We start from the raw sequence: 916,784 nt of genomic DNA on the forward strand, positions 1-916,784 counted from the left end.
CTCCTGAGCTACGGCGCCATGGCCGTGAGCGGCCGTAAGGTCGCGACGAAGGCAATGCAACACACCTTCCACCTCGCCGACAACGAGAAGCTTCTGTGCTTCGTTGGGATTGGAACGCCCGCGAAGGTCAAGGGAGCGCCGCCGGAGCCCGATTCGGAACTCCTGCGGACCTGGCAGCCAGACGCAGGGGAGGCCGATTGATCCCGCGCGGGGATTGGCTGTGCCCGAGGATCAGTTCCTTCGGGTTGTCACCCACAGCAGCCCGACGAGCCCGAGGCTCATGCAGGTCAAACCGCAGAGAACGCCGAGCGCGGCATCCGTGCCCCCCTGTTCGATCAGGATCGCACCGAGGGGGGCGAGAGCGCCTGGGCGAGCAGACTCGGCATCGCTAGGCGTCCCATGAGCGAGGCATACCCATCCGGGCCGAACACTGCGAGCGGGAGTGTCCCTTTGGCGATGGAGCCGATGCCGTTCCCGGCGCCGTAGAGCGCCAAGGCAAGCGCCAGGACCGGGAGCCCGAGGAGCAGCAGAATGACCCCACCTGCGACCAGGATGACGGAGGCCGCCATGGTCCAGATCGGGTGGTAGTGGCGGCCGAAGGCCATCTCGATCACGCGGGCACCGACCTGCGAGGGGCCGACCAGCGCGCCGAGGGCGACGGCTGCAGCAAGGCCGAGTCCACGGGCTTGGAGGAAGGTAAGCAGGTGCACTCCGATAATCGAGGCGGTCACTGCTCCGAGCGTCAGGATCATGGCGAGCAACGCAAACGCTCGGGTCCGCCGGGTTCCGGTCAAGGGAGGCGGAAAGGGCAAGCCGGGCTTTGCGCCAGGCGACCCGCCGCCGCCTGAGTCCGACCCGATGCCGCGCAGGACGAAAGCGTGCAGCGGGAGGGATACGAGAACGTGGATCGCGGCGTAGGCGGCGCAGGCACCGCGCCAGCCGAAGTGCTCGACGAGCGAGGCGCTGAGCGGCCAGCAGACCGTGCTGGCGAAGCCGCCCCACAGGGTCAGGGTGGCGATCGCGCGCCGGGCATCCTTCCCGTATAGGCGACCCAACGTGGCGAACCCCGCATCGTAGAGACCCGATCCCATGCCGATGCCCATCACGAGCCAGGCCACCAGGTAGACGGGAAGGCTGTGAGCGAGCGTCAGGGTCGCGAGTCCGGCGGCGAGCAGGACCGAGCTGGCGACGAGGACCGGACGGCTACCCTTCGCATCGATGGTGCGTCCGACCCGGGGCGCGACCAACCCGGCCGCGAGCAGGCCGACGGACAGCCCGCCCACGACCCAGCCGGGCGACCATCCGGTATCAGCGGCGATCGGCTTCGCGAGCACGGCCGGCAGGTAGAAGGACGATCCCCAGGCGAGGATCTGCGTGATCCCGAGGGTGGCGATGACCACCCTCGGACTCGGCTTCGGCATGGTGGGTTGGCTCGCCAGGGACTCACTCACCGGGTTCGACACGGGCTAATCTCAGCAGCAGCCCGCAGGCTCCGCAACCTTCTCCGGTGCATTCGCGGGTCCGCATCCGCAGCCCGACTTGCCCTCGGCCTTGGCCTCGGCATCCGCGACGCAGCAGGCGTCGATCATCGCCGGCGCGGGGCCGCCGCAGCACCCGGAGGATGCGGGCGCACCGTCGACGGGAAGATTGGTCGAGCACACGCCCGTCTCGGGCAGGACGAGGTGGACGTCGTCCGCAGCCGCGAGGTCTCCGGCGATCGCCGCTACGACCGAACGCACCTGCTCGTAGCCCGTGAGCATCAGGAAGGTCGGTGCACGTCCGTAGCTCTTGATGCCGACGGTATAGAAGCCCGGCTCCGGATGGGCGAGCTCGCGGTGGCCGTGCGGCGGCACGGATCCGCACGAGTGCAGGTTCGGGTCGATGAGCGGCCCGAGTGCCTTCGAGCTCTCGAGCCACGGGTCGAGGTCGAGCCGCAGCTCGCGGGTCAGGTTCAGGTCCGGGCGCTGCCCGGTCGACACCACGATCCGGTCGACGGGGCCGAGCTCCCGAATCCCATCGGCGGTCTCGCCTTCGACCATCACCTGGTCGCCGACGGCCTTCACACGGGTGGCGGAGAAACCGGCTATCAAAGTGACCCGCCCGCTGTCGACAAGCGCCTTCAATTTGAACCCGAGCTCGCCGCGGGCCGGAAGCTGGTCGGCCCGTCCGCCGCCGTACACCCGCATCAGGTTCTCGCCACGGGTCGCCCAGACGATGGTGGTCTCGGGATCACGCTCCGCCAGTCGGGCGAGGTCGAGGAGGACGTTGGCGGCCGAGTGGCCGGCGCCCACCACAAGCGTCGACTTGCCCTCGTAGGCGGCGCGGTCGCGTCCGAGCACGTCCGGGATGCCATAAGCGATGTGCCCGGCGTTCTCGGCCTCGCCCTCGGCGAGGATGCCACCCGCGCCGAGCGGGTTGGGGGCCTTCCACGTGCCGGAGGCATCGATCACCGCCCGTGCCAAGTCACGCCGGATCGCGCCGTTGCGGTTCGAGACGGCAAGCACGAAGGGCTTGGTCTCACGTCCCTTGCTGAGCACCTTGTCAGCGCCCTGGCGGGTGATCGCCTTCACCGTGGCGCCGGTCTCGATCACTACCGCCATTTCGGGCGTCTCGGCGAGTGGCTTGAGGTAGGCCACGAAGAGGTCCGATCCCGTCGGCATGGCCTTCCCCGGAGGCTCCTGCCAGCCATGGGCCAGGAGCAGTTCGCGGGCTGCCGTGTCTGTGTTGTACTCCCACGGCGAAAACAGGCGAACATGGCCCCAGTCGCGGACGTTGGCGGCGATGGTCGCGCCCGTTTCGTAGACTTTCACGGGCAGGCCACGCTGGATCAGGCGGGCGGCGGCGGCCAAGCCGACCGGGCCTGCGCCGATGACAGCAATGGGAAGGTTATCGAGCGTGGTCATGGGAGGACTCCTTGGTCAGCAGCAGGAGGCGGGGCGGGGAGCGAAGCCGTCGCGCACGCGCTCGACGAGGACGCGTCCTTGGCAGCAAAGGATCTTGAGCATCCGCGAGGGATCGCGGTGGTGGGGCTGGGCCAGGACGGCTAGGACGTCCGCCCGCTGGAAGCCGATATCGCGCAGGAGGTGGTCGTCCAGTTCGTTGAGGGCGATAACCTGCCGACGGTTCCGGGCCGCGCGGGCGAGATGAAGGATGAAGGGAAGAACGCCAGGCATCAGTCTCTCCTTTTCATATTTCCGGTACTATGGAAATACCGGGCAAAAATAAATCAGGCGGCGTTCTCCGCCTGGGTTGAGCATCCGGCGTCAGCGCAGCATTCGTCGGCCAGGAAGCCGATGAGGCCGTTCATGGCCGGATAGCTGGCCCGGCAGATCAGGGTCGTGGCCTGCCGCTCCTGCGTCACCAGCCCGGTCAGCAGGAGCCGCTGGAGGTGGTGCGAGAGGGTCGAGCCGGGGATGCCGAGGCGCTCCTGGATCTGCCCAACAGGAAGACCTGCCTCGCCCGCACGGACGAGGGTGCGGTAGACTTGGAGCCGGGTGACGTTCCCGAGCGCTTCGAGTTGCTTGGCTGCTTGTTCGACGTTCATGGAAATACCTTGGACCCCAACCCGTCGCCCGTCAAGCGAGATTTCTAGCATAATCGAAATAGCAGCCTGGCGGAGTACGGGCCAGCGGCAATGCACGCCCGAGATGAAGGCGGTCCCAGTGCCTATGCGCCACCAATCTCCTCGATGACGACGCCCGTCCCGCCGCAGATCGGGCACTCCTTGTCCCCGAGCTTTCCGGTGCCCTTGCACTCCCGGCAGACGTTCTCGCCGGCCCCTGGGGTGTCCAGATCGGCCTGGTCCCCGGGATTGAGCTTGGGCTTCTCCGGGTGAACCGTGCCTGGCTTTTCATTCGACATGACTTCCCTCCTCAAGAGTAGAAAGCACCTTTCCGGGACGGGGGCACCCGCGTGACCTCGCGGTTACCCCACCCGATTCCGGAACAGCACGTTCCAGAGCATCACGAGCCCCAATGCGATGAGCAGGACCGGCGCGAGGGGCCAGTCCAGCCCGAGCAATTCCCAGATGGCGCCGACGAGCAGCACGACACCGCAGGCGACCATGAAAGGGTCGGTCCCCTCGCGGTTCACCCGAAGGGCCGCCTGCACCGACAGCACGATCGCGCTGATGCCCAGAAGTGCCCAGGCCCAGCCGATTCCACTCAGCACCGCGATGCCGATCCAGATGAAGAACGCGGCCCAGCCGAGGCTGTCCACCTGGCGGGAGAACGCGCTCTTTCCTGCCGCATGTTGAGGCTCATCCATGCTTGCCTCCCTTGCCGCTCGGCCGCACGGCCAAGCCATCCGGGCCGGAAAGGTCATTGCCCGGTCGGCGAAGCCAGCCTTTCCCCGTGTCGATCCTTCGGCACCTCATGGTCCGGCGCCGCGAGCTTCCTAAGCGCTGGCACGCCGGTTGGCGCGTCGGCCAGCCAAGGAATGACGAAGACCTTGTCGGCGAGGTCCCTGCGGATCCGCTCGACCTGCCTCATTTCCCCGGCCAACCGCATCCGCAGCAGCGGGTCATGCGTGCCCGCCGCCAGGAGGCTGCGGTTGATCACCCAGGCGTAGGGCTCGATCTGCGCCCGGCGCAGGTCGTCCTGGAGCGCCGCCGCCTCCGAGACGGGCGTGGTCTCGGGCAGGGTCACGAGGATGACATGGGTGTAGGCAGGGTCCTGGAGACGCATGAGCGGCGTGACGATCCTACCCGAGGCATGCGTGCCGGGTACCTCGGTGAGGTCGCGCGTCATCTGCCGGTGATAGGCTCCCGTCGCGTCGAGCAGGAGCAGCGTGTGTCCCGTGGGAGCGGTGTCGAGCACGACGAAGGCGCTGCGTGCCTCCGCGACGATGCGCGAGAACGCGTGGAACACGGCGACCTCTTCGGTGCAGGGTGAGCGCAGGTCCTCGCGCAGCAGGGCACGCCCGTCCTCGTCCAGGTTGGCGCCACGCGCGGCCATGATCTTCTCGACGTACCGTTCCGTCTCCGCCTTGGGATCGATGCGGTCGACCCGTAGGCCCGGCAGGTCGCCTGCGACCGTCATGGACAGGTGAGCCGCGGGGTCCGTCGTGCTCAGGTGGACCTCGTGCCCGCGCTCGACCAGCCCGACCGCCACGGCGGCGGCCACCGCGGTCTTCCCGACGCCGCCCTTGCCCATCACCATGATGAGGCCCTTGCCCTGGGCCGACAGGGTGTCGACCAGACGATCAAGCCCGGACACCTCCGTCGGCAGCAGCGCCGTGGAGGCGCGGGAACCCCCAGCCGGAGCGCTCCGCGTCCCCACCTCGAACAACGCCCTCAGGGCCGGCAGGCCGACCATATCGAAGGGATGCAGGGGAACGGTGTCGGCGGGCAGCCGACGCAGGCTCTCGGGCATGGCAGCCAGGGCCTGCCGGCCGCTTTCCTCCAGGGCCTTCGCAATGGGGTCGTCCGAACGGGTGGCGTGGAACACCCCGTTCACGACCAGACGCTGGTTGAGCAGCCCGAGGGCCTGAAGCTCTCCCGACGTCCGCGCCGCCTCGGCGAGTGCGCTCCTCTCGGGCCGCGTCACCAGGATGATCTCCGTCTCGCGGGCGTCGGAAAGCACAGTGAGGGCCTTGTTGAAGCGTTCCTCGCGTATCTTGAGACCGGAGTGCGGACCGAGGCAGGACGCTCCCTGATCGTTCTCAGCCAGGAAGCCGGTCCACGCCTTGGGCAGGCTCAGGAGCCGCAGGGTGTGCCCGGTGGGCGCCGTGTCGAAGACGACGTGATCGTAGCCGGCCTCGTCCCCGGCAAGGAGCCCGGCGAACTCGTCGAAGGCCGCAACCTCCGTGGTGCAGGCACCGGAGAGCTGCTCGCGCACCGTGTCGCGTTCCTGCGAGGTCGCGCCGCTCATCTGGACCATCACGCGGCCCCGGTACGCATCCGCCGCCGCGTCCGGGTCGATGTTCATCGCCGAGAGGCCCGGAGCACCTGGCACGGGCGTCGGCCTGTCGCCCAAGGTGACGCCGAGCATCTCGTCCAGGTTGGAGGCTGGGTCGGTGCTGACGAGCAGGACGGTCCGGCCCGCCTCGGCCAGCGCCAGCGACGCGGCGCAGGCGACCGAGGTCTTGCCGACCCCGCCCTTGCCCGTGAAGAACAGATGACGCAGTGGATGCGCGAGGAAACCCGGGCGGTGCCGTTCCGTCATGATCGTCGAGCCTTGTGCCTCTCCGACCTCAGGAGAGTGTCTCGACGGCCAGGGCGATGCCCTGGCCGCCACCGATGCACAGGGTCACGATACCACGCTTCAGCCCATCCCGCCGCATGGAGTGGGCAAGCCGCGTCGTCAGGACCGCACCCGTCGCCCCGATGGGGTGGCCATGGGCAATCGCGCCGCCCTCGACGTTGACGATGTCCTCGGCGAGTCCCAGCTCGCGGGTCACCGCGAGCGCGATGGCGGCGAAGGCCTCGTTGATCTCGACCCGGTCAACGTCTCCCAGGGACCATCCGGCCCGCTCCAGCGCCTGCCGCACGGCCGGCACCGAACCGATACCGAACATGCCCGGCTCCACGGCGCCGATGCCATAGGCTGCGGGGCGCACGCTCGGCCCGAGGTCGTTCTTCTCGGCGAAGCCGCGCTCGGCCACGATCATCGCGGCCGCGCCCGTGTTGAGACCGGGAGCATTGCCGGCGGTGATCGTGCCGTCCTTGCGGAAGGCGGGCTTCAGCTTCGAGAGACTGTCCACCGTCGTGTCGACGCGATTGTGCTCGTCGCGGGCGAACGGCTCCGGCCCCTTGCGCCCCTTGATCTCGACCGGCACGATCTCCTGGTCGAACCTGCCCTCGGCCTGAGCTTTCGAGAACCGTTGCTGCGAACGCGCGGCCCACCGGTCCTGGTCGTCGCGGGAGATCTGGTGCTGCGAGACGAGGTCCTCCGTGTGCCAGCCCGAATGCTCGCCCGAGAAGGCATCGTTCAGGCCGTCGTGCAGCATGCTGTCGTAGATCTGGGCATTGCCCATCCGGTAGCCCCACCGCCCTCCGGTCATCAGGTACGGGGCCATGTCCATGTTCTCCATACCGCCGGCGATGGCGGCGTCATGGTGCCCAAGCCAGATCTCCTGTGCGGCCGAGGCGATAGCCTGTGCGCCGGATCCGCAGACGCGGTTGACCGTGATGGCGGGCACCTCCACCGGAACGCTGCCATGGAGGGCCGCTTGCCGGGCCGGGTTCATCCTGTTGCCGGCCTGGACGACGTTGCCCATGACCACCGAGCCGATCTTTCCTGCGTCGAGGCCGGACTGCTTCAGGGTCTCGTGCACGACGGCGGCCCCTAGGTCCGTGGCGGTTTCGTCTTCAGCGAGCCGTTGTAGGTGCCGATGGCGGTACGCACCGGATGGCAGAGCACGATTTCGCGCTGGGACATAAGCATGGTCTCCCGGGTGATGGGCGTGAGGACTGGGGAGGAACCATGGTGCCCGGCGGGAAAATCCGCATCGACATCGCTCAAGGTGTACCTTGGTCAGGACGGCAGCCACGCCCCCACGCAGCCGTTGCGTAGTGTGCGGCCGGGGTACAAGGATGCCTGCTACAGACCGGGAATTGGAGAGGTGCAGTGAGAATGCCATCCGCCACGTGGCTTCAGGAGACGCTGGGGTCACGGGCTCCACTCCGCGAGCTCGCCGCTGGCGACATCCTGTTCGGCCAGGGGAACCCCGCGACTGCGGTGTACGCAGTCGAGAGCGGCCGGGTCCGGCTCGTGCGCCAGACCGTCGATGACCACTTGGTCGTGCTCCACACGGCACGGGCAGGCGAGCTTTTCGCGGAGGCTGCCCTGTTCTCCGAGATGTATCACTGCGACGCGGTCGCCGCCGTCCCTTCCCGGGTCTGGCAATACCCGAAGGACCAACTGCTGACGGCCCTGCGCGCGAACCCCGAACTGTCGGAGGCGCTGATCGCGCGCCTGGCCCGCCAGGTGCAGGGGCTGCGCTCGCGGCTCGAACTGCGGAATATCCGCTCGGCCCGGGAGCGCGTGTTTCAGTACCTGCTTCTGACAGCGGGGCCGGACGGGCGGACGGTGGCCCTGGATGGCCAATTGCAGGACATGGCCGCGGACCTCGGGCTGACCCGTGAGGCCTTCTATCGCACGGTTGCGGCGCTCGAGGCGGAGGGTGTCATCGCGCGGACCGATCAGGCCATCGTCCTCTGGAAGTCGGTCTGAAAGCGCCAACGTATGATCCGGATCATACGCGAGCGGGCGGTTCCGGTGTACGTAGGAGGCGTCAGGCTAAAGCGAAGGAGTTTCGTCATGTCCCTCTTGGTCAAATCCGGCGTCGTCGCCGCGGCGCTCCTGGCCACCACCCTCTCCGCATCCGCCCAGATGACGCACGGACACCCGAGCATGCCCGACCACGCAACGGCAGCTCCGGCCGGGCAACGGATGCCGCCCCATGCCGACATGATGGAAGGCGGCATGCCCAAGGACATGATGCGGATGCACCAGCAGATGATGCAGGGGCAGGGCGGCACGGGCGCGCACGGCATGAAGCACCAGCCCTCCGGGGAAGCCACGCAGCCGACCCTTCCGGGCCAGGATGCGTTCGGGGCGATTCAGGAGGTCGTGCGATTGCTGGAGGCGGATCCGAACACGCATTGGTCGAAGGTCGACATCGCGGCATTGCGCGAGCATCTCATCGACATGAACGAGGTCACCCTTCATGCAGCCGCCGACGAGAGGCGGCTCGACAACGGCGTCGAGATCGCGGTGACCGGAGCGGGGCGTGTCCTCGACGCGATCAGGCGCATGGTGCCGGCTCATGCCCGCGAACTGAACGGGACCAACGATTGGTCCACCTCCACCGCGGAGATGCCGAACGGGGTCAGGCTCACGGTCACGTCAAGCGACCCGAAGAAGGTGCCGAAGCTCCAGGCGCTCGGGTTCATGGGCCTGATGGTGCAGGGCGGTCACCACCAGCCGCATCACTTGGCGATCGCGGCGGGCAAGTTCCGGCATTAAGCCGCAGCCGGGCGGCCATGCGGATTACCTGCGCCGGTACGTTCCATCACCTCTTTCCGCGCTCAGTCACTCGATCGAGAGCGGCATGATGGTCCCTTCGACTGGCCAACACCCCACCCGCGGATGAAGAGCGACCGAAGCTCACTCCCCGGCGGGAGCCCGGCGTACGAGAGGCATCGCACGCTTGGCGCCGTGCTCGTACCAGCCCTGGCTCCTGTTCACGATCCAGACGACCGAGAGCATCACGGGCACTTCGATCAGCACGCCCACCACTGTCGCCAGTGCCGCGCCCGAATTGAACCCGAACAGGCTGATCGCGGCAGCTACGGCGAGCTCGAAGAAGTTTGATGCGCCGATCAGGGCGGACGGGCCGGCGACGCAGTGCTGCTCGCCCGCGACCCGGTTGAGAAGGTAGGCCAAGCCGGAGTTGAAGTAGACCTGGATCAGGATCGGCACCGCCAGCATGGCAATGATCAGCGGCTGCGCCAGGATCTGCTCGCCCTGGAAGCCGAACAGCAGCACCAGGGTGGCGAGCAGGGATACCAGCGACAGCGGCTGCAACACCCGGAGCAATCCGGTCAGGGACGCCTCCCCACCGCTGGCCAACAGGCGAGAGCGCAGAAGCTGTGCCAGGACCACCGGGATGACGATGTAGAGCACGACCGAGAGCAGGAGCGTATCCCACGGCACCGTGATGGCCGAGAGCCCGAGCAGCAGCCCGACGATGGGCGCGAAGGCCACGACCATGATGACGTCATTGAGCGCCACCTGACTCAGGGTGAAGTGAGGCTCGCCCTTGGTCAGGTGGCTCCACACGAACACCATCGCGGTGCAGGGCGCCGCCGCCAGGATGATCAGGCCGGCGATGTAGGAGTTGATCTGGTCCGCGGGCAGGTAGGGCCTGAACACGTAGCCGATGAACAGCCAGCCGAGCGCCGCCATCGAGAACGGCTTCACCGCCCAGTTGATGAACAGGGTCACGCCGATGCCGCGCCAATGCTCGCGCACACGCCCGAGCGAGGCGAAGTCGATCTTGATCAGCATCGGGATGATCATGAGCCAGATCAGGGCCGCCACCGGCAGGTTGACCTTGGCGACCTCCAGCGCGCCGACGGCGTGGAAGAACCCGGGGAAGACGTGGCCGAGGGCAATGCCCGCGACGATGCACAGGGCGACCCAGAGGGTCAGGTAGCGTTCGAAGATGGACATGCGGGATTCCTTCAGGCGGTGGCCGCGCGGCGCCCGGAGGCGTCGACGACGATCTCGCCGTCCTCCTTGCGGAACTCGCCGAGCTGCGGCGGCAGGAGGTCGAGCACGGACTCGGACGGACGGCACTGGCGCACACCCTTGGGCGTGACGACGATCGGACGGTTGATCAGGATCGGATGCGCCATCATGGCGTCGAGGAGTAGATCGTCGCTCAGGGATGGATCGTCGAGCCCGAGCTCGTGGTAGGGCGTGCCCTTCTCGCGGATGACGTCGCGGACCGCGACCCCCATCCGATCAATGAGCTGCCGCAACAGGAGCCGCGTCGGAGGCATCTTCAGGTACTCGATGACGTGCGGCTCGATGCCTGCGTTGCGGATCATGGCCAGGGTGTTGCGGGACGTGCCGCAGTCCGGGTTGTGGTAGATGATGACGTCCATGGCGGTAACCTCAGGCCGAGCGGCGGTCGAAGGGGAGAACGGTGCCGCAGGTGGCGCCCTCAAGGCGGCCGATCTCCCGCAGGTGATGGGTCAGCGCGACTTCGTCGAGGCTCGCCATCGGCAGCGCCAGAAAGGCGGAGATCCGGTTCTTGAGGTATTTGGCCGCCTGGACGAAGGCCCGTTCCTTCTCGATGTCGGTGCCTTCGATGGCGGCGGGATCCTTGATGCCCCAGTGGGCCGTGGCGGGATGGCCTAGCCACACCGGACAGGCCTCGCTGGCGGCGCTGTCGCAGACGGTGAAGATGAAGTCCATCGCGGGCGCATCCGGTCCGGCGAACTCGTCCCAGCTCTTGGAGCGGAAGCCGTCGGTAGGGTAGCCGAGGCTGTCGAGCACCTTCAGGGCGGACGGATTGACTGTGCCCTTGGGCTGGCTGCCGGCCGAGAACGCGTTGAAGCGTCCGGAGCCGTCCTTGCGCAGGATGCCCTCGGCCAGGATCGAGCGGGCGGTGTTGCCCGTGCACAGGAACAGGACGTTGTAGGGACGGTCAGCCATGGGCTTTCTCCTTCGGAGGACAGCAGGGCGTCAGGGCGTCCACAAGAGGGGCACACACGTCCGGGTGTCCGTCGCAGCAATCCTTGAGCAGGAAGGTCACAACCTCTCGGAGCTGGTCGAGATCGGCACGGTAGATGATCGAGCGGCTGCGGCGCTCGGATCGGACGAGCCCTGCCCGGGACAGAATCCCCAGGTGTGAGGACATGGTGTTATGCGGGACCGCCAGCTCCCGTGCGACGTTGCCCGCAGGCAGGCCATCGGGTTCGTGCGTCACCAAGAGGCGGAACACGTCAAGGCGGGTCGGCTGGGCGAGGGCCGCGAGGGCGAGGATGACGTTGTGTGATTCCATATGTCGAGACTTATAGAATTATCACCGGAAATGCAAGTGCAGATCCGCTCAACACGGCTTCTTGCAAGGGCCGCTAATGCACGTTCCGGACGGGGGCGAGCTTCCGCTTTGGATAGGAACACTGGTCGTTCCTGTCAGTAAACGAGTTTAACTGCTTGACCCAGAGCTGACTCTAGCCGTCCCAACATGGTTTGCGTCTGACACGGTTCCGTCATCCCGTTCTGCGAAATTCCGCGCTCCTATCAGCTCTATTCCTCGGGCTCAGGAAGGGGCTGGGCCAAGCCGCCCGCAGCGCCTGTGCCGGTGTGGGGCTCGCTGATTTTGATCCCGGAGGGAAGCGCGGGAACTGCGGCTTCAGCAGGGATCTCAGTCGGGTCTGGCGGCAGCACTGTCCTCACGCCGGCAACCAGATCGGCGGGCCTGTAAGGCTTGGGAATGAACAGCGCGCCTGAGGGAAGTTCTTCCGGCCCAGGTGCCATTCTGCCTGACGTCACCACGAGCCCGATCCGAGGCCAGGCCTTCCTGACCACACGGGCCAGCGTAAAGCCGTCCAGGGAACCTGGCATTTCCACATCAGTCACGAGAACTCGAATGTCGGCTGTCGCCTCAAGTAAGGCCAAGGCTTCATCCGCATCGACCACCTCAATGACTTTGAAACTGCCTTCTTCCCGCAGCACATCCACAGCCATCATGCGACCGAGAGCTTCGTCCTCCGCAAGAAGGACAACCACCGCCTGCCGGCTGACTTGAGTGGTGTTCATGGCGACCCTTATCCCTTATCTGCACTCAGACAGGAATGCTGGGGCGCTCAGGGCTGGGTGGCTTGAAGCCAAAGCCGCCCGTAACAGCAGCGGCGGCGGAGCCCCTTTTTATCCCTCAACCCCGCGACGAGATAGCTCAATAGTGCCGCGACCCTGGAAGAGTTCCATGCATGGGCTTCTGTGAATTACGCGACCTTGCCCATCGGGTTTGTCCAGGTCCTTCTCACGAACCGGTCGATGAAGGACTGATACCCTTAAATAACGGTTTTGCGGTCGACCGTGGCGTCGATCGCCACCATGGGCATGCGGGTAGCCTCGATCCCGGCGACGAACTGGCCGCCGCGATGGAAGGCACTCACTCGCTCTCCGGTTTGTCCCGGAATGATGCCAGCGGGTGTCGGGTCAGACTCCGATTGATTTCACTTCCGTCGCGGTCCAGTTACGATACCCGCTTGCCGCCGGCCGGTTTCGCCGGGGTGCTGCCCTTGCCCTGGTTCACGAAGGGAGACGCTGGGATCGGGTTCTTGGGCTTTTCCTGCTTCGGCTTCTTTGCTTCGCGGTTACCGCGCTTCTCGCCTCTGGCCATGGGATACTCCATTGTCGGTCAGGATTTGGGAAAGATTGTCTCAGTCGTGGACGGCTTGTCGAGCAGATGATCGAAGTCGGTCAGCACGCGGTCGATCAGCGTGCGGCGACGCAGATCGGATGCGTCCAAGCTCCGCGCAAACAAACCCAGCAGGTAGCGCGCCTTCTCGACAGCCTCCGGCCAAACGGTGGCGGGTGCGGCCGCAAGCAGATCTTCGAGTTCTGCTTGTCTTGCGTGGAGTGCTGCCTGGTCGGCCTCAACCTCGGACCGCAGGCGTCGAAGATCAGTGGCTTTCTGGGCTGCCATGCCGCGATGGGCGTCAAGCTTGGTTGGTTGGTCGCCCATGGCGAGCCTCCTCCTGCGGGTTTAGAAGCGAAATTGTTGCCAGCGATGTGATCTCATCCTTGCATTCATCTCCGCACCGGTTGTTGTTAGGCTCGCTCCGTGAGCAGGCGCGCCAGCGTCTTGGCTTGCTGGGTACTCTCGCCGATAGACTCGGGCGTCACGAGGTGCCACGCGTGGGCTCGAAGGGCCCAGGCAACGTCGGAGAGGCTGCCGATTGGCTCATGTGGCCACGCAGGCTCGCCTGTTGGCGTGAGGATCATGAACTGGCGTGACGCCTTCCGGCCGACCCGAGCAACGTACAAGGCCTCATCGCCCTGTCGAAGCAGGGCGACAGGATCGTAGATTTGCGATCCGCGAAAGAAGGAATCTGCGCTGGTCAAAGGGTTCACGCCTGCGCCGTGATCTCGCTCTCGCGCACGGCGCGCTCGCCGAAGCCGGACGATTTGATGCGGTAGGAGACCTCACCGGTCTGATCGGCCGGCATGAGGCGGGTCACCTCGTAGATGCCGCTTGTCGTTGCGCGCTTATCCGAGAAGTTCGGGTGGGTGATGCGGACGAGCTGACGAACTTTATACTTGTGAGACATTCATTGCTCCTGGAGCCCGACTGCTGTCAGGCAGGGCCGGACGGACAACCGCTGCCGGGTGATTGCGAGCGCAAACAAAAAGCCGCCCCACAAGGGAGCGGCTTCAGGACCGAGCGGCACAGGCCTATGTCCTGAGCCGGTCATCAGCAATCACGCTGTTTCGATGTTGTTGACGGCGATCTTGCCGGAGCGGCGGTCTTCTGCCGTGTCGAAGGAGACCTTCTGGCCTTCGACCAGGCCACGCATGCCGGCGCGCTCAAGGGCAGTGGCATGAACGAACACGTCCTTGCTGCCATCGTTCGGCTGGATGAAGCCGAAGCCCTTCATGTCGTTGTAGAATTTCACTGTGCCCATGATCATGGGGGTAACCTTTCGTGATTGCCGTAGATGCACGTGAGGGACGGCGCGCAAAAGCGCGACCTCAACTCGATTTGTCGATGTAATGGTAAGAGAGTCCGAACGTGCGCCCGACAATGTCAAAAGCGAAACGACCCGATTGTCCGGCCAAAATCCGATAAAAACTATATAGGTCTATTACTAGAGAATAACAAGTGCTGTCTATCTTTGCTTTTAATTGAGGAAAGACTTGCGGGCGTTCGAGCTTATCAGAGGTCGGGGCTGTGCTTAATGGGGCGGTTTTAGCGTTTGCCAGCCTCGTGCGATGCACACCCGTCTGCCGCCGCTGGCATTCGGGCGCAACCGGGTCCACGTCAGAGGTGCGATGTCTCCTCGTCCAACAAGGACCCGATCAGGCGGATTAGCTCCTGGTGTTCAGGGCCGTGCCCAGAATTCAGGAAGGCTCCGATCTCGATATGACCGACATTGCCGCCAGAGGCTGAGTTGGCTTCATGCCGAACGAAAACCTCCCCCGACGCATTGCGGATTAAGAACCAGCGGTCGCCAGTTGGGCTACTGTACAGCTTTCGTGCCTTCGTCATCTTCGGCTCCTAGGTCGGTGGCGAGAACTCCCAAGCGGCCATTCTTCGCCTCAGGTATCATGTAGCTGCCTCGACAGGTTCTTCGAGGGTCTTTCCCGGCGTCTGAGCGAGGAAGAACATCCCTGGCGTGCAAGCTGCCACGTTGCGAGGGCTGTCCCTCAGCCGGCGACGTCTGTCTCTGGTCGGTCCTTTCCCAGAGAGATTTCTTCGTGCCAATCGCCCGCCTCGTCTTGGAACTCGATGTCTTCGGTTGCGCCCGGCAGCATCTGCTAGGGCGGCGGCCCGCTCCGCAGCCTCACGGGCCTCGCCATGGGTGGCGTAGCATTCCGAGAACACGTCGCCGACTTTGTAAGGCCCACCCGCCCTGGTGCTCCACGATCATGTAGTGAACATTCGCCATCGCTATCCTCCCGTCGGGCTCGGGTGAAGTGAACAACATACCCGGAGGGCCGCTGTCGCTTGCTCAGGTCCTGTGACCCTTCGGGCTCCAGACAAACACCTCCTCGCCACGCTCATCGACGACCCGCAGGGCATCCGGTTTTTGCGGCATGTCCAAAGTCTCAAAGAGCGACCGGGCTCTCACTTTGGCGTCCTCCAGATTGGTGGTGTCATGTTCAACCCGGCCGAGCGTGGCGTGGGCCTGGTCCGTGTCCCGGACCCGAAAAAACTCGATGATAAACATTGCTGACGCACCGCCTTGCTAGAGGAACCGACAGGCCACACGCCCTTTGGCGATGCCTCGATCTTCCACCTCGATCTTTCCATCCGCGCAGAGACTTGGAATGCCGACTGGACAGCCGGAGCATTCCTGGAAGTGGGCACGTGTGGACTGTGTGATTTCACCTCGGGCAGATCCGCCGCATCAGCATCGTTGCGCCCAAGGATTGCCTGCCAGACCGCGAGTGCTGCCTCATCGGCTGCCGCGGCCACAAGCTCAAAGACCGCGATGGCGTACGCCTCCGCATCATCGCCAACGCGTGTAGTGTCAGCCCGGGACCGTCGGGAGCTTGGTAGTGCCGAAGATCAAACATGAAGCGGCTGTTCAGACACATGGGGGACCTCCGCAATCGCTCGCAGATATCAACCTTGACCAATCGCAAAAGGCCGACAGTCAATCTTGATATCATATGGGCATCATGAGTCTGTTTACAGATACCGATATAAATAAAATCGAATAATTTTGTTTTGTATATCTAGTGACTACATGAAGGAGTATGCTGTGTTTTATTGGGTTTTACGGTAGGCAGGAAAGGATCCTGTCATGAGAATGCATCGTTACGTCATTGGCCGGCATGTCAGCTACGCCGAGGACTATTCGCCCAACAAGATCTGGGTCAGCGGATATGAGATTGTTTCCCTGCTTCCTACCGGAAGCCGGGAGCCTCAGTATCAGATCCGGAGCGATGATCAGACCTACGACCACGTTGTCTAGGAATCCCAGTTGCAGCAGGAGGTCGGGAGGGGGCGCTTGAACAAGCATGCGCGACGAACCGCGTCGGTCCTGGCATTGCCAGACCGTTGGGCTCGCCACAAGCCAGCGTCAGGATCTCACACGGTGGGATGATGAAGGTGGCGCGCCCCGATCAGGTCACTATTTCAGTGCGGCACCTCCATCGCTTCCTGAAGCAGAAACCGCTCTCTATTATTTCAACGGCCAGACTGGGAGCCGCCTCGTTGAGGACCCTGAAGGAAACAGGTACCCTGACCTCCAGGCTGCGAGAGACGTCGCTGTCGCCATGGCCCGTGACATGATGGCGGAAGGCGTTCAGCAGGGCGAAGACCGGCGAAGCTGGTGTGTCGAGATCATGGACAGAGCCAATCAACCGGTAATGGCGGTGGCATTCGCGGACGTTCGCGGCCCCAGAGCATCGGACTAGCTGCGGCAAAGCTATTGCCGCAGCACGACATCGAAGTCGGCAAGGGAGCTAACCATGAGCAGAAGCCATATCAGCCTCGCCCAGAGAGTCGTGAACTCGGTCTGGAAAGCCGTGAGGATGTTGGAAGATCGCCCCGCGCCGCCACCGAAAGTAAAGCTCAATGGGCGGCGCGGCTATGGCGACCGGGATATTCCATCTTCAGATCGAAACCCTGACGGTGCGTGACTCAAAGTTGAGGCTCGCTCCACATAGGTTGGTGGGCCAGGGAACGCTTCGAACAAAATCTTGTCCCTCGACAAGCCCGCGTAGTCCAGCGCGCTCAACCGCGATGGCGTTGACGAATACATCATGACCGCCATCATCGGGTTGGATGAAGCCTCCAGCTTCATCGTAGGGCTTCACTCGACCTGTCATCATGACGCAAACTTTTCAGCCCCACAGAGTATACAAGCGCAATTCCTTGCAACGAATCGAAACTGCGTTGTTCTCGATGTTTGGAGAGAGAGGAGCGCGCGCCTGGGAGCGAAAGTCGAAACTGACCATATGTCCGGCTAAAGTCGATAATTGAAGATTGGCTGAATGGAGAGCCATTTCAAGGCGATGGCCAAATGGGTACGCTATTCAGCTTGTAGTGATCCTAATGCCACTAAACATTGTAATGACTGAGATCAGTTATTGGGGCGAAGGATCAATCATAAAAACTTTGTTCGCTACTGAGGAATATAGAGCGTATATATGGAAAAGGGGCCAATGAAGTGCTCCAGCAGGAGCTTTCATTGAGATTTTTCATTGTCGCCGCCGCATTGGGCTTGGTGGTCTTCCCTCAATTTGGACATTCAGAAGAACGGACCCGGGTAGATGTCGGTGCGTCAAGGTCAATGCAGGTGTCTCCTGCTGATCAAGCGGTTCAATTGTCTGCTATCGCGAAGGAGGCACGCGACAGGTCCGAGGCATTGGAGCGCGCTCGTGACCGCCGGATGAGAGAGATCTCGAAAAGCATCTGCATCGGCTGCTGATCTCTGCCAAGCCCGGTTGAGTAAAGCCGGCCGCAATAGACATGCACATTGAAACGAAAGGCACAGGCTATGAGTGGCATGTCCATCGAAAGCATTGCGCTCCATATCGTCCGGCATCTTGCCCATGGGATGGGGAAGCCGCAAGGGCAAGGCGCTTCGGTTCAAAGCCTCAGACATTGGTGGACTCTAAGCCTGGGCCAGCGCGGCGAAGACCTTGAGCGCGGACTGGCATTTGCCAGTCAATGCCGGTGGATTGAGAACGGGCCGGATAATTGGATCCTGTTGACGGCCCTGGGATGCGAAAAAGGCGGCGTACCTCGCTAAGGATCCCCCAGCCTGCCGATCCGTACGCGGAACGCACCTCCGAATGACCTCTGAGAAAGCGCAGGAAAGGCGCATTCCGAAGGCTCTATGGCGGCTCATTTGAGAACCAGAGGATTGACGGATGTTCTATGAAAAAGCCCTGCGCGTTGCCGAGCGAACGCTTATTGACGGAGTGACATTAGCCGAGCTCAAACAAGCGTCGAGGGATTTGCGAGCTCTCACGCCTGATAGTGCGTTGGCGGAACTGGCCGCCGCCAAAATCAAGCTTATCGAGCACCAGCAGCGCGGGCCGCATCCCTTGGTCTAAGAGCATGCCTCCCAGGAAGCTTAAGACATTAGAGCTGAGTCCTGCTCTTCTGAAGAAAAGCGGGCACGTGACCAGGATCGCTTCCATCCCCAGGAGCTATGGCATCCAGAATATCATCCAGAACATCCGCCATGTCTTCGATCTGAGCGAAGCTCGCCGTGAGCGACAGCCTGAAGCCATCCTCCAGTTCGAAGACAATGTGAGGATCGCCACCATCGGATGGCGGGGAGACCAGGACCGGGCCAGCTTCTGCGTGTCGGGCATGAACTCCTCCGGAGTGCGCTGTCTATCGGAAAATCGTGAACGAGGTGACGAGCTGGTTTTCGTAGGCAATGCGGCGGTAGACTTCGCCCGTACTCTTGATCTCGTAGCGGGGAAACTCATCGCCCGAAGGCAAAGGACACGATGCCAGCCATGCTGGCCGTTGGAAGCCAAGTTCCTTGGCGCCTGCGGGAGAGGGAAGCAACGCTAAACATGATGCCCCCGCTCACCTGAGTGCACGGCCCGTCGGTATCCTTAACCTGGGCTTGTCGCCCCGGACCGCTACGGCTCTCGCTTACCGGGTGCCGGCACCGCCCGCCGTCCTGTCCGGGGTGCCGCCCGGAGCGCCGGCATCGCCCGCGGCGCCCTGGCTTCCTTGCGATCCCCGGGCGCCCTGGGCACCCGTGCCCTGCACCTGGATGCGGCGGGAGCGCTCCTGTTGCCCGGTCTTCGGTACGGTCACGGTGAGCACGCCGTTCTCGAAGCTTGCCTGCACCCGCTCCGGATCCACCGGGTAGGGCAACCGCAGCGAGCGCTGGAAGGTACCGTAGGACCGTTCGACGAAGTGGAAGTTTTCTTTGTCGTCCGTGCGCTCGAACTTCTTCTCGCCCCGGATGGTGAGCACGTCGTCGTCAAGGCTGACGTCGATGTCCTGCTCGGTGACGCCGGGCAGTTCCGCCGTGATGCGGATCTCGTTCTGCGTCTCCGACACGTTCATGCTGGCATTGACGAAGTTGCCGACCCTGCCCTGGCCTTGGTTACCCGCCGCGGCGGGCAGGCCTGTGCCGCGCAGGACATCGTCGAACAGGCGGTTCACGTCACGGTGGAGGGACAGGAACGGATCACCGCCCCCAGGAAAGCCGAAGCCGGGATGGAAGGGAGTCAAAGGGTTGCGGGCCATGGTCGGTTGCTCCTCGAGAGTCGCGCCGCCCCTACGGCGGAGGGATGCCGGTTGGCAAGGGACATGCGGAGCGGCGCAGGATGAATGACTGCCGGGCCTCGCGGTTCCCTGGGTCTCGCTCGACACGCGGAAATCGGTCCTCGCGGCAGACGGCCGGCCTTCGAATGGTGCGCCATGTGGCAGGGCATCCTCTCGCTGCCGAGTCTTCAAAAATCGGCCCCATCCGGAAAGTTGCGGACGGGGCCGAGTTTGCAAAGGCAGCAAGGGGGGCGGGAGGGGTGCCTCTGCGAAACGGATTCTGGCAGATCCTCGGGAGGAGGGAACTCGTGCAAGTACGAGGCCAGGACGGATCGGCCCGCTCGTTGGACAGGCATGGAAGGGGCTGGTCCTCAGGCGGCCGCGAGCCAGAGCCGCACAAGGTCAGGCAGGCCCCTGGCGCCGGTCTTCTCCAGAATGTGCGCCCGGTGGAACTCGACCGTGCGATGGCTCACCCCCAACTTCCGGGCGACCTCCTTGTTCGTGTCTCCCGCGACCAATCGCTCGAGCACCTCGCGCTCGCGCGCTGTCAGGCGCGCCAGAGACCGGAAGGCCGCCTCGATATCCTCTTCCCGTGATGAGGGATCGGCCTGCTGCCTCAGCCCGCCTTCGATGGCTGCAATCAGGGTTTCGGCTTCGAAGGGTTTCTCCAGGAAGTCCACCGCTCCTGCCTTCATGGCCGCGACCGCCAGGGGGATATCGCCGTGTCCGGTGATCAGGATCAGCGGCAGCCCATCTCCTTTCATTCGCAGCTTCTTGAGCAATGTAAGACCATCCATACCCGGCATACGGATGTCGCTCACCACGCAGCCCGGTTCGAGGATGCCGCGGGCCAGCAATTCCTCGGCCGAGGCAAAGGCGCGGGCCTCGTACCCGGCATCCTCGAGCAGCGCGACCAGCGAGTCCCGCATCGCCTCGTCGTCATCGACCACGTGAATGGTGCGTCCGCTCGCCATCGATCACCTCCCTTGCTGGTGCAACCGGAACGGTAAACCGGAAGACCGCGCCGCCATCCGGGCGCGACTCGGCCCGAAGATGTCCGCCGTGGGCCTCGACGATCGTCCGGCAGATCGACAGCCCGATCCCCAGGCCCGTGGATTTCGACGTGGCAAAGGGCGCGAACAGGACCTCGGGATCCGGGGGCAGCCCCGGCCCGGTATCGGCGACCGAGATCTCCAGCTGCGCATCACTGGCTGATTTCGTGGCCACGACGATCTCCCGGTTGAGCTGCCCGCCCATGGCCTCGAGCGCGTTGCGCACGAGGTTGAAGATGACCTGCTGAATCTGGGTGCCGTCCGCCAGGATCGAGGGATCGGACGGATCGAAGTCGAACCGCATCCTCAAGTCCGGATCGCGTTTGCCCACGAGGGAGAGCGCCACGGCATCCTCGACGAGACGGCGGGCGTTGGCCACGCGCTTGTCGGTCTCGCCGCGGGCGACGAAGTCGCGCAGACGCCGCAGGATCGCGCCGGCCCGTACGGTCTGTTCGGCCGCCTTCTCGAGCCGGGCGAGCGCGCGCTCAGCCCCGTCGGGCGTACCCGCGCGCAGGGTCATGCGGGCCGCATTCACGAAGTTCGTCGCCGCGCCGAGCGGCTGGTTCAGCTCGTGCGCCATCGCCGCCGCCATCTGCCCCATGGCGCTCAGGCGGGACGCATGCAGCACCTGCGCCTGCAGCTCGCGCAGGCGCTCCTGAGCCTCGCGGGATTCAGTGATGTCGACGTTCGCGCCGAGAAGACGGACCAGCCGGCCCTCTGCGTCATGGATGGGCAGACCCCGGTCGACGACCCAGCGCACCGAGCCGTCGGGCCGCACGATGCGGTACTCGTTTTCCAAATGCCCTGACGCCATGGTGGCGGCTCTTATCTGCCGAGCGCGGCCCCGGTCGTCGGGATGAACCTGTGCCAGCCATTCCTCCACGCTTTGGTGGCCGGGCCCTTTGGGATCCAGGCCATACAGACGGCAGTAGGCCTCCGAGCAGGTGGCAACGCCGCGCACCGCATCCCAGTCCCATGTGCCGACGCCGCCCGCCTGCTGCGCCAGGCGGAGGCGTTCCTCGCTCTCGCGCAGGGCCTCCGCCGCGGCGCTCCGGGTGGCCTCGATACGGAGCGCCTCCCGCGCCTCGGCCACCTCCTGGGATCGCCGATAAGTGGAGCCGACCAGCAGGAACAGGCCGAGAATGGCCGGTAGGCCAAATCCCAGTTGCACGGCCACCGTCTCCCGCCATCGCGCCAGGATCGCTGTGCGGGCGCGTCCCGCCGACGCATATACGGGCCAGTCCTCGATCCGCCGGAACGCCGCGACGCGCTCGACCCCGTCCACGGTGGACCGTCCACGCACGATGGCGCGCTCCAGGCCCGCCGTCATCACCGGCAGCATGGGGCTGCCCTCCGCCAGGGGAGGGGGCGGGCGATCAAATCCCGTGCTGCGCGCGAGGAGCTCGCCGTCGGTGCGGACCAAGGCGACCGCATCCTCCTCGTGCCCGGAGAGCCGGCGCAGCCCCGCGGCCAGCTCATTGGGGCGGAGCGAGACCAGGACGACGCCGCGAAACGGATCGATCATGAGTTGATCGGAAGCCGGTCGCGCGCCCGAATCCGCAGCCTGACCGCGGCGCTCGGCAACGCTGAAGAAGAGCTGCCCGTCGAAGCGGCCGATGTAGACCTTGCTCACATAGGGACCCGGCGTGGTCCGATTGCGCAGCGCCTGGAAGAAGTCGCGGTCCCGGAGATCCGCGTCACGCGGGACGGGGAACAGGTTGGCGCTGACGAGGGGACGGCCGTCGGCGTCGATGGCGTAGAGCGTCAGGAGCCAGGGCCGCGTCTGAGCCATGCCCTGCAACACAGCGTGCAATTCGCCCTCGCGCGCGCGGATCTCCTCGTCGGTCATGCCGCGGAGAAGGTCGTCGACCCGGTCGGCCAGCAGCAGGTGTCCGTCCAGCAGGTGGGCCGCGTACTCGGCTGCGGCATCGGCGGTGCGGGCCAGCTCCGCCTCCGCCTGCCGCCACGCCTGTCCCCAGGCAAGCCACGCTCCGAGGCCCAGGATGCCGAGCGGCACCAGGACCACCGCAGCCAGCAGAAGCCGGTCGGCGGACCGGCGCGGAACCCGCTTGCCGGAGGCCTCGCCCCCCGCCCGATCTCCAGGGCCGACCTGCTTGCTCACCGATCGATCATCCACCTTGCCGCTGCCGACCATCTGTTCCTACCACCTTTTACCACAATGCCGCGTCCTCGACCGTGCTACCCTCGTACTCGCCCGAGCTGGCGGTTTCCCGAGGTCCCGAGGGGTTTCCGATCCCGTATGGTCTCGCCCAACATCCGGCTCCTGGCCGACAAGGATCTTGTATCTTGCCGCGATGCCGCGGCTTATGCCCTATGGGCCGGCAAGGAGTTGCCGACGGAAGCCGAGTGGGAGTTCGCCGCCCGCGGCGGCCTTGAGGGTGCCGAGTTCGCCTGGGGCGACGAGCTGACGCCCGGCGGACGCCACATGGCCAGCACCTGGCAGGGTGGCTCTCCGTTCCAGAAAACGAACCTTGATGGCCATGAGCGGACGTCGCCGGTTGGGACATATCCGCCGAATGGCTACGGGCTGTGCCCAAGCACCCGGCGGACGCGGCCCGGCCCTGCTGCATCCGCACAATCCGCGCGGCGGCGGCGAAGAGGCGAGCTACGACCTTTGCCAGCCGCAGATCGCGATCCCGGGCAAGGTTCTCAAGGGCGGCTCGCACCTGTGCGCCCCGGACTATTGCCGCCGCTACCGCCCGGCCGCTCGCCACCCGAGCCCGTCGACACCTCCACCAGCCATGTCGGGTTCCGGTGCGTGGTGCGGAGCAGGAGCACGCCGTGAGCACTCGTCGGCTTGATCTGTCCTGCGGGTGATGATCCCGCGCCTGGGCGCTCCGGCCGTGCTGATCCTGTTCCCGAGGCGCTCGCGCGGCAGCGTGCGGCCCAGGGTGCGACTGTGGAAGCACGACCTGCTCACGCAATGCACTCATGAGGGGCTTCGACCCGTTGAGCCGACGGGTGCCGCGGAATGCCGTCTCGGCGGAGGTTTCGAATGTCCCAAAAAGCATCCCGGGCCCATGACCGCACTGCGACCGATCTGCGATCGATGATCAAGCCAGGTACATGGAAGCGATCCTCCAACCGATCCAGGGTCCTGTCACGATCCGAACCGGTGGGTGGCGGGGCCATCGCCACCCTGGTCCTTGAGCAAAGCGTCGCGTCACGACGCCGAACCTCGTATTGGTACGGGTTTTTTCCCTTTTGGCCGTGCGGTATCAAGGCATCAAGCGGGCAGTCGAAAGAGTACGCCTTGCGTTATCGGAAAAACTCGCAAGTCATGGGCGCGAAATGGCCGAGAGCATCAGGATCACGTGTCCACTGGGATACAGGAAGCAGTTTGAGATCCTGACTATTTCACATGACATCAGCACGATGTATCTGCGTCCCGAAAGTTGCGCCATCAGGACATTATCGTTCCTTTCCGGCCCGGGCCGAAGAACCGCAAGGTAGCCTGGAAGTGATCAGGATTGATGGCACCCTGGTGGAGCGCGTCGACCAGCAGAACAAGCGTCAACGCTCCTGGCTTCTGACGCGGATCAAGCAGGCCGCCCCTCAGGCTCTGATGGTACCTTCGTGAGGTTAAGCCGCAAACTCAAAAAACTTGAAGGTCTCCGGTGCAGCCTGGGCACGCAACCCTAAGGTCCGTTCATGGCACTTCTCAGATCTATGTCCAAGGACAGCTAATCTCGCGTAAGCGGACGTTCGGAGAGGACAGTGGCCTTCCTTCGTATGTTGAAGGCTTCCATTCGTGAAGCCTGACTGCAAATGTCGGGACCGGAGGCCGCGATTCGCGTTGGCCAGGAGGACGCCGTCGGTGTCCGCGCCTCGGAAGACCATGCGCTGCTCGCAAGCCCAAGGGTTACGACTTCATCCACCGAAACCACGCCCACCCGGCCGTCGCCTGCCATATAGGCATGACGGGCGGCTCTGGGGCTAAGGTTATGTCATTCGGCCCGTCCGGAGGTCGTTCGCTGCCCCCGGCCCCACTGCCAGACCGGATCCGGTTCAGACCAGAGACGCTCATCGCGCATGCTCTGCGCCAATGCGGTGGCCTGGATCGCGAGAAATCGCTCTCCTTTCTCGCGGGTGGCCGGGCGCGGGTCGCCCCACGTCCCGGTGACAGGGGCCCGCTCCGAGAACGAGTAGAAGCGCGAGAAGCCCTGGGGGGCCTCAGCGCGCTTGGGGGCCTGTTGCACGGCCTCGTCGAACTTGTCCGTGCGCACGATATCCCCAGCGATCGCCAGCATCACCGAGGTCTCACCCTCACAAGCATGCTTCGGCGTTTCGGATTCGGCTATCGCCGCAATCTCGTCGTGCGCCAGCATCCACGGGGTGGTTGCGACGATGGGCATGGCGAACGTCACCGCGAGCTCCCGCGCGGCGACGGCCAGCGGGTCGATGTTGCCGCCATGGCCGTTGACAATGAGGAGACGCTTGAATCCGAGGGCCTTCAGCGAGCGCACGATGGAGCGGAGGACGCCGTGGTAAGCCTCGTAATCGAGGCTGATCGTGCCACCGAAGGGAAGGTGATGCTCGCTCATGCCAAGCCAGAGACCCGGCAGCACGGCAACAGGGATTTCGTCGGCGACAAGTCGTGCCGCCCGGACTGCGGCCGCGCTGGCGCTGGCCGTATCGGTAATCACCGGAAGGTGGGGGCCATGCTGCTCGAGCGAGCCCACCGGGAGCACCGCCAGTGCGCCTGGACGTGATGCTATGCCCCTGAGTTCCGGGGCCGTCATTCGGGCCCATTCCACCTCAATTGTCATTGGTCTCTTCCGTCTGTTTGCAATCGTCACATTGCGCGCGGCTGTTCGCACCGATCCCGTGCGGATCGATCCGCACGGGGTGTTGTTCGAATCCGGGCCGGGTAGAGCCGCGTGTCCTATTTGCTGAGAGATACGCCATAGAACGGCTGCCCGCCGAAGAAATGCATCTTGTAACCGGAGACCTCCTTGCGAACCGGCGTGAAGGCCTGAGCATTGGCGAAGAGGATCGCCGGAGCATCGTCGTAGAAGATCTTCTGGAGCTCGACGTAGATCTTGGCGCGCTCAGCCTGGTCGCCGATGGAATTCGCGCGCGTCAGCTTCTCGGAGAATTCCTTGTTGCACCACCGGGCCCGGTTGCCCCCAGTGGCGACGGCATCACAGCTCCAGCTCAGGGACAGGAGTTGGCTCGGATCCGGGTAGTCCCACGTGCTTCCGCTCATCGCGACATCGTGCTCGCCCTGGCGGGTGCGCTTGAGGTACTCGCCCCATTCGAATGTCGTGATCTCGGCCTGGATGCCGACCTTGGCCCAGTCCGCCTGGATCAGTTCAGCCGCACGGCGTCCATTCGGCATGTACGCCCTGACCACCGGGATGGCCCACAGCGTCGTCTTGAAGCCATTGGGATACCCAGCCTCGGCAAGAAGCTTCTTGGCCTTTTCGGGATCGTACTCGCGGACCTTGAGGTCGTCGTTGTGTCCCCAAAGGGTCGGCGGAATGAGGGCTGCGGTCGGCGTGCCGGTGCCCTGATACACGGATTGGACGAGAGCCGGGACGTTCGTGGCATAGCTCAGGGCCTCACGGACGCGGCGGTCATCGAACGGCTTCTTCTGGTTGTTGAAGGCGAGGTAGCTCATGTCCGCGATTGTACCGGACTGAACATTAAGGTTGGGATCGGCCTTCATTGAGGCGAGATCGCCGGGGTTGGGATAGCGTGCGATGTGGCATTCGCCCGCTCTCACCTTGGCGTAGCGGATGCTAGGATCGGGCGTGATCGCAAAGACGAGATCGCTGACTTGCGCTGTCCGATCGGACAGACCCGCGGCCCCGCCCCAGTACTGGGGGAAGCGCTTGAAGCGCACGGTGGCGTCCTTCTGGTAGGCCACGAAGCTGAAGGGGCCCGTCCCGATCGGGACCTGATCGACCTGTTCCGGTGTGCCGGCCTTTTGCATGGCGTCCGCGTATTCGGCCGAGAGGATGGACATCGGTTCGACGGAGATCGCGCCCAGCAGTGCAGCCTCGGGCCGCTTGAGCACGAACCGGACCGTGTAGTCATCGACCTTTTCGACAGCCTTCAGGAAGGGCGCCACGAGACCCGCGTAGTACTCGTAGCCTCCCCGTCCGACTTTATGGAACGGGTGCTGCTCGTCCATCATCCGCTGAAACGAGAAGACCACGTCATCGGCATTGAACTCCCGCGTCGGCTTGAAGGCCTGGGCCGAATGCCAGGTCACGCCTTTCCTGAGCTTGAATGTATATTCGAGGCCGTCGTCCGAGACAGTCCACGACTCCGCGAGGCCCGGAACGATCCTGGAGCCCCCGCGCTCGACGCTGACCAGCCTGTCATAAACCTGGGCGGCGACGTCGAATGCCGTGTTGGCGGTGGAGAACTGGGGGTTGAGGAAATCCGGACTGGCTTCGGTACACACCACCAGCGTTTCGGCGGAAGCCATACTCATTGTGCCGAGGAAGGCGAGGCCGGCGGCAATCGTGCGACGAAACATTGTGTTCTCCCAGGTTTAGACCTGTCCGGATCTTAACGAGCCGCAGTCGGACAGCAAGGCTGCGGGAGACCGCACCCACATCCGGCTTCGCAACAGAATAGGTCGAGCCGCGTCGTGGAGGAACGCACAGGACATTGCACCTCGGGCGGGGCGGAATTGCCACGCAAATCCTCCCCGGCAGAGAATAATGACGTAGGCTAGAGCACGTGTGGACGGACTGTGATCCGTTGATTCGCACGTCCTCACGCTGTCCCGCGGCTCTGGGCTACGTGCTCCTGGCGCCCAATCTCCTCGGCTACGGCGCCATGGCGGTGAGCGGCCGCAAGGTCGCGACGGGAGCGATGCCGGCGTTCCGTCCACGGACGGCGCCTACGGCCGACGTGGGAGCCGTTGTCCCTGGCTAGGACAGCCTGGATTTGGCCTCGTGGACGTTCGGCAGGAACACGGTCAGGATTCCGATCGCCGGCAGGTACGAGCAGATCAGAAAGGCGAACGGCAGGCCCTTCCAGTCGGCCACCCATCCCAGCAAGGCTGCGCCAATGCCGCCGATGCCGAAGATGAACCCGAAGAACAGGCCCGAGACCATGCCGACCCGGCCGGGCATCAGTTCCTGCCCGTAGACCACGATCGCCGGGAAGGCCGATGACATGAGCAGGCCAATGACCACGCTCAGAAGGACCATCACCGTCAGGCCGACATGGGGCAGGATCAGCGTGAAAGGCAGCACGCCCAGTATCGAGACCCAAATCACGACCTTGCGCCCGAGCCTGTCGCCGATCGTGCCGCCTGCGATCGTGCCGGCCGCCACGGCTGCGAAAAACACGAACTGGAGGATTTGCGCGTCCTTGGTGGAGAGCTGGAAACGCTCGATCAGGAAGAACGTGTAGTAGCTGGTGAACTGTGCCAGATAGACCCATTTCGAGAACAGCAGCGCGAGCAGGATCGCCATGGCGCGCGCCACCTGCCCCCGCGGCAGCGTGGGATGACGCGCGGGCGCCTTGTTCGTCGGGCGGGCCGCGTGCCCGTTCGCTTGATACCAATGCGCCAGCCCGGACAGCAGGATGATGCCTGCCACGGCGGCAAGGGCGAACCATGCGAGACCGTTCTGACCCCGGGGCAGGACGATGAACGCCGCGGCCAGCGGACCCAGCGCGGAGCCGAAGTTGCCCCCGACTTGGAACAGCGACTGGGCAAGGCCGTGAGCCCCGCCGGAGGACAGGCGGGCAATCCGCGACGTTTCGGGGTGAAATATGGATGAGCCGAGGCCGAGCAGCACGGCTCCGGCGAGCAGGGTTCCGTAGTTCGGCGCAAAGGCAAGCGTGAGCAGTCCGCTCATCGAGGCCACCATGGCGAGCGGCAGCGAGTAGGGCATCGGCCGCCGATCCGTGTAGAGGCCAATGAACGGCTGAAAGATCGATGCCGTGAGTTGGTAGACAAGGGTCAGCAACCCGATCTGCGCGAAGCTGAGGTTAAAGTCGCCCTGCAAGATCGGATAGACGGCAGGCAGCAAAGCCTGAAGCATATCATTCAGCATATGGCAGACGCTGGCGGAGATGAGGATCGGGAAGACCGTTCCCTTTGGTTTTGCGCTCAGGGGTAATGCTTGGGTAGACACGTCCAGTTCTTCTCTCGATCAGGGGCTGGCTTGGGCTAAGCACTTGCAGCCGACGTGACACCACGATACAGAGCGCGGAATTGGCCTGCCACCAGTGTTGGGCCTAAGTATTACGAGAGTGGGCCAGATGCGGGATCTCCGTATCGAGAGTGTCGATCATCTGCCCCGGCCGATCATCGCCCTCGGCCGCGTCTATCCGGATCGGTTCAACATCGAGCCGCACCACCATCGTCGCGGCCAACTGATCTCCAGCGCGTCAGGCGTGATCGTGCTGACGACCCCGGAGGGCACCTACGTCATGCCTCCGCAGCGGGGAATGTGGATCCCGCCCGGGACCGTGCATCGCGTGCGGATGGTCGGGATGGTCAGCATGCAGAGCCTGTATCCGGAGCCGGAAGCGGTTCCAGGCATGCCGGAGCGCTGCCAGGTGGTGGGCATCTCGCCCTTCATGCGCAGCCTCATGACCGAGGCCGTGAACCTGCCCCTGGAGTATGAACTGGACAGCCGGGCCGGAGCGCTGATGGAACTGATCCGGCACGAGATGCAGCAACTCCCGGTCCTGCCGCTGTCGCTGCACTATCCCACCGACGGCCTCCTGGCGGAGCGCTGTCGACGATTTATCCAGCAACCGGCCATCCACGAGACCATTGACGACTGGAGCAGGGAGCTCGGCATGAGCCGGCGCGCCTTCACGCGCCTCTTCCGGCGCGAGACAGGCCTGAGTTTCATGGCCTGGCGGCAGCAAGCCTGCCTGCTCTGCGCCATGCCGCGCTTGGCTGCCGGCGAACCCGTGACCACGGTCGCGATGGACCTGGGGTACGAGAACCCGGCAGCTTTCACGATCATGTTCAAGCGCGCGTTCGGGAGTCCGCCCTTGGCCTATCTTGGGCTCAGGAACAATCGCATCGCCACGGAACCTGCCTGAGCTTGCGGTCGCTTCAGACAGGAACGCCGGACCGTGCATGTGGAAGGCTTCGAGCCTGCCAGTTCAGCACGTAGAATCGGGAATGGGGTAGTTTTGCCCAGTCCATTCGGTTGACGGCTGACCGAGACACGATGCAACTCCTGAGGTGACCGGTGCCATGCGAAGACTGTTGCGCCCGCTTGCTGTCTCCCTGCCCCTGCTTGTGGCCATTGTGTATGTCAACAACACCAGCCTGCTGGCAAAGCGCCCCTCTGGTCCGCCTACGGTGCTGGCCCATCGCGGCATCGCCCGGCAGGTCGAAACGACCGATCTGCGCAACGACACCTGCACGGCCTCCCGCATGTTGCCGCCGACACACAACTACCTGGAGAACACAATTCCCTCCATGCAGGCCAGCTTTGAGGCCGGAGCTGATATCGTCGAGGTCGATGTCCACCCGACCACGGATGGCCAGTTTGCTGTCTTTCACGACTGGACGCTGGACTGCTGCACCAACGGTAGCGGCGTCAGCCGGGGAGCACTCGATGGCTGAACTCAAGAAACTCCACATCGGCTATGGCTACACGGCGGATGGCGGGAACACCTTTCCGTTCCGGGGCAAGGTATTGGCCTGATGCCCTCGCTGGAGGACGTCCTGGCAACCTGCCCCACGCGCAGGTTCATGATCAACGTCAAGAGCCGGGATCGAACCGAGGGCGAGAGGCTCGCCGCCGACCTCCTGCTCGTGACCCGGAGCTGACGTTAGCTGTCGGGAGACTGCAAAGGCTTCCTCAATCCCCGTTCGTAGCCCGTAGCCCATAAGCGCGCAGCCATAGCCGCACTGAGGCAAGCTGCAGCATTGCGTCATTCGGTAGCAAAGACCACCGATGGCCTCTCTGCCCCTGACCATGCTGCCAGATGTGCCTTACTTCTCGAGCCGGGTCCGCAACGTTTCGAGCAACTGCCGTGCGGCAAGAATATCGTCGACCTCGAGTCCTTGCGTGAGTGCCTTGACCCACGGTGCTTGGAGGCGCTGGGCAGCCGCGTAAGTCTCGCGTCCCTTGTCGGTCATCAAAACGAGCTTGGCACGGCGGTGGTGCGGATTCTCGGCGAACGCGACCAATCCCTCCTCCGCCAGCTCGTTGACGATACGCTGAACGCCTTGACGTTGGAGCCCCATGGTGCGGGCGAGCCGCGCCACGGGTTCGGGCGCCGACGAGAGATCGATGGCGCCCAGCACCTGCCATCGCGCACTGGTCAGCCCCAATCCCGACACCAGGCGGTCGCCCTCGGTGAGAAGACGCCCGTTGAGCCGGAAGACCTCGAGGATGAGTTCGCTGACCGCCAGGGGCGCGCTGGTCTTGTGCTTCTTCGATATCATTGACAACCGATAACCATAATGACAACGTGATGTCAATCTGCGACGTGGTTCATGACCGCCGCCCCGGCCACATCGACCGGCACACCGCAGGGAACTGGAAAAGGACATGATATGGCGCAGGTGCAACCGAATTCCGAATCCGTCTTCCGCATTGATACGTTCGTCGTCCCGGACGTCGCGCGGGACGCGTTCCTGGCAAAGGTATCAGAGACGCACGAACTGCTCGGTCGTATGGACGGGTGCCTCCAGAACCGCGTTCTGGAAAAGGTTGCCGGTCCGGGCAGGTTCAACATCGTGACATTGGTCGAGTGGAGCGATGCCTCGTCGTTCGAGAGGGCCAAGGCATTCATGAAGAATCGCCATGCGCAAACCGGCTTCAATGCTCAGGACTTCTGGTCGCGACTGGGCATTGAAGCGGAGATCGCCAATTACGAAGGGTGCGAGGGGCTCTGATATAGATCCGGTGGCGATTGCTGCCAGACCTCCATGACCTGATCCGGGAATGTCCGCAGCCACTCGGGCAACAAACCGTTGCCCGATTAGAGGCGAGCGGAGCGGGGAATGGCAGGTGCCGTTGAAGAGTTGATGGAGAAGCGTGCCGAGCTGACCGAGCAACGCCAGACTCTGGAGCAACAAATCAAGCAGATCGACAGCGACGTGTCAGCCATCGATCGGGTCGCAAGGTTGTTCGACCCGAGCATTCTGCCGACCGTGGTTCCAAGAAAGAGAGCGCCCGCCGCCAGAAGTCCTTTCTCGGGAGAAAACCTGAGCGCGATCATCCTCAGGACCATCCGGATGGCCACCCTCGCCGATATGCCTATGCGGAGAGAGTGAAGATTGACCTGAACTCTCCCAGCCCTTGGCAGGTGAAGGTCATCACCCGTCCGGCATCACGCCCGACCCAACCCTTCTCAAGCAACCGCGACAGGATCGCGGCTCCCAATGCGCCGCCAAGATGGCTGCGCCGCTCGCTCCAGTCGAGGCAGGCCCGGCACACCGGACGGCGGCCTTTCTCCAGCCGGGTCACATCAATCCCGAACTCGCCGAAGAAAGTTCTTCCCTTGGCGGTCAGGGCCATGGGTTCCTCGCCCGCGATGAAACCCTGCTGCCTGGCTCCGTTGAGCAGTTCGACTCCACGTTCGCCCGCGAGGTGATCGTAGCAGACGCGGGCTGCCCGCAATGCGGCATCCTTCGGACCTGTCCGGACCCGGGTGGCGCCCGTACGCTGGGCGAGGCCCATCAGTGCCTCCAGGACCTGCGCCACGTCCGGGTCCGAGAGCCGGAAATACCGATGCCGGCCTTGTTTCTCCGCGGTAAGCAGGTTGGCGGCATCCAGCTTCGACAGATGCCCGCTGGCGGTCTGGATCGTCACGCCCGCAGCCTCGGCGAGCTCGCTGACTGTCAGGGCTCGTCCGTCCATGAGGGCCGTGAGGATGTTGGCCCGGGCCGGATCTCCCAGGAGCGCAGCCACGGAGGCGATGACAGGACCTTCTTTCATACTTCGACCGTAGCCGAAGCAACGCAGTCGTTCAATCAAGTAGACATCACTTCTCACGCCCTTCAAGAGGACACCCGAGCATGATCACCTGCTTCATCCGCTACGAGATCGACCCGTTCAAAGCCAGCGCCTTTGACGAGTACGCCCGCAACTGGGGCCAAGCCATTCCACGCTGCGGCGCGGACCTCATCGGCTATTACTCTCCGCACGAGGGCTCGAGCACGGTCGCGTACGGCGTCTACAACATCAGGAGCCTGGCCGACTACGAGGCCTATCGCGAGCGTCTGCGCAACGATCCGCTCGGGCGAGCCAATTACGAGTTCGCCAAGAAGGAGCAGTTCATCCGCCGCGAGGACCGCATCTTCCTGCGCCTAGCCTCGGCCCCGCATGCGGAGCTGATCCGGCCATGATCGCAGTGATCTTCGAAGTGCGCCCGGCCGAGGGCGAGACGCAGCACTACCTCGATCTCGCGGCCGCGCTCTGGGAGGATCTCACCCAGATCGACGGCTTCATCTCCATCGAGCGCTTCCAGAGCCTGAGCGAGCCGGGCAAGATCCTGTCGCTCTCGTTCTGGCGCGACGAGGAGGCGGTGCGGCGGTGGCGCAACCGTCCTGGCCACCGTGCCACCCAGGTGAAGGGTCGCAACGGCGTCTTCGCCGATTACCGCCTGCGGGTTGCCAGCGTCATCCGCGACTACGGCATGCACGACCGGGATCAGGCCCCGGCCGACAGCCGACATGTTCATGAGGGGAAGCACAATGAAGTCCAGGGTTGATGATCCGGGAACGGATCGTTCGCGCTATCTTGTCGGGTCACTGTTTGGCCTTGCCGCCGTGAGTATCTGGGCGGGTTGGATGCCAATCACGCGCCTGAGCGTGACGACCTCGCTCACACCATATGACCTCGCCATGCTGCGGTTCGGAACGGCCGGACTTCTGCTCCTTCCCGTGTTGATCCGCAACGGACTCGCCCTCGACCGTCTGCGATGGTGGCACCTCCTGGTCATGGTCGTCGGCGCTGGCGCGCCGTATTCCCTGGTGGCGGCCAGCGGACTCCGGTTCGCTCCGGCCGCCGATGCCGGGGTTCTGACCCCGGGCGTCATGCCGTTGTTCGTGGCCGTGCTCGCGTCGGTGGCACTGCGAGAGAGGATCGCGCCTGGGCGCAAGGTCGGTTACGGCCTCATCCTCCTCGGTGTGATCGTCATCGCCGGACTCACGGCGCTGCTGCCGGGTCAGCAGCGGAGCGTAGGCCATCTGCTGTTCCTCGCCGCCGCCTTCATGTGGGCCTGCTACACGATCATCCTGCGCAAGGCAGCCCTGGCACCGCTCCACGCCGCCGCCATTGTCGCGGTCGGCTCGGCTGTGGGGTTCACGCCGATCTATCTTGCGACCCAGGGCCTGCACTTCACGCAGGCTCCCGCAACGGAGATTGCCTTCCAGATGCTGTTCCAGGGCATCGTGGCGACGATCCTGTCGCTGTACCTGTTCGGAAAAGCGGTTTCGATTCTCGGCGCATCGGCGGGGGCGGCCTTCGGGGCGCTGGTTCCGGCGATGGCGGCTCTGCTGGCCATCCCGGTTCTGGGCGAGACGCCGTCGCCAAGTGACTGGGCTGGGATCCTGGCCGTATCCCTCGGCGTGTATCTCGCCAGCGGGGGACCTCTGTGGCGGCCTAGGGGGACGGTTCTTCCCGCTGATGCCACCGAAGGAACATGACCGTTCTCGTCACAGGTGGAGGCCTCATCTTCATCCGGCAATCCCATCTGCCACAGGCTGATGGGCTGGACGATCTTCGGGATTTCTCCTGGGCTTTCAGTCGCTTATCTCTATTCTGGTGGCTTTTGCTACCGAATGCCGAAAGAAGCGCTCGATCAAGTTGCGTTCGTGGTAGAGCCCAGGGTGCTGCGGACGATATAGTCGCCCGAGAAGGATGAGACGAATACCGCGCCTGTGGCGTCGATAGCGATGCCAGCAGGAGAGGCGATACCTTCCAGAACGGTCGAGCGTGTCCCGTCTTAAGCGACCCGCTCGACCGTGCCGCTCCCAGTTTGATACATAGACCGCGCCATCGAAATGGACGGCTATCCCCATCGGAGCGCTGGATCCTTCCCAGAGCTTTTCAGGTGTGGTCGGATTCGCGTATGCGGCGTTCGGAGCCACAATCGGGGAACCGGGAATCGCGGTGAGAGCGAGAGCGCCGGCCGCAGGTCAAGGAGCGGAGAAAGTTCATCATGCCGCTTCCCCCTTCTGGACGGGAAACCGGGCGGCGAAGACCTCTTTGGCCGCAAACAGCCCGTTGAGCGCCGCAGGAAAGCCGGCATAAACCGCCATCTGTATGATGGTTTCGGTGATTTCCTCCTTGGTCAGCCCGACATTCAGCCCCGCCTCGATATGGACTTTCAGTTGCGGGGTCGCAGTTCCCATCGCCGTCAGCGCCGCGATGGTCGCGATCTCACGGGCGCGCAAATCGAGGCCGGGGCGGCTGTAAATGTCGCCAAACGAGAACTCGAACACGTAATTTGCGAAGTCGGGCGCAATGTCAGCCAGAGCGGCAATGACCTTGTGGCCAGCTTCGCCGTCGATTTCAGCGAGCGCCCGCTTGCCGCGTTCCAGCCGGCTTTCGCCGACGTTTGGGGATAGGTGCGTCATAGTCCTTCATCCTCTGTTCCTTGCCGGCATATCCGGCAATCTTGGTGTCGAGGACGAGAAGGCAGGCTTGCAGTTTGGCCACATGCGCACGGACACGCTCACGGTGCTGTTCGAGCAACGTGCCGCGCTCCGCTTCCGTGTCGACGCCACGCTCCCGCAAGGCCGCGTAGCGCAGCATTTCCCGTATAGGCATCCCGGTCGTTTTGAGACGATCGAGAAATTCTATCCAGGTCAGGATTGATGCGTCGTAGTCACGTTGGCCCGATTGGTCCCTGTCGGCATGGGGCAACAGCCCGATCCGCTCATAGTAACGGATAGTGTGGGCAGACAGTCCCGAACGCTTCGCCAACTCGCCAATCTTCATCAACGCCCTTCTTTCGTCACGACGCACAGAAAGCTACGGGTTAGAGTGCGCTCTAAGTCAAGAGGCGTTTGTCACTTTGTCGTGTCGCGGAAATGCCAAGGTTCGCGACGACATCGGCGTCGTTGATTTTTAAGCGAAGACTTGTCGCAAATGTCAGGTAAAAAAGTCGACCCTGCGCGACGACTTTTGCGAAACCGGAGAGTCGCTTTATCCTCTGCCAGCCCCGAAAGCGGCCTGGCCACTTACCACCCCAAATTGGTCATGCCGCATTCATGGGTTCATGGCCTGGTTCCAAGATCGGAAACACGCCGACGGACGGAGTGCACGAGTTGCGCCGACCTCCGTTGTGATCGGCGGCCCGCTGAGGCAGCAAATTCGTCAGGGCGGTTCGTCCCGCGCAGGGTCCGCGCCCTTGTGGAGTATCTCGTCGGGGGACGGGCGCAGGCTCCCGGACTGGAGAGGCCATCGCGCGCTCATGAGCGGTGATCGGCTCACGATCAGCGGGATGAGTTGGCCTCGGCCTAAAGCGACAGAAGCTCGTCTGTGACGTCCCGTCCGGTATGCCGCGGCGTGATCAGCCGACCGAGATCGAAGCCCTGCCGCCGCGCCTCGGCGAGATAAGCTTCCTTCTCCGCATCATCGACGTGCGGATCCCGTGCCAGAAGCCAGAGATGATCCCGGTCGGGCGTTCCCACAAGGGACAGTCGGTAGTCCGGGTCGAGCTTTAGCACCCAGTAGTCGCCTTTCGTGAACGGAAACCAGCGCAGGCCCTCCGGCAGGAAGGACACCTTCAACTGCGACTTGCCCTCGTTGACGGGCGTGGCCTCGCCGATGGCCTGGGTCGGCTTGCCCTTGGCATCGAAGCAGCGGTTGTCGACGCGCACCGTTCCACCGCTCTCCAGGCTGTACCGGGCGGTGACGTCGGTGGCGGCCTCATCCTCCCATTTCAGGGGGAGGCGGCAGATCTCGTACCACCTGCCGAGGTAGCGGTTGAGGTCGAGCGAAGGGATTGCGGTGACAGGGTGGGCATCGGTCATGCACGTCTCCGTTGGTTGCGCCGTTCAACGAAACCTTCGCGGTTCCGTTCCAGGCGATCAGACTTCCGGTGCTGCAACTGGGGATGGCCTGTCCTGCCGGCGATCGATCACCGCCGTACTCCCGCGCTCATCCGGCCATCGCGTCCAATGCCCGCGCGGTCTTGATGGCCTGGCGGGCGCTGACTTACGATACCCGGCTGGGCGGCTATGTGGTCGACATCGACAAGGATCGGCTCGCAGACACTCCCCGCTATGGCGCCGACGACGATCCGTTCAGGGATGATGAGGATGGTGCACAGGTGGACGCCTACTTTAGGATCACGCCCACGTCCTGAGCGCCCTGGGGCCCCGGTTGTGGCGTCGTAGGGCGTCTGACCCATCAGAACAGCCGGCGGGATCCACGGTGGAAAGCTTCCTCCTGGCGCGTTTTGTCCGCATGAGCATTCTCCAACTGGACGTCGCCGGCGACGACCGCGCCGCCTTGGAGCGGGCTATGGCTGTCTGGGCGCAGCCCAACTGGATCACCCGGTTGGCGGGGTTGGCAGGCAAGCCGGTCGCGGTGATCGGCAACCTGAACCCGACGCCCGTCTCGGGCTTGGTCGCACGCGCCAGCCGGAAAGCCCTGATGGCAGCCCTCCGGCCGGCGATGACGACCCTGGCCGGAAGACCTCTCTGGCGATACCATGGCCCCGTGGCGAGGTCCGTCACGGAGGGGCCTAAGGCTCGGGAACGGTCGCGAGGGTCGGCTTCGCCTTATCCTGTTCCGCCCCCATGATGAGGGTGATGGTGCCATCCGTCTCCAGGACGACGGCCGCCGCGTCGGCGGCATCCGCCACCCCGTTCGAGCGCAGGGCCGACAGGACCTCCTCGCGCGTAATCCGCTGCGACCGCATCGCGCTTTCGAGAAACCGTCCCTGGTGCATGATGAGGGTCGGTTCGCTCTTCACCAGGTCCTGGAAGCCCGGCGAGCGCACCGACAGCCAGGTGATCGCGAACTGCAAGAAGACCAGGAGCGCCATCGCCAGTACGCCTTCTGCCAAAGCCACCGACTTGCTGAGCAGCACTGTGGCCAGGGTAGAGCCAAGCGCGACCGTAACAACAAGGTCGAAGGCATTCAGCTTGGTCAGCGTACGCTTGCCCGAGATCCGTAGGATAGCCACGAGGGCGAGGTAGGCCAGCGTGCCGACGGCAAGGACGCGTCCCAGCCCGGCCCATGAGTCAAAGAACATGGATGGTGCCCTCCCTGGGGAGACTCGTGACAGCGATCCTCGCCTGCTCGATCCGGGCCAGCACCGCCTGGCGGTCGCAAGGCGCGAGCCGCGCCTCCCCGGCGGTCTCGGCAAGCTTGCCGAGCTCCCGAACCACTGTATCTTGCGCCTCCCGGGTGGGGAGAGCCGGCGCGAGCTGCCCTAGCACGTCCGCCATGCGGATCAGGACGGTGGGGATTTCGCGGGCTGCCTGCCGGATGGCGTCGAAGGCGGCGTCGGTCAGGCCCTGCACGTCGGAGCGCTGGGCGATGACCCGCGCCGCCTTGTCGTCGTCGTGCAGCACCGACGGCTGGAGCGAGCGCCCGAGAATCTCCTCCAGGGCGGCTCCGAGGCGGTCGACCACCACCACCGCCGTGTACGGATCGTTGATGCCGGGCGATAGCGCCCGCAGGGCGATCTCGACGAGCTGGCGCAGACTATGTTCCAGGTCCTGGGCCGGGCTGCGCTCCTCGCCCACCACGAACGCTCTCCTGATCGCTTCGGCTGCATCGTCGCTGGGCGGCCGCTCGGCATGGACGACGACGTGATCCCCGCCTTTCAGGACGAAGTGCCCGGCCCGCACCCTCACCTGGAGGATGGCATCCTCCCGGGAGGCCACCGACACGAGCCCGTCGTAGTCGACCACCTGGACGTAGCCGCTCCTCCCCAGCGATACGGTGGCGATCCGTGGCGGCAGGACGGCAGGAACGGCTCTGGCCGTCCGGCCTTCCTTCGGGAGCATGCTGTCGATGCTGTGGTGAAGGTCGTACGCAACCCGTGCGACGATGCTGTCGGCGACGATGGCACGGGCGACCTTGTGCACATAGAACAGCAGGGCGAACAGGCACACGATGGTGAGGACACTGCCGATCGTCACCGCGAGGTGGGGCACGCCCTCCGCGCCCAGGGTCCCGTCCAGGCTGCGCAGCACCACCAGCACGTAGAGGATGGTGCCGAGGAATAGCCCGAGCACGACCTGGATCTGCCGGTCACCCATGAAGTTCGGGATCAGGCGCGGCCCGAGCTGGTTGGCCGCGAGCGTCAGGATGACGAAGGTGACAGAGACCACGAGCGAGGTCATCGTCATCAAGCCGGAGAGCAGGCTGGCCAGGAGCCCGCGCGCGCTATCGGCATCGCCGCCGTAAAGCCACCAGAGCTCGTCGGCGTCCCAGCCCTCAGGCAGGGATGGGGCAGACCCGAGAACCCAGTAGGCGAGACCCAGCGCGAGAAGGCTCATGACCAGGGGCACGATCCAGAGCTGTCCGCGCAGGAGGACGATGACGTTGCGGATGCGCTCCATGCAGCGTCAACCGCGAACGCCCTGATGGGATCCATCGCGGCTCCATCGGCGCGCAGCCTTGTGGGCGCACTCGGAAGGACGCGTCACGACGAATACCTTCCAGTCCATCAGTGGCTCAGGAGAAACCGGATCCCTTTAGGTCACAGATCCGTTGCGACATCGTCACGGAGGTTCTCCCGCTCGCGACGGGACCGGATCTGGTGCGTCCCGACCACATGCCCCTTCACGAGCAGCCGGTCCTGTTGCCGGATCACGTCGAACCGACGCATCGCCCCGGCCAAGAGATCCTGGGAGCCATGCACTGCAATCACCTTGATCTCAAAGGCGACAAGGTGCTCCAGGGCATCCGCAGCGACGGCGCTCCTTTGAACGACAGGATCGATCAGGCTTCGAAACGATCCTATGTCGACGAAGTGTCCGGCCTGCAGCGGGCCTTGCCGGGTCTTCAGGTCCAGGTCCGATCGGCCTCCCAGCAACTCGGTCACCGGGCGGCTCCAGCGCCCCTCGATCGTCTCGACGGTCGCGACGACGCTCTCGACGTAGATCGCCTCGGCGCTCATGTTGCTGATCAGGCACCGGGCCTCGAGCCCCGACCCAGCGCCGCGGTTGATCAGGATGTTGGATCGCTTCTGCCGGCGATAGCTGCTGACGAACACGTGCAAGTAGGCAATCCAGACAAACAGCATCGCGATGTTCGCCAGCGCGCCGATGACTTGGTGATTGCTCGCAATCCAGTTCCACATGATCGTCCGCTTGCGGTTCGACCGATGACCATCCCGCACCCGGAGGCCCCGGGGCAGAGGGACCCGTCACCGTGAGGGAGGATCAGGCTCGTGTTCCGGGGCGCCGTGGACGAGTTGCGTCGCCGGCGATTGGACGAGCAGGAGATACCGCTCGAACTGGACGAGGACGTCCGCGATGATCTGGTCGCGACCCATGCCCATGATGTCGTAGCCGCGCCCCCCACTGGAGAAGTAGGTGCGGGCCTCGTGACGGTACTCCGGCTTGCCGACATCGAGCGGGGAGAGGGTGGCCATGGGCTGGGCGCTGCGGCTGACGCCATAGATGAAGTCGCGCACACCTTCGGCGGGCGAGCGCAGGGCAACGGCGTTGCCGTCCTCCTCGACCACATGGGCGGGGCGGCCGCGCGCGCTCAACTCGCTCGCCACCTGGTCGAGCGCCGGACGCACCTGGGTGACGATGAACCTATCCACTTCGGCCTCGGTCGGCGCGTGAAGGATGAGCGCGAGGCGGCGCTGCCAGGTGAGGCCCGCGGCCGGCTGGGCCGGAGAAATGTGCTTCCTGGTGGCGTGAGCGTGCTGCTGGGCAAGGTCGGCGCGCATACCGAGCAGAAGTGACCAGACGAGCGCCAGCATAACGAAAGTGAAGGGCAAAGCGCTGGCTACTGTCGCCGATTGCAGGGCGCCGAGACCGCCGGCCAAGAGCAGGCTGGCCGCCACGACGCCCTCGAGCGCGCACCAGAAGACGCGCTGGGCGGTCGTGGTCTCGGTTTCTCCCCCGGCGGCGATGGAGTCGACGACCAGCGAACCTGAGTCCGCAGAGGTGATGAAAAAGATCCCGACCAGAAGGACGGCCATGGTGGAGGTGAGGCCCGTAAACGGCAGATACTCGAAGAACTTGAAAAGTCCGACCGACACGTCGCCGGCAACGGCAGCGCCCAAGGCGCCGGCTGCCACGCCGGTGTCCACGAATATCGCGGTGTTGCCGAATACGGTCATCCAAAAAAAGGTGAAGCCGGCGGGGATGAACAGCACGGCGGTGACGAACTCGCGCACGGTACGGCCGCGCGAGATGCGGGCGATGAACATGCCGACGAACGGCGACCAGGAAATCCACCAGGCCCAGTAGAAGAGCGTCCAGGCATCGATCCAGGGGGTCGGCTCGTAGGCATAGATGTTGAAGGTGCGTAGCAGCAGCGTATCGAAATAGAGGCCCAGGTTCTGCACGAAGTCGCGCAAGAGCTGTGCCGTTGGTCCGACCACCAGGACGAAAATCATCAGGAGGATCGCCACGACAAGATTGGTTTCGGAGAGGATGCGGACCCCCTTGTCGAGACCGGTCACGACCGAGATCGTCGCCAGGGCCGTAACGACCGCAATCAGCGGGAGCTGGATCTCGATGCCGATGGGGATGCCCAGGAGATAATTGAGGCCGGCATTGATCTGGGAGACGCCCACGCCGAGCGAGGTGGCGATGCCGAACATGGTGCCGACGATGGCGAAGATGTCGACGGCATGGCCGATGGGGCCGTTGATGCGCTCCTTCAAAAGCGGATAGAGGCCGGAGCGGATCGTGAGCGGCAGGTTGTAGCGATAACCGAAATACGCCAGCGAGAGGCCGACCACGGCATAAATGGCCCAGGCATGAATGCCCCAGTGGAAGAAGGTAACGGCCATGGCCTCGCGCATCGCCGCGACCGAGCGCGGCTGGGCCGTCGGCGGTGCCATGAAGTGGGTCATGGGCTCGCCCACGGCGTAGAACATGAGGCCGATGCCCATGCCGGCGGCAAACAGCATGGCGATCCAGGAGGCGAACCGGAAATCGGGCGTGGATTCGTCCGGTCCAAGCCTCAGTCGGCCGTATTCGCCCAGGCAGAGGAGCAGCACGGTGGCGAGGAAGATGCCGACGGCGAGGAGGTAGAGCCAGCCGAAGCTGTTGAGTATGGCGGCTTGCAAGTTTTTGAAGACCTCACCGGCGCGATCCGGGAGAACGATCCCGACGGCAAGGAAAAGGCCGATGACGGCGACGGCGCCGAAGAAGACTGGTGGGTTGATGATGAAGCGTTTGAACATGCGGCTCCTTTGGAGAACCCCATCACCAGCGGCGGCTTGAACCGGAGCGGAAGCGCCTCCCTTCGGAACGCATAGGTTCCTGATCAGGATAGAAAACGTCCAAGGGTGAAGAGTTCCTTCCAAGGATCGTTCCTACCTGACCCGAACCGGTCGCGGGATCAAACAAAAGCCTCGATAGATTTTCTGAATGATTCTGCGGATGCAGCAGCATCTATTTGATGGCAGCAGGTTACTTCGAAGTCATTACCTCGTATCTCCGGCCGATCACGGACAATACTAGCCAATTCAGGAGAAACGGCCCAAGCATGCGCCCCTCTTCAACCTAGAGAGAGAAAGCATAATGCAAAAGTGAAGTTTTGAGTTTTGAACAACGACTACATTTTTGCTCCTTTCTGACCTATGCGGCTTAAACTTCATTCTTTCTTTATTGGCCGCAAGAGCGAAAACGCCGACGGGTATATGGTCTCCAACAATGCCGCCGGATTCGGCATCTCCGCCGCGAGCATGACCGCCACCTGGATCTGGGCCGCCTCGTTCTACGCCAGCGCCACATCCGGATCTCAGTACGGCCTGTCGGGGCCCATCCACTACGGTTCTCGCGGCACGACCAAACGCGTGTGGGCTCAGCCGCACTCCAACTGTGCCTTCTGCTGTGTCGGTGAATGCTGCTCCCACAGCAGAGTAGGTGGGGACTGTCCTGTGGCTGCGATCCGTAACAAGCTATCCGGAAGAGGCTGATTGCCTACCCTTTGCAAACCGCGAACAGGGCTGTCATCAGTCCGTTGCGCGCCAGGTAAGCCCCGTACTTCGAGCTGATTTAAGGTCTAGTGATGCTTTGCCTTCCGAAACCTGATCTTCCGGCGCCCCCTTCGGACTGGCAGACTTGCTTCGCGTTATCCTACCGAAGGATGAAGTCCACGGCAGCAACATCGTCGAGGAGGTCAATTCCAGGCAGATGGGTTAAGGCAGGCACAGGGGTCACAGCTCTCGCTGACCGGAAGGAGGGGGCGGCTCATGGGCGTATTGCTGGCAGAAACGTCGGCGCTTCATGCTGCCAGGGTTCGGTCACGTGGCTGATCGAGCGTACCTTCGACCGTCTCGATCAGAAAACCGATTTGAAACGGACGATCATCGGGATGATGCGGGGCAGAGCCTGCAACTGCATCAGCCTGACGATCTCGCATTGCTCGGTATATCAGACGGCGCGGGAAAATCTCGACCAGGTTATTCCGCTGAAAGAGTTGCAAGGCGACTGATATCGAACAAGGAAAGATCGAGTTTGCTGGTCCCTTTAGTCGCGAGATCTGCCAACGCCTCTCCCACCACACTGGCAAACTTGAAGCCATGCCCCGAGCAGGGAGATGCGACAATGACTTCAGGCGTTCCTTGAAGGGTATCGATCACGAAGTGCTCATCAGGTGTATTGGTGAACAGGCACGCCGCAAGCCGCAGCGTCGGTCCATCCGCATCAGGGAACATGTGGCGGATCCCCTTGCGAAGAGCCTCTTCGTCGGCGGGCGTTGGCTCACGGGAGAGTTCGTCCGCGTGACCAGTCTCGTGGAAGTGGTGATAGAGCCCGATCTTGAAGCCTGGGATACCCCAGGCCGGGAACTGATAGAAATGGCCGACCTCGCTCAGGATGTTCGACACCGGGAATACATCCGGCCTGAAGAGGTCTGGCTTCTGAGGTAGGAACCAGCCGAGCACTTGGCGTTCCGGCACCGCTGTTGTCCTGAGAACGGGGATCAAATCGGAAATCCAGCCTCCCGCCGATACCACCACCTTTCCAGCCTCATAGCGATCCCGATCCGTCACGACCACCACCCGCCCATTGGCAGGCTCGATAGCGAGCACCTTTTCACGCCCGTGGATCTCGGCTCCGGCAGAAATAGCCAGGGATGCGTGCGCCAGGATGGCCCGTTCCGAGGCCACAAAGCCGGCATCCGGCTGATACACGACGGCATAATCCTCCGGGAGCTTGTAACCAGGGAAACGCTGATGAGTGTCACGGGCGGTCAGGACCTCATGGGGAAGATCGTGCTCCCGGCAGGCTGTCAATGCGCCCCGGACAATCCGGCTGTCTTCCGCGCCTGCATCGATCCCACCTGTGACAAACAGGAGTTGCTCGTTCGTAAGCTGCTCAGCCTCCCGCCATAGCTCATAGGCACGGCGAAGAAGGGGCACGTAGTTGGGATGCTCGAAATAGGCGAGGCGGATGATCCGGTTGAAGCCATGCGATGATCCCAGGCCGTGCCCAAGATCAAATCGCTCAATACCCAGCACCTTCTGACCCCGGCGAGCCAGTTGCCATAGCGCGGCAGACCCCATGCCGCCCACGCCGATCACGATGGTATCGAAGGTTTTCATGCCGGAACCTTTAATGGCTATGGTGTTGTCGTCGTGAGACTATCCATTCGCAGTCTGAGCGCAATGCCGTGGTGTTGAAATAGAAGCTACGCCACGCGGAGCAGCCGTTTGTGTGCTCCTCAAGCATTGTGGTCGTGACTCAAGAGCTTGCGCCCGATGCTATCAGGTTATTCCGTTCCGGACGGATAGGTCCAGATACACTCACACGATTCCGGCCCGCCGCTTTGGCTTCGTAAAGTGCAGCGTCGGCTGCCTCCAGGAGGGGCGCTCCCTTGCTCCCACGAGTTGGGAGTGTGGTGGCGACACCAATGCTAACTGTGACCACGCCATAGGGGTTGCCCTCATGGACGATCCCTAGGGATGGGACGCCTTGGCAGATAGCCTCGGCGATATGCCGGGCTCCTCTTAAGTCGGTGTCAGGGAGGACGATGACGAACTCTTCTCCGCCATAGCGGGCAGCCATGTCCATCGGTCGCTCAATGTTGCTTTCAAGTATGCCGGCCACCGCGCGGAGCACATCGTCGCCCCTCCCGTGGCCGTACTTATCATTGTAGAACTTGAAGTAATCCGCATCGATGAAGAGGACTGAGAGGGGAGAGCCCACGCGAGCCGCGCGTCGCCATGCACGATTATACGCCTCGCGGAAGGCACGGCGGTTCGGTAATCCCGTAAGTTCGTCGGTCCTCGCGATTCGTTCAAGCTTCGTCTCGGCTTTGGTGCGGCGGCGGAGTTCACGCTGGAACAGAACCAGCAAACTGACTACGGCAGAGCACAATGCCAATGTGACGAGGCACAGGAGCAGAGCTTGATGCTCGGATGAGGCGAGTATGTCATCCACGGACCGGGATACCATCAGAATAAGAGGAAAGCCTTCGACGTGGGCAAAGGTGTAGTAACGTTCAATGCCATCAATTGCCGACACACCCTCGAAGCTCCCGGAAATGTCCTGGATCAAGGGTCTTCCCATTGGCTGATTGCTGAAATCCTGGCCAATTTGGCGCTCGTCGAGCGGGTTCCGCAGCAGCAGGATGCCATCGTTGCGAAACAAAGCAATCGAGCCGTTCTTGCCTAGATCGAGGCTCTCGAACAGGCTTCGCTTTGCGGAAAGGGACGTGATCGCGGCGACCACCCCCGCGAACCCTCCTTCGGGATTGGTCAGCCGCCGACTGACGGCAATACTGATCTCTCCGGGAGTGATCGCGCTTTTGTAGGGATGACTGATATACAGTCCGGTCAGAGGGTGCTCCTCGTGAACCTTGAAGAATTCCTGGTCCCTATAATTCAATGGTCGGGGAGCGATCACTGGCCCGCCGTCCGCGACGAGGTCGCCGTTCCGATCGAGAATGACAATCGTCTTGACGAACGTGGCTGAAGTGGCGCGGTCGAAGAGCATCTGATGTTGAACGTCGGGCGACAGCCGTTCAAGCCCTGGATAACGGGTGCCTTGGATCACGCTTCCCAATAGTGCATCCAGCAATTCGAAGGTGCTGATGATTTCGTGTGACAAAGTGGAGACAATGTTTGCCGATGACTTCTCGGCCTCCTGCCACGCACGCTGCCGCCCCATCACGAGAGCATAGGCTGACACCGCCAGGATGCTCAGCACGATCAGGCTCGCAATCCAGGAAAGGTGACGGCCCGACAGGGAACGTTTCGTCCGTGATCTTGAGGAAACCCGGTTGGGGCTCAGCCATTCAACGAGCATAATTCGTTTTTAGATCGCGTAAAAAATCAGGGACTTGTCCGCTTTCTACGGGCTTGGAGTAGAAATAGCCCTGAGCATTGTGACAGCCCAGCTCCCGCAAGCACTGCGCCTGCCCAAGGGTTTCCACTCCTTCGGCAGTGATCTGCATGCCCAAATTCCGGCCAAGGTTAATGATGGCCTCAACAATGGCTCTGTCATCTGCGTCCTGCTCCAGGTTCCTAACGAAGCTTCGGTCGATCTTGATGTGGCTCACGGGGAACTGCTTCAGGTGTGTCAACGAGGCATAGCCGGTGCCGAAGTCATCCAAGGCCACGGAAATGCCCCTGCTGTGAAAGCTGTTAAGCGTTGCGGAGATGCTGCCCGCGTTTTGGCTGAGGAGGACAGTCTCTGTGACTTCGACTTCAAAGTTCTCTGAGGGAATCTGCGCAGCGTCCAGGATACCAAACACATGGCCAGTGAGCCCCGGCTGGCTGAACTCGCACGCCGAGAGGTTGAACGCCACTCGGCCTGGATCAAGCCCGGCATCGAGCCATGAACGGAGATCTGAGACGGCCTTGGTCAACAGACTTTCGCTGAGCGCTATCGCCAGCCGAGGGTCATGGAAGGCAGCTTCAAAATAACCAGGGGAAAGGATGCCCCTTTCCGGGTGTCGCCACCGCGCCAGCACTTCAAAGCCGATGATTGCCCCGGACGAAAGACAGATCTTGGGCTGATAGAAGGGAACGATCTGACCCTTGGGCAGGATCTCTCGAACCTCCTCCAGCAGCGAAACCCGCTGCTCGACGGCGGATCGCAGCGTCGGGCAATAGGTGACCACGCGGCTACGCCCCTGCGCCTTTGCCTCGAAAAGAGCAATGTCAGCATCCTTGAGCAGATCGGCGGGCGTGGCGTCATGTTCGGGAAATGCGGCGACGCCAATGCTGGCTTTACTGGCGATGGCCCGTCCAAGATACCGGAATGGCTCGCTAAGTTTCTCGCTCATGATCCCGGCGAGCCGAGAGGCATGCTCCAGCCGGAGCGGTTCGACGACCAGAACCGCAAACTCGTCGCCACTGAACCGGGCAACCGTGTCGCAATCCCGCGTCAAAGCCTTGAGACGGTGGGCGGTCTCGCGCAGAAAGGCGTCGCCCGCATCATGACCGAGCGCGTCATTGATCTCCTTGAAGTGGTCGAAGTCGATCAGGAGCAGAGAAACGGCAGTACCATTCTGCTTTGCGGTATCAAGCGCCTGCTCCAGGCAGTGCTGGAACAGGGCACGATTGGGCAAGCCGGTGAGGCCGTCGTGATTGGCTACGCGCCAGATCTCGGCCTCTGTCTGTTTGCGACCAGTAATGTCGAAGGTTACACCGACGAGGCGATCCGGACCTGCCTTCTCGCCACGTAATCCCAGCCATAGCATCTTGCCGTTCGGCAACGTGTACCGAAATTCAATAGCGTCGGAACCAGTTGTGCCTGATCTGGGGTGAAAGTGCTCTCGCAGTGGTCGGTCTTCTGGGTGAACTCTGTCGAGGAATTCTGAGAGAGGACCAGACCCGATCCCGAGGAGTCCGAAGGCATTCTGTGATCGTGTGACGTTGTTTGTGGCAAGGTCTTGTTCCCAGGCGATCATACGCCCTGCGGACAGAGCAAGGCGCAACCGTTCGACTGTCGCATGGAGTGTCTCCTCCGACCTCTTGTGTTCCGTAATGTCCTGGATGGTTCCAAGTTTACGGATGGGCTGACCGGTCTCGCCGAAAATCGTCCGTCCAGTTGCCGCCACCCACCGTTCTTCGCCATTGTCGGCCCGAATGATCCGGCAGACAGAGCGATAGACGGCGTCTCTGTCAGATTGGCCATCGTAAAAGACCGTTTCCATCTGGGTGCGATCTTCAGGATGAATGTGAGTCAGGAAGGTCTCGCCCGTAAGTGGAGCATCGGCGGCAATTCCCAGGATCTGTCGGGTCTCAGGTGCCCATTCGTGACGATCCGCGATCAAATCTGCGTCCCAGATACCCAGTGCCGTGGTCTCAACGGCAAGCCGCAGCCGCTCCTCGCTGGCCCGCAGGGCCTCCTCGATCTGCTTCTGGTCATGTATATCCGAAAGAGTGCCGACCCATTCCCGGATTGCGCCCTTGCTGTCCTTAAGCGGAACGGCTCTGGCACTGGCCCATCGGTACTCGCCACCCAGACGGCGCACCCGGAACTCGGCCTGAAATGAAGCACCAGATATGACCGATGCCAGCCACTGGGCGATGGCACGTTCACGGTCCTCCGGATGGAGGGTATCGAGCCATCCTTCCCCGGAGTATTGATCCTCGCGCTCTCCGGAGAGCTTGCTCCAGCCCGAGACCTGTACAAACTCTCCCTCAGGCGTGGCAATCCAGAACACGTTGGTGCTGGCCTCAAGCAGCGCCCGGTATCGATCCTCGCTCTCAGCCAGCGCAGCTTCGGTCCGCTTGTGATCGGTTACGTCATGTCCCTGGATGAAGATCCCCGAAACCGAGCCATCCTGTGCAGTGATGGGTTGGAAGATGAAATCGATATAGCGAAGGGTGGATGGACTACCGGGGGCAGGCTGAACATGCATCGGGTGGCCGCTGCCTACGTATGGCTGTCCTGTGGCGTACACCTGATCGAGCAATTGCGCGAAGCCTTGGTCCGCAATCTCAGGAAGAGCCTCGCGGACCGGCTTTCCGATGATGCTTCGGAAGCCGACAAGTTGTTGATGGGCAGCGTTGGCCATCTCGAAGACGTGATCGGGACCACGCACCGCCGCCATAAAGCCGGGGGCCTGCTTGAACACGGAATACAGTAACCCGTCACTGGCCCGAATAGCATTCGCTCGCCTGCGCTTGGGTGATTCTGCCAGCACCTTATCTGTCGTTTCCGTGCAGGCGCAGAACATCCCAGCGACTTCGCCGTTGTCGTCAAAGATCGCGCTGTAAGAAAACGTGAAATACGCAATTTCCTGAAAGCCGTTACGAAAGGTCACAAGGGGAAGGTTCTCCGACCAAGTACCTTCCCCAGCCAACGCTCGATCCACCAGAGGGCCGATGGCGGGCCAAACATCAGCCCAGATCTCCGGGAACGGACGGCCAAGGGCATTGGGATGACGGGCCCCGAGAATGGGGCGATAGGCGTCATTGTAGAAGGAGATCAGGCCCGGCCCCCAGGCCATGAACATCTGGTGTTTCGAATTGAGCAGAATGCTGAGGGCCGTTTTGAGGGCATGGGGCCAAGCCTCTGGCGGCCCAAGAGAGGTCTCAGACCAGTCACAGGCACGGATAAGCGCACCCATATCCCCGCCGCCACGAAGAAACCAATGCTCGATCTGGGATGTGCTCTTGGCCAATGTTGTGCCCCAGTAGGATAACTTCCGCCGATATCAGCGAGGAGCCAGTTCCATTCCCGCCGAGGCTCGGACAATATGTCGAAAACATGGCATAACCCAAAATGGGTAATGCGATTCAGGTCGATTTGGTTCCGCTTGCGTGCCTAGACCTCGGTCATTGAATGGCGGCAGCGATCACTTCTGGCTCGGCAAGTTTGCTCGTGCCGATGAGCAATGAGTTAAGGACGCAGGATTGGTTTTGAATACTGACTCGCACCAGCAAATCGCCGATCTAGAAGCTGAGATCGACGCCTTGTCCAATGCCGCCGAGCAGTGCCGGAAGAGCATGATCGTGGGGAAGGTGGTCGTCGCGGCAGGTGCACTTCTGCTTTTGGCCTCTCTTCTCAGCCTGATCCGACCCGATGCCATATTGCTCGTCGTCGGGATCGCTGCCGCGCTGGCTGGAATAGTTCTCTACGGATCGAGCCGCAGCAGCGTTGAGGAGATCTCCGCAAAAATCCGAGTCCATGAAGCGCGTCGAGCCGAGATGATCGACGGGATGGATCTTCAGCCGGTGCAGGAACACGACGACCGGAAACCAAGGGCTTGAGAAGCCCACCTTCAAGAGGCTTTTTTGGAACAGGCCATGCGGTAATTCGTCTGCCTCCGGGCAGGCACTGGCCAATGATCGCGGTCAGAAAATGACTTTAGGGAGGGATGGGCGCAGGGTTTGGAGAGGCTGGGCGAGAACGTAGGAGGGGTATGGGAGAAGGTGAACCGGAGCCAGATCGTCGCTCTCGTCGCTACTCCTGCCGCGGTTCGGCGTGAAGGCTGGCAAGCGTGTCGAGAAGCGTCTCATTCGTTGCAGGCTTCTCGACCCAAACCGCACCACTGAACTCGCGCAAGACATCCTCGTCCCGTTGATTGCCGGAATAGATGATGAAGGGCACGCCGCGCCGGTTGAGTTCCGCTGCAATGTCTCTGCTGGAGCCATCATTCAGCAAAGTGCAGATCACGGCCAGATCAGGGGTGTGTTTCTTAAGCCATTCCAGCGCATCGGCGCGGGCAACGAATGGACCGGCAACTCCATAGCCCGAGCTTTCCAGAGCATCTTGCAGGAATGAGGCGATCATCATCTCGTTCTCAACAATAAGAACGAGATGATGCTTCTGAAGCGGTTCTGCCATCATGGGTGATCCTTCTCCAGTCCGATCCCAATTAGGGGATGCCCCGGCTCGAAGATCAAGAATCTTCCAGCCACTCCCGCAGCTTCGTCCAGCACCTCTTCATCTGTCCGCCTCGGACAGCCATAGCTACGGCTCGTCTGGCTGACGTCGGTCACGATCCGGTCCGGTCTGCCATGACGTTTGAAAGCCTTTCGCACGAATCGTTTGGCGGCCGTAAGATCGCGTCGCTCGCTGAACCAAGATTCGAACGTGTCGCCATGGCTGTCAATTGCACGGTGTTTGGACGCGGTCCAGGTCTAGATGCTGCGACAGTCGATCTTCACGCCACGGCGACAGCGATCGTGAGGGACGCAACGGCGGCAAACCAGCCGTACGCCTAGAAGCGCAGCCTGCTCCAGGAAGCGCAAGCGCGTTTCGACAAGCGGCGAGCAATGGCAGGATCCAAAGAGCGCAGCTCTTCCTTATCACGGTGCCAGAACGAGTTGTTCGTAGCGGCCTGACAGGTGTTCGGGCCAGCCCATTCATGGGGATCGCAGGTCGCCGAATGATCGGTTTGTTGTGCTCGCCGTCAAGAGGCGGGTTCAAGCTGTCTCCCTCGCACCATGGCCCGTGTCGCGAGCGCATCATTGGTCGCAGCGAAGGCCGCCGTATTGTCGAAGATGCACCAAACCTCAGCCGCCGCATCGCGTACGAGCCGCTCCGCATTGGCTGCGAGATATTCCGGGCTGTAGGGGGAGTAGTAGATCCTGGGTGAGCCGTGCAGGCGGTAGTATGCCAGACCGCGCCAGCCGCCTGGCTCGTCAGCGCCGGACACCGGGGCCGGATCTGCAGCCACGCGGGTGATCCGAAGTTTGGCAAACAGAGCCTCGACCTCCTGCGTGAACCAGGAGGCATGGCGGGGCTCGCAGACGATGCTGCCGTCGATCCGGCTTCTAAGCTCACTCAGGAAGCAGTCAGCAACCCCAGCCAGAAAGCTCAAACTAGGCGGCAATTGAACCAGCAACGGGCCGAGCTTGCACCCGAGGCCTCCCACCTCTGAAAGGAAGCGATCCAGCAGGTCACCGACATCCCTCAGCCGGCGCTCGTGAGTGATCGCCTTTGGGACCTTCACTGCAAAGCGGAAGGCCTCCGGCACAGAGGCTGCCCAGCGCTCGTAGGTGGCTGTTCGATGCGGGCGGTAGAAGGACGAATTGATCTCCACCACGTCGAAGATCGCACTGTAACGCTCCAGGTGCGATCCCTCGGCCGGGAACGCTGAGGCATGCTGCTTCGGGATGCTCCAGGCGGCAGTTCCGATACGGACTGCGGCCCGGCCGCGTGGTGCCCGGTAGGTCATGTAGTCTGCGTCCGGAATGGCCTGCATGCCTTCTCGCCTGAATGGTCACGCTGTGCCAACGCCTTCGGCCGGTAGGACGTTCCGGCAACTAGCCTGACACGGAGCAGGGATTGTCAACGACAGCTCTCGCTCCTCAGATAGGCCGTCTGAGCCAGGAACTTCGCCGCCGGGAGAAGCTTTCAGCATTCCCACGTGCACCGCCTCAGTACCCGAGGCAAACCATGAGGCCACAGGGCAGGCGGTCATCGCGCTTGACGGGCCGCTGCTTCCTAGCGCTCTCGAAACACTGCTCTACGAGACAGAACCTGTGGGCCAGGAATGTCCAATCCTGGGACGCCTGAGACCTGCGCTCAAAGTCAGCAATTCACATCGAACGAGACCTTCTGAATGCGCAGGGGATCTCGGTTCCCGATCCTAAGCTGACTCTCCGTTCCCGCCCTGTGCGCGCGACCGCGGGAGCTCGTTAACCCTGTCGTGCGCGAGGCAACGGCGTTAGCGGCAGTTGTGTGGCCGTGTGCGGGAACGCTAGGGCCCGGGCAGTTTGGGCGCCAATGTCGTCAACCGACCTTCCGGCCCTGGTCGGGTCAGGTGCCCGCCGCACGACGAGCCAAGGGCCATCACGACGCTGCGGCGAGACCCAAAGTGTCAGGAGATTGTCTCCACCGGTCAAGCGCCGCGCTCCGACTGGACTAGGATGAGGCTGGAGGTGGAAGCGATGAGGCTCATCCCGATCGCCATTGTTATCGAGGGAACAGCGACCAGGGCCTACGCCCAGTCGGAGCGGACGTACTGGTCGGTGACCTGTGCGCAGGCGACGGAAATCGTGGCCTCGCGGTGCAGTCGTGCTGCTTGCGGGGACCGGCAACCGACGACCTCAATGTACGGGACCCGAGCTTCTGTGCGCTTCAGGAAGCCGCCTGGCCGCCTTGGGTGAGGACGGTAGATATCGCCCTGTGTCCGGTCAGGAATTGCCGCCCCTCTGACGTCGTCAATGGACGATGAAAGGTATCGCCGGATTGCAGGACGAGGAGCGACGGACTGACATCATGACGGACAAGATTTTCCTAGAATCGAAGGAGGCGAAAATGAAGCTCGCGATCGCGTTGTCTGCACTGGCAGTTGGATTTGTGGCCGCCAGTACCGAAGAGGCCCGTGCAGTGGCTACTGCCAATACATCAATTATCCTGTCGGCTGCGTCGTGCGACCTGGCGTCGTGCTGCGGCCGCGTCCAGTCGCGCGTGCCGTGGCGACCCCGGGCGTCGGCGCACCGGGTGTCGGTGTGCGACGGGGAACGCCAATGAACCGTGGCGGTCCGGTCAATCGCGTGGGCAGGCGCTAAGAGCTTTCGCTCCGCCGCATCATGATCGCGGCCGGCCGCTGGAACCAGGGAATGACGTCATGGTGGACAAGCCCTATCCCGAAGCGCACCCGGTGGCCGAGGCATACCTGCTCAAGCGATTCTCGTTCGGGCCGTCGCTCTTGTGGCTCTTGGTCCTCGCGCCTGTCGCAGCCTTGTTTTCCTACGCCGGCACCGTTCCTGCCGGCCTGGTCTTCTTTTGCGCCTCCCTGGCCATCGTGCCGTTTGCCAAGCTCATCGTCCAGGGGACAGAGCAGGTCGCCGCCCACACCGGTGCCACCGTCGGCGGCCTGCTCAACGCCACCTTCGGCAACCTGCCGGAACTGATCATTGCCATGGCCGCCCTGCGGGTCGGCCTGCTGGAGATGGTGCGCGCCTCCATCGTCGGGGCACTTCTCGCGAACCTGCTGGTAGCCCTGGGCTTGTCCTTCCTTCTGGGTGGCCTGCGCCACCACAGCCAGGAGTACAACCCGAACGCCGTCCGCACCTACTCCTCGACGATGGTGCTCGCCTGGATCAGCCTGGCGCTGCCGAGCGCGTTCCATCGCGCCCTTGAGACTGAACCCCACCTGGGCGTGCACGCCACCCTGGATCTGGTGGTGGCAGTCGTCCTGCTGGGCCTCTATGGGCTGTTCCTGCTCTACTCCCTGCGAACCCATCTGGAAACCTTCGCCGAGTTGAACGCGCCTCTGTCAGACGACGAGGCGGGTGAGCGCCCCAGTCTCGCAAGGGGGATCGTAACCTTGCTGGTGGCGTCGCTCGGCGCCGCATGGATGAGCGAGATCCTCGTCGGGGCTGCCGAGCAGGCCGGGCACGCGCTGGGCATGTCGCAGATGTTCATGGGTGTGATCGTGCTCGCCCTCGTCGGCGGCGCAGCCGAGGCCGGATCGGCCATTGCCATGGGCCGGGCGAACCGACCTGATCTCAGCATCGGTATCGCCCTTGGAAGCTGCGTGCAGATCGCGCTGTTCGTGGCGCCGATCCTGGTGCTGGTGGCGCCGGCGATGGGTCAGCCTCAGTTCCGGCTCGTGTTCTCGCAGGCCGAGATGTGGATGCTGTTCGGAGCGGTGCTTCTCGGAGCGACAGTGACCACGATGGGCCACTCTACATGGTTCCGGGGGGCACAGCTGCTTGCCCTCTACCTCATCATCGCGGCCATCCTCTATCTGATCCCAGCCACCACGTCGTAGAATGTCGATCGTGTTGCGACAGCTTCTCCTCGGCGGGCTCGTCAGCCTGGGCAACATCGCGCTTCACGCGGTCGTGATGGCGGCCGTCGTGGGCACCGCCCGGAACGCCTCGAAGTGGGATCGCCGCCAATCCCACGTCTGGCTCGCCGCCGTCATGGTGGCGACCGTCGGGGTGCTGATGGTTGCCCACGTCGCCGAGGTGATCATCTGGTCGCTTGCTTATGCGATCCTGGACGTGGTGCCTGCCGGGACCAATGTCCTGTACTTCGCCTTCGTCAACTACACGACGCTCGGTTACGGCGACGTCGTGCCGGTCGAGCGCTGGCGGCTGCTCGGGCCGATGGCCGCCATGAATGGCGTGCTGCTGTTCGGTTGGTCGACGGCGGTCATCTTCGAGGTGCTAAGACAGGCCATGCACAGCCGCGACCCGACGGGCGGGCCATGAGCGCCTGAAGGATGCGCCGCGGACCAACCCCGCTCAGGGACATCGATCATGCGTCACAGTGAGCCTGCGGTCGATCCGGACAGGCATGGTCAAGATCCTTCACGTTGTTCCGAGGTATTGCGACACGGCCGCGTTGATCGTCGGGAAGAACCGCGTCTCGCCGAACCGGTCGAACAGCCCGAACCGCCGCAGCTTGTCCTTGACCGGGTCCTTCAGTTCGGCAAATCGAAGCTCGACGCCTTGCGCCAGCAGCGCCTCATCGAGCTCGGTCAGGGCATCGGCCGCGGTCACGTCGACACTCGTGACCGGCGCCGCTGCAACGACCACGCATCGTACCTGCGTCGGCGAGTCGGCCACAGCGGCGAGAACGCGTTCGCGGAACAGCTCCGCGTTGGCGAAGAACAGGGGTGCGTCCCAACGGAACAGGACAAGGCCGGGGATCCGACGAGCCTCCGGATAGCGCGTGATGTCATGATAGCCCTCGACGCCGGCCGGGCGTCCAAGCACCGCGGAGTACGGACGCCAGCCATCCCACAGGAACTCGATGACGGCGATCACGATCGCCAAACCGATCCCCGGGATGGCGCCGAACACGGCAACGCCGGCGAAGCAGGCGATCGACAGCCAGAACTCCCAGCCTTGGATGCGATAGATCCGCTTGAGATCGGCGATCTCGAACAGCCCGATGGCCGACGCGATGACGACGGCGGCCAAGGCGGAGCTGGGCAGGTTCCGCAGGAGGTCGGGGGCTACAAGCAAGAGCAGGGCGATGGCGAGTGCGCCGACGATGCCGGTCAATTGCGTACGTGCGCCCGCGGCTTCGGCCACAGGTGTGCGCGAGCTGCTGCTGCTGATCGGGAAGCCTTGAAAGAACCCGGTGGCGAGATTGGCGGCTCCGAGCCCCACCATCTCCTGGTTGGGGTCGACCGTGGTGTGGGTCCGTGCGGCATAGGCGCGGGAGAGCACGCTTGTATCAGCGAACGACACCATGGCGACGGCGCAGCCTCCGATCAGCACGGGAACGATGTCGCCGACACTGATCCACGGGATGGCGAAACTGGGCAGGCCCTGGGGCAGTGAGCCGAGGATCGAGACGCTGTGGCGCTCCGCGAGGTTGAACATCCCGACAATGATGGCGGCACCGACGACAGCGACCAAGATGCCCGGCACACGCCTGCTCCCCCGTAGCAGCAGGATGGTCACCAGCGTTCCCAAGCCAATCGCAAGGGCTACCCAGTTCGTCCTGCCGGCCACGACGGCGCCGCCGATCGCCCATAAGTCCCGCAACGGCCCCGCGCTCTCGACCGAGAAGCCGAAGAACTTGGGGAGCTGGCTGATCAGGACGGTCAAGGCAATGCCGTTCATGTAGCCGTAGCGGATCGGCTTGGACAGGAGCTCGGTCACGAAGCCCAGACGCGCAAGTCCGGCGAGTATCAGGACTGTTCCCGACACGAGCGCCATCATGCCGCCCAGGACGATGGCACGCTGCGGATCCCCACCGGACAATGGCAGCACGACGCCGAGGATGACGGCCGCCAGGGCGGAGTCCGGGCCGAGGACGAGGATACGGCTCGGCCCGAATACGGCATAAACCAGCAGCGGTATGATCGTGGCGTAGAGGCCGCAAATGCCCGGCAGGCCGGACGCTACGGCATAGGCGATTCCGACGGGGACGAGCATGGTCGCCAGCACCAGACCGGCCACGACATCGCGGCCCAGCCATGCGGTCTCATACCGGAGGAGGGTGTTGAGACCGGGCATCCAGCGCAACCATTCAGCCCCATGTCCGCCTGTCGCAGTGCCGCCATCCGCAGGTGGCACCGTCGAAGCCCTCATTGGGCCGAGGGGAGGTGGCTCCATCGGGTTCGTCCCGGCCATGACAGCGCTCCGGCTTGCTCCCGCATGGGCTCAGTACCGTGCCGGCACGATGGATCAGGGACAGTGCGGCGCGTCGGCTGCGCTACTCGTCCCGGCCGAAGCTGCCGACCCATCGCGGGCCCCTCCCGAGCGTGTTTCCTCCGGCCAGATCGAGGAGTTGGGTTTCCCTCGGGCCACCGCAGAAACCATAATCATCGCGCCAATTCGACCGATCGGCTTGACGTTTTGGGACAGGTTGTTGCCTGGTTGGGACAATGGGAAAGAGATGGGCCAGTCCAGGCATCGAGCACCATTGCTATCCAAGGCCAAAGATGCATTGGCGCACGTGGCTGTGAAGGGAGTGATGCCGCCGAATTGGGGTGATGCAGGGGGCGCCAACGTTCGAATTTGGCGCGCGCCAGCCGTTGCCTTGTGGCTGCTTAAGCCTCAGGTCCGGAACCCTGCTCCCTAACCGGCGGTAGGTTCTGAAGCGGCACGTGAGCGGGCCGCCTCAGTCGGTTCGATCTCAACCTGCTCCGCAAACAGAAGGACATCATCGACGTCGATGCCGAGATACCGCACGGTACTCTTGAACTTGGGGTGGCCGGGCAGGGGCTGGATGGCCCCGAAGGTTCCCGGTTCTCTGACTGATCATCGAGGCTTTGGTCCGCCGCAGGGAATGGGTTTGTAGGCGGGAGATCGAGACCAGATGCGCGGAGCCAAAGTCCGAGCAGGCGAGCGTACCGGCGTATCGTCATGGGCTTTCGCCGATCAATCAGGCTTGGAAACAGGGGCTCACCCTTGTGCAGGTCAGGGCATCCGGGGCTTAAACGTATCGTGTGGGTCCTTATCGCCCCCAGCGCAGAACCATGGGGTCGAGGCGCGTGGCGACCTCGAGGAGGCCCTTTCTTGTCTCGGAATGCAGTGGCTGCAGCGGGTGACGCACGGCGTCCGAGCGGATCACGCCGCCTTCCATCATGAGCGCCTTGCAGGCGAGCAGCCCGCACTGGCGGTTCTCGTAGTTGATCAGCGGCAGCCAGCGCTCATAGGCGACGAGAGCCTCTTCCCGGTTGCCGGCGAAATAGGGGTCGATAATCTTGCGGATGCCGTCGGGATAGCCGCCACCTGTCATCGCGCCCGTGGCGCCGGCATCGAGATCGGCCATGAGGGTGATTGCCTCTTCGCCGTCCCAGGGGCCTTCGATGGCATCCTGTCCAAGCGCGATCAGTTCGCGCAGCTTGGCCGCCGTGCCAGGCACTTCGATCTTGAAATAGGAGACGTTGGCGATCTCCTTCGCCATGCGCGCAAGGAAAGGCGCTGACAGGAAGGTGCCGGCCATCGGCGCATCCTGGATCATGATCGGGATATCGATAGCGCCCGAAACCCGGCGGAAGAATTCGTGGATCCCAGCCTCGGAGACGCGCAAGGTCGCGCCGAAGAAGGGCGGCATGATCATCACCATGGCCGCGCCCGCGGCTTGCGCCCGACGGCAGCGCTCGGCACAGATCTCCGTCGAGAAATGGCTGGCGGTGACGATGACCGGGACCCGTCCGGCCACGTGATCGAGCACCGCCGTCATCACCGCCTCGCGCTCAGCATCGGTGAGCAGGAACTGCTCGGAGAAGTTCGCCAGGATGCAGATTCCGTCGGAGCCCGCGTCGATCATGAAATCGATGGCCCGCTTCTGGCCTTCGAGATCGAGCTGACCGCCCTCATGAAAGATGGTCGGGGCCACGGGAAAGACGCCGCGATAGGGGCGCATGGACGACGTGCCGGACAAGGACATGGTTTCTCCCTTCGGTTTCTTCGACTGTCAGTGATTGTCGCGCGGAACGGGCGAGCCTGTGCGTCCGACGAGAAAGTCGAGATCGGCACCTTTGTCGGCCTGGAGCACGTGGTCGACATAGAGCCTGGCCCAGCCGCGCTCCGCATGCGGTGCGGGGGGCACCCAGGCGGCGCGTCGACGCTCCATCTCTTCAGCCTCGACATGAAGATGCAGGCTGCGCGCGGCGACATCGAGCGTGATCAGGTCGCCGTTTTCCACCAGGGCGAGCGGTCCGCCGGCGGCGGCTTCCGGCGCCACGTGCAGCACCACCGTTCCGTAGGCGGTGCCCGACATGCGTGCGTCCGAGATACGGATCATGTCGCGGACGCCTCTCTTGAGCAGCTTCTGCGGCAGCGGCATGTTGCCGACCTCCGCCATGCCCGGATAGCCCTTGGGGCCGCAATTCTTGAGCACCATGATGCAGGTCTCGTCGATATCGAGGGTCTCGTCGTCGATGCGCTCGTGAAGCTCTTCGATGGTCTCGAACACGACCGCGCGGCCAGTATGGTTCATCAGCTCAGGTGAGGCTGCGGACGGTTTGATCACGGCACCGTTGGGGGCGAGATTGCCGCGCAGGATGGCAATTCCCGCATTCGGCTTGAACGGTTCGTCGAAGCTTGTGATCACGGTGCTGTTCCAGCACGGCGCGTCCTTCACGTTTTCCCAGATCGTATGGCCATTGACTGCGCGCGCATCCCTGTTCAGGAGCCCACGCTCACCGAGCGTTCTCAGAACTGCGGGTAATCCGCCCGCATAATAGAAATCCTCCATCAGGAACCGGCCGGACGGCATCAGATCGACGAGGCAATGGACGTCCCGTCCCAGCCTGTCGAAATCGTCGAGGGTGAGGTCGATCCCCGAGCGACCGGCGATGGCGAGGAGATGAACCACAGCGTTCGTCGATCCGCCAATGGCAGCCAGGGTTCGGATCGCATTCTCGAAGGCCTGCCGCGTCAGGATCTTCGAGAGAACCAGATCCTCCCGCACCATTTCGACGATTCGCCGCCCGGCCAAGCGGGCAAGATGGTTGCGGCGCGCATCCGTTGCGGGAATGGCGGCGTTCTCGGGCAGGCCGACGCCGAGCGCCTCGACCATCGAGGCCATGGTCGAAGCCGTGCCCATGGTCATGCAATGGCCGGCGGAGCGGTTCATGCCGCCTTCTGCCTCATGGAATTCCTCCAGTGTGACCTCACCGGCGCGCAGTTGCTCGCTCATGGAGATGATGTTGGTGCCCGAGCCGATGTACTGGCCGCGATAGACGCCCCTCAGCTGCGGGCCGCCGGAGACGCCAATGGTGGGCAGGTCCGCCGAGGCCGCTCCCATCAGCAGGGCAGGGGTGGTCTTGTCGCAGCCCATGAGGAGCACCACGCCATCGAGGGGGTGGGCACGGATCGCCTCTTCCACATCCATGGCGGCGAGGTTGCGAAACAGCATCGCGGTCGGTCGCATGGTTACCTCTCCAAGAGAGGAGACCGGAAACTCTAGGGGGAAGCCGCCCGCATCCAGCACGCCGTAACGCACGTGTTCGGCGATTGTGCGGAAATGGGCGTTGCAGGGTGTCAGCTCCGACCAGGTATTGCAGATGCCGATCACCGGGCGTCCCTCGAACTGGTCCTGGGGAAAGCCGCTGTTCTTCAAAAAAGAACGATAATAGAAGCCCATTTTGTCCTGGCGGGCGAACCACGCTTCGCTGCGCAGCTGGCGTTTCCTGTCTTCAGTCATTCTTCCGGTGCCTTGAAACTGTGTATCGCCCCGCTCGGCGAGACTTTTGAGGACGCGACTTTCGTTGAATAGGCTCTCTATTTGATTCATATAATAGTACTAATAGCCAGCTGATAAGGCTGCTAAAGTCGAAGAGCAACGACAATTTTTAGGGAGAAAGCTCATGAAGGCCCGTCATCTTCTGACGACGATTGGCATGGCTGCGCTGATGCTGTCCTCAGGCGCCGCTCTTGCGCAGGGCAAAATGACCGTCGGATTCTCGCAGGTCGGGTCGGAATCCGGCTGGCGTGCGGCCGAGACGAAGGTCTCGAAGATCGAAGCCGAAAAGCGTGGCATCGACCTGAAGATTTCCGATGCGCAGCAGAAGCAGGAAAACCAGATCCGTGCGGTGCGCTCCTTCATCGCCCAGGGCGTCGATGCCATCTTCATCGCGCCGGTCGTGTCGACGGGCTGGGATGCGGTTCTCAAAGAGGCAAAGGATGCCAAGATCCCAGTCGTGCTGCTCGACCGCTCCATCGACACGAAGGACGAGTCGCTCTACCTCACCGCCGTGACCTCCGACACCGTCTACGAAGGCAAGGTGGCCGGCGAATGGCTCGCCAAGGAAACGGGCGGCAAGTGCAACGTGGTGGAACTGCAGGGAACCGTCGGCTCAAGCCCCGCGATCAACCGCAAGAAAGGTTTCGATCAGGTCGTTGCCGCCAATCCCGGCATGAAGATCATCCGCACGCAATCCGGTGACTTCACCCGTACCAAGGGTAAGGAAGTCATGGAAAGCTTCATCAAAGCCGAGGGCGGCGGCAAGAATATCTGCGCAGTCTATGCGCATAACGACGACATGGCGATCGGCGCCATCCAGGCCATTAAGGAAGCCGGCCTGAAGCCCGGCACGGACATCAAGATCGTCTCCATCGACGGCGTTCCGGATATCTTCAAGGCCATGGCCGACGGCGAAGCCAACGTCACGGTCGAGCTGACGCCGAACATGGCGGGCCCGGCCCTCGATGCGCTCATCGCCTTCAAGAAGGGTGGCACGGCGCCGAAAAAGTGGATCCAGACAGAGTCGAAGGTCTTTACGCCCGAGACTGCAAAGGCCGAATACGAGAAGCGCAAGGACCTCTACTGAAACCGTGTATGAGTTGGATCAGCAGGCGGCAATCGCCTGCTGCTTTGCACATGGATCGGCAAGGGTGGGATGCCATTAGTGACGGAACAGCCCCAACTTCTCGAGATCCGAGGTCTCACGAAGGGTTTCCCGGGCGTGCAGGCGCTCGATCATGTCGACTTCACGCTGCATGCGGGGGAGATCCACGGCCTGCTGGGGGAGAACGGGGCCGGAAAGTCCACCCTGATCAAGGTTCTCACCGGCGTGTTCAATCGCGACGCCGGCACCATCCGTCTCGACGGGCAGGGAATCGAGGCGCGCGATCCGGCGGACGCGCTCGCGCTCGGCATCGGGACTGTCTATCAGGAAGTCAATCTTCTCCCCAATCTGTCGGTGGCGGAAAACCTCTTCATCGGCCGCCAGCCGTGTCGCTTCGGGCTGGTGCGCACCGGCGAGATGCGCCGCCTCTCGGAAGAGTTGCTGGCAGGCTACGGCCTCGACATCGACGTCGCCAATCCGCTGGGCACCTATTCGGTAGCGATCCAGCAGATCGTTGCCATCGCCCGTGCGGTGGATCTCTCGGCCAAGGTGCTGATCCTCGACGAGCCGACGGCGAGCCTCGACGCGCATGAGGTCGAAACCCTCTTCAAGATCCTGCGCGATCTCAAGAGCCGGGGCATCGGCATCGTGTTCGTCACGCATTTTCTTGATCAGGTTTATGCGATGTGCGACCGGATCACCGTGTTGCGCAACGGACGTCTCGTGGGCTCCCGCCCCATTGCGGAGCTGCCGCGCATCGACCTCGTCTCCATGATGCTGGGGCGTGAGCTGGCAGCGGAATCGCTGCACCGCGACCAGCGCAGCGCCGTCACGGGTGAGCCGCTCGTCGCGTTCAAGGATTACGGCAAGCGCCGCCTCATGGAGCCGTTCGATCTGGCTGTGCGCCCCGGCGAGGTGGTGGGCCTTGCGGGTCTCCTCGGCTCCGGCCGTACGGAGACGGCCAAACTTGTTTTCGGCATCGAACGCGCCGACAGCGGGCAGGCCTTTGTCGACGGCAGGCCGGTGCGCATCGCCACGCCGCGCGACGCCGCGCGGCTGCGGTTCGGGTTCACGCCGGAGGATCGCAAGACGGAAGGAATCGTGGCGGAACTGTCCGTTCGCGAAAACATCATCCTCGCGCTTCAGGCTCAACGCGGCTGGCTGCGGCTGATCCCGAGACGTAAGCAGGAGGAGATCGCCGACCGCTTCATCAAGCTGCTCGACATCCGCACGCCGGATGCGGAAAAGCCCATCGGCTTTCTCTCCGGCGGCAATCAGCAGAAGGCGCTGCTGGCGCGCTGGCTTGCCACCGAGCCGCGTTTCCTCATCCTGGACGAGCCGACCCGCGGCATCGATGTGGGGGCGCATGCGGAGATCATCCGCCTGATCGAGCGGCTGTGCGAGGACGGACTCGCCCTCCTTGTCATCTCGTCCGAGCTGGAGGAGATCGCCTCTTACAGCGACCGGGTCGTCGTCTTGCGCGACCGGCGGCACGTGCGCGAACTCTCCGGCTCTGAAGTGAGCGCCGACGCCATCATGACAACCATTGCAGGCCATTGAATGAGCGGAATGATCAAGGCCAGTCCTTCCCGCACCCTTCCCAAGGGGCTTCCGCAGGTTGCGGCGCTCCTTCTCGTCTTTCTCGTCAACTGGCTCGTCTTCCGCGACTTCTTCGCCCTGCGCCTGCAGGACGGACGCCTCTTCGGCAGTCTCATCGACGTGCTAAACCGTGGCGCGCCGGTGGCCATCCTGGCCCTAGGGATGACCCTTGTCATCGCGACGCGCGGCATTGATCTTTCCGTCGGCGCCGTCATGGCGATTGCGGGCGCGATGGCCGCAACACTGACGGCACAGGGCTATCCGGTGCCCGCGGCACTCGCCGCTGCCGCCGGTATCGGCCTTGCCTGCGGCTTGTGGAACGGCATTCTCGTCGCTGTACTCGAGATCCAGCCCTTCGTGGCCACCCTGATCCTGATGGTGGCGGGACGCGGCTTCGCGCAGCTGATCACGGAAGGCCAGATCATCACCTTCACCAGCGACAGTTTCGCGGCCGTCGGCAGCGGCTCCTTCCTCATGCTGCCCATGCCAGTGGCGATCGCCATCGTGATGCTCATCATCACGCATTTCGTCGTCCGCTACACGGCCTTGGGACTTTTCATCGAATCCGTCGGCGCCAATGTGCGCTCGAGCGCCTATGCGGGCATCGGCACCAAGGTCGTGACCATCGCGGTCTATATGTGGTGCAGCCTGTGCGCGGCGATCGCGGGCCTGATCGTGACGGCCGATATCCGCGGAGCCGACGCCAACAATGCCGGTCTCTGGCTCGAACTGGATGCGATCCTCGCCGTGGTGATCGGCGGCACGTCCCTTTTCGGAGGACGCTTCAGTCTCGGGCTCGCCATCGTCGGAGCCCTCATCATCCAGGCGATGAATACCGGCATCCTGCTGAGCGGCTATCCGCCGGAATACAACCTCATCGTGAAGGCCATCGTGGTGCTCGGCGTGCTTCTCGCCCAGTCGCCCGTCCTGTCGGCCGTCCGTGCCGTATTGAGGGCAAGAGCATGATCCGGCGTCACCTTCCCGTCCTCATCACGCTCGCCGTCTTCATCGTCGGCTACCTGATCTGCCTTGCGCAATTCCCGAGCTTCGCCTCGACCCGCGTGATCGGCAATCTTCTGACCGATAACGCCTTCCTCGGCATCGTCGCAGTCGGCATGACCTTCGTCATCCTCTCCGGCGGCATCGATCTCTCGGTAGGCTCGGTCATCGCCTTCACGGGCGTGTTCCTCGCCGTCGGCATCGAGAAATACGGGCTCAACCCGTATCTCGCCTTCATTCTTGTCCTGGGCATTGCCTCTCTGTTCGGGGCCACCATGGGCTTCCTGATCCACACCTTTCAGATCCCGGCTTTCATCGTCACATTGGCAGGCATGTTCCTGGCACGGGGCCTGTGCTTCGTTCTGACCACGGATTCGATCCCGATCAACGCGCCCGCCTATGGCCAAATCACGGACATTGCCTTTGCTCTTCCGGGCGGCGGGCGCTTGACCTTCATTGCCATCGTCATGCTGCTGACTTTCGCTGCCGGCATCGTTCTGGCCCATTTCACCCGCTTTGGCGCCAATGTCTACGCGCTCGGCGGCAACCGGACCTCGGCGGAGCTGATGGGCGTTCCCGTGGGGAAGACCACCATCCGCATCTACATGCTGTCGAGTTTCCTGGCGGCCGTGGCCGGAATCGTCTTTTCTTTTTACACCTCCGCGGGCTATTCCCTGGCTGCGACCGGGGTCGAGCTCGACACCATCGCGGCGGTCGTCATCGGTGGGACGCTGCTGACGGGAGGTTATGGAACGATCATCGGCACGCTTGTCGGTGTGCTTATTCAGGGATTGATCCAGACCTACATCACGTTCGAGGGAACCTTAAGTTCCTGGTGGACGAAGATCGCCATCGGCGCCCTGCTGTTCGCCTTCATCGTGCTGCAGCGGGGTCTGTCGGCGGCGTCCCTTCGAGCCCGTTAGAGTTGGAAAAGGAGATTGGTGTTGCTGAACGGTGTCCGGAGGCCTGTAAGAGCGCGATCAGCCCATGATCTCGTCGCCCATGGGATCGGCCAGAACATCATACAGGGCCGCTTTCCCATCGGCAGCACCCTGCCGGGCGATGCGGAGCTGATGGAGCAGTACGGCGTTTCGCGCACGGCCCTGCGCGAAGCCTTGAAAACCCTGGCGGCGAAGGGCCTGATCGAGTCCAAGACGAAGGTCGGCACGAAGGTTCTCGACCACAACAACTGGAACATGTTCGACGCCGACATCCTCGGATGGCATCTGGAGATGGGCGTCGATGCCCGCTTCCTCGGATGGCTGTTCGAGATCCGGCAGATGCTGGAGCCCTTGGCCTGTGCCACCGCCGCCATGCGCCGCACGCCGGAGCAACTCAAGGAAATGCATCGAGCGCTCCAGGCCATGTATCAGTGCGAGACGAGCCGGCAGGGCTTCACCAAAGCGGATCTCGCCTTCCACCAGGCCATCCTGGAGGCCTCCGCCAATCCTTTCCTGCAATCGATCGGCTCCGTGATTGGCGCGGCGCTCGCCACCTCGTTCACGATCAGCTCACCGGTTTCCAGCGACGAGCGCTTCAAAGAGGTGATGCGGCAGCATCAGGCGGTGTTCGACGGCATCGAGCAGCGCAATGCCGTCGCGGCGAGCGGGGCCATGTCGAATCTGATCCTGCAGGCTGCGGAGCGGGTGCAGATCAAGCATGTGGAAAGCTCTCTCGCGACGGTCCAGGTCCATGCCTTCTCAGGTGTCGAGTAGCTGACGCGACGGCTTGGGCCGCCGAGACGTGGAATGTAAAATAGTATTATAGTATGATTTATAGGGCCGGGTGACACGTCTAACACTCGGTTTACAAACGGGAGGCAGGGCTATTCCAAGGGTGGCTCCGCTGTGATGGGTGAGGAGAGGGCGCCGGCCTCTGCCGGCCGCCGCATGCCCACCTGAGTCCAGAGTGAAGAACACTGAAGATGCACCGGGCGCGATGATGTCGATCCGGGCATGGACGAGAGGGAGAACGACCTTGAAGACATTCACGACCACATTGGCGGCCGTGGCTCTTGGAGCCTTCGGCATGCTCGGCGCCGCGCAGGCGCAGGATAAGGGTACGGTCGGCGTGGCCATGCCGACAAAGTCGTCCGCGCGCTGGATCGACGACGGCAACAACATGGTCAAGGTGCTCAAAGAGAAGGGCTACAACGTCGACCTGCAATATGCGGAAGACGACATCCCGAACCAGCTCTCGCAGATCGAGAACATGATCACCAAGGGCTCGAAGGTGCTCGTGATCGCGGCCATCGACGGAACCACGCTTTCCGATGCGCTGCAACAGGCCGCTGACAAGGGCATCAAGGTCATCGCCTATGACCGCTTGATCCGCAACTCCAAGAACGTCGACTACTACGCCACCTTCGACAACTTCCAGGTCGGAGTGCTCCAGGGCGGCTATATCGAGAAGGCGCTGGGACTCAAGGAGGGCAAAGGCCCGTTCAACATCGAGCTGTTCGGCGGCTCGCCCGACGACAACAACGCCTATTTCTTCTACAACGGCGCCATGTCCGTGCTTGACCCCTACATCAAGAGCGGCAAGCTCAAGGTCGTGAGCGGACAGACCGGTATGGACAAGGTCTCAACCCTGCGCTGGGACGGCGCCGTCGCCCAGGCCCGCATGGATAACCTGCTCTCCGCGTTCTATACTGACAAGCGCGTCGACGCGGTTCTCTCGCCCTATGACGGCCTGAGCATCGGCATCATCTCCTCGCTCAAGGGCGTGGGCTACGGCACGCCGCAGCAGCCGATGCCGGTGATCACCGGACAGGATGCGGAAGTCCAATCGATCAAGTCGATTCTTGCCAAGGAGCAGACCTCAACGGTGTTCAAGGACACCCGCGAGCTCGCCAAGGTCGCGGCCAACATGGTCGACGCCGTGCTCTCCAACAAGCAGCCCGAGGTCAATGATACCAAGACCTACGAGAACGGCGTGAAGATAGTGCCGTCCTACCTCTTGAAGCCGGTCAGCGTCGACGCATCGAACTGGAAAGAAGTCCTGATCGGCAGCGGTTATTACAAGGAAGACCAGTTCAAGTAATTGGCTTTTGTGAAGACTGGACCCTGCGCGTCAGCGCGGGGTCCTTGCTCGTTTCTTGAAAGCTCATTGCCCGAGGTCATGCGATGAACGCGATCCTTGAGATGCGGGGGATCACCAAGACGTTTCCTGGCGTGAAGGCGCTGGATAACGTCAACATCACGGTCAAGGCCGGCGAGATTCATGCGCTGGTGGGCGAGAACGGCGCCGGCAAGTCCACGCTGATGAAAGTTCTGAGCGGCGTCTATCCGCATGGCTCCTATAGCGGCGAGGTTCATTACGAAGGCCAGGAGCGCAGGTTCGCCGGCATCTCCGACAGCGAGAAGCTCGGCATCATCATCATCCATCAGGAGCTGGCTCTGGTGCCGCTCCTGTCGATTGCGGAAAACATCTTCCTGGGCAACGAGCTGGCCACATACGGCGTCATCGACTGGTCCATGGCATTCGCACGGACGAAGGAGCTTTTGAAGCTCGTCGGCCTGAACGAATCGCCCAATGAGCTGGTCACCAATCTCGGTGTCGGCAAGCAGCAGCTCGTGGAGATCGCCAAGGCGCTCTCGAAGAAGGTGAAGCTTCTGATCCTCGACGAGCCGACCGCGAGTCTCAACGAGAAGGACAGCGACGCGCTCCTGAACCTGCTGCTCCGGTTCAAGGAGCAGGGCATCTCGTCGATCCTCATTTCGCACAAGCTCAACGAGATCTCGAAGGTCGCCGATTCCATCACGGTGCTTCGCGACGGCGGCACCGTCGAGACGCTCGACTGCCGGACGCAAGAGGTGAGCGAAGACCGCATCATTCGCGGCATGGTGGGCCGCACCATGGAAGACCGCTATCCGACGCGGGAGCCGAGGATCGGCGAGACCATTTTCCAGGTCGAGGACTGGTCGGCCTGTCACCCCCTTCACAGGCATGTGCAGGTGGTCAAGCACGTCAACCTCAACATCCGGCGCGGTGAGATCGTCGGCGTCGCCGGGCTGATGGGGGCAGGGCGGACCGAGTTCGCTATGAGCCTGTTCGGCCGCAGCTACGGCCAGAACATCTCGGGCCGCGTGACCCTTCACGGCAAGGAGATCGATGTCAGCACGGTGGAAAAGGCCGTCGCCAACGGGATCGCCTATGCCACCGAGGACAGGAAGACCTATGGCCTGGTCCTGGCCGAGGATATCCGCAAGAACGTCACGCTCGCCCGTCTCGAGGGCGTGTCGAAGAATTTCGTCATCGACGACATTCAGGAACTGGCGGTCGCCAACGAATACCGCGCCAAGATGCGCATCCGCAGTCCGAGCGTCTTCCAGGAGGCCGTCAACCTCTCCGGCGGCAACCAGCAGAAGGTGGTTTTGAGCAAGTGGCTCTTCTCCGACCCTGAGATCCTGATCCTGGACGAGCCGACCCGCGGCATCGATGTGGGCGCGAAATACGAGATCTATACGATCATCAACAGGCTGGCCGATGCTGGCAAGGGTGTTCTCATGATATCATCGGAGATGCCGGAACTGCTCGGCATGTGCGACCGGATCTACGTCATGAACGAAGGTTCCCTGGTTGCCGAGCTCGATATTGCCGAGGCATCCCAGGAAAAGATCATGCACGCTATCGTAAGGTCGGGGAGACGCTGAGATGGATACCAGAACCGCCGACGAGATCCAGCTTCCTGAGCGCACGACGTCGTGGATGGAATTCGTCAAAACCCATTTCCGCGATTACGGCATGCTACTGTCATTGCTGTCGATCATGCTGTTCTTCCAGGTGGTGACGGACGGCACGCTGCTGCGGCCGCTCAACCTCACAAACCTTGTGCTGCAGAACAGCTACATCGTCATCATGGCGCTCGGCATGCTGCTCGTGATCGTCGCCGGACATATCGACCTTTCGGTTGGCTCCATCGTCGGCTTCGTCGGCGGCTTGGCCGCCATGATGATGGTGCGATGGGGCTTTGATCCGGTCACGACCACCATCGCGTGCCTGATCGTGGGCGGCATGATCGGCGCGGCACAGGGCTACTGGGTGGCATATTTCAAGGTACCGTCCTTCATCGTCACCCTTGCCGGCATGCTTGTCTTCAAAGGCCTGACGCTGGCTCTCCTTGGCGGCATGTCGGTCGGTCCCTTCCCGGTCGGGTTCCAGCGCCTGAGCTCCGGGTTCATTCCTGACGTGTTCGGCGGCCAGGGCTTCAACTACACCGCCTTGTTCCTGGGCGCCGCAAGCGTCGCGGTAATCATCTATTTCAGCTTCCGCGGCCGCGCCAGCCAGCTGAAGCATTCGGTCGAGACGGCGCCCTTCGGCCTGTTCGCCTTCAAGAACACCCTGCTCGCCGTTCTCGTCGTCGGGTTCTGCTATCTCCTCGCGACCTATCGCGGCCTGCCGAACGTCCTTGTCATCATGGCGGTGCTGATCGCGCTCTATGCTTTTGTCACCAATCGCACAACCATCGGCCGGCGCATCTATGCGCTGGGCGGCAACGAGAAGGCGGCCAAGCTCTCGGGCATCAAGACCGAGCGGCTAACCTTCCTTACTTTCGTCAACATGGGCGTGCTGGCGGGCCTCGCCGGCCTGATCTTTGCGGCGCGCCTCAATACGGCGACGCCGAAGGCGGGACTCGGCTTCGAGCTCGACGTGATCGCCGCAGTGTTTATCGGCGGCGCCTCCGCCACCGGCGGCGTCGGCAAGGTGACGGGTGCCGTCATTGGCGCGTTCGTAATGGGCGTGATGAATAACGGGATGTCGATTCTAGGGATTGGCATCGACTACCAACAGGTCATAAAAGGGCTCGTACTGCTCGCGGCCGTGTCCCTCGATGTCTATAACAGGAAGAAGTGATCGAGGCTGGAGCACGTAAGTGCCCGCATGATACCAAAGTGCGACTGCAATGCGAGTATGCCGAACTGCGAGAGGCCGCGCCTTCTCAGTTGGCAATGACTTCCATTGGCACCTCTCGGAGGTAGACCTGACATCTGCTGATGTCGGAGACACCGGACGTTCATAGAGGGTGGTGGACTTCTCAGTTTGAGCCATTGCTGACAATCAGGTGGTTGCTCGCAAAGCCGCGAGCCAAGGGGTCAGCAGGGCACAGCCCGTTCGGGTTCGGCTTTCAACCAGGAGCGCAGGCTTGCATTCAACGTATACGGGTCAGGGATAGACGACGGGGCGCCGACCGAGAGGCGCTGCGCATCGCGGCTCAGGCCGCGTGCCGCAGCCGCATCCTATCGAGGATGGTCATGATAGGGCCGGCGCTGAGGCCGTAGACAATGACGGACAGGAGCACGATGATCCCGGTGATCCGCCACAGGCGCTCGGGATCGGCCGCGTGGCCCTCGTTGACGGCATAGGCGGTGTAGTAGAGCGAGCCGAGCCCCCGGATGCCGAAGAAGCCGAGGGCGAGCCGCACCGGCATTGGTTGGCGAGACCCCGCGAAACCGAGGAGCGTGGCGAGCGGGCGCAGCAGGAAGAGCACCACGAGGGCAAAGGCCAGTTCGGTAAGGTCGAGAGAAGCGATGAGCCCTTCGGCGAGCGCGCCGCCGAACAGGGCGAGGATTAGGATCGATACCAATTGCTCGATCTGTTCCGCCGAGCTGTGAATATCGCGGGTATAGCTGAGGTTCTTCGTCGTGTTGCGGATGGTCGCGGCCGCCGTGAAGACGGCCACGAATCCGTAAGCGTGGATCGCCTCCGCGGCGCCATAGACGAGAAACGCGACCCCGACCGCCGCAAGTCCGTTCTCGGATTGTGAGATGCGGAACCGCTCCGGAATGCGCTGGTTGATCGCCGTGATGGCGCGGCCGACCGCAATGCCGACGGCGACGGCCGCGCCGGTCATCCAAAATAGATCGATCAGAACCCAGTCGGTCAGAAGCCAGCTCCCGAACAGCGCCGGTCGCGGCGTATCCTCCATGAGAAGAAGGCCGAGAGTCACGAAGGGATAGGCGAGCCCGTCGTTCAGACCGGCCTCCGAGGTCAAGGCAAAGCGAACCTCGCCTTCCTCGCCCACGCCGGGCGGGCCAACTTGGACGTTCGAGGCCAGGACCGGATCGGTTGGAGCCAGGATGCCTGCGAGCAACACCGCCTCGGGGAGAGGGAGGTCGAGCATCCACACGCCACAGGAGGCGATCCCCGCGACGGAGAGCGGCATGCCGAGGCCCAGCAGCCTCCATGTGCTCGACCATGCCTTCCAGCCGAAAAACCTGTCGATCTTCAGGCCCGCTCCCATGACGGCGATAACGAGTACGAATTCGAGGAGGATCTCCGTCGCCCCACCGTAGGTCGCGAAGAACCGCCCTGGCGACATGGGGAGGAAGTAAACGTAGCCGAAGGCCACTGCAAGGATGGGCAGGCTCAAAGGCGCTCTCTGGAGCAGGACGGGCAGCCAGACCACGGCCAGGACGATAAAGCCGAGCGTGATAAAGCCGAAGAGGTGAAGCTGCTGCATCATTTGATAGGTCGATCTGGCCAGAGCATCGGGCTGGTAAGAACGTGAAACCACTGGCCGCGTCCAATGTTCACGTGGCAGGGGTGCGTGCGTCGGGATATCTCGGATGGATGCACGCAGGATGGACGATTTCCGCGTCGAGTGTCGGCGCGACGGGAACGTCCCTGAACGGCAGAGAGCCGATCTTAGGCAACTTATGATCTGCCGATCCGCGCAGAGCTGGGTACCGTCCTCGCACAGGCGCATCTCCAAGCCCTCCCGCTCCAGGGGGAACATCAATGACTGCCGGACGGCGGCATCAGATGGACGAGGACGGGACCTGTGGCGGCTCAGGAATTTCCCGTGGGCTTCCAGGAATACTGCGGGTTTGGTAGGCTGCTTCTGCTGCTTCAGGTGTCTTTTCAGATCCGTCGGTGCCAGAGGTATCGCTCAGCTTGAGGGGGCGCTGGAACGGAAGCGGTTTGGAATCCGTTGGGTGTCATTGGGAAAGGATGAGCCGATCGTGCCTCGCTTCGTTGACAAGCCATTCGACTGGGTGGCGATACTCGCCTTGGCTTCGGGTGCTGCAGTGATGGTGCCGAGCCTCGCGGCACTCGGCATGACCCTGGTGGGTGTGACCCGCGCCCTCGTCTGACAGAGGCTGTGCGCCGGGCCCCAGTGCGGAATCCTCAGAAACGGCATCGATGCAATTGGCCCTAGTCCGGTCACTCTCGTGCGCATCGCGCCGGCACCGACTGTGCCCCGGAGACGCGGGGCCATCACCTGTCCTCACGGGCCTGACCTCTATCATCCGGATTTTCTTCAAGGAGGACCCGCTCCGCCGCTCCATCAAGATCTTCGTATTGCCCGCTGCGGAGGGACCACAGGAAGGCGGCCAGGCCGGCCAGTCCCATGCCCAGGGCGATGAGGATCAGCCACCACATGGATCCCATCAAATCCTCCTCAGGGCCTTGGCTTTACGTGGCCTTGCGGGCCGTCGACAGCCTCATGGCATTGGCGACGACGATGATCGAGGACAATGACATCGCGACCGCCGCGACGAGGGGCGTTACATAGCCCAGCACGGCGACAGGCACCGCCAGGGCGTTGTAGCCGACCGCCAAGCCGAAGTTCTGGAGGATCAACCGGCGGGACTGGTGGGAGATCCCAAGGGCGTCGGTGACGGCGGACAGGCTTTCGTTCAGGAACACGAAATCCGCCGCATTGCGGCCGATGTCGGCCGCGGTGGCGGGGGCCATGGACACGGAGGCGGCTGACAGGGCGGGTGCGTCGTTCAGGCCGTCGCCAACCATCAGGACCTTCCGGCCCGCGGCCTGATGCGCCGCTACACGTGCCACCTTTTCCGCCGGCAGCAGTCCCGCCGCGAAGCCACGGATCCCGAGCCTCGACGCCAGGTCCTCGACCACCGGCACCCGGTCGCCCGAGAGGATCTCTACCGCCAGTCCCTGACGTTGCAGGTACTCCACGGTTTCTCGCGCGTCGCGGCGGACGCGGTCCTCCAGCACGAAGGCCGCAAGCAATTCGCCGTTTTGCGCCAGAACCGACACCGACCCGGCTACGGGGGAATCATCCGGAACTGACCATCCCGCCGCCCACTCCGGTCTGCCGAGCCGGTACGTGTCGTCACCGAGCCGACCTTCGAGCCCCAGGCCGGGAACTTCCTCGATCCTGTCGAACGCCGGGACCTGAGACGCACGCTGTGCCGCGGCCTCGGCAATCGCCTGTGCTGCCGGATGGCGCGAGCCCAGGGTTATTCCCGAGGCGATCCGCATCGCTGATGGCGCCACCTCGTCTGCGTTGACCAGGATAGGCCTGCCCAGCGTCAGGGTGCCGGTCTTGTCGAAGGCCACCCCGTCGATCTCCGCCAGACGTTCCAGCGCGGAGCCGTCCTTGACCATGATCCCGCTCTCGAACAGGCGGCGCGCGGCGATGACCTGCACGATGGGTACCGCCAGGCCCAAGGCGCACGGGCAGGTGATGATCAGCACAGCGATGGCGATGGTGGTGGACGCATGCCAGTCCCCGGTGGCGAACAGCCAGCCCATAAAGGACAGCAGGGCCAACGTGTGGACGACGGGCGAGTAGAGCGCCGCGGCGCGGTCGGCGAGCCGCCGGTAGTGGGCCCGTCCGCCCTCGGCTGCCTCCATCATGCGGAGCATCTCCGCCAGGAACGAGTCTTCAGCCCGCGCGGTGGCTCGGACCGTCAGCGGACCGGTGAGGTTCATCACGCCCGCCTGGATGATTTCCCCCGGGGCAGTCCTGCGGGGCATGGTTTCCCCCGAGACGAGGGAGCAATCGAGCTCGGACATGCCCTGATCGACCACCCCGTCGACGGGGATCCGCTCACCCGCGGCGACAAGCACCGCCGCACCAGGCCCGATCTCCGATACCGGGACGTAGAGCGGCCGCCCATCCCGGATGACTGTAGCGCCGGACGGGGCGAGCTGTGCCAGGCCGGCCACGGCGGAGCGCGCCCGCTCGCGCATCACATGGTCGAGCGTGCGGCCGATGAGCAGGAAAAACAGCAGGGAGGTCGCCGCGTCGAAGTACGCATGCGGCGCGTGGTGGAGCGTGTCGTAAAGGCTAAGGGCGAAGGCAAGCGACACGCCGATGGAGATCGGCACGTCCATGTTGGTGCGGCCATGGCGCAGTGCGGACCAAGCCGAGGCATAGAAGATCCGGCCGGAGTAGACGAGGGCGGGGAGAGCGAGAAGAGCCGAGATGAGGTGGAAGACCTGGCGCGTACCGGCGTCGGCGCCCGCCCAGACCGACACGGACAGGAGCATGATGTTCATCGCGCAGAAGCCCGCCACCGCCAGCGCCCGGACGAGGTGCGCCAGTTCGGGATCTTTCGCATCCTGCTCCAGCGAGAACAGATGGGCCTCGTAGCCGATCCCGCGCAGGGCGCCGATCAGGTCGGGCGGCCTGCCGTCGGTGGTGTTCCAGCGGACCGCAACGCGCTTGGTCGACAGGTTGACCCTGGCGGCCTCGACGCCGGGCAGCTTCGCCAGCGTCCGCTCCACCGCGGCGATGCAGGCGGCGCATTTGACGCCGGGTACCGACAGGTCGCTCTGACGCGTGCCGTCGCCGAGGTCGCGGCTGGCCAGCCGGATCTCCTCCAGGGCAGCCCCAGGGTGGCGCGGGCCATCGAAGGCAGGAGGAACGCCGATGGGAGCGCAGCAGGTCATGGCTGTTCGCCATCCGGTCTCTCACGCCCGGGCCACATCACCGCATGGCCCGATAGGCGTGCCACGTGGCATGGCCCAGAAGCGGGAAGATGACGATGAATCCGAGGAAGCCGGTCACGGCGCTGGCCACGAACAGGGCGAGCACGACGGCACCCCAGGCGATCATCGGGGTGAGGTTGTTCCACACCATGGCCATGCTCGTGCCCATGGCCGTCAGGGCGTCCGTGCGCTGGTCGAGCAGCATCGGGATCGAGAACACGCTGATCGCGAACCCGAAGGCCGCGAAGAGCCCGCCGATGAGCGTCCCGACGATGAGCATCGCCCAGCCGACGGGCGTCGTGAGAAGGACGCCGACGACCCCATCAAGGCCCGGGAACGGACGGACGCCAAAGAACAGGGCGTAGATCAGGACCGCAGCCCGATTCCAGAGCAGCATGAGAAGGCAGAGCAGCAGTCCGGTAAAGAAGATCTGCGCCCCGGCCCGCGGCCGCACGAGCAGCATCGTGCTCAGCGTCGGATGCTCTCCGGCCTCCAGGGCGCGGCTCTTCTCGTAGAGGCCGATGGCCAGAATCGGCGCGACGATCATGTAGCCGGCGATGGCGGGGAACAGGATGTAGTCCCGTCCCGATGCGATCAGCGTCCAGGCGAGGAGGAGCGTGATGAGAAAGACTGCAATGCCATAGGCCAGGCTGAGGCCCGGCTGGACCAGAAGGTCGCGCCAGCCAGCCCGCAGCCAGTCGAGCGCGGCCTGCGCCGGCAAATGACGCTGGCGCGCCGGGTTGCGCGTCTCCTCGATCCCGGAGGTCTCGCTCAGCAAGCCGTACGATTTGTCCGCTTCGCTCATCTGTCTTCCCCGAAACCGTGCATCGCTCGATCTTTCTCAGCAGGCGGGCTTCGCCGCCCGATATTCGCCCGCCTGGGAGCCTGCCTCCTTCAGGTGGGCAACGCAGTCGGGCTGGGACGCCACCGCGACGTAGACGAGATGCGCGTTGGCGCCCACCACGACGAGCAGTCCGGCAGCCACCAGGAGCCACGCCAGCACAGGCCATTTGGCCCGCTGTGTCACAGGACCGGCCGTCATCGCCGCTTTTCTCCCAGGGAAGCGACGTACAGGGCCAGGATCTTGATCTCCGCCGGGCTCAACCGCTCGTCCCAAGTCGGCATGTGGCCCTGCCGCCCCCCATGGATCGTGTTGATCAGAGTCTGCAGGTCGCCGCCATAAAGCCAGAACTGATCGGTCAGGTTGGGGGCGCCAACCTCGCGGTTACCCTTGCCGTCCTCGCCGTGGCAGGCCGAGCAGGTGGTGAGGAATATCTCCCGTCCGGCCTTCATCTGCTCGATATTCTGCGCCGTGGAGACCGCCGGGTTGGACAGGGACTGGACATAGGTCGCGACGTTCGCAACCTGGGTGCGGTCCAGAATCGCGTCGCGCCCGAAGGCCGGCATCTGCGCGACGCGGGAGTTCTGATGGGGGGAGTTGATGCCGATCCGCATGGTTTCGGCGATCTTCTCCGGTCCCCCGCCCCAGAGCCAGTCCTCATCGGTCAGGTCCGGATAGTTGGCGCGGCCCCGGCCGTCGGCCCCGTGGCAGGCGGCGCAATTGTCGCCGAAGAGTTGGTGGCCGGTCGTCCGGACGACCTTCATCAGGTCCTCGTTGGCCAGGATGTCCTCGTAGCTCGACGTTTCGATGGCCTTCATCCAGGACGCCCGCTGGGCTTGGGCGGCGGTGATGTCCTGCTCCACGATCTCGCGCTGGTTGGTGTTCAGCAGACCCCTGGTATAGGTCGTGATCAGCGGCCAAGTCGGCATCAGGACCCACCAGAGCAGCGCCCACAGGTGCGTGACGATGATGAACATCAGCACGCCGCGCGGCACCGGTGTGTCGAGCTCCTTGATGCCGTTCCACTCGTGTCCCGTGGTCCTGCGACCGCTGACGGGATCAACCTCCTCTACCGCCATGGCTTATCGTCCTCATCGAGAATGCTCTGCTTGGCGTCGTGGAACCGTTTTCGGTTCGCCGGCCAGAACGCATAGATCACCACGCAGATGCTGAAAGCGATCAGGTAGAACAGCCCCCAGCTCTTGGCGAAGCCGACGAGGGTGTCGTGGTCGATGTCCATCTGCCGTCCTCCTGCCCGTCGTCAATTGGTGGGGTTGTTGGTGGGGTTCGGCGCCTGTTCCGGCGCGGCCGTACTGGAATAGGCCGCACTGGTCAGCCGTCCAAGCACCTGAAGATAGGCGACCAGCGCGTCCATTTCGGTGAGCTGGGTGACCACGCCGTCGAAGCCGCTGACCTGGGTCTTTTCGCCATAGCGTTGGGTCACCCCCGCCGCGAACGGGCTGTCGGGCGCCGCCTGCCCGAAGGCGTCGGCGGTGGCGTTGGCGATCATCTCGTCCGTGTAGGGCACGCCAAGCGCCCGCTGCGCCCGCAGGTGCTGCCCGAGATCATCCGTTTCCAGGGCGGTGCGAGCGAGCCAGCTGTAGGCCGGCATGTTGGACTCTGGCACCACGCTACGCGGATTGGTCAGGTGCGCGACGTGCCAGAAGTCGGAGTACTTGCCGCCGATTCGGGCCAGGTCGGGTCCGGTGCGTTTCGAGCCCCACAGCATCGGGTGATCATACTTGGACTCGACCGCGAGCGAGTACGGGCCGTAGCGCTCGACCTCGTCGCGCAGGGTGCGGATCATCTGGCTGTGGCAGGCGTAGCAGCCCTCTCGGATGTAGATGTTGCGCCCAGCCAGCTCCAGCGGGGTGTAGACGCGCAGGTCCGGCGCCTCCTCGACCGTCCCGTGGATGGTGAAGAGCGGCGCGATCTCGACGATGCCACCAACGCTGGCGGCGGCGATGATCGCGACGACGAAGCCGATGGCGGTGCGTTCGATCCTGCGGTGAAACAGTTCAGCCATGATGTCACTCCGCCGGGGTGGCCGCGGCGCCGGGGGCAAGTCCGGTGTCCGGCATGTCCGCCTGCCTCACGGCCATGGGCACTGCGCGCACTGTCATCCAGATGTTGAAGGCGGCGACCATGGCACCGAGCAGGAACAGCAGGCCGCCAAAGGCCCGGGCGATGTAGTACGGATACATGGCGACGAGCGAGTCGAGGAAGGAATAGGCGAGCGCCCCGTCCTGCGTGTAGGTGCGCCACATCAGGCCCTGGAGGATGCCAGAGTTCCACATCGCGAATACGTAGATGAGCGTCCCGGTGACCGCCAGCCAGAAGTGGACCTCCACCAGCACCGGCGAATACATGCGCTCACGCTTCCAAAGCGAGGGAACCAGGGTGTAGATCGAGCCGAAGGTGATGAACGCAACCCAGCCCAGCGCACCCGCATGGACGTGGCCGACAGTCCAGTCAGTGTAGTGGGAGAGCGCGTTGACCGGGCGGATTGCCAAGAACGAACCCTCGAACGTCGACAGCCCATAGAAAACCACCGCCACGAAGATGAAGCGCAGCGTCGCGTCCTCCCTGACCTTCTGCCAGGCCCCGTTGAGGGTGAGCAGCGCATTGCCGGCCGAGGCCCAGGAGGGGACAAGCAGCATCACCGAGAACGTCATGCCGAGGTTCTGCACCCAATGTGGCAGCGCCGTGTAGTGGAGGTGATGCGACCCGGCCCACATGTAGAAGAAGGTGATGCCCCAAAAGCTGAGGATCGAGAGCCGGTAGGAGAAGATCGGGCGCCGCGCCCGGACCGGCAGGTAGTAATAGAGCATCGCCAGGAAGCCGGCCGTGAGGAAGAAGGCGACGGCGTTGTGGCCGTACCACCACTGCACCATGGAATCCTGCACGCCGGCCCAGATGGTGTAGCTCTTGGCGTGGCCGAATGACACCGGGAGGGCGAGGTTGTTGACGATGTGGAGGATCGCCACCACCACAATGAACGCCATGTAATACCAGTTAGCGACGTAGATGTGCGGCTCCTTCCGCCGGGCGATGGTGCGAAGGAAGAGCACGAAGTAGGTGACCCAGACGACCACCAGCCACAGATCGGCATACCATTCCGCCTCCGCGTACTCCTTCGACTGGGTCACGCCCATGAGGTAGCCGGTGACGGCGAGGAGGCAGAACAGGTTGAAGCCGAGCAGCACGAACCACGGGCTGACCTGGCCCGCCAGGCGGGCGCGGGAGGTGCGCTGCACGACGTGGAAGGAGGTGGCGATCAGGGCGTTGCCGCCAAAGCCGAAAATCACGCCGGTCGTGTGGGTGGGCCGCAGCCTCCCGAACCCCGACCAGGCGGCATCGAAGGCGAGGTTCGGCCACGCCAGCTGGGCCGCAGTCCACACGCCCATGAACATGCCGAACATTGCCCAGACGAGCGTCAGGGCGATGCCGGCCTTGATCGGGTCGTCATAGTATTGGGAGAGGCGGTTCTGGTCGGGCTCGGGCTCGTAGTACGACCGCATGACGAGAGCGGCGAGGCCGGCGCCGAAGAGAAGCACGATGAGGCCGTGCACGCCGAGTGGATCGGAGCCGCCGGCCGCAGCCATGGCAATGCCCGCAACGAAGAGGCAAAGAAGGATAACCAGGGCGTTCTGGCGTTCGCCGGTGGTTAGCTGCTGAACCATGCCGATCCCTCTCTGTGCGCCCCTGGCCACCAGGCAAGAGGCCGGGGCGGAGCTGGTCCGAACCCGTTGTCTTGCATCTATTAACTGGCAGCATCGGGCGGTACGTCAACCTCCTGCTAGGCTACGGCTGCTTGGTGTCCGGACACCCTAGGGGATGACCCGCCAGGGCCGGGGCCAGGGCGCCCGCAATGGCGGCGAAGATCGTTGATGCCAGCGTGGGATGTCCGGACCGCGGCCAGGTGCGGAGCGCCGCAGCCATCAGCGGGCGCGAGCCAGGTGCTCGTCTTGCACCCGCCTTTGCGTTCCTTCGCGCATCGACCGCACGTGGTACTGCGCCCCTGTCTCGTCGGGCGGCAGAGGAAGTGTCACCTCCGACACGTCGGAGGAGAACTGCCGCACACGGAGGGGACCTTCGCCACTTGCACAGGGAGGCCAGACGATCGAGCAGGCAGCGGAGGTTATCATCTGGCTGCCGGCGCTGGAGGAAGTTGGGCCAACTGCCTGCTTCCTCATCGATGAAGGGCGGGCGAGGTGGTGAGGGTAACAAACCCGGAAGTTGGGTCGCCTCGACGCATCTCCGTGGGGCGAAGGTGAGACCAGCGCACGGGGCACGGTGAATGTGGCATCGCTTCCCGAGAAGTGGAAGCAATGCCACGGCTTGTCCTGTTCAGATGACCTGTCCGCCGGAGACCTCGGTCCTCTGGGCATTGATCCAGCGGTTGTCTTCCCTCAGCAGGCTGGCGATCATCGGTCCGATATCATCTGGGACACCCACACGGCCCAGCGTGGTCATGTCGGCAAAGGTCTTGTTGACGTCCGGCATGTCGCGAACGGCTCCGCCCAGGAAGTCCGTCTCAATCGCGCCGGGAGCGACAGTATTTACAGCAATGCCGCGCTTGCCCAACTCCTTGGCCATGTACACGCCCAGAACCTCGACCGCGCCTTTCACTGCTGCATAGGCCGAGAAGCCGGGAAACGAGATGCGGGTCAGGCCCGAGGACAGGTTCACGATCCGGCCGCCCTCCGCGATGAGTGGCAGGAGGGCCTGAGTGAGGAAGAACACGCCCTTGAAGTGCACGTTCACCAGCCGGTCGAACTGTGCCTCCGTGCTGTCTTCGAGTGCGGCCATCTCGCCATGGCCTGCGTTGTTGACGAGATGATCGAAGCTGTCGCGCTGCCATGTCTCGCGAAGCACGGACCGACCGCTTCGCGGATCCTGTTCCTGTTGACGGCGCTCTCTCGTGAAGCGTCGCCACATGGCCGTTTCAGTGCTATCATCAACCAGCACGGTCGCGGTGTCGGGCAGCCGGATGGTGCATGTCGCGTCAATCGCTTGGGCTTCATCCGGCGGATCTCCTGAGGGAGAGACAGCCATGGCGACTGCAAGAGCGGAGCGGCGGCTGGCCGCGATCCTGGCCGCTGATGTCGTCGGCTATTCCCGCCTCGTGGAAGATGACGAGGCTGGGACATTGTCGGCCCTGAAGGTTCTGCGCCGGGAGGTGGTCGACCCACTGCTGGCTGAGCATCAGGGTCGCATTGTCAAGCTGATGGGCGACGGTGCGCTCGTGGCGTTCGGCTCGGTCGTCGATGCCGTTGCGTGCGCGGTCGCCATCCAGAAGGCCGTTGCCGAGAACCAGTCCGATATCCCAACGGAGCGACGCATCATCTTCCGGATCGGCGTCAATCTCGGTGATGTGATCCATGAGGTTGATGGGGACCTCTACGGCGATGGCGTCAACATCGCGGCCCGCCTCCAGACCTTGGCAGATCCAGGCGGCGTTTGCATTTCCGGTACGGCGTACGATCACCTCCAGGGCAAGCTCGATTGCGACTACGAGTATTTGGGCGAACGCGAGCTCAAGAACATGGAGCGGCCGGTGCGACTGTACCGCACCCTTCCGAAAGGGATGGCCGCACGAACCGTACCGCCCAGGCTCGCACTGCCGGACCGACCATCCATTGCCGTGCTGCCGTTCAACGCCATGAGCGCCGACCCGGAGCAGGACCTCTTCAGCGATGGTCTCACCGAGGACATCACCACCGCACTGTCGAAGCTCAAGGGCTTCTTCGTGATCGCCCGCAACACGATGTTCACCTACAAGGGAAAGCCCGTGGATGTGCGCGCCGTCGGTCGCGAGCTCGGGATCCGCTATGTTCTCGAGGGGAGTGTCCGCAAGTCCGGCAACCGTGTCAGGGTGACCGCGCAGCTCATCGATGCGGCCTCCGAAGCCCATCTCTGGGCCGAGCGGTACGACGGCGACCTCGGCGACATCTTCGTCATTCAGGACGAAATCACCGCAAGCGTCGTCGGCCGCATCGGGCCGGAACTCCTGGCGGCAGAGCATGCCCGCGAAAGCCGCAAGCCGCATCATGGCCTCGATGCCTGGGAATGTGTCGTGCGGGCCGTGTTCCTGTGTTCCCAGTTGTCTGAGGAGAGTAGCCGGAAGATGCTCCCCCTGCTCGAACGGGCAATCGGATTAGCTCCCGACTATGCCCAGGCCCTCGCCATGAAAGGTTGGATTACGATGTGGCGCGCGTTCCAGGGGTGGGAGGACATGGGATGCGCCCTGGCACTTGCCAGGGATGTCGTCCAACAGGCCATTGCCGCAGACGACAAGGAACCGTGGGCTTACCTAGCGCAGGCTATGACGGCTTATGCGACGCGTGACGATGCCCTGGCGATGGCAGCGGTCAGCCAGGGTGTCGCGATCAACCCCAACTCAGCGTTTGCACATGGGCAGTTGGGACTTGCGCATGCCAACGGAGGCCGCGCGGCGGAGGCCATTCCTTGCATTGACTATGCCCTCAGACTGAGCCCGCGCGAGGCTTTCCTCGGCGACTTTCAGTTCTACTACGCCAAGGCTTACTTCCAGGGTGCGAATTATGAGCTTGGATTGAGCTATGCGCGGGAGGCGCATCGCTTGCGGTCCGGCCACGCATATCCGCTGGTGATTGGCGCGGCCTGTGCTGGACTTCTGGGCGACCACGAGGCCGCCACGGACTTGCTCGGGCGGCTCAAGTCGCTCGTCCCTGACATCTCACGGGACGCGGTCGGAGCAGCGGATGCTTTCGTCCGCGCCGAGGATCGGGCGCGCCTGATCGAGGGACTTGCCCGTGCCGGACTGGATTGACGAGTTGGATTGACCTCGAGAACCGATCGCTTACCGTTGGAGGGCGTTCCCGGCAGCATGTCTCGACGACTTTCGGAATTGTGCAGCGGGGAAGCCCCACTCGCGGTCTCCCCGACAAAGCTGCCAAAACGAAGGTCGCTTCAGCTATCGCTGAAATGCTCCCTGTGAGGGGCTCATTGCGAGTAACGGCGTCCAGACGCTGGAAGGCGTGGCTCAGATCTGGTGGTGCTTGTTACCGAATGCCAGACCGATGCAGCGGCGATCCAGTCACACGGAGCGGTCCGTTCCATTGCGGCATTCCGCGCAATGAACTTGTGAACCAGGACCGTCCGGTTCTGGCACAAGGCGGACAGTTCCCATCCAAGATCTTCCGGCATGTGATCCGGCTACTTTTCGGCTTACCCTCAGCTGCCGCGACGAGGAGGGACTCGCGGCCGGATGTTGGCTTGGCATGTCCTGTGAGACCATCCGCAGATGGATGCCCGGACTCGGTTCAACCGTCGTCCGCGGCGTCCGGCAACTGTGGTGCGCTCGATACGGCATTCGGTAGCAAAAGCCACCAGACACAACTGAACTTATCCGGTAGCATCCCGCTCCATTCCTGGAGCGGGGCGATCCAAGGAAGGGAGAGGGCGGTGTCGCAATACCGAATCTGGACCGCAGCGTTCCTGTTCCACGCGATCATCGGAGCGGCTGCTGCTGCACCCGAGCACGGGGTCGGAGTCCGCTCCATGGCGGCATCCGCACCAGTTCGGGGCGAATCTATGGAGCTGACCGTCTGGTACCCGACGGACGCGGAGGGCTCTGCCGAGACAACCGGGAGGAGCAAGGTCTTCAAGGGAACACCAGCGCTTCGAAATGCACCGGTCGCCAAGGGTCAATACCCTGTCATCGTGCTGGCCCACGGCGGCCTCCGGGCTGCTCCGTACCACGAGGGCTGGATTGCATCCTCCCTGGCGGCTCGCGGCTACATCGTCGGCGTGCCGCGGCCGCCAGCCCTCGGCCCGAAGGACGCCAGGAAAGCCGTCCAGGAACTCTGGCTGCGCCCCGCCGACCTCTCGGCGGCGCTCGCGGCCCTGGAGAGTGACTCGGTCCTCTCCAACCGGATCATGCCGGGTAAAGCGGCTGCCGTAGGCTTCTTCCTCGGCGGCACGTCCGTTTTGGCCCTTGCCGGGGCTCGCCTCGACCCGAACAGTTATGGCCGCTCATGCGATCGGCCCGAGGCAGGGGTGGACTGCGCCTGGTTCGCAAGTGTCGGTGTCGACCTGAAGAGGGTTGATGCCGAAAACCTCGGTCGGTCCCACCGGGATGAGCGGATCAAGGCCGTCATCGCAGTCGATCCTGAACTGAGCACCAGCTTTGCTCCCGAGAGCCTGGCGGGGATCAGGATCCCAGTTGATGTCATCAATCTCGGGTCTCCAGGCACGATAGCCCCTGCCGTCGAGGCGTCCGGGCTCAAGGCACGTATCCCTGGCTCCCGCTACGGCGCCATCTCTGACGCGACGAGCTTCAGCGCGTTCAATCCATGTACGCAGGATGGGCCTGCCCTGCTGCGGGAAGAGGGGGACGACGATGCGATCTGCGGTGACGGCAAGCGGCCCCGCGAGGAGATTCACCGAGAGATCGCAGGGAAAATCGCGGATGCTCTGCATCGGAGCCTGTCGGCACCGCTATGACGCAGTGGGGCGATTCTGATGCCGCGCGCCCGGGGAGCAATGAATGTGAAGAGTGTCGCCAAGAGCCTCATCGTGCTGGACCTCCTGGCCTTCGCCGCAACGGTTGGCGCCGCCTGCTCCGTTGGCAATCGCTCCGCTACTGAGTTGCTCGATGTCGCGACCTACGTGGGTCTTGGAATTGGAGCGGTCGGGGCAATGATGTTCGTAGGCTCGACCTCCGGCTAGGCGCCCTGTTCGATTTATCGCAGTCGAAACACCGGTTCCTGCGAATCAACAGGACTTAGCCAGCGAATAACCGAGTGGAAAGCAGTTTCTTGCCGAAGGTGATATTGAACGAGATTGCCAAGCCAGGAGCACGTTAAACTGTCCAGTAGTGTTGCGCATAAAATTTGTGCTTCACAATTTACAAAGCAAAAATTAAGTATTTCATAGTTACTGTTAATGTATACTGCAATAAATATCGTATCGTTCACAATTTTATTATCGGATTTGAGCATTTTTATCTAAATATAATTCCCTATGCCTATAATTACCTAAGGTAAATTTAATTATAAGCATATTTATATTGTCGACTTTACTTCGATTGGCGTTAATGATAGCTCGGCTACCTTAGGTCGCCCATCTCCCCGAAAACCATCGGCTTGCGCCGGTGCATACAACCTGCAGCCGTCTTCGCTGCCGAGCGGGACTGCACGAGTCCACGAGATCCCTCGCATGAAAGTTCTGTCCATATTCGGAACGCGCCCCGAGGCGATCAAGATGGCCCCGCTCATCAAAGCGCTCGAGGCCGAGCCGGATCTCGAGTCGGTGGTCTGCGTAACGGGTCAGCACCGGGCGATGCTCGATCAGGTTCTCGGTCTTTTTGACATTCGCCCGGACCATGATCTCGACGTCATGGTTCCGAACCAGACTCTGAACGGATTATCGGCCCGCGTGCTGGGGACGCTCGATGACCTGTTGATGGAGATACGGCCGGATCGGGTATTGGTTCATGGTGATACGACGACAGCCATGGCTGCGTCCCTGGCCGCCTTCCACCGACGGATTCCGGTTGGACATGTCGAGGCGGGACTGCGCACGTATGACATCAACCAACCATGGCCGGAGGAACTGAACCGACGCATTGTCGACGTCGCCAGCGATCTGCTCTTCGCGCCGACGGCACGGGCACGGGACAACCTCAATGGCGAGAGGCTTGAAGGACGCATTGTCGTGACCGGCAATACGGTCATCGATGCCCTGCGCCTGACCGTCGATCGGCTCGACCGTGACACGGATTTGCAGGCGGATCTCGACGCCCGGTTCGGCCAGCTTCGGAAGGATAGGAAGCTCATTCTCGTGACCGGTCACAGGCGGGAAAACTTCGGCGCCGGGTTCGCCAATATCTGCTCCGCATTGTCCACATTGTCCCTTAGGACCGATCTTGAGATCGTCTATCCGATCCACCTGAATCCGAATGTCCGCGGTCCAGTACGCGAAGCGTTGGCCGACAGGCCGAACGTCCATCTCATCGAGCCCCAGGATTATGTTCCGTTCGTTCATCTCATGCAGCGGGCTCACGTGATCCTGACGGATTCGGGCGGCGTGCAGGAGGAGGCTCCCTCCCTTGGAAAGCCTGTTCTCGTTATGCGCGACGTGACCGAAAGGCCCGAGGCTGTTGCCGCCGGGGCCGTGCGGCTCGTGGGGACCGATCCGGAGCGCATCGTCAGCGGGGTCACGGCGCTTCTCGACGAGAAAGCTGCTCTGTCGACCTTCGCCCCACACCGGAATCCCTATGGCGACGGACATGCAGCAGCACGCATCGTTGCGGCTCTGACAGGGAAATCCTTCGAGGAATTTTCTCCGAAAACTCCAGATTCCTCGGCACTTGCTGCCGAATGAACGCCGGAACACACCTCCCATGATGAATTTTCGCCCATACCGCGCCCCACGGGCCTTCAAAGCCTTTGTAACGGCGGCCGTTCTTACGCTCGCCGGCAGACCCGATGCGGTTGCCGCCAGCGAGGTTGCGGATGCCATCACCCAGCTCACGTCGGACAGGATGATCACACGTGAGCTCAGCCTGAAGGATCTCGGGATCCGCGAGCCGATTGTCCTGAATTCGTCCGATGCCCGCCGCGAGATCTTCCTGCCGGTTCCCCCGGGTGTTCCGATCGTCGACGCAAGCCTGCAACTCGATGCGCATTATCTGCGCGGGGAGGGGGGGCGGACGGCCTTCGTCCTGTCGTTCGATGGCTATCCTGTTTCGTCCCGTTCCTTCACGCAGCCGGAAGGAAGCGCTGATCTCGTGATCGGCGTGGATGGCTCGCCCCGTGCCACCGGCTTCCTCCGCGTGGGGGCTGCCTGGTCGTCCATCGTGTCGGAGCGTGCCTGCGCCAGCGAGCGCACCAGCGGCAACATTCTCAGGATTGCTCCAACGACCCGGCTGCACTACCGCTACGATGGCAGGGCCGTTCACGATCTCGCCGCAGCCTGGGCGGCGCTTCCCCCGTCCGTCACCGTAGCCGTTGCGGGCCAGGCCATGGCCAAGGACACCTATGACGCCGCATGGCGGATCGGCGTCGCCCTGGAGAGGGCCGGCAAGCGCGCCATCGTGAAGGCCCTGCCGTCTCCCGGCGACAAGGTCGATCTGACCGGTGTCGTTGTTCCCGAAGCCTTGCGCTCCATTCCGGCGTTCAGAAACCTCGTCGGAGCGGAGAGTCTGACGATCTCGGATCCCGCCGAGGTCGGTGCGCTCCTGCTTCTCGGCGCTTCCTCCGTTCAGGCGCAGGTGGCCATTGCCGACCAGGAGTTCAGGTCCAAGGTGGATGCCGCGCTCGCGGCGCTCGACCGCCAAATCGAAGCCGCTGCGCCGGATGCCAGAGCGGTTCTGTCCAAATGGCGATCGGATGCAATGAGCGTCGCGAATATGCCTCTTGAGGCTGGTGCGGTGCGCCTCATGCACTTGGCCGGACAGCCTCTGATGGCGGTTGCGCCCGATGCCGGCGCCAAGGCTGCCGGTCTGTTCGACGAACTGTGGCGCCGGCTTGCGGTGTCCAGGTCGGTCGTGATCCGCAGCGTCAACGACAATTCCGGCGATATCTCGGCCGTCTCTCTGGCCCGGCTCGGAGGCACGGCCACGAGCTTCGATGTGCTGGAGCGGGGGGATTGGTCCGCCACCTTCGACCTGGGCGCCCTGGCCTCCGACGGACGTGTGCCGTCCCGTCTCGAACTCGATGTCTCCGCCGCCCCGGGCGCGACGACGACGCGTCCCGTCGCGTCGGTCTTCATCAATGACATGCTGCTCGGCGCCAAGCGCCTGGATGCCAACGGGCAGCCGGAGCATATCGGGGTGGAGGTGCCGTCCTATGTGCTCAAGCCGCAGAACGTGCTGCGCGTGTCGTTCCAGCGGCAATCGGCGGGCGAGCCCTGCCGGGAAACGCCGCAGGCCTATCCCGTCGCGATCCTGCCGACGAGCCGCCTCCTGTTGGAGCAGGCGCCGCCAGCCGACGATTTCGCTGGCGTGATACCCCGTCTGGCCGGACCCGCCGCATTGATCGTCCCCGACGCCTGGCTGACCAGGGCCCCCGGAACGCTGGCAATCGCAGTTCGACTTGCCAATGCAGCGGGGTTGTCTCCCGTGCGGGCCTCGTTCACGACAAGCTCTGCCCCCGTAAAGCCCGATCGGCCGTTCCTGGCTCTCGATGTGCGGCTCGAGGGAACCACAGAGAAGGTCAAGGTGGAGGGCGACCGCCTCATCATTGCCGGCCGGGACAGCAGCAATCTGCTCGATGTCACGGGTCTCGACGGCCTTGGAGCGGTCAGCGTCGTCAGAGCACAGGAGCAGCCCGGACTGGTCTACGGCACGGTCGGTAATCGCCCGCCGGCATTCGGGACCCCCTTTTCCCTGACCGAGGGCGATATCGCCGTGCTCGGGCCCGAGGGCGTCCTGGCCCAGATCGATACCCGCGACCCGTTCGGCAACCGGCTGGCGCGCAATGACCGCAAGACCTGGCTTCAGGAACTGTGGGGCAAGGTCGCGTGGGGAGGCTCAGCGGCAGCGTCGGGACTCCTCCTGCTGATCGTCCTCCGAGCTCGGCAGGTGCGGCGGCGCCGCTCCGGTGGCGGTCACTGATCGCCCGCCGCCATGCTGACCTATGGGCCATATCTTATCGCCGACTATTACGCCGCGCTGGAGAAGGTCGCGGCAGGTGTGGCCATTTTCATCTTGATCTCCAGCCTCGACGATCTCTTCATCGATGCCTGGTACTGGATACGGGAGGCGTATCGGACGCTGGTCGTCAATCGCCGATACATGCCTCTGACCCCGGAGCAGCTGCGGGAGAGGGATGAGCAGCCTCTCGCCATCATGATCCCGGCATGGCTCGAGTATGACGTCATTGCGCCCATGCTCGAGAACATGGTGACGGTCCTCGATTACCGGCAATATGCCATTTTCGTTGGCACTTACGTGAACGATGCCGCCACCATCGCCGAGGTGGAGCGGATGAAGCGGCGCTACAAGCAGCTCGTGCGTGTCGAGGTTCCCCATGAGGGCCCGACCTGCAAGGCGGATTGTCTCAACTGGGTGATCCAGGCCATCCACCTTCACGAGCAGCAGCACGATATCCAGTTCGCCGGTGTCATTCTCCACGACAGCGAGGACGTGCTGCATCCGCTGGAACTCAAGTTCTTCAACTACCTGTTGCCGCGGGTCGACCTCATACAGCTGCCCGTGACGTCGCTCGAGCGCGACTGGTACGAACTCGTCGCCGGCGTCTACATGGATGAGTTTGCCGAATGGCATGCGAAGGACCTCATCGTCCGCGAAAGCATGACCAGCGTCGTGCCGTCCGCAGGGGTCGGCACCTGCTTTTCGCGGCGCGCCCTGTCGGCACTCATCGAAACGACCAGCAACCAGCCTTTCAATACGGACAGTCTGACGGAAGACTACGATATCGGGATCAGACTTGCCCGCCTCGGCATGAAGTCCATCATGGCGCGGTTCCCGGTTCAGTTCCAGGTTAAGCGAAGCACCTGGTTCGGCTATGGGCGTCCCAGGGAACTCACCCTGACGATGCCGCTCTGCGTCCGCGAATTCTTTCCCGACACGTTTCGAGCGTCCTATCGTCAGAAGGCGCGCTGGACCCTCGGAATCGGACTGCAGGGCTGGTCGCAGATCGGGTGGCGCGGATCGCTTGCCCACAAGTATTTGCTAATCCGGGATCGCAAGGGGATCCTGACGAGCCTCGTCACGATCTTGGCCTACGGGCTGCTCGCGCAGTTCATCCTGTTCCAGGCCGCTGCCAGTGCAGGATGGTGGACGGCTCAGTATCCGTCGATCTTTGCGACCGAGGAGTGGCTCGGTACCGTCATCTGGCTGAATGTGGTGGCCTATGCATTACGCCTCGCGCAGCGCGTCTATTTCGTGACACGTCTGTTCGGCTGGGTGCATGGCGTGATGTCCATCCCGCGGCTCGTCGTCGGCAACGTCGTGAACTTCATGGCGACGATCCGGGCGTGGAAGATCTTTCTCTCGCATCACCTCCTCGGCACCCGCATCGTTTGGGACAAGACAATGCACGATTTCCCGAATGCCGAGGCATTGGTCCGTGACCGGCAAAGGCTTGGCGAACTTCTCGTGGCTTGGCAGGCCGTGGACGAGAAAACCTTGCAGAGCGCCCTGACGGAGCAGGCGCAGCGGAGCGTTCCTTTGGGACGCATCCTGGTTTCCCGTGGGGATCTCGATGAAGAGACGCTGGCAGAGGCAATCGCCTTCCAGGCAGACCTGTCGCGCATTCATCTTGATGCGGACCTCGTGCAGGCGAGCTTCGGTCTGCTGCCAATCGACCTGTGTGTGCGGGAGAGGCTGCTGCCGGTAAGGAGCGGGAAGGGGCTGCCCGTGCTGATCGCCGCCGCAAAGCCCATTGGAACGGAGACTCTCAAGGAACTGCGCTCCCTCCTGGGCTATGAGCCGGAACAGCGGATCGCGCGGGAAAGTGAGATCGCCGCGGGTCTGCGTTTGCTCCGCGGTTCTTCTTATTCTTTCCAGGACAATGGCATGCCCCTTCTGGGAGATATTCTCCTGGAGAGAGGTTTGGTCGATCCCGAGGCGCTTGCAGCTACCCTCAGATTGTATCGTCCCGACCAGCACGGACGCATCGGCGATTTCCTGGTGAAGCAGGGGATCGTCACGCGCGGCGCGATCCACGAGGCCGTGGGCGTGCAGCAGCAGATCTTGTCACTTGCAGAGGCCTAGACCACAGCCTATGCCACGGCAGATTTCACAGTTTCCCGCGCCCAGCCAGAGGACATGATGCCCGACAAGATCCGATTCTGTCGTCATATGATGTTCTCCCTGATCGGAGCGGCCGGATTGCTCGCGATGGCGGGAGGAGCATGGGCTCAGGATGCCGGAGAGCTGCCGCTGACCGGGCCAGCCTATGAGATCGCGAGCCAGGCCTATGAAGCTTTCGAGCGCAGGGATTACGCAACAGCCATCGCACGGTCGCGGGAGGCGATCCGTCAGCGCCCCGATGTCAGCAGGCTAAAGCGCCTGCTCATTGAGGCACTGATCGCTTCGGGTGCTCCAGAGGAAGCCGACAAAACAGCCTCTGAATTCATCGAAGCGGGCATCCAGGATCCTGAACTGGTTCGACAGCGAGACCGTGCGCGAGAGCAGATTGCCCGGCGATCCGCTCCAACGACAGCCGGATCGGAAGTGCCGCCTCAAGGGGCCGCTGCCACCCCGCATGCCGAGAAGCCCGGTACGGCCGATGCGCAAGCTGTAAAGCCTCTGGATCACCCCCATTCCTTGCAGGCGCAGCAGACTGCCGATCCGGCTTTCCAAGCGGCCGACAGCGCCTATAAGGCCTATGCGCACAAGGACTACGCGACAGCTATCGCGCAGGCTCGCAAAGCCCTGATGCTGAAGCCGGGCAGCCGGGATTACCGGCTTCTTCTGATCAATGCCCTTTCGGCCGGCCAACGGACGCAGGAGGCGGACAGGATCGCGACTGCCGCCCTGGCGGAATTCCGGGGCGATGGCGAAATCCTCGCTCAACGCGGCTACGTCCGCGTCGCACTTCGCCGATACGCCGCCGCTGCGGACGATTTCGCTGCCGCCCTGCGAAGCCGTCAATCGCCCGTGCGGGATCGACGGGCTCTCCTGCTCGCGCTGTCCGATGCGGCACTGGTGGCGAAGCAGCCACAGCGCGCCCTCGATGCCCTCGAGCGGCTGAAAGGAGAGGGTAGCTATGCGGTCACGGCCCGCCGAGGCTTCGCCCTTCTCGCCCTCGACCGGCGTGAGGAGGCTCTCCAGGCCTTTCAGCGTGCCGCCGCCTCCGAGGCGACCCGTCAAGAAAAGGCAACGGCGACGAGCGCCGAGATCAGGCTTCTGGCCGATCTGGGCCACAAGGACGAAGCGCGTCGACGCTTTGCCGAGGCCCAGGACGTCTTGACATCTCTTTCGAGCCTCGATCTTGCGTATCTGGCCAACCGCGTCGGGGACGATCAGAGCGCAGGACGGAATTTCGAGCGCGCCCAGGCCGCCGGCCAGCTCAAGGGCGCAGGCTACCTGGATGCAGCCTATACGGCAAAACGGCTGTCCATGAACGATCGGGCGACGGATCTCTTCAAGGCCGGCATCGATGCGGCCGAGAGCGGGCAGCTGGCGCTTGAGCCGCAGCAGCTTTTCGGCCTTCGCCGCGAGGTTGCCGAGTTGGAGCGCAGTTGGGGTGCCTATGCCAGCCTGACCTATGGCGCCGTCGGCGTGGCGCCAGGCATCCCGTCCGCACCGACGCCTCCGGGCGGAAACGTGCTGCAGGCCGGAACGGAAATCTACTGGCGCCCGCCCGGAATCGGTTATCGCAACGGAGCGCTTGTCGAGGTCTTCGGACGCGTTTTCGAAACCCTGAGCGATGAAACCCACGGTCCGACCGGAATCTCGACCGCGCAGGGCTATGTCGGTGCACGGTGGAAGCCGTTCAGCACCATGAACCTCGTGCTGGAGGCGAGCCGGCTATTTCCCATCGGCAAAATTGCCCGCACCGATAGCCTTCTCCGCGTTGCCTATTCGGACGGTTACGGAACGGATCTGCGGGTCGATGTTCCGGACTGGTGGACATGGCAGGTTTACGGAGATCTCGGATACTACGTCGAAGAGAAGCAGACGGTCGGTACCTTCGAGGCGCGTGCCGGGCGCAGCTTCCGGCTCGACGGCATCAGCAACAGACTCGTCCTGACCCCGTTTCTGGCGATCGGCGGCGGATACGACAGCTCGCTCGCGACCCCCGAGGCCGTGGGCGCCGGCGCCGGGCTCAACCTCCGCTACTGGTTCCGCGAAACACGGTATACCGCGCCGATGTCTTCGCTCGACATCAATGTCCAATATCGCGCGAGGCTGGGTGGAGATGACCGCGCGCAGGGTGTTTTCGCCGGTATCACCCTGTCCTATTGATGAAGGCGGGGCCGGCTTATGGACCACTCCGGGTTCATCCTCTCAAGGGAAAGAAGATGCCATCCCGCTCGTGGCTCATGCTGGCCCTGGTCATCGCATCGGCGCTTCTTGCGACCCTTCTCTCGCGCGCGCTGCGCACCGGTCACACGGATCTGGTGAAGGGCATCGTCTGGCAGGTCGATAATGCCACCGTTGACATCCGCGGCCGGTGGGAGCGGATTGGAGCGCACCAGCTTCTTGTGCAATGGACGGTCGTGGATGACGTCGCGTTCGTCCCCGATGCCGGCGTGCGACCTGCGCCGCAGTTGCCTGATTGGACGCGAATCTCGAAAGAGCCCTGGGCAAAGGAGGTGATCCTCGGCATGGCGGGCCGGTTCAGGGAGACCGAAGCGCGTGCCCGAATGGCAGAATTGGCTGCTCTGTCAAAGCACCTCGCTCGGCTTCCCACTCCTTTGAATGTCGTGGGCTGGTATTTTCCCGTCGAGGTCGATCCGACCTGGGCCGATGCTCCTCACATGGCCTCGCTCCTGATGCAGTTTCCGAGGCCCCTTTGGATTAGCGTCTACGACAGCGCCAATGTCGGTGCGGACGTGCTGGCCGATTGGCTCGTCTCATGGCTGCCGACAGATGTCGGCGTGATGTTCCAGGATGGCGTCGGCGTTCATGCCCGTGACGCTTCCGTCGCGCGTCACTATGCCAATGTGCTCTCGGTCAAATTGGGAGCTTCGCGCGTCCGCATTATTGCTGAGGCGTTCCGTCCCGATCCCAAGGGAGGATTCCGCTCAGCCACTGCAGGGGAAGTCGCATCCCAGATCTCTGTCTATGACGGCTATGATGTCTATCTCTTCGACGGCCCTCACTATGTCTCGGAAGATCTTATCGCTCAGCTGAGGGAGCACCGTCAGGTCGACGCCAAGTGACCAGACGACGGTGGCGAGAAGTGTAGGCTCGCCACCAGCCGGCGCCCCCACTGGGTCTGACGCCGCTGCTATGCCGGCAGGACGATCACCTTCGTCTTGACCGGTGTTCGTGAGTACAGGTGGATCATATCCTGACTGAGGAGTCCGACGCAGCCGCTTGTGATGCCCTTGCCGATCGACTCGGCCTCGCTGCTGGCGTAGATCGTATAGAGCGTGTACGCGCCGTTCTGATAGAGATAAAGCGTGCGGGCGCCGAGCGGATTGTCGAGGCCGCCCGGCATGCCGCGGGCGTATTTGGCCGCCTCGGGCTGGCGACGGATCATCTCCTTGGGCGGGGTCCAGGTCGCCCATTCGGCCTTGCGCCCGACATAAGCGTCACCGCTCCACCGGAACCCGTCGCGGCCGACATTGGCACCATAGCGGGTTGCCGATCCGTCGTCCTCGATGCGGTAAACGTAGTAATTCCCGGGGTCGACGATAATCGTACCGGGCGCCTCTTTGGTCTCGTAGCGAACCGTCCTGCGATAATATTTCGGATCGACCTTGCTGACATCGACTGCTGGGATCGGGAATTTCTCATCGGGCACCGGCCCGTAGACCCTCGACGCCTCGGCGAAGCTCATGCCGTCGGATGTCGCGCAACCGGCCAGCCCCAGCGCCCCGAGGCCGGCGGCCGAGCCGACCAGAAACGACCGGCGGCTAAGAAGCCCCGCCCGACGCCCGAGCAAAGCTCCCTCGTCTATCTCTCCCGCATCGGCATTCCCACCGTCCATGATCATGATTTGGCCGCTTCCCATGTCCTGTTGCCCGACGAGACAATACTCCGGCATCCACCCGCTGAACGTCTTGCTGAGCTTCAGATTGCCGCCACACGGCTCGATTGGCAAGCCCGGGCCCTCGCTGCGCGGGGCCCGCCATGCACCAAGGTCGGTCAAGGTCCACGCGGTTCCGTAGCCTCCCTGAGCGCCTGGTTATCACCGGAGCAGCCCCGGGGCCCGTTCAAGGGCCTGTGCGATCCTTCGGTGCAGCCCGGTCGATCACAGAGTCTGGCCGAGGTCCGTCATCAGGTTGTACAGGCAGTCCCCGCGCGCCGTAATTGTCGGGAAGCGCCTGCAGCTGACCATGCCGCTCGTCGGGAAACGGAGCAGCACCGGCGGCTTCAGGGGACTCTCGTAGGAATGAAGGCAGCCTGCCTCCTGGCCTGCCTCCACGACGTCTCCGACCGCGACGAACGGCTGGAACAGACCGCTCTCGGTCGCGTAGACCGCGGCATTGCGGCCAAGCGAGCTCATCAGGCGGCACCCGGCTTTATCCCTCACCGCCATGTCCGGAACGATACCGTAATGCTTGAGAACCCGGCGGACCCCGGATTCAGCGATCGCCAGGCCGGCGGGCGAGAGGGTCGCGCCTCCGCCGAGTTCCGTCGTGAGGGCCGGAATGCCCCGCTTCTCGGCCGCGGCGTAGAGAGTCGTGGCTCCGCCGCCTCCCGCGCCGTCGGTGAGCACGCCGACCGGAGCGTCGAAGGCCCCCAGCAGTTCCCGCACCGCCTCCTGGTGCCCGGGCGTCAGCCCCGGCCGGGCCAGCGCGAGCGGAAGATATTCGAGCGAGCGTCCGCCAGAGTGAAGATCGATCACCAGATCGGACATCGGGAACAGGATGTCGTCGATATAGTGGGCGAGCATCTCGGTCGGCGATCCATGGGCATTGCCCGGAAAGAGGCGGTTGAGATTGCCCTCGTCGATCGGGGACACCCGCTGGCCCGCCGCCACTGCCGGATAATTCAGGGACGGGAGGATGATGATCCGCCCGTTGACCTGGGACGCGGAGATTTCACGGGCCAGCTTGATCAGGGCAATCTGACCTTCGTACTCGTCACCATGGTTCCCAGCTGAGAGCAGGACCGTCGGGCCGCTGCCGTTCCGGATGCAGATCAGCGGAATCGGAATCCAGCCATAGGCCGACATGTTCGACGAGTAGGGAAGCCGGAGGTAGTCCGCCTGCTTGCCGTCCCGATCGAAATCGACGGCCGTCCAGATGCGGGTGGTGTTCGACACGATGTGATCTCCAGTGGCAATGGGACGTATCAAATGAGGACTTTGCCGGGTCAGAGGATTTGTCCGAGAAAAGCCTTCGTCCGCTCGCTTTGCGGGTTCGTAAAGAACTCCGACGGAGGAGCGCTCTCGACGATGCGTCCGCCATCCATGAACACGATCGAGTCGGCCACCTTGCGAGCGAACCCCATCTCATGCGTGACGCACATCATCGTCATGCCGTCCCGGGCGAGCTCGATCATGACGTCGAGGACCTCGTTGATCATCTCGGGATCGAGCGCGGAGGTGGGCTCGTCGAACAACATCACCTTCGGCTTCATGCACAAGGCGCGCGCGATCGCGACACGCTGCTGCTGCCCGCCAGAGAGCTGGCTCGGGAACTTGTGTACCTGCTCAGGGATCCTGACCCTTTCCAGATAGTGACGTGCAATGTCCTCGGCCTCCTGGCGCGCGATGTTGCGGGCGCGCCGCATCGCCAGAGTGCAGTTCTGCAGGACCGTGAGGTGAGGGAACAGGTTGAAGTGTTGGAAGACCATACCGACATCCCGCCGCAGTTCGTGCAGGCGCTTCGCGGCCGCTCCTACCTCCTGGCCGTGGATGAAGATCTGGCCGTCCTGATGGCGCTCAAGCTGGTTCACGCACCGGATCAACGTCGACTTGCCGGATCCCGACGGCCCGCAGACAACGACCTGCTCTCCCGCATGGATGCGCAGATCGATGTCCTTCAGCACATGGAACTTGCCGTACCACTTGTTCAGCGACAGGATGTCGACCGCAACCTCGCGTGGCGCCGCGATACTGCATCCGGTTGTCAGGCTGGTGGTTTCCATCACGATGTCCGGTTAGCGTTTGGCGGATTTCAGGAGCCGGGTTTCCATCAGCCGCACGACCTGGGCGATTGAGACCGCGAGGACCAGGAAGATGCCCCCGACGGTCAACATGGGTTCGGCATATCTGAACGTGTCGGATGCAATCTCCATCGCCTGCCCGAGCATCTCCGGGACCGCGATGATCGCGAGATACGGCGTCGCCTTCAGGATCGACACGAAATAGTTCCCCATCGGGGCCGCAATGTTGCGCAGCATCTGGGGCGCGATGACGAAGACCACGATATCGAGCCGCCTGAGGCCGAGCGCATGCGCGGCCTCGAACTGGCCACTCGGGATCCCGTCGATTCCGGCTTTGAACACCTCCGCCAGATACCCGCTGTAGTACAGGCTCAAGCCGAGGATGCCGACCACGTAGGACGGAAGGGTGACCCCGTAGAACGGCAGGACGAAATACAGGAAGTAGAGCTGTACCAGGACGGGAGTTGAGCGGATGAAGTCGATCACGAACCGCATCACGTAAGACATGACGCGGTTGCAGCGGCGCAGGATCTCGAAGGCGAATCCCAGAACTGCCGCGCCGAGGCAACTAGCGATCGTGACCCAGACGGTCGTCCCCAGGGCGGACAGAATGATCGGCAGGCTCGCGATGGCGAAATCAAAATTAAAGGTCACCACGGGTCCTTTCGCTGACCGCCACCCGTTTCTCCACCCACCGGCCGAGGATCGTGGCCGGATAGCAGACGATGAAATAGGCAACGAGAAGGGCCGAATAGGTGCCGACCGGGTCGTATTGGAGCTGCGAGATTTCCTTGGCTCGGAACGTCATGTCGGTCAGGGTGATCAGGGACACCAGGGCGGTTCCCTTGATCAGCTGGATGAACTGGTTGATGAAGGTCGGAGTCATGGCCTTGAAGGCCTGCGGCAACTCGATCAACGCAAGGATGTGCAGGCGGCGCAGGCCGAGGGCCCTGCCGGCCTCGACCTGGCCGGGATCGAGCGCCTGCAGGGCCGCACGGACGGCCTGGCTGCCGTAGCCGCCGATATTGAGCCCGAGAGCCACCGCCCCGACGGTGATGCCCGACAGGGTGATGCCGAAGCTCGGCAGCGTGTAGTAGAAGACGAACAGCAGAACGATGACGGGTGAGCTGCGCCAGAACTCGATGATCGCCGTGACGATCCATCGCGCCGGCCCGCTGGTGAAATGCTGCAGTATTCCGAACACGAGCGCGAAAGGCACGGCGTAGGCCATCCCCCACAGAGTGACGGTGGCCGTGACGCCGAAGCCTTCAAAAATGCCGGCCAGGATCTCAACGAAGCTCATCCCCGCATATCCTCAATGTCGCATGAGCGATCAGTCGCCCTTGCAGACATCCGCGGTCTTGATGTCGGGCGCCATTTCGGCATCGGTGAAGCCGTAGGCCTCCATGATCTTCTTGACCGTGCCGTCGGCCTTCAGCTTCGTCAGGCGATCATTGAACAGGTCGCGAAGCGCCGCGTCGTTCGTCCGGAACGCGATGGCCGTATACATGGCGGACGGAAGGCCGTTCTCCTTGGTGAGGCCCGTGAACGGCAATGCCCGCTCGAGACCCTTGACGTTCTTGTCCTCCAGCAGGGAAACGACGCTTGGCGCCGAGAGCGTCGCCGCATCGGCACGCCCGCCAAGTACGGCGGAGACGAGGTCGGTCGTCTCGTGGAGCTGGAGAATCTGGTCTTGCGGAACTCCCGCCGCAATGGCGTTCTTCGTATTCTCGGTGCCCCGGCCGCCGGCAAGACGGATCTTCGGATTCGACGCGATGTCCGCATAGCTGTGGATGTTCAGCGGATTGCCTTGCTTGACGATGAGCCCATCGCCGACCGCGAGGTCCGGCTCGCTGAAGATCACTTCCTGGCAACGCTTGGGCGTGATCGCGATTCCGGAAGCGATCATGTCGAAACGATTGGCGTTGAGGCCCGGGATGAGCGCTCCGAACTCCGAGATGACGAAATTGATGTTCTTGATGCCGAGCGGCTCGAGCGCCGCCTTGACCAGATCAGGGTGATAGCCCCGGACTTCGCCCGTGCTGCTGCGGAATCCCCAGGGTGCCCGGTTGTGGATGCCGATCGTCAGGGTTCCACTGGCGAGGCGCTCCTTCGCGTCAGTCTGGGCATGCGCCATGGGTCCGCTGCCGGTCCAAGCCACGAGCGCAAGCGCCGCGAGACCTGCCTTGATAGTCAGTCTTCTGTTCATGTTCAACATCACATGTCCCTCTCGTTGTTGGTTGGCTGTGTGAAGAATTCGGGCCTCACGCACCCGCCGGAGCGGGTGCCGCGGTTTCGCAGAACGTATCGAGCGCCGTGAAGAACCGGTCGAGATCCTCCTGCAGATCCGACAAGGCCTCCACGCCGATGCTGACGCGCAGGACCAAGTCCTCTCCGGTCCACGGTTTGGCAGTGCGATTGGCCATGACCGGCATCGGGGCCATCAGGCTTCGGGTGCCGCCCCAGGATGCCCCAATGGCGAACACCTTCAGGGCATCGAGCGCCGCGAAGACATGCGGCGTTGCGGCCGGCGTGAAGACGATCCCGAAGACTCCGCTCGCTCCCTTGAAGTCGCGCTTCCAGAACTCATGGCCCGGATTCGCTGGCAGGGGAGGGTAGAGGATCCGATCCACGGTCGGCTGATCGGCGATCGCAGGCAGCAGGCGCCTGGTCGTCTCGGCGCAATAGTGAAGACGTACCGCCATCGTCTCCATTCCGCGGAGAACGAGCGAACAATCGTCAGGGGAGACGCCGATGCCGAAGCGGCTGAGCTTGCCCTTGATGGTGGACGCCATGGCCTGATCGCGAACCGTAATCGATCCCATCAGCACGTCCGAGTGGCCGGAGAAATACTTCGTTAGTGCCTCGACGACGATGTCCGCGCCGTGTTGGAGAGGCTTGAAGAGCAGCGGGGTGGCCCAGGTGTTGTCGCATCCGAGCAGGGCGCCGTGCCGGCGGGCGATCTCCGCAAGGCGGCCCATGTCCTGGACCTCCATCGTCGTGGAGCCGGGCGATTCAGCCCAGATCATCCGCGTCCGGCCATCAATCGCACGCTCGAGCTCGTCCGGCGCCGTCGGGTCGTAGAACGCCACGTCGATTCCGAGTTTCCTGAGGTCTTTTTCGGCGAAATCACGCAGCGGCGGGTAGACCGTATCGGCAATGAGAACTCGGTCCCCGGCCTGCACGAAGGACAGAATCGCAACCGTGATTGCGGCTTGGCCGGACGGGACCAGGAACGTCCTGTGACCCTGCTGGAGGGCCGTAATCTTATGGGCTAGCGTGCGCGAGGTCGGGGTTCCGGACAACCCGTAGCTGTAACCGTCGTCGCCGCGCTGATGCCGGCTCTGATAGCTCTTCGCGTCCGGAAACGGGATCGTCGATGCCCGGTAGACCGGAACCCCAAGGCTCGCGAAACCGTCCCGGCTCGCTTCGGAGGAAATGACGCAGCGTGTCCAGTCGTCCATGGGCGATATCCTTGCTGGGATCCCATAGACCACGGTGACCCTATTCCGTCCAATACCAATATTGTGCCAGTCCATTCTCTGTAGTTATATGCAAGCTGCACCGTGAGGGCGGCATGAATCAACGCCAGATCGAAGTCTTTCATTCTGTGATGACAGCCGGGACGGCCTCCCGCGCGGCGGAGGTGCTGCGCATCTCGCAGCCTGCCGTCAGCAAGGCGATCCAGGAACTGGAGCGCTCGGTCGGGTTCGCACTCTTCGAAAGGATCAAGGGCCGCATGGTCCCGACGCCGGAAGGCCAGCTCTTCCAGAGGGAGGTGGAGGCCTCCTTCCTCGGCATGGCGCACCTGCGCAGCATTGCGGCACGGATCCGGGACTTCGGCTCGGGCGAGATTCGCCTGGCCAGCCTCTCGGCATTGAGCACAAACATCGTCCCACTCGCCCTGCGCCATTTCAGGGACCGGCACCCGCAGGTGGCCATCACCCTGCAGGCCCAATTGTCGTCAACCATTCGCGATCTCGTCGCATCGGGGCAGTTCGATCTCGGCATTGCGGCGGACGAGGTCGACGTCACGGGCGTCATCGCCCGGCCCTTCATGACGTGCCGCGCCTCGGTCGCCCTTTATCCGGGGCACCGGCTCGAGAAGGCCCGCTCCGTAACGGCGGCGGATCTGCATGGCGAGGAATTCATCGCTCTGGCGCCGCAGGACACGACCCGAATGGAGGCGGACTCCATTTTCGCCAGTGCACAGGTGCAGCCCCGTATCGTCCTCGAGACCCCATTCTCGGCGACCGTCTGCGCGATGGTGCGGGCACGGCTCGGTTGCGGCCTCGTGAATCCGCTGACCGCCGAGATCTACCTGAACAACGGATTGATCCTGAAGCCATTCGAGCCGGCCGTGCATTTCCGGACCCTGCTGCTGTTCCCGCTCAATCCCAGGCCGTCGCGGATTCTCCAAGACTGCGTCGAGGAACTGGACAGGGCCGTGGCCGAACTATCCCCGCAGTTCGGAACCTCCGGCGCTGGCGCCGCCAGACAGGAAGCCGCCGGGCCGCTCGAACCGCTCAGCGAGTGACGGTTGCTGAGTGCAGGCGTATTTCGCCTGTCGCTTTCGCATTGTGTGAACCATTTCGATGCCGCCCAACACAACGGGGCACTTTGCCCGCCCTTGAACATCGTGCCTCACCGTCTTCCGTCAGCGCAGGCCCGTGATTGGCAGTCATAGGATGCATCCGCACGGGCATCGTGAAACTGCGCCGCGTCCGGGCAGCGCAGCTTCGACTTCGTGAGAAGGCTATCGGGATGGAGGCGTACCCGAAGCCGGCCCGCCCGGACCACTCGCTGACGGCATTCCCGCACGAGCCCGCTCGAGCAACGTCGTGGCCGCCTCGACGCAAGCCTTCATGGAATCGCGCGGATCACACCGCACGGCAAGCGTCGCATCCCCGGCGCGCAGCAGAAAGCCGGCGCCGCGCACGGGGCCAGCCCGTCTCATACCGCCCCCGTCGAGCCCGCGCAGGAGGTCGCCGAGATCACGATCGCGCTGACTGTAGGACGAGCCGCGCTCGTCGGTATCCTCCGAACTTTGGCCGAAGGCAGGCAGGGCCATCAGCATCAGCCCGGCTGCTGCAATAATCGCTCTCCTCATATCGCTCCTCCTGTGAGTTGGGTTCGGGGAAGATCAGTCGCGGCAGACGCGCCGGCGTACCAGGACCATGAGACTGCCGTCCTGAGTCCGCAGGCTGCGAGTGAGGAAGTAGCAGCCGCCGCCCTCCACTCGCGCGGCCAGGCGTTCCCGCAGGCGATCGCGCAAGCCGCCGCCGTCGTCCGCCTCATCCCATCGCGAGGCCAGTCGTTCGCGCAGGCGCTCCCGCATGCCTGGATGATCCCGCAGGAAATCCATGATTTCGCTGCGACGATCCCGGCGCTCCTGGAGCCGGTCCAGAAGCATGTCGCGCCGGTCACTGCGCTCCTGGATCAGATCCATGAGCATGTCGCGGCGACCACCGCGTTCCTGAACCCAGTCTCGCAGAAGGTCGCGCAAGCTGCTGTCGCTGACGTCTGATCCGTCTGTGCTCCAATCGTCTTCCTGGGCGGCCACCGGAGTCGTCGTCGTGAGAAGGAGAGTGGACGAGGCGAAGAGGCTGAACGCCGCCATCGCCAGAACAGGCAATCGGGTCATGATGCTTCTCCAGTCGAGAACCAGAAACAGTTTCAACTCGGACGCACATCCGCGCCTTCCAGCAAATTTCCTCACATCTCAGTCGACCGTGGGCGGATGCGACGCAGGAGTCGAGGTTTCGCATGAAAGCTGGTATGCGGAAGCCCGAGGACCAAGAGTGCATGCCTTGGAGAACAGGACACCAGCTTGTCAGCGTTGCGATTCTATCTGTCCATGGTGGCTTCTTTGCGTCTGCATGGTCGCTCGAACAGAAGTGCTACTGGGGAAAAGCAGTAGCGCGCCGCCTCTTTTGGGGGATCCCGAAACGGCTTCCTCTGGCCGGCAACGAGGTTCGTGCCCTCGCGATCGAACGCATTCTCCTGAATTTCCTGTGGTTCGCGCAATGTGCCAGACGCTATTCGCCACGGACGCGTCAACTTCGAACCGGATTATGTCAGATCGTTGAGCCGGTCAGGCGCAATGTCGCATGAATCAGGGCGGGAATATCGCAAAATGTTGCGCCGTTGTCCGCATCGATCAAGCACGTCTCTGTCCGGCTTGCTCTAGTTGACCGTCCCTAGGGACAGGGCGAATGGCGCCCGGATTCAAGAGGAGGCATGCTATGAAGGCTACGTTCATCGCGGTGATGATCGGTCTCCTGTTCGCGTCGGCTCCGGCTTGGTCGCAGCGCAGGTCCGGTCCGTTCACACCATCGGGAGAAGTCCGAATTCCGTCGCAGAGCCAGCTTGAAAAGGAGGTTTTCTCCGAGCCTCGGAACGACTTTTCGTCGATCGATACCGTGGCTGACGCCGAGATGGAACGCATGGACCGCCAAATCGACCAACTCGTCGAGCGCGGAATCTGCGACGGATGTTGACAGTGAATCCCGGCGATCGGGACAGGCTCAATCGGACCACGGACTGCTGGATCGATGCGGACAATGACTGATCATTTTGCGATGCTACCCGAGCCTCCGGACGCGGAAAATGGACTTCCTGTCGGATCGTCGGAAGAAACTCGTCTCGCTGGTCCCGGAATCCGCCTCTGTCCTGGCCCGAGGGGGCCGTGGGCTAGCGCTGCGGCCCCATGAGGGCGAAAGCGTGCTGGGCGCAGAACACGTGGCTGTGCAGGTTCGCGATCCACTGCCGGCCTGCCGCCGTCACGTTCAGATAGGCGATGGCCTCCTCGAGGTGCGGCGAGACGCTGGACCAGTAGAAGTCGGGATAGCGCTCGACCAAGTCGGCTGGCGAGCCATAGCCGAGTTGCCGGTTGAGACCGATCTCCTCGAACTCGTGGAACAGGGCATTCGCCTTCTTCAGGTAGAGAGGGTCGCCGAGCTGGCCGATGAGGTCGGCGGCCTGGACCAGACGCCCCTCCTGATCATCCGGCGCATACTCCGATGGGCGGCATACGGGGAAGCGCGTGATCTCGACCGCTCGCGCCACCCTCTCCGCATCAAGCAGGGGCGAACCTGTCAGACGCTCGAGGACGAAGAGCTTGGAGCGGTCGACATGATAGGGGGCAAGCGCCGCGTCCGAGGCGCCGCGCGGCAAGGTCACGGTCGCCCCGCTCGCATCCACCACGAACCTATCCTTGCCGTCACCCTTCAGGATGCCGCGGACATAGCCGATGTCGTGCAGCAGGCAGGCGACGATCAGGTGCGAGTAGTCGTCCGGCTCCAGGCGCTCGGTCAGGATCCGGCCGTGAAGGATGTCCCGCCCGACCAGCGTCACCAGGAAGGTATGCTCAACATTGTGATACAGCGCATCGCTCCTGCCGAGGCACTCCAGCGCCATGCGAGCGGCGCTGTCGAGGCGCTCAGCCTTATCCTGATGCGAGGAGCCGAACAGGCGTCGGAAGTCTCCCGCGACGTGCCTCCCGAGCTCGTCTGCCATGATCTCCGGCATCGTCATCATGCAAGCCTCCCACATGTAGAGCGCCTTGGCCTGAGACTATAGCCGAGTTCCTGCGGAAGGTCTGCGGAGCGGGCGAGGGGCTGCGGCATCCGCGGCCGAACCGCGTCCCCCGTTCAAGCTGTTCATGTCTCAGAATGACTGGTTACCAGCCATTTCCCGACGGCAATGGGGCAGCGAGGAGCGCTTGGGAGCGATCAAGCCGGCCAGGATCCGTACCGGACACACCTCGAACAGGTGACGGTTACGATCCTCGGCCTGATCAGGCTCGCGGCGGCCTATGCCGTCAACCACGGCAAGTGCGCCGAGCGCTTCGAGGTCATCCTTCCTGGTTCGTCCTGGAAGCGACCTTCGCACTTCAGGTTGGACGTTTGCGACGTGGCGAAGCAAGAGGCTGTCGGCGTCCGTCTCCCATATTGCAATCCAGGCGGAGGACTGTGTATTCACGGGATGTGGAGCCATCCCATGAACGAGACCTTCACCACGAGCCCCGCCTCCACGCACCCGGAGGGCTGGCCCACAGACACGGGCGAGATGGCCAAGCTCATCCGGACCCGTGACTGGGCGGCAACGCCGCTCGGCCCGCTCGAGACGTGGCCGCAGAGCCTGAAGAGCGCCGTCGAGCTGATCCTTCCCAACGGCTTTCCCATGATCATCCTCTGGGGGCCCCAGCTCATCCAGATCTACAACCAGGGCTATGCCCAAATCATGGGCCTCAAGCATCCGGCCGGACTGGGTCAGCCCACGCGCGACTGCTGGCCCGAAGTTTGGCACATCAACGAGCCGATCTACGGGCGGGTCCTGGCCGGCGAGACAGTCACGTTCGACGATGCCCTCTATCCGCTGGCCCGCAGTGGGGTCCTCGAGGATGTCTGGTTCACCCTGTCCTACAGTCCGCTATTAAATGAGAGCGGCCACATCGCCGGCGTTCTCGTAACGCTGTTCGAGACCACGGCCCGGCGCGTAGCCCAGCGCCAGCGCGATGAGGCTGAGGCGGCGCTGCGGGCGAGCGAGGAGCGCCTGCGCCGGGTGCTGGAGACGGATACAGTAGGCGTCTTGTTCTTCAACGACGAGGGCACGCTCGTCGATGCCAACGAGGTGTTCCTTGGGATGACCGGTTGGTCGCGGGAGGACATCGAGAGCGGCAGTCTCGACTGGCGCCGGATGACCCCGCCGGAGTGGATTGCCGACAGCGAAGCGCAGATGGACGCGCTCCGGCAGACGGGACGCCTCGGCCCGTACGAGAAGGAGTACCTGTGCAAGGACGGCAGCCGCTCCTGGATGCTGTGCGCAGGACGTGACCTTGGCGACGGCACAATCGTCGAGTTTGCCATCGACATCCGCGCCCGCAAGCGGGCGGAGGAGGCCGAACGGCGGCTCGTCGCAATCGTCGAGTCGTCGGACGATGCCATTATCAGCAAGAACCTCGACGGCATCATCACGAGTTGGAACCAGGGTGCAGAACGGCTGTTCGGCTACCCGGCCGAGGAGACAATCGGCCAGCCCGTGACGATGCTGATCCCCGAGGACCGGCAGGACGAGGAACCCGGAATTCTCGAACGCATCCGCCGTGGCGAGCGCGTCGATCACTACGAGACCGTTCGCCGACGCAAGGATGGCAGTCCGGTCGAGATTTCGCTGACAGTGTCGCCGGTCAGGAACCGCTACGGCCGGATCATTGGCGCATCGAAGATCGCCCGCGACATCACCGAGCGCAAGCGGCTGGAGGAGCAACTGCTCCTGGTCAACCGCGAACTTCATCACCGGGTCAAGAACACCCTGGCGACGGTCCAGGCGGTGATCGCCTCGACGGCGCGGCGCGCCCAGACCATTACCGAGTTCCAGCACGCTGTCACGGAGCGCATCACTTCGCTGGCGCGAACCCACGCGCTGCTCGTCGAGCAGGAGCACGGCGGGGCCTCGATCCGCGACATCCTGAACGCCGAGCTGGCACCCTACGACGACGGAACCCACCAGCGGTTGAGGCTCGCCGGACCCGAGGTTCGGCTGCCCTCCGAGATTGCGGTGGCGTTCGGGATGGCGGTGCACGAGTTGACCACCAACGCGGCCAAGTACGGCGCATTCTCGCTTCCCAGCGGCCTCATCGAGGTAACCTGGAGCGTTGAGAGGCACGCCGGCGCGCGCAGGCTGACCCTGGACTGGCAGGAGCAGGGCGGGCCGGCTGTCGAGGAGCCGACGCGGCAGGGCTTCGGCTCGGTGCTGTTGCAGAGGGCCCTCGGGCGGCAATTGGACGGCGAGGTTGAAACGACCTTTGCGCCGGACGGACTTCACGTCCGGATTACTGCAACGCTGCCGCCACAGTAGTCGGAACCGCGGGCGATGTGTGTTCTTGGGCATGTTTCGGAGAGCAGTCTCCATGAAAGCCCCTTTCGCTCGCAGGCTTCTGCGACTCCGTTTCACGTTGGTTGGAGCAGTCCCGAAAATCGGCAGCATGCTGCGTGTTGAAATGGCATGGCTTCCACTGCGGGATCCTCGAGCCGCCTCAATCACACACCTGCCGGGGCCATGGACCCACCGCGGGTTGGACCGAAGGAAGGCCGAAATCGACAATCGGCCTGGGCTGCGATTGCCTCTCTCATCTTCCTGCGGCAGAGGTGTCTGTCTCAGGTTCACAATGTGAGCCGCTCAACCAGACGTCCCTCCTTGTCGGCGAACATCTCCACCTGATCCAAAACAGCCGTTGACGTGATTTCCCGTGCGGTCCGATGTGCCGGATCCGTGACGGTCAGACGGATGGCAATCGATGTCGGACGATGGCGGCATGATAGCGTGCGCCAAAGATCAGCCCGTCATCGTTGAAGTCATAGGCCGGGTTGTGCAGAGGCGCCGAATTCCTGCCATTCCCCACGAACACGAAGCAGCCGGGCACATGCTCCAGGAACCGGGCGAAGTCCTCCGAGCCGGTCATCGGCTCGGGGGCGGTCGAGACATTCTCCGCATCGAACACGGTACGTGCGGCTGCGAAAGCTTCGTCCACCAGGGTGGCATCGTTCAGCAGCGGCACGAACTCGCGCGTGTAGATCACCTCGGCGGCGACGTTGTAGGTCAGAGCCGTTCCCTCAGCAATAACGCGCATCTGCTTCTCGATTTCGGCACTCACCTCAGGCTGAAAGCTGCGGGCATCACCGAGGATGCGGGCATGTCCTGGGAGAGCATTGCGGGTACCGTCGGTGATCAGCTCGGTCACCGAGACAACACCGATGTCAGTGGGGCTCAGGCGGCGCGAGACGATGGTCTGGAGATTCATCACCGTGGCACAGGCGGCAACCAGCACCTCGTTGCCCCAGTGCGGGCGGGCGGCATGCCCGCCAATGCCTTTCAGGACGATCTCGAAGTTGTCCTCCGCCGACATGATTGGCCCGACGCGGGTCTGGAAGTGTCCGACGGGCAGGCCCGGCATGTTGTGCAGGCCATAGATCTCCTCGAACGGGAAGTGCTCCATCAGGCCATCAGCCAGCATGGCGAGCGCCCCCTTGCCCCATTCCTCGGCAGGCTGGAAGACGAAGCGCACGGTGCCGTCGAACCCACCTTCCTCGGCCAGCAATTTGGCGGCGCCGAGCAGCATGCCGGTGTGGCCATCATGGCCGCATGCGTGCATCGTGCCGGGGGTCTGCGACCGGTAGCCCTGCGTGCCTTGTTCGGTAATGCGCAGGGCGTCCATGTCGGCCCGGAGTGCAATCGCCCGGTTGCCGCTGCCGCGCTTCAGAGTCCCGACGACGCCAGTGCCGCCCACCCCTTCGGCCACCTCGTCGAGACCGAATTCTCGTAGTTTGGCGGCGACGAAGGCACTCGTGCGCTTCTCCTCAAAGCCGAATTCAGGATGAGCGTGCAGGTCACGTCGCCACGCGGTCATCTCCCGCTCGAGGGCACTCAGATCGATCGTCATGGGTCTCTCCTGGGAGTTTTCATTGTGCTGCGAGACGGGTGACGACGTCGAGCAGGATGTTGGCGCCGGCCACGAGGTCGGCGTCCGGTGTGTGCTCGCGCGGATTGTGGCTGATGCCGCCGAGGCTCGGTACAAAGATCATGGCCGAGGGCGCAATACGGGCGATCATTTGGGCATCGTGGCCCGCGCCCGAGGTCATGCGCTTCGAGGCCAGTCCGCGCTTACGGGCGGCATCTTCGACCAGCTCCACGATTCCCCCGTCGAATGTCACAGGCTCGAACCGCGCCAGCCGCTCGACCGAAATCGTGACCTCCTCGACGGTCGCAAGTTCCTTCAGGAACGCGGCAAGGGCTGCTTCCTCGGCCTGGAGGCGCTGCTCGTCGGGATCGCGAAGGTCGACCGTAAAGGTGGCGCGGGAGGGAATGACGTTGATCGCATTCGGCTCGAAGCTCATGCAGCCGACCGTGGCGACGGTGGGCGTATTCGAATTCCTCGCCCGGTCGCGCAGGAAGGTGACCACGCGGGCCGCGGCTTGGCCGGCGTCCCGGCGCAGGGACATGGGTGTCGTACCGGCATGGTTGGCCTCACCGTCAATGGTGACGCGCTGCCAGGAGATGCCCTGGAGGTTCTCGACCGCGCCGATGGGCACGCCCTCGCGCTCCAGCACGGGTCCCTGCTCAATATGCAGTTCGATATAGGCGTGCGGCGTGAGAAAGCCCGGCTTCTCGGAGCCGGCATAGCCGATACGCTCCAGTTCCGCCCCGAGAACCGTGCCATCGGTGCCGACGGTCGCCAGGGCCTCGTCGACGGGTAGCCCACCGGCATAGACGAGGGAGCCCATCATGTCGGGGGCGTAGCGCACACCTTCCTCGTTAGTGAAAGCAGCGACTGCGATGGGCCGGCCAGGGGCGAATTCGGCCATCCTCAGGGACTCGACCACTTCCAGACCGGAGAGCACGCCATAACAGCCGTCATAGATGCCGGCATCGATGACGGTGTCGATGTGCGATCCGAGCAGGATGGGAGCCTGGCCAGCATTATCGGCCGTTCTCCAGATCCCGAAGATGTTACCGATGCGGTCGACCGCGACCTCCAGGCCGGCGTTGCGGCTCCAGGCGACGAAGGCGTCGCGTCCGGCCTTGTCGGCGTCGGAGCCGGCGAGCCGGACCAGCTTGCCGTCGCTGTCGCGGCCGATCTGCCCCAGGTCCCGCAACCGGCCGAGCAGGCGTTCCGCGTCGATGGAAATCGTTGTCATGCGGCTGACCCTATGGTGGTGGCTGCGACGGCATCAGGCTGCATGCCGACCAATTCTGCGTAGCGCCTCGGATCGGTCGCGCCTTCGGTATTGATGACAAAGACGCGGGAGTCCCCGTTGAGACCGAGCGCCGCCTTGATGTCCGGCGACCTTGCAGCACGCACGAAACCGGCAAGGCCTGCACCGCCGCTCTCGCCTGCCACGATGGCCGGATCGTTCCCGGCAGGTCGGGCCAGGCGGTTCATCACTGCAACCGCATCCTCCTCGTCAATGGTCATGAAGGCATCAGCGGCGCGGGACAGCACCCGCCAAGCGACCAGCGACGGCTCATAGCACTCCAGCATTGCCATGACCGTTGGCTCGCCGTGGTCGATCTTGACGGGTCGCCCCGTCCGCGCGGTCTCGAAGAGGCAGGCAGCGCGGGCGGGATCGACCACGGCGAAGATCGGCCGCTGGTGTCCAAGGGCGAGGGCGAAATGTCCCGCAACAGCAGCCGCGACGCCCCCGACCCCGGCTTGCACGAACACGTGAGTGGGTGGTTTGGGAAGCTGGCGCAAGGCTTCCCGCACCATGGCGGTGTAGCCCTGCATGACCAACCCGGGAATGCGCTCGTAACCGGGCCATGAGGTGTCGGACACGACGATCCAGCCCTTCTCGCAGGCGACCCGTGCGGCATTGGCGACCGAATCGTCATAGGTGCCATCGACCCGGATCATCTGGGCGCCGAAGCGGGCAATCGCCGATACACGCTCATCGCTGACACCGGAATGCACGAAGATGGTGGCCTTGGCGCCGACCATTTGCGCGCCCTGTGCCACCGAGCGTCCATGATTGCCATCCGTGGCGCAGGCAACCGTCATCTCAGCCGCGACGGCGCGAACCTCGGGCGCGTGCAGCTCAGTGGCATCGACTGGGCGTCCGAGCTGCCGGCCGGCTTCCTCCAGCACGAGGCGGATGACCGCGTAGGAGCCTCCCAATGCCTTGAAGCTGCCGAGTCCTAGCCGGAACCCTTCATCCTTAATATGGATGGCCCCCACACCGAGTTCGGCAGCTAGGGACGGGAGGGCGTGCAAGGGTGTCGGGGCATGGTTGTCGCGGTAGGTGAGATACCGCTCGGCCCCCTCCGCAGCCTTTATTCCCAACGTCTCGGCATCGATCGGATCCAGGGCTTTGCGGTAGTCGGGGTGCTGGTTGAGCAGGAACATCGCCATCCTCATCGTCGAGAAGGCGAGAAGATATTGCACCCGGCACGAGAAAAGCGCTCTATTTAGGACCTCCGAACGCAAGAGTTTTTCGTGTCAAAGGGTCGCCAGTGTCCAAGTCCCTGTCCTCGATCACCCTCGACACCTTCGATCTGGCGATCCTGAACATCCTCCAGCGGGACAATACAACTCCGCAGCGGGTGATCGGCGAAGCTGTCAATCTCTCCGCTCCGGCCGTGCAGCGCCGCGTCCGCCGGATGGAGGAGGCCGGGGTCATCCAGGCCAATGTCGCAGTTATCGATCCGTCCCGCGTCGGACAATCCATCACCATTTTCGTCGAGGTCGAGGTGATCAGCGAGACGGCGGAGTTGATTGATGCCGCCAAACAGGAGTTCGCCGCTGTTCCGGAGGTACAGCAGTGCTACTACGTCACGGGAGAGGCCGACTTCGTGCTGGTGGTCGTGGTTCCGACGATGACGGCGTACGAGGCGCTCACGCGACGCCTGTTCTTCGGGAACAACAACGTGAAGCGGTTCCGCACCTTCGTCGCTATGGACCGCGTCAAGACAGGTTTAACGGTTCCTCTGCCTGTATGATGGAATACTTTGGGTATGCTCTCAAAGGCGGCTGCGCCCATGCATTTGGCAAAAGGCTCTGACCAGAAGCCCTTCCCCGGTGGAAAATATCAACGGAACCGCGCAGCCCCACCTTGAAGATGGCTTCTGCCATGTGGACCGGCACAGAGCTTCCTCCGGCTCCGCTAAGACAAGGAAGGGCAGGCGCATTGTTGGACGCACCAAGAACTCTCGATGGTCCAGAAGTGGCACAGGGCGGACTCTTGACGCGATTGAGCCATTCAGGACGCTCCCTCTGTCGACGCTTTCTAGGCATTGATGACATGACGCTATAGGGAAGTCTCCGATCATGCGGCGGGTCGGCCGACGAGGTCTGATGGCGCCGTCACGCTGGCGGGGCCCGATCTGAAACAGCCCCGACCCGAATCCGTTACGTTCAATTCTGGCTGAATTCCTTTGACTTGAGGTCCGTCGTGGCAATCCGTATTCCTCGCCGCTTTCGCATTTGGCGCTCCCTGCCGCATTGGCGCAGCCGTCTCGTGTTCTGGAGTGGTGGCGCGTTGGTCGGGATCATTGCGGCCCTGTTTGCGATGCTGGCAGACCAAGCGCAGGCCGGGTTCAGACAGGTGGTCGCGGCCTCGCCCTATTGGCCGCTCCTCCTGGCCCCTGCCGGCTTCGCTCTTTCGGTCACTGTCGCCCGGCGCTTCTTTCCGGGCTCACAGGGCAGCGGTATCCCGCAGACCATCGCGGCCCGGCACCTCACGGACGATGCTGCCCGCCAGCGACTCGTCTCGGTCCGCATCGCCCTCGGCAAGGTGCTGCTCACGCTGTTCGGCCTCGTCTGCGGCGCGTCAGTCGGCCGCGAAGGGCCGACCGTGCAGGTCGGGGCCTCCATTCTCCACGCGGCCGGACGGGCCTCCGGTCGGCACTATCAGGGCGTTATCCTCGCCGGCAGCGCCGCCGGGGTGGCGGCAGCCTTCAACACACCGCTGGCCGGGATCGTGTTTGCCATCGAAGAGATGAGCCGCTCCTTCGAACAGAAGACCAGCGGTCTCGTCCTGACGACCGTGATCATCGCCGGGATGGCGTCCCTGGCCCTGCTCGGGAACTACACCTATTTCGGCCACAGCGACGCAGCCATCGTGTCGCTCAAGGATTGGCTCGCGGTTCCACTTTGCGGCCTGGGCGGCGGGCTGCTGGGCGGTGTCTTCAGCCGCATCGTGGTTGCGGCTGCCCGAGGAACGGGACGCGTCCAGACCCTCGCCAGGGACAATCCGGTGGCCTTCGCCGCGTGCTGCGGGTTTCTCATCGCGCTTCTCGGCCTCGCCTCCGGCAGCACGATCTATGGGACGGGCTACCATGAGGCACGGCAGTTGCTGGCGGGCGCATCCGACGTGCCAGCCAGCTTCGGGCTTCTTAAGATGGGCGCCACCATCCTGTCGTCCATCAGTGGAATTCCCGGCGGAATCTTCGCGCCGTCGCTCTCGGTCGGGGCGGGCATCGGCGCGAACCTCTCGGTCCTGCTGCCTGGTGTGCCAGTTGGCACCCTGGTGCTTCTCGGAATGGTCGGCTATTTCGCTGGCGTGGTGCAGGCGCCAATCACGTCCTTCGTGATCGTCATGGAGATGACCGACAATCATGCCATGGCGATCCCGCTCATGGGGACCGCGCTCCTCGGCTACGGCGCGTCACGCTTCATCGGCACGGTGCCGATCTATCACGCGCTCTCCCAAGGCTTCTTGCCCGGCTCTCCAAAGCAGGAGCCGCCCGGAATCAAGCCAGACGATCATTGACACAGGCTACCGCTTTCAAGGCAGGTCGCGAGTTCGAGTACGGCCTTGTGCCACGCATCGATGCCCACCTGTCGCTTCTCAGAGGAGGCAGCATGCATAAGCGCATAGGTATCCTTAACGGCCGTGAGACGCTTTCGAAGCCCGCCAATCGTGTGCCCTGCTTCACCATACACAGTGATGACACTGGGCGGCATGTGGGCAATTTCCAGAAAGCACATATCCCGCGGCATGCAGATCACATCGGCGCTCTCGGCGACGCCGAGGCCGTCATCGAGCTTCTGGAAAATGTCGTAATGACCGTCGCCGTTCGTCACGACGAGGAAGAACCCGTTGAAGTCCTGCTCGATCATACCAACAACAGCGGGGCGATCTGCCGAGGCCGCGAATGTGCGGGTAGGCACGGTCAGGATCAGCGCCACGGCGATGCAAGCGCCTGCTATCACTCCGCGTCCCATGATTCGACTACTCCTAAGGTTTCCATGGATGACATGCTGCGCTAACGCACGAGCCGACGGTACTCGCTGCTGATCAGACTGTAGCAGCGGCACGACAGAGCTTGTAACCGGTCCGGATCGACGATCCGGACAAGCCCACGGCTGTGTTGGAGCGCGGCCTCCTTCTCGAGAACTTGCAGGCACTCCGTCACACTGGCTCGCCGCACGCCCAGCAGGCGCGCAAGCGTCTGATGGGTCAGTGGAAGTTCTTCCCGCCCAAGCCCGTCCCGCGCGAGAAGAAGCCAGCGTCCAAGCCGATGCGTCAGCGAGTGCTTCGCGTCGCACACATGGGCTTGGCTGGCCTGAAGCAAAACGAATTCGGTGTATCGGAGCATGATCCGGGCGAGCGGAGCGCTCGTGTCGATCAGGCTCTGAAATGCTGCCAGCGCGATCCGATAGGCATGGCCGCCGACCAGCACGGTCCGGCGGAGGGGAGGGGCATCCGTATCCTGGAGCAGGATGGGAAGGCCCGTCATCCCTTCGGAGCCGATGAGCCAGACCTCTATCCACCTGTCAGGCGATGCCTTGGCCAAGACTGAGACAAGGCCCTCTTCGATGAAGTAGGCGTAGTCCATCGACGTGCCCGAGTGATGGAGGATCTGCTGCTTCTTCAGGTCCACCGGCTCCATCGCCGGCCGGAGAGCCTCCAGGACGTCGGCCGGAAGTGCCCGGAGCAGGCGGTTCTGCAAGGGCAGAGATCCAACCGCCGAGGCCTTGCAGGGCGGACTTGCGCTGGATTCTTCCATGCGACCTCCGGTCAGGACTCTCCGTAGGGATCTAGGGCAAAAGAGTCGGTACGCCAGCGGACGAGGTTGATCCGTGGGGCTGAGGAACGCCGTAGCAGCGCGGGGATTGGGCAAAGGGGAGCGTCAGGATTGCCGTCGGGACTATGGGGCAGCCTGGACGGCCCTGCTCTTTGGGGCATCGTTTCGGATCAGTCCATTGAGGTCGCGGTCATGTTTATGCCCCTGCGTCCGGCCCGGCGCCCCTTCGCAAATGCCTGGAGAGCCCTGCTTCTCATCTTCACAGGGTCCGTTCTGCCCTCGGGATCGCTTTTGGCTCAACCTCAGCCCGATGCCGCAGGGGCCTCGGCCGATCTCCAGTCCCTGTCCCAGGACGACCGGCAGTGGCCAATGGCGATGAAGAACTATGCCGCTCACCGGTTCAGTAACCTCGACCAGATCAATGCAGGCAACGTTGGACAACTCAGGCTCGCCTGGACCTTCTCGGTTGGCGCGGATCGCGGCCAGGAGGCGGCACCGCTCGTTGTGAACGATACCATGTACGTGGTCGCGCCCTATGCGGGACCCTATCCGAACCGGGTCTTCGCCCTCGATGCGACGAGTGGCGAGCTGAAATGGTGGTATGCCCCGAAGCCGAATCTTGCAGCGCAGGGCGTCGCATGCTGCGACGTGGTCAATCGCGGCCTCGCCTACGACAACGGAAAGATCTTCCTGAACACTCTCGATCTGCACACGGTCGCGCTCGATGCTGCAACCGGCAAGGAGCTGTGGGTCGCGACGCTCGGCGACATCAATCTCGGCGAGACGGTCACGATGGCGCCGCTCGCCGCCAAGGGGAAGGTCCTGGTCGGCAATAGCGGCGGCGAAATGGGGGTGCGGGGCTGGGTGACGGCCCTCGACGAGAACACCGGAAGGATCGTCTGGCGCGCCTACGGGACAGGCCCGGATTCGGAGGTGTTGATCGGGCCCGACTTCAAGCCGCATTACGACTGGATGAAGGGCAAGGACCTCGGCGTAAAGTCCTGGCCGACCGACGGTTGGAAGACTGGCGGCGCGACCGCCTGGGGATGGCTCTCCTACGATCCCGAACTCAACCTGGTCTATTACGGCACGGGCAATCCAGGCCCGTGGAATTCCAATCAGAGACCCGGCGATAACCTTTGGGCCGCGACCGTGTTCGCGCGCGATATCGATACGGGAGCCGCGAAATGGGCCTACCAGACCGCCCCTCACGATCTCTGGGACCACGACAGCGTCAACGAGGCCGTTCTCATCGATCTCGAGATCGATGGCAGGATGCGCAAGACGCTCATCCATCCGGGCCGGACCGGCTATATGTTCGTGCTCGATCGGACGAACGGAGAGGTGATTTCCGCGGAGCCTTACGACACGGTCACAGTCTACAAGGGCGTCGATCTGAAGACCGGGCGCCTCGAGCCGAACCACGAGAAGGAGCCGACCCTCGGAAAGCTCGTCGAGGATGTATGCCCCGCGCCGCCCGGCGCCAAGGATTGGCAGCCGAGCGCATGGTCGCCGCGCACGAAGCTCCTCTACGTCCCGCATCAGCACCTTTGCGCCACCTTCAAGACGGGAGAGGCCGGCTACATCGCAGGCACGCCCTATGTGGGCGCGACCGTGGACATGTATGCCGGGCCGGGCGGCCATCGCGGCGAGTTCATGGCCTGGGATCCGGTCAAGAAGACCAAGGTCTGGGCCATCACCGAACGCTTCCCGGTCTGGAGCGGCGCTCTCGTCACCGCAGGCGACATCGCCTTTTACGGAACCATGGACCGCTGGTTCAAGGCCGTGGATGCGAAAAGCGGCAAGGTCCTGTGGCAGTTCCGCGCCGGCTCGGGCTTCATCGGCCAGCCCGTCACCTACATGGGCAATGATGGCGTGCAATACGTGGCCATCATGTCCGGCGTCGGCGGATGGCCCGGTGTGGTGGCCAATGCCGAGGTGGATCCGCGCGTGAGAAACGGAGCGCTGGGCTTTGTTGGTGCCATGCAGGATCTCCCGGCTCATACGGTGGGCGGCAGCTCTTTGCTGGTCTTCGCAGTGCTGCCGAAGGGCGATGCGGGCGCTCCAGGCGGGACCTCCCCTGGAGGACAGCCGACCGGCGTTCCCGCGCCGGACAGACCCGCTCCTTCGGTTCCCGCTCCCTCGCTGCCGGCACCGGCAGTCCCCGCGCCCCAGAATGGGCCCGCCCAGTAATCGAGGTCAGGGAGGTCGGGATGGTGAGACCATGGATAAAAAGACATTCCCTGAAGGGAGGGATCGTACGAGCGCTCCCCTTGGCCATCATCGGACTGGCCCCGTGGTCCACGGGCGTCTCGGCCCAGCAGCCGACGCCTCCGCCACCGCAGGCCCCACCGTCGGCGGTCGGGCTGCCGACCGAACCTAATCCGGCGCGGGCTCCCGAACCGAAGCCCTCTCAACCGTCATCCCCGCAGCAGGGACAGGGCACCATCGGCATGGGCGTGCCGACGGGTTTCTATACGGGGGCGAGCGGTGCGGCGAAGCTCCTTGGAACACCAGTCTCGCGCCTCTTCCCGGGCAACGTGCCGATCAAGCCCAGCCTCGAAAGCCCAGTGGGCGACAACCAGGAAGCGGCGCAACGGGGTATGCAAGACTTCCAGGCGTTCAACTGTGTCGGTTGCCATGCGCCCAACGGCTCTGGCGGCATGGGGCCGTCGCTCAGCAACAGCGCGTTCATCTACGGTTCGGAGCCGGCGCAGATCTACCTGACGATCTATCAGGGCCGTCCGCGGGGCATGCCGGCCTGGGGCGGCATGCTGCCCGAGGCCGCCATCTGGGATCTCGTCGCCTATGTCCGGAGCATAAGCCGGGAAAAGACCGAGCAATGGGGCACCACTGTCTCGAACCAGATGCCGCAGATCGAGCAGGTGCCAGCGGAATACGTGAGTACCCCCGATCCCTGGGGGCAGACCGAGGCGTTCAGCCATGGCCAGAAGCCGAACCGCGCGAAGTGAGGCCCACCGGGCCACTGGCTGGCGGATCGGGATCCTCGCGCCCGCCCTGCTGATTTCCGCTGCCGCCCGCGCCGATGTGCCGATGACCTATCTGCGCACCTCCGGCGGCTTCAAGGGCGAGCAGATCACGACCCTCACCTGGGCTCTGCTGATCCAGGCGATCGTGGTGGTGGCGATCGTCAGCCTGCTCGTGCTTGTTGGCGCAATCCTGCGTCGCTCGCGCCGGCCCGCGACAGGACCCGACCGCCAGCCGGTCGAGGAGACAGGCAGCGGGTTGTCATGGATCTATGTCGGCGTCGGCGTTTCCACCATTGCCCTCATCGGCTCGATGGTCTGGAACGGCTACACCATGGCGGCCATCAACCGTCCCCCCCGAGATCCTGAACTCACGATCGAAGTGAAGGGACATCAGTGGTGGTGGGAGGTGCGCTACATGAGCCAGGACTCGTCGCGCATCTTCGAAACCGCCAACGAAATTCATATGCCGGTCGGCCAGCCGGTGGAGTTCCGGGTAGCGACGACCGACGTCATCCACTCGTTCTGGATTCCGGCGCTCGGCGACAAGATCGACCTCATTCCCAACCAGATCAATTCCACCTGGCTCGAGGCGGACCGGCCCGGGATCTATCGTGGCCAGTGCTCCGAATTTTGCGGGCAGCAGCACGCACATATGGGCCCCATTGTCGTGGCCGACCAACCGCCCGATTTCAAGGACTGGTGGGACCGGCAACTCCAGCCTGCCGCGACGGCGCAGGGACGGGAAGGGGAGAACCTGTTCGTGCTCCGCTGCGGCGCGTGCCACAGCATCCGCGGTACACGGGCGGGCGGACGTCTTGGCCCCAATCTCTCGCATCTCATGAGCCGCCAAGCCATCGCGGCCGGCACTCTGCCGAACAACGCCGCTTATTTGTCGGGCTGGATCGCCAATCCGCAAACCGTGAAGCCCGGCAACCTGATGCCGACTCTGGAGCTCTCCGGACCCGAGTTGGCGAATATCCGCAGCTTCCTCGAAGCGCAGAAGTGAGGAGACGTAGCGTGGCCGTCGGAACTTACGAACGGGCTCCCACTCTCGAACGGGCGGACTACGACTCGCCGGTCGCCTCGAAACTTGAGAAGACGTGGGAGACCAAGCCTGGCCTCGGCGGCTGGCTCTCGACGGTCGATCACAAGGAGCTTGGCATCCGCTACATCGTGACCGCCTTCGCGTTCCTGATCCTGGGCGGCACCGAGGCGCTCATCATGCGCATTCAGCTCGCGCGGCCGAACCTGCATGTGCTGACGCCGGAGCAATACAATGAGCTCTTCTCGATGCACGGCATTACGATGATCTTCCTTTATGCGCAGCCCGTCCTGACCGGCTTCAGCGCTTATCTGTTCCCACTCATCCTCGGCACCCGTGATCTCGCCTTCCCGCGCCTGAACTCCTTCTCCTACTGGGCCTATCTGGCGGCGGGCCTGTTCATGTACGCTAGTTTTCTGGTGGCGGCAGCACCGAACGACGGATGGTTCAACTATACGCCCTATGCGCTCAAGCCCTACAATCCGGGTCCGAACATGGATTTCTATGCGCTCGGCATGATCCTCCTCGGCATCTCGACTACAGCAGGCGCGATCAACTTTCTGGTCACGGTCCTGCGCACCCGCGCGCCCGGCATGTCGATCAACCGCCTGCCGATCCTGACCTGGGGTACGACGACCACATCGGTGGGCATCCTCCTGTCCATGCCCGCCGTGACGCTCGCCTGTTTCATGCTGTGGGCCGACCGGCAGTTCGGCACGCATTTCTTCGACTCCACTGCGCGCGGCCAACCGCTGCTGTGGCAGCACCTGTTCTGGATCTTCGCGCATCCGTGGGTCTACATCATCGTGCTGCCGGCCATGGGGATCGTGTCTGACGCGCTGCCGATCTTCTGCCGCCGTCCGCTCGTCGGCTATACGGTGGTGGTGCTCGGCACGGTCGCCACCATGGTGATGGGCTTCGGCGTGTGGCTGCACCACATGTTCGCGACCGGCATCCCGTTCATCGCGCTGTCGTTCTTCAGCGGCGCATCCTTCGTGATCACGGTTCCAAGCGCTGTCGCGGTCTTCGCCTGGGTGGCCACCATCTGGACCGGACGCCCGGTCATCACCACGGCGTTCCTGTTCTTCGCGGGCTTCATCTCGATGTTCGTCATCGGCGGCGTGTCGGGTGTGATGACCGCTTCGGTCGCTGCCGACCGCCAGCTCACCGACACCTATTTCGTGGTGGCGCACATTCACTATGTGCTCATCGGCATCAACCTGTTCCCGGTGGTTGGCGGGCTCTTCGTCTGGTTTCCGAAGATGGCGGGGCGCATGCTGAACGAGCGTCTCGGGAAATGGACCTTTTGGATCGTCCTCCTCGGCTTCAATCTGGCCTTCCTCCCCATGCATTGGACCGGTCTCGCAGGCATGCCGAGGCGCATCTACACCTATCAGGAGGGCATGGGCTGGGACACGGTGAACCTGGTGACCTCCGTCGGTGCCTTTATCCTGGCCATCGGCATCCTTCTGGTCGTGATCAACATCGTCGTGAGCGTGCGAAACGGCGCCGTCGCGGGTCCCAATCCCTGGGATGGTCCTACCCTCGAATGGGCGACCCCATCGCCTCCGCCGCCCTACAACTTCGCCGTAATTCCCGCCGTGGCGAGCCGCCATCCGCTTTGGGAAGACAGGATCAAGGAGGGCATGGGACACTCTTCCACCCATCGCGGCCTCGTGCTCGACGACGGCAAGGAGATGCTTGCCACAACACCGCTTGACGCTGAACCGGACGCGATCCTGAAGATGCCCGGGGATTCCTACAGTCCGCTCGTGGTCGCCATCGTGATGACCGCGGGCTTCGCCGGGCTCCTGCTGCACTGGTGGGTGTTCTCGGGTATGTGCGCGTGGCTGATGTTCATGGGCCTGCTGGTGTGGCTGTGGCCCGAGCCGAAGCTCGGCCAGTCGGCGAGGTGGGATCGATGAGCGATATACCCATGACCAATGTTTCGATACCTGCAACCGCCGCGCGCCCACGTCCGCTGCCTGTCGGCAGCATTGGCCACAAGGCTTCGGGCTGGTGGGGCATGCTCACCATCATCCTGACGGAGGGCTCGCTGTTCTCCTATCTGCTGTTCAGCTACTACTACTTCGCCGTTCAATACGGGCGCGAATGGCTGCCGAGCGAGTTGCCGAAGCTCCGCCTGTCGCTACCCAACACCATCATCCTGATCGTGAGCAGCGTCGTTGTGTGGTGGGCGGAACGCAGCGCCAAGCGTGGCGCCTGGGGGCAGCTCGTGCTCGGCCTCCTCGGCGGATTCATCCTCGGCTGCGTGTTCGTGATGATCCAGATCCTCGAGTGGAAGGACAAGCCGTTCACCTATGCGTCGAGCGCCTATGGTTCGCTCTACTTCACGATCACGGGTTTTCACATGGCGCATGTGGTCGCCGGGCTCGTGATGCTCCTGGTGCTGCTCACCTGGTCGCTCATGCGCTACTTCGATTCCGAGCGCAATGCACCGGTCTCCATAGGGGCGATCTACTGGCACTTTGTCGACGTGGTGTGGCTGACGGTGTTCTTCAGCCTCTACATCACGCCTTATCTGGGGTAAGCCATGTCGGATACCATCATGAGAAGCTATGGGATCGGGCATCCGGCCCCCCACGGCAGGCACGTCAGCATGGGCCTGCTCTGGACCGGCCTGCTCGCTGCCCCGGTGGCCTGGGGCCTTCAGCTTCTCGTCAATTACGGTCTGTCAAGCCATGCTTGCTTCCCGAGCGATTACCTTTATGCCCACGCCATTCCCGGATGGGGCTGGGTCATGCCGGTCCTGGTGGCGGTCAATATTGCGGCCCTGGTTGTCGCCTGCATCGGGACCGCAATCTCCTATCGGAACTGGAGACTCATCAGCCAGGAGGCCTCCGGCGGTCACGGCAGGCTGCTAGAGGCCGGTGAGGGCCGCACGCGGTTTCTCGCCGTCTGGGGCATCTGGTCCGGCGTGTGGTTCGCCATCGCAATCGTGTTCGACACGATCGCCGTCTTCGCGGTGCCGTTATGTGGAAGCTGAGATATTCGGCTCTCGTCCTCTGGACCCTGGAGGCAACCGACGCCGCATCGGCGCATGCGGGCGAGATAGGCGGGCCCCACTGGAATCTCGACGGCTGGGTCGTCGTCTCGCTTGCCTTCACGGTGGTGCTCTACGGCTTTGGTCTGCGGCGCACGCGTGCACGGACCGGCGCGCGGAGCATCGCCGGATGCGCCGAAATAGCCGCGTTCGCGGGCGGGATTGCCTCGCTCGTCCTCGCGCTGCTGTCGCCGCTCGATGCCCTTGGGGCCGAGCTTTTCTCCGGCCACATGGTCCAGCATCTGGTGCTGATGCTCGTCGCGGCACCGCTCTTAGTCCGGGCGCGGCCGCTGCTCGTCTTCCTCTGGGCCCTGCCGCGCGGCAAGCGCAAGGCGCTCGGACGGCTCTGGGCAGGCGGCAGTTTAGGGGGCTTCTTCAGGGTTCTGACCGCGCCGTTATCGGTTTGGCTGGCCTTCTGCGGCTTGTTCGCATTCTGGCATCTGCCGCGACCCTACGGCTGGGCGCTTGCGCACGAGCCGGTCCACGTCGTGGAGCATCTTTGCTTCTTCACCAGCGCTTTCGCATTCTGGTCGGTGGTGATCGAGCCGTCCGGGCGGCGCAGGCTCGATTACGGCGCGACACTGCTCTTTGTGGCGACAGCCGCGGTCCTGAGCGCCCTGCCGGGTGCCCTGATGGTGCTGACCTCACGCGCCTTCTATCCCGCCCATGCGGAAGGCGCGGCGCATTGGGGATTGACGCCCCTGGAGGACCAGCATCTCGCCGGGCTCATCATGTGGATCCCGGCCGGCTTCGTCTACATGGCCACCATCGCGATCCTGTTTGTGCTGTGGCTGCGCGCTTCTGAAATGCGCGCGGCCGCAAGTTTGCAGAAATACGCCGCCATGGGCTCTATGCTGGTTCTGCTTCTCGTCATGGCTGGCTGCGAGGAGGTGACGGGTGCGCAATCGCGCGGAAGCGGCACTCCGGTCCCGACGAGCTTCGGTGGCGATCCCGGCCGTGGTGCCGTCATGATCGCCCAGACCGGTTGCGGCACCTGCCACACCATACCTGGGATCACTGGCGCGAACGGCCTCGTCGGCCCGCCGCTCACGCAGATGGGACGCCGCATCTATGTCGCGGGACTGTTGCGCAACACGCCAGACAACATGGTCACTTGGCTGCGCGACCCGCAGGCCATCGTGCCCGGCAACGCCATGCCGAACATGGGGTTGGAGGACCAGCAGGCCCGGGACATTGCCGCTTATCTGTACACGCTCCGATAGGACGAGATGCCGCGGGGCACTTGCGATCATCTATCTATTCCCGCGTGTTACGAAGGCCATTCCGTCGCCACTTGTCTGCATCATCGTTCTGACGGTGCTTAGCGCCTTTCTTCGTATAGACGTTCGCACTGTTGGCGACCTCGGTGCTTTGCCGGACAGTCTGCCCGCGTTCCTGATCCCCAACATCCCCGTTACGCTTGAGACCCTCTGGATCATCCTGCCTTACTCGTTCAGCGTTGCCGCCGTCGGCCTGCTCGAAAGCCTGCTGACGGCCGCAATTGTCGATCAGATGACCGACACCGGCAGCGACAAGAACCGCGAAGCCATCGGGCAGGGTATCGCCAACTTCTGCACCGGCTTCATCGGCGGCATGGCCGGTTGCGCCATGATCGGGCAGTCGGTGATCAACGTGAAATCGGGTGGACGCGGGCGGCTGTCGACATTCGTGGCCGGAGCGTTCCTGCTGTTCCTGATCCTCGTCCTGGGCGATCTGGTGCGTATCATCCCGATGCCGGCGCTTGTCGCCATCATGATCATGGTTTCGATCGGTACCTTCAGCTGGTCGTCCCTCATTGATCTCGGCAAGCATCCCAGGCGATCCAGCATCGTCATGCTGGCAACTGTCGTCACGGTCGTGGGCACGCACAACCTCGCTCTCGGGGTCGGGGCCGGCGTTCTTCTCTCCGGCATCTTCTTCGCCTGGAAGGTGGCGCAGATCTTCTGCGTCACCTCGACCCTTACGGCCGATGGGCAAGAGCGTGACTACCTCGTCGAGGGGCAGCTCTTCTTTGCTTCGGCAGAGGATTTCATGGAGGCTTTCAACTTCAGAGAACCCGTGAAGCGAGTCCGCATCGACGTCAGCCGGGCACACATCTGGGACCTCACTGGCGTCAATGCAGTGGACCGTGCCGTCCTGAAGTTCCGCCGCGAAGGTGTCGAGGTGGAGGTTGTCGGCCTCAACGAGGCCAGTAAAACCATCATGGAAAAGCTGGCTGTCCACAACGAGCCGGGAGCGATGGAAAAGGTCTTCGGCCACTATGGGCCTGCTGCGCGGAGGATGCTCCGCGCAGTCCGACTGCACGGAGGCCATCTCCTGAGCGTCCGGCCAATGTCCCGCTATCATGCATCCTGAGGCGCCGCTGCGCAGAGCTGGAGGCTATTCCTCTGGCGAGAGCATGGGATCGCCCTAAATGTTCGCTGATCCGTCATTTCGCCAGGCCGTCCGATGCAGAAAGATCTTCAGCCCCATTCACCGACGGCTGCGCAGGAAAGAATGGGATTCGTCCGGGTCCGTGGGGCCCGCGAGCATAATCTCAAGAATATCGATCTTGAGATCCCGCGCGATGCTCTTGTTGTCTTCACGGGCGTGTCCGGTTCCGGAAAGTCTTCCCTGGCCTTCGGGACACTTTATGCAGAGGCGCAACGACGCTATCTCGAGTCGGTGTCGCCCTACGCCAGGCGGCTATTCCATCAAATGCCGGTTCCCGATGTGGACGATATTGAAGGTCTGCCGCCTGCCGTCGCGCTTCAACAGCAGCGCGGTTCGCCGACGACGCGCTCCTCAGTGGGCAGTGTCACGACCTTGTCCAACCTGCTGCGCATGCTTTTTTCCCGAGCCGGCGACTATCCGCGCGGCCGATCGATCCTCTACGCCGAGTCGTTCTCGCCCAATACGCCCGAGGGGGCGTGCCCACGCTGCCATGGTCTTGGCCGGGTCTATGAGGTCACCGAGCGATCGATGGTGCCGGACGACACGCTGACCATTCGCGAGCGGGCGATTGCCGCCTGGCCGACAGCATGGCATGGCCAGAACCTGCGCGACATCGCGACCACGCTCGGCTTCGACGTAGATCTGCCCTGGCGGGACCTGCCCAAGAAGGATCGCGACTGGCTTCTTTTCACCGACGAGCAGCCGACCGTTCCGGTCTATCCCGGATATACCCAGCAGGAGGTTCGGCGCGCTCTCAAGCGCAAGGAGGAGCCGGCCTACCAGGGGACGTTTACCAGCGCCAAGCGCCATGTGCTGCACACCTTCGCCACCACGCAGAGCCCGATGATGAAGCGGCGCGTAGCGCAGTACATGGTGAGCACCGAGTGCCCGCTCTGTCACGGCAAGCGCCTTCGGCCTGAATCGCTGTCCGTCAAGTTTGCGGGGCTGGACATCGCCGACCTCTCCAGTCTGCCGCTTGCCCGTCTCTCCGATATCTTCCGACCCTATGCGGACGGGACGGCCCCGCGGGTGGCGAAGATCGAGGCGGAGCATCCTGAAAAGGCAGTGGTCACTCAGCGCATCGCGCAGGATCTTGTCGCCCGGCTCAGCGTCATGCTCGATCTCGGGCTCGGCTATCTCTCCGTCGACCGCAGCACCCCGACGCTTTCGCCCGGTGAACTCCAACGGCTGCGGCTGGCCACGCAGGTGCGCTCCAACCTCTTCGGCGTTGTTTATGTACTCGATGAGCCCTCGGCCGGACTCCATCCGGCAGATACGGAGGCGCTGCTGAATGCCCTTGGGCAACTGAAGGCGTCCGGGAACTCGCAATTCGTGGTCGAGCATAATCTCGATGTTATCCGCCATGCCGACTGGATCGTCGATGTCGGACCTGGCGCGGGCGAACAGGGAGGCTTCGTGATCTACAGCGGTCCGCCGGACGGGCTGAGGAAGGTCGAGGCCTCGCAGACCCGGCGTTTCCTGTTCGGCGAAAGCTCCCTCCCATCTCGGGAGCCGCTGCCACCGAAAGGGTGGCTGCGCCTCGCCGGGGTCACGCGCAACAATCTGCACGCGCTCAACGTCGCATTTCCCTTAGGCGTGCTCACGACCGTGACAGGCGTTTCCGGCTCCGGCAAGTCGAGCTTGGTCAGCCAGGCGCTGGTCGAGTTGGTGGCGGAGCATCTGGGGCACGATATCCCCGAGCCGGAGGATGAGGGCGAGGAGCTTGAGCGGGCCGCGACAATGGCAAGCGAAGGCCGGATCATCAGTGGCATGGAAGGGATCAAACGTCTGGTGCGGGTCGATCAGAAGCCGATTGGACGCACACCGCGTTCGAACCTTGCAACCTATACTGGTCTTTTCGATCATGTCCGCAAGCTGTTCGCTGCAACCAAGCAGGCACGCGCCCGTCGCTACGACGCGGGACGCTTTTCCTTTAATGTCCCCAAGGGTCGCTGTCCGCATTGCGAAGGCGAAGGCTTCGTGATGGTCGAGCTGCTTTTCCTGCCGAGCGTCTATGCGCCATGCCCGACGTGCCATGGGGCCCGGTACAACGCCGACACGCTCAAGATCAAATACTGGGACAAATCCATCGCTGACGTGCTTGGAATGACGGTCGATGCAGCCTGGGAGTTCTTCGCCGACGAGGCGCCTTTACATCGTTCCCTCACGATCGTGCGCGAGGTGGGTCTGGGCTACCTGCGGCTTGGCCAGCCCGCGACCGAGTTGTCCGGAGGGGAGGCGCAGCGGATCAAGCTTGCGACCGAGCTCCAACGGATCCAGCGCGGCGATACGCTCTACGTCCTCGACGAGCCGACGACCGGATTGCATCCCGCCGACGTCGAGAGGCTCGTGGCTCAGCTCGTCGGGCTGGTCGACGCCGGCAACACAGTCATCGTGGTTGAGCATGACATGCGCGTTGCCGCGAGAAGTGACTGGGTCATGGATCTCGGCCCAGGGGCCGGCGATGAGGGCGGGCAGGTGGTTGCGTCAGGTCCGCCAGTCGAAGTGGCAAAAGCATCGGGCAGCCGTACGGCACCTTATTTGGCGCAAGCCCTCGCTTGATGAATTTCAATTCATCAGGTGCCTTGGACATCGGGATCCGGCGTTTTCATGCACCGTTTCATAGGCTCGGCCGAAGCGGGCGATCCCGGCGGCGAGCTTGAACGTGTTCGCGGCACGTCCGCTCGTCCTCTCCTGGTACGCTCCAGGTCAAACGCCTTGTTCCGCTTCAGCAGGAACAGGCTGACGTTCATCGACAGGTCGGAACATGAATGTTTGCCTCGGTTTGGATCGTCTTCAGAGGAGGCATGGGATGGAATCGGACAGCGTTGAAACGGGAGCAGGGATGCCTACATAGGACAACTGGACTGCAAAGGTCGTGCCTGCAGCGGACGCGAGCGGCCCCAACCATATCCATCCGTCGATGGCACGGAGCTTTCATGTCTGCCGTTCTCAAGCGTAACAATGTCAAAGTTTCCGGCCGTGGCGAGCAGCCCATCCTCTTCGCCCATGGCTATGGCTGCGATCAGAACATGTGGCGTTTCATCGCTCCGGCCTTCGAGGACAGCCACCGGATCATTCTGTTCGATCATGTCGGCCACGGGCAGTCGGATGCGACCATCTTCGACAAGGCCCGATACGACGCCCTCCAGGGCTACGCAGACGATGTGCTGGCGATCTGCCGTGAGCTGGACCTCAAGGATCTAATCTTCGTGGGCCACTCGGTCAGCGCCATGATCGGGGTTCTGGCCGCCATTCAGGAGCCGGAACGGTTCGACCGTCTCGTCCTGATCGGTCCCTCGCCACGCTACATCAACGACGGCGATTATGTCGGCGGGTTCAAGCAGGAGGACATCGAGGGACTGCTCGACTTCCTCGACAGCAACCATCTCGGCTGGTCGAGCACCATGGCCCCGGTGATCATGGGCAACCCGGACCGGCCGGAACTTGGCGAGGAACTCGCCAACAGCTTCTGCCGCACGAATCCCGAGATCGCCAAGCACTTCGCACGCGTGACCTTCCTCTCGGACAACCGGGCTGATCTGCCCAAGTTGACGACGAAGGCGCTGATCCTTCAGTGCTCGCAGGACGTGATCGCTCCCGAGGCCGTCGGGCATTATATGCACCGGAACCTTCCAGACAGCGAGCTCATCCTGATGAAGGCGACCGGGCACTGCCCGAACCTAAGCGCGCCCGAGGAGACGATTGCTGCCGTGAGAGCCTTTTTGCGCAATCCGGCCCCCGTTGGGACGGCAGCCTTGTGACCATCGACCAGGGCCCGCTGACCGAGACGGCTGAGGAACTCTACGAGAGTGCCCCCTGCGGCTACCTTTCGACCTTGCCGGACGGCACCATCGTCAAAGCCAACCAGCGATTTCTCACCTGGATCGGCATGGATCGACGGGACCTCGTCGGGAACAGGTGCTTCCAGGATTTCTTGAGCATCGGCGGCAGGATCTTCTACGACACCCACTTCGCGCCGCTCCTGCGGATGCAGGGTTTCGTCAACGAGATCGCCTTCGACTTGACCTGCGCCGATGGACGACTATTGCCGGTCCTGGCCAACACAATTCAAAAGCTGGACGCAACCGGAAAGCCTGTTGTTCACCGCATCACCCTGTTCAACGCCACTGACCGTCGCAAGTACGAGCGCGAGCTGCTGCTTGCACGACGGAAGGCGGAGGAGGCCACGGAGGAGCTCAGGCGCCTGAACGAGACGCTGGAGGAGCGGGTTGCCCAGGAGGTCGCCGAACGCATGAAGGCCGAAGAGGCTCTGCGGCAGGCCCAGAAGATGGAGGCGGTCGGCCAGCTCACCGGCGGAATCGCGCACGACTTCAACAACTTGCTCACCATTATTGTCGGTAACATTGAACTGCTGCAACGCCGCCTGCCGGAGGGCAAGGAGCGGCTCCAGCGCGCGGCGGATCATGCGATGGAGGCAACCCGGCGCGCCGCGACCCTGACCCAGCGACTGCTGGCCTTCTCCCGGCGGCAGCCGCTCGACCCCAAGCCCATCGACGCCAACAAGCTGGTGGCCGACATGTCCGAACTGTTGCGGCGGACGCTGGGCGAGACGGTCGTGCTGGAGACGGTCCTGTCCGGCGGTCTTTGGCGGACGCAGGCCGATCCGAACCAGTTGGAGAATGCCATCGTCAACCTCGCGGTAAATGCCCGTGATGCGATGCCGAATGGCGGCAAGCTTACCATCGAGACGGCTAATACTCGGCTGGATGAGGCGTATGTGGAAGCACTGGCTGAGCCGGTGCCGCCTGGGCAGTATGTGCTCGTGGCGGTCTCCGACACCGGAACCGGCATGGACAATGCCACGATCGAGAGGGTGTTTGAGCCGTTCTTCACCACCAAGGAGGCAGGCAAGGGCACCGGACTGGGCCTGAGCCAGGTGTACGGCTTCGTGCGTCAATCCAACGGGCACGTCAGGATCTACAGCGAGCTGGGCGAGGGCACGACCATCAAGATTTACCTGCCTCGCCTGAGGGGTTCGGACGACGGGCCTGCCGAAGCGCCTGTGAAGAACCCGGTGATCATGAAAGGCTCCGGCGAGACCATTCTCGTCGTGGAGGACGAGCCTGCTCTTCGCGCTTATGCGGTGGAGGCGTTTCGCGACCTCGGCTACCGTGTGATTGAGGCCGCTGACGGGCGAGGGGCTCTGGCCGCCCTGGAACAGCACCCGGAGGTCGCTCTGATGTTCACGGATGTGGTCCTGACTGGTGGGATGAACGGACGGGCGCTGGCAGACGAGGTCACACGACGCAGGCCGGGTCTCCCTGTGCTTTACACGACTGGCTATACGGCCAATGCCATCGTCCATCATGGCCGCCTCGACTCCGGAGTGCACCTGATCGGAAAGCCCTTCACCTATGTCGAGTTGGCGTCAAAGGTGAGACGCATGCTCGATCGAGCGTGAGGTGAGGGCGGACCGCTGCTGGTACGCCTCAGGCCAAAGCCCGACGGGTAGCATTCCGCATCAATCCTGATGCCCGGAAAGTTTGGGCGATCCCGCTGCTTGACCCGGAGGAGACCTCCCGGCATCGTCTAGGACTTCTTCGCCAGTAGCGAAGAACACCTTAACCAGGGGCGGGATCCCGTCCTTTCGCAGACCACTCCGCCGTCATGACCGTGGCGCGCATCTGGCATTTGATGCCGTAGGTCTCAGTGGCAGCGTCGGCTGCTGCCGTTAGCCGTCCGCCAGGAAATCGATGACTGTCCTGACGGCGGGTAGCTGGCCGCGGCGATGAGGCGTCAGGATCGTGGACGTCACGATGCCGGCGGTCCAGTCCGGGAGCACCGTTGCCAATTCCCCGTTTTTTCTTGACGCCGCCGACATGGCTTCGGGAAGGCAGGCGATGCCAAGTCCCGCTGCGGCTGCCTTCAACAGCACCGAGGACTCATCGGCAATGAGCCGCACCGTCGGTGTGACCTGAACCTCCTGACCGTCATTGTGCTTTAGGTTCCATGCCCTCGATGTAGGACTCGTCAGGACGCCATCATGGCCGGCGAGGTCCTCGGGCCGTCCAGGTCTGCCCCGCCTGGCCAGATAATCCGGCGAGGCGACCAGCGTGATCCGCTCCACCTTCATCCGGCGCTGCATGAGATCGGAGTCAGGGAGCGGAGCGAAATGGCTCCGGATCGCGATGTCGAAACCCTCCCGGACCAAGTCGACGAACCGGTCGGTGACGTGAAGTTGCAGGTCCAGCTTGGGATAGGCGCGGGCAAGTGCGGGCAGGCGATCGGCGAGATGGAACTGCGCCACCGGCACGGAGGCGCTGATCCGCACCTTACCTGCTGGTTCCGCCTGTCGTCGCTGCACCACGCTTTCAGCCGCCTGCGCCTCGGTGACGGCCGCCTGGGCATGGTCGTAGAAATCCGTTCCGACATCGGTCAGCACGAAGCTGCGTGAGGTCCGATGGATCAAACGGATCCCAAGATCCGCCTCGAGCTCGGCGACGCGCTTGCTGACCGTCGATTTGGGAACGCCCAGGTGACGCGCAGCGGCGGCGAAGCCCCCGCTGTTCACCGCTTCGACGAAGAGATGCAGATCGTTGAAGTTGAACTTCATGTGCGATCGTTCACGTATGTGGACTTTAGGGCTCAAAGATACCGCCTACAGGGTCAAAGTCCATGGTGGCATGGTGTTGTGGTTACAGACACAAGGAGACACCCCATGATTCAAACCCTCATGTACGGCATCCCATCGGGTTGCTCGCTCGGATCGATCGTTGCCATGGAATGGCTCGGAGAGCCTTACCGGCTCTGCCGCATCGAGATGCCGGCGGTGGTGCAGGGCGAAGCCTACCGCCGGATCAATCCTATCGGCGAGACGCCAACGCTGATCACGGCTACGGGCGAGCGGATCAGCGAGAGCATGGCGATCCTCCACCATCTCGGCGCGCGGGGCGTCAACAGGGGACTGTCCTTCGTCCAGGGCTCGCCGGGGTTCGACAGGTTCAACCAGGTCCTCGCGTTCCTGAACACGAGCTTCTTCGCCGCCTTCGGGCCGCTCTGGTACGCCCTCGAGCACGGTCTCGATGGACCCGACAAGCACATCCTCAGGGCCTATGGCGCGGCGAAGGTGGCCAAGGCCCATGCCGACCTGGAACAGCTGCTGGGTGAAAAGGACTGGTTGCTGGGCGACCGGCCCACGTTGGCCGATGCCTACTTCGCCGGCATCGCGCGGTGGACCAAGTATCATGATGTGGTCGATCGCCGCGACTATCCGGGCTTGCAGCGCCTGTTCGAGAAGCTCGAGGCGGATCCGGCAGTCCGGTTCGCGCATGCGATCGAACGTGGCGACACCGCTGTCAGCAGTGGCGGGTTTGTGGGCGAGGTTGGCCTGGAGGATGTCCTGCGCCAGCAGGCTGTCGCTGCCTGATACAGCATACTAGGCCCGTCACGTGACGCGAGGCGGGCCTTCCGCATCACCCGAATTCTGCTCATGGCAGTCGGCGTCACGACGTGAATCCCTGGGCCTCTCCACGCTGCCGCTTGACTCACGCATAACCTGATAGTTATTGATTTTTTCAATAGCCAATGAGTTATGAGTCGAATGGCGCACCCTCAGGACATGGTTTTCAGAGCGCTTGCCGATCCGACCCGGCGGGCCATTTTCGAGCGGCTGTGCCGCGATGGAGAGCAGACGGTCGGGAGCCTGACGGCTCAGGCCGGAATCTCGCAGCCGGCCGTCTCGAAGCATCTTAGCGCCCTGAAGCAGGCCGGATTGGTGCGCGGCCGCCATGAAGGCCGCCAGACGCATTACAGCGCACAGCCGCGAGCCCTGGCCCCGCTGGTCGACTGGACGAGCCGGATGGCCGGCTTCTGGCAAGGCCGGTTCGACGACCTCGAAGACCTGCTGAAAAGGATGGACCAATGAACGAAACGCTGACCGAAGTGCGCTCCGTCGTTGTCGAGCGCGAGATCCCTCATCCGCCCGAAAAGATCTGGCGTGCGCTCACCCAGCCGCACCTGATCGCCGAGTGGCTCATGAAGAACGACTTCATGCCGGTCGTGGGCCATCGTTTCCATCTGAGCGGCGACTGGGGCGGCGTGCTGGATTGCGAGGTTCTCGCCATCGTGCCCACCGAAATGCTGTCCTACACCTGGAATTTCACACACGACGATGCGGCCTTCGATCTGAGAAGCGTCGTGACTTTTACTCTGGTCCCGACGAGCGCGGGGACCCTCCTGCGCATGGAGCAGTCAGGCTTCCGGCCCGACCAGAAGCAGGCCTTCGGGGGCGCCAAGGCGGGGTGGCAGGGATTCCTTGCGAACCTGGAAAAGGTCTTGGAAAGCATTGGTTGAAATCCGCTGCTGGGTGGGTCGCCCGATCCGCTAAGGCTCATCCTCAAGAGGAAGACACAATGAACTGGGACAACTGGATTCGGCAGGGTCACCGCTGGCTGTCGATCGTCTTCACGGTGACCGTCGCAGCCAACTTCGTCGCCATGGGGCTGGGGGAACCGCCCGCCCTGGTGGTCTATTCGCCTCTGCTACCGCTCTTCCTGCTCTTGTTTTCCGGCCTCTACATGTTCGCGCTGCCATATGTCGCCAAGGGGCGCAGCGGGCGACGGGGCGCCGGACAGGAGGGGTGTCCAGCCAGAAGATCTTTCTAGTCCTACGGAGAGAGCATGCTGATTAGCGCCGAAGATGCTGATTTCTCCGCTATGCTCGGTGGTGAAGCCCCACACGGCCTCGTGCTATCCGACAGCGAGATAGCACCCCGCGCGGTCCTCCAGATGTTGCGTGAACTTGCTGCTCGCATCCGTCCGCAATTCGCACCGGCCGCTTGGTGGATCGTTGAGAGCGGAGAAATCATCGGCCTGTGCTCGCTGACACGCGCGCCGTCTGGTGGTGTCATCGATATTGGGTATGGGATCGCCCCATCTCGTCAAGGCCGTGGTCATGCAAGAAGTGCGATCGCAACTCTCGCGGAATGGGCGCGCTCCGATCCTCGCGTGACGGCTGTCACGGCAGAAACATCGGTCCACAACCATCCCTCGCAGCGGGTTCTGGAACGCAATGGCTTTCTACGAGTAGGTAAGCGGCTAGACATCGACGATGGTGAACTCATCTGCTGGAAGGTGCACTGCACGGATCTGCCCTAATTGGCTCCTCCATTGGAGCTCTCGTCGGATCTCCCTCGCTAAAGCCCTAGTCCACGATAAAGAGCTTCGCTCCCGTCCGGGTTGAGGATCGATGAGACGCATCGCCGTGGTCGGACACTTGGTAACTCATGCCTGGCTTGAGTTTGAACATGCGTCCATCCTGCAATTCCGTATCGAGCTCACCTTCGAGAACGTAAAGTACATGGCCGCGGTCACACCAGTGATCGGCAACATAGCCCGGCGTGTATTCGACCAGACGAACCCGCAGATCGCCAACAGTGAACGTCCGCCAGATTGCTTGACCAGTTTCCCCAGCATGCTGGGTTATTGGCATGCTCGACCAATCCGTCACGGTAAATGGCAATGTCGGTATCTTCACGGAAACCTCATAGAATTACTCTGGTTGCGCAAACCTCTGCTGCTTGTACTTGTATCAGCGACGTTCGGATCATCAACCGCCTTTCGCCTGTCCCGTCACGATGGTAGCCTTGTTAATGGTCGGGGAGACCATGGCCGATACCAGGCGCAGGGCATGGACTGGAACGTTGACACGGAGCATCTGCTTGATCGAAGCATGCCATGTCCACGATTGCGTCCTCTACAGACCTGCACGGACGCTGCAAAATTTGGCAACATGTCATTCCTCGATTACTAACCTCAGTCATAGGCGGCAAAAAGAGCTGCCCAACCTGGTAGTGCCATGAGGACGACAAGAGACAAGCTGGAAAGCATCCTGGCCCGACTGGCCCAACGAGCCGACAATGAGCGTGTGTTCCTGAGACTTTATGAAGACGCAGCTCGCGCCGCAGCTGATGCCGCCGATGCCCGGAGGCAGGCGGGCGTTTCACTGGGTCCGCTCGATGGGGCAATTGTCTCGATCAAGGACTTGTTCGACGTCGCCGGCGAAGCCACCACGGCGGGCTCCATCGTGCTGCGCGACGCGCCGCCTGCCGCCCGTGACGCGGTCGTCGTCCACCGGCTGAGGCAGGCGGGAACGGTGATCATCGGCAAGACCAACATGGTCGAGTTCGCATTCTCCGGTCTCGGCCTCAACCCGCACTATGGCACGCCCGGCAATGCGGTGGCCCCGGAGCGGATTCCGGGTGGCTCGTCCTCCGGCGCGGGTGTCTCAGTGGCCGAGGGGACAAGCGAGATCTCCATCGGAAGCGACACTGGCGGCTCCGTGCGCATTCCGGCCGCGCTTAACGGCATCGTCGGGTTCAAGCCGTCGACGCGCCGAGTGCCGCTCGACGGCGTGTTCCCGCTTTCCTACAGCCTCGATTCCATCGGTCCGCTCGGCCGCACGGTGCAGGATTGCGCCTTCGCCGATGCGGTCATGGCCGGGGAGGAGCCGCGAGTGCTCGATCCCTATCCACTCGCGGGCCTAAGGATCGGCGTGCCGCGCGGCCGCCTGTTCACCGAAACCGAGCCGATGGTAGCGCAGGCCTTCGAGAAAAGCCTGAGCCGGCTATCGAAGGCCGGAGCAACGATCATCGATGTCAACATCGACGATCTGATTGCCGCCATGGAAAGGGCTACGTCCCAGGCATCGATCGCGTCCGTGGAAGCGGCTGAAATTCATGCGGACTGGCTCGACTCGAAAGCTCAGGATTTCGATCCGCGCGTCCGGGGGCGAATTGCCCAAAGCGCAACCTTGCCTGCGTACGTCTATATTCGCATGATGCGCCAACGCGATGCTCTGATTGCAGTGATGGACGACCGCCTGAGATCCATCGACACTCTTGCAATGCCGGCGACGGCCATCACGGCACCGCCGCTCGCGCCTCTGCTCGCGGATGATCAGCTCTACAGGCAGACCAACCTGCTGATGCTGCGCAACACCATGGTCGGAAACCTTTTCGACCTGACCGGCATCTCTCTTCCGATCCCTGACCAGCAGCGTCCGGTCGGCCTCATGCTGATGGCCCGTAACGGACAGGACAGGACCCTGCTTGAAATCGCGGCGAGCGTGGAGCGGAGTTTCGCCTCCTGAAGCAAATGCAGCGGTTCACAGGAACCGCTGCATCGTCTTGCCGCCAGGACGAGTTCATCGCCGCCATACAAGCCAAAAGGGCTGTTTCAGGCCTTTCGCATCTGCAGGTGCCGGCTTCGCACGGCTACCAGGGTAGCGTTCCAGCAAAGGCTTGTCGCCAGGGCAAGGATGAGCGCTGGGACGACGCCCAGGGGGACCGCTCCGAGGTGGAGGATGCATAGGGCCCCGACGAATCCGAGCATTCCCGGAACGCCGTTCGCCACGACGGAAGCGGTTGCCACTCCGCCGATGCGCGGGTGCAGGATCAGGGCAAGACTTATAAGCACCACGGGAGCCAGCGCGGCGGCTGCCGCAATTGAAGGGCCGAGCGTTCGGCCCGCCAGAATAGTGCCTCCGACGACCGTCATGACCAGGGCGGCACGGAACGGAATGTCCCAGGACTTCTTCTGCAGGCGAGGCGGCATGGCCGTTCCCATCAGTCTGCGCGCATAGACTAACGACACTGCGAAGACTGCCCCGTTCAGAGCGAGTGCGCCGCCGAGAGTCCATTGTCCCTGCAGGATGATGGAGAGAAAAGCCGCCCATACTGCAAACGCTGCCCCGATGCTCATGAGGACGCCGCTACGCTGGGCAACGGTGGCATAGACGACCATGTAGATGATGGTAGCAGCTGTGACCGGAAGCCCGGCCAGGGCGCTCTCGGCGATAAAGGCGGCGCCATGATCGGCCGCCAGGAACGCGAATGCCGGTCCGGCAGAAATCGGCAGGGTCGTGATCATAGCCCCAAGAAAAGGGCCGCTCCTCTCCACGATTTTTGATGCCGTCACCACGATGGCGGCGGCGATTAGCATTTTGACGGCGAGGAGCGCCCAGAAGGATAGATCCACGACTATTATCTCCGGGCATCGAGCCGCGGCTAGGAAACAACCGGCAGAGCCTCGATCTCGTAGGCGTGCCGCATGGTGCGGTTGAGCACCGGGTCCTCGAGCTCCATCTCGAAGCGGGTGCCTGGTCGGATGCCGCCGATCGCCCCAAGGGTTCCGCAATACATCACGGTTCCCGGCGCGATCTCCAGCCCGTCAGGACGACGGCCAATGAGGTCCCGGGGAGTCCTGAGGGCGGACAGTGTCCCTTCCTGATAGAGCACCCGTTCGCCATCGACGGTCGCCCAAGAGCGCAGGATGATCTGATCCCAGTGAGGTTCCAGTTCTTCCAGCCGCCACAGGGTGCTGCCGATCGGCTTGCCGCAGAGTTGCTTGGAAAGCGCGATGCCCGCCGTCTCGGCCTTTCGGTCGGTATGGTCGGATCCGATGCCGATCCAATAGCCATCGGCGAGCGCTACCAGCACGGGCTCGACCTCACCAGAGGAGTCGGGTCCGAGAACCACGAGGCGCTCGGACTGGGTTAGATTGCTGGCCGAAACCCGATAGTAAACGGGAACAGACGACGGACGCGGAACGCCGATGGCCGCGAGTTCCTCGATGTGATGCTGGATCGCGTGCTCGTCTCGGCCCGCCCAACCTGCAATGACCAATGCCTGCGGATCGAGGCCGATCCGATCCTCGCCAGTGCGGGAAATACGATTGAATGTAAGCAAGATGAGCCTCAGAATCGGGAGGGCAGCCACAGGGCCAGGCCAGGGAAGAACGCGAGGAGCACGATGAGCGCCATCATCGCGATCACGAAGGGGAGGGCCCCGACGATCACGTCGTTGAGGCTTCCCTTGCTGCGCAGGGACTGCACGACATAGAGATTCAGCCCCACGGGAGGCGTGATCAACGCCGCCTCGATGAGAATGACGATGACCACTCCCAGCCAGATCGAATCGAAGCCAAGGGCTGTCATGACGGGCGCGATGATCGGGATCGTCGTGATCATCATCGAGAGCGTCTCCATGAAGCACCCCAGGATCAGGTAGAAGATCACCACGGCAAACAGCATCTGGTACTTGGAGAGACCCAGCCCGGCTACGGCATCCGTGAGCATCTGCGTCAGCCCGATCGCCGTGATCACGAAGTTGAGGAAGTACGCGGCGATGATGATCAGCATGATCATCGCCGTCGTCCTCATGGTGTTTTCGAATGCCTCGAGCAGCATTCTCAAGTTAAGCTTTCTGTAAAAGGCAGCAAGCACCAGTGCGGCGATCACCCCGAGCGACGCAGCCTCCGTCGGCGTGGCGAGGCCGGCATAGATTGAGCCGACGACCACCAGGAAGATCATCATCGGAGGGATCAGATCGGGGAGGCTGGCGAAACGCTCCGCCCATGTTGTCCGAATGCGTGTCCCGCCCCAGGCTGGCTTGAACAGGCACGCAGCGACGATGAGCGACATGAACAATCCGGCAAGTCCGAGACCTGGCAGGATCGCGGCCAGATATAGCTTTGGAATCGAGGTGTCGGTCAGAACCGCGTAAATGATGATGTTGATCGACGGGGGTATCAGGATGCCCAGCGTTCCGCCTGCGGCAAGCGTCCCGAGGAACAGGCGCTGATTGTAGCCGTGGCGGTCGACGAGCGGAAGGGCGACGGTGCCCACGGTCGCCGCCGTGGCAACGGAGGATCCGGACGTAGCTGCGAAGATCGCGCAGGCTCCGATGTTGGAGTGCATGAGCCCGCCCGGCAGCCAGGACAGCCACTTGACCATCGCGGCGTACATCCTTTCGGCGACGCCGGAGCGCAGCAGGATTTCGCCGAGCAGGATGAACATCGGGATCGAAACCAGAAGGAAGTCCCGGCCGGCGGACCAGGCGATTTCCCCCATGGCCAGGCTCAGGGGCATTGTGCTGTACAACTGCTCAAGAACAAGGCCGAGGACGCCGAGGGCTGCCGCGACCGGAATGGAGACGGCAAGGAGCCCGAGGAGAATGATGAGTGTAGTAGCGAGCATGATGTCAGCGTTCCGACCCAGGATGGGGAGCACGAAGCTCGGCGGTGTGGCTTGACTCTTCGGCCGCACTTTCCTCGAGGGTCATGGCGCCCGCGAGCTGGCGAACCTTGGGCAAATCGCCCGTGGCCAGGGCAATCGCGGCCCTCAGGATCAAGGGAACGATTGTGAAGAGGAACAGAAGGAAACCCACGATCCAAAGCGATTGCGGAATCCACAGGGGCGTCCCGAGCGGCGTTGTTGCGCGCGTGCTGAAGAGAAGTGAGTCCTGAAGGACGAGCACCGCTCGCCAGGCGAGATACCCTACGAACACGAGGAGCGACAGAAGCGCCAGGAGATCGAGACTGCACGTGATTCTGACCGGAAGCCGCTCATAGAGCGCATCGACGCGGACGTTGGCCCGGCGCAGCAATGTGAAGGCCAGGGCCCAAGTCGTGCCGACGGCAAATGCATAGCCGGACAATTCGTCCGCGCCGCCGAGCGTTATCAGCACCGTCTTGCGTAATAAAACGTCGAACCCGACAAGGAACGCAGCCGCCAGCATCATAGCGCCGGCGATCCGGACCGCCAGAATGGAGAGGCGATCCGCGAGCGCAAGCCAGCGGTCAAGAAGAGAGATCATGCCAATTTCAACCTTATAGGAAGCCTCCCCAAGCTTGGGGAGGCTCCGGGAATGAGTGCTGCGACTCAGTTGGCTTTGGCCTGGATGTCCACGATCTTCCCGACGGTGGCATTCCAGTTCGCGACGCAGTCACCCGGGCAACGCTCCGCCCACTTCGGAACCACGGTCTCGGAGAGCACCTTCTTGAGAAGCGTGCGATCAGCGTCAGTAATGGGCACAAAGGTCATGCTTGCCTTCGTGCCGAGCTTGCAGGTGTCCTTGCCGGTGTTGCAATCGAAGCCCTGCTGCGTTTCCTCGTCGGCACCTTTCCAGATCCGGTCCTCAAGTCCCGCGATCTCCTTCTCCAGGAAGCTGCGGACATTGGGATCGAGGCTGTTCCAGCGCTTTTGATTCACGCCGAACATCACCTGGCTCCAGCCGACGGGAAGCTCCAGGATGTGGGTCGAGACTTCGTACCACTTCGCCGAGTTGCCCGAGAGTGTGCCGGTAATCGCGCAGTCGACGACCTTGTTCTGCAGAGCGGGGACGACCTCGCTGAAGGTCATCGTCACGCCGGTGCCGCCGAGGGCTTCGACGAACTCCGCGAGCGTGCGGTTGCCAGTGCGCACCTTCTTGCCCTTAAGGTCAGCAAGGCTCTTGACCTCGCCGTTGCAGTAAATGACCTGCGCAGGATAGGGCCAAATTCCGAGAACCTTGATGCCAAACTTCTCGCCATAGAACTTGTCATAGACCGGCTTGTAGGCATCGGAGACCTTGCGGGCGGTCGCGATGTCGGGAGCAAGGCCGGCGAGATCGACAGCCTCGTTGCGGGCATCGTCGCCTGCCACATAGCCAAGGACGGTAGAGCCGAAATCGATCACGCCGAGGCGCATCAGGCGGAAGATCTCCGCGCCTTTCATGCCCATTTCGTTGAAGGGGGTAATTTCGGCCGTGACGGCGCCCTTCGACTTCTCAGTGATTTCCTTGGTCCAGAAGGGCTGCTCGAAGTTCTTGTACTGCGAGAGGTTACCCCACGCGCCAACCACCTTCAGGTGAGTCTTCGGCAGTTCCTGCGCCGACGCAGTCCCGGCAACGAAGAGCGAGAGAATGCCCGCTGTCACGAGCGACAAGGTTGATTTCACAGCTGATACCCTTTGGTTTGTGGTTGGATGCGTTGTTCTTATCTTGGAGCCTCGGATCGAGGTGGCCCTCTTTTGTGTCCGGTGCTCGATTTCTTGAGCATGGCACCGTTCGGGTCGCGGACGCGGCCCATCGGTTCCGCACTTTGCGCTAGCCATTCGCGAGCCGGCTGTTCTTGAGGTCGGTGACCAGCATGAAGCCTGGAGCGTGGGTGATGGCGAAGGAGGGCCGGGCCGCGGCGATCACAGATTGCGGGGTGACCCCGCATGCCCAGAAGACCGGGATCTCATCATCGGCCACATGCACCGGCTCCCCATAGTCGGGAACGTTGAGATCCTCGACCCCGATCATTTCTGGCTTGCCGATATGAATCGGCGCTCCGTGGACCGAAGGAAAGCGCGATGTGATCTGAATGGCCCGGATCGCGTCCGCAGGCTTGAATGACCGCATGGAGACAACCACAGGGCCATGAAATGGTCCGCTCGGTTGAGTGGAGATGTTGGTCCGGTACATCGGTACGTTCGTGCCATTTGTGATGTGGCGGAGGACGATGCCATCCGCCATCAATGCCTCTTCGAAGGAGAAGGAGCATCCAATAACGAACGACACGAGATCATCGCGCCAAACCGAAGATACATCCGGTACCTCGCCGACAAGCTCGCCGTCGCGCCATACGCGATAGAGGGGGAGGTCGGTGCGGATGTCGAGATCGATCCCCAGTTCCGGGATCCGCGGATCCCCCGGCTCCGAGACGCCGATCAATGGACAGGCTTTTGGATTCCTCTGACAGAAACGCAGGAAGGACGAGGCTAAGTCCGCGGGAAGGATCGCGAGGTTGCCCTGCACGAATCCGGGCGCCAGGCCCGACGTTTGTTCTGTCAGCCTGCCGCTTCGTGCAGCCTGTCGCACATCGATGCCCGTTGCCAGATCGTAGCCGGCGCGGCGCGGCACGTCGTTCATTGTCGGTTCCCTACGGTAATTGAATATCTATTCTTGCGATCCATTAGGGCTTGACGGGAATTGACAATCAATAGTCTCGATCCCTGTGTGACTTATCAGCTTTCCTGATGGGTCTTGCGGGCGATCTCAAGGGCCAGATCAGCAACGGCCTCGCTCACAGGATTCGAGAGCGCTTTATGGTATGAGATGGTGAAGCGGAGCGGATCCAGGACAATATTCGTTTCGATTACGCCCAATTTCCCGGATGCAATCTCGTCTTGGATGAGGGCTGGCGGCAGGATCGCTACTCCGGCGCCGTCGATCGCCAGCCTGATATTCGCGGAGAGAGCGGCCGACGTGATCATCCGGGGCGGCGCCATTCCAGCAGAGCGAAAGAGATCTGTGAGAGCAATCGTCGGCCGCGTTCTGCGTCCGTAGGTGATGTTCGTGACATTGGCGAGTTCCTCGAGAGCGACGGGCCGCCCCAGGAGCCCTAGGCGAGGGGCTGCAACAAAACTCAGCTTGTAGGTCGACAGCATCCGGCTCTGGATCGAAGGGTCGGGTACGGGGCCAAGCAGGAAGGCGAGGTCGATCTCCTGACCGGCGAGTTCGTCTCGCAGGTTGGGAGTGGTATCGACCGTCAGTTCGAGGCTGAGACGCGGAAACCGCGTCTCGAAGGCCTGCACGAAATCCGGCAGCCAGGTATGAACGATGGTTTCAGAGGTTCCGACCCGAACGATGCCTTCAGTGCCGACGCCTCCGCACATGGCATGGATTGCCTGCTGGTGCAGACTGAGGATGCGCTCGGCCCAGGTGAGCATTTCCAGGCCTCTCGGTGTCAGCTTCGCCTCCCGTCCACTCCTGTCGAACAGCCGAAGGGAGAGGTGGCGCTCCAATGACGCAATGCGTGCCGAGATCGTCGGTTGAGAGGTATCCAGACGAATAGCCGCCTTCGAGAAGCTGCGCAGCGTAGCGCTCCAGTAGAACGCCTCGACCTCCTTGAGTTCCATCCCCGTACCCCTACGAATTCAGTCCTACAGCGATGCCGCTGATCGGGTGGCCTGGTCGTAATAGCCGGACAAGGTTCGCATTTGACTGGCCAGTCGCGACAAGGTCTCTGGCTCCAGACCAAGGGAGGTGACCGGGCCGACGAGAAGGGTCTCCCGAATCGCCCTGTACCGCTCGCAGGCCTTGGAACCGGCATCGGTCGCCGAGATCATCTTTTCCTTGCCCACCCTAGAACTGGCCACAAGTTTGAGCCGCTCGAGCTTTTTCACCGAGTAGCTGACGACATGCGTGTCCTCGATGTTCAGGACGAGGCAGATGTCGGCCAGGCGCTTCGGCTTCGACCGATGGTGCACGGAATGAAGCACGAAGATGTCTGTTGGTGACAAATCTGACAGCCCCGCTGCGGCCATGCCCCTTACGATCCAGCGATGAAACGCATGAGAGGCCAGGATCAGCCCAAACTCAAACTCCGACAAAGCCGGAAGCTCGCCTGCGGCCAGATGGGCGGAGGACACGATCGGGCCTGGCGCATCGGAACTCTGCAACATTATTCAAACTCCCCAGCAGATCCACTTTAGAAACCACGTTGACATTTTATCGATAATTTATCTACGTTTCGACGATCAATTATTGCCATCATAGGGGGCGACGATGCCTTTGGGGAAGTGGGACTTTTGGATCGATCGCGGCGGCACATTCACCGATATCGTCGCGCGCCAGCCCGATGGGGCTCTCCTCGCTCACAAGGTGCTCTCCGAAAACCCCGAAGCCTACCGCGACGCTGCGATCCAAGGGATCCGCGAGCTGATGGCAATCCAGGCCGGGGAACCTCTGCCGACGGATAGAATCGCGACGGTCAAGATGGGCACGACTGTCGCGACCAATGCCCTGCTCGAGCGGAAGGGCGATCGTACCTTGCTCGTCATCACCAAGGGCTTCGCTGACGCACTCAGGATCGGATACCAGGGCCGCGCCGATATCTTCGCGAAGAACATCGCCAAACCGGAGCAGCTCTACGAGCGCGTGCTCGAGATCGATGAGAGGGTGCTGGCCGACGGAAGTGTCGAAGCGGAGCCTGATCTCGACCTCGTTCGCCAGCAACTCATCGACGCCCATGCGCGGGGCATCCACGCCTGCGCTATCGTCTTCATGCATTCCTATCGCTACCCGGCTCATGAGCAGGCTGTCGCCGCTATTGCCCGCGAGGTCGGGTTCAGCCAAGTCTCGGTCTCACATGAGGTCAGCCCGCTGATGAAAATCGTCGGCCGCGGCGACACGACCGTGGTCGATGCCTACCTGTCGCCCGTGCTGCGCAGGTATGTCGACCAGGTCGCATCCGAACTGGGCGACGAGACAGGCCGCAGCGCACGTCTCATGTTCATGATGTCCTCGGGCGGTCTCACCGACGCCAATCTCTTTCACGGACGTGATGCGATCCTCTCGGGGCCCGCCGGCGGTGTCGTCGGCTGCGTCGAGACCGCCCGCATCGCAGGCTTCGACAAGATTATTGGGTTCGACATGGGCGGCACGTCCACCGACGTGTCGCATTTTGATGGCGAGTACGAACGCACTCTCGAAACCGAAGTGGCAGGGGTGCGCATGCGCGCTCCGATGATGCTGATCCATACCGTTGCCGCGGGCGGTGGGTCGATCCTCCACTACGATGGATCGCGCTTCCAAGTCGGTCCCGACTCGGCAGGCGCCAATCCGGGTCCACGCTGCTACCGCCGGGGCGGCCCGCTTGCGGTGACGGATGCCAACGTCATGACCGGCAAGCTCGATCCAGCCTTCTTCCCCGCCATCTTCGGCCCGAACCGCAATGAGCCGCTCGATGTCGATGCGGTGCGGGTGGCGTTCGCGGAAATGGCCGGCCGCATCGGCGACGGCCGCTCTCCTGAGGCCGTCGCGGACGGGTTCATTCGCATCGCCGTCGAGAACATGGCCAACGCGGTCAAGAAGATTTCCGTGCAGCGCGGCTATGACGTCACCGAATACGCGCTCCAGTCCTTCGGCGGCGCGGGCGGGCAACACGCGTGCCTGGTGGCTGATGCCCTTGGCATGAAGACTGTGATGATCCATCCTTTCTCCGGCCTTCTCTCCGCCTATGGCATGGGCCTCGCCGATATCCGCGCCACGCGCCAGCGCACGGTCGAGGCCACGCTCAACGAGGCCGGGATCGACAACGCTACGCAGATCCTCGCCGATCTCGCCCGCGACGCCCGCGAGGAATTGCTGCAGCAATCGGTTCCCGCCGAGGACATCGTGGTTCATCAGCGCGCACATATCCGTTACGCCGGAACCGACATGTCGCTGACCGTCGATTTCGCAGACGCCGCGAGCATGAAGGCAACCTTCGAAACAGCGCACCGCGCCCGTTTCGGTTTCATCGACGAGACCAGGCATCTCAGCATCGAAGCGGTATCGGTCGAGGCGGTCGGCGGCGGTCAGCCCGCGGACGAAGCCGACCTTCCGGTATCTCCGATGACGGTCGAACCTACGGCTCGGACCCGGTTCTTTTCCCAGGGCGCTTGGCATGATGCCGGCGTCTATCGTCGCGAACGCCTATCACCCGGCGCACGCCTTGCCGGACCGGCACTCCTGATCGAGCCGCATCAAACGATCGTCATCGAACCGGGCTGGGCCGCAGAGATCACGGCGAAGAACCATGTGGTGATGCACCGGACCGAGGCGGCACGCATGGCGCCGGCCCTCGGGACGGAAGCCGACCCGGTCATGCTCGAGGTCTTCAACAATCTCTTCATGTCGATTGCCGAGCAGATGGGGGTCACGCTCCAGAACACGGCCTACTCCGTGAACATCAAGGAGCGGCTGGATTTCTCGTGCGCTGTCTTCGATGCGGAAGGCCGTCTTGTCGCCAACGCACCTCACATGCCCGTGCATCTCGGGTCCATGGACCGATCGGTTGAAAGCGTGATCAGGGCCCATGGCGACACCATTCGCCCCGGCGATGTCTTCGCGATCAATGCGCCCTACAATGGCGGCACGCATCTGCCTGACATTACGATCGTCACGCCCGTCTTCGACAGGGAAGGGGAAACAATCCTGTTTTTCGTGGCATCGAGGGGCCACCACGCCGACGTGGGTGGCATCGCGCCGGGTTCGATGTCGCCGCTCGCCACGACCATCGAGGAGGAAGGGGTTTATATCGACAACTTCAAGATGGTGGATCGAGGCCGTTTCCTTGAGGAGGAGTTGAAACAGCTTCTGCTGAGCGCTCGGTATCCGGTGCGCAACGTCGTCCAGAACGTCAACGACCTGAAGGCACAGATCGCCGCCAACGAAAAGGGTGTGGCGGAGCTGAGACGAATGGTCGATCACTTCGGACTTGATGTCGTGCAGGCCTACATGGGTCATGTGCAGGACAATGCCGACGAGAGCGTACGGCGGGTGATCGATGCCCTGTCCGACTCGTCTTTCGAGTACGAGATGGATCAGGGCTGCTTTATCCGCGTCAAGATCACCGTCGACCGCGAGCGTCGGGAGGCGACTGTCGATTTTACCGGTACCTCGCCCCAGCGGTCCGACAATTTCAATGCTCCCGAACCGGTTGCACGTGCCGCGGTCCTTTACGTGTTCCGGGTCATGGTCGAAGGCAATATCCCTATGAACGCGGGGTGCCTGCGTCCAATCAACCTCGTGATCCCGGAGGGTTCAATGCTCTCGCCGCAGTATCCAGCCGCCGTTGTCGCTGGCAACGTGGAGGTCAGCCAAGCGGTGACGAATTGCCTGTTCGGCGCTCTCGGGGCACTCTCCGCGGCGCAGGGAACCATGAACAATCTCACGTTCGGCAACGATCTGTACCAATACTATGAGACGATCTGCTCCGGTGCTCCGGCTGGCCCCGGCTTCCATGGCGCCGACGCGGTCCATACCCACATGACGAACTCGCGCCTCACCGATCCCGAGGTTCTTGAGGTCCGCTACCCGGTCGTCCTTGAGGACTTCCACATCCGCCCCGACTCCGGGGGCCGCGGCCGCTGGAATGCCGGCGATGGAACCTCGCGTACCATCCGGTTCCTGGAGCCCATGAATTGCGCGATTCTTTCTGGACATCGCAGGGTGCGCCCCTTCGGGCTCGTCGGAGGTGAGCCGGGTCAACTGGGCGAGAACTGGGTTCGCCGAAAGGATGGTCGGCTTGAACGGCTCGGAGGATGCGACCAGACCCAGATCGATGCGGGCGAGGCCATCATCGTGCGCACACCGACAGGCGGTGGGTTCGGAGGCTTGGAAAGCTGAGCCCTAAAGCTGCGCACTCGTCGTGCCAGCGTCAGGACTTCTTTCTCCTTGGTCGTCTTGCGGTGGTTTGAGGCGTGAAACTGGACCTTATACATGACAGTCAGGAGGCGCGGGGCGGCGGCTGGTAGGGTCCCATCAGCTTGCCGCGCCTCCATGGTGGCTCGGTAGGGCGGGTTGGCGATGGTGCTTAAGAGGACAGCGTTCCTGAAGCGACGTCCGCTGAAGCTTGACCGTGCCGCCAACAGGAGAACAAGCGTTGGCCTAAGTTCCACAATCTTCAGCAGCCGACCCGGGAGATCGGACCTTGGTTTCCCTCCATCACTTTCACATTCTAACCCGAAAGAGACGCTCTCCGCGCAGGGCCAGATGCATAGATTGGATTCCCCTTCGGGCCAGCGCATCCGCCATAGCCGATGCAGGGCAGGGCCGCTTACCATTTCCAAAGGATACCGTCAGTGGTAACCTCTGCGCCCAGCAGAGCTGGCCCTTTGCTGTAGGAGCGTGTCAGCTCAAGGATCGACAGATCAGCAGGCTTTCCGAACATGAAGGGAATTGTGTTCACTGAATTCCTTGAAATGGTCGAGCGCAAATTCTCGTCGGAACTGGCTGACACCATTATCGAGGATGCCGAACTCCCTTCGGGAGGTGCATACACAACTGTCGGAACGTACGATCATCGTGAAATGATCAAGCTCGTGTCCTGTCTCAGCAAAGAGACGGGCATTAGCACTGCAGAGCTCTTGCAGTCATTCGGCTTGTACATGTTTGAACGGTTTTATGTTCTGTTCCCTCAATACTTCAAAGGGATCAACTCATCTTTCCGCTTTCTGGAACAGATTGACAACTACATTCATGTCGAGGTGCGCAAGCTCTACCCTGAAGCCGAATTGCCCTCTTTCCAATATGATACGTCCCAGCCTGGATGTCTGCAGCTCACCTACCGATCCACGCGCCCGTTCGCCGCTCTTGCGGAGGGTCTCGTCCGCGGCTGTATCGCTCACTTCAAGGAAGATGCTGACGTCAAGGTCGAGGATCTGTCGAACGGGGCGGGCACGGCTGCACGTTTCTTCATTTCCCGACGAGGTACCTTGCCGTGAGCACAATCGAGCAGCTCGAGCAGCGTCTAGAGCGGGAGAGGCGGGCGCGAAAGGCCGCTGAGACGATAGCTGAGGAAAAGACACGCGAGATCTACGATACGAACATCCGGCTTCAGCAACTCAATAATCATCTGGAAGAGCTGGTGCGGCAGCGAACGGCAGAAGTCGCGGCAGCTCGTGACGAGGCCATACGGGCAAGCCAGGCAAAATCGGATTTCCTTGCCAGCATGAGCCACGAGCTCAGGACGCCACTGAACGCGATCATCGGCTATAGCGAGATTCTCCTCGAAGAGTCATGCGATCTCCTGCAGCCGGAGCTCAGGCCGGACCTTGAAAAGATCCGTAGTGCCGGAAAACACTTGCTCGGTCTCATCAATGATATTCTCGACCTATCAAAGATTGAGGCCGGCAAAATGGATCTCTTCCTCGAGAACATTGACGTTGCCGGTCTGCTTGTCGATGTAAGCGCGACCATTCAGCCACTGATGGCCAAGAACGGTAACATATTTGATGTGCGTTGCAGTCCTGATCTCGGAATAGCACATTCCGATCAGACAAAGGTACGACAGATCCTGTTGAACCTCCTGAGCAATGCTGCGAAGTTTACGAAGCAGGGACGAATATTGCTTGTGGCGAGGCGTTCAATCGAGGGCAATGGCGATCGTCTTGAGTTCGCGGTCTCGGACACCGGCATTGGGATGACGCCGGAACAGATGGCGAAATTGTACTCGGCCTTCAGCCAGGCCGACGCGTCGACAACCCGGAACTATGGTGGAACCGGGCTTGGGCTAGCCATCACCAAACATTTTTGCCTCATGCTCGGCGGTGATGTGCTCGTGCGAAGCGAACTCGGCGAGGGCTCCACCTTCATCGTAACCCTTCCGGCCGTCTACAAGGTCGCCGATGAAACGTCGCCTCGGGGGCGGGCGGAGGGCACAGCCGGCACCGTACTGGTTATCGACGATGAGCGCGCCACGCATGACTTGCTGGAGCGTGAGCTGAGCGCACGCGGCTACCGCGTCGTGCATGCCGCCAGCGGACGCGAGGGCCTCCGGCTTGCACGCGAGGTGCGGCCTGATGCCATTACGCTGGATGTCATCATGCCTGAACTCGATGGCTGGGCCGTGCTGCGGGAGCTCAAGGCAGACCCGGACCTAAAAGGCATCCCTGTGGTCCTCGTGACGGTTCTGGGTGACAGGGAGATGGGCTATGCCCTCGGAGCTGCTGACTATCTGACCAAGCCAATCGATCCAGATGAATTGTTAGGAGTTCTTGGGCGCTTCCGTGCAGGGGAGGGGGAGATCCCTGTCATGGTCGTCGACGACGATCCGATGACACGCGACATGTTGCGCAGGATCCTGTCGAAGCGGGGCTGGTCGGTGGCCGAAGCCGCCGGCGGTTCCGATGCACTTTCAATCCTCGGCAGGACGCTGCCAGCGGTGATTCTTCTCGACCTGATGATGCCCGGAATAGACGGTTTCGAAGTGCTTGATGCCATGCATCGGGAGGCTGCGTGGCGCGATATCCCGGTCGTGGTCGTCACGGCCAAAGACCTGACCGCCGAGGAAGTCACGTGGCTCAATCAGCATGCCGCAAGAGTCTTCCAGAAGGGCGCCTACAAGCGATCCGAGCTGGTTGGCACCATTCACGACATGATCGCACGAGGCAGGAAAACGAGCGTCTCAAACCAGCCTGCGGAGGATATTCGCTAGCTGATCACTCCCGTTGCCCGGATATCGGAGGAGGCCATGCCCACGATCTTGCTGGTCGAAGACAACGATCTGAACCGGGACATGCTCTCACGCAGGCTCGTGCGGAAGGGATATGACGTTCTCCTCGCCGAGGATGGCGCCAAGGGACTGAGCGCCGCGACCGATGGCAGGCCCGACCTGATCCTGATGGACATGAGCCTACCGGTTATCGACGGCTGGGAAGCCACGCGGCGGCTTAAGGCAGAGCCACAGACCCGGGCCATCCCGGTCATCGCCCTGACGGCACATGCCATGTCGAGTGATCGGGAGAAAGCCATAGCGGCAGGCTGCGACGACTACGATACCAAGCCGGTCGAGCTGGAGCGCTTGCTGGCGAAGATAGAGCGCCTTCTACGGGCTGGCTCCCCATGAGCCGGGATTCGCCCTCCGGTGCCGACGGCGCATTCAGGCACCTCCCTGGCGACCGCCAGGCGAATGCACGCCTTGCTCATGTCCGGCAGGAGCTTTTGGCACCTGTGAATGCGATTGCCGGCTACGCTGATATCCTCCGTGATGACGCATCCCTGCTTGGGCTACCTGCACTCACACCGGACATCGATCGGATCCTGGTATCTGCCGAGGCATTGCTTGACCTTGTCGAAGGGCTCCTCGATGCCGGAACCACAACCGCCTGCCGAGAGGGGGAAATGCTGTCGGACTACCAGGAACGCCTGCTCCATGACCTTCGCAATCCCCTCAATGCCATCAAGGGCTATGGCGAGATGCTGCTCGAGGACATCGTGGATCTCGGCGACGCTTCGCTGCGCAAGGATCTGGAGCGACTTCTGACCGAGGCTGCCCGCCTCCTTGCCAATCTCGAACGGGTTGTCAGTTTCACCCGCTATCAGACCGCTTCGGTTGACACAGAGGCGGAGCGGTCGCGGCTCATGGAAGCCGACCCTTTGCTCGCCATAAGAGCGCCAGATCTTTCTCGGGACCCTCCACGAGAAACGGGGAGGATCCTGGTTGTTGACGACAATGCCAGCAATCGTGGCCTGCTTCTGCGTCGGCTGGAGCGTGAGGGACACCAGGCGCTCGAAGCCAAATCGGGCCGGCAAGCGCTGGAGCTTCTGGAGACCGAGGAGATCGACCTGATTTTGCTCGATCTCATGATGCCTGACATGAACGGCCTCCAGGTTTTGGAGCGGCTCAAGGGAAACGAGCGGCTGCGGGATATTCCGGTGATCATGATCTCCGGGCTCCGAGAGACCGGTAGTGTGATCCGCTGCATTGAGGCGGGCGCCGAAGACTATCTGTCCAAGCCGTTCGATCAGGTCCTGCTCCGCGCCCGTATCAATTCCTGCCTGGAGCGGAAGCATTGGCATGATCGAGAAGTTGACTATCTGGCGCAGCTCAAAGTTGAAAAGGAGCGATCCGACGCCCTGTTGCGTAGTATCCTGCCCGGGCAGATTGTCGGTCGTCTCAATGACGGCGAGGTGGTGATCGCCGACCGCTTTGAGAACGTCACCATTCTGTTCTGTGATTTGGTCGGGTTTACCAAGGTGGCCGCGCGCATTGCTCCCAGCCAGCTCGTCGAAAACCTCAACCGGATCTTTTCGGCCTTCGATACTCTCGCCGAGAGCTTGGGTGTCGAAAAGATCAAGACCATAGGTGACGCTTACATGGCTGCCGCGGGCCTTCCTGAGATCAGGCCCGATCATGCCGAGGTCATGGGGGAGCTCGCACTGCGCATGCTCGAGACGCTCGAGCTTCTCAACCTGGGTGCGAAGATCCGGTTTCGGGCTCGGATTGGCATGCACACCGGACCAGTCGTGGCTGGTGTTATTGGCAGGCACAAGTTCATTTATGACGTGTGGGGTGACACGGTAAACGTGGCCAGCCGCCTCGAGACTTGTAGTCTTCCTGGGCGCATTCAGGTGTCGGACAAGCTAAGAGGTGGTCTCGAGCATTGCTACGAGTTCGAGCCGCGCGGCATCATCAGTCTCAGGGGCAAGGGTCGAATGACAACGGCCTTCCTGACAGCCAGGAAGCTCAATGTATAGATCGGTCGTATCTCGTAGACCCAGCGCTGAGGCGCGGATTGCACATGAGCGGCGACCGGAGGCGATCCGAAGCGGTCCTGTTAGGCCAGTCCCATAGCAATTCTCCATCAGTTGCTGATTTCCTTCTTTGGCCCAACCCTGACGATAGGCAGCAGTTTCGGTAGGAGCCAGGTTGTGTTGCGCCGCGGCTCTACTTTCACGTCCTCCGTGCGCCCTTGCTGATCGGCGCAATAGTGGCGGATGCTGTCGGAAGGTGCTCTCTTCGAGCTTGAAGGAACCGGCGAACGCTCAAATCAGGCTCTAGCCTGATCGCGCATGCATAGGCCTCGTCGGCTGCGGCTGCCTGCCCGCAGCGGGCCAGGAGTTCTGCCCGGGCGGCCCAATAAGGCTGGTATCGGGTAAGGCGATGATCGGTTTCGACTTCGCACAGGACAGCCAACCCTTCCTCAGGGCTCCGCGCTTCTGCAATGACCATCGCCCGGTTGATGGCCACAACGGGTGAGCCGGTGATCGCCAGGAGCGCGTCGTACAACATTTCCAGCACAACCCAGTCCGGAGCCCGGCCGAACCGACGGATTGCATGGGCGGATTGCACGGGCGCCTCGAGCTGGTATCGGCCGATACGCCCCATATGGCTTGCACCCAGCTGGTTGTCCTCGGCCTCGCTGATGAGCATGGTGTCCCACATGGACGGATCCTGGTCACTCAGGGCAATATAGCCGCCCTGATGGTCGCGCCGCGCGCCCCGCCGCGCCTCTAGGTGAAGCATGAGCGCGAGCAGGCCGAGCGCTTCGGGCTCGTCCGGAAGAAGCTTCGCGACCAGTCGGCCGAGCCAGAGCGCCTCCTGGGCGAGTTCTCTTCCGCGCTGCTCTGGTCCGGCAGGATCGGACCAACCCTCTGTAAATGCCGCGTAGATCGCCTCGAGTACGGCATTGAGCCGCTGGGGCATCTCGGCGCGGTCCGGCAGCCGGAAGGCGATCCCGGCCTGCTTGATCTTGGCTTTGGCCCGGACCAGGCGTTGCCCCATGGTACCCGGGGAGACCAGGTAACAGCCTGCGATGGTGGCGGCATCGAAGCCGAGGACCGCCTGAAGAATGAGAGGGCTGCGGATCTGCCGGTCGATGGCCGGATGGGCGCAAGCGAACATCAGCCGCAAGCGCTCGTCAGGAATATCCGAGCCGTCCCTGGCGCCCCGCAGTTCATCCGCAAGTAGCTTGAGGTGGTCGGCCACGCCCGATCTGCTATCCAACCGCCGTGCCGTGTCGATCATCCGACGGCGGGCAACGGTCAGGAGCCATCCCTCCGGACTGGCCGGGATGCCGTTGGCATCCCACTGAGCAAGTGCTGCCGCGAATGCCTCGGATAAGGCGTCCTCAGCCCCCGCGATGTCCCGGGTCCGGGCGGCGAGATAGGCGACCAGCTTGCCATAGGAGTGCCGGGCGACCCGTTCTGTCGCCTCTTTGGCTCGCGGATCGCGTCTGGTCGCGACCATGTTGTCAGACGACCCACATTGGACGGACCTCGACGGCACCCTGCGTCGTAGCAGGGCATCGCGTCGCCCATTGCAGGGCCGTATCGAGATCGGGGACGTCAATGATGTAAAAGCCGCCGAACTGCTCCTTCGTGTCGGCGTAGGGCCCATCGAGGATCTCGGGTCTTCCATCACCTGCCCGCAGGGTTGTGGCCGTTGACGACGGCTGTAGGCGGTCCCCGCCGACCCAGGCGCCGGCTGCCTTCAGGGCATCCGCGTAGGCAACATAGGCGCCAGAGTGGGCGCCGCTCGTTTGGCCGGGAGAGAAGGCCGCTTCGTCGCGATAGATCATGAGCATGCATTTCAAAGTTGTTTCTCCTGATGTGGGCAGCTCGGGCTGGGCTACCCCACCAATGTCGATTGAGCCCGGGCCAATTCGACAGGATCCAAAAGGAGCGTCCAGGTTTCTGCCCGCCGCAAGCTGTCAGCCACTGGGAAACTGCCAAGGCCGGATCGGCACGAGCGCACTTCCAACACCGGGGTCGAAGGACCGCTTTGCGACCTGAAAGCCGACGCTTTTTGTTTGGCGGAAAGGGGAAAGCCCGGCCCTGAGCGGTTCTTCCGCAAGGGACCCGAATGATATCCCCAATTCAGGGCCGTGCTGCCGATGCCGATCCGACATTGCCACTCAGAAGCAGACGCAACCCCAAGCCAACCATCACAAGGCCTGTGAAACGCTTCTGCCAAACCAAAAGGCCGGGCCACCGGTAAAGCCATTGTCCGACCGTACCTGATGCGAGTGCGACGGAACCCAACGAGACGATTCCGGAAAGCTTTTGCATTGCCCCAAGCAGGAGCAGCTGGGTCCAGACCGGACCTGCGTCCGGACTTACGAACTGTGGCAGGAAAGCAAACATGAACAGAAGGGATTTTGGGTTCGTCAGGTTATTGAGAGTTCCCTCCCGGATCGCGATCCATGGGGAATGATAGGTCATAGCAAGTATCTTTTCCCGGCTGTTGCCGCTCGATAGAAGCATTCTGACGCCGAGGTAGAGCATATAGGCTGCCCCGATCCACTGCAGCACCACCAAGGCCGCGGGATACGTTTGCAGCAATGAAGCGAGTCCGAGAACAAGCAGGCCGACCTGGAGAGTACCAGCCACGAAGATCATCCCGACGACGTTCAGCAGAGCGATTCTGCGCCCCTGCCCAATTCCCCGTGCGACGACCAGCATCATGTCGGGGCCAGGCGTGATTTCCAAGACGGTCAGGGCCGCGAGGAAGGTCAAGAGTGCAGTCGTCTCCGGCACGGGAATGATCCAACGATAAGTCAGGGATGCTCCGTCCTATGCTCAGACTCTCTGCATGTCGACAATGGGCGAACCGGCGACCAAAGAGCTTCGTCTGCTTCGGCGCCTAGGATCCGAGGTACGCCGGTCCGGAAGGTGAACGGTTGACCCGCTCCGGACCATTGCAGGCTCTTACATCGACGATCGAAGTCTTGATTGGCGGGACAGGATGCCAGCTTCGGTCCCCAAGGCTGGCCTCGACAATCCCGTTGTTCTTCCATCGGTATAACATAACTACGCGTTTAACATTATATTTCAACACCCGCGATGATTTGTAATTGACGTTGCTGCTGAGGTCGACAAAGGATCGGGAAAATTTCTGGCTGGCTTGCGTTCGCCCGCTGGCTGCTGAAACGGGGCGGACGGTACGACCGAGGCCGCCAGCCTAACAACAGGTAGGGAGGACCACTCATGTATTCCAGATTCGTTCTTGCGTTGGGCGCGGCTCTGCTCGCTTTCGGAGGTGCAGCGCAGGCCCAAGAAGCCGCCAAGATCGGCGTCGTTGTCGAACTCTCCGGGGCCGGCGCTCCCTCGGGCACGAACTGGCGTGACGGCATCAGGATCGCCGTCGACGAGATCAACGCTGCCGACGGCATCCTCGGCAAACCAATCAAGATTACCGAGTACGACACGCAGACCGATCCGCAGATCTCGCGAGCCTTGGTTCAGAAGGCGATTGATGAAGGCGCCTATGCGATCTGGGGTACGATCTATTCCGGTTCGACGCTGGTCAACATGCTGGTCGCCCAGCAGAACGGGGTGCCGCAGTTCGTCGGTTCCGAGGCCCCGGCGATCGTCGAGAAGGGCAACCCCTTTGTCTTCCGCACTTCCTCGGGAGCTCAGAAGGGGGTTCCAGCTCTGGTGCCTTACTTCAAGGATACGTTGAAGGCCAAGAAGGTTGGCGTCGCCTGGGTGAACAATGAGTTCGGGCGCGGCGGACGCAATGTCTTCATCGCCGAGATGAAGAAGGCCGGAATCGAGGTGGTGACAGACGTGGCGTCCGAGCAGGCGCAGACTGATTATGCATCGGACGTCTCCAAATTGAAGCAGTCGGGCGCGGACGCCGTGTTCGTCTATATGAACCAGGAAGAATCTGCCCGATTCCTCATTGAGGCGAAGAAGCAGGGCCTCTCGATGCCGCTCGTCGGCGAGGTCACGTTGACCGAGGCCAAGGTGATCGAACTGGCCGGCGCAGCGGCCGACGGGGCGATCGCCCATGTCGGCATCACGGCCACTGCCGATCAGGTCGAGGGGATCGCGGCCTTTCGAGAGAAGTTCATGGCCACCTTCAAGCGCGTTCCGAGTCACGATGCGATTAAAGGCTACATCGGGGCCTGGGCGACCAAGTACGTGACCGAACTCATCGGCAAGTTCGATGGTGAGGCGTTCGCCGAGAAGATGCGCGGCCTGTGCCTGCCGGTTGCAAAGTATCCAAAAATCCTGCTCGACACCTGCTGGGACGATCGCGGCGAAATGTCCCGCCCGAGCTTCATGGTTCAGGTCCGGAACGGCTCGCCAGTCGTGATCGGCACTGTCCCTGCCAACTAATCGCGTCCACCTGCCGCGGCGGCACCGCCGGTCGCCGCGGTCTCCAGCGAAAATAGCGTGCGATGTCCCAGTTTCTTCAGGTATTGCTGTCCGGCCTTGCGACCGGATCCATCTACGCGCTTGTGGCGATCGGCTTTGCACTGGTCTGGCAGGCGGCCCAGACGATCAACTTCGCTCAGGGCGAGTTCGTCATGCTTCCCGCATTCCTGGTTCTCGCGGGCCTGCATTTCTTGAATCTGCCACTTTGGGGAGCACTGCTGTTTGGCCTTGTCGTATCGGTCTTGATCCTCGGCGTGCTGTTCAAGAAGCTGGTCGTCGAGCCCATCCTGCCACATGGCGGAATCACGCTCGTCATTGCCACGATCGCGCTTGGCATCCTGCTCAGGGAAAGCGTGAAAGAATTTTACAGTGCCGAGGGGCAGCCCTTCCCGGCGATGTTCCCGACTGATCCTATCAGCATCGGTGGCGCGGCAGTCTCGCTCCAGGACGTCCTGAACCTCATCGTCTCCTTGAGCATCGTCGTCCTGCTGACGCTTTTTCTCAACCGCACTCGCACCGGCCGCTGCATGCAGGCGACGGCGCAAAACCCGGCCATAGCCGAGATCTTGGGCGTCGACGTAAAGAGAATGATCCTCTACACGTTCCTGATCAACGCTGCACTCGCGGCGCTTGCCTCCTTCCTTATTACGCCAGTCTATCTGGCCAAATTCTCCAATGGAGAGACGCTTGGCCTTATCGCTTTCATCGCGGCCATCGTCGGCGGGTTCAACCAGATCCGCGGCGCGTTGGTGGGCGGTCTGCTGATCGGTGTCCTTGACAACCTCGTGGCGACCTACGTCACCGCGGAATATCGTGCGGCCCTGCCGCTGATCCTCCTGATCGTGATCATCCTGGTTCGGCCCCACGGCATTCTGGGCACGCCGGAAGGAAGGACCGTCTGATGAGCGCATGGGTTCGTTGGCTCTTCATCCTGACGCTGCTCGGCCTTGCCATCGTCCTTCCTATCGGCCGAGGCAACTACATCATCTACGTGATGACCTCCTGGCTGATCTTCTCGATCGCCGCGATGGGCCTCAACCTGACGCTGGGCTATGCGGGTCAGATCTCGCTGGCCCAAGCCTCCTTCATGGCTCTCGGGGCCTATACGACCGCGCTTCTGACGCTCGCCGGATGGCACTGGCTTGCGGCCATGCCTGTCGGTCTGCTCACCTGTTTTGCCGTCGGACTGGCGCTGGGCTATCCGGCCCTGCGGGTCAAGGGCCATTTCCTCGCGTTTGTCACGCTTGCCTTCAATACCTTGGTGTTCCTCGTGCTGCGCAACGAGGAGTGGCTGACAGGCGGAACCTATGGGCTAGTCGGCATTCCCCGCCCGCACTTTGGACTGTTCTCGACGATGCGGTCGCTGCCGTTCTACTACTTCACTTTGGCCGTAACGATCGTCGCCGCGCTCGCCATGTGGGGGATTGTCCGTTCACCATGGGGCCGCGCATTCAGGGCGCTACGTGAGAACCCGGTCCGGGCCGAAAGCCTCGGGGTCGACACGCGCCGCATTACCCTCCTCGCCTTCGCCATAGGCTCCATGTATGGCGGACTTGCCGGGTCGCTGATAGCACCTCTCGTGCAGTTCATTGAGCCGGGCTCCTTTGGACTCGCGCATTCGCTGCGTATCCTACTGATGGTCGTGGTCGGCGGTGCGGGGTACTTCTTCGGACCGTTCCTTGGTGCGGGCGTCGTGATCCTGTTGCCCGAGATCCTCCGCTTCACCGAAGGCTATTACCTCATCATTTACTCGGCCCTCGTGGTTGTGATGCTTATCTTCGCCCCGTCAGGCATGATCGGCATCTGGGGCCGCATCCGCGACCGGTTCATCGTGCGGCCCGTCGCCCGCGCCGATCTTCAGCAGGGGGCGCAGCTCAAATGAACGAGCCAGTCCTTTCCGTCCGCAATATCGAGAAGAGCTTCGGAGGCATCAAGGCTGTCAGGGACGTGTCCTTCGACGTGCACAAGGGCGAGATCCTGGGCCTGATCGGACCGAACGGCTCCGGCAAGTCGACGCTCTTCAACTGCATCCTCGGTCAACTCGAACCCGATGCGGGCCAGGTCCATGTCAGCGGGTTCGACGTCTCAGGATTGCGGCCGTCCAAGCTGAACAGGCTCGGCGTCGGTCGCACCTTCCAGCAACTCGCCGTATTTCCGCAGATGAGCGTGTTCGACAACATCGTCCTGGCGGGGCAGGAGCATCGCGGCACGATGTTCTCACGACTTCTCGGCCCCTCCGATGCCGGCCTCACTGCGGATGCGGAGCGGATGATCTCGTTCTTCCGCCTGAGCCATCTGCGCGACGCACTGGCAGGCTCACTTTCCTATGGCCAGCAGAAGCTGCTGGACGCTGCCATGGCATTCATGGCCGGTCCGACTCTTGTGCTTCTCGATGAGCCGGCAGGCGGCGTTAACCTGACGATGCTCTCACACCTGAAAGACCGGCTTGCCGCCTACAATGCCGAGCATGGCACGACCTTCGTGGTAATCGAGCACAACATGGAGTTCGTGATGAGCCTTTGCACCCGGATCGTCGTGCTCGCCGAAGGCGCGGTCATCGCCGAGGGAACGCCGGACGAGATCCGGTCGAACCAAACAGTGATCGATGCTTATCTCGGTGGTTGATTGATGCTCGAACTACGGAACGTCCATGGCGGCTACGGCAAGGTCACAATCCTGAACGGCGTCTCGTTCAGGATCCAGGAAGGGTCGATTACCACGATGGTCGGCCCCAATGGCGCGGGCAAATCCACCGTGTTCAAGGCGATATTCGGCCTGCTGCAGATCCACTCAGGTCAGGTTCTGCTGGACGGCAAGGATGTTACTCGCCAGACACCGCGGCAGATGATCGCCCAAGGTGTGACCTATGTGCCGCAGGGTCGCAATGTGGTGCCGCAGCTTTCGGTCTATCACAACCTCGAACTCGGTGGGATCACTGCTCCTGACCAGGCCAAGGTGCGCCAACGCATCGAAGCGGTAATGGACCAGTTCCCGATGCTGCGAGAATTCAGGAATCGTAAAGCGATTGAACTGTCTGGCGGTCAGCAAAAGCAGCTCGAAGTGGCCCGCTCGCTTCTGCTCGATCCCAAGTTGGTGCTCATCGATGAGCCCTCTATCGGCCTGTCGCCGAACATGGTGCGGGAGGTCTTCCAAACCCTTATCCGCCTGCGCGACAGCGGCGTAACCATCCTGATGGTAGAGCAGAATGCCAAGGCTGCGCTCGCGCTATCTGATTATGGCTTGGTGCTTGAGCTTGGCCAGACTCGCATGCACGACGATGCGAAGAAGTTGCTGGCTGACCCGCGTGTCGGCCAGCTCTTTCTTGGCGGCCACGTGCACGAGGATGCGCCGGTCGATGGTCATTGAGGCTCTATCGGCTCCTGCCAATCGCCTGGGCGAGTGTCCGATCTGGTGCGATCGGACATGCCGCCTTTGGTGGGTGGATGTGCTGGAGCCTGCACTTTGGAGCTACGACCCAGCAACCGGCCGCTGCCAGCGCCGTTCCATCCGCTCACGCACACTCGGCTCGATCGCACTGCGCCGCGAAGGTGGCTTGATCCTTGCCTGCGATGATGGGCTGCATGCCTATGATCCGGACATGGGGCGTCAGACGTTTCTTGTAGACCCGGAACCGAACCGTCCAGCGCACCGCAAGAATGACGGCCGGGCGGATCCGCTGGGCAACTTCTGGGTCGGCACTCTGGAGGAGGAGAGTTACCGGCCCGTCGGTACACTCTACCGTATCGCGCCCAATCTCTCGATCACGGTTCAGGCCAACAAACTTCGGATTCCGAACGCGCTTGCCTTCGACGCGGAGGGCGGCCGCATGTATTATGCCGACACGCGCGAGTACGCCATCTGGGTCTGCACGTTTGATGCCACGACTGGTGAGACCGGCGAGCGCCGTATCTTTGCCAGGACGGATGCTCCGGCGCGTCCGGATGGCAGCTGCATCGATGCCGAAGGCCACCTCTGGAATGCCGAGTACGCTGGCGGGCGACTCGTGCGTTTTGCCCCCTCGGGCGAAGTCTCTCTATCGCTGGATCTGCCAGTAACGTACCCCACCTGCTGTTGCTTTGGCGGAGAGAACCTCGACAAACTTTACGTTACGTCTGCCTCAGAGCCATTGACTTCGCAGGAACGCGAGGAGGAATGGTTCGCCGGTCGTGTGCTCGTAGTCGATGTCGGTATCCGTGGCAGACCCGAGTTCCGCGTCGGGTTCTGACAAGCGGGATCGCTCAAGGAGCACTTCGACCCAAGCCGTTGACCACATTCGCGACGAGCTGGGTCGATCATCAAGTTCGTAGGGTGGCTCGGAAGCCGCCAGATTTCCCGCTAACGACCGCACTGACCCGGGAGCCCCATTGGTACTGACGAACGTCTCCTCGAGGACGCAGTGGTGGCTCGCGCACGCAGCCACGCTGCTCAGACAGGGGGACCTACTCCGGGTACGCTCCAATCGAGAGGAGCGGCGGCTCAGAAGTCGCGCTGAACGCGGAGCCGCGCCTCCCAGAAGTCCTCGGAACTGGTCGACTTGAACAGGCCAGTTGCCGTGCCGGCCGAATTCGTGATCGGAACAGCAACCCGTCCACGCGGATCGAGCCTCGTGTAGAGCACTTCGACACCGAGCTGAAGGTTCTTCACTGGCGTCCAGATCGTGTTCGTGCCGACGCGATATTCGTTGAAATCAACGACCCCTGTAACCGTGCCGGCCGTTCCCGCTGCAAGCGTCGCGGAGGTCACTGGGATCGTGTACTGCGCTCCCCGCGGTGCGTCGAAACGCATCCACGACCCGAAGACGTTCGTCTGCCAAGTCGGGGACCAATTATGATTCAGGCCGCCGGCGATGGCATAGGCCTTGTTTGTCTTGAAATCCCCCGTAAACGGATCGACGAAGGCGTCCGAGAACGGCAGCACAAGTGGACCAGCGCTGATGGTGCCCTCGCCACTGGCCGGTGCTCCGATCGGACCTGTCAGACCGGAATTGACATAGCCGACAGCCCCGTCCGTATAGGTCGCGGACATCCAAGCCGTGTCGCCAACACCGAGGAAGGGCAGGTTGACGAACGCGTTCAGAGCAAGAGCGAAGCCGTAATCCGTGTCGGCATAGGTCGGGTTGGGGAGGCCGGTGAGCGGATTGATCACCGGAACGGCGACACCGTCCACGGTGATGAGGCCCGCCGCCACGTCGCGGATCTGGTGCACCGCACCAGAGAGTTGTGCGCCGCCCCAGGTGCCGCTGTAGCGCAGGTTTGCAACAACGTCGGGCACCCGCTCGCCACCATAGGTGAACGGTATCGGGGCAAAGACTGGCGTTGTTGCACCGCTGCCGAACAGGGGGAACACGAGATTGTTGTTGACACGGCGCTGGATGTTGTCCTCGAGGGAGAGAGTTGCTGAGAAGCCGTTGCCGAAGGAGAAGGTATAGGCGAGCAAATCCGTGTCAGCGTTCGAGGGGTCGTCGAAGCGCAGGTCTCCGAAATTCGGCACGGGCAGATCCGGCTCCGAAAAGAACGACAGGGCGCGACCGGCCGTGAGCCCACCGAACTGGATGAAGGCCTGCCGGAGTTTCGGGTTCGTGGTGACCTGTCCGGTTCCGGTGAACACGCCTGTATTGTGATCGATCTCATATCGGACGTAGGTGCGCAGCAGACCGTAGGCGGTCATGGTGCGGTGATCGATGTTCAGACGCCCGCGGGCCCGGAAGCCGGTTGCATCCTGAGCGCGCCTGAAGGGCTCAACATAAAGATAGTCAGCGCGGACACGGGCGCCGATGCGCAGGCAACTGTCGGTGCCGGGGACGTAGAAGAAGCCTGCGCCGTAGGTGGAGCAGACGCGAACATATTCGACCGGAGCCGCCTTCGCCACAGGAAGATCGGCGGCATATGCGCTTACCACGAAGGCAAGACTCGCGGCACATCCAAGCAGGCTTCGGACAGGCACCATGGTGGAAACTCCGAACCGTCTATTTTGGCGCTGAATGAAGCTTAGGCAGGCGGCGGGAGAAACGTCAAGTAAGCCAGGGGGCGCTGTTGCCCATCGACGTGACTTTGTTCAGGCAGACCGGTAAATCAGCTTAATAGGACCTGAACGGCAATAATCTTGACGACCGTCATGCTCGGAAAGCAGATCGCATAGCCTATATCTGTTCGTTCGGTCGGGGCCAGGCGTCCGGCAGCAACGACGATGGCGGGGTTGCCGGTCGATCCAGCGCAGACGCCGAGCAGATCGTCGAACGGGATGCGCAGCAGATATCCGCCCGCCAAGACGATGAGCACCAGGGTGAGCAGGACCGCGGCCCCGCCAAGGAGGATCTGGATTCCGTTCGACGCTACGGTCTGAACGAAGGGGCCGCCAGCGCCGATTGCGACCGATCCAATGAAGATTGCCAAGCCTAGGTTCCGCAAGACGAGGTTCGCCACCACGGGCATTCCCCAGCCGATCGGCCCGGTGCGGCCGAGCCAGCCAAGGATCAGTGCCATGACCAGGGGGCCGCCGGCCACGCCCAGGCTGAAAGTGCCACCGCCGGGCAGGGGGACCGGGATCATGCCGAGCAGAAGCCCAAGCGCGATCCCGACGCCGATCGACACGAAGGACAACTCGGCATTTCCCTTGATGCTATCGCCGAAATACCGGCGGACTTCGGCCTGCCGGCCTGTTGGGACTGCTGCCACGAGGAGATCGCCGAACTCAACCGTCAGATCAGACGATGCGATGATCTCCTGGTCACCCCGGCGCACGTGTGAAATCAAAATAGGGAAATCGGGCAGGGGAAGCTCCCGAAGGGGCCTGCCGACAAAAGTGGGCTTTGAGACATAAACGCGCACGACGTCAAAATTGGCTCGGTCGCGGCTCAAGCGTCCGGGATCCTCCCGCCCCATGAACGCCTTAGCCTGTTCGATGCTTGCCGGACTCCCCACAAGCAGCAACCCATCACCTGCACGCAACCGCGTCCCGGCGACCGGCGGCGCGTTCACATGATGCTGGCGCACTGCAACGATCTTCACGTCGGCAGGTAGGACCTCCGAGATCTCATCGACGGTCCGGTCTTCGCAGTTGGCCTCAAGGGTCAGCTCGGCAATCCGCACGTTCTGAGAAGGGGAGGCGAATTTGGGTTTGAGCAGCGCCGCCATCATGGTCATCAGAACAATTGGTCCTACCACCCCAAACGGATAGGACACCGAGTAGCCGATTGCGGGGTCCTGATTGCCCGCCGCCGCGAGCGCCGCCTGCAGGGTCGGCGTACTGGTGCCGGAGCCGGCGAACAGCCCTGCGGCTGTCCCGGGCGAAATGCCGAGCGGCTTGGCAAGCATCATCGCAACGATAAGAGAAGCAATGACCGCAACGGCTGCGAGAGCGATGTATTTGGGACCGGGGCCGCGGATATTTGCGAAAAACTGCGGCCCGTACTGAATGCCAACTCCATAAACGAACATGACAAGGCCCATGGTGCCGACGAGACCAGGGGGCGCGGCCTTTGGCGCAATGGCGCCGATGATGAGGCCACTGAACAATACTGCGCCGGCGCCGAACGAAACCCCGGCAATCGAGATCTGCCCGATCGCGTAACCAGCGGCTATGGCGAGAAACAATGCCAGCAACGGCGATGACTCAAGCAGTGTACGAGCGACATTCATCATCGCCTCCGCTCACCTTGTCCGGCAGCCTGCCTCACGAAACTGTCCCAAGACCCGGGCCACTAAGTCAGGGGAGGGGGAAGGAGTCTCGGAAAGTTCGTATTTGAGACCCATGGCTTTCCACTTGAAGGTACCGAGCTGATGGAACGGGAGAACCTCGACCCATTCGACGTTATTCATGGGGGCGACGAATTGGGCAATTCCCTCGACATTGGCAGGATCATCGGTAAGGCCAGGGACCAGCACGAAACGGACCCAGACCGGCTTGCCGAGGCTTGCCAGGCGCTCCGCGAACTCGATGGTTGGACGCACATCCTGGCCCGTGGTGCGTCGGTACGTGGCAGGATCCCAGGATTTGATATCGAGCAACACCAGATCGACTTGGCGAAGATACTCATCGTCAGCCCGTGCGCCTAGGAAGCCGGAGGTATCGAGCGCCGTATGAAGTCCCATTCGCTTCGCGGATGCAAACAATCGTTTGGTAAAATGCACCTGAACCAACGGCTCCCCGCCTGATATCGTCAGACCACCGCCAAGGTCTCGCAACGCCGCCGCATAGGCAGACAGTGCTCGCTCGGCCCGCTCGAAGGAAACGAGCGTTCCGTCCTTGAGATGCCATGTGTCTGGGTTGTGGCAATACAGGCAACGCAACAGGCAGCCACTCATGAACACAATGACCCGGATCCCAGGACCGTCCACGGTGGTTCCGGTCTCGTAGGAGTGGATCCACCCGAAATCCCCTCTCGGATCGTTGAACTCGGCCGTCTCCGGCGCGTCCGGAGACTGATCCATACGCAAATCCCACCGACTATGTGCCCAGGGTTCGTCGGCCATAATACTATGCCTCGCCGTGGAAAGTCCGGCTGATCACGTCCATCTGTTGCTCCCGGGTGAGGCGGACGAAATTGACCGCATAACCCGACACACGGATTGTCAACTGCGGGTACTTGTCCGGATGCTCCATCGCGTCGAGCAACGTGTCGCGATTGAGGACGTTCAGGTTCATGTGGAATCCGCCCTGGCCGCAATACGTATCCATGACTTTCACCGCCTGTGCGATCTTCTCGCCCTGATCGAGACGATTCAAACTCTGTGTGATCGATACGGTGTAGCTGATGCCGTCCTGCGCATCTGCATAGGGCAGCTTGGCGACCGACAGGCAGGAGGCGAGCCAACCGTGGTTGTCGCGGCCATGCATCGGGTTCGCGCCGGGCGCGAAGGGTTCGCCGGCCTTGCGGCCGTCCGGGGTATCGCCCGTATTCTTGCCATAGACCACATTGCTGGTGATCGTCAGAACCGACTGCGTGTGGACCGCATTCCGATAGGTCGGATGCTTCCGGATCTTCCTCATGAAGGACGACACCAGATCGGCCGCGATGCTGTCGACTCGGTCGTCGTTGTTGCCGTATTTCGGAAAATCGCCTGTCATCTCGTAGGAGACGATCAGCCCATCCTCGCGGCGAACCGACTTGACCTTGGCGTGCTTGATCGCCGAGAGACTGTCAGCCACCACCGACAGGCCGGCAATGCCGAAGGCCATCGTGCGCAGGATCTGTTGGTCATGGAGGGCCATTTCCAGGCGCTCATAGTAGTACTTGTCGTGCATGTAATGAATGCAGTTCATGGCATGGACATAGGTCCGCGCCAGCCAATCCATCATGCTGTCGAATTTCGTCATGACGTCGTCGTAGTCCAGCGCGTCGCCAGTCACCGCGGGGGCCGCCGGGGCGATCTGATCGCCACTCATTTCGTCCCGCCCGCCGTTGATGGCATAGAGCAGGCACTTGGCGAGGTTCACCCGTGCGCCGAAGAACTGCATCTGGTTGCCGATGCGCATGGCTGATACGCAGCAGGCGATCCCATAGTCGTCGCCCCAGTAAGGCCTCATGAGGTCGTCGTTCTCGTATTGGATCGAGGATGTTTCAGCCGAGATCCTGATGCAGAATCGCTTGAAGGGCTCGGGGAGCTGCCGCGACCAGAGAACGGTCATGTTGGGCTCCGGAGCGGGGCCAAGATTCGACAGCGTATGCAGCATGCGGAAGCTGGTGCGGGTGACCAGGGGGCGGCCATTCAGATCCACACCGCCAACGCATTCGGTCGCCCAGTAGGGATCGCCCGAGAACAACGCGTCGTAGTCGGGCGTGCGCAGGAAGCGCACGATGCGCAGCTTCTGGACAAGCTGGTCGATAAGTTCCTGAGCGCCGCTCTCGTCGAGCGTGGCGTTCTTCAGATCCCGCTCGATATAGATGTCCAAGAAAGATGAGATCCGGCCGATCGACATGGCCGCGCCGTTCGCCTCCTTGATGGCCCCGAGATAACCGAAGTAGGTCCATTGGACCGCCTCCCGGGCAATTGCCGCCGGCCGTGTGATGTCGAAGCCATAGCTCCTGGCCATGGTCGCCAGGTCTGTTAGCGCCCGCATCTGCTCGGCCAGCTCCTCACGCTCCCGGATGACGTCGTCCGACGGCCATTTGGCGTCGAGCAGGGCCCGCTCAGCCCGTTTCGCCGCAAGCAGCCGATCTGTCCCGTAGAGGGCTACGCGGCGGTAGTCGCCGATGATCCGGCCTCGTCCGTAGGCGTCCGGCAGGCCTGTGATGATATGGCTTCGACGGCAGGCCATGATTTCGGGCGTGTAGACGTCAAAGACCCCTTCATTATGGGTCTTGCGGTACTTGGTGAAGATATCGTGCACAATCGGGTCCGGCTCGAAGCCGGCTGCCTGGAGCCCGCTCTCCACCATGCGCAGGCCCCCATAGGGCATGATCGCGCGGCGAAATGGTGCGTCGGTCTGCAACCCGACAATTACCTCATTGTCGCGGTCAATGTAGCCGGGTTTGTGGGAGGTGAGAGAGGAAGGTGTTTTGGCATCAACATCCAGAACACCTTTCCGGATCTCCTCCTTGAAGTAGGGCTGCAGTTCGGCCCATACGGCTCTCGTCCGTTCGCTTGGCCCTGCCAGGAATGCCTCATCTCCGTCATAGGAGGTGACGTTCCGCTGGATAAAATCACGGACGTCAATGACGTGCTGCCATCGCCCCAAAGAGAAGCCTGACCATTCATTCATCATGCGTGACGTATCGTCTGCGGATGCTGGCCTTGCATCTGAGGCGCTACCTGCTCGCAGACGTCCGGCTTCTGGCTGCTGAGAACCGATTGAACTCTGAGTGCCAAGGGCTTCGTCCGGCATGATGGCTTCCTTCCTGTCGAGATCGCTGGTCGTCCATTCCCTCATGGTTCTACGGTCGCCAAACCTCCCGGGTACCTCGCCGATATTGTCATGCTAGCTCGTACGGCACCCCGTGCTTGATCGACGGGGACAATCTCTTGACAGTTTAGGTCACCGCTTGTCCGTTCCGAACGGTGCTCCGACCTTGATGCGGGCCGGAAAAGCAAAGTGCGCCCAGCAGGGCGCCCTCCCAGAGCTGTCAATTCGGAGCCTTGGGCACAGCACGAAATTCGCTGGCTCAAAGTGTTAAGAGAATGTCCTCCTCGATCAAGCGTGAGGCCCAGGCCGAGCTAGAGTGACGCCACAGGAGAAAAGGGAGAACTCGCCCTCCAAGGCCCAGCCCCTTTGTCTGCTGGGAACGCGAGCGGAGCACTGCGACGCCAACAAAAGCTCCGTCTGAATTTGGAGGATGCGCTCATGACTAGTTCAAGCAAGGATGATGGACTATTCCCGGACCTTCCCGAACTGTCCGATCTTCCGTCAGGTATCAACCGCCGGGCGTTCCTCATGCGCAATGCCGCCATCGGAGCAGCGGCGGTGATGACCGGAGCCACCTGGACGCCCGAAGCCCGTGCCCAACAGGCCGCTACGGAGGCTGGCGCGCTGCAAGCAGCAAAAGGAGCAGACCAGGGCGGCTTAGGCCTCAAGATGAGCAGCCAGCTGTCCCCCGACCTCGATGTCGTCAAATCCTCCAAAGGGCCGGTCATGACCCTGGTAGACGAGTTCTACAAAGTGGGACCGGGCCCCTCGAGTTCGCACACGATCGGACCCATGCGCATCACGTACAATTTCTACCAGCGTTGCGCACAGCTCCCCGCCGACCAACTGGCGCAGGCTACCGGCCTCAAGGTGCACTTGTTCGGAAGCCTGAGCGCCACTGGCAAAGGTCACGGCACCGAGCGCGCGGCGCTGGCGGGGCTGGTGGGCAAGGAGCCGGCCACGGTGGATCCGCGGTTCCTCGACGAAATGATAGCCAAGCCGGATCAAACATATCCAGTGCAGCTTGGCGCAAAGACGTTCAATCTGTCGCTGGCCGATATCATCTACGATGCGCCAAAGGGCAATTTCCCGCATCCGAACACCATGACCTGCAAGCTTGTAGCGGGCGACAAGGTCCTCTACGAGCAGGAGTATTATTCCGTCGGCGGCGGATTCATCGAGTGGAAGGGTTATGAACCTCCCAAGAAGGGAGAACCCAAATATCCTTATTCGACCATGAAGGAGCTGCGCCAGCATGCGGAGAGCAACAATCTCTCGATCGCCGACGTGATGATGGCAAACGAGATGGCGGTGTCCGGCAGGAGCGAGGAGCAGATCAACGCCTTTCTGGATAAGATCGCCGGAGCGATGCTCGCGACGGTGAAGACTGGGCTCTCCTACAAGGATGACGTTTTGCCTGGGCCGATCAGGCTTCACTCCAAGGCTGCAACCGTCTGGGAGCGGGCCATGGACGAGAAGTACGAAAGCGATCGTGCAATCGGACTGGTGGCTGCCTGCGCACTGGCGGCTTCCGAGGAGAATGCTCGCGGTCACCTGGTCATTACCGCACCCACGGGTGGTTCTGCCGGGGTTATGCCGGCAGTCGTCTTCGCGCTCATGCAGAGCAGCCGGAAGGTGCCGATGGACAAGATCCGTCAGGGCCTCCTCGCTGGAGCGGCCGTTGGCTATCTGTGCAAGCACAACGCGACCCTCGCCGCGGCAGAGGGTGGCTGCCAGGCCGAGATCGGCGTGGCATCGGGAATGGCGGCTGCCTTGATCGCAGAGGCCATGGACAGCTCGCCGCAGGTGATCGAGAATGCGGCAGAATCGGCACTTGAGCATCATCTCGGCATGACTTGCGACCCCGTTGCAGGTTACGTGCAGGTGCCCTGCATCGAGCGCTGCGCCTTCGGCGCGGTGAAGGCCTGGACAGCCTTTATGATCGCAACCAATGAGATTGCGAGCCGGCATCGGGTCGATCTGGATACGACGATCATGACCCTTGCCGACACCGCTCGGGACATGAACCCGAAGTATAAGGAAACGAGCGAGGCAGGATTGGCTCAGAATTTGGTGCTTTGCTGACCCGTTGCGAGACGACGCAACGAACGTCGGCTGACGTGGAGTGCGTCCATGGCCCAGGGCTCGATTCCAGGTTGGCCGGGATCAAATGGCCTAGCCTGGACTCCGTCGCGGCGTTTGGCCTTTTTTGCCCTGCCAAACGCCGATGGCCTCGTTCTTATGAGAAAGTGCGGAGCCTTGGTCGAGGAGCAGCTCAATGCGGGTCGCGATATTCAGTGCTCAACGTTACGAGCGCGCACTGCTTGACGAGGTGAATGTCCGCTATGGGCACGAACTCGTGTACTTCGAAACGATGCTTGGACCCGAGACGGTGTCCCTGGCGGCGGGTTTTCCAGTGGTCAGCGTCTTCGTTAACGATATCGTCGACCGCCATGTGCTGCAAAAGCTCGCCGCTGGCGGGACGAAGCTCATTGCCACGCGGTCCACGGGCTTCAACCAGATCGACGTGCCGGCAGCAGAGGCATCTGGCCTTAAGGTCGTGCGTGTGACCGACTACTCCCCGAATTCCGTCGCCGAGTTCGCTGTCGGCCTGCTTCTTGCCCTCAACCGGAAAATCCCGCGCGCCTACAACCGGACCCGCGAGGGCAATTTCTCACTCGACGGACTCATGGGGTTCGATCTAGTCAGCCGTACCGTAGCCGTGATTGGGACCGGCAAGATCGGTCGGATCTTTGCCCGGATCATGGTCGGTTTCGGTTGCAACGTGATCGGATTCGACGTCCACCGCTCGCCCGAATTCGAGGCACTCGGTGGTCAATACGTGGATCCTTCGGGGATTGAGGGCGCGGACGTCATTTCCCTACATTGTCCGTTGACGCCGGAGACCTACCACATCGTCAACGCGGAAACGCTTGCGCGACTGAAGAGAGGCGCGCTCCTGATCAACACGAGCCGCGGTGGCCTTGTCGACACCGAGGCGGCGATCGACGCGCTCAAGTCCGGTCAACTCGGGGGCATTGCGATCGATGTTTACGAACAGGAGGCCGGTCTCTTCTTCCGGGATCTGTCGAGCACGATCATTCCGGATGACGTGATTCAACGCCTCGTGTCCTTCCCGAATGTGATCGTCACAGGGCATCAGGCGTTCTTCACGCGCGAGGCTCTGGGAACGATTCTAGACACGACACTCGCAAGTGTGTCTGATTTTGCCGCGGGTCGTCCGCTCGTGAACCAAGTCCAGTCTTGATATTCTTCCCCTGTTGTCCTGGGCGGACCCATTCGGCTTGTGATGATCGTTTCAGCCGGTCCGGGACCGCGGGGACTGGATGTCGGAGGCTACTTATCCGCATCCGCCACACTTCGCGGAGGATTGTCTGCCGGCCCGGTACAACAGCCTCAAGCTCCGTCCCGAGACCACCCGGGGCACCGGCCTGGCCGATGTCATGGCCTACAAGGATCCTGGTTTCCGCCGCAAAGGCTCCAGCAGCCTGATGCGCAACTTGCACTGGGCTACCGGACAATGTCTGAGGGGCACAGGCTGTCGGCCAGATCTCTCCTGGCATCTGGACCGGCACAGAGCGTCCTCCGGCCCCGCTGGGACAAATATGGGCAGGCGCATGTTTGGGAGCGCCGCGAACAAGTTCCGGAGGTGGCACTGGGCGGCCGTAAGATGAAGGCCGGCTCTGGGAGACAACACCGGACGTCTTCGGACGCTTTCGCACCGTCGCGGAAAGGCGTATTCTGTTCTCACAAGGCGAAGTCTCTGCGTCAAACCTTGGCTCCCAGCGAGCCACCTGAGATCGGCACTTCGTCGATGTCGCCCCTGTACCGCGTGGTTGTGCACCCATGGGAGGCGCCGATGGAAACGAGACTATCCGCTGCGTTCGCTCTCATGGTTCCGCGTGCTGCTACGCGCTTTGCTGGCGTGTTGCGCCGCCTCCGGCAGAGCGCACCGCTCTGCGTTTCATCGGGTTGTAAGGTAGCGCAGAGGGGCTGCCGCCGCCGATAGGGGAGGGTAAACCATGAAGATCGTCGTCATCGGCGGCACCGGTTTGATCGGTTCGAAGACCGTTGCCATTCTGCGCCAAGGCGGCCACGAGGTCGTCGCGGCCTCGCCACAGAACGGGATCAACAGCATCACGGGCGAGGGGCTTCAGGTGGCCATGGCCGGTGCGCAGGTAGTGATCGACCTCGCCAATTCGCCGTCGTTTGAAGACAAGGCCGTGATGGAATTCTTCGAGACTTCCGGCCGCAACTTGGTCGCGGCGGAGACCGCGGCAGGCATCCGACACCATATCGTGTTGTCCATCGTCGGAACCGATCGGACGCCCGACAACGGCTATTTCCGCGCCAAGGTCGCTCAGGAGAAGCTCATCGCGACCTCCGGCATCCCCTACACCATCATTCGCTCCACCCAGTTCCTGGAATTCCTCGGCGGCATCGCCGCTTCAAGTGCGAATGGAAACATCGTCAGGCTGTCACCGGGCCTCTTCCAGCCCATCGCGGCGGATGACGTCGCTGCCATCGTTGCCGATGTGGCGCTCGGGGCGCCGCGAAACGGCATCATCGAGATTGCCGGCCCGGAGCGAGCACCGTTCGACGAAATCGTCGCCCGCTATCTGAAGGCGGTCGGCGATCTGCGTGAGGTCGTGCGCGACCCCGAGGCCCGATACTTCGGCGGTCGGGTCGAGGAGCACTCGCTCGTTCCGCTGGGCAAGGCACGCCTCGGCCGCATCGGTTTCGACGAATGGCTCCGTCGTCCACAGGCGAGAGCATGATCCCGAATCTGCAATCGAGGGAGGGCTCCATGAAATGCCTCTTCTGTTCGCTGCTTGTTGCCACCCTGCCGTTCGGCAGCACCGTCGCGGACACGCCGAAGGAAAAGGACGCCAGGGTGACGCTCGTGTATCAGCATGAGTTGCCGAACATCCCCGGCAAGAGCATAAAGGGGGTGCTCGTCGAATATGGCCCCGGCGGTTACTCCTCTGGCCATACGCATGCCAAATCGGCCTTCATCTATGCGACGGTTCTCGAGGGGGCGATCCGCAGTCAGATCAACGACGGTCCGGTGATGGTTTATGAGGCCGGACAGAGCTTCTCCGAGCTGCCTGGTGACCGCCACGGCGTCAGCGCCAATGCCAGCGCGACGCATCCGGCGAAGCTCCTCGCCGTGTTCGTGGTGGACACGAGCGAGATGGAACTGACGACCCCCTTTGGGAACTGAGGCGACGAGCGCCATGGCAAGGACCTATCGTGAAGTCGCGGTCGAGGACATGCTGCGAATCGCTGAGGAAGCGATGAGCCGCGTGATTGACTGGTGGGGAGACCTGCCGCCGCCAATGAACGAAGCAATTGAAGAGTTTCGCACCCAACTTGGGGCAGCAATCGACTCCGTAGAATTTGTCAAAAGGGCGCTCGACAGGGAGATCCCCGAAACGGACTACAGGGCAGGCCCTCCCTGATGGCTCCCTTCGTCGACATTTGGACACGTCTGCGGGTCCGGCCAGGCGCGGCCGGACCCACGGCTTAAGTTACGCCATGACCGAGGCGGCAGGGGTCGCTTGCTGGTCTGGCCTCACGTCCTCCCCGCGGATGAAGGCAAGGATCTCGGGATTCACAATCTCGGGATGGGTCTGGCACAGGCCGTGCGGCAGGTCCTTGTAGGTCTTGAGCCTACCGTTCTTCAGGAGCTTGACCGTCAACGGCCCGGCGTCGGCATAAGGCACGATCTGGTCGTCCTCGCTGTGTATTACCAGCACCGGCACGTCGATGGCCTTCAAATCCTCGGTGAAGTCGGTTTCGGAGAAGGCCTTGATGCACTCGTATCCGGCCTTGACGCTCCCCATCATGCCCTGCCGCCACCAGTTGCGGATCAGTCCCTCCGACACCTTCGCGCCTGGCCGGTTGAAGCCATAGAAAGGACCGCTCGGAATATCGAGGTAAAGTTGGGCGCGGTTGGCTGCGAGCGCGGCACGATATCCGTCGAACACCTCTTTCGGCGTTCCGCCCGGATTCGAATCCTTCTTGACCATCACCGGAGGTACGGCGTCGACCAGCACCGCCTTGGCCACGCGCCCCGGTTCCGCTCGCGCCACATAACGGGCGACCTCGCCGCCACCGGTCGAGTGGCCGACATGGATCGCGTTCCTGAGGTCGAGCGCCATGACCAAGTCGGCGACATCGGCTACATAAGTATCCATCTCGTTGCCGCCGTCGGTCTGGTCCGACCGCCCATGGCCCCGGCGGTCGTGGGCGATCACGCGAAATCCTTCCGCCAGGAAGAACATCATCTGATTGTCCCAATCATCGGCACTCAATGGCCAGCCATGATGGAACACGATCGGCTGAGCGTCTCTGGAACCCCAGTCCTTGTAGAAGATTCGGGTGCCGTCTCTGGTGGTGATGTAAGTCATCGGGATATGATCCTTTGCCACGTAGCCTGCCGGCAGGACCGGCGCCGCCGTCTCGTGATTGGGCCGATGACGCACTGGGCAAGCGTCCGCCAAACAACTCAGGGCCCGGTCGTGACGACGCGGCATCATAACAGATTCACCGGGATAGGACAGGTTGGGCGGTCATGCGCAACCCAATCAAGACGAGCGGCCGACCAAGTGGGCACTGGGCGGCATGCTCGTGGTCTCAAGCTGAGGGAATGCCGCATTTTGCAGCACGAGTGATCCGTCATGGTGGTGCCGCGTCACGAGCTCTAAGACACGCGGACCGTCGGGGAGGGCACCGGATAGTGTCGGCCATGCGTGAAATTTTCTACTGGACGATGAGATTAGAATTCGTTCGTGCTGACATTTCGTTCCTGGTATTGCACCTACTATACGCCGGATGCGCGGCATATTCTGCCGTACCACCAGGAGAAGGAGACAAGGATGTCAGTAGAAAAAGTGGCGCTGGTCACCGCAGGTGGCAGTGGCATGGGCGCTGCCGCGGCCCGCAGGTTGGCGGCGGACGGGTTCAAGGTCGCGGTTCTGTCCTCCTCCGGCAAGGGCGAGGCTTTGGCCCAGGAACTTGGCGGCATCGGGGTAACAGGATCGAACCAGTCCACCGACGACCTGAAGCGGCTTGTCGATGCAGCGATGGACAAGTGGGGGCGGATCGACGTGCTGGTCAACAGCGCGGGCCATGGTCCGCGTGCACCCATTCTCGAGATCACCGACGAGCAATGGCATCAGGGCATCGACGTCTACTTCATGAACGTGGTGCGCCCGACACGCCTCGTGACGCCGATCATGGTGCGGCAGAAGGCCGGCTCGATCATCAACATCTCGACGGCGTGGGCGTTCGAGCCGAGTGCCATGTTCCCGACCTCGGCCGTCGCCCGGGCCGGCTTGGCGTCCTTCACCAAGATTTTCGCCGACCAGTATGCGGCCGACAACGTCCGCATGAACAATGTCCAGCCCGGCTGGATCGACAGCCTGCCGGCCACCGAGGAGCGCCGCGACAGCGTGCCGATGAAGCGCTACGGCACGAGCGAAGAGGTTGCTGCGACCATCGCGTTCCTGGCCTCGGATGGGGCAGGCTACATCACCGGCCAGAACATCCGCGTCGATGGCGGTGTGACGCGGGCGGTCTGACGCCAACAGGAAGCCTGCACTGGTAGCCTGCTTTCCTCGGCGTGATCTGGTGCAGCACCATCATCTTCGCCAAATGGGCTGCCCGGGAGATCACGCCCGGGTAGATCGTTTTTCAGCGCGTCGTCTTCGGGTTCATGCCGGACTTCGTCGATGCGCGGTCGCAGCTCTCGCTCCGCTTGCGAACACCTGGTGGCCCCGGCGGGCCAATCCTTCGCCATCGCCAAGGCATTGTCCAGCGGACCTGGTCCTTGGCTTATGGGTCTCGCACCTTGGCTTATGGCTCGCCCATGGGCAGCCCAGCCAATTGCAGACCTTCGACGATCCACGGCAGGAAAGGCGTCTTGAACAGCGGATTTCGGACATGGGCCGCGATCGTGAACCGGGGATATCGCTTCAGAAGGAGCTCCGCCGACTGCCTGGCCTCGTCCAGCCGTCCCGCTTGGGCAAGGGAAGGGGCCAGGATCCGATGGGCCCACATCGCGTCCGGCTGCAGATCCAGGCCCTTCCGGATGGAGGCCGCCGCGCGGTCGTAGCGCCCGGCCGCGAAGTGCGCGGTGCCGATCCCGACGTGGGAGTTGAAGTTGATCGGATCGAACGGGCTGATCCGAAGCCCTCTCTCGAAGTGGTCGATGGCGGGATCCGAGAGTGCCCTGTAGGCGAGGATCCAACCGCTTCGCTGCCATGCCCAGGCTGAGTTGGGATCGCGTCTGAGCGCCTCTTCGATCAGCGTGGCGGCATGATCGAGATTTCCCGCCAGGGTATGAGCGGCACTCAGCGTCGTCAGCACGAGCGGATCGTCCCGGTCCAGCTTGGCGGCTTCTTCGGCCAACACCAGTGCCCTCTCGCGATCCTTTTGCGGATCGGCGGATCGCAGATAGATGACATGCTGGATGTGGACCCAGGCCGCGAGGGCCCTGGCGAGGGCATAGCCCGGGTCCATCGCAAGCGCTCGTTCCAGCAGGTCGAGGGCCTCCTGGGCACCCTCCTGCGTATTGGACCACACCGCGGGCATGGCTCGCATGACGCAATCATAGGCGTCCAGGCTGTCAGGGCGCTTGCGCCGGGCGCGTTCGATCTCCGATGAGCGAAGGCTCGGAAGAATGGCCCCGCTGATCGCCTCGCTCAGGCTGTCCTGGAGCGCGAACACGTCCGAAACGTCACCCTCGAAGCGCTCGGCCCAGACGTCGCCACCGGTCGATCCGTCGATCAGTTCAGCCGTGACCCGTACGCGCGTAGTGGCCCTCCTCACGCTCCCGACGAGGATATAGCGAACCCCCAGATCCGCTGCGATCTGTCTGGCGCCCAGTCCGGCGTCACGGAAGGAGAAGCTGGAGTTTCGGCCGATCACCATCAGGCCCCGCACACGCGACAGAGCGGCAATGACCTCCTCGACAATCCCATCGACGAAATAGTCCTCGGCCTGGTCCGGGCTGAGATTCCGGAACGGCAGGACCGCAATGGACGTCCGCCGCGTGGGTGTCTCGCAGGCAGGCTGGGAAACCGCTGGATCCGGAGGGCGAACCAGATCGCCGATCAGGAGCGCGGCGGTTTCCGCCTCTGGCGAGACGCCGAGTTCGCGGCGCAGTGCCTCACGGCAGAGCTCGAACTGGCGGCGAGCCCGGTTGGGATGGCCGATCCGCATGTGAAGGCGTATCAGCGCCCTGTGAGCTTCTTCGGCCGCGCAGTCCTGCGCAAGCAGCCGGTCCGCCAGGCGCTCGCAGGCAATGACTGCCGTGGAGTTGTCAGGAGCCGCCGCTTCGCTCAACCGCTCAGCGAGGTCAAGGGCAGCCTTCCGGTACGCCCTCTGGATGGGCTGCGCCCAGTACTCGAAAGGCTCCGGTCCGCTCGTGCCCGCAAGCACGTCTCCAGCATAGAGGTCGGCCGCTGCCGTCAGGCTCTCAGGATCGCTTTGACGGGTGAGATGGTCGAATTGCCAGAGATCGAGCGCGTCGGCCGGCCCTGCCAGCCTGGCAAGCGCGCCATCGCTGTCCAGCTTGATGTCGCCACCCAGTTCAGCCAGGGCCCGCCGCAACGCGGTGAGGCATTGGCGCAGGCTGCCGCGCGCCTGCGGCTCCTTCCGGTCTTGCCAGAACAGGGCGCAAAGCTGCTCGCGCCGCATTCCCCGTGGTCCCGCCAGCGCCAGGGCAGCAAAGAGCATCGCCACCCTGCGAGGCGCAAACTCGCCCTGCTGCGGAATTGCGGGCCCGAAAAGGAGCCCTCCGAACAAGCGGACCACCATGGACTCTCATGTTCAGCGCTCCGCTCAAGGTTAGCACGAGCCTCCGGCGAATTCACGGGGAATTCACGCCGACGAACGCCGATCATACTGGTCCAGGAACGTCCCCCGAACGGCCGCTTCACGCGCCCGGGTTCAACTCATTCCCGCAGCCACGGCAACGGCCCAGACGAAGTGGAGGACGCCATGATCCAGAGCCCGCTTGTTGCTCCCGCCTTGTCTCAAAAGGTTTGGTTTCCTGCCAAGAACCCCTTCGCATGGATTGCCTGGCGGTTCCGGCAATGGTGGAAGGCCCGCACGACCCGCCGGATCGTTGCCGAGCTGACGAACGAGCAACTCGCCGATGCTGGTATCGATCTCGCCTCGGTGACCGGACCGATCTCCATCCAACTGGTGGAGCGGGGCTATCACGCGAACGCCGCTGGCTGGCGTTGAATCTGACGGCGCCCGCGGCAGCAGCGAGTGAGGCCGTAGTGGCCGAGACCCGGTTGCGGAACCTTAGGGATGAAACGCCTCGGTCTGCTCGTGAGGCGGTGAGCGGGCTATCGTACATTGGCTCGGCTACTCCTCGCCCATTCCTGACGTTCAAAGTGCCGGGACGGTTGCCCCGGCGCTTGGGGACGCCCTTCACTGAGCCGTGATGCTCGACGTGGTTTCGAGCTTCATCACGGGCGGCGGGTTCCACTTGCCTGTCAGGGCCGCTGATTGCGGAGCATAGAGCCGCAACATCACGTTGAAAGGACCCTTCGGCGCTGGCAGCCAGTTGGACTCCTTGTCCTGTCCAGGGCTTTCGTTCTGAAGATACAGATCCAGGGAGCCGTCCCCGTTATGCTTGAGCGGCATCCAGCTGCTCAAGGCGAAGCGGTTGAGGTTGTTGGGAACCTGGAAACCCTCCTGGTCATAGAGCGTCAGCGACCAGAAGGCTGCGGCGGGCGGAGCTTGGCCCTTCTCGAAATGGAGCGTGTATTTGTTCGCGCCGTCGAGCGGGCGGCCCGTGTCGTCAGCAAGGTTGACAGGATAGATCGCATCTTCCGGCAGATTGGCGCCGAGTCCCATCTGGGCGACGATGGCCCGCTTGAGGTAGTAGTTGCCATAGACGCCCATCGTGTCCGTATTCGTCCCCCAGCCGTTTGTCACCCGCGCCAGCGTCGGCACCTTCCATGCCATGAGTCTCTGGGCGATCTCCGGTGCGGTTTCGAGCGCCTTCTTGACCACTGGATCGAGCTTCTCGACGTCGAGGCTCTTGCCCGCCTCTATGCCGATCCGCTTCATGCGGGCGAGGATCGGCTCGTCGGTCAGATGAGGCCCGGCAAGCTTCAGGAGGTCCGTCCCATAGGCGAAGTATCTTAGGGCGGGCATGGTCTCGACCTGCTGCTTCGGTGGCGTCTTCATGTCGATGTTGGGGTCGATCTTTACCTCGGGCGCTCGCGCTGTCTTTCCCCATTCGGACAGGGGCGTGACCTTGAACCCCGCCTGGATCTTGTGAACCGCATCGTAGTCGGCCGGGCCGTCGGTCTTGGTTCTCCCGATGATCCACACGATCGGCGTCGGGGCGTCGATGCGTTGCGTGCCGGCCGGGAGCCGGAACTCGTCAAAGCGCTCGCGCAGATCGGGCCGCCACGTGGCCGGTGCGATCAGGAACTCGCCCGCCTGGGTCCCGGTGGTGCGCCAGCCTGGCGAGGCGAACACGTCCGTCCACATGTCGAGCATCGGGAGGAGGTAATAGCGGCCGCCGGTATCCGGCACCGAGACCACCATCGGCTCCTTGGAAAGGTCGAGGAAGGCCGACGAGTAGAGCGTGTCGAAGTTGTAGCGAACCACGCCCTTGTCGTCGCCGGGCGGATAGGACGGCACGTTGTTGAACATGTTCATCGGACCCCGCCCGATGACCTTGCTAGGTTCAAGGTTGGTGAATTGCTTGCGCGTCACGTCGAGGCTGACGATCGGATAGAAGTACACATAGGCCTCGACGGCGATCTCCTGGGCCTCCTGCTCGGTAAGGGCAAGGGCGCTGGTCAGCGTCCCTCCGATCCCGAGACAGCTTGCCAGAATGGCCGTGCTCAGCAACTTGACGGTGTGGTTGTGAGGCAGTGACATGAGATGGTCGCTCCCTGAATGGCGCCCATGCGTTCGGTTATCGAAGCCAAGGTGGCTTGCCGGGTATCGGGCGGTTGGGGTGGCGCGCTGCGATGTTACATTTCTAGACGCACCAGCTGTCGGCCTGACGCTCATCGCGCCGGTAGTGTAGCACCTTCTCATCTTGACGCAGCTTGGGGTTTTCCTTGCCCGTCGTGTGGCGAAATTCCGAGATCATGCTTTGACCTCTGCAGCGGATCCGGCTGTCCGCGCAGATCGATCATGCTCAGATCGGCGGCAGCCCTTGTTTTCGGTGACCTGTCGCCCATAACGTTACAGTGAGCCTAACCCAAGGTAAGTGCATGATCTGCTCCGGAGACGTCCTCCTGGCGCCGCCGCCTCATCCAGGCTGGATCTTGCGCGACAGGATTCTGCCCGGCCTTGGTCTCTCTGTCAGCCAGGCCGCTCGCGAGCTTCGCATCGCGCGTCAGACGCTGCATCGCATACTTGCCGGCAAAGCCGCGATCAGCCCCGAGATGGCCACTCGTCTTGCCCGTCTCTCGGGAACGACACCTCACTTCTGGCTCGACCGACAGCTACGGCACGACCTCTGGCATGCGCAGCAGGCGCTTACCAGCGTACTTGGACTGATCCCGACCCACACGCTTCCGGCCGCTCTACAGAAAGAGATTGGACTTCATCATGACCTCTAAGCCTCAATCTCCTAAAGCGCGGACAGGGGTCGAGGGGCTGGACGATGTCCTGGTCGGAGGCCTGTCCACCGGGCGCGTCTATCTTCTGGAGGGCAGTCCCGGCACTGGCAAGACCACCATCGCTCTCCAGTTCCTGCTCAATGGGGTCGAGTCGGGAGAAACCGGGCTGTACATCACCATGTCCGAGACCGAGGCGGAGTTGCGCGATGGCGCGGCGTCTCATGGCTGGGACATCGGAGACGGCATTCACATCTACGAACTCGTGCCGCCGGAGAGCCTCCTGGACGAGGAGCATCAGCAGAGCCTGCTCTACTCGTCCGATCTCGAGCTCGGCGAAACCACCAAGGCAGTGTTCGCCGCAATCGAGCGTACGAAGCCAGTCCGCATCGTGATCGACAGCCTGTCCGAAATCCGTCTTCTGGCGCAAAGCTCCCTGCGTTACCGCCGTCAGATCCTGGCGATGAAGCACTATTTTGCGAGGCAGGGGGCAACTGTCCTCCTCCTCGACGACATGACCACGGACACGAACGACAAAACCGTTCACAGCCTGGCCCATGGCGTGATCCGCCTGGAAGGTCTCGCACCGGTCTATGGAGCCGAGCGCCGCCGCCTGCGCGTGGTCAAGTATCGCGGCCAGTCGTTCCGGGGCGGTTTCCACGACTTCATCATCGCCCAAGGGGGCGTCCAGGTGTTCCCGCGCCTGGTCTCCGGCGAGCACAGGACAGGCTATACCCGCAATGTCCTCACAAGCGGGATTGCCGAACTCGATGCGCTCCTCGGGGGTGGCATCGAGCAGGGCTCCAGCACACTGGTCATGGGGCCTGCGGGCTCGGGCAAGTCCCTGCTCACAGTACAGTTCGCCATCTCTGCGGCCTCACGCGGCGAGAAAGCGGCCCTGTTCATCTTCGACGAGGAACTCGGTCTCCTGATCGACCGGACCAAGTTGATGGGCATCGATCTGGACGCGTTATGTGCAAGTGGGCGCCTGTTCATCGAGCAGGTCGACGCCGCCGAACTCTCACCCGGCGAATTTACCGACCGGGTGCGCAACAAGATCTATCGCAACGGGGTGAAGACGGTCGTGATTGACGGCCTGAACGGCTACCAGGCTGCGATGCCGGAGGAGCAGTTTCTGACCCTGCATATTCACGAGCTGCTGCAGTACTTGAACCGGCAGGGTGCCTCGACCTTCCTGACGGTCGCACAGCATGGGCTCGTCGGCGACATGAAATCTCCCGTCGATGTCACCTATCTGGCCGACACCGTGATCCTGCTGCGCTACTTCGAAGCCTTCGGCCAGGTCCGACGGGCGATCTCGATCATCAAGAAGCGGTTCGGCGCGCACGAGAACACCATCCGCGAAATCCGGGTCGACAGCAGGGGCATCGCCATCGGAGAGCCCCTGGAAGGCATCCAGGGCGTTCTGCGCGGCACTCCGGTCTTGGCCGAGGGCGACCGGTCCCGGTTGCTCGAAGACCGCTGATGATGAGCGACCGTCTCCATTCGCATTCGGAGCGGGCGCTTATCCTGGCCCCACACGGGCGGGATGCGGCAGTTGCGGCGGACATCCTGAACAGCGTAGGGGTTGCCTCCGAGATCTGCCCCGATCTTTCGGTGCTGGTGCGCGAGATTGCGCAGGGCGCGGGCTTCGCACTCGTCACGGACGAGGCTTTCCGCACCGCCGATCTGAAGGAGCTTTCCCGTTGGCTATCGGACCAGCCTCCCTGGTCCGACTTCGCCTTCGTGCTCCTCACGCGTCGCGGCGGCGGGGTTGAGCGCAATCCAGCCCTGGCGCGGCTCTCCGCGATCCTTGGCAATGTGATCTTTCTGGAACGCCCATTCCATGCCGGAACTCTGGTGAGCGTCGCTCACTCCGCCCTGCGGGGACGGCTTCGGCAATACGAGGCGCGGGCCCGGCTGGAGGAGCTGCACGAAGGTGAGGAGCGGCTGAAAGAGGCTCTCAACAAGGAAAGACGCGCGGCCGAGCATCAGAGGGTGCTCATCAATGAGTTGAATCACCGGGTGAAAAACACGCTCGCCACGGTGCAGTCGATCTCGGCCCAGACCTTGCGCACATCGGACACGAAGGCGGACGCGGGCGAGTCGTTGGAGATGAGACTGCTGGCCTTGTCCCGAGCCCACGATGTTCTCACCCGCGAAAGCTGGGAGGGCGCGGACCTGGTGGAAGTGGTCGCAAACGCTCTCAAGCCCTATGAGGTCTCGGGGGAGAGCCGCTTCCGCATCAAGGGTCCTCCCGTGCGGGTCACCCCCCGCATGTCGCTGGCTCTGGCGATGGCGCTGCATGAGCTGGCGACCAACGCGGTGAAGTATGGAGCCTTGTCCAACAAGAGCGGCTTCATCGAGGTGTCGTGGGAGTTGCACAACGGATCTGCGCCGCCCCGGCTGACCCTGCGATGGAGGGAGATCGGGGGGCCGCCCGTGTCGGCACCCCGCCGGCGGGGCTTCGGATCGCGTCTGATCGAGCGCACTCTGGCGCATGATCTGAACGGACAGGTGGATATCGCTTATCCGGCATCCGGGGTCGTCTGCACCGTCGACGCGCCTGTTGCATAGACCACGGACGGCATCAGGAATCCGTGCAGTGACTCCGTTCGTTCGACGGATCGTTCAGGGTGCCTTCGATGCCAGTTCATCCTGGGCGCCGGGAGAGGTTGATGGCGATGAAGCGGCCAATATGCGCCATGGCTAAGGGATGGGAGTGTCCAGGGTGCCCATCCGACGGGCCAAGGCGTCGGCCAGTGGACTCGCGGTCAGGCCATGTGCCGCGATGCTGAGGATCACGGTCCAGGCCACCGTCGCGGTGAGGGTCTCGCCCCCCGGGAGGTTGGCGTCGAGCACGATGACGGCGAAGACGATACTGGCGAGGCCTCGAGGTCCGAACCACCCCAGGAAGAGTTTGCTGTCGGCCGCGAGGCCAGTTCCGGCCAGAGCCACCCAGACGGGAACCATGCGGACCGCCGTGAGGCTCAGGACCATGTAAACGACGATTTCCCAACTCAGTCGATCCAGCGCCTGGCCAATCACGGCCGAGCCGAACAGGACCCAGGTCAGAAGGGCGAAGATGTCGCCGGCTCCTTCGGCAGCGAGGAGGAACTCATGCTTCTGCTCCTGCTGCCGCGCCATCCCGCCGGCCACCAGTCCGCCGACGAAACAGGCGATGAAGCCACTCCCACCCAACGCTTGTGCCGTCGCGAACATGACGAACGCCAGGGCCGCAACGGGCAGTTGCCGCCAGACCGTGGTCGTCCAGCCCCATTGCACGGCGCGGCGCAGTGCCCAGATACCCAGTGCGGCGCATCCCGCGCCCACGGCAAGCCCGATGCCGATCTCCTCGACAAAGCGGCGCAGCACCAGTTGCCATGATCCGCCGGCCGGTTCCGCGGCCATTTCCAACAGGATCAGGAGGACAGGGACGCAGATGCCGTCGTTGAGTCCGCTCTCCACGTTCAGGCCCTCGCGGATCGGCGGCGGAACGGCGGGGTTTGATACCACTGCCTTTCCAAGGGCGGCGTCGGTTGGCGCCAGCATGGTCGCGAGCAGCGCCCACCCGATCACGCCGAGCTCGGGGAAGAGCAGGGCGGCAGCGCCGATACCGAGCAGGATCGTCAACGGCAGGCCGATCAGCAGCAGGCGCTCCGGGATTGCGTAACTCGCCTTCAGAACCCTGAGATCTGCACTGGCGGCGTCGGTGAACAGGACCAGCGCCAGGGTCAGCTCTGCGAGGGTCCTCAGCGCTTGGGCGTGTCCATCCAACGTGAGCCAGTTCAGACCGGCTGGGCCGACCGCCAGGCCGAATGCCGTGAATACCAGGGCACCCGCTACCGGGGTGCGCTCCAGCCGACCTGCCGCCAGGCTGTATACGAAAGCGAAGGCAAACAGGATGGCTATGTTCTGGTACATGACCCACGGATCCGATCCGCAATCGTGCCGCCGCTCTCCCGGAGGGGGACGTCAATAACGTGCCGGCACGATGTGCTCCGCAAGGAGCCCGTCCACGGCTCCCTTGGGCCGCGGTTCTGCCTTCGGCACCTTCGGCAGGTCGACCTTGACCTTTTCGTAGGGGATATGATCGAGCATATGCGCGATCAGGTTGAGGCGCGCCCGGCGCTTGTCGTCGGAAGGAACGATGTACCAGGGGGCCTGCGGCATGTCGGTGCCACGCAGCATCTCCTGGTAGGCGAGGGTGTAGTCCCACCAGCGGCGCACTGACTCGGTGTCCATGGGGCTGAGTTTCCAATGCTTGACGGGGTCGTCGATCCGATCGGCGAAGCGCCGGCGCTGCTCGTCCTGGCTGACGTCGAGAAAGTACTTGAGCAGGATAATGCCGTTGTCGACGATCTCCTGTTCGAACGGCGGCACGAGGCGCATGAAGCGCTCGTATTCCTCATCCGTGCAGAACCCCATGACGCGCTCGACGCCCGCCCGGTTGTACCAGGAGCGGTCGAACAGAATGATCTCGCCGGCGGCCGGGAAATGGGCGATGTACCGCTGGATGTAGAGCTGGCTCTTCTCGCGCTCGGTCGGCGCCGGCAAGGCGACATGTCGGAACACCCGGGGGCTCACCCGCTGTGTGATCCGGCTGATGACCCCTCCTTTGCCCGCCGTGTCGCGGCCTTCGAAGACCACGACGACCCTGGCTCCGGTTCTCTTGACCCAGGTCTGCAAGCGCACGAGTTCGACTTGCAGCTTTCGCAGTTCACCCTCGAATTCCTTCCGTTTCATGGGCGGAGCTGCGGCGTTCGCCTCTTCATTCTCGATCCGCTTCTTCTTCAACGCGTCTTGCCGGCTCATTGCAGGCTCCTCTCGACTTTTGCTCTTCTTTGCCCCTTCAGGGACGCATCACCGAGGTCTCGCCCGGCCGCTTCGCTGCATGGACATAAGAGATGCGCCGCGATGCTTCCGGAGCGCCGGCAGGACCGACGTCAGCGGTTGCAGATGCCGATGGATAAGGACTGTCGTGATGTGCGGCGTGGCGGCAAAGCTGGTTCAGGCCCATCCGTGGCCCCTCCGTGATCCGCTGCAGTCCGGGCTCGCTCCGTTCTCCGCAGCGACGCCATCATTGCGCTGATCGGACCAGCCGGCTTGACGCTTCAGGACAGGCACTTGACCAGATGGGACAGGCGCGGGGGAAAAGGGCGGTCCATGGCCCCGATTGAGCCTCAATCGGGGGCTAACCTCTGCTAGAATGGTCCTGGTTGTGGCGTTGGCGTTCACGTGGGCGAATTCTGCTCCCACGACAGATTTCAGACCCCTTCGAAAGAGCTATGGCGATGACCGAAGACATCGGGCCTACGTTCAGGAGTAAGAGCAACAATCCGGGACAACCGATATCGATCTCGTCGATTCTTCTGACAGGGTCTGGGCGCACGCTTCCATCCGGCTACATCCACTTGGGGGTCGCCAAGGAAATTGCGCCGATGCTGCGTGATTTCGGAATCGATCCCGACCCGGTCATTCGCGCGGCGGGGCTCGACCCGCGCCTCTTCGATGACGGCACTAACGTCATTCCCCATGCGGCTCTTGGCCGCCTTCTCACCCTGTGCGTGGCCCGCACCAACTGTCCGCACTTCGGGTTGATGGTGGGCCGGCGCGCCACCATCCTGTCGCTCGGGCTGGTCGGGCGCCTGATGCTGCAGTCCGAGACGGTGGGCGACGCCATGCGGGCGCTTGTCTCCAACCTGAGCATTCAGAACCGAGGGGCTGTACCGTCCCTGACGACCTGCGGCGACACGACCCTGTTTACCTTTTCGGTCTATCAGCCCCAGGCGGAGAGCGCGGATCAGATCTCGGACGGTTCCCTGGCAGTGGCGGTCAATGCCCTGCGCGCCTTGTGCGGGGCCGACTGGAACCCGACCGAGGTGCTGTTGCCCCGTGCCGTGCCTGCGGATCAGGAGCCGTATCGGCGCCACTTTCGGGCGCCCGTCCGGTTCAATCAGGAGAGCGCCACCATTGTCCTCCCGGCCCGCGATCTGGATATTCGGATCGCCGGGGCGGATCCGCTGATGCGGGCCCTGCTGGAAAAGGAGATCCAGCAGGTGAAGAGCAGCCAGCGCTTCGAGTTCTCGGACGACATCCGGCGGCTGCTGCGTACGCGCCTGACGAGCAACCGCTGCTCGGCCGAGGACATCGCTGGGCTGCTGGCGATGCACCGCCGCACCCTGAGCCGCCGTCTGAAGGGCAGCGGCTTGGGCTACCGGGCGATCGCCAACGAGATCCGGTTCGAGATTGCCCGGCAGTTGCTGCAGGACACCGAGGTGCCGCTGTGCCAGATTGCGGCCGCGCTCGGCTATTCCGAGGCCAGTGCGTTCACCCGTGCTTTCCGGCGCTGGTCCGGCCAGACGCCCACGGCCTGGCGCGACGAAGGCCACACGAGCTGACGCGGGAGCGGCCAAAACTGTCAAGCGATTGGCCCCGACGGTCAAGCACAGGTCTCCGGGAAACCTACAGTGATCCGACCGGCCGTCTATCCCGAAAGGTCCGGTACGGGTTTTCCCGGCCGCTGCCGTCCGGGAAGGCTCAGGGAGGATCGCACCATGAACCAAAGGATCCGCTGGCGTCCGGATGCGAAGCAAATGCGCCTCGCTGCACTTGCAGCGGCGGCCGGCGGCGTGGCTCTGCTCTGGAGCGGCGGCGGTCCCGTTCCGTCCCTTTCGTTCATCAGCCAGGCGGAGGCGCGGGTCGGACGGCCGGCGACGCCGATGAGTTATGCCGGCGTGGCGCGCCGGACCACCCGCAGAAGTGTCGCCTATGGAGCGGCCGCGGGGGCCGCGGCAGCAGGCACCTACTACTATGCAGCTCCCGGCTGCCAGCAGGTCGTGAACTCCTACGGCCAGATCGTCTATCAGTGTCCGTAGGTGACTGAATGGAGTGGAGCATGAGCGTGAGGTGCCTCCAGGCCTTGGCCCGCACCCTGTGGGGACTGGCGTTTCTGATCCTCGTCCAGGTCGGCCCTGGTCCAGCCTCCGCTCAGGCCGCTTCGGCTCCGGCCACCCCGCCGCCCCAGGTCCAGGAACTCCTGAAGCTCCTGGACGATCCTGCCACCAGGACATGGATCGATCAGCAGCGGCGGTCCGCGGCATCCCCGGCGGAGGCGACGCCACAGGCGCCGCCGGCCATGAACTCCGAGATGATGGCAACGCGGGTCGAGGCGATGCGGGCGCACCTCGCGGCCCTGGCAGCGGCAGTGCCCCGTCTGCCGCAGGAGGTCCGGCAAGCCGCCAATCTGCTGTCGCAGGAACTCCGCACGCGATCCGCCCTGGGCGTCGTCCTCCTCGTGATCGGCTTCCTTGCCCTTGGCGCGGGAGTCGAGTGGATCTTCAGGAGAGCCACCACGGCAGCGCATGACCGCATTGCTTCGCGCCCAGCGGGGACGGTGGGCGAGCGCCTGAGTGTGACCGGTCGGCGCTTCGCGTTCGGGCTCGCCGATGTCGCGATCTTCGGCGTTGGGAGCATCGGCGCGTTCCTTGTCTTCGACTGGCCGCCCTTGCTGCGGCGGATCGTGCTCGCCTACCTGATGGCTGCGGTCCTGCTGCGGCTCGCCCTCCTGTGTGGCCGGATCCTGCTCGCACCCCAGGCCGCAGCCTTCCGTGTCATTCCCGTGCCTGATGAAACGGCCAGATTCTGGTATCGGCGCTTGGCTCTGTTCGTCGGGTGGTTCGCGTTCGGGTGGGCCACGGTCGAGCTTGTGCGCACCCTCGGGTTTTCGCCTGACGGTCGCAAGCTGGTCGCATACGTGCTGGGGATCGGCCTGCTTGCCCTCTCGATCGAAGCCATCTGGCGATGGCCTGCCCGTCCGGCAGAACTGTCAGGCGCTGCCGCCCGCCATCATCATCTGGGGGCTTGGCTGCTGTCGTTTTACCTCGTCGTGCTGTGGGGGCTGTGGGTCGCGGGCCTGTTGGGCCTGTTCTGGTTCCTGGTCATCGCCATCCTCCTGCCGCGCGCGGTGGTGATCACCGAACAATCTGTCCATCACCTGCTGCGGCCTGGGAGCGAGGCCCAGGCATCGACGAGCCGCCATCTTGCTGCCGTCTACCTGGATCGGGGCATACGGGCCGCTCTGGTCGTCGGAGCCGCCCTTTTCCTCGCCTGGATTTGGGGGATCGATCTGGGCGAGATGACCAGCAGGGACACTGTTGCGACCCGGCTCGTCCGGGGCCTTCTCAGCAGTGTCGTGATCCTGTTGGTGGCCGACCTCCTCTGGCAGGTGGTCAAGACCCAGATCGACCGGCGGCTGTCGGCCCTGCAGGCTGTGGCGCCTCCAGGGAGTGAGGAGGCCCTCCGCCAGGCGCGGGTCCGAACGCTGCTGCCGATGTTCCGAATGGCCGCGTTCATCGTCCTCGCGTCGGTAACAGTCCTCATGGCGCTCTCGTCCCTCGGAGTGGAGATCGGCCCGCTCATTGCAGGCGCGGGAATCTTCGGCGTTGCCATCGGCTTCGGGTCGCAGACGCTGGTGAAGGACGTCATCAGCGGCGTCTTCTACCTGCTCGACGACGCCTTCCGGGTCGGTGAGTACATCCAGAGCGGCAGCTACAAGGGCACGGTAGAAAAGCTCGGCTTTCGCTCCGTGAAGCTGCGGCACCATCGCGGCCCGATCTTCACTGTGCCGTACGGGCAGCTTGGGGCCGTGGAGAACATGAGCCGCGACTGGGTGATCGACAAAATGACCATCAACGTCACCTATGATACCGACCTCGACAAGGCGAAAAAAATCATCAAGCAGGTCGGCAAGGAGCTGAGCGCTGATCCGGAAGTCGCGCCCAACATCATCGAGCCGCTCAAGATGCAGGGGGTCGAGCAGTTCGGCGACTTCGCCATCGAGCTGCGCATGAAGATGATGACGCGGCCGGGCGAGCAGTTCGTGATCCGGCGCAAGGCCTACGCGATGCTCAAGAAGGCCTTCGATGAGAACGGCCTGAAGTTCGCCTTTCCGACGGTGCAGGTGGCCGGCCGCGAGGACACCGAGCCGGCGGCCGCCCGGCAGGTTCTCACTCTGGTCAAAGGCAAGCCGCCCGAGGAGGGCCAGTAGGCCCGCGCACAGCGTGTGTTCCCAACTGTCAAGGGAAAGTCCCAAGGGGTCAAGCAGGGGGATCTGAAGGCGCTACGATACGGCCCTTCGGTGGCGGCAACGCTGCCAGAAAGGGGGAGAAGCCATGGAGATGCCATTCACCCGCAGCGCCCATGAGCGGCCGTCAGGTCGTGGCTGCGGGCCCCTCACCGAGGATCTGCGCCGCGTGCTTCGGACCGAACTGCTCAGAGACACCTGTTCCGCCGCTACGGTCGCACGTCTGTTCTCGATGCACCGCCGCACGTTGCACCGGCACCTGCACACGGAAGGCCTTGCGTTCCGGCAGGTCGCCAACGAGGTCCGCTTCGAGATCGCGTGCGAGCTGCTGGACCATACCGACATGGCGCTCAGCCAGATCGCGGCGGTTCTACGGTACTCTGAGCTCAGCGCTTTCACCCGCGCCTTCCGGCGCTGGTCCGGGCAGACCCCGTCGGCCTGGCGCGCCAGCCACCCCCAGGTCCGGACATCACGGTTGCCCCGCAAGTCACACCGTTCCGTCAAGCCGGCCTGAGGCGGCAAGCCTTCCCACCGGAGATCACATGAAACACGCGATGCAAAGCCGTCGTGCGTCGCTCGAAAAACGATGGCCGAACGTCTCGCTCCCGGGACAGAACAGGCCGATCCCGCACGGCAGTCCCAAACTGTTAAAGCAATGGCCCAACGGATCAAGCAGCAGGCGCCGAAAGGGACATACTTGCCCTTACAAACGGGCCGGGCAATTGCGGACGGGGATCCAGGACCGGTTCCGCAAACCGTTCGACGCACCCGGCGATCCATCGTGACAGCCCATCGGCAGCACAGTGGGAGGGGATCATGACGGCTGCGGTTTCGGTGCAAGACGCATCACAACACGGCGAACGGCGGCACGACAAGTACGACCGGCTCGTGGCGACGGCCCAGTCTCTCCCGAAGCTGAGGGTCGCCGTGGCGCACCCGTGCGACGCGGCCTCCCTGGGCGCGGTGTTCGAGGCGGTCGAGCTCGGCCTGATCGAGCCGATTCTCGTCGGGCCGCAGACCAGGATCAGGGCCGCAGCAGACGCCCTCGGCAAAGATGTTGCCGGGATGCGCATCGTCGACGCTTCCCACAGCCATGCTGCGGCTGAAGCAGCTGTCGATCTCGTGCGGTCTGGCGAGGTGGAAGCCCTGATGAAGGGCAGCCTGCATACGGACGAGCTCATGGGGGCGGTTGTCCGCCGCGAAGGCGGGCTGCGCACCGCACGCCGGATCAGCCACTGCTTCGTCATGGATGTTCCCGGTCACGACACGCCGCTCATCATCACGGATGCCGCCGTCAACATCGCTCCCACGCTGGAGGACAAGGTCCACATCGTCCAGAACGCCATTGACCTGGCGCGGGCTATGCGGGTCGATCCAGTTCGGGTCGCGATCCTGTCGGCGATGGAGACGGTGAACGCCAAGGTGCCCTCGACCATCGAGGCTGCGGCTTTGTGCAAGATGGCCGACCGGGGGCAGATCACGGGCGGGATCGTGGATGGACCCCTGGCTCTGGATAACGCCATCGACCTCGGTGCGGCAAAGATCAAGAAGATCCAGTCGCCAGTTGCCGGGCAGGCGAACGTGCTCGTGGTGCCGGATCTGGAGGCCGGCAACATGCTCGCCAAGAGCCTGACCTTCCTGGCCGATGCGGATGCCGCCGGCATCGTGCTCGGGGCGCGGGTGCCGATCATCCTCACCAGCCGAGCGGATTCGACGATTACGCGGCTGGCCTCCTGCGCCGTTGCATCCCTCGTGGCCGATGCGCAGCGCAAGCAGCTCGCCGTCCCGGAGGTCTGAGCCATGACGCCGGTCCTCATCGTCCTCAACGCCGGCTCGTCGAGCCTCAAGTTCCAGGTCTACGACATGGTTGACGGCGCGGAGCCGCGGCTCGTCTGGAAGGGCCTCTACGAAGGTCTAGGCACCGCCGCGCACTTCGTGGTCAGGCATGCGGACGGGGCAAATCTCGACGAGATGTCGTGGGCATCCGGGGAAGAGTTCCGGCACGAGGAGGCGTTGATGCACCTCGTGGCGTGGCTTCGCCAGCATCAGGAGGGACGCAAGCTCGCGGCCATCGGTCACCGGGTCGTCCATGGCGGCGAAGCGTTTTCCGATCCGGTTTTGATCGACGAAACCGTCATCCAGAAGCTTGAAACTCTGGTTCCGCTCGCACCGTTGCACCAGCCCCATAACCTGGAGCCGATCCGGGTTGTTCGCAGGCGTCTGCCGGGGATGCCCCAGGTCGCCTGTTTCGACACCGCGTTCCACCAGACGCAGTCGGACATCGCGAGCTTGTTCGCCTTGCCCCGCGAGATGCGCGAGCGCGGCGTGCGGCGTTACGGTTTCCACGGACTGTCCTACGACTACATTTCATCCGTGCTGAGCGACTACGACCCACGTCTCGCCGAGGGGAGGGTCATCGTTGCCCATCTCGGAAACGGCGCGAGCCTCTGTGCCCTCGACAAAGGAACGAGCATCGCCACGACGATGGGCTTTTCCGCCCTCGATGGCCTCCCGATGGGAACGCGATGCGGCGCCGTCGATGCAGGCGTCGTCTTCTTCATGCTCCGGGAGATGAAGCTCAGCCCGGAGGAGGCCGAGCGCGTGCTCTACACCAAGTCCGGCCTTCTTGGAGTTTCCGGCATTTCCAACGATATGCGCGTGCTGCGGGCAAAGGCCGCGACGGACGAGAACGCCAGACGCGCCATCGACCTGTTCGTCTACCGCATAAGGCGTGAAATCGGTTCGCTGGTCGCGGCGCTCGGCGGGCTCGACGGTCTGGTCTTCACAGCTGGCATCGGTGAAAACGACGTGGCAACCCGCGCCGAGGTGATCGCCGGGCTCGCATGGACAGGACTCACACTCGACGAGGCGGCCAATCGTGCCGGCGGACCGCGGATCTCCACCGAATCCGGGCCCACCGCATGGGCAATTCCCACCAACGAAGAACTCGTGATCGCCCGGCAGACGCGCAATGTGCTCGGTGCAACGCAATCCAAACTCGCATCCTGAACAAGGAGATTGATGCCATGGAAACCCTGAAAACCAAGCCGGACAAGGTTCAACAGGAGCTTGCGGACGAGACATTCATGTCGGCCGATGACCTGCGGAACTACATGACCGAGATGCAGATGGCGAAAGCCATGAAGTCGGTCGACGGGATGGATCGGGCCGGCAAGGCGCGTGAGGAACTGATCAAGCGAATGGCCAGTCCGATCGATCTTTCGCCCGAGCGCTTGAAGGAAATTCTCCAGCCGCTGAAATCGAAACTGCGGGCGGCAGCGGAGCGCGGCCAGACCGAGCTGTTGGTCATGCGGTTCCCCAACGCTCTTTGCACAGACAATGGCCGCGCGATCAACAACGCGGATCCGGCATGGCCCGACACTCTCACCGGACGGCCGCGCCAGGCCTACGAGCTCTGGCGGGATCAGCTCAGGGCCGCCGGGTTCAGGCTGAGCGCGATGATCATCGAGTGGCCGGGCGGGCTGCCGGGCGATGTCGGCTTCTTTCTCAAGTGGGGCGAAACTAGGCAGTGAGCTTCTTCGGGAGCTGGCTTTTCATGGGACATGAACGATGCCAGACGTCGAATTCAGGACCGAAGAACGACACGAGGGCGGGCAGGCTCCACTGACGGAGCTCGCCCGTTCGCAAGCGAAGGTCATCGAGGTCTACCACGAGCGATGCACTAAGGCCGTTCAGCGTTACCTTGACGCTGTGAAGGCAGCGGGCGAGCCATTGCGGGATCGGTCGACCCGTCCGGTATCGCCTCTCGACTTATGGCGCGACGCCAGCGCCTACTGGCTCGACTTCACGCAGCGTTCCGTCCTTTTCTGGGACACGCTGCGCCAGCGCGGCAACAACTGGGTCGAGCACGAGAAGGCGGGCAAGCCGCCGCTGCTGGCCTTTGATTGGGAGATGGTCGCGGACGCCCGGACGTTTGAGCGGCCTGCGAACTACGCCCTCATCCGCATCATTCCGCCGGACGGCATCCAGACCGATCCCGAGCGCCGGCCTTTCGTCATCATCGACCCGCGCGCCGGCCATGGGCCCGGCATCGGCGGGTTCAAGCAGGACTCGCAGGTGGGTGTGGCGCTGAAGGCCGGGCATCCGGTGTACTTCGTGATCTTCTTCCCCGACCCTGTGCCCGGACAGACCCTCGCCGACGTCTCCCGCGCCGAGGCCGAATTCCTGCGCATCGTCGGCGAACGCCACCCCAGGACCCGCAAGCCTGTCCTGTTCGGCAACTGCCAGGGCGGCTGGGCTTCCATGCTGGTTGGCGCCGTCGAACCGGACCTGGTGGGGCCTATCGTCATCAACGGAGCGCCGATGTCCTATTGGGCCGGCAATGATGGCGAGAACCCGATGCGCTACGCCGGCGGAATCCTCGGCGGCCTTTGGCCCGCGCTCCTGGCCAGCGATCTCGGCGCCGGCAAGTTCGACGGCGCCTATCTCGTGGAGAACTTCGAGTACCTCAATCCGGCCAATACCTATTTCAACAAATACTACGCCCTCTTCTCGAAAATCGACACCGAGCCCGAGCGCTTCCTGGAATTCGAGCGCTGGTGGGGCGGCTTCTTCCTGATGAACCGGCAGGAGATCAAGTGGATCGTCGAGAACCTGTTCGTCGGCAACAATCTTGCTGCCGGCGATGCGGAGTGGTCCGAGGGCAGGGCCTTCGACCTGCGGGCGATCAAATCGCCGATCATCCTGTTCGCGTCGCTCGGCGACAACATCACGCCGCCGCAGCAGGCCTTCAACTGGGTGGCTGATCTCTATCCGACCACAGAATCCCTCAAGGCGAACGGCCAGGTCATCGTTGGCCTGATGCACAAGAGCGTCGGCCATCTAGGCATCTTCGTCTCAGGCGCCGTGGCCAAGCGCGAGTACACTCACATTGTCGATCTGATCGATTACATCGAACATCAGCCGCCGGGTCTCTACAGAATGCAGGTGGAGGAACATCAGGCGGACGGTCATATGCGCTACGATGTGGCGCTGACGGAGATGCGGGTCGAGGACCTGCAGGTCCTGCAGAAATATAGCCGCAAGGACGAGATGCCGTTCGAGGCGGTCGAGAAGACCTCGGAGGCGCTCGCCTCAGCCTACGAGACCTTCGTGCACCCGTTTGTGGCACCCCTGGTGACCCCGGCCGCGGCGGGGCTCATCCGCGCCTTCAATCCCCAGCGGGCGCAACGCTGGGCAGTGTCCGACCTCAATCCCTTCCTCTGGTCCCTCAAGGGCGCTGCCGACTTAGCCAAGGCGAACCGGGCCCCGCGGGACGATGACGGCCCGACAGCCGCGATGGAACACTATGCCGCCGCCATCACTGCGGCCTCTTGGGACTTGTATCGGGATCTGCGCGACGCGGCTGTGGAGAACACTTTCTTCCGCGCATACGGCCCGGCAGGCATTGGCCTGACGTCGGCAGAAACGGAGACCGTGGGAGACGAGCCCATCGACGTGCGCAACGCCCCTCTGGTAAAGGAGGCGCTTTCACACATCGAGAAGGGCAACGCGACGGAGGCGCTGGTCCGTACGGCGCTGCTGCTGATGAAGGCCGGAACAGGTCGGCGCCGGCTCTCGACCATGAAACGGGCTCGCGAACTCGTCAGCTCGGACCTTGGCCTGCTCGACATGCCGACGGAAACCGCCCGCGGGATCATCCGCGAGCAGTCATACATCGTCGACTTCGAGCCGGTGCAGGCGCTCACAGCGCTCCCGAAGCTTCTGCGGACATCCGATGACCGGAGCAGGCTGCTCGACATGCTCGATCACCTGGAGGGCCGGATCGAGGCCAATCCCAAGCAGGTCACACTGATAAACGAGATCCGGCGCCTCCTGTCCGAAAAGGAGACGGGGAACAAGACGCGCGGAAGGGCGAAAGCCGAGCCGATCACCCTGACACTGGTGGAGCAGCAGGCGGAGGACCGTCCCACCGCTGCCAAGCACGAGACCACTGGGAAAGCACGTGACACCCGACGCACGAGGGCAAGTTCATGAACGATCAACCCACGGAACTGGCCAAGGTCGCCATTCAGTCGAAGATCCTGCACGGGAAACGGGCCCTTATCGTCGGCATCGCCAACGAGCACTCGATTGCCTACGGTTGCGCCCGCGTATTCCGCGAGCTCGGGGCCGACCTTGCAGTGACCTACCTCAACGAGAAGGCTCGGCCCTATGTGGAGCCGCTCGCCAAGGACCTCGGGGCCTCGATCTTTGCGCCCTGCGACGTGGCCCAGGCCGGGCAGCTCGAAGCAGTCTTCCAGCAGATCCGCGAGACGTGGGGCAATCTCGACATTGCGCTCCATTCCGTTGCGTTTGCGCCGAAGCAGGACCTGCAGGGGCGGCTTGTCGATAGCTCCGATGAGGGCTTCAAGGTGGCGATGGACATCTCGTGCCACTCCTTCGTCCGCATGGCGCGGCTCGCCGAACCGTTGATGCCGGAAGGTGGAACGCTCCTGGCGATGAGCTATCATGGCGCCAACAAGGTAGTGCCGAACTACAACCTCATGGGGCCCGTGAAGGCGGCACTGGAGAGCGCCGTCCGGTATCTCGCCTACGAGCTGGGTGACAAGCATATCCGCGTGCATGCCGTCTCGCCCGGTCCCCTGAAGACCCGGGCGGCCTCCGGCCTCAAGGACTTCGATATCCTGCTGTCCGAGGCGATCGAGCGGGCGCCTATCGGCGAACTGGTCGACATCGAAGATGTCGGCCTCACCGCGGCCTATCTGACGACACCATTCGCCAGACGGCTGACGGGGACCACCACTTATGTCGACGGTGGGCTCAGCATCATGGCCTGACGAGGCGGAGGGGACGTTGCGGGATGTGAGAATGCGGAGCCGGGAGGAGGCCGTGGGTTCCATGGATCCGCGCGATGCGATGAACGGCCGGGAACGGGCTGCCGCTTCCGACGCCTCTTACGTGGAGAAGGCGCTCGGGCTCGGGCTGCTCCTGCTGCTGGCCGTCGGCTGCATCTACATCCTGACGCCCTTCCTCAACGCCCTCTTCCTCGCGGTCACCCTTTGCGTATCCACCTGGTCCCTGTTCCGGAAGGTCGAGAAATGGTTGGGCCGGCGTCCGACCGCCGCTGCCCTGCTCATGACCCTGCTGACCGCTGCCCTGCTCGTGCTCCCGCTTCTGGCGTTGGGCGCCAACCTGGCGGACGACGTGACCCGGCTCACCGGTGCCGTTCGATCCGCCATCGATCAGGGGCTGCCGCCGCCGGGCTGGCTCGGGCGCTTGCCTCTTGTCGGCCCTGAGGCGGAGCGGGCTTGGCTTCAGGCCTTCCAGCAGGGCCAAGGGATCGGGCCGGTCATCGCGCCCTATGCGGTGCCTCTGCGGGAATGGGCGCTGCGCCAAGGAGGCATGCTCCTCTCCGGCACGCTCCAGGTCGTCTTCGCCGTTGTGCTGGCCTTTTTCCTCTACCGTGACGGTGCCTATGTGGAGCGCCGGCTCGAATGGGCGATGTCCCGCCTGGGCGGCTGGCGGGCCCGGCACGTGCTCAAGGCCGCGGGCGCCACCATCAAGAGCGTCGTCAACGGCGTTCTCGGCACCGCGCTGATCCAGAGCATCCTGCTCGGCTTCAGCTTCTGGCTCGCGGGTGTCCCCGGCGCCATCGTGCTCGGCGCGGTAGGCGTCGTCCTGACCCTTGTGCCCATGGGCCTCGTGCTCCTGTGGCTGCCGGCCGCTCTGTGGCTGATGTCCGACGGCCATACCGGCTGGGCCGTGTTCGTGATGGCATGGAACGGGCTTGTCGTCGGCAGCCTCGACAACGTCCTGCGTCCTTACCTGATCAGTCGCGGCGTCCGGATGCCGATGGTGCTGATCTTTCTCGGCGTACTCGGCGGTCTTCTGACCTTCGGGATCATCGGCGTCTTTCTCGGGCCGGTGCTTCTCGCGGTCGCCCACACGCTGTTTCAGGACTGGGACCGCGCGGATGGGGGGCGATCATGAGGGGCGAGCGTCGGCGATCCGAGGCAAGGCGGTGGATGCCTTCCGCCCTCCGGAAGGAGATGAGGAAGCTGCGTTCCCGTGGTGAGCAATCCAGAGCCGCTGCACTTCAGGCCCAGGTTCCTGAGGGCAAAGCGGCCCCGGTAACCGGATCGACCCGTGGCGCAGGATTCGGAATGAAAAGTGCCCATGCGGCCATGGGGGCGGATGTTCGACACACGGGCAAAGCGGTTCGGCAAGACGCGATCCTCCCTCGTTCTCGCCGACCCGGAGCCGATCGGAGGGCTCTCTGCCTTCCGCCGCCTCGATGCGGCGGTGCAAACCGGCGGCGTCCTTCCGGCCGACAGGGACTGGGCCGCGCAACGAGGACACTGCAATGAAGACGACGACCCTCCAGGACGCCGTTGCGATGATCCCGGGCGGAGCCACCCTGATGGTCGGCGGCTTCATGGGCGTCGGGACGCCGGAGCCGCTGGTCGACGAGCTCGTGCGCCAGCGGAAAGGTGACTTGACGGTCATCGCCAATGATACGGCCGCGCCGGGCATCGGCATCGGCAAGCTGATCACGGCCAAACTCCTGCGGCGGGTGATCGTGAGCCACATCGGCCTCAATCCCGAGACGCAGCAGCAGATGCTGGCTGGAGAACTGCAGGTGGACCTCGTCCCGCAGGGCACGCTCGCCGAGCGCATCCGCGCCGGCGGCTTCGGGCTCGGCGGCATCCTGACGGCGACCGGCATCGGCACAATCGCCGAGGAGGGCAAGCAGAGGATTGCGGTTGATGGCCGCGACTACCTGCTGGAGCCTGCCCTGCGGGCCGACTTCGCGCTCGTGCATGCCTTCATTGCCGATTACCTCGGCAATCTCGGGTATGTCCTAACGGCCCGCAACTTCAACCCGCTGATGGCCATGGCAGCGGATACGGTTGTCGTGCAGGCGGAGAACATCGTGCCCGTTGGCGTGGTCTCTCCGGACCATGTCATGACGCCGGCTCCGGTCGTCGACTATCTCATCGCGAAAGGCTGACGCCATGGATGCGCAATCCCTCATCGCCAAACGCATCGCACTGGAGTTGCGGGATGGCATGCTGGTCAATCTCGGCATCGGCATTCCGACCCTTGTCGCGAACTTCGTTCCCAAGGGCATCCACGTTTTCTTCCAGTCCGAGAACGGCCTCATCGGCACCGGCCCGGTGCCGGAGCCCGGCATGGCGCTGCCGTGGCTCACGGATGCGGGCGGAAAGCCCGTGACGGCCCTGCCGGGAGCGTCGACGTTCGACAGCGCCATGTCCTTCGGCCTGATCCGGGGCGGACACCTTGACCTTACGGTCTTGGGCGGCCTCCAGGTCGATCAGCATGGCCATCTCGCCAACTGGATGGTGCCGGGCAAGATGGTGCCCGGCATGGGCGGCGCCATGGATCTGGTGACCGGAGCCAAGCGCGTCATCGTCGCCATGCAGCACACCGCCAAGGGCCGCCCGAAGATCGTGCGGGAGTGCTCATTGCCGCTCACATCGGGCCGTTCGGTGAACCTCGTCATCACGGAGCTCGCAGTGATCGGCTTTCCGGAGGGGCGAGCCACCCTCCTGGAGACGCAGGATGGCGTGACCGTCGAGGAGGTGGTCGCGGCCACGGAGGCCGAACTCGCCATTTCCCCTGAACTGTCCGCACCATCGATTTCGAAATCTCCGTCCGAACCCGTTGCCCCGCCTTCCATGGGAGAGGCCATATGACCCCATCACTCAACCCAGCTGCCCCCCATCATCTGCCGATCTTCATCACGGCGCCCGGCGGAACCGATGTCCTCATGGTGATCACGGCTGCGTTCCTGGTGCTCGCCGTACTGACCGTCGGTATCCTGTTCCTGCGCCTGCACACTCTGCCCGAGCGCATGGCGCACAAGTCGCAGAAGATTCAATTCGAGATCGTGGCGGTGCTGGGTCTGCTGGCCCTGTTTACCCACATGCACATCTTCTGGGTGGCCGGGCTGCTGCTCGCGCTGATCGATATTCCCGACTTCGGGGGCACCCTCAACAGGATGGCCGGATCTCTTGAGAAGATCGCGGGCATCAGGCCGGGGACGGGCGCAGACGACGTGCCGGACGAGAATGTCCCCGTCGCTGCGCAGGGTGAAGAAGCGGTCGAGGCGCCGACCACCGTCACACCTTATCGCGTGCCAAAGGAGCAGTCCCATGCTTGAGATTCTGCTTTGCTCTCTGGTCACGATCCTGCCGGACTACCTCTACCGCCGCTATGGCCAGGGCAAGCGGATTGGCCGGGAAATCACGCTCTACTCGGTCTGGTTCGAGCTGCGCTGGGGCATCGTCACCTGCCTGATGCTCACCATCGGGCTGATCACGGTGGTTTTCTACAACCACCCTGCCACCATGAACGCGACGGCATTTTTCCGCACCATTCCGGTCCTGCCTGAGATCAATGGTCGGGTCGCGCAAATCTATGTCGACGGCGTGAGCGGTGCGGTAAAGCAGGGTGATCCGATTTTCCGGCTCGACAGCTCGAAGCAAGAGGCCGCCGCGGAAACCGCCCGCCGCAGGATCGCCGAGACCCAAGCCGCCATGGTGGTCGCGCAGAGCGACATTCAGGCTGCCGAGGGCAAGCTCCAAGAGGCCCGGAGCGCGTATCAGCAGGCGGTCGACGAGCTGGAGACCAAGCAGGAAATCTACCGGCGCAATCCCGGCGCCGTGGCTACGCGGGATATCGAGAAGCTGCAGGTTGCCGTTCAGGGACGCCAGGGCAGCATCGACGCCGCCACCGCCGCAAAGCAGCAGGCCGAGGTGCAGCTTTCCACCTTGCTCCCCGCTCAGAAGGCCAGTGCCGAGGCCGAGTTGGCACAAGCCGAAGTGGACCTGTCGAAGACTGTCATCCGGGCCGGCGTTGACGGCCGGCTGGAGCAGTTCACGCTTCGGGCGGGTGACGTCGTCAACCCGCTCATGCGCCCGGCCGGGGTTCTGATCCCGGAAGGCGCGGGACGGGGCAGCCTGCAGGCCGGTTTTGACCAGGTCGAGTCCCAGGCGCTGACGGTCGGGATGGTGGCCGAGGCCACCTGCGCGTCGGAGCCCTGGACGATCATTCCGATGGTCGTAACGGGTTTGCAGGACTATATCGCCGCCGGCCAAGTCCGCAGCGGTGAGCAGCTGCTGGATGTGACGCAGGTGGCGCGGCCAGGTACCATGCTGACGTTTCTCGAGCCACTCTACGAAGGCGGATTCGACGGGGTTACCCCCGGCAGCAGCTGCATCGTGAATGCCTATAGCAGCCATCACGACGAAATCGTCGCCCCGGGGACCAGCACGATGCGGCGGATTATTCTTCACGTCGTGGACGGCGTTGGCCTCGTGCATGCCCTGATCCTGCGCATTCAGGCGCTGCTTTACCCGATTCAGACCCTCGTGCTCGGCGGGCATTGATCAACGCTAGGGAGGAATGCGATGGCGACCATCCTATTCGAGCTGATCTCGCCGGAGCGGGTGCTGTTCTCCGGCGAGGTGCGGGCGGTGATGCTGCCGGCAACCGAAGGCGACATGACCGTCATGCCGGGGCATGAGCCGACCATGGCGATGCTCAACCCCGGACTCGTCGCGGTGACCGACACACAGGGTCACGGGCACCGTGCTTTCGTCCGAGGTGGGTTCGTTGAGATCACCGGCACGAGCGTGGCGGTTCTCGCAGAGCGGGCGCTGCCGCCCGAGGAACTCACGCGCGACCGCCTCGACGAGGAGATCCTGCATCTGGAAACCATGCGCGAGGCTCTGCGGGACGACAGGGCGCGCCGCGAGGCGGATTTCGCGATCAGCCGACTGGAGCAGGTGAAGACGACCCTTTCGTTCTAACGAATGCTAACTTCAGGAGAACGATCGATGGCTACCATGTCAAAGAAGTCGACACTGTCCGACTCGACGCACGGCGCACAGGGATTCGCCCTGTCGGGCGACACCAATCAGGCGCTGCAAAGGGCCACGGAAGGCTGGTTTGCTGCGACCACTGAATGCCAGCGCGAAATGATTGGCTTCGTCTCCATGCGTCTCGAAAAGGACGCCGAGGCTACCCGCGAGATGATGGCCTGCAGGAATATGGCGGATGTCACGGCGATCCAGTCCCGCTGGATCGAGGAAACCATGCGTGACTACAATGCCGAAATGACCAAGCTGATGACCATCTGCGCCAAGGCGGCCAGCGGCGGAGCCGGCCGAAAGGAGTGATGGATTTCAGGCCCGTTCGCAGCGTGGATGGATCCCGTCGTATTGGGAGCAGGTGGCCCGTGCATCAGGGCCCACGTCAGCTCACCATGTGCTCGAGCGGACGTGGGCGATGGCTGTCGCCATCAGTTCGGACATTTTCTCGCGGATCTGTTCATCGGAAACAGGGACGCTGTTGGCTTCGAAGTCTGCCCTCAGCTTGTCGACCAGACCTTCGTCGACGACACGGGCAACCAGGCTCCCGCTGATCTCGCTGACATAGGCGTCGCCTTTCTCGCCCGTGAGGCGGAGCTGGGCGGCGGCCCATTGTCCAAGCAGCTTGTTGCGCCATGCCAGCGCCCTGAACTGTGCTTCCTCGTCATGGACGAACATCTGCTCGAAGGCCCGCTCGCGATCTTCGAAAAGCGTCATGGGGCATCTCCACGTCCACTGCGACCAACAGGTCCGAACGGCATCATACACGAGATCTTCGGTTGCATGATCATGATAGCATTTGGATCAGGCTGTTCTCTGCGGAAGTGTGGAGCGCATCGGCATCAGAGGCTGGTGGCAAATGCCCATGTTCGGGAGCAAAATTAGCACCGGGTTCGCCCCCGCCTGCGAGAAGAGGGAGGGAGTCATGCTCGCATTCAGGCAAGCGCTTCGTTTTGGCCTGGTCACAGTCGCGGTGACGTTCGGGGCGGGGCTAGCGTCACCAGGATGGGCCGCGAGCGGGACGGTCCGCCTCGAGATCGCCAAGGCGGGCTTCATTGTCGGCGTCGGAGGCGGCAGAGGAACGCTCGTCTTCCAGGGACGCCGTTACCCGTTGAGCGTCGGCGGCTTGAGCCTCGGCGCAACAATCGGAGCCTCGAAGGCCGATCTCGTCGGGCGCGCCTACAACCTTCGCCGGGCCTCCGACATTGTCGGCACCTATACGGCCGTCGGTGGAGGGGTCGCTGTCGGCGGCGGCGTATCGGGCATCCGCCTGCAGAATGCCAGGGGCGTCGTCCTCGACCTGAGCGGACGCAACATGGGGCTGGAGTTCAACGCCAACGTAAGCGGCGTGGAGATTCGCATCCGTTGAAGCCGCAGAGGCCCGCGGCTTGGGTCTGAACGTGGCTAGCTGCCTGAGACCGTTGCCCTGACGTCGACGAGCTTGTTCAGCTTGCGCTGATTTACCCCAAGCTCTTCAGCCCATTCCGCAAGGGCGGAGCTGTAGAGCAGGGCACGGAAGCGCGTCGGGTTGTCGGCGCAGCCCTTCAGCCTCAGGAGTTCGCTCAGAGCCTGCCTCAGCATCGCACGATCTACGGTCATGGCCATACCTCGTTCCAGGGGGATCACTCTGCCGGTACCCTAGCCTTATCGTCAAACGACCAAAAGGCTTACCGGCCACCCGGAACAACCGCGACCAGCCCTGCCTGAAATCCCAGCCAACCCGGTTCTCCTCGGAAAGGCCGCCGCCGCAGGCGGCGTTTCGCCTGCGGTTTGCGTCGCAAAATGCCAAGCGCTTGTCCCAGACGATCAAGCAAACCCTGCATAAAGGGATCAAAATGCTTTTTGGTCCCGACAGCCTGCCTCAATCCCTGATGTGCCCCTGTCGGAAAGGGAGGATGACGATGAACAAGTCTCTCCTGGTTCTGTGCGTTCTCGCAGCGGGCGCACTCCTGATCCCGGATATTGCCGAGGCCCAGCGCGGCGGTCGCGGCGGTGGTGGTCGCATGGGTGGAGGCGGCTTCGGCGGCGTTCGCATGGGTGGGGGCGGCTTCGGCGGCGGGAGCTTCCGGGCCGGCAGCTTCGGGGGCTCCAGGATGTACGTCCCCCGGGGCGGCTCCCGAGTGGGAATGGGCGGTGGCTTCCGTCAGGCGGCGATCGGCAGTCCGGGCGTCCGTTTTGACAACCGCCTCGGCAGCAGAGGCGGCTACTTCGGCAATCGGGGCGATGGGCGATATGGCGTCCGTCCGCCGGGATCCTGGGGCGGCAGGTATCCGTACTATGGCGGGCGGTATCCCGCCTATGGTCGCTACTACGGACGCTATCCGTACTATGGCGGGTACTATGGGAACTACCCGTATTATGGCGGATGGGGAGCAGCTGGGCTGGTCACGGGCAGCATCGTCGGGGCGGCAACGTATCCCTATTACAACTATCCGTATTCCACATATCAAACGCCGGTCGCATCGGCGGTTGGCGGCTACTGTGTGACCCCGGCCAGGACCTGTGCTCTGACCAGTTCGGCACCGGTCGGGACCGGATGCTCATGCCGTGTCCCGGGAGGCCGGGCCCGCGGTACCGTGCAGTGATCGTCGAGTGCCGGTGGTAGCTGCCGGATAGGCTGACCGTTCAGCCTGTCCGGCTCCGCCGGAACTGGGTGCCGGAGACTTCCTGGTATCGCGAACTTCCGGATGCCGGGCGTTGCAGGAGTGATTTCTGATGCGTCAGGTCATCGCGTTCGCGCTTGCTCCCATCATCGCCACGACGCCGGCGCTTGCGGCCCCGGGAGCGACCACCAGCAGCGTCAACTTCCGTTCGGGTCCAGGAACGAACTTCTCCTCCATCCGGACTCTTGCGGCCGGCACGGAGGTCGAGATCGGCGGCTGCGATGAATCGGGCAGCTGGTGTGCCGTGACGGTCACGGGACAGCGGGGTTTCGTCAGCGGGCGCTATCTGGAGCAGAGCAAGGAGCCCGAGGGTTGGCCCCGCACCTTTGAGATCGGCAAGGGCCGCCTCGTGCTGTTCCAGCCGCAATTCACCGAGTGGACAGACTTCAAGACTATCGAGGCGCTGGTCGCGGCCGAATATGTGAAGGTGCCCGATGCCAACCCGGTGTTCGGTGTGATCGGGCTCAAAGGCGCGACGTCGTACGACGAGGATGCCGGCGAAATCGTCGTCAGGGACATCGTAGTCACCCAGCTCAACTTCTCGGGGCTTGATCGCGACGACCTGAAGGCGCTCTCCATGGAGACCGGCAAGCTGCTGCCGACAGGCCCGATCACGGTAGCCGAGGCGCGGGTGACGGCGAGCCTCGCCGAGCAGAAGCGCATGACCGATGTGGCGGGGCTCAAGGCGGACCCGCCACAGATCCTTGTTTCGACCGTGCCGGCGATTCTGGTGCAGACCGATGGCGAGCCTGCCTATGCTCCCGTCAAAAGCCAAACCGGGCTGTCCTTCGTGGTGAACACGAACTGGGATCTTTTCCGGCTTGACGAGGGAGGCGCTCTCTACCTGCGCGACGACACCCACTGGCTGACGGCACCCGCCATCGACGGTCCGTGGACGGTTGTGACCGATATGCCGGCGTTGCTGAGGGGCCTTCCCGATGACAGTAACTGGGCCGATGCCCGCGCGGCCATGCCGCCGGAACCTTACCAAGGCGGGAGGGCACCCAAGGTCATCACGACAGATGCATCGGCCGAGATGATTCAGTTCAACGGGCCACCGGCGCTCCAGGATGTGCCGAACACCTCGTTGCAATGGGCTTCGAATACCGAGGCGGATGTGTTCTTCGACAGGGCCGGAAAGCAATGGTACGTGCTTCTGTCGGGACGATGGTTTCGCGCGCCATCACTGGAGAAGGGCCCGTGGACATTCGCCACGCCCGATTTGCCAGCCGACTTCCGGAACCTACCCGAGGACGCACCTTATTTCGCCGTGCGCGCGAGCGTGCCGGGCACATCGGAGGCCGCCGAGGCACGGCTCAAGGCCAGCATCCCCACCACCGCACGGGTCGAGGCTGGCTCGATCACGCCGACGGTCGCCTATGCGGGCGATGCCCAATTCGTCCCCATCGAGACGACCGATCTCTCCTATGCGACCAACACGACCGACACGGTCATCAAGGCCGGGCAGCAGTATTTCCTGTTGCAGGACGGCGTCTGGTTCGTCTCGGACACTCCGGACGGTCCGTGGCAGCTTGCACGCGTAGTCCCCGAGGCCATCTACACGATCCCGCCGTCCTCGCCTGTCTACAATGTCACATATGTGCGCGTGTATGACACCGAGCCGGCTGCCGTCTGGTACGGCTACACCATGGGTTACCTGTTCAACTATCTGGCCTGGGGCACTTATGTCTACGGCACCGGCTGGCGCTACGCGCCATACTGGTACCGCTGGCCCGGCAATGCCTACCCAATCTACTATCCACGGCCGGTCACCTGGGGCATCGGCGCCTACTACAACCCGATCCGAGGAATGTATGGCCGTTACGGCTATGCGTACGGTCCCTATCGCGGCATCGCCGGGACGCGGACCTGGAACCCGAGCACGGGCGCCTATGCCCGCGCCGGCGCGGCTTGGGGGGCGCGGGGATCGGCCGGCTTCGTCGGGGCCTACAATCCGCGTACGGATGGGGCCGGATACCTCGCGGGCGGACGCAATGTTTACGGCGCGTGGAAATCGGCTGGAGTCAAGCGTGGCTCCGAATGGGCCCGCGTGACGGCGCGAGACACCGCGACGGGCGGCTCGTCGCTGCGTTGGAACGCATCGAACGGGCAGGGCTTCATCCGCGAGGGCAGGCGCGGCGACATCTATGCGGGCAGGGATGGGAATGTCTACCGAAATACTGGCAACGGATGGCAGCGCTTTGATGGCGGCTGGCAGGACGTGGCGCAGCCCAAGGGAGGTGATCTGCTCGGGCGCGGGGAGGGACGCGAGGGCCTTTCGCCGGAAGGGCGCGAGCGGCTGCAGGAGCGTGGAGGAGGCGAGGCTCTGAGGGGGCTTGCGGGAGCAGGCGCGGCCGGGGCGGCCGGTGCGGCTCTCGGCCAGCGACTGACCGCCGACGGCGAACAGGCCCGCAGGGACCGCACGAATGGCGGCGCGGCGCGGGAACGGGCGGCGCAGCGCCCGTCTGGAGAGCGTCAGGTGCAACAACGCCCATCGGAGCAACAGCGACCGACAGCACAACAACGTCCCGCTGCAAAGGATCGCCAGGCGGCGGCGCAACGTCCTGCGGCGGCAAAGCCTCGCCCCGCGGCGCAACAGCGCCCGACGCCGCAACGGCCAAAGGCGCAGCGCCCGGCATCGCGTCCGGCCACCCCGCAGCAGCTTCCGTCAAACCTGATGCGGGACGCCCAGGCGCGAAACCTTGGAAACCAGCGCCAGATCGCCAGTCGTCAATTTGCCGGACCGACGTCGCCCCAGTTCTCGCGTCGCAGCATGTCATCCTTTTCACCTCAGCGCAGCGTCACGCCACGGGGTGGCTTTGGAGGGGGAGGAGGTTTCCGCGGCGGTGGAAGGGGACGGCGCTAGGCATGGGCGTCCGCTCGCCCACAGCGGCTTTGTCAGCCCCAATTCCTTCCGAGCACCAGAGGTAGACGGCTGCCGGGATGACTGACCGGACCGCAGTTCAGCGGAGTGCCGGAGTGTGCTTACCACCCGGGCCGCCGTGCCTGGCGTCGTCAGGCCCGAGCCACGGGCGCGACCGTATGCGCGATGCAGCTCTTCGACATGGATACGATCTGACAAGAGACATCCGCGTTCGAGGCAGCTGGGGCCATGGAAAGGGCGGCAGGCGCGGCCAATCCCAGCCCTTCGCGACATCATGGCTCCAATGGGGCCGTGGCGATTCTTAATTCAAACAATGCCCCGGTGCCGATCAGCCGGCGCGGAGCCTTCCCGCGCCGGCCCATCTACCGCGAAGGTCAGAACTCGGAGTCGTCCTCGTCGTAGATGTCCATTTGACGGCTTTCCATCGCGGCTCTGGCGCCCTCGAGGGCGCGTACGGTGACGAAGCGCAGCCGCATCTTCTGGTCAGGTGTCAGGGTCTGGTAGAGCGGTTGCCACGCATCGGCGAGCTTCTTCAGGCCAGCGGCCCGTTCCGCCAGGGATTCAGCGCGATCGCGGTAAAACTGCACGGGATCGACTTCCTGCCACTTGCCCATGCGTTCCTCGAGCGCGGACAGGCGGCGGAAGCGGGCCTCCGACCGGGCGCGGATCGCCTCCTCCACGGGCGCCCAATGTTGCTGCTGCTCAGGGGTGAGCTGCAATGCCGCCTTGATCACACCGACTCTCACGTCGGCCAGGATCTTGAATTCAGTCGGGCTCAGCCGCCCATCGTCCGGCATGGCGGCAGGACTGGCGGAGGCGCTCTGTTGCGCATGGGCGAGGGGCGCGCCAACGATGTACAGGGCCGCCATAACGGCAATCGTTCTCTTCAGCATCTCAGTCTCCGCGGTTTTTGAACGCCCGCATGCTAGGACCGGGTGGCTAGCATGCTTGATGGCTTGGGACAGCGCCTTGCCAGTTTGGGACGCGGCTCGGCGGGGCAGGTCGGCAACCGGCCCGCGCAATCCGTGCGTGGGCCGAGGCGAACCATCACGCCCGTTGAATTTCGCGCGCTGGGTTTGGTGGATCGCCGCTCCGGTCCGCCCCCGGATGAATCAGGGCAAATCCCGCGAGCGCCCCGAGGATGGCGAGGCATCCCGCGATGAGGAGGGCCATTCGGACCCCATCCGCCGGATGAGAGCCGATGTCGACCATCACACCCGTGACCACCGGAGCAAGAGGACCAGCCAGCGTCGTAATCGCATTGGTGACCCCGAGGACCGGCCCGCGCCGCTCGACCGGGGTCACCTCGGCGATCAGGACAGGTCCGAGCACGAACATCACGTTGCAGAGGGAGAAGGCGACCATGGTGCACACGATGATCGGCAGCGTCCCCTGGGATCGTGCCAACAGGATGATGATCAAACCCGAGGCGAGGGTGCTGGCGCATGCAACCGCTCCGCACGCGAGTCGGCTCGGAATGCCACGTCGCTTCAGGATATCGGACAGAACCGATATACCGGGCAGAAGCACGATCTGACTGAGCGACACCAGCATCATGATCCAACTGGCCTGGACCGGCGTGTATCCGAAGGCCTGGGTCAAAAAAGCCGGTAGCCAGACGACTGCCAGCGTCAGCAGCCAATAGGCACAGAAGCCCACAACTTGGACGCCGATGACGGTTTGACATCTGAGCAGGCGGCGATACGGCATCCGCGCCGCGGACCCGCCGCAACTCTGGATATCCGGGGCGAGGGGCCCCTCGCGGGCGATCGCCAGCCATGCGACGCACCAAATGAGGCCTACCGCACCGACAAATCCGAATGCCGCGTGCCAGGACCATGCGGCGATGATGGCGACGATCACGGGCGCCGCGATCCCGTTGCCGGCCAAGGTGCCGACGGCGATGAGGCTCGTCGGGACGGCGCGGCGCTCGTTCGGAAACCACTTGTAGACGGCATGCAATGCGACCGGGTAGGCGGGCCCCTCGCCGAAGCCGAGGGCAACCCGGTTCATGACCAGGGCGGCCACCGAGGCTGACAGCATCATGGGCAACTGGCATAGGGACCAGATCAGCCCGAGGGCCGCCAGCACCCACTTGGAGGCGACGCGGTTCACCACGAAACCGCCGATCACACCTCCCACCGAGAAGAGCGTGAAGAAGCTCGTCGCAATCAGGCCGAACTGGCTGTGGGTCAGTCCAAGGTCCTGCATGATCGGAACGGCGGCGAGGCCGAGCACCGCCCGGTCAGCAAAGTTGATGAGCATGAACAGACACAGCAGACCCGCCACAATCCAGGCGTGAACCTGGTCCGTTGCCTGGGCTGTGGAGGCAGTTCGCGGGTACGGTTCATCCATTGCCTCGCCCTCGTCCAGGGGATGTACCCTGCGCCTCGGCCAATGAACGCATGACGCTCCAACAGCCAAGCACCGGCAGCACGGCCGGTCTCATCCGCGATCAGGATGTCGCTGAACTTGGCCTTTTCGATGTCTCAAACTGGCAAGGGTTCGTCCTGATTGGTCAAGCATGGCACGCAGGCCGAGCTAGGGTGCCTTCAAGGGCCGGGGAACCGAAGGCTCGCCGGAATACGAACCGTCGCGCGCAGGCGCCGGCGGACCGGGCCGGGCGAGGGGCCCGCCGCTCTGCCAAGGACGTTCAAGGAGGCATGGATGCAAGGAGCACGCGAATTCCGCAAGGGAGCCCTTCAGGCTTTCCTGATCGTCGGGGTAACGATAACAGCATCACAGGCCAGCTCGCAGACTGCGCCTGCCCCACAGCCCGTAGCCCGGGTCGCCATCGACCAGGCACAGCTCGCCTTCATTGGCAGCGCGGCCGTCGGAGGCGGCACGCTGTTCTTCCGCGGACGCTCCTATCCGTTCACGATCAATGGTCTCGGCATCGGTGGCATTGGTGCCTCGAAGATCAAGTCGACCGGAGAGGTCTATCAGCTCACCCGGGTTTCGGATCTGGCCGGCGTCTACGGACAGGTGCGCCTTGGCTGGGCCTTGGCGAGCCGAGGCGATGGCCGGCTCTGGCTGCAGAACGACAAGGGCGTCGTGCTGCGGCTGCGCACGAAGCGAGAAGGCCTGATGCTGGCCACCGGTGCGGATGCCGTCCGGATCAAGCTTCGATAAGTCGGCAGCTTGCTCCAGGCCAACTCTCGCAGGCGAACGGCGTGAACCCCCTGGGGCAGCTCGACACCAGGCAACTTGCCGAGGAGGTTTGGTGCGCATGGCCCTTGCCCGCTCAAAGGAAGGATCGGCCGAGACAGCCGTGATGACCCTCCTGTTGGTCCTTTCCCTGGTCTTGCTGCTTGGTGCCTGTGCCAGTGTGCGGGGCGTCATGGTGCCCGTGAGCGACGGGACCGCTCCAGGTGCGAGCCGAGTCGACATGCTCGTCGCCACCACCCGCAAGCGAGCCGATCCAACGGAGCTGTTTTCCGGCGACCGGGGTCCGGCCGCCGCCTTCGCCAACATCGTGGTCTCGATCCCGCCTGCGCGCGCGCGACAGGTGGGGGAGGTGCAGTGGCCGCGGCAGGTTCCCGGCAACCCGGCCACGGATTTCGTGACGGTAAAGGCAGACGTGATCGATCGCGACCAGGCGCTCGCCTGGTTTCACCGAAGCTTGCGGACTGTCCCCAAGCGGCAGGTGCTCGTGTTCATTCACGGCTTCAATAACCGCTTCGACGACGCGGTCTTCCGGTTTGCCCAGATCGTGCACGACTCCCGCGCCCTCGCCGTGCCGATCCTGTTCACCTGGCCGTCGCGCGGCAGCGTCCTGGCCTATGGCTATGACCGCGAGAGCACGGCTTATTCCCGCAATGGCCTGGAGGCCTTGCTGAAGGCTATCTCCCGGGATCCCGCGGTCGGCGAAATCTCGATCCTGGCGCATTCCATGGGAAATTCACTCGCGCTCGAAACCTTGCGCCAGATGGCGATCCGGGACGGGCGAGTCCCGCAAAAGATCCGCAACATCCTGCTTGCGGCTCCCGATGTCGATGTCGACCTCGCCCGCGAGGCGATCGTCGATATGGGACCGAAGGCGAGGCGGCCCTCGTTCACCTTGTTCGTGTCGCAGGACGACCGGGCTCTGGCCGTCTCCCGGCGGGTGTGGGGAAGCGAAGCCCGCCTCGGTGCCATCAACCCGGATCAGGAGCCCTACCGGACGCAGCTCGAGCGGGCCGATGTGACGGTTCTCGACCTCACCAAGCTCCGGGCGGGGGATGCGCTCAACCATGCCAAATTCGCCGAAAGCCCCGAGGTGGTGCAGCTTATCGGGAGACGTCTGGCCGAAGGCCAGACGGTGACGGATTCCCGCGTCGGACTGGGGGATCGCATCATCCAGGTCACGGCCGGGACGGCCGCCGCCGTGGGGACCGCGGCAGGGCTGGCGGTGTCCGCACCGGTGGCGGTTGTCGATCCGCAGACGCGCGAAACCTTCGGCCGCCATGTCGAGGAGTTGGGGCAAACCGCTTCCGGCGTCGCCGCGCCCTAGGGTTTGAAACCCCCGCGCTTGGGGCGAGCAGGATCGAGAAAGACGCGACGACACGCCAGGAGTCAAATTTGCGGGTGACGTCTCCGTCACAGCAGGCGTATGGCCGTCTCCACCGCGCCAATTCCGATCAGGCAGGACATGATTGTCAGGCCCAACAGACCAAAGGCTATGAGCACGAATTGCCGCGACCTCCGTCTTCGATGGCTGGCATTCACCGCTCGTGCAGCCGGCCAATTGTCGTTGGCGGGACGTTGCCTGGGACAGCGAAGCTCCTGCGCAATGAACCTCTGCATGGCACGCTTCCTCATCCGGAACGTCGCCTCATGTCAGCTGGAGCGCGACATGGATAGCTCCCGGCTCCTGCGTCGTCCTGATCCCAAGTCCGCTTGCCGAGAACACCTTCAACATCGCAGTATTCTCCGGCAGGACATCCGCAACCAACTCCTCGAGCCCGGTTTGGCGGGCAATCGCCACCAGGTGGCGTAACAGGGCAGCGCCAATGCCCTTTCCCTGGTGGGCATCGTCCACGGCAAAGGCAACCTCGGCCTTCCCTGGCGGCAGCACGACGTAGCGCGCCCCGCCGACGATCATCTTTTGCCCACCTTCGTCCAATTCAGCGACCAGGGCGACGTGGCTCACGAAATCGACATTGACGTAAAAGTCGACCTCCTGGTCCGTGAAGGCACGCTTGAAGGCGAAGAAGCGCCTGTAGAGGGATTGGTCACTGGTCCGGCCGACCGCGGCTAGCAGGCGTTCCCGATCCCCGGGCCTGAGGGCGCGGATTTCAACCAAGCATCCATCGCGCAGGGTCTCGGTGGCCGAATAATCCCGTGCCAGCAATGGCGCCTCCTGATCTCTAGCTCGCGCCCGTAAGAACGCTGCCCACCACCTCGCGCGGGTCCCGGGGGAGCGGTGTCATAGGGCTGGGACCCAACGCGCGATGTCTTCAGTAGTGCCGCCGGAACGCTGCGCGGGGCCCAAGGTAGCGTGGGCCGTAGAAGCCCCGGTACGCTCCGTAATAGCGCGGCCCGTAGTAGACCGGCCGTGGATAGACGCGCGGTCCGTAATAGGCCAGGCGAGGGTAGTAGTACCGCGGAGCGTAGTAGACCGGCCGCGGGTAGTAGTACGCGCGGCGCGGATAGTAGCCCGGCCAGGGTCCGTAGTAACCATAGCCGTAGGCTGGATACCCATATCCATATCCATACCCATACGGGGCGGCGGTGGCCGCCGTGATCAGGCCTCCAAGGATCGCACCACCGATCAGCCCGGCGGCGACGGCACCGCCTCCCCAGCCATGGTGATGACCATAGTAGCCGCCATAGTGGCCCCAGCCCGGACCACGCCAGTACTGCGCATGGGCTGCTCCGGCACTGCCGGTCACGATCAGGGCGGCAGCGGCGACTGTTGCGAGTTTCCTCATGGCAACCTCCCTAGCATCCACCCCCGTTTTGCTCCCTTCGAAGCGTCCCCAGTTCGTGCCGCTTCGTTCATCCCCAAGGCACTGCGACGCGTTCGGTCACGCAGGCGGGTACTCCACGATTCTCACTCCCAACGGCGACGCCACGGGTGGCCTGCAGGCCGCGGCGCCGCGTGCCACCGTTCCCCAGGAACGTCATCGCGCGCACTGTCTGTAGCCGGTTCCGGCGGTATCCTGGGCATTGAAGTAGCGCTTGAGCGAGCCGTCCGGCTGTGGTGCCATGAGAACCTGCACGTTGTGGCCCGCCACGGCATTGGCGCAGTCGAGCACCATGAGTTGACGTTCGCCGCTCGGCCGGACCGATTTGATGCGGCACGAGGCCTGAGGCGTCCTCAGGCGGCTGCCGGAGACGATGAAGGCGGACGCAAAGATGTCGACCGGCTTCTTGAACGCGCTTCCTTTGCCCGCGGATGCAAAAACCTCCGCGCAATCCGCGCTTCCGGACAGCCAGGCGCCCTGATAGGCGGCCGGGCCCCCTTGCGCCATTGTGGCCGAAGCCGCAGCGAACGCGGCAACGCCAAGACCGATCCCAGCGGCAGCGAAGAAGCGCGCAATTCCCATCGTGGTCTCCTTTCAACATGGCATCCGGCCATGAATGTCGCCAGTCGGGCCGTCCGCCATGGCCTGGCCGAAACGGCCGGACACCATGGCTGTGCCAGACCGTCACGCCGTGCGGTCGGCCCGCTGCACGGTTTCCTCCCTTTGTCCCGCGGTCGTCTCCGCGTCATCAATGATGGTCTTCGAAGCCGCGTCGGCCATCCGAATGGTGAGCTCGGCGAGGCGCCGACTGGCCTCGACGCTCTGCTTCAGGTTGTCGAGTATCATGGAGCTTTGTAGCGCGAGAGATTCGGTCGTCGACCGGCAGCGGGCGAGGGCGTTGAATTTGTCGAGGTTTTGCTGCAGGCGCCGCTGGCTCAAGCGGAACCACTCGCGGGAGATGTCTTGAAAGGCATGTGCGAGAGCCATGCTGGTATCGGCCACCGCCCGAAGGTTCTGTGAGGTCTCCGCGGTCAGTTCCTGCAGTTCCCCATTGGCCGATCCGAAGCCCTGCATGGCCTTGCCGGTCGGCTGATGGGCCAGCTCGGAGACCGCGCTGACGCTCCTGTCCGCCGCTTCCTGCAGCGTTCCGGCCATCACCTGCAGGCCTTCAAGGCCTGCCCGCAGCGTCTCGGCCATGTCCTCCGTCACACGTCGGGCCGTCTCGCCGTGCTGGCGGATCCGCTTCGCCTCTTCCATCATCGCCCCCATCCTCACCTTCCCAAGGCCGCCGTCCCGGGTGTCCTCTGCCGGGCGTGCGCTCCGGCCTTCTGACTTGGCTGCCGGATCCGGCGAGCCGGCTAACCATCAGGTGTCCTGTCATGGGAGGAACCGAGGAACGCCAATGCAATCACTGTATGCGAGACCGTGCATCCCGCTTGATCGAAAGAGACAATCACTTGGCAGTTTGGGCCAGTGACACCCGGATGGAATGGGATGCTGTTCAGGCCCGGCGCGCTCTGTTCACGAGGTGCTCGCCGAGCTTGATCGTCGCCCTGACAATCCTCGTGATGCTCTTGCTGCCGGAGGTCGCGACACCGTTGTGGGGACGTTACCGCGGCATTGGAGCCTCGACCGAGCAGATCAGGCCCGTGGGAGCGTATTCCACTCGGACTCCTCCGCTCAGGTCGTGTGCCAGACTGCGCTCGATCAGTCGGGATCCGAACCCCTTCCGTGACGGGAATTTGACCTCCGGGCCGCCCTTCTCCTCCCATCGCAGGAGCAGAAGAGGTGGGTTCGGTGTATGGTCCAGCATCCAGGTCAGGTGAACCTCGCCGCTCCCGTTCGAGAGCGCCCCGTACTTGGTCGCGTTGGTAGCCAACTCGTGAATCGCCATTGAGAGCGCGAGTGCCATGCGCGGCACAAGATGGACACGACCGCCGTGGCACCGGATCCGAGCCTCCCTGCCGGTGCTGTAGGGCTCGATGACGTCCGCGATGATCTCGTGCAGCAGGGCGCCTTCCCAGTTCTCCCGGGTGAGCACGTTGTGAGTGCGGGAGAGTGCGAACAGGCGGCTCTCCAGCGCCTCGCGGGCCTCGATGGGCGTCTCGGATCCACGCAGCGTCTGCGTCGCGATGGACTGCACGGTCGCAAGCGTGTTCTTCACTCGGTGATTGAGTTCATGGATGAGAAGCCGCTGCTGCTCCTCGGCCTTCTTCCGCTCGCCGATATCCTGGATCACGCGGATGCCGTACAACGGATTTCCGAGTGAATCATCGACCCGGGAGGCGGCCACCTCCACCCAGACCTCATGACCATCTTTGTGGATACAGCGCTTTTCGACAGTGTAGGTGTTGGTTTTCCCCAGTATCAGATGGGAGAACCGCTCCAGGTCTGCCTCGCGGTCATCGAGGTGCGTTAGGTCCCAGAAGCTGCGCCCGAGCAGTTCCTCCCGGCTGTAGCCGGTGATGGCGCACAGCCGCTCGTTGACGCGCAGAAAGCGCCCGTTCCGGTCAACCTCGCAAATGCCCGCGAAGACATGCTCGTAGGTCGCGCGCAGCCTCTGCTCATTCTCTCGCAAAGCCGCATCGCTGTCGCGCAGGTTCCTTTCGATGCGGGCACGCTCAACCGCGTCCCAGGTGCGATGGGCGACGCGCTCGACGAGCATGACCTCGGTTGCTGTCCAGTGGCGCGGCTCGGACGCGTGCACGTACAGGAGGGCCCGGAACCGCCCATCCTTGATCAAGGGCGTCACGATCAGCGAGCGGCAGCCGATACTGGCCCAAGTGGCAGCATGGTCCACGCCGGCCCGAGGGTCATTGAGACAATCCTCGACGATGAGCGTACGCCCGGCCCGCAGCTCCGCAGTCACCGCAGGGCCGAGGGCGTCCAGGATATGAGCTTCACCGGCGAGGCTCGCAATGGACGCATCCTGTGTCCAATCCTGCTCGACTGTCACGTGCTGCCCCGTGTCGTCGATCTCGCCGTAGCCGGCACGATCCGCACCGATGTGGGTGCCGAGAGCCTGGGCCGCCGCACGTGTCATCAATCGTGGGTCGGACAGGGTGGCCAGACGCTCGCTCAGGTCGATATGGAACCTCGCCCGCTGCTCCGCCTGCACCTTCTCCGTGGTCTCGGTGCAGACGCAGAACATGCCGGCGACCTGTCCGCTCTCCTCCCGCACCGGTGAATAGGAGAACGTGAACCAGGTCTGCTCGTCGTATCCTTTCCGGTTCATGATGAGCGGGAGGTCTTCACGATAGGTGGCCTCGCCGGCCATGGCAGCGTCGATCAGGGGTGAGATATCGGGCCAGATCTCGGCCCAGATGTCGTGGAAGCGACTGCCAAGCGCGGTCGGGTGCTTGGCACCGAGGATTTCGGCGTAGGAATCATTGTAGAGGAAACCGAGGTCCTCGCCCCACGCGACGAACATCGGAAACTTGGAGCTGAGCAGGAGTCCGGCCACGGAGCGGAGCGATTGCGGCCAGGTCTCCGGCGCCCCAAGGGGCGAGATCGACCAGTCGCGCGCGCGCATCAGCGCGCCCATCTCGCCGCCGCCCGTCAGGAACTCGGCATGGGTGGAAGGCGGCGGGGCGTGGGCCAATGGCGGTTCTTTCAGTTACACCTCCCAGACGAAGCTGAGTGGTCACGCCTTCATCTGACGTGGGATTCGACGGGTGACGGGCACACAGGATCACTGAACCAACACCGAAAGCGGAGGATTCGATCCCGTACCGTATTGATTGGCAGTGGAACATCCAGTCACTCTCGGAGAACCGGCGGGGGCGGGGCGTTCCATGCGGCCTCTCAGGCGCTCATCCTGGATCCAGGGCGTTTGCTGCCAGCCGCCGCCTTTTGCTCAGAACTTTCCTCGAGGGTTGGATAGACGCCGGCCAGGACCTGATTGAAGTGACGGCGCAAAGCATGGTTGCAGCCGCATGACAGGGAATCCAACCTGTCCATGTCGCGGACCCGAACACCGCCCCTTCGGGTCTCCAGAAGATGCCTGCGCTTCAAGGACTGTATGACCCGACTGACATAGCTTCGGCCGACCCCCATCATGCTGGCCAACTGCTCCTGCGTCAGGGGTATGTCATGATCGCCGGTCCGGTCGATGGCGGCCAGCAACCATTTCACCGTTCGCTGCTCGATGGTGTGAACCGCGTTGCACGCCACGGATTGGAACACCTGTGCCAGCATGCAATCCGCGTAGCGGGCGAAGAGGTGTCGCAGGGTCGGCGACCGGGTTTCGAATTCCTCGAGATCGGCCGTGGATAGGCGCAGGAACGGCCCCGGGAACTGGATCTCGGAGCGGGCGAAGGCTGGAAGGCGTCCTTGGCTCACAATGCCGCCGACGGCGCCCTCGCGCCCGATCAGGGCCGTTTCGACGGTGAGACCATCCTCAAGCTCGACCACGAACGAGACCAGACTGGGTCCGCAAGGGAAGTAGACGAATCTGACCTCATCCCCAGGCTGGTAGAGTTTCGCTCCGGCTTCTCCCTCCCACTCCTGGAGGGAGGGTGCCACGATGGCCAGGTCTTCAGGTTTGAGAGCGCTCAGCAGATTATTGCTGGCAATCCTCTCCCTGAGGCGCGTCGAGATCATGGCTGGCTGCATCAGGCGTCTTTCCTCCACCGCTTCGGCCTGTCCAACGCGCTACGGCGACTTACGTTCAATCGTGAACATAGGGATCGGCCTGTGTTCACATGTAGACAGACAGACCCGCCAGTCCTCTCTACAAGGACACGCCAATGTCCTTCCACGGCGGGGCATGCCAGTGACATGAGCCAGACGTCGGCCTCGGCAGATGAAAGCACGAGGGTTGAGCCGACGACTTGCGGCTGGACCGAGTCCGCTAACCTGTTGAGGCTTTTCATGACATTTCCGCCGCACTCCGACGCTGCACCGATCCCGACAGGCGTTCCAGGGCTCGATGACATCCTCGCCGGTGGGTATGCCACCAACCGCGCCCATCTCATCGAGGGCCGACCGGGCTCCGGCAAGACCACCCTTGGCCTCCAGTTCCTGCTTGCAGGCGCCCGGCGGGGCGAGACGTGTCTCTACATCACCTTGTCCGAGAGCAAGCGGGAGCTACTCTCCGTCGCCTCGCGCCATGGCTGGTCGCTTGACGGGATCGAGATCTTCGAGTTGGTGCCGCCAGAGTTGAGTTTGGATCCGAAACGGCAACAGAGCTTGGTCTATTCCTCCGACCTGGAACTCGGCGAGACTGTTCGAATGGCCCTGGCGGAGATCGAGCGGGTCCGGCCCAGCCGGGTCGTGTTCGATTCGCTCTCGGAGATCCGGCTTCTCTCCCAAGGTTCCCTGCGCTACCGGCGACAGGTCCTGGCTCTGAAGAGCTATTTCCTGCTCAACGATGCAACCGTCCTGATGCTCGACGATCTCACCTCCGAGCAGGATGACCTCAACCTGCATTCCATCAGCCATGCCGTGATCCGCCTCGACCAGATCGTGCCGGCATACGGGTCGGAACGCCGTCGGATCACGGTTACAAAGATGCGGGGCACGGCCTTCCGGGGCGGCTATCACGATCTCGTCATCGAGCGCGGTGGTCTGCGGATCTTTCCACGCCTCACGGCAGCCGATCATCACAGGGAATTCGCCTTCGATGCGATCCCGAGCGGCATTGAGGAACTCGACACCATTCTGGGTGGCGGCCTGAGCCGCGGCACCAGCACGTTGGTGGTCGGTCCGTCGGGAGCGGGCAAGTCCACTTTGGCTTTGGGCTACCTCTGCGCTGCCTTGGGGCGTGGCGAACCGGCCCTGATGGTCAGCTTCGACGAAACCATCGGTATTCTTCTGCAAAGAGCCGCGGGTGTCGGTTTCGACCTCACTCCTCATGTCGAGGCCGGGCGGCTCCGCATCGAGCAGATCGATCCGGCCAACGTCTCTCCGGGAGAATTCTCTGGCCGTGTTCGGGAAGCGGTCGAGCAGGGTGGGGCGAAGGTCGTCGTGATCGACAGCCTGACCGGCTATCTGAACGCCATGCCGGAGCAGCCCTTCATCGTCCTCCAGATGCACGAGCTCCTCACCTATCTCAACCAGCAGGGCGTGGTGACGATCCTGATCCTGGCCCAGCACGGCATGGTCGGCCAGATGGTTTCGCCGATCGACCTGACCTATCTCAGCGATACCGTCGTACTCCTGCGGTTCTTCGAGGCGAACGGCCGCATCCGGCGGGCGCTGTCGGTGGTGAAGCGACGTACCGGCTCGCACGAGGATACGATCAGGGAATTTCGGATCGACAGTCGGGGTTTGCGCGTTGGTCCGCCGCTGGAGCAGTTCCGGGGCGTGTTGACGGGCGTGCCGACGTTCGAGGGCCATCGCGCCTCGCTTCTGGAGGGGCGTGAGACCGACCATGACGCAGGCCGATGATGTGTCCGTGCTGATCCTCGCCCCGCATGGGCGGGATGGCACAGTGGCGGCGGCCATACTGGGCGAGGTCGGGATGAAGTCCGCGATCTGCGCCAGCCTCGAGACCCTTGTCCCGGGTTTGGACGCGTCGGCCTGCGCCGTCATCACGGAGGAGGGGCTGCTCAGCGCCGATCGGCGCGTGCTCGCCGAGTGGATCAACCTTCAGCCACCATGGTCCGACTTTCCTTTCATCCTGCTCATCCATCGTGGCGGCTCCCCCGCCGAACACCTGACGGACTTGCTCGGGAACGTCACCGTGCTGGAACGGCCATTCCACCCGGCCGTTCTGGTGAATGCCGTACGGTCAGCCCTGCGGGCAAGAGGACGGCAGCGGGAAGTCGAAGTGCACCTCAAGGAGCGGCAGCGTGCCCATGAGCGCCAGGGCCTGCTCATCCGTGAGCTGCATCACCGGGTCAAGAATACCCTGGCAACCGTCCAAGGGCTCCTCGGGGCCACGGCCCGTTCGACGCGTTCCGTGGAGGAGTTCTACCACTCGTTCGCGGATCGGATCGTCTCTCTGTCCAATACCCACAATCTCCTGACCGAGGATTACTGGCAGACGGCGCCGTTGATCGAGATGTTCAGGAACGAGTTGGCCCATTACGACGATGGCGCGCAACGGCGAATCGTTCTCGACGGTCCGCCCGTAGAGCTTTCCGCCGATCTGGCGGTGCCAATCGGGATGGCGGTGCATGAACTGACCACGAACGCCGCCAAGCACGGGGCGCTTTCGGTTCCAGGGGGACAGATTTCTGTGCTCTGGAAGATCCGGGATCTGGAGACGGGGCGCCGTCTTGACATCGACTGGGTCGAGCGGGGCGGCCCGCCGGTAGAACAGCCGCGGCGCAAGGGTTTCGGCTCCACATTGCTGCATCGGGTGCTAACCCATCAATGCCGCGCAGCGATCAGCATCGACTACGACCCCGAGGGGCTGTCCTGCCATATGGACATTCCTCTCATCGAGGAGCGCCTCGTGCCAGAGTATTGACCGTTGTCACGCCCCCGGAAGCGGACTTCATCTTTCCGCTGAACCTTGCCCGTTCGCTGTTCAGCACATTGACCCTGACGATGCGGCAAAGTGGATCTTTCGAGATGCGGCCAGTGACGCTAAAGCCATCCGGCCAAAGCGTGGAGGTCATCCGTGCCTGGTCCAATGCCTGCATTGCCGCACCACGCCGAACCTCACTTGATTGTCAATTCTTGACAACTAGATGACCCCTCTCACCGGGCCCTCATCCATGTCCACCGACCAGACCCGCAACGTCTCCCTCACGGCGGAGCTGAACGCGTTCATCCGCGCGCAGGTCGCCTCAGGCCAGTATCAGAATGCCAGCGAGGTGGTTCGGGCGGGCCTTCGCCTCCTCCGGAGGCAGGAGCAGCGCAACCAGCGCAGGGGAACCGCGCTGCCGGCAGGTCAGGCTTGAATGATGAACAGCAAGCCTGACTTTCCCACAAGCCCCGCTTTTCTGGCGGGTGGCGGTGAGATGGGGAAGCAGATCCGGGCGCATGACTGGACGGCATCGCCGCTTGGGCTTCCGGCAGATTGGCCGCAGGCGCTGAAGACGGCTGTCAGCCTCATGCTTCAGGCGCGGCAGCCGGCATATATCGCCTGGGGTGCTGAGCAGATCTCGCTCTACAACGATGGCTATATTCCCATTCTCGGCACCAAGCATCCTGCCGGGCTGGGCCAGCCCGCGGCAACCCTATGGGCGGAGATCTGGGAAACGCTGGGCCCGATCAACGCGGCCGTGCTCACCGGTGAGGCGCAGTGGTTCGAGGACATGCCGTTCGCGCTTGCCGGTCGTGACCGGAACGTGAGCTGGTTCAGCTACTCCTACACGCCGCTTCGGGGCGACGACGACCGGATCATGGGCATCTTCTGCGTCGCTCAGGAGACAACCGACAAAGTCCTGGCTTACCGCCGTACCCATGCCGAACGGGAGCGCCTGACCCGGATGTTCGAGCAGGCCCCAGGCTTCGTGGCGATGCTGGAAGGGCCCGAGCACCGGTTCAGATTGGCCAATCCCGCCTACCTGCGTGTCATCGGCCATCGTGACGTGGTCGGCAAAACTGTCGCGGAGGCGCTGCCGGATGCCGTCGAGCAAGGCTATCTGGACTTGCTGAACGAGGTCTACAGCAGCGGCAAGGCTCTCAACCTGGAGGCTGCGAAGTATTCCGTTCAGTTGGAACCTGGTGGATCCGTCCACGAGCGCTACGTCGACTTCGTCTACCAGCCGATGACGGATGCGAACGGAGCCGTGACCGGCATCTTCGTGGAAGGATATGATGTTACGGAGCGAGTCCGTGCCGAAGCACACCGCCGGGCACTTCTTGAACTCGGCGACTGCATCCGCGACATCACCGATCCTGACGAACTGTCCTTTGCTGCGGCCGAGATTCTCGGGCGAACGCTGGAGGTGAGCCGGGCCGGCTACGGCACGGTCGACAAGGCCTCCGAGACCATTTCGATCGCCCGTGACTGGAATGCTCCCGGGATCGAGAGCATCGCCGGTGTGCTGCATTTCCGCGACTATGGCTCGTACATCGAGGATTTGAAGCGCGGCGAAACGGCGGTGATCGCCGACGCCGACCAGGACCCGCGCACGGCTGCCACGGCCGGCATGCTGCGGGCGATCAGCGCACAAGCCTTCATCAATATGCCCGTGACCGAGCGGGGCAACTTTGTCGCCCTGCTGTTTCTCAATCACGCTACGGCCCGAAAATGGCAGGACGACGAACTCGCCCTCGTGCGTGAGGTGGCCGAGCGCACCCGGACCGCAGTGGCGCGATTGGAGGCCGAGCGGGAGCTGCATGCCCTTGCGGCCTCACTGGAGCAGCAGATCGAGGAGCGCACAGCCGAGTATGATCGGGTGTGGCGCAACTCGCGCGACCTTCTCGTGATCGTGGGTGCCGACGGTATCTTCCGCGCGGTCAATCCGGCCTGGACCCTCATTCTCGGGTACGAGCCGGAGGAGGTGGTCGGCCACAGTTTTCTGGATTTCATCTGGCCCGAGGATGCTGCGCTGACCCTGGATGGGCTCAATGAGGCGGCGTCCGCCCATGATTTGACCAATTTCGAGAACCGCTATCGCCACAAGGACGGAACCCCGCGCTGGATATCCTGGCACACCTCCGTCGAGGGCGAGTTCGTCTATGCCTATGGCCGGCATGTCACGGCGGAGAAGGAAGCCGCTGCAGCCCTGGCGCAGGCCCAGGACGCCCTGCGCCAGTCGCAGAAGCTCGAGGCGGTGGGCCAGCTCACCGGCGGCGTGGCACATGATTTCAATAACCTGCTCACCATCATCAAGTCGTCCACCGACCTGCTCCGCAAGCCGGGTCTGCCTGACGAGCGGCGGCGGCGCTACGTCGATGCCATCTCCGACACGGTCGACCGTGCTGCCAGACTGACGGGCCAACTCCTGGCCTTTGCCCGCCGTCAGGCCCTGAAGCCCGAGGTATTCGATGCGGCCGAGCGCATCAGTGTCATCACCGACATGCTGCGCACGGTTGTTGGCTCGCGCATCCGCATCGTGCGGGAGATGGTCAGCAAGGGCTGCCTGATCGAGGCCGATATGAGCCAGTTCGAGACCGCGCTGGTCAACATGGTGGTCAATGCGCGTGATGCCATGGATGGCGAGGGCAGGCTCACGGTACGGGTCGAGGAGGTATCCGATATGCCTGCCATCCGGGGGCACCGGGGCGGAGCGGGCCCGTTCGTGGCCATCTCGCTGTCGGACACTGGGGTTGGCATCGCGCCGGACAAGCTCGTCCAGATCTTCGAGCCCTTCTTCACGACCAAGGACATCGGCAAGGGGACGGGTTTGGGGCTGTCACAGGTCTACGGGTTCGCCAAGCAGTCGGGCGGCGACGTGACGGTCAAGAGCGAGATGGGTCGCGGTACGACCTTTACTATGTACTTGCCCCGCATCGACGAGGCTGTCGCCGCCGAGAGTTCACGCAAGGCGACGACAGCCGCGGCACCCGAGGAGGGACGCGGTCGCCGTGTGCTTGTGGTGGAGGACAATGTCGAGGTGGGACGCTTCTCCACGCAGGTCCTGCAGGACCTCGGCTACGAGACGACCTGGGCTGCCAATGCGGTCGAAGCGCTCACGCTCCTGCAGACGGCGCACAGCTTCGATATCGTCTTCTCCGACGTGGTCATGCCCGGGATGAGCGGCATCGAGCTTGGCCAGGAAATCCGGCGGCTCCACCCGGGTCTTCCGGTTATCTTGACGTCGGGGTATAGCCATGTGCTGGCCGAGAAGGGCAGGCACGGCTTCGAGCTGCTGCAGAAGCCTTATGCGGCCGAGGAACTGTCGCGGATACTGCGACGTTTTACGGGGGGACGGCATCCCTCACAGTGATGGCTCGCTTCCAAGTGCTCCTCCGGCTGGAGCCGAACATTCAATAGCATATGTCCACAATCGACTAGGTGAGACCTGGATCGAGCTTGGGTCGCAGGGTTTTTATGAGTCACGATCAGAAGATTGACGAACGATCCGCTCCGAACACCGCACCAGATATCCAGGGTGGTGGTCAGAGCATCGGTACGCCCGCGGCAGGCGAGCATGAACATGTCTCCTTTAACCCGACAGGTGGCCCGGGGATAAACCACTGGCAGGAGGCTACGATCACCCAGCCGGGGCTCGGCGAGCGTGGAAACGTGTTCTTTGCCGCCATCGAGATGACGCGGATGCCGATGATCCTCACGGATCCCAACCAGCCGGACAACTGCATCGTCTTCGCCAACCGCGCCTTCCAGGACCTGACCGGCTATACGGAGGAGGAGGTTCTCGGACGCAATTGCCGGTTCCTCCAGGGGGCCCATACCGACCGGGAGGCCGTCGACGAGCTGCGACAGGCCGTCAAAGAACAGCGGGCCGTCTCGGTCGAACTCCTGAACTACAAGCGCGACGGAACACCCTTCTGGAACGCCTGCTTTATTGGCCCCGTATTCGATGTGGATGGCAAGCTTCTGTATTTCTTCGCATCCCAGCTCGACGTGACGCGACGCCGGACGTCCGAGCAGGCCTTCCGGCATGCACAGAAGATGGAGAGCATCGGACAGCTCACGGCAGGGTTGGCGCACGACTTCAATAATCTTCTGCAAGTGGTCTCCGGCAACCTTGAACTGGTGTTGTCGCGCACCGATGACGAGTCCTTGAGGCGGCCGCTGGAGAACGCCAGCCGGGCAGCCGAGCGCGGCGCGAAGCTGACCAAGCAGCTCCTGGCCTTTGCCCGCAAGACACGGCTTGAGTCTAAGCCCACGAACCTCAACGCCTTGATCACCGAGTTCGGTGAGATGCTGGATAATTCGGTCGGTCCGCAGATCGAGGTCCAGCTGAACCTGCGATCCCGCGTTCCTCCGGCCCTGGTCGATCCGGTGCATCTGGAGATGGCGGTGCTCAACGTCCTGATCAATGCCAGGGATGCCATGCCGAAGGGCGGAACCGTCACCATCGGCACTTCCAAGGTCCACCTGAACGGCGATGCTGCCGCTCTCCATCTCCCGTCCGGGGACTATGTGGCCCTGACGATCAGCGATGAGGGCGAAGGCATGCTGCCTCATGTGCTTGAGCGTGCGACCGAACCGTTCTTCACCACCAAGAGCCAGGGCAAGGGCACCGGGCTCGGTCTGGCCATGGTGCACGGCTTCGTGCAGCAGTCCCTTGGTCGCCTTGATATCGAGAGTGAACGCGGCAAGGGCACCACGCTGCGCATGCTCTTCCCGGTGGCGGACGCACAGGCAGCGGCGCCCCGCCAGCCGAGCCGGGATCAAGCGCATGCGGAGCCACGAGGGCAGGCGGAGACAATCCTCGTGGTTGAGGACAGTCATGACATTCTGGAACTCGCGCGCGAGCACCTGACGGCGCTCGGCTACAATGTGCTGACGGCCCACGATGCGGATGATGCACTTGCTGTATTCGGCAAGGCAGAAGGAAAAATCGATCTGCTGTTCACCGACCTGGTCATGCCGGGCAGCATGAATGGGCTGGCGCTCGCCGACGTTGTCCGCGAACGGGCACCCAGCGTCGGGATTCTCCTGACGACCGGCTACAACGACGACCTTCTGACGGAGGGCAAGGCCTCGGCCGGAGCCGACGTGATCGGGAAGCCGTATCGGCGCACGGAACTGGCGGATCGGGTGAGGGCAGCCTTGAACGGCCGTGGACGCGAGCGGCGAGTGCGCCAGAGAGGCGTATCGCGGGGGCCGCGGCACGAGGGTTGACGCCGCGCCTCATTGCCGGGGCTGGAGGGCTTCCCCGGTTGGCGCCATGGGCACTTCGACACAGTTTCCCTTCAATTTCGGCGGGCTTGAGGGGACCGCTCCTGGCATATGCCAGACGCCGACCCGCTGCGGTCATTCGGCCCGATCCGCTGCACGTCCACGCATATAGGCCTGGGGGCTGCACCCCATTTCGATCCGGAACGCGTACACGAAAGCCGACGTGGAGCCGTAACCAAGCTCCATGGCCGTCCGGGTCACGTCCAGGCCACCTCCGAGCAGCTCGATTGCCTTGAACAGCCGTACTCGCCGCCGCCAGGAGCGCAGGCTCATGCCCACCGCCGCTTCGAAGCGGCGGGTCAAGGTTCGTTCCGACATCCCAAGCTCCCGGCCCCATGCCTCCGGTCCACGTGGGTCGGCGGGGTTGGCGTAGATCGCCTCGCACAGCGCCGTCAGGGAGGACCCCCCGCAGGGCCAAGGGAGTGCGCCCGGAAGGGCGCGCGCACGCCGGAGCTGGTCCAGGATCAGGTCCATCACGCGGCCGGCATAGCCGCCATGATCCTCCTCTCCTTCGATTGCGGTGACCTCAACGATGAGGGCCTTCAGCAACGGCGTGACGCTGAATACGGTTGGACTTGTCGGTAGCCCTCGGCCAGCCTCGTGGGCGATCCAGAGGCTACGGAACTCCGCCCCGAGCAGGGACCCGGCCCGGTGTCGCAGGCCCGTCGGGAGCCACACGGCCTGCTCCGGCGAGATGACGAAGGAGCGTCCCTCCACCGCCACCGTCAGGACGCCGGAGATCGCATATACCATCTGGTTCCAGCTGTGCGCGTGCTCCGGGAAGTAGTGGCGCGCCGGGATCGACTGTGCACGCACGGTGATCGGCTGAGGTGGCGCCACGCCAGGTGGCGCCTGGATCGTCTCCCATGACATGTCCAGCCTCCAATTTGACCGTTATTCTACATCAAATGACGGTCTGTCAAAATACGGACAGACGCCAATCCCGTATAAGCCGCTGGAATGAGCGCCAGGGCGCCGATCGCAAAAGGAGGAACCTGCCATGACCCGCTTCGATAGCCGTGGTCTGCCCCTTTCGACCATGTCCGACCGCGCGGCCGACCACTACCGGGAGGGCGTCGACCTGCTCCTCTCGGCGTGGCCCGGTGCCGCGGAAGCGCTGGACGAAGCCATCGCGGCCGATCCGGACTTCGCTCTCGCCCATGCCGCCCGTGCCCGCCTGCACGCCATACGGGCTGAGCTGGCCAAGGCCAAGGCGCGGATCGCGACGGCGGAAAAGGTCGTCGCCCGACGCGGGACCGAGCGGGAGCGCAGCCATGTGAAGGTCCTGTCACTGGCCATCAACGGCCAGGCAGCCAAGGCGCTGGAGGTGGCGCTCGCCCATGCCGACATCTGGCCGCGGGACGTCCTGATCCTGTCGCTGCCCCTCGGAGCCTTCGGGCTCTTCGCCTTCTCTGGCATGGCAGGACACGACCAGGCACGCGTTGACCTCTGCGAGCGCCACGCCCGCCACTTCGACGCCGACGATTGGTGGTTCTTGACCTATCGCGGCTGGTCTCATGCGGAGAACGGCGATGTCGCGCACGGCCGCGCCCTCGCGCAGCGCGGCTTCGACCTGCGGAGAAACAACGCAAACGCGGCACACGCGCTCTCGCACGCCATGTACGAGGGCGGCTCGCACGATGAGGCGGAGCGGCTGATCGCCGACTGGCTGCCGAGCTACGACCGCATCGGCATCCTCCACGGCCACATCGCCTGGCACTCCGCCCTCGGTGCGCTGGAGCGAGGCGATCCGGAGCAGGCGCTGGCGATCTACGCAGAGCACATCCAGCCGTCGGTGACGGCCGGCATGCCGGTCAACGTGGTCAGCGACACCGCCTCGTTCCTGTGGCGGCTCAAAGCCTATGGCCACACTGTGCCGATGGAATTGTGGCGGCAAGCAGCGACCTATTCCGGCGGGTATTTCCAAAAGGCCGGCTTTGCCTTCGCGGACGTCCATATGGCGCTCATCGCGGCGGCGGCCGGCGACAAGGCCGCTGTCGAAGAGCGCGTGAGGGCCCAGATGGACCTGATCGAGGTGGGCGCCCTGGCCGCCGGGCCGGTGGTGCCGGCGATCTGCTGCGCTGCGCTCGCCTTCGCGGAAGAGGACTACGCTGCCTGCGCTCGCATCCTGGAGCCGGTGGCAGCGGAGGTTGTCAGAATCGGCGGCAGCGGTGCCCAGCGCGAGATGTTCGAGGACATGCTCCTTCTCGCCCTGATGCGCAGCGGCGCGGCCACGAAGGCTCGCCAGCTTCTCGACCGCCGCCTCCACCGTCGCCCGTCGCCGCGCGATATGCGCTGGAACACCATGCTCGCAGTCTGAGGAATCTCATGTCACAAATGAACGCCAATGCGGTGACCGGGGTCGCGCCGGCCGTCCGTTCCGGGGATGCCGATGTCTGGAGGCTGGCCGTTGCGCAGGCGCTCGGCGGAGCCAACTCAGCGGTCGTGTATGCCACCGGTGCTATCGTCGGCAACATGCTCGCCCCGAACAATGCGCTGGCGACACTGCCGATCTCCATCTTCGTGGTTGGGATGGCGGCCTGCACCCTGCCGGCCGGAGCCATCGCCCGCCGCCATGGCCGCCGTGCCGCCTTCCTGACGGGAACAGGCTGCGGCGTGCTTGTCGGGTTGTTGGCTTGCCTTGCCATCGTGATGGGCTCGTTCTGGCTGTTCTGCGCCGCGATGTTCTTTGGCGGAGCGTATGCCGCCGTGGTTCTGTCGTTCCGCTTCGCGGCGGCCGACTGCGTCCCGGCAGCACGTCGCCCACGGGCCCTGTCCACAGTCATGGCCGGCGGGGTGTTTGCCGGTGTGATCGGACCGCAACTCGTCACCTACACCATGGACCTGTGGCAACCCCATCAGTTTGCGGCGACCTACCTGGCCCAAGCCGCCGTCGCAGCCGTCTCTGCTCTCGTCCTGCTCGGCGTCCGGGTTCCAATGCCCACAGCGGCTGAAATGGCCGGCGGCCGTCGTCTCGGGACCATCGTGCGCCAGCCGCGCTTCATCACCGCCGTCATCTGCGGGGTCGTGTCGTATCTGCTGATGAACTTCATCATGACGGCTGCACCGTTGGCGATGCGGCTGTGCGGCCTGGCGCAGGAATCGTCAAACCTGGGCCTGCAATGGCACATCATCGCCATGTATGCCCCGGGCTTCTTCACGGGTCGGCTGATCACGCGCTTCGGCGCGCCCCGCGTCGTGGCTGGCGGTTTGGCCCTCACCGCAGCCTCCGCTGCCATCGGGCTGACGGGAGTGGATGTGGCGCATTTCTGGCTGACCCTGATCCTGCTCGGCCTCGGCTGGAATTTCGGCTTCGTCGGTGCCTCGGCGCTGGTGCTTGAATGCCACCGCCCCGAGGAGCGGACGCGGGTGCAGTCACTCAACGACTTTCTGGTGTTCGGGACGATGGCCGTGGGCTCGTTCTCGTCCGGCAGCCTGCTGACCACGTACGGCTGGGATATGGTCCTGTGGGTGTCGTTCGTCCCCCTCGCGTTGGCGGTCGCGGCTCTCGCTTTTACAGCATCCTCCAGCACCCGCCGAGCGGCCGGCTAATCGTCATGGGATGACGAGGATGGCTCAAGTCCATGCCTTGGGGAAGGGTGGCGCTCAACGCCGGCGGATCGAAACGCATCGGCCTCGCGGCGGCGCAACTGCTGCAGGGCAATGGTGCAAGGGTCGCTCTTACAGCAAGTCGAACTGACGGCCGGGAATGATGACCGAGTGCGACGTGATGGGTAGAGGTTCGCTTGTCCCGTGCTGACCGCAGCCGCCATTCTGCAGCTGCGTTCCTTCCGGCTGGCGGAGAGCAGGTCGGATCATGATCCGACCTGCCACTTCTGACGCATTATGGCAGCGGATGGCCGCGCTACCTTGGACCCGGCGCAGGACTCATTTCTTCAGCGCAACGTTTCGGTTGAACGCTTCGATAATCGCTGCGCGGTTCGCATTGATCTTGTTCCAGTCGGGCAATGCCAGGCTCTTGATCGAGCCCTCTGGGCCCCATGGCATGCGTTGCTTTGCATCGTCGCTCAGCTCTACACCCGACGTTGCCGGACCGACATAGATCTTCTCCGCCATGCATTTTGCAGGGCCTTTGCCAATCGCGTAGTTGACAAACTTGTCGGCGGCCTCCTGCTTCTTGCTGTTGGCCACGAGATGAAGACGGATATCACCCCCGATCGCGCCCTCCTTGGGGACCACGAACGCAATCGGAAGCTTCTGGTCTCTCATGGCATACGCCGAGTTGGCGTAATGAGCACCGATGATGACCTCTCCGCTCTGGAACAGGTTCGTACCCGCGCCTGCGCTGTCGAAATAGGCTGCAACCTTCAACTGCTTCAGCTTCTCAAAGGCAGGGGTGACGTTCTCGACGCTCCCGCCGAGCAGGCCGGCCAGATGGACGATGAAGGGCACGCCCATGGCGTTTGCGGGACTCGGGAAAGTGACGGCACCGGCATATTCCGGCTTCCATAGATCGAGCCAGGAACTGGGCGCTTGCTTGATGTCCTTGGTGCTATAAGCCAGACCGACCGAGTAGAAGCCGGTGCTGACCGCGAAGACGGCTCCAGACCCGTCCTTGTAGGCGCCTTCCGGGATGATGCCTGTGACCCCAGGAATCCGAGCTGGATCGATCGGCCTCAGGAGTTTGTCAGCCGCAGCGATCTCGGAGACGCCGCCGTCGAGCCAGACCGCATCCATTGTGGGGCTGTCTTTCTGCTGGCGGAGCTTGCTCAAGGTCACGCCGGAAACGCCCGGTTCGGGGACGACCCGAATGCCCGTATCGCGTGTGAACGGATCAATGATGCAGGCCTGCATGGCCGCACCCCATTCGCCGCCATAGGTCGCGACTGTAATGGATTCTTGCGCGACGGCAGGCAGCGCATTGCCGACACCAATCAGCAGGACCGTGGTGGCCAATACGCTGCGTGTACTTGTGATCATCTCTTGAGCCTCCTTCTTCTTTTGCATGCATCCTCTGGACGCGCTATGAGGAAACGTCTTTTGGTACAGGGCAAATCGAAATTCAAACCACTGAGATAACCTGAAGTTATGAACGTCCGACAGCTTGAAGCTTTCAAGGCAATCATGGAGTTGGGAAGCTTCACACGAGCGGCCGAAAAGTTGCATCTTTCCCAGCCAGCGGTCAGCAAACTGATCTTTCTGCTGGAACGGAGCTGCGGCTTCACTCTCTTCCATCGGCAGAAGAACGGTGTCATCCCCACAGCCGAGGGGCAGATGCTCTATTCCGAGGTAGAGCGTGTTTTCCTAGGTGTTGATTCCGTCGCCGCGCGGGCCCGAGCCATACGCCAGTTCGATCATGGTGAGTTGAAGCTTGTCACTTTCCCGTCCCTTGGCACCCGTGTCCTCCCACCCATTCTTGCCGAATTCATTGAGAACAAGCCCTCGCTCCGCGTCACGGTAGCGAGCCGCAATTCCTGGCTGCTCGTGGACAGAGTTGCCTCCCAGGGTGTCGATCTGGGCTTTGGAATGACCGTTTTGGATAGCCCCGGGGTTCATTTCGAGAAGTTATGTTCGATGGAGGCGGTGTGCGTGCTTCCACCCGGGCATCGATTGGCGAAACAGTCGATCATCGATGCCCGTGACCTGGAAGGGGAGCGGTTCGTGTCGCTCGTTGAGGAGGATCGCGCACAGGTCAAGATCGATCAGGCGTTTGCTGATCGTGACGTTGATCGGAACATCGTCCTGAAGGCACAACTGACGGAAGCTTGCTGCTCCTTTGTTTCGGCCGGGGTGGGCGTTGCGATCGTGGACCCGCTCAGCACGGTCGGATTCAGGTCTGATGAGCTTGTCGTGAAGCCCTTCTCGCCGGCGGTCCTTCAGGACATCTGGATCATCACTCCATCGTTTCGGGAAACGTCCCTGGGAACAAAGGCGCTCATTGAGCATGTCAGAAAGCGACTGACAGAGACGCTTGCCAAGCTGTCGCGGTCTATCCGCGCAGCCGACGCCTCATAGCGGGCGGCACGTTTCACGTCAGACATATCCTCCAGTTATGGCTGAGGCCAAACAAGCAATTTGACGGAACTCCTGCATCAGATCTCAATGCAGACGAGATCTCCCAAGCCGAGCGACTGCGCGAGCAAAGTATTTGGCGGGAGGCATTCAGTTGGTCAGCAGTCTGCCTTGAGGTGAATTATGGATCCCATAACGGTTCTTACTCCAACAGGAACGCTGGGGTATGGCTTCGGCGAGGATGCGCTGTCGCGCGGAATGTCGCTCGGGCCGGCGGTGATCGCGGTCGATGCCGGATCGACAGATCCCGGACCGCACTATCTTGGTTCCGGCGAGCCCTTGGTATCGGATGTAAGCATAAAGCGCGAGTTGACGGCCCTTATTCAGGCGGGTCGCAAGGCGAACGTCCCCGTCATCGTTGGCAGTGCCGGGGGCGCGGGATCGGGGGTCCAAGTCGACCGAACGGTCGCCATTGTCCGCAGCATAGTGAAGGAACTTGGCCTGAACCTCAGGTTGGCCTGGATCTACTCAGACATACCCATAGAGCGGGCAAAGAAAGCGGTTCAGGCGGGCGAGGTCAAGGATTTCGAGGCCGGCACGCCGTTGACTCAGCAGATGCTCGACGAGACGGTAAGTCTCGTCGCGCAGATGGGTCATGAGCCGATCTGTGCAGCTCTCGATGGCGGCGCTGACGTGATCATAGCCGGCAGGGCCTGTGATGATTCGGTCATCGCCTCTTATCCTATCTGGCGCGGCCGCGATCCCGCATTGGCGATCCATATGGGAAAGATCCTCGAGTGCGGGGCCTTCTCTGCTGAGCCATTTGCGATGGACGTGATGCTCGGAACGATCAACGACGACCATTTCGTGCTTGAGCCGGGAAGCCTGAACAGGCGGGCGTCGGTGAAGTCCGTCGCGGCGCATTCGCTCTACGAGCGGGAGAATCCTTTCACGCAGGGTGGTCCGGGCCACGAAATCTCTCTGAAGGAGTGTTCGTTTGAACAACTCGGCGACCGTCAGGTCGGCGTGCGGGGGGCGAGGCTGACCAAGACCGAGGACTACTACGTGAAGCTCGAGGGCGCACGCCTTGCCGGATATCGTTCGATCTGCGTTGCCGGCGTCCGCTGTCCGACGACTGTCGATGCGCTCGACAGCATCCTCGAAGACGTGAAGGCCAAGGCGCACGCCTATTTCGCTCCAGAGGAATTGACGATCACCTTCCATGTCTATGGACACGACGGCGTGATGAAGGAACTCGAGCCCGAATCTGCTCGGGCGCGCGAGGTGGGCCTTGTCATCGACGTCGTGGCAAAGGACCAAACACTGGCCCACGCTGCCTGCCATCAGATCAGCGGAGCCATGCTGCACTATCACTATCCCACCGTGAAAAACACTTCCGGCAACCTCGCCTTTCCATATTCGCCTTCGGATCTCGATATCGGTCCAGTCTACGAGTTCAGCGCCTATCACCTCATGAAGGTCAGCTCACCCACCGAGCTTTTCCCCGTGCATTTCGAGGACCTCTGATATGACCTCCCGCCCCCTGAAGGACCTCGCGGATATCGTGCGCAGCAAGAATGCCGGCCCGTACCGCATCACATTCGATGTCTTGTTCCGGGACAAGGATCGGTATGAGGCTGTGCGCTCTACCGGAGCGATCAGCCCGCAGAGCGTTGCTGCCGCCTATGGGATTGATGTCTCCCAGATCTCGTCCTTCTTCGAGATCGATATGGCCAACGCGATGAAGATCACTATCATTCGCCCGCGAGCCCAGGGATCGGCGGGAGACGGCGACATGTACGGCTGCCAGCATCACGTGCCGTTGATGAACCTCCAGATCCCGGTCTCCTAGATTCCTGAGGACCGATGCAGAGGGAAGAGCGGATGTCGGACGGCTTCATCAGGGTGGAGCATCTCACCAAGCGCTATGGCGATTTGGTCGTGCTGAACAATGTCTCGATCGAAATCGCGAAGGGAGAGTTTGTTGCGCTGCTCGGTCCAAGCGGGTGCGGGAAGACAACGCTTCTGCGCTCCATCGCCGGGTTCATCGACGTCGAGGAAGGTGACATCTCCATCGACGGCCGTTCAATCAGACGGCTCCCTCCCAACCGGCGCCCCGTCAACACTGTCTTTCAGAACTATGCCTTGTTCCCTCATCTGACCGTTGCCCAGAATGTCGCCTTCGGCCCACGCAGGGCTGGCGTAGAGCGCAGGGCAGTGGCGGATATCGTCGAGGCAGTCCTCACGACGGTTGGAATGGCCGGATATGCTGATCGCTTCCCATTCCAGCTTTCGGGAGGGCAGCAGCAGCGCGTTGCATTGGCACGGGCAATTGCCAACAAGCCGAAGGTCCTTCTGCTGGACGAGCCTCTCGGCGCCCTCGACCTGAAGCTGCGCAAGCAGATGCAGATCGAGTTGAAGGCCCTCCAGCAGAAGCTCGGCATGACCTTCATATTTGTGACGCACGACCAGGAAGAGGCGTTGGTCATGGCGGACCGGATTGCGGTCATGAATGCGGGGCGCATCGTCCAGATCGGTCGGGGCCGAGACATTTACCACGCGCCGACCGAGCGCTACGTGGCCGACTTCATCGGCGATGCCAACCTGATCACCTGCAAGGTCTCGGGCGCGCAAACCCTGATCAGCGACACAGGCGAGTTGGAGTTCAACGTCTCCCACTCGGCTCCAATCGGCTCCAGCGTCACGTACCTGCTGCGACCGGAGGCCATCGCATTGGCCCACGGTACAAACCCGGCCACAGAAGGATCGAGTGCCGTTCATGCCAGGGTTCGGGATGTCGTCTTCGTTGGCAATTCGACGCGTGTCTATGCAGAGGCACAAGGCGGCCAGGTCTTCGTGGCTCAGCAGCCGGCGCTTATCGGCGCGCCGGAGTACAGTCGGGGAGAGACGATAACTCTGTCCTGGCCTCACGACAGCGGTCAGGTACTGACCCGATGAGGGCCATGACCATGATGAGCACGCAGGCGAATCCGAAGACCTCCGCAATGCTCCCGATGCGGAGCCGACAAGGGGAGGGGGGGCGATGAGGATCAAGAACTTCTGGGCGGCCATCCTGCTCGGCGTGCCCGTTGCCTTCATGACTGCGTTCTTCATCGTGCCGTTTTTGGTGGTCGTTGCCGCGAGCTTCCAAAGCAAGGAAGGAGCCTGGACACTTTCGAACTACGGACGCATCTTCGCCGACACCTATTATCCGAGCGTCCTCTACACGACGTTCAAGCTCTCGCTGCTATCGACAGTTGCCTCGTTCCTCATCGGCTATCCTATCGCCTACTATATCGTAAACGTCGTGCGCAGCCGGATGAGCCGCCGGATCTGCTATATCCTCGTGATCATGCCACTCTTCACGAGCAACATCGTGCGCTCGTTCGGCTGGATCATCCTGCTGGGGCGGCAGGGGCTCGTGAACTCCACCCTCGTGGCTCTTGGCCTCGCGGATCGGCCGGTCCCACTTCTCTTCACCGAACTGAGCATCGTCATTGGGCTTACCTACATTCTCGTTCCATTTATGGTCCTGACAGTCGCGAGCATCCTGCAAACCATCGATAAGTCACTCGTCGAGGCCGCCCTGGATCTGGGAACCAGCCGGCTGGGAACCTTCCTGAGGATCACTTTCCCGCTCAGCCTGCCTGGTGTCATCGCGGGATCGCTCATCGTTTTTACCCTCGCGGTCAGCGCGTATGTGGTGCCAAGTATCATGAGCGGCGGGCGGACGGTGGTCATGGCAATGTCGATCTTTGAGCAGTACGGAGCCCTCTTCGATTTCAACTTCGGCGCTGCCCTCGCGGTCGGACTGCTCGTCGTGACGCTCATACTGATTGCGCTCTACCTCCTCTTCATCGAACGGCAGTCCATAACCAGAAAGGCGGTGAAGTCATGACAACCTTTCTGGAACGCCTTGGTCGTCTCCTTTTCGTCGCAGTTGTCTGGGCTGGTTTCATATTCCTGATGCTGCCGCTTGTGATCATTGTAGCGGTCTCGTTCACCGAGACCGAGTATCTGAGTTTCCCGCCGGTCGGATTCACACTGCGCTGGTACGAACAGTTCCTCGCCGACACCTCCTACCTGGAGTCCATTGGTCTGAGCGCCTCCATCGCTGTTGCGTCGACCGCTATCGCTACCCTGATAGGCATCCCGGCTGCCCTCGTTATCGCGCGGAGCACCCTGCCCGGGCGGAAGCTCGTGGGCACCATCTTCCTCTCTCCCCTGATCCTGCCGACGATTGTCGTTGGGGCCGCCCTCTTGCAATACGCCAGCGCTCTCGGCTTCGCGCGGAGTTATCTCGCGTTGCTCGTCGGGCACGTCGTTATCATCGTGCCCTACATTCTCAGGACCGTCCTCGCGTCGCTGGAGCGGTTCGACCAAACCCTGGAGGAAGCAAGCCAGGATCTCGGCGCGAATGGCGTCACCACCTTCTTCCTTGTAACGCTCCCGATCATCAAGCCTGGAATCGTGGCTGGCGCGCTATTCGCCCTGATCATCTCCTGGATCAACGTAGAGCTCAGTATCTTCAACTCGACCGCAAGTCTCATGCCGCTTCCGGTCAAGCTGTTCAACTACGTCCAGTATGCCGTCGATCCGATGATGGCCGCCATTTCGGCAGCAACGATCTACGTGGCGATCGTGGCCGTGGTTGTTCTCGACATCTTCGTTGGCATCGACCGGGTCGCAGCCACTCAGAAATAGCCGAAGTTTCCTCCATCCTAGTGCGGGGTGGCACCCGCACCGCATCCAGCAGGCAAGTCATGACAGTGAATGCAATACCGGAACCTGCTCCCGAAGGGGCGCTCTCCGATCTGAAGGTCCTCGAGCTTGGCTCGATGCTGGCAGGGCCGTTCGTCGGTTCGATGCTGGCGGACTTCGGTGCCCGGGTCATCAAGGTCGAGAAGCCGGGTAAGCCCGATGCATTGCGCGAGTGGCCTCCTCACAAGGACGGCGTCGCTCTCTGGTGGAAGACGATGGCACGCAACAAGCATGTCGTGACGCTCGACATCTCACGGCCAGAGGCACGAGAGCTTGCGCTCAAGCTGATCGGCGAGAGTGACATCGTCATCGAGAATTTCCGTCCAGGGACCCTGGAGCGTTGGGGGCTGTCACCAGACGATCTGCGCGAAAGGTTCCCCCGCGTCGTGTGGGTGCGGGTAAGCGGCTGGGGACAGACGGGTCCGAACAAGGGGCAGGGCGGCTATGCCACGATCGCCGAAGCTTTTTCGGGCCTCGCCTCATTTACGGGCCACCCGGATAAGGGCCCGATGGTTTCGGCCTTCCCGATGGGGGATTACATGGCGGGTGTCTTTGGCGCGTTCGGCGCTCTTGCTGCCATCCACCGTCGTGAACGTACGGGCGTCGGCCAGATCGTTGACGTTGCGCTCTACGAGCCACTCCTGAGGATCATCGAGTCCGTCGTCGTACGCTTCGACCAGACGGGGCTGAAGAAGCCGCTGCTCGGAAACCAGATGGAGGAGGATGTTCCAAGGAACGTCTATCCGACCGCTGACGGGGGCAGTATCGCAATAAGCTGCGGGTCGCAGGGCATTTACGAAGGGCTTGTCGATGCGATGGGGCGCCCTGACCTCAAGACAGATCCGCGCTTCGGAACAATGGCCGATCGCGTCGCCAACCGCGATGCGATCGATGCCGAGGTTGCTGCGTGGATGACTACCCAGAAGACCGACGAAGCGTTGGAAAAGCTTCTGGCCCACAAGGTCGTCGCCGGACGCATCAATGATATCGCGGACGTCCTGGGGGACGCCCATATCGCGGCACGCGAGGCCATTCGAACCATTGTTGACGAGCATCTTGGTCCGATCCGCATGCCAGCGCCGGTGCCGAAGCTGAGCGATACACCCGGATCCATTCGCTGGACCGGTCGCGATCCTGGTGCGGCGAATGACGAGGTATTCGGGAACTGGCTTGGCCTGTCCCGGGACGACATCGATGCGCTGCGGCGCGCCAACATCATCTGAGGCTGACATGAAATCCAGCAGTATTGGAATCACGGGCTATGGCCAGACGGCGTACGAGAAGCGTACGACCCGAACGCTGTTCTCGTTTCTGTCAGAGGCCGGGAAGAACGCGCTCGACTCCGCCGGTCTGACGTTCAGGGACGTCGACGGCCTCGCCATCTGCTCTTTCGAGTTGCATCCTGACAATGCAGTGACGGCTGCCGAGCAACTCGGACTGTCGGTATCCTGGGCCTATCTCGGGACCGCGGGCAGCGCGGGTCCGGTCGCAAGCGTGATCAACGCTATTCACGCCATCGAGACGGGCCAGGCTACAACCGTGTTGTGCATCGCCGGCGACAACTATGACGTCGGCGGCCACTTCAAGCTCATGGACAACTTCAGCCGTGGGCTGCGGAACTATGGGACACCCCTCGGCTTCGGCGGTGCGAATGGCCTTTTCGGAATCATCCAGCGCAAGCATATGGAGACCTACGGTACCCGCCGGGAGGACCTCGGGCGCATCTCGGTCGACCAGCGGCGAAGCGCACAGCGCAACGAGCACGCACTCCTGCGTGGACCATTGACGATCGACGATTATCTGAGCGCCCGTATCATCGCAGATCCAATCCGTCTCTATGACTGTGTACTGCCCTGTGCCGGGGCGGAGGCCGTTGTCGTGACGACCCTGGATCGGGCTCACCCGGGAAAGGGCGTGCGAATCCTTTCGGGCTTCGAGAGACACAACCATCCTCCGATGGAGATTGCTCCGCTGCGGGGCGGGTGGGAGACGTTCGCCGACAAGCTCTTTGCAGAAGCCGGCTACGGTCCGGACGATATGGACTTCGTCCAGGCCTATGACGATTACCCGATCATGGTCGCCATTCAGCTCGAGGATCTCGGATTCTGCAAGAAGGGCGAAGTGAGTGAGTTCCTGGCTCGGAACACCTTCTCCTGGGACGGAACGTTGCCGCTCAACACAGGGGGCGGCCAGCTGTCGTGCGGTCAGGCAGGCATCGCCGGCGGCCTTCTGAGCGTCACCGAGGCGGTGCGCCAGTTACGTGGCGAAGGCGGTGACAGACAGGTCGCAAATGCGCGGCGGGGTGTCGTCGCAGGCTACGGAATGGTGGGTTACGGTCACGGACTTTCGGCGAGCAGCATCATCCTTGAGGCAGTACAATGAACGAAATCTTGGACTATCCGTGCCCCCATGAGGACGAGGACAACAGCCCGTTGCTTGAGGCATGGCGCGGGGGCAGGCTGATGCTTCAGCAGAGCCGCTCCGGCGGGCCCCCGTTCTTCTATCCTCGCCCCATCTGCCCGTATACGGGCTCGACCGACCTCGTCTGGAAGCAGGCCTCGGGACGTGGCCATATCGTGTCCTTCTCGATCGTCATGCGTCCGAACCATCCCTCATTCAACGATGAGGTGCCGATCTTCCTGGCCGAGATTGCGCTCGAGGAGGGGGCCAGCCTGCTGGCCCGCGTCATCACCAGTGACGCGAACTCCGTCAGGAGCGGTGCCCCGGTCGAACTCATGCCGATGCCCGACGCCGCGCGATACCCACTGCCGACCTTCCGGCCGGCGACCTGAGTATCTTCTGTCCCTGCAAGAGCAAGGCCATGCGTCATTTTACCAATAGCGAGATCGTTGCGAACCTTGACTGGCGGGCATTGGTCGCCGCCCTCCGCGACGGGTTCATCCGCGGAGCCCACAGCCCTCCGCGACCTCATTACACCGTCGCAGTACCGGATGCACGTGACGCGACCCTGCTGCTGATGCCTGCATGGAGCGAAGGCCGCCATATCGGCCTGAAGACCGTGACGGTCTTCCCTGATAACGGGCGCCTGGGTCTGCCTGCCGTAGGTTCGTACTACATGCTTATGAGCGCCACGGACGGGCGGTTGGTTGCAACCTTCGACGGAGGGGAATTGACCGCCCGCCGCACCGCAGCCGCCTCCGCCCTCGCATCCAATTATCTCTCGAGGCCGGATTCGTCCCGCCTCCTCGTCGTCGGCACCGGCAAGCTCTGCCCAAACCTCGCTGCCGCTCACGCCGCCGTGCGGCCGATCAATGAAATCACCATCTGGGGGCGAAATCGGAGCAAGGCGGAGGCCGTTGTCAGTCAATTGGCCGGGCAGGGGATCAAAGCGACCGCCGCAGACGATCTGGAGCAGGAGGTGCGGAGGGCAGATATCGTGTCATGCAGCACTCTCTCGAGCGAGGCGCTGGTGCGTGGGGCTTGGCTGAGTCCAGGTACCCACCTCGATCTTGTCGGCGCATTCACGCCGACGATGCGCGAGGCCGACGATGACGCGGTCCGTAGGGCGCGTGTCTTCCTGGATACCCGGGAAGGGGCCATGGCTGAGGCGGGGGAAATTGTTCAGGCCTTGGCCAGCGGCGCTCTGCGTGGCGAGGACGTTCAGGGAGATCTGTTCGACCTATCTCGAGGCACAGTCTCGGGACGCACGGCAGCGGATGAAATCACGCTGTTCAAGTCTGTCGGGTGCTCGCTCGAGGATCTCGTCGCAGCCGAGTTGTGCCTTGTCCGCAGTGCCGGACGCTGACGAACGTCCCGGAAAGGCCAGAGCAGCAATGTCTGGACGGCAGAAGCCCGTGGCACATTCGCCCGAATGGGGACTGGCGGGCGTTTACGCTCTGTCCGTCATGGCGCGCACGACTGTAATCGCGCTCATCCCCGTCATGGCCTACCATATCCTCGGAACGGCGCAGCATGTCAGCGAACTCTATTTCGCTGCAAGCCTGGCAGGGATCGCCGTGAGCCTGATCCTGCCGAAGATTCTGTTACGAGTGGGCCGTTGGCTCGTTTTCATTTTCGCCGCGGCAGGTGGAGTGGGCTCTGCCGTGGCGCTCGCGGGCGAGACAATGGCGGGGCTCGCGGCGGGACTGGTTCTCCATGTTCTCATGGTGCTCATTTTCGAGAATGTGATGAGCCTTTACGTTCTGCAATACGTCCCCCGTCGGAGCCTTTCAGCCTTCGAGCCAAGGCGTGTCCTGCTTGGCGGCATTGCCTATGGCCTGGGTCCATGGCTTGGTGTCTGGTTGACAGAGAATGTGGGCATCCGCAGTCCGCTGACGTTAAGTGCCGGATGCGCCGTCGCAGTGCCACTGTCGATTCTCTTGCTCAAGCCGATCTCCGAAACCCGAACGCCGCCGCATTTGAAGAGCGCTCGCCGGTCCGATGTCAGGCAGTTTTTCTCACAACCTCGATTGCGTCTGGCATGGCTGCTCGCCACGATACGGGCATCATGGTGGTCTATGTATATTGTCTACACACCGATTTTCGCTGTCAGCAACGGTCTAGGAGCGTCAGTTGGAGGACTCATGGTCGCGATCGGGTCGGCGTTGCTAGTCCTAGCGCCGTTATGGAAGCGGGTTGTTGAGCATACGGGCATACGGAAGCTACTGCTTCCAGCCTACGCAGTATGCGGAGTTGGAACGACAACAACCGGCCTGCTTTCCGGAACCTCGATCTGGGCAAGCGTAGCGGCGTTGCTGTTTTCGGCATTTGCCATGAGCGCCATCGACGCAATGGGCAACGTGCCGTTTCTACGTGCTGTCCGTCCTCATCAGCGGATGGCGTTGACGCCGATCTACAATACTTATCGTGACGTCGCGCAGGTCGCGCCTGCTGGCATTTTTGCAATTCTTCTGATGTTCGGGCCACTCTCATTGATCTTTGTTGCGGCAGGAGTGCTAATGGTCCTTGCTTCCGGGTTCTGTCACTACCTTCCCCGCCGTCTCTGATCGCCCGAAGAGACTTCTATTGGGCGCCCGTAAGCAGCCCCCGGGCCGGAGGATCTTCCGCACTGCGGTTTGGTTGAACGTCATCCGGTTGTCCTTCATATGCTCAGCCGGCACGTCCTCTCATACTAAGCCTCGTTACGCGGCCGTAGCGCCCTAAGCGCTTATTGGCGACCATTGCCGACACGGAATCGGAGTTCATCGTGAAACTCGGGATGCGCGATCTCCGTAAGCTTGCTGGCGCGCTCCGCAAGCGACAGGCCACGTAGATCGGCCACGCCATGTTCAGTGACGATGATCGCCGCGTCAGCCCTGCCGATGGTGGCCGGCCCTGCCAGCCTTGTCACGATCCGGCTGCGGCGCTGCCCCTTTACCTCAACCATCGAGGGCAGGGCGACAATGGGGAGGCCGCGCTCCGATGCCCGGGCTCCACGCAGGAAGTCGAGGGCGCCGCCAACCGCTCCGACATATCGGTCGCCAACGATCTCGGTATTCACTTGGCCCGAAAGATCCACCTCAAGAGCGGAGTTAATGGCGGTGAACTTGGGTAGAGACGCGAGAGTCGGCAAGGCATGTGTGACGGCAATCGGGCGCAATACGATCGCCGGGTTCAAGTGGGCGAAATCGAATAGCTCCTTGCTTCCCAGCAGTGCACCTGTCACAGAGAGACCAGCATCGGAGGGCTTCCGTGAATTTGTGACAGCGCCGGAACGGATCAGGCGCATCGCACCATCGCCCATGACGCCAGTATGCAGCCCGAGGTCCTTCCGGTCGACCAGCAGGTCCGCAACGCAGTCCGGCAAGGCTCCCAGCCCGAGTTGCAATGTCGCTCCATCCTCGACAATCGAGGCAACGTTAGCGGCGATTGCGCGCTCGACCGCGCTCGGGCCCGCCTTCACCATTTCGGGAAGAGGGCGGTCCGTCCTGACGATGACATCGAAGTTCTGGATGTCGATCTCGGCAGACGTGAATGGGGCTTGACGATTTACCTCCGCGATGACCACCCGGGCTGAACTGGCAAGCGCGTCGACATAGTCGCTGGCGCAGGACAGGCTGAAGCGGCCGCCCTGCGGATGCTCGGCAACCTGCAGCAGTAAGACATCAACCTTTTCACGCAGCACTGATGGCAGGTCGGAATAGTGGATCGGCAGAATGCCGATCGCACCTGCCGCCACCAGGTTTCTGTTGGTGCCCGTCCCGCAGAAGGACGTGAACTGCACGCAGTCCGCATGAGCTGGATCGGTCGTTTCAGCGAGGCTGATCCCGATGAACGCCGAGAAGCCGCCGATTGTGTGCCGCTGGGCCATCAGGCGGCGGGTCAATGCGAGCGGTTCTGCTGATGCCTGCCCCCAACAAACCAGATCGCCTGACCGAATGAACGAAGCGAAGTCGAGTGCATCAAGAGCGATTGTCTGCGGCATATGAGGATACTCAGGCCCGCTCGAAAATTGCCGCGGCGCCCTGACCGCCGCCGATGCACATCGTCTCGAGGCCATAGCGGACGCCGCTGCGTTTCATTTCGTGGATCAGCGTCGTCATAATGCGCACGCCGGTCGCACCGATTGGATGACCGAGCGAAATGCCGGAACCATTCACGTTCACACGATCGGGATCAACTCCCTGCCACGACTGCAGCACAGAAAGTACCTGGCACGCGAAGGCCTCGTTGATCTCGATAAGGTCCATATCGTTCACCGACAGGCCTGCCCGGCGCATCAGCCGTTCGGTCGCCGGCACAGGGCCGATTCCCATTTCTGAGGGTTCACAACCCGCAGCGGCCCAGCCGACCAGGAACGCGTCAGGCGCTAGTCCAAGCGAGGCCAGCCTGTCCTCGGCAACGACCAGACAGGCGGCTGCCGCATCATTCTGCTGAGCCGCATTGCCTGCCGTCACCGTTCCCCCCGGCTGAATGGGACGCAGCTTGGAAAGCGACTCCACGGTTGTCTCGGCGCGAATGCCCTCATCCTGGGAGACGACCAGGTCCTCGCCGCGCCTCTGCGGTACGCTCACGGGAACGACCTCGGAGGCCATCCGGCCGTCCGCCCACGCCGCCGCTGCGCGCTGCTGGCTCCGCGCGGCATAGGCATCCGCGGCCTCGCGTGAGATCGCATATTTTCGGGCAAGATTCTCTGCGGTTTCGATCATCCCGGAAATGTACCCGAAGCGGTGCTCAGGCTGGGAGCGCTCGCGGCCACGGTCCAGTCGGTCGTAGAGAACGGGCGACCCCGAGCGCGTTCCCCAGCGAACGCCGGTCGTGTAATGCTCGATGTTGCTCATACTCTCGACGCCGCCGGCGATGACGACGTCGCAGACCCCGGTCTGCACCATCATCGCTGCCGTCGCGATGGACTGCAGGCCGCCACCGCAGCGCCGATCCAGCTGCATTCCTGGGACGCCGACGGGCAGTCCAGCCTCGAGCGCAATCCAGCGCCCGACGCAGGGAGTTTCGGAATTGGCATAGGATTGGGCGAAAACGACGTCTTCAACCAAATTGGGATCGAGTCCCGTCTGCTCAAGGAGAGCCTTAACGACTGTGGCTCCCAAATGCTCAACCGGCACCTCCTTCAGGGCTCCGCCAAAGCGGCCAACAGGGGTGCGGAGCGGATTGACTATCGCTGCGCGACGCATTGCGAGAACTCCTTGCGCGGCCCGCTCAAACCGGGTCCCAGGTGAAAACGTCCGATGACACGTCAAGGCGATGGAAGCTCGCCGCAAGCGCCGGCATCGCGTGATCCGCGATTTGCTCTGGGGTCCAGCCCTGCTCGCGTTGCACCGAGCGCACCGGTCGCGGCTGGCTGAACAGGAAGATCTCGTTATTGCGTACGCTGAAGATCTGGCCGGTGACCTCCGCCGCGCGGTCCGAAAGCAGATAGACTGCCAGAGGTGCGACTTTCGCGGGCGTCATCTGCTGGAGACGGGCAACGCGGGCCTCTTGCTGGGGCGTGTCCACTTTGATGGAGCTGATCATCCGGCTCCAGGCGAAGGGCGCGATGCAGTTCGAGCGGACCCCGAAGCGCTGCATGTCGAGCGCAATCGATTTCGACAATCCCACAACGCCAAGCTTGGCGGCCGAATAGTTCGCCTGGGCCAGATTTCCGATCAGACCGGACGTCGAGGTCATGTGGACCATGCTCCCCGATTGCTGTGCCTTGAAGACCGTGGCAGCCGCTCGGCTGACGTTATAACTGCCGTAGAGGTGCACCTTGAGGACGCGGTCCCACTCTTCTTCGGTCATCTTATGAAAGAAGGTGTCGCGCAGAATACCGGCGTTGTTGACGACACCGTCGAGGCGGCCGAATGCATCGACTGCCACCTGCACAATGCGCTGAGCTCCCTCCGTATCGGCGACGCTGTCGAGGCTAGCGACGGCTTCTCCACCGCTCTCGCGAATTTCCTGCACCACGCGCTCGGCCGGGCCACCGTCGTGACCCTGACCGTCAAGGCTCGCGCCGATGTCGTTGACGATGACTTTCGCGCCATTCAATCCGGCCATCAAGGCGATGTCGCGGCCGATGCCTCCGCCCGCTCCCGTGACGACCACAACCTTACCATCTAGCATTCTGGTCACGGTCATTGTCATGCCCTCTTCAAAACCTGGCGGGCAATGAGCAACTGCTGGATCTGGCTGGTGCCTTCGTAGATCCGCAGCAGGCGCACATCGCGATAAAAGCGTTCGACTGCGTATTCGCTCATATAGCCGGCGCCGCCATGCACCTGGACGGCCCGATCCGCGACGCGGCCAACGGCCTCGGTGGCGAAGTATTTCGCGGCCGAAGCCTCGGTCCGTGCCGCGCCATCCCGGTCGTAAATCGCTGCCGTCTGCTCCACGAGGGCCTTGGCTGCGAGGTACTCGGTGTGGCTGTCGGCGATCATTGCCTGGATGAGCTGATACTCTGCGATGGGCTTGCCGAACTGCCGGCGTTCCCGGGCGAAGCCGACCATTTCGGCGACCAACCGGTCGCACATGCCAGTGGCCAGAGCTGCGATATGGATGCGGCCGCGGTCGAGCACCCGCATGGCAAGACGGAAGCCGCGGCCGGGCACGAGGCCGATGATCGCGCTGGCCGGCACCCGGACATTATCGAACATCACGTCGGATGTCGTCGTACCCCGCTGACCCATTTTTCGGTCCTTCTTGCCGATGGTCAGGCCGGGCGTATCGCGCGGGACAAGAAAGGCGGAGATGGCATCCGCTCCGGGCTTGTCGAATTCGGTCCTTGCCATAACCGTGAACAGCCCGGCGCGCTGCGCGTTGGTGATGTAGCGCTTGGTGCCTGTGATCACGTAATCGTCGCGATCCCGGACCGCGCGTGTCGTCAGGCTGGCTGGGTCGGAGCCAGTGTCTGGTTCCGTCAGAGCGAAGGCCGAGATTAACTCGCCGCTCGCGAGCCTCGGGAGGAAGGCCTGCTTCTGCTCCTCTGTTCCCTCGAAGATCAGTCCCCGTGCACCGATGCCGATATTCGTTGCAAGCAGGGAGCGGAAGGCGAGCGCGGTGTGGCCGAAGATCATGGCGAGCTGCGTCTCTTGCTGCGCGTTGAGGCCGATGCCGCCGTATTCGGGCGGGATCGTCAGGCCGAACAGCCCAAGTTCCCGCATCTCTGCAACGATCTCTTCAGGGACCTCGTCCTCTACCTCCAGCCGCATCTCGTTCGGTATGAGCCGCTCGGTGACGAAGCGCTGCACCGTATCCTTGAGCTGGCTGAATGTTTCGTCGTCGACCCAGTGGTCAGTCATGACGCGTTCACTCCCTTGTTATAGTCGTCAGGCCCGCGGCCCGAATGTGCAGACGCCTTCTACGGCGCGCTCGCCGGTCTGCGTCTCGACATAGATCTCGTAAGTGCCCGTCGCCTCGTCCCGAAGACTGCCTCCGGCCCGGATCGTGGATCCGACGATGACCGGCCTGACGAAGCGCGCATCGATCTCGATGTCGGAAGGAAGTGCGCCGAAGGTGCGCTCTATCGCTTCCATCACAAGATTGAGACCGAGCGTGCCGTGAATGATCGGTTGGCCGAACGCAGTCCCGGAGGCGAACTCGGGGTCGAGATGAATTGGATTAAAATCGCCGGTCAGCTCGGCATAGCTGAAAACGGCGTCGGGTCCAGCTGTCAGGCTAACAACCGCGAGTTCGCGCGGCAGCGTCGTGGTCATGAGTGTTTCCCCTCGGGCTCCCTCGTCGGCAGGTTTCCGGTAGCACTGTGTCATCTGGCCCAAATCGTGCGGATCTCGCCGTTCAGGACATCGGTGTCGCCATTTCGAAGAGTGACGCCAAAGGTCACCCAACGGCGCTCCTTGCGCATTTCCTTCCAGAGACAGGTCACTTCGGCATCGAGCCGGTCACCGGGATAGGCCGGCTCGCCGAAAGACAGCTTCTGGCTCGCATGAATATTGCCCGGCGGGCGCGGCTGGAACGCCGTCAGATAGGCCTCCATCATCGCTGCCACGAGCATGCCGGATGGAACATGCGCCGCAGTGACGGACTCACCATAGATCGCAGCCCAACGGGCGAGGCGCGTATCGTTCAGGTGGATTGAGCGGCGCCCCAGCTCTAGCCCCGGACGGAAATCATCAAAGATCCAGACTGGGGCGGAGGACGTGTCCGTCATCGCGAGCCCCCACGGTTGCGAGAGGTGGACCTCCCTCCGGCCAGGCGGCGCTCCGACTGCCGGACGCCGCGTGAAACACCGAACAACGCCTCGCTGATCCAGTCGGCGGAGTCTCGCAGGTCCGCTCCCAGCCGCTCAATGTTATCTCGTGAAAGCTGGCCGGCGATGCTAATTCCGCTGATGCCGAGACGAGGTTTGCCTGTCGGGTCGGTCACGATCGCAGCCGCGATCTCCAGCCCGATGAAGAGTTGTCCGAAGTCGAAGGCGTAACCGTCGCGCCGAGCCTTTTCCACGTCCGCGGCATAGGCCTCGAAGCTCGGCGGTGCTTGCCACTGCAGCGTCTCGAAACGGGCCTTTAGCTCTTCCCGAGGCAGGTTCCGTGAGGCTGCGTAGCAGCGTCCCACGGCGCCGACATAGGTCGGCAGGCGCGAGCCGTCCGACATGTCGACGCGTATCGTCCGGGCGGTGGAGACACGGTCGACGAGAACGATGCGTTCGTTCTCTGTGATGTGCCAGTGGCAGATCAGACTGTTGTGCTCGCCGGAGAGCCGCTTAAGTTCCGGCCGGATGAGGTCAGCCTGATTGGCGCCTAGGAGCGGCAGTGAGAGTTCTAGAACACCCATTCCGATCCGATAGGTCTTTGCCTCGGGATCGAAATCGACGAGTCTTTCGCTGGAGAGGGTCCGCAGAATATTGAAACACGTGCTGACGCTGACACCGGTGTCGCGTGCGATCACCGCAACCCCCGCCGGTTCGCTCAGTTGTGCAAGCGATCTGAGGATCGAAACCGCATTGGCAACGGCCCCGACGTTTTTTGGAAAGAGGTCTTGATCATGTGCGGCGCTCATGTATGAATGGCTTTCATAAGAATGTGAATGGCATTCAGCATTCGGAATGCCTAGCACGTCGAAACCTCTGATGGGAAGCCCCCATCTCAGAAAACCACGGCGAGGAAATGTGTCGATGGACGCACAGTCCGAGACGGGCACGGGATTAGCGGGGGCTGCGGGCAGCGCGCCTATAGGCTTGTCGGGCCTGCGCATTCTGGATCTCGGCCGCTACATCGCAGCTCCCTTTTGCGCGGCTCTGTTGGCCGACCAGGGAGCGGAGGTGATCCGCGTCGAGCCCCGGGCCGGTGCCCCCGATCGCGATGTCATGCCAATTGGCCTCGACGGGCGCGGCGCGCTCTATCTTCAGATGAACCGTAACAAGAAGTCGCTGGCGCTCGATCTCGATGTGCCGGCCGGTCGGGCCGCCTTCGAGAGGCTTGTGGCGACCTCAGATGCGGTGATCGTAAACCTTCCTCCAGGCGCGCTGAACCGCGCCCGCCTCGATTACGACAGCCTGAGGGCATGCCGCTCTGACATTATTCTTACAACGATTTCCGCCTACGGGCCGGAAGGGGAGAGTCAGGACCGCATCGGTTTCGACGGGACAGGGCAGGCGCTCAGCGGCGCGATGTCCCTGACCGGAACAGGCGAACGCCCACTGCGAGCCGCGGTCTCCTATGTGGACTACGCCACTGGCATGTCCGCGGCCTTCGCAACGATTGCAGCGCTCTACGAGCGGCGTGTAACCGGCCGCGGCCAGCACGTGAGGGCCTCGCTGCTCGGCACGGCCCTGACCATGACCAATCCCATGCTCATCGAGGAGGCAGCGGGCGCGCGCAGCCGCAAGCCGATCGGCAACCGCAGCCCGATAGCAGGACCATCGGATCTTTTCGCGACCCGGGACGGATGGGTCATGGTCCAGGTGATCGGCGACGGTATGTTCCGGCGCTGGGCGAAATTCCTCGGCCGGAACGATCTGATCTCCGATCCACGTTTCAGCTCGGACATCATGCGCGGCGAACAGGGTGAAATCCTGAGTGCTATAATGGCCGATTGGTGCACTACGCGCTCCACCGACGCATGTCTCACGGAGCTCGAAACGGCGAAAATTCCTGCCTGTCGTGTCCTGACGCCGGCGGAGGCGCTTGTCGCCAAGGAAATCGCCAGCGGTGGGTTCTTCCGCAACGAGCCGATCTCACCTGGTCACGGCAGCGTGCCGATCGCATCACGCGTCATACGCACCACCGCGTCGGAGACGTTCGAGCACAAGCCTGCTCCCGTACTCGGTGCTCATTCCGCAGAACTGCTAGCAGCCCTCGGCTATGGTGCCGAGGAGATCGCCAGCCTTGCGGGCGACGAGCCGGTCACAGCATGAAACTGAAGAAGGAGCGTGGCATCGTCCGCGCTCGAACAAACGGAGGAGAGGAAATGACCATTACAACGAAGTTCAAGTCGCTCGCAGTCGGAACGTCGCTCGGCCTTCTTTTTGCGGTCAGCGGCGCGCAGGCCCAGGAGACAATCAAGCTGGGTTTGTCTGTTCCGCTCTCCGGCTCTGGAGCCATCTGGGGCAAGGGGTCCGAATTCATGTGTAAAAAGGCCGCGCAGGAGATCGCGCAGGCTGGGGGCGTGAAGGTCGAGGGCAAGACTTATAACTTCGAATGTCTCGCCTTCGACAACAAGTACAATGCTGCGGAAGGAACGCGCGTCGCTCAGACGTTGCTCAACCGCGAGGGCGTCAAATTCATCGGCGGCAGCCTGGGGACGGCCCCGGTGCAAGCACTTCAATCGCTGACGGAGCGCCAGGGCGTGCTCATGTTCACCACTGCCTGGGGTCCCAGCATCAAGGGTCCGAAGTTCCCCTTGACCTTTACACAGATGAATACTCCGTTTGAGCTTCTGCCTCCCTTGATCCGCTTCATCCACGAGGCTCATCCGGAAGCGAAGTCCATCGTTATGCTGAATCCTAACGACGCGACCGGCCGTGATACCGAAGGGGTGGCAAATAAGGTCTGGTCCGAGACTGGCGTGAAGATTCTGTCGAGTGACTTCTACGAGCGCGGCACGACCGAGTTCCAGCCCATTGCTGCCCGCATCGCCTCGCTGAAGCCGGATATCGTCGATCTCGGCTCGATGCCCCCCGCCGATGCCGGCGCGGTGCTACGCGAGCTTGACGTGCTCGGCTGGAAGGGCGTGAAGGTCGTGGAGGTCGGCACTGGTGTCGACGGCCTGAAGGCGACCGGAGGCAATGCAACCGAAGGTGTTTACATGGGCGCGGCCGTAATATTCGACGCAGACAGCGTCACCAGTCAGCAGAAGGCCATCAACGACGAGGCGCGGGGCGTTCTAGGAGAGTCACTGAATACAATTCAGATTGGCTTCTACGACGCTGTGTATGCGATCAAGGCCGGTCTCGAGAAGGCCCAGTCGACGGACCCGAAGAAAGTCGCAGCCGTCATGCCAGAGGTTTCCTTCACCTCTTTCTATGGCGGCAAAGTTGATTTCTATGGCGTTGATACCTATGGGTCCCGCCAGCAGATGCGGCTGCCGGTGATCATCACGCAGGTCCAAGACGGCAAACTGGTCGAAAAGGCCCGCCTCATACCCTCATCTAAGTGATAGGCCGGCTCGACCGGAAAAGGCACGCCCGCCATGCAAACCATGATACAGCTCATCCTGACGAGCCTACAGATCGGCGCCGTCTACATCCTGTTCTCGCTCGGGCTGACGTTGATCTTCGGCGTCATGCGGATCGTGAATTTTGCACATGGACACCTCTTCGCCGTCTCGGCGCTGGTGGTGGCCTACACGGTGCCCTGGCTGGCAGGCGGGGGATTCCCCGTGCTGCCAGCCTATCTCGTCGCGGTTGTGGCGGGCGTCACGATTGCCATGACGCTCGGATTCTTGATGTTCGTGACCGGATTCCGCTATTTCCAGCGCGACATGGTCGGCTCTTTCATCCTTTCGATCGGGCTTGTGCTCCTCCTCGACGGCATTCTGCTCAAGGTTTTCGGTGGCGCAGTTCGGCCCGTACCGGAGATCCTGCCTGGCACGGTGACCGTGCTTGGCGCCGCCATCACTGTCCAGCGTCTTGCACTTTGCGTGGCCGCTGTCGTCATCACTGCGCTTCTTTACTGGGCACTCACGCATACCAAAATCGGAAAGGCGCTGCGGGCGGTATCGATCGACCACGAGGCGGCTATGCTCCAGGGAGTGCCATACAACCGCATGGCTCTCGCGGGTTTCATGATCGCCTCGGCGCTGGCAGCGCTCGCAGGCGCACTTATTGCACCAGTCACCATCGTCTCTCCGGTGATCGGCGCGGACTATCTGATCAAAGGCTTCATCGCCGTGATCGTCGGCGGGCTGGGCAGTGTTCCCGGTGCGATTCTCGGCAGCCTGTTCGTCGCCGGGATCGAAACCTTCGGCGGCTTCTATTTCGACCCCAGCTCCGCCACTATCGCCATCTTCCTCCTTGTCATCGCCATGCTGCTGGTGCGGCCGAAGGGACTCCTTGGCCATGCATGATGTGAAGCTGTCTTACTGGATCATCGGCATCGGGCTCGCACTCGCCGCGAGTTTCCTGGTTCACGACGCCTACATTGCGAGCGTGGTGAACCTCATCGCCATCGCCGCGCTGACCGCCGTCAGCCTTCGCTTTGTCATGCTGATGGGCGAACTGAACTTCGCGACAGCCGCTTTCGTTGGTATCGGAGCCTACACGACCGGAGCAGCCGTTACGATCCTGAACCTGCCGTTCCTGATCGCTCTTGTCGCCGGTGGTATCGTCGCTGGACTGATTAGTATCGTGTTCGGCTACGTCACCCTGAGAACTAAAGGACCGTACTTCCTGCTGATCGGCTTCGCATTCACCGAGGCCGTCCGCATCCTCTACTCCAAGAGTACGCTGCTCGGCGGGACATCTGGCATGGTTGGCATCTTCCCCCCGGTTGCTCTCGATGGCCTGATGCCGACCTTTATCGTCGCAGTCTCGGCCCTGGTGATCCTCGGCCTATACGCGCTTGAGCGTTCCGACTTCGGAAAAATTCTTACAGCCATTCGCGACAATGAGAATGTCGCCCGTACGGTCGGTCTGAACATCCTGCTCGTAAAGATCGCCTGCTTCGCCGCGGCTTCCTTCGCGGCTGGCATCGCGGGAAGCCTTCACGCATTCGCGAACAATGTGATCAGTCCGGGCGATTTCAGCTTCCTCGTGGCCGCGTTTGCACTTGCCTACGTGAAGGTCGGCGGGGAGGACAACATTCTCGGTCCCTTGATCGGCGCTGTCGTGCTCGTCGTCCTCGGCAGCTACGCGCTGGGCCTCGGTGGCCAGGAGCACATATTTTACGGCGCCGCGATCATGCTGGCGGTACTGCTGCTGCCGCATGGCATCACGGGTCTTCTCAGCGGACGACGGACGCAAGCCACGGGAAAGGGTCACTGATGCAAGCCGCGCAACAACCGCTGCTGATCACCAAAGGCCTGACCCGCCGCTTCGGCGGCCTGGTCGCCGTGTCCAATCTCGACCTCGAGATCCGCCCTCGCGAAATCCTCGGCCTGATAGGCCCGAACGGCGCAGGCAAGAGCACAACATTCAATCTGATCAGTGGATTCTACAAGCCATCGGCGGGAGAACTCTTCGTCTTCGGCGAGAACTGCACCGGTAAGTCGCCGCTGGCAATCAGTCGCCTCGGGCTGGTGCGTACGTTCCAGCACGGCAGCCTTATGCGCAGCATGACAGTGAGCGACAACATCCTGCTGGGCACCATCCATGGCATCAAGGGAGCGGCGGAGCGGCGCAAACGCGTAGCAGAAACTGCGGAGATGCTCGGGCTCACGCCCTACCTTGCAGATGAGGCGGGCAGCTTGCCGCACGGCCTGCAGAGACTTGTTTCCATCGGAATCGCCTTCGCCGCACGACCGCGTCTGCTCTGCCTGGACGAGCCTCTCACCGGACTGAATCAAACCGAGGTTGCCAATACCCTTACCGTTCTCGGACGGATCCGCGACGAGTTTGGCTGTTCCGTGCTGCTCGTTGAGCACAACATGAAGGCGGTGATGCAGGTCTGCGATCGGATCGTCGTCCTGCATCATGGGCAGCATCTGGCAACAGGGACCCCCGCGGAAATCCGCGCCGATGAGAAGGTCATCGACGCCTATCTGGGGCACCGCCATGCGCACTGAAGCCGCTCCCCTCCTGGTTTCGGATCTCTCGGCAAGCTATGGCGTTGTTCCGGCGCTACGCAATGTCGGAATCATCCTGGAGACCGGCCGCATCGTCACGCTGATCGGCGCGAACGGGGCCGGAAAGTCCACGCTGATCAAGGCGATTTGCGGTCTTGTGCGCCCGACTGGAGGAAGTGTTCGCCTCTTCGGAGAAGACGTGACCGGGCTATCGCCCGATCGTCTTGTGAAGAAGGGACTTTCCGTCGTGCCGGAGGGCCGGCGTCTCTTTGCTGAGATGACGATGCTGGAAAATCTCGAACTCGGCGCCTTCGCTCGCAACGATCAAGCAGCCACGAAACGTGACCTCGAGCGCGTAATCGACCTGTTCCCGGAGCTGCGTGACCGGCTTGCCACGCCCGCAGGAACGTTCAGTGGTGGCCAGCAGCAGATGATCGCGGTCGCACGGGCGCTGATGAGCGCCCCGCGCGTTCTTCTTCTCGACGAGCCGACGATCGGACTGGCACCAGCCGTTGTTGACCGGATCGCGGACATTGTCACGAAGATCGCCAAGACCGGCGTGAACATCCTGCTGGTAGAGCAGAATGCGGAAACGGCTCTTTCGATCGCCGATCATGCTTACATTCTCGAGGGCGGCTCGATCATTGCCGATGATACCGCCAGCGCCCTCGCGCAAAGCCCTGAAGTGCAGCGGGCTTATCTGGGGATCTGATCATGGCGCTTGACCACAACGACATTTGGCAACCGACTGCAGACTATGTCGAAGGTGCGCAGATCACCGCACTGGCTAGGCGGCTTGGCGTTGCCAACAGCGAGCAGCTCTACGACCTGTCGCTGGCCGACCCGGATACCTATTGGCGCGAGGTTGTAGACTTTTGTGGCGTCCGCTGGAGCCGCGGCTACAATCGATATTGCGATACGTTGCGCGGCGCGCCGTTTCCGTCCTGGTTCGTCGGCGGCGAGTTGAACTGGGTCGATACGATTCTCGACAACGTCGAAGCCGCCGATCGAACTGCGATTGTTGCCGAGCGCGAAGATGGCACGGTGCGCAGCGTCACCTATCACGAGTTGGCGGATGAGGTTCGTAGCCTTGCCGCAGGCCTGCTCGATATGGGTCTAAGGCGCGGCGATCGCATTGGATTGCTGATGGAGAACGGCATTGAGGCGTCGGTCTCGCTCCTCGCTATCGCGCATATCGGCGCGATCGTCGTGCCCCTGTTCAGCGGGTTCGGCACGGATGCCATCGTTGCGCGCTTGGCACCCTGCGGCGCACGGGCACTGATCGCCACCTCAGGCTTCCAGCGGCGTGGCCGCTTCGTCTCGACGCGCGAGACAATTGTAGCGGCTCATCGTGAGCTGCCGGCACTCGAATTTATTGTTATGAAGCGCTCGCCGGAGGATCCGGTCCCTGCGGACGCTTCCGGATCCACCCACGACTGGCATGCGATTCTTGCTCCAGCCAACAGTGCGCCGCCTTCCGCGCGTATGTCCCCGAACGACCCTTTCATGGTCATTTTCACCTCGGGAACGACTGGCAAGCCCAAGGGGGCAGTCCATGTCCACGGAGGGTTCCCGATCAAGATTGCCCATGACGCGGCGGTCCATTTCGACGTGGGGCCGGGCGATGTCTTCTGCTGGCCGGCGGATATGGGTTGGATCGCAGGTTCGCTGATTCTCGCTTCGGCCCTGCTCCGTGGGGCAACACTGGTCTGTTACGACGGGGCACCGGACTATCCGGACTGGTCGCGCATGGGGCGTCTGATCGAGCGCTACCGAGTAACCCATTTTGGTTCAGCTCCGACGCTGATCCGGGGTCTTTCCTCGAATGAGGCGATCAGCACGTCGGCTGATTTTTCCTCACTTCGTCTCCTGATCACAGCCGGTGAAAGTATTGCGCCTGAGCACTTCGTCTGGTTCGAGCGCCACTTCGGCAGGGGCGAATGTCCTCTGATCAACTATACCGGGGGAACCGAGGTCTCTGGAAGCCTCCTCGCCAGCGTCGTAACGAAGCCGATCGTTCCAGCCGGGTTCAACACTCGCTCACCGGGAGTGGCGGTGGAGGTGCTCGACTCCGCTGGCCAGCCGCTCGTTGGCGCGGTGGGCGAGTTGGCGATCCTTGCTCCCTTCGTAGGCATGACCGCCGGTTTCTGGCAGGACGACGAGCGCTATCTCGAGACGTACTGGAGTACCGTCCCTGGGGTCTGGATCCATGGCGATCTCGCGATGCGCACGGATGATGGCCACTATTTCCTGCTTGGACGCTCCGACGACACGATCAAAGTCGCCGGTAAGCGCGTTGGCCCTGCAGAGGTCGAGGAGGTTCTGGTGGAGATCGACGGTGTGGTTGAAGCCGCCGTCATCGGAGCCCCCGATCCCGTCAAGGGGCAGGCGATCGTGGCGTTCCTCACCTGCGACGGCGCGCCTGACGAAATAAGGAAAATCGCGGCGTTGCGAATTCAGGAGCGCTTGGGACGCCCGTTCGCTCCCAAAGCTGTCTTCGTAGTGCCGCAGCTGCCCAAGACGCGTAGCTCCAAGATCATGAGGCGGGTCATCCGCAGCGTCTATTCCGGCGCGCCGGCAGGCGACCTGTCATCGCTCGTGAATCCCGAGGCGATCGCGGATATCGAGCAAGTTATCCGCCAAGTATAGGAACGAGTCATGGATCTTCATCTGCGCGGGAAGAAAGTGCTGATTACCGGCGCCTCGCAGGGCATCGGAGAAGGGCTTGCGGAGGTCTTCGCCGAGGAGGGTTGCAATCTCCATCTCGTCGCCCGGTCCGGCGACAAGCTGCAGACCCTCGCCGAGCGCCTGCGTAGTATCCACAGTATCGACGTCATCGTCCAGGAGCAGGACATCGCGGCCGCTGGGGCTGCGGAGGCCATCGGCTCCGCAGCCGGTCAGGTCGACGTGCTTGTCAATAATGCGGGTGCCATTCCAGGAGGCGATCTCTGGCAGGTCGACTCCGCGAACTGGCGTAGGGGTTGGGAGGTAAAGGTCTTCGGTTACATCGATCTTTGCCGCACCTTCTATACCTCCATGAAGCAGGCTGGTGGCGGCGTAATCCTTAACAACATTGGGAACGGCGGCGAAAATTTCGACTTCCGCTACATCGCCGGCTCCACTGGCAACGCCGCACTGATGGCCTTCACCCGAGCATTGGGCGGGCGCAGTCTCGATGACGGCATCCGAGTCCTCGGCATCAATCCCGGACCTGTTGCGACGGACCGGATCGTGAAGATCATGAAAAACCGCGCACGTGAACAATGGGGCGACGAAGGCCGCTTTACCGAACTGCTGGCAGAATATCCGCTCGGACGTGCGGCGAGCGTGAGGGAGGTCGCCGATCTCTTTGCCTTCCTAGCATCACCGCGCTCGGCCTACACGTCCGGGACCATCATCACAGTCGATGGCGGCCTGACATCTCGCCGCTCAATTTGACGACCCACGACGAGCTGGAGGTACCATGACCCTCGACGCCTATTCCGCCTTTCCGTCAATTCTTTGCGACAGGCCTGCTCCTGGCGTGCTGCGACTGACGCTGAACCGTCCAGAGAGCCTCAACGCATTAGGTCCGGATGCCCACCGCGAGCTCGCTGACATCTGGCGGGTCGTCGACCGCGACCAGGAGACCCTGGCTGTTCTGCTGTGTGCAAAGGGCAAGGCCTTCTCCGCTGGTGGGGACTTCGAGGTCGTCGAGAAGCTGACGCAGAGCTTTGAGGAGCGCGCCAACATGTGGCGTGAGGCCCGAGACCTGGTCTACAATATCATTAACTGCTCCAAGCCCATCGTTTCGGCGATCCAGGGGGCGGCCGTCGGGGCTGGGCTCGCCGCGGCGCTCGTATGTGATATTCCGATCGCGGCGAAGAATGCGAAGTTGATGGATGGCCATGTCAGGCTCGGTGTTGCTGCGGGCGACCATGCAGCGATCATCTGGCCGCTCCTGTGCGGTATGGCGAAGGCCAAGTACCATCTTCTTCTCAATGAACCGGTAACCGGCGAAATGGCCGAACGTCTCGGGCTGGTGGCGTTGGCAGTCAACGAGGCTGAACTTCAGGAAAAAGCCCTTTCCGTCGCTACCCGCCTCGCAGAAGGTGCACCTTCGGCAATCCAGTGGACGAAACACACGCTCAACAACTGGCTCCGCATGGCCGGGCCGACATTCGACGCCTCTCTGGCACTCGAAATGCTCGGCTTCTCGGGCCCTGACCCTGTGGAGGGACTAGCTTCATTCCGCGACAGGCGCCGTCCCGCGTTCTCCAGAAAGGCTCCATTCTGACATGGGGACGGCCCACTATGAAAGGCTGCTGAGCCCACTCACTCTGGGCCATGTCACGCTGCGCAATCGCATTGCAATGATGCCGCACGCGGTGATGTTTGGGGCTGGTTACGGCTCGGCAATCGAGCGCACGATCGCCTACCACATTGAGCGCGCGAAGGGCGGCGCGGGTCTTATCGTAATGTCCAACTTCTTGATGCCGGAGTCTTGGCGTCGACTTGCGAAGTGGGGCGACACGCTGGAGACGACCCCTCTCGGGGGGCTTGACCTTGCCAATGACCGCACTCTTCAGCCACATTATCGGCGTATGATCGAAGCCATCAAGACTGAAGGTGCTTGCTTCGTCTCGCAGCTCAACATGAGTGGTCGCCAACTCCGCTCTCCCGGAACAACGCAGTTCGGGCTTCCACTCCTCGCTCCGTCACCCTTGCCGTGTCCGCGAACGGCAGAAATTCCAAAGGAGATGACCGAGGGTGACATCGCGGAGTACATCGCCACCATGGTTGAGGCTGCGCTTAACATGCAGGGCGCGGGCGCCGATGGCGTAGAGCTCTTCGCGGCCCAGGGCTACCTACTGCACGAGTTCTTGTCGCCCGTGACCAACAAGCGCGTGGACCGCTATGGCGGTTCGCTCGACAACCGTATGCGCTTTCTGCTCGAGGCCCTAGGAGCGATACGTGCAGCGGCAGGGCCCGATTTCCTCATCGGGGCGCGGATCAATGGGGCCGATGGCGTGCCCGGCGGACTGGAATTGACAGATGCGATCGAGGTCGCTGCGAGATTGCGTGCCGAGGGCATCAGCTATCTTAATGTTAGCGGGCTGACCTCGCTGCACTACCCCGGCTGGATCGCCGACATCACTGCGCCGCAAGCGCAATTCGCGCCCCAGGCCGGAGCTATCCGCGATGCTGTCTCGGGCCTCCCGGTCTGTGTAAGCTCCCGCATTGCCACGCCAGAGGATGCGGAGGCCGTTCTTGCCGCCGGGCAGGCCGATTTTATCGGAATGGCCCGGGCACTGATCTCTGACCCCGAGCTGCCGCGCAAGGCCGCACGCGGGGATCGAAAGAGCATCCGCATCTGTACCTACTCCAACCAGTCCTGCATCGTCGGGCTCGATCGGGGGCGTGGCGTTGGTTGCATCCACAATCCGGCCGTCGGGCGGGAGGCGCAGATCGGGCTGGGAGCGATGCGCCCCGCCACGCGGACAAAGCGCGTGGCGGTCGTGGGCGGTGGTCCGGCCGGTCTAGCTGCCGCGCGTGTCGCGGCCGAACGAGGTCACCGTATCACCCTCTTTGAGAGCAGTGACCGGCTCGGCGGCCAAAACCTCATGACGTGCGACGTCAGCTCGCGCCGTGGGTTCTCTGAAATTCACCGTTGGCAGATCGAGATGCTGAGCCGGCTGGATGTCGACATCCGTTGCCGCACGAAAGCCGACCGCGCGACGCTCGCTGGTGGAGATTTCGAGGCCATCGTGATTGCGACAGGGTCGACCCCGCGCCGGGACGGCTACACCTCGCTTCGACCGGGCGTGGCCGGCATGCCCGGAGCCAGCCTTCCTCACGTTCGCACCGTATGGGATGTATTCCTGTCGCCTGAGACCATCCACGGACCGGTGATCGTGATCGAGGACGACCCACATCTCTCCGGCACGGCCGTGGCGGAAAAGCTTGCCGAGCTCGGGCACGAGGTGACCATCGTTACCCCGCATATGCATGCTGGCGCCGATCTGCCGGTGCATCATGCGCCCGCGCTCTATCGCCGCCTGGGCGCACTCGGAATCAATGTCATACCCATGACCTTTGTCATTGCCATGGAGCATGGTCAGATTGTCTGTGAGGAGCGCTTCGGCGGTGCCACGAAGCACATTGCGCATGACGGCCCGGTGATCCTGGCCATGGGCAACGTGGCCAATGACGGTCTGGCGCGGGAACTTGCCGATGACGGTATCGAGCTATTCATTGTCGGCGACGCGCTGACGCCTCGCCAGGTTGACATCGCCATCCTCGACGGCGAGCGCGCTGGCTGGACGGTTTAAACTGGAGAGCAGGATGCCGAGACTGGACGGAAAAGTCGCCTTCATCACCGGCGCGGCAGGCGGCATTGGGCGCGCAACTTGCCTGCGCTATGCCCAAGAGGGAGCACGTATCGCCGCGGTGGACATCGATGCAGCGGCTCTAGAGGAGACCTTGCAGGAGGCGTCGGCAGGCGGCCGTGGGCTCGCTATCGCATGTGATATCACGGAGCCAGAGCAGGTAAGGGACGCGATCGCACGTACGGCAGCGCAGTTCGGCCGCCTTGACATCCTGTGCAACATCGCAGGAGGTTCAAGTGCCGCGGATGCACGCGTGACAGAGGCGCCAGACGAGGAATTCTGGCGCGTGATCCGGCTCGATCTCTATGGCACTTTCCTGTGCTGCAAATATGGGATCCCGGAAATTGCGCGGGCGGGTGGCGGTTCTGTCATCAACACTGCATCGATGGTAGCGCTCATGGCGCTGCCGGAGCGTGATTGCTATACTGCCGCGAAAGGCGGGGTAGCGGCGATGACGCGCTCCATGGCCGTGGAATATGCGCCTGACAACATCCGCGTGAATGCCATCGCACCGGGCCTCGTGCTGACGGCGCGCGTAGAAGGACTGATGGGCACGCGCGAGGAACTGCGCCGCCTGGCAAGCCAGCACCTGCTTGGGCCATGCCGGCCGAACGACATCGCAGAAATGGCTGTCTATCTCGGCGCCGACGAATCCCGTGTCGTGACCGGCCAAGTTCTTTCAGTGGACAGCGGTGTTACAATTTCCTGAGGTCTTGCCATGACAATTAGAACAGTCGCTGTCGTCGGTGTGGGTGCCATGGGCGCTCCTATGGCTATGAACATCCGCGAGGCTGGCTTCGATCTCACGGTCTGCGACCGCAGCGCAGCGGCCCGCGCCCCTTTCGAAGAACTTGGGGTCCGATGCGTGGATCGGGCGTCGGATTGCGCGGATTGCGATGCGGTAATCATACTGGTGGCGACGCCGGAACAGGCACGCGCGGTCGTGCTCGGCGAAGGCGGGTTGCGCGAAGGTCTGCGTGGCAGAACACCGCTTCTCGTCGTCATGGGGACGATCGCGCCGGAGATGATGCGCGAACTCCAACGCGAACTTGAGCCAATCGGAATGCGCGTGGTCGACGCGCCGATCAGCGGCGGCGCGGTCAGGGCGCGTGAGGGTAACCTCGCTATCATCATGGGCGGCCGCAGGGAGGATTGCGAGATGCTGCGCCTGCTCATGGAAGCGATGGGCAGCGCGATCTTCTACTGCGGCTCGTTGGGTGCAGGGCAAGCTACGAAGATCATAAACAATCTCGTAGGCATCACATCGCTGATGATTGCGGCAGAAGCGTACCGCATCGCCGGGGACAACGGAATCAGCCTCTCTGATGCAATCCCGGTCTTCGAGGCGGGCACGGGACGCAATTTCTTTACCGCACATGCGAAGGATGCGCCGGAGGCCTACAGTGCCTGGACTGCCACTCGTTCGGCTTTCGAGTCGCTGCACGCAATCATGCGCAAGGATATCGATCTTGCGCTGTCGATCGGAGGCGGGTCCGGGCCACTGCCGATGACGAAGGCCTTGCGCGCCGTGCTTGACGGCATCGACGACGACACCTTCGACACCTGGCGTGCGGTTGCTTCCGCTTCCTGACATTCCTGAGGTAACTATGCATCATTCTTCGGACCATTCCGAGATTCGTGACGCTGTTGCGAAGCTCTGTTACGATTTTCCTGGCGAGTACTGGCGCAAGCTCGATCGTGAGATGGCATACCCGGCTGAATTCGTCGCGGCCTTGACCGAGAGCGGGTTCCTCTCGGCGCTGATACCCGAGGAGTATGGCGGAGCCGGCCTGCCGCTTTCCGCCGCCGCGGTCATCATGGAGGAAATTCAGCGGCAGGGCTGCAATGGCGCCGCCTGCCACGCGCAGATGTATGTAATGGGCACGTTGCTGCGGCATGGATCGGCCGAGCAGAAGCAGCGGTACCTGCCGAAGATCGCTTCGGGGGCACTTAGGCTTCAGGCCTTCGGTGTGACCGAACCGACGAGCGGTACCGATACGACCGCACTTCGCACGACGGCACGACGCGAAGGCGACCACTACGTCGTCAATGGCCAGAAAATCTGGACGAGCAGGGCCGCTCAATCCGATCTCATGCTCCTGCTTGCTCGCACCACGCCACGCGAGGACGTCTCCAGGCGTACCGACGGGCTTTCCGTCTTCATCCTCGACATGCGTGCTGCTCTAAAGGCGGGCCTGACCATCCGGCCGATCCGCACGATGATGAACCACGCCACGACCGAAGTCTTCTTTGACAATGTTCGCGTGCCCGTGGAGAACCTCGTCGGCGAGGAAGGCAAAGGCTTCCGTTATATTCTCTCAGGCATGAACGCGGAGCGCATTCTCATTGCGGCCGAATGCGTCGGGGACGCGAAGTGGTTCATCGAAAGGGCATCCACTTATGCAAAGGAGCGCCACGTCTTCGGCCGACCGATCGGCCAGAACCAGGGCATCCAGTTCCCGATCGCCAAGGCCTACGCAAACATGCGCGCCGCGGAGCTCATGGTACGGGAGGCGATCAGACTCTACGAGGCAGGCGAGAACCCCGGCGCAGAAGCCAATATGGCAAAGATGCTTGCTGCGGATGCTTCCTTCGAAGCTGCCAACGCATGCATCCAAACCCATGGCGGTTTCGGTTTCGCCGAGGAATATGACGTGGAACGCAAGTTCCGCGAGACGCGGCTCTATCAGGTCGCACCGATCTCGACGAATCTCATTCTCAGCTATCTCGCCGAGCATGTCCTCGGCATGCCGAGGTCATATTGATGAAGGACAATAACACTCCTGCCGTGGACCTCGTGCATCTGCGTGGCTGGATAGGCCGCCAAGATATCGGAACCGACGTCCTGAGTGAGGATCTCGCGCGCAAGTACCATGCGACATTGGACCTTGCAGGCGAGGCGCCCCGGCTTGGTGAAGTGGTACCTCGGCTGATCCATTTCTGTCTCGCTCAGCCGGCTGCGCCTACCGGGATGCTTGGGCCGGATGGCCATCCCGCGCGCGGCGGATTCTTGCCACCGGTGCCGCTGCCGCGCCGCATGTGGGCTGGAAGCAGTTTGATCTTCCATGATGACCTCAGGGTCGGCGATACGATCAAGCGTGTCTCGCAGATTGAGAATGTCGAACTGAAGCAAGGCCGCACCGGTGCGCTGTGCTTCGTTACCGTTGGTCATCAAATCGAGGCGAATGGCCGGCTCGTCGTGGAGGAACGTCAGGACCTCGTCTATCGAGAGCTCCAGGCCTCCGGTGGTGACAGCAAGCCGACCGTGGCCGAGCAGGGCACGCAGCAGCGCATGATGACGGCTGGGTCACCACTGCTTTTCCGCTACTCGGCGCTGACCTTCAACGGCCACCGTATACATTATGATCGTCGCTACGCCACCGAGATCGAGAACTATCCTGGACTTGTGGTTCATGGCCCGATGCAGGCGGCGTTGCTCTGCAACTACGCTGCCGAGTTGCGCTCTGCGCCGCCGACGCGCTTCAGCTTCCGCGGACTCTCCCCCCTCTTCGATGACGACGTCTTTGTCCTGCACGCGACTGAAGACGAAGAGAGACTGAAGCTGTGGACTGCCCGGAAGGGCGGCCCAATGTGCATGAGCGCCGAGGCCGCCTGGACATGAGCGCGAAGCAGGACTTCCTCGTCTCGCTCTTCGTTCCGGGTGACCGGCCGGAACGTTTTGAGAAGGCGGCGGCGGCTGGTGCGGACGCAATAATCATCGACCTCGAGGATGCAGTCGCCACCGAGGCTAAGGGCAAGGCCCGTGCGGCGTTGCGCTCCGGCTTCACGTCTCTGCCGGTCCTGGTGCGCGTCAATGGTATTGGCACGCCTTGGCACGACGCTGACATGGCCGTGCTGGCCGAACACCACTTTGCCGGAGTGATCGTGCCGAAGGCCGAGGCAAGTGAGGCATTTGAGACGCTTTGCTGCGGGTCCCCGCTTCCTGTCGTCGCACTGATCGAAAGCGCGCGCGGACTCGCCGATGCGCGCCAGATTGCGCGCACCCGCAACGTTGCCCGCGTAGCCTTTGGCAGCATCGACTTCTGTGCCGATCTCGGCTGCGCTCACACCCGCGAGGCGCTTCTGCAGGCGCGGAGCGAACTCGTGCTCGCCTCCCGCCTTGCCGGACTCGTGGCGCCGATTGACGGTGTTACCACTGCAATCGACGACACTGCCCTGGTTGCCAGTGATTCGCGCCACGCCCGAGATGTGGGATTCGGCGGTAAGCTCTGCATTCACCCTCGTCAGATCGAGGCTATCCGAGCCGGCTTTGCCCCTGATCAGACCGAGGTTGCTTGGGCACGTAGGGTACTGGCCAGCGGCGACGGTGTCGCTTCCGTGGATGGCGCGATGGTGGATGAGCCAGTTCGTCTCCGCGCCCGTTCTATCCTGGGACGCGCCGGCGTGACTGTGGACGCAGGATGAGCTCTTCGGTGATATGAGGACAGGCGAATGAAGCTTCTGGTGTGTGTGAAGCGGGTTGTGGACTACAACGTGAAGATCCGGGTGAAGGGTGACGGCTCGGGGGTGGAGCTTGCCAACGTCAAGATGGCGATGAACCCGTTCGACGAGATCGCGGTCGAGGAGGCGATCCGGCTGAAGGAAGCCGGCCAGGCGAGCGAGATCGTCGCGGTCTCGATCGGCCCGGCCCAGGCTGCCGAGACCATCCGCACGGCGCTGGCGATGGGGGCGGATCGCGGCCTCCTGGTCAAGACCGAGGCGAGCGTCGAGCCGCTGTCCGTGGCCAAGCTGCTCAAGGCGGTGATCGCCCAGGAGAAGCCCGACCTCGTCATCCTCGGCAAGCAGGCCATCGACGACGATTGCAACCAGACCGGCCAGATGCTGGCGGCGCTGCTGGGCTGGCCGCAGGGCACGTTTGCCTTCAAGGTGAAGGTCGGCGAGGGCGCGATTGCCGTCACCCGCGAGGTCGATGGCGGCCTGCAGACGCTCAACCTCACCCTGCCGGCGATCGTGACCACGGACCTGCGCCTCAACGAGCCGCGCTATGCCTCCCTGCCCAACATCATGAAGGCCAAGAAGAAGCCCCTCGACGAGACCTCGCCCGAGGCGCTCGGCATCGATGTCAGCCCGCGCCTGAAGGTGCTCAAGACCGCCGAGCCCGGCGGCCGCAAGGCCGGGGTCAAGGTGGCGTCGGTGGCCGAACTGGTCGCCAAGCTCAAGACCGAAGCCGGCGTGCTCTAAGGGAGAACCAGAACCATGACCACGTTGCTGATTGCCGAGCACGACAACGCTCAGCTCAAGGACGCCACCGCCAAGGCGCTGACCGCCGCCGCGGCGCTGGGCGGGCCCGTCCATGTCCTGGTCGCCGGCGCGAATGCCCGTGCCGCGGCCGAAGCGGCGTCCAGGCTGGCGGGGGTGGAGAAGGTGCTGCTCGCCGATGCGGCGGCCTACGAGCACCGGCTGGCCGAGCCGCTGGCGGCGCTGATCGTGGCGCTGGCCGGCCCCTATGCGGCGCTGGTGGCGCCGGCGACCAGCACCGGCAAGAACGTGATGCCGCGCGTCGCGGCGCTGCTGGATGTGATGCAGGTCTCCGACATCACCCGGGTGGTGGCGCCCGACACCTTCGAGCGGCCGATCTATGCCGGCAACGCCATCCAGACGGTGCAGGCGACCGATGCCAAGACGGTGCTCACCGTGCGCACCGCCGCCTTTGCGGCGGCCGGTGAGGGCGGCGCGGCCGCCATCGAGACGGTCCCTGCCGCCGCGGATCCGGGAGTGTCGTCGTTCCAGGGCGAGGAGATCGCACAAAGCGACCGGCCGGAGCTGACCTCGGCCAGGATCATCATCTCGGGCGGGCGTTCGCTCGGCTCGGCGGAGAACTTCAAGACCTATATCGAGCCGATTGCCGACCGGCTCGGGGCGGCGATGGGGGCGAGCCGGGCGGCGGTGGATGCCGGCTATGCGCCGAACGACTGGCAGGTCGGGCAGACCGGCAAGGTGGTGGCGCCGGATCTCTACATTGCGGTGGGGATTTCCGGGGCGATCCAGCATCTGGCCGGGATGAAGGATTCCAAGGTGATCGTGGCGATCAACAAGGACGAGGAGGCGCCGATCTTCCAGGTCGCCGATTACGGCCTCGTCGGCGACCTCTTCACAATCCTCCCGCAACTCAAGGAAGAGCTCGCTAAGGGCTCGCCCTGATGGCGGCCGATCAGCACGTTTCCGGCTGACGCCATTCCCGCGATTGAATTGTACGAGGTTCTGTATGACGAAATGTCGCCGCAACCATGTCGAAATGCAGCGCTTTGATTTTGACGCCGGCTGGATATCCCTGCCGGGATTCCCCGGGTTGGACGTGAAAATCCTGTCGGACGACTTAAACGAAACAACCAGGACGGGCGGGCGGTCGCGGCTCGTAAGGTTCACTCCCGGTGCATCCACCACGACCGCGCTGGTTCATGACTATTGGGAGGAGGTGTTCCTGCTCAACGGACAGCTTGCACCAGTTGAAGATGATGGGTCTGATGTCGCCTCAGGTCCAACCTATTCGCTTCGTCCGCCCGGAACTTCTCATGGGCCATTCGTATCCAAGACCGGCTGTATCCTTCTCGAAATACAATATTACGCGGTAGAGGGATCATAAGGCGGAGAGAATGACTGGCGGCCTGCTCGATCGGCGTTGAGTTCGGCTGCAGCAAAGCCGTGTGGCCACCCTGGCCCGGGCGACAGGTCCACGAAGTTGGTGTGACCTCGCCATTTGCGATGTCCCGCCGGTATGCCTGCCTTGAACATTGTGTAGTACGTCCCTGAAAACGCAGGCACAGGGGAGGCGACCCAGCAACGGGGGTGAAACGTTCCTCCCCGTGACCCGTGCAATGATCCCACCATGTCACGGAGCCGTCATCGAAGTGCATTTCAATGTCTGCCTTGGGCTAGGCGCACTCGGGGCTCGACAGCGAATGAACGCGATATTTCCGCAGTCTCAAATGACGGCAATGGAACAAGAGCCATCCGTCTTATCAATGAAGAACTTTGCTGTGGCCGTGCCGCACGGCGGGGGAATGGTCCCGATCGTTCGCGGCATCGATATGTCACTCCGAGCAGGCGAGTCCGTAGGCATCGTTGGCGAGTCAGGGTGCGGAAAAAGCATCACATGGCTTGCCGCGCTTCGCTTGCTGGGTGGAAAGGCCGTTGTATCGGGACAGGCCTGGCTCGGTGGCGCAGATCTCGTGTCTATGAGCAACAGCGCCATCGCAAGGGTACGGGGCAAGAAGATAGCGGTCATTTTTCAGGATCCGACCGCGTGCCTCAATCCCATCCAGCGCATCGGACGGCAACTCGGCGAGGCCCTTGCGCTTCATCAGGGCCTGAGCGGGAACGAGGCCACGACAGAGGCGAGGCGGCTGCTCGATCGTGTGGGTATCGCCGACGCTCCTCGCCGACTTCAGCAATATCCGCACGAATTGTCCGGAGGGATGAACCAGCGGGTCATGATTGCAATCGCTCTTGCGGGCAACCCTGAGGTTCTGATTGCGGATGAGCCGACAACCGCGCTCGACGCGACAATCCAGGCGCAAATCCTCGACCTCCTCCGGGACATACGGCGTGAGACCGGAATGGCACTGGTCCTGATCTCCCACGACCTGGGCGCCGTTGCCGACATAAGCGATCGGATTGCCGTCATGTACGCTGGCCGGTTCGTGGAGACCGGGCCGACGGCAGATATCCTGCTCCGGCCGCAGCATCCCTACACGCAGGGACTGCTTTCCGCCTTGCCCGACCTCGAAGGTCCACGGATGCGCTTGACCTCTATCCCCGGCATGGTCCCGCCCTTGGGATTCGTCCAGTCGGGCTGCAGCTTCGCCTCCCGCTGCGATCGCGCCACGACTCTCTGTGGGCAAAGTGTGCCGCCACTGTTCCCGAGTAACAGCGATGGGAGGGTTGCCTGCTGGTATGCAGGCTGTTCCAGCATGTCCACCGACGAAAGTCAGGGAATTGCCCGATGAGCAGCCTGCTTGTCGCCCGCGGCCTGACCAAGCACTACCGCATCAGAGACAATTTGAACCGCGAGCGGATCCTGCAAGCCGTCAATGGGGTGAGCTTCGCAGTCTCCCAGGGTCGGACGTTCGGTATCGTCGGTGAGTCGGGTTGTGGAAAATCAACGACGGCAAAGCTCATCCTGGGACTTGTCGCACCTTCATCCGGCACAGTGAGTCTCGGCGGCGTTCCAGTGCGAGCCGAGGCTGACGAGGAGTGGCGGGCCATGCGGCGCTGCATGCAGATGGTCTATCAGGATCCTTTCTCTGCTCTCGACCGGCGCATGACGGTTGGTCAGCAAGTAATGGAGCCCCTCGCCATTCACAGGATCGGAGACCGGAAGTCCCGTCAGGATCAAGCACGCAGCCTGTTCGAGGCGGTGGGTTTGAATGGTGGCCTCTTCAACCGCTATCCCCATGAACTTTCGGGCGGGCAGCGCCAGTGCGTCGTGCTGGCCCGCGCCCTGATCCTTGAGCCGAGTCTGGTCGTCTGCGACGAGCCTGTGTCTGCCCTCGACGTATCGGTGGCGGCGCAGGTCATAAATCTTCTGCAGGATGTGCAGGCGCGGTTCGGCACCACCTACGTGTTTATCAGCCACGACCTGAAGATCGTGCGGCAGATCGCGGACGAGGTCGCCGTGATGTATCTCGGTCGCATCGTCGAACAGGGTGATCCCGACGATCTGTTCCGGGCGCCCGCCCATCCCTATACGGAGGCCTTGGTCTCGGCTGTACCCACGATCCGCCGGAGCGTCGGCAAGAGGATTGTTCTGTCGGGCGACCCTGCCAATCCCGTCGACATGCCGACAGGCTGTCCATTCCACCCGCGATGCCCGCGTGCCGTCCCCCGATGCAAGACGGAAGCTCCTGTTTTGACGGGGTCTCAGGGCCGCGCCGTAGCCTGTCACCTCGTCCCCGGCCCACAATCGGCACCAACGCTTGCGGCCTAAATCCAGCGGATCAATACATGCTCTTACCCAACGCCTCCTTTGACAGGGTTCTCCTTGCCGTCTTCGATGGCCTACGTCCCGACCTCGTGAGCCAGGATCTCACGCCCAACATCATGCGGGTTGCCGCGCGAGGCACGTGGTTCCGGCAGGCGCGGAGTGTGTTCCCGCCCGTGACGCGGGTCGCCACGACTTCGATTGCGACCGGCGCTCCCCCTTCGGTTCACGGCATTGTCGGCAATAAGTTCTTTCATCATCCGGCGTTCCCCGACCGGGTATTCGACACAAGCCGGGTCGACCACATTCGAAGAGCCGAGGAAGTGCATGGCGGGCGGCTCGTCTCTCCAGATACCTTCGGCGACGTCTTGGCAGCGGCGGGCAGGCGCCTTGCCGTGGTTCATACGGGCAGTGCAGGCACGACCCACCTGATCAATCCGCGCGCCAAGGCGAACGGTCATTGGACATTCTCGATTCTCGGTCCCGACAGCACTCCGACCCCTGAGGCAGTCGAGGAGGTCGTCTCTAGGCTGGGTCCCTTGCCGGAGCGTACGCTGCCCCGTTTCGCCGAGCTGACTTACGCTCGCCGCGTCATGACGGAGTACGTCCTGCCGACCATCGTGCCAGACGTGGCGGTGATCTGGTTCAATGAGCCGGACACGACTTTCCACTATAAGGAGATCGGCTCAGCCGACGCGGACGCGGTCGTTCGCCATGTGGACTCCGAACTCGGCTGCATCCTGGACTGGCTGGACGCGCAGCCGGATGCAGACCGTACCGTGGTTCTGCTCGCTTCCGATCACGGGCAGATCGCCACCAGTGATGCCTGTGCGCTATTCGAACGGGGGCGCCGCGACGGCTTCGCCATTGGACTGGGCGACAAGCTCGATGGCGCCGCCTTCACAGTCACGGGCGGCCGAAGCGGGGAGATCAGGGTCCGCAATGACGATACCGATGATGTGAGCCACATCGCACGGTGGCTGTTGGATCAGGAGGAGGTCAGCCACGTCTTCAGCAGAGGGGACGGAGAGTTCGGCTCCGTGCCAGGCACCTTGTCGCTCGATGCCGTTGGCCTCGGCCACGACCGGTCTCCTGACCTGTTCTTCACGCTCGCCTCTCATCGGGGCGCCGACCATCGTGGCCTGCCGGGTGCCGGCCTGATGACGCCAGGGGACATTGCGGTGGGCGGGGGACAGCACGGGGGCCTCAACCCCTATGAGCTCAACAGTCTCCTTATCGTCGGGGGAAGGGGCGTTGCAGGACAGGGACAGGTGGACGTTCCTGCGGGGATTATCGACATCGCTCCCACAATTCTCGGGGCACTCGGCTTGGAGCGTGCACGGTCGATGATTGGCCGCAACCTTCTCGAAGCAGCGCGCGAGGAGCCGCGCGTCCGTCGCCTCGCCATCAGCGCTGCGGGACGGCAACGGCAAGTCGACGTCGTCGATCAGGACGGACGCCGCTTCATCCTCGGTGATCTATCGTAGGTCTCACCATCCGTTGCAACAGCAAAAGGGGCGGCCAAAGGGCCGCCCCTTCTTCATGTGAGCAAGAATGGGGCTCCTTCAAACGCGACCGAAGCTGAGATTGTCCGGGCGGAGGTCCATGAAGTAGAAAGTCGTTGGACGCCAACCGATGGAGCGTTTGATCGCGTAAGCTTCGGTCGGTTGGTAAAGGATCGTGGCCTGCGCCTCGTCCTCCCATGCATCCAGCATCTTGGTGAACAGAGCCTTGCGCTTGGCTGGGTCCGTCTCAGCTTCCAAAGCACGCCCTGCATCGTTGAAAGCGCCGGGGTTGCTCCAGAAGCCTGAGGTCTGGATTTCACCGCTCGGTCCCCAGGCAACCCAGATCGCACCGAGCGGATCGGGCAGGCGGGTCGAGTTCGACCAGTTGAAAATCTGCGCGCCGGGACCGCGTGCCTGGGTGGAATTCTCGACGACCTGAATGGACGCGTTGAGCCCCGCCGCTTTCCACATCTCGACCAGGATCTGCCCGGCCTCCAACGCATTGGTGTAGTAATTGGCCTGCGTGCGGTAGACGATCGGCTCACCCTTGTAGCCGGCTTCCGCCAATAGGGCTTTCGCCTTTGCCAAGTCGAATGGCAGCGTGCGTCCTTCGACGAACATTTGTCCGTACTCCGGAAAGTTGTGGCTCGCTGGCACGACTGCCTTGCCCTGCCAGAGTGTCTCGACGAGCTTTTTCCTGTCGATCGAGAGGCACAGGGCCTGACGGATGCGCTTGTCCGACAGCACCTTGTCCTTGGTATTCATGGCGAGGACATGAACATTCGCCAGAACGACCGAGCGGACGTCGATGTCGGGATAAGCGGCAACGACGGGTTCCTGGTCCGGCGGCACGTTTGTGATCAGGTCGTAGTCACCTGCCACCAAGCCTGCCACGCGGGCCGCCAGTTCGGGGACGCGCTTGAACTCCACGCGTTTCGCAGTGGGCCGGCCCATGAAATACTCGTCGAACGCCTCAAGGACCGTCGCTTCCGAGGCGTTGTGGGAAACGACCTTGTAGGGACCGGTGGCAACGGGCTTTTTCGAGAATGCCTCGAAGCCCATTTCCTCGTATGCCCGTTTGTTCACGATCCAGGCGCACCAGGACGCCAGGCGCTGCTCCAGCAGAACATCGGGCACCTTGGAGCGAAAGCGAACCGTGTAGCGGTCCACGACCTCGACGCTGGCCAGGGTCCCGAAATATGCCCGCCCTCCGGGGATCTGGGGCTTATCGCCGTAAAGCCGGCCCTCCCGGAACGTATAGGCGACGTCGTCTGCCGTGAGCTCGTCGCCGTTATGGAACCGGACGCCCTGTCGCAATGTGACGAGCAGTTCCATTGGTGACTTGCGCTCCCATGCGGTGGCCAGATGAGGCTTGAGTTCAGATCCGCCGCCGTCCGGCGCCCCCAGAAAGTCACGACGGATCAGCGTATCGAAGATCGAGTAGGTCACGCGTGTTCCGACATTTGAGAGCTCACGAGCCGGCTCCAGGGTAGCTGGAAGGTCCGCCACCGCGACAGTGAAAGTCGGTCTGGTATCGGAAGCGGCGCGGAGCCTAGATGCGGGAAGGACCAGTGGAACAGCAAGCGCGCCGCCCATGAAATCACGACGAGAGATTGCGAACATAGTGTCTCCGGATGATTGATCAGCCAATCAAAGGCGTCCGCCCGGGATTACCCGCATTAGGCGACGTCTGAGTGACAGCGCGGAGATGCAGTCGGCTGAAGAAGCCGTGGATCATCCAGCAGAATCCCGTCAGGACGAGCAGCCAGGACAGAGCGCAGGCCGGCGGTGTCAATGAGGCCAACAGGGAATGGCGGCCATTCCGGCCCGGGAACAGAGCGCGGCTGTCCGACCATGACCGCGCATCGAAGCCCGGCACACTGCACAGCCGCCACTCGCGCAACATCCGCATCGGCTTGCCAGAGACGGAACCATGTCGCTCCCGCGAACCGAGCTTGCGGTCCTAGGTCCGGATCTGACAGAAAGGCCAGAACGGCAATATCCGCATCGTGGCTGCGTGCCGCCGAGATGAGTGCGAGGGAGCGTAAACCGAGCATAACCCTTTCCCGGGCAGTCGCGACCGATTGCGCAATCGCGGACAGAGCATCCTCGGAGCCGGTCCTTACATCGAGAAGCAGGCCGCCTGGTTCGGAGCCGCGAACTGCCTCATCCAGCGTCATGAGACTGGGAACATGCTGCTGCAGGGTTCTGTAGCTCAGGTCCTCAACAGCGTGCTCTAGTCCCGCAATCCGCGTCAGGTCCGCATCATGAAAGCACACCAACCGGTGATCGGCCGTCATGCGTATGTCGACCTCGATCGCATCTGCGCCAGCATCCAGCGCAGCCCGTACCGTGGTCGCCGCATTCTCCGGGCCGAGTCTGGCACCGCCACGGTGGGCGATCACCAAAGGACGGTTCGTCGGCGCTTGCTGCCAGCTGAACATGGTCAGCTCCGATGATTGGAGGTAGGATCGAGGCGGTCGCGCAGCCAGTCGCCGAAGATGCTCATCGAGAGTGTCGTCAGGAAGATGAGAATGCCGGGGATGACGGCAATCCACCAGGCATTGAGAAGGTAGCGGCGGCCCTCGCCGAGCATGAGCCCTAGGGATGTCCCTGGTGGTTGAACACCAAGGCCCAGGAACGACAGAGATGTTTCGAGCAGAACCGTGCCGGGAAAATTGATCGTCGCCTGAACGACGAGGGGCGCCGCCATGTTCGGCAGGAGATGTCGCAGGACGACACGGCCGGACCTGGCGCCGAACGCCTCGACTGCCCTGATGTAGTCCGCCTCCTGTTCGGAGATCACCAGTCCTCGCGCGAGGCGCGTATAGCGTTCCCACCCATCGACACTGACGAGGACGATGAAAAGAAAGATGTTGTTTCCGAAGAACGCCAGCAGCGTCAGTGCAAGGAAAAGAGCTGGGATAGAGGCCTGGATGTCGACGAGCATCATGATGATCTGGTCAAGGAAACCCTTCGTCCGGGCAGCCAGGAGGCCGAGCAAGGTTCCGACCAAGGCGCCTAGGACCGTGCCGCAGACCGCAATGAGGATCGAGGTCCGGACTGCGTAAACCAGCCGACTCAGAAGGTCGCGTCCAAGATTGTCGGTTCCGAGCCAGTGGCGCTGATCTCCTCCCAGAAACGCCGGCGGACGAAACCGCGCGGTCAGGTCCTGGGTCGCGAAATGGGTCGGCGCTACGAGATCGGCGCAAAGGGCAACGACCATCATCAGGATCAGGAATGCAGCGGAGGCGATGACAAGCACCGGGGCCGCCATACGTGGGAACACGTGGATCCGTTTTCGCCGTTGCACCAAGAGGGTCAGCATTGTCATGACGCCCGCCCTTTCCCTCGTGCGCGGAATCCCCCGAGTCGGGGATCGAGGATGACGTGGAGGACGTCGACCATCAGGTTGGACAGGATCATGATTAGCGTCACGGTAAGGATGACGGCCTGGACGACGGGCAGGTCACGCGTGGCGACTGCGTCCACCAGCAGGCGGCCCATGCCGGGCCACGCAAAGATCGTTTCCGTAACGGCCGCGCCTGCCAGAATATTGCCGATCTCGATACCCAGGAACATGATGAGCGGCACGGCTGCGTTCGGAAGGGCGTGGCGCACAACAATGCCGAGCGGGCGGACGCCCTTGCCTCTGGCGGCCCGGATGAAGGGCTTCGTCAGCACTTCCAGCATCGCTGTTCGCACGAAGCGTGCAAGCCGTCCTGCAAGCGGCAGGCCAAGGGTAAGGGTCGGCATGATCAGGTTGATGGGACCGCTCGACCCCGCCGAGGGCAGAACCCGCAGTTTCAAGGCGAACAACAGGATCATCAGGACTCCCAGGAAGAACACGGGGATTGAGTAACCAAGTACCGCGAAGGACATCACGAAGCGATCGATGGCGCTGTTGTGGCGCACCGCCGCCACGATGCCGAGCGGGACTCCGACCATGAGGGCAAGAAGGAGCGCTGCGGTCCCGAGAAGAAAGGTCTTGGGGATTGCTTCCAACACGACATCGAGGGCAGGGCGGCTGTCGGCGAAGGATCTGCCGAACTCGCCCCGTGCGGCTCCCATGACGAAGCGGATGTATTGCTCACCAAGGGGCTCGCTCAATCCCCAGAGGACGCGGTATTGCTCGACAACGTCGGGAGGCGTCTCTGGCGGCAACATGATGGCGACTGGATCGCCGGCAAGGCGCAGAACAATGAAGACGGCGCTGACGCAGACGAGGAGGGTGACAAGAGACCGCGCAAGACGGGTGACCAGGAAGCGCATAAAAGGTGGAGCCGTCATCGATGGATGTTTCGATACGGGGTCGCACCAGTCTGTGACACTATGATGAACGGCACCGTGCGGTGTTGGCGCGAAGAATAGTTGTCACATAAGCACGATAGATACGAAGGCGCCTTGCATCGTTACCGGATAATGGAGACGAGGAGCTGCCATGAAACAGCCGAAGGCCATTCTCGCGGAGGAACCCAGCGTGATGCTCCGTGTCCGAGAGGCACGGACTGACAGGAACGTTACTTTCGGCTCCTGAAGAGAAGGCATAACCTCGGTTTCGTTTCCGGGCTTGGCAGGCCCATCGTAGCTGGCAGGTGCTGGCCGAGGGGGACGTCACCACAATCCCGCGATCTATGGGCCCCTGGCAGAGCCTCGTGAGGGGGATTGGTGGCAGGAATGGGTCAGCTGCCTGGCGTCCCGCTTGAATGCGGCCGCGCCGGAGGATTCTCGGCGCAGCGCCCGGGTACTATGCTTGGGCGCCAGGGCACGAGACGTCCAAGGTCTCCAGCTCCGTTCGCGAACGTGGTGCCGTTCGCGAGTTTACGGTCTTGGGAATGTGACCGCCTTGGGCGATATCTATGCCAGGGCAGACACAATTGAGGTCGTCGTGCAACAAAGAAACATCGACCTTCCGCTGCTGAAGAAGCATCGCCTTCGCGATCTCCTGGGTTCGTCGTGGCGCCACAAGTGGGCGGTCGGTGGATCGGCGCTTCTTGTCGCCGTTGCGATCTTGCTGATTGCGCGCTGGCTCTATGGCCCAGAAGTGGTGGCCTACAGCGTGATACGCGGGGATCTCGTCAAAACGGTCGTGGCCAGCGGCCATGTTGAAACGCCATACCGGGTCGAGATCGGCAGCCAAATCACGGGTACGGTCCAGGACGTGCTGGTCGAGGAAGGGCAGAAGGTGACCCGCCGCCAGCCACTCATTGCTCTTGATCCGACGGAGCTGCAGGACGAGGTCGTTCGTACCGAGGGTGCACTGGCGGAGGCGCAGGCACGAATGCGGCAGATGCGGGAGGTCACCCTTCCGGCCGCCCAGGAGGCCTTGAAGCAGGCCCAGGCGACCCTGGTCAACGCACAGGCGGCTTATGGGCGGGCTGAGCAACTGGCCCGGGGAGGCTATGGAAGCCAGGCTACGCTGGATGATGCCACCCGGGCACTCAACGTGAGCCAGACTTTGGTCCGCTCGGCCCAGCTCCAGGTCTACACCGCCAGTCCGGGAGGCAGCGACTTTGTCATGGCGGAGACACAGCTCAAGCAGGCGGAGGCGAGCCTCGCAACTGCCAAGACCCGGCTTGGCTATGCCACGATCAGGGCGCCGCGGGACGGGACTCTCATCAGCAGAAGCGTGGAGCGCGGCGCGGTGGTCCAACCCGGCAAGGCGTTGCTGATCCTCGCTCCCGAGGGCGAGGTCCAACTCGTAGTCCAGATCGACGAGAAGAACCTCGGCCTTCTGAAACTGGGCCAGGACGCGCTCGGTTCGGCGGATGCCTACCCCAACGAGCGCTTTCCGGCTCGCCTCGTCTATATCAATCCCGCCGTCGACATTGCTCGCGCTTCGGTCGAAGTGAAATTTCTGGTTCCCGATCCTCCGCCCTATCTCCGCCAGGACATGACCGTTTCCGTGGACGTCGAGGTGGATCGCCGTCTCTCCGCCCTGATCGTGCCGGCGCGCGTGGTGCACGAGCCCAATTCCGCATCCCCTTTCGTCCTCGCCGTGCGCGATCATCGAGCACGTATGCAGCCCGTGAAGCTGGGCCTCCGCGCGGGCGACAGGATCCAGATCGTTGAAGGGGTGACAGCGGGCGAAAAATTGATCCCTGTAGGTTCCGGAGTGAGGGCTGGGCAGCGGGTGAGGCCGATTGCGCCATGAAGCGTTGGCTCCCATTCGAATGGATCGCGGCCCTTCGGTTCCTCGCCGAAGGGCGCATGCAGACCGGCTTCATTCTCGGGGGCATCGCTCTTGGCGTGGGCGTCATCGTTTTCATGTCCGCAATGCTGGCCGGGCTCCAGGCCAACTTCATCAAAAGGGTCCTGACCTCTCAGCCCCAGATCCAGCTGTTGCCGCCTGACGAGGTGGCGCGTCCGCTGCGCGGCGGGACTGGGGTTGTCGAGGCCGCCATTGTCCAGCGCCCGACCCAGCGCATCCGGTCGCTCGACCAGTGGCAGAGCATCCGCACTCAAATGCAGGCACGACCGGATATCGTCGTGGTTTCTCCGACCGCATCCGGGGCCGCACTGGCCATAAGGGGTGACGCGAGCCGCTCGATCACCCTGACGGGCATGGAGCCGGAGCACTATTTCCAGATCGTGCGTCTGCCCGACTACATTGTGTCCGGCGAGCCCCGGTTGGGAACGGACGACATCCTGGTGGGAACGGAGCTCGCCAAGGAGTTGGGAGCGACGCTCGGCGACAAGATCAATGTGACGACCGCCGCCGGCGGTTTGCGAACCCTGACCATCCGGGGGATCTTCGATCTCGGGAACAAGGGGGTCAACGGGCGCAGCACCTTCGTTGCGCTGCGGACCGCCCAGAGTCTGCTGGACCTGATCGGTGGTGTCACGACCATCGACCTGACCGTCACCGACATCTACGCCGCCGAGGCGATTGCGCAGGAAATCAAGGCGGCCCTTCCGGTGGAGGCGGATAGCTGGATCGCCACCAACGCGCAGTTTTTCACGGCTGTGCGGGCACAGCAGAACTCCAATACGCTGATCCGACTGTTCGTGGGCCTGTCAGTCGCCTTCGGCATCGCGGCTGTCCTGATTGTGTCCGTAATCCAGCGCTCCAAGGACATTGGCATTCTGCGCGCCATGGGCACCGCGCGCGGCCAGATCCTGCGGGTGTTTCTGATCCAGGGCGGCGTCTTGGGCTTTTTAGGCTCGCTCGTGGGATCGGCCATGGGCGCCGGCGCGCTGACGCTGTGGCACGCTTATGCGCGGCAGGTGGATGGGAGCGAGCTTTTTCCGCTGCTGCTGCGGCCCTCCCTGTTTGTCGCGGCGGCGGGATTGGCGACCCTGACCGGCATCATCGCTGGCATTGCGCCGGCCTTGCGCGCCGCACGCCTCGATCCCGTGGAGGCGATCCGTGGCTGACCTGCTGCTCCTCGATAATATCCGCAAGTCGTACAATATCGGAACTCCGATCGAGACAGAGATCCTGCACGGCATCAATCTGACCGTCGGGACTGGCGAGTTCGTAGCGATCATGGGTCCCTCGGGTTCGGGCAAGAGCACCTTGCTCAACATCATCGGTCTGCTGGATCGGCAGACATCGGGCCGCTTGGTCATCAACGGCGCCGATACGGCTGATTTATCCGACAGCGATCTTACGCGATTGCGGGGACACAGCATCGGCTTCGTGTTCCAATACCATTATCTGATCTCGGCCTTTACGGCGCTGGAGAACGTCATGATGCCCATGCTTGTGGACCGGAGACATCCCGATCGCGAGATGGAGCAGCGCGCATCCGAGCTCCTCGAGCTCGTTGGGCTGTCCAAGTGGCGCAACAATCGGGCCACCAACATGTCTGGTGGACAGCAGCAGCGAGTCGCCATCGCTCGCGCGCTTGCTATGGATCCTCCCCTGATCCTTGCCGATGAGCCGACCGGCAATCTCGATACCGTCTCCGCCGACGGCGTCTTCGAGATGATGCGACGCTTCAACCGTGAACGCGGAACCACTTTTCTGACCGTGACCCACAACCTGGGCCTGGCCAAGCGCTGCGACCGAATAATCCAGGTGGTGGACGGGCAGATCGCCGGCGAGGCGAGCGCCAGGAGCGGTCTGGGATGACGGAGCGCATCGTGTCGCAACGACAGGCCCGAATAGAATGTGGCGCTGCCGTTTGGCCCCAGCGCAAGTCCAGCTCGCGTGTGACCGCTGCCAAGGGTGCAATGGAACCGTTGCCGTAAGGTCACATGCGGTAGGAAAACCTGCCTGTGATCGCCGATCCGGTGGACTGTAGGGCAGCCAATCTTATGGTGCCCCCGACGCTTCGGGCCACTTGATGTGTGCCTCGGCACCATCAAGAAGAATCATGTTCCAGACCGTCCATTTTCTCGTCGAGCAAGGTCCAAAAATCTCGACACCAACTTTGCCGAGAGACACCGGTCAGGCCCGTAAGGTCGGCGCTCGCACCCAGAGCCACGCCCTCGAGGGCGATCTCACCAAGAAGTTCGACCCGTATTCAGTAGTGAGGGGCCGGCGGTGACGGGATCGGCGACTCCGGTCCGCGCCTCCTACAAGGTTCGACGGCACAGGCAAATCAGCAGAAATAAACGGAGAGGGGCGATGGAATATTCTGGAAAGGTTCGAAATTCGGGCAGATCGAGCCTACGGCACCTTGCCCTGTCCGCCGCCTCCACTCTTGCCCTGATTGCTCCGGCCCATGCGGTGAACCTCAACGACCCTGCGGAAGCAGCGGCGGGCGGAATTGCAAACTATTGGGACACGGGAAACGCCCTCCCCAATGTCGTATCCATATACAGCATGGAACGTGGGAGTTGGTGCACAGGAACCCTGATCAACAGCCGCACGGTCCTCACCGCCTCTCACTGTCTCATTAATGAAGATACGGGCCAGGTCTTCACGTACCCGTCCGTCCCGCAATTCCAGGTCCGGTTCGGAAGCAATTCCGCGATCGGAACGGTCGACGACCGGGGGCTCAGCGGCGTCTATGCGCACCGCAGTTACCCCGCGGATGGATTCGGCAATAACGACATTGCCCTGCTGTCGCTCAACGCCCCGGTTACCGGCATTAGGCCCGTCACGCTCATCGCACCTGGCGATCCGCTTCCGGCGATTGGATCGGTTGTCCTCATTTCGGGCTACGGCGCCTCCGGCACCGGCACGAGTCCTGACGTGAACGACGATGGCAAGCGACGGATTGCCTACACCAACATCGGCGCGTACGCGCCGACCGAGGCTGGCAACCCCAGGTCCATCGCGGCGCAGTTCAGGATTCCGGGTTCACCCGACCAGCCTGATCGGTTCAATTTGGACGCGCAGGGTGTTCCGGTTCCGCCCCTGCAGGGGCAACCTGGTCCAGGCGACAGCGGCGGGCCACTCTTTCTCGTCACCGAGAACGGCCTCATCCAGATCGGCACTGTCATCGGCGGAGGAAGCGGCTATGGGGCTGTCGATTTCTGGACCCCGGTGCAGGACTATTACGCGTGGATCCTTCAGAACAACCCTCTGCGCTGGACCGCGGCCAAGTTGGGCGTCTTCAACTGGAGCAATCCGAACGCATGGTCCGACACTCTCGGACGAAGCGAGGTGCCGAATAATCAAGGCGGCACCTTTGCCGGATATGGTGAAGTCGGCCGGTACTACGATGTGTCACTGGATAAGCCTTCGGTCATCACGACGGATATGGACCCTACGGTCGACAGCGTGACCATCGTCAATACGCAGGCTGCCCTCAGCATTCCAAACCAAAGGGTTCTCACGACGGTCCTTGATACGTCGATCCTTGCCGGCACCTTGCAGGTCGATGGGCGCCTCAATGCGCAAAATGTCTTCCTTCAAGGCGGTATCCTCGGCGGCTCCGGCACGATCGGAGCGACATGGCTCGTGAATTCGGGCGGCACAGTGGCCCCGGGTCAGGCATCCAGCCCGGGAATCCTTACGATCGCCGGGCACTATGTGCAGCAGGCGGGCGGTACACTGTCGATCAGGCTTCTGGGCGCCTCCTCGGATCGTCTGGCAGTCCAAGGTTTCGCATCTCTCGATGGAACATTGGCTCTGAACGGCAGCGCGACCAGCGTTGATCTGACCAGGAGCCACACCGTGCTCTCATCCGATTCTGGGATCAGCGGCCGGTTTTCCCGTGTGACGTCTAACTTTCTGTTCCTCGACCCGAACGTCACCTACCAGTCCGAGCTGATCAACGTGACCTTCGTACGCAATGCCCGGCCATTCGATGGAATCGCAGCCGATGCTACGGACGATGCGGTGGCCGATGCCGTGACCGGGCTCGGACCGTCGGACCCAATCTATACTGCCATCCTTACCAGCACGAGCGCGCAGGATGCCCGCAATGCTCTGGATGCTCTGTCGGGCGAGGCTCATGCCTCGGCGTCAACGGTCGCCTATGGCAACGCACAACTTATCGGAAATTCCATCCTCTCCCGCCTGAGGGAGCCACTGGCCGGCCGTGCCCTGCCGCACCTGGCGCAGGGCTCCTATGCGGCAGCCTTCGCCGCCGATGTTTCTGGTGGCAACTTGCAACCGGTCCCGGTGACGCCTGTTCCGGACCGGCGCCGCTATGCCCTGTGGGGCGAGGGCTTCGGCTCCTGGGGTAAGATCGGCTCTACGGCAAACACGTCTGGCCTGAACCTGTCCACAGGCGGGTTCGTCCTCGGCGCCGATGCACAGGTGAGCGACGGCATCCGCCTCGGACTGGCAGGTGGTTTCATCCGCACCTCCTTCGATGTCGACCGCCTCCTGTCCTCGGGCTCCAATGAGAGCGTGTTCGGCGCTCTCTACGGCTCCACGAACTGGGGAGCATTCGGATTGCGCTTCGGCGCAGCCTATGCCGGGCACGATATCGACACTCAGCGTACCATCGCGTTCCCGGGCTTCGCCGATGCGACGAGCGCCGCCTATGATGGCGCAACCCTTCAGGCGTTCGGCGAGGTCGGCTACCGTGTCGCTGCCGGGGGACTCCAGTTTGAGCCGTTCCTCGGCGTCTCTGTCCTGCGTCTGCACACCGGCAGCTTTGTCGAAAATGGCGGTGCAGCCTCCCTGTTCGGCGCCAGCCGCACCTATGATCTCGGCACCACGACAATGGGGTTGCGAGCTGAGGCACGGCTGAGTCAGGAGGTGCCGCTGACTCTCACAGGTCTGCTCGGCTGGAGGCATGCCTATGGGGATGTGGAGCCCGAGGCGCTGCTGGCGTTCGCGGGCGGAACATCGGCGTTCAACGTGGCCGGTGTACCAGTGGACCGCGATGCACTTGTGGCGGAGGCGAAGCTCGACTGGCAGGCTTCTGATGCAGTGGGCTTGGGGATCAACTACAATGGTCAGATCGGTGAAAGGGCGCAGGACCACACCCTCAAGGGCCACTTCACTTGGAGGTTCGGGAGCTATTAACTCGGACCATGTCGCACATTCGAACCTGGCAACGAGTTGAGCGATATCCGCCCGGCACGCGCCGATCTTTCCATGGCATCCTCTGTCGAGCGCGAGATTGGGCCGTCTCTTACGGGAGGGTCACCTGCGGTACTGTTCGTCCGTGACGTGCTCCATCCAGTCGACAGCCGAGCCGTTGAGCTTCTCCTGGACGGCGATGTGGCTCATGGCCGTGGTGGTTGTGGCGCCGTGCCAATGCTTCTCGCCAGGTTCAAACCAGACCACGTCGCCGGGCCGGATCTCCTCGATGGGCCCGCCCTCGCGTTGAATCCAGCCGAGGCCCGATGCGACGATGAGGGTCTGGCCGAGGGGGTGCGTGTGCCAGGCCGTTCGGGCCCCAGGCTCAAAGGTCACCAGCGCCCCCGCAACGCGGGCCGGATCGGGCGGGCTGAACAGTGGATCGATCCGGACCGAACCGGTGAACCACTCCACCGGCCCCTTTCCGGAAGGTTGTGAACCACTTCGCTTGATCTCCATCATCATTCCCCTTCACGGATGTGCTTCTTCGACTCGCTGGCGTCGTCCTGCGCCAAACATTGGGCGTGCCCCTCAATAGCCGACGCGGCGACCGTGACAATCATGCCCGATGACATCGAGGCTGGCAGGCCTCTCAGCATCGGAGGAAGGCCGCTGCGCCACTCCATTCCGCACTAGGCGGCACAGCGGCATCTCTTACGCTCACTCCTTGAGCGATGCCATGTCGATCACGAAGCGATATCGAACGTCGGAGCGCTCCATCCGCTCGTATGCCTCGTTGATCTCGTCCATGCGGATCGTCTCCGTCTCCGGCAGGATGGTCTTGCGGGCGCAAAAATCAAGGAGCTCCTGCGTCTCTCGAATGCCTCCGATCGACGAGCCCGCCACACGCCGCCGTCCCAGCAGGAGCGGAACGGACGACATCTCGTCGATTGGGCCGATCTGCCCGACGATCACGAGCGTACCATCCACGTCGAGCAGCGGCAGATACGGGTTGAGGTCATGCTTGCTGGGAACGGTGTCGATGATGAGATCGAAGCTGCTGGCAGCCTGCGCCATGGCGTCGGGATCGGTCGAGACGAGAAGCCTGTCCGCTCCGAGGGCCAGCGCATCGGCCCGCTTGTCGGGCGTGCGACTCATGACCGTCACGTGCGCCCCGAGGCCCGATGCGAGCTTCACGGCCATGTGGCCGAGACCGCCGAGGCCGATCACGCCAACGCGGCTGCCCGGGCCAACACGCCATGTGCGCAGGGGCGAGTAGGTGGTAATGCCCGCGCACAGCAGCGGGGCCGTCCGGGAGATGTCCAATCCCTCCGGAACCCGCAGGACGAACTCCTGGCGGACCACGATGTGCTTGGAATAACCCCCGTGGGTCATCTCCTGCGTGAGGCGGTCGAAGCCGCCATAGGCGCCCGTATTGCCTTCCCGGCAGAGCTGCTCCTCACCTCGGCGTCATCGGGCAAGGTCCGCGTCAGCCAGGTGTTCCATGCCACGGGGGCGGGGCGCCGACAAGGTCACCGATGAACGCCCGGCGTAGATTGATCAGAGTGTTCGAAGCCAACGGCGATGATCGCCACATCCCAGCTGCGTCGCATAGGCGGGATGCGGTCGCATGGGCCGGCAGCCTCTCCCCGGTTCAGGACCTGGCGGGCGTTGGTTCCCTCCCTGGTTTCAGTCTGCGGGGCGAACGCCGCACCATTCCGCTGCGAAGAGTGCAATTGCCTTTGTCACGCGCCGCAGAGAAGGGAGGGACACGCGCTCGTCGATGGCATGAATGTTTTCCGCCACAGGTCCATAAACCAATGCGGGCATTCCCGCGTGTACAGCATATACCGCGGCATCCAAATAGCAGGCCATGACATACGCTTGCAACGGCGGGCTGCCGGGCGGGTTGGCGCATGCGTGTGCTCCGGCGAGAACCGTCTCCGCATCGGACCCCGGTCGAAGAGTATAGCCTGCATGTGTCACGCCGACCCAATCCACGACGGGCTCCAGGCACCGCCGCACCAGAGGGTCCTCCGTTGCAGCCCCGGCAACAAAGGCTTCGAACTCCTTCATGCGGACCCCGGGCTCGTCCCCGGGATAGAAGCCGATGCGTCCCTCGAATCGACAGCACGATGGGACGGATGCGATCCACTCACCGCCATGAATCGTCCCGATTGTCAGGGCCGCGGGGTTGTCCACTTTGTCGAAGAACGGCCGTGTCGCCCGTTCCTCATTCCAACGAGCCTCAAGCCTGCGCAGGTGATCGATCAGCCGGATTGCCGCATCGAGCGCACTCACTCCACCGCTGACGTCGCGCGGGTGAGCCGGGGTCCCATTGACCGTTATGGCGAATTTGATGACGCCGGAGTTTGCCCGAACGAGCTTTTCATCGGTCGGCTCAGGGATCAGCACCGCGTCGGCGACATGCCCGCTGGCCAGCGCCATCGCTGCTCCATTCCCCGTGATCTCCTCCTCCACGACCGAATGGATCTGGACGGGAGCCATCAACTCAAGGCCGGCGGCCGTGATCGCATCGAGAGCAAAGATCGCAGCCGACAGGCCCGCCTTCATGTCCCCCGAGCCACGGCCGTAAAGCCACTCTCCCAGTCGTGTCGGCGTGAAGGGCGGATATCGCCAACGCTCCGGCTCGCCGGTGGGTACTATGTCGACATGAGCATTCAGGATGAGGGATCGTCCAAGGCAGATCGCCGGCTCGCGAACGCCGATAACGTTCCAGGAGTTTTCATAGCTGGTCGTCGTCGGAGAAAAGGCTGGATGCCGGCCAATCAAAGACGGATCAATCGTTTGACGTTCGACCCGGTATCCTCTTCCCTTGAGCGCCGCCTCGACGAGCTCCTGCACCTCTGTTTCCCGCCCTCGCAGCGAGACGCAACGCACCAGGTCCGAAAGAAACCCGATCTGGGAGTCGAAGGCGGCGTCAACGGCGGCGACGATGCGGTCCCGATGGGCCTCTGAAAGTGCGTCCGTGCGAGAAACGTCCTTGTTCGGCGGTGTCATGTTCAATGAAGCAGCCTCTGCGGATATTGACGAGTGCGATGGCGGAGCACTGCACCGACTGACCTTTCCTGGTGTCGGAGGAAAATGCCTGTCAGTGTCTTTTCACGATCATGTCCCGGGCAGGGGTGTAATGCAGGCCCTGGGCCTCCGCCACGGGCCTGCAGGTGATCTTTCCGTCGCATATGTTCAAGCCCGCCAGCAGATGCGGATCCTCCTCCATTGCCGTGCGCCAGCCCTTGTTTGCGATGGCCAAAACAAAGGGTAGCGTCGCGTTGTTCAGCGCAAAGGTCGAGGTTCTGGCAACAGCTCCGGGCATGTTGGCGACGCAGTAGTGTACGACCCCGTCCACCACATAGGTCGGATCGGAATGGGTTGTGGGGTGAGAAGTTTCGAAACACCCACCCTGATCGATCGCAATATCGACGACGACGGCTCCCTGCTTCATGGTGCCGATCATCTGGCGGCTCACCAGCTTTGGCGCGGCAGCCCCCGGAATGAGAACCGCGCCAATGAGAAGATCGGCCCCCTTGACCAGCTCCGAGATGTCCGCGCGCGTGGAGTACACTGTGGAGATCGCGCTGCCGAACTGGTTCGACAGGCGTTTCAGAGCATCCGGGGTCCGGTCGACAACCGTCACCCGCGCGCCCATGCCAATAGCGATGGTGGCCGCATGAGTGCCCGATACGCCTCCTCCCAGAATAACCACGGACGCGGCGGGGACGCCCGGAACGCCGCCGAGCAGGATACCGCGTCCCCCCTGGGCTTTTTCCAGTGCGTGGGCACCAACCTGCGGTGCGAGTCTGCCAGCGACCTCGGACATCGGGGTTAGCAGGGGCAGGGCGCCGGTGGGGGAGGTCACGGTCTCGTAGGCGATGCAAACCGCTTTTGACTCCATGAGGTCGCGGGTCTGCTCAGGATCGGGTGCAAGATGCAGGTAGGTAAACAGGACCTGTCCCGGCCGTAGGCGCTTGCGCTCCTGCGCCTGAGGTTCCTTGACCTTCACGACCATTTCGGCTTCGGCGAAAATCCGGTCCGGGCCATCGACGACCTCAGCACCGACGGCCATGTAATCCTCGTCGGGAAGGCCGGCTCCGAGGCCGGCACCGGACTGGATCATGACCCGGTTCCCGTGATGAACCAGTTCCTGCACGGACGACGGAGTGAGCCCCACGCGGGCTTCGTTGTCCTTGATTTCCGACGGTACGCCGATAAGCATAAGGTTGCCTCCTCATCTGGAATGGGGCTTGGGCCCTCTTGTTCAGACCATTCACGAAGCCGGTGACGCTCTACGCGGCGGCAGTCCTCGCACTGCCCGCCGCAGAGCTGATATTAGAGCGTCGCGCTTACCGCCTCCACAGCATCCTTCGTGGCGGACACGATAATATCTGCTTCTTCCCTGGTCAGGCACAGCGGCGGAGCGAAGCCGAGAATATCGCCCTGCGGCATGGCACGGCCGATGATTCCCCTTTCGAGCAAGGCAGCCGTAATGCGTGGCCCCACCTTCTCGGAGGGGTCGAAGAACGTGCGGTCGTCGCGGTCGCGGACGAACTCCACGGCGGCCATCAGCCCTTCGCCGCGCACCTCGCCGACGAAACGGTTGGAGCCGACCGCTTCGTTGAGCGCCTGCTTGAAATAGGAACCAACCTCACGGGCATTGGTGACGACGTCGAGCTCGTCCACCATCTCCAGGTTGGCAACGCCTGCCGCCGCACAAAGCGGGTGGGACGAATAGGTCCAGCCATGGCCTATGGGGCCATAGGTGTCCGATCCCTGCTCAAGGATGCGCCAGAGCTTCTCAGAGACGATGACGCCCGAGAGCGGCGCATAGGCTGAGGTCAGGCCCTTGGCGATGGTGATGAGGTCCGGCTTGATGTCGTAGTGGTCGGATCCGAACATGCTGCCAAGCCGCCCAAACCCCGTGATCACCTCGTCTGCGATGAGGAGAATATCGTATTTCGCCAGGACTGCCTGGATTTTCTCCCAGTAACCCTTCGGCGGCGGCACGATGCCGCCTGTGCCGAGCACCGGCTCTCCGATGAAGGCTGCAACGGTATCCGGACCCTCGGCCTGAATCAGCTCTTCAAGCTTGTCGGCGCAGTATTGGGAGAACTGCTCCTCGCTCATGTCCCGGTCGGGCCGGCGGAAATAGTAGGGCGCTTCTGTATGCAGGATCGGCGCGAGCGGCAAGTCGAACAGGTTGTGGAAGGCTGCAAGACCGGTGAGGCTGCCGCTCATCAGGCCCGAGCCGTGATAGCCGCGCCAGCGCGAGATGATCTTCTTCTTCTCGGGCCGTCCCAGCACGTTGTTCACGTACCAGACCAGCTTCATATTGGTTTCGTTCGCATCCGACCCCGACAGACCGAAGAACACGCGGCTCATGCCTTCCGGGGCGCGGTCGATGATCATCTTCGCAAGACGGATCGAGGGCTCGGAGCCGTGGCCCACATAGGCATGGTAATAGGGTAGGGCCGCCGCCTGCTCCGCGATGGCATCAGTGATCTTGGTCCGGCCGTAGCCCACGTTGACGCAATAGAGGCCCGCGAAGGCGTCGAGGCTCCGCTTGCCGTGCCGGTCGACGATGTAAACGCCCTCGGCGCCGGTGATGATGCGGTTCGGCGTCTCTCCGCGCGCATGCTGGGCCGTGTGGGTTGAGGGATGGAAGAAGTGATCCCGATCCCAGGCATTGAGTTCGTTTTCTTGGATCTTTGTTTCGTTCAGCATTGCTGGCTCCGGATCATTGAATGTCAAGGCAGAGGTATTTCACGTCGGTGAAGGCTTCGATGCCGTGGCGGGAGCCTTCGCGACCGAGGCCGGATTGCTTCATCCCGCCAAAAGGAACAGGAGACCCGGTGATCTTCACCCGGTTGACGGCCACCATGCCGTATTCGAGGGCGCGGCCCACCCGCAGGGCCCGTGCGCCATTGTCGGTCACTACATAGGCAACGAGGCCATACTCGGTGGCATTGGCCCTCGCCACCACTTCGTTCTCCGTGTCGAACGGCGTTACGGCAGCAACCGGCGCGAACGTCTCTTCGCGCATGATCAGCGCGCTGTCAGGCACGTCCGCGAGTAGCGTCGGCGTCACGAAAAGTGGACCTGCAGCCTCGCTGTCCTCTGTGATACGGCGTGCGCCACGGGCGAGAGCATCCACGACCTGCGCCTTCGCCTTCGATACGGCATTGGCGTGCATGAGCGGGCCGATTTCCGTGTCCTGATCCAGGCCCGGCCCCACCTTCAGCCGGGCGATGCGCTTGCCGAAAGCCTCGCAGAAGGCGGAGTAGATCGAACGCTGGACATAGATGCGGTTAGCGGCGAGGCAGTCCTGGCCCGAGGTTGCGAATTTCGCCGCCATGGCAATCTCGACGGCCTTATCCAGGTCGGCGTCATCGAACACGATCAGTGGTGCGTGGCCGCCCAGCTCCATCACGAGGCGCTTCATAGTGGCGGCGCAGCGCGCCGCAATCTTGCGCCCGATCTCCGTGGAGCCGGTAAAGCTGACGATGCGGACGCGCTCGTCGTCGCAGAAGCGGTTGGCAATGGCTTCGGCATCGCCTGTCACGATGTTGAGAACGCCGCGCGGCAGGCCGGCCCGTTCTGCGAGCTCCACGAGCGCAAGTGCGGAAAGGGGAGTATACGAGGACGGGTGCGCAACCACCGTGCAACCGGCGGCGAGGGCCGCCGCGGCCTTGCGTGTCAGCATGGCCGCGGGGAAGTTCCACGGCGTCAGAAGGGCCGCGACTCCGAGGGCCTCGCGACGCACCAGCATCTCCGCGCCGGGCAGGTGACTCGTCACGCCCTCCACGTTCAGGCGCTTCGATTCTTCAGCATACCATTCCACGAACGATGCGGCATAGGAAATCTCTCCGAGGGACTCGGAGAAAGGCTTGCCCTGTTCGAGCGTCATGATGAGGGCGAGGTCGTCGCGCGCGTCCAGGATGAGCCCGTGCCAGGCGCGCAGGCGTGCAGCGCGTTCCTGTGGAAGCAGGGCCTTCCACGCGGGCAGGGCACGGGCGGCGGCATCGACAGCCCAGCCGGCGGCATCGGCCCCGAGCCTGGACACGCGGGCAACGTTGAGGCCAGTGGCCGGATCGTTGATCTCGAAGCGTACATCCCCTGGGGCTGCGGTCCAGCGGCCGTCGATATACGCCATTTCGCGGAGCAGGCGGGGATCCCGCAGACGGCTTAAGGCCGGGTGGGCGTCGGCTTTGACGGGTATTGGAGCAGTGGCCGTTGTCATCGCGTTCATGCGTCGCCCTCCTTCGGATGCCATAGGAGGGAAGCTACCGCTTCAGGCAGCGAGAGGATTTCGGTTCTTCGGCAAAAGAGCAGAGAATGTCTCGGTTTTCAGGGGGCGCACTGGAGATTGTCTCGCGCAGGCTCCTGTTCTCCCAGGATCGAGCTGAGGAACTCCCGAGTGCGGGGCTGTTGCGGATTGGTGAAGAAGCCATTGGGCTCTCCCTGTTCAACGATACGTCCCCTGTCGAAGAAACAGACCCGGTCCGACACCTCACGGGCGAAGCGCATTTCGTGCGTAACAAGGAGCATGGTCAGGTCGTGCTCGCGTGCGAGGTCGCGGATGACGCCAAGCACCTCGCCGACGAGTTGCGGATCGAGCGCGGACGTCGGCTCGTCGAACAACAGGACGCGCGGACGCATGGCGAGCGCCCGCGCGATGGCGACACGCTGCTGCTGTCCGCCAGAGAGCTGACTCGGGAAATGATCCCTCTTGTCGTAGAGACCCACCATGCGCAGCAACTCTGTGGCGCGGCTTTCAGCCTCGTCCCGCTTCATCTTCAGAACCGCAACCGGCGCCTCGACGATATTCCGCAGGACGGTCATGTGCGGGAACAGGTTAAAGCTTTGAAAGACCATGCCGACATTGCAGCGAATTTTGTGAAGGTGCTTTTCGCTGGCCATGAACGGACCGCGCCCGTTTGGCTCGTGATAGCTGATCCCATCCAGTTCCAGGTGTCCTTCCTGAAACGGCTCGAGCGTCATCAGAATGCGCAACACGGTGGATTTGCCGGAGCCAGAAGGGCCGATCAGCGTCACCTTCTCGCCGCGTTGAACCTCGAAGTTGAAATTGTCGAGAACGGTCAGCGCACCGAAGCGCTTGGTGACATTCTCAAAGCGGATAATGGGTGTCATCGCAGGGGAATCCCACTTTTAGGCAGGGCTCTTTCGACCAGATAAATCAGAGCCGAGCAGATAAGGGTCATGGGAAGAAAGATCAGGCCCACCATCGAGAGGGGCACGAGATACTCGAAGGTCCGCTCGCCGATCATATTCGCGAGACCGAGCATGTCGAGCACCGTCACGACCGACAGAACGGGCGTCTCCTTCAGCATCGAGACCAGATAATTCCCCAGGGCCGGAATAATACGCGGGATCATCTGCGGGACCACGATATCGCGGTAGGTTTGCATCCGGCTCAGGTTGAGGGCCGTCGCTGCCTCCCACTGGCCGCGTTGGACCGCGTCAATGCCTCCGCGGTACACTTCGGACGTATAGGCCGAATATTGCAGGCCGAGCGCGAGAGCGCCAGTCATGAAAGCAGGGAGGACGATTCCGAAGTCAGGCAGCACGTAATAAAGAAAGAAGAGTTGGACCAAGAGGGGCGTATCGCGGATGAATTCGGTGAAGCCGGCCACCGTCCAGGAAATGACTTTGATCTTGCTGCGGCGCAGGAGGGCCAGCACGAGTCCGAGCACGAGCGCGATGGCGTACCCTACGGCGGCGGCCTTCAGGGTGACCAGCAATCCGACGCCGAGGATTGGCAGGATGGACAGCGCAAACGTTAGTGGTGTCGACGTATCCCAGGCGTAGCCGTACATCATGTGTGGGCACTCCTGGGAAAGGCCGGGCCGCGTCTCAGCTTCATTTCGATGAATCTCACGATCAGCATCAGGCAGAGAGCGATGATGAAGTAGCCGAGCAGCGTCAGGGTATAAACCGTGGTGCTGTCCAGGGTGATGTTGCGCATGGACTGCGCCTGAAACGTCAGATCCGCGATCGAGATCAATGAGACCAGGGCTGTGTCCTTGAGATTCTGGATGGCCAGGTTTCCGAAGGGAGGCATCATTTCAATGATGGCCTGGGGCATCGAGATATGCCAGAGAGTGTAGCGCTTGCTGAAATTCAGCGCCCGCGCCGCCTCAAGCTGCGTGTGCGGCACTGCGAGCAGAGCTCCACGCACGACCTCGGCCCCGAACGCGCCGGTGAGAAGCGACAATGTCATGATGCCGGTCGTGACCGGATCGAATGAGACGCCGACCAGCGGAAGCGCGTAGTAAAACCAGAACAATTGGACGAGAAGCGGCGTCCCGCGAAACAGCAATATGTAAACAAAGGCGAGGCCCGCCACAAATCGATTGCTCGATATGCGCGCGATTCCGGCGATGAAGGCCAGGATCACGCCGAAAGTGATCGAGGCGAGCGAGATCATCACCGTCACCTGCGCCCCTTTCAACAGGGGGGCCAGATATTGTGTCCATGTCATCGTCGACTCCTCCTTGCGGGCGCTTCCCGGCCAGCGCGGGCGGCGCTGGCCGGGAGGTTCGAGCGATGCAGCGGGTCACTTTCCGGCGCAGAGATCGGCGACGTTCTTGGCGGCCGCAGCCTTGATGCTCTCAGCGCTCAGGCCATAGGATGTGAGGATCTTCTGGTAATCCTCGGTCTTGCGGAAATCGACCAGTGCCTTGTTGAAGGCATCGTGAAGGTCCTTATCCTCGAGGCGGAAAGCGAAGCCGCCGTAGTTGCGCACAGGCTTGCCGTCGACGACCGGATCCGTGAAGGGCCGCACTTGCTCCACGTTCTGGCTGCCTTCCGCGAGCTTGGACACGGTCAGCTCCGTCGCTGCATAGGCATCGACGCGGGACTGCACAGTCGATGGCGCATCGGCATTGGCCTGAATGATGACAATCTGGCTGTCCTTGACGCCAACCGCGCGCAGGAAGTCGATATTGTTGGCTCCCGAGACCACTGCTACCTTGAGGGATGGATCCTTCGCGATATCAGCATAGGTGGTCAGCTTCTTCGGGTTGCCTTTCTTCACGAGAAGACCTTCGCCGTAGCTGGAATTCGGTTCCGTGAATGCCACCTGCTTGCAGCGTTCGGGCGAGATGTTCTGTTCCGCGGCAGCAAATGCAAAGCGGCGGGCCTTCAGGCCCGGGATGAGCGTGCCGAACGGTGTCACCGTCCAGTTCACCTCATTGATCCCCATGCGTTTCAGAACGGCAATCGCGACGTCGGGGCCAATGCCGGCGGCCGTTCCATCCTCTTTCATATAGCCGTATGGCACCTCGTTGGCGGTGGCACCTTGGATATAGCCGGCACTCTTCACCTCCTCGAGGGTGAGAGCCTGCGCCCCCCCGATGCTCGCGGTAAGAGCAAGAACGGCGACGCCATATTGGATCATTGTTTTCATAGGGTCTTCTCCTCTGGTGTTGTAAGAACCGCGTACCGGTTGATCCGGTTTGCAGCTTTCGCTGGCGGCATATGGTTCAGATCCTCTCCTCCATGGTCGCGACCACCGCGAGGCAGTCGCCCGTCTTGATGAGACCCGGGAAGTGCCGGGCGGCCAAAACCCCAGTGAGGGCAGCGCGATACTCGGCTGGGGCCTGCCCGGTTCGTCCGATGGGGTGAATGCGTGCCAACACGTCGCCCGCCCGCACCGGATCGCCAAGATCGATGCAGGGCTCGACGAGACCGTCATCCTCTGCGAAGCGGAAGCAATCGGCGGACGGCATGTCGAGCCAGCGGGTCGGCCCCGTCTCGGGCGGTCCGGGAACGATGCCCGCATGCTTGAGAACGTTCATGACGCCACGCTTGGCAATGCTTACTGTTTTTACGGAGGATGTGCCGCCGCCCGAGAGCTCCGTGGTCACGAACACCTTGCCCATCTCTTCCGCGGCCGTGTCATACATGCCGACAGCATCGATCTCGATCATGCGCATCGAGTAGGGCGCGGAAAAGGCCGCCACCGCCTCGAAGCAGCGCCTTTCCTGCGTCTTGTCGGGCAGCTCATGTGCGGCTGCATAGGGGAGAAAGTCCAGAGTGCGCCCACCCGAGTGGAAGTCGAGGACGATGTCGGCGAGCGGCAGCAGCGTGCGCTGAAAGTAGTCGGCGATCTTCTCCGTCACAGTGCCGTCCGGGCGCCCCGGAAAGCTGCGGTTCATGTTTCCCTGGTCGATGGGAGAGGTGCGGGTGCCGGCTCGAAACGCGGGATAGTTCATGGCCGGCACGATGACAACGCGCCCCTGAACGGCATCGGCGCCGAGCGTGCGGGCGAGATCGAAGAGTGCCACCGGGCCCTCGTACTCGTCTCCGTGATTGGCGCCGGTGAGGAGCGCCGTCGGACCGTCGCCACGCTTGATGACCGTGATCGGGATCATCACTGAGCCCCAGGCGGAATCGTCCCGGCTATAGGGCAGGCGAAGGAAGCCGTGCTGCACCCCGTCTGCTTCGAAATCGACGCTGGCAGAGATTGAGGAGGCGCGCTGAAGAGGCGTCACGATATTCATGGCTTCACGAAGAGCTGGCGTGGCACGTTGGACAGGCATTCGACGCCGGCTTCGGTGATGAGGATGCTTTCGGTGATTTCCAGTCCCATCTTCTCGAGCCATAGTCCCGTCATGAAGTGGAAGGTCATCCCGGGCTGCAATTCTGTCCTGTCCCCGGGGCGCAGGCTCATGGTTCGCTCACCCCAGTCCGGCGGATAGCTCAGGCCAATCGGATATCCGGTGCGGTTGTCCTTTACGATGCCGTAACGTTTGAGAACGGCGAAGAACGCATTGGCGATATCCTCGCAGACATTGCCTGGCTTGGCCGCTGCGAGGCCTTCCTCCATGCCTTCGAGCACGGCCTTCTCGGCATCGAGGAAGTCCTGGGTCGGCTTGCCGAGGAAAACGGTGCGCGAGAGCGGACAGTGATAGCGCTTGTAGCAGCCGGCGATCTCGAAGAAGGTGCCTTCACCCTTGCGCATAGGACGGTCGTTCCAGGTAAGGTGGGGAGCTGATGCTTCCTCACCCGAGGGAAGCAGAGGCACGATTGCAGGGTAGTCGCCTCCATAGCCGTCGACGCCCCGAAGAGCCGCGTCATAGATTTCCGCCACAAGATCGCACTTGCGCATGCCGGGCTCGACCGTTTCCACGATACGCTGATGCATGGCCTCGACGATGCGTCCGGCCTTCCGCATATAGTCGATCTCTGTCGGGCTCTTGACCGCGCGCTGCCAGTTCACGAGGGATGAGGCGTCCTTGAAGGTCGCATTCGGTAGATTCTTCGTGAGCGACAAATAGGCGGCCGCGGAGAAATAGTAATTGTCCAACTCGACTGCGATGACGCCCTTGTCCCAGCGGCGCGCCTCGATGATGCCGGACAGGAAATCCATCGGGTGGCGTTCCGTGGATTGCACGTAGTGATCCGGGTAGCTCAGGATATTGTCATGGGCGAGATAGGCGGTGCGCTTTGCGCCATTGGCGTCCTGGCCCCGGCCAAACCAGATCGGCTCGCGGTCGGGAGGTACCAGCACGCATTGATGCACATAGAACGACCAGCCGTCGTAGCCGGTCAGCCAGTGCATGTTGGACGGGTCGGTCACGATGAGGAGATCGATCCCAGCCATTTCCATCGCCTTGCGGGTCTTTGCGAGGCGCTCGGCATATTCTGCTCGGCTGAAATTGAGGTCGGGCGCGCTCACGGAAAGTCTCCGGTTGGTTCTTGAGTGTTGATGGACCTGCCCGCTCCGATTTGACGGGCGCGTGCATGGGCGAGGGTGGCAATGGCGGTATCTTGCACGCCGGTTCCAGTGAGGTCGCACAAGGTTATGGCCGCCGGGCTTTCGCGGCCGCGAGCCTGTCCGGAAATGACCTGACCCAGTTCAAGGAATGACTGGTCCGGTTCGATTAGTCCGGCTCGGATGGCATGATGCAACTCTCCGAGGCGGCGTGTTTGCGCTACACTGTCAGCAATGTAGGAGACCCGCGTCAGGGCCATAGGGTCGATCTCGTTCTTATGTTCGGAATCGGAGCCCATGGCGGTCACGTGTTGTCCCGGCCGCAGCCATTGCGCCTTCAGGATGGGCCGTTCGGCAGGTGTCGTCGTGACGATGATGTCGGCTCCGTCACAGGCGGCCTCCGGGTCCGGCGCGGCTTCGACCGCGATCCCGAGCGACATTGCGAGATTTCGCGCCGCCGCTTCAGCCTTGGCAACATCCCGTGCCCAGATGCGGGCTTGCTTGATCGGCCGAACGAGGGTGAGCGCTTCGAGCTGAAGATGGGCCTGGATACCGGCGCCGAGGATGGCGGCGCTTTGCGCATCGGGACGTGCCAGGTGCTTTGCCGCAACCGCGCCGGCAGCGGCGGTGCGCATGTCGGTGAGATATCCGTTATCCAGCAGGAGAGCCTCGGCAAGACCTGTCTTCGTGCTGAACAGGATCATGAGGCCGTTGAGGCTCGGCAGACCAAGCTTCGGATTGTCGAAGAAGCCCGGGCTTACCTTGATGGCAAAGCCGTCAAGGCCTGGCACGTAGGCGGTCTTCACGTCCACCTCGCCATGATGCTCGACGATATCGAGCCGCAGAATTGGCGGCATTACGACAGGCTTGGTGGCCAGGGCTGCGAAAGCTTCCTCCACGCAGGCCACCGCGCTGGCATCGAGCCGCACCACATGGCGGAGATCGGGTTCCGTAAGGATGAGCATCCGGGTCATCGCTCCCGCGCTCCTGCGGATATGGCCGTCTTGCTGTGGGCAATTACGATTTGCCGGTGCAATGTCTCGTCGATGTTGCGGCCCGAGATCAGGACGACGGTGGGCCCTCTGACATTGACCTTCTGCGCCAGGAGCGCTGCGATTCCGACTGCGCCTGCTCCTTCCACTGTTTCGCCTTCCGCAGAGAAGGCGTGGCGGATGCCCTCTGCAATTTCTTCCTCCGTCAGCAGCACGACGTCGTCGAGCAGATCGCGGCACAGGGCGAAGGTATAGCGGTTGTCCAAGCCGATCCCACCACCAAGGGAATCCGCCAGGGTTTCCAGCTCGTCGACCAGGGTTGGTTTCCCAGCGCGAAGACTCTCGTACATGGCGGCTCCGCGCTCCATCGAGATGCCGATCACCCGCGCCCGCGGGAGCCTTCCCTTGATCGCCACTGCAACGCCCGCAGCCAGCCCGCCGCCGGAGAGGGGCACCAGCACGAGTTCGGTATCGGGGCGAGCCTCGGCAATCTCGAGTCCGATGGTTCCCTGGCCCGCAATGACATCGGCATGGTCGAAGGGTGGAACGGCGGTCAAGCCATCCTCGCGCACCAGGCGCTCGGCTTCTTCCTGGGCGCTGTCCTGGGAGCGTCCGACGATTCTCACCTCAGCTCCGAGGGTTTGCACAGCGTCCACCTTGTTGGCGGGCACAAGCGCCGACATGCAGACGACTGCCGGCACGCCCTCGGCCTTCGCCGCATGGGCGAGCGCGCGACCGTGATTGCCAGTCGAGGCCGTAACAAGGCCGCGTCGCCGCGCCTCATCGGTTAAGGTAAGAACGGCATTTGTGGCGCCACGCAGCTTGAAGCTGCCGGTCGGCTGGTGAGATTCAAGCTTGAGATAGACTGGAACGCCGCACGAGGCAGAGAGGCTCTCAGACAATGTCAGGGGCGTGCGCCGAATCCGTCCGGCGATACGACTCTGAGCCTCTGCAATCCGGTCGAGCCCCACCACGGTCATGTCCGGGAACTTGCCGGGGCAACTGCAGCGGAGATATGCCAGATGGAGCCGGCACAGTCTCTCCATGCATCGAAGTGAACCGCCTCAAGGCCGAAGCTTCCTGCTGATACTGAGTGCATTCATCACCTTCTCTCAGGACAAAGTGATGGTGCGGTTCGCTCAGTTTCATGTCAATCGATATATTGTCATGAAACAATGATGGGCCACTACGCGATGGAGCTCACGTCGAAGACGGGCGGCAGTTGTTCGAAGGTGTCGCTGATCGACTGAAGCGCACGAGCCAGGGTCGCGTGAGAGAGGCGGCCGCCGATGCAAATGCGGATGCCGCCGGGACTATCTCCACTCGCCAGGAAAGGATCGGACGGGGTTACCGCGATGTGTTTTTGGGCCAGCGCGCGCACGAGACCTTCCTCCGTCCATCGGGGCGGAACTTTCAGCCAAGCGCACAGGGACAGGGGATGAGTCTGGGCAATGTGCTCCCCCAGGATATCCGCTACCATGGCTTGGCGTGCCCGCACCTCGCGGCGCTGCAGGTCGATCAGGTTACGGGCCGTTCCATCCTCGACCCACATGGTTGCGATCTCGGCAGGCAGGTTCGTCGCGCTCCAGGTCGTCACGCGCATGATGCTGGCGACCCGGATCGTGTATTGCGGCGGCACCACGAGGTATCCGACGCGCAGGCCGGTCAGAACCGACTTGGTGAAGCTCGTGACGAAGAAGCCGAGGTCGGGCAGAAGCTCGGTAATGGACGGAAGCGGCGTCTCGAGCAGCGGCTTGTAGACCTCGTCTTCCACCACATAGACTCCGTACCGGCGCGCGACGTCCGCGATGGCCATCCGCCGTTCGGCTCCCATCACGTGGCTGGTCGGATTGCCGAGGGAGGGAACGAGCACAAGTGCAGTCACCCCGCCCGCGGCGCAAGCCTCCTCGAAAGCTCCGACCAAGATGCCCTCGCGATCGGTCGGGAGGCCGCGCAGGGTGAAGCCGAGGACGTTGGAGAGACCGATGATGCCATGGTCCGTCAGATTCTCGGTCAGGACGATCTCGCCTGGCTGGACGACGGCCGCAACCGCCAGAAACAGGCCATGGGCCGCGCCATTCGTAATCAGGACGCGATCCTTTGCCGCCTCGACGCCAAGTCCTCTCAGCCATGCCTGTGCGGCGGCGCGATGACGGTCCAGACCCGCGATCGGACGGCAGGGGCGCATGAACGCGCTGTTGTCGCCCTGGGCAAGTTGCCTCATGACAGCGCGGGACGCCTCCTCGTGGGCCTCGGTATAGATCGCCCTGACGATGGAGAGGTCCACCGTCTCGGCCGGGTCGCGGTCGAGCATGAACCGATCGGCCTTCTCCGTAACGCGACTGCGGACGAAGGTGCCTCGGCCGACTTCTCCCCGCAGGTAGCCGCGCCGCTCGGCCTCCTTGTAGCTGAGGCTCACCGTCTGGACGGATACTCCGAGCTGCCGCGCAAGATCCCGGTGCGTGGGCATGCGCGCATGAGCAGGCAAAATATGCGCATCGATATCCGCGATGATCCTCTCGGTGAGGAGCTTGTGTTTTGTCGCCCCCTTGCGCTTGGTCAGCACGGGCTGCCAATCCACGAGGAGCGCTTCATCGAGACGGGTGAGGGTGTCTGGCTCGTCCGGGGAGCGGGGAAGCTCGCGCATAGGATTGTCTCGGGTGATTGTAATGGAGTAATCATTACATTGTGCCGGAACTCTGGGATAGCCATGAAACTCGACAAAATCGACCTGAAGATCCTTGCGGCTCTCCAGAGCGACGGACGTATGACGAAGCTTCGGCTGGCCGAAGCTGTTAACCTTTCTCCCACGGCATGTTGGGAGCGTCTCAGCCGACTTGAGAAAAGTGGGGTGATCACCGGCTACACGGCCCGCATCAACACGGACAGGTTCATGCGCCAGACCACGGTTCTGGTAGAGATCATGCTCAAAAGCCATCAGCAGGCTGATTTCCAGCGCTTCGAGGCTGCAATTCTCGAGGAACCTGCGATCATTGCCTGCGATGCGACCGGTGGCGGTGTGGACTACATCCTCAAGGTCGTCACTGCCGACATTGATGCCTATCAGAGGTTGATAGACAGGCTTCTGACGCTCAACGTTGGGATCGAGCGCTATTTTACCTACGTGGTCACGAAGAATGTGAAAGCCGCCGATCCGCTCCAGGGCTTGATGCGTGACTGAAGCGACGCGGAGGGCGGCGCTTGAGGCCCGGTCAATTCGCCACCTCTCGATAAGGAGGTTCGGGAGGACGGTCCGAGGTGTCGCTTCCCCCACAGGACGAAGCTGATCTCCCCGCGTGACGGTCCCGCCAACGGCATTAATTCGGATCTCTTGCAGGGACCCCGTTATCCTCGAGCCTGCTATGGGCGGACACGACTGCGTCCGCCACTGTGGATTTGAAGCGGGCGCGAGGCGGCCGTACGCCGTGAGTGAGCAGCACCCGCCGGATCGCCGGCCGGGCGCCGGCAATATAGATAACAGCGTTGTGCCGATGGGCTCTGCGCACGAAACCCTCGATGGTCGCGGCCGCCGTGCTATCGAGCACCGGAACTGCCGAGAAATCGATGACATAAGCCTTGGGATGTTCCGCAATCCGGTCGAGGGCGGCAGCAACCGTTGCGGCGGCGCCGAAGAAGAAGGCGCCTGAGATCCGGTAGACGACCACGTCCGGATCGGTCGCGAGTGTCGGGTCATATGGCACGCGACCATTGCCGTCTGCCGTATCCGGCCGATCCTCCTCCGGCAGGAGGCGGGGCTGATCGACCTCGACCGCCTCCGCCATACGCTGCAGGAACACCAGCACGCCGATGCCGAAACCTACCAGGATCCCTTCCGTCAGATCGCGAAAGACCACCAGCAGGAACGTGGCGAGCAACACCACGGCATCTCCCTTCGAGGCCCGGAGCAGCGTCGCGAATTCATGCTTCTCCGCCATGTTCCATGCGACGCTGGCGAGCACGGCCGCCAGCGCTGAAAGGGGAATGAAGGAGGCGAGCGGTGCCGCGACCAGCATGAACAGGAGCAGGAAGACTGAGTGCAGCATCCCCGCGACCGGGCCTCGCGCCCCAGCGCGGACGTTGGTGGCGGTTCGGGCGATCGTGCCGGTGACACAGATGCCGCCAAAAAGACCTGAGGCAATGTTCGCGAAGCCTTGCGCCACCAACTCGCAGTTCGAGCGATGCCGGCGCCCGGTCATGCTGTCCGCGACTACGGCCGACAGGAGGCTCTCGATGCCTCCGAGGAGCGCGAATGAGAGCGCTGCGGGGAGGAGTTCGGCCAGTCGCGCGACCGATAGCGGCGGCAGATGCGGGGCAGGCAAGGTTTGTGGAAACCCGCCGAAGCGGGTGCCGATCGTCTCGATCGGCAGGCCGAGAAGTTTGGTCGCAAGAGCGGCGACCGAGACAGCGATGATGAATGCCGGCCAATGCGGGCGGAAGCGCCGGATTGCGAAAATCATGCCGACACACAGTAAAGCCACCCCCATGGCATAGATATTCAGGGTCGGCAGTGCCGCTGCGAGCGCCAGGAGCTTGGGGATGAAGGGCCCGGGTTCCTTGTCGAGCGTGAGCCCCAGCAGTTCCTTGATCTGGCTCGCGAAGATAATGACGGCGATACCGGCCGTGAAACCGACGGTTACCGGGTAGGGGATAAACTTGATGAAGGTTCCGAGCCGCAGGAATCCGATTGCCAGAAGAAGAGCGCCGCTGAGCATGGTTGCGAGAAGGAGGCCGTCGACCCCGTACTGCTCGACCGTGGCCGCCACCAGCACGATGAAGGCCCCCGCAGGCCCGCCGACCTGAAACCGGCTTCCGCCCAGAGTCGAGACGATGAACCCTCCGACGATGGCTGCGTATAGGCCGCGATCGGGAGTTACTCCGGAGGCAATCGCGATGGCCATGGAGAGCGGCAGGGCCACAATGGCAACGGTGAGTCCGGCAACGGCATCGGCGCGGAGGTCTGCTAATCGATAACGCTCCCGCAGGACGGTGACGAGCTTCGGTGTGAACAGTTCGGCGAAGGTCGGTTCAACGGACCGTGCGGCCATTCCGGTGCTTTCTCCAGCCACTGAAGCGCCGGGGACCACTGGGAAAGGTCACCGCCGCGGACATTTTCGTCAGGAAGGACGGTCTGTTGACTTCACCTGCTTGAACCGCACACCTCTTCCGCCCCCGCGGCTCGCGACATTCTCGCCGATGAGTTCGATCCCGGCCCGATCGAACGCCTCGACAACCTTCGTGAGCGTCTCGACCACTCCTCGCACGTTGCCTGAACTCGCCTCCATGCGCTGGATCGTGGGTACCGAGACCCCGGCCATCTCCGCGAGCTGGCGCTGGTCTATGCCAAGGAGGGCGCGGGCAGCACGAATTTGTGCGGCGGTGATCAAGGAACGGCTCTCCTTTCACCCATCAGGTTTCAATGATGATTGCTGAAATGTGATGCTGAAGCAATCACTCCTGATGGGTAATGGGCGAACGTGGAAGCGGGAACGCTTCCCGGCCGATCGCGACCGCTTGGTTGGGCATCCAGCCGGCTGGAACCACGGCGAATTAGATCGCGAGCGCCTCGTCGTCCGCGTCGGATGGTTCGTTTTAAAGAACATTCCTCCTCCTGCAGCGTGCATTCTCCTTTGCTGTCGAGCCCTGAGAGGGAGGCAAGAACAGCTAAGAGAATCTCGATACTGGGGAGCATGTCCCAGAATCTGTCGATTTCAGCCGCTTCAAAATCAGCAGAGAGGAGGACTTTCTACAAAGAGACGACGGAGGAGAGGATTTTGCTTCAATATAAGCGTTCTATTAAAAGAACATTCTTGTTGACTGCGGCCGGGGGAGCATTAGGGTCCAAGCCTTCTTCGATCTTTAAGGACTCCTGACATGCGCCTCACCCGTCGTGCTGCCTTGCTCTCCACCAGTGCGGCTCTCTTCGGTCCTCTCCTCGCTCGCACATCCTTTGCCCAGGAGGCGCCCAAGCGCGGGGGAGTCCTAACCGCCCATCTGGGGTCGGAGCAGCGGATCCTGAATCCCGCATTGCGTGCCTCGACGGGAGTTTATCTCATCACCAGCAAGATCATGGAGGCGCTGGTCGACCTTGACGGACAAGGAAATCCGACTCCCGTTCTGGCGACCGCATGGGAGGCTACGCCCGACGGCAAGACCGTAACCTTCAAGTTGCGCCAAGGCGTTTCGTGGCATGATGGGAAGCCATTCACCGCCGCGGACGTGCAGTACACCGCCCTGGAGATGTGGAAGAAACACCTCAACTACGGCACACAGCTTCAGCAATATCTCGAGGCGGTCGATACGCCGGATCCGCATACGGCCGTGTTCCGCTACTCTCGCCCGATGCCACTCAATCTCCTGCTCCGGGCGCTCAGCGACCTCGGCTACATTGCGCCGCGCCACATTTACGAGGGAACCAATGTCCTCGAGAACCCGGCCAATACGGCGCCGGTCGGTACGGGGCCATTCAAATTCGTCCAGTATGAGCGCGGCCAGTTCATCGTTGCGGAGCGCAATCCGAACTACTGGCGTAAGGATTTCCCTTACCTCGATCGCATCATCTGGCGTGTGATCACCGACAAGTCGGCCGTCGCCGCCGCATTGGAGACAGGACAGATTCAGCTCAGCTCCTACAATGGACTGTCCCTGTCCGATCTCGATCGGTTGAAAGAGGACAATCGGTTCGAGGTCTCGACCCGCGGAATCGAGGCGAACGCCTTCAACAACACGCTCGAGTTCAACACGCGCCGCAAGGAATTGTCCGATGTGCGCGTGCGCCGTGCAATCGCCCATGCCATCAATGTCGAGTTCTTCATCGAGAACTTTCTCTATGGGCAGGCGAAGCCAGCAACGGGCCCCATCCCGTCGTCCTCCCCTGCCTTCTACCCCGGCGGCACGCCTCCTTATCCGTACGACAAGAAGAAATCCGAGGCACTCCTCGATGATGCCGGATACAAACGGGGTGCGGATGGGACGCGCTTTTCGCTGAAGATCGTGCCGATCATGAACGGCGAGGATGTCCCTCTGCTCGCCACCTTCATCCAGCAGTCCCTGGCAGAGGTCGGCATCAGGGTGGAGATCGTTCAACTCGATATTGCAGGAGCACTGACTACAGTCTATCGGGACTGGAACTTCGATCTCGCCACCGGATGGCACCAGTATCGTGGCGATCCCGCCGTCTCGACGACAGTCTGGTATCGCTCAGGCTCGCCGAAGGGCGCGCCCTGGACCAATCAGTGGGGCTGGCAGTCCGATAAGATCGATCAACTGATCGACCAGGCAGCCACGGAGATCGACCCCGTCAAGCGGAAGGCACTCTATGCCGAGTGGGTGAAGGCGGCGAACGAAGAGATTCCTGTCTGGATGATTACCGAGCGCCAGTTCTTCGCAGCCACCAGCAAGCAGGTTCGCAATCACCACAACGTGCCGCGCTGGGACTCCAGCGACTGGCACGACACCTGGATCGCCGCGTCCTGACCATGCGCGTCCTGCTTCTTGCTCTTCGCCGCCTTGCCGCCAGCCTGCCGACCTTGTTCGTCCTGCTGGCGGGATTGTTCCTTCTGCTGCAGTTTGCGCCTGGCGATACGGTCGACGCTCTCGTGGCACAGGTTGGCGGTGGCGATCCAACCATGATTGATGAACTGCGACGGCATTACGGGCTCGATGCGTCCGTGGCTGTGCAACTCGGGCGCTACGTCTGGCGTCTCCTTCAGCTGGACCTCGGGTTTTCGGCGATCTATGGCAAGCCAGTCTCCGTTGTCATCCTGGAACGTCTGCCGGCGACGCTCCTGTTGATGGGATCAGCCCTCAGTTTCGCTTTTGCGGCCGGAATGGCTCTCGGAGTCCTTTCCGCACGTCGCGTCAACAAGTGGCCGGACACGCTGATTTCCACCCTGGGGCTGATTTTCTACGCCACGCCGTCCTTCTGGTTCGGCCTGATGGGTATTGTCGTTTTTGCGGTGCAACTCGGATGGTTGCCGGCTGGTGGGTTTGAAGAGATCGGCGCAGGCTATACGGGCCTCCGACGCATCGCCGACATCGCATGGCACCTGCTTCTGCCGACCCTGACCCTGGCCCTTATCTTTCTGGCAACCTACCTTCGGATCATGCGGGCTTCGATGCTGGAGGTGATGAACCTAGACTACGTTCGGACCGCCCGGGCCAAAGGTCTCAGCCCACGCCGGGTCATCACCGCGCACGTAATGCGCAATGCTCTTCTGCCGATGGTGACCCTAATCGGCCTTCAGGCTGGCACAATGCTCGGCGGCTCGGTTGTCGTAGAGAGCGTCTTTGCCCTCCCAGGGCTCGGCCGACTGGCCTACGAATCCGTCGTCCAGCGCGATCTCAACACTCTCCTTGGTATCGTCTTCGTGTCAGCCCTGCTTGTGATTGCCATCAACTTCATCGTCGACCTTCTTTACGCGCGGCTCGATCCGCGCATCGTGGACTGAGGGCTGAGATGAGTGTCCTGAGACGCCTTGTGAGGAGTCCGACGGCAATGGTCGGCCTTGTGCTTCTCGTGCTGGTGATCGGCATGGCGCTGAGTGCGCCGGTGCTTTTCCCAAAAGATCCCCTTGGTCTCGCCGGGAGGCCGCTGCAATGGCCCTTGGCCAGTACGCGGTTCTGGTTTGGCACTGACACAACCGGGCGGGATATCGCCGCCCAGGTCTTTCACGGCGCGCGTGTTTCGCTCCTGATCGGGATTGTGGCAACGCTGCTCGCGATTGCCATCGGGATCGTGATCGGCGCCATCGCCGGCTACTATGGCGGCATTGTCGACGATATGCTGATGCGGATCACCGAAGCGTTCCAGACCTTGCCGAATTTCCTCTTGCTCCTCGTGCTCGTCGCGGTGTTCGGTTCCGACATCAAGACCGTGACCGTCGCCATCGGCTTGGTGTCATGGCCGGCTGCGGCGCGGTTGACGCGGGCGGAGTTCCTTTCGCTCAGAAGCCGCGAGTTCGTCCAGGCTTGCCGCACGCTCGGCATGCGTGACCTACAGATTATCTTCCGGGAGATCCTGCCCAACGCGTTGCCGCCGGTGATCGTCTATGCAAGCGTCGTCATGGCCATCGCCATCCTACTGGAAAGCGCATTGGCATTTCTCAACCTGTCCGATCCCAACATCCCGTCCTGGGGCAACCTGATCGGTACCGGCCGTTCTGTGCTGCGCACTCAGTGGTACGTTTCAGCTATCCCAGGCCTTGCGATCCTGCTGACTGTGCTTTCGGTCTCTCTGGTTGGGCAGGGGTTGAACGATGCCCTGAACCCGAGGCTCAAGCGGCGATGACAACAGTTCTTTCCATCGAAGGTTTGACGGTAGCCCTGCCACCCGGAGCCGACCGGCCGCATGCGCTTGAAAACATATCCCTGAAGCTGGATGCCAATGAGATCCTCTGTATCGTCGGAGAAAGCGGTTCAGGTAAGTCCATGACGGCAAATGCCCTTCTCGGTCTTCTGCCGGAGGGGGTGAGGGCGACGGCCGGAAGGATCCTGCTCGAGGGCGATGATCTGCTCACGCTCAGCGATACTGAGCTGAGAAAAATTCGTGGTGCAAGGATCGGCATGATCTTTCAGGAGCCCATGACCGCGCTCAATCCGCTACGGACGATCGGCGATCAGATCGCCGAGATGTTCCGTACCCATACGGATCTCGGCTCTGCCGAGATTGCGCAGCGGGTCGCGGGCTTGCTGAGGGACGTTCATATTCCTGATCCGGAGGAGGCGCGGCGCGCCTATCCGCATGAACTCTCTGGCGGCCAGCGCCAGAGGGCGATGATTGCCATGGCGCTTGCCCTCGAACCGCGCGTCCTCATTGCCGATGAGCCGACTACTGCGCTCGATGTCACGACCCAGGCCCAGATCCTGAAGCTCATCCGGGAGCTGCAGCAGCGCACGGGGACCGCGGTGCTATTCATTACCCATGATTTTGGTGTGGTGGCCGAAATTGCCGACCGCGTCGCCGTCATGCAACATGGCAAGCTTGTCGAGGAGGGGAGGGCAGAGAAACTTCTCAATCACCCCCGGCATCCCTACACCAAGGCACTGATCGCAGCCGTGCCGCCGCTCGCTCCGCCTCCTCCGAGGGACGTTGCCGCGGAGCCGATCCTTCGAATTGAGCATGTTTCAAAGACTTATCAGAAGCGTGGACTGCTGGCGCGTCACCGACGCATTACGCATGCCGTGCAGGATGCCAACCTCGTTCTGCCTCGAGGAGGCACTCTCGGCATCGTTGGTGAGAGCGGGTCGGGCAAGTCAACCCTTGCCCGTTGCATCGTGCGCCTGCTCGATCCTGACTCGGGCTCGATCCGTCTCGGCGAAACCGATCTCGCAGCTCTTTCCCGCAGAAGGATGCGGGAGGAAGCCCGCCGGATCCAAATGGTCTTTCAGGATCCCTTTGCCTCACTCAATCCGCGGCGCCGGGCAGGTGAACTCGTCGTCCAGGGACCCATCATCCATGGAGAGACGCCCGCGAGGGCCTTGGCGAAGGCCAAGGAACTCTTCACACTCGTCGGACTCGATCCGGAGGCTACCGAGCGCTACCCGCACGAGTTCTCCGGCGGGCAGCGTCAGCGCATCGGTCTGGCACGCGCCCTTGCGCTGGAGCCCGAAGTGCTGGTGGCCGATGAACCTGTGTCGGCTCTCGACGTGTCGGTTCAGGCCCAGGTGTTGAGCCTGCTTGCGGATCTGCGCCGCCGTCTCGGCCTGTCGATGGTGTTCATCACCCATGATCTACGCGTCGCCGCGCAGATTTGCGATCGCATCGCTGTTATGAAGGGTGGTGCCGTAGTCGAGGAGGGAACGGCGGCGGATGTCTTTTCGACACCGCGCCACCCCTACACACAGGCGTTGCTGAGCGCGGTACCCGGGAGGAACTGGATTCCGCCTGCCGGAACGAATGCCTTGCTCGCAGCATCGTGAGCATATCGCCACAACATTACCTCTCCATACCGCCCAAGGAGCACAGTCATGGCCCAGCCGCTTCCGATCATCGAGCGCCGCCGTATCGAAGCGGAGCTCCTCAGGGAGGTTTATACAACACTGGTTGAGCGCTACGGCAGGGAAGAGGCGAGAAGGATCGTCTCAGAATCCGTTCGCCGCTCTTCGATGGCACAAGCGGCGCAGTTCGCGGCTCAGGCTGTGGGAGGGACAAGTCTTCAGAGCTTCATTGATATTCAATCGAACTGGACAGCGGAGAATGCCCTTGAAATCGAGCCCGTCTACCGAGACGAGAGCCGATTTGATTTCAATGTAACGCGCTGCCGCTACGCCGAGATGTACAAGGCGATGGGCTTGGGCGAGATCGGAGGTCTCCTGTCCTGCAACCGTGACGGCTCCTTTTGTGAAGGCTACGACCCCAAGCTCAAGATGACCCGCACGCAGACGATCATGGAAGGCGCCAGTCATTGCGATTTCCGCTATCGCTACGAGTCGGATGCAAAGGCTTGACGATAGGTTATCGAAAAGGAGAGGAGGCAACGTGGACGATACGCGCATTGTTGCCCGTAGCCCCGCTCTCGCGCCCTTCGGCGAAGGGCTGATCGCCCACGAACGACATGTGGCACGTGATCTCGATATGCTCGGATTTCCCGCGCCCAACTGGCCCGTAGGGAGAAGCGCGCCGGATGGAAGTCCGGTCATTGACGTCCTTGTCGTCGGTGCGGGAATGAACGGCATTGCAGCTGGCGCATCCCTTATGTTCAAGGGAGTCCGAAACCTACGGATTCTCGACCGCAATGCTGTCGGACAGGAGGGGCCCTGGCTCTCCTTTGCTCGCATGGACACATTGCGCTCGCCAAAAAACCTTCCAGGACCTGCTCTCGGCATTCCATCCTTAACTTTTCGCGCCTGGTATGAGGCGTCCTACGGCGCGAGTGCGTGGGAGACCCTATACAAGATTCCGAATATCGTCTGGGCCAAGTATCTCACCTGGCTGCAACGGGTTTTAGATCTACCCGTCGAACATGAGGCCTTGGTCCGACGGGTCTCACCATTCGCCGGATTGCTGAAGGTTGAGGTCGAGGCTCGCTGTGGCGTGACGCAGCTCATGGCCCGGCGGGTTGTTCTTGCAACAGGCAGGGCGGGCGCCGGTGGCGAACGCGTGCCGGACTTTGTTGAAGCGGCACTTTGGCCGGATCTCGCCGCTCACACGAGCGAGGCCATCGACTTTGGCTCGCTGCGCGGGAAAAGCATCGGAGTGCTGGGCGGCGGAGCCTCGGCGTGGGACAATGCGGCGACAGCGCTGGAACAGGGGGCGGCACGAGTGGATATGTATGTCCGCCGCCCAATCCTTCCGCAAATCAATAAGGGCCGGGGTTCGGCCTCTCCCGGCTACTTCCATGGCTGGAATGCTCTTGATGATGCGGAACGTTGGTCTCTGTTCGTCTATCTCAACGATGCCCAGGCGCCACCGCCACATGAGACTGTGCGTCGGGCCATGCGGCAGGAAGGTTTCAACATTCACCTGGGCAAAGCTGTCGAGGTTGCCTCACGCCACGAAGGGCGGGCGAGGGTCTATATTCACGGAGAGGCGCATCCCAGAGAGCATGATTTCCTGATCGTGGGGACCGGCTTTGACGTCAACGCCGCCGCTATTCCGGAGCTCGCTCAATGGTCCTCCTCAGTGGCGCGCTGGTGCGACCGATATGTGCCCCCGGAAGAGTTGCGACGCCTTGACCTCGGCAACTTTCCTTACCTTGGTCCCGGCTTCGAACTTGTCGAGAAAAATCCAGGTCAGGATCCGGAACTGACGCATATCCACCTCGTCAATCACGGGGCCGCCCTCAGTCATGGCGCCGTCGCAAGCGATATTCCGGGTGTCAATGTCGCGGCGGAACGGCTTTCAACGGCGATTGCCGCTGGGTTGTTTCGTGAGGACATCGAGCCGATCCGCCAGGATCTGGAGGCATTCGATGAGCCCGAGCTCGAAGGAACGCCTTTCTTCGTGCGCTGACGACGCTGGCTATTCGACAAAGGCGAGTGCAACACCCCCAGCCTGCCTGTCGGGCACGATGATACGCCCTAAGTCCACATGTACACCCGTGATGTGGCCCGATTTCAGAGCCTCGGCAGCAAGTTTCAGCGAGCGCGTCTTCAAAGTCAGCGCCGCCATGCGGTCAGCATTATCGGTGACTGAAGGCGCCGCTCCGGCGAACCGTCTTTCGATCTCCGCCGGAGTGAGGAACATGATCGTCGCCTGTCCGGCGCGCAATGTGTATCCGCCCTGGATCTTGATGACTGCATCGGTGCCAAAGATGGTGCGGTAGAGTTCCGCTGTTTTTTCCGGTTCGGCGGCTGCAATCACGAATTCGATAATATCGAGGACCCCGTTAGGATGCCGCTGCCACTCATCGCGCCAGACGAGATCCGGCGTGAGATGATGACAGAAGAAGACCCGGCCGTTCGGGATGAGATGCGACCCAAGCCGCACGACCCGGAAGGTCGCGTTACGTGTCCCATCGGATAACGCAACCGGACGCGAGAATTCAGCCGGCTCCTGAACGGCGACGCCTTTGTCTACAAGGGAGCCGTGGAGGCCCGTCGAGTCGGTTGTCTTGAAGACAAGTCCCGTCAAGCCTTTTGGGTGTTTCCAAAGATCCGCGCGCTGTGTCTGGCGTCCATGTTCATAACCAAGCAGTTCAAGATAATTGGTCTTGAAAACTGCGAGATGATTGCTCGACCCCAAGGTGTGATGCCCGCGCTCAGTGAGATGAAATCCGAGGCGGCGGTAAAGATCGGCCGCAATGTCGAGGTGACCGAGCACATTGATCACCACGTGGTCGAGTTCCGGCCTGAACTGGATCATCACCTTGTTCCTGGGTCAATTGCGATCCCTGCACGCAATCATGCTCAGCCCCGACTTGCAATATCTCGTGTCGCGTTCCTGACTCCGGGTACGGCCCGAGACGGCCTCCCGTTTGAACTCGTGCGTGAATCTTCGCCTCACCGTTGTCCTCGAACGCTCCCTAATCCGCGGGAGCTTGCTGAAGGTGGCTGTCAATGCGGGTGAGGTTCGTTCATGGCCGGCGTGGCCAGGTCTCATCCGGAGATCGACAGGATCGGGCAATCCCTGCGCCCCCGGTCTTCGCTTTCTGCTCCGTCCGACCTGCCGGTCACACTGGAGCCATTCGCGCACCTCCTCTCGCTTCGGAGCTACGGTAGAGGCAACATCATAACCTAAATATTCAAGGGAGGTCTCTTGACAGTTTGGTTATGCAACCGGTTACATTGAGCGTGCGGACGGGGAGCTAACCCTTTGACGGCACGCAGGACCGGTATGCCGACGATCACCCAGGTGGCAAAAGCCGCTGGCGTATCCCGCGCGACCGTTTCCCGAACCTTTACACGTCCAGAGCTCCTGAGCGCCGAAACAATCAAACGTGTGCGGGACGTTGCCACGAGCCTCGGGTACACTCCTAATCAGGTCGCACGGGCCTTAAGCACTGGGCGGGCCGGCAACATTGCCCTCATCGTTCCGGACATCGCGAACCCGTTTTTTCCCCCGCTTATTCGCGCCGCGCAGGCTCAGGCCGACGAAATGGGATACGCCGTCTTTTTGGGCGACTCGGATGAGAAGCCTGACAGGGAAGATGTGCTTCTCACCAAGATGGCTGCTCAGGTAGAAGGTTTTGTGCTTGCCTCGCCGCGCCTCGCGGAGGAGCGTGTCCGCGCGCACGCGGAGCGTCGACCCCTGATCCTGATCAATCGCGACATCGAAGGTTTGCCCTGCATCCTCATCGATGTTCGTTCAGGGATCGCCGCTGCCATCGAACATCTCGCCGGCCTCCATCACGAGTGCATCGCCTATGTAAGCGGACCACCGGCGTCTTGGGCCAATCAGCAGCGTCAGCGCGCGGCCATCGAGACGGCCGAGAGGCTTAAGATCGAGCTCACTGCGATCCCGGCGCTCCATCCGACATATGAGGCCGGAAGACGAGCGGCGATCGAGCTCCTGAAGATGCCCGTTACCGCGGCAGTGGCTTTCGACGATCTTGTCGCCCAAGGCATCATGGCCGGTCTGGCTGATCTTGGGTGTCGGATCCCCGATGACATGAGCATTGTGGGATTTGACGATGTGCTGGCAGCCACAACCTATCCGCCCCTCACGACCGTTGCGGCGCATAGTGATGCCGCCGGGAGCCAAGCCGTCAGACTCCTCAACGGCATCTTGAAGAGCCATCGAAACCAAGCCGAACGCATCATGATCCCAACGGAGCTTGTTGTCAGAGCGACAACGGCGCGACCGAGAACTTCACACTCAACTGTAAGAACCATGCACCGCGCTGTGCAATCCTAACAACTCCACTGGAAACATACAGATACGATGAAACTTCATTTATCTCCGACAAAACAAGCGCTTGGGGCCGCAGCAGCGTCACTCGGTGCCGATGCCATCCGCTCCGCTATCGAGACCAAGGGCCACGCAAATATTGTTGTTGCGACTGGGGCAAGTCAGTTCGAGCTACTCGACGCTCTCGTGCGGCGGTCGGACATCGATTGGTCAAAGGTCATAGGCTTCCATCTGGATGAATATATTGGCATGCCGGAAAGCCACCCGGCGAGTTTCCGGCGCTATCTCCGAGAGCGGTTCACGTCGAAGCTGCCGACATTGGGCGTATTTCATTTCATTCATGGTGATGCCTCAGATCTGGAAACGGAAATCGGACGGGCTTCCGGGCTTATCAAAGCCAGCCCGATCGACGTGACTTTCGCCGGTATCGGGGAGAACGGTCATCTGGCTTTCAATGATCCTCCGGCCGATTTTGACACCGAGAGCCCTTTCCTCGTCGTTGAACTCGACGAGCCCTGTCGGCGACAGCAGTTCGGGGAAGGGTGGTTCCCAACGATCGACGATGTTCCACGCAAGGCAATTTCCATGAGTATCCGCCAGATCATGGCGAGCCGACTGGTGGTGCTATCAGTGCCGGATGCCCGAAAGGCAGAGGCAGTTCGCAACGCCGTCGAGGGGCCGGTCACCAACCTGTGTCCGTCGTCGATCCTCCAGCAGCATCCGAACTGCCATCTGTTTCTCGACGGCCAGTCCGCAAGCAAGCTATCGCCGGCTTCCATGAGCCGGGCCGTAGAAGCGTCTGAATAGAACTTCCCGGAACACACGGGAAGAATAGCCAGAGGAAGGAGCCAAATGACATGCGTTCAGAAATGAAGAATACGTTGAGTGCCGTTGCGTCCTTTGCGATCGCGGCCGTTCTGGCGACGAGCGCTGTCGCGCAGGCTCCGGCTCCGCCGAAGGAACCGCTCACCATCAGCATCATCGATGTTGCTGGTGACCTCCAGATCAGCCAGCCGGCCATCGAGAACTTCAAGAAGGCTCATCCGGAACTTGTCGCGCGCTTCGTCTTCACGAAGGCGACGGCTCCTGAACTCGCGGCCAAGCTGAAAGCGCAGCAAGATGCCGGACGGGTTGATATCGACTTCGTGCTGACGGGAAACGACGCCTTGGCGGCGGGCATGGAGCAGGGGATCTGGCTTGAAATTTTACCGAAGTATCAGGACCGCTTCCCGGACTTGGAGAAGCTCTATCTTCCCGGCGCCTACGCCATGCAGAAGATGGGCCGCGGCCAGGCATTCGTGATCGACTGGTATCCGTCCGGGCCCCTTCTGGAATATGCGCCTGACAGGGTCAAGGATCTTCCGGATACCGCGGAGGGGCTCCTTGCCTGGTGCAAAGCCCATCCCGGCAAGTTCATGTACGCACGCCCGTCTAATTCTGGCCCGGGCCGGACATTCGTTATGGGGCTGCCTTATCTTCTCGGCGACAAGGACCCGCTCGATCCGGTCAACGGCTGGGATAAGACATGGGCTTACCTGAAGGAGCTCAACAGCTGCATCGACTACTATCCGGCGGGCACGACCGCAACCATGAAGGAGTTGGGGGAGGGGTCGCGCGATATTATCGCGACCACGACAGGCTGGGATGTCAACCCGCGCTATCTCGGGATCGTACCTGAGGACTTCAAAGTCGGGACACTGAAGGGCTTTCACTGGGTCGGGGATGCCAACTACATGGCGATTCCGAAGGGTGTTCCCGCTGAGAAGGTGGATGTCCTACTCGCGCTGATCGCATACCTGCTCAAGCCGGAGCAGCAGGCATACATGTATGATCATGGATATATGTATCCGGGCCCGGCCATCCACAATGTTCCGCTCGAAATGGCGCCGAAGGAAAGTCAAGAAACGATCAGGAGGTTCGGTCGGCCGGAATACGAGCGCCTCATCGCTGACAATCCGGTCGAGCCGCCACTCGATGCAAAACCCCTCGTGACGATGTTCGACCGATGGGACCGCGAGATCGGTGGCGCTAAGATGAAGAAGTAGCGTCCCGTCAGGCTGTTTGGTTTGTCCTGTTCAAGGGTGGCTTCCCGCCACCCTTGAAAATGTTGGAGTGATGGGGCATTCGATGCAGAGTCATGGATTGTTCGATCTTCAGGTGAACGGCTTTGCCGGAGTCGATTTCAATACGGTCGGCCTGGATGCTGCCTCCCTGAACGAGGCTCTCGATGCGATGCTCGCAACGGGGGTAACCGGTTGCCTTCCCACACTCATCACGGCGCCGATCGGGGCACTGCTCGAGCGCTTCGCCACCCTCGACAGAGCGGTTTCAGAGTGCCGGCTCGGCCGGGTCATGGTGCCTGGCTACCACCTCGAGGGACCATTTCTCAATTCGGCGGATGGGTATGCGGGCTGCCATCCGCCGGACGCCATGATCGCCCCGGACGCCGAACTTGTCTTCGAGATCGAGGCCAGATTATCGCGTCCGATCCTACTGGTGACCGTCGCTCCGGAGCTGCCGGGAAGTGACTCCTTCATTCGGAGATTGACGGCGGCCGGAAAGATCGTTGCCATTGGACATTCGGCTGCCGATGCAGACACGGTATCGCGAGCTGTTGAGGCCGGCGCGCGCATGTCGACGCATCTCGGCAACGGTGTGCCGCAGATGCTCCACAAGTTGAACAACACCATCTTCGCGCAGTTGGCGGAGGACCGCCTTTGCGCGAGCTTCATCGCTGACGGAATTCATCTGCCTCGGCCCGCACTCAAGGCGATGCTCCGTGCGAAAGGGACTGGACGGTCGATTCTCGTCTCGGACGCCGTAGCCGCTGCGGCCACGCCTCCTGGAACCTATTCATTTGCCGGAATGAGCATCGAGCACGGCTCGGATGGAAGCGTCCGACTGCCGGGAGGCCATTATCTTGCAGGCTCCGCTCTGACCTTGGACAAAGCGATTAGCAACCTCGTGAGGTGGGACATTACGAGTATCGAGGATGCAATTCGGATGGCGTCGGACAATCCTCGAGCTCTGCTGACGCCCGCTCTGAAGGCTCACCGCTTGCCCATTCCTGCAACCGGTACAGTCACGTGGTCGGACGACCTGCAGGTTCTACATGTCGACATGGGGGACAACATGCACGGCAGTCAGGAGTGCTCGCACTCAGAGTGATCCAACCCGACCAACGGCCTGATGAATATCGAGTTCGTAGAAACCAAAACCAGAAGGGGAGAAGTCATGGGAATAGAGCAGAACAATGTCAGTCGGCGCACAATTCTAGGCGGGGGCGCCAGCATCTTGGCCCTGGCCGCCACGAACGTCCGCGCGCAAGGCCTTAAGCTTCCGACGGCGCCTGTTGCCCTCAACGTCATAGACGTGGGTGGTGCACTCGCCCTGATGCAGAAGGGCTTCGAAGAATATCGCAAGGCGAAGCCAAATCTTGTTTCACGGATCACCTATGTCAAGGCGCCTGCGCCGGAGCTCGCATCGAAGGTCAAGGCGCAGCAGGACGCCGGTCGTGTCGATATCGATATGGTGCTGACGGGAAGCGACGGGCTCGCAGCTGGGCTGGACCAGAACCTCTGGATCAAACTTCTGCCGACCTACGCCGACAAGTTTCCTGGCCTTGAAGAAAACTACGAGCCCGCCGCATTGAACCTGCACCGGGCGCAGGGGCAGGGCTACGGTATCGTCATCAACTATTATCCTTCGGGACCGCTTCTCGAATACGCGCCAGAACGCGTCAAGGACGTGCCGAAGACCGCCGAGGAGTTGCTGGCCTGGGCCAAGGCGCATCCCAATCGCTTCATGTATGCGCGTCCGGCAAATTCCGGACCGGGTCGGACCTTCATGATGGGCCTACCCTATATCCTGGGTGACAAGGATCCGATGGATCCGGAGAACGGCTGGGACAAAACCTGGGCTTATCTGCGCGATCTGAACCCCTACATCGAATACTACCCCTCCGGAACTGGGGCGACGATGAAGGAATTCGGCGAAGGCTCTCGTGACATGATCATTTCAACGACTGGGTGGGACATCAACCCCCGCGCACTCGGCATCGTTCCAAAGAGCGCGCAGATCGGTACGCTGAAGGGATTTCACTGGGTATCGGATGCCTTCTTCATGGTAGTCCCAAAAGGCGTCTCGGAGGACAAACTCGCCGTACTCGTGGATCTGATGGGTTTCCTGCTCAAGCCCGAGCAACAAGCCTTCGCCTATGATGAGGGCTACCTTTATCCCGGGCCGGCGGTGAAGAATGTACCGCTTTCGATGGCTCCTCAGGAAAGCCAAGACATTATTCGGGAGTTCGGGAGGCCGGAATACGCCGATCTTATCGCCGGCAGTCCGATCGAATTGCCGCTTACGCCCGACAAGATGGTCAAGGCATTCCGGCGTTGGGATGAGGAGGTCGGTTCGAAGAAAGGCAAATGAAGAGCCTCGACCGATCATCGATGATGGATACCGCCCGGCGCCGCCGCGAACGCGGCTCGCCGGGATCGCCGTGTAGTGGCAAAGCGCTGGGCAATTCAATTCAAAGCGACAGGACGGGGCAATAGGGATGAAGACGATCGCGCTGTCCGGCTCTGACATGGCAGCCGAGATTTCCGAACTCGGTGCTGAACTAGTCCGCCTGCGGGATAGGGATGGGAGGGACCTTCTCTGGAACGGAAATCCTGAAATCTGGTCCGGACATGCACCTTTGCTGTTTCCAATGGTCGGACGGGCGAAAAATGATCGGATCCGGATCGAAGGCAGGCATTACGAACTGCCGAAGCATGGTTTTGCAAGAACTTCCCGCTTCGCCCTCGTTGAGCATACCGGCAGCCGCTGCGTGTTCCGTCTTTGCTCGGGCGTCGACACTCTCGCTCACTATCCGTTCTCGTTTCGGCTCGATGTCGTTTACTCCTTTGATGGGCCGGTCCTGAACAACTACGCCATCGTGACGAATACCGACGAGCGCGCACTTCCAGTCTCGTTCGGGTTCCACCCGGCATTCCTATGGCCATTGCCCTACGGGGCGCCTCGGGGAACTCATGAAATTGTCTTTGAACGAGAGGAGGGCTCGTCGATCCGGCGTGTCCGGGATGGCCTTCTTACTCCGGTCAGGCATCCGTCTCCACTTGTTGGCGCCCGCCTTGCTCTGACCGATGCACTGTTTATCGAGGACGCGTTGATTTTCATTCCTGTTGCAAGCGGAAGCGTGACCTATGGTGCACCAGGAGCGCCCTTGCTCCGGATCGGCTTTTCCGGAATGCCGCATCTCGGGATCTGGACCAAACCCGGCGCCGGCTTTATCTGCATCGAACCATGGCAAGGGTTCGCCAGCCCGGAAGGCTTCGATGGCGAATTCTCTGAGCGTCCTGGCGTCATGACAGTTTCGGCCGGCAGCGAAGCCAGATTTGCCATGCACCTCTCTCTCGTCCCCCAATGACCTCGTGTCCATGGGTCATATGGCATAGTCCGGCAGATTCAGCAGGATCGACGACGTCCTGAAGTCCGGGGCAGCCACGGGTGGCGCGTCGACATGCCAGATCGCCCGCTGCAACGCCGTAGCTCCGGCTTGTCCTTAGTCGTATCGAGCCTCGTGTTACGACCATCCTCACCCACGGAAATGTCCGGCAGCTGGTGAATTTGTCCTGCTCGTACTTTGGCTTCGGCTTGCGCTCCAAATGATTCGGAGCGCAAGCACCCGTAGTCTGAACCAGGGACAGCCCATTCTCGTCGGTGTGCGACCAAAGGTCATTACGGGGAGTCCGCTTCGACTCCCTGGAGAGAGTTGACCCTGGGCCCGTGGTATGTATTCTGGTCTGACCAAGGAACAAGAAATGCCCGCTGATCTTGAAATCACGCGGCTTGGGGAAGGCGGCGGCAAGGGCTTCGAGAAGGTATTCGCGTTCCTGCGCGAACGGCTGCTCGAAGGCGCTCTGCGACCAGGCGACCAGCTTATCCCCGAGCGAGAACTTGCTGCGCAACTCGGTGTCAGTCGACCCATTCTGCGCGAGGCGCTCCGTGCGCTCATGGTGCTGGGCGTCGTTGAAATTCGCGGTCGTGCAGGAACGGTCGTCAGGCGACCGGACCTCTCCGTGCTCAACGACTTCTTCACCTTTGCGCTGGCACAGCAGCCGGACATCATCGACGATGTCATGCAGGCCCGTATAGCCATCGAATGCCAGGCAATTCGAATGGCAGCTGAGCGGGCGACCGTCTCGGATTTCGAAAAGCTCCAAAGGGCCCTCACACGCATCGTCGAAACGATCGACGATCCGGATGCCGGTGGTGATGCCGATTTCGAGTTCCACCGGGCCGTTGTGGCGGCCGGGAAATCGGAAACGCTGATGGCCCTTTACGATTCCATGGCCGGAATCCTCATGCGTTCGCACCATGGCCGGCGAGAACTCCTCCAGGTCTTCGATACCATGAAGACCTATCTCATCGAAGATCATCGCAGGGTCTTCGATGCAATTGTGGCCAGGGACCCGGAACTCGCGGACAGGGTCCTGCGCAAGCACTTCGCGATCGGAGACGACTTTCGCCGCCGTGCTGCCATCGGCGAGACGCAGCGGCGCAGCGCATCGTGACACACATCAAGAACGGGTAGGCACAATGGGACGAAGCGATCGACAAGGCACCGTTGCATTCATTGGCTTGGGCACGATGGGCCATCACATGGCGCTGAACTTGCTGAAGGCGGGTTACGCGGTGGCTGCCTATGACGTGCGAAAGGAAGCGATTGAAAGCATCGCAACCTACGGTGCAACCGTTTCGACGAACCCAGCCGATGCCGCGAAGGATGCCGATATCGCCATCTCGATGCTCCCCGACACTCCGCAGGTAGAGGAGGTCATCTATGGTGAAGGCGGTCTCCTGAGTTCGCCTCCGCAAGGGCGCCTGGTTGTAGACATGAGCACCATTTCGCCCGTTGCCGTCCGGCGAATGAACGCGGATCTCAAAGGCGTCAGCGTGGATTTTCTTGACGCACCCGTGTCGGGCGGACCGCTCGGAGCGAAGAATGCTGCGCTTTCGATCATGGCAGGCGGCGATCCCGAAGCATTTCGCCGCGCGGAGCCGTACTTCCAGGCCATGGGAACAACTATCATTCATGTGGGTGGCAGCGGCGCCGGCCAGACCGTCAAACTCTGTAACCAGCTTGTATGCGCGATCAACATCCAGGCGATCTGCGAAGCGCTCGCATTGGGACGCGCTTCCGGTGTCGACCTCGACCAGCTTCGGAACGTCCTCCTTGGTGGGTCTGCCTCCTCATGGATGCTCGACAAGCTTGGACCGGCCATGATTGCGGGCGATGCCTCGGCGGGGTTTCGTATCGACCTGATGTTGAAGGACTTGCGTCTTGTACAGGAGCAGGCCCTCTCTCTCTCCGTACCTCTGCCGGCGACAGCTCTGGCGACGAGTCAGTATGTTGAGGCTCGTGCCCACGGCGAAGGAGCGAACGGGAACCAGGCTCTCTTCCGGGTCTATGACCGCATGACCAATCAGGCAGAAGCCTGACGGTGAGCGCGGCATGAATCTCAACCTTGATTTCGGCGCTATCCTTGAACGATGGCCCATGTTCCTGGACGGCGCGATCCTCACCCTTCAGCTTGCCGCGATTGCAACGGTTCTAGGGGCTGCAATCGGAGTTCTAGGCGCGATCGGCCGCCGCAGCAACCATCCGGTCGTCGTGCGGATATGTGGCGCCTACGTCGAAGCGATCCGCAACACGCCGCTCCTGGTCCAGATCTTCCTGGTCTATTTCGGACTTGCCAGCCTGGGGCTGAAGTTCTCCGCCTTCTCAGTGGCGGCCCTCGCGCTGACGATCAATGTTGGGGCCTATGCGACCGAAATCATCAGAGCCGGTTTCGATTCCATTCCCCGTGGTCAGATCGAGGCCGCGGAGGGCCTCGCGCTTTCACGGGCACAGATCTACTGGCACATCGTCCTTCTGCCGGCCATCGAGAAAGTTTACCCGGCACTGACCAGCCAGTTCGTCCTACTGATGCTCGCATCATCGGTAACGTCACAGATTTCTGCCGAAGAGTTGACCGCCGTGGCAAACTTCGTGCAGTCCGACACATATCGCGCTTTTGAGACATATATTCTTGTCGCGGTAGCGTATGTGCTCCTTTCACTCATCATGCGTGTGGGTTTCTGGCTCCTGGGACTAGTGATTTTCCCGCGTCGTCGACGCCTCGGTACTGCTTTGTGAGGTAGGCATGATGGGAGGTTCGCTGAATATCAATCATCTCATGTTCCTCGGACAAGGTGCGCTCTGGACCGTCGGACTATCGGTTATCGCGCTCGTTGGCGGTGGCATTGCCGGCTTTGTTATTGCGCTATGCCGAATTTCCCCGAGCCCGTTCGTGCGCCTCATGAGCGCGGGATATGTTCAGCTCATCCAGGGTACGCCGCTCCTCGTCATCATGTTCCTCAGCTATTTCGGGCTGCCGGCAATCGGAATTCCGATCTCCCCGCTTGCCGCGGCCAGTGCCTCGCTGACGATCTATGTTGCGGCCTACCTCGGCGAAATCTGGCGCGGCTGCATCGAATCCGTCCCCCGTCCTCAATGGGAGGCGGCCGAAGGGCTCGCTTTGAGCCGGGCGCAAAGAATGACGAAAGTCATTCTTCCCCAGGCCGTACGGATCGCCACACCGCCCACTGTGGGATTCATGGTGCAGATCATCAAGAACACGTCTCTTGCCTCTGTCGTCGGCTTTGTCGAGCTCGCACGCTCGGGACAGATCATCAACAACTCGCTGTTCGAGCCATTTCTCATCTACGCCATCATCGCGGTCGTCTATTTCGCTCTTTGCTATCCATTGTCGCGACTCAGTCGCCGGCTTGAGCAACGTGGCGGCCCGGTTCGTATCGAACTCGAAACCGCCTGATCTGCGGGGGATTTTGCTCATGCAACAGAATACTTCTGTCGTATCGCTCAGAAATGTTGAGAAGAGCTTCGGCTCTCTCAAGGTTCTGGATGGCGTGAACTTCGAGGTCGGGCGGGGTGAAGTTCTGGTTATCATTGGTCGCAGCGGGTCCGGCAAGAGTACGGCGCTCCGCTGCATCGACCGCTTCGAGACGATCGACAAGGGCGAGATTGTCGTCTGCGGCCATCGCGTGAGCGATCCGAAATTGGACCTGCGCAAGTTGCGGCAGGACGTCGGGATTGTTTTTCAAAGCTATAATCTGTTTCCTCACCTGACGATTGAAGAGAATATCATACTTGCGCCTTGCGCCGTAAGGCGTCTTGGCAAAGCGGAAGCCAAGCCGAAGGCTCGGGAAGTTCTTGCGCAGGTTGGGCTCGAGGACAAACTCCATTCCTATCCCGAACAGCTCTCCGGCGGTCAGCAGCAGCGCGCGGCAATTGCCCGCTCGCTTGCGATGCAACCAAAGGTGATGCTGTTCGACGAGGTGACCTCCGCACTCGATCCGGAACTTACCGGTGAAGTGCTGAAGGTCATCGAAACGCTCGCTGCGAATGGCATGACCATGGTGATGGTTACGCACGAGATGGGATTTGCCAGAGGCATCGCCGATCAAGTTGTCTTCATGCATCGCGGCAAGGTCCACGAAACCGGTCCCGCGACCATCCTGACAACGCCGGCGACGCCAGAGCTTGCTCAGTTCGTCGGAACCGGGCTCTGAGAGAAACAAACAAACAGGTAAGGGAGACAACAAGATGATGAAACGCTCGTTCCTCGCAATTGCTCTCACGACGGTCTGCATGGCAGCATTGGGCGGCACGGCCGCGCAGGCCGACATGCTTGCGGATATCATGAAGGCGAAAAAGATCCGCATTGCGACGGACCTCGCTATTCCACCATCCGGTATGATTGACGCGAACATGAAGCCGACCGGATCAGATGTCGAAACTGCCCAACTTCTTGCAAAGGATTGGGGCCTCGAACTCGAGTTCATTCAGACGACAGGCGCGACCCGAATTCCCAACGTGCAGACGGGCAAGGCAGACATTATTATCTCGACGCTGTCGGTCACGCCGGATCGCGCTAAGGTAATTGACTTCACAAAGCCGTATGCGGCCCTGAAGTCCTCCGTTGGCTGCCTCAAGTCTGTCGATGTAAAGAGCTGGGATGAACTGAAGGGCAAGACGATTGCGGTGTCGCGCGGCACCACACAGGACACCGCTCTTTCGAAGATGAGCGATCGTGACCTTCGCCTCGCGCGCTACGATGACGACGCTACGATGGTAACGGCGGCTGTCTCGGGCCAAGCCGACTGCGTTGCGACCTCCGACACGATCATTAACCAGATCGGCGTCAAGAACTCGGCACGGCCTTTCGAGCCAAAGATCCTGATCCAGAACTTCGATCTCGCGATTGGCGTCCGTAAAGGCGAGCCGGAACTCGTCGCCAAGCTGAATGAATGGATCGCGACCAATCTGAAGAATGGCAAGCTGAACGAAATCTACAAGAAGTTCCACGGCAGCGAACTGCCGGCGGAAATGCGGAGCTGATTGCCTAGGAACCGGGTGGTGCCCTAGGGCACCACTCACCTGATCGCCAAAGTAGAGGAACTATCAATGCGTCTCGTCATCGGGTCGGATCATGCCGGCTGGAGCCTCAAGAAGACCGTTATCGAGCATGTTCGCGCGCTGGGACATGATGTAGTCGACGTTGGCTCCTTCGACGAAAATCCCGTCGATTTTCCCGACATCGCTCGCGAAGTCGCGCGCAAGGTCACTTCGGGTGAGGCCGAACGCGGCATCATGGTGTGCGGAACCGGCGTCGGTGCGTCCATCGCGGCCAACAAGATGAAGGGGATCCGGGCCGCCGTCTGCCATGATATTCACTCTGCTCACCAGTCCGTCGAGCATGACGATGTCAACATCATGTGCATCGGTGCTCAGATCGTCGGACCGTGGCTCGCGCAGGATTTGATATCGTCTTACCTCTCGGCAAGCTTTTCCACTGACGAGGACTTCAGGCGCCGCGTCGACAAGCTGCACGCAATGGATGCGGAAGGCTGAGGTTGCCTGACGGTTGGAAGGGAGCGCCAGCGACATGATCCTTGTTTTTGGATCAATCAACATAGACCTCGTCGCCCGTGTGACATCGATTGCTCGCCCGGGCGAGACGGTCTTGTCGCCGCGATATGATACATCGTTTGGAGGCAAGGGAGCCAACCAGGCTGTGGCTGCCGCGCGCGTTTCCAAGCCAGGACGTGTCGCAATGGCTGGTTGCATCGGAGATGATGCGTTCGGCCAATCCGCACGCGCCAATCTTGACCGGAACGGCGTCGCGACCGATCTTGTGATTGCTGGGATGGAGCCAACCGGTTGCGCGTTCATCTCGGTTGACGGACGTGGCGAGAACGCGATAACAGTTGCGAGTGGAGCGAATTCCTCGCTGAGCGAGTCAATCGTTCCTGCTTCGCGGCTGGATGCTGCGACGGTCGTCGTGTTGCAAATGGAAGGACCGTTTGCCGCATCGCTGGCAATCGCTCAGCGCGTGCGGCAGGTCGGCGGTCGCGTCATCTGGAATTTTGCACCTGCACTGCCGGATTTCTCGTCGGAGCAAATGCTCGAGCTTCTCGGGTCGACCGACGTACTCGTCGTCAACGAGCATGAAGCGAAGGCGGCAGCAAACCTTCTTGGTCGCATGTCGATAGACTATGAAGAGGCTGGCGCAGTCCTGTCGCGAGCCGGCGGGGGAATCTGTGTCGTTACAGCCGGTGCGCGGGGTGCTCTTGCGTTCTATCCCGACGGACGACGCGAGGTCGCTAAAGCCCATCCGATCGATCCGGTGGACACGACCGGTGCAGGCGATACCTTTGTCGGAATTTTGGCTAGTCGCGTGGAGGAGGGCTGGACGTTCGAGTCAGCCTTGATGCAGGCGGCCCGCGGCGCCTCACTGGCGTGTCTCACCTATGGGGCTCAAGAGGGAATGCCGACACGTCAGCAATTGGAATAAGAGAGAACGTGGCCTGCGCGTCGCATTCCTAAGTCATGATGCGATTGCGCCGTCGTCGTGCCCGGTAGCGCTCCTCGCTGGCATGTTTGTGTCACTCGATGGCAAGGCCGCCGAGCGCTTCCTGAATGGCGCTATGGGCCGCCGCCATTAGTTGGCGCCGAGACGTAATCATGCTTCTTCCCGTGCTCGAACCGTGCCCCATTGGTCAGTCGGATCGATCTTCGCGCTGCACCTGACCGCAGTCGGTTACGGGAACTGTTCCAATCGGTTCCGCCGGCACCATGGAGTGGGAGAAAGAGGAACCGTACACACGCTAGGTCAGGGGTCGTGCAGGGCCGACGTCTACCCGACGAGCTTGTCCGTCGGCTGACTGACGCCGCTCTCGTACCAGCCTTGGCTGCGGTTCACGATCCACACAACCGAGAGCATCACCGGCACCTCGATCAGCACTCCGACTACAGTTGCCAGTGCCGCGCCGGAGTCGAACCCGAACAGGCTGATAGCGGCGGCCACTGCGAGTTCGAAGAAATTACTGGCGCTGATCAGTGCGGAAGGCCCTGCAACGCAATGTTGCTCGCCCGCGACCCGGTTGAGCAGATAGGCCAGACCGGAATTAAAATAGACCTGGATCAGGATTGGCACCGCAAGCATTGCGATTGTGAGAGGGTGGGCCAGGATCTGTTCTCCCTGGAAGCCGAACAACAGCACCAGGGTCGTAAGAAGGGCAACCAGCGACAACGGTTGCAGAGTCCGAAGCAGCCGGACGACGGCGGCTTCCCCGCTCCTTGACATGAGTCGCGAACGCAGGCCTTGGGCGAGAACGACGGGAACGACGATATAGAGCGCAACCGAGAGGATGAGTGTGTCCCATGGCACCGTTATGGTGGAAAGACCAAGAAGCAGGCTGACGATGGGTGCAAAGGCCACAACCATGACGAGGTCGTTCAAAGCCACCTGCGAGAGCGTGAAATGCGGCTCGCCTTTGGTCAAATGGCTCCAGACGAACACCATGGCTGTGCACGGCGCAGCGGCGAGAATGATAAGGCCAGCGATGTAGGAATTGATCTGGTCGGCGGGCAGAAAGGTTCTGAAAAATGTGCCGATGAAGAGCCACCCCAGGGCCGCCATGGAGAACGGCTTGACCGCCCAGTTGATGAAAAGCGTTACGCCTATACCGCGCCAGTGCTCGCGTACCCTACCAAGCGCTGTGAAGTTGATCTTGATCAGCATGGGAACGATCATCAGCCAAATTAGGGCTGCAACAGGCAGGTTGACCTTGGCCAGTTCCAGGGTGCCGATAATCTCGAAAAGGGCCGGGAATGCATGCCCGAGAGCAATGCCGGCGACGATGCAAAGAGCTACCCAAAGCGTTAGGTAGCGCTCGAAGGCGGACATTCGGATTCCCTCAGGCGGTAGCTGCGCGACGTCCGGCAGCATCGACGACAATCGAGCCGTCCTCCTTACGGAACTCGCCCAGTTGCGGTGGCAGGAGGTCGAGAACGGCCTCCGAAGGACGGCAAAGGCGGACGCCCTTCGGCGTTACGACGATGGGACGGTTGATGAGCGAAGGGTGCGCCATCATCGCGTCGAGAAGCTGGTCGTCCGTAAGGGCCGGATCGGCGAGACCGAGTTCCTCGTAGGGCGTTCCCTTCTCGCGAATGAGCTTGCGGGCCGAAATTCCCATTCTGTTGATAAGCTGGCGCAGCATGAGCCTCGTCGGCGGAGATTTGAGGTACGCGATGATATGAGGCTCAATTCCGGCGTTCCGGATAAGGCCGAGCGTGTTGCGGGACGTGCCGCAATCAGGGTTGTGGTAGATGATGACATCCATGGCAGACCTCAGCACGAGCATCGGTTAAGAGCGGGCAGCATTTCGAGAAGGGGCGAGCAGACCTCAGGGTGCCCGCCGCAGCAATCTCTCAACAGATAGGTCACGACTTCCCGGAAGCGGGCCAAATCGGCGCGGTATATGATTGAGCGGCTCCTGCGCTCGGATCGGACCAGCCCGGTACGGGAAAGAATCCCCAGATGCGAGGACATTGTATTGTGGGGCACAGCAAGACACCGGGCGATGTCGCCGGCGGAGAGTCCATCCGGCTCATGCGTCACCAGCAGGCGAAACACGGCAATTCGCGTCGGCTGGGCGAGAGCGGCAAGAGAAAGTATTGCGGATTCCGATTCCATATGTCGAGACTTATAGAAATTTGTGGCCATGAGCAAGGGGTAAGCGTATTGACGCCGACGGCCGACGACACCGCTGCCGGGTCGGCCGAACAGGGAGCCGAAGTGAGGTCGGGCAAGGACCAACAAGGGCCGCGATCTCTGATCGGTGCGAGACCTCCAATTTCCGATCACGTAGGATCAAAACGCTGAAACTTTACATCTCGCTGAAGTGGCGAAGCATACGCGCGGCGTCGGGTTCCTTCCCCGTGAACAATGAGAACGCGCCAACCGCCTGGAAAACCGCCATGCCGCCACCGGACATTGTGAGGCAGCCACGGGCACGTGCCTGGCGCAGAAGCTCTGTCTCGAGTGGGAAGTAGACGATGTCGGCGACCCAATGCTCAGGGCGGAGCAGATCGGCAGGTGCGGCCATTCCCGGGTAGTTCGCCATTCCGAGCGGTGTCGTGTTGACCACTCCGTCAGCCGCGGCCATCGCATCAGCTTTAGGAGGATTTGCATGAGCGCAATTTCTGCCAAACCGCTTGCGCAGGTCAGCGGCGAGGCTCACGGCACGGCTTTCTTCCGTATCGATGACAAGAACCTCGCCGACGCCCAGGGTTAGCAACGCATGGGCGACCGCGGCGCCGGCGCCACCAGCACCGAACTGAACGACGCTGTCCCTGCGTACATGAGGAAGCTCGCGGCGGAAGCTCTCCGCAAAACCCCACCAATCCGTGTTGTGCCCGATCCGACGGCCCTCCCTGAAAACGACGGTATTGACCGCGCCGAGCGCCTTCGCATCCGGGGAGAGGTCGTCCAGAAGCGGGATCACGGCCTGCTTGCAGGGATGAGTGATGTTAAGGCCAGCAAATCCGAAGCACTGGGCGGCCGAGAGAATATCCGAGAGGGAGCTTGAGTCGATTCCCAGAACCTCCAGATCGATCAGCTTGTAGATGTAGCGCAACCCCTGCTTCGCACCCTCGCGCTCATGCAGGAGAGGGGTCCGCGAGGCCTGGATGCCCGCGCCCACAAGACCGACCAGCACGGACGGCCAGTCCCATATGGTTTCGCTGCCGGCCGGATGGTCGCTTCCCGTGCGCTGACCTTGCGTCATCTCTTCTTCAGGCACCTGGAGTGCTCGCAACGAGATCCTGTATCGCCTCGACTGCCGCCGGGTAGCCACGCGTGCCGAGACCCGCAATGACCGCCGTCGCGATCGGGGAGACGAGGGACTTGTGGTAGACCGCCTCTCGCCGATGAATGTTCGTGATGTGAAGCTCGATGATCGGACCTTGGAACATCTTAAGGGCATCCATGAGTGCCACGGAGGTGAAGGTAAAGCCGGCGGGATTGATGATGATTCCGCTTCCTTGATCGATCGCCTCGTGGACCCACTCGATGAGTTCGTACTCGCGGTTGGATTGTCGAAACACGATGGGGAGGTCAGCCGCTTTGCGGCACATCGCTTCCACCTCAACCAGTGTGGTCTGTCCGTAGATTTGGGGCTCCCGCGTGCCGAGACGATTGAGGTTCGGTCCGTTGAGGATGTAGATCGGCTTAGCCATGGATTATTCCCTGAATACTGGTACCGACTATCCCTGGTAGCCGAACAGCCGTGGCAACCACAGGACGGTCTCGGGGACGAAGGTGAGGATCGCAAGAGCGACGATCATCGCGAAAAGGAAGGGCAGGGTGTCGCGCACGATGTCGCGCAGGGGCTCTCCCGAGATGTTCGCCATGATGAAGAGAAGAAGCCCATAAGGCGGCGTGATCAGCCCGATCATGATGTTGACGACGACGACGACCCCGAAATGGACCAGGTCGATACCAAGAGCCTGAGCGGTCGGGATGAACACTGGAACCACGATCAGCAGGATCGCGGTTCCTTCGAGTACGCAGCCGAGGAGTAGGAGCAGGATGTTGACGAGGATCAGGAACCCGGTTTGCGACAGCTGCCAGTGACCAAGGACGGCCTTTACGGTCTCTGGAATATTCTCGACCGTGACCACATAGTTGAACACCAGCGACCCTGCGATCAACATACCGATCGACGCAGTGGTTCTCGCGCTGATGGCGACCGATTTGTAGAAGTCGCCCCAGCTGACGCTCCGATAGAGTCCCGCCGAGATGAGCAGCGCATAGGCAGCCGCGACCGCAGCTGCTTCGGTCGGGGTCATGATGCCTGTGTAGATTCCTCCGAGGAGGACGACCGGCATCATCAGCGATGGAAACGCCTCCCAGGTAATTCGCGGCAGTTTCCGAAGCGGAACTGGCTGCTCGACAGGAAAGTTTTTACGCTTGGCGGTGATGGCAACGATAACCATCTGGCTCAGCGCCATCAGCAAACCCGGCATGACGCCGCCAAGAAACAGGAAGCCGATCGATGCATCCGACACGAGAGCGTAGAGCACCATCGGAATCGATGGTGGGATGATCGGGCCGATTACCGATGAGACGGCTGTCACGGCAGCGGCATAGCTCGCGGTATACCGGCCGCCCCGGGTCATCATGACCTGCATCATGCGGCCTGTGCCTGCCGCATCCGCAATGGCAGACCCTGACATGCCTGCGAAGATGATGCTCTGCAGGATATTCACATGCGCGAGTCCGCCTCTGAACCGTCCCACCAGGGCATTGCAGAATGTCATGAGCCGATCGGTCATGCTGCCGATATTCATGAATTCAGCGGCCAGAATGAAGAGAGGCACGGAGAGGATTACATAGTTGGAGTACATCCCGTTCAGAAGTTGTTCGGCGACAGTCCCCATGTCCTGGCCGGAGAGCAGAAGATAAAGGATCGATCCCGTGATCATCGCATGGCCGATCGGCAGGCCGAGGAACGCGAGGAAGGTAATGGCGACCAGCGCAAGCGAAAATGGACTGGCGAAGGTCATACGCCGGAACTCGCCGTTGTCGGATCGAACGCATCCGGTGCGACGCCGCGTACGGCCTGCCAAGCGAGCCAGAAATATCGGATGACCGTCGCAACCGCGAAGACGATGTAGATCGAGAACACGACATCAAACCTGATCTTCAAATACGCGGTCCGCTCGACTCTCATGAAGGTGACGTAGTCCACGACAGCGGGGAGGGATATGAGATAAAGCGCGATCAACGCAATGGCGGTAACGATGCACATGATCCGTCGGATGTTCGGCCCGACGGCACCGTAGATGATATCAAAGCGGATCTCCTCCCGCTCGCTGACGACAAAAGCGGCTCCCCAGAGTACGAGCCAGACCCAGAGGATGACGCTTAGCTCGTGAGTCCAGCCGATTGGAAGGCCGATAGCATACCGGAAAATGATCTGCAGGATGAAGGCCAGGAACATCGTGGCAAGCATTGCGGCGGCCACGTTTTCCGCACGGCGTGCAAGCCATTGTCCGATAGTTCGTATCGACGCGGTCATCGCGATGAGTCTCTTTGAAACGGGTCGCAATACTGGGGCGCAGCACAGGTAAGACGATGCCGCCTATCTTTGCCCCACACTCTCTTTGCCCCACACTCTCGAAAGCCGCCGGAAGCACGACACTCCGGCGGCTTTCCCGAGCCTCACATCGCGTTGATCTTCTCCAACATGCCTGGAGGCCAGCTCTTGGCGAGGTCGGATGACAGATACTTTTTCTGAGCAAAGTCGCGGAAGGCCTTCAGGTCAGGTGTATAGATGTCGAGACCTTGAGCCTTGAAGAACTCGGCGAGCTTGGATTCCTGCTTCAGATGCTCCTGCGTGCTCCACTCGATGGCCCTGTCCGCCGCGGCCTGGAAGGCGGCCTGCCTTTCGGGGGGCATGGCGTTCCAAACCTTGTTGGAAACGGCCAGGAGATCGAAGCCTACGAGGTGAGATGTCAGGGCGATCTGGGACATCACCTCGTAGAACTTCATGTTCTGCACATTCGGGAGCGGATTGTCCTGTCCGTCGATCGCTCCGGTCTGCAGCCCTGTATAGACCTCGGCATACGCCATCGGGGTCGGGTTGGCGCCGAGAGCCTGCCCCAGGAACTGCCAAGCATCGCCTCCTGGCATGCGCAATTTGATGCCGGCGAGATCCTCTGGCGTGTTGACCCTCTTCTTCGGCTTGAGGCCGACATGTCTGGCGCCGAAATAGGTTGGTCCGAGGATGTGAATGCCCAGCTTATCCGAGGCCATTGCCTTCAGTTGCTGACCGACATCGCTGGCGAATACCTTCTTCATGTGGTCGGCATCGCGGAACAGATAGGCGGACGTCACGATCGACCATGCTGGAATCTGATTGGAGATGTCCTGCGGGGCAATATTGCCCATTTCCAGATTGCCACGCTGCATGGCCACCAGCTCGGTGCCCTGCTTGAATAGTGTTCCACCGTAATAGGGTTGGAGGGTAAAGCCTTGCTGCTTTATCTCCTCCCCGAAGCGTTTCATCATCTCCGCCCGGATATCTTGTTCCGAGAAGACGGCAGAGAACCGCAATGTGCCGGGTGCCTGAGCGGTAGCCGGACCAGCGATGGCGAAGGCCAGGCAGGCTGCTCCCGCCGCCATCAGAGTGCGACGGTTGATAGAAGGTTTCATCAGTTCCTCTCCTTGATTTACGGCGCGCATTCTTCTGCGTCTTGGCAGGAACTATCGACTCCGATAATTTCTAAATCAATGGGTATTTTGAAAAATATATGATATTTTGCGCTTGGTCAGACGAAGCGTTGAGCGATACTGCGAAGGGGATTTGGACAGCATGAGCCTGGAGCTAGTGGCGACGTCCATTTCAGATCGCGCCTATGATCGGATTCGCGCCGACATCGTCTTCGGCCGATTACCGCCTGGAGCACGGCTGCGGCTGGATCGGCTCGCCAGTGACTATGGGGCCAGTGTCAGTACTTTGCGGGAGATTCTCAGCCGTCTGACCTCAGAGGGTCTCGTGGTTGCCGAAGGGCAGCGCGGATTCAGGGTTGCTCCAGTTTCGCCAGACGGTTTTGAGGACGTGGCCGCCATGCGGTTGCTTCTCGAGACCCATGCGATTCCGTTATCGTTCGCGGAGGGCGACCTCGAGTGGGAGAGCCGTGTCGTCGCCGCGCATCACAAGCTGGCCTTTATGGAGCGGCGGATGATCGCCGGGGAGCAGGAAGGGACGGAACTCTGGAAGCGCTATGACCGGGAGTTTCACCAGATCCTGATCGAGGCCTGCGGATCTCAGACCCTTCTCGATCTCTATGCAGGGGTCTTTGATCAGTACCTCCGGTACCAGATGGTGGCGGTCGTGTTCCGCGGCGAGATTGCTGCCAAGGAGCACAGGTTGCTGCTGGGTTGCGCTCTTGCACGTGACGCAGACCGTGCCTGCGAGGTGCTGACGCAGCACGTGAATGGATGCGTGGCCTATACGCTCGATAGAGGGGCCCTTCGATGAGCGATGAGACACAGACGCAGCAGCCATCCCAGACAATCGGTGAAACCGCCTATCAACGCGTTCGTTCCGACATCATCTTCGGTCATCTGCCGCCCGACAGGAAGCTGAAGCTCGACCAGCTGAAAGCAGATTATGGCGCAAGCGTCAGCACGCTTCGCGAAATCCTGAATCGCCTCCACTCGGAACGACTTGTCGTTGCCGAGGGGCAGAAAGGCTTCGTAGTGGCGCCGGTCTCGATCGCCAATCTGCGGGAGATCGCGGCCCTGCGCCAACTGCTCGAGTGTCGGGCATTGGAACAGTCGTTCCGCGCCGGCGACATGGAATGGGAGAGCCGGGTCGTTGCCGCGCATCATCGTCTCGCCCGAATGGAGGAGCGGATGGCCCAGGGAGATCGGACCCATACGGAGGAGTGGAAGCGGTATGATTGGCAATTCCATCAGTCGCTCATTTCAGCCTGCGGTTCGAAAATGCTGATCGACAACCACGCCGCCGTCTTCGACAAGTACCTGCGCTATCAGATGATCGCCCTGAGCTATCGTGGGGACATCGCAGAGGGTGAGCACGCTCTGCTGCTGGAGTGCGCCCTGCAAAGGGATGCTGTGCGCGCATGCGAGGTACTGACGCGCCACGTGGCCGGCGGGCTCGAGCATGCACTTGCCACCGGTACGATCAGCTAGCCGCGATGGAGGAACAGCCACCGTCGCTGATCCCGCAGAGAAATGGAAACGAGCATGCATACCGCTATCGCCACCGTTTGCCTGAGTGGCACCCTCACCGAGAAGATCGAGGCCATTGCGGCTGCCCGGTTCAAAGGGGTGGAGATTTTCGAAAACGATCTTCTCTCCTTCAACGGCAGTCCCAGGGACGCGCGCCGGCTGATTGAGGACCAAGGGCTTCACACAATCACCTTCCAGCCGTTCCGCGACTTCGAAGGCATGCCTGAGCCGCAGCGTTCCAAAGTCTTCGCCCGGGCCGAGCGAAAGTTCGATGTCATGCAGGAACTCGGTTGCGATCTCCTCATGGTGTGCAGCAATGTTTCTCCGGAATCAATGGGTGGACTTGACCGGGCAGCGGCCGACTTTCACGAACTCGGCGAGCGAGCAGCAAGACGCGGCATGCGGGTCGCTTTCGAAGCCCTTTCCTGGGGGCGGCATATCCATGACTACCGTGACTCGTGGGAGGTCGTGCGAAGGGCCGATCACGCGGCAGTAGGGCTGGTGCTCGATTCCTTCCATGTTCTCGCCCGCGGCACCGACCTGTCTGCTATCCGCTCGATCCCGCCGGAGCGCATCTTTCTTGTCCAGATGGCCGACGCGCCTAAACTCGATATGGATTATCTGTCTTGGAGCCGGCATTATCGCTGCTTTCCCGGGCAGGGCGACCTGCCTATCGACGATTTCATGGGCGCACTTCACGCCACGGGCTTCGACGGGCTCCTGTCCCTTGAAATCTTCAACGACCGCTTTCGTGCGGGCTCGGCACGTAGTGTCGCGGTCGATGGGCAGCGGTCCCTCATCGTCATGCTCGACGAATTGCGGCGGCAAACGGGAGATCCTATCCCCGACCTGGCTTCCCTTCCACCTAAAGCGACCTGCTCCGGCATCGAGTTCATCGAATTCGCCGTGGACGAGCACGGATCCGCCGGTTTCGAGCAGGTCCTCGGAGGGCTCGGCTTCAGGAAAGCCGGTGTCCATCGTTCCAAGGCCGTGTCCCGATGGCGACAGGGTGACATCAACATTGTTGTGAATGCAGATAAGGAGGGGTTTGCCCACTCTTTCAATATCACCCATGGGACATCCGTGTGCGCCCTCGCGTTGCGGGTCAGTGACGCTCAAGGGACGGTGAGTCGTGCAGCGGCTCTTCTGGACCAGCCTTTCCAGCAGCCGGTGGCATCGGGCGAAATGGAAATACCTGCAGTTCGCGGGCTCGGCGGAAGTCTTCTGTATTTTGTGGATCGCCAAAGTGGTCTCGACCGTCTCTGGGACGTTGACTTCGTCGCCACCGAGGACGGTTCGGTAGCGGGAGCAGGGCTGATAGCGGTCGATCACGTCTCGCAATCAATGCACTACGAGGAAATGCTGACCTGGCTCCTGTTCTATACATCGCTCCTCGATGTGCAGAAGACACCGGTTCAGACAGTCATCGATCCGGGCGGGGTCGTGCAGAGCCAAGCTATCGAAAGCCGTGATGGCATGCTTCGACTGATTCTCAACGCCTCTCAGAGTCGACAAACGCTCTCATCGCGCTTCCTGAATGAGCTCTTCGGATCGGGGGTCCAACACATCGCGCTTAGGACCGGCGACATCTTCTCCACGGTCGAGAAGCTCAGGTCCAGCGACATCGGACTCCTCCCGATTCCGGACAACTATTATGACGACCTTGAGACCAGGGCCGATCTTCCCGCCGATATCCTCGAGGAGCTGCGTGCGAACAACATCCTTTATGATCGGGATGGCACAGCCGAGTACTTCCAGGTCTATACGAGGGCTTTCGAAGGCGGGTTCTTCTTCGAGATCGTCGAGAGACGCAACTACCAGGGCTATGGAGCCGTGAACGCGCCCATCCGCTTGGCGTCACAGACGCGCCTCGCGTCCGAGCATGGTCGCAGGGTTGACAACCTGGTCTGACACAGAAGACCCGGACGAATGCGGGGCCCGTTGCATCAGGCAATGTGCCGACAGGAGCTGCAAGCCGGCAAGCAAACGTATTCCCGATCGACGGACCTCCACCATTGAGCGTCCAGACTCCGGTGGAGGGAGAGAAAGACAAATCGGGGTAGCCCCGATCCGCCCTTCCACTGGCAGAAATTCGGCGCTTTTTCGGAACACGAAAGGTGGCGACTCTTTGGATGAGTAGCCGAAACCCGGAGGAACGGCGATGGCGGAGCTGGTGGTTATTGGGTTTGACGGGCCGGAGGAGGCGGATCAAGTTCTGACCGAGCTGAGGCGTCTGCAAAAGGAGTACCTTATCGATCTTGAGGATGCCGTTGTCGCCATTCGTCAGGCTGACGGCACCGTTCAACTCAAGCAGAGCCTCAATCTGGTCGGGGTGGGCGCAGCCTCAGGAGGGCTCTCCGGGGCGTTCTGGGGTGGGCTGCTGGGCCTGCTTTTTCTCAACCCCCTGGCTGGATTTGCTATCGGCGGGTTAGCCGGCGCCGGAGCCGGGGCTCTCTCGGGTGCGGCGATCGATTATGGTATTAATGACGACTTCATCCGCTCTCTCGCCGCCACCCTGAAGCCGGGCTCTTCAGCTCTGTTCGTGCTGGTTCGCAAGGCCCAGCCCGAGAAGGTCCTGAGCGAGTTGTCACGCTTCAAAGGGCACGTGCTCCGGACCTCGCTGTCACCTGAGCAGGAGGCGCGTTTGCAGGCGGTCTTGTCCGGAAGCGCGTCAGCCCCGCAGGCGGTGGCCGCGCCACCGGCGTGAGGTCAAAGCCGTCCCACATTTCAGCGTCACATCAATAGGCACATGATCATGACGACGTCACGCAAACCCGAGACCAAGATTGCTCGCAACAGCCAGCCCTGGCTCCATCAGCAAAGTCGTGAGATCCAGGCCTTCGGCAGTGTACGACAGTTTCCGCTCGGTCTATCGTCCGACGCACGGCAATATTCCTGCCAGCGACTGAACCAGCTGCTCGCCGATACCCAAATTCTATATGCGCTGTACAAAAAGCATCATTGGCTGATGCGCGGCCCGACATTTTATCAACTGCATCTTCTGCTCGACAAGCACGCGGGGGAGCAGATTGCGCTGGTCGATACGATCGCCGAACGTGTCCAGACGCTCGGCGGCATCGCTGTCGGCGATCCGCGCCATGTGGCGGAGATTACCCGGATCGCCCGACCGCCGAATGGCTGTGAGGAGGTGCCGGCGATGCTGTCGCGGCTTCTCGAGGCCCATGAGACCATCCTGATCGATGCCCACGATGCGGCGTCGCGTACAGCCGAGCTTGGGGATGATGGCAGCAATGACCTGATCGTCTCCGATGTGATCCGCACCAATGAGCTGCAGGCTTGGTTCCTCGCCGAGCATCTGGTCGATACCCCATTGGTGCACGCATAGGGGCGCGGTTTGCCAGGTAATCTAATTCGCGGTAGGTGGCAGTATCCCTGAGCTCACCACCGGCAGAGCATCGGGCGTGAAGGTTTTCTGAAGACCGGAACGGTCAGGAAGCCGGACTGCGGCCGACAACGGGGCTGGCCGAATATCGCGTGGTAGCAGGCGGCGCAGCGAGATGCCCGGCGGCCTTTTCCAGCAGGCTCTGAAAGGAGCCCTGATTGTTCTGTCCAACCACAAGGGCATAGAGTCGTAGGCTGGCCGCTATTGCCTCATCGTGGATGCCCCGGCTGATTTTGGTGGCCGATCGATCAAGCAACTCGGCCCATGCCTTCTCTCCTTGACCGATCATGACCGCAGACCAGAGGCTTAGTTCGCCCGAGAGCATCGCAATGTCAGACATGGTGGCAGCCCTGTAAACTGCATGGATCGGCCCGGCTCAGCACACCGGCTGGCGCCAGAGCCGAGGAGTGGGCGCCCTGGCTGAGAGTGTCAGGCATGTCAGACACCTCAGCCAGGGCGTGGTCGACAGCAAGTCGCATATCGAAGGTAACCGTGACGCTTGGCAGCGCAATATCTCAAAAGGCTTATCCCAATTGGGAGAGGAAACGTGTTCCAAACCAATCTAAATTATTTGCGAGAGTGTCTTATGCCCCCGACGCTCTTGCATTCGACTTCAGGCCCTGCTCTTCAAGCGGGGCCTTTTCTTGATCGAGAATGCAGGAACGGCCTGACGATATTGAGAGCGGGCGCCCCTATGTTATGAAAGAGTATATCGTCCAGTTGCCGCGCAAATCACTCACTGAGCCTGCAATGCCGCTATCCCCGCCAGTTCGTCCGACGGTGTTGCTATTTGATCATCGCACAGGCCACCCGAGTTCCCGCGTTGCCGATTGGCTGCGACAATTGATCGTCTTCGCCAGCGTGAATGACAAGTGCCGAGCCGTCCCCATCGCGAAGCCCGTCGGCGCCGGATAGCCTGATCGCGGTTGAAACCACCTCAGCGTTGGCCGAACCATCGGCGTTGGCGTAGATATTCGGGAGGTCCCCCTCGTCCGGGCCCTCGGGGTTGAGGAGTCCGTGCTGTCTATGCGAGGGGTTCACATGCCCTTTCGACAACTCGAATTTTCCGGGGTCGGAGCAGTCTCCAATCTGATGGAAATGGATTCCATGCCATCCGGGTGACAACCCCCCGGCATCAATGCTTAGCCTTAGGACCAAGGCTTTTGCGCCACTCCGGATTGTGATCTTGCCGATGGCTTTGCCCTTCGAACCGTGAACAGGCCCTTCGAAGCTCTGAGTGTCCTGCGTCTGGGCAAGTGCGGATGCGGCAACCCCGCTTGCGATGATCGCTGCGAACAAGACAATCCTCATGGTCACTCCCTCTGGTTGGAATTCTTGCAGACGAATTCCCGTGCCGACACGGGCCCTTCATGCGGTGCCGCAATTCTAGGAGATCCATCAGCTCTTCGGCCTTGCAACAGGCCAGATAGGCTTCATTTGCTATCGGAAAAGAGGAACAGGGCTTTCCTTCACAGACGATTGGAGCCTCGTCCGAACTCGCGGCGCTCGGCGGCCATCTCCAAAGGACGAGCGGATTGGTGCTAATTCCCCCAAGAATATAGCTTGGGCGTATTCTATGAGCCCAGAAGGATGATGCGCCGCATCTTCCGGAGTAGTGGCCATAATCATGGCGCTGCTGCACATTACTCCAAAGTGGTCGCGATTTTGGAGGATTCCATGCGCTCCTGGCACAAAACTCTTGTTGCAACAGCCGTATTCTGTACCATGGCCGGGCCGTATGCCTTTGCGGATCCGCCAGGGGATCGTGGCCCAAGCCCCGGCCTGGGCTATGCGAATGGATGGAGTAACGGTGGCGGTCCGAACGGCGGCGGATCCAGCCGGGGTGCTCCTGGCCCGATCGCTGGAGCGGGCCTGCCATTCCTCCTTCTCGCCGGGGGATACATCCTGGTCAGGCGGCGCTACCGTAACCGCGCGGCATCGACGTCTATTCAGGTCAAACAATGAACATGACTGGAGCGCCTCTTACGGCGCTCCATCGCCTGACCTGTTTGATTGGTCCATGGTCTTCCGCAACCGGTCATAGGATCCGTCCAAGCGCCTTGCCAGCCTGCGAGATCTGGTGAGATCGCGTCAGTGCGGATCCGACTTCAGCAGTTGTCGCATCAGCCCGCGGGCCTTCGCCATATCCACTGAATTGTCCGGTTCCGGGATTGCCTTGAGGGCCAGAGCCATGCGTCGGGCTGCGGTCGCGTGGTCTCCCAATCGCTCGTCGAGCTGCGCCTCGCTCATTGCAATCCGCAATCCCAGCATGACAGCCCCTTGGCTTGCAGCCAGTTCTGCTGCCTCTGCGAAGGTTCGTCGGGCCGGCTCGACACTATTCGCGTCCGCCGCCAGCATTGAATCGCCCAGGACCCGCAAGAGTTCCGGGACCCAGATGCGCAATGAGCAATCCTCAAAATCCTGGCGCTCTCTACTGATGCGTTCAACGGCCTCATCCGGCCGATCCAGCCGTGTCAGCACCTCCGCCAGCACGCAAAGATAGACTGGGAAATCCTCGTTCGTCGCGATCTCGCGCTGGCGGGCAAAACCCTCCTCGATCATCCTCAGTCCTGCTTGCGGATAGCCGCGGTCTGCCAGTACCCAGCCCTTGAAAATCGCTCCTGCCGAACCATGATCGGCGAGGCCGTGGTCGGACGTAAACGCGATCAGCTCTTCGGATCTCTTGAGGACCTCATCATAGTCCCGGCGATAGACATGATGCAGCAGCGTGAGCCCCTTCGCGTGCAATTGGCTGCCAAGATGATCCATATGGTTCGCCCAGGAAATGCTTCGGGCGTCCTCCTCGATGGCGCTTTTGAGCCGCCCCTCCATCCAATCGATTTGGGACAGGCTCCCATGGGCACAAACCTTCGCATCATGGTTGCCGTAAAGGCGAGCGTGATGCCGGAAATCCCCGCTGTGATAAATGTCCAGTCCAGCCTGCATATGCTCGCGACACTGGCGAAGCGAGCCGAGATGGAAATGGCTTGCCCATGTGCAGTGATATGCCTGCAGCAATAGCTCCGAGTCGTCACAACGGATGGCCCGATCAAGAAGCGCGGTGGCACGCTTAAGGTTGGCGGGTTCGAGACGCCACCACCCCCAGTAAATCGGAAAATGTGTCACGTCCTCCGGCAATTGCTGACATAACTCGTAGGCCGTCAGGTACAACGCGCGGGTTTCAGGTGCATGAGGGCCCTTGAGTCCGATGAGGGCGGGGCCGAGCAGGGCGCTCAGCTCCACCCGCAGGCGCATCGTTTCATCTGTCCGAGGCAACTTTTCAAGTCCGGTAAGTCCGCGCCGCAGCATTCCCGTTGCCTCTGTTAGGGCGGAGCGAGAGAGGCTGCGACGCGCGGCCTCGAGCCAATGGGGAGCGGCCTCCTGCGCCCTCCCTGCCTCCGTCAGGTGTTTCGCCAGGACGTCGGGAAAGAGCGAACTCGTCTCCGGAGCGAGTGCTTGGATGGCCTGGGCCACCCGATTGTGCAGATCGCGCCGCTGCTCCCTCAGGAGACTCGCGTAGGCGGCATCGCGCAGCAAGGCATGGTGGAAGGTGTAGGCCTCAGGCTCCGAGCCTATAAGGCGTTTGAGAATGCCCGTGCGTACGAGTTCGTTCAAGGCACTGGCCAGTTCAGGCTCGTCCAGCTCGCAGACCGCAGCCAGGATGTCGCGACGTGCAGATCTGCCGACGACGGCCGCAGCCTGCGCAATCGCTTTCGCTGAGCCGGACCGATCCAGGCGTGCCATAAGGGACTCGTCCAGAGAGGACGGAATGAGACCTGCTGCTTCAAAGAGTTCGTCGACGCTTTGGAAGGCACTTTGCAGGAGGAGCCGTGTAACTTCCTCGACAAAGAGCGGAATCCCATCCGTGCGATCCGCCACTTTTTCGGCAAGGCGATCGACGAAATCATGGCCGATCATCGCTCGCATCATTTCCGCGACATGCTCGGGGGCTAGCGGCTGAAGGCGAATGGCTGTCTGTACCTTCTCGCTCCAGGCGGCAACGCAAGCCTCGCGCCCGGTCAGCACCAGCAACACCGGATGGCCGGGCAGGCGCTCGATGAGGGACTCGAGGAGTTCGCATGACGTGGGATCCAGCCAGTGAACATCCTCTACGATGATACAGTGAGGAACCTCGGCAACGATCATCAGCAATTGGTTGGTGAGGGTGGACATCGTCCGCTCCCGCAGCTCCGCGGGAGACAATCCTTCGATAGCTGGGTCCGTGGCGGGAAGACCAAAAAGGCTTGCAACGAGAGCGGCGGTCTGCCGCTTCTCGGCGTCATCCCCCGCGAAGACTTTGGAGAGCTTATCCAGCGCCGACCGAGGACTATCCTGAGCCTGGATGCGGGCAATGGTCTGCAGGTGATCGATTACGGGTCGCAGTGGGCTATCCGCCCAGAACGCCGAAGCGGCAAGCCGCATGATTTTCGCTTCCCGAGGCAGATGCGAGGTCACGAACTCCTCGATGAACCGGGACTTTCCAATTCCTGCTTCGCCACTTACGAGTACCGAAACGCCGGCTCGACGCTCCGCCTTGCGCCAGAGCACTCCCAGCAGGTCCATTTCATCTTGGCGGTTGCAGAAGCGAGGAGCCTGGGCAGGCTGTGGTCCCGCCTCGGCTTGCTGGAGATGCGAGAGTTCTCCCGTCACTCGCCAGATCATGTGGGGTTCGCTGAAACCGCGCAATGCAACGCGCCCCATAGGCTCGCAGGCGAAGCGTGACCGGACACGGTCATACGTCCGCTCCGCGATAATGACTTCGTTGGCATCGGCGCGGCTTTGAAGCCGCGCCGCGAGGTTGGGGCAGGAGCCGAGGATGGTTTCCTTGTCAGCCTCGCCTGCGGAGAACAGGTCACTGACGACCACACGCCCGGTGGCCAGTCCAATCCGAACCTGAAGTGGGTGCGCCGCCGGAGTTTTCAGATCACTGACACCGGCGACAATCTGCAGCGCCGCTCTCACCGCCCGTTCCGGATCGTTTTCATTGGCGATCGGATAACAGAAATACGCCAGGATGCCGTCACCAATGAACCGGGCCACATGTCCGCCGAAGTGATTGATCGCGTGGCAGCAGAACTCACGGTAGATGCGGATCAGTTCCAGAAGATCCTCAGGATCCAACTCCTCTCCGAGGTTTGTGGATCCAACCAGGTCGACGAACATGACGGTCAGCGGACGCAGTTCTCCCCTCAGGTTCGGCATGGCGACAGGCGGCCGTGCCGCCTCTTTGGGCTGGGCCGGGCTGTTTCCGTCCAAAGCGTGCCTGAAGCGCTTACGCTCGCCGATCGTCAGCCCGAGTTCGCGCAAATCTTCGTCGGTCAGATCTCGAAGTTGGTCGAGCTCAATTCCCTGCTCGCGGAAGGCCGAGAGACGGTCAATCAAGCCTATCGATCTGAGCCACTCTTCCACACGACACCTCTGCTTGTAGCAGTGCCACTTGAAAGCTGGGTGCTTCGGCGCTCGAAACGGCGCGGCATCGACTGACCTGCGCAGGGTCTATCCGCCGCGTTTCGCATCATCCTTGGCGGAAACCTGTCCTCCAATTGGTATGTCAGCCAGCCCTCTGCTTCGTCCGATGCTTGATGCTTATGCCAATATTTTATCATGCTAGCACAGAGTTCGCAGACAAGTGGAAGGGTATCGCGCCCGAGGGTGCCGTTCCGCAGCCAGAGCATGCTGTTTTCTGTACATTATTACGGAAGATGGACTGTGAACAATCCACATTTTCCATCTCCGACATAGGGTGTGAATGCCAAGCTCTTCGCGAGGTCGACTCCTGGCCGATCAAATATGAGGTATTCATTCCTCCGCGGCACCGTCGTGGATCGCGGCCTCCCATGCCACGGTGTGGGCGAAACGAAAGGCGATCTCCGGCGGACGCTGGTTTGTGGATCGATCCACTTGGATGCGCTCGAGCAGCGCCATTGCATCGAGGCGTTTCTGGTCGACGCTGTTCGTCGCAAGCCAGTCCCTCAGACAGAGGAGGTCATGACCGTCGAGGCCTCGTTCGTCTGCCAGGCTCAGAATCGTTTCATAGCTACGGTTCTTATAGAAGAGAGACTTCGCAAGCGATTTGAGTACGTCGGCCGTCTCATGTGCGATGATGTGCCGTTCCTCTGCGCACTCAAGGGTGGCACGCACATTCACCATCGCTTCTGTGACTGGGATGTAGTCCAGCTCCTCCGGTCCGTGCAGGATTGCAACCTCATCGTCATCCTGAAGCGTGCCATCGCGAAAGAACTCGAAGACCTTGCCAACGCCCTTCATGCCGAATGGGGCAAGTTCTGCCGCACGGAGAGCGCCGATGCTAGCGGCACCGTAGACATGGATCCCCTGCGTCATTGCCCACAGGATTTCCTTGTGCCAAACGCTTGGAACTGTTTCAAAGAAGCCGTCAACCAAGCCTATGGCGAAAGGGTGCGACCGAGCAGCCTTGTAGACGTCGCCCTGCCGCACAGGAGCTCGCCATTCGAAGCCCGATACGGCCTCTACCAGCGCTCGGGGCAACGAAGGTCCTGAGAAGATGATCGCTGTCATAGCTCACCGCGAGCTGCTCGCCGGGCACGTGGACCCGGAGCATAGGATGGATCGCTACAGTTGTCCTCGAGTCCTGGGATCACCACCTTTGCGACAGGAATACCAATGTCAGGGCGCGTCAGGTCGACGGCGAGGACCTGGTCAATCCCGACCGCCCGTAAGCGGTGCAGTATCCATTCAACGTCCTCTTCGACCGTGTCTGACTGGAGCGTCGGAACAGTTCGAAATGAACTGCGCGCGCCAGATTGCGACAATGCATCGATCAGCGCGACGCCGAGCTTTTGATAAGGCGTCTTTCTATAGGCGGAGGCGGCAATGTCGTCTCGGATTCCGCTTATATGCGTCAGGCGGATTTGCGCCGCCTCCGTGAGAGAGCGCACCAGTGCAATGGCGCGGTCCGGATGGCAGCCTGCTCCGCGGCACCGCGGCAGTGTTGCCGATGGGTTGCAATCCATATCGATCGTATCGCACACGAAGGTCGGAATCCCGACGTCCGAGGTTGCATCCCATACCCTCACGGACATTCCGACCTTGTTGTATGCTTCCATCAGAAGGCGTGCATCCGGATCGTCGACGGAATCCATGTCGACAAGGCGGCGGGCGCGGACACTGCGCGCATTCCACAATGCGACTGCGTCGCGTTCCACGACCTCGCATATCCCAGCGCTCAGCGCTTCCCAGATGTGATTGCCGGAGGCAAGGCCGTTCGTTCCTGAACGGAAGAAGCCCCGGCTGCGGTTGGGCGGGAGCGTCGCATCGGTATCGACCGTTTCCGCAGGTAGCCAGCAAGCTTCCCGGTTCAGAAGATCATAGGCCTCGATCCATTCGATGGGATGAAAGCCTGTTGGAAGATCGTCTGCAATGCACAGTGATTGCAGATCCGCCAGCCGAACTCTCGCTGTCATCTCGTTCGTGCTTGAGAAATATGTTCGATCAGCAAGGTTTTCGGCGTGAAAGACCTCGGCGGCCTCCATGAATGCGGAGGCGAACGCATGGGCCAGGGTCAAGCCCTTGCCTTGCGAAACGGAAAAGGAAAGAGAATTCGGGCGAACTGCAATGGCAACAGGGATGCCGATGCGGTCAAGTCCCGTCACATTGCCGAGCCGCGTGATGCCCATGGCTGGAGCCCGGTGGCCGAAACGGGCGAGCGTTACCTGAGGAGTGGCGGATCGATGCGTCCCGTGCTGGAACGTCTTGCGGCATGACCCGTTAAGGCTCTGTGGCCAATCGGCCATGATTGTCTCGCCCCACACTGTGCATCGCCGCCAAACTCCGAGAAGCTCGCTGAGCTACCTGCCGTTCTTCGGCGCGCCTCGTCCTGGCTTCGGGCGGTTCCAGTTGCCGGAGGCTCCGCCTTCGGCGACGATGCTGGGCCCTACGGGAACGACAAGTTCGCCGCCCGTAGGCAAAACTCCGATCAGCAATTGCCGCAAATGTGCCGCTTCCGGTGTATCATCTAAAAGGACCTCTTCGAAAGATCCTCCGCACTCTGAAAGGAGGATTCTACCGCCGTCGATGCGAAGACGGACGTTCATCCCCGTATGTTGACTGTCCTGAACGCGAGACTCGTGGGCCGGTATGCTCCCAGTGGTCGCATTGGCATCGAGTCCACCTCCCGCCAATGCCCCTAGGCCCGTAAGCAGCGGACCCCATTTCGACGCTCTGCTCATCGCGTCCTCCCTGGCGCGGAATAAGTGCCATATGCGTCTAGTAGAGCACTTCGCCTCCATTGCGTGTCAAGTACTAGGTCAAAGGATTACACCTTCAGAGCAACTAAGAGGCCGATGAGGCTAATGATGCTCGGTCAAACCATGTGGAATAGCTCCTCTTAAGTAGAGCTGTCCGCCGTTGATCTTGACGATGGCCATTGCAGCACGAAGAGATTCCAGCGTGACGACGGTCCTGTTCTACCTGTGTCATAGGCCGACTTGAGGAGAGGCGGATGCGGCAGCTGTTGACGGCTATGACCATCACTTGTGTCTTCTTCGCCGGTGCTGCCCTAGCGGACGGGAGTTGCATCACTGCGGAAAAGGTCTGTCGACTCAAGGCCGGCTTCAATCCGGAAACAGGATCGGCACCGGTCTGTGACGAGGCACAGCAGACGTCGAGAGCAAGGGGAAGGGCAGGGGCAAGAACTTTTGTGAACACATTCGTGAAGCCGATCCAGGATGCGGTCGCCCTGGCGCCAAGTAAAGCCTATGCGGACTTTTGTGCCATCGACAGGTATTTCATTGTCGGCCCAAATAAGTCCTGGTCGTCCTGGGGACTTTGGGAAAATCCCAACAATGCTGCATATGCCAAGTCTCTCGGCAAAAACAATTCCTATATCGCGATTTCGGAAGATGTATTCAAGGATACCGTTTCTACGCTCGAGCAAAAGCTGCAGAATGGAATCGTGAATGGATCTGCTATTAAGTACACGGCAAATTCCAAAAACGCCAATTTGAAGACACTGGCAGTGCTCTCGGCATTGACGCACGAAATGGGTCACATCCAGTGGCATAAGTATCAAGATAAAAGCGGCACGATTTTTCGGAAGCTGGCGTGCTACAATGACACATTCCTTCGGGATTCCTGGGATGAACCCCAATCTCAGGAGGCGCTTCAAAGACCGTGGACACCCTACAACGACAAGGGACGGTCCAAGCACAAGAATAACAGCATCCCGCACCCGGGCGACGGCCAAACGATGAATCCCTCAGACGTTCGCAAAGTTCTTGACGGAGGTTTCATCAGCGCCTTTGCGGCGGTCTCCCCCGAGGAAGACTTCGTCGAGACCTATAAAGTACTTGTCCTCGACGAAAACCTATCAGAGTACAAGGTCAGCGTCGCAGGCGGGTCGTTTAATATCCTGGACACGATCCGGAACGAACCGGGTCGGACAATTTCCCAAAAGGCGGCGTGTGTGCGCCCCGTGGCGTATTACTGATTCCACCGTCCCTCATCCTTGTGCGGTTATGCGCAACATTCGCGGCACTGTGCGAGTTGGGATGCGCTTTTGTAAGGTAGTGCCCACCAAAAATTGCCGCGGGCCTGGCGAGCTCAGGGCAACGATTGGCTCACCCGCTACCCAGTGCGGCGAGGGCAATCGACTCCGCAACGAAATCATAGCGATCGGTGAGGATCGCCGTCGCAACCCTCACGTGCTCTGTGGGACCGACCGAGCATTTCGTCCCGGGGAGGACAGCAATACCGCGAGCAGCCAGGGTAACCAGCGCATATTGCTCGGACTCGACTGGAATCCAGATGCACAACCCATCGCCCCGCGGGATGTTGATGCCGCGCTCGCGCAGCGCCTCGGTGAGCGTCGCGCGACGCTCGGCGTAGATATTGCGCGCGTCGGAGACGATCTTCGCGCTTTCGGCATCGTTCAGAAGCCACGCCGTCGTCGCCTGCAGGAGTCGGCTTGTCCACCCTGAGCTGAAACTGCGGTAGGACTGGATCTGCTTGACCACATTGACCGAACTCGACAGCACCGCGAGACGCAGATCGGGGCCCAGCGATTTCGAAAACGACAGGATATGAACGACCCGGGTCGGAAACCGATTGCCCAAACTCACGGGAGGCAGGGGTGAAATATCGCCCACACCATCATCCTCGATGATGAAGCAGTCGCTTCCCTGCAGGGTCGAGGTGAGTTCCGCCAGGCGCCGTTTGCTCACCGCCTGCCCGGTCACGGAGTGGGTGCGCGGCTGGAAGATGAAGGCCGTCGGGTTCTTTTGAAGAGCCTTGGATAATGATTCCGGCACCGGTCCTTCCGCATCGCATTCAACCGGAAGGATCTGCGCTCCAAGGTCCTCGATGATATCGAGGATGCGCATGGCCGTCGGATTTTCGATTGCCACGAATGCGCCGGGCATCACCAGAGCGTGCAGGGCGGAGTAGATGGCATTGTAGCCGCCATTGGTGGCAAGGAAGGTTTCGGGCTGATAGGGCCAGCGTCGCTCGACGGCTGCGCGCAATTCGGCAAGAATCGGTGTGCGCTCATAGCTGTTCAGGTTATCCGCCTGCGCCCCATGGGCCAAAGCACGGGCCAAGGGTGGCAGTAGGTCCCGATCGGGTACTGCCAAACTCAAATTGAGCACCTCTTCGCCGAAATGCCCCACGCTTCCCATGCGTGCCGGCCGTGGCGCAACCGTATTGCCAAAGACCCAGATCCCCGTGCGGCCGCGGCCGGTGATCATCTTCTGCCGGCGCAGCTCACTCCAAGCCTCGGAGACGGTCGCAGGACTGACGCCAAGCTTGAAGGCGAGTTCACGTACCGTTGGTAGGCGCATTCCGATGGGGAGGGCACCTGACCTGATCAGGGCACTCGTCTCGACCGCAATGCCGCGCGCGGTGCGCTCCCTTAACCTGGCGGCTAGCCAATCGACGTCCTGCATAAGTCCATCTCAAAATCGTCTTTTAATGTTCAATAACATAATAGCTATTGATCAGGCGAAATGAACATTTAATTTTCAATCCTGGCAAACATTTGGCCGGCGGTGCCTTCGCTGGCGAACGGCTGGAGAACGATGTGAGAGTTACTGTCCGTCTCGCGCTGCGCGATTGGGATTATATGACCCCGCTTGTGCTTGGTGATGTCACGTCGGATGTCATCGACGTGAAGGTGGACCGTGTCGGTGCCCTGCCGGAGGACTTCGCCAATGACCCCCGTTACGATGCCAGCGAAGTTTCGTTCAGCCGCTATACGACAGGGCGCGCCCGAGGCGACACTGCCATCTTCGGTGTACCGAACTTTCTCATGCGTGGCTTCCGGCACCGGTGTGTCATCACCGCCCGCAACAGCAGTCTCACGCGGCTGGAGGATCTGAAGGGTGGGCGGATCGGAGTTACCGGCTGGCAGGATTCTGGTAATACCTGGACCCGGGCAGCACTGGCGCTGGCGGGGGTCGGCATCGAGGACGTGCACTGGTATGCGGGCCGCCTGACGGAGTCGCACCCGATCATCGATCGCCTCGGCCCCTATGCACGCCCGGGCCGGATCGAGGCGGTGCCGGGAGAGAGGCCGATGCTCGATCTGCTGGAGAGCGGCGAGCTGGATGCCGTCTTTACCCCCTTCATGCCGCCGGGCTTCTTCGATCGCGGATCAAAATTCCGCCATCTGGTATCAGATCTGCACAGCGCGGAGCTCGCCTATTTCAACACCGTTGGCTACATACCCGGCATCCATATTCTGGGCGTCAAGTCAGCTCTTGTTCTGGAACATCCGTGGCTTCCCCAGGCGCTGAGCGATCTTCTCGACGAATCCCAGCGCGTGTGGCTCGAAAAGCGCCGCAAATATGCGGAAACTACGCCTTGGATCATCGATGAGCTTGGCCGCTGCGGCCGCGATCTGCCCGAAGATTGGAATGCGAGCGGCCTCGAACCCAACCGCAAGATGATCGGCGACTTCCTGGCCGAGGTTCGGAGGCAGGGTCTCGCCGAAATGACCCTGACGCCAGACACTCTATTTCCGGCGGTCGCGAACCTCATAGGAGAACCAGCATGAAAGTCGCCCTCGGCCAATTCGCCGTCAGTCGCGATTGGCAGGATAATGCCGAGACTTGTGTCCGGTTAATGCAGCAGGCAGAGGCCGGCGGCGCTGACCTTCTCGTACTACCCGAGGGCATTCTCGCCCGGGACATCGCGGATCCCGACATCGTGCTGAAGACCGCGCAGCCGCTCGACGGCCCGTTCATGGCTCAGGTGCTGGAATCCAGCCGCGGCTCGAACCTGACGACGATGGCCTGCGTTCACGTGCCGTCCGGGGGCGGGCGGGTCTTCAACGTGCTCGTCACGGTGCGCGACGGGGCAATCGTCGCCCAGTACCGCAAGCTTCACCTTTACGATGCTTTTTCGGCCAAGGAATCGACCAATGTCCAGCCTGGTGACGAGATTCCCGAGATCATCGAGATTGCTGGCCTCAAGGTCGGCATGATGACCTGCTACGACCTCCGCTTCCCGGAAATGGCACGTCGCCTCGCGGTCGATGGCGCAGACGTGATCGTGCTGCCGGCGGCGTGGGTGCGCGGACTTGGCAAAGAGGCACATTGGGAGGTGCTGGTCACGGCCCGCGCGCTCGAGAACACCTGCTACGTGGTCGCCGTGGGCGAGTGCGGCGAGCGCAATATCGGCGCGAGCATGGTTGTCGACCCCCTCGGCGTTGCGACCGTCCGCGCCGGAGAGGCCCCGAGTCTCACGTTTGCGGAGATCGACCGCGCAAGGATCGCTCATGCGCGCTCTGTCCTGCCGGTTCTCGCGAACCGGCGCTTCGCACGCCCGGAACTTGCCCGCGCCGAGCATGCGAAGACGCAGGCAGCCTAGTATTACGATCAGAAAGGGAACAGACACATGAGAATTCAAGGTATCCTGTATGCGACCGCAATCGCCCTAGCGACGGCTCAGGCCCCGGCCCTGGCACAGGGCGCACCGGCTGGCCAGATTCCGCAGCAGAAGGTCAGCGAAGAGCTTCGTGCCAAGCTTCCCGAGGACCTCAAGTCGTCGAACAAGCTGATTTCAGTGAACAGCGGTTCTTTCCCGCCTTACGAGATCGTGACCGATACCCGCAGCATGACGGGCGCCAGTGCTGATATGACTGACGCCATCGGTCAGTTGCTTGGCGTCAAGATCGAACATGTCACTGTCAGCGGGTTATCGGCGTTGCTCAGTGGCATCAAGTCCGGCCGCTATCAGTTCGCCATGGGGCCGGTTGGTGATTTCAAGTCCCGTCAAGAAGCCAATGATTTCGTGGACTGGGTGCAGGAGTACGTCGTCTTTGCCGTTCAGAAGGGGAATCCGAAGGGCATCAACTCTCTCGACGACGCCTGTGGGGCGCGCGTCGCCGTGCAGTCGGGGGGATCGGCTGAAAAGGTGATCAAGGCTCAAGCTGAAAAATGCGCGGCTGACGGCAAGCCTAAGCTCGAGGTGCAATCCTACACCGACCAGCCGACTTCGATCCTGTCGGTCCGTTCGAAGCGCGCGGACGCATTCTTCTCCTCACAGGCTCCGCTGACCTATTTCGTGCAGCAATCCAACGGCGAGCTCGAATTGGCGGGCGTCGGCAAGCCCAACGGATTCGATGATCTCTTCCAGGGAGCTGTCGTGACGAAGGATTCGCCACTCAGCGAAATTCTTCTCGGTGCCGTTAAGGAGCTCGTGAAGAACGGCACCTATGCGGCAATCATGAAGAAGTGGGGACTTGAGAACAACATGATCTCCGAGCCCGGCATCAACCTGGCGAAGAAGTAACGGATATGACCGAGCGCACTATCAATCCCTCCATCGAGCTTCGCGATGTCGCCAATGCGCATCGTCCGATAGAATGGGGCCGCTGGCTTCTCTGGGCATTCGTGCTGATCGTGGCGGCGAACTTCGCCTGGATTGTCGCCCACAACGAGAATTTCGGCTGGCCCATCGTGGCGCAGTGGTTCACTGCGGACTCGATTCTGAAGGGATTGTCGGTGACGCTCGGTCTGACCGTCGTGGCGATGCTGATCGGTATCGCCATCGGCCTTGTGCTGGCCATCGCCCGAATGTCTCAGGACACGCTGTTCAGTTCGCTGGCTGGCCTTTTCATCTGGTTCTTTCGCGGCACGCCGCTGCTGGTGCAGTTGATCTTCTGGTACAACCTATCGACGCTTTTCCCCGAAATATCGTTGTCGATCCCGTTCGGCCCGACCCTGGTCAGCTGGAACACGAACGACATCATTACGCCCATGACAGCCGCCATCGCCGGGCTGTCTCTCAACGAAGCGGCCTATATGGCTGAAATCATCCGCGGCGGCCTGCTTTCTGTGGACAAGGGACAGGTCGAAGCGACGGACGCCTTCGGCATGACACGTGCGCGGGCTCTGCGGCGGGTCATCATCCCGCAGGCAATGCGCTCCATCATCCCGCCGACCGGCAATCAGCTTATCAGCATGATCAAGGCAACTTCGCTCGTCAGTGTCATCGCAATGGCGGACCTGCTCTATTCGGTGCAGGCGGTCTACAATCGAACCTTCGAAGTCATACCGATGCTGATGGTTGCGGTGATATGGTACCTCATTATCACATCGATCCTCAATGTCGGGCAGGGCTTCATTGAGCGGTATTATGCCCGCGGCGAGCGGGGATCCGCCGATGCCAACGCCCGCACCGCAATTCGTGTGGAGGAGCCAGCATGAACGTTGCCGCTAAAATGGTTGCCGCAGCCACCACAGAGCCTTTGGTTCGCGCCCGCAACGTGCACAAGTCCTTCGGCGACAACGAGGTGCTCAAGGGCATCGATCTCGACGTCATGCCGGGAGAAGTGGTTGTGATCCTCGGCCCTTCGGGCTCGGGAAAATCCACCTTCCTGCGCTGCATCAACCATCTCGAGGCCATCGACCGCGGGTCGATCGAGGTGGACAACGAACAGATCGGCTATCAGTTGCGGCACGGGCGGCTGCACAAGCTCTCCGACCGGGCTATCGCCATACAGCGCCGCAAGATCGGCATGGTGTTCCAGCAGTTCAATCTCTATCCGCACATGACGGCACTGGAGAATATTATCGAGGCTCCCATCGGTGTGCACGGCCAGAACCGCCGCGACGCCGTGTCCTATGCGATGGAGTTGCTGACCAGGATTGGCCTTGCAGACAAGGCCAATGCCTATCCGCGCCAGCTTTCGGGCGGTCAGCAGCAGCGCGTCGCCATTGCACGCGCCCTCGCAATCAAGCCGAAGCTCATGCTGTTCGACGAGCCGACATCGGCGCTCGATCCCGAACTTGTTGGCGAGGTCCTGGCAACTATGCGGGACCTTGCCGAACAAGGCCTCACGATGATCGTCGTCACCCATGAGATCGGCTTCGCGCGTGAGGCAGCAGATCGCGTCGTCTTCATGGACGGTGGCGTCGTTGTCGAGGAGGGCAGCCCTGAGGTCGTGCTGTCAAATCCCTCTCATGCCCGCACACGTCTCTTCCTCAGCCGATTCATCCAGAACAGCTGAGGGACGGGACCGACCGGTAGACTACTCCGAAGCCCCTCGAATGGAAGCGGAGGGATTGAGGCGCATTGAGCGAATAGGCTATCCATGGCGCAATCATATCGGGCTCGCGCAGCCGTAATCGATGCGGTTTTCCATCTTGCTGTGGCGTCCGATCGAAACGCGCGAGGCGGGGCCGGCACGCCCCGAGGGCGGATCCTCTGTCAGGGCAAGGGAGAAGAGCCATGAAACACCGTCAAGTCTCGTTCCTCTTCGACCTCGATGGCACCCTCGTCGACAGCGTCTATCAGCATGTCCTTGCTTGGCATGAAGCCTTGGAAGCGGAGGGTATCGACCTTTCAATCTGGCGTATTCATCGCAAAATCGGCATGTCCGGCGGGCTCTTCACCAACATGCTCCTGCGCGAGACAGGGCTGGTGATTGACCCACAGCGCATCGAGCGGCTGCGCCAGCTTCACGCCGCAGCCTACAGGAAGCGAGCGGACCGGATAAAACCCTTGCCCGGCGCCCGCGAGCTTTTAGCCTATCTGACGGAATCAGGATTGCCATGGGCGATCGCAACGAGCGGGCGCATCGAGACAGCGGGCCCTGTCCTGGAGAATCTGGGTGTCGATCCGGGCAAGGTGCCTGTCATCACACGTGACAAGGTCAGGTATGCCAAGCCGGATCCGGACCTTTTCCTTGCCGCAGCCGATGCGCTGGGACTTCCTATCGAGGGGGCATGTGTGGTCGGGGACAGCATCTGGGACATGCTGGCGGCGCGGCGTGCGGGAGCATTGGGGGTAGGCCTGCTCTCGGGGGGATATGGTGAAGACGAGCTCGTGCGCGCAAGCGCCTACAGGGTTTACGAGGATCCTGCGGACTTGCTGAGACATATCGACGAGGTCGGCGGGAGAAGGTGAACCGGTCGGGCACCTTCAGCGCGAGCAGACCTTGGACGGGCTCACTCCGGGCGTCGACGGCTCTCCTTTGCAAAACTCTCATGTCGGTCGGCGATGGCGTTGGCGAGTGAGCCATCGAGTCCCAGTTCCGCGATCATGCGACTCGCCTCGCGCATCTCGGCGGCGCGCCGGATCCCGTGCTGGCGGACACGGGACAGCATCGTCTTTGCGATATTCTCCCAATCCATGCCAGGATAGGATGCGGCGAGGCTTGCCAGTACGGCAGGCATGACGCCGGCCCGCTCGGACGCAAGAGTGAAATCCACCATGAGGGCTTCCATTCCCTTGATAACGATGCTGCGGCACAACTTGCTCGCGGAAGCGGTACCGATCGTTTGACTGACCGGAGTGATCCTCATTCCGAGCTTATTGAGCCGATCTGAGACTTCCTGCGCCTTTTCGCCCCCGCTCAGGATTGGAACCGCGATACCAACGCCGCTGACAGGAGCCATAACGGCAAACTCGACAAAACTGGCATGTCGCCCGACCGCTTCGGCAACCCTTCTCTTCGTGGCGGGGGAGACGGAGTTGAGATCGATATAGATCTGAGAGGGCTGGAGTTGTGGTGCAAGCCGCTCGGCCACTGTGATGGCAGCATCGGCCGTGACGGCCGAGATGACAATATCGGCGCCAGAGCAGGCATCCGCCGCGCTCTCGGCTGCGTGGATGTCGCTTTCGGCGGCGAGTTGCCGAAAACGCGAACCTTCCCCGGGATATCCGAACAGGATGTCATAGGCCCTGACCTGCACGTCCGCCTTCGCCGCCAACTGGCGGGAGAACAGCTGCCCGACTTCTCCATAACCGATGAAGGCGATCTCGAGGCTCATGGGTTCACACCGTTTGGAGGATGAAGCATGACAAAGCCGTCACGGCTCGTCCCTGTATTCGACATAGACGAGACCCGCCTTCGCAAGTGGCTCGCGCATCTTGTAGAGGTCCAGTCCCAATGTGCCCGAGGACAGAATTGCGCGCTTGGCCTCCTCGTTCGCCACACGTGCCTCGCCTGCGTCCGCAACGGCCCCAGCGTCCTTGCGGGATACTGCTACGACACCATCGTCGTCGGCGACGATGACATCGCCCGGGTTGATCAAGGCGCCGGCGCAGACGACAGGCACGTTGACCGAGCCGAGGGTCGCCTTGACCGTGCCCTTCGCAGATATCGCGCGCGACCAGACAGGAAAGCCCATTCCTGTCAGCGTCTTCACATCCCGGACACCGGCATCGATCACCAGACCGATCACGCCACGAGCCTTAGCGGAGGTTGCCAGGAGATCTCCGAACATGCCGTCGCTGTTGTCGGCGGTCACCGCGACGATGAGGATGTCGCCCGGGCAGCACTGCTCGATCGCGACGTGGATCATCCAGTTGTCTCCCGGCTGCGCCAAAACCGTTACCGCGCTGCCTGCAATCTTTGCTCCGGTCCAGATCGGCCGTATGTAAGGCTTCAACAAGCCGGATCGGCCCATAGCCTCATGAGTCGTCGCGGTGCCAAGCGATGCCAGCCGGTCGACTACATTCCGGTCGACGCGCGGAATATTGGTGACGACGATAGGCTTCATGTGAGCTCCTCTACGACCTGCGGGAAGATGCGCTGGTAGGCCTCGCCAAAGGTCATGGCTTGTCCCGAGTTGCGCCCGCCCTGCATGCCCCGGTTCAGCGCGACCCGGGTATAGTATTCCCAGAGATGCTTCTGTGCCGCGAGGATCTCGAAGGCCTCACGCTTCTTGTCCCAGACGTCATCGATGTTCAGAATCACGTTAGGTTTGTAGTTGCACTGCTCGGGCTGGTGCGGCTCGAAGAGGAAAACCGGTGGCGCGCTGTAGGCGAGGTCTGGGCTCGGCTTGTGGCCTGCCGCCTGGGCAATGATGCGCGCTTCCTGGGCAAAGCGCGCCGCCTCCGGATGGTCCACGTTATATGGGTCCTCGAGGGAATGCGTGAGCACGAAGGCGGGTTTGAGATCCCGGTAGATGTCAATCAGGCGTTCCAGCATTTCGGATGTCATGCTGAGCGGGTAGTCGCCGGCATCGAAGAATTCGATTTCGGCGCCAAGCGTTTCGGCGGCCCGCTCGGCCTCGTCGCGGCGTTGCGCCTTCACCTGCGCCAGGGACAGGTCACCCCTTTTCCAGGCCCATTGGCTCTCGCCACGCTCCCCGAATGATAGGCAGACGATCTTCATCCGGTAGCCCTTGCGTGCATGAACCGCGATCGCGCCGCCGGCACGCCATACGAAATCTCCGGGGTGGGCGGTGACGACAAGTCCGACTTTTTCAGAAGACATGAAAGCCTCGAAACGAAAAGTTCATTGAAGAATCAGGCGGCGTCGCGGCCTGACTCGGATGTGGCGAGGGTTTCGTGCGCGAAGGCATGCCCCTCGAACAGAAGACGGGCCGTCCGCAGCAGTCCCGCGCGGTGGACCACGGGCCTTTCCTCTGTCCCGCCAACTTCGATCATCACGCTGAACTCGCCAGTTGGATGCTCGACCGACAATTTCTTTTCCTGTCCCGGCGGAGTCTGCGCGACGCGGGCTGCAGGGGAGGCAGGCAGCACGCAGGCGGTTGCAACGGTAACGGCAGCGAACACGCCGATCGAGGCATGGCATTCGTGGGGGATGAAGCTGCGCGTGCAGATGTGCCCACCTGCGGCAGGGGGCGCAACCAGCACCATTTTGGGCACGACTTTGGAAGAGACATCCCCGAGCCCCATAAGTCCGCCCGCCTCCAGGCGGATTTGCTCCAGGCGAGCCTTCAGCACAATGTCCGCATCGAGCACATGGCGAGGCTCATAGCCGGTCCGACCGACAGCCGTGGCCCCGATCACGACCACTGGCATGCCGTTGTCAATCAGCGTCGCATCTACCCCGGCGACGTGATCAACAGTATTGCCCGTCGGAAGCAGGGAGCCGCATACGGAGCCGGCGGCGTCGAGAAACTCAATCGCGATCGGCGCGGCGGTGCCCGGGACGCCGTCGATGCGGGCGTCTCCGCCGTAGATCACCCGCCCGGCGGGCGTCTGCACCGTCAATTCCGCAATGGTTCCCGTATTGATTGTTCGGACGCGGACCCTCGTAACCGGATCCTGTGTCGCTACTAAACCTCGCTCGATGGCGAACGGCCCGACGCCGGCGAGAATATTGCCGCAATTGGGGGTGACGTCGACATTCGGCTTGTCGAGGGCGACCTGGCCGAACAGAAAGTCCACGTCGCACTCCGGCGCTTTCGATTTCGAAACGACGGCGACCTTGCTCGTGAGCGGATGGGCGCCGCCAAGGCCGTCGATCTGGCGTGGATCCGGCGAACCCATGATCGAGAGAAGCAGCGCCTCGCGCCGCGCCGGGTCGCCAGGAAGATCGTCAGCGAGAAAGTAGGCTCCCTTGGAGGTGCCTCCTCGAAAGATCATGCAAGGGATGCGCGGTTGGATGGCCCTTCTCCCATGGACAGTTCAATGGCGTCCAGGAAGGGTGCATCACCGGTCAGGGTGCAGCAAATGGTTTGTTTGCTGCTTTTTGTGAAAATTTTTCATGAGCAATCAAACTTGATGGTACAAGTCGGGCGGTACGATCATGCGAATGTTCGGACGATGATCTTTCTCAACTCGTCCGCCAGCGGCGACAGGGGCACACCTCTTTTCGATACAATGCCGAGTTGGCGTGTAATGCTGGGATTGCGCAGGGGCACAAGCTTGAGGCCGCGCTCATCGATCGTATCGATCGACAGTCGCGGGACCACGGTTAGAGCCACGCCGGCCCGGACCAGGGCAAGGGCGGTCTGGATATGTTGAACCTCGAAGCGCCAGCAGAGCGACTCGCGCCGACTTCCCAATGCGTCGTCGATAATGATCCTGTTGCCGGCCCGGGAGCTGATCCGGATGAGCGGTTCTTCCGTCAGCTCGGACCAATTCAGGGAGGATTGTGAGGCCAGGGGGTGGTGCTGCGGGCAGACCAATGTGAAGGGATCCTTGATCAGCATCTCGATATCGAAGTCCCATCGATGGGCTGCGACCATCGTGATGCCGAACTCGACCGTGCCGGCCTGGACGAGATCGGAGATTTCCGTAGCGGAATGGTCGTAGATGTGAACGGCCACATGCGGGTGCCGCTCCTGGAATTGCTGCAGCGCCCGGGGCAGGCGCCCCGATGCGATGGTCGGGAGACAGCCGATTGAAAGCGTTTCCTGACGATGTCGGCCCTCAAGCCGGAGTTGGTCCAACGATATGGCCAAATTTTCTATGGTATCTTTGACCTGCGGCAGCAACCGAAGTCCTGCCTGCGTCAGGGATACCTCGCGCGTGGTGCGTGACAGCAACTTTACGCCGAGATCCTCCTCCAGTTTCCGAATGCGATGGCTAAGGGCCGTCTGCGACAGGTTCAGGTGTGCAGCTGCGTGCTGGAAGCTGCCTCGTTCCGCGATGGCGACGAAGGCATGGAGGCCAAGGAAGTCGATACGCATGCGAAACTCCGGCGAGCGGCGGCTTGTTGATGGGCATTCCGACCCGAATATATGAGTTATATTCACTAATCCCAGAAAACAAACCATTTGATTCAGTGTGGCGACGTGCACACCTTGCGTAGGTCAGTCACACTGTACGGGAGCGCCGCACAGCGTAGCCGGTCTGTACGTGGCGACGGGTCGAGCGTCATAGAGGGATAGTTAAGACAGTATATCTTGCTGAACTTTCGTCCGTCTCGGTCAGAGGGGGCTAAGTCTCAAGCAATACGCAGTGCAAACACAAAATTCCGCACGCATCGACGTGAACTGTCGGGCGATTACATTTCGGGAGGATGGTTCAAGTGACTGACTGCGTGTCGAGAGGATCTATACGCCCTGGTCCCAATCGCCGCCAGATTTTCGGGGGCGCGCTGGCCTTGGGGGCGACAACCCTAGACCCGGCAAAATCGGGAGCCCAGACCTATCCGAGCCGCAATATGACCCTGGTCGTGCCGTTCACGCCGGGCGGGTCTACCGACATCTTGGCGCGACTCCTTGGGCAAAGACTTGAGACGTCTCTCAGCGTCCCTGTCATCGTTGAGTCGCGACCCGGCGCCGGCGGCTCGATCGGCGTGGGATCCGTCGCCCGTTCCCCTGCCGATGGTTACACCTTGGTAATGGGCCATATTGGCACGCTCGCAGTGAATCCGGCTCTCTACTCGAAGCTGCCATATGATCCTTTGACGAGCTTTGAGCCAGTCGGCGGCATCGCGAACGTCCACAATATGCTCGTTGTCCATCCGGATGTTCCGGCAAATACGCTTCAGGAGTTGATTGGATACGCCCAGCAAAATCCCGGCAAGCTGAATTATGCTTCGGGCGGCATCGGAAGCGCGGCTCATATTGCAATGGTGGCGCTCGCCGACCGTGCGGGGATCACGTTGACACATGTTCCCTATCGAGGCACCGCTCCAGCCGTGACGGACCTGCTCGGGGGGCGGGTGCAACTCACGTTCACAGGAGCACCGAACCTGATTCAGCACGTGGAAGTTGGCAAGATGCGTGCGCTCGCCGTCTCCGGATCCATGCGCCTTAGGGCTGCTCCGACTGTTCCCACTGTCGCGGAATCCGGGCTGCCCGGCTTCGAAGCATCGCAATGGTATGGGATACTGGTCCCTTCCGGTACTCCGAAAGACGTAGTTGATCGTCTCAATGCTGAAATCAAAACGGCGATGGGCGCCCCTGAAATTGCCGAGCGCCTGTCCCTGGAAGGGGCGGAGGTCTGGACCAACAGTCCCGCAGAATTCCGCGACCATATCGGCAAGGAAATCGCTCGATGGGGGGATCTCGTCAAGCGCACTGGGATCAAGCCAGAATAAGCGGCGATGGCGGGATTTCGGTGACGACATGCCATGCCCGGCGGAGTCGGTGACGATCAGCGATCCAAACGACCGATTTCGGCACCTTCATGAATGCTACATTGAGACATGTGCGCAAACACTTACCAAGTGGCGCGCCCGCGCCTAAACTGAACGGCTAAAAAGCCGAAGAGGGAGGAAAAGGGATGTTACGTCGGACACTTCTGGCCGCGGCAGGTGCCGCGGCTGTCATGCTGGCCATGAGCGGTGCTGCTTCGGCACAGGGGTCGCTAAAGATCGGGCTGATCCTGCCGATGACGGGGCCGTTCGCCTCGACGGGCCGTCAGATCGAGGCAGCCGCCAGGCTCTATATGCAGCAGAAGGGCGATACGGTCGCCGGCAAGAAGGTTGAGCTTATCGTCAAGGACGATACCGGCACCGCCGACGTGACGAAGCGTCTGGCGCAGGAATTGATCGTCAACGACAAGGTCTCGGTCCTGGCCGGCTTCGGCTTGACGCCTCTAGCCTTGGCCACCGCTCCGCTGGCCACCCAGGCGAAGGTGCCCGAAGTCGTCATGGCGGCCGCGACCGCTACCATTACCGAGGCCTCGCCTTACATCGTCCGCACCAGCTTCACGCTGCCTCAGGCGACGGTGCCGATGGCGGACTGGGCTTCCCAGAACGGGCTGAAGAAGGTCGTCACCCTCGTCTCGGATTACGGCCCCGGAATTGACGCCGAAAAGGCATTCTCCGCATCCTTTACAGCAAAGGGCGGGCAGGTGGAGAACCTGCGCGTACCGTTGCAGAATCCGGATTTCTCGCCGTTCCTCCAGAAGGTTGCGGACGCTAAGCCGGACGCCCTCTTCGTATTCGTGCCCTCCGGCGTCGGCGCCCAGTTCATGAAGCAGTTTGTCGAGCGCGGTCTCGACAAGAGCGGGGTCAAGCTCATCGGCCCCGGCGACGTGACGGATGACGATCTTCTCAACAATATGGGCGATGTCGCTCTCGGGGCGATCACGACGCAGCACTATTCGGCCTCGCATGACAGCCCGGAGAACAAGGCTTTCGTGGAGGCATTCAAGAAGGCCAACAATGGCATGCGCCCCAACTTCATGGCCGTCGGCGGCTATGACGGCATGCATCTGATCTACGAGGGGCTGAAGAAGTCGAACGGGGCTGGAGGCGAGGTGCTCCTGAATGCCATGAAGGGGATGAGCTGGACGAGCCCGCGCGGCCCGGTATCGATCGACCCGCAGACCCGGGACGTCGTCCAGAATATCTATGTCCGTAAGGTCGAGCGGGTAAATGGGGAACTCTACAATATGGAGTTCGCCACCATTCCGAACGTCAAGGATCCCGTCAAGGCGGCCAAGTCCAACTGACTCTCACGCAGGGAAGCGCCGACGATGGACGGCGCTTCCGCATCGTTTTCTGGAGAGTGCGGTGCTGACTATCCTCTTCGATGGGATTGCCTACGGTATGTTGTTGTTCGTGCTGGCCTGCGGGCTGGCCGTGACGCTCGGATTGATGAATTTCGTTAATCTTGCCCATGGTGCCTTCGCAATGGCCGGGGGCTACGTAACCGCCGTTCTCATGAATCGATATGGCGTCCCTTTTCTTGCAACCCTGCCGCTGGCTTTCCTCGTACCCGCCCTGGCAGGACTCGTTCTCGAACGGACCCTCTACAAGCGTCTCTATGCGCGCAACCATCTCGACCAGGTCCTGTTCTCGATCGGAATCGTCTTCATGGCGGTCGCCGCCGTGGACTACAGCATGGGATCCCAGCAACAGTTGATCCAGCTTCCGAGCTGGCTCCAGGGCAGGATCGATGTGCTGGGCATCCAGGTTGGACTCTATCGCAGCTTCATTATCGCCGTCTGCGGCGTGCTCGTCGTTGCCTTGCAACTCGTCCTGACCAGAACCCGCTTTGGATGCCGCTTGCGGGCCGCGGTGGACGATCCCCGCGTTGCCCGCGGCCTCGGGATCAACGTCAGCATGATCTTTGCGACCACATTCGCGGTGGGTTCAGGCCTGGCCGGGCTCGGGGGAGCGCTCGGAGCGGAAATCCTGGGACTTGATCCCACCTTTCCGCTCAAATTCATGATCTACTTTCTTATTGTCGTCACGGTGGGAGGGACGACCAGCATCACGGGTCCATTTCTGGCCTCCCTGCTTCTCGGGATCGCCGATGTGGCGGGCAAGTATTACGTGCCGAGCCTCGGTGCGTTCGTCATCTACACGCTCATGATCATCGTTCTCGTTCTTCGCCCGCAGGGGCTGTTCGCCCGAGCGCGGTGACCGAGGGGAATTATCCAATGTCTTCAACCATTGCAGAGCGTGTCCGATCGACCTTGAGTCGTAAGGGCCGATGGCATGTTGCCGATATCCTCTTCTGGATCGTAGCGGCGGCAACGCTGTTCTTCATGCCCGAGCGCCATCTTATCCTGAACGAGATCGCGATCGTTGGCCTTTTCGCGCTCTCCCTGGACCTGATCCTCGGCTATGCGGGTATCGTGTCGCTGGGCCATGGGGCATTCTTCGGTTTGGGAGCCTATGTCGCAGGAATTCTGGCGAAATTCGGTGTTGGCGAGCCTCTGGTCGGCCTGGCAACCGCGTCGCTGGTCGCGGCCCTTCTCGGTGTCTTGACCAGCTTCCTCGTCCTGCGTGGCGCCGACCTGACGAAGCTGATGGTGACGCTCGGCGTCGCCCTCGTGCTGGGTGAAGTGGCCAATCAGATGTCATGGCTGACCGGAGGCGCCGACGGCCTTCAGGGCATTGCCATGGGCCCGCTGCTCGGCCTCTTCGAATTCGATATCTTTGGTACGACGGCCTACGCCTATAGCCTCGTGGTGACCTTTCTGCTGTTCGTCCTCGCGCGTCGGATCGTCGTGTCGCCGTTCGGGCTTTCCCTGCGCTCGATCCGCGACAACCCTCTCCGGGCTCGCGCTATCGGAATTCCGGCCAACCGTCGGCTCGTGGCCGTCTATACGCTATCGGCGGCCTATGCCGGGGCGGCCGGTGCTCTTTTAGCCCAAACCACCCAGTTCGTGTCGCTCGACGTTCTCGCCTTCCATCGCTCGGCAGATGTTCTTCTCGTTCTTGTCATCGGCGGCGTCGGGTATCTTTACGGTGGACTCATCGGAGCCATCGTCTTCAAGGGTCTGCAGGATGTCCTGTCGGGACTGACGCCGCAGTACTGGCAGTTCTGGATTGGCATGATCCTCGTCGTCCTGGTTCTCGCCGGCCGCGAGCGCTTGACGGACAGGGCGCGGGCCCTGTGGAGCCGAGCGATGGCCCGTGTGACCGGGCGGCCCCAGCCCGAGCCGTCTCCTTCGATACGGGAGATCTGACGTGGTACCCGCTCTCGAGACCAGGGGTCTGGTCAAGCGCTTCGGGGGGCTCGTCGCCACCGATAACGTTTCGTTCCGACTCGAGCGTGGCGCCCGCCATGCGTTGATCGGTCCGAACGGTGCCGGCAAGACGACCTTCATCAATCTGCTGACCGGCATCCTCGCGCCGACATCGGGGCAGATCTACCTGGAGGGGACCGATATCACGAATGTGAGGCCGGAATTGCGCGTGCAGCGCGGTCTCGCGCGCACGTTCCAGATCAATCAGCTCTTTCCCGCGATGACGCCTCTCGAAACCCTGGGCCTTGCCGTATCGGAGCGCTTGGGAGGCGGGCGCGACTGGTGGCGTGTGACAGGTACGAAGCGTGAGATCGTCGACGAGATTGTCGAGGTTGCCGAGCGTTTTCGGCTTACCGACGTGCTCGATGAGCGGACGTCGAACCTAGCATACGGGAAGCAGCGCCTTCTCGAAATCGCCGTGGCCTTCGCCTGCCGGCCGCGTGTACTTCTGCTGGATGAGCCGGCCGCGGGCGTGCCGGAGGCGGAGCGGCAGGAACTGCTCGCTACTGTGGGGGCCTTGCCGCGGGATGTTTCGGTTCTCCTGATCGAGCATGACATGGATCTGGTCTTCAGTTTTGCGGACCGCATCTCCGTTTTGGTCAATGGTGCCTTGTTTGCGGAGGGAAGCGTCGACGAGGTCTCGTCCGACCCGAGAGTCCGAGCGGTCTATCTTGGGGAGAGCCTCGATGAGTGATCTCCTCAACCTGCATCAGGTTTCCGCCGGCTACGGTGACGCGATCGTCATCTCGAAGATCGACCTGCATCTGAAACCTGGCGAGTCCCTGGCAGTGCTGGGCCGTAATGGCACCGGTAAGACGACCTTGCTCAATACGATCATCGGCGTGACCCGCCAACGTGGAGGAACAATAACCCTCGCAGGCCAAGACCTGACCGGCATGCGCCCGGATGCGCGGGCATGTGCAGGTATCGGCTGGGTGCCCCAGGAGCGCAATATCTTCAAGTCCCTCACGGTCGAGGAGAACCTGACCGCCGTGGCCCGTTCCGGGCCTTGGACCTTGGCCAGGGTCTACGAAATGTTCCCCCGCCTCAGGGAGCGCCGCCTCAATATGGGAAATCAGCTGTCCGGCGGAGAGCAGCAGATGCTGGCCATTGCCCGTGCGCTCGTGTTGAACCCGAAGCTAATGCTCCTCGACGAGCCCACGGAAGGTCTCGCACCGATCATCATCGAGGAACTCCTGGCGACCCTGAAGCGCATCATTCGCGAGGAGGGGCTCTCGGCTATCGTTGTGGAACAGCACGCACAGAAGATTCTGAGCGTGACGGACAGCGCGCTCATTCTGGATCGAGGCACGATCGTTCACGAGGGTCCGAGCCGGGCTCTCATTGAAGATCCTGCTATTCTCGAGCACCATCTCGGCGTCACGGGAAGGAAGCCGGGACGGATCGTCCGGCATGAGAAGAACATGAGTTAAACCCTGGAGGAAAATGCCATGCAACGCACCAAGCCACCGTTTCGCGCCGATATGGTTGGAAGCCTTCTCAGGACACAGCCTCTGAAGGAGGCGCGCGAGAAGCATCACCGGGGTGAAATCGGGGATGACGCCCTGAAAGCTGTCGAAGACCGGGAAATCCGGGCTCTCATCAAGCGCCAGGAGGATATCGGCCTGCAGGCGGTGACGGATGGCGAGTTCCGTCGCGCCTATTGGCACTTCGATTTCCTTGAGCATCTCGACGGCGTGACCTCCGTCGAGGCCGATTCCGGCATGAATTTCAAGGGGGGCGTCGGGATTACCAAGGCGCTCCGGATCACAGGCAAGGTCGATTTCTCGGGGCATCCGATGATCGAGCATTTCCGGTTCGTGAAGGACAACACGAGCCGCATGGCAAAAATGACCATCCCGGGCCCGAGCATGCTCCACTATCGCGGGGGGCGGAAGATGATGAACATGGGCGTCTATCCCGAGATGGACCGGTTCTATGCCGACGTCGGCGCGGCCTATAACAAGGCCGTACACGCGTTCTACGATGCTGGCTGCCGGTATCTCCAGCTCGACGATATTTCGTTTGCCTATCTGTGCGATCCCGACCAGCGGGAAATGCTGCGTCAACGGGGCGACGACCCGGGCAAGCAACCTGACATCTATGCGGGGATGGTGCGGGAGGCTCTGAAGGACAAGCCTGAGGATCTCTCGATCACAATGCATCTCTGCCGGGGCAATTTCCGGTCGACATTCATCGCTTCCGGTGGCTACGAGCCGGTGGCCGAGACGCTGTTCAATGCGATGCCCGTCGACGGATATTTCATGGAATGGGATACGGACCGGGCAGGAGGCTTCGAGCCGCTGCGGTTCCTGCCCAAGGGCAAGTCCGTTGTCCTTGGACTCGTCACCTCAAAGACCGGGACGCTCGAGAGCAAGGATTCCATCAAGCGCCGGATCGAGGAGGCGACCAAATATGTCGATCTCGATCAGCTCTGCCTCTCACCTCAGTGCGGCTTCGCTTCAACGGAGGAGGGCAATACGCTTGCCGAGGACGAGCAATGGGCAAAGCTCCGGATGATTGTCGAGATCGCCGAAGAAGTGTGGGGCAGCCCGGGCACGCAAGCCAGAAAAGTCGCCTGACAGGCGCGACGGGAGCCGGATCACCGACTTTCCGGCTCCCAACAGACCGATCCCACGAGTGAAAAGACACTGTGATGCAGGAAGAAGAACCTCTGGTCGACCTCGCCCATCTTGGCCATCTTGAGCTTCTCACGCCGAAGCCGGACGAGAGCCTGCGTTTCTTCGTCGATGTGCTCGGCCTTACGGAGAGCGGCCGGCAGGGTGAATCGGTTTATCTGCGAGGCTGGGACGACTATGAGCGGCATACGCTCAAGCTGACGGCATCGGAGAAGCCGGGCATGGGGCATATGGCTTTCCGGACCAGATCCCAGAGGGCATTGGAGCGGCGTGTCGCGGCCCTCGAAGGTTCCGGCTACGATGTGGGATGGACCGATGGCGATCTCGGTCACGGGCCGGCCTTCCTGTGCCGAGACCCCGATGGGCATATGATCGAACTCTACTATGAGACGGAGTGGTACGTTGCTCCGCCCGAACTGAAGCCTGCCCTGAAGAACCAGGCCCAGCGCTTCCCGGCCCGGGGCGTCAATGCCCGTCGCCTCGATCACCTGAACTGCCTTGCCTCGAATATTCGTGAAAACCGCATCTTCTTTGAAACATATCTCGGATGCCGCCTCACTGAGCAGATCGTCCTCAACGATGGCACCGAAGCGGGGATGTGGATGACGGTGACCAACAAAAGCTACGACTTTGCCTACACCCGCGACCATACCGGCTCACGGGGCCGGTTCCATCATCTCACCTATGCCCTCGACAGCCGCGAGGAGGTCCTGCGCGCCGCTGATATCTTCCTCGAAGCCGGGGTTCCGATCGAATCCGGCCCGCACAAGCATGCGGTTCAGCAGACCTTCTTCCTTTACGTGTATGAGCCGGGGGGCAACCGGGTCGAGGTCGCCAATGCCGGGGCCCGGTTAATCCTTGCCCCGGATTGGAAGCCAATTGTCTGGACGGAAGAGGAACGGAAGAAGGGACAGGCCTGGGGCATGAAGACGGTCGACTCGTTTCATACCTATGGCACGCCGCCAGTCTAGGGAACTGGCTGATCCCATCCTTACGGTCAGGTTCCTATCCGGGCGCGGCCTGACTGGTGGACCGACGGTTGGTCTGTGCTGTTCTGAGCCGCCGCGGCCACGCTTCGCCTGAGTTTGGAGCGGCAGTTCGACTCCACAGCGTTCGCTCGGGCGAAGCAGGGCAGGGGCCCTGAACCCTGTCTGGGGTGCTCGGGATCTCATCGAGCAAGTCACGCCCTTGTCGCTTCCCTGAAGACAGCTGGAGCGTTCAGGCCTATACTTACAGCATTGGTCGCGGTTGCGCGTGACCGTCCGCCCTGCGCACGATCCCGCCGTGGCTTCGACCCGCTGGATGACAGTCCCCGTGGAGGAGCGGTTATGGCCAATTTCCATATCTTGGCTGGTGCAGGCGAGGTTCCAGCTCATCCGGTCGTCCGGAAGATCGAAGTCGCCGACCTGAAGCTGGCGTTGGTGAGAGGCTTCGAGGATTTCTGGGCCATGCCTTCGCACCTCGTTTTCCTCGGATTGATCTATCCGATCATCGGTGCGTGCCTTGCAGCGCTGACCTTCACCAATAACGCCCTGCCGCTGCTTTATCCTTTGGCATCGGGCTTTGCCCTCATCGGGCCGATTGCCGCCATCGGCCTCTATGAGATCAGCAGACGGCGCGAGCTTGGCTTGACGACAACCTGGCAGGATGCCTTCAGCGTGCTGCAATCTCCGTCGATGCCGTCGATCATTGCGCTTGGCCTCGTGCTGCTGGTCATCTTCCTGGCCTGGCTGGGCACGGCCCGAACGCTTTACGAGTCGCTCTTTGGCTATGCCGCTCCGGCATCCTATTCGCAGTTCGCAAGCCAGGTGCTCGGAACGCCGGAAGGAATCCGGCTGATCGCGTTGGGCAATGCAATTGGCCTCGCCTTTGCCATCGTGGTTCTGAGCATCAGCGTTATTTCCTTTCCGCTTCTGCTTGATCGGGATGTTGGCGTCGCCGTTGCCGTCTATACGTCTGTCAAGGCGGTGGTCATGAATCCCCTGACAATGGCGATGTGGGGCCTTATCGTCGCAGTGGCGCTTCTCGTCGGCTCCTTGCCGTTCTTCGTGGGCCTTGCGATCGTTATGCCCGTGCTCGGGCACGCGACTTGGCATCTGTATCGCCGGGTCGTGGAGCCTCCACCACCCCAGGAAGCTCATCCCGCCGTTTGAGGATTAGGACCGTCCCGCGCTCGCTCTTTCGAGTGGCGCGGCGCCCATTCCGGAAAAGGGTCCCTGTTCGCCGAGACAGAGTTCCGTTTCCGTGCTGCGCTATGAGCCGGGGCCAAAGAATGAAAGGCGCGAGAGGAGGGTGTAGTCCGCCTCAAGAACCATGATCGCTACAAAGACCAGGACAGCGCTCATCGGTACCAGAATGGCATAGACGAGGGCGAGGCGCTCCCATGCCATATGCATGAAGATTCCGACAATGAGGCCTGCCTTCAGCAGCATGAACAGGAGAATGAGTGTGTAGCGGAGCGCTCCCTCAAGCTGGAAGTAGTCGACCATGTAGGAGCAGGCACTCAGTACGAACAACCAAGCCCAGACCACAAGATAAAGCTTGATGGAATGTTGCTGTCCCTGTGTATGGGCAATTGCCTGTGTCATGTCTGCCTCTTTTACCAAAGATAGAACAGGGCGAAGATGAAGACCCAGACGAGATCGACGAAGTGCCAGTAGAGCCCCATGATCTCGACGGCTTCGTAGTTTCCCTTCCGGCTGGTGAAGAATCCTCTGGCCTGACGGTCAAAGTCGCCCCGCCAGACTTTTCGCGCAATGACGAGGAGGAAGATGACCCCGAAGGTCACATGCGTACCGTGAAAGCCGGTGATCATGAAGAACGTCGAACCGAACTGTGCCGCCCCCCACGGGTTGCTCCATGGCCGGACGCCCTCATGGATCAGCTTGGTCCACTCAAATGCCTGCATACCGACGAACGTGGCGCCGAGAAGCGCTGTCGCGAGCATCAGGGCAGCGGTCTTCCGGCGGTCGTGGCGGTATCCGAAGTTCACGGCCATCGCCATGGTTCCGCTGCTGCTGATCAGGACGAATGTCATGATGGCGATCAGGAGGAGAGGAAGCTCCATTCCGCCGATCGTCAGAGAAAAGACTTCGCTCGGGTTGGGCCACGGCACGGTCGTCGAGATCCGTGCGGTCATGTAGGAGATCAGGAAGCAGCTGAAAACAAAGGTGTCGCTGAGCAGGAAGATCCACATCATCGCCTTGCCCCAGGACACATTCCTGAACGCCTTCCGATCCGATGAAAAATCGCTGGCGATACTTCGCAGGCCCGAAACCTCCGGAAAAGCCTTCACGTCGTCTGTCAGAGCTTGTTCCGCCATATGCAGAACTCCTCTCAAGTCAGAAGCTGTCGGCAGATGTCGACCAGATCTCCGGCCCATCCGACCAGCACGCTGAGCACGATCAGCCATACGAGGAGCAGGAAATGCCAGTACATGGCGCAGAGCTCCACTGCGAGGCGCAAACGATCCGGCGCAGCGCCTCGCCAGGCCTTGTCCGTGGTTCGTCCTAGCGCCACTAATCCGCCGAGAAGATGGACGCCGTGCACGCCGGTCATGACATAGAAGAACGCATTGGCTGAATTGGCCGTCAGGAGATATCCCTCGTCCGTCAGCTGCCGCCAGGCGAGAAGCTGGCCGGACAGGAAGGCCAAGGCGGCGACGCCCGCCGCGAGGAGGCCCAGCTTGAGTTCGTCCGATTGGCCCCGGCGGGCAGCCTTCTGCGCGCAATGCAATGCGAGGCTGCTGAGGACGAGCATCCCCGTATTGAGCCAAATGATTCTCGGCACCGGCAGCGTGCGCCAATCCGGCATCTGCATGCGCATCGAGTACGCGCTGATGAAGAGCGCGAACAGAGATCCGACCACTGCGAGAAAGACGCCTAAGCCCACTTTCGACGGAGAAGGAGTGGTGACGGCAGGTTGCAGAAATTCGGTGGCCGCGCCCTGTTCCAGCCATGGCTTGGACGCCAAGCCCTGCTTCGAGAGCCACCATGCGGCGATAACCGCCAGGACACCCAAGAAGAGAACGATGCTAAGCATGGGCAGGTCCCCGAATGGAACCCGGCTGGTTCTGCGGCAGGAAATCCTGTTCGGCGCCCGGTACGCTGTAATCGTAGGCCCAGCGATAGACCACAGGCGGCTCCTTGCCCCAATTTCCGTGCGGAGGCGGGGTCTCGGGCGTCTGCCATTCCAGGGTGGTCGCTCGCCAGGGGTTGCCGCCAGCCAGCTTGCCGTTGCGCAGGCTCCAGATGAGATTGAAGACGAACACCAACTGGGTTGCTCCGACCAGCAGCGCCATGATGGTGATAAAGGCGTTGAGCGTGTGGGCCGATGGAGGAACGAAGGCCATGTCGCCGATGTCATGGTAGCGGCGCGGAATTCCCATCAGGCCCAGATAATGCATGGGGAAAAAGATCGCGTAGGCTCCGAGGAAGGTGACCCAGAAATGGAGCTTTCCCAGCGCGTTGTTCAGCATCCGCCCCGTTACTTTGGGATACCAGTGATAGATCGCGCCGAAAATCACGAGGATCGGCGCCACGCCCATCACCATGTGAAAATGGGCGACGACGAACATCGTGTCGGAGAGAGGGACGTCGACAACCACGTTGCCGAGAAACAGGCCCGTGAGGCCTCCATTCAGAAACGTGACGATGAAGGCGAGAGCGAACAGCATCGGCACGGTGAGATGAATGTCGCCGCGCCAGAGGGTCAGGATCCAGTTGTAGACCTTGATGGCAGTTGGGATGGCAATGATGAGCGTCGTCGTTGCGAAGAAGAATCCGAAGTTTGGATTCATGCCGCTGACGTACATGTGGTGCGCCCAGACCACGAAGCTCAGCGCGCCGATCGCCAGGAGGGCCCACACCATCATGCGATAACCGAAGATGTTGCGTCGCGCATGCGTGCTGATCAGGTCCGAGACGATGCCGAAGGCGGGAAGCGCCACGATATACACTTCCGGATGCCCGAAGAACCAGAACAGGTGCTGGAACAGCAATGGACTGCCGCCGCTTCGATCCAGGGGCTGTCCCATCTCGACGATGGCCGGCACGAAGAAGCTGGTTCCGAGTGCTCGATCGAAGAGCATCATCACGGCGCCTACGAACAGCGCCGGAAACGCCAGCAGCGCCATGAAGCTTGCCGTGAAAATTCCCCAAACGGTCAGAGGCATGCGCATCAGCGTCATGCCGGGGGCTCGCGCCTGGAGCACGGTCACGACATAGTTCAAGCCGCCCATGGTGAAGCCGATAATGAAAATCATGAGCGAAACGAGCATCAGGATGATGCCCCAGTCCTGCCCGCCCGGCGTCCCTGAAAGGATCGCCTGAGGGGGATACAGCGTCCAACCGGCGCCGGTGGGCCCGCCGGGCGCGAAGAAGCTTGCGACGAGGACGAGGACCGCGAGCAGATAGATCCAGAAGCTCAGCATGTTGACATAGGGGAACACCATGTCGCGCGCGCCGACCATCAGAGGAATGAGGTAGTTGCCGAACCCGCCGAGGAAGAGGGCGGTCAGCACGTAGACCACCATCATCATGCCGTGCATCGTGATGAATTGGTAATAGGCATTGGCGTCGATGAAGGAGAAAACGCCCGGAAACCCCAGCTGCAGGCGCATCAGCCAGGACAACACAAGGGCAATCAGTCCGACGGACAGGGCAGTGACCGAGTACTGGATTGCAATGACCTTCGCATCCTGGGAGAAGACGTATTTCGTAACCCAGCTCTTGGGGTGATAGAGCTCGACATCTTCGTACTGGGCCGGTGCCAAGGCTCCGGCTGGACCAAGCGGGACATCAACCATCAGGCAGCTCTCCCTAACGTCTCCCGGTGATGGCTCGCCCTTCGGAGCCTTCACGCCTGTTTTCCCTTGTCGCACTGCTCACGTTCGATTCAGACGGCCTCCTCCTCAGTCCCCGGCAGGTGTGAGACGCGCGAAGTTTCGCGATGTCTGGGTCTGCAACCACGCCTGATAATCACTTTGTTCCTGGACCACGACCGTGCCGCGCATCTGCGGATGGCCGACACCACAGAGCTCAGCGCAAAGAATCTCGAATGTTCCGGTCCTGGTCGGGATGAACCAGACATATGAGACCTGACCCGGCACCAGATCCATCTTGGTGCGCAGCTCGGGTATATAGAAATCATGGATGACATCGACGGAGCGAAGCAGTGCCTTGACCGGTTTTCCGATCGGCAGATGCAGTTCCCCGCCCTGGATGACGATGTCGTCCTTCGCGTGTGTGTCGTCCTGGCTCAGGCCGAGTGGGTTGTCCGTGGTGATGGCGCGGGCATCCGTCGTTCCGAGCCGTCCGTCGGGTCCGGGAAGCCGGTAACTCCATTGCCATTGCTGGCCGAAAACCTCGATGTCGGTGGCATCCTCTGGGACGGTGACGAACTGTCTCCAGACGAACAGGCCCGGCGTCAGCATAGCGGCGACACCCACTCCGGTCCCAACCGTCAACCACCACTCGAGTCGCTTGTTTTCCGGTTCATAGGTGGCCCGTCGCCCTGCTTGGTGTCGGAAGCGGTATATGCAATAGGCCATAAAGAGAACGACGGCGACGAAGACCGTCCCCGTAATCCAGAAGGTTATAATGATGGTCGTGTCGATGTAGTGCCAGTTCGAGGCAATCGGCGTCCACCACCATGGGCTGAAAAGGTGGAATAGTACCGAGCCGAGGGCTACTAGAACCAGTATGAGCGCTACAGCCATTCTTTACTCATCCTTGCCTCGAGAGGACTTTGGCATGAAGTAGAAGGCGATAACTACGTCTATACTCGTACGCTATTCTAAGTTGAAAACAAAAAAGTATTTTCCAAGTGAAAAGTCAGAAACAGTATCCGCTTTTCGGCTTCTTTTCATTGGGCGGCAGCAACTAGAAAATCAACATTCATCTTTAAGTAAACTACACCCAATGGCCTAGTTGGTCAATGTATGACGCAATAACATGTCGAGGGGTCCTGTCTGCCTTTCGACCGGATGCGTGGTGGAGCTTCGAGGATCACGACAGCGAAGCGCGGCTGTCGCAGTATCCTGCGGACTCCAGGTGCGATCTTCAGTGCTGTGCTGAATCCACGAGAGGAAGACTCTGCAGAACGCGTCCAGATGAATCGACAACCTCTAGCCGCCAGCCCTGCCAGTCCTGCGAATAGGAAGGGTCCGCTGCGCGCAGTTCCTCGATCGCTTCCATAGCCGATACGAGCGCGGCCTGAACATCGGACACCTCAATGCCCTCATCGTCGCGGATGGCATCCTGGCCGTTTGTGAGATTGAAGAAGTAGCGCACAGCAAAAACCAGGACCGTATGATGCTGACGCTTAAAAACAAGTGGCCAGCATCTGTCAATGCAATGCTGACGATGCAACAATATTTTCGAAGTAGTTCGAAATTCTATTGGTCGCCGCTAAGGTTGGATTTCAGGTTGTTCCGCAGGGTTCACGTCACCTATCGGGAACAAGTTTTTGATGTCGACCCAACCCGTGCAGACAGTCATGTCCGGCACAAGATAGGCGCGGTCTCCGTCGATCGTCTCAACACGGCACCGATAGAATCTTTGATCGCCGGGCGGGCGGTACAGCACGGTCGCGCCTACGGTGAACTCATCCCCATGGGGAGTCGGGCTCCGCGCATCATGGAAACTGAGTTCCTCCGGCAGAGGGACACCCTGCTTGCGTGCGCGATAGCGATCAAGCGCGGCGATGGCGAGGCGGGCCCGATCGCGATAGCGGTCGGCAACGACTTTGAAAGGTCCTCGCTCTCGCCCTGGATACCAGGAGTGACCTCCCGCCTTGGCGAGTTCCGCGGCAATCATTTCGACCTCGTCGTCCGTCATTTTCCCTCCTTCTGCTCTTGGTGAAGAGGAGTAACCCGGTAAACATAAATATGGCTGTGGGAGAGGAAGACCATCTCAGTCGCTGAGAGCCGCTGTGTTTTCCATGTCACGATACGGTGAGAATCTTACATTTCACTAAACGAAAACGCTCGTCTCCTGCTGTGGAGCAGGGATAATCTGCCGCAATATTGACTTCCGACCGGACACGACAGTCAGCCTGCGGCGGAGACGGGTTCGGAACGGTCCTGACACACATCGACCCAATCGGCATCGACGAGATCCGCCATGCGCCGGGGATCGATCCGGACAGCCGTGTGCCTGGAGCCTGCTGCCGGAACCACCTCGTCGAAGGCTTTGAGGGAGATGTCACAATAGACGGGCAGGGGCGTGGCAAGGCCGAAGGGGCAGACGCCGCCGACAGGATGACCCGTCAGCGCCTGAACCTGCTCCGCGTCGAGCATGGAGGCCTTACCTCCGAAGGCCGCCTTGACCTTGCGATTGTCAAGGCGCGCGTCGCCGCGCGTCACGACCAGGAAGGTGCGCTCGCCAACACGCAGGGACAAGGTCTTGGCGATCCTCCCTGGCTCGATGCCGTGTGCCGCAGCCGCCTCGGCGACGGTGGCAGTGCTTTCCGCCTTCTCGATGATGCGAATCTCAGGCGCGTTCTCGGCAAAGAAGGCGCGAACGGATTCAAGGCTCATAGCCGATAACTCCTTCGACACGGGATGACGGGATCGCAGCGAAACACTCTGCACGAATAGATGATCCATTTCCGGCGAGGAAGGGCGCCAAATCGCGCAGCTTGCGGTTCGTTGCCGTCAGGCTGCCCGATCAGCGCTGGCGATCACTGGAGCGTTTCCTCGAAGAAGGTAAGCAGGCGCCTCCAATGGCGCTCGGCTCCCTCGGGATCGAACACGCCGTGATCTGGGACGGCCCAGCCATGGCCCATACCCACGTAGTTTTCGATGATGTGGTCGATCTGCGCCTCCCGAAGCGCCTTCGCCAACCTTGCCGACTGCTCCGGCGGAAAGCCGCTGTCGACCCCGGCGCTCCCGACATAGACGCGTCCCCGGATCGTTGCCACCTGACGGTGCGGACTGTCCGGCGCGTCGCTTGCGAGGTTGCCGCCATGGAAGCTTGCCGCCGCCGCGATGCGTTCCGGGTAGGCAGACGCGGCTGTAAGCGCGCGTCCGCCGCCCATGCAATAGCCGACGGTGCCGATCCGCCCAGAAGCGCCCGCGTCTTCGAGAGCACGCAGAAAGGCAGCGCCGTCACGACGGGTCATCTCCTGGCTCGTGCCCCTGATCAGGCTCATGATCGCGGTGCGGGTTTCCTCCACGGAGAACGCCGTTCTAGCGTCGAACGGCCCGTAGGCGCCGAAGCGGTAGAACAGGTCGGGGATCAGAACGATGTAACCCGCTTCGGCGAGGCGTTGAGCCATATCGTCGAGGGCGGGGCGAAGGCCGAACGCATCCATGTAGAGGATGACGCCCGGCTGATCCTGGGCGGCAGCGCGCCCGACGGGACCGAGGGCTTCCGGATGCACCAGCGTCGCCGGTGCCATTCCGTCCGGAGTTTCGATGGATATCCTGCGCTTTGCCAACGCGGCCTCCTGTTGTGATGCGGTCTCTAAACGGCGCGATCCTGCGCTTCCCTCCGGAGGGCGATCCAGAAAGCCAGCTGCCCGATCGTCCCCGCTGCCGCGAGGACGACGGCTGCGGCCAGGGCCGGGTTCCCGCCGAGCCCCGCCAGGGACGTACAGAATGCCCCGACCACCATCTGTGCAAAGCCGTAAAGTCCCGCCGCCGATCCGATGATCCTGGGGTTGACGCTGACAGCCTTCGTCAGAGCGGCGGGGCTCGACATGCCTACGCCGATCGTGAAGAGAAGCATCAGCCCGATGGTGGCAGGGACGCTCATGTGGCCGGTCACGACGATGGCGAGAAAAATCAGTGCTCCAACGACGCTGATCATATTGGCGCCGACCATCAGCTTCTCGATCGCAATGCGGCCGATCAGGCGCCCGGCAAGGGCGCTGCCCGCGGCGACGCCCAGCACGAGAAGACCGAGATAGAGCCCGACATCCTGTTCCGGCTGGTGCAGCTGATCGACGAAGATGAAGGGGGCTGCGGCGATGAAGGCATACATTGAGGTCGTGGCGCAGCCGCCGCCGATCGCGAAGCCGAGAAAGGCCGGGGAGCAAAGGAGGCGCCTGTAGTCGGAGGCGAGGGACAGGACGCTGATATTGCCGCTCGGCCGTCCGGTCTCGGGCAGAAGCCGCCAGGCCAGCACGAAATTCATTATGCCCAGGGCGCTGAGGACCACGAAGATGGAGCGCCAGCCCAGCGTTGCCGCCAAAGTGCCGCCGATCAACGGGGCAAGGCCCGGTCCGACCGTGACCATCAGGTTCATCAAGGCGAGGCGTCGCGCCGTATCCTGGGATCCGGCCGTGTCCCGAACCATTGCACGCCCGAGGACGAGGCCTGCGCAGCCGCCGAGGGCCTGCAACAGCCGGGCGCCCACGAGAACATGGACTTCGGGCGCCAGGGTGGCGATGAAACCGGCCAATGTATAGAGCGCGAGCCCGATCATGAGCGTCGGGCGTCGCCCGAAGCAATCGGAGAGGGGGCCATAGATGAGCTGTCCGACCGCGAGCCCAATGATATAAAGGCTGATGGTCATCTGGGTCACGGCCGTGCTGGCGCCGAGATCCCGAGCCGCGCTCGGCAAGGCCGGCACGAACATGTGCATCGCCAGGGTGCCGCTGAAGGTGATCAGCACCAGCAGCCAGAGCGACGGTTGCTCCTGCCGGCGGAAGGTCACGCCGTCAGGAACCCGGCGAGCGCTCTCGGATCCACATTTCCGCCACTGAGGATGATGCCGACCCGCTTCCCGCGGCAGGGTACGACGCCGTTCAGGGCCGCGGCCGCGGCAAGGCAGCCTGTAGGTTCCACGACGATCTTCATGCGCTCGACGAAGAAGCACATTGCCTCCACGAGCATGGCGTCCGAGACGGTGACGACGTCCTCGGCAAGCGCGCGGATGATGGGGAAGGTTTTGGACCCGAGATAGGTGGTCTGCGCGCCGTCTGCGATCGTGGAAGGAACGGGGATCCGCACGATGGCACCGGACCGGAAGGATTGCTGCCCGTCATTGCCGGCCTCCGGCTCGACGCCGAAGATGCGGCATTCGGGCGAGAGCGCCTTGGCGGCGAGCGCCGACCCGGCGAGAAGGCCGCCGCCGCCAAGGCAGACGAGGAGCACATCCAGGGGGCCGACCTCGTCGATCAGTTCCTTCACGGCGGTTCCTTGACCGGCGATGACGTCCTCATGATCGTAAGGCGGAATGAGGGTGAGGCCCCGCTCGGCGGAAAGTTTCCGGCCGATGGCCTCCCGATCTTCAGTGTAGCGGTCATAGAGCACGACCTCTCCGCCGTAGGCCTTGGTCGCGGCCACCTTCATGGCCGGGGCGTCCTGGGGCATGATAATGACGCGCGGCACGTTCTGGAGCTGTCCGGCATAGGCGATCGCCTGGGCGTGGTTCCCGGATGAAAAGGCGACGACGCCGCGCTTCCTGGCATCCTCCGACAAGCGGGCGATGGCGTTATAGGCTCCCCGGAACTTGAAGGCGCCGGCCCGCTGCAGGTTCTCCGCCTTGAAGAATAATGTCGCGCCGGTGCGGCCGTCCGCCATGCGGGAGGTCAGTACCGGCGTGCGGTGAGCAACGCCCTCGATACGGCGGGCCGCAGCCACGACGTCCTCGTAGGTCGGAGAGGCGGGAAGGGGAAGATCCTGGCGGAGGGGCGTACCCATACGTGCTTCTTCTCTGTCTGAAACGACGGGCTCCTCAAAGCACTCGTCGGTCGGCCTCGCTCGCCTGCCTGAGTCCCTGCCCGGCAGGCTCCGACGCGTTTCGTACAGCAAAACGGGCGATCCTGACACTTTTCAGACTCGTTCGAGCCCTGCACGGAGCACATGGCGTCGCCAGCATTCCGCATGGCCCCGCGGATGCGTCCGACCATCCTGGGAACATCCCTGTGACGTCGCGGTTCACCGGACACCGCGTCTCCGGCGGGATCCCCATCTTCGCGGCAATCGACAGGTGCATCATGGCTCAGACGGTCGGCGACTTTATTGTGCAACGATTGGGCGAGTGGGGGGTGCGCATGATCTTTGGCTATCCCGGGGACGGCATCAATGGCGTCCTCGGGGCACTGAACCGTGCCGATGGAGCCTTCGACTTCATCCAGGTCCGGCATGAGGAAATGGCTGCTTTCATGGCATCGGCCTATGCGAAGTTCTCGGGCGAACTCGGCGTCTGCCTGGCGACGTCGGGCCCGGGCGCGTCGCATCTCGTAACGGGTCTCTACGACGCGCTGCTGGATCACCAGCCGGTTCTCGCCATTTCCGGGCAGCAGGCCCGGGCCGCCATCGGCGGTCAGTACCAGCAGGAAGTCAAGCTGGAGGCGATGTTCCAGGACGTGGCGGGTGCCTTCGTGCACCAGGCCAGTTCCGCACCACAGGTCAGGCACCTGGTCGACAGGGCGGTGCGGATCGCAAAGGCGGAGCGGACCGTAACCGCGCTGGTGCTCCCCAATGACCTGCAGGAGGAGCCCTACGAGGATCCACCGCGCAAGCATGGCACGCTCCATTCCGGCATCGGATACACGAATCCGAAGGTCGTTCCCTACGACGCGGACCTGGATCGGGCGGCTGCCGTCCTCAATGCCGGTGAGAAGGTGGCGATCCTCGTGGGGGCTGGCGCCCTGCACGCGACCGATGAAGTCATTGCGGTGGCGGAAAGGCTTGGGGCAGGAGTGGCGAAGGCCCTTCTGGGCAAGGCGGCGGTTCCGGACGATCTGCCTTATGTCACAGGTTCGATCGGTATCCTTGGTACGAAGCCGAGCTGGGACATGATGAACGAGTGCGACACGCTTCTCATGATCGGGTCAGGCTTCCCCTATGCTGAATTCCTGCCCGAGGAAGGGCAGGCACGGGGCGTCCAGATCGACCTCAAGCCCGGCATGCTGAGCCTGCGCTATCCCATGGAGGTCAACCTCGTAGGCGACAGCGCAGAAACCCTGAAAGCCTTGCTCCCGCTTCTCCACCACAAGGCTGATCGTTCCTGGCGTGACCGGATCGAAGCGAATGTTGCGGAGTGGTGGAAGGATCTTGAAGCACGGGCCATGCAATCGGCCAATCCCGTGAATCCCCAGCGGGTGACCTGGGAGCTCTCGCCCCGCCTGCCGGACCAGGTGATCGTCACCAGCGATTCCGGCTCATGCGCCAACTGGTATGCCCGCGATCTCAAATTCCGCCGCGGCATGATGGGATCGCTCTCGGGTGGGCTGGCATCCATGGGCGCCGCGGTTCCGTACGCCATCGCCGCGAAGTTCGCTCACCCGGACCGGCCTGTCGTTGCCCTTGTCGGGGACGGTGCGATGCAGATGAACAACATGGCGGAGCTGATCACGGTCGCGAAATACTGGCAGCGCTGGGCAAACCGCACCTGGATCTGCTGCGTGTTCAACAACGAGGACCTGAACCAGGTCACCTGGGAGCAGCGCGTGATGGAGGGCGACCCGAAATACGAGGCCTCCCAGAACCTGCCGAACGTGCCCTACCACAAGTTTGCCGAACTGATCGGACTTCGGGGTATCTATGTGGACGATCCCGAGAACGTCGGCGACGCCTGGGACAAGGCCCTGGCCAGCGATCGTCCGGTCGTTCTGGAGGTGAAGACCGACCCCAACGTCCCGCCGCTACCATCGCACATTACCCTGGAGCAGGCCCGCAAATTCACGTCGAGTCTTCTCAAGGGGGATCCGGATCAACGCGGCGTGATCGTCGAGACGGCGAAGCAGGTACTCAGCACGGTCTTGCCACACAAGGAGTAGGCGACGCCGGCCGCGTCCGAAGGGCATTGGCATGCATTCCTAGCGGCTCTGCGGGGCCGCTACCTTCCGTCCATTTGACTTCCCCCGGGCTTTGAGAGACATGAGCGCGTTTCGAAGGGGTCCCCGGCCCCTTGCGCGAAGCCTTGCGAATTCAGGGGCGGTCCGCCGCCGGAGCTTAGAATGGACGGTATGGTCCCCCAGCAGCGTCTTACGTTGCGCCGGCTTTCCCTGGCGCAGGTGGTGGATGCCGTCGAGCGTAGCCATTTCAGGCTCTGCCTTGTCCTGGTCCTGCTCTCTCTTGTCTGCTTTCTGCCGGGATTTACTTCCCTCCATCCCATGGACAGGGATGAGCCCCGCTATGCGCAGGCCTCGAAGCAGATGCTCGAGAGCCGTGAATTCGTGGATATCCGCTTCCAGGACGAAGCTCGGCATAAGAAACCGGTGGGAATCTACTGGCTTCAGAGCGTCAGCGTCTCGATCGGCGAAGCCCTTGGCGTCCCCGAAGCCCGGACGACCATCGCCCTTTACCGGATCCCGTCGCTCCTGGGCGCCTTGGCGACCGTACTCCTGACCTACTGGGCCGCGCTCGCCTTTCTCGGCCGACGAGGCGCCTTTCTTGTCGCCGCCCTCATGGCGACTTCGATCATCCTCATGGTCGAGGCGCGGCTGGCCAAGACCGATGCCGCGCTCACGGCCTGTTCGGTCGCCGTGATGGGAGGCCTTGCCAGGGCCTATTTCGGACGCGGGGCGGGCGTGCTGCCGAAACGGGCACTGATGATCTTCTGGCTGGGCTTCGCCGCCGGCATTCTGATCAAAGGCCCGCTCGTACTGATGTTCGCCGGGCTCACGGCCGCCATCCTGTCCTACCGGGAGCGGTCGGTCCGCTGGCTCCTGACCCTCAGACCGGGACTGGGCGCGATTTTCACCCTTCTCGTGGTCCTGCCGTGGTTCGTCGCCATCGCTCTCAAGAGTGGTGGCGCCTTCTATTCCGAGGCGGTCGGCCACGACATGCTGGGCAAGGTCGGCACGGCGCAGAGATATCACTGGGCGCCGCCCGGATTCTACCTTGTCGCTTTCTTTGCCACTTTCTGGCCGGGAGCGATCTTCGCGGCCATCGCGGCGCCCTTCGCCTGGATGCACCGGCGTGAGGACGCCGTGGCGTTCTGCCTTGCCTGGATCGTGCCGTCATGGCTCGTTTTCGAGGCCGTGCCGACCAAGCTTCCCCATTATGTGATGCCTCTCTATCCGGCCGTCGCCGTCATCACGGTTCTCGCGGTCCTCCGTCATTTCGTCGGGCCGCATCGGCCGGCAGCCAAGCTTGCCACCGTGCTGATTCCGCTGATCCCCCTCGGTCTTACGGTCGGCCTGAGCGCCGTGAACTGGTCGTTCGACCACACTTTGCCCTATCGAGGGCTTCCCGCGTTGGTCGCGTCGTCCCTGATTGCGCTCTATGCCTGGCGGCTCTTCATCCGGGACGAGGTTCTCAAGAGCATCGGGCTGGGTTTCGTCGCCGCTGCCTGCCTGTCGGTAGGTGTTTTCGGCTTTGCGCAGCTCGATCTGCGGTCCCTCAAGCTCTCGCCGCGCCTCGCAGATGCCGCGCACAACATGTCCTGCGACAATCCCGTCGTCGCGACGCTGGGCTATCGCGAACCGAGCCTCGTCTTTTTGACCGGCACCCATCTCGAGATGCTCGAAACGGGGGAGGAGGCTTCCGCCTTCCTCCGGCAGGGCGGCTGCCGGATGGTTTTCGTAGAGCGGCGCTTCGAGGATGCCTTCAGGACTGAAAACGAACGGCTCGGGCTGGAGCCGGCCCTCTCGACCAGGATCGCCGGATTCAATATCAACAGCGGGCGGCGGCTCGATATCGGGGCCTACGCGGTCGTTCCCTGATGTCGGCGCATTTACCAGAGGTGGCCGATGGCCCGAACCCTATGACCGTTCCCGTTCCGGCTCCGCGGATCAGCGTTGTGGTGCCCGTCAAGAACGAGGCGTTGAACGTGCTCCCGCTCGTCGAGGAAATCGAGCGCGCCTGCGCGGCGCTGGGGCCCTTCGAGGTGATCTACGTGGATGACGGTTCGACGGACGAGACGGCCGCGGCCGTCCTGGAGGCCCGCCTGAGTCGGCCCTGGCTCCGCCTGGTGAAGCACGAGGCGAGCTGCGGTCAGAGCGCGGCAGTCCGCACCGGCGTCCTGGCTGCGCATGGCTCTGTCGTCGTCACCCTCGACGGGGACGGCCAGAACGACCCGGCATTCATTCCGCAGCTTGTGGCCGCTCTGAACGATCCAGCGACGGCCTTGGCGGCCGGTCAGCGGGTCGGGAGGAAGGGCGCGTCCAAGCGCTGGCAGTCCCGTATTGCCAATGGCGTACGCGGGCGGTTGCTCAAGGACGGCACACGGGACTCCGGCTGCGGACTCAAGGCCTTCCGGCGTGACGTTTACCTCCGCCTGCCGTATTTCGACGCTCTCCACCGCTTCATGCCGGCCCTTGTGAAGCGCGAAGGCTATGCCATTGCCCATGTGGATGTGGTGGATCGGCACCGCCATGCCGGACAGTCCAAGTACGGAATGTTCGACCGTCTCTGGGTCGGCATTCTCGATCTGGCGGGAGTCTGGTGGCTGATCCGGAGGCGGCGGCGCGTGCCGGTCGCCCGGGAGATCCTGTGATGCTGATGCGCCTGTCGCACGACCTCGGCCTCTACCTTTACGATATCGTCGTGGCACGGTTCGACCTGTGGGCCGCCTTCGGTGTCCTTGCTCAGTTCGTGTTCGGGGCCCGCTTCCTCGTCCAGTGGATCGCCAGCGAGAAGGCGGAACGCAGCGTGATCCCGGTCGGTTTCTGGTTCCTGTCCATCAGCGGTGGCATGATGACCCTGGTCTACGGCTTTGCACGGCGGGATCTCGTCATCATTCTCGGCCAGCTCTTCTCGATCTTCATCTATGTCCGCAACCTGATGCTGATCTCCAAGGAAGCGAAGACGAAGGCCCAGGCGAAAGCGAAGGCGATCGCCGAGGCCGAGACGGAGGCGGAAACGGCGGCGGGATAGGGAGCGCCGCCGCCGGTCTGGCTCATGCCGCCTTTGCATCGGCCTCCCGCAGGCGCGCGAAGCCGGCATCGAGGTCGCGCTTGAGGTCGTCGAGATCCTCGAGCCCGATATGGAAGCGCAGGGCGTGTCCGCCGGGCGCCCATTCGGTGGCAGTGCGATAGGTCGCGCAATCGAACGGGATCACGAGACTTTCGAAGCCGCCCCAGGAATAGCCCATCCCGAAGAGGGCCAGTCCGTCGAGCATGGCCGCAAGGGCCCGGTCGGAGCATGGCTTCAGGATCACTGAGAACAGGCCCGACGACCCCTTGAAGTCTCGCTTCCAGATCTCATGCCCGGGGCAGGTCTCGAGGGCAGGGTGGAGGACCTGTGCCACTTCCGGACGGGACTTCAGCCAGCGCGCCATGTCGAGGGCCTGCTTTTCGTGCTCGCGAAGGCGCAGGGCCATGGTGCGCAGGCCACGCAGGCCGAGGAACACATCCTCCGGACCCGGACACATGGCGAAGGCGTCGTAAGTGTCGCGCAAAGCCTTGAAGCAACGCTCGTTGGCCGAGACAAGCCCGAGGAGAAGGTCCGACCCGCCGCTGAGATACTTGGTGCCGGCCTCGATGGCGATGTCGACGCCGCGCTCGTGAGGCGGGAAAAAGAGAGGGGTCGCCCAGGTATTGTCCATGATCACCACGGCGCCATGTCGGTGGGCCACCTCTGCGATCAGGGGGATGTCCTGCATCTCGAAGGATTGCGAACCGGGCGCTTCCGTAAAGACAACCGTCGTGTTCGGCCTGATCAGGGATTCGATCCCGGCACCCACCAGCGGGTCATAGTAGGTAGTTTCCACACCAAATTTCTTCAGCATGCCGTCGCAGAAGATCCGCGTCGGACGATAGACCGAATCCGTCATCAGCAGATGGTCGCCCGCCTTCAGACAGGACATGAGCGCGAGCGTGACGGCAGCCAGACCGGACGGCGCAAGTACCGTACCGGCAGCCCCGGCCATCTCGGTCCAGGCCCTCTCCAGGGATTCCGTTGTCGGAGTCCCTTTCGTTCCATAGGAATAGCGGCCGCGCCGGTGGAGAAGATCATCGGTCGTAGGGTACAGGACGGTCGAGCCGCGATAGATCGGCGTGTTGACGAAACCGTGCTGCTCGGACGGGTCGCGACCGGCATGGACGAGGCGGGTGCGTTCACCCAGATCGGTAGTTTTCGGAGGGGACTTTGTCATGATTTCAGGAGCTTGGTGAAGGGTTCCCGATGTGAGGCTTGCCCCACCGCCGCGTCAACCCCGGCCGAAAGTGGCACCCATCAAGACTTGACCGGTGATCAATCATGGAATGTGATAGTTCGGATACCGTATCGCCCGGCAAAAGGGCGGAGCGGTGCGACAGGGAACTCGGCTGGGCTGTTCATACTTCGCCGGGCCAAGTGTAATTTGGGAGACGATATCGACATGAAAAAGGCTATCGCATCGATTGCCTTCGGCCTGATGACGGCCGGTCTGCTCACGACGGGCGCCTCGGCCCAGGCGACCCTCGCCAGCGTGAAGCAGAAAGGATACCTGACCTGCGGCTCGAACACGGGTCTCGCCGGCTTCGGCCTCCCGGATGCGCAGGGCAACTGGACCGGTCTCGACGTGGAGTTCTGCCGCGCGATTTCCGCCGCGATCTTTGACGATCCGACCAAGGTCCGGTTCATTCCTCTCGCCGCCAAGGATCGCTTCACGGCTCTCCAGTCCGGCGAAGTGGATGTGCTCTCGCGCAACTCGACGGTGACGATGTCGCGCGACACGCAACTCGGCCTCGATTTCCCTGCCGTCAACTATTTCGACGGCCAGGGCTTCATGGTTCGCAAGAAGCTTGGCGTATCCTCGGCGAAGGAGCTGAACGGCGCCTCGATCTGCACCCAGCAGGGTACGACGACCGAGCTGAACCTCGCGGACTATTTCCGCGCCAACAACATGAAGTACGAAGTCGTGGCTTTCGCGACCTCGGACGAGACGTTCAAGGCCTATGATTCCGGCCGCTGCGACGCCTTTACGACGGATGCGTCCGGCCTCTATTCGGAGCGCCTGCGCGCCTCCAACCCCGACGACCACATCGTGCTTCCCGAGATCATCTCGAAGGAACCGCTCGGCCCGGCCGTGCGCCATGGCGACAACCAGTGGGCCGATATCGTCCGCTGGACGTTCAACGCCATGCTGGATGCGGAAGAGCTCGGCGTGACCAAAGCCAATGTCGACCAGATGAAGGGCTCCGACAATCCGGAGATCAAGCGTCTTCTCGGCAGCGAGGGCAAGTTCGGCGAGGCCATCGGCCTGACCAACGACTGGGCGTATCGGATCATCAAGCACATCGGCAATTACGGCGAGAGCTTCGAACGCAATGTCGGTGAGGGTTCCAAGCTGAAGATCAAGCGCGGTCAGAACGCGCTCTGGACGAAGGGCGGCCTGCAATACGGCCTGCCGATCCGGTAAAATCTGTGGGGCAGGGCGCCCGGAGCAATCCGGGCGCCCCTTCGACCGAGCCGTAAGGACTACGGACAGGCCCCTACCGCAAGGAAAGGTGGGTGGCCCAACAACAACAAGCCGCAGAGGATGGGTCCGGTGAACACTGCTGTCAGCCAGACGACGCCGCCGAAAAAGTCGTTCCTGTACGATCCGAAGGTTCGCGGCATCTTCTATCAGGTTCTTCTGGTCGTCATCGTCGCGTACCTGTTCTACATGGCGGCGACGAACGCCATCGAGAATTTGCAGCGCGCCAAGATCGCTTCCGGCTTCGGGTTCCTCGAGACCACGGCCGGGTTCGACATCAGCCAGACGCTCATCCCCTTCAGCGCCGCCGGGTCGAGCTACGGCGACGCCTTCATCGTCGGACTTCTGAACACCCTTGTCGTTTCGGCCATCGGCATCGTGTTCGCGACCATTCTCGGCTTCACCATCGGCATCGCGCGCCTGTCCACCAACTGGATGGTGGCGAAGGTCGCCATGGTCTATGTGGAACTGCTGCGCAACATCCCGCTGCTGCTGCAATTGCTGTTCTGGTACATCGCGGTGCTCGGCCCGTTGCCGCAGCCGCGAAACTCCCTTGAAATGGGAGGGGGCTTCTTCCTCAATTCCCGCGGCCTCTTCATGCCGCGTCCGATCTTCGCTTCGGACATCTCTGCCATCCTCGTGGCGCTCGCCATCGGCATCGTCGGGACCTTCATCTTCAGCCGTTGGGCCAAAAAGCAACAGGAGGCGACAGGACGGCAATATCCTGTCGGGCTCGTGACGCTGGGGCTGGTGATCGGGCTTCCTCTCGTCGCCTGGCTGGTTCTCGCGCTCGGAAGCACCAACCCCATCAGCTTCGACCTGCCGAAGAAGGGGACGTTCAATCTGCAGGGCGGCATGCAGATCCTTCCCGAATTCGTGGCGCTCCTTGTCGGGTTGACCACCTATACGGCAGCCTTCATCGCCGAGGTCGTCCGGGCCGGAATCCTCGCGGTGTCGAAGGGCCAGAGTGAGGCTGCGGGCTCTCTGGGTCTCAAGCCCGGACAGACGCTCCGGCTCGTGGTCGTACCCCAGGCCATGCGCGTCATCATCCCGCCGCTGACCAGCCAGTATCTGAATCTGACGAAAAACTCCTCCCTGGCCGTTGCCATCGGGTATCCCGACCTGGTCCAGGTCTTCATGGGTACGGTTCTCAACCAGACCGGGCAGGCCATCGAAGTCGTGGTGATCACCATGGGAGTCTATCTGACCATCAGCCTCGTGACGTCCTTCTTCATGAATATCTACAACCGCCGCATGGCCATCGTCGAACGGTAGGAGACCCCATGAGCACCGCCGTCGACATGTCCCACTACGTCCGATCCGATAAGATCGAGGCCCTGCCGCCGCCCAATCTGGCGCGGGGGCCGCTGGCCTGGATGCGGGAGAACCTGTTCTCCGGTCCGATCAACACCCTGCTGACGCTTCTCGTCGTCTATCTTCTCTATCTGGTCATCCCGCCCGTGGTGCGCTTCATGCTCACGGACGCTGTCTGGGTAGGCACGGATCGCAGCGCCTGCCGCGAGGATGCGGTCGGACACCCAGTGGGGGCGTGCTGGGCCTTCATCATCGACAAGATCAACTTCTTCACCTACGGCTCGTATCCCGGCGCCGAGCGCTGGCGCGTCAATATCTTCTTCGGTCTTCTGGCCATCGGCGTCGGATGGCTGCTGTGGCTGAAGGCGCCGCGTCGCGACCTCGGCGCGATCTACTTCTTCTGGATCTTTCCTGTCGCCTCATATGTCCTCCTGACAGGGGGCGACATCAATTTCGGGCGCGGCTTCTGGCCGATCTTTGCCGTCGCCAGCGTGGTCTTCGTCGGTCTTCTCGTGGCCGCGGCAATGGCGCTCAAGGCGTCCGTGCGGACCGCGCTGGTGATCGGTATCGGCATTGTCGCCGTCGTCGGGCTGACGCTTTTCGTCATGAACATCGATTTCGGCCTCCTGCCAGTCCCGACTTCGCTCTGGGGCGGCATCCTCGTGACGCTGCTCGTGGCGACGGTCGGGATCGTGTTCTCGCTGCCCTTCGGGATTCTTCTCGCCCTTGGACGGCGCTCCAAGCTTCCAATCCTGCGGCTTGCCTCGGTGATTTTCATCGAATTCGTGCGCGGCGTGCCCCTGATCACCGTACTGATCATGGCGAACACGATGCTGCCGCTCTTCCTGCCGCCGGACACAAGCGTCGATCGCCTGGCGCGTCCGCTCATCGGCACGGCCTTTTTCGCATCGGCCTACATGGCCGAGGTGGTGCGCGGCGGCCTCCAGGCGATGCCGAAGGGCCAGTATGAGGGCGCCATGTCACTGGGCCTCAACTATCCGCAGATGATGATTCTCATCATCCTGCCGCAGGCCCTCCGAATCGTGATCCCCGGCATTGTGAATACCTTTATCGGCCTCTTCAAGGATACTTCGCTTGTGTCGGTCGTCGGTATCTTCGACCTCATCAAGACCATTGAGGCATCTCGTATCGATCCCAATTGGGCGGCGCCGACGATCAGCTATACGGGCTACGCCTTCGCGGCGCTTTTTTACTTCATCTTCTGCTGGGGCATGTCGCGCTATTCGATCGGAGTGGAGCGGCGCCTCGCAGCGGGCCAGAAACGGTGACATCCATGGCAACGACAATGACAGCGCAACAGACCCGCTCCACGGCGATCGATCCGAAGGCAGATGCCGCAGTTGACATGATCGGCGTCCATAAGTGGTACGGCGAGTTTCACGTCCTGCGGGATATCAACCTGCATGTGGGGCGAGGCGAGCGCATCGTGATCTGCGGGCCTTCGGGCTCGGGCAAGTCGACCATGATCCGCTGCATCAATCGCCTCGAGGAGCATCAGAAGGGCCGCATCATCGTGAACGGCACGGAACTGACCAACGATCTCAAGCGCATCGACGAGGTGCGGCGGGATGTCGGCATGGTCTTCCAGCACTTCAATCTGTTCCCGCACCTGACCATCCTCGAGAATTGCACGCTCGCGCCGATCTGGGTCAAGAAGATGCCCAGGAAGGAGGCGGAGGAGGTCGCCATGAAATACCTGACCCGGGTGAAGATCCCGGAGCAGGCCAACAAGTACCCCGGTCAGCTCTCCGGCGGGCAGCAGCAACGCGTCGCTATTGCCCGGTCCCTGTGCATGAACCCCAAGATCATGCTGTTCGATGAGCCGACCTCCGCGCTCGATCCGGAAATGGTGAAGGAGGTTCTCGACACCATGGTGAGCCTTGCCGAGGAGGGCATGACCATGCTGTGCGTGACCCACGAGATGGGCTTTGCCCGCCAGGTGGCGGACCGGGTGATCTTCATGGATTACGGGCAGATCGTCGAGATGAACACGCCTGATGCATTCTTCAAGAATCCGCAGCATGAGCGCACCAAGCAGTTCCTGGCGCAGATCCTGCATTGAGATCCGGCCATTGAAAAGCGAAGGCCCCGAGACAGTTCGGGGCCTTTTCTCATGCGCGGCTCAAGGTCCGATGATAGAACGTCCCGCAATCAGGAACCCTGCGGGCTCAGGCCTTCCTTGCAGCCGGCCCTGTCTCCACGGGTAGATCCTCGCGCGCGCCCCATTCTGCCCAGGATCCGTCGTAGAGAGCCTGCGCCGGGCGTCCCACCGCCTCCAGCGCGAGGGCGGCGATGGCAGCCGTAATGCCCGATCCGCAGCTTGTGATCACTGGCCGGCTGGAATCGATGCCCGCCTCCGCCAGTGCCCGCTCAAGCCCGGCTGCCTCCTTCAGGCGGCCATTCTCGACGATCTCACTGACGGGCAGGTTGAGGCTGCCGGGGATATGGCCACCGCGCAATCCAGGACGTGGTTCTGGCGCCTCGCCGCGAAAGCGATCTGCTGGCCGCGCATCCACGATCTGAATATCCTGGCCCTCGACGGCCTTGCGTATGTCGTCGGCACTCGCGACAGCATCTGTATCGGGGGACAGCTTGAAATGGCGCTGCGGGCGCGGCTTTGCCGGACCTGTCTCGATCGGGCGCCCCTCCGCTTTCCAGGCCGGAAACCCGCCTTCGAGGATCGATACGTTCCGGCCGCCGAAGGTACGGAAGGTCCAACGCACCCGCGGCGCGGCAAAAAGCCCTGCGCCGTCATAGACGACGATGGTCATGTCTTCGCTGATGCCCATCGCGCCGACCTGCCTGGCGAAGTCCTCCGGTGACGGCAGCATGTGCGGCAGGGGGGAGGAGAGGTCCTTCACCGTGTCGATGTCGAACCGGATCGCGCCGGGGATATGGCCGGCGAGAAACTCCGCCTCCGGATCGCGGTTCTGGGTCGGCAGGTACCAGGATCCGTCGATGACGATGACATCCGGATCGTCGAGGTGGTCCTGAAGCCAGGCGGTGGAAACGAAGGGTGCGGACATCTGATCGACTCGCGAAGTTGAAGGGAAAGTGAGGTTCGGATGGCTTAATCGACCAGCGACAGGCGGACCCTGCGATTCTGCTTGCCCTTCTTCTCGATGTCGGTGATCGCGACAGCTCCGATCTCTCCCGTGCGGCGCACATGGGTGCCGCCGCAGGGCTGGAGGTCGATGCCTTCGATGGCAACGAGCCGAACCCGACCCGAGCCGCGCGGCGGCTTCACCGACATGGTTTTCACCAGGCCCGGATTGGCATCGAGTTCCTCGTCGGTGATCCAGCTCTCCGTCACGGCGGCGTCTCGGCTGATCAGCGCATTCACCTTGTCGGTAATCTCCGCCTTGTCGAGGCCCGCGTCGGGAATGTCGAAATCGAGGCGTCCGTCTCCCTCGCCGATGGCGCCGCCTGTCACCGGATAAGGCAGGACGACACTGAGCAGATGCAGGGCCGTATGAACACGCATGCGCTTGAGGCGGCGTGGCCAGTCGAGTGCGACCTCGACTGTGTCACCGGGCGACAGGCGGGACGCGGCCTCCGTGCCTACCAGATGAACAATCTGGGTGCGGTCCGGGCCATAGACAGTGTTGGAGATCGCGATGTCCTCGCCCTTGTGCCGAATCGATCCTACATCGCCCGGCTGGCCGCCGCCCTGGGCGTAGCAGATGGTTTGATCGAGTATGACGCCGCCTTCCGGCGTGATACCGACGACCTTCGCCTGACAGCTTCGAGCATAGGCGTCGTCGCGAAAGAGAAGCTTGGTCATGACAATCCCGCAAATGACATATCCTCGCCGACGGGCGGCAGGGTGCGGATGCTGAGCCGAACAGGCTGCCTGGGTCAAGCCGCATGGCCGCTAGGTCGAATTCTCACGCAACGAGCGAAACGCCCGAAGAGCCCGCTCCCGTGCCGTGCCATGGTCGACGACGGGCTTCGGATAAGTTCGGCCGAGTTCGATGCCCGCAGCATGCAGGATGTCCCGAGCGGCCTCCCAGGGCTTGTGGATCACGCTGGCCGGTAATTCCGAGAGTTCGGGAACGAAACTCCGCACATAATCGCCTGCCGGATCGAATTTCTCGCCTTGTGCCACCGGATTGAAGACGCGGTGGAATGGGGCCGAATCGGGGCCCGAACCGGCGATCCACTGCCAGTTGAAGGCGTTGTTCGCCGGATCGGCATCGACGAGCGTGTCCCAAAACCAGGTTTCGCCTCTCCTCCAGTCGACCAGGAGATGCTTCACGAGGAAGGATGCCACGATCATCCGGACCCGGTTGTGCATCCAGCCCGTGTGCCAGAGCTGGCGCATTCCGGCATCGACGATGGGATACCCCGTCAGCCCCTTCTGCCAGGACTCCAACAGTCTCTCATCCCCCGACCAGGGAAAGTGCGCGAAGCGGAGATCGTAAGGATCCTTCCCGAGATCGGGATTGGCATAGAGCTGCTGATAGCAGAAGTCCCGCCACACCACCTCACTCAGGAACTTCGCCGTACTTGTCTCGTGGCCGTCGCCGCGGATGGACGCCGCATGCCAGACCTGGCGAGGGCTGATCTCACCAAAGCGCAGGTGCGGAGACAGACGCGACGTGCCGCTTGCCCCCGGAATGTCTCGCCACGCGCCATAGCTGGACAAATCCGATTCCAGGAAATTGTTCAGCGCTTCCTGGGCCGCCTTCTCGCCATGCTCCCAATATGGCGAAAATTTCTTTGACCAGTCGGGTCGGGTCGGACGGAGTCCAAGGTCGCCCAGAGACGGGCCCGAATCGAGCAGGGCGGCCGGCCATTTCCCGGAGGAAATCCTCCTCGGAGCGGCGAGGGGCGCGGCAATTGGGCGGGCAGAGACAGCCCGCAGGTAAGGAGTGAAGACCCGAAATGGCTTGCCGGCCAGATTCCGGATCTCCCAGGGCTCGTGCAGGAGCCGGCCGTTGAAGCTTCTGACAGCGATTCCCTGTTCGTGCAGCTTCGTCTTGATGGTGCTATCGACGGCCATCTCCGAAGCCTGATAGCGCCGGTTCCAGAACAGCGCCGATGGAGCGGTGGCGGCAACGATGCGGTCGATGACCGCTTCCGCGGGCCCCTGAAATAGAACCAGTCTTGCTCCCAACGTTCTCAAGGATCGATCGAGGGCTTCCAGCGAGCCATGGAGCCACCAGCGCGATGCGCTCCCGAGAGGGCGGATGTCCTGCGACGATTCGTCGAGGATAAAGAAGCAGAGCAGTGGCGATCCATCCGCAACCGCCGCGCCCAAGGCCGGGTTGTCCGCGAGGCGGAGATCGTCGCGAAACCACATGAGCGCAGGACCGGACAAACTTATCCCCATGAAGAATGATCGAACCCAGCCCTGGCGGCCGGTTCGAGCGCGAATCTGCGTCGATTCTAGGGAAGGCTGCAGACGATGGATAAGGGGGCTTCCCGCCGAGGCGAACGTGCGTCTCCGCCCTGCTGCCAAAAGAAAAACAGCTAAAGTCTTGGAAAACTTTGAATATTAGGATGGCTGGCTCCGGCGGTAGGATTCGAACCTACGACCAACGGATTAACAGTCCGCTGCGCTACCGCTGCGCCACGCCGGAATATCGCCATACCTTGCAGAAGGGCCCGGTTCGCCCTTCGCCGGCCGGGGCTCTGGAGGTCCAGTTGCCGTCTCGGCCCGAGGTGGGGTGGCATATACCACGGGTTCGGCGGGTTGCAACCCCCATGCGTCAGTCTATGTCATAAAAGGGACGGTTGCTGTTTGAGCAGTTGCTCTCCAGGGTCACGCTCTGCTATGGAGCGCCCGTCGCGTTCGCGGCACGCCCCGGATGGCCTCGTGGCGGAGTGGTTACGCAGAGGACTGCAAATCCTTGCACCCCGGTTCGATTCCGGGCGAGGCCTCCATCTTTTTTCTGAGGCAATCCATGGTCGATTTCTCGCAAGCGCGCCGGACGATGGTCGATAGCCAGCTGCGCACTTTCGATGTGAATGACTTCCCCCTTCTGGATGCCATGGAGAGCGTTCCCCGGGAACGCTTCGTGCTCCCGGGCCGTGAGGAGCTTGCCTATATCGACCAGGATGCGCCGGTGAGCGATGGCGCCGAGCGGCGCTTCATGATGACTCCCATGGTCCTCGCCCGCCTGATCCAGGCTCTCGAGATCGATGCGGGCGAGAAGGTGCTCGATGTGGCATGCGGCCGTGGCTATTCCTCGGCGGTCCTTTGCGAACTCGGAGCGAAAGTTACAGCCCTTGAGTCTGATGAGGCGTTGGCTCAGGCTGCGCGGCAGTCTCTCGAAGCGACCGGGTATGGCTCTGTCGCGGTCAAGGTTGGCCCCCTCGACAAGGGTAGCCCCATCGAGGGTGGATACAATGCCATTCTGATCAACGGTGCCGTCGATCTGCGTCCGGAAACCCTCCTGCAGCAGCTTGCGGATCTCGGCCGCCTGGTTTGCGTCAAGGGACGCGGGCGGGCCGCTCGGGCGACCCTCTACCTGCGCTCAGGCAACGCTTTCAGCGAACGGGCCCTTTTCGACGCCGCCGCACCCAGTCTCGAGGCCTTTGCGGCCAATCCCGGCTTCGTCTTCTGATGTAGCGAACAGTGTCGCCTTTTTGCGCCACATCCTCAATATTCGCATCGCGGACCCTCGGTGCGATTGCCCTGGCTCGTCGCATCAGTATTGTTTCGCTTTGAGTCGTATTGGTTAAGAAATTCAATGTTAAGGTACGCGGGGCAAGCCGCGTTGGACCAAATGGGCAGGTGGGCGTGAACGAGAAGCGATTTTGCAACAAGGGCCGCATCTTCCTCGGCGCTATGACCTCGGTCTTCGTGCTGACGGGCGCAGCCAGCGTCTCGGCGGAGACATTGGATAGCGCACTGGCCCGTGCGTACGGCAACAATCCCTCGCTCAACGCGCAGCGGGCCAGCGTCCGGGCCACGGACGAGAATGTCGCCCGCGCCAAGTCAGGATACCGGCCGCAGGTCAACGCCTCGGCGGATATCGGCCGCAACTATACGAATACCAAGCGTCCGGCCAGCGCTGCCGCCGGAGGTAGCGAGAGCTTTCTGACCCCGCGGGGATACGGAATCGAGATCGACCAGTCGATCTTCAATGGATTTCGAACCGTCAACTCCGTCCGCCAGGCCGAATCGTCGGTTCTCGGTGCCCGTGAGACCCTGAACAACAACGAGCAGAATACCCTGTTCGACGGCGTGACCGCCTATATGAACGTGCTTCGGGACACGGCGATTCTCGATCTTCAGCGCAACAACGTCGAGGTTCTCGACGAGCAGCTGCGCCAGACCCGCGATCGTTTCAACGTGGGTGAGGTCACCCGCACCGACGTTGCCCAGGCGGAATCCCGTCTTGCGGCTTCCCGGTCGCAGGTGAGCCTCGCGGAATCGAATCTGCGCACGAGCATTGCCCAATACCGCCAGGTGATCGGGGTAGAGCCCCGCTCTCTGGCCCCCGGACGCCCTCTCGACCGCCTTCTTCCCAAGACTGCGGAGGCGGCCCTCAAGGTTGCCCTCAACGAGCATCCTGCGATCAAGGCGTCCGAGCATGGCGTGGACGTGGCCGAGCTTCAGGTCAAGATCGACCAGGGCGCGCTGGCTCCCCAGGTTGGTGTGCGAGGCACGGTCGCCCAGCGGTACGACAACCAGATCAGCGGGGACAGCGCCGTTTCCGCCTCGGTGGTCGCGCAGCTGACGGTTCCGATCTACGACGGTGGCGTCGCTTATGCGACGACCCGCCAGTCCAAGGAGACCGCCGGTCAGCGGCGCCTGGAGGCCGATTCGATCAGGGACCAGGTGCGTGCCGCGGTGATTTCCTCCTGGGGCCAGCTCGAGGCCGCCCGCGCGCAGATCGTTGCAGCCCAGGCGCAGATCGACGCGTCCGAAACGGCGCTCAACGGCGTGCGTGAAGAGGCCCGCGTCGGCCAGCGCACCACACTCGATGTCCTGAACGCGCAGCAGGAACTCCTGACCGCCCGCGTCAATCTGATTACCGCGCAGCGTGACCGCGTGGTTGCGTCCTATGCGGTCGCCCAGGCCATGGGTCGCCTGAATTCACGCAGCCTCGGCCTTGCCGTGAATCACTACAGCCCGACGATCCACTACGATCAGGTGAAGGATCTGTGGGGCGGACTGACCACGCCGGACGGCCGTTAATTCAATCGTGAAAAAAGCAGGCAGCACGGCTGATGTATGTGCTGCCTCGCTTGCTTCTCCTTCCGTCCGTGAAATACTGAACGCCTCTGAAAGCGTTTGATTCTAAACCCTTTAAGCGGATGCGGCGTATGAGTGCAGTCAGTCCGAAGGCTCATGAGCCTTCGATGGAGGAAATCCTGGCGTCGATTCGGCGCATCATCGCCGATGACCAGGAGGAACTGCAGGCCGCCGAGGCAAGCCGCCATCCCGAAACTGCTGTCCTACGCTCGATCCGGGACCGCAGCGAGCGCCAGCTGATCCCCTTGACGCTTCTTGACGACCGGGACGAGGACGGGTTCGGGTCCGAGCTCGGCCGTGACAGGGCCGACGAACTGCTTCCCTTCGCATCCTCGGAAGCCACGCACCCCGAGGCTTCCATGGCTGCCTCTCCCGCCTCCCGCTTCCCGGAAGTACCAGAGCCGGTTACGCCTCTCGAGGAATCGTTCCGCGCTGCGGCCACCGGCGAGACGACTGCGCCAAGGACGGACGCTGGCTCGCGAGCCGAGGACAATATTCTCTCTGAATCGGCCGGTGCGTCCGTTGCCGATTCTTTCGATCGGCTTGGAGCGAGTGTGGCGGCGAAGAGCCCTCATACCATGGAGGAGTTCGTGGCAGAGATGCTGCGTCCCCTGCTGAGGGACTGGCTAGACGAGAACCTGCCTCCGCTTGTGGAACGGCTCGTTCAGGCCGAAATCGAGCGCATTTCCCGCCGACGCCAATGAGTTTCGCGGGCATCGGTTGACTTCGCCCGATCCGTCCGGTTTGTAGCCGTCATGACGCGCACCCCAGGGGTGCCAACCTGCCGGTATTCACCATGATGGACAAGACGTTCGATCCCGCTGCCGTCGAGGCGCGCATTTCCACCCTTTGGGACGAGGCGGAGGCCTTCAAGGCCGGCCGTGCGGATCGCAAGGACGCCGAACCCTATACCATCGTCATCCCGCCGCCGAATGTGACGGGATCGCTCCATATGGGCCATGCGCTGAACAACACCATTCAGGACATCCTGTGCCGGTTCGAGCGCATGCGCGGGCGCGACGTGCTCTGGCAGCCGGGCATGGACCATGCGGGCATCGCGACGCAGATGGTGGTCGAGCGGCAGCTCATGGAGCGGCAAGTCCATCGCCGGGACCTCGGCCGAGAGGAATTCGTCAAGCGCGTCTGGGAATGGAAGGCCGAATCCGGCGGTCGGATCAAGGATCAGCTCAAGCGCCTCGGGGCCTCCTGCGACTGGTCGCGGGAACGCTTCACCATGGACGAGGGACTCTCCCGCGCCGTGCTCAAGGTCTTCGTCGATCTCTACAAGCAAGGCCTGCTGTACAAGGACAAGCGCCTCGTGAACTGGGACCCGAAGTTCCAGACTGCGATCTCCGACCTCGAGGTGCAGCAGGTCGAGGTGAAGGGCAACCTCTGGCACATCCGCTACGCCGTCGAGGGCATGCCGGACCGGTCCATCACCGTCGCCACCACCCGCCCCGAGACGATGCTGGGCGACGTCGCCGTCGCCGTTCATCCGGACGACGAGCGCTACAAGGACCTGGTCGGAAAATTCGCCATTCTTCCGCTGGTCGGGCGCCGGATCCCCATCGTCGCGGACGAGTACTCGGATCCCGAGAAAGGGACCGGGGCGGTCAAGATCACGCCCGCCCATGACTTCAACGATTTCGAAGTCGGCAAGCGCCACAAGCTGCCGCTGATCAATATCTTCGGCACGGAAGCTCAACTGACGCTCAAGGGCAATGAGCTCTTTCTCGCTGACCTTCCGGCCTCGACGGATCTCGATGCTGTCCTGGCGCTGGACGGGCTCGATCGCGCCGAGGCGCGCAAGCGCATCGTTGCCATGTTGGAAGAGCGGGAAACCCTCGTCGCGGTCGAGCCGCATACCCATGTTGTTCCGCATGGCGACCGATCGAACGTGGTCATCGAGCCGTATCTGACGGACCAATGGTACGTGAACGTGAAGCCGCTCGCGGACCGTGCGCTCGCCGCCGTTCGCAAGGGCAACACGAAGTTCGTGCCCGAGAGCTGGGAGAAGACCTACTTCCAATGGCTCGAGAACATCGAGCCCTGGTGCATCTCACGCCAGCTCTGGTGGGGGCACCAGATTCCGGCATGGTATGACGCCGAGGGCAACATCTTCGTCGCTCACAGCGAGGAGGAAGCACGGGCTGAGGCGAAGGCGAAGCATGGGCGCGATGTCTCGCTCACACGCGACGAGGACGTGCTCGATACCTGGTTCTCCTCCGCCCTCTGGCCGTTCTCGACGCTGGGATGGCCCGACGATACGCCGGAGCTCAAGCGCTACTACCCCACCAACACCCTGGTGACCGGCTTCGACATCATCTTCTTCTGGGTCGCCCGGATGATGATGATGGGTCTTCACTTCATGGACGAGGTGCCGTTCGACACCGTCTACATCCACGCCCTCGTCCGTGACGAGAAGGGCGCCAAGATGTCGAAGTCGAAGGGCAATGTCATCGATCCTCTCGATGTGATCGAGCAATACGGCGCCGATGCGCTGCGCATGACGCTCGCCGCCATGGCAGCCCAGGGGCGCGACATCAAGCTCAGCGTCCAGCGCGTCGAGGGCTATCGCAACTTCGCAACGAAGATCTGGAATGCAGCCCGTTTCGCGGAAATGAACGAATGCCGCCGCGTCGCGGGCTTCGATCCGAAGGCGGTGAAGGAAACCCTCAACAAATGGGCGCTCAGCGAATGCGCCAAGGCCATTGCCGAGGTCGCCGCCGGCATCGAAGCCTATAAGTTCAACGAGGCCGCGCTTGCCGCCTACCGCTTCGTCTGGAACGTGTTCTGCGACTGGACGCTGGAGCTGTCGAAGCCTGTTCTGCAGGGCGTCGACTCTCCTGCCAAGGACGAGACCCGCGCGACGATCGCCTTCATTCTCGATGAAATATCCAAGCTGCTGCATCCCTTCATGCCCTTCCTCACGGAGGAACTCTGGGAGGTGAAAGGACAGGATGGGCCGAAGCGGGAGACGATCCTTGCCCTGGCGCTCTGGTCGCGCCTTGACGGGCTGATCGATCCGGCGGCGGAGGCGGAGATCGGCTGGGTGGTCGACCTCGTCACCGAGATCCGCTCCGCCCGTTCGGAGACGAACGTTCCTGCCGGCGCCCAGATCCCGCTCGTGCTTGTCGCATCCTCGACCGATGTACGGGCCCGTGCCGGACGCTGGGGCGATATCGTGAAGCGCCTGGCGCGCATCTCCGATATCTCCTTCGCGGAGGGGGCGCCGAAGAGCTCGATCCAGCTCCTCATCCGCGGCGAAACGGCGGCGCTCCCGCTGGAAGGCGTGATCGACCTCGTCGCCGAGCGAGCCCGGCTCGCTAAGGAAATCCAGAAGCTGGACGCGGACATCGGCAAGATCGACGCGAAGCTCGGCAACGCGGATTTCATCAAGCGAGCGCCCGAAGAGGTGGTCGACGAGCAGCGCGAACGCCGCGACGACGCATTGGCGCGCAAGGCGAAGATGGAAGAAGCACTGAGCCGCCTCAAGGACGCTTGAAGCACGGTGGTCGTCCCGGGGCCGCGAAGCGGAGCCCGGGACCGATCATGAGGGATGCCGGCGAAGGATCCATGCTGCCGCGGTCGCTGCGTCCTGTCCATGACATGCGCGCCGACGGATTCCGAGCGCCGCCCGGCGGTACGTCACGAAATGACCGCTGGTCTGTTCCTCATCCCACAACGAAATCGACCAGCAGCTTCACGTTCAGGACCACGATGATCGCGGCGATGATGGCTGCGACAGCTGTCAGCCAACGGGGAGCGACGAGGGTCCCCATCTTGGGTTTCGAGGCCGTGAGTGTCACCAAGGGAATGACCGCGAATGGCAGTTGCAGGCTCAGGACCACTTGGCTCAGGATCAGGAGTCGGGCCGTGCCGCTCTCGCCGTAGGCGATCGTGACGGCAGCGGCCGGGATGATGGCAAGGCCGCGGGTGACGAGGCGGCGGATCCAGGGGGGAAGCCGGAAATTGATGAAGCCTTCCATGACGATCTGCCCGGCCATCGTCGCGGTAACGGTGGAGTTCAAGCCGCAGCAGAGCAGGGCGATTCCGAAGAGCGTCGGCGCAATGGCGGCACCGAGCAGGGGTTGGAGCAAGGTATGTGCCTCGCCGATTTCGGCGATGTCCGTCCTGCCGGTCTTGTGAAACGCGGCTGCGGCAAGGATCAGGAGCGACGCGTTGATGGTCAGGGCGAACATCAGCGCAATAGTGGAATCGAGCGTCGCGAAGCGCAGGGCCTCGCGCTTCTCGGGCAGGGTGTCGCCATAGGCCCGTGTCTGGACGATGCCGGAATGCAGATAGAGATTGTGCGGCATCACCGTCGCACCCAGAATGCCGAGCGCCAGATAGAGCATGTCCGGATTGCTGACGATCTCTGTCGTCGGCGCAAAGCCGCGTAGCACCTGGCCCCATTCAGGATCCGCGAGGGCGATCTGGATTCCGAAGCACAAGGCGATCACGCCGAGCAGCGCGATGACAAAGGCCTCGACCCAGCGGAACCCGAGATTCTGGAGATAAAGGATAAGGAAAACGTCAAGCGCCGTGATCACGACGCCGATTTCGAGCGGCAGACCGAAGAGCAGGTTGAGCCCGATCGCCGTTCCGATGACCTCGGCGAGATCCGTCGCGCAGATGGCGAACTCCGCCAGGGCCCAGAGAATCCAGGAAACCGGCCTCGGATAGGCGTCCCGGCAGGCCTGGGCCAGATCCCGCCCCGTGGCCACGGCAAGGCGGGCGCAAAGCGCCTGGAGGATGATCGCCATGACGTTGGAGATCAGAGCGACGGACAGAAGCGCGTAGCCATATCGGGAGCCGCCCGCCAGAGACGTGGCCCAGTTGCCTGGATCCATGTACCCGACGGCCACCAGATAGCCCGGACCCAGGAAGGCGGCAGCGCGACGCCACTTCGATCCAGACCTGACCGCGATGGATCGGCTCACTTCCGGAAGAGAGGGCCCATGCCGCGCGTGGCGCCAACCAGCATCGGGAGCGAGAGAGGAGGGCCTCGAGGCGTCCATCGTCGGCTTTCTGCAGTTGCAAACTATTTGCAAGAAAAGGTAACGATCCTTTCCGGTCCAGGCAAGGGGTATTTTGCACAAGGGGTATTTTGCAGATGCTCTGCTCGGCGAGACTTTCATGCGGGCCGTTCCCGAGTCGGGCACGGAGCCGTCAGACCCTGGATGCCCCTGTGCCGGTGGGTCGATCTCTGTTGAGGCGTGACAAGCGCCGCCGGTTTTGCTCTAGAAGATACGACAGCCGGGCCCTGGGCCCCGGACCTTGAGGAATGACCATGCTCGAGAGCGTCCTGATCGCCAATCGCGGCGAGATCGCATGTCGGATCATCCGCACGGCCAAGCGCCTGGGCATGCGCACCATCGCAGTCCATTCGGAGGCCGATGCGGGCGCGTTGTTCGTGAAGATGGCAGACGAGGCGCATCTCATCGGTCCCGCTCCAGCCCGTGACAGCTATCTGCGCATCGACAGGATCATCGAGGTCGCCAAACGCACGAAAGCTGCCTCGATTCATCCCGGATATGGCTTCCTGTCAGAGCGCGCGGAGTTCGCCGAGGCCTGTGCGCAGGCAGGCATCGTCTTCGTCGGTCCGCCGGCTTCAGCCATCAATGCCATGGGTTTGAAGGACGCGGCGAAGGCGCTGGTGCAGCAGGCCGGCGTGCCGGTGGTGCCCGGCTATCACGGATCGAAGCAGGAGCCGGACTTTCTGCGTCAGAAGGCCTATGAGGTCGGGTATCCGATCCTCATTAAGGCGGTCGCGGGCGGCGGCGGCAAGGGCATGAAGCGTGTCGACAAGGCTGCCGACTTCGATGCCGCCCTCGAGAGCGCACAGCGTGAGGCACAAAACGCCTTCGGCGATCCGCGCGTGCTCGTCGAGAAATACATTCTCTCACCCCGTCATATCGAGATCCAGGTTTTTGCAGACCGCCATGGCAATGTGGTGCATCTTTTCGAGCGTGACTGCTCGCTGCAGCGACGCCACCAGAAGGTAATCGAGGAAGCGCCGGCGCCCGGCATGACGTCCGAGATGCGCGCCGTCATGGGCCAAGCCGCCGTCGAGGCCGCACGGGCCGTCGGCTATGTCGGTGCCGGCACGGTGGAGTTCATCGCCGATGGCCGCGAGGGACTGCATCCGGACCGCTTCTATTTCATGGAGATGAACACGCGGCTCCAGGTCGAGCATCCGGTGACGGAGGCCATCACCGGGCTTGACCTTGTCGAGCTGCAGTTCCGCGTCGCTGCCGGCGAGACACTGCCCTTCGTGCAGGACGATCTTGCGATCGATGGACATGCCGTCGAGGCGCGGCTCTACGCGGAAGATCCGGAGAATGAATTTCTGCCGTCCACCGGCCGGCTCTGGGCGCTCGACTTTCCCGGGGACGAGGAGGTCCGCATCGATACTGGTGTCGAGACCGGCGACGCGGTGACGCCGTTCTACGATCCGATGATCGCCAAAGTCATCGCCCACGCGCCGACGCGTGATGAAGCTCTCGCGAAACTGGCGCAGGCTCTGGGCAGGTCCGTCGTCGCCGGTCCGAAGACCAATCTCGCCTTCCTGAAGAAGCTCTGCGAGGCGGAAGAATTCAGGGCAGGGCGGTTCGATACCGGCTTCATCGACCGGAATCTCGACGCGCTCGGTGCAGTGGCGCAAGGTGCGGATGCGGAAGCGATCCGCCTCAGCGTTCTGAAGCTGCTCGACACGGAGTTCGACAGCAGCAGCTACCGTGCCGCGATTCATCATGGTCCGGTCCCGTCGCCATGGGACGACTACGACGGATTCCAGCTCGGCCGCGCCCGCCGTCAGAATTATCCAGTGACCGTCGATGGCGAACGCGTGGATGTGATTCTGCAATGGCCGGAGCCGAGCCAGGCGCGACACGATATCGACGTCACCGCGTCATGGGCCGATGGCGTTTCCAGTATGCTCGGCGACTATTTGCGTTCGGACCCGCAGGGCTTTGTGCTCACGGATAACGGTGTCATCGTGCTCCGTGACGGACGACAGACGCGCGTGTCGCTCTACGACCCCTTCGATGTCGATCTCGAGCATCTGAATGGTGGTGATTCCGTCAAGGCGCCGATGCACGGCAAGCTGGTCGCCGTGTTCGTTAAGCCTGGCGACAGGGTCGAGAAGGGACAGCGCCTCGCCATCGTCGAAGCGATGAAGATGGAACACGCGCTCGTTGCGCCCGCGGATGGCGCGGTGGCGGAGATCTCTGCCGAACCCGGCGCCCAAGTGGCCGAGGGCGCGCGCCTTATCGTCCTCAAGACCGGGGAATGAGATGCGGCGCCACGCCCTGTTCTCGGCTTCGGCATCCTGTGGTTCGGTAGTCCCATGCCCCTTCATCTGATCAAATTGTGCGTCGGCTGCGACTCGATCACCGATCTCGAAGAATGGATCGAGGAAAACCAGGCGCACCATCGGCGTCTCGGACGTGAATACGAGCAGACGCATACCACGCGCATGGTTCCGAAGCGGGTGGAGGAGCTGCTCGACGGAGGATCTCTCTATTGGGTGGTCCGGGGGCAGGTTGCCTGCCGCCAGAACCTTCTCGATATCAGGCCGTTTACGGATGATGACGGGGTCGGGCGCTGCCGTCTCGTTCTGGAGCCCAAGGTTGTCCCGGTCGAACCGCGGCCCTGTCGCCCGTTCCAGGGCTGGCGGTATCTCGCCTCAAAGGAGGCTCCCCGTGACATTGACACCGGGGCCGGTGATCTGGCCATTATGCCGGAAGACATGCGGCGCCAACTGGCCGAACTGGGGCTCCTATGACGACAACAGGTTTGGGACGACATTCGCTCTTGACGGCAGCGGTGCTCCTGCTCGCCGGAATAAACCCGGCTGCAGCGAAAGAATGTCGCATGCCGAAGGTACCCCCCGGCGTTGAGCTCCAGATTCCGCCCGAATGCCGGAACACGTTCACGAAGTCGTCAGAGAAAGCCGAAACCCGCGAGCGTCTGCGCGGTGAGAACGGCTTTGTCGATCTCGGCGGAACGCAGATCCGAGTCGGAGGTCGCGCCCGAGCGGAAACCGGCTTTCGCCATTAGCCTTTCGACCGATCCTTCCTCATGGAACCGCAATGCCGCGATTCGCATTGGCTTTGCAGTTCAGTTGAGTGGAGGTTGCGATGCTTCTAACCGCATCTGAAGGCCGGCACTGGCGTTACGAGGTGTGCGAGCATACGGACGGGTACCTTGTCCAAATGCGCGATCTCGAAACCGGTGATCTGGACGAAGAATTCTCCACGATCTTTCGGACACTTCCCGTCGCATTCGCCTATGCCGAAATGTCAGCGGCTTATGAGCGCTATGCGGCAGCGGAGCTTGAACCCGTCGACGATGAACAGATCGAGTTCGATGTAGAGGTGACGGAGCGTCACTTCATCGATCTCAGCGATCGCCTTCACGATGTCGGCATCAACGGCGTCGCCGCCCAGGCATGGGAGCGCGAGAAGCAACGCGGCACGGTTCGCCTGCTTCACTGATCGTAGAAATCTCCCGCGAGTGCCGGTGCCGAGGCGTTTTCCGGTGTCGGCCCCTTACAGATCGTGCAGGCTTAGAAGGCTGGACCGGTGAGAGGATGGTCCGGCTTTTGCAGAGCGATGCCCTGCGGAGGGAATAGGTCTCGCATCGGGTCCAAAGGAGGGGGCCACCGCGAACCTCCATGTTCTCGGTCAGATTGCGACACAGACCTTGACGTGGTCGCAAGGACGGTTCGGCTGCGTAAACTTTCCTTGCCCTGCGAAACGTTACAGTGACCCTGACGCCCCCTGAGGTCGGACGACGTCGGCCCGCGACCATCGCCTGCGGGAAAAGCGCCGGCGTGGGACTGTTGATGATGCTGGCCGGGACTACCCGATCTGTGCGAGGCTTTCTCTCCCATGCATTTACATCCAGCCCATCTCCGCCCACATGAGGTGCGGGAACCAAGAACATGATGCTGCTTTACGGAATTGCCTTCGCCGCCCTTCTCTGGTGGCTCACCAAGGTCTTCGTCCGCACGGATGCGGCCGCGGTCGCCAAGGGGCTCAAGGCTGCTGGCGGCATCGCAGCTCTTGGGGCCGCGGTCCTTCTCGGATTGCGCGGGCGCATCGACATGGCGCTCCTGCTTGGCGGCTTCGGCACGTGGGCTCTGGGTTGGAGCGGTATCCCGCTACCCTGGCGCCGGGCCAACAGCCGCATGGGACGCTTCTCCCGTATTCGTTCCGCAATGATCGAGATGGAGATCGACCACGCGAATGGTGGCCTTGGCGGGACCGTACTGGCCGGCACCCATGCAGGGCGGAGCCTGTCGGACCTGGATCAGACGGGTCTACAAGCGGTCTACGAGGAATGCCGATCCTTCGATCCTGAGGGTGTGGCGCTTCTAGAGGCTTATCTTGACCGCCGGTTTTCCGGCTGGCGTGAATACGCTCAGCGCGATGGAGACACGCGGACGCGCACTCATGCGCAGACGGGCGCGATGTCGAAAGAGGAAGCCTATCAGATCCTGGGGCTTCAACCGGGCGCGAGCGTCGACGAGATCCGACAGGCGTATCGGACGCTCATGAAAAAACTCCATCCCGACCAGGGGGGGACGGCGCACCTCGCGGCCCGTGTAAATGAGGCGAGAGAGATCTTGTTGAGCCGACATCGCTGATACTCCACGCGCGATCCGGTAATCTGGGACGCGACGGCGCGGTACATGTGCCGTCGCGTTACTCTTCAGGCGGGCCGTCAGGAACTACGGGCCGCGAAACAATTGAAGCCGCTCTTCTTCAGAACCTTACAGGCCTTCTGCGCATCGTCGGACTCCTGGAACCCGGAGAACCGGGCGCGATAGAGGGTCGAGCCTTTCTGGGTGACCTTCTCCGTGAAAGGGGAGGACTTCGACAGCAGCCGGCCGGACTTCGCGCGGGCGTTGTCGAGCATGGCCTTGGCCTTATCCTCGTCATCCGTCGCGCCGATCTGGATGACCCAGCCGGTGACTGCCGGGCGCGGGGCCTGCTTCGTCTCGGCTGGCTCGACCTTCAAAGCGGCGGTCTTGACCGGAGCTTGGGCGGAGGCAAGGGGAGCATGGCTTTCGATCTTGGCCAGGAGGGCGGCCTTCTCCTTGTCCGTCGGGCCCGGGTCGGTATCGACCGGAGCGTAGGCCTGGGTGTTCTGGGGCAGGGCCTGCGGACCCTTTTGCCAGCGGATCGCCGGGCCGGACGAGGAAGGGGTCGTCGTGGAGCTGGCCCCCGTCGCCGAGGCAACGACCGGGCGCAGGGAATTCAGATCCAGAGGCTTGCGGGCCGGAGGCGGCGGCACGGCAGGCTCGGCAGCAGCCTCGACCTTGATGCTCGGCGTCGGAGAGGCGTCAGCGACCACGACCGGCCTGGCGACGGGCGGGACCGGGGCGCTGGTCTCGGCAACGACCGGAGCCGCGGTCCTGGCGCCAGCATAGGCGCGCGGAAGCTGCTCCTCGATCAGCGAGGCCATTTGCCGGTCACGGAGCGAGGCGGAGCGTCCGCCCAGGATGACAGCGACGATGCTGCGTGTGTCGGTGTTCACCGAGGTCAGCAGGTTGAAGCCCGAAAGGCGGGTATAGCCCGTCTTGATGCCATCCACGCCATCGATCTTGCCCAGGAGGCGATTGTGGCCGCGGATGGTGCGCGAGCCATACTGGAAGGACGTGGTCTGGAAATACCTGAAATATTTGGGAAACCGGTCCTGGATGGCACGTCCGAGGACCGAGAGGTCCCGAGCCGTCGTGATATTCGGCGGCGAGTGCGGGAGGCCATGGGGGTTATAGAAGGACGAGGAGTTCATGCCGAGCTCCCGTGCCTTGCGTGTCATCTGACGGGCGAATTCATCCTCCGAGCCGCCGAGATTCTCGGCCACGACAACCGAGACGTCGTTGGCGGAGAGCGTCACCATCGCCTTGATCGCATCCTCGACCTCGATGGTCGAGCCGGGCCGGAGGCCGAGCTTGGTTGGGGCCTGACGGGAGGCATATTCCGACACGGTGAGCGGCGTATCGAGGCTCACGCGTCCCCGCTCGAGCTGCTCGAACAGCAGATAGAGGGTCATCACCTTGGTGATGGAGGCGGGAATGCGGGGCGCATCCACATTCTCACCATCGAGTATCTTGCCCGTCTTCGCATCCACCACGATGGAGGCGTAGGGCGGGCTGTATCCGCCGCCCCTGGACTTGCGGCGAGCCGCCTCGGCGGGGGAGCTGAAAGCAATGGCGACGGAGGCGGCCACTCCTACGAAAGCAACCCATTTCCGGCGTCCGACCCAAGCGCGAACCGAATTCATCCTGTAACCGTCCCTGTCTTCGCTGGTCTCAGGCTCCGCACCGGCCGCTCCTTTTGGAGATCGTTGCCGGCGCAACACACTTCTGAACGGTAAGAGGTTGCGGTTACGGGTGGGTTAACGCGGTCGGATTCCAGGCGAGAGATATTGTGCAATGCACAATTTTCTTGACATCTTTTGTGCAGTGCATATATTTATATTTGTCGCATCTGGCGAAGCTTTTCGCCAGCGAAAAGTTAACAGCTGAGGTTTCCGATGATCCAGCCTTTCGACCAGTTGCAGAAGTTAAGCCAAGACCACTTTGACGCTACCGTGAAGGTGATGGGCACGTTGTCCCGGGGCGCGCAGATCCTTGCTGCCGATTCCGCGGAGCTCGCCAAGAAGACCCTCGAGCAGGGCTCGAGCGCCTTCGAGCAGCTCCTGGGCGCCCGCACCCTCGACAAGGCTGTGGAAATCCAGGCGGATTTCGTGCGCAAGTCCTATGACGGCCTCGTCAGCCACTCGACCAAGGTCGGCGAGTTCTACTCCTCCCTCGCGACCGAGGCGTTCAAGCCCTACGAAGGCCTGGTCCCCAAGTCGGTCTAAGTACGACACTGCCAGAACGCAATCTGCTTCGATGCCCGGCCTTGTGCCGGGCATTTTTCGTTGGCCCTCTCAAAAATGTCATCGGCATGCACGGAGATGAGCTCCTCGGCCTATGGCCAAGATGTCGCTCTTTCGGACAGGGCTGCGACGACCCATCTGGTTGATCTAGCGAACCGAACAGAGGGACTATACATTTGGAGGTGCGTCGTGGCCGGCAGAAAGGTCCAAGCCGCGAGGTCTTAGCCAGATGAAGAGGGTCGGTCGAATAATCATGCTGCGGATTCCTCAGGGCGCTTCGGTTCGGTCGAAGGCATTTCCCGTGTCCGGTGCCGGATCTCAGTCTCCCGGCGGCGGGGATGACGGCCGAACGGGCACGGCCATCGTTACGAAAGCCAAGCCTCGGACGAAACGACCCAACCTCTACCGCGTTCTCCTTCTGAACGATGATTACACCCCGATGGAGTTCGTCGTGCACGTGCTGGAACGCTTCTTCAACAAGAACCGCGAGGATGCGACCCGCATCATGTTGCATGTGCACCAGAACGGCGTCGGGGAATGTGGAGTTTTTACCTATGAGGTGGCGGAGACGAAGGTGACGCAGGTGATGGATTTCGCCCGCAAGCACCAGCATCCGCTGCAATGTGTGATGGAAAAGAATTAGCCGAGATAGCCATCTCTCTTAAAGGATAAGCCGTTGCCGAGCTTTTCTCGCAGTCTAGAACAAGCCCTCCACCGAGCTCTCGCGATTGCCGGCGAGCGCCACCACGAGTACGCGACCCTGGAGCATCTGCTCCTCGCCCTGATCGACGATCAGGATGCGGCGGCGGTGATGCGCGCATGCAATGTCGACGTCGAGCTCCTTCGCCGCAATCTTGTCGAGTATGTGGACACCGAGCTGGCGAACCTTGTTGCCGACGGGCGTCAGGACTCGAAGCCCACGGCCGGATTCCAGAGAGTTATCCAGCGGGCTGTCATTCATGTGCAATCTTCCGGCCGCGACGAGGTGACGGGCGCGAATGTGCTCGTGGCCATCTTTGCGGAGCGGGAGAGCCATGCGGCCTATTTCCTGCAGGAGCAGGACATGACCCGCTACGACGCGGTCAACTACATCAGCCACGGCATCGCCAAGCGTCCCGGCCTGACCGAAGGCCGCACGCCCCGCGGCTCCGAGGAGGAGTCCAGCGAACGCCCGACCTCGGACGAGGCCGAGACCCGTGCCAAGAAAAAGGGCGATGCGCTCGAGGCTTACTGCGTCAACCTCAACAAGAAGGCGAAGGACGGCAAGATCGATCCTCTCATCGGCCGCGAGGCCGAGGTGCAGCGGACGATCCAGGTTCTGTGCCGGCGTCAGAAGAACAATCCGCTCCTCGTCGGCGATCCCGGCGTCGGCAAGACCGCCATCGCGGAAGGTCTCGCCCGCAAGATCGTGCGTGGCGAGGTGCCGGAGGTTCTGAAGGACGCGACTGTCTTCGCCCTCGACATGGGCACGTTGCTCGCCGGAACCCGCTATCGCGGTGACTTCGAGGAGCGCCTGAAGCAGGTCATGAAGGAGATCGAGGCGCATCCCAACGCCATCATGTTCATCGATGAGATCCACACGGTGATCGGGGCGGGCGCCACCTCGGGCGGAGCCATGGATGCCTCGAACCTTCTCAAACCCGCCCTGGCACAGGGAACCCTTCGCTGCATCGGTTCGACGACCTACAAGGAATACCGCCAGTATTTCGAGAAGGACCGCGCCCTCGTCCGTCGGTTCCAGAAGATCGACGTAAACGAGCCGACCGTGCCGGATGCCATCGAGATCGTGAAGGGGCTAAAACCTTATTTCGAGGAGTTCCACAAGCTCCGCTACACCAACGAGGCCGTGAAGGCGGCGGTCGAACTGTCGGCGCGCTACATCAACGACCGGAAGTTGCCTGACAAGGCGATCGACGTGATCGACGAGACGGGCGCTTCGCAGATGCTGCTGCCGGAGAACCGCCGCAAGAAGACCATTGGTATCAAGGAAATCGAGGCGACCATCGCCACGATGGCGCGCATCCCGCCCAAAACCGTCTCCAAGGACGACGCGGAAGTGCTCGCCAACCTGCAGGACACCCTGAAGCGCGTCGTCTACGGTCAGGACAAGGCGATCGAGTCCCTGACCTCGGCGATCAAGCTCGCCCGGGCCGGCCTGCGCGATCCGGAAAAGCCCATCGGCGCCTACCTGTTCGCGGGACCGACCGGCGTCGGCAAGACCGAGGTCGCCAAGCAGCTCGCCCTGTCGCTCGGTGTCGAGCTGCTGCGCTTTGACATGTCGGAATACATGGAGCGGCACACGGTCAGCCGCCTCATCGGCGCTCCTCCCGGCTATGTCGGCTTCGATCAGGGCGGTCTCCTGACCGACGGCATCGACCAGCACCCCCATTGTGTGCTCCTGCTCGACGAGATCGAGAAGGCGCACCCGGATCTGTTCAACATCCTGCTCCAGATCATGGACCACGGGAAGTTGACCGACCACAACGGCAAGCAGGTCGATTTCCGCAATGTCGTCATCATCATGACTACAAACGCCGGCGCCGCCGACATGGCCCGTCCGGCCTACGGGTTCACTCGCACGAAGCGGGAAGGGGACGACACGGAGGCGGTCAACAAGCTGTTTGCCCCCGAGTTCCGCAACCGGCTCGATGCCATCATTTCCTTCGGCCATCTGCCGAAGGAAGTGGTCCAGAAGGTGGTGGACAAATTCGTGCTTCAGCTCGAAGCTCAGCTTGCCGACCGCAATGTCACCATCGAGCTGACCGACGAAGCCCGGGATTGGCTCACCGAGCATGGCTACGACGAGGCCATGGGTGCCCGCCCGATGGCTCGCCTGATCCAGATGACCATCAAGACGCCGCTGGCGGACGATGTGCTCTTCGGGCGCCTGAAGGGCGGCGGCGCGGTCCGGGTCGTCGTGAAGACCGACGATATCGGCCTTCAGACCCTCGGCCTCGAATACCTCGAGGGGCCGGTGAAACCGAAGCCCGAAAAGGACATCGTCGCGAAGCGCAAGCCGAGGGCGAAGGCGTCCGGGACCAAGGCGAAAAAAGCCGTGAAGCCGAAGGGGTCCGGTGGTAATGGTGGCGGAGGCATCCGCACCGTTCCGAAGGTTCCGCTGGTCAAGGCATGACGACTGAGTTGCACGAGGGTCCTCTCGAGACCGCACCGACGATCGTGGAGGCAAAGCCGACCTGGCGCGAACAGCGCCGGGCCCGGCGCCGTCGACGCGTCTGGTTCGAGGAGGTTCTCGCCTGGATCCTCGTGCCGGTCATCATTGTCGGATTGTACTGGGCGGTCGAGTTGACCATGAATGCGCTTGGCACATCGCTTTCCGCGGTCATCGACGGTGTCCGGACTATTCTGCACGCTCTCTGAGGGCCGCCTCCGGCGACGACGCGGCCTTCAACGGCAGATGCTATAATGGCTTCTAACTCGGCGAACTCGTACGGAGTGAGCCTCGTGCGCCTGTCCCTGTTCTCCGAGTGCCCGTTCATGTGGAGAGGGGGACGTGATGTCGTCGCAAGCCGACCTGAATCCACACCCGAACCCGTGGACGGCCGTCGCCCCTGCCGTCTTTCCGAGCACGAGCTCGGAGTTCATCACAGTCCTGGCGCATTTCCACCGGGCTGAAATCGCCCGCATGGCAGGTTGGCGCGACCGGATCGATCGAACGTCGAACTGGGCGATCACGGTGGTGGCCGCCATGCTGTCGGTGTCACTGTCCACCCCGACAGCTCACCACGGCGTTCTGCTCTTCGCCATGGTCCTGATCCTTCTGCTCCTGGTCATAGAGGCGCGACGCTACCGGTTCTTCGACGTCTACCGCAATCGCGTGCGCAGGCTGGAGCGAAACTACTTCGCGCAGGTCTTCGCGCCCGAACCCGAAGGGAGCGGCGACTGGCTTCAGGGGCTGGGCGCAGACCTCCGGCGCCCGATGTTCCTGACCACCCACGGCCAGGCCATCTCGCGGCGGCTGCGCCGTAACTATTGCTGGATGTTCCTCATTCTGCTGGTGGCCTGGCTGGTGAAGACCACGTTCATCAGGATGCAGGAGAACGCATCCGAGGCCCATATTGTCCGGTCCCTCGGCGAGTGGATCGGAAATGTCGCCCTTGGCCCGCTGCCCGGATGGCTCGTCGTGCTCGGGGTCGCGATCCTCTATGGCTGGATCGCCTATGCATCGCTCCGCCGAACCAAGGGAGGAGGCGAACTGGCCTTTGGCGATGTCCACGTGTGACGGGGTATGGCCCATGCCTCGGATGCGCGTCCTTCGCCACCGGTGTGGCCGGGATGCATCCCGTTCCGTGCTCATGTCGCCGGCGGGGATATCGTCGGTATTAAGGCCGGGTGCCCTTTTCCGAATGACGCCCTAGCTTCTCCTGCGTGGATGGTCAGGGAGCGTTTCATGTCCGAGCATGTATACAAGGTGGTCGAGCTCGTCGGATCGTCGAAAGACAGCATCGAGGATGCCATTCAGATGGCGATCAAGCGGGCGGACCGGACGCTGCGAAACCTGCGCTGGTTCGAGGTCGTGCAGACCCGCGGGCATGTGGAGAACGGGGAGATCCGTCATTACCAGGTTCTGATCAAGGCCGGCTTCACGCTCGAGGACGAGACCGCGACCTGAACGAGCCCGAGGCCCAGGATCCCTAGCGCTCGTCCTCGTCCCGTTGTCGGAACGGTGTCGCCATCGCCAGTTCGGAGGCGACGTCGGACACGTAGGATCGCTCCTCGTCCAGATAGGCCTTCACAGCCCGCCTGAGGGCAGGATCCGCGATGTCATGGGCCGAGGAGGTGATGACGGGCCGGTAGCCCCGCGCCAGCTTGTGTTCGCCCTGGGCTCCCGCCTCGACCCGGTCGAGCCCGTGCGCAATGGCGAAGTCGATGGCCTGATAATAGCAGACCTCGAAATGCAGGAAGGGGTGATCCTCGAGACACCCCCAATTGCGGCCGTAGAGTCGGCGGTCGCCGATGAAATTGATCGCGCCGGCGATATAGCGCCCATTGCGCTTGGCCATGACGAGAAGAACCCGTTCCGCCATCCGTTCGCCGATGAGCGAAAAGAAGGAGCGGTTCAGGTAGGGCCGGCCCCATTTGCGCGAGCCGGTATCCATATAGAAGCTGAAGAATGCATCCCAGTGGGCCTCGGTGATGTCGCGTCCGGTCACCCATTCGATCACGATGTCGCCGCCGACCGCGTCACGCCGTTCACGGCGGATCGCCTTGCGCTTCCGGGAGGCGAGGGCGCCGAGAAAATCCTCGAACGTGTCATAGGAATCATTGAACCAGTGGAATTGCTGGTCATCCCTCCGCAGGAAGCCCTCGGCTGTCAGGGCCCCCAAGTCCGCCCTCTGCAGGAAGGTGGCGTGAATCGATGAGGCGCCGGTTTGGTCGCGCAGCGCCCGAAGGCCGGCGATCAGATGAGCGCGGATCGAGCCATCCCTGTCGGCCGCGGCAAGCAGGCGCGGACCGTTGACCGGGGTGAAGGGGACCGACACCTGGAGCTTCGGATAGTAGTGGCCGCCGGCCTGGGCATAGGCATCCGCCCAGGCATGGTCGAACACGTACTCGCCCATGGAATGAGACTTGAGATAGCAGGGCGCCGCGCCGAGGAGGGCGCCGGCCTCGTCCTCGACGAGGAGATGCAGGGGGGCCCAACCGGACTTGGATCCGACGCAGCCGGAATCCTCCAGGGCCGAGAGGAAGGCATGTGACACGAATGGGTTGAACGGATCCTCATCCCCCGACGCATTGGAGCCGCCGATGGCGCAGGCGTCCCATGCGGCGGCTGGAACCGCTTTCAATCCGCCTGCAACTTTGATCTGGAGCGTCACGGTGGGAGGGATCTCGCTATGCGGCCTAGAAGGTAGGGGTCCAGCGAGATCCTTGCAATTGGTCAGAAAGAGCGCAGCGTCAGGGGATGAAGCCCTCGAACACCATCTGATCGGCATGCTTCTCGGCCCGGGCGCGGTCTTCCGGATTGCGCACGGTCCAAGTCATGACTGGCATGTGTCCCAGGAGACGGCACAGGTAGGGCGGGGCCGAGGGCAGGTCTTTCACGTGCCAGGACAGGAAGTGGGGCTGCGATTCTCCAAGATGCAGAAGATTGGCGAGGTAATGCTTCTTCTCCGGCGACAGGATGTCGTCGGTCTTCGAGGCATAGTTCAGCTCGGCGATGATGCCTCGGGTGATATTCGGCGCCAGGGTGCGCAAGGCCGCGACGATGTCGGGGTCGAAGGACTTGATGACGAAGGGACCATCGTAATCCGCGACAATCTCGCAGACCCTTTTCGTCAGGCGAAGATCGCCGTCGAACTTGCTCTTGATTTCGATCACGAGGGGCGTCCGACCGGCGATATGGCCGAGGAAACCCTTGAAGGACGGGATCCTGTCGCCCTTCACGGACCCTGCGATGTCGATCCTCGTCAGGTCGTCGCATTTGCGGTCGATGACGAGACCCTGCTCACCGGTGAGGCGGCCGAGGTCGAAATCATGGAACACGATGGCGTCTTCATCGGCCGTCAACTGAACGTCCAGCTCAATCGGGAAGCCGCGCTCGATAGCGGCTTCTGCTGCGGCAAGCGTGTTCTCGATGATGCCGTTGGATTTGTTGTGGAGGCCGCGATGGGCGATGGGCTTCGCGACGAGCCAAGCGGGGGTGCTCATTGGATTTCAAACATTCCCTCGACCTCGACGCAGGCATCGAGGGGCAGTTCGGCAACGCCGATGGTCGAACGGGCATGGCGGCCTTTGTCCCCGAGCGCCTCGACCATCAGGTCGGACGCGCCGTTCATCACCGGAGCGAGGGCAGCGAAGGTCGGAACCGCATTGATGAAGCCACCCAGGCGCACGCAACGCACGACCCGGTCGAGATCGCCGACCGCGGCCTTCAGCTGCGCGAGGAGGTTGATGGCGCAGAGGCGAGCGGCCTGCTGGCCGGCCTCGGGCGAGATCTCGCCGCCGAGCTTGCCCTTGTGCGCATCGGCGAGCTTGCCGTCGAGGCCCAGGCACAGTTGGCCGGAAATGACAATCAAGTTGCCTGTACGGACAAACGGCACGTAATTCGCCACCGGCGCGGCCGGCGTCGGCAGGGTGATGCCCAAGCCCTCGAGTTTCTTTTCAACAGCGCTCATGTATGCCTCGGATTGCAATGATCCGGCTGTGTTGTGGCGGATGAGCCAGAGAGACGCAAGCTGGAACATTGCCGTGTCCGCAGGAGCCTTCTATCTTTGTCGCGTGAGAGCCAGGAGGTTTCATGCAATCGTTTCTGACGGTGCCCAGCCTGTTCCTTGTCATGATGTCTCCGGCCATGGCGGAAGCGAGCAAGGCCGAAGTGCCGCTCATCGCGCATCGGGCGGTGTACGACCTTTCGCTTGTGCGCTCCGAGGGAGCGCGCGGTGTCGACGGCGCGCGCGGGCGCATCGCCATGGATTTCGGCGGCGATGCCTGCGAGGGCTATACGATGAAGTACCGGCAGGTGACGGTCCTCAACAGCAGTGAAACGGGCTCGCGGACGCTCGACACTCAGACAGCCACCTTCGAGGCAGGCGACGGGCTGTCCATGCGGTTCAAGTCCGTGTCTTCGGTGAGTGGGCGCAATGGTGACGGCGTGGACGGAGATGCGACCCTGAAACCCGATGGGTCCCTTGATGTAAAGCTGAAGCAGCCCAAGCGCCTGAGCTTTTCCTCCGGCGGGCGGCCGATCTTCCCGACCGAGCACCTCAAGCGCCTGATCGAGGCGGGCCGCAACGGCGAGACCACGCTCACGACCAAGGTCTTTGACGGCTCCGACGATGGCAAGAAGATCTATGACACCCTGGCGGTGATCGGACGACGCATCGAGGCCGGAGCGGGAACCAACCTGGAGGACGCCGCTCGCCAGGACGTGCTTGCCTCGACCCCACGCTGGCCTGTGACCGTGAGCTATTTCGCCGATGGCACCGGAGACCGGACCCCGGCCTACCGGGTGTCGTTCGAGCTCTACGAAAATGGTGTCAGCCGGGCTTTGCGGCTCGATTACGGCGACTTCACCCTGAAGGGAGACCTTCAGAGCCTGCAGGTTCAGGCGGTACGCAAGCAGACCACCTGTCAGCGTTGAGGTTTGCGCAGGGCAATCCCCTTCTGAAGAGCATCCGCGCCGAATTTCTCGCGGATCTTGTCGATGGCCGATTCCATGTGAGCCTGCCGGACCACGCTCTGGTCGGCCAGATCGCCCCTGTCGGCTTCCGACGGGTCGCAGAGGTCGGAAGCGCCGATGCCGATGAGGCGATAGGCGGTGCCGTCGCAGGCAGTCTTCAGAAGTTGCCGGGCTGCATCGAAGAGGCGCTGGGCCAGTTGGGTCGGCGGCAGGCCTGAACGGGTGCGGGTGAGCAGCCGGAATTCCGTATCCTTGAGCTTCAGCGTCACGCTGCGTCCGGCGAGATGGGCGGCCTTCATGCGCCGCGAGACCTTCTCCGATAGCCGCCACAGAATGGGTTCCAGATCCTCGAAGGCACGCAGATCGGTGTCGAAGGTTGTCTCGGCCGAGATGCTCTTGGTTTCACGCTCAGGCGTCACGGCCCTGTCGTCCTGTCCCCAGGCGATGCGCGACAGGCGCTGGGCGTCGCGCCCGAGGGCCTCGAAGAGACCCTTCAGTGGCACGTCCCTGAGATGCGCGATCCGTGTCACGCCCGCCTTTGCGAGCCGGTTCTGGGCGGCGGCGCCAATCCCAGGGATGATCGAGACCGGCTTGTCGGCGAGAAAATCCGCCGCTTCCTGCCGGCCGATGATCGAGAAGCCGCGCGGCTTCTCGAAATCCGACGCGATCTTGGCAAGAAACTTGTTGTAGGACAGCCCGACCGACACAGTGATGCCGATCTCATTCTCGACCCGCTTGGCGAATTTCGCCAGCGTGAGGGCGGGGCTGCCATGGTGGAGGCGCTCGGTGCCCGAGAGATCGAGGAAGGCCTCGTCGATGGAGACAGGTTCCACCAGAGGCGTGAGTTCGAACATCATCTCGCGCACGGCGCGCCCGGCGACGCGATACTTGTCGATGTTGGGCTTGATGACCACGGCATGCGGGCAGGCCTGGAGGGCCTTGAACATGGGCATGGCGGAGCGCACCCCATAGGTCCGGGCCACATAGCAGGCTGTCGAGACCACGCCGCGCTTGCCCCCGCCGATGATGACCGGCTTGTCGGCAAGGGTCGGGTCGTCCCGTTTTTCCACGGCGGCGAAGAAGGCGTCGCAATCCACATGGGCGATTGAAAGGACATCCCGCTCGGGGTGCCGGAGCAGGCGAGGGGACCCGCACGCGGCACAGCGCTCTGCCGTGGGAACGGCAGCGAGCGTCAGGCAGTCGCGGCAGAGGGGCTCGCTCATGGGCCCGCTATTCGAACTCTGAGGGCGAGAGAGTCCGATGCGCGTCCATGAGGCGCTCCGGTTTCATCCGCAGGGCCTCCGCGAGGCCGATCAGCAGGGCCTCGTCGGCGGCGACATAGTCGAGAACGCCGGAAAGGAAGCCGGGCTCCGAGGCGGCGGACCGGATCGTATCCGGATGAAGCCCGGATATCGCGAGGAAACGGACCATGCGTTCGCTGTCTGCAATGATATAGGACAGCGCATCAAGGGCCAGTCGTTCAGCTTCCTCTACGGAAATTTTCTTCACAGGTGTTTTCATGCGCGGGATTTGCATTTCATCAATAGGTTTCAATCTAGGGTCATCATCGGATGAAGTGGCAGACCGGTGAAGTCGGTTTCGGGCCCTAGGATAGCGGTAATGAAGAAGACCGTGCTTATTGTTGAGGATAACGAACTCAACATGAAGCTTTTCAACGATCTCCTTGAGGCTCACGGCTATGCCACGCTCAAGACCGGGCATGGCATCGAGGCGATGGAGCTTGCAAGAGCCCATAAGCCCGACCTCATTCTGATGGACATCCAGCTGCCTGAAGTCTCGGGCCTTGAAGTCACCCGGTGGCTCAAGGCGGATGACGAGCTCAAGTCGATTCCCGTCATCGCCATTACTGCCTTCGCCATGAAGGGCGACGAGGAGCGAATCCGCGAGGGTGGCTGCGAGGCCTATCTCTCCAAGCCGATCTCCGTCGCGAAGTTCCTGGCAACCGTGAAGACCTATCTCGACGCCGATACCCCGAATCCGTGAGGCCAGCATTCGGGCGCCCCACCGTGGATGATGAATTGGCATCTTCTCTGGGGATTGAGCGGCTTTGCTTCGAGGTTTTCAGCAAAACGCTTCTTGTTTTCCACTGAACTCGTGATAGCCTCCGCGAATTCTTCGCATTCGGGCGCATCCACATGCTTGCATCGCCCAATGTTTCCTATATGTTCATGCCATATTCTCCGCCCCTGGCGGAGCGGCATGCCCTACGGATGCTCAGGTCCGCCGCATCTCCTGGGACTTCGTAGGCTCGGCCAGCTGGTGATGGAGCGTTGCCTCCTCAACACCATCGCCAGCTGGCCACCTTCCTCACTATGAAGAATTTCCGTTCGAAAACCATGCAAGGCGCCAGAGGCGCCTTTTTGTTTGCCTCGAACCAGGTGCGGGGCCGGGCAGAGGCGCCGGCGGGCTCCGAATGGCCCTTGTCTTCGTCTGTAACTGGACCGGGAGCCTTGCGCGGAGCTTGCGCTTCGGGCTGCCGCCGCGTTGAGCGTTAAGGCATTCTTTACTAGCGTTTCGGGGCGATTCCGATCACGGAGCATCAATGCCCTCACCCGTATTCTCCGCTACCGTTCTCCCGTCTCTCGTCACCGGAGGGCCTGACACGCGCATCGAAGTGGCTACCCCTGGCCAGGTCGGAACCGCGGTCGTCGAGGTCCGGCATGCTCCTGTATCGGTTTCCGGTCCGAGTCAGATCGGGATCGACGCCGTGCTCCAGGATGCGCGAAGCCGGATCGCCGCGATTGCGAGCCTCTCTCCCCAGGAGGTCCATGTCAGTGCCAGGGCGTGGCAATTGGCGTTTTAGGCCGGATGCCAGGCTTTTCCTGGGGATAAGCAAAAGTCGCCAGTATGCTTAAGTAAAGGTTACGGTCATGGCGATTCTCGAGGCCGGCGGCCTGTATTCAATGGCCTCTGATCGCTGATATCGCTTCGAGTTTCGTGATCCACTTCGCGACCTCACAGGAAACCCTCCGGCCCTGAGAGCGTTCTACGAAACTTTTACTATTCATGACACATGATCCTTCCCGCATTGTCTGCGTAGCGACGGGAGGATTGTTTCCATGAACGGCCAATTGAATTCGCAGGATACGATCACCGAGGAGCGTTTGACGAAGGCGCTCGAGGTCCTTTCCTCCGTCGTTGCGGAACATGGTGAGAAGCACCTGCCGTTGTTCCAGATGATCGAAGGGCAACTTGCCCAGCTTCACGCCCGAAAGGCGGTGCGCGATCAGGCAACCGCGCTTCCGGAAGCGATGGAGAAGGTGGCCTAGGACTTCGGGGGCTGTTAGCTCCGGCCGGCCGGGATTTTCATTCTGCGTTGTACCATTGGGCCAGAACGGGCGGCGCAATCGCCGGGCTGCGCGTTCGGATAGGCGCTCGTTCTGGTTACCCAGCTAGAAGCGTTGCCCTCCGGGCCAAATCGGCGCACCTTGAATTCAGCTGTTTCTGCAGCAGCAGCGGGCAAGTCCCGGGAGCGGCACGGATGGACTGCCCTCCCGGGACTTGTCGTTCCTGCACAGGGCAAATCCCCATCATTCGCAATGAAAGAACGCTCGGCGATGGCGGAGCGAATCGCTGGCCGGGCTGGCTGCCGCGCTACTGTGTCGAGAGATCCAGGTCCGGCGTATAATCGGTGCCTTCAACGTCCTTTATGATCGCCTGTCCGCAGATGACCCGCTTTGCTTCGTCGCTATAGGTCAGCGTCGGTGGCCCATAGAGTTCCCAGCCGCTGTTGAGGGCAGCGGTCACACGGTGACAGAAGCTCGCATCGTCGGGACCGGTCAGATAGCGGTAAAGTTTCACGGTTTCCTCCCTTCATGAGCCAAGCCCTGTTTCCGTCCATGGCCCAGGCGACCGGTCTCGGCACGTCGTGGGGCGCCCACGAAAAAACCGCCTCTTGTGGAGGCGGTTCATGGTCGTCAGAGCCTGGAAAGCCAGATTACTTGATCTTGGTTTCCTTGAACTCGACATGCTTCTTCGCGACCGGATCGTACTTCTTCAGGGAGATCTTGTCGGTCATCGTGCGCGAGTTCTTCTTCGTCACGTAGAAATAGCCCGTGTCGGCCGTCGAGACGAGCTTCACTTTGATGGTTGCGGCTTTGGCCATGGTCAAACCTCTTGAAATCCGGTGCTTCGGCGGAATGGAACTTGGCCGAAACGCAAAGGCCGGGCGAACCCGGCCGAAAATTCGTGCTGCTCCATGCCCGATTATGCCCGTTTCGTCAAGGGTTCAGGGAGGAACAGAACCCGATCTGGTCGGAAATGAGCCAGCGGAAAATACAACTCGCCATTCCGAGCCGCAGCGATAATGGGTTCCGGGCTTACCTGCGGCGCCCCGGAACGGCGGGAGCTCCCAGCTCCTACAGTTCTTCGCGGACGAAGCGGCCCCGCTGCCGGTGGAAGAACGGGACCGGAAGTTCATGGGCGAAACCGTTGCTGATCCTTGCTTCCAGCTCCTCCAGGATGAGCCTTGTGATCGGCATCAGGTCGAGTGCCCTCGCCTTGTCCAGGGTCACCCAGGCGGTTTCGACCAACTCGGAATCGGGGCCGACCACCCCTTCGACGGTATCGGCGATGATGTCGCGGTCGATGGCGAAGAAGCGGGTATCGAATCGCTTCACTTGGCGCGGCGGGGTGATCGCCCTGGCCACGAAGTGAAGTTCTTCGAGATCGGGATGGACGTTCCGCTCCTGGAAGGCGGCCCAGCTTCCTGCGGGGGCACGTTCCGGGGGACCATAATCCTTCGTACCCAGCAGGATGCCGGTTTCCTCGAAGGTTTCTCGGATGGCGGCGAGCGCGAGGGCGCGGCTGCGCTGGACAGAGGGGCGGATCACCCGCGCCATCAGGGCCTGCTCCGCGCGGGGATGAAGGGTTCCGGCGACGGACATGGTACGGTCCCCCGCCTCGATCCCGCCCCCGGGAAACACGAAGACGCCGGGCATGAACCGGTGCGACATGTGCCGACGGCCCATGAGCACCTTGGGGCTTCGGCCCTGGCGGTCGACGATGATGAGCGTGGCGGCGTCGCGCGGGGTGACCTTCGCGTAGGCGGGATTACGCGCCTCTGAGGCGCGGCGGTCCATCTGCTCGAGTATCCCCGTCACGTTTAATCTCCTCAGCAGCCGCGCGGCGGGCGCGCGCCGCTCCGAATCCGTGCATGCCTAGCGCGTATTGCAGCCCGACGACAGCGCCTTTGACCGGCTGCATGAGGCCAAGACACAGAATGAGAGTCAGGGCCGGCCAGACCGACAGATGGATCCATATGGGCCACTCGAATCGCGTCTCCGTCATGAGGATGCCGTAGCCCACGATATGGCCGACAATGACCATCACGAGATACGGGGGCAAATCGTCCGCCCGGTGATGGTGCATCTCCGCGCCGCAGACCTCGCAGGACGGCACCACCTTCAGGAAGCGGTTGAAAAGGTGCCCCTCGCCACAGGCCGGGCAGCGGCACAGGAATCCACGCTTCACCGCCGTCGTGCGACTGATGCTTTCGGGAGGAATCGTCTTGAGGGTCGCGGGCATCGCTCTTCCTATGGTCAGGCGCGGCCGCGCCTTTTGACTTTCACCTTGGGCGCGGCACGGCGCCCCGACTTTTCCGCCTTCTTCGGACCCTTGCCGCCGCGTGTCTTCGACGGGCCGGGAGGCCTGCGCGAATAGCGCCCTTCGGACTGCAGTTCGAACCGCAGGGCCCCAGCCACGGGCGCCGCCTCCACCAGCTTGACCTGGGCTCGATCGCCGAGCCGGTAGGTTTCGCCGGTGCGCTCGCCGCGAAGGGAATGGGTCCTCTCGTCGTAGCGGTAATAGTCGGCGCCGATGGTCCCCGCCGGCACGAAACCGTCCGCACCCGTTTCGCTGAGCTTGATGAACAGGCCGGCCTTGGTGACGCCCGAGATCTGCCCCTCGAATGTGGCCCCGATCCGGTCCGCAAGGAAGTGTGCGATCAAGCGGTCGATTGTCTCACGCTCCGCCGCCATGGCGCGCCGCTCCGCCGCGGAAATCCGCGCGCTGATCTCGATCAGCTCTGCCCTGGTGGTATCCGCGGGCAGGCCGTCCTTGCCGAGCTTCAGGGCTGCGATGAGAGCCCGGTGGACGATGAGGTCGGCATAGCGCCGGATGGGCGAGGTGAAATGGGCATAGCGCCTGAGGTTCAGGCCGAAATGGCCGTAATTCTCGGCCGAGTATTCGGCCTGCGACTGGGAGCGGAGCACGACCTCGTTGATGAAGAGCTGATGCTCCGAGCCATCGACGCTGCGCAGGATCCGGTTGAACAATTCCGGCTTCAGCGCTCCCTGTGCCGGAAGCTTGAGGCCGATCGAGGCCAGAACCTCGCTCAACGCCCGCATCTTCTCCAGCGACGGCTCGTCGTGGACCCGGTAGATCAGGTCGGACTGCGCCTTCTCCAGGCTTTCTGCCGCGGCGACATTGGCGAGGATCATGAACTCCTCGATGAGCCGGTGCGCCTCGAGCCGCTCGGGCACGAAGACCCTGTCGACGGTGCCGTCGGGCTTGAGGACGATCTTGCGCTCGGGCAGGTCGAGAAACAGCGGCTCGCGAATGTCACGGGCCTTCTTCACCGTCTCATAGGCGGCCCAGAGCGGTCTCAGGATCGGATCGAGGATCGGGCCGGTGATTTCGTCGGGCCTGCCGTCCATGGCAGCCTGCGCCTGTTGATAGGAGAGCTTCGCGGCCGAGCGCATCATCACCCGGTGGACGCCGTGGCTCTTCTTGCGCCCGTCAGGGCCGATCACCATGCGGATGGCGAGGGCAGGGCGGGGCTGATGCGGGCGCAGGGAACAGAGGTCGTTCGAGATCCGCTCCGGGAGCATGGGCACGACCCGGTCGGGGAAATAGACCGAGTTGCCGCGCTCAAGAGCCTCCCGGTCGAGCGCGGACCCTGGCCGCACATAGGCCGAGACGTCGGCGATGGCCACGGTAACGATGAAGCCCCCCTCATTGTGCGGATCCTCGTCCCGCACGGCGTGGACCGCGTCGTCATGGTCCTTGGCGTCGGGCGGGTCGATGGTGACGAGGGGTACGTCACGCCAATCCTCGCGTCCCGCGAGAGTCGCGGGCTGCGCCTTCTCGGCCTCCGCCAGCACGTCCTTCGGAAATTCGCTGGGGATGTTGTGGGCGTGGATGGCGATGAGGCTGACTGCTTTCTCGGACTTCACGGAGCCGAGGCGTTCCTTGACCTTGGCATGCGCGAGGCCGAAGCGGCCATGCTTGACCACGGATGCGCTGATGAGGTCGCCGTCCTGTGCTTCCGCATCGTCACCCGGGCGAATGTGAAGCTCCTGGTCTCGGGACTTCTTGTCCACCGGCACGAGCCGTCCGCCGCCCTCCGGCAACGCACGGAAGATACCGAGGATCTGCGCCTGCTTCTTCGCGACGATTTTCGTCACGCGGCCGGCATAGCGGTGGACGTCGCCGGCTTTGAGCGGGTCGACCCGCAGGAGTGCCCTGTCCCCGACCCCGGCGACCGGTTGGCCCGGGCGCGGTTTTCGGGGCGGCGTAATGGTGATGGTCGGGATGGGGCCAAACTCCTCCTCGTCCCATTCCGTCGGCTCGGCGATGAGCTCGCCGTCCCGATCCCGCCGCTTGATGTCCGCAAGAACGACGGGGGGAAGCTGACCGGTCTTGTGCACCGTCTTGCCACGCCGGTCGACGACGCCTTCGATCTCCAGGTCCTTCAGCAGCTGCTTCAGCCAGATCCGGTCGCCACCCTGCACGTTGAAGGCGCGGGCAATCTCCCGCTTGCCGACCTTGCCGGAGGCATTGGCGATAAAGGCGACGACGTCTTCCCGCGAGGGGAGTGTCGAAGAGGCGGGTTTGGAGCGTTTAGCCAAGGAAAGAACTCTTCGGGTTCATGAGGTCTTGTCGCATGCGGGCTGTGCTTCGGCTAGCCCGCACCGGTCCATGATGACGCTTGGAGCGCGGCTTTGGATCCAGGCGTCGCTGGTCGTCGCAGCGGGAAGCGCCCACACCATCTGCGTCGTCGGATCAGTTACGACGGCAGCCAGCCTGCCTCTATCGGAACCCCTCAGCGTCGAGGTGCCGGGGGAGCGACGCGGGCCACACAGGACAAAAAAAAGGCCCCTTGCGGGAGCCTTTGAGGGACCGGCCCGTGGGGGGCAGAATGAGCCGGTGATGCCCTTCAACGTATGGATGAGGCACATGGTTCCGCAAGTTTTAAAAATTTTTCTCGCGTGCTCTTCCGGGGTAGGTCCTGAAGGCTACGGCCGGCCGGGCCTCCAGAACGCTGCGGATCGTGCTAAGGTCGGGCGAGAACTCCATCCAAGCATTCAGGCTCGAACCTGAACCGGGGGCCATCTTCCAGGAGGGAGACTATCATGCTTCGGCTTCTTGCCGTTTCGCTGCTCCTCATGACGGCCCCGGCCCTGGCGGCCGAGGTTCCGAGGCTCGACATCCAATCCACCTGCAAGGCCGCCGTAGCCCTGGATTCGAGTGACCGGTCACCAGAGGCGAACTGCATGAAGGACGAAACGGCCGCCCGAGACGACCTTGCGAAGCAATGGGCCGACGTCGCCGAGCCGCTGCAGAAACGCTGCATCGAGGAAACGAGCATCGGAGGCTATCCGAGCTACGTGGAAGTGCTGACCTGCATCCAGACCGCGACCGGCAACGCGAAACTGCAGCCGAAAGCGACCTACCGCCGGCCGGGCCGCTAACGTCCTCTGAGAGCCTCCGGTATCGACGCGCCTCCGGATCCGCCGGGACGGACCTACGCCGGCCTGAGCCCGTCAGATATCTAGATCCGCCTCGTCGGCGAAGGCGGCGCGCTCCTGGATGAAGGTGAAACGGGCCTCCGGCTTGTTGCCCATCAGCCGTTCCACCGTATCGCCGGTCTCCGGCCGCTCGTCCGCCTCCACCACGACCTTCAGAAGCAGACGCTTCCGCGGATCCATGGTGGTCTCCTTCAACTGGCTGGGAAGCATCTCGCCGAGGCCCTTGAAGCGCCCGATCTCGACCTTGCCGCTGCCCTTGAACACCGTCTTCAGAAGCCGGTCCCTGTCAGCCTCGTCGCGGGCATAGGCGGATTTCGTGCCCTGCGTCAACCGGTAGAGGGGCGGAACCGCGAGATAGAGATGCCCCCCGTCGATAAGGCGCGGCATCTGCCGGTAGAAGAAGGTGATCAGCAGCGAGGCGATGTGGGCGCCGTCCACGTCCGCGTCGGTCATGATGATGACCTTCTCGTAGCGGAGATCGGCATCCCGGTACTGGGAACCCGTGCCGCAACCGAGGGCCTGGACGAGATCCGAGAGTGTCTGATTCTGGTGCAGCTTGTCCCGCCCCGCCGACGCGACGTTGAGGATCTTGCCCCGCAGCGGAAGGATCGCCTGGCTGGCCCGATCGCGGGCCTGCTTGGCCGAGCCCCCAGCCGAGTCGCCCTCGACGATGAAGATTTCAGAGCCCTTCGCGCCCGCATTGGTGCAATCCGCCAGCTTGCCGGGCAGGCGCAGCTTGCGGGTTGCTGTCTTGCGCGCGACTTCCTTCTCCTGGCGCCGGCGGAGGCGTTCCTCGGCGCGGTCGATGACCCAGTCGAGAAGCTTGTTGGCCTGCTGCGGCGAGGCAGCGAGCCAATGGTCAAAGGTATCGCGGATGCCAGCCTCGACGATGCGGCCCGCTTCCACGGTCGCCAGTTTGTCCTTCGTCTGGCCCTGGAATTCCGGCTCGCGGATGAAGACGGAGAGCATGGACGCGCAGGTCGCCATCACGTCGTCCGTCGTCACGGCCGCCATGCGCTTCTGCTGGCCGACACGCTCTGCATGGTCGCGGAGCGCACGCAGCAGCGCGATGCGCAGGCCGTTCTCGTGGGTGCCGCCCTCGGGCGTCGGGACGGTGTTGCAGTAGGAGATCGAAAACCCGTCCTCGTTCGCCATCCAGGCGACCGCCCATTCCATGGAGCCGTGGCTGCCGGGTTTGGTGATCTTGCCGGAGAAGATCTGGTCGGTGACCAGCTCCTTGCCCTCGATGTCGTGGACGAGATAGTCCCGCAGTCCGTTCGGGAACTTGAACGTGGCCTCAGCCGGGACATTGTCGACCCCGTGGAGGAGGGCAGGCGCGCATTTCCAGCGGATCTCGACGCCGCCGAACAGGTAGGCCTTGGATCGGGCCATCTTGAACAGGCGGCGGGGGAGGAAATGGGCCTCCTTGCCGAAGATCTGCGGATCGGGTCTCAAGCGCACCTTGGTGCCGCGCCGGTTGAGCACCCGGCCGACGGTTTCGAGCTTGGTCTTGGGAATTCCGCGGGAAAAGACCTGGCGATAGAGAGTCTGGCCGCGGGCGACTTCGACCTCGAGTGTTTCGGAGAGGGCATTCACCACCGACACGCCGACGCCATGCAGGCCGCCGGAGGTCTCGTAAACCTTGGAGTCGAACTTTCCGCCCGCATGGAGGGTGGTCATGATGACCTCGAGGGCGGATTTCTTGGGAAATTTCGGATGCGGGTCGACAGGGATGCCGCGGCCGTTGTCGGTCACCGAGAGCCAGCCGCCTTCTTCCATCTCCACTTCGATGAAGCTCGCGTGGCCCGCGACCGCCTCGTCCATGGAGTTGTCGATCACCTCGGCGAAGAGGTGGTGCAGGGCCTTCTCGTCCGTGCCGCCGATATACATGCCCGGACGCCGCCGGACGGGCTCGAGCCCCTCCAGCACCTCGATGGCGGAGGCATCATAGCCGCTCTCGCCGGGAGTTCCCTGCGGGGTTCCCTGAGGGGCACTGCGGGCGACACGAGAGGCGCCGCCCCGCGCAGCCGCGGCAGCCGCCCTTTTTCCGGGTGCCGAGTCGCTCCCGAAGAGATCGTTGTTATCGGTCATCGGGACTTTCGTCCGTGCTGATTCGCGTTTCTTGGCATTGGTTTTCATTCTTCAATTCATACGAGAACAAAACGTAAACGTGAAGTGCGATCATAGAGCACAAGCCACAAAATCCCCCACCGGGGAAGTCCCTTCGTCGCCACTCCCTCTCCCAAAGAAGATCTTCCCCAGGGACCGGGAACAGTTTAGCTCTTATTCACGTTGGCTTGTTACGCTTAGCGGAAGCTTAACGGAGACGCACGGTGACCACGCGGACGATCTGGGGAACGCCACAGCAGCTTCACTTGAGCCGCGCCGCGCGCACGGCCGGGGAAGCCTTCGCATTCGACGAGCCCGAGACCCTGGCAGAGCGGCCGCGCACGCGCCTGGCGCCCATCCTGTTCCTGGTTGGATTGTCAGGCACCGCCCTCGCGGCGCTCTACATCCTCGTCGGCTAGGTGGAACGTTTTCCCGGGCAGACGTCCGAGCCCGGTCCCTTGCTTCAGCGTTTCTCCTCCTGATTCGCGTTGCGCCTCTTGTGAAGGCGGTCCAACAGGGCCTCCAAGGGCTTGCCGAGCACGAGAAGTGCCAGCGCGATGCCGCAGCCCGCGCCCGTGATGAGCCATGCCCCGAGGCCGGCGGCGACGCCGAGCGTCGCCGCGAGCCAGACCGTGGCGGCCGTCGTGAGGCCGGTGACCTCCATCCGGCCCCGATCCCGGAGGATCACACCGCCGCCAAGGAACCCCAATCCGGTCAGAATGCCCTGGATGATGCGGCTCAGCGCATCCTGATCGTAGATCAGGCTCTTGGCATAGACGGAGCCGGTGAGGACGAGCAGGGCGGAACTCAATCCGACGAGCCCGAGCGTGCGCATGCCGATCGGCTTGTCCTTCAGGTCCCGGTTCAGCCCGATCAGCATTCCGGCCAGCGTCGCGACCACCAGACGAAGGACGATCTCGACCGATTCGGGCGACAGGCGATTCATCGCGCTCCCTAAGACGGTTCGGCAGCCTTCGTGGAAGCTTTGCGGGTCGCCGCCTTTTTGGCAACCGGCGATTTCGCTGCGGCCTTTGCGGCAGTTTTGCTCGCAGCTTTCTTTGCCGGGGCCTTCTTCGCCGAAGCTTTCTTGGCCGAAGCCTTCTTGGCCGGCGCCTTCTTCGCCGCCGTCTTCCGCCCGCGGGCGGATTTCTTGGTCCCGCCCATGGCCCGGCGGGCCTGGAGGAGGGGCAGTGCGTCGTCGAGGGTCACGGCCTCCGCCGCCATCGCCTTGGGCAGGGTGGCATTGGTCTCGCCATCGGTCACGTAGGGTCCGAAACGTCCCGCCTTCACGACGATCGGCTTGCCGGATTCCGGGTCCGCGCCGAGCGGGCGCCCGGGATCGGAGGCCCCGCGGCGGAAGCCCCCGGCTGCGCCGCTTTCCTTGGCGATGATGAGGTCGATGGCGCGGTTCGCGCCGATCTCCAGCACGTCGTCGTCCTTGCCCAGATTGGCATAGGTCTTGCCGTGCTGCACGTAGGGCCCATAGCGGCCGATGCTGGCAAGGATCGGCTCGCCCGATTCCGGGTGGACCGCGACCGTGCGCGGCAGCGAGAGGAGCTTCAGGGCCTTTTCCAGATCCACCAGGGCGGGGGACATGCCCTTGGGAATCGAGGAGCGCTTCGGCTTCTCGCCCTCGCCGAGCTGGACGAAGGGCCCGAAGCGTCCGTCGCGCAGGGTGACCTGCAGGCCGGTCTCGGGATCGTCGCCCAGCACCCTCACGCCGGGCGTGCCGCCATTCTCCGACGAGCCTTCCCCTTCGCCGTCCGCGCCGGAGGCTGCGAGCTGTCGGGTATATTTGCACTCGGGATAGTTGGAACAGCCGATGAAGGCGCCGAACTTGCCGAGTTTCAGAGAGAGCTGGCCCGTTCCGCAGGTCGGACAGGTGCGTGGGTTCGACCCGTCGCCCTTGTCCGGGAAAATATGGGGACCGAGCAACTCGTTGAGGGCGTCCAGAACTTCTGTGGTGCGCAGCTCCTTGGTGCCGCCGATGGCAGCCGAGAAGTCGCGCCAGAAGTCGCGAAGCACCTGCTTCCAGTCGATCTCGCTGTTGGAGATCCGGTCGAGCTGCTCCTCCAGATCGGCCGTGAAGTCGTATTCCACGTAGCGGCGGAAAAAGCTTTCGAGAAAGGCCGTGACGATGCGGCCCTTGTCCTCGGGCACGAGCCGCTTCTTCTCGATGCGGACATATTCGCGGTCACGGAGCGTCTGGAGAACGGCGGCATAGGTCGACGGGCGGCCGATGCCGAGTTCTTCCATGCGCTTGACGAGGCTCGCCTCCGAATAGCGCGGCGGCGGCTCGGTGAAGTGCTGGTTGGCCAGGATGCGGCGGCGCTCCAGGGGATCGCCCGCCTTCATCGGCGGAAGACGGCCCTCATCATCGTCCGGATCGTCGTCCTTGCTCTCATTGTAGAGCGTCAGGAAGCCGTCGAACTTCACCACCTGGCCGGTGGCGCGAAGGTCGAGCTTGCGCGGTCCCACCTGGGCCGCGATGTCGGCAGTGGTGCGCTCCAGCTCCGCCGATTCCATCTGGCTCGCAACGGTACGGGTCCAGATCAGGTCGTAGAGCTTTGCCTGCTCAGGCTCCAGATGCTTCGCCACGTATTTCGGCAGGCGGCTCATGTCGGTCGGCCGGATCGCCTCGTGCGCCTCCTGGGCATTCTTGGCCTTGGTCGTGTATCTGCGCGGGACGCCGGGGACATAGCGCTCCCCGTATTCCTTGCCGATGACCCGGCGGGCGGCCTGCACCGCCTCGGGAGCCATGTCGACGCCGTCGGTTCGCATATAGGTGATGAGGCCCACGGTCTCGCCGCCGATATCGACGCCTTCGTAGAGGCGCTGGGCGATGCGCATCGTTTGCGCCGGCGCCAGGCCGAGCTTGCGCGAGGCCTCCTGCTGCAGGGTCGAGGTGGTGAAGGGCGGATAGGGATGGCGCTTGGCGGGCTTCGCCTCGATGTTGGCGACCGAGAAGGTCGCCAATTCGAGATCGCGCCTGAAGGCTTCCGCCTGCTCGCCGCTGCCGATGTCGAGCCGCTGGATCTTCTTGCCGTCCGCGCCAACGAGGCGCGCATCGAAGATGCCGCCGTCCTTCGTGGCGAGGGTGGCGATGAGCGACCAGTATTCCTGGGACTTGAAGGTCTCGATCTCGAGCTCGCGATCGCAGACGAGGCGAAGGGCCACCGATTGCACGCGGCCAGCCGAGCGGGCACCGGGCAGCTTCCGCCACAGAACGGGCGAGAGCGTAAAGCCGACGAGGTAATCGAGGGCGCGGCGGGCCAGATAGGCGTCGACCAGCGCCTGGTCGATCTCGCGGGGCTGGCGCAGGGCGGTCTGCACCGCATCCTTGGTGATGGCGTTGAAGGTCACCCTCTCGACGGGAAGGTCCTTGAGCACCCGCTTTTCGCGCAGGGCCTCGACCACGTGCCAGGAAATGGCCTCGCCCTCGCGGTCCGGGTCGGTGGCGAGAATGAGCTTCTCGGCGCCCTTGATCGCCTTGGCGATGTCGTTCACCCGCTTGGAGCCCCGGTCCTCCAGCGTCCAGACCATGCGGAAGTCGGATTCCGGGTCGACCGAGCCGTCCTTGGCAGGCAGATCGCGGATATGCCCGAAGGAGGCCAGGACCTCGTAATCCTTGCCGAGATACTTGTTGATCGTCTTGGCCTTGGCAGGCGACTCGACGACGACGACTTTCATGAGCGACTTCCTACGTAGCCGCGAGCAAAGCTCGAATGTGACGGCGATAATGGACGGTCAGCCCTCGACCGTCATGGGGCGGGATAAGTGGTGGATGATTGCAAACAAGTCAAATCCGGCTGTTCACCACTTGTCTCATGTGGGGATGAAAACCCTGTCCAGCAAGGGTTTGATGCTTTGTCCCAGCTCGTTCGCGCCGATCATGCGGGAAGGCGCTGCCAGCCGTGTGAGGGCATAGGCCTCCACGATATCTGAGGGCGCCGACCCGGCGAGGGCAGCCGTTGCGGCAAGGGTGAACAGGCGGTCGGCGATCAGCCGCGCCTTGCCCTCGGCCTCGGAGGAGTGAAGGGCGAGAAGGATGTCCCGGGCCGCATCGCGGGCCCCCGGCAGGTCGGCGATATCGCCCATGAGATGCTCCAATGCGGCCGTTGCCGCCTCGGGCTCCCGGGTCTCGGCGCGGAGGATGTCGAGGGCGATGACGTTGCCCGAGCCTTCCCAGATCGCGTTGACAGGCGCTTCCCGATAGAGCCGGGGCAGGGCGCTTTCCTCCACATAGCCGTTGCCGCCGAGGCACTCCATGGCCTCGTAGAGCAGCCTTGGTGCGGCCTTGCAGATGCCGAACTTGGCAGCGGGCGTCACGAGGCGGGCATATCCCGCCTCGCGCTCATCGTCGGAAATTCCCTCAAAACTGCGCGCGAGGCGCATGGCCAGCGCGGTCATGGCCTCGCTCTCGAGGGCAAGGTCCGCAAGGACCGAGCGCATGGCCGGCTGGTCGATGAGCTTTTTCTGAAAGACGGTGCGGTGCCGGGCATGATGGACGGCCTGCGCCAACCCCATCCGCACGAGTCCGGCGGAGGCCACGGCGCAGTCGAGGCGGGTGAGCTGTACCATCTCGATGATGGTGCGCACTCCGCGCCCTTCCTCCCCCACCCGCCAGGCGAAGGCGCGCTCGAATTCGACCTCGGAGGAGGCATTGGAGCGATTGCCGAGCTTGTCCTTGAGCCGCTGCAGGCGCAGGCCGTTGAGGGCGCCATCGGGCCGGAACCGCGGCACGAGGAAACAGGTCAGCCCGCCGGGAGCCTGGGCAAGGACCAGGAATGCATCGCACATCGGCGCCGACATGAACCACTTGTGGCCGGTGAGGAAATATTCGTCGCCGGCTTTCGACTCGGCGCGGGTCGTGTTGGCGCGGACGTCGGTGCCGCCCTGCTTCTCGGTCATGCCCATGCCCAGGGTCACCGCCGTCTTCTCCCAGAAGGGGACGAAACGGGGGTCGTATTGGCGCGACACGATCCGGGGAAGCCAGTCCTTGAGGAGGGCCGGCGATGCGGCGAGCGCGGCGACCGAGGCATGGGTCATGGTCATCGGGCAGACATGGCCGCTCTCGACGCCTGCGATCATATAGAGCCGTGCGGCGCGGGCCACCTGGCCACGACCCTTCGGATTTGCCGGATCGGTCCCGTCCCAGGTGGAGGCGTGCAGCCCGTCCTCCATGCTGGCCTGCATCAGGGCATGGTAGGCCGGATGGAACTCGACCGCATCGATCCGGTAGCCGCGCGGATCGAAGGTCCGCAGCTTCGGCGTATTCTCGTTGGCGAGCCGTCCCAGATCCAGGCGCTCCGCCGTGCCCCAGGCTTCGCCGAAGGCGCCGAGCTTTTCCGCCTCCGGATCGACCCCGTTGGCCGAGATCGCATCGAGGAGCGCCCGGTCTCCCGCGATCAGGTTAACATCGCCGAAGGGAGGAGGCTGATTGAAGACGTCATGCGTTGCGAGCCGGTCGGACATTGCTTCGATCCTCATTCGCTGCGCTCTGGTCCATTTTAGGACATCGCTGCCCGCCCTCCATTGTTCAGGGGCGGGCGAAAGGGGCGTATCCGCCGTCCTGCCTTTCCAGGGCGGCTATGGGTTCCGGGCGCAACGCCGGGCATCTCCTCGCGCAGGTCGGGTCCCCGAAATCCGGGAGTCTCGGTCCGGAGCCGAAGGTGCCTTGCCGCTCCCTTCGACTCCGCCTATAGCCATCTTTTTAAGATGAATCATCCGCACCCCTCCGTCTTCCCCCATCGACACCTGCTCGGCATCGAGGGGCTTTCGCCGTTGGACATCCAGGCTCTTCTCGATCTCGCCGACGCGCAGGTCGAGGTCAGCCGCCAGGTCGAGAAGAAGAAATCGACCTTGCGGGGCCGGACCCAGATCAACCTTTTCTTCGAGCCGTCCACCCGTACGCAATCCTCCTTCGAGATCGCGGGCAAGCGCCTCGGCGCGGATGTGATGAACATGTCGGTGGCGTCCTCGTCCGTGAAGAAGGGCGAGACTCTGATCGATACGGCGGCGACCCTGAACGCCATGCGGCCGGACCTGATCATCGTGCGCCACCACGCGGCGGGAGCGGTGCATCTCCTGGCCCAGAAGGTCGACTGCTCCGTGGTCAATGCCGGCGACGGCGCGCACGAGCACCCGACCCAGGCTCTGCTCGACGCGCTGACGATCCGCCGGAACAAGGGGCGCATCCAGGGCCTGACGGTGGCGATCTGCGGCGACATCCTCCATTCCCGCGTCGCCCGGTCGAACATGATCCTCCTCGCCGCCATGGGCGCGCGGGTGCGCCTCGTCGCGCCGTCGACCCTCCTGCCTCCGGACATCGGGCGGCTCGGCTTCGAGACCTTCACGGACATGCGCAAAGGTCTCGAAGGGGCGGACATCGTGATGATGCTGCGCCTTCAGCTGGAGCGCATGAACGGCTCGTTCGTGCCGTCCGTGAAGGAGTATTTCCGCTTCTACGGGCTCGATCACGAAAAGCTCGCCTTCGCCAAGCCGGACGCCCTCGTGATGCATCCCGGCCCGATGAACCGCGGCGTCGAGATTTCCTCCGACGTGGCGGACGGGGCGCAATCCCTGATCCGGGAACAGGTCGAGATGGGCGTCGCCGTCCGCATGGCGGTCCTGGAGGCTCTCGCGAGCCACTTGCCGAACCGATGAGTTGCGCCATGAATGACAAGCCCATCCTCTTCAAGAACGCGCGTCTCGTCGACCCTGCCAGCGGGCGGGAGGAGCGGGGCGGCGTGCTGGTCCGGGACGGCCTGATTCAGGAACTCGGCCCACAGGTCGCCGGAACCTCCGATGCCGAGGCAGTGGAGTGCCACGGCCTGGTTCTCTCCCCCGGCCTCATCGACATGCGCGCCTTCATCGGCGAGCCCGGAGCGGCTCATCGTGAGACGCTGAAGAGCGCCGGCGAGGCGGCCGCGGCAGGCGGCGTCACCACGATCGTGGCCATGCCCGACACGAGTCCGGTTCTCGACGACCCTGCCATCGTCGACTTCGTGATGCGCCGGGCGCGGGACAACTCGATCGTGCGCATCCGCCCCGCCGCGGCGCTGACCAAGGGCCTGAAGGGGCAGGAAATGGCCGAGATCGGCCTCCTGCGCGAGGCCGGCGCCATCGCCTTCACGGATGGCCTGCGCTCCGTCACCAATGCCCAGGTCATGCGCCGGGCCCTGACCTATGCCCGCGATTTCGACGCCCTGATCGTCCATCACGTGGAGGATCCGGATCTCGTCGGGGCGGGCGTGATGAACGAGGGCGAATTCGCCACCCGGCTCGGAATGCCGGGCATCCCGCGCGAGGCCGAGACGATCATGCTGGAGCGCGACATCCGCCTCGTACGCCTGACGGGCGGCCGCTATCACGCCGCGATGATCTCGACCGCCGATTCGGTGGAGATCGTGAAGGCGGCGAAGGCAAGGGGACTTCCGGTCACCTGCGGCGTTTCCATCAACAACCTTGCGCTCAACGAGAACGATATCGGCGACTACCGCACCTTTCTGAAGCTCTCGCCGCCCCTCCGCCACGAGGACGACCGGCAGGCGATGATCGATGCGCTGGCGGAGGGAATCATCGACGTGATCGTCTCCGACCACAATCCACAGGATGTGGAGACGAAGCGGCTGCCATTCGCAGAGGCCGCGGACGGGGCAGTCGGGCTCGAAACCCTGCTCTCGGCGGCCCTGCGCCTCGTTCATGCCGGTCGCATGTCCCTGCCCAATCTCCTCCGGGCGCTGTCCACGCGGCCGGCTGAGATCCTTGGACTTCCCGGCGGACGGCTGGAGGTCGGTGCGCCTGCGGACCTCATTCTGTTCGATCCCGATGCGCCCTACGTGCTCGACAAGCGCACCCTGCGTTCGCTCTCGAAGAACACGCCTTTCGACGAAGCCCGTCTGGAAGGACAGGTGACGGTGACCATGGTTGCAGGCAGGATCGTCTTCGACCGCCGCCCGAACTGAAGAGACCTGCATGACCGACGATGTCCATCTATTCCACCTGCTGATCGCCCTGGTCTTCGGCTATCTCCTCGGCTCGATCCCGTTCGGGGTGATCTTCACCCGCATGGCGGGCCTGGGTGATATCCGAAAGGTCGGCTCCGGCAATATCGGAGCGACGAACGTTCTCAGGACAGGTCGCAAGGGTCTTGCCGCCGCCACCCTCATCGGCGATGCGCTGAAGGGGACGGTGGCGGTTCTCATCGCCGGGCACTGGGGGCAGGATCTCGCGACCATCGCCGCGCTCGGCGCGTTTCTCGGCCACCTGTTTCCCGTCTGGCTGGGTTTCAAGGGCGGCAAGGGGGTCGCGACCTTCATCGGGGTCCTGATCGGCCTCATGCCGCTTGCGGCCCTGATCTTCGCCCTGATCTGGCTCGCCGTCGCCTATCTCAAGCGCTACTCGTCCCTGGCGGCCCTTGTGTCGACGGCTGCGACCCCCCTTGTTCTCTGGGCCCTCGGCGAGCCGAAGATGGCAGGCGTCGTCCTCATCCTCGTGGTCCTGCTCTGGTGGAAGCACAGCGAGAACATCAGCCGCCTCGTGGCCGGGTCCGAGGGCAAGATCGGGCAGAAGGGATGAGCGGCACCAGGCTCACGGACGAGCAGCGGCTCGACTGGCTGCGCCTGATCCGCTCCGAAAACGTAGGCCCGCGGACCTTCCGTGCCCTCGTGAACCAGTTCGGCGGGGCGGCAGCCGCCCTCGAGGCTCTGCCTGATCTTGCCCGGCGCGGCGGGCGCCTTCTGCTGAAGGTCACAAGCCGCGCCGAAGCCGAGAAGGAAATGGCTGTCGCAGCGCGCCTGGGCGTCCGCTTCGTCGCCATGGGCGAGCCCGACTATCCGAAAGCGCTTCAGGCTGTCGATACGGCACCGCCGCTGATTGCCGTGCGCGGGTCGAGCGAAGTCTTTGCAAAACCGTCCGTTGCCATCGTCGGATCCCGCAATGCCTCCGCCTCGGGCCTCACCTTTGCGGAACGTCTGTCCCGGCAGCTTGGCGAGGCCGGCTACATCGTGGTCTCGGGTCTCGCGCGCGGGATCGACACGCGCGCCCACAAGGCGGCGCTGGAGGCGGGCACCATCGCTGTCCTGGCGGGTGGTCAGGACAGGATCTACCCATCCGAGAACGAGCCTCTGCTTCGCGCCATCGTGGAGCAGGGCGGAGCCGTGGTGTCGGAAATGCCGTTCGGCTGGGAGCCGCGCGGACGGGACTTTCCACGAAGGAACAGAATCGTCTCGGGGCTCTCCTACGGTGTTGTCGTAGTGGAGGCGGCACGCCGGTCCGGCTCGCTGATCACGGCGCGGTTCGCGCTCGAGCAGGGACGGGAGGTCTTTGCCGTCCCGGGCTCGCCGCTCGACCCCAGGGCCGAGGGCACCAACGATCTCATCCGGGATGGTGCCACCCTCTGTGCCGACATCGAGCACATCACAAGTGTTCTCGAACCCTTGATCGCAACCGCCCTGCGTCCGGATACGAATATCGAGGAGCCGCGTCATCCGGTCGGGACTGAAGAGCTCTGGGATGAACTCGACCTGCCCGACGTTCCGCGGCCGCCGATCGGAGCCATTGAACCGGACGTGGAGGAGAGCGGAGAACCGGGCCAAGGGCAGGATGGGATCCGCCTGGTCGACCTGCTCGGACCGTCGCCAGTCGCCATCGACGATCTCGTCCGCCAGTCGGGCCTTTCGATCCGAGTCGTGCAGACGACGTTGCTGGAACTGGAAATCGCTGGCCGCCTCGAGCGGCACGGCGGCAATGCCGTTTCCCTCGTCGCAGGGCGCTGAAACGCACACGGTCCCTCAAGGATTCCTGCCGCCGCTTTGTCGGACGCGCGTTGCCTCGAGACGTGCCATGTCGAGGAGATAGGCGAGCAGGTCGAGATTCGACCTTCGCGCGAGATACGAGAGCTCCGCCGCAAATTCTGCGATGTACTGCGCCGTTTCGGGTGCCGATGCCTCGGCCCTCAGGCGGCTGGCCGCCTTCGCTTCGATAAGAGCCTTGGATGCGCTGGCACGGAGCGGGGTTTTCGACATGGGACGCGTTCGCCGACCTGTTTTTACGAGATGACCCTAGATAGCAGTACAACTCGAAATATTACAAGGTCGCATTATGTAATCTAAGGTTGTGAAATTTTACAGAAAGGCAATCAGGAGCGGCATGGAGATCATGGCAATGAGCAATTGGAGGATGAGGATCTCGGCCATCAGCGGGGCATTGCCGCCCATCTGGCGGGCAAGGACATAGCCCGAACTCGCAGACGGCACGGAGGCGGCGATGACGGTCACCGCGATGTCGTTCCCCGAAACGCCTCCGAGCCGGGCGAGCAGGGCAGCGATGAGCGGCAGGGCCAGGAGCTTGAGCACGCAGGAGACCGCATGGGCAACGCCCGGACGCGCCAGGCGACGGATCTCGAAGCCGGCGCCGACCACGAGCAGTCCTGCGGCGAGGGCGGCGCGGCCGAGGAGGTCGATATACCCTGTCAGCGGCTTCGGCAGCGGCGGAAGAAGCATGTTCAGCGCCAGGCCGACGATGCAGGACCAGATCAGGGGATTCGAGACGATCACGCGAAGGATATCGAGCGGGCTCTGCCGCGTGCGGCCCGCATAGCGGACGAAGACATAGATCGCGAGCAGGTTGAGGAGGGGCACCATGCCGGCGACCGCCACCGCGATCAGCGCCACGCCGCGTCCCCCGTAAAGGCTGCCCGCGACCGCCAGCGCGATGAAGGTGTTCCAGCGGGTCGCTCCCTGGAACACGGAGGTGAAGCTCGGGCCGTCGACGCCGAACCGCCGTTCGAGGAACGGACGCATGATAAGGGCCAGGGCGCTGACGATGAGGATCGCCCCGACGAGCGCGCCCCCGACTCCGACGATCGGAACGGATTGCAGATCGGCGCGCGCCAGCGTGTCGATGAACAGCGCCGGAAAGAACACCACATAGGTGACGCGCTCGAGCCCCATCCATTGCTTGTCGTCGACGAAACCTGTCGCGCGGCAGAGCCACCCCGTCGCGATGATGAGAAAGGTCGGAATCAGGCTGGCAACGACAGCGGACATGACGGAATCGCCGGATGGAGGACCCGACACTGTGCCGGGAACCGGCCTCTCGGGACGTGGAAGGGATGGAGGCGCTTAGACCGGATCAAAGGTCTCGACAAGCATCTTAAGGCCGAGCATGGACATGTCCGGCGCCGTGCTCCAGTTTCCACGACCCGTTTCCATCGAGGCTCTCATGATCCCGGTCACCGAAACCATCGCGCTCGACGAGTCCGAGATCGAGGAGACGTTCATCCGTGGCTCCGGTCCAGGCGGACAGAATGTCAACAAGGTCGCGACGGCCGTACAGCTGCGCTTCGACGCCCGGCGCTCGCGCTCCCTGCCGGACCCAGTCGCCATCCGCCTGATGAAACTCGCCGGAAGCCGCCTGACCAGCGAGGGAGTGATCGTCATCACGGCGCAGCGATTCCGGACCCAGGAACGCAATCGGGAAGATGCCCGGCAGCGCCTCGTGGACCTTATCCGGCAAGCGACGGAAGTTCCGAAGCCTCGACGCAAGACGAAGCCGACACTGGCCTCGAAACAGCGTCGGCTGGAATCAAAGTCCAAGCGCTCGGAGATCAAGAAGGGGCGGGGCGCGAAGCCGGGATTCGACTGAATGCCCGTCGTTACCGTTGAAGAAGGGCCCCGAATTGCTGTCAGGCAAGTCCTAGGCCCATGGCCGCTGACGATGCAGGATCAGGCGCAACGACAGCCATCGCTCCTGGTTCTGAGCCGCTGACGGTTATGGCTTCCGGGCTCCACCTCGCGGCCCCGGCATGACAGTGGCGCCAATCGCCCCTTCCTCCGGCGGATAGGCATGCTCGACACCCCGGAAATCCGCGACCGCGTAGGCGCCTTCGGCTGTTTCGCGAAGGGCATCGGGTCCGATCACGGCCTTCCCGTGCCCGCCCGGGATGTCGAGGATGTAGGTTGGCTGGCACAGGCCCGAGATCCTTCCGCGAAGTCCAGCGACAAGCGCCTGCCCCTCGGCGATCGATAGCCGGAAATGGCTCGTTCCCGGCGCGAGGTCGGGGTGGTGCAGGTAGTAAGGCTTGATCCGAGTCTCCACGAAGGCGCGCATGAGGGCGGCGAGGATGTCGGGATCGTCGTTGATGCCCCTGAGGAGGACGGATTGGCTGAGCATGACGACGCCCGCGTCGACCAGGCGGGCGCAGGCGGCGCGTGCCGCGTCGGTCAATTCGCGCGGATGATTGGCGTGGAGTGCCACATAAGTCGTCTTGCCACTCGCCATCAGCGCCTCGATCAGAGCCGCATCGATCCGCTCCGGTTCGACGACGGGGACGCGGGTGTGAAAACGGACGACCCGCACGTGGTCGATGGTTGCGAGCCGTGCGGTGATCTCCTTGAGCCGGCGGGGCGACAGCACCAGCGGATCGCCGCCGGTGAGGATGACCTCCCAGATCTCCGGATGCTGTGCGATATAGGCGAAGGCCGTATCCATGGCTTCCAAGGTCAGGGTTCCGAGTCCCTGCGGTCCGACCATCTCGCGCCGGAAGCAGAAACGGCAATAGACCGGACAGACATGCACGGCCTTGAGCAGGACGCGGTCCGGGTAGCGGTGAACGATCCCCTCGACCGGGCTATGCGCGAGGTCGCCGATGGGATCGGTCCGTTCCTCCGGCCTCGTGACGAGTTCAGCCGCGTCCGGGACGAACTGGCGGGCAATGGGATCGGCGGGATCGGTACGGTCGATCAGTTCGGCCATCGCCGGGGTGATGGCAACCGCATAGCGCTCTGCGACGCGCGCGATGGCTCCGGCCTGTTCGGACGGGACGAGCCCCGCCTGCAGCAGATCCTCGGCGCTCCGAACGGGCTTCGACGGGCTCACCTTCAATAGGCTCATGGCGCCGTCTCCGGAACAGGCGCCCAGATGACCTGGTCGATGCGCGAGGCGCCGGCGGCCAGCATGACGAGACGGTCGAAGCCGAGGGCAATCCCACTGGCCGCCGGCATCAGGGCGAGCGCCGCCAGGAAATCCTCATCGATCGGGTAGCGTTCGCCGTAGATACGCATCTTCTCCGTCATCTCCACCTCGAAGCGGCGGCGCTGCTCGGCGGGATCGGTCAACTCGCCGAAGGCGTTGGCGAGTTCGACGCCGCAGGCATAGAGCTCGAACCGCTCCGCCACGCGCGGATCGCGCGGCGTCGGGCGGGCGAGCGCGGCCTCGGCGACCGGGTACTCGTCGAGGATCGTGGCGCGGCCATGACCGAGATTGGGCTCGACGCGCTCCACGATGACGCGGCTGAACAGATCCGACCATGTGTCGTCCCCCGCGACCCGCAGGCCTGCCTCCCTGAGCGATGCCGCAAGGTGGTCCCGGTCGGTCTCTCCGGTCCGGTCGATGGACGCGAGAAGATCGATGCCGGCGAAGCGCTGGAAGGCTTCCGCGACGCTGAGCCGCTCCGGCTCACGGAACGGGTCGGTCGTTTGGCCCCGGAACGTGAGGGCGCGGGTCCCGGCTTTTTCGGCGGCAAGGCCGAGAAGTTCGGCGGCATCGCGCATCAGGGCTTCGTAGGGCTCCTCGGCCCGGTACCATTCGAGCATGGTGAATTCCGGATGGTGCAGGGAGCCCCGCTCGCGGTTGCGATAGACATGGGCGAAACAGGCGATCCGCCTCTCCCCGGCCGCAAGGAGCTTCTTGCACGCGAATTCGGGCGAAGTGTGAAGGTAGAGCGGGGTTCGCGCTCCTCCCATGCTGATCGCCTCGGTCGCGAAGGCGTGGAGATGGGCCTCATTGCCGGGCGAAGCCTGGAGCGTGGCCGTATCGACCTCGACGAAGTCCCGATCCGCGAAAAAGGTCCGGAAGGCCGCCTGAATCCGGTTGCGCGCGAGCAGAAACGGGCGCCGATCCGCATGGACATGGGGTGTCCACCAGGGCGATGGGGCGGGCAGGGATTTGTTCCGTTCCAAAGGCGGCCTCGAGGCGTGGTGCGGTCAGGCTGGCGATTTCCGCGAAGATAGGCTAGTTGCGGCACCGAAAAGGTTTCTGAAGCGTCTCGTTGGGCCGGGCAGTCCAGCTTTCGGGGCGCGCCCTATCTGTCACAAGGAAAGCTTCCCGTGAAGGTCATCGCCTCAACGCTCCGCAAAGGCAACGTCGTCGATATCGACGGCCGCCTCTATGTGGTTCTCACCGCCCAGAACATCCACCCCGGCAAGGGCACGCCCGTGACCCAGCTCGACATGCGCCGCATTTCCGACGGTGTGAAGGTGTCCGAGCGCTACCGCACGACCGAGCAGGTCGAGCGCGCCTTCGTGGAAGACCGGGAGCACACCTTCCTCTACGAGGACGGTGAAGGGTTCCACTTCATGAACCCGGAGACCTATGACCAGGTGGCCGTGCCGGAAGACATCCTTGGCGACCAGAAGCCCTACCTTCAGGAGGGCATGGCCGTCATGCTGTCGACCCACAACGGTGTGCCGATCGCCATCGAGCTTCCCGCCCGCGTCACCCTCGAGATCACCGAGACCGAACCGGTGGTGAAGGGCCAGACGGCGTCCTCCTCCTACAAGCCCGCCATGCTCTCGAACGGCGTCCGCACCATGGTCCCGCCCCATATCCAGGCAGGAACCCGGGTCGTCATCATGACGGAAGACGGCTCCTACGTGGAACGCGCGAAGGACTGACGATTCGGCGCCCTGCGATCCCCGACGCGTCGTCGGTGGTTTTCCCTTGAAGGGTGGGCTGTTTCGGTGAAGCCTCGCCGGATCTCCCATCCTTTCTCGTTCCTGCAAGCTGAAGACCGTTCATGGCGAGCACCGGCCCGAATTCCATCAATCCCCTGGTTGCGGATGTCGGCAGCCCGCCGATTCCGGAGGCCCAGGCCTGGACAAGCCGCTATGGCGGTGCGTATGGGCCGCTCATCAACCTGTCGCAGGCCGTTCCAGGAAACGCGCCGCATCCCGGCATGCTCGAACGGCTCGCGACGGCCGCCGGGTCTCCCGCGGGCGCACAGTACGGGCCCATCAATGGCGATGCCGGGCTCCGGGAAGCCTACGCGACCGAATTGTCGCGTCTTTATGAGGGCCGGATCGCGCCTTCGGACACCGCCGTGACCGCGGGCTGCAACATGGCCTTCTTCGCCACGATGATGCTCCTCGCCCGCCACGGCGACGCTGTCCTGCTGCCGGCCCCCTGGTACTTCAACCACCAGATGAGCCTGGACATGCTCGGCATCGAACCTCGCCCCCTGCCGTGCCGGCCCGAGGCCGGATTCGTGCCGCGGGTCGAGGATGCGGAGACTTTGATCGACGCCAAGGTCAAGGCCATCGTTCTCGTCACGCCCAATAATCCCACCGGCGCCGTCTATCCGGCTCATGTGATCGAAGCCTTCGCCGAGATGTGCTCGCGGCGCGGGATTTATCTCGTGATCGACGAGACTTACAGGGATTTCCTGCCAACCGGCGTGAACCGGGCGCACGGGCTCTTCACCACGGACCGGTGGCGAGAGGGCGTGATCCAGCTCTACTCTTTCTCGAAATCCTACGCGATTCCCGGCCACAGGATGGGCGCGGTTACGGCCGATGCCGGCGTGATCGAGCAGGTCGCCAAGATCCTGGATTGTATCCAGATCTGTGCGCCGCGTGCAGCCCAGGCCGTCCTGCCGTGGGCCATCGACGCCCTGCGCGACTGGCGCGAGGCGAACCGGACGGAGATCAATGAGAGGGCCGCCGTTTTTCGACGGGCGCTCGCGCCCTTGCCCGAGTGGCGGGTCGAATCGGTCGGCGCCTATTTCGCCTATCTCAGCCACCCCTTCGCAGGGGTATCCGCGCAGGCCGTTGCGGAGAAGCTCGCGACGGAGCGTGGCGTCCTGTGCCTCCCCGGAAGTTACTTCGGTCCCGGGCAGGAACGGCACCTGCGCGTCGCCTTTGCCAATGTGGGAGCCGATGTGCTGGCGAGCCTGACGGATCGTTTCCGCGACTTTTCCGTCTGATACCCTCCGTCTGCGCCGTCCAAAACTCGCCTCTTACCCTTGGCAGAGTGCCAATGGCGTTGTTACTCTCAGGGCCAAACGGGCATCCATTCGATGCCAGGGATATTGTTTTGACCGTGAAGTATGATGGGATTGTCGAAGCAGAGGGAGACCGAACGAATCCGCTAGCGGAGCCCGTCAGGGATTCGTCATGGCATGCGGATCGCCCCTATGCAGCGACAGGACGGCGGAACGGGCGTCGACGCCCGTCGCGCAGCTATGCGGCGCTCGACCTCGGCACCAACAACTGCCGCCTGCTGATTGCCGAGCCAGCCCATTTCGGCTTCCGGGTCGTCGATGCATTCTCCCGCATCGTGCGTCTTGGAGAGGGCCTGGGCTTCGGCAATCATCTCAGCGCGGACGCCATCGAGCGGACGATGGATGCGCTGCGCGTATGCCGCGACAAGATGGCCGCGAAGGATGTTCTGCGCGCTCGCCTGGTGGCCACCGAGGCCTGCCGCCTGGCTTCCAACGGCTCTGCTTTCATCGAGCGGGTGCGGACCGATCTCGATCTCGAACTGGAAATCGTCGACCGCAAGACCGAGGCCTATCTTGCCGTCACGGGTTGCGCCTCCCTGGCGGATCCGAAGGCGCATTCGGTCATCGTGTTCGATATCGGGGGAGGCTCGACCGAGATCGCATGGCTCGACGGGCTCGCGCCGCACATGTTCGCGGATCCGTGCAAGCGGATCCGTGCATGGGATTCTCTCCCGGTGGGAGTGGTGACGCTGGCGGAGCGCCATGGCGGCATCGACGTCACGCCGGAGAGCTTCGAAGGTATGGTGGAGGAGGTGACGGAGCTTCTTCTCGACTTCTCCCTCGTCGCGGCCGAGGCCGGGCGGGCGCCCAACTTTCACCTCCTCGGCACGTCCGGAACGGTCACGACGGTGGGCGGGATCCACCTGCGCCTCGCCCGCTATGACCGCCGCCGTGTCGATGGCATGTGGATGGAGGACGGAGACGTCACCTCGGTGATCGAGCGCCTCCTCGGGTCCGATTTCGAGGAGCGGGCCGCCAATGCCTGCATCGGCAGGGACCGGGCGGATCTGGTGCTCGCGGGCTGTGCCATTCTCGAGGCGATCCGCCGGACCTTTCCATCCGAGCGGCTACGGATCGCCGACCGCGGCCTGCGCGAAGGAATTCTGATGAACATGATGCGTGAAGACAGCGTGTGGCGGGGGAGCCATCGGTGAGCACTCCCAAATCCGGATCCGGTGTCCGCACCCTCAAGCAGAGGGTGAAGACGGCCAACAAGCGCTCGCTTTCTTCGCAGAAATGGCTCGAACGGCAGCTCAACGACCCCTACGTGGCGCGGGCCAAGCGCGAGGGTTACCGTTCGCGCGCAGCGTTCAAGCTGCTGGAGATCGACGACAAGTACCATGTCCTGAAGCCCGGCCAGCGGGTGGTCGATCTCGGTGCCGCTCCGGGCGGCTGGGCGCAGATCGCGGCGCGCAAGGTCGGCGCGAAGGGCAAGGTCGTGGGCATCGACCTGCTGCCCATCGATCCCATGCCCGGGGTCGAATTCATCCAACTCGACTTTCTCGACGAAACCGCTCCGGCGAAGCTGATCGACATGCTCGGTGGGCCGGCCGATATCGTCATGTCCGACATGGCCGCCAACACCACCGGCCACAAGAAGACCGACCATTTGCGCATCATGGGCCTGGCGGAAGCGGCCATCGAATTCGCACGGGAGATCCTCGCCCCTGGCGGCGTCTTCATCGCGAAGGTGTTCCAAGGGGGGACGGAGGGGCAGCTCCTGGCCGATCTCAAGCGCGATTTCGCCGTGGTCCGTCACGTGAAGCCGGCGGCGAGCCGCGCGGACTCGGCAGAACTCTACGTGATGGCGACGGGTTTTCGAGGCGGCGCGGACCGGCAGCCGTCATCCTGAGATGTCCGTGGCCCGAGGCGATGACAGGAGGGCAGGCGCATGGTTTACAAGATCGGCATCATCGGCTTCGGCAAGATCGCCCACGACCAGCATCTTCCCGCCATCCGTGACAATCCGAATTTCGAACTGACCGCCGTCGCCAGCCAGCGCGGCCTTGCCCCCGACGAGGCAAAGCACACCTTCAAGGACTATCGGGAGATGCTGCGCAGCCTTCCCGACCTCGACGCGGTCGCCATCTGCACGCCTCCCCAGGTGCGACATGCGATTGCCCGCGACGCGCTCGAGGCCGGTAAGCATGTGCTGCTCGAAAAGCCGCCCGCAGCCACCCTGAGCGAACTCGAAGACCTCCGCCGGATTGCCCACGAGATGCGCAAGGTGGTCTTCACCACGTGGCATGCCCAGTACAACAAGGGCGTCGACCTCGCGCGGGACACCCTCGCCGGACGGACGGTCACGCGTCTGCTCGTCACGTGGAAGGAAGACGTCCGTCACTGGCATCCGGGCCAGCAATGGATCTGGCAGGCGGGCGGGTTCGGGATCTTCGATCCCGGAATCAACGCACTCTCCATCGTGACGAAGATCATGCCGGCCCCCGTTTTCATCAAGCGGGCCAATCTTCAATTCCCTGCGAACCGGGACGCGCCCATCGCCGCGAACCTGCAATTCTCGACGGGAACCGACGACGCGGACCTGCAGGCTGTGTTCGACTGGCGGCAGACAGGGCCGCAGACCTGGGACATCGACATCGCCTGCGAGGGAGGCCCTCTGCTGAAGCTGTCCCATGGCGGCAGCCGTCTCGAGGTCGACGGAATGGTGGTCGCCGATGAAGCATCGGATGAATATCCCGGGATCTATCGCCGCTTCGAGAGCCTTTTGTCCGAGGGGAGGGCCGAGGTGGACGATGCGCCGTTCCGCCTGGTGGCGGATGCCTTCATGATCGGGCAGCGCGTGCAGGTGGAGCCGTTTGAGGACGATCCCGGCAAGGCAGCCGGATAGCGCGTATCACTGATCCTTCATTCCGGGAGCGCGCAGCGGAGCCCGGAACGACTGCGTGTGCCATCAGCGACCCTCTTTACGGGCGGAGGGGTGCGTCGTTCACCCTGAGGCGAGATGTTTCTTCAAGAAGGCCACCGTGCGTCTCCAGGCCAGATCAGCGGCCTGTTTGTCGTAGCGGGCGGCGTTGGTGTCGTTGTTGAAGGCGTGGTTGGCGCCCTCGTAGACATGGATCTCATAGGTCTTTCCCGCCTTCTTCAGGGCCGCCTCGTAGGCCGGGATGCCCGCGTTGATGCGCTCGTCGAGGCCGCCGTAATGCAGCAGGAGGGCGGCATGGATCTTCGGAACGTCCTCAGCCTTCGGCTGGCCGCCGTAATAGGCGACCGCGGCTGATAGGTTCGGTTCTGCCACGGCAAGGCTGTTCGCGGCGCCGCCACCCCAGCAGAAGCCGACGGCCCCGACCTTGCCGTTGCCGTTGGGCAGGCTCTTCAGAAAGGCGACCGCCGCCTTGCCGTAGGTGGCGATGTCCGCCTGCTTGAGATGGCCGATCATCTCCCGGCCCTTGTCCTCGTCGGCCGGGGTGCCGCCCATGGGAGACAGGTAGTCGAGCCCAAGGGCGATGAAGCCCTCCGTGGCCATGCGGCGGGTCACGTCCCTGATATGCGGGTTGAGCCCCCGGTTTTCGTGAATGACCAGGACGCTCGGAAGCTTGTCCCCCGTCTTCGGCCGCACAAGGTACCCCTTGAGGCCCGGCGCGCCGGGAATGTCGACCATCTCCGCGACGATGCGCGGATCCTTCTCGTCCACCGTGTCGGCCTTGGCGTAATTGTTCTGCAGGATCGGCAGAAGGGCCGTTGCAGCGGCGGTGCTGCCGGCAAGGCTCGCCAGCCTGTCGAGGAAGGACCGGCGGCTCATGCCGCCATGAGTGAAGGTGTCGTAGAGGTCGATAATGCGTTGATCCATGGCAGCCCTCGGCTCTCGTTCCCTGGTGGGCTCGATCTTAGGGTGCTTCCGTGCCGTCTCCCAAGCCGCTGGACGGTGTATGCCGCATCAAAGCTTTGTGACCGGACATCTCCGCTCCGGCATCGTGCGGAAGCCGCATGAAGGCGAAGGTGGACACGCTGGCGATCGCGGCCACGATCCAGAAGGCCGGGCCGAAATCCTTTGCCACGATGGTGGGCGAGCCATGGAACTGGGATGCGCTTTCCAGGGCAAAGGCGCCCAGCGCCACGCCCATGCTGAGCGCGAGTTGCTGCGCGACGCCCGACAGGCTCGTGGCCGAGCTCATGTCGCGCTGGGACACATCGGCGAAAGCGAGAGCGTTGATGCTGGTGAACTGGAGGGACCGGAAGCAGCCGCCGATCAGGAGGATCGTCATGATGAGCCAATGCGGCGTGGAGGGAGTGAAGAACCCATTGATGGCGATGAAGGACGCCCCAACGATGGCATTGACAGTCAGAAGGCGTCGGAAGCCCAGCTGTTCGAGGATGCGCTTCGCCATGGTCTTCATGAACAGCGCCCCGACGGCGGCGATGAAGGTCAGCGAGCCGGAGGCGAGAGGAGAGAGGCCGAAGCCGAGCTGGAACATCAGCGGCAGCAGGAAGGGGATGGCGCCCACGCCGATCCGGAACAGCGATCCGCCGGTGACACTGGCGCGGAACGTCGGGATCTTGAAGAGGCCGAGCTGAAGGACCGGATGGGGTGTGCGCCGCGCGTGGCGGACGAACAGCAGAAGGCTGATCGTTCCCGCGGCGGCGCAGCCCACCGAGACGCTTGGTGGGATCAGATGGCGCCCGCCGGAGGCAAAGCCGAGCATCAGGAGGGCGAAACCGGCCCCTGCGAGGACGAAGCCCAGGAAATCGAAGGGCGGCGTATCGTCCTCCCGGATCTCCGGGACGAAGATCGTCGCCAGGATGATCCCCAGGATTCCGATGGGAATGTTGATGAAGAAGATCCAGCGCCAGTCGAAATAGGTCGTGATGAAGCCGCCAAGCGGAGGCCCGGCGATGGGGCCGATCAGGGCCGGGATCGTCAGGGTCGCGAGCGCCTGGACCACCTCGTTCCGGGGGACGCTGCGCAGGAGGACGAGGCGACCGACGGGCACCATCATGGCCCCGCCCATGCCCTGGATGAACCGGGCCAGGACGAAGCCTTCGAGAGACCCCGCCGCGGCACAGGAGAGCGAGCCGGCCATGAACACCGCGATCGCCGCCCGGAAGATCGTCTTCGATCCAAACCGGTCCGCCATCCAGCCCGAAATCGGGATGAAGATCGCGAGGCCGACGAGGTAGGAGGTGAGCGCAAGCTTGAGCGCGATGGGATCCTCGCCGATATCCTGCGCGATCATGGGCAGCGACGTCGCGATCACGGTGGAGTCCGTGTTCTCCATGAATAGCGCGGTCGCAATGATCAGGGGGAGCAGGCGGGATTGGCGCATGACCTCTGGCAATTAGCGTCATTGCGGGAACTTGCAAAGAGATCCGGTTGCACGGGAGATCTTCTTTCCCCACAGGGTTTTACCGCTTTGCGAAAAGACCGGCCCATGCTACGGACCCTCGCCAACTCGTCGCCGCGTTTTCGCGGATCATTTCTCGCAATCCAAGGAGTTGGCTATGGCTTCGATCGCCGATCGTCTCATCGATGGACTGACCTTCGACGATGTCCTGTTGCGGCCCGGCCGCTCGGAAGTCCTGCCTGCCGAAGTCGATGTAGCCACCCAGCTGACCCGATCGATCCGCCTCAATCTCCCGATCATCGCCTCGGCCATGGACACGGTCACCGAGGGCCGCATGGCCATCGCAATGGCCCAGGCCGGCGGCATCGGCGTAATCCACCGCAATCTCGAACCCGATGCCCAGGCTGAGCAGGTCCGCCTCGTCAAGCGCTACGAGTCGGGCATGGTGATGAACCCCATCACCATCCATCCGGACGAGACCCTGGCCGACGCCCTGGCCATGATGAAGCATCATGGGATTTCGGGCATTCCCGTGGTCGAGCGCGGGCCGAGCGGTTCGAAGGGCAAGCTCGTCGGCATCCTCACCAACCGCGACGTGCGCTTCGCCAACAATCCGTCCCAGCCCGTCTCCGAGCTCATGACGAAGGACCGGCTGATCACTGTCCGCGAGGGTGTGAACCAGGACGAGGCGCGACGGCTCCTTCACCAGTTCCGCATTGAGAAGCTGCTCGTCGTGGACGATCACTACCGCTGCATCGGCCTGATCACGGTGAAGGATATCGAGAAGCAGGTGGCTCATCCCAACGCCGCGAAGGACGAGCAGGGCCGCCTGCGCGTCGCCGCCGCCACCACCACCGGCGACCAGGGCTTCGAGCGTTCCGAGCGCCTGATCGATGCCGGTGTCGACGTGATCGTCGTCGATACGGCCCATGGCCACTCCGTCCGGGTCCTCGAGAGCGTCACCCGGGCCAAGAAGCTCTCCAACGCCGTCCAGGTCATCGCCGGCAACGTGGCGACACGCGAGGGCGCGAAGGCTTTGATCGATGCCGGCGCCGATGCGGTGAAGGTCGGGATCGGCCCGGGCTCCATCTGCACCACCCGCATCGTCGCCGGCGTCGGCGTGCCCCAGCTGACCGCGATCATGGAGGCCGTCGAGGCGGCGGCGGAGGCCGGGATCCCCGTCATCGCGGATGGTGGCATCAAGGTTTCGGGCGATCTGGCCAAGGCCCTGGCGGCCGGGGCGTCCACGGTCATGGTCGGCTCGCTGCTGGCCGGCACCGACGAGACCCCGGGGGAGGTGTTCCTCTACCAGGGACGTTCCTACAAGTCGTATCGCGGCATGGGCTCGGTGGGAGCGATGGCCCGTGGCTCGGCGGACCGCTATTTCCAGGCCGAGGTACGCGACACGCTCAAGCTCGTGCCGGAGGGCGTCGAGGGACAGGTGGCCTACAAGGGTCCGGTCTCCGCGGTTCTGCACCAGCTCGCGGGCGGCCTTCGGGCCTCGATGGGCTATGTCGGGGCACGGACCCTGCCGGAATTCTGCGAAAAGGCTCAGTTCATCCGCATCACGGGCGCCGGCCTGCGCGAAAGCCACGTACATGACGTGACGATCACGCGGGAAAGTCCTAACTATCCGACCCGCAGCTGAGCTTGAGCTTTCAAGGGCCGTTCATGAGCATCACCGCCGTCCTTCTCCCGGTCTTCGTCCAGGTCGGGCTGACCTTCCTCCTCCTGTTCTGGATGGGGCGCCTGCGCGTCGGCGCCATTCGGGCCGGGGAGGTCAGGGCCCGGGACATCGCCCTTGGCGAGCGCAACTGGCCGGCCGGCGTGCTGAAGCTCACCAATTCCTATCACAACCAATTCGAGCTGCCGGTCCTGTTCTATGCACTCGTCGCCCTGGCCCTGATCACGAAAAAGGCGGACCTCGTCTTCGTGGTGATGTCCTGGCTCTTCGTGGTGGCCCGCTTGGTTCATGCGGGGATCCATGTCACGTCGAACCGGGTCGACAAGCGCTTCAGGGCCTTCCTTGTCGGTGTCCTTATCCTGTTCGTGATGTGGATCGTCTTCGCCCTGAGAATCTTCGCCTCGGAGCTCGGTGTCTGAGCGCGGTTTTGGGAGACGGGGCCGCCGCTGGGTCCGGAAAATGTGAAGATGGCGCGCGGGGCACCAGCCCATCGCGCCATCGCTTTCAGGATTTCCTGCCGCTCTCGTGCTCGGTCTTGGCGTCGCAGGCCTTGCGCGGTGGCGGATTGATATCCGCAACGGCGAGAATGCGAGTCAGCTTGATCGAAATCGTCCAGCGTTCCACGGCGCACAGGTGCACCATGCACGCGCCGTCTTGCAATCGGTCCGTTTCGGGACCGAAGATTGGTCCCGCCGTGTCATATCCACGGCCAAGGTCGAGTATTGTATTCCTATGACGCCAGCAGCCCGCATCGCCGCCGCCATCGAAGTTCTCTCTGATATCGATACCCGCCGCCGCCCAGCCTCGGATGCGCTGAAGGACTGGGGCCTGTCCCACCGCTTCGCAGGGTCGAAGGACCGCGCGGCCATTGCCAGCCTCGTTTATGACGCCCTGCGCCGGAAAGCCTCCGCCGCCTGGATCATGAACGAGGCGTCACCGCGCGCCATCATGCTAGGCATGCTCAGGCTCCAGCGCGGCCTCGATCCGGATGCGATCGCGCAGCTGTTCTCGGGGGAGCGGTTCGCGCCGGAGCCTCTCACCGAGACCGAGCGCGAGCGGCTGGGCGGCGGGACGCTCGACGGGGCTCCGGCTCCCGCGGCGGGCGACTTCCCGGAATGGATCGCGCCGTCGCTCGCGCGCATCTTCGGAGATGACCTCATCCCGGAGATGCAGGCGCTGACCGCCCGCGCCCCTCTCGACCTGCGGGTGAACACCCTGAAGGTCGCCTCCCGCGAGGAGGCGCACGATGCCCTGCCGCATCTGAGCGCCGTGGAGACCCCCCATTCGCCCCTCGGCCTGCGGATCGCACCCGGTGAGGATGGGCGTGGCCCTCCGATCCAGGCGGAGCCGGAATTCCTCAAGGGCTGGATCGAAATCCAGGACGAGGGCTCGCAGCTCGCCGCCCTGCTGTCGAGCGTAAAGCCCGGCGAACAGGTGGTCGATCTCTGCGCGGGAGGTGGCGGCAAGACCCTGGCGCTGGCCGCGATGATGGAGAACCACGGCCAGCTCTATGCCACCGACAATGATGCCCGCCGCCTTGCCCCGATCCACGAGCGTCTGACGCGAGGGGGAATCCGAAACGTCCAGGTCCGGACCCCGCGCGGCGGAGCGGATGCGGTGTCGGATCTCGATGGCCGGATCGATTGTGTCGTGGTCGACGCTCCCTGCACCGGCGTCGGGACCTGGCGGCGCAATCCGGACGCCAAGTGGCGGCTGCGCCCGGGAAGCCTGGAGGTCCGGCGCAAGGAGCAGGCTGCCGTGCTCGACCGGGCCGCGACGCTCGTCAAGCCCGGCGGCCGCATCGTCTATATCACCTGCTCCGTCCTGCCCGATGAGAACGACGACGCGCTGTCCAGCTTCCTGGAACGGAGCCAGAGCTTCCGGCCCGCCCCGAGGGACGAGGTCCTCAAGGATGCAGGTCTCGAAGCGCTCAAGGCATATCTGCGCCCCACCACCTACGGATGGCAGATGACGCCGCTCCGCACGGGCACCGACGGCTTCTACGTTGCCGTTCTTGTCAGAAGCCCATAAGTCAGCGACATCCGTGCCATCGCCTTTCCCGTCCCCGAGGCCTTAGACCGCTCCATGACCCAGACCCACGACAAGATCCTCATCGTCGATTTCGGCTCCCAGGTGACCCAGCTCATCGCGCGCAGGGTGCGCGAGGAGGGAGTCTATTCGGAAGTCGTGCCGTTCCAAAAGGCGGCCGAGGCCTTCCACCAGATGAAGCCGAAGGGCGTGATCCTCTCCGGAGGGCCGGAATCGGTGACGATGGAAACGTCGCCCCGCGCGCCTGAGGATCTGTTCGATGCCGGAGTTCCGATCTTCGGCATCTGCTACGGGCAGCAGACCATGGCGGCGCAGCTCGGAGGCGAGGTCGAGGGCGGGCATCATTCCGAATTCGGCCGCGCCGAGATCGAGGTCCTGACCGAGAGCCCCCTGTACCAGGGGGTCTGGCAGGTGGGAAAGAAATACCCGGTCTGGATGAGCCACGGCGACCGCGTCACCAAGCTGCCCGAAGGCTTCGAGACCTTGGCCTCCTCGCCGAACGCGCCCTATGCGATCACCGCGGACGAGGAGCGCAAGTTCTACGCCGTGCAGTTCCATCCCGAAGTGGTCCATACGCCCCAGGGCGAGCTGCTGATCCGCAACTTCGTCCGCGACATCGCCGGGTGCAAGGGCGATTGGACCATGAAGGCCTTCCGGGAGGAGGCCATCGAGCGCATCCGTGCACAGGTCGGCAAGGGCCGGGTGATCTGCGGCCTCTCTGGCGGCGTCGATTCCGCCGTGGCGGCGGTGCTGATCCACGAGGCGATCGGCGACCAGCTCACCTGCGTCTTCGTCGATCATGGCCTGTTGCGCATGGGCGAGGCGGAACAGGTGGTCGGCCTGTTCCGGGATTCCTACAACATCCCGCTCGTGCACGTTCAGGCTCAGGACCTCTTCATCGGTGCGCTCGAAGGCGTATCGGACCCGGAGGTCAAGCGTAAGACCATCGGCAAGCTCTTCATCGACGTGTTCGACGAGGAAGCAAAGAAGATCGGCGGGGCCGATTTCCTCGCACAGGGCACGCTCTATCCGGACGTCATCGAGAGCGTCTCCTTCACCGGCGGACCGTCGGTGACCATCAAGAGCCACCATAATGTCGGCGGCCTGCCCGAGCGCATGAAGATGAAGCTTGTGGAGCCGCTGCGCGAATTGTTCAAGGACGAGGTCAGGGTGCTCGGCCGCGAGCTCGGCCTGCCCGAGGCCTTCGTCGCCCGCCATCCGTTCCCCGGACCCGGTCTCGCCATTCGCGTACCTGGCACGATCACCCGCGAGAAACTCGAGATCCTCCGCAAGGCCGATGCGATCTATCTGGAGGAAATCCGCAAGGCGGGCCTCTACGACCAGATCTGGCAGGCCTTCGCGGTGCTGCTTCCCGTCAAGACCGTCGGCGTCATGGGCGATGGACGCACCTACGATCACGTCTGCGCGCTGCGCGCCGTAACATCCGTGGATGGCATGACCGCGGATTTCTTCCCCTTCGACATGGCTTTCCTGGGCAGTGTCGCGACGCGCATCATCAACGAGGTCAAGGGCATCAACCGCGTCACGTACGACATCACCTCGAAGCCGCCGGGAACGATCGAGTGGGAGTGAGCCGGGCCCGGTTCGAGGGCTGACTCGCGGGACGAAGCCGATTCCAGTCTTGTCATTCCGGGGCCGCGTCGGCGGCGCCCGGAACCCATAAACGCGACTTTGCAGGATTAGACGCAGCGGGGGATCGTAATCCTTTATCCTGAACCGATGGAGGTTACGGGTTCCGGAGTCCGCTTCACAGCCCCGGAATGACGACTGTTCCCATAAAGCGCGGCAGGCGTGGGAAAGAGGCCGCTTTCTGCTCCGGCGCACACCTCGCCCAGGCCTGGCAGCCTCAGGTCCAGGCGGACATGAGAAACAAAAAGGCAGGCGTGGCGCCTGCCTTTTTCATGCATTCCTGGCTTATTGGATCTTGGGTGGCTCGTCGAAGTTCAGGCCCGGAAGGTCGCCGCCTCCACCGGGGCCGATGCCCGGTACCAGCAATTCATCAAGCTTTTTCTGCACGGCGGCAGGATCGACCTTCGCGGCCGTGCCCTTGTAATGCATCACGAGGTTCGGGAACATCACGACCAGGGCGACCATGATCAGCTGGATCACCACGAAGGGAATGGCACCCTGATAGATCTGGCCGGTGGTGATCGGATCCATGCGCTTGCCGGTCAAGCGGTCGATATAGGGTTCCTTGGGGGCCACCGAGCGCAGGAAGAAGAGGGCGAAGCCGAAGGGCGGGTGCATGAACGAGGTCTGCATGTTCACGCCGAGAATGACGCCGAACCAGATCAGGTCGATGCCCAGCTTTTCGGCAGCCGGTCCGAGCAGCGGGATGATGATGAAGGCGAGTTCGAAGAAGTCGAGGAAGAATGCCAGGAAGAACACCAGCACGTTCACGACGATGAGGAAGCCGACCTGGCCGCCCGGCAGCGAGGTCAGGAGATGCTCGACCCAGATATGGCCGTTGACGCCATAGAAGGTGAGCGAGAAGACGCGTGCGCCGATCAGGATGAAGAGCACGAAGGCGGAGAGCTTCGCCGTGGCCTCCGTCGCCTGACGGACGAGGGTGAAGTTGAAGCGGTTCGGGTTGTTGTCGAGCCTGCGCTTCACCGCTGCGAGGATGACTGAGCCGAGAGCGCCCATGGCGCCGCCTTCCGTCGGCGTCGCGAGGCCGATGAAGATGGTGCCGAGCACGAGGAAGATCAGCAGCAGCGGCGGCACCATGACGAACGTCACCTGCTCCGCCATGCGCGACATGAGCCGGAAGCCGCTGAAGCGCTCGACGAAGCCGACGATGAGCGCATAGGCCGCTCCGGCGATGACCATTTCAAGGGCGAGCGCCAGGGACGGATGATCCTGGCGAATGACGAAATAAAGGGCGACAAGAGCCGCCGTGAGAATGGCGGAGATGGCAACGCGCTTGGCGCCGAGCATGCGGTTCATGAGGGCGCAGATCAGGGCCACGACGGTGGCGACGCAGATCGTCAGGATCACGAAATCGGCGCCGGCCTTGGTATTCGTCTGCGACAGGACGTAGTAGCCGACGAAGCCGGAGAAGATTACCAGGATGCCGAGCTGCCAGACGCCACGCCCTCCGCCGGGTTCCCGGTAGCCGATCGCCTCAGGCGGCAGTCCGGGGGCCGACTTGGGGAAGAAGATCGACATCAGAAGGACGTAGCCGGCGTAGAGGCCCGACAGGATCAGGCCGGGCAGGAACGCGCCCTCGTACATGTCGCCGACGGAGCGTCCGAGCTGGTCGGCCATGACGATGAGCACGAGGGAGGGCGGGATGATCTGCGCCAGGGTGCCGGAAGCGGCGATGACGCCGGAGGCGAGCCGCCGGTCATAGCCATAGCGCAGCATGATCGGCAGCGAGATGAGGCCCATGGAAATGACCGAGGCCGCCACGACACCGGTGGTGGCAGCGAGCAGCGCGCCCACGAAGATCACGGCATAGGCCAGGCCGCCGCGTACGGGGCCGAACAGCTGCCCGATAGTGTCGAGCAGGTCCTCCGCCATCCCCGATCGTTCGAGGATCAATCCCATGAAGGTGAAGAACGGGACCGCGAGCAGCACCTCGTTCGACATGGTGCCATAGACCCGGTCCGGCAGGGCCTGGAGCAGGGGCCACGACAGGGTGATCGTGTCTGGGGCGAGGGGGGCGAGCTCGACGGCGAGGAAGAAGAACAGGAGACCGTTCGCCGCGAGCGAGAACGCGACCGGGTACCCGAGGAGCAGGAAGATGACGAGCGCCGCGAACATGATCGGCGCGAGGTTCTGGGCAATCAACTCAGCCATGAACTGAAACTCCGGAAAGAAGTAAGCGTCGACGTATCAGCGGATGCCGTCGCCGGGAGGCTCTGAGCCCGCAGCGGCATTCGGGTCGGCGAGTTCCTGGAGGAGCCGTTCCGCCTCCGCCTCGGCGCTGTGGACCGACGCATGCTCGTCCACCAGATCGCCGCGCATGATGGCGATGCGTTTGATGACCTCGCTCAGCCATTGCAGGCCAAGAAAGATGAAGCCGAGCAGGATCAGGCCCTTGGCGGGCCAGATCAGAAGGCCGCCAGCGTTCGAGGATACCTCGCCGGATTGATAGGACCGGATGAAGTACGGCACGCTCAGCCAGATCATGATCGCGACGAAGGGAAGCAGAAAGAAAATGTGCCCGAACATGTCGATCCGGTCGCGGCTCCGCTTGGAGAGCATGTTCGAGATGATGTCGATGCGGATATGCTCGTTGGCCTTGAGGGTCCAGGGCGAGCAGAGCATGAAGACCGCCCCGAACAGGTACCATTGCAGCTCGAGCCAGGCATTCGACGAGACGCCGAAAATCCGCCGGATGATCGCGTTGATCGCCGAAACCAGAATGGCCACCACGATGGCCCAAGCCACGGTCTTCCCCAAGCGCTCGTTCAATCCATCGATGGCCTGGGACAGCTTCAGCAATGCTGTCATCCGTCTCTTCCCCTGCTCGTCCGGTTCGTTGGTTTTGTCAGGGTGTAGCTATCGAAGTTATAGACCCTCCGCTAGAGCCAGGGCAGCCTGACCACACTCGACTTAAGGCGAGTACCCCCTATGCATTCCTGTCACAAGGGGGGCTACCGGTGAAAGTTATGATGTGCCGGAGCTCGTCATCAGGCAATGAATGTACCTTCCGTTGCGTCGCCTTCGATCTCCGGCGGACTGCATTCCACGAGAGGCTCGCCACGATAATCCTCTGGATCGGGATTGATTTCCCACCGGCGGTGATGGTGCCTTGTCCCCTAGCTTGCTATGGTCCCTCCGGTTCGCGGAGATGAGATCGTGACGCTACTGGTTCTAGGATTGATCGTTTTCCTCGGGACCCATGCGTTCAGCATGGCGCGCAATACGCGGGCCGAGACGATCCGGAAGATCGGGGAGGGGCCCTACAAGGGGCTTTATTCTCTTCTCTCCCTCGCTGGCATCGTCCTCATCGCCATTGGCTTCGGGCGCTACCGGGCGGAAGGGTATATTCCCGTGTGGGATCCGCCGGTCTGGACGCGGCATCTGGCGCTCCTTCTCGTCTGGTTTGCCTTCGTCGCCGTGGTCGCGGCCTATCTGCCCGGCCGGATCAAGCGCACGCTCAAACATCCGATGCTGGCCGGGGTCAAAGTCTGGGCCGTGGCCCATCTTCTCGCCAATGGCGATCTCGGCTCGATCCTGCTGTTCGGCTCGGTCCTGGCCTGGGCCGTCATGGCACGGATCAGCGCCAAGCACCGGGACGTGGCGGCGGAGCACGGAGCCCCGAAGGTGGGGACCCATGAGACCCGCAACGACGCTCTCGCCCTTTTGATCGGCACGGCCCTCTATCTCGCCTTCGTTTTCTGGCTCCATCCGCTTCTGATCGGCGTTCCGGTGCTCCCCACCCGATCCTGAACCGCGTTTCGCGGGCAACTCGTCCTCTGCGACGCGATCAGCCTCTCGCCTTCATCGGGGGGGTGTGCTAGGCGACCCACTTCGATTGAGGAGGCGGTCCCGGCCGCAAGATCATTATGGCTCCGAACGACGAGTTCATCCGCGAGGTCGACGAGGAATACCGGCGCGACCAGATCGCCAAGATCTGGAATCGCTACAATGGCGTCATCATCGGCGCCGCGATCCTTGTCGTGGCCGCAGTCGGTGGTTGGCGCTACTGGGAACATTATCAGGAAACCCGCTCCCAGGCCGCCGCCGTGCGCTATGAGGACGCCTTGAAATTGTCCCGCGAGGACAAAGGCAAGGATGCCGAGGCCGCGCTGGAAGGCCTCGCAAAGGAGGGTGATGGGGGCTACGGCCTTCTCGCCCGCTTCCGCCTGGCGGCTGAGCTCGGTCGTCAGAACGCCGAGAACGGCGCCTCCGCCTTTGACGCCCTCGCCAAGGATACCCATCTGAGCCCGCTCTGGCAGGACCTTGCGCGCCTTCGCGCCGCATGGCTGCGGATGGACAGCGGTGACCCGGCCAGGATCCGGCCGGATCTCGAGCGTCTGGCGGTGCCGGAGAATGCCTGGCGGCATTCGGCCCGTGAGCTTCTCGGCCTCTCCGGTCTCAAGGCGGGGGACATGGACTATGCGGGCAAGTGGTTCGACCAGATCGCCGCGGACCGCGAGACACCATCTGCGCTGAAACAGCGCCTTGCGGTATATACTGCGCTCGTGGCGGGTGGACCCGTCCCGGTGACCCAGTAGTCAGGAATGCGAGGCAGGACATGACGCCCACCGTCGCCATTGTCGGGCGGCCGAATGTCGGCAAATCGACTCTGTTCAACCGTCTGGTCGGGAAGAAGCTGGCACTCGTGGACGACCGGCCCGGCGTGACCCGCGACCGGCGTGAAGGCGAAGCACGCCTCGGCGACCTGGAATTCCGCATCGTCGACACGGCAGGGCTCGAGGAATCCACCGAGGAATCCCTCCTCGGTCGCATGCGTGCCCAGACGGAGGCCGCCATCGGCGACGCCGACGTGATCCTGTTCGTCATCGATGCGCGTGTCGGCATCCTGCCCGCCGACCGCCCCTTTGCCGAAATGGTGCGCCGATCGGGCAAGCCGGTGATCCTCATCGCCAACAAGGCGGAAGGCGGCGCCGGCATGGCCGGTGCCTACGAGGCCTTTTCTCTCGGCCTCGGCGAGCCGGTGCCCCTTTCAGCCGAGCATGGGGAGGGCATGGCCGATCTCTTCGAGGCGCTGATGCCTCATTTCCCCGATCCCGACCAGGAATTGGAGGAAGAGGAAGATCCCAACAAGCCGCTTCAGGTCGCTATTGTCGGGCGGCCGAATGCGGGCAAGTCCACCCTCATCAATCGCATGGTCGGCGAGGAGCGCCTGCTCACGGGCCCCGAAGCCGGCATCACCCGCGATTCGATCTCCCTCGACTGGACTTGGCGCGGCCGTCCCATCAAGCTGTTCGATACAGCGGGGCTGCGCAAGCGCGCTCGCGTCGAGGACAAGCTCGAAAAGCTCTCGGTCGCCGATGCTCTGCGCGCGGTGCGCTTCGCGGAGGTGGTGGTCGTGCTCCTCGATGCGACGATCCCGTTCGAGAAGCAGGATCTCTCCATCGTCGATCTGGTGGAGCAGGAGGGCCGTGCGCTCGTGATCGGCCTCAACAAATGGGACCTGGTCGCAGACCAGCCGGGGCTCCTCAAGGAGCTCAAGGAGAAGGCGAGCCGCCTGCTTCCGCAGGTCAGGGGCGCCCCCATTGTGCCGCTTTCGGGCCTCGCCGGCAGCGGCATCGATGCGTTGATGAAGGCGATCCTGCAGGTTTACGAGACCTGGAACAGGCGCATCTCCACGGCGCGGATGAACCAGTGGCTTGCTCAGGCGCTCGAAGCCAATCCGCCACCGGCCGTCTCCGGTCGACGGATCAAGATCCGCTACATGACGCAGATCAAGGCACGGCCGCCGCACTTCGCCGTGTTCGGAAACCAGCTCGATGCGCTCCCGAAGAGCTATACGCGGTATCTCGTCAATAGCATCCGCGAGGCGTTCGATCTGCCCGGCGTCCCGATCCGCGTTTCGCTGCGCATGGGCAAGAACCCCTTCGATAAGGAACGGAAGTAGGGCAGGTGCCCATCATCCGTTCGATGACCGAGGGTGCGCGCGTGCGGCGAGCTTTGCGGCGCGCGTCGCACGCTCGGAATCTGGCTTGGCGAAGTGCTTTGCGCCCGCGACGCACAGGATGATGGCGAGCGTCACCGCGATCATCTGCCAGCTGACGGCTTCATGCAGAAGCCAGGCAGAAAGGGTCAGCCCGAAAAAGGGCTGAAGAAGCTGCAACTGGCCCACCCCGGCGATCCCGCCCAGCGCCAGGCCGCGATACCAGAACACGAAGCCGATCAGCATGGAAAACAGCGAGACATAGGCGAGGCCCAGCCACGCGGGCAGGCCGATCCCGCTCCAGGATTGCGGAAGTGTGAAGAGCGTCAGTCCCGCCATCACAGGCAGGGAGAGGACCAGCGCCCATGAAATCACCTGCCAGCCGCCGAGCCGGCGCGAAAGCGTTGCACCTTCCGCATAACCGAGGCCACAGAGAAGGATTGCGCCGATCATGAGCAGATCCCCGGTGGGCGACGTCGTGAAGCCCTGAAGCAGGGCGAAGCCGGCGACCAGACCACCTCCCAGTCCGGAAAAGACCCAGAACGCAGGCTTGGGACGCTCGCCGCCTCGAACGACACCGAAGATTGCGGTGCAAAGGGGCAGAAGACCAATGAAGACAATGGAATGAGCGGCAGTGATATGCCGGAGCGCGAGGGCGGTCAGCAACGGAAAGCCTACCACCACGCCGAGGGCGACAATTGCAAGGGAGAGGAGATCGCCACGGCCGGGACGTCTTTGCCGCAGGACCATGAGCAGAGCCGCACCCAGGATGCCGGCGATCGAGGCTCGCGCCAGGGTCAGGAACAGGGGATCGATGTCCAGGACTGCGATCCGGGTCGCCGGTAGCGAACCGCTGAAGATCAGAACCCCGAGGAAACCACTGACCCAGCCTTCCGTCGTCTTGTCCATGCACGCGCTTCCCTTTCGCGCGCATCTCACCGCGATGGCATGGCATTTCCAGAGACAGTGCCATACGGTTTTGCCAAACTGTAATGGGAACAGGAGGAATACAGTTGGACGATCTCACGCCGCATCGGCGCGGTGGAACCCTGGTCGAGCACGTCATGCGGTCGATCCGCGGCCAGATCGCAAGCCGATCCATCACGCCGGGCGCGAAGCTACCGTCCATCCGTGTCGTTGCCAGGACGATGCAGGTGTCGAAATCCACCGTGGTCGAAGCCTATGATCGCCTCGCGGCCGAAGGCCTGATTCGCTCTCGGCCGGGCTCCGGCTTCTACAGTGCGGCGCCGCTCGCTCCCTTGTCCCTGGCCGAACTTGCCCCACGCCTCGATCGTGCCATCGATCCCTTCTGGGTGTCGCGGCAGTCGCTGGAGGCGCGCTCCGCAGTTCTCAAGCCCGGCTGCGGCTGGCTTCCGAGCTCATGGATGCCTGGGGAGGATCTTCGCCGTTCCCTGCGCAACCTCGCGCGAACGAAAGACGGAACGGACCTGACGGATTATGGCTCGCCCCTGGGATCGGCTCCCTTGCGCCGGTTCCTGTCCCGGCGCATGGCGGAGCAAGGGTTTCAGGTTGCGACCGAACAGATTCTGCTCACCGATTCGGGGACGCAGGCCATCGACCTCGTATGCCGGCTGCTCATCCGACCGGGAGACGTGGTCCTGGTGGACGACCCCTGCTATTTCAACTTCCTCGCCCTTCTGCGCGCGCATCAGGCGACCGTGGTCAGTATTCCCTATACTCCGAGCGGGCCCGAGATCAGCGCGTTCGAGCGGGCGCTCGTCGAGCACCAGCCGCGCCTCTACCTCACCAATTCCGGCCCGCACAATCCAACCGGAGCGTCGCTGTCCGCGGCAACGGCACACAAGCTCCTGAAGCTCGCCGAGGAGTACGGCCTCACAGTCGTCGAGGACGATATCTTCGCCGATTTCGAACACGACCCGGCGACGCGGCTGGCGGCACTCGACGGGCTCGAGCGCGTGGTACGGATCGGCAGCTTCTCGAAAACCCTCTCGGCGTCGTTCCGCTGCGGCTATATCGCCGGCCGCGCGGATTGGATCGACAAGCTGACCGATCTCCGGATCGCTACAGGCTTTGCCAGCGGTCGTCTGTCGGAAGAGCTCATCCTCAGCGTCCTCGGCAGCGGCTCTTACCGGAAGCACATGGAGGCGCTTCGCGCCCGTCTCGCCGAGGCGAGGGCCGTAACGATCCCGCGCCTGCGCAACCTCGGCATCGAGCCATGGATCGAGCCGAAAGCGGGGATGTTCCTCTGGTGCCGGCTTCCGGGATCCGATTCGGCCGTCGTGGCGCGCCATGCTCTGGCCGACGACGTTCTGATTGCTCCCGGCAATGTCTTCAGCCTCTCGCAATCCGCGACCAGCTTCTTCCGATTCAACGTGGCCCAGTGCATGGACGACCGGATCTTCAGAGTCCTTGACCGGGCGATCAAACGAGCGGCCTGATCGAACCCTCGGTGCAAAAGGCGCAGCCAAAGCGCGCGATGACGGGGCTCAGGACAGGCCGTCTCAAGCCGGCATCTGCGGCGTAAGCACCTTTCCGTCCTGCGTAAAGTCGTAGATCTTGCCCGTCTCGGCCCAATCCGGGAGCGTCATCTTGAGGATGTGCGGAGCAAGGTCCTCCGGTGTCCGGAGGGTGAGCGGATCCTCGCCCGGCATCGCCGTCCGGCGCATGGCGGTGCGCAGAGGGCCGGGATTGAGCAGCATCGCCTTGATCGGGGTGGTCACGGTTTCTGCGGCATAGGTGCGCACGAGCGCGTTCAGGGCCGCCTTCGACACCGAATAGACACCCCAATAGGCGGTGCACTTGCTGGCGGCTCCCGACGTCACGAAAATGGCGCGGCCGGCATCGGAGGCGCGCAGCAGCGGGTCCAGGGATCGGATCAAGCGATAATTGGCGGTGACATTGATCGCCATCACCTCGTCCCAGACCGGCTGATCGATATGGGTGATAGGCGCGAGTTCACCGAGAATTCCCGCATTGCCGAGAAGAATGTCGAGCTTGCCCCAGCGCTCGTAGATGGCGGCGCCAAGCCGGTCGAGCGCATCGAAGTCCTTCAGGTTGACGGGCACCAGGGTCGCGGAAGATCCCTTGGCGCGAATTTCGTCGTCCAGGGATTCGAGGGCGCCCTGGGTCCGGGCCAGCGCGATGATATGCGCGCCGGCTTCGGCAAGAGCCAACGCCGCGGCACGGCCGATGCCGCGCGACGCGCCGGTGACGACTGCGACGCGGTTCGAGAGGGGCTTGGTCATGGATCCTCAGTCAGCTTCGGCGAGAAGGGCGAGGCGACGGGGCGTCGCCACGGTCAGATCGGTTAACGGAGTTGGATAGTCGCCCGTGAAGCAGTGATCGGTGAATTGTGGCTGCGCCGGATTTCGGCCATCCTCTCCCATGGCCCGATAAATGCCCTCGATGGAAAGGAAGGCGAGGGAGTCCGCGCCGATATAGGCGCGCATCTGCTCGAGATCGTGGGTCGCTGCGAGCAGCTTCTCCTTCTCCGGCGTATCGATACCGTAGAAGTCGGGGTGCGTGATCGGCGGACTGGCAATACGGAAATGCACCTCTTTCGCGCCGGCCTCGCGCATCATGCGCACGATCTTCACGGAGGTCGTGCCGCGCACAAGGCTGTCGTCCACCAGAACGATGCGCTTGCCCTCGATGGCAGAGCGGTTCGCCGAATGCTTCATGCGTACGCCGAGTTCGCGCACGGACTGGGTGGGCTGGATGAAGGTGCGGCCGACATAGTGATTGCGGATGATGCCGAGTTCGTAGGGCAGGCCGCAGCTCTGCGCGAAGCCTATGGCCGCGGGAACGCCGGAATCCGGTACGGGAATCACCACATCGGCGGCGGCCGGCGCCTCGAAGGCGAGCTCGCGGCCCATGCCCTTGCGCACGGCATAGACGCTGCGTCCGTTCACGATGGAATCGGGACGGGCGAAGTAGATGTACTCGAAGATGCAGGGACGGGCCGGCTGCTGCGGCGCGAACCGGAACGACTCGATGCCCTCGTCCGAGATGACGACGCATTCGCCGTTCTCGATGTCGCGCACGAAACGGGCGCCGATGATGTCGAGCGCACAGGTCTCGGACGTGAGGATATAGCGGCCATCCAGCTCGCCGAGAACGAGGGGACGGATGCCCAGGGGATCCCGGGCGCCGATGAGCTTCTTGTTGGTGAGGGCAACGAGGGAATAGGCTCCCTCGATCTGCTTGATCGCTTCCAGGAACCGGTCGACAACGCGTCCATGGCGGCTGCGGGCCACGAGATGGACGATCACCTCGGTATCCGTCGTGGACTGGCAGATGGCGCCGTCACGGATGAGGTTGCGGCGAAGGGTCAGGCCGTTGGTCAGGTTGCCGTTGTGGGCGACGGCCAGGCCGCCGCCATCGAGCTCGGCGAAGAGCGGCTGCACGTTGCGGAGGATCGTTTCGCCCGTCGTGGAGTAGCGTACATGGCCGATGGCGGACGCGCCTTCCAGGCGCTCGATCACGGAACGGTCGGAGAAACCGTCGCCGACCAGACCGAGCTTGCGCTCGAGATGGAAGACGTGGCCATCGAAGGACACGATGCCGGCCGCTTCCTGGCCGCGGTGCTGGAGGGCATGGAGTCCCAGGGCCGTGATAGCGGAGGCATCCGGGTGTCCATAGATGCCGAAAACACCGCATTCCTCGCGCAAGGTATCGCCGTCGAGGTCAAGGTCCACCGTTTTGGGCTGGACCTGCCACGTCTCAGACAGAGAAGACATCGTCATTTCCTTGGGGTGGCACCGCAGGTGGCGCTGAGGCCCCTATTTAATGAGCGTTTCGGCAATCGCCAACGATTATTGCGTCCGCTCCCCTGCAAAGACGACGCATGGCTGATGCAAGCGAGATCGAACGGGCAGCAGGCGGCGTCCCGGCGAGGGGAGAGTTACAGCCGCCAGACAACAGGCCAGACAACAGGAAGGTCAGCCGCGCGGCTGGGCGGGCCTGGCGGGAGCGGGTGCCGCAGGCGCGGCCGGGGCAGGGCCAGTGCGTTGGGGATCGGGCTCGGCAGGTTCGCCGGGCTCGGCCTCGGGCGCCGTTCCCTTTTCGCGCAGCTTCTGGATCAGCGCCTCGGCGTTCTCCGGCAGCATCGCGATGATGCTGTCACGGGTGTTTTCCATGGCGGGGCGGGTGCGCGAGGTCGCCGCCCATTCCGGATTCTTGCCCTGGAGCAGCCACCCGAGGAAGGCCCAGCCGATGACGCAGATCAGGAAGCCCCGCGCGGCGCCGAAGAAGAGGCCGAGCGTCCGGTCCAAGGCTCCGATACGCGAATCGAGGATCAGGTCGGAGATCTGGACGGTGATGATCGAGACGATGATCAGCGTCACGACGAAGATGCCGCCGATGGCGGCCACCAGGGCGACGGTGTGATTGTGGATATATTGCTGCGCCAGGGGCAGCACTGCCGGGTGAAGATACCAGGCGACCGCGGCGGCGGCGACCCAGGCGACGATCGCGAGGACCTCTCGGGTGAAGCCACGGACGGCAGCGAGGAGACCGGAGATCAGTACGACCCCGACGACGACGAGATCCAGAATCGAAAAAGGCATGGGCCAAGCCTGACGCAGAAACGGAAGGGACGGTCGAAAACGCGGTTAAGGCGTCGGGGTGTATAGCGGCAAGAACGGGCTTCGTCACCCTTGGAGTATCCGAAGCATGAAGAGGAGCGGGCGGCGGACGCGACGGATATCGCCGATCCCGGCGCCTGGCGGTTTCGCCGCAAAAGAAATCCCGGCAGTTTCCTGCCGGGATAAGCTTATTCTAGATAGTTTGCAGTTCAGATAAAGTGAAAATCGTCCGCCGTCAGCTTAAGGCCGGGCTTTAGTTTCAGGATCTCAATGCCCTTCTTGTGGCCGGAACCGTCGCTGTCCAGGTAAACGAAGCCGTTTTTCTTGTTGTAATAGACGAAGTCGTTCTTGTCCTTGGCATGATCGCCGATCGTGAAGAACTTCTTGTTGAGCTTGCCTGCCTTCATGGCCTTGATCTTGTAGGATTTGATCGAGGACAGGCTGAACTGGAGCGTGTCATCCTTTGCCTGGAAGTCCATGACCTGGTCGAACTGGCCCTTCTTGACCGGAATGTCGAACAGGAAGGTATCCTTGCCCTTGCCGCCGTAAAGAAAATCCTTTCCCAGGCCGCCATTCAGGATGTCATCGCCATCGAGGCCGTAGAGCTTGTCGTTACCGGCTGCGCCATACAGGAAATCGACGCTCGCGGTACCGGTGAGCCTGTCGTTACGTGCGGTGCCGATGAAGGTATCGACCGTGTCGACTACGGCAATCGTCAGGGTCTCCTCGAAACTGAGGCCCCCGGCATCCTTCACCGCGACCTTGATTTGGTGCGAGGATGCCTTCTCGTAGTCGAGCTTCGAGCGGTCAGCCACGACGAGCTTCCTGCCCGTGGCATCGAGCTTGAAGCGACCGCCGGCGTCATCCTTTAGCGTGAAGGTGTAGGCGTCGCCCGCATCGGGATCGAGAGCCGCCAGGGCCCCGATTTCTGTCCCGGTCGCGGCGTTCTCGAAGACCATGGGTGCCGTGATCCCAAGGAGAGTGACCTCGGTGGGGGCCTCATTCACGTTGGTCACGTCAATCGTGAACGCACCCGCATCGACGGCAGTGTTCTGGTCGCCGGCCGCCGTGACTCCGATATGGAATTGGTTCAGGGCCGCATCTTCGAAGTCGAAGAGATCGTTTCCTGCAGACTTGACGACGAGCTGCCATTCGCCCGACGCCGGGTCCTGAGTGATTTCGAAGCGATCGCTGTAGCTTTCGTCGAGGGCGTAACTGAAGACTTCGCCGTTCGCGCCGCCGCTGACACTGAGGGTGCCGATCACAGCGCCTTGTTGAGCGTCTTCGAGTAGGGCTGTGCCTGAAAGAGCGATCGTTGCAGCCATTGGTCCTCAAAATCACAATGAATGGCCGGAAGCTGGCCCATGCTCCGCAGAGTCGCATAGGGACTCGCCTGGGTATCGTTATGATTTAACATGTCTCTAACAGTCAAGCCGAACCTTGTTCTATCAACCACCCATCCCTCTCGAATTAGCGTCGCCGCGCCGCAATTCCGGCGACCAGATCCGTAATATGGCCGATCGAGGACGCGGCGAGGGGCAGGCGCTCCTTCTTCTTGTCCGTCCGTGCCGCTGGGGAAACGGCGTTGGAGAAGCCGAGCTTCGCGGCTTCCTTGAGGCGCGCCTCGGCCTGGGCCACGGGCCGGATGGCACCGGAAAGGCCCAATTCCCCGAAATAGACGGTGTCGGGCGGCAGCGGCGAGCCCGAGAGAGACGAGACCAGGGCGGCCGCGGCCGCGAGATCGGCGGCAGGCTCAGTGATGCGCAGGCCGCCGGCGACGTTGAGATAGACGTCGTGCATGCCGAGCCGCAGGCCGCCATGAGCCTCCAGCACGGCGAGGATCATCGACAGGCGCGCCGGGTCCCAGCCGACCACGGCGCGGCGCGGCGTGCCGAGGGAGGAGGGGGCGACGAGGGCCTGGATCTCTACCAGAAGTGGGCGTGTTCCCTCCATCCCTGCGAAGACGGCTGTGCCGGCCGTTGCCAGGTCGCGTCCGGCGAGGAAGAGTTCCGAGGGGTTCGGAACCTCGCGCAGGCCCTGGTCCGACATCTCGAACACGCCGATCTCGTCCGTGGGGCCGAAGCGGTTCTTGACCGCACGCAGGATGCGGAAATGGTGGCCGGTATCGCCCTCGAAGGAGACCACCGCATCGACCATGTGCTCGACGACGCGAGGACCTGCGATCTGGCCGTCCTTCGTAACGTGGCCGACGAGGATCACGGCAGTCCCCGTGGTCTTGGCGAAGCGGATCAGCGCCTGGGCGCTGCCGCGCACCTGGGTCACGGTGCCGGGCGCCGATTCCACCGTCTCGGTCCACATGGTCTGGATCGAATCGATGATGGCGAGAGCCGGCGGACGGCCCTGTCCGAGGGTCGCGACGATATCCTCCACATTGGTCTCGGAGGCGAGTTCCACCGGGGCCTGCCCAAGGCCGAGGCGCTCCGCCCGCAGGCGCACCTGGGCCACCGCCTCCTCGCCGGAGATATAGGCGACCCTTTGCCCCCGCTGGGCGAGGGCGGCCGAGGCCTGCATGAGCAGGGTCGACTTGCCGATTCCCGGATCGCCGCCAAGCAGGATGACGGAGCCATGGACGAAGCCGCCGCCCGTCACGCGGTCGAGTTCGGCAATTCCGGACGGCGTCCGCGGGGCCTCCTTGGCTTCGCCCGACAGGCCTTCGAGCGGAAAGATGCGGCCCTTGGCCCGGGATGGCCGCGTGGCCACGGGGCCGGCCATCGGGTTCGCCGAGCCCGTTTCCTCGACGATGGTGTTCCACCCGCCGCAGGCTTCACATTTGCCTTTCCAGCGATTGTAAACCGCCCCGCAGCTCTGGCAGGCGAAAGACGCTTGACGCTTCGCCATCAGGACTTCGCCCCGGCATAGGTGCGACGGTAGCGGGAGCCGAGGCTGGTCAGGATCTCATAGCCGATGGTTCCGGCGCGGCGCCCGACCTCGTCGATGGTGAGGGCTCCGCCGATCAGGGTCACGGGAACGCCACGCCCGATGTCCCTCTCGGGGACGTCCGTCACGTCAATGGCCAGGAGGTCCATGGAGATCGTACCGGCGAAGGGGCAGGGGTGTCCGGCGACGATGGCCATGCCGGCCAACAGGGCCTCTCCGCTCTGTCCGCGCGCGCTGCCGGACCGGGGATAGCCGTCCGCATAGCCGACCGATACGGTGGCGACCCGGCGACGATCCTTCGCCGTCCAGCGACCATTGTAGCCGACAGTCTCTCCCGCCTCGACGACGCGCAACTGCACGATCCGGCCCTCGAGGCCGACGACGGCTCGCATGGGATTGTCGTCGTCCGGGGTCGGGTTTCCGCCATAGAGCGCGTAGCCCGGACGGACGAGATCGAAATGCGGCCTTTGCGGAAGGAAAATGCCGGAGGAGTTGGCGAGCGAGGCCGGGATGCCGGGCAGGGTATTCCGCACAGCCGAAAAGGCATCGATCTGCCGGCCGTTGAGTGGATTGTCCTGCTCCTCCGCGCCGACGAAATGGCTCATGAGCAGCGCAGGCTCGAAATCCTTCAACTCCGGCCGTTCTGCAAGGAGAAGGCCTTCACCCGGTGTCAGGCCGAGGCGGTTCATGCCGGTATCCACATGAATGGCCGCCTTGAAGCGACGGCCCTCGGCGCGGCTGAACGCGGCCCATTCCTCGATCTCGGCCAGGGAACCGAGGACGGGGCGCAGATCGTGCTCCGCGAAATGGGCCGAGGCTCCCGGCAGGAGCCCGTTCAGGACATAGACCGTCACATCGGGCGCGATGGCGCGGACGCGAAGCGCCTCGCTCACATGGGCGACGAAGAAGGTGCGGCAGCCGGCATCGGAAAGGGCCGGGACAGCCATCTCGATGCCGGTGCCATAAGCATCCGCCTTGACGACGGCCGCTGTCTCCGCTCCGCCGGAGCGGTCGCGCAGGAGGCGCCAGTTCGATGCCACCGCGTCGAGATCGATATGGAGGGTCGCTCCGGCAGCGCTTTCAGGAATGCGCCCTTGCGGAGCCTTCTGCGGGATATGCCTCTTCAATCGCCCATCCGTTCAGGAAGTTTGTCTTCGTCCGCCAAGTTGGTGAATCGGGTAATGTCGGCCTGGAAGGCGAGCTGGACGGTGCCCGTGGGGCCGTGACGCTGCTTGCCGATGATGACTTCCGCCTTGCCGTGCACCTGGTCCATTTCGGACTGCCATTTGAAGTATTCCTCGGTGCCGGGCTTCGGCTCCTTGTTCTTCAGATAGTACTCCTCGCGGTAAACGAACATCACCACGTCGGCGTCCTGCTCGATGGAGCCCGATTCACGCAGGTCCGAGAGCTGGGGGCGCTTGTCGTCGCGCGATTCCACCTGGCGGGAGAGCTGGGACAGGGCGACGATCGGAACCGCGAGCTCCTTGGCGAGCGCCTTGAGGCCGGTGGTGATCTCGGTCAGCTCCTGCACCCGGTTCTCGCCCTTCTTCGCAGAGGCCGAGAGCAGCTGGAGATAGTCGACGACGAGAACGTCGAGTCCGCGCTGCCGCTTCAGCCGCCGGGCACGGGCAGCGAGCTGGGCGATGGAAATGCCGCCGGTCTGGTCGATGTAGAACGGGATCGACTGCATCTCCCGGGCCGCTTCTGTAATCTTGTAGAAGTCGTCCTCGCGCATGTCGCCGCGGCGGATCTTGTAGGAGGCGACGCCCGATTGCTCGGCGATGATGCGGGTGGCGAGCTGTTCCGCCGACATTTCGAGGGAGAAGAAGCCGACGATGCCGCCATTGATGGTCTTCATCGTCCCGTCGGGCTGCTTCTCCGCCTCATAGGTCCTGGCGATGTTGAACGCGATGTTCGTCGCGAGCGATGTCTTACCCATCGCCGGACGTCCGGCGAGGATGACGAGGTCCGAGGGCTGAAGCCCGCCAAGCGTCCGGTCGAGGTCGATGAGCCCCGTGGAAATGCCTGACAGCTTGCCCTCGCGCTTGTAGGCCGCCGCCGCCATGTCGATGGCCTGGGTGAGGGCGTCCGAGAAGCGCTGGAAGCCGCCGTCGTAGCGGCCGGTTTCCGCCAGTTCGTAGAGACGGCGCTCCGCCTCCTCGATCTGGTCCCTCGGGGATGTATCGACCGGCGCATCGTAGGCGACATTCACCAGATCCTCGCCGATGGCGATGAGATTGCGGCGGATCGCGAGATCGTAGATCGTCCGGCCGTAATCCTCGGCATTGATGACGGTCGTCGCCTCGGCAGCGAGGCGCGCGAGATACTGCGAAACGGTGACGCCGCCGAGATCCTGGTCGCCGAGGAAGGTCTTCAGGGTGATGGGCGTCGCAACCTTGCCGGCCTTGATCAGGCTGGTCGCCACCTCGTAGATGCGCCGGTGCAGGTCCTCGATGAAGTGCGCGGCTTCGAGGAAGTCGGACACCCGGTAATAGGCATCGTTGTTGACGAGGATCGCGCCGAGGAGCGCCTGTTCGGCATCGATGTTGTTCGGCGCGACGCGGAATTGCGGTTCGGCCGAATCGATACGGGCGATCAGGGCATTGGCGGTGGCCATCCGGCGCTCCGAAAAACAAGATCAGGGATCGGACATCCTTAGACCAGATTCGGGTGCCGAAAGGTGGCCGCCCGGACACAGGTCGAGACTCTGTCCGCCCGCATGCGGATTGTCCTCATTGTCCCCGATTCCCACATCGTGCCCCTTCGCCGGCCGGCTTCGGTCTGGACAGGGACATCGATTTCAGCCCTGCCAACGAAAAAGCGCTTCCCGCCGAATCGACGGAAAGCGCCATCTTGGAACAAAAAGAGAACGCGAGCAAGTGGCCCGGGTCTCAGAGCTCCACGTCTCCGGCTTCGGCCAGGGCCGCGCCGACTTCAAGTCCAAGATCGTCGAGATTCGTCTCTTCCCGGGTCGTGACAGACTCGCCACGGGACTGACGCTCGGCCTCCTCGGGGCTCCGGGCGACGTTGATCGTCACCTGGACCTCGACCTCCGGATGCAGCGACACCGGAACGGCGTGCAGTCCGAGGGTCTTGATCGGAGCGTTGAGGACGATCTGGTTGCGATCAACCGTGAAGCCGTCCTTGGTCATGATCTCGGCGAGGTCGCGGGTCGAGACCGAGCCGTAGAGCACGCCCGTCTCGCCGGCCTGACGGATGATGATGAAGCTCTGGCCGTTCAGCTTCTCGCCGACGGTCTCGGCTTCCTTGCGGCGCTCGAGATTGCGGGCCTCGAGCTGGGCGCGCTGGTTCTCGAAATGCTCCTTGTTGGTCTTGGTGGCGCGCAGGGCCTTGCCGCGGGGCAGGAGGAAGTTGCGCGCATAGCCGTCGCGCACCTTCACGGTTTCGCCCATCTGGCCGAGCTTTGCGACGCGCTCGAGAAGGATCACTTCCATTGGTTTTCTCCTTTGATGTTCGTGATCAGGTTGAAGGGGTCCGAGGGAGTTTCGGCTTGGGCCCGCTGCCGCCGAAGCGGCGGCGCAGCCCGAAGGCGGAATCGGCGATGCCGAAAAGCGACAGGGCGACCACCAGGATGCCCTGTGAAACGAACAGCACGACATAGACCGCGCCCAGGATGAGCCCGCGCACCACGTTGCCGCGGGTCCGGTCATGGATAGCGGCGAGACCCTGCAGGGCGAAGGCCATGAAGAGGGCGCCGGCAAGAGCGGCGGCGAAGGTGCCGAGGAAGTTGTCGAGCCCCAGGACGATCGCGGCGACACAGACCGCAAGGACCAGCACGACGGAGACGGGCATGATCAGTTCCGGCACCGAAGGCCAGGGTCGGGGCAGACGCTTCGAGAAGGCGACGATCTTGGCGGCGGCCCACAGGTAGAGGGCAAGAACCACCGTGAAGCCCTGGGCCGACAGGAACGGCGTCAGGCGGGAGAAGAGTTCGATCAGGTCCTTGCGCGTGTCGGCATCGAGGCCGCCCGTCTCGCTCTGCGGGAACTGCATGTTCACGAAGAGCTCGGCAATCTCCCGGGCGTTCGCGAGGAAAGCGTCGTAATCGCCGCGCGTGGAAATGACCGCGGCGGCGACGACGGTCAAAGCTGCGGTGGCGGCGACCCAGGCGAGAAGGCGCCCAATCGGGTACCATTCGATGGTGCCCCCTTCCGTCGGGCGGCCGAGAAGGGCCAGATAGGCGAGCCACCAGGCGGGGAGGCCGGTGACGACGGCAAAGCCCAGTCCGCTCAGGGGCGAAATCACCAGGGCGATGGCGAGTCCACCGATGACGGTGGCGACGAGACCGGAGCGATGGTTCCAGCCGAGCGAGACGATCAGGACGGGGATCGGGGACAGCAGATACAGGACGGCCGCCAGCGGGGTCGCTTTCACAATCACCGCGGTCAGGAGGGCTGAAACGAGCCCGGCGCCGATGCCTGGAAGAAGATAGTTCATGGATCCCGCTGTCCCGCTGCTCGATGCAGGGTTAGGGGCCTCGGCCCCAACTGACCCGGCGGAGTTTCACCGCCGGGCGATTTCGTGGAAGGCGGGCCGCTCGGGGCGGCCCGGCTGGTTTTAACGGATCACGTAGGGCAGCAGGCCCATGAAGCGGGCGCGCTTGATCGCCTGGGCGAGTTCGCGCTGCTTCTTGGCCGAAACGGCCGTGATACGGGAGGGCACGATCTTGCCGCGCTCGGAAATGTAGCGCGAAAGCAGCTTCGTATCCTTGTAGTCGATCTTCGGAGCATTGGGGCCCGAGAAGGGGCAGGTCTTGCGCCGACGGAAGAAAGGACGACGGCCACCGCCGCCACCAGCACCGCTTGCCATGATTAAGCCTCCTCGCCTTCGCTGGACTCAAATCCGCCGCCATCGCGCTCGCGGCGCTCGCGGTCCTTGCGCTCGTCGCGGTCGCGCTTCTGCATCATCACGGACGGCTCGGTCTCGAGTTCATCCACGCGGATGGTCATGAAGCGGAGAATATCTTCGCTGATGCGCATCTGACGCTCCATCTCGGCGACCGCCTGGGCGGGAGCGTCGAGGTTGAACATCGTGAAGTGCGCCTTGCGGTTCTTCTTGATACGGTAGGCGAGGGACTTCACGCCCCACATCTCGGTCTTCTCGACCTTGCCACCATTCTGCTCGATGACCGCCTTGTACTGGTCGACCATCGCTTCGACCTGCTGGGACGTGACGTCCTGGCGAGCCAAAAAGACATGCTCGTAGAGAGGCATAATGGGCCTTTCTCAGGTTTGAGTTGAGCCCGGGTGCTCCTTTCGGGAGCGTCACGGGCCGGTTTCGCGCGTCCGATCGGCGCCAAGCCCTTCGAGCCTGCAAGGCCCGAGCGGTTGTCGAAGGCGGAGACACGGGACGACGGGTCCGAAAACCCTGCATGGCCAAGCCATGCCGTCCGTTCAGCCCCCGGCCGGAGCGAACGCGAAGCGGGGTCCATAGTAGGTTTTCGGCGTGAATGCAAGACAACCGGCGGTCATTCGGGGGCTGTAGCGGGGCCCGACCGGAAAGACATGCAAAGTGGGCACCCTATCACCATGGGCGTTCCAAGAGACAGAACGCCGGCTGCGTTTTTCCCGCAAAGCGTGGCGGCTATAGGCTCCGGACTCGCCTGCGACGGTCCGGAATGACGGGTAAGGAGGAGTTTGGTGGTTGAAAGGGCCGGCGGATGCTCATCCCTCCCTAGCCAAAACATTGCGCTCGGCTAAAACAGGAGCATGACAGTTCCTCCTCTCCGCCTCGGCATCAATATCGACCATGTCGCCACTGTCCGGAACGCCCGCGGCGGGCCGCATCCGGACCCGATCCGGGCCGCCCATCTCGCGGTCCTGGCGGGGGCCGACGGGATTACGGCGCATCTGCGCGAGGACCGGCGGCACATCCGCGATGAGGATATGAGGCGTCTGAAGAGGCAGCTCTTCGTGCCACTGAATTTCGAGATGGCGGCCACGCCGGAGATGATCGGCATTGCCACGTCCCTGCGTCCCCATGCCGCCTGCCTCGTCCCGGAGAAACGCGAGGAGCGCACGACCGAGGGCGGGCTCGACATCGTTGGTGGTGCGGCCCATCTGCGCCCGGCGATCCAGGAATTGAAAGGCGCGGGGATCCGGGTGTCCCTTTTCGTCGAGCCGGATAGGAACATCATGGATGCTGCCGCCGATCTCGGCGCTCCTGTGGTCGAGCTTCACACGGGAACTTATTGCGAGGCCGTTGCCGAGGGCGACGCGGCCAAGGTCGCTTTTGAACTCGAGCGTCTCCGCACGGCGGCGGCCCATGGCGCGGCGATCGGCCTCGAAATCCATGCCGGCCACGGATTGGACCTCCGCTCGGTCGGGCCGGTGGCCGCCATCCCGGAGATTGCGGAGCTCAATATCGGCCATTCCATTATCGGCGAGGCAATCTTCCTTGGGCTGGACGAAGCGGTCCGCGCGATGCGCGTCGCCATGGACGAGGGACGGCTGCAGGTGGACGCCGGCTCCGGCGCAGCGACGGCCCGGTAGGCGCATGATCGTCGGGATCGGTTCCGATCTGTGCGATATTCGCCGCATCGAGCGCTCGCTCGCGCGTTTCGGCGATCGCTTCACCCATCGGATCTTCACGGAGGGCGAGCGGGCCCGGAGCGACCGGCGCGCGGCCCGTGCCGCGTCCTATGCGCGGCGCTTCGCCGCTAAGGAAGCCTGCGCCAAGGCCCTCGGCACCGGCATGAGCCACGGCGTGTTCTGGCGGGACATGGAGGTGGTCAATCTCCGGGGTGGCAAGCCGACCTTCCGACTGACGGGAGGGGCCCTCGTCCGGCTCGAAGAGCTGATCCCGGACGGACACGTGGCGGTCGTTCACGTCTCGTTGACCGACGACCCGCCGATCGCGCAGGCCTTCGTAATCATCGAAGCCATCCCCATAAAGTAAATCGGCCGCGTTGCGACAGGACGCGCCATGGGCTAGACCGCCGCGACGACTTGAGACGGCTCTCCAAGCCTTTCCCTCCTCAAGCATGGATCGACAGACGTGAACGAAAACGCCAAGAAATTTACCGGCGAGACCGTCAAGAAGGACGAGAGCGGCATCTGGGAGACCATCAAGGTCATTCTCCAGGCGCTCCTGATCGCGGTGGTCGTGCGCACCGTCCTGTTCCAGCCCTTCAACATCCCCTCGGGCTCCCTGATCCCGACCCTGCTGATCGGCGACTATCTCTTCGTCTCGAAATACGCCTACGGTTATTCGAAGCATTCGATCCCCTTCAGCCCGCCGCTCTTCTCCGGCCGCATCTTCGGCTCGCAGCCCAAGCGCGGGGACATCGCGGTCTTCAAGCTGCCGAAGGACAATTCGACCGACTACATCAAGCGCGTGATCGGCCTGCCCGGTGACAAGATCCAGGTCATCGCCGGCGTCCTGCATATCAACGGCAAGCCCGTGGAGCGCCAGCGGGTCGAGGATTACAAGACCACCGACCTGTATGGCCGCACCGTCTCGGTGCCGCAGTACAGGGAGACCCTCCCGAACGGCGTGAGCCATTTCGTGATCGAACGCGACGGCGACCGGGGTTACTGGGACAACACGGAGGTCTATACCGTGAAGCCCGGCTACTATTTCATGATGGGCGACAACCGGGATAACTCCACCGACTCCCGGGACGAAGCGAATGTGGGCGAGGTTCCGGCCGAGAACCTGGTGGGCCGCGCCGAGATCATCTTCTTCTCCATTGACGAGGACGCCTCGCTCTGGCGGCCCTGGGAGTGGCCCAGCCATATCCGGTGGAACCGGATGTTCGAGCGGATCCGCTGAGACAGTGGCCCGCCGTACCGCCCAGCCCGATAAGCTCCAGGAGACGCTCGGATACCGCTTCGAGCGACCCGAGCTGCTGACGGAGGCGCTGACCCACGTGAGTGCCCCGGACGCGGGCGGACAGAGCTACCAGCGCCTCGAATTTCTCGGCGACCGGGTCCTCGGCCTCATCGTGGCAGAAATGCTCTATGACTCCTTTCCCGGTGCTCCCGAAGGCGAGCTTTCCCGGCGGCTGGCCGAGCTCGTGCGGCGCGAAAGCTGCGCCGAGGTCGCTGTCGCCTGGAATATCGGGCCCTATCTCAAGCTCGGCGCCGGCGAAGCGCAATCGGGGGAGCGTCGGAACCAGACCATCCTGGCCGATGTCTGCGAAGCCATTATCGGGGCGGTGTTTCTCGATGGTGGCTACGAGGCGGCGAAGGTTCTGGTCGAGACCGCGTTCAAGGAGCTGCTGCATGCTCCCCGGCGCCCCCTGCGCGATCCCAAGAGCGCTCTGCAGGAATGGGCGCAGGGCAAGGGACTTCCGCCGCCGACCTATACGGTGGTGGAGCAGACCGGTCCCGATCACGCGCCGAAGTTCCGCTTGATGGTGAAGGTCAAAGGGCACGAAAGCGATTACGGCCTCGGCGCATCGAAGCGCGCCGCGGAACAGGAAGCGGCAAGAAGCCTTCTTCTTCGCGAGGGCGTTTGGACACAGGAAGACCAGGGCCATGGCTGAGGAGATCCCCACGAAAGCAGGCTTCGTCGCACTCATCGGAGCGCCAAATGCCGGCAAGTCGACCCTGTTGAACGCCCTCGTCGGCTCGAAGGTCTCCATCGTCTCGCGCAAGGTCCAGACGACCCGGGCCCTTGTACGCGGCATCGCAATCGAGGGCGAGGCACAGGTCGTGTTCGTCGACACGCCGGGTATCTTCAGGCCGAAGCGGCGCCTCGACCGGGCCATGGTCACCTCGGCCTGGGGTGGAGCAGGGGACGCGGACGTGGTGGCGCTTCTTCTCGACGCGCGGAAGGGCGTGGACGAGGAGGCGGATGCGATCCTGGCGAAACTGCCCGAGCTGAAGCAGCCGAAGATCCTGATCCTCAACAAGATCGACCTTCTCGAACGCTCGAGGCTCCTGGAGCTGGCGGATACGCTCAACAAGCGGGTCGACTTCGCCCATACGTTCATGATCTCGGCGCTCAAGGGCGATGGTGTCGACAAGCTTCGCACCCAGCTCGCGAAAATGATGCCCGACGGTCCCTGGCTCTACCCCGAGGACCAGATCTCCGATGCGCCCCTGCGCATGCTCGCGGCCGAGATCACCCGCGAGAAGATCTATGAGCGCCTGCACGAGGAACTGCCGTATCAGTCCACCGTCGAGACCGACCAGTGGCAGCAGCGGCCGGACGGCTCGGTGCGCATTGAGCAGACGATCTTCGTGGAGCGGGACAGCCAGCGCAAGATCGTGCTTGGCAAGGGAGGGCAGACCATCAAGGCTATCGGCCAGGCGGCCCGCAAGGAGATCGCCGAGATTGCCGAAGCGCCGGTGCACCTGTTCCTGTTCGTGAAGGTCCGCGAGAACTGGGGTGACGACCCGGAGCGTTATCGCGAGATGGGCCTGGAATTCCCACGCGGCTAGCACGGCGGAGAGGGGATTCCGCCCGTAATCCTTCGGAGGCGGCTTTCTCCTCTGGACGCATCCCTCGCAAAGCACCACTATCAGCCTGAAGTCTTCGTTCGGGAGACGGACATGGCCAGCCGCACTGACAGGAAGGCGCAAAGGCGCCTCGCGGCCATTCTCGCTGCCGACGTGGCGGGCTATTCAGGGCTCATGTCTAAGGACGAGGAGGGGACTCTCACTCGCCTCAGGGAGCTTCGTCGCGAACTGATCGTGCCGACGATACGCGCCCATCAGGGACGGTTGGTCAAAACCGTCGGCGACGGCTTCCTGGTCGAATTTTCGAGTCCCGTCGAGTCGGTACGCTGCGCGGTCGAGATCCAGCAGGCTCTGGCGGCCTCGGCCGGGCAGGATCCGGCCCGTGCCCTGGTCCTCCGCATCGGGATCAATTTCGGCGACATCATCATCGACGAAGACCGGGACATCTATGGCGACGGGGTGAACATCGCTGCCCGCCTGGAGCAACTGGCCGATCCGGGCGGGATCTGCCTCTCCGGAAAGGTCTACGAGGAAGTTCGAGACAGGCTGCCCTACGAATTCGCGGATTGGGGTGAGCGGCAGATCAAGAACATCGTCCGGCCTGTCAGGGTCTATTGCCTCGGCCAGGGCTGCCTGATGCATGGGACTGCGGAGGCGCTGGAAACCCGCCCGGAGATGGCCTTGCCGGACAAGCCGTCCATCGCAGTCCTCCCGTTCAGCAATATCGGCAACGATCCGGAGCAGGAACATTTCGCGGACGGCATCGTCGAGGACATCACGGCGGCCCTGTCGCGGGTGCGCTCGTTCTTTGTGATCGCGCGCAACTCCACCCTTGTCTACAAGGCACGGCAGGTCACCGTGCAGCAAATCAGCCGCGAACTGGGTGTTCGCTATGTCCTGGAAGGCAGCGTGAGGCGGGCGGGCAAGCGGCTCCGCATTACGGCCCAGCTCATCGACGCAACCACGGGCAACCATCTCTGGGCCGAGCATTTCGATGGCGTCGAGGAGGACGTATTCGACTTTCAGGATCGCATCACCACCAGCGTCGTGGGAGCGATCCAGCCCTCCATCCGGGCTGCGGAAATCGAACGGGCAAAACGCAAGAGGCCGGGGAGCCTGGGCGCTTATGACCTTGTCATGCAGGCGCTGCCGTCGATCTGGGCACTGGAGCGGTCCGCAAACCTGGAGGCAACCGAACTGCTCGAACAGGCCCTGCGCCTCGATCCCAATTATCCGCTTGCGCTGTCGCTGGCCGCGTGGTGCCGGGGCCAGCGGGTCGTCTATAACTGGTCCACCGATATCGAAGCCGATCGGCGAGAGACCCTGCGGCAGGCCCAGATCGCCGCGGTCCTCGCTGCCGACGATCCCTTCGTTCTGACCGTGCTGGGGGCGGCGCTCACGATCACCCATGAGTTCCCGCGCGCCGCCACGATGCTCGACAGGGCTCTGGCGCTCGACCCCAACTCGGCATGGGCCTGGAACCGGAGCGGGTGGCTGAGGAACTATCTGGAGGATCCTGAAACCGCTATCGAGCATTTCGAGCGCTCGCTCCGCCTCAGCCCCTTCGATCCGATGTCCTTCAATGGCATCATGGGTATCGGCTGCGCCCATTTCGTCGCGGAGCGATACGGCCTGGCGGCGCAATGGCAGGAAAAGGCGCTCGTCGAAAGTCCGTCGTCCGTGTGGATCCTGCGAACGCTCGTGCCGAGCTATGCCTTGTCCGGGCAGATGGACAGGGCGCGGGAGGGGGTCAGGGAACTCCTCGAGGGCTATCCCGGGATAACCATTTCCGACATCGTCCGGGCGCTGGTCTTCGGCCCGAAGGTGCAGCAGCATATTGTAGAAGGCCTGCGCCTCGCCGGGCTGCCGGAATAGGAGCGTTGCCGGGGAAGCGCCGGTCGGTGCTACAAGCGATACGCCGTCCGCAGGCCGCCCCAATGGCGCCCAAGGATCCGGATCGGAGCATCGACCTCCTGCATCAGAACGACGTTGCCGCCGCCCATGTCTCGGGCATAGGCCTGGACGACGAAGGGCCGCGTGGACCGGGCCGCGGTGATGCCTGCCCGGTCGTCGAAGATCCGCTTGTTTCGTGCGTTGGCGGCGTTCCAGATGGGATCGTCGGGCCGCTGGGCCTGGGAATAGACCCGATTATGGACGGGAATATAGCCGTTACGGTCGATCCCCAGGCAGAATGCCATCTTGGGATCCGACGCCAGCACGGGCTCGATGAGAGGCGGGAGAAGGCGCTCGAGCACTGCCAGATAGGCCGTGTCGTACTGGACGGGATTCGTTCCAGGCACGGCGAGGTAGTCCGTATCAAAAATCGCCTCTCGTGAGAGGGCTCCCTCTGCGAGGGCCCCTTCGAAGAGCGCTTCCACTCGCCGCGCGGTTTCCTGTGCGAGCACAATGCGTGGCCGGTAAGTTGCTTCGACCTCCGCGACAAAGACATCGATCCGGGCCCGACCGGCGTCATCGAGGTCGACGAAGGCGCAATGGTGCCCCATGGCGCTTGTGGCGACGATCCGCACCTTGACCTGTCCCACGCCGCGAATGTCGAGATCCGCCCTGAGTCCGGGCTCGATCGAGGTATCGGAAACTCCCGCCAGCAGCACGCCGCCCGCGCTGGCATCGACCGTGCGAGTGGCGAGGCTGCGTCCCTTCACGAGAAGGGTGGCCGGACGGTCGACTGGGAACCGGTCCGATTGCCGCCTGTCCCCGATCTCGCTCTGCCGGACGACCGTGACGAACCTCTGCCCCAGGGCCTTGGCGAGCGTATCCGCGGCCTTCGCGGCCTGATCGGCGCGGTGGGCGAGATTGCTTGCGTCAAGGGAAATCCGGTCGACTTCCGCGGCCCGTTCGCTGACTTCGGCGACCGTGGCGGAGGTGGCGCTCGCAAGCCGCGCCACCTCGCCGATGGCAGAGTCCTGCTCTCCGACCGCCTGCCGCACGGTGTCGAAGACAGGCTGCACGTCCTCGACGACATGCGTGATTTCCGTGACCGCCTCAGTCGATGCCTTCGCGGTATCACGCAGCCGCGCGATGCGCAGGCGGATATCGTCGGCGGCATTGCTTGTTTCGACGGAGAGCGCCTTCACCTCACCGGCGACGACGGCAAAGCCGCGCCCCGCCTCGCCTGCACGGGCGGCCTCGATGGTGGCATTGAGCGCGAGCAGGTTGGTCTGGCGCGCGACGGCGGAGATCGTATCGACGATGCCGACGATCTCGGCGGTCGCCGTGGCCAGCTCGGCGATCAGCTGGCTCGCCTTCTGGGCGGCATGCACCGCGTCACCGATGCGGGCGCTGGCGCGATCCATGGCACGACCGATCTCGGTCGAGGTGGCGGTGAGCTCCTCCGTCGAGGAAGCAAGCGAAAGGGTTTCCCCGGAAGCGGATTGCCCCGATGCCGCCAGCTCACTTCCGTGGGACCGGATCGTGGCAAGGTCATGCTCGACAGCCGCAACATCCGCCGCAGCCTCGGCGATCGCCTGTGTGACGCCGGTGATGGCCTTGAGGACGTCAGCCTCGAGCCCGTCGACCGCCTCCGTCTCAAGATGGGGTTTGCGAGACTCCGGGAGCGACGGCGGAGGCGCCACCGTATCGACGCTGAGGTCTGGCGTGACCGGGTGTGGCGTGCGTCGCAAAAGACCCAGCATTGTTCAATTCTCGTAGTTAACGGCGTTAACCCAACGTCAGTTCAAATGGTTAAATAAAGAAGAACACCAACTATTCGCCAAAAGTCTTAAGAGGTCTTGGCCCCCAGGAAAGTGATCGCCCGGCAACGACAGGCCGTTGCCGGGCGATGGGACTTCTGAAGCTTGCGGTCTATTGATGGGCCTGGTTCTGGCCCTGGAGCAGCGGGGTGATCCGCCTGATCGTGACACGGCGATTTCGACGCTCGGGACCTTGTGTATCCACCTTCAGATACTGCTCGCCATAACCCTGCGTGGTCAGGTTCTCGGCGGGAAGGCCGAAACGCTGGGTCAGGATGGTCGCCACCGTCTCGGCGCGCCGGTCGGACAGGGTGAGGTTGTCCTCGTCGGCTCCCACGGCATCGCTATGGCCCTCCACGAGGAAGACCTCGTTCGGATTTCGCGAGAGAGCACTCCGGATGGCCTGGGCAATTCCCGTCATGGCTCCGATCTGGGCTTCGGGCAAGGACCAGGAACCGGTGTCGAAGGTGACGGTGTCGAGGTCGACCCGGCGCATCCGCTCGCGCAGGGGCTCGCTCTGGCGGATCTCGTCGAGGGTATAGGCCCGCTCGATTCGGTCGACCGGTGGGGCGGTGAACGCCTGGACCAGGTCTTCCTCCGAGGCGTCCTCCACATCGACGATGTACTCCTCCCGCGGGATCCGCACGACCGGTGGCGGCAACCGGACGACGTCCTCGACGAAGTATCCATCCCTGCGGCGATCCCGGCGGTTGTCGATCAGAACGACTTCCCGGCCGGCCGGTTCGCGCCGGACCCGGCGGATGAGGTTCCCATTCCCGTCGACAACGGTGACGATCTCGGTGCCGTCGGGGCGGCGAACGATCGTCACGTTCTCCGATCCGCGACGCTCCTGGCGGACATCCGCGTCTCGATAGGTGCGCCGGAACCGGTCCGTTTCGTCGTGACGGATGATGACCCGGTCGCCTTCGCGGATAATGGTGCGGTCGCCAGGCTCCTCGATCACGATGCGGCGTCCACCCTCCTCGGTGCGTTCACGCCGGCCCTGGCGGAGCTCATTGATGCTGCCGCGCTGGAAGGCGTCGAAGCTCTGCACGTCCCGGTCCGGGCGGCGCGCCTCGGTGGGTCCGCCGGAGGGCGGCGCCTGAAGGGTGCGCTGCTGCGGCGCGGGCTCGCCTGGCGCTGGCGCCGGCTGGAGGCTCTGCTGAGGCGGGGCTGGGGCGGGCGCGGGCGTTGGAGTTGCGGACGGGGCAGGAGCGGGCGCCAGGGTCCGTTGCGGCGCCTGAGGGGCCGGAGCCGATTTCTGTGCCGGGGCCGATTCCGCCGGCGCGGCCGGGGGTGTACTGGGCGCGGAACGCAGGGACGGTGCCGAGCTTGGACTGGTCTGAGGCGAGGCTTTTTCCGCCGGAGGCGTGGCTCGGCCCGCAGGCGTCTGGCGACGAGGTTCTTCCGTAGAGGAAGGAGAGGGAGAAGCCGGGCCACGATCCGGCCCTGTGCGGGGCCGCTCCTGCGGGCGTTCGGGTGCGGTCTGCTGCGTTGCGGGCCGCTCCACAGGCCGCGATTCGGGACGGTCCGGGGACGGGCGGCCGGGCTGTGGCATCGGCGCTATCGCCGGAGGCGCCGGCCTCTGAGCAGGAGAGCCTGGTTCGCTTGGCGGCCGTGCGGCTTCCGGGTTTTCACGGCCAGGCGCGGCGCGCGACGGCCGGGGGGCTTCCTGAGCCGGGCGCTGCGCCTCGTCCCCACGGCCTCCCGGCCCACGGTCACGGCCCGGCGGGCCGCGGCGCTGGGGACCGGTCTCATCCGAACCGGGCTGGTCCGAGCCTGGGCGGGGGCGCGGCGGCAACTCGCCCGGCGCGCCCTGGGCGAGGACCAAAGGCTGGGCAAGCTGTTGCGGCAGAGGTGAACCCACCGACGAAAAGGCAATGAAGGGCAGCGCGGTGCCGGCGAGAAGCAGTGATGATAATTTCATAGTCCCATTTCATGGTTGTTATGGGGAATGTCGGACGGAAATACGAAGCTGGACGATTGGTTCCATTTTGTGGCCGTGGCGGGGCACGGCAGAGCTTGTGAAAAACCGCACCGATGTTCTTGAAAAAACTGGCAGATCGACCGCTCAGTCACTACATTGGAAGTCCAGGAACCCCCGGATTTCGGAAGCAGTCCCAGCCCATGCAATGGACCGATGAGGGCATTGTCCTCGGTGTGCGCAGGCACGGAGAATCGAGCGTCATTCTCGAAGTGATGACGCGTGAACACGGCCGCCATCTCGGCCTCGTTCATGGTGGTCGATCCAGAGCCCTGCAGCCCGTCCTGCAACCGGGCAACAGCGTTCATGCGACGTGGCGCGCCAGACTCGACGAGCATCTGGGGACCTTCCAGGTGGAGGGGCTGAACATGCGGGCGGCCCTGTTCATGGGCTCTTCACTGGCCCTTTACGGCCTTGCGACGATGGCCCACCTTCTGCGGTGCCTGCCTGAACGGGATCCTCACCCGGCGCTCTATGAAACCCTGGCTGTGCTGGTCGACCATTTGGGCGATCGCGATCTGGCGCCGGCGCTCTTCGTGCGTTTCGAGCTGGCCATGCTGGCCGAGCTGGGCTTCGGGCTCGACCTGACATCCTGCGCCGCTACGGGCGTGCGCAGCGACCTCACCTATGTGTCCCCGAAGAGTGGCCGGGCCGTGAGCGCCGCCGCAGGTGAGGCCTATAAGGACCGCCTGCTCAGGCTGCCGGGCTTCCTGATCGGCCAGACGCGGGCCAACCGGCCCCATGGCTCGGATGTCCGCGACGGATTTGCACTCACGGACTTCTTCCTGCATCAGAATGTCTTCGATCCCCGGGGGCAAGCGGCTCCCGAGGAGCGGGCGCGTTTCGTCGCATTGGCGACCGCCGAGGACGACTAGGTTTGTTTCTGTTATGTTCTCATCTACAACGATGGGGAACCGATTCGCTTTTGGGGAACATTGCTCATGGGTAAGCCCGTCAATCCGCCGACAGGCGGCGAGATTGAAAGCATTCATCTCAAGGATGCGCTGGAAGAGCGCTATCTCGCCTATGCGCTGTCAACGATCATGCATCGGGCACTGCCGGATGCGCGGGACGGGCTGAAGCCGGTCCATCGCCGCATCCTGCACGCCATGCGCCTGTTGCGGCTGGATCCTCGCTCTGCGCCGAAGAAATGCGCCCGTATCGTCGGCGACGTCATGGGCCAGTATCATCCACATGGCGACCAGTCGATCTACGATGCCCTCGTGCGCATGGCCCAGGATTTCGCACAGCGCTATCCGCTGGCGGAGGGGCAGGGCAATTTCGGCAATATCGACGGCGATAACGCGGCGGCCATGCGCTACACGGAGGCACGGCTGACCGAGGTCGCGCGCCTGCTGCTCGACGGCATCGACGAGGACGCGGTCGATTTCCGCGAAACCTACGACCAGGCGAACGAGGAGCCGGTGGTGCTCCCGGCGGCGTTCCCGAACCTTCTGGCGAACGGGTCGCAGGGCATCGCCGTCGGCATGGCGACCTCGATCCCGCCCCACAATGCGGCCGAGCTCTGCGACGCGGCGCTTCACCTCATCGGCCGTCCCAAGGCGACATCCGAGGAGCTGGTGCAGCAGTTCGTACAGGGGCCCGATTTCCCGACCGGCGGCATCATCGTCGATGCTCCGGATTCGATCGCCGAGACCTACCGCACCGGGCGCGGCTCGTTCCGCGTCCGTGCACGCTGGGCCAAGGAGGATCTCGGCCGGGGCAACTGGCAGATCGTCGTCTCCGAAATACCGTATTCGGTGCCGAAGTCGCGTCTGATCGAGAAGATCGCCGAGCTCCTGCAGGAGAAGAAGCTACCGCTCCTGGCAGATGTCCGCGATGAATCCGCGGAGGATGTGCGTGTCGTGCTCGAGCCACGCGCGAAGACCGTCGATCCGATCATCCTCATGGAATCGCTCTTCAAGCTCACCGAGCTCGAGAGCCGTGTTCCGATGAACGTGAATGTTCTCGCCGGCGGCAAGGTGCCGAAGGTGCTGGGTCTTGCCGAATGCCTGCGCGAATGGCTCGACCATCGCCGCGAGGTCCTGATCCGCCGTTCGAGCTTCCGGCTCGCCGCCATCGACAGGCGTTTGGAGATCCTCGGCGGTCTGCTTATCGTCTACCTCGACCTCGACCGGGTGATCAAAATCATCCGCGAGGACGACGAGCCGAAGCAGGAACTGATGCGGGTCTTCAAGCTCACGGAGATCCAGGCCAACGCAATCCTCGACACGCGCCTTCGCTCCTTGCGCAAGCTCGAAGAGATGGAGCTGAAGCGCGAGCAGAAGAGCCTCCAGGACGAGAAGGCGAAGATCGAGACCCTGCTCGGCTCCGAGAAGGTGCAGTGGAAGACGGTCGCCAACGAAATCAAGGAGGTGCGCAAGACCTTCGGGCCCGACACGGCGCTGGGGAAGCGCCGCACCACCTTCGATCAGGCGCCGGATACCTCGGACATCGACTTCGCGGAGGCCATGGTCGAGCGCGAGCCGATCACGGTCATCGTCTCCGAGAAGGGTTGGATCCGCGCCATGAAGGGCCATGTGGCCGATCTTTCCGGCGTGCAGTTCAAGGGTGACGATGCCCTCAAGACGGCGTTCTTCGCGGAGACCACGTCGAAGATCATCGTGGTGGCGACGAACGGGCGTTTCTTCACCTTGGATGCCTCCAAGCTTCCGGGCGGGCGCGGATTCGGGGATCCGATCCGTCTGACGGTCGATCTCGAGGAAGGCGCCGACTTCATCGCCGCGTTCCCCTATAGGGCCGGTTCGAAGCTCCTGGTGGTCGGCAGCGACGGCCGCGGTTTCCTGGCACCGACGGACGACATCACCGCGAACACGCGCAAGGGCAAGCAGATCCTCAACCTCGATGCTCCGGCCCAGGCCGTGGTCTGCACGGAGGGCGAGGGCGACCACGTCGCCATCATCGGCGAGAACCGCAAGCTCCTGATCTTCCCGGTGAAGCAGGTGCCGGAAATGACGCGGGGCAAAGGCGTACGCCTGCAGCGCTACAAGGACGGCGGAGTCTCCGATGCGAAGGTCTTCAAGTTGAAGGAAGGCCTGACCTGGAAGGATACCGCCGGCCGCACCTGGACCGTGGCCAAGGAAGACCTGCGCGACTGGATCGCCAACCGCGCCGAAGCCGGCCGCCTGCCGCCGAAAGGCTTCCCGAAGAGCAACAAATTCGGGGAGTAGGATCGGGCCTGTCCGGATCCGCACCGTCATTCCGGGACAGCGCCTGACGCTGGGCCCGGAATGACGATGGACGGTCGTAGGCTTCCCCTGTTTTTGACGCCATTCATCCGAAAGAGCACACACGCCCCTCTGTTCAGAGGGCTCGCTCAGCAGGGATTTCCGATAAGGAAAGCGCCGTGCGTCGCCCGGATCAGGTTGACGGCTGCTCCGGCAACGGTGCCAGCCGAGGGATCAGGGATCCGGTGGCCTCGCTTGAAAGGATAGCCCGATGACCGCTCGCCCGTTGCTTGTCGCAGCTGTGCTCCTCTTTCCCCTGGCGGCGACCTCCCATGCGGCGGCACATTCTTTGCCGGCCGAAGCCGCGATCAATCCTGTCGCTCGCACCCAGAATGCCGTCGCCGCGACACCCGGTGAAAGCCGCGTGGCCGGACGCGGGCGTTCGCAAGGGGCTCCGGCCTCCCGGCCGGCCAGGAGGAAGCACCCGGTCAACAGGTCCCAGGACAACGGCTGAAGATCGACACAGGAAGACGGCGCCCGTGCGCCGGCGTCGCGCGAGCGACGGCATAGGCGGACACTGCCGTCTTAATCGACCCGCACCCAACCGGGGGCGAGCAGGCGCTCCTGAGGCTTGAAGCGGGCCTTGTAGCCCATCTTCTTCGAGCCCTCGACCCAGTAGCCGAGATACAGATAGGGCAATCCCATGGCCCTGGCCCGCGCGATATGGTCGAGGATGATGAAGGTGCCGAGGCTGCGGCTCTGAAGGTCGGGGTCGTAGAAGGAGTAGACCATCGAGAGGCCGTCGCTCATCTCGTCGGTCAGGCAGACGGCAATGAGATCGCCCGTACCCTTTCCCGTGATGCCGCTGTCGATGCCGCGGCGGCGGTACTCGATGATCCGCGTGTCCACATGGCTGTCCTCGACCATCATGGAATAGTCCAGCACCGTCATGTCGGCCATGCCGCCATCGGCGTGGCGGGCATCGAGATAACGGCGAAACAGCGAATATTGCTCGGAGGACGGCCGGTTCGGCAGGGCGTGTCCGATCAGGTCGCTGTTCTCGCGGAGCACACGCCGCAGGTTCGCGGAAGGTTGAAACTCGTCGACGATGACGCGGACCGATACGCAGGCGCGGCACGTGTCGCAGGCGGGACGGTAGGCGATGGTCTGGGAACGACGGAAGCCGCCCTGCGTCAGGATCTCGTTGAGTTCGCGGCCGCGTCGCCCGACGATGTGGGTGAACACTTTCCGCTCCTCCTTGCCGGGCAGGTACGGGCACGAGGACGGAGAGGTCAGGTAGAATTGCGGTGCGTCGCGAGGCTGACTCGTCAAGCTTTTATTGCCCCATGGAGGAACCTTGAGCGTCGACTCAACGCCCAAGGATAACATTGGTGCCAGCGGCGTCCACAAAAAGGGGCCGCAGGCAAAATGCCCCGATTGCCGCAGGCCTGGTCGGTCAGCCGCGAACGACCATCATTCCTGTGACGAGGTCCCGGATGAAGCGGCGGTCGTCGCGGGCAAGCCCGACGATGACGTCGCAGGCCCAGAGCAGGAAAGTGGAGATCGCCACATAGAAGAGAAGGGCATGGACCGCCGCCGCGAGCATGCTCACGGGCCGGCCCGTGTCCGGATCGACGACGCGCAACCCCATGGCGCGCATGCCGACCGTGGCCTGGGAAGACCCGCCCACCGTCAGCGCGTTGTAGAGCACGAAGGTCAGGCCGGCGATGGGGAGGCCGATTGCGAGAACGAGCCAGGTGAGTCCGAGCGTGAGTGGCCCCAGGACGACCAGGGCGAGGCAGACCAGCACGAACCAGAACGAAATCACGACGAGATCGATCAGGTAGGCCCAGAACCGGCGGCTGATCACGCCCTCGGTCGCATAGCGCTCGTAGACATAGGCCGTCGGGTTGATGGTCGGTACGGGCCGCATGGCCATGGATGGCTCCTCTCAGTAGGCGGTCTCCGACAGGCAGTGGGAATCGATCCGTCTCGGAGCGAGTCCGTCCGCCGCCAGGGCTTCGAATATCTCCCATGTATGTTGTCTGTCACGGGTTTCGATAGTGATGTCGATCGAAACGCCCTTGGCGGGCACATCGAGGAAAAGCCGCCCGTGGGATACTTCGAGAATATTGGCGCCGAGATCCCCGAGCCGGGTCGCCACCTTCCCGAGAAGACCCGGGCGGTCGTTCGACGTGATGCGGAACGACGTGATGCGCTCGTCCCGCTCCAGTTCGCGCACCATCACGGAAGCGAGAATGCGCGCGTCGATGTTGCCGCCGCACAGCACGAGGCCGACCCTCTTGCCCTTGAACCGGTCGGGCTGGGAGAGCATGGCGGCAAGACCCGCCGCGCCCGCCCCCTCGGCCATGGTTCGCTGCAGGGTGGCATAGGCGTTGACCGCCCGTTCGATCAGAGGTTCCTCGACCAGGATGATGTCGGAGACGAGTTCCTTGACGATGGGAAGCGGCAATTGTCCCACGGCCTTGACCGCGATGCCTTCGGCAAGGGTCGCTCCGCCGATCGGGCGGTCCTCGTGGCGGATCGCATTCTGGAAGGAAGGATAGAGCGCCGCCTCGACGCCGATGATTTCGACCGAGAGTTTCAGAGCCTTGGCAGCGACAGCGATGCCCGAAATCAGCCCGCCGCCGCCGATGGGGACCACGATCTGGTCGAGGTCGGGAGCATCCTCCAGCATCTCGAGGGCGATGGTGCCCTGGCCGGACATGACCCTGGCATCGTCGTAGGGGTGGACGAAGACGAGCTTCTCCTCGGCCGCGATCTCCCGCGCCCGGTCGGCGGCTTCGTAAAGGGTCTCGCCGTGAAGGATGACGCGGGCACCGTACGAGCGGGTGTTCTCGGCCTTCACCAAGGGTGTGCCCTCGGGCATCACGATGGTGGCGGGAATCCCGAGACGCCGGGCGTGATAGGCCACGGCCTGGGCATGGTTGCCGGCGGACATGGCAATGACGCCGCGCCGACGCTCCTCCGGCGTCAGGCTCTCGAGCTTGACCACGGCGCCGCGCTCCTTGAACGAGCCCGTCGGCTGCATGTTCTCGTGCTTCACGAGGACAGTTGCCCCCGTCAGCTGCGACAGGCGGGGCGAGGGGACGAGGGGCGTTCGCAGCACCTGCCCGCGAATGATGCTCGCGGCGTTCTTCACGTCGTCGATGGTGATGGCATGTTGCGCCAAGGCTTCCTCCGGTTCTTGTCGTTGTTCGTCAAACGGCGCGAGGCGTCAGATCCTTCATGCCGAGCAAGCCGCCCGGACGAAAGATCAGGAAGATCACCAGGGCTGCATAGAGCGCCACGTCGCGAGCCTCGATGGGTAGATAAGCGGACCAGGCCGTTTCGAACAATCCTACCGCAACGCCACCCAGGAGGGCTCCAGGAATTGACCCGATTCCACCGATGATGGCCGCAATCAGCGCCTTCAGCCCGTACTGGAAGCCCCCGGCGAAGCCCAATCCGCCATATTGCGCGACGATCAGCATTCCCGACAGACCAGCCATGGCTCCTGCGAGCGCCAGGGTCTGGACTAGGAGTCGCTCCCCATCGACTCCGAAGAGTACTGCGGCGCGAGCGTCGTCCGCATAGGCCCTCCACGCGAGGCCGAATTCCGTGGCCTTCATGATCCAGATGAGGCTCAGGGATGCGAACAGGCCGATGGCTGCGGTGACAAGGGAGATTGGCGTCAGTGTGACCAGAAAGCCGCCGGCGCGGGCGAGAGGCCATTGCTCCGACCAGACCGGCGGCAGCCACACCGTAACCGGGCTCTGCACGAGCCTGAGATATTCCATCAGGAACAGCGAGAGACCGACGGTCGCGATCAGGCTCGGCTGGGTGCTTGCCGTCCTGATCCGGCCGATGGTGAAATAGCCTCCTACGGCACTGTGGATCGCGCCGGCAAACAGGGCCGCCAGCAACCCCGCGGCGAGCCCAATCACGGGGGCGCCGATGCCGAGGGCGACGGCCACGGCGACACCCGCCACGGTCGCGGCGGAGCCGATGGCGGCGAGTTCACCGAAGGCGAGGTTGATGCGGCCGCTCAGGCCGAAAACCAGGGCGAAAGCGACGGAGAGAAGCGCGTAGATCGCCGTCCGCGGCAAACTGGTGGCCAGCTGCTGCAGGGAATAGGCGGCCTCCCGGGGGATTTCCGCGACCTCGGCAAGGGGTGGGCTGCCAGGATCCCCGGCGACGCCCTCCGGAGTTTCAATGTAGTAATGCTTCAGAAGGTAGAGGCTCGCTCCCGAGATCGGACCTCTCTCGGTGGACAACTCCGTCAGTTCCGCCTTGTTCGGGGACAGTCCCTCGGCAGCAAAGCGGCAAGTGGCGAACCGGTCGAGGAGCGGCCGGTCCGGATATTCTGCTGTGTAGAAGATGACGAGGCTTCGCGGAGCCTCACCCCTCTCCACTTGACGGACGGTGATCCGCGCTCCCGGATTGAGGGCCGGCAGGGCAATCCGGCAGATTCGAGTCTGCTCCGCATCGACGGAAAAGGCGCAGCCGGACAGGAGCGCCAGGGCCAGGCAAAGGAGGGCGAGCCGCCATGCCTGGATCGGACCTGGGCGCGCCATGGGACGAGATCGAACTAAGCCTTGAGCTTCTCGGCCACCCTCGGCGCGAAATAGGTCAGGATGCCGTCGGCTCCCGCGCGCTTGAAGGCGAGGAGGCTTTCCATCATCGCCCTTTCCCCGTCGAGCCAGCCATTCGCCGCCGCAGCCTGGATCATCGCGTATTCGCCCGATACCTGATAAGCGAAGGTCGGAACAGCGAAGGTTTCCTTCACGCGCTGGACGATGTCGAGATAGGGCATGCCAGGCTTGACCATGATCATGTCCGCGCCCTCGTCGAGATCGAGCGCGACCTCGCGCAAGGCCTCGTCGGAATTGCCCGGATCCATCTGGTAGGTCCGCTTGTCGCCCACGAGGGTGGCGCTGGTGCCGATGGCATCCCGGAACGGGCCGTAGAAGGCGGAGGCATATTTCGCGGCATAGGCCATGATCTGCACGTCCTGGAAGCCGGCCTCGTCGAGAGCCTGCCGGATCGCGCCGACCCGGCCATCCATCATATCGGAGGGAGCGATGATGTCGGCGCCCGCTTCGGCCTGGATCAGGGCCTGACGCGCAAGAAGAGCCACAGTCTCGTCATTGAGAATGCGCTCACCCGCCATCACTCCATCGTGGCCGTGGCTCGTATAGGGATCGAGGGCCACGTCCGTGATGATGCCGATCTCGGGTACCGCGCGCTTGATCTCGCGCACCGCGCGGCAGACCAGATTGCGGCTGTTAAGGGAATCCGAGCCCGTCGGATCGCGCAGGGAGGGGTCGGTATTGGGGAACAGAGCCAGCGCCGGAATCCGCAAAGCTGCGGCCCGCTCGGCCTCTCGTACCGCCTCGGCGACGGTGAGGCGCTCGACACCCGGCATGGAGCTGACGGGCTCGCGGCCGCTCGCACCCTCCGACAGGAAAATTGGCCAGATCAGATCGTCGACGGTCAGTACGCTCTCCCGCACGAGGCGTCGCGACCAGTCGGCCTTGCGGTTGCGCCGCAGCCGCTGGGTCAGCGACAGGGACGGGGCAGCGGCGTCGTGGAGGGCGGGGCGATGCAGGGGGGACAGCTTCGACATGGATCCTGGTCCGTGGCCGGCCTCATCCGCCGGCGGGTGGCAGAGGGTTAACACATCTGAGCGAGTCTAAAAAAGGGTTCGGCGTCGCATGTGTGGGTTGCAGTGGAGAAGCCCGCCCATCAGGCTTGATTGACGGCCCCGCGCGCACTTGTTCTAAGCCGTAGCGGGCAGACCGGGAGGGCTTCGATGGACGAGAACGCGGACATCCTTTGTGAGAGGCACGGGGCGGCGGGCCTGATCACCCTTCACCGGCCACGGGCGCTCAACGCCCTCAACCTCGTCATGGTGGAGGAGATGACGCGTGCTCTCGAGGCTTGGGAGAAGGACCCGGCCGTCACGCGCGTCATCGTGACGGGTGCAGGCGAAAAGGCTTTCTGTGCCGGCGGGGATATCCGGCATCTGACCGAGCTCGGACGGGCGAACCGGAAGTCGGAGGCGCTCGAATTCTGGCGGAAGGAATACCGGCTCAACGCGTTGATCAAGCGCTATCCGAAGCCCTACATCTCCCTCATCGACGGAATCGTCATGGGCGGAGGCGTCGGCGTCTCTCTCCACGGCAGGTACCGGGTCGCGGGGGAACGCTACCTGTTCGCCATGCCCGAAGTCGGCATCGGCTTCTTTCCCGACGTGGGTGCAACCTACGCATTGCCGCGGTTGCCCGGGGAAACGGGGATGTATATCGCGCTGACCGGCGAGCGGATCCGCCGCGCGGATGCGGTCATGCTGGGGCTCGCGACCCACGCGATGGACAGCGGCAGGGTCGGGGAGGCGAAGGAAGCCCTCGTGGGCGGTGCGCCGGTGGAGGACACATTGAAGGCCATGGCTGTCGATCCTGGCCCAGCACCGCTGGCGGAGCATCGCGACCTGATCGACCGCTGCTTTTCCGGCCACGACGTTTCGGCGATTCTCCGGAATCTCGACGATGCCGCTGCCAAGGGCTCCGCCTTCGCAGCCGGCCTTGCGGCGACCATGCGGACCAAATCCCCCACGAGCCTTTCCATCGCCTTCGAGCAGGTGCGGCGCGGCCGATCCCTCGACTTCAGCGAGGCCATGAAGGTCGAATTCCGCATCGTGTCGCGAGTTGTCGACGGACACGACTTCTACGAGGGCGTGAGGGCGACCCTGATCGATAAGGACGGAAAGCCGCATTGGCAGCCGAACTCATTGGAGAGCGTCGACAAAGCGGTTATCGAAGGCTACTTCGGCGATTTAGGCGCCGGCGAACTGGAGATTGCCTGATGCCCCGTTCCTCCAGCCAGAAGGGTACGCTCGATCTGGCCAAGGACTACGCGTCCGATCGCATCGAGGAGCGTCCGGCCGCGCAGGGGAGCCTGCGCTGGGGCTTCGTGCTGACCTGGTACATGCGCATCCTCTCGATCCTGTGGATCATGAAGGGCCTGAGCGCCTGGGCCGTGATCCTCGGAATCTGGACGCCTGTAGGGCATTTCGAGGCCCGTACCACCGGATATCAGGCCACCATCATCTATTTCGCCCTGATCGACCTCATCGCTGCCGTCGGACTTTGGATGACGAGCACCTGGGGTGGAATCATGTGGTTGCTGGCGGTCATGAGCCATCTGATTCTCGCGGCATTCTTTCCGAGTGTCGTCTCCAGCGGCATTCTCACGATCGCCTTTTTCCTGACTCTCGTGGCCGTCTATCTTGTCATGGCATGGCTCGAAGCGCAGGAGCAGTGACGGTTAAAGCCGTGAAATAATAAAGACTTGCGATTCGTTTTCTCGGGAGCGATCTCAGGATTTTGATCTCAGATTCGGCGAATGTTCACGGAATAGTGTATCCTCAACGACACAGTGTCGGATAAGATTGGCTTGGGCGGCATGGAAGTAGGAGCGAAGCTGCGGACCGGCTGGATTTGCCATAAAACGGCCCCGATGTTCCCTGTTTTCGATACCGTTCCTTAATTCAATCCCGGCATTTTCCGCTGAGATTGAGAGCCCTGGGAAGTTGATTCCTCTGTTTTCGCGTCTCCACCCCTGCAACAACCGGAAAAGCCTGCGCTCATGTTGTCTCGTCGCACCCTCCTGACCGGATCGCTCGCCCTCGTCTTCACGCCGGCGACGGCAGCCCTGGCTCAGCAAATGGCTGGGAACCAGGCCGAGTGGTCGCAGAATTACGAAGCCGTTTCGCGGACCCGCATCCAGCGCACGACGACGCCGATGCTGTCGGCCGATACCCTCGGCGCCACGGAGCAGATGATCGCGCGCTACCGGGATATTTCCGCACGCGGTGGTTGGCAGCCCGTTCGCGGTGTCGATGGAATGCGGGTCGGCTCCAAGAGCCCGGCGGTGATGGCACTGCGCCAGCGCCTGATCATCACCGGCGACCTCGACCCGGCAGCCGGCGAATCCCCGGTCTACGATTCCTATGTCGAGGCCGGTGTCCGCCGCTTCCAGGCCCGGCACGGCCTCAGCTCGACCGGCACCATGACCGCTGCGACGGTGGCAGCGATGAACGTGCCGGTCGATGTCCGCATTCGCCAGCTCGAGATCAACGTGGTCCGCCTGCGCAGCTTCTCGGGCAATCTCGGCAACCGTTACGTCAGCGTGAACATTCCCGCCGCTCTCGTCGAGACGGTGGAGGGCGGTGCTGTCCATACCCGCCATGCCGCGGGCGTGGGCAAGATCGACCGCCAGTCTCCGATCATGAATGCGAAGGTGCAGGAGGTGAATTTCAACCCCTTCTGGACCGTTCCGGCCTCCATCATCCGCAAGGACCTGATCCCGAAGATGCAGAAGGAGCCGAACTACCTGACGGAAAACAAGATCCGCATCTTCAACGGGAATACGGAGCTGAGCCCGAGCCAGGTCAATTGGTTCTCCGACGAGGCGACCCGCTACCGCTTCCGCCAGGATCCGGGCGGCGAATTGAACTCGATGGGCTTCGTGCGCATCAACATCCCGAACCCGCACGGGGTTTATATGCACGACACGCCGTCGAAGGGTATCTTCGGCGACGATTTCCGCTTCGTGTCCTCCGGCTGCGTGCGCGTGCAGAATGTCCGCGACTACATCGAGTGGCTGCTGAAGGACACGCCCGGCTGGAGCCGCGAACAGATCGACGCCGCCTTCAAGTCCGGTGAGCGGATCGATGCGCGGCTGTCTCAGCCTGTCAACATCTACTGGGTGTACATCACCGCCTGGGCGACCCCGGACGGCCTCGTCCAGTTCCGTGACGACATCTACAACAAGGATGGCCTCGGAAGCTCGATCCCCGTGGCAAGCCGGGTCCCGAACGAGCCCGACCAGGAGATGTTCCTGCAAAACTGAGGGTGGGGGGTACATGTCCACCTGACGGGTCGTCCCGTCAGGTGTCGCCCCGCAGGAGAGGCGCCTGCCTCTCGACGAGTGAAAGGATCGCGTCCGCGGCTGTCCGCACGGCTGGGACGGTGCGTGCATCCGGCCTCATCACCAGCCAGAGTTCGCGCGTCAGGACGCAAGGGGCGGAACAGCGGACGAGTCCCGTTTCCGGTTGCGCAAGATAGCTCGGCAGCAAGGCGACGCCGATGCCAGCCACTGCCGCTGCCAATTGAATCGTGTGGCTGCTTCCGCGAAAGACGATATGTCGTGGCGCACCGTGGCTTGTTAGCCAGAGTGCTTCCGGCAGATGGCGTTGGGCTTCATCGAAGCCGATGTAGTCCCAGCTCTGCGGATCACTGCCCGTCCGCTCCAGATAGGCGGAGGCGGCGTAGAGGCTGTAACCCAGAATGGCGAGCCTCCGGGTCAGCGCCTCATCGCCCTCGGGACGGGCGAGCCGCAAGGCCAGATCGGCCTGCCTTCGCGCCAGGCTGGCATTCATCGGGCTGGCGATCACCTCGATGGCAATCCCTGGGTGAGTTCTCCGCAACTCACCGAGACGCGGCACCAGAAAGCGCTCAGCCAGAGCGGGCGTCGCCGCGATACGGACGGAGCCGCTCAAGCCTTTCAACGATCGAGCCTGGTCGACCAGACCCACGGCAGCCTTCTCCATCGCGCGCGCATCCTCCAGGATCCGCTCGCCAGCAGCAGTCAGCACGTAGCCGTCGGGACGACGTTCGAACAGAGGCTGTTCCAGGGTCGCCTCGAGATGGGCAAGCCTGCGCGACACGGTCGCGTGATTGACCCGAAGGCTCCGCGCCACGCCGGACAGGGTGCCTTGTCGCGCGAGTTCGCCAAAGAAGCGGATATCGTCCCAATCGAGACTTGTGCGTTTTTGATCAGACATCGTGCGAAGATAGATAATTTTCGCGCAAGATACCATGCGCGAGGATTGGGGCGTCGAAATCCTGAACGGAGGAATCCTGTGACTGACATTCCGAAGACACTTCTCGAGATCGCGGGCGCCCCGCGCGACGCTAGCCCCCTCGATCGCTCTGTCCTCGTGATCGTGGACGCACAGCTCGAATACACGATCGGCAAGCTGCCTCTCGCCGGCGTCGAGGCCGCCATCGAGGAGGCCGCGCGTCTGCTGTCGCGAGCGCGGGCGCACCATGTCCCGGTGATCCACGTGGTTCAGCATTCGAGTCCGGGGCGACCCCTGTTCGATCCCACGACGCCCTTCGCCGAAATCGATCCGCGTCTCGCTCCCCGTGAGGGGGAGGCAATCGTGATCAAGACGCTGCCCAATTCCTTCGCGGGCACGACTCTATCCGCAGATCTGAAGGCTATCGCCCGGGAGACCGGCCGCGGCGAGCTGATTCTCGCGGGCTTCATGAGCCATATGTGTATCAGTGCGACGGCGCGGGCGGCCCTGGATCTCGGGATCCGTACGACGATCGTCGCCGCCGCGACGGCCAGCCGTGACCTCCCGGACCCCCTCGGCGGGATCATCCCGGCCCAAACCGTTCATCGGACGGCGCTGGCCGAACTGGCGGACCGGTTCGCGATCGTGGCAGCGGATACGGATGCCCTGCCGGAAACGCGTCGAAACGCTGCGTGAGATCGTTCTGCCGGTGAAGCGGCCCGTCCCGAGGCGGGCCGTTTTGTCTGTCCGCGCCTCACCTGCTAAAGGGCGAGTCGACGACCGCTGGTGGCCGTCCATCGAAGCACAACAGGCGGCTCACGGGTCATGACGGTCAAAGACAGCAACGGCACCCCTCTGAACGACGGCGATTCCGTCACCCTCATCAAGGACCTCAAGGTGAAGGGCACGTCCGTCACGCTGAAGCGGGGGACGCTGATCAGGAACATTCAGCTCACCGACAACGAGGAGGAGATCGAGGGTCGGGCCGAGAAGGTCAAAGGCCTCGTTCTGAAGACGTGCTTCCTGAAGAAAGCGTGACCTGGGCCAGGATTTCTTCGGGCGGATGGAAGGGGACCGTGATCGCGTCCGGACTTTCGATCGCGTCCCATCCGTCCCATCTAAGGAACACCTGCACTCTCGCGGCAAAGGGCGGCTTGGCGCTCCCGCTCCGCGCGTGATAAAGCCCCTGGCAGGTCGGCGAAGCTCTCCTGAGAGCGGCAGAAGGTTTACATTTCCATGAGCGAAGCGGCACGCAGTCACCTGTCCAACAGCTTTTTCTCGGCAAGCCTCGCCGACAGCGACCCTGAGATCGCCCGCGCCATCGGGCTCGAACTCGGGCGCCAGCGTGAGGAGATCGAGCTGATTGCCTCGGAGAACATCGTTTCGAGGGCGGTCCTGGAGGCCCAGGGCTCGGTCATGACCAACAAATATGCGGAGGGCTATCCCGGCCGCCGCTATTACGGGGGCTGCCAGTTCGTCGACATGGCCGAGGAACTCGCCATCGAGCGCGCGAAGCGGCTGTTCGACTGCAAATTCGCCAATGTGCAGCCCAATTCCGGCAGCCAGGCCAATCAGGCCGTCTTCATGGCCCTCATGAAGCCCGGCGACACCTTCATGGGCCTCGATCTCGCCTGCGGCGGCCACCTAACCCACGGTTCCCCGGTCAACATGTCTGGCAAGTGGTTCAACGTCGTCAGCTACAAGGTCCGCGAGAGCGACCAGATCATCGACATGGACGAGGTCGCGCGTCTGGCCCGCGAGCATAAGCCGAAGGTGATCGTGGCCGGCGGCTCGGCCTATTCCCGGTTCTGGGATTTTGCCCGCTTCCGCGAGATCGCGGACGAAGTCGGGGCCTTCTTCATGGTCGATATCGCCCATTTTGCGGGCCTCGTGGCCGGCGGCGCGCACCCGTCGCCGTTCCCCCACGCCCACGTGGTCACGACCACAACCCATAAGACTCTGCGCGGCCCGCGGGGCGGCATGATTCTCACCAACGAGGAGGATCTGGCCAAGAAGATCAACTCGGCCATCTTCCCTGGTCTCCAGGGCGGCCCGCTCATGCATGTGATCGCGGCGAAGGCGGTGGCATTCGGCGAGGCCCTGCGGCCTGAATTCAAGCTCTATGCCCGCTCTGTCGTCGAGAACGCCAAGGTTCTTGCCGACACCATGGTGTCCAACGGCTACGCCATCGTCGCCGGTGGCACCGACAACCACCTCATGCTGGTCGACCTGAGGCCGAAGAAGCTCACCGGCAAGGCCGCCGAGGCCGCGCTCGGGCGCGCGCACATCACCTGCAACAAGAACGGCGTGCCCTTCGACCCCGAGAAGCCAATGGTGACCTCGGGAATCCGTCTCGGTACGCCGGCGGCGACCTCCCGTGGCTTCGGCGTCGCCGAGTTCCGCCGGGTGGGGGAGCTGATCGTCGAAACTCTCGACGGCCTCGCCAAGCATGGCGAGGAGGCCAATGCCGGGGTCGAGGACACGGTCAAGCACCGCGTGCATGAGCTGACACGCCGCTTCCCGATCTACGGCTGAGGAACGGGCGACCGACATGCGCTGCCCCTATTGCGGGAGCCTGGACACCCAGGTGAAGGATTCCCGGCCGACGGATGATTCCTCGGCCATCCGGCGCCGGCGCATCTGCCCCGATTGCGGCGGCCGGTTCACGACCTTCGAGCGGGTCCAGTTGCGCGAACTCTTCGTGCTGAAGCGTTCCGGCCGTCGCGTGCCTTTCGACCGCGACAAGCTCGAGCGCTCGGTGGAAGTAGCCCTGCGCAAGCGTCCGGTCGAGCCCGAACGGGTCGAGCGCATGATCAACGGCATCGTGCGCCAGCTCGAGAGCATGGGCGATGCCGAAGTGCCGAGCGAGACCGTGGGCGAACTGGTGATGGAAGGCCTGAAGGGTCTCGACGATGTCGCCTATGTGCGTTTCGCGTCGGTCTACAAGAACTTCCGCGAGGCCAAGGACTTCGAAGAGATTCTCGGCCGGTTGGCCAGTGACGAGCCCGAGGGGGAGGCGTCCGCGCCGAAGAAGAACCCGGTGCAGTCGGATTGATGTCTTCGTTCACCCCTGCCGAGGACGCCTCGCCGGACAGGTCCGCTCGGGACCGCCGCCTCATGGCTCTCGCCATCGCCCTTGGCGCCCGCAATCTGGGACTGACATGGCCGAACCCGTCCGTCGGATCGGTCGTGGTTCGGGATCTCGGCAGCGGGCCGCTAATCCTGTCGGAAGGGGCAACTCAGCCCGGCGGGCGTCCCCATGCCGAGCGCGTCGCTCTGGCGGCTGCAGGCGACAACGCCCGCGGCGCGACGCTCTACGTCTCCCTGGAACCCTGCTCCCATCACGGCAAGAGTCCGCCCTGCATCGATGCCATCATGGCGGCGCGAATTGCCCGCGTGGTTTCTGCGATCCAGGATCCCGACGACCGGGTCGCGGGGCAGGGCCATGACCGGCTGCGGCAGGCGGGCATCGCCGTCGATGTGGGCTGCATGGCCGGCGAGGCGCTCCGTGCCCATCGGGGTCATATCACGCGCGTGACGAAGGGCCGGCCGGCCGTGACCGTGAAGCTCGCCCGGACGACGGAGGGCTTCGCAGGCGCCCGCAGCGGACCGCGCCTGATGATTACCGGCGAGACGGCCAATGGACGCGTCCACCTGATGCGCGCCCATGCGGATGCCGTCATGGCCGGGATCGGCACCGTTTTGGCCGACGATCCGCTTCTCACGGTGCGGTTGCCGGGTCTGGAGGCGCGCTCGCCGGTCCGCGTCATCCTGGACAGCAACCTGCAGATTCCACTCCTGTCGAACGTCGTTAAGGGCGCACGGAGGCATCCGACCTGGGTCCTTACGACCCTCGCGGCCCCGGCCCAGGCAGAGTCCGCTCTTCTCCAGGCGGGAGTCGAGGTCCTGCGCGTGCCTGCGGACAGTGAAGGGCGCGTGTCGCTTCCGGAGGCCTTGCGCCTCCTGGGTGGGCGCGGCCTGACCCGCGTCTTCTGCGAGGGCGGGCCTGCGTTGGCCAATGCCCTGGCGCAGCACGGTCTCGTGGACGATCTCGTTCTCGTGACCGGAGGCTCGGGGCGCGGCAGGGGCGATGTTCCGGCCTTGGGTCTGGCGCTTCAGGAAAAGATGGACGAGCTGCGCCTCGTCGGGGAGGAGCAGTTGGGCTCCGATTTGTTCATGTTCTGGGAGAGACCCTGATGTTCACGGGGATCATTACCGATGTCGGCGACGTCGTTGCGGCCGAGGGCGCGCAAGGGACGTTGCGGCGCCTTCGGATCAACGCATCCTATGATCCCGCCTCGATCGCGCTCGGCGCATCCATTGCCTGCGGCGGGCCATGCCTGACCGTGGTGGCGGTCGGAAAGCGCGACGACGGCGGCTGCTGGTTCGATGTGGATGCAGCGAGCGAGACACTCGAGCGCACCACCGTGCCTTTCTGGGAGGCCGGGACCCGGATCAACCTGGAGAGATCCCTGAAGATCGGCGACGAACTCGGCGGTCACATCGTCACAGGTCACGTGGACGGTGTCGCGACCATCGTCGCGCGGGAGGCGATCACGGCCGGCGATGATCCATGGGGGCCCACCGCACGGTTCTACATCAAGGCACCGGCGGCGCTGGCCCCCTTCATCGCCGAAAAAGGGTCCGTCTGTCTCGATGGCACGTCTCTTACCGTGAACTCCGTCAAGGACGACGTGTTCTCGGTTCTCATCATTCCGCACACCCTTTCGGTCACCACCTGGGGAGAGCGCCAGGTGGGCGACCTGCTCAATCTCGAGGTCGATCTGATGGCACGATACGCCGCACGGCTTGCGGAGGCGCGCCGGGCGGGGTAGGGGACGCGCGGCACCTCCTCGTATAGAGCGTAATGCCCCCGATCCTGAGGAGGATTGCAAAGCAATCCGGCTCGAAGGAAGAGGCCGTCCCGGTGGCCTCCGGTTTCACCTTGGAGATGCAGGCGGTGCCCCTTCTTCAGGATGAGGGCGGAAGGTCAGAACAGGGCTTTCGGGCCTTTCGAAAAGGTTTCAGAACGGTTTTTCAATGGTCGCGCATTCCGTTAAGTCCTCGAATTCCCGCCCGCCGGTCCCCGGCGCCCGCATCCTCATTGTCGAGGCGCGCTTCTACGACGATATCGCAGACGAGCTCCTGCGCGGGGCGATGCAGGCCGCGGATGCGGCGCAGGCCAAGGCGGACATCCTGACGGTCGACGGCGCCCTCGAAATCCCCGCGACGATCGTCATTGCGCTGGACGCCGCCGAAAGGGCCGGCCGGCCCTACGATGCAGTCGTGGCGCTCGGCTGCGTCATCCGGGGCGAGACCGGCCACTACGATATCGTCGCCGGAGAGAGCGCCCGTGCGCTCATGGACCTGTCGATGTTACGCCGCCTCCCGCTGGCGAACGGCATTCTGACCGTCGAGAACGACGAGCAGGCTTGGACCCGCGCGCGCGTCAACGAATTGAATAAGGGCGGGGGAGCGGTGGACGCGGCCCTCGCCGTCCTTCGCATCCAACGAAAAGTCGAGGAGGCCTGATCATGGCGAAGCCCGCAGAGCGTTCGGCCGCCCGCCTCGCAGCCGTGCAGGCCCTTTATCAGATGGATGTGTCGGGCAAGGGCGTCATCGATGCGCTCGCAGAATTCGAAGCCTTCTGGATCGGTCGAGAGGTCGAGGGCATCGAGTTTCAGCCGTCCGATACGGATTTCTTTCGCAACATCCTGTCCGGCGTGGTGGAGAACCAGCGCGCCATCGACGTGAAGGTCGACAAGGCCCTGGCCGCCGGATGGCCGCTGAAGCGAATCGAGGCCGTCCTGCGGGCGATCCTCCGGGCCGGGGGCTATGAGCTGATGTTCCGCAAGGATGTTCCCGCCCGCGTCGTGATTACGGAATACGTCGACGTTGCTCACGGGTTCTATGACCAGGACGAGCCGGGTCTCGTGAACGCGGTCCTCGATACGCTCGCCCGCGACGTGCGCGCCGGCGAGCTGGAAAAGAAGAGCGCCGCGCAGACGAAGCGCTAGCGCTGACGAAGAGGCAGGTCGGTTCATGACATCCGCGCCGCGCCCTTCCGAGGACATGCTCATCGCCCGCTTCTTCGCGCCTCTCGCAGCGTCTGGCGGGCTCGGCCTGAAGGACGATGCCGCCTGCCTGACACCCACGCCCGGACACGATCTCGTCCTGACGACCGATGCGCTTGTCGAAACGGTCCACTTCCTGCCCGGCGACCCGCCGGACGCCGTCGCCCGCAAGGCGCTCGGCGTCAATGTGTCCGACCTTGCCGCGAAAGGCGCCGATCCCGTCGGCTTCCTCCTCAGCCTGGCTCTGCCCGGGGATTGGACCGAAGCCTGGCTATCCGATTTCGCGGATGGACTCGGCGACGCGGCCCGCGAGTTCGGCTGCCCGCTCCTCGGCGGGGATACTGTGAAGGCGAGGGGAGCCCTGACCCTGTCGGTCACGGCCCTCGGCGAGGTACCGACCGGATCCATGGTGCCGCGCACCGCCGCGCAACCTGGCGACATTCTCTGCGTCACCGGCACCATCGGGGATGGCGCCCTCGGGCTCGATCTGCGGAAGGCTCCGCCCTGGGCCACTCATCTCGACCCCGGAGACACGGCCTTCCTCGCCGACCGCTATCTGCGGCCCCAGCCGAGGCACCGCCTTGCGGCGGCGGTGAGGACCTACGCCCGGGCGAGCATGGACGTGTCGGACGGACTTGCCGGGGATCTTGCCAAGATGCTGCGCGTGAGCGGCGTTTCGGGGATCGTCGACCTCGATCGTGTTCCTCTGTCGCTGGCTGCGAAAAAGGCCGTGAAGGCCGAGCCCGATCTCCTTGACCGGATCGTCACCGGTGGGGATGACTACGAAATTCTCTGTGCCGTGCCGGAAAAAAATCTCGACAGTTTCTGTGCCGAGGCCGATAGGTGCGGCGTCAAGCTATCCGCCATCGGTCGAGTCGTTCCGGGTCATGCCGCGCCGGTCTTTCGGATGGGAACGCGCAAAAGACGGTACGATGTCGGCTCCTTCTCTCATTTCTGACTCCGCTGCCGTGCCGGCTGCGGATGGTCTCGCGAAGCGGAATGCCCTTGTCCTCGCCTGCGCACAGGCCCTGGGCGGCGCCAATCCGGCCATCGTCGTCTCCCTCGGCGGGCTCGTCGGGCAGGTTCTGGCGGAGAACAAGGAACTGGCGACGCTTCCGGTGAGCCTCACCAATCTGGGACTCGCGCTGGGCACGATCCCGGCCGCCATGCTGATGCGGCGGATCGGCCGCCGTGGCGGCTATGTCTGCGGAGCAGCACTCTGCGTTTTTGCCGGCTGCCTCGCGGCCTTCGGCATCGCCTCGGCGAGTTTTGTCATCTTCTGTCTCGGCACCTTTCTGTCCGGGTTCTACGGCTCCTTCGTTCAGAGCTTCCGCTTCGCGGTTATGGATACGGCGTCCGACGCCTTCAAGCCGCGGGCCCTTTCCTGGGTCATGACCGGCGGACTGGCGGCCGGGATCATCGGGCCCCAGACGGTGATCTGGACGAAGGACCTGATTCCAACTGCTCCTTTTTCCGGAGGCTTTCTCGGCCAGGCCGGCCTCGCGCTCCTGTCCCTCGTGGTCGTGTCGTTTCTCAGGCCAGCGCCCGTGGCGGCAGCGTCGAGGTCGAGCGGCAGCAGCGATACCGGGCGGCCGCTCTCGGAGATCATGCGGCAGCCACGTTTCGTGGTCGCCGTTGCGGCGGGCCTCGTCTCCTATGGCCTGATGAGCTTCGTCATGACGGCGGCGCCGCTGGCCATGATCGGATGCGGCCATCCCGTCGGGACTGCGGCGCTGGGCATCCAGTGGCACATCCTCGCCATGTTCGGGCCGAGCTTCTTCACGGGTCGCGTGATCGGCCGTTTCGGCAAGGGGACCGTCACTGCGACGGGACTCGTGCTCATCGCCGTCGCGGCGGCACTCGGACTGTCAGGCCTGAGCATCGCCCATTTCTGGGGAACGCTCATCCTCCTCGGAGTCGGGTGGAATTTCGGTTTTATCGGCGCGACGTCTCTCGTGACCGACTGCTATCGGCCGGAAGAACGGACGAAGGTGCAGGCCGCCAACGATTTCCTCGTCTTCGGATCGGTCGCCATCGCGTCCTTCTCGTCGGGCAGACTGCTCAACGCGGGGGGGTGGGAGAGCGTGAACTGGCTCGTATTCCCCCCCGTGATCGCCGTCCTGCTCCTGCTCGCGTGGCAGAAAACCCGGAAAGTTTCCTTCCCGGCCTGAAGTCTTCCTGTGAGTCATTCGGAAGTTGCGTTGCAGCCTGCTTGGAATTTTGGCAGCGTTTACGAACTTCGCTGGGGGTAAGGGCCGGTCAAGGCCGAAATACAGGCTTTGATCGTGGCATTCTGATTCCCATAACAAGGATGGCACAATGGCACTTACCCTTATTATTTTGGGCGGCCTACTTTCGCTAGCTTATGGCCTCTGGGCCATCAACGACGTGATGAAGCGCGACGCCGGCTCGCAGCGCATGCAGGAGATCGCAGCCGCGATCGCCGAAGGCGCGAAGGCCTATCTCCGACGGCAGTACATCACCATCGCCATCGTCGGCGTGGTGTTGTTCGTCATCATCGCCTATCTGCTCGGGATCCGCGTGGCCTTCGGCTTTGCGATCGGTGCCATCCTCTCAGGGGCCGCGGGCTTCATCGGCATGAACGTATCGGTCCGTGCCAATGTCCGCACCGCCCAGGCTGCGACCCAGTCCCTCGGCGGCGGCCTCGATGTCGCCTTCAAGGCCGGTGCGGTGACCGGCCTGCTGGTGGCGGGCCTCGCCCTTCTCGGCGTCGCCCTGTATTTCGGCTACCTGACGCGGATCGCAGGGCTTCCCTCCGGCAGCCGCGAGGTGATTGACAGCCTGGTGGCGCTAGGCTTTGGCGCATCCCTCATTTCCATCTTCGCCCGCCTTGGCGGCGGCATCTTCACCAAGGGCGCCGACGTGGGCGGCGACCTTGTGGGCAAGGTCGAAGCCGGCATTCCGGAGGACGACCCGCGCAATCCGGCGACCATCGCCGACAACGTGGGCGACAATGTCGGCGACTGTGCCGGCATGGCAGCGGACCTCTTCGAGACCTACGCGGTGACGGTCGTCGCCACGATGGTTCTCGCTGCGATCTTCTTCGCGGGTCAGCCGATCCTCGAATCGATGCTGCTGTATCCTCTCGGCATCGGCGCCGCCTGCATCGTGACCTCGATCATCGGGACGTTCTTCGTGAAGCTCGGGCAGAACGAGTCGATCATGGGCGCCCTCTACAAGGGTCTGGTGGTCACCGGCATCCTCTCCATCATCGCCATCGCCCTCGTGACCTACTTCACGATCGGGTTCGGACCGGTCGCGGGGACGTCCTATACGGGCCTTTCGCTGTTCTGGTGTGCGGTCGTGGGACTCGCCGTGACGGCTCTCATCGTCGTGATCACAGAGTACTACACGGGCGTCGGCTTCCGGCCCGTCCGCTCCATCGCCCAGGCCTCGGTCACGGGACATGGAACGAACGTGATCCAGGGGCTGGCTATGTCCCTCGAGTCGACGGCGCTTCCGGCGCTCGTCATCATCGCCGGCATCATCGTCGGCTACACGCTGGCGGGCCTGTTCGGCATTGCCATCGCGGTGACCGCCATGCTGGCCCTGGCCGGCATGATCGTCGCTCTCGATGCTTTCGGTCCGGTTACCGACAATGCGGGCGGTATCGCGGAAATGGCGGGCCTGCCGAAGGAGGTGCGCAAGTCCACCGATGCCCTCGACGCTGTCGGCAATACAACCAAGGCCGTCACCAAGGGCTATGCGATCGGCTCGGCTGGCCTCGGCGCGCTGGTGCTCTTCGCCGCTTACACGTCGGACCTGAACTACTTCACGCAGAATGCGGCTACCTATCCGTATTTCCAGGGCGTGAAGCCGGACTTCTCCCTCGCCAATCCCTACGTGGTCGTCGGCCTGCTCTTCGGCGGCCTCATCCCGTTCCTGTTCGGCGGCATCGCCATGACGGCGGTGGGACGTGCGGCGGGAGCGGTGGTCGAGGAGGTGCGGCGGCAGTTCAAGGAAAAGCCGGGCATCATGGCCGGAACCGAGCGTCCCGACTACGGGCGTGCGGTCGACATGCTGACCCGCGCGGCGATCAAGGAGATGATCGTCCCGTCGTTGCTCCCGGTGCTTGCGCCCATCGTGACCTATTTCGTGGTCTATGCCATTGCCGGCAAGAGCCAGGCCTTCTCGGCCGTGGGCGCGATGCTGCTCGGTGTGATCGTCACCGGTCTCTTCGTGGCGATTTCCATGACGTCCGGCGGCGGTGCATGGGACAACGCGAAGAAGTCCTTCGAGGACGGTTTCACGGACAGCTCCGGCACGACGCACCATAAGGGTTCCGAGGCTCATAAGGCCTCCGTCACCGGCGACACCGTCGGCGACCCCTACAAGGACACGGCGGGCCCCGCCGTGAACCCGGCGATCAAGATCACCAACATCATCGCCTTGCTGCTGCTCGCGATCCTGGCGCATTCCTGATCGCACCCAGAACGTCAACGAAAGGGCCCCGCGGTTCGCGCCGCGGGGCCTTTTCGTTTCCGAAATCTGTTTCGCCGGTCTCATCCTGACGAAGCGGCCGGTTCCCGGTGGGGCGGGAAGGACCGCATTCTCGCGGAGGGCCATGGGCCGGGCAGGGCGCCGGCCGGCACGACGGAACTTGATCCGCAGGACGCGACGTATTATCGAGAGGCACGGTCCGCAGTTCACCGAGGCATCGCCGCCCTGACAAGGGCACGCTAAACCTGCCATTTCTCATCTCGACGGACACCACTCTCCCGTGCCGCGTCGGAAGGGCGATCACCGGTCATCCCGCGTCGGATAGGCACGACAAAGAGGGATAGGTCATGTCCAGAACGGCTCTGCCATTTTTTGCTCACGATATTTCCGCCGTCGCGCGGTCCCTGCGCCAGCAGCTTGCCGGTCAGGAGGCTCCGCCCGGCCACGTGGAAATGCTCAACATGCTCGCGCGCTCCGTCGGGCATCGCAATTTCCAGCAGCTTCGGGCCCAGATTGCCGCCTATGATCGGCTGAACGACCAGCCCGTCGCGGCGGAGGCGGTTGATTTCCGCAGGCTCGAGCGCCTGGCGCGATGCTACGATTCCGAAGGGCGGTTGGAGCGGTGGCCCGCGAAACGCAGCGAACGGGTGATTGCCTTGTGGGTGCTGTGGTCACGCGTGCCGGCAAAGCAGGATCTCTCCGAGCGGGAGGTCAACGAGCATCTGCAGACCCAGCATTGCTTTGGCGACCATGCGCTGCTGCGCCGCGAACTCTGCGATCTCGGCATGGTGGAACGCACCCGCGACGGCCGGATCTACCGCCGCGTGGAGCAGCCGATGCCAGCGGATGCCCAGGCGATGACGCGGCTCCTGAAACAGCGGCTGGGAGCCGGCTGAGCCTGTAGGGAAGGCTCTCCGATCTGTCGCGTTCCACCTCAAAGAAAAGGCCGGGCGATGCCCGGCCTTGTCGTTCCATTCCGGCGGAAGGATCAGACCCCGAACGGGTTGAAGTTGTTGGTTCCGCGCAGGAGCTGGCCCAGGAAACTCGATTCCTGGCCGCCGGAGGGTGTCGTCCGGGAAATGAAGTCGAAGACCTTGCCATCCTGTAGACCGTAGAGGGCGACCCGTTCCACCCGGAGGCCATTGTCGAAATAGACCGCCATGACCTTCTGATCGACGATCTGCTCTCCCATGAACTGGAAGCGGCGGCGGGAGGTCTGGCTGATATAATACCAGTTCTTGTTGCCGACGGTGGATACGGTCGAGGGTGTGCCGAGCGTGGTGAGCACCTGTTCGGCGCTCATGCCCTTCTTGACCTGGCTGACGGTCTGCTCATCCACAAAGTAACCGCGATGGAATTCTTCTCCGCCCATGCAGCCAGCGAGGGATGTGGCCAGGAAAGTCGCTGCCGCCAAGCGCACGAAGAGAGTGTGATATCGACGCATCGTAGGGTTCTTCCAGGATTGTGGCGCGGACAAGCTTGCGCCTTTGGACGGTGATGGCGTAACCCGGTGTCACGTGTTTGACAAGGCGGGAAGGCCCAAAGCAGTGATCTTCAGTCTCTTTCGGCGGGATCCTCGGCGCATCCTGATCGCGTCGCTTTATGAGCGGGTCGCCAACGCCTCGCGCGCTCCGGGCCTCTATGCGGAGCTTGGCATTCCGGATACCCTGGAAGGCCGTTTCGAGTCCCTGTCGCTCCATATGGTTCTGACCCTACGAGCCCTGCGCCGCCTTCCACCTCCGGCCGATGACGTGGCCAAGGACCTGACGGATGCGTTCTTCAAGGACCTGGACGCGTCCCTGCGGGAGATGGGAACGGGGGATACCGTTGTTCCGAAGCGAATGAAAAAACTCGCTTCCTCCTTCTACGGCCGGGCTCACGCCTATGATCTTCCCTTGGAAGAGAAGGACGAGGCCGCCCTTGCCGAGGCGCTCGGGCGAAATGCCTGTGGAGCCGATACGCCGGCCTTTTCCCTCGCGCGCTACGCGCTGGCGGCCGACAGCGACCTGACAAATTCGGATCTTGCCGCGATTCTGGAGCGGGGACCCGTGTTTCCGAAACCCGAAACCTTTGCAGGGGAGGAGCGCCATGACGCCTGAAGCCGTAGGTCCACTGACCCGGATCGTCGATGTCGTGAACATTCCACCGGCGGGCAAGCATGTTCATGTGGAGGCGTCCGACGAGGAATGCCGGGCTCTGGCCCAGGATTTCGGGATGCCGGGAATAGAATCCCTTTCCGGCGACTTCAACCTGACCACCAGCGCCAAGGGCGTCCATGTGACGGGGACGGTAAAGGCCACGATCACCCAGATCTGCGTCGTGAGCCTCGAGCCCTTCGATTCGACCATCGAGGAGGACGTGGAGGTCGATTTTGCGGAGACCTCGGGGATGCCTCCGGAGCCGCCGACCGAGATGCATGAATACGAGCCGCCGGACGAGATCGTGAATGGGCAGATCGACCTCGGTGCCCTAACGGCCGAGTTCCTGGCCCTGGGCCTCGATCCGTACCCCCGCAAGCCCGGAATCAGCTTCGACTACAAGGATCCCAGGGACGCCAAAGATTCGCCCTTCGCGGCTCTGGATACCTTGAAGGAGAAGGACTAAATGTCCGGTCAGGCGATGAAATCGTCGCCTTGAGACAGACCCCGGCCAAGGAACAGAATTCGGTTGCGGTGCCCCCGCAAACCGCTATTTTCCGCCCGCGTCGTACGAATTTTCAGAAAGATTTGACCGCCCATGTCCCAGCCAGTCCGGATTTCGCTTGATGCGATGGGCGGCGACCACGGCCCCTCCGTCGTCATCCCGGGGGCCGCATTGGCCCTCGAGCGTCACCCCGACGTCCGGTTTCTCCTGTTCGGGAACGAGCAGGTCCTCACGCCGATCCTCAACGGCTATCCGGCGCTCAAGGCAGTGACTGAGATCCGCCATACCGAAATCGCCATCGGCATGGATGAAAAGCCGAGCCAGGCGATTCGCATGGGCCGGGGCCGGTCCTCGATGTGGAAGACCGTGCAGGCCGTCCGGGACGGAGAGGCGGACGCGGCGGTTTCGGCCGGCAACACCGGCGCATTGATGGCCACCGCAAAGATCTGCCTCAAGACCATGGCTCATATCGAGCGCCCGGCCATCGCGTGCATGTGGCCGACCCTGCGTGGCGAGAGCATCGTGCTCGACGTGGGCGCAACCATTGGCGCTGATGCGGGGCATCTGGTCGACATGGCCATCATGGGGGCTGCCATGGCCCGCATCGTCTTCGATCTCGACCGCCCGACCGTCGGGCTGCTCAACGTGGGGACCGAGGAGATCAAGGGCATCGAGACCGTCAAGGAGGCAAGCCGGATTCTCAAGGAATCAAATCTGGCCCATCTCGATTACCGCGGATTCGTGGAAGGCGACGATCTGGGCAAGGGCACTGTCGATGTGGTCGTGACCGAGGGCTTCACCGGCAATATCGCACTGAAGACGGCTGAAGGCACGGCCAAGCAGATCGCCGAATATCTCCGCTCCGCCATGAGTCGGACCCTGATGGCCAAGATCGGGTATCTTTTCGCGAAGCAGGCCTTCGACGCTCTCAAGGACAAGATGGATCCGCGCAAGGTCAATGGCGGCGTGTTCCTTGGCCTGGAGGGAGTGGTGGTGAAGAGCCATGGGGGAACCGACACTCTCGGCTTCGCCAGCGCCATCGACGTCGCCTATGACATGGCGCATTTCGAATTGATGAAGACAATCCGTGCCATGCTCGAGCATGATCCGGTCGAGCAACAGGCCTGAGGAAGGCACATCTTGAAACGCATCCGTTCCGTTGTGCGTGGCGTCGGCTCATATCTGCCGAAGCGTCGCGTCACGAATTACGATCTCGAGAAGCTGGTAGAGACTTCCCACGAATGGATCGTGCAGCGCACGGGCATCGAGGCGCGTCATATCGCCGACGACAGCGAGACGACGTCGATCCTCGGCATCAAGGCCGCGGAGGCGGCGCTCGCCGACGCGGGCCTGACGCCCGATGATATCGACCTCGTCATCTGCGCCACGTCGACACCGGACTACACCTTCCCGTCGACTGCGACCATGATCCAGAATGGTCTCGGCATGACCCACGGCGCCGCGTTCGATCTCCAGGCGGTCTGCACGGGCTTCGTCTATGCCGTGGCGACCGCCGACAAGTTCCTCATCTCGGGTTCTCACAGGCGCGCACTCGTGATCGGGGCGGAGACGTTCTCGCGTATCCTCGATTGGAAGGACCGTACCACCTGCGTTCTCTTCGGCGACGGCGCCGGCGCGATCGTGCTCGAAGCACAGGAAGGCGAGGGCACCTCGGCCGATCGGGGCGTGCTGACGTCGCACCTGCGGTCCGACGGCCGCTATCGCGAGAAGCTCTACGTGAACGGCGGCCCGGGATCCACGAAGACCACAGGCGTGCTCAAGATGGAGGGCAAGGAAGTCTTCCGTTTCGCAGTCGGCTCGGTGACGGACGTGGTGCAGGACGCGTTCACCGCCACGGGGACGACGGCCGAGGATCTATCCTGGTTCGTCCCTCATCAGGCCAACAGGCGCATCATCACGGCCAGTGCCGACAAGCTCGGCATCGCGCAGGACAAGGTCGTCATCACGGTGGATCGCCATGGCAACACGTCCGCCGCATCGATTCCGCTTGCCCTCGATGTGGCGCGCAAGGACGGGCGCATCAAGCAGGGCGACCTGGTGATGATCGAGGCCATCGGCGGCGGTTTCACCTGGGGCAGTGCCCTCATCCGTTGGTGACACGGGAGATTTTCCCGTCATGTCAACGGTTGACCGTAAGGCCCTGTCTGCATAGCGTCTTCGGGAATTGAGCCGCAGGCAGAGCTTCCGTGCGTGGGGGATTTCGATGGCAGGTAAAACTGTGACGAGGGCGGACCTCAGCGAGGCCGTCTACCAGAAGGTCGGTCTGTCGCGAACCGAATCGGCGGAATTGGTGGAGCGCGTCCTGGCGGAGATCTGCGACAGCCTCGCCGCCGGCGAGACCGTCAAGCTCTCGTCCTTCGGATCCTTCATCGTCCGCAGCAAGGGCGAGCGTGTCGGACGCAATCCCAAGACCGGGGTCGAAGTCCCGATCGATCCGCGCCGGGTCATGGTGTTCAAGCCCTCAAATGTCCTCAAGGCCCACATCAACGGCGAAACCGCCACCGGAGAGGATTGAGGTCCGCCATGGTCGGCGGCGCCGTGGATAAGAGCCCCGATGCATTCCGCACCATCAGCGAGGTCGCGGAGGATCTTGATCTGCCGCAGCACGTGCTGCGCTTCTGGGAGACGCGGTTCGCTTCCATCAGGCCGCTCAAGCGTGGCGGCGGACGGCGCTACTACCGCCGCGACGATATCGACCTTCTCAAGGGAATCCGTCAGCTCCTGTATGGGGAAGGTTATACGATCAAGGGCGTGCAGCGCATCCTCAAGGAAGAGGGAATCCGCTTCGTCCAGGCCGTGGGCCGTGGCGAGCAGGCCGTGGCAGCCAATCGTCCGGAAACGGGCGCTGCCGAAGCCCCCGATCACGACAGGGAAGATTTTCCTCAAGAACAGCATGCTGTCGATACGCGGGCCTTCGAGCCCCGTCAGGCCGAGGCCGACTGGGAGGGGCTTCACGCGGCCCTGGACGAGTTGCTTGAATGCGACCGTGTCCTGAGCACGCTCCGAACTCCGCCGGAGCCCGGCATCAGCGAATAAGATGCCGCTTTTCTCGGCATCAGAGATTGCGTCCGGCGGATTGTCGGCTTATATGGCGCGTCAGTCGGAGCGTAGCGCAGCCCGGTTAGCGCACTAGTCTGGGGGACTAGGGGTCGGAGGTTCAAATCCTCTCGCTCCGACCATTTACTTCAAGGACTTAAGTCGGGGCCGCTCCTAGGCTCCAGGTGGCCGGACCCCTGTCGTTCTTGCCAGCCCCTTGAGGCCGACTTTCCGAAAACATGTCAGCAATTGGACGCATCGGCGTGATGCGGTCCCGATTCGGTATGGGGGTAGCGAGCCGGCCCGCACCGGCCCTGCGATCCCTAGGCCCGACGCGTCGGTGACGGCGCTCCTCGCTCCAGCGCGGCCGATTCAGCATGCTTTCTCGGGCGCGTGACGAGCCGGAAGAACAACGGCACGAACAGAACGGCGACGAACGTTGCCGCGATCATGCCGCCGACGACGCCGGTGCCGATCGAGTGGCGGCTGGCGGAGCTGGCACCGGTGGCGACCGCAAGCGGCAGGACGCCCAGGATGAAGGCGAACGACGTCATCACGATCGGGCGAAACCGCAACCGGGCCGCCTCGAGGGCGGCGTCGAAGACCGACATCCCTTCCTGGTAGCGCTCGGACGCGACCTCGACGATCAGGATGGCGTTTTTGGCAGCAAGCCCGATGAGGGTGACAAGTCCGACCTGGAAGTAGATGTCGTTCTCGATTCCGCGCAGCCAAATGGCCAGGATGGCGCCGAACACCGCAAAGGGCACGGCCGTCAGCACAGCAAGCGGCAGTGACCATCGCTCATACTGCGCCGCCAGGATCAGGAACACCATCACCAAACCGAACAGGAAGCCCTGCGCCCCGGTCCCGGCCGACTGTAGCTCCTGATAGGCCGATCCTGTCCAGCCGATGGCGTAGTCCGATGACAAGGTCTGCGACACGACCTGCTCCATCGCGGCGATCGCCTGACCGGAGGAGTAGCCCGGCGCCGGGTTGCCCTGGATTTTGGCGGAGGGGAATACATTGAACCGATCGACCACGTCCGGACCGACAATGCGGGTGGCTGTGACGAGGACGCTGAGCGGCACCAGGGCATTGGCGGCCGAGCGGACGAAGACGTGCTGCAGGTCGTTGGGAGACTGACGGAATTCGGCTTCCGACGACAGGCTCACCCGATAGGTTCGTCCGAAAAGGCTGAAATCGTTGACGTATAAGCTCCCGAATGTGCTCTGCATCGTGTCGAAGATGCTCGTGATCGGGACGCCGAGGGCCTTTGCCTTGTCGCGGTCGACCTCGAGGCTGTATTGCGGCGTGCCTGTGTTGAAGGTAGTGGACACGCCCGCGAGCTCAGGGCGCCGGTTGGCTGCCTGGACGACCTGCTGGGCGGATTGGGCGAGGCTCTCCAGGGAGCTGCCGGACCGGTCCTGGAGATAAAACTCGAACCCGCCGGTCGTGCTCAATCCGGGAATGGGCGGCGGGTTGAAGCCGATCACGATTCCGTCTCGGAAGTTCGCGTTGAGTGCCGCAAAGGCCGGGGCGAGGTTGCGGGCGTCCAGCCGGGGATCGGTCCGTTGCGACCAATCCTTGAGGGACACGAAGGAGACCCCGGCATTGGTCTTCTGTGCAATCGAGAGCAGGTCAAATCCCGCCACCGTCACCACGTTCTCGACAGCCGGGTTCCGCATGGCGCCTGCCGTCACCTGGGTGGTGACGTCGACCGTCCGGTCGAGAGACGCCGCCGGAGGCAGCATGGTCACGAGCATGACGGAACCCTGGTCCTCGGCCGGGACAAGGGCGCCCGGAACCCGCTGGAACAGCCACCACGTCGCGCCGAGCATGACGGCGACGACCATCAGCGCGACGAGGGCATGGCGCAGGAAGTAGCCCGTGCCGCTCATGAAACGTTCGGTCACCCAGTCGAAGCCGCGGTTGAAGATCCGGAACGGCAGCCAGGGTTCGCGGTGCCCGGGCTTCAACAGGAGCGCGCAGAGCGCAGGGGTCAAAGTCAGAGCCACGATACCGGAGATGACGACCGAGACGGCAATCGTGATTGCAAACTGCCGGTAGAGCTCGCCCGCGAGCCCACCAAGGAATGAGACGGGGATGAAAACCGCGCAGAGGACGAATACGATGGCGAGGACGGGGCCGCTCACCTCCTGCATCGTCTGGATTGCTGCGTCGCGTGGACTCTTGCCCTCGGTGGACATGATGCGTTCGACGTTTTCCAGCACAATGATGGCGTCGTCGACCACGATGCCGATGGCGAGGATGAGGCCGAACAATGTGAGGAGGTTGATCGAGAAACCGAGCAGGTACATGCCGCCGAAGGTGCCGACGATCGAGACCGGAACGGCGAGGATCGGGATCAGCGTCGCCCGCCAGTTTTGCAGGAACACGAAGACGACGACCACCACCAGCACGATCGCCTCTATGAAGGTCTGGATCACGGCCGCGATGGAGGCGTTGATGAAGAGCGTCGTATTGTAGGGCACGTCATAGCGCAGCCCGTCAGGGAAGCGCCGTGCAAGCCGGTCCATCGTCGCGTTGACGGCGCTCGACACCTGCAGCGCGTTGGCGCCGGGCTGGAGATAGATGCCGATCGGCACCGTCGGCGCACCGTTGAGCGTCGACACCGTGGAATAGTTCAGGGAGCCGAGTTCGACCCGGGCGACATCCCTGAGCCGCAGGGCCGCTCCATTCTCGTCGGAGCGCAGGATGATCTGCTCGAACTCGCGAGGATCGGCGAAACGGCCTTTCGTGATCGCCGAATAGGTGAAGGCCTGGCGGCCCGGCGTGGGCTCCTCTCCAAACCGTCCGGCCGCGAACTGAGCGTTCTGGTCGCGGATGGCCGCGGCAATGTCGCCTGGAGTAAGGCCCAGTTGGGCGACCTTGTCGGGGCTGAGCCAGATGCGCATCGAATAGTCGGAGGCGCCGAAGAACGAGGCGTCGCCGACGCCGGGCGTGCGCCGCAGCTCGTCGATGACGTTCACGAGAGCATAGTTGGAGATATAAATGGGATCGTAGCGGCGGTCGGGCGATGACAAAGCAACGAGCTGCAGGATCGAAGTCGACCGCTTGGCGACGGTGACGCCCTGCCGCCTTACCTCCTCGGGCAGGACCGCCGTCGCGCGCTGGACGCGGTTGTTGACGTTGATCGTCGCTTGATCTGGATCTGTGCCGGTCTGGAAATAGACCGACAGGCTCATGGTTCCCGAACCGGTTGAGGTCGATTGCATGTAGATCATGCCCTCGACTCCGTTGATCTGCTGCTCAAGGGGCGCCGCCACGGTCTCACCGATCGTCTGGGCGCTTGCTCCCGGATATGTTGCCGATACCACGACCTGGGGCGGCACGATTTCCGGATACTGCGCAATCGGCAGCGCCCTCATGGCGAGGAACCCCGCGAGCACGATCACGATGGAAATGACCGAGGCGAAGATCGGGCGATCGATGAAAAACCGCAGCATCAGGGACGAGCTCCTGGCTGACCGTTCTGGGTCTTTGCATTCTGCGCAGCCTGCGGCTTGGTCTTCACCGGGACCGGTCGGACGGGCTGGCCCGGCCGGACGCGGATAACGCCATCCACGATGACACGCTCGCCACCCGTCAGCCCGTCTCGAACGACCCATCCCGCCGCGAGATCGGGTCCCAGGCGGATCGGACGGACCTGAGCATTCCCATTTTCGCCGACCACATAGACCGAGGGACCCTCCGGGCCCTGGCTCACGGCTTCGTGCGGGACGACAATGGCGTTCGGGAGCGTGACGCCCTGAAGACGCACCCGGACGAATTGTCCCGGCAACAGGATCCCGTCCGGGTTTGGAAAGACGACCCGCGCCTGGACCGTCCCGGTCTGTGGATCGACCCGCTGGGCAGCCGTGTCGATTGTGCCGAGATGCGGATAGGCTGCTTCCCGTGCGTAGAGAAGCTCGACCGTCAGGTCCTTTTCCGAGATCGGCTTTTCCCGTCGCTCGTTCAGAGCCCGGAACGCTCGGCCCTCCTCGTTGGTGAAGGAGAAATTCACATAGGCCGGGTCGAGCTGTGTAATGGTGGTCAGAAGCGTCTGTTGCGCCTGGATGAGCGCGCCGACCGGCGGCGACTCCAGCGCCGTGACGCCGGCGGCGGGTGCAGTTACAGTGGTATAGCTGAGGTTCAGCTTGGCGCTCTGGACCTCGGCCTCGGCGAGATGGACGCCGGCACGGGCCTGATCCCGTTGGGAGCGAGCCTCCTGGAGCTGGACGTCCGTCGAGATGCCGCGGCGAGCGAGCGGTTCGATCCGGTTGAAGTTGTCCTCTGCCTGCGCAAGTGCCGCCTGTGCCTGTTCCAGCTGTGCCTGCGCCCGACTCAGGGCGACTTCATAGGTGGCAGGATCGATCCGGAAAAGCACCTGGTCCTGTGCAACACGGGCTCCTTCCTCGTATTCGCGCTTGAGAAGGAGGCCGCCGACCTGAGGACGCACCTCGACATCGCGGATGCCGACGACGCGGCCAGCATATTCCACCGGATACGGCACCTCGGCCGGCTGTACGACGGTGATGCCGACTTCGGGGGCAGGTGGTCCCGGCGAAGTCCGCGGCGGGACTTGCTCCCGGGGCGAACGCAGGAAAAAGAAATAGGCACCCACGGAAAGCACCAGGGCAGCCACGGCAAAGAGGATGATGCGCTTGTTCACGCTGCCCTCCGAAATTGCCAGGACGAGCATTCTCAGGTGAAAAGCCTGAGAGTGTCCAGTTGGAGCAATGCAAGCCTCCAAAAGGCAACGCACGAGCTTCAGGATTGAACAACCCAGCCGCAAAGTGAGTGGTTCCGGCGTGGCCCGTCATTCCGGGAAGGCCTCGCGGCACTCGCCGGGCACCGATGCCTTATGGATCGATGATGCAGCTGGGATGGGCGCGGGATCGGGACGGGCCGACAGGGCCCAGTCACATCTCTTCCTTGGAGCGATTGCGCTTGAGCCTCCAGTGGGCCGGCCAGAATGCGAAGATGCCGACGATCAGGGTGAGCAGCAGGAGCGCCACGACCATCTGAACCACACCGAAGTTTATGGCATCACTGGCAATGAACCATCCTGTGACGACGCCAGCGACGAACCATAGCCCCCGAACGATCCAATTGAACAATGGAGCCTCCTGCCTTGCTTGCAGAGCGCGCTTGACTGTCGCCCCTGCCTTCGGAGGATGCAAGGAGGCCGATCTCCGTTTTTATGCTGACAAGACAGGGTCTCAGGTCGGCCTGAAGTTAGCCCCATCGACTCATATCGGGCACGGGCCCGATACCGAAATCCGCAACTGGCCTGTACTCGTGGCGAATGGCCCGCTTCGCGACAATCTCGGGCAGGCTCCTCTGAAAACCAGGGTCGATGGCGACCATTGCACGGCAATTGGATTGTCCGACGGTCGTCACCTCATCCCACCTGGAGCCTGCAGACCAGGGCGTCGACGACGAAACAGCCGGGCGATGTGCTCGCGAGACCCTCAAAATCTCGGGTCTGAAGGGATGAACGAGAAAGAATAGGCCGGCGCAGCCCTGGGGCTGCGCCGGAAGGTCGGCAGTTACGGATAGGTGCAGACGTAGCGCATGCCGTTATGGGCGAGGAACGTTCCCGTGACAGGGTCGTACGAACGGTACTTCTTCGCGCAGTAGGCGGCGACGGAGGGGCTGACCGTGCCGGGAGGAGGAGGGGCAGCAGGCTGAGCCTGTGCGGAATTGGCGATGGCGCCGGCAATCAGGGCGCCGGCGGCAAGCCCAGCGACTCCGGCGGCAACGGCGGCGCCGTTGTCACGGCGGTAATACGGGCGTCCATAATAGGGCTGGCCATAGTAGTAGCCGCGGCGATAATAATATTGTGAGTAGCTTTCGTTGGGGTAGGCCTTCTGAATGTCGGGCAGGGGCGCGCGCGGCAGCATGTCCGCGCTCGCGGGCAAGGATGTCGCGAGCGTTGCCACGCTGATCAGGGCCGCAAAGAACTTGCGCATTTCTTACTCCTGGATTGCAACAGGCCGGAGTTCCGGCCATCGGGAATTTTCAAGCTTCACTATAGCCTGAAGAGGTGATCCGGCACAATTGGCCGTCCGAGGCCCCAAGGGCGCCCCGACCGAGTAAAGTCGAGAAACAGCAACGCTTTTGTGTCCCATCGCACCTTGGAGTGGTTCTTCCGCGGGTTGCGGGAAGGGGGCAAGGCTGGACGTGATTCCGGATTTACGACCCCGGTGGTGCGACCTCACGTCCGGTCCGGCCTCGCGCCGCGGCCTACTCCCGTAGTTCTCTAGGGAAGCCTTGCGGTTTCCGCTAATATTTCCCCAAAAAGTGTGATTATGTTATCAAGTTATGTGAGTGGGGCATCGATGCGCGGGTTCGCGTTGCTTCTTTTTACCATGTTCGGCTTGGCCTGCGGATCGCCCTTGCGCGCCGCGGAGGCTTTGCCTGCGCCCAACGGGCCGGTCATCCTGACGCTCACCGGCGCGATCGAGCAGACCAATGCGCCAGGGCAGGCCCGATTCGACCGGGAGATGCTTGAGGCCCTGGGAACTGCCTCCATTACAACGGGGTCGGCCTGGGCCGACCACGCGCAGGTCTTCGAGGGCGTTCCCCTCAAGGCGGTGCTTGACAGGGTAGGGGCCAAGGGGACGTCGATGACCGCCTCGGCCCTAAACGAATACAGGGTCGTCATCCCCCTCGAGGACCTCAAGTTCGCGCCGCTTCTCGCCACGAGGGTCGATGGCCGGACCCTCACGATCCGCGACAAGGGGCCGTTGTGGCTCGTCTATCCGCGGGACGATTACGTGGACCTGCTCGACATCAGGTATGAGTCGCGCTGGGTGTGGCAGTTGAACCGGTTGCATGTCGAGTGACGATGAACGCGAACTTGAAGAGTTACAGAACGGCCCTCGTCACCCTCGTCGCGATCGCGAGCATGGTCGCATGCCTTGTCTTCACCGTGGCACGGCTCATGGAGGTCGAGAGCGACCTTCGGACAGAGGATACTCATACAAATCTCTGGCAGATCACGCAGACCCAGTTCGAAGCGAGCCTGTTCGCCGAAAGCCTTGCCAGGGAAGCCGCGCATGAGACCTTCGCTGACCCGGAGGAGGCACCGGGCTTTCGCATTGCGATCCTGATCAGCCGGCTCTCGGTGCTCCTCGAAGGACCGCAGGGACACCTCGTGCAGCAATTCGGGCAGCTCAGCGATCTCAAGGCCGCCTACCTCCAGCTGACTCTGGCGGAGCCCTTGCTGCAGGAGCATCTTTCTTCCCAGGCTGTCCTGCAGCTTCGGGCTCAGGCACGGACGCTCGCCTACGAACTGCGCGATATCGCCAACAAGGTGATGATCCTCAATCGGGAGCAGGGTGCGCTGAAGCGCTCCATGTATCTGCGGGTTGTCTTCGAAGGTCTCGCCTTCGTCATCGGCATCGTCCTGAGCGCCTCGTTCCTGCTGCTGCGCCTGTTCAAGGGCGTTCACGAGGCGACGCAGGCCAAGCGCCTTCTCCGCCAGGAGCAGGAGCTCTCGGACCTCGTGATCAACAACATCAGCAATCAGGGCATCATCATCTTCGACGACCAACTCAGCTGCCTCCTCTGGAATCCGGGAATGGAGGGGCTGCTCGGACTCAACGCCGACAACACCGTCGGGCATAACCTCAAGGCGCTGGATCCGATCTTCGAGAAGTCCGGGATCGTCAGGTCGCTCACCGAGGCCATCGCAGGCACAAGTGCGATCATCGAGGATGTGGGACGCTCGCCGCATGGGCTGGAGAGGTGTCTCGAGATCAACTGCTTCCCGCTGCACATTGCCGAGCGACGCCTCGGCATTGCATTCATTCGCGATATCACCGAGCAATGGGAGGCGAGGAAGCTCGCCGAACGCCAGAACTTCGACCTTGAGATCAAGGTACGGCAGCGCACCGCCGCTCTCCAGCAGGCGGAACGTCGCCTGATCGCGGCGATCGAGACCGCACCGGACGGCTTTGCCGCCTTCGACTGGACAGGAAAGCTTCTCTTCGCCAATGAACAGATCCGCTCCGCCGAACCGGTGACGGTCTGGTGCGCGGAGGACATGACGCTCGCGACCTTCCTCCGGTGCTTCGCCATGTGCGAAGGCGCCGACGAGAGGTTGCTCGCGCATGGCAATGCCTTCGAAGATATCGAGCTCGATCTCCTGATACGGGCGGAGCACTGGGCCCATCTGTCGGTGGCAACTGTCGACGGCGGCACCATTTTCGTCCGACTGACCGACATCTCAGGCTACAAGCAGGCTGCACAGGCGCTCCAGTCGGCGCTGGACAGAGAGCGCGAGACGACGGGCGCCTACCGCAACTTCGTCTCGATGGTGTCGCATCAGTTCCGGACGCCGCTTGCCATCCTGGATTCTAGCGCGCAACGAATTCTTCGGCGGGGCCCGCAACTCACCGAGGACGAACTCGTGATCCGCGTCCAGCGGATCCGCAGCGCAACCAGTAGGCTGACCCGCCTTGTGGAAAGCGTCCTGAACGCAGCGAAGCTGGACGCAGGGCGCATTGAACTGAACCCTGCTTCCTGCAATCTCGTCGATCTGGTCTGGGATATCTGCGAGAGGCAGCGGGAACTGAGCTCCCACGCCGAAATCCGCGTTGACGTGCCCGCGATGCCGGTTCAGGTCTATTGCGACAGCATGCTGATCGAGCAGGTCGTCATCAACCTGCTGTCGAACGCGGTCAAGTATTCCGGCGACAATCCGGTCGTGGAGGTCAAGATCTGGATGGACGGGTCGCGGGCTTTTTGCTCGATCCGCGACTGGGGTATCGGGATTCCGGCGGACGAACTGTCCAAGATCTTCCAGCGCTTCTATCGGGCCCGGACAGCGACTGGCATCGCAGGGACGGGAATCGGTTTGAATTTCGCTCAGAAAATCATGCACTTGCATGGTGGCGAGATTCAGGTGGAAAGTTACGAGGCGGCCGGATCGCTGTTTACGTTCGACCTGCCGGCGTCAAACGTCGACCAATCACAACAGGCGGCATGAAAGAGGCTTTACGACAATGGAAGCTCGTCAAACCATCTTGTGCATCGAGGACGAGGACGATCTCCGCACCGACATCGCGGAAGAGCTGGAGGCCGCCAATTACGACGTGCTCCAGGCGTCGAACGGAAGCGAAGCCCTCAATCTTCTCAGGAAACACCGGCCTGACCTCGTCCTGTGCGACATCACGATGCCCGGGCTCGGCGGGTATGATGTCCTCAAGGCCATGCGCGAAAAGGGCGAGCTGTCGGATATTCCCTTCATCTTCCTAACAGCCCTGGCCGACCGGAACGATGTGCTCGTCGGCAAGCAGGCGGGGGCCGATGATTACCTGGTCAAGCCGATCGACTACGAAATCCTCCTCGCCACGGTGGCCGCACGGTTGAATCAGGTCGCACGGGTACAGAAGAGTGCGGTCCAGCGCGCCGAGGAGGTGTGGGAGGAAATCCTGAAATCCTCGCGGGGCCGCACGATCGAGGCGCTGTACAAGGCGACCTTTGCCTTCGATCGCTTCCTGGTCGGCGTCGTGGTGGTGGACGAGAAGGGAGGCGTCCGTCTCATGAACAAGGAGGCGGAACGCATCCTCGCCGAGGATGACGGGCTGAGCGTTTCACAAGGTGTCCTCAAAGGTGCGGTGCCGAAGCAGAACGCCAAGCTCCACGAGAGCATCGGAAAAGCATTCCATGAGGCCTCGCTTGACGAGATCGTCTCGTTCCAGCGCATATCGGGCGGACGACCCTACCTGGTTCTGATCCCCGGGCAGCGCTTCTCGGCCGAAGAGACCCCCGAGGCGGTGGTGCTGCTCCTGATCGATACCGAGCAGCGAACCAAGGTATCCGGCGACACGCTTGTGCGCCTCTACAATCTGACGCCCTCCGAGACGCGCGTTGCCATGATGCTGATTGACGGGAAGCGGCTCGACCAGATCGCCGAGGAACTCGACGTCGCCCAGACGACGGTGGTCTTCCACCTGAAGAACCTGTTCCGGAAGACGGAAACGAACCGTCAGGCGGATCTCATCCGGGTCCTGCTGTCGGTGCCGTTGCGGGCGGCAGCGGACTGAGCGGCCCGGCGCGGAAGCGTTTACGAACGAGTCACCACGATGTCAGCCAGCAGCCGTGGCCACGTCTCTGCCACGGTTCGTTCAGGTTCCAGTGAGGTTTCGTGGGCTAAACCTTGGGCAAAGGGGCAGGGATGTTGCGAGCCCCTACGTGACGCAAGGTAACGTTCATGAAGATTTCCCGTTTGATCTCAGCCTCCGCACTGGCCCTGGCCCTTGTGACGAGTGCAGTTTCCATCGAGCCAGCCGCTGCGCGCGACCGGATGTCTCCCGGTGCCGCCGCGGCCCTCGGCGTGTTGGGTGGCCTCGCAGTCGGCGGCGCGATTGCCGCGTCGCAGAGCCCTGCCTATGCAGCTCCGGTCTATGCACCGCCTCCGGCTCCCGTCTATGTGGAGGAGGCCGCACCCGCCTATTACCCGCCGCCGGCCCCGGTCTATGTGGAGCGCTGCTTCACCGACCGCTACAGCGAGTGGGTGCCGGGCTGGGGCTGGCAGCCCCGGCGCCGCACGGTCTGCCACTGATTGGACGAAGGCCCGCTTTTGCGGGCCTTTTCTTTTTGGCGATTATATACTTCACGAACCACATGCTATTATTCCTCCTGAATCGCCGGGACAGGAGGGGCGCATGGATCAAGACAAATACGAAAAACTGATGAGTGAGATTTCCTCGCTCGCCGCAGAGAACATGGCTCTACAGCTTGTGGTCACTCAGATGATGCTCCAGATGCGGATGAGGCCGGAAATGCGCCTGATTGTGGATCAGGCGTTCGACCAAGCCGCAAACATCGCTGAGCAATTCAGCGTCTCTCGGGGGAAGAAATCCGGACACATGCCGGAAACGCTTCGGATCATTGAGCAACTGCGGATTGGCGCAACCGGCGGCGACAAGCCGAAGCATGGTGTTTAGCTCCGAAGGGAGCATTGCAGCCTCCATTCAATGAAAAACCCGGCTCACTGGCCGGGTTTCTTTGTGGGTTTCTTGTCCTTGCCCTCTTCAGGCTTGGGCTTTTGTTTGGCTATGGTTCGGAGGGCGCTCTCAAAACGCTCTTCTGATTCGTCACAGCCGAGTTCTCGGGCGGCCTGTTTAAAATTATCGAGTTGTGTCTTCTCTTCCGGTTCAATCATAACCCACCATGTACAGGCTATACGTTGACGAGGTCGGCACTGACTGCCTCACAGGCTTAGACAAGGATCGCAATCGCTATCTAAGTTTAACAGGGATCGCGATGGAACTCAGCCATGCTCGCGATCACTTGAGCCCAGCCATCGCAGATCTCAAGGCTACGGTTTTTGACCATGACCCTGATGAGCCCATCATTCTCCATCGCAGCGAGATTTTGGGAGGGAAGGGCCCATTCGAACGGATCAGAACCGATCCCGACTTCAGAGAGAAGTTCAACCAGAAGATCATGGAAGTTTTTATTGGCACCCGCTTCGCCGTCATAACTGCCTTGATCGATAAAGAATGGATGTTGAAACAGAAGCATTGGCAGAAAACGCATCCGTATCACTATCTCATGGAAATCCTTGTCGAGAAGTATGTCCAGTTTTTAGAGAGAAAAAACACAATAGGCGACATAATGCCCGAAAGCAGGCAAGGCAAAGACGACCTACTGCAAGCTGAGTTTGAACGAGTGCGAAATGCGGGCTCCTCATTTGTGTCTGAGAAGAGGATGCAGTCCTCTCTTCGAGCAAGCAAACTCAAATTCCGCAAGAAATCTGACAACATCGCAGGCTTGCAGATTTGCGATCTGCTGGCACACCCTAGCCATATGTACGTTCGTAGTGAGATGGGTCACCCAGTTAATCTTGGCGTCTTCACTTCGGAGGTATCGAAGGTACTCGTGCACGACAAATACGATAGGTCATACAAAGGCGGGATTAGAGGGTATGGCTTTAAGCACTTGCCCTAGAAACACAAAAGGCGGCCTAACGCCGCCTCGATGGATTATGTACCATCTGTGTACCGACCGCCGTAGCATCGGATTGCCTCTTATATATGCGATTCACGCCTTAAAATCAAGATCTTAGCGCTTAGACGTTAGGCCCTTGATAGGTAAGGCGTTTTCCACCAAATCCTCTAAGGGCTTTCTGAGAACGCTCCTGATCCTCGCAGCCAAGCGCAGAGCGATTGTTGTATCGGAAATCGAATTCAGCGAGATAGCGGTGCAGATGCTGCTTGCCGCAATGCTGATAAACGCCCTTCATTCCTCTCTTAAAGATCGAGAAGTAGCCCTCAATCGTGTTGGTGTGGACGGTCGGGCGATCAAGGCTGACGTATTCGCCCTGACCATGCCGAACGACGTTGTGCTCCGGAAAGCTCTTGCGGAGATGGTGATAGTGGCCCGCCTCGTCGGTCATGATGGAGGCTTCGTTGGCAATATTCTCCTCTAGGATCGGCACGACCGTCGTGGGCTTAAGATCGTCCACGACCATGGAGCGGGTCTGCTTCGTCTCACGGTCCAAGAGGCTCAGAACCTTCATCTTGTGATGATAGGCGCGCTTCTTGGGCTTGCCAGGCTCACGGCCAATTAAAGTCTCGTCAGCCTCGACAACGCCACCGTTGCCGCCCATGGGCGCCAGCTCCCCGGCTCGCATGGCCTCACGGATGCGATGCGCCAAGAACCATGCGCTCTTGTAGGTCACGCCAAGGACCCGATGGAGCTGGTGGGCGCTGATGCCCTTCTTTGAAGCGCACATGAGATAGACCGCCTGAAGCATCTTGTTCAGCGGGATATGGGCGCTTTCAAAGACAGTGCCGACCTTGACAGTGAACTGCTTGCGGCAGTCCTGACACTTGCGGAGGCCAAGGCGCGTCTTGCGAAGGTCGTAGTGCTTGCCCATCGATCCACAGTGAGGGCAGACGGGGCCTTCCGGCCACAGGATGCCCTCAAGGTAGGCGAACGCCGCTTCCTCGTTGTGGAAATAGGGTTTTGACAACACCGACATGAACTTAGCTCCTTAGGAATAAAGGTAGCTTCATTCACGTGGTTTGTAAAGTATATAATCCCCTTTCTTTTAAGGGGCCGGGCGCAACTCGGACTCCGCTCCGGCGTTGACGGAATACGAGATCAGTGCGAGCGCAGCCGATGTCAAAATCTCCGAAGCATCCCACCAAGTCCCCTTCCGGGCTCAACCCGGGGGACCAGGCGCCTCCCGGCACTCCGGGAATCGGTGAAAATATCTGCCGCGAATGCAAGGGAAGCGGACGAATTGGCAACCGCCCATGCCCCAATTGCGGCGGGACGGGCATCGTGATGGAAGAAATTGGCGGAGCCTGACCGCGGAATCAGGTCTTGTCCGGCTTGGCCATCCAGCGGATCAGGGGCAGCAGCGGCACGATCCAGATCAGGCCGAGGACGATATAGGCAAGAGTCTGCACGAGCTTGGGCGCTTCCGTGATTCTGCCCTCGGCGGCCGCCATGGCGAAGATCGCATAGAAGCCGACGAAAACCAGCATCACCACCGTGCCGATGAATTTGCGCGTGCGAATTCCCATACCCGGCTTCCCCGTTCAGACTGGCGGCGAACGCAAGGTGCGTCACCGGCATGAATTGCCACTCCCGGCCGCACCCTCTATGTGACAGGCCCTGTCCTGGGTTCAAGCCCAAATCCATCGTGAGAGTGAGTATGGCTGTCGCAGCCTCGACGCAAGGCATGGCGCTTTCAGGTCTCCCGACGACGCGGAACCTGCTCGCCGTTCGCACCTGGCTTTATGTTCTTGCCGCCCTGGTCATCGCCATGGTGGCCGTCGGCGGGGCGACGCGCCTGACCGGGTCCGGCCTCTCCATCACCGAATGGAAGCCGGTGACGGGCGCCATCCCTCCCATGTCGGAACAGGCCTGGATCGCCGAGTTTGAGAAATACCGGCAGATCTCGCAGTACGAGCTCGTCAACAAGGGGATGACGCTCTCCGAATTTAAATTCATCTATGCCTGGGAATGGGGACACCGGCAGCTCGGCCGGCTGATCGGCCTCGTCTTTTTCCTTCCGCTCCTGTTCTTCTGGTGGCGTGGCACCATCAAGGGACGGCTGGTGCTGACCCTGCTCGGAATCGGAGCCCTCGGGGGGCTCCAGGGCGCCGTCGGCTGGATCATGGTGGCCTCCGGCCTGGAGCCGGGCATGACGGCTGTCGCCCCTATCAAGCTCGCGCTACACCTGAGCGTGGCAAGTCTCATCCTGGCATGCCTCGTCTGGGTGGCCGCTGGGCTGAGGGACGAGAGTTCCATGCTTCCGGGTGCCGAGCCGAAGCCCGGTCTTGCGCCCAAGATCCTCCTGGCCCTTGTCCTTTTCCAGATCGCCCTTGGCGGACTGGTGGCAGGCTCGAAGGCCGGCCTCACCTACAATACCTGGCCCATGATGGACGGCAATTTCGTTCCGCCGGCCTCGATCCTGTTCAGCGTCACGCCCGTCATCGAGAACTTCGTCGATAACCTCGCGCTGGTGCAGTTCAATCACCGCATCGTCGCCTATGGGATCGTGGCCTTTGCGATATGGCACTCCTGGTCGACATGGCGGCGGGCGCCAGCCTCGAAGGCGGCGCGCAGGGCCGTCGCGCTCGCGGCTCTCGGGCTTGGGCAAATGGTTCTCGGCATCGTCACGCTCGTCCTGGTCGTGCCGCTCTGGGCCGGCCTCCTGCATCAGGTCTTCGCGATGATCGTCCTCTGCATGGCTGTCGTTCATGCCCGCGTCGGCGAACTTGCCAGCGCCTGACTGCAAAGAAAAAGGGCAGCCGGAGCTGCCCTTCTTGCGTCGAGTCCGGCATCCTTAGCGGATGATCTGGACCACGCGATGGGTGCTGGGCTCGACCAGTACCGGGGTGTCGTTCACGACCGTATAACGGTAGCCCTTGACGCCGTATTCGGCGGGAACCTCGTAGTAGGTTACGCCGGAAGACGGCAGAACAGTGCCGACACGCACCTCCTGCTGATAGGCGTAGGAAGGAACGCTCTGCGTGACAACGTACTGGCGGAACTTCGGCTGCTGGTCACCGACGATTCCACCGACGATGGCTCCGGTAACGCCGCCGACCGCAGCGCCGACGGGACCACCGACGATGGCGCCGCCGACGGCACCCGTTGCGGCGCCGGCCGCGGCACCACCCTCAGCATTCGTCTGAGCAAAAGCGCCAACAGGCGCCATGGCGGCAAGAAAAGCAGCGGTAAGAAGAAGTTTCTTCGACATGAGTAGCACTCCTTAGCAGTGAAAGTCGGAGTTCTAACGGCTAGGCATGACGCCAGTTCCCGCCATTCATTTGGGGTTCACTGGAATCTTTTTTGCGAATTTCCAGTATTCAAGCGGAACATTATCGGCGGAAGCATTTCGGCGGGTGAAACCTCCGAACTAGCCTCGTTCAGGCTTTTCCAAAGGGAAAATAGTCGTTCCGTCTTGGGAGCTTGGTGAATAATCTGTTAAATGGATACAGTGTTAGAGAAGCCTGGCTTCTCGGCCGGGCCCAGAAACAAGACTGATTGGGAGTAAGGCATGAACGTGCTGGTTTTTGCGTCACGCAAGGGGGGCTCCGGCAAGAGCACGCTTGCCGCTCATCTTGCCACCTATATCGCGACGCCGGAGCGTAAGACGCTTCTCGTCGACTGCGATCCTCAGGCGTCCCTGTCCTTCTGGCATCGCATCCGTGGAACGGAAAACCCTGCTCTCAAGCACGGACCACGCGACCTCTCTCAGGCCCTCAAGACCGCGCAGGCCGAAGGTTACGAGTGGGTGCTGATCGATACGCCACCGAACAAGTCTCCCATTGTCGTCGAAGCCATCCGTCACGCGACGCTCGTGATCATTCCGACGCGGCCGAGCCTCTTTGATATCGCTGCCGTGCAGGACACGGTCGCCATCGCCCGCGAGCTGCGCAAGCCCTATGCGGCGGTCATCAATGGCGCTCCGGCCAAGCGCGGCGGGGATGAAGCTCCCATCGTTGCGGATGCGCGGGGAGCGCTCAACGCCCTGAAGGTGCCGGTCTGGGCGGGTCAGATCACCCATCGCGCCGATTTCTCGATGGCTCTGGCGGAGGGCGAAGGCGCCGAGGAGTTCGATCCCGGCTCATATGCCGCCGACGAGCTCGGCCGTTTGTGGACGGCGATCGATCGCTCGATCAAGGCCGTGCGCGGCGCCGGACGCGGATCGCGGAGCGCAGCCTGAGCTCAGAGGAACCGGCCGCTCCCATGAAAGAAAGCGGCCCGTCGGGCCGCTTTTTCGCATTGGGAACGTCCGCCGGGACATCAGGCCGCGTCGAGAGCCTGGTCGAGATCGGCGATCAGGTCATCCTTGTCCTCGAGGCCGACCGACAGGCGAACCACTTCGGGTCCTGCACCGGCCTGGACGCGCTGCGCATCGGTCAGCTGCCGGTGGGTGGTCGAGGCCGGGTGGATGACGAGCGACCGCGTGTCGCCGATATTGGCAAGGTGGGAAAACAGCTTGAGGTTCGAGACGAGTTTCACGCCTGCCTCGTAGCCGCCCTTCAGGCCGAACGTGAAGACCGCACCGGCACCCTTCGGGCAGTACTGCTTGGCGAGGTTGTGATAGCGGTCCGAGCGAAGGCCGGGATAGCTGACCCAGGAAATCTTGTCGTGCGCGGCAAGATGCTCGGCGACCGCCAGGGTATTGTCCGAATGCCGCTGCATGCGCAGGGGCAGGGTCTCGATGCCGGTGAGAATGAGGAAAGCGTTGAAGGGCGACAGTGCCGGGCCGAGGTCACGCAAGCCCAGCACGCGGCAGGCGATGGCGAAGCCGAAATTACCGAACGTCTCGCCCAGCACCATTCCGCCATATTCGGGACGCGGCTTGGACAGCATCGGATAGCGGTCGTCGCCTGCGAAGTTGAACGAGCCGCCGTCGACGATGATGCCGCCGACGGAATTGCCGTGGCCGCCCAGGAACTTGGTCGCCGAGTGCACGATGATGTCGGCGCCATGCTCGAAGGGACGAATGAGGTAGGGAGTGGCCATCGTATTGTCGACGATGAACGGGATCCGATGCTTCTTGGCGATCGCCGCAATCGCCTGGAGATCAACGATCACGCCGCCGGGGTTCGCGATGGATTCGACGAAGATCGCCTTGGTCTTGGGCGTGATGGCTGCTTCAAAGCTGGCGGGGTCGTCGGAATCCGCCCAGACCACGTTCCAGCCGAAGTTCTTGTAGGCGTGGTTGAACTGGTTGATCGAACCGCCGTAGAGCTTGCGTGCCGCCACGAACTCGTCGCCGGGCTGGAGGAGGGTGTGGAACACCAGGAATTCTGCAGCATGGCCCGAGGCAACGGACAGCGCGGCGGTGCCTCCCTCCAGCGCCGCCACCCGCTCCTCGAGGACGGCGCAGGTCGGGTTGCCGATGCGCGAATAGATGTTGCCGAAGGCCTGAAGCCCGAAGAGCGAGGCCGCATGGTCCACGTCGTCGAACACGAACGAGGTCGTCTGGTAGATGGGTGTCGCTCTCGCGCCTGTTGCGGCATCCGGCGCCGCTCCTGCATGAATGGCAAGCGTATCGAATCCTGGCAGGCGATCGGTCATGGCGACGGTCTTCTTTCTGGAGGGACAACGGTTGTTCTATTTAAAGAACGGACCGTTCGTCAGGTCAAGATGGATCGGCAAGCCTACCGGTCACGTCACCTGCACAACCTGAGGCACTGACGCGGTTGGTTGGAGAGGTGCCTGCGGCCTGGGCCTGGCGGGTCCGGGACCGCTGTTCCTAGCGCGGCCGGTTGAGGCTGAGCTTCTGAAATCCCTTGCCGGCCAGAACCGGCTTCTTGGCACTCAGCATTCGCGAATTGACGCCCTGCCAGGAGATTTCGCCGGAGAGCCGGCCGAACTCGATCTTGGGGCAGCGGTCCATCACCACCTTGATGCCCTTTGCTTCGGCCCGGGCGGCTGCCGCGTCGTTTCGCACGGAAAGCTGCATCCAGATCACCTGGGGCAGGGGGTCGAGGTTCAATGCCTCGTCGGTGATCGGCCCGGCGGCCTCCGAATTGCGGAAGATCTCAACCATGTCGAGAGGGTGGGGCACATCGGCCAGCGTCGCGTAGACCCTCTTCCCAAGCAGCTCTCCCCCTGCGAACCCGGGATTGATTGGGATGACGTCATAGCCACGCTCGAGCAGATATTTCATGACGATCCAGCTCGGACGGGCCGGATTCTGAGACGCGCCGACAAGCGCGATCGCCTTCACGCTTTGAAGAATGCCGCGAATGTAATCGTTCTGGTAATTGTCGTGATCCATCGGGGGACCGTATGGGAGAGGGCGGGGCAGTTCAATGGGCATAATGTGTCGATGATATCTCACAAGCCGGCGATGACGCGGGAGGAGCTCAGTGCCTTCCTCGACCGTGAGTTTCCGCAGATCCATTTCGGGGGCCGGACCTTTCACGTCGAGGAGATCGGTCCGTCCTTCGCGCGTCTGCGCATGGACTATCACGAACGCCATTTGCGTCCTGGAGGGACTCTTTCAGGTCCATCCATGATGAGCCTGGCGGATCTCGCGCTTTATGCGGCGATCCTCGCCCAGATCGGCCCCGTTGCTCTGGCGGTCACCACCAGCCTGAACTTCAACTTCCTGAGAAAGCCGGATCAGAAGGCGCTCATCGCCGAATCGAGGCTCCTCAAGCTCGGCAAGCGCCTTGCGGTCGGGGAGGTCTCGATCCGTTCAGACGGCCACACGGATCTCGTCTGCCATGCCACCGGGACCTATTCGATCCCGGACAGACGGTAACGAGCGGGTCGTTGCGTTCAGGGCACCCCTGTCAGTTCCGGCTCTCGCTTCGCTCGCCCGGAGTGACGATGGTTCCCATCCAGGCCGAGCAAATCGATTCGAGAGACCTACGACGGCTTCTTCGGCGCCAGCGCGTCGTCGATCTGCTGTGCGCGAAGGGCGGCGGGGCGGTTGGCAACACGTTGCCAGTAACGCTCGAAAGCGGGGCGCTTCTCCAGGGTCCCGAACATCATTCCCCAACCGACCTGCGCCCCGACATAGACATCCGCGGCGGTAAAGGCGTTGCCGGCGACATAGTCCGATTGCGAGACGGCATATTCCAGGGTGTTCACGGCATCCTCAACGGAACCGTAGCCGATCATTCGCCGGCGTTCATCAGGCACCTGAAATCCAAGAGCCGTGTTGCTCAAGGCCGCTTCCAGCGGACCGGCGGCGAAGAACATCCAGCGATAATATGGGCCCCTCAGGCGGTCGCCATGCGGCGGTGCAAGCCCTGCCTCCGGAAAGGCATCGGCCAGGTAGGCACAGATCGCAGCCGCCTCCGTGACCACTGTGTCGCCATGGCGGATCGCCGGAACCTTTCCCATCGGGTTGGTTGCGAGATAGCCGGGGGCCTTCATGCTCGTGCCGAAATCCAGAACTTCGGTACGGTAGGGGCGGCCGACCTCCTCCAGCATCCACCGCGCAATGCGTCCCCGCGACATCGGATTCGTGTAGAAGACAAGTTCGTCGGCCATAGGAAATATCCCTGTTCGATTCCCGTATCGGACCTTACGCGGAGGATTGAGCCGATGCCACGGCCCTTTCCGGAAGAAATGTGGTGTTAGGATACCGCACGTGTGGCATTATGATACCGTATGGTGAAAACCCCTTCATTTAAAGGGTTTTGCAGGCCTTCGGCGGGCTCGATTGTGGTTGACATCGCACCCGGAACTTTCTAATCACCGCTCACTCGCCGCCGCATCTTGCGGCGGCTGTCGTTTTCAGAACCTGAGCCGATCATGGCTCCAACGGGAACCAGCGCAATGAAGACTACGACTTCGCTGAAGCCCGCCGAGGTCGAGAAGAAGTGGGTCGTAATCGACGCGAATGGCCTCGTTGTGGGCCGCCTCGCGACGATCGTTGCCATGCGTTTGCGTGGCAAGCACAAGGCGAACTATACGCCCCACGTCGACTGCGGCGATAACGTCATCGTCATCAACGCCGACAAGGTGGTGTTCACCGGCCGCAAGCGCGACCAGAAGGTGTACTACCATCACACCGGCTATCCGGGCGGCATCAAGGAGCGGACTGCGAAGTTCATCCTCGAAGGCCGTTTCCCCGAGCGCGTGGTCGAGAAAGCCGTGGAGCGCATGCTCCCGCGCGGCCCGCTTTTCCGCCAGATCATGGGCAACCTGCGCGTCTATGGCGGCGCTGAGCATCCTCATACGGCTCAGCAGCCCGAGACCCTGGACGTGGCGGCCCTCAATGCTAAGAACGTGAGAGTCTAATCATGGCGACCCTCCAGTCTCTCGCCGATCTGGGCCAGACCGCCCAGACCGCCGCTCCGGAAGCTCCGAAGCATGTCCAGAAGCTCGACGCCCAGGGCCGCGCCTATGCGACCGGCAAGCGTAAGGACGCTGTCGCCCGCGTGTGGATCAAGCCGGGTTCCGGCAAGATCGTCGTCAACGACCGCGCGGTCGAGGTCTACTTCGCCCGTCCGGTGCTGCGCATGATCCTGGCGCAGCCGCTCCAGGTTGCGAACCGGGACGGCCAGTACGACATCGTCGTGAACGTCAACGGCGGCGGCCTCTCTGGCCAGGCCGGCGCGGTCCGTCACGGCCTTGCGAAGGCGCTGACCCACTATGAGCCGGAACTCCGGGGCCCGCTCAAGAAGGAAGGCTTCCTGACCCGCGACGCCCGCGTGGTCGAGCGCAAGAAGTACGGCAAGGCCAAGGCTCGCCGCAGCTTCCAGTTCTCGAAGCGCTAAGCGCTCAGGACAGCCTGCAATTACAAAAGGGCGGCTTCGGCCGCCCTTTTTGTTGTAGTGGATTGGAAGCCGGCCGGCCTCCAACCGCCGCGCTTGTTGACAGGCGCTGCGATCCATCGCATGTCATAGGCATGATCGACCCGACCACCATCCGCCGACGTCGCATGAACGCTCCCGCCGCGCGAGCGCGATGACGGCTGTTCCAGTCCGATCGCAGGCCGCGCCAATGCGCGGCTTTTTTGTTTTCTCATCCTTCATCTGCCTTATATCAGCCGCCTGACGGGCAAAAACGGATCGACGGTGACGACCATGACGACAGCAGCGCTCGACGCACGAACCAAGACGGTGTTCATCGACGGGGAGGCGGGGACCACGGGCCTCGGCATCCGGGACCGCCTCAAGGGTATTCCCAGCCTCGCCCTCAGGAGCATCGATCCCGAGCGGCGCAAGGATCCATCTGCGAAGCGCGAGATCCTAGGCGAGGTCGATCTCGTGGTGCTCTGCCTGCATGATGATGCGGCGCGGGAAACCGTGGCCCTCGTCGACGGCCTCGACGGCCGCAAGCCGAAGATCATCGATGCCAGCACCGCCCATCGGGTGAGCCCCGGCTGGGCCTACGGCTTCGCCGAGCTTGCGCCCGGTCAGCGCGAGGCGATCGCGAAGGCGGATCGGGTCGCCAACCCGGGGTGCTACCCCACCGGGGCTATCGCCCTGATCCGGCCGCTCGTCGATGCCGGGCTGGTCCCTCCGGACTATCCGATCAGCGTCAATGCGGTCAGCGGCTACAGCGGCGGTGGCCGGTCGATGATCGAGGCCTACGAGGCGGGGACGGCGCCTGCCTTCGAACTCTACGGCCTCGGTTTCGAGCACAAGCATGTGCCCGAGCTGCAGAAATATACCGGCCTGACCCGCCGGCCGATCTTCATCCCCTCGGTCGGCAATTTCCGGCAGGGCATGCTCGTCAGCGTGCCCCTGCATCTGGAGTTGTTGCCTGGAAAGCCCAAGGCTGAGGAACTCGAGGCAGCCTTGGTTGAATGGTATGGCGACAGCCCTGTCGTGTCGGTCGTTCCGACGCATGCCGACGGGAAGCGCTCCGAGCGGATCGAGCCTGAGGCCCTGAACGATACGAATCTGATGGAGCTTCGCGTGTTCCGTCACGCTTCCTACCGTCACGCGGTCCTGGTGGCGCGCCTCGACAATCTCGGCAAGGGAGCCTCCGGCGCGGCCGTTCAGAACATCAAGTTGATGCTTGGCCTAGGCTGACGCGGGACGCAGCCGGGAGGAACGGCCGGCATCGAGGCTGCTCTCCTCGAATCCCGATACCCTCTGGCGCTGCTCTCCGAGACCCTCGATGCCCAGGCTCATCACCTCGCCGGCCTTGAGATAGCGCGGCGGCTTCATGCCCATGCCGACACCGGGAGGCGTACCCGTCGTGATGACGTCGCCCGGTTCCAGGATCATGAAATGTGAGACGTAGGAAACGATCTGCGGCACGTTGAAGATCATCGTCTTCGTCGAGCCTGTCTGCATGCGCTTGCCGTCGACATCGAGCCACATGGCGAGATTGTGCGGATCGGGGATCTCGTCCCTCGTGACAAGCCACGGGCCGAGAGGGCCGAAGGTCGGGCAGCCTTTGCCCTTCGTCCAAGTGCCGCCGCGCTCGATCTGGAATTCCCGTTCGGACACGTCGTTGCAGATGCAATATCCCGCCACGAAATCCATGGCCTCGTTCGCGCCGACATAGGAGGCGCGCTCGCCGATCACGATGGCGAGTTCCACCTCCCAGTCGGTCTTCTGTGAACCGCGGGGAATGATCACGTCGTCGTTGGGACCCACGATACAGGAGGGCGCCTTGTTGAAGATGATGGGCTCGGCCGGGATCGGCGCTCCGGTCTCGGCGGCATGGTCCGCATAGTTCAGCCCGATGGCGATGAAGTTCCCGACCTTGCCCACGCAGGCGCCGAGCCTCTGTCCCGCCGGCACCACGGGAAGGCTGCTCGGATCGAGCTTTCTCAGCTTATCCAGCCCGCCGCCGCTCAGGGTGCGTCCGTCGATATCTGGAATGACGGATGACAGGTCCCGGATCCCGCCCTCGGCATCCACCAGTCCCGGCTTCTCGCGCCCGATCTCTCCAAATCGCACCAGCTTCATCGGCATTTTCCTTCCTGAAATCGAGGCATCATATGGTCCGATTTCCCGAAGGGGCGCAACCGAACTTTCCCTGTCACAGGAATGTTGCCGTTTTGTCACGGAGGCGCAGGAAGTACGATTATGGGGTATATCGCTCGCATAACAAAGTTTCGATTCGCTCGGCCGCACTACTCGGTCGTTTACATATGAACAATTTTAATACGTTGCGGAAATAGCATGAATTTAAAGTATATGCTGAAAAACACATAGTAATAACAAAGAAATAAAAATTCTATATTGAGTGGCATTAGATTCTCATTAACCGATTGCGGCAGAAATGAAGCATTGGCAGAGTGGATGCTAACGCGCGGAGATTCTCCCGCAGCGGCAACAATAAACCCATAGGGCGGGACATTTCTCATGCGTTTCAATCGGTCACTGATCCTTGCCGCCATATCGCTCGCGGCGCTCGTTTCCGCTCAGGGTGCCGCGCAGGCGGGCGCCTTTGCGTTGCGTGAGCAGAGCGCAACCGGCCAGGGCGAGTCGTTCGCGGGCGTCGCCGCCGGCGCGGCGGGCGTCTCGTCGATGTATTGGAACCCAGCCACGATCACCATGGCGCCGGGCTGGCAGAGCGAGTTCCACGGAACCGCCATCATTCCGGAATCGAAGATCACGCCCGTCTACACGGTTCCGGCCGGACTCAGGGCGCTCGGCCCCGCGGGTGATATCGGTCTCGACGCGGTCGTGCCTGCCAGCTACACGAGCTATCAGGTCAACGACAGTCTCTGGGTCGGTCTCTACAGCGGCGCCCCCTTCGGGCTCGTGACCAAGCCCAACTCCATCTGGGCGGGCCAGCTCTACGCCCGCACGACGTCGGTCTTCTCGTATGAAATGATGCCGACCGTCGGCTACAAGGTGAACGATTGGCTGTCGGTGGGCGCGGGCGTGAGGGCGCAGTACTTCAAGGTCCGGTACTTCTCGGCTATCGGTCCGACCCCGACCTCGCCGTCCCCGTTCGCCGCTTCCGCCGGTCTCGAGGGAGACAGCTGGGGCATCGGCTACTCCCTGGGCGCCACGCTGACACCGTTTGCCGGAACGTCGATCGGTATCGGTTTCCGCTCCGCCGTGGATCAGAAGCTCGAAGGCTCGTTCCAATATTTCGGGATTCCGATCAAAGCCAACCTGACACTGCCCGAGTCCGTGTCCGTGGGTCTCAGCCAGCGGATTACCGATGCCTTCACCCTCAATGCGACGGCCGAATGGACGAACTGGAGCCGCCTCGGTTTCCCGCGTGTGACGAACGGCCTGACCGGCGGTCTCCTGGCGCAGTCGCCGTATCTGCCGCTGGACTACAAGGATGGCTGGTTCTTCTCGGTGGGTGGCGAGTACCGCATCAACCCGGCCTGGCTCGTCAGGGCAGGTGTCGGCTACGAGATCTCGCCAATCGAAGTCGAGACGCGCAGTCCGCGTCTGCCGGATTCCGACCGTGTGTGGCTGTCCGTGGGAACGACCTACAACTGGAGCGACCAGCTCTCGTTCGATCTCGCCTATACGCACATCTTCTCGGTCGGGAACACCGACATCAACATTGCCCCGGGCAACCCCACCTTCGCGACGCGCGGTGTCGTGCTCGCAGCGGATGTGGACTCGCAGGTCGATATCATCTCGGCGGCGATCAAATACCGCTGGGACAATCCGGCGAAGGCCATCCCGGCCCCGATCGTTCGCAAGTACTGACGGGCTTTCTAGCCGCTCAGGGAAAAAAGGCCGGCTTCATGCCGGCCTTTTTAGTTCGGGCGCCGCAGCTTTGGGCACCTCACGCCTTGTCAGGATTTCACGAGGACATAGGTTCCAGGCGCATCGCAGAGCGGTTTGAGCTTTCCGCCTCCAGGCTTACGGGCCGGCACCCGACGCGGCGCCTGCCTCTCGATCCATGAAAACCAATAGGGCCACCACGTGCCCTCGGTCTCCCGCGCCTTTGCGACCCAGTCCGCAAGCTCGCCCTCGACCGGACCACCGGTCCAATACTGGTATTTGGGCTTCGCCACGGGGTTGACCACGCCAGCAATATGCCCCGATCCGGCGAGGACGAATTCCACAGGGCCTCCGAAGCCTTTCGACCCGAGAAACACCGAGCGGGCAGGGGCGATGTGGTCTTCCTTCGTCGCCAGGTTGAAGATCGGGGCCTTGACCTTTCTCAGGTCGAGCTTGACGCCGTCCATCTCCATTTCGCCCTTGGCCAGCTTGTTCTCCAGATAGCAGTTGCGAAGGTAGAAGGCGTGGTTGGCTGCCGGCATGCGTGTGGAATCAGAGTTCCAGTAGAGCAGGTCGAAGGGGAAGGGCGCGTGGCCCTTCATGTACACGTTGACCACATAGGGCCAGATCAGGTCGTTGGGGCGCAACATGTTGAAGGCATTGGCCATGTGGGAGCCTTCCAGGTACCCCCGGCGCTTCATGCTGGCCTCGAGAGCGCTGACGCGGTCCTTGTCGACGAACACCTTCAGGTCCCCGGCATGGGCGAAATCGACCTGAGCCGTGAAAAAGGTCGCGCTGTCGATCCTCTTGTCCTTCTTCGCGGCCATGTAGGCGAGCGTCGAGGCAAGCAGGGTGCCGCCCACGCAATAGCCGATGGCCGTTACCTTCTTCTCGCCGGTCGCGGCCTCGATCGCGTCCAGCGCCGCGAAGATGCCCTCCCGCATGTAGTGCTCGAAGCTCTTGTCGACGTGTTCCGGGCCTGGATTGACCCAGGAGATGCAGAAGACCGTCAGTCCCTGCGATACGGCCCACCGGATAAAGCTCTTCTCCGGGTTGAGATCGAGAATGTAGAACTTGTTGATCCATGGAGGGACGATCAGCAGCGGGCGCTTCAGCACCTTGTCCGTCGTGGGCGTGTATTGAATGAGCTCTATCAGCGGATTGCGGAAGATCACCTTTCCGGGGGTCGTCGCCATGTTGACGCCGACCTTGAAACGCGTCGGATCGGAATGGCGGATCCTGAGTTCACCGCCTCCGGCTTCGATATCCTCGGCCAGCATCTCCATGCCGCGGACGAGATTGGCGCCGTTCTTGCTGAGTGTTTCGCGAAGAAGCTCCGGGTTGGTCAGCAGGAAGTTGGACGGTGAGAGCGCGCTGGAGAGCTGACGGAGATAGAACTGCGCCTTGTGGCGGGTTTGGTCGTCCACCCCCTCCGCATGCTCCACCAGATCCTCCGCCCAGCGCGACGTGATGAGATAGGCCTGTTTCAGAAAGTCGAACACCGGGTTCCGGGTCCATTCCGGATCGTGAAACCGATTGTCCTTTTCTTCGGGTGTGACAACGGGTTCGGCAGGCTCGCCATGGGCGCGCCTCAACGTGGAGGACCAAAGATCCAGGAACTGCGTCCCCAGCCGCGTCTGTGCGTCGAGCGCCTTTTGTGGATCCGTCATCCAGGCTTCGGCCACATGTCCGAGGGACCGCATGGCCTCTGCGGCTTCCTCGGCAAAACCGGACCGATGCTGTCCTTCGGTCAGAGGTTTGAGGTAGGCCGCTGTCGCTTTTCCGGCTCCCTCGAAGAACCGCGTTAGGTTGCGTGACAGTTCGTCGAAGTCCGGCGTCGCGGGAGAGAGTGTCTCATCCCCAGGCGGCTTGTCCATAAGGCGTTCTCCCGACGGCTTCACTGCCATTGCTCATATGCCGCATTTCCGACATTTTAGCGAATGGCCATCATACATCCTAGAATCATCCCGTTGTCCTTGGAATTAAGAATGAATTTCGCACCTGCCAGTACCGGTCGCGCTGTCCTTGCGGGTTGCGCCTTCATGGCTGCCGCCCTTACGGCGGGCTGCAGCGGCAATCCCACGGGAGAGTTCCTGGAATCGAGCGGTCTCGCACCCAAGACGGCGCCACGCCCTGATTTCGTGGCGGCGTCAAGGCCCCAGAATCTCGATTACATCCCCATCGGCACACCGCAGGAGGGCCGCCCCACGGCCGCGAAAACCGCTGACGAGGTCAAGGCTGCGGAAGCGGAACTCGATTCCGTGCGGGCACAGAACCAGTCCCGCGGGGAGGCGGCTGCGCAGCTCGGCGGAACGCCAGCACCCACCCCTGTCGCCCTGCCGAGCACAGCCCCTGCGCAACCGGCGGCCAAGAAGAAAAAGACCCCCTGACCAATTCCTACCTTCGAAAATCTGTCCGAGGACCGTGCCATGGCCGATTTCTACCGCATCCAGCGTCTCCCGCCCTACGTCTTCGAACAGGTCAACCGCATCAAAGCCACCGCCCGCGCCAACGGCGCGGACATTATCGACCTCGGGATGGGCAACCCGGACCTGCCGGCGCCGCAGCATGTCATCGAGAAGCTGGTCGAGACCGTCGGCAAGCCCCGCACGGATCGCTATTCCGCGTCCAAGGGCATCGGCGGGCTGAGGCGCGCCCAGGCGGGCTATTACGAACGGCGCTTCGGGGTGAAGCTCAACCCGGACACCCAGGTCGTCGCGACCTTGGGGTCCAAGGAAGGCTTCGCCAACATGGCCCAGGCGATCACCGCCCCGGGCGATGTGGTCCTGGTGCCGAACCCGAGCTATCCGATCCACGCCTTCGGCTTCCTGATGGCGGGAGGCGTGATCCGGTCGGTTCCGGCCGAGCCGACCCCGGCCTTCTTCCCGGCGGCGGAGCGCGCCGTCCTCCACTCCATTCCGAAGCCCGTGGCGCTGGTCGTGTGCTATCCCTCGAATCCGACCGCCTACGTCGCGTCGCTGGATTTCTACCGGGATCTCGTCGCCTTCGCGAAGAAACACGATCTGATCCTTCTCTCGGACCTCGCCTATTCGGAGGTCTATTTCGATGAGAACAACCCGCCGCCGTCGATTCTCCAGGTCCCGGGTGCCATGGATGTCGCGGTCGAATTCACCTCCATGTCCAAGACCTTCTCCATGGCCGGCTGGCGGATCGGCTTCGCGGTCGGCAACGAGCGTCTTCTGGCGGCTCTGGCACGGGTGAAGTCCTATCTCGACTACGGCGCCTTCACACCGGTGCAGGTGGCAGCGACCGCCGCCCTCAACGGGCCGGATGACTGCATCCGGGAAATGCGCGCCACGTATAAACGCCGCCGCGACGTGATGGTCGACGCCTTCGAGAAGGCAGGCTGGCCGGTCCCGACACCGACCGCCTCGATGTTCGCCTGGGTCCAGATCCCGGAGAAGTTCCGCTCCCTGGGAAGCCTCGAATTCTCGAAACTCCTCGTGGAGAAGGCCGACGTTGCCGTGGCGCCGGGCATCGGCTTCGGCGAGCATGGGGACGATTATGTCCGTATCGCCCTCGTCGAGAACGAACAGCGCATCCGCCAGGCCGCGCGCAACATCCGGCGGTTCTTCGATACAGCGGATGGAACGCTCCACAATGTGGTGCCTCTGACCAGGGCCGGATGATCGGTCCGGCCCGGAGAAGGACACCTGTCATCAACCGCGCATGGACATGCAACCGTAGCAGTCGTAAAGAGCAGCGCGACTTTCACTAAGGAGCAGCTGTTCGTGACACGTCCTTTTCGGGTCGGTATCGCCGGCCTTGGCACGGTTGGTGCGTCGGTCATCCGGATCCTCACCCGTCAGAACGACGTCCTGGCCCAGCGCGCAGGACGTCCAATCGCCGTCACGGCGATTTCCGCCCGCGACAGGGCCAAGGATCGCGGCCTCGACCTTTCCGCTTACGCATGGTTCGACGACCCGGCGGAGCTCGCGCGCTCCGCGGATGTCGACTGCGTCGTGGAACTGGTCGGCGGTTCCGACGGAGCGGCGCTCCAGACCGTCGAGACGGCGCTGGCCCAGGGCAAACATGTCGTCACCGCGAACAAGGCGCTGCTGGCGAAACACGGTCTGGCCCTGGCCAGAACCGCCGAGCAGAAAGGCGTTGCTCTGGCCTTCGAGGCCTCCGTCGCCGGCGGAATCCCCGTCATAAAGACCCTGCGGGAAGGCCTTCCCGGAAACCGCGTATCGCGGCTCTACGGCATCCTCAACGGCACCTGCAACTACATTCTCTCCCGCATGGAGCTCGAGGGCCTGACCTTTGCCGAGTGCCTGAAGGATGCCCAGCGTCTCGGCTATGCGGAGGCGGACCCGACTTTCGACGTCGAAGGCTTCGACACGGCCCACAAGCTCGCCATTCTCACCAGCCTCGCCTTCGGAACGGAGATCGACGCCGACGCAATCTATGTGGAAGGCATTTCTTCGATCACGCCGCTGGACCTCGCCATGGCGAACGAACTCGGATTCCGCATCAAGCTCCTCGGCGTCGCAGAGAGGACCGAGACAGGGATCGAGCAGCGCGTTCACCCCACCATGGTGCCGAAATCCTCCGCGATCGCGCAGGTGATGGGCGTGACGAACGCCGTGACCATCGACGCGGACGCGGTGAAGGAATTGACGCTGATCGGTCCGGGCGCTGGCGGGGAGGCGACGGCCTCTGCTGTCGTAGCCGACATCGCCGACGTGGCGCTCGGAAAGGCCGAGGCTCCCTTCGGCCAACCCGTCGATCGCCTGGAGAAAGCACCCCGCGCCCCGATGCAGCGGCACGAAGGCGGTTATTATATTCGCCTCACCGTCCACGACCGTCCCGGCGTCGCCGCGGGCGTCGCCACGCGCATGGCGGAGGCTGACATTTCCCTTGAGAGCATCCTCCAGAAGCGCTCCGAGACGGCGGCAACCAAAGACCCGCACGGTCGCTCAGGTGCGCCGGTTTCCCTGGTTCTCATCACCTATGCGGCCACCGAGGCGGCCATCCGCTCGGCCGTTGAAAAAATCTCCGGGGATGGTCTTATCGCAGAGCCGCCCCAAGTGATCCGCATCGAACGCGAGTAATTTTCCGGCGAACTCCCCGTTCGCCGTCCCATCAAAGGAGACGACACGTCCATGTCGCAGGGCATTACCGTCCAACCGGGCCAACTCATCGAACGCATCTTGACCCTGGAACTCGTCCGCGTGACCGAGCGTGCCGCCGTTTCTTCGGCCCGGCTGCGCGGTCGCGGCAACGAAAAGGCTGCGGACCAGGCGGCTGTCGATGCCATGCGCCGCGAACTGAACCGGCTCCCCATCGATGGAACGGTGGTGATCGGCGAGGGTGAGCGCGACGAAGCCCCGATGCTCTTCATCGGAGAGAAAGTGGGCAATCGCAACGGCCCGAAGGTGGACATCGCTGTCGACCCCCTCGAGGGCACGACCCTGTGCGCGAAGGACATGCCCGGCTCGATCGCCGTCATGGCCATGGCCGAATCGGGCACGCTTCTGGCGGCACCGGACGTTTACATGCACAAGATCGCCGTCGGTCCCGGCTATCCGACGGGTGTCGTCGATCTCGACGCCTCGCCCGAGGAAAACATCCACAACCTCGCCAAGGCGAAGGGCGTGAAGCCCAGCGAAATCAATGTGCTGGTGCTCGACCGCCCGCGCCATGCCGACCTCATCGCCGCAATCCGCAAGACCGGTGCCGGCATCCGCCTTATTACGGATGGCGACGTCGCAGGCATTATCTTCACGACCAAGCCCGACGAGACGGGAATCGACATCTATCTCGGTATCGGGGCGGCGCCTGAGGGCGTGCTGGCGGCTGGTGCGCTGCGCTGCATCGGCGGCCAGATGCAGGCCCGTCTGATCCTCGATACGGAGGAGAAGCGTTCCCGGGCATTCCAGATGGGCGTCACCGACCCGAACCGGAAATATGACATGACCGATCTGGCCCGCGGCGACGTGATCGTCGCGGCAACCGGGGTCACCGATGGCGCACTCCTGAAGGGCGTCACATTCGGCAGGGATGTGATCACCACGGAGACGGTCGTGTATCGCTCGGCGACCGGTACCGTGCGCCGCATCTACGGCGAACACCGCGAATTGTCGAAGTTCCACCTCGACTAGGCTCACTCGACTAGGTTCAACGGACGGGCGAGGGGCACGTGCCGTGCATCCTCTGGCCGAGATCGGAGATACGAGGATCCATGACAGAACCGCAGGCCGGTCTTGAGATCCGCCCCCTGTCCCCTGGCGACCGGTCGGCCTGGGAGCCTCTATGGCAGGGATATCTGACGTTCTATCGGTCGAGCCTTTCGCCCGAGATGACCGACCTGACATGGCGTCGGATTCACGATCCCGGAGAGCCGGTCCATGGGCTCGCGGCTGTCCTCGATGGGGAGATCGTGGGCATCGTCCACTATCTCTTCCATCGCTCCACATGGGCACGCGAGGGCTATTGCTATCTGGAGGATCTTTTCACCTCTGAGAAGGCGCGGAATCGCGGCGTCGGGCGGGCCCTGATCGAAGCGGTCTACGAGAGGGCGAAGGCGGCTGGAGCGAGCCGCGTCTACTGGCACACCCACGAGACCAACACGACGGCGCAGGCTCTGTATGAGAAGGTCGCGGCCCTGAGCGGTTTCATTCAGTACCGGAAGGTTTTCTGACAAGCCGGACCGGAGCGCGATCCGGACAAGAATCCTCGGTTCCCTCCAGCACGTGCGATGGCGGAGGCCCGAGCGCCGATCATGGTTTCAAAGAGCCATGATCAGGCACTAGACTCCGCCCGTGACCGAATCAGCTTCCCTGTCCCCGATCCGCCCGTTTCTCGGCATCAGCCGCTCCGCTCTCGGGCGGACCTGGGTCGAGCGGTGCAACGCTTCTCAAGGCACTCTCGCGCTCGCCATCGCTCAGACCCACGGACTGCCCGATATCCTGGCGCGCGTCCTGGCCGGGCGGGGAGTTGGTGTCCACGAGGCCGCGGGCTTCCTGAACCCGCGTCTGCGGGACCTGATGCCCGACCCGCATGTCCTCACCGATATGGACGCTGCCGCCGACCGCCTCGCCGATGCCGTCATGCGCCGCGAGACAGTGGCGATTTTCGGCGACTACGACGTAGATGGCGCATGCAGCGCGTCGATCCTGGCCGAGTATCTGCGCGCCTGTGACGTTTCTTATGTGATCCATATCCCTGACCGCATCACGGAAGGTTATGGCCCCAACGTGGACGCAATCCGGTCCCTGAAGGAGCAGGGAGCCGACCTTCTCGTCACGGTCGATTGTGGCACCGCAAGCCATGAGCCCCTGGCCGAGGCCCGGCGCCTGGGGCTCGACGCGGTTGTTCTCGACCACCACCAGGCCCCCGAGCAACTGCCGGAGGCCCGTGCCCTCGTCAATCCGAACCGTCAGGACGACCTCTCCGGTCTCGGGCATCTCTGCGCGGCCGGAATCGTGTTCCTGACGGTCGTCGCGCTCAACCGGGCCTTGCGCGGACGCGGCTTCTTCAACCAGCGTCCCGAGCCGGACCTGATGGGCAGCCTCGATCTCGTCGCCCTTGCGACAGTGGCGGACGTGGTGCCTCTCGTCGGCCTCAACCGGGCTTTTGTCCGTCAGGGGCTCGCGATCATGCGCAATCGTGGACGCACAGGACTGGCGGCACTGCTCGATACGGCTGGCCTCTCGGGCGCGCCGGAAAGCTGGCATCTCGGCTATCTCGTCGGCCCGCGCATCAATGCCGGCGGGCGCATCGGCGACGCCACCCTCGGTGCGAAACTGCTTCTGTCACAGGATCCGTTCGATTCCGGGCGGCTGGCAACGGAACTGGACCGTTTGAATCGCGAGCGGCAGGCGATCGAGGCGATGGCCGTGGCCGAGGCCGAGGCCCAGGCCCTCGTCCAGCTGGAACGAGCGCCGGACCTGCCTGTGATCATCACGTCGTCGAGCGAGTGGCATCCAGGTGTCGTTGGCTTGGTGGCAGCCCGTATGAAGGAGCGGTTTCGTCGCCCGGCCTTCGCCTTCGCTTACAATCCCGACGGCACCGCCACCGGCTCCGGGCGCTCGGTCCCCGGGGTCGATCTCGGCGCCGCCGTTCGCGCCGCCGTCGAGGCCGGCCTGGCGATCAAGGGGGGAGGCCATGTAATGGCGGCGGGCGTCACCATTCCGGCAGCGGACATGGAGCATTTCCATGCCTTCACCATGGAGCGGCTTCTGGAGTCGGTCGGCGCTGCCCTGTCCGAGGATCTCTTCGCCATCGATTCGACCCTGACGGCCGGCGGTGCGCAGACGAGCGTCGTCGCCGCGCTGGAGCGGGCGGGACCGTTTGGGTCGGGCCAGCCGGAGCCCGTCTTCGCGTTTCCGAACCACCGAATCATAGAGGCGCGGGAGGTGGGAAGCGGCGGCCATATGCGCGTGAAACTCCGGGGAGGGGACGGAGCGATCATCGGCGGAATTGCCTTTCGCGCCGCGGGCCAGCCCCTCGGCCTTGCCCTCTCGGGCGCTATCGGCAGCAGCCTCCACGTGGCAGGAACCCTGTCCATCGATCGTTGGGGCGGCAACGAAAAGGTCGAGGTGAGAATTATGGATGCGGCAAAGCCCGAATGACCATTCTGGTGCTTGCCGTGCCGGAAGAACCCATCTATATGTCCGCCACCTCAGGGGCAGCGCCCCGCTTATGCGGCCTTCGTCTATCGGTTAGGACACCAGCCTTTCACGCTGGGAAGAGGGGTTCGATTCCCCTAGGCCGCGCCATCCCGACAAAACTCTCGAGCGAAGCGGAGCCGTTGGGCCGTGACCCGGCTTTTCACAGGGCCGACCGATCGATGGCAGAGCTTGAGCGTTCCAGAGCGAGGTCAACTCCGATGCCGCGTTATTTCTTCAACATCCGCGATGGCTACGATCTCGACGAGGACGAGGAGGGCATCGATCTTCCGGATATCGAGGCGGCGCGCGCGGAGGCCCTTGCCACCGTCGAGGAACTCCGCGACCAGCTAGGCGACGCCGGGAATATCGAACTCGAAATCACCGACGAGACCGGCCGGCGCCTTCTCACGGTGCCCTTTCACCGACCCTCCCACGGCCGCCGGCGCTAGGGCATTCTCCGGTGCAGGGTATCGGTTTCACCTGAGAATACGGCAAAACCAGAGGCCGAGCTGAGTCCGCTCATGTGGAATCAGCTCTGGGTCCTCGACTCAGTGTGCCTTGCCGGAGATGATGGCAAACCGTGTCAGGAGGCCGACCAACTCGGCCTGTCGCTTGGTCCCTGTCTTTGCCAGGACCGCCTTTGTCTGAGCGCGGACCGTGCCGATCCCGGTTCCTGTATTCTCGGAGATCTCCTGAAGCGAGCAGCCGCACATGAGCTGCGTTGCGACCGCCGCCTCCCTTCTTGTCAGGCCGAAGGCCTGGAGAAGAAGTTCCTGCGTCGGCTCAGGGCAATATTCAGGGTCTGCGACGATGACGACGAGTTTCGCCCCTCCAAATGCGGCCTGAACGGTCTCGGTGAGGGATACGATTCTCAGAATGAGCGGACGGGCATCCCTCCGATGGAGGCCGAGTGCCTCCCGTGACGGTCCGGACCCCGAAAGGTGGTCGGAAATGATTCCCTGAAGGGTCTGGTCCGCGGCTGGGTCGGACGCCACGAGGCGCTCGGACCTGACGAGCAAACCGGCGCCGAAGTGCTGCTCCACCTGCCTGTTGAACCCGAGTACCTTCTTTCCGTCGCCGATCAGGAAGGCTCCGTAACCCAACGCGTCGAACACGCGTAAGAAACAACGGGCGGCCGAAGCCTGGTGTGAATTGGCCTGCAGATGTTGCATCACGCTGACCGGACGGGCCGAATGCGGCCCTCTTCAACACAAACGCGCAACGTTCCTCTTTTATCCCAACTGGGAGATGAAAAACGCGCAGCTTCAGACGAGCTTGGTTGAACGAGTCCGAATCATACTGCCTATCGCCCCACTCTGTACCGGAGGAAGGAATGCAGTCGGCCACGACACTCGCTTTGAACGACGGACCCATGGCGCCCGATCGCGGGGCCCGGACCGATTTTAGGGTCATAAGAACCGAAGAGGCCCTCTGGAGCATCCAGGCAGTATCAGACCGGGCGAGACTGGCTGCACCGCACCTCTTTCCCTCCAGCGGCCGGTGCTGCGCGGGTGACATCATCGTGACCGACCACCGAACGTCGAACGATCTGCTATATCGCTTGCGCCAGAGAGGTTTTGCGATACTTTATATCGGGCCGGCTGGACCCATCGAGATCTAGAGCCTGCCTTGTCACGATACTATTTCAACCTTCGCCGGGCGCACCTCCATCTGCTCGACAAGAACGGGGAAGAGTGCGCCACTTTGGGCGAAGCCATTGAGTACGGCGTCGTTGCCGTTCTCAGCCTGATCTCGGAGGAGGGCAGGTTCCGCAACTGGACGGCATGGGCGGTGGAAATCCAGGACGAGAACAGGGTCCATGTGGTCACCCTTCCGTTCAGTCTGGTCCTGAGAGCAGATCTGAGGCGCAAGGACTAGGTGTCGGGATCTCCCGTGAAGGCGCGCATCGCCTCGATACGGAGAGCATCCGGAGTTTCCAGGTAGCGAGCCGAATGATGGAAGACCGTGAGCCGCTTGGCCTGCGCCTTGCGCGCCAGGCGTCCCGCCTCCTCGGCTGTCAGGTGAAGCGCGGCCTCGGCGAGAGCGCGGTCCCGCTCGGGAAAGACGGCCTCGATGAAGAGTTGGTCGACCCCGGCTGCGAGGGCGAGGATCTTCTCCGCATTGCCGGGTGTCGGCGCCGTGTCGGTGACGTAGGCCAGGGACTGCCCGGGGCCGATGAAGAAGACCTTGTCCTTCAGCTCCTTTAGCGCGACGCGGCCGACGCCCGGAATCGTCAGATCGGCGTCCCCAACCCCCTCCCGGAGCAGCTTCTTGGCCTCGTTGAGCCATGAACTCTTCGGGAGGCCCAGTTGTTCGAGGACTCCGCGGCGGACGTTGACGCGCCTCGTCTCCCGCAGTCCGAACGCGAGCGAGGGGATGCCATGGTCGAGGGCGGTCGCCTCGATTCGAAAATCACCGTCGGCGAAGACGACGCCCATCGGAAGGTCGGGCGGCTGTCCTTCCCAGCGCTCGAACACGTGCTGGGCCGAGAAAACGGCGAAGCGGTCGAGCCGAAAGCCGTTGAACTCTCCCACATGGAGTTGGAAATCCACCGAACTCTCGTCGATGAGATTCCAGGTATAGGCCCGCAGTTTGTGTTCCACATGATCGATGAAACCCGGCGGGCCCACGAGATGAAGCGGGCCGGGCCGGTGGAGGCATAACCGCATCAGGCGATCGAATCCGATGAAGTGATCCACATGCGCGTGAGACACGAAGACGTGGCTGACCCGCAGCAATTCCCGCGCAGACAGAGGGCCGAGGTCGCCGAGATCGAACAGGATCGCCCGCCGGCCGAAGCGGAAATCGAGATAGAGGCCCGGATCGTCGAAAGGGCCGTTGACGAGGCGCGGCTGGATGAGCCAGCTCATCCCTTGCGAAGGTCTCGCCACGCGGCCGCGAAGGCACGGGCGTTCCGGCCGACATCCTCGACGGACATCGTCGGCGTGAACAGAGCGGAGCCGAGACCGAAGCCGTCGGCTCCCGCATCCACGTAACCCCTCATTGTGTCCGGCTTGATGCCGCCGACCGGCATGACGAGGGCTTCTTTCGGAAGCACGGCCCGCCAGGCTTTGACGACCGGCGGCGGCGTGGCCTCGGCCGGGAAGATCTTGATCGCATCCGCTCCGGCCTTCAGCGCCGCAAAAGCCTCTGTCGGCGTAGCGACGCCCGGAGTGCAATACAAGCCGTGCTGCTTTGCGTGTCGGACAACGTCGAGATCCGCATGAGGCATGACGATCAGTTTTCCGCCGACGTCGTGGACCCCGTCGACCATTGCGGGCTCGAGCACCGTTCCCGCGCCGACGAGCACCTGAGACGGCATGGCCTTGGCGAGGATTTCGATGCTGCGGAAGGGGTCCGGCGAATTCAATGGAACTTCGATGATCCGAAATCCGGCCTCGACCAGCGTATGGCCGACGGCCCCGGCATTGTCGGGCCGCAATCCGCGCAGGATCGCGATCAGCGGAAGCTCGGTCAGATAATCCCGAAACACGATGGCCCCCTTTGCCCGACCCGCGGCTGAGGTCTTACCATCGGACAGGCTCGGCAAGCCCGGCATCGCGATGCGCCCTGCCTCAATAGGTGGCGGAGACCCCGCCCTCTTTCAACTGCCGAGGCGGTTTCAGGAACTCTACGTTTCAGGGTTCCTTCTGACGCAGGCATTGCTGCGCCGTGCGGGAGATGCGGATCTGCTCGTCGGGCCCGACCGCGTCGTCGAGGACCTTGCGCCACACATCGCTTTTGCGCAATTCGCCTGCCACACACGAGCAGAGGGACGTACAGACTCCTGCGGGGCTCCCCTGCGCCAGGCAACTCGCTTCGCATTCTGCGATGAACGGCCGTGCCTCGGCCATGGGATTGGGACCTGTCAGCTGCAGAATGCCATAAAGCAGGCCGAACAGAATGATCTGATGGATCAAATAGATCGGAAGGCTCTTGCGTCCGGCCCAGACGAGCAGGCGGGAGAAGCGGCTCCCGGCGCGCCAGCGCGCGAGCCGCATGGTCTCCGCATGGGGCAGGAGCGCCTTCGCAGTCGCCATTCCCGCCAATACGAGGCCGAACCACGGAAAGATCGGCACGTAGTCATTGGTAACGGGATCGGTGGAACCAAGCCCGAGCCAGTCGAGCCAGGGTCGATCGAGCACCGGACTCGTGAAGATCGAAGGCGCGGCAAGGCAGATCAATGCAGAAATCACCAGGACAATCGGTCGTGTTCGCAGGAACGGGAGCGCGAGGACGCTCGACAGCGCGATGCAATGCAGGATCCCGAAGAAGATGAAGCTCTCCGGAAACGCAAAATAGGTCGCGATCGTGATCAGGAGAGCCGCCCCGCCGATCTTCGCGAGGCGACGCAGGAAGGCCCGCGGTCGCAGGCCCTGTACATGCGCGAGGACAAGCCCGACGCCAGCGAGAAAGAGGAACGAGCCGGCGATGCACCGGGCGAACCAGCGCCAGGCCGGAACGGCCACGATATCGGTGGCGACCAGCTTGAGAAAGCTCAGGTCCCAGCTGAAATGGTAGATGACCATGGCGAGGATCGCGATCCCCCGCGCTACGTCGATGGCATCCCAACGCTGCGTGGCGGCGGCCGTGGACTGGGGCTGGGCTGGGGTCACGTCAAACGTCCGGTTCTGAAGAGGGGGAGGGCGGCGCGACCGCCGCACCCTATATGACGTTCATGACCGATCCACTCGCAACGTCAATGGCCGCGCTGAGGGCCATGATCGAAGACTCCGGGGTCCTCGTCGGATTCACCGGCGCCGGGATCTCGACGGAGAGCGGCGTGCCCGATTTTCGCTCTCCCGGGAGTCCCTGGCTGGAAAACAAGCCAATCGCCTTCGATCTCTTCCTGAAGAGCGAGGCGGCACGCCGGGAGGCATGGCGGCGGAAGTTCACGATGGACGATCTCTACCGCGGCGCCGGCCCAAGCCGGGGCCACCGGGCGCTGGCCTCCCTCGTCGATTCCGGACGGATGCCCGGCGTGATCACCCAGAACATCGACGGACTTCATCAGGCAGCGGGTATCGCCGAGCACCAGGTCATCGAATTGCACGGAAACGGCACCTACGCCGTGTGTCTGTCCTGCGGCCGGCGCTACGATCTCGGCTGGGTGAGGAGCCGCTTCGAGACAACAGGCGATCCTCCGGTCTGCGAAACATGCGGCGGGATCATCAAGTCCGCCACCATCTCGTTCGGACAAGCCATGCCGGAGACGGCGATGCGACGAGCCCTCGAGCTCACGCTCTCCTGTGACCTCTTTCTGGTCCTGGGCTCCTCCCTCGTCGTCTACCCCGCGGCATCGTTTCCGATGATGGCGAAGGAAAACGGTGCCCGACTGGTCATCGTCAATCGTGAGCCGACGCCCCTGGACAACGCAGCCGACCTCGTCATCCGCGCGGAGATCGGACAGGTTCTCGCGGGATTCATTGCGCAATAGAGGCGTTTTATTCGCCGGCTAAGAAAAACATCACCCCCCAGAGGGCGTTTCCGGCTTCCCCAGATTCAGGACAATGTTATCCTCTCGTTAAGAGTCGGAGTTCTGATTCGAGTGCGGGTTTCTTCATGACTAACGATTACAGTTCCAACCCCTTCCAAACGCGGGGAGAATCCTCCCTTGCCGAACAAGGGCGCCGCGACATCACCGAGGCCGTCTCGGAGGAGAAATCCCTCGATCTCGTCCAGGTCAGCGGAAGGATCAAATGGTTCGACGTGGCTAAGGGCTTCGGCTTCATCGTTCCCGACAACGGCATGCCCGACGTGCTCCTTCACGTCACCTGCCTGCGGCGGGACGGCTACCAGGCGGCCAACGAGGGAGCCCGGATCGTCGTGGAAGCCGTGCAGAGGCCCCGGGGCCTCCAGGCACTCCGCATCCTGTCTCTCGACGAATCCACGGCTCTCCATCCGTCGGAGCTGCCGCTCCCGAGGACCCATGTCCAGGTTGTCCCCACGAGCGGACTCGAGCCGGCGGTCGTCAAATGGTTCAACCGACTCCGTGGTTTCGGCTTCCTTACGCAGGGCGAGGGGCGGCCAGACATCTTCGTTCATATGGAAACCCTGCGGCGCTATGGCATCGCCGAGCTGAAGCCCGGCGAGAGGGTCTTCGTCCGCTTCGGCGATGGCTCGAAGGGCCTCATGGCGGCCGAGGTGCGCCTCGCCGACATGGCCCTGCCGCACTCGCATTGACGGGCTCCCGATGGTTCGGAATGCGCGTCTCGCCGTCCTCGCCGTTGCGCTTGGGGCGATGACCATCGCCGCGGCCGTTGCGCAGCAGGCTCTTGAGGCGTTGACGATTGCGGCCCAGGGAGGGCGGCAGGCCTTTCAGGTGGAAGTGGCCCGCAACGACGCGGACCGCGCTCAGGGACTGATGTATCGGCGCGCGATGCCCGCCAATCAGGGCATGCTGTTCGATTTTGGGCGGGTCGAGCCAGTCGCCATGTGGATGCAGAACACCTACCTGCCCCTCGATATGCTTTTCATCCGGCCCGATGGAACCATCGCCCGGATCGCAGCCAATACGGAACCTTTGTCCACCCGCACCATTCCCTCCGGCGAACCCATTCTCGCGGTTCTGGAGCTCAATGCCGGCACGGCGGCCCGATTGGGAATCAAGGCCGGCGACCGGGTGGAGCATCCGTTGTTCAAGCGCTGACGTTTGGACGCTTGCTGAAGCCCGATCCTCGTGATAGCCAACAGCCTCTTCGGCGACGAAGGCGGGGCGTAGCGCAGTCTGGTAGCGCATCTGCTTTGGGAGCAGAGGGTCGCAGGTTCAAATCCTGCCGCCCCGACCAAAATCGCCGAGAAAACCTTTGAGAGAGTATCGAAACCCGATGCCCGCACGGATCTATAAGCCCGCCAAGGTCGCTACGCAGTCCGGCCTTGCCCGTACCAAGCAATGGCTTCTCGAATTCGAGCAGGACAAGCCGCGCGAGATCGAGCCGCTCATGGGCTGGACCAGCTCCGGCGATACGCGCCAGCAGCTCCGCCTGTGGTTCGATACCGTGGAAGAGGCTGTCGCTTATGCCCAGCGCGAGGGAATTGCCTACCGGGTCGAGGAGCCCCAGGAGGTCAAGCGGCGCACCATGTCCTATTCGGACAACTTCAAGTTTAACCGCGTCGGCCCCTGGACCCACTGAGGTTCCGCCGGCTGCACGGCCCCGTAGCTCAGCTGGATAGAGCAGCCGCCTTCTAAGCGGCAGGTCGCAGGTTCGAGCCCTGCCGGGGTCGCCATGATTCCCTCCGACAGCGCCCCCGGGCACGGATGAGCGCTTCCTGAAATGCGTTCAGAGTCATGGCGTTGGAGGTTTTTCTTCAATCCGCCTCGAACTGGCTCCCATTGAAATGAGCGTCTCAGGTTTCTCCGCTCCGACGCCGGTTGCGATCTAGGCCGCCACGTCGCGAGGCGCCATCACGACCTTGTTTCGGCCCTGTCGCTTTGCGTCGTACAGGGCATGATCGGCCATCGTGACCAGGGTCTCGAAACGGCTGCTGGCCGGGCCGGGCTGCGGATTCAGGGTTGCCGTTCCAACGCTGACTGTGACCACCTTCTTGGGCTTGTTGCCGGAATGTGGCATCGCCAGCGCCTCCACAGCCGAACGAACGACCTCCGCAAGTTGCGATGCCCCCTGTGCACTGGTCGCGGGGAGAAGCAGCACCAGTTCCTCGCCACCATAGCGCGCCGCGAGATCGCTCGGGCGCTGGGCTGCCTGATCGACGGCACGGGCCAGTGCCCGCAGGCAATCATCCCCGGCCTGATGCCCATAGATGTCGTTGAACTGCTTGAACCGGTCGACATCGACGAGAAGCAGGGAGAGCGGCGTTCCCTCCCGGACAGAGCGACCCCACTCGTGGGCAAGCCGTTCGTCGAAGGCCCGTCGGTTGGCGAGGCCGGTCAATCCATCGGTTCGCGCAAGGACGGCGAGCTTCGCCTCGGCCCGCTCCCTTCGCTTCGATTGGCTGACCAGTCCCCAGCCCAGAAAGCCGATGGCTGCGACCAGAAGGCTGACTCCCGCGCCACGGACCATGACCTGACTTCTCCAGTCGGCCAGGGCCTCGTCCCGGCTCACGGCCGCCAGAACAACGAACGGAAAGTTGCTGCCACTGTCATAGCCGCTGACCCGATCGATGCCATCGAGAGGGGACACGAAACGATAGGAACCCGAATCCGCACGCGACATCAGGTCCGTCATGAGAGGCGACGAGGCAGGATTGCCGCTCGTGGCGGATTCTGCGCTCGGAAAGCGGGAGATCAGAGTGCCATCCTTCGCAAGCAGCACGATCGCTCCCTGCTGGCCGATATCGAAACGCGAATAGAAGCGGGCAAAATAGGTCGGGTCGATGCTGGCAACGACAACGCCACCGAAGGATCCGTCCTGATTGGTGAAGCGGCGCGAGATCGTCGTCGTGCGCTGAGTCAGAGGCTGGCTCCGCTTGGGCGGGGAGAAATAGGGGCGGCGACTCAACGAATCCCGGTGACGCACAAAATAGGGCTGATCGCCCTGATTCTGCTTGTCCGGGAAGAGTTCCTGGGACGAACTTGCCAGCCAGTTGCCGTCGGAGCCGTAGACGCTGATCTCCTGCAGGCGTGGAAGGAGGGAGACTCGGTTCACGAGGATGGAATGAAGATGCGCCAGAGCCTCCGGCGAGGTGCCTTCCACCTGAAGCAGTTCGACGACCGCCGCTAAGGCATAATCGGTCATTTCGAACGTATCCTCGGCGTGCTGCTTCAGGGAGCGCGCGAGATTGGCTGTTTCGACTTGTGCGTCCGCAAAAGCTTGCTCGTACTCGCTCCAGTCGCGCCAGCCTTCCAGGGCAAGGATGGCGAGACAGACGAGAGCAATGAAACGCTGGAGCCAGCGGGTCGACGAGACCTTCAGCCGGAACCACCCCGGGCGACGGGAGTAAGGTTTGTCAGCCTCATGGGAAAGGTCGATCGGCAAGATCATGCCCCAGTTTGCGATATGGTCTTTCTCACCTTCGGGTGACCGGATTCACTCTTTCGACCAGAAAAGCTCGCAGCGGCGAAACTTACCGGAGGGCCACGAAACCGGAGACGGTGCCTCAGGCGCGATAGCACGGATTTACTCATATTGCACAGGGCTTGCCTCTGCCTGTCCCATGGTTCGACGCGAGCCTGATCATGCGACGCACAGTCGTTTGCGAAGAACCGCCTTCGCCTTCACGGGCGTGGCCCTTCGGGTTCGCACAATGCACTTGCGGCCCCGTCGACCCTAATCCTTCCGACGGCTGGTCGGGTCGGAATCAGGACGCAGGACGCGGTGGTGACAACGCTCAGTCTTCGCGAGAGATGAAGTGGCGGACGCCTGGAATGCCGCCGCCTCAGGGCAGGGACAGCCTGCCAGTGATGCTTGCGACCCTTGGGAGAACTTCCCAGGCGCATCTTACGCTCCAGCGGCAAGGTCCACGAGCAGGTCGACGAGCACATCGGCGGGGTCGGCAAGGCCCGCGAGCACGTCGAAATGATGCGCTCGTGGGACCTCGTGGAGTGTGCCCACGGTGTCCATCGCACTCCATTGGGTGACGTAGTCCCGCGACTGCCGCAGGAACTCCCGACTTTCCGCTTCGCCGACGACGGCGACGACGCGGCTGTTCACGGGCGGGTTCCAATAAATCGGGCTCAGGCGGCGCGCCTCTTCGACAGTAAGGCCGAGAGCGCGGTTGATCGAGGTCGGAACAAGCGGGACGAGGTCGAAAAGTCCCGAGATCGGCAGGCCGGCGAGGATCGGGCGTTTGAGCGCCGTGGCGCTCCGCGCCATCAGGCAGGCCGCGAGATGCCCTCCGGCGGAGTGTCCCGACGCCACAAGCGGCTGGGCGAGTCGCTGCATGAGGAAATCGGCTGCGGTCTCCATCTCTGCCACGATACCGCTCAACGTTATGGCGGGCGCGAGATCGTAGCTCGGTATGGCAACGGTCAGCCCGCGCTCGTTTGCACCGCGGGCGAGATGGCTGGCGGAAGATTTGTCCAGGGATTGCCAGTACCCTCCATGGATGAACAGCACGACGGGGCCGCCGGCATCGCCGCCCGGAGGGTGAAAAAGGTCGAGCCGGTGGCGTTCCCCGGGGCCATAGGCGACGTCCAGTTCACATCGGGCAGTTGCGCGGTAGGCGGCCGCGTCCCGCTGCCATCCCGCCATGTGCACGCGATGGTCCGGAACCCGGGCCCTGTTGTTGTATTCCGCCTCCAGATCGAGATCGGTATCCGTCATCACTGCAACTCCTCACACGTGCAGATACCGGTCCTTCAGCGTCGCGTCTGCCATCAGTTCGGCGCTGGTTCCGGTCCAGACCGAACGACCCTTCTCGAGAATGACATGCCGGTCCGCGAAGGCGGCGAGGGCATTGACGTTCTTGTCGATGACGAGGATCGACTGATGCTCGCCCCGCAGGCGCTTGAGGCAGTCCCAGATCTCGGCCCGGATCAGGGGTGCGAGCCCCTCGGTCGCCTCGTCGAGGATCACGAGTCTGGGATTGGTCATCAGGGCTCGTCCGATGGCAAGCATCTGCTGCTCTCCGCCCGAGAGCTGGGTGCCGAGGTTCGTACGACGCTCCCTGAGTCGGGGAAAGAGGTCGTAGACCGCGTCGAGCGTCCAGCGCCGCGATCCGGCCCGCGCAGAAGCGGTGGCGACAAGGTTCTCCTCGACCGACAGGGTTGGAAAGATCTGCCGCCCTTCGGGGACGAGGCCGATCCCGGCCTTGGCGACACGGTAGGGAGCCAGTCCCGTGACGGCTACGTCACCGAAGCGCACCTCGCCGCCGTGCGGACGCAGCAACCCCATGATCGAACGGATCGTGGTGGTTTTTCCCATGCCGTTGCGACCGAGCAGTGTCACGACCTCGCCGGGGCCGACCTCCAGCGACACGTCGAACAGGACCTGGGCGGCGCCGTAGGAGGCCTGGAGATTGCGGACGGACAGCATCAGGCAATCTCCTCCTCGCCGAGATAGGCGGAGCGCACCTCAGCGTTGGTGCGGATCCGCTCGGGAGTGTCCGTAGCAATAAGACGCCCGTAGACAAGCACACTGATCCGGTCCGCCAGCGAGAAGACGGCATCCATGTCATGCTCGATGAGCAGAATCGTCGTCCGATCGCGCAGGCGGCGCAAGACCTCGACCACGCGCCGCGAGTCATCGTGTCCCAAGCCTGCCAGTGGTTCGTCGAGGAGAACGAGCTTCGGCTCTGTCGCAAGTGCGATCGCCAATTCCAGCTGCCTTTTTTCGCCATGGGAGAGGAGCCCTGCCGGAACCTGTGCCCGTGGCGCAAGGCCGACGAGGTTGAGGAAATCCATGGCCGGTTCGTTGAGCTGCTTTTCCCGCGAGGCATTCCCGACCAGTCGATAGCTGGAGCCAGTCCTCGCCTGAACGGCAAGCGCCACGTTCTCGAGGGCGGAAAAGCCTGGCAGAACCGAGGTGATCTGAAAGGAACGCGCCAGGCCGCGCCTCACTCGCTCGTGCATCGCCAAACGGGTGATGTCGACTCCATCGAACCTGATCTGTCCGGAAACTGAGGACGCCATCCCTGAAATCTGATGGATCAGGGTCGTCTTGCCTGCGCCATTCGGACCGATAATGGCATGGACCTCGCCTCGGGGAACGGACAGACTCACGTCATCCGTGACAACTAGGGCGCCATAGGTCTTGCGGAGATTGCGGAGTTCGAGGAGGGGCTCAGTCATGCTGCCTCCGCCCAAGAAGCCCCATGATTCCGCCTCGCGCAAAGATCACGATCAGGATGAGAAGCGGACCGAACACCATCTTCCAGTTCTCCACGAGTCGATAGGTGAGATCGTCACTGAGAACCAGTCCGGCAAAGTTCAGAAGTTCTGGAAGGAACTCCTCCAGAAGGAGGAAGACGGCCGCGCCGATGATGGCGCCGTGCAGACTGCCGAGCCCGCCCAGGACCACCATGAAGATCAGTTCCCCGGAGCGCTGCCACGTCATGTACGACGGGCTGATGAACTCCGCCTGATTGGCAAGGAGAAAGCCGGCAAGACCGGCCATCATGCCGCTGATGACGTAGGCCAGAAGCTGGTAGCGGAACGGGTGGAAGCCGATGGCCTCCATGCGGACCGGGTTTTCCCGCGCGCCCCGCAGAACCCGCCCGAACCTGGATGCGACGATCGCCCGGGACAGCAGATATGTCGCGAGAAGACACAGGAATGTGAAACCGTAGAACGAAAGGTCGCTCTTCAGCAGCGGAAGCCCGGCGATAAGGCTGCGAGCGCCGAGGGTCATGCCATCATCGCCCCCATAAGCCGCCAGCGATGTCGCGAGGAAGAATAGCATCTGACCGAAGGCCAGGGTGATCATGATGAAGTAGACACCCTTTGTGCGGAGCGAGATGACGCCGGTGATCGCCGCGAAGACGGCCGAGCCTGCCACGGCTGCCGGGATCTGCACCAATGCATCGTCGAGCCCATGGCTCGACAGGATTCCGACCGCGTAGCCGCCGATGCCGAGGAAGGCCGCATGGCCGAAACTGACGAGAGCGCCATAGCCGAGGATGAGGTCCAGCGACATGGCAGCAAGGCCGAAGATCATAACGCGGGTGAGGAGCGACAACACATAGCCTTCCGCGCCGGAGAAGGACGCGAGAGCAGGAGTCGCGGCAAGGGCGATGAAGAGGCATGCCGGGATCCACTCGATCCGCATCGGCTGGGCACCTATGGAAGCGGGGGGCGTCTGGGCGAGCTCCGTCATGGCAGCCCCTAGCGCTTTGCCGGAAACAGGCCGGAGGGCCTGAAGAACAGAATGGCGGCCATGAAGATATAAATCAGCATCGGGGCAATGGCGCGTCCGGTTTGGCTTGCTGCCGCAGGATCGAGGAAGAAGCGGAGGATGTCCGGGGCAAAGGAGCGTCCCACCGTATCGACAAGGCCGATGAGGAGCGCGGCGAGAAATGCTCCCCTGATGGAACCGATGCCGCCAATGACGATCACCACGAAGGCCAGAATCAGGATGTTGTCACCCATGCCCGGTTCGACGGAGAGGATCGGGGCGACCATGGCGCCGGCGAAACCGGCCAGCATGGCGCCAAAGCCGAACACCACCATGAAAAGGCGCCGGATATTGACCCCGAGAGCGGACACCATCTCCGGATGCGTGGCGCCCGCGCGTACGAGCATGCCGACGCGCGTGCGGCTGACGAGAAGGTAGAGAAGGACTGCCACTCCGATACCTGCTGCGATGATCGCAAGGCGGTAGACCGGATAGAGCAGTCCATCGGCGATCTCGATCGAGCCGGAGAGAATTTCGGGGACGGGGACATTGAGCGGTGCTGCACCCCAGATGAACTTCACAGCTTGGTTCAGGAACACGATTACCCCGAAGGTCGCGAGAACCTGATCGAGATGGTCGCGATTGTAGAGATGGCGAAAGACCAGGATTTCGAGAAGGAGGCCGAAGGCGAGGGCGCACGGCAGCGCGAGCAGAAGCCCCCAGCCGAAGTTGCCCGTCCAGGCACTGAATGCCGCGACCAGATAGGCGCCGACCATATATTGCACGCCGTGCGCGAGATTGATGAAATCCATCACGCCGAAGACGAGCGTGAGTCCCGCGGCGATCAGAAACAGGATGAGCCCGAACTGAAGGCCGTTCAGAGCCTGAATGAGAAGAAGTGTTGCTGTCATCGGCACTTCACAGGCGAGGAACGATGCCGGATCGAGGTGCCCGGCCGGTCCCCGCCGAGGGGATGGATCGCTCTTCTCGCGATACGAGAGCCTCGTCCCGAACCATGCTCGGGACGAGGCCGGAGTTATCGGATCGGCGGCTCAGTTGGTCGCCGCGCATTCCTTGGCATAGGCATCCGTATAGTCATCGAAGACCTTTTCCTCGATCTCGGTCTGGAACTTGCCGTCGGCGCGCTTTGCGACCTTCACCAGGTAGAAGTCCTGAATTGGGAAGCCGTTCGCGCCGAACTTGAAGTCGCCACGCAGGGATTTGAAGTCGGCCTTCTTGATCGCGCCGCGAAGAGCATCCTTGTCCTCGGTCTTTCCGCCAGTGGCCTTCAGGGCGCTGTCGATCAGCAGCGCAGCATCGTAGGCGTGCATGGCATAGGAGCCGGGAACGGCATTGTAGGCCGTCTCGTATTCCTTGACGAAGGCCTTGTTCTGCGGCGTGTCGAGATTCGGGGCCCAGTTCGAACCGCCAAACATGCCCACCGCCGCATCCTGCTGAGCCGGAAGCGTCGACTCATCGACCGTGAAGGCGGACAGGAACGGGATGCGGTCGGCGAGGCCGGCAGCGCGGTACTGCTTCACGAGGTTCACGCCCATGCCTCCGGGCATGAAGGTGAAAATCGCATCCGGCTTCAGCGAGGCGATTTTGGCAAGCTCGGACTGGAAGTCGAGCGTGTTGAGCGGAACGTAGGATTCCTCGACGACTTCACCTTTATAGTGACGCTTGAAACCCGCGAGCGCGTCCTTGCCGGCCTGGTAGTTCGGCGCCAGGAGATAGACTTTCTTGTAGCCCCGGTCCTGGGCAACCTTGCCGAGAACCTCATGGTTCTGGTCGTTCTGGTATGAAGTCGCGAAGAAGAACGGGCTGCAGCTCTTGCCCGCGAGGTTCGACGGGCCGGCATTGGTGCTGATGTAGAAGGTCTTGGCGTCGACGATAGGCTTCTGAATGGCCACGGCCACGTTCGAGAAGATCGGGCCGACCACGAAATCGACCTTGTCGCGCTCGAGAAGGCCCTTGACCTTGGTCACCGCCACATCGGGCTTCAGCTCGTCGTCGACGACGATCACATCCACGTCACGGCCGCCGAGCTTGCCGCCGAGGTCCTTGACCGCGAGCTGGAAGCCGTCGCGGGCCTGCTGGCCCAGGACGGCGGAAGGGCCCGACAGGGTCAGAACCAGGCCGACCTTCAGCTTCTCCTGCGCCAGGGCCGGCGATGCGACGAGGCCCAGGGTCGCCGCGAGGCCCAGGCATTTGATTGTCAGGTTCATCATGTACTCCCGAGTGACTGTTCCCTGCGCACGGTGGTCCGCGCTGCATGATTATTCCTAGCGGGACTAGACCCGTCCCGTCCATGCTCGGCTGCAATCTGCCGCAATTCGCGCCAGCCGAATACTCCCTTTCGGCGGACCCGGCCCTCGCGGATTTCCTCTACGGGATTGCCAAGCATTATTTGAAGCTTTAAATAATTTTGGGATTTCTTCAAGCGGATTGTTCCGCCAAGGCGGGCGCGACGAAAGACGCCCACCGTCACCACCGGACAGAGGAACGGACGATGGCGTACACGGCACATCTCGATACCTTCGCGAGGGACAACCTGCCGCCCCGGGATCAGTGGCCCGACTTCCTCCATGAGCGGCCGGAACTTCAATATCCAGAGCGGCTGAACTGCGCGGTCGCGTTTCTGGACCGATGGGTCGAGGAGGGCCGGGGCGACGAGACTTGCCTGATCAGCCCGACCGAGACCCTGACCTATCGGGAGCTGCAGGAGCGCGTAAACCGCATCTGCAACGTGCTGGTCGGACAGCTCGGCTTCGTCCCGGGCAACCGCGTGCTTCTCCGCTCGGCCAATAATCCGATGATGGTGGCACTCTATCTCGCCGTGCTGAAGGCCGGTGGCGTGGTCGTCGCGACGATGCCGCTCCTGAGAGCCAAGGAGATCGCTTATCCGATCGCCAAGGCGAAGATCGCAATCGCTTTCTGCGACCATCGTCTGGCCGACGAGATGGAGAAGGCCCGCGCCTTGGCGCCGGAGCTCCGCCACGTCGTGTATTGGGGTTCCGGAGCAGCGGACAGCCTCGAGGCGCTCCTCGCTGGGGCCTCGTCGGAGTTCCAGGCCGTCGATACCGCTGCCGACGACGTCTGCCTCATAGGCTTCACGTCGGGCACCACAGGCGAGCCGAAAGGCACCATGCATTTCCATCGTGACATGCTCGCTGTCTGCGATGCCTATGCGGGCAATGTTCTGCGTGCCGAACAGACTGACCGTTTCATCGGTTCGCCACCGCTTGCCTTCACCTTCGGGCTCGGCGGAATTGTCCTGTTTCCAATGCATATCGGCGCCGCGACGATCCTGCTCGAAAGAGCGGGGCCGGACGATTTGCTTCCCGCGATCGCTCAATACCGGGCCAGTGTTTGCTTTACCGCGCCGACGGCCTATCGCGCCATGCTCCCGAAACTGAAGGAGCACGACATTTCGTGCCTTCGTAAATGCGTGTCCGCAGGCGAACCCCTTCCCAAGGATACCTTCGATGCCTGGAAGGCCGCGACCGGGATCAGTCTCATGGACGGGATCGGCGCCACCGAAATGCTTCACATCTTCATCGCCGCCAGAGAGGAGGACATCGTCCCCGGGTCGACCGGCAAGCCCGTGCCTGGTTACGAAGCGAAGATCATTGACGCTGACGGCCGCGATCTCCCTCCCGGCGCGATCGGCAGGCTCGCGATCCGCGGCCCGACGGGCTGCCGCTACCTCGCGGACGACCGACAGCAGAAATACGTCCAGAACGGATGGAATGTGAGCGGCGATACCTACCGTATGGATGAGGATGGCTACTTCTGGTATCAGGCCCGTTCCGACGACATGATCGTTTCTTCCGGCTACAACATCGCCGGGCCCGAGGTCGAGGCAGCGCTTCTCACCCATCCGGCCGTTGCCGAATGCGGGGTCGTCGGTGCCCCGGACGACGACCGCGGAATGATCGTCAAGGCATATGTCGTCCTGCGGGACGGCTATGTCCCCGGGCCGGAACTCACCAAGGCCCTCCAGGACCATGCGAAGGCCGAGATCGCACCCTACAAGTATCCCCGCGCCATCGAGTATATGGAACGCCTCCCGCGGACCCAGACCGGCAAACTGCAGCGCTTCGCTCTGCGCGAGATCGCCGGGGTCGGGAAGCCAAGCCGGGCATCCGCTGCTTGATCGATAATTATTTGAAGCTTAAAATAAATATTTCAGGTGGGATACGACTCTCATGAAAACGGCGATCATCGGCGGCGGCCCGGCCGGGCTCTATTTCGCGATCCTGATGAAGAAGCAGTGGCCGCAGGCAGACGTGACAGTCTACGAGCGCAACCGTGCCGACGATACCTTCGGCTTCGGCGTGGTGTTCTCCGATGCGACGCTCGACAACTTCGAAAAGTATGATCGCCCGAGCTACGAGCGGATCACCCGCGAATTCGCATACTGGGACGATATCGCGATCCACTTCAAAGGAACCGAGCATCGCATTGGAGGAAATGGCTTTTGTGGTTGCTCCCGGCGCACCTTGCTCCTGATCCTTCAGGATCGGGCCGCGGAACTCGGTGTGACGTTGCACTATCAGGCCGAGGTGGACGACGAGAGCCTGTTTGCCGACGCCGACCTCGTGGTGGTCGCGGACGGGATCAACAGTCGCTTCCGCGAACGCTACGTCGATCACTTCCAGCCGGAGGTCGATCTGCGTCCCAACAAGTTCACCTGGATGGGCTCGACGAAACCACTCGACGCCTTCACCTTCATCTTTCAGGAGACCGAGTGGGGTCCCTTCATCGCCCACGCGTATCAATATGAGGCGAACCGTTCGACCTGGGTGTTCGAGACCGATCCCGACACCTTCAAGCGCGCCGGTCTGGACACAATGGGCGAGGCCGAGGCAGCAGCGCTGATGGAGAATGTCTTCGGCTGGTTCCTGGACGGGCACAAGATTCTCACGAACCGGTCCATCTGGCGCAATTTCCCGATGATCCGCAACAGGCGCTGGGTTCGCGGCAACATGGTCCTGCTCGGGGATGCCAAGGCGACTGCGCATTTCTCGATCGGCTCAGGCACCAAGCTCGCCATGGAGGACGCCATTGCGCTCTATGAAGCGATCCGCCGCGAGCCAACGGTAGAAGGGGCGCTCGGCCTCTACGAGACCGGACGTCGCGAGGAGGTCGAAAAGACCCAGCACGCGGCGGATGTATCCCTGGTCTGGTTCGAACATGTGGCCCGTTTCTGGGATTTCGACCCGGTACAGTTCTCCTTCGGCGTGATGACCCGTTCCAAGGCCATCACCTACGACAACCTGCGCCTGCGTGCGCCCGACTTCGTCGCCGACGTCGACCGGACCTTCGCCCGGCAGGTGCGAAGCGCAGGATTCGATGTGGCGGTGGAGGAACCCGTCGCGCCGATGTTCCAGCCGATGCGTCTGCGGGACATGGTGGTTCAGAACCGCGTCGTCATGTCCCCGATGGATATGTACTCGGCTGTCGACGGCGTTCCCGGAGACTGGCATCTCGTTCACTATGGTTCCCGGGCCACCGGTGGGGCCGGGCTCATCTTTACCGAGATGACCTGCGTCTCGCCGGAAGCACGTATCACTCTCGGCTGCACGGGCCTCTGGAACGACGCGCAAGAGGCCTCATGGAAGCGGATTGTGGACTTCGTCCACGGACATTCAGCGGCCAGGATATGCCTCCAGCTCGGCCATGCCGGCCGCAAGGGTGCAACCAAGCTGATGTGGGAGGGCATGGACCGGCCGCTCGAGGCGGAAGCATGGGATATCTGCTCGGCCTCGCCGATCCCTTATTTTCCCGACAGCCAGGTCCCACGCGAACTCACCCGCGGCGACATGGATGGAATCAAACGGCAATTCGTTGCTGCAGCGGAACGGGGCGACAGGGCCGGCTTTGACATGCTCGAATTGCACTGCGCCCATGGTTATCTCCTGGCGAGCTTCATCTCTCCACTCACCAACCGACGCACGGATGAATACGGCGGCTCCCTGGAAAACCGGTTGCGCTTCCCGCTCGAGGTCTTCGACGCCATGCGCGCGGTCTGGCCTGTCCACAAGCCGATGTCCGTTCGCATCTCGGCCACCGATTGGGCGGAAGGCGGGCTGACGGGTTCGGATGCCGTCGCGGTCGCCCGCGCCTTCGCGGAACACGGTGTCGATCTGGTCGATGTTTCGACGGGCCAGACGGTACGGGAGGCGCGGCCGATCTACGGGCGCATGTTCCAGACGCCCTTCTCGGATCAGGTTCGCAACGAGGCCCGCGTCGCCACCATGTGTGTCGGCAACATCACGACCGCAGACCAGGTCAACACGATTCTCGCGGCCGGCCGCGCCGATCTCGTCGCTCTCGGCCGACCGCATCTGGTCGATCCGTTCTTCACCCTGAAGGCCGCAGCCTGGTATGGCGCCGGCAACGCCCATTGCCCGCCGCAATACCTTCCGGGTAAAGACCAGATTTTCCGCAACTCTGTTCGCGATCGGCAGGATTTTGAGGAGCTCAAGGTCCGCTCCAAACCGAAGACGCGAGCGGAACTGAAAATGGAGGCGGGGGAGACTTCTCTCGCCGCAGAGTGACATGGGTGGGATGGACCTACAGAGTCGTCATGCGGTTGTCACCGGCGGGGGGCGCGGCATCGGCAGAGCGATCGCGGAGGCTCTCACAGGAGCGGGCGCGACGGTGACCGTGATCGGCCGCGACCGTGCGGCCCTGGAGCGCGCCGTGCAGGATGGCGTGGCGCACGGATACGGCGTCGCGGACGTCACGCAACCGGAGACCCTTCAGGCCGCAATCTCCAAGGCAGCCTCGCAGAGTGGGTCGGTTCAATTCATGATTGCCAATGCCGGTGCAGCCGAGTCGGTGCCTTTCATGAAATCCGGACCGGATGTCTTTCGCCGGATGCTCGATGTAAACCTTCTTGGCGTCACCAATGCGGTCCAGGCCGTGCTTGGACCGATGGTCGAACAGGGCTTCGGTCGCATCGTCGCGGTCGCATCCACTGCCGGCTTGAAGGGGTATCCTTATGTAACCGCCTACTGCGCCGCAAAGCATGCGGTGGTGGGGTTCATGAGGGCACTCGCGCTGGAGACCGCCAGGACAGGCGTCACGGTCAACGCCGTATGCCCCGGCTTTGCCGATACGGACATGATTGCGGAAAGCCTCGATCGGATTGTCGCAAGAACCAACAGAAGCCGCGACGAAGCCCTGAGCGAATTCGTGAAGCACAATCCGCAAGGACGCCTCATCGATCCGCGGGACGTTGCGGACGCGGTACTTTGGTTGTGCGGGACTGGCGCACGCTCGGTTACAGGACAGGCTATCGCCGTCGCGGGAGGAGAGATCTGACATGAGCGACCAAGCCATTCCGCTCGATGCCGAAACGAAGGCCGTCGAGATGCCCGAGGACCACCGCGAAGAACTGCGGCTCTGGCTGCGCCTCCTCACCTGCTCGAACCTCATCGAGAGCGAGGTCCGCCGCCGGCTGCGCGAGCGCTTCGACGTGACGCTGCCCCGTTTCGACCTGATGGCGCAGTTGGACAAGTCTCCCGAGGGGATGACCCTGTCGGACCTTTCGAAGCGCATGATGGTTTCAAACGGCAATCTCACGGGCCTTGTCGACCGGCTCGTTGCCTCAGGACATCTCGATCGCCGGGTCTCCGAACTCGACCGTCGGGCGCAGATCGTCAGCCTCACCCGTGCCGGACAGGCAGAATTCCGCGCCATGGCGGCAGATCACGAGACATGGATTGCGGACCTTTTCGGCGATCTCACACAAAGGGAGCAACGCGACCTCATGCGCCTACTTGCCAAAACCAAGCTTTCAGCCCGCCGCGCCATGTCGGGAGCGGTCGCATGACGCATTTCGCCAACCCGGTCACCCTTCCGCTAGCGGAGTATTCCCCGCATCACTTCCTGTTGTCGGTGAGGGGGCCTGTCGCAACGGTAACCCTCAACCGACCGGAGAAAAAGAACCCGCTCACCTTCGAGAGTTATCGTGAGCTGGCGGATTTCTTCCACGCCTGTGCGAAGGATAACGCGATCAAGGCCATCGTCGTGACCGGCTCAGGGGGCAATTTCTCGTCCGGGGGCGACGTCTTCGAGATCATCGGCCCCTTGGTCGAAATGGACACGAAAGGCCTGACGGCGTTCACGCGCATGACCGGAGAGCTCGTGAAGGCGATGCGGGCCGCGCCGCAGCCGATTATCGCGGCAGTGGACGGGATCTGCGCGGGCGCGGGAGCCATTGTCGCCATGGCGTCCGATCTGCGTCTCGCCACGGCGAAGGCGAAAGTTGCCTTTCTCTTCAACAAGGTCGGGCTCGCGGGCTGCGACATGGGTGCCTGTGCGATCCTGCCAAGGATCCTCGGGCAGGGGCGTGCCTCCGAATTGCTTTATACCGGGCGTTTCATGAGCGCGGAGGAGGGCGAGCGATGGGGTTTCTTCAGCCGTGTCGTCGCTGCCGAAAACCTGTTGACGGAGGCTTTCGAACTGGCGCAGACGATCGGCACTGGGCCCACCTTCGCCAATTCCATGACCAAGCGCATGCTCGCGATGGAGTGGGCCATGTCGGTGGAGGAGGCGATCGAGGCCGAGGCCGTTGCGCAGGCGCTGTGCATGACCACGGAAGATTTCGCCCGCGCCTACCGCGCCTTCGCTGCGAGGGAAAAGCCCATGTTCCAGGGAGATTGACGTGATCGATCAGAGCTTCCTGTCCTGGCCGTTCTTCGAGGAGCGCCATCGGCGCTTCGCCCATGCCCTGAGTGACTGGGCCGATACGGCGCTCGAAGAAATCGTCGACCACGAGGACGTGGACGCTTCCTGCCGCGCACTCGTGAAGAAGCTGGGCGAAGACGGCTGGCTCAAGACCGTTGCCCCCCAGGATTACGGCGGCTTGAGCGCGACCTTCGATGTGCGTCTGCTCTGCATTGCCCGCGAGATCCTGGCGTACCGCAACGGTCTGGCGGACTTCGCCTTCGCCATGCAGGGGCTCGGAACGGGCGCCGTTACGCTTTTCGGTTCGGACGCTTTGAAGGGCCGCTACCTGCCGCCTGCCGCTCGTGGCGAAGCGATCGCGGCTTTCGCTCTTTCGGAGCCGGAGGCGGGCTCGGATGTGGCCGCCCTGAGCACCACGGCGACCGCCGATGGACTCAGTCATGTGCGGATCGACGGCGTGAAGACATGGATCTCCAATGGCGGCATCGCCGACCATTACGTGGTTTTCGCGCGTTCCGGCGAAGCGCCCGGCGCGAGGGGCTTGTCGGCCTACATCGTCGAAGCGGATGCGCCCGGGTTCATCGTACAGGAGCGAATCGATGTGATCGCTCCCCATCCGCTTGCCACCTTGCGCTTCGATGGCTGCAGGGTTCCGGTGACGCATCGCATCGGCGGACCGGGCGAGGGGTTCAAGGTGGCGATGGCCACCCTCGACGTCTTTCGTTCGACCGTCGGCGCGGCGGCGCTCGGGTTCGCACGCCGGGCGATGGATGAGGCCCTCGCCCATGCCTCGTCGCGCAGGCTCTTCGGAGCGCCGCTGTCCGACCTTCAGATGACCCAGGCGGCACTGGCGGATATGGCGACATTGGTGGATACATCGGCGCTTGCGGTCTATCGGGCGGCCTGGACGAAGGACCAGGGTGCCGTGCGCGTCACGCGGGAGGCTGCGCTCGCCAAGCTGTATGCCACCGAATCCGCTCAGAGCGTGATCGACAAGGCCGTTCAGATCTTCGGCGGCGCTGGCGTCAGGAAGGGCGTCAAGGTCGAGGAGCTTTATCGCGAAATCCGCGCGCTTCGCATCTACGAGGGCGCGACGGAGATCCAGAAGATCGTGATCGCTCGTGAGATGCTGAAATTGCTGGCGGCTCAGGAAGCAGGCGTCGCGCCCGCTCATCAGGCTTTGGCATGACCGGAGAATTGACGGCGATGCCCCACGATCAGGCCGTGGACGCGATCGATCTCGGCGCCGGGGCCGATTCTGTTGCACGTGCCTGGCGCACACGTGTCCCGGTACGTTTCTCCCATTGCGATCCGGCAGGGATCGTCTATTTCGCGCGCTATTTCGACATGCTCAATGGCGTCGTCGAAGATTGGTTCGGTCAGGCTCTCGGCATCGACTACCACGACATGATCGGGCGGAGGCGCACAGGGCTTGGCTTTGTCAGCGCCGGCGCCGAATTTTCCAAGCCCGGCTTCATGGGCGATTGCCTCGACTGCGCCATTACCGTCGAGCGGATCGGGCGCTCCTCGCTGACGTTCCACATTCACGCGCGCCGGGCGGAGGAGCTCATTCTCACCGCCCGCTTCGTCATGGTGACCACATCCCTCGAAACACACCGCTCGATTCCGCTGCCCGACGATCTGCGCGCAGCCTTGGAGCGTTACCTGGAGAGCTGCCAGTGAAATCTGCAATGACCGCGATGGCCGCGCCCGAGCATGCCGGCGGCCCGGAAGTCCTGCATCCGAAGAACTGGCCGGTTCCAAAGGGCTATTCGAACGGCATGATGGCTGAAGGCAAGCTGATCGTGACCGGCGGCATCATCGGCTGGAACGAAGACGGGACCTTCCCGCAAGGGTTCGTGGCTCAGGCCCGGCAGACGCTTCTCAACATCCGCGCCATCCTGGAAGAGGGCGGGGCGGGGCCGCAACATCTGGTGCGTCTCACCTGGTACGTCACCGATATCGAGGACTATCTCGCCCAGCTGCGCGAACTCGGCCGGGCGTACAGAGACGTTCTCGGCGCGCATTATCCTGCGATGGCTCTGGTGCAGGTGGTTCGCCTCGTTGAAAAGGACGCCTTGGTCGAGATCGAGGCTACGGCCGTGGTTCCGAGGGATCCCTGACGCCCTGGGCGCAAGCGGCGCTCGCCACACGCCGCATGAATCATGCGGAAGTCGGATTGCCCGAAGACTACTTTCCTGGCACCGAAGGCTGGCCTCGCGGCACGTCCGAAGCGTGTGTCGGACACGCCATCCCAGCCACGGAAAAGTTGTCTCGATGCTTGAAGATCAAAATCTGATGCTGAACCAGTTCTTCACCCTCTGGGCGATGCTGGACCCGATCAGCCATCTGCCGCTTTTTCTCGGTGCCACCTCTGAACTGGCCCGCGGCGAGCGACGCCGCGCTGCGGTGATGGCGGTAGGGTTTGCGTTCTTCATCCTCGTCTTTTTCGGGATCGCCGGCCAATTCCTGCTGCATGCGATGGGCATTTCCCTCATCTCATTTCAGATCGCCGGCGGAATCATCCTGCTGCTGTTCTCCATCTCGATGGTTCTTTCCGAGCCGCCGGTCGTAGCGAATTCCGTCGCCGGAGCCTCGAACAACGCCCTCAACGTGGCCGTATATCCGCTCGGCACGCCCATTATCGCCGGTCCGGGAGCCATGCTCTCGATCATTATCCTGACGGACAACAACCGTTTCACGTTGCCGCAGCAGATTTCGACCTTCGGCGTGCTGGCCGTCGTGCTGGGGCTACTGCTCACCATCTTCCTCCTGGGGGACGCGATCGGAAAAGTCATCGGACGCGGCGGCACCAATGTGATGCGGCGCATCATGGGTGTGATTCTGGCCGCCCTCTCGGTCAATCTGATCGTGTCCGCCCTGGCCCAATGGCTCAATCTTCCGGCAATATGAAACCGTAGGGGCGGAACTTCTTCCGCAACGAAATGCTGGGAGGCCGGCTATTCGACAGGGTCTCATGCCGCGCTGGAGCCAGCGTGCATTATTAGCCGGCAACCTGATTGCGGGATCACTCCAAGGGGAATAAGCAGAAGGTTTGGATTCTGCCGAACCCCTGAGGAATGAATGTCCGCAACCGCCGTCCTGATCCATCTCCTCGGAGAGATTGCCCTTCTTCTCTGGGGCATCAACATGGTGAATAGCGGGGTTCAGCGCGCGTTCGGCAGCGATTTGCGGTGGATCCTGGGTGTGGGGCTGAAAACCCGTCTCAGGGCGTTTCTTGCAGGCCTGGGCGTCACGACCGTGCTCCAGAGCAGTACGGCTACCGCACTGATGGTGTCCTCCTTTACGGCGGGGGGGGCCGTGGACCTCGTTCCGGCCCTCGCCGTGATGCTCGGCGCGAATGTGGGCACCACCCTCATCGTCCAGGTGCTCTCCTTCGATATCACCCTGATTTTTCCGGTCCTGATCTTCGGTGGCTACATTGCCTTCCGGAGGGGGGCATCGAGCCGCGCGAGGGATCTCGGCCGCGTGGTCATCGGTCTCGGCCTGATGCTGCTGTCGCTGCACCTCCTGACAGAAACCATCCATCCGATCGAATCGTCGGTCGTCCTCAAAAGCCTGCTCGCCTCGATTGCTCCCGATCCTCTGATCCTGGTGCTGCTCGCGGCGGCGCTGGCCTGGGCTGCACATTCCAGCGTTGCCGCACTCCTGTTCATCATGTCCCTGGCCAGCGCCGGCGTCATCGACTCCCACTCGGCACTGGCCATGGTGCTGGGGGCCAATCTCGGCAGTTCTCTCAATCCTCTGCTCGAGGGGACGGGGGGCGATCCGGTGAAGCTGCGCGTTCCGTTCGGCAACCTCGCCATTCGTGTGATCGGCTGCGTTGTCGCGCTGCCATTGATCGACCCGCTTCTCGCCTACATGGCGGCCATCGACGCCAATCCGGCGCGAATGGCCGCGAACTTCCATACGCTGTTCAACGTGGTCCTGGCGGCGGTCTTCATCCTGCCGCTTCCCTGGATCGCGACCCTGCTCCTCAAGCTCTTCCCGGAGAGGGTCAGGGCATCGGACCCCAGTGTCCCCCAGTATCTCGACACGGATGCGCTCGATACGCCCTCCGTCGCCCTTTCGAACGCGGCCCGCGAGGTGCTGCGGATGGCCGATATCGTCGAGACGATGCTGCGCGGGTCGCAGGACCTCTTCCACGAGGGGGATATCAGCCGCGTGGATGCCATCAGCCGGACGGACGACGTGATCGACCGGCTCTACAGCGCCGTTCGACGCTACCTGAGCTCCATCAACCACGAGGCCCTGAGCGACGAAGAGGCAAAGCGCCTTTCCGATATCCTCGCCTTCGCCATCAATCTCGAGCATGTGGGCGATATCATCGACAAGAATCTGATGGAGCTTGCGGCGAAGCGCATCAAGAACCACCTGCGCCTGCCCAAGGACAGCCTCGCCGATATCGACAGCATGCACGCCAAGCTTTTGGAGCATCTCCAGCTGGCGGCCTCGGTCCTCATGTTCCAGGACATCGGATCGGCACGGCGTCTGGTGGAGGAGAAGGAGCGCTTCCGTGACCTCGAGCGAACCATCACGCAGCGGCATTTTGAACAGCTCCGGTCGGGCAAGTCGGTCGGGGACACCTCGGCCCTCCAGCTCGATATCGTCCGTGACCTGAAGCGCATCGAGGCCCATATCGCTGCGACGGCCTATTCCCTGCTCGAGCAGAGCGGAGACCTGAAGCCGAGCCGCCTGAGCTCCTGATCAGGGCAATCCCCCGCGTTCCCTTAGGTCACGCCAATGGACGTAGCGGACCTGTTCCGGTAGGCCGATATCCCGCCTGTCATGGTCCGTCAGATGGCTGAAATTGCCGATCAGGGGAGGCTGAACGGGACGACGCAAGGGTCTCAGCCACATCATCAGGCGGATCCACACACTCTCGACGCCGCGCAGGCGGCGGGCATCTTCGTATCTCATGACGATCATCCGATTCTTCTTAGGCCGGGATATCTTCATCCCAATGTCGAGATCGACGATGCTCCTGCATGCGATGCTTGACAAAGCGAAAGGCAGATGTCTGGCATAAGGCAGCCTTATGGATCAGCCATGTCCAGACTTCCTCCCATGAGCGCCGTCCGCATCTTCGAGGCGGCCGCGCGCCACCAGAGCTTCACCCGGGCGGCCGAGGAGCTCGGCATGACCCAGGCCGCTGTGAGCTATCAGATCCGGATGCTGGAAGATCGGATCGGCGCACCGCTCTTCGTGCGGCAACCCCGCCAGGTCACGCTTACAGCGAAGGGCAGGCAGCTGGCCCCTGCGATCACCGAGGCGTTCGATCTGTTGCGGGCGGCCTTCGATGGCATCGATGAGGCCGTCAAGACAACGCTGAGCATCACGACCCTGACGACAGTCGCAGCGAACTGGCTCGTTCCGCGCCTCGGACGGTTTCAGCAGCTACACCCGAGCATCGCGGTCCAGATCGACGTCAATTCGCACATTGTGGACTTCTCGAAGCATGATTTCGATCTCGGGATCAGGAGTGGCATCGGCACGTGGCCGGGGCTGGAATCCGAACTCCTGTTTCCTAACCAGTTTACTCCCGTCTGCAGCCCGGACCTCGCTCAGCGCGCCTGCCTGCGCGAACCGGCTGACCTTCTCAAGCTGCCGCTGATCGCGCCCAGCGACCCCTGGTGGCAGGACTGGTTCAAGGCCGCCGATGTCGCCTGTGTCGACCTGTCGGATCGCCCCGACTTTTCCCTCGGCGCGCAGCAGTTCGAAGGGATGGCAGCCATGGCGGGACAGGGAGTGGCCATGGTCAATCCGTATTTCTTCCGGGCGGACCTGGCCGCCGGGCGGCTCATCCAGCCCTTCGATCTCGTCGTGACCGCGGACCGGAGCTATTGGGTCGTCTATCCGAAGGCGCGGCGGCGCGCCCCGAAGATACAGGCGTTCCGGGATTGGTTGATCAGCGAGGTCGCCAGCGATGCGGAAAAAATTGCGGCCCATGCGCCACAGGGCGAGCTCGCCTGAACGCAGAGCCCAACCATCATTCGGCGGCTCGCGTCTCCAAGTGTTCAGTCTTGAGACCGACAAGTCTGGTGAGGAGGGCCGGATCCCGCAGCACGGCAATGCGCTCCTTCGGTTTCAACCAGCTCAGGGCCTCCTCGAGGGTCTCCGCGTCCGCCAGTTTTGCCTCGGCAAGAGCACGGTCAGTCTCGATTTCTCCCCGCCTCCGGCGGGAAGCGGGCGAGAGCATCTCCACGTGGCGCTCCCGCAGGTCCGGATCGCTGTAGAGTGAGGCCAGACCATCCTGATCATCAAAGCTGAAACCCGCATTGCGGCGTTGCAGTTCGTTGGCTCGCACCGCGATGGCAGGAGGCTCGTGCTCCTCGGGGGTTCTCAGGAGCCCGACTCGCTTGAGCGCGAGGCCCGCGCCGAGCTGACCGCTCAGCCACGATAGGGGAATGGCAAGCAGAAGGCCGAGGATCGTGGGTGACATCCATAGGAACAGGGACGTTGCAATCATGAATGCCGAGAGGCCGCTCAGTGCCCCGAGGACCGTGTGCCAGCGGTGACGGCGGACGATGTCCTGGAACGGGATGGAACCGTCGTCGCGCCGCTGCGGCTGCCAGCCCGTATCCCGGCCGAGCAGGATCTGGAAGACCGAGCCGGACTGGATCAGCATGAGGATGGGGGCGAGGAGCGCCGACAGGATCATCTCGATCAAAGACGATAAAATCACCCGAAATCCGCCACCGGAGGCGCGCCGGTCGGGACCCCGCAGGAGCATCAGCACCATGCCGAAGATCTTTGGGGCGAGCAGGATCCCCATCGTCAGCGCGAACAGGGCGAGAGCGCGTTCGGGGTCGAACCGCGGCCAGATCGGATAGAGTCGGAAATCGCGGGCGAAATACTCAGGCCGGATATACGTCGTCTGCAGAACCAGCGCGATACCGACGATCAACTGGAAGAGCCAGAAGGGCGACGCCAGATAGGACATGATGCCGGTCGCGAAATGCTGGCGCGTCGGCAGCTTGAGGCCCCTCGCTCCGATGACCCGCATGTGCTGGAGATTGCCCTGGCACCAGCGCCGGTCCCGCGCCGAGAGGTCGATAAGGGAAGGCGGGCTCTCCTCGTAGGAGCCCTCGAGATCGGGAAGCATATACACATCCCAGCCCGCACGACGCATCAGGGCGGCCTCGACGAAATCGTGGCTGAGGATATGGCCGCCCAACGGAGGCTTGCCCTTCAGATCCGGCAATCCGGCCTGGTCCGCGAACGCCTTCGTACGGATGATGGCATTGTGGCCCCAGTAATTGCCGTCGCGCCCCATCCAGACCGCCAGGCCCGTGGCGATCACCGGCCCGGTGACGCGGGCCGCGAATTGCTGCAGTCGCGCAAAGAGGGTGTTGCGGTTGATGATGAGGGGCAGGGATTGGATGATGCCCGCATCCGGGTCGGCCTCCATGGCCGCCGTGAGCCGGACGATGCAATCGCCGGTCATCAGGCTGTCCGCGTCGAGCACGAGCATGTGTTCGTAGTGCCCGCCCCACCGGGTTACGAAGTCGGCGATGTTCCCAGCCTTGCGATGATAGTTCTTCTCCCGGTGCCGGTAGAAGAACCGGGCCTGTGGGCCGAGGCGCTGGCGCAGGGCCAGGAACGCCCGTTCTTCGGCTATCCAGGCCTCCGGATCCGTCGTGTCGGAGAGAATGAAGTAGTCGAAGCTCGCCCCAAGCCCCGTCGCCTCGACGGATTCGTAGATTGCCTCGAGCGCCGCGTAGGTCCGCGACGTCTGCTCATTATAGACCGGCATGACGATGGCGGTGCGATGGCTCAGGGAGGCAGGCAACGCCTCCGGCGTCCGGGGCCGGGCCAGAAGCACGAAAAAGCCCAGGACCGCGCTCGTGAAAGCGACAGCGATCCAGGAAAAATTGACCGTGAAGAGCGCAACCAGCAGCCACTGGAGGACCGTGGTCCGGCTGACGGACACCACCTGGTACATCTCGTAGGTGCCATAGGCGGTCAGGAGCAGGGCAGCCCCGAAAACGAAAAGCCGCGCCAGCAGCATCCGGCCGCGCGGGCGCATGTCGACACGCTTGCGCTCCTGGGAGGCAGACCATCGCCACAGCGACTGCGTGGGCATCTCGAGGCGGCTTTCGGGCGGCATAGAGGGTTCCGGCCGCCCAGCCGCGGCGTTCTTCGAGTCAGGACTTACGGTGTCCAACGATAGAGCCATGTTTCGCTAATCTGCTTCCCGCCTGCTTCGAGAATGAGACGCATCTCACACGCGTTTTCATTGCCCGGGTCAAGTTCGAATACGACGCGTACCGCCTTTCGTTCCGGATAAGGCCAGACCTTAAGGTTCTGAAATGAACCTGGGCTGACCGTAAGAACGGATTTAAGGTCCGCGGGAAGATTGTCACCCAAGGCATCGCCGGAAAATTCCACCGCGAATTTCCGTCGCCGGCCGGTGGAGCCGCGCCCGACCCGGGTGGTGGTAACCGTCGCGAGGGGCGGGCGCTCGGGCGGAATCCAACACCAGTACTGCCGGTAGGCGAACGACACCTCCGACCCGGCCGGCATGGGGGCCTTCGGGCGCCAGTACGTCAGGATGTTGTCGTTGATCTCCGCGTCCGTCGGAATCTCCAGTAACTGGACGCTTCCCTGAGACCATTCTCCCAGGGGTTCGATCCACAGGCTCGGGCGCCGCTCGAAACGGGCTTCGTCGTCCTGGAAGGCATCGAAGGATCGGTCGCGCTGGATGAGGCCGAACCCGCGGGGCGACTCGTCGACGAAGGCCGAAATCTGAAGCGTCTCGGGATTCTGGAGAGGCCTCCAGAGCCATTCTCCCTTGCCGTTCAAGATCTGGAGACCGCTCGATTCGTAGACGGCCTCACGGAAATCGTCGGCATTTCGGCGATCGTTCGGGCCGTAGAAATAGGTCGATCCGATTCCTCCGAGGCCCACATGATCGAGATTGGCGCGAGGAAACAGGGTAGTCTCGACATCGACGATCGTCATGTCGCCTGGCCGAAAGGTCATGCGGACGGCGGCTGACACCGATTCCGAGTCGATGATTCCGTGCGCCGTAATGCTGTTGCTGCCGATGGCCGGACGCTCGAGCCAGAAAGCACGGAAGAAGGGAAACTCTTCGCCCTTCGGGTCGGCCGGCTTCAGGGCCAGAGCCCGGGCGATGGCGCCGAAATTCTGCCCACGGGCGATAGCGCGGAAAAAAGTCGCACCCTGGACGATGGCAAAGTCGAAAGGCGGAGCGTCGCTCGAAGTCGCGATCAGCCGGAAGCCCGAGTATCCGATGTCCGCGACATTCGCAGGGACATTGATGCGCCCGAAATCGAACTTGGACGGCTCATAGCCGATGCGCCGTACCGCACCGTCCTCGACAAGAAAGATGTCGACGGTGTTGGTAAAAACGAAGCCCCGATGGAGTGGCTCGACGGCAATTCCACGACCCTCCTGCATCCAGATGGGCTGTTGCAGGGACTTGATGCCGATATATTGTTCGTAATTCAGATTCGAGAAAACATCCGGCAGATCGTTGGGCGGAGCGGCGAACGGCTTCTTGGCAAGCTGGCGCGCGATATCGACCACGACGGCTGGATCGAACCGCTGGCCGTCTCCCATCCGGGCCTGCAGGATGGCTTGGAAGGTCTGTGCTCGAAGAGGCGACGCGTATGCAAGGCCGGCGAGGGAGACGCCGATATAGCCCAGCATATCGCGCCGGCGGGGGTGAGTGAGGCGCGAAGCCTTCGTAACCGGCACGGCGATACTCATGTGTGAACGAGGCTGATCAGCCAAAATGTGAGCCCGTACATATCAGCAAAGATAGGTCGGAAGGAAACGAATTGGTGGTTTACCCTGCCATTTTTAAACGGATGATTGCCGGGATACCCCTTAATAAGCTAGCAGCCATAGAAAACGTCTTTGGATTGAAACCGTATGACATTCTCACCCCGTCCGACCGCCTCGTCCCGGAGCTGTCTCGCCGTCGTCCTCGCCGCGGGCGAAGGAACGCGCATGAAGTCCGACAAGCCGAAGGTTCTGCACACGGTCGCGAACCGTTCCATGCTCGGGCACGTGATGGCGGCCGTCGCGGCGGCCGGCGCGGACCGGATCGCGGTGGTGATCGGGCCGGGCCGGGAGGATGTCGCAACGGAAGCACGAAAGCACTTCTCGGAAGCGGAAATCTTCGTGCAGGCAGAGAGGCTCGGCACGGGCCATGCGGTCCTGAGCGCGCGAGAGGCCCTGGCGCGGCGGCCGGATGACATCATGATCGTCTACGCCGATACGCCCCTGGTTAGCCTTGAAACCCTGGCTGCCCTCAGGGAGCCTCTGGCGCGTGGAGCAGCGGTGGTCTCGCTCGGCTTCCAGGCTCACGATCCGACCGGGTACGGGCGCCTGATCATGTCGGGAGAGGAGCTTCTCGACATCCGCGAGCACAAGGACGCGAGTGCCGCTGAGAAAGCGATCCGGCTCTGCAACGGCGGCCTGATGGCGCTGCGTGGCGATGTGGCGTTGGATGTGCTCGGCAAGATCGACAACCGAAATGCCAAGCAGGAATATTACCTGACCGACGCGGTCGCCATCGCCCGGACACTCGGGCACAGGGCCGTGGCCGTCACCGTCGCGGAGGAGGAGGTGCACGGGGTCAACGACCGTGCCCAGCTCGCGCAAGCGGAACGGATGTTTCAGGACCGTCTGCGGCATCGGGCGATGGCGAACGGAGCAACCCTCGTCGCACCCGAAACCGTGTTCTTCAGTTACGACACGCAGCTCGGTCGCGATGTGGTCGTCGAGCCGCATGTGGTGTTTGGGCCCGGAGTCGTCGTCGACGATGGCACCGTCATCCATAGCTTCAGCCATCTGGAGGGCGCGCGGATCGCCGCAAAAGCGGGCATCGGTCCGTTCTCGCGCCTGCGGCCCGGCGCCGACATCGGCCCGAAGGCGAAGGTCGGCAACTTCGTCGAGATCAAGAACACGCAGCTCGGGGCCGGAGCCAAGGTCGGGCACTTGACCTACCTGGGCGATGCCAGCGTCGGAACCGAGGTCAATATCGGCGCCGGCACCATCACCTGCAATTACGACGGTTTCGGCAAATACCGCACGGAGATCGGGGAGGGCGCCTTCATCGGGTCCAACTCCTCGCTCGTCGCACCCATCCGCATCGGTGCTGGCGCCTTCGTAGGCTCCGGATCCGTTGTGACGGAGAACGTTCCCGCCGACGCCCTGGCACTCGCACGCGGGCGGCAGGTTATTAAGGAGGAATGGGCGCGGAACTTCCGGCTTAAGTCCCAGGCCGCCAAATCGAAATGATGCTATATGTCACAATCGGTCACGCAAGTTGATTTGAGCTGAACCGCTCGCCTCTGTAGCAGGGCCGTAAGCTTAACGGGCGACAAGCCTTCAAAGGACGTTGCGGGACATGTGTGGAATTGTTGGTATCGTCGGCAAAGAACCTGTCGCTGAGCAAATCGTCGAGGCTCTCAGGCGACTTGAATACCGAGGCTACGATTCTGCCGGTGTCGCGACGCTCGAAAACGGTCACCTCGACCGCCGGCGCGCCGAGGGAAAGCTCCGGAATCTCGAAGTCAAACTGTCCCAGGCCCCCCTCTCCGGAGTCATCGGCATTGGCCATACGCGCTGGGCGACGCACGGCAAGCCGAACGAAACGAACGCGCACCCACACGCCACCGACAAACTGGCGGTGGTCCATAACGGCATCATCGAGAATTTCCGCGAGTTGAAGGCCGCACTCGAGGCCAAGGGTATCAGGTTCGAAACGGAAACCGATACCGAAGTCGTCGCGCAGCTCGTCACCTACGAGATGCGGCAAGGGCGTCCGCCCATCGAGGCCGTGGCCGTCACGTTGCCGCGCCTGCGCGGTGCATTCGCCTTGGGCTTCCTGTTCGCAGGAGAGGATGATCTGATGATCGGCGCGCGGCATGGCGCGCCTCTGGCCATCGGGTACGGCGACGGCGAAACCTATCTCGGCTCCGACGCCCTCGCCCTCGCGCCTTTCACCGACGAGGTCTCATACCTCGAGGATGGCGACTGGGCCATCCTCCGCCACAGAAGTGTCGACATCCGTGACGAGAAAGGGCAGTCGGTGCATCGGCCCCGGCTCAAGATCCTCACAGGCTCCTTCATTATCGACAAGGGCAATTACCGCCACTTCATGGCGAAGGAGATCCACGAGCAGCCGGAGGTCGTCGGACGGACCCTGGCCCATTACGTGAACTTTGCCGCGGGCCGGGTCGAGCTGCCGTTCGAACTTCCCTTCGATTTCAAGGATCTGAAGCGGATCTCGATTTCCGCGTGCGGCACGGCCTATCTCGCCGGCCTGATCTCAAAATACTGGTTCGAACGTCTGGCTCGCATTCCCGTCGAAATCGACGTGGCGTCGGAGTTCCGGTATCGGGAAGCGCCGATGGAGCAAGGCGGCCTGGCGCTGTTCGTATCCCAGTCGGGCGAGACGGCCGATACCCTGGCGTCGTTGCGTTATGCGAGCGCCGAGGGGCAGCACACCATGGCCGTCGTGAACGTGCCCACATCGACCATGGCGCGGGAGAGCGACGTGATCGCTTCGACGCTTGCCGGCGTCGAGGTTGGCGTGGCGTCGACGAAGGCCTTCACCTGTCAGCTGACGGTTCTCCTGTCGCTGGCCATCGCTGCGGGCCGCGCCCGCGGCACCCTGAGCGCTGAGGATGAGAAGACCATCGTCGATGCGCTGATCGGCATTCCGGGCCTCATGAGCGAGGCCATGAAGCGCGAGCACCAGATCGAGATCCTCGCCCGCGAGCTCTCGAAGGCCAAGGACGTGCTTTATCTCGGTCGCGGCACGTCCTATCCGCTGGCGCTCGAGGGCGCCCTGAAGCTGAAGGAAATCTCCTATATTCACGCTGAAGGGTATGCCGCCGGCGAACTTAAGCACGGTCCCATCGCGCTCATCGACGAGACGATGCCGGTGATCGTCATCGCGCCTCATGACGCCGTCTTCGAGAAGACCGTCTCCAATATGCAGGAGGTCGCCGCACGTGGCGGGCGCATCATCCTCATCACCGATGAGAAAGGTGCGCTCGAAACGGGCCTCGACACGATGGCGACGATCGTGATGCCGTCCGCGCATCCCATTGTCGCCCCGATCGTGCATTCCATTCCGATTCAGCTGCTCGCCTATCACACCGCGGTCTTCATGGGAAAAGACGTCGATCAGCCACGCAATCTCGCAAAGTCGGTGACGGTGGAGTAACGACTCCGAAGCATCAGGCCTTGTCATTCCGGGATGGTCCGCAGGACCAGGCCCGGAACCCAGAACCACCGACCTTGCAGAACAATGGGCTGCGCAGCCACTGCGCCTCATCCTGTACTGTCGTGGCTACGGGATTGCGGCTTCGCTCCCCCGGGACGGCGGTGACACAGGGGCAGCGCTCCTACCCCGCGCGCAGGAGCCTGATCGCCGAATCCCGTTCGAAGAGATAGAGCAGGACCCGGAGTGCCGTTCCCCGTTCGGTCGTGAGCTCGGGGTCGCGATCGACGATCAGCCTTGCATCGTCGCGAGCGGCGGCAAGAAGGTCGGCATCGACGTCGAGGCGGGCGAGCTTGAATCCGGGAAGTCCCGACTGGCGAGTCCCAAGCACCTCGCCTTCGCCGCGCAGGCGCAGGTCCTCTTCGGCGATCCGGAAGCCATCCTCTGTCTGGCGCATCATTTCGAGCCGCGCCTGCGCCGTCTGTCCCAGCGGTCCCTTATAGACGAGAAGGCACGTGGACGAGCGCGATCCGCGGCCGATACGCCCACGCAATTGGTGGAGCTGCGCAAGACCGAAGCGCTCCGCATGTTCGATCACCATGACTGTCGCCTGAGGCACGTCGACTCCGACTTCGATGACCGTGGTGGAGACCAGGACCTTGGTCTCGCCCTTCGAAAAGCACTCCATGGCCGCGTCCTTGTCGCGACCGGCGAGCTTGCCGTGCACGAGCCCGACCTGATTCCCGAACACGCCTCGGAGTTGTTCGAACCGCTCCTCGGCAGCGGCAAGGTCGACGGTCTCGGATTCGCCGACAAGGGGGCAAACCCAATAAACCTGATCGCCGTTCGCGGTGGCCCGGCCAATGGCGCCGATGACCTCGTCCAGCCGTTCGATGGAGATGAGCTTCGTCGCGATCGGCTTGCGGCCTGCCGGCTTCTCGTCGAGCACGGAGACATCCATGTCGCCGAAGTAGGTGAGGGCGAGAGTGCGGGGGATAGGCGTCGCCGTCATGACGAGGATGTCGACGGCCTGCCCCTTCGCTCCGAGCGCCAGGCGCTGGTGAACGCCGAAACGATGCTGCTCGTCCACGACGGCAAGGCCGAGATCGTGAAAGGCGACACCCTCCTGAAAGAGAGCATGGGTGCCGACGGCGATCTGGATGCTGCCGTCTGCGAGACCTGCGAGGACGGCTCTGCGTTCCGCGCCCTTGTCGCGCCCGGTCAGGAGAGCAATCGTCAGGCCCGCCTCGCGCGCCATGGGGGCGATCCGCTCGTAGTGCTGGCGGGCCAGAATTTCGGTCGGCGCCATAAGGGCCGCCTGGCGGCCGGCTTCGATGGCGCTGGCCATGGCAAGAAGCCCGACGACGGTTTTTCCCGAGCCGACATCGCCCTGCAGCAGGCGGAGCATTCGCTTGTCGGCCACGAGATCGTGCCGGATTTCCTCGACGGCCTTGGCTTGGGAACGTGTAAGCCCGAAGGGCAGGGCTTGTTTCAGGATTTCCACGAGGTGCCCGTCTCCGGCATTCACCCGACCGGGCAACCGGCGCATACGGCTGCGCACAAGGGCAAGAGCGAGTTGCGAAGCCAGGAGTTCGTCATAGGCCAGGCGACGACGCATGGGTGACTTGGCGAGCGCCTCATCGGAGAGCGCCTGCGCGTCATCTGGTCGGTGCAGTAATCCCAGAGCCTCGGAAAGGGGCGGCAGCGCATTGCGCGAGAGCCAGGCTGGATCCTGCCATTCAGGCAATGTCGGCAGTCTCTCCAGGGCCGCGCCGATATAGCGCCCGACCATCCGCGAGGAGAGACCCTCGGTGAGGCCGTAGACCGCCTCCACCGCGGGAAGGTTCTCGATTCCCCGCTCGTCCAGGACGCGGTCCGGGTGCACCATCTGCCGCGTACCGTCCCACAATTCGATCTTTCCGGAGATATAGCGGCGCTGTCCGATAGGCAGGAGCTTTTCGAGGCGGGCCTTCTGGCCGTTGAAGAAGACGAGCACCACCTCACCGGTCTCGTCCTCCACCAGCACGCGATAGGGTGCGCGGCGGCCCGGAGGCGGCGGGCGATGGGCCGCGACGGTCACGGAGAGGGTGACCGGCTCACCGACGGGAGCATCTGCGATCGACCCCTTCATCTCGCGCGCGATGCCGCCGCTGGGAACGTGAAACAGCAGGTCCATGACCCGAGCCGGCCGGTCCGGCTCCCCGAGAAGCCGGTCGAGCAGGGGCGCAATTTTGGGGCCGACTCCGGGAAGGGTCGAGGCAGGGGCAAAAAACGGGTCGAGAATGGATGGGCGCAATGACATCTGAACGGGTGGCAAGTCTAACCGGGATTGTTATATAGCCGCCAAGCCGCCCCGACGCGACGCCATTCCTGAACAAATGGAGAATATGCATGAGCGGAACGACACGCACGAGCGCCGACCTCGACGTCCGCCGCCGGCGAACCCTGTTCCGGGCCTGGCATCGCGGCATGCGGGAAATGGACCTAATCATGGGCCGGTTCGCCGATGCCGAAATCGGGACCATGTCGGAAGAGGATCTGGGCGAGTTCGAACGGCTCATCGAAGTGCCGGACCGGGACCTCCTGGCCTGGATCACCGGCGAGGCCGCGACGCCCGAAAACTATGACAGTGCCGTGTTCCGTCGGCTGAAGGGCTTTCATTCCCATACCAGCCCGATTCACGTTTGAATCTGTCATAGACCTTCTGTTCGAACCGGGCCCTCCGGCCCGCGTTCCACCTTTTTGGCCAATTTCGCATGAAACCCGCTCTGATCCGCGCCGTCGATGCTCTCAAGAAGGGCCAGAACCTGACGCTTTCCAGCGTTCCGGAGGGCTTCGATGCGCTCGCAGTCGCAGATCTCGCCCGGAGCCTCGCCGGTCAGGTGGAGGAGGCCGCAGTTCTGGTTCACGTCGCCCGTGACGGGCTCCGGCAGCAGAATTTTGCCAACAGCCTCGGCTTCATCGCCCCCGAGGTCGAGATCCTGCCGTTCCCGGCATGGGATTGCCAGCCTTATGACCGTGTCTCCCCCAATGCGGGCGCGACGGCCCAGCGCATGACGACCCTCGCGAGACTGGCTCGTTCCAAGACCTCGGAGGAGCGTCCACGCATCCTTTCGACGACCGTGAACGCCCTGGTCCAGCGCGTTCCACCGAGGGCCCGGATCGCAGCCGAGACCTTCTCCGCCGCGCCCGGAAACGTGGTCGATACGACGCTGCTCATCAACTGGCTGGAGACGAACGGCTTCCTGCGCACCGGGACCGTTCGCGATACGGGCGAGTATGCGGTTCGTGGCGGCATCATCGACCTGTACCCGGCGGGATTGCCCAATCCGGTCCGGCTCGACTTCTTCGGCGACGCGCTCGAATCCATCCGGTCCTTCGACCCCGAGACCCAGCGCACCGTGGGCACGCTGCGCGCGCTCGACCTTGTGCCCATGAGCGAGGTCCAGCTTACCACCGAAAGCATCAAGCGCTTCCGCCAGGCCTATATCGCGGCTTTCGGAGCCCCGACCCGGGACGACCGCCTCTACGAGGCGATCAGCGAGGGCAGACGTTATCCAGGGCTGGAGCATTGGCTTCCCCTGTTCCATGACCACCTCGATACGCTTTTTGACTACGTTCCTGGCGTTCCGGTCGTTTTCGATACCCTGGCGGACGATGCGGCGGCGGAGCGCCTGTCCCAGGTTCAAGACTATTACGATGCGCGCCGTGAGGGCCTGGGCCAGAACCAGCCCGGGGTCGCGCCCTATCGCCCGCTTGCGCCCGATGCGCTCTACCTGAAGCCGGACGAATGGGCATCGCGCGCTGAAGCTCTGCCGCTCGTGCGGCTGACGCCGTTCGCCATGCCGGAATCGGGCGAGCGCCTCATCATCGATTGCGAGGCGCGACGGGGCCGGAATTTCATTGCCGAGCGTGCCGATGAGAATGCCAATGTCTTCGAGGCGGCAGTGCGCCACATCCGGGATCTCCAGGCCGGCGGCAAGCGCGTCATCGTCGGCGCATGGTCCGAAGGCTCCCGCGAACGGCTGGCCCATGTCCTCCAAGACCACGACCTGCGCCAGACAAGTCTCGTGGCGCGCCTGTCAGATGCCCTTGCCCTGCCGCGGATCGAGATCCCGATCGGGGTCTGGAGCCTCGAGTCGGGCTTCGAGGCTGGCGATCTGGCTGTCATCAGCGAGCAGGACATTCTGGGCGACCGCCTGGTGCGCCAGAAGCGCAGGGCAAAACGGCCACAGGATTTCCTGACGGAGGTCGCGGCCCTCACGCCGGGCGACCTCGTTGTCCATGTGGACCACGGCATCGGACGGTTCGAGGGCCTGAAGACCATCGAGGCGGCGGGCGCGCCCCATGACTGCCTCGAGCTTCATTATGCGGGGGGTGACCGACTCTTTCTGCCGGTCGAGAACATCGAACTCCTGACCCGCTACGGGTCGGAAGAAACGGAAGTCCAACTCGACAAGCTCGGCGGCGGAGCATGGCAGGCCCGCAAGGCGCGGATGAAACAGCGCATCCGCGAGATGGCGGGCGCGCTCATGAAGATCGCGGCCGCCCGCATTCTCAAGGATGCGCCGAGGCTTCCGCCTCCGGACGGCCTCTATGACGAATTCGCGGCCCGTTTCCCTTACGAGGAAACCGAGGATCAGATGAACGCCATCGACGCGGTCCTGGACGATCTTGGCTCCGGCCGCCCGATGGATCGCCTTGTCTGTGGTGACGTGGGTTTCGGCAAGACAGAGGTCGCGCTGCGCGCCGCCTTCGTGTCGGCCATGAACGGAAAGCAGGTCGCCGTCGTCGTGCCGACGACGCTTCTGGCGCGGCAGCATTTCAGGACCTTTGCGGAACGCTTCCGCGGGCTGCCGCTCAACATCGCCCAGGCTTCGCGTTTCGTGCCGGCCGCGGAGATGAAGAAGGTCAAGGAAGGACTGACTGACGGGTCAGTCGACATTGTCGTCGGGACCCATGCGCTGCTCGGCAAGTCGATCCAGTTCAAGGATCTCGGCCTCATCATCGTCGACGAGGAGCAGCATTTCGGCGTCGGCCACAAGGAGCGCCTGAAGGAGCTGAGGGCTGAGGTCCATGTGTTGACCCTCTCGGCGACGCCGATTCCGCGGACGCTCCAGCTGGCGCTTACCGGAGTGCGAGAACTGTCGCTCATCACCACGCCGCCGGTGGATCGCCTCGCGGTCCGGACCTTCGTGACACCGTTCGATCCGCTCCTGATCCGTGAGGCGCTGCTGCGCGAGCGCTACAGGGGAGGGCAGGCCTTCTACGTCGTGCCGCGCCTCGACGATCTCGGCGAGGTCAAAGCCTTCCTGGACAGGGAGGTGCCGGAGGCCAAGGTCGCAGTAGCTCATGGTCAGATGGCGGCGGGCCAGCTCGAAGATGTCATGACCGCCTTCTACGAAGGCAAATATGACATCCTGCTCTCGACCACGATCGTGGAATCGGGCCTCGATATCCCGACAGCCAACACGCTCATCGTCCATCGCGCCGACATGTTCGGCCTGTCGCAGCTCTACCAGCTGCGCGGCCGGGTCGGGCGCTCGAAGACCAGGGCCTATGCGCTCTTCTCGGTCCCGGCCAACAAGCCGCTCACCGTACAAGCCGAGCGCCGGCTCAAGGTCCTGCAGAGCCTCGACACGCTGGGCGCGGGCTTCCAGCTCGCCTCCCACGATCTCGACATCCGCGGTGCAGGCAATCTCCTCGGCGAGGAGCAGTCCGGCCATATCAAGGAGGTCGGATACGAGCTCTACCAGCAGATGCTGGAGGAAGCGGTCGCGCAGCTGAAGGCGGGTATCGAAGAGCCGGCGGAGGACCAGTGGTCACCGACGATCGCGGTGGGAGCGCCCGTCATGATTCCGGAAACCTATGTGCAGGATCTGCAGCTGCGCCTCGGCCTGTACCGGCGTCTCTCGACCCTCGAGACCGACGACGAGATCGACGCTTTCGGCGCGGAGCTGATCGATCGCTTCGGCCCGCTGCCGTCTGAGGTCAGCCAACTCCTCAAGATCATGTCGATCAAGGTTCTGTGCCGCCGTGCGAATGTGGAGAAGGTCGATGGCGGCCCGAAGGGCATCATCGTCTCCTTCAGGGACAATTCCTTCGCCAATCCGGGAGGTCTCGTCGCCTATGTGGCGGAGCAGGGGTCCTTCGCTAAGGTCCGCCCCGACATGAAGATCGTCTTCATCCGGGACGTGGAAAGCTCCGAGGAGCGCATCAAGGCGAGTACGTCGATCCTCCGCAGCCTGGTCCGCATTGCCGAAAAGAAGGCGGCATGACCGATGCCCGGCCCGTCTGCCCGTGAGAATTGCATAGGCTGGGCGGTTGTTGAGAGGGGCACTGTCGTCGAGGCATGGGACGCCGACCGTGTCGTCCCGTGGTGGAGCTTCACCAAAACGGTGCTTGCCGCGGCGGCGCTTGCTTTGGTTCGCAACGGCAAGGTTGCCTTGGATTCCTGTCTGCCGGGCAGGAACTACACCCTGCGGCAGGTGCTCCAGCATCGGTCGGGACTGCCCGACTACGGCGGACTTGGCGATTACCATCGGGCGGTCGCGCAGGGGGCGCCGCCGTGGGCGTTCGAGGAGGTTTGGGAGCGATGCGGCGCGGATCGGCTCATGCATGAACCTGGAACAGGGTGGGCCTATTCCAATATTGGCTACGCTCTGATCGGACGCCTGATCGAAGAAGAGACACAAAGCGACCTCGGTGCTGCGCTGCATCGCCTGGTCCTCGCTCCTTTGGATATCGGAAGCGCAAGACTTGCCTCGGTGCCGGAAGATCTCCGTGACGTCGAGATAGGATCTGCAGCCTCGTATCACCCGGGCTGGGTCTATCACGGGCTGCTGGTCGGAAGCATTGCGGACGCAGCGCTCCTCCTCGATCGGCTGCTCTCGAAAAACCTGCTTCCCGAACCGTTGCGCAACGACATGGGAACGCCTTGCTTTCTGCCGGATCCGGTTCCCGGTCGCCCCTGGAGGAAACCGGGTTATGGGCTGGGCGTCATGGCCGGCGAGGCGACCATCGGTCCCGTCCTGGGTCATACGGGTGGAGGTCCAGGGAGCGGATTTGCGGTTTACCAGGCCCAGTCGGGCCGAAAGCGGACTGCAGCGGTCTTTCGGACCAGCGAGGATGCGGGAGCCACAGAGGCAAAAGCCTTCGCCTTGATTGCAAATTGAGGCTCAGAGGTCGGGGCCTGCCACGGCTCGGGTGCCGAGTTCGTTCTGAAGCAGGGTCAAGGCGCCGCTCACCCCGCCCGTGATCAGAACCGGGATTCCACTCGGAGACAGGGACCGACGCAACCGGTGGGCGAGTTCGAGAAATCGGCGGCGCTCAGACCAATCCGCCTGACGCGGCATCTGAAGCACGACCGCCGCGGGGCTCGGCATCATCGCAAGGACATCGTCCGCAGCCTCGTAGGGCGCGGTAACGCTGGCATATCCCATGCCGGCGAGTTCGACGGAAAGAGTACTGTCCGGCTCACGGTCGCCATTGTCGACGACAAGAACCTTCTGGAATCCGTTCATATCGGTATCCTGCAGCGAAATGTGGCAGCTTAAGCGGGGTACGCCACCAACGTCCGGCAGGATCATTTGTTTCACGGTTCAGATGAATGGCAATGGAACAGCCAAGCTAATCCGAAGGGGTTCCCACTACTTTGCCCGCCACCACCAGGTATCGATGGTGGTGCCCAGAACGGGCGGTCCTTCCGGGTGCTTCAACCCACTGCGGTAGGCAAGCCATTGATCGTTCAGGTAGAACAGCGGAACCACGTAAAATCCCGAGAGCAGAATTCGATCGAGGGATCTGACCGCTGCGACGAATTCGTCGCGGCTGCGAACCTCCAAAAGGGCATCGATCATCCGGTCGATCGCCGGGGAGGCTGCTCCCGAATAGTTGAGGGAACCGCCACGCTGCGCGGCCAAGCTGCTCCAGCGATTCCGTTGCTCGTTGCCGGGTGAGGCAGAGGCCGGCCAGATCCATTGCACCATATCGAAATCGAAAGTCGACAGCCGCCGCCAATACTGGACGTCGTCGACGAGGCGCACCCGAGCCGTGATCCCGATGCGGGAGAGGGTCTGAGAAAAGTTGAGCGCCAGCCGTTCCTGCCGCCGGGAATTGACCAGGATCTCAAAGGTGAAGGGCTCGCCGTCGGCTTTCCTGCGCAGGATGCCGGCATCGAGCACCCAGCCCGCCTCGTCGAGAATCTGGAGAGCGCGGCGTGCCTGGTCCCGGTCCCGGCCGGAACCGTCGGAACTGGGCGGCGACCAGCGCCCTTCCAGGATGTCGTTTCGGACCGCGTTGGGAAAAGGGGCCAGGAGCATGCGTTCCCGCTCGCTGGCGGGCCGACCGGAAGAGGAGAGATCCGATCCTGCAAAATAGCTGTCGGACCGGGCAAGAAGGCCATAATACAGGTTCCGGTTGACCCATTCGAAATCGAAGAGATAACCGAGTGCCTCCCGAACCCGCGCATCGGAAAAGATGGAACGGCGCGTGTTGAAGACGAAGCCGTTCATGCCCTTCGGGGTGCGAATGGGAAGGGTCTCAAGGGTGATGCGCCCGTCCTTCGCCGCCGGAAACTCATATCCGGTCGACCACCGGTCCGGGTCGCCCTCCATCCGATAGTCGTAAAGTCCAGCTTTAAAAGCCTCGAACATCGTATTGGCATCGCGATAGAAATCGTACCGGATCTCGTCGAAGTTGAAGATGCCGCGCATGATCGGCAGGTCTTTGGCCCAGTAGTCCTCGCGCCGCTTCAGAACGATGCGCTCGCCGGGTTTGATCTCCGTGATCTCGAACGGTCCGGACCCGACCGGCGGCGTCAGCGTCGTATTGGCAAAGGTCTCCGGATCAGTGGCGTGAGCTGCAAGAATCGGCATCATCGCGATATTGAGCGGCAGCTCGCGATCGTCGGCGCCTGTCAGGTCGAAACGGATCCGATAGGGAGTTTCGACTTCGACAGCCCGGACCTGCCCGAAGCTCGAGCGATAGAAGGGCTTCCCATGTTGGCGCAGCAGCTCGAACGTGAAACGCACGTCCTCCGCGGTTAGCGGATGGCCATCCGAGAAGCAGGCCCTGGCATCGAGATTGAACGTGACCGAGCTCCGATCGTCCGGCATCTCGGCCGACCGGGCAACGAGCCCATAGACCGTGAACGGCTCGTCGAGCGAACGCATCATCAGGCTCTGGAGGACATAGCGCGGCACCGCGTCCGGAGCGACGCCGAGAACGATCAGCGGGTTGAGGCTGTCGAAGCTGCCCTGGAGGGCGAGGGTGATTCGCCCTCCGCGCGGGGCGTCTGGATTGGCATAGGGAAGGTGTGGGAAATCCGCGGGAAGGGCCGGTTCCCCGTGCATGGCGATGCCATGGCGTGGCGTCTCACTCTGCGCAGGCGAGAGGAACCCCAGGAACGCGAGCATTGCGGCCACCACGATTCCGGGCATTCCCAGGCAGTTTCGACTCATGGCGTTCCCCGCTCCGGGGTACAGGCGAGAGGATGGAATATTATAAAGAAAGTTGTCCGGAGCGACTGGAAACCTATTCCATGAAAGGTTAAAGGAGCGCCACACCGTCATGTCTTCGCCTTAATCGGCAAAGATTCAACCTTTCCCTTGAAGGTTACACACCGCGCCGATTATACGGCCAATCCAGAAGCCGACCGTTCGACTGAAAAGAGGATCTACCACATGTCATTCGCGACCCGCCTCGCGAGCCTGGGGGGCACCCGTGGCCTGACCACGGCCATGGCCCTTATCTTGAGCGCGGCGCCGGCTCTGGCGCAGACGAAGCCCGCCGCGCCGGCACCGGCGAAGCCCGCGGCCCCGGCCGCCGCTCCGCAGGCCCAGCAGCAGCAGCAGAACACCGGCCCGATGGTGGTGCAGGTCAAGGCCGAGCCGTCCCAGCCGGACTGGACGAAGGTTTGCGGCAAGGATCAGGGTACCAATTCCGAGATCTGCTACACCACCCGCGACTTCGTGTCCGACCAGGGGCAGCCCGTCCTGGCAGTGGCCCTCTACGATGTGAAGGGACCGCAGAACAAGAAGATCGTCCGTTTCCTGATGCCGCTCGGCCTTCTCCTCCAGCCTGGCATCCGCTTCACCGTTGACCAGGGCCAGCCGACCGACGGCAAGTACGCGGTCTGCTTCCCCAACGGCTGCTTTGCGGAAGCTGAAGTGAAGGACGATTTCATCGCATCCATGAAGAAGGGCCAGAATCTGAACGTCAGCGTTCAGAACCAGGCCGGCCGCCTCGTCACCTTTGCGGTGCCTGCTGCCGGGTTCGGCAAGGCCTTCGACGGCCCGCCAATCGACCCGAAGGTTCTCGAGGAGCAACAGAAGAAGCTTCAGGAAGAGCTTGAGAAGAAGAGCGAGGAGCTCCGCAAGAAGCTCGGCGGCGACGCCTCGGCCGCGCCGGCCGCTCCCGCGACGCCTGCTCCGAAGCCGTAAGGCGCCGTCCCATCCTGATCGACAAGAACGCCGGGCCATCGAGCCCGGCGTTTTTCATTGCGGCGATCGGGGCCGGGGAGGGTCCTAGTGGGCCAGGATGGGCTTCGCGCGGTACTGTCCCCTTTCATCCCGGTCGAACAACTCTTCGATCAGGGGATTGCGCAGCGGTTCGGCCGACGAATCGGGCACGAGGTTCTGCTCCGAGACATAGGCGATGTACTCGCTTTCGGCGTTCTCGGCGAAGAGATGGTAGAAGGGCTGATCCTTGTGGGGCCTGATTTCCTCAGGAATGGACAGCCACCATTCCTCGGTGTTGTCGAACTCAGGATCCACATCGAAGATCAGGCCCCGGAACTCGAAGAGCCGATGCTTCACCACTTGGCCGATCGCGAATTTTGCCAAACCCGCTTTCATGACTTGAACTCCATGCCCGGCATATAGAGACGCTGATCGAATTCTCCAAATCGGGCCGCGTCACGATTCCGAAAGTGACTCCATTCACGCTAGGGCTGCAACCACGTCGCGGGCGGGCTCCCTTGACGGCATTGCTGCCTTCCGGGAATCCCGCCAGAAGAGGCGACAATTTTGCCACGGAGAGCCCTGCGATGTCAGACCTGATCGGGCTGATCAACCTTCTTGCGCCATTTTTCGGGTTGATCGGCCTCGGCTTCTTCTGCGGCAGGATTGTCAAGCAGCCCGAGTCCGGGCTGGCCTGGATGCAATTCTTCCTCATCTATGTGGCGCTGCCATGTCTTTTCTTTCGGCTGATTGCGGATAAATCACTGGATCAGCTGACGAACTGGTCCTTCGTGCTGGCCACGACGACGGCGACTCTGCTCGCTTTCATCCTCTCGTTCGCCGCCGGCTGGCGACATACAAGGGATATCGCCCAGTCCGTGATGCAGGGCGTTGCAGGATCTTATTCCAATATCGGCTATATGGGACCGCCGCTTGTCCTGGCGGCCATCGGGCCCGCGGCCAGCGCGCCGGTGGTCCTGATCTTCGTCTTCGACAACCTGCTGCTGTTCTCCCTCGTGCCCTTGCTCATGTCCGTGGCCGGCCTCGAGAAGCTCACGCCCGGCGCGACCCTGCGCCGAATCGTCTGGCGCGTTGTGACGCACCCGTTCAATGTCGCGACGGCCCTTGGCGTCACGGCCAGCTATCTGCACCTGCGACTCCCCTCGGCGCTGGATCAGATGATCGCGTGGCTATCGGGGGCCGCCGCACCCTGCGCCCTGTTCATTCTCGGTGTGACCGTCGCCCTCCGGCCGCTCTGGCGCATTCCACCGGAGGTACCGGCTCTCGTGATCGTCAAACTGGCGCTCCATCCCTTTCTGGTCTGGGTCCTGCTGTCCGCTCTCGGGGATTTCGGCCCGACCTGGACCTTCGCCGCCATCACGATGGCGGCATTGCCGCCCGCCCTCAACATTTTCGTGATCTCGACGCAGTACAATGTCGGCGTGGAGCGGGCCTCCGCCTGCGTCTTGATGGGAACCATCGCGTCCATGACCTCGCTGACAGCCCTGCTTTACGTGATCCGCATCGGCGCCCTGCCATATGACCTGTTCCCCTAGGCGGAAACAGGTTGCCGCCTCGCCGGGAAACGTCCGGCATCTAGGATCACACGATCATCGGCGATGGGGACCTAGGGCCGGCCGGGGCTTCCGCCTTGCATCAGCCGAGGAGCTCCGATTCTCGGAAGCACCCCTTCGCGCATCACCGCGCGGCGGAGCGGGCCAATGTTGCTCAGGGTCAGCAACCCGGCTCCACGCAGGAAATCCGCTGGGAGAAAACCGGCGAGCAGCGTACGGTTCAGGCTATCGACCGCTGTCGTGCGCAGCCGGACATCGAGATCCCGCCCGCGCTGGTAGCGCGCGAGGGCCTGCTCCGAACCCGGCTCGTGGCCCTCATCCCCGGCATCGATGACCGCGTCGCGAAGGGCAGCGATATCGCGCAGGCCCAGGTTGAGTCCCTGGGCGCCGATGGGGGGGAAGACATGTGCGGCCTCGCCCACCAAGGCAAGGCGCGGCGCCTGGAAGCGGGTGACCGACAGGCCGCCCATGGGAACGAGACCACGGGGACCATCGAGGCGCATGGCGCCGAGGATCGACTGCGCCTGGCGCTCGATAGCGAGAGCGAGGCTCTCATCGTCGAGGGCTGACAGCTCCTTCGCCCGTTCGGGTCGCGTCACCCAGACCAGGCTCGAGCGGCGGCCGGGGAGGGGAACGAGCGTGAACGGTCCGTGCCGGGCATGGAATTCAGTCGAGATGTCCCGGTGGTTCCTCTCATGCGTGAGAATGGCGGTAACGGCCGACTGGGGATAGGACCAGGTCCTGGTCTCGATGCCGGCCGCCTGGCGCAGGCGGGAATTGCGCCCGTCCGCCGCAACGACGAGACTGCTCTTCAGCACCGTCCCGTCCGCAAGGGTCACCCGCGCCTCTTTCTCCGCGACTGCGCAACCGGCAGCCTGCTGCGGCAGCAGGGTCAGGTTTCCCTGAGCTCTGGCCGCTTCGGCGAGCTTTTCGACGAGCGTGGCATTCTCGATGTTCCAGCCGAAGGCTTCTAGCCCGATCTCCGAGGCTCGGAAGGAGACCGGCGGCGGACGGAAGAGGCTGCCCGTATCGTCGATGATCCGCATCGTCTCGAGAGGGGCGGCCTCCGCCGCGATCTTGCTCCAGACGCCAAGGGCATCGAGCAGGCGGACCGATCCGTCCAGGAGCGCCACGGTTCGCCCGTCTCGACGGGTGTCGAGCGTCCCTACCAGGGCGGTTCCGTATCCGTCGCGGGCGAAGGCGAGAGCGGCGCAGAGCCCGGCCGCCCCGGCGCCGACGACGACGATGTCATACATGTGTTCTGACACGTGATTTCCTTACCGATCCGGCCGGGGAAACGGCTCCAAACCCACAATAAAGCAACCATTCGCCATTGCCGACCGGCACGGCTCATCCCTATGATCCGTTACCCGGTGGATGTCGATGCCGAAACATGCTTGTCCCAGATCGCGCAAGCTGACATGTAGGTTCCGTATCGGCAGCCCCATAAACCTCTAAGCCAGAGTCGTAGTGCGTGAAGGCAGACGTTCCATCATCGCGGCCCCTCGTTGAGCTTAAAGGCATCAGCAAACGCTACGGCGACCTCCTGGCCAATGACCATATCGACCTTGCCATCGGCCGGAGCGAGATTCACGCCCTGCTGGGAGAGAACGGCGCGGGCAAATCGACCCTCGTCAAGATCCTCTATGGCGTGATCGAGCCGAGCGCTGGCCAGATCCTCTGGGAGGGGCAGCCGATAAGGATTTCGTCGCCCGTCGAGGCGAGGGCGCTGGGCATCGGCATGGTGTTCCAGCATTTTTCTCTATTTGATGAACTGACGGTCGCGGAGAACATCGCCGTCGCCCTGTCGAAGGACTGGACATTGTCGCGTGTCCGGGCGCGCCTCGGCGATATCAGTCGCGCCTACGGTTTGGCCCTGGAGCCGGACCGCGCCGTCTGGACGCTTTCGGCGGGCGAACGGCAGCGCATCGAGATCGTCCGCTGCCTGCTTCAGAACCCGCGGCTGCTCATTCTCGACGAGCCCACGTCCGTCCTCACGCCCCAGGAAGCCGAGCATCTGTTCGTCACCCTGGACAAGCTGGCCGCAGACGGCTGCTCAATCCTCTACATTTCGCACAAGCTGGAGGAAGTCCGTCGCCTTTGCCGACATGCGACCATCCTGCGGGGCGGGCGCGTGGTAGGGACCCTCGATCCTCGTGTGAAGAGCGCCCGGGAGATTGCCGCTCTCATGGTCGGCACGGAAGTGGGAGAGGTCCGCTCCGGCACTCCCCATATTGCCAGAGGGGAAATGCTCGAGGTCCGCAACCTCTCGCTTCCCGCCGGCAGCGTCCACGGCCAGTCTCTCGAGAATATTACCCTGAATGTCCGCGCAGGAGAGGTCGTCGGCATCGCCGGTGTCGCGGGCAACGGGCAGAGCGAGCTTTTCGCCGCGTTGTCCGGGGAGACGACGGCGGGCCGAGCCGACCTGATCCGGATCGGGGATCGGCCCTGCGGAACAGAAGGAATCGACGCGCGCCGCCGACTTGGCGCGGCCTTCGTTCCCGAGGAGCGGCTTGGCCACGCGGCGGCCCCGACGCACCGTTTGAGCGAGAACACCCTGATCTCCCATGCGGCCGCTGAGGTGAGCCACTCCGGATTCATCCTGCTCAATGCCGCCAAGCGCCTGGCCCAGTCGATCGTCAAAAGTTTCGACGTCCGCACGCCGGAAACGGACCCTCAGGCACGCAAACTCTCCGGCGGCAACCTGCAGAAATTCGTGATCGGCCGGGAGATCATCCGGCGCCCGAGACTCCTGATTGTCGATCAGCCGACCTGGGGCGTCGATGCGGGCGCAGCGCGGCTGATCCGCCAGGCGCTCGTCGATCTTGCGAGCGAGGGCAGCGCCGTCGTGGTGATCAGCCAGGATCTGGACGAATTGTTCGAGATCGCGGACAGGATGGCGGTGATCCACAACGGCCATCTGAGTCCCTTGAGACGCATCACCGAATGGACCAAGGAGGCCGTCGGCCTCGAAATGCTGGGAGAAGCACAGGTGCACGGGGCGTCTCATGCGGTTTGAGTTGACGCCGCGCACATCGGTGGCCCCTGCCATGCGCGCTCTCGCCCCCGTTCTCGCCTTCCTGACGGCCTTCCTCATCGCCGGTCTTGTGATCTGGCTCATGGGCCGGTCCCCGGTCGCTGCGTTCCAGGTCTATGTCCTGCAGCCTCTGAGCGATCCCTGGTCGATCCAGGAACTGCTCGTGAAGGCAACCCCACTCGCCCTGATTGCCATCGGCCTGTCCTATTGTTTTCGCGCCAATCTCTGGAACATCGGCGCGGAGGGCCAGTATGTGATCGGCGCCATCTTCGGAGGCTGGCTGGCCCTGCGGACCCATGGGACGGAGGCCGGGGCCTGGGTCCTGCCCGCGATGGTCCTGCTCGGTCTTGCCGGTGGCGCGCTTTACGGCCTGATCCCGGCCTTCCTGAGGACGCGGTTCGGCGTCAACGAGATCCTGACCAGCCTGATGCTGGTCTATGTGGCGCAACTGCTCCTCGACTACCTGGTCCGCGGCCCGTGGCGGGATCCGAAGGGCTTCAATTTTCCGCAGTCGGTCACGTTCGATCCCGCCGCGACGCTGCCGACTCTCGGAGAAGCGAGCCGCGTCCATTACGGCACCGTGTTCGCCGTTCTCGCCGTTCTCGTCACAGCGATCGTGCTCGGACGGACCCTCTTCGGTTATCGCCTGCGCCTGACGGGCGACGCTCCCCGGGCGGCGCGGTTTGCCGGGTTCAGTTCCAAGAGCACAACGCTCGCCGTCTTCGCGATTTCCGGCGGCCTCGCGGGTCTGGCGGGGATTTCGGAGGTTGCGGGTCAGATCGGCCAGCTGCAACCGTCGATCTCTCCGGGATACGGCTTCACCGCCATCACAGTCGCCTTCCTGGGCCGGCTCAACCCACTCGGCATCCTCGTCGCGGCCCTCGTGGTCGCCCTGACCTTCATCGGTGGTGAAAGCGCGCAGATCCTTCTCAAGCTGCCGCTCGACCTGACCCAGGCCTTTCAAGGCATTCTTCTTCTGTGCGTGCTCTCTGCCGACGCCCTGGTGAGCAACCGCATCCGCATCGTCGGCCGGGGAGGGGGCAAATGACCACGTTCGAGGCCATTTTGCTGACGATCGTCACCGCCTCAACCCCACTTCTCATCGCTGCGCTCGGCGAACTCGTGGCGGAGCGCTCCGGCGTGCTCAACCTCGGTGTCGAGGGCATGATGGCCATGGGGGCCGCGTGCAGCTTCGCGGCTGCCGTCACGTTCGACTCGACCCTGATCGGGGTCGGAGCCGGAGTCGTGGCAGGCGTTGCCATGGCGTTGATCTTCGCCACCGTCGTCCTCGGTTTCGCGGCCAATCAGGTCGGATCGGGATTGGCTCTGACGATCCTGGGCCTGGGCCTTTCGGGCCTGATCGGTGCTCCCTTCGTCGGCGCCCGCCGCAACCCGGTTGAGGCCATCTCGGTTCCGGGCCTCAGCGAGCTGCCGATGGTCGGCCGCCTGTTTTTTGAGCAGGACCTCTTCGTCTACGCATCCATCCTGCTCACCGTTGCCGTTGCTTTTTACCTGGGCAGGACGCGGGCTGGACTGATCCTGCGCTCGATCGGCGAAAACCACATCTCGGCTCATGGCCTGGGACTGCCGGTGCTCCGCACGCGCATCCTGGCGATCCTTTTCGGCGGCGCCTGTGCAGGGCTGGCGGGAGCCTATCTCTCGCTTGTCTATACCCGCTTCTGGTCGCCGGGCATGACGGCGGGTCGGGGATGGATCGCGCTCGCCCTCGTTGTCTTTGCCGCCTGGCGGCCGGGCTGGGTGCTGATCGGAGCCTATATCTTCGGCGCGGCGACGGTGCTGCAACTCCATGCCCAGGCGGCCCAGTTCGGAGTTCCCTCGCAGCTCCTCTCGGCCGTTCCATACCTGGCTACGATCCTCGCCCTGCTGCTGCTGTCGTTGCGTCATGGCCGCGCCATCGGGGCGCCGGGATCGCTGGGGGTGCCTTTCGTGCCTGACCGGTAAACAAAGCGATGTTATTGTAGGCACAGAGACACTTGCGGGAAATATTCAGACCTGCGACGAAAAGCGGAAAGTCAAACAGGGGAGCCAACATGTCCTTTCGAACCATTCTCGGCGCAGTGGCGGGCGTAGCCGCCCTTGGCCTCGCGGCCGGCGGCGCGGCTGCGCAGGAGAAACTCAAGATCGGCTTCATCTATGTCGGCCCGGTCGGCGATTACGGCTGGAGCCATCAGCACGATGTCGGCCGCAAGGCGGTCGAAAAGGCGCTCGGCGACAAGGTCGAGACCACCTATGTGGAAAGTGTTCCGGAAGCCGATTCCGAACGGGCCATCGAACAGCTCGCGCGCACGGGCCACAAGCTGATCTTCACGACCTCGTTCGGCTTCATGGAGCCAACCCTGAAGGTCGCGAAGAAATATCCCAACGTGAAGTTCGAGCATGCCACAGGGTTCAAGCGGGCCCCGAATCTGGCGACCTATGCTGCGAAGTTCCATGAGGGCCGCTACATCATCGGTCAGATTGCCGGAAAGATGTCGAAGTCCGGGACCATCGGCTACGTGGGCGCGTTCCCCATTCCGGAGGTCGTTTCGGGCATCAACTCATATTTTCTCGGTGCCCAGTCCGTAAACCCCAACATCAAGATCAAGGTCGTCTGGGCGAACTCCTGGTACGATCCGGCGAAGGAAGCAGACGCGGCGAAGGCGCTGCTCGATCAGGGCGTCGACATCATCGCCCAGCATACGGATAGTCCGGCGCCGCTTCAGGCGGCGGAAGCCCGTGGCAAGTTCGGCTTCGGCCAGGCCTCGGACATGGAGCAGTTCGCGCCCAAGGCGCAGCTGACCGCCATCGTCGACAACTGGTCAGACTACTACGTCGCCCGCGCCAAGGCCGTTCTCGACGGCACCTGGAAGTCGGAGGACACCTGGGGTGGTCTCGCCGCCCACATGGTGGTGATGTCCCCCTACAAGAATATGCCCGATGACGTGAAGAAGATGGCGGAAGAGACCGAAGCCGCGATCAAGTCGGGCACGCTCAACCCGTTCAAGTGCCCGGTCGTCAAGCAGGACGGGTCGCAGGTGGAGTGCAAGGGCAACGGTGCCCTTTCCGACGAGCAGATCCTCAGCATGAACTTCTATGTGAAGGGCATCGACGACAAGCTGCCGCAATAATCGCCGGAGCATTCATTGCGGGGGAAGGGGGGACCGGTTCTCCGGTGCGATCGATGCGCTCCCCCGGCGGATCCAATGCTCACGCGTTTCCCATGAGGACGGCCGATCGCTCGGCCGTCCTTTTCCTTTCGATCCTTCATCCCGAGAAAGGGTGGCCATGCCAGACCGTCCTGTGATCGTGCCGACGGACAGCGATGCCCTCGTCGTCACGGACGTGCAATACGACTTCCTCCCCGGCGGCGCCCTTGCCGTCCCCGATGGAGATGCCGTGATCGGCCCGATCAACCGGCTGGCAAAGGCATTCCGGCATGTTCTGTTGACCCAGGACTGGCACCCGAAGGGGCATACGTCCTTCGCATCGAGCCATTTCGGAAAGAAGCCCTTCGAAATGATCGAGCTGGCCTACGGCACGCAGATCCTTTGGCCGGACCACTGTGTCCAAGGCACGAGGGGAGCGGACATCTCCGAGGACCTGCAGGTTCCTCATGCTCAACTCGTGATCCGCAAGGGCTATGATCCCGCCATCGACAGCTATTCGGGCTTCATCGAGGCAGATCGGCGCACGGCAACCGGCCTGGCGGGCTATCTGAAGGAGCGTGGCTTCAGGCGGCTGTTCTGCACGGGCCTCGCCACGGATTACTGCGTTGCCTGGACCGCACTCGACGCGAAGGCGGCAGGCTTCGAAACCTACGTGATCGAGGATGCTTCCCGCGCAATCGACACGGGCGGATCGCTCGATCGCGCGTTACGCAATTTGAAAGCGGCGGGTATCCACCTCATTCAAAGCACCGGGATCAGCACGCCGTGAGGCGAAGGTCAGCGTCCAGGAACCGCCGAGCGGCGCCAGGAGCCTAGAGGCTTTCAACCGCCTGGGAACGCCGTGGCCGGGGATTATCCGGCGCTACACGGCCGTCCCGTGAAGGTCATATTCGTCCGAACGCTCGATCTTGACGGTCACGACATCTCCGACACGGAGCGGCCGGCGCGAGGCGACATAAACGGAACCGTCGATCTCGGGCGCGTCATATTTCGTCCGGCCCTTGGCGACGCTGGCGCCGGGCTCGTCGATGATGACAGGAAGGCGCTTGCCGACCTTGGCTTTGAGAAGCCGCGAGCTGACATCGCGCTGGGTCTTCATGAAGCGGTGCCAACGCTCGTCCTTGACCTCCGGAGGAACCTCGGCGCCCAGCTCATTCGCCGGGGCACCCTTCACTGGCTCGTAGCGGAAGCAGCCGACCCGGTCGAGCTTGGCTTCCTTGAGCCAATCCAGAAGGAAGTCCACGTCCTCCTCGGTTTCGCCGGGAAAGCCCACAATGAAGGTGGAGCGGATCGCCAGGTCCGGGCAGATCTCGCGCCACTTGCGGATGCGGTCGAGGGTCTTCTCCTGGTGGGCCGGGCGGCGCATGGCCTTCAGGACCGTCGGGGAGGCGTGTTGGAACGGGATATCCAGATAGGGAAGGATCTTCCCCTCCGCCATGAGCGGAATGACCTCGTCCACGTGCGGGTATGGATAGACATAGTGCATGCGCACCCAGAGCCCCAGCTCCCCGAGCTCGCGGGCAAGATCGTAGAAGCGCGTGCGGACCTCCCGGTCCCGCCACAGGCTCGGCTGATACTTGATGTCGAGGCCGTAGGCGCTGGTGTCCTGAGATATGACGAGGATCTCCTTGACGCCGGCCTTCGCCAGCTTTTCCGCCTCGCGCAGCACGTCGCCGATGGGGCGGCTGACGAGATCGCCGCGCAGTTTCGGAATGATGCAGAAGGAGCAGCGGTTGTTGCAGCCCTCCGAAATCTTGAGGTAGGCGTAGTGCCGCGGCGTGAGCTTGACCCCCTGGGGCGGGACGAGATCCAGGAAGGGATCGTGAGCCGGTGGGGCAGCCTGATGAACGGCGCCGACGACGGTCTCGTATTGCTGAGGCCCGGTAATCGCCAAGACGTTAGGGAAGCGTTCCCGAATCTGCTCCGGCTCGGCGCCCATGCAGCCGGTGACGATGACCTTGCCGTTCTCGGCCATTGCGGCGCCGATGGCATCAAGGGATTCGGCCTTGGCGCTGTCGAGAAAGCCGCATGTGTTGACGATCACCACGTCCGCGCCGTCGTGCCGCTTGGTCAGCTCGTACCCTTGGGCGCGGAGCTGAGTGATGATCCGTTCCGAATCCACGAGAGCCTTGGGGCAGCCTAGGGATACGAACGAGACTTTGGGCGCGGGAGCATTCATCCGCAGAATTCCACATTTCGGGGCGTGACTGACAATCGTGATGCCCGCCTAGGACCGCATCGGCGCGAATTCATGGCAGGGAACGGCTGGTCGCGAGAGGCGACCGCCATTCGAGCGATCGGGCCGGCAAACCCGCCTGAAGGAAGTGGTTCGCCGTCGCCGTAGGCGATTAGCACAGAAACCCGCCTGATGGCCAGTGCGACCCATTTGGTCGTGTTCCCTGTCCATTGGGATAGGGATTCCTTGTGGAACTTGAGTGGGGCCGGGCATGCGCCCAAGGTGTCGACGTTGCGTTATTCCCCTGCAAATCAGCCACCGCGGGTCATATGGCATCTGTCGGACCGCCCGTCTCCATCCCAAAGCATGCAGATCTCCGTAGCGCCAAACGCCGCCGCGCCCATCATCAGGCCAAGATTGTCGTCGACGCGTGGACGATGATCCATTGTGAGGTTGAGAACATTTCGTCGGGCGGCGCAAAGCTGGCGATCCGGGCGAGCGTACGGCTCCCGGAGAGCTTCCTGCTCTATGTCGCTTCACACACGCTGCAGGTATTCCGGGCCAAGCTTTGCTGGAGAGAGAACGATTTCGCCGGAGTCTCGTTCGCTGACGGAGATTGCGTCAAGGCAGGGAAGCGACCCTGGACCGCCACGATGGCCATCGGTCGGCAAATCGGCAGGGTCTAGCGAGCGGGCCGTGTAGGAGACCCAGGTGCCTGTCGCGGACCCCATCGGACAGTTCCGAGTCCCGAGGAGCGAATAATTCGTGGGGCCCCGGTGTTACTCGGCGGGCGATTGCTCGTCAGGAGGACACCATGAAAGGCCACCGGGATGCCATGCACCGTCTAGGTCTGCTGGCAGGAATTCTTGCTCTGTCGATCGGCTCCACATTCGTTCCTTTGCCTGCCTTCGCTGCGGGCGGCGGCGGGGACTCGGGTGGAGGGAGTGGTGGTAGCGCCGGGGGTGGCAGCGCTGGAGGCAGCGGTGGTGCGGGCGGAGGCACGGGGGGGGCCAGCGGCAGCGCCGGCGGCGAGGGTGGCAGGGGCGGTGATACCAGCACGCTCATGGCCACCTGCCCCCGCGGCCAGATCTACAGCCAGAGATCCCGCCGTTGTGTCCAGGTCCGAAGCGAGGCCCTGACCGACGACGCGGTGGTTGACTACGCCTTCGCCCTGGCGAAGGCCGAGCGGTTCGACGAGGCTCTCGAGACGCTCAACATGGTGCGCAATCCCAACACGCCGAAAGCGCTCAATTATCGTGGCTACATCACGCGCAAACTCGGTCGGACCGACGAAGGCATCGGCTATTATCTCAGGTCCGTGGCCCTGGATCCGCAATACGCGCAGGTTCGGGAATATCTGGGCGAGGCCTATGTGACTCAAGGCAAGCTTGACCTTGCCCAGGAGCAGTTGCAGGTCATCCAGACGCTCTGCGGAAAAGAATGCGAGGAATACGCAGATCTCGCCGAAGCCATCGAAGCCGCGACCAGGTAACGGCGGCAGAGAAAGAGACCAGGGGATCCCGCGGCGTGGCGAGTGATCGCCGCGCCCGATCTGGGAGAGAGCGATGACCAAGCTTCAGGCGCCGGTCGGGTTCGTAGCCAGGCTCATGCTGGCCCTCATCTTCATCCTCGAGGGTTGGAGCAAGCTCGGCAACTACGCGGGAACGGTGCAATACATGGAGGTCCATGGCGTGTCGGGCTCGCTTCTGCCAGTCGTGATCTTCACCGAGCTGGGCGGGGGATTGTTCATCGCGTTCGGGTTCCAGGCCCGCCTCGCGGCGCTGGCGCTGGCAGGCTTCTGCGTTCTGACTGCGCTGCTCTTCCACGCTGATTTTTCGAAGGCTGACGAGTTCATCCATTTCAACAAGGACATCGCGATCGCAGGAGGCTTCCTGATGATCCTGGCCTTCGGCGCCGGAGAGTGGTCCCTTGACGCGTTGCGGGCCCGGCGGATGGGTGCCTATCCCGCTTCTGAAATGACGGGTCAGCAGGGATGACCGGTTGCGCCGTCGAGCGGAAAGCCTTCAAATGTCCCACAAAGCCGTCTCTGATACCGAAAGGGAAGGCTTGGGAAGGCTCATCTCTGCAGCGCATGATCGGCAATGGCTCAGAAGAGGTGAAGGCGGCGCTCGCCGGGCATCTGTCCCGGCTTTGGCGTTTCGGCTATTTCCTGACGGGGCGGCGCGACACGGCCGAGGATCTGGTTCAGGCCACCTGCGTGCGCGCGCTCGAGCGTGCCCACCAGTTCGAAGCCGGAACCAGGATCGATCGCTGGCTGTTCTCGATCCTGCGGTCTATCTGGCTCAATGAGATCCGCGCCCGTCGCATTCGAACCGGCGAAGGCACCGTCGATGCCGAAGCGACGCTTGTCGTGGACGGCGCCGGGCAGGTCGAGGCGAACGTCCTCCTTCATCAGGTCCTGAGGGAGATGCAGTCGCTTCCCGACGCGCAGCGGGAGGCCGTTTTTCTCGTCTATGTGGAAGGCCTGGCTTACCGCGAGGCCGCGGCCGTACTCGATGTTCCCATAGGGACGATCATGAGCCGCTTGGCGGCAGCCCGGGTCACGCTGGCTCGCCTCGGCCCACAGGAGGCGCATGTTCCAAAGCCGCCGAGGACAAGGCAGCCATGACTGACTCAAATGACAACAGTCACCCCGAGGACGAGGAACTCGTCGCCTTTCTCGACGGCGAACTTCCGGCCGACGAGCGGATCCGGATGGCCCGAAAAGTTGCCGACGATCACGACCTGCAACGGCGCCTGATCCTGCTGTCCGCGGGCAATCGTCCGTTCCGCAAGGCTTTCGAACCGCTTCTCGATCAGGCGCCTCAGGCTAGGCTCGAAGCCATGCTCGGAGGTCTAAGTGCTCCGCCTTCGCCCCACGCAGTGGCGCAGAGGCCCAAATGGATGCGGAGCAATGTCCTGACAGCCGTCGCCGCGGCCCTTCTCTTCATCGTCGGCATTGGTGTTGGATGGCAGATGCCCACGTTCGTCCAGACCATGCGGAACCTGACATCGATCGAAACCGCCTCCAACGATGACGACTGGCGCCAGATCGTGGCCGAATACTTGAGTCTCTACACGTCGGAGACGCTGGCCGGCATTCCGGACGATGCCGCCGCGCGGGAGCAAGAGATTGCGAGGGTAGGCGCCAAGATGGGAATGGCGCTCTCTGCACAGAAGGTCACTCTGCCGAGCCTGTCGCTGAAGCGCGCGCAGCTCTTCCAATACGACAGCAGACCGCTCGGGCAGATTGCCTATCTCGATCCGGCGAGCGGGCCCATCGCCCTGTGTATCATCGCAGACGACAGCCCCGATGTCGGGCAGAGGACGGAGCAGAGGCTCGGCTTCAACATCGTCTATTGGTCCCGGGGGCGTCACAGCTTCATGCTGCTCGGACGCGTCCCGGTTCCTCGGCTGCAAAGGCTTGCGGACGAGCTCTCGGGTCGCCTATCGGGCTAGCGTCCGCCCGACTCGCCATCCGTTCATTTGAGCCTGCTGACGCACAGTCGGAACGGCATGTGCCAGCGGATCGCGACGTCGGAAGGGTCCAATCCGGCTGCGGCCACGATGTGCTCCCAGTCGTCCCGTCGAAAGCTGCGTGCGATCGAAAGGGGACCATCGTTCTGCACGAACCGGTGTCGTCGAGCGACCCGCGCGAGGATGCGGAAGCTATGAAACGGGATGCTGTGCCGATGCAGGTCGGCGATGAACCAGCCCCTCACGGTGATGCGCTCCATCCATCTGACGAAAGCGACAAGCTGCTCTTGGGACAGGTGATGCGCGGTCTGAGAGCTGACCACGAAGTCGACAGGGCGGCCGGGATCGAACTGGAAGACATCCGCCGTACGATAGTCGATCCGCATCTCCACGGGGGTCGCGGTACGGGCGATGATCTCGCTGAGCGGGATCAGGTCGATGCCCATCAAATCCACGCTCCATCCCCTCGGCCTGCTCCAGCGATGGATGCGGCGCAGCAGGTCGCCATAGCCGAACCCGACATCGAGGATGGTCAGCTTGTCCGATGGGCTCAATCTGCGGGTTGCGCGGTCAAGCCACGCCATGATGGGGCGATGGGTCAGCGTCAGGAGGTTGATGCGGGCCAGATCCTCCAGAAAGGCCCTGTAGTCGTCGCGGGACAAGGTCTCGACATCCATGAGTTCCGGCTCGAGACTTCGGTATCTCAGCGCCCGTGGCATGGCGCTATGCGCTGAGGGTGAAGCGGAAGGTCTCCGCGACCAGACCCGGTCCAAATGCCATACCGAAACCTTGTGCCTTCGAGACCCCCGACTGCATCATGCGCTGGAGGACGAACATCAGTGTCGCCGACGACATATTGCCGAAGTCGCGCAGCACGCTGCGTGACCACCGGAGCGCCTCGGGGGCAAGATCCAGACCCTGTTCGACGGCATCAAGCACGGTGCGGCCGCCCGCATGAACGGCCCAGAGATCGAAATCGTCCTTGTGCTGCCCCCGCAGAATCCCGTGATCGTCGTTTCGCATGGCTTCCTGTCGCAGCATCCGGGCGATCTGTGCCGGGACCTCACCGGACAGCGTCATCTCGAACCCGGTGTTTCCGATCCGCCATGTGATGAGGTCCCGGGTGTCCGGGATTGTCGCGACCCGAAAGTCCTTCAGAGCGATGCCCACGGGATTCGCCGAGACCAGACAGGCCGAGCAGCCGTCGCCGAAGAGGAGCGCGCTCAGGAGGACTTCGATGTCCGACGTCTCCTGAAGATGGAGCGTGCACAGTTCAAGGTTGATCACAAGGACCCTTGCGGAAGGCTCGGACCGAACGATGTGATGCGCAACCTTCAAGGCGTTGACGGCCGCCGCACATCCCATGAAGCCAACCAGCGTGCGTTCGACCGAGGGGTTAAGTGCGAGGCGTTCGATCAGCTGCTGATCAAGGCCCGGCGCCGTGAAGCCGGTACAGGACGCAACGACGAGGTGAGTCACGGACGAGTGCTCTCCATTGAGACCCAGTTCCTCGACGGCACGCTGGGCAAGCTCGATCGCATGCGTCTCAAAATGGGCCATGCGGGTCGCCGTACCGGCGAACCGGCCCGGGCGATAATACCCTTCACGATCGGCGCCATCGTCAATGCTCGCGCCCGGCGCAAGGGTTGAATAGCGGTGATCGATATCCGACCGCTGCACCATTCGTCTGAAGAGAAGCTTGCTTCGCCGGTCAGGCAGGAACTGGTCCACGAATTGGATGAAGGTCCCGTGCACGTCATGTTCCGGGACCGCCGTACCGATGCGATTGATATGAGCGCCCGTCATGCGTCACCCGTGCGGTACATCAGTGAATGTGCGAGAGAACACCGCAACCCGGCGAAAATTCGCAGGAGGGGCGAAAAAGCGATCACATGTCCGTGTGGACGCGTGCTCACGGCCGCGAGGCTAGCGTTCACACAGAGCATGGATCGCGGGAATGTCCGGCTGCGCCGGATTCGCTGAGGGGCGCCTTTGGTGTCCGGAATGGACTTGAGACCCTAAGTCCTGCCGGCATTTTAATGGTCAAGGCTGTTCGAAGCAGTACAATTTTTTCCTATGCCATCGGGCATGATTTGTGCGCAGAATTGGAGCGAGCAGGGCGGCACCCTGACGAAGCCGGGCCGATATGCCGACGGCAACGGCCTTATCTTGTCGTTGAGCCCTCCAGGGCAAGGCGCAGGATCTCCGCACCGTCGTCTGCGGCAAGAGGCGCGATATCGGCCTTGGAAGCCTCGCACTCGTCACCCTGGCTGAGGCGCACGACGGGGCGCTGGCGTTCCGCGAAACGGCCCGTAAGGGTGTCGACTCCCTGGCTGAGAAGGGTCCAGGCTCGTAGCCGGATGTTCGCCGAGGCGACCGAGCTTGTCTATGCTGGGCGCACGGCCAGCTGGAAGACCGCCAAGCACGCAGGCTAGTGGATCAACGCCCTGAGGCCGTACCGATCGAGGCCGTGCGTTCGGGTGAAGCCATCCATCCTCAGCGAGAGGCGGTTGAAGGTGTCGTCGTATGAATCAGGCGAGGGCGCGGCGCTCGCCGGATTGAGTTGGCTCAAGGGTGGCGGGCATTCATCGACCGATCTCCCGTTGGGTCATAGGTCGAGGGTGAGGTGGTCGGTCAGCGCCCGCGAGACGCAGGTGCACATCAGGCCGGCACGGCCCCGTTCTGCCTCGGAGAGGGCGCTGTCCCGGTGATCGGGCACGCCGTCGAGAACCTTCGCGGCGCAGGTGCCGCACGTGCCGGTGCGGCAATCGTAAAGCGGACCGGCTCCGGCCTCAATGAGGGCATCGAGAACGGTCTGGTCGGACGCGACAGTGACGGTCTTGCCGGTCCGGGCGAGACGCACCTCGATCGGGCGGTCACCCTCGCGTGTCGCGTCCACTGCAAACCGCTCCGACCGGATGCGGTCCGGCGGGATGCCCAGTGCAGCCGCATGCCCGTGCACGGCCTCGATCAGGGATGCAGGGCCACAGACGTAGACCATGGCATCCGGCGGCGCGCTTGCCATGACCTTGCCGACCTCCAACGGCGTCGGCGCGGCATCCTGGCTGAAGTAGGTCTTCAGGCGCTGTCCGAGCCGGGCCTCCAGATCCTGCCGCAGTGCCATCTCGTGAGGGTTGCGGGCGGCGTAGTGGAGCTCGAACGATCGGCAGGACGCAAGCAGAGCCAGCGCCATGGCGCGAATCGGAGTAATGCCGATCCCGCCGGCGATGAGCAGGCTCGGACGCCTGTCCTCGTGCAGGCCGAACAGGTTGCGAGGCAGGCCACAGTGGAGAACCGTCCCGAGCCCGTAGTCCTGGTGGACTGCGACCGAGCCGCCGTGCCCAGCATCCTCGCGCAACACCGCGATTTCGTAGACGCGACGGTCCTCCGGATCACCCATCAGCGAAAAGCTGCGGGTGCGCTCGCGGCCGTCGGGAAGGCGTACAGGCACGCTGAGATGCGCACCCGCTGTCCAGGCGGGCAGGGGGCCACCATCGGCGGCCCGCAGCTCATATGCCCTGATGCGCGGCGTCAACTGGCGCATGCCTGTGATCACGAGATCCAGAGGACCACTGCCGAGCGCCTGCACGGTCAGGCGCGCCGCCCGCAGGGCCTCCTTCTCTGCCGTGGCCTTGGCGAGCTGCTGCCGCAGCGGCGCGACGAGCCCGGCGATCTCGTCCTCGGTGAAGCGGGGCGTGATGTGCTGCGGGCAGTTCCAGTCGAAGGCCTCGACCGTCATCACCACGGCGCGTTCGACCCGGGCCCGGTAGGTCGGCATCTCGAGACGGGCGAGGAGAGCCGGATCCTCGCTCTCGTGCACGATGCGTGCCCGCGCCCAGATCTTGAGGCGGCGGCGGTTCGGGTAGTCCATCAGGATGAGTGCAACACGGCCGTCCGCGTCGATGTTGCCCGTGCTGATGTACTGGACGTTGCCGCGGAAATCCGCATAGCCGAGCGTTCGCGCGTCGAGCACCTTGAGGAAGCCTTTCGGACCGCCCTTGAACTGGACATAGGGCCAGCCGGTCTCGCCCACGCTCGCCTGATAGAAGCTGTCCCGGACGTGGATGAATTCGGCCTCCCGCTCGGTGAGGATGTCGCGACGCTCCTCGGCCCGCTCGAAGCCAGCATTGGCGGCGCGGCTGCCGTAGCGGGCCTGCGCCGCCCTGACGCTGGGGGTGAAGGTGATCTCGGCAAATGCGCGGGGCATGACGCGCGTGCTCCATAGTTGAAGGGATGGTGGCGCTGGCGCTCCTCACCCATACGACTGAGGAACAGTCTCCTGCGGGATGCAGGTAAATTCGATCCTGATGCCGCTCGGCTCGCGGATCATGAAGTGGATTTTCGGCCCTGCGCCGTTCCGCTCCGGCGCGAACTCGACGATGGCTCGAGGCCACCTGGTCACGCGCTCATGGATTGCGTGAAGGGTTGCCAGGTCTGCGACGCGGAAGGCGAGATGGTGGAGACCCACGTTCCTGTGCCGGTCGAACGGCACATGGTGAGCCCGATCCTTCACCTGCCAGAGCGTCACCCGCGTGATGCCGTCCGTGACGAAGGCGGCCGGATAGGTGGGGTTCTCCCCCACCAGGGTCCAGCCAAGGCAGTCGGTGAAGAAGGTCCGCGTTGCATCGAGATCAGAGACGGCGAGGCCAACGTGATCGACACCGGACGTCAAGGCGGCTTCGGGCATCCCGCTGCTCCTGGTGAGTTGATGAGAGGGTGGGCACTGGCGGAGAGTGCCCGCCCAGGCGGACCCGACCGGGGCAACGTCCCGCGCAAGCTGGCCTCAAGCGGCCTGCCTGAGGGCGACTTTCGGGAAGTCGATGTCCACCCGGCTCGCCTTGCCGAGGATGTTTGTGAGCAGATTCATGCCGACGTGCACGATGATCTCGACGATTTCGGCCTCTCCGTAGCCGGCCTTGCGCACCGCCTCGATCTCGGCGTTCGTCACCTCACCCTTGTGCTCTACGAGCGCGCGGGCAAAGGCCACTGCGGCAGCCGCCTTGGCATCCTGCGAGGTGCCCTGGCGGTTGGCCGCCATCTCGTCGCCCGAGAGGCCGGCGCTGCGGCCGATGGCGGTATGGGCCGACAGGCAATACTCGCAACTGTTCTGCTCGGCGAGAGCCAAGGCGATGCGCTCGCGGGTCTGGGGATCGAGGCTGCCCTGCTCGGCGATACCGTAGAGGCCGAGGAAGGAGCCGAGGGCGGCAGGCGAATGGGCAAGCACGCGCAGGAAGTTCGGCGTGACGCCCAGCTTTGCCTGCACGGCATCCAGGAGGGTCTTGGCCTCGCCTGTAGCGGCGGCGGGGTCGACGGCGGGGATGCGGGCCATGAGGGTGTCCTTTCGAAGTGGCCGAACGGCGATGGCCGCTCGATGCGAGGACATTGCCCCTTGCCGTGAACGTAATGAATGATCATTCTGCGCAATTGATCATTTCTATTGCAGGAATAATCCGTCATGGACAGATTGCAGGCTATGACAATGTTCGTGGCCGTCGCGGAGGAGGAGGGGTTCGCCCCGGCAGCCCGGCGGCTGGCGATGTCGCCACCCGTGGTGACGCGGGCGGTCGCCGCACTCGAGGCGCGGATCGGCACCCGTCTGCTGCATCGCACCACTCGCAGCGTGCGCCTGACCGAGGCGGGCACCCGCTACCTCGAGGATTGCCGTCGCATCCTGTCCGAAATCAACGAGGCGGAGGAGGCGGCGGCCGGCTCGCACCGCGAGCCGCAAGGGCAGCTGGCAGTCACGGCATCAGTGCTGTTCGGGCGGATGTATGTCGCCCCGATCCTGCTCGATTTCCTCGGCCGCCATTCGCGGGTAAGCGCCCGCACCCTGTTCGTCGACCGGGTGGTGAACCTCATGGAGGAGGGGCTGGATGTCGCCGTTCGTATCGCTCATCTGCCGGATTCCGGGATGACGGCGTTGAAGGTCGGATCCGTCCGGCGCCTCGTCTGCGCCTCGCCCGACTATCTCGCGCAGCACGGCATTCCGCAAACCCCCGAGGACCTGGCGAGCCACGGCACGATTACCTTCCACGGCCTGACGCCTTCGCCGGAATGGTCGTTCCGCGATGGCAGCTTGGAGGTGAAGGTCCGTCCGTCACCACGCCTGGAGGTAAACACCGCCGAGATGGCGATCACCGCTGCCGTGCAGGGATACGGGCTGACGCGGGTGCTGTCCTACATGATCGCCCCTGAGCTTGCCGCCGGGCGGCTGAAGATCGTGTTGGCCGAGCACGAGCCTGCTCCGGTGCCAATCCACCTCGTGCACCAGGAGGGACGGCAGGCCTCCGCCCGGGTACGGGCCTTCGTGGATTTTGCGGCCCAAAGGCTGCGCGGGAACACTTCCATTAACTGAACGCCAGGCTCTGGACCTGCATTTTCCATGCAGGTTCCCCCTGCTGTCACGACCCACCTTCAGTAGGCTCGGGGGCTTTTCTCGCGATCCTTGCTGTCGAATGAAGGGAGGGTCTCCTGGCGGTCAGCGTGCCGGGGCACCGTCGCGCTTGACGGCCTGACCACGCATGCGGCGAGCCGATCCAGCTCGTTCAACTCCGCGGCGTGCCGCTGGCCCCAATCGCACAGCGCCCGCAACACCGGTTCCAAACTCGAGCCGAGCGCGGTCGCCGAATAATCGACGCGGGGCGGCACCTGACGGAAGACCTCACGGTGGACAAGACCGTGCTCCTCCAATTCGCGAAGCTGCTGGATCAGCACCTTCTGGCTCACGTCCGGGACCAGCCGCTTCAGCTCCGAGAGCCGCTTCGGGCCATCGAACAGATGATAGAGGAGAATCGCTTTCCAGCGCCCTGAGATCACCTTCAGAGCCCGTTCGGCCGGGAGCGCCGGCAGCCTCTTCACTACGTCCGCCATGGTTACCTCTCGGTCAGTATGGCACGAAAGAGTGCGTAGAGCCGATCCCAGGACTATAGGCAAATGACCTCACCGGCAACAAGCGTGAGGTCACCGATGAGAGCCGTCCAGTTGAGCCGCTTCGGCGGTCCCGAAGTCCTCGAGATTGTCGAAAGCCCGACACCGACCCCGCAACCGGGCGAGGTTCTGGTTCGCGTGCGGGCCGCCGGGATCAACTTCTTCGAGGTCCTGATGCGCCAGGATCGCTATGCAGTGACGCCGGACCTGCCGATGCCGCTCGGGGTCGAGGCCGCCGGCGAGGTCGAGGCCCTCGGTGTTGGTGTCGTCTCACCCGCGATCGGCACGCGGGTTGCGGTGCCGTTGTTCGCGATCGGCCGCAGCGGCGGCTACGCGGACTATGTCATCGCCGACGCGGATTCCGTCGTTGTCATGCCTGACGGTCTGTCGTTCGAGGATGCCACAGCCTTGATGGTACAAGGCTTGACGGCCCTGCACCTCGTTCGGCAGAGCCCGCCGAAGGACAAGGCCGTGCTGGTCAATGCGGCAGCTGGCGGCGTCGGATCGCTGCTGGTGCAGCTTGTCCGTGACAATGGCGCAAGGCTCGTGGTCGCGGCCGCAGGGTCGGACGAGAAACGGGAGCTGGCGCTGTCCCTCGGAGCCGACATCGCCGTTGACTACGGCAGTCCGGACTGGAGCAAGCGTGTCCGCGAGGCGACCGGCGACCGCGGGGCGGACATCATCTACGAGTGCATTGGTGGCGCTGTCACGACAGCCTGCCTCGATGCCTTGGCTCCGGGCGGAGAGCTCGTCTTCGGCGCACTCGGGCGTTTCCGCCTCGACCAGTCCGATATGGAGCAGCTGTTCGCCCGGAACCAGTCCTTGAAGGGGTTCGCCCTGCTGCCCCTGCTGAAACCGGACAACCTGAACACGGACCTCATCTGGCTGTTCGGCCGGGCGGCGCAAGGCAGGTTGAGGGTCATGCAAGGCGGGCGCTATCCACTCGAACAGGCTGCCGGTGCACATCAGGCAATGGAAAGCCGCAGGACGGTCGGCAAGATCGTCCTGGTGCCCTAGTCGAGAACGGCCCAGCACCGGTTCGCTCCATTCCATGAAGGCAGCATTTCCACGGATCCTGAGCATGCGCACGCTCAGGATCCGGTTCGATGACATCGACGAGACTTAAGAACATCAGTGCTTCAGTCGCTCATGATCCATTCGGCCCCACTCGGCGGCCGGGGCAGCCCCGTTCGTGCCCCGCTTTCCGCAGGGAACATCCCAGGTTCACGCCGGCGGCTGCTCGCGCAGGCCTGGGGTTCTGGTGCCATTAGGAAGCGAAGGGAGGCTTGCCACCTTCCTATTTGGATTTCCGGATCGGTGACGCAGTCAGACCGTCGCTTAGTGCGCTCGCCATCGCACCTTCACCCGGTTCCGGCCTCCACTGCGATGGCGCAGTGGAGCGGCGATTGGCGCGCTGCCCGAGCCAGATGCTGCCGACGACGAGAATTCCGCCGCCGATCTGGAGCGCCGTCAGCGTCTGGCCCAGGAACAGCCATCCGAGCAGCACGGCGGTCACCGGGCTGAGCAAGAGCAGCGGCGAGACCACTGACGGCTCCAGGCGGGTGATGCCTCGCAGCCAGAGAATGTATGTCAGGGCCATGCCGATCAGGCCGAGCCACGTCAGCGCGAGCAGGTTGGTCGTGGTCGGGACCGGAATTGAGGGCTCGAGCAGGCAGGCTACCGGAACCAGGAGGAGGCCACCCGCAGTCAGTTGCCATGCGGTGAATGTCAGCAGGGACACCGGCGGCTGCCACTTGCGGCTCAGCACCATCCCACACGCCATGGAAGCGGCTCCGGCCAGTCCCGCCATGACGCCGGCCGGATCGAGGGCGGCACGCGGCGTCAGCACCAGTAGCGCTACGCCCGCGGCCCCGACGATCGCGGCAAGAATGGACACGAGGCGGATCGGGCTGGCGAGCACGAAGTAGGCCAGGAACACCACCAGCAGCGGCTGGACGGCCCCGACTGTGGCGGCAACGCCGCCGGGAAGCCGATAGGCCGCGATGAACAGCATGCTCAGGAAGACCGAGAAATTCAGGGCCCCGAGCACGAAGATCCGCGCCCACCAGATCCCGGTCGGCAGTTGCCGCACGAGCAGAAGCAGCAGCAAACCGGCCGGCAGGGCGCGAAGCATTGCCACCGTTATCGGGGAGAAGTTCGGCAGGAACTCGGTGGTGACGGCATACGTGCTGCCCCAGATGGCGGGAGCGACGGCCGTCAGCAGCACATCGGAAGCGCTCGGTTTCATGCGATCTCCAAAACCTCGGCCAGAGGACGGCGGGGCTTCTGCGGCCAGTTTCCCGGGGCGGCGCGGCCAACCGCGACCAGCATCACGGGCACCTCGTCCGGCCCGAGACCGAACTCACGCACCACGCCTTCGGCATCGAACCCGACCATCGGCCCCGAGGCGAGGTCGAGCGCCTCGGCGGCATGGATCAGCGTCGCGGCTCCAAGCGAGGCCGAGCGGACGGCCTCGTCGCGGGCCGACCGGGGATCGGCGTACTGCGCTTGCGCACCCTCCTGCCAGCCCAAGGCCGTGTCCGCCGGCATGTATCCGGCCTGCACGAAGGGACGCAGCCGCTCCGGGATGGCAGCATGATCGGGCAGCACCCCGCAGATGATGAAGGTGACGGCGGCGTCCGACACCTTGGCCTGGCCATAGGCGAGGCTGCGCAGGCGCGCCTTCGCCTCGCGCGTCCGCGCGGCGATGAAGCGCCAGTTCTGGAGATTGTAGGCCGTCGGCGCCCGCGTCGCGAGGCGCGTGAGTTCCTCGATCTCGGCATCGGTCAGCGCATGGCCGGCATCGAACCGGTTGACCGAGACACGCTGCTCGATGAGGGCAATGGCAGGGTTGATCATCATTCGATCTCCATAAGGAAAGGTGTTCGTAGATGAGGATAGAAAGTTGGCCATGAGTTGATAATCCGGTATATCGAAAAGACATTGTTCACTGCTGTTGAATGATCCGATGGACCGCTTCACCGCCTTGCAGGTTTTCCGCCACGTGGCCGAACTGAACGGCTTCGCCGCAGCCGGGCGGCAGCTCGGTCTGTCGCCGGCAGCAGTCAGCAAGAATATCGCCGAGCTGGAGTCGCACGTGGGCGCCCGGCTCATCCACCGTACGACACGACGCATGGCGCTCACGGAGGAGGGAAGGATCTACCTGGAGCACGTCGTGCGCGGGTTGGATGCGTTCTCGGAGGCGGACGAGGCCCTGTCCCCGCTCAGGACCGGACCGAGTGGCACCCTGCAGGTCAGCGCGCCGATGACCGTCACCCTGACACGGCTCTCCGCGGCGATCCCCCGTTTCCTGTCGCGTTATCCGCAGATCACCCTGGATCTCCATCTCGATGACCGGCGTGTCGACCTGATCCGGGAGGGCTTCGACCTCGCCATCCGCGGCAGCGACAGGCTGGAGGATTCCAGCCTGATCGCCCGGAGCCTCACGGTCATGCCGCACGTGCTCTGCGCGGCCCCGTCGTATTTCGAGGCACGCGGCAGGCCGAACGCGCCGTCCGAGCTGAGGTCGCACGAGTGCGTCCGTTTCAGTCTCTCGGGACACGCGGACGTATGGGAGTTCAAAAAGAATGGATGCACCGAGCGGATCCCGGTCAACGCCCGGTATTCGGTGACGTCGAGCCTCGCGGTGCGCGATGCGCTTCGCGGGGGCTTCGGCGTCAGCCTGATGCCATATCCCTACGTCGAGGACGACCTCAGGGAAGGGCGCCTCCAACGCGCCCTGGAGGACTGGAGCACGGTGGAGACCACGCTCTATGCGATCTACCCGTCGCGGCAGCACCTCGCCCCGAAGATCCAGGCGTTCCTCGGCTTCCTCGCGGAGGAGTTTGGCCGAGCGTGAGGGCGATCACACGTCTGGCGGCGAAAGCCGCATAAGCCAGGGCGGCGCATCGACTGCTTTGCCATCGGATTATCAATGGAGCAGGCATGGATCGACGCGAGATGGCGACAATCCCATCGCCAGGAATCAGCCAGGCATCGAACTGTCGGAGGCTGCCGCCTCGCCAGCCAGCCATGCCCGCACAGACTCGACGTTCGCGTCATCCGCGCGGCTGTCCGGGATAACGATATGGAAGCCATGTCCCTCGAGCGCCGGACCGAAGGGAGCGACAAGCGCTCCGGTTTCCAACTCGTCGGCGACGAGGGCCAGACTTACGAGGGCGATTCCCTGTGCGGCTACGGCCGCCTGGATCGCGTGTGTCTCGTCGCTGAAGACGATCTCGCTGTCCGTCGGGCGATAGCGAAGGCCGGCCTCGGCGTACCAGCGGGGCCAAACGGGCGTACGCTCGTCCACGTGACGCCACTCGCTGTGGATGAGCGAGTGGCGTTCGAGATCAGCAGGATCGCGGACGTTCAAACGTGGGCTGCAAACCGGCGCGAACAATTCCTGGAACAGGAGTTGTGACCGGCAGCCCGGATATGTGCCGCCGCCGTAGCGGACCGCGATATCGGCGCCTCCCGCCCGAAGGTCGACGACATCATCGGAAGCCAGCAGGCGCAAGGTGATGCCCGGGAACCGGGCGCGGAACGCGGCGACCCGCGGCACCAGCCACCTGGACGTGAAGGCCATCGTGGCCGTCAGGGTCACCGCGTCGGGAGTCCTTGTCGCCCGGACGTGGTCGACGGCGTCCGCGATGGCATCGAAGCCGCCACGCAGCGGCCTGTACAGCATGTGTCCGGCGGCCGTCAGAATCACTTGGCGGGTCCTCCGCTCGAACAGCTTCTGCCCGAGGGTGTCCTCGAGCAGCCGCACCTGGTGGCTGATCGCGGTCGGCGTCACGGCCAACTCGTCGGCGGCCTGCTTGAAACTCAGATGACGGGCGGCGGCCTCAAAGGCACGCAGGGCGGCAAGCGGTGGGAGTCTCCTCATGGCTCCTTATGGCTGAACGAACTTCATGCGTCGAGTGAGGAATTCGACTTTGTCCTGTGTCAGCCGAAAGAGCAGAGTTGCCTCATGTCCTTCCCCTAGCCCCAGACGGCAGCAGAGTCGGATGAACAGGAATCATCCGGTACGGTCGTTCCGCAGTCAGGGCGAAGGGGCGTTACTCATCGGGAGAAACACCATGACGACCCTCCTTCATATCGACGCCAGCGCCCGTCCGGGGCGCTCGGACCAGGATCGGTTCGGCTCGCACACGCGCCGGCTTACGGCCCGCTTCGTCGGGCGCTGGGCGGCAGCACGTCCAGCGGACCAGATCATCCATCGGGACGTCGGGCAGGCCCCGCCGCAGCCGGTGACCGGCCGATGGATCCATGCCGCCTTCACGAAGCCGGACCAGCGCGAGCCCTGGATGCACGAAGTGTTGGCCGAGAGCGATGCGCTGGTCGACGAGCTGATCGGGGCGGACGTGATCGTGACCGGCGTGCCGATGTACAACTTCGGACCGCCCGCTCAGTTCAAGGCCTACATCGACAACATCGTGCGGGTCGGGCGCACCTTCGGCTTCGACCGCTCGCGCCCTGGCGATCCCTATTGGCCGCTCCTGGCCGAGCACGGGAAGCAGCTCGTCATCCTGAGTTCGCGCGGGGATTACGGCTACGGCGAGGGCGAGCGCATCCACTATCTCAACCACGTCGAGTCGAGCATCCAGACCGCGTTCCGGTATCTTGGCATCACCGATGTCGAGACCGCTGCCGCCGAATACGACGAGTTCGCCGACGAGCGCCTTCAGGCGTCACTCGCCCGCGCCGAGTCCGAGGTCGATGCATTGGTCGAACGGTTGGTCGCAGCCATGGAGCGTCGCGAGGCAGCCGAGCCTTCCGTGTGCGCCGGCATCCGTTCGTACCCGGCAGGGCGTCGCGTCGAGGACGAAGAGGAGGCCCGAACTCGTTTCGGCCTGGGCCGATAGAGCGCTGAGTGGATGAAATCACTCTGCAATCGAATCATGACAATCGTCCGTAACGGTACATGCCAGACCTCAGCGGGTCATCTGGCATGGAGTTCGCCAGCTCCAAAAGGTCCGGAACTGGCACTGGGCGAGAACGTCATCAATTTTGCGCAGTTCATCTGCACTCAGGTTCGCATGGACGACGCCGACATTCTCTCTTGAAGACGATGGAACTTCGTCGTCCCCAGGGGTGCACGATCCCGTGTTTCTGCGCCACGAGCTACCCAGCGCAACCCGGGCAGGCGTGACGAGCTTCCTTGTGGCAAGTCAAACGTCCGATCCAAGCCAGCTAAATCCACAGGCTCGATCTTTTCGAATTGAGCATCGAGAGTATCATGGCCGCTGCCTGACTTCGCTGCTACTCAAGCCTTGTAGAGATCGCGTCTGCTATGGCGCTCCCGCAAGTAACCGTATCCGCACTGCCGCCGAGATCAGTTGTCCTGAGACTTCTGTCGGAGAGTACCCGCTCGATTGCTTTGATGATGGCGGACGCCGCATCAGGATGGCCAAGATGCTCAAGCATCATGGCACCGGCCCAGATCTGACCAACAGGGTTTGCAATGCCTTGTCCCGCAATGTCCGGAGCAGAGCCGTGAACGGGTTCGAAGAGAGAGGGAAACCGCCGCTCCGGATTGATGTTCCCCGACGGAGCAATGCCAATCGTTCCGGCACAGGCGGGGCCGAGGTCTGAAAGGATATCACCAAACAGGTTGGATGCGACGACAACGTCGAAACGGTCCGGGTTCAAGACGAAGTGCGCCGCCAGAATGTCGATATGATACTTGTCCCAGCGTATATCAGGAAAGTCCAACGCCACGGCTTCGACACGCGTGTCCCAATAGGGCATCGAAATTGAGATGCCGTTCGACTTGGTTGCCGATGTCAGATGCTTCGCATCGCGCTTGCGGGCGAGTTCAAACGCGTACCGGACGATCCGATCGATTCCGATGCGGGTCATCACAGTTTCCTGCACCGCGAATTCCCGCTCTGTGTCAGCGAACATAATCCCTCCGATGGAGGAATACTCACCCTCGGTATTTTCCCGCACTACGACGAAATCGATATCGCCGGGTTTGCGATTGGCGAGAGGCGAGGGCACGCCGGGCATCAGCCTGCACGGACGCAAGTTGACATATTGGTCGAACTCCCGGCGGAAGCGGATCAACGAGCCCCAGAGAGACACGTGATCGGGCACGAGGTCGGGTGCGCCCACCGCGCCGAAATAAATCGCGTCATGGCCGCCGATCTTCTCTTTCCAGTCGTCTGGCAGCATCTGGCCGTGCTTCAAGTAGTAGTCGCAGGAGGCAAAGTCGAAACTCTCGAAGGAGAGCCTGATATCGAACTTGCGGGCTACGGCTTCGAGAACGCGCACTCCTTCAGGCACAACCTCCTTGCCAATCCCGTCTCCTTCGATCAGCGCAATCTTAAACCCGTTCCCAATCATGGTCCTGTTTCCGTTCAACGACTGACGATGCCGCATTCAAGCAGGATGGTTCCACGGCCTCGCTCGATTGCAATGCAATTTGGCGGGAACTCCTGCTTAAACTCGACACCGCGATCTTGAAGTCTGCCGAGGAATCGGTCGAGATGTTGCATGGCTCTGGCATGCACATCGTGCAACACGACAAGCGGCCAATCGATCGTCGCCACCTGGGAAAGCGCATTCTCCACCCAGCCTTCGTGATTGTCGAAGTCACCCGGAACGGCATTCCAGACGACACAAGTATAGCCACCATTCGCGAGATATTCCGCTGCCTTCGCGTTGAGAGCGCCGTCCAGCCGACCCTTGCCGCCATACGGTCGAAAGAGGCGGTCAGGATGAGAGAGTGCGCCGATCTCGTTCTGAGTGCGGCCAATCTCTGACTGAATAAAATCCAGGTCTCCGCGGTCCCGAAAGGGAATTGAGTGGCTCCAGGTGTGATTACCGATCCAGTGTCCTTCCGCATAAGCGCGTTCGCTAGGGGCTCGGCAGGCGGCGAGGCGACTGCCGACGACAAAGAAGGTCGACTTAATGCCGTGGCGCGCCAAGGCGTCCAACACCATGGGCGTCACCTCGGCATCTGGGCCGTTGTCGAATGTCAGCGTCACTTTCTGCATGAGCAGTATTTCCTTGGTGCCATCGGCTTGGCTAGTCGTCAGCGTGAGCGAATACGGTTTTGCGGGCGTTGAGCAAAGAAGGCACGAAGGTGAGGAGCGCGATCGCAAGAGTAACGAGCATCAGTGCCGCGCTGATTGGGCGCTCGAAGAAGACTGCAAGATTCCCTTCTGAAATGAGCATGGCGCGCCGGAAATGCTCCTCTACCATCGGGCCAAGCACGAAGCCGAGAAGGAGAGGGGCAGGATCGCACCCGATCCGTGTGAGCAGATAGCCGCCGAGGCCGGATGCTGCGAGCACGTAGAGGTTCATTTCAAGCCCATTCGCGCTGAACGTGCCGATGCAAGCGAAGGCCAGAATTCCGGGAAACAGCACGGAATAGGGGATGCGAAGCAACCGCACCCAGGCTCCGACCAGAGGAAGGTTCAGGAGCACCAGCATCACATTGCCAATCCACATAGAGGCGATCAGACCCCAAAAGAGCTCCGGCTGGGAGACAATCACCCGCGGACCTGGCTGAATTCCTTGTACGACCATGGCGCCGATCATCAGGGCCATTACGGCGTTCGAGGGGATGCCAAGTGTCAGCATCGGAATAAAGGACGTCTGAGCACCAGCGTTGTTGGCGCTTTCCGGGCCTGCGACGCCCTCTATCGCGCCCTTGCCGAATTCCTCCGGATGCTTGGAGAGCCGCTTTTCCACGGCATAGGAAGCGAAGGACGACAGGAAGGCGCCTCCTCCCGGCAACACGCCGAGAAATGAGCCCAGCATCGTGCCGCGAAAGATCGGGCCTATGCTGCGGCCAAAATCTTCGCGATCAGGCAAAAGCCGAGTGATTTTATGAAATGCGCGCCTCACATCGTCATCCGTCTCGAGATTGCGCAAGATTTCCGCAATACCGAATATTCCGACGGAGACGGCGATGAAGTCGATGCCGCTGCGAAGCTCATCTAAGCCTAAGGTGAAGCGCGTCGCGGACGTGAAGACATCTGTCCCCACCAGGCCCATAAGCAGGCCGAGAGTCGCCATGGCGAGTCCCTTGAGCAGCGAGCCCTGTGAGAGAACCACCACAAGGATGATGCCAAGCAGGGTGAGTGAGAAGTACTCCGGTGCGCCGAACCTCAACGCGATCTGACTGAGGGCGGGAGAGGCGATGGCAAGCACTAGCGTTGCGACGGTACCAGCAACGAAGGAACCGATTGCCGAGATGGAAAGCGCTGGTCCGGCGCGGCCCTGGCGTGCCATTTGGTAGCCGTCAATCGCCGTGACCGCTGTGGATGGTTCGCCCGGTACGTTGACAAGGATCGCGGTGATGGATCCGCCATACTGCGCACCATAGTAAATTCCAGCAAGCATGATCAACGCGATGAGCGGGTCGAGCCCGAGCGTGATCGGCAGCAGCATTGCGATGGTGGCGCTCGGCCCGATCCCGGGCAAAACGCCCACCAGGGTGCCGAGGATACAACCCAAAAGACAGAATAGCAGCGCCAGCGGAGTGCCGGCCTGACTGAGGCCTAGCAGGATGCCATTGAAAACGTCCATAACGATTTCCCGCCGTTAGAGCAGAGCCCAGTTGAAGAGATCGACCGGTACCTGCAGGCCGTAATAGAAGACCACTACGCAGAAGGCCGTCATGCCGGCGACGATGGTCAGGCCGCGTTTGAAGTCGATCGTGCGGCTTGCAGCGACCGCAAGCGTGATCGTCGCGGTGAGGGCCGGTACCAGCCCGAAAGGCCGCAGCAACAAGCCGAAAGCAATCGGTGCGATGGCCACGAAGAAGAGAGCGCGCAGATTGAGAGGAGGGCGCTGCACCTGATCCTCCGCCCCGAGCGTCCTCCGGCGCGCGCTGATCAGGATCCCGAGGCCGAGCAGCGTCAGGATGATGCACAAGGCCAACGGGAAGAACCCTGGCCCCATGGATTCCGCCGATCCTATGTCCAGAGATAGGAGTGTGTTGCAGGCAACAAACACACCGATCCCGAGAAAGACCAGTCCGGCAACCAAGTCGTCTCGAAATGAGGTCATTGACAACTCCTTTCACTGCCGCTTGCAGATCCTAAGAGATCACACCGGATTTATGCCAGGGGCCTTTGCCGAATAGCTGGAACCATAAAGCTCCTGGAGGACCTCATGCGTATGCTGGCCGAGGGCGGGCGGGTCGCGCCTCACCCGCGGCGCTGCGACATCCTTCCAGGGCATGCCAGGAATGGTCACCTTGGTGCCGGAGCCCGGCGGATATTCGATTTCCATAAGCGACCCGCGCTCCAGGATGTGGGGAAGAGTCACCACTTCCGGCAGGGTAAGGATCGGCTCGGAGGGGATGCCTCGCTTGTCGAGTTCGGCGAGCCAGTAATCGGCCGGCTTGGTCTTAAAAACCGCGTAGATCATCTCCAGCATCTTCACACGGTTGACGTTGCGGTCAACCTGCTTCTTGAATTCTGGTATCTCGTCGAGGAAGGCGAATTCCGCAATGGAGACGAATGCTCTCCATGCCTTCTCGTTCGTCACAGCCATGACGAACTCCCGGTCGGATGCCGGAAAGCTCTCATATGGCGCCATGAGCGGATGGGCATTCCCGACACGGGCATAAGGCTTTCCGGTCGCCGTATAGGTGACGATCTGCTGGTTCAGCACCATCATAAGCGCGTCCAACATGGCAATGTCGATATAGCGGCCCCGGCCGGTTTCGCGCCGTTCCATGAGCGAAGCCATGATCGAGACGACAGCGGAAAATCCCCCCACGATATCGGCGATCGGGCCGCCTGCCTTCATGGCGCGGCCGTCCTTCTCGCCTGTCTGGGACATCAATCCGCTGATGGCCTGTACCATGAGATCTATACCTGGTCGGTGTGCCATCGGTCCTGTCTGCCCATATGCGCTGATCGAGCAGTAGATGATGTCCGGCTTGACATTGGCGGTAGCTTCATAATCGAGACCGAAGCGCTTCATCGTCCCGGGCCGGAAATTTTCGACGACGATATCGGCGGTGCGAACGAGATCGAAGTAGATCTGCCGACCTTCGGCCGTGTGCAGGTCCACTTCGACAGAGCGCTTGTTGCGATTCGAAGACATATAGGTCGCGAAGGGAGGGCCCCAATAGCGGGACTCGTCCCCTGTGCCCGGCATTTCGAGTTTGATTATGTCGGCTCCGAGATCGCCCATCAGCATGGTCGAATACGGGCCGGCGAGGGCGCGAGATACATCGATCACACGAATGCCTGCGAGCGCACCCCTGCGCTGGGATCTAATCTCGTCCGATGGATTGATGGCATCCATTGAAGTGTCTCCTTGTTGTACGGAGGGTCCTAGTATTCAGGTCGCTCTTACAGTGTTTCTGATGCTGCCAATGCCCTCGACACCCGCTTCTACGACGTCGCCGTCCTTGAGCCAGATCTGTGGGTTGAGGCCGAGACCGACGCCTGAGGGCGTGCCGGTGGTGATGATGTCGCCTGCCTCGATTGTCATGCCTGCGGAGAGGTTCGACAGGATCGAAGCACAGTCGAAAACCATGTCTGAGATGAAAGCGTCCTGGCGCTTCTCGCCGTTAACAGTGAGCCAAATCCGGTGCTCCTTTGTCACGTCGAATTCGTCGGCGGTGACGATCCAGGGACCGATCGGGCAGGTCGTGTCGAGCGCCTTGCCCTTGAACCACTGACCATGCGACCGTTGCAGATCGCGTGCTGTGATGTCGTTCAATACGGTAAAGCCGAAGATGTAGCTGAACGCCTCCTCGACGGGTATGTCACGGCCGGAGCGGCCGACGACAAATGCGAGCTCCACCTCATAGTCTAGTTTTTGGGTGTGGCGCGGCAGCCGAATATCGGCGTCGGGCCCGATTACGGCAGTAGGTGGTTTGCTGAAGAATTCGGGAACTGCCGGATACTCTGCCGGGACGCCGCGTGCCCGTGCACCTTCCTCTATGTGAAGCTTGTAGTTGCGCCCGACGCAAAAGACGTTCTTGGCCGGCCGAGGAATAGGTGCGAGCAACTCTGCATCAATGAGGGGTGACCAGAGTTCGTGACCTGAGGTCTCCGTCACCCGATACAGGCTCGCCAGGACGTTGGGGCACGCGATGATCTCAAGGACCGAGGTGGGAGCGGGCCCATTGCCCGCCACGCTCCAAGCTCGCGCAATGTCGAGGATACGATCGTGGGCGACGACAGCCGGGCGTTGACCGGCTTTTGTGTTTATGGTGGCGATCTTCACGATGCAGCTCCTGCGACGCTGGCTACGCGGGTTCAAACATCGGGAGAGTGATCTCGTCCGTGACCTTTTCATATCTGAGGCGAACCGGTAAGCCGATTGCAAGACTCTCAGGCGTGGCAGTCTTGATGTTCGAGACCATCATCGCCCCTTCCTCAAGCTCGATCAGGGCGACAACCAGAGGGCCATCGGTTTCAAAGCTCGATTTCGCTGCGACCGTGAAAGTGTGGATGGTGCCCCTTCCGCTGACCGGCGTCCACGTCAGCTTTCGGGATGCACATTCCGGGCAGATGTAGACGGGGTAGTAGGCATAGTTGCCGCAGTCCTCGCAGCGTTGGATCTGCATGCGCTCCGCCTTGCAGGAATCCCAGAAAGGTTGAGAAATCTTGGAGGGAGTGGGAAGTGGACGGGACATGACATGTTCCTCAGTCGCGGCCGAGAATGGCTATGGAGTGATTGGAGGCGACGGCGCTGACGTTGGTCACGAGCCCGAGCTGGGCATTTGGCACCTGTCGGTCGCCGCATTCCCCCCGCATCTGCCGCGCAGCCTCGATAATGTGATTGATTCCGCCACTGGAGCCGAAGGAGAGCAGGCCGCCATTGGTGTTAATTGGCAGTTCGCCTCCGAGCTCAATGCGTCCGCCTTCTGCGAAGGACCCGCCTTCGCCCTCGGCGCAATAGCCAAGCGCCTCGAATTGCATCAGTACGGTGATGGTAAAAGAGTCGTAGAGTTGCGCGACGTCGATATCGCTTGGCTTCACGCCTGCGCGGCCGAAAGCCTCTTTTGCCGCTACTGACTGCACCGTCCTTGCGAGCCCAAAGCGGTTTTTGTCCTCCTGCCGAGCGCCGGTCGCGCGCGCCAGATGCGCCAAGTGGTAGTACGATTGCGCCTGGCCGGTCCCGACAATACGTACGGGCTTCGCTTTGAGGTCCCGCGCTCGTTCGAGCGACGTGATGAGAATGGCGCCCGCACCGTCGCAGATCGGGCTGCAATCGAGGAGACGAAGAGGCGTACTTACCATCGGTGAAGCCAGCACATCATCGATCGTGATCGGCTCCCGTTTGAAAGCCTTGGGATTCATGGATGCGTGCCTGCGGCAAGCAACAGCGATTGCTGCGAGTTGTTCCGGCTTGGTACCGAACTCGTGCATATGGCGCTGTGCCATCATCGCATAGACGCCCGGCACCGTAATGCCGAACGGGACTTCGAATTCAAGCGGATGAGCCCCGTAGTCGATGTAGGCTTTAAGCCCGGTTCCCTTCGGCACACCGGTGAGGATATTGTCGCCACGTAACAGGAGGACGGCCTTGCAGAGACCGCTTTCGACCGCCCACTTCGCGATCTGCACACCGTTCAGATAGGACTGGCCGCCGGTGCGCAAAGTGTCGCAAAACGTCTTGCAATGAATGCCGAGGTGCTCTGCGATAATCATGTGATGGCGAATATTGTCGTTTAGAAATGTGCCGGAGGTCATCAGCCCATCGATATCGTGCTTATCGATTCCGGCATCTTCGATCGCGAGCATGGCCGCTTCTATATGGAGTTCTGTCGGATTGGAGCCGACAAGACGGCCGACTGGCGGTTCGCCAAGGCCGGCAATAACTGCTTCCGAGCCGGGACGGGGCATAAACTACTCCAGGGCGTGAGGGATCGTCGCTGGCTTTGCGCCTGCGGAATGAAGTCATGAGGTAAGGAGACGGGTGGCTTTTCAGCCACCCCGAGGCCCGGGTGTCAGCTCTTCGGAATCCCGGCGGCACTGATGATTTCACCGTACCGCTTGCGCTCGTTGTCGGTGAAGGCTTGATACTCAGCAGGTGTAGAGGTGGCGTAGACTTCCGTGCCAGTCTTGTCGAGCGCATCGACGACGCTGGGTTGTTGCAGCGCCTTGTTGATCGCGTCGGCTACCTTGTCGACGATCACAGGATCGGTGCCGCTACGCGCATAGACGCCATACCAGGAGGTCAACACCACATCCAGGCCTTGTTCCTTGAGGGTCGGCAGGTCCGGTGTGAACTTCGAACGCTTCTCTCCAGCGATGCCGAGGAGTTTCAATTCTCCCGATTGCAGGCCTGGCTGGAATTGAGCGAGCGAATAGAACATCATATCGGTCTCGCCGCGCATCAGGTCCAGCACCGACTGGGTGCCGCCTTGATAGGGGATGTGGCGCAACTTGATGCCGGTGCGCAACTTCAGGAGTTCTGCGCAGAGGTGCGCCGACGTCCCGATGCCGGCGGAGGCATAACTCATTTTGCCCGTCTGTTTAGCCTTCTCGACGAGTTTGGCGACGCTATCGATACCCTTGGAGGCTGGCGTCGCAAGAATCATGCTCTGCCCGCCGACCCGCGCCACGGCGGTAAAGTCCTTGGATGGGTCATAGGGCAGCGATTTGAACATGTTGGGATTAGAAACCTGCGTCGCGACCGTTCCGAAAAGCAACGTATAGCCATCGGGAGCTGCCTTCGCGGCCCGTGCCGTGCCGGGGATCGAGGCGGCACCACCTTCATTCTCGATAATGATCGGCTGACCCAGGTACTTTTCCGCGACGGGAAGCACGATCCGTGCAACGCCATCCGCAGCGGAACCTGCAGGGAGCGGCACGATGATGTGCACCGGGCGGTTGGGATAGCCCTGCTGTGCGACAGCACCTGTTCCTATAGCGAGCATAAAGCCTAACGACAGGCTCATTAGTTTCGTACTCACTTGCTTCCTCCCATTTTTCCGCATTCCGGAAATATTTTCGTATTCCGTAAGGATGCGCCTTTCTGACATGTTGTCAACCCGCGGAGGGCAAAATGCGGGGTTCCGACAATACCAGCACAGTCCCTTGCTTCGGGACAGTTCTTCGGATAGTGGAAATATCTCCGCATTACGGAAAATACCGAGGAGGTTAGACGTGGACCATCAAGCGGAAAAGGTGCTGAGGGAGTTGATCGCCCAGCTCGGACTTTCCACTACCGTGGACCACGACGTCTTCTTCACAGGGGCTGATCCGGTCGTGCCAAGCCGCTACCGCCCCGGTTTAGCGGCCGCTGTGTCGCTTGCCGCCAATGCTGTAGGCATTGCGGAGATCTGGCTCATGCGGGGCGGGCGGACGCAATCGATTGGCGTAGATTTGCGCCGTGCGGCGGTTCCCGGCTTGAGGACTGTGTCTTATCTTCGTCGGGACGGTCATTCGCTGCAGCTCGTCCGACCGCCCTCAGAAAGCAAGGTCTTCTTCAAGACGGCAGACGGGCGGCAGATGTACCTGTTACGTCACGCTTTTTACCATGAGCATTTCAGCCGCCTGCTGGCATTCTTGGATTGCTCCTCGTCGACGGAATCCATCGAAGGAGCCGTCCGCCGCTGGCAAGCAGACGAACTGGAGGAGGCATTGGCCGAGGCAAAGGCAATCGGCGCAATTGCCCGTACCCGGGACGAATGGCTGGCGAGCCCACAGGGTCGGCACCTTGCGACGCGTGTTCCGGTGGAGATCGAAAAGATCGGAGACGGACCGGCTAGGCCTTTCGACGTTGGCGAGCGGCCGCTCTCGGGCATCCGTGTCGTCGATATGGGGCATGTGCTCGCTGGGCCCGTTGTCTCACGGCAACTGGCCGAACAGGGGGCCGAGGTGCTGCATGTCTCGGCCCCGCACCAGCCGGATCCGGCTCACATCGTCGTCGATACCGGACTGGGCAAGCGCTCAGCTTTTGTTGACCTCGACAACCCGGGCGACCTCGAAAGATTTCATGAGTTGATCGTCGAATCGGACGTTTTCGCTCATTCGTGGCGGCCCGGCTCACTCGATGCACGCGGCCTCTCTCCCCAACGTCTGGCAGAATTGCGGCCCGGCATAATCTATGTCTCGGTAAGTTGCTACGGGTACGACGGCCCGTGGTCATCGCGAGCAGGGTACGACCCGCTGGGGCAGGTGGTTAGCGGGCTTGCCGTCGGAGAGGGAAGCATCGAACAGCCCTTACTGGCATCGACCTTCACACTGAACGACTATCTTGCCGGCTATCTTGGCGCGGCGGGTGTTACGAGCGCCCTTCTACGGCGTGCGCGGGAAGGTGGCAGCTATCACGTCAAGGTTTCCTTGGCATCCTGCTCCATGTGGCTCCAGGATCTTGGTCAGCTCCCAAGGGACAACTGGCCGGATGGCCCTCAAGGCGTCAGGGCACTGCCACACCCGCGAGCCGATGAACTGACCGTGAGCCGTACCGTATTCGGCATGATTGAGCATCCATTGCCTATTATACGCTATTCTGAGACACCGGCTCGATGGGATGTGCTACCGGAACCGGCAGGCGCATCTCCGCTTGCGTGGAATTGAGAGACTGGCGTCAAAACGTGGTGTCTTGACGATCCTGCTGCCATAGAACGACTGAGGTAAGGATGAGTGTTGGCGAGGCAAAAGGTGAACAATAGTCTTCCGGAAGACGACGATCCGGACTTTATCAAATCCTTGGCGAAGGGATTGGCGGTCATCGAGTCGTTTGGACCCAATTCTCCAGCCATGACGCTGACTGCCGTTGCGCAGAAAGTCGGTCTCAGTCCCGGGTCGACGCGGCGCGTGCTGGTGACTTTGGTAAAGCTCGGCTACGTCACCTATGTCGAAGGGGATCGCCGCTTTCAGCTATCCGCTCGTACGCTGCAGCTCGGTTATTCTTATCTTGCGTCGCTGCCAGCGTTCAGCCTAATCCAGCCCCGATTGGTGGAACTTTCCGACAAGCTCGACGAATCATGTTCTGTCATGACTCTCGATGGCCGTGAAGTCGTCTGTATCGCCCGTGCTACCGCTAAGCGACTACAACGCGACTACATGTCCGTTGGCACGCGCTTTCCGGCTAATGCCTCGTCTTCGGGAAAGCTTATGCTGGGTGACCTGTCTGACGAGGAATTCGCCAAGCTTTACGGGGATGATGTCACGCTACCAGCGGTGACGCCCTTTACTGTTAACGACCTGCCCAGGCTGCGCCTGCAGATGGAGGAGGCGCGGCGGCAGGGCTGGATCTACACCAACCAGGAAACGGCACTCGGCATGGCATCTCTGGCCGTGCCAATCCGGGTGAATGGCCGCGTGCGCTACGGCCTGTCGACGAGTGCAACCATCACCTATGACGGCCCGACGATCGTCGACAAGTATCTGCCAGAGCTCTTGAAGGCCGCTAAGGCTATGGAAGGGTTCCTTTCAACACGCGGCTGAACCGCTCTGTACCCATTTGCGTCGCGCTTTTGGTGGCGGTTCTGCCAAGTTCCCTTTTGTCGTGAGGGAGGCGGTCGGTTCGTAGCACGGGGCGGAGCATGTTTGGGTTTCCATGTTAGCGGGCGTAAGCGGACATTACCACGACCGCGCTCAAGGATTGTGCCTGACCCAATGCCGACCTTCGACATTTGCGTCAGCCGCAGCCTACATGGGGATTCCCAGCCCAAGTAGAATGCCCTCGGAACGTTGATCGGACTTGAAGTGGACCTGACGTATCGGCTCCATTGGTTCGGTCAGATAATGGGCAAGTCAGGAGAGGACAGCTTGTCCGCTCTCCTGTATCGTGTTCCCACCTTCCCAAAGGTTCAGAACTGCGGGATCGTGCCATGCCCCTGACCACGTCACGCGCCCAGAGCCGCGCCGCCTCGGTGCTCGTTGATCTCGCCCTTCAGGGTGGCGGCTCCCATGGAGCCTTCGCGTGGGGCGTTCTGGACCGCCTGCTTGAGGAGTCTTGGCTTGGAATCGATGGGATCTCCGGCACCTCGGCCGGGGCAATGAACGCCGCCGTTCTGATCGACGGGTATACCGAGGGCGGCCCCGATGGGGCCCGCGCCGCGCTCGAAGACTTCTGGCGGCGTGTTGCGCGCGCCGCGCTTCTCAGCCCATTCCGCCGCGGGCCACTCGACGTTCTGCTGGGCCGTTGGACCTTGGATAGCTCGCCGGCCTTCATCGCCCTCGATCTTGCGGCCCGACTGGTCTCGCCCTACGACCTGAACCCCACAGGCGCCAATCCCTTGCGCGACATCCTCGATGCGAGCATCGACTTCTCCCGCCTTGCCCGCGCCAAGATCAAGCTATTCGTCACTGCCACGAACGTCAGCACCGGCCAGGGGCGGATCTTCCGTAATCACGAAGTGACGCCAGATGCACTCCTGGCCTCTGCCTGTCTTCCGTTTCTCTTCCAAGCCGTGGAAATCGACGGCGAAGCGTACTGGGACGGTGGTTACGCCGGAAACCCGACGATCACCCCATTGGTGCGCGAGTGCGCTTCGAACGATACCATCCTCGTGCAGATCAACCCGGTTGAACGGGCGGACCTACCGCGCACCGCGCGGGAGATCACCAACCGGGTCAACGAGGTCTCGTTTAATGCCACCCTGCTGAAGGAACTACGGATGATCGCCTTGCTGCGGCAGGTGGCGGACCCTGGAAACTGCGAGGGAGCGTTGTGGGCACGAATGCGCGTCCATCGGATTGCAAGCGCGGCCATGACAGAGCTCGGCTATTCTTCCAAGCTCAATGCTGAGTGGGACTTCCTCTGCTACCTCCGGGACGAAGGGCGCCGCTCGGCGGAGGCCTTCCTGGAGGCGCATGCCGATGACCTGGGAGTCCGCTCGTCTCTCGACATTGATGCCGTCGTCGAGGGGACGGGTTGATTTCCATCATCTCGCGGCACTGACCGCCGCCTGTCGGCAGGATCTCGCTTCCTTTCGGCGCAGCGTGGGTCGGAGACACTGCCGTCCCTTGGCGGTCGCCACGCAAGTGCGCGAGACTGCCAGCGGGGTGGCTCGCAGGTCGCGCTAGGTCGAACGATAGGTACGCGGGCTGAAATGTGGGCGCGTTCGCCACGGGCGAGGATCTCTTCGCGGCGGATCGCTTCCCCTTACTTGCGAATGGATTGCCGTCCACGCCAATGGGCAACCCAGAGGCAAGTGACGGCTACGTGCCGGTGCAGATCCTGACCTCAGGACCGGACTCGGAATGGCGCGCCATCCGCCAGCTCTACTTCGCGATGATCATGTCGGCCCAGCAGCGCGTGCGCCTGCAATCCCCGTTCTTCATCCTCGGTGCGACCATCGCGGAGGCGCTCAGGGCAGCGGCGCTGGCGGACATCGAAGTGGACGTGATGGTGAGCGAGTGCGGCGAGGGGCTGAACCAGACGCCGTACTGGGCCGCGAACACCTACCTGGCCAAGGTCGCGGCCGCCGGGGCGCGGGTGCACCTGTACGGGAAAGGCTACCTGCACGCCAAGACGCTCAGCATCGACGGCGAAGTCTGCTCCATCGGCTCGGCCAACCTCGACATCCGCAGCTTCAGCAGCAACTACGAGCTCAACGCGGTGCTCTACGACGCGTGGCTCGCGCAGGAACTGGAGGCGGCATTCGAGCGGATCTCGAGGACTGCTTTCCGTTCGACGCTGCCGCGTACCGGCGGGGTTCAGCCCCTAAGCGGTTGCACGACTCCGTGGCACGCCTGCTCTCGCCCCTGCTCTAGGATTCTGACGGAGAATCGCCGATGACCCTCATTCATATCAAGGCCGGACCCTTCGATTTCGAGGCGCGGCTCGAGCAGGAAGCCGCACCGAAGACCTGCGAGCGGTTCCTGGACCTGCTGCCCTACGAGCAGCGGATCATTCACGTGCGCTGGAGTGGGGAAGGCTGCTGGATCCCCCTCGGCAATACCAATTTCGGCCTCGGCTTCGAAGATGCGACAAGCTATCCGGCACCCGGTCACTTCCTCCTCTATCCCGGCGGCTTTAGCGAGACCGAACTGCTTCTGGCGTATGGTGGGGTCCGCTTCGCGAGCAAGATGGGCCAGCTCGCGGGCAACCATTTCCTGACAATCGGCAAGGGGCACGAAAACCTCCACGCCCTCGGCACCAAGGTCCTCTGGGAAGGTGCCCAGGATATCCTGTTCGAGCGTCGCGACTGAACTCCGCCCGCATCGGCCTGTGCAGGAAGCAATGGGCAGTCATCAGCGGTCGACTTCTTCCCGCGTACGCCCCTGCCGCGGCCGATAGCGCGGCAGGGACCAGTCCCACCGCAGCGCTGCCGCCCGGATGGCGAAGCCGACCAGGAAGCCGCCGGTGAGGGCGTACTCGCGAGCGATCCCGGCGAGCGCCAGGACAACGAAGAGCGCCGCCCCGCATAGGGCAGCCGACACGTAGATCTCGCGGCTGAGGATGACCGGGCTTTCGCCGCCGAGGATGTCCCTGATGATGCCGCCGAAGGTGGCCGTGATCACGCCCATGGCAACGGCGACAATGGGGCCGGTCTCGGCCAGGAGGGCCTTTTCGGCCCCGGTCACCGCAAACAGGGCCATGCCGACGGCGTCACACCACAGCAGGAGCTTGAGCCGCGAAGACGGAACGTGGGCGAGGAAGAACGCCGCGCACGAGACCAGCACGCAGGTGACCAGATACGCCGGCTCCCGCACCCAGAACACCGGGAGCGCGTTGATGAGGGTGTCGCGGATCGTTCCCCCGCCGATCCCGGTCGCGGTGCCGAGCAGCACGAACCCGACCAGGTCCATCTGCTTGCGCGAGGCGACCAGCGCCCCGCTGGCCACGAACACTATAATTCCGAACCAGTCCAGAAAGGCAGCGAAGGTGTTAAACATCTCTCACGGTTCCATCGGGAGGGGCAGGTCATCGTTCCGGCGTTTCACCGGGAGGTTCGGGAACCGGAGGTCTCCGGCGGCAGGCGGCGGGCCATTGGCCAAGGCGTGAAGCGTCCGGACGGAAGCGTCGACTGACGTGCGGGGCTGCATCGTCGCCGTTGGCCCCGGGACGAACCCGACGGACGGTGGCGATGGGCGGGCACCGATTCCCACGGATGGCAGGGCCGCCGGGGTCAGGTCGCCGGTGATGTTGCTGTCTCCGGCACCAGCCAAGCCCCCGCGGCCGCGAGCATCGCCTCGACGCCGGTGCGCAGGGTGGGGTGGATCACCGGTGCGAAGTCCGGGGCATGGTTGGCCGGGATCTGGTCCAGCGTGCCCGCCTGCTCGGCCGCCCGGTATCGCTCCGGGTCGATGCCGCCGACGATCCAGAACACCGCTGGCACGTTCCAGGCGGCCCCGAACAATCCGAAGTCCTCGCTGGCGGTGGCCGGCTCGATCTCGTGCACCCAGTCCGGGCCGAAATGGCGTCGCAGCGCCGCGACGACGCGGTTCGTGGAGGCCTCGTCGTTGCGGGTCAGTGGATACTCGCTGAGCACCGTGTAGTCGGGCGGTTTCGGTGCCCCGGAGGCGGCGGCTTCCGCATCAAGGATGCGCCGGATCGCGGCCAAGGCGCGGGTGCGGACCTGGTCCTTGAACGTGCGGACGTTGAGCCGCAGCAAGGCCCGATCGGGGATGACGTTCTCGCTCATGCCCGCCCTCAGGGTGCCAACGCTGACCACGGCGCTGTCCGTCATCGCGACCTCCCGCGACACCACCGTCTGGAGGCGCATCACGGCGGCGGCGGCCATCACGACGGGATCGATGCTCTTCTGCGGCATCGAGCCGTGCGCGCCGCGGCCATACAGCGTCACTTCCCAACTGTCCCCGGCGGAGAGCATGGTGCCCTTGCGCCAGCCGATCTGCCCGGCGCTGAGGGGCATGACATGCTGGCCGAGTGTCACGTCCGGCTTCGGGAATCGCTTGACCATCCCGTCCTCGATCATGGCGCGGGCGCCCTGGGCGGTCTCCTCGCCGGGCTGGAACACGGCGATGACGGTGCCCTTCCACCGGTCGCGGTTCTCGGCGAGGATCCGTGTCGCGCCCATCAGCCATGCCACGTGCATGTCATGACCGCAGGAATGCGCGATGGCCGTGGCCTGGCCGAATCGATCGGTGCCTCTCTCGCGGCTGGCATAGGGCAGGCCCGTGCTCTCCTCGATGGGCAGGGCATCCATGTCGGCGCGCAGCAGCACCGTCGCGCCATCACCGTTCCCCAGCAGGCCCACGACCCCGGTGCCCCCGATCCCCTCGGTGACCTCGTAGCCGTGCTTCCGCAGCCAGGTGGCGGCAAGTCCCGCGGTCCGCGTCTCCTGCATCGACAGCTCGGGATGGGCGTGGATGTCCTTGTACATCCCCTCGAGTTCGGCCAGCAGCGTCTCGGAGAGAGGTGGCAAGCCGCTTCGGGCGGGGGCGGATCGAGCGGTATCCGCGGTCATGAAGGTCTCCTGTCCATGTCTGCGCTCTTGTCGGCTCCCGGCGGCGACACGGCCTCACACCGGCACGTGTCGGCATCGGACCCGGTCATCATTAGGATCTCCTGAGCAAGCCGAAGCGCCGCGTCACGCGGGAGCGCAGCGGGATTCTCGACAAGCGCCAGGAGATGGAGCACATGCACCCGTCGAGCCATGTCCCTGTTATCCGATGCGGCGGCACACAACAGGCACATCGTGCCGCTCCTGCATCAAGGGCACGGCAATCGGCTCGCGCACGGACGAGTCTGTCCGGACCGATAGTACGGTACAGGTTGATGAACCCGGGGCGGCGAGGCGGTATCCGTTGGCCATCGCGGTTCTCCTCGGAGCGAACCGCCTGGAACCGGCCAAACGGAACATCGGTATCAACACCGGCTTGGGAGCGGGGTTCCGCCCCTCTTTCCGGGAACCTCGTTGACCGAGGTCACCATGGTTCGGGACTGGCGCAACATGGTCCGCCGAGGGACGGATGCGTCGCCCCGACCATGTTTCGATCCAGCAACATTCCGCCCGTGACGGGAGGCTTGCCACGCATCGGTCGGTCATCGACCGGCGCGCCGCCACTGCAGGTAAGACATGACCGTTCGTCCCGCAGATTGGATCGGAGCGGCGGTGCTGAGGCGCAGCACGAGGCCGACCTTGGCCGTATTTCCGCAATGGAGCGGGATCGAGTCCTTCCCGGCGCCTTGCTCAATGGCTCTGGTTGACCCTTAGCAGACCTTGATCTTTCTTGCCTTTCAGTCGACGAACATCGTCACCCTTGGTCCGGCAGTCAGGTCGCCGCTGTAGCGAGGGGCCTTTCCGCCATCTCCATGGCGACCGGCGTATCGACCGGCGTGTCATAAGTCATCAAGATATAGCCGAGGATGGAGTAGAAACCGACGGTCGCAATCAGGTCGAAGACCGCCTCGCGCCCGAGCTCTGCAGCGAGCTCGGCTTCGAGTGCAGGCGCGAGGCGCCGATCGTCGAAGAGAGCGTCGACCGCGCGTGCGATCAGCCCGTCCTGGCCGTCCGGCATGGCACGTAATGCGGCAATGCGAGCATCGCTCATACCGAGCACCCGCGCCCGGCTCACGTGATGCGCCCACTCATAAGGCGAGCCCATGCGGTGGGCCGCGCGCAGGATCACGACCTCCGAGCGCACCGGCCCGAGCGCGCTGTCCTTGACGATGTGCTGGCGCAGCGGCGCCCAGGCCTTCAGCAGCGCGGGATGATGCGCCATCGTGCGGTAGACGTTGAGCGCCCCTGCGAAACCGCCCCTCATATCGGCGATGGTCTCAGGCCAGTTGGCATCACTGATCGGCGGACAGGGAGAGGTCGTCATCGGATGTCTCGCGGAAGTCAGGTGTTGAGATATTTTGCGTAGAGCGCAGGTGCCCGGTCGGCCCAGATGCCCGTGAAGGTGCGATAGCGTGCGACCTCCGCGAGATCGATCTCGACCCGGAGCACCTCCTCGCGGTCATGGTCGAGCGCGCCGAGTAGCTTGCCGTCTGGTCCGACCGCGCAGGAGCGGCCGAAGAAGCGCTGCCCGCCGCGGCTGCCGCTGCGATTGCAGCTTAGGAAGAAGACACCATTCTCCGTTGCTCGCGTATAGGCACGGTGGATGAACAGCGCCTCGTCGGTTACCGGCGCGTTCTCGGCGCCGAAGGAGGCCCAGACGGAGGTGACGATGCTCGCGCCCTGCAGGGCAAGGATGCGGGTGATCTCGGGGAAGCGGATATCGTAGCAGACTTGCATGCCGAGCCGCGTGCCGAAGACCGGGAAGATGTCGACGCTGTCGCCGCCAGTGAAGAACAGCTTCTCGTTCTGCCACTGGTGGACCTTGGTATAGTTGCCCAGCACGCCCTCTGGCCCGATCAGCAGTGAGGCATTGCGCATCACCCCGGCTCGGAGTGGGTCGCGCAAGCCGAGTCCAATGACCAGATGCACGCGATGCCGCGCCGCGAGCGCGACGAGTGCCTTGATCTCCTCGCCATCCAGAGCGGCGCAGGCCTCGTAGAGCGCTGCGCCGAAATGCGGCACGTCGCTGACCATTGGCCCGCCCGGCACCAGTGGCTCGACATAGCCGGTGTTCGACAGCTCTGGGAATAGGATGAGCTGCGCGCCATGCGCCGCCTCGGTCGCGACGAAGTCGTGGATACGCCGGAAGTTTTCGGCAGGCGCCAATGACTGGACGTCGAGCTGGACAAGGCTGGCAGAAATCATGCGTTGGCTCCGGCGATGCGGCGGCCAGCGGCGAAATCCCAGTCCCGCCCCGGCGCTGCGTTGATCAAGGCACGTGTATAGTCGTGACGCGGCCTGGCCAGCACTTCCGAGGCTGGCCCATCCTCTACGACGCGGCCGCGCTGCATCACTATCACCTCATCGCAGATCTGGGCTGCGACACGCAGGTCGTGGGTGATGAACAGCACTGCGAGATTGCGTCGTTCCTGAATCTCGGCCAGCAGCGCGAGCACCTGCGCCTGCACCGAGACGTCGAGTGCCGAGACGGCCTCGTCAGCGACAATGACCTCCGGATCCATCATCAGGGTGCGCGCGATCGCGATGCGCTGGCGCTGGCCACCTGAGAACTGGTGAGGAAAGCGTTCGAGGCTTGTGCGCGGCAGGCCGACTACCTCGACAAGCTCGCCAGCGCGCTTCAGCGCGGAGGTGCGGTCCTCGCCGAGATTGAGCGGCCCCTCGATCAGGCTTTCGCCGATGCGCAAGCGCGGGTTGAGCGAGCGGTTCGGGTCCTGGAAAACCATCTGCACGCGCCGCCGAGCCGGCGCCAGCGCCGCCTGACCCCGGAGCGGAGCGATGTCCTGCCCGTTGACCCGGATCTCGCCGCCGGTCGGATGCTCCAGCCTGAGCAGGCAGCGCGCGACTGTCGACTTACCCGAGCCGCTCTCGCCAACGATGCCGAGCGTTCGCCCCCGAGCCAACTTGAAGCTGACGTCGTTCACGGCGCGCACGGTGCGAATGTCGCGCCCCATCAGTGTTCCAAACAGTGAGCCAAAGCTGAAAGTCTTTTCGAGATTGCGGACCTCGACGACGGCCTCCGCCTCCTGCGCCGAGGTGCGCGGTGCGCGCGGAACCAGCGACGGCACGGACTGCAGCAGGTCGCGCGTATAGTTCTCCTTCGGCTGGCTCAGCACCTGCTCGACCGGACCTGTCTCGACGATCTCGCCCCGGCGCATGACGCAGACGCGGTCGGCGATGTCGACGACCACGCCCATATCGTGGGTGATGAACAGGACGGCGGTGTTCTGCTTGACCTGTAACTCACGGATTAGGCTGAGGATCTGTTTCTGCGTGGTAACGTCGAGCGCGGTGGTCGGCTCATCGGCGATCAGGAGTTTCGGCTTCAGGGCGAGTGCCATCGCGATCATCACGCGCTGGCGCTGTCCGCCGGAGAGTTGATGCGGGAAGCTGTCGTAGATCCGCGCCGGATCGGGCAAGTGCACTGCTTCGAACGCGGCGAGTGCAGCCTCGCGTCGCTCTTTCGGGCGCATTTGCGTATGTGCCCAGTAGACCTCGTCCATCTGCAGCCCGATGGTCAGCACCGGGTTCAGCGCCGTCATCGGCTCTTGGAAGATCATCGCCATCTCGGCGCCGCGCAGCGCCTTGGTACGGGATGGCGTGGCGGTCAGGATGTCTTCGCCATTGAGCAGCACCGTGCCGTCCGTCGCATGCAGTTCTTCGCGCGGCAGCAGATCCATCGCCACCAGCGAGGTCACCGACTTACCCGAGCCGGACTCGCCGACGAGGCAGAGCGTCTCGCCCGGCTGGATGTCGAAGCTGATGCCCTTCAGAATCTTGGAGGACTCACGCCCGCGCGTCGCGACGCGCAGGTCGCGGATCGAGAGCACCGGCTGGGTCGGGGCGGCCATCTCGGTCACGCGTTCCTCCCTTGCATCTTCGGATCGAGCCGGTCGCGCAGCGCATCGCCGAGCAGATTGATCGACAAGATGCACAGCGACAGCACGATTGCTGGCCAGAACACCAGCCAATGGTTGATCGCGAAATAGAGCCGCCCCTCGGCCATGATGTTGCCCCAGCTCGGGATCTCGGTGCCGATGCCAACGCCCAGGAAGGACAGGGCCGCCTCCGTCAGGATGGCGGAGGCGTACATGTAGGTGCCCTGAACGATCAGAGGCGCTATCGTCGTCGGAAGCAGATGCTTCCAGATCAGCTTGGCCGGCGGCGTCCCGAGCAGTATCGCCGCGTCGACATAGGTCTCCTCGCGGGCCGCGATTACGCGTGCCCTCACCAAACGCACGACCTGCGGGATCGCCGGGATCATGATGGCAAAGATCACGGTGACGAGCCCGCCGCGGGTCAGCGCGACTATCGCGATAGCGAGCAAAATGCCGGGGATTGCCATCAGGCCGTCCATCATCCGCATCAACACGCCGTCGATCGCGGGATACCAGCCGCCGAGTAGGCCAAGCGGCAGGCCGATCAGGATCGCGCCGGCGGCGACGCCGGCACCCACCAGCAGGGAGACCCGCGCGCCATACACCACGCGCGAATAGAGATCGCGACCGAAGCTGTCCGTACCCAGCCAATAGGTATCAGAGGAAGGCTTGAGCCGCATGGCCGCATTGAGCTTGGTTGGCTCGAAATTGGCGAGCAGCGGCGCGAACACAGCCATCGCGACGACGGCGAGCAGGACGATGACGGCGAGCACCGTCGTCCAATGCGGCGGATTCTGCATCAGGCGGCGCCGGGGAAGCGCGCCCTGCACGGGGTTGGATGAGGCGCTCATTGGTAGCGGATCCTCGGGTCGCTCAGTGCATAGGACAGGTCGATTAGGAGGTTGATCAGAACATAGGTGCCGGCGGTCAGTAGGATGATCGCCTGGATCAGGGGGTAGTCGCGCGCGAGAACGCCGTCGACGACCAACCGTCCAAGACCAGGAATATTGAAAACCGTCTCGGTGACGACGACGCCAGAAATCATCATCGCGAAGCCCGTGCCGACCACCGTAAGGATCGGGATCGCGGCGTTGCGCAGCGCGTGGCGGAACAAGACGATGCTCTCGCCCAGCCCCTTCGCCCGCGCCGTGCGTACATAATCCTCGCGCAACACCTCCAACATCGAGGCGCGCGTCATCCGCGAAACCAGCGCGATATAGAAGGAGGAGAGCGCCAGCCCCGGCAGCAGGATGCGGTGGAGGAATTGGCCGAAGCCCTCGGCGAGCGGCTTGTAGCCCTGCACTGGGAACCATTTCAGATCGACCGCGAAGACCGCGATGAGCACGTAGCCGATTACGAAGATCGGCACGGAGAAGCCGACGACCGACAGCGCCATGACGAAGCGGTCGACCAGCCCGCCATGGCGCCAGGCTGCGAGCACGCCGAGCGGTAGCGAAATGACGACCGTGAAGATCATCGCCATGACTGCGAGCGCCAGCGTCGGGCCGATGCGCTGGCCGATCATCTCTAGCACCGGTCGCTGCGAGATCAGCGAGTGACCGAAGTCGCCCCCCGCCATGTCGCCGATCCAGGCGACGAACTGGCTGGCGAGCGGCTTGTCGAGGCCGAGATTCTGGCGGATGGCGGCGAGCTGGGCTGGCGTCGCCTGATCACCGGCGATTGCCTGGGCCGGGTCGCCCGGCGTCAGGCGCAGCAGAAGGAAGACGAATAGCGCCACGAAGAACATGACGGGGATCGCCATTAGCAGCCTGCGAAGGAAGTAGGAAGCCATGCAATGCTCCGCGCCAAAAACGATGCCTGCGGGGACGGGCGACGGTGGGAGCCGTCGCCCGGTGCGGGACGGCTACTTGCTCACGCCCCAGAAAAGGGTGAGCGGACCCGGCTGGAGGTTCTTCAGATTCGCCCGCCAGGCGGCGACGGACTGGAACTCGCCGGCGTTGAAGTAGAAACCCTCGTCATAGGCGATCTGCTGGATCTCCCTGGCGATCTTCTTCTGCTCGTCGAGCGTCGAAGCAGTGAGATATGCGGCGCGGAGCTCCTCGACGCGGGCACTGCGCGGCCAGCCCGACCAGGCGGTATCCGAGCCCGAGCCGTCGAGCAGCGCATGCACGGTCGGGTTCCAGATGCCGGAGACGCCCCAATAGGTGAACAGCATGTTCCAGCCGCCCTGCGCCACTGGCTGTGAGCTGTTCTTGCGCGACTGCAGCGTAGCCCAGTCCATCGCGGCGACATCGACCTTAAAACCGGCCTCGCGCAGGCGCTCCGCCGCAACGATCGGCTGGGTGGAGAGGATCGTCAGGTCGGTCGGCTGCATCATCAGCACCGGCGTGCCGTCATAGCCGGAGGCCTTCAGCAGCTCCTTGGCCTTGGCCAGGCGCTCCTTGGCGCTGCCTTTGAGATATTCCGAGCCGGCATCGGAGGCGAGCGGCACGTCGCAGCCATAGACCGAGGCGCAGAGCTTGTAATACTGGCTGTCGCCGATCGCCGTCTGCATGAGCTGGTCCTGATCAAGCGCATACATCGCCGCCTGACGGACCTTGGGATTGTCGAAGGGCGGCAGGCGATGGTTGAAGCGGCCGGTGACCTGGCTGCCGAGCGCGTTGATGGCGCCGGTCTTGATCTCGTCATTGGCCGTGAGCAGCGGCAAGAGATCGATCGTCACCTGCTCGATCAGATCGACGTCACCGGACTGCAGCGCGTTAATCGAGGTCTGCATATCCGGCATCGACTTCCAGACGACCTTGTCGACATTCACGACCTTGCCGCCGGCAGTCCAGCTCATCGGCTCGGAGCGTGGCTTGTAATCCGTGTTCTTGACGTAGACCGCCTGGTCTCCGGGCCGGTACTGGGCGGCGACGAACTTGAACGGTCCTGAACCGATCATCTCGGTCACCTGCTGACCGGCGGGCGTCTCTGCGAGGCGCTTCGGCATCATGAAGGGCGGCACTGGCGAGGGCTTCGCCAGCAGTTCCAGCACCTGGCCAAAGGGCTTCGACAGCTTGATGACGAGCTCTTTGTCGGAGGTCGCCTCGATGGAAGCGACGTAAGTCATCATCGTGCGACCGGCGCCGTCATTGGCGGCCCAACGCTTAATCGAGGCGACGCAATCCTCGGCCTTCACCGGCGTGCCGTCATGCCATTTGAGCCCGTCGCGCAGGGTGAAGGTGTAGGTCATCTTGTCGGCCGAGACGCTGTAATCGGCCATCTGCGGCTGCGGGTTGTACTTGGCGTCCATCCCGAGCAGCGTGTCGAACACCATGAAGCCATGGGTGCGCACGATCTGGGCGGTACTCAGGATTGGATCGAGCGTCCTGAGCGGCGCCTGCATAACGACGTTGAGCGCCGTCTCAGCAAAAGCCGGGATGGCGTGGAGGGAACCGGCGAGTAGCGCGGCAATCCCGAATGTCTTGAACCGTAATGTCATTGATCCCTCGTTTCTGGTTTGGTTGGTTCTTGGTGTCAGGCCGGGGCGTCGCTCCACGGATAGGCTTTGGCCGTGTCGAGTTGCCTGTACGGCGTCAGGCGCACGTCGGCCGGGCCGAGATCGGGTGTGTCGACCACCAGGATGCGGTCGGCCAGCGGCTCGTAGAAATCGCGGAAATGCGTTTTTGAGCGCAGCAGGATGACGTTGTAATCCTCCGGCCGCTCGCCGAAGATGTAAAAGGGATCACCGTCGACAGCGAAGGCGAAATGCGAGACGACCGAGACGCGGATCGCGCCGATCTGAATGAGCGCCGTCAGCCCGAGATCGACGAAGGAACCACGCTGGTAGCGGCCCGAGACGGTGAAAGATTTCAGGCCCGACCAGAGGACACGCGCTACGGCCTCGACAGGCCCACCTGTCTCCGGCGCTGTCTTGCCGGCCAAAGCCACCTTAATCTCGGCACCTTCTCCTGCAGCATGAGCCTGAGCGGCGGTCGCGGGATCGAGAAGGAAAGGCACCACGACCCGTCCGACATCGCGGCCGAGCAGGGTACGCAACAGGTGGGTCGAGTCGTTCATGCGGTCGGCATGCTCGAGCAGCACGATCGGGCGGCCGTTCGCTGGCTTGCGCTCGATATCGGCCAAGGCCTCCTCGGCGCTCAAGATCGGAATGGCGCTTGCGATGGCGTGGCGCGCGTCGTGCAGCCGAGTCGAGAAGGCCGCAGCCTTAGCTTCGGCCGCTTCCTGCCCGTCCCAGTCGAGGCAGATCACCGACATTCCCGTATTGGCGCTGTCGGCATAGGAGAAACCGGCCATCACCGAGATGTCGCAATCGCCCGCTGCCTCGGCGGCACGCGCCTCGGCGATAATCGAAGCCAGCGGCTCCAGGGCCGTGGCCGACATGATCGAGGGAATGACGACATTAGGGCGCGCCACCGCGAGGCCGGGGCGCCGCCCTTCGCGCAGCAGCCTTAGCAGGGCCCGCGCCGCCCGCTCGCCGGTCTCTCCCATGTCGATATGCGGGGAGTGACGATAGGCAACGGCGATATCCGCTCCGCGCAGGGTCTGCCGGTCGATATTGCCGTGATAGTCGAGCGCGATGGCGATCGGCAGCGACGGTGCCGCGGCGCGCACTGCCTCGATCACATGCCGCTCGACATCCGCATAGCCCGCGGCCCAGCAGGCGCCGTGCAGAAACAGGATCACGCCGTCGAGAGAGCCGTTACTGCCGAGACCTTTGATGATTTCGTGCGTATAATGAGCGACCGCCTCATCCGATGCCGGCCCAAGTGCGCCCAGCAGCGTGTGGAACAGCGGCACCAGTTCGGCGCCTTCCGCTTCGCATACCTTCAGGCAGCCGCCCGGCACCGTGTTGGTACCACGGAACCGCTCCGTCAGCTCCGCCCCACGCACGCAGACGCGCTCGAACTCCGCCAGCTCCACGATCTGCGGAACGGCCGTGACCGATTCGAGATTGAAGCCGGCAAAGGCGATGCGGGGTGCCATGACGGTGCTCAGCCCTTGACCGCAGCATCGATTGCCGCGCCGATCCGCTCGACGATCTGGTCGACTTCCTCGGGGCGGATGATGTAGGGCGGCGCCAAGAGGACATGGTCACCGAGCCGCCCGTCGATGGTGCCGCCCATCGGGTAGCTCATGAGGCCGCGCGCCATCGCCTCCTTCTTGATCCGGGCGTGCATCTTCAGGGCCGGATCGAAGGGAGCTTTCGTTTCCTTGTCGGCGACGATCTCGATACCGTGGAACAGGCCGCGCCCGCGGATGTCTCCGACATGCGGCGATTGGCCGAGGCGCGCATCGAGCCCAGTCTGCAGGCGCTCGCCCATCAGCCGGACATTCTCCAGCATCTCCGGCTGCGAGATCAGCTCAATCACCTTGTTCGCCGACGCAGCCGCCATGGGGTGGCAAATATAGGTGTGGCCGTGCTGGAACAGACCAGAGCCCTCTGCGAAGGCGCGATAGATCTTCTCCGAAAGCAGAACCGCGCCGATCGGCTGGTAACCGCCGCCCAGCCCCTTGGCGATGGTGACGAGGTCGGGCGAGATGCCCTCCTGCTCACAGGCGAACATCGTGCCGGTGCGGCCCATGCCGCACATCACCTCGTCGAGGATCAGTAGTACGCCGTATTTGTCGCAGATACGGCGGACACGGGCGAAATAATCCGCGACCGGCCCAACGGCGCCGAGTGTCGCCCCGACGACCGGCTCGGCGACGAAGGCGATGACCTCTTCCGCACCTAGCTCCAGGATCTTGGCTTCCAGCTCGTCGGCGAGGCGGGCGGCATAAGCCTCCGGCGTCTCGCCCGGCTTTTGGTCGCGATAGGCGTAGCAGGGCGAGACATGGTGGGTCTGCGGCAGGATCGGCTGGAATTGCGCCCGCCGCCAGGCGTTGCCGCCGGCCGCCAGCGCGCCCAGCGTATTACCGTGATAGCTCTGCCGGCGCGCGATGAAATGGCGGCGCTGCGGCTGGCCGATCTCGACGAAATACTGCCGCGCCATCTTCATCGCGGCCTCGACAGCTTCCGAGCCGCCTGAGACGAGATACACGTAATCGAGGCCGTCCGGCGCCAGAGCGACCAGGCGCTCGGCCAGATCCTCGGCCACTTCGGTGGTGAAGAAGGAGGTGTGCGCATAGGCGATGCGATCCATTTGCGCACGCATCGCAGCCAGCACTTCTGGATGGCCATGGCCGAGACAGGAGACCGCGGCGCCGCCCGAACCGTCGATGTAGCTGCGGCCATCCTTGTCGGTGATAAAGATACCTTGCCCCGCGATTGCCTCGGGCAGCCGACCGCCGATGGAGCGATGGAGAATTCTGGTCATCTGGGGCTCCTGGATCCGCGCGGGCGTGGGCACCGCAGCTGGAACCTCAGTGCCATAGCGTCATGAGGATTGCAACGCTTGTTTTATATGATACAACTGAGTAACAATTGGGTCGGTTTTTGTTTCGGTGAAACAATTGGGTGAGCGGCGGCGTCGCTCAAGACTGAGGAAAAGCCTAGAAACAGTTTGAAATTTCGCCGGTGCGCAGGGATGCTCGCGGCGGGTTGCTAGGAAGGGCGCGATTCAAGTGTTGCAAAACGACCCATTGCGCGAGCGCATCGTGAGCCGCTTCGACGGCATGTCCCCACAGCTGCAGCGTGCGGCGCGGTACATCCTTGAGCATCCGCAGGAGGTGGCGCTTGTCTCGATGCGGGAATTGTCGCGCAATGCTGGCGTACAGCCCTCGACGATGACGCGGCTCGCCAAGTTCCTCGACCTGCCAGGCTATGACGACATCCGCGCCCATCATGCCGAGGCGCTGCGCTTCCGCGCCGACGGTTTTGCGGCGCGTGCGATGCAACACAGCGAGAACGAAGAGGATATGGCGGCGGCGCAGCTCTCGCGCCGCATGCTGCAGAGCCTAGCCGCCCAGATCGCGCGGCTGTCGGAGCCGGCGTCGCTGGAGCATCTCTCGGCGGCCGCCGAGCAGCTGGCGCAGGCTCGCCGGATCTATGTGCTAGGCCTGCGTTCCTGCCATTCGGTCGCCTGGCATTTCCACTATGTCATGGCGTTGCTAGGTGAGAAGACGATCCATCTCGATGGGCCGGCGGACACGGTGGGCGACGGGTTGATCCGTGCGGGCTCCAAGGACGTGCTGCTTGCCATTTCGATCAATCCTTATGCGCGGCACAGCCTGGAACTGGCACAGCTTGCCCGCGAGAAGGGACTCGGCATCGTCGCAATCACGGATAGCGAAGTTTCGCCGCTCGTTGGCATCGCGGACAATGTCATCCTCTGCTCTACCGAGAGTCAAAGCTTCTTTCATACGCTCACGCCGGCCCTAGCAGTCTCCGAAGTCTTGTGCGGTCTGCTGGCGAACAAGGATCGCACAGCGGCGCTGGAGTCGCTGCAACGCGCCGATCGGCACCTGCTATCTTTAAACACATACGCGAGTGACATTCCTCGCCGAAAAATCTGACACCTGGGGTGAGAGCGTTGCGGGGAGCCCGAGCGAGCTGACGGGATGTCGACTTTAAGTATGGATTGAGGTCCGGGAACCCGCGCCCTCCTATTATAGGAATGGATGTCTTCCGGACCCAACCATTGCCAATTGAGCATGTCCGCTAGCGGGCGATCGCCTAAAGTCCACTCCTGGCAGATTTCGTTGAAAAAGTCCTCGTAAACGGTGGCGGATCGTGATTCCCTGATGAGGCATTCTCAGCAGGAGGATCGGGCCATGATGGGCGAGTGCCTCGTGATGCAGGAGAGCCTGTTCTACGAGTTCCGGCTCGAGGATCATGTCCCGTCCGATCACCTCCTGAGGCGCATCGACCGCTTCGTCGACTGCTCCGGGCTGCGTCAGCGTCTGGCGAGCTTCTACAGCACCATGGGACGGCCTCCATCGATCCCGAGCTGATGATCCGCGTGCTGTTGATTGGCTGTTGATTGGCTGCTGCCTCTGCATCCGCTCCGAGCGGCGCCTATGCGAGGAGGTGCACCTGAACCTGGCTTATCGCTGGTTCTGCCGCCTCGGGCTGGCCGGCAAGGTGCCCGACCACTCCACCTTCTCCAAAAACCGACATGGGCGCTTCCGCGAGAGCGACCTGTTCCGGTGATCGACAAATCCGAGCGCTAGGACGGAACCCTCTCACGGGCAGACTTCAACTATGACCCGGAGACGGACACCTACACCTGTCCTGAGGGCAAGACGCTGACGACCAGCAGTACGGTTGTGAACGAGGGCACAACGCGCATCTACCGGGGCAGCACCTTTGACTGTGCTCTCTGTCCGCTAAAGCAACAGTGCTGTCCCAACACGCCGGCGCGCAAGATCCCGCGCAGCATCTACGAGCATGCCAGGGAGGTCGCCCGTGCACTGGCCGGCACGCCGGCCTATGAGCGGTCGCGTCAGGGCCGCAAGCGCATCGAAATGCTGTTTGCCCATCTCAAGTGGATCCTCAAGATGGGACGCCTGCGGTTACGGGGTCCGTGTGGGGCTCGGGACGAGTTCCTGCTGGCGGCAACGGCTCAGAACCTGAGGAAGCTCGCCAAACTGGTCACTTCACCAAGGCCTCATATGATCCACGGAGCCTGAGAAGGCCCGAAGGATACACCTCACCACATTTCTAACCTCAACAAGGCAAGCTGCGTCGCTGCCCTAGCCCGTCTGGATGCCGACTTTGTCAACGCAATCGGAACATAGCGGAAGTGGGCTGAATTTCCGGATCGCGGCCGTAAGCGGACTTTCGTCTGACGATTCGTACCAATCCCCGGAGAAACCGAGCCGTGCGTTGATGTTAGGGCCAATGTTGGGGCCAGATCTTTGTTCGGAATAATTTTTTCTGTGATGCCAGCTACTTAGAGTGGCATTCTGGCGGAGGGGGTGGGATTCGAACCCACGGTGGGCTTGCACCCACGGCGGTTTTCAAGACCGCTGCCTTAAACCACTCGGCCACCCCTCCACAGGAGCGGGCAGGGGATTCCCTGCTCTCGGCTGCCTATCAGAGCTGCTGGCTCTCTACGGCGGCAGGCCTGCTGGCGTCAACACGAGAGACCGTAATTCGGCCCGCGAAAAAGCATCGGAGAGCCCAACGGGTTACGCAAGCCCAAATCGTCGCCACGACGGTATGATTTCTGGAGCTTGGCTATATCTCAACTCGAATAGGCATCATCTGCGAGACAGGCATTTAAAGGGACGGAGCTGCGTGCGTTCGACCTGTCTTAAGCCTGTTAGGCAATTATGGCGGCGGTTGATAGAGTAGATTAATTAAATTCTGTAATCTATTGTAAAATGAACGTTATTTGCCTGAATTAATAATGTTCGCATTGTGTCGCCTTGGCCATTGACAAGCGGGGCATTTAACCGTTCTTTAACGGGTCAAAATGCACTTACTCAATGTTCGGGACGACCGAACCGCCGCAAACCGATGCGGATAAGGGGATGCGAGGCGACATGCATTGTGATCGCGCTGAGTCGAAGACGGGTCTGGTCGGACGGTCGTCGTCATTCAATCATCGGGCTGTCCTACGCATCGCTGGAGTGACCGCCATTGCGCTCACCGCCGCCAATTGTTCAAATCGCAGCGGAATCGATCCCAAATACGGCGTTGCGCCGAGCCCGCGCGTGATTGCCGATGGGCAGCCCGTTCCCAAGGGTGGGGGCCAGAAGATGGTCGGCAAGCCCTATGTCGTGGCCGGCCGTACCTACGTGCCGCGCGAGAACCCGAATTATTCCGGCGAGGGCCTGGCATCCTGGTATGGATCGAGCTTCCATGGCCGCAGGACCGCGAACGGCGAGATTTTCGACCGTGTGTCCATCGCGGCGGCCCACACCACGATGCCGCTTCCGAGCTATGCCCGCGTCACGAACCTCCAGAACGGGCATTCCATGATCGTGCGTGTCAATGACCGGGGACCCTTCCATGGCAACCGCGTCATCGACGTGTCGGAGCGGGCGGCCCTCGCCCTCGGCTTCAAGCAGGCTGGTACGGCCAGGGTTCGTGTGGACTATGTCGGCCCCGCCTCGACCAACGGCAGCGATGACCGGATTCTTCTTGCCAGCCTCCGGACGGACGGGTCCCCGGCATCCCTGAACAAGGCGAGCCCGACGATGATCGCCTCAGCGACACCGCGTCCGGCCGCTCCCGTCGAAGCCGTTGCGCTTCGGGCCCCTGTGCCGTCGGACGGGGTGGCCAACGCCCTTGCCTCGGCGACCGAACAGCCGCGCATTGTGGCCTCGGCCGAGCCATCGTCCATGTCCTCCGCGGGGCATATCCCGCTGCCGCCCGAACGCCCCTTCGACCTCGGCACGATCCCTGGTGCAGTTACACCTGTCAGGGTCAGCTCGCTCGCGACGGGCGTCCTTCCCCCGTCGCGTCCGGTGGTTGCCGGACTTTATTTTGCTCAGGAATCGAGCCGGACCGGGTTCCAGAAGAGCGATGGGTTCAAGCCGCTCGATCAGAGCCGTTTCCTTCGCTGATTGGGCTGCCGCAAGCCTAGCGTTGATTTGCGGAAAACGTGCTACAGATTCCAGTTCTCCCAAGGGAAGAGCTGGATAATGGTTGCCGATTGTTTCACCGCTGCTGCAAAACGCGCCTTTTTTGCCGCGATTGTGGGCTTTGCGCCTTTTCTGTGCGGGATCGGCCCAGAGGCGAGGGCGGACGCATTTCAGACAGTTGCTCCTACCGCAATTCTCGTGGATGCCGATTCTGACGCGGTGCTCTTCGAGAAGAACGCCGACGAACTGGTGGCACCCGCCAGCATGGCGAAGATCATGACGGCCGAAGTGATCTTCAATGAGCTGAAGAACGGGCGGCTGACCATGGATACCGAGTTTGTAATCTCGGAGCATGCCTGGCGCACGGGCGGGGCGAGTTCAGGCGGGTCGTCCATGTTCGCCAAGGTCAATTCAAATGTTCGTCTCGAGGACCTGCTCCGCGGGCTCATTGTGCAATCGGGCAACGATGCCGCCATCGCTCTTGCTGAGGGGGTCTCCGGTACGGAAGACAACTTCGCCCGGCGCATGAACGATCGGGCCCGGGAGATCGGCCTGACCAAATCGACCTTCCGCAACGCGACGGGCTACTCGGACCCGGCTCAGAAAGTGACGGTCCGCGAACTGTCCAAGTTGGCCCTTCACGTCATCAGGACCTATCCCGATCTCTACAAGATGTTCGGCGAGAAGGAATTCACCTGGAACAAGATCCGCCAGCTGAACCGCAACCCCCTCTTCGCCATGAATATCGGCGCGGACGGCCTGAAGACCGGCTTCATTGACGAATCGGGCTATGGCCTCGTCGGTTCGGCGGTCCAGAATGGGCAAAGGCTGGTTGTGGTCGTCAACGGCCTGAAGACCGCCAAGGATCGCGCGAATGAAGCGCGGAAGCTTCTGGACTGGGGATTCAGGGCCTTCGAGGCCCGGCAACTCTTCCAGGAGGGGCAGGTCGTAGGCGAAGCCCAGGTGTATGGCGGCGACCGCCGGTCGCTGCCGCTTGTCTCCAAGCGGCCGGTTCGTGTACTCGTGCCCCGTGGCGAGGCGGAGCGGATTACCGCCCGCATCATCTATACCGGTCCCCTCAGGGCGCCGATCGAAAAGGGGGCCGAAGTGGCCAAGCTTCAGGTCAGCAGGGGCGAAACAAAAGCCGTGGAGGTCCCGCTCTACGCCAATGACGACGTCCAGGTCGGAACATTGAGCCAACGGGCGCTGGACGGGCTCATGGAGTTCAGTACTGGCTGGGCACGCCGCGCCTTTTCGAGCCTGCTCGAACGCATTTGATGGCCGGACGCTTCATTACATTTGAGGGCGGGGAGGGGGCTGGGAAATCGACCCAGATCAAGCGCCTCGAAGGGCGGCTGGCTGACGCCGGGCAAAAGGTGCTCGCAACACGCGAGCCCGGAGGATCTCCGGAGGCCGAGACCATTCGGTCCTTCATCCTCGACGGAAAGGCCAAGCACCTCGGGCCTTTTGCGGAGGCGGTTCTGTTCACTGCCGCCAGGATCGACCATATCGACAAGACCATCGTGCCGGCACTGGCGAACGGCATTCACGTGCTTTGTGACCGTTTCGCGGATTCAACGAGGGCCTATCAGGGTGCGGTGGGAGACGTCGATCGGGACCTGATCGAAAGCCTGGAGCGGGTTGCGCTTAGGACTCTGCGCCCGGACGTCACCTTTATCCTCGACCTGCCCGCCGAGACCGGTTTGGACCGTGCCGGTCGGCGCCAGGCAGGAAAAGGCGAAGGTTCCGATCGGTTCGAAAAGGAAAACATCGAGTTCCACCGGGCGTTGCGTGACGCTTTTCTTGCCGTCGCGCGGTCGGAGCCCGGCCGATGCGTGGTCATCGACGCAAGCCAGGATGCCGACGAGGTCGAGGACGCGATTTGGAAGGCCCTGCAGGAACGGCTGCCGGAGCTGACCGAAACCGAGGCGAGGCATGCCGATGTCGCGTGACGCGATTGATGTGAACGAGCCCGACCGGTTCGAGGGCGCTCCCCATCCCCGAGAGCAGTTTGCGCTCTTCGGCCACGAGGAGGGCGAGGCCGCCTTCCTGGAAGGACTGCAAAGCGGCCGGCTCCACCATGCGTGGCTGATCGGCGGCCCGCAGGGGATCGGCAAGGCAACATTGGCCTACCGCGTTGCCAGGGCCGTGCTCGATTCCGGCCGCGCGAAGGACCCCGGAAATTCCGGGCTGGGCATCGCACCGGAAACGAACATCGCCCGTCAGGTCGCAGCCCTGTCGCATCCCAACCTCGCGGTTCTTCGGCGCGCTCCGGCCACCGACAAGAAGGCGGCCTCGGCGACCATCCCCGTGGATGCGGTCAGACGTGCTCTCGGCACCTTTGCCTCCACGGCGGCCGACGGCGGCTATCGGGTCTGCATCGTCGACAGCGCCGAGGATCTGACGACCGCTAGCGCCAATGCACTCCTAAAAGTGGTCGAGGAGCCGCCCCCGCGCTCACTTTTCCTCATCGTGAGCCATGCGCCGCAGAGAGTCCTGCCCACCATCCGTTCGCGCTGCCGGCGCCTGCTGCTGCGGCCGCTCGGCGATTCGGCGATCCGTTCTGCAATCGCATCGCTGGGTTCTCCGTGGGCCGAGATGCCGTCCGAAGTGGTGGATCAGGCCCTTCGTCTTGGGGAGGGATCCGTGCGGCGGACCCTCGAGCTCCTGGATACGGAGAAGGTGGCGTTCATCGGACAAGTCACGCGGCTGCTCGACCAATTGCCGCGCGCGGAACCGAGACAGGTCCTTTCTCTTGCCGAGGCTCTCGCCCGGAAGGATGCCGAGGGGGAGTACGACCTTCTGCTGGAAACGGTGCAGCGTTGGGTCTCGAGCCAGCTCCATGCTCGGATGAGCCTTGGGCCGCAGCGCCTTGCGCCTTTGGTGGAGGTATGTGACAAGATCGGCCGCTCGGCGCGAGAGATCGATGTCTACAACCTCGACCGCCGGCCCTTCATCCTGATGCTGTTCGATGACCTTGCCGACGCGGTTCGGCGGGCTGCCTAGGGCTTCGTCGGGAGACGTTGTTCGAGCAAGGATCTGCCCATGGCCGAGAAAGAAAAATTCTACATCACGACGGCCATCTCGTACCCGAATGGAGCGCCCCATATCGGCCATGCCTACGAGATCGTCGCCACCGACGCGATCGCGCGGTTCAAGCGCATCGACGGCTTCGACGTGTTCTTCATGACCGGCACGGACGAGCATGGGCTCAAGATCCAGCAGACGGCGGACCGGAACGGCACCACGCCCAAGGCCTTCGTCGACGAAATGGCGGCCAAGTTCAAGGCTATGGCCGATCGTCTGAACTGCTCCTATGACCGCTTCATCCGCACGACTGATGCGGACCATCTGCCCTCGACCCACGAACTCTGGCGCCGGATGGAGGATAGGGGAGATATCTATCTCTCGAAATATGCCGGATGGTACTCGGTGCGCGACGAGGCCTATTACGACGAGAGCGAGCTGACAAAGCAGCCCGACGGCAGCTGGCGCGCCCCAACGGGCACGCCCGTCGAATGGATTGAGGAAGAGAGCTACTTCTTCCGCCTCTCAGCCTACCAGGACCGGTTGCTCGCCCATTACGAGCAATATCCCAGCTTCATCAGTCCCGAGACGCGCCGCAATGAAATCGTCAGCTTCGTGAGGTCCGGCCTGCAGGACCTCTCGATCAGCCGCACGACCTTCAACTGGGGCTTGCCGGTTCCTGGCGATCCGAAGCACGTGATGTATGTCTGGATCGATGCGCTCAACAACTATCTGACCGGTTGCGGCTTTCCGGACGAGAGGAACCCGCGTTGGCACTACTGGCCCGCCGACGTCCACATTATCGGCAAGGATATCGTGCGCTTCCACACGGTCTACTGGCCCGCCTTCCTGATGTCCGCGGACCTGCCACTGCCGAAACGGGTCTTCGGCCATGGTTTCCTGTTCAACCGCGGGGAGAAGATGTCGAAGTCGGTCGGCAACGTGATCGATCCCTTCGAGCTCGCCGACAGCTATGGCGTCGACCAACTCCGCTACTTCCTCATGAGGGAAGTTCCCTTCGGGCAGGATGGAAACTATTCCCATGAAGCCATCGTCAACCGGATCAACGCAGACCTCGCCAATGACCTCGGCAATCTCGCTCAGCGCTCGCTGTCGATGATTGCGAAGAATTGCGGGGCGACCGTTCCGACGCCCAAGGACTTCACGCAGGCTGACCAGGATATGCTCTGGCAGGCAGATGCTCTTCCCGGAAAGGCCAGGACGGCTCTCAACGACTACGCCCTTCACGCCGCGCTTGGCGAAATCTGGGCCGTCGTCGCCGAGGCCAACCGCTATTTTGCCTCGCAGGAACCGTGGGTTCTGCGCAAGCAGGATCCCGATCGCATGGCGACCGTCCTCTACGTGACAGCCGAGGTGCTACGAGCCGTGGGCATCCTGGCCCAGCCGTTCGTGCCCGGAGCGGCAAGCAAGCTGCTGGATTTGCTGGCGCTTTCCGCGGACGAGCGGGTTCTCGCCCGTATTGGGGCTTCCCATCGGCTCGAGCCGGGCGTGGCCCTGCCGCAACCTGAGCCGATATTCCCGCGTTATGTGGAGGCGGAAGCCGTCTGAAGCTTCCGCCTCATGGCCGAAAATGGCCTCCAGCGGAAGTTTCGATGTTTACAACCTTCATGTTCGCCACCGGGATCGAAAACAGCATCCCGACGATCAACGATGGCCGCACCCGCATCGACGAGATGGAAAAGTGCGGCCATTACGAGAACTGGAGGACGGATTTCGACCTGCTCAGGGAACTCGAGATCAATGTCCTGCGCTACGGACCGCCACTGCATCGGACCTATATTGGCCCTGGACGCTATGATTGGTCCTTCGCCGACATAACATTCGACGAGATTGAGCGGCGGGACATCATTCCCATCGTCGATCTCTGCCATTTCGGCGTGCCGGACTGGATCGGGAATTTTCAAAATCCCGATTTTCCTGAGTTGTTCGCCCTATACGCCCGGGACTTCGCCAAGCGTTTTCCGTGGGTGCAACTATATACCCCCATCAACGAGATGTTCGTCTGCGCCCTGTTTTCGGCGTCCTATGGCTGGTGGAACGAACAGCTCACGTCCGATCAAGGCTTCGTCACCGCGATCAAGCACATCGTCAAGGCTAACGTGCTGGCAATGGAGCAGATCCTGAAGATCCGCCCGGACGCGATCTTCGTACAAAGCGAATCATCAGAATATTTCCATGCTGAGAACCCCTCTGCCATCAAGCCGGCTGAGATCATGAACTCGAAGAGATTCCTGTCCCTCGATCTCAATTATGGCCGCCGGGTCGATTCCGAGATGTACGAATTCCTCAGAGACAACGGAATGACGCGGGAGGAATACCACTTCTTTCTCGATCGCTCGGCCCTTCGCCACCACTGCATCATGGGCAATGACTACTACATGACCAATGAGCACCGGGTCCAGGCGAACGGCATGACCCGCTGCGCCGGCGACGTCTTCGGTTATGACGAAATCACACGGCAGTACTACGATCGCTACAGGCTTCCGGTGATGCACACCGAAACCAATATCGCGGAGGGTCCCTCCGGGGACGAGACGGTCAACTGGCTCTGGAAGCAATGGGCGAACGTCCTGCGCATCCGTAACACCGGGGTCCCCGTTGTCGGCTTTACCTGGTATTCGCTGACCGACCAGGTCGACTGGGATGTCGCGCTCCGTCAGCAGAACAACCGGGTCAACCCGGTCGGGCTCTACGACCTCGACCGCAACATCCGCTGCGTGGGTCGGGCCTATCGACAACTCATCAGGGATTGGCGCGACGTACTCCCGGCCCAGAGCGTGTGCCTCAGGGTTCCCGTTGCGCTTCCGAGCGAATACAATGAGGCGCCGGTGCGCCGTCATCGGGAAATGTCCCGCGAGATGATCCGGCACGAGGAGGACGACGAGTTTCAGCAGGCAGCCCAATGAGGGCGTTGACGAAGCCATCTGGACGAAAGCGCTTCATCCGCCCTATGAGACCCCATGTCCGGCCACGGGCAGGGTAGAGCGCATTTCCTCATGTTGATCGACAGTCATTGCCATCTGGATTTTCCTGAGCTGCGGGATCGCCTGCCGGAAGTGCTCGCGGCCGCGCATCGTTCTGGCGTCGCCCGAATGGTGACCATTTCGACACATGTCGCCCGGTTCGAGGAATATCGCACCCTGGCCGAAGCGCATGACTCCATTTTCTTCACGGTCGGAACGCACCCGCACAATGCCGAGGTCGAGCCGGACGTCCCGGCAGAGCGCATCGTGGCGCTTTCCCAGCATGAGCGATGCATCGCCATAGGCGAGGCCGGGCTGGATTATTTTTACGACAAGAGCCCCCGCGACGTGCAAAAGCGCGTCTTCCGTACCCATATCGCAGCCGCTCGCGAGACGGGCCTGCCGCTCATCATCCATGCCCGGAATGCTGACGAGGACATGATTGATATTCTCGGCGAGGAGATGCGGCGGGGAGTGTTCAAGGCGGTTCTCCACTGCTTCTCGTCGGGTGCTGGACTCGCATCCGCAGGAGTCGATCTCGGTCTCTTCGTGTCCTTTTCCGGGATACTGACCTTCAAGAACTCGGAGGAGATCCGCCGGATCGCTGCCATGGTGCCGCGCGACCGCCTGCTGGTCGAGACGGATGCTCCCTATCTCGCTCCGGTGCCCTATCGCGGCAAGACGAACGAGCCGGCCTATGTCAGCCATACGGCCCGTGTCCTCGCCGAGGTCGCCGGTGTGACGGAGAGCGAGATCGCCGATATCACGACGGCCAATTTCTACAGGCTTTTCTCCAAGGCTGCGGTCGCCGACGGAATGAGCCGGAGCACAATCGCATGAGCCTGAGCCTGACGATCCTGGGATGCGGCTCCTCTGGAGGTGTGCCGCGGGTCGCCGTCGGCTGGGGCGCCTGCAATCCGGAAAACCCAAAGAACCGGCGCCGCCGCTGCTCCGTTCTGGTGGAAAGGACCGAGCCAGTCGGGACCACCGCCGTGCTGGTCGATACCTCGCCCGATTTGCGCGAACAGCTGCTCGACGCCGGCGTGACCCGCCTGGACGGGGTGTTGATCACCCACGAGCATGCCGACCATACCCACGGCATAGACGATCTCCGCCCGCTGGCGATCGCCATGCATCACCGCGTGCCCATCTATGCCGACCGGGTCACGAGTGAACTGTTGATGAGCCGGTTCGGGTACTGCTTCAAGACGCCGCCGGGGAGCGGCTATCCGCCGATCCTGACGACCCATCGTGTTCAGGCCGACGTCCCGCTGGCCATCCCGGGTCCAGGCGGTGACCTCGAGGCCACGCCCTTCCGGATGGTGCACGGCGATATCGACGCCCTCGGCTTCCGGTTCGGGACCATCGCCTATGCCCCGGATGTCAGCCTGATGCCGGAAACGAGTGTCGATCACCTGCGTGATCTCGACGTCCTGATTCTCGATGCGCTGCGCTACACGCCGCACCCGACGCATTTCTCGGTCTCCGAAGCGCTCGAGCTCATCGACCGGGTCCGGCCGAGGCGGGCGATCCTGACGAACCTGCATACGGACCTCGACTACGACGAGCTTTGCAGCAGGCTGCCTCCCAACGTGGAGCCCGCCTACGATGGCCTGAGGATCGAAATGGCGTGACGTGCCCGGATTCTGTTCCTGACTCGGATCTGCATCCGTGGCTTGGAGGCACCGCCACGGGTCACACGCAGGGCAGGGGGACGAAAGGCGCCCATCCACGCAACACGGGGCCGGCGGAAGGGGCCGCGCTGGAACGCGGTCAGCTTCACACTAGGTTAGCCAGATCCATTTACCTTCGCATCTGCTGCGGCCCGGCAGGAATCTCGTAAGGTCTGTCCACCATGAACGCTCAGGATACCGAAAGATTCCACGGCTCGACTTCGCCGCTGGCGCCGTTTCGGCACGGTATCTTTCGGACCGTCTGGATCGCGAGCCTGGCTTCCAATTTCGGCGGCCTCATCCAATCCGTTGGGGCAGCTTGGCTGATGACCTCGATTGGCGGGTCGGCTGATCTTGTGGCGATGGTTCAGGCCTCCACGACGCTTCCGATCATGCTGTTCTCGCTCACGGCAGGTGCCATCGCCGACAATTCCGACCGACGAAAGCTGATGCTCGCGTCCCAGCTCTTTCTCTTCGGCGTGTCGATAGCCCTCACGCTCTTCAGCTACTGGGGGTTCATGACTCCGTGGCTTCTGCTGGCCTTCACGTTTCTGGTCGGCTGCGGAACCGCCTTCAACGGCCCGGCCTGGCAATCGCTCGTCGGAGAAATGGTGCCCCGGTCGGACCTGCCGGCTGCCATCGCGCTCAACAGCGTGGGGTTCAATATCGCACGAAGCGTTGGACCGGCCATTGGCGGCGTGATCGTCGCGGCGGCCGGGGCGTTCGCGGCCTTCGCGTTCAACGCGATGAGCTATATCGGGTTGATTCTGGTCCTCGCCCGCTGGCATCCGGCAACGCCACCGCGCGCGCTTCCGCCGGAAAGCCTCGGGGCCGCCATGGCCGCCGGGATCCGCTATGTGGCCATGTCGCCCAATATTGGCTCTGTCCTGTTGCGCGGCGCCGTATTCGGTCTGGCCGCGATTTCCGTCCAGGCTCTCATGCCGCTCATTGCCAGGGACCTCGTTCAAGGGGGCCCACTCACCTACGGGCTGCTTCTGGGAGCATTCGGGGCCGGCGCTGTCGCCGGCGCCGCGGTCAGCGCGCGACTCCGGCAGACGATGTCCATGGAAGGGCTCGTCCGGGTTGCCTTCCTGAGCTTCGCTGTCGGTACGGCCGTAGCTGGCCTCAGCCCGACCACAAGCCTGACCATGGCGGCGATGGCAATCGCCGGGGCGAGCTGGGTTCTGGCCCTGTCGAGCTTCAATGCCACCGTCCAGCTGTCTTCCCCGCGCTGGGTCGTTGGCAGAGCTCTGGCCCTCTACCAGATGGCCACGTTCGGCGGGATGGCGCTGGGCAGCTGGGTCTGGGGCGCGCTGGCCGAGGAATACGGCACGGCCAACTCGCTCCTGATTGCGGCGGTCATCCTGGTTGCCGGCGCGGCGCTGGGCATGAAGGTCGCCTTGCCCGAGATGAAATCCCTGAACCTCGATCCTCTCGACCGTTGGACTGAGCCGGAGATCGCATTGCCCATCCTGCCGCGCAGCGGCCCTGTCGTGATCACGATAGAATGGATCATACGGGACCAAGACGTCGTGCGTTTCCTCTCTGTCATGGCCGAGCGCAAGCGCATCCGCCGTCGGGACGGGGCGCGCCACTGGACCCTGATGCGGGATCTCGAAAGCCCCAATGTCTGGATCGAACGCTATCATAGCCCGACCTGGCTCGACTACATCCGGCAGAACCAGCGTATGACACAGGCCGACGCCATTATCGGGGAGCATCTTCGCGAGTTGCACCAGGGTCCCGACCGTCCTCGCGTCCGGCGCATGATCGAGCGCCAGACGGGCGGAGTGCCACCAGACACACTCCATCGGGAACCCACTGCGTACTAGCCTCCGGATCCCGTGTCCGAGTGGCAATTTGGGATCCGGCCTCGCATTCACGCGGGCGGATAACCGAAGATCGATTTCGTCTCCAGGAACTCCTCGAAGCCGAACCGGCCCCATTCCCGCCCATTGCCGGACTGCTTGTATCCGCCGAAGGGCGCTGCATTGTCCCCTCTGGCGCCGTTCAGGTGGACCATGCCGGCCCGTATCCTGCGCGCCACCCGCTGAGAACGCTCGCTGTCTCCTGAAGTGACATAGCTCGACAGGCCATACACTGTGTCATTGGCAATGCGGATGGCATCCTCCTCGGTTTCGTAAGGCAGGATCGACAGCACGGGGCCAAAGATTTCCTCCCGCGCGATCGTCATGGCATTGTCGACATTGGCGAAGACCGTCGGCTGCACGTAATAACCGCGATTGAGACCGGCCGGACGTCCAGGTCCGCCGGCAACGAGAACGGCCCCTTCCTGGATTCCAGCCTGGATCAGCTTCTGAATCCGGTCGAATTGGGTGGCGCTGACCACCGGACCGATCATCGTGGAACTGGATTGTGGATCGCCCACAACGGTTTCCGCCGCGACGCGCTTAGCAATATCGATCACTTCATCCTGTCGCTGAACTGGTACGAGAAGGCGTGTTGGCGCGTTACAGGACTGGCCGCTGTTGGCGAAGCAGGCCCGCACGCCGTTCGTCACGGCAACCTGGAAGTCTGCATCTTCGAGAAGGATATTGGGGGACTTGCCACCCAGTTCCTGGTGGACGCGCTTGACCGTATCCGCTGCGGCCTTGGCCACGAGGATGCCGGCACGGGTCGAACCCGTGAAGGACACCATGTCGATATCCGGATGGCTGGAGATCGATTGCCCAACCCCCGGGCCGTCGCCATTGACGAGGTTGAACACACCTGCCGGAACCCCGGCCTCATCGAGGATTTCCGCAAAGACGAGCCCTGAGAGCGGCGCGACTTCGCTCGGCTTCAGGACCATCGTGCAACCCGCAGCGAGGGCAGGGCCGACCTTGCAGGCGATCTGGTTTAAGGGCCAATTCCATGGCGTGATCAAGCCCACGACGCCGATCGGTTCGCGGGCAACCAGCGCCGTCCCAATGCGCTCGTCGAACACGTAGGTCTTCAGCACTTCCATCACGCGCTGGAGATGCCCAAGGCCTGCCGGAACATGGCGTTCCCGCGCGAAGGCAAGCGGCGCTCCCATTTCCGAGGAAATTGCGTGGGCAAGATCCTCCTTACGCCGCTGATAGACACTTACGATCTGTGCCAGAAGCTCCAGCCGTTCCTCGCGGCTGGTCTGCGCATAAGCGTTGAAGGCGCGCCTGGCGGCAGCCACGGCCCGGTTGACGTCGGTAGCGCTTCCCAAAGCGATCGTGGCAAAGGGTTCCTCGGTCGCTGGATTGATCACGTCGAGACGACGATCCTCCACGGGCTGAATCCATTGTCCATCGATGTAGAACTCTTGGTGGTGCTGCACGTGTCAGTCTCCGGCTGTGTGGCCTTCGGTCATGGCTCATCTGTCCCAGCGCAGAATGCCACGACGACCTTTCCGACCTACCCAGCCACGATGAAGAGTGGCGGGAGAGAGCGTTGAGATCGTCGCCTGAAGCGCGCACGAGGACAGCGCTCTCATAGCACATCTGGGCAAGAAGGCCGCCCCTCTGATGCCACACCGGCAAGGGGCGCCTCCCCGCACTTCGGCGATCCGCCATCCGAAGGAGAGCATCACATTGATCCCGAAAGTCGAATCCTTTCGGGCCCGTGCTCTCGCAAGATGCCGGCCGCATGTTGAAATGAGGGCGTCCAACCTACGGTATTGTTGTCATTGATAAAATGTCCACAGAAGGCTCTCGCTGAGTTCTTTCAGGGCCTCGACTGCATCAGGTCGCTTGCGCGCCACGGCGGTGATCACGGCGTCGGCGAGGGCGAAGGTTGCCGAGGGAGAGTTGGGCAGGAGCCTGTTTCGCGCGGGAGCGAACAGGGTTATATCCGCAAGGCGTGCCAATGGTGAGGTTGGCGCATCCGTGAAGGCGATCACCATCGCGCCGCGCTTCTTGGCGAGGCTTGTGAGTTCGACGGTCCCGCGGGAATAGCGCGGCATGGAAATGGCCAGGATGAGATCTCCCGGTCCTGCCGACATCATGTGCCGGATGGCATGCTCCGGGCCGACGCGGGAAGATGCAAAGATGACACTCGCATCGAGATAGAGTGCCAGGCCTTCCTCAAGATAGGCTGCCACATGGTGACTGGCCCCTGATCCCACAATGAAGATGCGACGAGATTGCAAGAGTGCATCGATGGTGCGCGAACAGATGTCTTCGTCGAGCGTGGAAATTGTCTCTGCGAGGTTGTTGGCCTGATCCTTGAGGGCTGTGACGACTGTCGCGAAGGTCGACCCGGCTGCCGCACGGGCACCTGCAAGGCTGTCCACCGGCGCCATGGCGACCTTGAGGGCGGCTGACAGGGCAGCGCGAAACTCGCTGTAGCCCCCATAGCCCAAGCTGCGCACGAAACGTGTGACCGTCGCGGTCGAGGTGCTGCTCCGGTCGGCCAGCCCCTCGATCGTCATTGTCGCGGTATCGAGCGGATTTTGTAATACGAAATCTGCCGTGCGCCGATGTGCACCGCTGAGCGATGGATAGGCTGCCGCGATCCTGTTGGCGAGATCCGTCGTCGGCTTAAGGGCAGGTGGCATCTTGGCTCCGGCAGATTGACGTCATAAATTTTTCATGTTCTCTAAATCTCGAAAATAAAGCTGTCAAAACGACAGAAGTAGGGGAACGGAGAAAATTCCATGCGCAACCGTATGATGTTCGCCTTTGTCGCCGGTACGTGTTTGCTGAGTGCTCCTGCCTGGGCCCAGTCCCTGCGGATCGCCCTCAGTTCCGAGCCGACGGCGATTGACCCACATTATCACGATCTGACGCCCAACAATGCTCTGGCGGCTCATATCTTCGAAGGGTTGACAAAACAGGACGAGAAACAAAAGCTTCTGCCCGGGCTTGCTACGTCTTGGAGCAACGATGGCAAGAACACCTGGACGTTCAAGCTGCGGCCAGGGGTGACGTTCTCCGACGGGAAGCCCTTTAGCGCCGATGACGTGGTCTTCACCTTCTGCCGCACGCTGAAGAATGAAACCGCCATCGCTGGTTCCTTCGCTGACATTACGGGTAACTTCTCCGCCGTCGAGGCGCCCGATCCGCAGACCATTGTGATCACAACTAAGGCGCCCGATCCGCTTCTGCCGAACTTTCTCTCCGGCCTCGGAATCCTGAGCGCCTCTATCGTCCCGCACGACAAGCTGACCTTCGACCCTGCCAAGAACTGCGGAGTGACGGGGAATTGGCCGGTCGTCGGGGACTTCAACGACGGCAAGCTGGCGATTGGAACCGGGCCCTACAAGTTGAAGAGCTATGTACGCGGCACGGGAATCGAGCTCGAGCGCAATGAGAAATATTGGGGCCCTGCAGAACCCTGGACGAGTGTGCGCTTCGTGCCCGTTACCAATCCTGGTCCGCGCCTCGCAGGGCTGCTTGCCGGCGACTATGACGTGATTGAGAACCCGGCAGCGCGAGATCTGGGCCGCATCAAGGACGACAAGCGTTTCAGCTATGTCATCACGCCGTCGACACGCGTCATTTATTTCCAGCTTGATGTCGCACGTGACGAGAGCCCCTTTGTCAAGGCAGAGAACGGCAAGAATCCTCTTAAGGATCCGCGTGTGCGAAAGGCTATGTCGCTTGCGATCGACCGTGACGCAATCGTCAAGCGTCTCATGGACGGCGCCGCCGAGCCGGCCTACCAGTTCCTGCCGACCGGCATGTTCGGAACGCTGCCGAACCCGCCTGCGCTGCGCTACGACCCAGCTGAGGCGAAGAAGCTCCTGAGCGAAGCCGGCTATTCGAAGGGCTTTCAGATTACCCTTTCGACGACCAACGACCGCTACATCAACGATAGTCAGATCGCTCAGGCCGTCGCGCAATACCTGACCCAGGTGGGAATCCGCGCCGACGTGGACGCTATGACACGTGCCATCTACTTCCCCCGCCGCTCCAAGAAAGAGTTCAGCGTGGCCCTCGGCGGCTGGGGCTCCACAAGCGGTGAGGCGTCCTCCTTCCTGAGGCAATGGCCTGCAACACCGGACGAGGCCAAGACCATCGGTGGCTCGAACTACGGGGGCTATTCTGATCCCGAATTCGATACGCTGATCCGTTCCGCGATCACGACGCTTGACGATGCCAAGAGGTCCGACCTGCTTCAGAAGGCCGGCGCTCGCGTTCTCGAAAGTAATGCGTTCATTCCCCTGCATTTCGAAAGCACGGTCTGGGCCTATAAATCCAACCTGAATTATGTGGGCCGGACGGACCAGTTCACCATGGCTATGTCGATCAAGCCGAAGCAGTAAGCCATGAAGAGGAGCGCCTGTAGCCTGGAACCAACGCGATGACGGCCTATGTCCTTCAGCGTCTGATCCAGAGCGTCCTGGTTCTGCTTGCGGTGTCGGTCGTCGTGTTCTTTGCCGTCTACGGCATCGGAGATCCGATCGAGTTGCTGGTTCCACCGCAGGTGAGTGCCGCTGAGCGCGAGGCGATGATCCGTCGCCTCGGGCTCGACCTGCCAGTGCTGCAGCAGTATCTGGTTTTTCTGGGCAGTGCCCTGAAAGGCGATCTTGGGCGCTCCTTCGTGCATGGCGTACCGGCAGTCGGGCTGATTCTGGCCAGACTGCCGGCCACTTTCGAACTTGTCTTTCTGGCCATGAGCCTGGCGGCGGCTGTCGGGGTGCCGCTGGGCCTTCTGGCCGGGCTCAATTCCGAGAGCCGCGTGAGCCGTAGCATCATGGCCGGAACGGTCCTCGGATTTTCGCTGCCAAGTTTCTGGAAGGGAATGATGCTCGTCCTTCTCTTCAGCGTGGCGCTCGGCTGGCTGCCGACAGCGGGGCGCGGAGAGACGGTATCTGTGTTCGGCATTCAGACGAGCCTGCTCACGCTCGATGGCTTGAAACACCTCATTCTGCCAGCCCTCAACCTTGCCATTCCGAATATGGCATTGATGATAAGGCTCGTCGCCGCAGGAACTTCGGAGGCGATGACGCAGGACTACGTGAAGTACGCGCGCGCTAAAGGAGTTCGCCGCAAACGTATCGTGGGGCGGCACGTTCTGCGCAATATCCTAATTCCAGTCGTCACGGTGGCGGGCATGGAGTTCGGCAGTCTGGTGGCTTTCTCGACGATCACCGAGACGGTCTTCGCCTGGCCCGGCATGGGAAAGCTTCTCATCGACAGCATCTATCAGCTCGACCGTCCGGTGGTGGTCGCCTACGTGATGCTTGCGACCCTGCTTTTCGTTGCTGTGAACTTCCTCGTCGACATTCTATACGCGGCTCTCGATCCGCGCGTGAAGCTGACGGGGGAAATGGCATGACCCCGTCGGAAACGAAGGCGCCGTCTGTCGCTTCCTACGCTGACACGCCTTTGCGAAAGAAGGTCCTGCGCCGAATTCGCAGCCGGCCGACGACACGCGGCGCCGCCATTCTCCTCGGCATTCTTGTTCTTCTGGCTGCGTTCGCGCCCGTCATTGCGCCCCAGAACCCACATGATCTCGCATCGCTGAGCGTGATGGACAATCGCCTCGCGCCGGGCATCCAGGGCATGAACGGAATGACCTATTGGCTCGGTACGGACTCCCAGGGTCGGGACATGCTCAGTGCCATTCTCTATGGCCTTCGCACCAGTCTTCTCGTCGGATTGTCCTCGACCGCCGGAGCCCTCGCCATCGGAATCGCCGCGGGGCTCGTCGCTGCGCAGTTCGGCGGAGCGATCGATGCCGCCATCATGCGGGTCGTGGACTTCATGCTCGGTTTTCCGTCCATTCTCATCGCCCTCGTTCTGCTCGCTTCGATCGGACGAGGGGTGGACAAAGTGATTGTCGCCATCATTCTTGTGCAATGGGCCCAATATGCTCGGCTGATGCGAGCGGCGGCACTCGTCGAGCGGCGCAAGGAATATATCGAGGCGGCGGTCAATTTCGGCCTGCCGACCCGACACATCATGCTGGCTCACCTGTTGCCGAACTCCATCGGGTCGGTCCTCGTCGTCTCGACCATCAGCATCGCCGGGGCAATCACACTCGAGGCGACATTGTCGTTCCTCGGTGTCGGCGTCCCGGTGACCCAGCCGTCGCTCGGTCTCCTGATCGCCAACGGTTTCGAATTTCTTCTCTCCGGCGAATACTGGATCGCGGTCTTCCCTGGCATCGCGCTGGTGCTGCTGATCATATCGCTCAATCTCGTGGGTGATCGCCTGCGACGCAGCTTCAATGTGAGGGGTCCATGACATCGCCTCTGCTTGAAGTCCGCGATCTCAGGACCGTATTCCATGACCTCGCCGGTGCCTGGCCGGCCGTCGATGGGGTCGACCTTGTCATCGACGCCGGCGAGATCGTCGGACTCGTCGGCGAGTCCGGTTCCGGGAAGTCTGTAACCGGTTTCTCGCTGGTCCAGCTGATCGACCCTCCGGGGGAGATTGTTGCGGGCGATGTCATGTTCAAGGGCGAGGATCTCCGGAGCGCTTCCGAGGAGCGCATGCGGAGCCTGCGTGGCAACCGCATCGCCATGATCTTCCAGGATCCGCTGATGACGCTCAATCCCGTGCTAAGCATCGGCGAGCAGATGTGCGAGGCGCTCCTCGAGCATCGTGCCATGGGCAGACAGGAGGCATTGAAAGAGGCCGCACGAGCTCTGTCACGCGTCGGCATTTCGTCTCCGGAGGCACGCCTTAAGCAGTTCCCGCACGAATTTTCGGGCGGGATGCGCCAGAGAGTTGCGATTGCGACCGCACTCTTGAATGAGCCGGACCTGGTTATCGCCGACGAGCCTACCACCGCCCTTGACGTGACAATCCAAAGTCAAATCCTGTTCGAAGTCCAGAAGCTGAGTCGCGAGACCGGCACGGCGGTGCTGTGGATCACGCATGACCTCGCCGTTGTTGCTGAACTCGCCGACCGTGTCGCCGTCATGTATGCAGGGCGCATTGTCGAGACAGGGACCGTGGACGATGTGCTCGATCGACCCCGTCACCCATATACGCTCGGGCTGCTTGGTTCGTCTGCGGCAACGGTGAATCCTGGCGAGCGGCTGAAACAGATCGATGGTGCAGCACCTAGCATCGATGCTCGTCCGAGCGGGTGTCCGTTTCGACCGCGCTGCGAACGAGCGCTCCCGGTTTGTGCCGAGATTGATCCGTCCCCCCGGGCTGACCGTGGCCAGAGCTACCGTTGCCACAATCCAATTCCCGAAGGCAGCGTTCCATGACCGCGCCTCTCTTCGAACTGCGAGGCGTAAAACGGCACTTCCGCGGCAAGTCGACACTTGCTCAGCGGATCCTCACGATGGTCGGGCAGGCGGCTCCGCCGCCCGTCCTGCGGGCCGTCGACGGCGTCGATCTCAGCGTGGAGCGCGGAGAAGTGCTGGGTCTCGTGGGCGAATCCGGCTGCGGCAAGTCGACCCTTGCGCGCATCGCCACCGGCATCCTCAAACCGACAGACGGCGAGGTGGTGTATAACGGACAGCCGGTGGCCGCCCTGAAGGGCAAGGAGCGGCTGGACTTCCTGCTGAAAGTCCAGATGGTCTTTCAGGACCCTTACGCATCCCTTAATCCGCGGATGCAGGTTCGCCAGATCGTTGGCGAGGCCTTGCGCATCCATCGTCTCCTGCCAAAGAACGAAATCGATCCTGCTGTGGACAGGGCGATGACCGAGGTCGGCTTGGATCTCGCCTATCGCAACCGCTACCCGCACCAGTTCTCGGGTGGACAGCGCCAGCGCATCGGCATTGCGCGCGCCCTGGCGGTGAAGCCTGACTTCCTGGTCTGCGATGAGCCGGTTTCCGCGCTCGACGTCTCGATCCAGGCACAGGTCATAAACCTGTTCATGGATGTGCGGGAGAAGCACGGGCTGACCTACCTCTTCGTCAGTCACGACCTGGGAATCGTCCGCCACATCAGCGACCGCGTCGCCATCATGTATCTCGGACGCATTGTCGAGGTCGGACCAGCACAGGCCGTCTTCGCCGAGCCCGCACACCCGTACAGCGCAGCGCTGATCGCGGCGAGTCCGTCGGCGACACGTCGCAAGCGCGCCTTCCAGCCGCTCAAGGGCGAGCTTCCATCCCCCTTGGCGCCGCCAAGCGGCTGCCCGTTTCACCCGCGCTGTGACCACGCGACAGCCGTATGCCGCGAAACCCGCCCCGTTCTCAAGGATATATCCCCCGGACGCAGCGCAGCCTGCCACTTGCACACTTCGGATCAATCATGACGACGACCACGCTCGCGCCCGAAATCGGCCGCACGACACTTCCCTACCTGGACCTGCTCCATCCGGATCGGCCGCTTTCCGTGAACTTCTATCGCCCGGCGGCGCACAGCCCCGACGATCCGGTCATCATCGTCCAGCATGGCATGCTCCGAAATGGCGACGAGTATCGCGACTTTTGGATTCCGGCCGCAGAAAAGCACCGCCTGCTGATTGCCGCTCCAACCTTCTCGAACGAGCAATTTCCAAACGCGGAAGGGTACAACAACGGACTGGTTCTTGGTACCGGCGGAAGCGCCCAGCCCTATGAGAGCTGGATCTACTCTGTGCTGGGACGTGTGTTCGCGGCACTGCGGAGCGGCGGCGTCACGCGAAGGTCCCAGGCGCGTCTGTTCGGCCATTCTGCTGGCGGGCAATTCTCGCACCGCCTGTTGGCCACCCAGGATCACGCGCCGTTCGAAGCGGTGATTGCAGCCAATCCGGGCTGGTATACCTTGCCGACATTGGACCGCGACTTTCCCGAAGGGCTTGGTGGCATCGGACTCGATGACCACCGCCTAGCCCGATGGCTTGCCTATCCGATGCACGTTTTTGCGGGCGATCAGGATATCAGCACGGACGATCCCAATCTCCCTGCGCAGCCGGAAGCCCTGAGGCAGGGACCGACCCGCTACGCCCGCGCTCATTTCGTCTACGATTTCGCCCGGAGGGAAGCCGAACGGCTCGGTCTTCCATTCAACTGGCAACTGATCCGTGTCGCCGGCGTGGGCCATGACGGTGCTGCGATGTCGCGCGCAGCTGCCGCCTACTGGTTTGAAGGTCGCATCCCGCCGGCCGAGGAACTGGTCTCGGAGCAAGCCGCGGCACTGTGATGCAGTGGCACCGGCCACTTACGGGCCCCTCTGCACCTCGGCGTCGACGTCAGCACATGACCGCTTTGAATTTTGGAGTTTGATATGAACGTTCGGAATGAAATTTGGGAGCATGTCGACGCCGCCAAGGAAAGACTCATCGCCCTCAGCGATACAGTCTGGGGGATGCCGGAGGTCTGCTACACTGAGGTCCGGTCGGCGGCGGAGCACACCGCGGAACTCCGTCATCAGGGATTCCGCGTCACCGAGGGGATCGCCGGCATTCCGACAGCCGTCGTCGGGGAGGCTGGGGAGGGCGGGCCTGTTATCGCATTCCTCGGCGAGTTCGATGCGCTTCCCGGCCTGAGCCAGGAGGCCGGCGTCGCCGAGCACCGGCCGATCGAGGCGGGCGGGCACGGGCACGGGTGCGGCCACAACCTTCTCGGCGCAGGCGCCATGCTCGCAGCGGTCGCTCTGAAAAACTGGCTTGCCGAGAAAGGCATTCCGGGACGCGTCCGCTATTACGGATGTCCCGCAGAGGAGGGCGGCGCCGCCAAGGCCTTCATGGTACGCGCCGGCGCCTTCGACGATGCCGACATCGCCATCTCGTGGCATCCCTACAGTTTCTGGGAGGTCGCACCGGCCCTGTCACTCGCCAACACTCGCGCCGACTTCATCTTCACTGGCCGCGCGGCCCACGCGGCAGCCTCTCCGCATCTCGGACGAAGCGCCCTCGACGCGGTGGAACTGATGAATGTGGGCGTGAACTACATGCGCGAGCATATGCCGTCTGAAGCGCGCGTCCATTACGCCCTGCTCGACACGGGCGGCATAGCACCAAACGTGGTCCAGGCTCATGCCCGCGTCCGCTATTCGATCAGGGCCATGGATCTGCCCGGAATGCTGGAGCTCGTCGAGCGGGTTCACAAGATCGCGCAGGGCGCGGCTCTCATGACCGAGACGAGCGTCGAGATGCGCATTGTCAGCGCGGTGTCGAACATCCTCGGCAACGGCCCCCTCGAGCGGGCCCTGCACGGTGCGATGGAGGAACTCGGCCCAACCCCATTCGACGAAGCCGATCGCGCCTTTGCCCGCGAGATTCGCGCGACCTTGTCCGCGCAGGAAATCGCGTCTGTCTACCGGGCGGTCGGCCAAAAGCAGACCGACGCACCGCTCGCGGACTTTCTGATTCCCCTCGATACTCAGCGCAAGCCGATGATTGGCTCGACCGACCTCGGCGACGTAAGCTGGGTAGTGCCGACCGTCCAGGCACACGCGCCGACTGTCGCCATCGGGACACCTTTCCACACATGGCAGGTCGTTGCACAGGGCAAGACACCCGCCGCGCACAAGGCTATGGTTCATGTCGCCAAGGCGATGGCTGCGACAGGTATGGCAGCCGTAACCGATCCTTCTCTGTTGGCAGCGGCAAAAGCCGACCTTGCCGACCGGACTCGCGAGACGCCTTATGCGAGCCCGCTGCGGAAAGGTGTAGAGCCACCGCTCGACATGTCGGTGAACTGACGGATTCGTTTCGGCGTCATGGCCTTGAGCACCCACACTCCGCGGCATCCGATCACTTGATTTCTCGACGGCTCGGAAAGCACCCGTTCAAAGCGCTTTCCGTTTCGCTCCCTATGCGAATTCAGCCGCGCCTGGGACTCTCGAGCTGAAGATTGCGGGCGTGCCGCCGGTATGAACGATGCATGCGGCCTCATCCGTCGGAATATCTCCCCTGGCCACACAGCTGAGCAGCCCAGAAAAGGTTTTTGCGACATAGGTCTGCTCAAGCACGAGAGCTTCGAGCTTTGCGAAGAGACCACTGGCATGAACCGATGCCTCGGTCGGCTGGCCATACCCGGCACCCAATTGGTCCATGTGTATTCGGACGCGGCCGAGCATGTCACGCGTGGGTTCAACTTCGTCTATCCGACCCAAATCCTCGAGGATGGCGCAGATCCGGGCCTCGAGGCCTGCGGCGTCATATTCGACGCTGATGAGATGGATGGTCCAGGGCAGCCCGAGCATGGCCGCACCGAAGATCAATCCCGCCTCCGTGACACCCATGGAGCCCGGGAGAATGATATGGCGAAGATCGAGGCCCACCGCCATGGCCTGCTCGTGAAGTTCCCGGGCCGCGCGGACATAGCCCAGCGCGCCTACCAATGGGTCTCCGACCAGATAGGGGCGGCGCCCGGCGGCGGCGAGTTCTGTGACGGTTCGCCTTGCCAGCATGGCACGCTCTGCCTCCTCCACATTTCCGAGGCACTGGATACGAGCACCCAGCATTTCGGTCAGCAGGCGGTTTCCGTGCGCAGGCAACGGGTCCGGACCGGCATAGAGCACCAGGCACTCAATTCCGAGCTTGGCCGCCGCAGCTGCTGTCAGGCGGACCTGGTTCGAGGCCGCCGCTCCCGCAATCACCAGGATGTCACAACCCTGCTCCTGCGCCTGTCCAAGCCAGAATTCGAGACAGCGCACCTTGTTGCCGCCGAAGGCGAGGGGCATGCAATCGTCCCGCTTCACCCAGAGCTGCGGATGCCCTGCATGCCGCCCCACCCGCGCCATATGCTCCAGGGCAGTTGGACCCGAAAGGAGCGAGCAGCGCGGGAAGGCGTTCAGCATCCGGTCAATCCAGATCGACCGTTCTGGCGGCTCCCACGCGACGCTCGGCCCAGCGTGCAAACCGGAGAACGGGATAGCAGTAGAGGAAGTAGATGAAGGCAATGAGCCCGTAGATGAACAGCACGTCGCGCGGGAACCGCAGGATGGAAACCTCGCCCTGGCGGGTCAGCTCCGAGATACCCACCACCGACAGGATCGCGGTGCTCTTGATGATCATCACGTAGACGCTGCTCATCGGTGGTACGGTAAGCTTCAATGCCTGCGGAATAACGACATACCAGAGGCGTTGGATACGGTTCATTCCGAGTGCGGTCGCTGCTTCCGATTGGCCACGCGGCACGGCCTCGACAGCGCCCTTCACAATTTCCGCTACATAGCTTGACGTATAAACGGAGAGCGCCACGAAAGCTGCCGTGCGTGAGTCCCAGCTCAGCCAGGAAATCCCTGTGTTCGGCAGCACGAAGTAGAATACATAGAGCTGAACGAGGAACGGCGTTCCGCGCAGAACATGGATGTAGATGCCGAAAAGGCTGGTGAGGATCGGCACCCGTTGGCTGCGGACAAGGCCGATGACTGCCCCGATCAGGGATCCTGCCACAATGGCGACGAGAGAGACGTAGAGCGTCTCGAGAAAGCCCTTCCAGAGGAACGGCAGCAGCGACGAGGTGATGGACCAGTAACGTTCGAGCATCGCCTTAGCCTTGCGCGTTCCAGGCGGGGCCCGCCAGCCATTGCCTCACGCCGCGGGACAGCAGGAGGATCATGAGATAGATCAGCAGGTAGCCGGCCGCGATGGTGAGGAAGCTCTCGTTGGGACGCACCCGCTCGCTGTTCAAGAGAATGCCGGCGCTCGTGAACTCGAAGACAGTGATGATGGACAGGAGAGACGTGTCCTTGATGAGAACCGCCGCTTGGCCCAGCAGCGGCGGAAGCGTGTTGGCGAAGGCCTGCGGAAGAACCACGTGGCGCATGCGCTGACCGTAATTCATGCCGACTGCCTTGGCGCCCTCGATCTGTCCGCGGGGAACCGATTCAATGCCAGCGCGGATAATTTCGCCCATATAGGGAGAACTGTTCAGAGTAAGGGCGGCGATCCCAAAATACATGTCGTTCCAGCTCTTCGTGAAGGGCAGAAGCGCAGGAAGACCATAATAGATCAGGTAGATCTGAACGAGGAGCGGGGTCGCGCGGATGAAGGCGACATATCCTTCGACAGGCTTGCGAAGAACCTCGCGGCTCGACAGGAGAGCGAGCGCGACGAACGTGCCGAGCAAAAGCGACAGGACGAGACTGACTCCGGCTGCCGTTAGCGTATTGCCCAGTCCCTCGGCGAAGCGGCCGAGATACTGCACAACGATGCGATAATTGTAGTAGTCAAGGAGCCAAGTCATTAAGGTTTATGGGATTTTTGCCTCGGGGAGGGCGGCCGGTCCATGGACCGGCCGCCTGCGGCTGTGCAGTTTACTTGTGGTCCTTTTCCCAGTCGGTCGAGTTCCACCAGTAGTTCACCTGGTTCTCAAGGCGGCGATCGGCCGTGATCAGCTCCACGTAGTTGTCGAGCCAGAGCTTGAGATGGAAGGCATTGGCTTGCGTGGCGAAAGCGAGGGGCTCGCGGGTAATGACGCCATCCAGGATCTTCAGATTGCCGAACTCGCGCACGAAGTTGGTGACGTTGCCGAGATCGGAAACCGCGCCATCGAGACGGCCGCTCGAAAGCGCCTGGGCTACAGCTGCCGTACCACCGGCGAATTCCTTGAGATTGGCCTTGGGCATGAACTTCTTTACCGCATCGCCATAGGAGCTGGCCTGCGTGGCTCCGATATTGAGGCCGTCCTTGTTGATCTCCTGCCAGGTCTTGTACGGGGCGTCCTTGGGGACGACCGCAACGGTTTCCTGGTAGAACATCGGCCGCGAGAACAGCAACTGCGCGGCGCGCTGCGGGGTCGGGGTCATGTCGGCGGCGATCATGTCGACCTTGCCGGACAGGAGAGCCGGGATCAGGCCCTTCCAGTCATAGTCCTGGAACGTAACCTTCACACCGAGATCTGCCGCCATCATTTTGGCGAGTTCAACCGCGAGACCGGTACGTTCTCCCTTCTTGTCGACGAAGCTGACGGGCGCACCCTGGGTCTGGACGGCGACGCGGAGTTCGCCGCGCTTGAGGATGTCGTCCATCTCATCCGCTTGCGCGACACTCGCGAAGCCGAGGCAGGCTGTCACGGCCGCTATGATCGTGTTGCATAGTTTTCTCATTTGTTTCCCCTCTTATGAGTCGTTTGTCAGAATCCTCCGCAGCCGGTTGGCTCAGAGGATTTGATCAAGGAATGCCCGGGTCCGCTCGTGGGACGGTGATGCAAAGAAGGGGCCGGGCTCTCCCTCTTCCACGATCCGTCCCCCATCCATGAAGACGATTCGATCGGCGACTTCGCGGGCGAAGCCCATCTCGTGTGTCACGACCGCCATGGTCATCCCCTCCGCCGCCAGCTTGCGCATAAGATCCAGGATGCCGCCAACCATTTCCGGATCGAGGGCGGAGGTAGCCTCATCAAACAGCATGATCTTCGGATCCATGGCGAGTGCACGAGCAATCGCGACGCGCTGCTGCTGACCGCCGGACAACTGGCTCGGGTAGTGATTGGCCCGATCCGCAATGCCGACCTTCTCCAAAAGATCGCGAGCTCGAGCGACCGCCTCCTCGCGTGAGCGCTTGCGTACGACCATCTGGGGCAGCACGACGTTGTCCAGCGCCGTTTTGTGTTGGAACAGATTGAAATGTTGGAACACCATTCCGATCTCGGCCCGCAAGCCATTAAGGTCCGTCTTCTTGTCGCTCAGGGAGACCCCATCCACGACAATGCTGCCGGTATCGAAGGTCTCCAATGCGTTCAGGGTGCGCAACAGCGTGCTTTTGCCGGAGCCGGACGGGCCGATGATGACCAGCACCTGGCCCGGCTCGATCGACAAGGACACATTGTCGAGAGCGCGGTGCTCGCTGCGGCCGCGCGCGGAGCGAAATGTTTTCGATACCCGGTCAACGACGACAATGGGGGCTATGGTCATCATGGAGCCTTCAAATCGATCTGAGGTCGGCCTTGGAACGCGCTTGCGGGCCCGGCCGAATGAAAATGTCGTCCGTGTGAGCCCAGCGGAGTTGGACGGTTCAGGCCGTGCATCGGTCTCACCGCGATGCGTGGATTGGACTTCTCCGGGATCATGGAGACGTCCTGGTTTGCGGGAAGATGGCGCGGCACATCCGTCCGTCGGCGCTCGGCATGCAGTGGAAAGGGTGCGCGACAAGGCCTGAGGTGGAATCATAGGGGAGGGCTCCGACCTCAGACGGAGTCCGGGACGGCTCCCCGGGAGCGTTCGAAACAACGAAGCAGCGACCAAGTCCATACTTCGTCAAGAACGAGTGTCCACGGAGGAGAGGTGCGGGCATAGGAATGTACTACACAGGTAGGAAGCAGGCTGGCGTCTTTGGCCGGACGTTGAACACTGGTTTCTGCCTCCCGGCAAGTCAAGCCAACGGGGACCGCATGCAGAAGAAAGGGCGCGTTCCGACCGAGGATAACTAGAAGGAGCCGGTCGGGCCGGTCTTCGGTGAGGCCAAGGCAGCTCTTCCGCCCGCATTCCAGAACAGACGCCGAACTCCTCAATCGAAGCAGGTCAGACCCCGAAATCGGCCGCACGGCCAGCAATGGCTGTCGAGAACGGACGAATCTCCTGCGCAATTGTGAGAGTGCCCTCCGTTGCAAACGATCGGCACCCCGCGGGGCAATTAAAAGTTCGGAACCGTGCCGGAGCTTGACCGTTGATACGCGGCACATCTTGCCAGGGTCCGACCATGATCTTGAGAATCGCCTGGCTTGTTCTTGCGTTGCTCGTATTCGAGCCCGCAGGCGCACAAGCGGGCCCAACCATCAGAGTTGGGTTGCTCAGGTTCGGAACCGTTGCCTGGGAAATCGATACGATCCGACACTTCGGGCTTGATCTTGCCCACGGCATCACCGTCGCACCTGTGGAATTCGCCTCCAATGAGTCGGCCAAGGTCGCGCTCCTCGCGGGCGCAGTGGACCTCATAGTGACCGACTGGCCCTGGGTTGCCCGTCAACGAGGCGAGGGCGAGGCGTTCAGCTTCGTGTCCTACTCGAAGGCCGTCGGCACGCTCATGGTCAAGCCGAATTCCGGCATCAAGAGCCTTGGCGACCTGAAGGGCAAACGGATTGGCGTCGCGGGAGGCCCTCTCGACAAGAGCTGGCTGATTCTCCAGGCTTATGCCCTGAAGGAATTTGGAATTCCGCTGTCCCTCTTGTGCGAGCCTGTTTTCGCTGCGCCGCCGCTGCTGAACGAGGAACTGGCTCGCGGACGCATCGATGCGGTGCTCACCTATTGGCACTATGCCGCCCGCCTGGGGACCTCGGAGGCGACGCCGCTCCTGACCGTGGCGGACATGATGCGTCACCTTGGGATCGGCAGCGATGTACCGATGCTCGGCTATGCCTTCCGCGAAGAATGGGGCACACGCGAAGTGAAGGCTCTTGAGGAATTCCTGGCAGCTTCCCGCGAGGCGAAAACGTTGCTTTCAAGCTCGACGGACGCGTGGATCCGGCTCGCCCCACAGATCGGCACCGATGATCCGGCCGTCCTGGCGGCTTTACAGGTGGGTTTCCGTGCGGGGCTTCCGGGCCGGTGGTCGCAGGCTGATTGGCAGGCCGCGGTAGGACTCTATGATATCCTCGTCAAACTTGGAGGGGAAAAGCTCGTCGGTAGAGCTCGGAACCTCGATCCAAAGACGTTCTGGCCTTCGATGTCCAATTGAGGCTGCTCATGCGCACTGCTGATGTCCGGAGCGGAGGGTGGCAGGGTATCGCATCCCTCCTGCTGTTTCTGGCTCTTTGGCAGATCGGCTCGGTCCTTGGCGGGAGCCGCCTTCTACCCAGTCCGCTCACGGTGCTGGAGGCTTTGGCGGTGGAGACTCGAAGTGGCGCGCTGCCGTATCATCTCGGCGTTACGCTCGCGCGCGTCGGCGTCAGCTTCGCTGTCGCCATGACGCTGGGTGCAGCCCTTGGCATTGTCCTGGGACGTTTGGGATGGCTCGACCGTTGGATTCATCCCTGGCTTGTCATCCTTCTCAATGTGCCTGCGCTTGTTGTGATCGTCCTGACCTATATCTGGCTCGGGCTGGTGGAAACCGCTCTCCTCGTGGCAGTTGCGCTCAACAAGGTTCCCAACGTGGCAGTCACTCTCCGCGAGGGGGCTCGGGCCCTCGACCGTGACTACATGGAAGTGGCGCAGATCTACAGGTTGGGGTTCTGGACGAGCTTGCGCGAGGTAATCGTCCCACAATTGGCGCCCTATTTTCTGGCCGCCGCACGCAACGGTCTTGCACTTATCTGGAAGATTGTGCTCGTGGTCGAGTTGCTCGGACGTTCGAACGGAGTTGGATTCCAGCTCCAGAGCTATTTTCAGCTCTTCGACGTAGCCCGTGTTCTCGCCTACGCGCTCGCTTTTGTCGCCTGTGTGCTTCTCATCGAATGGCTCGTTTTCTCACCCCTGGAGCGGCATGTGGGAGAGTGGCGGCGATGATGCGCATCCGCATCGAGAGGAAAGTCTTCCCGGCGCGATCCGGTGCCCCGGCGCGAACACTGTTCGAGCCGCTGGCGCTCGACCTTGCGGATGGAGAGGTTTGCACCATCGTAGGCCCCTCGGGTGTCGGCAAATCGAGCCTCCTCCAGATTGCTGCCGGTTTGGACCGCGACTTCATCGGGTCGGTTTCAGGGCGTCCGGAGCCGGTCGGTTATCTGTTTCAGTCCCCCCGCCTCATGCCGTGGCGGACGGCCCGGCAAAATCTGGAGCTGGTGATGCCCGGCCAGCCTGAAAAAGCGGGGGAGTGGTTGGCGCGGGTGGGCCTCGGAGGGTCGGAGGATGTTTATCCGCAACGCCTCTCTCTCGGCATGGCACGCCGGGTGGCATTGGCCCGTGCCCTCGCGGTCGGGCCACGGCTCCTCCTGCTGGACGAACCCTTTTCGGCGCTGGACGAGGCGACGGTGAGAGACATGCAGGATCTCCTCGCCGCGGAGATCCGGAAACTTCGGCCAACAATCCTGCTCGTGACCCATCACCGGCATGAGGTGGCCGCTGTTGCGGATCGGATCGTGGCTCTCGAGGGCTCCCCAGCGCGGATCGTCGACGATCAACCTGTCCGACAGCCGAGGGCGGCCGAATGAGGCAGCTCCTGCTTATTCTCTGCCTCATCTACACCTCTCCCGTAATGGCTGAGAACGGCGCAGTGGTCATCGCGGTGGTTACACAGGAGCGCGATCCCGTTCAGCCCGTCTCTCCGCTCGACGCGGACGCGAGGGACGAAGGGCTGGCCGGCGCCCGTCTCGGTATAGCGGACAATGCGACGACGGGCCGCTTTACTGGGCAGCACTTCACACTTGTGGAGCGGATGATCCCGAAGCAGGCAAGCCCGGTCGATGCCATCCGCAGCCTCGCCGCCGAGGGTATCAGGTTCATCGTGGCCGACCTCGACGCACCAGCCCTTCTTGCTGCGGCCTCGGCTTCCGAGGCGCGCGATATGATCATCCTCAACAGCCGTGCGCCCGATGACGACCTGCGCAACGGATCGTGTCGGACCAACGTGCTTCACACCATCCCAAGCCGCTCCATGCTGGCCGATGCCCTGGCACAATACCTGATGACCAAGCGCTGGCGGCGATGGTTCCTGGTGACCGGCAGAAACCCGGGCGACAAGCTTCAGGCCGAAGCCTTTCGTCGCGCGGCCAAGCGCTTTGGCGCAGAGATCGTTGCGGAGAAGGAATGGACCTTCCAGCCCGGGAATGCACGGGTGGATACGGGTCACGTGGCCCTGCAAACCGAGATTCCGGCCTTCACACAGGCTCGCGATCATGATGTGCTCGTCGTGGCGGACGAAAAAAACGAGTTTGGCGACTATCTCCCCGGTCGGACGGCACTGCCGCGTCCGGTTGCCGGAACCCACGGACTCATCGCGACAGGTTGGAGCATGGTCTCCGAGCAATGGGGCGCCGCGCAGCTCCAGGCTCGTTTCGAGAAGCACGCCGGCCGGCGCATGGACGCCGTCGACTATGCTGCCTGGGCAGCGGTGCGGTCCATTGGCGAGGCCGCCATTCGTTCTGGCAGCAGCGACCCGTCTGTCATAGCGGCCTACCTCCGCGGTTCCGACTTCATCCTGTCGGGCTTTAAGGGGCAGGGGCAGACCTTTCGCCCGTGGGACGGACAGATGCGCCAGCCAATCCTGATCGCAGGTCCGCGGCTCCTGGTCTCCGTCTCTCCCCAGGCAGGTTATCTGCATCGGGGCTCGGAGTTGGATACCTTGGGATATGATGGGGAGGAGACCCGATGCAGGCTATGATTCTTGCCGTCATCGGGCTTGCTCTGTTGGGCCAGTCCGCGTCCGCCGAGACCATCTACGTATCGAACGAACAGGACAATACCGTATCGGTGATCGATGGAAATACGCTCACCGTCGTCGGCACCATCCCCGTCGGGAGGCGCCCGCGCGGCATCGGACTGAGCGCAGACAATCGCAAGCTCTATCTCGCCGTTGGGGACGACAACCGCATTGATGTGGTCGATCTGAAATCGCGCAAAGTTGAGACCTTTCTGCCGTCGGGCGAAGATCCAGAGCATTTTGTCATGCATCCAGACGGGCGCCGGCTCTTCGTGGCGAACGAGAATGACAATCTCGTCTCCGTCATCGACGTTCCCTCGGCACGGGTCATTTCCGAGGTCGAAGTCGGCGTGGAACCCGAAGGCATGGGCGCAAGCCCAAATGGCAGCATTGTCGTAGCCACGTCCGAGACAACGAGCATGCTGCACGTGATTGATGCGAAGACGCTCGAACTCATCGACAATGTTCTCGTCGATACCCGCCCGCGCGTCGCCCAGATCTCAGCCGACAACAGGCAGATCTGGGTATCCTCCGAGCTGCGTGGATCCGTATCGGTCTTCGACGCTGGAACGCGCGAGGCTCTGGCGAAGATTTCCTTTGAAGTTCCCGGCGTCTCGCGCGAGCTCGTTCAGGCGGTCGGCATCCAACTCACTCCCGACGGATCGCGCGCTTACGTGGCGCTTGGCCCAGCCAACCGCGTGGCGGAAATCGACGCGAAGACATTCAAGATGCTACGCCTGTACCTGGTCGGCCAACGAGTCTGGCACATCGCGCTTTCGCCCGACGGGAAGCGCCTTTATACGGCGAACGGCAATTCGAACGATGTGTCTGTGATCGACTTGGAAAACCGCGAGGTCGTAAAGACCATCGGTGTTGGCCGCTCTCCCTGGGGCCTCGTGGTAGCGCCGTGACAGCACTCGCGGTCGATAGCCTGAGCCACGGGTTCGGAACGCGCAGGGCTCTCTCGAATGTGGATCTCGTCGTGGAGAGGGGCTCCTTCACCGTCATCCTCGGCCCGAACGGCGCAGGGAAGACCACGCTTATTTCCCTTGTGACCGGCCTCTATCATGCGCAGGCCGGAGATGTCCGCGTCTTCGGGCATTCCATGCGCCGCGATCCGCTTAAGGCTCTTGCTGCCCTTGGTGTCGTTTTTCAGCTTCCGACCTTGGACCTCGATCTCACGGTTGCAGAGAACCTTGCCTACCACGCTGCCTTGCATGGCCTCTCACGCACCGAGGCCGCAGAGCGCGCAGGTGTTGAACTGGGGCGGCTTGGCGTCGGTGAACGAAGGTTCGAAAAGGCGCGTGCCCTGTCCGGGGGCCTGCGCAGGCGCGTCGAGATAGCCCGCGCCCTCATGCATCGGCCGGAGCTCTTGCTCGTCGACGAGGCGACGGCCGGCCTGGACGTTGCCGGGCGGAAGATGCTTCTGCGGCATGTACGCTCCTTGCGCAGCGCAGGTCTGAGTGTGCTCTGGGCCACGCACATGCTCGATGAGATCGAACCTACCGATCAGCTTGTCGTGCTACATGAAGGTACGGTCCGCTGGGCGGGCGAGGCGAGGGGGCTTGCATCCGGGGAAAGCTTCGAAGAGGCGTTCCTACGGCTTACGAGGGCAGGCTCGTGAACATGCGCCATGCGGGCCGGGCATTGATGGGCATCATGCGGCGGGAGGCACTGCGCTTCATCGGGCAGCACGGGCGTTTTGCCGCCGCCATCGTGCGACCGCTCGTATGGCTCGCCATCTTTGCGCCGGGGTCCAAGGCCGTGCTCGGCCTTTCGATCATCCCACCGTACCAGACCTATATTCTCTACGAGGTCTATATCGTCCCGGGGCTTGCCGGTATGATGCTCCTGTTCCACGGCATGCAGAGTTCCCTGTCGATGGTCTATGATCGAGAGATGGGATCGATGCGGGTCCTTCTCACCGCCCCCTTGCCGCGCTGGTGGCTGCTAGGGGCTCGCCTTCTTGCCAGCACGATCACGGTTCTGCCCATCGTTTATTTCTTCCTGTTGCTCGCCCGAGTGTGGGACGTTCGGATCCCGATCCTGGGTTATTTTGCGGCGCTGCCGGCGCTGACTTTGGCGGGCCTGATGCTGGGAGCCTTCGGCCTGGCACTGTCCTCACTGTTTCGCCAGCTCGAAAATTTCGCGGGTGTAATGAATTTCGTCATCTTTCCCATGTTCTTTGCCTCCACGGCCCTCTACCCTCTCTGGCGACTGGAGGAGGTCAGCCCTGTGCTCGCTATGATCGCCTGGGTCAATCCGTTTTCCCATGCTGTAGAACTGATCCGGTTCGCACTTTATCTGCAGTTCGAGCCCGTGGCTCTTGTGATCTGCGTCATTGCCCTTCTTGCCTTTTTCGGCCTTTCTGTCTGGGGTTATGACCCCGGACGCGGCTTCTGGGCCCGCCGCGTCGTGGAATGAGGCGGAACATCGTTTCGGGTCGAAAGTTCCTTTCCGGAACGCATGCCACCGGTGAAGACAATGGCTGAACGGCAAAGCTCGTTGAAGCGGGACTTCCGGATATTTCTTGAACCTGGGTTTATCGTAGCCCTGGCCTTGATCGGCATCTTGGCCGCAGTCGGAGCAGGTATTCTTGTTTATGCCGACAATAAGTATGGCATCCCGCTGAGCGGTTACTGGAAATAGCGTTGTTCATTCCGCGCCGGTGCCGCGCGGCGATCACGAATTCGGGAACTTAGATAAAGCGAGGCGGTTAGAGTCACCGGCGCGATATCGCGCCACGGAGAAGACAAGTGGGCCGGATACTCGCACTTGCTCTGACAGCCCTGCTAGTCCTGTCGCCTCCCTTCTCGGTTCGTGCCCAGAACGCCTCCTCCCCGCGCCCTGCCGCTCCGCCTTTCGCATCCGCTCCTGAGGACGGGCAGTGGACGATTCCTCAGAAGAACTATGCATCTACGCGGTACAGCGACCTGTCCGAGATCAACACGGAAAACGTGAAGAACCTCCAGGTCGCCTTCACGTTCTCTACGGGCGTCAATCGTGGGCAGGAATCGGCGCCGCTCGTCGTCGGTAGCACGATGTACGTGCTCTCTCCCTATCCGAACATTCTTTACGCTCTGGATCTGGCCAGGCCCGGCGCTCCGCTCAAATGGCAGTACAATCCAAAGCCCGCGGCGGCGGCGCAAGGTGTTGCCTGCTGCGACGTGGTTAATCGTGGCCCCACCTTCGCCAACGGGCGGATCTACTTTACCACGCTCGATGCCAACGTGGTCGCCGTGAATGCCGAGACGGGCGAGGAGGTCTGGAAAACCAAGCTCGGGGATATCAACAGGGGCGAGACCATGACGATGGCTCCTCTTGTCGTAAAGGACAAGGTGATTGTCGGCATCTCGGGCGGCGAGTATGGGGTCAGGGGCTGGATCCAGGCTCTGGACGCAAATACGGGGCGAAGTGTCTGGAAGGCCTATCACACCGGTCCCGACCAGGACGTTAAGATTGGTCCGGACTTCAAACCATTCTACGATAGCGACAAGGGCAAGGACCTCGGGCTCACCAGTTGGCCTGCCGACGCCTGGCAGCAGGGCGGCGGTACGGTCTGGGGCTGGATCTCGTACGATCCCGACCTCAATCTGATCTATTACGGCACCGGTAATCCGGGCCCCTGGAACGCCAATCAGCGTCCCGGAGACAACAAGTGGACAGCAGGCATCTTCGCCCGTGACGCCGATACAGGCGAAGCGCGCTGGTTTTACCAGACGGCCCCCCACGATCTCCACGACTGGGACAATATCAACGAGATGATCCTGCTCGACATGGATTGGGAGGGGCAGCCTCGCAAAGTGATCGTGCATCCAGGCCGGACGGGCTTTGTCTATGTCATCGACCGGATCACAGGGGAAGTCCTCTCTGCCAAGCCCTTTCATGCCCTGACTGCAGTGACGGGGGTCGATCTCAAGAGCGGCCGGATCCAATACAATTCCGATAAGGAGCCCGTGAATAACCGCGTCGTGCGTGACATCTGCCCCACCGCGCCGGGCTCGAAGGACTGGAATCCGAGCACGTTCTCGCACAAGACCGGCATTCTCTACATCCCGCACATGAACATGTGCATGGACTGGGAGAGTACGGAGCCGAACTACATCGCCGGGACGCCGTATGTTGGCGCTGAAGTTCGCATGTATCCCGGCCCCGGCGGACATATGGGCGAATTCTCGGCCTGGGATATCAAGGCGGGCAAGGAGCTCTGGACCATCAACGAGCGCTTTCCCTTGTGGAGCGGAGCGATCTCGGCTGCTGGCGACGTGGTCTTCTACGGCAACATGGAGGGCTGGTTCAAAGCCGTCCACGCCCGTACGGGAGAGGTCCTGTGGCAGTTCAAAACCGAATCCGGGATCGTCGGGCAGCCGACGACCTATCGCGGGCCCGACGGCAAGCAGTATGTCGCCATCCTGTCCGGGGTCGGAGGTTGGGCAGGAGCGATCGTCGCCGGCGACCTCGATCCTCGCGATGGCACGGCTGCGAAAGGCTTCGTGAACGCCATGCGCGACCTGAAGAACGTTACGACCAAGGGAGGAACGCTCTATGTGTTCAAGCTCCCTTAAGGCAATCGCTTTTGCGGCCCTCTTCATCATCTCCGGCGGAACCCACGCCCGAGAGCTGCGCGTCTGCGCCGATCCGAACAACCTGCCGTTCTCCAATGAGGCAGGGGAGGGGTTCGAGAACAAGATCGTCAACCTGATTGCCGAAGAGCTCGGCGCGGAGGTGCGATATACATGGTGGGCTCAGCGCCGCGGCTTTCTTCGCAACACGCTCAAGGCCGAAGCATGCGATTTGGTCCCAGGTCTTCCCGCCAACCTTGAGGGTGTACGCACTACGGCACCCTATTACCGCTCATCCTATGTGTTCGTGACCCGTGCCGATGGTCCGGACGTAACCTCGTTCAACGACCCCATCCTGCGCCAGGTCAAAATCGGCGTTCACCTCATCGGCGACGACGGGTCGAACACGCCGCCGGCCCATGCGCTGGCACGGCGCGGCATCATCGAGAACGTACGCGGCTACATGATCTACGGCGACTATACGGAGCCGAACCCGCCCGCGCGAATTCTGAATGCCTTGGCTGCACACGAGATCGAGGTAGCTGTGGTCTGGGGACCTCTCGGCGGCTACTTTGCCGCTCGCGAGGCGGCACCGCTCAAGGTCACACCGGTGCGGCCCGCCTTCGACGGGCCTCGGCTTCCGATGGTCTTCGACATCTCGATGGCCGTCCGCAAGGAGGATGAGGCGCTCCGCCAGGACGTCGATGCGGCCCTCGCACGCCGAAAGGCCGACATCGACGCCATCCTTTCCTCCTATGGCGTGCCGCGCCTCGACCGCGGCCTGAAGCAGGTAGGGGCCGCGCCATGAAACGTGTGTCGATCATCTTCCTGACGGCGCTGGCCCTCGCCGCGTGTGAGCGAGAAGATCGAGAGTACCGATCCAACCCCGTCTCGACTGAAACCGATGAGAAGATTGCCCTGGTTCCTCTGTCGCCCGGACCAAGCGGACCGAACGAGTCCCGGTCGGGGATCGGCAAGCAATACGAAGATAACGCGTATCACATCTCGCAGGGCCAGCGACTCTACGCCTGGTTCAACTGCAACGGCTGCCATGCCAACGGCGGTGGCGACTCCGGGCCGGCACTGATGGACGATCGCTGGATCTATGGCGGTCAGATCGAGAATATTGCGCAGACGATCCGGGAAGGCCGTCCGAACGGCATGCCATCGTTCCGCGGCAAAATTCCGGACGACCAGATCTGGCAGATCGCAGCCTATATCCGTTCCATGGGCCGCAATGTCCCGAAGGCGGCAGCGCCCGGCCGCAAGGACGACATGAGCCCGGGACCCGCCGAGCAGCGCCGCCCGCCCGGGGAGGTCGTCAATGGAGGGCAGCCGTCTCCTTCAGGTCAGACGCCGCAATGAGGCCGTCATGAAAAGAACTGGCCCATTCCTTCTGCTCCTGAGCATTGCTCTCGGTGGCTGCCGGGGATGGCAGTCGGCTCTCGATGCGCACGGACCCACTGCCCGAACTCTTGCGGACATGTTCTGGATTTTCCTCGCCGTGCTCGCCACCGTCTGGGCTCTTACCATGGCGGCCCTCCTCCTGTCGTTGCGCAGGAGGCGCGCGGTGGGCGCAGACCCTCTCGAAACCAATCGAACTACCGAGCGGCGGATGACGGTCACTGTCTCCGTCGGGGTGGGATTCACGGCCCTGACCGTCCTGGCCCTGACCGGCCTCAGCTATGGAGGCCAGAAGGCTCTCTTTTCGCGCAGAGAAGGCGCCATGACGCTGGCCGTCACTGGGCAACAATGGTGGTGGCAGATCACCTATGAGGATCCGCAGCCGAGCCGTTCCTTCACCACGGCCAACGAGATCCATATTCCCGTGGGCGAGCCGGTTCTGATCAAACTCGAGGCCGCGGATGTGATTCACTCGTTCTGGATTCCGAACCTGACGGGCAAGATGGACGCGATCCCCGGCCGGCAGAACCAAATTCAGATCCAGGCCGACCGTCCGGGTATCTTCAGAGGACAATGCGCGGAATTCTGCGGCTTGCAGCACGCCCATATGGGCGTGCTCATCATCGCGGAGTCCAAGGAGGACTTCGAACGTTGGAGGGACCATCAGGTCTCCTCCGCGCTTCCGCCCGGCGATCCCGAGCGCCAACGCGGCATGGAGATCTTCCTCTCCCGGCCATGCGTCATGTGCCATCAGATCCGCGGAACGGATGCCGGCGGCAAGGTCGCGCCGGATCTCACCCATGTCGGAAGCCGCCGGTACATCGGAGCGGGCACGCTTGAGACAACGCGTGGCAATATCGCCGCCTGGATCATCGATCCTCATGGCGTCAAGCCGGGAGTGAACATGCCGACAATCCAGCTCGACCCCGACGAGGTCCAGCCTCTCGCGACATACCTGGAGAGTTTGAAGTGACCCGGGCTGTCACTCCTGCCGGCCTCGACGCGGTTCCCGGAAGCGCGGGCCTCGCCACGGGCGAGCGCGGAGGGTTCCCCGGCGTCCACAGCGAAGCGGATATTCCGCCGAGCCCATACGAGTTGCGCGACGATCGGGTGGACGGGCCCGAACTTTCGGCACGGCTGGCCAAGACCTGGGGCACGTCCAAGGGTCTCGTCGGTGCGCTATCGACAGTCGATCATAAAATCATCGGTCGGCGCTACATCATCACTGCGATCTTTTTCCTGTTCCTGGCGGGTCTTTCCGCCATCGCCATGCGAATGCAGCTGGCTCAGCCCGGGAACACCCTGATCGGGCCCGATCTCTACAACCAGCTGTTCACCATGCACGGCACGACGATGATGTTTCTCTTCGGCGTGCCCATCGGCGAGGCCTTTGCGGTCTACCTTGTGCCCCTCATGGTCGGCACGAGAAACATCGCCTTTCCAAGGCTGAACGCCTTCTCTTACTATGTCTACCTGTTCGGCGGCGCGCTGGTTTGGATCGCGTTCATGCTGAATATCGGGCCCGACGTAGGCTGGTTCGCCTATGTTCCGCTGTCCGGCCCGGAATTCTCGCCCGGCAAGCGGGCCGATTTCTGGGCGCAGATGATTACCTTCACGGAAGTCGCAGGAATTGCAGTTGCGATCGAGGTGGTCGTGACAGTCTTCAAACTGCGGGCGCCGGGCATGACCCTGGACAGGATTCCGCTGTTCGTCTGGGCAGAGCTCGTCAACGCGTTCATGATCATCTTCGCCTTGCCCGCGGTCGTGACGGCGTCCGCCATGCTGATCATGGACCGACTTATCGGAACCCACTTCTTCAATCCGGCAGAGGGCGGCGACGCGCTGCTGTTCCAGCACCTGTTCTGGTTCTTCGGCCACCCGGAGGTCTACATTATCTTCCTGCCGGCGACCGGCTGGGTATCGACGATCGTCGTGACGTTCTCGCGTCGCTCGGCCTTCGGATACATTCCCATCGTTCTATCGCTCGTTGCGACAGGATTCCTCTCATTCGGTCTTTGGGTGCACCATATGTTCACCACAGGCCTGCCGCAGCTGGGTGCTAGCTTCTTCACGGCATCCAGCATGCTTATCGCCATTCCGAATGGCATTCAGATCTTCTGTTGGATCGCAACACTCTGGGACGGGCGTCCGGTGTTTCGCACACCGCTGCTGTTCGTGATCGGTTTCTTCTTCATCTTCGTGGCGGGAGGCCTATCAGGGCTCATGCTTGCCTCAGTGCCCCTCGACACCCAGGTCCACGATACGTTCTTTGTCGTTGCGCATTTCCATTATGTGCTTGTTGGCGGCAACGTTTTTCCTCTGCTCGGAGCGGTCTATTATTGGTTCCCGAAATTCACCGGCCGCATGATGAGCGAGCGGCTGGGCAGGTGGCACTTCTGGCTCGCCTTCATCGGGTTCAACGTGGCCTTCTTCCCCATGCACATCACGGGGTTGATGGGGATGCCGCGGCGGGTCTACACCTATCTGCCGGAGATGGGATGGGGCAACCTCAACCTGCTCTCGACCATCGGCGCTGTGCTGTTCGCCGCAAGCTTTCTCCTGTTCCTCTACAACATCGTCACGAGTGCGCGCCGCGGGCCCATAGCGGGGCCCAATCCATGGGATGCAGGCACACTCGAGTGGGCCGCGGCCTCTCCGCCGCTGCCACAGAATTTCGACCGTATCCCCGTCGTGACGAACCACGAGCCTCTCTGGGCCAATCGGGAGAGCCTGCCCGTCGTGGCCGGGCTGAGCGTCGACAAGCGCGAGCAGATCGTCTCCACGCTGACGAGCGGGCAAGCTGACCTTAGGGAAGGATCGCCCGATCCGTCCATCTGGCCATTCATTGCCGCGGTTGCAACCACGGTCCTGTTCATCGGTTCGATGTTCACCCCATGGGCCGTCGTATGGGGCAGCCTGCCGCTTGCCGTTGCCTTGATGGGTTGGTTCTGGCCGAAAACAAGCACCGAGGACGAGAGATGACGGCGAGCTTCCCGATACCCCGTCCAGAGGGAACATTGCTGCCTCATCGGGCCGTGATGAACGCCAGGCACATGCCGAGCTACTCCCATGGCCATCGCAGTCCGATTTGGTGGGGAACCCTCGGCTTCGTTGCCGCCGAGGGAATGGGCTTCGTCATGGTGGTCGGGGCTTATTTCTATCTGGTCTTCATCAACGGGAATTGGCCGCTCAGTACCCCCCCGCCGGATCTGCTCTGGTCGAGCTTGTTCACGGTACTCATGCTTGTCAGCAGCTGGCCGAACTCCCTGGCGAAGAGAAGCGGCGAGGGGGAGGACCTCGCTGGATCACGCCGATACCTCGTCATTATGAGCGTCATAGGGATTGCTCTTCTGGGTCTCCGCGCCATGGAGTTCGGCGTCCTTCACGTGCGCTGGGACCAGAATGCCTATGGCTCGATCCTCTGGGTGCTTCTCGGCCTGCATACACTGCACTTGGTCACCGATCTCGGTGACACGGTCGTTCTTACGGTCCTGATGTTCACTCGCCATGGGCATGGCAAGCGCTTCTCGGACGTGGGGGACAACGCCTTCTACTGGTATTTCGTCGTCGTCGCATGGGCGCCAATTTACGTCATCGTCTACTGGTTCCCGAGGTGGTGAGGCAATGGCAGGTTGGATCTCCAGGGGCCTTCCGTCTGCAGGCATCTATGCCGGGCCAATGGCGTGGCTTGTCAGTACCCAGGTGAACTACGCCTTGGTGCCCTGGGTTTGCGCCCATCAGGTGCCTGTCATTCCGATCACAGCGCTCATCCTGGCCCTGCTAACCCTCTTTGGCGGCTTTCTTTCCTGGCGTGCCTACACGACCGCCATGCCAGCGCACCAGCCGGATTCGGCTCGGGGAGGGCGCCCGCAGCAATTCGTCGCCCTGATGGGCATTGCGATTGCCCTCCTGTTCGCGACCGTCATTCTGATCCATGGCGCCGCAGGGCTCGTTTTCCATGGATGCGAGCGATGAGAATTCTGGCAACGATCCTCATTTGTCTTGCAGCGGGTGAAGCGCAGGCTCATGCGACGGACGGGCATTGGCTCGACGCGACCTGGACCTGGAACCCTCTGGTCACGCTCCCGCTCACGCTCTCCGGCGGCCTCTATCTGGCCGGCGTCATGCGCCTATGGCGACGCGCCGGGGCAGGGCGGGGCGTCCGGATCTGGCAGACGGCATGCTTTGCTCTGGGGTGGCTGTTCCTGGTCCTAGCTCTCGTCGCCCCGCTACATTGGCTCGGAGAGCGCCTGTTCGTCGCTCACATGATCGAACACGAAATCCTCATGACGGCCGCTGCGCCGCTTCTCGTCATCGGACGCCCCGTCGCCATGCTTTGGGCATTTCCTGCCCGTGCGCGGCGCCGCATCGGAGGAGCAATGCAAATCCCGGCGCTGACGCGTACATGGGCGTGGCTCACCAACCCTCCCATTGCGACGGTGTTCCATGGCCTCGCATTCTGGGTCTGGCACGTTCCGCCGCTCTACGAGGCGGCGCTGGAGGATTCCTGGATCCACTCGTTGCAGCATCTCAGTTTCTTCGTCACGGCCTTGCTGTTCTGGCGCGCATTGCTGCAGGCGCGCGAGGGTCAGCGCTCCTACGGCGCGGCGGTATTCTACCTGTTCGCCACGTCGCTCCATACCGGCTTCCTTGGTATCCTGCTCGCTTTGCTTCGGCACCCGATCTACCCGGCACAGACGGCAACGGCGGCAGAATGGGGACTGACGCCTCTCGAGGACCAGCAGCTCGCGGGACTCGTGATGTGGATCCCTGCCAGTATCGTCTATATGGGAGCTGCCCTGGTCCTCGCGGGCCTTTGGATCGCCGGCTCGGGATCGCGCAACTCCGGCGGAGGCGGCCATGCGTATGCGCGCTAGGACGTTCGCCCCTATGGCCGTGACGCTCCTCCTGGGTCTGGCAGGCGCCGCGCTCGGACTTGGGCGACGGCCATTGCGCTCGCGATCGACGTTCTCCCGTCGCTCGGATTTCAACCCGACCGATCATCTCGCAGGCATCCGTATCCCGCAGGCGAGCCGGCTTCGACCCGGTGCCATCTATGTCGGCCTTGCCGTCGTTTTGCTTGCCGCCGCGGGGATCTATGCGGGCTATCAGATGAAGTTTGCCCGCGAGGCTCGGCTCCGCGCCATCGCCCTGACCGCGGGCGATCCGGATCTCGGCCGCCATCTGGCACAGCGCTATGGCTGTGCCGGCTGCCATACCATTCCAGGTGTTCCGGGCAGCCAAGGAAAGGTTGGGCCGTCGCTCGAGGGCTTCGCGGGCCGGGTCTATATCGGCGGCGTTGCGGCTAACTCTCCGAGTAACCTGGTCCAATGGATCGAGGATCCGCGTTCCATCGACCCGAAGACGGCCATGCCCAATACGGGCATTTCCCGGACAGAAGCGAGGCATGTCGCTGCGTATCTCTACACGTTGCGCTGATGGCGCGGCACCGATGGAGGTCAAGCCATTGCGCTTGGCAGTCTCATGCATCGCCACGCACTGGCCAATATGCGCCACAGGTCGGAACGGACGCCGGAGGACAGCCGGAACGGAGCTCACGCGCTATCCAAATCGTCTTCGGATTTGGGACTGCATGACATCCCGACCCGAGGGTCATGTTTTAGGTTCCATAATATATCTTATGCGAATTTCATTTGTTGGACACAGAGCACGTGAGACCAGGATGATCGGTCACGATCTGCTGCCGACCTCCCCTGGCTTGTCACTCGCAGATTCGATAGCGGTCGCTCGAACCGTGGACCAGTATGTCAACATGGAGATGGTCCGCATGGGACGGATCGGATCCCGGTCCGAGGATGGTCGTGAACCAGCCGCAGGCGGCTTTGCGCAGGGCTGCGATGGTGCCGGCGCGACCCTCGTCCCCGGCATCCGCCTTGATGCCAAGCTTCGACCCGTCGGCGAGTTCGAAGGCGGAGATGTCGATCGCGCGACCCTCGGCATGGGCCGAGAGCTTGCCGGTTGCGGAGCGGTTTCGGTTCCGGCACTCGAAACCAGGCCCGGTTCGCACGGCCTCCAATCTGCTTCCCAGGCGGCCTGCGATCACCGGGGCGACGAGGTTTCCAAGCCATTCGCCGAGGTTCTCAGCAAACGCACAGGCCAGGATGGGCTTCTCCTTCAGCACGATGCTCTTTTCGGATTGGCGCTGGATCGGGACCGACAGCAGGCGGACTGGGTTGTCGATCCGGCAGAGTCCGTTTTCCGTCTTCGGGGTCTCCGCAGGCTCCACGCCAAACCCGGCCTTGCGCAGACGCTCCAGGCAGGCGCCGGCTCCATTTTGGGAAGTTTCAGAGGCTGTTGCCGGCACAGATTCGGACGCCGCCGGTGCCGAGGGTGCCTCAGAGCCCACGTTTGGCGGACGGGGAGGCGGAAGAGGAACTTCCTCGGAGGCCTCGGCCGCAGGGAAAAGCGTGAGGGCTATCAAGGCGCCGCACAGGGCAGAAATTCGCCCTCCCCGGCTTGGATCGGTTTGGTGTCTCATCAGGTTGTTTATAGGTCGGTCATGCCGGATCTCGACCCGAACGCACGCCGAAAAGGTTCGGCGAAAACGGAATCGCCACGTGAAGAACATCGATCAGGTCTTTGATCAATTGAGGAAATCGCCGTTTCGAAGTCGGTTTCATCTCGGCGCCAAGGAGCGGGCCTATCTGGACGAGAAGGGTCTCGACCGTGTGCTCGGCCATGCCAGGGATTTCATCGACAAACGCATCGCGCCATCCCATCCGGAAAGGGATGGCAAACAGACTCCATTCCGCGGGCACCCTGTCTTTGTCGCGCAGCATGCGACGGGGACCTGTTGCCGCTCGTGTCTTGAGAAATGGCATGGGATCAGTCGCGGACGTGCTCTCAATTCCCAGGAAAAGGACTATGTCGCCGCCGTTCTGGAGCGATGGATCCGCGCCGAAAGTGCAGAATGGCAGGGCCTCGTCCCCCCGAAGCCGGGGCCCTGAAGTATCCCGGCCGCCACAGGCATACCCGACCCTCGCCAGCCGATGGTTGATCGTCGCGACCAAAGAGCCTTAAGCAGAAGAATGACCCTGCGCGATTTCTCCCTGATGCTTCTCGTCTGCTTCACGTGGGCAGCACACACCATCGTCAGCAAGATCGTGGTATCGGGCATGGAGATCCCGCCCCTGTTCTACGCCGCCATCCGGTATGGAATCGTGGCTCTCGTCGCCGTGCCATGGCTGCTCCCAGTGCCGAGGCCGCGATGGCGCATGGCGGTCGTTGGCTTTCTGATGGGCGGTGGCGGCTTTGCCCTGTTCTTTCTCGGCATCAAGACTGCAACGCCGTCGAGCGCCGCCATCGTGAGCCAGCTCGGACTGCCGATGACAGCTCTCCTGTCCGTCCTCATGCTGGGTGAGACGATTCACTGGAAGCGCGGCATCGGGATCGCATTGGCGTTTCTCGGCGGCCTGATCGTCATGTGGAATCCGAACGAACGCTTTCCCATTTCGGGCGGACTGGCTTTTATCCTCGGCTCCGCATTCGTCGCGTCCCTTGCGGCGGTCATGATGAAGCAGATCAAGGGGGTGAAGCCCCTGCAGTTCCAGGCCTGGGTAGGCGTGGCCTCGGCGATCCCCCTTGCCTTTCTCTCGATGGGACTCGAGTCGGGGCAGGCCGTGCAGGCCATGCACGCGGGCTGGCCCTTCGTGATGGCTGTGCTGTTCTCAGCCCTCGTCGTGTCGCTCCTCGGCCACACGATCTATTACGACCTGATCCGGAAATACCCGGCCAATCTCATTGCGCCCCTTCTCATCATGAATCCGCTGATGACGGTGGTACTTGGGATTCTCATCACAGGCGACCGCTTCGACCTACGCATGGCACTGGGAACCGCCCTCGCCCTCTGCGGAGTTTTGATTATCACCCTGAGCGGAAGCCGGCTGATGCCGCTGACCGCAATCATTTCTAAATATTTCCGCTGATGGGCATCAGGGCATAAACAGAGCGCGTAGCCCGGCCCATTACACGACGATCATTGGACAGGTGGACGACATCATGAAGCCCTCCCGAGATATTTCGGGCCTCCTCGACATCATGGCCGCCCTGCGGACCCCGGGCACCGGCTGTCCATGGGATCTCGCACAGACATTTGCTTCCATCACTCCCTACACGGTCGAAGAGGCCTATGAGGTGGTCGACGCCATTGAACGTGGGGACCTGACCGACCTTAAGGAGGAACTCGGCGATCTGCTGCTACAGGTGGTTTTCCATGCCCGTATGGCGGAGGAGCAGGGAGCTTTCGCCTTCCCGGACGTGGTCGAAGCCATTACCCGAAAGCTGATCCGCCGCCACCCGCACGTGTTTGGCAATGCAAGGGATCTGAGCCCGGCCGAGGTCAAGAGACTGTGGGATGACATCAAGCGCGAAGAAAAGGCGGAGCGGGCGGCAGAGCGGGCGCGCCTGGGTGCTTCCACGGACGCAGGCAACGAAGGGTTCCTCGGCGGGATTCCGAGCGCCCTGCCCGCCTTGACGCGGGCTCAGAAACTTACCGCAAAGGCGGCAAAGGTTGGGTTCGACTGGCCCGAGGCGGAGCAGGTAATCGACAAGATTCATGAGGAGCTGGAGGAGGTCAAGGACGCGGCTGCTTCCGGCCAGACGGAGCGTATCGAGGACGAAATCGGCGACCTCATATTCGCCGTCACCAACCTGGCCCGGCACTACGGAGTCGATCCAGAGATGGCGCTCCGGCGGACGAATGCCAAATTTGAACGGCGTTTTCGGGCTATCGAGAAGTCCCTGACGGGCCGGAACAGAACCCTCGACGAAGCGACTCTCGATGAGATGGAAGCACTCTGGATTGCTGCCAAACAGGATGAACGCCGCTCCGGCAGTGCGTCATAGAACCTTTGCCTGAGGGAACCGGTTCAAGAACCTGGGCTCCTTGCCGGCGACAAGGCGCACCTGAAGGATCGAGTGGCCGCTATCCGTCGTCTGGCGGTTCAGAATTTCCGTATTCTCGTGAAGCCAGGCCAGACCCTGACCGTCCTCCGGCGCAACATCCACCTCGTAGCTCGAACGCCCTGCTGCAAGGTGCTCCTCGATGGCGGCAAGGAGTTCCGGGATGCCCTCCCCGGTCAGGGCGGAAATCAGAATCGGCCGCCCATCTCCCCGAGTCCGGTGGGAGGATGTTTCCAGCCGCTGCCGGTCGCTCGGGGAGAGGAGGTCCGCCTTATTCCAGACCTCAACCACCCGCCTGGTATCGTCGGGATCAATTCCCAGTTCCCGCAGGACGAGGGCCACGTCGTCGGCCTGGGCTTCAGCCTCTCCATGGGAAACGTCGCGCACATGGAGCAGGATATCAGCCTCGATCACATCCTCCAGGGTCGCGCGAAAAGCCGCGACGAGCATGGTCGGCAGATCCGAGATAAAACCGACCGTGTCGGAGAGAATTGCCTTCTCCCCGTGTGGCAGATCGATGGCGCGGGACGTTGGGTCGAGGGTTGCGAAGAGCATGTTTTCGGCCAGGACCTCTGCCGCCGTCAAACGGTTGAACAGGGTCGACTTGCCGGCATTGGTGTATCCGACCAGGGCGACGATGGGATAAGGCACACGTCTGCGGCTGGCCCTGTGGAGGGAGCGCGTCTTGACGACGGTTTCGAGGTCGCGCTCGATCCGGGTCATGCGCTCCTGGATCATGCGGCGGTCGGCCTCGATCTGCGTCTCGCCCGGGCCGCCGAGGAAGCCGAAGCCACCGCGCTGGCGCTCCAGATGGGTCCAGGAGCGGACCAGCCGCCCCTTCTGATAGGACAGATGCGCGAGTTCGACTTGAAGGGTGCCTTCCTTCGTCCTGGCCCGGCGCCCGAAGATTTCGAGGATGAGGCCGGTCCGGTCGATCACCTTGGCGCCCCAGGCTTTTTCGAGGTTCCGTTGCTGGACTGGGCTCAGAGCGCAATCCATCACCACGAGGCCGATTTCCTCTGCCCTGATCAACCCGGCGAGCTCTTCGACCTTTCCGCTGCCGATATACGTCGCCGGTCTCAGCGCAGCGAGAGGAGCGATAAGCGAATCGACGATGTGAAGGTCTATCGCGCCGGCAAGGCCGGCGGCCTCGTCGAGTCGCGCTTCGGGGGGACGCGGATTGCTCTCCGCGTCGCCGTGTTCCGTCCCACTGGCCCACCTGCGCCGTCGCGTGAGATAGGGGCCGACAACAAGGGTCCGTGTCCCGGCCGCGACCTCCTTTTCGGGCTCGGCGAGCTGCGCCAGGCGCTGTTCACCCGGGGAAATGGGTTCTGTCACCTCAAGCCTTTTCGCTGGCCTCGTCGATCTGATCGAAGAGTTGAACAGGCTGCCCCGGCATAATTGTGGAGATGGCGTGTTTATAAACCAGCTGCGAGTGGCCATCCCTGCGCAGAAGAACGCAGAAATTATCGAACCAGGTGACCACCCCCTGGAGTTTCACGCCATTCACGAGAAAGATCGTAAGAGGTATTTTGTTCTTCCTGACGTAATTGAGGAAGGTGTCCTGAAGGTTCTGCGTGCGATCGCCCGCCATTGAAGTTGCCTCGTCAGCCCATCGCCGCCGATCTTGGCTATGGGGCCGCCACTATATGATTGTCCGCCTTGGGAGCGGTGGTCGACCGGCCTGCTTATTACAGGGCGAACCATAAGGTTAAGCAAGAGGTCTCCCTCTTCTTATCTGACCTCTCGACGCAATTTCTCGTGGATCGTTGCTTATCCGCCGATACCGAGTGACTTGAGCTTTCGGTGGAGGGCGGACCGCTCCATGCCGATAAATTCCGCCGTACGGGAGATATTGCCGCTGAATCTCGCAATCTGGGCAAGAAGATATTCCCGCTCGAAGATCTCCCGGGCTTCCCGAAGAGGGAGGCTCATGAGCTTCTCGCCCCCCGCCCCGCCTGGTGTCGAGGGAACGAGGGTTCCGATCTCAGATGGCAGCATGTCCGCCGTCACGGCCGCCTCGGGATCACCGGCGGTGAGAATCATCAGGCGCTCGACGTTGTTGCGCAACTGACGGACATTGCCGGGCCAGTCGTGGGACTGGAGGACTGCCATGGCATCATCGGCGATCCGACGCTTCGGGAGGCCGGTCGTCACCGAGATCTGGTCCATGAAGAACTCGATCAGCTCCGGCACATCCTCCCGGCGCTCCGCAAGGGATGGGACCCTGATCGGAACGACGCTGAGCCGGTGGAACAGGTCCTCACGCAGGCGGCCGGAGGCGATTTCACCCGGCAGGTCACGGCTTGAGGACGAAATGATCCGCACATCCACGTGGACACGGGTCGAGCCCCCAACGCGCTGGAAGTTCTGATCAACGAGGACCCGCAAAATCCGGTTTTGCGTCTCGCGGGGCATGTCGGCGATTTCATCGATGTAGAGGGTCCCGCCATGGGCCTCTTCGAGAGCCCCTACCCTCCGGCCGCGGCCGTCCTCGCCCTCCATGCCGAAAAGCTCCGCCTCCATGTTCTCCGGCGTGATCGTCGCAGCCGAAAGGACGACGAAGGGGCCGTTCGCCCGCGTGGAGAGCCCGTGGATCGTCCTCGCGGTCAGCTCCTTGCCCGAACCCGGCGCGCCTGTGACCAGGATGCGCGCGTTCGTCGGCGCTGCGCGCTCCACGGATTGGCGCAACTGGTTGATGGCGACGGAATGTCCTGCGATGCGGCTCGCCTGAACCGAACGGGCGCGAAGGTCGCGCACCTCCCGCTTGAGTCGCGAGGCCTCGAGCGCCCTCTCGGCAACAAGCAGCAGCCGGTCTGCCTTGAAGGGCTTTTCGATGAAGTCGTAGGCGCCCGCCTTGATGGCAGACACGGCTGTTTCGATATTGCCGTGTCCTGAAATCATGACGACGGGCAGGTCGGGATGCTGTTGCTTGATCAGATCCAGGACCTGCAATCCATCAAGGCGGCTGCCCTGCAGCCAGATGTCCAGGAACACGAGGTGAGGCCGGCGTGATTCGATGCAGGCGAGCGCATCGTCGGAGCCGCCTGCCGTACGCGTGCGGTGTCCCTCATCCTCCAGGATACCCGCGACGAGTTCCCGGATATCGGCTTCGTCGTCGACGACGAGAATGTCAGCACTCATAAGCCAGCCCCCCGAGAATCCGCCCGGGCGGCCCCAACCGAAGTCTCTTCCACTGCAACATGTTTCGTTTTTGGTATCCACATTCGAACCTGTCCACCCCTTCCATGCGGGTTATCGACAAGCTCCATGCCGCCGCCATGCTCTTCCAGAATCTTCGCCACGATTGGAAGTCCAAGTCCTGTTCCGCCCTCGCGGGTCGTCATGTAGGGCTCCAAAAGCCGTTGCCGACCCTCGACAGGAAACCCCTTGCCGTTGTCCGTTACCGCGAGGATCAGGTAGGCCGGATGCGTGTCGTCCAGAAGAACGGAGATTCGTCCCTCGCCGCGCTCGTTCTCCGGAATGGCGGCGATCGCCTCAGTCGCGTTCTTGACGATGTTCGTGACGGCCTGCGACAGAAGACGCCGGTCGAACGGCGCAACGACCGGCCTTGCCGGCAATTCGTCCACGAATTGGATTTCCGGATGGGCGATGCGCATCATGAACACCACCTGCCGGATCGTCTCGACCAGGTCTTCCTCGTCGATGGTGGGCTTCGGCATTCGCGCGAAGGACGAGAACTCGTCGACCATGCGCTTGATATCGTCCACCTGCCGCACGATGGTGGCTGTGCATTGGTCGAATACGTCCCGATCCGTCGTGATCACCTTGCCGTATTTCCGGCGGATACGCTCGGCCGACAGCTGGATCGGAGTCAGCGGGTTCTTGATTTCATGGGCGATGCGGCGCGCCACGTCCGCCCAGGCCGAAGTCCGCTGCGCCGATACGAGATCCGTGATGTCGTCGAGGGTCACCACCAGTTCGCGCTCGTCGCTTCGGATCGTCTCGCTCGTGACGCGCACGTTGATCGTTCGCTCCTTGCCGTTTCGCGTCAATTGAATCTGCTTCTGCATGAGACGCTGCCGCCCATGCCCCATTTCCTCGATGAGGTCCGCCACCTCGGGCAGAACGGCGACGATGGGGCGCCCAAGCAGATTCGCATCCGATACGGAGAGCAGAGCCTCCGTCGAGGGATTGACGATCGTGATACGGCCCTGTGTGTCGATGCCGATGACACCGGCCGATACGCCGCTCAGGACGGCTTCGGTGAATCGGCGGCGACGGTCGATGAGGTCGCTCGCGGCCGTGAGCCCATCGTGCTGATGTCGCAGTTCGGAGGTCATCTTGTTGAAGGTTTCGCCCAGATGGGCGAGATCCCCCTCCCCGCGCCGAACGGGGACCTGGACGTAGAAATTGCCGCTCGCCACCTGGTCGGTGGCATGGATGAGGCGGCGAATGGGCGCGACGAGACGGTTGGCGAAGTTCAACCCGAACCAGATCGCCGAAAGCAAGACGATGAGCGCAATGAGCCCGAACATGGAAGCGAACGCGACCTGGATGCCGACCTTCTTCTGCTCCAGGGCCTCATAGAACGCGACACCGGCCTCCGCGACCGGGGGAAACTCGACGGCGCGAGGATCGACCTCCCGGGCGACATAAAGGATGCGTCCCCCATGGGCCTGCAGCTTCAGGATCGAACGAAACACGTTGCCGCTGCGGGGAAAGAGACACAGAGCCTCATTTTCGCTCGCATCGCTGAGGTCGTCTGGGGTCGGTGGCTGGGCCCCCTCGATAGCCTTGGCCTCGAGTTTCTCGACGATGGTCCCATCCGGTTCGAGCATCTCGACCAATGGAAACCCGAGAAAGATCGCGCGAGAATTCATGAACTCCCGAAAGACCTTGCGGTCGGCGTCGTAGAGGACCTTCGCCCGATTCAGGTCCGCCGCCATCAGCTGGGTTTCCCGGGCCAGTGTCCGGCACTGGAGCTCGCGGTAGGAGCGCGCGATTTCGACCGTATTGTTCATCAGCTCCTTAATGGATCCGGTGAACCACGGATCGAGGCCACGCTCCAAGGTCACGGTTGCCACGGCAGCAACCAGGATCGCGGGAAGAACCGCCACGAGGCTGAAGAGGCCGACGATTCGGACGTGCAGCCCCGCGGCGGCAGCCCCTGCCCGGCGCTCTTTCATCAACCGCTTTGTCTGCCAGGCCACGATGCCCAACAGCAGAAGGATCAGCACGCCGTTCAGGATGAAGACCCAGATCACCACGTTGTGCGTCGGCAGGATTGGGGTCAGGCCGGCAAGAACGAGGAAGGTGGTGAGCGCCGAGGCCAGGGCCAGAAGCACGGCGATCGGGCCCAGCCAGCCAAGGCTGCGCTGGACCACGTCGGTCGTCTGGCGTTGTGCCTGATTGTCTTGGCGTATCAAGACGGTGCCCCGCAATTGGGGCGCATCGAAGCGTACGCCCTACTGATGGGTGATGCACCAACACAACACTGTGGTCAAATTATTACATCCGGAAGGAGCAGCTCCTCAGCGAACCCCCGAGCGGACAACCTGCAGTTCCAGGTCGCGAACCTTCTTCCGGAGGGTGTTGCGATTGACTCCGAGAAGCTCCGCAGCCCGAATCTGGTTGCCTCGGGTGGCGGCCAGGGCGACTCCGATCAGAGGACCCTCTATTTCCCGCAGGATGCGATGATAGAGCCCCGGAGGGGGCAACGCGTCCTTGAAGCCCGAGAAATATTCCACGAGGTGCCGCTCCACAGCGTCGGATAGCCCCTCCGACACGGCGACGGGGGCTGCTGCCTTGCCGCCGGGATGCGGCATGGGCAACGGCTGGGCATCCAGTTCCGAATCGATGATCGCGCCGGTGATCGTATCCTGCGGATAGAGCGCCGCGAGCCTCCGGATCAGATTCTCGAGCTCGCGGACGTTGCCCGGCCAACGGTAGCGCTTGAGCCTGTCCATCGCATCGGGATCGAGTTGCTTTCGGGCCAGCCCCTCTTTCTCGACGAGAGCGAAAAAATGGCGCGTCAGGTCAGGAATGTCCTCGACCCGCTCGCGCAGGGGCGGCAGCCGCAGAGGCACGACGTTGAGCCGGAAGAACAGATCCTCCCGGAAAAGGCCCTGCTGGATCAGGACGCGGAGATCCTTGTTGGTGGCGGCGACGATCCGGACATTGGTCTTGATCGGGATGCGTCCGCCAACCGTGGTGTATTCGCCCTGCTGAAGCACGCGCAGGAGCCGCGTCTGCGCCTCCATCGGCATGTCGCCGATCTCGTCCAGAAACAGGGTGCCGCCCTCAGCCTGTTCGAACCGGCCCGTGCTGCGCGCCATCGCGCCCGTGAAGGCGCCCTTCTCATGGCCGAACAGATCCGATTCGATCAGCTCCCGCGGAATCGCAGCCATGTTGACGGCCACGAAAGGCCCTTGCCGGCGCTTGCCGTAATCATGCAGGGCACGAGCAACCAGTTCCTTCCCAGTACCGGATTCACCTGTGATCATGACGGTGAGATCGGTCGGCATCAGTCGAGCCAGGGCCCTGTAGATATCCTGCATGGCCTGGGATCGGCCGACGAGGGGAATCTCCCCCTCCTCCGGCTGATGCGGCGGCTGGCTGGTCATCCGCGGCCGGGCCAGCGCCCGGCCGACCACTGCCACAAGCTCCTTCAGGTCGAAGGGCTTCGGCAGATATTCATAGGCGCCGCGTTCCGAGGCCTTGATGGCGGTCATGAAGGTGTTCTGCGCGCTCATGACGATGATCGGCAGCTCCGGCCGCAGCTTCTTGATGCGCGGGAGCAGGTCAAAGGCATTCTCGTCGGGCATCACCACGTCGGTGATGACGAGATCGCCCTCCCCTTGGGCAACCCAGCGCCAGAGCGTCGCGGCATTGCTGGTCGAGCGGACCTCGTATCCCGCGCGGGACAGCGCCTGGTTCAGCACCGTCCTGATGGCGGCATCGTCATCGGCAAGAAGAATCTGTCCGCTGGGCATGGTGGGCCTCACATTTCCGCTTCGCGGCCATCATTGGCGCGATGCATGGGCAGGAGAATTCGAAACGTCGTGCGGCGAGGCGCGGGATCGCATTCGACGATGCCGCCGTGATCGCCGACGATCTTGGCGACGAGGGCGAGGCCGAGACCACTGCCCTGCGCTTTCGTGGTCACGAACGGATCGAAGAGATCCGCCGCGAGGTCTCCAGGAATGCCGGGGCCGTTGTCCCCTACTGTCACCTCGATCGGCAGGCTGACCTTCTCACGCGCGCCCGGAACCTGGAGGCGCACGCCTGTGCGAAAAGCCGTAGACAGGACGATCTCGCCATCCGTCGCGTCTATGCCGATGGCCTCGGCAGCATTCTTTACAAGATTGAGAACGACCTGAACCAACTGGTCGCGATTGCCGAGCACTGGTGGCAGGGACGGATCGTAATTCTCGACGAAGCGGATATGGCGGGCGAAGCCCGACTGGGCGAGACGTTTCACGTGGTCAAGCACGCCATGGACATTCACGGGACCGCGCTCGACCGGCCTCTCCTCGCCGAACAGCTCCATGCGCTCGACGAGCTTCACGATCCGGTCGGTCTCGTCGCAGATCAGTCGCGTCAGCAGGCGGTCGTCATCGGCGGCGGACTGCTCAAGAAGCTGCGCGGCGCCGCGGATTCCAGACAGGGGATTCTTGATTTCGTGAGCAAGCATCGCGCCGAGGGCGGTAATGGAGCGCGCCGCGCCCCGATGGGTCAGCTGGCGGTCCATCTTATCGGCGATGGTCCGCTCCTGAAGCATCACGACCACGTCGTCGCTGCCGTCGCCCAACGGTGTCGCGAACACATCGACGATCCGTTCGGCCCCGATCCGGGGGCTGCCGATATCGACCCGGTGCTCGCTGACGCTGGAGCCCCTTTGCCGCACATCCTCGATCAAGCCCATGACCGGAGATCCGAAAGGGACAAGGTCGCCGAGCCGCTGGCGCTGCATCACCCGGAGGCTGATCTCGAAGAACGCCTCGGCTGCAGCATTCGCGTGCACAATCCGACCTTCCGATCCGACCGTCAGCACTGGCAGCGGCAAAGCGTTCATGATCAGGTCATTGATGGCCCCGCTCATCATCAGGCCGCCTCCCGGACCGGATCCGAGTAGAGGTCGCGGAGAATGGCCGCGACGGCTTTCGGATCGTCAGACGTGACAAGAGCCAATCGCAGATCGGACGGCACATGGAAGCCTGAACCCATGGCGACATCCGCATAGGCGGCAAGGTGCTTGCGTGCGTGGCGGATGCCGACCTGCTGACCGTAGAGGGAGAGCAGGCCCTCATAATGCTCCAGGGCCAGCTCGGCCCGGTTCGGCGGTGCAGGATCCGGGAGCGAGCGTCCTTCAAGGGCCGCGCCGATTTGGCCGACGAGCCAAGGGCGCCCCATTGCCGCCCGCCCGACCATCACCGCCTGGGCGCCGGACGCGGCGAGGCAGCGACGGGCATCGTCCAGCGAGCCGATATCGCCATTGGCGATCACCGGGATGGTCACGGCGCGTGAAACTGGCGCGATGGCGCTCCAATCCGCGCTGCCCTTGTAGAATTGCTGGCGCGTCCGTCCATGGACCGTCACCGCCTTGACGCCGATATCCTGAGCACGGCGCGCCAGATCAGCTGCGTTGAGGCTCGAATGGTCCCATCCGAGGCGCATCTTGACGGTCACAGGAACGCTTGCGGCCGCAACGCTCGCCTCGATCAGCCGGCAGGCATGATCGAGATCCCGCATCAGGGCCGAGCCGGCATAGCCACCGATCACGCGCTTCGCCGGGCATCCCATGTTGATATCGATGATGTCAGCGCCGGCTTCCTCGGCAACCCGGACGGCTCTCGCCATCCAGGCCGGTTCGCAGCCGGCCAGCTGCACGACGTGAGGCGCGATTCCCGATCCTTCCGCCCGCAGCCTCGCTTCCGACGAGCCTTGAACGAGTTCGTCGGAGGCGACCATCTCTGAAACAACGAGCCCGGCGCCCAGTCGCTTGGCAATCCGCCGGAAGACGGCGTCTGTTACGCCCGAGAGCGGCGCAAGCACGGCCGGCACGTCGACCGGGACGGCGCCGATGCGCAAGGGCTTATCGCCTATTTTTTGATCAAAATTCATTGTGCCTAATGAATAGCCAGAAATTGAGCCGATGCAAGATCCCCTGGGCGGTTTCCTGCGACCGAGAGCCATCGCCTTAGCAATCGCAGCAAACTTGCGTTATGACCGCGATATCCCGACGACATCCCTCTTATGGAGAATGCTCATCCGATGTCCGTAGCTGCCCTCATCGTCGCTGCCGGGCGCGGATCCCGGGCCGGAGACGGCCTGCCCAAGCAATACCGCGCACTCGCAGGGCGTCCGGTCCTGGCCCGGACGCTGCAGGTCTTTCTGTCGCACCCCGGCATTGCGCAGGTCATCGCCGCAATCCATCCAGACGATCGGGCACTCTACGACGCTTCGATCCAGGATATCTGTGAGGAGGGCCGACTGATGCCGCCCGTTGCCGGTGGCGCAACGCGACAGGATTCGGTCCGCCAGGGCCTGGAAGCACTCGAGGCCTCTCCTCCGGATATCGTTCTGGTTCACGACGCGGCGCGTCCCTTCATCGACACCGCCTTTATCGACCGGGCCATTACGGCGGGGCGCCAGTTCGAGGCAGCCGTCCCCGGGATCACGGTCACGGATACGATCAAGATTATCAACCCGGACCGCAAAGTCGTCGCCACGCCTGAGAGGGCGAGGCTCCGGGCGGTCCAGACGCCGCAGGTTTTCGAGTATGGCGCGCTGCTCAAGGCCCATCGAAAAGCTGTCGCGGCAGCCCTGAGCGGTTTTACCGATGACGGGGCGCTGGTGGAGTGGGCCGGGTTGCCCGTCCACGTCTTCGACGGCTATCCGCGCAATATCAAGCTGACGCACAATGCCGATTTCGTGACGGCCGAGAGGCACCTGCGCGAGGAACCCATGGCCTACCTGACCCGAGTCGGAACGGGATTCGATGTCCACGCCTTTTGCGAGGGCGAACATGTCTGGCTCGGTGGGATCAAGGTTCCACACGACAAGGGGGTCGTTGCGCATTCGGACGGCGATGTGATCCTCCATGCCCTGACCGATGCAATTCTCGGTGCACTGGCGGATGGCGACATCGGTACGCATTTTCCGCCGAGCGACCCGCAATGGCGGGGCGCGTCGTCGGATCGCTTCCTTGCCCATGCGGTCGGACTGGTGCGCGAGCGAGGCGGCATGGTCGATCATCTCGATACGACCCTCCTGTGCGAAAGGCCCCGTCTCGGCCCTTATCGGGAGGCGATGAGGCGACGCATCGCCGAGATCGCCGGCCTGCGGATCGATCAGGTCTCGCTCAAGGCAACCACGACCGAGAAGCTCGGCTTCACCGGCCGTGGCGAGGGCATTGCGGCCCAGGCCGCGGCCACGATCCGCCTTCCGGAGACATCTGAATGAGCCTCGATCTGCGGAGCCGCGCCGCCAGCCTCATCGCGGCCTACGCAGCGCGGAAATGGATGATCGCCACGGCCGAGTCCTGCACCGGCGGACTCGTGATCGGCCTACTGACCGAGATCGCGGGCTCCTCCGCCGTCGTCGAGCGTGGATTCGTTACGTATTCCAACGAAGCCAAGGTCGAGGCAATCGGTGTTCCCCTGGACCTGATCGCCGCCCATGGAGCGGTCAGCGAGCAAGTGGCCCGCGCCATGGCGGAGGGGGCGCTGGCCCGCTCCCATGCTCAGGTCGCAGTCGCGATTACCGGCATTGCCGGTCCTGGTGGCGGCAGCGCCGCCAAGCCCGTGGGCCTCGTCCATTTTGGACTTGCCCGCAGGGACGGCTCAACGATCCATCTGGAGCGCCGCTACGGCGATCTCGGACGTGAGGATGTCCGCCGTCATGCGGTCGAGGATGCGATCGGCCTGCTGGAGCAGGCGCTCGGCTGATCAGGCCTGCGCCAGGGAAGACGGGCGGTAGATCTCGTTCGCCCTTTCCTCGAATGCCTCTGCGAACTTCCGGAACGCCTTGTCGAATACGGCGCCCATCAGGACGCCAAGGGAAAAGCTCTTGAATTCATAATTGATGTAGAAATCCACGTCGCAGCCTGTCGGGGTCTCACGGAATGTCCAGCGGTTCTCCAGGAATTTGAAGGGACCGTCCACATACTCGACCTCGATGCGCAGGCGCGGATGGTCGAGCTCGACACGGCTGGTAAATCTCTCGCTGATTGCCTTGTAGCCAACGGTCATGTTGGCGACGAGGGTCTCGATCCCTTCCCCGCTCTGCACCCGGCGGACGATGCGTAGATCCTCGCAGAGGGGCACGAATTCCGGATAGCTTTCCACATCGGCCACGAGCGCGAACATCTGCGCGGGCGTGTGTTTCACCGATCGGGTGGAACGGAAGGACGGCATGTCAGGCAGCCTCTGCGAGCGTTGACGGCAAGCCTTGGGCGAAGGCCTCGACGTCGCGGGGGGAACGGAGAACGATGCAGGTCTGATCAGACCTCAGGCTACCGAGACGATGAAGGATCCCAGGCCGGACACGGGAAGGATAGGTCCAGATATCCTTGATGAAGGTCACATAGTCCCTGTTGAAATATTCAGGGCACCCCACGGCCAGATCAGGCCTTTCCTTCCGATAGTTGAGGATAAGGCGACGGAGAGCGCGGGACAGGCACAGCCAGTTCGGAAGGTCGAGCCAAATCACCATCGTCGCCCGGGCCAGCAGGCGACCCGACGGGTCGAAATATTCGCCGTCGAGAATCCAGGCAGGACGCTCGGCGAGTGTGGCCGCCCGCTCGTCCCAGGTCGCGTCGGGAGGCTTGACCCAGCCCGCTTGCCAATATTCCCGGTCGAGATGGACCGTCGGCAGATGCAAGGCCTCCGCGATGCGCCGGGCCAAGGTGGTCTTGCCCGCCCCCGGTGAGCCGATGACGAGGATCCGCCGCATCCCCGAAGCTCAAGCCCTGACGGTACCGAGGCGCGCAGCCTTGAGCTTTGCGAAATCCTCGCCCGCATGGTGGGACGACCGCGTCAGCGGGGTCGCCGAGACGAGGAGGAAGCCTTTTGCGTAGGCGGTGGTCTCGTAGGCCTTGAACTCGTCCGGGGTGACGAAGCGGATCACGGGATGGTGCTTCTTCGTCGGCTGGAGATACTGGCCGATGGTCATGAAATCCACATCTGCGGACCGCAGATCGTCCATGAGCTGGAGGACCTCGTTCCGTTCCTCGCCGAGACCAACCATGATGCCGGACTTGGTGAAGATCGTCGGATCGAGCTCCTTCACCTGCTGAAGCAGGCGAATTGAGTGGAAATACCGTGCCCCGGGGCGGACCTTCAGGTAGCGCGACGGCACCGTCTCCAGGTTGTGGTTGAACACGTCGGGCCTCGCCGCGACCACGACCTCGAGGGCACCCGGCTTTCGGAGGAAGTCGGGGGTCAGGACCTCGATGGTCGTCTTCGGCGAGCGGGCGCGGATCGCATGAATCACGTCCGCAAAGTGCTGCGCGCCGCCATCGCCGAGGTCGTCACGGTCGACGGAGGTGATGACCACGTGCTCGAGGCCGAGCTTTTCCACGGCCGTTGCAACATTCTCGGGCTCGCTCGGGTCGAGCGCCTGCGGCAGGCCGGTCTTCACGTTGCAGAAGGCACAGGCTCGCGTGCAGGTGTCGCCCATGATCATGAAGGTGGCGTGCTTCTTCTCCCAGCACTCGCCGATATTCGGACAGCCCGCCTCCTCACAGACCGTGACCAGGTTGTTGTCCCGTACGATCCTGTTGGTCTCGGCCCATTTCGGCGAGCCCGGCGCCTTCACACGAATCCAGTCCGGCTTGCGCTGCTGGACCGGCTGGTCCGGCCGATGCGCCTTTTCCGGGTGGCGGGGACGGTTGTCCTTGTTCAGAAGGTCGAGAACGACGGCCATGAAGCGTAAACCTTGAGCGCTGATCGAAGGCGGAAGGCGTATGCGGATGACTTAAGGGTTTCGTTGTCCTTTCGCAAATCCCGCAATGCATGGCTTGGCTGCGCGGAGGCGGTCAAGGAGGCTCCATGCTGCCGCTTGACTCACGCATAACCTGATAGTTATTGATTTCTTCAATAGCCAATGAGTTATGAGTCGAACGGCGCACCCTCAGGACATGGTTTTCAGAGCGCTTGCCGATCCGACCCGGCGGGCCATTTTCGAGCGGCTGTGCCGCGATGGAGAGCAGACGGTCGGGAGCCTGACGGCTCAGGCCGGAATCTCGCAGCCGGAGATCTGCGGCGCAAACTGAAGCCCAAGCTCGGGGGCGCCAAGCATGGGTGGCAGGGATTCCTTGCAGACCTGGAAAAGATCCTGGAACGAAAAGACTGAAGTCGCCGACAGGCAAGCTTCGTCAGATCGAAAGAACGGCGAGACATCATGAGACAAAACGGAAGTAAGGAAGCGGGTTCTCCATCTCAGATGATTGATGAGAAGATCAGGGAGTTGAGGGACTGGCGAGGCGAAATGCTCAGCCGGCTCCGAACGCTCATCAGGCAGGCCGCTCCCGAAGTGGTGGAGGAGTGGAAGTGGAGAGGGGTGCCGGTATGGTCGCATGCCGGAATGATCTGCACCGGTGAGACGTACAAGAATGTAGTGAAGATGACCTTCGCGAAGGGTGCCTCGCTGGACGATCCTTCGGGCCTCTTCAATGCCAGCCTCGAAGGCAATACCAGGCGCGCCATCGACTTTCATGAGGGTGACGAGATCGACGAACAGGCCTTGAAGGCGCTTATCCGCGCCGCCGCGGCGCTGAACGCGTCCTCGGCTGCCCGCCGACCGAGGAGTGCGTCGCCGCGCCCCAGTGCTTGAGCGATCGTGGACATCCCGAAGGATCGGATTGGAGCGTCGGACCAAAAGTGGCCTCCACTTCCGGAATCGAGCCGATGCTCATTTCCTCACCCGTGGCATCGCTTGTTGCTGGAAACTGATCCTCTGTTCACTGGCGCATTCCTTCCGGTCGCTGGAACGGAGCTACGGTTCTGCGCCATACGCCGGATGTCCGATCCCGGAACAACGGCATCTCCACGGCATCATGCGAGAGGCTGGCAGAGCGCGACGAGGTGGTTCCATAAGGCGCCTTCCCCAAGCACATGATGAGAGATGTGGAATTGCGCGGCTCGGATCTCGGCCAGTATTTCGTCGGCCGGCTTCAATGTCCGAAACGGCCGTCCTTGATCGACGAGTTGCCTGGTCCGCGGGTCGAAGCATCGCCGGACCTCGTCCGTCTTCGGCTCGCCGCACATCGTGCTGATCACGAAGACCCCGCCAGGGTCCAGGATACGTCTGATTTCCGCCAGGCACCGTGTTCTGTCGCGGCCGAGGAGGCAATGAAAGCAATTCCCGTCGATGACGAGGTCGAAGGCGGCCGACTCATAGAAGGGCATGGAATCCGCAGACCCCTGGCGGAAGCGCCCGGGCAGGCCTGCCTCCGCAAAGAGCTCCGTGGCCCAGGACACGGCCACTGCTGAAATATCGACGCCATCGATCTGATAGCCCTGCTCCGCGAAGAGCCGGGAAACCATCCCGTTTCCACAGCCGAGTTCGAGCAGGCGGGCGGGCGGGCGCGGAAAGGTCTCGAGCTTGCGGAGGACCGCGATGGACCTGCTCCAACCTTCACGACGGCGCGCGAAGCTCGGTCCACCCCATCCCTCCTCCCCCACCAGCCGGAGGCGGAGGTATTCGACCTCCGGATCGGCGACCATCCGGCCATCGAAGACGGTTTCAGACATGACGGTATCGGGATCGTGGGGAGTCGAGGGCGCCAGGATGACGCCCCAGGTCGTGTTCTATCAGGCTCGCGCGAATGCCCGTTCCGTCAAACGTGGATCACCCGGCCGTACGCGTCCAGCACGCTCTCGTGCATGGTCTCGGACAGGGTGGGATGCGGGAAGACGGCGTGGATCAGTTCTTCCTCGGTCGTCTCGAGATTCATGGCGATCACGAAGCCCTGGATCAGCTCGGTCACCTCCGCACCGACCATGTGCGCGCCGAGCAGCTGGCCGGTTTTCTTGTCGAAGATGGTCTTCACGAGCCCCTCCGGCTCGCCGAGCGCAATGGCCTTGCCGTTGCCAACGAACGGAAAACGGCCGACGCGGATGTCGTAGCCCTGCTCCTTCGCCTTTGCTTCAGTGAGACCGACCGAAGCGATCTGCGGGTTGCAATAGGTACAGCCGGGGATCTTGGCCTTGTCCATCGCGTGCGGGTGCAGCCCCTTGATGGTCTCGACACAGATAACGCCCTCGTGCTCCGCCTTGTGGGCGAGCATCGGCGGGCCGGCAACGTCGCCGATGGCGTAAATTCCAGGAACGCTGGTCCGGCCCAGACCGTCGGTGACGATGGTGCCGCGGTCGATCTTCACGCCGAGCTTTTCCAGGCCGAGATTCTCGATGTTGCCGACGACTCCGACCGCCGAGATCATTCGCTCGGCGGTGATCTCCTGGGTGCTCTTGCCATCGTCGATGGTGGCCGTGACAGAGTTCGCGCCCTTTGCCACCTTCGTGACCTTCGCGGCGGTGATGATCTTGATGCCCTGCTTCTCGAAGCGCCTGCGGGCGAACTTGGCGATCTCCTCATCCTCGACGGGGAGGATCTGCGGCATCACCTCGACCACGGTCACCTCGGCGCCCATGGTGCGATAGAAGGAGGCGAACTCGATGCCGATGGCGCCGGAACCCATGACGACAAGGGATTTCGGCATGGTCTGCGGAACCATGGCCTCGAAATAGGTCCAAATCAGCTTGCCGTCGGGCTCGATGCCCGGCAGGGCGCGCGGACGTGCTCCGGTGGCGACGATGATGTGCTTTGCCTGGTACGTGCCGGGATCGATAATGCCCTTCGGCGGAGGCGTCTGCGGCTGCATCGCCGGCTTCTTCGGCGCGGTGACGGTAACCTCACCGGGCTTGGAGATCGTCGCCTCGCCCCAGATGACATCGACCTTGTTCTTCTTCAGAAGGCCGCCGACGCCGTTGTTGAGCCGTCCCGAAACGCCGCGAGAGCGCTGCACCACGGCGGCAGCGTCGAAGCCGATCTTCTCCGCGGAGAGGCCGTAATCCTTGGCGTTCTCCATGTAGTGATAGATCTCCGCCGAGCGCAGCAGCGCCTTCGTCGGAATGCAGCCCCAGTTGAGGCAGATGCCGCCGAGATGCTCGCGCTCGACCACGGCCGTCTTGAACCCGAGCTGCGCCGCCCGGATCGCCGCCACATAGCCGCCCGGCCCGCCGCCGATGACGATGATGTCGTATTGGTTTGCCATGGTGTCTCCCGTGATGCCCGGGTTCGGCCCTGGCATCCACGCCTGTGCCGGGCCATGATGGAAAGTCGTGAATGGCCGGCACGACACCGGCCGTGACGGATTGCTTTAGACCAGCATCCCCATCGGATTCTCGATCAGCACCTTGAACGCCGCGAGCAGTTCCGCGCCGAGCGCGCCGTCGACGACCCGGTGGTCGCAGGACAGCGTCACGGTCATGGCCTGGACCACGGCGGGAGCGCCGCTCTTCACGACCACCCGCTGCTCGCCGGCACCGACGGCGAGGATCGTCCCCTGCGGCGGGTTGATGACGGCCTGGAAGTTCTTGATGCCGAACATGCCGAGGTTCGACACCGCGGTCGATCCGCCGGCATATTCCTCCGGCTTCAGGCGACGGCTGCGCGCGCGGGACGCGAGGTCCTTCATCTCGGCGGAGATGGCAGTCAGCGTCTTCTGCTCGGCCTTTCGGATCACGGGCGTGAACAGGCCGCCCTCGATGGCGACGGCGACACCCACATCGGAATGCTTCATCTTCAGGATGCGGTCTTCCGCCCACACGGCGTTGGCATTCGGAACCCGCTGAAGCGCGACGGCCAGCGCCTTGATGACGAAGTCGTTGACAGAGAGCTTGTAGGCGGGCTTCCCGTCCTTGTCCTTGGTGGCCGCGGCATTGATCTGCTCGCGCAGGGCCATGAGCGCGTCGAGTTCGCAATCGAGCGACAGGTAGAAATGCGGCACGGTCTGCTTGGACTCGACAAGCCGCTTGGCGATGGTCTTGCGCATGCCGTCGAGGGGAATCTCCTCATAGGTTCCCGCCTCGTACATGGCCTTGACCTGATCGGCTCCCATGCTCGGCGCCAGCTGCGGCGCGGCGGGCTGCGCTGCAGGCGCGCGGGCGGCAGGAGCAGCCGCGGCGGGTTTCGCCCCGCCGCCGGAGATGGCCGCGCGCACATCCTTCTCGACGATCCGGCCATGTGGTCCGGAGCCCTGGATGGAAGCGATATCGATGCCGCCCTCCTTCGCGATGCGCTTGGCGAGCGGCGAGGCGAAGATGCGGTTGCCCGCTGCTGGTGCAGGCGCGCTGGGTGTCGCCGGGGCCCGAGCGGGTGCCACCTGTGGACCGGGTGCGGGAGAGGCGGGCGCCGGCGCTTCCGCCTTCGGTGCCGGCGCGGCCTCCGCCTTCGGTGCGGGAGCGGCGGCAGCCGGCGCCGTCACGCTCTTGGGATCCTCGCCCTCGCCCGCGATCAGCGCGATCGGCTGGTTGACCGGCACGTCCGCGGTGCCCTCGGGCACCAGGATCTTGGCAAGGACGCCTTCGTCCACGGCCTCCACCTCCATGGTGGCCTTGTCGGTCTCGATTTCGGCGATCACGTCGCCGGACTTCACCGTGTCGCCTTCCTTCTTCACCCACTTGGCGAGGTTGCCTTTTTCCATGGTGGGCGACAGCGCAGGCATCAGGACATTGATGGGCATGGCGTTTGAGGATCCTGATCGAATTGAGGTTGGTTGAACCGTTTCGTCGTATCGGAGGCCGGTCTCCCAGCCTCCGCAATTCGCTAGTTGAGGGACTGGGTCGAACCGGGATCGGACGGATCCTCGAGCTCGGCCTGGATCCCGGCGACGATCTCCGCCATGGCCTCTTCCTCCGAATGCTCGGTTTCCATGGCATAGACCCGTGCCGCATGGCGGGCGAGATCGACGAGAAGGACGCCCCAGGTAAACGGATCGTCGAAGGCGCGGCGCAGCGCGATGCTCACCGCCCCTTCCGACACCGAAGCCCGCAGGATTTCGACGCCGCCCTTCTCGAGCGCATCGGGGGGAACGTTAAGGGCTTCGAATTTCCGTTCGGCCATGATGCTACCTGTAACAAACGGCCTTCGCCGCCTGGACCACCTCGGCCACCGACGGAAGCGCCAGCTTTTCGAGATTGGCAGCATACGGCATCGGCACATCCTTGCCTGTGATGCGGAGAACGGGCGCATCGAGATAGTCGAAGGCATGTTCCATGATCCGCGCGGCGATTTCAGCCCCGACGCCGGATTGCGGATAGCCCTCTTCCACGGTGATGCAGCGGCCCGTCTTCATGACGGAGGCGACGATCGTCTCGGTGTCCATGGGACGGATGGTGCGCAGGTCCACCACCTCGGCCTGGATGCCTTCCGCCTCGAGTTCCTGCGCCGCCTTGAGGGCGTAGGTCATGCCGATGCCAAAGGAGACGAGGGTCACGTCCTTGCCCTCACGATGAATGCGGGCCTTGCCGATGGGAACGGTGAAGTCGTCGAGCTTCGGAACCGGGAACGACTGACCGTAGAGGATCTCGTTCTCCAGGAAGATGACTGGGTTCGGATCGCGGATTGCGCTTTTCAGGAGGCCCTTCGCATCGGCCGCCGTATAGGGCATCACGACCTTGAGACCCGGGATGGCCGAGTACCATGCCGCATAATCCTGGCTGTGCTGCGCTGCCACCCGGGCCGCCGCACCGTTCGGGCCGCGAAACACGATGGGCGCGCCGAGCTGGCCGCCGGACATGTAGAGGGTCTTCGCCGCCGAATTGACGATCTGGTCGATGGCCTGCATGGCGAAGTTGAAGGTCATGAACTCGACGATGGGACGGAGCCCCGTGAAAGCCGCACCGACGCCGACGCCGGCGAAACCATGCTCGGTGATCGGAGTATCGATGACCCGCCGGGCGCCGAATTCCTGCAGCAGCCCTTGCGTGACCTTGTAGGCGCCCTGGTATTCGGCGACCTCCTCGCCCATGACGAAGACGGCCTCGTCCTTGCGCATTTCCTCGGCCATCGCGTCTCTCAGGGCCTCACGAACGGTCATGGTGACCATTTCGGTGCCTTCGGGAATTTCGGCCATGGCGTCGTAGCCGGTCCGGGTCGTGATGACTGCCGGCACCGCGGGGGCCGAAACGGGTACCTGCTCCGGACGGGCGGCGGGAGCAGGCCGATCCGCCATGTCTTCCGCCTGCATGTCCGGAGCCGGCGCAGGCTGCGCTGGAGCGGCAGGAGCAGAGACCAGATCGGGCATCTTCGCTTGAGCTGCAGCCGAGGCGAGATCCTCGCCCTCGGATGCCAGAACCGCGATGGGCGTATTCACGGCCACGTTGTCGGTACCATCCGAGACGAGGATCTTGGCGAGGACACCCTCGTCGATCGCTTCGACCTCCATGGTCGCCTTGTCGGTTTCGATCTCCGCGAGGACATCGCCCGGTTTTACCGGATCGCCCTCTTTCTTCAGCCACTTGGCCAGCTTGCCTTGCTCCATGGTGGGAGAAAGAGCGGGCATCAGAATATCAATCGCCATGGAAGACTCTTGTGTGATTGTCGCTGCGGCGAACCCCGGCGGCGCTTAGTGCGCCGGCTCGAGGAGGATGTCGGTATAGAGTTCCGATGGATCGGGCTCGGGGTCGTGCGTGGCGAATTCGGCCGCCTCGTTCACGATCTCGCGCACCTTGCTGTCCATGGCCTTGAGTTCGTCCTCGGACAGTTTCCAGCTCTCCAGGAGACGCCGGCGCACCTGCTCGATGGGATCGTGCTCCTCGCGCATACGGGCGACCTCGTCCTTGGTCCGATACTTCGCCGGATCGGACATGGAATGGCCGCGGTAGCGATATGTCTGCATCTCGAGGATATACGGCCCCTTGCCCGAGCGGGCATAGTCGACCGCCCGCTGACCCGCTGCATAGACGGCGCGCACATCCATGCCGTCGACCTTCTCGCCGGGAATGTTGAATGACGCGCCGCGCTTGGAGAAGTCGGTCTGCGCCGAGGCACGGGTCACCGCCGTGCCCATGGCATAGCGGTTGTTCTCGATTACGTACACGACGGGGAGCTTCCACAGCTCGGCCATGTTGAAGCTTTCGTAGACCTGGCCCTGGTTCGCAGCGCCGTCGCCGAAATATGTCAGGCAGACGCTGTCGTTCTCCCGGTAGCGGTTGGCAAATGCAATCCCTGTGCCGAGGGAGACCTGCGCTCCGACGATGCCATGGCCGCCATAGAAATGCTTCTCTTTCGAGAACATGTGCATGGAGCCGCCCTTGCCTTTCGACAGGCCGCCGCGCCGTCCCGTGAGCTCGGCCATGACGCCCTTGGGATCCATGCCGCTGGCCAGCATGTGCCCGTGATCCCGATAGCCGGTGATCACCTGGTCGCCTTCCTTCGTCGCCATCTGCATGCCGACGACGACCGCCTCCTGGCCGATATACAGGTGGCAGAAGCCGCCGATCAGGCCCATGCCGTACATCTGGCCGGACTTTTCCTCGAAGCGGCGGATCAGGAGCATTTCACGATAGGCGTGAAGGTCCTGGTCTTTTTCGAATTGGGGGGAATTAAGAGCAGCTTGCCTTGCCGAGCTCTTGGGAGTGGACTTGTTGGCCGCGCCTGATCCAGCGCGGCCCGCCTTGCGGGCTGCAACAGCCATCGGGTCCTCCGAAGGGTTTCCTCGACGAAAGTTCTAGCGCAGTCGGAATCGGAAAGCGAGAGGGCCAAAAATGCGTTTCATTACAACAGTGAATGAACCAACGCGATGAAATATCTAACTAATCCGCGATCAACTAGAATTCAGTTAAGCGGAAATTATGGCTTGGTCTCGTCGTTTCCGAGGATGATTACGAGATCGTTGCGGTGCACACGACCCAGAACCGTGCGGGCACGTTCCTCGAGCAGATCGCGGTCGATCTGATCGTTTCGAAGGAGGGCGATGCGCCGTTCCCAATCGCCCCGCTCCGTCTTCACGGCGTTGAGCTCCTTCGTAAGCTCTTCGGCCTGAGCCTCGTAATGCTCCCGAGCCTCGAATCCACGCGCACCGCTATGGGCATGATGAACGAAATAGCCGGCCACCGCTGCCGAGATGCTGTAGAGCACCAGCGGAATCAGAATCCTACGTGCGCGTCTGCGAATAACCATGGCGAATCTTTACACCACCATGGTTAAGGAGGCGTTGAGGGCGTGCGACCGCAGAAGCATCCCGTCGTCCCTCGCGAAATTCGGGCACCGTCTCATCATCCTTCCGGCACCGCACAGAGAGTGCCCGACCCGCCGCGCCCGCACCTCCGTTGCGTGCTGGAGACATCTTAGAGACGCGGCGGGCGTGAGCATGAACCCCTGTCATTCCGGTGTGGCACAGCGGCGCCTGGAACCCACACCCTCTATCGCTTCAAGATACTGCGCAGCGGATACCGTAGCTCTCTACGCGCGACGCGGGTGGTTGTGGGTCTCCCTGCTCCGCGCTGCCTCGGAATGACAGGAGAAATGACCGGAGAGCGAAATCGTCCCGGCCTTGCGCTGGGAATCCGCGCGTTTGCAGCGTTCCGGTGAAGGTCGCGCTTTGCGGGATGCGCCGCCCCCCCGCGGAGAGAAGCGCGACACGCATCATGGGTCCCGGGGCATGTGGTCGGAGGCAGAGGAAGAACTCGGCCCGGTTCAGGCCAGAGCCCTCAGTGCCGCGCGGCCCGCGTAGCGTGCCTGCTCTCCGAGCTCCTCCTCGATGCGGATGAGCTGGTTGTACTTTGCAAGTCTGTCCGAGCGGGCAAGGGAACCGGTCTTGATCTGCCCGCAATTCGTGGCGACGGCGAGGTCGGCAATCGTCGAGTCCTCGGTCTCGCCCGAACGATGGGACATCACTGCGGTGTAACCGGCGCGCTGCGCCATGTCGACGGCAGCGAGGGTCTCGGTAAGGGTGCCGATCTGGTTGACCTTCACCAGAAGCGAATTGCCCACGCCCTTCCTGATGCCATCCGAGAGGCGGTCCACATTCGTGACGAACAGATCGTCGCCGACGAGCTGGCACTTGGCGCCAATGAGGTCGGTGAGAAGCTTCCAGCCCTCCCAGTCGTCTTCGGCCATGCCATCCTCGATCGAGGCGATGGGATACGCGCTCACGAGCTGAGCGAGATACTCGGCCTGCTCCTGAGGATTGCGCTTTTTGCCTTCACCTTCATAAACATAAGAGCCGTTCTTGAAGAATTCGGTCGAAGCACAGTCCAGGCCGATGACCATGTCCTGGCCCGGCTTGTAGCCGGCCTTCTCGATGGATTTCATCACGAAGTCGAGGGCGGCCTCGGCGCTCGGCAGGTTTGGGGCAAATCCGCCCTCGTCGCCCACGTTGGTGTTGTGCCCGGCGTCCTTCAGGGACTTCTTGAGAGTATGGAACACCTCGGCGCCCATGCGGACTGCTTCCGACAGGGTCGGAGCGCCCACCGGCATGATCATGAATTCCTGGAAGTCGATCGGGTTGTCGGCATGGGCACCGCCATTGATGATGTTCATCATCGGCACCGGCAAAACCCGCGCCTGGGTTCCGCCCACATACCGGTAGAGCGGCAGGGTGACGGCGTCGGCGGCGGCCTTCGCAACGGCCAGGGACACGCCGAGGATGGCGTTGGCGCCGAGCCTGGACTTGTTGGGCGTACCGTCCAGTTCGATCATCGACTCGTCGATAAGGACCTGCTCCTCCGCATCGAGGCCGCCGATGGCATCCAGGATCTCGTTGTTCACGGCATCGATGGCCTTCGTGACACCCTTGCCGAGATAGCGCGCCTTGTCGCCGTCACGCAGTTCGACCGCCTCATGGGCGCCGGTGGACGCGCCCGAGGGAACCGCCGCGCGGCCCATGGAGCCGTCTTCCAGTGTCACGTCCACCTCGACCGTCGGATTGCCCCGGCTGTCGAGAATTTCGCGTGCGTGAATGTCGATGATGGCGGTCATGAACGAGCTCCTGAAAAGGCGAAAGGTGCGGCCTCACGTCATGACACGGCTTATTGACCGAAACGCGCAGGTGGGCAAGGACGAGGAAGCGTTTCAACACGAGACATCCAAGGTCAATTGCGGTGACGGATCAGAACCTCCAGCTCGGTCATGCGACCGCCCTGCCCCATTCCCCTGAGGAAGCCAAGCTCGACCGGGTGCCCAATCCCCACCAAGACACCGACTATCTGGCGCGGTTCACGGTGCCCGAGTTCACCTCGCTCTGCCCGGTCACCGGCCAGCCGGACTTTGCCATCCTCGTGATCGACTACGTTCCGGGTCCCTGGCTGGTCGAATCGAAGTCCCTGAAGCTCTACATGCACAGCTTCCGCAACCACGGTGCCTTTCACGAGGACTGCACGGTTGCCATCGGCAAGCGCCTCGCAGCTCTCCTCGAGCCGCGTTTCCTGAGAATTGGCGGGTATTGGTATCCCCGCGGGGGCATTCCCATCGATGTATTCTGGCAGACCGGCGAGATCCCGAAGAACCTGTGGCTGCCCGACCAGGGTGTCGCGCCCTATCGGCCGCGGGTTTGAAACCGGGGCAGCATGAGGACGACCGACGCCGTCAGGCCGACGCAGAGAATGACGGCGGCGGCAATCGATGTCGAGGCCGTCAGTCCGATATGGCGCAGGCCAAATCCCATAAAGACAACGCCGAGGGCCTGCCCTACGAAGAACGAGAAGGCGTGAAGGGCAACGGCCGAGGCCCTTGCGGCCGGAGCGACCTCGGTCACCTGGGCCTGGAAGGTGTTGTGCAGCATGTAGAAGCCCAGACCCATCAGCATGAGCGACGCGCCGTAGAGCTTCCAGTCGGCCGTCAGGCCGAGTGCGATCAGCGCAAGGCACGCGAAGACTCCCCCGACGACCAGGAGCCGGGAGATGCCGAGGGTCCGCAGCAGCCAGCTGACGAGCACGGAATAGACGAGCCCGCCGATGGCGAAGCCGCCGATGGCGAAACCGGCCTGCGCCGCGCCACCGCCGCCGCTCTCCTCCAGAAGAGGCGCGATATAGGGGAAAATGCCGAAAATGGCCGTGGCTTCCACGAAGACGAAGCCGAACAGCGCGAGCGCCCGGGGATTGGACAGAATGTCCCGGTAGCGCAGAAGCGCGGCGCCCATATCGAACTGCCCACCGGACGGTGCGTTCCGGAAGCCGACCACCGTGGCGGCCAGCGCGGCCGCCATCATGGTGGTCGACAGCACGAAGACACCGCGCCAACCGACGAACTCGGCGATGAGCCCCGCGAAAGACGAGCCCGCAAGCTGTCCCATGATCACGGCGACGAGATAGCGGCTGAGGGCGACTTGGCGCTGGGCCATCTCCACCCGGTCGCCGATCAGTGCAATGGAGAGCGGAACGGCTCCGCCGGCGGCCGTTCCCGCGATGATGCGCAGGGCGAACAGGGCCGTCACGTTCGGGGCGACGACGGACCCCGCGAGCGCCAGGAAGAGCAGCGCGAGCGCCACCTTCATCACCCGTTCCTTGCCCAGGGCATCGCCAACGGGGCCAAGGATCGGCTGGATGAAGGCATAGGGCAGCGCGAAGGCGGCGGACAGAAGGGCGATGGTCTGCGGGTCGGAAGCGAAATCGCGCGCGATGATCCCCACCATCGGCTCGACGGCACGGGAGGAGAACGTTCCGGCAAAGCCACTGACGGCGAGAATCCGGATCAGATTGCGGGACGACATGGCGCTCGGGAACGATGAGGGCGGCAGAGGGTAGAAGCCTTGCCCCTTAGCATGATCGTCTCCGGGGAGAGAGGGCGGGCGACGCGCACCTGCCCTCGTCAAAAAGCATGAATGGGCCTCAGGCCAGGGCAGACTTCGTCAGGGCATCATAGGCCTTCAGCTGCGCCAGCAGTGCTTCCATCTCCCTCAGGGGCACCATGTTCGGGCCGTCGGAAGGAGCCTTGTCGGGGTCCTGATGGGTCTCGATGAAGACGCCGGCGACGCCGACGGCGACCGCTGCCCGCGCCAGAACCGGCACGAACTCCCGCTGGCCGCCGGACGTTGCGCCCTTTCCGCCGGGTTGCTGCACGGAATGCGTGGCATCGAAGATCACGGGAGCGCCGGTCTCGGCCATGATAGGCAGGGCCCGCATATCGGAGACGAGCGTATTGTATCCGAACGACACGCCTCGCTCGGTCAACATGACGTTGGGATTGCCGGCGGCCGTGACCTTGGCGGCCACATTCGCCATGTCCCAGGGGGCAAGGAACTGCCCCTTCTTCACATTCACCACGCGCCCGGTCTTGGCGGCTGCGATCAGCAGATCGGTCTGGCGGCACAGGAAGGCCGGGATCTGGAGCACGTCCACCACCTCGCCCACTGGCGCACACTGGTCGTTCTCGTGCACGTCGGTGAGGACGGGAAGGCCGAGCTTCTCCTTAACCTCTGCGAAGATTGACAGGGCCTTGTCGAGTCCGATGCCGCGGGCGCTGGCGATCGAGGTCCGGTTGGCCTTGTCGAAGGAGGACTTATAGACCAGCCCGATTCCGAGCTTTGTCGTGATCTCCTTCAGCGCCGACGCCATCTCAAGCGCATGCTCACGGCTTTCCATGGCGCAGGGCCCAGCAATGATGCTGAGCGGGAGGCGATTGCCAAAACGGACTGGACCGGCCTGGACGATCGCGGGCGACGGGGTGTGGGGCATCGTGTCGTTCATGAGCCGTCCCCTACTCTCTTTCGGGCGACGAGGCAAAGCCGAGATGCATCATGGTCATTCCGGTATGGCAGACGCGACTCAGAACGTCATCGCCGCGGCGTTGATAATGCCTGCCGAGAGGGATGCCGCGCCGAGGAACAGCGCCGCCGCCATCTCACCGGCGGCAATGCGCTGGGACAGGTTCGGCATGACAATGCGCACGAGCCAGTACACGACGATCTGCACCGCCAGGGCCACGAGACCCCAGATCAGGCAATCGACAATGGTCTGGGCATGGACGATGGCGCTGGCGAGCGGCAGGGCGAAGCCGACGAGGCTGAAGCCGAGCGATGTCGCGGCCGAGATCACGTTCTGCCGGATGAGGGCGAACTCATTATGCATCGTCGCCACGGTATAGATGGCGAGATAGAGCGCCACAAGCACGGTGGCGATGACGAAGAAAATCAGGAAATCGGGCAGGCCCGCCAGAGAGGTAGCCATGATCTGTCCCCCTTGGATCATGTTTATGTGCAGCCCGGATCCGGGCCGATTCGCTGCTTATATTACGTTGCCTCGAAGGCGATCGCGACGCCCATCGCGGCGCTGGCGGGAACGACGAGGCGGGTGCCGATCTGTGCGAAAGGGATCTCCGCCGCTTCGAACCATTTCGCCTGCCGCAGGATGTCGTCGATACGGACTGTAAAGGCCACGAAAGAAGGCTCGTTCATCTCGGCCTCGACCGATCCGTAGGCCTCGCCCGCATCGTCGGGCGTCATCACGTCGAGATGCGAGCCCGCCAGGCGATAGGACAGGTCGTGCAGGGCCGGCCGGACCGGCTTTTCTCCCGTGAAGGCTGAGAGAAACCGCTCGTAATGGTCCGGATCCGGCATGGACAGAGCGACGACGGCCACGTCCTCGGCCTTGTTGTCATGCGCCTGGAAAGCGGGATTCCAGAAATTTTCCGGATAATGCTGCTGGCAGACGAAAAACCCGGCACGCGGCGCCCGCGGAGCCTCGGCAAAGGCGAGCGTGAAGGCCACATGGACTTCCGAACCGTCCGGCCGCAGCCCCTTCCGTTCGAAGAAGAACGGCTCGAAGGCGCCGATGCCAGCCGCCGCGAAGGTTGCCGCGTCGGCTCTCGAATCCGCCGAGTCGAGCACCAGCATCGCCAGGCCTTCGCGGCTCTGGAGATAGTCTCGGACGAAAGCACCGAAGCTGAAGGCTTGCTCGGCGTGCGGCGCGATCTCCGCCCCCTCCCCGACCGTGATCAGTTCGATGAACGAGGAACGGAACTGGATGATCCGGTTCTCGGTGCCCCAGGGATGCCGGTTGCGCGCGCCGACCTGAAAGCCGAGGCGCTTGTAGAAAGCGGCGGCCCGGTCGAGATCGCGGACGGCAACCACGAGATGGTCGATGCGCCGGCTCATGTTGTGCTTCCAAGCTGCCGCGGAGGGTGGAAACGCCCCACGGCCATGTCTGTCGTCAAACCAGCCGGCTCTGTTCCACCGCTGCGTGGATGAAGCTCTTGAAGAGCGGATGGGGCTCGAACGGACGCGATTTCAGTTCCGGATGGTACTGGACGCCGATGAACCAGGGATGGTTCTCGTATTCGACGATCTCGGGCAGGATGCCGTCCGGGGAGACGCCGGAGAAACGAAGGCCCTTCGTTTCCAGGCGTTCGCGATAGCTCATATTGACTTCGTAGCGATGCCGGTGGCGCTCGGAAATCTCCGTGCCGCCATAGATTTCGGCCACCTTGCTGCCGGGCTTCAACGAAGCCTGGTAGGCGCCGAGCCGCATCGTACCGCCGAGATCGCCGCCCGCGGCGCGCTTCTCGAGTTCGTTGCCGCGCAGCCACTCGGTCAGCAGGCCGATCACGGGCTCCGGAGTCGGGCCGAACTCGGTGGAGCTGGCGCTCTCAATTCCGGCCAGCGAGCGGGCGGCCTCGATGACAGCCATCTGCATGCCGAAGCAGATGCCGAAATAGGGCACCCGACGCTCCCGGGCGAACCGGGCGGCACGAATCTTGCCCTCTGCCCCACGCTGACCGAAACCGCCCGGCACCATGATGCCGTGAATGCCTTCCAGGAACGGGGCCGGATCCTCGCGCTCGAACACTTCGCTTTCGATCCAGTTGAGGTTCACCTTCACCTGGTTGGCGATGCCGCCGTGATGGAGCGCCTCGATCAGCGACTTATACGCATCCTTGAGGCCCGTATACTTGCCCACGACGGCGATGTTGACCTCGCCTTCCGGGTTGTGAACCCGGTTCGAGATCCGGGTCCAGCGGCTCAGGTCCGGCGCAGGCGCGTTCTCGATTCCGAAGGCGGCCAGGATCTCGCTGTCGAGACCAGCCTCGTGATAGGCCAGCGGAACGTCGTAAATCGACGGCGCGTCCCGCGCCTCGATCACTGCCGTCTCGCGGACATTGCAAAACAGTGCCAGCTTGCGCCGCTCGTCGCGGGGTATTTCCCGATCGGTGCGGCAGAGCAGGATGTCCGGCTGGATTCCGATGGAGCGCAGCTCCGCGACGGAGTGCTGCGTCGGCTTGGTCTTGAGTTCACCCGCGGACGGAATGTACGGCAGGAGAGTCAGGTGGGTATAGATCGCCTGTCCGCGCTCCAGATCGTTGCCGAGCTGGCGGATGGCCTCGAAGAACGGAAGGCCCTCGATATCGCCCACGGTCCCGCCGATTTCCACAAGCACGAAGTCGAAGCCCTCGTTGCCCGTGAGAACAAAGTCCTTAATGGCGTTGGTGACGTGCGGAATGACCTGGATCGTGGCGCCAAGATAGTCGCCGCGGCGCTCCTTGGTGATGATATCGAGATAAATCCGGCCCGTTGTGATGTTGTCCGCCTTCGTGGCGGGAACACCGGTGAAGCGCTCGTAATGCCCGAGGTCGAGATCGGTCTCGGCACCGTCATCGGTCACGAAGACTTCGCCATGCTGATACGGGCTCATGGTGCCCGGATCGACGTTGAGATAAGGGTCGAGCTTGCGAAGCCGAACCTTGTAACCGCGTGCTTGGAGAAGCGCTCCGAGGGCTGCAGAAGCAAGGCCCTTGCCGAGCGAAGACACCACGCCGCCGGTGATGAATACGTACCGCGTCATGGACCCCTATCCATCAATAAAGAGCCCCGATTCGCAACGGCGAAATCAGGCGCCCGATTGCCATCCACAAAAAGAGAGGGCCGGAACTTCCGGCCCTGATCGTCAGCTTACTGCGACTGAGGCACCTGGGGCGCTGCCGGCGCGGGGGCCGGGGCCGTCGGTGCCGGATTGGCGGGCTGTTCGCCCTGCATTCGCTGGAGCTGTTCCAGGACGTTGCCGCCCTGCCCGCCCGCCGGGGCCTGCTGGCCGGCCGGGGCGACAGGTGTGGCGCCGTCGATGATCGAACGGGGCGCACCGCTATAGCCAGCCAGGACGGTCAGAGCCAGGCTGGTCAGAAAGAAGAGCCCGCCCAGGATCGCTGTCGTCCGGGTCAGAGCGTTGGCCTGACCGCGGCCGGTCATGAATCCGGAGACGCCTCCGCCGCCGCCGCCGCCCAATCCCATACCGCCGCCCTCGGAGCGCTGCAGGAGAACCACGCCGATCAGCGCCAGCACGAGGATCAGGTGGACAATAATGAGAACTGTTTGCATCGATCCAAAAACCTCAAGCGGCCGCGCCGAAAGGCGCCAGCCGCTCGCTATATCTCTTCGTTGGGGCGGGCTGTAGCATAGGTGTGCACGGGATCAAAGACCTGCAAGGAGCCCTTTTGCTGTTGCCGGCGCATTTTGATCCGACGCTTAGACCCTCCGGACGCGCCTGCGGCGCGAGGCGGAATGACAGCCCTGGCGTTACCTGCCTCGCCCTCAGCCGAGATAGGCCCCGGCAATGGCGAGAAAATCAGCGGCGACCAGGCTGGCCCCACCGACAAGGGCGCCGTCCACATTCTCCACCGCCATAAGCTCGGCCGCGTTGGAGGGCTTTACCGACCCGCCATAGAGAATCCGAACCTTGGCCTGCTCACCCTTGCCCACGAGCCGCCGCAATTCCTCGCGGATAAGGGCATGGACTTCGGCCACATCGCCGGTCGTGGGCGTGAGGCCCGTGCCGATCGCCCAGACGGGCTCGTAGGCGATGACGAGGTTGTGACTGTTCGAGTCTGCAGGGACGGAGTTGCGGATCTGCTTCTTGACCACGGAGAGCGTCCGTCCGGATTCGCGTTCCTCCCTCGTCTCGCCGATGCAAACGATTGCCGTGAGCCCGGCCCGGTGGGCCGCCAGAGCTTTGGCGCAGACATCCGCATCCTTCTCGCCGTGGTACTGGCGGCGCTCCGAGTGCCCGACGAGAACGAAGGTCGCACCGGAATCGGCTAGCATCTCGGCGGACAGGTCGCCCGTGAAAGCGCCCATTTCCTTGGCGTGGCAGTCCTGCCCACCGATCGCGACGCGCGACCCCACTGCCATCATGGCGAAGGCGCCGAGGAGCGTGGCAGGCGGGCAGACCGCCAGATCGACCTTGGCCCTCAGCCCTGGCGTATAGCCCGCCTGGACCTCGCTCATCACCTCGGCGGAGGATTTCAGTCCATTCATCTTCCAATTGCCCGCTACCAGCGGGCGCGGCCGATCGACGCTCATTCGGGCGCTCCTGTCACGCTTGATAAGATGGCACTATCAGAGACTTGAAGGCTCTTTCAACCATACTCGCCCTTTTCCCCGGGCCTCTGATCGGCTATCGCCGTCTCTAACGAGTTTTGAGAGAACGGGTTCGCTATGCTTCGAGGAATGCGCAATGCCGGACAGAGCCTTGTCGGCAAGACGATTCTGGCCGTCTTTTTCGGCCTCCTGATCGTCAGCTTCGCGATCTGGGGTATCGGCGACATCTTCCGCTCGACCCCGCCGAGCACGGTTGCCCGCATCGGCAAGACCGATATCACCGTCGAGGCCATGCGCACGGCGTACAACAACGAGTTGCAGCGCCTCGGCCGGCAATTCCGGACCGTCATCACGCCCGAGCAGGCCAAGCTCTTCGGCATTGACCAGCAGGTCCTGACAAACCTCGTGAACGAGGCGGTGATGTCGGAGCAGGCCCAGAAGCTCGGCCTGAGCGTGTCGGACCAGCTCGTGGCGCGCTCCATTGTGGAGGACCCGGCCTTCCGGGGCACTGACGGACAGTTCAACCGGGCGCTGTTCGAACAGGTGCTCCGCAATGCTTCGCTCACCGAGGCCGGATTTGTGCATGAGCAGCGCAGCGCCATGGCCCGCATCCACCTTGCTGAAGCCATTGCCGGCGACCTGACCGTGCCGATGGCGGCCCGGGAGGCCATGAACCGCTACGCCACCGAGCGGCGAGCCGCCTCCTATTTCGTTCTGACGCCCGCCATGGCCGGAGATGTTAAGGCCCCGACCCAGGAGCAGCTGCAAAGCTTCTTCAACGAGCGCAAGGCCTCCTTCCAGGCTCCGGAATACCGGGCTCTCGCCGTAATGGCCCTCGACGCGGCATCCGTGGCCAAGCCGGACGCTGTCAGCGACGCCGATGCGCGCCAGCGGTACGAGCAGGAGAAGGCCAAGTTTGGCACGCCGGAGAAGCGCACGATCCAGCAGATCACCTTCCCTTCCCAAGAGGAAGCAGAGGCTGCCTTCAACAGGATCAAGGAGGGCACGGCCTTCGAGGCGATCGCGGACGAGCGCAAGGTGTCCCCGCAGGATCTGGAGCTCGGCACATTCGCGAAGAGCGAGATGCTCGACCCAGCGGTGGCCGAAGCTGCGTTTGCACTCGAACAGGGCGCCAGCAGCGGCCCGGTCGCCGGCCGTTTCGGCCCGGTTCTCGTCCGTGTGACAAAGATCGAGCCAGAGGCCGTCCGCCCCTTCGAGGAGGTGGCGGGCGAGATTCGCAAGGAGATCGCCCAGGGTCGCGCTCGTGAGCAGATCGAGGACCTCCATGACGCCATCGAGGACCAGCGCGCCAGCGCGCGTCCCCTCGCGGACATCGCCAAGGAGAAGGGCCTGGCCCTCGTCCAGGTCCCGGCCATCGACACCAAGGGCCTCGACAAATCGGGCAACCCCGTCGCCGTGCCGGACCGGGATGCGGTCGTGAAGGCCGCCTTCGCTTCCGATATCGGCGTCGACAATGAGCCGCTGCGCACATCCGATGGCGGCTATGTCTGGTTCGACGTGACAGGAATCGAGCCGTCCCGCGAGAAGCCGCTCGACGAGGTCCGCGATCAGGTCGCCGCGCAATGGCGCGAAGACGAGATATCGCAGCGCCTTGCCGACAAGGCCCGCGAGCTGACGGAGCGCATTGAGAAGGGCGAAACCCTCGAGGCCGTGGCCCAGAGTGCCGGCGCACCTCTCAAGACGGCGACGGATCTCGCCCGAAACGCGGCGAAGGACGACCTGAGCGCCGACGCGGTGGCCCGCATCTTCTCGGTGCCGGTCGGCAAAGCTGGAAACACAGCCACGGGGGCCGATACACGGGCCGTCTTCAAGGTCACGTCCGCGACCGTGCCTCCGCTGGTCGCCGACAGCCCCGAGTCCCAGCGTATCGAAACCCAGCTTCGCAACGGCATGGGCGACGACCTCGTGAACCAGTACATCGCTCAGATCCGCAAGGATCTTGGCATCACCATCAACCAGCAGGCGCTGCGTCAGGCAACGGGCGGCGAACTCTAAACCGATGGTCATCACGCCAGATTACGAGACGTTCGCCAGAGCCTACGATGCCGGGCAGGCCGGCGTCCTGCGCACCACGCTCGTCGGTGACCTGCTGACCCCGGTCGCGGCCTTCATCAAGCTGCGGCACGGCAGGAAAGGGCCGGCCTTCCTGCTGGAATCCGTGGAGGGTGGCGCGGTTCGGGGACGTTTCTCCATGATCGGCCTCGACCCTGATCTCGTCTGGCGATGCCAGGACGGAGCCGCCTCCATCGACCGCAGGGCCGCGAGCCATGCCAAATCCTTCGAGGAGGACAGCCGTCCTCCGCTGGAGAGCCTGCGGGCTCTCATCGCGGAAAGCGCCCTGCCCCTCGGTGACGAGCTTCCGCCGATGGCGGCGGGGCTTTTCGGCTATCTCGGCTACGACATGGTCCGCCTCATGGAGCGGCTGTCGGAGCCGAATCCGGATGTGCTGCAGGTCCCGGATGCCGTGCTCGTCCGACCGACGGTCATGGTCGTCTTCGACGCTGTGAAGGACGAGATCTCCCTTATCACGCCCGTTCGCCCCCAGGCGAAAGTGCCGTCGAAGGCTGCCTACGAGGTAGCCCTGTCGCGCCTCGACGACGTGAGCCTTGCGCTCGAGAGCCCGCTTCCCCTCGAGGATCGGTCCGATCCCTCGAGCGTCCATTTCGATCCGCCGGTTTCGAACACCGCGCCCGATGAGTTCAAGGGCATGGTGGCCAGGGCGAAGGATTACATCCGCGCCGGCGACATCTTCCAGGTCGTGCTGTCCCAGCGCTTCGAGGCAGCCTTTCCCCTCCCCGCCTTCGCGCTCTATCGTTCCTTGCGGCGGGTCAACCCTGCGCCCTTCCTCTGCTACCTCGATTTCGAGGATTTCCAAATCGTCTGCTCCTCGCCGGAGATTCTGGTGCGGGTCAGGGACGGCAAGGTCACGATCCGCCCCATCGCAGGGACCCGCCCGCGCGGCGCGACCGCCGCGGAGGACCGCGCCCATGCGGAGAGCCTGCTCGCCGATCAGAAGGAACGGGCCGAGCACCTGATGCTCCTCGATCTCGGACGCAACGACGTGGGGCGCGTTTCCGAGATGGGCTCGGTCGAGGTGACGGATTCCTTCTTCCTGGAGTTCTACAGCCAGGTGATGCACATCGTCTCGAACGTGGAGGGCCGGCTGGACGAGGCATTCGATGCCCTCGACGCACTCGTGGCCGGCTTTCCGGCGGGCACGGTCTCCGGGGCGCCGAAGGTTCGGGCCATGGAGATCATCGACGAGCTCGAAAAGCACAAGCGCGGCCCCTATGGCGGCTGCATCGGGTATTTCGGCGCCAATGGCGAAATGGATACCTGTATCGTCCTGCGCACGGCACTTGTGAAGGACGGGCGCATGGCCGTGCAGGCGGGCGCCGGCATCGTCTACGATTCCGATCCTGATTCCGAACAGCAGGAATGCATCAACAAGGCCAAGGCCCTGTTTCGGGCGGCGGAGGACGCGGTGCGCTTCGCCAGCCGGGCGAGGATAGGCCAATGAGTGCGGCCGCAACGCTTCCCTTGACCGGGCTCGCCGGTCGGGCGCATAGGTCATGACACCATGTCCCGCGTCCTCGTCATCGACAATTACGACAGCTTCACCTGGAACCTCGTCCATCTCGTGGCGCCGCTGGCGTCGAAAGTGGACGTGGTGCGCAACGACGCCGTCACGACCGACGAGATCCTGACGTCTCCGCCCGACGCCATCGTGCTCTCCCCCGGCCCCTGCACGCCGAACGAGGCCGGCATCTGCCTCGACGTCGTCCGCCGGGCAGGGTCGCGGATCCCCACCTTCGGCGTCTGCCTCGGCCTGCAGACCATCGGCCAGGTCTATGGCGGCACGGTCAGCCGAGCGCCGCTGCCGATGCACGGCAAGGTCTCGGAAGTGGAGCATCGCGGCGAAACGATCTTCCGCGGCCTCAATGGGCCGTTCCGGGCAACGCGCTACCATTCCCTCATCGTCGACCGGGAGACCTGCCCTGACGACCTCGCGGTGACGGCGGAAACCGCGGACGGGCTCATCATGGGTCTCTCCCACCGTTCGCTCCCGGTCCATGGTGTGCAGTTCCATCCCGAGAGTATTCTCTCGGAGCATGGCGTCACCATCATGCGCAATTTCTTCGACCTCGCGGCATCGTGGAATGCCGCGCATCGCCAGGGACGCGAAGGCGCTCCCGCAGCCGAGCATTGAGAAAAGATGGAATCCTTCAAATCCTACCTCGCCAAGGTCGCCACCGGCGCGTCGCTGACGCGGGAGGAGGCTCGCTCGGCATTCGACGACATCCTCTCCGGAGAGGTCACGCCCGCCCAGAGCGGCGCATTCCTGATGGCGCTACGGGTGCGCGGCGAGGCATTGGACGAGATCGTCGGCGCAGTGTCCGCCATGCGCGGCCGCATGATCCGGGTCAAGGCGCCAGAAGGTGCGGTCGATATCGTCGGAACGGGCGGAGACCATTCCGGCAGCTACAACATCTCGACGCTTGCCGCCATCATTGTCGCGGGAGCGGGCGTTCCGGTCGCCAAGCACGGCAACCGCGCGGCGTCTTCGAAATCGGGCACGGCAGATGTGCTCGCTGCCCTGGGAGTCAAACTCGGGCTCGATCCGGAGGGCCTGGAGCGCTGCCTGAAGGATGCCGGCCTGTGCTTCATGTTCGCGCAGACCCACCATGCCGCGATGCGCCACGTGGCCCCGGTCCGCGTCGAGCTCGGCACGCGAACGATCTTCAACCTCCTCGGACCGCTCGCCAATCCCGCGTCCGTATCGCATCAGCTTCTCGGCGTGTTCTCGGAAGCGTGGCTCGAACCGCTCGCGCAGGTGATGAAGGAGCTCGGCGTCAGGAAACTCTGGGCCGTGAACGGCTCCGACGGCCTCGATGAGATGACCACCACCGGGCCGACCCATGTGGCGGCGCTCGAGAATGGAAAGATCCGTCGTTTCACGGTGACGCCGGAAGAGGTCGGCCTGCCGGTCGCAAGGCCCGAGGACCTGAAGGGCGGCGATCCGGAGCACAACGCGACACAGCTGCGCGCCGTGCTGGAAGGCGCGCGCATTCCCTATCGCGACATCGCCCTCCTGAACGCCGCGGCATCCCTCGTCATCGCCGAGGCCGCGACGGATCTGCGCGATGGCCTCGACCGCGCTACACGCGCCCTCGACAGCGGCGCGGCAAAGACGGCACTGAAGCGCCTGATCGAGGTCTCGAACGCCTGAGCGGAGATTAGCATGAGCGACGTTCTCGCCCGCATCGAAGCCTATAAGCGCGAGGAGATCGCCGCTGCCAAGGCCGCCGTTCCACAAGCGGAGATCGAGCGGCGGGCGCGGGCCGCTTCTCCTCCGCGCGGCTTCGCGGCAGCCATCGAGCGCCACCTTGCGGAGGGCCGTCCGGCCCTGATCGCGGAGGTGAAGAAGGCCAGCCCGTCCAAGGGCCTCATCCGGGCCGATTTCGATCCGCCGTCACTCGCGCAAGCCTATGCCGAAGGCGGAGCGACATGCCTCTCCGTTCTGACCGACGAGCCCTCCTTCCAGGGCAGGCCGGAATTCCTCATGCAGGCGCGGGAGGCATCGGGACTCCCGGCCCTGCGCAAGGATTTTCTGTTCGATCCCTATCAGGTCTACGAGGCTCGCGCCTGGGGGGCGGATTGCATTCTCGTGATCATGGCGAGCGTCACCGACGCACAGGCCCGCACCCTCGTCGACACGGCCCACGCTCTCGGGATGGATGTCCTCGTCGAGGTGCATGACCGCGCCGAACTCGACCGCGCGCTGCCGCTGGGGACGAAGCTTCTCGGGATCAACAACCGCAACCTCCGCACGTTCGAGGTTTCGCTGACCGTGTGCGAGGCGCTGGCTCCCGCGATCCCGCCCGACCGCATCATCGTCGGCGAGAGCGGCATCTTCACCATTCGCGACGTCGAGCGGCTGGAGAAGGTCGGGATCCGCACCTTCCTGGTCGGGGAAAGCCTGATGCGTCAGGCCGATGTCGCGGCGGCCACGCGACGCCTGCTGTTCGGCGAGGCCGCATGACGAAACTCACCCACCTCGATGCGTCCGGCAGGGCCAACATGGTGGACGTCTCCGAGAAGGAGGTGACTGATCGCACCGCCATCGCCGAAGGCAGCGTAGTGATGCGGCCGGAAACCGTGGCGCTCATCCGCCAGGGCGATGCGAAGAAGGGCGACGTGCTCGGCACCGCGCGGCTGGCCGGCATCATGGCCTCGAAGCGCACCCACGAGCTGATCCCGCTCTGCCATCCCCTGTTGATCTCGAAGGTCAAGGTCGAGTGTGTCCTCGACGAGGGTCTTCCGGGCGTGCGGGTGACGGCCGAGGTGAAGGTCTCAGGCCAGACCGGTGTGGAAATGGAGGCCCTGACCGCCGTTTCCATCGCCTGCCTGACCGTGTACGACATGGTGAAGGCCGCCGACCGCACCATGCGGATCGACGACATCCGCCTGCGCATGAAGAGCGGCGGCCAGTCCGGCCTGTTCGAAGCGCCGTGAGAAAATCGCCATGGGCCTGATCTCCGTCGACGAGGCTCTTTCCAGGATCCTGGCCAGTGTGCCTGGACCGGTCGATAGCGAGCGCGCGCCGTTGATCGCCTGCGCGGGACGCACTCTGGCCGAGGACGTCGCTGCCAAGCGCGACCAGCCGCCCTTCCCGGCATCCGCCATGGACGGCTACGCCGTGCGCAGCGCCGATTCTCCCGTCACGCCGTCCACCTTGCGGGTCATCGGCACCAGCGCCGCCGGTCACCGTTTTTCCGGAACCCTCGGAGCAGGCGAGGCCGTGCGGATCTTCACCGGCGCCCCCCTGCCCGATGGCGCCGACGCCGTGGTCCTTCAGGAGGACACGGAGGCGCAAGGCGACATTGTCGTGCTCAAGGAGGCGCCGCGCCCGCAGCGCCACATCCGCGCCGCCGGTCTCGATTTCAGGGCCGGCGACGCTCTTCTTACCGCTGGTCGGCGCCTCGATTCGCGTCACATTGCTCTCGCAGCGGCGATGGGCCATGGCGACCTGCCGGTCCGGCGCCGGCCGAGAATCGCCATCCTCGCGACCGGGGACGAACTCGTCCGCGCGGGCGAAGCGGCCGGGCCGGACCAGATCGTCGCGTCGAGCCTTCCCTCCACCGCCCTGATTGCCGAGAAGGCCGGCGGCGAGGCGATCGATCTCGGGATCGCCCGCGATACGCTGGAATCCCTGGACGAGCGCATCGAACGCGCCCGGGCGGCAAAGGCCGACATTCTCGTGACCTTGGGCGGTGCCTCGGTCGGTGACCACGATCTGGTGCAAAAGGGCCTGATCCGCCAGGGAATGGACCTGGGCTTCTGGCGGGTCGCGCTGAAACCTGGCAAGCCCTTGATGCATGGGCGTCTCGGGTCGATGCTGTTCCTGGGCCTTCCCGGAAACCCCGTCTCAACCCTCGTCTGCAGCCTGCTCTTCCTGGTCCCGGCGATCCGGGCCCTGTGCGGCGATCCCGCTGCGGGATCGGACCAGACCGAGAGTGCGCTCATCGGCGCCGACCTTCCCGCCAACGGCGACCGCCAGGATTACATGCGTGCGACGCTGTCCTATCGCGACATCGACACGGGTGCAGGTCGCGTCACCGTCCCGGCGGCAATGCCGCACGACCGGCAGGATTCATCCATGCTCGGGATTCTCGGGCGCTCCGATGCGCTGCTCGTCAGGCCGCCTCAGGCTCCGGCCGCCGCCGCCGGAGAGCCCTGCCGCATTCTGCGCCTGGCGCGATTCTGCTGAATCTATTCGTCACAGCGTAGCCATAGGCTTGCGGAACACAGCAAGAACGGCTAACCTGTTCTCGCTTTGTTTTCAGAATCGCTCCCTCAGGGGCAGTAAGGGCCAGCCATGCTGACGCGCAAACAGCACGAATTGCTCCGCTTCATTCATGAGCGGCTGCGGGAATCCGGCGTTCCGCCGTCCTTCGACGAGATGAAGGATGCTCTCGACCTCAAGTCGAAATCCGGCATTCACCGTCTCATCACCGCCTTGGAGGAACGCGGCTTCATCCGGCGCCTGCCCAATCGGGCCCGCGCCCTTGAAGTCATTCGCCTGCCCGAGACCGTCGGTGGGGCCGGACAGAAGCGCTTCACCCCGAGCGTGGTGGAGGGTGGCCTGGCCGGAAAGGCCAAATCGGCTCCGGCGCCGGTGGTCGACGAGAAAACCCGCGACATGTCGATCCCCGTCATGGGCCGGATCGCGGCCGGTACACCGATTTCCGCGATTCAGAATCGCAGCCATTCGATCAGCCTGTCGAACGACTTCCTCAGCCAGGGCGAGCACTATGCCCTTGAGGTTCGAGGCGACTCGATGGTCGAGGCCGGCATTCTCGACGGCGATCTGGTGGTGATCCGCAAGCAGGACACGGCCAATACGGGCGACATCATCGTGGCTCTGATCGACGACGAGGAGGCGACGCTGAAACGCTTCCGCCGTCGCGGTTCCTCGATCGCGCTCGAAGCCGCCAACCAGGCCTACGAGACCCGCGTTCTCGGCCCGGACCGGGTCAAGATCCAGGGCAAGCTCGTCAGTCTCGTTCGCCGCTACTGATCTCCTCCTCCGGGAGATCCTGCTCGGGAACCGGTCGGACCGCTTGCGGCCGGTTTTCGGCGGGCTGTGATACCGCGCGGTTCGCCGCCGCCATGGCGACCGCTTCAACGCCCCTTCGTACCGATCGGATCTCGACGCCGCCTTGGGTCTGGAATCGAAGGGTCGTTGCGCCTCGAAGCGCGAGCGCCTCCCGGTCGAGCACGAGTCCGGCATCGCATTGCGGTGGCGCCTTGAGCCGGGTCAGGACGATGGCAGCGCGGCGGCAATCCTCCTCGAAGGCGGATATCTCCTGAACGAAGGCGATCACTCGCGAACCTGCACCCTCGACGATGCAGCCGGTCCGGTCGCATCGGGCGTCCTGCCTCAGGCTCGGATCGCCGGCATGGCGCCCGTCCCCGTCGGCGCGCAGCCATTGCTCGGTCACAAAGGACGATGGGCGTCCGACGACCGTCAGCGCGCCGCTCCTGCCGCGGATCGCGGCGCCGGCTCCGTCCCGGTCGATGAAAACGTCGTACCGGGTCGGCGCCGCGGCGGCGAGGCCTGCTCCCAGGGGAAGGACAGCGAACCAGCGCAGGGACGAGGCGGGAAGCGTCAGGATCAGCAGCCCGACACTCAGCAAGGCAAAGGCCGTGACACCCAGGGCCGGCACCACCATGGTCGCGCCGCCGATGCCGCCGACGACGGCCGACACCTCGAGCACATGGTTCACCGCATATCCCATGATCTGCCAGACCGGGCGGTCGAGACCAAAGGGATAGGCCAGGACGCCGAGTACCGCCGAGGGCATGACCACGACGGAGACGAGCGGCAGCGCGAGCGCATTGCCGATCAGGCCATACGGATTGACGGTCTGGAAATGGTAGGCGGCGAAGGGCGCGGTGGCGAGGCTCGCCACGAGCGTCGTCCCGAGAAGGCCCAGGACATGGCGCGCGAGCCACCGGAAGACTCTGTCGAGAGGCGTCGGCACCCCTCCCTCGACATGTCCCCATGACAGCAACGGTGCTGCCGCCGTGAGCGCAGCAACGGCGCCGAAGGACATCTGGAAACTCGGGCCGAGCAGCGCCTCCGGCTCCCGCGCCAGAACCAGGAGGGCCGCGACGGACAAGTTGCGGATGCTCAGCGCCGGCCGGTCGGCAAGGATGGCGCCGAACATGACGAGCGTCATGACCAGCGAACGCTCGGTGGCAACGTCCGAGCCAGAGAACACGCAATAGCCCGTCGCGCCGGTCATGGCGGCGACGGCCGACAGCTTCTTCACAGGCCAGAGCAATGCCCATGCCGGCACAACCGCGAGCAGAGCACGGGTGAGCCAAAAGAAGGTGCCCGCCGCCAGAACCATGTGAAGGCCGGAGATGGAGACGATGTGATAGATCCCGGCGGCGCGCAGCACGTCGTTGGTCGGTTCGCCGATGAGGCCACGCTTGCCGGTCACCAAGGCGGCGCCCACGCCCCCGGCGGGCCCGCCAATGGCCAGAGCGATGCGCTGGGTCAAGGCATTGCGCGCGCCATCGATCCGGGCCGCCAGCGTCAGTGGCCAGGGCGTCCCGCCCGGCGGTTCCGCGACCTTCACTGGTCCGAGGAGCGAACCGACGGCACCTATTTCCTTGAAGCGGGCATCGCGGCCGAAATCATAGCCGCCCGGCCAGGCGGGCTGGGGTGGCGGCAGCAGACGCGCCTTGGCCTCGATGAACTGTCCCGGCTCCGGGCTCTGACCCTTGCGGGCGCTCACCCGCGCGAAGCGGGGTGTGTCGGCCGGCGCCAAACCCTGCACCGCAGTCAGGCGCAAAAGCACCCGCCGTCCCTCGATCCGCTCCTCGACGGCCTCGACGAAGCCTGACACGGACGCAATGGTCACACGGGTCAGCACGGGTGCGGCAACCAGCCGACTTCGATGGACACCGGCGGCGAAACCGGCAGACAAGGCGCCCAGGCCGATGAAGACCGCGAGAGCGGGCAGGCTCCTCCGCGAGAACCACGCTGCCGCGAGGCAGGTCGCCAGGCCAATCACCGGAGCCCAGGGGGATGGCTCGTCGGCCTGGAAGAAGAGAATGATCCCCAGGCCGAAGAACACGGCGATCCAGGGAAACAACCGGCGCTGGGCCACCTCGGCCGACAGTTCCCGCCTCACCCATCCCTGCCAGTCGGGGAGCGCTGTCGGATACGCGAGACTTCCTCCCCGTGGCAAGGTCAGCGTCCGCACAGCAGGGCGTGGCAGGCGGTCGTGGTCTCTTTGCTCTGTCTCGGCCATTGCTGCGGCTTAACGTCGGGGTGGTTTACATGGTAGACGACGCCACGTTTCGGCCAAGTCCACCCTGTGGATTCGAGTCGAAAACCCCGCTGGCCCGTTGCGTGGCCCGCTTTGATTCTTGCCAAGGTTTCTAACGCCGATGACCGTCGTCACCCGCTTTGCCCCGTCTCCCACCGGCTTCCTGCATATCGGAGGCGCGCGCACGGCCCTGTTCAACTGGCTCTACGCCAAGCGGCACGGGGGCAAAATGCTCCTGCGCATCGAGGACACGGATCGGGAACGCTCGACCGAGGCGGCCATTCAGGCCATTCTCGACGGCCTTACATGGCTCGGCCTCGACTGGGATGGCGACGTGGTCTACCAGTTCTCCCGCGCCGCCCGTCACAGGGAGGTCGCCGAGTCCCTCCTGGCCCAGGGGCGCGCCTATTACTGCTATGCGACGCCTCAGGAACTCGAGGAGATGCGCGAGACGGCCCGGCGCGAGGGCCGCCCCATGCGCTATGACGGCCGTTGGCGTGACCGGGCCCCGTCCGAGGCACCGGCTGGCGTCAAACCCGTCATCCGCCTGAAGGCGCCCCAGGAGGGAGAGACGGTCGTCGAGGACGAGGTCCAGGGCCGCGTGGTCTGGCAGAACAAGGACCTCGACGACCTGGTCCTGCTGCGCTCCGACGGGACGCCGACCTATATGCTCGCGGTGGTGGTGGACGACCATGACATGGGCGTGACCCACGTGATCCGCGGCGACGACCACCTGACCAACGGCGCCCGGCAGACGCAGATCTATCAGGCCCTGGGCTGGAACGTGCCGAAGATGGCGCATGTGCCGCTCATCCACGGCCCGGACGGCGCGAAGCTCTCCAAGCGTCATGGGGCTCTCGGGGTCGAGGCCTATCGCAGCATGGGCTACCTGCCGGCGGCCCTGCGCAATTATCTCGTCCGGCTCGGCTGGAGCCATGGCGACCAGGAGATCTTCACCGAGCAGGAGATGATTGACGCCTTCGATCTCAAGAGTATCGGTCGCTCCCCGGCGCGGTTCGATTTCGCCAAGCTCGAGAACCTCAATGGCCACTACATGCGCCAGACCAGCGACGAGGAACTGGTCGATGCCATGGAGCAGCTTCTTCCCGAGCTGGAGGGTGACGATCACCATCTCGGACGGACCTTCACGCCCGCTCTGCGCGCGAAGCTCATCGCGGCCATGCCAGGCCTGAAGGAGCGCGCGAAGACGCTCGTGGAACTGCTCGACAGCGCCTACTACCTCTATGCCCAGCGTCCGCTGCATGTGGACGAGAAGGCTAAGAGCCTTCTCGCCGATGGCGTGTCCCGGCTCGTCGGCATCGATGCCAAGCTCGGGGCGGTCCAGGAATGGACGGCGGCCGGCGTCGAGGCGGTCGTCCGCGAGCATGCCGAGTCCATCGGGGCGAAACTCGGACAGGTGGCACAACCCCTGCGGGCGGCCCTGACGGGCCGTGCGACCTCGCCCGGATTGTTCGACGTGATGGCGGTCCTCGGAAAGGACGAAACCTTGTCGCGCCTTCACGACCAGCTTAGCGCTGCGCCTGCTGCATAGCAGGCGCACTCGCCTTTAGACGTGCTTGCCCCCTCCGAACGGATAAGCTACCCAACCCACCATCCTCCACCGACCGGCACCTCGGTTCGGCAGCCCATAGCGAGAGACCTTCTCCCCAACCAAGGCTGCCCTAGGTTAAGCCCGGCCTCTTGTTGAAAGGGCGAAGACGCATGAGCTCCAATTCCTGCACGCTCACTATGGACGATAAGTCGGTCGAACTGCCTGTGAAGCACGGCGTCATCGGCCCGAGCGTCATCGACATTTCCAAGCTCTACGGCCAAACGGGGTCGTTCACCTACGACCCGGGTTTCACCTCGACGGCGAGCTGTGAATCGAAGATCACCTATATCGATGGCGATGCTGGTGTCCTGCTCTATCGCGGCTACCCGATCGAGCAGCTTGCCGAGCACGGCGACTTCCTCGAGACCTGCTATCTGCTGCTCTACGGCGAGTTGCCGACGGCCGCGCAGAAGGCGGATTTCGACTATCGCGTCACCCGCCACACGATGGTTCACGACCAGATGAACCGGTTCTTCCAGGGCTTCCGCCGCGATGCTCATCCGATGGCGATCATGGTGGCCTGTGTCGGTGCCCTCTCGGCCTTCTATCACGACTCGACGGACATCGCCGATCCGCACCAGCGCATGGTCGCGTCCATGCGCATGATCGCGAAAATGCCGACCCTCGCCGCCATGGCCTACAAGTACCATGTCGGCCAGCCTTTCGTGTACCCGCAGAACGACCTGGACTACACCTCCAACTTCCTGCGCATGTGCTTTGCGGTGCCGGCCGAGGAATACAAGGTGAACCCGGTGCTCTCGCGGGCGCTCGACCGCATCTTCATCCTTCACGCAGACCACGAGCAGAACGCCTCGACCTCAACCGTGCGTCTCGCCGGATCCTCCGGCGCCAACCCCTTCGCCTGCATCGCCGCCGGCATCGCCTGCCTGTGGGGACCCGCCCATGGCGGCGCCAACGAAGCGGCATTGAAGATGCTGGAAGAGATCGGCACGCCCGACCGCATTCCGCACTACATCGCCAAGGCGAAGGACAAGAACGATCCCTTCCGCCTCATGGGCTTCGGCCACCGGGTCTACAAGAACTACGACCCGCGCGCCCGGATCATGCAGAAGACCACCCACGAGGTCCTCAACGAGCTCGGCATCAAGGACGATCCGCTGCTCGACGTGGCAGTGGAGCTCGAGCAGATCGCCCTCAAGGACGAATACTTCCTTGAGAAGAAGCTCTATCCGAACATCGACTTCTATTCGGGCATCACCCTCAAGGCGATGGGCTTCCCGACCTCCATGTTCACCGTGCTGTTCGCGCTGGCCCGCACGGTCGGCTGGATTGCCCAGTGGAGCGAGATGATCGAGGATCCGTCCCAGCGCATCGGCCGCCCGCGCCAGCTCTATACCGGCGCCCCCAAGCGCGACTACGTCACGGTTGCCCAACGCGGGTAACGGTGCCTGACAACCGAAACGATGAAGGGGCCGCATGGCCCCTTTTTCATATGCGCCGGCATCGCGGGCTCGGCCTGCAGACCGTCCAGGAACGACGATGGCAACACTCGAACAGGCTATATCCGTCGCTTGGCTTCCAGCACTTCAGCGACGATCCGCGCCGCCCGCTCGCTCGGCACCTCGTCGCCGATGCGCATGAGATCGTCGAGGCGACGGAAGGCCGCCTCCTGCCGCCGCCGTTCCGGACTATCGGAGAGAAGGGGAAGCACGGCTTCGGCGAGCTTCTCCGGTGTGCAATCCCACTGGATCAGCTCAGGGATCACGTTCTCGCCGAGGACCAGGTTGGTGAGGACGATGGAAGGGGCTTTGATGAGATATTTCAGCACCTCCTCGATCTTGGAGACGCGGTAGGCCACGACCATCGGGACGCCGGACAACCCGAGTTCCAGGGTCACGGTGCCGGACGCGGCGAGCGCGGCATCGGCCTGGCGGAAGGCCGCCCATTTCGCGCTCTCCCCCTCGACGATTTTCGGCTGCACGCTCCAACCGGCAACGCGCCGCCTGATTTCATCGGCCAGATGGGGAACGGCCGGGATCGTGACCTCGAAGGGGCGCGGCGAGCGCTCCTGCAGCAGGGCGAGCGCCTGACCGAAAGGCTCCATTAGCCTGCCGACTTCCGACCTGCGGCTGCCGGGAAGGACCAGAAGCTTCAGCGGATCGGCAGCGGACACGCCCCGCTCGCCCTCGCGAGGGCGGATCTCGCCGAGGCGTTCGATCAGCGGATGCCCGACATAGGATGTCGGTGGCCCGCCGAGCCGGCGATGGGCCTCCGGTTCGAAAGGAAGCAGCGCGAGCAGGTGGTCGATGTAGGCGCGCATTTTCGGCGCGCGCCCAGGACGCCAGGCCCAGACCGAGGGGCTCACATAGTCGACGATGGGAATGCCGGGCGCCCGCGCCCTCACCGTCTTCGCGACACGGTGGGTGAAATCCGGACTGTCGACGATCACCAGAAGATCCGGCTTGGCCGCTACGACGGCATCCGCAGTCAGACGGATCCGCCTCAGGATCGCCGGCAGGCGCGCAATGACGGCCGAGAATCCCATGACCGCGATGTCCGTGAGCGGAAACAGGCTCTTCAGTCCCTCCCGCTCCATGGCATGTCCGCCGACGCCTTGGAACTGAAGACGGTCCGCCCCAAGGCGCGTCTTCAGGGACCTCATCAGCTTGGCTCCGAGCTGGTCGCCGGACTCCTCGCCCGAAACGATCCAGATCCGGAGCGGTGCGGTGTCACTGACCATGGGGCATCATCCAGGGAAGGTCGACGGCGATCAGGAACAGCCCCAGATCATCGGCGAGCTGCAGGGTCCTGTCCTGATCAAGGACCAGGGTCGAGCCCGCCCCGACCGCGATGCCGCCGAGTCCCGCTCGGGCCGCCTCGGTGACGGTTCTGGGTCCAATGGCGGGCATATCGACTCGCAGGTCCTGCCCCCGCTTGGCCGCCTTGATGAGCACCCCACCGTCGCGGCGCCGCCGCAGGCCAAGCCAGGACTGGCGGAATCCCGCCACGCGACGCAGCATCCGGTCGGTCCCTTCCGGCCCCTCGACGGCGAGGACATGCCGGCGCGCCACCACGGCGGCCTGACCGATATCGAAGGCGGACAGGGATGAGAGAAGCTCGATGCCGAGGGATACCGCCTCGCGATCGTCCGCGTCCGGCCGGAGACGACCACCGAGCGAGAGAGGCGCGACAAGGTCTGGAGCCAGCTCATGGGCACCGACGACGCTGAACCCCCGCTCCTCGAGCAGCATGACCGCACCGCGCAGGACCTGATCGTCGCCGCGCGCGATGACCTCCTTCACCTCCTGCCGGTTGCGCAGGAGCGAATAGGCTCCGAGGAGAGCGGAGAATCCGGGCCGCCGCACGGCCCCGACCAGGGCAACAGCCCTGGGCTGCCATTGCTCCAGGGTCGCCATGATCGACTTGAGGTCAAGGAGGTCGACGCTGGCCTGCGCGCGCCGCCGCAATTCGGGAGCGGCAAAGCCCCTGAAGGCCAGCACCCGGCAATCCTGCCCCGTCCGTTCGAGATGCTCGACCAGTTGGATGGGAAGCTGGCCTGACCCGGCGAGGATCGCTATCGGGCCAGGGGAGGTCATCCAGCCGTACCGACAGGTTCCTTGGGCGTGCAGATCGCCCGGTCCTTGCCTTCGCGGATGAAGTCGAGGATCTCGTGGACGAAGGGATGCGTGGCGAATTCCGCAGCCACGTCCTCGACCCGCTCCGACAAGGTGCCCTCGTCCGCGAAGAGGAGCCGATAGGCGCGCCGGATATCGTGGATCTGCTCGCGCGTGAAGCCGCGGCGGCGCAGGCCAATGATGTTGAGCCCAGCGAGGTGCGCCCGGTTGCCCATGGCCATGCCATAGGGAATGAGATCGTTTTCGAGCCCGGACATGCCGCCCACGAAGGCGTGGGAGCCGACGCGCGCGAACTGAATGACCGCGGAGCCGCCGCCGAAGATCACGTAGTCCCCTACCGTCACGTGGCCCGCCAGCATGACGTTGTTCGACAGGATCACGTCATTGCCGACGCGGGTGTCGTGGCCGACATGGGAATTGGCCAGGAAGGCACAGCGGTCGCCGATGACGGTCTCCAGACCGCCGCCTTCGGTGCCGGGGTTCATGGTCACGCCTTCGCGGATCATGCAATCGGAGCCAATGGTCAGCGACGAGGCTTCGCCGCGATACTTCAGATCCTGGGGAATGTGGCCGATGGAGGCGAAGGGAAAGATGCGCGTGCGCGGGCCGACGGTGGTCCGCCCGGCAACCGCCACATGGCTGAGAAGTTGGCAGCCCTCGCCCAGGACGACCTCTGATCCGACCATGCAGAAGGGGCCGATCCTGGTCCCGGCGCCGATTACGGCACCGTCCTCGATCACGGCGGTGGGATGAACGAGCGGCTCCATCAGTCCATCACCAGCATGGCGCTCACTTCCGCCTCGCAGACGATCGCCCCATCGACCTTGGCCTCGCCCCGGTACCACCACATGTTGCGGCGATTGTTGAGCTTCTTCATATGGAATTCGACCCGGTCCCCCGGCTCGACCGGCTTGCGGAACTTGACCTTGTCGATCGTCATGAAAAAGACCTGCTTCGGCTTGGCCTGCTGGGAAATCTTGGAGGCGACGCAGATCGCCCCCGCGGTCTGGGCCATGCCTTCGATGAGATAGACGCCCGGAAAAATCGGTCGTGACGGGAAATGACCCGTGAATTGCGGCTCATTGAAGGTGACGTTCTTGATCCCGATGCAGGAATTGTCGCCGTCGATATCGACGATCCTGTCGACCAGAAGAAACGGATAGCGATGCGGCAGCAGATCGAGAATCCGCATGATATCCGCTGTCTGAAGCGTGGTTGGCGCTTCGCTCATGTGCTTCACTCCGGAGGCTTCAAGACGTCTTCAGGTTGAGGAAGACGAACCGTCGTTGGTGGCGGAATCGCCGGAATCGGTTTTGGATGCAAGCTTTTTCAGGGCCGTGATCTCGCGGAACCATTCCCGGATCGGGCGGGCTGGAACCCCGCCCCAGCGGGCGCCTGCCGGGACATCGCCGTTGACGGCACTGGTCGCCGCGATCTGGGCGCCCATCCCGATCCGGAGGTGTCCTTTCACGGCAACCTGGCCGCCGAGGGCCACATAGTCCTCGATGGTGGTCGAGCCAGCGATACCGACCTGGGCGACGATCACGCAATGCCGGCCGATCACCACGTTGTGGGCGATCTGGACCAGATTGTCGATCTTGGTCCCCTCCCCGATCACCGTATCGCGGCTTGCGCCGCGATCGACAGTCGTGTTGGCCCCGATCTCCACATCGTCCTGGATGATCACCCGACCGACCTGCGGCACCTTGAGATGCCCCTGGGGACCCATGGCGAAGCCGAACCCGTCCTGCCCGATCCGGACCCCTGGATGGAGGATGACCCGGTTACCGAGGTAGGCATGCGAGACCGTCACATGGGCGCCGATGGCGCAGTCCCGCCCGACCTTGACGTGGGCACCGATGACCGCGTGCGCGCCGACGAGCGTCCCCGCCCCCACCTCTGCGTAAGGCCCGATCACCGCGCCCGGATCGACCGTGACGCCATATTCCAACCGGGCGGTCGGGTGGACGAAGGATCCCGGCGAGGTGCCGGTCGCGGCAAAGGAGGATTCCGGCCGCATCGCCGAGGGGAACAGAAGCGCCAGGACCTGCGCGAACACCCGGTAGGCCTGGGGCGTCACGAGGGCCACGGTATGGGCCGGGACCTTGGCGGCGAAACGGGGCGTCACGAGGCAAACACCGGCCTTGGTCCGGCTGAGCGCCTCGCCATAGGCGGCATTGTCCATATACGCGACGTCCAGCGGTCCGGCGGTTTCAAGCGGTGCTGCGCCACGAAGCAAAAGCTCCCCGTCGACACCGTCGGGGAGCGTGGCATGGGCCATCTCCGCCACCTGACGCAAACGAAGCGTCTGGCCCTGCGGGAAGAAACTCGAATCTGTCATGCAAAAGAAGCGAGGGCGCCTCGCGGGCGCCCTCTCCAATTAGAAGCGTGTACCACCCGAGAAGCGGAAGGCCTGGGTCCGGTCGCCACCGATCTTGCCATTGGCAGTCGGGAGGCCCTCGTCCTTCGTCAGGGCAATCGCGTAGTCGAAGCGGATCGGGCCGAGCGGCGAGGTCCACAGGAGCGAAGCACCCACCGAGGAGCGAATCTTGTGGCTGTCGCGAACCACGATGCACTCCTGCGAGACCGTGGCGCTCTGGGCGCAGCCGAGGGTCGGGCTGAAGCCGTCGATGATGCTGTTGCCGTTGGTGTCGAAGGTCGTCGGACCCTTGTAGCCGAACAGCGTACCGGCATCGGCGAACACCGCGCCCTTGAGCCCGAGTTCGCGCGGGAGCCCGAAGATCGGGAACTGCACTTCGAGCGAACCGCCGAAATAGGTCGTGCCGCCGATGGCATTGGCATTCGTGTCGTAGCTCGAGACGTCCCGCGGGCCGATGCCGTTGCTGGCGAAGCCGCGCACGAGTGTCGGGCCGAGGAAGAACTGGTCGACGATGCGCAGATCGCCACCGCCGCCGCCCAGGCCCTTGTTCTCGTTGCCGAAGCCCTGGATGTGGCCGCCCTGGACGCGGGCGATTCCCACGATGTCTTCCCAGATCTCCTTGTAGTAACGGACGTCGCCGGTGGCGCGGAAATACCGTGAATCGCCGCCGAGACCCGCGAAATCGGTCTTCACCTCGCCATAGAATCCGTTGCGCGGATCCTTGTTGTTGTCGAGGGTGTTGTAGTTGAACGTCAGGCCCGCGAGGGAGGTCAGCGTCTTGCCCTGCGATTCCTTGATCGCCAGCGACGCCTCGCCATTGCCTTCGCAGAAGAAGCGGTTCGGCAGGCCGGCGCCGGGAGAACCAGCCGGGTTGAGCTGAGTGTAGCCCGGCAGTGGCACAGAGCAGTCATTATAGGGCTGCTTGTAGTCGTTCGGGATCTTCAGATCCTGCTGATAGAGCGAGTAACGCAGCGTCAGCGTGAACTCTTCCGTAAACGGAAGACCCAGGCGCAGCTGGCCGCCGGTCATGCGGTTCTCGTAGCGCGAATACCTGGTCTGGTCGCTGAACTTCGAGAACAGATCGATACCTGCCGCCATGCGGTAGCCGAGGAAGTACGGCTCCGTGAAGGAAAAGTCGACGCCATTCGTGCGCTGGCCGAGCTGACCCGCCACGCGGACATACTGGCCACGGCCCAGGAAGTTCGATTCCGTGACTGCCACTTCACCGATGAAGCCGTCCTGGGTCGAGTAACCGCCGGAAACCGAGAACGCGCCGGTCGACTGATCCTCGACGTCCACGTTGACCACGACGCGATCCGGCGCAGAACCGGGCTCGTTGGAGATACGGACCTGCTTGAAGTAACCGAGATTGTTGAGGCGGCGCTCCGCACGGTCGATCAGGACGCGGTTGTAGGGGTCGCCTTCACCGAGGTCAAACTCGCGACGGATCACGTAATCCCGGGTGCGGGAGTTGCCCCGCACATTGATCCGCTCGATGTAGACCCGCGGACCCTCTTCGACCACGTAGGACAGGTTGATCGTCTGGGTCGCAGGATCGCGGGTCGCCACGGGGCGGACCTGCACGAAGGGATGACCGCGACGGGCGATGTCCGTGGTCACATCCTGCAGGGAGCGCTGGACCTGATCGGCATTGTAGGTCGAGCCGGCCGAGGTCGACAGGTCACGCTGGACGGATTCGGCCGTCACTTCCGGAAGGCGGGAATCGACGTTGACGCTGCCCAGGCGATATTGCGGGCCTTCCTCGACCGCGATGGTGACGATGTAGCCGCCGGCATTGGGATCGAACTGCACGTCGCTGGAGACGACCCGGAAATCCGCATAACCGTTCTTGAGATAATAACGGCGGATCAGCTCGAGGTCGTTCGCGATGCGCGCCGGGTCGTAGACATCGGTGCTCTTGAGGAAGCTGAGGATGTTCGTCTCAGTGGTCGCCATGACGCCGCGCAGGCGGCTGGACGAGACCTGGTTGTTCCCGACGAACCGGATCTCCTTGACGCCCGTCTTGTCGCCTTCGTTGATGGTATAGACGATGTCGACGGTGCCGTTGGGAAGGTCGACGATGCGCGGGGTCACCTGCGCAAGGCCACGACCCTGGCGGCGATAGACCTCGAGGATACGCTGGACGTCGGCGTCAACGGTCCGCTGATCATAGGGAGAACGGGCGCGAGCCTGAAGCTCACCCTCGATCATGCCCTTCTCGACACGCTTGTTGCCCTCGAGAGCCACCCGGTTGACGATCGGGCCCTGGGCGGTCGCCGCCCGGCGGCTGGCCTGCTGCGCGAACGCGGTGTCGGCTGCAGTGATTCCGGCGATCATCGCACTGACGGCGATCATGGCGGTAGCGGCCGGTTTCTTCCGGCGTGGCGTGGTCGTCGACATCATCAACTGGCCCGTCTCTTTATCTTTGTTCCTACAGCGGATCACTCCGCCGGGGCTGGGAACGTGGTTGCCCAACCTTATCGGTGTGATCCGCTTGTACAAACTTTCGCCGCTATTGCAAACGGCGCTTTCCCCAACACAGTAGCATTTTTGCTCTGCGTGGCGTCCTTGTCACGTTCCACGAGCCAGAAAACTTGTGCCAAGGTGAACAATATCATTCCAGGTTGCGAACAGCATCAGCATCGCAACGATGGCAAAACCGATCCGGAAGCCGATTTCCTGGGCTTTTTCGCTCAATGGACGGCCTCGAATGGCCTCGATGGCGTAAAAAAGGAGGTGGCCGCCATCGAGCAACGGAATCGGAAAAAGGTTAATGAGACCGATCGAAACCGACATGAACCCGATGAGGCTGACGAGGCTATAGACCCCCCCGACATCGAATGCGGTGCCCGAGGCCCGGGCGATTCCGATCGGCCCGGAGAGCTGGTCGGCGGATTCCCAACCGAGAACCAGGCGCCGCATGAAGTTCAGGGTCCGCTCCACCAGGTTCCAGGTCTCGACCGCTCCCGCCTTCAGGGCCCCGAGCGGCGAATAGGAGATGCGCTTGATGGCGTTCGGGTCCCGGGAGGCCTCGACACCGAGAAGGCCGATGCGCTGCTTGCCAAAGGGAGTCGACTTCTCGACGAAGTTCGGCGTCGCGCTCAGGGACACGTTTTGACCGCCCCGGTCCACGACGAAGGTCAGGGCCTCTCCGGCGCTCGAGCTGACCAGGAGCTGCATGTCGGCAAAGGTTTCGATCTGCCTGCCGTCGATGGAGAGGATGAGGTCGTTGGGCTGGAAACCTGCCTTTTCCGCCGCGCTGCCAGCCTGAACCGCCTCGATCCGCGGCTCCAGCACCTGCCGGCCGCTGAAATAGTTGAAGCTGGCGAAGATCGCGATGGCGAGGATGAAATTGGCGATCGGCCCCGCAGCGACGATAGCCGAGCGCTTGAGCACATTTTGGTGGGGAAAACTCACCGCCCGCTCGGCCGCGCTCATATGGGCGAGCTGATCCTGATTGGGGACGCTGGCCGCATTCAGATCGCCCACGAACTTTACGTAACCCCCCAGGGGAATCGCGGAGATCTTCCAGCGGGTCCCGTAGCGGTCGGTCCGGCCGAAGAGCTCCCGGCCGAAACCGACGGAGAAAGCCGTCACCCCGACCCCGCATCGACGCCCCACCCAGAAGTGGCCGAACTCGTGGACGAAAACGACCACGGTGAGGACGACGAGGAAGGAGATGATCGTCAGAAGGAAGGAGCCCGTCGCTCCCGTTATCGTCGCAAGCCAATCCATCGTGATCCCTTTCTCATCGGCCGCGCTGCGGTCGTTCAGGCCTCAAGCGGGCATGAACTGTCGCGCAGCCTCCCGAGCCTCCTCGTCGATTGCCAGTGCTTCCGAAATCGTCGCCGGCGCCGCCAGGCGTCTTCCCGAAAAAGTCGAACAAACCAGCTCAACCTTCTCAGATATGGCATAAAAATCGATCTGCCCAGCCAGGAACGCCGCAACGGCGATCTCATTGGCCGCATTGAGGATCGTCGGCATCGCACCTCCGGCCCGAAGCGCAGCCCTGGCCAAGGCAAGGCACGGAAACCGGGCCTCGTCGGCCATCTCGAAGCTTAAACGGCCAATAGCGGCAAGATCGAGACGGGGCAGCGCCGTCGCAAGACGCTCATGGTGCCGCAGGGCGTTCGCGATGGGAATTCGCATGTCCGGAAGCGCCAATCCCGCGGTGACTGCGCCGTCGGCCCATTGCACCAGTCCGTGGACAATGGCCTCGGGATGGACGAGGACATCGAGGCGCTCCGGCTCGAGGCCGAAGAGATGGTGGGCCTCGATGAGCTCAAGGCCCTTGTTCATCAGCGTGGCGGAATCGATATTGATCTTCGACCCCATCGACCAGACCGGATGGGCCGAGGCCTCGGCAGCACTCGCCTTAGCGATGCGCTCGCGGCTCCAGGTCCGGAAAGGTCCTCCGGACGCGGTGAGGATGGCCTTGTCCACGTCGCCGGTGCGCCCGGCCGCGAGAGCCTGGTCGAGAGCGTTGTGCTCCGAATCGACCGGCAACACCTCGACGCCAAGACGGCGGGTCTCGGCCATGAAGGCCGCACCAGCGCAAACCAGGCTCTCCTTGTTGGCAAGGGCGATGCGGCGACCGGGCTTCAGCGCTGCCTGGGTCGGGCGCAGTCCAGCCGTTCCGCTGATGGCAGCCAGAACCACGTCCGCATCCCGCTCCGCCGCCTCGGATACGGCGGAAGCGCCGGCGCCGCTGCCGATTCCCGATCCGGACAGGGCTTCCTTCAGGGCCGGGCCGCCCTTTTCGTCTGCCAGCGCGGCGAACCTCGCACCAAGGGTCCGGGCGACCTGGGCCAGGGCTCCGGCATTGCTGCCGCCGACCACGGCTTCGACGCGGATCTCGTCCCGATGGGCAAGCGCCACATCGACCGTCGAGCGACCAATGGAGCCGGTTGCCCCCAGAATCGTAAGAGTGCGTGTCTGAGGGCTCATTCCGCCAGCCGGACGATCAGGAGAACGGCTCCGAGGATGAGAGAGACGGCCCAGAACCCATCGAGGCGGTCCATCACGCCGCCATGGCCGGGGATCAGGTGGCTGGAATCCTTGACGTCGCAATGGCGCTTGAGTGCCGATTCCCCGAGATCGCCGAGCTGGCTCGCCACGGAGGCAATGGCGGAAAGGATGGCAGTATTGCGGAGGCTGAAGGGCTGGATCCAACCGAGCCGCTGCGCCCCCCAGGCCACGAGGACGCCGCATACGGTCGCGGCGAAGAGCCCTCCGGCAAAGCCCGACCAGGTCTTCTTCGGGCTGACGCTCGGCCAGAGCTTCGGTCCGCCGAACTTCCGCCCGGTGAAATAGGCCGCGATGTCGGTGGCCCAGACGACGGCGAACATCCACAGGAGCCCGACAAGGCCGAGATAGGGATGGGCGCGCACGATCGGGGGGACGAGAACGATGACCGCCCCATACGCGAACCCGCTGGCGGCCCACAGTCGCGCCTGGGTTCCCCGCGCGACCAGCACCCCAACCAGCGACGTCACGAGGAGGACTGCGATGCCGGCCACGAGCGGCATGTCCCGAAGGAAGACAAAGGTCAGCGCAGCAAGGCCGAGGCCCTGCACCACCTGCACAGGTCTGCGAGGCTCGACCCGGGTCATGTTGGTCCATTCGACCATCATGGCGATCCCGGCACCGAGCCAGAACAGCGCGAAGGCCCAGCCACCTTCGTAGGCCGTGAACAGCGCCACGGCGACCAGAACGATTGCCGAGACGACCCGGGTCGCGAGTTCACTGGGAGGCTTCTTGACCGCGTCGGGAGGAAGAGAGGTACCCTCGTCCGCCGCCATCGTCACACCGCCCTGGCGCTGAGGCCGCCAAAACGGCGCTCGCGCTTGAAATATGCGTCGATGGCGGAGCGGAAGGTGGTTTCGTCGAAATCGGGCCAGAAATCCGGGATGAACACGAACTCCGAATAGGCCGTCTGCCAAGTGAGAAAATTCGAGACGCGCTGCTCGCCGGAGGTCCGGATCACGAGATCAGGATCGGGGATGCCCGCTGTGTCGAGATTGGCCTCCACCGCCCCCACATCGATGGCGTCGGGGTCGAGCCGCCCCTCCTTGACCTTGCGCGCCAGTGCCTGCATGGCCCGGACGATTTCCTGGCGGCCGCCGTAGTTGAAGGCGATGACCAGGGTCAGGCCGGTATTGTTCCGGGTCAGTTGCTCGGCCTCGTCGAGCAGGGGGCGGATGTCGGACGACAGCCCCTCGCGCTCGCCGATGATCCGGACGCGGATATTGCTGGCGTGCAGGTCGGCGAGATCATGTCTGACGAAGCGCTTGAGGAGCCCCATGAGGTCGGAGACCTCCTGGGCGGGTCGGCGCCAGTTCTCCGCCGAGAAGCTGTAGACCGTGAGATAGCGGATGCCGAGGTCCGTTGCCGTGCGCACGGCACGCCGGATCGCCTCGACCCCTCTGCGGTGCCCCTCGAATCGGGGCAGACCGCGCTTCGCCGCCCATCGGCCATTGCCGTCCATGATGATTGCGACATGCGCAGGCATTCCCTCCCCGGCATCGCCGCCGGGGAGAGCTGCAACCGAGCGCTTCGCTTCTCCATTCATGGGCATGTCCACATGCAGGCCTCAGACCTGCATGATTTCCTTTTCCTTGGAGGTCAGGAGAGTCTCGACCTCGGCCACGAAATGGTCGGTCGCCTTCTGGACCTGATCGCCCTGACGCTTGGCATCGTCCTCGCTGATGGCGCTGTCCTTCTCGAGCTTCTTGAGAAGGTCCAGGCCGTCGCGGCGGACATGGCGGACAGCCACGCGGGCCTCCTCGGCGTATTTGTGCGCGACCTTCACCATTTCCTTGCGCCGCTGCTCGTTCATCTCGGGAATGCGCAGACGGATGACCTGGCCCTCGGTCTGCGGATTCAGGCCGAGATCGGACTCGCGGATCGCCTTCTCGACCGCCGCCACCATGCCTCGGTCCCAGACCTGGACGCTGAGGAGGCGCGGCTCGGGAACGCTCACGGTCGCAACCTGGGTGATCGGCATCAGCGAGCCGTATGCGTCGACCTGGATCGGGTCGAGGAGGCTCGGCGCGGCGCGGCCGGTCCGAAGGCTGCCGAGGTCGTGCTTGAATGCATTGATAGCGCCCTGCATGCGGCGCTTCACGTCTTCGAGGTCAAAGGTCGTTGCCATCGTTATTGATCCCAACTCAAACTCATTGAACGGGCTTACGCTTCCCTGAAGGTTGCATCAAGGGGCGACGATGGTCGAGCGGACGTCGCCCTTGAGGATGGCCGTAACCGAACTTGGAGCATGGACCGACCCGACGATGATCGGCAGGCGGCTCTCGCGAGCCAGCGCGAAGGCGGCCGTATCCATGACCTTCAGGTCCTTGGCGATCGCCTCGTCATGGGTCAGGCGGTCGAAGCGTATGGCATCGGGATGCTTCTTCGGATCGGCCGAATAGACGCCATCGACCTGGGTCGCCTTCAGGACGGCATCGCAGCGAAGTTCCGCCGCCCTCAGCACCGCGGCCGTATCGGTGGTGAAGAATGGGTTTCCCGTCCCGCCGGCAAGAACCACCACCTGGCCCTTCTGGAGATGGTGCAGGGCGGGCTGGCGGGCATAGGTCTCGCAGATGGTCGGCATCGAGACCGCGGCCATGGTGCGGGCCGAGACGCCGGCGGCATTCAGCGCCGTCTCGATGGCGAGCGAGTTCATGACCGTGCCGAGCATGCCCATGGAATCGGCGGTGGGGCGGTCGATCCATCCAGCGGCGCTCATGCGGGCGCCCCGGATAATGTTGCCGCCGCCGATGACGACTGCAATTTCAAATCCGGCGCGGGTCGCGTTGCCCAGGTCTTCTGCCAACCCCGAGAGGGTCTGAGGATCGAGCCAGTAACCGTCCGGGGCCATCAGGGCCTCTCCGGAAAGCTTCACCAGGATGCGCCGGAATGTCGTCACTGCCAGACCTCTCTTTCTTGTGGATGAGAATGCCCCGGGATGGGTTGCCCCTTCCGTTGAGTGAAGCATTCTCGGGCTCTCATGAAAACGGCGGCTGAAGAGCCGCCGTTTGAGAAGAGTTCGAGGCCTTAGGATTTGCCCCCTGCCGCCGCGGCCACCTCAGCCGCGAAGTCGGGGGCCTCCTCCTTCTCGATACCCTCGCCGAGGGCATATCGAACGAAGGCCGTCAGGGTCACCGGCTTGCCGGCCTTGGACTCGGCTTCCTTGAGGACCTGGGTCACGGTCTTGGACGGATCGTGCACGAAGGGCTGCTCAAGAAGGGTCACTTCCTTGTAATAGCTCTTCAGGCCACTTTCGACGATCTTCTGGAGAACGTTGTCGGGCTTTCCGGCATTCTTCTCGCGGAGAATGGCGCTCTCGCGCTCCACTGTCGCGGCATCGATGCCCGAGGCGTCCACGGCAACAGGGCTCGTCGCAGCGACATGCATCGCGATCTGCCGTCCGAGCGCGCTCAGCGCCTCGACATCGCCTTCCGATTCGAGCGCAACGAGCACGCCGATCTTGCCGAGGCCTTCGCTGACGGCGTTATGGACATAGGACGCGATAACGCCCTTGGAGACCGACAGCTTCGCCACGCGGCGGAGAGTCATGTTCTCGCCGATCGTGGCGATGAGCTCCTGGAGGCGGTCCTTCACCGTGGTCTGTGAACCCGGGAAGTGGGCCGCTTCGAGGGACTCGACCGTACCGTCGCCCATCAGAGCGATCTTGGCGGCTTCACGGGCGAAAGCCTGGAAGCTGTCGTTGCGGGCGACGAAGTCGGTCTCGGAATTGACCTCGAGAATGGCGGCGGTATGCCCCGAGGACTCGACGGCGACAAGGCCCTCGGCCGCCACGCGGCCCGCCTTCTTGGCGGCCTTCGAAAGGCCCTTCTTGCGCAGCCAGTCGACGGCCGCCTCGATGTCGCCATTGGTCTCGTTGAGGGCGGTCTTACAATCCATCATGCCGGCGCTGGTCTTGTCGCGCAGCTCCTTCACCATCGCAGCGGTAATGTTCGCCATGGCTCGTCCTTTCGCAGGTTCGTACATAGAGGGAGCCCGGCGTTCAGGGAACGCCGGGCTGATCAATTCCGGTCAGGAGGCGCCACAGCCATGGCGCCGGGTCGGCCTCAGGCCGCCTCGATCAGTGCACGGGCCTGATTGATCCAGCCGTCGCGGTCGATACGACCGTTGAGCTTCAGATCCTTGTCGAGCTGCTCCACGTCGGCAGGCTTCGAGGCAGCGAGCTGCCAATAGTGGAAGATGCCGGCCTCGTTGAGCTTCTTCTCGAGCTGGGGACCCACGCCCGTCAGCTTGGTCAGGTCGTCCGGAGCACCGCGCGGGGCCGCCAGGCGTTCGAACTGCTCGTCCTGCTCGGGAGCAACCGCGTCGCTCGCCGGGAGTTCCTCGACCATCGGATTCTCGGACTCGCCGACATCGATGCCCATGGCGCCGGCGCTGCGGGAGATGCCGTCGAGAGCGGCGCGGGAAATCAGGTCGCAGTAGAGAGCGATGGCACGGCCCGCATCGTCATTGGCCGGGACCGGGAAGGTGATGCCGTCCGGATCGCAGTTCGTGTCGACGATGGCGGCCACCGGGATGCCGAGGCGCTTGGCCTCCTGGATCGCCAGCTGCTCCTTATTGGTGTCGATCACGAAGATCAGGTCGGGCGTCCCACCCATGTCCTTGATCCCGCCGAGAGCGCGCTCGAGCTTTTCCTTCTCGCGGGCGAGCATCAGGCGCTCTTTCTTGGTCAGGCCCTGGCCGCCGCCGGCGAGGATCTCGTCGACCTTGCGAAGACGGGCGATCGAGCCCGAGATCGTCTTCCAGTTGGTCAGCATGCCGCCGAGCCAGCGGGAGTTCACATAATACTGGGCCGAACGCTTGGCGGCGTCCGCGACAGCGTCGGAGGCCTGGCGCTTGGTGCCGACGAAGAGCACGCGGCCGCCCTTGGCCACCGTGTCGCTGACGGCCTGGAGGGCGCGGTGCAGCATCGGGACCGTCTGGGCCAGATCGATGATGTGGATGTTATTGCGGGTTCCGAAGATGTATTGACCCATCTTCGGGTTCCAGCGGTGGGCCTGGTGGCCAAAGTGAGCGCCAGCCTCGAGAAGGCCGCGCATCGAAAATTCAGGAAGCGCCATAGTCTTTTCTCCGGTTAAGCCTCCGCGGAGCAGTGGACCGGCCCTGCCGGCCACCGGGACGCTTCATGGCGTCATGAAGCAGGCTCCGCGTGTGGAATAGGCGCGCATATAGGCGAGGAACGACGGAAATGCAAGCTGGGAGAGGAGGTTCAGACCCTCACGCTGTCATTCGGGGACAGCGCGGAGCGCTGGGCCCGGAACCCATAGCCGCTGTCGGTTCAGGTGGAGAGCGCGGGATAGCAGCTGCGCACTTCACGCAAGGCTCGGCGGCATCCGGCGTGCCCTGGGCGAGACCGACCGGAAAGCGGGAATCCTAGTGACGGCGAGGTACGTGCCTAATTGATATGCACGTCGACCACGCCTGGCACGGCGCGCAGCGCTCCGGCCACCTGGGGCGTCGCCATGTATTTGCCGGGAAGCTTGACCTCCACCTCCCGGTCGCCATCGTCGAGAATCAGGACGAGGGACACTTCGCCCTCCCCCCTCGCCTTCAGCCGCTCGAAAACGCTGCCGATGGGACGCTCGTCGCGCAGGAAGATGCGCATGCCCTTCTGGTGCTTCGAGACGGCCTCCTCCAGAAGCTCGGCCATACCGATCCGCGCCCTCACCTCCTCGCCCTCGACCCCGGCCTGAAGCATGAGGACGACAGCATTGCCGGGCTCCAAAACGTCGCGCAGGCGCTGCAGCCCCTCAGAGAAGATGATCGCCTCGAAGTGGCCGGTCTGATCCGACAGGTTGATGATGCCCATCTTGTTGCCTGTCTTGGTACGACGCTCCTGCCGGTCGAGCACCGTGGCGGCGACCCGGCCGACCGAGTTTCCGGCCTTCACGGAGCGGCTGAACTCCGTCCAGGTCTGGACCCGCAGCTTCTTCAGGAGATCACCGTATTCATCCAGCGGGTGTCCGGACAGAAAGAAGCCGACGGCGTCATACTCCTTCTGAAGCTTCTCCGAGGCAGGCCATGGCTCGTAGGATGGGATGCGCAGCTGTACGTCTGCAGAGGCGACACCGCCGAACATGTCGGCCATGCCCCCATTGGCCGCCTCGTGGCATTGCTGGGCGAGGCTCATCATGGCATCGACGGCGGCGCAGGCCCTGGCTCGGTCCGGCTCGATCTCGTCGAAGGCACCGGCGGCGATCAGGTTCTCGAGCGTGCGCTTGTTGAGCATGCGCGGATTGATGCGCCGAGCGAAATCGGCAAGGCTTTCGAAAGGCTTGCCACCCCGGGCCTCGATCACGGCTTCGATCGCCTGGCGGCCTACCCCCTTGACCGCGGCAAGCGCGTAGAGAATCGCACCGGTCCCGTCCGAATCGTATTTCACGTCGAATACGACACCGGACCGGTTGATCGACGGCGGCTCCACCCGGATGCCGAGGCGCTGCGCCTCGCGCCGGAATTCCGACAGCTTGTCGGTGTTGTCGAGGTCGAGCGTCATCGACGCGGCCAGAAACTCGACCGGATGATTGGCCTTGAGATAGGCAGTCTGGAACGCCACAAGCGCATAGGCTGCCGCATGGCTCTTGTTGAAGCCGTAATCGGCGAATTTCGCGAGCAGATCGAAGATCTCGTTGGCCTTCGCCTTATCGAGGCCGTCCTTCGCCGCGCCGGACAGGAACCGCTCGCGCTGGGCGTCCATCTCGGACTTGATCTTTTTGCCCATGGCGCGACGGAGGAGATCGGCGTCACCGAGCGAATAGCCGGCGAGCACCTTGGCGACCTCCATCACCTGCTCCTGATAGACGATGATGCCGAAGGTCTCGCGCAGGATCGGCTCAAGCTTGTCGTGGGGATACCAATCGCGCTTGTTGTGTTCGTCCTTACCGAGCTTGCGGGCGCAATAGACCGGGATGTTCGCCATCGGGCCCGGCCGATAGAGGGCCACGAGGGCGATGATGTCCTCGAAGCGGTCCGCCTCCATCTCGACGAGGGCCTTCCGCATACCCGCGGATTCCACCTGGAACACGCCAACCGTCTCGCCCCGGCACAGCATCTCGTAGGTCTTGCGGTCGTCGAGGGGCAGCGCCGACAGATCGATTTCGATCCCTTTTCGTCGGATCAGATCGACCGCCGTGCGCAGGACTGTCAACGTCTTGAGGCCGAGGAAGTCGAACTTTACCAGGCCGGCCTGCTCGACCCATTTCATGTTGAACTGGGTCACGCGCATGCCGGTCTTCGGATCGCGGTAGAGCGGTACCAGTTCCTGGAGAGGGCGGTCACCGATGACCACGCCGGCGGCATGGGTGGATGCGTGGCGATGCAGGCCTTCGAGCTTCTGCGCGATGTCGAGCATACGCTTCACGACCGGCTCTTCCTCGATGGCGGCCTGGAGCTTCGGCTCGCCCTCGATGGCCTGGGCCAGGGTTACCGGGTTGGCCGGGTTCTGAGGCACCAGCTTCGTCAGCTTGTCGACCTGCCCGTAAGGCATCTCCAACACGCGGCCGACGTCGCGCATCACGCCGCGGGCGAGGAGGGTTCCGAACGTAATGATCTGCGCGACCTGCTCCTCGCCATAGCGCTGCTGCACGTATTCGATGACGCGCTCGCGGCCTTCGACGCAGAAGTCGATGTCGAAGTCGGGCATCGAGACACGTTCCGGATTGAGGAAACGCTCGAAAAGAAGGCTGAAACGCAGCGGATCGAGATCCGTGATGGTGAGCGCATAGGCGACGAGCGAACCCGCACCGGAGCCACGGCCCGGACCCACTGGAATGTTGTGGTCCTTGGCCCACTTGATGAAGTCGGACACGATCAGGAAGTAGCCCGGGAACTTCATGTTCCGGATGATGTCGATCTCGTAGGCAAGGCGGTCGCGGTAGGTCTGTTCGGTCAGCCCCGGTGCCGGACCATGTGCGGCGAGACGCTTCACGAGACCTTCCTCGGCCTGACGCTGAAGCTCCTCGCCTTCATCGAGCGTTACGGCATCCGAGCCGACCCCGAAATTCGGAAGGATGGGCTTGCGCGTCCTGACACGGGTCGAACAGCGCATGGCGATCTCGACGCTGGCCTGGAGCGCGTCCGGCAGATCCGCGAAGAGCTCCATCATCTGCTTGCGGGTCTTGAAATCATGCCGCGGCGAAAGCCGGCGCCGGTTGTCGTCGGAGACAATTCTGCCCTCGGCGATGGCGAGCAACGCGTCATGCGCCTCGTAATCGGCCGGAGCAGGAAAGAAGGGTTCATTGGCGGCAACGATGGGCAGTCCGTTGCGGTCGGCAAGACCGATCAGCGCGTTCTCGACAGCCCTCTCCTCATCGAGCCCATGGCGCTGGATTTCCACATAGAGTTGATGGCCGAAGGCATGTTTGAGAGTGTCGAGCCGCGCCTGCGCCAGCTCGTGCCGGCCGATGCGCAGCGCCGAATCGAGAGGGCCCGTATAGCCGCCCGTCAGAGCGATCAGGCCCTCGCAATGCGCGGCCAGCGAAGGAGCGGCAACGCGAGGATTTTCTCCGAGCGGCACGCCGAAATAGGCGTGGCTCACCAGCCTCATGAGGTTGCGATATCCCTCGTCCGTCTGAGCCAGAAGCACGACATTGGCCGGCTGCGGCATCACCCGTGCCACCGGATCCGGCTCCTCGAAGCAGACGGAGAGCTGGACACCTGCGATGGGTTGGATGCCGGAGCCGGCGAGTTTCTCCGAGAATTCGAGGGCACCGAAGAGATTGTTGGTGTCGGTGAGGGCCAGCGCCGGCTGTTTGTCCGCTGCAGCCAACTTCGCCAGCTGTGCGATCTTCAGTGCTCCCTCGAGCAGCGAGTACGAGGAATGCACATGCAGATGAACGAAGCCAATGTCGTGAAGTACGCGCGCCATGAGACCCAAACTCGATACGGCGCGTATTGTGGCACGATTCTCCTCACCCGAACCTTGCCACGGAACTCGTTCCTGTGAATCGCGGCCTATGCCATGGGAGACAGGGCCAGCGCCCAGATCGCTATGGCAGAACCAAACACTGCGAGGGAAGCGATTTCAGCTGTTGTCTCGAGAATGATGCGAAGCATGATGACCTCCGTGTTCCTGATAAGTTCATCATTGTTCGTTGTATGTTCTGTGTAAAGCGGTGGATATTGCTGCTTTGGCGGATGAGTCAACGGAGTCTTAAAATGGGCAGAGGACCGGTACGGAGGTTGGGACTGGTCGGAACTTCCCTGACTCCATTCCCGAATAGCCGGAGCGCCGGGTTGGGTCCGGAGGGCCACGCGAAGCGGGGGAATTCCTAATCATCGCTGGCGCAGGACTGAAAGCTGCGGGCGCCGTTGCGCTTCGCCGTTTTATCAGTGCCTCGGGGTTCCAGACCGGCCCAACGGCAACCCGGACTGCCAGTATGCTCTTACGGCAGTTGTACGATCGCCCCGTCGCGGATCGTGACGCGCCGGTCCATGCGCGCAGCGAGGTCGAGATTGTGTGTTGCGATGAGAGCCGCAAGCTTGGAGGCGCGAACGATCGATACGAGAGTCTGAAAGACCCGGTCGGCGGTGTGCGGGTCAAGATTGCCGGTCGGTTCGTCCGCCAGCAGCAGGCGCGGCGCATTGGCGACGGCGCGGGCGATGGCGACCCGCTGCTGCTCGCCGCCGGAGAGTTCGCCGGGCCGGTTGTCGAGACGTTTACCGAGCCCGAGAAAGCTGAGGATCTGTCTCCCTCGCTCCTCGGCATCCGATTTCTTCAAGCCCCGGATGAGCTGAGGCAGCACGACATTTTCGAGTGCGGAGAATTCCGGCAGGAGGTGATGGAACTGGTAGACGAAGCCGAGTTCCTCACGGCGCAGGCGGGTACGCTCCTGATCGCCCATGGAGGCTGTCGGCCGCCCGCTGACGAAGACCTCGCCCCCATCCGGCTTCTCGAGCAGGCCGGCCAGATGGAGCAGCGTCGACTTGCCGGTGCCCGATGGGGCGATGAGTGCCACGATCTCACCCGGATAGATCGCCAGGTCTGCCCCGCGCAGCACCTCGAGGTGCCCCTCTCCTTGCGGATAGCGGCGCACGACTTGCGACAGGTAGAGGGCGGGCTTCGACTGACCGGATGACATGCTTTACCCGTAGCGCAACGCCTCGACCGGATCGAGCTTCGCGGCACGCCAGGAGGGATAGAGGGTCGCGAGCAGGGACAGCACCATCGCCATGACCAGTATGGTGATGACCTCCGTCGGGTTCACATCGGCCGGAAGGCGGCTGAGAAAGTACAGCTCCGCAGGGAAGAGATTCGTGTTGGTCAGGTAGGAGATGGCGTTGCGGATGCTCTCGACATTGAGGGCGAGCAGCAGGCCCAGGCCGAAACCTGCAATCGTCCCGACAATGCCGATGGAGGCGCCCGTGATGAGGAACACCCGCATGACGGCGCCTCGAGTCGCACCCATCGTTCGAAGGATGGCAATGTCGCTCGACTTGTCTTTCACGAGCATGATGAGCCCGGAAATGATGTTGAGCGCAGCCACCAGCACGATGAGGGTGAGAATGAGGAACATCACGTTTCGCTCCACCTCCAGCGCGCCGAAGAAGGTGCGGTTGCGCTGCCGCCAGTCGGTCATCAGGATCGGCCGGGCGGCAGCCTCCTCGATGGCGGCGCGAGCTTCATCGACCTTGTCGGCATTGTCGAGATAGACCTCGATGAGTTGTACGTCGTTGGGCCTGTTGAAATAGCTCTGCGCCTCGGTCAGGGGCATGTAGACGAAGCTCGAGTCGAATTCCGACATCCCGATCTCGAACACCGCCTTGACCGGGTAACCCTTGATGCGAGGCGCCGTGCCGAAGGGTGTAGAGGCCCCGCGCGGCGTGATCAGGGTGAGCGTGTCGCCGGCCTGGATCGAAAGCGCCTCCGCAAGGCGCCGTCCGATGGCGACGCCGCCGTCCTGGTCGAAATTCTCCAGCGTGCCCTGACGGACATTGTCGGCGATATGCGAGATCTTGCTCAAATCGTCGCCGCGAATGCCGCGCACGAGGACGCCGCTGCCGCCATATTGCGACGAACCGAACGCCTGCCCTTCGATGATCGGCAGCGCCCGCGTCACCCCGGGCACGGCGGCGATGCGCCGGGTGACCTCATCGTAATCGGTCAGAGGCGTCTCGATGGGAGCGACGAAGATGTGACCGTTGATGCCGACGATCTTGTCGAGAAGCTCCTTGCGAAAGCCGTTCATGACCGAAAGCACGACGATGAGCGTCGCGACCCCGAGCATGATGCCGAGGAAGGAGAACCCGGCTATAACCGAGACGAACCCTTCCCGCCGGCGTGTACGCAGGTAGCGCCCTGCGAGCATCCACTCGAAGAGCGAGAATGGCTTCGTCCCGGTTTGCGCTACCTTGGCCATCGCGTCCTTACGAACGACCGCCCAGGCGGGCGATCACGCTGTCGAGCGGCAGCAATTCGCGCTCGCCGGAAGCCCGGCGCTTGAGTTCCACCTTGCCGTCGGCAAGTCCCTTCGGCCCGATCACGACCTGCCATGGAATACCAATCAGGTCCGCAGTGGCGAATTTTCCGCCTGGACGTTCGTCGCGGTCGTCGTAGAGGACGTCGTAGCCGCTGGCGGTGAGTTCGCGATAAAGCCTGTTGCAGGCTTCGTCCGTCGCGGCGTCACCCGTCTTCAGGTTGAGGAGAGCCACATCGAAAGGCGCCACCGAGTCCGGCCAGATGATGCCGCTCTCGTCATGGCTTGCCTCGATGATCGCGGCAATCAACCGGCTGGGACCGATGCCGTAGGAGCCCCCGTGAACTTCGTGCTCCTGCCCGTCGGGACCCATTACCTTGGCGCCCATCGGCGCGGAGTACTTGGTGCCGAAATAGAAGATGTGGCCGACCTCGATACCGCGGGCCGACATCTTCTTGTCCGCAGGAACCGCCTCGAAACCGGCCGCGTCGTGCATTTCCGACGTAGCGGCATAGAGGGAGGTCCACTTGTCGACGAGGCCCTGGAGGCCCGAGACGCTGTCGAAATCCGTGTCCTCGGGCGGAATGGCGAAGTCGAGATAATCCGCGTGGCAGAAGACCTCGCTCTCACCCGTCGAGGCGAGGATGATGAATTCATGGCTCAGGTCGCCACCGATCGGCCCCGTATCGGCCCGCATCGGGATGGCCTTCAGCCCCATCCGCGCGAAGGTCCGGAGATAGGCCACGAACATCTTGTTGTACGAATGCCGCGCCCCGGCCTGGTCGAGGTCGAAGGAATAGGCGTCCTTCATCAGGAACTCGCGCGAGCGCATGACGCCGAACCGGGGGCGCACCTCGTCGCGGAACTTCCACTGGATGTGATAGAGATTGAGCGGCAGATCCTTGTACGACCGGACATAGGACCGGAAGATCTCCGTGACCATTTCCTCATTGGTCGGGCCGTAAAGCATTTCGCGCTCGTGCCGGTCCTGGATGCGCAGCATCTCCTTGCCATAGGCCTCATAGCGGCCAGATTCGCGCCAGAGATCGGCCGACTGGATCGTCGGCATGAGGAGCTCGATGGCGCCCGACCGGTTCTGCTCTTCCCGGATGATCGTATTGACCTTGTTGAGGACCTTGAGGCCCAGCGGCAGCCATGCGTAGATTCCGGCGGCCTCCTGACGGATCAGCCCCGCCCGCAGCATCAGACGGTGGGATACGATTTCCGCCTCTTTCGGCGTCTCGCGGAGAATGGGCAGGAAGTAACGGCTCAAACGCATGGAACGCCTTCAGGATCAATCGGACGGAATGGACGAATTGCGACTCGTTTCCAGCACACAACACAGCCCCCCGGCAAAAGACAAGCTGTGATCGCGGCCAGTGGGCAGGCGCGCTGCATCTCCCTTATACGAAAGAGTAAGGGAAATTGTGCCAAAAAATACGCCATTTCGTGCCAAAAAAGATGACATGTGGAATTCGCCAGACTATAAAACGAAGGCTTAAATCTTCGACTCTCAGAAGTCAGAGGTTGCGGTCCGAGTTTCGGGAGGAACAAGATCCTCGTGCGCCACGACAGGCGACGGCGACAGAAAGCCAAGGATTAAAAATTGCCAAAAGGCAGTTAAGCAAGGCAATAGCCTTGCTTTTTCTTTTTTGGGCCGCACTTTTCTCGAAAACTACAGGCCCGAGAGCGGCATTACTGCCGCAACGATCACGAGGACCACGGCTGCAACAAACGTCGTCCACAATGCCTTTTCCCGCAGGGCCGGAGCCACCGGGGCTCCCGGTTCACTGCCGGTCACGACCTCTCCGGCCTCCACCTGACTGCGAATGCCGAAGGGCAGAACGGCGAAGAGCAGCGTCCACCAGATGATGAAAAACAGGGCAGTACCGCCACTGACCCGGAGTTCGAAGGCCATCACCACGATGGAGATGGCAAGGACCGAGACTGCCACGACAGCCGCAGCGGTGGTCCAGAGTGAGGCAGCAAGAAACTTTACCATTGAACCGATACCTTGACCTTATGCCTGCTCCAGCTCAACGAGCGTTCCGAGGAAATCCTTAGGGTGCAGGAAGAGGACGGGCTTTCCATGCGCCCCGATCTTGGGCTCTCCCGAACCTAGGACCCGTGCCCCACTCTCGACCAGACGGTCCCGTGCCGCACCGATATCGTCGACCTCGTAACAGACGTGGTGGATACCTCCGTCCGGGTTCTTCTCCAGGAATTTGGCGATGGGAGATTCCAGACCGAGGGGTTCGAGAAGCTCGACCTTGGTGTTTGGAAGATTGATGAAGACGACCGTAACCCCGTGCTCGGGGAGCGACTCCGGGTCGGTGACATCGGCGCCGAGAACCGTCCGGTAGACCTCGGAGGCCGCGCGAATGTCACGGACGGCGATGGCGACGTGATTGAGCCGACCAATCATCTTGGATCCTTCCTTCCAGCCCGTACCCTCATACCTCGACGACGAGGACATGGCATGCGGGCTTCTTGCCCCAAGCTTCATTGACCGCGGAGCGCACGCCGCGATGCACCGCCGTCTCCACTGCCTCGGGATCCCGTCGCCGCCCTTTCGGGAGGCCGTCGAGGATATCGCCGACGCGGTCGGCGATGAGATCCAGCATGTTCTCGCCCTGGCGGTTCTTCTCCGGCAGACCCATCGCGTCCACGATCGGGTCGCCCGCAAGATCGCCCTTGTCGTCGATGGCGATGGCGACGGTGACGATTCCTGCAAAGGCCAGCTTGCGCCGCTCCGGCAGAGCCCGCTCCCCGGCCTCAATCACGATATTGCCGTCCTTGTAGAGACGCCCGGCGGGAATCCTGTCGATGATTTCCGCCGCCCCCGGGGCCAGACGCACGAGGGTGCCGTTGCGCGCCTGCACGACCTCGCCGACGCCCTGTGCGCGGGCGAATCTCGCGTGCTCCGCGAGATGCAATGCTTCGCCATGGGCAGGAATCGCAATCCTCGGCCGCGTCCAGCGATACATCTGGGCAAGTTCGCCGCGCCGCGGATGGCCGGAGACGTGTACCAGCTCGCTGCGGTCGGTGATGATCTCAATTCCCTGCTCGACAAGGCTGTTGACGATGGTGCCGATCGCCTTCTCATTGCCGGGAATGGCGCGGGACGAGAAAATGACCCGGTCGCCCTTCGACAGCGCTATGTCCGGATGCTCGTCCAGTGCGATCCGGGCAAGCGCCGCCCGTGCCTCGCCCTGCGAGCCGGTGAGGACCGCCACCACCTTGTCGCGCGGCAGGTATCCGAAGGTTTCCGGCTTGCGGAACTCGGGCAGGCCGTCGAGATAGCCGCATTCGGTCGCCACATCGACCACGCGCTCCATCGCGCGCCCGATCACGACCACTTCGCGACCGCATTCCCGCGCCGCCTCGGCAACAGACCGAATACGCGCCACATTCGAGGCGAAGGTGGTGATGGCGACCCGATACGGCGCATCCTTGATGAGACTGCCGAGATTCCGCGCTACGTCGGCCTCGCTCGGGCTCTCGCCCTCGCGCACGACATTTGTGGAATCGCAGATGAGTGCGAGAACGCCCTCGTCGCCCAATGCGCGAAATGCGTCCTCCGAGGTCAGGCTGCCGAGATACGGAGTCTGGTCGAGCTTCCAGTCGCCCGTGTGAACCACAAGGCCGAGAGGCGTCCGGATGGCAAGCGCGTTCGACTCCGGAATGGAGTGAGCAACAGGAACGTATTCGATCTCGAACGGACCTGCCTTCAGGCGCTGCCCCGGCACGATTTCCTTAAGGTCAACCTTTGGTGCGCCGGACTCAGACAGGCGGCGGGTTTCAAGTAGTCCTGCCGCGAACCGCGTGACATAAACGGGCGCGCGCAGGCGCGGCCACATTTCGACGAGCGCACCGATGTGATCCTCGTGCGCGTGGGTAATGAAAATCCCGAGGAGATTGTGGCGCTCCTCCTCGATGAAACGGAGATCCGGATAGACGAGATCGATCCCCGGCAGATGTTCCTCGCCACCAAATCCCATGCCACAATCCACAAGGATCCACTGCCGGTTCGTCTCAGGCCCGAATCCATACAGGGCGGCATTCATCCCAATCTCGCCCAAACCTCCGAGCGGAAGGAAAACAAGTTCGTCGCGAGCAGATGCCATCTCTCAAAACCTTGTCGTGCCTGGGATGCACGGATCCATATTGTGTTGCAAATGAGGAAAATAAAGATCGCCGGCGTCGATCAGTTCCATGCCGGCGGCACTCTGCAGTTGCAGGCGCCCAAAGCGGTCGAGTCCTTCGAAGCGACCTTCCTTGATGCCGGTTGGGAGGCGCACGCTCACCGCCTGTCCGATTCCCGCGGCCCGCTCGAGCCAGAGACGACGGACCGTACCGAAAGGATCCGAAGGACTGAGGTGCGCGGCGGACTGCCAGGCCGACAGCGTGCGGGCGAATGCCGTGGAAAGTGCGACAAACAGGTCATGACTCGTCAGATCCGCCTTCAGTGTCCGCAGCGACGCAGTGGGATAGGGCGTACCACTCGGAGCAAAGGCGACGTTGACGCCGAACCCGATCACGATGGCCAGCCTGCCGCCGATGCGATGCCCTTCGAGCAGGAGACCCGAAACTTTTGCCCCATCGAGTAGGACATCGTTGGGCCATTTCAGGGACAGGCGCGGAACGCCGACACCGGTCAGCGCCTCGATGGCCTCGTGGAGAGCCAGCCCGGCCACGAAGCCGAGTTGCGGCGCCAGTGCTGTCTCGCAGGGATCGATCAAAAGAAGGCTGGCGTAGAGATTCCCGACCGGTGATGTCCATTGACGGCCATGCCGTCCCCTCCCCGCGCGTTGCTCGGCGGCAACGATCCAGAGCTTTCCCGGATCACCGCCGCGCGCTGCCTGCAGGGCATCGTCGTTCGTCGAGCCTGTCGCATCGAGCGAGAGAAGCCTGTAGCCGGCGGTCTCGATCTCGCGCGCAAGCCGCACGTCAGAACAGGGACCGCGCAGCCGCCGTGGCTGCCGCGTTCAGGGGCGCCGGAACCAGGACATAGAGGACGACGAAAGCGCTGGAAAGTGCCAGCACCAGCTTCACGCCCGCCGGCATGGCATCATAGCGCTCGCCAGGTTCGTCGAAGTACATGACCTTTACGATCCGCAGGTAGTAATAGGCGCCGACCACGCTGGTGACGACGCCGATCACTGCAAGGGTCACCAGGTTCGCCTTGATGGCCGCGTTGAAGACCGCGAACTTTGCGAAGAAGCCTGCGAGGGGCGGGATACCGGCGAGCGAGAACATCATCATCGCCATGCAGAATGCGAGGACCGGATGCGTGCGGGCCGTGCCGGAGAGGTCATCGATCGTCTCGAACATTACGTTGCCGCGGCGCATGCCAAGGATGACCGCAAAGGTGCCAAGCGTCATGGCGAGATAGATCGACATATAGATAACGACGCCCTGAACACCTTCAGAAGTGCCGGCGGCAAGTCCGATCAACGCGAATCCGACGTTGCCGATGGAGGAGTACGCCATCAGACGCTTGATGTTGCGCTGGCCGATGGCAGCAAACGCACCGAGCACCATCGAGGCGATGGAGATGAAGACGATGATCTGCTGCCACTGGCCGAGGATGCCGGGGAATGCATAAACGAAGACCCGGACCGCCATTGCCATGCCCGCCATCTTGGGCGCGGCGGCAAAGAACGCGGTGACGGGGGTCGGCGAGCCCTCGTACACATCCGGTGTCCACATGTGGAACGGCACGGCCGAGATCTTGAAGGCGATGCCTGCCGCCACGAACACGAGCCCGAAGATGATGCCGGTGCTGACCGTCCCGTGGAGCGCAGTGGCGATGGCCGGGAAGGAAACGGTGCCGGTAAAGCCGTAAACAAGCGAAGCGCCGTAGAGAAGCATCCCGGAGGACAACGAACCGAGCACGAAATACTTCAGGCCGGCTTCCGCCGAGCGGACATTATCCCTGTCGAAGGCTGCGATCACATAGGATGAGAGGCTGAGAAGCTCGAGGCCAAGATAGAGCGCGATGAGGTCGTTCGCGGAAATCACCATCAACATGCCGATGGTCGAGAGCACAATCAGGATCGGGTACTCGAAACGCCCGATCTTTTCCCGACGCATGTAGTCGATCGACAGGATTACCCCAGAGGCGGAGGCGATCAGCGTGAGTGCCTTCATGAACCGCGCGAAGTCATCCACCACGAAGGATCCGCCCATTGTCTCCATGCGGCCGGATGGCAGCATCAGCAGGGCAATGAACGCGAGAGCGAGGAGCGCCAGTGCGACGACGTTCATGGTTTCGGTCGAGCGCTCGCCCCTGAAGGCGCCGAACAGGACCATGACGAGAGCGCCTGCAGCCAGGATGATCTCCGGCAGAGCGGGCCCGAATACAGGAAAGGCGAGGACGGGGTTCATCGTGACCTCAGTGTGCGGCGACTGCCGCCGTTTTCACGGTTTCGAGCGCAGCCTGATAGCCCTGCATGAGAGCGTTCGTCGGTGCGGCGAAGGTGTCGAGAATCGGACCGGGCTGCACGCCGTAATAGATGACGAGCAGGACGAGCGGCACGAGAATGATCATTTCACGCCCGGTGAGATCCGACATGGTCCGGAGCGACGGCTTCGTCAGTGTGCCGAAGACGATGCGGCGATAGAGCCAGAGCGCGTAGGCTGCCGAGAGAATGACACCGGAGGCGGCGAAGAACGCCACCCAGGAATTCGCCCGGAACGCCCCGATGAGCGTCAGGAATTCGCCCACGAATCCGGAGGTGCCGGGCAGGCCCACATTGGCCATGGTGAAGATCATGAAGACCGCGGCATAGAGCGGCATCCGCTCGACAAGTCCGCCATAAGCGGAAATTTCGCGAGTATGCAGGCGATCATAGACCACGCCGACACAGAGGAAGAGCGCGCCCGAAACCAGACCGTGAGACACCATCTGGAACATGGCGCCCTGGATGCCCTGGGGGTTCATGCTGAACAGGCCCATGGTCACGAAGCCCATATGCGCCACCGACGAATAGGCGATGAGCTTCTTCATGTCCTCCTGAACGAGTGCCACGAGAGACGTATAGATGATCGCGACAATGGAGAGCGAAAAGACCAGCGGCGCGAAATAGACGGATGCATCCGGGAACATCGGGAGAGAGACCCGGATAAACCCGTAGCCACCCATCTTCAGGAGGATTGCGGCCAGGATCACGGAACCCGCCGTCGGCGCTTCCACGTGCGCGTCCGGCAGCCAGGTGTGGACCGGCCACATAGGCATCTTCACTGCGAACGAGGCGAAGAACGCAAGCCAGAGCCAGAGTTGCAGGTTGGCGGGGAAGTGGAACTTCAGGAGCGTCGGGATGTCGGTCGTGCCGGCAGCCCAATACATGGCCATGATGGCCAGGAGCATCAGCACGGAACCCAGAAGGGTATAGAGGAAGAACTTGAAGCTCGCATAGATGCGCCGCTTGCCGCCCCAAATTCCGATGATCAGGAACATCGGAATGAGACCGGCCTCGAAGAACAGATAGAACAGGACGAGGTCCAGAGCGGCGAAGACGCCGATCATCGTCATCTCGAGGACGAGAAAGGCGACGAAGTACTCCTTCACCCTGTGGCCGATCGATTCCCACGAAGCCACAATGCAGAACGGCATCAGGAAGGTGGTCAGAAGGATGAACGGCATCGAGAAGCCGTCGACGCCGAGCTTGAACCGGATCGTATCTGTGAGCCAGACATGACTTTCGACGAGTTGGAAGGCAGCAGACGAGCCGTCGAACCGGCTCCACGCGACGAGCGACAGAAGGAAGGTCAGAACCGTCGTCGCGAGCGCGATCCAGCGCGCATTGGCGCGTGCTGCCTCGCTGTCCCCTCTCAGGGTGAGGATGAACGCCGCCCCGACGAGGGGAAGGACAAGAAGTCCGGAGAGAATGCCGAACCCGAGCATCAATGCGCTCCCCTGAAGAGATAGTACGACACGAGAGCGGCGACGCCGATCAGCATGGCGAAGGCATAGTGGTACACGTAGCCCGTCTGGATCCGCACGGCGCCGCGGGTAATGTCGAGGACGCGGGCCGAGACGCCGTCGGGACCGATGCCGTCGATGATCCTCTGGTCGCCAATACGCCAGAGGAAGCGGCCGAGCCGGATCGCCGGACGGACGAAGATCGCGTCGTAGATCTCGTCGAAATACCACTTGTTGAGCAGGAAGCGGTACAGGATGGGATGGTCCGCCGCGATCTGCGCGGGCTTCTTGGTGTCGAGGATGTACATGTACACCGCCAGCACAAAGCCGAGAGCCATCATGACGGTCGGGAGCAGAGGCACCCAACCAGGGATATGATGCATCTCCTCGAGGATATGGTTATCGGGCCGCGTGAACAGGGAGCCCTTCCAGAACTCCTCGTAACCGTGGCCGAGGAACGCGTCGTGGAACACGATTCCGGCCACGAGCGCGCCAATCGCCAGGAGCGCGAGCGGCACGAGCATGACCAGTGGGCTCTCGTGCGGCGAATGCGCCCCATGCCCGCCGTGCTCGTGCTCCGCCTGGGTAGCGGGCTCGACGTCGTGACCGCTCTCGTCGTGCTCCACACCCTCATGGGCGCTCGGCGCGTGGTGATGCGGATCGGCCCATTGCGCCGTTCCCTCGAAGGTCATGAAGAACAGGCGCCAGGAATAGAACGATGTCATGAACGCCGCGATGACGGTCGCGAGGAACGCGAAGTTGCCGGCGGGGCTGTGCGACGCGAAGGCTGCTTCGATAATCGCATCCTTGGAGTAATAGCCGGCCGTGAACGGGAACCCGGTGAGAGCCAAGGTGCCGATGAGCATCATGGCCGTCGTGATGGGGATGTAACGGCGCAGGCCGCCCATGCTGCGCATGTCCTGCTCATGGTGCATGGCGTGGATGACCGATCCGGCACCAAGGAACAGGAGCGCCTTGAAGAAGGCATGGGTGAAGAGATGGAAGACGCCCGCGCCATAGGCCCCGACGCCCAGCCCCACGAACATATAGCCGAGCTGTGAACAGGTCGAATAGGCGATCACGCGCTTGATGTCGTTCTGAACGAGGCCGACCGTCGCCGCGAAGAAGGCCGTGATGCCGCCGACGACGGTGACAACCGTGAGAGCATCCGGTGCGTACTCGAAGAGGGGCGACAGGCGTGCCACCATGAACACCCCGGCGGTCACCATGGTGGCCGCATGGATGAGGGCGGAGACCGGTGTCGGGCCCTCCATGGCATCCGGCAGCCAGGTGTGCAGAAGGAACTGCGCCGACTTGCCCATCGCGCCCATGAAGAGCAGCAGGCATGCAAGTGTCAGAGCGTTCCAGTCGAAGCCGATGAAATGGAAGCGGTTGTTCGCAAGATCCGCCACGCGGGGGAAAATCTGGTCGAAGGCGATGCTGTTGAACAGCACGAAGACGAGGCAGATGCCGAGAATGAAGCCGAAATCGCCGACGCGGTTGACGATGAAGGCTTTCATGGCAGCCGCGTTGGCCGATTCCTTATGGTACCAGAATCCGATCAGCAGATAGCTCGCAAGACCCACGCCTTCCCAGCCGAAGAACATCTGGGCCAGGTTGTCCGAGGTCACCAGCATGAGCATGGCGAAGGTGAAGAGCGACAGATAGGCGAAGAAGCGCGGCCGATGCGGATCCTCGTGCATGTAGCCGATGGAATAGAGATGAACCAGGGCGGAGACCGTGTTCACCACTACCAGCATCATGGCCGTGAGGGTATCGATCCGGAGTGCCCAGTCGACCTGCAGGTCGCCGACGGACATCCATGGGGCAACCTGGACCCGCGTTGCGCCGTCGCCGAAGCCGACCTGGATGAAGGAGATCCATGACAGGACCGCAACCAGGACGAGCAGCGCGGTGGTGATGATCTCGCTCGGCCGCGGACCGAGGATCCGGCCGAAGAGACCTGCGATGAGGAAGCCGACGAGCGGCAGAAAGACGATTGCTTGATACATGATCGATCCGCTCGGGCTTAGCCCCTCATCATATTGACGTCTTCAACCGCGATGGAGCCGCGATTGCGGAAGAACACCACGAGAATGGCGAGACCGATGGCAGCCTCCGCCGCCGCCACCGTGAGGATCAGCAGGGCGAAGACCTGGCCGACGATGTCGTTCAGGTGGGTGGAGAAGGCGACCATGTTGATGTTCACGGCGAGCAGGATCAGCTCGATCGACATCAGGATGACGATCACATTCTTCCGGTTGATGAAAATCCCGAAGACGCCGAGCGTGAAGAGCACGGCGGCGACGGTGAGATAATGTCCAAGCCCGATGACCATCGCATGCCCTCCTTAGATACCCTGACGGAAGGGGACCTTCCGCAACTGCACGGCTTCCTCGGCGGTCCGAGCATTCTGTCGGGAAATATCCTGACGCTTGACGCCGACACGCTCGCGCAACGTCAGGACGATGGCACCAATCATGGCCACCAGAAGAATCAGGCCCGCTGCCTGGAAGAAGTAGAAATACCGGGTGTAGAGAACCTGGCCGAGCGCCTCGGTATTGGTCATGATCTCCGGGGACGGGATCGGAACTGCCGCCGTACGGATCAGGTTCGGGTCGATCACGTAAGCCCCGATCACCAGGACCAGCTCGAGAAGGAACACGATACCGATCAGCCCGCCGACCGGGAGATAATGCAGGAAGCCCTGGCGCAGCTCGGCGAAGTCGACGTCGAGCATCATCACCACGAAGAGGAAGAGCACGGCCACCGCGCCCACATAGACGATCACCAGGATCATCGCCAGGAACTCGGCACCCATCATCAGGAACAGCCCCGCCGCGTTGACGAAGGCCAGGATGAGGAAGAGCACCGATTGCACGGGATTGCGCGACGCGATCACCATGAATCCAGAGGCGACGGCAATGGTCGCGAAGAGATAAAAGAAGGCGGCAGTGACCGTCATGCTTCAAGCTCAAGCCGCGTCATCGCGGCCCCTTCCCAACGTGGCGTCGGGGGATCCGACGGCCCGTCTATAGAGTGCGAATCCGGCCGGGACAACCCGCCGGACCAGTTTGCCCCCTGCCCTATCCGGGCAGCGGACGCCTATCGATATGGCGCGTTCTTCGCGATGTTGCGCGCGATTTCACGCTCCCAGCGCTCCCCATTCGCGAGAAGCTTGGCCTTGTCGTAGTAGAGCTCCTCACGGGTCTCTACCGAGAACTCGAAGTTCGGCCCCTCCACGATCGCATCGACCGGGCAGGCCTCCTGGCACATTCCACAATAGATGCATTTCACCATATCGATGTCGTAGCGCGTCGTGCGGCGGGTACCGTCGTTGCGGCGCGGACCGGCCTCGATGGTGATCGCCTGGGCCGGGCATATCGCCTCACAGAGCTTGCATGCGATGCAGCGCTCTTCCCCGTTCGGGTACCGGCGCAGGGCATGCTCGCCCCTGAAGCGTGGCCCGCGATGCCCCATCTCGAAGGGGTAGTTGATCGTCGCCTTGGGCTTGAAGAAGTACTTCATGGCCAGGATGAACCCGGACACGAACTCCTTCAGAAGAAGCGACTTTGCGACCTGATCGAGCTTCATGAGCCGATCTCCTTAACTAGCGCATACCCGGCGCGGTGCCGGTCAGCATCAGGACGCCGGCCACAATGACGACCATGGCAAGCGAGAGCGGGAGGAAGACCTTCCAGCCGAGGCGCATCAGCTGGTCGTAACGGTAGCGCGGCACCATGGCCTTGACCATGGCGATGAGGAAGAAGAGGAAACTCGCCTTCAAAACGAACCAGATCACGCCCGGCACCCAGGTGAAGGGCGCGAACGGGATCGGCGACAGCCAGCCGCCCAGGAACAGAATGGTTCCAAGCGCGCACATGGTCATGATCGCCACGTACTCGCCGAGCATGAACAGCAGGTACGGTGTCGAGGAATACTCGACCATATAACCAGCGACGAGCTCGGATTCGGCTTCCGGAAGGTCGAAGGGCGGGCGGTTCGTCTCGGCCATAGCCGAGATGAAGAACACCACGAACATCGGGAAGAGCGGCAGCCAGTACCAGCCGAGAATTCCGAGGGCCGAATTCTGTGACTCGACGATCTTCGAGAGGTTCAGGGTCCCGGCGCACATGAGCACCGTGACAATGACGAAACCGATGGAAACCTCGTACGACACCATCTGTGCCGCAGAGCGCAGCGCCCCGAGGAAGGGGTACTTCGAATTCGAGGCCCAGCCGCCCATGATCACGCCGTACACCCCGAGCGACGAGATCGCGAAGATGTAGAGGATGCCGACATTGATGTCGGCGATGGCCCAGCCTGCATTCAGCGGAATGACCGCCCAGGCTGCGAGCGCGAGCGTGCACATCACCAGCGGGGCCAGGAGGAACATGCCCTTGTTGGCCGGCGCCGGGATCACCGGCTCCTTGAGCACGAACTTCAGGAGGTCGGCAAAGGATTGCAGCAGGCCCCAGGGGCCGACCACGTTCGGACCGCGACGAAGCTGGACCGCCGCCCATATCTTCCGGTCGGCCAGAAGCGCGTAGGCGATGAAGATGAGGAGCGCGACGAGCATGAGCAGACTCTTGCCCAGCATGATCGCGACCGCGAGGAGCATGTCTCCAGTTTCCATGTCCGGTTCCCTTACTCGGCCGCCACGAGCCGGCGCTCATGGGCGAGCGCCGAGCACTCCGCCATCACGCCGGACGCCCGAGCGATCGGGTTCGTCAGATAGAAGTCCTTGATCGGGCTCGCGAATGCTTCGCGGCCCGGCGTCCCGCCAAGACCCGCAAGCTTCTGCACCGAAGCAGCCACATCCGCCGCCGCAATCCCACCGATGGCGGCGAAATGGGGATAGGCATCATAAAGCTTCGCACGTAGCGCGTTCAGCGAGTCGAAGGGCAGCCGGTGTCCGAGCGCATCGGACAAGGCGCGCAGGATGGCCCAGTCCTCTCGCGCCTCGCCCGGAGCGAAGGCGGAGCGGTTCGCCATCTGAACCCTGCCCTCCGTATTCACGTAGGTGCCTGACTTCTCCGTATAGGTCGCGGCCGGCAGAATCACATCGGCCCGGTGAGCGCCACGATCTCCGTGCGTGCCCTGGTAGATGACGAAGGCGCCCGGCGCCACTGGGATCTCGTCGGCGCCGAGGCTGAACAACACGTCCACGCCGCCTTCGGCCATCTGGGCTGCGGTAAGGCCGCCCGCGCCCGGCACGAAGCCGAGATCGAGTGCGCCGACACGCGACGCGGCCGTATGGAGCACCGAGAAGCCATTCCATCCGTCCTTCACTGCGCCGACCGCCTGGGCCAACTGCGCCGCGAGAGAGAGGATTGCGAGACCGTCGGCACGGGCAAGCGCCCCCTGGCCCACGATGATGAGCGGGCGCTCGGCTCCCTTCAGAACCTCGGCGAAGCTGTGCCGGCCCGCAAGGATCTCGGTCAGGGTTTCCGGACCGGCGCCGAGATAGTCATACGGATAGGTCAGATCGACATTCTCGCCGATCAGGGCAACCGGTGGCGGAGCGAGGCGCCAGCGCTTGCGGATCCGGACGTTGACGAGCGAGGCCTCGATCCGCGGATTGGACCCGACGATGAGGATCGCGTCGGCATCCTCGATGCCGGCAATGGTGGAATTGAACAGGTACGAGCCACGCCCATGCGCCGGGGACAGAACGGTACCATCCTGCCGTGCATCGATATTCGCGACGCCGAGGCTCTCCATGAGAAGCTTCAGGGCATAGATCTCCTCGACGGCGGCAAGGTCACCGACGATCGCACCGACACGCTTCGGATCCGTGCCTTTGAGCTTCGCAGCGATGGCAGCGAAGGCTTCCTGCCACGAAGCCGGCTGGAGCCTGCCGTTCACGCGCACGAAGGGCCGGTCCAGACGCTGCAGGCGCAGGCCGTCGACGACGTGGCGAGCCTTGTCGGTGATCCATTCCTCATTCACCGCCTCGTTCACGCGCGGCAGGATGCGCATGACTTCTCGACCCCGGGAATCGACCCGGATGGAGGAGCCGACCGCATCCATCACGTCGATAGAATCGGTCTTCGTCAGCTCCCAGGGACGATAGTGGAACGCCTCGGGCTTATGAGTCAGAGCGCCGACGGGGCAGAGATCGGCCACGTTTGACTGCAGTTCCGAACCGAGGGCCCGTTCGAGATAGCTGGTGATCTCCATGTCCTCGCCCCGCCAGATCGCGCCGAGGTCAGGAACGCCTGCCACCTCGGCGGTAAAGCGGATGCAGCGAGTGCAGTGGATGCACCGGTTCATCGATGTCTTGACCAGCGGGCCAAGATACTTGTCAGGCACCGCGCGCTTGTTCTCATGATAGCGACTGGTATCGACGCCATAGGCCATCGCCTGGTCCTGCAGGTCGCACTGGCCACCCTGGTCGCAGATCGGGCAATCGAGCGGGTGGTTGATGAGGAGGAACTCCATCACCCCTTCGCGCGCCTTCTTGACCGTCGCCGATTTCGTCAGGATTTCCGGCGGCTCGCCATTGGGACCGGGCCGGCAGTCGCGCACTCCCCAGGCGCAGGATGCCACGGGCTTGGGGGCACCCTTCACCTCGACGAGGCACATACGGCAGTTTCCGGCAATGGACAGGCGTTCGTGGAAGCAGAAGCGCGGAATCTCGGCGCCCGCCGCCTCCGCCGCCTGAAGCAGCGTGTACTCTGCCGGAACGTCAACCTCGACGCCATCAACGATGATCTTGGCCATCTTCACTCTCACTCCGCCGCAAGCATGACGGGTTCAGAATGCGGGTTCGCCGCATAGTCGTCGATCCGCTTCTCGATCTCGTGCCGGAAGTGGCGGATCAGACCCTGGACCGGCCACGCCGCTGCGTCGCCCAGCGCGCAGATGGTGTGACCTTCGATCTGAGTCGACACTTCGAGAAGCATGTCGATTTCGCGCTTCTGGGCGCGGCCTTCCGCCATGCGGGTCAGCACACGCCACATCCATCCGGTGCCTTCCCGGCATGGGGTGCACTGGCCGCAGCTCTCATGCTTGTAGAAGTACGAGATACGGGTGATGGCCCGGACGATGTCAGTCGACTTGTCCATCACGATCACGGCCGCCGTGCCGAGGCCCGACTTGAGATTCCGGAGCGTATCGAAATCCATATAGGCATCGACGATCTGCTCGGCCGGAACGCACGGAACCGACGATCCGCCCGGGATGACCGCCAAAAGGTTATCCCAGCCGCCACGGATGCCGCCGCAATGGGTGTCGATCAGTTCGCGGAAGGTGAGGCCCATGGCCTCCTCGACGTTGCAGGGCTTGTTCACATGGCCCGACACGCAGAAAAGTTTGGTGCCGACATTGTTGGGCCGGCCGATGCCGGAGAACCAGGAAGCCCCGCGGCGCAGGATTGTGCCCGCGACTGCGATCGATTCCACGTTGTTGACGGTGGTCGGACAGCCGTAGAGGCCCATATTCGCGGGGAACGGCGGCTTCAGGCGCGGCATGCCCTTCTTGCCCTCGAGGCTCTCGAGCAGGGCCGTCTCCTCGCCGCAGATATAGGCGCCGGCACCCTGGTGAACGTAAAGATCGAAGGGATAACCGTGGATGTTGTCCTTGCCGATGAGCTTGGCCTCATAGGCTTCGTCGACGGCGCGCTGGAGAGCGTGACGCTCGGCAATGTATTCGCCGCGAATGTAGATATAGGCCGCGTTCGCACCCATCGCGAAGGAGGCGAGCAGGCAGCCCTCCACCAGCAGATGCGGGTCATTGCGCATGATCTCCCGGTCCTTGCAGGTTCCGGGTTCCGACTCGTCGGCGTTGACCACCAGATAATGAGGTCGGCCGTCTGACTGCTTGGGCATGAAGGACCATTTCAGACCCGTCGGGAAGCCCGCGCCGCCACGGCCGCGCAGGCCGGACTTCTTCATCTCATCGATGATCCAGTCGCGGCCCTTCTCGAGGAGGAACTTCGTTCCGTCCCAGGCGCCGCGCATCTTCGCAGCAGCCAGGTCCGGCGAATGGAAGCCATAGAGGTTGGTGAAGATACGATCTTTGTCCTGAAGCATCTCAGTTCACTCCGTCAGGACTTGTTGTTCTTGTCGAGAGTCACGTCCGGCTTGCTCTCGCTGCCATCCCGGCGCGCGGGCGTCTCGGAAGGTGGGGTGCCGGCAACGGGCGTGGTCGGCGCATCGGCAGTCGCGCGCCCCGCGCCCGGCTTGCTGGGCGTCGCCACATAGGACTTATCGCTCTGCGGCGCGGGCTTGCTTTCGCCCTCCGCCCGCGGTTCCACCGCCGTCGCCTTCGAGCTGTCGCCGCCTTCCTTGCGCTCCGTCGCGCTCACGGGCGTCTCGCCCTCTTTGACGCGTTTTGCGGGCGTATCGGCCTTCTCGGTCTCGATCACACGCCCCGCCTCGGGCTTGGCAGGCTTCGGTGTCGAGGGAGCCGATGCGGTCGCGGCGGCCGCCTCGCCCGCGGCAGCGGCAACTGCGGCCTCTTCCTCGAAGCGCTTGCGCCAGGCGCCGAGCTGCGACCCGTCATAGAGCTGAGGATCGGTAAGGGTCTTCACGGCGTCCAGGGGCTCGGAGGACCGGCGGCCGATCTGCGAGCCCTTCTTGACGGGACGCCCGGCGGCGAGATCGTCGAGGAGCTTCTCGAAGTTCTCGGTCGTCAGATCCTCGTAGTAGTCGTCGTTGATCTGCACCATGGGTGCGTTGCAGCAGGCACCGAGGCATTCGACCTCGAGCCAGGAGAACTTGCCGTCGGCGGATACATGATTCTGCTCGCCGATCCGGCGCTCCAGGACCTGCTTGATATCGCCGGCTCCGCGCAGAGCACAGGGCGTGGTGCCGCAGAACTGGATGAAATACTTCCCAACGGGTTCGAGGTTGAACATCGTGTAGAAAGTCGCCACCTCCATGACGCGGATCTGCGGCATGTCGAGAAGTTCGGCGACCTTTTCGATGGCCTTGCGCGGAAGCCATCCTCCCGCCTGCTCCTGGGCTCGCCACAAAAGCGGGATCACCGCTGATGCCTGACGACCTGCCGGGTATTTCGCGATCTGCTTTGCGACGAATGCCATGTTCTCGGACGAGAACGTGAAGCTGTCGGGCTGGATTTCCTCAGGCGCGAGCTTGCGAACGGCCATAGAACTCTTCTCCTCATCGCCATGGCCTGCCTTCCGGCAGCAGCCATTCACGATTTGAACCTTTCACCCGCACCGGTTGCGCGGATGCCCAGCTCGGGGCCGGGCTGCAACGATTTACCGATCGACCTCGCCGAACACGATGTCCAGCGAGCCCAGGATGCCTGCGACGTCGGCCAGCATGTGGCCGCGGCACATGAAATCCATGGCTTGGAGATGGGCGAAACCCGGCGCACGGATCTTGCAGCGATACGGCTTGTTGGTGCCGTCCGCCACGAGGTAGACGCCGAACTCGCCCTTCGGGGCCTCCACAGCGGCATAGACTTCGCCCGCCGGGACGTGGAAGCCTTCCGTGTAGAGCTTGAAGTGATGGATGAGCGCTTCCATGGAGCGCTTCATATCCTTGCGCGAAGGCGGGGCGACCTTGCCGTCGAGGGTCGAAACCGGCCCCTGCCCGTCTGGCGCGCGGAGCTTGTCAATGCACTGGCGCATGATCCTGACGCTCTCGCGCATCTCCAGCATGCGGATGACCTGACGGTCGTAATTGTCGCCATTACGTCCGACAGGTATGTCGAACTCCATTTCCTCGTAGCACTCGTAGGGCTGCGCCTTGCGCAGATCCCAGGCCGCGCCCGAGCCGCGCACCATGACGCCCGAGAAGCCCCACTTCCAGGCATCGTCGAGGGACACGACGCCGATATCGACGTTGCGCTGCTTGAAGATGCGGTTGCCGATCACGAGTTCATCGAGATCGTCGAGGACCTTCAGGAATGGATCGCAGAACGCCTCGATATCATCGATCAGCTCGGGCGGCAGGTCCATGTTGACCCCGCCAGGCCGGAAGTAGTTGGCGTGCATGCGCGAACCGGAGGCGCGCTCGTAGAAGATCATCAGTTTCTCACGCTCCTCGAAGCCCCAGAGGGGAGGCGTGAGAGCGCCGACGTCCATGGCCTGCGTCGTCACGTTGAGGAGATGGGAGAGAAGACGTCCGATTTCGGAATAAAGCACCCGGATCAGCTGACCGCGCCGGGGCACGGAAATCCCGAGGAGCTTCTCCGTCGCGAGACAGAAGGCGTGTTCCTGGTTCATCGGCGCGACGTAGTCGAGCCGGTCGAAATAGGGATTTGCCTGGACGTAGGTCTTGTACTCGATCAGCTTCTCGGTGCCCCGGTGAAGCAGGCCGATGTGCGGATCGACGCGTTCGACCACCTCGCCATCGAGCTCGAGCACGAGACGCAGCACGCCGTGCGCAGCCGGATGCTGCGGTCCGAAGTTGATCGAGAAGTTCCGGATATTGTGTTCGGTCATTGGACTGAAACCGCTCTCTAAACCTTCGCCTTCTCGTCGCCGGGCAGCACGTAATCGGTGCCCTCCCATGGCGAGAGGAAGTCGAAGTTGCGGAATTCCTGATTAAGCTTCACCGGTTCGTAGACAACCCGGCCCTGACCCTCATCGTAGCGGACTTCGACGAAGCCCGTGAGCGGGAAGTCTTTCCGCAGAGGGAAGCCCTCGAAGCCATAATCCGTGAGAAGCCGGCGCAGATCGGGATGGCCCGAAAACAGGATGCCGTAGAGGTCGTATGCTTCGCGCTCGAACCAGTTCGCCGCCGGGAACAAATCGACGATCGAGGGAATGGGCGTCGTCTCGTCCGCCTCAACCTTGATCCGGATACGCCGGTTCAGCTGCGGGGACAGAAGGTGATAGACGACGTCGAAGCGCTTCTCCCGACCTGGATAATCTGCGCCGCAGATGTCGATAAAGGCGACGAACCGGCATTGCGGGTCATCACGCAGGAACGTTACCGCCCTCACGATGTCCTGCCCCCGCACCACAACGGTCAACTCGTCATAGGCGAGATCGCGCGCCGTCACCGCATCGCCGAGGGACGCGGCAATGTGATCGCTCAGGGCTTGCAGTTCAGCATTCATGCGATGACCTTTGCTCAGCGCTCGATGGTGCCGGTGCGACGGATCTTCTTCTGGAGAAGCAGGACGCCATAAAGCAGCGCCTCCGCCGTGGGAGGGCAGCCAGGCACATAGATATCGACGGGCACGATTCGGTCGCAGCCGCGTACGACCGAATAGGAATAGTGGTAATAACCGCCGCCATTGGCGCAGGAGCCCATGGAAATAACGTAGCGCGGCTCCGGCATCTGGTCATAGACCTTGCGTAGCGCGGGTGCCATCTTGTTGGTGAGCGTACCGGCGACGATCATCACATCCGACTGGCGCGGGCTTGCGCGCGGGGCAAAGCCGAACCGCTCCGCATCGTAGCGGGGCATCGACATCTGCATCATCTCGACGGCGCAGCAGGCGAGACCAAAGGTCATCCACATAAGGGAGCCGGTGCGCGCCCAGGTAATGAGATCCTCGGCCGAGGCGACGATGAAGCCCTTGTCGGACAACTCGTCCTTGATGGAAACGAAATAGGGATCGGTCGCACCTACCGGTTGCCCCGTGGCGGGATCAAGCACCCCCGTCGGGCTGGGAGCAACGAGCGTTGACCGGGTGTCCGTGATCAATCCCATTCGAGAGCTCCCTTCTTCCACTCGTACACAAAGCCGACCGTCAGCACTCCCAGGAAAATCATCATGGAGGCGAAGCCGAACCAGCCAAGATTCCCAAACGAAATCGCCCACGGGAAGAGGAAGGCCACTTCAAGGTCGAAGATGATGAAGAGGATCGCAACGAGATAGAACCGCACGTCGAACTTCATGCGGGCATCGTCGAAAGCGTTGAACCCGCACTCGTAGGCCGAAAGCTTTTCCGTGTCGGGGCTGCTGTAGGCGACGATGAAGGGCGCCACGAGCAACGCCACCCCGATCAGGAGCGACACACCGATGAAGATCACGAGAGGCAGGTAGTCGGCGAGGAGATTCGTCATGCGACACCTAAAGGAACAGAGCCGGTACGAAACCAGCACCGAACCATGAATTTAAGCCGCAGACGGCCTAATGAAAGGCCCTGCGACAAACCATGGATTGCGGGGGGAGGCTTAGCCGAGTTCCCCTACCCTGACAAGTGTTTGCGGTGCCGCAAAAGAATGTTTCCAAACTAGCTTGTAGCCTTCTCGGCCGCGTCGGCGGCCTTGCGGTTGGCGGCATGCTCCGCTCTCGTCGCGGCGCCCTCCATCTTGGCCTTCGCCTCGCACCTCGCCCGAATCTCATCCAGTTCGTCCTGGGTCAGGTGCTCGATCCCAATGAAGACGTTCTGGGCGGCGCTGGCACGGATCAACTCATCGAGCTTGGCCTGGATGGCTGCCCCGTCCCGATTCTGCGTATTCTGGATCAGAAAGACCATCAGGAAGGTGACGATGGTCGTCCCTGTGTTCACCACCAACTGCCAGGTATCCGAGAACCCGAAGACCGGACCACTCAGCGCCCAGACAACGATCACTGCGAGGCAGATGACAAAGGTGATGGGGCGCCCGGAGACCTGAGCCACCCAGTTGGAAAGATCCGTGAACGATTTCGAGAGGGACATGGAAAACTCACCCGACTGCACGCCTGATAACGCCCAGCTTGGGGTTTTGCTTCATGGGAACCGCGAATTTTTCCTGCTGGAAGCCCCCAACGGCCGACATTTCGCGTCGGCGCCAGCGCAGGCCGTCGCGCCGATGGCCGATTCCGGAGGGCACACTCGGCAAGGGCGGAGGCAAGTGGCGAAGCTGAGGTAAAGCCCCCTGCTTGGGGGGATAAATGGCGCGGGCGACGGGGCTCGAACCCGCGACCTCCGGCGTGACAGGCCGGCACTCTAACCAACTGAGCTACGCCCGCGCATTTGGACCGCCGAAGCGGTGTTTGGGCGGTTTAAGGGGGGCCCTGACCCCTGTCAAGCGATCCCTGCGCTCTCTTTGAAGAATCTTGGAGAAGGCTTGGCGGGCGTCCGAAAGACGCCGACGTGGTGGGCGGTGACGGGCTCGAACCGCCGACCCTCTCGGTGTAAACGAGATGCTCTACCAACTGAGCTAACCGCCCTTCCCCGCCTCACATAAAAAGAGAAGGCCGACAACGCAAGCGCGGTCGGCCCTCCCGACAAGAAAAGATCGCCTGTAAAGCGCTTACTTCTTGTTCACGGCGTCCTTCAGGCCCGCGCCGGCGCGGAATTTCGGGGTCTTGGAAGCCGGAACCTTGACCTTCTCGCCCGTGCGCGGGTTGCGCGCCTCACCGGCGGCGCGGTCGGTCACCACGAAGGTGCCGAAGCCAACGATTTTCACCTCGTCGCCCTTCTTGAGAGCGTCGGTGATGGCATCGATAGCGGCATCGACGGCTTCGCCAGCCTGACCACGAGACAGCCCCACCTTGTCGGCGACTGCCGCAACGAGCTCGCCTTTGTTCATTTGATATCCTCCAGTGATCCCGATGGCCTCACATCCTGTGTGCCATCGTTTCAGGGAGAAACCCTGTGACGCAAAGCTCGGCCATGCGCAAGTCCTGAAACGGCTGAAATAAGCCGTTTCTCGACATTCCACATCAAAAAAAGCCCCCGGATTTGGGTCCGGGGGCTTCGTCAAAAAGATGACGCAACGTCAACTCTAGTGGGCGACGACGCCGGCCGAATCGTCCTCGACCTCGGCGGCCTTCGGAGCGTTGAGCGCCGCAGGCTCCTCCCACTCGATCGGCTCGGGCATGCGAACCAATGCATGCTGGAGAACCTGATCCATGCGTGAGACGGGCACGATCTCGAGTCCGTTCTTGACGCTTGCCGGGATGTCGACCAGATCCTTCGCATTCTCCTCGGGGATCAAGACCTTCTTGATTCCACCGCGGAGAGCCGCGAGGAGCTTCTCCTTCAACCCGCCGATCGGAAGCACCCGGCCCCGCAGTGTGACCTCTCCGGTCATGGCGATATCGCGGCGAACCGGAATCCCCGTGATGACCGAGACGATGGCCGTCGCCATCGCAATGCCGGCGGAAGGTCCATCCTTGGGCGTTGCGCCTTCCGGCACATGCACGTGGATGTCACGACGATCGAACAGAGGCGGCTCGACACCGAAATCGAGGGCCCGGGAACGGACGTAGGACGCCGCTGCCGAGATCGATTCCTTCATGACGTCCCGGAGATTTCCGGTCACCGTCATCTTGCCCTTGCCCGGCATCATGATGCCTTCGATGGTCAGTAGCTCGCCGCCGACTTCCGTCCACGCGAGACCGGTGACCACGCCGACCATGTCCTCCGCCTCGACCTCGCCATAGCGATAGCGCGGAGGTCCGAGGAACTCGGGCAGGTTCTCCGTCGTAACCGCCACCGACTTGACCTTGGAGATGAGAATCTCCTTCACGGCCTTCCGGATCAGGTTGGAGAGCTCGCGCTCGAGGTTACGCACGCCCGCTTCGCGGGTGTAACGCCTGATCAGCATGAGCAGGGCATCGTCGCTGATCGTCCATTCCTTTTCCGCGAGACCATGCTTCTTGGTGGCCGACGGGATCAGATGGGTGCGGGCGATCTCAGCCTTCTCCTCCTCGGTGTAACCCGCGATTCGGATGACCTCCATGCGGTCGAGGAGCGGCGCCGGGATGTTCATCGTATTGGCCGTCGTCACGAACATCACGTTGGACAGGTCGTAGTCGACCTCCAGGTAGTGATCGTTGAACGAGTTGTTCTGCTCAGGGTCGAGAACCTCGAGCAGAGCGGCCGACGGATCGCCGCGGAAATCCATTCCCATCTTGTCGATTTCGTCGAGCAGGATGAGCGGGTTGGATGTCTTGGCCTTGCGCATCGACTGGATGATCTTGCCGGGCATCGAGCCGATATAGGTCCGACGGTGACCGCGAATCTCCGACTCGTCTCTCACGCCGCCAAGCGACATGCGCACGAACTCGCGACCGGTCGCCTTGGCGATCGACTTGCCGAGCGAGGTCTTGCCGACGCCGGGAGGACCGACGAGGCACAGGATCGGACCCGTGAGCTTGTTGGCACGCTGCTGAACGGCCAGATACTCGACGATGCGTTCCTTGACCTTGTCGAGGCCGTAGTGATCGGAATCGAGCAGGTCCTGGGCCGCCTTCAGATCCTTCTTGATCTTCGAGCGACGGGCCCACGGGATGCCGAGCAGCCAGTCGAGATAGTTGCGCACGACGGTCGCCTCGGCCGACATCGGCGACATCTGGCGGAGCTTCTTCAGCTCGCCCAATGCCTTTTCGCGGGCTTCCTTCGTGAACTTGGTCTTCTCGATCTTCTCCTCGAGCTCGGCCAGCTCGTCTCGACCTTCGTCGTCGCCGAGCTCCTTCTGGATCGCCTTCATCTGCTCGTTGAGGTAGTACTCGCGCTGCGTCTTCTCCATCTGACGCTTCACGCGGGTGCGGATCCGCTTCTCGACCTGCAGGACGGAGATTTCACTCTCCATCAGGCCAAGGACCTTTTCGAGCCGCTGGGCGACCGTCGGAATCTCAAGGATCGCCTGCTTGTCGGCGATCTTGATCGCCAGATGGGAGGCAATCGTGTCGGCGAGCTTGGAAGGCTCATCGAGCTGAGTCACGGCCGAAACGACTTCGGGCGAAACCTTCTTGTTGAGCTTCACGTAGTTCTCGAACTCGGACACAACGGAGCGTGCAAGCGCCTCGGCCTCGATCTGGTCGCCCAGGGAGTCCGGGAGCACCTCTGCTTCCGCCTCGTAGTACTCTTCCGTTCGGGTATATGTCTTGACCTGCGCGCGGCTTGCGCCTTCCACGAGCACCTTCACGGTGCCGTCGGGCAGCTTCAGCAGTTGCAGCACGTTGGCCAGGGTTCCGACTTTGTAAATCGCATCCGTTGCCGGATCGTCATCCGTCGCATCGATCTGTGTCGCCAGAAGAATGTGACGGTCCCCCTTGACCACCTCCTCGAGCGCGCGGATCGACTTCTCGCGGCCGACGAAGAGCGGCACGATCATATGCGGGAAGACGACGATGTCGCGCAGAGGCAGAACCGCATAGGTTCCTGTCGAGCCTGGGACGACAGGCTGACGTGGCTTCGCTTGTGTCATGAAACGACATCCTTTCGAAACGTCCGGCGAACTCCTCTTGATGAGCGGGCCCGTGGACGGAAAACCGAAACGCTCAAGCTCTTATGACTGGCTGCGTTCGGTACGTGGCACCGCCCCTCGAAGACATGAGCGGACAGCGGTCACGCAAGAGATAATGTGGCGTGCCGGGTGCTTCGTTTCAAGAACGGCGCCCGGCACGGAAGCTCGACTTTAGGCGCTGACGCTCGCGTTCTGCTCGCCCCGGTCGCCGTGGATGAACAAGGGCTTCGCCTTGCCTTCGACGACCTCCGGGCCGATCACGACCTGCTCGACCGAGTCGAGACCGGGCAGATCGTACATGGTCTCGAGCAGGATTCCCTCCATGATGGAACGCAGGCCGCGGGCGCCCGTCTTCCGCTCGATCGCCTTGCGGGCGATCATGGACAGCGCCTCCTCCTGGAAGGTGAGGTTGACGTTCTCCATCTCGAACAGGCGCTGGTATTGCTTCACCAGGGCGTTCTTGGGCTCCTGGAGAATGCGCTTGAGCGCGTCCTCGTCGAGATCCTCGAGGGTCGCCAGAACCGGCAGGCGACCAACGAACTCGGGAATCAGGCCGAATTTCAGCAGGTCCTCCGGCTCGACGCCGCGGAAGATTTCGCCCGTCCGGCGGTCGTCCGGGGCCTCGACGCTGGCGCCGAAACCAATCGACGTGCCCTTGCCGCGACCGGAGATGATCCGCTCGAGGCCGGCGAAGGCGCCACCGCAAATGAACAGGATATTCGTGGTATCCACCTGCAGGAATTCCTGCTGGGGGTGCTTACGGCCGCCTTGGGGCGGTACGGAAGCCACGGTACCTTCCATGATCTTCAGGAGCGCCTGCTGGACCCCCTCGCCCGAGACGTCCCGGGTGATGGACGGGTTGTCCGATTTGCGGGAGATCTTGTCGATCTCGTCGATATAGACGATGCCGCGCTGGGCCCGCTCCACATTGTAATCCGAGGCCTGGAGCAGCTTGAGGATGATATTCTCGACATCCTCGCCCACATAGCCGGCTTCCGTCAGGGTGGTCGCGTCGGCCATGGTGAAAGGCACGTCGAGAATGCGGGCCAGGGTCTGCGCCAGCAGAGTCTTACCCGAACCGGTGGGGCCGATCAGCAGGATGTTCGATTTCGCCAGTTCCACGTCATTGTGCTTGGCGGCATGCGCCAGGCGCTTGTAGTGGTTATGAACCGCCACCGAGAGCACCTTCTTGGCGTGCTCCTGGCCAATCACGTAATCGTCGAGGACGCGGCTGATCTCCTTCGGAGTCGGAACACCGTCGCGGGATTTCACCAGCGACGACTTCGATTCCTCGCGGATGATGTCCATGCAAAGTTCAACGCACTCATCGCAGATGAACACGGTGGGGCCAGCGATCAGCTTGCGAACCTCGTGCTGGCTCTTGCCGCAGAAGGAGCAGTAAAGCGTGCTCTTGGAGTCGTTGCCGCCAGCTTTGGTCATTATCACATCTCCAATCGACACTGGGGCGACCCATGCCGACCCAGCATCCTTAAGTTTAGGAGCGCCGAAACTAATGAAAGGTTCCGGAGCTTAAAAAATTCGAGCCACCTATTCTTCCCGCGTCCCGAATCGGCATGCAAACACGCGAAGGAGGCCCAATCAATAGGAACGGGGCGGGACGCCAAAAAGACGCACCGGCCCCGAACTTGTCCCCAGATATTCCGTATCAGGGCTGTGGCGCGGCCGGCTCGGGGCGCTTGGCGAGAACCTGGTCGATAAGACCGAATTCCTGGGCGGCATCGGCGGTCAGGAAGTTATCGCGCTCCAGGGCCTGCTCGACGGCGGCAATGTCCCGGCCCGTATGCTTCACGTAGATTTCATTGAGCCGGCGCTTCAGAGCCTCGCTCTCGCGGGCGTGGATCATGATGTCGGTCACCTGACCCTGGTAGCCGCCGGAGGGCTGGTGAACCATGATTCGGGCATTCGAGAGTGCGAAACGCTGCCCGGCCTCGCCCGCGGCCAGGAGAAGCGAGCCCATCGAGGCGGCCTGTCCGACGCAAAGGGTCGATACGGGGCAACGGATGAACTGCATGGTATCGTAGATCGACAGGCCGGAGGTCACGACGCCGCCCGGCGAGTTGATATAGAAGGAAATTTCCTTCTTGGGATTCTCGGCCTCGAGGAACAGCAACTGTGCCACGATCAGCGAGGCCGAGTAGTCCTCGACCGGGCCGGTAAGGAAGATAATCCGTTCGCGCAGCAGACGCGAATAGATATCGAAGGCGCGCTCACCACGATTCGACTGCTCGACCACCATGGGAACGAGCGTGTTGTTATACAACGCAACCGGGTCTCTCATCGTCTCACTGCTCCAAAGTCCGGCCGCGCGGGCGCGCGGCCGATAGATGATGCAAGCGGCGAGACGCTTAAAGGTGCGTTACTCGCTCTTGCTGGATTTCTTGGCGCCCTTTGCCTTCGGCTTGGACTCGGAGGTTTCCTCCTCGCCCTCATCGTCGCCGAAAAGCGCTTCCTTGGAAACGGTTTCGTCAACGACCTTCACCTGGGACAGGATCTGATCGACGACCTTTTCCTCGAACAGCGGGGCCCGGATTTCGGCCAGAGCCTGCGGATTGTTGCGGTAGAAATCCCAAACCTGCTTCTCTTGGCCCGGATATTGGCGAACCCGCTCGACGAGCGCCTGGGTGACCTCATCGTCGGAGATCTTGATATCGGTCTTCTCACCGATCTGCGCAAGAACCAAGCCGAGACGAACGCGACGCTCCGCGATCTTGCGATAGTCGGCGCGCGCCTCCTCCTCGGTCGTATCCTCGTCCGCGAAGGTCCGGTTGTTGGACTTCATGTCGCCTTCGACCTGGGCCCAGACCGCGGTGAATTCCTGCTCGACCAGGGTTGCCGGCAGGTCGAAGCTGTATTTCTCGTCGAGGGCGTCGAGAAGCTCTTTCTTGACCTTGCGGCGGGACTGGGCATCGAAGTCCCGCTGGATCGCGCTGCGGATGGCATCTTTCAGCGCATCCAGGGACTCCATCCCGAAGCCCTTGGCGAGATCGTCGTCGATCTTGAGTTCGCCAGGAGCCTCGACTTCCTTAACGGTGACATCGAACTCGGCGTCCTTGCCGGCGAGATGGGCTGCCAGATAATTGACCGGGAAAGCGACCTTCACCAGCTTCGTGTCGCCGGCCTTCACGCCGACGAGCTGATCCTCGAAGCCCGGGATGAAGGTGTTGGACCCGAGCTCGACCCGGATATCCTCGCCCTTGCCGCCCTCGAACTCGGTGCCGTCGATACGGCCGACGAAGTCCACGAGCACCCGGTCACCCTCGGCGGCCTTGCCCGTCTTGGGCTCGAAGGTGCGGTTCTGCTTGGCCATGCGCTCGAGCGATTCGTTGATCTCGGCGTCAGTCACCTCCGTGACGGGCTTCGTCACGGATACGTCGGACAGGTCGGCCAGCTCGAAGACCGGCAGAACCTCCAGAGCGACGGTGAAAGCCAGATCGCCCTTGGCTTCCATGACCTTCTCGATCTCGTCCTGGCTCTCGGGAAGCTTTACCTGGGGCTCATGGGCGAGCTTCAGGCTGTTGTCCTCGACGATCTTCCGGTTCGCTTCGTTGACGGCGTTCTGGAGAACATCCGCCATCACCGAGCGCCCATAGACCCTGCGCAGGTGCCCGACCGGCACCTTGCCGGGACGGAAACCATTGATTCTCACCCGGTCCTTGAGGGTCGACAGCTCGTCGTTGAGACGCTGCTCCAGCTCCGTTGCCGGGAGAACGACCTTGAATTCTCGCTTCAAGCCTTGGGACAGAGTTTCCGTCACCTGCATGGTTATATCGCCTTCGCTTACTCGAAAAAATCTTCGTCCCAGGCTCCGGCCGCTGCGGCTCGCCGCCAACCAGGCCCCTCGGAGCCATCCGGAAACCAACCCTGACGGGATTGGTGCGGGCGGAGGGACTCGAACCCCCACGACTTTCGCCGCTGGAACCTAAATCCAGTGCGTCTACCAATTCCGCCACGCCCGCGCGGGAGGCGGCGCGATGCACCCCTCGTCCGGGACGGGGCTCTATAGCATGGTTGAAGGCGGGTGCATCAAAAAAGTTCGTGTTTGGCGAAACGGCGAGTCCGTCCGAAAAGCAACAAAACTTGGCCATTCGCGTTCAAGCCATGGTCCCGCCCAGCAACCGCCCGGAAGAGAGGCCCTCCATGATCACGCGCCGTGCCGCCGCTGCCGGCCTCGCCACGGTCCTGGCCGGACTCTCCCGGGAAGGCCCGCTCGCGGCCACTTTCACGCCCTCCTCGGCGCCTGCCGCGAGCGGCAATGGCTTGTCCCGGCCCCTGCCAGCCAGAGCCGCCACGATCCGTCTGAAGCCGGATTCCGCCAGGGAGGCGCAAACCCTCGCCTTCGACGGCCGGCTGGCGCAGGCTATCCGCATTGTGGATGGCGAGGACCTGCGCCTTACTTTCAGGAACGAGACCTCCCTGCCCCTATCCCTGCATTTTCAGGGAGTCCGCGGCCCCAACGCCCTGGACGGGGTCGGCGGCCTGACCCAGCAACCCGTAGCTCCGGGGCAAAGCCAGGAGATCCGCTTCGCTCCGCCCGAGCCCGGAACCTTCCTGATCCGTCCCTGCGTCATCGGCGGCAGCGCCGAGCCGCTCGAGCGCGGCCTTTCGGCGATGCTCATCGTCGAGGAACAATCTCCTCCGCCGGTCGACCTCGACCTGCCTCTCCTGATCGATGATTGGCGGCTCGGCGACGATGGCGCCCTGAGCCCCTTCCTGCCCGCTGGCGAGGAGAGCCCTGCCGGCCGTCTCGGCAACCTGTTGTCCGTGAACGGTGGCGCTGTGCCGCAGCGGATCGAGGCAGCCCCCGGCAGCCGCCTGAGGCTGCGTCTCGCCAATGCCTGCAACGCCAGGGCGATGCGCCTGCGCTTTGACGACCTCCAGCCGATCGTGATTGCCGTGGACGGGCAGCCCGCCGGATCGTTCGAGCCCCTGAGATCTTCCCTGCCCTTTGCGCCCGGCAATCGCTACGACCTCTTGGTGGACCTCCCCACGCAGGCCGGTGCGAAGGGCAAGATCGTTGCGATGGTAGGGGACGGGATGCCCCTCGTGGAGATCGTGACGGCGGGGGAGATTAAACCGGCCCGCCCCGCCATCGGCCCGCTTCCCCAAAACGCCAGGCTGCCGAAGGCTATTGCCCTCGAAAAGGCGGTTCGCAAGGACCTGCTCATCCGCCACGCCCCGGACAGCCCAGGCGCTCCCTGGACGATCAATGGCGGGACCGGAGAGGTACATGGGGCCCCCCTTCTCAGGGTTAAGAGAGGCGCGCCCGTCGTTCTGACCCTCGTCAACGACACGCCCTTCGTTCAGCCGTTCCATCTTCACGGCCACGCCTTCCGCCTGCTGCACGCCCTGGACGACGGGTGGCAGCCCTACTTTCTCGATACGGTCCAGGTGCCCGAACACAGGACCATCCGGATCGCCTTCGTTGCCGACAATCCCGGCAAATGGCTCCTGGCATCATCCGTGATGGAGCGGTTCGATGCGGGGCTCTGGTCCTGGATCGAGGTCAGCTGACCAAATGCCGGAGCACGCCGGGCAGCAGGTCGGCAAGATCCTCCGAGATCAGACCCGGCCCGAAGCTCGCTCCGGCCTCCGCATGGATCCAGACGCCAGCGCAGGCAGCCTCGAAGGCCGGCATGTGCTGGGCCATCAGCCCGGCGATGACACCGCAGAGCGTATCTCCAGAGCCCGCAGTGGCGAGATAGGGCGTGCCGTTCTCGTTAATGGCAGCGCGTCCGTCCGGCGCGGCAACGACGGTATCCATCCCCTTCACCACAACCACGGCGCCCATATAGGCCGCGGCGCGGCGGGCGCGCTCAAGTTTCGAAGGCGGATCAAGGAGATCAGGGTGTCCCTTGAACAATCGGCTGAACTCCCCGTCGTGCGGGGTGATCACGGTCGGCGCGCCAAGGAAGGCCTGATGCAGCTCGGAAGCCAGGCCCTCGAACGAGGTCAGCGCATCTGCATCGAGCAACAGGCAGCGCCGGGCCTGAATGGCCACGGCCACCATAGCCCGGGTGGCGGCGTGGACCCCGAGGGCGGGCCCGAGCACCAATGCGTTGAAGCGCTCGTCCTTCAGGATCCCGTAAAGCCCCTCAGGACCGTCGCATCCGCGTAGCATCACCGCCGTCAGATGAGACGCATTCACCCCGATCGCCTCTGGCGGGGAAGCCACCGTGACGAGGCCGGATCCGATCCGCAGGGCCGCGCGCGCAGCGAGACGGGCAGCCCCCGTCCGGGTGGCTCCCCCGGAGGCGACCAAAGTATGGCCCCTCTCGTACTTGTGCCATCCAAGGTCCGGCCTTGGCAGAGCGCCCTGCCACAGGACCGGGTGGTTGGCGAAAGTGGCGATTCGGGTCGTCGCGGGTGCCTGGGGATCGATTCCGATATCGACGAGCTCGACCGTTCCGCAGAACCGCTTTCCCGGCAGGAGGAGGTGCCCGGGTTTGCGCGCCGCTAGGGTGATGGTGCGGTCGGCCATGACAGCAACGCCCCTCACCTGGCCCGAATCGCTGTCGATTCCCGACGGGATGTCGACGGCGAGCACGGGCCGCCCTGAGGCGTTCATGTGTTCGACCGCAAGCTTGGCGTCGCCCTCGAGATCGCGAGCGAGACCCGTGCCGAACAGGGCATCGACGATCACGTCTGCGCGGTGCCATGGAGCATCCCGAACAGGGACTATGGCGCCTGTCCATTCCTCCGCAGCTCTCGCTGCATCGCCTCCGAGCCGCTCGCGACTTCCGAGAAGCGCCACGGAGACACGATAGCCCCTGGCGATCAGCAGTGACGCAGCAACGAAGCCGTCCCCACCATTGTTGCCGGGCCCGGCTACGACGAGGATTTCGGACCCGGGAGGCGCCATGGACTCCACGCCGCCCGCGACCGCCTGCCCGGCGCGCGTCATCAACGCAAAGCCCGTTGTGCCGGCTGCGATGGCAGCGGCGTCGGCATCCCTCATCTGTTGCGCGGTCGGAAGCAGCTCAGGGCGTGTCATGTGAGGATTATGGCGCAGCTTTGATGGCCGCAGATCGCCATTGCAGCATTTGCACAAACTTTAATCATGAACTGCCTGCGATGGGAGCAAAACTGCCGAAGTTGGTGCGCGGCGACCATGGAAGGGCCTTTCTGCTGGTGCTAAAAGCGGCAAAACCTCGAAGCGAGAGCGGATCCGGGATGAAAAAGATCGAAGCCATCATCAAGCCCTTCAAGCTCGATGAAGTCAAAGAAGCTCTCCAGGAAGTCGGTCTCCAGGGGATTACGGTCATCGAGGCCAAGGGCTTCGGACGGCAGAAGGGCCATACGGAGCTCTACCGGGGTGCCGAATACGTCGTCGACTTCCTGCCCAAGGTGAAGCTCGAGATCGTTTTGGCCGACGATATGGTCGAGAGCGCCATCGAGGCGATCCGGAAGGCTGCACAAACGGGCCGGATCGGAGACGGCAAGATTTTCGTGTCGACGGTGGAAGAAGCCGTCCGCATCAGAACAGGCGAAACCGGATCCGACGCGATCTGAACTCGCTTTGCTAGGCCACGGCGGAGCGCCGTGAACAATCACTAAGGGCAAAAGAGGACGAAACGATCATGCAGACCGCCAAGGATGTGCTCAAGGCGATCAAAGACAACGACATCAAGTATGTCGACTTCCGTTTCACGGATCCGCGCGGCAAGTGGCAGCATGTGACCTTCGACCAGTCCATGGTCGACGAGGACGTGTTCGCGGACGGCGTCATGTTCGATGGTTCGTCCATCGCCGGCTGGAAGGCGATCAACGAGTCGGACATGACCCTCATGCCCGATCCGTCGACCGCGCAGATGGACCCGTTCTTCTCGGCCGCGACGCTGTCGATCGTGTGCGATATCCTCGAGCCCGCCACCGGCGAGCCCTATGACCGCGACCCGCGCGGCATTGCCAAGAAGGCCGAAGCCTACCTGAAGTCCACGGGCATCGGCGACACGGTCTATGTCGGACCCGAAGCCGAGTTCTTCGTGTTCGACGACGTGAAGTTCATGGCCGACCCATACAACACCGGCTTCAAGCTCGACTCCTCCGAGCTGCCGATCAACGGCGACACGGATTACGAGGGCGGCAACCTCGGACATCGCATTCAGACCAAGGCCGGCTATTTCCCGGTCCCGCCGCTCGACTCAGCCCAGGACATGCGCAGCGAGATGCTTGCCGCCATGGCCGCCATGGGCGTGACCGTCGAAAAGCACCACCACGAAGTGGCTTCCGCCCAGCACGAGCTCGGCACGAAGTTCAACACGCTGGTCAAGACCGCCGACGAAATGCAGATCTACAAGTACTGCATTCACAATGTCGCCCAATCCTATGGAAAGACAGCGACTTTCATGCCGAAGCCGGTCTATGGCGACAACGGCTCGGGAATGCACGTCCACCAGTCGATCTGGAAGGGCGGCAAGCCGATGTTCGCCGGCAACAAGTATGCCGACCTCAGCCAGGAGTGCTTGTGGTATATCGGCGGCATCATCAAGCATGCCAAGGCCTTGAACGCCTTCACCAATCCGTCGACGAACTCCTACAAGCGTCTCGTTCCCGGCTACGAGGCCCCGGTCCTGCTTGCCTACTCCGCGCGCAACCGCTCAGCCTCCTGCCGCATTCCGTGGACGACCTCGCCCAAGGCAAAGCGCGTCGAGGTTCGCTTCCCGGATCCAACCGCCAACCCCTACCTGGCCTTTGCGGCGCTGCTGATGGCCGGTCTCGACGGCATCCTGAACAAGATCGACCCCGGTCAGGCGATGGACAAGGATCTCTACGATCTGCCGCCGCGTGAACTGAAGAAGATCCCGACCGTCTGCGGATCGCTGCGCGAGGCCCTCGCGAGCCTCGACAAGGACCGCGGCTTCCTGAAGGCCGGCGGCGTCTTCAACGACGCCTTTATCGACAGCTTCATCGAGTTGAAGATGACCGAGGTCGCCCGGTTCGAAATGACCCCGCATCCGGTCGAGTTCCAGATGTACTACTCCTGCTGATCGAGCAGGATACTTTCCTCCCGGCTGCGGACAGCGGCCTTCCTCAGCCGGAGCCTTCGGGCTCCGGCTTTTTTATGGGCCTTGGACGGTCGCGATTTTCAGCGAACAGGGGCGCCCTCCGAGCGCCAGCCGGCAACCCATTGTTGTCTCAGGCTGTCGCCCTCGCCTTTGAAGAATGCCTCGGTGGCTTGGCTGCCCTCGACTCGATCGGCACGGAAGTTCCTCAGGGCCTGGCGCAGTTCACACCAAGCGACGACATTCGCCGCCTCCGGGTAATAGATCAGTGCGATCGGCCGGATGATCCGTTGCGTCGCCTGCCCCTTCTCGTCGCGATATGCGATCTCGATCTTTCGCTCCTCGCGGATCGCAGCCCGGACCAGGGCAAGGTCGATGCCGGAAGGCGGCGGCGCGACGGAACCCCAGGCGTGCAGAGCGTTTCCCGTCAGAGCCTGGCGCAGTGGTGGCGGCAGCGCGGCAGCGATTTTCTGACCTGCCTTCCTGGCCGATTGCTTGAGCGCCGGGTCCCCGGTCCGCTCGAGGAGGGCGAGTGCCAGCACGATGGCCTCCGTTTCCTCGATCGAGAACATGAGCGGTGGCAGATCGAAGCCGGGTCGCAGGAGATAGCCGATGCCGCGCCCGCCCCTGACCGGAACGCCCATGGCCTGAAGTGCGGCGATGTCCCGATAGATCGATCGCGGCGTGACATCCAGGTCCCCGGCGATACGCGCCGCCGTCACCGGCTTCGTCGCAAGCCGGAGGATCTGGATGATCTCGAACAGCCGTGATGCCTTCCGCATGAGCCCGCCCTTCTCGCAACTGACACAACGCTGTCAGTTCTGCTGCCGCCAGGTGCCATCCATCCTATTGGGAAACAATGGAATCCGGTTCATCAGAAGTTCTGATGGCATGAGGCAACTGACATGACATATAGCGCGAATCTTTGGCTTTTCCTGACTCTCCTGTTCGGCATCATCGTCATTCCAGGCATGGACATGTTGTTCGTCCTCGCCAATTCGCTGACCGGGGGGCGGCGGGCCGGCCTTGCAGCGACCGCGGGAATCATGGCGGGGGGCGCGGTCCATACGATCTTCGGCGCGGTGGGGGTTACGATCCTGGCCCGCCTGGCGCCCGCGTTCTTTACGACCCTTCTCTATGCGGGTGCGGCCTACATGGCCTGGATCGGCCTGACGCTGATGCGGAGCTCGATCACCATCGACACGGTGAACGCGACACATGCGCGATCTTCCTGGACCGCTTTCAGGCAGGGTGCCCTGACCTGCCTTCTCAACCCAAAGGCCTATCTCTTCGTGCTCGCGGTCTATCCCCAGTTCCTGCTGCCGCAATACGGCGCAATCTGGATCCAGGCCCTGATCATGGGCACGATGACTCTGCTGATGCAGTTCGCCGTCTATGGCGGCCTTGCCTTCGCGGCGGCTCGGAGTCGCGCGTTTCTGGTGTCGAGCCCACGTGCGACCATGCTGGTCGGGCGCGGGGCGGGATTCCTGTTCATCCTTGTCGCCGCGGCGACGATCCTGCGGTCCGGTTCTTAGTTCGGCATTTCGAGCATCGGACACCGCATGAATGCTGTCGGCCGCCGGCGGATGCTGGCTGCCTACCCGTCGCCCTGGACTTGACCCTGGCTGCTCCCCCGTGCTCCCTGACCGGCGCTCCGACGAGACTGAAGGCGACAGGATGAGCCGCATGACCAAATCGATTGTCGCTCTGGCAGCCCTGCTGGCGACCGTACTCCTCGGCGAGATCCCGACTGCCCTCGCTCAGGAACCCGTGCGGAGTTGGCGCGAGGTGAAATGCGCCCGCTATAAACAGGCGTGGTCCGAGGCCCTCGCCCTTCGGGGCACTCAGGGCCTGGGGCGGAAATTTCTCGACGCTCACGCGTCCTTTCTGGCTTCGGGCTGCATCGAGGCGGCGAATGTCTGTCCTCGCTCCGCTGAGGAACTGGATCTCGCGAACATGATGGTCGTCGCGGCAATGAACGCAGGGACAGCGAGCACATTTCCCCCATTTGCCTGTCGTAAATGAAGCCGGTGGCCGGCCTGCAGGGACGCGAGCGATCGGCGTGGATCACGACGGCACGGTTCATCGTCCAGTTTGGCACGGGACCGGCCCGCCCATGACAAAAAGCCCGGTGTTTCCACCGGGCCCTTCATCAGACAGTGAGAGATCTCAGTAGGTGCCGAAACGGTAATTCAGACCGGCGCGGATGACGCCGAACTCATCGTTGCTGTTGGTGCCATAGTATCCGAGGTAGGCATCGTAGCGGTTGCGGCCTTCGAGATTGACATAGAGGCCTTCGAGCTTGGCGCTCAGATTGTTCGTGAAGGCATATTCGAAGCCGGCGCCGACGGTCCAACCGCCATTCGAGTCGCCATAGGCGAAGCCGCCGGTGGCGTAGACGAGGGCCCGGTCGAAGGCGACGCCGGCGCGAGCACGGGCGGTGCCGAACCAATCGTCGGAGGAGTTATGGCCGTAATAGCCGAGGCCATAATAGCCGTTGTCGCGGCCACGATCGGCATACTGCAGGTCGGCCTCGAGGCCGAGCACGAACATGCCCATCTGGTAATTGTACCCAAGCTGAGCACCGCCGACAAAGCCGCCGTCGCTGTGATTGCCGCCATAATAGCCAAGGATCGGATCATAATAGCGACTGCTGTCGTTGGTGTTCCAGCCATAGCCGGCATTCACGCCGGCGTAGAAACCGGTCCAGGTGAACACCGGAACCGCCATGACCGGCGCAGGTGCGGCGCGGGAGGGAAGGTCAGCCGCCACGGCGCCAGCGGTGAGAGCGAGCAGAGCCGCGGAAGAGAGCAGGATCTTTTTCATGTGATTCATCCCATTGCTTGGACACTTCATGGCAATGGTATTACATTAAATAAAGAAAAGCGGCTGTAACCTGATTGCAACAATCAGGCGGAACCAAGCCGCTTATGCCGTCAATTTCGACGGGAAGGGACTTCGAGCCATAGTTGAAGGGCACGGGTCACCGCCGCGGGTTCATCGAGAGTCGACAGATGCCCTGCCCCCGGAACGACGATCAGGGAAGCCCATTCGATCATCTCGGCCATTTCACGGGCGACCTCGGGAGGGGTTATGGCATCCTCCTCGCCGACCAGGACAAGGGTGGGAATCTCTATCCCGGACAGGAGCGGACGGGAATCAGGACGTCCCATGATCGCCCGCTGCTGCCGGACATAGGCGTCAGGCCCCACCTCCCGCATCATTCCGAGCACCTTGGCCTTCAGGGCCGGGTTTCCCTGGCCATGTGCGGAGAGAAGTCGCGGCCAGAACCCGGCGATCACATCCTCGAAGCGGCCACCTTCAGCCAGGGCGATCATTCGCAGGCGATCCTCCCGCGCCTGTTCCGTATCCGGTCGGGCGGTGGTGTCGAGAAGAGCGAGCCGTTCGACGCGTTCCGGCGCCTGACGCAGGACCTCCATCGCCACATAGCCGCCCATGGAGAGACCGGCGAGGTCGAAACGGTCCGGAGCAGTGGCAAGCAGGCGGGCCGCAATTCCCCCTACCGAATCGTCCCGGGCATGGTCGGCGACCACGATCCTTCGCATTTCGGAAAGAGCACCGATTTGCGCTTCGAAAAGGCTGGATGTATTGGCGAGTCCGGGAATCAATACGAGTGTCTCGGCCATTGCGCCTTTTCCTTGGATTGACAAGGCCATAGCTTGTCCTATGGTCCCGCCACATCTTTACTTGAGCAGAAAACCTCAGGTGAAACCAGTTTTGCGCCTGTTTGTTGCCGTATCGAGCGGCGGGCATTGAAAGCGCGTTCAGCTCTCAACGGTTATAACCCTCATGTCGTTTGCCGAACTCGGACTTAGCGAGAAAGTTCTTCAGGCCGTCGCCACCTCTGGCTACACGGAGCCGACGCCCATCCAGGCCCAGGCCATACCGGAGGTCCTGGCGCGCAAGGACGTGCTTGGAATCGCCCAGACCGGCACGGGCAAGACCGCTGCCTTCACCCTGCCAATGCTGACGCTTCTGGAAAGCGGGCGGGCGCGGGCACGGATGCCGCGGACCCTGATTCTCGAGCCGACCCGGGAGCTTGCGGCCCAGGTCGAAGAGAACTTCGATCGCTATGGCGCCAATCACAAGCTCTCCGTCGCGCTCCTGATTGGCGGCGTTTCGTTCGGCGACCAGGATGCCAAGATCACCCGGGGGGTCGACGTTCTGATCGCCACCCCAGGTCGCCTCCTCGACCATTTCGAGCGTGGCAAGCTCCTTCTCACCGGGGTCGAGCTTCTCGTGATCGACGAGGCGGACAGGATGCTCGACATGGGCTTCATCCCCGATATCGAGCGCATCGTGAAACTCGTACCGTTCACGCGGCAGACACTTTTCTTCTCGGCGACCATGCCCCCCGAGATCCAGCGTCTCGCGGACGCGTTCCTGCACAACCCTGTCAAGATCGAAGTTGCGCGGGCCGCTTCGACCGCTGCGACGATCACACAGCGCCTGGTCGCCACGGGATCCCAGGATTACGAGAAGCGCGAGACCCTGCGGGACCTCATCAACAACGCAACCGACCTGAAGAACGCTATCGTCTTCTGCAATCGCAAACGGGATGTGGCCGTGCTCCACCGGTCTCTCCAGAAGCACGGTTTCAACGCCGCCGCCCTTCATGGCGACATGGATCAGCATGCCCGCATGGCCGCGCTGGAGAGCTTCCGCAACGGCACGACGACGATCCTCGTGGCGAGCGACGTCGCGGCGCGCGGCCTCGACATCCCGGCCGTGAGCCACGTCTTCAATTACGATATCCCGCATCATGCGGAGGATTACGTCCACCGGATCGGCCGGACGGGCCGCGCGGGACGGACGGGGTATTCCTTCACGCTCGTGGGCCCGGGCGACGAGAAATCCCTCGCGGCCATCGAGAAGCTCATCGGCCAACCTATCGAATGGGAAGGTCCAAGCCTCGCCGAACGCCCCGCCTCACCCGGCCGCGCCACCGGCCGTCGTGTTCGCAGCGGCCCAGAGCGTTCGCGCGGCCGCAGGAGCGGTGCCCGAGCGCCGGCCGAAGCCGCGGCCGAGGTGAGTGAGGCTCCGCGTGCAGAGCGCGCCCCCCACCGGGAGCGTTCTCCAGCGAAAGAACCGCAGCGGGACCGCGGCCGCGGTAGCCGCCGTGACCACGATTCGGACGAGCCCGTCGTCGGGCTCGGCGACCACATACCGGCCTTCCTTCTGCGCGCGGTTCCGGTCAAGAAACCTAAATAGGACGACTTGCCAAAGCGGCCCGCCACGACACAATCCCTAAAGTCGAGGACATCGGTCGACGTGGCGCACGGTGCCGGCGCCGTGTCGGTGGCCGGCTGTCATAGCAGGGGTATTCGTCATGGTCGCTCGCAACGTCGCCGTCTTTGTCGGGAGTCTTCGCAAGGAATCCTTCAGCCGCAAGATCGCAAAAGCGCTTCAGGACCTCGCTCCCGACGGGATGAAGCTCTCATTTGTCGAGATCGGTCACCTGCCCCTCTACAACCAGGATGACGACGCCACGCCGCCCGAGTCCTTCGTTGCCTTTCGGAAGACCGTCGCGGCAGCGGATGCCGTGCTGTTCGTAACGCCTGAATACAACCGCTCCGTGCCAGGCGTCCTGAAGAATGCCATCGACGTGGCATCGCGCCCCTATGGCCAAAGCGCCTGGAATGGGAAGCCCGGCGCCATCGTCAGCGTCTCGCCCGGTGCAATCGGGGCATTCGGCGCGAACCATCACCTGCGGCAATCGCTGGTCTTTCTCAATGTTCCGACCATGCAGCAGCCGGAGGCCTATATCGGGAACGTCACCCATCTCCTCGATGAGAACGGCAAGCTCACCAACGAGGGTACACGCGACTTCCTGGCGAAATTCCTTGTGAGCTTCGCGGCGTGGATCGAGGCAGCAGGCAAAGCGGCGTGAAGATCTCGAACATCGTTCGTTGCGGAGAACTCACATTCCACTTTGATGGCGTCGCCCTCAGGTTTCCGACCCGGACCTCCGGTTGCGTCTGACACGCTAGACAGACCGGGCCGTCGGCTTGAAGCGTCCTTTGGCGGGCTTTGCCGCCCGCGCCCGGTAGGCGGCCTCGAGAGCGAGGGAGCCGAGGCGCTGCGCCTCGGCATCGTCCTCCATCGCGGATTCAGGCATGAGCCAATAGCTCATGGTCGTGGTTCTGCCGTTGCGGCTTGCATAGGTAAAAGGCCGCGATTGAAGGTTTTCGAAAACTGTGACGGTTCCGGAATCGGTCTTCAGGTAGATCTCGCCGTCCGATTCGAGGGCGAACATCACATCGCCGCGATAAATGCCGTGGCCGCCGAACATGCGGCGGATGCGGACGGGCCCGAGCGCCCGGAAAATGTCCTGGATGGCCTCGACGTCCATGGTCGAATTGCTACTCGGCGGGCTGAAGCTTCTCGGGCGTGGCCGGCGTGATCGCGACCGACTCGCCGCACCCGCACGCCGAAGTCTGGTTCGGATTGTTGAAGACGAACTGCGACGCGAGCTTCGTGGTCTGGAAATCCATCTCGGTCCCGAGCAGGAACAGCACCGCTTTCGGGTCGATCAGGACGGTGACGCCCTTGTCCTCGACCACCTCGTCGAGGGGCGAAACGGCTTCGGCGTATTCCATGGTGTAGGACATGCCGGCGCAGCCGCCGTTCTTCACGCCGACGCGAACACCCACGATGGGACGCTCCGCCTTGGCGATAATCTCCTTGACGCGGCTCGCCGCCGCATCAGTCAAGGTGACGACCTTGAAACCGGGTAGTGCCATTGATTTCTCTCCTGACGTCCGGGTTCAAGGCCCGGGCAGAACGAGTCCATTTTTTTAAAGATAGGAGATCGGAGGCCCAACGTCGAGGTGTATCGGCCCTGCAGCACACCCGAGGCCACGCGGGGAGCGCCAATCCGATCCCTGGCAAACGTCCATCCTGCCATGGGATGGTCGCTGGATCCGGCCTATTCGGTCACTTCGTCACGGCACGGCCCCGGGAGGCCCGTCACCACATATCGAGCGCGACCCGGGCCTCGTCGGACATGCGGCTCTGGTCCCAAGGCGGATCGAAGACCATGTTCACCGTGACACCCTGCACACCCGGCACGGTCGAGACCGCATTCTCCACCCAGCCCGGCATCTCTCCGGCCACCGGGCAGCCAGGGGCGGTCAGCGTCATGTCGATGGCAACATTCCTCTGGTCATCGATCTCGACACGATAAATGAGGCCCAGCTCGTAGATATCCGCGGGTATCTCAGGGTCGTAGACGGTCTTGAGCGCGGCCACGATGTCGTCCGTCATGCGGTCGAGCTCTTCCGGCGGCATTCCGCTGCCGGGGGTCACCTGTGGCGCGTTGGGCGCATCGTGGATCGGGGTCAGGTCGTTCACAGGATTGTCCTCACGCGAACAGGGCTTCAGCCTTCTGCAAGGCTTCGGCCAGTTTATCGACTTCTTCCAGAGTGTTGTAGAGCCCGAATGACGCGCGGCAGGTGGCCGTGGCCCCGAACCGCTCCAGAAGCGGCATGGCGCAATGGGTGCCGGCCCGCACGGCGACGCCCTGGCGGTCGATCACCGTAGCGATATCGTGAGCGTGGGCTCCCCTCATATCGAAGGCGATGATTGCACCCTTGTTCTTCGCGCGCCCGTAGATCCGCAGCGAGTTGATCGCGCCCAGGCGCTGATGGGCATAGTCCGAGAGCGCCGCCTCATGGGCCCGGATATTCTCGCGGCCGAGCTCCATCATGAATCGCAAGGCCGCATCCAGGCCGACGGCTTCTATAATCGCCGGCGTCCCGGCCTCGAACCGGTGCGGCGGGTCGTTATAGGTGATTGCGTCGCGGCGGACCTCCTGAATCATCTCGCCACCACCCTGGTAAGGCGGCATGCGGGCCAGCAGTTCCTTCTTGCCGTAGAGGACGCCGATACCGGTGGGCCCATAGACCTTGTGCCCTGTCAGGACATAGAAATCGGCATCGAGATCCCGAACATCGACATCCAGATGGACCGCGCCCTGCGCCCCGTCGACCAGGACCGGGACCCCATGCGCATGGGCGATGCGGATGATATCCTTCATCGGCGTGACCGTGCCGAGCACGTTCGACATATGGGTGATGGCAACGATCTTGGTGCGAGGCGAGAGGAGCTTCTCGAACTCGTCCAGGAGGAAATTGCCCTCCTCGTCAACGGGCGCCCATTTGATGACGGCCCCCTTGCGCTCGCGCAGGAAATGCCAGGGCACGATATTGGAATGGTGCTCCATGATGGAGAGGATGATCTCATCCCCCTCTCCGATGGCCATGCGGCCGAAGGAGTCCGCCACAAGATTGTAGGCCTCAGTCGCCGATTTGGTGAAGACGATCTCATTCGCCGATTCGGCGTTCAAAAATGCGCGTACGGTCTCGCGTGCCCGTTCGAACGATTCGGTCGCCACGTTCGCCATGAAATGCAGGCCGCGATGGACGTTGGCGTAGCCCGTCTCCATGGTGTTGACCATGGCATCGATCACCGCCCGCGGCTTTTGCGCGGAGGCGGCATTATCGAGGTACACGAGCGGCTTGCCATAGACCTGCTGCGACAGGATGGGAAACTGGGCCCGGACCGCCTCGACGTTGTAGGGCTTCGCTTGCATGTTCATTGCCTGACTTTCCTCCGCCGCCATCCCTCGGGGTTGTACCGGGAGTTCACGCCTCTTCTGAAGGCGTGGAAGGCGTCCTGACCGGACCGGCTCCGGCCATGACGCTTCGCGTTGCTAGGCACGAGCCCGCAGCCATGCCTCGACGGTGCCGACCAGGGCTTCGCGAACGGCCTCGTTGTCAACGAACTCGATCGCCTCGCCAAGGAACGCCTGGACCAGGAGGCTCTCGGCCTCCTTCCTCGGCAGCCCGCGGGCCATGAGGTAGAACAGCAGATCCTCGTCGAGCTGGCCGCAGGTCGCCCCGTGGGCGCACTGAACGTCGTCGGCAAAGATCTCGAGTTCCGGCTTGTTGTTCATCGCGCCACCCTCGGCGAGAAGGAGCGCTGCCGACATCATGCGCCCATCGGTTTTCTGCGCATGATGGGGAACGATGATCTTGCCCTGGAACACACCGGTCGCCTCATCGTCGATGACGGTCTTGAACAACTCGCGGCTTTCGCAATGGGGAGCCGCGTGCTCGACCACAAGGGTCGAATCCGCGTGCTGGCGGCCCTTCACCATAGTCGCGCCGTTGATCTGCGCCTTGGCGTTCTCGCCATCGAACCGGGCGAAGACCTGGTGACGGGACACAGCCGCGCCGGCGACCACGTTGATGCTCATCAACTCCGCCTCGGCGCCGATCTTCACGGCCAGGGTCGAGAGGGCGAGCGCCTTGTCGCCCTCCGCATTAAGACGAGCATGACGAACATTCGTCCGGTCGCCCGCGATCACCTCGACGACATCGTTGGGCTGATGCCCGACGCCGTCGCCGCTCTCGTGACTCTCCAGGATCTTGACGGAAGCCCCGTCCTCGACCAGGACGAGAACCCGGGTCGCGGTCGCTACGGCAGTGTTCCCCGTCGTCACGAAACGGAGATGGATCGGCGTCTCTACCGGCCCGACGATGCGCAGCATCACCCCGTCCGCCATGAACGAAGTGTTCAGCTGATAGACGGGGTTGTCCGCTGCCCACGGGATCGGGCTGAGGTGAGCGAGCCAGTCGTGCCCGGATGCGAGAGCCTCAGCAAGCGGCACGATTTCCACGCCTTCGGGCAGGGCCTCGAACTTCACCGCATCACGAACGAAATGGCCGTTCACGAACGGCACCTGAAGTGCCCCAAGGTCGGAGAGCGCGGTCGCTTCGGCCAGGGCCGCCTTCGCAGCTTCGGCGGAAGGCTTGGCGGCGAAGGGCGCCGCTTCGCGCATCAGGGCCCGCAGGTCGGTGTACTTGAACTCTTCGACCCGCCGATGCGGCAAGCCGTTGCGATCGAAGACCTCGAAAGCCCTGGCGCGTGACTCCGCGTCGCCTGGCAACAGGGCCTTTGCGGATTCGAAAGCCTGCGCCAGCCCGGTCTCCGCGGGCGTCTTCATGAGAGTGACGTCAGCCATGTCAGGCGGCCTCGCTGTCTCGGTAGTCGGCATAGCCATTGGCTTCCAGTTCGAGCGCCAACTCCTTGCCACCGGATTTCACGATGCGGCCGCCCGACATGACGTGGACAGAATCCGGCACGATATGATTGAGCAGGCGCTGATAATGGGTGATCACGAGGAACGAACGATCCGCCGCCCGAAGGGCGTTCACACCCTCGGACACGATACGCAGCGCATCGATGTCGAGCCCGGAATCCGTCTCGTCCAGAATGCAGAACGTTGGCTCCAGCAGGGCCATCTGCAAGATTTCCATGCGCTTCTTCTCGCCGCCGGAGAATCCGACGTTGAGGGCGCGCTTCAGCATGTCCTTGGGAATCTCGAGCTTGGCGGCCGCCAGGTTGACCCGCTTGATGAAGTCAGGGGTCGTCAGCTCATCCTGTCCGCGGGCCTTGCGCTGGGCATTCATGGCAGCCTTGAGGAAGGTCATCGAGGCGACACCGGGAATCTCGAGCGGATACTGGAATGCGAGGAAGACGCCCGCCGCAGCGCGCTGATCAGGCTCCATTTCGAGCAGGTTCCGGCCGTCGAGAAGGATCTCGCCGTCGAGGACCTCGTAGTCCTCCTTTCCGGCGATCACATACGAAAGCGTCGACTTGCCGGAGCCGTTTGGCCCCATGATCGCGGCGATTTCGCCATTGTTCACGGTGAGATCGAGCCCGTTGAGAATGCGCTTGTCCTCGATCTGGACCACAAGGTTCTTGATTTCGAGCATGATTGATTTCCATTCACGTCATCCCGTACGACTTCGGCCGCCTCGGGATCGTTTTCGAATTGCACTGGTTTTCGCGATCCCGGCCCCGCGAGCCGCGGCGGCCGGGATGACGCCGTTGCGATTAGCCGACGCTGCCTTCGAGGGAGATCGAGATCAGTTTCTGTGCCTCGACCGCAAACTCCATGGGGAGCTGCTGGAGCACGTCCTTCACGAAACCATTGACGATCAGGGCCGTCGCTTCCTCCTCCGAGAGGCCGCGCTGCTGGCAATAGAACATCTGGTCTTCCGAAATCTTGGACGTCGTCGCCTCGTGCTCGAACACGGCCGTCGCGTTCTTCGACTCGATATAGGGCACTGTGTGGGCGCCACATTCGTTTCCGATCAGAAGCGAGTCGCAGTTCGTGAAGTTGCGGGCTCCTGACGCCTTGCGGTGCGCGGAAACGAGGCCGCGATAGGTGTTCTCGGACTTACCCGCCGCGATCCCCTTGGAGATGATCCGGCTTGTGGTGTTCTTGCCCAAATGGATCATCTTGGTGCCGGAATCGACCTGCTGCATGCCGTTCGACACCGCGATCGAATAGAACTCGCCGCGTGAATTATCGCCGCGGAGGATGCAGGACGGGTACTTCCAGGTAATGGCCGATCCCGTCTCTACCTGTGTCCAGGTGATGACCGAGTTCCGGCCCCGGCAGTCGCCACGCTTGGTCACGAAATTGTAGATGCCGCCCCGGCCCTCGGCGTCGCCTGGGTACCAGTTCTGCACCGTCGAATACTTGATCTCTGCGTCATCGAGGGCGACGAGCTCGACCACTGCGGCGTGAAGCTGGTTCTCGTCCCGCTTCGGAGCGGTGCAGCCTTCGAGATAGGACACGTAGGAGCCCTTGTCCGCGATGATCAGGGTGCGCTCGAACTGCCCCGTATTCTTCTCGTTGATACGGAAGTAAGTCGACAGCTCCATCGGGCACCGCACGCCCGGCGGCACGTAGACGAACGAACCGTCCGTAAACACGGCTGAGTTGAGGGTCGCGAAGAAATTGTCGGTGACCGGGACCACGGACCCCAGATACTGGCGCACCAGGTCCGGATATTCGCGGATGGCCTCCGAGATCGGCATGAAGATCACGCCGGCCTTCTTCAGCTCTTCCTTGAATGTCGTCGCGACGGAAACCGAGTCGAAGACCGCATCCACGGCGACGCGACGCTCCGGCTCGACGCCAGCCAGGATCTCCTGCTCGCGTAAGGGAATGCCGAGCTTCTCGTACGTCTTGAGGATCTCGGGATCGACCTCGTCGAGGGATTTCGGCGCCGGGTTCTTCTTCGGCGCGGCGTAGTAATAGATGTCGTTGTAATCGATCTTGTCATACGACACCCGCGCCCAGGACGGCTCTCTCATGGTGAGCCACCGCTTGTAGGCATCAAGGCGCCACTGAAGCATCCACTCTGGCTCGCCCTTCTTGGCGGAAATGAAGCGGATCACCTCTTCGGAGAGGCCCTTCGGAGCCTTCTCCATCTCGACTTCGGTCTCGAAGCCATACTTATATTGGTCGACATCGATCAGTCGGACCTGATCGATCGTCTCCTGCACTGCAGGCATCTTGTCTCTCCCACCGCTCACGGCTTCAAGGGCCGCGGGTTGATGACATGGAAATGCAAGCGTCGCCGGTCAGGCTGCGCTTGCCCTCCGCTTATATAGGGTGTTCACCACCCTTTCGCACGCCTCCGCGAAGCGGATTACGTCCTCATTCACAGTCTTCCACCCCAAACTGACCCGCAGAACGCCCTCCGCCAAAGCCGGATCGACGCCCATCGCGTCGAGAACATGCGACCGTCTGACTTTCCCGGATGAACAGGCCGAGCCCGACGAGAGGGCGATTCCCGCGAGATCGAAGGCAATCAGCGCGGTTTCGGCCTTCAGGCCGGGTATGGCAAAAGCAAAGGTATTCGGCAACCGCCGAGCCTCGCCTGCGATCACGACAGCGTCCGGCGCCACCCGACGGAGATGGCTCTCCGCCTCGTCTCGCAGAGATGCAAGCCGCGCGGCCTCATGGTCAAGCTCCGCCTCGGCCAGTTCGGCCGCCTTGCCGAAGCCCGCGATGGCGGCGACATTCTCCGTCCCCGCCCTATGACCCTTTTCCTGGCCACCGCCCCGCAATAGCCGCTCTGCGACTTCGAGTTGGTCCGAGGCGACGACCAGGGCACCGACGCCCTTCGGGCCACCGATCTTGTGGGCCGAGAGGGTCAGCGCGTCGATCTCGAGCGCGGCCATATCGACCGGAACCTTGCCCGCGGCCTGGACGGCGTCCGTGTGGACGAGGCCGCCATGGCGGTGAACCAGTTGTGCAATGTCCGCAACTGCCTGAAGGACACCGGTCTCGTTGTTGGCAAGCTGGACGGAGACGAGCGCACGGGCGCTGCCGGCGTTTTCCAAACGCTCCTCGAGCCGACCCAGATCGATGATGCCGTTCGCATCGACGGAGAGAATTTCAACGGCCTCTGCCGCGAAGCGATGACCGTTCAGGCCGCACGGGTGTTCGGTCGCGCCGATCAGCAGGCGTGCGGCGCCTGCTTCACCAAGGCGGTGGAAAGACGGGGAAAGAACAGTGTTGCTGGCCTCGGTGCCGCCGCTCGTGAAGATGACATTCTTGGTCTTGGCCCCGACGAGATTGGCGACCCGCTCCCGGGCGCGCTCGACCTCCGCCCTGGCAGCCCGCCCCTCCGCATGGACCGACGAGGCGTTTCCAGGAAGCTGCAGTGCGCGCACGACCTCGTCCACGACTTCAGGCCGGATCGGCGTGGTCGCGTTATAGTCAAGGTAAATGCGTTGATCTGCTGCCATCCCGATTGCCGTGGTACACGAATGTCTTGCAATTGCCCCTGGTTGCCATGTTAAAGCACCGCAACCACATTTCTCGAGGCCGCACGGGCGCCGAAGGCGCGGGTGGACCAAGGGAAATACAATTACACTTTAGAACAATTCTAAAGATTTTACCGAGATCCGGGGCCTGAAGTCAAGGCTGCAGTGCTTTTCCTCTCTCTAGGCGAGAGGGCGGTTGAGAGGTTCGTATTCCATGCCTGAGGTTGTCTTCACAGGTCCCGCTGGCCGCATCGAAGGGCGCTACCAGCAAGCCAAGCAGAAAGGCGCCCCCATCGCCATCGTGCTTCATCCGCATCCCCAGTTCGGGGGCACGATGAACAACCAGATCGTGTACAATTTATACTATGACTTCCTGAACCGGGGCTTTTCGGTGCTGCGGTTCAACTTCCGGGGGGTCGGACGCAGCCAGGGCGCATTCGACCACGGCCAGGGTGAGCTCTCGGATGCCGCCGCGGCCCTCGATTGGGCTCAAGCCATGAACCCGGATGCCCGTGCCTGCTGGATCGCTGGTGTCTCCTTCGGCGCCTGGATCGGGATGCAGCTCCTGATGCGGCGTCCCGAGATCGAAGGCTTCATCTCCATCGCCGCGATGGCCAACCGATACGATTTCTCATTCCTGGCGCCCTGCCCGTCTTCTGGCCTCTTCGTGCACGGCTCCGAGGACCGGGTCGCGCCGGTGAAGGACGTCGTCAGCGTCATCGAGAAGGTGAAGACGCAGAAGGGCGTTAAGCTGGAGCACGCCGTCGTCGAAGGCGCCAATCATTTCTTCGATGGCAAGGTCGAGGAACTGATGATGGCCGTTGACGAGTATCTCGACAAGCGCCTGGGCAAGGCGGAAGAGGCCGCCTAGGCATTTTCAGGAACCAGCCTTCTGCGCCGGAGGAAGGTGTGGCCGGCCCGCCGTCCGAAGACGTTGCCGACAAGGCTGCCTAGGGAAGTTTGCAATTCCAATCGGGATGCGACGCGCTCTTACCGCTACTACTCCGGCGGTCGTTGCATCCTTGAGTGGTGAAATGCCTCGCCAAAACTGTTAGACGCAGTTCCAACAACGTCACGCGAACAATGAGACCTGCGATGAACGCGCCGAAATCGGAATTCATGAAGGTTCTGACCGAACGCGGCTTTATTCATCAGACGTCCGACTTCGAGGGCATCGATGAGGCCGCACGGGAGGGCCGTCTTACAACCTACGTGGGCTATGACTGCACCGGCCCGTCACTCCATGTGGGCCACCTCCTGTCCATCATGATGCTCCACTGGCTTCAGAAGACTGGCGCGGGCAGGCCGATCACGCTGATGGGCGGCGGTACGACCCGCGTCGGCGATCCCTCCGGCAAGGACGAGAGCCGCAAGCTCCTGACCCCGCAGCAGATCGAACAGAACAAGGACAGCCTGAAGGGCGTGTTCGCGCGTCTGATCTCGTTCGGCGACGGCCCGCGGGACGCGATCATGGTCGACAATGCCGAGTGGCTGACCAAGCTCAACTACATCGATTTCCTGCGCGACGTCGGCCGCCACTTCTCCGTCAATCGCATGCTGTCCTTCGACAGCGTGAAGCTTCGACTTGAGCGCGAGCACGAATTGTCGTTCCTGGAGTTCAACTACATGATCCTCCAGGCCTACGACTTCGTCGAGCTGCACAAGCGCTACGGCTGCGTCCTCCAGATGGGCGGCTCCGATCAGTGGGGCAACATCGTCAACGGCATCGATCTCGGCCGACGTCTCGGGACGGAACAGCTCTTCGCCATTACCTGTCCGCTTCTCACCACGGCTTCGGGTGCCAAGATGGGCAAGACCGCATCCGGCGCCGTATGGCTCAACGCCGACATGCTGAGTCCTTACGACTACTGGCAGTTCTGGCGCAACACCGAGGATGCCGATGTTGCGCGTTTCCTGAAGCTCTTCACGACGCTTCCGCTCGATGAAATCGCCAAGCTCGAAGCTTTCCAGGGTGCCGAGATCAACGAAGCGAAGAAAGTGCTCGCCACGGAGGCGACCGCCCTCATCCATGGGCGCGACGCGGCCGAGCGAGCGGCGGAAACAGCGCTGAAGACGTTCGAGCAGGGCACCCTGTCGGAGAGCCTGCCGACGATCGAGATTCCGTCCTCCTCGCTCAAGGACGGTCTCGGTATTCTGGCGGCCTTCGGGCCCGACTATGCCAGGCTCGTTCCCTCCACCAGCGAAGCGCGGCGACAGGTCAAGAGCGGCGGCCTCAAGGTCAACGATCAGCCCGTCACGGATGAGCGCGGCGTGTTGAACCTGTCCGATATGACGGCGGAGGGCGTGATCAAGCTGTCATTCGGGAAGAAGAAGCACGTTCTTCTGCGCGCCGTTTAGCGATTATCGCTCGGGGGTCGCGGGCAGTTCGCCCGCCTGCGTCTCCCCTGCCCCACCGGCTCCGAAGAGCTTGCGCAGGAATCCCGGCGCCACGGCAGAGAGCGGGTTGACGGTGAGCGTCGGTGCATCGCTTGGGCCTGCCACGCGGAAATTCACCGCGAAGAGCCCCTCGTACTGCCCGCCGCCAAGCAACGGCCCGAAAAGCGGCACCTGCGCGAAGGCATTGTTGAGCCCATAGGCTGGCACAAAAGTCCCGGAAATATCCATGCGCTCGCGGGCATTGTCGATATAGCCGCCGAGCGTGAAGCCCACCTGGTTGCCGAAGATTGCCGCATCCTTGAAGTCGAGACGGCCGGCCGTGCGGGTGAAATCGACCCGTGCTTTCGTGAAGATGACCTCGTTCACGTCCGTCCGGATGGACTGGGGGTTGCCCGCCTGGTCCTGCCCGGTCACCACCTGGGACTGGGTCGGGATGATCCGACGGAGGGCCGGTTCGTTCTTCAGGGCGAAATCCCGCAACGTCAAGAATCCTGCCTGAGGACCGTCGCCCGCGGCCATCTGCAGGACGAGATCCCCGCCGATCATGCGCTTGTAGATATCCAGGAAGCGCAGGAGCGAGCCGGCGTCCTGTGCCTGGAGCACGATGGTCGGGCCTGTCGCTGCCTGGCTCAGGGTCTTTGCGATGATGTCCGTCGCACCGAGCCGCCCCTTCATCTCCAGGTTGCGGAGATTGTCCTTGCGAACGGAAACCTTGAGCGACGCGTTCGTGATCGCCTCGCTGTTGTAGCCAGCGAGGATGTTGAGGACGACATCAAGGTCGAAATCCTTCATGTCACGCTGCGCTGCAGCGTTCTTCCCCGTCGGAGCAGGCGCGGACGCCATGGCCTTCGAGAAGGGGCGTGCGTCGCCGACATTGCCCCGGATCGTGACCTTGTACAGGCCATTGACCCGATCGATCTGCGCGCGCATGTCGTCCCCCGGCGACAGTTTGAAGGTGGAAAGGTCCGCCTTTTCGATTCCTCCGTCGCCCGAGAGCACTGCCGATCCGTGCAATTGCACGGCTCCCGCATCGAGCTGCAGGTCACGGATTTCCGTCGACGGGCCATCGACCATGACGAAGGAAAGCTTGCCCGCCCGACCAGACGGCTTGACCCAGCCTGGAATGAGCTGATCGATGGCAACCTTGGTCAGATCGGCTTCCACGCGAATGCCCTGCTTGGCAGCAGGACCGAGGGGCAGCGAAGCCTTGAGCGGCAGCGTGCCTGTCAATTGGGGTCCGAAGGACATCCCGCGCTTCGCGCGGGCAGCCTCGTCGAGACTGAAGGCCACATTCGCCTCGCCGCCTTCCGGCGCTTTATGCACGTCGATAGAGGCCACGCTGCCGCCCATCTTTCCGTCACCCTTGATCGAGAGATTGCCTCTGTCGTAGGCGATGGCGAGGTTGGCGTTATCCAGGCGATCCTTGCCGAAAATCTTGTCGATGCTGAAGTCACTGACAGTTCCGGACACCTTCAACGGAAGGTCCGCAACTGCGGGCACATGGCTTACCGCCAGGTCGATGCCGACGCGAAGATCGGTCTTGCCCTTCATCGTTGCAGGATCGACATCGAAGCCGGCGATCTCGTGAACCAGGGGTTCCTGCAGGAGGGCACCGAGACCCTCCGCCGTCCCAGCGAGGCGGAAATTGATCTTTGCTAGGGCGTTATCGTCCCAGTAATTGTCCAGATTGAACGTCCCCTCCGAGGCGCCGAGGCTCCGGTCATTTGCCATGTCCACCCGTCCCGTCGGAGCCTGGAGGGTGACCTTGGTTCCTGTCACGCGGCCAGAGACGATCATGTCGGAGATGGGCGGCAGTCCCTTCGCGGCGGTCAGAACGCCCTTCGAGATTTTGAAGTCGATTGCTAGGGAGTTCTCCGGGATCGGTCCGCCGGAAACCGCCTTGATGATGTCCTCGCCCGTCATCGCAACCTTGAGGGCTATCGAATCCAGACGGCCTGCCTTGAGGTTCGACTTGAGGAATTTGCGGACCGGTGGTGCCACGGCTTCGGGCCAGATCCGGACGGCAGTACGAACGTCCGTTCCGGCCGCGCTCACCTGCAGGTTCAAGCCGTGAGGATCGGCCGAGGCGCCGAGAAGTCCACTGATCTCGGCGGAAAGAGCGGGACCCTCGAGCTTGATGCTCTTGATGGCCACTCCGTCGGGCCCGGCAAGCTCAGCCTTGAGTTCCTTGACCATGACGGGCCTGTCGCCCTCTGCGGCGCCCGACAAGATCACATCGCTGCCCGCGAGGGACAAATACCATCCCTCGCCTCCCGCGGCCGTGAACAGGCGCCCCTGAAGCCGCACATGATTGCCGCCGCCGACCAGTTCCAGATTTGGGAGATCGAGGGCCCGGCTCGCCTCATCCCAGGTCGCTTCAATGGTCGCGTGCTCGACATTCAAGGGAGACGTATCCTTGTCGTCGACCTGGATGAAGCCGGCATTGCTGTCGAGCCGGGTTTTGAGTTCCGTTACGCGACCGCCGCCATAGGCCACGTCTACGCGACCCGAGAATTCGAGATCCGTGGTCGCCGGAAGCGCCGAAAGGCCCGTGAGCAGAAGGATATCCTGAATCGGCGCATCGTCGGCGACGACGACGGCGCGATACTGACCCTTACCCTCCACATTGGCGTCACCGCTCAGCTGCCAGCGCCCTTTCGGACTCTCGACACCGGCGACGAAGCGACGTCCTCCGCTCTCGGACCAATCGAAGGTCGCGTCGAACCGATCCAGCGTGCCCCGCCGACGCCCATCCGCATCGATGAACATGAGCCGGGCATTCGTGACCTGGGCCTTGTCCAGCGATCCCAGGATGCTCTGCGGTCCGACCACGAGATCAAACAGGGATCCGACGGCTCCGGAAATCGGTGAGCCGGCCGTCACAACGGGGGGAATCGATGCCGCGGCCTCGGGAGGCTGGCTTCCGGAGACGGCGCCGGGGGCAGTGCTGTCGGCCGCGTCCCCTCCAGGATCGGAACTGAAGGTCAACGACCCGTCCCGGTTCACGAGGACACGCAACTGCAGATCGCGCAGCTCTATCGACTTGGGCTGCAAATTCCCCGTGAGCAGGGAGATGCCGTCCACACTTACGAGCGCAGACGGCGCGCGCAGGACGAGGGCACCGTCGGGGGCCCGGATATCGAGTCCGTCCGTCATCAGGACAGGGGAACCACCGTGAAGGCCGACCGCTGTATTCCGCAAGGTCACCGTCCAGCCGGGGCCAATCCGTGACGCGATCGCCTCAGCGACTCGCTCGGGTAGGCGCCCGAAATTCAGCGGCCCGGCCGAAAGGCGCATATAGAAGATGCCAAAGCCGATACAAAGGAAGAGCAGAAGGCCAAGCTTGAGATAGAGAGCACCACGAAGGACGCGCCGGATAGCGCTACGCTTCACCGGTTTATGCCGGGGCGATCTGGTGCGAAGAAATGGCTTCATACTCGTGTTTGTCGGTCGTTCCGGTCTTGAACTTTGAGCAGGATACGGGAATCAAAGGGGACCTTAACCCTCTTGCGCACCTATCGCGACCATCTCGTGCAGCCAATCGCGCGGGCGTGTCCAAACATCACATTCCGTCGAAACGAAGGCGAGCCATGACGATCACAAGCGGAGCCCCGGCCCCCTCTTTCTCCCTTCCCGGTACCGATGGCCGACAAATCAGCCTCGACGGTCTCAAGGGCCGGAAGATCGTGCTGTATTTCTACCCGAAGGACGACACCAGCGGCTGCACTCTTGAAGCTCAGAACTTTCAGGCCCTGCGAAAGGACTTCGCCGCCGCCGACACCGAAATCGTCGGCGTCTCGCCCGATAGCCTGAAGAGCCACGACAGGTTCCGCGCCAAATACGGCCTCGAATTCCCCCTCGCCTCGGACGAGGCCAAATCCATGCTCGAGGCCTATGGAGTCTGGGTGGAAAAGAGCATGTACGGACGCAAATACATGGGGGTCGAGCGCACGACCGTCCTCATCGATCGGGACGGCACGGTGGCCCGCATCTGGTCGAAGGTGAAGGTGCCCGGCCATGCCCAAGAGGTGCTCGACGCGGCAAAGGCTCTCTGATCTGCCTGGACGCCCGAGTCGCGACTCCGGCAGGCTGCGTTCCTAACTAGCCCGCCGGGAACAAGCGTCCTCAATCGATATCCGCGACCTCTGCTTCGCCGCCATAGACCCGCTGGGCAAGCGAGGCTTCCATGAAGGGGTCGAGATCGCCGTCGAGGACGTCCTGCGGGCTCGTCGACTGCACCCCGGTGCGCAGGTCCTTCACCATCTGATAGGGCTGCAGCACGTAGGAGCGGATCTGGTGACCCCACCCGATCTCGGTCTTGGCGGCCGCTTCCGCGTTGGCCTTCTCCTCGCGCTTCTTCAGCTCGGCCTCATAGAGGCGGGCACGCAGCATGTTCCAGGCCGTCGCCCGGTTCTTGTGCTGCGAGCGTTCCTGCTGGCAGGCCACGACGATGCCGCTGGGAATATGGGTGATGCGCACCGCCGAGTCGGTCGTGTTCACGTGCTGGCCGCCAGCACCCGACGACCGGAACGTATCGATCCGGCAATCGGATTCCTTGACCTCGATGTTGATGCGGTCATCGACGACCGGATAGACCCACACGGAGGCAAAGCTCGTGTGGCGGCGCGCGTTGGAATCATAGGGCGAAATGCGCACGAGCCGATGCACGCCCGACTCGGTCTTGAGCCAGCCATAGGCGTTATGGCCCTTGATCAGCAGGGTCGCGCTCTTGATGCCGGCCTCTTCGCCATCGGTGACTTCGAGAAGTTCGACCTTGTATTTCCGGCGCTCCGCCCAACGGGCGTACATGCGCTGAAGCATGTTCGCCCAGTCCTGGCTTTCCGTGCCGCCGGCCCCGGAATGCACCTCGAGATAGGTGTCGTTGCCGTCAGCCTCGCCGGACAGGAGGGTCTCGACCTGGCGGCGCGCGGCCTCGGCCTGGAGGGCGCGGATGCTCTCCTCGGCCTCCGTGACGGTGTCCTCGTCTTTCTCGGCCTCACCGAGCTCAACCAGTGTAATGGCATCCTCGAGGTCCTGCTCGAGACGCTTGATGGCCGCAATCTGGTCCTCGAGGCCGGTGCGCTCGCGCATGATTTTCTGCGCGGCCTCCGCATCGTTCCAGAAGTTCGGGTCCTCGGCGTTGGCGTTCAGTTCTGCGAGGCGTCGCTGGGCGTTGTCCCAGTCAAAGATGCCTCCTCAGCAGCCCGACAGACTGCTTGGTCTCTTCTACGAGATGCTCGATTTCAGCGCGCATGTTCTTCTTTGAGCTTGGTGTCACGTTTGCTGCGGTGTCTTAAGGGCAGCACCGCAGGGTGTAAAGGAACTCCTCGGGTGGCCGGTCGCCGGCTCACGCCCGAGGAGTTCTCCTGATGTGGTGATTGTTCGAGGTCAGTACAATCCGCCGATCCCGACGCCGACCGCCCGCTGGGCTTCCGGAGACGCCTCGGCCTGAGGCACCTCGGCATCCGATGGCACATAGGATTCCGGCGGTCCGGTGCCCGGCTTGAAGGCTTCGACGATGACGCCGCCGCTTTCGCCCGAGCCGGCGCGGGTGCCAGTCGAGGCACTGACGCGGATCAGCTTGATACCCGCGGGCACCCGGAACGGGGTCGCCGGCTTGTCCTTCAGCGCCATCTGCATGAAGTCACGGAAGACTGGCGCCGCATACTGGCCAGCCGTCGCCGCGTTGCCGAGGGATTGCGGCTTGTCATAGCCAATGAAAACACCGACTGCGAGATCCGGCGAGAAACCGACGAACCAGACGTCCTTGGCGTCGTTTGTCGTGCCGGTCTTTCCGGCGAGCGGCTTGCCGACCGCCTTCACGCTCTGGGCCGTTCCACGCTGGACGACGCCTTCGAGAATGGATGTCATCTGGTAGGCGGTCAGCGGATCGAGAACCTGCTCGCGGGTATCCGTCAGCTTCGGCGGTCCGCTGCCGTCCCATTGGTCGGCGTCGCAATTGCTGCATTTGCGGTCGTCATGGCGGTAAATCGTCCGCCCGGTGCGGTCCTGAATGCGGTCGATCAGCGTCGGCTTGATGCGCCGACCTCCATTGACGAACATGGAATAGGCTGCGGTCATCCGCATGACGGTCGTCTCGCCGGCGCCCAGCGACATGGAAAGCAACGGCAGCATGTCGTCATAGACGCCAAAGCGACGCGCGTATTCGGCGATGGCCGGCATGCCGACCTCGTTCGCGAGCCTGACGGTCATGAGATTCTTGGAATGCTCGACACCGTAGCGCAGGGTGCGCAGGCCGGACGACTTTCCGTCGTAGTTCGACGGCGCCCAGGCTGCCTGGCCCGGCCCCATGTCGAGAACGAAGGGGGCATCGAGAATCTGGCTCGACGGCGTGTAGCCCTTGTCGAGGGCCGTAGCATACACGATCGGCTTGAAGGACGAACCCGGCTGGCGCATCGCCTGGTTGGCCCTGTTGAACTCGCTCTGGTCGAACGAGAACCCGCCCACCATGGCGAGCACGCGGCCGGTATAGGGGTCCATGGCGACGATGGCGCCGGAAATCTCCGGAATCTGGCGCAGGCGGTACTGGTCGTCCTTGCCCTCGATGGGCTCGACATAGACCACGTCGCCCGTGGAGAGTGCCTTTTCGACCGAGCGGCGGGTCCACTTCACCCCGTCCGCCGCAACGAAACCGGTCTCGCGCTCCTGGGCGACGCGACCGGCAGAATCCTTTTTCGGCTGCAAACCGATCCTGGCGCGGCCACCGGAAACCTCGAGAACCACGGCCATACGCCATGGCTGCACATCGCCGAGAGAGGGAACCTCGGCCAGCGCCACCCCCCACTCGCGACCGGCGAGCTCGATCTTCTGCTGCGCACCGCGCCAGCCACGGGCCTGGTCGAAGCGCACAAGACCGTCGACGAGCGCCTTGCGCGCCATGGCCTGCATCTGCGGATCGAGGGTGGCGCGGATGACGAGGCCGCCTTCATAAAGCTTTTCCTCGCCATAACGCTCGGCGATGTCGCGGCGGACGCCCTCGGCGAAATAGCCGGAGGCGATACTGTTGGGCGATATCACGCGCGGATTGACGTTGAGCGGCTCCTTCTTGGCCGCGTCCCCCGCCTCCCGGGTGACGTAGCCATTCTCGACCATGCGGTCGATGACCCAGTTGCGGCGGTCGAGGGCAGCCTGGCGCTGGCGGAACGGGTGGTAGTTGTTCGGCGCCTTGGGCAGGGCCGCCATATAGGCGACCTCCGCGATGCTCAGTTCGTGCACCGACTTGCCGAAATAGTTCAGGGCCGCGGCGGCGATGCCGTAATTGCCAAGGCCGAGATAGATCTCGTTGAGGTAGAGCTCGAGGATCTTGTCCTTCGGGAAGGCGGTCTCGATCTTCAGGGCCAGCAACGCCTCGCGGATCTTGCGCTCATAGGTCCGCTCATTGGTCAGAAGAAAGTTCTTCGCGACCTGCTGCGTGATGGTGGAGGCCCCCTGCTCGCGCTTGCCGCCGGACCGGAGGTTGGCCACCACGGCTCGGACGATGCCTTCGGGATCGATGCCGGCGTGTTTGTAGAAGTTCTTGTCCTCGGCCGAGAGGAACCCTGCGACGACGAGCTTCGGAATGGCCTGGATCGGCACATAGAGGCGCCGCTCGCGCGCATATTCGGCAATCAGGCTGCCGTCCGCGGCATGGACACGGGTCATGACCGGCGGCTCGTAATTGGCGAGCTGGGCGTGATCCGGCAGGTCTTTGGAGAAGGTCCAGTAGCCATAGGCGAGACCGGCGGCGCCGATCAGGAAGAAGATCGCTCCAATGCTGAAGAGAAAGCCGAAAAATCGTAGGACGAAGCGCATCCGAAAGTAATCCGTTCCCGGCGCCAGCAGCGCCTTTCACACCTGATCTGCAACGCTGCCCCCGACCGGGCAGCCGGGACGTCGGCCCCACTGCCCTGTTACCTGAGGAATCACGCTCCTGCCATCGGTATCCACACCGTTTCTATGGTAAAACTGCGGCAGCGCGCTGCCGGGCGAGCCGCGTGGCGAAGAACCGGTCGACGGCGACGGTCATGGCCGAAATGGCCTTGCCGCGCCACTCGTCCGACATCAACAGGTCGAGGTCCTGACGACTCGACAGGTAGCCGAGCTCGACGAGGACCGAGGGCACATCATAGGCTCGCAGCACCCGGAAACCCGCCTCGCGACGGGGATTCTTGTTCAGGCGCGCGATCGAATCGAGTTCCCCGACGAGTCCGCCGGCGAAGCGGTGGGAGAAGCTCCTCGTCTCACGCAAGGTCAGATCCTGGAGGATGTCGGTGACCTCGTCCGGGCCGTCGCCCGCGTCGATCCCGGCAACGGCATCGGCCTTGTTCTCGCGGTCGGCGAGCTGGGCTGAATCCGCGTCGGACGCACGCTCCGACCCGGTATAGACGGTCAAACCGCGGACTTCCTGGCCGCCGGAGATGGAATCGGCATGGATCGAGATGAAGAGGTCGGCCCGGGCAGCCCGGGCGGCCCGTACCCGGTCGCCGAGGGAAATGAAGACGTCCTGATCCCGGGTCATGACCACGCGGTATTCGCCCTTCGCCTCGAGCTTTTTGGTCAGAGCCCTGGCAAAGGACAGGACAATATCCTTCTCATACGCCCCGGTCAGGGCGTAGGCACCCGGGTCGACGCCCCCATGGCCCGGGTCGATCACGATGACGGGACGCTTGTCCTTCGTCACCTGGGCCATGCTGTCCTCGACCGGCATCGGCCCGGCGCCGGCCGCATTCATGGCCGCAGCCTTGCGGAAATCTTCGCGCTCCGCCCGGGCCAGCTCGATCACCAGCACGACCGCGCCGCTCAGAACGCTCGGCTCGGTCCGTATCGCGGAGACGATCGCCGGCTGCGCAAGATCCATCACCACGCGGGAACGTCCCGGAGCGAAAAGACCGTAGCGATAGGATGAAATGAGGCCAGTGGATTTGCGGCCGAGCTCGGCCGCGAGATGGAACGCAACCTCGGGCAGATCAACGATCAGCCGGTCCGGCCTCTCCATCACATAGGTCTGTACGGAAACTTCGCGGGACAGGGTAATCTTGAACCGGGTCCGGGTCGCCTCCGCCTCGACGGCGACATCCACGGCGATCACGGCTGCGCCGGCCTGTGCGGCTGCCGGCGTCGTACCCCCGCCCGCCCGCGCCGCATCGGCCCCGGCCATCGCGAGGGATGCCAGGATCGAAAGGCAGAAAAGGCGAATGAAGCGCGTCATGAGCATTCCGACCGCCAGCGGTATTCGTGCGCCCCTCCTACCTCCATAGATCCGGTTTCGTTAATGAAACCTCACCATTGAGGCTTTATTGTTTCACACCTGTGGCAAGGATGACACGGTGTCTCAGCACCTTGCCAAACGCATGGTTCGATCTGTAATGATGATGATCCCGTCCGGCATGGCCGATTCTGGCGGGGAGTCCGTGGAGACGGTTGTGTTGACCGATCCTCTGGACCCCTCCGTCATCCTCGACAGGCTCGCGGACAGGCTCAGATGGCGATGATTTCGCCTTATATGCCCGGTGGTCAGTTCAAACTGGCTCATCGATTTCGAAAGGGCCGTCGTTGAATGGTTGCGCAAGCGAAGTCAGTCCTGACTCTCGTCACAGCACCGTTCGATGCGCGCGAGCGGTTTCGCGCCCCATGTTCCGCTCCATTCGGCATGGCGTCGGCCCGGTTTAACCCAGAATGCGCCCCAGTGAGGCGCACGATGGCGACCGAAAGCAATCCGAACGCAATTTCAGCCCGCCGCCCTCTCAAGCGGCGCGGTCACCCGCCCTTAATGCGGCTCATGCCTCAGGCTCTGCCCACGGTCGCCATGTCGAGAGTTCAACATGGCAAACAAGATGCTCATCGATGCCTCCCACCCGGAAGAAACCCGGGTCGTGGTGGTGCGTGGTCAAAAGGTCGAAGAATTCGACTTCGAATCCGCTAACCGTAAGCAGCTGCGAGGCAATATCTACCTCGCGAAGGTTACGAGGGTCGAACCCTCCCTCCAGGCTGCTTTCGTCGAGTACGGCGGAAACCGGCATGGGTTCCTCGCTTTCAGCGAAATCCATCCCGACTATTACCAGATCCCCGTAGCGGATCGGATTGCGCTCCTGGAGGCGGAAGCCGAGGCGCAGCGCGAAGAGGAGCTTGAGGAGGACCGCCGTCGCAACCGCCGCCGGTCATCCGCCAAGCGGGCGCGGCCGGACGAAGCCGTTTCCTCCGCGGAGACCGAGGCCGAGGAAGGCAATCCGACCGAAGAGGCCGAGACCGCGGGCGAAGGCCATGGGGTGGAAGCCGCATCCGAGATCCCGGAGCCGCGGCCCGACGGCGAGGCCGCCGAGCCGGGGGTCTCCGAAACGGACGGCGAGACCGTCACCGAGGCCCGGACGTCCACCGACGAGCATGGCGAGGCCGGACACGACGAGGGAGACCATCACGACGACGAGGATGATCACGACCACGACGATACGGTCGAGCAGCTGGGCGGCGGCGATGCCCTGGAGGATGTCCCGCAACGCCCCCGCACCCCCCGCAAGCAGTACAAGATCCAGGAAGTCATCAAGCGCCGCCAGATCCTGCTCGTCCAGGTCGTGAAGGAAGAGCGGGGCAACAAAGGCGCGGCCCTCACCACCTATCTGTCCCTGGCAGGCCGCTATTCGGTGCTGATGCCGAACACCGGCCGGGGCGGCGGAATTTCGCGCAAGATCACCAATGCCGCCGACCGCAAGCGCCTGAAGGAAATTGCCCAGGATCTCGCGGTCCCGGAAGGAATGGGCATCATCCTGCGCACGGCCGGGGCTTCCCGCACGAAGCCTGAGATCAAGCGTGACTACGAATATCTCATGCGCCTGTGGGAGAGCGTGCGCGAGCTGACCCTGACCTCGTCGGCACCCGCCCTCGTCTATGAGGAAGGATCGCTGATCAAACGCGCCATCCGCGATCTCTACAACAAGGATATCGACGATATCCTGGTCTCAGGCGACGAGGGCTATCGTGAGGCCAAGGACTTCATGCGCATGCTCATGCCGAGCCATGCCAAGATCGTCAAACCCTATCGCGAGCCGCAGCCGCTCTTCGCCAAATATGGCGTCGAAGCTCAGCTCGACGCGATGTTCTCGAACCATGTCACCCTGAAATCGGGCGGCTATCTCGTCATCAACCCGACCGAGGCGCTGGTCTCCATCGACGTGAACTCCGGCCGTTCGACCCGTGAGCACAACATCGAGGATACGGCCCTGCGCACCAACCTGGAGGCAGCCGAGGAGATTGCCCGGCAGCTGCGCCTCCGGGATCTCGCCGGCCTGGTCGTGATCGACTTCATCGACATGGAAGAGAAGCGCAACAACCGCGCGGTCGAGAAGAAGCTGAACGAGTGCCTGAAGAACGACCGCGCCCGCATCCAGGTGGGCCGCATCTCGCCATTCGGCCTCTTGGAAATGTCGCGCCAGCGCATTCGCACGGGCGTGCTCGAATCGTCCTCCGTCCCCTGCGCCCATTGCGCGGGCACCGGATTCGTCCGGTCGACGCCATCCATCGCGCTGCATGTCCTGCGATCGATCGAGGAGACCCTGATCAAGAACGCCGGCTACAACCTCATCATCCGTACGCGGATCGAGGCGGCATTCTATATTCTGAACCAAAAGCGCATCCATCTGCGCGAACTCGAGAAACGGTTCGGCGTCGCCATCAGCATCGTCGCGGACGAGAGCCTGATGGGCACGACCACCTATGTCATCGACCGGGGCGAACCCGCATTGCGGCTCGAGCAGAAATCGGCTGCGACCGGTATCCAGATCGACGCCATCATCCCCATCGACGAGGCCGCGGAAGAAGACGAGGTCGAGGTCGAGATTCCGACGGATGACGAGGACCAGGCCGAGGAGGCCCACGCCGGCGAGGAGCGGGGCGAGGACGGCGAGGGTGAAGTTGACGGCAATGGCCGTCGCCGTCGCCGCCGTCGGCGTCGGCGCGGGCGGGACCGCGAGGGCGCCCGGCCCGAACAGCATGCGGGGCCCGAGGACGGTGAAGGCGAGGCCGCCGTCCATGCCGACGAAGGCGAAGAGGGCGAGGAGGACGCATCGGAAGCAGGCGAGGCTGGACGCGAGACCGTGGCCGCCGAGGACGAAGAGCGTCCGGGCCGTCGCCGTCGTCGCGGGCGCCGGGGCGGACGTGGACGCGGACGTGACGAGTCGGCGGTCGAGTTCGCCATGGAAGAGGGTTTCGTGGCACCCCAGGAGGGCGAAGGAGAAGCTCCCACAGGGTCCGCAGAGGCCGAAGCTCCCGTGCCAGCCGCGGCTCAGGAGGTTCCTCCCCCAGCCGTGGAGCGCGAGCCCGTCGCCCCTGCCCAGGCGGAGGAGCCGACTCCGGCCCCGCAGTCGGTTGTTCCCGAACCCGAGCCGGTGGCGGTCGTTCTAACTCCGCCCGACCCCGACCGCCCGAAGCGGGCCGGATGGTGGTCGAAGGCCAAATCGGTCCTGAGCGGCCACTGAACTTGAGATACTCCCCGGCCTTCGCGCCGGGGATTTTCGTTCGCTGGAGAACGAGCCCGTCAGAGCTTCCCGCCGAGCCACCGCTCGACGAAGGCGGCGAAGGCTGGCGGATCATCATCGGGCCAGAGATGGCCGACCTCCGGTATCTCGACCGCCCGGCCCGTTCCAACGCAGCGCGACACGGCCTGCGCCGGGATCTTGAACAGAGGTCGCGTCTTCGCTCCCCACGCGATCGTGACGGGAACCTGAAGTCCGCGAAGCGCTTCGCAACTCATCGCGGGCGGCTCCTCCTGGCTGAGGAGGAGCGGCATCGTATGGGCGTTCTCCAGCATCACTCGGCGACGCTCGGCCGGAGCGGCATCGAAATGGCCCGGGCCGCCGGAGGCATCGATCAGGCGCTGGACCGATTCTTTCAGTTTTCCCTGTGCTACGGCCTCGAAGATCGGCCCGAATGCCGACTGCGCATCGTCCTGGAAGCACGCGAGATCCTCCGGTGGCAGCGGTATCGTCCGGACACCGGGTTCGTACGCCAGGATCCGGCGAAAGAGGTCCGGGCGGGTCAGCGCGGCCTCCAGCGCCGCGTGCCCCGCATAGGACCATGCCACGAGGTCAACGGGACCAAGGCCGAGCGCGTCGAGAAAGGCGGCAAGATCCCGGGCATGGGTCGCCACGCCGAAACGCGGACCATCCGTGCGCCAACCGACGTCACCAAAGTAACGCTGGGTCAGGGAAAGACAGCGGAAGCGGCGCGACAGGATCGCCGCGTGCGGCTCGAAAGTCCGCCGGTCGCCGAGGGCGCCGTGCAGAAACAACACCGGGTCGCCGGCGCCGGCATCGGCATAATGAAAGACATCGGCGCCGATCGTGCACTGGCGGACCGGCAGGTTGGGGTCGATCGCATTCATGACGATGGTGCAATTCTCTCAGGGAATGGAATGTCGAGAGGACGCGGCTATGCCCCGCGCCCGATCCACGACCGCAGTCGGTTGATGGCCTCGCGGCAATCCGCTCCGGACCCTGCGAAGGAGAGCCGTAGGTAATGCGAGCCTTCAACAGGGTCGAAATCGAGGCCGGGAGTCGCGGCTACCCCCGCCTCCTCCAGCATGCGCTTCGAAAATCCGATGGAATCGTTCGTGAAGCGGGCGATATCCGCATAGATGTAGAAGGCGCCGTCCACCGGATGCATCTCGGTGATGCCGAGCCTCGGCAGTTCCTCCAGAAGCATCGCGCGGTTGTCGGCGTAGGTCGCCTTCACGGCCTCCAGTTCATCGATAGCGTCGAAGGCCGCCAGAGCGGCGACCTGGGAAAGGTAGGGCGGCGAGATGTAAAGGTTCTGCGCCAGCCGCTCAATGGGCCGCACCAGGCGATCTGGCACCACAATCCAGCCGATGCGCCAGCCGGTCATGCAGTAATATTTCGAGAACGAGTTGATCACGACCGCGTCGTCGTCGGTGCCGAGGGCCGTCGTCGCGGCTTCGCCATATGTCAGCCCGTGATAGATTTCATCCGAGACGAACCAGAGCCCCAGCCTGCGGCAGGTTTCGCCAAGGTCTCCCAGCGCGTCGCGGCCGATCATGGTGCCGGACGGGTTCGCCGGGCTCATCGCAAGGATACCATGGATAGGCTTTTGCGCATGGGCCCGCGCCACCGCGTCGGCCGTCATGATCCAGCCGTCAGACTTTGTCAGCGGGATGACCACGGGCTCCAGGTCGAGGGCTTCCAGAATGTTCCGGTAAGCCGGATAGCCCGGTGCCGTGATCGCAACCCGCTGACCTTGATCGAAGAGGCTCAGGAAGGCCAGCACGAAACCGGCCGAGGACCCGGTGGTCACGATCACGCGCTCAGGGGACGGGCCGACGCCATAGGTATCCCGGTAGTGTCGCGCGATGCGCTCGCGCAGGGCTGCCATGCCGAGAGCTTCGGTATAGCCGATGCGGCCGTGCTCCAGCGCGGCTTTGGCAGCCTCCCGGGCGGCCCGCGGCGCCGACGCCGACGGCTGGCCGACTTCCATGTGAATGACGCTCTCCCCTCGCCTTTCCTTTGCCGCGGCTGCGCTCAGGACATCCATGGCAAGGAAGGAGGACACGCGTTCCATGCGACGGGCGACGGAGGGCAGGAGGAGGTCTGGCAGGGTCTTTGTCATGGATGGGGTCGTATCGCCTTGAGCGCCGGGCCTCAAGGCGCTTCGCGTCCACGAAGGCGTGAATTGACGCCCCGTCGGCAAAGCCGTAACTCTCGCCCCATATGTGGATGGTCTTCGGTACCGGTACCGAGCGCCGAATGACCTGTTGCCAATCTGCCGGATGCCGGGCCCCATTTTCGCCCGGGCCCGCGTCGAGCCCCCGCAAAGGACGGACAATGCGCTTTTCGCTTCTCAAATCCTGCCAGGCCGCTCTCGTCCTTGCCGGCGTCGCGTTTGCCGCGCCCGCCATGGCTCAGAAAGCTGATTTCTCCGATCAGCAGCGCCAGGCGATCGGCGAGATCGTCCGGGATTACCTGCTCAAGAATCCCGAGCTTCTCCAGGAGGTCATCGCCGAACTGGAGAAACGTCAGGCGGAGAACCAGCGGGTGGCCCAGGCGAGCGCCCTTAAGGAGACGCGCGAGCCCCTGCTCAGCGCGCCCCATTCGCTGGTGGTCGGCAACCCGGCCGGAGACGTGACGCTGGTCGAGTTCTTCGATTACAATTGCGGCTACTGTAAGCAGGCGCTCGCCGACGTCCAGACCCTCGTGAAGAGTGACCCGAAGCTCCGGGTCGTCTTGAAGGATTTCCCTGTCCTCGGACCTGACTCCGTGGAGGCCAGCCGGGTCGGGCTCGCGGTCAAGAACCAGCTTCAGGGCGAAAAGCTGTTCGATTACCACACCAAGCTTCTGGGCACCCGCGGCCGGGTCAATGGCGAGCGGGCGCTCTCCGTCGCCAAGGACATGGGCCTCGACATGGCCCGCCTCCAGAAGGATATGGCGAGCGCCGAGGTGCGCAGCGCCCTGCAGGAGAATGCCGGCCTTGGCGACAAGCTCGGCCTGACGGGAACTCCGGCCTTCATCATCGGGGATGAGGTCATTCCCGGAGCCGTCGGCCTCGAGCCTCTGAAGCATGTCGTCGCCAACGTGCGCCAGTGCGGCAAGGCGAATTGCTGACCAACCAGACCGCAGGAAGCACCGGGCCGGGCCACGTCCTGGGATATCCACCTTCAGATCGGTCAAGCTAAGCTTTGGAAAGGATTGGTTTTCCCCTTTCCCCGGCTTCGCCTTTTGGCTAAGAGGGCGCTTCGGCTCCATTTACCGGAGCCTTCTGGAATGCTCCACGCGCCATGATCAACGTCCACGTCCTCAACGGACCGAACCTCAACCTGCTCGGACGCAGGGAGCCCGACATCTATGGCAGGCTGACCCTGCCGGACGTCGAACAGCTCGTGCGCGAGAAGGCGGAGGCGTTGAGCGTCTCGATCACGTTCCGCCAATCCAATCACGAAGGAAATCTGGTCGATTGGATCCAGGAAGCGGGCGCCCAGGGAGCCGGCGTGGTGATCAACGCTGGCGCATATACCCACACCTCGATCGCGTTGAGGGATGCCATTGCCGGCAGCGGCGTTCCCACGGTCGAGGTTCATATCTCCAATGTTCATGCCCGCGACAGCTTCCGACACCGGTCGCTGATTGCTCCGGTCTGCGTGGGCGTGATCTGCGGTTTCGGCTCGATGAGCTATCTGCTGGGCCTCGAGGCGATCCACCGCGTGATGATCGAGCGCTCGCAGCAAGCGAAGCCTTCCACCCATTGAATTCCTCAAGAATAAGAGGTGAGCCCCATGGCCAAGGACAACCCTTTCGATCCCGATCTCGTGCGTGAGCTGGCGACCCTGATCGCCGACACCGATCTCACCGAGATCGAAGTGGAGAAGGGCGACCTTCGCATCCGCGTGGCGAGAACGGTTACCGCTGCCGTCACAGTTCCTGTCGCGGCTCCGGCACTTTCTGCTCCAGCCCCGGTGGTCGCGCCGCCGCCGGTGGCTGCGGAAGTCCCCTCTGCGAAATCCGTCGCAGCCCACCCTGGCGCCGTGCTTTCGCCGATGGTCGGCACTGCCTATCGGCGCCCTTCACCGGAGGCGAAGCCTTTCGTAGAGGTCGGCTCCAAGGTTGCAGCCGGCGACAAGCTCCTCCTCGTTGAGGCCATGAAGACGTTCAACGAGATCACGGCACCGCGCGCAGGGACCGTGACAGCCCTCTTCGTCGAGGACGGAACGCCGGTCGAGTACGGCGAGCCGCTGCTCGTGATCGAGTGACGGCGATGTTCGACAAGATCCTCATCGCCAACCGCGGCGAGATCGCCTTGCGCATTCTGCGGGCGGCGAAGGAACTCGGAATTGCCACTGTCGCCGTGCATTCCACGGCCGATGCGGATGCCATGCACGTGCGCCTTGCGGACGAGAGCGTCTGCATCGGGCCGCCGGCCGCCCGCGACAGCTATCTCAATATCCCGGCCCTGATCGCCGCCTGCGAGATCACCGGTGCGGATGCGGTCCATCCGGGCTATGGCTTCCTGTCCGAGAATGCTCGTTTCGCCGAGGTGCTGGAGCATCATCACATCGCATTCATCGGCCCTAAGGCGGAACACATCCGCATCATGGGCGACAAGATCGAGGCCAAGCGCACCGCCAAACGCCTCGGCATTCCCTGCGTTCCAGGCTCGGAGGGCGGGATCACCGACGAGGCCGAGGCCAAGCGCGTCGCCAAGGATATCGGCTATCCGGTCATCATCAAGGCTGCCGCCGGCGGCGGCGGACGCGGCATGAAAGTTGCCCGCTCCGAGGAGGATCTCGTCCACGCCCTCCAGACCGCCAAGACAGAGGCGAAGGCCGCTTTCGGCGACGATGCCGTCTACATCGAGAAATATCTCGAGAAGCCGCGGCACATCGAGATCCAGGTCCTTGGCGACGGCAAGGGCAACGCCATTCACCTGGGTGAGCGTGACTGCTCCCTTCAACGCCGGCACCAGAAGGTCTGGGAAGAGGGTCCATCGCCCGCACTCAACGTCGAGATGCGCGAGCGCATCGGCGGTGTCGTGGCGAAGGCGATGCAGGAGTTGCAATATGCCGGCGCTGGAACCATCGAGTTCCTTTACGAGGACGGTGAATTCTACTTCATCGAAATGAATACCCGCATCCAGGTGGAGCACCCGGTCACCGAGATGATTACGGGGATCGACCTGGTGAACGAGCAGATTCGTGTCGCCGCCGGGGCCCCTCTGTCGGTCAAGCAGAGCGACATCAAGATCGAGGGCCACGCGATCGAGTGCCGCGTGAACGCCGAACATCACTCCACCTTCCGTCCCTCGCCGGGCACGATCAGCTATTTCCATCCGCCGGGCGGTCTCGGCGTGCGTGTGGATTCGGCTGCCTATCAGGGCTATCGCATTCCACCGCACTACGACTCCCTCGTTGGAAAGCTCATCGTGCATGGCCGCACACGCAATGAATGCCTCATGCGTCTGCGGCGCGCGCTCGACGAGTTCGTCGTGGACGGCGTCGATACCACCCTGCCCCTGTTCCGAACACTGGTCCGCAACCCGGATATCCAGAACGGCCTGTACGACATCCATTGGCTCGAGAACTTCCTGAAGACGGGCGGTATCGAGAACGCCGACCAGGCTTGATATAGCGTTGCACTGACTCTAGCTTTCCGATGCATCCACCCATCGGAAAGCTTCTACATGCCTCGATTTCTCCACGTCGGCTGCGGCGCGAAGCGCAGGGAACACACGGTCGAGGCCTTCGCTTCACCGGCGTGGGAGGAGGTGACGCTCGACATCGACGAGAGAGTCCGGCCCGACATCGTCGACAGCCTCCCGGAGCTGGCGCAGGTCCGAACCGGAAGCTTCGACGCCGTCTTTTCGTCCCACAATGTGGAGCATCTTTATCCCCATGATGTCCCGACGGCTTTCACGGCTTTCCATCGGGTCCTCCGTCCTGACGGTCTCGCCATCGTGACCTGTCCCGACTTGCAGGCCCTGGGCGAGCGACTTGCCTCCGGCGACGTCGAGAGCCCGATCTATCGAAGCCAGGCAGGTCCCGTCTCTCCGATCGACATTCTCTATGGCTTCAGGCCGTCATTGCGTCGGGGAAACCTCTACATGGCCCATCACACAGGCTTCACGATGGCATCGCTCAGGAACACCTTTGGACACGCCGGGTTCGAGAGCTTCCTCGGTTTGCGGCTCCCAACAAAGTATGAATTGTGGGCCTTGGCGACCAAAGCCGTGAAGAGCGAATCCGAGTTGCGCGACATGGCAGCCGCCTACCTCAAGCCGACCAGATGAACGGCCCGGCGGACGCACAGTTTTCCCCCGATGCGAGTACCAGGGACGGGATCTGAACGGCGGCACGACCGAACTTCTCGCTTGCGTGACCATTCCAGCCTGACAACTCCCCGCAGACGCCCTATTCTCTGACGAGAATGCTGTCAGCAGGTCATCATCGATGAGCAGGGCTTCGGATCGGGCTCTTGAAATTACCCCTGAGATCCTCCTTAGGGCTTATGCCGCTGGAATTTTTCCCATGGCGGAGGATGCGGACGATCCTTCCCTGTTCTGGGTTGAGCCGCGGGAAAGGGGCATCATCCCCCTCGATGGTTTCCACGTCGGCAGGCGCCTGGCACGCACGATCCGATCCGATCGCTTCGAGGTCCGAGTCGACGAGGATTTCGACGCCGTGATCGCCGCCTGCGCGGCGCCCGGACCGGACCGGGAGAAGACCTGGATCAGCCGGCGGATCCGGGAACTGTATGGTGAGCTTTTCGACGCTGGCTACTGCCACACGGTCGAGGTTTATGAGGCGGGACGTCTGGTGGGCGGGCTTTATGGCGTGCGCCTGAGAAGCGCGTTCTTCGGCGAGAGCATGTTCCATGTGGAGCGCGACGCCTCGAAGGTGGCGCTTGCCCATCTTGTGGCGCGTCTCAAGCGGGGTGGCTTCACCCTGCTCGACACGCAGTTCGTGACGCCTCATCTCGCGCAGTTCGGGGCTATCGAGGTGCCAAGGCGCAGCTATAAGCAGATGCTCCGCAACGCCATGGAACTGGACGCAGACTGGAATATCTGGCCGCCTGGAACGACCGTCAGCGGCGAGGAAGCCCTTGCCGCCATCGCGGAGCCGACCGAATCCTAGTGGTCGTTCGGCCGGTCGGTGTTGATGATCGGGGCTGCCGGCGCGCGCCGGACAGGCTGCTGACGGGGCAGCGGAGCCACCTGGACCGGAGGCGGAGATGGAGCCGCCTGCGCCGGCGCGACGGGCGGGCTCATGATGTCACCGGGTCGTGCCGCACCGACGGGACGCCTTGTCTCGGTTTCGATCGGCGGCGGCTCTTCCGCCACGTCCTTCGGCTCGGCGATGACTTCCGTACCGCCTTTGCAATCCACGAGCCAGATGTCGTAGACGGGGTGCTCGATCCCGTGCAGGCCCGGGCTTCCAGCGAACATCCAGCCCGAGAAGACCCGGCGTGGCTTTCCATCGCCGCCGGTTTCGTCAACCTCCACGAACGACGTGGTATTGGGGTTCTCTGTCGGCGGCTTGGTGAAGCAGACATCGGCCTTCATCTGCAAGGAGCCGAACTGGACCGTCTCGCCCACTCCCACTTCGAACGACACGATTCGCCCGGTGATCTTGTCGAGCCCCGAGAAGACCCCCGTCGGGTTCTTGATCCTGTCCGCATGGGCCACACTCGTGCCGCCCAAGACCGCTGCGAGCACCAGAGCAGCTCGCTTCCAACCGAAATTCATAGTGTTCGCCCACGCCTCGTATCAGACAGCCAAGCTTGGCCGTCTTTTGCGCCGTGTTCCCGCGTTAACACGGTAACGGTGTTGGAAAAAGGGCAAGCCTCGAGCATCGTGCGCAAAAGTGGCCCCGGCCTTGTTGGCGGCACGATGCTCTCCTCAATGGGGGAAACATCGGATGCCCCGAAAAGAGCAAGCCGCTTCCGGCCCGACGCTATAGGAAGGATAGCCTTCGACAGCGCATGATCTAGAGTTGCCAGATCGGCAACCGCGGAGATTTCGGGACCATGAACTCGACCAGTGATGCTGCGCGACGCGCACTCGGCTTCCTGAGCCTCGAGGCCACGACCGCGCTCGCCGGCCGGGGCGTGATGATTCCGGCCCCCGAATCCGTCCTGATCTCCCCGGATGTCATGCTGGGAGACGGTGTCGTCCTCTGGCCCCATGTCATCCTGCAGCGCCTGTCCGCCGGCCGGCTTGCCATCGGATCAGGCACGATATGTGCTCCTGGCACCCATATCGTCGCCGCCGACGGGATCGTCACCCTGGGTTCGAGTGTCGAGATCGGGGAGGAAGGCGGATTCACGATCAAGGCGGGGAGCGGCGACAGGATCGAGATCGGTGCCGGAGCCCGTCTTCTGGGAGGCGGATCGCTGGCCCTGTCGAATCGAATCGGCCAGGGCGGCCAAATCCTCGGTCCCATCCGCTGCCAGAATTGTCGCCTTGGCGACGGTGGCACTCATCGCGACGTCGATCCGGACACGCGCGGGGGAGTATTGAAGGGCTCCGGGGTCGCCCGTGACCTCGATGTGCCACAGGGGCACGTGATCCAGGCGTTCGGCCTGTTCAAGGATGCGCCGTTGCGTCGCCAATCCTTCTTCCATCCCCGGTAAACGGTCGACCGGCCGTCAGTCGAAAAAAGACCGCTTTTCGAGAGGGTTCGGAGCCGGATCCATCATGGGGTTGCCCTGTTTCTCCCGGCGGAGGAAATGCACTACGGAGCAGGAATAAGAGCAGAGGATGCCCTGGTCCGACCAATAGGCCGGCCCCTTCTGGACCCGCCCCGCATGGTAGGCGAAATCCTGATGGCCGAAAGGCAGTCCGCACTCGATGCAGGCTTTGGGACTTTTGCTGTTCAACATGTTGCGGAGGCGGCGGAGCCCCTACTCCCCGGGGGACCAGGGAACGTAGTCGCCGGTCGCCGAGGGGCGCTTGCCCGTGGACAGCATGGAACCGGACGGACGATAGGCCATCACCGTTCCCGTCATGTTGGGCACGTAGGGCTTCTCCCACTCGTGAGGGGTGTAGGCTTCCTCGCTCGGCGGACGCTCGAAATTGTGGCACAGCCAGCCGCGCCAGCCCGGAGGCACGCGGGAGGCATCCATGTCGCCATTGTAGACGACCCAGCGACGCTCCGGCCCGACGGACGGGTCGATCAGCGGCCCGAGGGCGCGATAGTACCTGTTGCCGAACTCATCCGTGCCGACGAACTGGCCGTGTCGCCACGTATAGAATCGGGTGCCCAGGGTGGTCCCGTTCCACCAGGTGAAGAACTGAGTCCAGAACTGTTTCATCGCTGCCGCCGGAGGGGTTCGTGAAGGTGCGCGGAATATGGCTTCACGCCCGCGCGAAGTCCAGCCTTCGTCGCAAGGTGATTCCAATTCTGATTCCCGCATTCGTTGCCGCCGCGATTCGCTGGATCATTTTCCTGATTTGCCCGGAAAATTCCGCCCTTTTGCCGTCCCTGGGGATGGAGTGGAGCGCGTGGCGAGATTTTCATGCACGGCGAAATTTTCGGGTCCATTGGAGGCCTACCCGTCCCCATATTAAGTCGGCACAGCTTTGCCTCCCCGGAAGATGTCCTGGGATTCTGAAAGGATTCTCCGAGGCTTAGTGACTTTTCCACATTTTTAACATTTGCCCACTATATATAGTTGGAACCACGGCCACCGCTACAAGTTCTTGACGTAAGGCTCACGGAATGACTAGCTTGCCGGAGTGCCGTTTCGAGACCGGCAGCCCCCCTGAAAAGGGAGGTTGGAATCTCCCGAGAGTCAGCGTCAGAGCCGCGTGGCAGAGCGAATGCCGCGGGGTCCGTGGTGCCCGAAGGAGGCGTATTCGAGCGTGCTGTGTGGCGGTTCGACAAAAACGGACCGTGGGGGCGTCAAAAAATTTAGTGGGGCAAAGCGCTGCGGACGAGTTTCGCAGCCCGGAGGCTTTTTGTCTCTGAACTGAAGGATCAGACCGATGCGGATCGAGCGGCGTTATACCAAAGCTGGGCAATCACCCTATTCCTCCCTCGCCTTCCGGCTGGCCACGAGCGAGATTCGCAATCCGGACGGATCGGTTGTCTTCAAGCTCGACGATATCGAGGTTCCGGATACCTGGAGCCAGGTGGCGTCCGACGTCCTGGCCCAGAAATATTTCCGCAAGGCTGGCGTGCCTGCCTGTCTGAAGCGCGTCGAGGAGAACGACGTCCCCTCCTGGCTGTGGCGCTCCGTGCCGGACGAGGCCGCTCTGGCCAAGCTTCCGGAAGAGCAACGCTACGGATCCGAGATCTCCTCGAAGCAGGTTTTCGACCGGCTCGCCGGCTGCTGGACCTATTGGGGCTGGAAGGGTGGCTATTTCTCGTCCGAGGAGGATGCGCAGGCATTTTTCGACGAGTTGCGCTTCATGCTCGCCAACCAGATGGTCGCACCGAACTCCCCGCAATGGTTCAACACCGGCCTGCACTGGGCCTATGGCATCGACGGACCAAGCCAGGGCCACTTCTATGTCGACCACAAGACCGGCAAGCTGACAAAGTCCAAGTCGGCCTACGAGCATCCTCAGCCGCATGCCTGCTTCATCCAGGGCGTCGAGGACGATCTGGTGAACGAAGGCGGCATCATGGACCTCTGGGTCCGCGAGGCGCGCCTGTTCAAGTACGGCTCCGGCACAGGCTCCAACTTCTCCCGCCTGCGCGGCGAGGGCGAAAAGCTCTCCGGCGGTGGCCGCTCCTCCGGCCTGATGTCCTTCCTCAAGATCGGCGATCGCGCCGCGGGTGCCATCAAGTCGGGCGGTACGACCCGCCGCGCCGCCAAGATGGTGGTGGTCGACGTCGACCACCCGGATATTGAGGCCTATATCGACTGGAAGGTGAAGGAGGAGCAGAAAGTCGCGGCCCTCGTCATCGGCTCCAAGCTTGCCGCCAAGCATCTGAAAGCGATCCTCAAGGCCTGCGTGAACTGCGAGGCTGAAGGCGACGCCTGCTTCGACCCGGAAAAGAACCCAGCTCTCAAGAAAGAGATCAAGATGGCACGCCGGGTACAGATCCCGGACAACTACATCAAGCGCGTCATCCAGTTCGCACGTCAGGGCTACACGGATATCGACTTCCCGATCTACGACACGGATTGGGACTCGGAGGCCTATCTCACGGTCTCGGGCCAGAACTCCAACAACTCAGTCTCGATCACCGACGACTTCCTGCGCGCGGTGGAGAAGGACGGCGATTGGAAGCTGACCGCCCGCAAGGACGGCAAGGTGCTGAAGACCCTCACGGCCCGCGACCTGTGGGAGCAGATCGGCTATGCGGCCTGGGCCTCCGCCGATCCGGGTCTGCATTTCAACACCACCATGAACGACTGGCACACCTGCCCCGCAGGCGGCCGCATCCGGGCCTCGAACCCGTGCTCGGAATACATGTTCCTGGACGACACGGCCTGCAACCTCGCCTCCGCGAACCTGCTGCAGTTCTATGACCGCGAGACCAAGACCTTCGATGCCGATGCGTTCGAACATGCCTGCCGCCTCTGGACGGTGGTGCTCGAAATCTCGGTGATGATGGCGCAGTTCCCCTCGAAGGAGATCGCCGAACTCTCCTACGAATACCGCACCCTCGGCCTTGGCTACGCCAATATCGGCGGCCTGCTCATGACCATGGGCCTGCCCTACGATTCCGACGCGGGTCGCGCCCTCGGCGGTGCTCTCACCGCCATCATGACCGGCGTATCCTATGCCACCTCCGCCGAGATGGCCGGCGAACTCGGGCCGTTCCCGCAATACAACAAGAACGCGAAGCATATGCTGCGCGTCATCCGCAACCATCGCCGTGCCGCGCATGGCCTGAGCAGCGGCTATGAAGGCCTCGGGGTCGATCCCGTGCCGCTCGATGCGGCCTCCTGCCCGGATGAGAACCTGATCGCCCATGCCAAGCGTGCATGGGATCAGGCCCTCGAACTCGGCGAGAAGAACGGCTACCGCAACGCGCAGGCCACCGTGATCGCGCCGACCGGCACGATCGGCCTCGTGATGGATTGCGACACCACCGGCATCGAGCCTGACTTCGCCCTGGTGAAGTTCAAGAAGCTCGCCGGCGGCGGCTACTTCAAGATCATCAACCGCGCCGTGCCCGATGCCCTTCGGGTCCTCGGATATCGCGAGTCCGAGATCGCCGAGATCGAGGCCTATGCTGTGGGCCACGGCTCCATGCGCCAGGCGCCCGCCATCAACCCTGGCTCGCTTGCGGCGAAGGGCTTCACGGCGGAGAAGATCGACGCGGTCGAGAAGGGCCTGAAATCGGCCTTTGACATCAAGTTCGTGTTCAACCGCTGGACGCTGGGCGAGGATTTCCTCACCGGCACGCTCAACGTGCCCGCCGAGAAACTCAACGATCCGTCCTTCGACCTGCTGTCGTTCCTCGGTTTCTCGAAAGCCGACATCGAAGCCGCTAACATCCATATCTGCGGCGCGATGACCCTCGAAGGCGCGCCGCACCTGAACCCCGAGCACTACCCGGTCTTCGACTGTGCCAATCCCTGCGGCAAGATCGGCAAGCGCTACCTCTCGGTGGACAGCCACATCCGCATGATGGCGGCGGCACAGCCTTTCATCTCGGGCGCGATCTCGAAGACCATCAACATGCCGAACGATGCGACGGTCGAGGATTGCAAGAACGCCTACATGCTCTCGTGGAAGCTGGCGCTGAAAGCGAATGCCCTCTACCGCGACGGCTCCAAGCTCTCGCAGCCCCTCAACTCCGCCCTCATCGCGGACGAGGAGGAGGATGCGGAGGATGCGGCCGAGGCGCTCGCCGCCCTCCCCGCGGCGGCGAAGGCCGCCAACCTCTCGGAAAAGATCGTCGAGAAGGTGATTGAGCGCGTGGTCGCGGTGCGGGAGCGCGAGAAGATGCCCGACCGCCGCAAGGGCTACACCCAGAAGGCCGTCGTCGGTGGCCATAAAGTGTATCTGCGTACTGGCGAATACGACGACGGCCGTCTCGGCGAGATCTTCATCGACATGCACAAGGAAGGCGCCGCCTTCCGGGCGATGATGAACAACTTCGCCATCGCGATCTCGCTCGGCCTGCAATACGGCGTGCCGCTGGAGGAGTATGTGGAGGCCTTTACCTTCACGCGCTTCGAGCCCGCCGGCTTCGTCCAGGGCAACGAGCGCATCAAGAGCGCGACCTCGATCCTCGACTACGTGTTCCGCGAGCTTGCGATCTCCTACCTGGCCCGCAACGACCTGGCCCATGTCGACCCGTCGGAACTCGGCCCCACCACCATCGGCCAGGGCGAAGCCCAGTCGAAGGCGCCGGAGCCCGCTCCCGCCACGCCCTACATCTCCAAGGGCTTCGTGCGCGGCAATTCCGACCGCCTCATGCTGATCCCCGGCGGCGTCGGAGCAGGCCGCACGGGCACCACCGGCCTCACCATGGGCGCCACCGCGCTGAAGGAGGAACCCGCAACGAAGGCCGAGGAGAAAGTCGGCGAAGCCGACCTCGCCAAACTCGCCTTCACCGCCCCCTCCCTTGCCGACCGGCGCGCGGAAGCAAAGATGAAGGGCTATGTGGGCGAAGCCTGCCCAGAATGCGCGAACTTCACGCTGGTGCGGAACGGGACCTGCCTGAAGTGCGACACGTGCGGAAGCACGACGGGGTGTTCGTAACGACAGCTTGGGGCGCTGTCACTGAGATGAGAGCCAAAGTTCGGCCCAATTGACCGATTGTTGCCGCAATCGACCCGAAGGAGGTCGCCACTCAGGCGGCCTTTCTTTTGCGAACACAACTGACCTTTGTCCGCTTTCGCCTCACGGGCAGACGTTCGGCTTATGTCTGAAACGTGCCAAAAGCAGTCGTTCTCCGCGTTCCTAGGGACATTCCTCCCACCGGGCAGGTTGCGCCCTTGCCTAGAAGGCTTTCCTTGCGGCACAGAGCCCGCTGCCGCAGGGTGCCCGCATGATGCGTCAACCGATCTCGACCGCTCCACCCGAGGATGACAAGCCTCTCCTGCTCTTTTGTCCTGAGCAGGGTGGTTGGCATACCGGCGTGTGGTTCAGGGGCAAATGGCTGGCCTACATCGATACCAGCGTCGTGCTGCAACCGTCCTATTGGCTTCCGGTCCCAGCGGATCCGCTGGACGCAGACTGACCTGGTCTTCCGCTCCAGCGCGATTAGACCGTCACCTGGGTGCCAACCTCGACCACCCGTCCGGTGGGGATCTGGAAAAAATCGGTGGCGTCGCTCGCCGACTTGGCGAGGCTGATGAACAGCTTGTCCTGCCAGAACGGCATGCCGCCATGCACCGAGGGCCGGATCGAACGGCGCGAGACGAAGAACGAGGTCGCCATGATGTCGAACTTGAAGCCCTGCTTGCGCAGAAGAGCGAGCCCGCGCGGAATGTTCGGGGCTTCCATGTAGCCATACGTCATGTCCACGCGCCAGAACGAGTCCCCGAGAGGCTCGATCCGGACGCGCTCCTCGTCCGCCACGCGTGGAGCGTCGGCGGTCTTGACCGTCAGCACCACATTCTTCTCGTGCAGGATCTTGTTGTGTTTGAGATTGTGCAGCAGCGCCGCCGGCGCAACTTCAGGATCGCTGGTCATGAAGACGGCGGTGCCCCTCACCCGATGCGGCTGGCTCTTCTGCAACATGCTGATCAGTTCGAGCAGCGGCACGTCCACTTTCCGGGTTTTCTCGAACAGAATGCGCGTACCGCGTCGCCAAGTCAGCATGAGCAGGACCAGCAGCGCACCGACCACCAGCGGCATCCAGCCTCCCTGCGGGATCTTCAGGGCATTGGCGGCCAGGAAGATCATGTCGACCACTAGGAAGGGCACGAGCACGGCGGCCGAGGCCCAGAGCGGCCACTTCCAGAACCGCCAGACCACGAAGAATGCCATGATGGCAGTCACCACCATCGTTCCGGTGACCGCAAGACCATACGCATGCGCCAGGGCACTTGAGCTTCTGAACATGACGACCAGAAGCAAGACGGCGCCCAGAAGCAGGAAATTGATCCTCGGCACATAGATCTGGCCTCTCTCTGTCTCTGACGTCCAACGGATCTCCATCCGTGGCAGAAGGCCGAGCTGGATCGCCTGCTGGGTCAGCGAGAAAGCACCCGTGATCACCGCTTGGCTCGCGATGATGGTGGCAACAGTCGCTATGCCAACCATCGGCAGCAATGCCCAATTCGGGTAGAGCAGAAAGAAGGGGTTCTCGATCTTGCCGGGATCGTCGAGAAGCAGCGCCCCCTGACCAAAATAGTTCAGAGCGAGGCAGGGTAGGACAAAGCTGAGCCAGGCAAGCTGAATGGGGCGCCGACCGAAATGGCCCATGTCGGCATAGAGTGCCTCGGCGCCGGTGACGGCCAGGAACACGGCCCCAAGAGCAAATAGGCCCGCCGTGCCATGGGTGGCGAGGAACACGACACCATAGGTCGGGCTGATCGCGGCAAGAATGCTCGGATCATCGGCGATGTGAAGCAGCCCGCCGACTGCCATGAGAGCGAACCACAGCGCCATGATGGGGCCGAACCAAGCTGCGACCCTCGCGGTGCCATGGCTCTGCACCGCGAACAAAGCGATCATGATGAGGCCGCTGAGCGGCAGCACGTACTCCGCAAAGGTGGGCGTGACGAGCGTCACACCCTCGATGGCCGAGAGCACCGAGATCGCTGGCGTGATGATGGCGTCGCCATAGAACAGGGCAGCGCCAGTCATGCCGAGCAGAGTGATGACGAACACGTTGTGGCCCATGGCCTTCTGGGCAAGCGCCATGAGGGTGAGGGTGCCGCCCTCGCCGTTATTGTCGGCGCGCAGGATGAACAGCACGTACTTGACGGTCACAATGAAGATCAGCGCCCAAAGGATGAGCGACACGATGCCGAATACCATCTCCCGGGTTGGGCTTCCGCCGCCAGCGGCCGCCGCAAGCGACTCCTTGAGGGCATAGAGGGGGCTCGTGCCAATGTCACCGTACACGACCCCCAGCGTGCCGAGCGTCAGGGTCCAAAATCCGGATGCCTGCGGAACCGTGGGTTGGACTGCTGGCTCCGTGGGATGGGGCGGGCTGGAAGCCGTTGCGGTCATCTATTTCTCCGCTCCGTGGCCCATGGAGGCCGCTTCGGACCTCTCCATCCGCCGGAACGCCGTGACATTGCTGGGAGCCCGCCCTTCGGCTTTCAGGATCTGGGCCTGCACGAGAGCGCCGAAGATCGCGAGCGCCGGGTCGTCGTGCTGGAACTCGGCCACGTCCTCGACCCAGTTGATTGCCAGCCCGCGGACGCAGATCGCGCAGTTCCAGCGGCAGTCGTCGCAGGACAGGCGATGAATTGCCCAATCGGGCAGCTCCCAGCCGATGAGCCGGAAGCCCAGATCAACCCAAGCCTCAGCTTCGATAAGACGCTGCACGAGCGTGTCTGGCCCGATGGCCGACTTGAGCCGGGGACAGGCGTATTGCAGGACGTCGGCCACGAGGCCAGCCTGCGGTTGGGAAGCTGTCTCGATCCGAGACAGAAGGGAGCGGAGGTCCTGATCCGGATTTTGCTTTGGCCACATCTCGGCTGTCCAAATAGGTCGGGACCGGACAACCCGCGCCCCAAGGCCGGCAATGGCTCCCGACCTCACCGATCAGACATGGCCAGGGCCGCATAAAAAATCGATTGGGAAGTGAGGGGCCCGATATAAACGCCGCATAAAGACGCCTGCCGGGACAGCGCCTAGACGGCATCCAGCAGGCGGTAGCCGATGCCCGGTTCGGTGAGAATAAAGCGCGGGTCAGACGGGTTCGGCTCGATCTTCTGCCGGAGCTGGCCGACATAGACGCGAAGATATTGGGTGTCGCTCTCGTGTGCCGCGCCCCAGACGGCAGTGAGGATCTGCTTGTGCGTCACCACCTTGCCCGCATGCCCCGCCAGGAACGCGAGAAGGTCGAACTCTTTCGGACTGAGGAGCACCTCGCCCCTTTGCCACGTCACCCGGCGCCGGGGAATGTCGATTTCCAATCCTCCGACGCTGACGACCGGGGTCTCGCCCTTGCGCTGCATGCGATGACGCAAGGCCGTCCGCAGCCTGGCCATGAGCTCGCCCATGCCGAACGGCTTGTTGACAAAGTCATCCGCCCCGAGATCAAGGGCCGCGATCTTCTCCGCCTCGCGGTCGCGGGCGGAGAGCACGATGATCGGCACGTCCGACCATTCGCGCACGCGGGTGATCACGTCCTTGCCGTCCATGTCGGGCAGACCGAGGTCGAGCACGACGACGTCGGGAGCCTCTCCCGCGATGCGCTTCAGCCCTTCGGCGGCGGTGCCGGCACTGATGGCCTCGTATTCATTCGCTTCGAGGGCTGGTTTAAGGAAGCGGAAGATCGCCGGTTCGTCATCGATGACGAGCACTCGCATCGGGCTGGTCATGATGTTGCTTCCTTCAGCGGCAGCCGGATCGAGACACGTGTGCCGTGGCCGTCTGCGATGGGGCTGTCAGCAGTAATCGCTCCGCCATGCGCATCGACAATCCCTTTCGCGATGGCCAATCCCAGCCCTGTACCTTCGCCCCCATCGCCATCTTGTTGGCGACCACGGACAAATTTCTCGAAAACCTTGGGGAGCAGCCTTGAGGAGATGCCTGGTCCATTGTCCGTCACAGAGAGCACGACTTCTCCGCCACCCCGGCGAGCCGCGAGCTCTACCTTCGCATCCCGTCCCGCGTAGCGAACGGCATTGCCAACAATATTGGCCAGAGCCTGATCGAGCAGAGAGGGATCTGCCCAGACAAAGGGCAGCTCCGGGTCGATTTCGAGACGAAAGGCTTGCGTTGCGCCTCTTCTCTTGGCCAGAGCCACAACCCGGTCGAACGCCTCCCGGACATCGACCCAATCGCGGCGCAGTTCGAGGGCTCCTGCCTCGACGCGTGTCATCGAGAGCAGGTTTCGGACCATCCGATCGAGGTGCTCCGCCTCGTCCTTCACCTGTTCGAGCAGATCCTGCCGTGCGCGCTCGGTCATTTTCGGCCCGTAGTCACTAAGAGTGGTCGCTGCACCGAGGATGGAGGCGAGAGGCGTGCGGAAGTCGTGGCTGATCGAGGTCAGCAGCGTGTTGCGCACCCGTTCCGTCTCGGTCGCAGTATGGGCTGCCGTGATCTCCCGTGCCAGCCGCGCCCGCTCCATGGCCGCTGCCGTCAGCTCCGCCACCGTCTCGGCGAGGGTCCGAGCTTCCGAGTCCAGGATATTCCCATCGAGGGCAAGGCCCATGGCTCCAATACGGCCATGGGAGGAGCGCAGAGGCAGGAAGAGCCAGCGCGCCGATGGCAGCGTGTCCGTCCCAGCACCAGCCGCCTCGTCCTTCTCGTAAGCCCAGCGAGCCGCCGATGCCGAGGCGGTATCCAATTGATCTTCCGGGGGCCAGGAAGCTGCAAGCTCAAGCGTATCGCCTGTGGGCAGGAGGATGGCCGCCGGACGGTGGAGGTAGCCGTTCAATTCAACGACGGCTCCCTCGGCGACCGCATTGGCATCAGGAAAGCTCGACAGCCTGCGGGTGAACTCGTAGAGCCGCCGCGTCGCCCGGGCCCGGCTGACCGCCGCCGCTGCCTGCTCCCGCGCCCGTCCGGCAATGGCCGAGGTCAAAACGGCAGCGCCAAGGAAGATGAACAGAGCCAGCAGCTCGTGCGGGCGCGCGACCGTGAAGGTGTAGACCGGATCGATGAAGAAGAAGTTGTAGCCGAGGAACGATAGGATCGAGCTGACGACGGCAGGCCAGATTCCGAACCGGACCGCTGCGAACAGCACGGCCACCAGGAAAATCATGGAGACGTTCGGCAGCGAAACCACAGAGGTCATTGCCAGCCCGACGACAATAGCCGCAGCAACAGCAAAGGCCGACCATAGGAACGGAGCCCATGACTGGCTGACCTTCATCCGTGGGAGGCGGTTCCACCATCGCATCTCCTGGGCCTGCCCGTCCTTGGCGGTCACGACGTGAATGGCGATGTCCTCGGCGTGGTGAACCAGTTGATGGGGCAAGGAATGCCCAACCAATTCGGACCACCAGCCACCACGGGATCGTCCTACCACGATCTGGGTGACGTTCTCAAACCGGGCGAACCGCAGAAGCTCCTGAACCATATCATCTGCGACGAGCGTCTTAGCGTCTTCGGCGCCGAGGCGCTCGGCAAGCTGGAGCGTTTCATCGATGCGCCGCCGCCCCTCGCTCCCGATTAACGCGCCTGGCCGCTCCACGGTCACAGCAAGCCAGGGGGCACCAATCGCCTCAGCCAGCCTTTTGGCATGACGAACCACCGCCGGGGAGGTCTCGTCGGCACCGACACAGACCAGGATGCGCTCCCCTGCCGCCCAGGGTCCCTCAAGTCCGCTGCTCTGCATCCGTTCGAGCAGGTCACTGTCGATGCGCTCAGCGGCCCGACGTAAGGCGAGCTCGCGTAAGGCAACGAGGTTGTTGGGACGGAAGAAGTTGTCGACCGCCCGTGCTGCCGTGTCCTGGACATAGACCTTGCCCTCAGCCAATCGCTTGAGAAGCTCGTCCGGCGGCAGGTCGACAAGGACCAGCTCATTTGCCTCGTCGAACACCGCATCGGGTACGGTCTCGCGCACGCCGACCCGCGTGATGCGTTGGACCACGTCATTGAGGCTTTCGAGATGCTGGATGTTCAGTGTCGTCCAGACGTCGATCCCCGCCGCCAGCAACTCCTCAATGTCCTGCCACCGCTTCGGATGACGGCTACCGGGAGCATTCGTGTGGGCATATTCGTCGACGAGGATGAGCCGTGGATGGCGCAGCAAGGCGGCATCGAGATCGAACTCCTGCACCATCCGCCCGCGGTACGGAGCGGCAAGACGGGGCAGTATCTCCAAGCCCTGGAGGAGTTCCTCCGTTTCCTGGCGCCCGTGGGTTTCGACGAGGCCGACGATGACCTCCATGCCTTCCTCGCGCGCCGTCCGGGCCGCCTGGAGCATGGCATAGGTCTTTCCCACGCCGGGCGCCGCCCCGAGAAAGATCTTGAGACGGCCGCGTCCCTCCCGGTTGGCCAGGGTGAGCAGCGCGTCGGGCGAGGCACGCGGCATCTCGGTCAGGGCCATGAGAGCTCAACCCTCCATCGTCTCAGGATACATCGCGCCCTCGTTGGGAACCCAGCCCGTCGAGGGCCCGGTTGACGCGCAGGACGTTGACGCGAGGTTCCCCGAAGATCCCGAAGGTCAGCCCTTCGGTCGCGGTCTCGATCGCCTGCCTGATCTGCTCCTCCGGGAGGTTCCGGGCCGCAGCGATGCGGGGCGCCTGTGCCAACGCAAAGGACGGCGAGATGTGCGGGTCGAGACCGCTGCCGGAGGTGGTCACGGCATCGCCCGGGATCGGTTGCGCCAGACCCGCCTTGCGCCAAGCCTCGGAGGATGCCGTCAGGCGGTCCGCCAGTTTCGCGGAGGTCGGACCCAGGTTGGAGCCTGTCGAGGCCGCCGGGTTGTAGGGCGCATCGACTGTCTTCGCGGGATCCGTGGGATCGGCGCCGCCCGTGGCGGAGGGCCGCGGCCAGAGATAGCGATCGGACGTGAATACCTGCCCGATGAGATCCGAGCCGACGACACGGCCGTCCTGTACGATCAGGCTGCCGTTCGCCTGCACAGGGAAGACGAGCTGTGCGATGCCCGTGACGGCAAAGGGATAGACGATCCCCGTCAGGGCTGTGAACAGCACGAGCAGAACGAGTGCGGGACGAAGATGGGACATGGCAGCTCCTCTCAGGCCCAGCCGATCGCCGTGACGGCGAGATCGATAATCTTGATGCCGATAAAGGGCACGACGAGCCCGCCGAGGCCGTAGACCAGAAGGTTGCGCCGCAGCAGGGTCGCGGCCCCGAGGGGACGATAGGGAATGCCGCGCAGGGCCAGCGGAATCAGCGCGATGATGATCAGCGCGTTGAAGATCACCGCCGACAGGATGGCGCTCTGCGGCGTCGACAGGCCCATGACGTTGAGCGCGCCGAGTTCGGGAATGGCCGCCACGAACAAGGCCGGGATGATCGCGAAGTACTTGGCCACGTCATTCGCGATGGAGAATGTCGTCAGCGAGCCGCGCGTCATCAGGAGCTGCTTGCCGATACCGACGATTTCGATGAGCTTGGTCGGGTTGGAGTCGAGGTCAACCATGTTGCCGGCCTCGCGGGCCGCCTGCGTGCCAGACTGCATGGCGACCCCGACATCGGCCTGCGCCAGGGCGGGAGCGTCATTCGTGCCGTCGCCGCACATGGCAACCAAGCGGCCCTCCGTTTGGGCCCTGCGGATATAATCGAGCTTGTCCTGCGGGGTCGCCTCGGCGATGAAATCGTCGACGCCCGCTTCCGAGGCAATCGCCGCCGCCGTCACAGGGTTGTCGCCGGTCACCATGACGGTGCGGATACCCATGCGCCTCAGCTCGGAGAAACGCTCCTTGATGTCAGGCTTCACCACGTCCTTGAGATGGATGACGCCCAGCAACCGGTTTCCGTCAGCCAACCCCAGAGGCGTTCCGCCGGAGCGGGCGATGCGGTCCACGGCGGCGGCGAAGCCCTGATCCGACACGGTTCGCCCGCTGGCATCGCGTACGAAGCGGAGCACGGCATCGACGGCTCCCTTGCGCAGGGACCTATCGCCGAGGTCGACGCCGGAGAGACGTGTGGTTGCCGAGAACTCGATGAAGCGCGCATTCTCCGGCGCCTGCCCCGGCGCTCTGACGTAATACTTGTCCTGAACCAGCGCGACGATGGAGCGGCCTTCGGCCGTCTCGTCCGCGAGGCTGGCCAGAAGAGCGGCTTCTGCGGCCTCCCGCTCGGAGACGCCGGACACAGGGATGATCTCCGACGCCATGCGGTTGCCGAAAGTGATGGTGCCGGTCTTGTCGAGGAGCAGTGTGTCCACGTCGCCCGCCGCCTCCACCGCCCGCCCAGACATGGCGAGCACATTGAAGCGGATCAGGCGATCCATTCCGGCGATGCCGATGGCCGAGAGAAGGCCGCCGATGGTGGTGGGGATCAGCGTCACGAGAAGCGCCACGAGCACCGGGACCGGGACGTCGGCTCCGGAGTAGCGTCCCAGCCCGGACAGCGTCACCACGGCGATCAGGAACACGATGGTCATGCCGGCGAGCAGGACGTTGAGGGCGATCTCGTTCGGTGTCTTCTGGCGCTCGGCGCCCTCCACGAGGGCAATCATCCGATCGAGGAACGAGGAACCAGATGCCGCCGTGATGCGGATGACCAGCCAATCGGAAATCACCGTCGTGCCACCCGTGACGGCGGAACGGTCGCCCCCCGACTCGCGGATGACGGGCGCGGACTCACCCGTGATGGCGGCCTCGTTGACCGAGGCGATGCCCTCGACGATCTCGCCGTCCCCGGGGATCAGGTCTCCGGCCTCGACCAGCACGTGATCTCCCACCTTGAGGTCAAGGGCCGGCACATTCACATGCTGGTCCTTGTGTGCGGGATCGTGGAGCCGCTTGGCGATTGTCTGGGTGCGGGCTTGGCGCAGGGTATCGGCCTGCGCCCGGCCGCGCCCTTCGGCGACGGCTTCCGCAAAATTGGCGAAGATCACCGTGAACCAGAGCCAGGCCGCGATCTGCCCGGTGAAGAACGCGGAGGCGCCTGTCACGACGTCACGGACGAACAGAACAGTCACCAGAAGGGCCACCACTTCTGTCACGAAGATGACCGGGTTGCGGATAAGGTCGCCGGGATTGAGCTTCCTGAGGGCGTCGAGGACCGCCTGGCGCAGGATCGCCCCATCGAACATCGAGATGGTCGGTTGGATGTGTTTGCTCATGGAGCACCTGTCAGAAGGTTTTGCCGGCCAGCATCAGCACCTGCTCGGCAATGGGGCCGAGGGCGAGAGCCGGGAAGAACTGGAGGCCGCCGAGGATCAGGATCACGCCGATCAGGAGACCGATGAACAGCGGGCCGTGGGTTGGGAAGGTCCCCGTTGACGCCTCCAGCCTTGTCTTCGCCGCCAGCGAGCCCGCGATGGCGAGCATCGGCACGATGTAGGCAAAGCGACCCAAAAGCATCGCAAGCCCAAGCGTCGTGTTGTACCAGGGCGAGTTGGCGGTCAGTCCGGCGAAGGCGGAGCCGTTGTTGCCCGCCGCCGACGAGTAGGCATAGAGGATCTCCGAGAGCCCTTGCGGTCCGGCGTTCAGCAGCCCGGCCAATCCCTGCGGGAGCACGGCGGCGACGGCCGAGAAGCCCAGGATCGCGGTCGGCAGGATCAGGACGGCCAGCATCGCCATCTTGACCTCCTTCGCCTCGATCTTCTTGCCGAGGTACTCGGGCGTGCGGCCCACCATCAGCCCCGCCACGAACACGGCGATGATCGCCATGACGAGAATGCCGTAGAGCCCGGATCCGACGCCGCCCGGCAGGATCTCGCCGAGCTGGATCAGGAACATCGGAATCAGGCCGCCGACGGGCGTGAAGCTCGCGTGCATGGCGTTCACCGCGCCGCACGAGAGGCCCGTGGTCACGGCGGCCCACAGCGCGGACAGGGCGAGCCCGAAGCGGACCTCCTTGCCCTCCATGTTGCCGTCGGCCGGGTTGATGCCCGCCGCGTGCAGCATCGGCGTGCCAGCCGCTTCCGCCGCATAGGTGATGGCGATGCCCGCCACCAGCAGCACGCCCATGACGCAGACCAGCGCACGCGCCTGCCGATTGTCCCCGACAAGCCGGCCGAAGGCGAAGACCACGGCGACGGAGATCACCAGCATCTGCCAGACCTGGAGGGCGTTCGCGAGCGCCGTCGGGTTCTCGAAGGGATGAGCGGCATTCACATTGAAGAAGCCGCCGCCATTGGTGCCGAGTTGCTTGATCGCGATCTGGCTTGCGACAGGCCCAAGGGCGATGGTCTGCTTGGCACCCTCCAGCGTTGTGGCGTCCACCGAGGCGAGCATGGTCTGCGGCACGCCGAGCGCCACGAGCAGGACCGCCGTGACCAAGGAGAGGGGCAGGAGCACGTAGAGGGTCGAGCGGGTCATGTCGGCCCAGAAGTTGCCGATGGTCCCCGCCTTGGAGCGGGCGAAGCCCCGCACCAGCGCCACAGCCAGAGCAAGTCCCGTGGCGGCGGAGAGGAAATTCTGCACCGTCAGCCCTGCCATCTGCGAGAAGTGGCTCATGGTGGTCTCGCCGCCATAGGACTGCCAGTTCGTGTTCGTGACGAACGAGACGGCGGTGTTGAAGGCAAGATCGGGCGAGAGGGCGTCGAAGCCCTGCGGGTTGAACGGTAGGAAGCCTTGCAGCCTTAGGATCGCGTAGAGCAGCACGAAACCTGCCGCGTTGAACAGGAGCATGGCGAGCACGTAGGCGCGCCAGCTCTGCTCCCGAGCGGGGTCGACGCCCGCCAGGGCATAGAAGCCGCGCTCGACGGGGCCGAGCACAGGCGAGAGGAAGGTGCGCTTGCCGGCATAAACCTTGGCCATGGAGGCGCCGAGCGGCACCGCCCCCAGCAGGACGGCCGCGAGGATGATGGTGATCTGGAGCCAGCCGTTGAACGTCATGGGTGCGGCCTCCTAGAAACGTTCGGGCTTGAGCAGCGCCAGGACGAGATAGCCGGCGAGCCCCAGGGCGAAGATGCCGCCGAGAAGAAGATCGAGGGACATGGCAGCCTCCCTCAAAGCCGCTCGGCCGCGCGGGCATACAGCGCCATCAGCGCGAAGAAACCGAGGCCGGTGAGGAGACAGACAACGTCGGACATGACAGCACCCTGTTGAAGGTGCTGAAGGCTACGTCCAAGCCTCATCAATTCTCGATTGGGAAGTGTGGCCCCGAAAATAAAGACGGCATAAAGAACCGCTGACGTCAGCTTGCTTGGCTTCGGCGACATGCCTGCATCTTCCTCTGGAGATGAGGCTGGGCTCGTGCGCGCCAGCCAAAACGATATGTCGTATCTTGCGGGGCCAGTTCCTGCCTCATCGATGGCAATGTTAGCCGCGCCGCATGCCCGCATAGGTGACCGCGGCCCCCACGATGCGGGCACCACGCCCAAGTCCGCCTGAGGTGAAACCCTTCGTGGCACGGTCACGTTGGGCCGGGGGGAGGCCATTCCTCATGGGTACGATTGGGAGGCAGTCATGGCCGCATCAGGAATCAGCGGGCACGCAGCCGCAGGTTCATCGGACTACGGGCACGCTGCCCCGACCTCCTTCTGGGCCCTGACCCTTGGCACAATTGGTGTCGTCTACGGCGATATCGGCACCAGCCCGCTCTATGCTCTCAAGGAGAGCCTCGCCGCCGCGACGGGTCATGCTGGTGCCGGCGCCCTCACCCGCGAGATGGTGCTCGGCGTGGTCTCCCTGATCCTGTGGACGCTGATCATCATCGTAACGATCAAGTACGTGGTCTTTGTCCTGCGGGCCGACAACAACGGCGAGGGCGGCACCCTCTCGCTGGTGACCCTGGCCCAACGGGCCCTGGGCCACAGCACCGGGATCACCATCGTTCTCGGCATGGTGGGAGCCTCCCTGTTCTACGGCGACACCATCATCACCCCGGCCATTTCCGTCCTCTCGGCGGTTGAGGGCCTCAAGCTGCTCACGCCCGCTTTCGACCCTTACGTGGTGCCGCTCAGCCTCGTGATCCTGATCACCCTCTTCGCCGTCCAGCGGTTCGGTACGGCCAGCGTGGCCTCGTTCTTTGGGCCGATCACCGCCTTCTGGTTCCTGGTCATGGCCCTGGGCGGGCTGGTGCACATCCGGGATGATCTCAGCATCCTCGCCGCCATCAACCCGGTCCACGGCCTCAGCTTCCTGGTGAACCACGGCACCGCTGGGCTCCTCGCTCTTGGCGCGGTGTTCCTGTCGGTCACCGGGGCCGAGGCGCTCTATGCCGACATGGGCCATTTCGGTCGGGCCCCGATCCGCACCGCCTGGCTCGGCCTCGTCCTGCCGGCGCTCGCCTTCAACTATCTCGGCCAGGGTGCCATGCTGCTGGCCCATCCCGAGGGGCTGCAGAACCCGTTCTTTCTGCTCTACCCCTCCTGGGCGCTGCTGCCGATGGTGATCCTCGCCACCGTAGCCACGATCATCGCCAGCCAAGCGGTGATCACAGGTGCCTTCTCGATCTCGGAGCAGGCAATGCATCTTGGCGTGCTGCCCCGCTTCCGCGTCATGCGCACGTCCGAGACCGAGAAGGGCCAGATCTATGTTCCATTCATCAACTGGCTCCTGCTCACGGCGGTGGTGTTGGTCGTCGTCCTGTTCGAGTCGTCGAGCGCCCTGGCGGCCGCCTACGGCTTGGCCGTGACCGGCGACATGGTCATCACCTCGTGCCTGCTGTTCATCGTGGCCTGGAAGTTCTGGCGCTGGCCGCCGGCTGTGGTGGCGCTGGTCATTGCGCCCTTCCTCGCCATCGAGCTTGTGTTCCTGGGCGCCAACGCGCTCAAGATCCCCCACGGTGGCTGGTTCCCGCTGCTGGTCGGCATGGGCCTGTTCACCCTGATGTGGACCTGGCGCAAGGGCACACGCCTGCTGGCCGAGATCTCGCATCGGGGCCGCCCACCGCTGGCCGAGTTCATGCGCGGGGCCGAGACCAGCCCGGTGCCCCGTGTTCCGGGAACCGCCATCTTCCTCACCGGGAACGCCCACGATGTGCCGGCCGCCCTGCTGCACAACCTGAAGCACAACAAGGTGCTGCATGACCACAACGTGCTCCTGACGGTCGTGACGGAGGAGGTGCCGCGGCTGCGGGACGAGGGCCGCGTCACGAGCGAAAAGCTGTCAGACCGGTTCTCGCGGGTGACGGTGCGGTTCGGGTTCATGGAACACCCGAACTTGCCCAAGGCGCTGAAGGCAGCGAATTTCGATCTGGAGGACGCCTCGTTCTTCCTGTCGCGGCGGGCGCTGCAAGCCTCGGCCCAAGCGGGATTGCCGCTCTGGCAAGACTATCTCTTCATTCCGATGGCCCGGTCGGCTAGCGATGTCTCGGATCAGTTCTGCATCCCGGAGGACCAAGCCGTCGAAGTGGGCGCACGCATCACGATTTAAGCAATTGAACGAGGATAGCTTTTCTTATGATGCAGCTCCAAGGATCGTCCATTGGCGTCAATATGGATCCACGGAACGTCCGAGTAGGGTCAAACTGAGACAAAGAGCGTGAGCGTCTGAATGTCCGCTGTTCGTTGCCATTTGGACACTGCGCTCGATTGAAGGCTCACTCGCCAGCCCTGATTTGCGGCAGGACTTCGATTCGCATTGCGGCAACTTTGTCCGAACATGTCTTATTGGCCCACGAGCGATCTCAATAGCTTAGGGGACCCACCGACGGGGAACTTCGCTTCACACCTCAGTCACTGAGGACCCTCACATAGGTTGGCGAGAATTTCGCTAACGGCATGAAGAAGGAGTCCGCCACACCCAGCAGCGGACTCTTTTATGCTCTCAGCACAGCTGAATGCCAGACCTGGGTGAAACCTTGGAGCAGGCGTGATCTCGCCCGTCCCAAAGCCGAACAGGGACGAGAGCGACAGTCCTTCAGTCAGGGGCAGTCATGGAGCGCGCCTTCGCAGGCCGGAGCGGGCAGCTGCTCTTTCCAGTCGAGCAGCCGTGGAAGGACGGCTTCGTCCTGCATTGCCGGGAGCAAACGATTGAGCAGGCGCTTATCCGGAAGCTGGTGCGGCAGATCAGCAGACACCGGATGAGATCGGCGAGGACATCCAACTCCTGGTTCTCGTCATCACCACTGGGGAAGTCACGCCGGCGGCTGGCCTCCCAATGACTGCGAAAACCCAGCGGTCAAAACGAACCAAAAACCGAACCTAGTATCAGGACGGCAACAAGTGCGATAACGCAACTGACGATCACGGTCATCACCATGTCCAGATAGCTTTCACCGTGGGTCAGACCACTAATCTGAAGAAGCAGCAACACCGTGCCGTTGTGCGGAAGAGCGTCGAGGGTCCCGGCGCTCATTGTCGTGATCCGATGCATCAGTTCAGGGTCGATGTTGTGCTCACTGGCAAGGCGCATGAAGTCCCCGCCGAACGCATTGAGTACGATTGCCATTCCGCCGGACGCAGTACCGGTCAACCCCGCCAATACATTCATGGCGACGGACAGCGAGACCAGCGGCCCTCCCTGAATCGAGAATACCGCATCGCGAACCATCGCAAACGCAGGCAACGCGGCGACCACCGCGCCGAAGCCGACAAGACTGGCGATCATCAGCATCGGCAGGGCTGCGGAATTCGCACCGGCATCCAGACTTTCGCGGGGAGATGGCAGGCGTCGAAAGTTCACGAGGAGGACGGTCAGGTTTGCTGCTGCGAGAGCCACAATAACCGACCAGACGCCGCTCACGGCCCTGAAGGTCGTACCGCCCCACTGGGGCTCGGATAGGAACGAGAAGTCAAGTCGCGGGAATACGACAAGCGACATCAGGAAGTTCGTGACGATGACGACGACGAGCGGCAGCACGGCCAGGACGAACGGCGGCCCGTTCTCGGCCCGCTTGCCGTGCGGCAGCTCGGCCGGGTCGAAGTCGCCTGCCGGCGCCGCCTGCTCGCGAACCATCTCGTTGACGGCAGGATTGGTTCCCGCCTTGTCAACATAACCTTCGCCAGCCTTGCGCGCGGCCGCCTCGGCGCGGCCGAGCCACCACATGCCGAAGGCGAAGATGATAGCCGACGCGATGATGCTCAACCCGGGGGCCGCGAAGGTCGTCGTGCCGAAATATGGCATCGGAATGGCGTTATTGACCGAGGGGGTTCCCGGCATCACCGACATGGTGAACGTGAATGCACCGAGACCGATGGTCGCCGGCATCAACCGGGCCGGGAGGTCCGCGGCCTTGAACATCTCCCGCGCCATTGGAACCAGAACGAAGAATGCTACGAAGACGCTGACCCCTCCATAGGTAACGACGGCCGAGGCGAGCACGACCGCAAGCATTGTTCGACGCACTCCCAGTTGCTGGGTCAGGAAGCGCGCGATCGCAGCGATCGAACCGCTGTCGTCCATGAGCTTGCCGAACAGCCCACCGAGCAGGAACATCGGAAACCATTGCGCGACAAACCGTGCAGCCCCGCTCATGAATGTCTGCGTCCAGTGGGCAAGCAGCGGCTCACCAGAAATCAGGGCAGCCAGAAGTGCCGCTGCCGGGGCTACCATAAGGACGCTCCATCCCCGGTAGGCCAGCCACATGAGCAGCGCGAGTGCAACCAGTATCCCGATGAGACCCATGGGCAGACCTTCCTTCCAAGACCCGGGTGCAGCGGCTCAAGTGCCGCGATGCCCGAACTCCGGCCCCGCTACGGCCCGGAGCTCACCGAGTACAATTCCACTCACCGACACGACGGGCATTTCGACAGCCGAACCGTCTGCAATGACGAAGCATTTTGCTCGCCCGTCCGATGCATCGTAAGGGCAGCTACGACCGATGGACCGTCCACCATGCGGAACCACGGCCCAGTGAGCCAGCTGCCAGGGCACCTTGCTCAAAATTCGCCCTCTACCGGGTGATTGCCTCCGCATTTCGGAGAGGAGCGCTCACGGTGAGGATCGGGCCAACACGTGTCGTGGCGGGCCCATGGCCGCCTACAGGGCCATCGACAGAGAAGCGAGGCCAAACAGGCCAATGGCCGCTCCGCCACATCGCACGATGCGAAGGCCCAGTTGTCCGCCCGTGAAGCCAGCCAGCAGTGTTAGGCCGGCGCCCGTGCCGATCAGCAGAACCGTCCCCATCACGAAGCCCGCTGCGTAGCCGAGACCGGATGCTCCGGCGGGCATCTCAGCTCCATGGGCATAACCGTGGAAGATGGCAAACAAGGCAATGAGGCCTGCGCCCGTCAGGGATGACAGACGGGACGGATAGGCGACGGCGAGCCCCAATGCGACCAGGGAGCCGGCGATCCAGACCTCGAGGGACGGGAGGTCGAACCCGGTCATTCCGAGAGCGGCTGCTCCAACCATGACGGAAATGAATGTGAGCGGCAGCAGCCACAGGGCTCGCCCGCTCATCCACGCGGCCACCATGCCGACGGAAACCATGGCCAGGACATGATCGATCCCACTCACCGGATGAACTATGCCGTGCATGAATCCCGCCGTATCACCGTGCCCGGTATGCGCAAGCGTAGCGGTTGGAGCTAACATGACTGCCGAGGCTAGTGCCGCAATGATAGGACGGTTCATGGCATTCTCCTTCTCGCCCGAGGACAATCCTGGTCTCCGCTACCCGCGCCGGTGAGCCAACCGGGAAGCAGATGTACCGCGACAGATCTTGCTTCGGACCTCCGGCAAGCGAGCCGGTCCTGCACGGCGGGCACATCTTCCCCTCTCCCGGGACGACTGACCATTAGGAGAAACCCTTGGATCGCCTGGGGACAATACGGAGCCAGACGGATACGAATGCCGACCTTGTGGCGACTGCCGGCCCAGCCGGCATGACAGATACCCTCTGCTACCCTCTGCGCGCGCAGTGCAGCCTATCGTGCACGCGGAGTGCAGCCTACCGACCGTAATAGTTGAATTTTTCGGTGCTTCTCCGGACATTTCCGACACGGGTTCAGGGTTACACCCGATGGACGGATGGCTCCCACGGGATACTCTCTCGGCCAGCAGCGATCCCACGTCGTTGCCAGCCTATCGGACGATGGTCATCGAGCACCACTTGATCCAGCGTCCGTGACCTGAAGTCCAAGGCCTGGAGGAAGCGATGCAACTCACCCCGCGCGAGTTCGACAAACTCCTCATCTACATGGTGGCTGATGTGGCCTTGAAACGGAAAGCCAAGGGCCTGAAGCTCAATTATCCGGAGGCTGTCGCGGTCATATCCGCGGTTGCGCTCGACGGGGCCCGAGCTGGCAAGACGATTGAGGACGTGACCAGGGATGCCGGCGGGGCGTTGACCGCAGCCGATGTGATGGACGGCGTCCCCGATCTCATTCCCGTGGTACAGGTCGAAGCTATCTTCACCGACGGGAGTCGTCTCGTAACTGTGCACAGACCGATTCAATAACCACGATAGCTCGTTCAACGAGGAGGCGGCAGGATGGGTGGACCGAAGATAGGACCGGCCGTTGCTGCCGATGTGGACCCGACTGAATTCGACGTACCGGTTGGTGGTTACGTCTGCAGCCCTGCGCCGATCACCTTTGATGGCGACAGGGCGGTAACGACACTCAAGGTGCGCAATACCGGCGATCGTCCAATCCAGGTCGGATCGCATTTCCACTTTTTCGAGGTCAATCCTGCCCTGGAGTTCGATCGTCCCGCGGCGTTCGGTCTCCACCTCAACATTCCATCGTCCACCGCGACCCGCTTCGAGCCCGGCGACGAACGTGACGTGCAACTTGTTCCCTACGCCGGCAAGCGCGCCGTCTATGGGTTCAACAACCTTGTCGACGGCCCAACGGATGGCAAGGACGCTGCCGAACGCAAGTCGAAGGCTGTGACACTTGCGGAGCAACGGGGCTTCCGTTCGTCATCGCGAACGTCCTGATACGGCTTATCGGTCAAGATTTCGCGTCGATCTGCTTGCCTGGAGGCACCCATGCCAACCATCTCGCGACAAGAGTACGTCGGCCTATTCGGCCCGACAACCGGTGACCGCATCCGCCTGGGAGACACGGGCCTGTTCGTCGAGATCGAACGGGATCTCCGTGGCGGCTATGGCGATGAGCTCGTCTTCGGCGGCGGCAAGAGCATGCGTGAAGGCATGGGGATCGACAACCAGGTGACACGGCCCGGCGGGGCTCCCGACCTGGTGATCACCAACGTGACCATCATTGACGCGGTCCTGGGCGTGGTGAAGGCCGATGTCGGCGTGAAGGACGGCCGAATCTGCGCCATTGGCAAGTCCGGCAATCCCCAAACGATGGACCGCATCACGCCCGGCCTCGAGATCGGACTCGCCACCGATGCGATCTCCGGGTCTCATCTGATCCTGACGGCGGGCGGCATCGACTCGCACATTCATTTCATCAGCCCCCAACAGGCCCAGGCGGCCCTCTCGAACGGCACCACCACGTTGATCGGTGGCGGCACCGGCCCCTCGGACGGCTCAAATGCCACCACGGTCACCTCGGGTCCCGGGAATATAGCCATGATGCTGCGCGCGTTCGAGAACTGGCCGATCAATGTCGGCATCCTCGGCAAGGGCCATGGGCATGGCAAGGCCGCACTGATCGAGCAGATCGAGGCTGGCGCCGTCGGCTTTAAGTGCCACGAGGACTGGGGGACCACGCCGGCGGTACTGCGGTCGGCGCTCACGGTCGCGGACGAAATGGACATTCAGGTTTGCATTCACACGGACACGCTCAATGAGTCCGGATTCGTCGATGACTCGATTGAGGCGTTCGAGGGCCGCGCCGTGCATTCCTTCCATACCGAAGGATCGGGGGGCGGCCATGCCCCGGACATCATCAAGATCGCCGGCCTCCCCAACGTTTTGCCGTCCTCCACCAATCCCACGCTTCCCTACGGGATCAACTCGCAGGCAGAGCTCTACGACATGATCATGGTGTGCCACCACCTCAGCCCCGACATCCCGTCGGACGTGGCGTTCACCGAAAGCCGGATCCGGGCCGAGACCATCGCGGCGGAAAACGTTCTCCAGGACATGGGCGTCATATCGATGTTCTCGAGCGATTCGCAGGCTATGGGCCGGATCGGCGAGGTCTGGCTGCGGTGCATCCAGACGGCGGATGCGATGAAGACCCAGCGCGGCAAACTTCCCGAGGATGCGCCGGGCAATGACAACTACCGGGTCCTGCGTTATGTCGCCAAGATCACCATCAACCCGGCCATCACCCATGGCATTGCGGACATGCTCGGTTCCATCGAGGTCGGCAAGATTGCGGACCTCGTCCTCTGGGAGCCGGCATTCTTCGGGGCGAAGCCGAAGATGGTCATAAAGGGCGGGTTCATCAGCTGGGCGGTCATGGGAGACCCCAATGCATCCCTGCCCACACCGCAGCCGGTTTACTACCGACCGATGTTCGGCGCCTACGGCAATGCTCTGGCAGAAACCTGCATCACCTTCGTGTCCGGCGCCGCGCACGCCGCCGGCGTCAAGGAGCGGCTGGGACTCATGCGACAGGTTCATCCGGTCAAGAACGTGCGCAAGATCGGCAAACGCGACATGGTTCGCAATACCGGCACACCCAACATCGAAGTGAACCCGGAGACATTCGCCGTCACTGTCGACGGCGAGCACGCGACTGTGCAGCCATTGAAGTCAGTCTCCCTGAACCAGAAGTATTTCTTTAGCTGACAGGATTGTCGCATGGTCATCATCGAAACGGTCTTGGGCAATATCCGCGATCCGGAATGGGCTGCCCGTCTGAAGGATGCCGAATTCGACGTGCTGCAACTCGATCAATGGGAAGCGCAGAAGAGCCGATTCCGAAAAGCCACCAAAAGGGGATCGGTGCTGGCTGTCTCCCTCAGCCGGGACACCCATATCCGTGACGGCGACGTGATGCTTTGGGATCCCCAGGCATCCTTGGCCGTCATTGCCAGGATCGAGCTGCGTGATGTCATGATCGTGCATTTGGACAGCCTTATGCGCCTTGCCCCCGAGCTGGCCATGCGGACCTGCATCGAACTCGGCCACGCAATGGGCAACCAGCATTGGCCGGCCCTGGTCAAGGGTCATGTCGTCTACGTACCGCTGACGGTTGACCGGAAAGTGATGGATTCGGTCATGAGAACGCACGCCTTCGAGCACGTTCGATACGAATTCGCACCCGGAACCGAGGTCATTTCGTATCTCACGCCCCATGAGTCACGTCGGCTCTTCGGCGGGGCCGAAGGCCCGGTGCACTCGCACGTCCATGAACACGAACGATCGGCGCAGGCCCACCGAGAGCATCACCATGGCTGATGCCGTCACGCCAGGCCAGGTGTCAGCGCTCGCACACATGCTGCAATTCGGTGACTCGATGTTCCCGATCGGCGGATTCGCCTTCTCGTCCGGGCTGGAATCGGCCGTCCAGAAAGGCGTCGTCACCGATGCACCGACCCTGCTGGCGTTCACGCGAACGGCCGCGGAACAAGCGGCTCGCGGCGACGGGATCGCCTTGATCGCCGCCCATCGTGCGGCGATGTCAGGCGACGTCACCGAACTCATTTGCATCGATGAGGCGGTCTACGCCCGCAAGCTCTCGGATGAGGCACGGACCATGTCGGTGCGCATGGGCAGGAAGTTCACCGAGATGGGCGTGCATGTCCTGGGCGCTCCGCTGCTCCACGCGTGGCAGGATCGTATCCGGCAAGGACAGGGACCCGGATGTTACCCGGTTGCGCTGGCAATCAACTTTGCCGTCCAGGGCCTGTCCGAGCTTCATGCCTTTGCCGTGCACCAATATGGGGTCGCGGCGCCCATTCTCGGCGCGGCGCTGCGGCTGATGAAGGTGAGCCATCTCGATACGCAGAAGATCCTCTACGAACTGAGTGGAGAGATCGAGCCAGCCTACGAGCGAGCCTCCAGGGCGCGGCTGACGGACATGGCTGGCTACGCGCCTCTCATGGAGATCCTGGCCGCGGTCCACATCAAGGCGCACGTGCGCCTGTTCATGAACTGACGGGAGACGTGAATGACCAAGAAAATCACACGGATCGGCATCGGCGGCCCCGTCGGGTCGGGGAAGACCGCGATCGTGGAGGCCATCACCCCACGGCTGCTCGAGCGCGGCATCAAGGTTCTCATCATCACCAACGACGTGGTCACAACCGAGGACGCAAAGCACGTGCAGCGCTCCCTCAAGGGAGTCCTGTTGCAGGAACGTATCCTCGGCGTCGAGACCGGCGCATGTCCTCACACCGCCGTCCGCGAGGATCCGAGCATGAACCTTGCAGCCGTCGAGGACATGGAGGAGCGCTTTCCGGACAGCGACGTGATGTTGATCGAAAGCGGGGGCGACAACCTGACCCTCACCTTCTCGCCGGCGCTCGTCGACTACTTCATCTACGTCATCGACGTTGCGGCAGGGGACAAGATCCCGCGGAAGAACGGGCCCGGCATCACGCATTCCGACATCCTGATCATCAACAAGACCGATCTCGCCCCTTACGTCGGCGCGAGCCTTGACGTCATGCGGGACGACTCGGCACTGATGCGAGGCAGCAAGCCCTTCCTGTTCACCAACTGCAAGACCGAGGAGGGCATCCCGGAGTTGGTCGAGATGATCGAACGGGAATTCCTGTTCGACATCAATATGGCCGAGAGGACACCGGCATGATGGTGGCGGGCTCGCTGCCGTGGGCCGCCGCCGAAGCCCTGGGCGCCTCCGTTCCGGAACTGGCTGCGTTTCAGGACGAGCCGGCTCAGATGAAGAGCGGCACGGTCGGCAAGACGGGCTACCTGCGGCTCGGATTCGAGACCCGCGGCAGCCGGACCATCCTGGCTACCCTCGAGCGTCGTGTCCCGTATCTGGCCCAGCGTGCGCTGTACTGCGACCAGGAAATGCCGGGTCTGGCCACTGTATTTCTCATCACGACAACGGGTTGTCTCCTCCAGGGGGACAGGATGGCCCTGGACCTCGAGCTCCGTCATGGGGCCCAGGCTCACGTTACGTCACAATCGGCAACCAAGGTCCATGGGATGGACGCCAATTACGCGGTCCAGACCCAGACCATTACCCTGGCCGAGGACACCTATCTCGAGTTTGTTCCCGAGCCCATCATCCCTCATCGCCGTGCCCGCTTTGTCAGCAACACACAGGTCTGTGTCGCACCGTCGGCCACGCTGCTCCTGTCGGAGATCCTCCAGCCCGGCCGGAAGCATCATCATCCTGACGAATGTTTTGGCGCAACCGTGATCTCGCTATCGGTCGCGGCGGCGCGCCCTAATGGCCGCACGTTGTTCACGGAGAAGCTCGTGATCGAGCCTGAGCGATTTGCGATGCGGCAGATAGGCGTGATGAATACGTTTGATGTGTTCGGCAACGTGATCCTTTGCACGTCCAAGGACAAGGCGGAGCGCATCCTTGAGCGGGTGGAGGCCGACGTTCGAACGGCCGACGGAGTGGCATTCGGAACCTGCCGGCTGCCGAATGACGCTGGCCTGATCTACAAGGTGCTGGGCCAGGATACGGCCCAGGTGAAGGCAAAGGTGCGGGAGTTTTGGGGAATCGTGCGTAAGGAAGTCACTGGCGCGGAGCTCCCGCCTCCGTTCCTATGGCGATGAGGCGACTGACCTTGCCGCTGATCTTCCTTTGTGAGGACCAGAAGTTTCGTGGAGGTGGCGATGCAGAAGCTTCTGACGAACTGGGAAAGCCTGTGCACGTCGTCGGCCGCTTTGCGGTTCGTGGACGCCAACCTGCGTGGCATCGGGCAGGTGATGTTTCAGGACAATCCGCTGACCGGCCTTCTCTTCCTCGTCGCTATTGCCTGGGGCTCATACGCGGCTGGCGTGCCGCACGTGGCGATTGCGGGTGTGGTCGCCGTCGTCGTTGCAACTTTGACGGCTTATTGGCTTCGGCTCGACCGAGCGTCCATCGCGGCAGGACTCTATGGCTATAACGGAGTTCTTGTCGGGCTCGCCCTGGCGACGTTTCTCGCACCCGGGGCACTGCTCTGGGGCTACGTGGTGCTGGGAGCCGCGGTCTCGGTCGTCGCAACGTGTGGGATTGCTAACGCGCTGAAGCCCTGGGGTGCCTCCGCCCTGACCTTTCCATTCGTTGTCGTCACATGGCTGCTACTGCTGGCGACCTACGGCTTCTCCGGGCTGACGGGAACGGCGCTCCCAACCGGCAGTGTTGTCGTTCCCTTCCAATCCTACGAGGCCAGCCCGCTCCACGTGATCGATCTTGCCGGAGGAGTCCTCCTGAGCATTTCGCAGGTCTTCCTGAAGGCCAGCGGTGTGGCGGCATTGATTTTTCTCATCGGTCTCGCGGTGAATTCACTTGCCGCAGCTGCGTTCGCACTCGCGGGCGCAATTCTGGCGGTTCTAACAGCCCACGTCCTAGGCGCTGAGAGTAACCTGATTACGGGTGGGCTTCTGGGCTTTAGTCCGGTCCTGACGGCGATCGCGCTCGGGACAGTCCTGTATCGGCCGAGTGGTCGCACCGCCGCGTATGCTGCGGTGGGGACTGTGTTCACGGTTATCGCACAGTCGGCCCTGAACGTCGCCCTGATGCCATTGGCCATCCCGGCACTGACGGCCCCCTTCGTGCTCGTGACATGGCTGTTCTTCCTGCCGCGGAGCTGTGTTGAGTCACCGTCATCGACCGTCCCCGGTGCTATCGACGCCAGCCCGCCATGACGTGGCTGTTTCGCTTCGGTGCGGATGGTCGTTCCATACCGAGAAAGCGCAGAATGAACACCGAGCCGTCCTGGGCGGCGTGCGCGCCCACTCGCCGCGGGCACCTCGGGAGGGTCTAGCCGACGATCGGGAGGTCGAAGTCCGCACACGAGCGCGCCGCTCGCGGAACAACCCGAGGGCACCTGACAAAGGACTGATTTTCCCACGGGATCTCAGGCCATCCCCGGCTTCGGTTCGGGGTTAGACCCGATACCCCTGTCGTCCGGATGCGGTACTCTTGCGGCTTGTCGCGACCGTCTGGGTCGCCGCGCGAGGAGGACAGCCATGGCTGAACTGGTGGTCGTCGGGTTCGACAACCCGCAAGACGCGGACCGGGTCCTGACGGAGCTGACCCGCCTGAAGAAGGAATACCTCATCGACCTGGAGGACGCGGTGGTCGCGATCCGTGACGCGGGCGGCGTGGTCCGGATCAAGCAGAGTGTCAACCTGGTGACCCTCGGTGCTGCCGGGGGCGGCCTACGTGGAGCCCTGTGGGGCAGCCTGATCGGTCTGCTGTTCCTCAACCCGCTCGCAGGGTTTGCCATCGGCGGCGCCGTCGGCGCGGGCTCGGGCGCCCTGTCCGGGAGCATGATCGATTACGGCATCAACGACGACTTCATCAAGTCGATCGGCGATACGCTCAAGCCCGACACCTCGGCCCTGTTCCTCTTGGTTCGCAAGTCACAGCCCGAGAAGGTCCTGGCCGAGCTGTCGGGGTTCAAGGGACACGTGATCCGCTCCTCGCTGTCGCCGGAGCAGGAAGCGAAGCTCCAGGCCGCCCTCTCGCGGGCACACCCGCCGAGCCCAAGCGACGGCGTCGAGGCCGCCGGCACCATGGCGCCACAGCCGACCTGACGCGGCGCACCACGCGGGAAAGGAGATCGACATGCTGTCCAGACGTTCCCTTCTGGCGGGATTGCTCGGCGCGGTGGTGGCCATCCCGCTCGGCACGATCGCATCGACGGACGCGGAAGCCCAGCCGCGGCCCGACCGTCGTCCTCAAAGGCCAAGGCCCAGCCGGCCTCCGCCGCCGCGCCGGCGGGAGCGGCGGCCTCGGCCTCGTCCCGGCTTCGTCTGGGTGCCGGGCCGCTGGGTCTGGAGCGCCCGCCGCGGACGCTGGGTCTGGGTGTCAGGCCATTGGGCCCGCCGCAGGGGCCGCTGGTAGACACCCGCGGGAGCCGGGGCACGACATTGGACAGGCCAGGGAGGTTACGATGAGGAAAACCGTCGCCGCCATCGCAGCCGCCATGGCAGTCCAAACAGCCCCGGTGCATGCGGACCGGGTTGCGGAATTCGACCAGGCGCTTCGGGCGCTGTTCGACAGGATCGATACGAACGGTGACGGCCTGATCAAGGATCCCGAGATCAGGCTCTACGCCGACCGGACCTTCACCGTGCTGGATACCAACGGCGACCGGAGGCTCTCGCACGCGGAGTTCCGGCGTTTCGACTTCGGCCTGCGCCCGCTGGCCGAACGTCATGACCGGCTGAAGCTCTACTCCGATGCCCGCGAACGGATCTGGGCCCGCTGGCGCCTGCCACGACGGACGGTGATGACCAAGCCGGGCTTCCGCCAGGCCATGCGCGGCGAGTTCCTCCTGGTGGCCCGTGGCCCCTTCGGCGTCAGTTTTGCAGAGTTCAGCCGGGTGCGCTTCGTTCAGGACCTAACGGTGGCCTTCAGGTGATGCTGCGCCGCTAGGCAGATCCGGTCTTCCGAGAAAAGGCATAACCGAGCCATGCGGTACCGTGCACGATGAGATCGATCCCCAGCAGCAGCCCGAAGATCCAGAGCCCGGCCTTCGGGAACTCGGCCAGGACAACGAGGCCCGCCACGACGCCGAAGGCGCCTGATAGCAGCATTACCCAACCGCTCTCCCGCCGGCGGCTCCATCCGAGCAGAATCCTGGCGATGCCTGACAGCAGAAGCAGCAGGCCGAGCCCATAGGTGAGCAGCAGTGCGCCCGAACGGGCGGACCGTGCGACACCAGAGGCTACGACCATCTCGCCCGAACTGGCCCCGCCGAGGAGAACGATGCCGACAGCCACGTAGAGGAGGCCAAGGAGCATCTGCCAGGCGAAGCCGCCCCAACCCCTCGTCCATACGGCATGGAGGATCTCGAAGGCGCCGACGGCGATCGCAGCGGCCCCGATGAAGGCCGAACTGACGAGGGAGGCAAACGCGACGTCGGCCAGAACGGCAAGTCCCGCTAGGATCATGGCGGCACTCAGCAACAGACGAACCCAACCGGCAGGTCTCATCGGGGAGCCCTTCGCAGGGTCGGGAACGGAATCACGGATCGTCATGACGTCCTCCTCGACCGATGATGTCGGCCGCGCCGAGCAATTCGAATCCGGGCAGGATGCGGCCCCATCACTCTCCCGACACAGGTTCCGGGGCCGGCACGTCGGTGCGGGAGCCGAACAGCCGTGCCTTGATGCGTTCGCGGGCGGTCTGGACCATCACGTAGAGAACCGGGATCAGCACCAGGCCGACGACAGTCCCGACCAGGAGCCCGCCGAACAGCGTCATGCCGATGGAGCGGCGGCTGCCCGCCCCGGCGCCGGTGGCGACCACGAGCGGGATCACGCCCAGGATCGATGCGCAGGCCGTCATGAGGACCGGACGGTAGCGCTGGCTGGTGCCTTCGGCGGCCGCCTCGCGGATGCCCATGCCATCCTCTCGCCGGGCCTTGGCGAACTCGACGATCAGGATCGCGTTCTTGGCCGCAAGGCCGATGAGCAGGACGAGGCCGATCTGGGCGTAGATGTCGATGGCAATGCCTGTGAGGGCCAGGCTTGCGAGCGCCCCCAGAACCGCCACCGACACCGACAGCATGACCGCGCCCGGCACGCTCCAGCTCTCGTATTGGGCTACCAGGAACAGGTAGGTGAAGACGATGCCCATGAAGAGGACGATCGCGGTCTGGTTGCCGGCTTGCCGCTCCTGCAAGGCCAGTCCCGTCCACTCGAACCCAAAGCCTTCGGGCAGCGTCTCCTGCGCCACCGCCTCCATTGTGGTAAGCGCCTGTCCGGTACTCGTTCCCGGGGCTGCCTGGCCGTTGATGGAGGCTGCGGAAAACAGGTTGTAGCGGCTGAGCGCGTTTGGGCCGAAAGAGGTTGACGCTGTCACCAACGATTGCAGCGGCACGAGCTGGCCGCCCTGACTCCGAACGTGCAGGCGCTGGATGTCCTCGACGCGGCCCCGGAATTCCGGCTCGTCCTGGATGCGGACCTGGAACACGCGCGAGAAGATGTTGAAGTCGTCGACGTAGGCCGAGCCGAGATGCGCCTGCAACGTCGCGAAGATGGCGGCCGGCGATACGCCGAGAAGCTCCGCCCGCTTGCGGTCGATGTCGAGGTAAACCTGGGGCACGTCCGCCGTGAAGGTACTGAACACGCCCGTCAGGCCCGGTGTCTGGTTGGCCTTGAAGATCAAGGCCCGCATGGCCTCGGCGAGATCCTCCGGGCTCTGCCCGGCGCGCGCCTGGAGGCGAAGGTCGAAGCCACCTGTCGTGCCAAGACCGGGAATTGCCGGCGGGTTGAACGGCACGATGGTGGCGGCGGGAATCCCGGCGAACTGCGTGCGCAGGTGAGCCAGGATGCCGTCGATCCCCTCGGCTCGTCCGGTGCGTTCGCCCCACGGCTTGAGGGCCGCGATCACCATGCCGGCCTCGGCACCGCCGCCGCCGATCAGGCTGCTGCCCGCGATGCCGATGACGTTGGCGACGCCAGGCGTCGCGCGCACGATCCCGGTGATTTCGGAGAGAGCGGCTTCCGTGCGTTCGAGGGAGGCGGCGTTCGGCAACTGCACGTTCACGAAGAGATAGCCCAGATCCTCAGAGGGGATGAACCCGGTCGGCAGCAGCCGGAACAGTCCGTAGATGCCGCCGAAAATCGCGACCAGCACCACCGAAGCAAGCATCAGCTGCCGGCCGAACCGAGCCAGCAGACCGAGATACCAGCCGCGGGAGGTGTCCAGCGCCCGGTTGAAAGCGCCGAACACCCGCCCGCGATTCTCCGTGGACGGGCGCAGCAGCAGGGCACACAGCGCCGGGCTCAACGTGAGGGCATTGATCGTTGAGAACGTGATCGTGACGAGGATCGTGACGGCAAACTGCCGGTAGAGTTGGCCCGTGATCCCGGCCAGGAACCCAATGGGCACGAACAGCGCCGCGAGCACCAGCGTGGTGGCGACGATCGGCCCGGTGACCTGCCGCATCGTGCGCCGGGTTGCCTCGACGACGTCGACCCTCTCCTCCTTCATCACGCGCTGGACGTTCTCGACCACGATGATGGCATCGTCCACCACGAGGCTGATGGCAAGCACGATGGCGAACAGGGTGACGGTGTTGGCAGAGTAGCCCAGCAGGTACAGCACGGCGAAGCCGCCGACGAGCGAGACCGGGATCGTCAGGGTCGGGATCAGCGTCGCCCGCCAGTCCTGGAGGAAAAGGTACGTGACCAGGATCACCAGCACGAAGGTGATCATCAGGGTGACGATGATCTCGCGGATCGTCTCGCTCACGAAGTCCGTGGTATCGAACACGACCGTGTAGGCGAGGTCTTCCGGGAACTGTGTCGAGAGGCGCTGGATCTCTTCCTGCACGGCCCTGGAGACCGCCAGCGCGTTGGCCTCCGGCGACTGGTACACGACCACCGTCGCACTCGGCTGCCCGTTGAACCTGGAGGTGGAATCATAGGACTGCGCCCCGAGTTCGAGCCGGGCCACGTCGCGCAGGCGGACGATCGCGCCATCGGCATTCGTGCGCACGACGATGTTACCGAACTCCTCCGGGCTGGCCAGTCGCCCGCGGGCCATGACCGTCATCTGGAGCTGCTGCCCTGGCTGTGCCGGCGCCGAGCCGATCAGGCCTGCCGAGGCCTGGGCGTTCTGGGCCCGGATCGCCGCCGTCAGATCGGAGGCCGTGATGCCGAGGGCCTGCATGCGGTCTGGGTTCATCCACACCCGCATGCTGTAGACGGGTCCGAAGATGCCGGCCTCGCCGACACCAGCGACACGGGCAAGCGCATCACGCACATTGATGGAGGCGTAGTTGCTGATGAAGATCTCGTCGCGCGTGCCCTTCGGGGAATAGATCGCCACGCCCATCAGCATGCTGGTTGAACGGCTGCGCACCGAGACCCCGGTTTGCGTGACCGCGGGCGGCAGCCGCGGCGTAGCGAGCGCGACGCGGTTCTGCACGTTCACCTGGGCGATGGCCGGATCGGTTCCGACAGCAAATGTGACCGTGAGCGAATAGCCGCCGTTGTTGGTGCTCGAGGACGACATGTAGATCATGTCCTCGACCCCGTTGACCTGGTCCTCGATGGGCGCTCCGATGCTGTCCATGACGACCTCGGCATTGGCGCCCGGGTAGGCTGCCGTGACCTGAACCTCCGGTGGCGTGATCGGCGGGAACTGCGCCACCGGAATCTGCGTCAGGGCCAGCAACCCGGCCAGCGTCATCACGACCGCGATCACCATTGCGAAGCGCGGACGGTCGATGAACAGGGACGAGATCATCGGGACGCCGCTCCCGTGCTTGGAGCGGGCACGCCGCCTTGCGCCGGCACGACCCGAACGGCGGCGCCGGGTCGGGCGTTCTGGAAGCCCTGCACGATCACGTTCTCGCCACCCTTGAGCCCCTCCTCCACGGTCCAGTTCTGTCCGAGCTGCGTGCCCGTCCGAATGCGCCGCACGGCCACCTTGTCGCCATCCTCCAGGATCAGGACGAAGCGCCCCTCACGGTCGAGCTGCACGGCCCCGACCGGAACGACGGGCCGGCGCTGGGGAGCCGAGGGGCGGATGACGACGGTCACGAACTGACCCGGCACCAGCAGGGCATCCGGGTTCGGGAAGCGGGCCCTGACCGGAAGCGTTCCGGTCGCCGGATCGATCTCGTTGCCGGCAAACTCGATCTCGCCCTTGGCCGGGTAGTCCCGTCCGTTCGACAGCCTCAGGGTCGGGACGAATCCCGTGGCGAGTTCTTCCTTGCTTGCGTCGCCTGCTGCTCCCCTGAAGTCGAGGATGACGCGGTCGCTGACGGAAAACACCACCCGGATCGGATCGACCTGCACCACGCGTGCCAGCGGTCCTGACGACGGACCGACGAAGCTTCCCACGGCGAAGGCGGCGGCGCCGATCCGTCCGGCGATCGGCGCCTTGATCCTTGTGTAGCCGAGATTCAGGTCGGCCTGCCGCACGCTTGCCTCGGCGGCCATCACGTTGGCCTGGGCCGTATCGCGGGCCGCCTGGATCTCCTCGAGAGCAGCCTGCGAGACGGCCTGGGTCCGGCGCAGTTCCTGGTTGCGTTGCAGCCGTCCCTCGGCGTCGCGCAGTGCCGCCTCCGCCCCGGCGAGGCCCGCGCGGGCAGCCGCAAGCGCTGCCTCGTAGGCGCCCTCCTCGAGGATGAAAAGATCCTGTCCCTGGCGAACGGCCTGCCCTTCGGCGAACGGCCGTTGCTCGACGAAGCCCTCGACCCGTGCCCGAATGTCGACAGCGTTCATCGCCTCGACCCGCCCGATGAACTCCGACGAGGGCGATACGTCCTCGACCAGCACGGGCATCACGCCGACTGCAGGCAGCGGCGCCTGGGCGAGCGCCGGACCGCCGATCGCCATCGCGACCAGTCCGCCGATCAGGCCGGTTGGTCGAGCCTGCCGGCCAGGAAGCGCAACAGGAGCGCGAGCAGGGCACAGATCATGCTGCCGATCAGGTCCGCGGAGACCGTCATCGGGACATTCGCCAGGCCCAGGGCCGTCGCGATCGCGAGGATTACCATCAGCACGGCGGCGCCGAGCAGGATCCAGCTCAGGCCATACAGCAGGAGAGCCGAGATGTTGATCCCTATGCGAATGCGCATGTTTCGCTCCCATCACGATCGACCTGCTCCCTCTGCGGCGGATCCCTTGCTTGGCGGCGCACCACGGCCACGCGGTCCCTCGCCGGCCGCGTGGCCCCGCACGAGAGTACCGCTGGCGGGTCACGACACCATCGGGTGTAACCCCCGTCGGGCGCGGGGATTGTCCTGAGGACGTGTTGAAAAATGCAGCCTTCGCCGACCGTCATGCCGCGTTCTCCCCGCGATCTGCCGTCCGTCCGCCATCCGCGGCCTTCCGCACCTGTCCGCCGGAGGCTGGTTGAAACCAATCCGCTTGGGGCCTCGCACCCGACGATCCCAGGGTTTCCCCCAATATCCGAACACGCAGCAATGGCGGAACCTGTCGGCATCCGCGACGCATCGCGGGTCCGCGTTCCGTAACCGAGAAGGGAAGGTCCGATGAGGAAAATCACGACAGTCATCGCCGCCGCTGCGCTCACGCTCTCCGTCGCGGCGTGCGAAACCCCGGGCGAGCGTGCGGTCGGCGGGGCCGCAGTCGGCGGCCTCGCGGGCGCCGCGATCGGCGGTGCGGCAACGGGCCGGGTTGGCGGTGCCTTGGCCGGAGGAGCGATCGGTGCGGCGGGCGGCGCCATCGTCGGCAGCGCGACCGCCCCGCGCAACCAGTGCCCCTACGGCACTTATCGCGACCGCTTCGGCAACATCTTCTGCCGCTGAGTACCGGGAGGGCCGGAACGGGGAGAAATTCCCCGTCCGCTACGGCCCTCCTGAGAACCAGTCATTGCAAGAGCCACTCCAACGTCGACCTGGCGGGTATTGCTCATGGCCCGCCATGGTTTGTGCACGTGGTCGTCCACGGCCTGGGGCGGGATGCATTCCGATCAGGTCGCCGAGGAATGTATTCGCCCTTGCTTGTGCCCATATTAACTTAGGTTTAACCTTCGAGATCGGTGGCCAACCAACCGATGCCGTGTTTCCGAACGGCATCGGGTGGTCGAAGTCATCAGGGATTGAGAGATTGTTCCTTCCATCAAGGGAAGCTTCCCGCAGGAAGCATCGTCCCGCTCCGGTGGAGATCTCCGGCCCGGTACGGTTTGGTAAGCCCGTCAGCGTGCCCGAAACACGATCTAGGCTGGAGGCGACATGTTCTCCTCGGTGGATCTCAGGCTCCCGACGCTCGGAGCCACCGACCGCAGCGGGACTCACCGATCGATCATTCTCATTGCCGCGTCCACGATCGGCCTCTCCCTCCTGACCATGTGGACGACCCTGTTCTGGCATGCCTATGGGGCCCGGCACGAAATCGCGCATCACGGCTTAGTAGCGGCTATCGCGGCGACCAACGCGGTCGAGCGCGAGGTGCAAGCCATGGGGTATCTCCTCAAGGGGCTCTCGCGCTCGCCGCTGCTCCAGACGGACAATCTCGAGGGGTTCCATCGCCAGCTCCAGGCGACACCCCGGCCGGACGGGGCCTGGTTTACACTTTGGGACCGTGACAGGGTGCTGCTCAGGAGCACGGACCCCTTTGGGTCGGACCTCCCCCGCATCGATGAGCTTCCCGGCGTCCGTGATCGCCTTGAGGTGGCCCGTACCGCAGGACTCAGCGTGTCGGACCGCATATACTCCCCGTTTGCGAAGCGGTGGATCGTCGCGATCAGCCTTAGGCTGGGCGACGCAAGCGGCAAAATGAACCGAGCCCTGTCGCTTCTCGTGCCGGAAGAGCACCTCAATCAGGCCGTCCGGAACGCCGTCCGGCCGACCCAGTGGGGGACGGTCCTGCTCGACCGCAAGTTCCAGCAGCTCGTCACCGGTGCGGCCCTTTCGGGCGCTGCCCTGTTGCCTGAGCCGGCCACACTGTTTTCCGGCGGCAGCGGCCAGGTCGAGGCCGTGGGAGGCTATCTCACCACCTTCGAACGGTCACCAGAGACAGGGTATACGGCCGTTTCCGTCCTCCCCACCGCCGTGTCCAATGCGCCCCTCCTCAGTGCGCTCTACCAATCGTCGCTCGCCAGCCTCGCCCTCATCCTGATCGGTGGCATCGCCGTCCGGGCCCTGCTCCGGAACGTCGGCCCGGTTGACTCCCTGAAGCTCACGGCCGCGGCGACGGGAAGCGAGCTCCTGGCCGCCAACGCGCGGATGGGCAACATCCTCGAGAGCATCACGGACTGCTATTTCACGCTCGATCGATCCTACCGGATCACGGACGCCAACTCGGCGACCCTGCGCTGGTTTGGCCGACGGCGCAGAGAGTTCATCGGGCTCTCCTATCTCGACCTGGTGGAGCGCAACGCCGCCTGCGCCCAGGCTGTGATGCAGGCACTCGAGCACAGCAAGGCGTTCGGCGGCGAAGTCCCCTCCTTCATGCGCCCCGATCGCTTCATCGACCTGCGCGCGTTCCCATCGGCCCAGGGCGCCAGCGTCTATTTCAGCGACGTCACCGACCGGGTCCTCGCCCATCGCGCCGTAATCGAGGAGCGCGAGCTTCTGCAATCGTCGCTCGACGCCCTCACCAAGCAGATCGCCATCCTCGATGAGCACGGCCGCATCATCGCCGTGAACCAGGCCTGGCGCCGTTTCATCGGTTCCACAGGGCCAGGCTTCCCCGCGCAGGGCGTCGGATGCCGATACCTCGATGTCGCCGTCGCCGGCGAGAGGTGGCTCAGCGCGACGGAGGAGGTGATTGCGGGCTCCCGCTCCAGCTGCCAAGGCCTCTTCCGGATCTCTCCTGCCGGCGACGACCGCTGGTTCACGATCCGGGCGCGCCGCTTCCGGATCGGGGACAAGGCCCGCATCCTCGTCTCCCATGAGGACGTCACGGAACTGATGGCCGCCCGGGCCGCGGTCAGCGAGCTGTCGGAGCGCCTGCTATCGCTCCAGGAAGAGGAACGCCAGCGCATCGCGTCGGAACTCCACGACTCCACGACACAGTACCTGGTCGCCGTCGGGCTCAACCTGATGAAGGTCGAGCGGCTGTTGCCGCAGCGGGATGGGCAACGGCTTCTCGGCGAGATCGACCATCTGCTGGAGGAGGCGCTCAAGGAGCTGCGCCTGTTCACCTACCTGCTTCATCCGGCCAGCCTCGAGGAGAGCGGCTTCAGGGAGGCGGTTCAGGCCTTTGCCGACGGCTTCTCCGACCGCACCGGCCTGGAGGTCACGTGTAGGATCGACGAGGGTGCGGACGAACTGCGGGTCGAGGTCCGCCGGGCCCTGTTCCGGACCGTCCAGGAGGCCTTGTCAAACGTCCACCGCCATGCCGGCGCCACGAGGGTCGTCGTCGATGTGCATACCACACCGGGGGAGGTCTTCCTGTGCGTCGCCGACGACGGACATGGGATGCAGGCGAAGCCTGCTGCATCAAAGACCGGCAAGCCCACCCTCGGCGTGGGCATACCGGGCATGCGCATTCGCCTGCACCAGTTCGGCGGCACCCTCAGGATCCGCACGGGAAGCACCGGGACGGTGGTCCGCGCCCGCGTTCCCCGCAACCTCGAGAACCTGGAAAACCTGGAGGCCATGGTCCCCAGACCGGCGTCCGTCCCCCGCGCTGCACTCCATGCGCCTGCGGAGTCATCCCGCTGGATTTCAGGGTTTCACCGGAGTGCCACCACCGAGCCTTCCGGCGTATGAATGAGGATCGCGCCGAATGACACGGTCCTCGACCATGACCCGCATCCTGATTGCCGACGACCATGATGTCGTCCGCTCCGGCCTTCACGCCATCCTGAGCAGCCAGCCTGGCTGGGAGGTGGTCGCCGAGGCCGAGGACGGAAAGCAGGCGGTGGAGCTGGCCGCCTCGACCCTGCCGGATGTCGCCATCCTCGACTACCAGCTCCCGCTCATGAACGGCGTCGATGCGACCCGCGAGATCCGGGCTTTCCAACCCGAGACAGAGGTGCTCATCTTCACCATGCACGAGAGCGAGCCGCTGGTCCGGGAACTCCTCGAGGCGGGCGCCCGGGGCTACCTGCTCAAGTCGGACGCACGGCGCTTCCTGATCGCGGCGGTCGCAACCCTGGCCCGGCACCAGCCGTTCTTCACCGGGCGCGTGTCGGAGGCCTTGTTGGCGGCCTACCTGGCGAGGGGAACTGCGCCGGGCGACGCACTATCGCCCCGTGAGCGCGTCGTGGTGCAGCTCATCGCGGAAGGGCGCACGAACAAGGAGGCGGCGCAGCTTCTCGCCATCAACCTGAAGACTGTGGAGACCCACCGCGCCGCCGCCATGCGCAAGATCAACGCGCATTCCGCCGCCGACCTGGTCCGCTACGCTATCCGCAACAAGTTGGTCGAGCCCTAGGTTGCTCGTCGGGCTGGCCCAGCCCGACGAGCAGCGGGCGGACGTTCCACGGCAACCGGAGGAATGCCGGCCATGAGGTTACACGCCATCATGACGACGGGTGGTTTCACCGGCTCCGCCCGCCTGATCGCGGGACGGACCCCGTCCCGCTGCGTCAAGGGGCCGGCATGACGGAAGAAACCTCCCTGCCCGGCCGGATCCAGGAGCCATCCTATCTCGACGCGATTTCGCCGATCGTGGCCCTTGCCGTGCTGATCGGGGGAGCGATGGCCTTGTTCGGGCTCGACGCGACCGAGGGACCGTTGCAGGTGGCATTGATCCTCGCTGCCATGGTCGCCGCGCTCATCGGGCTCTGGAACGGCCATCGGTGGGAGGACGTCGAGGCCGTGGGACGCAGGGGCATGGCCTCGATGGTCGGCGTCACCTACATCCTGCTCGCGACGGGCGCCCTCATCGGAACCTGGAACCTGTCGGGCACGATCCCCACTCTGGTGTTCTACGGTCTCCGGCTCTTCCATCCCGATTGGTTCTACCTTGCCGCGGCCGTCGGTTGCGCCGTCCTCGCCTTCGGCATCGGCAGCACCTGGGCCACGGCCGGGACCATCGGGGTGGGGCTGATGGGATTGGCCACCCTCGTCGGTGTCTCGCCCGTGATCACGGCTGGTGCCGTCATCTCGGGGACTTTCTTCGGGGCCAAGCTCTCCCCGCTTTCGCCCAGCACCGTCCTGGTCGCCGAACTCACCGGGAACACCGTGCACACCCACCTCCGCCACCAAGTCAAGACGTCGGCCCCCACGTTCATCCTCGCCGCCATGATCTTCGCGATCCTTGGCCTGACCGACGGTACCGACGGGGCCGGCGATGCCGTCATCGCCTCGGAGCTGGCGGCCCTCGACACCCTGTTCAGGATCACGCCACTCAACCTGTTGCCCCTCTTGGTCCTGTTCACCCTGTCCGCCGTCGGTGTTCCGGCCTCCCTGGCGATCATGGCCGCCGCGTTGTTTGCGGGACTGCTGGCGCCGTTCCTGCAACCCGACGCCGTCCTGCGCTTCGTCGGCGTGGCCGACCTCGGCACTTCGGCCGCCTTCCTCAAGGGCGTCTGGCAGGCCATGGCGACCGGGTACCATGCCAACTCAGGCATTCCCGTCGTTGACAGCCTGCTGACGCGCGGCGGCATGGACAGCATGCTCATGACCATCTGGCTGATCCTGGGCGCACTGGTCTACGGAAGCCTGCTCCAGGAATTCGGCCTGCTCTCCAAGCTCGTGATGCCGATGATCCGGTGGGCCCGTACGCCGGGACAGCTCACTATCGCCGTGGCGGTTACCGCATTCGGGCTCAATATCGTCGTCGGCGACCGGTACGTAGCCGTGATCCTGCCGGCGCGGCTGTTCCGCGAGGAGTTCGAGAGACGCGGTCTTCCGGCCACGGGCCTGTCGCATACTATCGCGGATGCCGGAACGGTCACGTCGCCGCTCGTGCCCTGGAACTCGTGCGGCGCATACATGGCAGCCGTGCTCGGGATTCCCACCCTGCTCTACCTGCCGTTCTGCTTCTTCAATATCGCAAGTCCCCTGCTGACGCTGGCCCTCGCCTTCAGGCCCGCGCGGCACCACTAGGCAGGTCGGACGCAGGGCAACCCAGCCTGGCATCCGGCGAAGCGGGGCTCCCGATCGCCGCGAACCTCGCCCAGCCGCCCTCCTCGGCGACCTGAGCCTGTCGCCGCACGGTCGTTCGACGGCGTGCATCACACCGCCCGGGTGATGATCGAGAACAGGACCATGAACGGCGACATCGAAAGCACGCTGCCGGACAGGCGCGGCTGGACATACCTGCCGACCAGCGACTGGGTCACGTTGGGGCCGGCAAGAACGCCAGGTTTGCTTGCCAACTCTCGAACTCCAGCATTGCGAGCAGAGTCGGGAACAGGGTGGCAATGATGGGACCGATGAATGGGATGTCATTGAGCGCGAAGGCGATTGCACCCCGCTCCTGCGCCAGCAGTCATCCGAACAGGGTCGCGAGGGGCCGAACGAGGGCTCCGGTCAGGATTCGTGCCCGCGGCCTCTCAGGCGTCATGCTTCCCGATCTCAGGGTTCGCCCCAATAGGCAGGCGGCCGGACGGGGACAAGACTGGCCTTGGTTCCGGCATCGCCCAGGAGACGCCGCATGCCCCTTTGGAAATGGAAATCCACCCTTTGCTCAGGGGTGCTCGCAGGCACCCTCTTCACCGCAGGCTGTCCGGCGATAATCACTCCGGCCCTCGCCCAGGGATCACCTGTTCCGACCGACTTCACGGCCATCGTGCGCGCGAAGATGCCGACGGTCGTCGCCATCACGACCAGGCAGCGGGTCCAGGAACGGGAGGCTGTTCCGTCCCTGCCGGAGGACCTGCCGTTCCGCGAGTTCTTCCGCCGTTACTTCGAGCAGCGAATGGACCCGCGGCAGCAGCCGCGGCAGTCCCTCGGGTCGGGTTTCGTGATCAGCCCGGATGGCCATGTGGTGACCAACGATCACGTCATCGGCGATGCCGAGGAGATCCAAGTCGTGTTCGGGACCAGCACCCGCGTTCCGGCCCGTCTCGTCGGCCGCGATCCGGCCACGGACCTCGCGGTGCTGAAGGTCGATCCGCCCTCCGGGACCGCGGTCACTTCGTGGGGAGACTCCGATGCGGCCGAGCCCGGCTCGTGGGCGATCGCTATCGGCAGCCCCTTCGGACTCGGGGGCACGGTCACGGTCGGCGTGATCTCGGCGCAATCGCGCGACATCCGATCCGGGCCATACGATGACTATCTCCAGACTGACGCCTCAATCAACCGCGGCAATTCTGGCGGCCCGCTGTTCAACGCCCGCGGCGAGGTGATCGGCGTCAACACGGCGATCTTCTCGCCCACCGGCGGCAATGTCGGCATCGGTTTCGCAGTGCCGTCCCGTGTCGCCAGGAGCGTCACAGACCAGTTGATCCGGACCGGACGTGTCGAGCGCGGTCACATCGGGGTGAGCTTGCAGGAAATCACCCCCGCGATCGCGCAGGCGCTGGGCCGGCCGGACGAGACGGGCGTAATCGTCGCGGCGGTGGAGCCCGGCGGCCCGGCCGCGCGGGCGGGACTCCGCGTCGGCGACGTGATCACCGACTTCAACGGCAAGCCGGTCGAGAGCGGACGCGACCTGTCGCGGGCGGTCGCGGCGGCGAAGCCCGGCACCGAGTCCCGGATCACCATCTTCGGCGACGGGCAGAAGAAGGAGCTGAGCATGACCATTGGGTCGCGGCCGGACGAGCAGTCGCAGCAGGCCGCGCTCGAGGGCCCGAGCGGCGGTGGCAGGCGCCTCGGCGTGACCCTGGCTCCGGTGCCGGACACAGCCCGCGGCCGGCTCGGCCTCGAGCCGGGAACGTCCGGTCTCCTGATCCAGCAGGTCGAGCCCGGCAGCCCCGCGGCCGAGACCGGGCTGCGGCAGGGAGACGTCATTGTCTCGGCCAACAACCAGGCCGTGACCGCTCCCGCCGACCTGGCGAATGCGTGGGCCGAGGCTCAGCGGCAGAACAGGCCGGTCCTGCTGCGGGTCAGTCGCGACGGACAGTCGCTGTTCGTGGCGGTAAAGGGATGACGGCGTGGTGAGCGTTCGCCGCGTGCCTCGTCCCAGGCGCCATTCACGCAGCGTCCGAGGTCGCTCACGGGCCATGGGGCATGGCGCCCGTGATCCCTGCGAGGCCCTCCGTCAATGATGTCTCCGGCCACGACCCGCATCCTGATCGCAGATGACCACGACGAGGTCCGGTCCAACCTTCGCGCGATCCTCGGGGCGCAGCCGGGGTGGGAGATCGTGGCGGAAGCCGCCGACGGCCGGCAGGCGGTCGATCTCGCCGTCGAGACCCGCCCGGACGTCGCCGTCCTGGATTACCGGCTTCCGCTCATGAACGGCATCGATGCCGCTCGGGCGATCCGCGCGTCATGCCCCAGGACCGAGGTGCTGATCTTTACCATGCATGGGGGCAGGCAACTGATCCGGAGGCTGCTCGAGGCGGGTGCCCGCGGCTACCTGTCCAAGTCCGAGGCCCGCCGGTTCCTGATCGCGGCGGTCGAGGCGCTCTCGCGGCACGAACCCTTCTTCACGGACAGCGTGCCAAGGGACCTCCTGGATGTGTGCCTCGGCAAGCCTGCGCCCAAGCCGGACTGACGAACGGCCGATCGGGAGCAGGGCTGCAACGGCAACCGGGCAGGAGCGCACCACCGGACAAGTCCAACAATTCATCCCCGTTCAGGGTTTCTTCCCCGACGGGTCAGGGTTTTCCACAATGGCCAGGGCGATCTGTCGAGGCGAACCTCAAAGGCCGCCCCGTTACGGGACCGAGCCCGATTTGCCGCTTGGACCCGGTTCGGTGCACCGAGGAGCGGACCTTGAGGGCGACCACCCGTGCATGGCTGAAGCGAATTGCGCTCGGCGCAGGCATCCTCATGACGCTGGCCGCGTGTCTCGTCATCGCCGGCCTCTCGTTCCGGGCCTGGGATGCCCTGCGTGCCCCGCCGCTGGAGCCGTGGCACACCTTCGTGCCGGACGAACCCGATGCGGAGGCCATCGATGGTCTCGACTGGGCAGGCTACCTCCAGGTGGAGCAGCGGCTGATGGCCGACGTGAGGCGGGAGGCCTTCCGCCCCCCCGGGGACGGCGCCGCAGTGCCGCTCAGCCGCTATGTCACGGGCAGCCCGGTCGACCCGGGAACCTTCGGAACGGACTGGAACCGATCCTATGTCATGGAGCCTGACGGAGCCCCAGTCGGGGCCGCCGTGTTCCTGCACGGGCTCACGGACGCCCCGTACAGCCTCCGCCATCTCGCTGCCGTCTATCGCGACCACGGCTTCGTCGCCGTCGGCATCCGCCTGCCCGGCCATGGCACCGTTCCCGCTGCGCTCACTGAGGTGCAATGGGAGGACTGGATGGCCGCCACCCGCCTGGCGGTGCGGGAGGCCGTCCGCCGGGCTGGCGCGGGCAAGCGGCTTCACGTCGTCGGCTTCTCGAACGGAGGCGCGCTGGCGGTGAAATACGCGCTGGACGCCATCGCGCGCGATGACCTTCCGCGGCCCGAGCGTCTCGTCCTGCTCTCGCCGATGGTCGGCATCACAGTTTTCGCTCGCTACGCCGGGCTTGCCGGGTTGCCTGCGTTCTTTCCGGCATTCGCGAACGCCGCTTGGCTCGACGTGCTGCCGGAGTTCAACCCGTTCAAGTACAACTCCTTCCCCGTCAACGGGGCACGGCAGGCCTTTCAGGTCACCCAGGCCCTCCAGGACCAGATCAACCGGGCGGTCGCCGATGGCAGCATTGCCGCCCTCCCGCCGATCCATACGTTCCAGTCGGTCGCCGACTTCACCGTCAGCACCCGGGCTATCGTGACGAACCTCTACGCACGCCTTCCGCGAAATGGCAGCGAGCTGACTCTGTTCGACCTCAACCGTGCGATCGGGCTGGGTCCCCTGATCGACCGCTCGATGGAGACGATCGTCGCGCGGCTCCTGCCCCCGGCTCCCCGCGCCTTCCGGACCACGCTTGTCACCAACGCCGACCCGTCCTCACTGGAGGCCATCGAACTATCCGTCGAAGAAGATGAGACGGCCGAGGCGGTTGCGCCCATCGGTTTGGCGTTTCCCCCAGCCGCCTTCTCGCTGTCCCATGTCGCCCTGCCGTTCCCGGTCACGGATCCGCTCTACGGCTCGCAGCCGGACAAGACCGAGGGCTTCGGCATCAACCTCGGTGCCCTCACGCCACGCGGCGAACGCGGCGTACTCGTCGTTCCCCTCGACGCGCTGGTGCGGATCTCATCGAACCCGTTCTACCCGTATATCGAGCGCAGGGTGGGCGAAGACATAGACCGGTTGCCGCGGCAGGCCCCCTGACCACGCGGGCGAACCGTGCCGTCTACTTGCTCTCCGCCCGGCGCTTTGCCGCAAGGTCGCTGTATCGGATGATCGTTTCGCGGATCGTCTCGAGCTGTTGGATGAGCAGGCACCGCCCGTGATTGTGCTGGTCGTTGTAGCTGCCTGGAATCTGCACGGACTGGGTGAGGATCACATTGCGAAAGATGTTTCGCTCGCGCAGCCCGAAGTTCACCTGCAGGTACTGCTGCACCTTCTCATGCCATTGCTCCCGTCGCCGCTGCCATTCCTCCAAATCGGCATCGCTCTCGACCACAGCGTTGAATACCTGTGAACTTCCCTCGTCGAAAAATGAGGACAGTTCGTCCAGCGCCCTTTCGGTATCAACGATACCTCTCAGCTCCGACCTGCCGCTCGCGGCGTAAACCAGCAGCCACCACATGATCATGGCAGCGGCTAGCGCAACGGCAATGGCGAAGGGCAGATACGCGAAGGGACCGTCCGCGTCGATCAGGATGCCCAACTTGAGCATCGCAAGGTCGAGCAGGCCGCCGGCGGCAAGCGTCAGGGACGGCAAGACATATCGGCGATGTCCGACTGCGGCGGAGAACGCTGCCTTGAGTTCATTAAGCTGTGCCATTCGATCCGTTCCCAAAGTGAGGCCAGGGAAAGGGGATTCGCCCAGATGCGTGCCACGCACCTCATTCTCGCATTTGCTGCTCGGGAGGCAATTTCCAATGCCCGCAATCGAGAACCCGCCGGTGCAAGGATGGCCACGGGAAGTCGCCCGCATCGGCTTCCGACACAGCCGGGGCATCGCCAGGGGCCGTCCGCGGGCATTTCCCGCGGTGGATCAGGGATTTCCCCAATTGAAAAGGCCCGCGGGACTCGCAAACTCCCTGACATGCGCAGCGACGCCGACGGCAATGGGACATGCTCCCGTGGCGCCGGCTGAGTGGCGGGACACCCTCGCACGGGAGGTTGCACGATGGGCGATCTTGCCAGGGCATTCCTGCGGACGGGCAGAGTCGGTTTCTGGGCGCAGGTCGGCGTCGGCCTGGTCTCCGTCGCCATGGCCATCTCCGCCTTCGTCCTGGACCGCAGGACGAGCATGGGGACACGGGGCCCCCTGGCGCTGATCCAATACCTCACCGCGGTAAGTCTGCTCGGATTGGCATTCACGACAGTCTGGTCCTATCGGTACATCCTGCTCGCGGAACGCATCGCCGATCCGGCACGCTCCCCATCCATGACCTCCCTGCGCCGGATCGTCTGGACGGGCGTCGCGGCGAGTACGATAAGCCTCGTTCTCTCGATGCTCATCATGCTGTTCGAGGCCGTGCAACTGTTCATGTACTTCCTGCGCGCGCCGCAAGCCGGCATCAACGTGATCCAGACCACAGGCGGGCCGGCCACCTGGGTTTCGGCAGGTGATATCCTCAGCCTGACGGTCGTCATTCTCATGACATTTATCGAGGTTGTCGTGCTGGCGCTGGGCCTTTGGCTGCTGTTCACCGCGACAAAGTACCCGGCCGATGAGCCTGCTCCCGAGGAAGCGCATGACGGGGCCTTGTCGCAGTGATCCTGACTGACCACGATGAATCCGGTCGAACAGATGTCCCAGGGCCGCGGCACCGCCTGGCATTGTGCGGTCGGGAGAATTGCTGGATTGTGTCCGACACTCGCCTCAACACTGCCAACATGGTTGAGATGTGTTAAAGAAAACACCGAATGCACTTCCTTGCCCTCTCCGGCAGCCTGCGCGCGGGCTCTTACAACACCGGTGCCTTACGCAGCCTGCAGAAACTCACTCCGCAGAGCGTTGTCGTCACCCTCTATGAGAGCATCGGTGCCCTGCCCCATTTCAACTATGACGTCGAGATGAGCGCGTTGCCGGAGAGCGTCGTGCAACTCCGGCAGCGGGTGGCGGCTGCGGACGGGCGGGTGATCGCCTGTCCCGAATATGCACATGGCATTCCAGGCTCCTTCAAGAACGCGCTCGATTGGCTCGTCGGCATGCCGGAGTTTCCCGGCAAACCGGTGATGCTGGTCAACACGTCGCCGCGCGCTTCGCATGCACAGGCCGCTCTGCGGGAAGTGCTCACCACCATGTCGGCGCGTCTCGTCCCGGAGGCGGACGTGACGGTCGAACTGCGCAACAGAAGCGCCGACGAGCCGGACATGGCGCAGGCCCTGCGAGCCGGGCTCCTCGCTTTCGTCACGGCGTGCGAAGACGCAGGGATGTCCTAACCTTCCTCCCGTCGTCCTGGCCGGCCACATCCCGGCCATCCGGAGCGCCTGAATTCGGGCGCGGTGTGGAGTTTCGAGAGCCAGTCGGCCGCGATGCTTTAGGGCTGGCCCATGATCAGCTCCCCTATCGATTGAGACGGCCACCGGGGGCCCTGGTGGCGGGGAGTTGAGAAGCCGCACGGAGACGGCCGCGTCGCTCTTGGGGATTTCGCCTCGGACATGCGCCTGCGCGACCTCCCCCGGCCCCCTGCGCTCCGGGCCCGCCTGCGCGGCCGGATCCTCGTCCTCGTGCGGCGGAGCACATCAGCTTCGCTCGCCAAGGATCATGATCCAGCGCTCCTCTCAGGAGGCTGCCATGACCCAACGGTTATCTTACTGTACGGTAAGCATGTTCTTGCGTGGGTTCCTCCCTCTCGGGGCTTTCAAGCCTAAACAGCCCGTTGCCGCGAACGAGAACGATCCCCTGGCCCCGTTTCCGGGTGTCTGGACATAAAATGGCGGCCGGATTTCGCCCGTGCCTGGAACGGTCCGCGTCCACCGGCCCCTCGCCATAGACGTCTGCGGGATCGGGCGGCGGGTCCGTCCGGGCACCATGTCGCAGCCTGGGCAGCCCCGAGCAGCGAAGACGCGAGGGATTATCCATAATTTAACCACACCCTCCTTTAATGGGGCGGTGTGAAATCCTCCTCCGCGCACGGCGGCCCCCGATCATGCGACCGGTCCGCTCTCGGCTCCATGTCTGATTGGGGCACGTCGTGCGCAGTCGCATTGTTGCGTAGAGTTTGCCATGGTGCACGAAGTCTATCCGTCAGGCGGCCGCGTCCGGCGCCGCAACCGGCGCAAGCTCGTCGTGACGGCCACCCTCGCGTTGCTCGCGATCAGTCCCCTCGTTTTCCTGAGGGATCGCCCCAATCAAGACGCCGCACCACCCGCGCGCAGCCTCGGCGCCTTGCTTCCCGCGCGGGGCGCGACGGTGACGGCCTCACCGCCATTGGTCGACCGGGCGCTCGTCGATCCCACCCCCACATTGAGGCCCGAGACGCTCGACTTCGCGCACAACCAGCCGCTTGCATCCGCCTTCCGGTCGCCCTTCCCATCGCGTGAGGCAGGCAAGGAGCCACCCGTGCCGGCCATTTCACAGGAGGCAGCGTCCCAGGAGCAGGCCTTGCCCCTCCCGCCTCTCCCGCCTGCCAGGATGGCCCAGTCCGATCAGCCGATGCCGGTGCCCCTGCCCGTGCCGCGGCCAGCCGACCTCCGCGCTCCGAGACCGTCCGAGACACCGCGGATCGCCAGCGTGCCGTCGCCAGTTCCGGCACGAGGCGCGGCCTTGGCAAACGCGGCTCCGCAGAACGCGCCCGCGAACAGCCCGTCCTTCATCGAGAAGCTTTTCGGCATTCGACCGGCGTCCCCACCCTCATCCGCCCTCGGCTATGCTGCGCTGGAAAACGGTACCGGCAGCATCGCGCCGAGTTCCCGCCTCAATGTCGGCCCTCAGCCGGCGACAGGCGCGGGAACCGCCGTCTACGACATCAGTGCGCAGGTCGTGCACATGCCGAACGGGGAGAAGCTGGAGGCGCATTCCGGCCTCGGCGAGAAGCTCGACGACCCGCGATACGTGAATGTGCGGATGCGTGGCGCGACACCACCGGGCACCTACGACCTCACCGAGCGCGAGAGGCTGTTCCACGGCGTTCGCGCCCTGCGCCTCAATCCGGTAGGCGGCAGCGCTGCCGTCTACGGACGCGACGGCCTGCTGGCTCATACCTATATGCTCGGGCCCAACGGCGACTCCAACGGCTGTGTATCGTTCAGGAACTACGACCGCTTCCTTCAGGCCTATCTGAGAGGCGAGGTGAAGCGCCTGGTTGTCGTCGCCGGGCGCAAGCAGGATGTCCTACCCCGCATCGTCAACAACCGCACCGGATCGTCCCTGCGGTCCGCCGGCGATACCTGAGAGGGACAGTCCCGCGACACGTGCCGGATGGCCGCCGTCAGCACCACGTGTGGTCATGAGAGCGGTTCGCGTGCAGTCACCGTTATTGCCTGCGTGGACCCACCAGGCCGAAGAGCGCTCCCTGCGGATCGGTGGCGACGATGATGTAGACGCCGCCCGGCACCTCGGCGGGGCCATAGTGGATCGTACCGCCGCCGGCGGAAACGCTTTTGGCAGCAACGTCGATGTCCGCGACACCAAAATAGAACGTCCAGCCAGGAGGAGGCCCGTTCTCGCTGCGGGTCATCATCGCGCCCATCGGCCCGCCACCGTGAATGATGAACTGATAGGTGCCCGCGTCCCCCATCGGCATCGCGTCGCCTCTTTCCCAGCCGAAAATGCCGCCGTAGAAGGCGAGCGCCGCGCCCTGGTCGCTGGTTGCAAGCTCATTCCAATGGCAATGGCCGGACTCGGTCTGGGAAAAGGACGTGCTCGTCCCGTCCGTCGCACCTCGCAGCACATAGAAGGAAATTCCCTGCGGATCCGAGACCATCGCGAAACGGCCGACGCCGGGGATGTCCGTTGGTGGGATATGTTGCGCGCCGCCGGCCTGAACGATCTCCAACGCCGTGGCGTCGACATTGTCGACCCCGACATAGCCCAGCCACCTCGGGCGCATCTTGTTTTGCCCGTCGACGTCCGCGGGCGTCGTCATGAAGCCGGCAACATCCGTGCCGTCGATCATGAAGATCCTGTAGTCGCGATCGGACCCTTCGGCCGCCCGGGCCTGCCACCCGACGACCCTGCCGTAGAAATCGGCGGCGGCATGGGCATCGCTTGTCAGCAGCTCATACCAGATGAAATCGCCGTGCCGGTTACCCATGCCGCATCTCCTGGAGCGGTTTGCGTTTTGATGGAGTTGCGAAGCGCTTCGGGAAGTTCTTGTCTGCCGCGTTTTCGCACGGCGAACCGGTTTCCGCTTCGCCTGAAAATGCTTTAGACGTCGAGGATCGGCGTGAAGCCGCCGAAGATCATGCGCTTGCCATCGAACGGCATCTGCTCGCCCATCGCCTTCATGCGCGGGTCGGTCATGATCTTTTCGTTCACGGAATCGCGAACCTCCTTCGAGGGATATTCGATCCAGCTGAACACCACGACCTCATCGTCCCTTGCCTGCACAGCCCTGTGAAAGTCCGTAAGCTTGCCGCTCGGCACATCGTTGCCCCAGCATTCCACCATCCGCGTCGCCCCGAGTTCCTTGAAGAGGGACGCGGCCTCCGCGGCATGCTGCTGATAGACATCCTTGTTCGCAGCCGGCACGGCTAGCACGAAGCCTTCCACATAGCGCATCCTTGCTCTCCCTCGGATTATTCGACGGCAGATCGTCGCAATGGCATAATTTGCCGGATGTCGTTCTTGACTGAAAAGTTGATATCAACATATTTGGATCATGTCAAAGTCGGTCCCTTACGAAGCTACGCTGCACATTCGCGACACATGCCTGTGTCTGCACGTTCAGCGCGCCGCTCGCGCCCTCGCAAGGCATTTCGACGAGGTGCTGCGACCGGTCGGACTGACAAGCGGCCAGTTCTCGCTCCTGAACGCCCTCAACCGGCCGGAGCCGCCGGCGGTGGGGAAGGTCGCGCGATTGCTCGCGATGGACCGGACGACGCTGACCGCGGCCTTGAAGCCCCTCGAACGGGATGGCCTTGTCGCGATCGCCGTTGACCCGAACGATCGTCGCAATCGCCTGCTCCGCCTCACGGACGAAGGGCGCAAGGTGCTTGCTTCTGCTGTTCCGATCTGGCGCGATACCCACGCCGCCATCGAAGCCGGCTTGCCGGGGCTCGAGCCTGCCGACCTGCGGAAGGCCCTGAACGTCCTCTCGCAATCGGCACTGCAGCCGTAGCGTCCTCGGGTCGAAGCGACCACAGGGGATCGTCTGAGGCGCTGCCGCACGGTTTGCCCTGCTGTTCTGATGCCTCGGGTCCGGAAGTCCCCTGCCCGTCACGAGTGCCTGATCGGGTTCTGCCCTCGACCTTCCGGAGCAGGAAGCTCCACTTTGCTGACCTCCCGCATGCGGTTTGAACGCAGAGCGGGGGAACGCTACCATGGCGGCCTGAAAGGATCCTGCCATGTTGACGAAACGCAGCCTTTCCCTCGCCGCCACCGTCTTCATTCTGCTGCACGGACCGGCCGGCGCTCAAAATCAGACGCAGATCTTTCCGCTGCCGGAGGGCTCCTCCCCCCACGATGTCGCGCCGGCTCCAGATGGCCGCGTCTGGTACTCGGCCCAGCGAAACGGCGCCCTCGGGGTCCTCGATCCGTCCACAGGACGCAGCCGCGAGATCAAGCTTGGCTCAAAATCGGCACCGCACGGTGTCATCCTGGGTCCCGATGGGGCGGCCTGGCTGACCGACGGCGGGCAGAATGCCATCGTGCGGGTCGACCCTCGAACAGAGCAGATCACGGTCTGGAAACTCCCCGACGACACCGGTTACACAAATCTGAATACGGGCGTTTTCGGCAAGGACGGGGTGCACTGGTTCACCGGGCAGAACGGTTTCTACGGCCGCCTCGATCCCAAGACCGGCGAGGTCAAGGTCTGGAAGGCGCCGCAAGGCCGTGGCCCCTACGGCATTACGGCGACGCCGGACGGCGACATCTACTATGCCTCCCTCGCCGGCAACCACATTGCGCGCATCGACACGGCCACCGGCGAAGCGACCGTCATCGAGCCACCGACCAAGGGCCAGGGAGCGCGGCGAGTGTGGTCCGACTCGAAGGGCCGCATCTGGGTGTCGGAGTGGACCGCAGGTCAGCTGGGCGTTTACGAACCCAAGGGCGGTTCCTGGCGCGAGTGGAAGTTGCCCGGCGACAAGCCGCAGGCCTATGCGGTGTATGTGGACGACCGCGACATCGTCTGGGTATCGGATTGGGGGTCGGATGCGATCCTCTCCTTCGACCCTGCAACCGAGGCTTTCACGCGCTATCCGATGTCGGAGGCGGATGCCAATGTCCGTCAAATCCTCGGACGGAGCGGCGAGGTCTGGCTACCGGAATCGGGGACCGACCGGCTCATGGTCATCCGGACGTCCAGGTCGGCGCGGTGAAGCGGCATTTGACAGGAACGACCCTCGCCTTTCTGGTCGCTGCCGGCTCGCCGGGCACAGGAGCCGAAACCGGCGATCCGATCCGTGGCGAACGGGCATTCCAGTACTGCTATTCCTGCCACTCGGTCCAACCTGGCGAGACGAACCTGGAGGGACCGAACCTGTACGGAATCGTCGGACGCAAGATCGCCGCGCAGGAAGGATTCTCATATTCGCCGGCAATGCTGGCTTTCGCTCAAAGGGAGGATCACTGGAGCGACGGGCTCCTCCAGCAGTTTCTCGCTTCTCCCTACAAACTGGTCCCGAGGACGAACATGGCCTTTCCCGGGGTCACCGAGGAGCGCGAACGGGCCGATCTGATTGCCTTCCTGCGGGCGACAAGGGGACAGCCCTGAGCTGGCCCTGGGATCAGGATGCGGCCTTTCTCCAGTCGCCCAGTTGCTCCGATCCGGAACGAGGTGTGCACCCGGGATGTGCCGCGGCACATCGTCAAAGGATCGAGCCCTTGCGAGCCTTTTCCTCCTGGACGAGCTCCTGCAAAAGCTGGTGCGCGAGCGTTTCATGCGCCATTCGCGGCACAATTTCCGCGGACTTCCTGCCATAGCTCGTGGTGACCGTCATGATCTTCCGGTCAACCGCAAATGTTCCCGAATACGTTCTCCCGTCGATCTTGATATGGACCGCGTGCCCTGACATGGGGAAGCTCCCGTCCGTATGAACCTGCCCGGCGCCCTAACGAAATCATACCTCTTCAAGCCAAAGCCCGCCATATACTTCCGCTCGCCGTAAGGGTGCCGGGTCCAGCGCTTCCCACGGGTCTCCGCTCCAGTCCGGACGATCGACGCACTACGCGCCGCGTGGATCATGCCTGCGTTGATACCTTTGCTCGGCGGGTCTCTTTTCGTTTCGTCGCCGTCCCCTTCCTTCGGGCCACCTTCTTCCGTTGTTCGACGGCGGCAGCCTCGGACAGGAAACTTCGCAGGAGGTCCGGATGGTTGAGCTGGATATATTCGGCGAGCCTTGCCGTCGCGGCCGGGCTCGCGAGGTCGCCCGGGCGAAGCCATGCGATAGGATCCGAGGGGCCTATGTCATCGACCGTTGGAATATAGCGCCCCGCGAAATCCCTGATCATCGCCGCGGTCTTTGCGAATGCCTCGAGTTCATCGGCAAAGAACTTCTCCGGCACATAGGTCAGCAGACCGTTCATGGGGATCGGGACCGCCGTGTGAAGGATGTTTCCCGAGCCCGTGAACATTTCCTCGATAACGACATAGACAACGTAGTTGCGGTCCGGCACGTCGTTCCGGATCGAGACCGTCAATACATCGGCCTCCCAGTCGAGAGTGTACTTGACGCTGACTTTCTTCCTTTTGACCTCGCGATGTTGGCCATCCCAATCCTGCGCGCCCGGCTTCCAGAATAATTCCGGTGCCAGGTTTATCGGCACATGGACGAGGCTCGCCGACGCGAAACCGTTGCCATCCGACATGATGTCCATGGCACTGGAAGAGGAAAGCCGATCCTCCTGGCCGACACTCCAGCCAACGGATTGCAGCGCAGTAAATGTCTTGTGGAACGGCGTGGTTATCGAGAACGGCGTGGGAACCGGAATCCACCAGTCGAAGGTGTCGGCCGTCATCTCGGCGGTGCCTTCGCGATGAACAGCATCGTCACGTGGACTGATGGTCCATTGTTCGACGATGCCGTGCTCGTCGAGCGCCAGGTTGTTCATGGTGAGGACGAGACGCAGGAAGCGTGGATCGGCAGGATCGGGCTCGTAGTCGACCCTCTGATGATTGGCATATGTCCGCTCATACCAGGAATCCTGCGACAGGACCGAGTCCAGCGTACGCAGTCGGATCTGGTATTTGACAGGAAGCGCGCGATTCAGCGCCTGCGTCCTGATCCTGACCCTGGCCAAGCATTCCTGTGGCTCTCGTCGTGCCTTTGCCTTGATCACCTCTCCCGTGAAACGGACGGGCTTGCTCTCGACGGTCACCTGCTCCGAAGGCTGCGGATTGCGCAGGAGATTGACCTTGCCGGGTCGGACGGTCTGGCTCTTGTTGGGCTCGGTGGCCTCGTTGCGCAGGAGCGTCGTGAGCTGGAGCAGTTCGGCATAGCCGCTCAAGGAAAGGAGCTCGGCGTAGTCCTGTTCGGATTGTGCGTTCGCTGTGGCGGCGCACTCCTCGGGATTGGTGATCCGGTAGTTGCCGAATTCGGCCAGTTCGAGTTTCGCAGGCGGTATCCAGCGGAAGTTGAAACCGGCGTATTTCGTCTCGTGCGCCCACCCGAGGAATTCGCTCTTCCATAGTGTCTTGAGGAAGGCGTCGAAGTATTCGTCGGTATGGTAGCGCAGGTCCAGCGCGCCGACCGGCCAACGGCTGCACAGAGGCGAAATCGATAGCACGCCGGTCCCCGGGAACACACCGCTATGGTCAACCTCATGGGGGGAAATGAGGCCCTTGAAATGATCGGCAGTGTAGATCGTGCGTGCCAGGACGTGCTCGCGCATCGCCTGGGCACAGTCGCCCAGCTTCTGCGCAAAGGTCCGGAGATTATACCGGAAGTCGCCGGTCGTTCTGTACTCGGGAGAAATGCCCCGTATGCCCGCCAGATAACTCTCGGCCGCGAAAGTGGCCATGGGAACCATGAGGCGGTGATCGAAATGGAGACTTCCCGCGGCCGGGAGGGGAGCGGCTTTGGGGGGGCTTTTTGGTCCTCCCGGCAATGTGTACAGAACATGCTGCACCAGAGGCCAAACGGTTTCATGCTCGGTTCTGTCGAAAGGCGTCAGCCATGTCTGCTGATCGAGCAATGTCGAGATCCAGTCGATATGAGCGTCATGCTGTCCGAGCAAACGGTTGTAGTCCTGCTGGAGCTGGGTCAGGCTCGGATTGAGCTGTCCGAGCATGGCCACGTAATTTCTGACCGCTGCAGTGAAATTCTCCACGGCGATCCGGCCATTGCGCAGGTCCTTCGTATGAATAAGGTCGGCGATGGCCCTGACCTCACGCTCAAGCTGATCGAACCGCTGGATGACCAGCCTCTCCAGCGCCGACGGTCCATCCTTGAGGAATCCGAGGAACTTCGCGATGTCGACGGCGAACCCGACGACGGCGAACACGGGCGCAATCATTCCTGCGATCTTGCCCACCTGGGACAGGATGTTGAGGACGGTCTTCTCCGCTTTCCAGACATGAAAGAGAAGAACCAGATCGGGTTGCTTGTCGATGTCCTTCAAGACGTCCTTCACGTCAGCGAGGGCGCTCTTCACCTTCTTGGGATCGACCGGCAGTTCGTACGGCGCCTTGTAGATGGGCACGTCAGGAGGAGGGCCGTCATGCAGGCCTCCGTTGCTGTCCATATAGAATCCACCACCCATGTGGATGGCAAAAGCGACCTCGCTCATGACCAAGCCTCCGACGGCTTCGTACGCAATTCGCTGGACATATTGGGAGCCGAGGCTGAAACGCGCTGCCTGGCGACAATAATGTACAAAGCTTTCGCGCCGTCGTCGAGAGAGAACATATCATAAACTCCAGATGACGCTTATGCTTTTACTGGCAACGCCGGATGCAGTTCTTGATTTGTCTGACGCTCTCTTTCGGAACATTCACCGCGACGAAGCCTGAAGGAGAGCCTGCGGATGCCCGGGTCCATCGGAATGTTTCATCTTTCGCGCCCAATGAGCGTGTCCTGTTTGCGCATGCCTTTTCCGCAGACGGCGAATGTTCGCAGCTGATGTGGCGGTTGCTTCAATGTCAGTCAGCACAAGGGGTTTACGTTAAATTTATGAAGTATAGGCCAAGAATTGGGATAGCGGGGGGAGACGTGTGTTGAGTGACGAAAGAGTTGAACTTGTAGCAGAGTTGCTCGCGAAGATCGGCGGCACCTGGTATCCGGAGCGGACGCGTCCGGCTCTCCGAACGGTTGGCAACCGCCACCGGGAAGTCGCGCGGCTCATCCTCAAGACCATTCAAAGCTCTACCGCCGTAGCGCAGAATGCGTCAGCTGACACGCCGCGGGACGGGGCCACGGAAGGCAGAGCGTTCAATTTTGCCGGCGAGGACCAACTCCACGTAGGGGCCACCGTCATCTACCGCCGCCCAGGCGACAAGCGTGCTCTCACCTGCCGCATCGAGAAGATGGAGCACGGCCGCGCCTATCTGGTTCCGGCGGATCGCGAGATCGGCTGGGTGTCCACTCACACCCTCCTGCCCTCAAAGTCCTGAGCCCTCGCCCGGAATGAGCGGAGGGGCCATTTTGCAGATTGACATACGATGCGGGGACAGCCGTCGGGTTGGGACGCTTTTGACACGGAACTCTCGGAATTGAGGTTCCTGTCACTCCTACAGCGGGTTGGTCTGCAGCCTGTCATGCAGCTGAAATCGGCGCCGCGCATCCCGCGACAGACTTTCGTACCGGATGCAGTTCATATGCAGGCGCTCACAATGTCGACCACGCAACCCAGCCCACCTTCGGACCTCCTCCATGCGAGCGATTGGGCGTTCTGCCCAGACGGAGGTCCCTTATGCAAACCCAAGAAGCCCGGCGCTCTGGAGACACGACATTGAGCGATGAAGAAGTCGAACTTGTAGCGGAGTTGCTCGCGAAGATCGGCGGCACCTGGTATCCGGACCGGACAGACTCCGCCCCTCGGCCGGTCGGCAGCCGCCATCGCGAGGTCGCACAACTCATCGTTGACGCCGTTGACCGGTTGCACGCAACAAGGCGGAGTACGGACGACGACGCTGCATTCGACGAGTCGGGACAGGATGAACTGTCCGGTACGATCGTTGCGGATCAACTCAATGTCGGAGCAAACGTCGAGTATCGTCCGCCCGGCGACAAGAGGACGTTCCCGTGCCGCATCGAGAAGATGGAGCACGGCCGCGCCTATCTGGTTCCGGCGGATCGCGAGATCGGCTGGGTGTCCACTCACACCCTCCTGCCGCTGAAGCAGCGCCGCAAGGCCGAGACGCAATCCCGCTCGTTCTCCACTGCCCCATTGAACGAACCCATCGATACATACCCCGAAGCTCTTGCGATCGAGGCCACGCGGCTCAATCCCAACCTGCCAACGCGGATCGGCGAACCGCCTTCCAGGGTGCAGCACTACTTCAACTCTTTCGGCGACTGGATCGCCTTCCGTCGCCATCGGAACGATCGGTATTTGTTCGATCGGAAAGGAAACTGGATTGGCTGGTTTCCCTGGAACGACAACGACGTCGTAGACCTCAACGGTCAATATCTCGGCACGGTCATGGATGGCGACCGCTTCTACCAGAAGACGTCACCAGACCCGACAAAGCGTGAAGCCGGGTTCATCGTCCATCCCGGCAGCGGCGGATATGCCGGCTATCCGGGACATGCCGCTCATCGTGTGCCTCCGTTCGGCTTCAAGGATATCGACGTGACGCGTATCCCCACGGGCCGTCGCTTCTGGCTGAAAAGCAACAGCTCCGCCGGCACCCCCGCGGACGGAGCCGGCATTTTCGGGATCTGGATGTCGAAGGTCGGCCTCGGCTTTCTGGCGAATTGGATCCTGCGCAGGAAAGGGCGCACAGGGAAGCCGTAGGATTTGTATCTTGGAAAGTGGTTAACTCTGTTGTTTCAAGGAATGTTAATCCGGAAATGCCAGGGTTCAACAGAGGCAAATTGGCAATTTCGCTTCAACTCGAAGGCAATTTCTTCTGAACGTTTGGACTTCGTCGTGGTCAGCCCGCGCAGGGAAGAGGAATCCGACGCTGTGGAGTGGAAGGCTGTCGGATGACCCGCAAGCTGCTAACGCGCGACGATATCCTCGCCATCTACAACCCTTCGGGGAAAGACACCCTTCAGCTTCTTGGCGGCTCCGCGCTTCACTCCACCAAGGTCGTCGAGACAGGTGCGACGTCTCACACCACGGAGGGAGCCTTCAGGTCATCTCAGGGTCCAGGCGTCGGAGGCTCCCCGGACAAGCCTCGATCCGGCCGCCCTCCCGTCACTCTCTCCGGCCCAGGGTCTCATGGTGCGCCCGCCCGCCAGGGCCATGATCCCTCACGGCAGGATGCCTTGACCGGCCTGTGCAGTCGCAGCCATTTCCGGGGACGCTGCAGCGAGGTGCTCGCGCAGGCTCGCGATGCCGGGAGGCAGATCGCTCTCGTTCTGATGGGCCTCGACCGCTTCAAGGACTTGAACAATACCCTTGGCTATAAGGTCGGCGACGAAGTCCTGGTCAATGTCGCCCAAAGCCTCAAGTCTCTCCTGGACAGCAACGATACGATCGGCCGGTTCGGAGGAGACGAATTCGCGTTGCTGCTGACCGGCATCTCCGACAGGAACGACGTGACCTCCATTGCCGGAAAACTGCTCGAGAGCACGGCGCGGATTATGCGCCGGTACATGCCGACCCTGAGATCCGGCGCAAGCCTGGGCGTCGCTCGCTTCCCGGAGAACGGGTCGGACGTCGATGAATTGATTCAGAACGCGGACATTGCGCTGCACCGGGCGAAAGCCGAAGGACGTGGACAGGTACAGATCTACGAGCCCCATATGCGGGTCACGGCACTGGGCCGGCTGGAACAGCTCGCGGCATTCCAGAGAGCCGTCGAGGGCGGAGAGGTCAGGCCCTTCTATCAGCCGCAGATGCGGCTGTCGGACCGTCGGTCCTACGGGTTCGAGGCATTGGCCCGGTGGCTGAAACCGAGCGGCCAGATGCTGTATCCGGCTCAGTTCAAGGCAGCTCTTGAGGATCCGGATACTGCGATCCTCCTCGGCGAACACATGCTTCATTCAGTCAGCCATGATCTTGAGCGCTGGCGACTGGCGGGCATGCCGCACTGCAAAGTTTCGGTGAACGCGACGGCCCCGGAACTCAAGCGTGGGGATTATCCGGAAAAGGTTGCCCGTCTCCTTTCGTCCAAGAATATCCCGTTCTCGCAACTCACTGTCGAAGTCACGGAGTCGGTTCTTCTCGACGACAAGGGAGCGGATATTACGCAAACCATTGGCGATCTGCGACGGCTCGGAGTCTCTGTTGCCCTCGATGATTTCGGCACCGGCTTCGCGTCCCTTACGCACCTGAAGAGCTTCGCCGTGGATCAGATCAAGATCGACCGCTCCTTCATCGTTCATCTTACCTCGAACGCCAACGACCGGACGATCGTGCGCGCGACCTTGGGCCTCGCCAAACGCCTCGGGATGCAGACCGTCGCCGAAGGCCTGGAGAACATCGCCCAATTGAAATGTCTTCAGATGTTCGGCTGCGACTTCGGACAGGGCTTTTTCTTCAGTCCGGCCGTGCCCGTTGAACAGGCGGAGGCCTATTTCAGGGCGCATCGCGCCTACCAGAAGGCACAGCTGCATCAATTCGTGCTGCAAGGAGAGCAGGAACTCAAGTGGGGTTGACGGGAGGAGCGCATCGGTCGTTGACGCACCGGTCTTCACGCATGCGGGAAATACGTGCGGCGCCTCGAATGGCCTCGTTTCAGGTGCCGCTCCAACTCATCGCCTTCCCGGCTTTTCCTCGTGCCCGATTCTGCTAAGCTGATGCGCGCCATCGACATGGAGCGACAGAGTCATGGACGACGTCGGGTCTCAGGTCACACGTTTATTTACAACGCGTTCCGGCAGGACCCTGTCGTTCACGGAGCTCGGCTGCGGCACCGCGCCTCTTGGAAACCTGTACAGGCCGGTCGACGAGGTAACCGCGCAAGCGACCTTGCAGGCCGCGTGGGATGTTGGCTGCCGCTACTTCGACACCGCGCCCCTCTATGGCCTCGGACTTGCCGAGACGCGCCTCAACCACTTCCTGCGTGGCCGTTTACGCGACAGCTATGTCCTTTCGACCAAGGTCGGACGGCGTCTTCAAGTCTGCCCGCCAGAGCGACGTACGGGGATTGGAAAGTTCTTCGACACGCCGGCCCGTCTGGAAATCTATGACTATTCCTATGATGGCGTCATGCGCTCCATCGAGGATTCGTTCGAGCGCCTCGGTGTCGACCGGATCGATATTCTTCTCTGTCACGATGTCGACGTCTTCACCCATGGCTCCCGCGAGGCCTCCGATCGTCGAATCCGCGAGTTCATGGATGGCGGATATCGCGCCCTGGTGGAATTGCGCGATCAAGGCGTCATCGCCGCCCTCGGAGCAGGTGTAAACGAATGGCAGGTCTGCGAGCAAATGGCCCACGAAGGGGATTTCGATCTCTTCCTGCTCGCCGGCCGCTATACGCTGCTGGAGCAGGAGGCCCTGGAGTCCTTCCTCCCCTACTGCACGAGGTCCGGCATCGGGATCATCCTCGGCGGGCCCTATAATTCCGGCATCCTCGCCTCGGGTCCCGTGTCCGGCGCGTTCTACAACTACGACCTTGCACCGCCGCATATCCTGGATCGGGTCCAGCGCATCGAGCAGGTCTGCCGGGCGCACGGCGTGAAGCTGATCGAAGCGGCTCTGCGCTTTCCACTCGCCCATCCTGCCGTCGTATCCGTCATCCCTGGTGCGCAATCACCGGAGCAGGTGCGCCGCAATGCCGAGATCATCCGGGCCCGTATTCCCAAAGGTCTCTGGTCGGATCTCAAGACGGAGGGACTGTTGCATCCCGCAGCCCCCGTACAGGCCTAGAGAATTTGCGGACCGCCTTCCCATGCTGAAGAACATCGACCCGCTCCTCTCCCCTGAGCTCCTGCTGGTGCTGCGCTCCATGGGGCATGGCGATGACATCGTAGTGGTGGACGGCAACTTTCCTGCGGCATCGATGGCACGGCGCCTGGTGAGGCTGGATGGGCTCACGACCACCGCCGTGCTGGATGCCGTCCTGTCGGTCATGCCGCTGGACGATTTCGTGCCGGAGGCGGCATGGCGCATGGAGGTTGTAGGCGATCCACAGGCCGAAGTGCCGATCTTTGACGAATTCAGAGCCATCCTCGCGAGCCGCGAAGGCCCCGGGTTCCGCCTCGCGGCCCTTGAGCGCTTCGCCTTCTACGAGCGTGCCAAGGCGGCCTATGCCATTGTCGCAACGGGAGAAGCCCGGCTCTATGGCAATATCATTCTGAGAAAAGGCGTCGTGCGCCCGGCATGACGGGAGCCAGAAATCGTCTCGGAACCGTGGTTCCGAGACGATTTCGGTCGGTGAAGCCATCAGCGCATCGCGCAGGCCCAAGGGGCCATGTTAGCACAAAGTGGGCCCGGCCTTCCGCAGAAGCCGGTGCGCTGCTTTACGGAGGGAGCATCGGGACGGACCGATGCTCTAGCTGCCGGAACCGCCGATGCAGGTGGCTGCGTTCTCAGGCGTGCAGACATCGAGCCCCGTGAATGTCGGATCCTTGGGAGGAGTCTTACCGTCCTTCATATCCTTGAGGAAAAGCATGGTCTTATACCCCATCTCGAAGGGGCGCTGGCCCACTTGCCCCTTGGAGAGGCCGGCCTTCATCAGATCCATCTGGACAGGCAGCGTGTCTGCGACGACGAGAGCAAGCGAGCCGTTATCGATCCGTTCCTTGTATTTCTCGGCGACCTTGCGATAGGCCTGCGGAATGAACTGCGGGAAGCCACCAGTCGGGATGAACGCATCGAGTTGCGGGTTCTTTCCGAGGATATCCTCCATCTGTTGCACGGCACGCGGGAAGTCGTCGTCAGTATAGAGAGGGCATCCCTCCATCTCCCGCCAGCCGTTCTGCCCTGTCAGCCGCGTTCCCGGTGACGCGGATGACTTCGCACCGGACAGCGTATCGCGAATTCCCTGCATGCGTTCATTGTGGTTCGCTGCTGCGGCGCCACCGGACTGGATGCAGATTTCTCCGCCCTTCGGCTTCAACTGCATCGCAATCTTTGCGAGATTGACGCCGATGTCGTAGTTGTAGGTGCCGACATAGGCGGTGCGCAGGGCCTTGTCCTTGTCGAGAAGGTCGGAGTCCCAGGTCAGAACGGGAATGCCGGCCTTTTTCGCGCCTTCGAGCGCTTTCGCCATCGCAGCAGCGTTGGATGGCGACACTGCGATGCCATCGACCTTCTTGGCGATCAGGTCATTCACGACCTGGACCTGCTCATCCCCGCCGCCATGTTCGCCCGGGCCGATATAGAGGCATTCGATCGTGCCGTTCGATTCCTTCTCGGCCTTCTTGCAGCCGTCGCGGGCCTGATCGAAGAACGGGTTGTTCATGTTCTTCGGCACGAGCGCGAAAGTGTATTTCTTCCCCTGCGCCTGAGCGCCGGCACCCATTGCGAGGAGTGCCGCAGTCGCGACACCTAAAGCCAGTACTCTCATTGGTGTTCCTCCTGCTGGTTATGATCGCCCGGCATCCGTCTCAGGCCGAGCGTTTGCCGCGGATCCGCTGGAGCAGAACCGCCAACACGATGAAGAGGCCGACAAAGGCGCCCTGCCAATTGGCATCGACTCCTGCCATCAGAAGGGAGTTCCGAATGATCTCGATCAGGGCGGCTCCGACGACGGCGCCGTATGCGCTTCCCTGCCCACCCATAAGGTCCGCGCCACCGATCACCGTCGAGGCGATGACACGCAGTTCATAGCCCTGCCCCAGGGCGTTGATAGCGGAACCCTGCCATCCCACGATCAGGATCGACGCGACCGCCGCGGTCAGCCCGGAGACGATATAGGCCTGGAGCTTCACCCGTCGCACGGGAACGCCGGTAAGGCGCGCGGCATTTTCGTTCCCACCGATCGAGTAGAGATAGTTGCCCCAGGCCGTGAAATTGAAGACGAAGCCGAAGATGAGCGCGAGGATCGCCAGCGCCCAGACCGGATTGGCGATGCCGAGGATCGAACCTCCCCCGATGGCGTTGAACGTGTCGCCCCACGGCCCGAAGTCATAGATCATCCTGTTCTGAGACAGCACGATCGCGAGCGAGCGGGCCATGGAGAGCATGCCGAGCGTCACAACGAAAGCGGGAAGCTCGACATAGGCAATCAGAAAGCCGTTGACTGCGCCAGCGGCCGCGCCGGCGAGAAGCCCAGCCAGAATGGCGAGGCTCCAGTGCTCGCCGGCCTGAAGAACCAGACCGCACACGACGCCGACGAGCCCCATCAAAGACCCGACCGACAGGTCGATCCCTCCGGTGAGGATGACAGCGGTCATGCCGACGGCCATGATGCCGATGAAGGCGAAGTTGCGCGTGATATTGTAGAAATTGTCGGCTGAGGCAAAGGCCTCCGGTTGGTCCCACGTCATGACGGCACAGAGGATGACGAGGGCGACCGTGACCCAGAAGGGTTGGCTCGCCATAAGCCTTTGACCCACGCTTCGTCCCTGAAGGCCTGTGATATCCTCGATTGCAACACTGCTCTGAACGGGACGGGGCGTAAGTGTCGTCATGCTTCCTCGGAGGTCACGCCGTATGGATGGCTCCTGTGATGAGGCCGGTAACCTCTTCAGGGGATGTCTGGCCGATCGGTTTGTCGGCGACCTTCGTGCCGCGACGCATGACGACGACGCGGTCGCAGACGGCAAAGACGTCGGGCATGCGATGGCTGATCAGCACGACGGCGATGCCCTGGTCCCGCAACCGGCGGATCAGGTCTAGCACCTCGGCGACCTGTCTGACGCTGATCGCGGCTGTGGGCTCGTCCATGAGCACGATGCGCGCATCGGAGAGCCGCGTCCGGGCGATCGCCACGGCCTGGCGCTGGCCCCCGGACATTTGCTTGACCAAGTCCCGCGGGCGCGTCTCGGACTTGAACTCCTTGAAGAGCTCGGCCACCCGGCCATACATGGCGGGATAATCCAGGATCTTGAACGGTCCGACCCGGCGTTTCAGCTCCCGGCCAAGGAAGACGTTGGCGGCAGCAGTAAGGTTGTCACAGAGGGCCAGGTCCTGATAGACGACTTCGATGCCCTCTGCCCGCGCCTCGACAGGCTTGTGGAAGTGCTTTGCCCGACCCTGGATCCTGATCTCGCCTTCAGAGGGACGGAAATTTCCTGCGATGATACGCACGAGGGTGGACTTGCCGGCGCCGTTGTCGCCCATGAGGCCGACCACCTCGCCAGCTTCGACAGAAAGAGAGACGCCTTTCAGTGCTTCGATGGCACCGAAATGCTTGGCAATATCCTGAAGCTCCAGGAGTGCCATCCGTCCTCCCACTTGGCACTTCGCTCCGAGACGAAGCACCTCCCTCGGGATCTCTTTCAATAGAGAATTACCGTAATCGTAACAGTCGTAAAGTCCTTTTCTCTGCGCCAGGAAACACTAGAATGAATAATTGGTCATCGTAATACCTTATTCCCAAAGTGTTCCATGGCAGCAGGTCTCTTTGAACTGGCAGGGCGGACCGCCCTTGTGACGGGTGCTACATCCGGGATCGGCCTCGCGCTGGCGCGAGGCCTTGCCCAGGCCGGCGCCGTGGTGGTGGTGAATGGGCGCGATCGAAGCAGGATCGACCTCACCGTCGAGGCTCTGCGCAGGGAGGGCCTGCAGGTCCATGGCTCGCGCTTCGACTGCACGCTCGGGGACGAGATCATCCCCGAGATCGCCCGCATCGAGCGGGAGGTCGGGCCTATCGACATTCTCGTCAACAACGCGGGAATCCAGCGCCGTGCGCCCCTCCTCGAGATCGACCCCGCAGTATGGGACGAGGTCATCCGCACCAACCTGACCGGCGTATTTCTGGTCGCCCAGGCCGTTGCCCGGGGTATGGTGGCGCGCCGTCGCGGCAAGATCGTCAACATCTGCTCTCTTGCCAGTGAAGTCGCCCGCAGGACGATTGCGCCCTACGTTGCTGCCAAGGGTGCAGTGAAGCAGTTAACGAAGGCGATGTGCGTCGAATGGGCTGGGTCCAACATCCAGGTGAACGGTATCGGGCCCGGTTATTTCGCGACGCCGCTGAATACGACCCTGAAGGAGGATCCGGCGTTCGACGACTGGGTGCGCTCAAGGACGCCGGCCGGCCGGTGGGGCGACCCCGAGGAACTGGTCGGCACGGCCATCTTCCTGTGTTCGGCGGCATCCGATTTCGTAAATGGACAGGTGATCTATGTCGATGGTGGCTTGCTGGCATCCATGTAAACCGGGCGCAGGGTGCCGACCCGCTACCCGGCGATCCGAACCAGGTTCCCGAGACGATTGAGCGAGGCTGTCATCCTGATCGACTCCCATCAGCACTTCTGGCGCATAGCCCGTGGCGATTACTTCTGGCTGGGTCCCGAACTCCAGCCGCTCTATCGCGACTACGGCCCCGACGACCTTCTGCCGCTCCTCGGGCGTCATGGCATCGATCGCACCATCCTCGTGCAGGCGGCGCAGACCGTGGACGAGACGATGTTCCTTCTGGACATTGCCAGGGCCGCCCCCTTCGTTGCCGGCGTCGTCGGATGGGTCGAGTTCGCCGATCCCCATGCTGCCCGAACGATAGAGCATCTTGCCGACGACCCTTTGTTGGTCGGGCTTCGCCCTATGGTCCAGGATATCTCCGACGACGAATGGCTGCTCCGTCCTGATCTTGCGGCGGCGTTCCATGCGTTGATCGCGCAACGCCTCGTTTTCGACGCACTCGTCCTTCCGCGGCACCTGTCGCGATTGCTCGCGCTCGCAGATCGGTATCCGGGTCTGACCATTGTCGTGGATCACGGAGCGAAGCCAGCGATCCGGGAGGGGCATCTCGACCCGTGGCGGGCTGATATGGCGGCCGTCGCCGAGCGGCCGAACATCGTGTGTAAATTGTCCGGCCTCGCAACGGAGGCACACCCGGACTGGAGGGTCGACGACCTGCGGCCCTACGTGACTCACCTCCTCGATGTCTTCGGTCCTGACCGGCTTCTCTGGGGAAGCGACTGGCCGGTGGTCAATTTGGCGGGAGGATATGATCGCTGGTGGAGCGCCGCCCAGGAACTGCTGGCTCCGCTCTCCGGGACGGCGCAGGCAGCGGTGCTCGGAGGCAACGCGGAGCAGATCTATCTCGGACGCCGCGGGCGACCGTGACGATGCCCGTCACACCCAACCGCCGTCGACCACATACTGTTGGTTCGTGCAGGCCGACGCCTCTTCCGACGCCAGGAAGACCGTGAACCGGGCCACTTCGTCCGGCATCAGCTTCCGCTTGAGGCACTGCCGCTGCATCAGTTCCTCCTCGCTCTCCGGCGTGAGCCATTTCTCGACCTGGCGCTGGGTCATGATCCAGCCCGGCGCAATGGCGTTGACGCGGATATTGTAGGGACCGTAATCCCGTGCCAGGGAACGCGTGAGGCCGAGGACGGCAGATTTCGCGGCCGTATAGACGGCCATTCCGCCCTGCCCCACCATCCAGGACACCGACCCGAAATTGATGATGACTCCCTGGTTTGCTGCCTGCATATCGGCCAGTACGGCCTGGGCAGCGAAGAACTGGTGCTTGAGGTTCACCGCGATGCGATCGTCCCAGTATTCGGGTGTGACGTCCGGAGTGGGATGGCGCTCGTCATGCGCGGCGTTGTTGACGAGAACCTGTATGGGGCCGAGCGTCTCCCTGATGCTGCCGACGGCCGCGCGCAAGGCCGCGATATCCTTGAGGTCGGCATACTCGAAATGGACGCTCAGGCCTCTCGCCGTCAGCTCGTTCGCGAGTTTTTCCGATGCGTCGCGGGCGATATCGACGAAGGCGACCTTGCAGTGCTGTTCGGCGAATCGTCGGACGATGGCCTCGCCGATGCCCGAACCGCCACCCGTTACCAGCACGACCTTACCGTTCAGATCCGTATAGATCGCAGCCATCGATCCCCTCCCGCCGGCAAACCGAATTTTCCCTGTCGGGCCTAACCGCCCTTGACCGCCCCGGCCGTCAGCCCTGCCACAATCTGGCGCTGTGCGACAACGGTCAGGATGAGCACGGGCAACGTCACGATCAACGCCGCCGCCGCCAACGGTCCCCAGCTCAATTGTTCGAAGGACAGCATGTTGTAAACCGCGACCGGCAGCGTGCGCGTCTCACGCCCCGCCAGGACGACACCGAAGACGAAATTGTTCCAGGAGAAGATCACCGCCAGGATGAAGGCGACCGTGATACCGGGTTTTGCAATCGGCAAGGCCACATATCGGAACACCTCCCAGTTGCTGGCACCGTCGATGACGGCCGCTTCCTCCAGTTCGAGGGGGGTCGTTTCGAAGTATCCGATCATAATCCAGATCACGATAGGGACCGTGATCACCAGATGAGCGATGATCTGTGGCAGAAGGGTTCCCATCAGCCCTAGCCACTGAAACAGCAGGAACAGCGGGATCAGGTAGGACAGGCCCGGGGTCATGCGGGCGATGAGCACGACGACGGCGGCCTTGGTCGCGCGCATGCGTGCGATGCCATAGCCGGCCGGAACACCGATCAGCAGCGCGAGCCCTGTCGCCGCACCGGTTACGATCAGACTGTTGAGGAAAAACAGGCCGAAGCGGTTCGATTCGAAAACGCCGGTGTAGTTCTTCCATGCGAAGCGCTCAGGAATCAGGATGGGAGGATAGGCCGCGTTATCGACCTCGAACTTGAGCGAAAGCGAGATCATCCAGAGAAAGAACAGCACAGCCGGAGAGACGAGCACCAGCGCCGCGAACCAGAGACCGACCGTGTTCAGGATACGTCGCAGGGTCATCAGCCACCTTTGACATCGGTCCATTTCGTCCGCTGGCGAAGATGGAGCATCAGGAGCGACAAAGCGATGACGAGCGCAAAGAACACGACAGCGATCGCCGATCCGTAGCCGACATCGTAATAGGCGAAGGCGACGCTGTAGAGATAAAGGTTGATCGTTTCCGAGGCGGTGCCCGGCCCGCCCTGGGTGATCGCGTAGATGATGTCGAAGCTCTTCAGGGCATCGATGGTTCGGATGATCACGGCCACCATCAGGAATGGCGCGATCATCGGCAGAGTGATGTAGCGGAAGCGTTGAATGACGTTCGCCCCGTCAATGGCGGCGCTCTCGTAGGGCTCGGTCGGAATGGCCGCGAGACCTCCGAGCACGATCAGCATGACGAGCGGCGTCCATTGCCAGGTCTCGACCAGGACCAGCGAGGGGATTACCGTCGCAGGATGAAAGACCCAGCTCTGAGGTCCGATGCCAACCAGCGAGAGGAGATAGTTCAGCACGCCGAGCTGCGGGTGGAACATCATCGTCCATACCAGTGCAATGGCAACCGGCGTTGCCATCATCGGCATGACGAACAGTCCACGCAGGAGCCCCCTGAACGGCAGCCGTGAATTGAAGATCAGGGCGGCCAATGTCCCGAGGACCAGCGGCAGGATGACGGCCAGGACCGTGTAGACCAGCGTGTGACCGATGGAGGCGATGAAGCGGACATCCGTCGTCAGACGCGCATAATTTGCCAGCCCGGCAAAGTGGCGTTCGCCCCCCACCGTCCATTCATGCAGGCTCATCCAGATCGTGAAGACCCATGGAAAGACGATGACCGATCCAACCACGGCGACGGCCGGCACGACAAAAGGCCAATAGGAGCTGCGCCGGCGAATGCCCTTCTCGGGCACCGCCTGCGCCGCCGTTCCCGGATGCCGTTCAACGATGGTCGCCATGGATGTCGCCCACTACGCTGTCCGGTCCGACATGCAGGATCATCAAGCCTTCTCGCTACGCTCGAGAATCGGTTTGAATTGCTCTGTTGCCTTCTTCATCTCCGTTGCCGGATCGCCACCCGCGAGAAGGTTGGTCAGGGCGATTCCGATGATGTCGCGGAATTCGGTCACCGGCTGAATGACGGGAAGACCGAGCTTGCTGATCTTGCCGGATTCCACCACCGCGTCGATCCAGGCCGGCGGCATCTTCACGCCTTTGCGGACTTCAGGATCGTTCAGGATCGAAAGGCGGAACGGAACGCCGCCGCCTGCCTGCAGCAGGCGCGCGCCCATCAGCTTCGAAATCGCCCATTGGCAATAGAGATAGGCCGCCTCCTTGTTCTTGCTGGCGGCAGCCACTCCGATACCGTCGCCGAAGGTCGCGGAGGCCTGGGCCTTTGGCCCGCGCGGCATCACGCCGTAACCGACCTTGCCCACCACGCGGGACTTTTCCGGATCCTCGAGTGGGGGCGCGAAACCAACGCCGTCGAGCCACATACCGATCTTCCCCTGCAGGAAGGCCGACTGGCATTCCGACCAGTTGAAGCCGGCGACGCCCTGCGGAGCAGCCTTGGTCAGGAGGCGCTGATAGAGCGCGGCAGCCTCGATCGCCTCCGGCGTGTCCGTCATCAGGTTCCCATTGGCGTCGACAGGGTCAACGCCATAACCGAGGAGGAAGCTCGTCCAGACGGGGACATTGGCATTCTTCAGGCCCCTGGCGACAAATCCATACGTTCCCTCCTTCGGGTCCGTAAGAGCCTCGGCCACTTTTACCATTTCCTCGAATGTCTGCGGATACGCGAGCCCCTTCTTCGCAAAGAGGTCCTTGTTCCAATAGATCATCCAGTAATCGACCGAGAACGGCAGCGACAACATCTGGCCCTGCTTGTTCTTCGCATAGAGCAGGCCGGCCTGGGAGAAATCGCTTTCGGTGAGGCTCGGATCCGTGAGCTCCGGATTCTTCATGAAGGGACCGAGGTCGGCGAGCCAATTGGCCTTCTCGAACTGGCGCTTCTGGACGTGGTAGCTGAGATGGACGACATCGAAGCTCGGACTGCCGGAATTCAACTCGATCACAGCCTTCTGCCGCTGCTGTTGTTCGGGTGTCTGCTCGGATGCGACCTGGATGCCCGTCAGATCGGTGAATTCCTTTTCGTATTTCTGAAGGATGTCGCCGCGCGGGCTCTTGACGAGGTTCACGCCGATCTTCGTGCCGGCGTACTTCTTCCAGTTTACATCGGCCAAGGCAGGAAACGTGCCACCCAAACCATAGGCGGCGGCAGCCGTGGTGCTTGCAAGGAACGTGCGGCGGGTGATCGATCCTGCAGTTTCAGCCATTGTCAGTCTCCTCCCGGGTTCAACGTTGCCGGCCTCTGCGGGCCGAGTTTTCGACGCTTGCAACAGATTAAGCACCATGTAACATGTCAGTGTCAACGCAACAGTTACTTGTGTTCAGCCTCCTGTCCGTCAGTGGAGATTTCCTTGTCCCTCAACTTCGGGATTAGCCCTGCGCTTGTCACACCGTTCGATCACGGTGAAGTGGACGTTCAGCGCCTTGCCGGCCATGCGATGGACTGCCTCGCCCGCGGGTGCCGCACTGCAACAGTATTCGGCACGACGGGAGAAGGGCCTTCCGTCGGCGCAAAAGAACGCAACGCCGTTGCGGAAAAACTCATCGAACTCGGAGTCGCGCCGGGGCATCTCGTCGAGGGTGTGATTGCCTGCTCTGTCGAAGAAGCAGTCTACAGCACCGGCCAGGCTCTGCGCCGCGGAGCCCACGCGGTATTGCTGGCGCCACCGTACTACTTCCGCCCGGTACCCGACGAAGCGATCTTCGCCTGGTATGCTTCAGTCTTCGAAGGTGTCGGCGCGGCGCTGCGCAGCATCATCCTGTATCATATTCCTGGCATGACCGGGGTGCCGCTGTCTCACGCGGTCATCCGCCGCCTCGCGGACACATTCCCCGGTGCCATTCGCGGCGTCAAGGACAGTGCGTGCGATCCCGAGGCAACCTTCGCACTGATCAAGGCTTTTCCGGATTTGGATATCCTCGTCGGCGACGAAACGTATCTTGGCCGGGCCTGCGCCGCAGGTGCGGCCGGTTCGATCTGCGGGCTTGCCAACATCGTGCCGGAAGCCATCGTCGCGTTGGCCGAGGCCGGGCGTGACGACCCTCGTGTCGTCGCTCTCGTGCAACGGATCACGGGTCACCCCGTCATCCCGACGGTAAAGGCATTGGTGGCCCGTGTGCGAGGGGATCGCGCATGGGCGGCTGTGCGCCCGCCACTCGCAGCCATCGACGAGGCGACCACCGCCGATGTCGCGACACTTCTTGAGCCGTTCGGAGCCCTGTCGAAGGCTGTCGTGTCAGCATGACACGCCGCGCACACCACCCCGAACCGAAGCTGCGCGAAAGGGCCTACGACGCCTTCACGCATCATCTTTTACGGAGCGATATCAAGCCCGGCCAGTTTCTCAGCCAACGCGAACTCGTGGCCCTCACGGGCCAGCCTCTCGGAGCCATTCGGGAGCTGATCCCGCGTCTCGAAGCCGAAGGGCTCATCGTCACCGTTCCGCGCCGCGGATTGCAAATCCTGTCCCTCGATGTCGCCCTGGTCAGAAATGCCTTCCAGTTCAGGTTGATCCTCGAGAAGGAGGCGATCGCCGCTTTCAGCGAAACAGCCAGCACTGCAACGATCAAACGCATTGAAGAGGCGCACGAGACCATCATCGCCTCGGCCAGCGAGGGCGTGACGGATGAGATCGTTGCCAGAGCGCAGCAGGTCGACCGCGAATTCCACGAGGCTGTAATCGACGACCTCAACAACGAGATCATCTCGAAGGCCTATCGGGTCAACTGGATCAAGGTTCGGCTCATTCGTCAGAACGAAACCAGCCTGGACAAGGACCTCGTGGTACCGGTGATGCAGGAGCATCTCGTTATCATCGCGGCGATGAAATCGCGCAACACGGCTGCTGCCGTCGAGGCGGCGGCGGCGCACATCATGAATGCCCGGGCGCGGGCGCTCAGATTGGGGTGAGGTTTCAGTGCCGTGGCCGTGTTTGACGGAACCCAAGTAGTGCGTCATGGGCAATAAGCCGGTGATCTGCCTCGGGTGTGCCTTCTGGGACACCATCTTCAAGGTCGACAGAATCCCGGGAACCGGGACAAAGATTCTGCCTGAACAGGCTGTTCAGGCGGCATCCGGCATGGCGACCGCCGCTGCCGTCACGATTGCCCGCCTGGGCGGGCAGGTCGATCTCTGGGCCCGGATCGGCGACGATCCTGCGGGCGACAGCTTCAGGCTCGACCTCGCACGGGAGGCGGTCGGCCTTGATCGGGTCCGTCGCATCCCAGGAGCACGGACGGCGTTCTCGACGATTTTGGTTGACAGTCGCGGAGAGCGGCTGGTGGTCCCCTATACCGACCCCGCGCTCGATCCCGATCCGAGCTGGCTGCCACTGGACGAGGTCGCCGGCGCCGGTGCCGTGCTTGTGGACATGCGCTGGGTCGAAGGCGCGACGGCCATCCTGTCGGAAGCGAGCCGCCAGGGCGTCCCGACCGTCGTGGACGCGGACGTCGCCCCGCCGAACGTGCTTCGCGAATTGACGTCCCTTGCAGATCATGTCCTCTTTTCGGAGCCTGCCCTGCTCTCTCTCGCGTCCAGTGCCTCGCCCGGACAGGCCTTGCTGGAAATCGCGCCGCAGCTTCGGGCCAAGGTCGCGGGAGTCACGTTGGGCGAGCATGGCGCGCTCATATGGCAGCGCAGCGACCCGACGAGCCTGAGTCATTTCCCGTCGATACCGGTCGAAGCCGTCGATACACTGAATGCGGGCGATGTCTGGCACGGCACCTATGTCTACGGCCTTGTGAACGGTTGGCCCCTGCCGCGTTCCGTGCAAATGGCCAACATCGCTGCGGCAATGAAATGCGAGCACTTTGGTGGCCGTTACGGCGCTCCACGTTTGCCGGACCTCCTTGAGCGCTGCCGCAACCTGCCGTTCAATCTGGTGGCGACGTGAGACCGCGGCGGCTTCGACAAGCGCGCAGGGATTTTCTGAAGGCATTCTCTGACATGCGCGGGGCGTGTCTCCACAGAGCCTCGCCGACGCTGAACGCTGAGTTGGGCCAGGACTCCGATCGACCAGAATGGACGGAACTTCCCTTGTCGTGAATTTCATTTTATCTAGAAAGTTATTCTCCTTGCGGCTCGAACCGAGCCGCAAGGAGGCGAAATCTTTCGACATAGCGCAAATTTCAAGAAAATGTTTCTAAGTTTACAGGACTCTTGATGGATGCCATCGACACCAAGATTCTCATGCTCCTTCAGGAGGATGCGAGTCTCTCGATTGCCGAGGTTGCCCAGAGGGTCAACCTGTCCCAGACGCCGTGCTGGAAGCGGGTCCAGCGCCTGGAGGCCTCTGGGGTCATCCAGAAACGCGTCGCGCTTGTCGATCCCGAAAAGGTCGGCCTCGGGCTGACCGTGTTCGTCTCGATTGAAACTTCGGATCACTCCGGCCAATGGCTGCAGCATTTCGCAGAATTCGTCTCCGCCATGCCGGAAGTCATGGAGTTCTATCGCATGGCAGGCGACGTGGACTACATGCTTCGTGTGGTCGTCCATGACATGGCCGCCTATGACCGCTTCTACAAGCGCCTGATCGAGGCGATCCCCCTCAAGAATGTGACCTCCCGTTTTGCCATGCAGCGCGTGAAATCAACAACGGCCTACGCACTGGAGCTGGACACCGCCGGCTAGGCCGGATCGCGCCTTGGGGCATCGTAGGGCGCTTCTGAAGGTCGACATCTGCCGCGTTTTCGGACGGCGAACCGGTTCCAGCCTTGTCTGAAAGTGGCCTGGGCATCGCTCTTCGTCCGTGTGACCCCTTATACCCCTGTGGGATATGGCCATATCCACCGGTCGCTGGCCGGCGCTGCTTCGTCCATGGCCTAGGCCTGCGAATAGTTACTTCACGAAGGTCTTGGACAGGCCGACCGTACGATCCACGATCATGACGACGCCGAGCGTCAGCAGAATGAGAAGCACGGAGACGCTTGCCACAAGCGGGTCGGCACGACTCTCCACGTGATGGAACAGCTCCACCGGCAACGTGGTCAGCCGCGGGCCGGTAAGGAAGAGCGTGATGACCACCTCATCGAACGACACCAGGAAGCAGAGGGCCGTGGCGGCGACGATGCCGGGCCCCATCATCGGAAGGGTCACCCGTCGGAAAACCGTCAGTGGGCGACCGCCCAGGGTCGAGGCCGCCTCCTCGCAGGCAAGGGGAAGATTGCCGAGCGTCGTCGCCAGCACGCGCAGCGCATAGGGCAGAGTGATGACGAGATGCCCGATGACGAGACCCCAGAATGAGCCAAGGAACCCCGCCGACGCAAAGACAATCAGGATCGCAAGTCCGAGAACGATGGTTGGAAGCAGCAACGGGGCGGTGAACAGGTTGTAGAGAAAGCCCGATCCTGCCGTTCGCATGCGGACGATCACATACGCCGCAGGAATGGCGATCGCGAGCGACAGAATCGTGACGATGGCTCCCAGGAGGAGGCTCGTCCAGAAAGCCGAGATGATCGCAGAGTTCTCGAGCAAGGCCGCATACCAGCGCAAGGACCAGCTCTGGGGCGGGAACGACAGGATCTGCTCACCGCTGAATGAAATCGGCACGACGAGGATGACGGGGGCAAGCAGGAACAGGAAAAGTGCCGCAACCAGGATCTTCATGGGCCACGATGTCTGGTGTGTTTCCATGATGGTCTCCTAGTCGATGGCGCGCAGAATTCGGGCATAGATGGCGAGCGCCGCTCCGAAAATGACAAGCACGAGGATCGAGAGCGTCGCGGCGAGTGGCCAGTTCAGGGTGACGATGGCCTGATCATAGATCTCCGTCGCCAGGAGAAAGACCCGTCCTCCGCCCAGGAGCTTCGGCGTGATGAAGGACGAAACCGCCAGCACGAAGCAGAGGAGGCAGCCGAGCGCGATGCCCGGGAGTGTCAGCGGCAGGATCACGCGCCAGAAGGTTCTGACAGGGCGGGCGCCAAGGGTCATGGCCGCCTCCTCCACCCGTGGATCGAGCCGTCCGAACCCGGCGAGCAAGGAAAGGATCATGTATGGCATCAGGATCTCGACGAGGCCGATCACCACGCCCGTGGTATTGAACATCAGGCGCGGCGGCGAAAAACCGAGACCCGAGATGGCGCCGACGATCGGCCCCTGATCGGCGAGAAGCGCGATCCAGCCATAGGTCCGCACGACGGCTGACGTGAGCAGCGGCGATATGACGAGCACCGTCAGGAATGTGCGCCAGCGCCCTGTGCTGCGGTGCAGGTACAGGGCGATGGGGTAGGACAGGATCAACGTGAGAACCGTGATCGTGAGGCTCACAACGACCGAGTTGACGATCAGATCGAGGTAGAACGCATCGCCGAACAGGCCAATCCAGTTCGCGAGGGTGACGGTCTCGCGGATGCCGCCCCCTGAGAGCGCCTCGTTGAAGGACATCCGTAGGAGATTGAGGACAGGCAGGAGGAATCCGACGGCGTTTACGAGCGCAATCGGCAGCAGCAGAAGGGTCGCCGTTCCGGCCCGGCCGAGAGCCGGGCGCGGCATGGCATTGACCGGCGCGACGACGGCCGTGCTCATGCAGTCCTCCCGAACACCAGGGTGTCGTCGACACGCCAGGTGAGCGAGACCGGCGCACCGACGGTGCGGAAGACCCGGCCGTGATCGGACGCTGCCTCGACGATCAGCTCCGCCCCGTTCACGTCCACATGGTATTGCAGCAGATCACCCACGAAGGTCACACGGGTGAGGCGGCCGTCGAGCCTGTTGCTTCCCTCTCCCGCGGTCCCCTGCGCACCGTCCGGTTCCGCAAGCCGGACGCGATGCGGCCGCATCATGATCTCGACCGGGCCTACCGGGTGTCCAGGGACACGCAGCACCGCTCCGCCGGCCGAGACGGTGCCATCGCCCTTGCCCATTCCCTCGAGGCGGTTCGTCCGACCGACGAAGGACGCCACGAAGGGCGTGGCCGGCTGCTCGTAGACATCGACCGGCGTCCCGACCTGCTCGAGCCTGCCACCCTTCATGACGACGACCTTGTCGCACATGCTGAGCGCCTCTACCTGATCGTGCGTCACGAACACAGCCGTGATTCCGAGGTTCTGCTGAATGTCGCGAATCTCGTTGCGCATTTCGTCGCGCAGCTTTGCATCGAGGTTCGAGAGCGGCTCATCAAGGAGCAGGATCGAGGGGCGTATCACCAGGGCCCGGGCCAGCGCGACGCGCTGCTGCTGACCGCCGGACAGCTCACGGGGCTTGCGCTCGGCCAAGGCCTCGAGTCGAACCATGGCAAGCGCCTCCCTCACCCGCCGTTCGATTTCAGGTTTCTGCACGGAGCGCATTTCCAGGCCGAACGCCACATTTTTCGCCACGCTCATGTGAGGGAACAGGGCATAGCTCTGGAAGACGAGGCCCATGTCGCGCTTGTAGACCGGCATCTGGGTGATGTCGTTGCCACCCACGACGATGCGCCCCTCGCTTGGATGGATCAGCCCCGCGATCATGCGCAGGGTCGTGGTCTTGCCGCAACCGGAGGGGCCGAGAAGCGCGACAAGCTCCCCTTTGGGGACATCGAGATCCAGAGCTGCCACGGCGAGGGCATCGCCGTAGCGCTTCGTAAGGCCCTGAAGGCACAGATGCGCGCTATGATCGTTCAACGCCGTTGGTGACCCGGTGAGAATCTTCTGATGCATCATGACGCGCTCCGAAACCTTTCGTGGGCAGTGGACGACCGGTTCAACGGCTGAGTGGAATGACGCGACGGCGCCACTGCTCCGTGATCTTGTCGCGGATCCCGGCGACGGCGATCCAGTCGATGTCGATCATCTTGTCCATGGACCCGGCGGCTGTCCGCGCGAGAGCAGTCTGCGAGATCTTCGCCTTGGAGTTGGTCGGTGCGTAGAACATCTCTTCCGTGAAAGCGGCCTGCGCTTCGGGCGAGAGAGCATAGTCGATGAAGGTCTTGGCTGCCTTGCTGTTCGGTGCACTTTTCACGAGGTTGATGGTGTTGATCTGGAAGCCGCTGCCTTCCTGCGGCAACACCACGCCGAGCTTCCCGCCCGACGAGTCCGCATAAACCTGCGCGCGGGCGTTCCACCCGATACCCAAGGCGGCCTGTCCGTTGGCGATAGGGGCATAGACGTCCGGCTTCGGATCCCAGGTCTGCACGTTCGGCGCCAACTCTCCGAGCTTGGCGATGCCCGACTCGACGCTCTTCTTGTAATCGTCGCCGCCCGCCATCTTGTTGGCGATGACGGTCAGCGTAGTGCCCTGGATGTCGGGCACGGCCGGGATGGCCACCTTGCCGGCATACTGTTTGTCCCACAATGCGTTCCACGAGGTCGGCGCGGCCTTCACCTGATCCTTGTTGTAGAGCAGAACCAGATTGTCGAAGGTCACCGCGACGCCGTTGACGCCTTGGGCCCTGGCGGAAGGATAAAGATCGGCGACGTTCTTCGACACGCTCTCATCGACCTTGTCGAACAGGCCTTCATCCGTGCCTGCCTTCGCGACCGATACGTCCATGATCACGACGTCGATCTGGGGGGCCGATTTCTGGGCACGGAGCGTGCCGAGCATCTGGGCCGAGTTCGGCATTCCGTAGAACTCGACCTTGATATCGGGATGCGCCTTCATGAAAGGCTCGACGACCGCCTTCGTATAATGATCCTGGAAGATGCCGGAATAAGCCGCCAGGGTCACCGTTTCCGCCCAGGCCGGGCTCGAAACCGCGAAGGCGATCGCCGAGATGCCGAGTAAGGTACGCATTCTTGTCATGGTCCGTTTTCCCTCTGTTGCGTGACTTTTCTCGTTGCCTCCGCGTCAGGCGACGCGAAGGGCCTTCTCTTCCACGAGGCGGGTGGCGCCGGAAATATCGGGCAGTTTCTCGCCGTTGCGCAACCGCTCGAGCAGCTTGATCTCGTTCTCCTGCATCCCGATGGCGCGCTCGGCCACGGCCTTCGCCTCGGAAGGATGCAGCACGATCACGCCGCTCTCGTCGGCAAGGATCGCATCGCCGGGCTCCACGACCTGTCCTCCAACCGTCACCGGCACATTGATGGCGCCTTCGAGGCCGAGAATTTTGGTGGTGATGGGCGACGGCCCGCGACACCACATGGGCATCTGGACATTGCGGATCTCCGAGAAATCCGTCGCGGGACCATCGACGATGCCGGCCTTCACGCCGGCGATCTTCATGGAATGGGTAATCACTCCACCCCAGCAGGCATGCCGGGTGTCCCCGCAGCGGTCGACGACGACGATGTCGCCGGGCCGCACGAGCTTGGTGAGATAGTGCAGGATCGTGCTGTCGGCATGAGGCAGCCTCACGGTCACGGCGGTTCCTGCAACACGCTTCTCCGGCAGCACCGCCCGCAGCTCGCGGTCCACGAAGCCGGAATGCAGGAAGTGACCGACGGTGGCAGTCTCCACTCGCTCCAGCAGCTCCACGAGTTCCCTGGAGATCTGCTTCGGCATGTCATTGACGATGAACATCGAAATTGCTCCTTAGGACAGAACGTGATGCTGGGCTACCGGCACGTTGCGGCGCACATGATCGATATAGTCGAGCTCGAGGCGCGCGGCGGTGCTGGTCACCCGGTCCGTGCATTGGGCGACGATATGCCCCCAGGGATCGATGACCATGGAGTGCCCCCAGCACCATTTTTTGCCATCGGAATTCGACAGCACCTGGCCCACCGCGAGGAAATAGGTCTGCGTCTCGATCGCGCGAGCGCGGGCGAGCGTCTCCCAGTGATCCTTGCCGGTCATGAGGGTGAAGGCGGCGGGGAGGACGATCACGTCCGAGCCGGCATCACGCAGCTTGCGGAAGAGCTCGGGGAAGCGAATATCGTAGCAGATGGCGCAACCGACGGTGACGTCGCCCACCTTGTAGGTCACGACGTCCTCGCCTCGGCTGATGGTGTCCGATTCCCGGTAACTGGTACCGCCCGGAATATCGACATCAAACAGATGGATCTTGCGGTAGCGGGCGAGTTCCTGGCCCTTCGGTCCGAAGACCACGGTCGTGTTGTAATGATTGTTGCCATGCCGCTCGACCACGCTGCCCGCATGGATCGTTACTTTGTGTCGGGCCGCCAAGTCCGACATCAGGCGATAGGCATCGCCGTCCGGAAACGTCTCGGCGCTGGCGTGGATGTTGTCACGGCCTTCCCCGAGGAAGGCATAATATTCCGGCAGGACGATGAGGTCGGGCGCCTCATCCTTGACTGCCTTTTCGATCATCGCAGCGGCGGTCTTGAGATTTTCCGCCTTGTCATTCTGCGAGTTCATTTGGATTAGACTGACTTTCACGTCCGGCCTCCGTTGGAACTGAGGCCGGAATGTGAGCGTGCGGTCCGAACCGTGGCAAACGTGAAATACTTTCCCTGAAGGACAAGTTTTGCTTGTTCTGCACTGCACAAGGAATCTTTTCGGCAGCGCCTGAGCACGTCACCAGGAGGCCCCGTCCTCCTGGGCTTCGGAAAATTCCCGTGCCACTTCCTGGGACATCCGGGCGATCACCGCCGAAATCAGGTTGCCTGGATGATCCGAGTAGACGGCGTGAAAGGTCAGCGGAGCAAAGGCCGGAGTGACATCGAGGGCCACCAGGGTGCCCGCCTCGAGATGTTCGCGGACGATGACGGTCGGGAGCGGTGTGATCCCAATTCCGTCCTTCGCCAGCCTCATGATCGTCGCCAGCGAGTTGGAATTGTAGATGGTCGGATTCTCGATCCCTTCGTCGGCCAGAAGCCGCTGAATGCGAAGATGGGCAATGCTGGCACGGGAATAGGCCAGGATGGGGTGATGGGCGATCTCGGCAAGACTGAGTGGCCCAGGTGGCAATCCGAGGCTCGGGCTGGCAAGCCATGTACAAGCGAAGGTGCAGAGGTCAAGGTTGATGATCCCCGGCGCCGTGACGGGCCCCAGGATCAATGCGAGATCGGTTTTGCGGTCGATCACCTCCCGTCCCAGATTGAGACTGGTGTCCGTATTCAGATCGATGGCGACGCTGGGATAGCGTTCCCTGATCTTCTCGATGAGCTGCGGCAACCACGCATAGACGATCGAATCGATCGTGCCGATCCTGATCGTGCCGCGCAGGCTACCGGGATCGCTGACCGCGTCACGGAACTCGTCCGCCACCCGGATCAATTCTTCGGCCTTCGGAATGACCTGCTGACCGAGATCGGTGAGGCGCACGCAGCGGGCATCCCGCTCGAACAGCTGTATGCCCAGGTCGCGCTCCAATGTGGCGATCCTGTTCGAGATGGCCGCCTGGGTCGTGTTCAGGCGTTCGGCCGCCGCGCTGAAGCTCCCGAGCCGCGCCACCCAGAGGAACGTCTCCACAAACCGAAGATTCATCCCTCTTCACTCTGCAAGGCACATGCCATCGCCAAGGTTCTCGTCTCCTTCCTCTCGTGGACAGACGCGATTTCCGTACCGGTCTCCGCCCACCGCATGAAGCGGCCATCGAGAATGCAGCTCCCTGCCACTGTCGCGTCAAAATCATTCTGTTCTGCGGGCGCCGGTCCCGCAAGGCTCCTGCCATCTCCTGTCCCGGCTCGATCTCCAATCATCTGCGAGAGCCCGTGAGATACGGCTGAAGCCACCCGAGACCGTCCTCCGTACGCCCCCGCGGCCGATACTCGCAACCGACGAAGCCTTCGAAGCCGGTCCCGTCGAGCACGTCGAATAGATAGGGGTAATTGACCTCGCCCAGATCCGGTTCGTGCCGTTCCGGGACACCTGCGATCTGGACATGAGCGGTCAGGTCCGCATTCGCCCGAATGCGGGTCGCAAGGTCTCCCTCCGAAATCTGACAATGGTAAAGATCGAGCTGCAGCTTAAGGTTTTCTGCGCCCACATCCTCGATCACCCTGCGCGCCATGGTCGTGGTATGGAGGAGATAGCCCGGGATGTCGCGCCCATTGATCGGCTCGATGAGCAGCATGCGACCTCCCGCGAGGCATTCAGATGCCGCGTAGGCGAGATTGTCCAGGTAGGTCCGATAACTATCACTGTCGCCCCGTCCGGCGGGCTTCACACCGGCCATGCAGTGCAGTCTCCCGCACTCCAGGGCGTCGGCGTAGGCCAGTGCTGTTGAGACGCCCCTGCGAAATTCGTCCGTTCGCCCGGGCAGACAGGCCACGCCGCGCTCTCCCGCCTGGAAATCCCCGGGCGGCATATTGAACAGTGCCTGCGTCAGGCCGTGCTCCTTCAGCCGGCCGGCAATGTCCCGGGCATCGAACTCGTAGGGGAAGAGAAATTCGACAGCGGTGAAACCCGCCACCGCGGCAGCTTCGAACCGATCGAGGAACGGGCGATCGGTGAACATCATCGTCAGGTTCGCGGCAAAACGTGGCACGATCGGCTCCTAGGTTCCGAACACCGCAGCGAGCTCGTCGAGCTGCCCTGTCGACAGTGTCCTGTATTGCGCTCCACGAAGCATCAGGAAGAGCTTGCATGTCTCCTCGACTTCCTCGGCAACGGCAACCGCGGCATCGAGTGTCGTCTCGCTGACGAGCAATCCGTGATTGGCCAGGAGAACGGCGCGCGACGATGCCGCGTATGGACCGATCATGCGGCCCGGGTCCGGCTCCCCAGGGCGAAAGTAGGGAACAATCGGCAGGCGCCCGAAGCGCATCGCCTGATATGCGGTCAGCGGCGGGAGCGCATTGGCGGCATCCACATCCGCCAGGCACGACACTGCTGTTGCATGGCTGGAGTGAAGATGAACCACGGCCCGGTCGTCCGGCCTCGCCGCATAGACCGCGAAATGAAGCGGAAGCTCTTTCGTAGGGGGATCCCCGGCGACATGGCGACCGTTCCTGTCCACCTTGGCGATGCCAGCGGGGTCGAGACGGCCCAGACAGGAATTGGTCGGCGTCGCAAGCAGTTCGTCGCCGCTCCAAACCGAGATATTGCCGGAGGTTCCGACGCCGAATCCACGCTCGAAGAGCGAGCGCCCCAGAAGGACCATCCGCTCACGCAGATGTTCTTCGTTCGTCATGGCAGCACCTGAAAAGAGCGGGTGAAGAAATCGGTTGCGCCGAAATTACCGCTCTTGAGAGCCAGCGCGATGGGCCGTTCGTCGACGGTCGCTGTCCACGGCACGCCCGGATCGATCTCGGGGCCGATCCGCAGAAGCCGCACGCCAAGGGCATTCATGACCGCCCCTGACGTCTCGCCGCCCGCGACCACGATCCTCCTCGCACCGGCGTCGACCGCCCGCGTGGCGAGGTGTCCGAAGGCATCCTCCACGAGATGGGCCGCCACCTCGGTCCCAATTCTCGACTGCGCATCGCGCAAGGAGTCGGGCTTGGCCGTCGAGTAGATCAGCACGGGCCGGTCTCCAAGGTTCCGGCGCATCCATTCGGTAGCTGCGTTCAGGGCGCCCGGATCGGCCGCGAGTGCGAGCGGATCGATCCTGAAGGCGGCCCCCCCGGCAGCCTCGAAGGCAGAGACCTGTGCGTTGGTCGCAGCCGAGCAGCTCCCTGCCAGGATGATGGACGGCCCAGGAATATGAGGGAGGCCGGCTGCCTGGCCCCCTTCCAATGCTCCCGATGACCGGCAGAGGGCAGGTACGCCGACAGCGATGCCTGATCCGCCCGTCAGCAGCGCCCTTCCCCGCGCGGCCTGCGCGATCGCATGCAAATCCTGATCCGTCAGAGCATCAACGACAGCGTGGCGCTTGCCTTGGCCCGACAGGTCTTGAAGCGCCGTCGCAATCGCCCCCGCTCCCTGCGCGACGATTTCCCAGGGTATGAGGCCGACCGCGTGCCGCGTCTGGTGGCCCATGAGACGGACGAGACTCGCATCCCGCATGGGCGTCAGCGGATGGTCGCGCATGCTCGACTCGTCGAGGGGCACGTCCCCGACGAACAGACGGCCCTTGTAGACGGTCCTCTTATTGGTCGGGAATGCGGGACAGATCACCGACAGACGCCGACCCGACGCCTCAAGGATCGCATCGACAACCGGTCCGATGTTTCCGTGCTCCGTCGAGTCGAAGGTCGAGCAGTATTTGACCATCACGTCACCAGCCCCCCGGTCGGCAAGCCAGCGATAGGCTGCGAGCGATTCCCGAACCGCATCATCGGCACGGATCGTGCGGGTCTTCAGGCCGATCACCACAGCCGACGCGTCGTGAACATCCGCATCCGGTACACCGATCGCCAGCACCGTGGACATGCCGCCGCGCACGAGGGTGTTCGCAAGGTCCGAAGCCCCGGTGATATCGTCCGCAACGGCTCCGAATGCCAGCCCGGCTCTGCTGGAACGGGGTTCTTTCATCGTGCAACCTTCCAATAGACATCCGCCGTCTGGTCCATATGGCTCGCCATGGCGCGCTCCGCCGCGTCCGGATCCCCTTTCTCGATCGCCGCAAAGATAGCGGTGTGGAAGGCCAGCGCCGTCTCGGCCTGGCCCGGGGTCCTCAGGGTCATCCGTCTCTGTTCGAGCAGCCAGTCGCTCAAGGCCAGAAGCGTCTCCTCGAAGATGCGGTTGCGAACTGTCCGGACGATTTCGGCATGAAAGTCGATATCCGTCCGCTCGAAGAGGGAGAGATTGCCGAGCGCGGCAGCGTTGCCATCGAGAGCCCGGCGGATTCTGTCGAGATCCTCCGGTGTGCGGTGGAGAGCGGCGTGGCGCGCGATGGCGCATTCGGCAATCTTGCGCGCCCCTTGGAGCTCGCGGATTCCGGCCTCGTCGTTCATGAACGCGCGCACTGGAATGGAGAGGCCCGACAGGACCTTGCGCGGCGTTACCCGCGTCACGACAGCGGGACTGCCGCTGCGCAGCCGCACGATCCCGGCCTGTTCGAGGGAGAGCAACGCCTCGCGGACGGCGGGGCGGCCGACACCGAAGGTACCCATCAACTGGCGTTCCGATGGAAGGGTGTCGCCAGGCTGGTAGGTCCCGTCCAGGATCATGGCCTCGAGCTGCCGCCCAATCTGCTCATGGATCTTGGGAGCGGGCGAGTGGGATGGCACGGATCCTGTCCGTTTCACTGATAATGCCACTTGTCATACCACCTATGAAGCCAATAGCATCGCATGCTGGCGAGGGTGTCAATAGGCCCGCGACGTTGCAGGCAGCAGCCTGTCGCACCGCGCGGACGTGGGCGGCTCGTCAGGCTTGCAAGGTCGGCGGAGGAAACGATGAGCTTTCAATCGGATGCGGCGAACACGACGTTGCCTCGCGTCGCCGTCATCGGGCTCGGCTCGATGGGGTTCGGCATGGCATCCTCCTTGAGGCGCGCCGGGTTCGATGTCGTCGGTTACGATGTGGACAAGGCCGCAGTCGAGCGGTTCGTCGCGCAAGGGGGCCGTGGCGCAGCCTCCCCTTCGGAAGCCGCCCAAGGCGCCAGGATCGTCGTTTCGGTCGTGCTGAACGCGGCACAGACCGAGGCCATTCTGTTCCAGCCGGATGGAGTTGCCGCGGCGATGCCGGAAGGCGCTGCCTTCGTGTCGTCGGCGACCATGGATCCGCAGACGGCGCGCCATCTCGCGGCGCGGCTCGAGGAGAGCGGACGTCACTATCTCGATGCGCCGATCAGCGGGGGAGCCCAGCGGGCTGCCGAAGGAGCCCTCACCATTCTCGCCTCCGGAAGCCGGCCGGCATTCGCCGCAGCAGCCCCCGCCTTGAAGGCCATGGCCGCGACCGTCTACGAACTCGGCGACCAGCCGGGACAGGGGGCGGCCTTCAAGATGATCAACCAACTGCTGGCGGGCGTGCACATAGCGGCCGCCTGCGAGGCGATCACCTTCGCGGCAAAGCAGGACCTCGATATCCGGAAGGTCTATGAAGTCATCACCGCTTCCGCCGGCAATTCATGGATGTTCGAGAACCGCATCCCGCACGTGCTTGACGGCGATTACCAACCCCGCAGCGCGGTCGACATCTTCGTGAAGGATCTCGGTATCATCCAGGACATGGCGCGCAGCGCGAAGTTCCCGGTGCCGATCGCGGCCGCCGCGCTGCAGATGTTTCTGATGACATCCGGAGCCGGGATGGGGCGTGACGACGATTCCTCCCTCGCCCGCCTGTACGCAAGCGTGACCGGCACGACACTGCCGGGCACGCCGCCTGACTGATCGCGAAGCAGGCGGACAAACTCCCGGGGGCGCTCTTCCACGCGAAGAAAGGGCGGCGATGGTGTCGCCGCCCGCAGCAATAGTCGCGTCCGCCCTATTCCGCCGCCTGTCCCATCGCCGATTTGGCAGGACTCTGCTTCATGCCGCCGAGAACCTCTTCCGCGGTGGCCTTGTGGTTCTTCACCGAACTCGTCCACTGGCCCCAAACAGACGGGTCGATCTTGTCGCCGTTCTTGCCGAGATTTTGCAAGCGCCGCCGGTCCTCGTCCGTGAGCACCTGTTTCGGCAGCGGCGGGAGGCCACGGACATCGTCTGCCGTCATCCCCAACATCTCGGCCACGCGGCGACCGTAATCGTCATGGACCAGGAACATGTGCCAGACCATGCGCTCCTGCACATCCCGCTCGCACTGGCCCAGAAGCGTGCCCATGTTCAGAACCAGATCATCCCGTTCCCACTCCATCATGGTGCAGTAGCGACCACGTGGCTGCACATAGTCGTTCCGCCGGTCGATGACGCTGCGGGTCAGCCGCCCTCGGATCTCTGGCGGATTGTTGGGCGCTTCATGGGGGGATTCCCGCAATCCGTCATGGACGGACGGTTCATAGTTCACATGAGGGTTCTGTCCCGGAGCCAGGTCCCGCTGAAAGGACATCTGGCCCCCGTTCAGGTTGGTCGCCACATGCGCGTTCTTGGCCTGGTTGACCGGAAGCTGCAGGTAGTTCGTGCCGACACGATGGCGCTGGGTATCGGAATAGGAGAAGGTGCGGCCCACCAGCATCTTGTCGTCCGAGAAGTCGAGCCCGTCCACGAGGACGCCCGTTCCCATGGCAATCTGCTCGTTCTCGTTGAAATGGTCCTCGACATTGCGGTTCAGGGTCATGACGGCGATGTGCCGCAATGGGAAATCCTTCTCCGGCCAGATTTTGGTGTCGTCCAGGGGATCCCAGTCCAGCTCCTGATGGTCGTGGTCCTCCATGATCTGGACGAACATATCCCATTTCGGATGATCGCCACGCTCGATGGCCTCGTAGAGATCCTTGGAGGCGGAGCCGAGATCCTGGCCCTGAACCCTGGCCGCTTCCTCCGCGGTCAGGCTGGCGACGCCGCAGCGCGGATGGAAGTGGTACTTGACCAGGACGGTTTCGCCCTGGGCGTTGACCATCTTGTACGTATTGACGCCGAAACCTTCCATATGCCGGTAGTTGGCGGGAATTCCACGCGGGCTGAACAGGTGCGTCAGCATATGCATGGATTCCGGTGTCTGGCTCATGAAGTCGAAGATCCGGTTCGGCTCCTGGCGAAAAGTGACGGGATCGGGCTTGAGGGCATGGATGACATCCGGGAACTTGATCGCGTCGCGAATGAAGAAGATCGCAAGGTTGTTGCCCACGAGATCCCAGTTGCCGTCTTCCGTATAGAACTTGACCGCAAATCCGCGCGGATCGCGCGCGACCTCGGATGAATCGCGGCCGCCGATGACGGTGGAGAAACGGATGGCGAGAGGAGTCTTCTTTCCTGCCTGCTGAAACAGCTTGGCCCGCGTATATTTGGAAGCGGGCTCATCCCCGATCTTGCCGGTCGCTTCCAGTTCGCCGTAGCAAACGAACCCACGGGCATGGACGACGCGCTCGGGAATGCGCTCGCGGTCGAAATGCGTGATCTTTTCGAGAAACTGGTAATTCTCCAGGGTAGCCGGGCCGCGACTGCCGACGGTGCGCTGCGACTGGTTGTTGGTGATCGGGTGCCCCTGGCGGTTGGTCAGGACCTTATCCGACACGCCCGGCGATGCCGTTTTGCCGGAATGTGTGTCTGTGGGCTTCTTGTCCATGGCTGTCTCCTCTTTCGGCCGTGGCCTTATTCCTGGAGCCCCCCATCCGGCGCAGAATCAGTCGCAAGCCGATCGCGTCGTTGTCGACGACGGGATCGCTGCGGATCATCTTTTTCAGAATCCTAGAGACAAATGCCGATCAGTTCCAATCGATAATTCTAACGGTCGCGATCATATCATCTGATCACGGAATCCGTCGCAGGCGCCTTGAAGCGGCGCCCGCGCGGTCCTGTGATCATGATGAAACTTTGTGCGCGCTCTGAAGCAGCCCCGCGCCCGGACCCGTCACTCCGGCCAACAGAACCGAGAATTGATCTTCAAGTTAATGTGATAACTACAATCTTCATTCTATCATCCCCTTGCCATTCGTTGCTATAAATGTGGTCAGTTGGGGCTGCGTGTTAAGATATAATGAAGCGTCTTCTGTCGGGCGTCTATCTAAACCTAATCGCTGGCGCCATCGCGCTAGGTATTCTTTCAGTTTCGGCAAATGTCTTATGGACTGATCGCATCGACACCTGGCAGGAGGCTCAAAAGTCGACCCGCAACGTCCTGACAGCCCTCGCGCGCGATCTGACGAGCGATCTCGAGTTGCTCGACCTCTCGCTGAAGGGATCGCTGGAAGGATTGCGCACCGTCGGGTTCAGCGAACTTCCTCCGGAGCTCCAGCACCGGGTATTGTTCGACCGTTCCGTCTCCGCTCCCTTCATGGGCTCGCTTCTGATTACCGACGAGAACGGCAGCCTGATCGCCGATGCGGGTCCGATCATCGCACCGCGCACTCTGAACGTATCCAACCGGGACTACTTCACCGCCCATAGGGACAACACGTATATCGGCCTGTATGTCAGCCGACCGTTCGGCAGCAGGCTGAGAGGCGGCGAGTTGAGCATCGCGATGAGCCGCAGACTTCCCGAGCGCGATGGACGCTTTACGGGCATTGTCATGGGTGCCATTCCCCTCGCCAGTCTCAACCAGATGTTCGAAAATCTTCGGCTGGGTCAGAAGGGCACGATCAACCTTTTCCGAAGCGATGGAATCCTGCTGACACGGTATCCCTTCAATGAGACTCAGGTCGGCCTCGATTTCAGCACTTCGCCCGAGGTCCGGCGCCTGCTGCAGACAAAGTCCGACAGTTTCGAATCCATTTCGCCGATCGACGGCGTTCGCCGTTTCATCTCCTATGAACACCTGGACAGGTTCCCTCTCATTCTCACGGTCGCACTTTCCGTCGATGAGGTTTTCGCGGCCTGGAAACGAAGGGCTGTCATCCAGGGCCTTGTCACCGGGGCCCTGTGCCTGGGCGTCGTTGGACTTATGGTGCTGTTTCAGCGGGAGTTGAAGCGACGCAAGCAAGCTGAGATCAAGCTGCGGCGCCTGGCCCGCACCGACGACCTGACAGGGCTGCCGAACCGGCGCGGCTTTCGCGAGACCTTCGAGCGCGAGTGGCGGCAGGCGGCGCGCTCGGGAGCGGCGCTCTCGCTGCTCTATATCGATGTGGATTTCTTCAAGAACTACAACGATCGCTGTGGTCACGGGCGAGGCGATGAAGTGCTCGGCGCCATCGCCCGCACGCTGAACGGAAGCATCCGGCGTCCGCGCGACATCGCCGCGCGCTATGGCGGCGAAGAGTTCGCTGTCCTCCTTCCCGAAACCGACTCGTCCGGAGCCCGGTTGGTTGCCGAGACCATCCGCCAGGCCGTGATCGACCTGCGGATTCTTCATCCTGGCGCCCCCTGCGAGGTGGCAACCGTCAGCATCGGCGTCGCCACGGCGCGACCATCGCGCGATGGCTCGAGCCGGGACCTTTTCGAGGCAGCCGATGCCGCCCTCTATCGCGCCAAGGCGGCGGGGCGGAACTGCACCTTTGTCTCCGAGGATGGGCAGGTGGAACAAGGTCGCGAGCTGTCGCCTCAAGTCAGCATCGGCCAATCATCGCCCATGCCATCCGCCTGCGGTCGTCCATGAGCTCCACACGCGGCATCGTGACCAGAGGTCCCTGACGACCTGGCCCCAGAGCATTGCCGGCGCCGGATTATGTCCCCGATCCAATCGCCTTGCGCACGTCGGGCGCCACCTTCGTGCCCAGGATCTCGATGGCTCGCATCAGCTTGCCGTGCTCCAGGACACCGATCGCCATCTGAATCATGATCCGGTCGAACCGGAAGATCTCATGGGCCGCCAGGATCTTGTCCGTCACCTCAGCGGGACTTCCGACGAAGAGTGCGCCGCGCGGCCCCCGGGCTGCATCGAAGTGCGAACGACTGGTCGGTGGCCAGCCGCGCTCGCGCCCGATCCGGTTCATCACCTCTGCCTGCGGGGCATAGAATGTGTCGGCGGCGTCCTGGGAGGTATCGGCCACGAAGCCATGCACGTTGATGGACGTCATCAGCCTCTCCGGGTCGTGGCCCGCTCGCCGGGCCGCCTGCCGGTAGAGTTCGAACAGGGGCGCAAACCTCGCGGGCTCGCCCCCGATGATGGCGAGCGCCAGAGGCAGATTGAGCATCCCCGCACGGGCGACGGATTGCGGTGTTCCTCCCACCGCGATCCAGATCGGCAACGTCCCTCGGTAGGGCCGCGGATAGAGGCCGCGGTCGACGATCGGACGCGTGTGCTGACCGCCGGGCCAAGTGACGCGCTCGCTTTCATTGAGCCGCATGAGAAGCTGCAGCTTCTCCGTAAAGAGCGTGTCATAATCCTCAAGGTCATAGCCGAAGAGCGGGAACGACTCGATGAAGGAGCCGCGGCCAGCCATGATCTCCGCCCGCCCCTCGCTGAGATTGTCGAGCGTGGCGAACTGCTGGAACACCCGGATTGGATCGTCGGAGCTCAGAACCGTAACGGCACTCGTGAGGCGGATGCGCTTCGTCTGGACCGCCGCCGCGGCCAGGACCACCGCCGGCGCCGAAATCGCATAGTCGGGCCGGTGATGCTCTCCGAGGCCAAACACATCAAGCCCCACCTGATCGGCGAGCGCGATCTCCTCCATGAGGTTTCGGAGACGTTCGGCGGGACCGATCCGCTGTCCCGTTGCCGGGTCGGCGCCGATGTCGCCGAAGGTGTAGAGGCCGATCTCCATGGCTGTCGCTCTCCGGCAGGGCATGCGCCCCGTTGCACTTCATTCGTCCGTTCGGCAGGAACTGTTACGATCCGGCCTCCTGCGGGACAAGTGCTCCATCCGATTATATCGAATGGCGGTCCTGGCTGAGACGCCGTGAAGAGCATGGCGAGGATACTTTTGCCGGCTCGATCGTTTCCTAGCCACGGCGCCTCCTTGACCCGGCGCGGAAGATCATCGAAACCGCACCCTGGCCTGCAACGCATTGAAGTGTTCCGTCGCGATGACAACAACACCCTCGAACAATCCTTTTCGCATCGGCCGGTCCGAGACCGGCCTCGGCCTGTTTGCAACCGAGGTCATCGAGAAGGGAAAGTTCATCATCGACTATATCGGACCGCGGATCTCGGGCGAAGAGGTCAGCCGCCGCCGAAACACGCGCTACCTGTTCGAGCTCAATAGCCGCTGGACCATCGATGGGTCTCCGCGCTGGAACACGGCCCGCTACATCAATCATTCCTGTCGGCCGAATGCCCAGGCAATTGTGTCGCGGGGCAGGATCCGCATCAAGGCGATCAAGCGCATCAGGCCCGGTGACGAAATCACCTACAATTACGGCAAGAACTATTTCGACATGTTCATCAAGCCGGTTGGCTGCAAATGTCGGGCCTGCCAGAAATCGTGGTCGAAGACCCTCTAGGTGCCAGGCCTCCATGAGAAGAGTGCACAACGTGGCGAGGGTCTTGCCGATACGATCCTGAACAACATGCGGTCTCCACTCACGCCTGTCCTCGCGGCCGGCGAGGACATTCGCAGGGAAGGCGGCGCAACGATTACTCGGCCGCGATAGGCCTTGTCGCCCTGCGTCTGTCGTTCGCCTCCCCACGGGCGAGCAATGCGTGGTGAAGTTCATCCACATGTCGTACGGACCGAAGGGCTTCGAGCATGGGCTCGCAGATCAGCCGCTCGCCGTGCGGCTCCCGGTGGCAGACAGGATCCCACAGGCCCATCGGCGTCCATGTTTCCGGGTCATGCCATTCCGGCATGCCGAGGATGGGATAGAGGCACACACCGCGGAGCGGAACGCGGGCATGGAGCAGGGATTCCGCCTCTCGCGCGACCTCGTGCAGCCAGTGGCTCCGGCGATCGCCGACGTGGCTGGTTTCCGTAATCATTACCTCCCCGCCGTAGCGCTCCCATACGGAGCGGACGAGACCGCTCAAGGACCGCCGGCGCGGATCGTCATCGTCGAGCGGCGGGATGACCCCGTCGGCATCCGCCGTGCCGCTCCATTCCCACTGGTTCGTCCAATAGTAATTGATGCCCACGACGTCGAGATGCTCGCGACTGCCCCCGAGCTCGGGCAGAAGCCGCCCGCACAGCATGTCCCAGCTCTGGAACACGAGTCGCTCGTTAAAGTCGCGCACCTCCTCCTGGAGGTCGGGACGACCTGGCGGGCAGGCCACGCGGCACAGCGGATCGGCGTTGATCATGCGCGCCCCCGGGCAGGCTGCCCACAAGGCGTTGATGCCTTCGATGGCGGCGCGCGCGAGGGCGACCTTGAGGTCCCATCCGCGTCCGGTGACATGGGGTGCGAACAGGCCCTTCTCACCTCCCGCATAGGCCATGAAGGAGGGCTCGTTCAAGGGCGTGAAGGCACACACTCCTTCGGTCCGCCGGGCGATGTAGCGGCCAACCGCATAGCAGTAGTCGGCAAAGCGCATCGGAAACTCTTCGCCCCACAGGTCGAGACCCTCCGGATAGCCATAGTGGAAGAGATCCCAGATCACCTCGACGCCATGGCGGCGCGCCGCGTTGACGAACGGATCGACCGTGGAGAAGTCGTAGCGCCCGTTCCCGATATCCACCAGAGGCCAGCGGACGGTCTCGCGGGCTGCGTGAATGCCTAGCTCCGAAAGCTGCCGGTAATCGTCATCGACCGTCTGTTCGTGGCCCGTCGCGACCACCTGGTCAAACCATTGGCCGTGCCGGTTGTAACCCGTGGAGCCCTCGAACCCGGCCAGAAAGAAGCTACGAAACATCAAGTTTCCCCCTGCTTCGATGCGCCGCCGCAGCGGCGAGCGGCGCGGGTTCCGGCCGTCTGCCGACGATCTCTGTCCCGCTTTGCACAAGACGTCGGTACTCATCCACGCCAGGGGTTCTCACCCGGCGCAGCTGGTCCGTCGAATCCGGAACGATGTCCCACAGGCCCATCTGGGCAAGATGCTCCGTTACGGGCCGTCGGCCCTGGCGATAGGCCCAGGTGACGAGGGCGAACATGGGCCACCAGGTATATCCGACCAGAGGAATCCCTTCGCTGCGCAGTTGCCTCGTAGCCGCGACCGATTGGTCGAGCCAGTCGAGTCGGCGGCGCAGGGAGCCGATCGAGGCCGTTTCAGAGATCATGAGCGGAGCGCGATAGCGCTCATGATAGAGGCGCCCAAGCCGCGTGATGAGGTCGCTTCCCGCATAGGGCATCCGAATGCGGAACCGGCCCCCGGCATCGCGCAGCAACTTCTTCTGCGTAAACATCGGATAGAGGTTCATGCCGATGACGGGAAGCGCGACGGCATTGTCGAGGAAATACGTGAGATCGGCCTCCCGTGCGCCGTTCTTCAACAGCCATGTCCACAGCGGATGGCGCTCGTTCACCCGTCCCGAGACGAGATCGAGCGCCAGGAAGACGATCTCCTGCCGGCGCTTCGCCTCGTCCTCGAATTCGGGCTCGTCGGTGTCGAAGAGGTCGGTGGCATCAACGAAATAGGGCACGATCTCGGGATCCACCGATTCCAGCGCCTTGACCGTTTCGACCATGCCCCGCGCGATGGCCAGCATCAGCGCCACGAAGCCGGGCCAGCTGCGTCGGAACGGTGGCCACCAGCCGAGCCGCCCACAGTACCAACCGGTGATACGGGGCTCGTTGAGCGGCGTGTACCACGTGATCCGCCCGCGGAAGCGCTCGGCGAGGCGGCCCGCATAATCGGAGACGAGCTTCGGGTAGTCTGGATGAAGGAACGCGCCTTCGATCCACGCCGGCAACCCGTAATGGACAAGGTCGACCTGGGGCTCCACTCCGAGGTCGAGCAGACGCCCCAACGTTTTGTCCGGGAAGGACCAGTCCCAGCGGTTCGGTTCGGGCTGAATGTGATGCCAGGGCACGCCGTAGCGGGCGCAGGGCACGCCGAGCTCGGCGACAAGGCCAAGATCGCTGTCCCAGCGGTCGTAATGCCCGGTCAGCTCGTACTCATCCAGGGTCCGCCCGGTCACGGGGTGTGGGGCCGTGATGAACGTATCCTCGATTCCGGTGGACCACCAGAATGCATCGGGCGCCATGAGGCGCTGGAGCTGAGACCGTGTCGGAAGACTTTGGGTCATGCCGAGGCCGTCCCTTGAGCGTCAGTGCTTCCACTGCAGCACAGTGGTCGGGCCGTGGGAGAACCTCGGCCGTCACGTGATCCAGGATAGGAAACGACCGACCCTCGAGAAAGTTGCATCGCACCGGACGGTCAGAACCACGCCCCTCCTTGCGCGTTGGTGACGCAGAGGGCCGATCCACACATCGTCCAGGGGGCGTCCACGCCGGATCCTGACGTCCTGCTTCCTTCTGGCGTCGCGGCGACGGATGGGCTCTTGGAGGATTCAATGGGAGAGTCCCGCAAGGGGGGCGAGACAATGACCGAGGCGAAATCCCAAGCAGGCGATCATCCCCGCCCCCAGTTGCGTCGCGCGCGCTGGACCGACCTTTGCGGTCGCTGGGGCTTTGCCTACGACGACGATGACCGGGGCCTGACGGAGCGCTGGTTCGAGCAGGCCGCGCCCTTTGGCCGGGACATCGTCGTGCCCTACCCGCCCGAGAGCAAGCTCTCCGGCGTGCACGAGACCGGGTTTCACCCCATCGTCTGGTACCGCCGCGAGATCCGCATCGACAAGGCGGAGCGGCGGGGTCGCCTTCGCCTCCATTTCGGCGCGGTCGACTACAAGGCGTCCGTCTGGGTCAACGGAAGCCTCGCAGCCGAGCATTCCGGGGGGCAGACGCCATTTTCGGCCGAGATCTCCCACCTGCTTGTTCCCGGTGAGACGCAGGTCATCGCCGTGCGCGCCGAGGATGATCCCCAGGATCTGCAGCAGCCGCGCGGCAAGCAGTACTGGGAGCTGAATCCCGGCTACATCTGGTATCACCGGACCACAGGCATCTGGCAGCCGGTCTGGCTCGAACCCATCCCGCAGGTTGCCATCGCCGAGCTGCGATGGACACCCGATGTCGACCGCTTCGGAGTCGCGCTGACCCTCAGGCTGGACCGCGCCCCTCCGGAAGGCTGGCGCGTGCGCGTGCGGCTCACGGGTGACCGGCCGACCCGGATCCTCGTCGACGACACCTGCCTGCTGGCGGGGCGCGAGCTCCGGCGCGACCTCCTCCTCGACATCAACAACGCGGCGATCCGTCGACGCCGCACGCTCCTGTGGTCACCCGAGCACCCCAACCTCATCGAGGCGGTCATCGAACTTGTCGACGACAGCGATACCGTCATCGACCGCGTCGAGAGCTATTTCGGGTTGCGCCGGATCGAGGCCCGCGACGGGCGCTTCATCATCAACGGGATCCCGATCTTCCTGCGCCTGGTCCTGGCGCAAAACTACTGGCCCGACTCTCTCCTGGCACCGCCCGATGGCCATGCGCTCAGGCGCGAAGTGGAACTGGCCCAGTCTCTAGGCTTCAATGGCATCCGCATCCACCAGAAGATCGAAGACCCACGCTTCCTGTACTGGTGCGACAGGCTTGGCATGCTCGTCTGGAGCGAAGCCGCCAACGCATATGTCTATTCCGATCGTGCGGCCGAGATGCTGACCCGGGAATGGCTCGAGGCCGTTCGCCGCGACTACAATCATCCGTCGATCATCACATGGGTGCCCCTGAACGAGAGCTGGGGCGTGCCCGACCTCGACCGCTCGCCCCAGCAACGCGACTTCGTGCGGGCACTTTATCACCTCACCCGCGCTCTCGACCCCACCCGGCCGGTGATCGCCAATGACGGCTGGCAGCATGCGGTCGGCGACGTTTTCGGGGTCCACGATTACGCGCCGACGGGAGAGATGCTGCGGGAGCGGTATGTGGACCGGCAGACCATCGCACGGACGTTCCGCGAAGTGCGCCCACACCATCATCCCCTCCTGGGGGAAGGCGTCGAGATCGAGGACGAGCCGATCGTGATCAGCGAGTTCGGCGGGCTCGCCTTCGTGCCGCAAGCCAGCGAGGACTGGTTCGGCTACGGCCAGTTCGCCAGCGCCGACGAGCTGCTCGCCCGCTACGAGGAGCTCGTCGACGCGCTGCTGGAATCCACCGCCCTGGCCGGGTTCTGCTATACGCAGCTGACCGACACAGCCCAGGAGACCAACGGCCTCCTCACCGTCGACCGGGCCGCGAAATTCGACCCGGCGCGCCTTCGCGCGATCAACGGCCGGGCCTCCAAGGCGGTGCCCAGCGAGATTCTCGACATGCTGATCAAGCAGGAGGTGGAGCAGCGGCGGCGCAAGCGCGGGCAGGAATAGGCATCCGATCGTCCGTTCTAGCGAACCAGGCGTTCGCGCCCGTAAAGCAGGAGCATGGCGATGATCACGCCCCCGTAGATGATCTGACGTCCGGCCTCCTCGATCTGCATGACCGACAGGATCGATTGGAGCAGCGTAATGAGGATCACGCCGGCAACCGTGCCGAGATAGGTCCCGCGTCCCCCCAGGATGGAGGTCCCGCCGAGGACCACCGCCGCAATCGACGGAAGCAGATACGCATCTCCCATGCCCTGCGCCGCCTTGCTGGCATAGCCCGCAAGCAGCACGCCTCCGAAAGCGGAAAGACCGCCCGACAGGGCGAAGGCCAGCATGACGATCCGCTGCGACCTGACGCCCGAGAGATAGACGGCGCGTTCGGAGTTGCCGATGGCATAGACGGCGCGTCCGAAGGTCGTGCGGGTAAGGAGGAAGACGGCCGCCGCCCCGACGGCGATCCATACCAGGAGGGAATTGGGAACGCCGAACAGAGTGGTCCCCGTGGCGAGCGTCCGCATCGCGGCGGAGGAGGCATCCTGCGGCGAGTATCCGCCGGTATGGACCACCATCAGCCCCTGCGCGACCGCGTTGACCGCGAGCGTGATGATCATGGAAGGAATGCGCAGATAGGCGACTCCGAAACCGTTCACGAGTCCGAGGGCAACGCCGCATAGCACGCCGAACGGGATGGCCATCACGCCGCCGGCTGCCCCCCACGAGGCGATGGCCGTGGACATCATGCCGCCCACGGCGACGACCCAGGGGACGGAAAGGTCGATCTGGCCGAGGAGAATGACGATCATCATGCCCGTGGCGATCACCCCAAGAAAGGACGCCACCTTCAGTTGCTGAAGCAGGAATTCGGGGGAGATGAAGCTCGTCGAGTAGAGACTGCCGAAAAAGAGCAGCGCGAGGATGCATCCGAACGCCATGGCAACCGCCGGTTCGATGCGCCGCATGAGGGTGCCGCCCGATGTCGACATTGAACTTCCTTATCCAAACAGGTCGAGGCGGTTGCGGATCTGGAACAGTCGGACAGACCCCAGACAGACGGCCGCGAGCAGGATGACGCCCTGGAACAGGGGCTGCCACAGGGGATCGAGATCGAAGACGAAGAGAAGATCACCGATGGTACGGAACATCAGTGCCCCGAAAATCGCCCCGATGGCGCTGCCGGACCCGCCGAAGAGCGAGACGCCGCCGAGAACTACCGCGGCGATGGAATAGAGGGTGTAGGTATTGCCGTTGGCTGCGGACGCCTCGCCCGAGTAGGTCAGAAACGTGAGGAAGAGCCCGCCCATGGCCGCCAGAAGCCCCGAGAGACAATAGGCGACGAATTTCGCGCGGCGGACCGGCACGCCCGACATGTAGGCAGCCAGTTCCGACGAGCCGACAGCGTAGACGGCCCGTCCGATCTCCGAGCGCCGGAACGGAACCCAGATGACCAGGACGATGACGAGGAGCGCCACGAGACTCGCCGGTATACCTCCCACGAGCTGTCCGGTCAGGGCATCGGCGAGATCCGAATTGACG

Annotated in this window: 845 protein-coding genes, 10 tRNA genes and 9 pseudogenes (2 of these 864 only partly in view); 442 read left to right on the top strand and 422 right to left on the bottom strand. The window is 63.0% G+C overall.

Annotated elements, in window-relative coordinates; genetic code table 11:
* A protein-coding gene (locus AC522E_RS06795; RefSeq protein ID WP_500749639.1) for a nitroreductase family protein crosses the window boundary here: on the top strand, window positions 1-201 show its 3' portion. It extends 435 nt beyond the left edge of the window; the window shows 201 of its 636 coding nt (coding positions 436-636); the start codon falls outside the window, past its left edge; its stop codon occupies window positions 199-201.
* Window positions 202-335: 134 nt separating this feature from the next.
* Here AC522E_RS06795 and AC522E_RS06800 read toward each other — a convergent pair whose 3' ends face one another.
* The 8 genes and pseudogenes from AC522E_RS06800 to AC522E_RS06835 form a co-directional block, all read right to left on the bottom strand.
* On the bottom strand, window positions 336-1,421 hold the full coding sequence (locus tag AC522E_RS06800) for an MFS transporter (protein WP_500749640.1): 1,086 nt from the start codon (window positions 1,419-1,421) through the stop codon (window positions 336-338).
* 51 nt (window positions 1,422-1,472) lie between these two features.
* A complete protein-coding gene (locus AC522E_RS06805) occupies window positions 1,473-2,903 on the bottom strand; it encodes an NAD(P)-binding domain-containing protein (protein WP_500749641.1) in 1,431 nt (476 codons plus the stop codon).
* Window positions 2,904-2,918: 15 nt separating this feature from the next.
* A complete protein-coding gene (locus tag AC522E_RS06810) occupies window positions 2,919-3,173 on the bottom strand; it encodes a DUF1127 domain-containing protein (protein WP_500749642.1) in 255 nt (84 codons plus the stop codon).
* A 53-nt stretch (window positions 3,174-3,226) separates the two neighbouring features.
* Window positions 3,227-3,544 (bottom strand): ArsR/SmtB family transcription factor, encoded by a 318-nt coding sequence (locus tag AC522E_RS06815; protein ID WP_500749643.1) that lies wholly within the window; start codon window positions 3,542-3,544, stop codon window positions 3,227-3,229.
* Between the two features lie 122 nt (window positions 3,545-3,666).
* Entirely contained in the window at window positions 3,667-3,861 is a 195-nt protein-coding gene (locus AC522E_RS06820) for a hypothetical protein (RefSeq protein WP_500749644.1), read from the bottom strand.
* 63 nt (window positions 3,862-3,924) lie between these two features.
* Entirely contained in the window at window positions 3,925-4,266 is a 342-nt protein-coding gene (locus AC522E_RS06825; protein WP_500749645.1) for a hypothetical protein, read from the bottom strand.
* 53 nt (window positions 4,267-4,319) lie between these two features.
* Window positions 4,320-6,164, bottom strand: coding sequence for an arsenical pump-driving ATPase (gene arsA / locus AC522E_RS06830; RefSeq protein WP_500749646.1), 1,845 nt, complete (start codon window positions 6,162-6,164; stop codon window positions 4,320-4,322).
* Window positions 6,165-6,192: 28 nt separating this feature from the next.
* Window positions 6,193-7,379 (bottom strand): annotated as a pseudogene (locus tag AC522E_RS06835) (thiolase family protein).
* Between the two features lie 195 nt (window positions 7,380-7,574).
* Here AC522E_RS06835 and AC522E_RS06840 point away from each other — a divergent pair.
* Together AC522E_RS06840 and AC522E_RS06845 are read left to right on the top strand one after the other, a co-directional pair.
* Window positions 7,575-8,174, top strand: a complete 600-nt coding sequence (locus AC522E_RS06840; RefSeq protein ID WP_500750602.1) for a Crp/Fnr family transcriptional regulator — start codon at window positions 7,575-7,577, stop codon at window positions 8,172-8,174.
* An 87-nt stretch (window positions 8,175-8,261) separates the two neighbouring features.
* A complete protein-coding gene (locus AC522E_RS06845; protein WP_500749647.1) occupies window positions 8,262-8,969 on the top strand; it encodes a hypothetical protein in 708 nt (235 codons plus the stop codon).
* A gap of 141 nt (window positions 8,970-9,110) precedes the next feature.
* Here AC522E_RS06845 and arsB (AC522E_RS06850) read toward each other — a convergent pair whose 3' ends face one another.
* The 12 genes from arsB (AC522E_RS06850) to AC522E_RS06905 form a co-directional block, all read right to left on the bottom strand.
* Window positions 9,111-10,178, bottom strand: coding sequence for an ACR3 family arsenite efflux transporter (arsB, locus tag AC522E_RS06850; protein WP_500749648.1), 1,068 nt, complete (start codon window positions 10,176-10,178; stop codon window positions 9,111-9,113).
* Between the two features lie 11 nt (window positions 10,179-10,189).
* Window positions 10,190-10,615, bottom strand: coding sequence for an arsenate reductase (glutaredoxin) (gene arsC, locus AC522E_RS06855; protein WP_500749650.1), 426 nt, complete (start codon window positions 10,613-10,615; stop codon window positions 10,190-10,192).
* A 10-nt stretch (window positions 10,616-10,625) separates the two neighbouring features.
* Window positions 10,626-11,168, bottom strand: a complete 543-nt coding sequence (locus tag AC522E_RS06860) for an arsenate reductase ArsC (protein ID WP_500749651.1) — start codon at window positions 11,166-11,168, stop codon at window positions 10,626-10,628.
* Complete coding sequence (locus AC522E_RS06865; protein WP_500749652.1) at window positions 11,161-11,517, bottom strand: ArsR/SmtB family transcription factor; 357 nt, start codon at window positions 11,515-11,517, stop codon at window positions 11,161-11,163. Before AC522E_RS06865 ends, AC522E_RS06860 begins: the two co-directional genes overlap by 8 nt.
* Window positions 11,518-11,765: 248 nt before the next feature.
* The gene (locus AC522E_RS06870; RefSeq protein WP_500749653.1) at window positions 11,766-12,278 is read right to left on the bottom strand and encodes a response regulator; all 513 of its coding nucleotides are present in this window, start codon (window positions 12,276-12,278) and stop codon (window positions 11,766-11,768) included.
* A gap of 439 nt (window positions 12,279-12,717) precedes the next feature.
* The gene (locus AC522E_RS06875; protein ID WP_500749655.1) at window positions 12,718-12,864 is read right to left on the bottom strand and encodes a hypothetical protein; all 147 of its coding nucleotides are present in this window, start codon (window positions 12,862-12,864) and stop codon (window positions 12,718-12,720) included.
* Between the two features lie 18 nt (window positions 12,865-12,882).
* Window positions 12,883-13,209, bottom strand: a complete 327-nt coding sequence (locus tag AC522E_RS06880; RefSeq protein ID WP_500749656.1) for a hypothetical protein — start codon at window positions 13,207-13,209, stop codon at window positions 12,883-12,885.
* A gap of 86 nt (window positions 13,210-13,295) precedes the next feature.
* The gene (locus AC522E_RS06885; protein WP_500749658.1) at window positions 13,296-13,589 is read right to left on the bottom strand and encodes a hypothetical protein; all 294 of its coding nucleotides are present in this window, start codon (window positions 13,587-13,589) and stop codon (window positions 13,296-13,298) included.
* A gap of 5 nt (window positions 13,590-13,594) precedes the next feature.
* On the bottom strand, window positions 13,595-13,795 hold the full coding sequence (locus AC522E_RS06890) for a hypothetical protein (RefSeq protein ID WP_134499942.1): 201 nt from the start codon (window positions 13,793-13,795) through the stop codon (window positions 13,595-13,597).
* Between the two features lie 150 nt (window positions 13,796-13,945).
* A complete protein-coding gene (locus tag AC522E_RS06895) occupies window positions 13,946-14,155 on the bottom strand; it encodes a cold-shock protein (RefSeq protein ID WP_414470657.1) in 210 nt (69 codons plus the stop codon).
* A gap of 350 nt (window positions 14,156-14,505) precedes the next feature.
* Window positions 14,506-14,733: a hypothetical protein gene (locus AC522E_RS06900; RefSeq protein ID WP_500749660.1), complete on the bottom strand. Its 228-nt coding sequence runs from the start codon at window positions 14,731-14,733 to the stop codon at window positions 14,506-14,508.
* A 463-nt stretch (window positions 14,734-15,196) separates the two neighbouring features.
* Window positions 15,197-15,415, bottom strand: a complete 219-nt coding sequence (locus tag AC522E_RS06905; RefSeq protein WP_500749661.1) for a hypothetical protein — start codon at window positions 15,413-15,415, stop codon at window positions 15,197-15,199.
* Window positions 15,416-15,994: 579 nt separating this feature from the next.
* Here AC522E_RS06905 and AC522E_RS06910 point away from each other — a divergent pair.
* Both AC522E_RS06910 and AC522E_RS06915 read left to right on the top strand, forming a co-directional pair.
* The gene (locus AC522E_RS06910) at window positions 15,995-16,165 is read left to right on the top strand and encodes a hypothetical protein (RefSeq protein ID WP_500749662.1); all 171 of its coding nucleotides are present in this window, start codon (window positions 15,995-15,997) and stop codon (window positions 16,163-16,165) included.
* Window positions 16,166-16,211: 46 nt separating this feature from the next.
* Entirely contained in the window at window positions 16,212-16,610 is a 399-nt protein-coding gene (locus AC522E_RS06915) for a DUF6894 family protein (RefSeq protein WP_500749664.1), read from the top strand.
* A 285-nt stretch (window positions 16,611-16,895) separates the two neighbouring features.
* On the opposite strand, the pseudogene AC522E_RS06920 reads toward AC522E_RS06915, so the two are convergent.
* A pseudogene (locus tag AC522E_RS06920) lies at window positions 16,896-17,027 on the bottom strand (cold-shock protein); the annotation flags it as partial.
* Window positions 17,028-18,071: 1,044 nt separating this feature from the next.
* Here AC522E_RS06920 and AC522E_RS06925 point away from each other — a divergent pair.
* Together AC522E_RS06925 and AC522E_RS06930 are read left to right on the top strand one after the other, a co-directional pair.
* Window positions 18,072-18,257: a hypothetical protein gene (locus AC522E_RS06925; protein ID WP_500749665.1), complete on the top strand. Its 186-nt coding sequence runs from the start codon at window positions 18,072-18,074 to the stop codon at window positions 18,255-18,257.
* A 67-nt stretch (window positions 18,258-18,324) separates the two neighbouring features.
* Window positions 18,325-18,729 carry a hypothetical protein gene (locus AC522E_RS06930; RefSeq protein WP_500749667.1) on the top strand — a complete coding sequence of 135 codons (405 nt, stop codon included), beginning with the start codon at window positions 18,325-18,327 and terminating at the stop codon, window positions 18,727-18,729.
* An 84-nt stretch (window positions 18,730-18,813) separates the two neighbouring features.
* Here the strand turns inward: AC522E_RS06930 and AC522E_RS06935 are convergent, their stop codons facing one another.
* The 3 genes from AC522E_RS06935 to AC522E_RS06945 form a co-directional block, all read right to left on the bottom strand.
* Window positions 18,814-19,419, bottom strand: a complete 606-nt coding sequence (locus AC522E_RS06935) for an Hsp20/alpha crystallin family protein (RefSeq protein ID WP_500749669.1) — start codon at window positions 19,417-19,419, stop codon at window positions 18,814-18,816.
* 389 nt (window positions 19,420-19,808) lie between these two features.
* Complete coding sequence (locus AC522E_RS06940) at window positions 19,809-20,411, bottom strand: response regulator transcription factor (RefSeq protein WP_500749671.1); 603 nt, start codon at window positions 20,409-20,411, stop codon at window positions 19,809-19,811.
* Entirely contained in the window at window positions 20,377-22,626 is a 2,250-nt protein-coding gene (locus AC522E_RS06945; protein WP_500749672.1) for an ATP-binding protein, read from the bottom strand. The genes AC522E_RS06940 and AC522E_RS06945 overlap by 35 nt, the downstream gene beginning before the upstream one ends.
* A gap of 165 nt (window positions 22,627-22,791) precedes the next feature.
* Between AC522E_RS06945 and AC522E_RS06950 the strand changes: the two are divergent.
* A pseudogene (locus tag AC522E_RS06950) lies at window positions 22,792-23,295 on the top strand (SUMF1/EgtB/PvdO family nonheme iron enzyme); the annotation flags it as partial.
* Between the two features lie 1,162 nt (window positions 23,296-24,457).
* Here AC522E_RS06950 and AC522E_RS06955 read toward each other — a convergent pair.
* Both AC522E_RS06955 and AC522E_RS06960 read right to left on the bottom strand, forming a co-directional pair.
* A complete protein-coding gene (locus tag AC522E_RS06955) occupies window positions 24,458-25,279 on the bottom strand; it encodes a creatininase family protein (RefSeq protein ID WP_500749674.1) in 822 nt (273 codons plus the stop codon).
* 116 nt (window positions 25,280-25,395) lie between these two features.
* Window positions 25,396-27,000, bottom strand: coding sequence for an ABC transporter substrate-binding protein (locus AC522E_RS06960; RefSeq protein ID WP_500749675.1), 1,605 nt, complete (start codon window positions 26,998-27,000; stop codon window positions 25,396-25,398).
* Between the two features lie 227 nt (window positions 27,001-27,227).
* On the opposite strand from AC522E_RS06960, the gene AC522E_RS06965 reads away from it, so the two are divergent.
* Window positions 27,228-27,404: a hypothetical protein gene (locus AC522E_RS06965; protein WP_500749676.1), complete on the top strand. Its 177-nt coding sequence runs from the start codon at window positions 27,228-27,230 to the stop codon at window positions 27,402-27,404.
* Here AC522E_RS06965 and AC522E_RS06970 read toward each other — a convergent pair.
* Window positions 27,401-28,615 (bottom strand): MFS transporter, encoded by a 1,215-nt coding sequence (locus AC522E_RS06970; RefSeq protein ID WP_500749678.1) that lies wholly within the window; start codon window positions 28,613-28,615, stop codon window positions 27,401-27,403. The genes AC522E_RS06965 and AC522E_RS06970 overlap by 4 nt on opposite strands.
* Before the next feature lie 127 nt (window positions 28,616-28,742).
* Between AC522E_RS06970 and AC522E_RS06975 the strand changes: the two genes are divergently transcribed.
* A complete protein-coding gene (locus AC522E_RS06975) occupies window positions 28,743-29,540 on the top strand; it encodes an AraC family transcriptional regulator (protein ID WP_500749679.1) in 798 nt (265 codons plus the stop codon).
* Window positions 29,541-29,697: 157 nt separating this feature from the next.
* Window positions 29,698-30,258 (top strand): annotated as a pseudogene (locus tag AC522E_RS06980) (glycerophosphodiester phosphodiesterase family protein); the annotation flags it as partial.
* Between the two features lie 186 nt (window positions 30,259-30,444).
* Here AC522E_RS06980 and AC522E_RS06985 read toward each other — a convergent pair.
* The gene (locus tag AC522E_RS06985; RefSeq protein ID WP_500749680.1) at window positions 30,445-30,900 is read right to left on the bottom strand and encodes a MarR family winged helix-turn-helix transcriptional regulator; all 456 of its coding nucleotides are present in this window, start codon (window positions 30,898-30,900) and stop codon (window positions 30,445-30,447) included.
* Between the two features lie 111 nt (window positions 30,901-31,011).
* Here AC522E_RS06985 and AC522E_RS06990 point away from each other — a divergent pair, with 111 nt between their 5' ends.
* Entirely contained in the window at window positions 31,012-31,353 is a 342-nt protein-coding gene (locus AC522E_RS06990; RefSeq protein ID WP_500749682.1) for an antibiotic biosynthesis monooxygenase family protein, read from the top strand.
* 108 nt (window positions 31,354-31,461) lie between these two features.
* Complete coding sequence (locus tag AC522E_RS06995; RefSeq protein WP_500749684.1) at window positions 31,462-31,734, top strand: hypothetical protein; 273 nt, start codon at window positions 31,462-31,464, stop codon at window positions 31,732-31,734.
* Here AC522E_RS06995 and AC522E_RS07000 read toward each other — a convergent pair.
* Window positions 31,718-32,398 carry an ArsR/SmtB family transcription factor gene (locus tag AC522E_RS07000; RefSeq protein ID WP_500749686.1) on the bottom strand — a complete coding sequence of 227 codons (681 nt, stop codon included), beginning with the start codon at window positions 32,396-32,398 and terminating at the stop codon, window positions 31,718-31,720. The two genes, AC522E_RS06995 and AC522E_RS07000, sit on opposite strands and share 17 nt — an antisense overlap.
* An 80-nt stretch (window positions 32,399-32,478) precedes the next feature.
* Here AC522E_RS07000 and AC522E_RS07005 point away from each other — a divergent pair, with 80 nt between their 5' ends.
* From AC522E_RS07005 to AC522E_RS07015, 3 genes are read left to right on the top strand one after another with little or no spacing between them, the layout of a single operon-like run.
* A complete protein-coding gene (locus AC522E_RS07005) occupies window positions 32,479-32,808 on the top strand; it encodes an NIPSNAP family protein (protein ID WP_500749687.1) in 330 nt (109 codons plus the stop codon).
* Window positions 32,805-33,173, top strand: coding sequence for an antibiotic biosynthesis monooxygenase family protein (locus tag AC522E_RS07010; RefSeq protein ID WP_500749688.1), 369 nt, complete (start codon window positions 32,805-32,807; stop codon window positions 33,171-33,173). Before AC522E_RS07005 ends, AC522E_RS07010 begins: the two co-directional genes overlap by 4 nt.
* Window positions 33,157-34,110: a DMT family transporter gene (locus tag AC522E_RS07015; protein WP_500749689.1), complete on the top strand. Its 954-nt coding sequence runs from the start codon at window positions 33,157-33,159 to the stop codon at window positions 34,108-34,110. The genes AC522E_RS07010 and AC522E_RS07015 overlap by 17 nt, the downstream gene beginning before the upstream one ends.
* Window positions 34,111-34,623: 513 nt before the next feature.
* Here AC522E_RS07015 and AC522E_RS07020 read toward each other — a convergent pair.
* From AC522E_RS07020 to AC522E_RS07030, 3 genes are all read right to left on the bottom strand, one after another.
* Window positions 34,624-35,043 (bottom strand): carboxymuconolactone decarboxylase family protein, encoded by a 420-nt coding sequence (locus tag AC522E_RS07020; RefSeq protein WP_500749690.1) that lies wholly within the window; start codon window positions 35,041-35,043, stop codon window positions 34,624-34,626.
* Entirely contained in the window at window positions 34,979-35,407 is a 429-nt protein-coding gene (locus AC522E_RS07025) for a MerR family transcriptional regulator (RefSeq protein ID WP_500749691.1), read from the bottom strand. The genes AC522E_RS07020 and AC522E_RS07025 overlap by 65 nt, the downstream gene beginning before the upstream one ends.
* Window positions 35,408-35,928: 521 nt before the next feature.
* Window positions 35,929-36,444, bottom strand: coding sequence for a lipocalin family protein (locus AC522E_RS07030; protein ID WP_500749692.1), 516 nt, complete (start codon window positions 36,442-36,444; stop codon window positions 35,929-35,931).
* 11 nt (window positions 36,445-36,455) lie between these two features.
* On the opposite strand from AC522E_RS07030, the gene AC522E_RS07035 reads away from it, so the two are divergent.
* Window positions 36,456-36,779: a hypothetical protein gene (locus tag AC522E_RS07035; protein ID WP_500749693.1), complete on the top strand. Its 324-nt coding sequence runs from the start codon at window positions 36,456-36,458 to the stop codon at window positions 36,777-36,779.
* 381 nt (window positions 36,780-37,160) lie between these two features.
* Here the strand turns inward: AC522E_RS07035 and AC522E_RS07040 are convergent, their stop codons facing one another.
* The 11 genes and pseudogenes from AC522E_RS07040 to AC522E_RS07090 all read right to left on the bottom strand — a co-directional run bounded on the left by AC522E_RS07040 (window position 37,161) and on the right by AC522E_RS07090 (window position 51,736).
* Window positions 37,161-37,673, bottom strand: coding sequence for a DUF421 domain-containing protein (locus AC522E_RS07040; RefSeq protein ID WP_500749694.1), 513 nt, complete (start codon window positions 37,671-37,673; stop codon window positions 37,161-37,163).
* Window positions 37,663-38,991: a DUF2254 domain-containing protein gene (locus AC522E_RS07045; protein ID WP_500749695.1), complete on the bottom strand. Its 1,329-nt coding sequence runs from the start codon at window positions 38,989-38,991 to the stop codon at window positions 37,663-37,665. Before AC522E_RS07045 ends, AC522E_RS07040 begins: the two co-directional genes overlap by 11 nt.
* A gap of 140 nt (window positions 38,992-39,131) precedes the next feature.
* Window positions 39,132-39,734: a hypothetical protein gene (locus AC522E_RS07050; protein WP_500749696.1), complete on the bottom strand. Its 603-nt coding sequence runs from the start codon at window positions 39,732-39,734 to the stop codon at window positions 39,132-39,134.
* Window positions 39,735-39,800: 66 nt separating this feature from the next.
* Entirely contained in the window at window positions 39,801-41,804 is a 2,004-nt protein-coding gene (locus AC522E_RS07055; protein WP_500749697.1) for a BCCT family transporter, read from the bottom strand.
* 1,224 nt (window positions 41,805-43,028) lie between these two features.
* A complete protein-coding gene (gene solA, locus AC522E_RS07060) occupies window positions 43,029-44,171 on the bottom strand; it encodes an N-methyl-L-tryptophan oxidase (protein WP_500749698.1) in 1,143 nt (380 codons plus the stop codon).
* 139 nt (window positions 44,172-44,310) lie between these two features.
* Window positions 44,311-45,777 carry a sensor domain-containing diguanylate cyclase gene (locus AC522E_RS07065; protein WP_500749699.1) on the bottom strand — a complete coding sequence of 489 codons (1,467 nt, stop codon included), beginning with the start codon at window positions 45,775-45,777 and terminating at the stop codon, window positions 44,311-44,313.
* Window positions 45,778-45,865: 88 nt separating this feature from the next.
* Window positions 45,866-49,207, bottom strand: coding sequence for an EAL domain-containing protein (locus AC522E_RS07070; RefSeq protein ID WP_500749700.1), 3,342 nt, complete (start codon window positions 49,205-49,207; stop codon window positions 45,866-45,868).
* A gap of 271 nt (window positions 49,208-49,478) precedes the next feature.
* Entirely contained in the window at window positions 49,479-49,811 is a 333-nt protein-coding gene (locus AC522E_RS07075; protein ID WP_500749701.1) for a hypothetical protein, read from the bottom strand.
* A gap of 178 nt (window positions 49,812-49,989) precedes the next feature.
* The gene (locus AC522E_RS07080) at window positions 49,990-50,376 is read right to left on the bottom strand and encodes a response regulator (protein WP_500749702.1); all 387 of its coding nucleotides are present in this window, start codon (window positions 50,374-50,376) and stop codon (window positions 49,990-49,992) included.
* A gap of 125 nt (window positions 50,377-50,501) precedes the next feature.
* Window positions 50,502-50,651, bottom strand: a pseudogene (locus AC522E_RS07085) (DDE-type integrase/transposase/recombinase); the annotation flags it as partial.
* Window positions 50,652-50,941: 290 nt separating this feature from the next.
* Window positions 50,942-51,736, bottom strand: a complete 795-nt coding sequence (locus AC522E_RS07090; protein WP_500749703.1) for a DUF72 domain-containing protein — start codon at window positions 51,734-51,736, stop codon at window positions 50,942-50,944.
* Between the two features lie 1,019 nt (window positions 51,737-52,755).
* Here AC522E_RS07090 and AC522E_RS07095 point away from each other — a divergent pair.
* From AC522E_RS07095 to AC522E_RS07105, 3 genes are all read left to right on the top strand, one after another.
* Window positions 52,756-53,010, top strand: a complete 255-nt coding sequence (locus AC522E_RS07095) for a hypothetical protein (protein ID WP_500749704.1) — start codon at window positions 52,756-52,758, stop codon at window positions 53,008-53,010.
* 97 nt (window positions 53,011-53,107) lie between these two features.
* Complete coding sequence (cax, locus tag AC522E_RS07100; RefSeq protein ID WP_500749705.1) at window positions 53,108-54,256, top strand: calcium/proton exchanger; 1,149 nt, start codon at window positions 53,108-53,110, stop codon at window positions 54,254-54,256.
* A gap of 1 nt (window position 54,257) precedes the next feature.
* Complete coding sequence (locus tag AC522E_RS07105; protein WP_500749706.1) at window positions 54,258-54,701, top strand: potassium channel family protein; 444 nt, start codon at window positions 54,258-54,260, stop codon at window positions 54,699-54,701.
* A 99-nt stretch (window positions 54,702-54,800) separates the two neighbouring features.
* On the opposite strand, the gene AC522E_RS07110 is transcribed toward AC522E_RS07105, so the two are convergent.
* The 3 genes from AC522E_RS07110 to AC522E_RS07120 all read right to left on the bottom strand — a co-directional run bounded on the left by AC522E_RS07110 (window position 54,801) and on the right by AC522E_RS07120 (window position 60,105).
* On the bottom strand, window positions 54,801-56,462 hold the full coding sequence (locus AC522E_RS07110; protein ID WP_500749707.1) for a SulP family inorganic anion transporter: 1,662 nt from the start codon (window positions 56,460-56,462) through the stop codon (window positions 54,801-54,803).
* Between the two features lie 943 nt (window positions 56,463-57,405).
* Window positions 57,406-58,344, bottom strand: a complete 939-nt coding sequence (locus AC522E_RS07115) for a dihydrodipicolinate synthase family protein (RefSeq protein WP_500749708.1) — start codon at window positions 58,342-58,344, stop codon at window positions 57,406-57,408.
* A 27-nt stretch (window positions 58,345-58,371) separates the two neighbouring features.
* Window positions 58,372-60,105 (bottom strand): IlvD/Edd family dehydratase, encoded by a 1,734-nt coding sequence (locus AC522E_RS07120; protein WP_500749709.1) that lies wholly within the window; start codon window positions 60,103-60,105, stop codon window positions 58,372-58,374.
* Between the two features lie 163 nt (window positions 60,106-60,268).
* On the opposite strand from AC522E_RS07120, the gene ytfQ reads away from it, so the two are divergent.
* The 8 genes from ytfQ (at window position 60,269) to mmsB (ending at window position 69,703) form a co-directional block, all read left to right on the top strand.
* The gene (ytfQ, locus tag AC522E_RS07125; protein ID WP_500749710.1) at window positions 60,269-61,231 is read left to right on the top strand and encodes a galactofuranose ABC transporter, galactofuranose-binding protein YtfQ; all 963 of its coding nucleotides are present in this window, start codon (window positions 60,269-60,271) and stop codon (window positions 61,229-61,231) included.
* 69 nt (window positions 61,232-61,300) lie between these two features.
* On the top strand, window positions 61,301-62,809 hold the full coding sequence (ytfR, locus tag AC522E_RS07130) for a galactofuranose ABC transporter, ATP-binding protein YtfR (protein WP_500749711.1): 1,509 nt from the start codon (window positions 61,301-61,303) through the stop codon (window positions 62,807-62,809).
* On the top strand, window positions 62,810-63,814 hold the full coding sequence (gene ytfT, locus AC522E_RS07135) for a galactofuranose ABC transporter, ATP-binding protein YtfT (protein WP_500749712.1): 1,005 nt from the start codon (window positions 62,810-62,812) through the stop codon (window positions 63,812-63,814).
* A complete protein-coding gene (gene yjfF / locus AC522E_RS07140) occupies window positions 63,811-64,770 on the top strand; it encodes a galactofuranose ABC transporter, permease protein YjfF (RefSeq protein WP_500749713.1) in 960 nt (319 codons plus the stop codon). The genes ytfT and yjfF overlap by 4 nt, the downstream gene beginning before the upstream one ends.
* A gap of 21 nt (window positions 64,771-64,791) precedes the next feature.
* Window positions 64,792-65,562, top strand: a complete 771-nt coding sequence (locus tag AC522E_RS07145; protein WP_500749714.1) for a FadR/GntR family transcriptional regulator — start codon at window positions 64,792-64,794, stop codon at window positions 65,560-65,562.
* Between the two features lie 313 nt (window positions 65,563-65,875).
* The gene (gene chvE, locus AC522E_RS07150; RefSeq protein ID WP_500750603.1) at window positions 65,876-66,889 is read left to right on the top strand and encodes a multiple monosaccharide ABC transporter substrate-binding protein; all 1,014 of its coding nucleotides are present in this window, start codon (window positions 65,876-65,878) and stop codon (window positions 66,887-66,889) included.
* Between the two features lie 83 nt (window positions 66,890-66,972).
* Window positions 66,973-68,502 carry a multiple monosaccharide ABC transporter ATP-binding protein gene (mmsA, locus tag AC522E_RS07155; RefSeq protein WP_500749715.1) on the top strand — a complete coding sequence of 510 codons (1,530 nt, stop codon included), beginning with the start codon at window positions 66,973-66,975 and terminating at the stop codon, window positions 68,500-68,502.
* Between the two features lies 1 nt (window position 68,503).
* The gene (gene mmsB / locus AC522E_RS07160) at window positions 68,504-69,703 is read left to right on the top strand and encodes a multiple monosaccharide ABC transporter permease (protein WP_500749716.1); all 1,200 of its coding nucleotides are present in this window, start codon (window positions 68,504-68,506) and stop codon (window positions 69,701-69,703) included.
* A 358-nt stretch (window positions 69,704-70,061) separates the two neighbouring features.
* Here mmsB and AC522E_RS07165 read toward each other — a convergent pair whose 3' ends face one another.
* Entirely contained in the window at window positions 70,062-71,363 is a 1,302-nt protein-coding gene (locus tag AC522E_RS07165) for a cation:proton antiporter (RefSeq protein ID WP_500749717.1), read from the bottom strand.
* 448 nt (window positions 71,364-71,811) lie between these two features.
* Here AC522E_RS07165 and AC522E_RS07170 point away from each other — a divergent pair, with 448 nt between their 5' ends.
* Entirely contained in the window at window positions 71,812-71,943 is a 132-nt protein-coding gene (locus tag AC522E_RS07170; protein ID WP_500749718.1) for a hypothetical protein, read from the top strand.
* A 124-nt stretch (window positions 71,944-72,067) separates the two neighbouring features.
* On the opposite strand, the gene ccoS is transcribed toward AC522E_RS07170, so the two are convergent.
* From ccoS to AC522E_RS07215, 9 genes are all read right to left on the bottom strand, one after another.
* Window positions 72,068-72,241, bottom strand: coding sequence for a cbb3-type cytochrome oxidase assembly protein CcoS (ccoS, locus tag AC522E_RS07175; RefSeq protein ID WP_500749719.1), 174 nt, complete (start codon window positions 72,239-72,241; stop codon window positions 72,068-72,070).
* Window positions 72,242-72,265: 24 nt separating this feature from the next.
* Window positions 72,266-74,497 carry a cation-translocating P-type ATPase gene (locus tag AC522E_RS07180; protein WP_500749720.1) on the bottom strand — a complete coding sequence of 744 codons (2,232 nt, stop codon included), beginning with the start codon at window positions 74,495-74,497 and terminating at the stop codon, window positions 72,266-72,268.
* Window positions 74,498-74,534: 37 nt separating this feature from the next.
* Window positions 74,535-75,341, bottom strand: coding sequence for a DUF2189 domain-containing protein (locus AC522E_RS07185; RefSeq protein ID WP_500749721.1), 807 nt, complete (start codon window positions 75,339-75,341; stop codon window positions 74,535-74,537).
* A gap of 36 nt (window positions 75,342-75,377) precedes the next feature.
* A complete protein-coding gene (locus AC522E_RS07190) occupies window positions 75,378-75,578 on the bottom strand; it encodes a hypothetical protein (RefSeq protein WP_500749722.1) in 201 nt (66 codons plus the stop codon).
* On the bottom strand, window positions 75,575-76,456 hold the full coding sequence (ccoP, locus tag AC522E_RS07195; protein ID WP_500749723.1) for a cytochrome-c oxidase, cbb3-type subunit III: 882 nt from the start codon (window positions 76,454-76,456) through the stop codon (window positions 75,575-75,577). Before ccoP ends, AC522E_RS07190 begins: the two co-directional genes overlap by 4 nt.
* The gene (locus AC522E_RS07200) at window positions 76,447-76,617 is read right to left on the bottom strand and encodes a cbb3-type cytochrome c oxidase subunit 3 (RefSeq protein ID WP_500749724.1); all 171 of its coding nucleotides are present in this window, start codon (window positions 76,615-76,617) and stop codon (window positions 76,447-76,449) included. Before AC522E_RS07200 ends, ccoP begins: the two co-directional genes overlap by 10 nt.
* Before the next feature lie 21 nt (window positions 76,618-76,638).
* On the bottom strand, window positions 76,639-77,403 hold the full coding sequence (ccoO, locus tag AC522E_RS07205; protein ID WP_500749725.1) for a cytochrome-c oxidase, cbb3-type subunit II: 765 nt from the start codon (window positions 77,401-77,403) through the stop codon (window positions 76,639-76,641).
* Window positions 77,404-77,407: 4 nt separating this feature from the next.
* Complete coding sequence (gene ccoN, locus AC522E_RS07210; RefSeq protein ID WP_500749726.1) at window positions 77,408-79,060, bottom strand: cytochrome-c oxidase, cbb3-type subunit I; 1,653 nt, start codon at window positions 79,058-79,060, stop codon at window positions 77,408-77,410.
* Window positions 79,061-79,727: 667 nt separating this feature from the next.
* A complete protein-coding gene (locus AC522E_RS07215; protein WP_500749727.1) occupies window positions 79,728-80,435 on the bottom strand; it encodes an SDR family oxidoreductase in 708 nt (235 codons plus the stop codon).
* On the opposite strand from AC522E_RS07215, the gene AC522E_RS07220 reads away from it, so the two are divergent.
* From AC522E_RS07220 to AC522E_RS07255, 8 genes are all read left to right on the top strand, one after another.
* The gene (locus AC522E_RS07220; protein WP_500749729.1) at window positions 80,434-82,191 is read left to right on the top strand and encodes an adenylate/guanylate cyclase domain-containing protein; all 1,758 of its coding nucleotides are present in this window, start codon (window positions 80,434-80,436) and stop codon (window positions 82,189-82,191) included. The genes AC522E_RS07215 and AC522E_RS07220 overlap by 2 nt on opposite strands.
* A 635-nt stretch (window positions 82,192-82,826) precedes the next feature.
* Window positions 82,827-83,867 carry an alpha/beta hydrolase family protein gene (locus AC522E_RS07225; protein ID WP_500749730.1) on the top strand — a complete coding sequence of 347 codons (1,041 nt, stop codon included), beginning with the start codon at window positions 82,827-82,829 and terminating at the stop codon, window positions 83,865-83,867.
* Between the two features lie 39 nt (window positions 83,868-83,906).
* On the top strand, window positions 83,907-84,092 hold the full coding sequence (locus tag AC522E_RS07230) for a hypothetical protein (RefSeq protein WP_500749731.1): 186 nt from the start codon (window positions 83,907-83,909) through the stop codon (window positions 84,090-84,092).
* A 489-nt stretch (window positions 84,093-84,581) separates the two neighbouring features.
* Entirely contained in the window at window positions 84,582-85,748 is a 1,167-nt protein-coding gene (gene wecB, locus AC522E_RS07235) for a non-hydrolyzing UDP-N-acetylglucosamine 2-epimerase (RefSeq protein WP_500749732.1), read from the top strand.
* A 19-nt stretch (window positions 85,749-85,767) separates the two neighbouring features.
* Window positions 85,768-87,981 (top strand): hypothetical protein, encoded by a 2,214-nt coding sequence (locus tag AC522E_RS07240; RefSeq protein ID WP_500749733.1) that lies wholly within the window; start codon window positions 85,768-85,770, stop codon window positions 87,979-87,981.
* 12 nt (window positions 87,982-87,993) lie between these two features.
* Entirely contained in the window at window positions 87,994-90,105 is a 2,112-nt protein-coding gene (locus tag AC522E_RS07245; protein WP_500749734.1) for a glycosyl transferase family protein, read from the top strand.
* 54 nt (window positions 90,106-90,159) lie between these two features.
* Window positions 90,160-92,304, top strand: coding sequence for an NfrA family protein (locus tag AC522E_RS07250; RefSeq protein ID WP_500749735.1), 2,145 nt, complete (start codon window positions 90,160-90,162; stop codon window positions 92,302-92,304).
* A 56-nt stretch (window positions 92,305-92,360) separates the two neighbouring features.
* Entirely contained in the window at window positions 92,361-93,224 is an 864-nt protein-coding gene (locus AC522E_RS07255; protein ID WP_500749736.1) for an alpha-amylase family protein, read from the top strand.
* Between the two features lie 68 nt (window positions 93,225-93,292).
* Here AC522E_RS07255 and AC522E_RS07260 read toward each other — a convergent pair whose 3' ends face one another.
* From AC522E_RS07260 to AC522E_RS07290, 7 genes are all read right to left on the bottom strand, one after another.
* Window positions 93,293-94,003, bottom strand: coding sequence for a L,D-transpeptidase (locus AC522E_RS07260; protein WP_500750605.1), 711 nt, complete (start codon window positions 94,001-94,003; stop codon window positions 93,293-93,295).
* A 258-nt stretch (window positions 94,004-94,261) separates the two neighbouring features.
* The gene (locus AC522E_RS07265; RefSeq protein WP_500749737.1) at window positions 94,262-95,278 is read right to left on the bottom strand and encodes a succinylglutamate desuccinylase/aspartoacylase family protein; all 1,017 of its coding nucleotides are present in this window, start codon (window positions 95,276-95,278) and stop codon (window positions 94,262-94,264) included.
* A gap of 50 nt (window positions 95,279-95,328) precedes the next feature.
* The gene (locus AC522E_RS07270; RefSeq protein ID WP_500749738.1) at window positions 95,329-96,105 is read right to left on the bottom strand and encodes an amino acid ABC transporter ATP-binding protein; all 777 of its coding nucleotides are present in this window, start codon (window positions 96,103-96,105) and stop codon (window positions 95,329-95,331) included.
* Between the two features lie 12 nt (window positions 96,106-96,117).
* Entirely contained in the window at window positions 96,118-96,777 is a 660-nt protein-coding gene (gene ehuD, locus AC522E_RS07275; RefSeq protein WP_500749739.1) for an ectoine/hydroxyectoine ABC transporter permease subunit EhuD, read from the bottom strand.
* Window positions 96,767-97,426: an amino acid ABC transporter permease gene (locus AC522E_RS07280; protein WP_500749740.1), complete on the bottom strand. Its 660-nt coding sequence runs from the start codon at window positions 97,424-97,426 to the stop codon at window positions 96,767-96,769. Before AC522E_RS07280 ends, ehuD (AC522E_RS07275) begins: the two co-directional genes overlap by 11 nt.
* 30 nt (window positions 97,427-97,456) lie before the next feature.
* Window positions 97,457-98,332 (bottom strand): ectoine/hydroxyectoine ABC transporter substrate-binding protein EhuB, encoded by an 876-nt coding sequence (gene ehuB, locus AC522E_RS07285; RefSeq protein ID WP_500749741.1) that lies wholly within the window; start codon window positions 98,330-98,332, stop codon window positions 97,457-97,459.
* Window positions 98,333-98,387: 55 nt separating this feature from the next.
* Window positions 98,388-99,587: a trans-sulfuration enzyme family protein gene (locus AC522E_RS07290; RefSeq protein WP_500749742.1), complete on the bottom strand. Its 1,200-nt coding sequence runs from the start codon at window positions 99,585-99,587 to the stop codon at window positions 98,388-98,390.
* 113 nt (window positions 99,588-99,700) lie between these two features.
* Between AC522E_RS07290 and AC522E_RS07295 the strand changes: the two genes are divergently transcribed.
* Window positions 99,701-100,660 (top strand): LysR substrate-binding domain-containing protein, encoded by a 960-nt coding sequence (locus AC522E_RS07295; protein ID WP_500749743.1) that lies wholly within the window; start codon window positions 99,701-99,703, stop codon window positions 100,658-100,660.
* On the opposite strand, the pseudogene AC522E_RS07300 reads toward AC522E_RS07295, so the two are convergent.
* The 3 genes and pseudogenes from AC522E_RS07300 to AC522E_RS07310 all read right to left on the bottom strand — a co-directional run.
* A pseudogene (locus tag AC522E_RS07300) lies at window positions 100,640-100,732 on the bottom strand (IS6 family transposase); the annotation flags it as partial. The gene AC522E_RS07295 and the pseudogene AC522E_RS07300 overlap by 21 nt on opposite strands.
* Window positions 100,733-100,879: 147 nt before the next feature.
* Window positions 100,880-101,233 carry a hypothetical protein gene (locus AC522E_RS07305; RefSeq protein WP_500749744.1) on the bottom strand — a complete coding sequence of 118 codons (354 nt, stop codon included), beginning with the start codon at window positions 101,231-101,233 and terminating at the stop codon, window positions 100,880-100,882.
* A gap of 33 nt (window positions 101,234-101,266) precedes the next feature.
* Window positions 101,267-101,767, bottom strand: a complete 501-nt coding sequence (locus tag AC522E_RS07310; protein ID WP_500749745.1) for a hypothetical protein — start codon at window positions 101,765-101,767, stop codon at window positions 101,267-101,269.
* A 601-nt stretch (window positions 101,768-102,368) separates the two neighbouring features.
* Here AC522E_RS07310 and AC522E_RS07315 point away from each other — a divergent pair.
* Window positions 102,369-102,623, top strand: a complete 255-nt coding sequence (locus tag AC522E_RS07315) for a hypothetical protein (RefSeq protein WP_500749746.1) — start codon at window positions 102,369-102,371, stop codon at window positions 102,621-102,623.
* A gap of 193 nt (window positions 102,624-102,816) precedes the next feature.
* Here the strand turns inward: AC522E_RS07315 and AC522E_RS07320 are convergent, their stop codons facing one another.
* Window positions 102,817-103,662, bottom strand: a complete 846-nt coding sequence (locus AC522E_RS07320; RefSeq protein ID WP_500749747.1) for an HD domain-containing protein — start codon at window positions 103,660-103,662, stop codon at window positions 102,817-102,819.
* Window positions 103,663-104,124: 462 nt separating this feature from the next.
* Between AC522E_RS07320 and AC522E_RS07325 the strand changes: the two genes are divergently transcribed.
* Window positions 104,125-105,984, top strand: a complete 1,860-nt coding sequence (locus AC522E_RS07325; protein ID WP_500749748.1) for a PAS domain-containing HWE histidine kinase family protein — start codon at window positions 104,125-104,127, stop codon at window positions 105,982-105,984.
* 421 nt (window positions 105,985-106,405) lie between these two features.
* Here the strand turns inward: AC522E_RS07325 and AC522E_RS07330 are convergent, their stop codons facing one another.
* From AC522E_RS07330 to AC522E_RS07340, 3 genes are read right to left on the bottom strand one after another with little or no spacing between them, the layout of a single operon-like run.
* Window positions 106,406-107,566, bottom strand: coding sequence for a M20 aminoacylase family protein (locus AC522E_RS07330; RefSeq protein ID WP_500749749.1), 1,161 nt, complete (start codon window positions 107,564-107,566; stop codon window positions 106,406-106,408).
* Window positions 107,567-107,585: 19 nt separating this feature from the next.
* On the bottom strand, window positions 107,586-108,821 hold the full coding sequence (locus tag AC522E_RS07335; protein WP_500749750.1) for a Zn-dependent hydrolase: 1,236 nt from the start codon (window positions 108,819-108,821) through the stop codon (window positions 107,586-107,588).
* Window positions 108,818-110,026, bottom strand: coding sequence for a diaminopropionate ammonia-lyase (locus AC522E_RS07340; protein ID WP_500749751.1), 1,209 nt, complete (start codon window positions 110,024-110,026; stop codon window positions 108,818-108,820). Before AC522E_RS07340 ends, AC522E_RS07335 begins: the two co-directional genes overlap by 4 nt.
* 107 nt (window positions 110,027-110,133) lie before the next feature.
* On the opposite strand from AC522E_RS07340, the gene AC522E_RS07345 reads away from it, so the two are divergent.
* Both AC522E_RS07345 and AC522E_RS07350 read left to right on the top strand, forming a co-directional pair.
* The gene (locus AC522E_RS07345) at window positions 110,134-110,619 is read left to right on the top strand and encodes an Lrp/AsnC family transcriptional regulator (protein ID WP_500749752.1); all 486 of its coding nucleotides are present in this window, start codon (window positions 110,134-110,136) and stop codon (window positions 110,617-110,619) included.
* A 452-nt stretch (window positions 110,620-111,071) separates the two neighbouring features.
* Window positions 111,072-112,391 (top strand): chloride channel protein, encoded by a 1,320-nt coding sequence (locus tag AC522E_RS07350; RefSeq protein ID WP_500749753.1) that lies wholly within the window; start codon window positions 111,072-111,074, stop codon window positions 112,389-112,391.
* Here AC522E_RS07350 and AC522E_RS07355 read toward each other — a convergent pair.
* The gene (locus AC522E_RS07355; RefSeq protein ID WP_500749754.1) at window positions 112,385-112,810 is read right to left on the bottom strand and encodes a hypothetical protein; all 426 of its coding nucleotides are present in this window, start codon (window positions 112,808-112,810) and stop codon (window positions 112,385-112,387) included. The genes AC522E_RS07350 and AC522E_RS07355 overlap by 7 nt on opposite strands.
* A gap of 77 nt (window positions 112,811-112,887) precedes the next feature.
* On the bottom strand, window positions 112,888-113,631 hold the full coding sequence (locus AC522E_RS07360; RefSeq protein ID WP_500749755.1) for a Crp/Fnr family transcriptional regulator: 744 nt from the start codon (window positions 113,629-113,631) through the stop codon (window positions 112,888-112,890).
* 210 nt (window positions 113,632-113,841) lie between these two features.
* Here AC522E_RS07360 and AC522E_RS07365 point away from each other — a divergent pair, with 210 nt between their 5' ends.
* The 11 genes and pseudogenes from AC522E_RS07365 (at window position 113,842) to AC522E_RS07415 (ending at window position 128,603) form a co-directional block, all read left to right on the top strand.
* The gene (locus AC522E_RS07365) at window positions 113,842-115,842 is read left to right on the top strand and encodes a PQQ-dependent dehydrogenase, methanol/ethanol family (protein ID WP_500749756.1); all 2,001 of its coding nucleotides are present in this window, start codon (window positions 113,842-113,844) and stop codon (window positions 115,840-115,842) included.
* An 80-nt stretch (window positions 115,843-115,922) separates the two neighbouring features.
* The gene (locus tag AC522E_RS07370; RefSeq protein WP_500749757.1) at window positions 115,923-116,621 is read left to right on the top strand and encodes a c-type cytochrome; all 699 of its coding nucleotides are present in this window, start codon (window positions 115,923-115,925) and stop codon (window positions 116,619-116,621) included.
* Window positions 116,593-117,645 (top strand): cytochrome c oxidase subunit II, encoded by a 1,053-nt coding sequence (gene coxB / locus AC522E_RS07375; RefSeq protein WP_500749758.1) that lies wholly within the window; start codon window positions 116,593-116,595, stop codon window positions 117,643-117,645. The genes AC522E_RS07370 and coxB (AC522E_RS07375) overlap by 29 nt, the downstream gene beginning before the upstream one ends.
* 11 nt (window positions 117,646-117,656) lie before the next feature.
* The gene (gene ctaD / locus AC522E_RS07380) at window positions 117,657-119,606 is read left to right on the top strand and encodes a cytochrome c oxidase subunit I (protein WP_500749759.1); all 1,950 of its coding nucleotides are present in this window, start codon (window positions 117,657-117,659) and stop codon (window positions 119,604-119,606) included.
* A complete protein-coding gene (locus AC522E_RS07385; protein WP_500749760.1) occupies window positions 119,603-120,232 on the top strand; it encodes a cytochrome c oxidase subunit 3 in 630 nt (209 codons plus the stop codon). Before ctaD (AC522E_RS07380) ends, AC522E_RS07385 begins: the two co-directional genes overlap by 4 nt.
* Window positions 120,233-120,250: 18 nt before the next feature.
* On the top strand, window positions 120,251-120,688 hold the full coding sequence (locus AC522E_RS07390) for a hypothetical protein (protein ID WP_500749761.1): 438 nt from the start codon (window positions 120,251-120,253) through the stop codon (window positions 120,686-120,688).
* A complete protein-coding gene (locus AC522E_RS07395) occupies window positions 120,676-121,968 on the top strand; it encodes a cytochrome c oxidase assembly protein (protein WP_500749762.1) in 1,293 nt (430 codons plus the stop codon). Before AC522E_RS07390 ends, AC522E_RS07395 begins: the two co-directional genes overlap by 13 nt.
* Before the next feature lie 19 nt (window positions 121,969-121,987).
* Window positions 121,988-123,004 (top strand): annotated as a pseudogene (locus AC522E_RS07400) (SulP family inorganic anion transporter); the annotation flags it as partial.
* Between the two features lie 237 nt (window positions 123,005-123,241).
* A complete protein-coding gene (locus tag AC522E_RS07405; protein WP_500749763.1) occupies window positions 123,242-125,740 on the top strand; it encodes an excinuclease ABC subunit UvrA in 2,499 nt (832 codons plus the stop codon).
* 377 nt (window positions 125,741-126,117) lie between these two features.
* Window positions 126,118-126,942 (top strand): alpha/beta fold hydrolase, encoded by an 825-nt coding sequence (locus AC522E_RS07410; RefSeq protein WP_500749764.1) that lies wholly within the window; start codon window positions 126,118-126,120, stop codon window positions 126,940-126,942.
* Window positions 126,939-128,603: an ATP-binding protein gene (locus tag AC522E_RS07415; protein WP_500749765.1), complete on the top strand. Its 1,665-nt coding sequence runs from the start codon at window positions 126,939-126,941 to the stop codon at window positions 128,601-128,603. The genes AC522E_RS07410 and AC522E_RS07415 overlap by 4 nt, the downstream gene beginning before the upstream one ends.
* Window positions 128,604-128,873: 270 nt before the next feature.
* Here the strand turns inward: AC522E_RS07415 and AC522E_RS07420 are convergent, their stop codons facing one another.
* Window positions 128,874-129,755 (bottom strand): LysR substrate-binding domain-containing protein, encoded by an 882-nt coding sequence (locus AC522E_RS07420; RefSeq protein WP_500749766.1) that lies wholly within the window; start codon window positions 129,753-129,755, stop codon window positions 128,874-128,876.
* A gap of 105 nt (window positions 129,756-129,860) precedes the next feature.
* On the opposite strand from AC522E_RS07420, the gene AC522E_RS07425 reads away from it, so the two are divergent.
* From AC522E_RS07425 to AC522E_RS07445, 5 genes are all read left to right on the top strand, one after another.
* Window positions 129,861-130,568: a glutathione S-transferase family protein gene (locus AC522E_RS07425; RefSeq protein WP_500749767.1), complete on the top strand. Its 708-nt coding sequence runs from the start codon at window positions 129,861-129,863 to the stop codon at window positions 130,566-130,568.
* A 174-nt stretch (window positions 130,569-130,742) separates the two neighbouring features.
* On the top strand, window positions 130,743-131,066 hold the full coding sequence (locus AC522E_RS07430) for an ArsR/SmtB family transcription factor (RefSeq protein ID WP_500749768.1): 324 nt from the start codon (window positions 130,743-130,745) through the stop codon (window positions 131,064-131,066).
* The gene (locus tag AC522E_RS07435; RefSeq protein WP_500749769.1) at window positions 131,063-131,494 is read left to right on the top strand and encodes an SRPBCC family protein; all 432 of its coding nucleotides are present in this window, start codon (window positions 131,063-131,065) and stop codon (window positions 131,492-131,494) included. Before AC522E_RS07430 ends, AC522E_RS07435 begins: the two co-directional genes overlap by 4 nt.
* Before the next feature lie 59 nt (window positions 131,495-131,553).
* Window positions 131,554-131,805, top strand: coding sequence for a hypothetical protein (locus AC522E_RS07440; RefSeq protein WP_500749770.1), 252 nt, complete (start codon window positions 131,554-131,556; stop codon window positions 131,803-131,805).
* Window positions 131,806-131,820: 15 nt separating this feature from the next.
* Window positions 131,821-132,297 (top strand): GNAT family N-acetyltransferase, encoded by a 477-nt coding sequence (locus AC522E_RS07445; RefSeq protein WP_500749771.1) that lies wholly within the window; start codon window positions 131,821-131,823, stop codon window positions 132,295-132,297.
* 46 nt (window positions 132,298-132,343) lie between these two features.
* On the opposite strand, the gene AC522E_RS07450 is transcribed toward AC522E_RS07445, so the two are convergent.
* On the bottom strand, window positions 132,344-132,676 hold the full coding sequence (locus AC522E_RS07450) for a DHCW motif cupin fold protein (protein WP_500749772.1): 333 nt from the start codon (window positions 132,674-132,676) through the stop codon (window positions 132,344-132,346).
* Window positions 132,677-132,997: 321 nt separating this feature from the next.
* On the opposite strand from AC522E_RS07450, the gene AC522E_RS07455 reads away from it, so the two are divergent.
* A complete protein-coding gene (locus AC522E_RS07455; RefSeq protein ID WP_500749773.1) occupies window positions 132,998-134,290 on the top strand; it encodes an amidase in 1,293 nt (430 codons plus the stop codon).
* A gap of 86 nt (window positions 134,291-134,376) precedes the next feature.
* Here AC522E_RS07455 and AC522E_RS07460 read toward each other — a convergent pair whose 3' ends face one another.
* The 8 genes from AC522E_RS07460 to AC522E_RS07495 form a co-directional block, all read right to left on the bottom strand.
* The gene (locus AC522E_RS07460) at window positions 134,377-135,177 is read right to left on the bottom strand and encodes a hypothetical protein (RefSeq protein ID WP_500749774.1); all 801 of its coding nucleotides are present in this window, start codon (window positions 135,175-135,177) and stop codon (window positions 134,377-134,379) included.
* Window positions 135,178-135,206: 29 nt separating this feature from the next.
* Window positions 135,207-135,890, bottom strand: a complete 684-nt coding sequence (locus AC522E_RS07465; protein WP_500750606.1) for a DUF2848 domain-containing protein — start codon at window positions 135,888-135,890, stop codon at window positions 135,207-135,209.
* 5 nt (window positions 135,891-135,895) lie between these two features.
* A complete protein-coding gene (locus tag AC522E_RS07470) occupies window positions 135,896-137,176 on the bottom strand; it encodes a TRAP transporter large permease (protein WP_500749775.1) in 1,281 nt (426 codons plus the stop codon).
* A gap of 4 nt (window positions 137,177-137,180) precedes the next feature.
* Window positions 137,181-137,795 (bottom strand): TRAP transporter small permease subunit, encoded by a 615-nt coding sequence (locus AC522E_RS07475; protein ID WP_500749776.1) that lies wholly within the window; start codon window positions 137,793-137,795, stop codon window positions 137,181-137,183.
* 65 nt (window positions 137,796-137,860) lie between these two features.
* A complete protein-coding gene (locus AC522E_RS07480; protein WP_500750608.1) occupies window positions 137,861-138,895 on the bottom strand; it encodes a TRAP transporter substrate-binding protein in 1,035 nt (344 codons plus the stop codon).
* A gap of 169 nt (window positions 138,896-139,064) precedes the next feature.
* Window positions 139,065-139,874 carry a putative hydro-lyase gene (locus AC522E_RS07485; protein WP_500749777.1) on the bottom strand — a complete coding sequence of 270 codons (810 nt, stop codon included), beginning with the start codon at window positions 139,872-139,874 and terminating at the stop codon, window positions 139,065-139,067.
* Window positions 139,875-139,969: 95 nt separating this feature from the next.
* Window positions 139,970-140,863, bottom strand: a complete 894-nt coding sequence (locus tag AC522E_RS07490) for a LysR family transcriptional regulator (RefSeq protein WP_500749778.1) — start codon at window positions 140,861-140,863, stop codon at window positions 139,970-139,972.
* 24 nt (window positions 140,864-140,887) lie between these two features.
* On the bottom strand, window positions 140,888-141,409 hold the full coding sequence (locus AC522E_RS07495; protein ID WP_500749779.1) for a winged helix DNA-binding protein: 522 nt from the start codon (window positions 141,407-141,409) through the stop codon (window positions 140,888-140,890).
* 103 nt (window positions 141,410-141,512) lie between these two features.
* Here AC522E_RS07495 and AC522E_RS07500 point away from each other — a divergent pair, with 103 nt between their 5' ends.
* The 5 genes from AC522E_RS07500 to AC522E_RS07520 all read left to right on the top strand — a co-directional run bounded on the left by AC522E_RS07500 (window position 141,513) and on the right by AC522E_RS07520 (window position 149,969).
* Window positions 141,513-145,118, top strand: a complete 3,606-nt coding sequence (locus AC522E_RS07500) for a hydantoinase B/oxoprolinase family protein (protein ID WP_500749780.1) — start codon at window positions 141,513-141,515, stop codon at window positions 145,116-145,118.
* Window positions 145,119-145,660: 542 nt separating this feature from the next.
* On the top strand, window positions 145,661-146,215 hold the full coding sequence (locus AC522E_RS07505) for a heme NO-binding domain-containing protein (RefSeq protein ID WP_500749781.1): 555 nt from the start codon (window positions 145,661-145,663) through the stop codon (window positions 146,213-146,215).
* Window positions 146,212-147,927: an ATP-binding response regulator gene (locus tag AC522E_RS07510; protein ID WP_500749782.1), complete on the top strand. Its 1,716-nt coding sequence runs from the start codon at window positions 146,212-146,214 to the stop codon at window positions 147,925-147,927. The genes AC522E_RS07505 and AC522E_RS07510 overlap by 4 nt, the downstream gene beginning before the upstream one ends.
* Window positions 147,928-147,963: 36 nt before the next feature.
* Window positions 147,964-148,338: a response regulator gene (locus AC522E_RS07515; RefSeq protein ID WP_500749783.1), complete on the top strand. Its 375-nt coding sequence runs from the start codon at window positions 147,964-147,966 to the stop codon at window positions 148,336-148,338.
* Window positions 148,335-149,969, top strand: a complete 1,635-nt coding sequence (locus AC522E_RS07520; protein WP_500749784.1) for an adenylate/guanylate cyclase domain-containing protein — start codon at window positions 148,335-148,337, stop codon at window positions 149,967-149,969. Before AC522E_RS07515 ends, AC522E_RS07520 begins: the two co-directional genes overlap by 4 nt.
* A 196-nt stretch (window positions 149,970-150,165) precedes the next feature.
* Here AC522E_RS07520 and AC522E_RS07525 read toward each other — a convergent pair whose 3' ends face one another.
* The 3 genes from AC522E_RS07525 to AC522E_RS07535 form a co-directional block, all read right to left on the bottom strand.
* The gene (locus AC522E_RS07525; protein WP_500749785.1) at window positions 150,166-151,461 is read right to left on the bottom strand and encodes an RNA polymerase sigma factor; all 1,296 of its coding nucleotides are present in this window, start codon (window positions 151,459-151,461) and stop codon (window positions 150,166-150,168) included.
* Between the two features lie 4 nt (window positions 151,462-151,465).
* Entirely contained in the window at window positions 151,466-151,798 is a 333-nt protein-coding gene (locus AC522E_RS07530; protein WP_500750609.1) for a YciI family protein, read from the bottom strand.
* A 292-nt stretch (window positions 151,799-152,090) separates the two neighbouring features.
* Window positions 152,091-152,750 carry a LysE family translocator gene (locus AC522E_RS07535; protein ID WP_500749786.1) on the bottom strand — a complete coding sequence of 220 codons (660 nt, stop codon included), beginning with the start codon at window positions 152,748-152,750 and terminating at the stop codon, window positions 152,091-152,093.
* A gap of 450 nt (window positions 152,751-153,200) precedes the next feature.
* Between AC522E_RS07535 and AC522E_RS07540 the strand changes: the two genes are divergently transcribed.
* The 6 genes from AC522E_RS07540 (at window position 153,201) to AC522E_RS07565 (ending at window position 158,601) form a co-directional block, all read left to right on the top strand.
* Entirely contained in the window at window positions 153,201-154,337 is a 1,137-nt protein-coding gene (locus AC522E_RS07540) for an ABC transporter substrate-binding protein (protein ID WP_500749787.1), read from the top strand.
* 62 nt (window positions 154,338-154,399) lie between these two features.
* A complete protein-coding gene (locus AC522E_RS07545; RefSeq protein WP_500749788.1) occupies window positions 154,400-155,278 on the top strand; it encodes a branched-chain amino acid ABC transporter permease in 879 nt (292 codons plus the stop codon).
* Complete coding sequence (locus tag AC522E_RS07550; RefSeq protein ID WP_500749789.1) at window positions 155,278-156,258, top strand: branched-chain amino acid ABC transporter permease; 981 nt, start codon at window positions 155,278-155,280, stop codon at window positions 156,256-156,258. Before AC522E_RS07545 ends, AC522E_RS07550 begins: the two co-directional genes overlap by 1 nt.
* Window positions 156,255-157,001, top strand: coding sequence for an ABC transporter ATP-binding protein (locus tag AC522E_RS07555; protein WP_500749790.1), 747 nt, complete (start codon window positions 156,255-156,257; stop codon window positions 156,999-157,001). Before AC522E_RS07550 ends, AC522E_RS07555 begins: the two co-directional genes overlap by 4 nt.
* A 3-nt stretch (window positions 157,002-157,004) precedes the next feature.
* Window positions 157,005-157,742, top strand: a complete 738-nt coding sequence (locus AC522E_RS07560; RefSeq protein ID WP_500749791.1) for an ABC transporter ATP-binding protein — start codon at window positions 157,005-157,007, stop codon at window positions 157,740-157,742.
* Window positions 157,732-158,601: an SMP-30/gluconolactonase/LRE family protein gene (locus AC522E_RS07565; protein WP_500749792.1), complete on the top strand. Its 870-nt coding sequence runs from the start codon at window positions 157,732-157,734 to the stop codon at window positions 158,599-158,601. Before AC522E_RS07560 ends, AC522E_RS07565 begins: the two co-directional genes overlap by 11 nt.
* A 251-nt stretch (window positions 158,602-158,852) precedes the next feature.
* On the opposite strand, the gene AC522E_RS07570 is transcribed toward AC522E_RS07565, so the two are convergent.
* The 4 genes from AC522E_RS07570 to pflB all read right to left on the bottom strand — a co-directional run bounded on the left by AC522E_RS07570 (window position 158,853) and on the right by pflB (window position 165,080).
* Window positions 158,853-160,322 carry a porin gene (locus tag AC522E_RS07570; RefSeq protein ID WP_500749793.1) on the bottom strand — a complete coding sequence of 490 codons (1,470 nt, stop codon included), beginning with the start codon at window positions 160,320-160,322 and terminating at the stop codon, window positions 158,853-158,855.
* A gap of 125 nt (window positions 160,323-160,447) precedes the next feature.
* On the bottom strand, window positions 160,448-162,016 hold the full coding sequence (locus tag AC522E_RS07575) for an aspartate:alanine exchanger family transporter (RefSeq protein ID WP_500749794.1): 1,569 nt from the start codon (window positions 162,014-162,016) through the stop codon (window positions 160,448-160,450).
* A 9-nt stretch (window positions 162,017-162,025) separates the two neighbouring features.
* Window positions 162,026-162,847: a pyruvate formate-lyase-activating protein gene (gene pflA / locus AC522E_RS07580; RefSeq protein WP_500749795.1), complete on the bottom strand. Its 822-nt coding sequence runs from the start codon at window positions 162,845-162,847 to the stop codon at window positions 162,026-162,028.
* Between the two features lie 4 nt (window positions 162,848-162,851).
* A complete protein-coding gene (pflB, locus tag AC522E_RS07585; RefSeq protein WP_500749796.1) occupies window positions 162,852-165,080 on the bottom strand; it encodes a formate C-acetyltransferase in 2,229 nt (742 codons plus the stop codon).
* Between the two features lie 561 nt (window positions 165,081-165,641).
* On the opposite strand from pflB, the gene AC522E_RS07590 reads away from it, so the two are divergent.
* The 5 genes from AC522E_RS07590 to AC522E_RS07610 all read left to right on the top strand — a co-directional run bounded on the left by AC522E_RS07590 (window position 165,642) and on the right by AC522E_RS07610 (window position 170,701).
* Window positions 165,642-167,303, top strand: coding sequence for an L-serine ammonia-lyase (locus tag AC522E_RS07590; RefSeq protein ID WP_500749797.1), 1,662 nt, complete (start codon window positions 165,642-165,644; stop codon window positions 167,301-167,303).
* 193 nt (window positions 167,304-167,496) lie between these two features.
* Window positions 167,497-168,486, top strand: coding sequence for a 2-hydroxyacid dehydrogenase (locus tag AC522E_RS07595; RefSeq protein ID WP_500749798.1), 990 nt, complete (start codon window positions 167,497-167,499; stop codon window positions 168,484-168,486).
* 775 nt (window positions 168,487-169,261) lie between these two features.
* Entirely contained in the window at window positions 169,262-170,017 is a 756-nt protein-coding gene (locus AC522E_RS07600; RefSeq protein ID WP_500749799.1) for an SDR family oxidoreductase, read from the top strand.
* A 29-nt stretch (window positions 170,018-170,046) separates the two neighbouring features.
* The gene (locus AC522E_RS07605; protein WP_500749800.1) at window positions 170,047-170,463 is read left to right on the top strand and encodes a cupin domain-containing protein; all 417 of its coding nucleotides are present in this window, start codon (window positions 170,047-170,049) and stop codon (window positions 170,461-170,463) included.
* Between the two features lie 13 nt (window positions 170,464-170,476).
* Window positions 170,477-170,701 (top strand): hypothetical protein, encoded by a 225-nt coding sequence (locus tag AC522E_RS07610; RefSeq protein WP_500749801.1) that lies wholly within the window; start codon window positions 170,477-170,479, stop codon window positions 170,699-170,701.
* A gap of 69 nt (window positions 170,702-170,770) precedes the next feature.
* On the opposite strand, the gene AC522E_RS07615 is transcribed toward AC522E_RS07610, so the two are convergent.
* Window positions 170,771-171,652 carry an alpha/beta fold hydrolase gene (locus AC522E_RS07615; RefSeq protein WP_500750610.1) on the bottom strand — a complete coding sequence of 294 codons (882 nt, stop codon included), beginning with the start codon at window positions 171,650-171,652 and terminating at the stop codon, window positions 170,771-170,773.
* Between the two features lie 468 nt (window positions 171,653-172,120).
* On the opposite strand from AC522E_RS07615, the gene AC522E_RS07620 reads away from it, so the two are divergent.
* Window positions 172,121-172,825, top strand: coding sequence for an SDR family oxidoreductase (locus tag AC522E_RS07620; protein WP_500749802.1), 705 nt, complete (start codon window positions 172,121-172,123; stop codon window positions 172,823-172,825).
* 274 nt (window positions 172,826-173,099) lie between these two features.
* Here the strand turns inward: AC522E_RS07620 and AC522E_RS07625 are convergent, their stop codons facing one another.
* The gene (locus tag AC522E_RS07625) at window positions 173,100-175,064 is read right to left on the bottom strand and encodes a BTAD domain-containing putative transcriptional regulator (protein WP_500749803.1); all 1,965 of its coding nucleotides are present in this window, start codon (window positions 175,062-175,064) and stop codon (window positions 173,100-173,102) included.
* A gap of 183 nt (window positions 175,065-175,247) precedes the next feature.
* Here AC522E_RS07625 and AC522E_RS07630 point away from each other — a divergent pair, with 183 nt between their 5' ends.
* Window positions 175,248-175,496 carry a DUF1127 domain-containing protein gene (locus AC522E_RS07630; protein ID WP_500749804.1) on the top strand — a complete coding sequence of 83 codons (249 nt, stop codon included), beginning with the start codon at window positions 175,248-175,250 and terminating at the stop codon, window positions 175,494-175,496.
* Window positions 175,497-175,688: 192 nt separating this feature from the next.
* Here AC522E_RS07630 and AC522E_RS07635 read toward each other — a convergent pair whose 3' ends face one another.
* Window positions 175,689-177,158, bottom strand: a complete 1,470-nt coding sequence (locus AC522E_RS07635) for a DUF1254 domain-containing protein (protein ID WP_500749805.1) — start codon at window positions 177,156-177,158, stop codon at window positions 175,689-175,691.
* 341 nt (window positions 177,159-177,499) lie between these two features.
* On the opposite strand from AC522E_RS07635, the gene AC522E_RS07640 reads away from it, so the two are divergent.
* Genes AC522E_RS07640 through AC522E_RS07650 form a run of 3 tightly spaced genes read left to right on the top strand, consistent with a single transcriptional unit; the run spans window position 177,500 to window position 180,424 of the window.
* The gene (locus tag AC522E_RS07640; protein WP_500749806.1) at window positions 177,500-177,850 is read left to right on the top strand and encodes a HigA family addiction module antitoxin; all 351 of its coding nucleotides are present in this window, start codon (window positions 177,500-177,502) and stop codon (window positions 177,848-177,850) included.
* Entirely contained in the window at window positions 177,840-179,333 is a 1,494-nt protein-coding gene (locus tag AC522E_RS07645) for an ATPase domain-containing protein (RefSeq protein ID WP_500749807.1), read from the top strand. Before AC522E_RS07640 ends, AC522E_RS07645 begins: the two co-directional genes overlap by 11 nt.
* Entirely contained in the window at window positions 179,333-180,424 is a 1,092-nt protein-coding gene (locus AC522E_RS07650; protein ID WP_500749808.1) for a sensor histidine kinase, read from the top strand. The genes AC522E_RS07645 and AC522E_RS07650 overlap by 1 nt, the downstream gene beginning before the upstream one ends.
* Before the next feature lie 132 nt (window positions 180,425-180,556).
* Here AC522E_RS07650 and AC522E_RS07655 read toward each other — a convergent pair whose 3' ends face one another.
* Together AC522E_RS07655 and ppk2 are read right to left on the bottom strand one after the other, a co-directional pair.
* Window positions 180,557-181,771, bottom strand: coding sequence for a cation:proton antiporter (locus AC522E_RS07655; RefSeq protein ID WP_500749809.1), 1,215 nt, complete (start codon window positions 181,769-181,771; stop codon window positions 180,557-180,559).
* Window positions 181,772-181,822: 51 nt separating this feature from the next.
* The gene (gene ppk2 / locus AC522E_RS07660; RefSeq protein ID WP_500749810.1) at window positions 181,823-182,662 is read right to left on the bottom strand and encodes a polyphosphate kinase 2; all 840 of its coding nucleotides are present in this window, start codon (window positions 182,660-182,662) and stop codon (window positions 181,823-181,825) included.
* 626 nt (window positions 182,663-183,288) lie between these two features.
* Here ppk2 and AC522E_RS07665 point away from each other — a divergent pair.
* The 16 genes from AC522E_RS07665 to AC522E_RS07740 all read left to right on the top strand — a co-directional run bounded on the left by AC522E_RS07665 (window position 183,289) and on the right by AC522E_RS07740 (window position 199,099).
* Window positions 183,289-184,248, top strand: coding sequence for an AraC family transcriptional regulator (locus AC522E_RS07665; RefSeq protein WP_500749811.1), 960 nt, complete (start codon window positions 183,289-183,291; stop codon window positions 184,246-184,248).
* A gap of 156 nt (window positions 184,249-184,404) precedes the next feature.
* On the top strand, window positions 184,405-184,725 hold the full coding sequence (locus AC522E_RS07670; protein WP_500749812.1) for a hypothetical protein: 321 nt from the start codon (window positions 184,405-184,407) through the stop codon (window positions 184,723-184,725).
* 20 nt (window positions 184,726-184,745) lie between these two features.
* Window positions 184,746-186,896: a mechanosensitive ion channel family protein gene (locus AC522E_RS07675; RefSeq protein ID WP_500749813.1), complete on the top strand. Its 2,151-nt coding sequence runs from the start codon at window positions 184,746-184,748 to the stop codon at window positions 186,894-186,896.
* Between the two features lie 124 nt (window positions 186,897-187,020).
* On the top strand, window positions 187,021-187,446 hold the full coding sequence (locus tag AC522E_RS07680; protein WP_500749814.1) for a helix-turn-helix transcriptional regulator: 426 nt from the start codon (window positions 187,021-187,023) through the stop codon (window positions 187,444-187,446).
* 302 nt (window positions 187,447-187,748) lie between these two features.
* Window positions 187,749-188,729 carry a phosphate acetyltransferase gene (locus AC522E_RS07685; RefSeq protein ID WP_500749815.1) on the top strand — a complete coding sequence of 327 codons (981 nt, stop codon included), beginning with the start codon at window positions 187,749-187,751 and terminating at the stop codon, window positions 188,727-188,729.
* 3 nt (window positions 188,730-188,732) lie between these two features.
* Window positions 188,733-189,941: an acetate/propionate family kinase gene (locus tag AC522E_RS07690; protein WP_500749816.1), complete on the top strand. Its 1,209-nt coding sequence runs from the start codon at window positions 188,733-188,735 to the stop codon at window positions 189,939-189,941.
* Between the two features lie 17 nt (window positions 189,942-189,958).
* Window positions 189,959-190,465 (top strand): hypothetical protein, encoded by a 507-nt coding sequence (locus AC522E_RS07695; protein ID WP_500749817.1) that lies wholly within the window; start codon window positions 189,959-189,961, stop codon window positions 190,463-190,465.
* Window positions 190,466-190,502: 37 nt separating this feature from the next.
* Entirely contained in the window at window positions 190,503-192,929 is a 2,427-nt protein-coding gene (locus AC522E_RS07700) for a DUF3141 domain-containing protein (protein ID WP_500749818.1), read from the top strand.
* Window positions 192,926-193,732, top strand: a complete 807-nt coding sequence (gene fabI, locus AC522E_RS07705; RefSeq protein ID WP_500749819.1) for an enoyl-ACP reductase FabI — start codon at window positions 192,926-192,928, stop codon at window positions 193,730-193,732. Before AC522E_RS07700 ends, fabI begins: the two co-directional genes overlap by 4 nt.
* Before the next feature lie 61 nt (window positions 193,733-193,793).
* Window positions 193,794-194,885: an AI-2E family transporter gene (locus tag AC522E_RS07710; protein ID WP_500749820.1), complete on the top strand. Its 1,092-nt coding sequence runs from the start codon at window positions 193,794-193,796 to the stop codon at window positions 194,883-194,885.
* Between the two features lie 373 nt (window positions 194,886-195,258).
* Complete coding sequence (locus AC522E_RS07715; protein WP_500749821.1) at window positions 195,259-195,906, top strand: CoA transferase subunit A; 648 nt, start codon at window positions 195,259-195,261, stop codon at window positions 195,904-195,906.
* A gap of 4 nt (window positions 195,907-195,910) precedes the next feature.
* On the top strand, window positions 195,911-196,612 hold the full coding sequence (locus tag AC522E_RS07720; RefSeq protein WP_500749822.1) for a 3-oxoacid CoA-transferase subunit B: 702 nt from the start codon (window positions 195,911-195,913) through the stop codon (window positions 196,610-196,612).
* Window positions 196,609-197,079 (top strand): hypothetical protein, encoded by a 471-nt coding sequence (locus AC522E_RS07725; RefSeq protein ID WP_500749823.1) that lies wholly within the window; start codon window positions 196,609-196,611, stop codon window positions 197,077-197,079. Before AC522E_RS07720 ends, AC522E_RS07725 begins: the two co-directional genes overlap by 4 nt.
* A complete protein-coding gene (locus tag AC522E_RS07730; RefSeq protein WP_500749824.1) occupies window positions 197,072-198,307 on the top strand; it encodes an HlyD family secretion protein in 1,236 nt (411 codons plus the stop codon). The genes AC522E_RS07725 and AC522E_RS07730 overlap by 8 nt, the downstream gene beginning before the upstream one ends.
* Window positions 198,308-198,328: 21 nt before the next feature.
* The gene (gene atpC, locus AC522E_RS07735) at window positions 198,329-198,730 is read left to right on the top strand and encodes an ATP synthase F1 subunit epsilon (RefSeq protein WP_500749825.1); all 402 of its coding nucleotides are present in this window, start codon (window positions 198,329-198,331) and stop codon (window positions 198,728-198,730) included.
* A gap of 27 nt (window positions 198,731-198,757) precedes the next feature.
* The gene (locus AC522E_RS07740) at window positions 198,758-199,099 is read left to right on the top strand and encodes a phasin family protein (protein WP_500749826.1); all 342 of its coding nucleotides are present in this window, start codon (window positions 198,758-198,760) and stop codon (window positions 199,097-199,099) included.
* A gap of 81 nt (window positions 199,100-199,180) precedes the next feature.
* Here AC522E_RS07740 and AC522E_RS07745 read toward each other — a convergent pair whose 3' ends face one another.
* Complete coding sequence (locus tag AC522E_RS07745) at window positions 199,181-199,507, bottom strand: DUF1476 domain-containing protein (protein ID WP_500749827.1); 327 nt, start codon at window positions 199,505-199,507, stop codon at window positions 199,181-199,183.
* Window positions 199,508-199,715: 208 nt separating this feature from the next.
* Between AC522E_RS07745 and AC522E_RS07750 the strand changes: the two genes are divergently transcribed.
* Window positions 199,716-200,159: a hypothetical protein gene (locus tag AC522E_RS07750; protein WP_500749828.1), complete on the top strand. Its 444-nt coding sequence runs from the start codon at window positions 199,716-199,718 to the stop codon at window positions 200,157-200,159.
* Between the two features lie 35 nt (window positions 200,160-200,194).
* Here AC522E_RS07750 and AC522E_RS07755 read toward each other — a convergent pair whose 3' ends face one another.
* Complete coding sequence (locus tag AC522E_RS07755; protein ID WP_500749829.1) at window positions 200,195-200,389, bottom strand: hypothetical protein; 195 nt, start codon at window positions 200,387-200,389, stop codon at window positions 200,195-200,197.
* 302 nt (window positions 200,390-200,691) lie between these two features.
* Between AC522E_RS07755 and AC522E_RS07760 the strand changes: the two genes are divergently transcribed.
* Both AC522E_RS07760 and AC522E_RS07765 read left to right on the top strand, forming a co-directional pair.
* The gene (locus tag AC522E_RS07760; protein WP_500749830.1) at window positions 200,692-201,375 is read left to right on the top strand and encodes a hypothetical protein; all 684 of its coding nucleotides are present in this window, start codon (window positions 200,692-200,694) and stop codon (window positions 201,373-201,375) included.
* A 130-nt stretch (window positions 201,376-201,505) separates the two neighbouring features.
* Window positions 201,506-204,319: an SH3 domain-containing protein gene (locus AC522E_RS07765; protein ID WP_500749831.1), complete on the top strand. Its 2,814-nt coding sequence runs from the start codon at window positions 201,506-201,508 to the stop codon at window positions 204,317-204,319.
* A 392-nt stretch (window positions 204,320-204,711) separates the two neighbouring features.
* Here AC522E_RS07765 and AC522E_RS07770 read toward each other — a convergent pair whose 3' ends face one another.
* Together AC522E_RS07770 and AC522E_RS07775 are read right to left on the bottom strand one after the other, a co-directional pair.
* On the bottom strand, window positions 204,712-205,230 hold the full coding sequence (locus AC522E_RS07770; RefSeq protein WP_500749832.1) for a Spy/CpxP family protein refolding chaperone: 519 nt from the start codon (window positions 205,228-205,230) through the stop codon (window positions 204,712-204,714).
* Window positions 205,231-205,384: 154 nt separating this feature from the next.
* Window positions 205,385-206,692, bottom strand: a complete 1,308-nt coding sequence (locus AC522E_RS07775; protein ID WP_500749833.1) for an MFS transporter — start codon at window positions 206,690-206,692, stop codon at window positions 205,385-205,387.
* Window positions 206,693-207,004: 312 nt separating this feature from the next.
* Between AC522E_RS07775 and AC522E_RS07780 the strand changes: the two genes are divergently transcribed.
* Window positions 207,005-207,469 (top strand): hypothetical protein, encoded by a 465-nt coding sequence (locus AC522E_RS07780; protein WP_500749834.1) that lies wholly within the window; start codon window positions 207,005-207,007, stop codon window positions 207,467-207,469.
* Between the two features lie 97 nt (window positions 207,470-207,566).
* Window positions 207,567-208,829, top strand: a complete 1,263-nt coding sequence (locus AC522E_RS07785; RefSeq protein ID WP_500749835.1) for an alpha/beta hydrolase — start codon at window positions 207,567-207,569, stop codon at window positions 208,827-208,829.
* Window positions 208,830-209,150: 321 nt separating this feature from the next.
* Here the strand turns inward: AC522E_RS07785 and AC522E_RS07790 are convergent, their stop codons facing one another.
* The 6 genes from AC522E_RS07790 to AC522E_RS07815 form a co-directional block, all read right to left on the bottom strand.
* Window positions 209,151-209,669 carry a GNAT family N-acetyltransferase gene (locus tag AC522E_RS07790; protein WP_500749836.1) on the bottom strand — a complete coding sequence of 173 codons (519 nt, stop codon included), beginning with the start codon at window positions 209,667-209,669 and terminating at the stop codon, window positions 209,151-209,153.
* Between the two features lie 106 nt (window positions 209,670-209,775).
* A complete protein-coding gene (locus tag AC522E_RS07795) occupies window positions 209,776-210,249 on the bottom strand; it encodes a BA14K family protein (protein WP_500749837.1) in 474 nt (157 codons plus the stop codon).
* Between the two features lie 192 nt (window positions 210,250-210,441).
* Window positions 210,442-210,867, bottom strand: a complete 426-nt coding sequence (locus tag AC522E_RS07800; RefSeq protein ID WP_500749838.1) for a hypothetical protein — start codon at window positions 210,865-210,867, stop codon at window positions 210,442-210,444.
* Between the two features lie 102 nt (window positions 210,868-210,969).
* Window positions 210,970-211,545: a phasin family protein gene (locus tag AC522E_RS07805; protein WP_500749839.1), complete on the bottom strand. Its 576-nt coding sequence runs from the start codon at window positions 211,543-211,545 to the stop codon at window positions 210,970-210,972.
* Between the two features lie 349 nt (window positions 211,546-211,894).
* A complete protein-coding gene (locus AC522E_RS07810; protein ID WP_500749840.1) occupies window positions 211,895-213,886 on the bottom strand; it encodes a PAS domain-containing HWE histidine kinase family protein in 1,992 nt (663 codons plus the stop codon).
* Window positions 213,887-214,089: 203 nt separating this feature from the next.
* Window positions 214,090-214,899, bottom strand: coding sequence for a Crp/Fnr family transcriptional regulator (locus AC522E_RS07815; protein WP_500749841.1), 810 nt, complete (start codon window positions 214,897-214,899; stop codon window positions 214,090-214,092).
* A 258-nt stretch (window positions 214,900-215,157) separates the two neighbouring features.
* On the opposite strand from AC522E_RS07815, the gene AC522E_RS07820 reads away from it, so the two are divergent.
* The 5 genes from AC522E_RS07820 (at window position 215,158) to AC522E_RS07840 (ending at window position 222,943) form a co-directional block, all read left to right on the top strand.
* Window positions 215,158-216,675 (top strand): ATPase domain-containing protein, encoded by a 1,518-nt coding sequence (locus AC522E_RS07820; RefSeq protein ID WP_500749842.1) that lies wholly within the window; start codon window positions 215,158-215,160, stop codon window positions 216,673-216,675.
* On the top strand, window positions 216,659-217,702 hold the full coding sequence (locus AC522E_RS07825; RefSeq protein ID WP_500749843.1) for a sensor histidine kinase: 1,044 nt from the start codon (window positions 216,659-216,661) through the stop codon (window positions 217,700-217,702). Before AC522E_RS07820 ends, AC522E_RS07825 begins: the two co-directional genes overlap by 17 nt.
* A gap of 223 nt (window positions 217,703-217,925) precedes the next feature.
* Window positions 217,926-218,138: a type II toxin-antitoxin system ParD family antitoxin gene (locus tag AC522E_RS07830; protein WP_500749844.1), complete on the top strand. Its 213-nt coding sequence runs from the start codon at window positions 217,926-217,928 to the stop codon at window positions 218,136-218,138.
* Window positions 218,139-221,078 (top strand): GAF domain-containing hybrid sensor histidine kinase/response regulator, encoded by a 2,940-nt coding sequence (locus AC522E_RS07835; protein ID WP_500749845.1) that lies wholly within the window; start codon window positions 218,139-218,141, stop codon window positions 221,076-221,078.
* 104 nt (window positions 221,079-221,182) lie between these two features.
* Entirely contained in the window at window positions 221,183-222,943 is a 1,761-nt protein-coding gene (locus AC522E_RS07840) for a histidine kinase famiy protein (protein ID WP_500749846.1), read from the top strand.
* A gap of 132 nt (window positions 222,944-223,075) precedes the next feature.
* On the opposite strand, the gene AC522E_RS07845 is transcribed toward AC522E_RS07840, so the two are convergent.
* The gene (locus tag AC522E_RS07845; protein WP_500749847.1) at window positions 223,076-223,873 is read right to left on the bottom strand and encodes an AraC family transcriptional regulator; all 798 of its coding nucleotides are present in this window, start codon (window positions 223,871-223,873) and stop codon (window positions 223,076-223,078) included.
* A 127-nt stretch (window positions 223,874-224,000) separates the two neighbouring features.
* Between AC522E_RS07845 and AC522E_RS07850 the strand changes: the two genes are divergently transcribed.
* Entirely contained in the window at window positions 224,001-225,320 is a 1,320-nt protein-coding gene (locus AC522E_RS07850) for a tetratricopeptide repeat protein (protein WP_500749848.1), read from the top strand.
* A gap of 17 nt (window positions 225,321-225,337) precedes the next feature.
* Window positions 225,338-226,552: an MFS transporter gene (locus AC522E_RS07855; RefSeq protein ID WP_500750611.1), complete on the top strand. Its 1,215-nt coding sequence runs from the start codon at window positions 225,338-225,340 to the stop codon at window positions 226,550-226,552.
* A 336-nt stretch (window positions 226,553-226,888) separates the two neighbouring features.
* Here the strand turns inward: AC522E_RS07855 and AC522E_RS07860 are convergent, their stop codons facing one another.
* Window positions 226,889-228,196, bottom strand: a complete 1,308-nt coding sequence (locus AC522E_RS07860) for an ABC transporter substrate-binding protein (protein WP_500749849.1) — start codon at window positions 228,194-228,196, stop codon at window positions 226,889-226,891.
* Here AC522E_RS07860 and AC522E_RS07865 point away from each other — a divergent pair.
* The 11 genes from AC522E_RS07865 to AC522E_RS07915 all read left to right on the top strand — a co-directional run bounded on the left by AC522E_RS07865 (window position 228,086) and on the right by AC522E_RS07915 (window position 238,701).
* A complete protein-coding gene (locus AC522E_RS07865; protein ID WP_500749850.1) occupies window positions 228,086-228,976 on the top strand; it encodes a LysR substrate-binding domain-containing protein in 891 nt (296 codons plus the stop codon). The two genes, AC522E_RS07860 and AC522E_RS07865, sit on opposite strands and share 111 nt — an antisense overlap.
* Before the next feature lie 180 nt (window positions 228,977-229,156).
* Complete coding sequence (locus AC522E_RS07870) at window positions 229,157-230,500, top strand: acyclic terpene utilization AtuA family protein (protein ID WP_500749851.1); 1,344 nt, start codon at window positions 229,157-229,159, stop codon at window positions 230,498-230,500.
* A gap of 1 nt (window position 230,501) precedes the next feature.
* A complete protein-coding gene (locus AC522E_RS07875) occupies window positions 230,502-230,825 on the top strand; it encodes a DUF4387 domain-containing protein (RefSeq protein ID WP_500749852.1) in 324 nt (107 codons plus the stop codon).
* Window positions 230,826-230,857: 32 nt separating this feature from the next.
* A complete protein-coding gene (locus AC522E_RS07880; protein WP_500749853.1) occupies window positions 230,858-231,931 on the top strand; it encodes an ABC transporter ATP-binding protein in 1,074 nt (357 codons plus the stop codon).
* 85 nt (window positions 231,932-232,016) lie between these two features.
* Window positions 232,017-232,871, top strand: a complete 855-nt coding sequence (locus AC522E_RS07885) for an ABC transporter permease (protein WP_500749854.1) — start codon at window positions 232,017-232,019, stop codon at window positions 232,869-232,871.
* On the top strand, window positions 232,868-233,677 hold the full coding sequence (locus AC522E_RS07890) for an ABC transporter permease (RefSeq protein WP_500749855.1): 810 nt from the start codon (window positions 232,868-232,870) through the stop codon (window positions 233,675-233,677). Before AC522E_RS07885 ends, AC522E_RS07890 begins: the two co-directional genes overlap by 4 nt.
* Window positions 233,678-233,736: 59 nt before the next feature.
* A complete protein-coding gene (locus AC522E_RS07895) occupies window positions 233,737-234,957 on the top strand; it encodes a CaiB/BaiF CoA transferase family protein (protein WP_500749856.1) in 1,221 nt (406 codons plus the stop codon).
* Between the two features lie 7 nt (window positions 234,958-234,964).
* On the top strand, window positions 234,965-236,116 hold the full coding sequence (locus AC522E_RS07900) for a thiolase family protein (RefSeq protein ID WP_500749857.1): 1,152 nt from the start codon (window positions 234,965-234,967) through the stop codon (window positions 236,114-236,116).
* Window positions 236,113-236,526, top strand: coding sequence for a Zn-ribbon domain-containing OB-fold protein (locus AC522E_RS07905; RefSeq protein ID WP_500749858.1), 414 nt, complete (start codon window positions 236,113-236,115; stop codon window positions 236,524-236,526). The genes AC522E_RS07900 and AC522E_RS07905 overlap by 4 nt, the downstream gene beginning before the upstream one ends.
* Window positions 236,527-236,555: 29 nt before the next feature.
* Window positions 236,556-237,500 (top strand): bifunctional Delta(1)-pyrroline-2-carboxylate/Delta(1)-piperideine-2-carboxylate reductase, encoded by a 945-nt coding sequence (gene lhpI, locus AC522E_RS07910; RefSeq protein WP_500749860.1) that lies wholly within the window; start codon window positions 236,556-236,558, stop codon window positions 237,498-237,500.
* A 49-nt stretch (window positions 237,501-237,549) separates the two neighbouring features.
* Entirely contained in the window at window positions 237,550-238,701 is a 1,152-nt protein-coding gene (locus tag AC522E_RS07915) for an MFS transporter (protein WP_500749861.1), read from the top strand.
* 161 nt (window positions 238,702-238,862) lie between these two features.
* Here the strand turns inward: AC522E_RS07915 and AC522E_RS07920 are convergent, their stop codons facing one another.
* The 7 genes from AC522E_RS07920 to AC522E_RS07950 are packed head-to-tail and all read right to left on the bottom strand — an operon-like array spanning window position 238,863 to window position 245,149.
* Window positions 238,863-240,194: an acetyl-CoA hydrolase/transferase family protein gene (locus tag AC522E_RS07920; protein ID WP_500749862.1), complete on the bottom strand. Its 1,332-nt coding sequence runs from the start codon at window positions 240,192-240,194 to the stop codon at window positions 238,863-238,865.
* On the bottom strand, window positions 240,130-241,326 hold the full coding sequence (locus tag AC522E_RS07925; protein ID WP_500749863.1) for an acetyl-CoA C-acetyltransferase: 1,197 nt from the start codon (window positions 241,324-241,326) through the stop codon (window positions 240,130-240,132). The genes AC522E_RS07920 and AC522E_RS07925 overlap by 65 nt, the downstream gene beginning before the upstream one ends.
* A 25-nt stretch (window positions 241,327-241,351) precedes the next feature.
* The gene (locus tag AC522E_RS07930) at window positions 241,352-242,272 is read right to left on the bottom strand and encodes an SDR family NAD(P)-dependent oxidoreductase (protein WP_500749864.1); all 921 of its coding nucleotides are present in this window, start codon (window positions 242,270-242,272) and stop codon (window positions 241,352-241,354) included.
* A 2-nt stretch (window positions 242,273-242,274) separates the two neighbouring features.
* On the bottom strand, window positions 242,275-243,432 hold the full coding sequence (locus AC522E_RS07935) for an acyl-CoA dehydrogenase family protein (RefSeq protein ID WP_500749865.1): 1,158 nt from the start codon (window positions 243,430-243,432) through the stop codon (window positions 242,275-242,277).
* Window positions 243,433-243,459: 27 nt separating this feature from the next.
* On the bottom strand, window positions 243,460-243,846 hold the full coding sequence (locus AC522E_RS07940; RefSeq protein ID WP_500749866.1) for a MaoC family dehydratase: 387 nt from the start codon (window positions 243,844-243,846) through the stop codon (window positions 243,460-243,462).
* Window positions 243,847-243,896: 50 nt separating this feature from the next.
* Window positions 243,897-244,301 carry a MaoC family dehydratase gene (locus AC522E_RS07945; RefSeq protein WP_500749867.1) on the bottom strand — a complete coding sequence of 135 codons (405 nt, stop codon included), beginning with the start codon at window positions 244,299-244,301 and terminating at the stop codon, window positions 243,897-243,899.
* On the bottom strand, window positions 244,298-245,149 hold the full coding sequence (locus AC522E_RS07950; RefSeq protein ID WP_500749868.1) for an IclR family transcriptional regulator: 852 nt from the start codon (window positions 245,147-245,149) through the stop codon (window positions 244,298-244,300). Before AC522E_RS07950 ends, AC522E_RS07945 begins: the two co-directional genes overlap by 4 nt.
* A gap of 115 nt (window positions 245,150-245,264) precedes the next feature.
* On the opposite strand from AC522E_RS07950, the gene AC522E_RS07955 reads away from it, so the two are divergent.
* From AC522E_RS07955 to AC522E_RS08055, 21 genes are all read left to right on the top strand, one after another.
* Window positions 245,265-246,506 carry a CaiB/BaiF CoA transferase family protein gene (locus tag AC522E_RS07955; protein ID WP_500749869.1) on the top strand — a complete coding sequence of 414 codons (1,242 nt, stop codon included), beginning with the start codon at window positions 245,265-245,267 and terminating at the stop codon, window positions 246,504-246,506.
* Window positions 246,503-247,747, top strand: coding sequence for an ABC transporter substrate-binding protein (locus AC522E_RS07960; protein ID WP_500749870.1), 1,245 nt, complete (start codon window positions 246,503-246,505; stop codon window positions 247,745-247,747). The genes AC522E_RS07955 and AC522E_RS07960 overlap by 4 nt, the downstream gene beginning before the upstream one ends.
* Window positions 247,748-247,780: 33 nt before the next feature.
* The gene (locus AC522E_RS07965; protein ID WP_500749871.1) at window positions 247,781-248,656 is read left to right on the top strand and encodes a branched-chain amino acid ABC transporter permease; all 876 of its coding nucleotides are present in this window, start codon (window positions 247,781-247,783) and stop codon (window positions 248,654-248,656) included.
* On the top strand, window positions 248,649-249,572 hold the full coding sequence (locus tag AC522E_RS07970) for a branched-chain amino acid ABC transporter permease (RefSeq protein WP_500749872.1): 924 nt from the start codon (window positions 248,649-248,651) through the stop codon (window positions 249,570-249,572). The genes AC522E_RS07965 and AC522E_RS07970 overlap by 8 nt, the downstream gene beginning before the upstream one ends.
* On the top strand, window positions 249,572-250,312 hold the full coding sequence (locus AC522E_RS07975) for an ABC transporter ATP-binding protein (protein WP_500749873.1): 741 nt from the start codon (window positions 249,572-249,574) through the stop codon (window positions 250,310-250,312). Before AC522E_RS07970 ends, AC522E_RS07975 begins: the two co-directional genes overlap by 1 nt.
* Window positions 250,302-251,024: an ABC transporter ATP-binding protein gene (locus tag AC522E_RS07980; protein WP_500749875.1), complete on the top strand. Its 723-nt coding sequence runs from the start codon at window positions 250,302-250,304 to the stop codon at window positions 251,022-251,024. Before AC522E_RS07975 ends, AC522E_RS07980 begins: the two co-directional genes overlap by 11 nt.
* A 2-nt stretch (window positions 251,025-251,026) precedes the next feature.
* Window positions 251,027-252,961 carry an AMP-binding protein gene (locus AC522E_RS07985; protein WP_500749876.1) on the top strand — a complete coding sequence of 645 codons (1,935 nt, stop codon included), beginning with the start codon at window positions 251,027-251,029 and terminating at the stop codon, window positions 252,959-252,961.
* Between the two features lie 9 nt (window positions 252,962-252,970).
* Entirely contained in the window at window positions 252,971-253,750 is a 780-nt protein-coding gene (locus AC522E_RS07990; protein WP_500749878.1) for an SDR family oxidoreductase, read from the top strand.
* A 25-nt stretch (window positions 253,751-253,775) separates the two neighbouring features.
* Window positions 253,776-254,588 (top strand): enoyl-CoA hydratase/isomerase family protein, encoded by an 813-nt coding sequence (locus AC522E_RS07995; RefSeq protein ID WP_500749879.1) that lies wholly within the window; start codon window positions 253,776-253,778, stop codon window positions 254,586-254,588.
* 1 nt (window position 254,589) lies between these two features.
* Window positions 254,590-256,623, top strand: a complete 2,034-nt coding sequence (locus AC522E_RS08000; protein WP_500749880.1) for an FAD-dependent oxidoreductase — start codon at window positions 254,590-254,592, stop codon at window positions 256,621-256,623.
* Window positions 256,624-256,636: 13 nt separating this feature from the next.
* Entirely contained in the window at window positions 256,637-257,389 is a 753-nt protein-coding gene (locus AC522E_RS08005) for an SDR family NAD(P)-dependent oxidoreductase (RefSeq protein WP_500749881.1), read from the top strand.
* 9 nt (window positions 257,390-257,398) lie between these two features.
* Window positions 257,399-258,271, top strand: coding sequence for an NAD(P)-dependent oxidoreductase (locus tag AC522E_RS08010; protein ID WP_500749882.1), 873 nt, complete (start codon window positions 257,399-257,401; stop codon window positions 258,269-258,271).
* A gap of 16 nt (window positions 258,272-258,287) precedes the next feature.
* Window positions 258,288-259,445, top strand: a complete 1,158-nt coding sequence (locus AC522E_RS08015; RefSeq protein ID WP_500749883.1) for an acyl-CoA dehydrogenase family protein — start codon at window positions 258,288-258,290, stop codon at window positions 259,443-259,445.
* Window positions 259,445-260,302: an HTD2 family dehydratase gene (locus tag AC522E_RS08020; RefSeq protein ID WP_500750612.1), complete on the top strand. Its 858-nt coding sequence runs from the start codon at window positions 259,445-259,447 to the stop codon at window positions 260,300-260,302. Before AC522E_RS08015 ends, AC522E_RS08020 begins: the two co-directional genes overlap by 1 nt.
* A complete protein-coding gene (locus AC522E_RS08025) occupies window positions 260,299-261,105 on the top strand; it encodes an HpcH/HpaI aldolase/citrate lyase family protein (protein WP_500749884.1) in 807 nt (268 codons plus the stop codon). The genes AC522E_RS08020 and AC522E_RS08025 overlap by 4 nt, the downstream gene beginning before the upstream one ends.
* 27 nt (window positions 261,106-261,132) lie before the next feature.
* Window positions 261,133-261,882, top strand: coding sequence for an electron transfer flavoprotein subunit beta/FixA family protein (locus AC522E_RS08030; protein WP_500747518.1), 750 nt, complete (start codon window positions 261,133-261,135; stop codon window positions 261,880-261,882).
* Between the two features lie 15 nt (window positions 261,883-261,897).
* Complete coding sequence (locus AC522E_RS08035) at window positions 261,898-262,842, top strand: electron transfer flavoprotein subunit alpha/FixB family protein (protein WP_500749885.1); 945 nt, start codon at window positions 261,898-261,900, stop codon at window positions 262,840-262,842.
* Between the two features lie 94 nt (window positions 262,843-262,936).
* Complete coding sequence (locus tag AC522E_RS08040) at window positions 262,937-263,284, top strand: cupin domain-containing protein (RefSeq protein WP_500750613.1); 348 nt, start codon at window positions 262,937-262,939, stop codon at window positions 263,282-263,284.
* A gap of 379 nt (window positions 263,285-263,663) precedes the next feature.
* The gene (locus tag AC522E_RS08045; protein ID WP_500749886.1) at window positions 263,664-264,647 is read left to right on the top strand and encodes an ABC transporter ATP-binding protein; all 984 of its coding nucleotides are present in this window, start codon (window positions 263,664-263,666) and stop codon (window positions 264,645-264,647) included.
* Complete coding sequence (locus AC522E_RS08050; protein ID WP_500749887.1) at window positions 264,644-265,627, top strand: ABC transporter ATP-binding protein; 984 nt, start codon at window positions 264,644-264,646, stop codon at window positions 265,625-265,627. Before AC522E_RS08045 ends, AC522E_RS08050 begins: the two co-directional genes overlap by 4 nt.
* A gap of 17 nt (window positions 265,628-265,644) precedes the next feature.
* The gene (locus tag AC522E_RS08055) at window positions 265,645-267,108 is read left to right on the top strand and encodes an alkaline phosphatase family protein (RefSeq protein WP_500749888.1); all 1,464 of its coding nucleotides are present in this window, start codon (window positions 265,645-265,647) and stop codon (window positions 267,106-267,108) included.
* A gap of 78 nt (window positions 267,109-267,186) precedes the next feature.
* Here AC522E_RS08055 and AC522E_RS08060 read toward each other — a convergent pair whose 3' ends face one another.
* From AC522E_RS08060 to AC522E_RS08075, 4 genes are read right to left on the bottom strand one after another with little or no spacing between them, the layout of a single operon-like run.
* Window positions 267,187-268,749, bottom strand: a complete 1,563-nt coding sequence (locus AC522E_RS08060; protein WP_500749889.1) for an ABC transporter substrate-binding protein — start codon at window positions 268,747-268,749, stop codon at window positions 267,187-267,189.
* 56 nt (window positions 268,750-268,805) lie between these two features.
* Window positions 268,806-269,570: a glycerophosphodiester phosphodiesterase gene (locus tag AC522E_RS08065; RefSeq protein WP_500749890.1), complete on the bottom strand. Its 765-nt coding sequence runs from the start codon at window positions 269,568-269,570 to the stop codon at window positions 268,806-268,808.
* Between the two features lie 2 nt (window positions 269,571-269,572).
* Entirely contained in the window at window positions 269,573-270,460 is an 888-nt protein-coding gene (locus AC522E_RS08070) for an ABC transporter permease (protein WP_500749891.1), read from the bottom strand.
* Window positions 270,457-271,416: an ABC transporter permease gene (locus tag AC522E_RS08075; protein ID WP_500749892.1), complete on the bottom strand. Its 960-nt coding sequence runs from the start codon at window positions 271,414-271,416 to the stop codon at window positions 270,457-270,459. The genes AC522E_RS08070 and AC522E_RS08075 overlap by 4 nt, the downstream gene beginning before the upstream one ends.
* Before the next feature lie 598 nt (window positions 271,417-272,014).
* Between AC522E_RS08075 and AC522E_RS08080 the strand changes: the two genes are divergently transcribed.
* The 4 genes from AC522E_RS08080 to AC522E_RS08095 all read left to right on the top strand — a co-directional run bounded on the left by AC522E_RS08080 (window position 272,015) and on the right by AC522E_RS08095 (window position 278,503).
* Window positions 272,015-273,280 carry an efflux RND transporter periplasmic adaptor subunit gene (locus tag AC522E_RS08080; protein WP_500749893.1) on the top strand — a complete coding sequence of 422 codons (1,266 nt, stop codon included), beginning with the start codon at window positions 272,015-272,017 and terminating at the stop codon, window positions 273,278-273,280.
* A complete protein-coding gene (locus AC522E_RS08085; protein ID WP_500749894.1) occupies window positions 273,277-274,503 on the top strand; it encodes an ABC transporter permease in 1,227 nt (408 codons plus the stop codon). Before AC522E_RS08080 ends, AC522E_RS08085 begins: the two co-directional genes overlap by 4 nt.
* Entirely contained in the window at window positions 274,496-275,203 is a 708-nt protein-coding gene (locus AC522E_RS08090; protein WP_500749895.1) for an ABC transporter ATP-binding protein, read from the top strand. Before AC522E_RS08085 ends, AC522E_RS08090 begins: the two co-directional genes overlap by 8 nt.
* A gap of 498 nt (window positions 275,204-275,701) precedes the next feature.
* Complete coding sequence (locus tag AC522E_RS08095) at window positions 275,702-278,503, top strand: autotransporter outer membrane beta-barrel domain-containing protein (RefSeq protein ID WP_500749896.1); 2,802 nt, start codon at window positions 275,702-275,704, stop codon at window positions 278,501-278,503.
* Window positions 278,504-278,623: 120 nt separating this feature from the next.
* Here the strand turns inward: AC522E_RS08095 and AC522E_RS08100 are convergent, their stop codons facing one another.
* The 15 genes from AC522E_RS08100 to ehuR all read right to left on the bottom strand — a co-directional run bounded on the left by AC522E_RS08100 (window position 278,624) and on the right by ehuR (window position 294,830).
* Window positions 278,624-279,019, bottom strand: coding sequence for a (R)-mandelonitrile lyase (locus AC522E_RS08100; protein ID WP_500750614.1), 396 nt, complete (start codon window positions 279,017-279,019; stop codon window positions 278,624-278,626).
* A 201-nt stretch (window positions 279,020-279,220) separates the two neighbouring features.
* Entirely contained in the window at window positions 279,221-279,895 is a 675-nt protein-coding gene (locus AC522E_RS08105; RefSeq protein ID WP_500749897.1) for an NAD(P)-dependent alcohol dehydrogenase, read from the bottom strand.
* Window positions 279,896-280,189: 294 nt separating this feature from the next.
* The gene (locus AC522E_RS08110) at window positions 280,190-281,521 is read right to left on the bottom strand and encodes an ArgE/DapE family deacylase (RefSeq protein WP_500749898.1); all 1,332 of its coding nucleotides are present in this window, start codon (window positions 281,519-281,521) and stop codon (window positions 280,190-280,192) included.
* 91 nt (window positions 281,522-281,612) lie between these two features.
* Entirely contained in the window at window positions 281,613-282,737 is a 1,125-nt protein-coding gene (ald, locus tag AC522E_RS08115) for an alanine dehydrogenase (protein ID WP_500749899.1), read from the bottom strand.
* Between the two features lie 113 nt (window positions 282,738-282,850).
* Entirely contained in the window at window positions 282,851-284,242 is a 1,392-nt protein-coding gene (locus AC522E_RS08120) for an aspartate aminotransferase family protein (protein WP_500749900.1), read from the bottom strand.
* Between the two features lie 13 nt (window positions 284,243-284,255).
* Complete coding sequence (locus tag AC522E_RS08125; RefSeq protein WP_500749901.1) at window positions 284,256-285,767, bottom strand: NAD-dependent succinate-semialdehyde dehydrogenase; 1,512 nt, start codon at window positions 285,765-285,767, stop codon at window positions 284,256-284,258.
* A 98-nt stretch (window positions 285,768-285,865) separates the two neighbouring features.
* Window positions 285,866-286,669: an ectoine/hydroxyectoine ABC transporter ATP-binding protein EhuA gene (ehuA, locus tag AC522E_RS08130; protein ID WP_500749902.1), complete on the bottom strand. Its 804-nt coding sequence runs from the start codon at window positions 286,667-286,669 to the stop codon at window positions 285,866-285,868.
* A complete protein-coding gene (ehuD, locus tag AC522E_RS08135; RefSeq protein WP_500749903.1) occupies window positions 286,666-287,358 on the bottom strand; it encodes an ectoine/hydroxyectoine ABC transporter permease subunit EhuD in 693 nt (230 codons plus the stop codon). Before ehuD (AC522E_RS08135) ends, ehuA begins: the two co-directional genes overlap by 4 nt.
* The gene (ehuC, locus tag AC522E_RS08140) at window positions 287,355-288,020 is read right to left on the bottom strand and encodes an ectoine/hydroxyectoine ABC transporter permease subunit EhuC (RefSeq protein ID WP_500749904.1); all 666 of its coding nucleotides are present in this window, start codon (window positions 288,018-288,020) and stop codon (window positions 287,355-287,357) included. Before ehuC ends, ehuD (AC522E_RS08135) begins: the two co-directional genes overlap by 4 nt.
* Before the next feature lie 75 nt (window positions 288,021-288,095).
* Window positions 288,096-288,938, bottom strand: a complete 843-nt coding sequence (gene ehuB, locus AC522E_RS08145) for an ectoine/hydroxyectoine ABC transporter substrate-binding protein EhuB (protein ID WP_500750615.1) — start codon at window positions 288,936-288,938, stop codon at window positions 288,096-288,098.
* Window positions 288,939-289,023: 85 nt separating this feature from the next.
* A complete protein-coding gene (doeB, locus tag AC522E_RS08150; protein ID WP_500749905.1) occupies window positions 289,024-290,043 on the bottom strand; it encodes a N(2)-acetyl-L-2,4-diaminobutanoate deacetylase DoeB in 1,020 nt (339 codons plus the stop codon).
* The gene (gene doeA, locus AC522E_RS08155) at window positions 290,040-291,221 is read right to left on the bottom strand and encodes an ectoine hydrolase DoeA (RefSeq protein ID WP_500749906.1); all 1,182 of its coding nucleotides are present in this window, start codon (window positions 291,219-291,221) and stop codon (window positions 290,040-290,042) included. Before doeA ends, doeB begins: the two co-directional genes overlap by 4 nt.
* Complete coding sequence (gene eutC / locus AC522E_RS08160; RefSeq protein WP_500749908.1) at window positions 291,218-292,231, bottom strand: ectoine utilization protein EutC; 1,014 nt, start codon at window positions 292,229-292,231, stop codon at window positions 291,218-291,220. Before eutC ends, doeA begins: the two co-directional genes overlap by 4 nt.
* Window positions 292,228-293,229, bottom strand: a complete 1,002-nt coding sequence (eutB, locus tag AC522E_RS08165; RefSeq protein WP_500749909.1) for a hydroxyectoine utilization dehydratase EutB — start codon at window positions 293,227-293,229, stop codon at window positions 292,228-292,230. The genes eutC and eutB overlap by 4 nt, the downstream gene beginning before the upstream one ends.
* 206 nt (window positions 293,230-293,435) lie before the next feature.
* Entirely contained in the window at window positions 293,436-294,830 is a 1,395-nt protein-coding gene (gene ehuR, locus AC522E_RS08170) for a MocR-like ectoine utilization transcription factor EhuR (RefSeq protein ID WP_500750616.1), read from the bottom strand.
* A 129-nt stretch (window positions 294,831-294,959) separates the two neighbouring features.
* Here ehuR and AC522E_RS08175 point away from each other — a divergent pair, with 129 nt between their 5' ends.
* Window positions 294,960-295,430 (top strand): Lrp/AsnC family transcriptional regulator, encoded by a 471-nt coding sequence (locus tag AC522E_RS08175; protein ID WP_500749910.1) that lies wholly within the window; start codon window positions 294,960-294,962, stop codon window positions 295,428-295,430.
* A gap of 136 nt (window positions 295,431-295,566) precedes the next feature.
* Here AC522E_RS08175 and AC522E_RS08180 read toward each other — a convergent pair whose 3' ends face one another.
* Complete coding sequence (locus AC522E_RS08180) at window positions 295,567-297,294, bottom strand: SulP family inorganic anion transporter (protein ID WP_500749911.1); 1,728 nt, start codon at window positions 297,292-297,294, stop codon at window positions 295,567-295,569.
* A gap of 69 nt (window positions 297,295-297,363) precedes the next feature.
* The gene (locus AC522E_RS08185; RefSeq protein WP_500749912.1) at window positions 297,364-297,633 is read right to left on the bottom strand and encodes a helix-turn-helix domain-containing protein; all 270 of its coding nucleotides are present in this window, start codon (window positions 297,631-297,633) and stop codon (window positions 297,364-297,366) included.
* A 487-nt stretch (window positions 297,634-298,120) separates the two neighbouring features.
* Here AC522E_RS08185 and AC522E_RS08190 point away from each other — a divergent pair, with 487 nt between their 5' ends.
* The 6 genes from AC522E_RS08190 to AC522E_RS08215 are packed head-to-tail and all read left to right on the top strand — an operon-like array spanning window position 298,121 to window position 305,198.
* Window positions 298,121-299,722: an ABC transporter substrate-binding protein gene (locus AC522E_RS08190; protein WP_500749913.1), complete on the top strand. Its 1,602-nt coding sequence runs from the start codon at window positions 298,121-298,123 to the stop codon at window positions 299,720-299,722.
* A 2-nt stretch (window positions 299,723-299,724) separates the two neighbouring features.
* Window positions 299,725-300,696, top strand: a complete 972-nt coding sequence (locus tag AC522E_RS08195) for an ABC transporter permease (RefSeq protein ID WP_500749915.1) — start codon at window positions 299,725-299,727, stop codon at window positions 300,694-300,696.
* Window positions 300,697-300,704: 8 nt separating this feature from the next.
* The gene (locus AC522E_RS08200; RefSeq protein ID WP_500749916.1) at window positions 300,705-301,535 is read left to right on the top strand and encodes an ABC transporter permease; all 831 of its coding nucleotides are present in this window, start codon (window positions 300,705-300,707) and stop codon (window positions 301,533-301,535) included.
* Window positions 301,532-303,166 carry an ABC transporter ATP-binding protein gene (locus tag AC522E_RS08205; RefSeq protein WP_500749917.1) on the top strand — a complete coding sequence of 545 codons (1,635 nt, stop codon included), beginning with the start codon at window positions 301,532-301,534 and terminating at the stop codon, window positions 303,164-303,166. The genes AC522E_RS08200 and AC522E_RS08205 overlap by 4 nt, the downstream gene beginning before the upstream one ends.
* A 48-nt stretch (window positions 303,167-303,214) precedes the next feature.
* Window positions 303,215-303,694 carry an L-2-amino-thiazoline-4-carboxylic acid hydrolase gene (locus tag AC522E_RS08210; protein ID WP_500749918.1) on the top strand — a complete coding sequence of 160 codons (480 nt, stop codon included), beginning with the start codon at window positions 303,215-303,217 and terminating at the stop codon, window positions 303,692-303,694.
* Window positions 303,695-303,725: 31 nt separating this feature from the next.
* Complete coding sequence (locus AC522E_RS08215; protein ID WP_500749919.1) at window positions 303,726-305,198, top strand: NAD(P)-binding domain-containing protein; 1,473 nt, start codon at window positions 303,726-303,728, stop codon at window positions 305,196-305,198.
* 9 nt (window positions 305,199-305,207) lie between these two features.
* On the opposite strand, the gene AC522E_RS08220 is transcribed toward AC522E_RS08215, so the two are convergent.
* Window positions 305,208-306,017, bottom strand: a complete 810-nt coding sequence (locus tag AC522E_RS08220; protein ID WP_500749920.1) for a VOC family protein — start codon at window positions 306,015-306,017, stop codon at window positions 305,208-305,210.
* Window positions 306,018-306,521: 504 nt separating this feature from the next.
* Between AC522E_RS08220 and AC522E_RS08225 the strand changes: the two genes are divergently transcribed.
* The 14 genes from AC522E_RS08225 (at window position 306,522) to AC522E_RS08290 (ending at window position 319,459) form a co-directional block, all read left to right on the top strand.
* A complete protein-coding gene (locus AC522E_RS08225) occupies window positions 306,522-307,541 on the top strand; it encodes a LacI family DNA-binding transcriptional regulator (RefSeq protein ID WP_500749921.1) in 1,020 nt (339 codons plus the stop codon).
* 27 nt (window positions 307,542-307,568) lie between these two features.
* A complete protein-coding gene (locus tag AC522E_RS08230; protein ID WP_500749923.1) occupies window positions 307,569-308,342 on the top strand; it encodes a glucosamine-6-phosphate deaminase in 774 nt (257 codons plus the stop codon).
* 50 nt (window positions 308,343-308,392) lie between these two features.
* A complete protein-coding gene (locus AC522E_RS08235) occupies window positions 308,393-309,580 on the top strand; it encodes an extracellular solute-binding protein (RefSeq protein ID WP_500749924.1) in 1,188 nt (395 codons plus the stop codon).
* Between the two features lie 82 nt (window positions 309,581-309,662).
* Entirely contained in the window at window positions 309,663-310,703 is a 1,041-nt protein-coding gene (locus tag AC522E_RS08240) for an N-acetylglucosamine-6-phosphate deacetylase (protein ID WP_500749925.1), read from the top strand.
* Window positions 310,704-310,769: 66 nt separating this feature from the next.
* Entirely contained in the window at window positions 310,770-311,966 is a 1,197-nt protein-coding gene (locus AC522E_RS08245; RefSeq protein WP_500749926.1) for an ABC transporter substrate-binding protein, read from the top strand.
* A gap of 127 nt (window positions 311,967-312,093) precedes the next feature.
* Complete coding sequence (locus AC522E_RS08250) at window positions 312,094-312,966, top strand: aldose 1-epimerase family protein (RefSeq protein WP_500749927.1); 873 nt, start codon at window positions 312,094-312,096, stop codon at window positions 312,964-312,966.
* Window positions 312,967-313,360: 394 nt separating this feature from the next.
* Window positions 313,361-314,113, top strand: a complete 753-nt coding sequence (locus tag AC522E_RS08255) for a FadR/GntR family transcriptional regulator (RefSeq protein ID WP_500749928.1) — start codon at window positions 313,361-313,363, stop codon at window positions 314,111-314,113.
* Window positions 314,073-315,041 carry an NAD(P)-dependent oxidoreductase gene (locus tag AC522E_RS08260; RefSeq protein WP_500749929.1) on the top strand — a complete coding sequence of 323 codons (969 nt, stop codon included), beginning with the start codon at window positions 314,073-314,075 and terminating at the stop codon, window positions 315,039-315,041. Before AC522E_RS08255 ends, AC522E_RS08260 begins: the two co-directional genes overlap by 41 nt.
* 13 nt (window positions 315,042-315,054) lie before the next feature.
* Window positions 315,055-315,738 (top strand): amino acid ABC transporter permease, encoded by a 684-nt coding sequence (locus tag AC522E_RS08265; protein ID WP_500749930.1) that lies wholly within the window; start codon window positions 315,055-315,057, stop codon window positions 315,736-315,738.
* A 10-nt stretch (window positions 315,739-315,748) separates the two neighbouring features.
* A complete protein-coding gene (locus AC522E_RS08270) occupies window positions 315,749-316,417 on the top strand; it encodes an amino acid ABC transporter permease (protein WP_500750617.1) in 669 nt (222 codons plus the stop codon).
* Between the two features lie 19 nt (window positions 316,418-316,436).
* On the top strand, window positions 316,437-317,174 hold the full coding sequence (locus AC522E_RS08275; protein ID WP_500750618.1) for an amino acid ABC transporter ATP-binding protein: 738 nt from the start codon (window positions 316,437-316,439) through the stop codon (window positions 317,172-317,174).
* A gap of 37 nt (window positions 317,175-317,211) precedes the next feature.
* Window positions 317,212-318,003, top strand: a complete 792-nt coding sequence (locus tag AC522E_RS08280) for a transporter substrate-binding domain-containing protein (RefSeq protein WP_500750619.1) — start codon at window positions 317,212-317,214, stop codon at window positions 318,001-318,003.
* Between the two features lie 66 nt (window positions 318,004-318,069).
* Window positions 318,070-318,516, top strand: a complete 447-nt coding sequence (gene rpiB, locus AC522E_RS08285) for a ribose 5-phosphate isomerase B (protein WP_500749931.1) — start codon at window positions 318,070-318,072, stop codon at window positions 318,514-318,516.
* Window positions 318,517-318,550: 34 nt separating this feature from the next.
* The gene (locus AC522E_RS08290; RefSeq protein ID WP_500749932.1) at window positions 318,551-319,459 is read left to right on the top strand and encodes a ribokinase; all 909 of its coding nucleotides are present in this window, start codon (window positions 318,551-318,553) and stop codon (window positions 319,457-319,459) included.
* 342 nt (window positions 319,460-319,801) lie between these two features.
* Here the strand turns inward: AC522E_RS08290 and arsB (AC522E_RS08295) are convergent, their stop codons facing one another.
* From arsB (AC522E_RS08295) to dctP, 8 genes are all read right to left on the bottom strand, one after another.
* Window positions 319,802-320,854 carry an ACR3 family arsenite efflux transporter gene (gene arsB, locus AC522E_RS08295; protein ID WP_500749933.1) on the bottom strand — a complete coding sequence of 351 codons (1,053 nt, stop codon included), beginning with the start codon at window positions 320,852-320,854 and terminating at the stop codon, window positions 319,802-319,804.
* Window positions 320,855-320,864: 10 nt separating this feature from the next.
* Complete coding sequence (arsC, locus tag AC522E_RS08300) at window positions 320,865-321,290, bottom strand: arsenate reductase (glutaredoxin) (protein ID WP_500749934.1); 426 nt, start codon at window positions 321,288-321,290, stop codon at window positions 320,865-320,867.
* 8 nt (window positions 321,291-321,298) lie between these two features.
* Window positions 321,299-321,643: an ArsR/SmtB family transcription factor gene (locus AC522E_RS08305; RefSeq protein ID WP_500749935.1), complete on the bottom strand. Its 345-nt coding sequence runs from the start codon at window positions 321,641-321,643 to the stop codon at window positions 321,299-321,301.
* A gap of 193 nt (window positions 321,644-321,836) precedes the next feature.
* Window positions 321,837-322,736, bottom strand: a complete 900-nt coding sequence (locus AC522E_RS08310) for a shikimate dehydrogenase (RefSeq protein ID WP_500749936.1) — start codon at window positions 322,734-322,736, stop codon at window positions 321,837-321,839.
* A gap of 7 nt (window positions 322,737-322,743) precedes the next feature.
* A complete protein-coding gene (locus AC522E_RS08315; RefSeq protein WP_500749937.1) occupies window positions 322,744-323,187 on the bottom strand; it encodes a type II 3-dehydroquinate dehydratase in 444 nt (147 codons plus the stop codon).
* A gap of 27 nt (window positions 323,188-323,214) precedes the next feature.
* Complete coding sequence (locus tag AC522E_RS08320) at window positions 323,215-324,516, bottom strand: TRAP transporter large permease (protein WP_500749938.1); 1,302 nt, start codon at window positions 324,514-324,516, stop codon at window positions 323,215-323,217.
* Complete coding sequence (locus AC522E_RS08325) at window positions 324,513-325,031, bottom strand: TRAP transporter small permease (RefSeq protein ID WP_500749939.1); 519 nt, start codon at window positions 325,029-325,031, stop codon at window positions 324,513-324,515. Before AC522E_RS08325 ends, AC522E_RS08320 begins: the two co-directional genes overlap by 4 nt.
* A 143-nt stretch (window positions 325,032-325,174) precedes the next feature.
* Window positions 325,175-326,167, bottom strand: coding sequence for a TRAP transporter substrate-binding protein DctP (gene dctP / locus AC522E_RS08330; protein WP_500749940.1), 993 nt, complete (start codon window positions 326,165-326,167; stop codon window positions 325,175-325,177).
* A 160-nt stretch (window positions 326,168-326,327) separates the two neighbouring features.
* Between dctP and AC522E_RS08335 the strand changes: the two genes are divergently transcribed.
* From AC522E_RS08335 to AC522E_RS08355, 5 genes are all read left to right on the top strand, one after another.
* Window positions 326,328-326,996 carry a GntR family transcriptional regulator gene (locus AC522E_RS08335; protein WP_500749941.1) on the top strand — a complete coding sequence of 223 codons (669 nt, stop codon included), beginning with the start codon at window positions 326,328-326,330 and terminating at the stop codon, window positions 326,994-326,996.
* Window positions 326,993-327,673 (top strand): GntR family transcriptional regulator, encoded by a 681-nt coding sequence (locus tag AC522E_RS08340; RefSeq protein WP_500749942.1) that lies wholly within the window; start codon window positions 326,993-326,995, stop codon window positions 327,671-327,673. The genes AC522E_RS08335 and AC522E_RS08340 overlap by 4 nt, the downstream gene beginning before the upstream one ends.
* Window positions 327,674-327,727: 54 nt before the next feature.
* Window positions 327,728-329,623 carry a bifunctional sugar phosphate isomerase/epimerase/4-hydroxyphenylpyruvate dioxygenase family protein gene (locus AC522E_RS08345; protein ID WP_500749943.1) on the top strand — a complete coding sequence of 632 codons (1,896 nt, stop codon included), beginning with the start codon at window positions 327,728-327,730 and terminating at the stop codon, window positions 329,621-329,623.
* A 250-nt stretch (window positions 329,624-329,873) separates the two neighbouring features.
* Entirely contained in the window at window positions 329,874-330,419 is a 546-nt protein-coding gene (locus tag AC522E_RS08350) for a DUF1269 domain-containing protein (protein WP_500749944.1), read from the top strand.
* A gap of 42 nt (window positions 330,420-330,461) precedes the next feature.
* Window positions 330,462-331,058 carry a Dps family protein gene (locus AC522E_RS08355; protein ID WP_500749945.1) on the top strand — a complete coding sequence of 199 codons (597 nt, stop codon included), beginning with the start codon at window positions 330,462-330,464 and terminating at the stop codon, window positions 331,056-331,058.
* A 103-nt stretch (window positions 331,059-331,161) separates the two neighbouring features.
* Here the strand turns inward: AC522E_RS08355 and AC522E_RS08360 are convergent, their stop codons facing one another.
* The 5 genes from AC522E_RS08360 to AC522E_RS08380 all read right to left on the bottom strand — a co-directional run bounded on the left by AC522E_RS08360 (window position 331,162) and on the right by AC522E_RS08380 (window position 338,887).
* Entirely contained in the window at window positions 331,162-331,455 is a 294-nt protein-coding gene (locus AC522E_RS08360; protein WP_500749946.1) for a hypothetical protein, read from the bottom strand.
* A gap of 446 nt (window positions 331,456-331,901) precedes the next feature.
* Window positions 331,902-332,426: a superoxide dismutase family protein gene (locus tag AC522E_RS08365; protein WP_500749947.1), complete on the bottom strand. Its 525-nt coding sequence runs from the start codon at window positions 332,424-332,426 to the stop codon at window positions 331,902-331,904.
* Window positions 332,427-333,206: 780 nt separating this feature from the next.
* Window positions 333,207-336,608: an AAA family ATPase gene (locus AC522E_RS08370; RefSeq protein WP_500750620.1), complete on the bottom strand. Its 3,402-nt coding sequence runs from the start codon at window positions 336,606-336,608 to the stop codon at window positions 333,207-333,209.
* A 306-nt stretch (window positions 336,609-336,914) separates the two neighbouring features.
* Window positions 336,915-337,652, bottom strand: coding sequence for a TfuA-like protein (locus AC522E_RS08375; RefSeq protein ID WP_500749948.1), 738 nt, complete (start codon window positions 337,650-337,652; stop codon window positions 336,915-336,917).
* Entirely contained in the window at window positions 337,649-338,887 is a 1,239-nt protein-coding gene (locus AC522E_RS08380; protein ID WP_500749949.1) for a YcaO-like family protein, read from the bottom strand. The genes AC522E_RS08375 and AC522E_RS08380 overlap by 4 nt, the downstream gene beginning before the upstream one ends.
* 707 nt (window positions 338,888-339,594) lie before the next feature.
* Between AC522E_RS08380 and AC522E_RS08385 the strand changes: the two genes are divergently transcribed.
* The gene (locus AC522E_RS08385; RefSeq protein ID WP_500749950.1) at window positions 339,595-340,581 is read left to right on the top strand and encodes a hypothetical protein; all 987 of its coding nucleotides are present in this window, start codon (window positions 339,595-339,597) and stop codon (window positions 340,579-340,581) included.
* 130 nt (window positions 340,582-340,711) lie between these two features.
* Here the strand turns inward: AC522E_RS08385 and AC522E_RS08390 are convergent, their stop codons facing one another.
* On the bottom strand, window positions 340,712-342,034 hold the full coding sequence (locus tag AC522E_RS08390; protein ID WP_500749952.1) for an aminotransferase-like domain-containing protein: 1,323 nt from the start codon (window positions 342,032-342,034) through the stop codon (window positions 340,712-340,714).
* Window positions 342,035-342,168: 134 nt separating this feature from the next.
* On the opposite strand from AC522E_RS08390, the gene AC522E_RS08395 reads away from it, so the two are divergent.
* The 6 genes from AC522E_RS08395 to AC522E_RS08420 all read left to right on the top strand — a co-directional run bounded on the left by AC522E_RS08395 (window position 342,169) and on the right by AC522E_RS08420 (window position 347,501).
* Window positions 342,169-343,143, top strand: a complete 975-nt coding sequence (locus AC522E_RS08395; RefSeq protein WP_500749953.1) for a nitrate ABC transporter substrate-binding protein — start codon at window positions 342,169-342,171, stop codon at window positions 343,141-343,143.
* A complete protein-coding gene (locus AC522E_RS08400; protein ID WP_500749955.1) occupies window positions 343,140-343,958 on the top strand; it encodes a deaminated glutathione amidase in 819 nt (272 codons plus the stop codon). The genes AC522E_RS08395 and AC522E_RS08400 overlap by 4 nt, the downstream gene beginning before the upstream one ends.
* Before the next feature lie 27 nt (window positions 343,959-343,985).
* Window positions 343,986-344,882: an ABC transporter substrate-binding protein gene (locus AC522E_RS08405; RefSeq protein WP_500749956.1), complete on the top strand. Its 897-nt coding sequence runs from the start codon at window positions 343,986-343,988 to the stop codon at window positions 344,880-344,882.
* 5 nt (window positions 344,883-344,887) lie between these two features.
* Window positions 344,888-345,799: an amino acid ABC transporter permease gene (locus AC522E_RS08410; RefSeq protein ID WP_500749957.1), complete on the top strand. Its 912-nt coding sequence runs from the start codon at window positions 344,888-344,890 to the stop codon at window positions 345,797-345,799.
* 14 nt (window positions 345,800-345,813) lie between these two features.
* Window positions 345,814-346,602 carry an amino acid ABC transporter ATP-binding protein gene (locus AC522E_RS08415; RefSeq protein WP_500750621.1) on the top strand — a complete coding sequence of 263 codons (789 nt, stop codon included), beginning with the start codon at window positions 345,814-345,816 and terminating at the stop codon, window positions 346,600-346,602.
* A 221-nt stretch (window positions 346,603-346,823) separates the two neighbouring features.
* On the top strand, window positions 346,824-347,501 hold the full coding sequence (locus AC522E_RS08420) for an HAD family hydrolase (protein WP_500749958.1): 678 nt from the start codon (window positions 346,824-346,826) through the stop codon (window positions 347,499-347,501).
* Between the two features lie 41 nt (window positions 347,502-347,542).
* On the opposite strand, the gene AC522E_RS08425 is transcribed toward AC522E_RS08420, so the two are convergent.
* The 5 genes from AC522E_RS08425 to AC522E_RS08445 all read right to left on the bottom strand — a co-directional run bounded on the left by AC522E_RS08425 (window position 347,543) and on the right by AC522E_RS08445 (window position 351,985).
* The gene (locus AC522E_RS08425; RefSeq protein ID WP_500749959.1) at window positions 347,543-348,367 is read right to left on the bottom strand and encodes a DUF1932 domain-containing protein; all 825 of its coding nucleotides are present in this window, start codon (window positions 348,365-348,367) and stop codon (window positions 347,543-347,545) included.
* A gap of 39 nt (window positions 348,368-348,406) precedes the next feature.
* Window positions 348,407-349,099 carry a 4-carboxy-4-hydroxy-2-oxoadipate aldolase/oxaloacetate decarboxylase gene (locus tag AC522E_RS08430; RefSeq protein ID WP_500749960.1) on the bottom strand — a complete coding sequence of 231 codons (693 nt, stop codon included), beginning with the start codon at window positions 349,097-349,099 and terminating at the stop codon, window positions 348,407-348,409.
* The gene (locus AC522E_RS08435; protein ID WP_500749961.1) at window positions 349,096-349,818 is read right to left on the bottom strand and encodes a PIG-L deacetylase family protein; all 723 of its coding nucleotides are present in this window, start codon (window positions 349,816-349,818) and stop codon (window positions 349,096-349,098) included. Before AC522E_RS08435 ends, AC522E_RS08430 begins: the two co-directional genes overlap by 4 nt.
* A 32-nt stretch (window positions 349,819-349,850) precedes the next feature.
* On the bottom strand, window positions 349,851-350,936 hold the full coding sequence (locus AC522E_RS08440) for a 4-oxalomesaconate tautomerase (RefSeq protein WP_500749962.1): 1,086 nt from the start codon (window positions 350,934-350,936) through the stop codon (window positions 349,851-349,853).
* A gap of 161 nt (window positions 350,937-351,097) precedes the next feature.
* Window positions 351,098-351,985 (bottom strand): LysR family transcriptional regulator, encoded by an 888-nt coding sequence (locus AC522E_RS08445; RefSeq protein WP_500749963.1) that lies wholly within the window; start codon window positions 351,983-351,985, stop codon window positions 351,098-351,100.
* Between the two features lie 476 nt (window positions 351,986-352,461).
* Between AC522E_RS08445 and AC522E_RS08450 the strand changes: the two genes are divergently transcribed.
* The 9 genes from AC522E_RS08450 to AC522E_RS08490 all read left to right on the top strand — a co-directional run bounded on the left by AC522E_RS08450 (window position 352,462) and on the right by AC522E_RS08490 (window position 361,524).
* On the top strand, window positions 352,462-353,343 hold the full coding sequence (locus tag AC522E_RS08450; protein ID WP_500749964.1) for a Bug family tripartite tricarboxylate transporter substrate binding protein: 882 nt from the start codon (window positions 352,462-352,464) through the stop codon (window positions 353,341-353,343).
* A gap of 185 nt (window positions 353,344-353,528) precedes the next feature.
* Window positions 353,529-354,704, top strand: coding sequence for an ABC transporter substrate-binding protein (locus tag AC522E_RS08455; protein ID WP_500749965.1), 1,176 nt, complete (start codon window positions 353,529-353,531; stop codon window positions 354,702-354,704).
* 61 nt (window positions 354,705-354,765) lie between these two features.
* Window positions 354,766-355,620: a branched-chain amino acid ABC transporter permease gene (locus AC522E_RS08460; protein WP_500749967.1), complete on the top strand. Its 855-nt coding sequence runs from the start codon at window positions 354,766-354,768 to the stop codon at window positions 355,618-355,620.
* Window positions 355,621-355,637: 17 nt separating this feature from the next.
* A complete protein-coding gene (locus AC522E_RS08465; RefSeq protein ID WP_500749968.1) occupies window positions 355,638-356,672 on the top strand; it encodes a branched-chain amino acid ABC transporter permease in 1,035 nt (344 codons plus the stop codon).
* Window position 356,673: 1 nt separating this feature from the next.
* On the top strand, window positions 356,674-357,426 hold the full coding sequence (locus AC522E_RS08470; protein WP_500749970.1) for an ABC transporter ATP-binding protein: 753 nt from the start codon (window positions 356,674-356,676) through the stop codon (window positions 357,424-357,426).
* Window positions 357,419-358,165, top strand: coding sequence for an ABC transporter ATP-binding protein (locus AC522E_RS08475; protein ID WP_500749971.1), 747 nt, complete (start codon window positions 357,419-357,421; stop codon window positions 358,163-358,165). The genes AC522E_RS08470 and AC522E_RS08475 overlap by 8 nt, the downstream gene beginning before the upstream one ends.
* Window positions 358,166-358,183: 18 nt before the next feature.
* On the top strand, window positions 358,184-359,314 hold the full coding sequence (locus tag AC522E_RS08480; RefSeq protein WP_500749972.1) for a 5-methyltetrahydropteroyltriglutamate--homocysteine S-methyltransferase: 1,131 nt from the start codon (window positions 358,184-358,186) through the stop codon (window positions 359,312-359,314).
* A gap of 74 nt (window positions 359,315-359,388) precedes the next feature.
* Entirely contained in the window at window positions 359,389-360,342 is a 954-nt protein-coding gene (locus AC522E_RS08485; protein WP_500749973.1) for a catechol 2,3-dioxygenase, read from the top strand.
* Between the two features lie 357 nt (window positions 360,343-360,699).
* Entirely contained in the window at window positions 360,700-361,524 is an 825-nt protein-coding gene (locus AC522E_RS08490) for a DUF2189 domain-containing protein (RefSeq protein WP_500749974.1), read from the top strand.
* A 99-nt stretch (window positions 361,525-361,623) separates the two neighbouring features.
* Here AC522E_RS08490 and AC522E_RS08495 read toward each other — a convergent pair whose 3' ends face one another.
* The 11 genes from AC522E_RS08495 to AC522E_RS08545 all read right to left on the bottom strand — a co-directional run bounded on the left by AC522E_RS08495 (window position 361,624) and on the right by AC522E_RS08545 (window position 371,021).
* Window positions 361,624-361,959 carry a cytochrome C oxidase subunit IV family protein gene (locus AC522E_RS08495; RefSeq protein WP_500749975.1) on the bottom strand — a complete coding sequence of 112 codons (336 nt, stop codon included), beginning with the start codon at window positions 361,957-361,959 and terminating at the stop codon, window positions 361,624-361,626.
* Between the two features lie 11 nt (window positions 361,960-361,970).
* Entirely contained in the window at window positions 361,971-362,693 is a 723-nt protein-coding gene (locus AC522E_RS08500) for a heme-copper oxidase subunit III family protein (protein ID WP_500749976.1), read from the bottom strand.
* Between the two features lie 14 nt (window positions 362,694-362,707).
* Window positions 362,708-363,412 (bottom strand): cytochrome c oxidase subunit 3, encoded by a 705-nt coding sequence (locus AC522E_RS08505; protein ID WP_500749977.1) that lies wholly within the window; start codon window positions 363,410-363,412, stop codon window positions 362,708-362,710.
* The gene (gene ctaD / locus AC522E_RS08510) at window positions 363,405-365,177 is read right to left on the bottom strand and encodes a cytochrome c oxidase subunit I (protein ID WP_500749978.1); all 1,773 of its coding nucleotides are present in this window, start codon (window positions 365,175-365,177) and stop codon (window positions 363,405-363,407) included. Before ctaD (AC522E_RS08510) ends, AC522E_RS08505 begins: the two co-directional genes overlap by 8 nt.
* A gap of 105 nt (window positions 365,178-365,282) precedes the next feature.
* A complete protein-coding gene (locus AC522E_RS08515; RefSeq protein ID WP_500749979.1) occupies window positions 365,283-366,089 on the bottom strand; it encodes a cytochrome c oxidase subunit II in 807 nt (268 codons plus the stop codon).
* Between the two features lie 343 nt (window positions 366,090-366,432).
* Window positions 366,433-366,741 carry a DUF6894 family protein gene (locus tag AC522E_RS08520; RefSeq protein WP_500749980.1) on the bottom strand — a complete coding sequence of 103 codons (309 nt, stop codon included), beginning with the start codon at window positions 366,739-366,741 and terminating at the stop codon, window positions 366,433-366,435.
* A gap of 39 nt (window positions 366,742-366,780) precedes the next feature.
* Window positions 366,781-367,209 carry a hypothetical protein gene (locus AC522E_RS08525; RefSeq protein WP_500749982.1) on the bottom strand — a complete coding sequence of 143 codons (429 nt, stop codon included), beginning with the start codon at window positions 367,207-367,209 and terminating at the stop codon, window positions 366,781-366,783.
* Window positions 367,210-367,421: 212 nt separating this feature from the next.
* Window positions 367,422-367,910: a YbaK/EbsC family protein gene (locus AC522E_RS08530; protein WP_500749983.1), complete on the bottom strand. Its 489-nt coding sequence runs from the start codon at window positions 367,908-367,910 to the stop codon at window positions 367,422-367,424.
* A gap of 143 nt (window positions 367,911-368,053) precedes the next feature.
* Complete coding sequence (locus tag AC522E_RS08535; protein WP_500749984.1) at window positions 368,054-368,812, bottom strand: dienelactone hydrolase family protein; 759 nt, start codon at window positions 368,810-368,812, stop codon at window positions 368,054-368,056.
* Window positions 368,813-368,838: 26 nt separating this feature from the next.
* Window positions 368,839-370,032 carry a multidrug effflux MFS transporter gene (locus AC522E_RS08540; protein ID WP_500749985.1) on the bottom strand — a complete coding sequence of 398 codons (1,194 nt, stop codon included), beginning with the start codon at window positions 370,030-370,032 and terminating at the stop codon, window positions 368,839-368,841.
* Window positions 370,029-371,021, bottom strand: coding sequence for a threo-3-hydroxy-L-aspartate ammonia-lyase (locus AC522E_RS08545; RefSeq protein ID WP_500749986.1), 993 nt, complete (start codon window positions 371,019-371,021; stop codon window positions 370,029-370,031). The genes AC522E_RS08540 and AC522E_RS08545 overlap by 4 nt, the downstream gene beginning before the upstream one ends.
* A 296-nt stretch (window positions 371,022-371,317) precedes the next feature.
* On the opposite strand from AC522E_RS08545, the gene AC522E_RS08550 reads away from it, so the two are divergent.
* The 4 genes from AC522E_RS08550 (at window position 371,318) to AC522E_RS08565 (ending at window position 376,148) form a co-directional block, all read left to right on the top strand.
* Complete coding sequence (locus AC522E_RS08550; RefSeq protein WP_500750622.1) at window positions 371,318-373,105, top strand: thiamine pyrophosphate-requiring protein; 1,788 nt, start codon at window positions 371,318-371,320, stop codon at window positions 373,103-373,105.
* A 180-nt stretch (window positions 373,106-373,285) separates the two neighbouring features.
* Window positions 373,286-374,995 (top strand): ArnT family glycosyltransferase, encoded by a 1,710-nt coding sequence (locus AC522E_RS08555; RefSeq protein WP_500749987.1) that lies wholly within the window; start codon window positions 373,286-373,288, stop codon window positions 374,993-374,995.
* 41 nt (window positions 374,996-375,036) lie between these two features.
* Window positions 375,037-375,768 carry a glycosyltransferase family 2 protein gene (locus AC522E_RS08560; RefSeq protein WP_500749989.1) on the top strand — a complete coding sequence of 244 codons (732 nt, stop codon included), beginning with the start codon at window positions 375,037-375,039 and terminating at the stop codon, window positions 375,766-375,768.
* Entirely contained in the window at window positions 375,768-376,148 is a 381-nt protein-coding gene (locus tag AC522E_RS08565; protein ID WP_500749990.1) for a lipid-A-disaccharide synthase N-terminal domain-containing protein, read from the top strand. Before AC522E_RS08560 ends, AC522E_RS08565 begins: the two co-directional genes overlap by 1 nt.
* Before the next feature lie 22 nt (window positions 376,149-376,170).
* Here the strand turns inward: AC522E_RS08565 and metC are convergent, their stop codons facing one another.
* The gene (gene metC, locus AC522E_RS08570) at window positions 376,171-377,367 is read right to left on the bottom strand and encodes a cystathionine beta-lyase (RefSeq protein ID WP_500749991.1); all 1,197 of its coding nucleotides are present in this window, start codon (window positions 377,365-377,367) and stop codon (window positions 376,171-376,173) included.
* Window positions 377,368-377,592: 225 nt separating this feature from the next.
* Here metC and AC522E_RS08575 point away from each other — a divergent pair, with 225 nt between their 5' ends.
* The 4 genes from AC522E_RS08575 to AC522E_RS08590 all read left to right on the top strand — a co-directional run bounded on the left by AC522E_RS08575 (window position 377,593) and on the right by AC522E_RS08590 (window position 382,069).
* Complete coding sequence (locus AC522E_RS08575; protein WP_500749992.1) at window positions 377,593-378,615, top strand: amino acid ABC transporter substrate-binding protein; 1,023 nt, start codon at window positions 377,593-377,595, stop codon at window positions 378,613-378,615.
* A 120-nt stretch (window positions 378,616-378,735) separates the two neighbouring features.
* A complete protein-coding gene (locus tag AC522E_RS08580; RefSeq protein WP_500749993.1) occupies window positions 378,736-379,947 on the top strand; it encodes an amino acid ABC transporter permease in 1,212 nt (403 codons plus the stop codon).
* An 8-nt stretch (window positions 379,948-379,955) separates the two neighbouring features.
* Window positions 379,956-381,275, top strand: coding sequence for an amino acid ABC transporter permease (locus tag AC522E_RS08585; protein ID WP_500749994.1), 1,320 nt, complete (start codon window positions 379,956-379,958; stop codon window positions 381,273-381,275).
* A 77-nt stretch (window positions 381,276-381,352) separates the two neighbouring features.
* Entirely contained in the window at window positions 381,353-382,069 is a 717-nt protein-coding gene (locus AC522E_RS08590; RefSeq protein ID WP_500750623.1) for an amino acid ABC transporter ATP-binding protein, read from the top strand.
* Between the two features lie 106 nt (window positions 382,070-382,175).
* Here the strand turns inward: AC522E_RS08590 and sseA are convergent, their stop codons facing one another.
* The 4 genes from sseA to AC522E_RS08610 form a co-directional block, all read right to left on the bottom strand.
* Entirely contained in the window at window positions 382,176-383,033 is an 858-nt protein-coding gene (gene sseA, locus AC522E_RS08595) for a 3-mercaptopyruvate sulfurtransferase (protein ID WP_500749995.1), read from the bottom strand.
* Between the two features lie 44 nt (window positions 383,034-383,077).
* Window positions 383,078-383,791 (bottom strand): alanyl-tRNA editing protein, encoded by a 714-nt coding sequence (locus tag AC522E_RS08600; protein WP_500749996.1) that lies wholly within the window; start codon window positions 383,789-383,791, stop codon window positions 383,078-383,080.
* Between the two features lie 90 nt (window positions 383,792-383,881).
* The gene (locus tag AC522E_RS08605; RefSeq protein WP_500749997.1) at window positions 383,882-385,330 is read right to left on the bottom strand and encodes a cryptochrome/photolyase family protein; all 1,449 of its coding nucleotides are present in this window, start codon (window positions 385,328-385,330) and stop codon (window positions 383,882-383,884) included.
* Window positions 385,331-385,517: 187 nt separating this feature from the next.
* Window positions 385,518-385,592 (bottom strand) — tRNA-Asn (locus AC522E_RS08610).
* Window positions 385,593-385,822: 230 nt separating this feature from the next.
* On the opposite strand from AC522E_RS08610, the gene AC522E_RS08615 reads away from it, so the two are divergent.
* From AC522E_RS08615 to AC522E_RS08635, 5 genes are all read left to right on the top strand, one after another.
* Window positions 385,823-385,896, top strand: a tRNA-Cys gene (locus tag AC522E_RS08615).
* 20 nt (window positions 385,897-385,916) lie between these two features.
* Window positions 385,917-386,579 (top strand): protein-L-isoaspartate O-methyltransferase family protein, encoded by a 663-nt coding sequence (locus AC522E_RS08620; protein WP_500749998.1) that lies wholly within the window; start codon window positions 385,917-385,919, stop codon window positions 386,577-386,579.
* A gap of 176 nt (window positions 386,580-386,755) precedes the next feature.
* Entirely contained in the window at window positions 386,756-388,159 is a 1,404-nt protein-coding gene (locus AC522E_RS08625) for a TolC family outer membrane protein (RefSeq protein ID WP_500749999.1), read from the top strand.
* A gap of 128 nt (window positions 388,160-388,287) precedes the next feature.
* Window positions 388,288-388,920 carry a PopZ family protein gene (locus tag AC522E_RS08630; protein WP_500750000.1) on the top strand — a complete coding sequence of 211 codons (633 nt, stop codon included), beginning with the start codon at window positions 388,288-388,290 and terminating at the stop codon, window positions 388,918-388,920.
* A 92-nt stretch (window positions 388,921-389,012) separates the two neighbouring features.
* Entirely contained in the window at window positions 389,013-391,721 is a 2,709-nt protein-coding gene (locus AC522E_RS08635; protein ID WP_500750001.1) for a valine--tRNA ligase, read from the top strand.
* Window positions 391,722-391,890: 169 nt separating this feature from the next.
* Here the strand turns inward: AC522E_RS08635 and AC522E_RS08640 are convergent, their stop codons facing one another.
* On the bottom strand, window positions 391,891-393,237 hold the full coding sequence (locus tag AC522E_RS08640) for an Nramp family divalent metal transporter (RefSeq protein WP_500750002.1): 1,347 nt from the start codon (window positions 393,235-393,237) through the stop codon (window positions 391,891-391,893).
* A gap of 272 nt (window positions 393,238-393,509) precedes the next feature.
* Between AC522E_RS08640 and AC522E_RS08645 the strand changes: the two genes are divergently transcribed.
* The 4 genes from AC522E_RS08645 to AC522E_RS08660 all read left to right on the top strand — a co-directional run bounded on the left by AC522E_RS08645 (window position 393,510) and on the right by AC522E_RS08660 (window position 397,871).
* Window positions 393,510-395,513 carry an acetyl/propionyl/methylcrotonyl-CoA carboxylase subunit alpha gene (locus tag AC522E_RS08645; RefSeq protein WP_500750003.1) on the top strand — a complete coding sequence of 668 codons (2,004 nt, stop codon included), beginning with the start codon at window positions 393,510-393,512 and terminating at the stop codon, window positions 395,511-395,513.
* A 54-nt stretch (window positions 395,514-395,567) separates the two neighbouring features.
* Complete coding sequence (locus AC522E_RS08650) at window positions 395,568-396,005, top strand: DUF1489 family protein (RefSeq protein ID WP_500750004.1); 438 nt, start codon at window positions 395,568-395,570, stop codon at window positions 396,003-396,005.
* Window positions 396,006-396,360: 355 nt separating this feature from the next.
* The gene (locus AC522E_RS08655) at window positions 396,361-396,717 is read left to right on the top strand and encodes a hypothetical protein (RefSeq protein ID WP_500750005.1); all 357 of its coding nucleotides are present in this window, start codon (window positions 396,361-396,363) and stop codon (window positions 396,715-396,717) included.
* Between the two features lie 449 nt (window positions 396,718-397,166).
* Entirely contained in the window at window positions 397,167-397,871 is a 705-nt protein-coding gene (locus AC522E_RS08660; protein WP_500750006.1) for a J domain-containing protein, read from the top strand.
* Window positions 397,872-397,948: 77 nt separating this feature from the next.
* On the opposite strand, the gene AC522E_RS08665 is transcribed toward AC522E_RS08660, so the two are convergent.
* Window positions 397,949-399,514 (bottom strand): SPOR domain-containing protein, encoded by a 1,566-nt coding sequence (locus tag AC522E_RS08665; protein WP_500750007.1) that lies wholly within the window; start codon window positions 399,512-399,514, stop codon window positions 397,949-397,951.
* Window positions 399,515-399,766: 252 nt separating this feature from the next.
* On the opposite strand from AC522E_RS08665, the gene AC522E_RS08670 reads away from it, so the two are divergent.
* The 6 genes from AC522E_RS08670 (at window position 399,767) to AC522E_RS08695 (ending at window position 404,744) form a co-directional block, all read left to right on the top strand.
* Complete coding sequence (locus AC522E_RS08670) at window positions 399,767-400,096, top strand: phasin family protein (protein ID WP_500750008.1); 330 nt, start codon at window positions 399,767-399,769, stop codon at window positions 400,094-400,096.
* A 271-nt stretch (window positions 400,097-400,367) separates the two neighbouring features.
* Window positions 400,368-400,757 carry an ATP-dependent Clp protease adapter ClpS gene (gene clpS, locus AC522E_RS08675; RefSeq protein WP_500750009.1) on the top strand — a complete coding sequence of 130 codons (390 nt, stop codon included), beginning with the start codon at window positions 400,368-400,370 and terminating at the stop codon, window positions 400,755-400,757.
* 33 nt (window positions 400,758-400,790) lie between these two features.
* A complete protein-coding gene (clpA, locus tag AC522E_RS08680) occupies window positions 400,791-403,247 on the top strand; it encodes an ATP-dependent Clp protease ATP-binding subunit ClpA (protein ID WP_500750010.1) in 2,457 nt (818 codons plus the stop codon).
* Complete coding sequence (locus tag AC522E_RS08685) at window positions 403,244-403,492, top strand: hypothetical protein (protein ID WP_500750011.1); 249 nt, start codon at window positions 403,244-403,246, stop codon at window positions 403,490-403,492. Before clpA ends, AC522E_RS08685 begins: the two co-directional genes overlap by 4 nt.
* Window positions 403,493-403,628: 136 nt before the next feature.
* Window positions 403,629-404,354 carry a DUF2270 domain-containing protein gene (locus AC522E_RS08690; RefSeq protein WP_500750624.1) on the top strand — a complete coding sequence of 242 codons (726 nt, stop codon included), beginning with the start codon at window positions 403,629-403,631 and terminating at the stop codon, window positions 404,352-404,354.
* Between the two features lie 168 nt (window positions 404,355-404,522).
* Complete coding sequence (locus tag AC522E_RS08695; protein WP_500750012.1) at window positions 404,523-404,744, top strand: dodecin; 222 nt, start codon at window positions 404,523-404,525, stop codon at window positions 404,742-404,744.
* Window positions 404,745-404,766: 22 nt separating this feature from the next.
* Here AC522E_RS08695 and AC522E_RS08700 read toward each other — a convergent pair whose 3' ends face one another.
* The 3 genes from AC522E_RS08700 to AC522E_RS08710 form a co-directional block, all read right to left on the bottom strand.
* Window positions 404,767-405,951: a GNAT family N-acetyltransferase gene (locus AC522E_RS08700; RefSeq protein ID WP_500750013.1), complete on the bottom strand. Its 1,185-nt coding sequence runs from the start codon at window positions 405,949-405,951 to the stop codon at window positions 404,767-404,769.
* Between the two features lie 79 nt (window positions 405,952-406,030).
* Window positions 406,031-406,783 (bottom strand): glycerophosphodiester phosphodiesterase family protein, encoded by a 753-nt coding sequence (locus AC522E_RS08705; RefSeq protein ID WP_500750014.1) that lies wholly within the window; start codon window positions 406,781-406,783, stop codon window positions 406,031-406,033.
* Complete coding sequence (locus AC522E_RS08710; protein WP_500750015.1) at window positions 406,780-407,250, bottom strand: RidA family protein; 471 nt, start codon at window positions 407,248-407,250, stop codon at window positions 406,780-406,782. Before AC522E_RS08710 ends, AC522E_RS08705 begins: the two co-directional genes overlap by 4 nt.
* A 122-nt stretch (window positions 407,251-407,372) precedes the next feature.
* On the opposite strand from AC522E_RS08710, the gene AC522E_RS08715 reads away from it, so the two are divergent.
* A complete protein-coding gene (locus tag AC522E_RS08715) occupies window positions 407,373-408,215 on the top strand; it encodes a cell envelope integrity EipB family protein (RefSeq protein WP_500750016.1) in 843 nt (280 codons plus the stop codon).
* Here the strand turns inward: AC522E_RS08715 and AC522E_RS08720 are convergent.
* Both AC522E_RS08720 and AC522E_RS08725 read right to left on the bottom strand, forming a co-directional pair.
* Window positions 408,206-409,477, bottom strand: a complete 1,272-nt coding sequence (locus AC522E_RS08720; RefSeq protein WP_500750018.1) for a DNA polymerase IV — start codon at window positions 409,475-409,477, stop codon at window positions 408,206-408,208. The two genes, AC522E_RS08715 and AC522E_RS08720, sit on opposite strands and share 10 nt — an antisense overlap.
* 7 nt (window positions 409,478-409,484) lie before the next feature.
* Window positions 409,485-409,775: a DUF3572 domain-containing protein gene (locus AC522E_RS08725; protein WP_500750020.1), complete on the bottom strand. Its 291-nt coding sequence runs from the start codon at window positions 409,773-409,775 to the stop codon at window positions 409,485-409,487.
* Window positions 409,776-409,874: 99 nt separating this feature from the next.
* On the opposite strand from AC522E_RS08725, the gene AC522E_RS08730 reads away from it, so the two are divergent.
* From AC522E_RS08730 to AC522E_RS08740, 3 genes are all read left to right on the top strand, one after another.
* Entirely contained in the window at window positions 409,875-410,258 is a 384-nt protein-coding gene (locus AC522E_RS08730; RefSeq protein ID WP_500750021.1) for a response regulator, read from the top strand.
* Window positions 410,259-410,817: 559 nt separating this feature from the next.
* Window positions 410,818-411,078 (top strand): hypothetical protein, encoded by a 261-nt coding sequence (locus AC522E_RS08735; protein WP_500750022.1) that lies wholly within the window; start codon window positions 410,818-410,820, stop codon window positions 411,076-411,078.
* A 256-nt stretch (window positions 411,079-411,334) separates the two neighbouring features.
* A complete protein-coding gene (locus AC522E_RS08740; RefSeq protein WP_500750023.1) occupies window positions 411,335-411,544 on the top strand; it encodes a hypothetical protein in 210 nt (69 codons plus the stop codon).
* 325 nt (window positions 411,545-411,869) lie between these two features.
* Here AC522E_RS08740 and AC522E_RS08745 read toward each other — a convergent pair whose 3' ends face one another.
* The 5 genes from AC522E_RS08745 to rnr form a co-directional block, all read right to left on the bottom strand.
* A complete protein-coding gene (locus tag AC522E_RS08745; RefSeq protein ID WP_500750024.1) occupies window positions 411,870-412,076 on the bottom strand; it encodes a DUF1737 domain-containing protein in 207 nt (68 codons plus the stop codon).
* 136 nt (window positions 412,077-412,212) lie between these two features.
* Window positions 412,213-412,380, bottom strand: a complete 168-nt coding sequence (rpmG, locus tag AC522E_RS08750; protein ID WP_500750025.1) for a 50S ribosomal protein L33 — start codon at window positions 412,378-412,380, stop codon at window positions 412,213-412,215.
* 253 nt (window positions 412,381-412,633) lie between these two features.
* Entirely contained in the window at window positions 412,634-413,356 is a 723-nt protein-coding gene (locus tag AC522E_RS08755; protein ID WP_500750625.1) for an NUDIX hydrolase, read from the bottom strand.
* A complete protein-coding gene (locus AC522E_RS08760) occupies window positions 413,328-413,801 on the bottom strand; it encodes a DUF983 domain-containing protein (RefSeq protein WP_500750026.1) in 474 nt (157 codons plus the stop codon). Before AC522E_RS08760 ends, AC522E_RS08755 begins: the two co-directional genes overlap by 29 nt.
* Before the next feature lie 14 nt (window positions 413,802-413,815).
* The gene (rnr, locus tag AC522E_RS08765) at window positions 413,816-416,125 is read right to left on the bottom strand and encodes a ribonuclease R (protein WP_500750027.1); all 2,310 of its coding nucleotides are present in this window, start codon (window positions 416,123-416,125) and stop codon (window positions 413,816-413,818) included.
* Window positions 416,126-416,629: 504 nt separating this feature from the next.
* On the opposite strand from rnr, the gene AC522E_RS08770 reads away from it, so the two are divergent.
* The gene (locus AC522E_RS08770) at window positions 416,630-416,968 is read left to right on the top strand and encodes a hypothetical protein (RefSeq protein WP_500750028.1); all 339 of its coding nucleotides are present in this window, start codon (window positions 416,630-416,632) and stop codon (window positions 416,966-416,968) included.
* Window positions 416,969-417,040: 72 nt separating this feature from the next.
* Here AC522E_RS08770 and parE read toward each other — a convergent pair whose 3' ends face one another.
* The gene (parE, locus tag AC522E_RS08775) at window positions 417,041-419,116 is read right to left on the bottom strand and encodes a DNA topoisomerase IV subunit B (RefSeq protein ID WP_500750029.1); all 2,076 of its coding nucleotides are present in this window, start codon (window positions 419,114-419,116) and stop codon (window positions 417,041-417,043) included.
* A 242-nt stretch (window positions 419,117-419,358) separates the two neighbouring features.
* On the opposite strand from parE, the gene AC522E_RS08780 reads away from it, so the two are divergent.
* A complete protein-coding gene (locus AC522E_RS08780) occupies window positions 419,359-419,553 on the top strand; it encodes a hypothetical protein (protein WP_500750030.1) in 195 nt (64 codons plus the stop codon).
* A 44-nt stretch (window positions 419,554-419,597) separates the two neighbouring features.
* Here AC522E_RS08780 and AC522E_RS08785 read toward each other — a convergent pair whose 3' ends face one another.
* The 3 genes from AC522E_RS08785 to AC522E_RS08795 form a co-directional block, all read right to left on the bottom strand.
* Window positions 419,598-420,080, bottom strand: a complete 483-nt coding sequence (locus AC522E_RS08785) for an MgtC/SapB family protein (protein ID WP_500750031.1) — start codon at window positions 420,078-420,080, stop codon at window positions 419,598-419,600.
* Between the two features lie 8 nt (window positions 420,081-420,088).
* Window positions 420,089-422,824, bottom strand: a complete 2,736-nt coding sequence (gene topA / locus AC522E_RS08790) for a type I DNA topoisomerase (protein WP_500750032.1) — start codon at window positions 422,822-422,824, stop codon at window positions 420,089-420,091.
* Window positions 422,825-422,959: 135 nt separating this feature from the next.
* On the bottom strand, window positions 422,960-424,624 hold the full coding sequence (locus AC522E_RS08795) for an isovaleryl-CoA dehydrogenase (RefSeq protein ID WP_500750033.1): 1,665 nt from the start codon (window positions 424,622-424,624) through the stop codon (window positions 422,960-422,962).
* 228 nt (window positions 424,625-424,852) lie between these two features.
* On the opposite strand from AC522E_RS08795, the gene AC522E_RS08800 reads away from it, so the two are divergent.
* Genes AC522E_RS08800 through dprA form a run of 4 tightly spaced genes read left to right on the top strand, consistent with a single transcriptional unit; the run spans window position 424,853 to window position 428,913 of the window.
* Window positions 424,853-425,800, top strand: a complete 948-nt coding sequence (locus tag AC522E_RS08800) for an aspartate carbamoyltransferase catalytic subunit (protein WP_500750034.1) — start codon at window positions 424,853-424,855, stop codon at window positions 425,798-425,800.
* A gap of 8 nt (window positions 425,801-425,808) precedes the next feature.
* Complete coding sequence (locus tag AC522E_RS08805; RefSeq protein ID WP_500750035.1) at window positions 425,809-427,101, top strand: dihydroorotase; 1,293 nt, start codon at window positions 425,809-425,811, stop codon at window positions 427,099-427,101.
* A 10-nt stretch (window positions 427,102-427,111) separates the two neighbouring features.
* Window positions 427,112-427,714 carry a glycerol-3-phosphate 1-O-acyltransferase PlsY gene (plsY, locus tag AC522E_RS08810; protein WP_500750037.1) on the top strand — a complete coding sequence of 201 codons (603 nt, stop codon included), beginning with the start codon at window positions 427,112-427,114 and terminating at the stop codon, window positions 427,712-427,714.
* A complete protein-coding gene (gene dprA, locus AC522E_RS08815) occupies window positions 427,711-428,913 on the top strand; it encodes a DNA-processing protein DprA (protein ID WP_500750038.1) in 1,203 nt (400 codons plus the stop codon). The genes plsY and dprA overlap by 4 nt, the downstream gene beginning before the upstream one ends.
* 15 nt (window positions 428,914-428,928) lie before the next feature.
* On the opposite strand, the gene AC522E_RS08820 is transcribed toward dprA, so the two are convergent.
* Both AC522E_RS08820 and AC522E_RS08825 read right to left on the bottom strand, forming a co-directional pair.
* A complete protein-coding gene (locus tag AC522E_RS08820) occupies window positions 428,929-429,162 on the bottom strand; it encodes a hypothetical protein (protein ID WP_500750039.1) in 234 nt (77 codons plus the stop codon).
* 99 nt (window positions 429,163-429,261) lie between these two features.
* On the bottom strand, window positions 429,262-430,185 hold the full coding sequence (locus AC522E_RS08825) for an AEC family transporter (protein WP_500750040.1): 924 nt from the start codon (window positions 430,183-430,185) through the stop codon (window positions 429,262-429,264).
* Window positions 430,186-430,360: 175 nt separating this feature from the next.
* Here AC522E_RS08825 and arfB point away from each other — a divergent pair, with 175 nt between their 5' ends.
* The gene (gene arfB, locus AC522E_RS08830; protein ID WP_500750627.1) at window positions 430,361-430,783 is read left to right on the top strand and encodes an alternative ribosome rescue aminoacyl-tRNA hydrolase ArfB; all 423 of its coding nucleotides are present in this window, start codon (window positions 430,361-430,363) and stop codon (window positions 430,781-430,783) included.
* 126 nt (window positions 430,784-430,909) lie between these two features.
* Here arfB and AC522E_RS08835 read toward each other — a convergent pair whose 3' ends face one another.
* Entirely contained in the window at window positions 430,910-432,031 is a 1,122-nt protein-coding gene (locus AC522E_RS08835) for a lysine-2,3-aminomutase-like protein (protein ID WP_500750041.1), read from the bottom strand.
* Window positions 432,028-433,080, bottom strand: a complete 1,053-nt coding sequence (gene epmA, locus AC522E_RS08840; RefSeq protein ID WP_500750628.1) for an EF-P lysine aminoacylase EpmA — start codon at window positions 433,078-433,080, stop codon at window positions 432,028-432,030. Before epmA ends, AC522E_RS08835 begins: the two co-directional genes overlap by 4 nt.
* A gap of 165 nt (window positions 433,081-433,245) precedes the next feature.
* Between epmA and efp the strand changes: the two genes are divergently transcribed.
* From efp to AC522E_RS08865, 5 genes are all read left to right on the top strand, one after another.
* Window positions 433,246-433,812 carry an elongation factor P gene (efp, locus tag AC522E_RS08845; RefSeq protein WP_500750042.1) on the top strand — a complete coding sequence of 189 codons (567 nt, stop codon included), beginning with the start codon at window positions 433,246-433,248 and terminating at the stop codon, window positions 433,810-433,812.
* 122 nt (window positions 433,813-433,934) lie between these two features.
* Window positions 433,935-435,119, top strand: a complete 1,185-nt coding sequence (locus AC522E_RS08850; protein ID WP_500750043.1) for an aminotransferase — start codon at window positions 433,935-433,937, stop codon at window positions 435,117-435,119.
* 110 nt (window positions 435,120-435,229) lie between these two features.
* Window positions 435,230-436,351, top strand: coding sequence for a Ppx/GppA phosphatase family protein (locus AC522E_RS08855; protein WP_500750044.1), 1,122 nt, complete (start codon window positions 435,230-435,232; stop codon window positions 436,349-436,351).
* Window positions 436,348-437,049 carry an RlmE family RNA methyltransferase gene (locus AC522E_RS08860; RefSeq protein WP_500750045.1) on the top strand — a complete coding sequence of 234 codons (702 nt, stop codon included), beginning with the start codon at window positions 436,348-436,350 and terminating at the stop codon, window positions 437,047-437,049. The genes AC522E_RS08855 and AC522E_RS08860 overlap by 4 nt, the downstream gene beginning before the upstream one ends.
* Window positions 437,050-437,088: 39 nt before the next feature.
* Entirely contained in the window at window positions 437,089-438,045 is a 957-nt protein-coding gene (locus AC522E_RS08865) for a Gfo/Idh/MocA family protein (RefSeq protein ID WP_500750046.1), read from the top strand.
* Between the two features lie 99 nt (window positions 438,046-438,144).
* Here AC522E_RS08865 and AC522E_RS08870 read toward each other — a convergent pair whose 3' ends face one another.
* Both AC522E_RS08870 and AC522E_RS08875 read right to left on the bottom strand, forming a co-directional pair.
* Window positions 438,145-439,041: a dienelactone hydrolase family protein gene (locus AC522E_RS08870; protein ID WP_500750630.1), complete on the bottom strand. Its 897-nt coding sequence runs from the start codon at window positions 439,039-439,041 to the stop codon at window positions 438,145-438,147.
* Between the two features lies 1 nt (window position 439,042).
* Complete coding sequence (locus AC522E_RS08875; RefSeq protein WP_500750047.1) at window positions 439,043-440,479, bottom strand: DHA2 family efflux MFS transporter permease subunit; 1,437 nt, start codon at window positions 440,477-440,479, stop codon at window positions 439,043-439,045.
* Window positions 440,480-440,654: 175 nt separating this feature from the next.
* On the opposite strand from AC522E_RS08875, the gene guaB reads away from it, so the two are divergent.
* Both guaB and AC522E_RS08885 read left to right on the top strand, forming a co-directional pair.
* A complete protein-coding gene (gene guaB, locus AC522E_RS08880) occupies window positions 440,655-442,145 on the top strand; it encodes an IMP dehydrogenase (RefSeq protein WP_500750049.1) in 1,491 nt (496 codons plus the stop codon).
* A 23-nt stretch (window positions 442,146-442,168) separates the two neighbouring features.
* Window positions 442,169-442,600: an MAPEG family protein gene (locus AC522E_RS08885; protein WP_500750051.1), complete on the top strand. Its 432-nt coding sequence runs from the start codon at window positions 442,169-442,171 to the stop codon at window positions 442,598-442,600.
* A gap of 85 nt (window positions 442,601-442,685) precedes the next feature.
* On the opposite strand, the gene AC522E_RS08890 is transcribed toward AC522E_RS08885, so the two are convergent.
* The gene (locus AC522E_RS08890; protein WP_500750052.1) at window positions 442,686-442,823 is read right to left on the bottom strand and encodes a hypothetical protein; all 138 of its coding nucleotides are present in this window, start codon (window positions 442,821-442,823) and stop codon (window positions 442,686-442,688) included.
* A 90-nt stretch (window positions 442,824-442,913) separates the two neighbouring features.
* On the opposite strand from AC522E_RS08890, the gene AC522E_RS08895 reads away from it, so the two are divergent.
* Together AC522E_RS08895 and guaA are read left to right on the top strand one after the other, a co-directional pair.
* The gene (locus tag AC522E_RS08895) at window positions 442,914-444,212 is read left to right on the top strand and encodes an RsmB/NOP family class I SAM-dependent RNA methyltransferase (protein WP_500750053.1); all 1,299 of its coding nucleotides are present in this window, start codon (window positions 442,914-442,916) and stop codon (window positions 444,210-444,212) included.
* A 54-nt stretch (window positions 444,213-444,266) separates the two neighbouring features.
* Window positions 444,267-445,823 carry a glutamine-hydrolyzing GMP synthase gene (gene guaA, locus AC522E_RS08900; protein WP_500750054.1) on the top strand — a complete coding sequence of 519 codons (1,557 nt, stop codon included), beginning with the start codon at window positions 444,267-444,269 and terminating at the stop codon, window positions 445,821-445,823.
* A gap of 342 nt (window positions 445,824-446,165) precedes the next feature.
* Here the strand turns inward: guaA and AC522E_RS08905 are convergent, their stop codons facing one another.
* Window positions 446,166-448,052, bottom strand: coding sequence for a TRAP transporter large permease (locus AC522E_RS08905; protein ID WP_500750055.1), 1,887 nt, complete (start codon window positions 448,050-448,052; stop codon window positions 446,166-446,168).
* Between the two features lie 36 nt (window positions 448,053-448,088).
* A complete protein-coding gene (locus AC522E_RS08910; RefSeq protein ID WP_500750056.1) occupies window positions 448,089-448,709 on the bottom strand; it encodes a TRAP transporter small permease subunit in 621 nt (206 codons plus the stop codon).
* 348 nt (window positions 448,710-449,057) lie between these two features.
* Here AC522E_RS08910 and AC522E_RS08915 point away from each other — a divergent pair, with 348 nt between their 5' ends.
* The 3 genes from AC522E_RS08915 to der all read left to right on the top strand — a co-directional run bounded on the left by AC522E_RS08915 (window position 449,058) and on the right by der (window position 451,806).
* Window positions 449,058-449,651, top strand: coding sequence for an NnrU family protein (locus tag AC522E_RS08915; protein ID WP_500750057.1), 594 nt, complete (start codon window positions 449,058-449,060; stop codon window positions 449,649-449,651).
* A gap of 116 nt (window positions 449,652-449,767) precedes the next feature.
* Window positions 449,768-450,439, top strand: coding sequence for a tetratricopeptide repeat protein (locus tag AC522E_RS08920; protein WP_500750058.1), 672 nt, complete (start codon window positions 449,768-449,770; stop codon window positions 450,437-450,439).
* A gap of 20 nt (window positions 450,440-450,459) precedes the next feature.
* The gene (der, locus tag AC522E_RS08925) at window positions 450,460-451,806 is read left to right on the top strand and encodes a ribosome biogenesis GTPase Der (RefSeq protein ID WP_500750059.1); all 1,347 of its coding nucleotides are present in this window, start codon (window positions 450,460-450,462) and stop codon (window positions 451,804-451,806) included.
* A 12-nt stretch (window positions 451,807-451,818) separates the two neighbouring features.
* Here der and AC522E_RS08930 read toward each other — a convergent pair whose 3' ends face one another.
* Window positions 451,819-452,751 carry a DMT family transporter gene (locus AC522E_RS08930; RefSeq protein WP_500750060.1) on the bottom strand — a complete coding sequence of 311 codons (933 nt, stop codon included), beginning with the start codon at window positions 452,749-452,751 and terminating at the stop codon, window positions 451,819-451,821.
* Window positions 452,752-452,855: 104 nt separating this feature from the next.
* On the opposite strand from AC522E_RS08930, the gene AC522E_RS08935 reads away from it, so the two are divergent.
* Window positions 452,856-454,262: an aminotransferase-like domain-containing protein gene (locus AC522E_RS08935; RefSeq protein ID WP_500750061.1), complete on the top strand. Its 1,407-nt coding sequence runs from the start codon at window positions 452,856-452,858 to the stop codon at window positions 454,260-454,262.
* Window positions 454,263-454,325: 63 nt separating this feature from the next.
* On the opposite strand, the gene AC522E_RS08940 is transcribed toward AC522E_RS08935, so the two are convergent.
* The 11 genes from AC522E_RS08940 to rpsF form a co-directional block, all read right to left on the bottom strand.
* Window positions 454,326-455,069, bottom strand: coding sequence for an SDR family NAD(P)-dependent oxidoreductase (locus tag AC522E_RS08940; protein ID WP_500750062.1), 744 nt, complete (start codon window positions 455,067-455,069; stop codon window positions 454,326-454,328).
* A gap of 6 nt (window positions 455,070-455,075) precedes the next feature.
* Window positions 455,076-456,563 carry an amidophosphoribosyltransferase gene (gene purF / locus AC522E_RS08945; RefSeq protein ID WP_500750063.1) on the bottom strand — a complete coding sequence of 496 codons (1,488 nt, stop codon included), beginning with the start codon at window positions 456,561-456,563 and terminating at the stop codon, window positions 455,076-455,078.
* A gap of 201 nt (window positions 456,564-456,764) precedes the next feature.
* Window positions 456,765-457,391: a CvpA family protein gene (locus tag AC522E_RS08950; protein ID WP_500750064.1), complete on the bottom strand. Its 627-nt coding sequence runs from the start codon at window positions 457,389-457,391 to the stop codon at window positions 456,765-456,767.
* Window positions 457,392-457,618: 227 nt separating this feature from the next.
* Window positions 457,619-458,734, bottom strand: coding sequence for a cadherin repeat domain-containing protein (locus AC522E_RS08955; protein WP_500750065.1), 1,116 nt, complete (start codon window positions 458,732-458,734; stop codon window positions 457,619-457,621).
* Window positions 458,735-458,879: 145 nt separating this feature from the next.
* Entirely contained in the window at window positions 458,880-460,268 is a 1,389-nt protein-coding gene (gene radA, locus AC522E_RS08960; RefSeq protein WP_500750066.1) for a DNA repair protein RadA, read from the bottom strand.
* A complete protein-coding gene (gene alr, locus AC522E_RS08965; protein WP_500750067.1) occupies window positions 460,268-461,434 on the bottom strand; it encodes an alanine racemase in 1,167 nt (388 codons plus the stop codon). The genes radA and alr overlap by 1 nt, the downstream gene beginning before the upstream one ends.
* Entirely contained in the window at window positions 461,431-462,924 is a 1,494-nt protein-coding gene (locus AC522E_RS08970) for a replicative DNA helicase (RefSeq protein ID WP_500750068.1), read from the bottom strand. The genes alr and AC522E_RS08970 overlap by 4 nt, the downstream gene beginning before the upstream one ends.
* Before the next feature lie 274 nt (window positions 462,925-463,198).
* Window positions 463,199-463,762, bottom strand: coding sequence for a 50S ribosomal protein L9 (gene rplI / locus AC522E_RS08975; protein ID WP_500750069.1), 564 nt, complete (start codon window positions 463,760-463,762; stop codon window positions 463,199-463,201).
* A gap of 25 nt (window positions 463,763-463,787) precedes the next feature.
* Entirely contained in the window at window positions 463,788-464,765 is a 978-nt protein-coding gene (locus AC522E_RS08980; protein ID WP_500750070.1) for a DUF2232 domain-containing protein, read from the bottom strand.
* A gap of 120 nt (window positions 464,766-464,885) precedes the next feature.
* The gene (gene rpsR / locus AC522E_RS08985) at window positions 464,886-465,137 is read right to left on the bottom strand and encodes a 30S ribosomal protein S18 (protein WP_500750071.1); all 252 of its coding nucleotides are present in this window, start codon (window positions 465,135-465,137) and stop codon (window positions 464,886-464,888) included.
* 2 nt (window positions 465,138-465,139) lie between these two features.
* Window positions 465,140-465,541 (bottom strand): 30S ribosomal protein S6, encoded by a 402-nt coding sequence (gene rpsF, locus AC522E_RS08990; RefSeq protein WP_500750073.1) that lies wholly within the window; start codon window positions 465,539-465,541, stop codon window positions 465,140-465,142.
* A 495-nt stretch (window positions 465,542-466,036) separates the two neighbouring features.
* On the opposite strand from rpsF, the gene AC522E_RS08995 reads away from it, so the two are divergent.
* From AC522E_RS08995 to AC522E_RS09020, 6 genes are all read left to right on the top strand, one after another.
* Entirely contained in the window at window positions 466,037-466,819 is a 783-nt protein-coding gene (locus AC522E_RS08995; protein ID WP_500750075.1) for a pyridoxine 5'-phosphate synthase, read from the top strand.
* Between the two features lie 4 nt (window positions 466,820-466,823).
* The gene (acpS, locus tag AC522E_RS09000; RefSeq protein WP_500750076.1) at window positions 466,824-467,225 is read left to right on the top strand and encodes a holo-ACP synthase; all 402 of its coding nucleotides are present in this window, start codon (window positions 466,824-466,826) and stop codon (window positions 467,223-467,225) included.
* A gap of 99 nt (window positions 467,226-467,324) precedes the next feature.
* The gene (gene lepB / locus AC522E_RS09005) at window positions 467,325-468,101 is read left to right on the top strand and encodes a signal peptidase I (RefSeq protein ID WP_500750077.1); all 777 of its coding nucleotides are present in this window, start codon (window positions 467,325-467,327) and stop codon (window positions 468,099-468,101) included.
* A gap of 4 nt (window positions 468,102-468,105) precedes the next feature.
* Window positions 468,106-468,816: a ribonuclease III gene (gene rnc, locus AC522E_RS09010; RefSeq protein WP_500750078.1), complete on the top strand. Its 711-nt coding sequence runs from the start codon at window positions 468,106-468,108 to the stop codon at window positions 468,814-468,816.
* Complete coding sequence (gene era / locus AC522E_RS09015; protein ID WP_500750079.1) at window positions 468,809-469,717, top strand: GTPase Era; 909 nt, start codon at window positions 468,809-468,811, stop codon at window positions 469,715-469,717. Before rnc ends, era begins: the two co-directional genes overlap by 8 nt.
* 111 nt (window positions 469,718-469,828) lie before the next feature.
* Window positions 469,829-471,610, top strand: coding sequence for an adenylate/guanylate cyclase domain-containing protein (locus AC522E_RS09020; protein ID WP_500750080.1), 1,782 nt, complete (start codon window positions 469,829-469,831; stop codon window positions 471,608-471,610).
* Between the two features lie 29 nt (window positions 471,611-471,639).
* Here the strand turns inward: AC522E_RS09020 and AC522E_RS09025 are convergent, their stop codons facing one another.
* Together AC522E_RS09025 and AC522E_RS09030 are read right to left on the bottom strand one after the other, a co-directional pair.
* On the bottom strand, window positions 471,640-473,388 hold the full coding sequence (locus AC522E_RS09025; protein WP_500750081.1) for a methyl-accepting chemotaxis protein: 1,749 nt from the start codon (window positions 473,386-473,388) through the stop codon (window positions 471,640-471,642).
* A 169-nt stretch (window positions 473,389-473,557) separates the two neighbouring features.
* Complete coding sequence (locus AC522E_RS09030; protein ID WP_500750082.1) at window positions 473,558-474,499, bottom strand: OmpA family protein; 942 nt, start codon at window positions 474,497-474,499, stop codon at window positions 473,558-473,560.
* A 1,073-nt stretch (window positions 474,500-475,572) separates the two neighbouring features.
* Between AC522E_RS09030 and recO the strand changes: the two genes are divergently transcribed.
* The 3 genes from recO to AC522E_RS09045 all read left to right on the top strand — a co-directional run bounded on the left by recO (window position 475,573) and on the right by AC522E_RS09045 (window position 479,131).
* Window positions 475,573-476,304: a DNA repair protein RecO gene (gene recO, locus AC522E_RS09035; protein WP_500750083.1), complete on the top strand. Its 732-nt coding sequence runs from the start codon at window positions 475,573-475,575 to the stop codon at window positions 476,302-476,304.
* A gap of 66 nt (window positions 476,305-476,370) precedes the next feature.
* Window positions 476,371-478,620: a DNA topoisomerase IV subunit A gene (gene parC / locus AC522E_RS09040; RefSeq protein WP_500750084.1), complete on the top strand. Its 2,250-nt coding sequence runs from the start codon at window positions 476,371-476,373 to the stop codon at window positions 478,618-478,620.
* Window positions 478,621-478,888: 268 nt separating this feature from the next.
* The gene (locus AC522E_RS09045) at window positions 478,889-479,131 is read left to right on the top strand and encodes a hypothetical protein (RefSeq protein ID WP_500750085.1); all 243 of its coding nucleotides are present in this window, start codon (window positions 478,889-478,891) and stop codon (window positions 479,129-479,131) included.
* A gap of 71 nt (window positions 479,132-479,202) precedes the next feature.
* On the opposite strand, the gene AC522E_RS09050 is transcribed toward AC522E_RS09045, so the two are convergent.
* From AC522E_RS09050 to hemB, 5 genes are all read right to left on the bottom strand, one after another.
* Window positions 479,203-479,949, bottom strand: a complete 747-nt coding sequence (locus AC522E_RS09050; protein ID WP_500750086.1) for an arginyltransferase — start codon at window positions 479,947-479,949, stop codon at window positions 479,203-479,205.
* 124 nt (window positions 479,950-480,073) lie between these two features.
* Window positions 480,074-480,556, bottom strand: coding sequence for an RDD family protein (locus AC522E_RS09055; RefSeq protein WP_500750088.1), 483 nt, complete (start codon window positions 480,554-480,556; stop codon window positions 480,074-480,076).
* Window positions 480,557-480,568: 12 nt separating this feature from the next.
* Complete coding sequence (locus tag AC522E_RS09060) at window positions 480,569-481,810, bottom strand: threonine ammonia-lyase (protein ID WP_500750089.1); 1,242 nt, start codon at window positions 481,808-481,810, stop codon at window positions 480,569-480,571.
* Window positions 481,811-481,838: 28 nt separating this feature from the next.
* Window positions 481,839-483,194, bottom strand: coding sequence for a branched-chain amino acid ABC transporter permease (locus AC522E_RS09065; protein WP_500750090.1), 1,356 nt, complete (start codon window positions 483,192-483,194; stop codon window positions 481,839-481,841).
* Between the two features lie 14 nt (window positions 483,195-483,208).
* Window positions 483,209-484,246 carry a porphobilinogen synthase gene (hemB, locus tag AC522E_RS09070; protein WP_500750091.1) on the bottom strand — a complete coding sequence of 346 codons (1,038 nt, stop codon included), beginning with the start codon at window positions 484,244-484,246 and terminating at the stop codon, window positions 483,209-483,211.
* Window positions 484,247-484,432: 186 nt separating this feature from the next.
* Between hemB and AC522E_RS09075 the strand changes: the two genes are divergently transcribed.
* The 3 genes from AC522E_RS09075 (at window position 484,433) to AC522E_RS09085 (ending at window position 487,533) form a co-directional block, all read left to right on the top strand.
* Window positions 484,433-485,485 (top strand): enoyl-CoA hydratase/isomerase family protein, encoded by a 1,053-nt coding sequence (locus AC522E_RS09075; protein ID WP_500750092.1) that lies wholly within the window; start codon window positions 484,433-484,435, stop codon window positions 485,483-485,485.
* Entirely contained in the window at window positions 485,485-485,943 is a 459-nt protein-coding gene (locus AC522E_RS09080) for a DUF6163 family protein (protein WP_500750093.1), read from the top strand. The genes AC522E_RS09075 and AC522E_RS09080 overlap by 1 nt, the downstream gene beginning before the upstream one ends.
* A gap of 324 nt (window positions 485,944-486,267) precedes the next feature.
* On the top strand, window positions 486,268-487,533 hold the full coding sequence (locus tag AC522E_RS09085; protein WP_500750094.1) for a L,D-transpeptidase family protein: 1,266 nt from the start codon (window positions 486,268-486,270) through the stop codon (window positions 487,531-487,533).
* Window positions 487,534-487,570: 37 nt separating this feature from the next.
* Here the strand turns inward: AC522E_RS09085 and AC522E_RS09090 are convergent, their stop codons facing one another.
* Entirely contained in the window at window positions 487,571-488,467 is an 897-nt protein-coding gene (locus AC522E_RS09090) for a LysR family transcriptional regulator (RefSeq protein ID WP_500750095.1), read from the bottom strand.
* Between the two features lie 78 nt (window positions 488,468-488,545).
* Here AC522E_RS09090 and AC522E_RS09095 point away from each other — a divergent pair, with 78 nt between their 5' ends.
* The 12 genes from AC522E_RS09095 (at window position 488,546) to AC522E_RS09150 (ending at window position 499,916) form a co-directional block, all read left to right on the top strand.
* A complete protein-coding gene (locus tag AC522E_RS09095; protein WP_500750096.1) occupies window positions 488,546-489,181 on the top strand; it encodes a cysteine hydrolase family protein in 636 nt (211 codons plus the stop codon).
* A gap of 129 nt (window positions 489,182-489,310) precedes the next feature.
* Window positions 489,311-489,523, top strand: coding sequence for an alkylphosphonate utilization protein (locus tag AC522E_RS09100; protein ID WP_500750098.1), 213 nt, complete (start codon window positions 489,311-489,313; stop codon window positions 489,521-489,523).
* A gap of 198 nt (window positions 489,524-489,721) precedes the next feature.
* The gene (gene glyA, locus AC522E_RS09105; protein ID WP_500750099.1) at window positions 489,722-491,020 is read left to right on the top strand and encodes a serine hydroxymethyltransferase; all 1,299 of its coding nucleotides are present in this window, start codon (window positions 489,722-489,724) and stop codon (window positions 491,018-491,020) included.
* A 16-nt stretch (window positions 491,021-491,036) separates the two neighbouring features.
* The gene (gene nrdR, locus AC522E_RS09110) at window positions 491,037-491,540 is read left to right on the top strand and encodes a transcriptional regulator NrdR (protein WP_500750100.1); all 504 of its coding nucleotides are present in this window, start codon (window positions 491,037-491,039) and stop codon (window positions 491,538-491,540) included.
* Window positions 491,540-492,682: a bifunctional diaminohydroxyphosphoribosylaminopyrimidine deaminase/5-amino-6-(5-phosphoribosylamino)uracil reductase RibD gene (gene ribD / locus AC522E_RS09115; protein WP_500750101.1), complete on the top strand. Its 1,143-nt coding sequence runs from the start codon at window positions 491,540-491,542 to the stop codon at window positions 492,680-492,682. Before nrdR ends, ribD begins: the two co-directional genes overlap by 1 nt.
* Complete coding sequence (locus AC522E_RS09120) at window positions 492,682-493,320, top strand: riboflavin synthase (protein ID WP_500750102.1); 639 nt, start codon at window positions 492,682-492,684, stop codon at window positions 493,318-493,320. Before ribD ends, AC522E_RS09120 begins: the two co-directional genes overlap by 1 nt.
* 205 nt (window positions 493,321-493,525) lie before the next feature.
* Window positions 493,526-494,017 (top strand): 6,7-dimethyl-8-ribityllumazine synthase, encoded by a 492-nt coding sequence (ribH, locus tag AC522E_RS09125; protein ID WP_500750103.1) that lies wholly within the window; start codon window positions 493,526-493,528, stop codon window positions 494,015-494,017.
* Between the two features lie 2 nt (window positions 494,018-494,019).
* The gene (gene nusB / locus AC522E_RS09130; protein ID WP_500750104.1) at window positions 494,020-494,502 is read left to right on the top strand and encodes a transcription antitermination factor NusB; all 483 of its coding nucleotides are present in this window, start codon (window positions 494,020-494,022) and stop codon (window positions 494,500-494,502) included.
* A 25-nt stretch (window positions 494,503-494,527) separates the two neighbouring features.
* Window positions 494,528-495,517: a thiamine-phosphate kinase gene (gene thiL / locus AC522E_RS09135; RefSeq protein WP_500750105.1), complete on the top strand. Its 990-nt coding sequence runs from the start codon at window positions 494,528-494,530 to the stop codon at window positions 495,515-495,517.
* Window positions 495,492-496,730: an MFS transporter gene (locus tag AC522E_RS09140; protein ID WP_500750106.1), complete on the top strand. Its 1,239-nt coding sequence runs from the start codon at window positions 495,492-495,494 to the stop codon at window positions 496,728-496,730. Before thiL ends, AC522E_RS09140 begins: the two co-directional genes overlap by 26 nt.
* A gap of 148 nt (window positions 496,731-496,878) precedes the next feature.
* Complete coding sequence (locus AC522E_RS09145; RefSeq protein ID WP_500750107.1) at window positions 496,879-499,002, top strand: sodium-translocating pyrophosphatase; 2,124 nt, start codon at window positions 496,879-496,881, stop codon at window positions 499,000-499,002.
* A gap of 365 nt (window positions 499,003-499,367) precedes the next feature.
* Window positions 499,368-499,916 carry a DUF2087 domain-containing protein gene (locus tag AC522E_RS09150; protein WP_500750108.1) on the top strand — a complete coding sequence of 183 codons (549 nt, stop codon included), beginning with the start codon at window positions 499,368-499,370 and terminating at the stop codon, window positions 499,914-499,916.
* A 92-nt stretch (window positions 499,917-500,008) separates the two neighbouring features.
* On the opposite strand, the gene AC522E_RS09155 is transcribed toward AC522E_RS09150, so the two are convergent.
* Entirely contained in the window at window positions 500,009-500,464 is a 456-nt protein-coding gene (locus tag AC522E_RS09155; protein ID WP_500750109.1) for an outer membrane protein assembly factor BamE, read from the bottom strand.
* A gap of 103 nt (window positions 500,465-500,567) precedes the next feature.
* Between AC522E_RS09155 and AC522E_RS09160 the strand changes: the two genes are divergently transcribed.
* From AC522E_RS09160 to AC522E_RS09190, 7 genes are all read left to right on the top strand, one after another.
* Window positions 500,568-501,119 carry a ubiquinol-cytochrome C chaperone family protein gene (locus AC522E_RS09160; protein WP_500750110.1) on the top strand — a complete coding sequence of 184 codons (552 nt, stop codon included), beginning with the start codon at window positions 500,568-500,570 and terminating at the stop codon, window positions 501,117-501,119.
* The gene (locus AC522E_RS09165; protein ID WP_500750111.1) at window positions 501,109-501,624 is read left to right on the top strand and encodes a YceD family protein; all 516 of its coding nucleotides are present in this window, start codon (window positions 501,109-501,111) and stop codon (window positions 501,622-501,624) included. The genes AC522E_RS09160 and AC522E_RS09165 overlap by 11 nt, the downstream gene beginning before the upstream one ends.
* A gap of 132 nt (window positions 501,625-501,756) precedes the next feature.
* Complete coding sequence (gene plsX, locus AC522E_RS09170; protein ID WP_500750112.1) at window positions 501,757-502,791, top strand: phosphate acyltransferase PlsX; 1,035 nt, start codon at window positions 501,757-501,759, stop codon at window positions 502,789-502,791.
* Between the two features lie 12 nt (window positions 502,792-502,803).
* On the top strand, window positions 502,804-503,781 hold the full coding sequence (locus AC522E_RS09175) for a beta-ketoacyl-ACP synthase III (RefSeq protein ID WP_500750113.1): 978 nt from the start codon (window positions 502,804-502,806) through the stop codon (window positions 503,779-503,781).
* Window positions 503,782-503,887: 106 nt separating this feature from the next.
* Complete coding sequence (locus tag AC522E_RS09180) at window positions 503,888-504,199, top strand: integration host factor subunit alpha (protein ID WP_500750114.1); 312 nt, start codon at window positions 503,888-503,890, stop codon at window positions 504,197-504,199.
* 8 nt (window positions 504,200-504,207) lie between these two features.
* A complete protein-coding gene (locus AC522E_RS09185; RefSeq protein ID WP_500750116.1) occupies window positions 504,208-504,720 on the top strand; it encodes a MerR family transcriptional regulator in 513 nt (170 codons plus the stop codon).
* 65 nt (window positions 504,721-504,785) lie between these two features.
* A tRNA-Pro gene (locus AC522E_RS09190) sits at window positions 504,786-504,863 on the top strand.
* Window positions 504,864-505,043: 180 nt separating this feature from the next.
* On the opposite strand, the gene AC522E_RS09195 is transcribed toward AC522E_RS09190, so the two are convergent.
* The 4 genes from AC522E_RS09195 to AC522E_RS09210 all read right to left on the bottom strand — a co-directional run bounded on the left by AC522E_RS09195 (window position 505,044) and on the right by AC522E_RS09210 (window position 510,695).
* A complete protein-coding gene (locus AC522E_RS09195; RefSeq protein ID WP_500750117.1) occupies window positions 505,044-508,187 on the bottom strand; it encodes an efflux RND transporter permease subunit in 3,144 nt (1,047 codons plus the stop codon).
* Window positions 508,187-509,392, bottom strand: coding sequence for an efflux RND transporter periplasmic adaptor subunit (locus AC522E_RS09200; protein WP_500750118.1), 1,206 nt, complete (start codon window positions 509,390-509,392; stop codon window positions 508,187-508,189). Before AC522E_RS09200 ends, AC522E_RS09195 begins: the two co-directional genes overlap by 1 nt.
* A gap of 250 nt (window positions 509,393-509,642) precedes the next feature.
* Window positions 509,643-509,840 carry a hypothetical protein gene (locus AC522E_RS09205; protein WP_500750120.1) on the bottom strand — a complete coding sequence of 66 codons (198 nt, stop codon included), beginning with the start codon at window positions 509,838-509,840 and terminating at the stop codon, window positions 509,643-509,645.
* A 432-nt stretch (window positions 509,841-510,272) separates the two neighbouring features.
* Window positions 510,273-510,695: a BA14K family protein gene (locus AC522E_RS09210; protein ID WP_500750121.1), complete on the bottom strand. Its 423-nt coding sequence runs from the start codon at window positions 510,693-510,695 to the stop codon at window positions 510,273-510,275.
* 369 nt (window positions 510,696-511,064) lie between these two features.
* Between AC522E_RS09210 and AC522E_RS09215 the strand changes: the two genes are divergently transcribed.
* The 5 genes from AC522E_RS09215 (at window position 511,065) to AC522E_RS09235 (ending at window position 515,681) form a co-directional block, all read left to right on the top strand.
* A complete protein-coding gene (locus AC522E_RS09215) occupies window positions 511,065-511,571 on the top strand; it encodes a putative pterin-binding protein (protein WP_500750123.1) in 507 nt (168 codons plus the stop codon).
* 2 nt (window positions 511,572-511,573) lie between these two features.
* The gene (locus tag AC522E_RS09220) at window positions 511,574-513,718 is read left to right on the top strand and encodes a sensor histidine kinase (RefSeq protein ID WP_500750124.1); all 2,145 of its coding nucleotides are present in this window, start codon (window positions 511,574-511,576) and stop codon (window positions 513,716-513,718) included.
* A 16-nt stretch (window positions 513,719-513,734) separates the two neighbouring features.
* Complete coding sequence (locus AC522E_RS09225; protein WP_500750125.1) at window positions 513,735-514,778, top strand: response regulator; 1,044 nt, start codon at window positions 513,735-513,737, stop codon at window positions 514,776-514,778.
* A gap of 167 nt (window positions 514,779-514,945) precedes the next feature.
* Window positions 514,946-515,296 carry a hypothetical protein gene (locus tag AC522E_RS09230; protein ID WP_500750126.1) on the top strand — a complete coding sequence of 117 codons (351 nt, stop codon included), beginning with the start codon at window positions 514,946-514,948 and terminating at the stop codon, window positions 515,294-515,296.
* 103 nt (window positions 515,297-515,399) lie between these two features.
* Window positions 515,400-515,681 carry a hypothetical protein gene (locus AC522E_RS09235; RefSeq protein WP_500750127.1) on the top strand — a complete coding sequence of 94 codons (282 nt, stop codon included), beginning with the start codon at window positions 515,400-515,402 and terminating at the stop codon, window positions 515,679-515,681.
* 44 nt (window positions 515,682-515,725) lie between these two features.
* Here the strand turns inward: AC522E_RS09235 and AC522E_RS09240 are convergent, their stop codons facing one another.
* On the bottom strand, window positions 515,726-515,899 hold the full coding sequence (locus tag AC522E_RS09240) for a hypothetical protein (protein ID WP_500750128.1): 174 nt from the start codon (window positions 515,897-515,899) through the stop codon (window positions 515,726-515,728).
* An 8-nt stretch (window positions 515,900-515,907) separates the two neighbouring features.
* Between AC522E_RS09240 and AC522E_RS09245 the strand changes: the two genes are divergently transcribed.
* Entirely contained in the window at window positions 515,908-516,687 is a 780-nt protein-coding gene (locus AC522E_RS09245) for a DUF3800 domain-containing protein (RefSeq protein ID WP_500750129.1), read from the top strand.
* A gap of 121 nt (window positions 516,688-516,808) precedes the next feature.
* Here the strand turns inward: AC522E_RS09245 and AC522E_RS09250 are convergent, their stop codons facing one another.
* Entirely contained in the window at window positions 516,809-517,723 is a 915-nt protein-coding gene (locus tag AC522E_RS09250) for an IS1595 family transposase (protein WP_500750130.1), read from the bottom strand.
* A gap of 140 nt (window positions 517,724-517,863) precedes the next feature.
* Between AC522E_RS09250 and AC522E_RS09255 the strand changes: the two genes are divergently transcribed.
* On the top strand, window positions 517,864-518,055 hold the full coding sequence (locus AC522E_RS09255; protein WP_500750131.1) for a hypothetical protein: 192 nt from the start codon (window positions 517,864-517,866) through the stop codon (window positions 518,053-518,055).
* 8 nt (window positions 518,056-518,063) lie between these two features.
* On the opposite strand, the gene AC522E_RS09260 is transcribed toward AC522E_RS09255, so the two are convergent.
* Entirely contained in the window at window positions 518,064-518,273 is a 210-nt protein-coding gene (locus AC522E_RS09260; protein ID WP_500750132.1) for a DUF2842 domain-containing protein, read from the bottom strand.
* Window positions 518,274-518,431: 158 nt separating this feature from the next.
* Here AC522E_RS09260 and AC522E_RS09265 point away from each other — a divergent pair, with 158 nt between their 5' ends.
* Window positions 518,432-519,487 (top strand): COX15/CtaA family protein, encoded by a 1,056-nt coding sequence (locus tag AC522E_RS09265; protein ID WP_500750632.1) that lies wholly within the window; start codon window positions 518,432-518,434, stop codon window positions 519,485-519,487.
* Window positions 519,488-519,541: 54 nt separating this feature from the next.
* On the opposite strand, the gene AC522E_RS09270 is transcribed toward AC522E_RS09265, so the two are convergent.
* Window positions 519,542-519,958 (bottom strand): DUF1236 domain-containing protein, encoded by a 417-nt coding sequence (locus tag AC522E_RS09270; RefSeq protein WP_500750133.1) that lies wholly within the window; start codon window positions 519,956-519,958, stop codon window positions 519,542-519,544.
* Between the two features lie 300 nt (window positions 519,959-520,258).
* Here AC522E_RS09270 and AC522E_RS09275 point away from each other — a divergent pair, with 300 nt between their 5' ends.
* A complete protein-coding gene (locus tag AC522E_RS09275) occupies window positions 520,259-520,927 on the top strand; it encodes an AAA family ATPase (protein ID WP_500750134.1) in 669 nt (222 codons plus the stop codon).
* Between the two features lie 80 nt (window positions 520,928-521,007).
* On the opposite strand, the gene AC522E_RS09280 is transcribed toward AC522E_RS09275, so the two are convergent.
* Together AC522E_RS09280 and AC522E_RS09285 are read right to left on the bottom strand one after the other, a co-directional pair.
* On the bottom strand, window positions 521,008-522,291 hold the full coding sequence (locus AC522E_RS09280) for an O-acetylhomoserine aminocarboxypropyltransferase (protein WP_500750135.1): 1,284 nt from the start codon (window positions 522,289-522,291) through the stop codon (window positions 521,008-521,010).
* Window positions 522,292-522,469: 178 nt separating this feature from the next.
* Window positions 522,470-522,997 carry a CoA-binding protein gene (locus AC522E_RS09285; protein WP_500750136.1) on the bottom strand — a complete coding sequence of 176 codons (528 nt, stop codon included), beginning with the start codon at window positions 522,995-522,997 and terminating at the stop codon, window positions 522,470-522,472.
* Window positions 522,998-523,048: 51 nt separating this feature from the next.
* Here AC522E_RS09285 and AC522E_RS09290 point away from each other — a divergent pair, with 51 nt between their 5' ends.
* Window positions 523,049-523,486 carry a PaaI family thioesterase gene (locus tag AC522E_RS09290; RefSeq protein WP_500750137.1) on the top strand — a complete coding sequence of 146 codons (438 nt, stop codon included), beginning with the start codon at window positions 523,049-523,051 and terminating at the stop codon, window positions 523,484-523,486.
* Window positions 523,487-523,593: 107 nt separating this feature from the next.
* On the opposite strand, the gene AC522E_RS09295 is transcribed toward AC522E_RS09290, so the two are convergent.
* Window positions 523,594-524,223, bottom strand: a complete 630-nt coding sequence (locus tag AC522E_RS09295) for a glutathione S-transferase family protein (RefSeq protein WP_500750138.1) — start codon at window positions 524,221-524,223, stop codon at window positions 523,594-523,596.
* 288 nt (window positions 524,224-524,511) lie between these two features.
* Between AC522E_RS09295 and rplM the strand changes: the two genes are divergently transcribed.
* The 3 genes from rplM (at window position 524,512) to argC (ending at window position 526,718) form a co-directional block, all read left to right on the top strand.
* The gene (gene rplM / locus AC522E_RS09300; RefSeq protein WP_500750139.1) at window positions 524,512-524,976 is read left to right on the top strand and encodes a 50S ribosomal protein L13; all 465 of its coding nucleotides are present in this window, start codon (window positions 524,512-524,514) and stop codon (window positions 524,974-524,976) included.
* 2 nt (window positions 524,977-524,978) lie between these two features.
* Window positions 524,979-525,455, top strand: a complete 477-nt coding sequence (rpsI, locus tag AC522E_RS09305; RefSeq protein ID WP_500750140.1) for a 30S ribosomal protein S9 — start codon at window positions 524,979-524,981, stop codon at window positions 525,453-525,455.
* 309 nt (window positions 525,456-525,764) lie between these two features.
* Complete coding sequence (gene argC, locus AC522E_RS09310) at window positions 525,765-526,718, top strand: N-acetyl-gamma-glutamyl-phosphate reductase (RefSeq protein WP_500750141.1); 954 nt, start codon at window positions 525,765-525,767, stop codon at window positions 526,716-526,718.
* On the opposite strand, the gene AC522E_RS09315 is transcribed toward argC, so the two are convergent.
* Complete coding sequence (locus AC522E_RS09315; protein ID WP_500750143.1) at window positions 526,710-527,606, bottom strand: fumarylacetoacetate hydrolase family protein; 897 nt, start codon at window positions 527,604-527,606, stop codon at window positions 526,710-526,712. The two genes, argC and AC522E_RS09315, sit on opposite strands and share 9 nt — an antisense overlap.
* Window positions 527,607-528,005: 399 nt before the next feature.
* Here AC522E_RS09315 and AC522E_RS09320 point away from each other — a divergent pair, with 399 nt between their 5' ends.
* On the top strand, window positions 528,006-529,322 hold the full coding sequence (locus AC522E_RS09320; protein WP_500750144.1) for an OmpP1/FadL family transporter: 1,317 nt from the start codon (window positions 528,006-528,008) through the stop codon (window positions 529,320-529,322).
* Window positions 529,323-529,411: 89 nt separating this feature from the next.
* Here the strand turns inward: AC522E_RS09320 and AC522E_RS09325 are convergent, their stop codons facing one another.
* Window positions 529,412-531,217, bottom strand: coding sequence for a PHA/PHB synthase family protein (locus AC522E_RS09325; RefSeq protein WP_500750145.1), 1,806 nt, complete (start codon window positions 531,215-531,217; stop codon window positions 529,412-529,414).
* Window positions 531,218-531,328: 111 nt separating this feature from the next.
* Here AC522E_RS09325 and AC522E_RS09330 point away from each other — a divergent pair, with 111 nt between their 5' ends.
* From AC522E_RS09330 to AC522E_RS09365, 8 genes are all read left to right on the top strand, one after another.
* A complete protein-coding gene (locus tag AC522E_RS09330) occupies window positions 531,329-531,730 on the top strand; it encodes a hypothetical protein (RefSeq protein WP_500750146.1) in 402 nt (133 codons plus the stop codon).
* A 39-nt stretch (window positions 531,731-531,769) separates the two neighbouring features.
* Window positions 531,770-532,990 carry an LL-diaminopimelate aminotransferase gene (locus AC522E_RS09335; RefSeq protein WP_500750147.1) on the top strand — a complete coding sequence of 407 codons (1,221 nt, stop codon included), beginning with the start codon at window positions 531,770-531,772 and terminating at the stop codon, window positions 532,988-532,990.
* Window positions 532,991-533,092: 102 nt separating this feature from the next.
* Window positions 533,093-534,415 carry a homoserine dehydrogenase gene (locus AC522E_RS09340; protein ID WP_500750148.1) on the top strand — a complete coding sequence of 441 codons (1,323 nt, stop codon included), beginning with the start codon at window positions 533,093-533,095 and terminating at the stop codon, window positions 534,413-534,415.
* A 51-nt stretch (window positions 534,416-534,466) separates the two neighbouring features.
* A complete protein-coding gene (glpX, locus tag AC522E_RS09345; RefSeq protein WP_500750149.1) occupies window positions 534,467-535,465 on the top strand; it encodes a class II fructose-bisphosphatase in 999 nt (332 codons plus the stop codon).
* An 80-nt stretch (window positions 535,466-535,545) separates the two neighbouring features.
* Window positions 535,546-536,004, top strand: coding sequence for a GNAT family N-acetyltransferase (locus AC522E_RS09350; protein WP_500750151.1), 459 nt, complete (start codon window positions 535,546-535,548; stop codon window positions 536,002-536,004).
* A gap of 121 nt (window positions 536,005-536,125) precedes the next feature.
* The gene (recJ, locus tag AC522E_RS09355; protein WP_500750152.1) at window positions 536,126-537,937 is read left to right on the top strand and encodes a single-stranded-DNA-specific exonuclease RecJ; all 1,812 of its coding nucleotides are present in this window, start codon (window positions 536,126-536,128) and stop codon (window positions 537,935-537,937) included.
* A gap of 72 nt (window positions 537,938-538,009) precedes the next feature.
* Window positions 538,010-538,084, top strand: a tRNA-Glu gene (locus tag AC522E_RS09360).
* Between the two features lie 110 nt (window positions 538,085-538,194).
* Window positions 538,195-538,425 (top strand): DUF6894 family protein, encoded by a 231-nt coding sequence (locus AC522E_RS09365; RefSeq protein ID WP_500750153.1) that lies wholly within the window; start codon window positions 538,195-538,197, stop codon window positions 538,423-538,425.
* A 99-nt stretch (window positions 538,426-538,524) separates the two neighbouring features.
* On the opposite strand, the gene AC522E_RS09370 is transcribed toward AC522E_RS09365, so the two are convergent.
* Window positions 538,525-539,091, bottom strand: coding sequence for a helix-turn-helix transcriptional regulator (locus AC522E_RS09370; RefSeq protein WP_500750154.1), 567 nt, complete (start codon window positions 539,089-539,091; stop codon window positions 538,525-538,527).
* 514 nt (window positions 539,092-539,605) lie between these two features.
* Here AC522E_RS09370 and AC522E_RS09375 point away from each other — a divergent pair.
* Entirely contained in the window at window positions 539,606-539,854 is a 249-nt protein-coding gene (locus AC522E_RS09375; RefSeq protein WP_500750155.1) for a DUF6894 family protein, read from the top strand.
* On the opposite strand, the gene AC522E_RS09380 is transcribed toward AC522E_RS09375, so the two are convergent.
* From AC522E_RS09380 to AC522E_RS09390, 3 genes are all read right to left on the bottom strand, one after another.
* Window positions 539,851-540,846, bottom strand: a complete 996-nt coding sequence (locus AC522E_RS09380; RefSeq protein WP_500750156.1) for a ribonuclease Z — start codon at window positions 540,844-540,846, stop codon at window positions 539,851-539,853. The genes AC522E_RS09375 and AC522E_RS09380 overlap by 4 nt on opposite strands.
* The gene (locus AC522E_RS09385) at window positions 540,843-541,469 is read right to left on the bottom strand and encodes a 2-dehydro-3-deoxy-6-phosphogalactonate aldolase (RefSeq protein WP_500750157.1); all 627 of its coding nucleotides are present in this window, start codon (window positions 541,467-541,469) and stop codon (window positions 540,843-540,845) included. The genes AC522E_RS09380 and AC522E_RS09385 overlap by 4 nt, the downstream gene beginning before the upstream one ends.
* Window positions 541,470-541,614: 145 nt before the next feature.
* Complete coding sequence (locus AC522E_RS09390) at window positions 541,615-542,592, bottom strand: acetyltransferase domain-containing protein (RefSeq protein WP_500750158.1); 978 nt, start codon at window positions 542,590-542,592, stop codon at window positions 541,615-541,617.
* A gap of 53 nt (window positions 542,593-542,645) precedes the next feature.
* Between AC522E_RS09390 and AC522E_RS09395 the strand changes: the two genes are divergently transcribed.
* The 6 genes from AC522E_RS09395 to AC522E_RS09420 all read left to right on the top strand — a co-directional run bounded on the left by AC522E_RS09395 (window position 542,646) and on the right by AC522E_RS09420 (window position 545,203).
* The gene (locus AC522E_RS09395) at window positions 542,646-543,413 is read left to right on the top strand and encodes an SIR2 family NAD-dependent protein deacylase (protein ID WP_500750159.1); all 768 of its coding nucleotides are present in this window, start codon (window positions 542,646-542,648) and stop codon (window positions 543,411-543,413) included.
* 125 nt (window positions 543,414-543,538) lie between these two features.
* On the top strand, window positions 543,539-544,159 hold the full coding sequence (locus tag AC522E_RS09400; protein ID WP_500750160.1) for a cold-shock protein: 621 nt from the start codon (window positions 543,539-543,541) through the stop codon (window positions 544,157-544,159).
* A 10-nt stretch (window positions 544,160-544,169) separates the two neighbouring features.
* Window positions 544,170-544,625 carry a DUF192 domain-containing protein gene (locus AC522E_RS09405; protein WP_500750161.1) on the top strand — a complete coding sequence of 152 codons (456 nt, stop codon included), beginning with the start codon at window positions 544,170-544,172 and terminating at the stop codon, window positions 544,623-544,625.
* Between the two features lie 62 nt (window positions 544,626-544,687).
* A tRNA-Pro gene (locus tag AC522E_RS09410) sits at window positions 544,688-544,764 on the top strand.
* 39 nt (window positions 544,765-544,803) lie between these two features.
* The gene (locus tag AC522E_RS09415; RefSeq protein ID WP_500750162.1) at window positions 544,804-545,109 is read left to right on the top strand and encodes an ETC complex I subunit; all 306 of its coding nucleotides are present in this window, start codon (window positions 544,804-544,806) and stop codon (window positions 545,107-545,109) included.
* A gap of 17 nt (window positions 545,110-545,126) precedes the next feature.
* Window positions 545,127-545,203 (top strand) — tRNA-Arg (locus AC522E_RS09420).
* Window positions 545,204-545,355: 152 nt separating this feature from the next.
* On the opposite strand, the gene AC522E_RS09425 is transcribed toward AC522E_RS09420, so the two are convergent.
* The 7 genes from AC522E_RS09425 to AC522E_RS09455 form a co-directional block, all read right to left on the bottom strand.
* Window positions 545,356-546,918 carry a sensor domain-containing diguanylate cyclase gene (locus AC522E_RS09425; protein ID WP_500750163.1) on the bottom strand — a complete coding sequence of 521 codons (1,563 nt, stop codon included), beginning with the start codon at window positions 546,916-546,918 and terminating at the stop codon, window positions 545,356-545,358.
* A 456-nt stretch (window positions 546,919-547,374) separates the two neighbouring features.
* A complete protein-coding gene (locus AC522E_RS09430; protein WP_500750164.1) occupies window positions 547,375-548,199 on the bottom strand; it encodes an alpha/beta hydrolase in 825 nt (274 codons plus the stop codon).
* 12 nt (window positions 548,200-548,211) lie between these two features.
* On the bottom strand, window positions 548,212-548,910 hold the full coding sequence (locus AC522E_RS09435; protein ID WP_500750165.1) for an ABC transporter ATP-binding protein: 699 nt from the start codon (window positions 548,908-548,910) through the stop codon (window positions 548,212-548,214).
* On the bottom strand, window positions 548,910-549,665 hold the full coding sequence (locus tag AC522E_RS09440) for an ABC transporter ATP-binding protein (protein WP_500750167.1): 756 nt from the start codon (window positions 549,663-549,665) through the stop codon (window positions 548,910-548,912). The genes AC522E_RS09435 and AC522E_RS09440 overlap by 1 nt, the downstream gene beginning before the upstream one ends.
* A complete protein-coding gene (locus AC522E_RS09445) occupies window positions 549,658-550,689 on the bottom strand; it encodes a branched-chain amino acid ABC transporter permease (protein ID WP_500750168.1) in 1,032 nt (343 codons plus the stop codon). The genes AC522E_RS09440 and AC522E_RS09445 overlap by 8 nt, the downstream gene beginning before the upstream one ends.
* A gap of 8 nt (window positions 550,690-550,697) precedes the next feature.
* On the bottom strand, window positions 550,698-551,618 hold the full coding sequence (locus AC522E_RS09450) for a branched-chain amino acid ABC transporter permease (RefSeq protein ID WP_500750169.1): 921 nt from the start codon (window positions 551,616-551,618) through the stop codon (window positions 550,698-550,700).
* A gap of 141 nt (window positions 551,619-551,759) precedes the next feature.
* Window positions 551,760-552,935: an ABC transporter substrate-binding protein gene (locus AC522E_RS09455; protein WP_500750633.1), complete on the bottom strand. Its 1,176-nt coding sequence runs from the start codon at window positions 552,933-552,935 to the stop codon at window positions 551,760-551,762.
* Window positions 552,936-553,219: 284 nt separating this feature from the next.
* On the opposite strand from AC522E_RS09455, the gene AC522E_RS09460 reads away from it, so the two are divergent.
* From AC522E_RS09460 to AC522E_RS09505, 10 genes are all read left to right on the top strand, one after another.
* On the top strand, window positions 553,220-554,866 hold the full coding sequence (locus AC522E_RS09460; RefSeq protein WP_500750171.1) for a benzoate-CoA ligase family protein: 1,647 nt from the start codon (window positions 553,220-553,222) through the stop codon (window positions 554,864-554,866).
* Window positions 554,867-554,918: 52 nt separating this feature from the next.
* Window positions 554,919-557,273: a bifunctional salicylyl-CoA 5-hydroxylase/oxidoreductase gene (locus tag AC522E_RS09465; RefSeq protein WP_500750172.1), complete on the top strand. Its 2,355-nt coding sequence runs from the start codon at window positions 554,919-554,921 to the stop codon at window positions 557,271-557,273.
* A gap of 10 nt (window positions 557,274-557,283) precedes the next feature.
* Entirely contained in the window at window positions 557,284-558,042 is a 759-nt protein-coding gene (locus AC522E_RS09470) for an SDR family NAD(P)-dependent oxidoreductase (protein ID WP_500750173.1), read from the top strand.
* A 1-nt stretch (window position 558,043) separates the two neighbouring features.
* A complete protein-coding gene (locus tag AC522E_RS09475) occupies window positions 558,044-558,553 on the top strand; it encodes a MarR family winged helix-turn-helix transcriptional regulator (RefSeq protein ID WP_500750174.1) in 510 nt (169 codons plus the stop codon).
* Window positions 558,550-559,386 (top strand): enoyl-CoA hydratase family protein, encoded by an 837-nt coding sequence (locus AC522E_RS09480; protein WP_500750175.1) that lies wholly within the window; start codon window positions 558,550-558,552, stop codon window positions 559,384-559,386. Before AC522E_RS09475 ends, AC522E_RS09480 begins: the two co-directional genes overlap by 4 nt.
* Before the next feature lies 1 nt (window position 559,387).
* Complete coding sequence (locus AC522E_RS09485; protein ID WP_500750176.1) at window positions 559,388-560,599, top strand: acyl-CoA dehydrogenase family protein; 1,212 nt, start codon at window positions 559,388-559,390, stop codon at window positions 560,597-560,599.
* 17 nt (window positions 560,600-560,616) lie between these two features.
* Entirely contained in the window at window positions 560,617-561,093 is a 477-nt protein-coding gene (locus tag AC522E_RS09490; protein WP_500750177.1) for an acyl-CoA thioesterase, read from the top strand.
* Window positions 561,094-561,110: 17 nt separating this feature from the next.
* Window positions 561,111-561,533, top strand: coding sequence for a RidA family protein (locus AC522E_RS09495; RefSeq protein ID WP_500750634.1), 423 nt, complete (start codon window positions 561,111-561,113; stop codon window positions 561,531-561,533).
* Window positions 561,534-561,687: 154 nt separating this feature from the next.
* Window positions 561,688-562,323, top strand: a complete 636-nt coding sequence (locus AC522E_RS09500; protein ID WP_500750178.1) for a MarC family protein — start codon at window positions 561,688-561,690, stop codon at window positions 562,321-562,323.
* Window positions 562,324-562,494: 171 nt separating this feature from the next.
* Window positions 562,495-564,138: a Na/Pi cotransporter family protein gene (locus AC522E_RS09505; protein WP_500750179.1), complete on the top strand. Its 1,644-nt coding sequence runs from the start codon at window positions 562,495-562,497 to the stop codon at window positions 564,136-564,138.
* On the opposite strand, the gene AC522E_RS09510 is transcribed toward AC522E_RS09505, so the two are convergent.
* Window positions 564,139-564,351, bottom strand: a complete 213-nt coding sequence (locus AC522E_RS09510; protein ID WP_500750181.1) for a hypothetical protein — start codon at window positions 564,349-564,351, stop codon at window positions 564,139-564,141.
* A 129-nt stretch (window positions 564,352-564,480) separates the two neighbouring features.
* Here AC522E_RS09510 and gcvA (AC522E_RS09515) point away from each other — a divergent pair, with 129 nt between their 5' ends.
* Window positions 564,481-565,404: a transcriptional regulator GcvA gene (gene gcvA, locus AC522E_RS09515; protein WP_500750182.1), complete on the top strand. Its 924-nt coding sequence runs from the start codon at window positions 564,481-564,483 to the stop codon at window positions 565,402-565,404.
* 16 nt (window positions 565,405-565,420) lie between these two features.
* Here the strand turns inward: gcvA (AC522E_RS09515) and mdoH are convergent, their stop codons facing one another.
* A complete protein-coding gene (gene mdoH / locus AC522E_RS09520) occupies window positions 565,421-567,610 on the bottom strand; it encodes a glucans biosynthesis glucosyltransferase MdoH (protein ID WP_500750183.1) in 2,190 nt (729 codons plus the stop codon).
* A complete protein-coding gene (locus tag AC522E_RS09525) occupies window positions 567,586-569,166 on the bottom strand; it encodes an OpgD/OpgG family glucan biosynthesis protein (protein WP_500750184.1) in 1,581 nt (526 codons plus the stop codon). The genes mdoH and AC522E_RS09525 overlap by 25 nt, the downstream gene beginning before the upstream one ends.
* A 165-nt stretch (window positions 569,167-569,331) precedes the next feature.
* Here AC522E_RS09525 and glmU point away from each other — a divergent pair, with 165 nt between their 5' ends.
* Together glmU and glmS are read left to right on the top strand one after the other, a co-directional pair.
* The gene (gene glmU / locus AC522E_RS09530) at window positions 569,332-570,705 is read left to right on the top strand and encodes a bifunctional UDP-N-acetylglucosamine diphosphorylase/glucosamine-1-phosphate N-acetyltransferase GlmU (RefSeq protein ID WP_500750186.1); all 1,374 of its coding nucleotides are present in this window, start codon (window positions 569,332-569,334) and stop codon (window positions 570,703-570,705) included.
* 109 nt (window positions 570,706-570,814) lie between these two features.
* Complete coding sequence (glmS, locus tag AC522E_RS09535; RefSeq protein WP_500750187.1) at window positions 570,815-572,641, top strand: glutamine--fructose-6-phosphate transaminase (isomerizing); 1,827 nt, start codon at window positions 570,815-570,817, stop codon at window positions 572,639-572,641.
* A 181-nt stretch (window positions 572,642-572,822) separates the two neighbouring features.
* Here glmS and recG read toward each other — a convergent pair whose 3' ends face one another.
* Window positions 572,823-574,940, bottom strand: coding sequence for an ATP-dependent DNA helicase RecG (recG, locus tag AC522E_RS09540; protein WP_500750189.1), 2,118 nt, complete (start codon window positions 574,938-574,940; stop codon window positions 572,823-572,825).
* 89 nt (window positions 574,941-575,029) lie between these two features.
* On the opposite strand from recG, the gene AC522E_RS09545 reads away from it, so the two are divergent.
* The 3 genes from AC522E_RS09545 to AC522E_RS09555 all read left to right on the top strand — a co-directional run bounded on the left by AC522E_RS09545 (window position 575,030) and on the right by AC522E_RS09555 (window position 579,813).
* Window positions 575,030-575,326, top strand: a complete 297-nt coding sequence (locus tag AC522E_RS09545) for an FAD assembly factor SdhE (RefSeq protein ID WP_500750190.1) — start codon at window positions 575,030-575,032, stop codon at window positions 575,324-575,326.
* Window positions 575,327-575,394: 68 nt separating this feature from the next.
* On the top strand, window positions 575,395-578,916 hold the full coding sequence (gene mfd / locus AC522E_RS09550) for a transcription-repair coupling factor (protein ID WP_500750191.1): 3,522 nt from the start codon (window positions 575,395-575,397) through the stop codon (window positions 578,914-578,916).
* A gap of 3 nt (window positions 578,917-578,919) precedes the next feature.
* Complete coding sequence (locus AC522E_RS09555) at window positions 578,920-579,813, top strand: serine hydrolase domain-containing protein (RefSeq protein ID WP_500750192.1); 894 nt, start codon at window positions 578,920-578,922, stop codon at window positions 579,811-579,813.
* A 3-nt stretch (window positions 579,814-579,816) separates the two neighbouring features.
* Here the strand turns inward: AC522E_RS09555 and AC522E_RS09560 are convergent, their stop codons facing one another.
* Window positions 579,817-580,161: a hypothetical protein gene (locus AC522E_RS09560; RefSeq protein ID WP_500750193.1), complete on the bottom strand. Its 345-nt coding sequence runs from the start codon at window positions 580,159-580,161 to the stop codon at window positions 579,817-579,819.
* Between the two features lie 126 nt (window positions 580,162-580,287).
* The gene (locus tag AC522E_RS09565; protein WP_500750194.1) at window positions 580,288-582,099 is read right to left on the bottom strand and encodes an extracellular solute-binding protein; all 1,812 of its coding nucleotides are present in this window, start codon (window positions 582,097-582,099) and stop codon (window positions 580,288-580,290) included.
* 222 nt (window positions 582,100-582,321) lie between these two features.
* On the opposite strand from AC522E_RS09565, the gene AC522E_RS09570 reads away from it, so the two are divergent.
* Window positions 582,322-583,080, top strand: coding sequence for an invasion associated locus B family protein (locus AC522E_RS09570; RefSeq protein ID WP_500750195.1), 759 nt, complete (start codon window positions 582,322-582,324; stop codon window positions 583,078-583,080).
* An 84-nt stretch (window positions 583,081-583,164) separates the two neighbouring features.
* Here AC522E_RS09570 and hspQ read toward each other — a convergent pair whose 3' ends face one another.
* Window positions 583,165-583,494: a heat shock protein HspQ gene (gene hspQ / locus AC522E_RS09575; RefSeq protein WP_500750196.1), complete on the bottom strand. Its 330-nt coding sequence runs from the start codon at window positions 583,492-583,494 to the stop codon at window positions 583,165-583,167.
* Between the two features lie 191 nt (window positions 583,495-583,685).
* On the opposite strand from hspQ, the gene AC522E_RS09580 reads away from it, so the two are divergent.
* Window positions 583,686-584,654, top strand: a complete 969-nt coding sequence (locus AC522E_RS09580; RefSeq protein WP_500750197.1) for an AEC family transporter — start codon at window positions 583,686-583,688, stop codon at window positions 584,652-584,654.
* Between the two features lie 71 nt (window positions 584,655-584,725).
* Here AC522E_RS09580 and AC522E_RS09585 read toward each other — a convergent pair whose 3' ends face one another.
* Window positions 584,726-585,928 (bottom strand): UbiH/UbiF family hydroxylase, encoded by a 1,203-nt coding sequence (locus tag AC522E_RS09585; RefSeq protein WP_500750636.1) that lies wholly within the window; start codon window positions 585,926-585,928, stop codon window positions 584,726-584,728.
* A 218-nt stretch (window positions 585,929-586,146) separates the two neighbouring features.
* On the opposite strand from AC522E_RS09585, the gene AC522E_RS09590 reads away from it, so the two are divergent.
* The 5 genes from AC522E_RS09590 to pncA all read left to right on the top strand — a co-directional run bounded on the left by AC522E_RS09590 (window position 586,147) and on the right by pncA (window position 591,645).
* Complete coding sequence (locus tag AC522E_RS09590; protein ID WP_500750198.1) at window positions 586,147-587,691, top strand: ABC transporter ATP-binding protein; 1,545 nt, start codon at window positions 586,147-586,149, stop codon at window positions 587,689-587,691.
* Entirely contained in the window at window positions 587,681-588,757 is a 1,077-nt protein-coding gene (locus tag AC522E_RS09595; RefSeq protein WP_500750199.1) for an ABC transporter permease, read from the top strand. Before AC522E_RS09590 ends, AC522E_RS09595 begins: the two co-directional genes overlap by 11 nt.
* Window positions 588,754-589,671 carry an ABC transporter permease gene (locus AC522E_RS09600; protein WP_500750200.1) on the top strand — a complete coding sequence of 306 codons (918 nt, stop codon included), beginning with the start codon at window positions 588,754-588,756 and terminating at the stop codon, window positions 589,669-589,671. The genes AC522E_RS09595 and AC522E_RS09600 overlap by 4 nt, the downstream gene beginning before the upstream one ends.
* 89 nt (window positions 589,672-589,760) lie before the next feature.
* On the top strand, window positions 589,761-590,837 hold the full coding sequence (locus AC522E_RS09605; RefSeq protein WP_500750202.1) for a BMP family ABC transporter substrate-binding protein: 1,077 nt from the start codon (window positions 589,761-589,763) through the stop codon (window positions 590,835-590,837).
* A 157-nt stretch (window positions 590,838-590,994) separates the two neighbouring features.
* Complete coding sequence (pncA, locus tag AC522E_RS09610; protein WP_500750203.1) at window positions 590,995-591,645, top strand: bifunctional nicotinamidase/pyrazinamidase; 651 nt, start codon at window positions 590,995-590,997, stop codon at window positions 591,643-591,645.
* A 93-nt stretch (window positions 591,646-591,738) separates the two neighbouring features.
* Here pncA and rimO read toward each other — a convergent pair whose 3' ends face one another.
* A complete protein-coding gene (gene rimO / locus AC522E_RS09615) occupies window positions 591,739-593,055 on the bottom strand; it encodes a 30S ribosomal protein S12 methylthiotransferase RimO (protein WP_500750204.1) in 1,317 nt (438 codons plus the stop codon).
* A gap of 326 nt (window positions 593,056-593,381) precedes the next feature.
* On the opposite strand from rimO, the gene AC522E_RS09620 reads away from it, so the two are divergent.
* The 5 genes from AC522E_RS09620 to AC522E_RS09640 all read left to right on the top strand — a co-directional run bounded on the left by AC522E_RS09620 (window position 593,382) and on the right by AC522E_RS09640 (window position 596,511).
* A complete protein-coding gene (locus tag AC522E_RS09620; protein ID WP_500750205.1) occupies window positions 593,382-593,738 on the top strand; it encodes a PilZ domain-containing protein in 357 nt (118 codons plus the stop codon).
* Window positions 593,739-593,866: 128 nt separating this feature from the next.
* Window positions 593,867-594,544 (top strand): tetratricopeptide repeat protein, encoded by a 678-nt coding sequence (locus AC522E_RS09625; protein ID WP_500750206.1) that lies wholly within the window; start codon window positions 593,867-593,869, stop codon window positions 594,542-594,544.
* A gap of 73 nt (window positions 594,545-594,617) precedes the next feature.
* Window positions 594,618-595,049 carry a DoxX family protein gene (locus tag AC522E_RS09630; RefSeq protein WP_500750207.1) on the top strand — a complete coding sequence of 144 codons (432 nt, stop codon included), beginning with the start codon at window positions 594,618-594,620 and terminating at the stop codon, window positions 595,047-595,049.
* A 95-nt stretch (window positions 595,050-595,144) separates the two neighbouring features.
* Window positions 595,145-595,681: an RNA polymerase sigma factor gene (locus AC522E_RS09635; protein WP_500750208.1), complete on the top strand. Its 537-nt coding sequence runs from the start codon at window positions 595,145-595,147 to the stop codon at window positions 595,679-595,681.
* On the top strand, window positions 595,678-596,511 hold the full coding sequence (locus AC522E_RS09640) for an anti-sigma factor family protein (protein ID WP_500750209.1): 834 nt from the start codon (window positions 595,678-595,680) through the stop codon (window positions 596,509-596,511). Before AC522E_RS09635 ends, AC522E_RS09640 begins: the two co-directional genes overlap by 4 nt.
* 23 nt (window positions 596,512-596,534) lie before the next feature.
* Here AC522E_RS09640 and AC522E_RS09645 read toward each other — a convergent pair whose 3' ends face one another.
* From AC522E_RS09645 to AC522E_RS09665, 5 genes are all read right to left on the bottom strand, one after another.
* Window positions 596,535-597,206 carry a methyltransferase domain-containing protein gene (locus AC522E_RS09645; protein ID WP_500750210.1) on the bottom strand — a complete coding sequence of 224 codons (672 nt, stop codon included), beginning with the start codon at window positions 597,204-597,206 and terminating at the stop codon, window positions 596,535-596,537.
* A gap of 46 nt (window positions 597,207-597,252) precedes the next feature.
* Window positions 597,253-598,335 (bottom strand): type III polyketide synthase, encoded by a 1,083-nt coding sequence (locus tag AC522E_RS09650; RefSeq protein ID WP_500750211.1) that lies wholly within the window; start codon window positions 598,333-598,335, stop codon window positions 597,253-597,255.
* A gap of 802 nt (window positions 598,336-599,137) precedes the next feature.
* Window positions 599,138-600,736, bottom strand: a complete 1,599-nt coding sequence (locus AC522E_RS09655) for a 2Fe-2S iron-sulfur cluster-binding protein (protein WP_500750212.1) — start codon at window positions 600,734-600,736, stop codon at window positions 599,138-599,140.
* A 45-nt stretch (window positions 600,737-600,781) separates the two neighbouring features.
* The gene (locus AC522E_RS09660; protein WP_500750214.1) at window positions 600,782-601,216 is read right to left on the bottom strand and encodes a VOC family protein; all 435 of its coding nucleotides are present in this window, start codon (window positions 601,214-601,216) and stop codon (window positions 600,782-600,784) included.
* 96 nt (window positions 601,217-601,312) lie between these two features.
* Entirely contained in the window at window positions 601,313-601,858 is a 546-nt protein-coding gene (locus AC522E_RS09665) for a carboxymuconolactone decarboxylase family protein (protein ID WP_500750216.1), read from the bottom strand.
* Window positions 601,859-601,984: 126 nt separating this feature from the next.
* Between AC522E_RS09665 and AC522E_RS09670 the strand changes: the two genes are divergently transcribed.
* Window positions 601,985-602,884 (top strand): LysR family transcriptional regulator, encoded by a 900-nt coding sequence (locus AC522E_RS09670; RefSeq protein WP_500750217.1) that lies wholly within the window; start codon window positions 601,985-601,987, stop codon window positions 602,882-602,884.
* 59 nt (window positions 602,885-602,943) lie between these two features.
* On the opposite strand, the gene AC522E_RS09675 is transcribed toward AC522E_RS09670, so the two are convergent.
* Window positions 602,944-603,399, bottom strand: coding sequence for a winged helix-turn-helix transcriptional regulator (locus tag AC522E_RS09675; RefSeq protein WP_500750218.1), 456 nt, complete (start codon window positions 603,397-603,399; stop codon window positions 602,944-602,946).
* A 96-nt stretch (window positions 603,400-603,495) separates the two neighbouring features.
* Between AC522E_RS09675 and AC522E_RS09680 the strand changes: the two genes are divergently transcribed.
* Window positions 603,496-604,473, top strand: a complete 978-nt coding sequence (locus AC522E_RS09680; protein ID WP_500750219.1) for a quinone oxidoreductase family protein — start codon at window positions 603,496-603,498, stop codon at window positions 604,471-604,473.
* Between the two features lie 280 nt (window positions 604,474-604,753).
* Here the strand turns inward: AC522E_RS09680 and AC522E_RS09685 are convergent, their stop codons facing one another.
* Together AC522E_RS09685 and AC522E_RS09690 are read right to left on the bottom strand one after the other, a co-directional pair.
* Entirely contained in the window at window positions 604,754-605,704 is a 951-nt protein-coding gene (locus AC522E_RS09685) for a DMT family transporter (protein WP_500750220.1), read from the bottom strand.
* Window positions 605,701-606,315 (bottom strand): nitroreductase family protein, encoded by a 615-nt coding sequence (locus tag AC522E_RS09690; protein ID WP_500750637.1) that lies wholly within the window; start codon window positions 606,313-606,315, stop codon window positions 605,701-605,703. The genes AC522E_RS09685 and AC522E_RS09690 overlap by 4 nt, the downstream gene beginning before the upstream one ends.
* Before the next feature lie 109 nt (window positions 606,316-606,424).
* Here AC522E_RS09690 and AC522E_RS09695 point away from each other — a divergent pair, with 109 nt between their 5' ends.
* A complete protein-coding gene (locus AC522E_RS09695; protein WP_500750221.1) occupies window positions 606,425-607,315 on the top strand; it encodes a LysR family transcriptional regulator in 891 nt (296 codons plus the stop codon).
* Between the two features lie 126 nt (window positions 607,316-607,441).
* Here the strand turns inward: AC522E_RS09695 and gcvA (AC522E_RS09700) are convergent, their stop codons facing one another.
* Window positions 607,442-608,344 carry a transcriptional regulator GcvA gene (gene gcvA, locus AC522E_RS09700; protein WP_500750223.1) on the bottom strand — a complete coding sequence of 301 codons (903 nt, stop codon included), beginning with the start codon at window positions 608,342-608,344 and terminating at the stop codon, window positions 607,442-607,444.
* A 193-nt stretch (window positions 608,345-608,537) separates the two neighbouring features.
* On the opposite strand from gcvA (AC522E_RS09700), the gene AC522E_RS09705 reads away from it, so the two are divergent.
* Window positions 608,538-609,323, top strand: coding sequence for an FMN-dependent NADH-azoreductase (locus AC522E_RS09705; protein ID WP_500750224.1), 786 nt, complete (start codon window positions 608,538-608,540; stop codon window positions 609,321-609,323).
* Between the two features lie 397 nt (window positions 609,324-609,720).
* Here AC522E_RS09705 and AC522E_RS09710 read toward each other — a convergent pair whose 3' ends face one another.
* The 9 genes from AC522E_RS09710 to AC522E_RS09750 form a co-directional block, all read right to left on the bottom strand.
* Window positions 609,721-610,806 carry a tartrate dehydrogenase gene (locus AC522E_RS09710; protein ID WP_500750225.1) on the bottom strand — a complete coding sequence of 362 codons (1,086 nt, stop codon included), beginning with the start codon at window positions 610,804-610,806 and terminating at the stop codon, window positions 609,721-609,723.
* A gap of 14 nt (window positions 610,807-610,820) precedes the next feature.
* Window positions 610,821-611,459 (bottom strand): polysaccharide deacetylase family protein, encoded by a 639-nt coding sequence (locus AC522E_RS09715; RefSeq protein ID WP_500750226.1) that lies wholly within the window; start codon window positions 611,457-611,459, stop codon window positions 610,821-610,823.
* Between the two features lie 31 nt (window positions 611,460-611,490).
* Entirely contained in the window at window positions 611,491-612,999 is a 1,509-nt protein-coding gene (locus tag AC522E_RS09720; RefSeq protein WP_500750227.1) for a tripartite tricarboxylate transporter permease, read from the bottom strand.
* Between the two features lie 15 nt (window positions 613,000-613,014).
* A complete protein-coding gene (locus AC522E_RS09725; protein WP_500750228.1) occupies window positions 613,015-613,482 on the bottom strand; it encodes a tripartite tricarboxylate transporter TctB family protein in 468 nt (155 codons plus the stop codon).
* Between the two features lie 39 nt (window positions 613,483-613,521).
* Window positions 613,522-614,733, bottom strand: coding sequence for a CaiB/BaiF CoA transferase family protein (locus AC522E_RS09730; RefSeq protein WP_500750229.1), 1,212 nt, complete (start codon window positions 614,731-614,733; stop codon window positions 613,522-613,524).
* A gap of 36 nt (window positions 614,734-614,769) precedes the next feature.
* Window positions 614,770-615,663 carry a fumarylacetoacetate hydrolase family protein gene (locus AC522E_RS09735; RefSeq protein ID WP_500750230.1) on the bottom strand — a complete coding sequence of 298 codons (894 nt, stop codon included), beginning with the start codon at window positions 615,661-615,663 and terminating at the stop codon, window positions 614,770-614,772.
* A 22-nt stretch (window positions 615,664-615,685) separates the two neighbouring features.
* Complete coding sequence (locus AC522E_RS09740; protein WP_500750231.1) at window positions 615,686-616,075, bottom strand: Zn-ribbon domain-containing OB-fold protein; 390 nt, start codon at window positions 616,073-616,075, stop codon at window positions 615,686-615,688.
* Between the two features lie 10 nt (window positions 616,076-616,085).
* Window positions 616,086-617,288 (bottom strand): thiolase family protein, encoded by a 1,203-nt coding sequence (locus AC522E_RS09745; RefSeq protein WP_500750232.1) that lies wholly within the window; start codon window positions 617,286-617,288, stop codon window positions 616,086-616,088.
* A 104-nt stretch (window positions 617,289-617,392) separates the two neighbouring features.
* On the bottom strand, window positions 617,393-618,361 hold the full coding sequence (locus AC522E_RS09750; RefSeq protein WP_500750233.1) for a Bug family tripartite tricarboxylate transporter substrate binding protein: 969 nt from the start codon (window positions 618,359-618,361) through the stop codon (window positions 617,393-617,395).
* 193 nt (window positions 618,362-618,554) lie between these two features.
* On the opposite strand from AC522E_RS09750, the gene AC522E_RS09755 reads away from it, so the two are divergent.
* The 5 genes from AC522E_RS09755 to AC522E_RS09775 all read left to right on the top strand — a co-directional run bounded on the left by AC522E_RS09755 (window position 618,555) and on the right by AC522E_RS09775 (window position 623,555).
* Window positions 618,555-619,970 (top strand): CoA transferase, encoded by a 1,416-nt coding sequence (locus tag AC522E_RS09755; protein ID WP_500750234.1) that lies wholly within the window; start codon window positions 618,555-618,557, stop codon window positions 619,968-619,970.
* 84 nt (window positions 619,971-620,054) lie between these two features.
* Window positions 620,055-620,843 (top strand): IclR family transcriptional regulator, encoded by a 789-nt coding sequence (locus AC522E_RS09760; protein ID WP_500750235.1) that lies wholly within the window; start codon window positions 620,055-620,057, stop codon window positions 620,841-620,843.
* A 386-nt stretch (window positions 620,844-621,229) separates the two neighbouring features.
* Window positions 621,230-622,279 (top strand): patatin-like phospholipase family protein, encoded by a 1,050-nt coding sequence (locus AC522E_RS09765; RefSeq protein ID WP_500750236.1) that lies wholly within the window; start codon window positions 621,230-621,232, stop codon window positions 622,277-622,279.
* A 176-nt stretch (window positions 622,280-622,455) separates the two neighbouring features.
* Window positions 622,456-623,142 (top strand): phospholipase D-like domain-containing protein, encoded by a 687-nt coding sequence (locus AC522E_RS09770; RefSeq protein ID WP_500750237.1) that lies wholly within the window; start codon window positions 622,456-622,458, stop codon window positions 623,140-623,142.
* Window positions 623,139-623,555, top strand: coding sequence for a DUF3830 family protein (locus AC522E_RS09775; RefSeq protein ID WP_500750238.1), 417 nt, complete (start codon window positions 623,139-623,141; stop codon window positions 623,553-623,555). The genes AC522E_RS09770 and AC522E_RS09775 overlap by 4 nt, the downstream gene beginning before the upstream one ends.
* Window positions 623,556-623,597: 42 nt before the next feature.
* On the opposite strand, the gene AC522E_RS09780 is transcribed toward AC522E_RS09775, so the two are convergent.
* The 10 genes from AC522E_RS09780 to AC522E_RS09825 all read right to left on the bottom strand — a co-directional run bounded on the left by AC522E_RS09780 (window position 623,598) and on the right by AC522E_RS09825 (window position 635,993).
* On the bottom strand, window positions 623,598-624,242 hold the full coding sequence (locus AC522E_RS09780) for a trimeric intracellular cation channel family protein (protein WP_500750239.1): 645 nt from the start codon (window positions 624,240-624,242) through the stop codon (window positions 623,598-623,600).
* Between the two features lie 233 nt (window positions 624,243-624,475).
* Window positions 624,476-625,777, bottom strand: a complete 1,302-nt coding sequence (locus AC522E_RS09785; protein ID WP_500750240.1) for an amidohydrolase — start codon at window positions 625,775-625,777, stop codon at window positions 624,476-624,478.
* Between the two features lie 808 nt (window positions 625,778-626,585).
* Window positions 626,586-627,137, bottom strand: a complete 552-nt coding sequence (locus AC522E_RS09790) for a carboxymuconolactone decarboxylase family protein (RefSeq protein WP_500750241.1) — start codon at window positions 627,135-627,137, stop codon at window positions 626,586-626,588.
* Window positions 627,138-627,154: 17 nt separating this feature from the next.
* Complete coding sequence (locus AC522E_RS09795) at window positions 627,155-628,018, bottom strand: carbon-nitrogen hydrolase family protein (protein ID WP_500750242.1); 864 nt, start codon at window positions 628,016-628,018, stop codon at window positions 627,155-627,157.
* The gene (locus AC522E_RS09800) at window positions 628,015-629,682 is read right to left on the bottom strand and encodes an ABC transporter ATP-binding protein (RefSeq protein ID WP_500750639.1); all 1,668 of its coding nucleotides are present in this window, start codon (window positions 629,680-629,682) and stop codon (window positions 628,015-628,017) included. The genes AC522E_RS09795 and AC522E_RS09800 overlap by 4 nt, the downstream gene beginning before the upstream one ends.
* A gap of 5 nt (window positions 629,683-629,687) precedes the next feature.
* The gene (locus tag AC522E_RS09805) at window positions 629,688-630,560 is read right to left on the bottom strand and encodes an ABC transporter permease (protein ID WP_500750243.1); all 873 of its coding nucleotides are present in this window, start codon (window positions 630,558-630,560) and stop codon (window positions 629,688-629,690) included.
* Window positions 630,557-631,501, bottom strand: coding sequence for an ABC transporter permease (locus AC522E_RS09810; RefSeq protein WP_500750244.1), 945 nt, complete (start codon window positions 631,499-631,501; stop codon window positions 630,557-630,559). Before AC522E_RS09810 ends, AC522E_RS09805 begins: the two co-directional genes overlap by 4 nt.
* Before the next feature lie 72 nt (window positions 631,502-631,573).
* Window positions 631,574-633,154, bottom strand: a complete 1,581-nt coding sequence (locus tag AC522E_RS09815) for an ABC transporter substrate-binding protein (RefSeq protein ID WP_500750245.1) — start codon at window positions 633,152-633,154, stop codon at window positions 631,574-631,576.
* 35 nt (window positions 633,155-633,189) lie between these two features.
* The gene (locus AC522E_RS09820) at window positions 633,190-634,659 is read right to left on the bottom strand and encodes a M81 family metallopeptidase (protein ID WP_500750246.1); all 1,470 of its coding nucleotides are present in this window, start codon (window positions 634,657-634,659) and stop codon (window positions 633,190-633,192) included.
* An 8-nt stretch (window positions 634,660-634,667) separates the two neighbouring features.
* Window positions 634,668-635,993 (bottom strand): aspartate aminotransferase family protein, encoded by a 1,326-nt coding sequence (locus AC522E_RS09825; protein ID WP_500750247.1) that lies wholly within the window; start codon window positions 635,991-635,993, stop codon window positions 634,668-634,670.
* 250 nt (window positions 635,994-636,243) lie between these two features.
* Here AC522E_RS09825 and AC522E_RS09830 point away from each other — a divergent pair, with 250 nt between their 5' ends.
* Both AC522E_RS09830 and AC522E_RS09835 read left to right on the top strand, forming a co-directional pair.
* Entirely contained in the window at window positions 636,244-637,131 is an 888-nt protein-coding gene (locus AC522E_RS09830; RefSeq protein ID WP_500750640.1) for a MurR/RpiR family transcriptional regulator, read from the top strand.
* Between the two features lie 258 nt (window positions 637,132-637,389).
* Window positions 637,390-638,247, top strand: a pseudogene (locus tag AC522E_RS09835) (transposase).
* Window positions 638,248-638,524: 277 nt separating this feature from the next.
* Here AC522E_RS09835 and AC522E_RS09840 read toward each other — a convergent pair.
* Window positions 638,525-638,614, bottom strand: a tRNA-Ser gene (locus AC522E_RS09840).
* Between the two features lie 491 nt (window positions 638,615-639,105).
* Between AC522E_RS09840 and AC522E_RS09845 the strand changes: the two genes are divergently transcribed.
* The 9 genes from AC522E_RS09845 to AC522E_RS09885 all read left to right on the top strand — a co-directional run bounded on the left by AC522E_RS09845 (window position 639,106) and on the right by AC522E_RS09885 (window position 649,665).
* Entirely contained in the window at window positions 639,106-640,131 is a 1,026-nt protein-coding gene (locus tag AC522E_RS09845; protein WP_500750248.1) for a septal ring lytic transglycosylase RlpA family protein, read from the top strand.
* 78 nt (window positions 640,132-640,209) lie between these two features.
* Window positions 640,210-641,427, top strand: coding sequence for a D-alanyl-D-alanine carboxypeptidase family protein (locus AC522E_RS09850; RefSeq protein ID WP_500750249.1), 1,218 nt, complete (start codon window positions 640,210-640,212; stop codon window positions 641,425-641,427).
* Window positions 641,427-642,101, top strand: coding sequence for a dTMP kinase (gene tmk / locus AC522E_RS09855; RefSeq protein WP_500750250.1), 675 nt, complete (start codon window positions 641,427-641,429; stop codon window positions 642,099-642,101). The genes AC522E_RS09850 and tmk overlap by 1 nt, the downstream gene beginning before the upstream one ends.
* The gene (locus AC522E_RS09860) at window positions 642,085-643,155 is read left to right on the top strand and encodes a DNA polymerase III subunit delta' (RefSeq protein WP_500750251.1); all 1,071 of its coding nucleotides are present in this window, start codon (window positions 642,085-642,087) and stop codon (window positions 643,153-643,155) included. The genes tmk and AC522E_RS09860 overlap by 17 nt, the downstream gene beginning before the upstream one ends.
* A 39-nt stretch (window positions 643,156-643,194) precedes the next feature.
* Window positions 643,195-644,745 (top strand): methionine--tRNA ligase, encoded by a 1,551-nt coding sequence (metG, locus tag AC522E_RS09865; RefSeq protein WP_500750252.1) that lies wholly within the window; start codon window positions 643,195-643,197, stop codon window positions 644,743-644,745.
* Window positions 644,746-644,789: 44 nt separating this feature from the next.
* A complete protein-coding gene (locus AC522E_RS09870; protein WP_500750253.1) occupies window positions 644,790-646,103 on the top strand; it encodes a family 1 glycosylhydrolase in 1,314 nt (437 codons plus the stop codon).
* 90 nt (window positions 646,104-646,193) lie between these two features.
* Window positions 646,194-647,000 (top strand): TatD family hydrolase, encoded by an 807-nt coding sequence (locus AC522E_RS09875; RefSeq protein WP_500750254.1) that lies wholly within the window; start codon window positions 646,194-646,196, stop codon window positions 646,998-647,000.
* Complete coding sequence (locus tag AC522E_RS09880; RefSeq protein ID WP_500750255.1) at window positions 646,997-647,794, top strand: MBL fold metallo-hydrolase; 798 nt, start codon at window positions 646,997-646,999, stop codon at window positions 647,792-647,794. Before AC522E_RS09875 ends, AC522E_RS09880 begins: the two co-directional genes overlap by 4 nt.
* Window positions 647,795-648,015: 221 nt before the next feature.
* Window positions 648,016-649,665, top strand: a complete 1,650-nt coding sequence (locus AC522E_RS09885) for an MFS transporter (protein WP_500750257.1) — start codon at window positions 648,016-648,018, stop codon at window positions 649,663-649,665.
* 47 nt (window positions 649,666-649,712) lie between these two features.
* Here the strand turns inward: AC522E_RS09885 and AC522E_RS09890 are convergent, their stop codons facing one another.
* Complete coding sequence (locus tag AC522E_RS09890) at window positions 649,713-651,143, bottom strand: aldehyde dehydrogenase family protein (RefSeq protein WP_500750258.1); 1,431 nt, start codon at window positions 651,141-651,143, stop codon at window positions 649,713-649,715.
* Window positions 651,144-651,488: 345 nt separating this feature from the next.
* A complete protein-coding gene (locus AC522E_RS09895) occupies window positions 651,489-652,361 on the bottom strand; it encodes a MurR/RpiR family transcriptional regulator (protein WP_500750260.1) in 873 nt (290 codons plus the stop codon).
* 99 nt (window positions 652,362-652,460) lie between these two features.
* On the opposite strand from AC522E_RS09895, the gene AC522E_RS09900 reads away from it, so the two are divergent.
* The 7 genes from AC522E_RS09900 to AC522E_RS09930 all read left to right on the top strand — a co-directional run bounded on the left by AC522E_RS09900 (window position 652,461) and on the right by AC522E_RS09930 (window position 660,348).
* Window positions 652,461-654,071 carry an ABC transporter substrate-binding protein gene (locus AC522E_RS09900; protein WP_500750261.1) on the top strand — a complete coding sequence of 537 codons (1,611 nt, stop codon included), beginning with the start codon at window positions 652,461-652,463 and terminating at the stop codon, window positions 654,069-654,071.
* A 38-nt stretch (window positions 654,072-654,109) separates the two neighbouring features.
* Window positions 654,110-655,087 carry an ABC transporter permease gene (locus tag AC522E_RS09905; protein ID WP_500750262.1) on the top strand — a complete coding sequence of 326 codons (978 nt, stop codon included), beginning with the start codon at window positions 654,110-654,112 and terminating at the stop codon, window positions 655,085-655,087.
* A complete protein-coding gene (locus tag AC522E_RS09910) occupies window positions 655,084-655,998 on the top strand; it encodes an ABC transporter permease (RefSeq protein ID WP_500750263.1) in 915 nt (304 codons plus the stop codon). Before AC522E_RS09905 ends, AC522E_RS09910 begins: the two co-directional genes overlap by 4 nt.
* Complete coding sequence (locus AC522E_RS09915; RefSeq protein WP_500750264.1) at window positions 655,995-656,975, top strand: ABC transporter ATP-binding protein; 981 nt, start codon at window positions 655,995-655,997, stop codon at window positions 656,973-656,975. The genes AC522E_RS09910 and AC522E_RS09915 overlap by 4 nt, the downstream gene beginning before the upstream one ends.
* A complete protein-coding gene (locus AC522E_RS09920) occupies window positions 656,972-657,976 on the top strand; it encodes an ABC transporter ATP-binding protein (protein WP_500750265.1) in 1,005 nt (334 codons plus the stop codon). Before AC522E_RS09915 ends, AC522E_RS09920 begins: the two co-directional genes overlap by 4 nt.
* Window positions 657,973-658,845, top strand: a complete 873-nt coding sequence (locus tag AC522E_RS09925; protein WP_500750266.1) for an alpha/beta hydrolase — start codon at window positions 657,973-657,975, stop codon at window positions 658,843-658,845. The genes AC522E_RS09920 and AC522E_RS09925 overlap by 4 nt, the downstream gene beginning before the upstream one ends.
* Window positions 658,846-658,929: 84 nt before the next feature.
* Window positions 658,930-660,348 carry a M20 family metallopeptidase gene (locus tag AC522E_RS09930; protein WP_500750267.1) on the top strand — a complete coding sequence of 473 codons (1,419 nt, stop codon included), beginning with the start codon at window positions 658,930-658,932 and terminating at the stop codon, window positions 660,346-660,348.
* A 111-nt stretch (window positions 660,349-660,459) separates the two neighbouring features.
* On the opposite strand, the gene AC522E_RS09935 is transcribed toward AC522E_RS09930, so the two are convergent.
* From AC522E_RS09935 to AC522E_RS09955, 5 genes are all read right to left on the bottom strand, one after another.
* Window positions 660,460-661,449, bottom strand: coding sequence for a 1-aminocyclopropane-1-carboxylate deaminase/D-cysteine desulfhydrase (locus tag AC522E_RS09935; protein ID WP_500750268.1), 990 nt, complete (start codon window positions 661,447-661,449; stop codon window positions 660,460-660,462).
* A gap of 4 nt (window positions 661,450-661,453) precedes the next feature.
* On the bottom strand, window positions 661,454-662,140 hold the full coding sequence (locus AC522E_RS09940) for an amino acid ABC transporter permease (protein ID WP_500750269.1): 687 nt from the start codon (window positions 662,138-662,140) through the stop codon (window positions 661,454-661,456).
* A 4-nt stretch (window positions 662,141-662,144) separates the two neighbouring features.
* Complete coding sequence (locus tag AC522E_RS09945) at window positions 662,145-662,840, bottom strand: amino acid ABC transporter permease (RefSeq protein ID WP_500750270.1); 696 nt, start codon at window positions 662,838-662,840, stop codon at window positions 662,145-662,147.
* Window positions 662,841-662,910: 70 nt separating this feature from the next.
* Window positions 662,911-663,702 carry an ABC transporter substrate-binding protein gene (locus AC522E_RS09950; RefSeq protein WP_500750271.1) on the bottom strand — a complete coding sequence of 264 codons (792 nt, stop codon included), beginning with the start codon at window positions 663,700-663,702 and terminating at the stop codon, window positions 662,911-662,913.
* A 51-nt stretch (window positions 663,703-663,753) separates the two neighbouring features.
* The gene (locus AC522E_RS09955; protein WP_500750642.1) at window positions 663,754-664,509 is read right to left on the bottom strand and encodes an amino acid ABC transporter ATP-binding protein; all 756 of its coding nucleotides are present in this window, start codon (window positions 664,507-664,509) and stop codon (window positions 663,754-663,756) included.
* A gap of 784 nt (window positions 664,510-665,293) precedes the next feature.
* Between AC522E_RS09955 and AC522E_RS09960 the strand changes: the two genes are divergently transcribed.
* The 16 genes from AC522E_RS09960 to AC522E_RS10035 all read left to right on the top strand — a co-directional run bounded on the left by AC522E_RS09960 (window position 665,294) and on the right by AC522E_RS10035 (window position 680,289).
* Window positions 665,294-666,268, top strand: a complete 975-nt coding sequence (locus AC522E_RS09960; protein ID WP_500750272.1) for an ABC transporter substrate-binding protein — start codon at window positions 665,294-665,296, stop codon at window positions 666,266-666,268.
* A gap of 8 nt (window positions 666,269-666,276) precedes the next feature.
* On the top strand, window positions 666,277-667,035 hold the full coding sequence (locus AC522E_RS09965; RefSeq protein ID WP_500750273.1) for an ABC transporter permease: 759 nt from the start codon (window positions 666,277-666,279) through the stop codon (window positions 667,033-667,035).
* Window positions 667,032-667,676 carry an ABC transporter ATP-binding protein gene (locus tag AC522E_RS09970; RefSeq protein WP_500750274.1) on the top strand — a complete coding sequence of 215 codons (645 nt, stop codon included), beginning with the start codon at window positions 667,032-667,034 and terminating at the stop codon, window positions 667,674-667,676. Before AC522E_RS09965 ends, AC522E_RS09970 begins: the two co-directional genes overlap by 4 nt.
* Window positions 667,673-668,845: an ABC transporter substrate-binding protein gene (locus AC522E_RS09975; protein ID WP_500750276.1), complete on the top strand. Its 1,173-nt coding sequence runs from the start codon at window positions 667,673-667,675 to the stop codon at window positions 668,843-668,845. The genes AC522E_RS09970 and AC522E_RS09975 overlap by 4 nt, the downstream gene beginning before the upstream one ends.
* Complete coding sequence (locus AC522E_RS09980; protein WP_500750277.1) at window positions 668,833-669,795, top strand: PQQ-dependent catabolism-associated beta-propeller protein; 963 nt, start codon at window positions 668,833-668,835, stop codon at window positions 669,793-669,795. Before AC522E_RS09975 ends, AC522E_RS09980 begins: the two co-directional genes overlap by 13 nt.
* On the top strand, window positions 669,792-670,508 hold the full coding sequence (locus tag AC522E_RS09985; RefSeq protein WP_500750278.1) for an ABC transporter ATP-binding protein: 717 nt from the start codon (window positions 669,792-669,794) through the stop codon (window positions 670,506-670,508). Before AC522E_RS09980 ends, AC522E_RS09985 begins: the two co-directional genes overlap by 4 nt.
* 2 nt (window positions 670,509-670,510) lie before the next feature.
* Complete coding sequence (locus AC522E_RS09990) at window positions 670,511-671,308, top strand: ABC transporter permease (RefSeq protein WP_500750644.1); 798 nt, start codon at window positions 670,511-670,513, stop codon at window positions 671,306-671,308.
* Between the two features lie 332 nt (window positions 671,309-671,640).
* A complete protein-coding gene (locus AC522E_RS09995; RefSeq protein ID WP_500750279.1) occupies window positions 671,641-673,449 on the top strand; it encodes a methanol/ethanol family PQQ-dependent dehydrogenase in 1,809 nt (602 codons plus the stop codon).
* On the top strand, window positions 673,430-674,254 hold the full coding sequence (locus tag AC522E_RS10000) for a substrate-binding domain-containing protein (RefSeq protein WP_500750280.1): 825 nt from the start codon (window positions 673,430-673,432) through the stop codon (window positions 674,252-674,254). The genes AC522E_RS09995 and AC522E_RS10000 overlap by 20 nt, the downstream gene beginning before the upstream one ends.
* Entirely contained in the window at window positions 674,251-674,811 is a 561-nt protein-coding gene (locus AC522E_RS10005; RefSeq protein ID WP_500750281.1) for a c-type cytochrome, read from the top strand. The genes AC522E_RS10000 and AC522E_RS10005 overlap by 4 nt, the downstream gene beginning before the upstream one ends.
* Before the next feature lie 7 nt (window positions 674,812-674,818).
* Complete coding sequence (gene coxB, locus AC522E_RS10010; protein WP_500750282.1) at window positions 674,819-675,823, top strand: cytochrome c oxidase subunit II; 1,005 nt, start codon at window positions 674,819-674,821, stop codon at window positions 675,821-675,823.
* Window positions 675,824-675,960: 137 nt separating this feature from the next.
* The gene (gene ctaD / locus AC522E_RS10015; RefSeq protein WP_500750645.1) at window positions 675,961-677,832 is read left to right on the top strand and encodes a cytochrome c oxidase subunit I; all 1,872 of its coding nucleotides are present in this window, start codon (window positions 675,961-675,963) and stop codon (window positions 677,830-677,832) included.
* Complete coding sequence (locus AC522E_RS10020) at window positions 677,829-678,470, top strand: cytochrome c oxidase subunit 3 (protein WP_500750283.1); 642 nt, start codon at window positions 677,829-677,831, stop codon at window positions 678,468-678,470. Before ctaD (AC522E_RS10015) ends, AC522E_RS10020 begins: the two co-directional genes overlap by 4 nt.
* Window positions 678,471-678,474: 4 nt before the next feature.
* Window positions 678,475-678,825 (top strand): hypothetical protein, encoded by a 351-nt coding sequence (locus tag AC522E_RS10025; protein ID WP_500750285.1) that lies wholly within the window; start codon window positions 678,475-678,477, stop codon window positions 678,823-678,825.
* Window positions 678,822-679,727, top strand: coding sequence for a cytochrome c oxidase assembly protein (locus AC522E_RS10030; RefSeq protein ID WP_500750286.1), 906 nt, complete (start codon window positions 678,822-678,824; stop codon window positions 679,725-679,727). The genes AC522E_RS10025 and AC522E_RS10030 overlap by 4 nt, the downstream gene beginning before the upstream one ends.
* Window positions 679,711-680,289 carry a c-type cytochrome gene (locus AC522E_RS10035; RefSeq protein ID WP_500750287.1) on the top strand — a complete coding sequence of 193 codons (579 nt, stop codon included), beginning with the start codon at window positions 679,711-679,713 and terminating at the stop codon, window positions 680,287-680,289. The genes AC522E_RS10030 and AC522E_RS10035 overlap by 17 nt, the downstream gene beginning before the upstream one ends.
* A gap of 283 nt (window positions 680,290-680,572) precedes the next feature.
* Here AC522E_RS10035 and AC522E_RS10040 read toward each other — a convergent pair whose 3' ends face one another.
* Window positions 680,573-681,439, bottom strand: coding sequence for an extensin-like domain-containing protein (locus AC522E_RS10040; RefSeq protein WP_500750288.1), 867 nt, complete (start codon window positions 681,437-681,439; stop codon window positions 680,573-680,575).
* On the opposite strand from AC522E_RS10040, the gene AC522E_RS10045 reads away from it, so the two are divergent.
* The 3 genes from AC522E_RS10045 (at window position 681,429) to mazG (ending at window position 683,715) form a co-directional block, all read left to right on the top strand.
* Complete coding sequence (locus AC522E_RS10045) at window positions 681,429-681,818, top strand: DUF4186 domain-containing protein (RefSeq protein ID WP_500750289.1); 390 nt, start codon at window positions 681,429-681,431, stop codon at window positions 681,816-681,818. The two genes, AC522E_RS10040 and AC522E_RS10045, sit on opposite strands and share 11 nt — an antisense overlap.
* A gap of 81 nt (window positions 681,819-681,899) precedes the next feature.
* Window positions 681,900-682,796, top strand: coding sequence for a DMT family transporter (locus tag AC522E_RS10050; RefSeq protein WP_500750290.1), 897 nt, complete (start codon window positions 681,900-681,902; stop codon window positions 682,794-682,796).
* A 73-nt stretch (window positions 682,797-682,869) separates the two neighbouring features.
* On the top strand, window positions 682,870-683,715 hold the full coding sequence (mazG, locus tag AC522E_RS10055) for a nucleoside triphosphate pyrophosphohydrolase (protein ID WP_500750291.1): 846 nt from the start codon (window positions 682,870-682,872) through the stop codon (window positions 683,713-683,715).
* Here the strand turns inward: mazG and hflX are convergent.
* The 7 genes from hflX to dusB all read right to left on the bottom strand — a co-directional run bounded on the left by hflX (window position 683,710) and on the right by dusB (window position 692,859).
* On the bottom strand, window positions 683,710-685,110 hold the full coding sequence (hflX, locus tag AC522E_RS10060; RefSeq protein ID WP_500750292.1) for a GTPase HflX: 1,401 nt from the start codon (window positions 685,108-685,110) through the stop codon (window positions 683,710-683,712). The genes mazG and hflX overlap by 6 nt on opposite strands.
* Window position 685,111: 1 nt before the next feature.
* The gene (gene hfq / locus AC522E_RS10065) at window positions 685,112-685,366 is read right to left on the bottom strand and encodes an RNA chaperone Hfq (RefSeq protein ID WP_109597423.1); all 255 of its coding nucleotides are present in this window, start codon (window positions 685,364-685,366) and stop codon (window positions 685,112-685,114) included.
* Between the two features lie 179 nt (window positions 685,367-685,545).
* Window positions 685,546-686,916 carry a nitrogen assimilation response regulator NtrX gene (gene ntrX, locus AC522E_RS10070; protein WP_500750294.1) on the bottom strand — a complete coding sequence of 457 codons (1,371 nt, stop codon included), beginning with the start codon at window positions 686,914-686,916 and terminating at the stop codon, window positions 685,546-685,548.
* Window positions 686,913-689,162: a sensor histidine kinase NtrY-like gene (locus AC522E_RS10075; protein ID WP_500750295.1), complete on the bottom strand. Its 2,250-nt coding sequence runs from the start codon at window positions 689,160-689,162 to the stop codon at window positions 686,913-686,915. The genes ntrX and AC522E_RS10075 overlap by 4 nt, the downstream gene beginning before the upstream one ends.
* Before the next feature lie 105 nt (window positions 689,163-689,267).
* Entirely contained in the window at window positions 689,268-690,728 is a 1,461-nt protein-coding gene (gene ntrC / locus AC522E_RS10080) for a nitrogen regulation protein NR(I) (protein ID WP_500750297.1), read from the bottom strand.
* Window positions 690,729-690,736: 8 nt separating this feature from the next.
* Complete coding sequence (locus AC522E_RS10085; RefSeq protein WP_500750298.1) at window positions 690,737-691,840, bottom strand: two-component system sensor histidine kinase NtrB; 1,104 nt, start codon at window positions 691,838-691,840, stop codon at window positions 690,737-690,739.
* The gene (gene dusB / locus AC522E_RS10090) at window positions 691,840-692,859 is read right to left on the bottom strand and encodes a tRNA dihydrouridine synthase DusB (protein WP_500750300.1); all 1,020 of its coding nucleotides are present in this window, start codon (window positions 692,857-692,859) and stop codon (window positions 691,840-691,842) included. The genes AC522E_RS10085 and dusB overlap by 1 nt, the downstream gene beginning before the upstream one ends.
* 150 nt (window positions 692,860-693,009) lie before the next feature.
* Here dusB and AC522E_RS10095 point away from each other — a divergent pair, with 150 nt between their 5' ends.
* On the top strand, window positions 693,010-694,200 hold the full coding sequence (locus tag AC522E_RS10095; RefSeq protein WP_500750301.1) for a bifunctional 2-C-methyl-D-erythritol 4-phosphate cytidylyltransferase/2-C-methyl-D-erythritol 2,4-cyclodiphosphate synthase: 1,191 nt from the start codon (window positions 693,010-693,012) through the stop codon (window positions 694,198-694,200).
* Window positions 694,197-694,685, top strand: a complete 489-nt coding sequence (locus AC522E_RS10100; RefSeq protein WP_500750302.1) for a CinA family protein — start codon at window positions 694,197-694,199, stop codon at window positions 694,683-694,685. The genes AC522E_RS10095 and AC522E_RS10100 overlap by 4 nt, the downstream gene beginning before the upstream one ends.
* On the opposite strand, the gene AC522E_RS10105 is transcribed toward AC522E_RS10100, so the two are convergent.
* The 3 genes from AC522E_RS10105 to lipA are packed head-to-tail and all read right to left on the bottom strand — an operon-like array spanning window position 694,686 to window position 696,663.
* Window positions 694,686-695,153 carry a type II toxin-antitoxin system RatA family toxin gene (locus tag AC522E_RS10105; RefSeq protein ID WP_500750304.1) on the bottom strand — a complete coding sequence of 156 codons (468 nt, stop codon included), beginning with the start codon at window positions 695,151-695,153 and terminating at the stop codon, window positions 694,686-694,688.
* A 1-nt stretch (window position 695,154) separates the two neighbouring features.
* Entirely contained in the window at window positions 695,155-695,691 is a 537-nt protein-coding gene (locus AC522E_RS10110) for an AAA family ATPase (protein ID WP_500750305.1), read from the bottom strand.
* A gap of 9 nt (window positions 695,692-695,700) precedes the next feature.
* On the bottom strand, window positions 695,701-696,663 hold the full coding sequence (gene lipA, locus AC522E_RS10115) for a lipoyl synthase (RefSeq protein WP_500750306.1): 963 nt from the start codon (window positions 696,661-696,663) through the stop codon (window positions 695,701-695,703).
* A gap of 187 nt (window positions 696,664-696,850) precedes the next feature.
* Between lipA and AC522E_RS10120 the strand changes: the two are divergent.
* Window positions 696,851-696,997, top strand: a pseudogene (locus AC522E_RS10120) (ArsR/SmtB family transcription factor); the annotation flags it as partial.
* Between the two features lie 143 nt (window positions 696,998-697,140).
* Window positions 697,141-697,572, top strand: coding sequence for a DUF1801 domain-containing protein (locus AC522E_RS10125; protein WP_500750307.1), 432 nt, complete (start codon window positions 697,141-697,143; stop codon window positions 697,570-697,572).
* A gap of 221 nt (window positions 697,573-697,793) precedes the next feature.
* Here AC522E_RS10125 and AC522E_RS10130 read toward each other — a convergent pair whose 3' ends face one another.
* The 8 genes from AC522E_RS10130 to eno all read right to left on the bottom strand — a co-directional run bounded on the left by AC522E_RS10130 (window position 697,794) and on the right by eno (window position 706,725).
* Entirely contained in the window at window positions 697,794-698,492 is a 699-nt protein-coding gene (locus AC522E_RS10130; RefSeq protein WP_500750308.1) for a class I SAM-dependent methyltransferase, read from the bottom strand.
* 86 nt (window positions 698,493-698,578) lie between these two features.
* Complete coding sequence (lpdA, locus tag AC522E_RS10135; protein ID WP_500750309.1) at window positions 698,579-700,015, bottom strand: dihydrolipoyl dehydrogenase; 1,437 nt, start codon at window positions 700,013-700,015, stop codon at window positions 698,579-698,581.
* 105 nt (window positions 700,016-700,120) lie between these two features.
* The gene (locus AC522E_RS10140; protein WP_500750310.1) at window positions 700,121-701,485 is read right to left on the bottom strand and encodes a pyruvate dehydrogenase complex dihydrolipoamide acetyltransferase; all 1,365 of its coding nucleotides are present in this window, start codon (window positions 701,483-701,485) and stop codon (window positions 700,121-700,123) included.
* A gap of 83 nt (window positions 701,486-701,568) precedes the next feature.
* On the bottom strand, window positions 701,569-701,865 hold the full coding sequence (locus AC522E_RS10145) for a DUF5076 domain-containing protein (protein ID WP_500750311.1): 297 nt from the start codon (window positions 701,863-701,865) through the stop codon (window positions 701,569-701,571).
* Window positions 701,866-701,869: 4 nt separating this feature from the next.
* Window positions 701,870-703,324 (bottom strand): pyruvate dehydrogenase complex E1 component subunit beta, encoded by a 1,455-nt coding sequence (locus AC522E_RS10150; protein ID WP_500750312.1) that lies wholly within the window; start codon window positions 703,322-703,324, stop codon window positions 701,870-701,872.
* Window positions 703,325-703,369: 45 nt separating this feature from the next.
* Window positions 703,370-704,440 carry a pyruvate dehydrogenase (acetyl-transferring) E1 component subunit alpha gene (pdhA, locus tag AC522E_RS10155; RefSeq protein ID WP_500750313.1) on the bottom strand — a complete coding sequence of 357 codons (1,071 nt, stop codon included), beginning with the start codon at window positions 704,438-704,440 and terminating at the stop codon, window positions 703,370-703,372.
* 155 nt (window positions 704,441-704,595) lie between these two features.
* Window positions 704,596-704,925: an FtsB family cell division protein gene (locus AC522E_RS10160; protein ID WP_500750314.1), complete on the bottom strand. Its 330-nt coding sequence runs from the start codon at window positions 704,923-704,925 to the stop codon at window positions 704,596-704,598.
* Window positions 704,926-705,441: 516 nt separating this feature from the next.
* On the bottom strand, window positions 705,442-706,725 hold the full coding sequence (eno, locus tag AC522E_RS10165) for a phosphopyruvate hydratase (protein ID WP_500750315.1): 1,284 nt from the start codon (window positions 706,723-706,725) through the stop codon (window positions 705,442-705,444).
* A 122-nt stretch (window positions 706,726-706,847) separates the two neighbouring features.
* On the opposite strand from eno, the gene queF reads away from it, so the two are divergent.
* Window positions 706,848-707,300, top strand: coding sequence for a preQ(1) synthase (gene queF, locus AC522E_RS10170; RefSeq protein WP_500750316.1), 453 nt, complete (start codon window positions 706,848-706,850; stop codon window positions 707,298-707,300).
* Here queF and AC522E_RS10175 read toward each other — a convergent pair.
* The 7 genes from AC522E_RS10175 to tpiA form a co-directional block, all read right to left on the bottom strand.
* The gene (locus AC522E_RS10175; RefSeq protein WP_500750317.1) at window positions 707,282-708,454 is read right to left on the bottom strand and encodes an MFS transporter; all 1,173 of its coding nucleotides are present in this window, start codon (window positions 708,452-708,454) and stop codon (window positions 707,282-707,284) included. The two genes, queF and AC522E_RS10175, sit on opposite strands and share 19 nt — an antisense overlap.
* Window positions 708,455-708,572: 118 nt before the next feature.
* Window positions 708,573-709,418 (bottom strand): 3-deoxy-8-phosphooctulonate synthase, encoded by an 846-nt coding sequence (gene kdsA, locus AC522E_RS10180; RefSeq protein WP_500750646.1) that lies wholly within the window; start codon window positions 709,416-709,418, stop codon window positions 708,573-708,575.
* 90 nt (window positions 709,419-709,508) lie between these two features.
* Window positions 709,509-709,910 (bottom strand): DUF350 domain-containing protein, encoded by a 402-nt coding sequence (locus AC522E_RS10185; RefSeq protein ID WP_500750319.1) that lies wholly within the window; start codon window positions 709,908-709,910, stop codon window positions 709,509-709,511.
* Between the two features lie 62 nt (window positions 709,911-709,972).
* Window positions 709,973-710,836, bottom strand: coding sequence for a VOC family protein (locus tag AC522E_RS10190; RefSeq protein ID WP_500750321.1), 864 nt, complete (start codon window positions 710,834-710,836; stop codon window positions 709,973-709,975).
* Window positions 710,837-710,891: 55 nt separating this feature from the next.
* Window positions 710,892-712,520 (bottom strand): CTP synthase, encoded by a 1,629-nt coding sequence (gene pyrG / locus AC522E_RS10195; RefSeq protein WP_500750323.1) that lies wholly within the window; start codon window positions 712,518-712,520, stop codon window positions 710,892-710,894.
* Between the two features lie 107 nt (window positions 712,521-712,627).
* Entirely contained in the window at window positions 712,628-713,050 is a 423-nt protein-coding gene (secG, locus tag AC522E_RS10200; protein ID WP_500750324.1) for a preprotein translocase subunit SecG, read from the bottom strand.
* A gap of 213 nt (window positions 713,051-713,263) precedes the next feature.
* Entirely contained in the window at window positions 713,264-714,031 is a 768-nt protein-coding gene (gene tpiA, locus AC522E_RS10205; protein WP_500750325.1) for a triose-phosphate isomerase, read from the bottom strand.
* Window positions 714,032-714,166: 135 nt separating this feature from the next.
* Here tpiA and AC522E_RS10210 point away from each other — a divergent pair, with 135 nt between their 5' ends.
* From AC522E_RS10210 to lexA, 8 genes are all read left to right on the top strand, one after another.
* Window positions 714,167-716,065 (top strand): SurA N-terminal domain-containing protein, encoded by a 1,899-nt coding sequence (locus tag AC522E_RS10210; RefSeq protein ID WP_500750326.1) that lies wholly within the window; start codon window positions 714,167-714,169, stop codon window positions 716,063-716,065.
* A 4-nt stretch (window positions 716,066-716,069) separates the two neighbouring features.
* Window positions 716,070-717,590 (top strand): anthranilate synthase component I, encoded by a 1,521-nt coding sequence (gene trpE / locus AC522E_RS10215; RefSeq protein ID WP_500750327.1) that lies wholly within the window; start codon window positions 716,070-716,072, stop codon window positions 717,588-717,590.
* Between the two features lie 60 nt (window positions 717,591-717,650).
* Window positions 717,651-718,280 (top strand): anthranilate synthase component II, encoded by a 630-nt coding sequence (locus AC522E_RS10220; RefSeq protein WP_500750328.1) that lies wholly within the window; start codon window positions 717,651-717,653, stop codon window positions 718,278-718,280.
* A 6-nt stretch (window positions 718,281-718,286) separates the two neighbouring features.
* Window positions 718,287-719,300 carry an anthranilate phosphoribosyltransferase gene (gene trpD, locus AC522E_RS10225; protein ID WP_500750329.1) on the top strand — a complete coding sequence of 338 codons (1,014 nt, stop codon included), beginning with the start codon at window positions 718,287-718,289 and terminating at the stop codon, window positions 719,298-719,300.
* Between the two features lie 12 nt (window positions 719,301-719,312).
* Window positions 719,313-720,113 (top strand): indole-3-glycerol phosphate synthase TrpC, encoded by an 801-nt coding sequence (gene trpC, locus AC522E_RS10230; protein ID WP_500750330.1) that lies wholly within the window; start codon window positions 719,313-719,315, stop codon window positions 720,111-720,113.
* Window positions 720,110-720,586 carry a cyclic pyranopterin monophosphate synthase MoaC gene (gene moaC, locus AC522E_RS10235; RefSeq protein ID WP_500750331.1) on the top strand — a complete coding sequence of 159 codons (477 nt, stop codon included), beginning with the start codon at window positions 720,110-720,112 and terminating at the stop codon, window positions 720,584-720,586. Before trpC ends, moaC begins: the two co-directional genes overlap by 4 nt.
* Window positions 720,587-720,596: 10 nt before the next feature.
* The gene (locus tag AC522E_RS10240; RefSeq protein WP_500750332.1) at window positions 720,597-721,841 is read left to right on the top strand and encodes a molybdopterin molybdotransferase MoeA; all 1,245 of its coding nucleotides are present in this window, start codon (window positions 720,597-720,599) and stop codon (window positions 721,839-721,841) included.
* A 108-nt stretch (window positions 721,842-721,949) separates the two neighbouring features.
* Window positions 721,950-722,651 carry a transcriptional repressor LexA gene (gene lexA, locus AC522E_RS10245; protein ID WP_500750333.1) on the top strand — a complete coding sequence of 234 codons (702 nt, stop codon included), beginning with the start codon at window positions 721,950-721,952 and terminating at the stop codon, window positions 722,649-722,651.
* Here the strand turns inward: lexA and AC522E_RS10250 are convergent.
* Window positions 722,629-724,899 carry a ComEC/Rec2 family competence protein gene (locus AC522E_RS10250; RefSeq protein WP_500750334.1) on the bottom strand — a complete coding sequence of 757 codons (2,271 nt, stop codon included), beginning with the start codon at window positions 724,897-724,899 and terminating at the stop codon, window positions 722,629-722,631. The genes lexA and AC522E_RS10250 overlap by 23 nt on opposite strands.
* Window positions 724,900-725,038: 139 nt before the next feature.
* On the opposite strand from AC522E_RS10250, the gene gltX reads away from it, so the two are divergent.
* Together gltX and gltA are read left to right on the top strand one after the other, a co-directional pair.
* Window positions 725,039-726,469: a glutamate--tRNA ligase gene (gene gltX, locus AC522E_RS10255; protein ID WP_500750335.1), complete on the top strand. Its 1,431-nt coding sequence runs from the start codon at window positions 725,039-725,041 to the stop codon at window positions 726,467-726,469.
* A gap of 170 nt (window positions 726,470-726,639) precedes the next feature.
* Complete coding sequence (gltA, locus tag AC522E_RS10260) at window positions 726,640-727,932, top strand: citrate synthase (protein WP_500750336.1); 1,293 nt, start codon at window positions 726,640-726,642, stop codon at window positions 727,930-727,932.
* Window positions 727,933-728,048: 116 nt separating this feature from the next.
* Here the strand turns inward: gltA and lpxB are convergent, their stop codons facing one another.
* The 45 genes from lpxB to AC522E_RS10485 form a co-directional block, all read right to left on the bottom strand.
* Window positions 728,049-729,230 (bottom strand): lipid-A-disaccharide synthase, encoded by a 1,182-nt coding sequence (gene lpxB, locus AC522E_RS10265; RefSeq protein WP_500750337.1) that lies wholly within the window; start codon window positions 729,228-729,230, stop codon window positions 728,049-728,051.
* Window positions 729,220-730,086 carry an LpxI family protein gene (locus AC522E_RS10270; RefSeq protein ID WP_500750338.1) on the bottom strand — a complete coding sequence of 289 codons (867 nt, stop codon included), beginning with the start codon at window positions 730,084-730,086 and terminating at the stop codon, window positions 729,220-729,222. Before AC522E_RS10270 ends, lpxB begins: the two co-directional genes overlap by 11 nt.
* On the bottom strand, window positions 730,083-730,892 hold the full coding sequence (gene lpxA, locus AC522E_RS10275) for an acyl-ACP--UDP-N-acetylglucosamine O-acyltransferase (RefSeq protein ID WP_500750339.1): 810 nt from the start codon (window positions 730,890-730,892) through the stop codon (window positions 730,083-730,085). The genes AC522E_RS10270 and lpxA overlap by 4 nt, the downstream gene beginning before the upstream one ends.
* Window positions 730,892-731,356 (bottom strand): 3-hydroxyacyl-ACP dehydratase FabZ, encoded by a 465-nt coding sequence (gene fabZ / locus AC522E_RS10280; RefSeq protein WP_500750340.1) that lies wholly within the window; start codon window positions 731,354-731,356, stop codon window positions 730,892-730,894. Before fabZ ends, lpxA begins: the two co-directional genes overlap by 1 nt.
* Window positions 731,357-731,386: 30 nt before the next feature.
* Window positions 731,387-732,466, bottom strand: coding sequence for a UDP-3-O-(3-hydroxymyristoyl)glucosamine N-acyltransferase (gene lpxD / locus AC522E_RS10285; protein ID WP_500750341.1), 1,080 nt, complete (start codon window positions 732,464-732,466; stop codon window positions 731,387-731,389).
* A gap of 39 nt (window positions 732,467-732,505) precedes the next feature.
* Window positions 732,506-734,908 (bottom strand): outer membrane protein assembly factor BamA, encoded by a 2,403-nt coding sequence (bamA, locus tag AC522E_RS10290; RefSeq protein ID WP_500750342.1) that lies wholly within the window; start codon window positions 734,906-734,908, stop codon window positions 732,506-732,508.
* A 168-nt stretch (window positions 734,909-735,076) separates the two neighbouring features.
* Window positions 735,077-736,240, bottom strand: coding sequence for an RIP metalloprotease RseP (gene rseP / locus AC522E_RS10295; RefSeq protein ID WP_500750343.1), 1,164 nt, complete (start codon window positions 736,238-736,240; stop codon window positions 735,077-735,079).
* A gap of 42 nt (window positions 736,241-736,282) precedes the next feature.
* Window positions 736,283-737,452, bottom strand: coding sequence for a 1-deoxy-D-xylulose-5-phosphate reductoisomerase (dxr, locus tag AC522E_RS10300; RefSeq protein WP_500750344.1), 1,170 nt, complete (start codon window positions 737,450-737,452; stop codon window positions 736,283-736,285).
* A complete protein-coding gene (locus AC522E_RS10305; protein ID WP_500750346.1) occupies window positions 737,449-738,306 on the bottom strand; it encodes a phosphatidate cytidylyltransferase in 858 nt (285 codons plus the stop codon). The genes dxr and AC522E_RS10305 overlap by 4 nt, the downstream gene beginning before the upstream one ends.
* A 2-nt stretch (window positions 738,307-738,308) precedes the next feature.
* Window positions 738,309-739,076 carry an isoprenyl transferase gene (locus tag AC522E_RS10310; protein ID WP_500750347.1) on the bottom strand — a complete coding sequence of 256 codons (768 nt, stop codon included), beginning with the start codon at window positions 739,074-739,076 and terminating at the stop codon, window positions 738,309-738,311.
* Window positions 739,077-739,097: 21 nt separating this feature from the next.
* Window positions 739,098-739,658, bottom strand: a complete 561-nt coding sequence (gene frr, locus AC522E_RS10315) for a ribosome recycling factor (RefSeq protein WP_500750348.1) — start codon at window positions 739,656-739,658, stop codon at window positions 739,098-739,100.
* A gap of 57 nt (window positions 739,659-739,715) precedes the next feature.
* A complete protein-coding gene (gene pyrH / locus AC522E_RS10320; protein ID WP_500750349.1) occupies window positions 739,716-740,429 on the bottom strand; it encodes a UMP kinase in 714 nt (237 codons plus the stop codon).
* Between the two features lie 128 nt (window positions 740,430-740,557).
* Window positions 740,558-741,487, bottom strand: a complete 930-nt coding sequence (gene tsf / locus AC522E_RS10325; protein ID WP_500750350.1) for a translation elongation factor Ts — start codon at window positions 741,485-741,487, stop codon at window positions 740,558-740,560.
* Window positions 741,488-741,594: 107 nt separating this feature from the next.
* Window positions 741,595-742,608 (bottom strand): 30S ribosomal protein S2, encoded by a 1,014-nt coding sequence (locus AC522E_RS10330; RefSeq protein WP_500750351.1) that lies wholly within the window; start codon window positions 742,606-742,608, stop codon window positions 741,595-741,597.
* Window positions 742,609-742,943: 335 nt separating this feature from the next.
* Window positions 742,944-746,414, bottom strand: a complete 3,471-nt coding sequence (gene dnaE, locus AC522E_RS10335) for a DNA polymerase III subunit alpha (protein ID WP_500750352.1) — start codon at window positions 746,412-746,414, stop codon at window positions 742,944-742,946.
* A 517-nt stretch (window positions 746,415-746,931) separates the two neighbouring features.
* Window positions 746,932-747,627, bottom strand: coding sequence for an ABC transporter ATP-binding protein (locus AC522E_RS10340; RefSeq protein ID WP_500750353.1), 696 nt, complete (start codon window positions 747,625-747,627; stop codon window positions 746,932-746,934).
* Between the two features lie 3 nt (window positions 747,628-747,630).
* Window positions 747,631-748,905, bottom strand: coding sequence for a lipoprotein-releasing ABC transporter permease subunit (locus AC522E_RS10345; protein ID WP_500750354.1), 1,275 nt, complete (start codon window positions 748,903-748,905; stop codon window positions 747,631-747,633).
* Window positions 748,906-748,912: 7 nt separating this feature from the next.
* Entirely contained in the window at window positions 748,913-750,241 is a 1,329-nt protein-coding gene (gene proS, locus AC522E_RS10350; protein ID WP_500750355.1) for a proline--tRNA ligase, read from the bottom strand.
* 396 nt (window positions 750,242-750,637) lie between these two features.
* Complete coding sequence (locus tag AC522E_RS10355) at window positions 750,638-750,964, bottom strand: DUF1467 family protein (protein WP_500750356.1); 327 nt, start codon at window positions 750,962-750,964, stop codon at window positions 750,638-750,640.
* An 18-nt stretch (window positions 750,965-750,982) separates the two neighbouring features.
* The gene (gene mce / locus AC522E_RS10360) at window positions 750,983-751,387 is read right to left on the bottom strand and encodes a methylmalonyl-CoA epimerase (RefSeq protein WP_500750357.1); all 405 of its coding nucleotides are present in this window, start codon (window positions 751,385-751,387) and stop codon (window positions 750,983-750,985) included.
* A gap of 28 nt (window positions 751,388-751,415) precedes the next feature.
* Window positions 751,416-753,089, bottom strand: coding sequence for a ribonuclease J (locus AC522E_RS10365; RefSeq protein ID WP_500750359.1), 1,674 nt, complete (start codon window positions 753,087-753,089; stop codon window positions 751,416-751,418).
* 3 nt (window positions 753,090-753,092) lie between these two features.
* Complete coding sequence (locus AC522E_RS10370; RefSeq protein ID WP_500750360.1) at window positions 753,093-753,911, bottom strand: biotin--[acetyl-CoA-carboxylase] ligase; 819 nt, start codon at window positions 753,909-753,911, stop codon at window positions 753,093-753,095.
* Window position 753,912: 1 nt separating this feature from the next.
* On the bottom strand, window positions 753,913-755,352 hold the full coding sequence (gene nuoN, locus AC522E_RS10375; RefSeq protein ID WP_500750361.1) for an NADH-quinone oxidoreductase subunit NuoN: 1,440 nt from the start codon (window positions 755,350-755,352) through the stop codon (window positions 753,913-753,915).
* Between the two features lie 7 nt (window positions 755,353-755,359).
* On the bottom strand, window positions 755,360-756,871 hold the full coding sequence (locus AC522E_RS10380; RefSeq protein WP_500750362.1) for an NADH-quinone oxidoreductase subunit M: 1,512 nt from the start codon (window positions 756,869-756,871) through the stop codon (window positions 755,360-755,362).
* Window positions 756,871-758,901 carry an NADH-quinone oxidoreductase subunit L gene (gene nuoL, locus AC522E_RS10385; protein ID WP_500750363.1) on the bottom strand — a complete coding sequence of 677 codons (2,031 nt, stop codon included), beginning with the start codon at window positions 758,899-758,901 and terminating at the stop codon, window positions 756,871-756,873. Before nuoL ends, AC522E_RS10380 begins: the two co-directional genes overlap by 1 nt.
* Before the next feature lie 17 nt (window positions 758,902-758,918).
* Window positions 758,919-759,227 (bottom strand): NADH-quinone oxidoreductase subunit NuoK, encoded by a 309-nt coding sequence (gene nuoK, locus AC522E_RS10390; protein ID WP_500750364.1) that lies wholly within the window; start codon window positions 759,225-759,227, stop codon window positions 758,919-758,921.
* Window positions 759,228-759,239: 12 nt separating this feature from the next.
* The gene (locus AC522E_RS10395) at window positions 759,240-759,854 is read right to left on the bottom strand and encodes an NADH-quinone oxidoreductase subunit J (protein ID WP_500750365.1); all 615 of its coding nucleotides are present in this window, start codon (window positions 759,852-759,854) and stop codon (window positions 759,240-759,242) included.
* Between the two features lie 140 nt (window positions 759,855-759,994).
* On the bottom strand, window positions 759,995-760,483 hold the full coding sequence (gene nuoI, locus AC522E_RS10400) for an NADH-quinone oxidoreductase subunit NuoI (protein WP_500750366.1): 489 nt from the start codon (window positions 760,481-760,483) through the stop codon (window positions 759,995-759,997).
* 16 nt (window positions 760,484-760,499) lie between these two features.
* Window positions 760,500-761,525, bottom strand: coding sequence for an NADH-quinone oxidoreductase subunit NuoH (gene nuoH, locus AC522E_RS10405; RefSeq protein ID WP_500750367.1), 1,026 nt, complete (start codon window positions 761,523-761,525; stop codon window positions 760,500-760,502).
* 11 nt (window positions 761,526-761,536) lie between these two features.
* On the bottom strand, window positions 761,537-763,615 hold the full coding sequence (nuoG, locus tag AC522E_RS10410) for an NADH-quinone oxidoreductase subunit NuoG (RefSeq protein ID WP_500750368.1): 2,079 nt from the start codon (window positions 763,613-763,615) through the stop codon (window positions 761,537-761,539).
* Window positions 763,616-763,623: 8 nt separating this feature from the next.
* A complete protein-coding gene (nuoF, locus tag AC522E_RS10415; RefSeq protein ID WP_500750369.1) occupies window positions 763,624-764,925 on the bottom strand; it encodes an NADH-quinone oxidoreductase subunit NuoF in 1,302 nt (433 codons plus the stop codon).
* A gap of 14 nt (window positions 764,926-764,939) precedes the next feature.
* A complete protein-coding gene (nuoE, locus tag AC522E_RS10420; RefSeq protein ID WP_500750370.1) occupies window positions 764,940-766,004 on the bottom strand; it encodes an NADH-quinone oxidoreductase subunit NuoE in 1,065 nt (354 codons plus the stop codon).
* Window positions 766,005-766,118: 114 nt separating this feature from the next.
* Window positions 766,119-767,309 (bottom strand): NADH-quinone oxidoreductase subunit D, encoded by a 1,191-nt coding sequence (locus AC522E_RS10425; protein ID WP_500750371.1) that lies wholly within the window; start codon window positions 767,307-767,309, stop codon window positions 766,119-766,121.
* Between the two features lie 17 nt (window positions 767,310-767,326).
* On the bottom strand, window positions 767,327-767,929 hold the full coding sequence (locus AC522E_RS10430) for an NADH-quinone oxidoreductase subunit C (protein ID WP_500750373.1): 603 nt from the start codon (window positions 767,927-767,929) through the stop codon (window positions 767,327-767,329).
* A 14-nt stretch (window positions 767,930-767,943) separates the two neighbouring features.
* On the bottom strand, window positions 767,944-768,528 hold the full coding sequence (locus tag AC522E_RS10435) for a NuoB/complex I 20 kDa subunit family protein (protein WP_500750374.1): 585 nt from the start codon (window positions 768,526-768,528) through the stop codon (window positions 767,944-767,946).
* On the bottom strand, window positions 768,519-768,884 hold the full coding sequence (locus AC522E_RS10440; RefSeq protein WP_500750375.1) for an NADH-quinone oxidoreductase subunit A: 366 nt from the start codon (window positions 768,882-768,884) through the stop codon (window positions 768,519-768,521). Before AC522E_RS10440 ends, AC522E_RS10435 begins: the two co-directional genes overlap by 10 nt.
* Before the next feature lie 170 nt (window positions 768,885-769,054).
* Window positions 769,055-769,483 carry a low affinity iron permease family protein gene (locus AC522E_RS10445; RefSeq protein ID WP_500750376.1) on the bottom strand — a complete coding sequence of 143 codons (429 nt, stop codon included), beginning with the start codon at window positions 769,481-769,483 and terminating at the stop codon, window positions 769,055-769,057.
* 216 nt (window positions 769,484-769,699) lie between these two features.
* Window positions 769,700-769,776: transfer RNA gene (locus tag AC522E_RS10450), tRNA-Asp, on the bottom strand.
* A gap of 125 nt (window positions 769,777-769,901) precedes the next feature.
* A tRNA-Val gene (locus AC522E_RS10455) sits at window positions 769,902-769,977 on the bottom strand.
* Window positions 769,978-770,060: 83 nt separating this feature from the next.
* Window positions 770,061-770,339 carry an HU family DNA-binding protein gene (locus tag AC522E_RS10460; RefSeq protein WP_500750377.1) on the bottom strand — a complete coding sequence of 93 codons (279 nt, stop codon included), beginning with the start codon at window positions 770,337-770,339 and terminating at the stop codon, window positions 770,061-770,063.
* Between the two features lie 195 nt (window positions 770,340-770,534).
* The gene (gene lon, locus AC522E_RS10465; protein ID WP_500750378.1) at window positions 770,535-772,964 is read right to left on the bottom strand and encodes an endopeptidase La; all 2,430 of its coding nucleotides are present in this window, start codon (window positions 772,962-772,964) and stop codon (window positions 770,535-770,537) included.
* A 210-nt stretch (window positions 772,965-773,174) separates the two neighbouring features.
* A complete protein-coding gene (gene clpX, locus AC522E_RS10470; protein WP_500750379.1) occupies window positions 773,175-774,443 on the bottom strand; it encodes an ATP-dependent Clp protease ATP-binding subunit ClpX in 1,269 nt (422 codons plus the stop codon).
* A 226-nt stretch (window positions 774,444-774,669) separates the two neighbouring features.
* A complete protein-coding gene (locus tag AC522E_RS10475; protein WP_500750380.1) occupies window positions 774,670-775,302 on the bottom strand; it encodes an ATP-dependent Clp protease proteolytic subunit in 633 nt (210 codons plus the stop codon).
* A 78-nt stretch (window positions 775,303-775,380) separates the two neighbouring features.
* Window positions 775,381-776,784, bottom strand: a complete 1,404-nt coding sequence (gene tig, locus AC522E_RS10480; protein ID WP_500750382.1) for a trigger factor — start codon at window positions 776,782-776,784, stop codon at window positions 775,381-775,383.
* A gap of 111 nt (window positions 776,785-776,895) precedes the next feature.
* Window positions 776,896-776,980, bottom strand: a tRNA-Leu gene (locus tag AC522E_RS10485).
* Window positions 776,981-777,161: 181 nt separating this feature from the next.
* On the opposite strand from AC522E_RS10485, the gene AC522E_RS10490 reads away from it, so the two are divergent.
* The gene (locus AC522E_RS10490; RefSeq protein WP_500750383.1) at window positions 777,162-778,535 is read left to right on the top strand and encodes a multicopper oxidase family protein; all 1,374 of its coding nucleotides are present in this window, start codon (window positions 777,162-777,164) and stop codon (window positions 778,533-778,535) included.
* Here the strand turns inward: AC522E_RS10490 and AC522E_RS10495 are convergent.
* Complete coding sequence (locus AC522E_RS10495) at window positions 778,528-780,015, bottom strand: NAD(P)H-hydrate dehydratase (protein ID WP_500750384.1); 1,488 nt, start codon at window positions 780,013-780,015, stop codon at window positions 778,528-778,530. The genes AC522E_RS10490 and AC522E_RS10495 overlap by 8 nt on opposite strands.
* Window positions 780,016-780,194: 179 nt before the next feature.
* On the opposite strand from AC522E_RS10495, the gene AC522E_RS10500 reads away from it, so the two are divergent.
* Window positions 780,195-780,533 (top strand): P-II family nitrogen regulator, encoded by a 339-nt coding sequence (locus AC522E_RS10500; RefSeq protein WP_500750385.1) that lies wholly within the window; start codon window positions 780,195-780,197, stop codon window positions 780,531-780,533.
* A gap of 68 nt (window positions 780,534-780,601) precedes the next feature.
* Complete coding sequence (glnA, locus tag AC522E_RS10505; RefSeq protein ID WP_500750387.1) at window positions 780,602-782,011, top strand: type I glutamate--ammonia ligase; 1,410 nt, start codon at window positions 780,602-780,604, stop codon at window positions 782,009-782,011.
* 98 nt (window positions 782,012-782,109) lie between these two features.
* On the opposite strand, the gene AC522E_RS10510 is transcribed toward glnA, so the two are convergent.
* A complete protein-coding gene (locus AC522E_RS10510; RefSeq protein WP_500750388.1) occupies window positions 782,110-782,808 on the bottom strand; it encodes a helix-turn-helix transcriptional regulator in 699 nt (232 codons plus the stop codon).
* Window positions 782,809-782,931: 123 nt separating this feature from the next.
* On the opposite strand from AC522E_RS10510, the gene AC522E_RS10515 reads away from it, so the two are divergent.
* Both AC522E_RS10515 and AC522E_RS10520 read left to right on the top strand, forming a co-directional pair.
* Window positions 782,932-783,561, top strand: a complete 630-nt coding sequence (locus tag AC522E_RS10515; protein WP_500750389.1) for a LysE family translocator — start codon at window positions 782,932-782,934, stop codon at window positions 783,559-783,561.
* Between the two features lie 151 nt (window positions 783,562-783,712).
* Entirely contained in the window at window positions 783,713-784,051 is a 339-nt protein-coding gene (locus AC522E_RS10520; RefSeq protein WP_500750390.1) for a hypothetical protein, read from the top strand.
* Between the two features lie 144 nt (window positions 784,052-784,195).
* On the opposite strand, the gene AC522E_RS10525 is transcribed toward AC522E_RS10520, so the two are convergent.
* Complete coding sequence (locus AC522E_RS10525; RefSeq protein ID WP_500750391.1) at window positions 784,196-784,852, bottom strand: outer membrane protein; 657 nt, start codon at window positions 784,850-784,852, stop codon at window positions 784,196-784,198.
* Between the two features lie 110 nt (window positions 784,853-784,962).
* A complete protein-coding gene (locus AC522E_RS10530; RefSeq protein ID WP_500750392.1) occupies window positions 784,963-785,673 on the bottom strand; it encodes an alpha/beta fold hydrolase in 711 nt (236 codons plus the stop codon).
* A 163-nt stretch (window positions 785,674-785,836) separates the two neighbouring features.
* Here AC522E_RS10530 and AC522E_RS10535 point away from each other — a divergent pair, with 163 nt between their 5' ends.
* Both AC522E_RS10535 and AC522E_RS10540 read left to right on the top strand, forming a co-directional pair.
* Complete coding sequence (locus AC522E_RS10535) at window positions 785,837-787,258, top strand: DEAD/DEAH box helicase (RefSeq protein ID WP_500750393.1); 1,422 nt, start codon at window positions 785,837-785,839, stop codon at window positions 787,256-787,258.
* A 118-nt stretch (window positions 787,259-787,376) separates the two neighbouring features.
* Window positions 787,377-787,937, top strand: a complete 561-nt coding sequence (locus AC522E_RS10540) for an NADPH-dependent FMN reductase (RefSeq protein WP_500750394.1) — start codon at window positions 787,377-787,379, stop codon at window positions 787,935-787,937.
* Between the two features lie 96 nt (window positions 787,938-788,033).
* Here the strand turns inward: AC522E_RS10540 and AC522E_RS10545 are convergent, their stop codons facing one another.
* The 8 genes from AC522E_RS10545 to AC522E_RS10580 form a co-directional block, all read right to left on the bottom strand.
* Window positions 788,034-788,399: a TfoX/Sxy family protein gene (locus AC522E_RS10545; protein ID WP_500750395.1), complete on the bottom strand. Its 366-nt coding sequence runs from the start codon at window positions 788,397-788,399 to the stop codon at window positions 788,034-788,036.
* Window positions 788,400-788,409: 10 nt separating this feature from the next.
* Window positions 788,410-788,790, bottom strand: a complete 381-nt coding sequence (gene sufA / locus AC522E_RS10550; protein WP_500750396.1) for a Fe-S cluster assembly scaffold SufA — start codon at window positions 788,788-788,790, stop codon at window positions 788,410-788,412.
* Window positions 788,791-789,016: 226 nt separating this feature from the next.
* Entirely contained in the window at window positions 789,017-789,337 is a 321-nt protein-coding gene (locus AC522E_RS10555; protein ID WP_500750648.1) for an SUF system Fe-S cluster assembly protein, read from the bottom strand.
* Between the two features lie 73 nt (window positions 789,338-789,410).
* The gene (locus tag AC522E_RS10560; protein ID WP_500750397.1) at window positions 789,411-790,646 is read right to left on the bottom strand and encodes a cysteine desulfurase; all 1,236 of its coding nucleotides are present in this window, start codon (window positions 790,644-790,646) and stop codon (window positions 789,411-789,413) included.
* A 114-nt stretch (window positions 790,647-790,760) separates the two neighbouring features.
* The gene (gene sufD, locus AC522E_RS10565) at window positions 790,761-792,074 is read right to left on the bottom strand and encodes a Fe-S cluster assembly protein SufD (protein ID WP_500750398.1); all 1,314 of its coding nucleotides are present in this window, start codon (window positions 792,072-792,074) and stop codon (window positions 790,761-790,763) included.
* Window position 792,075: 1 nt separating this feature from the next.
* Window positions 792,076-792,828, bottom strand: a complete 753-nt coding sequence (gene sufC, locus AC522E_RS10570) for a Fe-S cluster assembly ATPase SufC (protein ID WP_500750400.1) — start codon at window positions 792,826-792,828, stop codon at window positions 792,076-792,078.
* 121 nt (window positions 792,829-792,949) lie between these two features.
* Entirely contained in the window at window positions 792,950-794,422 is a 1,473-nt protein-coding gene (gene sufB / locus AC522E_RS10575) for a Fe-S cluster assembly protein SufB (RefSeq protein WP_500750401.1), read from the bottom strand.
* Between the two features lie 69 nt (window positions 794,423-794,491).
* Window positions 794,492-795,664 carry a cysteine desulfurase family protein gene (locus tag AC522E_RS10580; RefSeq protein ID WP_500750402.1) on the bottom strand — a complete coding sequence of 391 codons (1,173 nt, stop codon included), beginning with the start codon at window positions 795,662-795,664 and terminating at the stop codon, window positions 794,492-794,494.
* A gap of 232 nt (window positions 795,665-795,896) precedes the next feature.
* Here AC522E_RS10580 and AC522E_RS10585 point away from each other — a divergent pair, with 232 nt between their 5' ends.
* Window positions 795,897-796,553, top strand: coding sequence for an alpha/beta hydrolase (locus AC522E_RS10585; protein WP_500750403.1), 657 nt, complete (start codon window positions 795,897-795,899; stop codon window positions 796,551-796,553).
* A 224-nt stretch (window positions 796,554-796,777) separates the two neighbouring features.
* Window positions 796,778-798,040, top strand: coding sequence for a tyrosine--tRNA ligase (gene tyrS / locus AC522E_RS10590; RefSeq protein ID WP_500750404.1), 1,263 nt, complete (start codon window positions 796,778-796,780; stop codon window positions 798,038-798,040).
* 3 nt (window positions 798,041-798,043) lie between these two features.
* On the opposite strand, the gene AC522E_RS10595 is transcribed toward tyrS, so the two are convergent.
* A complete protein-coding gene (locus AC522E_RS10595; RefSeq protein ID WP_500750405.1) occupies window positions 798,044-801,472 on the bottom strand; it encodes a hypothetical protein in 3,429 nt (1,142 codons plus the stop codon).
* Between the two features lie 197 nt (window positions 801,473-801,669).
* Between AC522E_RS10595 and AC522E_RS10600 the strand changes: the two genes are divergently transcribed.
* Entirely contained in the window at window positions 801,670-802,134 is a 465-nt protein-coding gene (locus tag AC522E_RS10600; protein ID WP_500750406.1) for a peroxiredoxin, read from the top strand.
* Between the two features lie 70 nt (window positions 802,135-802,204).
* Here AC522E_RS10600 and prfB read toward each other — a convergent pair.
* From prfB to AC522E_RS10615, 3 genes are all read right to left on the bottom strand, one after another.
* Window positions 802,205-803,333, bottom strand: a protein-coding gene (prfB, locus tag AC522E_RS10605) for a peptide chain release factor 2 (RefSeq protein WP_500750407.1) whose coding sequence is annotated in 2 segments (ribosomal slippage) — window positions 802,205-803,263 and window positions 803,265-803,333 — 1,128 coding nt in all. Because the reading frame shifts where the segments join, the coding sequence is not laid out codon by codon here.
* Window positions 803,334-803,467: 134 nt separating this feature from the next.
* On the bottom strand, window positions 803,468-805,891 hold the full coding sequence (locus AC522E_RS10610) for a penicillin-binding protein 1A (protein WP_500750408.1): 2,424 nt from the start codon (window positions 805,889-805,891) through the stop codon (window positions 803,468-803,470).
* 142 nt (window positions 805,892-806,033) lie between these two features.
* A complete protein-coding gene (locus AC522E_RS10615) occupies window positions 806,034-807,287 on the bottom strand; it encodes an N-acetylmuramoyl-L-alanine amidase (RefSeq protein ID WP_500750409.1) in 1,254 nt (417 codons plus the stop codon).
* 613 nt (window positions 807,288-807,900) lie between these two features.
* Here AC522E_RS10615 and AC522E_RS10620 point away from each other — a divergent pair.
* Window positions 807,901-810,546, top strand: coding sequence for an Rne/Rng family ribonuclease (locus AC522E_RS10620; RefSeq protein WP_500750411.1), 2,646 nt, complete (start codon window positions 807,901-807,903; stop codon window positions 810,544-810,546).
* 59 nt (window positions 810,547-810,605) lie between these two features.
* Here AC522E_RS10620 and AC522E_RS10625 read toward each other — a convergent pair whose 3' ends face one another.
* Both AC522E_RS10625 and AC522E_RS10630 read right to left on the bottom strand, forming a co-directional pair.
* Complete coding sequence (locus tag AC522E_RS10625; protein WP_500750412.1) at window positions 810,606-811,451, bottom strand: alpha/beta fold hydrolase; 846 nt, start codon at window positions 811,449-811,451, stop codon at window positions 810,606-810,608.
* A gap of 47 nt (window positions 811,452-811,498) precedes the next feature.
* Window positions 811,499-812,689, bottom strand: coding sequence for a pyridoxal phosphate-dependent aminotransferase (locus AC522E_RS10630; protein WP_500750414.1), 1,191 nt, complete (start codon window positions 812,687-812,689; stop codon window positions 811,499-811,501).
* Between the two features lie 215 nt (window positions 812,690-812,904).
* Here AC522E_RS10630 and AC522E_RS10635 point away from each other — a divergent pair, with 215 nt between their 5' ends.
* The 6 genes from AC522E_RS10635 to aat all read left to right on the top strand — a co-directional run bounded on the left by AC522E_RS10635 (window position 812,905) and on the right by aat (window position 817,700).
* Window positions 812,905-813,681 carry a DsbA family protein gene (locus AC522E_RS10635; RefSeq protein WP_500750415.1) on the top strand — a complete coding sequence of 259 codons (777 nt, stop codon included), beginning with the start codon at window positions 812,905-812,907 and terminating at the stop codon, window positions 813,679-813,681.
* A 173-nt stretch (window positions 813,682-813,854) separates the two neighbouring features.
* Entirely contained in the window at window positions 813,855-814,322 is a 468-nt protein-coding gene (gene aroQ / locus AC522E_RS10640; RefSeq protein ID WP_500750416.1) for a type II 3-dehydroquinate dehydratase, read from the top strand.
* Window positions 814,323-814,349: 27 nt separating this feature from the next.
* Window positions 814,350-814,823, top strand: a complete 474-nt coding sequence (accB, locus tag AC522E_RS10645) for an acetyl-CoA carboxylase biotin carboxyl carrier protein (RefSeq protein WP_500750417.1) — start codon at window positions 814,350-814,352, stop codon at window positions 814,821-814,823.
* A 5-nt stretch (window positions 814,824-814,828) separates the two neighbouring features.
* Window positions 814,829-816,193, top strand: coding sequence for an acetyl-CoA carboxylase biotin carboxylase subunit (gene accC / locus AC522E_RS10650; protein ID WP_500750418.1), 1,365 nt, complete (start codon window positions 814,829-814,831; stop codon window positions 816,191-816,193).
* A 57-nt stretch (window positions 816,194-816,250) separates the two neighbouring features.
* A complete protein-coding gene (locus tag AC522E_RS10655) occupies window positions 816,251-816,856 on the top strand; it encodes a class I SAM-dependent methyltransferase (protein ID WP_500750419.1) in 606 nt (201 codons plus the stop codon).
* A gap of 160 nt (window positions 816,857-817,016) precedes the next feature.
* A complete protein-coding gene (aat, locus tag AC522E_RS10660) occupies window positions 817,017-817,700 on the top strand; it encodes a leucyl/phenylalanyl-tRNA--protein transferase (RefSeq protein ID WP_500750420.1) in 684 nt (227 codons plus the stop codon).
* Here the strand turns inward: aat and AC522E_RS10665 are convergent.
* The gene (locus tag AC522E_RS10665) at window positions 817,697-818,311 is read right to left on the bottom strand and encodes a DUF2155 domain-containing protein (RefSeq protein ID WP_500750421.1); all 615 of its coding nucleotides are present in this window, start codon (window positions 818,309-818,311) and stop codon (window positions 817,697-817,699) included. The genes aat and AC522E_RS10665 overlap by 4 nt on opposite strands.
* 281 nt (window positions 818,312-818,592) lie before the next feature.
* Here AC522E_RS10665 and AC522E_RS10670 point away from each other — a divergent pair, with 281 nt between their 5' ends.
* Window positions 818,593-819,198, top strand: a complete 606-nt coding sequence (locus AC522E_RS10670; protein WP_500750422.1) for a hypothetical protein — start codon at window positions 818,593-818,595, stop codon at window positions 819,196-819,198.
* A gap of 270 nt (window positions 819,199-819,468) precedes the next feature.
* Here AC522E_RS10670 and AC522E_RS10675 read toward each other — a convergent pair whose 3' ends face one another.
* Window positions 819,469-819,879 (bottom strand): NADH:ubiquinone oxidoreductase subunit NDUFA12, encoded by a 411-nt coding sequence (locus tag AC522E_RS10675; RefSeq protein WP_500750423.1) that lies wholly within the window; start codon window positions 819,877-819,879, stop codon window positions 819,469-819,471.
* Between the two features lie 673 nt (window positions 819,880-820,552).
* Between AC522E_RS10675 and AC522E_RS10680 the strand changes: the two genes are divergently transcribed.
* A complete protein-coding gene (locus AC522E_RS10680; protein WP_500750424.1) occupies window positions 820,553-824,236 on the top strand; it encodes a vitamin B12-dependent ribonucleotide reductase in 3,684 nt (1,227 codons plus the stop codon).
* 289 nt (window positions 824,237-824,525) lie between these two features.
* A complete protein-coding gene (locus AC522E_RS10685) occupies window positions 824,526-824,717 on the top strand; it encodes a hypothetical protein (protein ID WP_500750425.1) in 192 nt (63 codons plus the stop codon).
* 23 nt (window positions 824,718-824,740) lie between these two features.
* Here AC522E_RS10685 and AC522E_RS10690 read toward each other — a convergent pair whose 3' ends face one another.
* From AC522E_RS10690 to AC522E_RS10730, 9 genes are all read right to left on the bottom strand, one after another.
* Window positions 824,741-826,660, bottom strand: coding sequence for a potassium transporter Kup (locus AC522E_RS10690; protein WP_500750426.1), 1,920 nt, complete (start codon window positions 826,658-826,660; stop codon window positions 824,741-824,743).
* Window positions 826,661-827,044 carry a hypothetical protein gene (locus tag AC522E_RS10695; RefSeq protein ID WP_500750427.1) on the bottom strand — a complete coding sequence of 128 codons (384 nt, stop codon included), beginning with the start codon at window positions 827,042-827,044 and terminating at the stop codon, window positions 826,661-826,663.
* Between the two features lie 245 nt (window positions 827,045-827,289).
* Entirely contained in the window at window positions 827,290-827,982 is a 693-nt protein-coding gene (locus tag AC522E_RS10700) for a response regulator (RefSeq protein ID WP_500750428.1), read from the bottom strand.
* Entirely contained in the window at window positions 827,979-830,660 is a 2,682-nt protein-coding gene (locus tag AC522E_RS10705) for a DUF4118 domain-containing protein (protein ID WP_500750429.1), read from the bottom strand. Before AC522E_RS10705 ends, AC522E_RS10700 begins: the two co-directional genes overlap by 4 nt.
* 22 nt (window positions 830,661-830,682) lie before the next feature.
* On the bottom strand, window positions 830,683-831,303 hold the full coding sequence (gene kdpC, locus AC522E_RS10710) for a potassium-transporting ATPase subunit KdpC (RefSeq protein ID WP_500750430.1): 621 nt from the start codon (window positions 831,301-831,303) through the stop codon (window positions 830,683-830,685).
* A gap of 11 nt (window positions 831,304-831,314) precedes the next feature.
* On the bottom strand, window positions 831,315-833,372 hold the full coding sequence (kdpB, locus tag AC522E_RS10715) for a potassium-transporting ATPase subunit KdpB (protein WP_500750431.1): 2,058 nt from the start codon (window positions 833,370-833,372) through the stop codon (window positions 831,315-831,317).
* 10 nt (window positions 833,373-833,382) lie between these two features.
* Window positions 833,383-835,092 carry a potassium-transporting ATPase subunit KdpA gene (gene kdpA / locus AC522E_RS10720; protein WP_500750432.1) on the bottom strand — a complete coding sequence of 570 codons (1,710 nt, stop codon included), beginning with the start codon at window positions 835,090-835,092 and terminating at the stop codon, window positions 833,383-833,385.
* A 12-nt stretch (window positions 835,093-835,104) separates the two neighbouring features.
* Entirely contained in the window at window positions 835,105-835,194 is a 90-nt protein-coding gene (kdpF, locus tag AC522E_RS10725; protein ID WP_500750433.1) for a K(+)-transporting ATPase subunit F, read from the bottom strand.
* 11 nt (window positions 835,195-835,205) lie between these two features.
* On the bottom strand, window positions 835,206-835,418 hold the full coding sequence (locus tag AC522E_RS10730) for a hypothetical protein (RefSeq protein ID WP_500750435.1): 213 nt from the start codon (window positions 835,416-835,418) through the stop codon (window positions 835,206-835,208).
* Between the two features lie 247 nt (window positions 835,419-835,665).
* Here AC522E_RS10730 and AC522E_RS10735 point away from each other — a divergent pair, with 247 nt between their 5' ends.
* Entirely contained in the window at window positions 835,666-837,576 is a 1,911-nt protein-coding gene (locus AC522E_RS10735; protein ID WP_500750436.1) for a potassium transporter Kup, read from the top strand.
* A 747-nt stretch (window positions 837,577-838,323) separates the two neighbouring features.
* On the opposite strand, the gene AC522E_RS10740 is transcribed toward AC522E_RS10735, so the two are convergent.
* Window positions 838,324-839,769: a GntP family permease gene (locus tag AC522E_RS10740; protein WP_500750437.1), complete on the bottom strand. Its 1,446-nt coding sequence runs from the start codon at window positions 839,767-839,769 to the stop codon at window positions 838,324-838,326.
* A 354-nt stretch (window positions 839,770-840,123) separates the two neighbouring features.
* A complete protein-coding gene (locus AC522E_RS10745) occupies window positions 840,124-840,720 on the bottom strand; it encodes a HupE/UreJ family protein (RefSeq protein WP_500750438.1) in 597 nt (198 codons plus the stop codon).
* A 523-nt stretch (window positions 840,721-841,243) separates the two neighbouring features.
* Between AC522E_RS10745 and AC522E_RS10750 the strand changes: the two genes are divergently transcribed.
* The 11 genes from AC522E_RS10750 (at window position 841,244) to AC522E_RS10800 (ending at window position 849,519) form a co-directional block, all read left to right on the top strand.
* Window positions 841,244-841,546, top strand: coding sequence for an urease subunit gamma (locus AC522E_RS10750; RefSeq protein WP_500750439.1), 303 nt, complete (start codon window positions 841,244-841,246; stop codon window positions 841,544-841,546).
* A gap of 33 nt (window positions 841,547-841,579) precedes the next feature.
* Window positions 841,580-842,029 carry an urease subunit beta gene (locus AC522E_RS10755; protein ID WP_500750440.1) on the top strand — a complete coding sequence of 150 codons (450 nt, stop codon included), beginning with the start codon at window positions 841,580-841,582 and terminating at the stop codon, window positions 842,027-842,029.
* Window positions 842,030-842,080: 51 nt separating this feature from the next.
* Window positions 842,081-843,802 (top strand): urease subunit alpha, encoded by a 1,722-nt coding sequence (locus AC522E_RS10760; RefSeq protein ID WP_500750441.1) that lies wholly within the window; start codon window positions 842,081-842,083, stop codon window positions 843,800-843,802.
* 12 nt (window positions 843,803-843,814) lie between these two features.
* A complete protein-coding gene (locus tag AC522E_RS10765) occupies window positions 843,815-844,414 on the top strand; it encodes an urease accessory protein UreE (RefSeq protein WP_500750442.1) in 600 nt (199 codons plus the stop codon).
* Window positions 844,407-845,114 carry an urease accessory protein UreF gene (locus AC522E_RS10770; protein ID WP_500750443.1) on the top strand — a complete coding sequence of 236 codons (708 nt, stop codon included), beginning with the start codon at window positions 844,407-844,409 and terminating at the stop codon, window positions 845,112-845,114. Before AC522E_RS10765 ends, AC522E_RS10770 begins: the two co-directional genes overlap by 8 nt.
* Before the next feature lie 12 nt (window positions 845,115-845,126).
* Window positions 845,127-845,771: an urease accessory protein UreG gene (ureG, locus tag AC522E_RS10775; RefSeq protein ID WP_500750444.1), complete on the top strand. Its 645-nt coding sequence runs from the start codon at window positions 845,127-845,129 to the stop codon at window positions 845,769-845,771.
* On the top strand, window positions 845,768-846,718 hold the full coding sequence (locus AC522E_RS10780; RefSeq protein ID WP_500750445.1) for an urease accessory protein UreD: 951 nt from the start codon (window positions 845,768-845,770) through the stop codon (window positions 846,716-846,718). Before ureG ends, AC522E_RS10780 begins: the two co-directional genes overlap by 4 nt.
* A gap of 60 nt (window positions 846,719-846,778) precedes the next feature.
* Window positions 846,779-847,795 carry an urea transporter gene (gene yut, locus AC522E_RS10785; RefSeq protein ID WP_500750446.1) on the top strand — a complete coding sequence of 339 codons (1,017 nt, stop codon included), beginning with the start codon at window positions 846,779-846,781 and terminating at the stop codon, window positions 847,793-847,795.
* A gap of 324 nt (window positions 847,796-848,119) precedes the next feature.
* On the top strand, window positions 848,120-848,689 hold the full coding sequence (locus tag AC522E_RS10790; RefSeq protein WP_500750447.1) for a DUF1269 domain-containing protein: 570 nt from the start codon (window positions 848,120-848,122) through the stop codon (window positions 848,687-848,689).
* Between the two features lie 31 nt (window positions 848,690-848,720).
* Entirely contained in the window at window positions 848,721-848,999 is a 279-nt protein-coding gene (locus tag AC522E_RS10795) for a hypothetical protein (protein WP_500750448.1), read from the top strand.
* A 49-nt stretch (window positions 849,000-849,048) separates the two neighbouring features.
* On the top strand, window positions 849,049-849,519 hold the full coding sequence (locus AC522E_RS10800; RefSeq protein ID WP_500750450.1) for an EF-hand domain-containing protein: 471 nt from the start codon (window positions 849,049-849,051) through the stop codon (window positions 849,517-849,519).
* Window positions 849,520-849,529: 10 nt separating this feature from the next.
* Here AC522E_RS10800 and AC522E_RS10805 read toward each other — a convergent pair whose 3' ends face one another.
* The 4 genes from AC522E_RS10805 to AC522E_RS10820 form a co-directional block, all read right to left on the bottom strand.
* Entirely contained in the window at window positions 849,530-850,138 is a 609-nt protein-coding gene (locus AC522E_RS10805; protein WP_500750451.1) for an HdeD family acid-resistance protein, read from the bottom strand.
* 67 nt (window positions 850,139-850,205) lie between these two features.
* On the bottom strand, window positions 850,206-853,358 hold the full coding sequence (locus AC522E_RS10810) for an efflux RND transporter permease subunit (protein WP_500750453.1): 3,153 nt from the start codon (window positions 853,356-853,358) through the stop codon (window positions 850,206-850,208).
* A complete protein-coding gene (locus tag AC522E_RS10815) occupies window positions 853,355-854,455 on the bottom strand; it encodes an efflux RND transporter periplasmic adaptor subunit (RefSeq protein ID WP_500750454.1) in 1,101 nt (366 codons plus the stop codon). The genes AC522E_RS10810 and AC522E_RS10815 overlap by 4 nt, the downstream gene beginning before the upstream one ends.
* Window positions 854,456-854,472: 17 nt before the next feature.
* On the bottom strand, window positions 854,473-854,697 hold the full coding sequence (locus tag AC522E_RS10820) for a hypothetical protein (protein WP_500750455.1): 225 nt from the start codon (window positions 854,695-854,697) through the stop codon (window positions 854,473-854,475).
* Between the two features lie 417 nt (window positions 854,698-855,114).
* Between AC522E_RS10820 and AC522E_RS10825 the strand changes: the two genes are divergently transcribed.
* The 4 genes from AC522E_RS10825 (at window position 855,115) to AC522E_RS10840 (ending at window position 860,586) form a co-directional block, all read left to right on the top strand.
* Window positions 855,115-855,390 (top strand): YMGG-like glycine zipper-containing protein, encoded by a 276-nt coding sequence (locus tag AC522E_RS10825; RefSeq protein ID WP_500750456.1) that lies wholly within the window; start codon window positions 855,115-855,117, stop codon window positions 855,388-855,390.
* Window positions 855,391-855,816: 426 nt separating this feature from the next.
* On the top strand, window positions 855,817-858,300 hold the full coding sequence (locus AC522E_RS10830; RefSeq protein WP_500750457.1) for a sensor histidine kinase: 2,484 nt from the start codon (window positions 855,817-855,819) through the stop codon (window positions 858,298-858,300).
* Between the two features lie 34 nt (window positions 858,301-858,334).
* Window positions 858,335-858,967: a response regulator gene (locus AC522E_RS10835; protein WP_500750649.1), complete on the top strand. Its 633-nt coding sequence runs from the start codon at window positions 858,335-858,337 to the stop codon at window positions 858,965-858,967.
* 167 nt (window positions 858,968-859,134) lie between these two features.
* A complete protein-coding gene (locus AC522E_RS10840) occupies window positions 859,135-860,586 on the top strand; it encodes a Na+/H+ antiporter NhaC family protein (protein WP_500750458.1) in 1,452 nt (483 codons plus the stop codon).
* 128 nt (window positions 860,587-860,714) lie between these two features.
* Here the strand turns inward: AC522E_RS10840 and AC522E_RS10845 are convergent, their stop codons facing one another.
* On the bottom strand, window positions 860,715-860,858 hold the full coding sequence (locus AC522E_RS10845) for a hypothetical protein (protein WP_500750459.1): 144 nt from the start codon (window positions 860,856-860,858) through the stop codon (window positions 860,715-860,717).
* A 278-nt stretch (window positions 860,859-861,136) separates the two neighbouring features.
* Between AC522E_RS10845 and AC522E_RS10850 the strand changes: the two genes are divergently transcribed.
* From AC522E_RS10850 to AC522E_RS10860, 3 genes are all read left to right on the top strand, one after another.
* Window positions 861,137-862,573: a Do family serine endopeptidase gene (locus tag AC522E_RS10850; RefSeq protein ID WP_500750461.1), complete on the top strand. Its 1,437-nt coding sequence runs from the start codon at window positions 861,137-861,139 to the stop codon at window positions 862,571-862,573.
* Between the two features lie 114 nt (window positions 862,574-862,687).
* On the top strand, window positions 862,688-863,143 hold the full coding sequence (locus AC522E_RS10855) for a response regulator (protein WP_500750462.1): 456 nt from the start codon (window positions 862,688-862,690) through the stop codon (window positions 863,141-863,143).
* A 221-nt stretch (window positions 863,144-863,364) separates the two neighbouring features.
* On the top strand, window positions 863,365-864,855 hold the full coding sequence (locus AC522E_RS10860; protein WP_500750463.1) for an alpha/beta hydrolase: 1,491 nt from the start codon (window positions 863,365-863,367) through the stop codon (window positions 864,853-864,855).
* Window positions 864,856-864,877: 22 nt separating this feature from the next.
* Here the strand turns inward: AC522E_RS10860 and AC522E_RS10865 are convergent, their stop codons facing one another.
* On the bottom strand, window positions 864,878-865,474 hold the full coding sequence (locus AC522E_RS10865; RefSeq protein ID WP_500750464.1) for a hypothetical protein: 597 nt from the start codon (window positions 865,472-865,474) through the stop codon (window positions 864,878-864,880).
* Between the two features lie 348 nt (window positions 865,475-865,822).
* On the opposite strand from AC522E_RS10865, the gene AC522E_RS10870 reads away from it, so the two are divergent.
* From AC522E_RS10870 to AC522E_RS10880, 3 genes are all read left to right on the top strand, one after another.
* Window positions 865,823-866,416, top strand: a complete 594-nt coding sequence (locus AC522E_RS10870; protein WP_500750465.1) for a DUF3611 family protein — start codon at window positions 865,823-865,825, stop codon at window positions 866,414-866,416.
* 149 nt (window positions 866,417-866,565) lie between these two features.
* Complete coding sequence (locus tag AC522E_RS10875; protein ID WP_500750466.1) at window positions 866,566-867,084, top strand: NADPH-dependent FMN reductase; 519 nt, start codon at window positions 866,566-866,568, stop codon at window positions 867,082-867,084.
* Window positions 867,085-867,871: 787 nt separating this feature from the next.
* Complete coding sequence (locus AC522E_RS10880; protein WP_500750467.1) at window positions 867,872-869,038, top strand: tlde1 domain-containing protein; 1,167 nt, start codon at window positions 867,872-867,874, stop codon at window positions 869,036-869,038.
* 82 nt (window positions 869,039-869,120) lie between these two features.
* Here the strand turns inward: AC522E_RS10880 and AC522E_RS10885 are convergent, their stop codons facing one another.
* The gene (locus AC522E_RS10885) at window positions 869,121-869,900 is read right to left on the bottom strand and encodes a VOC family protein (RefSeq protein WP_500750468.1); all 780 of its coding nucleotides are present in this window, start codon (window positions 869,898-869,900) and stop codon (window positions 869,121-869,123) included.
* 113 nt (window positions 869,901-870,013) lie between these two features.
* Window positions 870,014-870,367, bottom strand: a complete 354-nt coding sequence (locus AC522E_RS10890; protein WP_500750469.1) for a DUF1428 domain-containing protein — start codon at window positions 870,365-870,367, stop codon at window positions 870,014-870,016.
* A gap of 100 nt (window positions 870,368-870,467) precedes the next feature.
* On the opposite strand from AC522E_RS10890, the gene AC522E_RS10895 reads away from it, so the two are divergent.
* The 3 genes from AC522E_RS10895 (at window position 870,468) to AC522E_RS10905 (ending at window position 872,525) form a co-directional block, all read left to right on the top strand.
* Window positions 870,468-870,926, top strand: a complete 459-nt coding sequence (locus AC522E_RS10895) for a MarR family winged helix-turn-helix transcriptional regulator (RefSeq protein WP_500750470.1) — start codon at window positions 870,468-870,470, stop codon at window positions 870,924-870,926.
* Window positions 870,927-871,152: 226 nt separating this feature from the next.
* Window positions 871,153-872,130 carry a Vgb family protein gene (locus AC522E_RS10900; protein ID WP_500750471.1) on the top strand — a complete coding sequence of 326 codons (978 nt, stop codon included), beginning with the start codon at window positions 871,153-871,155 and terminating at the stop codon, window positions 872,128-872,130.
* A gap of 8 nt (window positions 872,131-872,138) precedes the next feature.
* Complete coding sequence (locus AC522E_RS10905) at window positions 872,139-872,525, top strand: c-type cytochrome (RefSeq protein WP_500750472.1); 387 nt, start codon at window positions 872,139-872,141, stop codon at window positions 872,523-872,525.
* 94 nt (window positions 872,526-872,619) lie between these two features.
* Here the strand turns inward: AC522E_RS10905 and AC522E_RS10910 are convergent, their stop codons facing one another.
* Both AC522E_RS10910 and AC522E_RS10915 read right to left on the bottom strand, forming a co-directional pair.
* Entirely contained in the window at window positions 872,620-872,826 is a 207-nt protein-coding gene (locus AC522E_RS10910) for a hypothetical protein (protein WP_500750473.1), read from the bottom strand.
* Window positions 872,827-872,992: 166 nt separating this feature from the next.
* A complete protein-coding gene (locus AC522E_RS10915) occupies window positions 872,993-875,539 on the bottom strand; it encodes a hypothetical protein (protein ID WP_500750474.1) in 2,547 nt (848 codons plus the stop codon).
* A 427-nt stretch (window positions 875,540-875,966) separates the two neighbouring features.
* On the opposite strand from AC522E_RS10915, the gene AC522E_RS10920 reads away from it, so the two are divergent.
* The 5 genes from AC522E_RS10920 to AC522E_RS10940 all read left to right on the top strand — a co-directional run bounded on the left by AC522E_RS10920 (window position 875,967) and on the right by AC522E_RS10940 (window position 881,192).
* Entirely contained in the window at window positions 875,967-876,362 is a 396-nt protein-coding gene (locus AC522E_RS10920) for a hypothetical protein (RefSeq protein ID WP_500750476.1), read from the top strand.
* Between the two features lie 338 nt (window positions 876,363-876,700).
* A complete protein-coding gene (locus AC522E_RS10925; protein ID WP_500750477.1) occupies window positions 876,701-877,708 on the top strand; it encodes a hypothetical protein in 1,008 nt (335 codons plus the stop codon).
* A 191-nt stretch (window positions 877,709-877,899) separates the two neighbouring features.
* The gene (locus AC522E_RS10930) at window positions 877,900-879,519 is read left to right on the top strand and encodes a putative bifunctional diguanylate cyclase/phosphodiesterase (protein WP_500750479.1); all 1,620 of its coding nucleotides are present in this window, start codon (window positions 877,900-877,902) and stop codon (window positions 879,517-879,519) included.
* A 172-nt stretch (window positions 879,520-879,691) separates the two neighbouring features.
* On the top strand, window positions 879,692-880,735 hold the full coding sequence (locus AC522E_RS10935; RefSeq protein WP_500750480.1) for an aldo/keto reductase: 1,044 nt from the start codon (window positions 879,692-879,694) through the stop codon (window positions 880,733-880,735).
* A 22-nt stretch (window positions 880,736-880,757) separates the two neighbouring features.
* Window positions 880,758-881,192 (top strand): RbsD/FucU family protein, encoded by a 435-nt coding sequence (locus tag AC522E_RS10940; RefSeq protein WP_500750482.1) that lies wholly within the window; start codon window positions 880,758-880,760, stop codon window positions 881,190-881,192.
* A gap of 168 nt (window positions 881,193-881,360) precedes the next feature.
* Here the strand turns inward: AC522E_RS10940 and AC522E_RS10945 are convergent, their stop codons facing one another.
* The 3 genes from AC522E_RS10945 to AC522E_RS10955 form a co-directional block, all read right to left on the bottom strand.
* Window positions 881,361-882,377, bottom strand: a complete 1,017-nt coding sequence (locus tag AC522E_RS10945; RefSeq protein ID WP_500750483.1) for a sugar-binding protein — start codon at window positions 882,375-882,377, stop codon at window positions 881,361-881,363.
* A 40-nt stretch (window positions 882,378-882,417) separates the two neighbouring features.
* Complete coding sequence (locus AC522E_RS10950; RefSeq protein WP_500750650.1) at window positions 882,418-883,353, bottom strand: ABC transporter permease; 936 nt, start codon at window positions 883,351-883,353, stop codon at window positions 882,418-882,420.
* 103 nt (window positions 883,354-883,456) lie between these two features.
* Complete coding sequence (locus tag AC522E_RS10955; protein WP_500750484.1) at window positions 883,457-884,197, bottom strand: ATP-binding cassette domain-containing protein; 741 nt, start codon at window positions 884,195-884,197, stop codon at window positions 883,457-883,459.
* Window positions 884,198-884,362: 165 nt separating this feature from the next.
* Here AC522E_RS10955 and AC522E_RS10960 point away from each other — a divergent pair, with 165 nt between their 5' ends.
* Window positions 884,363-885,130, top strand: a complete 768-nt coding sequence (locus AC522E_RS10960; protein WP_500750485.1) for an SDR family oxidoreductase — start codon at window positions 884,363-884,365, stop codon at window positions 885,128-885,130.
* Window positions 885,131-885,187: 57 nt separating this feature from the next.
* Window positions 885,188-886,042 (top strand): amidohydrolase family protein, encoded by an 855-nt coding sequence (locus tag AC522E_RS10965; protein ID WP_500750486.1) that lies wholly within the window; start codon window positions 885,188-885,190, stop codon window positions 886,040-886,042.
* Window positions 886,043-886,051: 9 nt separating this feature from the next.
* On the opposite strand, the gene AC522E_RS10970 is transcribed toward AC522E_RS10965, so the two are convergent.
* The 4 genes from AC522E_RS10970 to AC522E_RS10985 are packed head-to-tail and all read right to left on the bottom strand — an operon-like array spanning window position 886,052 to window position 889,988.
* A complete protein-coding gene (locus AC522E_RS10970; protein ID WP_500750487.1) occupies window positions 886,052-886,810 on the bottom strand; it encodes an SDR family NAD(P)-dependent oxidoreductase in 759 nt (252 codons plus the stop codon).
* A 41-nt stretch (window positions 886,811-886,851) separates the two neighbouring features.
* A complete protein-coding gene (locus tag AC522E_RS10975; RefSeq protein ID WP_500750488.1) occupies window positions 886,852-887,676 on the bottom strand; it encodes a carbohydrate ABC transporter permease in 825 nt (274 codons plus the stop codon).
* Complete coding sequence (locus tag AC522E_RS10980) at window positions 887,676-888,611, bottom strand: carbohydrate ABC transporter permease (RefSeq protein ID WP_500750490.1); 936 nt, start codon at window positions 888,609-888,611, stop codon at window positions 887,676-887,678. Before AC522E_RS10980 ends, AC522E_RS10975 begins: the two co-directional genes overlap by 1 nt.
* A gap of 42 nt (window positions 888,612-888,653) precedes the next feature.
* Window positions 888,654-889,988, bottom strand: a complete 1,335-nt coding sequence (locus AC522E_RS10985; RefSeq protein ID WP_500750491.1) for an ABC transporter substrate-binding protein — start codon at window positions 889,986-889,988, stop codon at window positions 888,654-888,656.
* 144 nt (window positions 889,989-890,132) lie between these two features.
* Between AC522E_RS10985 and AC522E_RS10990 the strand changes: the two genes are divergently transcribed.
* The 4 genes from AC522E_RS10990 to AC522E_RS11005 all read left to right on the top strand — a co-directional run bounded on the left by AC522E_RS10990 (window position 890,133) and on the right by AC522E_RS11005 (window position 893,410).
* Entirely contained in the window at window positions 890,133-891,026 is an 894-nt protein-coding gene (locus AC522E_RS10990; RefSeq protein WP_500750492.1) for a dihydrodipicolinate synthase family protein, read from the top strand.
* On the top strand, window positions 891,023-891,691 hold the full coding sequence (locus AC522E_RS10995; protein WP_500750493.1) for a GntR family transcriptional regulator: 669 nt from the start codon (window positions 891,023-891,025) through the stop codon (window positions 891,689-891,691). Before AC522E_RS10990 ends, AC522E_RS10995 begins: the two co-directional genes overlap by 4 nt.
* 46 nt (window positions 891,692-891,737) lie before the next feature.
* The gene (locus tag AC522E_RS11000; RefSeq protein WP_500750494.1) at window positions 891,738-892,673 is read left to right on the top strand and encodes a PfkB family carbohydrate kinase; all 936 of its coding nucleotides are present in this window, start codon (window positions 891,738-891,740) and stop codon (window positions 892,671-892,673) included.
* A gap of 269 nt (window positions 892,674-892,942) precedes the next feature.
* On the top strand, window positions 892,943-893,410 hold the full coding sequence (locus AC522E_RS11005) for an Lrp/AsnC family transcriptional regulator (protein ID WP_500750495.1): 468 nt from the start codon (window positions 892,943-892,945) through the stop codon (window positions 893,408-893,410).
* A 207-nt stretch (window positions 893,411-893,617) separates the two neighbouring features.
* On the opposite strand, the gene AC522E_RS11010 is transcribed toward AC522E_RS11005, so the two are convergent.
* The 11 genes from AC522E_RS11010 to AC522E_RS11060 form a co-directional block, all read right to left on the bottom strand.
* Entirely contained in the window at window positions 893,618-894,412 is a 795-nt protein-coding gene (locus AC522E_RS11010) for an ABC transporter permease (protein ID WP_500750496.1), read from the bottom strand.
* 9 nt (window positions 894,413-894,421) lie between these two features.
* The gene (locus AC522E_RS11015; protein WP_500750653.1) at window positions 894,422-895,270 is read right to left on the bottom strand and encodes an ABC transporter permease; all 849 of its coding nucleotides are present in this window, start codon (window positions 895,268-895,270) and stop codon (window positions 894,422-894,424) included.
* A 29-nt stretch (window positions 895,271-895,299) separates the two neighbouring features.
* Window positions 895,300-896,418 (bottom strand): ABC transporter ATP-binding protein, encoded by a 1,119-nt coding sequence (locus AC522E_RS11020; protein ID WP_500750497.1) that lies wholly within the window; start codon window positions 896,416-896,418, stop codon window positions 895,300-895,302.
* A 40-nt stretch (window positions 896,419-896,458) separates the two neighbouring features.
* Window positions 896,459-897,499 carry an ABC transporter substrate-binding protein gene (locus tag AC522E_RS11025; RefSeq protein ID WP_500750498.1) on the bottom strand — a complete coding sequence of 347 codons (1,041 nt, stop codon included), beginning with the start codon at window positions 897,497-897,499 and terminating at the stop codon, window positions 896,459-896,461.
* Window positions 897,500-897,544: 45 nt separating this feature from the next.
* Window positions 897,545-898,216 (bottom strand): RraA family protein, encoded by a 672-nt coding sequence (locus AC522E_RS11030; protein WP_500750500.1) that lies wholly within the window; start codon window positions 898,214-898,216, stop codon window positions 897,545-897,547.
* Between the two features lie 12 nt (window positions 898,217-898,228).
* Entirely contained in the window at window positions 898,229-899,035 is an 807-nt protein-coding gene (locus tag AC522E_RS11035) for a carbon-nitrogen hydrolase family protein (protein WP_500750501.1), read from the bottom strand.
* Window positions 899,036-899,173: 138 nt separating this feature from the next.
* A complete protein-coding gene (locus tag AC522E_RS11040; RefSeq protein ID WP_500750502.1) occupies window positions 899,174-900,085 on the bottom strand; it encodes a LysR family transcriptional regulator in 912 nt (303 codons plus the stop codon).
* A gap of 211 nt (window positions 900,086-900,296) precedes the next feature.
* Window positions 900,297-901,088 carry a 2-oxo-tetronate isomerase gene (gene otnI / locus AC522E_RS11045; protein ID WP_500750503.1) on the bottom strand — a complete coding sequence of 264 codons (792 nt, stop codon included), beginning with the start codon at window positions 901,086-901,088 and terminating at the stop codon, window positions 900,297-900,299.
* 9 nt (window positions 901,089-901,097) lie between these two features.
* The gene (gene otnC, locus AC522E_RS11050; protein WP_500750504.1) at window positions 901,098-901,733 is read right to left on the bottom strand and encodes a 3-oxo-tetronate 4-phosphate decarboxylase; all 636 of its coding nucleotides are present in this window, start codon (window positions 901,731-901,733) and stop codon (window positions 901,098-901,100) included.
* On the bottom strand, window positions 901,730-903,016 hold the full coding sequence (gene otnK / locus AC522E_RS11055; RefSeq protein ID WP_500750505.1) for a 3-oxo-tetronate kinase: 1,287 nt from the start codon (window positions 903,014-903,016) through the stop codon (window positions 901,730-901,732). The genes otnC and otnK overlap by 4 nt, the downstream gene beginning before the upstream one ends.
* The gene (locus AC522E_RS11060) at window positions 903,013-903,714 is read right to left on the bottom strand and encodes an FCD domain-containing protein (RefSeq protein ID WP_500750506.1); all 702 of its coding nucleotides are present in this window, start codon (window positions 903,712-903,714) and stop codon (window positions 903,013-903,015) included. The genes otnK and AC522E_RS11060 overlap by 4 nt, the downstream gene beginning before the upstream one ends.
* 168 nt (window positions 903,715-903,882) lie before the next feature.
* Here AC522E_RS11060 and ltnD point away from each other — a divergent pair, with 168 nt between their 5' ends.
* Window positions 903,883-904,818 carry an L-threonate dehydrogenase gene (ltnD, locus tag AC522E_RS11065; RefSeq protein ID WP_500750507.1) on the top strand — a complete coding sequence of 312 codons (936 nt, stop codon included), beginning with the start codon at window positions 903,883-903,885 and terminating at the stop codon, window positions 904,816-904,818.
* Window positions 904,819-904,912: 94 nt separating this feature from the next.
* On the opposite strand, the gene AC522E_RS11070 is transcribed toward ltnD, so the two are convergent.
* Window positions 904,913-906,649: a catalase gene (locus AC522E_RS11070; protein WP_500750508.1), complete on the bottom strand. Its 1,737-nt coding sequence runs from the start codon at window positions 906,647-906,649 to the stop codon at window positions 904,913-904,915.
* Between the two features lie 411 nt (window positions 906,650-907,060).
* Between AC522E_RS11070 and AC522E_RS11075 the strand changes: the two genes are divergently transcribed.
* Window positions 907,061-908,617, top strand: coding sequence for a sensor domain-containing diguanylate cyclase (locus AC522E_RS11075; RefSeq protein ID WP_500750509.1), 1,557 nt, complete (start codon window positions 907,061-907,063; stop codon window positions 908,615-908,617).
* A gap of 67 nt (window positions 908,618-908,684) precedes the next feature.
* Here AC522E_RS11075 and AC522E_RS11080 read toward each other — a convergent pair whose 3' ends face one another.
* A complete protein-coding gene (locus AC522E_RS11080) occupies window positions 908,685-909,728 on the bottom strand; it encodes an LLM class flavin-dependent oxidoreductase (RefSeq protein WP_500750510.1) in 1,044 nt (347 codons plus the stop codon).
* 262 nt (window positions 909,729-909,990) lie between these two features.
* Between AC522E_RS11080 and AC522E_RS11085 the strand changes: the two genes are divergently transcribed.
* Window positions 909,991-910,407 (top strand): SET domain-containing protein, encoded by a 417-nt coding sequence (locus tag AC522E_RS11085; protein WP_500750511.1) that lies wholly within the window; start codon window positions 909,991-909,993, stop codon window positions 910,405-910,407.
* Between the two features lie 133 nt (window positions 910,408-910,540).
* Here AC522E_RS11085 and AC522E_RS11090 read toward each other — a convergent pair whose 3' ends face one another.
* Window positions 910,541-911,749 carry a glycoside hydrolase gene (locus AC522E_RS11090; RefSeq protein ID WP_500750512.1) on the bottom strand — a complete coding sequence of 403 codons (1,209 nt, stop codon included), beginning with the start codon at window positions 911,747-911,749 and terminating at the stop codon, window positions 910,541-910,543.
* On the bottom strand, window positions 911,739-913,082 hold the full coding sequence (locus AC522E_RS11095) for a family 1 glycosylhydrolase (RefSeq protein ID WP_500750513.1): 1,344 nt from the start codon (window positions 913,080-913,082) through the stop codon (window positions 911,739-911,741). Before AC522E_RS11095 ends, AC522E_RS11090 begins: the two co-directional genes overlap by 11 nt.
* Window positions 913,083-913,349: 267 nt before the next feature.
* On the opposite strand from AC522E_RS11095, the gene AC522E_RS11100 reads away from it, so the two are divergent.
* Window positions 913,350-915,254 (top strand): glycoside hydrolase family 2 protein, encoded by a 1,905-nt coding sequence (locus AC522E_RS11100; protein WP_500750515.1) that lies wholly within the window; start codon window positions 913,350-913,352, stop codon window positions 915,252-915,254.
* Between the two features lie 17 nt (window positions 915,255-915,271).
* Here the strand turns inward: AC522E_RS11100 and AC522E_RS11105 are convergent, their stop codons facing one another.
* A complete protein-coding gene (locus AC522E_RS11105) occupies window positions 915,272-916,234 on the bottom strand; it encodes an ABC transporter permease (RefSeq protein ID WP_500750516.1) in 963 nt (320 codons plus the stop codon).
* A 9-nt stretch (window positions 916,235-916,243) separates the two neighbouring features.
* A protein-coding gene (locus AC522E_RS11110; protein WP_500750517.1) for an ABC transporter permease crosses the window boundary here: on the bottom strand, window positions 916,244-916,784 show its 3' portion. Its footprint extends 440 nt past the window's final position; the window shows 541 of its 981 coding nt (coding positions 441-981); the start codon falls outside the window, past its right edge; the stop codon is at window positions 916,244-916,246.

Source organism: Microvirga sp. BF8 (genome assembly GCF_059888585.1).

Coding starts and splice junctions, on each gene's coding strand:
- AC522E_RS09780 (WP_500750239.1), bottom strand. CDS start 624,242: ATGTTTAACACCTTCGCTGCCTTTCTGGACTGGTTCGGAATTATAGTG.
- AC522E_RS08740 (WP_500750023.1), top strand. CDS start 411,335: ATGAACGGCCAATTGAATTCGCAGGATACGATCACCGAGGAGCGTTTG.
- acpS (WP_500750076.1), top strand. CDS start 466,824: ATGATCGTCGGGATCGGTTCCGATCTGTGCGATATTCGCCGCATCGAG.
- AC522E_RS09880 (WP_500750255.1), top strand. CDS start 646,997: ATGAGCCTGAGCCTGACGATCCTGGGATGCGGCTCCTCTGGAGGTGTG.
- AC522E_RS08420 (WP_500749958.1), top strand. CDS start 346,824: ATGAAACACCGTCAAGTCTCGTTCCTCTTCGACCTCGATGGCACCCTC.
- AC522E_RS08315 (WP_500749937.1), bottom strand. CDS start 323,187: ATGGCTAAGCCGATCTACATCCTCAACGGACCGAACCTCAATCGTCTC.
- AC522E_RS09195 (WP_500750117.1), bottom strand. CDS start 508,187: ATGCTGCGGTTTTTCATCGATCGCCCGATCTTCGCCTCGGTCATTTCC.
- AC522E_RS07700 (WP_500749818.1), top strand. CDS start 190,503: ATGCCAGACGTCGAATTCAGGACCGAAGAACGACACGAGGGCGGGCAG.
- AC522E_RS09330 (WP_500750146.1), top strand. CDS start 531,329: ATGAATTTCGCACCTGCCAGTACCGGTCGCGCTGTCCTTGCGGGTTGC.
- AC522E_RS06895 (WP_414470657.1), bottom strand. CDS start 14,155: ATGATCATGGGCACAGTGAAATTCTACAACGACATGAAGGGCTTCGGC.
- AC522E_RS07835 (WP_500749845.1), top strand. CDS start 218,139: ATGATGAACAGCAAGCCTGACTTTCCCACAAGCCCCGCTTTTCTGGCG.
- AC522E_RS08455 (WP_500749965.1), top strand. CDS start 353,529: ATGTTACGTCGGACACTTCTGGCCGCGGCAGGTGCCGCGGCTGTCATG.
- AC522E_RS07885 (WP_500749854.1), top strand. CDS start 232,017: ATGAGGATCAAGAACTTCTGGGCGGCCATCCTGCTCGGCGTGCCCGTT.
- AC522E_RS10820 (WP_500750455.1), bottom strand. CDS start 854,697: ATGCGCATTCGCATAGGGATCAACATCTCGGCTCTCCTGCTGTATGGC.
- thiL (WP_500750105.1), top strand. CDS start 494,528: ATGACATCCGCGCCGCGCCCTTCCGAGGACATGCTCATCGCCCGCTTC.
- AC522E_RS08630 (WP_500750000.1), top strand. CDS start 388,288: ATGAGTGCAGTCAGTCCGAAGGCTCATGAGCCTTCGATGGAGGAAATC.
- AC522E_RS08825 (WP_500750040.1), bottom strand. CDS start 430,185: ATGTCCGCTGTCGTTGCCAGCCTGATTCCGACCTTTCTCATCATCGCG.
- AC522E_RS08465 (WP_500749968.1), top strand. CDS start 355,638: ATGTCTTCAACCATTGCAGAGCGTGTCCGATCGACCTTGAGTCGTAAG.
- AC522E_RS10580 (WP_500750402.1), bottom strand. CDS start 795,664: ATGGCAGCAGATCAACGCATTTACCTTGACTATAACGCGACCACGCCG.
- AC522E_RS10810 (WP_500750453.1), bottom strand. CDS start 853,358: ATGATCTCGTCCCTGTTCATCGACCGTCCGCGCTTCGCAATGGTGATC.
- AC522E_RS07755 (WP_500749829.1), bottom strand. CDS start 200,389: ATGACCGTAGATCGTGCGATGCTGAGGCAGGCTCTGAGCGAACTCCTG.
- lexA (WP_500750333.1), top strand. CDS start 721,950: ATGCTGACGCGCAAACAGCACGAATTGCTCCGCTTCATTCATGAGCGG.
- AC522E_RS11000 (WP_500750494.1), top strand. CDS start 891,738: ATGGGCAATAAGCCGGTGATCTGCCTCGGGTGTGCCTTCTGGGACACC.
- AC522E_RS11010 (WP_500750496.1), bottom strand. CDS start 894,412: ATGGAAACACACCAGACATCGTGGCCCATGAAGATCCTGGTTGCGGCA.
- AC522E_RS09065 (WP_500750090.1), bottom strand. CDS start 483,194: ATGGCGCGCCCAGGTCCGATCCAGGCATGGCGGCTCGCCCTCCTTTGC.
- AC522E_RS09645 (WP_500750210.1), bottom strand. CDS start 597,206: ATGGATGTCGAGACCTTGTCCCGCGACGACTACAGGGCCTTTCTGGAG.
- AC522E_RS08265 (WP_500749930.1), top strand. CDS start 315,055: ATGAATCTCAACCTTGATTTCGGCGCTATCCTTGAACGATGGCCCATG.
- AC522E_RS10150 (WP_500750312.1), bottom strand. CDS start 703,324: ATGGCGATTGATATTCTGATGCCCGCTCTTTCTCCCACCATGGAGCAA.
- AC522E_RS11095 (WP_500750513.1), bottom strand. CDS start 913,082: ATGACCCAAAGTCTTCCGACACGGTCTCAGCTCCAGCGCCTCATGGCG.
- ribD (WP_500750101.1), top strand. CDS start 491,540: ATGTCTTCGTTCACCCCTGCCGAGGACGCCTCGCCGGACAGGTCCGCT.
- AC522E_RS09265 (WP_500750632.1), top strand. CDS start 518,432: ATGGCGCTTTCAGGTCTCCCGACGACGCGGAACCTGCTCGCCGTTCGC.
- AC522E_RS07750 (WP_500749828.1), top strand. CDS start 199,716: ATGCTCGCATTCAGGCAAGCGCTTCGTTTTGGCCTGGTCACAGTCGCG.
- AC522E_RS08400 (WP_500749955.1), top strand. CDS start 343,140: ATGAAAGTCGCCCTCGGCCAATTCGCCGTCAGTCGCGATTGGCAGGAT.
- AC522E_RS07645 (WP_500749807.1), top strand. CDS start 177,840: ATGACCTCTAAGCCTCAATCTCCTAAAGCGCGGACAGGGGTCGAGGGG.
- AC522E_RS10270 (WP_500750338.1), bottom strand. CDS start 730,086: ATGACCTCCCCTGGCCCGATAGCGATCCTCGCCGGGTCAGGCCAGCTT.
- radA (WP_500750066.1), bottom strand. CDS start 460,268: ATGGCGAAGCGTCAAGCGTCTTTCGCCTGCCAGAGCTGCGGGGCGGTT.
- AC522E_RS07770 (WP_500749832.1), bottom strand. CDS start 205,230: ATGCTGAAGAGAACGATTGCCGTTATGGCGGCCCTGTACATCGTTGGC.
- AC522E_RS10000 (WP_500750280.1), top strand. CDS start 673,430: ATGTGTTCAAGCTCCCTTAAGGCAATCGCTTTTGCGGCCCTCTTCATC.
- plsX (WP_500750112.1), top strand. CDS start 501,757: ATGTCCCAGCCAGTCCGGATTTCGCTTGATGCGATGGGCGGCGACCAC.
- AC522E_RS08040 (WP_500750613.1), top strand. CDS start 262,937: ATGCAGCGCTTTGATTTTGACGCCGGCTGGATATCCCTGCCGGGATTC.
- AC522E_RS07960 (WP_500749870.1), top strand. CDS start 246,503: ATGAAACTGAAGAAGGAGCGTGGCATCGTCCGCGCTCGAACAAACGGA.
- otnK (WP_500750505.1), bottom strand. CDS start 903,016: ATGAAAGAACCCCGTTCCAGCAGAGCCGGGCTGGCATTCGGAGCCGTT.
- AC522E_RS08475 (WP_500749971.1), top strand. CDS start 357,419: ATGAGTGATCTCCTCAACCTGCATCAGGTTTCCGCCGGCTACGGTGAC.
- AC522E_RS09850 (WP_500750249.1), top strand. CDS start 640,210: ATGGTTGCCGATTGTTTCACCGCTGCTGCAAAACGCGCCTTTTTTGCC.
- cax (WP_500749705.1), top strand. CDS start 53,108: ATGGTGGACAAGCCCTATCCCGAAGCGCACCCGGTGGCCGAGGCATAC.
- AC522E_RS11070 (WP_500750508.1), bottom strand. CDS start 906,649: ATGGACAAGAAGCCCACAGACACACATTCCGGCAAAACGGCATCGCCG.
- AC522E_RS09630 (WP_500750207.1), top strand. CDS start 594,618: ATGACCAAGCTTCAGGCGCCGGTCGGGTTCGTAGCCAGGCTCATGCTG.
- AC522E_RS09165 (WP_500750111.1), top strand. CDS start 501,109: ATGACGCCTGAAGCCGTAGGTCCACTGACCCGGATCGTCGATGTCGTG.
- AC522E_RS09560 (WP_500750193.1), bottom strand. CDS start 580,161: ATGAACGGATTCCAGAAGGTTCTTGTCGTCGACAATGGCGACCGTGAG.
- AC522E_RS07395 (WP_500749762.1), top strand. CDS start 120,676: ATGTGGAAGCTGAGATATTCGGCTCTCGTCCTCTGGACCCTGGAGGCA.
- AC522E_RS09785 (WP_500750240.1), bottom strand. CDS start 625,777: ATGACCGCGGATACCGCTCGATCCGCCCCCGCCCGAAGCGGCTTGCCA.
- AC522E_RS09315 (WP_500750143.1), bottom strand. CDS start 527,606: ATGAAGCTGGTGCGATTTGGAGAGATCGGGCGCGAGAAGCCGGGACTG.
- AC522E_RS10545 (WP_500750395.1), bottom strand. CDS start 788,399: ATGGACGTCGAGGCCATCCAGGACATTTTCCGGGCGCTCGGGCCCGTC.
- arsC (WP_500749934.1), bottom strand. CDS start 321,290: ATGGATGTCATCATCTACCACAACCCTGATTGCGGCACGTCCCGCAAC.
- AC522E_RS10930 (WP_500750479.1), top strand. CDS start 877,900: ATGACCCGCAAGCTGCTAACGCGCGACGATATCCTCGCCATCTACAAC.
- AC522E_RS07850 (WP_500749848.1), top strand. CDS start 224,001: ATGACCCGCTTCGATAGCCGTGGTCTGCCCCTTTCGACCATGTCCGAC.
- AC522E_RS09090 (WP_500750095.1), bottom strand. CDS start 488,467: ATGTCTGATCAAAAACGCACAAGTCTCGATTGGGACGATATCCGCTTC.
- AC522E_RS10750 (WP_500750439.1), top strand. CDS start 841,244: ATGCAACTCACCCCGCGCGAGTTCGACAAACTCCTCATCTACATGGTG.
- AC522E_RS08415 (WP_500750621.1), top strand. CDS start 345,814: ATGGTTGCCGCAGCCACCACAGAGCCTTTGGTTCGCGCCCGCAACGTG.
- AC522E_RS09870 (WP_500750253.1), top strand. CDS start 644,790: ATGTTTACAACCTTCATGTTCGCCACCGGGATCGAAAACAGCATCCCG.
- AC522E_RS09280 (WP_500750135.1), bottom strand. CDS start 522,291: ATGACCGATCGCCTGCCAGGATTCGATACGCTTGCCATTCATGCAGGA.
- AC522E_RS09930 (WP_500750267.1), top strand. CDS start 658,930: ATGAACGTTCGGAATGAAATTTGGGAGCATGTCGACGCCGCCAAGGAA.
- AC522E_RS09525 (WP_500750184.1), bottom strand. CDS start 569,166: ATGAGTATCGCCGTGCCGGTTACGAAGGCTTCGCGCCTCACTCACCCC.
- ehuB (WP_500750615.1), bottom strand. CDS start 288,938: ATGATCCAATATGGCGTCGCCGTTCTTGCTCTTACCGCGAGCATCGGG.
- AC522E_RS08045 (WP_500749886.1), top strand. CDS start 263,664: ATGAAGAACTTTGCTGTGGCCGTGCCGCACGGCGGGGGAATGGTCCCG.
- AC522E_RS08910 (WP_500750056.1), bottom strand. CDS start 448,709: ATGACAGCATTGCTGAAGCTGTCCCAGGCCATCGATGGATTGAACGAG.
- pflA (WP_500749795.1), bottom strand. CDS start 162,847: ATGGCCGACGAACCCTGGGCACATAGTCGGTGGGATTTGCGTATGGAT.
- AC522E_RS09680 (WP_500750219.1), top strand. CDS start 603,496: ATGAGAGCCGTCCAGTTGAGCCGCTTCGGCGGTCCCGAAGTCCTCGAG.
- coxB (WP_500750282.1), top strand. CDS start 674,819: ATGAAAAGAACTGGCCCATTCCTTCTGCTCCTGAGCATTGCTCTCGGT.
- der (WP_500750059.1), top strand. CDS start 450,460: ATGACGCCCACCGTCGCCATTGTCGGGCGGCCGAATGTCGGCAAATCG.
- AC522E_RS09220 (WP_500750124.1), top strand. CDS start 511,574: ATGAACGCGAACTTGAAGAGTTACAGAACGGCCCTCGTCACCCTCGTC.
- AC522E_RS08050 (WP_500749887.1), top strand. CDS start 264,644: ATGAGCAGCCTGCTTGTCGCCCGCGGCCTGACCAAGCACTACCGCATC.
- ccoS (WP_500749719.1), bottom strand. CDS start 72,241: ATGGGATCCATGTGGTGGCTGATCCTCATCGCCCTGGGCATGGGACTG.
- tsf (WP_500750350.1), bottom strand. CDS start 741,487: ATGGCGAACATTACCGCTGCGATGGTGAAGGAGCTGCGCGACAAGACC.
- AC522E_RS08360 (WP_500749946.1), bottom strand. CDS start 331,455: ATGTCTGACATTGCGATGCTCTCGGGCGAACTAAGCCTCTGGTCTGCG.
- AC522E_RS10825 (WP_500750456.1), top strand. CDS start 855,115: ATGAGGAAAATCACGACAGTCATCGCCGCCGCTGCGCTCACGCTCTCC.
- AC522E_RS07315 (WP_500749746.1), top strand. CDS start 102,369: ATGAAGGCTACGTTCATCGCGGTGATGATCGGTCTCCTGTTCGCGTCG.
- AC522E_RS07390 (WP_500749761.1), top strand. CDS start 120,251: ATGAGAAGCTATGGGATCGGGCATCCGGCCCCCCACGGCAGGCACGTC.
- AC522E_RS08665 (WP_500750007.1), bottom strand. CDS start 399,514: ATGAATTCGGTTCGCGCTTGGGTCGGACGCCGGAAATGGGTTGCTTTC.
- AC522E_RS08730 (WP_500750021.1), top strand. CDS start 409,875: ATGAAGAAGACCGTGCTTATTGTTGAGGATAACGAACTCAACATGAAG.
- AC522E_RS11090 (WP_500750512.1), bottom strand. CDS start 911,749: ATGTTTCGTAGCTTCTTTCTGGCCGGGTTCGAGGGCTCCACGGGTTAC.
- AC522E_RS08335 (WP_500749941.1), top strand. CDS start 326,328: ATGAGCCTGGAGCTAGTGGCGACGTCCATTTCAGATCGCGCCTATGAT.
- AC522E_RS10495 (WP_500750384.1), bottom strand. CDS start 780,015: ATGACACGCCCTGAGCTGCTTCCGACCGCGCAACAGATGAGGGATGCC.
- AC522E_RS06880 (WP_500749656.1), bottom strand. CDS start 13,209: ATGGGCGACCAACCAACCAAGCTTGACGCCCATCGCGGCATGGCAGCC.
- AC522E_RS10365 (WP_500750359.1), bottom strand. CDS start 753,089: ATGGCATCTGCTCGCGACGAACTTGTTTTCCTTCCGCTCGGAGGTTTG.
- AC522E_RS08585 (WP_500749994.1), top strand. CDS start 379,956: ATGAGCACCGCCGTCGACATGTCCCACTACGTCCGATCCGATAAGATC.
- AC522E_RS06815 (WP_500749643.1), bottom strand. CDS start 3,544: ATGAACGTCGAACAAGCAGCCAAGCAACTCGAAGCGCTCGGGAACGTC.
- AC522E_RS09650 (WP_500750211.1), bottom strand. CDS start 598,335: ATGACGGGCGCTCATATCAATCGCATCGGTACGGCGGTCCCGGAACAT.
- atpC (WP_500749825.1), top strand. CDS start 198,329: ATGGCGACCATCCTATTCGAGCTGATCTCGCCGGAGCGGGTGCTGTTC.
- ytfT (WP_500749712.1), top strand. CDS start 62,810: ATGAGCGGAATGATCAAGGCCAGTCCTTCCCGCACCCTTCCCAAGGGG.
- AC522E_RS09975 (WP_500750276.1), top strand. CDS start 667,673: ATGAGGCAGCTCCTGCTTATTCTCTGCCTCATCTACACCTCTCCCGTA.
- AC522E_RS08305 (WP_500749935.1), bottom strand. CDS start 321,643: ATGGAATCGGAATCCGCAATACTTTCTCTTGCCGCTCTCGCCCAGCCG.
- AC522E_RS10025 (WP_500750285.1), top strand. CDS start 678,475: ATGGCAGGTTGGATCTCCAGGGGCCTTCCGTCTGCAGGCATCTATGCC.
- AC522E_RS10940 (WP_500750482.1), top strand. CDS start 880,758: ATGCTGAAGAACATCGACCCGCTCCTCTCCCCTGAGCTCCTGCTGGTG.
- AC522E_RS06905 (WP_500749661.1), bottom strand. CDS start 15,415: ATGTTTATCATCGAGTTTTTTCGGGTCCGGGACACGGACCAGGCCCAC.
- AC522E_RS07985 (WP_500749876.1), top strand. CDS start 251,027: ATGGCGCTTGACCACAACGACATTTGGCAACCGACTGCAGACTATGTC.
- AC522E_RS09365 (WP_500750153.1), top strand. CDS start 538,195: ATGCCGCGTTATTTCTTCAACATCCGCGATGGCTACGATCTCGACGAG.
- AC522E_RS10765 (WP_500750442.1), top strand. CDS start 843,815: ATGGTCATCATCGAAACGGTCTTGGGCAATATCCGCGATCCGGAATGG.
- lpxD (WP_500750341.1), bottom strand. CDS start 732,466: ATGACAGATTCGAGTTTCTTCCCGCAGGGCCAGACGCTTCGTTTGCGT.
- AC522E_RS08800 (WP_500750034.1), top strand. CDS start 424,853: ATGAATCATCCGCACCCCTCCGTCTTCCCCCATCGACACCTGCTCGGC.
- AC522E_RS09225 (WP_500750125.1), top strand. CDS start 513,735: ATGGAAGCTCGTCAAACCATCTTGTGCATCGAGGACGAGGACGATCTC.
- AC522E_RS09255 (WP_500750131.1), top strand. CDS start 517,864: ATGTCAAAATCTCCGAAGCATCCCACCAAGTCCCCTTCCGGGCTCAAC.
- AC522E_RS07855 (WP_500750611.1), top strand. CDS start 225,338: ATGAACGCCAATGCGGTGACCGGGGTCGCGCCGGCCGTCCGTTCCGGG.
- AC522E_RS10850 (WP_500750461.1), top strand. CDS start 861,137: ATGCCCCTTTGGAAATGGAAATCCACCCTTTGCTCAGGGGTGCTCGCA.
- AC522E_RS08930 (WP_500750060.1), bottom strand. CDS start 452,751: ATGGACAAGACGACGGAAGGCTGGGTCAGTGGTTTCCTCGGGGTTCTG.
- arsB (WP_500749933.1), bottom strand. CDS start 320,854: ATGTCCGCCTTCGAGCGCTACCTAACGCTTTGGGTAGCTCTTTGCATC.
- nuoL (WP_500750363.1), bottom strand. CDS start 758,901: ATGTATCAAGCAATCGTCTTTCTGCCGCTCGTCGGCTTCCTCATCGCA.
- gcvA (WP_500750223.1), bottom strand. CDS start 608,344: ATGAGGAGACTCCCACCGCTTGCCGCCCTGCGTGCCTTTGAGGCCGCC.
- AC522E_RS07930 (WP_500749864.1), bottom strand. CDS start 242,272: ATGACCGTGACCAGAATGCTAGATGGTAAGGTTGTGGTCGTCACGGGA.
- AC522E_RS07215 (WP_500749727.1), bottom strand. CDS start 80,435: ATGGCTGTCTCTCCCTCAGGAGATCCGCCGGATGAAGCCCAAGCGATT.
- kdsA (WP_500750646.1), bottom strand. CDS start 709,418: ATGCCCCACACCCCGTCGCCCGCGATCGTCCAGGCCGGTCCAGTCCGT.
- AC522E_RS07925 (WP_500749863.1), bottom strand. CDS start 241,326: ATGCGTCGCGCAGCGATAGTCAATCCGCTCCGCACCCCTGTTGGCCGC.
- AC522E_RS10210 (WP_500750326.1), top strand. CDS start 714,167: ATGCTTCGAGGAATGCGCAATGCCGGACAGAGCCTTGTCGGCAAGACG.
- AC522E_RS06915 (WP_500749664.1), top strand. CDS start 16,212: ATGCGCGACGAACCGCGTCGGTCCTGGCATTGCCAGACCGTTGGGCTC.
- AC522E_RS07530 (WP_500750609.1), bottom strand. CDS start 151,798: ATGCTCATGATCTATCGCGACGAAGCGGCCTTCTCTCCCGGCCAAACG.
- AC522E_RS07505 (WP_500749781.1), top strand. CDS start 145,661: ATGAAGGGAATTGTGTTCACTGAATTCCTTGAAATGGTCGAGCGCAAA.
- AC522E_RS08380 (WP_500749949.1), bottom strand. CDS start 338,887: ATGGCCGATTGGCCACAGAGCCTTAACGGGTCATGCCGCAAGACGTTC.
- AC522E_RS07455 (WP_500749773.1), top strand. CDS start 132,998: ATGAGGACGACAAGAGACAAGCTGGAAAGCATCCTGGCCCGACTGGCC.
- AC522E_RS09120 (WP_500750102.1), top strand. CDS start 492,682: ATGTTCACGGGGATCATTACCGATGTCGGCGACGTCGTTGCGGCCGAG.
- AC522E_RS08670 (WP_500750008.1), top strand. CDS start 399,767: ATGATCCAGCCTTTCGACCAGTTGCAGAAGTTAAGCCAAGACCACTTT.
- AC522E_RS08485 (WP_500749973.1), top strand. CDS start 359,389: ATGCAGGAAGAAGAACCTCTGGTCGACCTCGCCCATCTTGGCCATCTT.
- AC522E_RS09285 (WP_500750136.1), bottom strand. CDS start 522,997: ATGGATCACGACAATTACCAGAACGATTACATTCGCGGCATTCTTCAA.
- AC522E_RS07365 (WP_500749756.1), top strand. CDS start 113,842: ATGTTTATGCCCCTGCGTCCGGCCCGGCGCCCCTTCGCAAATGCCTGG.
- AC522E_RS08955 (WP_500750065.1), bottom strand. CDS start 458,734: ATGGCTGCAACGATCGCTCTTTCAGGCACAGCCCTACTCGAAGACGCT.
- AC522E_RS08805 (WP_500750035.1), top strand. CDS start 425,809: ATGAATGACAAGCCCATCCTCTTCAAGAACGCGCGTCTCGTCGACCCT.
- AC522E_RS07605 (WP_500749800.1), top strand. CDS start 170,047: ATGAAATGCCTCTTCTGTTCGCTGCTTGTTGCCACCCTGCCGTTCGGC.
- mce (WP_500750357.1), bottom strand. CDS start 751,387: ATGATTGGTCGGCTCAATCACGTCGCCATCGCCGTCCGTGACATTCGC.
- AC522E_RS11030 (WP_500750500.1), bottom strand. CDS start 898,216: ATGTTCATCGTCAATGACATGCCGAAGCAGATCTCCAGGGAACTCGTG.
- AC522E_RS07220 (WP_500749729.1), top strand. CDS start 80,434: ATGGCGACTGCAAGAGCGGAGCGGCGGCTGGCCGCGATCCTGGCCGCT.
- lhpI (WP_500749860.1), top strand. CDS start 236,556: ATGCGTCATTTTACCAATAGCGAGATCGTTGCGAACCTTGACTGGCGG.
- AC522E_RS10140 (WP_500750310.1), bottom strand. CDS start 701,485: ATGCCCATCAATGTCCTGATGCCTGCGCTGTCGCCCACCATGGAAAAA.
- ccoP (WP_500749723.1), bottom strand. CDS start 76,456: ATGGCGGTAGAGGAGGTTGATCCCGTCAGCGGTCGCAGGACCACGGGA.
- AC522E_RS07740 (WP_500749826.1), top strand. CDS start 198,758: ATGGCTACCATGTCAAAGAAGTCGACACTGTCCGACTCGACGCACGGC.
- AC522E_RS07405 (WP_500749763.1), top strand. CDS start 123,242: ATGGGATTCGTCCGGGTCCGTGGGGCCCGCGAGCATAATCTCAAGAAT.
- AC522E_RS09585 (WP_500750636.1), bottom strand. CDS start 585,928: ATGTATGACATCGTCGTCGTCGGCGCCGGGGCGGCCGGGCTCTGCGCC.
- AC522E_RS09705 (WP_500750224.1), top strand. CDS start 608,538: ATGACGACCCTCCTTCATATCGACGCCAGCGCCCGTCCGGGGCGCTCG.
- AC522E_RS10130 (WP_500750308.1), bottom strand. CDS start 698,492: ATGTCTGAAACCGTCTTCGATGGCCGGATGGTCGCCGATCCGGAGGTC.
- AC522E_RS10835 (WP_500750649.1), top strand. CDS start 858,335: ATGACCCGCATCCTGATTGCCGACGACCATGATGTCGTCCGCTCCGGC.
- clpS (WP_500750009.1), top strand. CDS start 400,368: ATGCTGCGGATTCCTCAGGGCGCTTCGGTTCGGTCGAAGGCATTTCCC.
- AC522E_RS09795 (WP_500750242.1), bottom strand. CDS start 628,018: ATGATTTCTGCCAGCCTTGTCCAGCTCGACGTCCAGTCATTGGCGCCT.
- AC522E_RS07820 (WP_500749842.1), top strand. CDS start 215,158: ATGACATTTCCGCCGCACTCCGACGCTGCACCGATCCCGACAGGCGTT.
- AC522E_RS09920 (WP_500750265.1), top strand. CDS start 656,972: ATGACCGCGCCTCTCTTCGAACTGCGAGGCGTAAAACGGCACTTCCGC.
- AC522E_RS09545 (WP_500750190.1), top strand. CDS start 575,030: ATGAGCGGAACGACACGCACGAGCGCCGACCTCGACGTCCGCCGCCGG.
- AC522E_RS07515 (WP_500749783.1), top strand. CDS start 147,964: ATGCCCACGATCTTGCTGGTCGAAGACAACGATCTGAACCGGGACATG.
- AC522E_RS10615 (WP_500750409.1), bottom strand. CDS start 807,287: ATGACGCGCTTCATTCGCCTTTTCTGCCTTTCGATCCTGGCATCCCTC.
- rpsI (WP_500750140.1), top strand. CDS start 524,979: ATGGCGACCCTCCAGTCTCTCGCCGATCTGGGCCAGACCGCCCAGACC.
- AC522E_RS09885 (WP_500750257.1), top strand. CDS start 648,016: ATGAACGCTCAGGATACCGAAAGATTCCACGGCTCGACTTCGCCGCTG.
- AC522E_RS08175 (WP_500749910.1), top strand. CDS start 294,960: ATGAAACTCGACAAAATCGACCTGAAGATCCTTGCGGCTCTCCAGAGC.
- AC522E_RS07525 (WP_500749785.1), bottom strand. CDS start 151,461: ATGGTCGCGACCAGACGCGATCCGCGAGCCAAAGAGGCGACAGAACGG.
- AC522E_RS09730 (WP_500750229.1), bottom strand. CDS start 614,733: ATGGATGCCATCAATCCATCGGACGAGATTAGATCCCAGCGCAGGGGT.
- AC522E_RS07950 (WP_500749868.1), bottom strand. CDS start 245,149: ATGAGCGCCGCACATGATCAAGACCTCTTTCCAAAAAACGTCGGGGCC.
- nuoG (WP_500750368.1), bottom strand. CDS start 763,615: ATGGCCAAGATCATCGTTGATGGCGTCGAGGTTGACGTTCCGGCAGAG.
- mmsB (WP_500749716.1), top strand. CDS start 68,504: ATGGATACCAGAACCGCCGACGAGATCCAGCTTCCTGAGCGCACGACG.
- AC522E_RS10655 (WP_500750419.1), top strand. CDS start 816,251: ATGCCTCGATTTCTCCACGTCGGCTGCGGCGCGAAGCGCAGGGAACAC.
- AC522E_RS07280 (WP_500749740.1), bottom strand. CDS start 97,426: ATGAGCTTCGTTGAGATCCTGGCCGGCATTTTTGAAGGCTTCGGCGTC.
- AC522E_RS10780 (WP_500750445.1), top strand. CDS start 845,768: ATGATGGTGGCGGGCTCGCTGCCGTGGGCCGCCGCCGAAGCCCTGGGC.
- AC522E_RS10185 (WP_500750319.1), bottom strand. CDS start 709,910: ATGGCTACCTCTCTGGCGGGCCTGCCCGATTTCCTGATTTTCTTCGTC.
- AC522E_RS07540 (WP_500749787.1), top strand. CDS start 153,201: ATGTATTCCAGATTCGTTCTTGCGTTGGGCGCGGCTCTGCTCGCTTTC.
- AC522E_RS11025 (WP_500750498.1), bottom strand. CDS start 897,499: ATGACAAGAATGCGTACCTTACTCGGCATCTCGGCGATCGCCTTCGCG.
- guaB (WP_500750049.1), top strand. CDS start 440,655: ATGGCTTCGATCGCCGATCGTCTCATCGATGGACTGACCTTCGACGAT.
- AC522E_RS10620 (WP_500750411.1), top strand. CDS start 807,901: ATGGCAAACAAGATGCTCATCGATGCCTCCCACCCGGAAGAAACCCGG.
- AC522E_RS07410 (WP_500749764.1), top strand. CDS start 126,118: ATGTCTGCCGTTCTCAAGCGTAACAATGTCAAAGTTTCCGGCCGTGGC.
- AC522E_RS06840 (WP_500750602.1), top strand. CDS start 7,575: ATGCCATCCGCCACGTGGCTTCAGGAGACGCTGGGGTCACGGGCTCCA.
- eutC (WP_500749908.1), bottom strand. CDS start 292,231: ATGACCCGGATGCTCATCCTTACGGAACCCGATCTCCGCCATGTGGTG.
- AC522E_RS07385 (WP_500749760.1), top strand. CDS start 119,603: ATGAGCGATATACCCATGACCAATGTTTCGATACCTGCAACCGCCGCG.
- AC522E_RS08065 (WP_500749890.1), bottom strand. CDS start 269,570: ATGTTCAGCTGGCAGCAAGCGCCGACGAACCGTCCTTTGGTGATCGCC.
- accC (WP_500750418.1), top strand. CDS start 814,829: ATGTTCGACAAGATCCTCATCGCCAACCGCGGCGAGATCGCCTTGCGC.
- sufB (WP_500750401.1), bottom strand. CDS start 794,422: ATGCCTGCAGTGCAGGAGACGATCGATCAGGTCCGACTGATCGATGTC.
- AC522E_RS09020 (WP_500750080.1), top strand. CDS start 469,829: ATGGCCAGCCGCACTGACAGGAAGGCGCAAAGGCGCCTCGCGGCCATT.
- AC522E_RS10095 (WP_500750301.1), top strand. CDS start 693,010: ATGTCCGTAGCTGCCCTCATCGTCGCTGCCGGGCGCGGATCCCGGGCC.
- AC522E_RS10945 (WP_500750483.1), bottom strand. CDS start 882,377: ATGAGAGTACTGGCTTTAGGTGTCGCGACTGCGGCACTCCTCGCAATG.
- lpdA (WP_500750309.1), bottom strand. CDS start 700,015: ATGGCAAACCAATACGACATCATCGTCATCGGCGGCGGGCCGGGCGGC.
- AC522E_RS09635 (WP_500750208.1), top strand. CDS start 595,145: ATGATCGGCAATGGCTCAGAAGAGGTGAAGGCGGCGCTCGCCGGGCAT.
- AC522E_RS09605 (WP_500750202.1), top strand. CDS start 589,761: ATGTCCTTTCGAACCATTCTCGGCGCAGTGGCGGGCGTAGCCGCCCTT.
- AC522E_RS09325 (WP_500750145.1), bottom strand. CDS start 531,217: ATGGACAAGCCGCCTGGGGATGAGACACTCTCTCCCGCGACGCCGGAC.
- AC522E_RS10305 (WP_500750346.1), bottom strand. CDS start 738,306: ATGGCGGCGGACGAGGGTACCTCTCTTCCTCCCGACGCGGTCAAGAAG.
- AC522E_RS08105 (WP_500749897.1), bottom strand. CDS start 279,895: ATGACCCACGGGGGTTATTCCAAGCACATCGTGGTCCGCCAGGAGTTC.
- AC522E_RS06890 (WP_134499942.1), bottom strand. CDS start 13,795: ATGTCTCACAAGTATAAAGTTCGTCAGCTCGTCCGCATCACCCACCCG.
- AC522E_RS10430 (WP_500750373.1), bottom strand. CDS start 767,929: ATGAATGCTGAACTGCAAGCCCTGAGCGATCACATTGCCGCGTCCCTC.
- ehuC (WP_500749904.1), bottom strand. CDS start 288,020: ATGACATGGACACAATATCTGGCCCCCCTGTTGAAAGGGGCGCAGGTG.
- AC522E_RS09910 (WP_500750263.1), top strand. CDS start 655,084: ATGACCCCGTCGGAAACGAAGGCGCCGTCTGTCGCTTCCTACGCTGAC.
- AC522E_RS08340 (WP_500749942.1), top strand. CDS start 326,993: ATGAGCGATGAGACACAGACGCAGCAGCCATCCCAGACAATCGGTGAA.
- AC522E_RS10910 (WP_500750473.1), bottom strand. CDS start 872,826: ATGTCAGGGCACGCGGTCCATATCAAGATCGACGGGAGAACGTATTCG.
- AC522E_RS08735 (WP_500750022.1), top strand. CDS start 410,818: ATGCCCTCACCCGTATTCTCCGCTACCGTTCTCCCGTCTCTCGTCACC.
- AC522E_RS10460 (WP_500750377.1), bottom strand. CDS start 770,339: ATGAACAAAGGCGAGCTCGTTGCGGCAGTCGCCGACAAGGTGGGGCTG.
- dxr (WP_500750344.1), bottom strand. CDS start 737,452: ATGAGCCCTCAGACACGCACTCTTACGATTCTGGGGGCAACCGGCTCC.
- AC522E_RS10995 (WP_500750493.1), top strand. CDS start 891,023: ATGACACGCCGCGCACACCACCCCGAACCGAAGCTGCGCGAAAGGGCC.
- AC522E_RS10625 (WP_500750412.1), bottom strand. CDS start 811,451: ATGAATGCGATCGACCCCAACCTGCCGGTCCGCCAGTGCACGATCGGC.
- AC522E_RS08600 (WP_500749996.1), bottom strand. CDS start 383,791: ATGACCAAGCTTCTCTTTCGCGACGACGCCTATGCTCGAAGCTGTCAG.
- AC522E_RS08530 (WP_500749983.1), bottom strand. CDS start 367,910: ATGAGCCTTGAATCCGTTCGCGCCTTCTTTGCCGAGAACGCGCCTGAG.
- AC522E_RS09250 (WP_500750130.1), bottom strand. CDS start 517,723: ATGTCGGTGTTGTCAAAACCCTATTTCCACAACGAGGAAGCGGCGTTC.
- AC522E_RS10680 (WP_500750424.1), top strand. CDS start 820,553: ATGCGGATCGAGCGGCGTTATACCAAAGCTGGGCAATCACCCTATTCC.
- era (WP_500750079.1), top strand. CDS start 468,809: ATGGCTGAGGAGATCCCCACGAAAGCAGGCTTCGTCGCACTCATCGGA.
- AC522E_RS08085 (WP_500749894.1), top strand. CDS start 273,277: ATGAAGCGTTGGCTCCCATTCGAATGGATCGCGGCCCTTCGGTTCCTC.
- nuoN (WP_500750361.1), bottom strand. CDS start 755,352: ATGAACCCCGTCCTCGCCTTTCCTGTATTCGGGCCCGCTCTGCCGGAG.
- AC522E_RS08390 (WP_500749952.1), bottom strand. CDS start 342,034: ATGCAGGACGTCGATTGGCTAGCCGCCAGGTTAAGGGAGCGCACCGCG.
- ppk2 (WP_500749810.1), bottom strand. CDS start 182,662: ATGAGCCGGCAAGACGCGTTGAAGAAGAAGCGGATCGAGAATGAAGAG.
- topA (WP_500750032.1), bottom strand. CDS start 422,824: ATGAAAGTCGTCGTCGTCGAGTCGCCTGCCAAGGCCAAGACGATCAAC.
- AC522E_RS07260 (WP_500750605.1), bottom strand. CDS start 94,003: ATGATCATGGACGGTGGGAATGCCGATGCGGGAGAGATAGACGAGGGA.
- AC522E_RS09465 (WP_500750172.1), top strand. CDS start 554,919: ATGAAAACGGCGATCATCGGCGGCGGCCCGGCCGGGCTCTATTTCGCG.
- sufC (WP_500750400.1), bottom strand. CDS start 792,828: ATGCTCGAAATCAAGAACCTTGTGGTCCAGATCGAGGACAAGCGCATT.
- AC522E_RS10560 (WP_500750397.1), bottom strand. CDS start 790,646: ATGAACATGCAAGCGAAGCCCTACAACGTCGAGGCGGTCCGGGCCCAG.
- AC522E_RS07825 (WP_500749843.1), top strand. CDS start 216,659: ATGACGCAGGCCGATGATGTGTCCGTGCTGATCCTCGCCCCGCATGGG.
- AC522E_RS07870 (WP_500749851.1), top strand. CDS start 229,157: ATGGATCCCATAACGGTTCTTACTCCAACAGGAACGCTGGGGTATGGC.
- AC522E_RS07030 (WP_500749692.1), bottom strand. CDS start 36,444: ATGACCGATGCCCACCCTGTCACCGCAATCCCTTCGCTCGACCTCAAC.
- ald (WP_500749899.1), bottom strand. CDS start 282,737: ATGCTTATCGGCGTACCGTCGGAAATCAAGGACAACGAAGCCCGCGTG.
- rplI (WP_500750069.1), bottom strand. CDS start 463,762: ATGGAAGTGATCCTTCTCGAGCGCGTCGCAAAGCTCGGCCAGATGGGC.
- AC522E_RS07470 (WP_500749775.1), bottom strand. CDS start 137,176: ATGCTCGCTACTACACTCATCATTCTCCTCGGGCTCCTTGCCGTCTCC.
- guaA (WP_500750054.1), top strand. CDS start 444,267: ATGACCCAGACCCACGACAAGATCCTCATCGTCGATTTCGGCTCCCAG.
- kdpC (WP_500750430.1), bottom strand. CDS start 831,303: ATGTCCCATCTTCGTCCCGCACTCGTTCTGCTCGTGCTGTTCACAGCC.
- moaC (WP_500750331.1), top strand. CDS start 720,110: ATGACGAAACTCACCCACCTCGATGCGTCCGGCAGGGCCAACATGGTG.
- AC522E_RS08480 (WP_500749972.1), top strand. CDS start 358,184: ATGCAACGCACCAAGCCACCGTTTCGCGCCGATATGGTTGGAAGCCTT.
- AC522E_RS08590 (WP_500750623.1), top strand. CDS start 381,353: ATGATCGGCGTCCATAAGTGGTACGGCGAGTTTCACGTCCTGCGGGAT.
- AC522E_RS08725 (WP_500750020.1), bottom strand. CDS start 409,775: ATGAAAACACCTGTGAAGAAAATTTCCGTAGAGGAAGCTGAACGACTG.
- AC522E_RS07635 (WP_500749805.1), bottom strand. CDS start 177,158: ATGTCACTGCCTCACAACCACACCGTCAAGTTGCTGAGCACGGCCATT.
- AC522E_RS08310 (WP_500749936.1), bottom strand. CDS start 322,736: ATGACGCAAGGTCAGCGCACGGGAAGCGACCATCCGGCCGGCAGCGAA.
- nuoI (WP_500750366.1), bottom strand. CDS start 760,483: ATGAAGCTCGATCAGGTCGCAAAGTCGCTTCTTCTGAAGGAGTTCGTG.
- AC522E_RS07555 (WP_500749790.1), top strand. CDS start 156,255: ATGAACGAGCCAGTCCTTTCCGTCCGCAATATCGAGAAGAGCTTCGGA.
- AC522E_RS09155 (WP_500750109.1), bottom strand. CDS start 500,464: ATGCGTCGATATCACACTCTCTTCGTGCGCTTGGCGGCAGCGACTTTC.
- AC522E_RS08720 (WP_500750018.1), bottom strand. CDS start 409,477: ATGAGCGAGCCCCTCTGCCGCGACTGCCTGACGCTCGCTGCCGTTCCC.
- kdpB (WP_500750431.1), bottom strand. CDS start 833,372: ATGAGCAAACACATCCAACCGACCATCTCGATGTTCGATGGGGCGATC.
- AC522E_RS10005 (WP_500750281.1), top strand. CDS start 674,251: ATGAAACGTGTGTCGATCATCTTCCTGACGGCGCTGGCCCTCGCCGCG.
- AC522E_RS07655 (WP_500749809.1), bottom strand. CDS start 181,771: ATGTACCAGAACATAGCCATCCTGTTTGCCTTCGCTTTCGTATACAGC.
- glmU (WP_500750186.1), top strand. CDS start 569,332: ATGACATTCTCACCCCGTCCGACCGCCTCGTCCCGGAGCTGTCTCGCC.
- AC522E_RS08125 (WP_500749901.1), bottom strand. CDS start 285,767: ATGAACGCGATGACAACGGCCACTGCTCCAATACCCGTCAAAGCCGAC.
- AC522E_RS09595 (WP_500750199.1), top strand. CDS start 587,681: ATGCGGTTTGAGTTGACGCCGCGCACATCGGTGGCCCCTGCCATGCGC.
- AC522E_RS08095 (WP_500749896.1), top strand. CDS start 275,702: ATGGAATATTCTGGAAAGGTTCGAAATTCGGGCAGATCGAGCCTACGG.
- AC522E_RS08235 (WP_500749924.1), top strand. CDS start 308,393: ATGCGTTCAGAAATGAAGAATACGTTGAGTGCCGTTGCGTCCTTTGCG.
- AC522E_RS07975 (WP_500749873.1), top strand. CDS start 249,572: ATGCAAGCCGCGCAACAACCGCTGCTGATCACCAAAGGCCTGACCCGC.
- AC522E_RS10020 (WP_500750283.1), top strand. CDS start 677,829: ATGACGGCGAGCTTCCCGATACCCCGTCCAGAGGGAACATTGCTGCCT.
- AC522E_RS10035 (WP_500750287.1), top strand. CDS start 679,711: ATGCGTATGCGCGCTAGGACGTTCGCCCCTATGGCCGTGACGCTCCTC.
- AC522E_RS07430 (WP_500749768.1), top strand. CDS start 130,743: ATGGCGCACCCTCAGGACATGGTTTTCAGAGCGCTTGCCGATCCGACC.
- AC522E_RS10760 (WP_500750441.1), top strand. CDS start 842,081: ATGCCAACCATCTCGCGACAAGAGTACGTCGGCCTATTCGGCCCGACA.
- hspQ (WP_500750196.1), bottom strand. CDS start 583,494: ATGAAAGCGGGTTTGGCAAAATTCGCGATCGGCCAAGTGGTGAAGCAT.
- AC522E_RS09350 (WP_500750151.1), top strand. CDS start 535,546: ATGACAGAACCGCAGGCCGGTCTTGAGATCCGCCCCCTGTCCCCTGGC.
- AC522E_RS07025 (WP_500749691.1), bottom strand. CDS start 35,407: ATGAAGATTGGCGAGTTGGCGAAGCGTTCGGGACTGTCTGCCCACACT.
- AC522E_RS07840 (WP_500749846.1), top strand. CDS start 221,183: ATGAGTCACGATCAGAAGATTGACGAACGATCCGCTCCGAACACCGCA.
- nuoK (WP_500750364.1), bottom strand. CDS start 759,227: ATGGTCATCGGGCTTGGACATTATCTCACCGTCGCCGCCGTGCTCTTC.
- aroQ (WP_500750416.1), top strand. CDS start 813,855: ATGATCAACGTCCACGTCCTCAACGGACCGAACCTCAACCTGCTCGGA.
- rpmG (WP_500750025.1), bottom strand. CDS start 412,380: ATGGCCAAAGCCGCAACCATCAAAGTGAAGCTCGTCTCGACGGCCGAC.
- AC522E_RS10100 (WP_500750302.1), top strand. CDS start 694,197: ATGAGCCTCGATCTGCGGAGCCGCGCCGCCAGCCTCATCGCGGCCTAC.
- AC522E_RS10425 (WP_500750371.1), bottom strand. CDS start 767,309: ATGACCGAACACAATATCCGGAACTTCTCGATCAACTTCGGACCGCAG.
- frr (WP_500750348.1), bottom strand. CDS start 739,658: ATGGCAACGACCTTTGACCTCGAAGACGTGAAGCGCCGCATGCAGGGC.
- AC522E_RS09455 (WP_500750633.1), bottom strand. CDS start 552,935: ATGAACCTGACAATCAAATGCCTGGGCCTCGCGGCGACCCTGGGCCTC.
- tmk (WP_500750250.1), top strand. CDS start 641,427: ATGGCCGGACGCTTCATTACATTTGAGGGCGGGGAGGGGGCTGGGAAA.
- hfq (WP_109597423.1), bottom strand. CDS start 685,366: ATGGCGGGCGATCGCACGCAGAACCTTCAGGACACCTTCCTCAATTAC.
- AC522E_RS10915 (WP_500750474.1), bottom strand. CDS start 875,539: ATGAGCGAGGTCGCTTTTGCCATCCACATGGGTGGTGGATTCTATATG.
- AC522E_RS10240 (WP_500750332.1), top strand. CDS start 720,597: ATGGGCCTGATCTCCGTCGACGAGGCTCTTTCCAGGATCCTGGCCAGT.
- AC522E_RS08180 (WP_500749911.1), bottom strand. CDS start 297,294: ATGGCCGCACGGTCCGTTGAACCGACCTTCGCCGAACTGTTCACACCG.
- AC522E_RS09940 (WP_500750269.1), bottom strand. CDS start 662,140: ATGCTCGAACGTTACTGGTCCATCACCTCGTCGCTGCTGCCGTTCCTC.
- AC522E_RS08245 (WP_500749926.1), top strand. CDS start 310,770: ATGGGAATAGAGCAGAACAATGTCAGTCGGCGCACAATTCTAGGCGGG.
- AC522E_RS10735 (WP_500750436.1), top strand. CDS start 835,666: ATGGCCGCATCAGGAATCAGCGGGCACGCAGCCGCAGGTTCATCGGAC.
- AC522E_RS07240 (WP_500749733.1), top strand. CDS start 85,768: ATGATGAATTTTCGCCCATACCGCGCCCCACGGGCCTTCAAAGCCTTT.
- AC522E_RS09400 (WP_500750160.1), top strand. CDS start 543,539: ATGACTAACGATTACAGTTCCAACCCCTTCCAAACGCGGGGAGAATCC.
- AC522E_RS07485 (WP_500749777.1), bottom strand. CDS start 139,874: ATGAACGACGTGCCGCGCCGCGCCGGCTACGATCTGGCAACGGGCATC.
- AC522E_RS06985 (WP_500749680.1), bottom strand. CDS start 30,900: ATGATATCGAAGAAGCACAAGACCAGCGCGCCCCTGGCGGTCAGCGAA.
- rseP (WP_500750343.1), bottom strand. CDS start 736,240: ATGGATTGGCTTGCGACGATAACGGGAGCGACGGGCTCCTTCCTTCTG.
- AC522E_RS08995 (WP_500750075.1), top strand. CDS start 466,037: ATGACAGTTCCTCCTCTCCGCCTCGGCATCAATATCGACCATGTCGCC.
- AC522E_RS08875 (WP_500750047.1), bottom strand. CDS start 440,479: ATGCGCCAATCCCGCCTGCTCCCCCTGATCATTGCGACCGCGCTATTC.
- AC522E_RS09950 (WP_500750271.1), bottom strand. CDS start 663,702: ATGAGAAAACTATGCAACACGATCATAGCGGCCGTGACAGCCTGCCTC.
- AC522E_RS07495 (WP_500749779.1), bottom strand. CDS start 141,409: ATGTTGCAGAGTTCCGATGCGCCAGGCCCGATCGTGTCCTCCGCCCAT.
- AC522E_RS08250 (WP_500749927.1), top strand. CDS start 312,094: ATGAAGACGATCGCGCTGTCCGGCTCTGACATGGCAGCCGAGATTTCC.
- AC522E_RS10145 (WP_500750311.1), bottom strand. CDS start 701,865: ATGGCCGAACGGAAATTCGAAGCCCTTAACGTTCCCCCCGATGCGCTC.
- AC522E_RS09555 (WP_500750192.1), top strand. CDS start 578,920: ATGCCCGGCCCGTCTGCCCGTGAGAATTGCATAGGCTGGGCGGTTGTT.
- AC522E_RS10345 (WP_500750354.1), bottom strand. CDS start 748,905: ATGGCCAAGGTAGCGCAAACCGGGACGAAGCCATTCTCGCTCTTCGAG.
- AC522E_RS07995 (WP_500749879.1), top strand. CDS start 253,776: ATGACCCTCGACGCCTATTCCGCCTTTCCGTCAATTCTTTGCGACAGG.
- AC522E_RS07650 (WP_500749808.1), top strand. CDS start 179,333: ATGATGAGCGACCGTCTCCATTCGCATTCGGAGCGGGCGCTTATCCTG.
- AC522E_RS07680 (WP_500749814.1), top strand. CDS start 187,021: ATGGAGATGCCATTCACCCGCAGCGCCCATGAGCGGCCGTCAGGTCGT.
- AC522E_RS10600 (WP_500750406.1), top strand. CDS start 801,670: ATGACGATCACAAGCGGAGCCCCGGCCCCCTCTTTCTCCCTTCCCGGT.
- AC522E_RS08345 (WP_500749943.1), top strand. CDS start 327,728: ATGCATACCGCTATCGCCACCGTTTGCCTGAGTGGCACCCTCACCGAG.
- AC522E_RS09665 (WP_500750216.1), bottom strand. CDS start 601,858: ATGGCCCGCATCCCCGCCGTCGACCCCGCCGCCGCTACAGGCGAGGCC.
- ctaD (WP_500749978.1), bottom strand. CDS start 365,177: ATGGTTGATGTCCCGCTTGGTCCAGCCGGAGCCTTGGCACCGGCCCAG.
- AC522E_RS07255 (WP_500749736.1), top strand. CDS start 92,361: ATGCCATCCCGCTCGTGGCTCATGCTGGCCCTGGTCATCGCATCGGCG.
- glnA (WP_500750387.1), top strand. CDS start 780,602: ATGCAGACCGCCAAGGATGTGCTCAAGGCGATCAAAGACAACGACATC.
- AC522E_RS08490 (WP_500749974.1), top strand. CDS start 360,700: ATGGCCAATTTCCATATCTTGGCTGGTGCAGGCGAGGTTCCAGCTCAT.
- AC522E_RS08865 (WP_500750046.1), top strand. CDS start 437,089: ATGGTTTACAAGATCGGCATCATCGGCTTCGGCAAGATCGCCCACGAC.
- AC522E_RS09800 (WP_500750639.1), bottom strand. CDS start 629,682: ATGGCCGCCCCGACCCAGCCGGTGCTCTCGATCCGCGACCTGCGCGTC.
- AC522E_RS06955 (WP_500749674.1), bottom strand. CDS start 25,279: ATGACAATTGAGGTGGAATGGGCCCGAATGACGGCCCCGGAACTCAGG.
- AC522E_RS09905 (WP_500750262.1), top strand. CDS start 654,110: ATGACGGCCTATGTCCTTCAGCGTCTGATCCAGAGCGTCCTGGTTCTG.
- proS (WP_500750355.1), bottom strand. CDS start 750,241: ATGCGTTTGAGCCGTTACTTCCTGCCCATTCTCCGCGAGACGCCGAAA.
- AC522E_RS08685 (WP_500750011.1), top strand. CDS start 403,244: ATGACGACTGAGTTGCACGAGGGTCCTCTCGAGACCGCACCGACGATC.
- AC522E_RS08850 (WP_500750043.1), top strand. CDS start 433,935: ATGGCGAGCACCGGCCCGAATTCCATCAATCCCCTGGTTGCGGATGTC.
- AC522E_RS07805 (WP_500749839.1), bottom strand. CDS start 211,545: ATGATGGAAGAGGCGAAGCGGATCCGCCAGCACGGCGAGACGGCCCGA.
- AC522E_RS10630 (WP_500750414.1), bottom strand. CDS start 812,689: ATGACAAAGACCCTGCCAGACCTCCTCCTGCCCTCCGTCGCCCGTCGC.
- AC522E_RS09450 (WP_500750169.1), bottom strand. CDS start 551,618: ATGACAGCAACACTTCTTCTCATTCAGGCTCTGAACGGCCTTCAGTTC.
- AC522E_RS09790 (WP_500750241.1), bottom strand. CDS start 627,137: ATGACGACCTCTCCCTGTCCGCCGATCAGTGATGCCAACTGGCCTGAG.
- ehuB (WP_500749741.1), bottom strand. CDS start 98,332: ATGAACAGAAGACTGACTATCAAGGCAGGTCTCGCGGCGCTTGCGCTC.
- AC522E_RS07880 (WP_500749853.1), top strand. CDS start 230,858: ATGTCGGACGGCTTCATCAGGGTGGAGCATCTCACCAAGCGCTATGGC.
- lipA (WP_500750306.1), bottom strand. CDS start 696,663: ATGGCCGTCGTTCTCGACCTTCTGAACAAGGACAACCGTCCCCGCCAC.
- AC522E_RS09670 (WP_500750217.1), top strand. CDS start 601,985: ATGGACAGATTGCAGGCTATGACAATGTTCGTGGCCGTCGCGGAGGAG.
- AC522E_RS11105 (WP_500750516.1), bottom strand. CDS start 916,234: ATGTCGACATCGGGCGGCACCCTCATGCGGCGCATCGAACCGGCGGTT.
- AC522E_RS08885 (WP_500750051.1), top strand. CDS start 442,169: ATGAGCATCACCGCCGTCCTTCTCCCGGTCTTCGTCCAGGTCGGGCTG.
- AC522E_RS08000 (WP_500749880.1), top strand. CDS start 254,590: ATGGGGACGGCCCACTATGAAAGGCTGCTGAGCCCACTCACTCTGGGC.
- AC522E_RS09210 (WP_500750121.1), bottom strand. CDS start 510,695: ATGCGCAAGTTCTTTGCGGCCCTGATCAGCGTGGCAACGCTCGCGACA.
- AC522E_RS07730 (WP_500749824.1), top strand. CDS start 197,072: ATGCTTGAGATTCTGCTTTGCTCTCTGGTCACGATCCTGCCGGACTAC.
- AC522E_RS08550 (WP_500750622.1), top strand. CDS start 371,318: ATGGCTCAGACGGTCGGCGACTTTATTGTGCAACGATTGGGCGAGTGG.
- AC522E_RS07725 (WP_500749823.1), top strand. CDS start 196,609: ATGACCCCATCACTCAACCCAGCTGCCCCCCATCATCTGCCGATCTTC.
- mmsA (WP_500749715.1), top strand. CDS start 66,973: ATGAACGCGATCCTTGAGATGCGGGGGATCACCAAGACGTTTCCTGGC.
- AC522E_RS08270 (WP_500750617.1), top strand. CDS start 315,749: ATGGGAGGTTCGCTGAATATCAATCATCTCATGTTCCTCGGACAAGGT.
- AC522E_RS08785 (WP_500750031.1), bottom strand. CDS start 420,080: ATGAATCGCCTGTCGCCCGAATCGGTCGAGATCGTCCTTCGTCTGGTG.
- AC522E_RS07565 (WP_500749792.1), top strand. CDS start 157,732: ATGGTCATTGAGGCTCTATCGGCTCCTGCCAATCGCCTGGGCGAGTGT.
- AC522E_RS08385 (WP_500749950.1), top strand. CDS start 339,595: ATGCGGCAGCTGTTGACGGCTATGACCATCACTTGTGTCTTCTTCGCC.
- bamA (WP_500750342.1), bottom strand. CDS start 734,908: ATGATGTCGACGACCACGCCACGCCGGAAGAAACCGGCCGCTACCGCC.
- AC522E_RS07865 (WP_500749850.1), top strand. CDS start 228,086: ATGGAGTTGGGAAGCTTCACACGAGCGGCCGAAAAGTTGCATCTTTCC.
- AC522E_RS10935 (WP_500750480.1), top strand. CDS start 879,692: ATGGACGACGTCGGGTCTCAGGTCACACGTTTATTTACAACGCGTTCC.
- AC522E_RS07115 (WP_500749708.1), bottom strand. CDS start 58,344: ATGTCCTTGTCCGGCACGTCGTCCATGCGCCCCTATCGCGGCGTCTTT.
- AC522E_RS10805 (WP_500750451.1), bottom strand. CDS start 850,138: ATGACGATCCGTGATTCCGTTCCCGACCCTGCGAAGGGCTCCCCGATG.
- argC (WP_500750141.1), top strand. CDS start 525,765: ATGACGACAGCAGCGCTCGACGCACGAACCAAGACGGTGTTCATCGAC.
- AC522E_RS09925 (WP_500750266.1), top strand. CDS start 657,973: ATGACGACGACCACGCTCGCGCCCGAAATCGGCCGCACGACACTTCCC.
- tyrS (WP_500750404.1), top strand. CDS start 796,778: ATGAACGCGCCGAAATCGGAATTCATGAAGGTTCTGACCGAACGCGGC.
- AC522E_RS11015 (WP_500750653.1), bottom strand. CDS start 895,270: ATGCCGCGCCCGGCTCTCGGCCGGGCCGGAACGGCGACCCTTCTGCTG.
- AC522E_RS09860 (WP_500750251.1), top strand. CDS start 642,085: ATGCCGATGTCGCGTGACGCGATTGATGTGAACGAGCCCGACCGGTTC.
- aat (WP_500750420.1), top strand. CDS start 817,017: ATGAGCAGGGCTTCGGATCGGGCTCTTGAAATTACCCCTGAGATCCTC.
- AC522E_RS10870 (WP_500750465.1), top strand. CDS start 865,823: ATGGGCGATCTTGCCAGGGCATTCCTGCGGACGGGCAGAGTCGGTTTC.
- AC522E_RS09960 (WP_500750272.1), top strand. CDS start 665,294: ATGATCTTGAGAATCGCCTGGCTTGTTCTTGCGTTGCTCGTATTCGAG.
- AC522E_RS08030 (WP_500747518.1), top strand. CDS start 261,133: ATGAAGCTTCTGGTGTGTGTGAAGCGGGTTGTGGACTACAACGTGAAG.
- AC522E_RS07575 (WP_500749794.1), bottom strand. CDS start 162,016: ATGATGAATGTCGCTCGTACACTGCTTGAGTCATCGCCGTTGCTGGCA.
- AC522E_RS07860 (WP_500749849.1), bottom strand. CDS start 228,196: ATGGAAGAGAGTGAAGCCGCAGCTCCGTTCCAGCAGAAAGATCAGTTT.
- AC522E_RS08070 (WP_500749891.1), bottom strand. CDS start 270,460: ATGACAATGCTGACCCTCTTGGTGCAACGGCGAAAACGGATCCACGTG.
- AC522E_RS08225 (WP_500749921.1), top strand. CDS start 306,522: ATGCCGACGATCACCCAGGTGGCAAAAGCCGCTGGCGTATCCCGCGCG.
- AC522E_RS08560 (WP_500749989.1), top strand. CDS start 375,037: ATGACCGTTCCCGTTCCGGCTCCGCGGATCAGCGTTGTGGTGCCCGTC.
- doeB (WP_500749905.1), bottom strand. CDS start 290,043: ATGAATATCGTGACGCCTCTTCAGCGCGCCTCCTCAATCTCTGCCAGC.
- AC522E_RS10380 (WP_500750362.1), bottom strand. CDS start 756,871: ATGCTCGGGTTCGGCATTCTCTCCGGACTTCTTGTCCTTCCCCTCGTC.
- AC522E_RS07120 (WP_500749709.1), bottom strand. CDS start 60,105: ATGACTGAAGACAGGAAACGCCAGCTGCGCAGCGAAGCGTGGTTCGCC.
- AC522E_RS08695 (WP_500750012.1), top strand. CDS start 404,523: ATGTCCGAGCATGTATACAAGGTGGTCGAGCTCGTCGGATCGTCGAAA.
- AC522E_RS08835 (WP_500750041.1), bottom strand. CDS start 432,031: ATGAGCCTATTGAAGGTGAGCCCGTCGAAGCCCGTTCGGAGCGCCGAG.
- AC522E_RS08950 (WP_500750064.1), bottom strand. CDS start 457,391: ATGCCTTTTTCGATTCTGGATCTCGTCGTCGTCGGGGTCGTACTGATC.
- hemB (WP_500750091.1), bottom strand. CDS start 484,246: ATGTCGAAGCTGTCCCCCCTGCATCGCCCCGCCCTCCACGACGCCGCT.
- AC522E_RS09295 (WP_500750138.1), bottom strand. CDS start 524,223: ATGGCCGACGAACTTGTCTTCTACACGAATCCGATGTCGCGGGGACGC.
- AC522E_RS09445 (WP_500750168.1), bottom strand. CDS start 550,689: ATGACGGAGCTCGCCCAGACGCCCCCCGCTTCCATAGGTGCCCAGCCG.
- AC522E_RS10755 (WP_500750440.1), top strand. CDS start 841,580: ATGGGTGGACCGAAGATAGGACCGGCCGTTGCTGCCGATGTGGACCCG.
- sufA (WP_500750396.1), bottom strand. CDS start 788,790: ATGGCACTACCCGGTTTCAAGGTCGTCACCTTGACTGATGCGGCGGCG.
- AC522E_RS07000 (WP_500749686.1), bottom strand. CDS start 32,398: ATGAAAGAAGGTCCTGTCATCGCCTCCGTGGCTGCGCTCCTGGGAGAT.
- AC522E_RS07110 (WP_500749707.1), bottom strand. CDS start 56,462: ATGCCCGGTCTCAACACCCTCCTCCGGTATGAGACCGCATGGCTGGGC.
- ntrC (WP_500750297.1), bottom strand. CDS start 690,728: ATGCCCAGCGGACAGATTCTTCTTGCCGATGACGATGCCGCCATCAGG.
- accB (WP_500750417.1), top strand. CDS start 814,350: ATGGCCAAGGACAACCCTTTCGATCCCGATCTCGTGCGTGAGCTGGCG.
- rpsF (WP_500750073.1), bottom strand. CDS start 465,541: ATGCCTCTCTACGAGCATGTCTTTTTGGCTCGCCAGGACGTCACGTCC.
- AC522E_RS07745 (WP_500749827.1), bottom strand. CDS start 199,507: ATGACGCTTTTCGAAGATCGCGAGCGGGCCTTCGAGCAGATGTTCGTC.
- AC522E_RS07270 (WP_500749738.1), bottom strand. CDS start 96,105: ATGGAAACCACCAGCCTGACAACCGGATGCAGTATCGCGGCGCCACGC.
- nuoH (WP_500750367.1), bottom strand. CDS start 761,525: ATGGAAACTGGAGACATGCTCCTCGCGGTCGCGATCATGCTGGGCAAG.
- AC522E_RS10865 (WP_500750464.1), bottom strand. CDS start 865,474: ATGGCACAGCTTAATGAACTCAAGGCAGCGTTCTCCGCCGCAGTCGGA.
- AC522E_RS09510 (WP_500750181.1), bottom strand. CDS start 564,351: ATGAGATACGAAGATGCCCGCCGCCTGCGCGGCGTCGAGAGTGTGTGG.
- pdhA (WP_500750313.1), bottom strand. CDS start 704,440: ATGGCTGTTGCAGCCCGCAAGGCGGGCCGCGCTGGATCAGGCGCGGCC.
- AC522E_RS09180 (WP_500750114.1), top strand. CDS start 503,888: ATGGCAGGTAAAACTGTGACGAGGGCGGACCTCAGCGAGGCCGTCTAC.
- AC522E_RS07940 (WP_500749866.1), bottom strand. CDS start 243,846: ATGACCACGACGCTGCCGCGCGAACTCGCGGTTGTTAGCCTGACAGCT.
- AC522E_RS08760 (WP_500750026.1), bottom strand. CDS start 413,801: ATGCCCGCGACCCTCAAGACGATTCCTCCCGAAAGCATCAGTCGCACG.
- AC522E_RS08445 (WP_500749963.1), bottom strand. CDS start 351,985: ATGCGTATCGACTTCCTTGGCCTCCATGCCTTCGTCGCCATCGCGGAA.
- arsB (WP_500749648.1), bottom strand. CDS start 10,178: ATGTCCATCTTCGAACGCTACCTGACCCTCTGGGTCGCCCTGTGCATC.
- tpiA (WP_500750325.1), bottom strand. CDS start 714,031: ATGAGCGTCGATCGGCCGCGCCCGCTGGTAGCGGGCAATTGGAAGATG.
- yut (WP_500750446.1), top strand. CDS start 846,779: ATGCAGAAGCTTCTGACGAACTGGGAAAGCCTGTGCACGTCGTCGGCC.
- pyrG (WP_500750323.1), bottom strand. CDS start 712,520: ATGACGCGGTACGTATTCATCACCGGCGGCGTGGTGTCTTCGCTCGGC.
- AC522E_RS06805 (WP_500749641.1), bottom strand. CDS start 2,903: ATGACCACGCTCGATAACCTTCCCATTGCTGTCATCGGCGCAGGCCCG.
- AC522E_RS07020 (WP_500749690.1), bottom strand. CDS start 35,043: ATGACGCACCTATCCCCAAACGTCGGCGAAAGCCGGCTGGAACGCGGC.
- AC522E_RS10030 (WP_500750286.1), top strand. CDS start 678,822: ATGAGAATTCTGGCAACGATCCTCATTTGTCTTGCAGCGGGTGAAGCG.
- AC522E_RS11005 (WP_500750495.1), top strand. CDS start 892,943: ATGGATGCCATCGACACCAAGATTCTCATGCTCCTTCAGGAGGATGCG.
- AC522E_RS08970 (WP_500750068.1), bottom strand. CDS start 462,924: ATGGCCACCGCCAATGCCCTGATCGCCCGTATCGATTCGGCCGAACCG.
- AC522E_RS09845 (WP_500750248.1), top strand. CDS start 639,106: ATGCATTGTGATCGCGCTGAGTCGAAGACGGGTCTGGTCGGACGGTCG.
- gcvA (WP_500750182.1), top strand. CDS start 564,481: ATGTCCAGACTTCCTCCCATGAGCGCCGTCCGCATCTTCGAGGCGGCC.
- AC522E_RS09025 (WP_500750081.1), bottom strand. CDS start 473,388: ATGCTGGGTCTTTTGCGACGCACGCCACACCCGGTCACGCCAGACCTC.
- AC522E_RS09685 (WP_500750220.1), bottom strand. CDS start 605,704: ATGAAACCGAGCGCTTCCGATGTGCTGCTGACGGCCGTCGCTCCCGCC.
- AC522E_RS08555 (WP_500749987.1), top strand. CDS start 373,286: ATGGACGGTATGGTCCCCCAGCAGCGTCTTACGTTGCGCCGGCTTTCC.
- AC522E_RS10340 (WP_500750353.1), bottom strand. CDS start 747,627: ATGTCATCCGGTCAGTCGAAGCCCGCCCTCTACCTGTCGCAAGTCGTG.
- AC522E_RS07190 (WP_500749722.1), bottom strand. CDS start 75,578: ATGACGGCCGGTCCTGTGACACAGCGGGCCAAATGGCCTGTGCTGGCG.
- AC522E_RS07045 (WP_500749695.1), bottom strand. CDS start 38,991: ATGGAGCGCATCCGCAACGTCATCGTCCTCCTGCGCGGACAGCTCTGG.
- AC522E_RS06940 (WP_500749671.1), bottom strand. CDS start 20,411: ATGGCGAGCGGACGCACCATTCACGTGGTCGATGACGACGAGGCGATG.
- AC522E_RS10515 (WP_500750389.1), top strand. CDS start 782,932: ATGACATATAGCGCGAATCTTTGGCTTTTCCTGACTCTCCTGTTCGGC.
- AC522E_RS07445 (WP_500749771.1), top strand. CDS start 131,821: ATGCTGATTAGCGCCGAAGATGCTGATTTCTCCGCTATGCTCGGTGGT.
- AC522E_RS07800 (WP_500749838.1), bottom strand. CDS start 210,867: ATGGGAATTGCGCGCTTCTTCGCTGCCGCTGGGATCGGTCTTGGCGTT.
- AC522E_RS08205 (WP_500749917.1), top strand. CDS start 301,532: ATGACAACAGTTCTTTCCATCGAAGGTTTGACGGTAGCCCTGCCACCC.
- AC522E_RS09475 (WP_500750174.1), top strand. CDS start 558,044: ATGAGCGACCAAGCCATTCCGCTCGATGCCGAAACGAAGGCCGTCGAG.
- AC522E_RS08410 (WP_500749957.1), top strand. CDS start 344,888: ATGACCGAGCGCACTATCAATCCCTCCATCGAGCTTCGCGATGTCGCC.
- AC522E_RS10670 (WP_500750422.1), top strand. CDS start 818,593: ATGAACTCGACCAGTGATGCTGCGCGACGCGCACTCGGCTTCCTGAGC.
- AC522E_RS09695 (WP_500750221.1), top strand. CDS start 606,425: ATGGACCGCTTCACCGCCTTGCAGGTTTTCCGCCACGTGGCCGAACTG.
- AC522E_RS10900 (WP_500750471.1), top strand. CDS start 871,153: ATGTTGACGAAACGCAGCCTTTCCCTCGCCGCCACCGTCTTCATTCTG.
- nuoE (WP_500750370.1), bottom strand. CDS start 766,004: ATGGCCGTTCGCAAGCTCGCGCCTGAGGAAATCCAGCCCGACAGCTTC.
- ytfR (WP_500749711.1), top strand. CDS start 61,301: ATGCCATTAGTGACGGAACAGCCCCAACTTCTCGAGATCCGAGGTCTC.
- AC522E_RS08325 (WP_500749939.1), bottom strand. CDS start 325,031: ATGACCGCGTCGATACGAACTATCGGACAATGGCTTGCACGCCGTGCG.
- AC522E_RS07095 (WP_500749704.1), top strand. CDS start 52,756: ATGACGGACAAGATTTTCCTAGAATCGAAGGAGGCGAAAATGAAGCTC.
- arfB (WP_500750627.1), top strand. CDS start 430,361: ATGATCCCGGTCACCGAAACCATCGCGCTCGACGAGTCCGAGATCGAG.
- AC522E_RS10745 (WP_500750438.1), bottom strand. CDS start 840,720: ATGAACCGTCCTATCATTGCGGCACTAGCCTCGGCAGTCATGTTAGCT.
- AC522E_RS08645 (WP_500750003.1), top strand. CDS start 393,510: ATGCTCGAGAGCGTCCTGATCGCCAATCGCGGCGAGATCGCATGTCGG.
- AC522E_RS06825 (WP_500749645.1), bottom strand. CDS start 4,266: ATGGATGAGCCTCAACATGCGGCAGGAAAGAGCGCGTTCTCCCGCCAG.
- AC522E_RS10685 (WP_500750425.1), top strand. CDS start 824,526: ATGATGCGTCAACCGATCTCGACCGCTCCACCCGAGGATGACAAGCCT.
- otnC (WP_500750504.1), bottom strand. CDS start 901,733: ATGACGAACGAAGAACATCTGCGTGAGCGGATGGTCCTTCTGGGGCGC.
- AC522E_RS08905 (WP_500750055.1), bottom strand. CDS start 448,052: ATGGCTGAGTTGATTGCCCAGAACCTCGCGCCGATCATGTTCGCGGCG.
- AC522E_RS06875 (WP_500749655.1), bottom strand. CDS start 12,864: ATGGCCAGAGGCGAGAAGCGCGGTAACCGCGAAGCAAAGAAGCCGAAG.
- AC522E_RS09260 (WP_500750132.1), bottom strand. CDS start 518,273: ATGGGAATTCGCACGCGCAAATTCATCGGCACGGTGGTGATGCTGGTT.
- AC522E_RS07970 (WP_500749872.1), top strand. CDS start 248,649: ATGCATGATGTGAAGCTGTCTTACTGGATCATCGGCATCGGGCTCGCA.
- AC522E_RS09675 (WP_500750218.1), bottom strand. CDS start 603,399: ATGGCGGACGTAGTGAAGAGGCTGCCGGCGCTCCCGGCCGAACGGGCT.
- fabI (WP_500749819.1), top strand. CDS start 192,926: ATGAACGATCAACCCACGGAACTGGCCAAGGTCGCCATTCAGTCGAAG.
- ehuA (WP_500749902.1), bottom strand. CDS start 286,669: ATGACACCCATTATCCGCTTTGAGAATGTCACCAAGCGCTTCGGTGCG.
- AC522E_RS08320 (WP_500749938.1), bottom strand. CDS start 324,516: ATGACCTTCGCCAGTCCATTTTCGCTTGCGCTGGTCGCCATTACCTTC.
- AC522E_RS10985 (WP_500750491.1), bottom strand. CDS start 889,988: ATGGCTGAAACTGCAGGATCGATCACCCGCCGCACGTTCCTTGCAAGC.
- AC522E_RS08515 (WP_500749979.1), bottom strand. CDS start 366,089: ATGGCTGTAGCGCTCATACTGGTTCTAGTAGCCCTCGGCTCGGTACTA.
- AC522E_RS08505 (WP_500749977.1), bottom strand. CDS start 363,412: ATGCTTAGCATCGTTCTCTTCTTGGGTGTCCTGGCGGTTATCGCCGCA.
- AC522E_RS10955 (WP_500750484.1), bottom strand. CDS start 884,197: ATGGCACTCCTGGAGCTTCAGGATATTGCCAAGCATTTCGGTGCCATC.
- AC522E_RS07780 (WP_500749834.1), top strand. CDS start 207,005: ATGCAAGGAGCACGCGAATTCCGCAAGGGAGCCCTTCAGGCTTTCCTG.
- AC522E_RS10585 (WP_500750403.1), top strand. CDS start 795,897: ATGCCTGAGGTTGTCTTCACAGGTCCCGCTGGCCGCATCGAAGGGCGC.
- mazG (WP_500750291.1), top strand. CDS start 682,870: ATGAAGCCCTCCCGAGATATTTCGGGCCTCCTCGACATCATGGCCGCC.
- AC522E_RS07230 (WP_500749731.1), top strand. CDS start 83,907: ATGAATGTGAAGAGTGTCGCCAAGAGCCTCATCGTGCTGGACCTCCTG.
- AC522E_RS08565 (WP_500749990.1), top strand. CDS start 375,768: ATGCTGATGCGCCTGTCGCACGACCTCGGCCTCTACCTTTACGATATC.
- lpxA (WP_500750339.1), bottom strand. CDS start 730,892: ATGGAGCCGCTCGTTCATCCCACCGCCGTGATCGAGGACGGTGCCGTA.
- sseA (WP_500749995.1), bottom strand. CDS start 383,033: ATGTCCGCACCCTTCGTTTCCACCGCCTGGCTTCAGGACCACCTCGAC.
- AC522E_RS10050 (WP_500750290.1), top strand. CDS start 681,900: ATGACCCTGCGCGATTTCTCCCTGATGCTTCTCGTCTGCTTCACGTGG.
- yjfF (WP_500749713.1), top strand. CDS start 63,811: ATGATCCGGCGTCACCTTCCCGTCCTCATCACGCTCGCCGTCTTCATC.
- AC522E_RS07600 (WP_500749799.1), top strand. CDS start 169,262: ATGAAGATCGTCGTCATCGGCGGCACCGGTTTGATCGGTTCGAAGACC.
- parE (WP_500750029.1), bottom strand. CDS start 419,116: ATGACCGATAACAACGATCTCTTCGGGAGCGACTCGGCACCCGGAAAA.
- AC522E_RS08375 (WP_500749948.1), bottom strand. CDS start 337,652: ATGACAGCGATCATCTTCTCAGGACCTTCGTTGCCCCGAGCGCTGGTA.
- AC522E_RS09815 (WP_500750245.1), bottom strand. CDS start 633,154: ATGACATTACGGTTCAAGACATTCGGGATTGCCGCGCTACTCGCCGGT.
- AC522E_RS07325 (WP_500749748.1), top strand. CDS start 104,125: ATGAACGAGACCTTCACCACGAGCCCCGCCTCCACGCACCCGGAGGGC.
- AC522E_RS07490 (WP_500749778.1), bottom strand. CDS start 140,863: ATGGAACTCAAGGAGGTCGAGGCGTTCTACTGGAGCGCTACGCTGCGC.
- AC522E_RS08025 (WP_500749884.1), top strand. CDS start 260,299: ATGAGCGCGAAGCAGGACTTCCTCGTCTCGCTCTTCGTTCCGGGTGAC.
- AC522E_RS08425 (WP_500749959.1), bottom strand. CDS start 348,367: ATGAGCCTCGAGATCGCCTTCATCGGTTATGGAGAAGTCGGGCAGCTG.
- AC522E_RS07620 (WP_500749802.1), top strand. CDS start 172,121: ATGTCAGTAGAAAAAGTGGCGCTGGTCACCGCAGGTGGCAGTGGCATG.
- ntrX (WP_500750294.1), bottom strand. CDS start 686,916: ATGAGTGCTGACATTCTCGTCGTCGACGACGAAGCCGATATCCGGGAA.
- AC522E_RS08365 (WP_500749947.1), bottom strand. CDS start 332,426: ATGAGGATTGTCTTGTTCGCAGCGATCATCGCAAGCGGGGTTGCCGCA.
- AC522E_RS09900 (WP_500750261.1), top strand. CDS start 652,461: ATGCGCAACCGTATGATGTTCGCCTTTGTCGCCGGTACGTGTTTGCTG.
- AC522E_RS09965 (WP_500750273.1), top strand. CDS start 666,277: ATGCGCACTGCTGATGTCCGGAGCGGAGGGTGGCAGGGTATCGCATCC.
- AC522E_RS08430 (WP_500749960.1), bottom strand. CDS start 349,099: ATGAAGCCTATCGTCGTCACCAATATTCCGCGCGTCGACCGGAATGTA.
- rplM (WP_500750139.1), top strand. CDS start 524,512: ATGAAGACTACGACTTCGCTGAAGCCCGCCGAGGTCGAGAAGAAGTGG.
- AC522E_RS08190 (WP_500749913.1), top strand. CDS start 298,121: ATGCGCCTCACCCGTCGTGCTGCCTTGCTCTCCACCAGTGCGGCTCTC.
- AC522E_RS08580 (WP_500749993.1), top strand. CDS start 378,736: ATGGGTCCGGTGAACACTGCTGTCAGCCAGACGACGCCGCCGAAAAAG.
- metG (WP_500750252.1), top strand. CDS start 643,195: ATGGCCGAGAAAGAAAAATTCTACATCACGACGGCCATCTCGTACCCG.
- AC522E_RS10160 (WP_500750314.1), bottom strand. CDS start 704,925: ATGGTTATTCGCAGACGCGCACGTAGGATTCTGATTCCGCTGGTGCTC.
- AC522E_RS10795 (WP_500750448.1), top strand. CDS start 848,721: ATGCTGTCCAGACGTTCCCTTCTGGCGGGATTGCTCGGCGCGGTGGTG.
- metC (WP_500749991.1), bottom strand. CDS start 377,367: ATGACAAAGTCCCCTCCGAAAACTACCGATCTGGGTGAACGCACCCGC.
- AC522E_RS10610 (WP_500750408.1), bottom strand. CDS start 805,891: ATGCGCTTCGTCCTACGATTTTTCGGCTTTCTCTTCAGCATTGGAGCG.
- AC522E_RS08795 (WP_500750033.1), bottom strand. CDS start 424,624: ATGAGGATCGAAGCAATGTCCGACCGGCTCGCAACGCATGACGTCTTC.
- AC522E_RS11080 (WP_500750510.1), bottom strand. CDS start 909,728: ATGGAGATCGGCCTCTACACCTTCGGCGACATCGGCGCCGACCCGGCA.
- AC522E_RS10540 (WP_500750394.1), top strand. CDS start 787,377: ATGGTCGCTCGCAACGTCGCCGTCTTTGTCGGGAGTCTTCGCAAGGAA.
- AC522E_RS10950 (WP_500750650.1), bottom strand. CDS start 883,353: ATGGCGAGCCAACCCTTCTGGGTCACGGTCGCCCTCGTCATCCTCTGT.
- AC522E_RS07710 (WP_500749820.1), top strand. CDS start 193,794: ATGGATCCGCGCGATGCGATGAACGGCCGGGAACGGGCTGCCGCTTCC.
- AC522E_RS07040 (WP_500749694.1), bottom strand. CDS start 37,673: ATGTTCTTTGACTCATGGGCCGGGCTGGGACGCGTCCTTGCCGTCGGC.
- arsA (WP_500749646.1), bottom strand. CDS start 6,164: ATGACGGAACGGCACCGCCCGGGTTTCCTCGCGCATCCACTGCGTCAT.
- AC522E_RS07630 (WP_500749804.1), top strand. CDS start 175,248: ATGATCCAGAGCCCGCTTGTTGCTCCCGCCTTGTCTCAAAAGGTTTGG.
- AC522E_RS07500 (WP_500749780.1), top strand. CDS start 141,513: ATGCCTTTGGGGAAGTGGGACTTTTGGATCGATCGCGGCGGCACATTC.
- AC522E_RS08690 (WP_500750624.1), top strand. CDS start 403,629: ATGTCGTCGCAAGCCGACCTGAATCCACACCCGAACCCGTGGACGGCC.
- AC522E_RS07005 (WP_500749687.1), top strand. CDS start 32,479: ATGATCACCTGCTTCATCCGCTACGAGATCGACCCGTTCAAAGCCAGC.
- AC522E_RS07815 (WP_500749841.1), bottom strand. CDS start 214,899: ATGCAGCCAGCCATGATCTCGACGCGCCTCAGGGAGAGGATTGCCAGC.
- AC522E_RS08290 (WP_500749932.1), top strand. CDS start 318,551: ATGATCCTTGTTTTTGGATCAATCAACATAGACCTCGTCGCCCGTGTG.
- AC522E_RS06975 (WP_500749679.1), top strand. CDS start 28,743: ATGCGGGATCTCCGTATCGAGAGTGTCGATCATCTGCCCCGGCCGATC.
- AC522E_RS07615 (WP_500750610.1), bottom strand. CDS start 171,652: ATGACTTACATCACCACCAGAGACGGCACCCGAATCTTCTACAAGGAC.
- AC522E_RS07990 (WP_500749878.1), top strand. CDS start 252,971: ATGGATCTTCATCTGCGCGGGAAGAAAGTGCTGATTACCGGCGCCTCG.
- AC522E_RS09955 (WP_500750642.1), bottom strand. CDS start 664,509: ATGACCATAGCCCCCATTGTCGTCGTTGACCGGGTATCGAAAACATTT.
- AC522E_RS10665 (WP_500750421.1), bottom strand. CDS start 818,311: ATGAATTTCGGTTGGAAGCGAGCTGCTCTGGTGCTCGCAGCGGTCTTG.
- AC522E_RS10105 (WP_500750304.1), bottom strand. CDS start 695,153: ATGCCGTCCTTCCGTTCCACCCGATCGGTGAAACACACGCCCGCGCAG.
- AC522E_RS09085 (WP_500750094.1), top strand. CDS start 486,268: ATGTTGTCTCGTCGCACCCTCCTGACCGGATCGCTCGCCCTCGTCTTC.
- AC522E_RS10125 (WP_500750307.1), top strand. CDS start 697,141: ATGAGACAAAACGGAAGTAAGGAAGCGGGTTCTCCATCTCAGATGATT.
- mdoH (WP_500750183.1), bottom strand. CDS start 567,610: ATGGCTCTATCGTTGGACACCGTAAGTCCTGACTCGAAGAACGCCGCG.
- AC522E_RS07610 (WP_500749801.1), top strand. CDS start 170,477: ATGGCAAGGACCTATCGTGAAGTCGCGGTCGAGGACATGCTGCGAATC.
- AC522E_RS10840 (WP_500750458.1), top strand. CDS start 859,135: ATGACGGAAGAAACCTCCCTGCCCGGCCGGATCCAGGAGCCATCCTAT.
- AC522E_RS09935 (WP_500750268.1), bottom strand. CDS start 661,449: ATGCTGAACGCCTTCCCGCGCTGCTCGCTCCTTTCGGGTCCAACTGCC.
- AC522E_RS09980 (WP_500750277.1), top strand. CDS start 668,833: ATGCAGGCTATGATTCTTGCCGTCATCGGGCTTGCTCTGTTGGGCCAG.
- AC522E_RS07310 (WP_500749745.1), bottom strand. CDS start 101,767: ATGACCCGATTGCCTGTTCTGGCGATGGCGGCGTTCAGCCTCTTCGCC.
- AC522E_RS07435 (WP_500749769.1), top strand. CDS start 131,063: ATGAACGAAACGCTGACCGAAGTGCGCTCCGTCGTTGTCGAGCGCGAG.
- AC522E_RS09470 (WP_500750173.1), top strand. CDS start 557,284: ATGGACCTACAGAGTCGTCATGCGGTTGTCACCGGCGGGGGGCGCGGC.
- AC522E_RS08660 (WP_500750006.1), top strand. CDS start 397,167: ATGATGCTGCTTTACGGAATTGCCTTCGCCGCCCTTCTCTGGTGGCTC.
- AC522E_RS09440 (WP_500750167.1), bottom strand. CDS start 549,665: ATGACTGAGCCCCTCCTCGAACTCCGCAATCTCCGCAAGACCTATGGC.
- AC522E_RS09395 (WP_500750159.1), top strand. CDS start 542,646: ATGACGTTCATGACCGATCCACTCGCAACGTCAATGGCCGCGCTGAGG.
- AC522E_RS07785 (WP_500749835.1), top strand. CDS start 207,567: ATGGCCCTTGCCCGCTCAAAGGAAGGATCGGCCGAGACAGCCGTGATG.
- AC522E_RS10395 (WP_500750365.1), bottom strand. CDS start 759,854: ATGACGGTCACTGCCGCCTTCTTTTATCTCTTCGCGACCATTGCCGTC.
- AC522E_RS09580 (WP_500750197.1), top strand. CDS start 583,686: ATGTCAGACCTGATCGGGCTGATCAACCTTCTTGCGCCATTTTTCGGG.
- ribH (WP_500750103.1), top strand. CDS start 493,526: ATGGTCGCGCATTCCGTTAAGTCCTCGAATTCCCGCCCGCCGGTCCCC.
- AC522E_RS09825 (WP_500750247.1), bottom strand. CDS start 635,993: ATGACCAGAATTCTCCATCGCTCCATCGGCGGTCGGCTGCCCGAGGCA.
- AC522E_RS07475 (WP_500749776.1), bottom strand. CDS start 137,795: ATGATCTCTCTTCTTGACCGCTGGCTTGCGCTCGCGGATCGCCTCTCC.
- AC522E_RS06935 (WP_500749669.1), bottom strand. CDS start 19,419: ATGGCCCGCAACCCTTTGACTCCCTTCCATCCCGGCTTCGGCTTTCCT.
- AC522E_RS08075 (WP_500749892.1), bottom strand. CDS start 271,416: ATGACGGCTCCACCTTTTATGCGCTTCCTGGTCACCCGTCTTGCGCGG.
- AC522E_RS10435 (WP_500750374.1), bottom strand. CDS start 768,528: ATGGGATTGATCACGGACACCCGGTCAACGCTCGTTGCTCCCAGCCCG.
- AC522E_RS10085 (WP_500750298.1), bottom strand. CDS start 691,840: ATGATGAGCGGGGCCATCAATGACCTGATCATGAACGCTTTGCCGCTG.
- AC522E_RS09240 (WP_500750128.1), bottom strand. CDS start 515,899: ATGATTGAACCGGAAGAGAAGACACAACTCGATAATTTTAAACAGGCC.
- fabZ (WP_500750340.1), bottom strand. CDS start 731,356: ATGAGCGAAGCGCCAACCACGCTTCAGACAGCGGATATCATGCGGATT.
- tig (WP_500750382.1), bottom strand. CDS start 776,784: ATGCAGGTGACGGAAACTCTGTCCCAAGGCTTGAAGCGAGAATTCAAG.
- AC522E_RS09725 (WP_500750228.1), bottom strand. CDS start 613,482: ATGACCTCATTTCGAGACGACTTGGTTGCCGGACTGGTCTTTCTCGGG.
- trpE (WP_500750327.1), top strand. CDS start 716,070: ATGGTCATCACGCCAGATTACGAGACGTTCGCCAGAGCCTACGATGCC.
- AC522E_RS09145 (WP_500750107.1), top strand. CDS start 496,879: ATGGCACTTACCCTTATTATTTTGGGCGGCCTACTTTCGCTAGCTTAT.
- dctP (WP_500749940.1), bottom strand. CDS start 326,167: ATGAAACCTTCTATCAACCGTCGCACTCTGATGGCGGCGGGAGCAGCC.
- kdpA (WP_500750432.1), bottom strand. CDS start 835,092: ATGACGTTCAACGGCTGGCTCCAGATCACCATCATCCTCGCGGCCGTC.
- nusB (WP_500750104.1), top strand. CDS start 494,020: ATGGCGAAGCCCGCAGAGCGTTCGGCCGCCCGCCTCGCAGCCGTGCAG.
- AC522E_RS07200 (WP_500749724.1), bottom strand. CDS start 76,617: ATGGACATCGACCACGACACCCTCGTCGGCTTCGCCAAGAGCTGGGGG.
- AC522E_RS09055 (WP_500750088.1), bottom strand. CDS start 480,556: ATGGCCATGCGGCCCGTACCGACCATCAACCCGACGGCCTATGTCTAC.
- AC522E_RS07935 (WP_500749865.1), bottom strand. CDS start 243,432: ATGACTGACCACTGGGTCGACGACGAAACATTCAGCCAGCTCAAGGAT.
- AC522E_RS09765 (WP_500750236.1), top strand. CDS start 621,230: ATGCCCCTGACCACGTCACGCGCCCAGAGCCGCGCCGCCTCGGTGCTC.
- AC522E_RS07545 (WP_500749788.1), top strand. CDS start 154,400: ATGTCCCAGTTTCTTCAGGTATTGCTGTCCGGCCTTGCGACCGGATCC.
- AC522E_RS09740 (WP_500750231.1), bottom strand. CDS start 616,075: ATGTCCCGTCCACTTCCCACTCCCTCCAAGATTTCTCAACCTTTCTGG.
- AC522E_RS09185 (WP_500750116.1), top strand. CDS start 504,208: ATGGTCGGCGGCGCCGTGGATAAGAGCCCCGATGCATTCCGCACCATC.
- AC522E_RS09335 (WP_500750147.1), top strand. CDS start 531,770: ATGGCCGATTTCTACCGCATCCAGCGTCTCCCGCCCTACGTCTTCGAA.
- AC522E_RS09495 (WP_500750634.1), top strand. CDS start 561,111: ATGGCCGCGCCCGAGCATGCCGGCGGCCCGGAAGTCCTGCATCCGAAG.
- AC522E_RS09565 (WP_500750194.1), bottom strand. CDS start 582,099: ATGAGTCGAAACTGCCTGGGAATGCCCGGAATCGTGGTGGCCGCAATG.
- AC522E_RS09405 (WP_500750161.1), top strand. CDS start 544,170: ATGGTTCGGAATGCGCGTCTCGCCGTCCTCGCCGTTGCGCTTGGGGCG.
- AC522E_RS06845 (WP_500749647.1), top strand. CDS start 8,262: ATGTCCCTCTTGGTCAAATCCGGCGTCGTCGCCGCGGCGCTCCTGGCC.
- glpX (WP_500750149.1), top strand. CDS start 534,467: ATGTCGCAGGGCATTACCGTCCAACCGGGCCAACTCATCGAACGCATC.
- AC522E_RS09710 (WP_500750225.1), bottom strand. CDS start 610,806: ATGATTGGGAACGGGTTTAAGATTGCGCTGATCGAAGGAGACGGGATT.
- AC522E_RS07420 (WP_500749766.1), bottom strand. CDS start 129,755: ATGAAGTTCAACTTCAACGATCTGCATCTCTTCGTCGAAGCGGTGAAC.
- AC522E_RS10635 (WP_500750415.1), top strand. CDS start 812,905: ATGCGCTTTTCGCTTCTCAAATCCTGCCAGGCCGCTCTCGTCCTTGCC.
- gltX (WP_500750335.1), top strand. CDS start 725,039: ATGACCGTCGTCACCCGCTTTGCCCCGTCTCCCACCGGCTTCCTGCAT.
- rpiB (WP_500749931.1), top strand. CDS start 318,070: ATGCGTCTCGTCATCGGGTCGGATCATGCCGGCTGGAGCCTCAAGAAG.
- AC522E_RS08500 (WP_500749976.1), bottom strand. CDS start 362,693: ATGGCGGAACAAGCTCTGACAGACGACGTGAAGGCTTTTCCGGAGGTT.
- AC522E_RS08240 (WP_500749925.1), top strand. CDS start 309,663: ATGCAGAGTCATGGATTGTTCGATCTTCAGGTGAACGGCTTTGCCGGA.
- ehuD (WP_500749903.1), bottom strand. CDS start 287,358: ATGATGTACGGCTACGCCTGGGATACGTCGACACCACTAACGTTTGCG.
- AC522E_RS06820 (WP_500749644.1), bottom strand. CDS start 3,861: ATGTCGAATGAAAAGCCAGGCACGGTTCACCCGGAGAAGCCCAAGCTC.
- AC522E_RS07920 (WP_500749862.1), bottom strand. CDS start 240,194: ATGGCCTCGAGACGATGTGCATCGGCGGCGGTCAGGGCGCCGCGGCAA.
- recO (WP_500750083.1), top strand. CDS start 475,573: ATGCAATGGACCGATGAGGGCATTGTCCTCGGTGTGCGCAGGCACGGA.
- AC522E_RS09425 (WP_500750163.1), bottom strand. CDS start 546,918: ATGATCTTGCCGATCGACCTTTCCCATGAGGCTGACAAACCTTACTCC.
- pncA (WP_500750203.1), top strand. CDS start 590,995: ATGCCAGACCGTCCTGTGATCGTGCCGACGGACAGCGATGCCCTCGTC.
- AC522E_RS08350 (WP_500749944.1), top strand. CDS start 329,874: ATGGCGGAGCTGGTGGTTATTGGGTTTGACGGGCCGGAGGAGGCGGAT.
- AC522E_RS10490 (WP_500750383.1), top strand. CDS start 777,162: ATGATCACGCGCCGTGCCGCCGCTGCCGGCCTCGCCACGGTCCTGGCC.
- AC522E_RS10040 (WP_500750288.1), bottom strand. CDS start 681,439: ATGTTCTTCACGTGGCGATTCCGTTTTCGCCGAACCTTTTCGGCGTGC.
- AC522E_RS07440 (WP_500749770.1), top strand. CDS start 131,554: ATGAACTGGGACAACTGGATTCGGCAGGGTCACCGCTGGCTGTCGATC.
- AC522E_RS09570 (WP_500750195.1), top strand. CDS start 582,322: ATGTCATTCGCGACCCGCCTCGCGAGCCTGGGGGGCACCCGTGGCCTG.
- AC522E_RS07250 (WP_500749735.1), top strand. CDS start 90,160: ATGATGCCCGACAAGATCCGATTCTGTCGTCATATGATGTTCTCCCTG.
- AC522E_RS10960 (WP_500750485.1), top strand. CDS start 884,363: ATGGCAGCAGGTCTCTTTGAACTGGCAGGGCGGACCGCCCTTGTGACG.
- nuoF (WP_500750369.1), bottom strand. CDS start 764,925: ATGCTTCAGGACAAAGATCGTATCTTCACCAACCTCTATGGCTTCCAT.
- AC522E_RS07640 (WP_500749806.1), top strand. CDS start 177,500: ATGATCTGCTCCGGAGACGTCCTCCTGGCGCCGCCGCCTCATCCAGGC.
- AC522E_RS07245 (WP_500749734.1), top strand. CDS start 87,994: ATGCTGACCTATGGGCCATATCTTATCGCCGACTATTACGCCGCGCTG.
- AC522E_RS07305 (WP_500749744.1), bottom strand. CDS start 101,233: ATGAGGAGAGCGATTATTGCAGCAGCCGGGCTGATGCTGATGGCCCTG.
- AC522E_RS07715 (WP_500749821.1), top strand. CDS start 195,259: ATGAAGACGACGACCCTCCAGGACGCCGTTGCGATGATCCCGGGCGGA.
- AC522E_RS09075 (WP_500750092.1), top strand. CDS start 484,433: ATGGACGAGAACGCGGACATCCTTTGTGAGAGGCACGGGGCGGCGGGC.
- AC522E_RS09620 (WP_500750205.1), top strand. CDS start 593,382: ATGGCATCTGTCGGACCGCCCGTCTCCATCCCAAAGCATGCAGATCTC.
- AC522E_RS09640 (WP_500750209.1), top strand. CDS start 595,678: ATGACTGACTCAAATGACAACAGTCACCCCGAGGACGAGGAACTCGTC.
- AC522E_RS09275 (WP_500750134.1), top strand. CDS start 520,259: ATGAACGTGCTGGTTTTTGCGTCACGCAAGGGGGGCTCCGGCAAGAGC.
- AC522E_RS07010 (WP_500749688.1), top strand. CDS start 32,805: ATGATCGCAGTGATCTTCGAAGTGCGCCCGGCCGAGGGCGAGACGCAG.
- AC522E_RS10530 (WP_500750392.1), bottom strand. CDS start 785,673: ATGGCCGAGACACTCGTATTGATTCCCGGACTCGCCAATACATCCAGC.
- AC522E_RS09945 (WP_500750270.1), bottom strand. CDS start 662,840: ATGACTTGGCTCCTTGACTACTACAATTATCGCATCGTTGTGCAGTAT.
- nrdR (WP_500750100.1), top strand. CDS start 491,037: ATGCGCTGCCCCTATTGCGGGAGCCTGGACACCCAGGTGAAGGATTCC.
- AC522E_RS09715 (WP_500750226.1), bottom strand. CDS start 611,459: ATGCAGAAAGTGACGCTGACATTCGACAACGGCCCAGATGCCGAGGTG.
- AC522E_RS07595 (WP_500749798.1), top strand. CDS start 167,497: ATGCGGGTCGCGATATTCAGTGCTCAACGTTACGAGCGCGCACTGCTT.
- AC522E_RS10830 (WP_500750457.1), top strand. CDS start 855,817: ATGTTCTCCTCGGTGGATCTCAGGCTCCCGACGCTCGGAGCCACCGAC.
- AC522E_RS09505 (WP_500750179.1), top strand. CDS start 562,495: ATGTCCGCAACCGCCGTCCTGATCCATCTCCTCGGAGAGATTGCCCTT.
- AC522E_RS09720 (WP_500750227.1), bottom strand. CDS start 612,999: ATGGACGTTTTCAATGGCATCCTGCTAGGCCTCAGTCAGGCCGGCACT.
- clpX (WP_500750379.1), bottom strand. CDS start 774,443: ATGACCAAAGCTGGCGGCAACGACTCCAAGAGCACGCTTTACTGCTCC.
- ytfQ (WP_500749710.1), top strand. CDS start 60,269: ATGAAGGCCCGTCATCTTCTGACGACGATTGGCATGGCTGCGCTGATG.
- AC522E_RS08705 (WP_500750014.1), bottom strand. CDS start 406,783: ATGAGCACCCCCGCTTGGCTCGTCGCGAAGCCCATCGCCCATCGCGGC.
- AC522E_RS06860 (WP_500749651.1), bottom strand. CDS start 11,168: ATGGCTGACCGTCCCTACAACGTCCTGTTCCTGTGCACGGGCAACACC.
- AC522E_RS11100 (WP_500750515.1), top strand. CDS start 913,350: ATGGGAGAGTCCCGCAAGGGGGGCGAGACAATGACCGAGGCGAAATCC.
- AC522E_RS08495 (WP_500749975.1), bottom strand. CDS start 361,959: ATGACACAGGCAATTGCCCATACACAGGGACAGCAACATTCCATCAAG.
- AC522E_RS07320 (WP_500749747.1), bottom strand. CDS start 103,662: ATGATGACGATGCCGGAGATCATGGCAGACGAGCTCGGGAGGCACGTC.
- AC522E_RS10815 (WP_500750454.1), bottom strand. CDS start 854,455: ATGGCGATCGGCGGTCCGGCGCTCGCCCAGGCGCCGCTGCCTGCAGTC.
- AC522E_RS08210 (WP_500749918.1), top strand. CDS start 303,215: ATGGCCCAGCCGCTTCCGATCATCGAGCGCCGCCGTATCGAAGCGGAG.
- AC522E_RS09080 (WP_500750093.1), top strand. CDS start 485,485: ATGCCCCGTTCCTCCAGCCAGAAGGGTACGCTCGATCTGGCCAAGGAC.
- AC522E_RS09660 (WP_500750214.1), bottom strand. CDS start 601,216: ATGCCCGAAGCCGCCTTGACGTCCGGTGTCGATCACGTTGGCCTCGCC.
- AC522E_RS09895 (WP_500750260.1), bottom strand. CDS start 652,361: ATGCCACCTGCCCTTAAGCCGACGACGGATCTCGCCAACAGGATCGCG.
- AC522E_RS08405 (WP_500749956.1), top strand. CDS start 343,986: ATGAGAATTCAAGGTATCCTGTATGCGACCGCAATCGCCCTAGCGACG.
- gltA (WP_500750336.1), top strand. CDS start 726,640: ATGAGCTCCAATTCCTGCACGCTCACTATGGACGATAAGTCGGTCGAA.
- AC522E_RS08195 (WP_500749915.1), top strand. CDS start 299,725: ATGCGCGTCCTGCTTCTTGCTCTTCGCCGCCTTGCCGCCAGCCTGCCG.
- dprA (WP_500750038.1), top strand. CDS start 427,711: ATGAGCGGCACCAGGCTCACGGACGAGCAGCGGCTCGACTGGCTGCGC.
- AC522E_RS10890 (WP_500750469.1), bottom strand. CDS start 870,367: ATGCGCTATGTGGAAGGCTTCGTGCTAGCCGTGCCGGCTGCGAACAAG.
- AC522E_RS08120 (WP_500749900.1), bottom strand. CDS start 284,242: ATGCTGAACGAAACAAAGATCCAAGAAAACGAACTCAATGCCTGGGAT.
- AC522E_RS07895 (WP_500749856.1), top strand. CDS start 233,737: ATGACAGTGAATGCAATACCGGAACCTGCTCCCGAAGGGGCGCTCTCC.
- AC522E_RS09480 (WP_500750175.1), top strand. CDS start 558,550: ATGACGCATTTCGCCAACCCGGTCACCCTTCCGCTAGCGGAGTATTCC.
- AC522E_RS10800 (WP_500750450.1), top strand. CDS start 849,049: ATGAGGAAAACCGTCGCCGCCATCGCAGCCGCCATGGCAGTCCAAACA.
- AC522E_RS08020 (WP_500750612.1), top strand. CDS start 259,445: ATGAAGGACAATAACACTCCTGCCGTGGACCTCGTGCATCTGCGTGGC.
- AC522E_RS08620 (WP_500749998.1), top strand. CDS start 385,917: ATGGTCGATTTCTCGCAAGCGCGCCGGACGATGGTCGATAGCCAGCTG.
- AC522E_RS08545 (WP_500749986.1), bottom strand. CDS start 371,021: ATGGGTACGCCCCTCCGCCAGGATCTTCCCCTTCCCGCCTCTCCGACC.
- AC522E_RS10880 (WP_500750467.1), top strand. CDS start 867,872: ATGGTGCACGAAGTCTATCCGTCAGGCGGCCGCGTCCGGCGCCGCAAC.
- AC522E_RS09460 (WP_500750171.1), top strand. CDS start 553,220: ATGGCGTACACGGCACATCTCGATACCTTCGCGAGGGACAACCTGCCG.
- AC522E_RS07055 (WP_500749697.1), bottom strand. CDS start 41,804: ATGTTCAAACGCTTCATCATCAACCCACCAGTCTTCTTCGGCGCCGTC.
- AC522E_RS07105 (WP_500749706.1), top strand. CDS start 54,258: ATGTCGATCGTGTTGCGACAGCTTCTCCTCGGCGGGCTCGTCAGCCTG.
- AC522E_RS08035 (WP_500749885.1), top strand. CDS start 261,898: ATGACCACGTTGCTGATTGCCGAGCACGACAACGCTCAGCTCAAGGAC.
- AC522E_RS09600 (WP_500750200.1), top strand. CDS start 588,754: ATGACCACGTTCGAGGCCATTTTGCTGACGATCGTCACCGCCTCAACC.
- AC522E_RS08355 (WP_500749945.1), top strand. CDS start 330,462: ATGATCATGACGACGTCACGCAAACCCGAGACCAAGATTGCTCGCAAC.
- AC522E_RS09805 (WP_500750243.1), bottom strand. CDS start 630,560: ATGAGCGCCTCATCCAACCCCGTGCAGGGCGCGCTTCCCCGGCGCCGC.
- AC522E_RS06910 (WP_500749662.1), top strand. CDS start 15,995: ATGAGAATGCATCGTTACGTCATTGGCCGGCATGTCAGCTACGCCGAG.
- AC522E_RS10510 (WP_500750388.1), bottom strand. CDS start 782,808: ATGCGGAAGGCATCACGGCTGTTCGAGATCATCCAGATCCTCCGGCTT.
- dusB (WP_500750300.1), bottom strand. CDS start 692,859: ATGAATTTTGATCAAAAAATAGGCGATAAGCCCTTGCGCATCGGCGCC.
- AC522E_RS10740 (WP_500750437.1), bottom strand. CDS start 839,769: ATGGGTCTCATCGGGATACTGGTTGCACTCGCGCTGCTCATGTGGCTG.
- AC522E_RS10250 (WP_500750334.1), bottom strand. CDS start 724,899: ATGGCCGAGACAGAGCAAAGAGACCACGACCGCCTGCCACGCCCTGCT.
- AC522E_RS09990 (WP_500750644.1), top strand. CDS start 670,511: ATGCGCCATGCGGGCCGGGCATTGATGGGCATCATGCGGCGGGAGGCA.
- AC522E_RS08005 (WP_500749881.1), top strand. CDS start 256,637: ATGCCGAGACTGGACGGAAAAGTCGCCTTCATCACCGGCGCGGCAGGC.
- AC522E_RS10885 (WP_500750468.1), bottom strand. CDS start 869,900: ATGGGTAACCGGCACGGCGATTTCATCTGGTATGAGCTGCTGACAAGC.
- AC522E_RS07560 (WP_500749791.1), top strand. CDS start 157,005: ATGCTCGAACTACGGAACGTCCATGGCGGCTACGGCAAGGTCACAATC.
- AC522E_RS10730 (WP_500750435.1), bottom strand. CDS start 835,418: ATGTCGCCGAAGCCAAGCAAGCTGACGTCAGCGGTTCTTTATGCCGTC.
- AC522E_RS09820 (WP_500750246.1), bottom strand. CDS start 634,659: ATGGCACCCCGCATCGCCTTTGCCGGCTTCAATCTCGAATCGGTCACG.
- AC522E_RS06925 (WP_500749665.1), top strand. CDS start 18,072: ATGTTCTATGAAAAAGCCCTGCGCGTTGCCGAGCGAACGCTTATTGAC.
- AC522E_RS10875 (WP_500750466.1), top strand. CDS start 866,566: ATGCACTTCCTTGCCCTCTCCGGCAGCCTGCGCGCGGGCTCTTACAAC.
- AC522E_RS08440 (WP_500749962.1), bottom strand. CDS start 350,936: ATGATCTTTCGAGGAGGCACCTCCAAGGGAGCCTACTTTCTCGCTGAC.
- AC522E_RS08010 (WP_500749882.1), top strand. CDS start 257,399: ATGACAATTAGAACAGTCGCTGTCGTCGGTGTGGGTGCCATGGGCGCT.
- AC522E_RS10855 (WP_500750462.1), top strand. CDS start 862,688: ATGATGTCTCCGGCCACGACCCGCATCCTGATCGCAGATGACCACGAC.
- AC522E_RS07890 (WP_500749855.1), top strand. CDS start 232,868: ATGACAACCTTTCTGGAACGCCTTGGTCGTCTCCTTTTCGTCGCAGTT.
- AC522E_RS10445 (WP_500750376.1), bottom strand. CDS start 769,483: ATGTCCCTCTCGAAATCGTTCACGGATCTTTCCAACTGGGTGGCTCAG.
- AC522E_RS09415 (WP_500750162.1), top strand. CDS start 544,804: ATGCCCGCACGGATCTATAAGCCCGCCAAGGTCGCTACGCAGTCCGGC.
- AC522E_RS09380 (WP_500750156.1), bottom strand. CDS start 540,846: ATGAGCTGGCTCATCCAGCCGCGCCTCGTCAACGGCCCTTTCGACGAT.
- AC522E_RS10675 (WP_500750423.1), bottom strand. CDS start 819,879: ATGAAACAGTTCTGGACTCAGTTCTTCACCTGGTGGAACGGGACCACC.
- AC522E_RS07795 (WP_500749837.1), bottom strand. CDS start 210,249: ATGAGGAAACTCGCAACAGTCGCCGCTGCCGCCCTGATCGTGACCGGC.
- AC522E_RS07945 (WP_500749867.1), bottom strand. CDS start 244,301: ATGACGGACACGTCCTCCGCCCCAGTCTGGATCTTTGATGATTTCCGT.
- glyA (WP_500750099.1), top strand. CDS start 489,722: ATGAGCGAAGCGGCACGCAGTCACCTGTCCAACAGCTTTTTCTCGGCA.
- AC522E_RS11040 (WP_500750502.1), bottom strand. CDS start 900,085: ATGAATCTTCGGTTTGTGGAGACGTTCCTCTGGGTGGCGCGGCTCGGG.
- AC522E_RS07980 (WP_500749875.1), top strand. CDS start 250,302: ATGCGCACTGAAGCCGCTCCCCTCCTGGTTTCGGATCTCTCGGCAAGC.
- AC522E_RS08055 (WP_500749888.1), top strand. CDS start 265,645: ATGCTCTTACCCAACGCCTCCTTTGACAGGGTTCTCCTTGCCGTCTTC.
- AC522E_RS09100 (WP_500750098.1), top strand. CDS start 489,311: ATGACGGTCAAAGACAGCAACGGCACCCCTCTGAACGACGGCGATTCC.
- AC522E_RS06865 (WP_500749652.1), bottom strand. CDS start 11,517: ATGGAATCACACAACGTCATCCTCGCCCTCGCGGCCCTCGCCCAGCCG.
- AC522E_RS08655 (WP_500750005.1), top strand. CDS start 396,361: ATGCTTCTAACCGCATCTGAAGGCCGGCACTGGCGTTACGAGGTGTGC.
- AC522E_RS07340 (WP_500749751.1), bottom strand. CDS start 110,026: ATGTTCCTGCTCAACCAGCACCCCGACTACCGCAAAGCCCTGGATCCG.
- AC522E_RS07830 (WP_500749844.1), top strand. CDS start 217,926: ATGACCCCTCTCACCGGGCCCTCATCCATGTCCACCGACCAGACCCGC.
- AC522E_RS08100 (WP_500750614.1), bottom strand. CDS start 279,019: ATGGAGATCAAGCGAAGTGGTTCACAACCTTCCGGAAAGGGGCCGGTG.
- mfd (WP_500750191.1), top strand. CDS start 575,395: ATGAAACCCGCTCTGATCCGCGCCGTCGATGCTCTCAAGAAGGGCCAG.
- AC522E_RS10980 (WP_500750490.1), bottom strand. CDS start 888,611: ATGGCGACCATCGTTGAACGGCATCCGGGAACGGCGGCGCAGGCGGTG.
- AC522E_RS10110 (WP_500750305.1), bottom strand. CDS start 695,691: ATGCGGCGGATCCTCGTCATCGGCTCACCGGGGGCGGGCAAGACCACC.
- AC522E_RS08525 (WP_500749982.1), bottom strand. CDS start 367,209: ATGACGGACGACGAGGTCGAAATGATTGCCGCGGAACTCGCCAAGGCG.
- AC522E_RS10175 (WP_500750317.1), bottom strand. CDS start 708,454: ATGTCGTCCCGCAATCTGATCCGGATTCTCGCCGTCAGTGGCTTTGCC.
- AC522E_RS08980 (WP_500750070.1), bottom strand. CDS start 464,765: ATGAACTATCTTCTTCCAGGCATCGGCGCCGGGCTCGTTTCAGCCCTC.
- AC522E_RS07425 (WP_500749767.1), top strand. CDS start 129,861: ATGATTCAAACCCTCATGTACGGCATCCCATCGGGTTGCTCGCTCGGA.
- AC522E_RS07760 (WP_500749830.1), top strand. CDS start 200,692: ATGAACAAGTCTCTCCTGGTTCTGTGCGTTCTCGCAGCGGGCGCACTC.
- glmS (WP_500750187.1), top strand. CDS start 570,815: ATGTGTGGAATTGTTGGTATCGTCGGCAAAGAACCTGTCGCTGAGCAA.
- AC522E_RS07670 (WP_500749812.1), top strand. CDS start 184,405: ATGAACCAAAGGATCCGCTGGCGTCCGGATGCGAAGCAAATGCGCCTC.
- AC522E_RS09435 (WP_500750165.1), bottom strand. CDS start 548,910: ATGCTGTCCGTCCGCAATCTCCAGGCCTCCTACGGCGCCGCCCAGGTC.
- AC522E_RS10790 (WP_500750447.1), top strand. CDS start 848,120: ATGGCTGAACTGGTGGTCGTCGGGTTCGACAACCCGCAAGACGCGGAC.
- AC522E_RS08450 (WP_500749964.1), top strand. CDS start 352,462: ATGACCCTGGTCGTGCCGTTCACGCCGGGCGGGTCTACCGACATCTTG.
- AC522E_RS07295 (WP_500749743.1), top strand. CDS start 99,701: ATGAATCAACGCCAGATCGAAGTCTTTCATTCTGTGATGACAGCCGGG.
- AC522E_RS10310 (WP_500750347.1), bottom strand. CDS start 739,076: ATGAATGGAGAAGCGAAGCGCTCGGTTGCAGCTCTCCCCGGCGGCGAT.
- AC522E_RS07625 (WP_500749803.1), bottom strand. CDS start 175,064: ATGGTGGTCCGCTTGTTCGGAGGGCTCCTTTTCGGGCCCGCAATTCCG.
- AC522E_RS08280 (WP_500750619.1), top strand. CDS start 317,212: ATGAAACGCTCGTTCCTCGCAATTGCTCTCACGACGGTCTGCATGGCA.
- AC522E_RS07905 (WP_500749858.1), top strand. CDS start 236,113: ATGAACGAAATCTTGGACTATCCGTGCCCCCATGAGGACGAGGACAAC.
- pflB (WP_500749796.1), bottom strand. CDS start 165,080: ATGATGAATGAATGGTCAGGCTTCTCTTTGGGGCGATGGCAGCACGTC.
- AC522E_RS10355 (WP_500750356.1), bottom strand. CDS start 750,964: ATGGTAAAGTTTCTTGCTGCCTCACTCTGGACCACCGCTGCGGCTGTC.
- AC522E_RS09270 (WP_500750133.1), bottom strand. CDS start 519,958: ATGTCGAAGAAACTTCTTCTTACCGCTGCTTTTCTTGCCGCCATGGCG.
- AC522E_RS09490 (WP_500750177.1), top strand. CDS start 560,617: ATGCCCCACGATCAGGCCGTGGACGCGATCGATCTCGGCGCCGGGGCC.
- AC522E_RS07955 (WP_500749869.1), top strand. CDS start 245,265: ATGGACGCACAGTCCGAGACGGGCACGGGATTAGCGGGGGCTGCGGGC.
- recG (WP_500750189.1), bottom strand. CDS start 574,940: ATGTCATTGCGCCCATCCATTCTCGACCCGTTTTTTGCCCCTGCCTCG.
- AC522E_RS09655 (WP_500750212.1), bottom strand. CDS start 600,736: ATGCCCCGCGCATTTGCCGAGATCACCTTCACCCCCAGCGTCAGGGCG.
- AC522E_RS07665 (WP_500749811.1), top strand. CDS start 183,289: ATGCTGCGTGATTTCGGAATCGATCCCGACCCGGTCATTCGCGCGGCG.
- AC522E_RS06810 (WP_500749642.1), bottom strand. CDS start 3,173: ATGCCTGGCGTTCTTCCCTTCATCCTTCATCTCGCCCGCGCGGCCCGG.
- arsC (WP_500749650.1), bottom strand. CDS start 10,615: ATGGACGTCATCATCTACCACAACCCGGACTGCGGCACGTCCCGCAAC.
- AC522E_RS08110 (WP_500749898.1), bottom strand. CDS start 281,521: ATGACACCGCCGAACAAGGACGTTTCTCGCACGGACGCACTTTCAGAG.
- AC522E_RS09430 (WP_500750164.1), bottom strand. CDS start 548,199: ATGACGGATACCGATCTCGATCTGGAGGCGGAATACAACAACAGGGCC.
- AC522E_RS08275 (WP_500750618.1), top strand. CDS start 316,437: ATGCAACAGAATACTTCTGTCGTATCGCTCAGAAATGTTGAGAAGAGC.
- sufD (WP_500750398.1), bottom strand. CDS start 792,074: ATGGCTGACGTCACTCTCATGAAGACGCCCGCGGAGACCGGGCTGGCG.
- AC522E_RS07720 (WP_500749822.1), top strand. CDS start 195,911: ATGGATGCGCAATCCCTCATCGCCAAACGCATCGCACTGGAGTTGCGG.
- trpC (WP_500750330.1), top strand. CDS start 719,313: ATGAGCGACGTTCTCGCCCGCATCGAAGCCTATAAGCGCGAGGAGATC.
- AC522E_RS09150 (WP_500750108.1), top strand. CDS start 499,368: ATGTCCAGAACGGCTCTGCCATTTTTTGCTCACGATATTTCCGCCGTC.
- ltnD (WP_500750507.1), top strand. CDS start 903,883: ATGAGCTTTCAATCGGATGCGGCGAACACGACGTTGCCTCGCGTCGCC.
- AC522E_RS07520 (WP_500749784.1), top strand. CDS start 148,335: ATGAGCCGGGATTCGCCCTCCGGTGCCGACGGCGCATTCAGGCACCTC.
- AC522E_RS09810 (WP_500750244.1), bottom strand. CDS start 631,501: ATGGCTTCCTACTTCCTTCGCAGGCTGCTAATGGCGATCCCCGTCATG.
- AC522E_RS09875 (WP_500750254.1), top strand. CDS start 646,194: ATGTTGATCGACAGTCATTGCCATCTGGATTTTCCTGAGCTGCGGGAT.
- AC522E_RS07330 (WP_500749749.1), bottom strand. CDS start 107,566: ATGACGATCGATCTGAGTGCCCTCGAGCGGGAGATGACCGCGTGGCGA.
- AC522E_RS08255 (WP_500749928.1), top strand. CDS start 313,361: ATGCCCGCTGATCTTGAAATCACGCGGCTTGGGGAAGGCGGCGGCAAG.
- AC522E_RS10555 (WP_500750648.1), bottom strand. CDS start 789,337: ATGCCGCCGGAAGAGCTCGACCGCATGACGGACGACATCGTGGCCGCG.
- AC522E_RS08015 (WP_500749883.1), top strand. CDS start 258,288: ATGCATCATTCTTCGGACCATTCCGAGATTCGTGACGCTGTTGCGAAG.
- AC522E_RS07775 (WP_500749833.1), bottom strand. CDS start 206,692: ATGGATGAACCGTACCCGCGAACTGCCTCCACAGCCCAGGCAACGGAC.
- AC522E_RS08640 (WP_500750002.1), bottom strand. CDS start 393,237: ATGGACGCCTCGAGGCCCTCCTCTCTCGCTCCCGATGCTGGTTGGCGC.
- AC522E_RS09915 (WP_500750264.1), top strand. CDS start 655,995: ATGACATCGCCTCTGCTTGAAGTCCGCGATCTCAGGACCGTATTCCAT.
- AC522E_RS10330 (WP_500750351.1), bottom strand. CDS start 742,608: ATGGCGCTTCCTGAATTTTCGATGCGCGGCCTTCTCGAGGCTGGCGCT.
- eno (WP_500750315.1), bottom strand. CDS start 706,725: ATGACCGCCATCATCGACATTCACGCACGCGAAATTCTCGACAGCCGG.
- AC522E_RS09235 (WP_500750127.1), top strand. CDS start 515,400: ATGGATCAAGACAAATACGAAAAACTGATGAGTGAGATTTCCTCGCTC.
- AC522E_RS09745 (WP_500750232.1), bottom strand. CDS start 617,288: ATGCCCCGTCCCGGCTCGGAAGCAGTTATTGCCGGCCTTGGCGAACCG.
- AC522E_RS10190 (WP_500750321.1), bottom strand. CDS start 710,836: ATGAGCCGGCGCATCGACCATCTCGTGGTTGCCGTCCGCGATCTCGAC.
- AC522E_RS11075 (WP_500750509.1), top strand. CDS start 907,061: ATGAAGCGTCTTCTGTCGGGCGTCTATCTAAACCTAATCGCTGGCGCC.
- AC522E_RS09290 (WP_500750137.1), top strand. CDS start 523,049: ATGATATCTCACAAGCCGGCGATGACGCGGGAGGAGCTCAGTGCCTTC.
- AC522E_RS08230 (WP_500749923.1), top strand. CDS start 307,569: ATGAAACTTCATTTATCTCCGACAAAACAAGCGCTTGGGGCCGCAGCA.
- AC522E_RS10535 (WP_500750393.1), top strand. CDS start 785,837: ATGTCGTTTGCCGAACTCGGACTTAGCGAGAAAGTTCTTCAGGCCGTC.
- solA (WP_500749698.1), bottom strand. CDS start 44,171: ATGAAAACCTTCGATACCATCGTGATCGGCGTGGGCGGCATGGGGTCT.
- wecB (WP_500749732.1), top strand. CDS start 84,582: ATGAAAGTTCTGTCCATATTCGGAACGCGCCCCGAGGCGATCAAGATG.
- AC522E_RS07290 (WP_500749742.1), bottom strand. CDS start 99,587: ATGGACGACTGGACACGCTGCGTCATTTCCTCCGAAGCGAGCCGGGAC.
- AC522E_RS10770 (WP_500750443.1), top strand. CDS start 844,407: ATGGCTGATGCCGTCACGCCAGGCCAGGTGTCAGCGCTCGCACACATG.
- AC522E_RS10440 (WP_500750375.1), bottom strand. CDS start 768,884: ATGACGAATCTCCTCGCCGACTACCTGCCTCTCGTGATCTTCATCGGT.
- AC522E_RS07685 (WP_500749815.1), top strand. CDS start 187,749: ATGACGGCTGCGGTTTCGGTGCAAGACGCATCACAACACGGCGAACGG.
- AC522E_RS07875 (WP_500749852.1), top strand. CDS start 230,502: ATGACCTCCCGCCCCCTGAAGGACCTCGCGGATATCGTGCGCAGCAAG.
- AC522E_RS08820 (WP_500750039.1), bottom strand. CDS start 429,162: ATGTCGAAAACCCCGCTCCGTGCCAGCGCATCCAAGGCTCTTATCGAA.
- AC522E_RS08890 (WP_500750052.1), bottom strand. CDS start 442,823: ATGGTGCACCTGTGCGCCGTGGAACGCTGGACGATTTCGATCAAGCTG.
- AC522E_RS07185 (WP_500749721.1), bottom strand. CDS start 75,341: ATGAGCGAAGCGGACAAATCGTACGGCTTGCTGAGCGAGACCTCCGGG.
- AC522E_RS06900 (WP_500749660.1), bottom strand. CDS start 14,733: ATGACGAAGGCACGAAAGCTGTACAGTAGCCCAACTGGCGACCGCTGG.
- AC522E_RS10705 (WP_500750429.1), bottom strand. CDS start 830,660: ATGGCCCTGACCGAGATGCCGCGTGCCTCGCCCGACGCGCTGCTCACC.
- AC522E_RS08060 (WP_500749889.1), bottom strand. CDS start 268,749: ATGTTCGCAATCTCTCGTCGTGATTTCATGGGCGGCGCGCTTGCTGTT.
- ccoN (WP_500749726.1), bottom strand. CDS start 79,060: ATGGTTCAGCAGCTAACCACCGGCGAACGCCAGAACGCCCTGGTTATC.
- AC522E_RS09230 (WP_500750126.1), top strand. CDS start 514,946: ATGAAGATTTCCCGTTTGATCTCAGCCTCCGCACTGGCCCTGGCCCTT.
- plsY (WP_500750037.1), top strand. CDS start 427,112: ATGACCGACGATGTCCATCTATTCCACCTGCTGATCGCCCTGGTCTTC.
- AC522E_RS11020 (WP_500750497.1), bottom strand. CDS start 896,418: ATGATGCATCAGAAGATTCTCACCGGGTCACCAACGGCGTTGAACGAT.
- AC522E_RS07965 (WP_500749871.1), top strand. CDS start 247,781: ATGCAAACCATGATACAGCTCATCCTGACGAGCCTACAGATCGGCGCC.
- eutB (WP_500749909.1), bottom strand. CDS start 293,229: ATGACCGTGGTGGGGCTCGACCGGATTGCAGAGGCTCAGAGTCGTATC.
- AC522E_RS07015 (WP_500749689.1), top strand. CDS start 33,157: ATGAAGTCCAGGGTTGATGATCCGGGAACGGATCGTTCGCGCTATCTT.
- AC522E_RS09970 (WP_500750274.1), top strand. CDS start 667,032: ATGATGCGCATCCGCATCGAGAGGAAAGTCTTCCCGGCGCGATCCGGT.
- ccoO (WP_500749725.1), bottom strand. CDS start 77,403: ATGGCTGAACTGTTTCACCGCAGGATCGAACGCACCGCCATCGGCTTC.
- AC522E_RS09245 (WP_500750129.1), top strand. CDS start 515,908: ATGTACAGGCTATACGTTGACGAGGTCGGCACTGACTGCCTCACAGGC.
- AC522E_RS08715 (WP_500750016.1), top strand. CDS start 407,373: ATGCAATCGTTTCTGACGGTGCCCAGCCTGTTCCTTGTCATGATGTCT.
- AC522E_RS08710 (WP_500750015.1), bottom strand. CDS start 407,250: ATGAGCGCTGTTGAAAAGAAACTCGAGGGCTTGGGCATCACCCTGCCG.
- AC522E_RS07335 (WP_500749750.1), bottom strand. CDS start 108,821: ATGACAACGATTTCCATCGACGCGGAACGCCTGCTCGGCCGGTTGCGG.
- AC522E_RS10690 (WP_500750426.1), bottom strand. CDS start 826,660: ATGACCGCAACGGCTTCCAGCCCGCCCCATCCCACGGAGCCAGCAGTC.
- AC522E_RS10970 (WP_500750487.1), bottom strand. CDS start 886,810: ATGGCTGCGATCTATACGGATCTGAACGGTAAGGTCGTGCTGGTAACG.
- AC522E_RS08920 (WP_500750058.1), top strand. CDS start 449,768: ATGGCTCCGAACGACGAGTTCATCCGCGAGGTCGACGAGGAATACCGG.
- AC522E_RS09500 (WP_500750178.1), top strand. CDS start 561,688: ATGCTTGAAGATCAAAATCTGATGCTGAACCAGTTCTTCACCCTCTGG.
- AC522E_RS10500 (WP_500750385.1), top strand. CDS start 780,195: ATGAAAAAGATCGAAGCCATCATCAAGCCCTTCAAGCTCGATGAAGTC.
- secG (WP_500750324.1), bottom strand. CDS start 713,050: ATGCAAACAGTTCTCATTATTGTCCACCTGATCCTCGTGCTGGCGCTG.
- AC522E_RS06990 (WP_500749682.1), top strand. CDS start 31,012: ATGGCGCAGGTGCAACCGAATTCCGAATCCGTCTTCCGCATTGATACG.
- AC522E_RS10520 (WP_500750390.1), top strand. CDS start 783,713: ATGACCAAATCGATTGTCGCTCTGGCAGCCCTGCTGGCGACCGTACTC.
- AC522E_RS10895 (WP_500750470.1), top strand. CDS start 870,468: ATGTCAAAGTCGGTCCCTTACGAAGCTACGCTGCACATTCGCGACACA.
- AC522E_RS07900 (WP_500749857.1), top strand. CDS start 234,965: ATGAAATCCAGCAGTATTGGAATCACGGGCTATGGCCAGACGGCGTAC.
- AC522E_RS06870 (WP_500749653.1), bottom strand. CDS start 12,278: ATGAACACCACTCAAGTCAGCCGGCAGGCGGTGGTTGTCCTTCTTGCG.
- AC522E_RS07360 (WP_500749755.1), bottom strand. CDS start 113,631: ATGGAAGAATCCAGCGCAAGTCCGCCCTGCAAGGCCTCGGCGGTTGGA.
- AC522E_RS06800 (WP_500749640.1), bottom strand. CDS start 1,421: ATGCCGAAGCCGAGTCCGAGGGTGGTCATCGCCACCCTCGGGATCACG.
- AC522E_RS09045 (WP_500750085.1), top strand. CDS start 478,889: ATGACCGCTCGCCCGTTGCTTGTCGCAGCTGTGCTCCTCTTTCCCCTG.
- AC522E_RS07845 (WP_500749847.1), bottom strand. CDS start 223,873: ATGTCATGGGAGACGATCCAGGCGCCACCTGGCGTGGCGCCACCTCAG.
- trpD (WP_500750329.1), top strand. CDS start 718,287: ATGGAATCCTTCAAATCCTACCTCGCCAAGGTCGCCACCGGCGCGTCG.
- rimO (WP_500750204.1), bottom strand. CDS start 593,055: ATGAATGCTCCCGCGCCCAAAGTCTCGTTCGTATCCCTAGGCTGCCCC.
- AC522E_RS07765 (WP_500749831.1), top strand. CDS start 201,506: ATGCGTCAGGTCATCGCGTTCGCGCTTGCTCCCATCATCGCCACGACG.
- AC522E_RS10525 (WP_500750391.1), bottom strand. CDS start 784,852: ATGAAAAAGATCCTGCTCTCTTCCGCGGCTCTGCTCGCTCTCACCGCT.
- AC522E_RS09320 (WP_500750144.1), top strand. CDS start 528,006: ATGCGTTTCAATCGGTCACTGATCCTTGCCGCCATATCGCTCGCGGCG.
- kdpF (WP_500750433.1), bottom strand. CDS start 835,194: ATGTCCCTCGATCTTCTTCTCGGCGGCATCTTCGCCCTGGGGCTCGCC.
- AC522E_RS08635 (WP_500750001.1), top strand. CDS start 389,013: ATGATGGACAAGACGTTCGATCCCGCTGCCGTCGAGGCGCGCATTTCC.
- AC522E_RS07675 (WP_500749813.1), top strand. CDS start 184,746: ATGAGCGTGAGGTGCCTCCAGGCCTTGGCCCGCACCCTGTGGGGACTG.
- lpxB (WP_500750337.1), bottom strand. CDS start 729,230: ATGGTCAGTGACACCGCACCGCTCCGGATCTGGATCGTTTCGGGCGAG.
- AC522E_RS10220 (WP_500750328.1), top strand. CDS start 717,651: ATGTCCCGCGTCCTCGTCATCGACAATTACGACAGCTTCACCTGGAAC.
- AC522E_RS07690 (WP_500749816.1), top strand. CDS start 188,733: ATGACGCCGGTCCTCATCGTCCTCAACGCCGGCTCGTCGAGCCTCAAG.
- rpsR (WP_500750071.1), bottom strand. CDS start 465,137: ATGGCAAGCGGTGCTGGTGGCGGCGGTGGCCGTCGTCCTTTCTTCCGT.
- AC522E_RS08575 (WP_500749992.1), top strand. CDS start 377,593: ATGAAAAAGGCTATCGCATCGATTGCCTTCGGCCTGATGACGGCCGGT.
- AC522E_RS08770 (WP_500750028.1), top strand. CDS start 416,630: ATGCTTCGGCTTCTTGCCGTTTCGCTGCTCCTCATGACGGCCCCGGCC.
- chvE (WP_500750603.1), top strand. CDS start 65,876: ATGCTCGGCGCCGCGCAGGCGCAGGATAAGGGTACGGTCGGCGTGGCC.
- AC522E_RS07090 (WP_500749703.1), bottom strand. CDS start 51,736: ATGCAGGCCATTCCGGACGCAGACTACATGACCTACCGGGCACCACGC.
- AC522E_RS08895 (WP_500750053.1), top strand. CDS start 442,914: ATGACGCCAGCAGCCCGCATCGCCGCCGCCATCGAAGTTCTCTCTGAT.
- AC522E_RS07080 (WP_500749702.1), bottom strand. CDS start 50,376: ATGATGGCAGAACCGCTTCAGAAGCATCATCTCGTTCTTATTGTTGAG.
- lon (WP_500750378.1), bottom strand. CDS start 772,964: ATGACACAAGCGAAGCCACGTCAGCCTGTCGTCCCAGGCTCGACAGGA.
- ureG (WP_500750444.1), top strand. CDS start 845,127: ATGACCAAGAAAATCACACGGATCGGCATCGGCGGCCCCGTCGGGTCG.
- coxB (WP_500749758.1), top strand. CDS start 116,593: ATGGCCAGAAGCCGAACCGCGCGAAGTGAGGCCCACCGGGCCACTGGC.
- AC522E_RS10475 (WP_500750380.1), bottom strand. CDS start 775,302: ATGAGAGACCCGGTTGCGTTGTATAACAACACGCTCGTTCCCATGGTG.
- AC522E_RS08755 (WP_500750625.1), bottom strand. CDS start 413,356: ATGGACCGCCGCGCCTCAGAGGCGCGTAATCCCGCCTACGCGAAGGTC.
- AC522E_RS07550 (WP_500749789.1), top strand. CDS start 155,278: ATGAGCGCATGGGTTCGTTGGCTCTTCATCCTGACGCTGCTCGGCCTT.
- AC522E_RS10975 (WP_500750488.1), bottom strand. CDS start 887,676: ATGACCCTGCGACGTATCCTGAACACGGTCGGTCTCTGGTTCGCGGCG.
- dnaE (WP_500750352.1), bottom strand. CDS start 746,414: ATGGCGCGCGTACTTCACGACATTGGCTTCGTTCATCTGCATGTGCAT.
- AC522E_RS07050 (WP_500749696.1), bottom strand. CDS start 39,734: ATGTGGAACTGGATTGCGAGCAATCACCAAGTCATCGGCGCGCTGGCG.
- AC522E_RS09625 (WP_500750206.1), top strand. CDS start 593,867: ATGAAAGGCCACCGGGATGCCATGCACCGTCTAGGTCTGCTGGCAGGA.
- AC522E_RS06960 (WP_500749675.1), bottom strand. CDS start 27,000: ATGTTTCGTCGCACGATTGCCGCCGGCCTCGCCTTCCTCGGCACAATG.
- parC (WP_500750084.1), top strand. CDS start 476,371: ATGGGTAAGCCCGTCAATCCGCCGACAGGCGGCGAGATTGAAAGCATT.
- AC522E_RS10700 (WP_500750428.1), bottom strand. CDS start 827,982: ATGACCAGCCCGATGCGAGTGCTCGTCATCGATGACGAACCGGCGATC.
- AC522E_RS08650 (WP_500750004.1), top strand. CDS start 395,568: ATGCCCCTTCATCTGATCAAATTGTGCGTCGGCTGCGACTCGATCACC.
- AC522E_RS08435 (WP_500749961.1), bottom strand. CDS start 349,818: ATGTCTTCTGAAAAAGTCGGACTTGTCGTCACCGCCCACCCCGGAGAT.
- AC522E_RS11085 (WP_500750511.1), top strand. CDS start 909,991: ATGACAACAACACCCTCGAACAATCCTTTTCGCATCGGCCGGTCCGAG.
- AC522E_RS09215 (WP_500750123.1), top strand. CDS start 511,065: ATGCGCGGGTTCGCGTTGCTTCTTTTTACCATGTTCGGCTTGGCCTGC.
- AC522E_RS09690 (WP_500750637.1), bottom strand. CDS start 606,315: ATGATCAACCCTGCCATTGCCCTCATCGAGCAGCGTGTCTCGGTCAAC.
- AC522E_RS09140 (WP_500750106.1), top strand. CDS start 495,492: ATGTCGGCTCCTTCTCTCATTTCTGACTCCGCTGCCGTGCCGGCTGCG.
- AC522E_RS06995 (WP_500749684.1), top strand. CDS start 31,462: ATGGCAGGTGCCGTTGAAGAGTTGATGGAGAAGCGTGCCGAGCTGACC.
- AC522E_RS07180 (WP_500749720.1), bottom strand. CDS start 74,497: ATGACCTGCTGCGCTCCCATCGGCGTTCCTCCTGCCTTCGATGGCCCG.
- AC522E_RS07695 (WP_500749817.1), top strand. CDS start 189,959: ATGGAAACCCTGAAAACCAAGCCGGACAAGGTTCAACAGGAGCTTGCG.
- AC522E_RS09775 (WP_500750238.1), top strand. CDS start 623,139: ATGACCCTCATTCATATCAAGGCCGGACCCTTCGATTTCGAGGCGCGG.
- purF (WP_500750063.1), bottom strand. CDS start 456,563: ATGTCTTCTCTGTCTGAGACGTGGCAGGTCCAGCCCAAAACGGTGGAC.
- AC522E_RS08940 (WP_500750062.1), bottom strand. CDS start 455,069: ATGACCAAGCCCCTCTCGAACCGCGTCGCAGTCGTCACCGGCGCGTCG.
- AC522E_RS07570 (WP_500749793.1), bottom strand. CDS start 160,322: ATGGTGCCTGTCCGAAGCCTGCTTGGATGTGCCGCGAGTCTTGCCTTC.
- AC522E_RS08200 (WP_500749916.1), top strand. CDS start 300,705: ATGAGTGTCCTGAGACGCCTTGTGAGGAGTCCGACGGCAATGGTCGGC.